Here is a 922,746-nt window from a genome sequence, read left to right as displayed (position 1 = left end):
CAGCGATTCGACCATGTTCGCCACGACCATCACGGCCTGGCGGACGTCCCACCCGCTCACCACTCCACGTTCCCGGCCCGCTCGGGCCATCCCCACACACCTGCCTGTCAGGAGCATGTCCATGGCCATCCGTTACCGCCGCCGCTGGATCGGTCTTGTCGATCAGCGCGCGCCGCCGACAGGCCCTCCACCGCCAGCCGATCCGACGACGCCGCGACACCACGGTCGGTCCAGTCCTGAGCCACCGTGATGCGCCGCCTCCCCTCGACCTCACACACGAAGAACAGACCATGCCGCTTGCGCTGCGTGAACCGCACAACCCGCCTCTGCCCCTTCAACGGATGAAACGGATGAAACGGATGAGTGATCACCAATGAGTCCGAAACTCGACGAGACTGACGGGCTGTGCACGGCACGGATTCCCGCTGACATTGGCGCCCCAGACAAAATCGCGTGGGGGCTGACGTTCCGGCAGCTCGCCATCATCGGCACCGTCGCCGGTGCCGGCTGGCTGCTGTACTCGAACGTCGGTCCGCTGCTGCCCCCGATGGCATGGGTCATCGCCGCGATCCCGATCGCCGCGGTGACCATCGTCGTCGCGCTCGGCAAGCGCGACGGCCTGCCGCTGGACGTCTGGCTACGCCACGGCTTCGCGCTGCGCCGGGTGCCGAAGCTGCAAACCCCGGGCCGCACCCGCGTCGGACAGGCGCTGGTCGAGGCGACCGCGCCGCCGAGGGTGCCGGCGCCGCTGCGCTCGGCCGCCATGACGATCGGAGCCGACGGCACCCTCACCGTGGACGGCGCGGCCCGCTGTCTGATCGCCTGCGGCACCACCAACGTGGCGTTGCGCACCGGGCAGGAACAGGCCGCGCTGCTGTCAGGGTTCGGGCAGTGGCTCAACGCGTTGACCGGCCCGGCGCAGATCGTGGTCGCCGCGCAACGGCATGACCTGACCCCGTACGCCCAAGCGGTTCTGGACCACACGGCCCGGCTGCCGCACGAGGCGCTGCGGCGGGCAGCCGATGACTACGCCGCCTTTCTGCTCGACCTCGACGCAACCCGGGATCCGCTGCGCCGCCAGGTGCTCGCCGTCATCCCGCAAGGCCCTACCCGGGAGGCCACGGTCCGCGCGTTCGGCGCTCTCGGGGTGTCCGCGGACCCGCTCGACGGCGGCGCGGTCGCCGCCGCGCTCGCCAGCGCGGTCGACCCCTACCAGCCGCCGGTACCCGGCCCGAGGGCCGTGCCCGGCATCCCGATCACCATCCGGAGGTCATCATGACCCTGCTCACTCGCAAGCGATTGCGCACCGCCGCCGCCGCGAAGACCCCGGTCGACCCGCCGCCGGCGCCGGCGGCAATGGAGATCACCCCGACCCATGTGCGGATCGGCGACGACTACGCCGCCACCTACGCCGTGTGCGGCTACCCGGCCGAGGTCGGCCCGGCGTGGCTGGTCCCTTTGCTGTCCTACCCGGGCCGGGTCACCGTCGCCGTGCACGTCGAACCGGTGCCGGCGCCGATCGCCGCGCCGATGCTCACCAAACAACGCGCCCGCCTGGAGTCGACCCGGCGCATCGACGCCGAACGCGGCAAGCTGTCCGATCCGACGGTCGACGCCGCCGCCACCGACGCCGCCGACCTGGCCGAGCGGGTCGCCCGTGGGGCATCCAAGTTGCACCACGGCGCGGTCTACGTCACGGTGCACGGCCGCAGCCTCGACGAGCTGCACGACACGGCGGCCGGGGTGCGCTCGGCTGCCGCGTCGATGCTGCTGGATTTGCAGCCGGCGACGTTCCGCCACCATCTCGGCTACACCACCACCCTCCCTTTGGGTGTGGACAAGCTGGGGATGCGGCGCGTCTTCGACACCGAGTCCCTCGCGGCGGCGTTCCCGTTCGCCTCTGGCGACCTCGCCGCCCCGGCCCCTGGCCAGCACGCGAGCGGCGACGCGGTGATGTACGGGGCGAACACCACCTCCCATGGGGTGGTGATGTGGAACAGGTGGGCACAGGACAACCACAACTCTGTGGTGCTCGCCAGAAGCGGCGCCGGGAAGAGCTACTTCGTCAAGTTGGAAGTGCTGCGCAGCCTGTACCAGGGTGTCGAAGTCGCGGTGATCGACCCGGAGGATGAGTACACGGCCCTGGCCGAGCACGTGGGCGGCACCGTCATCCAGCTCGGTGCGCCCGGGGTCCGGCTCAACCCGCTCGACCTGCCCGCCGACACGGACGTCACCGCGTTCCGCGACCACCAACTGACCCTGCACACGATCATCACGGTGATGCTCGGGGCGGTCCCGCCGCCGAGCGAGCGCCAAGCCCTGGACCGGGCGATCACCGCCACCTACGCCGCAGCCGGGATCAGCCACGACCCGGCGAGCTGGGGCAGGCCGGCGCCGCTCCTGGTTGATCTGGCCGCCACGCTGAACGCCGACACGGATCCGGCCGCTCAGCAGATGGCGGCCCGGCTCGCCCCGTGGACCTCGGGCACCTTCAAGGATCTGTTCGACGGACCGACCAGCACCCGACCGACCGGCCACCTGGTGGTGTGGTCGCTACGGCACCTACCCGACGAGCTACGCACCATCGGCACCCTGCTGACCCTCAACCACATCTGGGGACGCATCGACCAGACCGCGAGTAGCAACCACCGGGCGAAACGCCTCGTGGTCGTCGACGAAGCCTGGTTGTTGATGCGCGACGGCGAGGGCGCGCGGTTCCTGTCCCGGATGGCGAAGGCGGCCCGCAAACGCAACGCCGGCCTGACCGTCGTCACGCAGGACGCCGCCGACGTACTCGGGTCGGACCTCGGCCTCGCCGTCGTATCCAACGCGGCGACGCAGGTGTTGATGCGTCAGTCCACGCAGGCCATCGACGCGGTCACCGAAGCGTTCGACCTGACCGGTGGCGAGGCCCGGCTGCTGCTGTCAGCCGGACGGGGCGAGGGACTCCTGGTCGCTGGGCGGTCGAGGGTGCCGTTTCGTTCCCAAGCCTCCGGCAGTGAGCATCGCTTGGCGGTCACGGGGATCGGCGGTGAGCAGTGATGACCGACCTGCCGTGGGAGTCCTGGATCGTGTGGGTGACCGACCGGCCGTGGCTCGCCCTGGTCGCGGCGCTTGGTCTCGTCGGGTATGTGTTCGGCCGGGACCAGCTCCTGTCCTGGCGGCACCGCCGGTTCGTCGAGGGTGCCCGCTGGGTGAGCATCGCCGCACCGCCGGAGGTCACGCCGGAGTCGGCCGCCGCGTTGTGGTCCACCGTGACCGGGGTGCTCACCCCGTCGGTGTGGCGACGCCGCCTGTACGGGACGCCGCATGTCGGGTGGGAGTACACCTGGTCCGGCCGCACCCTGACGATCCGACTGTGGGTGCCCGGCACGGTGCCGCCCGGCTCCGTGGAGAGCGCGGTGCGGGCGGCCTGGCCCGCCTGCACCGTCGCGGTCGACGAGACGGCTGGCCCACCGATTCCGTGGACGGTGGCGGAACAGGCCGGCGGGGCGTTGTGGCCGCAGGAGACCGAAGGGCTGCCGCTGCGCACCGAACACGAGGCGGACCCGCTGCGGGCGCTGCTGTCGGCCGGTGCCGGTGTCCGCGACCGGGAACACGCGTGTGTGCAGATTCTGGCCCGGCCCGCCTCGGCCCGCCGGGTGCGCCGCGCCCGTCGGGCCGCGTCGAAGCCAGCCGGCACCCCCGGCGGCGACGTCGCCAACAAGGCGGTCAACAGCATGGCGCGGCTGGCGATCGAGCCGATCCTGTGGCTGCTGGAGGTGTTCCTGCCCGGTCCCACTCGCCGACCCACGACGGCGCGCACATCACGCTCGCGACTGGAGGTTCGTGACCCGGTGGCTGACGCCCACCAGCACGCCGTGGTGGACAAGGCCGTGCGCGTGCCGCACTTCGAGATCGCCATCCGCTACGCCGTCGCCGTCGACGACCAGAGCGACAACGGCGCCAGGCGCGGCAAGGCCGACAAGCGCACCAAGGACCAGCGGCGGCGCGACGACGAGCGCCACCAGCAGATGCGGGCACGGCTGCATGGGCTGGCGCACACCTTCGCGTCGGCGGCGGCCACCTACACCCGCCCCAACCGGCTGCGGCGGATGAAGATGGCCCAACCGGTCGCGGTGCTCGCCTCGCGGCGGCTGCTGCGCGGGTTCCTCGCCACCGTCGAAGAACTGGCCGTCCTCGCCGCCCTGCCGCAGGACCTCGCCGTGCCCGGCCTGGACCGGGCCAGAGCGAGAGCGATGCCGGCGCCCGCGGCGATTCCGTTCGGCGGGCGTGGGGTGAAGGTGCTCGGCCGCTCCCAGATCGGTGGGCACTCCGTCGGCCTGAACGTGGTCGACGCCCGCCAGCACGTGCACCTGATCGGCAAGACCGGCGTTGGCAAGTCCACCCTGCTGCTCAACATGATCCTGTCCGACGTGCACGCCCGGCGGGGCACGGTGGTCATCGACCCGCGCGGCGACCTCGTGTTGGACATCCTGGATCGGCTGCCGGGCGCATACGCCGACCGGATCGCGATCATCGACCCCGAGCAGGACAACCCGGCGTGTTTCAACCCGCTCGACGATGGCGGAGACGCGCACCTGGCGGTGGACAACCTCGTCGGTGTCTTCTCCAAGATCTTCCAAAGGCACTGGGGTCCACGCATCGATGACACCCTGCGGGTGAGCTGTTTGACGTTGATGCGTCACGCGCATCCCACCCTGTCGCTGGTGCCGCCGCTGCTCAACGACCGAGGCTTCCGGGGCCGGTTCGTCTACGACCTGTCCGACCCGGAAGGGCTGGGTGGGTTCTGGGCCTGGTACGACTCGATGAACGAAGGCCAACGCGCCCAGGTCATCGGCCCCGTCCTCGCGCGCTTGAGGGCGTTCCTGTTGCGCGACTTCGTCAAGAACGTCATCGGCACCGCGCACACCTCGTTCCAGATGTCGAAGATCCTGGACGGCGGGCTGCTGCTGTGCCGGCTCCCCAAGGGTGTCCTCGGTGAGGAAACCGCCAGAATCCTCGGCTCGCTGATCGTCGCCCGCGTCTGGCAGGCCGCCATTGCCCGCGCCGGACAACCGGAGGACCAGCGAAAAGACGCCACACTTTACATCGATGAATGCCAGAATTTTCTGAATTTGCCGGGTTCGGTCGACGACATGCTCGCCGAGGCCCGAGGGTTCCGCCTCGGCCTGGTCTTGGCGCACCAGAATCTGGCGCAGTTGCCGAAGGAGACCGCCGATGCGGTCTCGGCGAACGCCCGGTCGAAGATCTTCTTCAACGTCGACCCGAACGACGCCCGGGAACTGGCCAAGCACACCCGGCCCGAGTTGGAAGACCACGACTTGTCCCACTTGGACGTGTTCACCGCCTCCGCGCGGTTGCTGGTCGCCAACCGGGAGATGCCGGCGTTCACCTTCACCACCAACCCGCCGGTCGAGCCGGCGGGTGAGGCCACCGCGATCCGGCAGAGGGTCGCCGCGGCGCACGCCCGGCCCACCGAGGAATCCGCCATGCAGCAGGTAGCCCGCAAGGCGCTTCACCGGCGCACCAACCGACAGACCTGACCCGCAGCAACACACGTCCTGCCTTTTGTCCCCGAACATCCCGGCTGAAGGCCCTCGTTTGGGTGCTCGGCGGGGTTCTCGGTTGGTCTCTCGTTCGGGGGCGTTTCGGATACGAGGCCCCGAACGAGCCCGATCGGGGCGGCTGTCAGGCCGTCCACCAGCGGACCTGTCAACCGGCTCGCAAGATCCATCTGCCCAGACTCCCGTACCGGGAGTATCTCTCTACCTCTGAGGGGTGACTGCGTATGTCCACATCCGCATCGGCCAACAATCCGCTGGCCCTCTATAACCATCTGACCCCCCGTGACCGGAGCCTGCTCGCCCTGCTCGATGAGCAGCTGGTCCTGACCACCGATCAGGTTCACCGTCTGCACTACCGGGCGATGCGTACCTGTCAGATCCGGCTCCGCGAGCTGTACGCGCTGGGGCTGCTGGACCGGTTCCGGTTCGCGAGGCTGTACGGCGGGTCGGAGCCCTGGCACTGGGTCCTCGGGCTGCACGGTGCCCGGTTCATGGCCGGAGCCGCCGGCCGTCCGGCACCGACTGTGCGAGCCCACCGCGATCAGGTCAACCGGCTGGCCGCCCGCCCGAGCCTGCCGCACCTGCTGGCGACCAATGAGTTCTTCGTCCGGCTGGCGTTCACCGCCCGTATCGACCAGCGGGTGCGGCTGGACCGGTGGTGGTCCGAGCACACCGCTACCACGAGGTTCATGCGCGTGCGCCCCGACGGGCACGGGCTGTGGAGCGCACGCGGGCGCACGGTCGGCTGGTTCCTCGAAGTCGACATGGGCACCGAGCCATTGACTCGCGTCTCCGCGAAGTTGGAGGGGTACGAACGGCTTGCCGCCTCCGGCGGACCGGCCTACCCGGTGCTGTTCTGGCTGCCCAACGCCGACCGGGAGTCGCACCTGCAACAGATGCTGCGGGGGACGCTGCCGCAGGTGCCGGTGGCCACGGCCACGCACGAGAAGGATCCGGCCGACGCGGTGTGGCTGCCGGTCGACGGGTGGCAGCGGATCTCGCTGTCCGAGCTGCCCACCGACCACGGCATGAACACCGCGAGCAACCCGAACTGGGTCGCAGGTCAGCTCGACCTGTCCGGTCAGGCCGACCTCGCGGCCTGACCGGACAGCACCCTCCGACGGGTCGGACCGGACCTGACAGGACCTGTCAGTCGATGGCCCGGCTCCTAACACCGCAGGTCACGGCCCCGCCGAAGGTTTCCGGCGGGGCCCCGCCTGTCAGGTGGCGAAGCTACGGTGCGAACACATCCATTTGTTCCTGCACCGTTCGTCGCCACCCACGCCCGCTCGCGCCCCGCGCGAACACCTTCAGCCCACCCTTGTCGGGTCGGCTGGTGTTCGCCTCGGCGTTGTCAACAGCGGTCGCATTCTCGGCGACGGCACTGGTGCGCCTCCACCTGCCCGCAAGACCCTTGCGAAGGGAGCACCCTGCCGTGTCCACCAACACCAGCACCGCTCGTACCGTCATCGTCTGCATGCCCGCCGACAAGCCCATCGACTGGTTCTCCGCCTCGGAGATCCTGGACTGGCACAAGCTGCCGGCTGGCACGCCACGCACCATGTTCCCGGTCCGCCGGCCCCGCTTCATCGGCTGGTTCAGCCAGTGGTCGGCTCGCCACCTGGTGCAGGTGACCCGCCGCTTCGGCGCGGTCGTCTGGGCCGCCGGTGGCCGCAAGAGCCGCCTCGACCTGACCGCCGCGGTCACCCGAGCCAACACGGCTGCCGTCTACCGGTGGCGCACCTGGGCTCAGGTGGTCCGCAACCTTCCGGTCGCCAAGCCCTGGGGCGATTACCTCGCCCAGCACAAGGCCAACCCCACCAAGGTCACCGTGGAGGAGGCCCGCCGGCGGTTCGAGGAACAGCCCCGCGTGCTGGCGATGCTGTCCTACAACTCCCACCCGATGTCCACGGTCGAACTCGACCCGTACGAACTGGACGCCTACCAGGCGGGAGAAGCGACCTACACGGTCGTGCACTGGCAGCAGGCCATCACCGGAGACGCGGTCGTCACCGACGACGGACGGCTCCTGGAGCCCGCCTCATCGTCGCTGGCCGACAAGCTGCGCTTCCTGGCCGAAGCCGGCTCGTATCTGCACAAGCTGCGCCGCAGCCACCAGATCCTCGCCGTCACGGTCGGAGCACAGCCCTAACCATCCCCTCCACCAACTCCTTGTCAGGACAGCCGGTCGCCTTCGCGACCGGCTGTTCGCCGTTCGAGCCCTCCACCGCGCCTTGACCAGGCGTGCGGATGGAGCGGCGATACGCCCCGGCCCATGCCGGGCGGCCCCCATGTCGGCCCGCCCGGCGGGGCGGCCCGAACACCCCTGTGAGGAGACCCCAACCGTGCCGTATGACCCCGCGCTGACCGCTATCGCGGTCGCCACCAACGACGCGCTGACCGAACACCTGTGGCGCTACGACACCGGCGCCACCGACAGCGGCGACCCGATCGCGCACGTCGCCGTCGAACTAGCCCGCAAGGCACACGACTTCAACACCACCACCGCACTTCTCGTCCGCGTCCTCGGCCACGTCGGCGACACCTGCCGCCGGCACGCCAACACGATCACCGAGCTGGCCGACGTCTACCCGCACTCGCTGGACGTCGACACCTTCCGGGTCATGCAGCAGCTCGAACGCTTCGACGCACAACGGCAGGCGCTGTTGACCCTGTACGGGATCTGGCGACGGCACCGGTCCATCACCCGCGAGACGCGGGCACGGCACCTGTGGGCACAGCCGTACGACCCGCGCAAGGGCATGGTCGCGCTCAGCACCAACGACACCGGGGCGTGGTTCGTGGTGCCCGACCACATCGCCGCCGAGGTACACGGGCTGACCAGCTACGGCGCGATCGTCGGCGAGATCTGGCTCGGCAGCGAAGGCTGGCAAGCCACCGCGTACACGCATCCGGAGCACCGCAGCACCTGCCCGCACCTGGTCTACCCGCTGCCACCGGCCGACGACGAGGCCGCCGCCTGCCGAGCGCTCCTGCGCTGGTGGGCGCTGCGCGACTCCGACCGGTGGCAGGGCCGCACCCCGGCCGACCTGTCCACCGCCGAACGGCAGGCGCTGACCGCCTGACCCGCACCGGCGCAATCCCCTTCGGACGCGCCCCGATGTCGACACATCGGTGACCACGGCCATCGCCCGGCCGACTCCGCGCCGCACGAGCGCACCCCGGGCATGGCCGCACGGCCATGCCCGGGACTTCCCCGCACCACGCAAGGGAGGAAAACCCTGCCATGGCCCAGCCACTGCACCGGCCCACGGTGACCAACCGCCACCGACGCGCCACCTTCGACGCCGCTCTCGTCGACCGCGCCCGCGCAGGCGACCGAGCCGCGTTCGCGCAGCTGTACCAGCTCACCCTGGACGCCGTCACCCGCTACGTCGCGGTACGGATGCGCGACCGCGACCGCGACGCCGTCGGCGACCTCGTCCATGACGCCTACTGCTTCGCCCTGGCCGAGCCGACCCTCATCGGCGACGACCCGACCGGCTCCATGCTGCGGCTCGCCGCACGGGCGGTGACCCGCCACCGGTGGTCCCACCGGCGCTACCTGCGCGCGGTGCTCACCGTCGGCGAAGACCAGCAGAGCGGCCCTGCGTCGGACCCGCTCGGATCGGCTGCGCCGACGCTGTCCGAGGCGGTGACGCGGATGACGTTCGTGCACGCCCTCGCTCAGCTCACCCCGGACCAGCGCCGAGCGATCCAACTGCGGCACATCGACGGCTACCCCCGCGACGCCGCTGCCCACGCGATGGGCCGAAGCGTCGACGCGGTCCGGCAGCTCGAACGCGCCGCCCTACGCCGCCTGCAACAGCAGTTCACCCCGGGCGCCGAACGGCTGACCGCACAGGCCGGCGCCTCCGCCCCATAGCGGACGCCCCCATAGAGGAGCCCGACCCCCTTCCCGGGGGTCGGGCTGTGCCCTATCCGCACCAACCACAGAAGGGAATTGTCCCCATGGACAACCAGAAACTCTCACCCAGCGCGAGGCTCACGCTCGACGCGCTCAAAGCCGGACCCGGCAACGTGCACGAGCTGAGCGACCGGACCGGCCGCAGCCGCTCGACCACCGACAAGGCCCTCAACGACCTGGCCAAGATCGGGCTGATCGTCAAGGTCGACGACGGCGGTGACCCCGCCGACGGCGCCCCGACCCGCTGGCAGCTCGCCGAGACCCCGGCCGCCACCGAGACTGGCCAGCCGGAACCGGACGGCGGCGACAACACCACCACCGAGCCGGACGCCAACCCGCCCGCCACCAACACCACGGACGCGGACGCCGCAACGCAGGCCGAGGCACCCGACCCGGCGGCGGACCCCCAGCCCAACACCGACCCACCGACCACCGGCGACGCCGAGGGTCACGGCATCGCCCCCGACGGCGAGGCGGCGGCCGACGGCGAGGCCACGCCCGACGGCAGTGGGCAGCCCGACGCCGAGGCCGAGCCGGACGGCGAGGCCACCCAGGACGGCGACGAGAAGAAGACCGAGGCGGAACCGCCGAAGCTGTGCCGCGGCTGCCAGACGCAGATGCCGAAAATCTGCGAATGCTGCTGGCAGAAGACCCCGGCCTTCTGCGGTAAGTGCCGCAAGGACATGCCGCAGGTTCGACGCGGCGAGCCCGGCGAGCCGGTCATCCTGTCCAACGGCCTGCCGAAGCTGCGCCCCGGCGAGCTGGAGGCCATGGTCGCCAAGGTGCTGCGGAAGGAGCCGCTGCCCGGCTTCGGCGGAGTGATCGGTTGGACCGGCGGTCGCGTCGCCGTCCACCTGCCCGGCCGCAGCACCGGTGCGATCAACAACGCCCTGGAGAAGCTGGAGCGCAACGGGATCGCTGAGCTGATCGGCGACAAGCCCATGCGCTACAAGCTCACGGCTACCGAGCCGCCCGACGGTGACTCCGAGGGCGGCCAGGACACCAACCCCGGCGCCGACGGCGTACCGGCGCAGGACAGCCAGGCAGACGGCGCACTGCCGCCGGCCGACGCCGAGGCGCCGCAGCCCGACGCCGCCGAATAGCACGTCGCCACACCACGAGTTCACCTGAGGTCGGTGTGCCGCCCCGTGAGGGCGGCCCACCGGCCCTTTCTCCGTTTCACGCCCGGAAGGAGTGAGCTGCCATGCGGAAACTCATCAGCCTCATCGTCGCGGTCCTCGCCGTGATCATCGCCATCCCGCTGCTCGGCGGGGCCGCGATCGTCGGCGGCGGCGCGACCTGCGTTCCCGCCACGGAGGCACCGCCCACAACCGCAGCAGTCGTACCCGGCCCGGTCACCTCGGGAGGGCCGATCCCGGCCCTCGACGGCTGGGACGGCGAACAACTCTCCCACGTGGCGACGATCCTCGCGGTCGGCAACACCAAAGCCGTGCCGCCGTGGGGATGGGTGGTGGCCACCGCCACCACCATGCAGGAGTCCCGCCTGCGGAACCTGGCCGGCGGTGCGGACGACTCGATCGGGCTGTTCCAGCAACGCCCCTCGCAGGGGTGGGGCACCCCGCAACAGCTGAGGGATCCGGCATATCAGGCGGGCAAGTTCTTCGACAAGCTGCTCACCGTCGAGGGCTGGCAACAGATGCCGCTCACCGAAGCAGCCCAGAAGGTGCAGCTCTCGGCCTACCCAGACGCGTACGCGAAGCATACCGCCGACGCGATACGCCTGGTCAGCCACGTCGGTGCGGCGTCGGGCCTATCCACGGTGGGGATCAACCCGTGCAGCGGTGTCTCCGCGCAGGGGTGGACCCAGCCGGTACGCGCACTGGTCGTCTCCGGATTCCGCACCAGCTCCCGGCCGGGCCATGACGGGGTCGACCTCGGTGCGGCCCGGCACGCCATCATCGTCGCCGCCGCCTCTGGCACCGTCGAACGGTTGCGCTGCAACGCGATCGACAACCGCACCGGCGGTGAGTGGGGCTGTGACCGCGACGGGAGCCCCGAATTTACGAGTGGGTGTGGTTGGTACCTGGATATCGCCCATCCTGGCCGGATCATCACCCGGTACTGCCACCTGCAGACCCGGCCGAACGTGAACGTCGGCGATCCGGTGATCGCCGGGCAACCGATCGGCCGCGTCGGGTCCACCGGCCACTCGAACGGTCCCCACCTGCACTACGAGGTGCACGTCAACGCCGATTCCAGCAGCAACGGGGCCGTCGACCCGCAGAGCTGGATGAGCGCACACGGGGCGCCACTCGGATAGCACTGAACTGCTTAGGTTCAATGACCTGGAGTCCCCACCGAGAGTCCTTCCACACGCCCGCATACCGGCCCTGCGCCAACTCGGCTTGGCCTGGACCAAGACCGAAGCGCTCCAACTCCTGTACTGGGCAGCGATAGGTGGATGGCTGTCGACCGGCATCCACGCCATGGTCGTCTGACGCCGACAGCAGCCCCATCTCCTGCCGGCTCGAGAACCAGGCCGGCCGTCGGGCGAGCGCTGCAGCAACCCTGGGCATCACGCTCCGTGCTGCGCAGTACGCGGCAGATCAATGCACCTGATCATCGTGACGGTATCCCGGGTCGCGTCACCTCATTCCGCTGGTTCAACGGCCAGATCTGGGGTGCTCGGCGGTTCCTGGAGGCGACTGATGCCGTCGAGCAGTTCGTCCCAGAGGCTCTCTGCAGCCTCGCGAACCGCAGGTTCGAGGTTGCGGTGTACGACCCACTTCGCGTCGCCCAAGCTCATGCCAGTCGCGTCGGCAACAGCCTTGGTTGCCGAGATAGGGGAGTCGGTGCGCCGGAGCAGTTCCTTGGCTACCTGATCCGCGTCGGCGCCGGATGCCAGCATCGTCCGTGCCATCTCCGTCAAGACTCGGATCCCCGCCGCTCTGTCCGCCTTCCCGGTTTCAGCCACCGAGGGAGCGTATCGTCAGACCGTACCGGGCCTATATCGGTAAGCCAGGTGCACACACTGTTCCCGACCACGTCGGGTCTCCTCGCACCGGGTCGGCGGCTACCCAAGGTGACGGAGGTGCCAGCACCGACGCGCACACGACCGGCGGCAGATCCGTGCGCGTCCGGCGCCAGCAACGGCGGCTTTGTCGGCTCCGTCATGTGGAACCGACTGTGCCTATCGGATACACGTCTGCCTGGACCCCTCGGGCAAGCCATCTAAGATGTCACCTATCGGTGCAGCAGACCCTTACTGCGCGGCGTGACCGCCAGCATCGAGAAGCTGCGCATCGACCGACAACTCGATGAGGCACTGGCTTGCGGCGCCGATCCGCTACACCTCGTGGAGATGTTCGGCGTCGCCGAGAGCACAGGTATCAAGTACGCCAACGCGGCCCGTCAACTGCTCAGCACCCCGATCGAGGACCACCTCGCTGGCCGAGTTCACGAGTCTCGGTCACCTCGCTCTCGATGATCGGTCTGGTGATCGAGATAGCCAGCATGTACCGGACACTCTTGGCAACACGAGCGGTCGCATAGTCGGCACAGCTGGGCCAGGGCCTCACCATCGCGAGCCTGGGGACGTAGGAGGGTCCTGGCAATGTCCACGAGGTGTTCGCGCTGCCGTGTCGAGAGCGACTCCACCACGTCTGCCAATACTTGATGGCGCGCCTGCAGAATCTCCTCAGCGACGGTCGTGCCCAATGAGGTGAGGTGCAGTGATCGGCTCCGTGCGTCAGTGCCGGCGCGTCTCTCTACCCAGCCCAGCTGAAGAAGTCGACGAACCAGGTGGGCGGCGCCTGGCTGGGAGAGTTCCAGCACCCGGCCCAGCCAGTCTGCGGTCACACCTGGCTGATCCTTGATCACGATAACCGCGTCGGCCAACGCACCACCGGCACCAGCCCGGTCCGTGACCGCAGCCCGCATCCTGCCGTTGACGAACAGGGTCAGCGCCCCCAGCAGGTTTGGGCCTACCTTGACAGGTAAATTCATAACTTGTGAATCTACCTCGTCGGGCGACGGCCGTCATCATCACCATGAACCTCGCGCAGCTTCCCGTGGCGATGCGACAACTACTCGTCGTTCTGCTCGGGCATCACAACACCGGTAGCTTCACCACTTCGGGCATCGCCAGCGCCGCCTGCAGTATCGGCCTCGCGCTGACCGCGCCACTGTCGGGTCGCCTCCTGGGACGCATCGGCGACCGGCCCGTACTGCTTGCCTTCGGGCTGGCGCACCTCGTCACGTTGGTCGGACTCACCTTCGCGGCCAGCCCCTTCGCCTTCGTGGCGCTGGCAGCAGCTGCCGGACTTGCCACTCCTCCAGTGCTCAGCAGCGGACGCGCACTGCTGCCAACCCTGGTGGAATCCTCGGCGCTGACCCGTGCGTACGCGGTCAACGCCGTTGGACAGGAACTCCTCTACGTCGGCGGCCCGCTCCTGGTCGCCGCGAGCCTCGCCACCGCAGGACCGGGCGGCGCACTTCTGACGTTCGCCGCGATCGGCACGATCGCTCTCATCGTCAACGTCATCGTCATCCCCCGTCGTAGCCACGCCGAACACCCGTTGAGAATGCGACAGCCAGCGTCCGGGCGACGCGCGATCCGCACGCTGCTCGGCATCCATCTCGGATACATGACCTGCATGGGTGCAATGTGGGTTCTGATCCCAGCGTTCGCCGCCAACGTCGGGCATCCCAACCAGGCGGCACTGCTGGTCACGGTTTGGTCGGCGGGCAGCCTGGTCGGTGGGCTGCTGTTGGCCATCCGGGGCCGCCGCGCAAGCATCAGTCGCGCCTACCTTGTCCTTCTCGCGGTACTCAGCGTCAGCTCCATGACTCTGCTCTTGCCCCGCACCGTGCCTCAGATGGCCGTCGCCGTCGTAATCTTCGGGCTTGCACTGGCACCATGGCTCGCGGTGGCAGACGAACTTGTGGCCCGCGCCGCACCCGCGCCACACACCGCGCAGGCCTACGGCTGGCTCCAGACCGCCGGCCAACTCGGCATCGCGGCGGGCTCCTTCACCAGCGGCGTGATCAATGACCACTTGGGCACCACGACTGCGTTCCTCCTCGTCTCCGTGGCACTGACAGCCGCCCTCGGCCTAGCGCTCCTACGTCGCCACATCCTCCGAGCCATTACCACCACGGAGGCGACGCCACCCACTCGAATTAGCGACAACCGGCGAGTGACTACGTAGCAGCAGCGGGACAGCATTAGATCAGCGCAGGGAAGCCAGCGGTTCACCGCGACGTCCTGCACTGCGTCGCAACCGACTGTCACACAGAATGAAAAGCGCTCATTGTTTGCGAGCAAGCATTTATCTGCCTATGCACTCACATCGGCACGACCGCACGGCTCACCCAGCGGCAGCATGGCTACGCTACGTAGCGATCGGTTCGCGGCAGATCCGCGCGCCGGACCGCCGCCTGGGGCATCACGTTCTGTAGCGCGGGGATCGTGACAATTGACCGTAGCTCGGTGTTAACGCTCGTCACGCCATGTGATCATGAACGTGTGGGGTAGAAGGGAGGGAGTTCTGGCTCGCGAGGCACGGCTGAGGCCCCGTACCCGAAGCGGTACGGGAGAGGGCTCGACGCGGCTCGTGGTTCTACGGACGCGACCAGCGAGCGTTCAGGACGGCGCTGACGGAGTCAATTGGCGTCCTGGTCGGTTCCGTTGAATAGGTTGACGAGTCCGTTGGGTGCGCCGTCGCCGAGGATGAGGTCGATGGTCTCGTGCGCGGCGACCGCTTCGGCCTCGCTGCGGGCGAACATCACTTCCTCGTAGACGGCGAAGGCGGTCTCGACGTCGCCGGGGTGTGCGGCGATCGCCTCGCCGAGTTCGGCTCCGTCGAGCATGGCGATGTTCGCGCCTTCGCCGCCGGGGACGGTCACGTGTGCGGCGTCGCCGAGCAGTGTCACGCCGGGCGTGCGGGGCCATCGGTGGTGGTCGGGGAGCTGGTGGATGCTGCGCAGGATCGGCGTCGTGTCGGCGTCGGTGATCAGGGCGGTCAGTTCGGGTGCCCATCCTTCGAACTCGGCCGCGATCCGCGTCTTCGTGGCGTCGGCGTCGGCGAAGTCGATGTCAGCGAACCACTCGATCGGCCGGTTGAGCACGACGTAGGTGTGGATGATGTTGTTTGTTTCGCGGTGGGCGAGGAATCCCTTGCCGGGGATGAGTGCGTACATGGCGCCGTCGCCGACGGCCTTGGCCGCGTCGGGGTGGCGGTTGTCGACATCGTGCAGGTAGGTGTCGATGTAGCTCATGCCCGCGTACGTCGGTTTCTCGTCCGACAGGAGTGCTCTTACTCGCGACCAGGTCCCCTCGGCGCCCACGAGAATCTCGGTGGTGACTGTCGAGCCGTCCGCGAAGGTGAGCTCGTGCCGGCCCCCGCCGAGGGGTGTGGCCTCGACGAGCTTCTTGCCCCACTGAACGGTGCCGGCTGGCAGTGACTCGAGCAGGATGCGGCGGATGTCGCCGCGTAGCGCTTCCGGTCGGGCCAGGGAACCGTCGTCGGGGATCTCAGCGAGCACGGTGCCCTGCTGGTCGAGGACCCGCTGCGCTCCACCGCCTGGGTGGATGATCGCGCGATATTCCTGGGTGAGGCCGGCGATCGCGAGGGCGCGCTGGCCGTTGTGCTCGTGCAGGTCGAGCTGGCCGCCCTGGGTGCGAGCCTGGGCCGAGTCCTCAGCGTCGTAGACGGTGACCGGGACGTCGTGCAGGTGCAGGACGCGGGCGAGGGTGAGGCCGCCAAGGCCGGCGCCGACGATCGTGACGGGAGTGGTCATGTCAGTCCTCTCGATGAAGTTTGGACCGTCGGTCCAACTCCAAGATTGGACCGCTGGTCCAACCGTGTCAAGATGGTGTACGTGACCATCCCCACGCCGCGAAACACCAGACGCAGCGATGCGCTGTCCCGGGACCGCATCATCGAGGCGACCATCGAGGTGCTCGACGCGACGGGACAGGCGGGTCTGACGGTCCGCGCGCTGACGGCTCACCTGTCAACCGGCCGCGGCGCGATCTATCACCACATCGCCAACAAGGAGGACCTGCTCGCCGCGGCTGCGGACGACGTCGTGGGACGGGTAACGGCGGGAGCCGACGACGACCAAGACCCCGAGCAGGCCATCCGTGCTCTCGCGCTCGGGATCTTCGACGCGATCGACGCGCACCCGTGGGTCGGGACCCAGCTCTCCCGCGAACCATGGCAACCCGCCGTCTTCCGGATCTGGAAGTGTGTCGGGTCACAGCTGCAGCGCCTCGGCGTGCCCGGGCCGGCCAGGGCGGACGCCGGATCAGCGTTGGTCAACTACGTCCTCGGCGCGGCAGCACAATACGCCACCGGTGCCCGGCGAGTGACCAGCGACGCGGATCGCAAGGCATACCTGGAGACTCTGGCGGCACAATGGGCGCAACACGACCCGGACCCGATCGTGCAGGACGCGGCCTCGCAACTGCACGAACATGACGACCGTGAGCAGTTCCTCGCCGGAGTGGACATCTTCCTGACCGGCATCACCGCCCGCAGATAAGCGTCGCCTTTCGGAGCGCCCGTTCCTTTCCTGATCGGCCAGGCGGTAACCGGCCCACCACGATGAACGCCTGTAGGCGACGCCCTAACATCGGCACGACCGCACGGCTCACCCAGCGGCAGCGTGGCTACGCTACGTAGCGATCGGTTCGCGGCAGATCCGTGCGTCGCTGTCGCCGAGGGTTATGCATAATTATGGGTCTTGTGTCGGTTTAGTGGGTGTTTGGTGGGGTGGTGACGGCGCATGCCGTTGTCCCGTTGGAGTTCTCGACCGGTGAAGTGCGAGAACTCGGAGACGGAGCAACGGCATGCGTTCTGCCATGATATGGGCTGGTGTGGTGGGGGTCGAGCAGGCGGTGGTGGAGGGCGTCGAGTTCGACGCTGGCGAGGCGTTGGTGGTGGTGCGGGTACGGGTGCGTAAGGGCGCCCGGCAGCGGTGTCCGCATTGTGGCCGGCGGTGTCCGCGTTATGACGCGGGGACGCGGCGGCGGTGGCGGGCGTTGGATCTGGGTGTGTTGCGGGCTGAGGTCGAGGCGCAGGCGCCGCGGGTGTCGTGTGCGGTCCATGGGGTGGTGGTCGCGGCGGTGCCGTGGGCGCGTCACGGTGCCGGGCATACCCGGGCGTTCGACGCGACGGTGGCGTGGTTGGCGGTGCACACGGCGAAGTCGGCGGTGTCGCGGTTGATGCGGATCGGGTGGCGCACCGTCGGTGCGATCGTGGCCCGGGTATGGGCCGACACCGGCGGGCTCGTCGACCGGTTCGCGGGGTTGCGTCGGATCGGTATCGATGAGGTCAGCTATAAGAAGGGCCACCGTTATCTGACGGTCGTGGTCGATCACGACACCGGCCGGCTGGTGTGGGCGGCGCAGGGCAAGAGCGCCGCCACGTTGGACACCTTCTTCGACCTACTCGGCCCCGACCGGGCCGCCAAGATCACACACGTGTCCGCCGACGGCGCCGACTGGATCACCACGGTCGTGCGTCGCCGCTGCCCGAACGCGGTCCGCTGCGCCGACCCGTTCCATGTCGTGGCCTGGGCGGCTGACGCTGTCGATCAGGTCCGCCGACAGGTGTGGAACCAGGCCACCGGCCGAGGGGCCGGCCGCCGCGGTGTCGCGGTCGGCGAAGCCCGGAAGCTGAAGAACACCCGCTGGGCACTGTGGAAGAACCCGGAGAACCTCACCGAGAACCAGCGAGCCAAGCTCGACTGGATCGCCAAGACCCACCCCCGCCTCTACCGGGCCTGGGCGTTGAAAGAAGGCCTACGCCTGGTGTTCACCCTGGCCAGAACCAGCCACACCGACGCCGTCGAAGCCCTCGACAAATGGATCGGATGGGCCCGCCGCAGCCGCATCGACACCTTCATCGACCTACAACGCCGCGTCATACGACACCGCGACGCCATCATCGCCTCCATCGAACACGGCCTGTCCAACGGCCGCATCGAATCCGTCAACGCCAAAATCCGCCTCATCACCCGGATCGCCTTCGGCTACCACAGCGCCGACGCCCTCATCGCCCTAGCAATGCTCAGCCTCGGCGGCCACCAACCCAAACTCCCCAGATGATGATCTAGCAAACCACCCACACAAACGACACAAGACCCATAATTATGTACGCTGCGACCCGCCGGGTCCTCCCTGAACCCCAACCGTCATTGCGTTTCTGGCCCACCACCGGCTGTCTTGTTGAGTTGTTGGCGCAACTCGGTGGCCTCCTCTGTACGACCAAGACCGTCGAGCACGTCCGCCAGGGTTCGATAGGCCGAGAACATCTGTCCGGCGAACATCTGCGGCAGCTGGCGTACGAGCGGCTCATAGAGGCTGATCGCCTCGGTGATCGATTCCAGAGCCTCGGCGTAGTTGGTTTTCGCGTTCACGCAGACCCACCCGTACGCCCACAACGACATGGCGAGGTCGGGCAGGTAGGCGTCGGGGCTCACCTTCGCCAGCCGGCGGTAGATGCCGGTGGATTCCTCGGCCGGCGCCAGGGCCTGCTCCCGCCGCCCCAGCACGGACAGGATCATGCCGAGGTTGTTCAACGACGCGGCGAGGTCGGGCAGGTAGGCGTCGGGGTTCACCTTCGCCAGCCGGCGGTAGATGCCGGTGGATTCCTCGGCCGGTGCCAGGGCCTGCTCCCGCCGGCCCAGCACGGACAGGATCATGCCGAGGTTGTTCAACGACATGGCGAGGTCGGGCAGGTGGGCGTCGGGGTTCACCTTCGCCAGCCGGCGGTAGATGCCGGTGGCTTCCTCGGCCGGTGCCAGGGCCTGCTCCCGCCGGCCCAGCCCGGACAGACAGTTGCCGAGGTTGTGCAACGACATGGCCAGGTCGGGCAGGTGGGCGTCGGGGTTCACCTTCGCCAGCCGGCGGTAGATGCCGGTGGCTTCCTCGGCCGGTGCCAGGGCCTGCTCCCGCCGCCCCAGCTCGGACAGGCGGTTGCCGAGGTTGTTCAACGACATGGCGAGGTCGGGCAGGTAGGCGTCGGGGTTGGCCTCGGCCAGCCGGCGGCGGATGGTAACGGCTTCCTCGGCCGGGGCCAGGGCCTGCTCCCGCCGCCCCAGCCCGGACAGACAGTTGCCGAGGTTGTTCAACGACATGGCGAGGCCGGGCAGGTAGGCGTCGGGGCTCACCTTCGCCAGCCGGCGGTAGATGCCGGTGGATTCCTCGGCCGGGGCCAGGGCCTGCTCCCGCCGGCCCAGCTCGGACAGGATCATGCCGAGGTTGTTCAACGACGTGGCGAGGTTGGGCAGGTGGGCGTCGGGGTTCACCTTCGTCAGCCGGCGGTAGATGCCGGTGGCTTCCTCGGCCGGTGCCAGGGCCTGCTCGCGGCGCCCCAGCTCGGACAGGCGGTTGCCGAGGTTGTTCAACGACGTGGCGAGGTTGGGCAGGTGGGCGTCGGGGTTGGCCTCGGCCAGCCGGCGGCGGATGGTAACGGCTTCCTCGGCCGGTGCCAGGGCCTGCTCCCGCCGCCCCAGCACGGACAGGATCATGCCGAGGTTGTGCAACGACGCGGCGAGGTTGGGCAGGTGGGCGTCGGGGTTCACCTTCGCCAGCCGGCGGTAGATGCCGGTGGATTCCTCGGCCGGTGCCAGGGCCTGCTCCCGCCGGCCCAGCACGGACAGGATCATGCCGAGGTTGTTCAACGACGCGGCGAGGTCGGGCAGGTAGGCGTCGGGGTTCACCTTCGCCAGCCGGCGGTAGATGCCGGTAGCTTCCTCGGCCGGTGCCAGGGCCTGCTCGCGTCGGCCGGTGTTCGCGAGTCGGATGGCGAGGGTGCACGAGTGTCGGGCGAGTTGTTCGTCGCTGCCGTCGGTGTGGTCGTACAGGTGCTGGGCCAGGACGGCGGCGGCGGGGGCGAGGTCCAGGGAGCGTTCTGGCAGCAGTGCGTGGATGGTTTCGGCGAGGGCGGGGCTGGTATAGGCGGCGACGGCGGTCAGGGCGGTCCCGCCGGCGTGGACCGCCAGGGCCGGGTCGGTGGTCAGCAGGGTGTGCAACCAGCCGTGCACGTGCGGGTGCCGGCCGGCCGCGGCGGCCAGGAAGATCAGGATCCGGGCGGCGTGGGCCGGGGGTTTCTGCCCGTCGGGACGGGAGGTCAGCGGGCCGGGCGTGTAGGCGAAAGTGTCGTCCGCAGTACGGTGGGCGGTCAGCAGTGTGGCCGCCGTCCAGGAGTCGGCGTGCTCGCTGGCAGTGACCGGTCCCCCGGCAGGGCTGGCGGGCAGGCTCAACGCGATGAAGTCCTCGGCGAGCCGGTCCGGATACATCGGTTCCAGCACCGTGCCGGTACCCGGTGGCGGGTAGCAGCGGTCGTGGGCGTCGAGCAGCCTCTGCCCCGCCACCTCGTCGGCCAGCCTGGTGCGGGTCAGCAACCGGATCCCGTCATCGCGGGACTGGGGCCCGGCCAGGCAGGCCAGCAACACCGTGCGCGCCGCCGCGGTCACGGTGTCCGGGACGCTGCCGTGCAGCCGCGCCCAGTAGGCGCGTTCACGGTCCAGCAGGTAGCGGGTCACGTCACCGGCTGAACCCGGCGGGACGGTCTGCCGGGTGCAGGCGTCGACGGTGGCCAGCGCCATCATGTGGATACCCAGGGTGGTCCCGTACACCCGGTCGTCACCCAGGTCACCGGGCGGCTCCCACCGGCCCGGCCAGCCACGCGCGGGCCTGTCGGGCTGATAGATCTCGGCGAACCGCTGACAGGCCGCTTCGAACAGCACACGCCGGCCCGGCCCGTCGCCGGCCAACGCCGCCAGCAGCCGCGGCTCACCGTCAGAGGTGCCAGCGGTGTAGCCGAGCCGGGGCAGTTCGGCGGTGATCGTGGGCCACCAGTCAACCGAGCGGGCCAGCAGCAGGACCCGCACCTTCGGCGCCCGGGTCCGGCAGTCGGCCAGCAGCCGCAGCAGGTCGTGCACAGGCCACCGTTCCGCATAGTCGACCAGCAGCAGCAGCCCCCGACGTCCGGCCGGCAACCACCGCCACGGCGTGCCCAACGGTTTCGCGTCCTCCTCCGGCGGAGCCGCGTCGTGATGCCCGGCCACCGCGACCCGCCACCCCGCCGCAGCGCTCAGCCGGCCCCACTCCTGCGCGAGACGGGTCTTACCCTGCCCACCCGGGCCATGCCACGCCCACACCCGGCGCACGGCCGGATCGTCCCGCCAACGCCGCAGTGCGTCCAGCTCACCGGTACGGCCAGTGAACACGATCGCCTGACGTCGCGCGGTCAGCAACCTGCTCGGCTGCCCCCGCGATTCGGTCAGCTCTCCCAGTCCGGCCGCCGGCAGGTCCACGAACCTGTCCACCGTGAACGGCGGCACACCCGTCTGGTTGATGATCAGGTCCCGGCGGATCACGTACGCGTCCCGCCCGGCAACGACATCTTGACGACGTCCGCCGACCACCACATCGCCCGGCAACCCGGGCAAAGCGGTCACCGTCGGTCCCGCCCCTCCTCGACATGCAGATCCCGGCCGACCACGGTCGCGTCCCGGTCGGCCCGCACATCCTGCCTCTCGACCCGATCGTCACCCGCTTGCCCGCAACCCCGCCGGCCCCGGCTCTTGCCCTGGCCGATCGTCATGTCCCGGCCGACCACGGTCGCGTCACGGCCAGCGCGGACCTTCTGAACCAGGCCACCGTCGGCGGCCTGCGGCGGACCCGCCGACGCCAGCGCACGCCGGGCCAGGACCCCCCCGTACACCGCCAGCGGCACACCCCCCACCGCCACCACGGCGGCCACCACACTGGCCACCTGATCAGCCGTACCCAACTGATCCGCCGTCAACCGGCCCGCCAACACCCACACCCCGGCAACCACCGCCAGCAGCCCAGCTACCAGCCAGCCCAGCCACCTGATCCCGGCGCCACGCGTCATACCGCCATCATGGACCACACCATCCACCCCCGACACCGACGCAACCGGCGCCGCAACACGTCTCGGAACAGCCGCAACCCGACCCAGTCCGAGCGAACCTCCACAATCCGGTCCCCGAAAACCACACAACGAGGCTTCCCGGCCCGCGAGGTGATAGTGAACTCTCATCCGGAACGTAGCGATCAACGCCTTGCCCTGGACCTCGACTGACCGCTACGCGACAGCAGCACGTTATCCGGTACATCGAGGAAAGAGTGGCGGCGGCGTGCAGGATCGCAGCGCCGCTTGAGTCTGACGCAACGCTGTCCGGGAAGCCGTCGCCCGCACTTGTGGAGCTGCTCGCCTTAATAAACTTGCACCTGGGAGTATCTCGACGCGCGTAGGGGGATGTCCTGTCATCGGCTCCGCACACACGCACCCGGCTCGGTTCATGATTGACTGCACGGAGAGTGAACGCGCTCCGAAGCTACCGCCGGCGCCACCGGCGGGCAAGATCCACAAGAGGCGCCGGTTCTCATGAACGTCTCGGCACGCGGCGCCGGCAACGTAGCGCCGAACGTCGCGAACAGCTGGCGCCCAATCTCGCGAACGAAGCCAGCCAAGGGCAGGTCGCGAACCGGCCCGTCTACGTCGTGGTCGAAATCAGCCTCGACGGAAGGCATCTGCGCTCTGGGAGAACTGTTCGATATGATCCATCAGCCCGCATACATCATTTTGACCGCAAATAGACGTACTGTCTGTCTGTCGCTCACTCGTATCGGGTAGTACCTACGCCGGTTTGGTCTGGTCCACTCAGGTGATCGAATGGCTGATGGTGCGGTTCGCGTGGGCGGTGTGGTTTGTTGGCCTCGTTGCCGTTACGTTGATGCTGGCGTGACGGCGGGACCGGGCCGGTCGGCCTGGCCCCGCACGTCAGCCCCCATCCGGTTACCGCCGCGTCGGTCCTTCCAAGAGCAGCGCGGCGGACCGGAGTGCGGTCGAGAGGGCGCCGGCGCACGCGGCGGCGTCCTCTCGACCCACGATCACGGCCATGACGGTACCTCCGTCGGTCAGCAGCGACACCGCGCATAGCAGCCGCGCTGTTCGCACACGGCCTGGTGCGGGCCGCGTTTGATCACATGCCATATCCGTCTCCATAAAGGGCACCCTCGCGGTCAAGGCGAGGAACAACGGTTGCCGGTGGAATTTCCACCGGGTGTGTAGAACGAGGGATGAATGAATCCGTGATTCGGTCCCTTGGGGGACGCGTCACACTTCAACATGGATGCGGGTTGGCGCCAAGGGGCCTGGTCAGTTTCATGGCCGGGTAGCCACCCGATTGATCCCGGCCAGGCTGACCAGAGTGTGGTACCGCCCTGGTCAGGGTTGGTCGAGGTGCGACGTGAGGTCGGGACGGCGGTCAGGGCACGGGTACAACCCGGCCAGGACAACCCAGCCAACATGTGTCGGAAGATCCGTCGGTTTGGCCACGACGGCGGCTGTGTCGGTCGAGAATGACAGATCCGGTGGGGCAGCTGGCATCTGCTCGCCGGTCTCTATCCCTCTGCCGACTGTCATGTAGCTCTTGGAAGGACCGACATGACCGCCGACGATGAGTCGTCGTTAACTCCTGGATCGGGTGGTGCGGAAAGGCATCGCCTTGTACCTGCGGAAACGATCCGGGCGCAGTGCTTGGCGCGGTACGGCTCCGGCGCCGTCGCGGCCTACCTCCTCGCCGTCCGTGAGGAGGTAGAGCGCCACCCGGACATTGGGGCTGTCGACACCTGGAGCCGGTTCGCGCGCCTGTTGCACCGCTGTTCCGCCTCCAGCAACCGGGGACGCGACAGGATCCGCAAGGAGCTGTCGCGGCACTTCACGGTGGAGTCCAAGGGGCCGCCATGGAAGACGGCGATGCTCGTGGTCCGCTACGTCGTACCCGAGGACCGGCGTCAGCGGACCCAGGCCGCGTTTGCCGTTCTCTACCAATCCGCCCGGGGAGAACCGGCCCCTACCGGCGTGCCCGCGCCGCGCGACCCGGCAGACGCCGGTCCTGCCCCGAACCGTGGAGGGGATCCCCTGTCGGCCATGCAGGCGATCATTGACCGGCTCCGGGCCCGCGTCGCGGTGCTGGAGAAGGAGCTGGCTTTGGCGCGGGCGCAGCTTCAGGCCGCCCGGCCGGAGCCGTCCGCTGGGTCGACGCGGTCCAACGACGGCCGTTACCCGGTCCGGCCTCGTACCGGAAACGTGCCGCGGCGGCAGCAATTGCTCGCCAGTTCGAATCGGCGGCGCAAGCAGGTGGAGCAGCTGTCGTCGGGTCCGCTGGTCGACGCGGAGAAGCTGTTGCGGCGTCTGCCGCAGCAGCCATCGCCGGCTGCCATTCGCGTCGCGACCTGGATTCCGTCCGGAGAGCGCCGGGCCGGCTGGTAGAGCCGGCCTCCCATCTGGTGGTCACGCTGCTCGGTGACGGACCAGGGATGCTCCGTCGCCGGGCGGGGTCCTGCGCGCGTCACTGACGTAGCTGGGTGGCGAGTTGGTCGGCGAGGGCGATGGTGGCCGGCTCGGGTTCGGCGTCGAGGTCGGCGAGGGCCCGGGTGAGGGCGCGCAGCAGGGTACGGATGCCGTCGGGGTCGTTGAGGGCGTGGCGGGCGCGCATCGCGGTGCGGTAGAGCTGTTCGTGGTACGGGTCCTGACCGATGGCCTTGTCGAGCAGGTCCGAGGCGGTCTGCGGCTCGTGGGGGAGGAGGTCTTCGGCGAGGAGGAGGTGGGCTTCGGTGGCCCATTGGCGGGCTTGCTCCCGGTGGGGTTCGATCCAGTCGTAGTCGTACCCATCGGCCAGGGGTGCGGTGTAGAGGTCGCACGCCTCGCGGAGCAGTCGGGCGCGGGTGGCGGTGGGGGCGATCCGCGCCTGGGTGAGCAGGTCGCGCAGGTGCCACAGGTCGACCGATACCGTCGCCGGGTCGAGCCGGTACCGGGCGGTGGTGCCGTGTTTGAGGAGGTGGCCGCCGGGGCGGGGGCCGGCGGCGCGTCCGAGGACGTGGCGCAGGTTGGAGGCGTTGGTGTGGACCTGCTGGTCTGCCTGGCGGAGCCGGACATCCGGTGAGAGGTGCTCGCCGATCGTGCGGGTGTCGGCCCCGTCGGGGTGGCAGGCCAGGTAGACCGCCATCTCGGCGGCCTTGCGGCGCAGCGGCCGTCCCGGCAGGGTGATGTTCTCCACCCGTGGCGGGCCGAGGACCCGCAGCTGCGCCTTCGGCGGCTGCCGGGTCACCGGGTCAGGGCCGGCCGGTGTGGCCGCCTCCTCCGCAACTGGCGTCTCGACGGGGTCGTTGGGCGGTGCTGCGGCAGGGACGATGGCGGGTTGGTGCGGCTCGTCCTGGCCGCTGGTGGGTGGTTGCCCGGTGTGGGCCTCACGCAGTGTCGTCAGGATCGCGACCGCCGCCGTTTCCGTGATCACCGACACCGGTCCGGAGAACACGGCGGTGGGTTGGGTGGTTCCGTCGGCGGCGACCGTGACGGTCGCGCCGGGTTGCCCATCGCCGAGGAACAGCCCGGTGATGTCCATGGTGGCGCCGAGGTCGAGGACGGCCCGCAGGCGGGCGTCGTTGCCAGGTGGAGGCGGCATGCTGATCAGCAGCACTGGCGGGAAGGGTTCCTCGGCGGGGACGCGTTCGCGCAGGGTGTCCAGGTCGGCGAGGCCGTGCTCATGCAGGACGCGGCTGCGGTGCAGCAGCCGGACGTCGATCTCGGTGAGGGAGTCGTCGAGGCTGGCGGTGATCCGCAGCCGCGGTGAGGCCTCGACGTCGGCGGCGGGTAGGAGGGCGGTGAGGGTGGCCCGGTCGATGATGACCTCGCCGCGTACGTCGGGGCGGCGGGGGCCGCCGGAGGCGAGGGTGGCCACCATCAGCGCCCGGACCGCACCCGGTGCTCCGGGGCCGGTCATGGCGAGGCCGCCTGGCGGCGGTGTCTGCTGGGCGGGGACGGCGGCGGCGCGGTCACCGGCATCGGCCGGCACCGGCAGATCCGGATGGGCGGTGACCATCCGTTGCAGGTCCGGGACCGGCCCCGGCAACGCCCGCACCCCGGCCGTGCCGGTCGCGTGGGGTTGGTGCCGGCGGCGGCGTTGCAGCCACACCAGCGCGGCGGCGGCGGTGATCGCGGCGGCCAGCGCCCACGTGACGAAGCTGCCGTCGGCCAGCCGCACCCCATCGTCGTCGGCCACCGGCCCTGGTGGGTCAGCCTCGGGGGAACTCGGATCCGCGGCTTCTGACGGCGCGTCCGGCGATGGCGATGCTGGTGCGTTGGCGGGTGGAGCGGCGGCCGGCGGCTCGACCACGCCGTCGGGATCTTGGTCAGAGTCTTCACCCGGGTCGGGTCCGGCGGCCGGGGGCGGCGGGTTGTCGGGCGGTGCGGCCGGTCGTTGCCGGGCCTGCGGTGGTGGGGTGGCATCCGCCGGTAGGTGCAAGTCCCAGCCGGGGTAGATGAGGTCGCAGTCGCGCAGGACACCACCGACGGAGGGGAAGTGGCGGTGCCGGTTCAACGCGCAGATCTCCGGCCACCGGTTCGCATCCCCCAGCCAGACGTCGGCGATCTTCGACAGCGTGTCATCTCGGCGAACCGTGTACGAGTAGCTGGTCGCTCCGACGTGCACCGTCGCCGGTCCCGGCACCACAATCGACTCCTGCACCGGCGCCGCGGCCTGCGCCGGGACCCGCACCTGCCCCGGCGGCGTCGGGTCGGGCCGGCCGGCGGCAGTCACGGCGATGGCAGCCGACCCGGCCAGCCCGACCACCAAACGATGCAGCGGCGCCGGCAATCCCGGCAACGGCAACCGGCGCCGGGCGACCACCGCGACGACCTGCGCCACCAACAGCAGCACCAACAACGTCCACAGCACCCAGCCGGCCCAGACCGCGACCGCAGTCAGCGTCTGTGCGTTCAGCCGGCCGTCGACCTGGTCGAACAGCCGCAGGACCTGACCCCACGACGGCAACAAGTCCACCGGATTACCCGCCACCCACCACAACCCCACCGGCGGACCCACCAGGAAAACCACCAGACCTGCCAACGAGCCGACCACACCAGACAGACGGCGAGGCGATACCGCAACCGAGCTGGCCGGCGCGGCGTACACGGTGGGCCGCTGCCCGTACTCGGCGACCTTCCGCGACGACGGCGAGTCCTTCGGCATCGCTTCCTCCCCCACGGAGCCCAGCGCGAACTCTCCTCAATACCCGAACGCCGCCAACCCGGTACACCCCCGACCAGAACGTTTCTCACCATCCGCGCAGAAAGGACCACCCCGCCGATACGGAGTTGACCATCCGGATCCCGACTGCCGCAGACTGCCCCTCATGCCAGGAGGCCCCGGACACCTCTGCATCGACCTCGCCGCGTCAGCGATCACCGCGACCCTAGGCCACGGGCAACACCGGACCCCCCTGCTCATCGACTGCCACCCCCTCATGCCCGCCGGCGTCTACGCCGACCCCGACACCGGGCACCTCCACACCGGACCCGCCGCCCACGCCGCCGCCGTCAACCGGCCCGACCGCTACCTCACCCACCCCTTCACCCACCCCACCGACAGCGTCGATCCGGCCGGCGCCGCCGCAGCGGTCCTCACCCACATCGCCGCCCAGGCCCACGCCGCCGGGGCGCCGATCACCGCGCTGACGCTCAGCATCCCGCCGTCCTGGGGACCCCGCCGCCGCGACCACCTCCACACCGCCGCCACCCAAGCCGGACTACCCCCACCCGCCCTCGTCACCGCCCCCGCCGCCATCGCCGCCCACGTCACCACCCACCGCACCCAGCCGCCACCCCACGGCGCCTACATGCTGATCTGCCACGCCACCACCCACCCCATCACCCTCACGGTCCTGCAAACCACCCCCAACGGCTACCACGAACTCGCCACCACCAGCGTCAACCCCGACATCGACCCCGACACCCTGCTCCTGCATCACCTCACCAACACCCACCTCGACGACGACCCCGACCTTCGACACCGCCTCACCCACCCGAACACCCTGGAAGACCAACGACTGCGGTGGACCCTGACCCAATCCCTCCACCAGGCCCGCCACACCCTGACCACCCACGACCGGACCGCCGTCCTCCTGCCCGAACCACACCCACCCGCTGTACTCACCCAACACGACCTCGCCACCGCCACCAAGCCCGTCCTCGACCAGATCCCCGCCGCCGTCAGTCACCTCCTCGACGCCACCGACATCGACCCCACCCACCTGTACGACGTCATCGTCCACCACGACCCCACCCTGCCGGCCGTCACCGATCACCTCCAACAGGCCACCGCCCGACCCGCCACCGTCGTCCACGACCCCCACGCCACCACCGACGGCGCCCTCCACCTCACCAACAACCCCACCGCCGGGGGCACCCCGCTGCCCCGGGTCCGGTTACGCCCCAGCCACCTCACCGCCGCCGCCGTCACCGGCGCCTGCTCCCTCGCCCTACTCATCCAGACCATCACCACCGCCGACACCTACCAGCCTTACGGCACCATCCTCGCCGCCTACACCTCCGTACACCAGCTCGCCGCCGCAGGCATCCTCGCCATGCTCACCGCCCTCACCATCGCCCACCTCGCCCCCACCACCTGGCTCACCCACCCACCACCAACCGGATACGAGAACACCACCGGCACCCTCATCCGCCGCGCCTACCTCACCGCCGCCCTCACCGGCACCACCACCGCCGCCCTCTACGGACTCGCCACCGGCACCGCGTTCGGCCTCGACCTCAACCGTTACCTCAACTGGTCCCTTCTGCCCGCACTACCCCTCACCCTTTGCGCCCTCACCATCGCCATCACCGCCCCCCGCATCCCCACCACCGACCTACCCCAATGGCTACGCCGCATCCGACCCCACGCCCTACCCGTAGCCATCGCCACCACCGGCATCCTCCTCATGCGATCCGCAGTCACCCTCACCCCACCCGCCGACCTCACCCCCTTCCCCATCACCATCGGCAGCATCGGAGCCGCAGCCGTCGCCGTTGCCACCGTCCTCACCGTCACCACTCACACGCTCACCCGAACCATCACCGCGCCTCTACTCGCCATCGGCTACGCCCTCCTGTTCACCTATCCCACCAGCTCCATCTTCATCACCGGCTACCTCCTCACCCTCACCTGGTGGACGGTCACAGCCACCACTCGAACCCTCCGCACAGCCTTCCCCAAAGCCACCCAGGAAATCCGGCGCCTACTCGACCGCACATCGCCCACCTGACCATCCACCTCCCTGCCTTCAGAGGTGTGGCTACGTTGGCGAGATCCGGGGGGCCCAGATGTACACGGCTGCGGGATCCGGCGTGGCCCCTCGGGCGCGTGTGTGTACGTCGATGAGAGCCAGTTGACCCCGCCGGTCCTAAGGAATGGAACAGCCGTTACCTCCGACAGCCAAGACCCACGAGCTCGCAACCCGGGCGACCGGACCTGGCGCTGCCCACTAGCTGGGTCTTGCGTGAGGTTCGTTGGCAAGCCGCTCGAAGACCGGCGCGGCAGTAGGTCCGCGCCGAGGGGTGCGAACCGGGTCAGGCCACGCTGACGCTGCCGACCAACAACCACAACCAGATGGCACCCGATGTTCCTGAATTCCAGGCCGGGCCGGGAATGGACCTGTAGTGCACAGAGGAGTGGCTACAGCGGGCCACCATCCGGCGTGGAGTGGTGGATCCCTTGGTGTCAGATCATGGTCGGTCCGAACTATCAGATCGGTTGTCAGCCGTATCGTGCTGGCCGGTGTCGAGGGTGTCCGGTATTGACCGGGCGATGGCCGGTGGTCTGGGCTCTCGAAGCCGAGGCAGGGAAGGTGTCGGATTGGCGGATGGTCCAAGCTCGGCGGCCGGCAGCGGGCAGGCCGGGAAGCCGAAGTCTCTGGTTCGCAAAAGGTCGGCTGCGACAGTCGCTCAGTGGGTGGAGGTGCATCGGCTGGCGGTGGCGGGTCGGGAGGCGGTGATCGCCCGGGATGTCGGGAGACGGGTGGCGAGGGTGTGGCTGAGTAGGTCACGGTTTGCCGATGTCGCGGCTCTCGCGAACGCGACGTTGACTCTCGGCCCGGACGCCGACGCCTTCTATCGGCTGGGGTGGGCCCAAACCGCCACCGGCCAACCCCAGCCGGCCTTAGCGAGCTTCGAGCAGGCCCTGCACCTGTACCGCGAGGCCGGACATCGCGGCTACGAAGCAGCCACCCTCTCCAACATCGGCCTCGTGTACAACGGGCTCGGGGACCGGCAGCAGGCCCTGACCTACTACCAGCAGGCCCTGCCCATCCAGCGGGAGGTCGGCGACCGCGCCGGCGAAGCCACCACCCTCAACAACATCGGCGCCGTGTACGACGGGCTCGGGGATCGGCAGCAGGCCCTGACCTACTACCAGCAGGCCCTGCCCATCCGACGGGAGGTCGGCGACCGCGCCGGCGAAGCCACCACCCTCAACAACATCGGCCACGTGTACGACGGGCTCGGGGATCGGCAGCAGGCCCTGACCTACTACCACCAGGCCCTGCCCACCCTGCGGGAGCTCGGCGACCGCGCCCGCGAAGCCGCCACCCTCACCAACATTGGCAACGTGTACGACGGGCTCGGGGACCGGCAGCAGGCCCTGACCTACTACCACCAGGCCCTGCCCATCCAGCGGGAGGTCGGCGACCGCGCCGGCGAAGCCGCCACCCTCAACAACATCGGCCACGTGTACGACGGGCTCGGGGACCGGCAGCAGGCCCTGACCTACTACCAGCAGGCCCTGCCCATCACCCGGGAGGTCGGCGACCGCGCCGGCGAAGCCACCACCCTCAACAACATTGGCAACGTGTACGACGGGCTCGGGGATCGGCGGCAGGCCCTGACCTACTACCACCAGGCCCTGCCCATCCGACGGGAGGTCGGCGACCGCGCCGGCGAAGCCGCCACCCTCAACAACATCGGCCACGTGTACAACGGGCTCGGGGACCGGCGGCAGGCCCTGACCTACTACCAGCAGGCCCTGCCCATCCGACGGGAGGTCGGCGACCGCGGCGGCGAAGCCACCACCCTCAACAACATCGGCGCCGTCCGGTTCCAGCAGGGTGATTTCGCTGGTGCGAAGGACACCCTCGATGAGGTTCTTGATGTCTTTCGCGTCGTCGGTGATCGCGGATCGGAGGCCTTGGCCAGGTTCAATATGGCTGTTCTGCTGACGCGGATGGAGCGGGTGGACGATGCGGTGGAGTTCCAGCGGCGTGCGGTCGCTTTGGCTGAGCAGACGAGCCATCCGGCGCTGGAGCAGATGCGAGCGTTCCTCATCGAGCTCGAGCGAACGAGGGGAGGATAGATGTGGACAGTGCCGTCCTTGAGGTTTCATGACGGGACGACGCGCCGAGCGGCGGAACCGTGCGCCACGTAGCCGCGAACGCCGAGCCCGGCGATAACGTATCACCTATCGAGGCACAGCATTCCCGGAGAAATTGCGATCGCTGTCATCGGGCAAGTTCCCGCCGGGGTCGGCTCGGCCAGGACGGTCTAGGGTGGGCGACGTTCCCATCGCCCGCGAGACGTCAGCATCACAATCCTGCCCGGCGACCGAACTCGACCCGATGTGTTCGACGTCGGCCCGGGGACGACCGGAGATCGTTTCCAGCAGGTCGGACTGTGGCAACGATGAGGGTGGAGACCATTGTGGGTGAGTTGAAGACGGTTGAGTTGGAGATCTTCGAGCAGACTCCCGACTACGCCGAACTGCGCCTGTCGACCGGTGAGGGTCGGCCGAAGACCCGGGGTGTGGTCAAGGCGGCTGTCGGGGACCTGATCGGGATGGTGGAACGCGACTATGGCCAGCATGCGGTCGCTCCGGAGGTGTTCGGTTCACCGCAGCTACGCGATCTCGGTACAAGTCTGGCTACCTTCCTCGACGGTGATGACCGGTGGCTGACCCCGGTCTTGGACCGCCCTCATGGCACGACGCTGCGGATCACGACCGCGGGACGGCTACGGCACCTGCCCTGGGAGCTGCTCGCCGCAGACGGCTCGTATCTGACCGTGGCCGGCCACGCGCCGCTGCTACCGGTGCGGACTGTTGGCACCAACACGGCCCTCAAGGCTCCGGTCACGGTCGGGAACCGGCCGCTGCGGGTGTTGTTCATGGCCACGTCCCCGGAGGGCGTCGAGCCCGTGCTCAACTACGAGGCGGAGGAGGCGGCCATCCTGGCTGCTACCTCCCGAACCGGCACCGACCTGGTGGTCGAGGAAAGCGGCACCCTGGACGGGCTTCGCTTCCTCAGCCGCGACCACGGCGCGGGATACTTCGACGTGCTGCATCTGAGCGGACACGCCACCATCAGCCGGAACGGCCAACCTGTCTTCCTGGTGGAGGACGAGTTCGGTGGGCGTGCCTACGCCACCGCTGACCAGATCGCCCAAGCGATGGCCGGGTACTGGCCCCGCCTGGTCTTCGTCTCCGGGTGCCTCACCGGCAACGCCCCCGACGCCGGGTCGTTCCCCTCGATGAGCGAAAGCCTGGTCCGCGCCGGGGCCCCCGCCGTGTTGGGGTGGGCGCTGCCGGTCGGCGATGTCTCCGCGACCGAGTTCGCCGCCGAGCTGTACCGGTCGCTGGCTGATGGGGTGTCCCTCGACCGGGCCATTGTCGAAGCCCGCCGACACCTGTACCAGCGCAAGCACGGCAACTGGCACCTGCTACGCGTCTACGCCGACCGATCCCCACTCGCCGCCATGGTCACGCCCCTGCACACCAAGGGACGCGCACGTATCCACATCCGGCCAGCCGACCAGGAATTCCTGGACCCGCAGACCCAACTGTCCCGGGTCGCCGCCCGCGCCACCTTCGTCGGACGACGGCGCGTCATCCAACGCTGCCTACACACCCTCAAACAACCCCCCGGCAGCCATGGCACGGTGCAGGCCCTTGTCCTGCACGGCATGGGTGGCCTCGGCAAGAGCAGCCTCGGCTCCCGGCTACTGGAACGCATGCCCACCCACCAGCGTGCCGTCTGGTACGGCCGCGTCGACCTGACCCGGTTCCGGGAACTCACCACCAAGATCACCTTCCCCGCCATGGAGCAGCACATCGAGGCAACCAAACTGCTCGACAACGACCAAGCCCCCCTCCTGGTCCGCCTGCGTCATCTGCTCCACGTCGACGGACCCCTCGGGCAGACCCCGTGCCTGTTCGTGTTCGACGACTTCGAGGAAGGCAACCTCGACGAACGCGACGGCACCCATGTGCTCTCCGCAGAGATGGCCGACATCCTCCCGGCGCTACTCACCGCCATCCGCGACACCGGCAGCTCCAGCCGGGTCATCATCACCAGCCGCTACCGATTCCCCCCACCCGCCGCGACCACCGTCGCCGTCGAGTCACTGGAAACCCTCACCGACGTCGAACAGACCAAGAAAATCTGGAACCTGCCGAACCTGCGCCCCAGTTCCCCCATCGACCCCGACATACGAAATCGCGCCATCGCGGCCTCGGCCGGCAACCCCCGCCTCCTCGACTGGCTCGACCTAATCGTCGCAGACACCAGCCTCGACATCGATGGCCTCATCACCGCCATCGAAAACGAAGCCGACCGATTCCGCCGCGAAACCATCCTCGCGAAGAACCTCCTCAGCTCCCAAACCCCCGACCTGCAAAAGATGCTCGCCAAGATCAACCTCGTCGAACTACCCATCCCCGCGCAGACCGTCAAAGCCGTCCACAACCACCCCAACGCCGCCGGCCACCTCGAACGCGCCGTCCAACTCGGCCTGATCGAACAAGGCACCGACCCCGAAACCCACAAACCCCGCTACTACGTCTCCAACGTCCTACGCCCCCTCATCCGCCCCCTACTCACCGACGACGAATACACCCACGCCTGCGCCGCCGCCGCGCGATCCCTCCACAAACTCTGGCTCACCGACCCCACCAGCCCGAAGCCCGCGTCATGATGACTATCGCTCAATGGGTGGAGGTGCACCGGCTGGCGGTGGCGGGCCGGGAGGCGGTGATCGCCCGGGATGTCGGGAGACAGGTGGCGAGGGTGTGGCTGAGCCGGTCCCGGTTCGCCGATATCGCGGTCCTCGCGAACGCGACGTTGACTCTCGGCCCGGACGCCGGCGCTTTCTATGATCTGGGGTGGGCCCAATCCTCCACAGGCCAACCCCGGCAGGCCCTGGCCAGCTACGAGCAGGCCCTGCACCTGTACCGCGAGGCCAGAGATCGCGGCGGCGAAGCAGCCACCCTCTCCAACATCGGCGCCGTGTATGACCGGCTCGGGGATCGGCAGCAGGCCCTGACCTACTACCACCAGGCCCTGCCCATCCGGCGGGAGGTCGGCGACCGCGCCGGCGAAGCCGCCACCCTCAACAACATCGGCGCCGTGTACGACCGGCTCGGGGATCGGCAGCAGGCCCTGACCTACTACCAGCAGGCAATCTCTATCCAGCGGGAGGTCGGCGACCGCGCCGGCGAAGCCACCACCCTCAACAACATCGGCCTCGTGTACAACGGGCTCGGGGACCGGCAGCAGGCCCTGACCTACTACCAGCAGGCCCTGCCCATCCAGCGGGAGGTCGGCGACCGCGCCGGCGAAGCCACCACCCTCAACAACATCGGCGCCGTGTACGACGGGCTCGGGGATCGGCAGCAGGCCCTGACCTACTACCAGCAGGCCCTGCCCATCCGACGGGAGGTCGGCGACCGCGCCGGCGAAGCCACCACCCTCAACAACATCGGCCACGTGTACGACGGGCTCGGGGATCGGCAGCAGGCCCTGACCTACTACCACCAGGCCCTGCCCACCCTGCGGGAGCTCGGCGACCGCGCCCGCGAAGCCGCCACCCTCACCAACATTGGCAACGTGTACGACGGGCTCGGGGACCGGCAGCAGGCCCTGACCTACTACCACCAGGCCCTGCCCATCCAGCGGGAGGTCGGCGACCGCGCCGGCGAAGCCGCCACCCTCAACAACATCGGCCACGTGTACGACGGGCTCGGGGACCGGCAGCAGGCCCTGACCTACTACCACCAGGCCCTGCCCATCCAGCGGGAGGTCGGCGACCGCGCCGGCGAAGCCACCACCCGGTACAACATCGCGACGATCCACCGGGCGGAGGGAAATCTCGACAGGGCAATCAGCCAGCTCGAACTCGTCATCGATCTCGACCGCCAAATCGGCCACTCGGACCTCGCATCCGACACCGCCACGCTCGAACAGATACGCCAAGAACGAGAAAAAACCCGGAAAACGAAATTGTCACCTCACCCACTCGACTGAACGGGACATCAGGGTGCGCACGTCGGTTCTCAACGTCGACGAATCGATTCTTTAGAACCGTAGTTCTCGGAAGGCTGAACTCGCCCGACGAACCAGGCTGCCGCTGTACTCAACGCGGAGGAAAGCACTCCACCGTCCGCCGAGACGAGGAGATCGACCGCACTGTTCTAGTGCGATCCGCGAGCGCGCCTCGGCCGATCGGTAATCGAAAACGACGGCGTTACGCGATCCACCCCACTTCGGCGAGGCTTGAACGATCGACGAACGCCTCTAACATGGGCCGTGGATCTTGACGCATCACGGCGCGTCTGTCGGTGCACGCGGACCTAAACGCCGCGGCATGAGCGCTCCCGGCTAGCACTGGAAGCAAAGGCTGGCGCTTCTGTGGGGCCGCTCTCCGCACGCCCGTCAACAACGACCAAGGACGGCCCAACGGACATCCTCTCAATCCCCGACAATCAAAGTAGAAACGTGGATGCCCGTCGAGCGCTCGACGGGCATTCCACGTTTCCGGATAACCCAGGAGGTATCACTATGCGCCGCTCGCCAATCCTGACGTCGTCAACCCTCCCGCGAACAACCGATGGTCCCTGCGGAAACCAGGGAGCCCATGACTGACGAACCTCAGCCGACCGACCCCCGCGACCAGAACATCAGGCAAGCCACGAAAATGAAAACGGACCGCCACCCGCAACCCCTTGCAGCCTCCGCGAGCAGCAAGGACAGGGAATGGCGTCCTGGGGAGAAACAACACGAGCTTGCCGACGAATCTGGGCATCCATCTGTTCGGAAATCGAATAGCGGGATTGATAATCCGTGTGAAATGGCCGACGAAACAGGCGATGACAACGCGAACGACGGGTATGATGGAAATGAGCCGTCAGCCCTGGACCGTGGTCATTGGGCGGGTCTTGGCTCTACCAGAGCGCCTCACAAGTCTCGCAGCCTCCGGGAATCCCGAGTGTCTTTAGAGGTCACTGTAGACATCGAGTATATGAGCGGGCCGCAGGCTGACGATCTGGCGCGAAGACAATGGGCCGTCATCAAGGAGGTGCTGCAATGGATAACCGACCACCCCTAACAGGGTCAGAGCCAGCCATCCGAAGAGTGAGCCGTGTGACACGGGCGACCGTCGGGCCAGGTGGCCCCGGCCCCACCTCACCCTGGACTGCGGTCTCCCGCATATCCACGATGGGCGAGCGGGTACCTGTCGCCGGTCTGATCCGGGTATCCACCGACGACCTGCAAGATCCGGTCGGCTCGGCCATCCGGCAGATGAACAACAACCTCGCCGCACTTCCCGCCGGCTGGGAGATCGACCTGTGGTTTATCGACATCGAGTCTGGGCGGATGGAGTTCGATGAGCGCGGCACCGGGACCGCGCACCTACGCTTCGACCTGCCCGTCGAACGCGCGGGCGGGCTGGCGGATCTGCTGGAGGAGGCGAAGCGGCCCAACTGCCGCTTCGCCGCCGTCATCTGCGAGAACGCCGAACGGATGGCACGCTACGTCTACTTCAACACCCGCATCGAGTACGAACTGGCCCGCCACGGCATCGAACTGTTCGCCTCCGATGAACCAATCGACCTGCACGGCAAGAAGGCCGCCAAGGTCCTCCTGCGCCGCATCAAGCAGGCCGTCGGCGAGTGGACCGCGATCAACACCTTCGAACAAGCCTGGGACGGCCTGAAGACCCACACCACCTCCGGGTACAACATCGGCCGCGCCCCCTACGGCTACCGCACCCAACCTCACAAGGAAGGCGAACGGGTCAAGTCCAAACTCGTCGTGGACAAGGCCCGCGGGCCGGTCGTCACCCAGATCTTCCGATGGCGGGTCGACGACGAGTACACCTACGGACAGATCGCCGCCCGGCTCAACGCCAACCTGGACCGGTACCCGCCACCGGAGCCACTCCGTAAGGACACCGCAGTGGGCTGCTGGACCTGGGAGTCGGTCCGCAACCTGCTCCACAACCCGAAGTACACCGGCCACATGGTGTGGAACCGCACCACCACCCGCACCGGTGTCACTCTCCGGCGAAAAAGAACCCACCGCCCCAACCCGATCGACCAATGGGTTTGGTCACCCACCGAAACCCACACGGCCCTGGTATCTCTGTCGGACTTCCGCGCCGCCGCCACGGTCGCCGACCGGCAACGCGGGCACCGACCCGGCCACGAGGCCAACACCCACCCCGCCACCAAGAATACCTACCTGCTGCGTGGCTACCTCCGCCACGAACAATGCCAGCGGCGCATGCCAGGCACCCTGCGAGGCGACCGCACCTACTACTACTGCCGGGGACCCCGCAACACCCGAGGTGAAAAACTCATGGCTGACCACCCCGGGACCATCTACATCCGGGAAGACATCCTCCTGCCCGCCATCACCGGTGTCATCGCCGAGCGGGTCTTCGGACCCCACCGGCGTCAACACCTCGCAGCCCAACACGCCGCCGCCCCCCGCCACCTCGCCGAAGCACACGCCGAAGCCATCGCCGCCACCACCCGCACCCTCGACGACATCACCACACGGCAAGACAGCATCGGCGCCGAACTAGAGGAGACACCCGTCGACAACAAGGCATGGCGCACGAACCTGCGGGACCGATTCAACAACCTCGAAACCCGCCGGATCGAAACCGAAGCCCGACTCGCCGAACTAACCGCCACCCAACCGGTCATCAACACCGACGATGTCGCCCTACTCGACGCCATGCCCCAGGTTGAGGCATCCCTCGCCAGCCTGCCTGAGCAGCTACAACGCCAACTATTTGACATCCTCAACCTTGAGGTACGCCTACCCAACGCCCAACAAGCCCACATCAAGATCACGCTCACGGCAGACACGCCAAGGTCCATCTTTGACGGGAGCATCTCCGCAGTTGAACCCCTCCGCCGTCAGACAACAGAACCATCTGGAAAAGCCGCTAAATCTGACATAACAGATATCGTCAAACGTGACGATGCAGGGCTAGCCGCCCCAGCGACAATGCAGCGTCTCAACGTCGGCGTTCCGAGATGTGACCGCAGTGTTCGAGCTGGCGGGGCCATGCTCGTGGCGCAGTCAGCCGTCACGAACCCACGGTCTTCTACGGCTCAAAGCGCCACGATCACGAAGCTTCGCCCGGGCACCCGTGATCAATTGATGCAAAGTCGCGCCTTCGGCTTCGGAACCGGGACTTTTCAACTGTTGATCACGAGGAACCGAGCGCGGCTAGGAGCGGTAGCGCAGGCCGTGTAGGTCGATGCCCTCTTGGCGGGCGTCGAAGGCGTTGCGCAGGTCGAGGGTCAACTCGATCGCGGAGAGCACGTCGTAGCCGGCGGAGTGCAGGCAGCGCAGCGCCTCGACGTTGCGGGACTCAGGGGTCACCGTCAGCCGAGCCAGGCCGCGGTTGCGGGCCACCTCGGCTACCTGGGCGAGCAGCGCCCGGCCGATGCCCCGACCGCGCGCGCGGGCAGCCACCACCACCGGCTCGACCCGGCCGCCGGCCTCGGAGACGATCAGACCCACCAGGCCGACCACCCCGGCGCCCGGCGCCTCGGCCACCCAGACCCCGGCCAGATCCAGCCTGGTCAGGTACTCCTCGAAGGCCGAGCCCGGGTCGGCGCCGCCGTAGCCCGGGTCGTCGTACAGGGTCCGATGCTGCTCGATCAACTCGACCCAGAGCTGGCGGCCCGCGCCATGGTCGGCCGGCCGGTAGGGACGGATCACGGCATCGGTCATGGTTCATATCTACTCCCGATCCCGATCCGGCGACAGTCAACTCGGCCGGACTCGCCCTATCGGGTCGGCGGCGAACCGCTACCTTGCGGAGATGGACCTGGCGTACCTGCGCGCGCATCCGGGACAGCTGCCCACCTTCCTCACCCACCAGCGAATCCGGGAGACGCCGGTCAGCGGCGGTGACATCTGCACCGCCAGCCGCCTCACCCTCGACGACGGCAGCTCACTGTTCACCAAGAGCTGGCCGGACAGCGCGGCGGACGTCGTACCGGAGGGGTTCTTCAGCGCCGAGGCCGCCGGGCTGCGTTGGCTGGCCGAGGCCGGGGCGGTGCCGGTGCCGGACGTCATCGTGGCGCTGCCGGACCTGCTCGCCCTGGAGTGGGTCGAGCCCGGGAGCCCCAGCCCGACCGCGGCGGCCCGGTTCGGCCGCGAACTGGCCGCCATGCACCAGGCCGGGGCGCCGAGCTTCGGCGCCGACTGGCCCGGTTTCATCGGCGCGCTGCCGCAGGAGAACAGCCCGTCGGCCGGACCGTGGCCGCGCTGGTTCGCCGAGCGCCGGCTGGCGCCGTACCTGAAAATCTCGGCCGACCGCGGCGCGCTCGCCGCGGCGGACGTCGCGCTGGTCGAACGCGTGATCTCCAACATCGACGGGTACGGGGGCAGCGAGCCGCCCGCCCGGATCCATGGCGACCTGTGGCCGGGGAACCTGCTCTGGGGTGCCGAGGGGCGGGTCTGGTTGGTCGACCCGGCCGCACACGGCGGGCACCGGGAGACCGATCTGGCCCAGCTCGCGCTCTTCGGCGGCGCCCCGCACCTGCCGGTGATCCTCGACGCCTACCAGCAGATCTGGCCGCTGGCCGACGGCTGGCAGGACCGCGTCGCCGTGCACCAACTGCACCTGCTGCTGGTGCACACCGCACTGTTCGGCGGCGGCTACCGGGACGCGGTCCGGACCGCCGCCGGCACCGCCCTACGACGCTGACCCGCCACCACCCGTGTGAGGACTGACCCGCCACCACCCCGTGAGGACTCTGGCCCGCGACGACCCCGGTGAGGGCTGACCCCGCACCACCGGGCGAGGGCGACCCGGCACATCCGCCGGGGGCGACCCGGCACCACCGGGCGAGGGCGACCCGGCACATCCGCCGGGGGCGACCCGGCACCACCGGGCGAGGGCGACCCGGCACGGCCGGCGGGGGCGACCTGGCACGACCCGGCGACGGTTACGCGCTACAGCCCAGCGGCGCTGACGCGCTACGGTCGACGAATGACCATCCCGGTTCACCCGGCGGGCGGCGGCCCGGGGCCGGCCGACCGGCTCGGGGCCGACCTGAGCGGGACCGGCCAGCCCGGGGCTGACCCGAGCGGGACTGACCCGACCGCCGCTGGGCCGCTTGCGGACCGGTATGGGCGGGTCGCCACCGATCTGCGGGTCTCCCTCACCGACCGGTGCAACCTGCGCTGCACGTACTGCATGCCGGCCGAGGGTCTGGCCTGGCTGCCGAGTTCGAACGTGCTCACCGACGAGGAGATCATCCGGCTGGTCGGGATCGCCGTCGGTCGGCTCGGCGTGACCGAGGTCCGGTTCACCGGTGGCGAGCCGCTGATCCGGCCCGGCCTGCCCGGCATCGTCGCGGCCGTCGCCGCGCTGCGGCCCCGCCCGGTGCTGTCGCTCACCACCAACGGCATCGGCCTGGCCCGGCTCGCGGCCCCGCTGCGCGCGGCCGGGCTGGACCGGGTCAACATCTCCCTCGACACACTCGACCCGGGCCGGTTCACCGAGCTGACCCGCCGCCCCCGGCTGGCCGACGTGCTCGCCGGGATGGCCGCGGCGGCCGACGCCGGGCTCAACCCAGTAAAGATCAACTCGGTGCTGATGCGCGGGGTCAACGACGGCGATGCGCCGGCGCTGCTCCGGTTCGCCCTCACCCACGGCTACGAGCTGCGTTTCATCGAGCAGATGCCGCTCGACGCCCAGCACGGCTGGGACCGGTCGTCGATGGTCACCGCCGAGGAGATCCTCGCCGCCCTGCGGGCCGAGTTCACCCTGCTGCCCGATCCCGCCGAGCGGGGCGGGGCACCCGCCGAGACCTGGCTGGTCGACGGCGCCACCGGACCGGGCGGCACCCCCGCCCGGGTGGGGATCATCGGCAGCGTCACCCGGCCGTTCTGCGGCGACTGCGACCGGACCCGGCTCACCGCCGACGGGCAGGTCCGCAACTGCCTCTTCGCCACCGAGGAATCGGACCTGCGGGGTGCGCTGCGGGCCGGCGCCGACGACGCCGAGCTGGCCCGCCGGTGGCGGGTGGCGATGCGGGGCAAGCGGGCCGGCCACGGCATCGACGACCCGAGCTTCCTGCAGCCGGCCCGCCCGATGTCCGCGATCGGCGGTTGAGGCCGATGACGCGGCCCGACAGCGGCGGCGACGCGCCCGTGGTACTGGTCCGGTACTTCGCGGCGGCCCGCGCGGCGGCCGGCACCGAGGCCGAGCCCGCCCCCGCCGGCGGTGGCCTCGACGACCTGGTCGAACGGCTCGCCGAGCGACACGGCGAGCGGCTGTCGACGGTGTTGAAGGTGGCCAGTTTCCTGGTCGACGGCGTGCGGTGGCATGATCGCCGGGCACCGCTGCCGGCCGGGGCCACGGTCGACGTGCTACCGCCCTTCGCCGGCGGCTGAGGAGGCTGGGTGTTCGCGCTGCTGGGTTTCGTCGCGACGTTGGCGATCGTCACCGGCCTGATCCATCTCTACCTGTGGAAGCGGCTGGTCCGGGACACCGGCCGGTCGGCCCGCTGGCGCCGCGTCGGCGGCCTGACCATGCTGGTCCTCGCCATCCTGGTGCCGGCCACCATGGTCGGCACCAGGGCCGGTCTCTACTGGCTGGCCTGGCCCGGGTACCTCTGGCTCGCCGTGATGTTCTACCTGCTCATCGTGCTCCTCGTGCTGGAGCTGCCGATGCTGGTGACCCGGCTCGCGCTGCGCCGCCGGGCGGCACCGGCACTGGCTACCGCGCCGACGACGACCACCTCCGGACCAACCGGCGCCTCCGGACCAACCGGCGGCTCGGAACCAGCCAACGCCACCGGAGCTGCCAGCAGCGGCGGACCGGCCAGCGGAGTAGGACCTGGCGGCGGCGGTGTCGCCACCGACGAGGAGCCCCCGGCCTCCACCGACGCGTCACCCGGACCGGGCACCGAGCCAGCTTCGGGCGCCGGACCCGACCCCGGATACGACCCCGGCCGGCGGTTGCTGCTCGCCCGGGGTGCGGCCATCTTCGCCGGCCTCACCGCCGTCGGCATCACCGGCTACGGGGTGCGCACGGCCATTGGCCCGCCGCAGCTCGACCGGGTCCAGATTCCGCTGGCCAAACTCCCCCGCAGCCTGGACGGGCTGCGGATCGCCACCGTCTCGGACATCCACATCGGGCCGCTGGCCGGGCGGGCGCACACCGAACGGATCGTCGCCACCATCAACCGGGTCGACGCCGACCTGGTGGCCATCGTCGGCGACCTGGTCGACGGCACCGTCGGCGAGCTCGGTGAGGCCGCCGCCCCGCTGCGCGACCTGCGCTCCCGCTACGGCAGCTTCTTCGTCACCGGCAACCACGAGTACTACTCCGGCGTCGAGGAGTGGGTGGTCGAGCTGGACCGGCTCGGGCTGCGGGTACTCCAGAACACCCGGCAGCAGATCGTCACCGCCGGCGGCGTGCTCGACGTGGCCGGGGTGAACGACCCGGCCGGCGACGGCGGCGTCGGGGTGGCCGCCGGGCCGGACTTCGAGGCGGCCCTCGGCGACCGCGACCCGAACCTGCCCGTGGTGCTCCTGGCCCACCAGCCGGTCCAGGCCCGCGAGGCCGCCCGGTACGGCGTCGACCTGCAACTGTCCGGGCACACCCACGGCGGCCAGATCGTCCCGTTCAACTACCTCGTCGCGCTGGAACAACCGGTCGTCTCCGGGCTCGGCACCGTCGACGGCACCCAGGTGTACGTCACCAACGGCGCCGGATTCTGGGGGCCACCGGTCCGAGTCGGCGCCCCACCCCAGGTGAGCGTCGTCGAGCTACGCAGCACCAGCTGACCGCCGCCGGCTTCGTGCTGACCCCGCCGGCCTGCTGCCGGCCCAACGACCGGCCTGCTGCCGACCCACGTGTGCCCACCACCGGTCTGCGGTGCCGGTCGACGCAGGTGCCGGTCGACGCAGGTGCCGGTCGACGCAGGTGCCGGTCGACGCAGGTGCCGGTCGACGCAGGTGCCGGTCGACGCAGGTGGGGCAGGCCATACATCACACCCGCGCGTGGCGTGGACCGGCCGGCGGGCAACCCGTGACAGGATGCGGCGTGGTTCCGTTCAGCGCCGCAGCCCCCGGCGGCTCCCCCGTGGACACCCACCCGTTCGTCGCCGACCTGCACATCCACTCGAAGTACTCCCGCGCCTGCAGCCGCGACCTGAACCTGCCCAACCTGGCCTGGTGGGCCCGGCGCAAGGGCATCGGCCTGCTCGGCACCGGCGACTTCACCCACCCGGCCTGGTACGCCCACCTGCGCGAGACGCTGCACCCGGCCGAGCCCGGCCTCTACCGGCTCAGCCCCGAAGCCGAACGGCAGATCGCCCGCGACCTGCCACCCCGGCTGGCCGACGCGGCCGAGGCCAACCCGGTGCGCTACCAGCTCAGCGTCGAGATCTCCACCATCTACAAGCGGGACGACCGGACCCGCAAGGTGCACCACCTGATCTACCTGCCCGACCTGGACGCGGTGGCCCGGTTCAACACCGCCCTCGGCCGGATCGGCAACCTCGGCTCCGACGGCCGGCCCATCCTCGGCCTGGACTCCCGCGACCTGCTGGAGATCACGCTGACGGCCAGCCCGGACGGCTACCTGGTGCCGGCGCACATCTGGACCCCGTGGTTCTCCGCGCTCGGCTCGAAATCCGGCTTCGACGCCATCGCCGACTGCTACGCCGACCTGGCCGAACACATCTTCGCGGTGGAGACCGGGCTCTCCTCCGACCCCGAGATGAACTGGCGGGTGTCCAGCCTCGACCGGTACCGGCTGGTCTCCAACTCGGACGCCCACTCGCCGCCGGCGCTGGCCCGGGAGGCGACCGTCTTCGCGACCGCGCTCGACTACTACGCCGTACGGGAGGCGCTGCGCACCGGCGACGGGTTGGCCGGCACGATCGAGTTCTTCCCGGAGGAGGGGAAGTACCACGCCGACGGCCACCGACTCTGCGGCGTCAACTGGGAGCCGGAACGCACCCGCCAGGCCGGCGGGCGCTGCCCGGAGTGCGGCAAACCGCTCACCGTAGGGGTGCTCAGCCGGGTCGAGGACCTCGCCGACCGGCCCACCGGCCACCAACCCGCCAACGCGCCCCGGGTCACCCACCTGGTGCCGCTCGCCGAGATCCTCGGCGAGATCAACGGGGTCGGCGCCCGCTCCAAGACCGTCGAGGGCCAGTTCAACAAGCTGGTCGCCGCGCTCGGCCCCGAGCTGGAGATCCTCACCACCAGCCCGCTCGACGAGCTCGGCCGAGTGGGCGGCGAGCTGCTCGCCGAGGGAATCGGCCGGCTGCGCCGGGGGCAGGTCCACCGGGTGCCCGGCTACGACGGCGAGTACGGCGTGATCAAGGTGTTCGAGCCCGGTGAGCTGCGCAAGGGCGCCACCAACGGGCAACCCGACGCGCTCTTCGACGTACCCGTGCCCCGGCAGCGGCCACCCGTGGAGCCGGCCGGTCGGTCGCGTGCCGCGACCGGGACGGCGGCCGGGAGGTCCGCCGGGAAGTCGGCCGCCGGCCCGGCGGCCGAGCCCCGGCGGCGGCCGGCCCGCCCGGCCCCGCCGGTCGCCGCGCCGCCGATCCCGCCGCCGCCGTCCCCGCACGAGCCGTTCGAGCCGATGCTCGCCGGCATGGAGGAGGTCGGCACCGGCCTGCTCGACCGGCTCGACGCGATGCAGCGGGTCGCCGCCTCCGCGCCGGGCGGGCCGCTGCTCATCGTCGCCGGCCCGGGCACCGGCAAGACCCGCACCCTCACCCACCGGATCGCCTACCTCTGCGCCGAGCTGAACGTCTTCCCGGAGAACTGCCTGGCGATCACCTTCACCCGGCGGGCCGCCGAGGAGCTGCGGGTCCGGCTGGACGGTCTGCTCGGCCCGGTCGCCGAGGACGTCACGGTGGCCACCTTCCACTCGCTGGGGCTGACCATCCTGCGCGAGAACGCCCGGGCCGCCGGGCTGCCGGACGACTTCCGGATCGCCGACGACGCCGAACGGGCTGCCGCCCGGGCCGACGCCGGCGACGACGACTCGGCGTACGCGAAGCTGCTGCGCGCCCAGGACCTGGTCGACCTCGACGAACTGGTCACGTTGCCGGTGGCGCTGCTGCGCGACGACCCGGCGCTTGTCGACCGGTACCGGCGGCGCTGGGGGTGGATCTTCGTCGACGAGTACCAGGACGTGGACGCCAGCCAGTACGAGCTGCTGCGGCTGCTCAGCCCGCCGGACGGCAACCTCTGCGCGATCGGCGACCCGGACCAGGCGATCTACTCGTTCCGGGGCGCCGACGTCGGGTACTTCCTGCGGTTCTCGCAGGACTTCACCGACGCCCGGCTGGTCCGGCTGACCCGCAACTACCGGTCGTCCGCGCCCATCCTCGCGGCGGCGGTGCAGGCCATCGCACCCACCTCGCTGGTCGGTGGGCGGCGGCTGGACCCGGCCCGGCTGGACCCGGAGGCACCGCTGGTCGGCCAGTACCCGGCCGCCTCCGTCGCCGACGAGGCGGACTTCGTCGTCCGTACCATCGACGACCTGGTCGGCGGCCTGTCCCACCGGTCGCTGGACTCCGGCCGCATCGACGGGCGGACCTCGACGGTCTCCTTCTCCGACATCGCCGTGCTCTACCGCACCGACGCCCAGGCCGCGCCGCTCGTCGACGCGCTGTCGCGGGCCGGCGTGCCGGTGCAGAAGCGGTCCCACGACCGGCTCCGGGACCGGGCCGGGGTCGGCCTGATCGCCCGGGAACTGCGGCACGCCGACGGGCTCGGCGGGTCCCTCGCGGCCCGGGTCCGGCTGGCCGGCCAGGTGCTCGCCGAACGCTTCGCCGCCCCCACCCTGGACGCCCCGGCCGGGATCGGACCGGAGGAGATCTGGAGTGCCGTCGAGGTGCTCACCCCGCTGGCCCAGCGCTGCGGCGACGACCTGCCGCAGTTCCTCTCGCAGCTCGCCACCGGCGCCGAGGTGGACGCGCTCGATCCGCGCGCCGAGGCGGTCACCCTGCTCACCCTGCACGCCGCCAAGGGCCTGGAGTTCCCGGTGGTGTTCCTGGTCGGCTGCGAGGACGGCCTGCTGCCGCTGCGGTTCGGCGGGGCCGGGCCGACCGACGAGGCGGTGGCCGAGGAGCGGCGGCTCTTCTTCGTCGGGATGACCCGGGCCCAGGACCGGCTCTACGTCAGCCACACCCGGCGCCGGCTGCGGCACGGCACCGAACGCGACTGCCGGCCGACGCCGTTCCTCGACGTCATCGACGGCCGGCTCTTCGACCGGCTCGGTGACACCGAGCCGCGCCGGCCCAAGGACCGCCAACTCCGGTTGATCTAGCCGCCACCGGCCGGCTCGGCTGCGGCGCGGACGCCGACCCGGAGGTTTGGCGCAGTTCCGGGAGGGGTCGATTCGAGCGGTCAGGCTACCGTGACGGAAGTCGTACCCGGGCCACGCCCATCGGGCCCGTAGCTTCCGCCAGGAGGACCGCAGATGTCGAACTATGGCCCGCCCGGGGGCTCGCCGCACGGTGACCGCCAGGAACCATGGTCCGCAGGGCCCGACCAGGACCCGTTCGAGGTGCCGTCCGACCCGTGGGCGGAGGCCGAGCCGGGACGTGACCGGCACCCCGATCCGGACCGCTGGCACTCCGGCCAGGGCTCCGGCCACCAGGACTGGAACACCGACCGGGAGGCGTGGCATGGCGGCCCGGACCAGCCGCCGGCCAGCCAGGAGTCGTGGCCCACCGGGCAGGACCAGTGGCCCGGCGGGCAGCAGGGCCACTGGTCGGCCGGGGAGGAGCAGTGGCCGGCCGGGCAGGACCAGTGGAGCGGGCAGGACCGGTGGGGTGGGCAGCCCGCCTCGACCCCGCCGGACGGCACCGGTTCGCCGGTCGGACGCCCGGACGGCGACGCCACCGAGCGGCACGGTCTGCTCGCCATCGGTGAGCCGGGCCGGCCCGGCCTCGATCCGGACCGTGCCTTCACCGACAGCCAGCCGCTGAAGCCGAGCCGGACCGGGCCGATCGTCATCCTGACCATCCTGGCTCTGCTGGTGCTCGGCAGCGGCGGGCTCGCCATCTACCTGGTCGGCCGCGAGGACCCCGGCTCCGGGCCGACCGCCGGCTCCGCGCCCACCGACCAACCCGGCGGTACGCCGGCAGTCCCGCTCGGCAGCACCGCCGGCCCCACCCAGGACACCGCGCCGGGCCAGCCGACGACCGCGCCCCAGCCGTCGTCGGACGCCCGGTTCGTCGCGGTGGGGCAGTGCGTGGTGAATGAGGGTACGGTCGAGAAGCCGCAACTGGCGATCACCGCCTGTGAGCCCGGTGCCCTGGAAGTGCTGCAACGCTTCGACGGGGCCACCACGGGCGAGGAGGACGCCAAGTCGAAGTGCGCCTCGGTGGCCGGTTACACCACCTGGTACTTCTTCGACAGCCCGTTCGACGCGTTGGACTACGTGCTCTGCCTCAAGCTGCGCTGATCGGCGCATCCACCCCTGGAGAATGATGTCGACCTACGGACCGCCCGGCCAGGGCCAACCCGAGGACCCTACGAGCGAGCCGCGGTCGACCCCGCCCGGCTACCCACCGCCGGGCGGTTACCCACCGCCGCCGCCCGCCGGCGGTTACCCACCGCCACCCCCGTCCGAGGGCTACCCGCCGCCCGGCGGCTACCCGCCGCCGCCGTCCGAGGGCTACCCGCCGCCGGGCGAGTACCCGGCCACCCGGGAGTTCGGGGCGGCGGACGGCGGTTATCCGCCCCCGCCCGGGGCACCCCAACCGCCGGCGTACGGGCCGCAACCGGGGGGCTACGGCGCCCCGCCGCCCGGCCCGTACGGGCAGCAGCCGCCCGGTGGGTACGGGCCGGGCGCTCCCGGACCGGGCGGGTACGGGCCGGGGATGCCGCCGGCGCCGCCGAAGCGGCGGAGCGGGTTGAAGATCGCGCTGATCATCGGGGCGGTGGTCCTCCTGCTGCTCTGCTCGTGCGTCGGGCTGGCGATCTGGGGGCTGGCGAACTACGACTCCGGCGACCCCGAACCGGGGCCGATCGGGGCACCCACCCCGCGACCGAGCGCCACGGCGAACCCGCTGCCCAGCCGGACCTCCGGCGGCCCGGACCTGGACGGGCAGGTCTTCGTCACCGGTGACTGCCTGGTCAACGACGGCACCGACAGCGATCCCGAGCTGCGCAAGGTGCCGTGCGGGCCGGACACCTACGAGGTGCTGGCGCGGATTCCGTTCACCACCGACGAGAAGCAGTGCGAGAGCCGGGCGCCCGAGCACGACGCCAACTACGTGCACGACAACAACCTGGACTTCGCCGACTACGTGCTCTGCCTGAAGCGGCGGTAGGGCGGGTCGAGCGGTAGTAGGGCGAGTCGATCGGAAACTAGGACTGTCTAGCGACCAAGCTAGACAGTCCTAGTTTTGTCTCGACGCCCGACACGCCTACCCCGATCTATCGGCATCTAGCCCGACGGCTAGACGACCGGATAATCTCCGATGCGTGGATCCGGTCCGCAACCCGTACGCGCCTGGCGCCGGCCAGCGCCCACCCGAGCTCGCCGGTCGCGGCCGCGAGCTCGAGGTCTTCGACATCGTGCTGGAACGGGTAGCCCGCGGCCGGCCGGAACGCAGCCTGATGCTGACCGGCCTGCGCGGCGTCGGCAAGACCGTGCTGCTCAACACGCTCCGCTCCCAGGCCATCGGCCGGCTCTGGGGCACCGGGAAGATCGAGGCACGACCCGACCAGTCGCTGCGCCGACCGATCGCCGCGGCGCTGCACATGGCGGTCCGGGAACTGGCGCCGCACCACCGCGCCCCGGATCGGATCGACGCCTTCCTCGGCGTACTCAAGGCGTTCGCGCTGCGGGCCAACCCGCCGGCCACCGGCCGGAGCGGAGCCGGCCGGGCCGGGTCGGCGCCCCGGCTGCGCGACCGGTGGCAGCCCGGCATCGACGTACCCGCCGCGACCGGCCGGGCCGACTCCGGCGACATCGAGATCGACCTGGTCGAGCTGCTCACCGACGCGGCAAGCGTCGCCACCGACGTCGGCACCGGAATCGCGATCTTCATCGACGAACTGCAGGACGTCGAGGCGGCCGACGTCTCCGCGCTCTGCGCCGCCTGCCACGAGCTGTCCCAGCTCGGCGCACCGCTGATCGTCGTCGGGGCCGGGCTGCCGCACCTGCCGGCGGTGCTGTCGGCGGCGAAGTCCTACTCGGAGCGACTCTTCCGCTACCAGCGCATCGATCGGCTCGACCGGATCGCCGCCGACCAGGCCCTCTGCGCGCCCGCCGAGCGGGAGCAGGTCGAGTACGAACAGAAGGCGCTCGACCTGCTCTACGAGAAGTCCGGCGGATACCCGTACTTCGTGCAGGCGTACGGGAAGGCGACCTGGGACCACGCGCCGCGATCCCCGGTGACCGCGGCCGACGTACGGGTGGCCGCCCCGGAGGCCGAGGCGGAACTGGCGGTCGGCTTCTTCGGGTCCCGGTTCGAGCGGGCCACCCCGGCGGAACGGGAGTACATGCGGGCGATGGCCGCGCTGTCCCGGGTCGGCGGCCCGGCCGGCGCCGACGGGCCGGACGCGTCCGGACCGGACAGCGATGCGACGGCCGGGGCGGTTCCGGACGACCTGGACGCCGCCGTGCCGACCGCCGAGATCGCCCGGTCGCTGGGGCGTAAGCCGGCCAGCCTCTCGCCGGCCCGGGATGCGCTGATCAAGAAGGGGCTGATCTACTCCGGCGAACGCGGCACGGTCGCCTTCACCGTCCCGCACTTCGGCCGCTATCTGCGTACCCAGCCGGCGTGACCTTCGCCGGCCACCTGCATACCCAGCCGGCGTGACCTTCGCCGGCCACCTGCGTACCCAGCCGGCGTGACCTTCGCCGGCCACCTGCGTACCCAGCCGGGGCTGACCGTCGGCCGCTGTCCGCGTACCCGGGCGGCCTGAGGTGGCGTGGCGGCGGCCTGGCCTGGGACGCGCGCAGCCGGACCGCCGGCCCTACACAGCAGCCGCCGGCCCGCGTGCCGTCGGTCAGACCTGGGACCAGGGTGGTGGGTAGCGGACTTCGCCGGGCGGGACCGGCTCGGCGCCGCTGACGTCCGGTGGCAGCACCAGCGCCTGCCAAGGGGCGCCCAGCCCGGACCAGGGACTGGTCAGCCCGAGCTTGCTGGCCGGGGCGAAGCCGAAGCGCTCGTACCAGGCCGGGTCGCCGAGCACCACGACCAGCCGCTCGCCGAGCTCCGCGGCGGCGTCCAGGGCGGCCCAGACCACCGCCGTGCCGTACCCGCGACGCTGCCGGGCCGGGCGCACCGCGACCGGGCCGAGTGCCAGCGCCGGGAAGCCGGCGGGATCCACCCGGACCCGGGTCAACAGGGCGTAGCCGACCACCTGGCCGAAGGTCTCGGCGTCCTCGGGGATCGAATCGTCGTCGCCGCCGTCGAACTCGGCGACCATGGCCAGTTCCGGCAGCCAGGCGTCGGTGTCGCGGAGGGCGTCCACCAGGGTCACCTCGTCCGGAACGGCCACGCCGGGACGGGCGAACGCCTCGCCCAGCACCCGCCGGACCCCCGGCACATCCGCCGGACCCTCCGGCCGCAGCCGAGCAGTCGTCACGCCTGGCGACGCTACCGGTACCGGATGGATGACCGCATCCAATTGCGCGGGCGATCCGGGATCGGGTCGGCCCCGGTCCCGGCGGTTGCCGCGTAAAGCTGGCGCGGACCGGGTATGACTTGAACCATGAGACCGGTACGCTCCGCCGCCCGCGCCCTGCTCAGTGGAATCTTCGTGGTCAGCGGCGCGCGGTCACTGGCCAATCCCGAGCCGTTCGTGGACCGGGCCCGGCGGGTCACCGACCGGGTCGGGCCGGTGCTGGCCAACGCCCACCCGAAGCTGCCCACCGAGCCGGAGCCGCTGGTCCGGTTGAACGGGGCGCTCCAGGTCGCCGGCGGACTGCTGCTGGCCACCGGGCACCTGACCCGGCCGGCGGCCGCCGTGCTGGCCGGTACGCTGGTGCCGACGACGCTGGCCGGTCATCCCTTCTGGACCATCGACGACCCGGCCGAACGCCGGATCCACCAGGTGCACTTCCTGAAGAACCTCGGCCTGCTCGGCGGGTTGCTGCTGGCGGCCGTGGACACCGAGGGGCGGCCCGGCCTGCGGTACCGGACCAGTCACGCGGTCGGCCGCACCGAGCGGGCCCTGGGTCGCAGCGGCCGATCGGTGCGCCGGTCGGTCCGTACTGCCCGTCGGGAGGCCCGGATCGCGGTCCGCTCGGCCGCGGCGGCGCGTCGACTTCCGGGATGACCTGCGGTAACAGCGGATACATGCTACTTTTTCATGACTCGGTGACTCGATTCGCCTGAACCGTACACGCCGCGTTAACGCGGCTGAAATGTCGCGAACTAGTGTGGGATCGGACACGGTCGCATAACGCAGGAGGCCGCCGGGGGGTGGGTCACTCTAGGCTCGACGAGGACCTAGGGCGGAATAACCAACAACGGTACGGGGGTGGCCACGTCATGCCGGCGACCGTCGGACGACGGCTGGACCGCCTTGCCCCAGTCCGCCGCGCCGCTCGTGAGATCGACCAGCGGGCTCGTGGGATCGACAGTCGAACACTGGTACGGATCGGCATCCTGGCCGCCGTCTGGTACGCCGCGTGGCTCGCCATCGTCGCGTTCGGACGCCCGTACAACTTCTTCGACATGAAGATCTACCACGGTGCGGTGGCCTGGTGGGCAAGCGGTAACGACCTGTACGCGTTCATCGCGCCCCGGACCACATTGGGCTTCACCTACCCGCCCTTCGCGGGCCTGGTGATGGCGCCGATGGCGTACCTGCCGATGGCCGTCGCCGGCTGGCTCAACGTCCTGGCCAGCCTCGCCGCGCTCGCCCTCGTCCTGGTCGTGCTGCTCCGGCCGATCGTGGACCGCCTCGGCTGGCCACTCTGGTTCGCCGTCGGAATCGCCGTCCCGGTCGCCGCCGCGATCGAACCGGTCCGGGAAACCCTCGGCTACGGCCAGGTCAACGTGCTCCTCTTCGGCCTGGTCATGGCCGACCTGATGGCGCTGCGGTGGCGCGCCCGCCGCGACCCGCTCCACTCCGCCGACGACGGACCGCTGCGCCGGTTCTGGTACAGCGGCGCCTGGGCCGGAGCCGGCATCGGCCTGGCCACCTCGGTCAAGCTCACCCCGGCGCTGTTCATCTGCTACCTGCTGATCACCCGGCAGTGGCGGGCCGCGATGACCGCGGTCGGCACCGCCGTCGGCGTCACCCTCGCCACCTTCGCGATCGCCGGCCGCGAGTCGATGACCTACTTCACCGGCGTGCTCTGGGCCACCGAACGGGTCGGCGCCGCCGACATGACCCCGAACCAGTCGCTGGCCGGCCTGCTCGCCCGCCTCTACGACTCGATCGAGACCCCCGGACTGCTCTGGCTCGCGTTCGCGATGCTGCTGCTCGCGGTCGGTCTCTCCCGCGCCTCCCACGCGCACGCCGACGGCGACGAGCTGACCGCCTTCACCCTGGTCGGCCTGACCACCAGCGTGATCAGCCCGATCTCCTGGACCCACCACCTGGTCTGGGTGATCCCGGCCATCGTGGTGCTCGCCGACGCCGCGCTGCGGCGCCGCAGCGCCAGCCGCGGCATGCTGCTGGCCGGCGGCCACCCGCCGGTCAGCCCCGGGTTGAGCGGGATGACCACCCTCCGCTCGCCGATCTGGTTCCCGAGGCTCACCGGGTTCCGGCACGCGGCCGCCGCGCTCGGGCTCTACCTGCTCTTCCTCGTCTCGCCGATCTGGCCGTACGAGCACCAGCTTCCCGAGGTGTCGCACTATCACCACGGGCTGTTCGGCGCGCTCATGGAGAACTCGCTGGCCATCGCGTTGATCGTGCTGGTCGCGGCGCTACCGTGGCGGCCCGGCGCCGAGCCCGCGTTCTACGCCGAACGCGGCCGGTTCGGCCGCCGCGTCACCTCCGACCAGGGCTTCTGAGCCGGGCTGCCGCTGAGCCGCCCTGCTGGGCTGGGCCGGCTCAGGGGCAGTTCACCCACTCCTCGGTGCCGTCGGTGAAGACCTGGCGCTTCCAGATCGGCAACCGGGCCTTGGCCTCGTCGACCAGCCGGGCGCAGGCGGCGAACGCCTCGGCCCGGTGCGCGGTGCTGACGGCGGCGGCCAGCGCCACGTCGCCGATCCGCAGCGGCCCGACCCGGTGCGACACCGCAACCGCCCGGACGGCGGGGTCGGCGGCGATCTCGGCCGCGACCTCCCGCAGCACCGCCTCGGCGCTGGGGTGCGCCTCGTACTCCAGGCTGCTGACCGAGCGGCCGTGGTCGTGATCGCGGACCACGCCCTGGAACGAGACCACTGCGCCGGCCGCCGCGTCCGCCACCGCCGCTTCGTGCGCGGCCAGGTCGAGCGGCTCGGTGCCGACCGCCACCAACGTCAGGCGACCGTTCGCCGGGGCGGCCGCTGGCGTGTCCGTGCTCATCTCGCGCTCCGATCTCTGCCGTGGGTTTCGGGTGGGGCCACCAGCACGGTCACGGCCGTTCACCCGGAAGCAGCGGGAGCGGTACGACCGGTACCCGGTCGCCCGGTTCGCCGCGCCCGCCGGGGCCGATGACCGCGAAGCCGTCGGCCTGGGCAAGTCCGCGCAGCATCGCCGAACCGACGTGCCGCACCGGGTGCGCGGTTCCCCGGACCTGGTCCAGCCGGACCAGAGCCAGGTGGGTGTAGTCACCGCGACCCGGAACCGGCTCGCCGAGGGTCGCGTGCGGCAACACCGGCAGCGGCCTTCCCTGCAGACCGGCCAGCAGGGGGGCGACAAGCGAGACGATCGCCACGATCGCCGACTGCGGGTTGCCGGGCAACCCCGCGACGAACCGGGGCCGGCCGTCCGGTCCGGGCACCCGGGCCACCAGCATCGGGAAGCCCGGCCGGACGGCGACGGTGTTCACCACGTACTCGGCGCCGAGCTCGCGCAGCGCCGGATGTAGGTGGTCCACCGGGCCGTGCATGGTGCCGCCGGTGGTGCAGACCAGGTCGGCATCGACAAGCGCCGCCCGGATGGCCTCGACGTGCGCCGGAAGGGTGTCGGCCACCGGCGAGACGTGGTCCGCGTCGGCCACCCGGCACCCGTAGCGGCGCAGCCAGGACGGCACAGCCGGGCCGAGCGCGTCGCGTACCCGCCCGGCGCCGGGCGGGCCGGCGGTCAGCAGCTCGTCGCCGAAGACCCGCAGCGCCGCCCGGGGCGGCTGGTGCACCCGCAAGGTGTCGTAGCCGCACGAGGCGGCCAGGCCGATGACGCCGGGGTCGACGGGCGTGCCGACGGGCAGCAGCTCGGTGCCGGCCGGCGCCTCCTCACCGGCCGCCCGCCACTCGGGCGCGGGTCGGGGATGGCCGGCGATCCGGCCGTCGGCGGTGGTGGTCGACTCCTCGACCCGCAGCACCGCCTGGGCGCCGTCCGGGAGCATGGCGCCGGTGGCGATCTCCACCGCCGTCCCGTCCCCGGTCAGCGGCGGCGGGGTGGCACCGGCGAGCACCCGGCCCACCGGCCGCCACGGCCCGGTTCCGCGGACCGCCCAGCCGTCGACGCTGGAGGTGGGGAACGCCGGCAGCCCGGTCGGGGTGCGGAGTGGCTCGGCGAGGGTGCGACCGTCGGCCTGCGGCAGCGGTACGTCGACCGGGGGCGGCGCGGCCGCCAGCCCTTCCGCGTACACGATTGCTCTGGCCTGCGCCCAGCCCACCGGAACCGGAGCGGTGCTGGCGCGGGCCGCGGTCGAGCCGGCGGGAACGGTGCTGTCGGCACTCACGCGGCGAGCCTAACGCCGCAGTGGGACACCGGTCCGGCCAGTACCTCACGCTCGCCGGCCGGCCGGGGCCATGGCCGGTCAGCCAGAGCCAGCCTGACTCGGCCAGCCGCGCCGGGCCGGACGCGCCGGCCGGGTCGGGCGGGCCGGGTTGGGCGGGGAAGCTCGGGCTGGGAACTGCCGCAAATGCCGTCGTCCCGGCGACGAGGTGAACACCAGTTACCCTACGACTCGGTTTTAGGGTAACTGGCGTTCACCTCGTGCCCGTCCGCAGTGCTTGCGTCAGTGGTCGCCGCCGCGGATCTGATCTACGGCGTGGGACAGGATGGGGGCGAGCACGGCGAGACCGTCCCGGGCGCCGCCGGTCGAGCCGGGCAGGTTGACCACCAGGGTGCGGCCGGCCACCCCGGCTACCCCCCGGGACAGCGCGGCGGTCGGCACCGCCGACCGGCTGTGTGCGCGGATCGCCTCGGCGATGCCGGGTACCTGGTAGTCCAGCAGGGCGGCGGTCACGTCCGGGGTGCGGTCGGTCGGGCTGATGCCGGTCCCGCCGCTGGTCAGGACGACGTCGACCCCGTCGGCGACGGCCTGCCGGAGCACCTGACCGACCGGCTCGCCGTCCGGCACCACGACCGGGTCGGGCAGCTCACAGCCCAGCTCCCGCAGACCGGCGACGAGCAGCGGCCCGCTGGTGTCGGCATAGACCCCGGCGGCGGCCCGGTTGGAGGCGACCACCACCAGCGCCCGGACAATCTTGCCGGTGCCGTCTGCGCCGCCGGCGGGGCGGGAGCCGGAGCCGGTAGCACCCTCCGAGTTGGTGGCGTCGTCCGCGCCGCGCGAGCCGTCAGCGCCGCCCGAGCCGGTGGCGCCTGCCGGGGTGGTCATGCGCGGTCCGCCGGGCGGGTCCAGTCGCCGGTCTTGCCGCCTTCCTTGCGCAGCACGCGTACCCCTTCGAGGGAGGCTGCCGGGTCCACGGCCTTGACCATGTCAATCAGGGCGAGTCCGGCGGTGGCCACCGCCGTCAACGCCTCCATCTCCACCCCGGTCCGGTCGGCGGTCTTCGCGGTCACGGTGATGTCGACGGTCGTCTCCCGCAACTCCAGGTCGACGGTGACTCCGTGCAGCGCGATCGGGTGGCAGAGCGGAATCAGGTCGGGGGTGCGTTTGGCGCCCATGATGCCGGCGATCCGGCCGATCGCCAGCGCGTCGCCCTTGGGCAGGCCGTCGCGGCGCAGCAGGTCGATCACCTCGGCGGTGGTCCAGAGCGTGCCGCCGGCGATCGCCCGCCGCCCGGTGGGTTCCTTGGCCGAGACGTCCACCATCCGTGCCGCACCGGCGGAGTCCACGTGGGTCAACTGCGTCGACCGATCACTCTCCGCGGGCGGATCGTTAACTGCGGACTGGTCGATATCTGCGGGCTGGGTCACCCGGCGAGCGTACCGAGCCGGTTACCCACCCGAGGCATCCGCTCAAATACCCACGAAACAGACACCGGCCGGCTAACGTACGGCAGCTTTCTGGCAACCTTGGCGATACATTGACTTGCGTCATTCTGGTTCCGCCGGTCGGTCGTCTTCACATTCTTCACGTTGACGCCGCTATCCGAAATCCCATAATTTTCCGTACAGTGTTGACGTACCGTCCCCGCCCAGACACGGGGCGAGTTTTACCAGGTCACCCGATGGAAACACCCGGCGACCGCGTCGACACTCAGGCAACACCACGGTACGAGGCCACGAGGATTTCGTCACATCGCACATCCTGGACACGGGGACCGGCGGTACAACTAGGCCGCGTAACACCGCAATGCCAACCAGCGCAATCAAGGCAACGGTCGACCGGGTACTCCGCAAGCAGCAGCCTTCCGCCACGACGGTCGTTGGGATTAACAAGCCCAGCGCGCTCAGTTCCCATACCCGGACAGACCGTAACGAATACTCCCGGGCTTGACGAATAATGAGCATAGCGACATTTATTGGTTCTAATCACGCTCTAGCGCTACTAAGCTGCCCTCATTGATCACGGGGAAACAGTCAGTGACCGAACGGCGGCGGCAACCGCCGAACGGCCACCCCGGACGAAGGAGAGCGCCATGCGCGGCAGCGACTGGATGTGAACGATCCAACCAGGGCACCAGGGCCTTCCTATTGCTACCGTTACTGAGCACGAGGACCCGGTAGCGCTGAGGAACCGGTGTGAACCAGACACAGCGAGACGACAACGGGACCGATCAGCGGCTACTGCCGCTCCTCGGTCTCGTCGCTGTTTCCGCCGCCGTAGCGGCGGTCGTCTCCCTGCTGGACGCCTTCCGCAACCCTCCCGACTCGTTGGCCGAGGTGGCCACCGTCATCGCGCTGACCTTCACGATCACCATCAGCCTCATCGTGACGGCGCCGATCCGGATCCGGTCCACCACCCACGCCACCACCTGGGCCGAGACCGCCATCGTTCTCGGTGTCGCCATCGCACCGACGTCCTGGGTGGTGCTCTGTACCGGAATTGGCCTGGCGGTCGCCGTCCGAATCCTTCGACTACCACGGGTGAAGGGGGTCTTCGCGGTCAGCAAGAACATGCTGGTCGCGGTGGCCGCCGGTATGACCCTGAACGCCACCGACTGGGTCTGGCCGCCGGTGGAGCCGCACCACATGATCCTGCCGCTGGCCGCGGCCTATGCGGTGGCGGCCCTGTTCGACCAGGCCCTCGCCATTCCGGTGATCGCGCTGGCCACCCGGACCAAGGTGCTCCGCCAGTTCCGGGACGACTGGGACCTGCGGTTGGCCGGATTCGCAGTACGGTTCGTGGTGACGGTGGTCACCCTTCTGATCCTGTTGGCCGACAGCCGCCTTCTCATCGCCGTCCCCCCGCTGGTGCTCAGTCTGCATCTCGCGTACGCGACCCGGATCCAGGCCCGCGCTGAGCAACAGGCCTGGCAGCGCCTCGCCCACACCACCGATGCCCTGAACGTCATCGATCTCACCGAGGTGCTACGCACCGCTGTGACCCGGGCGGCCGACCTGCTCTCCGCCGACGAGGTCGAGGTGGAGTTGCACGCGGGCCACCGGGTGGTACGCGGCAGCAGCGAGACGATCAGCTACGACGGCGATGCCGACGGTCCGCTCTCCACCCTCAACGGATCGGTCATCTCAAGCGAGATGGTGGGACACGACGGCAGTCGGGTCGGCACGCTGCGGTTGCGCTTCCACGGGCCGGTCGGGCTCTCCGAACGGGAGCAGTACACACTGCGTACCTTCGCTTCCGCGCTCTGTACGGCGATCCGCAACGCGTCCGCGTACGCGGAGCTGAACCGGGCCGCCGAGGAGCACGCGCACGCCGCCGCGCACGACGCGCTGACCGGCCTGATCAACCGGCGCCGGCTGATGGAACGCGGCGCAGAGCTGCTCGCCGGCCGGCACGCCGACGGCGTCACCGCCCTGCTGCTCATCGACCTCAACCACTTCAAAGAGGTGAACGACACCCTCGGCCACCCCTCCGGCGACCGGGTCCTGGTCGAGGTGGCCGACCGGCTGCGCGCCAGCGCCGGCGGCAACGACCTGGTCGCCCGGCTCGGCGGCGACGAGTTCGCGATCCTCTTCACCGGCCTGCCGGCCCCGGCGATCGCCACCCACCGCGCCGACGCCCTGCTCGCCGTCCTACACGAGCCGATCAACCTGGACGGCATGCGGATCAGCGTCGAGGCCAGCGGCGGCATCGCGGTCGCCCCCGGCACCGGCGGGATGGCCGAACTACTCCGCCGCGCCGACGTCGCGATGTACCAGGCCAAACGCAGCGGCCGGCGGATCGCCACCTACACCGCCTCCCGGGACACCGCCGACATCGGCCGGCTCACCCTCGGCGGCGACCTGCCCCGGGCGGTCGCCGAACACGAGTTCACCGTCAACTTCCAACCCATCGTCGACCTGGCCAGCGGGGAGGTGCTGGCCGCCGAGGCGCTGGCCCGCTGGCACCACCCGGCGCAGGGCACCATCGACCCGCTGCGGTTCCTGGAGGCGATCGAACGCTCCGGGCTGCTGCCGGCGTTCGCCGAAGCGGTCCTCGACCAGTCCCTGATCGCGGCCGGCACCTGGCGCGACGCCGGCTTCGACCTGCCTGTCGCGGTCAACGTCTCGCCGCGCAGCCTGCTCGACGCCCGCTTCCCCGGGTCGGTGCTGGCCCGGCTGCGGGCCCACGACCTGCCGTCCGACCGGCTCATCCTCGAACTGACCGAAACGCTCACCCTCAGCCAGCTCGAAGTGGTCGACCAGGTCCTCGGCCAGCTCCGGGACGCCGGCGTCCGGCTCGCCCTCGACGACTTCGGCACCGGCTACTCCTCGCTGTCGGTGCTCTCCCGGATCCCGGTCCACGAGCTGAAGATCGACCGCGCCTTCGTGATGACGATGGAGTCGTCGAACGAGGCGGCCGCCGTCATCCGCTCCACGGTCGACCTCGGTCGCAGCCTGGACCTGGTGGTGGTCGCCGAGGGCGTGGAGAGCGAACCGCAGCGCCGGGCTCTCTGGGAGTTGGGCTGCGTCGCCGGCCAGGGCCACCTCTTCGCCCGGCCGATGCCGTCGGCCCGGATGCTGGCCGCCCTGCACCGGGGCGCCGGCGGGCGACCCGGCACGCTGGCCCCACCGCTGCACGACGCCGGCTCGGTGGTCCGGATGCCGCCCAGCCGGCGATCCGGCGCCCGCCGCTCGGACCGTCTGCCACACTTGCCCGCGTGATCTCTGCCGCCCGGTCCCGGAACCGGGCCGCCGCACGAACGTGGAACCGGGTTGCCGTGCGGACCTGGAACCGGGCCGACCGGGCGGCCGGCGGCCTCGCCGCGGACCTGCTGCTCTATCTGCTCGCCGCGGCGTTCGCCGCCGCCACCGCCGCCACCTCAACCCTGCTGCCGCACCGGGCCTGGGGGGCCGTGGCCGCGTTCGGCTACCTGGCCGCCGCGCTCGCCGCCACCGGGCAACTGCTGGCCCGGCGCCACCGGCCCGACAGCCCTCTCGCCGGCACCCCGGCCCGCACCGCCCTGGTCGCGCTGACCTGGGCCGGCACCGCCCTGCTGCCGCTGGTGTGGCAGAGCACCCAACGAGCCGCCGGCCACCCGGCCCGCGCCCAGGAGGAGGTGGTGGTGATCGAGGACTCCGGGCGGCGGCTCCTCGACGACGGCACCCCCTACCTCGGACTCGACGCGATCACCGCGCTCCCGCCCGACGAACGGCTGCTGGGCTACAACCCGTACCAGCCCGGGATGGCCCTCTTCGGACTGCCGCGGGCGGCCGCCGGCGACGTCTGGTGGACGGACGCCCGGCTCTGGTTCGCCCTCGCCACCGCCGCCGCGCTGCTGCTCGCGGTCGCCACCCTGCGCCGCGCCCGGACCGCCCCGGCCGCCGGGACGGCCCAAGCCGCGCAGCGGGACGCCGCGCTGGTCCGGGCCGGGCAGTTCGCCACCGTACTCCCGGTCTGTGCCCTGACCCTGGCCACCGGCGGCGACGACCTGCCGGTGCTGGCCTGCTGCCTGTTGGCGTTGGCGCTCGCCGCCAGCCGCCGGTTCGGCGCCGCCGGCCTCGCCATCGGCGTCGCCGCCGCCCTCAAACTTCTCGCCTGGCCGGTCGCCCTGGTGCTGCTGGTGCACGCCGCGACCGCCGGGCGGCGGGCGCTGGGCCTGCTGGCCGCCGGAGCGCTCGGCCTGCCGGCCGCCGCGCTGCTGCCGGCGCTGCTTGTCGACCCGGCCGCCCTGGTGGAGAACGTCGTGAAGTTCCCGCTCGGCCAGGGCATCGTCACCAGCCCGGCCCAGTCGCCGTTCCCCGGCTACCTGATCGCCTCGAACCTGCCGGGCGGCCGGGCGATCGCCGCCGCGTTGCTGGTCGGCACGGCAATCGCGATCGCCGTCGGACTCGCCCGCCGCCCGCCGCGCACGGCCGCGTCGGTCGCCCTCTTCTGCGGGTACGGCCTACTCGCGGCGATCCTGCTGATGCCCGCCACCCGGTTCGGCTACCTGCTGTACCCGGCCGCCCTGCTGGCCTGGGTGCCGGCGTTGCGACTCGCCACCGAACCCGCCACCGGTACCGCCGCCGAACCAGCCGCCCGACCGGACGGCCGGACCCCTGGCGAGGGGCATGCCGTAGCCCCGGGCCAGCCGGCGCGATGACCACAGCGCCCCCGCCACGACCACGGCTGCCACCCGATGGCCACTGCCGCCGCGCCACGACCACGGCTTTCGTGGGATGACCATGGCCGGGCAGGCGGACCCGACCCCGGTCGCGGTGGCCGGCTGGCGGGTCCTCGCGGTGATCGCGGCTGGCGGCGCGCTCGGCTCGGCCGCCCGCTACGGCCTAACGGTGGCCTGGCCGACCCCGACCGGCGGCCTGCCCTGGGCGACGCTTGTCACAAACCTGATCGGTTGTCTCCTGCTCGGTGCGCTGCTGCGGATCATCACCCGCCACTCGGCGCCGCACCACCTGATCCGCCCGTTCGCCGGGACCGGGCTGCTCGGCGGGTTCACCACCTTCTCCACGTACGCGGTGGAGACCCGCGCCCTGCTCGGCGCCGGTCAGCCGGGGCTCGCCGCCGGCTACGTGGTCGGCACGCTCGTCGGAGCGCTCGGCGCGGTGCTGCTCGGCCACTGGCTGGTGAATCGGGTGACCGGGTCATGACGCTCCTGCTGGTGCTGGCCGGCGGCGCCCTGGGGGCGGTCTGCCGGTTCCTGGTCGACCGGTTCATCACCATCCGCCGGCGCGGGATCATGCCGTGGGGCACCCTCGCCGTCAACGTGGCCGGTTCTCTCCTGCTCGGCCTGCTCGCCGGGATCGGCACCGGGGCGGCGGCCGGCGGATCGCTGCCCGACTGGCTCGGCGCCCTCGCGGGCACCGGCTTCTGCGGCGCGCTTACCACCTACTCCACCTTCAGCTACGAAACCGTCCAGCTCGCCACCGGGGGCGGCTCCGCACCCGGCCGCCCCGCCCTCGGCCCGGCGCTGCTCAACGTCCTGCTCACCCTGGGGCTCGGCATCGGCGCCGCAGCCCTCGGCTGGTCCGTCGCCGCCGCGCTCTGACCGCTGCCGTTCTACGACGACGGCACGCCGCCGCTCCGCCGGCGCGGCGGGGGGTTCCGCTGACACGTGGTGACTCCTCGCGGGCTCAGCTGGCGGGCGGAGCAGGCTCGGCGGGCGGCCCAACCGTCTCCGTTCTCCAGCGGCCGCCTCCCTGCACCACCGGGCTTCCTGCCTTATTACTTTCTGCACCGTCTGCCGAGCGGGCGGGCGGTTGAGGGCGTAGACCTGAGGGATGGAGACCATCTACCGGGACCGGGCGGAGGCCGGCGCGGTGCTCGCCGACGAGCTCGCCGACCTGGCCGAGCGACCCGACGTCATCGTGCTGGGCCTGGTCCGGGGCGGGGTCCCGGTGGCCGCCGCCGTCGCGGACCGGCTCGGCGCGCCGCTCGACGCTCTGGTCGTACGCAAGCTCGGGGTTCCGCAGGCGCCCGAGGTCGCGTTCGGGGCTGTCGGCCCGGGCGGGGTACGCGTCCTCAACGAAGAGATCGCCGACCGGATCGACCCGGCGCAGGTGGAGGTCGTCGTCCAGGCCGAGATCGCCGAGCTGGACCGGCGGGAACGCCGGTACCGGACCGGGCGCCCACCGCTGCGACTCGAAGGACGGACCGCCGTCACCGTCGATGACGGGCTGGCCACCGGCGCGACCGCGCGGGCGGCCGTCACGGTGGCCCGCCGGCTCGGCGCGACCCGGGTGGTGCTCGCGGTTCCGGTCGGCGCGCCCGAGGCGTACCGGGCGCTCGCGCAGGAGGCCGACCAGGTGGTCTGTCCACTGGTGCCGGCGGAGTTCGGCGCGGTGAGCCGGTTCTACGTCGACTTCCACGAGGTGTCCGACGAGGAGGTGACGGCCACGCTGGGGGGCACGGGGTGAAATGGGAAGGTACCGTCGAGTGATGCAGATGACCTGTCCGAAGTGCCGCGGCGAGATGCGTCAGTACGAGCGCAGCGGCGTCACCGTCGATCAGTGCACGGAATGTCGCGGAATCTTCCTCGACCGCGGCGAGTTGGAGAAGCTCTTCGACGCGGAGGCCAACTGGAACCAGCAGCAGGGCCAGCGCCAGGCCACGCCGCCACCGCCTCCGCCGGCCGCGGCCCCCGGCTACGCCCCGCCGCCCCCGCCGCCGCCCGGACAGCACCACCCCGGCTACGCCGCACCGCCGCCGCCGCAGCCGGTCGCCCACGGCTATCCGCCGGCCCCCGCCTACGGGCGCCAGGGTTACCACGGCCACTACCGGAACAAGGGCGGCTACCACGGCCACTACCGGAACAAGCGGCACAAGGGCGGCTTCCTCGGCGAGTTGTTCGGCTGAGCTGACCGTCGTGGTCCGGGACCGGCCGGGGTACGCCCCGGGTACCGGTCCCGGGCCGTTCGTGTGTCAGACGATGGCCATGTCGACGAAGCGGGACAGGTGCAGTTGGGCGGCGACGGTCACCGTGTCGGTCGGCCCGTTCCGGTGCTTGGCCACGATGAAGTCGGCCTCGCCCGCCCGCGGCGACTCCTTGTCATAGTAGTCATCCCGGTGCAGAAGGATCACAACGTCGGCGTCCTGCTCAATGCTGTTGTGGACAGCGATGCCGTTGGCGATGAAGTTGTGCAGTCCAAGAACGGTCGCGTCGTAGACCTCCTGCTCCCCCAACGACTCGATGGTGACGACTTCGTCCCAGAAGATGTCGTTGGTCGCCTGCAACTCCAGGTCCGCCGCGTCCAACACCGCTGCGACCCGCGCGAGTCGGTGTCGACTCGGTGCATGCCGCCACAAGGTGCTGCCACAGAACTTGGTGCCCATCGCCTTCGCGAAGTCGCGGTGAGTAACACCCTGATCTGTGAGAGCGGCTCGAACCCGGGTCCACACCTCCCGAGGCACCGTGTCGACGTTGGCGTTACTCGGGACGTGGGCGAGCGCAGCTTGAAGTCGATCACAAGCAACGGCTCGTGCGCCGTGCACACCTATCTCCCGTAAGAACCTGAGTTGATCGTCGCGTCCGGAGACATCGAGCGTGTACTGCGGGCGATAGTTGGCTGGTTGGTGGGTCTTGATGCGGCCGTTGATGCCGAACCGGAGCAGCAACCGCGACAGATCATCAACCAGCCGGCGGCTCGTCGACGAGTAGTAGATCCGGCCGCCGCGCGCGGTCTTGTTCACATGGATCGAGCCGTCTGTGGCCCAAAGGTGTCTCAGGAAGGTTGTGACCTGGTACTTCGGAAGAGCGAAGACTTCTCGCGGGACGAACTTCTCGTGTGAACGGAGCCCAAACAGGTTCAATCCATCCAGCCACTCGGCGATCGGATTACGTCGACCTCGGGCTAGCCGGTACGGGGCTGGAAGCCGCAGGGTGGTGACACGGGCAGCGGGACAGTCGTCCCGCACAGCGGTGATCCCAAAACAGCGGGCCGCGTCGGTAACGACACGAAGATTCTCCTCGTCAACGCTCGCGTAACGGATCGGCTGCCTTCGCACGAAGGATCCATCGCCCAGCAGGTGCGCCAGCATGACAACGTGGGGTTCCGGCCACGGTTCCGCAGGCCCGGTGGGCGCCGGGATGTGACGAGGCGTACCTATCCGGGCACCTGGAGCAAGTTCTGAAAGGGGGTGCCAGCCGTCGAACATCAGGAACGGGTGGTTTCCGGTCGCCCGGATCTCCTTGCCAGACGCTAGGCGAAGGAGGAAGACTTCCTTGCGCCCGCTTGGGAACGCGTGAGTCATCGTTCGCGGGGTGTACTTCAGTCGCTCATCGAGTGACCATACGGGGATCCCCGTCTCGCCGGATGCGAGCAGTTCGCCGAGGGTGACCTCCGCATTGGTGTCTGCGCGGATCAGCCTGGTTTCAGCCGTCAGACAACCCGATTCGCGCAAATCGGACAGTTGAGGACGCTTGTCAGTGCGTTGCTCCGGGCCACGGTTCAGTTGGCTGACCGCGATCACCGGGCACTCGACCTCCTTGGCCAGCAGCTTGAGACCCCGGGAGAGCTCGGCGACCTCCTGCTGCCGGCTCTCGGTGCGCTTCGGTGAGCTCATCAGCTGGAGGTAGTCGACGACGATCATCTTGAGGTCGTGTCGCTGTTTGAGCCGGCGGGCCTTGGCCCGGATCTCCATCAGGTTCATGTTCGGCGTGTCGTCGACGAAGAGTGGCGCCTCGCTGATCTCGCCCATGCAGCGGGCCAGCTTGGTCCAGTCGTCGTCGGAGAGCTGCCCGCTGCGCAGCACATGCAGGGGCACCCGCGCCTCGGCCGAGAGCAGTCGCATGACGATCTCCACCTTGCTCATTTCAAGCGAGAAGATCGCCGACGCGTGATTGTGTCGAATTGCGGCATTTCTAGCAAAATCCATAGAAGCGGTTGATTTGCCCAAACCCGGCCTACCTGCCACGATGATGAGCTGCCCGCCGTGCAGGCCATTGAGCAGGCGGTCCAGGTCGGTGAAGCCGGTCGGCACGCCGGTCATCACGCCGCCCTGTGCCCCGACCGCCTCGATCTCGTCGAGGGTCGGTTGCAGCATGTCGGCCAGCACCGCGAAGTCTTCGCTCACCCGCCGCTCGGTGACGTCGTAGACCGCCTGCTGGGCCAGGTCGACGACATCGTCCACGTCGCGACCGCCACCGGCGGCCGAGCCGTAACCGAGCTGCACGATCCGGGTGCCCGCCTCGACCAGCCGGCGCAGCACCGCCCGCTCGCCGACGATCCGGGCGTAGTACGCCGCGTTCGCCGCCGTCGGCACGCTCGCGATGAGCGTGTGCAGGTAGGGGGCGCCGCCGATCCGACCCAGGTCACCCGAGTCGGCCAGCGCGGCGGCCACCGTGATCGGGTCGGCCGGCTCACCGCGTCCGTAGAGGTCGAGCACCGCGTCGAAGATGGTGGCGTGCACCGGTCGGTAGAAGTCACCCGGCTTGAGGATCTCCACCACGTCGGCGATGGCGTCCTTGGAGAGCAGCATGCCACCGAGTACGCACTGCTCCGCCGCGATGTCCTGTGGCGGAGTCTTGTCGAACTGACCGTCCCGCCGGCCCGGCCCGTCGCCGCCGTCCGCCGACGCGGGCGCCCGCACATCGTCGGTGATCGACACCGGATCCCCCTCCGCCGCGTCCGTCCCCCGTACAGCCGACCGCAGGGGTACGACAATCTCGCCGCCATCGCACCGGGCCGACCTCGACCGGGGGCGTCGTGGCTGGCCAGGCGGGCCGAGCCGTAACCATACGGACCGGCGCGCCGATCGCTCAACCGCGGAGGTGGACGAGCCTCGGGACAACCTGTGGACAGTGCCGGCCTGGATGTGCGCCGGCCTGTGCACAGGCTGTGGACAACGATTGGGGAAGGTAGGCTGGACCGGGCCTGACTAGGGCGGACTTGCTCCCCATCCTGTGGAGGGCGAAAACCTCAGGAGAATTGTTCCTGCTCACGTCGTATCATGGGCACCTACGGATCTGCCTGAACGGCTTGTCGCACTCGGATCGCAGAAGGGTCACGCTCCGGCCGTGGACTACCGGGACTGGGGGCCGAAGGATCGCGCCCCGCGCGAGCGGTACCCCACTGACGCCTGGAACGAAGACCCCGAGCCGCCGACCGACAGCATCACCGAGCTTCTGCACGATGACGGACTGCAACCGGGTGGGCCGTACGCGCCCAGTCCGGAAAGCTATTCGACCCCGAGCCGGCGGCGCGGCGCGAGCTACGACGACGCCGACCGCTACACCCCGGCCTGGGCACTGGAGCCGGAGGCGGCACCCGCACCACGCGGCGGCCGGCACCGGGGCGACCCGTCCGGCGCGGAGAGCGGGCGGTCGTACCAGTCGGGCGGCACCGGCTATCCGAGCCGGTGGGACAGCACCGGGTCGACCACCCCTTGGGAGCAGCGCACCGAACCGTCCAACAGCCCTTCGACGGCGCCGCGAGCCCTCCGGTCGGTCCGGGACACCAGCGGTGACCTGTTAGGGCTGCGGGATTCCCTGTCGGACGAGCCGCCCCGGGTGGGTCGCCGCCGCGCCGACGACGACGCCGACCCGGCACCGCGTCGCCGCCGCGCCATCGAGTCCGGCCCCCGCGCCATCGAGTCCGGCCCCCGCGCCATCGAGTCCGGCCCGCGCGCCATCGAGTCCGGCCGCCGCGCCATCGAGTCCGGTTCCCGCGCCGACGCCCCAGCGGCGCGGACGACCCCCTGGTCCGCAGGCGACGCAGCCGGGAGTGTCGAACCCGAAGATCGGGGTGTCGAGCTCGAACGCTGGGTCGAGCCACGCCGCCGCACCGGGCCGCGACCCACCGCCGAGTCGCGACCCACCGATCCATGGCGTACTGCCGAGCCGGGGCGCCGACGCGCTGCTGACGACGCTCAGGTGGAGCGCACCGGAGTCGGCCGCTGGGACCGACGTACCAAGGTTGCGGCAGACCAGGCCGAGGAGCCGGCCGCCCCCGTCCGCCGCTGGGACCGGCCGGGCACCGACGACCAGCGGTGGCGCAGGAGCGCCGACACCGACCAGCGACGCGACATCGTCGCCGAGCCCGGCCACCGGCGGCGCGGCGGCGCCGACACCGACCAGCCGAACGAGTCGGTCGAAATGGCGCCGGCCCGGGGCGCGGCGAGCGTGCCCGTTGCGCCGCGGGCAACCGTCTACGGTCGGCGGCGCGACCCGGCGGCGGAGGAGGTCGAGACCGGAGCCGGTCGATCGGCACGCCGGGCGGAGCCGGAGGACGAAGCCGGGCCGACCGAAGGGGGTACCGGCGACCGACGGGGCAGATTCATCGAGGCCGCGGGATGGGGTCGGTCCGCCGACACCACCGAATGGGAGCGGGCGACCGCCGACGATCGACTGTACCGATCGCCCGATCCGGCCCGGCGGGACAAGGGCGACGGCGGCCGGCGTGGTCGGGCGGCTGCCGATGGCATTCGACGGACCCGGGGCGACGGCGACCGTGGCGGCCGGCGGTCCCGGGCCGACGGCGAACGCCGGACCAGGCCGACCGGCGACGCGGACCGGCGCCGGTCAGCCACTGACTCGGACCGGCGCCGGTCTGCCGGCGACTCGGACCCCCGGAGCCGGGCGGCCGGCGACGTCGACCGGCGCGGCCGAGCTGGAGGTGACCTCGATCGCGGCAGCCGCGCAGCGGGCGAGCCTGATCGCAGCGGCTGGTCCAGCGGGGACGGAGTCCGGCGGACCGGCTTCACGGCGGATCCGGACGTGCGGCGGGCCGAGTCCGGGGTTGGCACGGCCGGTTGGTCCCCGCCCACCAGCGGCGCTGCGGGGTGGCAGCGGCCGAGCAGCGACGACGAGGGTTGGGGCAGGTCCACCGAGACCGGCCAGTGGGACGGCCTCGCCGACACCGGCCAGTGGGACCGGTTCACCGACACCGGGCAGTGGGACCGCTTCACCGACACCACCGAGTGGAGTCGCGGGCTGCTGGAGCGCGACGGCGACGGCGGCGACGGCGACGGTCGGCCCTGGCACGACAGTGGCGAGACCTTCTGGTCCGGCACCCGGCTGGCCGGCGACGACCCCCGCTGGGTGAACACCCCGGAGACCGCGCCCCGCTCGCCCGCGGTCGCGTACTCGAGTCCGCCGCGGGATCGGCCCACCGCGCCGGCGCAGACCGAGGGCCGGGTGGCCACTCCGACCCGGACCGGCCGGACCGGCTACGAAACCCGACCGACGTACGGGTCGAGCACCAGCTACCGGTCCAGCACCGGCTACCAGGCCCGGACCGGCTACCAGACGCAGACCGGCTACCAGAGCCAGACCGGGTACGCGTCGCGAAGCGGTCTGGACTCGGTCTCCCTGCGTCGCCGGAGTACGGCCCGGATCGAGGACGACCTGCTCGATGCCGATCCGGGCAGCCCGCTCACCGCCGTGCTCTACGCCGCGGCCTGGTACGCCGTACCAGTGTTGGTTTTCTTCGTCTGGCTGCTCACCCTGGACGGGAGCGCCCCGGCCGGCTGCGTCACCGATGTGACCGGCGGCGGTTGCGACTCGGCGCGGGCGAAGGCGATGGCGTCGATGCTCGGCGCCGCTCCCCGGTTCGGGTTGGCGATGATGGTCAGCCTGGTCACCGCCGTGCTGCTGCGGTGGGCCAGCCCGACCTGGAAGACCGGCAGCGTCGGGCTGGCCGCCGCGGTTGTCGGTGGCGGCCTGTCGACCGTCCTGGTGAGCGTGGTCAGCGGACAGGCGCTCGGCTGAGCGATCCGTCGCCGGCAGCAAGCCTGCGGCACGCGCAAAAGCGGTGCGGCGACACCCGTGGGTGTCGCCGCACCGTGTGGTTGTGCTGTGTTACTTCGACTTGTTCACGTTCAGGTCGAACCGGGCGGTGACCTCCGGGTGCAGCTTGACCCGCACCGGGTAGGAGCCGACCGACTTGATGTGCCCGGGCAGCTCCAGCCGGCGCCGGTCGAGGACCGGCCCACCGGCCGCCTTGACCGCGTTGACGACCTCGGACGGGGTGACCGATCCGAAGAGCCGCCCGCCGTCGCCGGCGCGTGCGGTCAGGGTGACCTTGAGGCCCTCGAGCTGGTTCTTGACCTCGGTCGCGTGTCCGAGATCCCGGATCTCCCGCGCGGAACGAGCCCGCTTGATGACCGTGACCTGCTTCTCCGCGCCCTTGGTCCAGCCGATGGCGAAGCCCTGCGGGAGCAGGTAGTTACGGCCGTAGCCGTCCTTCACCTCGACGATGTCGCCGGGCGAGCCGAGGCCCGACACCTCCTGGGTAAGGATGATCTTCATGTCGGCGCCCCCTCTCAGCGGGCCGTCGCCGTGTAGGGCAGGAGCGCCATTTCACGGGCGTTCTTGACCGCACGGGCGATCTGGCGCTGCTGCTGGGAGGTGACCCCGGTCACCCGCCGAGCGCGGATCTTGCCGCGGTCGGAGATGAACTTGCGCAGCAGCGCGGTGTCCTTGTAGTCGATATAGGTGATCCCGTCCTTGTCGAGCGGGTTCACCTTCTTCTTCGGCTTGCGCAGTGCCGCAGCCTTTGCCATTGCTCTTGCTCCTGGTTTGCGATCGCGGGTGCTCGCCCGCATCAGAACGGGGGCTCGTCGTCGAAGTTTCCGCCGCCGCCCGATCGGGCGCCCGAGGAAGCCGGGGCCGCCGTGGCCCAGGGGTCGTCGAAGTTTCCTCCGCCACCCTGGCCACCGCCGCCACCACCGGAGGCGCCGAAGCCGCCACCGCCGCCGCCGGACCGCGACATCTTCTGCACCTTCGCCGTGGCATACCGCAGCGACGGGCCGATCTCGTCGACCTCCAGCTCGATGACGGTGCGCTTCTCACCCTCGCGGGTCTCGTACGACCGCTGCTTGAGCCGGCCCGAGACGATCACGCGGGCGCCCCGCTGCAGCGACTCGGCGACGTGTTCGGCCGCCTGCCGCCAGACGGTGCAGGAAAGGAACAGCGGCTCGCCGTCCTTCCACTCTCCGGACGCCCGGTCCATGAACCGGGGCGTCGAGGCGACCCGGAACTTGGCAACGGCGGCACCGGACGGGGTGAACCGCAACTCGGGGTCATCGGTCAGGTTGCCGATGACCGTGATGGTGGTGTCTCCTGCCATGACCATCTCCTCGCGCGCTCATCAGTGCCTGCGGTAAGGCTGCCAGAGCCGTACGACAGGGACGATGAGGCTGATCCGGGCGTGCCGGGGAACGCGTCAGCGCGTCTCCGGCCGGATGACCTTGGTACGCAGCACGGACTCGTTGAGTCGGAGCTGCCGATCCAGCTCGGCCACCGCCGCAGGGGATGCCTGCAGGTCGATGACGGCGTAGATGCCCTCGGCCTTCTTGTTGATCTCGAACGAGAGGCGCCGGCGGCCCCACACGTCGAGCTTCTCCACCGAGCCGCCCGCGGTCCGAATCACGTTCAGGTACGTGTCGAGCGACGGGGCGACGGTGCGCTCCTCGAGACTTGGATCGAGGATGACCATGATTTCGTAATGACGCAAGACGTGCTCACCTCCTATGGGCTAGGCGGTCACGGTCCTTCCGTGACAGGAGGTCGTGCGTCGTCGTGCCGGTCCGGCCGTGGCGGTCCCACGAGCGGACGCGGACAACCTGACCAGGTTACCCGGACCCCCGGGGCGGCGCGCCACCGGGACCGGCGCGGGGTCCCCCGGGACTGGCCGGCCGCCCCGCTGGTCGAGGGCTCCCGCTGTCCGGTGCCGCGACAGCGGGAGCCCTCAACAGTTGGGCCGCGAGGCGCCCTATCCGCATTCTTTGGGTGGGACCTGGGGAGGAACGACCACACCGATGAGGTTGGATAAGATGCGCCTCGCGGAGCTTAATGGTGTTTTGTATCTTACGCTACAACAGTTCGGGTTGAACGTTGGGCGATAATTGCCCTAATTGCCCCTGCTGACACGCCGACCACGCAGACGGCGGCCACCAGCGCCAACAGCCCGGTCGGCCCCCGGTCCCGGAGCGGCTCGACACCGCTCAGCTCGACCGCCGGCCGTTCTCGCCAGCCGGGACCCGGGAGGTACCCCTCCGCCGCGCCGGGCCGCACGGCGGAGGGTGCCAGCGCATCGGCATCGCCGACGGGCACCTCGGGGGCCGCCACCTCCACCCGGGCCGTCGCCTCGGTGGCGAAGGCGCAGATCGGCCGGAGGGTGACGACGACCGGACCCTGGTGTACGACGAGCTGCGCCCCCGAGCCGGCCGCCAGCTCGCCCCGGGCCACCCCGTCGAGCAGCAGCACCGACCGGCGTCCCGTCCGGTTGACCACCCGCAGGCTGGTCCCCACCGCCACCGGATAGGTGGCCTGCTCGGCGCTCGCCCGACAGCGCACCCCGAGCAGCGCGTCGCCCCGGAACACCAGGTCGATCTTCCCCGCGCTCGCCGACGCCGGCGATGTCGCCGGCTCGGCGACGGCGACCCCGGGACCGATCAGCGCGACACCCGACACCAGCGGCGGAGCGCTGACGAAGAGGGCGGCGACGGCCACCGTCGCGCGGCGATGTCGGAGCAGCTGCGGCAACGTCGTCATCCCCCAGGTCGTGAAGCGGACCGCCCGACAGAAGTGCCAGGCCAGACCGGGTGTCACCTCAGGTAACGACACAGTCGCTTCAGAGTGACGGGCGATGTGTCGCCGGAACAGACACACCCGCGACGTAGGCTCGCCCTCATGCGTATCGGAGCCCACGTCGATTCCGCGGACCCGCTGGGCGAGGCAGCCGCGCGGAAGGCGGAAACCGTCCAATTCTTCCTGGCCGATCCGCAGGGCTGGAAGGCGCCCGCACCCCGCGGCGACGCCGACCGGCTGCGGGCCACCGACGTCGATGTCTACATCCACGCCCCGTACGTGATCAACGTGGCGACCACGAACAACCGGATCCGGATTCCGAGCCGCAAGCTCCTGCTCGCCCACGCGAAGGCCGCCGCCACCGTGGGCGCCAAGGGGCTGATCGTCCACGGCGGCCACGTCAACAAGGGTGACGACCTGGCGGTCGGCTTCGACAACTGGCGCAAGACCTTCGCGTACGCGGCCGAGGCCGGCGGGTTGGCCACGCCCGTGCTGATCGAGAACACCGCCGGCGGCGACAATGCGTGTGCCCGACGGTTCGACGCCCTGGCCCGGCTCTGGGACGCGGTCGGCGAGTACGACGTCGGGTTCTGCCTGGACACCTGCCACGCGCACGCCGGCGGCGAGGACCTGCTCGACATCGTCGACCGGGTCAAGGCGATCACCGGCCGGATCGACCTGATCCACGCGAACGGGTCGAAGGACGAGTTCGGCTCGGGCCGGGACCGGCACGAGAACCTCGGCAGCGGCCAACTCGATCCCGACCTGGTGGTGGCGGCGATCCGGGCGGCCGGAGCACCGGTGGTGGTGGAGACGCCGGGCGGCGCCGACGGCCAGGGCGCCGACATCGCCTACCTCCGCGACCGCCTCGCCGGGTGAGGACCCGCCGATGACGACCAGACGCTCGACCCCTGACGACGCACCCACCACGCAGCCCAACGACGCGCCCACCACGCACCCCGACGCGCCCACCACGCAGCCCGATGCGCCCACCACCAGCACCGGGCCTGCTGGCGACCGGCCCAACGCCGACGCGAGCACCAGCGCAGAGCCCGACGCCACCGCCGTCGACATGCCGGCGGTCGACTCCCCGTCCGCCAGCGCCGCCACCGCGACCGCCGTCGACAACCCACCGGCGACCGCGGCCGACAAGCCGGCACCGGCTACCGCCGGCGAATCCGCGCAGCCCGTGACGGTGGTGGACGATCCGGCGCTGCCGGTGGCCGCGTCGCCGGTCGACCCGTGGACCTCGTTCGGGCCGGCACCGGAGCACATCCCGACCCGGTTCGAGGTGGTGCGCAGCTGGATCGGCCGCCGGCTGACCCACGAATGGAGCCTGGCCACCATCGCCAGCCTGCTGCTGGCCGTGGTGATGACCTGGCCGACGCTGCGCTACCCGCTGCACACCATCCCGCAGGACATCTGGGACCCCACCCTGCAGTCCTGGCAGATGGCCTGGTCCGGGCACATCCTGCTGACCAACCCGGCGCAGCTCTGGCACTCCAACACCTTCTACCCGGAGTCGTGGAGCTTCGCGTTCTCCGACACCCTGCTCGGCTACGCGCCGTTCGGGATGATCGGCTCCGGGCCGACCGCCGCCGTACTCCGCTACAACATCGTCTTCGTCCTGGCGCACGCGCTCGCCAGCCTCGGCGCGTACGCGCTGGTGCGCCAGCTGGGCGCGGGCCGGATCGGTGCGGCGGTGGCCGCGGTGAGCTACGCCTACGCCCCCTGGCTGCTCGCCCAGGCCGGCCACCTGCACATCATCTCCAACGGTGGGATTCCGCTGGCGCTGGCGATGCTCGCCCGGGGCCACGGCTGGTCGATGCGACCCGGTGCCCACCCGCGCCCGGCCCGCCCGGCCTGGGTCTTCGGCGGCTGGCTGGTGGCGGCCTGGCAGGTCAGCCTCGGCTTCGGCATCGGGCTGGTCTTCGGGTACGTGTTGGCGCTGATCGTGGTCGTCTCGGTGCTGACCTGGCTGGTGCGCCGGGCGCTGCGGCGGCCGCGCCGGCCGTTCGGTTGGCCGCTGCTGACCGCTGACATCTGGGGTGGCCTGGTCTTCGCCGCCACCGGCATCCTGCTCGCCCTGCCGTATTTCAAGGTCGCCGACCTGCACCCGAACGCCACCCGGGACCTAAACATCATCCAGGCGTACTCGCCGCCGCCGACCGGCTTCGTCACCGCGCCGGCCGAGTCACTGCTCTGGGGAGGGCTGCACGCGGGGGTCCGGGACGGGCTGCCGTGGCACCCGGAGATGACCCTGTTGCCGGGCTTCGTGCTCTACGGTCTCGCCCTGGCCGGCCTCTTCTTCTCCATCTGGTCGGTGCGGCAGCGGCTGCTGCTGCTCGCCGGGGTGCTGGTCAGCGGCATCCTGGCGATGGGGACCCGGTTCTTCGGCGGCACCTACACCTATGCGCCGCTCTTCGAGCACCTGCCCGGCTGGGACGGCCTGCGGACGCCGGGCCGGCTGATGATCTGGACCACGCTGCTGCTGGGCATTCTCGCCGCCGGCTCGGTGAGCGCGTTCGCCCGGCGGGCCCGGGAGATCTCCGCCGCCGAACGGGTGCCCCCGCGGCCCGGCCCCTGGCTGCGGCTGGCCACCCTGCTACCACTGGCGCTGGTCCTGGCCGAGGGGCTGAACACCACGCCGCATCCGATCGTGCCCAGCCAGCCGGCCGCGATGCGCACCGAACCGGGGCCGATCCTGGTGCTGCCGTCGGACCAGAACACCGACCAGAACGCCATGCTCTGGTCCACCACCCGGTTCCAGGACCTGGTCAACGGCGGCAGCGGCTTCACCCCGGCGAGCCTCGCCGAGATCCGCGAGGTCGCCGCCACCTTCCCCGACCCGGCCAGCGTCCAGTTCCTCCGGGAACGCGGGGTGCGGACCGTGGTGCTGCTGCGGGACCGGGTCGACGGCACGCCGTGGCAGACCGTCGTCGATCTCCCGGTCGACGAACTCGGCATCGAACGGGAGGACGTCGGCGAGACGGTCGTCTTCCGGCTCTGATCAGCCGGCCGCCGGGGCACCGGCCGGCGGGGACGACGGATCCGACGGCGACGGCGAGACACCGACGGCCACCGGCTCCCCGTCGGTCGACCGGTCCTCGCCGCCGCCGCGTCGCCAGCGGACGAACCACGGCGCGTCCGGCGCACCGTCGAAGACGCCGCCGTCCGGGTCGTCGCGGTAGGTGGCGCGCACCGGGTCCAGCTCCGGGTGCAGGATGTCGCGGACGACCAGGCCGCAGAGCACCGCCACCGTGGTCAGCCGGAGGGTCGCGGCGAGCACGAAGACCCCTTCCGGGATGACCTGGTTGCCGCCCGCCCCGAGCAGCTCGCCGTAGAACGCGAGGAAGTAGCCTATCTCGGCGAACTGCCAGGCCAGGAAGGCGCCCCAGCGCGGCCGGGCCAGCACCAGCAGCGGCAGCAGCCAGAGCACGAACTGCTGCGACCAGACCTTGCTGAAGATCAGGAAGGCGGCCACCACCAGGAACGCGAGCTGCGCCAGCCGGGGACGGCGTTCGGCCCGCAGGGCGAGTCCGGCGATCGCCAGGCAGGCGACGAAGAACAGCGCGTACGACAGGTAGTTGAGGGTGTGGATGTTGTTGCTGAGCCACTGGAAGGGACCCTGGTCCCCCGGGGCGCCGGTGTTCCACTTCGAGTCCAGGTAGCGCCCGATGTACCAGAGGGTGCCCCAGTCCACGCCCCGCTCGGTGTTCAGCTCGAAGAACCGGTCCCAGTTCTCCCGGTACGGGATCGCCACCGGCAGGTTCACCGCCACCACGGAGACGATCGCGGTGCCGATCGCGATGAACGCCTGTTTCAGCCGGTTGGACCGCAACGCCAGGACCAGGATCGGCCCGAGGATGAACAGCGGCCACATCTTGGCCGCGCCGCCCAGGCCGAGCAGGATACCGGCGGCGGCCGGCCGGCGTTTGGCCCAGGCGTAGAACCCGAACGCGGCCAGCCCGATGGCGAGCAGGTCCCAGTTGACGGTCGCGGTGACCAGCAGGGCGGGGGAGAGCGCGAAGAGGGCGGCGTCCCAGGGCCGGCGGCGGCGCAGCGAGAGGATGGTCGCCACGGTGGCCACCGCGAGCGCCCCGAGCACCAGGGCGTTGAGGTTGTAGAACCACATCGCCTGGTTGACCTCGGGCCGGGTCTCGCCGAAGCTGTGCACCGGCAGGCCGAGCGCGCCCATGAAGTAGCCGGTCAGCACCGGGTACTCCACCGGGTGATCCTTGTAGGGCACCTTGCCCTCGTTGAGCCCTTCGGCGAAGTAGAGCGCGAGCACGTCGGTGTAGCAGAACCGGGTGTACTGCACGTTGTTCTGCCAGGCACCGTCCTGGCAGGGCGACTTCTGCAGCCAGTGCAGCGCCAGGGTGAGGCAGGTGAGCGCGAGCACGATCCGGGTGGCGGTCCAGAACCGGCCGACCCAACGGTTCGCCGGCCGGTCGAAGCCGACGGCGTGTTCACCGAGCGGCCCGCCGATCACCTCGCTCAGCCCGCGGACGAACCCGTCGGACCGGGAAGGGTGATCGATGCCGGTGCCCTCGTGCGCATCGTCATCGGGTCGCGATCCATCGATGCCTGCCGTCGTGTTCGTGCTCATGACAGGCATCCTGCCGCATCGGAGGCGTCCCCGGGAGGACGGGCTCGGCGTGGTGGGATTTACCGACCGCCGACGCCCGTCACTCCCGGGTTCGCACCGTCACTCCCGGGTTCGCACCGTCGGGCTGGGTAGCAGCCCGCCACCGGCGCCGCCGTTCTCCTGCCCGTCACCGTCGTCCCCGCCCGGACCGTCCGGACCACCCGGCCCGCCCGGGCCGCCGGGGTTGTTCGGGTTGTTCGGGTCCTGGCCGCCCGGGTTGTCGGGCCGCTGCGGGCAGAACAGGCCGAGCGGATTGTCACAGTCGTCGTTGTTCGATGGTGGGGCGACCGGTGGAGCCGGTGACACGCCGTTGGCGGCCGGGTGGTTCGGGTCGCCGGTGCCCTTGGCGTCCTCGAAGCGCTCCTGCGGCAGCTTCATCGCCTCGTGCGCCTTCTCCATGAACTGTTCCCAGATGTCGGCGGGGGTGTCGCCGCCGTTCATCGAGGTGCCGTCCGCGTCCTTGATCGGTCCGCGGTTGCCGGCTCTGCCCACCCAGACCGCCGCCGCGATCTGTTTGGACGCCCCGATCATCCAGGCGTCGCCGTTGTTGTTGGTCCCGTCACCGAGTTCCCAGGTACCGGTCTTGCCGACCGACGGCCGGCCACCGGCCAGACTGTTCCCGCTGTTACTTGGGATCTCCTTGAGCGTGTCGAGGATGTCGTCGGTGCGCTGCGGCTCGAAGACCTCCTTGACCTTGAGCTGCTCGCCGTCGATCTCCTCGTACTTGCCGGTGGTCGGGTTGCGCTTCTCGACCGAGGCGATGAAGTGCGGGTCGTACCGCTTGCCCCGGTTGGCGAGGGTGGCCATGCCGGCCGCGTGGTCCAGCACGGTGACCTTGTACTGCCCGAAGCCGACCTCGAGGTCGAACTTCAGGGGCGCCACCTCGGACGGCTCGACCTGGGTCAGGTCGACCGCCTCGTCCTTGTCGGTCCACATGGTCCGGATGCCGGCGTCCCGGGCGGCCTCGACCACCTTGTCCGGGCCGATCTCCTTGGTGATCCAGTAGAACGGCACGTTGTACGACTGGATCGTCGAGGTCGACAGCGTGCAGTACTTGCCGTTGTTGGGGCACTGGATGGAGTTGCCCTCCCGGCCGGCGTTGGAGATGTCCCGGTCGCGTTCCTTGTCCTCGTCGAGGGTGGCGTCCCAGCGGCTGTCCATCGAGATGCCGGCCCGCATGGCGGCGGCGAGGGTGTAGACCTTGAACGTCGAACCGGGTGGGTGACCGCCGGTGATCCGGCCGTCGGTCTCGATGTTGTAGCCGGCGTAGTCGGTGCCGGTGCCGTTCTCGCCGCCGTAGTAGGCGAGCACGTGACCGTTCGTCGGGTTCACCGCCACCAGCGCGGCCATGTACTCCCGCGGCAGCTTGTTCATCGGCGAGGACTTGGCGGCCCGCCGGGCCGCGCCCTCGGCCGCCGCCTGGGCCCGCTTGTCGATGGTGGTCTTGATCCGGTAGCCGCCCTTCTTCCACTCGTCCGCGAGCCCCATCTGTTCCAGCTCTTTACGGACGTAGTTGATGACGTTCCCGGTCGGCTTGTTGACGCCGCAGTCCACCGCGCAGTTCTTCTTCGGGTCCCAGGTCTTGATCTTCTCCGGGTAGACGGCGGCGGCCCGCTCCTCGGCGGTGATCCACCCCATCTCGGCCATGTTGTTCATGGTGTACGTCCACCGGATCTCCGCCTCGGGCCGGTTGATCTGGGGGTCGTAGCCCTTGTGCCCGGTGATCGGGTCCGGCTCCGGCTGCTTGATCACCGAGGCGAGCACGGCGGCCTCGGCGGGCGTGATCGCGTTCTTCTCGCCCGGCGGCACCAGGACCGACTTGCCGAGATAGGTCTGCGCCGCCGCCTCGATGCCGTACGCGCCGCGGCCGAAGTAGATCGCGTTGAGGTAGTAGCCGAGGATCTCGTCCTTCTCCAGATCCTGCTCCAACTTGGAGGCGAGCACCGCCTCCCGGATCTTGCGGGCGTAGTTGATGCCGGTCAGGTCGGCGACGTGCCGGGCGTACTGCTGGGTGATGGTGGAGGCGCCCTGGGTCGTACCGCCGGAGAAGTTGTTCCAGGCGGCGCGGGCGATGCCCTTGGCGTCGATGCCGCTGTGCTTCTCGAAGTTCTTGTCCTCGGCGGCCATCACGGCGCGCTTGACCACCGGCGAGATCTGGTCGTTCGGCACGATGGTGCGGTTCTGGTCGCCGAGCTTGGCGAGCTGGCTGCCGTCGGAGAAGGTGATGCTCGTCGTCTCCGGTTCGCCGAACTCGGTGGGTGCCTTGACCTCGTCGTAGAACCAGGTGAAGCCGACCACACCGATGCCGGCCAGCATGATCATGACGGCGAACGAGGCGATCAGGATGTTGGCCCGCTTGCGCTTCTTCGCCCGGCGCAGCGCCTCCGGGTCGCCGCCCTTGGCGGCCCGCCGACTGCGCCCGCCCGGACCGCCCGGCCCACCGGGGCCGTCCGGCCCGTCCGGTCCGCCCGGCCCGGCGCCGGGTGGACCCCAGGGGTCGTCCGGTCCGGCCGGCGAGACCGGTCGGACCATGGCCCGGCCGGCGGGACGCGCGCCGGGCGGCGCGACGCTGGCGGCACCGACCGCGGCGGCACCCACGACCGCCCGCCCGGCCGGCCGGTCGCCGTCGCCGGGGCGGGCCGGCCGGTCGCCGTACCCGCCGGCTCGGCGCCGGCCGCCCTGGTAGCCGCTGTCGAGTTCGTCGTCGACGCCGGGCGCGCCCGGCACCGTGGCCCGGCCCACCCGGGCCCGGCCGGCGGACGCCGCTCCGGCCGGCGCGGGGCTGCCGGGTGGCGGGCTCCAGGTGGCGCGGCTGGCCGGCGGCGGACCACCGGGCGGGCCGCCGACCGAAGCACTACCGACGGACGCACTACCTACTGACGCGCTGCCGACGGAGGCCCGACCACTGGATGCCCGGCCGCTGGCGGCCGACCTGGGCGGTGGCGCCGTCCGGCCGTTGGCCGGCCAGTCCTCGTCGGGGCCGGCGTCGCCGCCGGCACCGGGGATCTGCGCCCGCCCACGCGGAGCTGTGGGGTCGCCGTACGAGTTCATCTGTCACACCCTGCCGGTTGCGGTGGTGCGCGCCTGCGCGACCACCGGTTTGCCGTGAGCTGGAGCACGCCGACTGGAGGACCGGGGATACCGGCCCTCCAATGACGTATCGGAAATAACCGGACTTATCCGGTTAGCAGTGTGCCACTCGCCCCGCCCGCCACGGGTGATGCTGCTACCTAGGGAGCGAGTAGGGGTCACCGTTGAGCCTCACGCCTTCGCCTGGGGGACGACGCACCGGGCGCCATCGCCGCGGCGGCGACGATCTCGTCGCCATGGGACTCGCCTGCGCCACCGGACAGACCGTCCCGACCGAGCAGAAACTGCTCAACGAGATGGTTCCAGTCACACCCGCGACACACCTCCACCACGTAGACCTGGAACTCACGCAGCGTCATGGCCAGCACCGGCAATTCCGCCAGCGTGCGGGCCTGACCGGCAGACTGCTTGAGCTCGTCGCCATAGATGTAGTGAACCAGGGTCAGGTTCTCCTGGCGACAGATCGGACACCGCTCGTCCGTCGGTTCCCCGTGGAACCGGGCGGCGTTCTTCAGGTACGGCGAGGCATCGCAGACCTCGTAGGCGCCGACCCGGCCCGAAAAAACCTCACGCAGCACCGCTCGCTTCTGTAGCGAGTAGTCGACGACCTGGCGCTGCGTACGCATGGGCAGAAGGGTACTCGGCTCTGCCCGGTACGGCGACCACCGTAACGGTAAGTAATCTTCTGACTGCGAAACATGGGTTTGCCCTATCTCGTTCCGGGCACTACGGTTCGATGTATCGGCCCGATACATCGCCACCGCGACGCCACGAGGAGGGGAGCACACGTTGCTTGAGCTCGCCATTCTCGGACTCCTGCAGGAGTCGGCGATGCACGGCTACGAGCTGCGCAAGGAGCTCGCCGCCAAGCTCGGCGCCATCCGCGCGGCGATCAGCTACGGCTCGCTCTACCCGACGCTGCGCCGGCTGCAGGCCGCCGGCTGGATCACCGAGGCGGCGGAGACCCCCGCCACCGCCGAGGAGATCCCGGCTCTCACCAGCCGCCGGGGCCGGGTGGTCTACAAGATCACCGCTGAGGGCAAGGAACGATTCGCCGAGTTGATCGCCCAGACCGGGCCGGAGACGTACGAGGACACCGGGTTCGGCGTCCACTTCGCGTTCTTCGCCCGCACCGACCAGGCCACCCGGCTACGGATTCTGGAAGGTCGACGCCGCAAGATCGAGGAACGTCGGGAGGGCCTGCGGGACGTCCTGGGCCGGGCCGCCGAGCGGCTCGACGCCTACACGCTGGAGTTGCAGCGGCACGGGCTGGACGCCTGCGAGCGGGAGGTCCGCTGGCTGGAGGAGCTGATCGCCAACGAGCGCTCCGGCCTACCACCGCAGAGCCGACCACCGCAGACCGGTGAGGAAATCGGTCCGCCGGACACCACCGGCTGACCACCAACCAGTGAACAGCCCGCCTCCGCCTGGGCAGTCCAGGAACGAGACCGGAGCGGCCGTGATGAATGAGAAGGAGGCAAACGCGATGGGCTCCGTCCGCGTCGCCATCGTCGGTGTGGGTAACTGCGCCTCGTCCCTCGTACAGGGCGTGGAGTACTACCGCAATGCCGACCCCAACGACCGCGTCCCGGGTCTCATGCACGTTACCTTCGGCGACTACCACGTCTCCGACGTGGAGTTCGTAGCCGCGTTCGACGTGGACGCCAAGAAGGTGGGCATGGACCTCGCGGAGGCGATCGTCGCCAGCGAGAACAACACCATCAAGCTCTGTGACGTGCCGCCGACCGGCGTCCTGGTGCAGCGCGGCCCGACAATGGACGGTCTGGGTCAGTACTACCGCGAGATCGTCGAGGAGTCCGACCGCGAGCCGGCCGACGTCGTGCAGGCGCTGCGCGACGCCCGGGTCGACGTCGTCGTCTCCTACCTGCCGGTCGGTTCCGAGCAGGCCGACAAGTTCTACGCCCAGGCCGCGATCGACGCCGGCTGCGCGTTCGTGAACGCCCTGCCGGTCTTCATCGCCTCCGACCCGGAGTGGGCGCAGAAGTTCACCGACGCCGGCCTGCCGATCGTCGGCGACGACATCAAGAGCCAGGTCGGCGCGACGATCGTGCACCGGGCGCTGGCGAAGCTCTTCGAGGACCGCGGTGTCGAGCTGCTCCGCACGTACCAGCTCAACTTCGGCGGCAACATGGACTTCATGAACATGCTGGAGCGCAAGCGGCTGGTCTCGAAGAAGATCTCGAAGACCCAGTCGGTCACCTCGCAGATCCCGCATGAGATGACCAAGGGCGACGTGCACATCGGCCCGTCCGACCACGTGCCGTGGCTGGACGACCGCAAGTGGGCGTACATCCGGCTGGAGGGCCGCTCGTTCGGCGACGCCCCGCTCAACGCGGAGCTGAAGCTGGAAGTCTGGGACTCGCCGAACTCGGCCGGCGTCATCATCGACGCCGTCCGGGCCGCGAAGATCGCCCTGGACCGCGGCATCGGCGGACCGATCCTCTCCGCCTCGTCCTACTTCATGAAGAGCCCGCCCGAGCAGTACGCCGACCACGACGCCCACCAGGCCGTCGAGGACTTCATCGCCGGCAAGACCGAGCGCTGAGCTGAACCACCGAGGGGGCCGGGCCGGCAACGGCCCGGCCCCCTCACCGTCCGCCCCCGGCCGCCCGCGCCGCCGCCGGTCCATCCCAACCATCGGGTACGCGGACAGCCGCACCCACTGCTCAGGTGTCACCGAGCACGAGCAGGGCGATGGAGCGCAACGTGTCGAGCAGGTCCGTCCGAGTTGTCCGCCGTCCCAGCGCGCACGATTCGAGGAATCCCCTGGTGGCGTCTATCCGGCCCGAGCAGTGCGTTCCGGCTCCACAGGAGCACCGACCAGCGGCGTCCGTCCGATGCCGCTCATGCACGGCGTAGGCCAGGCGCCAGAGAGTCGGGATGACGCACTCCGGCGGTGGCTGCGCTGGCGGATCCGCCGGATCAAAGCTGAGGCCCACCGGCGAACCTCCGCCGCACCCGATGCCACCAGTTCCGCCAGCTCATCCGGCGGGTGACCGGCGGGCAGACCGGCAGACCCAGCCCGACCAGTAGGTTGACGGCGTCGTTAGCCGGCTCGCACGGCCCGGCGGCCAGGCAGGCAACACACAGCCCGGTCTCCCGGTCGGGCACGTGCAGCGCCAACGTCGCCCTCGCCACTGCCACGTCGGTTGCAACCGCCGAAATGGCTTCGGTTGGGTAGTAGCGAACCTGCTGATTCCGTCGTCGGTACTGATAGGTCCCGACCTGTACTCGGACTGGCTGGACGGCCACGGTTACCCCTTCTGACCGGGGCGGGCGCGCGACTACCCGCTGTCGGGTCAGCGCACCGCCGGATGCCTGGAGCCGCCGCGCCGGGGCAGGCGGGCACCGCCATCGCGGTCGCTCCAATCGTCTCGTTACCCGGACCGGGGTGGGCTGGCCGCCAAACCGAACCCACCCCGGTCTCAACTCTCCTTCTCTTCGTAGCCCGGTGGGAGTGCCCGTCCGTTGCTGACGAGAGGGCACGAGCTCAACTTAGAAGGCTATGCAGTCACAGTCAACACTGTCTGCACGGATCCGGTCTCGTAGTGGCACGATTCAAGGGCTGACGAGAGGGTTCCGCCATGCCCCGCACCCCTGTTTATGAGCAGGTCATTGCCGACGTTGTCGCCGCGATAGAGGCGGGAACGCTCAAACCAGGAGACAAGCTCCCGTCCATCGCCGAACTGCGTGAGCGGTACGAGTCGAGCGCTTGGCCGATCCGGTACGCGCTGCGGATTCTCGACGAACGGGGCTGGATCGAGACCCACCAGGGCAAGGGCAGCTTCGTCAAAGGCAAAGACGGCACCTGACGGACGGTTGGAGTCAGCGACATGACGGCGGAAGCCCAGCCCGCGACCGCAGCCACCGAGGTGGCCTGGCACGTCAGCACCCGCAGCGGAAGCGGCAGCGGCAACTGTCTCGAGGCGGGGCCGGTGCTGGGACGGGAGTTGCCGGGTCGCCGTCCGGGACAGCAAGGACCGCGGCGGACCCGTCCTCGTCTACGGCACCACCGGCTGGACCAACTTCCTCACCGCCATCAACGAAGGCGCGATGCGCCCGACCTGAACGCACCCATGATCACGAGGATCTGGTGTCCTCCAACTCACCGAATCCTTCGCGATCACGGGGGACCTCGGGTCCCCGGCGGCAAGGACAGCGGTTGAGCTGCGCTGCGACCCCTGGCTGAACCCGCCCCTGATCACCGAGAGCTATGGGGTGGGTCAAAGGGTCACGTTGAGCGATATGACTCTCAGGCATAATTATGCCTCGGTGGTATATTGCTCTTCCGGCATATTAGGTCTGAAAGGCAGACGCTGGCAGGTCAGCCGCCCCAAGCTTGTTGGAAGGTGACGCGGGCCTCCAGCTCCAGGAGTTGGCGCTTGCGCGGGAGGCCGCCGCCGAAGCCGACCAGCTTGCCGCCCGCGCCGACGATCCGGTGGCAGGGCACGATCACCGGGATCGGGTTGCGGTTGCAGGCCACCCCGACCGCCCGCGCCGCCGACACGTCCCCCACGATCGCGGCCACCTGGCCATAGGTGCGCGTCTCGCCGTACGGAATTCTGGTCATCTCGCCCCAGACGGCCCGCTCGAATTCCGAGCCCTGGCGCACCGACAGCGGCAGGGTGAAGTCGACAAGCTCACCGGCGAAGTACGACCGCAGCTCGGCGACCGCACGGCTGAGCCCCATCCCGGCGGTGCCCGCCAGCGACGAGGCCGGCGGTGCCCCGTCGACCGCGCCGAACCGCACGCCGCAGACACCTACCTCGTCCACGGCGACGGACAGCTCACCGATCGGGGACTCGACCACGGCCCAGCGCATCCGCCCATTATCGACCGGCAACCGGGATGACCATGTCGGGGCCGGGAGCTAGTACTCCAACGTCACTTGGCTTCGGCGTTGGGCGTGGCGTGGGGATGAGGGCGGCCACCGCGTTGATCATCGATGGTTTGTGAGGACAACCGAAGATCGCGCGATGGCCGTGGGCCACAGCGTAGACCCCGCCCGGTGGCGGGTCATCCTGGATGAGGCGGTGACGCGTGTTGCTGATCGGTTCGTGCGGGCCGAGCCGCGGGCGACGGCCGGGCAGTTCGTGGAAGGGCTGCTGTCAGACACCGAACGGAAGACGTGCTGGTCGCTTGCGGAACGGGCGGGTAACGCTGATCCGCAGGCGATGCAGCGGCTACTGCGCACAGCGGTGTGGGACGCCGACGCCGTCCGCGACGATGTGCGTTCCTGGTTGATCGAACAGCTCGGCCACCCCGACGCGGTGCTGGTCGCCGATGAGACCGGGTTCCTGAAGAAAGGGGTGTGCTCGGTCGGGGTGCAGCGGCAGTACACCGGCACCGCCGGCCGTGTCGAGAACAGTCAGGTCGGGGTGTTCCTGGCCTACGTCACCCCGCGCGGGCGGGCGATGATCGACCGTCGGCTCTACCTGCCGGAGACGACCTGGTGCGACCGTCCCGACCGCCTGGCCCTCGCCGGCGTCCCCGACCAGGTCGGGTTCGCCACGAAGCCTGCCCTGGCCCGGCAGATGATCGTCGCCGCGATCGCCGCTGGTGTCCCATGCGGGTGGGTGACCGGCGACGAGGTCTACGGCGCCGACCCGGGCCTGCGCGCTGAGCTGGAACAACGCGAGATCGGCTACGTCCTGGCGGTCGGCTGCGACCGACGCGTGGCCGTCAACGACGGCCGCACCCTGATCCGCGTCGACGACCTCGCCGACCGGGTCCCCACCCGCGAGTGGCAGCCGCACAGCTGCGGCCCCGGGGCCAAAGGACCACGCGAGTACCTGTGGGCCTGGATCACCACCGCCACCAGGCCAGACGAGTACCGGTGGCTGCTGATCCGCCGCAACCGCACCACCGGTGAGCTGGCCTTCTACCTGTGCTGGTCACCCCGCCCCGTCCCGCTGCACACACTTGTGCGAGTGGCCGGCTCCCGATGGAGCATCGAAGAGCTGTTCCAGACCGGCAAAGGCCAGGTCGGCCTCGACCACTACCAGGTCCGCGGTTGGACGGGCTGGCACCGCCACGTCACCCTGGCCATGCTCGCCTTGGCCATCCTGACCATCCTCGCCGCACAACAGCCCGACCCCGACCCTGACCCCGATCCGAAGATCATCGCGTTGACCGTCGCCGAGATCCGCCGACTCCTCAACGCCTTCCTCCTCGCCACATCGCCACCATCAGCGCACACCCTGCACTGGTCAATCTGGCGACGAACATCCCAAGCCCGCGCCCGACGAGCCCACTACCAGCGCAGACAAGCCAAATGACGTTGGAGTACTAGCCTGCCCAAGGTGACGACGATCGGGCAGATCTCCCTCGGCGTAACCGACGACAAGCGGGCCGGAGAATTCTGGCGGCAGGCACTGGGGTATGTGCGACGGCCGCCACGGTATGACGGTGACGAGTGGATCGTCCTGGAGCCGCCACCGGGGATGTCCGGCAGCGCGATCGCCATGGACGTCAGCGAGAGCCCGCTCCAGGAATTTCCCCGCGTCCACCTCGACCTCGACGCCGGCGACCGCGACCTGGACGAGGAGGTCGACCGGCTGATCCGGCTCGGCGCCCGACGCGTCGACTGGCGGCACTACCCGGCCGAATTGGAACCGGGCGCACCGCCGTACGTGGTGCTGGCCGACCCGGAGGGCAATCGCTTCTGCGTCTCCGGCCAACGGGGCCACTGAGCTGCCACCACTAGCTACGCACAGCCGCCACCAGGAGCTAAGCGCAGCCGCCAGCACGAGCTACGCGCGCCAGAACCCGGCGGCGGCGTGCAAACTAATCCGGCCGTCCGGCGTCTGTGCTACGGGGAGGTGGTCCGTGGGTCAGGCGACCGAGCAGGAGTTCACCGCGTTCGTCAACGCCCGGGGAGCGGCGCTGCTCCGGGTGGCCAGCGCGCTCGCCGGTGACCGGCATGCCGGCGAGGACCTGCTGCAGAGCGCCCTGGCCAAGGCGTACGCCCGCTGGCCCCGGATCCGCGGCGACGCCGAGCCGTACGTCCGCCGGATTCTCTACAACGACCAGGTCTCCGGCTGGCGGCGGCGCGGCCGGCGCCCCGCCGAGGTGTCCCTCGACGCGTTGCCGGACCGGGCCGCCGGCGGCCACCTCGACCACGACACCGCGGTCCGGCTGCTGCTCCAGGACGCCCTGCGGACCCTGCCGCCCCGACAACGCGCCGTACTCGTGCTGCGCTACCTGGAGGACCTCAGCGTGGAGCAGACCGCCGAGGCGCTCGGCTGCCAGGTCGGCACCGTCGCCAGCCAGGCGTCCCGGGCGCTGGCCAAACTGCGCGCCCAGGTGCCCGCCTTCGACGACGCCGTCACCCGATCGGAGGCACTGCGATGACCCGCGACGCCGAGCGGCTGCTCCGGACCGCCGTACACGATCTGGCCGGCGACGGCCGCCCCACCGCCGACCTGCTGCCGGGCGCCATCGCGCGCGGCCGCCGGGTCCGGCGCCGCCGCCGGATCACCGCCACCGCCGCCACCGCGGTAGCCGCCGTGATCGCGATCACCGGGCCGTTCATCTGGCTTCGACCCGATCCGGTCGGCCAGCTCACCGGCGCCCCGACGGTGTCCCAGACGCCACCGGCCACCCCGGTGAGCACGCCCCCGCCACCGACCGCCGGGCCGCCACCCACCGTCGGGCCGCCGCCCCTCACCGACTGGAAGGGGCAACCGTTCGAGTTGCCGGGTGGCTGGCTCGTCGTCGGGGGAACCTCCACCGGCGGCCCGGCCAGCCCCGGGCTGGTGTTGGACCGCGACCAGGGCCGCTACCGATCGATCAGCGGGTACGACGAGACCTGGGCCGCGCCCAAGGGCGGCTTCGCCGCCGTCTTCGACTACGACCGGCGCACCGAGACCGGACTGCTCGACCTCGACACCGACGAGGTGCGCTGGGTCCGGACGGGCGGGCGGATCCTCGACCCGCAGTGGTCGCCGGACGGCAGCAAACTGCTACTCACCCTCTCCGCCAAGACTCCGGCCGGGCACTCGTTCGGGGTGCTGTCCGTCAAGGGTCGACTGCAGATCTTCACCGTCGACGCCGAACGCTACTTCTGCACCGACTACTGCCAGTTCACCTGGCTGCCGGACGGCAAGCGGGTGGCGCTGGCCCAGACCGATCCGGCCGGCGCCCGGTCGGAGAGCGTCCGGCATCCGCGCCGCGGGCTGCAGATCTTCTCCGCCGTCACCGGCAAACCGACAAACTTCATTCCGGTACGCGGCGACGCCGCCGGCCCGACCGCCTGGTCACCGGACGGCCGGCTGGTCGTGGTCCAGGGCCAGCACAGCACGCAACTGGTGGTGATAGCCAGCGGAGAGCCGCTGAGGGAGCTGCCGGTGAGCGACGCCCACTGGGTCGCGCCGGACCGGATCCTCTACCTGGACCGGCCGGCCCGGTGGGCCGTCCTCGTCGACACCGCCGGTACCGTACTGGAGCGCCGGCCGATCCCGCCCGACCTTGCCGAGCTGCGGATTCTGGTGGCCCCGGCCTGACCGGTCAGCTCACCCGCCGGAAGTTGGTGGTGTAGAGCAGCGCCTTCTGGGTCATCGCGGTGCCGGTGCAGGTGTAGCTGGCGGTGGTGGCCGTCGGCCTAAACTCGACCCACTGACCGAGTTGGTCGTCATCGAGAAGCACCCGGGCCTCCGCGTCCGAGTCCACGTTGGAGACGATGACCTGACCGTCGTCGGTCCGGTACCGGTAGGTGTAGCTGCCCCGGATCTCCAGCACGATCGGCCGGCCCTGCCAGCGGCTCTCGAACTCGGTGCCGCTGCCGTAGTCGGACCGGCCGGTTCCGTCGGCGTTGAGGGTCAGCCCGGCGCCTTCGCCGCCGGTGAACCGCAGCTTGCCCATCTCCTCGTTCTGGACCTCCTCGCTGTGCGAGGTGACCTGCCACTCGCCGACCAGGCAGTCGTCGACCCCGTCGGCGGTGGTCGACGTCGGCTCGGCGCTCGGGCCGGACGTCGGACCGGTGGTCGGGCCGGTGATCGGGGTCGTGTCGTCGCCGCCGCTGCGGACCACGACCACCACCACGATCGCGGTCACCAGCACGGCCAGGGTCGAACCGAGCGCGACCAACGGCATCAGCAGGGACCGGCGCCTCTCCGGGGCCTGGAAGGCGGTGGGGTAACCGGGCGTGCCCGGGTAACCGGCACCGGGCGCGTACCCCGGGGCGCCGGCGCCCGGGTAGCCGCCGCTGCCGGGGTAGCCGGCCGCGCCGCTGGTCGGGTAGCCCGGTCCGCCACTGGTCGGATAGCCCGGTCCGGCGCTGGACGGGTAACCCGGCCCGCCGCTGGACGGGTAGCCGGTGGGTGGCTGCTGGGCGTAACCGGGCGGTTGGCCGTACCCGGGTTGGCCGCCGGCCTGCTGCTGGTAGCCCGGGACGCCGCGGAACGTCCCGCACTGCGCACAGTAACCAGCGGTGTTGATCGCCACGCTGCCGCAGACCGCGCACGGCTGCATGCTCGCCTCCCCAGTTGTTCCACGCCCGACCCCGCACTTCGCCGTCCGCCACGCTCGCAGAGTCGGCGCCCCCACCGCCCTGCGACGGTATCCGAGGCGCGCCACGGGCGGTAACCACCGGTTCGGGCAGGTTCACCGGACACCTGGCGGTCAGTCGACGATGCCCCGCTCCCGCGCCCAGCGCAGCAACTCGGCCTCCGCCTCGTCCCGATCGAGCGGCCCGCGTTCCAGCCGCAGCTCCTTGAGGTGCCGCCACGCCTGGCCGATCACCGGGCCGGCCGGTACGCCCAACAACTCCATGATCGCGTTGCCGTCCAGGTCGGGCCGGACCCGGGCCAGGTCCTCCGCCTCCTGGATCCGGGCGATCCGCTCCTCCAGGGCGTCGTAGTCGGCGGAGAGCTGAGCCGCCTTGCGCCGGTTACGGGTGGTGCAGTCCGACCGGGTCAGCTTGTGCAGCCGGGGCAGCAGGTCACCGGCGTCGGTCACGTACCGGCGTACCGCCGAGTCGGTCCACTCGCCCCGGCCATAGCCGTAGAACCGCAGGTGCAGCCCGACCAGCGTGACGACCTGGGCGGTGATGTCCTTCGGGTAGCGCAGCGCCTTCATCCGCTGCTTGGTCAGCCGGGCGCCCACCACCTCGTGGTGGTGGAAGCTGACCCGGCCGTCCGGGCCGACCGCCTTCGTCGCCGGCTTGCCGACGTCGTGCATCAGGGCCGCCATCCGCAGGACGAAGTCGCAGCCGTGCTGCTCCGGGTCGGCCCGCTCGTGCCCCACCGCGTTCTCGACCACGGTCAGCGTGTGCTCGTAGACGTCCTTGTGCTGGGCGTGCTCGTCGATCTCCAGCTTCAGCCCGGACAGCTCGGGCAGGAACCGGTCGGCGAGCCCGGTGTCGACGAGCAGCCGCAGCCCGGCCACCGGGTCGGCACCGCAGAGCAGCTTGGTGAACTCGTCCCGGATCCGCTCGGCGGTGATCCGGTCCAGGTCCGCCGCGAGTTCGGTCATCGCCGCCAGCACCGCCGGCTCGACGGTGAACCGGAGCTGGGCGGCGAACCGGGCCGCCCGCAGCATCCGCAGCGGGTCGTCGCCGAACGACTCGCCCGGGGTGGCCGGGGTCCGGATCAACCGGGCGGCCAGGTCGGCCAGGCCGCCGTACGGGTCGGTGAAGCGGTGCTCGGGCAGGCTCACCGCCATCGCGTTGACGGTGAAGTCCCGGCGGCCCAGGTCCTCCACCAGGCTGGTCCCGTAGCGGACCACCGGGTTGCGGCTGACCTGGTCGTACGACTCGGCGCGGAAGGTGGTGATTTCCAGCCGCAGGCCGCCGCGCTGGGCGCCGATGGTGCCGAACTCCCGGCCGGTCTCCCAGATCGCCTCGGCCCAGCCGGCCAGCACCCGCAGCGTCTGGTCCGGGTGCGCGTCGGTGCAGAAGTCGAGGTCGTCGCCGAGCCGGCCGAGCAGGGCGTCCCGGACCGAGCCACCGACCAGGTGCAGCTCGTGACCGGCGCGGGTGAACCGGCGGCCGAGCTCGTCGGCGACCGGGGAGACCCGGAGCAGCTCGGCGACGGCGTTACGCTGCGCCGCCGTCAACTGGGCAGCGCTCGGCGCGGATGTTTCGGACATGGGATCGCCAGCCTATCGGGCCGGCCCCGATGCGGCCGCGCCGGGCGTACCGGTTTACTTAAGCTCGGGTGGCGGTGCCGACGGACGGTCCTGTCGCCGTACCCCTTGGGAGGCTGTGATGGGTGGCGGGCTGTACCGCAGCGCGAACGCCGCCGACGGCGCTCCGCCCCCGCCCGACGGCGTCCCGGTGATCTCCACCGACCCGCGGGCCCCGGTCGGGTTCGCGAACGACCCGCACAACCCGGCGGCGATGCGCGCCACCGAGCCGCCGATCGATCAGGCGGCCGAGGCCGGTCCGGTGACCGGCAGCACCGCGACGAACAGCGCGGTGATGGCGGTCGGCAGCCTGATCAGCCGCGGCACCGGCTTCCTGCGGACGCTGGTGCTCACCGCCGCGTTGGGCACCACCATCGGCAACGCGTACACCACCGCGCAGATCTTCCCGGGGATGGTCTACGAGTTCCTGCTCGGCGGCATCCTGACCAGCGTCCTGGTGCCGGTCCTGGTCCGTCGCCGCAAGGCCGACCCGGACCAGGGGCAGGCGTACACCCAGCGGCTGCTCACCCTCGCGGTGCTCACCCTCGGCGCCGCGACGGTGCTCGCGGTCGCCGCCGCCCCGCTGCTGACGATGATCTACGCCGGCGGCGAGGCGCCGGAGTTCCGGGAGGTGGTCGAGGATCTCTCCCGGCTGATGCTCCCGATGATCTTCTTCACCGGGTTCTCGGCGCTGGTGAGCGCGGTGTTGAACACCCGCGGTCACTTCGCCGCGCCGATGTGGGCACCGATCCTGAACAACCTTGTGCAGATCGCCACCTTCGGCCTGTACGCGCTGGTCTACGGCGCCCGGCTGATCCAGCCCGGCGAGATGACCACCGACCGAATCGCGCTGCTTGGCGGCGGCACCCTGCTGGGGATGATGGTGCAGGCCGCCGGCCTGCTCCCGGCGCTGCGCAAGGTCGGGTTCCGGTGGCGGTTCCGGTTCGACTTCCGGGCGCTGGGGCTGGCCGAGTTGGGCCGGCTCGGCGCCTGGATGTTCTGCTACGTGGCCGTCAGCCAACTCGGCCTGGTGGTGGTCTTCAACCTGCTCAACCGGGCCGGCCGGGAGGACGCGGCGGGTCCGCTGATCTACAACAACGTGTTCCTGCTGCTGATGATGGCGCACGGGATCATCGCGGTTTCGATCATCACCGCGCTGATGCCCCAGATGAGCGCCGCGGCGGCCGACGGCCGGTTCGGGGACATGGCGGCCGACCTGTCCCGGGGGACCCGGACGGTCACCGCGGTGCTGGCCCCGATCGCGGTCTGTTACGCGGTGCTCGCCACGCCGCTCTCGGTGATCCTGTTCCGGTACGGGGCGTTCCGGGCGGAGGACGCGACCGCCACCGCCCCGGTGCTGCTGGTCTCGGCGTTGGCGCTGATCCCGTTCGCGATCAGCCAGCTCTTCACGTTCGCGTTCTACGCGCTGCCGGACACCCGTACCCCGGCTTTGATCAACATTCCGGTGGTGGCGCTGCGGGTGGCCGTCCAGGTGGGGCTCTTCGCCGCGTTCAGTGTCTCCTTCACGGCCTCCGGCCTGATGATCGGTAACGCGGTCTCCTACGTCGCCGCGGCCGTGGTCTCGGCCTGGCTGCTGCGCGGGCGGATCGGCCGGCTCGGGCTGGGCCGGATCTTCCGGTCGTTCGGCAAGGTGCTGGCAGCCGCGCTCGGCTCGGCGCTGGTCGGGCTGCTGGTGGTGACGGTGGTGCCCGATGACGTGCTGCCCGGCAACCTCGGGTCGCTGCTCCAGTTGCTGGTCGGTGGCGTCGCGATCGGCGGTAGCTACCTCGGCCTGGCGATGCTGCTGAGGATCGACGAGATCACCGAGGTGGTGGCCATGATCCGCCGCCGGCTGGGTCGCTGACGCCCTGGGGATACACTGTGGATAACTCGGTTACCGCGCGCTCAGACGAAGCTCACGGGCTGTGGATAACGGGTGGCCACCGGCGGGCATGAACCCGGTCCGGCGGGGAAGTACGACGGGGCGCGGCCAGCCCGCGACACTTAGCCCAACCAATGGATCGCCCGCTGGATACGGTACTAATGCCAATGAAATTTGCTCTATGCGGACATATGGCATTAGTTCCGACAGGGTGTTCCCGGACGGCGGTGATACGACGTTCGGGGTACGAGCCGAACCCAGGTAAGGTCGCTCTCGGACGATTCCATCGGTCGACAGATCATCGAGGGAGGACGGGTGACCCAGGTCGGCGAAGGTCAGGGCGCGGACGCCGCAGCGCCGCCCGTGATGACCTTCGGTGCCCCCGCCGTCGGTGAGATCCTGGCCGAGCGGTACGAGCTGGCCGAACACATCAACGACGACAGCGCCGGCCGGCAGGTCTGGCGGGGTGTCGACGTCGTGCTGCGCCGCCCCGTCGCCGTGGTGCTGCGCTACCCCGGTGGCGACTCGGCGGTGGAGATGCTGCAGGCCGCCGTCGCGGCGAGCCGGGTCATCCACCCCAACCTGGTCGGCGTCTACGACGCCATCGACGAGGAGGACCGGGCGTACGTCGTCCGCGAGTGGGTCGACGGGCGCTCCCTGCGCGAACTGGTCGCCGAGGCGGGGCCGCTGGACCCGGCCCGGGCCACCACCGTCGCGCACGCCATCGCCGGCGCGGTCGCCGCCATCCACGCGACCGGGATGGTGCACGGCAACGTGCACCCGGGCACCGCGATGGTTGGCGACGACGGCCGCGTGGTGCTCGCCGACGCCCGCACCGATGGCGCCGACACCCCGGAGACCGACGTCCGCGCCATCGGCGGCCTGCTCTACTTCGCGATGACCGGGCACTGGCCGCACAGCGAGGTCGCCCTCCCCGGCGGCAGCGGCCGGCGGGGCCGCTCGACCCTGCCGGACGCCGTCCGGGACGCCGCCGGAGCCATCGCCGCCCCCCGCCAGGTCCGCGCCGGAGTGCCGGCCTACCTCGACGACCTGACCATGGACCTGCTGGACAAGCAGCTCGCCGTCCCCACCTCCGACGTGCTCGCCGCCGAACTCGGCCGGCTCGACGTCTCCGAGGACGAGCAGTACCTCGACACCGGCGGCCCGCTCCGCTTCACCATGACCGACGAGCCCGGCCGCGACCTCCCGCCGACCGGCGGCCGCAAGGTCATCGTCGGCGTGGTCGGCATGCTCACGGTGGCCCTGGTCGGCCTCGTCTTCGGCATCAGCGCGCTGGCCAACAACGAACCCACCGACCAGGCCGCGCCGGTGCCGTCGCCACCGGCCGCCAGCAGCACGCCCGACGCCGGTGACGACGACGCGGTCACCACCACCCCGCCGCAGAAGGTCACCCTCGGCCCCGACCAGGTACGCGTCATCGACCCGGACGGTGACCGCACCGAGCTGGACGACGTCGCCAAGGCGGTGGACAACGACCCGAACGAGGGCTGGGTGACCGACAGCTACCGGGGGCGCTCCAACTTCGGCAACACCAAGGAAGGCATGGGCATCCTGATCGACCTCAAGGAGCCCCGCGAGGTGACCTCGGTGCAGGTCGAACTCTCCACCCCGGGCGCCACCGCCCAGCTGCTCTCCGGCACCGCCGACCACCCGTCGACCAGCTCCGGCGACCGCGCACTGGTCAACGCGTACAAGAAGTCCCCGATCGGCGAGCCGTTCGAGAAGCACCCCGGTTCGACGATGACGTTCGCCGCCTTCGAGCCCGACCAGACCTACCGGTACCTGTTGATCTGGATCACCGACCTGCCACCGGGCGACCCCGGCAGGTTCAAGATCGGCGTACAGGAGATCACGGTTCAGGCCCGGTGACGCTACGCTCCACCCACCGCAACGACCGCTCGGCTATCGTGCGGCCATGACCGGTTCGGCGGATCGACTGGCCGGGCTCGACGACCGGGAGCTGCTCCGGGCGCACGTGGACGGGGACACCGACGCCTTCGCCGAGATCCTGCGTCGGCACCGCGACCGCCTCTGGGCGGTGGCCCTGCGTACCCTCGGCGACCGCGAGGAGGCGGCCGACGCGCTGCAGGACGCCCTGCTCTCCGCGCACCGGGCCGCACCCCGATTCCGGGGCGACTCCGCCGTCACCACCTGGCTGCACCGGATCGTGGTCAACGCCTGCCTCGACCGGATCCGCCGCCGACAGGCGCACCCGACCGTACCGCTGCCGGACGGCAACCGGTCCGAGGACGCCGGCACCGGCGGCGTCGAGCCCGCTGCGCCCGCCCCCGACCTCGACACGGCCCTGGTGGTCCGGCAGGCGCTCGCCGCCCTCCCCGTCGAACAACGGGTCGCGATCATCCTGGTCGACGTGCAGGGCTACCCGGTCGCCGAGGTGGCCAGGATGCTCGACGTCGCCGAAGGCACCGTGAAGAGCCGGTGCGCCCGGGGCCGGGCCCGACTCGCCGGCGTCCTCGGCCACCTCCGACCCGCCCGCGCGGTGCCGGCGCCGGCCGGCAAGCCGTCCGCCGGCGGCGCGCCGGCCAGCAGGGCGGCCGGCAAGCCCCCGGCCGGCGCGGTGCCCGACGTGCGAACCGTCACGGCCGGGAACCCCGCGGCCGGCGACGGCGTCCGATCAGGGACAAATCATTCCGGGCTCGATCGCAACCAGGAGGACCGGTGACCGGGGGTCAGTTCCGGGAGGTCGATCCCGACCTGCTGGCCGACTACGTCGGCGGCGCCCTGACGGGCACCCCGGCGGAGGCCACCGTCGACCGGCTGATCGCCGAGGACCCGAGCTGGGAACGGGCGTACGCCGAGCTGGTCCACGCCACCGACGCGGTCCGGGTCGACCTCGCCGGCTGGGCAGCCGTCCCGGAGCCGATGCCGGCCGACATCGCCGACCGGTTGACCGCCGCCCTGCGAGCCGAGATCGGACCCACCGCCGGCCTCGCCACCTCGGCCCCGACCAGGCTGGGCACCCAGCCCGCCGCCAGCACAGACACCGAAGACACGGCCGGCCTGGGCACCGCCCGCACGGGCGCCGCAGACAGGGGCAACATGGGCGCTGCGGACACGGCCGTCCGCACGGGCGTCGGCGGCGCTGATGACGTGGCCGAGGGCGGTGTGGCGGCTCCGGATCGGGGTGTCCGGCCGGGGCGGCGGCCGGCTTCCGGCGTACCCGAGCAGAGCCGGCCCGGGGGGGCGCGCAACCGCGGCGCGGCGCGGAACCGGCGACGGTGGTCGCGCCTGGCCGGGCCGGTGGCGGTGGCCGCCGCGGTGGCCGCCTTCGCCGGGTTCGGGGTGAGCCGGCTGATGATCCCGGACGCCCGCGACGGCGGCTCGGTCACCTCGCAGAGCGACTCGGGACCGGAGTCCGCCTCCGACGCGGGCGCCGCCGAGGTGCCCCGCACGCTCGTCGAGCCGTCCCCGCAACTGCTGCTCAGCTCGGGGACCGACTACACCGCGCCCGGCCTGGCGGCGGCGGCCAAGGGCATGGAGCAGCGCACCGGCGGCAACCCGCCGAGCCGGGCCGCCGCCCCCGACGCGGGGACCGACAACGAGCAGTACAGCGCCACCGACCGGTCACCGGCCGAACTGGCCCGGCTGACCGACCGCGCGGCGCTCTCCGGCTGCCTCGACGCGGTCGCCGAGGCGCACGCCCGCGGCCCGCTCACCGTCGAGGTGGTGGACTACGCCACCTTCGAGGGAACGCCGGCCCTGATCCTCCGGTTCGTCGACGCCACCGGAGTGCGGTGGGCGATGGCCGCCGGCCCGGCCTGTGGACTGCCCGGGTCCGGCGCCGACACCCGCTACCGCACCCAGGTAGGGTGAATCGACGGTCGCCCGCGGTTGACCGACCGCGTGACGTGACCCACCGGGACGACCGGCTCGGGAATTGCCCTTAATACGATGGCGTTCAGCCCAGCAGGTGCCGGCGACGGCACCCGACCGCTACCGGGCACCGCCCCGGTCGCGCCAGACAGACTTCGGGAGACGGCAGTGGACGAGGTCCGCAACCTGATCATCATCGGCTCGGGGCCGGCCGGTTACACGGCGGCCGTGTACGCCGCCCGCGCCAGCCTGAACCCCCTCATCATCGAGGGTGTGCAGTCGGGCGGCGCCCTGATGACCACGACCGAGGTGGAGAACTTCCCGGGCTTCCCGGACGGCATCCTCGGCCCGGAGCTGATGGACTCGATGCGCAAGCAGGCCGAACGGTTCGGCGCCGAGTTCATCACCGACGACGTGACCCGCGTCGAGCTGGCCGACACCGGCACGCCGAGCACCGGCACCCCGGGCAGCGGTCCGGTCAGCACGGTGTACGTCGGCGAGACCGCGTACCGCGCCCGGGCCGTCATCCTGGCCACCGGCTCCGCCTGGCGCCCGTTGGGCGTCCCCGGCGAACAGGAGTACCTCGGCCACGGGGTCTCCTCCTGCGCCACCTGTGACGGCTTCTTCTTCCGCAACCAGCACCTGGTGGTGGTCGGCGGCGGCGACTCGGCGATGGAGGAGGCGACCTTCCTGACCAAGTTCGCGGAGTCCGTCACCATCGTGCACCGGCGGGAGGAGTTCCGGGCCAGCAAGATCATGGCGGAGCGCGCCCTGGCCAACGACAAGATCCGGGTCGAGTGGAACAGCGTCGTCGAGGAGATCCTCGGCGCCGACGGCAAGGTCTCCGGCGTCCGGCTGCGCAACGTCCGCAGTGGCGAGTCGAAGGTGCTCGACGTCAGCGGCGTCTTCGTGGCGATCGGCCACGACCCGCGCAGCGAGCTCTTCGCCGGCCAGGTCGAGCTGGACGAGAACGGCTACGTGAAGGTGACCGCGCCCACCACCCACACCAGCGTGCCGGGCGTCTTCGCAGCCGGTGACCTGGTCGATCACACGTATCGTCAGGCGATCACCGCGGCCGGCACCGGTTGCGCCGCGGCGCTGGACGCGGAACGGTTCATCGCAACCACCCTGGAAGTCTGAACGCGTGCCCGGAGGAGGGTCTTTCGTGGGAACAACCGAGGCGGTCACCGACGCGAGCTTCGTCAGTGACGTCCTGCAGTCCGACAAGCCGGTACTTGTGGATTTCTGGGCCGAGTGGTGCACGCCGTGCCGCAAGGTCGAGCCGCTGCTGGAGGAGATCTCCCGTGAGATGGGGGACAAGGTCCGGATCGTCAAGCTGAACATCGACGAGAACCCGGAGACCGCCCGGACCTACCGGGTCATGTCGGTGCCCACGCTCACGGTCTTCAAGGGTGGCGAGCCGGTGCAGTCGGTGGCCGGCGCCCGGCCAAAGAGCGACCTGGTGAAACTCATCGAATCGGCGCTCTGAGCCGATCCTCCGTCCGCCCGTCCGCCCGCCCGCCGACCCGTCGGCCGGCGGGCGTCGCGGTCTTTTCGGGGTGTTTTGACGGTCCGGGGACGGGGAACTGCCGGTTGTCGGCGCGCCGTCGGCATACCGTCAACCCGGGGCGGCGCGCGGCGCACCACGGTAGGCTGCGGAAGCGTTTCACCCGAGGGTTGGAGTCCGGCATCCCGTTGTTCGCGGCTCGCTCGCGGCGGGCGGCTCGCCCGCGGTGGTGGGTGAGCCCCGGCGAAGGCGCCACAGAGGGAGGTCGTCCGTGCGTCCGATCCGACAAGGTGACCGTGGGCCGGCGGTGACCGAGATCCGGGGACTGCTTGTCGAACTGCTGCTGCTCGATCCGCCCGGATCCGCCGGCGGCGACGAGTTCGACGCCGACGTGGACCGGGCGGTCCGGGCCTTCCAGCAGGATCGCGGTCTGAGCGTCGACGGCCTGGTCGGTCCGGAGACCTGGCGAGCCCTGGACGCCGCCCGCTGGCGGCTCGGCGCCCGCAACCTCTATCACGCCGTCCCCGACCCGCTGATCGGCGAGGACGTCCGGCTGCTGCAGGAACGCCTGCTGGAGATGGGGTACGACGTGGGCCGCGCGGACGGCATCTACGGCCCCCGGACCGCCCGCGCGGTCGCCCAGTTCCAGCGCGAGGTGGGGCTGGCGCCCGACGGCACCTGCGGCCCGCAGACGATGAACGCGCTGCGCCGGCTGGGCCGCAAGGTGGTCGGCGGCCGGCCGCAGTGGCTCCGCGAGGCGGACGCGTTCCGGCACTCCGGGCCGAACCTGATGGGCAAGATCATCGTGATCGACCCCGGCCACGACGCCACCGATCCCGGCTTCGTGGTGCCCGACGGCCCGCTGCGGTGGACCGAGGCCGAGTTGGCGTACGACCTGGCCACCCGGCTCGAAGGCCGGCTCGCGGCGGCCGGGATGCGGGTCCACCTGACCCGCGGCCCGGCACCGGCCGACCCGCTGCCGGACAACCGGCGCGCCGAGCTGGCCAACGAACTCGGCGCCGACCTGCTCATCTCGTTGCACGTCGACGGGCACGCCAACCCGGCGGCGAACGGGGTGGCCAGCTACCACTACGGCACCAACAACGGCGTCACCTCGACGGTGGGGGAGCGGCTCGCCGGCCTGGTCCAGCGGGAGATCGTCGCCCGGACCGGGCTGCTCGACTGCCAGACCCACGCCAAGACCTGGGAGTTGCTGCGACTGACCAGGATGCCGGCGGTCCGGGTCGACGTCGGCTACCTCACCTCGCCGACGGACCGGGCCCGGCTGGTCGACCCGCGGTTCCGCGACCAGGTGGTGGAGGCGATCGTGGCGGCCGTACAGCGGATGTACTTCCCGATCGAGCAGGACGTGCCGACCGGATCGATCGACGTCCGCGAGCTGCGGGCGGTGGTGGCCGCCGCCGCGGGCCGGCGCTGATCGCGGCGTTGCCGAGCTGGCGGTCAGCCGGTGGTGGTTCGGGTGGCCGGGCGGACCGGGCGGAGCAGGGACTCCGGGCTCATCGAGCCGAGCAGCTTCTCCAGGGCGTACTCGACGTCGGACTTCCAGGACAGTGCGGTCCGCAGCTCCAGCCGCAACCGGGGATAACGGGGATGCTGCCGAACGGTCTTGAAGCCGACCGAGAGGAAGAAGTCGGCGGGCGCCACACAGCCGCCCGCCCGGTCGTCGGTCTCGCCGAACCGGGCGTCGCCGAACGCCTCGATGGCCTTGATGCCGCGCTTGGTGAGATCCCGGGCCACGCCCTGCACCAACATCCGGCCCAGACCGCCGCCGGCGAAGGCGGCCACGATGTGCGCGGTGGTCAGCAGCGCCGCGTCGGCGGAGACCGGAGAGGTGGGGAACGCCATCGCCCGGGGCAGGTAGGCCGGCGGGGCGTACATCACGAAACCGGCGGGCATGCCGTCGACGTAGGCGAGCTTGCCGCAGGAGCCCCACTCCAGCAGGGTCTGCGAGACCCACGCCTCCTTCTCCAGGCCGGGATCGCCGGCCGCGCACGCGCGGTCGGCGGCGACCGGGTCGAGTTCCCAGTAGACGCAGGCGCGGCAGGGTCGCGGAAGGTCTTCGAGGGTGTCCAGCGTCAAGCTGACCAGACGTCGCGACATTGGCGCTTCCCCACCAATCAGGTTGAAAGGCTCTAAAACGCGCGTGCGGGAATGTTCCCGAGCATTCGGTGCACGCCGTCCGCTACCCAACCAGCGATCGTACGCCGCAACCGCGCGGCCGGGGAGTAGTCGCGCCAAGTCAACCGTCCGGCGGACAGACCACCAGCAGCGGAAGCCCTGGTGATCCGCGTCGGCGGTCCGCCATGTGGACCCCGGCAACCGCAGGTCACGCTCACCGGCGGGGACCGGATTACGATCGACCAGACGGCCGTCGCGTGGCAGAGTCAGCCGTCAGCGCGGCGTTGGCCACTCGAGCGGTCGGGCGCCCCCAGCGATGCGATCGAGGTGATGTCATGACCGGCACGACGCTCGACGACTATACCGATCGCTACGCCGCCCGGGTGCGTGGCATGACCGCCTCGGAGATCCGCGCACTCTTCGCCGTCGCCAGCCGGCCCGAGGTCGTCTCGCTGGCCGGCGGCGCCCCGTACATCGCCGCCCTGCCGCTGGACGCGGTGGGCGAGATGCTCGGCCGACTCGGCGCCGAACACGGCACCACCACCCTGCAGTACGGCATCGGTCAGGGCACCCTCGAACTCCGCGAGCGGATCTGCGAGGTGATGGCGCTCTCCGGCATCGACGTCGGATCCGGCGCCTCCCCGGAGGACGTGGTGGTCACGGTCGGCGGGCAGCAGGCTCTGGACCTGGTGGCGCGGCTCTTCCTCGACCCGGGTGACGTGGTCCTCGCCGAGGGCCCCACCTACGTCGGCGCGCTCGGCACCTTCCAGGCCGCCCAGGCGGACGTCGTCCACGTCCCGATGGACGCCGACGGGCTGATCCCGGCGGCGCTGGAAGCCGCCATCGCCGACGTGACCGCCTCCGGCCGCCGCCCGAAGTTCCTCTACACCATCCCGACCTTCCAGAACCCCGCCGGCGTGACCCTCACCGACGAGCGCCGCGACCAGGTCCTCGACATCTGCGAACGCGCCGGCCTGCTGGTGGTCGAGGACGACCCGTACGGGCAGCTCTCCTTCGACGGCGAGGCGCCGAAGCCGCTGCGCGCCCGCCGCCGGGAAGGCGTCTTCTACCTCAGCACCTTCTCCAAGACCTTCGCGCCCGGCCTGCGGGTCGGCTGGATCCTGGCGCCGCACGCGGTGCGGGACAAGCTGGTGATCGCCAGCGAGGCCCAGATCCTCTGCCCCAGCGCGTACGCGCAGGCCGCGGTCGCCACCTACCTGTCGACGATGCCGTGGCGGCAGCAGCTCAAGATCTATCGCGAGGTCTACCGGGAGCGGCGGGACGCGATGCTGACCGGGCTGGCCGACCTGATGCCGGCCGGCACCCACTGGACCAAACCCGGCGGCGGACTCTTCGTCTGGATGACCCTCCCCGAAGGGCTGGACTCCAAGGCGATGGTCCCCCGGGCCATCGCGGCCCGGGTCGCCTACGTCCCCGGCACCGGCTTCTACGCCGACGGCTCCGGCACCGAGTTCGTCCGGCTGAACTTCTCCTTCCCGGCGCCGGAACGGATCCGCGAGGGCATCCGGCGGCTGGCCGGGGTGATGGAGCAGGAGACCGCGATGCGGAAGGTGTTCGGCCCGATGGCCGGCCGGCCCCGGACCGGCCGCGGGCAGGCCGGGGCGGACGTGCCCGGACCCGACTTGGCATGATCTCCGGCATGGGTACGCTCGCCAACGCCGGACCGACACCCGCCGCCGGATCACCCGCGCCGGCCACCGAACCGACGGAGCTGCGGGTGCTGGTGCTCGCCGGCGGCCTGTCGTATGAACGGGACGTGTCGCTGAAGTCCGGCCGCCGGGTCCTCGACGCGCTGCGCTCGGTGGGCATCGAGGCGGACCTGCGGGACGCCGACGTGGCCCTGCTGCCGGCCCTGCAGTCCGACCCGCCGGACGCCGTCGTGATAGCCCTGCACGGCGGGACCGGCGAGGACGGGTCGCTGCGCGGCGTACTCGACCTCTGCGACGTGCAGTACGTCGGCTGCGACGCCCGCTCGTCCCGGCTCGCCTGGGACAAGCCCTCCGCCAAGGCGGTGCTGCGGGAGGCCGGCATCCCCACCCCGGACTGGGTGGCGTTGCCACACGACCGGTTCTCCGAGTTGGGCGCGGTCGCCGTGCTGGACCGGATCGCCGACCGACTCGGGCTGCCGCTGATGGTCAAGCCGGCGCAGGGCGGCTCCGGGCTCGGCGCGGCCGTGGTCCGGGACGCCGGCGCGCTGCCCGCGGCCATGGTGGGCTGCTTCGCGTACGACACCACGGCGCTTGTCGAGCGCTACGTCACCGGCATGGACGTCGCGGTCTCGGTCATCGACCTCGGCGACGGCCCCCGGGCACTGCCGGCGGTCGAGATCGTGCCCCGCGACGGGGTGTACGACTACGCGGCCCGCTACACCGCGGGTCTCACCACCTGGCACACCCCGGCCCGGCTCGACCCGGCGGCGGCGGGCCGGGTGGCCGAGACGGCACTCGCCGCGCACAACGCGCTCGGTCTTCGGGACCTCTCCCGGGTGGATCTCATCGTCGACGAGTCCGGGCAACCGCACGTGCTCGAGGTGAACGTCTCGCCGGGGATGACGGAGACGTCGCTGTTCCCGCTCGCCGTGCAGGCCGCCGGCCTGGAGTTCGGCGACGTGCTCCGGTCGCTGGTGTCCCGCGCCGCTGGTCGGCGGGAGATCGCCCCGGCCTGACCGGGCCGCGCGGCTACCGTGCCGTTCCTTGGCTGGTCGGCCGCCGGTCAGTCGCAGTGGGACCGCCGGACTCCGCTGGCGCCGCGAGGTCGTCGGTCCCACCGGTCACTCCGGCCGGCCCGCCGGCGATCGTCGGCTCCCCGGTCCCGGTGGCCGTCGCCCCCGCCGGGCCGGAATCGGTGATCCCGGCCGCGGGCGCCGGGCGGACCGCGCTGGTTGGGCTGTCCGCACTGACCGGCCCGGCCGGGTGCCGGGCGTTCTCGGCGCCGCCCTGGCCGTCGGTACCCTGCGCTCCGGTCGGGCGGGCGGTTTCCTTGCCGCCGTTCGAGTTGCCGGTCGACGCGGTCGCTTCCGCCCCGGCCCGCTCGGGGTGATCGGGCTCAGCACCCGCCGCTGCTTCGGGCGCGGCGGCCGCTACCCCTACCGACGTCACACCCGCGGCCGACGCCGCCGTGGATCCCGGCGCCTGGTTTGCGGCCGGAGTCTGGGCGAAGGTGGCCGCGGTTCCTGGATCGTCGGTGACCGCCGGCTGCTGCGCCTCGGCGCTCGCGGTGGATGCCGCCTCCGCTGCGGTCGCCTCCTCGGTCGCCGCGGCTGTTTCCTCGGCCACCGTCGCCGCCAGGGCGGCATCGTCGGCCTCGGCCGCCGCGAGGGCGGCGTCGGCCTCCGCAGCCGCCTTGGCCGCCGCCGCCTCTGCCGCCGCCGCTTCCGCCGCGGCGGTCGCCTGCTGAACCAGGCTCGACGGGGCCTGCCACTGGATCCGGGGTGGCTCGGCCAGCGGCCGGCCGCCGAACTCGGCCAGCCAGGCCGCGACGAGCGCCAGATTCTCCCGCCACTGCGATTCGGGGATCGGCGGCAGGATGTCGTCCCAGAGCGAGAGGAACGTGCCGCGAAGCTGCAGTCGACCGTACGGGCGGGCGAGGAACCACATGTGCAGGTGAGCCGAGCCGTCGCCCCACCGGTTCACATGCACCCGGGCGACACCGTCGAGGCTCCGGATGGCGCGTTCCAGCCGGACGGTCATGACGCCCAACTCGGCCGCGAGCAGGTTCGGCAGATCACCCAGATCCAGGTGCGACCGGGACTCCAGAATGAGCACCATCGGCAGTCCGGTCGGGCGGTCCATCGCCCGTACCCGCCAGCGCTCGCTGATCCAGATGTAGGCATCGTCCGGGGCGTTGCAGGAGACGCATTCGGCGGTGCCCTCCCCTTTCCGGGCGGGCTCGACCGCTACCGGCGGGTCGAGCGCCTTGACGCGAAACTCGCCTTCGAAGGGGAAGGAGGGCCACTTGGTGAAGTCTGGAACCGAGGGGGTGTGGGGCACGCCGCTGACCCTAACCCGAGTCGGGCTCGGCTGTCCCTCCCTGTTTCGGGCTGCCCCGAATACCTCGGCGCGGGTCCGTCGGAACCCATCGTCCGGTCGGGCCCGTCTCTCCGGTTCGGATGATGGAAACCGGCCCCCGACACTCCGGTCAGCCCCGATCACCGATAGTTGTCCACAGGCCGGCACCCGCATCTACGCGGTGTTTCACGTGAAACGGGGAGACCTGTGGACAACTCCTGTGGAAAACGCGGGACGGCCGACGTGACGCTGTCGCGCCACTGCGATGGGCCCATTCCCCGACCCGGTCTTCGGCACTTGCGCCTCCGGCGGCTGTAGGGCACGCAGCCGGACCGATCGACCTCGCGGCGTCTCCGAGTAGCCCGACGGCCCGACGGCCCCGCACACGTGCCCTCGGGCCGCTGGATGCTCCATCCGTCGACACCTCGGCCCCGTCGGCTCGGCCCCGTCGGCTCGGCCCCGTCGGCTCGGCCCCGTCGGCTCGGCCCCGTCGAGAGGCACGACGACGAATGCGCGTCTCGTGGTTCGGTCGCGTCCGCGGTACCCGGTTCGGGGCGATCGACCACGTCTTGGCCGACCGCCGTGGAGCCGGCCCCGCCCGAACCCCCGTCGAACCTCGGGCGGTCCGTTTCACGTGAAACACGGCGACGCCGGGTCGGGGTGAGCGGCTGGCGGACGGCGACGGAAAGGCCGCCGGCCGCGACCCCATCGGTGGTGGGATCGCGGCCGGGTGCCGGGCTGTCGTCGACGGTGGTAGCTCAGTCTGGGGCGTCCTGCCCCTCCATGCCGATGATCCCGACGATCCGCTCCAGGTCGTCGACGGTCGCGAATTCGATGGTGATCTTGCCCTTGCTGCGGCCAATGTCGACCTTGACCCGGGTATCGAACCGGTCGGAGAGCCGGCCGGCCAAATCGGCGAGCGCCGGCGAGTGCGGCTTGGCGCGTCGCTTCGCCGGCGCCGCCTTCGCCGGGCCATCCGCGATCGCGAGTGTCACCAGCTCCTCGGTCGCCCGTACCGAAAGTCCCTCGGCGACGATGCGGTGCGCCAGGTGCTCCTGGCCCGCCGGGTCGTCGAGGCCGAGCAGCGCCCGAGCGTGCCCGGCGCTCAGCACGCCGGCCGCGACCCGCCGCTGAACCTGCGCCGGCAGATTCAGCAGTCGGATGGTGTTGGAGATCTGCGGCCGGCTCCGGCCGATCCGCCGAGCCAGCTCCTCGTGGGTTGCGCCGAACTCCTCCAGCAACTGCTGGTAGGCGGCGGCCTCTTCCAGCGGGTTCAGGTTCGCCCGGTGGATGTTCTCCAGCAGCGCGTCCCGGAGCATCGCGTCGTCCCGGGTGTCCCGGACGATGGCCGGGATCGAGTCGCGACCGACGGCCTGCGCCGCCCGCCACCGGCGTTCACCCATCACGAGCTCGTACCGGTCGTCCGGCAACTGCCGCACCACGATCGGCTGCAGGAAGCCGACCTCCTGGATCGAGGTCTTCAGCTCCTCCAGCGCTTCCTCGTCGAAGACGGTCCGAGGCTGCTTCGCGTTCGGCACGATGGAGTCGACCGGAATCTCGGCGAACTGCGCCCCCGGTACCGGCGACAGCTCGACCGAGTCGGCGGCGGACGGCTGCGGTCGCTCCGGCGCCGCCGCCGGCGGCCTGGCCTCCGGCGTCCCCGGATCCGCCGGAACCACGTCCGGTGCGATTGGATCGGGCGCCGTCGCGACCCCGGAGGATGCCGGCACCGGCGCGGTCGGGATCAGCGCCCCGAGCCCACGACCCAGCCCGCCCCGTGGACGGTTCTTCATGCCACGCCTCCCAGCAGTGTTCCCGGCCTACGCATTCCGGCCGACAGGTTCCTTGACGCCGCGCTCCGCGATCTCCTGGGCCGCCTCGAAGTAGCTGGTGGCCCCGCGCGAACCGGGATCGTAGGTCATCACCGACTGCCCGTAGCTCGGGGCCTCCGAGACCCGCACGTTCCGGGGGATCACGGCCTGCAGAACCTTGTCGCCGAAGTGGTTCCGGACGTCCTGCTCGACGGCGTCCGCGAGGCGGGTCCGTCGGTCGTACATGGTCAGCAGAATCGTGGAGACGTCGAGCGTCGGGTTCAGGTGCTGGCGTACCAGGTTGATGTTGTTGATCAACTGGTTGAGCCCTTCCAGGGCGTAGTACTCGCACTGGATCGGGATCAGCACCTCCTGCGCGGCCACCAGAGCGTTCACGGTGAGCAGGCCGAGGGACGGCGGGCAGTCGATGAAAACGTAGTCGAACTGGCCCGGGTGTGCGGCGATGGCCCGCGCCAGGCGGGACTCCCGGGCCACCACCGAGACCAGCTCGATCTCGGCACCGGCGAGATCGATCGTCGCGGGCACGCACCAGAGGTTGGGGATGCCCTCGACGGCCTGGGCCACCTCGGCCAGTGGCACGTTGTCGATCAGGCAGTCGTAGACGTCGGGGATACCGGCGTGATGCGGCACGTTCAGGCCCGTCGAGGCGTTCCCCTGCGGATCGAGATCAACCACGAGTACGCGGTTGCCGTGCAGGGCGAGGGCGACGGCCAGGTTGACCGTCGTGGTGGTCTTGCCGACCCCACCCTTCTGATTCGCCACGCACATGATTCTCGGCCGGTCCGGCCGAGGCATGGTGACCTCACCACTCGGGTTCAGAATCTGCACGGCGCGCATTGCCTCCATAGCGAGTGGGGGATCGTCATCTTCGCGCGACGAGGTTTCACGTGAAACGTACGCGCCGGGATCGGCAGCCTCCGGCCCGGAAGTCGGCGGCTGCGGGTGCGGTTGCGGGGCCGGTTGGACCACCGGCCCGGCATGCGGCGTCGGGTCCGAATGCGCGGGCGGTACGGAGTGGATCGGTGCGACCGGGCGGGCCGGGGCCGAACCGGTCGCCGGGACACCGGGGCGCTCCTGGGGGTGGCCGGGTAGCGCCGGGTGGCGCTGCGGAGCCGGGACCGGTGGCCGGTAGTCCGGCGGTGGCGCATGCCGCGCCGGGTCGCCCGGTGCAGCACCGACCGCTTCGCTGGCGATCGGCCGCACCGACGGTTGCCGCTCCGGCGCGCCGATCGGAGGTACCCCGGCGGCCGGGTCCTCGGGGGCGTCCGGGACGGCGCGTGGGTACCGCCCGGGTGTGTCCGCTCGGCTTCCGCCGGAGGGCGGTGTCGCCCGCCGGGACGCCCGGGTGCGGCCACCGGCGGACCAGTCGTCGTACCCGGTTTCACGTGAAACGGCGGTCTCCCCGAACTGGTAGCCCCCGCCGGTCACGCCTGGATCGTCGTACCTGTCGTTGTCATGCACCGTGTCATCCCTGCCAGCTTCGGATGGGGTCGGCACCGCCAGCGCTCCTACCGGCGCTGTCCGGACGAAGCATGCGGTCCGCGTCGGCAACGGGGTGATGAGGGACCCACCGTCGCCCGGACCACACTATCGACGCGCGGCCAGCCTACGGCCGCTGGGCTTCTCAGGCCACGGCTGCCCGCAGGATGAGCCGCGCGTCGCGCAAGACGCGCCGGAATCGGCCCCCGATACTCGACCCGCCGGCCACGCCGGGTCAGCCCGCCGGCCTGCGGCGATCACTCCGACCGCTCCGACCGCCGCCGTTGCGGCCACCGTCGCCGCGGGCGGAACCGGCACGTCCCCCGGATCGGCGGGGCTTTCCGGTACGCCGACCCGTCCCGCCATCGCCGACCCGCTCCCGGGGAATCTCGACGACCGTCGTGGGTGGATCGAGGGTGCCGACCCCGCACCGCCGGACCGTCGGTGTTCCGCCGCCCAGCCGGTGGATCCGGTCCGCGTGCTCGGCCACCTCGTCGGCCGCGGTGGCCCCCTTGAGGGCGAGCAACCGGCCACCCAGGTCGACGAGCGGCAGGCACCAGCCCGCCAACCGGTCCAGCGGGGCGACCGCCCGGGCGGTGACGACATCGGCCGGACCGGGAGCCCCCGGCGTACCGGATCGGAGTTCCTCCGCCCGCGCCCGGATCACCTGGACCCGGTCGTCAAGCCCCAGCGCCGACACCACCTCGGCGAGGAAGACCGTTCGCCGGGCCAGCGGTTCGACAAGCCCGATAGAGAGGTCGGGGCGGGCGATCGCCAGCACGATCCCGGGCAGCCCGGCGCCGGAGCCGACATCCAGCACCCGCTCGTCGGGGCCGATCAGCTCGGCCATCGCGGCGCAGTTGAGCAGGTGCCGCTCCCAGAGCCGGGGAGCCTCCCGCGGCCCGATCAGCCCTCGTTCCACGCCGTCGGTGGCGAGCAGTTCGGCGTAGCGGGTGGCGATCGGCAACCGATCGCCGAAGAACAGCGCCGCCGCCGAAGTCAACGGCCCGGGAGGGCATTCGCCTCCCGGGCCGGACGCGGCGACGGCCGCGTCGTCGTACGTCATGAAGGATCGTCGTACGTCATCAAGCGGTCAGCCGACCGGTCGGACGATGATGCGGCGGTTGGGCTCGACGCCTTCCGACTCGCTCTCGACCCCGGCCATGGCGTTCACCACGTCGTGCACGCACTTGCGCTCGAACGCCGACATCGGGTCGAGCCGGACCGCCTCGCCGTGCTCCTTCACCTTCTCCACGGCGTTGCGGGCGACCGCGGCAAGCTCCTTGCGCCGGTTCGCCCGGTAGCCGCCCACGTCCAGCAGCAGCCGGCTGGGCGAACCGGTCTGCCGGAACACCGCTAGCCGGGTCAGCTCCTGCAGCGCCTCAAGGGTGGCGCCGCGCTGTCCCACGAGGGGCTGTAGCCGGCCACCGACCACCTCGACGACCGGCCGGCCGGCGGACACCAACTCGTCGATGTCGCCGTCGTAGTCGAGGATGTCGAGCAGCCCTTCGACATAGTCCGCGGCTATCTCGCTCTGCCGGAAGAGGTCCGTGTCGGAGGTCGGCGCCTTCTGGCCGTCCGAGCCAGCGGCACCCGCCGCCGGCTCCTCATCCTCGTCCTCGTCGTCGTCTTCCTCGTCGTCTTCCTCGTCCTCCTCGTCGTCTTCGTCTTCGTCCTCGTCGTCTTCGTCCTCGTCGCTGACGGCAGCCGAGGGGGCGGCGGCGGTGGGGACGGCGGTGTCCCGGGCTTCGACGTCGGCACCGGCTTCGACGTCGGCCGCGGTGCCGGCGTCGCTATCCGTACTGACCCGCGCCGCGACGGCGACCGGTTCGGTCTCGTCGTCGGTGGCCTGTTCGGCGCGCGGAATGCTGGTGTCGGTCACGGTCTCATCTCCGTACTCGCTCGGCCGGACCGTAACGGTCCGCTGGTTCCCCGTGGCCGGCGGGAGGTTGCCGGCGTACCACGGGCACGTCTCTTCGGGCAGTCTGGCCCGGCGGCGCGGCTGGGCGCGGCGAAATCCGGATCCGGTGCTGCGGAGCACCGGCGGCGCGGCGCCCGGCTCGGCCGGCTCGCGCTAGCCTCTCCGCTTCGCCGGACGTCCCTTCTTGGGGTTGACCGGCTTGGCGCCCGGCTTGGGGGCGAGGGCCTTGGTCTCGACGGCCGGCTTCGTCGGCTCCGGCTGCGCGCCGTTGGCCCGGGCCCGGTTGAACAGCCGTCCGGTCTTGGCCGGCTGCACCGGGCTGTTGGCGCCGCCCGACCTGCCGCCGGTGGCCGGCTTCGCCCCGGACTTGGCGCCCGAGCGCCCGCCGTCGGACTTACCGGTGTTCTTGCCGGTGTTCATGGTGGGGGGCGGGGGGTACTTGCGGAGTACCCACTGCTGCTGGCCGAGGGTGAAGAGGTTGTTGGTGACCCAGTAGATGATCACACCGATCGGGAAGATCGCACCGGAGATCAGCAGGGAGGCCGGGATGCCGTAGAGCATCAGGCGCTGGATCATCAGCTGCTGCGGGTCCTTGGCCCAGCCGGTCTTGAGGATCATCTGACGGCTGGTCAGGTAGGTGGTGGCGATCATGATGAGCACCAGGATGCCGGCCATGATCTTGACCGTGGTGCCGTTCGCGCCCAGGGCGGCGAGTTCCTCAGCGGTCGAGCCGAACTTGCTGGCGATCGGGGCGGTGAAGAGCTGGGCCGCGGAGGCGTCGTGGAACTGCTCGGCCGTCCAGCCGTACATGGTGATCTTGTCGTCGGTGCGCTCCGGGTTGAGCCGCCGGAGGATGTGGAACAGGCCGAGGAAGACCGGGATCTGCAGGAACATCGGAAGGCACCCCATCAGGGGGTTGACCTTCTCCTTCCGATAGAGCTCCATCATCTCCTTCTGGAGCGACTCCTTGTCCCCCTTGTGCTTCTCCTGGAGCTCCTTGATGTGCGGCTGCAGTGCCTGCATCGCGCGCTGCGACTTGATCTGCTTGACGAAGATCGGGAAGAGGATCACGCGTACGGTGACCACCAGGAAGATGATCGCCAGGATCCAGGCCCAGTTCGTGCCCAGCACCTCCGTCGACGGCACGCCGATGGCGTCCCACGCCGAGTGCCAGACCAGGAGGATCCACGAGATCGCCAAGTAGATCCAGTCGAGACTCAATTCGGGGCTCCAGTCACATCGGCATGACGGCGGCCGCCCGGCTCCGGCACCGGGTCATATCCACCGGGGTGGAAGGGGTGGCAGCGCAGCAGCCGCCGTACCGCAAGGTAGGTCCCGAGGAGCACGCCGCGCCGCGTGACGGCCTCCAGGGCGTACGCGCTGCACGACGGATAGAACCGACAGCGGGCCGGCAGTGCCGGGCTTATCCAACGACGGTACGCGACGATGGGTGCCACCAGCATGCGGGCACCTCGGTTGGCCGGCCGCCAGCCGCCGGGCGGGGCGTTCATCGGGACCGCCGGCCGGGCCGTCGGGGGGCACGGGCCGCGGCGATCGCCGCGTCGAGGTCGGCGCCGAGCCGGTCGTACGACGTGGTGGCCGAGTCGGGCAGGGCGCGTACCACGAGCGTGGCACCGGGCGGGAGCGCCGCCAGCCGGTCGCCGACCAGGTGCCGGAGTCGGCGGCGGACCCGGTTGCGGACCACCGCGCCGCCGACCGCCCGGGACACGACGAAGCCGGCGCGGGCGGGCGCGGAGGACTGCTCCACGCCGGCCTGCGCCGGCCCGTTCGCTGTTCTGGCCAGGGTCAGCTCGTCGGCACCGACCACGGTCGGCGGTGCCGACCGTGCGGTGTCCAGGTGGACCACGACGGATCCGCGTCCGGCTCGGCGACCACCTCGGACCGCCGCGGCGAACTCGGAGCCGCGCCGCAGTCGCTGCGCGGCCGCCAGCACGACTGCCTACATCCCCGGCCCGCCGGCCTCAGGCCGACAGGCGGGTGCGACCCTTGGCGCGCCGGGTGGCGATGATCGCGCGGCCGGCCCGGGTGCGCATGCGCAGCCGGAAGCCGTGGGTCTTCGCGCGCCGGCGGTTGTTCGGCTGGTAGGTGCGCTTGCTCACGTCAGGCTCTCCGTCTTCGTACGCCCCGGTCGAGTCCCGACGGGGTCGTGTGGTGGTCTGGCGTTGGTCACCTCGACGGGTGTCCCACTGCTGTGCCGCCGCCCGGGCACGCGCGAGCGAACCTGTGAGCAGCAAGCACCGACAACCCTAGCAGAGCAGGTCGCGACCCAGCCTGGCGGGAGTGGGAGCGGAGGTCGGTGAACATTACGCGCCACAACTCATGATCGTCAACAGTCCCTCCGTCCCCGGCGCGCCCACCCGGGCGGACCGGTTCAACGCGGGGGCGGGGCGGTTTTCACTGATGCCGACAGAGGCGCGGCGGGTCCGACGGTTGAAGGGGTGTGGACAACGCTGTTAGCGTGCCCGATTGCGGTCCGCGTCAGGGGGCGTTGTCGCGACCGCCGGAACCAGACCAGCTAGGCAACCGTTCGACCAGGTGGACCGGCCTGCCATGCGCGACCGGGCCGGGGCGGGTGCTCGCCGGATCCGACGGGGGGCGACAATCGGTCGATACACAGGTTGTGGATAACTTGTGGACGACAGTGCGGCCGGCCGCCGGGGCGCGTCTCATCGTGTCCGCTGGAGCGGGAGCAGGCCCGGCACGACGGTTGGTCCGACAGCCGCGACCGGGGAGCAGAGGCGAGGGGGTGGCGCGACGGTGGCCGACACGATCGACCTTGCCGCGGTGTGGACGGCGACGACCGATGAACTGGCGGACGAGATCATCTCGGCCCAGCAGCGCGCCTACCTGCGCCTGACCCAGTTGCGCGCCATCGTCGAGGACACCGCTCTGCTCGCCGTCCCGGACGCCTTCACCCGCGACGTCATCGAGTCCCGGCTGCGGCCGGCGATCACGGACGCGCTCTCCCGGCGACTGGGCCGGCCGATCCAGGTGGCCGTCACCGTACGCGCGTCGGCGGACGGCACCGGCCGGCCGATCGGCACCGTCTACGGCGGCCCGGTGAGCCCGGTTCCCCGGGATCACCTCGACGGCAACCAGCCCGGCGGCCACCCCGGCGGAGATCAGCACGATGGCCACCGGGGTGCCGACCAGCACGGCGGTTACCCCGGCGGGCCGGGCACCGCGACCCCGCCGACCTACGCCGGGCCGGCTTTCGGATCCGGCCTGGACGGGCCGCCGTCCCGCGGCCCCGAGCCCACCGCACCCGAACCCCGCTCACCCGAGCAGCGCAGTCACGAACCGCGCAGTCACGAGCAGCGCTCACCTGAACCGCGTCAGGAGACGTTGTTCCCGGCCGGCTACCCGCCGCCGCCCGCACCGGACGGCGGACGGGAGCAACCCGGTCAGCCGCCGCACCAGCAGGGTCCACCGCAGCACGCCCCGCCTCAGCAGGCGCTACCTCAGCAGGCCCGGCCCCCGCAGCAGCAGGAGCGGGACGAAACCCACCACCCCGGACCGGCGCGGTCCGCGCAGCAGCCGTCGACCGGCACCGGGTACGGCGTACCACACCGGCAGCCGGAGCCCCGGTACCGCGACACCGGGTTGGCCGGCCGCGACGAGCCGACCGGCGGTCGAGGCATCGGCCGCGACGGCGGCACCGACAGCGGGCCGGGGCGGGGCGGCATCCCCGCCGACCACCGCCGGGTGATCCACGACGACCGGCGGGCCGGCGGATCAGCCGAGAGCGGCGGCAACCGGCTCAACCCCAAGTACATGTTCGAGACCTTCGTCATCGGCTCGTCCAACCGGTTCGCCCACGCCGCGTCGGTGGCGGTCGCGGAGTCGCCGGCGAAGGCGTACAACCCGCTGTTCATCTATGGCAGTTCGGGGCTGGGCAAGACGCACCTGCTGCATGCCATCGGTCACTACGCCACGACGTTGGGCAACGCCCGGTCGGTGCGGTACGTCTCGACCGAGGAGTTCACGAACGACTTCATCAACTCCCTGCGCGACGACAAGACCAGCGCCTTCCAGCGCCGGTACCGGGACGTCGACATCCTCCTGATCGACGACATCCAGTTCCTGGAGAACCGGGAACGCACCCAGGAGGAGTTCTTCCACACCTTCAACACCCTGCACAACGCCAACAAGCAGATCGTGATCACCTCCGACCGGTCGCCGCGGCAGTTGGCCACTCTGGAGGACCGGATGCGAACCCGGTTCGAGTGGGGCCTGCTCGCCGACATCCAGCCGCCGGACCTGGAGACCCGGATCGCGATCCTGCAGAAGAAGGCCGCCCAGGAGCGGATGTACGCCCCGCCGGACGTGCTGGAGTTCATCGCGTCCCGGGTCTCCAACTCGATCCGGGAGCTGGAGGGTGCCCTGATCCGGGTCACCGCCTTCGCCAGCCTGACCCGCGCCACCGTCGAGCTGTCGCTCGCCGAGGAGGTGCTGCGGGACTTCATCCCGGACGGCTCCGGCCCCGAGATCAACGCCGACCAGATCATGGTGTCGACCGCCGACTACTTCGGCGTCAGCCTGGAGGACCTGCGCGGGCAGTCGCGGTCCCGGGTGCTCGTCAACGCCCGCCAGGTGGCGATGTACCTGTGCCGGGAGCTGACCGAACTCTCCCTGCCCCGGATCGGTCAGGCCTTCGGGGGCCGCGACCACACCACGGTCATGCACGCCGACCGCAAGATCCGGCAGCAGATGGCCGAGCGCCGGTCGCTCTACAACCAGATCGCCGAGCTGACGAACCGGATCAAGCAGAGCACCTGACCGGTTCGGCTCTTCCTGTTTTCCACCGCGTCCACAGGGCGTTGTCCACCGTCGTGGACAACCCCTGGTGTGCCCGTGCCCGGCTACCCACAACCTGTGGAAAACCGTTGGGGAAACCGCTGTGGACGAACACGTAGGGTGACCAGGTTGTCCACCGCTGTGGATGCCGTGTGCATGCCGTGTTGAAGGTTCTGGGGACAACTGCCGCCGCGGTCGGTCCGGTTGTCCCCACCGCTGGGGAGAAACCCGGGGGACAACCGGTGGATAACCGGTGGACGGCCGTGGACAACCCGTCCGACGGCCGGCACTGTGGACGGGCAGCGGGGTTTTTCCCGGGGCTTTCCACACCTACTGCACCTGTGCAAAGCTCGATGACCAGCGACAACGCCGGATCTCCACAGTTCGCACAGCACCGATGAAGACGATGAGTTATCTCTTCTAAGAGAACAAAAACCAATCATCACCGTTGGGCTTTCTGTGGATCTGCCAGCAGCCGGCCCGGACCCCGGTCCCGCGCACCCCGGGCACCGGGGTCGGGCGCACAGCCGATGGCCCAGCGCCCTAAGGTGCGATGCAGACCCGCACAGTCGGTGGGGTCGGCTGGTGACCCCGGGCATGAGACAGTTGTCGTCGACGTCGACGCGGAGGCATGCATGAAGTTCCGAGTGGAGCGCGACGCGCTGGCTGACGCCGTGGCGTGGACCGCGAAGAGCCTGCCCAGCCGGCCGTCGGTGCCGGTGCTCGCGGGAGTGATGCTGCGGGTCGGCGACGGCGGCCTGCACGTCTCCGGGTTCGACTACGAGGTGTCCAGCCAGGTCACCGTCGACGTACAGAGCGACGCCGACGGCGCGGCCCTGGTCTCCGGCCGACTGCTGGCCGAGATCACCAAGGCGCTGCCGGCCAAGCCGGTGGACATCGCCGCCGTCGGTGCCCACCTGGAGCTGGTCTGCGGCAGCGCGCGCTTCACCCTGCCGACGATGCCGGTCGAGGACTACCCGACGCTGCCCGAGATGCCGTCCAGCGCCGGCACCGTCGACGCGGGTGCCTTCGCCGCCGCCGTCGGGCAGGTGGCGATCGCCGCCGGCCGGGACGAGACGCTGCCGATGATGACCGGGGTCCGGATCGAGCTGAACGGCTCGACGATGGCGATGCTCGCCACCGACCGGTACCGGCTCGCCCTGCGCGAGCTGACCTGGCGCCCGGACGACCCGCAGGTGAGCGTGAACGCGCTGGTGCCGGCCCGGACCCTGCACGACACCGCCAAGACACTCGGCCCGCTCGGCGGGGACGTCCTGGTGGCGCTCGCCCAGGGCGCCGCCGGCGAGGGCATGATCGGCTTCGCGGCCGGCTCCCGCCGCACCACCAGCCGGCTGCTCGACGGCGCCAACTACCCGCCGGTCCGGTCACTCTTCCCGAGCAGCCACAACGCCGAGGCCCGGGTGGCGGTCTCCGCCCTGGCCGAGGTCGTCAAGCGGGTCTCGCTGGTGGCCGAGCGGACCACGCCGGTGCTGCTCAGCTTCAGCGCCGACGGGCTGGTGGTGGAGGCCGGCGGCACCGAGGAGGCGCGGGCCAGCGAGGCGATGGACGCCACCTTCACCGGTGAACCGCTGACCATCGGCTTCAACCCGCAGTACCTGCTCGACGGGCTGGCGGCACTGGGTTCGCAGACCGCGGTGCTCTCCTTCGTCGACGCCTTCAAGCCGGCGGTCATCTCCGCCGCCGGCGACGACGGCGAGATCATCGCCGGATACCGCTACCTGATCATGCCGATCCGGGTTACCCGCTGAGCCGTCCGGGCACTCGTCGGTAACGGGGACCCGATCAGTCAGGGTCCCGCCCCGCCGGCCGCGGCCGTCGCGACGGCGGCGGTTCAGCTGACGGGGACCGGAACGCACCGGAGGGAAGCACATGCAGATCGGCCTGGTAGGTCTCGGCCGGATGGGCGCGAACATGCGGGAACGGCTGCGCGCCGGCGGGCACGAGGTGGTCGGCTTCGACCACCACCCGGAGGTCAGCGACGTCGCCGACGTCACCGAACTGGCGGCCCGGCTCGCCACCCCCCGGGCCATCTGGGTGATGGTGCCGGCCGGCGTGACCGACGCCGCGATCGACGAACTCGTCCCGGTGCTCGCCCCCGGCGACCTGATCGTTGACGGCGGGAACTCCCGGTTCACCGACGACACCGCCCGCGCTGAGCGGCTCGACCAGCACGGCATCGGCTACCTCGACGTCGGGGTCTCCGGCGGGGTGTGGGGGCGCGAGAACGGCTATGCGTTGATGGTGGGCGGCGCGCGGGAGCACGTCGAGCGGCTGATGCCGATCTTCGAGGCGCTCAAGCCGCCGGGCGACTTCGGCTTCGCCCACGCCGGCCCGGTCGGTGCCGGCCACTACGCCAAGATGGTGCACAACGGCATCGAGTACGGCCTCATGCAGGCCTACGCGGAGGGCTACGAGCTGCTCACGAAGTCCGAGATGGTGACGAACGTGCCGGGGGTGCTCGCCTCCTGGCGGGACGGCACCGTCGTGCAGTCCTGGCTGCTGGACCTGCTGGTCCGCGCCCTCGACGAAGACCCTGAACTGGCAAATCTGCGCGGCTACGTGGAGGACACCGGCGAGGGACGCTGGACCGTCGACGAGGCGATCCGGCTCGCCGTCCCGATGAACGTCATCGCCGCGGCGCTCTTCGCCCGGTTCGCCTCCCGCCAGGAGGACTCACCGGCGCTGCGGGCGGTCGCCGCGCTCCGCGAGCAATTCGGCGGTCACCCGACCCGCAAGAAGTGACCCGTGCACGTCCGCCGGCTGGAACTGGTCGACTTCCGCTCCTACGAGCGGCTGAGCATCGATCTTGAGCCGGGCGGCAACGTCCTGGTCGGCCCGAACGGGGTCGGCAAGACCAACCTGGTGGAGGCCCTCGGGTACGTGGCGACCCTGGGCAGCCACCGGGTCGCCACCGACGCCCCACTGGTCCGGGCCGGCGCGACCAGCGCGGTGATCCGGTGCGTGATCGAACACGACGGCCGGGAGCTGCTCGTCGAACTGGAGATCGTTCCCGGCCGGGCCAACCGGGCCCGGCTCGGCCGCTCCGCGGTGCGCCGGGCCCGGGACGTGCTCGGCGCGCTGCGGCTGGTGCTGTTCGCCCCCGAGGACCTGGAACTGATCCGCGGCGACCCGGCCGAGCGGCGCCGCTACCTCGATGACCTGCTGGTCACCCGGCTGCCCCGGTACGCCGGGGTGCGGGCCGACTACGAACGGGTGGTCAAACAGCGCAACGCGCTGTTGCGGACCGCGTACCTGGCCCGCAAGACCGGCGGCACGCGCGGCGGCGACCTCTCCACCCTCGCCGTCTGGGACAGCCACCTCGCCCAGCACGGCGCGGAGCTGCTGGCCGGCCGGCTGGAGCTGGTCGCCGCGCTCGGTCCGCACGTGACGAAGGCGTACGATGCGGTCGCCGCCGGCACCGGCGCCGCCGCCATCAGCTACCGCCCGTCGCTGGAGCTGGCCGGCCCCGCGCCGGACCGGCCGGCGCTCGCGGCGGCGCTGGCGGACGCCCTGGCGCAGGCCCGCCCGGCGGAGGTGGAACGGGGCACCACGCTTGTCGGCCCGCACCGCGACGACCTGACCCTGACACTGGGAGCACTACCCGCCAAGGGGTACGCCAGCCACGGCGAATCCTGGTCGTACGCGCTGGCCCTGCGGCTCGCCGGCTACGAGCTGCTGCGCGCCGACGGGCACGAGCCGGTGCTGGTGCTCGACGACGTCTTCGCCGAGCTGGACGCCGGCCGGCGGGACCGGCTGGCCGGGCTGGTCGGCGGCGCGGCGCAGTTGCTGGTCACCTGCGCGGTGGCCGACGATGTCCCGACGGCCCTGCGCGGCACGCGCTACGAGGTGGCCGAGGGAGGGGTACGCCGTGCCGGCTGACCGCGAGGGCGACCCGGCCGCTGCCGACTCGACCAGGGCCAGACCGGCGGGGGCCAGACCGGCGGGGGCCAAGCCCTCTGCGGCCAAGCCGGCGGGGGCCAAGCCCTCTGTGGCCGAGTCGGCCGGGGCCGAGGCGACGGGGCGGCCGCCGGTACCCGGCCGGGAAGTGGCGGACCCGAGCGGCGGGCGGCCGGCAGGCCAGGGCGTCGGTTCGGCACCCGGGGCCGGTGAACCGGCCGGTCCGGAGTTGGCGCGGGCGGTGCTGGACGCGGCGCTCGCCCGGCGGCAGGCGGGCCGCGCGAATCGGCGTACCCGGGGAGAGGCGGACCTCGACGGAGCGGGAGCGGCCGGCGAGCCCGGCGGGGCGCGGTCCGGTCAGCCCCGCCGGCGGCCGCGGGGCTACTCGGGACCGGGGCCGGACCCGCGTGACCCGCAGCTGCTCGGTGCGGTGCTGGCCCGACTGGTCAAGGCGCGGGGGTGGCAGACCCCGGCGGCCGAGGCGACCGTCTTCGGCGCCTGGGAGCGGGTGGTCGGGCCGGAGGTGGCCAAGCACAGCCGCCCGGTGAAGCTGGACGCCGGCGAGTTGACCGTGGAGGCGGAGTCGACCGCGTGGGCCACCCAGCTCCGGCTGCTGGCCGGGTCGCTGCTGCAGCGGATCGCGGCCGAGGTGGGGCACAACGTGGTCCGCAAGCTGCACATCCACGGGCCGAGCGCGCCGTCCTGGTCCCGCGGCCCGCGCCGGGTCCGCGGCCGCGGACCCCGCGACACCTACGGCTGAGCCGGGGCCGGACCCGGCGTGACCGGCTCAGGAGTCGGCGTAGACGGCGAAGCCCCGGTCGGCGCAGCGCCGGTAGAAGCCGGCCAGCACGCCGAGCTCGGAGCGGGAGAAGCTCCACTGCGGCGCCGCCCCGGACTCGTCCCGCAGGCTGTCGAGCCGGCTGTCGAGCCAACGCAGCTGCTGTTCGGCGAGCCGGCCGTCGGTCAGGGCGGCCCGCAGCACGGCGCCGACCGTGTCGAAGGTCACCGATTCACCGTACGGCCGGTGGCCGTCGACGAACCGCTCCAGCCCGCCGGCGATCCACGCGCAGCCGTCGGGGTCGATGACCGGGTCCTCGTCCTCGGCCGCCGCCTCGGTGGCGTAGAGCACCCCGTCCAGGCCGAGCAGCAGGTCGACCAGCTCCGTGTACGCGGTGGCCCGGACGCTGCCGGTCTTGGCGATGTAGCCGGCGAGTGCCGCCGTCGGAGCCGCCACTGTCGGGGCGTCGGCCAGCTCGCCGAAGTCGACGAACTCGGCGGGAGCCACCGGGTCGTAGAAGCGGCCGGTCCGCGGCCAGTGCACCGCGACGTTGTCCAGCCCCATCGGACGTCACCTTCCTGAGCAGGTTGCGAGGCGATCGGTGTGACCGCCCGCCGCGCTTGCCACGGTGAGACAGCCACGCAAAGTTACGGCACGGCGAGCCGTTCGCGCGACCCCCGACCGGGCAGAGTCGGACGGGGACGCCGGAACCACCCTTGATCGCGGTTCCTCCGTGGGGGGATTCGTGGAGGAGGGTACAACCCGGCTACGGGGGTCTGAGGCGCCTCGCAGGGGTGCCGCGTACTGGTTCTATCGCCCGGGCACAGTAGGATCGACGCAGAGACGAGGACAGCGTGCGGAGCGATGCCCGGACCATACCGGTCCGGATAACCGTTTCGCACCATGTTCGAGCCCGATCGCGATTACGCGGGCAACCGTGGCGACCGGCACGCTCGGTCCGTACCCCGGGTAATTGACGTGGTATCGACCCGCGTGCCCCGCCTCCGGCGGCCCGCCGACCCCGCGCCCGCCCGCGCCTGGTGCCGGGTGGCGCGCGAGAAAGTGGCCGAGGGTGGCAACGCAGAAGAAGCAGGACTACACCGCCGACTCACTCACCGTTCTGGAAGGGCTGGAGGCGGTCCGGAAGCGGCCCGGTATGTACATCGGGTCCACCGGAGAGCGTGGCCTGCATCACCTCGTGCAGGAGGTGGTCGACAACGCCGTGGACGAGGCGATGGCCGGCTACTGCGACACCATCGAGGTGGTTCTGCTCGCCGACGGCGGGGTCCGGGTCGAGGACAACGGCCGGGGCATCCCGGTCGACCTGCACCCGAAGTTGAAGAAGCCGGGCGTCGAGGTCGCGCTGACCGTGCTACACGCCGGCGGCAAGTTCGACGGCAAGGCGTACGCGGTCTCCGGTGGTCTGCACGGCGTGGGTGTCTCGGTGGTGAACGCCCTCTCGGTGAAGATGCAGGTGGAGATCCACAAGTCCGGGTACGTGTGGCGGCAGCGGTACGCCAACTCCAAGCCGAGCCCGCTGGAGAAGGGCGAGGAGACCAACCGCACCGGGTCGATCGTCGCCTTCTGGCCGGACCCGGACGTCTTCGAGACCATCGACTTCAACTTCGAGACGATCTACCGCCGGCTGCAGGAGATGGCGTTCCTGAACCGGGGCCTGACCATCCAGCTGCGCGACGAGCGGGTCCAGGAGGAGGACGGCAAGCAGCGTGAGGTGACGTTCTGCTACAAGAACGGCATCGCCGACTTCGTCCGGCACCTGAACAACTCGAAGAACCCGATGCACCGCAGCGTGATCGAGTTCGGCGCCGAGGACGACGGCATGGCGGTCGAGGTCGCCATGCAGTGGAACGAGTCGTACGGCGAGTCGGTCTACACCTTCGCCAACACGATCAACACGCACGAGGGCGGCACCCACGAGGAGGGTTTCCGGGCGGCGCTGACCGGCGTGGTGAACAAGTACGGCGCGGACAAGAAGTTCCTCAAGGGGGACGAGAAGCTCTCCGGCGAGGACATCCGGGAAGGGCTGGCGGCGATCATCTCGGTGAAGCTGACCAACCCGCAGTTCGAGGGCCAGACCAAGACCAAGCTGGGCAACACCCCGGTCCGCAGCTTCGTGCTCAAGGTCTGCAACGAGTGGCTGGCCGACTGGCTGGAGCGCAACCCGGCCGAAGCGAAGATCATCATCACCAAGGCGTCCCAGGCGGCCCGCGCCCGCATCGCCGCCCAGCAGGCCCGCAAGCTGGCCCGCCGCAAGTCGCTGCTGGAGTCCGGCTCGATGCCGGGCAAGCTGGCCGACTGCCAGTCGACCGATCCGCGCGAGTCCGAGGTCTTCATCGTCGAGGGCGACTCGGCCGGCGGCTCGGCGAAGCAGGGCCGGGACCCGCGGACCCAGGCGATCCTGCCGATCCGGGGCAAGATCCTGAACGTGGAGAAGGCCCGGATCGACCGGGTGTTGAAGAACAACGAGGTGCAGGCCCTGATCACGGCGCTGGGCACCGGCATCCACGACGACTTCGACATCGAGAAGCTGCGCTACCACAAGATCGTGCTGATGGCCGACGCCGATGTCGACGGGCAGCACATCCAGACCCTGCTGCTGACCCTGATCTTCCGCTTCATGCGGCCGCTGGTCGAACTGGGGCACGTGTACCTCGCCGCCCCGCCGCTCTACAAGATCAAGTGGAACCGGAAGGGCGACGACGCCCAGTACGCCTACTCCGACCGGGAGCGGGACGGGCTGATCGCGCTGCGTCAACAGAAGAAGCCGAACGCGAAGCCGGACGACATCCAGCGGTTCAAGGGTCTGGGTGAGATGAACTACCCAGAACTGTGGGAGACCACGATGAACCCCGCTACGCGTACGCTGCGTCAGGTCACGCTCGACGACGCTGCAACCGCGGATGAGCTCTTCAGCGTCCTGATGGGGGAGAACGTGGAGGCTCGCCGGTCGTTCATCCAGCGCAACGCCAAGGACGTCCGCTTCCTTGACATCTAGTTCCCGGCCGCTTCCACACAGTTATCCACAGCTTCGCCGGTATCCACAGCCGTTATCCACAGCGGAAAAGCCACATGAGTCTGATAAGGGTAGACAGTGACGGATAATCCCGATTCGTTGAGCAACGAGCCGGACGCGCCGGTTCCCGGCGTGGGTGGGGTCGTCGAGCGGGACCGCATCGAACCGGTCGGGCTCGAAGTCGAGATGCAGCGGTCGTACCTCGACTACGCCATGAGCGTCATCGTCGGGCGGGCCCTGCCCGACGTCCGGGACGGCCTCAAGCCCGTACACCGCAAGATCCTCTACGCGATGTTCGACTCGGGCTACCGCCCGGACCGCGGCTACGTGAAGTGCTCGCGGGTGGTCGGCGACGTGATGGGCCAGTTCCACCCGCACGGCGACTCGGCCATCTACGACGCCCTGGTCCGGATGGCCCAGTCCTGGTCGCTGCGCTACCCGCTGGTCGACGGCAACGGCAACTTCGGCTCCCCCGGCAACGACCCAGCCGCCGCCATGCGCTACTGCGTCACCGGGGACGCTCGGGTCCGGATCGCCACGGGAACCGTACGGATCGACGAGATCGTTCCCGACGCGCCACCGGACTCAGAGACCGGCATCGACCTCAAGGTCCGGGACCGGAACGGCGACCTGGTGCAGGCGAGCAAGTTCTTCCACTCCGGCGAGCACCCGACGCTACGGGTGCGGACCAGGGAGGGGTACGAACTGACCGGCACCCACAACCACCCGGTGCTCTGCCTGGTGGAGGTGGCGGGGGTCCCGACCCTGCTCTGGAAGCTACTGGCTGAGGTCCGCCCCGGCGACCGGGTCGCCATGCAGCGGGTTGTGCCGGACGAGATCGGCTACCCCGTGCTGGAGCACGTCGAGGCGGCCGTCCTCGCTGGCGCCTTCGTCAGTGAAGGCTGGGCTTCTGAGAATCGGGCCGGCTTCAACAACGTTGACCGAGAGTTCTTCGGTCGCGTGGTCGCGGCGTACGACCTCGCCGTTGGTGGTCCCCGCTACCTCAGCCAACGGACGATCGCCTCCGGTAGCACGCTGCACGAGATGGACATCCAAGACCTCACCGCGCTGCGCAGGAGCATTCTGGGCGACCTGGTCGGGCATCGGAGCGCGGGGAAGTTCGTACCTGCGTTCGTTTGGCAAGGCCCGGCCGCCGTGAAGCGGGCCTTCCTTCAGGCGCTCTTCGAGGGAGACGGTTCCTCGTCGCTGCTGCCGCGAAACACGATCCAGGTTTCCTACTCGACCCGCAGCGAGCTGCTGGCCCGGGAAGTCCAGCAGTTGCTGCTGGAGTTCGGCGTGGTCAGCCGGCAGTGCAGGTACGACCAGGGCGAGATCAAGGTTGTCGTGACGAATCGTCGCGACGCGCGGATCTTTGCCCACCAGGTCGGATTCCTCGGCCGCAAGCAGCTCAAGCTGATGGCGGAACTGGCCGGGATACCGCGGCAGAGTACCGCGCTGTCCAGCGATCACGTGCCGTTCGTTGGAGCCTTCCTCCGGGAACATGGTGCCGATCGTTGGACGGAGCGGGACTGGCTGCGCCGGCACAACATCGACCGGATTGAGCGGTGGGAGCGGGACCGCGACGAGATTGCCGCCCGGGTCACCAGTCAGGACGCTCTCGCGGTCGTCGAACCGCTGGTCGACGGGCGGTTCTACTACGCCGAGGTAGCCACGGTGACCGACGTGGGGGTGCGACCGGTCTACAGCCTCCGGGTCGAGACCGATGATCATTCGTTCGTCAGCAACGGCTTCGTGAGCCACAACACCGAGTGCAAGCTCGACCCGCTGGCGATGGAGATGCTGCGGGACATCGACGAGGACACCGTCGATTTCCAGAACAACTACGACGGGCGGGCCAAGGAGCCCACCATCCTCCCGTCCCGCATCCCGAACCTGCTGGTGAACGGCTCCGAAGGCATCGCGGTCGGGATGGCGACCAAGATCCCGCCGCACAACCTGCGGGAGATCGCGGCCGCCGTGCAGTGGTGCCTGGAGCACCCGGACGAGGATGAGCCGACCACCCTCGAAGCGCTGATCGGGATCGTGAAGGGTCCGGACTTCCCGACCCACGGCCTGATCGTCGGCACCACCCCGATCCAGGAGGCGTACCGGACCGGGCGGGGTTCGATCCGGATGCGCGCGGTGGTCGACGTCGAGGAGGACAAGAAGGGTCGGCCGTGCCTGGTCGTCTCGGAGCTGCCCTACCAGGTCAACCCGGACAACCTCGCCGAGCGGATCGCGGAGCTGATCAAGGAGGGCAAGCTCGCCGGCATCGCCGACATCCGGGACGAGTCCTCCGGGCGGACCGGCATGCGGATCGTGCTGGTGCTCAAGCGCGACGCGGTCGCCAAGGTGGTGCTCAACAACCTCTACAAGCACACCCAGCTGCAGGAGACCTTCGGCGCCAACATGCTGGCCCTGGTCGACGGGGTGCCGCGCACGCTCAACCTGGCCCAGTTCATCCGCTACTACGTCGATCACCAGATCGACGTGATCCGGCGCCGGACGGCGTACCGGTTGCGCAAGGCCGAGGAGCGGGCGCACATCCTGCGCGGTCTGGTGAAGGCGCTGGACGCGCTGGACGAGGTGATCGCCCTGATCCGGCGGTCGCCGACCGTGGAGGAGGCCCGGCAGGGCCTGATCGAGCTGCTCACCATCGACGAGATCCAGGCCACCGCCATCCTGGACATGCAGCTGCGGCGGCTCGCCGCGCTGGAGCGCCAGAAGATCATCGACGAGCTGGCCAAGATCGAGCTTGAGATTGCCGACCTCAAGGACATCCTGGCCAAGCCGGAGCGGCAGCGGAAGATCATCTCCGAGGAGCTGGGCGAGATCGTCGCCAAGTGGGGCGACGAACGGCGTACCAAGATCCTGCCGTTCGACGGCGAGGTCTCCATGGAGGACCTGATCGCCCGCGAGGACGTGGTGGTCACCATCACCCGGACCGGGTACGCCAAGCGCACCAAGGTTGACCTCTACCGCTCGCAGCGCCGGGGCGGCAAGGGTGTCAGCGGGGCCAGCCTGCGCCAGGACGACATCGTCAGCCACTTCTTCGTCGGCTCGACCCACAACTGGATGCTGTTCTTCACGAACAAGGGCCGGGTCTACCGGGCCAAGGCGTACGAGTTGCCCGAGGCGAACCGGGTGGCCCGCGGGCAGCACGTTGCGAACCTGCTGGCGTTCCTGCCGGACGAGCAGATCGCCCAGGTGATCCAGATCCCGGACTACCAGGTGGCGCCGTACCTGGTGCTGGCCACCCGCAACGGACTGGTGAAGAAGACCCGGCTGGAGGAGTTCGACTCCAACCGCAGCGGCGGCATCATCGCGATCAACCTGCGCGACAACGACGAGCTGGTCGGCGCCGCGCTGGTGGCGTCCGAGGACGACCTGCTGCTGGTCTCCAAGAAGGCGCAGGCGATCCGGTTCAACGCCACCGACGAGGCACTGCGACCGATGGGCCGGGCCACCACCGGCGTGATCGGGATGCGGTTCACCGACGACGACGTGCTGCTGGCCATGGAGGTGGTACGCCCCGGGCTGGACGTCCTGGTGGCCACCAACGGCGGCTACGCGAAACGTACGCCGATCGAGGAATACCCCGTGCAGGGACGGGGAGGTAAAGGGGTACTGACGGCCAAAATCACCGAGCGGCGGGGTGGGCTGGTCGGTGCGGTCGTGATCGACCCGGATGACGAGTTGTTCGCGATCACCAGCAACGGGGGCGTCATCCGGACTCCGGTGAAGCCTGTACGCCGCACGCGCGATCGGAACACAATGGGGGTCAAGCTGATGGACCTTCCGGACGGTGTGACTATCGTGGCCATTGCTCGCAATGCCGACGAGCCTGACGAACAGGACAGTTGATGACGGAGACACAGGCGAAGTCGGGGGGGTCGGGGGCCTCGACTAACCCGGTCGACGAGGAAGCCGCGGGCGGCGCCCCAGCGACCGGCCGCGCCGCCGTCGGCCGGGCCACGGTCCCCGGCGACGCACCGTCCCCGAAGTTCACCCGCGCACCGGGCATGCCGCCGCCACCGGACCAGCCCAGCGGGAAGCAGCCGGACGGCGACGGGTCAGACCCGGAGAGCAGCGGGGCGACCTCGACCGCCGCCTCTTCGAGTGCGGTGACCGCGGCGGCCAAGGCCGCAGCAGCCTCCCCCGCCCCGCTGGTCACACCGCCCGGCGGGCCGGGCAAGACCCCGGGCACGTCCGGTTCGACGGGTCTCGGCCCGGCCGACCGTGGTGCCAGCGATCGCGGCTCGACCGGCTTCGGCTTCGGAACGGCCACCGCCGGATCCGCCAGGTTCGGCTCGTCGTCGTTCGGCTCGTCGTCGGCCGGCTCGTCGTCGGCCGGAAGCGCTGGCTCGACCACCGGCGCCGATTCCGACGCGGATCGTCCCGACGGGCACCGCGCGACCGGCTCGGCGAGCGCCACGTCGCCGGGCGGCACGGAGTCCCGGACCGGCTCGTTCCGGTTCTCGCCGGGCGCCAGCTCCACCCGGACCACCGGGTCGCCACGGAGCACGGTCAGCAGCGCCACCGCCGCCGTCACCGGCGCGGCCGCCGTCGGCGCCGCCAGGGTGACCGAGGCGGTACGCGCGGCGCGCAGCAACGTCGGCTCGGCCGCCTCCCGTGGCCCCCGGCGAGCCCGGCTGAACGTGAAGCGGATCGACCCCTGGTCGGTCATGAAGTTCTCGTTCGCCGTCTCGCTGGTGCTCTTCATCGTCGTCATCGTGGCGACCTCGGTGCTCTACCTCGCACTGGACGCGATGGGGGTCTTCGAGAGCGTCAACACCAGCCTCACCGACCTGATCAACGCCGGCGGGGCGCAGGGCGGGGACAGCTTCCGGATCACCGCCAAGGGTGTGATCCTCACCTCGGCGCTGATCGGGCTGGTGAACGTCGTGCTGTTCACGGCGCTCGCCACGCTTGGCGCGTTCGTCTACAACGTCTGCGCCGACCTGGTCGGCGGCGTCGAGCTGACCCTGGCCGAGCGGGACTGACCTGGAGCGGGGCCGGAGCCGTCGACCTGTCGGCGGCCCGGCTCCGGATTCCCCACCCCCCGCCTCAACTTGGGGGGCGGGACGGCGGTACGGTACCCTTGCTCGTCGCAGCACGGGGCTATAGCTCAGTCGGTTAGAGCGCAGAGCTGATAACTCTGAGGTCGATGGTTCGATTCCATCTAGCCCCACTTCACACCCGTCCGACACCTAGTCGAGCGTGAGGACCGCCCATGTTGAAGAAGATTCTGATCCTCGTCGGCGTGGTCGGCGTGGCGGCGCTCGTGGCCAAGAAGGTCAAGGAGTCCAACGACGAGCGTGCCCTCTGGCACGAGGCCACCACCGCTCCGGACCTCCGGTAGCGACCGGCCGGCCACCCCGGGGGCCGTAGCTCAACTGGCAGAGCACTGCCTTTGCAAGGCAGGGGTTAGGGGTTCGAGTCCCCTCGGCTCCACTCGAAACACGTATGCAAGAGCGGCCTGTGACAGCTGAGGTTCGAGCGACTGGTCGAGGACCCATTGCATTCAACGTCCGCCGTGATCCTCAGGTGGCGCTCCTGTTCGCCGATCCGACGGGCAGTCGATGGTTCTGGACCGGCAACCCGTGCCGCGCTTCGACGGTCGGCATGACCCACCCACCTGGCTGAAGTCCGCAGGATCCGTCCCAGGCCGGTGGGCGTCCGCTCACTCCAGGCGCACCCGAACCAGGGAGCGCGGTTCCCGGCCGGCGAACAGCCAGCCGAGCGCCGTGGCGAGCAACGGTACGCCGACCGCGATTACCAGTAGCTCCACGACCGGCACCCGCGTCAGCTCGTGGAGCTGATCGCGGGACGAACCGGCCAGGATGACGGTGTACGCCCCGGCGATGCCGAGGATTCCGCCCAGCAGCGCGAGGCCGCCGGCCGTGGCCGAGGTGAGCCGGCGGCGGATGCGACCCGTCGCGCCCGTTGCGGTCAGCGTACGCAGGTCGCCCGCCGCCTCGGCGCGGATCAGCCCGACCGTCATGGCGAGGATCGCCAGCGCGAGCACGGTTCCACCGGCCGTCGCGATCGCCCGCAGTGTGGACAGCCCGCCGCGCCGGTTGCGGTCCTCGACCACCAGGCCGGCGTCGAGCCCCAGGTCCCGAGCCCCGGCGAGCTGCTCCGCCGTCAGCGGCTGCGGAGCCTCGACCAGCCAGCCGCTGCGCACCGGTTTCCAGTTGTTGCGGTGCAGCGCCGCTGGCGTGAGAAACGTCTTCGGAAGCGACTCGAACCGGGGGCTCGGCAGCCGCTGGACAGCCGCCTCCGGTGTGGACCGTCGGGTGTCGCCGGTGGCGGAGAGCACCGACAGGTCCGAGGAGGGCTCCGCGATCAGCAGGTCGGTTGCCGGCTCGATGCCGGCCGGGTCGACGCCGTAGTACCGGAGCAGCTCGGGGGTGGCGACCATCGGTACGGTCGGCGAATCGTCGGCCGATTCTGGACCGGTCCGCGGACCGACACCGACCGGCAGCCGCCCGACCCGCTCGCCGTCGGCGTCCGGCAGCGGCGCCGTGGCCGGATCGACGGCGACATCGAGCGGAATGACGGCCGCGCCGGCGAGGGTGGCCGTGTACCGCCCGACCTGGTCCTCGAGTGCCGCGAGCTGACTCGGTGTGCGGTCGGGAACGCGTACCCCGGGAGGGTCGACCCAGATGATGAGCTGGCGGTCGGAGAGGTTGCCCTCGGCGGCGGTCTGTTCCAGGGTTGTCGCTGCGACCACGATCGCGGTCGGGATCGCGAGCGCCACGCTGATCGCGGCCAGCGCCGCGCCCGACCGGGCCTGATGACGGGCCAGGTCCCGCAGGGCCAACCGGGGCGCGACCGGAAGTCGGGCGCCGACGGCGGCGAGCACTCTTATCGCCAGCGGGGCGACGAAGAGCATGGCGAAGCCGACCGCCAGGGTGCCGGCTACGACCAGCGCCGCGTCGGCGATCGCCAGCTCCTCGTCGCCTGCCGCGCTGCCGCGTTGTCCGAGCCGCAGCGACCCGATGCCCAGCCCGAGGAGTACGGACGCGGCAACCGCCGATCGGCGTACCCGCCTGGGCCGGGGTGGGCGGGCGGAGAGGGCGAGCGTTATCGGCACCCGGGCGGCGGTGCGGGCCGGCCGCCACGCTGCGGCGATGGCCATCGCGACCGTCAGCAGCATCGCGACGGCGATCTGCCACCACGGCAGGTCGAGCCGGTCGATGCGGTGCCCGGCCGCCGTTTCGAACCGGGGCGTCACGGCGACCCAGACCCCGACACCCGCGACCGTACCGACCACCGACGCGGCGGCACCGACCACGGCGCCGTTGGCCAGCACCACCAGGCGGAGCTGCCGTGGCGTCGCCCCGACCGAGGCGAGCAGCCCGAGTTGGCGGAGCCGGCGGTGCGCGAGGGCGGCGAAGCCGGCAGCGGCGAGGAGACAGATGAGCAGCAGGCTCACCGCGAAGACGCTGAAAACTCCGAGGGCGGATTCGACCCACGCGTACGACGGTCGCAACTCGTACCCCGGCTGGCCGTGCCGGGCGCGGTATTCCGCGAACCGGACCGGGTCGGCGGCGGTGAGCACGCTCACCGACTCGGCCGGCTCGGGTTGTGCCGGCGTGACGAGGGCGAACTCCGCGCGGAGGTCGCCGGGGTTCTCGACGAGGCCGACCACGGTCCAGGAGCGGCCGGCGAGCGACAGCACGCCGCCGACGCGTACCCGTAGTTCCGCCGCGACCTCGTCGGTGAGCGCCGCCTCGTCGGGGGTGGTGGGGTAGCGACCCGCCAGCAGCCGCAGCATCGGTCGGCTGTACGGCCCGTGGGGGTCCTGCGCCCGCAGTTCGAGGGTCTGAACAGAGGCCGGGACCGGCAGGTACCAGTGTCGGACCACGTCGATGGTGCCGAACCACTCCCGAGCCCGCGCGACCCGGGAGTCCAGCGGCTGCCCCTCAGCGGCGTACAACGTGAGCCGTTGGCTGGCGTCGCCGAACCGGGCGGTGCCCGGCGGGGTCGAGTGGTAGCCGGCCGAGACCCCGACCACGGCGGCGGTGACGGCGATGGTCAGGAGCGTCAGCACCCCGATCTGCTGCCGCCACTCGCGGCGGAACAGGCGCCACGCCCAGCGGATCACCGCCCGCCGGGCCGGCAGGCCGCCGTTACGGCTCACCTGTTCGCCCCTGGCGTCAGGAGAGATTCGGGACCGGGACCGGGTGCGGTCTGGTCGACCACCCGGCCGTCCCGCAGGAACACCACCCGGTCCGCCCAGGAGGCCAACTGGGCGTCGTGGGTCACCACCACGCCGGCCACGCCGTTCTGGCTGGCCAGCCGGAGCATGCGCATCACGGCCTCACCGGTCAACGAGTCGAGCGCGCCGGTGGGCTCATCGGCGAGCAGCAGCTGGCGGTCACCCACCACGGCCCGCGCGATCGCCACCCGTTGACGCTCGCCGCCGGAGAGCTCGTCCGGGTAGTGGGTGGCCCGCCCGGCCAGGCCGAGCTCGGCCAGCACCGCCATCGCGGCGGTGCGGGCGACCTTGGCCTTCACCCCGTCCAGTTCCAGCGGGAGCGCCACGTTCTCGACGGCGGTCAGGCCGGCGAGCAGGTTGAAGTCCTGGAACACGAACCCGATCGACCGGCGCCGTAGCCGGGCCCGGTCGTTGCGGGACAGGCCCGCCAGGTCCTGGCCGGCGATCCGCACGTCGCCGCTTGTCGGTTCCTCAAGCGTTCCGGCGATGGTGAGCAGGGTGCTCTTGCCTGATCCGCTCGGGCCCATCACCGCCACCAGTTCGCCGGTCCGGACGGCGAGGTCGACCTCGCGCAGCGCGTGCACCTCGGCGGGACCCGATCCGTAGACCTTGCAGACCTGGCGCAGTTCAATGGCGGTGCTCATCGCCGTACCCCCGCGATCCTTCGGCCGATCCGCGGCGCGGACGTCGGTTTTTCGCTCGCGGTGGGGGCCGGCAGGCGCTTGAGTCGGGCATCCGCGGTGTCGAGCCAGCGGACGATCGCCTCGATCCGGAACAGCTCCGCGTCCACGACGAGCGCCAGCTCCACCTCCCCCTCGGCGATGTCGCTCTTGAGGTGGGTGTACTCCTGCATCGCCTGCACCAGGTGCCGGCGGTGCACCTGGAGCAGCTCGGGCAGGTCCACCCCCGGTACGCGCATCGCCACGAGCAGCTTGATGACGAGCTCGTCCCGTGGTGGCGGAACGACGTCAGGTGGGGTGCGCAGCCACTGGGTCAGCTCGTCCGAACCGGTCCCGGTGATGGTGAAGACGTTCTGCGGCCCGGAGCCCTCCGACTCGACGAGGCCGTCGCGTTCCAGGCGTTGCAGGGTGGTGTAGACCTGCCCGACATTCAGCGGCCACACCTCCCCGGTACGGGACTCGAAGTCGTGTCTCAGCTGGAGGCCGTACTTCGGGCCCTCGCTGAGCAGCGCCAACAGGGCATGGCGGATGCTCATACCGGGTATGATACTCGGTATACTCGCTCGATCGTCAAGACCGGGACCACCGGTCCGGACTGACCCTCCGAGACGGTGCCGGTACGGCCGGGTCACCGGCTGGGAGTACGCTGGGCCGCAAAGCCGGTCGATATGGACGGCCCGTGCGGAACCGGGGGAAGAGACTCGGTGAGTGAGGACCGCTTGAGGGTCGAAGGTTTCGGCCCGCTCCGCGTCTACGTAGACGACGACGAGATCGACCTCGGCCCGCCGAAGCAGCGCGCCGCCTTCGCCGTGCTGGCCCTCTGCGCCGGCACCACCGTCTCCCGCGGTGAGCTGGTCGACGGGATCTGGGGCGAGGCGCCGCCGACCACCGCGGCGGGGAGCCTGCACACCTATCTCTCCGGGCTGCGCCGTGCCCTCGGTCCACTGCAGAACCTGCTGGTCAGCGAGCGAGCCGGCTACTCGCTGCGGCTGCCGCGGGAGAGCTTCGACATCCTGGCCGGGGAGGACCTGGTCGAACGGGCGCGGATGGCCCGGGGCACCGGGCAGGCACTCGAGGCGTACCAGCAGGCGTTGGCGCGATGGTCGCCGGGGTCATATCTGGTCGGCGTACCGGGGCCGTTCGTCGCGCAGGCCCGCGACCGGCTGGCCGGGGTGCGGCTGCGACTCCTGGTCGACTACGCCGAGCTGGCACAGCCCACCAGGCTCCCGGAGGTGATCGACCGGCTGCTCGCGGAGATCCCCGCCCACCCGTTCGACGAACGGCTGCGCAGCGTCCTGATGACCGCGCTGCACCGCGTCGGCCGCACCGCCGACGCCCTGGCCCAGTACGAGAACCTGCGCCGAGGGCTCGCGGCCGAGCTGGGGATCAGCCCGGCGCCGGCGACGCAGGCCGTCTACGCGGAGATCCTCGCCGACGATCGGCGCGCCGGGGCGGACCCCCCGCCGAAGCCGGCGTCCGAAGGGGCGCTCCGGCCGGCGCAACTGCCCCACGACAACGACGTCTTCGTAGGTCGCTCCGCCGAACTGCTCGCGGTGCTGGGCAGCTCCGCCGGGCGGGCCGAGCCGCGACGGCGGATCGTCATGATCGTCGGAGTCGGGGGCATCGGCAAGACCGCGCTCGCCGTCCGGAGCGGGCACATGCTGCGCGACGGCTACCCGGACGGGCAGGTCTACATCAACCTGCGTGGCTTCGACCCGTCGCACGCGGCCCTCACCCCGGACGCGGCACTGCACCAGCTGCTGACCTCCGTCGGGGCGCGGCAGGTGCCGAGTGGGCACGAGGAGCGGATCGCGCTCTGGCGCAGCATGCTGGCCGACAAGCGGGTTCTGCTGGTGCTCGACAACGCCAGCACCGCCGAGCAGGTCGAGGACCTGCTGCCCGGCGGCGACACCTGCTTCGTCATCGTGACCAGCCGCAACCGGTTGTCCGGCCTGGCGGTCCGGCACGGCGCCCGCCGGATCCCGCTCGGGCCGCTCAGCCCGGACGAGTCGATGGGCCTGCTCGCCGCGATGGTGGGAGAGGACCGGGTGAAGGCCGAGCCGGAGCCCGCCCGCCGGCTCACGACGCTCTGCGACCGGTCCCCGTTCGCCCTCCAGATCGCGGCCGAGCAGGTCGGCTCGACCTCGGACGCGCGCATCGGTGACCTGGTCGGACAGTTGGAGAACGTCCAGCACCGGCTGGACGCGCTGCAGCTGGCCGACGACCCGCTCTGTTCCGTACGCGGTGTGCTCTCCTGGTCGTTCGCGGCGCTGACCGACGACGAGGCCAGGGCGTTCCGGCTGCTCGGCGTCTTCCCCGGACCGACCGTGACCCGGCACACCGCGGCGGCGCTGCTCGGCGTCGACCTCGACGGGGCCGAGAACCTGCTCGGCAAGCTCAGCGCCTGCTACCTCCTGGAACAGGAGGACGACCGGTTCACCATGCACGACCTGACCAAGGTGTACGCCACGGAGCTGTCCGGCGGGCTCGGGGCCGACGACCGCCGGGACGCGCTGTCGCGGGTGCTCTCCTGGTACCGGGTCACGCTCACCAACCGCCGCGGTGACGGGCTGGCCGCCCGGGGAGCGCCGATCGAGCCGCCGCACAGCGACGTACCGCCGGTCCTCTTCGACCAGCAGCGCGACTGCCTGCGCTGGTGCGAGGTGGAGTGGCAGAACATCGTCGCGCTGGTGCGGGCGGCCAACCGGGATCGCCAACACGGCCCCGCCTGGCACCTGACCTGCCTGCTCTTCGACTACTTCTACACGGCCGGTCAACCGCTGGAGTGGCTGGCCCTGCTGCGGGTGGCGATGCGTTCGGCCGAGGCGACCGGCAACCACCGGGCGCAGGCGATGCTGCTCAACCACTCCAGCGTCGCCTACTCCCGGCTGGGGCAGAACGACACCGCGGTACAGCAGCTCAACCGCGGGCTGGAGCTGCTGCTCAACCCCGACGACTGGCGGGACCGGATCAGCCTGCTCGGCAATCTGGCGTCGACGCTGCGCGAGGCGAAGCGGTACGACGCCGCCCGCGAGCCGGCCCGCGAAGCGCTGGAGCTGGCCCGCAAAGAGGGCATCGACTACTACCTGGCGGCGATGCACGACATCCTGTGCGAGCTGAACGCCGAGACCGGGCGGTGGGACGAGGCGATGCGCGACGGACTGCCGGGCCTGGCGTACGCCCGCCGGGCGCGCAGCCAGATCCTGGAGGCCAACCTGCTGATCAACCTCGGGTTGGCCCGGCACGGCCTCGGCCAGCAGGAGGCGGCGGAGGAGACCTTCGCCGACGCGCTGCGGATCAGCGAGGACGCCGGGGACCGCTACCACGAGGCGCTCGCGCTCTTCGGCCTGGCACGGGCGAGCGCATCCGACGGCGGAGGTGGAAAAGGCAGTGTCGACCTCGCTCGGCGGGCGCTGGTGCGGTTCGACGAGCTGCACGCCGAGGAGGCCGCCGAGGTGCGCGCCTTCCTGGCCGGTCTGGAGATCTAGGCGGACCCCGCGCGGGCGTGCTGCCAGATCAGGACCGCCTCGACCCGGTTGCGCGCGCCGAGCTTCGCGAAGATGCGGTTCACGTGGTTCTTCACGGTCTTCTGCCGGACCTTCAGCAGGACGGCGATGTCGGCGTTGCCCATGCCGCGGCAGATCGAGTCCATCACCTCGGCCTCCCGCGGTGACAGCGACCGGCAGTCGTCCGGTCCGGGGCGCGGCTGTTCGGCCGGTTGCCGGCGGTCGCGCGGGATCAACGCCAGCCGGTAGCGGGCGGTGGCCGGGTCGCGCTGCCGGGTGTGCGGCCCGGCCAGTCCGTTCAAAGCCTCGGCGAGCGCGCTCGTGCCGGGAGCCGCGCCGGTCCCCGGGACGACGACCACCTCGACCGAGGGCAGGCCGTCGATCTCGACGGCCAGGCCCTTGCTCGCGAACTCGTGACGGATGCGGGCCAGGATCTCCGGACTGGAGATCGCGATCCGCAGCCGACCGGCGGTCGCGGCGGGCGCCACGGAAGCCATCGTCGGCACCACGGAAGCCGTAGTCATGAGGACAAGTGTGGTCCCGACCGCTTCACGGGCCCTTCACGTTCGCTCCACACGGGTCGCTACGAGCGGAGACGCACCGGTTCCGTGAAGAGTCCGGTGTCGACGGCACCGTCCACGCCGACGGTGAACCGCCAGGTCGCGGCGTCTACGTCGACCGCCACCACCGTCCAGCGGCGGACCGGCTCGGCGAGCAGGCGGTCGACCTGGTACTGGTCCCGGCCGGCGGGTCGGTCGGCGAAGAGGAGGATGCCGCCCGCCGGGTCGTCCAGGACCGGCGCCACCTCGACCAGCCGGGACACGTCCACGCCGGCGAAGTCGGGGTCGGGTGCGAAGCCCACCCGGATCACCCGGGTGCCGGCCGACCACGGGCTGGTGGTGAGCCGCCGGGACCAGGAGCGGACCAGGCCGCGGGCCAGCTCGGTGTCGCCCTGCACGCCGATGATCCCGGCCGCCTGGCCGAGGTTGAGCAGCAGCCGCCCTTCGTCGATCACGCCGAGCGAGACCAGCAGCGGAAACGGGTCCGGCAGTCGTTCGTCGACCGCCGCGCCGGCCACCCACCGCAGCGTCGTCCGCCAGCCGCGGCCGTGCCGTTCCGCGGTCCACCCCGGCGGCGGCGTCTCGTCCGGGGTGGTCAGCCGCAGCGACAGCGACTCGGGGCCCAGGACCAGGGCGCCGACCGCGGGCACCGGGCGCTGCGCCTCGGCGCAGCCGGTGGCCAGCACACGGACCGCCCGGTCGACCGTCCACGCTCCGGAGCGCTCGTGGCCGCCCTGGTCGGCCGGCCGGCGGTCCACGGTGGCACGTCCCAGCCAGCTCACGGTCAACTCCCTCCACCGACGCCATCCGCCGTCGTGAATCGTCAGCGGTGCGGGGATGGCTGTCAACGCGTGGCCTGGGCCCAGGGGCCCATCTCCACCGGTCTCGTTCTGGACGTGGCCCGGGCGCCGTTTCTACGTTTGGGCTCGGTTGCCGAACCCCGGGCCGGGCGCCGCCGCACGGCTCGCACCACTCGAAGGGACGACCCGATGGCGAACCTCAACATCACCTACACGGAGATGTCGGACAGCGCGACCCGGATGCGCAACAACAAGAACGAGATCGACGCCCGGCTCACCGAGTGCAAGCAGATCGTGGACACCCTGACCACGTCCGGCTTCGTCACCGACCAGGCGTCCGGCCGGTTCGACGAGGTGCACACCGAGTTCATCACCGCGGCGAACCAGGTGATGGAGAACCTCGACCTGCTCTCCGAGTGGCTCGACAAGGCGGTCGAGGCGCTGCGCGACATGGACACCCAGCTCGCCGGCTCGCTGAACAAGTAACCGGGGTACGCCGTGCGCATGCTGATCACCCTGGCGGCCAAGCCGGCGTGGTCGGCCGACGTGGTGATTGACGCCGACCCCGCCACACCGGTCCGGGACATCGTCAAGAATCTGCTGGACAGCTTCGACCCGTCGTACCTCGCGCACGGCGCCACCCTGGACACCGGCCTCATCCATCTCGACGACCGCCCGCTCGATCTCGACCGGTCGCTTCAGGCGAGTGGGATGTACGACGGGTCGGTGCTCTGGATCGGCGGGCCGGGACCGGCGCCGTACACGGTCGGTGGCCTGGTGACGATCCGGGCGGTGGCCGGCGCCGACGCCGGCCGGCTCTGGTCGCTGGGTCCGGGCGAACACCGGATCGGCCAGGCCGACGGCTGCGCCGTCCGGCTGGCCGGTCTGGCGCCGGTCGCCGCGGTCGTCCGGGTGACCTTCGACGCGGAGGTGTACGTCCGCGCCGTCGACGACAGCGGTCTGCAGCTCGACCGCGAGGAGCTTTCCGGTACGGAGGTCGACTGGCCGGAGACCGCGCTGATCGCGGCCGGCGCCACCGTGCTGGAGGCGCACCCGGTGCGCTGCCCGGACGCGATGGTCGAGCCGTCGCCGGAGCGCGAGTACCTCGACTACAACCGGCCGCCGCGGCTGCTTCCGCCGGTCCGGCCGGACAAGTTCCGCATCCCGGCGGAGCCGAAGGCCCCGAGTTCGTTCGGGCTGCCGTGGCTGACGGCCACCCTGCCGGCGGCGTTCGGCATCGTGATGTCCCTGGTGCTGCGCAACCCGCTGTACCTGATGTTCGCGGCGATGTCGCCGCTGATGGTGCTGGGCAACTGGTGGACCAGCCGGAGGCAGGGCAACCGCAGCTACCGCAGCCAGCTGGCCGAGCACCGCAGGCGGGTGGCCGCGATCGAGGAGGACATCGCCGAGGCGCTGGTCCTGGAACGCCACGACGCCCGGGTCGGCGCCCCCGACCCGGCCGAGCTGCTGGTCGTCGCGACCGGCCCGCGCGCCCGGCTCTGGGAACGCCGCCGCACAGACCCGGACCACCTGGTGGTCCGGGTCGGCCTCGCCGATCTGCCGAGCGCGATCGTCGTCGACGAGGCCGGCGCCGACCGGCGTACGCCCCGGCAGCAGCCCGATGTCCCGGTGGCGTTCTCGATCGTGCAGGCGGGCGTCGTCGGTGTCGCCGGCCGCGACGACTGGCCCCGTCGCCTGGCGCGCTGGATGACCGGGCAGCTCGCCGTCATGCAGAGCCCCCGCGACCTGCAGCTGTATGTGCTCACCGACCCGGCGGGCGAGGCGTTGTGGGAGTGGACGGCCTGGCTGCCGCACACCCGGCCGTCGCTCGGTCAGCAGACCCTCACCCTGCTCGGCACGGACGCCGAGACCATCGCCCGCCGGATCGCGGAGCTGATCGAGCTGATCGACACCCGCCGGCAGGCCCGCCTCAACGTCGGCTCCGGGGTGGCGTTCGCCGACCCCGACGTGGTGGTCGTGCTGGACGGCGCCCGGCGGCTGCGGGCGCTGCCCGGCGTCGTCTCGATCCTGCTCGGCGGTCCGGCGGTCGGCGTCTACTTCATCTGTGTCGACTCCGACGAGCGGACCCTGCCGGAGGAGTGCACGACCGTGGTGGTCGGCGGTGCCGGCCTGCCCACCACGATGCGTCAGCAGCGGGCCGCGCAGATCGACGACGTCCGGGTCGACGAGGTGAGCGACGAGTGGTTCACCACCGTCGGGCGGCGGCTGGCCCCGGTCCGGGACGTGAGCGACACCCACGGCGAGGCTGCCCTGCCGCCGGCCGCCCGGCTGCTCGAGGTGCTGGGTCTGGAGGAGCCGTCGGCCGCCGGCATCAACGCCCGCTGGGCCGCGTCGCCGCGCAGCACCCGGGCGGTGATCGGCTACACCCTGGACGGGCCGTTTGCCCTCGATCTCGTCCACCATGGACCGCACGGCCTGGTCGCGGGCACCACCGGCTCCGGCAAGTCGGAGTTCCTGCAGACGCTGGTGGCCTCGCTCGCGGTCGCGAACCGGCCCGACGCGATGAACTTCGTCCTCGTCGACTACAAGGGCGGCGCCGCCTTCAAGGACTGCGTCGACCTGCCGCACACCGTCGGGATGGTCACCGACCTCGACACCCACCTGGTGGAGCGGGCGCTCACCTCGCTGGGGGCGGAGCTGACCCACCGCGAACACCTGCTCGCCTCGGTCGGCGCGAAGGACCTGGAGGACTACCTCGACTTCGCCAGCCGGCGGCCGGTGCCGGCGCCGATTCCCCGACTGCTGATCGTCATCGACGAGTTCGCGTCGATGGCGCGGGAACTGCCGGACTTCGTCACCGGTCTGGTGAACGTGGCGCAGCGCGGCCGGTCGCTCGGCATCCACCTGATTCTGGCCACCCAGCGCCCGTCCGGCGTGGTCTCCGCGGAGATCCGCGCGAACACCAACCTGCGGATCGCGTTGCGGGTGACCGACCAGGGCGAGAGCGCCGACGTGATCGACGCCCGGGAGGCGGCCAGCATCTCCGCCGCCCATCCGGGACGCGGGTACGCCCGGCTCGGGCACAGCTCGCTCATCCCGTTCCAGACCGGCCGGGTCGGCGGCCGCCGACCGCAGCGGGACCCGGCGCTGGCCGTGGCGGCGCCGTTCCTGCACCAGGTCGGCTGGCTGGACCTGGGCCGCCCATTGCCGCAGCGGCCCCGGGCCGCCGCCGAGACCGACGAGGCCACCGACCTGTCGGTGCTCGTCGAGGCGATCCGGCAGACGAACGACATGCTCGGCATTCCGGCGCAGCGCCGGCCCTGGCTGCCGCCGTTGCCGACCGCGTCGGTGCTGGAGTTGACCGCCGAGCCGCGCCGCGACGCCCGGGGTGAGCCCTCCTTCGTCTGGGCCGTGCAGGACCTGCCGCGCAGCCAGCGGCAGGTGCCGATGACGATCGACCTCTCCACCTTCGGCCACCTGCACATCGTCGGTGCGCCCCGGTCGGGCCGGTCGCAGGCGCTGCGGACGATCGCCGCGGCGGCGGCCGCCGCCGCGAGCGTGGCCGACCTGCACCTGTACGGGCTGGACTGCGGCAACGGCGCGTTGCTGCCGATGACGAAGTTCCCGCACTGCGGCGCGGTCGCGCAGCGCACCGACGTGGAGCGGGCCAGCCGCCTGCTGCACCGGCTGCACGCCGAGGTGCAGCGCCGCCAGCGGCTGCTCGGGGAGGGCGGGTTCGCGGACCTGACCGAGCAGCGGGCGGCCACCCCCGCCGCCGACCGGCTGCCGCACATCCTGCTGCTGCTCGACCGCTGGGAGGGGTTCATGGGGACCCTCAGCGAGCACGACAGCGGGGCGCTCACCGACCTGGTGCACATCCTGATGCGGGAGGGCGCCAGCGCGGGGGTGCACCTGATCGTGGCTGGCGACCACAGCCTGCTCAGCGGCCGGATGAGTTCGCTCTGCGAGGAGAAGCTCGTGCTGCGGCTCTCCGACCGCAGCGACGCGACGCTGGCCGGGCTCAACCCGCGCAAGATCCCGGAGAGCCTGCCGCCGGGGCGCGGCTACCGCGCCATCAGCGGAATCGAGGTGCAGGTCGCGCTGGTGGCCGAGGACCCGGCCGGCCCGGCCCAGGTGGCCGCCATGCACGCGCTCGCCGGCACGCTCACCGACCGGGAGGCGGCGGTGCCGAAGGCGCGGCGCCCCGCCCGGATCGCGGTCCTGCCCAGCCAGCTGACGCTCGACCAGGCGTGGGAGATCGTCGGCGTACCCGATCCGATGTGGGCGTTGCTCGGGGTCGGCGGGGACGAACTGGAGCCGGTCGGCGCGGACCTGCTCAACGACCAGCCGACCTTCCTGATCGCCGGCCCGTCCCGGTCCGGGCGCAGCACCGCGCTCGGCGTGATGGCGGAGTCGCTGCTGCGGTCCGGGACCGAGCTGGTGATCGGTGCGCCGATGCGGTCACCGCTGCGCGACCTGGCCGGCCGGCCGGGTGTGCGCGGGGTCATCACCGGCGACAACCCGACCGAGGAGGAGTTCGCCGCCCTGGTCGACCCGGGCGAGGGTCCGGTCGCGCTGCTTGTCGACGACGCCGAGGCGTGGCGGGACGTGTCGTGCCGGGACTGGCTGCGCCAACTGGTCCGCGGCGCGGCCGGGAACCGGCGGGCGGTGGTCATCGCCGGCGAGATCGCCTCGGTGGCGATGGGCTTCTCCGGCTGGCAGGTCGAGATCAAGAAGAACCGGCGCGGCGCGCTGCTCTCCCCGCCGACGCTCGGCGCCGGTGACCTGGTCGGGGTGCGGCTGACCCGGGCCGGGCTGGTCGACCGGGTGGTGCCCGGTGTCGCCCGGGTGCACCTGGGCGACGGGGAGTTGCAGACCGTCCAGATTCCGCTGCTGGCGGCGGAGCCGAACATCCGACGAGCGGGAACGGTGGTGTGATGGCCGACATCGTGGTCAGGGACCTGGGCGGTCTGGTCGACGATCTCAACGCGCTGATCGAGCAGTTCAACTCGGCGACCAAGTTCCAGAACGAGTTCAAGGGCCACTGGGGCCAGCACAACGCCAACCTGTCGATGGGCGACTTCGCCCACAACTGGCGGATCAACCGGAAAAAGATGGTCGAGTCAATGGAGAAGTTCCGCGACGAGGTCAAGTCGGCCGAGGAGAACTGGGCCGAGGGGGAGCGCCAGCTGGCGGCGAGCCTGGAGGAGAAGCCGTGACCGCCTTCCGGCTCAAGCTCCTCGACGACGCCGACCCGGCGAAGATCCACGACGCCCAGCGCCGGTACGCGGACATCTCCACCACCATCGACGACGCGATCGCCAAGCTCGCCAAGATCGTGGACGCCGGCAGCGATGGCCTGCGGGGCAAGTGGGTCGAGCCGCTCAAGAAGGACGCCGAGGAGATCAAGGACGGCCTGAGCAAGGCGTCGGTGCGGTACGAGGACGCGGCCGTCGAGATCCGCCGGTACGAGCCCGACCTGCAGCACGCCAAGTCCGAGGTCGCCGGGGCCCGCAGCGACCGGGAGGACGCGTCGCAGGCGCAGACCCGGGCGAACGCCCTGCCCGACCCGGTGCCGGGGCCGGACGGCACGATCCCGCCCGAGGAGCAGCAGAAGGGCGCCGACAAGTCCAAGGCACAGAGCGAGGCGGAGTCGGCGATGACGGCGGCGAAGAACCGCCTGACCGCCGCCCTGGACGCGCTGGACGTGGCCGGCAAGCGGCTCGGCGACGCGGTCAACTGCGACCGGTACGACGACGGGCTGACCGACACCCTCAAAGACAAGATCAACGAAGCCTTCAAGTGGATCAGCAAGATCTTCGGCATCATCGCGATGGTCCTGACCGCGCTCGCCTTCCTCATCCCTGGCGTGAACGCCCTGCTCTTCTTAGGCATCGCCGCCGGCGCGGTGGCCCTGATAGCCGACAGCGTGCTGCTGGCCCACGGCGAGGGCGACGTGGTCGACGTCATCCTCGGCGCGGTCGGGCTCGGCCTCGCCGGGATCGGGGTGGCCATCCTGAAGTTCGGCAGCAAGCTCGCCAGCACCATGAAGATCCTCGGCTCGCTCCGGTTCAACTTCGGCACCCTCGGCCCGGGCGGTGGGGTGGTCATCCCGCTCTCCAACATGGCCGACGTCCCCGCCCTGATCGCCAAGCCCGGCTTCTTCCGTACCGAGTGGACGACCTTCATGACCGGCCTGGAGAAGTGGTGGGGCGCCTTCCGGCACGGCAACTTCGGTGCCCTGGGCAAGTGGTGGTGGGACGGGGCGCGGGGGATCAGCACCCTTGGCGACCTGACCGGAATCCTCGGCGGCGCCACCCGCGGGATGAACTTCACCTGGCTGGCCTGGACCGTGCCGAACATCTTCTTCGCCCTCGCCGCCGGCCTGGTCTGGCCCGGCGGCCAGAACACCGATGCGTGGAACCGAGGATGACGTCACGATCCGGCCCGTCGGTGGTCCCCGAGGTCTCCTGGTTCTGGAACTGGGTGCCCGCCCCGGACAGCGACGCGCAGACGGTGACGGACTGGACCGCGCGGGTGTCGGCCCTGCTCGACGAGTGGGCGGGCGAGAAGGTGGCCGCCGCCCGGGCGGAATGGCCGGCCGAGGAGCCGGAGGAGTTCCCGTTCGCGATCGGCGAGATGGGGCAGGCGGTGGCGCGCAGCCTGCTGGAACGCGCCGCCGGGCTGCCCGCGTACGTCCGGCTCTTCTGGGGTGCGGCGTTCGTCGGCGGCGACCTGCGCTGGATGCCGTTGCTCGTCACGGCCGAGTTCCGCGAGCCGCGCGCGGACGACCCGGCCTACCTGATGGCCGAGGTCGGCGCCGACGGGCTCGGCGGGGACGTCCGGGAGCCGGTCATCGACTACGTGGCCACCGACCGCGGCGACGGACTGCGGGTGTTCGCGCTGGCCTCCTCCGAGGAGGAGGGCGTCTACGGCCGGGTCGACGCGGCGTTGCGGCTGGAGGTGCCGGCGACCGCGGCGGCGCCCGGCACCGACGTCGACGTGCTGCTGCGTACCCGGGTCTTCGGGATGGACCAGATGGCGCTGATCGGCTTCGGTGTGGAGGCGCTGATGCACCTGATCGCCGCCGACAGCATGGCCGCGCCGACCGGGGACGCCGCGCCGCTGCGATTCGCGGCCCCGACCGGCGGGAGGGACCAGTCATGATCGACTTTCAGCTCGTGGTGCCCGGTGGCTGGGTGCAGATCCCGACCACCCCCGAGATGTCCCGGGTCCGGGCGCGGATCATCGAGGAGATCATCCGGCAGCACCTGCCGGACACCCTGCCGCGCGACAAGGCCGGGCCGTGGCGGCGGGTGCTGCGCAAGGAACTCACCGAAGCGACCGACGAGGCCGGGAGCAACGGCGCCCGGGCGGTGCTGCTGCCGCTGCGGGAGTTCAACGGCAAGCGACTGCCCGGCTCGATGATCATGTCGGTGCTCGAGGACAGCGACGAGACCACCGACCCGGAGAAGCTGCTGGCGTCGATCCTCGCCGACGCCGGCCCGAACGGGGAGTACCTGGAGATCGGTGGCGCGTCCGCGGTGCGGATCTACGCGGTCATCGACAGCGACCGGATCAGGCGCAAGGCCCCGACGGTACGGGTCAGCTACTACGTGGCCAACCCCGACGTGCCCGGCGTCTGGGGACTGCTGACCTTCACCGTGCTCACCGACGGCGATGTCGACGCCGAACCGGTGCAGGCGATCGTCCTGCTCTTCGACATGATCGTCGGCACCCTGCGCTGGGGTGAACAGGTGGACGTGCCGACCGAGGACGAGTTGCTCGCGCAGGGAGCCAGTTGATGTTCCGGATGCCCAACGTCCGCCGGCCGGTGATCCTGGGCGCCGGCCTGTCGCTGATCATCCTGATCGGAGCCGCCGCCTTCGCGGCCCGGCAGGCGGCCAACGCCGCCGAACCGCTGGAAGGCAACCGGCTCAGCGCCACCGACGTACGCATTCTCGTCCGCGCCGCGGCGTCCTGCCCGACGCTCACCCCCGCCCGGCTGGCCGGCCAGGTCATGGTCGCCTCGAACTTCGACGACCAGCCGGTGCCGGAGATGCGCGACGGCGGCGCGGTCGGGGTCGCCGCGCTCACCCCCGAGCAGTGGCAGAAGTACGCGCCCTCGCCGGACGCCGTCCCGACCGACCGCGAGGACGCCATCACGGCGCTCGCGCACGCCATGTGCCAGCTCGTCGGCCAGTCCCGGGCGCTGAACATCGAGGAGGATCCGTGGCGGGTCGCGCTGGCGGCGCACCGGCTCGGCATCGACCAGGTGATCGCGGCCGGCGCGGTGCCGGAGAGCGCCGCCGACTACGTGGAGACCGTCGACCGCTACGCCGCCTGGTACGCCCTCCAGCCGGCCTTCGGCGGGCTGCCGGCCTCGCCGCCCGCCAGCGCCGGGTACCCCACCGGCGACCCGGTGGTCCTGGTGCCCGAGGTGTACCTGCCGCAGATCGTCACCGCCGGGAAGCGCTGCCCCGAACTGCCGCCGGCCCGGATCGCCGCGCAGATCATGGTGACCTCCGGCTTCGACCCGAACCGGCTCGGACCCGCCGGCGAGCAGGGCATCGCCCAGTTCCTGCCCGGCGTCTGGCGCACCCACGCCGACGTCGCTCCCCGCCGTACCCCGTGGGAGCCGGCGGTGGCGATCGCGGCCCTCGGCCGCGCGATGTGCAAGCTGATCGACCAGGCCGGCGGCGAGTACGGCCCGGCCCTCGCCGCGTTCACCCGGGGCGACCGGGCAGCGCAGACCCCGCTCGTCGAGGCCGTGAAGAAGGCCCAGACCGAGTACGCCAAGGACCCCCGCCTGCAACTGCCCAAGCCCCCGGCATCGAAGCCCGCCCCGTCGTCGCCCGCGGCGAAGCCGACCGGCGGGAACACCACCAAGGTGCGCGACAATCAGCCCCCGGTGAAGGCGGCCCAGGCGGACGGCTCGGGTCGCAGCTACGGTCCGTACTTCATCCTCAACCTGCGTACCAAGCTCTGTGTCGACATCCCCGGCACCGGCGCCGGTAAGCGTGACGGGCCGGTGAACCAGTTCACCTGCGCGAAGAACACCGAGGACAACCAGGAGTGGTCGTTCGTGCCGCGGGCCAAGGACAGCCAGGGCTACCAGCTCTACTGGATCCGCAACGTCGACGACGGCTTCTGCATCGACCCGCCCGGGGTCGGGACGGTGGCGAACGAGACCCAGCTCAACACCACCGGCTGCTTCGACCAGGACAACCAGTACTTCCGGCTGGAGCCGAAGCGCAGCTCCGGCGGGTTCCAGTACTACTGGCTGCGCAACACGGTCACCGACATGTGCCTTGAGGTCCCCGGCTCGGGTACCGGCGGCCCCGAGGCCCGGCTCCAGTTCGTTCCCTGCCTGGCCAACGACGACCACGACTGGGCGTTGGTCGAGAGGTCGGAGTGGTGAGGATGAGGCTTCGCGACCTGGCACTTGCGGCGACGTTCGCGGTGGCCGTCACCGGGACGGTCCCGGCTCCGGCGGTCGCCGCGGTGGCCCCGGCGGTCGGCTACTACTACACGGTGACGAACCCCCGGGAGAACCTCTGGTCGATCGCGGACCGCTTCCTGGGCGACGCGGACCGGGCCGGGGAGATCCTCGACCTCAACACCGGCCGGGTGCAGCCCGACGGCCGCCGGCTGTCGGACCCGGCCAACCTCCGCGCCGGCTGGCACCTCGTGCTGCCCTGGGACGCGGTCGGCGCCGAGCTGAACCACGGCCCGCTGCCGACGGTCGGCGCCAGCTCGTCGGACTGCGGTGCGAACGGCGCAGTACCGGCCGAGGCCGCCTGGGGGCAGACCCTGCTCACCCCCGACCGGGCCTGGACGGCCGCGGACGGCTCGGGCGTGAAGGTGGCGGTGATCGCGGCCGGCGTGAACGGCTCCGCCCCCGAGTTGGCCAACCGGGTCGCCACCGGGGCCGACGTGCTGGCCGGCACCGGCCGCGGTGACATCGGATGCGAGGGCGCCGGCACCGCCCTGGCCGGCATCGTCGCCGGCGACGACGACAACTTCGGCATTGCGCCCGGTGCCCGGATCGTGCCGATCCGGGCCGGCGCCAGCCGGCTGCCCAACCCGATCGCCGCGAGGTCCATCACCGTGGCGACCGGGACCGGTGCCGACGTGCTGCTGCTGGGGGTCGCGGTCGACGCCACCGACCGCGACGTCCGGGCCGCGATCGACGATGCGATCGCCCGGGACGTGGTGGTGGTGCTGCCCGCCACGGTCGCGGCGGCCCCCGCCGACGGTCTGCTCCGGGTCGGCGCGGCGGACGCCGACCAGCAGGCCGCCGAGAGCTACCCCGACGGTGCCGTGGACCTGCTGGCCCCCGGTGTGGATGTGGCGACGATCGGCCGGTCCGGCACCGGTGCGGAATATGCTGCCGCCTTCGTGGCCGGCACCGCGGCGCTGGTCCGCTCGGCCCACCCCGGGCTGCCCGCTGCCGACGTGACCCGGCAGGTCCGGGCCACCGTCGACGCCGGACTGGTGAGCCCGGTGGCCGCGGTGACGACACCGCTACCCGGCGGAGTGGGGGTGAACGCCGCAGCCCCCGAGCAGCCGGCCAACCGGCTGGCGACGCTGAGCCGGGTGCTCACCTGGGTCGGGGCCGGGCTGGTGCTCTTCCTGATCATGGGATTCCTCCTGCAACCGCCGGTGCGGGCGCTGACCGGAGTGCTGGCCCGCCGCCGGGCGCGGTTGGCGGGACGGGCGGCCCGGGCCCGGATGGCAGACGACACCGACGACCCGTTCTGGCATCCGCCGACCAGCGGCGCCCAGCCCGCACCGTGAAGCCTGCGGTCGAGTGCGTGCGGGCGGTGCCCGCTGGGTATGAGCTGATGGACCGTGAATCGTCCAACGGAGGTCAGCGAACATGCTCAGTGACAGCTTGTCCCGCGTCAGCGGATCCGTGCGCGCCGAGGGGAGGGCCAGCCGATGAGCGCCCGGTCGAACCCGGCCACCGTCGAGGACTGCCTCCGGATGGGTGCCGGATTCTCGCAGGGCGACCGGAACTGGATCGTCGAGCAGTTCACCACCCTGGACGCGCGGCTGGCCAGCTTCCCGGTCGACGGGACCGAGCTGGAGCTGTCGGTCAAGGACCGCGAGGCGAAGGGCCAGAAGGTCACCCTGGAGTGCTGGGTCGCCGGCCGACCGAAGATCGTCACCACCTCCACCGAGGAGGACCTGAAGGCGGCGCTCAACGACGTCCGGGACGATCTGCGCCGGCGCCTCAACGACTCGAAGACCAAGCGGGAACCGCGCAACAACCGCCACCTGCGGGATCTCCCGCCGGTCGAGCCGGCCGTCGAGGACGAGCAGCCCGAACCCCGGTCGTAGCAACGGTCCCACCGTGTCCCGGTCCGCGTTCGCGCGGGCCGGGACACTCGTGTCCGGGGCCGATATGACGGTTTCGGTATCACCACCGTCCCTTGACTGGCCTTTTCGGACACCGCACGCTCACTTAAACGGATCAATGTCATTCGGGGCCGGTGGCCACCGCCGCCCGCCGCCGTACGACGACAGGAGGCCCGCATGCGTGGGAGACGAACAACGATCGGCGTCGCGCTGGTGGTGTTGGCCGGGACACTGGCCGCACCGACGGCGCCCTCCGTCGCGCACGACCCGGACACCCCCGCCGGGCGGGAATCGGCGGTGGCCTTCATGGCGCAACGCGAGCCCACCCAGAGCCTGGCCCCGCTGGCGGCGGTCTCCTGCAGCGGCGGGCAGGCCAGCGGTTACCCGTGCCGCAACGTCGACCTGCTGGCGTTCATGCCGCTGAGCCAGATCGGCGGCAGCCAGGGCAACGACATCTGGGGCTGGACCGATCCGACCAACCGCAAGGAGTACGCCCTGGTCGGCCGCCGCAACGGCACGTCCTTCGTGGACGTCACCAACCCGACCGCGCCGGTCTACCTGGGGAACCTACCGGCGTACCAGAACCGGACGGCGATCTGGCGGGACATCAAGGTCTACCGGGACCACGCCTTCATCGTCGCCGACGTCAGCGGGCACGGCATGCAGGTCTTCGACCTGACCCGGCTGCGCGGGGTGACCACGCCCCGGACCTGGACCGCCGACACCCACTACAACCGGTTCGGCAACTCGCACAACATCGCCATCAACGAACAGACCGGCTTCGCGTACGCGGTCGGCTCCAACACCTGCAGCGGCGGCCTGCACATGGTGAACATCGCCACCCCGAAGGCACCCGCGTACGCCGGCTGCGTCAGCGGAGACGGCTACACCCACGACACCCAGTGCGTCGTCTACCGGGGACCGGACAGCGCCTACACCGGCCGGGAGATCTGCGTCAGCTCCAACGAGGACACCGTCACCATCGTGGACGTGACGAGCAAGTCCAGCCCGCGGCAGCTGGTCAAGGCGTCGTACTCCGGCCGCCAGTACACCCACCAGGGCTGGCTCACCGAGAACCAGCGCTACTTCCTGCTCGACGACGAGCTGGACGAGTCGCGGGCCGGCGGCGGCACGAAGACCTTCGTCTTCGACCTGTACGACCTGGACGCGCCCCGGCACATCGGCACCTACACCTCGTCGGCGGCCGCCACCGACCACAACCAGTACGTCAAGGGCAGCTACAGCTACCAGGCCAACTACCGGGCCGGCCTGCGCATCCTGGACCTGCGCAACGTCGGGTCCGGCACGCTCACCGAGGCCGGCTACTTCGACATCTACCCGTCGAGCAACACCGCGTCGATGAACGGCGCGTGGAGTGTCTACCCGTACTTCCCCAGCGGCAACGTGGTGGTCAGCGGGATCGAGCAGGGGCTCTTCGTCCTGCGACCCAACCTGCCCACGGTGGCGGCGGAGGCGGAACCGGTCGTCATTCCCGCCCGACTGCCGGCCGCCTGACGGGAGCCGGTCATCTCGCGCATCGATCGACGGGGCCTGCCGAGGGCGGTGGCCATCACGGTGATCCTCGGGCTGACGGCGGCGGCCGGCTTCGTGGCCGGCCGGTCCGCCGCACCCCCGGCCACCGCCCGGCCGGCGGCGGTCCAACCCGGCCACGCCGGTCACCAGGTGGGCGGCCTGCAGATCAGCCAGGGTGGCTACACCCTGGAGCTGCTGGCCGCCCCGTCGGTGGCCGGCGAGGCCGGCGAGCTGGCGTTCCGGATCGCCGGCCCGACCGGCGCCAGCGTCACCGAGTTCCGCCAGAACCACGAACGCGACCTGCACCTGGTGCTGGTCGGCCGGGACCTCGGCGGCTACCGGCACCTGCATCCGGCGATGACCCCGGACGGGACGTGGCGGGTGCCGGTGACGGTCGCGGCGGCGGGGGCGTACCGGGTCTTCGCGGACTTCGTCCCGGCCGGCGCCGAGCTGCCGGTCACGCTCGGGACGGACCTGCTGGTGCCCGGCGAGTACGCGCCGCGGGCCGCCCCACCAGCAGACGAGGCGACCGTCCTCGTCGACGGCTACACGGTGACCCTGGACGGCGGGCTGCGACCCGGTCAGGCCAGTCAGATCCTGGTGTGGCTGGGCCGCGACGGCGTACCGGTGCCGGATCTGGAGCGCTACCTCGGCTCCTACGGGCATCTGGTCGCGCTGCGGCACGGCGACCTCGGCTACCTGCACGTGCACCCGGCGCCGGCCAGCGCCGCCAGCTCGGTGGTCGCGTTCGTGGTCCAGGTGCCGTCGGCCGGCAGCTACCAGCTCTTCTTCGAGTTCCAACACGGCGGCGTGGTCCGCACCGCCGAGTTCACGCTGGCAGCCTACTGACCCGGCGGGACCGGCCGCCGCTACCGCTGGCCGGTCCGGTCCCGCCGGCCAGCAGCCGCCGGACCTCGGCGGTCTCGGCCGCCTCGAACTCGGCGAAGATGGCCAGCGCCCGCCGCCAGTGCTCGACCGCCGCCCCGCCGGCCGCACCGCCGCCGCGCTTGCCGGCTGGCTCCCCCGTCGGGTCGGGTCCGGCGGCCAGCAGGGCCACCGCCCGACCGAGCACCAGGTGTCCGCGCGCCCGTCCGAGGCGGTGACCGGTCCGACCGTGCACCGCCAGCGCCCGGCGGGCCGATTCGACGGCCCGGTCCGGCCGGTCGGCGGCGATCTCCGCCGCCGCCAGGGCGAGGTACGCGTGCCCGGCGAGCACCTGGTAGCCGGTCAGTTCGGCGAGCCCGACGGCCTCGGTCGCGAACCTGACCGCCCGGTCCGGCCGGCCGCTTTCCCGCCAGCCGTCGGCCAGCCCGATCAGGGCGGCCAGCTCCGGGTGCCGGCTGTCGCTGCCCCGGGAGAGGGCGAGCGCCGTGGCGTGGCATTCGATCGCGGTGGCCGGCGCACCGAGCCGCAGGTGGATCCGGCCCAGCGTGTTGCGGGTGTCCGCCCGGTAGCGCGGATTGCCGGTCTCCTCGGCCAGCGCGTCGGCCCGTCGGGCGTACGAGAGGGCCTGCTCGTGGTCACCGGTGTCCCGGTGCACCTCGGCGATGGTGCGCAGTGCCTCCGCCATCCCGCTGCGGTCGCCGATCTGCTGATGCAGTGCCAGCCCCGCCGCCAGGTGCCGCAGCGCCTCCTGCGGGTGGCCGAGCTCCAGGTGCAGTGCGCCCAGGTTGCACAGGTCGACCGCCTGCCCGAACGGTGAACCCAGTTGCCGGGCGATCGCCAGCGACCGGGTGTGGTGGTCGGCCGCCCGGGCGAGCTGGCCGAGCTGCCAGTAGACCGCCCCGAGGTTGGACAGGTTCGCCGACTGGCCAGCGAGCCGGCCGGTGCGTTGAGCCAGCAGCAGCGCCTCCTGGTAGCGCTCGGCCGCCTCGGCAAGCTGCCCGGACCACCAGTGCACGTTGCCGAGGTTGCCGAGCGAGGCTGACTCGCCGTCGGTCCAGCCGGCCAGCCGGTCGAACCGCAACGCCTCCCGGTAGTGCTCGATGGCGAGCTGGTAGCGGCTCTGCCGGCCGTGCGCGTCGCCGAGGCTGAGCTGGGCCGCCGCCTGACCGCGCAGATCTTTGTCGGCCTCGGCGGCGACCCGGCCGGCCTCGGCGACGGTCAGCCAGTCCAGGGCGTGCATCCGCAGCCAGAAGTAGCCGCGCAGCGCGTCGGCCAACTGCCAGGCCACCCGGTACGGCCCGTGTGCGGCGGCGTGGACGATCGCCGCGACCAGGTTGGGTCGGGCGGCGTCGAGCCAGTCCAGCGCCGCGGCACTGTCCGGGAAGGACAGCCCGTCAGCGGCGGCGGTCCCGGGATCGGTGGCGCGCAGGAGTTCCGGGTAGAGGTGGGCGGCGGCCGCGTCCACGGTGGCGGCGTACCACCGGTAGAGCCGGTCGGTCGCCGCCGTCCGGTCGGCTCCGCTCTCCTCGCCGTCGGCGAGTTCGCCGGCGTACCGGCAGATCAGGTCGTGGGCGGCGATCCGGTCCGGGGTCGGCTGGTGGACCAGGTGCGCGGCGGCGAGCCGGTCGACCGTGTCGGCCGCCTCGGCGCGCGACACGCCGGCGAGCGCGGCCGCCGCGTCCAGCAGGATGTCCGGCCCGGCGGCGAGCCCGAGCAGCCGGAACATCCGCCGGGCCCGGTCGGGCAGGGTCCGGTACGTCAGTTCGAAGGCGGGCCGGACGGCCACCCGGTCGTCTCCGCTGATCGCCAACCCGGTGAGCCCCGCGCCGCCGGTCAGGTCGGCGACGTGGTCGGCGATCCGCCGGTGTGGTCGGTCGGTGATGTTGGCCGCGGCGATCCGCAGCGCGAGCGGCAGGTGCGCGCAGGCGCCCGCCAGGTCGCCGGCCGCCGCCGGTTCGGCCGCGATCCGGGCGGGTCCGATCATCGAGGCCAGCAGGGCGGCCGCCTCGCCCGGCGTGAGCTCCGGCAGGGTGAGCCGGCGGGCGCCCTCCCGCGCGACCAGCCCGCTGAGCCGGTCCCGGCTGGTGATCAGCACCCGGCAGTGCGGATCGCCGGGCAGCAGCGGGCGGACCTGCTCGGCGTCGCGGACGTTGTCCAGCAGGATCAGCATCCGCCGGCCGGCCAACCGGCTGCGGTAGAGCGCGGTGGCCGCTTCGGTCTCCACCGGAACCCGGTCCGTGGGCACCCCGAGGGCCGGCAGGAAACCGGTCAGCGCGGCCAACGGCTGCACCGGCGAGCCGGGCGCCCAGCCGCGCAGGTCCAGGTAGAGCTGCCCGTCGGGGAACTTGTCCCGGACCCGGTGCGCCCAGTGCACGGCGAGCGCCGTCTTGCCCACCCCGGCGCCACCGACGATCATCGAGATGCCCTCGCCGGTCAGCAGGTCGTCCAGCGCGTTGAGCTGCTCGACCCGCCCGACGAACGCCGGCACCGGCGCCGGAAGCTGCGCCGGCGTGGGCAACCCGGCCGACTCGACCGGCGCCTCGCGACTGCCCACCCCGATCGCATCGGGCGTCGGACCGCCGAATCCGCGCAGCCGGGCGTACTCGGCCAGCACGTCGGTGCCGGTCAGCACCGCGTGCTCCAGCCGGCGCAGCAGACCGCCCGGGTCGACGCCGAGCTGGTCCACCAGGAGGCGGCGCACCTCCTGGTATGCGGCGAGCGCGTCGGCCTGCCGGTCGGCCAGCTGCAGGGCCACCATGAGCTGCGCCCAGAGCCGCTCCCGGAACGGGTACGCGCGGACGTGCCCCTGCAACTCGGCGACCAGGCCGAGCAGCCGACCCAACCGCAGGTCGACGTCGATGCGTTCCTCGAGCACCGCGAGTCGGCGCTCGGTCAGGCGGTCGGCCTCCACCCGGCAGATCTCCAGGTTGATCCCGTCCAGCGGGTCGCCCCGCCACAGCGACAGCGCCTGGTAGCGGGCGGCGGCCGCCGCCACCAGCCGGCCGGCCTCGGTGTCCCGGCTGGCCGTCGCCGCCAGCTCCTCGAACCGGTCGAGATCAAGCTCGCCGGCGCCGACCCGCAGCAGGTAGCCGGGTGCGGCGGTGACCAGCGGCCGCCAGTCGCCGTGGTGCAGCGTACGGCGTAGTTGCGCGACGCAACCCTGGAGCAGGCTCCGGGCGGTCGGCGGGGGTTGCTCACCCCAGAGCAGGTCGATCAACCGGTCGGTGGCGACCACCCGGTTCGCGTTGAGCAGGAGCACGGCGAGCAGGTCGCGGCGCTGCGGTCCGCCGAGCGGCAACATCCGCCCGTCGTGCCAGACCTCAAGGGGCCCGAGCAGGAAAAACCGCATGCTGACTGCCTATCAGAGGCGGCTGGTGCGCTCCATCGAATTGCGGTCCGAACTGGCCGGTCGGGCGGTCGCGGGCTGTCGGGTTTCCGCCAACCGGATGCCGGCCGAAAGTCGCCGGGGGCGCCGGGCGGGGAGCGACTTTAGTAGCCGGGATTGTCTACTTTAACCACTGATGCCATCGGCGTACCATCCGCTGCAATTGTGGGGAGAGAAGGGGGTCGTCGATGGCCGCGCGAGCATCCCGCCCGGTGCCGCCCCGGCGCCGCGGCACTTCCGCCCTGCTGGCCTGCGGGGCCGTCGCCGCGCCCCTGTTCCTGGCGGTCGTGCTCGTCGAGGGGGCGCTCCGGCCGGACTACCAAACCAGCCGGCACCTGGCGAGCGCGCTGAGCATCGGCGACCGGGGCTGGGTCCAGATCGGCAACTTCGTCCTGACCGGACTGATGATGTGCGCCTTCGCCGTCGGGGTGCGGCGGGCGATCGGCGGCGGTCGGGGCGGCCGCTGGGCGCCGATCCTGATCGGCGCGTACGGGTTGGGGTTGGTCGCCTCCGGCCTCTTCGTCTCCGATCCGGTGAACGGCTACCCGCCGGGTGCGACGGCCGACACCTGGCACGGGACCGCGCACGACCTGGCCGCGGTCGTGGTCTTCGGCGCGCTGCCGCTGGGCTGTCTCGTGCTGGCCCGCCGGTTCGCGTCCCGGCGCGGCGAACGACGGTGGGCGGTCTACTCGGTGGTGACCGCGCTGGCCGTGCCGGCGCTCCTGTTCGGAGTGACCGTCGAGGACCGGGCCGGCCTCTTCCAGCGGGCCACCATCGCCGTCGGGTGGGCCTGGATCGCCCTGGTCGCCCTCCACCTGCGGGCCGAACTGCGCCGCACCCGCCAGCGGGGTTGACCGACGGCGGGTCAGGACGGCTCGGTGGGGAGCAGCCCGTCGATCGGCAGCCGGTCGAGTACCCGGTTGGTGAGGGTGGCCCCGAGCGCGGAACCGGTCGCGATCGCCCAACCGACCGGGCCGAGCGGCGTACAACCGAAGAAGTGACTCACCCCGGGTGTCTGAATGACGACGGTGAGAACCAGCAGTGAGCCGGCCGTCGAGGCCAACACCGTCGGGCTGGCCCCGCCGTCGATGAGGGTCTGCCCGAGCTGGGTGCCGACCAGGGCGGCGAGGGCGACCGTACTGGCCCGCTGGCGGCGGCCGGTGAACCGGGCCAGCGTCCAGCCGGTCGTCGCGCCGAGGGTGGTGCTCGCCGCCCGCAGCGCGACCTCCCGGGCCAGGGTTCCGCCGAGCGAGGCGTCCGGCCCCTCGTGCAGCAGGTGATCGGTGCTCTCCGGGCGGGGCGGCCGGACCGCGATGGCCATCGCGGGAGCCAGGTCGGTGAGCAGGTTGACCAGCAGCAGTTGCCGACCGGTCAACGCGGACCGGCCGGTCGCGGCGGCGGTCAGCACGCTGAACGCGATCTCGCCCAGATTGCCGCCGACCAGGATGCTCAACGCGTGCCGGACCGAGGACCACATCGCCCGACCCTCGATCAGGGTGGCGATGATGGTCTCCAGCCGATCGTCGGTGACCACCAGATCCGCCGCCGCGCGGGCGGCCGGCGTACCCCGTTTGCCGAGTGCGATGCCGACGTCGGCGAGCCGGATCGCCGGGGCGTCGTTCGCCCCGTCCCCGGTCATCGCGACGGTACGACCGCACTTCTGCAGGGTCTGGATGATCAGTACCTTGTGCGCCGGCGTGCACCGGGCCACCACGTCGGTGCGCGACAGCCGGTCGGCGAGCGCGTCGTCGTCGAGGCGGTCCAGTTCGGTCGCGGTAATCACCCGCGGCTCCGGTCCGTCCGGGCTGATGATCGAGGCGATGGCCCGCGCGGTGCCGGGGTGGTCGCCCGTGATCATGATGGTGTGCACGCCGGCCTCCCGGATCCGCCGCACCGCGGGCGCGGCGCTGGCCCGGACGCCGTCGGCGAGGGTCAGGAACCCCACGAAGGTCAACTCGGCCACGTCGGTGTCGACCGGTTCGGCGTCGGCGGTGCCGCCATCGGCGGTCGCCGCTGGCAGCGCCCGTTCGGCCACCGCCAGCAGCCGGTGGCCGGACCCGGCGTGCCGGGCCAGCAGGTCCTGCAGGTCCCGCCGACCGGCGTCGTCGAGCGGCAGGTCCCCGTCCGGGGTCCGCCGCCGGGTGCAGCGGGGCAGAATCGTCTCCGGGGCGCCCTTGACGTTCAACAGTCGGGTGCCGTCGGAGCTGCCGGTGGTGGCGTGGTAGCCCCGGGACGGCTCGAACGGCAGCGTCGCCGTCTCCCGCCAGCCCGGCGCCCCGGTCTCCGGCACCACCCCGGCGGCCCGGGCGCCAGCCGACACCGACAGGTCGGTCTGCTGGGCGGCCCGGGGCGGGTCAGCGCCGGCCGGGGTGGCCCGCAGCGCCGCCGCGAGCACCAGCCGCAGCCGGTCGTCCAGCTCCTCGACCGGGGCGTACCGGCCGCCGTCGCCGACCCCGGCGAGCAGCAGCTGACCCTCGGTCAGGGTGCCGGTCTTGTCGAAGCAGAGCACATCCACCCGCCCGAGCGCCTCGATCGTGCGGGGGTTGCGGACCAACGCGCCGTGCTCGGCGAGCCGCCGGGCCGCGGCCAGCTGCGCGGCCCCGACCAGGAACGGCAACCCCTCGGGCACGGACGCCACCGCCAGGTTCGCGGCGGTGGCCGCCGACTCCGCCAGCGGTACGCCGCGCAGCAGTCCGGCCCCGGCCACGGCGACCGCCGACCCGGCGGCCAGCGGAATCGAGGCCCGGGTCAGCTTGAGCAGCCGGGCCTCGACGCCGCTGCTCGGCGGGGCCTGCCGGGCCAGCGCCATGCCCCGGCCGACCTCGGTGTCCGGGCCGGTGGCGACCACCACCGCGCAGCCCCGGCCGGCGGCCACGGTGGTGCCCTCGTACAGCATGGAATGCCGCTCGGCGACCTCGGCGGCGACCACCGGCTGGGCGGTCTTGGCAACCGGCAGCGACTCCCCGGTCAGCGAGGACTCGTCGGTCTCCAGGCCGACCGCCTCGATCAGCCGGCAGTCGGCCGGGACCGCGTCGCCCGGTTCGACCTCGATCACGTCACCGGCGACGAGCTCGTCCGCCGGCAGCACCTCGGTCGAGCCGGCCCGGCGGACCCGGGCGGTCACCGCGGACCGGGCCAGCAACGCGGCCAGCGACCGTTCGGTGGCGACCCGGTGCGCCGCGCCGACCGCCGAGGAGACGCCGACCACCCCGCCGACCAGGGCGGCGTCCACCACCGAGCCGACCGCGGCGGAGAGACCGGCACCGGCGACCAGGACCGGGGTGAGCGGATTGGACAGCTCGTCGACGAGGGCGCGGACCAGACTCACGCCGTCGACCTGGCCGGCGCCGGTCGGGCGGCGCCGGCGCCGGGCTTCGCCGGCCGGCAGCCCGGCGGGGCCGGTGTCGAGCCGGGCCAGCACGGTGTCGACCGGCATCAGGTGCCACGGAACCGGTACCGACGAGCTGGGCGCCGCCCGGTCGGGCACCTGCCTGGCCCGCCAGACGCCGTGGGCCAGCGCCACCCCGGCGGCGGCGTTCACCGCGAGCATCGTCCGGCCCGGCAGCTGGGAGCGGGCCGAGGTGAAGGCGGCGAGCGCGCCCAGGCCGGTGCCGGCGCCCGCCAGCAGGATGTGCCGGCGGACCAGCTCCCGGGCGATCCCGGCGGCCTCGACAACAAGCGCGGGTACGGCCAGATCGGTGCCGACCAGCAGATGCGCTCCCCACGGGGTGACCGCGCCCGGCCGGCAGACGCCCAACCCGCAGTCGGCGGCACCGAGCGCCCGCCGGTTGGCCGACACCAGCATCACCATCGACCCGTCGGCCTGCAGTTCGCGCACCGAGGCGACCAGCCGGGAACCGCCCGGCACCAGCTGGTCGGCGTAGCCGTGCCGGCGCTCGTCGCCGCCGGCCACCACCAGGCGCAGACCGGCCCGGCGGGCGGCGGCGGGCAGCGCCTCCACGCCCGGCATCGGTTCCGGTTCGGTACGGACCAGGGCGACCAGTCGGCCGCCGTCGGTCAGGCCGAGCAGGGTGCCGCCGTCGGCACCCAACCGGTCCACCGTCGCGGCAATGGGCTCGTCGCTCGCGGCAGTGGCCTTGTCGTCCGGTCCGCCCGCGTCCGGTCCGCCCGCGTCCGGTCCGCCCGCGTCCGGTCCGCCCGCGTCCGGTCCGCCCGCGTCCGGCGCGACCTCGGCCGGCCCGGATGCTCCCGACCGGTTGCCGGCCGGGTCGGGTGCGTCGGGTCGGCTGTCGGTCGGCTCGGGCACCGTCGGGCCGGCCGGGTGGACGGCGGTGAGTGGGCCGAGTGACCAGCCGTCGGCGCGCCGGACGGCGGTCGGCTCGGTCGGGTCGAAGAGCCCGAAGGCGCGGATCGCCGCCTGCTCGGCGTCGGTGCCGGGCAGCGGGACAAGGTCGACGAGCACGCCGCGCGGTGACTGCAGCGCCGCCACGTCCAGCACGAGGGTGTCGATCCGGTCCAGCTCACGCAGCACGGTGCGGTCCATCGCGATGACCCCTCGGCGGGCCAGCGTCAGGCCGAGCTGGGCCGCGTACGCCTCCCGGCCCGCGATCGGTGCCTTGGGCAGCGTCGAGAGGGCGAGGGCCGCGGCCCGTTTGCGGCCGGCGGCGGGCAGCACCACGCCGCCGAGCAGCGTCCCGGTGGAGAGAATCCTGGTCAGGTAGCGCTCGGCCGGGCCGTCCGGCTTGGGCCGGGGCCGTTCGTCCACCACCGGCGGCGCGGCGGCCTGTTCCGGGGTTCCGGCCAGCGCGGGTTCCGCCTGCTCCCAGGCCGCGCACTGGGCCCGCGCCTCGCCCCACTGCAGCAGCCGCTGCGCGCCGTCGAGCAGGATGCCGGCCCAGCCGCCGGTCAATCCGACCGCCACCGCCTCCACCAGCGGTAGCACCGACTCGGCCCGGTGGTGGCTGCGCAGCCCCTGACCGGCCAGCGCGCGCAGCTTCGGGTGCATCTCGATCACGTTGAGCAGGCCGGCCACCTCGCCGGGCACCGGGGTGAACGGCAGCACCCGGGTCGCCGCGGCGAGGGTCAGGCCGAGCGCGTCGGCGGCCAGGGTGGAGAGCGCCCGGCCGGTCCGGGGGCCTTCCTCCGGTGGGTGCGGGGGCGGCCGGTCGTTGTCGGGTTCGAAGTCGTCCGAGCGCTCCACCCGGGCGACGATCGAGATCAGCTCCCGCAGCGGCGGCTTCGGTTCGCCGACCGACACGACCACCCGGCCGGACGGGGCGTTCACCCGGGCCCAGTTCACTCCGGGGTGCCGGGCCAGCGCCGACTCCACCCGTCGGGCCAGCCGTTCGCCGCCGACCTGGGCGACGCCGCGTACCTCGATGTGGTGTCGGCCCGCGGTCGACCAGACGCCGCGGCGGCTCAGCCCGGCCGACCGGGCGGCCCGACCCAGCGTCGCCTGCGCCCCCCGGGACAGCCCGCCGATCAGGTCCGGCACCGCCCCGTCGGGCAGCAGCCCGGTCGGCACCAGTCGGTCGGGCAGCAGCGCGCCCAGCGACAGCCTGGGAATCGGATTTCCCATACCCGCCTCCCCTGCGTCGGCTGCCGCAGGCTTCCCGCCCAGCCGCGCGTTATGCACGGTCCCCGGCGGGCGCTGCCGGACCTCGGGTGGCCCGGCCGCGTTGGCGGCTCCAGGTGGGCCGGCGGTTCGAGGAAACCGGCTCGCGGTCCGACCGCGGGCCGGAGAATGGGGCGGACACGAGGAGACCGGGTGAACTTCCTAACCGTGCTGCCGTTGGCGTTCGTGATGGTCGTCGGCTCGCAGTTCATCGGAGCGGTCTTCCTGGCCACCGGCCGGGACGCGAAGCGGACCTCGGCGGCTTATCTGGCCGGGGCCGGGACCGCGGTCCTGGTCGGCGTGACCGCCTCGTACTGGCTGGTCCGCTGGTTGAAGTTGAGCTTCGATTCGGGTGCGGAGCAGGGTCCGGTGGGCCGCTGGATCGACGTTGTGGTCCTGGTGCTGCTGGTCGTGTTGATGATCAATGCCTTCCTGCACCGGCACCGGTCGGACCCGCCGACGTGGATGGGGCGGCTGGAAACGGCGGGTCCGGGACTCGCCGCCCGGCTCGGCCTGCTGCTGATCATCGCGATGCCCAGCGACGACCTGACGATGATCACGGTGGGCGCGAGCCTGGCCCGGCATGACCGGCCGTGGTGGCATGTGCTGCCGTTCGTCCTGTTCACGGTCCTGTTGCTGGCGTTGCCGCTGCTCTGTCTGCTGTTGCTCGGGCGGCGGGCGGAGGCGGTGCTGCCGAAGATCCGGGACTGGGCGAACTCGCATTCCTGGATCATCAGCGAGGTGGTCCTCGTCTTCTTCGTCGGCCTCACCGTCGTCAGCCTGCTCCGCTAGGTCGCACCGGCGCCGGGGACGCGGCTGGCCATAGGCTGGCCGGGTGGCGCAGCTACCCGATCTGTACGTCGCTGTGGATGTCGAGGCGGACGGGCCGATTCCCGGCCCGTACAGCATGATCTCGTTGGGGATGGCGGTGGCCGGCCGGCCCGACCTGACCTTCTACACCGAGCTGCGGCCGATCTCCGACCAGTTCGATCCGGCGGCGCTGGCGGTGTCCGGGCTGGACCGGGACCGGTTGTGCCGGGAGGCGCCGGCCGCCGAGGTGGCGATGGCGGCCGCCGCCGCCTGGGTCGACGGGCTGTGCCGGGTGGGGCGGCCGGTCTTTCTCGCCGCGCCGGCCGTCTGGGACGGCATGTTCGTACACTGGTACTTCGTCCGGTTCGTCGGCCGGAATCCGTTCGGCAGCACCGGTTCCGGGGTGGACCTGCGCAGTTACTGGATGGGGTTGACCGGTACGGACTGGTCCCGTACCCACAACCGCCGGATCAAGCAGCAGCTCGGCCTGGCCGGGCTGCGACACACCCACCACGCCGGCGAGGACGCGGCCGAACTGGCCGAGGTGTTCGCCGCCGTACTGGGAGCCGGGCCGGGGCTGCCGGGCCACGGTGGCCACGAATCCTGAAGATGAGACGTTTTCGGAGTCGGCGGTCACCTACATTGAGGCCATGCTCGAAGTCGCTTCTGCCATGATTTTGTACGTTCTGGGATTCCCGTTCCTCTATGGAGTGCTGCGGCTCGCCGTCCGGCACGGCATGGTGGACGCCGCCCGGTTGGCCCGCGAGGAGGAGCTCGACGCCCCGCGCCATCCGATGCTGATGGAGGGGACGATCACCGGCTGACCTGGACCGGCTCGGCGGAACGGCCCTCGGGGTGCGAGGATCGCACCCGTGATGGGGACCCTGAAGACGGAGCCGGCCCGCAGCCGACCCGACCTGCTCGCGTCGCCGGTGGCGGCGGCACTGGAGAGCTGGTCGCCGGAGGCTCCGGTCGACGCCGACGCCGTGCTCGTCGCGCCGATCGACGAGACCCTCGCCGACACCGCCGCCTTCTGCGCGGCGTACCAGGTGGGCCTGGAGGTTTCGGCGAACTGTGTGGTGGTGGCCGGCAAGCGCGACGGCGTGCTCCGCTACGCCGCCTGCGTGATCCTCGCCACCACCCGGGCGGACGTGAACGGGGTGGTCCGCCGCCACCTGGACGTCCGGAAGGCCAGCTTCGCCCCGATGGCCGACGCCGTCGAGCTGACCGGGATGGAGTACGGCGGCATCACCCCGATCGGCCTACCCGAGCAGTGGCCGATCCTGGTCGACGCCCGGGTGGTGGCCGCGGCGCACGTGATCATCGGGTCCGGGCTGCGGCGCAGCAAGATCGCTCTGCCCGGTCCGGCGCTCGGTGCGTTGCCGAACGCCCAGGTGATCGAGGATCTGGCCCGGCCGGCAGGCTGACAGAAATCGATGTTGTTGCACGTGAAACATCGCCGGAGGTCAGGCCGCCTCGCGTCGGCGGACCTCAGCCAGCACGCCGCGCAGCGTCTCGGCCTCCTGCGCGCCGGTGACCGCGTACTTGCCGGCCAGCACGAAGGTGGGCACGCTCGTCACCCCGAGGTCGCGGGCGGCGGCCAACTCGGCGCGGAGCTCGGAGACCCCGGCGTCGGAGTCCAGGAACGCGGCGACCTCGGTGTCGTCCAGCCCGGCTTCGCCGGCGATCCTGGCCAGCTCCGGGCGCGACCCGACGTTCACGCCGTCGGTGAAGTGCGCCCGGTAGAGCGCCTCGACCACCGGCTCGTCCATCTCGCGTTGGGCAGCGTGCCAGACCAGTCGATGGGCGTCGAAGGTGTTCGCCGCCACCGCCCGGTCGAACCGCAGGTCGAGGCCGTCCCGGGCGGCCGTGGCGGCGGTCTGCGCGAACATCTGACGGACCCGCTCGGCGCCGCCGAACCGCTCGGCCAGGCTGTCGATGAGCGGCCGCGGCTCGGGGACCGGCCGCGGGTCGAGCTGGAACGGGCGAAAGCGGACGGCGACCTCGCCGTCGAACCCCGTCAGCGCCTCGGTGAGCCGGTGTTTGCCGAGGTAGCACCACGGGCAGACCACGTCGGCGTAGATCTCGATCTCCATGACCGGGGACAACGCCGCCGGTCAGTCGCTCTGTTCCCCGGCCCGCACCTGCTCGCGTACCTGCCGCTTGAGCCGGGCCAGGATCGCGTTGCCGCCCCGGACCCGCAGCGGGCTGATCGCCCCGGCCAGCCCCATCCGCTGATAAAGATCATCTGGTACGGCGAGCACCTCCTCGGCGCTCGCCCCGGCCAGCCCTTCGGCGAGGATGCCGGCGAAGGCCCTGGTGGTGGGCGACTCGGGCGGGCAGTCGAACCAGGTCGTCACGGTCCGGTCCGGGGCCACCTCGACGCGCAGGAAGAATGCCGTCTGGCACTCCGGCACCTGCTCCATCCCGGCGTGCCCGGCCAGTTCGGCCGGGAGCGCCGGGACCGCGTCGGAGAACTCCAGCAGCATTTCCAGTACGACGTCGCGGGGCGCGGAGGCGAACTCCTCGACGATCTCGGCGAGCTTGGGTGGCATGCCGTCCAGGCTAGTCACCGGCTCGGGGCGGCCTCGCTGATGTCGCTGAGCGCGGACGACGGGTCGAACCGCATGGCCAGGTCGCCGAGCGAGACGATGCCGACCAGCTGCCGCTCGGAGTCGCAGACCAGAATCCGACGGATGGCCCGTTCCCGCATCAGGGCCGCCGCCTCGTCAGCGGTCGAATGCTGTTCGAGCATCACGATGTCCCGGGTGGCGATGGAGCCGATCGTGGTGGTCGACGGGTCCAGGCACTCGGCCACCGCCCGGACCACGATGTCCCGGTCGGTCACCATGCCCAGCAGGCCGGGACCGTCGGTCACCACGATGTCGCCGATGTCGGCCTCCCGCATGACCCGGGCCGCCTCGTCCAGAGTGGTCTCCGCGGGCAGGTAGATGACCTGCTTCGTCATCACGTCAGAGACCTTGAAAGTGGTCATTGGGTCCTCCGGGGGGTAAAGAGTCATTCGTTGAACAGGCGGTACCCAGTCGCCAACCCGCTACACCCGGTCGTACCTTCCGTGGACGAGCCTACCGGCGATCGGCCGGTAGGCTCTGTAACTGCCCGATGCGAGAGGTGAACAGTGAAAGCCACCGAGCTGTCGATCCCCGGAGTGTGGGAGTTCGTACCCCAGCAGTTTCCCGACGATCGGGGAAACTTCCTGGTCTGGTACGACGCCGAGGCGTTCGTCGACGCGCTCGGCTTTGAAATGACCGTCGCGCAGACCAACCACAGCGTCTCCCACCAGGGTGTCATCCGCGGGGTGCACTGGGCCGACGTGCCGGTCGGCCAGGCGAAGTACGTCTACTGCCCGCGCGGCGCGCTGCTCGACGTGGTGGTCGACCTGCGCGTCGGCTCGCCGACCTTCGGCCAGCACGAGATCGTGCGGCTGGACACCACCGAGCACCGGGCCATCTACCTCTCCGAGGGGCTGGGTCACGCGTTCGTCTCGCTCGAGGACGACACGGTGATGACCTACATCTGCTCGGCCCGGTACGCCCCCACCCGCGAGCACATCGTGAACGTCTTCGACGAGGAGTTGGCGCTGCCCTGGCCGACCGACCTCACCCCGATCCTGTCGGACCGGGACGCGAAGGCCCCGTCGCTGGCCGAGGTGAAGGCCGCCGGCCGGCTGCCCTCCTACGACGAGTGCCAGCGCTTCTACGAGACGCTGCGCGCCGGCGAGAAGCCGGTCCTCAAGAGCTGACCCCGCCCGACCCGGCCCACGAACGGCACGCCGCCCCTGGGCCGGGTCGCGCTGGTCGGTCGTCGAGGCCAGGCTTACTAGGCCGGTGTCGTCGGGCCGGGCTCGTCGGGTCGATCGAGTTGTCCGACCCAGGCGCATCGATCAGGCCGGGTCGGCGAGTCGGTCGACCAGGTCGGCCAAGGGCACGTCGGCCCGTTCCCCGGTGACCCGGTCGCGTAGTTCGGCGTACCCCTCGGCGAGACGGCGGCCGACCACGACGGCGCGGGGGATGCCGATCAGCTCGGCGTCGGTGAACTTCACCCCGACCGAGACCTGCGGCCGGTCGTCGACAAGCACCCGCAGGCCGCGCTCGGCCAGCCGCCCGCCGAGGTCAAGCGCCGCGTCGCGCTGCGCGTCCTTGCCGGCCACGATCACGTGTACGTCGCACGGCGCGACCGCCGCCGGCCAGGCCAGCCCGCGGTCGTCGTGGTGCTGCTCAGCGACCGCCGCCACCAGCCGGGACACCCCGATCCCGTAACAGCCCATGGTCGGCCGGACGAGCCTGCCGTCCTGGCCGGTGACGTCGATGCGGAAGGCGTCGGTGAACCGGCGGCCGAGCTGGAACACGTGCCCGACCTCGATGCCCCGGCGCATCGCCAGGGCGCCGCTGCGGCAGGCCGGGCAGCCGTCGCCGGCCCGCACGTCGGCCGCCTCGATGGTGCCGTCCGGCACGAAGTCGCGACCGCAGACCACGTCGACCGCGTGCCGGCCCGGCTCGTTCGCCCCGGTCAGCCAGGCGGTGCACGGCACCACCCGGGGATCGACCAGGTACCGGATGCCGAGCTTGGCCAGGATCTGCGGACCGATATAGCCCCGCACCAGCTCCGTCGCCGCGTCGGCGGGCCAGTCGTGGACGGTCACCGTGGCCGGGTGCAGGGCCGCCTCCACCCGCCGCAGGTCCACCTCCCGGTCGCCGGGCACCCCGATCACCAGCAGCTCGGGTTTCGGCGTGGAGTCGCTGTCGGTGGCCGGCCGGTGCACGGTCACCACCACGTTCTTGAGGGTGTCGGCCGCGGTCCAGTCGGCCCGGCCGCCAAGGCGCCGGGTGTTGGCGAGCGCGACAAGCGAGGCGATGGTGGGCGTGTCCGGAGTGTCGTGCACCTGCGCGGGCGGGTGCGCCGCCGGGTCGCCGACGGCCGGGGCGGGGGTGGTTACCGCCTCGACGTTCGCCGCATAACCGCAGGTGGCGCAGTGTGCATAGGTGTCCTCGCCGACCGGGGTGTCGGCCAGGAACTCCTCGGAGACCGAACCACCCATCGCACCCGAGGTCGCGGTCACGATCGCGTACGTCAGCCCGAGCCGGTCGAAGATCCGCCGGTATGCCTCCCGGTGCCGCTCGTACGCCTTCCGCAGTCCCGCCTCGTCCAGGTCGAACGAGTAGGCGTCCTTCATCAGGAACTCCCGACCGCGCAGCAGCCCGGCCCGGGGCCGCGCCTCGTCGCGGAACTTCGTCTGCACCTGGAAGATCGTCACCGGGAAGTCCCGGTACGACGAGAAGGTGTCCCGCACCAGCAGGGCGGCCATCTCCTCGTGGGTCGGGGCGAGCAGGTGTTCGGCGCCGCGCCGGTCGGCGAGGGTGAAAATGTCGTCGCCGTAGGCGGCCCACCGTCCGCTGGTCTGGTACGGCTCGGCCGGCAGCAGCGCCGGGAAGTGCACCTCCTGCCCGCCGATGGCCGTCATCTCGGCCCGCACCACCTCGGTGATCCGGTCGAGCACCAGCCGGCCGAGCGGCAGCCAGGTGTAGCCGCCCGGTGCGGCCCGCCGGATGTAGCCGGCCCGGACCAGCAGCCGGTGGCTCGGCACCTCCGCGTCGGCCGGATCCTCCCGCAGGGTCCGCAGGAACAACGTCGACATCCGCAACAACATCTGGGCAGCCTACGAGCACCAGCCCCACCCGCTCACCCCGATTTGCCCGCCCCGCGCCGCATCGCCCCGCACCCGCCCGCACTCGCCCGCACCCGCCCACACCCGAACCTGCCCCGCACCCGCACCGCCCCCGCACTCGCCCCGCGCCGCACCCGCGCGAGCACCCGCGCCAGTGAGAGCACCGCAGCAACGGCGGCACGCCGACATCGCCCATGATCATGGCGCACTGAGCCGTGGAATACGGCGCTTTCCACGGCTGATTGCGCCATGATCATGAATACGGGGATACTCAGAGCTACTGGACGCCTCGGAGGAACGCGGACCACGCTGCCGGCTTGAAGGTCAACGACGGTCCAGCCTGATCCTTGCTGTCGCGCACCAGCACCCGGCCGGGCAGGTTGCCGGCGACCTCTACGCACGCAGAGCCGTTGGCGTTGCTGCGGCTGGACTTGCGCCAGCGGGGATCGGCGGTGCTCATAGCTCGCTCGCAATCTTCTTGATCAGGTCTCTGGAGAGGTCGCGCGGCAGGATGACCGCGCTCAAAGCCTGCCAGGCTCGATCGAGCGCGACAACCTTTGCCGTGCTCGTGATCAGCCTTCCCTCCAACTGGTCATCAACGAATCCGACCGACCGGCCGTCCGGGAGTGTCGCGAGCATGAACGGTCCGGAGAGCCCGACGTGAAGCCCGGCGGAAGCCGGGATCACGTGAATGAAGACGCGGGGACGGGTTCCGATCTCGATCAGCCACTGCAGTTGCTCGATCAGGATGTCGCGGTCACCCCTGCGAAGCGCGCACTCGTCAATGACGAACTGGCACAGGGGCGGGTCGTCGCGGTCGAAGACCGTGGACTGCCGGCCGAGTCGGTGCGCGGTGAACTCCTCTGACTGGGCTGCCGTAAGAAGACCGCTGGTCAGGACCGACCGCGCGTACCTCTCCGTCTGAAGTAGCCCGGGAATGATGCTCGGATCGTGCCACCGAATCGCGGTGGCGTCCCGCTCGACCTCCGGCCACGGCTGGAACCACTCCGGCGGCACCCCCTTCCTTGCCTCGGCCGAGGTCTCCTGGACCAGGTTGCCGCTGTTGACGACCCCGTCGATCATCCGCGCAGTGTCCGCCATAGGAATGAGCCGACCGGTCTCAAACTTTGCGATCAGCGACGTGGAGACGCTGAGCCGTTCGGCCAACTGTTCCTGGGTCATGCCGGCTTGAGCGCGAAGGAACTTCAGGATCCTCGGTACTCCATTGTTACTCACGTATTCTCAACCTTTCTCTGCGCCCATGACACGCGCCCTGTCCAGTTACTTTCACCCTTCCATCTTCCGCTTTGCGCGATCCTCAGTCCAGGGTGGACATCAAGTGAATTCGTAAGCGCTTGAGACATCTGAAACGGCTGACTGGAGATGGCGCAGATGGGGACCAGGGACGACGAGCCTAGGGCCGGCTGGAATAGCAGGTGGCGACCGATTAACGACCGGCGCATCGGCGGGCACCACAACTTCCCGGGGCGACCTCGTCGCTACTGGGTCGACACCACAAGCGGCTCGGGGATCGAGGTTCCCGAGGATCAAGCCGGTCGGGCGCCGGACGGCGTTCCGCCGGCCGTGCAGGCGGACACGCTGCGGATGATGCTCGCGCGACACGAGCCGGCCGACGATAAGCGTTGCGGGTGCGGCCTTCCGCTGGGCGAGTTGACCGGGCTGTGCTGGTACGGCCGGCAGGCGCAGAAGCGGTTGTCCGAGCTGAACCTCGACCCGCGGGCCGACCACCCGGGTGAGCCCGACCTTTGACCGCTCGATCGTCAGGACATCTGGCACGCCAACGAGCGCAAATCCGTGCCCAATGTCCTGAGGATCATGGATCAGTGTGGGGCACGTCCCAGGTGGCGGGTGCCCGTGGGGGCGGCCGGCGGTGCCAGACTGGCCGGTAACGTCGAGCGATCCGGGGGAGGACTGCGTGCGGTGGGGCAGCTTCGTCGCGGTGGGGGACAGCTTCACCGAGGGACTTGATGACGCGTACCCGGACGGGACCTTCCGGGGCTGGGCGGACCTGGTGGCCGTCCGGCTCGCGGCGGAGGCCGGCCCCGATTTCGGGTACGCCAACCTGGCGGTCCGCGGCCGGACCTTCCCGGCGGTCGTCGCCGACCAGGTGCCGGCCGCCATCGGCATGCGCCCCGACCTGATCAGCTTCGCGGCCGGCGGCAACGACATCCTGCGCCGCAGCTTCGAGCCCGGCCCGATGATCGAGCGGTTCGACGCGGTGGTGGCCGAACTGCGGGCCACCGGGGCCGACGTGCTGCTGTTCCGGTTCGCCGACCTGATGGCCAGGTTGCCTGGTCAGCGGCTGGTGGCTCCCCGGGTGGCGGTGCTCAACCGGGCCGTCGGCGAGACCGCGCAGCGGCACGGCGCCAAGCTCGTCGACCTCTTCGCCGACGAGGGGTTCGACCATCCGCTGCTGTGGAGCCCGGACCGGCTGCACCTGTCGGCCGCCGGCCATCGGCGGGTGGCGGCGCACGTGCTGGCCACGCTCGGGGTCGGCTGTGACGAGGAGTGGCTGCTGGTGCCGCCACGCCCGGCGCCGACCCCGTGGCTGGCGGCGCGCGGCGCCGACCTGCGCTGGGTCGGGCAGCACCTCGCGCCGTGGATCAGACGGCGGCTGACCGGCCGGTCGTCCGGCGACACGGTCGCCGCCAAGCGCCCGACCCTCGGCCCCCTCACCAACCACCACCCCTGACCCTCCCCGGGGCGGCCGAGCTCCTGATCAGATGATGGAAAGTCCCGCGTTCGCGGCTGAATCCGGGACTTCTCATCCTTTGATCAAGGCGGGTCAGGTTGGGGGGCCGGGCGTGAGGTTGGTGCGGAGGCGGCCGAGCCAGTCGCCGTCCGGGTCGTCCGGGCCGACGACCAGCCAGGTGACGCCGGCTTCGGCGTACTCGGCGGTGGGGACCTCGGGGTCGTGCGGGACGACGATGTCGCGGTCCGGGCCGATGGCGGCGCGGACCTCGCGGACCTGGTCCGGGGTGAGTCCGCCGACGGCGTCGCGGCCGAGCGCGAAGACGCCCTCGAAGCGCGCCGCCCGGGCGAGCGGACGCCGGTGCGGCCAGGTGGCGGCCACCCAGATCGGCGGCCTCGGTGTCTGCGCGCAGCCGGGGGTGAGCCGGGCCCGGACCTGGAAGTGCGGGCCCTCGTGGTCCACCACCTCGCCGCGGAGGAAGCCGTCCAGCAGGGCGAGCGCCTCATCCAATACGGCGGCCCGGTGCCGGCGATCGGCGGACTCGCCGAACGCGGTGAACTCGGTGTCGGGGGTGCCCAGGCCGACCCCGACCACCACCCGGCCGGCGCTGAGCTGATCCAGCGTGGCGATCTCCTTGGCGACCTTCCAAGGGCGGCGGCGGGCCAGCGGGGTGACCATCGCCCCGAGCCGGATCCGGCTGGTGGCGGTCGCGGCGGCGCCGAGCAGCACCCACGGGTCGTGCAGTGAGAACCCGTCGCCGGGATAGATGTGGTCCCAGAAGAAGAAGCCGTCCCAGCCGGCCTCTTCGGCGGCCCGGACACAGGCGATCAGATCTGCCGGATCGCCGGCCGGCGGGATGGAGATGGCGAACTTCATGCGACGTGTATACCGGAGCGAAGTGACAACCACCGATAGATCGACGCGGAAGTGAGACGCGGGTCAAGCCGCTCGCTCCGCATTCCCAGGGCCGCCGGCGGCGGTACGGCGTAACTTGGCAACATGCCAGTTCCCAGCGATCCCACCCCGGACCTCCAGTCCTACGCCGACCCGCAGCGTCTGGTTACCACCGAGTGGCTGGCCGAGAACCTCGGCTCCGACAAGTTGGTGGTCATCGAGTCCGATGAGGACGTGCTGCTCTACGAGACCGGGCACATCCCCGGTGCTGTCAAAGTCGACTGGCACCTGGAGCTGAACGACCAGGTCACCCGGGACTACCTGGACGCCGAGGGGTTCGCCGCGCTCTGCGCCGCCAAGGGCATCGGTCGCGACGACACGATCGTCTTCTACGGCGACAACTTCAACTGGTGGGCCGCGTACGCGCTCTGGGTCTTCTCGCTCTTCGGGCATCCGGACCTGCGGCTGCTCGACGGTGGGCGGCAGAAGTGGGTCGCGGAGGGACGCGAGCTGACCCGGGAGAAGCCGGTCCGCGAGCCGGTCGAGTACCCGGTGCCGGTCCGTGACGACAGCCAGCTCCGGGCGTTCCGCGACCAGGTGATGGCGCACATCTCCGCCGCCCGCCCGCTGGTCGACGTCCGGTCGCCCGCCGAGTACACCGGCGACCTGCTGCACATGCCCGACTATCCACAGGAGGGGGCGATGCGCGGCGGGCACATCCCGGGCGCGGTCAGCAAGCCGTGGAAGTCGGCGGTCAACGACGACGGCACGTTCAAGTCGGCGGACGAGCTGCGCAGCATCTACGCCGACCAGCTCGGGCTCGCGCCGTCCGACGACGTGATCGCGTACTGCCGGATCGGGGAACGGTCCAGCCACACCTGGTTCGTGCTGCGGCACCTGCTCGGCTATCCGCAGGTGCGCAACTACGACGGATCATGGACCGAATGGGGCAACCTGGTCCGGGCACCGGTGGTGCGCGGCGAGCAACCCGGTGGTCTGGCCGGCTGACCGCAACATCAACTGATGAAAACGGTCGCTTATCAGGCTTCTGGCGACCGTTTTCATCATCTGATCATCATGGCGACGGCGACGGCCGCAGCGAGGGCGAGGGCGCGGTCAGGTAGCGGTGGATCGTTGGGCCGATCCAGGCGACCAGGTCGTCGCGGGTCAGGTCGGCCACCGGAGGGAGGATGAGCACGTAGCGGGTCAGGGCCAGGCCGAGGATCTGGCTGGCGACCAGGCCGGCCCGCTGCTCAGGGGAGAGCCGAGACAGCCAGGCACCCTCGGCCTCGGGTCGATCGGCCTCGGCCTCGGCCTCGGCCTCGGCTTCGGCGCCGCTGCCAAGGGCCCGGCGGACGACCGGGGCGAGTTGGCTGGCGAAGATCTGCCGCATCCGTTCGGCGGCGGCGGGGTTCGTGGTGCCGGCCCGCAGCAGCGCCGTCATCGTCTCGTCGCCGTCCCACCGGTCGACGAAGTGGCCCACCAGCGCGGCCCCGATCCGGTCCGGTGGCAGCTCGGCCAACTCCGGTAGGCGCAGGTCGAACTCGGCCGCCGCGGCGAACAACTTCTCCTTGCTGCCGTAGTAGCGCATCACCATCGACGGGTCGATGTCGGCGTCCGCCGCGATCGCGCGGATGGTGGCCCGCTCGTAGCCGTCGGCGGCGAACCGCTCTCGGGCCGCGCGCAGGATCGCGGCCCGGGTGGCGTCCGACCGGCGCCCCGGGGTGCCCTCCGACCTGCGGCCCGGGGTGCTCTCGACTCGCTCCCTCGACGTCATGCCAACAAGTGTAGGCCAACAGGTGTTGACATCGCATCGTCGGCGGCTCTACCGTTGTGTCAACAAGTGTTGGCAAACGGTCGTTGGCATCGAGGATCAGACGTCGATGGCCAGTCGAGGAGGAGCAATGCTTCCCAACAGCACCGACGTCCTGGTGGTCGGGGCCGGCCCGATCGGGCTCGCCACCGCCGCCACGCTGGCCACCCGCGGCATCAACGTGACCGTGGTCGACCAGGCCGAACAGGGCGCCAACACCTCCCGGGCCGCCGTGGTGCACGCCCACACGCTGGAGGTGCTGGACCGGATCGGCGCCGCCGAACCGCTCGCCGCCCAGGGCATCCACGCGCCGCGCTTCACGGTCCGCGACCGCGACCGGATCCTGGTCCCGGTCCGCTTCGACAACCTCCCCACCCGCTACCCGTACGCGCTGATGGTCCCCCAACCGGTCACCGAGGGCGTGCTGCACGACCGGCTGGTCGCGCTCGGCGGTCGCGTGCTGCGGCCGTACCAACTTGTCGGGCTGGACCGCGACGGAGCCGGCGCCACCGCGACCTTCGCCGACGGTGCCGCCGTCCGGGTCCGCTACCTGGTCGGCGCCGACGGGATGCACAGCGCCGTCCGGCGGCTGGCCGGGATCGGCTTCGGCGAGGCCGGCGACGAGGGGGAGTCGTTCACGCTGGCCGACGTCCGGGTCGACAGCGACCTGCCCCGGGACGAGGTGATCCTCTTCTTCTCCGGCGCCGGGATGCTGGTCTGGGCGCCGATCCCCGGCGACGACCTGGTCCGGATCGTCGCGGCCGTACCGACCGCGCCGGAGCGGCCCGACCGGTCGTTCGTGCAGCTGCTGCTCGACCACCGTGGCCCGGCCCGGCGGCGCAGCCGGATCGCAGAAGTGGTCTGGGGGTCCCGGTTCCGGGTGCACCACCGGGTGGCCGACCGGTTCCGGGTCGGGCCGGTGCTGTTGGCCGGTGACGCCGGACACGTGCACAGCCCGGCCGGCGGACAGGGCATGAACCTCGGCCTGCAGGACGCCGTCGCGCTGGGCGAGGCGCTGGCCGGGGTGCTGACCGGCGGGCCGGAAGCCGCCCTGGACGAGTACGCCGCCGCGCGCCGGCCGGTCGCCCACGAGGTGGTCCGGTTCGCCGACCGCCTCACCCGACTGGCCACCGCCCCCGCCGGGCTGCGCGCGGCCCGCAACCTCACACTGCGCGGACTGGCAACCGTGCCCGCCTTCCGCACCAACCTGGCCCATCGCCTCTCCGGCCTGGTCTACCGCTGACCCGCCCCGGGCCGCGAGGCTGATCCGGCCGCCGACCTCAGACTCCGGCCCTGGACGGCAGACTGATCCAGCCCTTGGCCGGGCTGGACCGGCCGGAAATCCGCCCGGTGAGAGGGGGAAGCGGTCGGCAACCGATCCCCGGTACCGTGAGCGCCGGCATTTGCGGACCCGGGAAGAGTGGACAACGCGTGGAACGTACCTTCCAGGTCGACCTGCGCGGCGTGGTCGACCTGCTCAGTCACCATCTCTACGGCAGCCCACGCGTCTACGTCCGCGAGCTGCTGCAGAACGCCGTCGACGCGATCACCGCCCGCCGGGCAGCCGAACCGGACGCCCCCGCCGTGGTCCGGATTCTGCCGCCCGAGGTGACCGGCGACGGCACGCTGCGGGTCCACGACAGTGGCATCGGGCTGACCGAGGCGCAAGTGCATGAGCTGCTGGCCACCATCGGCCGAAGCTCCAAACGGGACGAACTGGGCTTTGCCCGGCACGAGTTCCTCGGCCAGTTCGGCATCGGCCTGCTCTCCTGCTTCCTCGTCGCCGACGAGATCCAGGTCAAGACCCGGCACCGCGACTCCCCGACGGTGCTCTGGACCGGCTACGCCGACGGCCGCTACGCGGTCGAGGTCGCCGGCCCCGCGCACGAGCGGATCGAACCGGGCACCACCGTCACCCTGATCCCCCGCCGCGACGCCGATCACTGGTTCGCCCAGTCCACCGTCACCGAACTGGCCCGCCTCTTCGGCTCCCTGCTGCCGGTCACCGTCCTCGTCGGCGACGTGCAGACCAGCACCGGGCCGCCGCCGTGGGCGGCCACCGCCGACACCTCGCCCTACCAGCACCGCGAGGACCTGCTCCGGTACGCCCACGAGGTGCTCGGCTTCACCCCGTTCGACGTGATCCCGCTGGCGGTGCCGGAGGCAGGCCTGACCGGCGCGGCGTTCGTGCTGCCCACCCCGGTCAACCCGGCGGCCCGGGGCGGGCACCGGGTCTACCTCAAGCGGATGCTGCTCACCGAGGGCGCCGAAGGGCTGCTGCCGGACTGGGCGTTCTTCGCCCGCTGCGTGGTCGACGCCAGCGAGCTGCGGCCGACCGCCAGCCGGGAGGCGCTCTACGAGGACAACCTGCTGGAGGCCACCCGGGAGTCGCTCGGCGAACAGCTCCGGGACTGGCTGGTCCGACTCGCCACCGGCGACCCGCAACGGCTCGGCGACTTCCTGCAGGTGCACCACCTCGGGGTCAAGGCGCTCGCCCTGCACGACGACGACATGCTCCGGCTGGTCGAACAGTGGTGGCCGATGGAGACCAACACCGGCCGGACCACCCTGGCCGAGTTCCGCGAACAACACGGTCTGATCCGCTACGCCGCCACCATCGACGAGTTCCGGCAGCTCGCGGCCGTCGCCGCCGCCCAGGACCTGGCGGTGGTCAACGGCGGCTACACCTACGACACCGAAATCATCGAGCGGCTGCCGGCGGTGGATCGCACCGTGCTCATCGAACGCCTCGAACCGACCGACCTGACCACCCGCTTCGACGCCCTCGACCCGGGGGTGGAGCTGGCCCTGCGGCCGTTCCTCAACACCGCCCAGCGGGTGCTGGAACGACTCGGCTGCGAGGTGGTGGTGCGCTCTTACGACCCCGCCTCGCTGCCGGCGCTCTACCTGGTCAGCCGCTCGGCGGCGTTCCACGACCAGCTGCAGGCCAGCCGGGACCGGGCCGACGAGCTGTGGGCCGGGGTGCTCGACGCGCTCGCCTCCTCCGGTCCGCCGGACCGGCCCCAACTGGTGCTCAACCACCGCAACCCGCTGGTCCGCCGGGTCACCACGCTCACCGACCCGGAGCTGGTCGGGCTGGCCGTCGAGGCGCTCTACGGCCAGGCGCTGCTGCTCGGCTACCACCCCATCCGGCCGGCCGACGCCGCCCTGCTCAACAGTTCCTTCCTCGGCCTGCTCGGCCGCGCCGTACCCGGACAGGAGTGACAACCCGGTGACCACCCCCACCACCGACGACCTGTGGCGGCTACTCCGGCAGGCGTCGGACATGCCGTACGGGTCGGGCCAGATAGCGGCCATGGAGCAGCTGCTGCGGCAGGCCGACGCGCTGGGCGACGGCGAGCTGGCGTTCACCGCCCGGATGCAGGCCACCACCTCGTACGTCTACGGCGGCGAGCCGGCGAAGTCGTTCGTCACCTTCTCCTGGTGCCTGGCCGACTACGACCGCGACCCCCGGCCGTACCACCAGCGGCAGGCCCGCTACCTGCTCTGGCACTTCAAATACATGATCAACGCAATGCTCAACTTCCCGGAGATCCCGCTGGACCGCACCTACGCGGTCCTCGACGACATGGAACGCCGCTACCGGGAGGGCGGGCACAGCCTGCAGGCCGTCCACAAGTGCCGGCACCGGGTGGCCCGGCACCTGGGCCACGACGACGACGCCGAGCAGTGGTACCGGCGGTGGACCACCACCCCCCGCGACGAGCTCTCCGACTGCGCCGGCTGCGACCCGTCGTCACAGGCGTTGTACCTGGCCGCCCGGGGACGGGACGAGGAGGCGATCGGGGTGGCCGAGCCGGTGCTCTCCGGCCGGCTCTCCTGCACCGAGCAGCCGCACGGCATCCTCAGCTCGCTGCTGCTGCCGTACCTGCGCACCGGTCGCCGGGACGCGGCGCGGGACGCGCACCGGCGGGCGTACCGGGCGGTCCGGGGGAACCTGGCCGACCTGTGGGACATCGGCGACCACGTCGAGTTCTGCGCGCTCACCGACAACGACGCCCGCGGGCTGGAGATCATCGAACGGCACCTGGACTGGCTGGACCGGGCGCCGAGCCCGGCCGCGGCGATGTCGTTCGCCGCCGCCGCCGCGCTGGTGCTGCGCCGGCTGGAGGCGGCCGGACACGGCGACCTGACCGTGCACCGCCGGGCGGCCGGTGACCGCGCCGCCGCCGACGTGCCGGTCGCCGAGCTGCGGGCCGAACTCGCCGCCCACGCCACCGACCTGGCCAGCCGGTTCGACGCCCGCAACGGCACGACGAGCCAGTCCGAGTGGGTAGCCGCCCGGATGGCCCGGGACCCGATCGGGCCGCACCTGCCGCTCTCGGCGAGCGCCCGGCGCACCGGCCCCGCCGGGACGGCGACCGGCCAGCCGGCGACCGCGCCGACCGCGGCTTCGGCCGGGGTGGGACAGGCTTCCGACCCAGCGGGTCAGCCCGCCGCCCTGGCCCTCGCCGCCGGTACGGCCGGTGTCGACACGGACTCCGGCGCGACCGGGTCGGCGGCGGGCGGCGGGCAACCCGGTGCAACCGGGCCGGCCGATCCCGGGCCGGCCCTCGCGCCCCCGCCGCCGCCGATCGAGGTGCCGCCCGGCGCCACCGCGGCCCGGCTGCTGGACCTGGCCGAGGAGTGCTGGCGGACCGAACGCTACGACGACCTGCTGGTGGTGCTGCGAACGTTCGACGAGCGCGTCGGCGCCGCTTCGGCCGAGGCCCGCGCGGGGTCGGCCGAGGACGGGGCGCCGGCGGGCCAGGACGGGGCGCCGGCGGGCGAGGACGGGGTGCTGCCGCCGGCGCTGGCCGCCCGGCGGGCCGAGTTCCGGGCCACCGAACGGCACATGGCCGGCGACCTGCCCGGCGCCCAGGCGGCCAACCGGGAGGCCGCCGAGCTGTACCGGCAGGTGCCGGACCCGGTCCGGGAGCGGGTCGTCATCGGCCGGCTCGGAGTGCTGCTCTGCCTGGCCGGCGAGCCGGGCGAAGGGCTGCCGATGGTCGAGGAGGCGGCCGACTACCTGGCCGACCGGGGTGAGCCGGTCGACCAGGCCGGCGGGCACGACCGGCTCGCCGTCGCCCTGGTCGAACTGGAACGCTGGGCCGACGCGCTGGCGGCGGTCGACCGGGCCGCCGAGGTGGCGGCGACCCTCGACGATCCGTACCTGATCGCCCGGATCGCGCTGCGCCGGGCGCACTGCCTGGACGGCCTGGACCGGCGGCCGGAGGCGGCTGCCGCGGCCGAACAGGCCCGGGACATCTACGGCGGCCTGGGGCTGGCCGGCCACTACGCGGCGGCCTGCCTGGCGTACGCCCGGTCGCAGGAGGAGCCGGCGGCGGCCGTGGCGGCCTACGACGACGCGGTCCGGGTGGCGACCGGCGAGGCCGCACTGCCGGCCCGCGCCGGCCGGGCCCGGGCGTTGCTGGCCACCGACCGGGCGCCGGAGGCGATCGACGACTTCGTCGAGGCGGTGGCGCTCTGCGCCGAGCGCGGCATCGCCCACGGCGCCGCCTTCCTGCGCTGGGAACTGGCCAACGCGTACCGGCGGGCGGACCGGCTGCTGGACGCGGCCGAGGTGGCCGAGGAGGCGGTGACCGAGCTGGACAAGCTCGGTCACCAGGGCGACGCCGACCGGTGCCGACACCTGCTCGCCACCATCTACGTGGGGCTCGGCGAGGACGATCAGGCGCTGCTGGTGCTGGACCGGCTCGCCGACAACCTGGACGGCCCGGACAACCTCGCCGGCCGGGGGCAGGTGCTGGAGGAGGCCGGTGACCTGCTCTACAGCCAGGACCGGGACGCCCTCGCCGCGCTGCGGTTCGCCGCCGCCGCGTCCGCGTACCAGCTCGCCGGCAGCCCGCTGGACGAACTGCGGGTCCGGCGCCGGGAGGTGGCCGCCCGGCACTGGGCCGGGGAGACCGAGGAGGCGCTGGCGGCGTTGACCCGGGCCGACGAGCGGGCCGCCGGCCTGCCGCCCGAGCTGGCCGACGACCCCGCCGCCGCCTGGGAACGGGCCATGCTGGCCGACACCGGCGCCCGGGCGCTGGTCGGGCTGGACCGGCACGACCAGGCCCTGGAGCGCCTGCGCGGGGTGCCCGACCGGCTGCGGGAGATCCAGGCGTTCGGCGAGGCGATCCAGGTCGACCTGCTGCTCGGCGAGGTGCTGCTGCGGCTGGACCGGCCCGGCGAGGCGGAGCCGCTGCTGCGTACCGCGTTGGGGGGTCTGCCCGCCGGGTCGAGCGTGGTGCAGCGGGCGGCCTGGCTGCTCTCCCAGGCGTTGGCCGCGCTGGGCCGGACCGAGGAGGCCGAGGCGCTGCGGGCGGAGTACCGCCTGGACGCCGAGGAGTGACGGGGCGGAGCGACTGACGGCCCTGCCGGAGTGGGGCGGAGTTGACGGCTGGCTAGGCTGGATTGGTGACGGTGGGACAGCAGGTGACAGGGGCGGGGGCCGAACCGGCGGACGGTGCCGTCCCGCGACGACGATCACGGCGGGACGAGATTCTGCAGATCGCGGTCGGTCTGTTCGCGGCGCGCGGCTACCACGGCGTCTCGATGGACGACATCGGTTCGGCGGCGGGGGTCACCGGGCCGGCCCTCTATCACCACTTCGCCGGCAAGGAGGCGATGCTCGTCGCCGCCCTGATCCCGGTGAGTGAGGGTCTGCTCGCCGGCGGCCGGCAGCGGGTCACCGAACACCGGCACGACCCGCAGGCCACCCTGGAGTCGCTCATCGACTTCCACGTCGAGTTCGCGCTCGCCAACCCGGCCGTGATCGCGCTGCACCTGCACGAGCTGGACCGGCTGCCGGAGGAACCGCGCCGGCAGATCCGCCGGTTGCAGCGGCTCTACGTCGAGGAGTGGGTGACCACCCTGACCGCCCTGCACCCCGGGCTGTCGGCGGGCGAGGCGCGGGTGCTGGCGCACGCGGCGTTCGGCCTGATGAACTCCACCCCCTTCCTCGGTGGCGAGGTGGAGCGGCAGCGCCGAGCCGTGCTGCTGCGGGCGGCGACGCTGGCCGCGCTCCTGCACCACCCGGACTCCGGGGACCCGGCCCCGTGACGGCCGCGGCCGGCAAGATACCCGGCATGATCGAGTCGTTGCTCGTCGCCAACCGGGGCGAGATCGCCCGCCGGATCATCCGGACCGCCCGCCAGCTCGGGGTGCGCACGATCGCGGTCCACTCCGAGGCCGACGTCGACCTGCCGTTCGTGACGGAGGCGGACGAGGCGGTCTGCGTCGGCCCGGCCAACCCGGCGCAGAGCTACCGGAACCCGGCGGCGATCCTCGACGCGGCCCGGTCCACCGGGGCGGCCGCCATCCACCCCGGCTACGGCTTCCTGTCGGAGAACGCCGACTTCGCCCGTACCGTGGCAGCCAGCGGCCTGGTCTGGGTCGGACCCGGCGCGGACGCGATCGCCGCGATGGGCGACAAGATCAATGCTCGGAACCTGATGGCCGCCGCCGGGGTGCCGGTCGCGGCCGGCACCGCCGACCCGGCGGCGACCGTCGACGCGGCCCTGGAAGCCGCCGCGGCGATCGGCTATCCGCTGATGGTCAAGGCCGCCGCCGGTGGCGGCGGGATGGGGATGGCGGTGGCCGCCGACGAGGCGGCCCTGCGCACCGAGTACGACAAGGTCCGCGCCTTCGCCGAGCGGATGTTCGGCGACGGTTCGGTGCTGATCGAGCGCTACTTCCCCCGGGTACGCCACATCGAGGTGCAGATCCTCGGACTCGCCGACGGCCGGGTCGTCGCGCTCGGTGAGCGGGAATGCTCGGTGCAGCGGCGCAACCAGAAGCTGGCCGAGGAGTCGCCGTCCCCGGCGCTCACCCCCGACCTGCGGGCGGCACTGCTGGCGGCGGCGGTGCGGGCCGGCGCGGCGGTCGGCTACCGCAACGCCGGCACCGTGGAATGCCTCTTCGTCCCGGACGCGGCCGGTGCCGCCGGCGGCGAGTTCTTCTTCCTGGAGATGAACACCCGGCTGCAGGTCGAGCATCCGGTGACCGAGCTGGTCTACGGGGTCGATCTGGTCGCGGAGCAGTTGCGGGTGGCGTCCGGGCTGGCCCCGGGCTTCGACCCGGACGCGCTGGCGCCGCGCGGGCACGCCATCGAGCTGCGCGTCAACGCCGAGGACCCGAAGCGGTTCCTGCCCGGCCCCGGGGTGATCAGCGCCTGGACCGAGCCGGCCGGCGAGGGGGTCCGGGTCGATTCCGGGTACGCGCTGGGCACCACCGTCACCCCGTTCTACGACTCGCTGCTGGCGAAGCTGATCGTGCACGGCGCCGACCGGGCCGAGGCGCTGGCCCGGGCCCGGGCGGCGGTGGCCGGCTTCGAGGTGGCCGGCCCCAAGTGCAACCTGCCGTTCTTCGCCGAGCTGCTGAACAACCCCGAGTTCGTCGGCGGCGACTACGACACCGGCATCGTCGCCCGGATGCGCGCCCCGCAGCCGAAGTAACGTCGAGCTGCGCCGTCCACCAAACCCGGCGGCGGCGCGCGGCACCCGGCGTGATCCCGGTTGCCCCGACGGAAGGTGTGCGCAGATGGCGGAGTTGCCGGCGGAGGTGTCGATCCGGGAGGTCGGCCCGCGCGACGGGCTGCAGAACGAGGACCCGGTGCCGACCGACGGGAAGGTGCGGCTGCTCGACGCCCTCTCCGGCACCGGCGTCGGCCGGATCGAGGCGGTCTCCTTCGTGCACCCGAAGGCGATCCCGCAGATGGCCGACGCCGACGAGGTGTGGGCGCGGGCGCGGCGGGCGGCCGGGGTGCGGTACTCCGCGCTGGTGCCGAACTCGCGGGGCGCCCGGCGGGCGTTGGCGGCCGGCTTCACCGAGATCGAGGTGGTGGTCTCGGCGAGCGACACCCACAACCGGCGCAACGTGAACCGCTCCACCGCCGAGTCGCTCGACGACATCGCGGAGCTGATCGACCTGCTGCACGGCGCGGGCGCGAGCGCCGAGGTGATCGTGGCGACCAGCTTCGGCTGCCCGTACGAGGGGGATGTCGAGCCGGCGCGGGTGGCCGGCATCGTGGACCGGGTGGTCGCCGACGGGGCGGACCGGGTCGCGTTCGGCGACACCACCGGGATGGCGACCCCGCGCCGGGTCCGCGAGCTGGTCGGGGCGGTCCGGGACCGTCAGCCGGCGATTCCGGTCCTGCTCCACTTCCACAACACCCGGGGTACGGCGTTGGCGAACCTGCTCACCGCGCTGGAGCTGGGGGTGACCGAGTTCGACGCCAGCGTGGGTGGGTTGGGCGGCTGTCCGTACGCCCCGGGCGCCAGCGGCAACGTGGCCACCGAGGAGGTGGTGCACATGCTGCACGACATGGGGGTGGCGACCGGCATCGACCTGGACGCGCTGCTGGCCGCGGCGGCGCTGGCCGAGGAGCTGGTCGGCCGCCGGCTGCCGTCCGGCGTGCTGCGGGCCGGTCCGCGTACCCGGTTGGCCTGAGCCGTACGGGACCGGTTCGATTCCCGTGAAGTATCGATGAAGGCGCAACTCCGGCACCGGATTTTCCGTCTCTGAGTTCGACATCGGGTTCGCCCGACGGCGCGCACCGCCGGGCGAACCGCAACGTCGAGCAGAGACGGGAAGCAGATGGTTGTCCGACGGATCGCCTCGCTCTTGCGGCACCGCAGCCGCCATCGCCATCGCCACCGCCACCGCGGCCACCGCGGCCGCGCCGGGGCCGGTGCTGACCGGCGGGTCGCGCGCTGGCGGCGGTGGTTGGTGATCGGGGTCGTCGAGTTGGTGGTGCTCGCGTTGGGGGCCGGTGTCGCGGTGGCCGGGTACGCCGGCTCGGTGCCGCTGCCGTCCGAGCCGGTCGTGCCGCAGGCGTCGGTGCTGTACTACCGGGACGGTCAGACCGAGCTGGCGCGGCTGGGGGTGACCAGCCGGCAGGATGTCTCGCTCGACCAGGTGCCGGTGCCGGTACGGCAGGCGGTGCTGGCGGCCGAGGACCGGTCCTTCCACGACCATCCCGGGGTTTCCTGGCGGGGGCTGACCCGGGCGGTGGTACGCAACGTCGCCGACGGCGCGGCCCAGGGTGCGTCGACGATCACCCAGCAGTACGTCCGGAACGCGTACCTGACCCAGGAGCGGACCGCCGAGCGGAAGGCGAAGGAGATCGTCCTCGCCCTGAAGATCGAGCGGCGGTACCGCAAGGACGAGATCCTGGAGCGCTACCTCAACACCATCTACTTCGGACGGGGGGCGTACGGGATCGGCGCGGCGGCGCACGCCTACTTCGGGGTCGGGGTCGACCGGCTCAGCGTCGAGCAGGGCGCGGTGCTGGCCTCGGTGATCAAGGATCCGTACCACTTCGACCCGGCCGTCGACCCGGCGGGCGCGGCGGACCGCTGGCGCTGGGTCCTCACCGCGATGTCGGAGCTGGGTTGGATCGAGGCGGGCGCCGTGGCGGCCGCCCGGTATCCCGAGATCACGCCGGAGGCGCCGGGCCCGGCCGCGTTGGCCGGCCCGCTGGGCCAGATCGTGGACCAGGTGGAGCGGGAACTGGCCGCGCTGGGCGTCTCGGCGCAGTCGCTGCGGACCGCCGGCCTGACGGTCGTCACCCACATCGACGAGCAGGTCCAGACGGCGGCCCTGGACCGGGTCGCGGCGACGCTGAAGGACCAGCCGAAGGGGCTGCGGGCGGCGTTGGTGGCGGTGGAGCCGGCCACCGGGGCGGTGCGCGGCTACTACGGCGGCAGCCGTGGGGTGGGTTACTTCGACGACGCGTTGGCGCCCCGCGCGCCGGGTGCCGCGTTCCGGCCCGTGGTGCTGGCCACCGGGCTGATCAAGGGGATTTCGGCCGGCTCGATCTGGGACGGCAGGTCGCCGCGCAGTTTCCGGGATCGGGGCGGGGTCCCGCTCTACAACCGGGACAACGAGCAGTGTCCGGTCTGCTCGCTCGACTTCGCGATGTTGCGGTCGCTGAACACCCCGTACTACGCGCTCGCCGAGGCGGTCGGACCGGAATCGGTGCGGGAGCTGGCGGTCCGGATCGGCGTGCCGCAGAAGTACCAGGGTCGGCGGTCGCTCGTGGACGAGCCGGGCGCCCCGGCCCCGGGAAGCACCCGGGCCGACATCGCGCTGGGCCGCTATCCGGTCGCGCCCGCCGACCTCGCCAGCGTGTACGCGACCTTCGCCGCCGAGGGGGTGCACGCGCAGCGGCGGTTCGTCGATCGGGTGATCAGCGCGGACGGCCGGCACTGGGCGGTGCCGCCGGCCCGCCGGGCGCAGGTGCTTCCCCCGGCGGTGGCGGCGGAGCTGACGGCGGTGCTGGCGAAGGTGGTGGCCGTGCACACCCCGGTCCGGGAGCGGCCGGCGGCTGGGATGTTCGGCACGGTCGGCTTCGGTGACACCGTCGAGAGTCAGGAGGCCTGGATGGCGGGGTACACCGGTGACCTGGCCGCGGTGGTGTGGCTCGGCCAGGCCGAGCCGGGGCCGCTGCGGGACCGGGCGAAGCGCCCGATCCGGGGCGAGGGGATGGCGGCGGAGCTGTGGCGGGACTTCCTCGCCGCGGCGTTGCAGGGGCGACCGGTGGCGGCCCTGCCCGGTGCGGTGGGAGACGATCAGCGGATCTCGTACCGGGCCGGCGGGCCGGATCAGGCGGCCGGCGATCGCGCCGACCGGCAGGCCAGGGAGCGGCGAACGGGCGGCCAGCAGGACCCGGGCAGGCTGGTGGAACGCCAGGATGAGCAGAAACCGAATCCGGAGCCGACGGGTCCGCCGTCGGATGCGCCGTCTGGTGCGACACCGCCGAAGGACCCGTCCCGGCCGACGAGCCCGGCCACGGCCGGCCCGGCGGCCGTGGATCCGGCCGCCCCGGTACGATAGCCTAACGATCGTTCAGTGTTTGCGGGGTGAGACGGCACCCCCGACAGCGGGACGGTCGTCAGGACGGGGCTCGGGGAGGTCGGCGTGACGCTCGACGGCGAGGCACTTGAGCAACTGCGCAAGCGGGTCCGGGCCGGTGGCGCGGAGCGCTACCACGCGGCAAACGCGGCCAAGGGCAAGCTCTTCGCCCGCGAACGGGTCGCCCTGCTGGTCGACGAGGGCTCGTTCGTCGAGGACGGGCTGCTCGCCAACGCCACCGCCGACGGGCTACCCGCCGACGGGGTGGTCACCGGCCAGGCCAGCATCGACGGCCGGCCGGTCTGCCTGATGGCGAACGACTCCACGGTCAAGGCCGGCAGTTGGGGCGCCCGCACCGTCGAGAAGATCATCCGGATCATCGAGCGGGCCTACGCCGCCGGACTGCCGATGGTCTACCTGGTCGACTCGGCCGGTGCCCGGATCACCGACCAGGTCGAGCTCTTCCCCGGCCGGCGCGGCGCCGGGAAGATCTTCTGGAACCAGGTCCGCGCCTCCGGGGCGATCCCGCAGGTCTGCGCCCTGTTCGGGCCGAGCGCGGCCGGCGGGGCGTACATCCCGGCGTTCTGCGACGTGGTCGCCATGGTCGACGGCAACGCCAGCATGTACCTCGGCTCCGACCGGATGGTCGAGATGGTGACCGGCGAGAAGACCACCCTGGAGGCGATGGGCGGCGCCCGGGTGCACTGCGCCGAGTCCGGCGTCGGGCACTTTCTCTGCAAGACCGAGGCGGACGCGCTGGACGTGGTCCGGCGCTACCTGTCCTACCTGCCGGCGAACTGGACCCAGCAGCCGCCGGCCGCGCCGGCGGTCGCGGCGCCCGCCGGGGTCGATCTCGCCGCACTGGTGCCGACCAGCGAGCGGCAGGCCTTCGACATGCGCCGGTACGCCAAGGGCCTGCTCGACGACGGCAGCTTTCTGGAGATCCAGGCGCTCTGGGCCAGGGAGCTGACCATCGGCTTCGGCCGCCTCGACGGCGAGGTGGTCGGCGTGGTCGGCAACAACTCGATGTTCAAGGGCGGGGTGCTCTTCGTCGACTCGGCCGACAAGGCGACCCGGTTCGTGCAGCTCTGCGACGCCTTCAACGTGCCGCTGATCTTCCTCTCCGATGTGCCCGGCTTCATGGTCGGCTCCGCGGTGGAGAAGCAGGGCATCATCCGGCACGGCGCGAAGATGATCACGGCGATCGCCGAGGCGACCGTACCCAAGATCTGTGTCGTGGTCCGGAAGGCGTACGGCGCCGGCCTGTACGCGATGGCCGGACCCGGCTTCGAGCCGGACGCCACCATCGCCCTGCCCACCGCGAAGATCGCCGTGATGGGCGCGGAGGCCGCGGTGAACGCCGTCTACGCCAACAAGATCGCGGCGATCGCCGACGAGGCCGAGCGGGCCGCCTTCGTCGCGGCCCGCCGCGAGGAGTACGAGCGGGACATCGACGTCGTCCGGCTCGCCAGCGAACTGGTCGTCGACACCATCGTCGAGCCGGCCGAACTGCGTACCGAACTGATCCGCCGGATCGCCGCCGCCCGGGGCCGGGACCGGCACTTCTCCCGCCGCCGGCACGGCGTCACCCCGGTCTGAGCACCGCGCCGGCAACCCGATGGAGGATCCGATGGACTTCAGGCTCACCGAGGAGCAGGAGGCGCTCCGGTCGAGCGTGCGCGAGTTCGCCCGCGAGGTGGTCGCGCCGGTCATCGCCGAACACTACGAACGGCACACCTTCCCGTACGACGTCATCCGGCAGATGGGCAAGATGGGGCTGTTCGGGCTGCCGTTCCCGGAGGAGCACGGCGGGATGGGCGGCGACTACTTCGCCCTCTGCCTGGCCATCGAGGAGTTGGCCCGGGTCGACTCCAGCGTCGCGATCACGCTGGAGGCGGCGGTCTCGCTCGGCGCCATGCCGATCCACCGGTACGGCACCGCCGAGCAGCGGGACCGCTGGCTGCCGAAGCTCTGCGCGGGCGAGGCGCTGGCCGCGTTCGGGCTGACCGAGCCGGGCTTCGGCTCGGACGCCGGCGGCACCGCCACCCGCGCGGTGCTCGACGGCGACCACTGGGTGATCAACGGGTCGAAGGCGTTCATCACCAACTCGGGTACCGACCTCACCACCCTGGTCACCGTCACCGCCGTCACCGGCAGCAACCCGGACGGCTCGAAGGAGCTGTCCAGCATCATCGTGCCGAGCGGCACCCCGGGCTTCACCGTGGCGCCGGGCTACTCGAAGGTCGGCTGGTGCGCCTCGGACACCCACGAGCTGACCTTCGACGACTGCCGGGTGCCGGCGGCCAACCTGCTCGGTGAGCGCGGCCGCGGGTACGCCCAGTTCCTGCGGATCCTGGACGAGGGCCGGATCGCCATCGCCGCGCTCGCCGTCGGCCTGGCCCAGGGCTGCGTCGACGAGTCGATCACGTACGCCAGGCAGCGGCAGGCGTTCGGTCAGCCGATCGGCAACTTCCAGGCCATCCAGTTCAAGATCGCCGACATGGAGCTGCGGGCGCACACCGCCCGGCTCGCCTACTACGACGCGGCGGCCCGGATGCTGGCCGGCGCCGACTTCAAACGGCAGGCCGCGATCGCCAAGCTGTACGCCAGCGAGGGCGCGGTGACGAACGCCCGGGAGGCGACCCAGATTCACGGCGGCTACGGCTTCATGAACGAGTTCCCGGTGGCCCGGTTCTGGCGGGACGCGAAGATCCTGGAGATCGGCGAGGGCACCTCCGAGGTGCAACGCATGATCATCGCCCGCGACCTGGGGCTGTAGCGGCTCAGCCGCCCGGGCAGCGGGTGTCGCCGCCGCTGTGCTCCTGGCACCCGCCGGGAGCGGACGGCGGCGGCGGCTCCGGGGCCAGGTTCCGGGCCGAGTTCATCGCCAGTGGCGCGGTCAGCGCGCCGACCAGGATCGCCAGGAACAGGTAGGCCACACCGGTCTTGACCAGCCGGCCGGCGAACGCCACCGCGGCGATCAGCAGCGGACCACCGAGGGCGACCGCGATCAGCCGTAGCCCGGCCCACGAACCGCGCCGGCCCAGCTCCTCGGCCCGGTCGCCGTTGTTGGAGTGCTGGTCCGACCAGGCCTCCATCCCGATCGCGAACGCCGCCCAGAGCAGTGCCAGCGTCGCGGCGAGCCAAGCCAGGGTCAGCAGCGCGACGGTCGGGGCGGCCCAGCGGGGAGCGACATCCGTCGACGTCCTCATCCCGCCAGGGTAGGTCCGACCCGCACCCGGAAACATGAGCCCCGATACTCGGGCACGGGATGCAACCGATCGGGCCGGTCGGCCGTAACTCCGGTATGACCGGCCGAGCGGAAGAGAGCCGGCCGACGGGCAGGGACGGGTGGTGGGAGTTGCGGGACCCGGACAGCTTCGACGAGTTCTACCGGGTGACCTCACCGCGCCTGCTCGGCTACACGATCGCCGTCACCGGCGACCGCGCCGAGGCTGAGGACATCGTCCAGGAGGCGTACGCGAGGGCCTGGCGGCAGTGGCGCACGCTGGTCGACCACCCGGCGCCGGAGGCGTGGACCCGGCTGGTGATCAGCCGGCTGACCACCGACCGCTGGCGGCGGCTGCGCGGCCTGCGCGCCACCCTCACCCGCCGCGGCCCGGTCTCCGACGTCACCGACCCGCCGGGCGAGGACACCGTCCTGCTGGTAGGGGCGCTGCGGCAACTGCCCGCCAACCACCGCCAGGCACTCGCCCTGCACTACCTCTACGACATGTCCGTGGACGAGATCGCCAAGGAGGCGTCCGTCCCGGCCGGCACCGTCAAGTCCTGGCTCTCCCGGGGCCGGACCGGGCTGGCCGCCATTCTCGTCGACCTCGACCCGAGCCGCGAACTGGAGGTGCGCGATGTCTGACCTCGACCGCAGGTATGCGGAGCTGGTGACCGCCGGCCGCGTCGGCGCGCTGCCCCCGCCGGCCGAGCTGCGTCGACGCGCCGACCGGCGGGCCCGGGTCCGGGCCACCGTCGCCGTCGCCGGGGCGGTCCTCGCGGTGGCCGGCACGGTGGCCACCGCCAACGCCGTGCTGGTCGGGACGGACCGGGCCGGACCGTACGTCGGCACCACCCCGAGCCCCGACGGCACCCCGACCGGCACGCCCACGCCGTCGCCGACCCCGTCGGTCGACCCGCCGCCGCCGACCCCGTCGGTCGACCCGCCGGCCCAGATTTCGGACCGGGCCTTCTTCGTCCAGCCCGAGAACACCATGAAGGAGGGGCCGCGATCCCTCCGTGAGGGCGCGGAGGTGCTGCCGGAACTCTGCGGGGCCGACTTCGCCAGCGACCGGTCGATCCTGGACCGGGTGACCATGGGACACGTCTACAAGCGACCGCAGGACACCGCCGACTACGTCCCGCAGGGGATCCTCTACCAGACGATCACCAGCTACCGGGGCACCGGAGCGGCGGCCTTCATGACCCAGCTCGCCGAAGTCGTCCGGGACTGTCCGACCGGCAACGAGGGTGATCTGACGGCCCGCTACCGGCTGCTCGACACCGGCCAACGCGCCGACGGGACGTTGCTGATCGAGGTGCGGACGGGCCAGCTCGACATCGAGGGGAACCCGAGCGGCACCGCGACGAACCTGGTCTCGGTGGTCCGGGTCGGCCCGGTGGTGACGGTGCTGCGGGATGCCGGCTGGGAGGGTGCGGAGACCGTCCCGGACCTGCACGACGAGTTCACCCGGCTGGCGGTACTGGCCATCGAGGACTGGCTCTCCTGACCGAGGGTGAACTGGCCGTAGCGGTATGACCGCATTGGCCGGTCGCGGGTTGGCCGGGCCGCCGGAGCGTGCTTGCATCTGCGGGTGGGGCGGCGGGCGGGCGCCGCCCCGCCCGGTGCCCGGTCGGCCGGGGCACCGCCAGGAGGGATCGTCGATGTTGCACGCGCTCGGTCGGTCGGTCCACCGTTGGCGCTGGCCGGTCCTGGCCGGCTGGCTGCTGCTCACCGTCGCCGGCGCCGCCCTGGGCGGTCCGGTCTTCGACCGGCTGACCAGCACCGACGGGCTACGGCCCGACGCCGAGTCGCAGCGGGCCGAGCGGCGGGTCGACGAGCTGCTACCGGAAGGGCCGACCGTCGTCGCGGTGGTGCGCGACCGCGACCCGTACGACCCGGGCCTGGTCGCCAGCGTCACCGCCGTCGGCGCGGAGCTGCGCGCCCTGCCCGGGGTGGTCGAGGTGGACGACCTCTACAGCTCGCCGGGCGGCCGGATCGGGGCGGACAACCGCAGCACCCTGGTCCAGGTCGAACTGGTCGACGGGCTGCCGGAGGCCGAGCGGGAGCGGCTGGAGGACCGGGTGGTCCGCGCGCTGCGCGGGATCGACGCGCCGCAGGTGCTGGTCGGTGGGGAGAAGCTGGCCGAGCGGGCCTTCGCCGACCAGGCCGTCCGGGACGCCGCGATCGGCGAGTCGATCGCGCTCGGCGTCCTGCTGGTCGCGCTGGTGGTGATCCTCGGCGGCCTGCTGGCCGGGGCGATCCCGCTGCTGGTGGCGCTCGCCGCGGTGGCCACCACCCTGCTCGGGCTGTACGCGCTGACCGCCGTCACCCCGATCAGCGAGTTCACGGTCAACGTGGTCACCCTGCTCGGGATCGGGCTGGCGGTGGACTACGCCCTGCTGCTGATCGTCCGGTTCCGCGACGAGCGGGCCGGGGCGCCGGACGCCGGGCCGGCGGAGCTGCTGGCCCGGACGGTGGCCACCGCCGGCCGCGCGGTGCTGGTCTCCGGCCTGGCGGTGGCCGCCGCGATGGCCGGCCTCGCCGTCTTCGCCGAGCCCCTGCTGGCCGCGATGGCCCTGGGCGGCCTGTTGGTGGTGGTGCTGGCCACGGCCGCCGGGCTGACGGCGGTGCCGGCGCTGATCGCGGTGTCGCACCGGCGGATCCCGGCCGCCGGCGGCCTGACCCTGCTCGCGGGACGCCAGCGGTCGACCGCCGGGTTGGCCCGGCTCACCGGGCGCTGGCGACCGTCCGCCGGGTCGGCCCAGCTCACCGGGCGTCCGCTGCCGGCCGCCGGGTCGGACCGGGGGGCCGACCGCCGCGCCGGTCGGCCCGATCCGGCCGGTCCGGCTCCGGGCCTGCTGGGCCGGCTCGCCGGGTACGCCCAGCGTCGGCCGGGTCCGGTCGCGACCTGGTCCGCGGCCGGTCTGCTGCTGCTCGGACTGCCCTTCCTCACCGCGGCAAACCTGGCCAACTCGGACGCCCGGTCGCTGCCCGCCGCGATGGAGACCCGCCAGGCGTACGACGTGCTGCTGCGTGACTTCGAGGGCGGGCGGGCGGCGCCGGTCGTGGTGGTGGCCGACGTCGACCCGGCCACCGCCGAGGTCCGGGACCTGCTCAACCAGCTCAACGCGCTGCCGCACGTCGAGCAGATGCGACCGCGCCCGGACGTGCCCGGCGCGGCGCTGGTGATCGACCTGATCCCGGCCGGCGAGACCGGTGGCCCGCAGTCGCGGGACCTGGTGCGGGCGGTGCGGACCCTGGACACCCCGGTGGACCTGCTGGTCGGCGGGGCCGCCGCCGAACTCGTCGACTACCGCTCCTCGGTGGCCGACCGGCTGCCGCTGGCCGTGCTGGTGCTGCTGCTCGTCACCGGCGTGCTGCTCTTCGCGTTGACCGGGTCGGTGCTCATTCCGGTGAAGGCGCTGCTGCTCAACGCGCTGACCGTGCTCGCCACGCTCGGCGTACTCGTGGTGGTCTTCCAGTGGGGGGTCGGTGCCGGCCTGCTCGGCGTCGAGCCCTGGGGGGCGATCGACCTGACCACCCCGATCCTGCTCTTCGTCTTCGTCTTCGGGCTCACCATGGACTACGAGGTGTTCCTGCTGGCCCGGATCCGGGAGGAGTGGGATCGCCGGCCGCCGGGTTCGGCCGCGGCGCGGGCGAGTGACCGGGCGGTGCTCGCCGGGATCACCCGGACCGGGCCGGTGGTGACCGCCGCCGCGGTCTGCATGGTCATCGTGTTTCTCGGCTTCCTGCTCGGCGAGCTGACCGCGGTGAAGGAGATCGGGTTCGGGATGGCGGTCGCGGTGATCATCGACGTGACGGTGGTCCGCGGCCTGCTGCTGCCGGCGACGATGAGCCTGCTCGGCCGCTGGAACTGGTGGGCGCCGGCACCGCTACGCCGGCTGCACGATCAGATCTGTCGGCTATCCGCCCGATCCCGGGTCGGCCAATCGACGAATGGCTGCCCCCCGACGGAGGGCCTGCGTACGCTTCCAGCCCATGAACCGGGATCATGGCGGTGACCAGGTTCCGGCCGGCTTCAGCGACCTGCTGCGGACCCGTCGGCGGCAGGCTGGCCTGACCCAGGCGGAGCTGGCCGAGCGGGCCGGCGTCGGGGTCCGCACCGTGCGTGACCTGGAGCGGGGCAGATCCCAGCGGCCGCAGCGGACCACCGTCGAACTGCTCGCCGCGGCGCTGGGGATGGCGGGGAGCGACCGGTCCGAGTTCGCCGCCGCCGCCCGCCGGTCCGGTCCGGGGTCGATCGACGGGTATCCCCGCGACGGCGGCGCGACCGGCCTCCGGTCCACCGCGCCAGCGGGCAATCCGGCACCGCCACCCGGCGGATCCGACGGGCCGGGTGAGGGCGGGCCGGGTGAGGGCGGGCCGGACGGTGGCGGATCGGGTGGTGGCGGGTCGGGTGGTGGCGGGTCGGGTGGTGGCGGCGAGGTCGCTGGCGGGCCGGCCGGGGGCCGGCCGGGTGGGGGTCGGCGGGTCGGGGGCGGGTCGGCCGGGATCGGTCCGGGCGCCCGGGCCGGGCTGGGGTTGCCGGTACCGGGCGAGCTGATCGGACGCGACGGCGACGTGGCCGAGGTGGCCGCCGCGCTGACCGGGACCGGCGTACCCGGTCCGGGTTTCACCGAGGACCCGGCGCCCGCGGTCGTCAGCCTGGTCGGGCTGGCCGGGGTCGGCAAGACCTGCCTGGCCCTGGCGGTCGCCCACCGCCTCGCCGAGTGGCATCCGGGTGGCATCGCCGGGATCGTGATCACCGAGGAGTCGACGGAGAGCGACGTGCTCTCGGCCACCGCGACGGTCTTCGGGGTCGGCCGGGCCGCCGATCTGCCCGAGCGGCTCGCCGACGCGCCGTGCCTGCTGCTGGTGGATGCCGTCGAGCGGTCGCCCGGGGCGGTGGCCGAGGCCCTGCAGTGGTTGGTCCGGACCGCCCCGGGGCTGCGGGTGCTGACCACCGGGCGGCACCCGGTCGGATTGCCGGGCGAGTTGGTCTGGCCGGTCGCGCCGCTTGAGGTGCCGCCCGCCGACATCGCCACCGAGCTCTCCGAGGTCGCCCGATATCCGGCCGCTGAGCTGCTGCTCGCCCGGCTTCGCCAGGTTCGCCGCGAGCCGCCCCAGCCCGACGAGGTGCCCGCCCTGATCGGCCTGGTCCGCCGGCTCGGTGGACTGCCGCTCGCCATCGAACTGGCCGCGGCCCGTGGCAACATCCTGGACCTGAACGAGATCCTGGGCCGGTACGGCAACCGGGTCCTGGACCTGGCCCGGCCGCCGGTGGCCCGGGCGGCGGTCGCGCTGACCCTGCGGGACGCGGTGGCGGCCAGCTATCGGCTCCTGGCGCCGGACGAGCGGGCCGCGGTCCGCCGGCTCGCGGTGTTCCGCAACCGCTGGTCGCTGGAGCTGGCCGAGGAGATGCTGGCCGAGGAGGACGGCGCGCCGCCAGCCGTCGGCCGGGCCGCGACGTCCGACCCGCTCACCGCCGACCCGCCGGCCCCCGGCCGGGGCGGGCTGCCCGGCCCGCCGGCCCTCGGCCGGGACGTCGACCCGGTGCCGCTGCTCGACCGGCTGCTGGCGCTCGGGTTGCTCAGCGCCCGGGGGGCCACCCAGTTCCGGTTCCGGCTGGTGGACGTGGTGCGCGACTTCGCGGCCGAGCGGGCGGCGGCGAACGGGGAGCTGGCCGCGATCCGGCGCCGGCACGCGGTGGTGATGGCCCGGCTGGCCGCCCGATCCGCCACCGAGCTGGCGGGCGCGAACCTGGTCGGGGCGGTCGGCCGGCTCGACGAGGTGACAAGCGATCTGTGGGCGGCTCTGTCGCACTCGGCCAGTGACGATCCGCACACCGCGTTGGCGCTGGCCGCGAGCCTCACCAGGTGGTGGCGGTTCCGGGGTCGGGACGTGGCGGGCCGGCGGTGGTTGCGCCGGCTGCTGGCCGATCCGCGTACCGATGACGCGGATCCGGCCGTGCGGGCCTGGGCCCAGGTGGGGGTGGCCCAGCTCGCCCAGGAGCATGGCGCCGGCCCGGAGGAGTTGCCGGCGGTGCGGTCCGCGTTGGCCGAGTTCCAGCGGTTGGCCGACGTGCCGGGCGAGTTGGCGGCCCGGTCGGTGCTCTGCGGGCTGTGGGTGGCGCTCGGCGGGTACGAGCAGGCCCGGCAGCACGGCCTGGCCGTGCTCGAACTGGCCAGCCGGCACGGGCGGGTCCGGGACATGGCGGTCGCCCAGAACAACCTCACCTGGCATGAGATCCGGGTCGGTGATCTGGCCGCGGCCCGGCGCCGGCTGGCGGCGGTCGACCGGCTCGCCGCGCAGTGCGGCGACGAGCGGCTGCGGGTGCTGGCCCGGGCGAACCTGGCCGAGGTGGCCCGGCTCGACGGGCGCTACCCGGACGCCGTCAACCAGGGGAGGCGGGTCCTCGCCGCGCTGGCCGAGCTGGGTGATCCCGGCCACCGGCGCCGGATGCTCGGGACCATCGGGCTGGCCCTGGCGCAGGACGGCCAGTTGGACGCCGCGGTCGCCGTCCTGGTCGATCTGCGGGCCGGCGGCAAGGACGGTGCGGAGCCGCGTGACGATGGCATGGCGTACCGGGATGACGGCATCTGCGCCCTGATCGAGGCGACGCTCGCCCTGCGCCGGGGCGATCGGGAGTGGGCGGCGGAGTGGTTCGGCGCCGCCGCGCAGGCGTACCAGGGGTGTCGTGATCTGCGGGACGTGGTCGAGTCGCTGGTCGGCCTGGTGGCCAGCAGCGACGACCCGGAGGCGCGGGACGACGCGCTGGCCCGACTGGAGCAGGTCTGCGCGGAGGGTGCCATCACCCTGCTGCCGCTGGAGCGGGCGTTGATCGGGTCGGTGGGGGTGCGGATACCGGGGCCGCGTCGCGCCGAGCTGGCCGACCGCCAAGATTGATCATCTGAGCTGCTCCGGGGTGGCGCGGGCGAGACAAGCCCCCCGACAGAGCCCCTCGTATTTCCTCGCCCGCGCCACCTCGCGGAGCCCCCCTGCTCCCAGACGTACAGTAGCCAGTAGTTCTGCCCCCTTGGCGGCATAAGGGGGTAATTGCGGAGGTGGCCACGTGGGTTCTGCCGGTCTTTCTGCCGGTACGGGAGAATCCCGCGCACCGGGTGTCACCGGATCAGGCGTGGTCCGTCACCGGGCCGGCTCGGTCGCCTCCTCGGTGGCGTGCTCCAGGCCACCCGCGCTGCCGGCGACGGCGCCCGGATGGACTGCGTCCCGGACCTTGCGCAGGGCGTCCAGCAGACCACAGAGCGCCATCGGGTCGAGCTGTCCGGTGAACCACTGCTCGATCAGCTCCAGATGGCCGGGCAGCGTCTCATCCAGCCGTTTCCGGCCGGCCGCGGTCACCACGGCGTACGAGCTGCGGCGGTCGGACGGGCAGGCCCGGCGGGTGAGCAGGCCGTCCCGTTCCATCCGGTCCACCACCCGGGTGACGCCGCTGGTGGAGAGGGAGGTCTGGGCGGCCAGGTCGGTCATCCGGAGTTGGTGGCCGGGGGATCGGGCCAGCCGCATCAGCACCTCGAACTCCACCGCCGAGAGCCCGTGCGCCTCGAACTGCGCGGCGAACCGCGCCGACAGGCCCGTGTAGGTCTCGACGAGCAGGCCGATGGCGGTGATCCGGCTGTCGTCGAAGACGTTCATCTCCTCGGTCACCTGCCCATCGTACCAGTGCTTGACACGGGGAATATTGCTTTGGCTATAGTTGCTACGTCAGTCGTTGGCGCAGTAAACGAATTCTCACGGAAGGCATCACGATGACCAGCAGCACCGGTTCCGCTACCCGCTCCTGGGACGGTCTCACCATCCCGGCCGCCGGCACCTACGAGCTCGACCAGGCGCACAAGCGCGTCGGCTTCGTGGCCCGGCACATGATGGTGAGCAAGGTCCGGGGCGAGTTCGCCGAGGCCACCGCGACCATCACCGTCGCCGAGGACCCGCTGGCCTCCTCGGTCACCGCGACCCTGCAGGCCGCGAGCATCACCACCGGTCAGGCCGACCGCGACAACCACCTGCGCAGCGGCGACTTCCTGGAGGCCGAGAAGTACCCGACCCTGGAGTACCGCAGCACCGGCGTGAAGTCGCACAGCGGCAACGAGTTCGTCCTCGCCGGCGAGCTGACCATCAAGGACGTCACCCGCCCCGTCGACCTCCAGGTCGAGTTCGAGGGCGCCGGCACCAGCCCTTACGGCCAGGAGGTGTTCGGCTTCTCCGCCACCGCCGAGATCGACCGTGAGGACTTCGGTCTGACCTGGAACGTCGCCATTGAGAGCGGCGGCGTGCTGGTCGGCAAGAAGGTCAAGATCGAGATCGAGGGGGAGGCGATCCGCCAGGGCTGAGCCCCGGTCGGACGGCGCCCGCCGCCCTGACGAGAAACGCCCCGGTGACCAGGCCCACGGTGACCGGGGCGTCCCTCTGGGTATGACGCCCGGTGACAGAGCGGTGGAGATCGTATGCCAGGGTGGTCGCGGGCCGATGCTCTCCACGGGCTCCCGACGGGCCGTCCGGCCGTTTCATGGCTGGACGACCAGCTGACGTTGGAGACATAGCGGCTGGTCAGACGCGCTCGGCAGCCATACCGTGAAAGTTCCACCGCGCTTCCCGGCGGCCGTGCCGCCAGGCCACCGGGTCGCGCCGACATACCGCCTCGCGCCGGGGAGGACACATGGGCCAGGACTTCTCTCCCGACGCGTTCTCCCGTAAGGACCGGGTCCGGTACCGGCAGAAGGTCCGACGCTGCCTGGACGTCTTCGCCCTGATGCTCGACGACTTCGGGTTCGACGCGGACCGGCCGATGACCGGGCTGGAGATCGAACTCAACCTGGTCGACGCCCACGCCGAGCCGGCGATGCGCAACGACGAGGTGCTCGCCAACATCGCCGACCCCACCTTCCAGACCGAACTCGGCCAGTTCAATCTCGAACTCAACACCCCGCCCCGGCTGATCGAGGAGACCGGCTTCGCCGAGTACGAGGGTGACCTGCTGGCCAGCATCGGCCGGGCCGACGACCGGGCGATGAAGTCGGACGCCCGGATCATCCTGATCGGCACCCTGCCGACCCTCACCTCCCGGCACCTGACCCTGGACAACATCTCCACCAACGGGCGGTACCGGACCCTCAACGACCAGATCGTGGCGGCCCGCGGCGAGGCCATCGAGCTGGACATCCGGGGCGTCGAGCGGCTGCAGATCCACACCGATTCGATCGCCCCCGAGGCGGCCTGCACCAGCGTCCAGTTCCACCTCCAGGTGGCGCCGGACAGCTTCGCCGACTACTGGAACGCCTCCCAGGCGATCGCCGGGGTGCAGGTGGCGCTGGGAGCCAATTCGCCCTACCTGTACCGGCGACAACTCTGGGCCGAGACCCGGGTAGCGGTCTTCGAGCAGGCCACCGACACCCGACCGGACGAGCTGAAGGCCCAGGGCGTACGCCCTCGGGTCTGGTTCGGGGAGCGGTGGATCACCTCCATTTTCGACCTCTTCGAGGAGAACGTCCGGTACTTCCCGCCGCTGCTGCCGATCTGCGACGACGAGGACCCGGTCGAGGTGCTACACAGCGGCGGAGTACCCCAGCTGGGCGAACTGCGGCTGCACAACGGCACCGTCTACCGCTGGAACCGCCCGGTGTACGACATCATGGCCGGCCGGCCGCACCTGCGGGTGGAGAACCGGGTGCTCCCCGCCGGCCCCACGGTGATCGACATGCTCGCCAACGCCGCCTTCTACTTCGGGCTGGCCCGGGAGATGGCGGAGGCCGAGCGGCCGATCTGGAGCCAGTTGACGTTCAGCGTCGCGGAGGAGAACTTCCACGCTGCCGCCCGGCGCGGCATCGACGCCACCGTCTACTGGCCACGCCTGGGCGAGGTGCGCGTCACCGACCTGGTCCTCGACGTCCTGCTGCCCCGGGCCGCCACCGGACTGGACCGGTTCGGAGTCAGCCCGAAGCAGCGCGACCGGTTACTCGGCGTGATCGAGGAGCGCTGTCGCACCGGCCGCAACGGCGCGGTCTGGCAGACCGAAACGGTCTGGGCCGCCGAACACCACCGCGGCCTGGACCGCCCGGCCGCGCTGCGTCACATGCTGAAACGGTACGGCGACCTGCAGCGCACCAACGAGCCGGTACACAGCTGGCCGGTGGAGTGACCCGCCGTCACCCGTGATCGTGGCGCACTGGGCCGTCGGGATTCGGCGTCTCGTCACGGCCTGGCTGCGCCACGAGCACGGGAGTTCCGCTGCTCGTGCGGGAGCGGGCGGGGTCCGTCTCGGGCGATCAGTCCGCGGGGCGGTCGTCACTGGTGGCGGCGCCCGCAGGCGGCGGCGGATCGTCGGTGGTGGCCCGCTGCCGGCCGATCCGGCCGCGCAGCCCCTTTGCCGAACCGCGCCGGGTCGGCCCCGGCTCCCGGCCGGACTCGGCGGCCGGACGATCGGACTCGGTACGCTCCCCGCCGACCGCCGGCCCGGCCTGCCGATCCTCGTCCGTCCGGTCGGCCTCCGGATCGGTGCCGGTTGCGCGGGCTGGCGCCGTCGCGTCCGCGGCAGCGGCCCGGGCGTCCTCGGGGTGGTCGAGGTCCGAGCGGTACCGATCCGGCTCGACCGTTGCCGAGGCGAACTCGCGGCGCTGGGCCAGGGCCGCGACAAGCGCCGAGCCGGCCAGCCCGGCGATCACCGCGTACGGCGCCATCAGGTGCGCGGAGAGCTGCTCGGGTTCGCTGCCGATCAGTCGGGGCGCGGTCAGGAAGTAGGCGACCGCCACCAGCAGCGGGCCGACCGCGCCCGAGACGGTGGCGCCGACCCGGGTCCGTGCCGTCCGGGCGGCGGCCCGGGCGGTGAGTGCGCCGATCACCAGCGCCGAGCCGAGAGCGAGCGCCGCCGCCGGCCAGTAGAGGTGGTCGCGGTACCAGAACCGCTCGCCGTCGGAGGTGATCTGCCAGACCCCCAGTTGGGCCGTGGCCAGTCCGCGGCCGGCCGCCACACCGCTGGCCACCGCCACCACCGCGAGCGACCAGAGCCAGCCCGCGGTGCCGATGATGTTGCTGGCGACCGCCGGCGAGTGCAGGGCCCAGCAGGCCGCCAACAGGCCGAGCAGGATGCCGAGCACCGCGTACCCGGCGGCGATGGTCTGCGGCGAGAAGGTGTCGGCCCGGGTGGCCGCCCGGGCCGGCACGGCCACCAGCGCGACGGTGAGCAGCGCGCCGACGGCGGCGGCGACCGCGAGCGAGATTCGCCACAGCGGGCCGTCCACCGACCGGAGGGACTCGCCGTGCCGGGGACCGGTCGGCGCCCACCGGTCGTCGGCCTCCGCTGGTGCGCCCGCCCGGTCGACGTCCGGTCGGCCGAGCCGGTGGGCCAGCGTGGCGCCGAAGATGGTGGAGGTGGCGGCGATCCAGACGGCCCAGGTCAGGCTGGCTACCCAGGCGGCCTCGGCCGCGCCGTCGGCGGACGGCAACCACGCGATGATGCCGAGCCCGTACCCGAGTCCCAGCTGCGCGGCCCCCGCGCCGGCGGCGACGCCGATCGCCGTGGCGATCGACCCTCCCCAGCCTCGTGCGGCCATGCCGGGCAGCGTAGCGTTCAGCCGCCAGCGGGGCGAGCCGGGCGGAGCAGCGTACCGGCCTGCTCACCGTGGGTGCCGGTTGCCGTGCTGGACAGGGCACAGGATGCTGTCGGTCAGCGGGGCACGTCGGTGACGGGATCTCGGCGGGTGCTACCGCCCGGATGGTGAGGCGGTGTTCGAAGATGGCGGACGGGTTCCCGGGTGGGGCGGAACCGCAGCGGCCGGCGGGACGCGGGCGGCTTCCGCTGGTCGCGGGCGTCATCGCGGGTTTCGTCCTGCTCGCCGCGATCGGCACGCTCAGTGGGTGGCTGCTCGCCGGCGGAGTCGGCGGCGACGCGGACCCGGAGGACCGGTTGGCCGGCGCCAGCCCGACCGCGACCACCCCGGCGCCCGTCCCGACCACCCCGGAACCGGAACCCCCGGCCGTGACGCCGGATCGGCCGACCGCCCTGCCCGAGGTGCCGGACAACCGGCTTCGGCTGCCGGACCTGGTGGGCACGGACTTCAAGGAGGCGCGGACCGAGCTGCGTAAGCGCGGCCTGGGTTGGCAGGTGATCTTCGGCGCGGCCGGCGACGATCCGGCCGTGTCCCGGACCGAGCCCCGGGCCGGCACGACCGTCGGCCGGGGAACCACCGTCAAGCTGTACGTCGTCGGCGCGGCCCCGGCGGTGGCGGTTCCGGAGGCCACCGGCCTGCCCTGCGCCCGGGCCGCCGCCAAACTGATCGACAATGGTCTCTACCCGAGGTATCCCACCGGTAAGGTCGGGCCGGTGGTCCGGCAGGACCCGGCCGCCGGGACGGAGGTCCGCTGGAACGACCAGGTGAACCTCTACTGCGGTGGCGACCCGGACCGGCCGAGCGCCTCGCCGGAGGGCTGACCGTCGCGCCGGGCCGGGTCTGTCAGTTGGACAACTGAGCCCGGTGCCGCCGGGTTCCGCGAGAGATAGTTGACACAGTCGTGGGGCGGGCGCCCACCGGGTGGGGAGGGGACCGGCCATGGCCGACGAGCGTCAGGAACCCGGCGGCGAACCGGTTGATCGCGCTGACGACCGGACCGCCGCGCTGCCCCCGCAGCCCGGTGACACCGCCGCGCTGCCCCCGCAGCCCGGTGACACCGCCGCGTTGCCGCCGACGGGCGGTGACGAGACCGCCGCGTTGCCGCCGACGGGCGGTGACGAGACCGCCGCGTTGCCGCCGACGGCCGGCGGAGTGCCGGTCTCGCCGGCCGGGTCCGGGTCGGACCGGGGGCCGGCCTGGTCGGGCCGGGCCGGTGTGCCGCCGCCACGGTCGGCGGCGGCCGGCTCCCCACCGGACTGGGGCGGCGGCGAGTACTACGAGCAGTCCGACCGGCGGTGGTGGATGCCGATCCTGGTCGGGGTGGTGGCGCTGATCCTGATCGGAGTCCTGATCTTCGGTGGCTGGTTGATCCTGCAGTCCACCGGGGACAGTGACGGCCCGCCCGTGCCGTCGCCGGCACCGACCGCCTCACCCACGCCGCGCCCGACCTCGGCGGCGCCCACCACCGCCTCGCCGACGCCGGCGGAGACGACGCCGGCGAGCGTGCCGATGCCGCCCCTGGTCGGGCTGCCCCGGCAGGCGGCAACCGACCTGCTCGACGGGTTGGGCATCGACTACCAGATCCGGCTGCGGCCGTCGAACCGTCCGGCCGGGACGGTGATCGAGACGGACCCGGCCGCCGGTGAGCCGGTGGCGGAGGGGGAGCCGGTGATCCTGGTGGTCGCGGAGCCGGCCAGTCCGGAACCCGGTCCGACCGGCCCGTCGACCTCGGCCGGGCCGGATCCGAACGACTGACCCTCAGGCCCGGTCAGCTGACCCGCAACCGCCTGGCGACCACCGACGACGAGGTACGCCGGATCGGGGAGATCGGCCGCTGGTTGCGCCGGATCGGCGTCGGCCGTAGCTGATTGAGCCCCGCGACCTGCACGAAGATGGACCGGCGTTCGACCGCGTCGCCGGCCGAGTTGAGCTGGTAGCCGTCCAGCCAGACCCAGCCGGTGTAGGTGGGCCAGTCGTGCACCCGGATCACCCGGAAGAGGATCGGCTCGGCGAACTGCACGCTCGCCGCGCGGGTCACATGTAGAACGTCGCCGGAGCGGGGTAGCACATCAGCTCCTGTTCAAAGTGGCCGGATGGGACCGGCTCGGGTGTGTCTGGTGGGGGGGTTGGCCAGACCGGACGGACCGATCCGCAGATCGTCAGCAGGTCCGGCCCGGCCAACACCCGTCGACTCCGGGACCGCGCCAGCCGCCGTAGCGTCCGCTGGCTTACAGCGGCTGGGCCTGATTACCCCGGAGTTGGGGATCCGGCCCAGGTTACGGCGCGACCGGGTGGTCGGTGGGGGGCGGCCCTCGACCACCCGTTACCGTGAGGACGCTGCGTAACCTGAGGCATACGGACAGACTGCATCAAGAACATGATCAATGCAAGTTGCAGTTTGGTTCTTGCTCCAAAGGGTGATTCGATGACATCCGGCCGCTTGATGGGCCGAGTGCCGGGCGGCAGACTGGATCCGTTTCGGTTGCGCGGCCGACTGAATCATGACAACTTTCGCCGCCGTCCTGATCGCCCGCTGTTCGAGGTCGCGCCCGCGGCGGGGTCTTCCACTCGCGCGATTGACCGGAGGTGACCCGGTGACCGAGCGCCGGAGCCCGACCATCCGTCGCCGTCGACTCGGAGCCGAACTTCGCCGGCTCCGGGACGCGGCGAACGTCACCATCGACGGGGTCGCCGAGCGGTTGGAGTGTTCCGCGTCGAAGGTGTCCCGGATCGAGACCGGACACACCATGGCGACAGTTCGCGATGTCCGCGACATGCTCGACATATACGGCGTCGGCGGCGTGGAGCGTGACGAGTTGATCCAGATCGCCCGAGAGGCCCGGCAGAAGGGCTGGTGGCATCCGTACAGCACCGTGCTGACCGGCGCCTACGTCGGCATGGAGGCGGCGGCCGGGTCAATCCGGGCGTACGAGCAGCAGGTTGTTCCCGGGCTGTTGCAGACCGAGGAGTATGCCCGCGCCATGATCAGATCCGCCCGTCCCGACATAACCGCCGACGAGGTCGAACAACGCGTCCGTGTCCGACTGGGCCGCCAGTCGTTATTGACCCAAGACGATCCGATCGATCTATGGGTGGTGCTCGATGAGGCGGTGTTGAGTCGGCCGGTGGGCGGCGATGCGGTGATGCGGACCCAGTTGGAGCGGCTGGTGGAAGCCGCCGACCTGCCGAATGTCACGCTCCAGGTCCTGCCGTTCGAGGTCGGCGCGCACGCCGGCATGGACGGCACGTTCACGATTCTCGACTTCCCGGAACCGGGAGACCCCGACGTGGTCTACGCGGAGAACGCCACGGGTGGTCTCTTCCTGGAGAAGAGTGAAGAGCTACAGAAGTACGCGTTCATCTTCGACCACATCCGAGCAGCGGCCATCCGCCCGGAGGAGACCGTAGCTCTCATCGCGAAGCTGGCAAAGGAGCCGTTGTGGAAGTCAAGGCAAAAGGGTTCCGCGTGGACTTGAGCAGTGTGGCCTGGCGTAAGAGCTCGCGCAGTGGGCCGAACTGCGACAACTGCGTCGAGGTGGCGTTCGCCGTTGGCGCCGTCGCCGTACGCGACTCGAAGAACCCGACCGGCCCAGCGTTGATCTTCAGCCCTGGCGAATGGGGTGCCTTCGTCGGAAGTACAAAGGTCGGCGAGTTCGACCTGGCCTGACCGGCCGGGGTAAGCGGAATCGACACCAGATCAGCAGGTCGGATGGATGTTGCGCCATCCGGGGGCGCGATCGTCCGAGCCGGTGCGGAGCCGGCGGACGGTCGCGCCCCGGCCGTTTCCCGGCCGACCCGTCGCCAAAGTCCGGCCCGGGTCGTTGTACCGGACACCCGACACCGCGGAAACCACTCCCCATCCGCGCTGGCGGGCCGATCAGGCGGGCGACTAGCGAGGCGGGCGAGACGATGACTATCGAATTGGACGACCTGAGCAACGGTTCTGCCAAGCCGGCGCGGTTCGCCGGGAAGTACCGCGGAGCGCGCCGCGAGAATCCGCCCCGGGAGGACCTCGGCCCGTCGGTGGAGATCGGCGGCGACCCGGCCGGTCTGGAGCTGGTGGGACCCGCCGACCTGCCGCCGACCCCGCTCGACCTGAACGGACTCGGTGACCTGCCCGGCCCCGATCCGGTCGGTTACCCACCCCAGGACTGGCACGCCGGTTCCGGCGAGTCGCTTGTGGAACATCCGCTGCTGCGGGGCCTGCTGCTCGAACTCCCGCCCCGCGGAACCGCCCCGGGAACCGAGTGGCTGGATCGCTGGTTCGAGGCCGCCCGGTCCATCCTGGAACTGCTATACGTGCAAGAGACCACTCGGCCGCGGTGAGGCCGGCGGCCGCACCACTACGGCCCGCTCCGCGAGCCGGCTGTGGCGCAGGGCATGCCGGACGCCGATCGTCACCGCGACGAAGACCGCGCCGGTGAGCACCATCCCGATCATCGCCGGTCCGGTCAGTGCCACCAGGCCGGTGGCGGTCACCATCGCCGGCAGGGTCACCAGGCCGGCGACCTGCAACGGGAAGCCGATCATCGGATGGGCGGCACCGGCGCGCAGGGCCGGCGGCACCGGGGTGTCCGGCGCCGCCCGGAAGGCGCCGGCGGCCAGCCAGAGCCGACGCAACCGAGGTACGGCCGAGAGCGCCACCACCATCGCCGGCATCGCCGGCAGGGCGAGGTGCAGGCTGAGCCGGTCGGCCACGGTCGGCCCCGCCGAGATCAGAGCGGCAAACCCGACCGCCGCCATCGCCAGGAGCCCGGCCAGGGTGAGCGCGAGGAGCGAGCCGGTGCGTCGGCGCAACGCTCCGGCGGTTCGGGCGCCGGGCAGGCCGTCGGCCACCAGGCCGGCCGCGAGCCACCCGGCGGCGAGCCCGATCAGCATTGCCAGCTCGATGTTCATGAAACCGATTCTTTCCCGGTTCGCGGCCGCCCGAATCCGGGTCGTACCCCCCGTGCTCCCCCAGATCAGACCCGTAAGGGCCGCAACCCCGCGGACGGCCCCACCCCGCTGAGAGAAGGAGAAGAGATGCGCCGCTCCCACCGCGCCGCTGTCGCCGTATCGGCCATCTGCGGCCTGTTGGCGGTAGCCGCCACGCCCGCCGCGGCGGCCGAGCCCGCCGGGGTGATCCGTTCCGCCGGCGGCCCGACCGCCATCGCCGGCAGCTACCTCGTCGTCTTCGAGACCTCCGCGGTCGCCGCCAGCGAGGTGGGCGCCGCGGTCGGGGACCTGGTTCACCGGTACGGCGGCACGGTGGCCCGCACCTACCGGGCGGCGCTGCGCGGTGCCGAACTGCGGGCGCCGGCGCGGGTGGCGGCCAGGATCGCCGCCGACCCGTCGGTCGCGTTCGTCGAGCAGAACCACGCCGTCACCCTCGCCGGGATCCAGCCGAACCCGCCGTCCTGGGGGCTCGACCGGATCGACCAGGGCAACCTGCCGCTGGACAGCTCCTACACGTACCCGGACCCCGCCACCGACGTGCACGCCTACGTCATCGACACCGGAGTCCGGGTCAGCCACTCCGACTTCGGTGGCCGGGCGGTTAGCGGTTTCGACGCGGTCGACGGCGGACCGGCCGACGACTGCAACGGGCACGGCACCCACGTCGCCGGCACCATCGGCGGCTCGGCCCACGGGGTGGCCAAGGCGGTCCGGATCGTCGGGGTACGGGTGCTCAACTGCGGCGGCAGCGGCACCACGGCGGGGGTCGTCGCCGGCGTCGACTGGGTGACCGCCAACGCCGTCCGACCGGCGGTCGCCAACATGAGTCTCGGCGGCGCGGCCACCCTCTCCCTGGACACCGCGGTTCGCAACTCGATCAACTCGGGCATCAGTTACGGCCTGGCCGCCGGGAACGACTTCGGCGCCAACGCCTGCGGCAACTCGCCGGGCCGGGTCGCCGAGGGAATCACCGTCGGTGCCACCACCTTGAACGACTCCCGGTCGTCCTTCTCGAACATCGGCTCCTGCCTGGACCTGTTCGCGCCCGGCTCGGGGATCACCTCGGCCTGGCATACCGGTGACGGCGCCAGCAACACGATAAGCGGCACCTCGATGGCGGCCCCACACGTGGCCGGCGCCGCCGCCCTGCTGCTGGCCGCCAATCCGTCCTGGAGCCCGCAGCAGGTCCGCGACCGTCTGGTGGAGACCGCCACCACCGGGGTGGTGACCAGCCCGGGCGCCGGCTCGCCGAACCGGCTGCTGCGGGTCACCCTCCCGGACGGACCGCCCCCGGCGGACGACTTCTCCGTCGCCCTCACCCCGGCGGCTGGCTCGACGGCCCCCGGCGGCTCGGTCACCACGACCGTCCGTACCGCCACCACCAGCGGTTCCGCGCAGCCGGTACGGCTCACCCTGAGCGGTCTGCCCGCCGGTGCCACCGGGGTGTTCGAGCCGCCCACCGTCACCTCCGGCGAGTCCGCCACCCTGACGATCAGCACGGCGGTGGGCACCCCGGCCGGCCGGTACCCGGTGACGGTGACCGGTACCGGTCGGCTGGTCACCCGGACCGCGAGCTACGTCCTGACGGTCACCGGAACGGGCGGCACCTGCACCGCGAGCAACGGGACCGATCACCGCATCCCGGACGCCGGCCCGCCGGTGCACAGCCCGGTCACCATCACCGGCTGCGGGCGGGTCGCCGCGGCACGGGCGACGGTCGCTGTGCGGATCCTGCACAGCTACCGGGGTGACCTGGTGGTCGATCTGATCGCGCCGGACGGCTCGGCGTACCGACTGAAGTCCGCGAGCTATCTGGACAGCGCCGACAACGTCGACGCCACCTTTGCGGTGGACCTCTCGGCCGAGCCCGCCGACGGGACCTGGCGGTTGCGGGTCCGCGACGTCTTCGCCTACGACACCGGCCACCTCGACGGCTGGACCCTCACCGTGTAGGCGAGCGGGAACCGGCCATCAGGGGGTCGGCGACGGCAGGTCGCCGGTGCACGGCCGACCGTCGATCGTGCAGGCCGTCGGCGTGGTGGCACCGAGCGCGGCACCGGAGACCCGGAAGGTGAATCGGAAGGTGCCGCCGGCCGGCACGCCGGCGGCGTCCGGCAGCGGCGTGAACGTCCAGATGGCACCGTCCTGCGCCGCCTGCGCCCCGGTGACCTGGCCGACCGCGAGGGTACGCCGCGGCAGGGTGATCACCACCGTCCAGCCGGACACCGCGACCGGCCCGGGATTGGCGATCTCCACCGCCCCCAGGTAACCGAGGAGGGACGGATCCTCGGTCGCGTACCCGGCGGTCAGCGGCACCGGCGCGGGCGGTTCGGCGGCCGGCGGCGGTGCGGTCGTCGGACCGTCGGTCGGACCCGGCGGGTCGACGGACCCGGCGGGGGCGCCGTCGGTGCCACCCGGGCCGATGCCGGCCGTGCCGGGGTCCGAGGTGGGTGCCGCCTCGGTGGCGGCCGGCGGCGCCACGCCCAGCGGAGCGAGCCCGTCCGGCGTCCGCACCAGCGCGGTGACCACCAGGCCGGTTCCCACCACCACGGCGATGGCCGCGACGACCAGTCCGCGCATCATCAGCCGGTTGCCGCGGGCTCCGGTCACCAGCCGGTGGGGCGCCCGCCCGAGGCCACTCACCGCGGCCTGCGCGAGGTCCAGCGCGGCCACCGCCCTGGTCCGCGGGGGACCCTGCCTGACTCTGCTCACCACTGTCTCCTTGCTCACCCGGCCCCCACCCGGCCGGCTCTCCGCCCGACCGTTTCCGGCCCGACCGTTTCCGGCCCGTCCGCCGTCACAGCGCACGCAGTCCGGCGAGGAGCGCCTCCAGCAGATTCTCGGAGGGCAGCTCGGTCAACAGCGGCGGCTCCCGGGTCTCGACCAGCCCGGCGTCGAGCAGGTCGCCGACCAGGACCCGTACGGTGCCGACCGGGAGGTTCAGCGCCGCGCCGATCTCGGCCACCGACAGCGGTCGCCGGCAGCGCTCGATGATCTCAGTCTGCTCCGGCGACAGCGGCTCCGCACCCCGGACGTCCGGGCAGGTCGTCACCTGGGAGATCAGGTCCAGCTCCGGCCGGACCGGCCGGGTCCGACCGCTGGTCATCGCGTACGGCCGGACCACCGGCCCGGCGTCGTCGTCGTACCAGGCGTCCTCCTCGTCGAGGTTGGCCAGCACGGCGGGGTATCCACGCGTGGTCATTGGGGACGCCGCCGGTTCGGCAGGGTGACCCGGTCGGCCGGCCCGGTCCTGCGGGTGCGGTCGGCCGCCCGGGTGGGGTCGGCGGAGCTGGTGAGGTTGGCGCCGCTGGCGGGGTTGGCGCCGCTGGCGGGGTTGGCGCCGCTGGCGGGGTTGGCGCCGCTGGCGCCGCTGGCGGGGTTGGCGGCGCGAGTGGGTCCGGCCGGCGCGGGGTGCGGGGCGGGTACCGGTGCCGGTCCGTTGGTCGGATCGTCCGGCTGGCCGTCGGGTTGGCCCTGGGGGTCGACCGCGGGCAGCTCCATCGTCGTCTGCTCACCGCCGGGACCGCCGGGTCCGGCGAGCAGCGCGGCGGGAATGAGCACCCGGGCGGCGGTGCCGCCGCGGTGTCCCGGGGCCAGCTCGACCCGGACCCTCCACCGGCTGGCCGCCAGGGCGGCCCCGTACAGGCCGTGTCCCGCCCCCGGCGGCCGGACCGGCGGCGGGTCGCGCAGCAGGGCGTTCGCGGCGGCGAGCGTCTCCGGGGCCAGGCCCGGCCCGTCGTCCAATACGACGATCAGGCAACCGTGGTCGCGGAACTGCACGCTCACCCGGACCGTGCTCTCCGGCGGGGAGCAGTGCAGACCATTCTCGATGAGTTCGGCCAGCAGGTGGGTGAGATCCAGGACGGCCGGTCCGGCGAGCGATCCGGCCCAGGCGGAGGAGACCAGCACCCGCTCGTACTCGGCCACCTCACCGGCCGCCCCGCGGACCACGTCGATCAACGGCACCGGCCGCCGCCAGCGCCGGGCCGGCCGGGCCCCGGCGGCGGTGATCATTCTTTCCACGTTGCGCCGGATCCGGGTCGTCAGATGGTCCACCCGGAACAGGTCGGCCAGCTCCTCGGCGTCGGTCTCGCGACGCTCCATCGCGTCCAGCAGGTTCAGCTGCTGGCGAAGCAGCACCTGGTTGCGGCGGCTGAGCTGCAGGAAGAGGTCATCGCCCGGCAACCTGGACGGATCGGCCAACGAACCGTTGTGGACGTGCCGGTCGCTCGGTCGGGCCAGTTCGCTCGTTCGGGTCCGGTCGCTCGTTCGGGTCCGGTCGCTCGTTCGGGTCCGGTCGCTCGGGTGGGTCCGGTCGCCCGGTTGCGGCTGGTCGGGTGGGTGGATGGGTTCGGTCGGGTCGGCCTGTTCCACCGGCCGGCGGGCCGGGCACCGGGTCGTGGCGAGGGCGCCGACGATCGCCGCCACCACCACGAGGAAGCCGAGGCCGCCCACCAGGCCGGTGCGGACCACCACCCCGATCGTGGCCGGGGTGGCCCGCTCCACGCTGTCGCGGACCCCGTCTGCCACCAGGTCCCGCAGGTCGGCGAGGACCGGCTCCACGGCCGACCGCCACACCTGTGGCGGGATCGCCGGGATCTCGTCGTCGCCGCTGCCGGGCGCGGTCAGCTGGTCCTCCAGGGTGCGCAGCGCGGTCAGCCCGTCCCCGCCGACAAGCGTGCGGTAGCGGTCGCGTTCCGGCGGCGGCAGGGCGGCGGCGGCCTCGGCGCGGACGAACCGCTGCGCCGCCACCAGGTCGGCCAGCCGGGCCCGGTCGGCGGGCGTCAACCGCCGCGCGGTGAGCGCTCCGGTGAGCAGGGTGTCCTCCCGGGCCAGCACCTCGCGGGCGCGGGCCAGCGCCACGAACGACCTGGTCTGCTCGATCAGGCCGGTCTCCCGACTCGTCCACTGGCCGGCGTAGACGGCGAATCCGGCATCGATCATCTCGGTGTAGGCCGTGGTGGCCTGGTCGCGGTCCAGCCCGCCCGCGTCGACCGACCGGCGCAGCGGATCGAGGGTGTCCAGCCGCCGGATCAGCTCAGCCGCCCGGTCGCGTACCTCCTCGGCACCGACCAGCCGGAGGTCGGTGCCGGTGTTGAAGGCGCGGAGCTTGGCGATCGCCGCGTCGGTGTCGGCCCGCTGGGCGGCCAGCGACGCCGGACCGCCGCCGGGCTCCGCCAGCGCGGCCGCGGTGAGCCGCCGCTCGGTCTGCAGGCTGAGGATCAGCGCGTCGGTGGGCTGCCCGAGCGTGGTGCTGAGGGTGCGTACCCGGAGCAGGTCGGCGGCGTCCCGTCCGGTCAGGAACGCCGCGTACCCCCAGCACAGGGTCAGCGCCGCCACCAGCAACGCGACCCGGCGCCGACCCGCCGAGCCGGTCCGGCCCGGCGGTGCGGTCACCCCGGCCCCGGCCGGCTTCGTGTTCAGGCCGGCCATGGCTGGCCGGTCAGGTCGCTGCCACCGGATCGGTCATCCGCCATCACCCGCAGCCGGGCCAGGAGCTCACTGCGGTTGGCGCAGTTCAGCCGCTGCCGGATCCGGGCCACATGGTGTTCGACGGTCTTCGCCGAGATGAACAACCGGTCGCCGATCTGCCGGTAGGTGAGCCCGGCGAGCACCAGGTCGGCCACCTCCTGTTCGCGATCGCTGAGTCGGCCCTGGTCCCGGCCGGTCACCGGGTCGGCGGCGGAGCCGGGTGCCCGACCGGGACCACCGGTGCGGCCCTGCAACATCCGGGCGCAGTCGAGCAGCGTGGTCATCGCCTTGCGGTCCGAGGTCCGGATCGCCGCCTGGCCCGCCAGCCGGGCCCCGTCCCAGTGCAGACCGATGCCGTGCAGGCCCCGGGCGGCGCCCTCGACCCGGACCGGATCGACGGTCCCGCGCAGCACCTCCACCCAGCTCTGCGCCGCGGTGGCCAGCACGGCGGCGTATCGGCTGTGGCCGGCGGCGGCGGTGAGCGCGGCGACGTGCCGGTCGGCCTCGGCAGGCTGTTCGGCGATGATCGCGGCGTGCAGATTGCTCCAGTGCAGCGGGGCCGCCCACAACGGCGGGTCGCCGAGCCGGGCCAGCACCGTGCTGGCTTCCGCCAGGTACGGGGCGAGTTGGGCCAGCTCACCCAGCCGGGCGGCCGCCACCGCCAACTCCCCGAGGGGCAGCAGGGTGAACAGGTCGACGGGGTGCCGGATGACCGCCTCGCGGGCCTGCTCCCAGGCCCGGCGCAGCGCCGGCAGGTCACTGTTGCGCCGGGCGATGCCGAGTTCCAGGCCGGCGGCGAAGAGCAGATCCCGCGACTCCAGCCCGCCGACGTCCGGTCCGACCGATCCCGCTGCCCCGGATCGGCCGGCGGACGGCCCGCCGTCGTCGGTCGACGCGGCGCCGTCGGCCGGCTCGGCGTCGTCCCGCCCGAGCACGGTGGCGAGCCGGTCGGTGGCCGCACCGCAGTGGCCCCGCACCATCGCGATCCAGGCCTGCAGCAGGCCGTGCCGGCGGGCCATCAGCGCGGCGCCGGTGCGGCTGGCGGTGGCCCGCTCCAGCACCCGGTCGGCGATGTCCAGCTCCCCACAGTGCATGGCCACCAGGGCGGCCAGGGCGGCCGGGCTGTCCGGCAGCAGTACGGCCCGACCGGCCGGTTCCAGCAGCCCGGCCGCCCGGACCAGGGTGGCCAGCGCGGTGGTCGGCGGCTCGGACAGCGTCTCGCGTACCCCGCGGGCGGTCTGGGTGGCGGCCCCGGTGAGCAGGGTCGGCGGCCCGCCGGTCGGTGGTTCGCGGACCAGCCGGTCGAGATCGTCGCGGTCGCCGGTGGCGAGGGCGCTGATCGCGGCGAACGCCAGTGACGAGGTGGTGCCCGACCAGCGGTAGAGGTCGGCGGCCCGGCCGTGTTGACCCCGGTGGGTCAGCGCGGTGGCGGCGACCGTGGCCGCCTCCGCCCGGTCCGTCGGCCCGGCCGCCTCGACCAGCCGGTCGGCCAACCGGAGCGCGGAGTCGAGGTGCCCGGCGAGGGCGGCGGCGGTGGCCTGTCGGGCGGTCGCCGGTCCGCCGGCGGCGACCGCGGCGGCGAACAGGTCGGTGGCGAGCCCCGGGTCGTCGGCGAGTGCCTCCTCGGCGGCCGCGGTCAACAGCGGGACCGGGCAGCCGGTTCCGCCGGCGGTGCCGAGCAGCGGGCGGACCAGCGGCAACACGGGTCCACCGCGACGCAGCTGCAGCTCGGCGAGTCGGCGCCACACGTCGGCCCGCTCGGCCGGTGGGGCCAGCGAGACGAGTGCCCGGCGGACGATCGGTGGCAGTCGGTCGTCCCGCCCGAGCAGCCCGGCGGCCCGGGCCGCCGCCACCGTCCCGCCACCGTCCGCGGTGTGGACGCCCCGGTCGGGGCCGTCCGGGGAGGTCGACGCCGGACCGGTCAGCAGCCGGTCGAGCATCTCGACCGGGAACTCGACGCCGGCCGCGACCGCCAGCAGAATCCGGCGGACGTCCCCGGTCAGCTCCTCCAGGTCCGGCGCGAACGCGGCCAGCGCGGATTCGGGCACCTCCGGCGGGGGCGGCCCGGCGATGGCGGCGGAGCCGAGCGTGCGGGCCAGCCGATCGACCGACCGGGGAATGCCCCCGGTCTGCCGGTGCACGAAGCTGACCATCGCCGGATGCGGGGCCGCGCCGCCGACCCGGGCGAGCTGGGTGGCGGTCTCCGCCGGGGTGAACGGAGCCGGCAGCAGCGCCGGCCGGTCCCGCCGCAGCAGCTCGGCCAGTTCGGCCAGCGCCGGCGGTCGCGGCCAGGGCCGGTACGCCAGCAGCAACCTGATCCGACCGGTGCGGACGAGCGTGCAGAGCTCCCGCAGGGCGGCGTCGTGCAGCAGGTGTGCGTCGTCGACCAGGAGCGCGTGGCCGGCCAGTGCGGTGTGGTCGCCGGCCGCGCCGAGGAGGCTCGCGGCCCGGTCCGCCCAGGCCAGCGTGCCGGGGTCGACCGGTCCGGCCGGGCCGGTCCAACCGTCCCAGACCGGCACTCCCGCCTGCCGGTACCGCCGTCGCGCCTCCGCCAGCAGGCTGGACTTGCCGTACCCGCCGGGAGCCTGGATGGCCGCGGTGAGCGGCGCGTGCGGGTCCGTCTCGATGGCGTCGAGGAGCGCCCGGGACGGCTCGTCCAGGACGAGCTGCGGTTCGGTGGTGGTCGGCAAGCTCAAGGATGTCCTCACGAACGGGCTCGGGAGTAGGCGGTCCGGTCCCGGTTGGCCGGGCCGGCGGCCGGCTGCGCCAGGCGGTTCCGGGGCAGCTTCAGTGGGGTGATCCTGACTGGTGGGCGGGGTGGTGGCTCGCGCCGGCCGTCGTCGGCCAGGTCCGGCCGGCGAGCCGGAACGGTCGCCGGGCCGGCCCGCTCCGGGGCGCGGCCACCCGGCGTGGGCCGGCCCGGATCGGTGCGGTCCCAGCGCGACGGTCGAGGTGGGGCGACGATCTGCCGGGCCGCCCAGGCCGCCCCGGCGGCGGCGGTGAGCTGGGGATCGGACTCCACCGTCACGCCGACCGGCAGCCGCTGCGCGACCAGGTCGGCCACCAGCGGGATCCGGGCCGAACCGCCGATCAGCAGCACCCCGTCGAGCTGGTCGGCGGTCAGGCCGGCCGCCCGGACCGCCCCGGCCAGGGTCTCCACGGTGAGCCGCAGCCCGGGGCGGATCAGCTCCTCGAACTCGGCCCGGCTCACCGGCACCCGGGTCGGGCCGTCGGGCAGCTGCAGCCGGACGTCGGCCTCGGCCGCGACGGTAAGTCGTTCCTTCGCGCTCACGCAGGCCGCGGCCAGCCCGGCCAGGGCCGGCGGGTGTGGGTCGGCCTGGTGGCGAGGGGTGCTGGCCGGCCGGCCGAGCTGGTCGCGGACGTGTCGCAGCAGCGCGGCGTCGAAGTCCGCGCCGCCCAGTGGCTGCCCCGGATCTCCACCGGTGACCAGCTCGAACCCGCCCGCCCGGGACCGGCGCACCACCGAGGCGGCGAAGGTCTCGCCGCCCAGCGCGTACACCGCCAGACTGCGTCCGGTGAAGCCCTGGCAGGCGTGGCTCTCGGCGGCCACCACCGGCTCGGGCAGCAGCGTCGCGTGTGGAATGCCGGCCGCCCAGAGGGCGTGCCGGAGCAGCTCGGTCCGGTACGGTCCCCAGCCCGCCGGATGGCTGAGCACGACATGTTCGGCGGGGCGGTCGGCCTGCTGGGCCATCACCCGCTCGATGACCCAGGTGGCCAGCACGGCGGTGAGCGCCTCCGGGGTCCACGCCTCGCCGTCGACGAGCATCGGCACCGGATCACCGATCCGCCGGGCGAATCCGCGGGCGGTCCGCCCCCGGTCGGGTGGCTGGCCGTACTCGGTGGGGTCGCCGACGGCCAGCGAGCCGTCGGCGCCCAGCTGCAGCACCGACGGGATGGCGAAGGAGTGGGCACCCAGCCGGACCGGTTCGGGGCGGGTCCAGCCGTCCTGTGTCAGCCGGGCGACGGCGGCGGTGGTGCTGGTGCCACCGATGTCGATCCCGAGGACGTACGGCATCCCACCCGTTCCTTCACCGACAGTGATCATGGGGCGATCGCGAACGCCGGCCGCCCCCTGGCTCGCCCACTTTGGGCTCCCCTGTTCGTACCAGAGATCCATCCACCGACGGGACCCTAAATCTGGCGGTACGGATCCCCTATGCCCCTAACCCACGCGGCGCCGGGTGCCCTAGTTCAGCCGGCGCAGGTTCCGGCACCGACCCCGATGCCCGGGGGACCCCCGACGCCTACCGTCGGTGACAGCCCACGGAGCTCCAATCTGCCAACCGCTCCATCCCCCGCCGTTCGAGGAGAACGTCACCCATGGATTCGACCCAGACCCTGCACGACTTTGTGCTGAACCTGCTCACCAACCCGGACGCCCGGTCGGCGTTCGAGCTCGACCCGGAGGGCACCCTGCGCAGCGCCGGGCTGGGTGACCTGACCCCGGCCGACGTCCAGGATGTCGTACCGCTGGTCGTCGACTACGTCCCGGTGCAGGGCCTCACCAACCTCGACGCGGTGGGCGGCCTCGGCCTGGGTGAGCTCTCGCCCGACGTCAGCGGTCTGGTCGGGCACGTCCAGTCCACCGTCGAGCAGGTCACCGTCGCCGCGAGCCCGACCAGCGCCGACGTCAACGTCGCCACCCTCGGCGCGATCACGGTCGACCCGGTCGGGCTGGGCGTCGGGGCCTCCCTGCTCTCCGACATCGGGGTCGGGGTGAGCCCGTCCGGGGTCGGCGTCGACGTCTCCGGCGCGTACGACGTGGCCGGCACGCTCGACGCCGAGGTGCTGGAGCCGGTGACCACCGACGCGGTCGGCACCGTGGGCGGCACCGTCGACTCGACGGTCGGCATCGGTGACGACCTGGTGGGTGGCGTGGCCCCCGACGGGCTGCTCGGCACCGCCGACCTCACCCTGAACACCGTGACCGGCACCCTGGACACCGCCACCAACCTGGTGAACTCGCTCGACGTGGGCGGGCTCGGCCAGGGCCTCGGCGGCACGCAGGCGCCGGTGGTCGGCGACCTCGACGCCGCTCGGGTCGTCGGCGGCGTCACCGGGACCGTCGACAACACCCTGGACGGGGTCGGTGTCGGCAACGTCACCGGCAGTCTCGGGCTGAGCGCCGGGGCGGACGCCTCGGCCGGCACCGGCGGCCTGCTCGACCTGGGCGACGGTCTGCTCTGATCTGGCGGAACCCGCCACAGTGACCCAAGGGCTGCCGGGAGTTCGATTCGCCTCCAGTTCCCGGCAGCCCTTGCTCCACGTGCGGCAACCCATCGTGATTGCGGTGGAACCCTTGCCAATCACGATGAAATCGGCACACTCGTATCGTGATTGCGCCGACCTGGCTCGACGTTCTGGATGAAACCGTTCGGGTGTGCGCCGCGCACGGCCGCACCGATCTGGTCCAGTCGCTGCGGCAACGTCGAGCCCAGCTGCTCGACCCGCAGCTGCGGGTGCTGGTGATCGGTGAACCGAAGCAGGGCAAGAGTCAGCTGGTCAACGCCCTCATCAACGCTCCGATCTGCCCGGTGGGTGGGGAATCGGGGGTGCCCACCGTCATCCAGCACGCCGCCGAGCCGTATGCGACGCTGGTCCGCACCGCGGCGCCGGCCCCCGGCCGGGACGGTGCCGGGCCGGTCGACCGGACCCCGGTGCCGCTGACCGACCTGGCCGCCGGCTTCGGCGGTCGGCTCGCCGGACTCTCCCCGGCCGCCACCCACGTCGAGGTCGGCGTCCCCCGTGGACTGCTCGCCAGCGGGCTGGTCCTGATCGACACCCCGGCCGCCGTCGGGCCGGATCCGGCCGCCAGCATCACATCGCTCGCGGCCGCCGGCCGCGCCGACGTGGTCCTGATGGTCTCGGACGCCACCCGGGAACTCTCGGTCACCGAGCTGAACCTGCTGCTCTTCGCGATGCAGTCCTATCCCCGGCTGATCGTGGCGCTGACCAAGACCGACCTGGCACCGGACTGGCGTACGGTGGCCGAGCGAAACCGGCAGCACCTGGCCGGCGCCGGCGTGCCGGCCGTGCAGGTCCCGGTCTCGGCGGCGCTGCGGTTGCGGGCGGCGGCCGGGAACGACCCGTCGATGAACGCCGAGTCCGGCTTCCCCGCCCTGATCAGCCGCCTGACCCAGGATCTGGCCGCCAAGGGCGACACGCTGGCGCGGGCCAGCGTGGGGCTGCTCACCCGGACGGTGATCGAGCAGCTCGCCGCGCCGATGCGGGCCGAGCTGTCCCGCAACAGCGGCGGTACGCCGGCCCCGCTGTCCCGGCTGCACCAGGCCCAGCGGGCCGTCGACGAGCTGCGGCGCTGCTCGCAGCGGTGGCAGAACGCCCTCTCCGACGAGATGACCGACCTGATCGCCGACCTCGAGTTCGACCTGCGCGACCGCAGCCGGGCCATCCTGAAACGGGTCGACGAGGCGCTGGACACCGCCGATCCGCAACCGGCCTGGCCGGCGCTGCGGGACTGGTTCGCGGAGAACCTGGCCGAGGCGGCGACGGCGAACCACGAGTGGCTGGTCCAGCGCTGCGACTTCATCGCCCGGCAGGTCGCCGACCACTTCCTGCCCTACCGGTACGACGTGCTGCCGACCTGGTCGGTGCGGGCCCCGGACCTGCGGGCCGCGATACCCGACATCGAGCAACCGCAGATCGAGCGATTCACCCCCACCCAGAAGGTCTTCAGTGGACTGAAGGGATCGTACGGCGGGGTTCTGATGTTCGGTCTGGCGACGACGCTGGCCGGCCTGCCCCTGATCAACCCGGTGTCGCTCGGAGCCGGGGCGCTGTTCGGCGGCAAGAGCATCTGGGACGAGAGCCGCTCGCTGCGCAAGCGCCGGCAGGCGGTGGTGAAGGCGGCCGCCCAGCGGCACGTCGACGAGTTCTTCATGCGGATCAGCAAGGAGAGCAAGGAGTCGGTCCGGCAGGTGCAGCGGACCCTGCGGGACCATTTCACCGCGCTGACCGAGGAGTTGCAGGAGGAGATCGTCCACTCGTTCCGGACCGCCAAGCAGGCCGCCGACGCCGACGCCGCCGAGCGGGAGCAGCGCCACCGCGACATCGAGCGGAAGATGAAGCGGCTGGCCGGCCTCTTCGAGGAGGCCCAGGCCCTGGTGGTGGGGCGGACCCGGACCGGACTGGAGGCGACCGGGTGACCGGCCGGCCGGATCTGCCCGGTGCGGTGTGGCGGCTGCTGCACGAGGCGTTGGAGGTCTACCGGGACAGCCGGACCGCCACCGACGCGCTGCACGACCAGCTCGCCAGGTTCGACGGTCCGCTGCGGATCGCCGTGGTGGGCGGCTGGCGGTCGGGCCGCTCGACCCTCATCAACGCGGTGCTGGGCGAGGAGGTCGCACCGGTCGAGGTCCCCGCCGGGGGCGCGGTCCTCACCTGGTACGAGGACGGGCCCGAGCCGCGGGCCACCGCGTACGCGGCCGGTGGGGTGACCGGCGAGCTGGTGGTGACCCGGTCGGCCGGCGGGATCCAGGTCGATCTCGGCGGCTGGCGGCCGGGCCGGATCGACGACATCGTCGTACGCTGGCCGACCCGGGCGCTGCGGCAGGCCACCTTCCTGGACACCCCGGCCCTGCCGCCGGGTGAGGTGGAGTCCGATCGGGGCGGGGTGGTGGACCGGATCCTGCGGGAGGCCGACGCCCTGCTCTACCTGACCCGCGACGGCGGCGAGGCGGACCTGCGGTTCCTGGAGTCGGTGCGGCGCGGGTTGGTCGGCCGGTCCGGTCCGGTGAACGTGATCATGGTGTTGTCCCGCGCGGACGAGGCCGGCGGCGGGCGGATCGACGCGCTGCTGACCGCGAAGCGGCAGGCCCGCCGGCTGCGCCGCGATCCCCGGGTCAGCGCATCCTGCCGGACCGTGGTGCCGTTCGGCGGTCTGGTCGCGTTGGCCGGCCGGCTGCTCAGCGAGCCGGAGTTCGCGGCGCTCGGCACGCTGGCGGCGCTGCCCCGCGCCGAGCTGGACGACCTGCTGCTCTCCACGGACCGGTTTCTCGGTGCGACCGGAGCCCCGTTGCCGGTCGAGGCCCGTCGGGCCCTGCTGGACCGGCTGGGCATCTTCGGCGTCCGGCTGGCGACCACCCTGATCCGCTCCGGCAGCGACACCCGGGCCAGCCTGGCGGCCGAGCTGGTCCGGCGCAGCGGACTCCTCGAGCTGCGGGAGGCGATGGCCCGCTACCTGATCGACCGGCGGGAGGCGCTGCGGGCGCGGGGTGCCCTGGCGGCCCTGGAGGACCTGCTGCGGGCGCGGCCGCGGCCCGGGGCGCGGGAGCTGCTGGCCGGGGTGGAACGGATCCTCGCCGGTGCGCACGAGTTCGCCGAACTGGGGCTGCTCGCCGCGCTGCAGGACGGGGTGCTGGAACTCGACGGCGAACTGGCCGAGCAGGCCCGCCCGCTGGTCGGCGGGAACGGCACCGCGATCGCGGCCCGGCTCGGCGTCGACCACGAGGCCGACCCGGCGGAGCTGTGGGCGAGGGGGAACGAGGCGCTGCGCCGCTGGCAGGACCGGGCCGAGGATCCCGAGCTCGGTCCGGATCAGCGGCGGGCCGCGCGGACCGTGGTCCGCAGCTGCGAGGGCATCCTGGCCGAGCTGTACCACCGCGGCTGACCCGTCCCGGCTGGGTCAGAGGGTACGCAGGTGGAAGCCGCCGTCCACGTCGATCACCTGGCCGGTGCTGAACGGCAGCAGGTCGCCGGCGATCGCCACCACCGCCCGGCCGACGTCCGCCGGTTGCCCCCACCGCCGGATCGGGGTCAGTCCCTGCTCGAAGATCAGGTCGTCGTACTTGGCCTTGACCGGGCCGGTCATGTCGGTCTCGACGATGCCCGGCCGGATCTCGTACACGTTGATCCCGTGCTCGGCCAGCCGGGTGGCGTAGAGCTGGGCCACCATCGCCAGCCCGGCCTTGGTGACGCAGTAGTCGCCCCGGTTGACACTCGCCGTGTACGCGCTTATCGACGAGACGATGACGATCTTCGGCCGGCTGATCACCCCGGCGGCGAGCTGTTCGATCATCGTCTTCGCGGCGAGCTGGGTGAGGAAGTACGGCCCCTTGAGGTTGATCTCGACGAGCCGGTCGAACGACTCCTCCTGGGATTCGAGCAGATCGGCCCGGACCAGCGGCGCCACCCCGGCGTTGCTGACGAACAGGTCGAGCCGGCCGAGGGCGGTGACCGTCTCGTCGATCAGCCGGCGCCGGTCCGCCGACTTCGAGACGTCGGCCTGTACGGCGACCGCCCGACCGCCGAGGGCGGCCACCTCCTTGCCGACCTCGCGGGCGGCGTCGGCGTCCCGGGCGTAGTTGACCACGATGTCGTAGCCGGCGCCGGCCAGCGCCAGCACGATCCCCCGGCCGATGCCCCGGGAGCCGCCGGTCACCAGGGCGGCCGGCCGACCGCTGCCCCGGCCCGTCACCGGGTCGCCCCCACCGGTCCGAAGAAGGCGTAGTACGGCTGGTCGCAGGCCGCCCGCTGCAGGTAGAGCGCCAACTCCCGGGCGTGGTAGTCGCCCCACATGCTGGATTCGCCGTTCGGCACCGACTGGCCGGGCGGGACGTGGTCCCAGCCGTTGGGACGGTGGTAGACCGAGTGCAGGATCAGGCCCTGGTGCCGGTCGTCGACGCTCAGGTACGGCTCGTCGAAGAGGGTGTCGGCGACGGTCAGGCCGGCCTGCCAGTAGCGCCGGCCCGCCTCGGGCTGCCCGTTGCCGGTCAGGTAGCGGCCCAGCCGGAGCAGCCCCTGCGCGCCGATGGCCGCGGCCGACGAGTCGACCGGCTCGTACCCGTTGTACGGGTCGGCCGGCCGGTCCAGGTAGTCGCCGAGGTGGACCAGGCCGGGGGCGCCGGTGTCCCAGTAGGGGATCCCGTCGACCGGGCTGTGGTCGAGGTAGAAGTCGCAGGTGGCGGTGGCCGCGGCCAGCATCATCGCGGTCACCTCGGCCCGCCCGCCGTACGGTTCGAGGTCCTCGTCGGGGAGGATCTGGAGAAATTCGAGCTGCTCCGGGAAGCCGAGCATCGCCCAGGCCAGACCGCGGGTCCAGGTGCTGAACGGGGAGTAGCCCTGCTGGGTGCTCGGGCACCGGTAGCTGCCGTCGTTCATGTTGAATATCGATTCGTGGGCGGTCCGGCCCCGCACGTCGTAGCTGTCCCGGCCCTCGCCGTAGAAGATGTTCCACCGGGCGGTGTTGCGGGCGTGCTCGATCAGCCGGCCGAGCAGCGAGATCCGCTGGTCCCGTTCGCCCATCAGCACGTGGCCGAGCAGGTGTGAGACGGCCAGCGCCCGGCAGGAGCGGATGGTGTCGACGAAGAGGGACTGCGGCCCGTTGAACGAGTAGATGAAGCCGGTGCCGTCGGCGGTCTCGCTCCACCGGGCCGCCTGCACCGCGCCGGTCAGCTTGAGCGCGAGTTCGTAGAAGTCCCGCTCGGCGCGGTCCCGGGGCAGTCGCCCCTCGGCCATCAGCCGCCACAGGTTCCCGTAGGTGCTCACATTGTTGAAACCATGATCGTGTACGCCGATGTGGCTGACGTGGCTGGCCATCACGGAGACGGTCAGCTCGCGGGCGGTGTCCAGGAAGCGGCGGTCGCCGGTGGCGTCGAACTGCAGCAGCCCGGAGCCGTACTGGAAGCCCTGGGTCCACTCGGTCCAGCCCCGGGCCGTGTACTGCCCATCGACGGTGAAGACCGGCGACGCCGAGCCCGGCGGGCAACTCTTCTCGATCGACTCGATCTTCTGCCCCGACACCCCCCACAGCCGCTCAATCTTCGGCCCCAGCCCCGCCGCCGTCACCTCATCGTCGATCCGCATCATCCCCTCAGCATAGGAAAGCGCTTCCCCCGCCGAAACCCCCACCACGATGGGAGCGGCCTCGGGATCATCAAGATCGTCAGGACATGCAGCACGCAATTGGTAATACGGACACTCCAAAATGCAACAGGCTCGTCGCGCGGGCGTGCCGGATGTCCTGACGATCTTGAGGTCATCCGGGCGGCGGGGGCGATTCCGTTGGGTTTGGCGGCTGCGCGCAGGTGGGTCCTGTCATCGCCGGCTGGCGAGGATGGCCAGGACTTCGCGGCGTACCTCGGCCGGTTCGTGGATGAGTCTGCGGTGGGCGTAGCGGACCACCAGGATGCCCAGGGTCGCCAGCAGGGCGTCGCGGCGTAGGTCGATCTCGCGCTGACGGGGGTCGCCGTGGCTGGTGGCACCGTCCAACTCGAAGTCGACCCGCTCCCGTTCGGCGTACACGTCGAGGTAGAAGCGTCGGGTGCCGACCTGGATGCGGACCTGTCGGCGCATGGGTGGCATCTCCGCGCCGGTGAAGACGTGGTCGTGTCCCCAGATCTCCAGCATGCTGCGGCAGCCGGCGGCCAGCCGGTCAAGTAGCGTGCGCAACTCGGCGCGGCCGGCCAGCCTGGGCAGCTCGGCGAGGGCGGCGCTGAGACGCGCGGGCGTGGTCAGCCGGTCGTTGACGGCCCGGATCACGGGTTCGGGCCGATCGGCGGGTGCCAGCACAGGCCAGGACTCGACCAGGCTCCGTTCCAGCCGGATCACCGGCAGCCCGCTCCGGTGCAGTGCCTGCGGCGGCTCGGGCACGAAGCCGAGCCGCTGATGAACGGCGAACCCGGCGGGAACACGTGGCTTCGCGCCAGCGGGCACGGTCAGGTGCACCGGCTCGCCAGCGACCTGGCCGCGCACGCCCCAGACGTCCATGGCCGTGAGGTGGCTGAGGGCCGCCCGCCCACCCGCCCAGGCCAGGGCCGCACGGTGCAGCAGCTCGGGTGCCGGGTTCGCAGGCCGCGCGTCGGCATACACCCCGGGCAGCAGTCGGCGAACCTCTCCGGCACGCACCGCCCGTCCGAGCATCCCGCGCGGCACCTCACCCGGCCGGACGAGTCCACCACCGGCCGCGATCGCCTCGGCAAGTACCGGATTCACGGCACCGAGGCTGCCCGATCCCCACGAACCGGATCACCCTTCCCGTCGACCTGTGGATAACTCGCCGCCCTGTGGACAACCCTCGCCCTGGCCCATCACCTGCTACGCCCGCCGCCAGTGACTTCCGTGATCGACAGGACATCGAGCACGTTCATCAGTCGGCTGGCGTGCCGAATGTCCTGTGGATCATGAGCTGGCTAGACGGGGAAGGTGGGGAGGGGGTCGGTGGTGGGGGGTGGGGGGGTGGCTTTCCAGAGGCGTAGGTGTTGGGCGGTCAGGCGGGTCAGGTAGGCGGGGTTCAGGAGGACGTAGCGGCGCCAGAGGCGCTTGGGCTCCAGGCCGAGACGCCAGAGCCACTCCAGGCCGACCCGCTGCATCCACGGCGGGGGGGTGCGCAGCAACCCGGCGTGGTAGTCGAACGCGGCCCCCACCGCCATCAGCGGCATGTCCAGCAGCGGGCGCATCGCGTACGCGAAGATCTCCTGGCGGGGGCAGCCGAGCCCGACCAGGACCAGCCGGGCACCCGACGCCCGGATCCGGTCGGCGATCTCGGCCGCCTCGCCCGGCTGCGCCGACCGGAACTTCGACGGCTCGACGCCGGCCAGCTTCAGCGCCGGGAACATCCGCTCCAACGCCGGGACCAGCCGGGCCAGGGTCGGCTCGGTCGAGCCGTACAGGTAGACCGGCAGGCCGAGCTCCGCGCAGCGTTCCAGGACGCGCAGCGTGAGGGTCGGCCCGTAGACCCGCTCGGCGAGCCCGGCCGAGTGCAGCAGGTTCAGCGCCCAGCGGACCGGCTGCCCGTCCGGGGTGACCAGGTCGAAGGAGTTCAACCGGGCGTTGTGCGGCGGGTCGGTCACCCCGGTCATCACCCCGTGCACGGCCAGTGCGGTGAGCGCGAACGGGCGGCGGTCCACCGCGGCCGTCACCACCTGGTCGACCGCTGCCTCGTAGTCGACCGCGTCCACCAGGACGCCGAGCACGTTGCGCTTGCCCCGGGCGATCATGCTTTCGGTACCCACCTGTCCGCGTTCGCCTCGTAGATCTCCTGCAGGATCAGCGGCACGTCGTACGCCTGCCGCCAGTTCGGGTAGTCCCGCTGGAAGGCGGCGTTCGACCCGATCCACCACTGGTGGTCGCCGACCCGGTTCGCCTCGTGGTATTCGGTCTGCATCTCCTGGCCGGAGATCTTCTCCGCCAGGGCGAACGCCTCCAGGTGGGAGCAGTTGGAGTGCCGCCCGCCGCCCAGGTTGTAGACCGCCGCCGACCGGGGCGCCCGGAAGAACGCCTCGAACGCCGAGACCACATCGTGACTGTGAATCGCGTCGCGGACCATCTTCCCTTTGTAGCCGAAGATCTTGTAGGTGCGCCGCTCCATGTTGCAGCGCATCAGGTACGCCAGGAAGCCGTGCAGTTCGGTGGCCGAGTGCGCCGGCCCGGTCAGGGTGCCGCCCCGGAAGCAGGCGGTCCGCATCCCGAAGTAGCGGCCGTACTCCTGCACCATCACGTCGGCGGCCACCTTCGAGGCGCCGAAGACCGAGTGCAGGCAGGCGTCGATCGACATGTCCTCGGTGATGCCGTCGGCGTACGGGTGGTCCGGCTCGATCTCCCAGCGGGTGTCCCGCTCGACCAGCGGCAGGCTGTTCGGCCGGTCGCCGTACACCTTGTTCGTCGAGCAGTGGATGAAGGGCGCCTCGGGGCAGTGGTCGCGCACGTTCTGGAGGACGTTCAGGGTGCCGACGGCGTTGACGTCGAAGTCGGTGAACGGGTCGCGCACGGCCCAGTCGTGGGACGGCTGGGCGGCGGTGTGGATCACCACGGCGATCTCGCGGCCGTACCGCCGGAAGATCTCCGCCAGCGCGTCGCGGTCCCGGATGTCGACGCTGTGATGCGTGTACGCCGGCCCGAGATCGCTGGTCAGCCGCAGGACGTTCCAGGCGGTCGACGCCTCCTCGCCGAAGAACCGGCTGCGCATGTCGTTGTCGATCCCGACCACGTCCAGGCCGAGGCCGGCGAAGTGCCGGACCGCCTCCGAGCCGATCAGGCCGCCGGATCCGGTCACCAACGCGACACTCACACGCCACTCCACTGGTCGGGGTACGAAGAAACCATCGGAGCATAACGTGGCGCCGGACACGTCCTGATATGCGGCGATGGCTGGGCGGCCACACCGGGAAAAATGTCGAGGGGCCCCGCGTCGCCGCGAGGCCCCTCGTGTGGTGGGGAAGGGGGGAGTTGAACCCCCACGCCCTTTCGGGCACACGGACCTGAACCGTGCGCGTCTGCCATTCCGCCACTTCCCCGTGCCGGACCGCCCGTGGCCCCGCCCTTCGGCAGGTGCCGGGACATACTACTGTAGTCCGTACGACCGCGGGCGTTCCCGCTCGCGGCGGATGGAACATTAGCACGAGAACTCCGGCCGCCAAGGACAGGCCGGCAACCCACGGCCGAGCGGCATGCGAGCCGCAGGTGCGACGGCCGGATACCATCATGTCCTCGGGACCCGAGGAGGAGCCGGTGAGCGTGCTGCAACGCTTCGAGAAGCGTCTGGAAGGCCTGGTCGAGGGGGCCTTCGCGAAGGTGTTCAAGGGGGTCGTCCACCCCGTGGAGATCCTCAACGCGATGCAGCGGGAGGCAGAGGCGCACAAGGCTATCCTGGCCGGTGGCCGCACTCTCGTGCCCAACCGCTACGTGATCGATCTCTCGCCGTACGACCACAGCCGGCTGGCGCCGTACGCCGCCGCGCTGGCCCAGGAGTTGGCGCAGTCCCAGGCCGAGTTCATCGGCGAGCAGGCCTGGACGGTCTACGGCGACGTGATCGTGGAGATCGAGCGGGGTGACGGCCTGGACACCGGGATGTTCCGGGTCACCGCGGAGGTCTACACGGGTGGCGATGTCGCGCCCGCCCAGCAGTCGCACTACGACGCGCCGGGTCAGGGCGGCGGCTACCCGCCGTACGAGCAGGGTGGGGGTGGCTACGGTCCGCCGCCGGGGCACGGTGCCGGCCGCAACGTCCGGCTGGTCTCCGGTGACGGCCGGACCTACCCGCTGCAGATGGGCTCCACGGTGATCGGCCGGGGTGACCAGGCGAACCTGCGGCTGCCGGACGTCGGCATCTCGCGGCGACACGCCCGGCTCGACTTCGACGGCGCGCAGGTCGTGCTCACCGATCTCGGCTCGACGAACGGGACGATGGTCAACGGCCAGCGGGTCTCGGCGGTGGCGCTCAACCCCGGTGACATGATCCAGCTCGGTACGACCACCCTCACGTTCCGCGTGGACGGTTAGCAACCTTGCCCCCATTTGTCATTACCGTCGCCCAGTTCGGGTTCATCATCCTGCTGTGGATCTTCGTGTTCACGGTGGTGGGGGTGATCCGTCGGGACCTCTTCGCCGGCTCCAGGTCGAGCCGGCTGGTCGCGGCTCCGCGTGGCGTCGGCACCAACATCGGTCAGGGCAAGCCGGCGAAGGTCAAGCGGGGGCGGGCGGCCCACCAGTTGGTGGTGACCGCCGGGCAGCTCGCCGGCACCAGGATCACCCTGGGTGAAGCTCAGATCACGATCGGTCGAGCCGAGGATTCCACGTTGGTGATCACCGACGACTACGCCTCGGCCCGGCACGCGCGGCTGGTGCCTCGTGCCGGCCAGTGGTTCGTCGAAGATCTCGGCTCGACTAACGGCACCTATCTGGATCGCGCTAAGGTCTCCGGACCAACCCCCGTCCCCCTCGGCGTGCCGATCCGGATCGGCCGCACATCTCTCGAGTTACGGCCATGACTCTGACCCTGCGCTACGCGGCTCACAGCGACCGCGGTCTGATCCGAGACGGAAACCAGGACTCCGTCTACGCCGGGCCGCGGCTTCTCGCCGTCGCCGACGGCATGGGCGGAATGGCGGCCGGCGACGTCGCCAGCAACATCGTCATCGGCGCGATGGCGCCGCTGGACGAGGACGTGCCCGGCGACGCCCTGGTCGACGCGCTCCGCTCCGCGGTCGACACCGCCAACCAGCAACTGCGCGACACGGTGGACGCCAACCCGCAGATGGAGGGGATGGGCACCACGCTGACGGCGACCCTCTTCTCCGGCAGCAAGATCGGGATGGTGCACATCGGCGACTCCCGCGCCTACCTGCTGCGCGACGGCGAGTTCGCCCAGATCACCAAGGACGACACCTACGTCCAGATGCTCGTCGACGAGGGCCGGATCAGCCTGGAGGAGGCGAGCAGCCACCCGCAGCGGTCGCTGCTCACCCGGGCCCTGGACGGCCGGGACATCGACCCGGAATACTCCGTGCGTCAGGTGCTGCCGGGCGACCGGTACCTCATCTGCAGCGACGGTCTCTCCGGGGTGGTCAGCGCCGAGACCATCGCCGACACCCTCCGGGACTACCCCGACCCGCAGCAGTGCGTCGAGCGGCTGGTGCAGCTCGCGCTCCGGGGCGGCGGCCCGGACAACATCACCGTGATCATCGCCGACGCGACCGACCAGGACATCGTCGAGGCCGCCCCGATCGTCGGCGGCGCCGCCTCCCGGGACCGCGGGATGGCCACCTCGGCCGACGACTCGACCCCGGCCGCACGCGCCTCGGCGCTCTCGGCCCCCCGCCCGGCGGCTCCGGAGCAGCCACCGGCCCCGGGCCGCGACGACGACCCGGAGCGGCCACGCCGGCACCCGGTCCGCACCGCGGTCCTGCTGGTCGCGCTGCTCGGACTGCTCGGTGCCGGGGTCTGGGGCGGCTGGACCTGGACCCAGCGGCAGTACTACGTCGGCGCCACCGAGGACGGCCAGATCGCGGTCTTCCAGGGTGTGCCGGGGCAGATCGCCGGGCTGGACCTCTCCAGCGTGCACTCCACCAGCGACACCGAGCTGACCGACCTGACCGCCGCCGCGCAGGAGCAGGTCAAGCAGGGCATCCAGGCCAAGGACCAGCCGGACGCCGCGCGCCGGCTGGCCGAACTGACGAGCGACGACCCGGCCAACCCGAACCTGAAGCCGATCTGCCCACCGCCGCTGCCGACCATCGACCCGACCGGTACGCCGACCGTGCCGCCGCCGGGATCGGCGACCGCCACCGGTACGCCCTCACCGGGGCCGACCCTGCCGGGTGGCGTTGTCACTCCGGCCAACACGCCGGACGCGCCGCCCTCCGACCCGGTTCCGCCGGCGCCCGACCCGGTCGGATGCCGGTCGGCCGAGTGAGCGGCAGCACCACCGACCCGAGGGATGCATCGTGACCGCCCCGGCCACTCCGGCAGCCACGCCCGCAGCGACGGGCGAGTTGCCCCGCGTCCGGATCTCCCGGGCCCGGCGCAACGCCGAGCTGGCGCTGCTGCTGCTCGCGTTGGGTCTGGTGGCGGCGTACGGCGCGGCGGTCGAGGCGAACCTGCTGGAGACCGTGACGGCGGACTTCTGGATGCCGGCGGCGGTGCTGGGCGCGCTCTTCCTCGGGCTGCACCTGGTGGTGCGCTTCTTCGCCCCGTACGCCGATCCGGCCCTGGTGCCGGCGGTGGCGCTGCTCAACGGGCTGGGCGTCGGGTTCCTGCGCCGGCTCGACCTGGGTGAGGCCGACCCGGCCGACCGGGTCGACTTCCCGATCTTCGCCGGCACCGGTGGGCGGCAGCTCGCCTGGACCCTGGCCGCCGTGATCCTCGCCGCCGCCCTGCTGGTGCTGCTCCGCGACCACCGCACCATCTCCCGCTACTCGTACACCCTCGGCCTGGCCGGCATCGTGCTGGTGATGATCCCGGCGGTGTTGCCGAGCGCGTACTCGGAGATCAACGGCGCGAAGCTCTGGATCCTGATCGGCGGCTTCTCCATCCAGCCGGGTGAGTTCGCCAAGCTGGCCCTGCTGGTCTTCTTCGCCTACTACCTGGTTCGCAAGCGGGAGGTGCTCTCGCTGGCCAGCCGCCGGTTCCTGGGCATCGACTTCCCGCGCGGCCGGGACCTCGGGCCGGTGGTCGTGGTCTGGCTGCTCAGCGTCCTGGTGCTGGTCTTCGAGAAGGACCTGGGCACCTCGCTGCTCTACTTCGGCATGTTCGTGGTCACCCTCTACATCGCCACCGAGCGGGTGAGCTGGTTGATCATCGGTCTGCTGCTCTTCTTCGGCGGCGCCTTCCTGGCGTACTTCCTCGGCGCCAGCGTGGGTGGCCCGTTCGCCAACTTCTACCTGCGCGCCGAGATCTGGCTCGACCCGTTCGCCGACCCGTACGCGGACGGCTATCAACTGGTGCAGGGCCTGCTCGGGCTGGGCACCGGCGGGTTGTTCGGTGCCGGGCCGGGCGGCGGGCAGCCGGGCGAGGTGCCCGAGGTGCACAACGACTTCATCTTCGCCGGCATGGGCGAGGAGATCGGCCTCTTCGGCCTCTCCGCGCTGCTGATCGTCTATCTGCTGATCGTCGAGCGCGGCCTGCGGGCCGGGCTGGCGGTCCGCGACTCGTTCGGCAAGCTGCTCGCCGGTGGCCTGGCCTTCACCCTCGGCCTGCAGGTCTTTGTGATCGTGGGCGGGATCAGCAAGTTGATCCCGCTGACCGGTCAGACCACCCCGTTCCTCTCCGCCGGCGGCTCGTCGCTGATGGCGAACTGGCTGCTGGTGGCGATGCTGCTGCGGATCTCGGATGCCGCCCGCCGGCCGGTGCCCAGCGGTGGCGGGCCGGGCCAGCCGGGCGGCGGGTCGGCCGGTCCGCCGGCCCAGTTGCACGGGATGACAACGGAGGTGATCCGGCCGTGAACGCCCCGTTGCGTCGGGTAGGCGTCGTGGTGATGGTCCTGTTCGGGCTGCTTTTCGTGAACCTGAACTACGTTCAGGCCTACAAGGCGGACGAATACCGCAACAGCGACTACAACGGCCGGGTGCAGGTCGCCGAGTACGAGCGGCGGCGCGGCAACATCGAGGCCGGCGGCACCCCGGTCGCGGTGAGCCGGGAGACCGACGGCACGCTCAAGTTCCTCCGCACCTACCCCAAGGAGCAGGTGTACGCCCACCTGCTCGGCTACAAGCCGGTGAACCTCGCGGCCACCGGCATCGAGCGGAGCGAGAACGAGTTCCTCTCCGGCACCAGCGACCAGCTCTTCGGCGACCGGGTCCGGGACCTCTTCACCGGCGAGCAGACCGCCGGCGGGAACGTGCTGCTCAGCATCTCCCAGCGGGCCCAGGAGACGGCGTTCCGGGAGCTGGCCGAGAACCGGGTCGGGGTGGACAAGGGGGCGGCGGTCGCCATCGACCCCCGCACCGGGGCCATCCAGGCCCTCGTCTCGATGCCCAGCTTCGACCCGAACCCGCTGGCCAGCCACGACACCGAGGCCGCCCAGGCCGCGTACGACAAGCTGGAGGGCGCCCCGAACGGGCCGCTGCGCAACCGCGCGCTCGGCGAGGTGCTGCCCCCGGGGTCGACGTTCAAGGTGGTCGTCGCGGCCGCGGCGCTGGCCAACGGACGAACCATCGACACCGAGATCCCGGCCGGCCCGGTCTACCGGGCGCCGACCTCCGGCACCGATATCCGCAACGCCGCGGCCTCGATCTGCCCGGAGTCCGAGGTCACCCTGATCGAGGCCCTCACCGAGTCCTGCAACACCGGCTTCGCCCAGCTCGGGGTCGCGATGGGCGCCGACGTGGTCAAGGAGCAGGCCCGCCAGTTCGGCTTCGAGAACGAGGAGCTGACGGTCGGCCGGCTCGACAACGGTGGCCTGCCGGTCGCGGCCAGCCGCACCGGCGACATCCAGAACGCCGACGGCAGCGACGACCCGGCCGCGCTGGCCCAGTCGTCGATCGGGCAGAACAACGTCCGGATGTCGCCGCTGCAGGGCGCGATGATCGCCGCCGCGGTCGCCAACGAGGGCCGGCAAATGCGCCCGTACGTGGTGCGCCAGCTCCTCGGTCCGGACCGCACCAGCAGCTACTACACCGCCTCCAGCGACGAGCTGGGCCGCCCGATCAGCGGCGAGGTGGCCGCCTCGCTGCGCGAGATGATGGTCAGCGTGGTGCAGAACGGCACCGGCCGGCCGGCCCGGATCTCCGGCTACGAGGTCGGCGGCAAGACCGGGACCGCCCAGGCCGGCGTCGGCGAGGAGGACCACGGCTGGTTCATCGGCTTCGTCAGCCGGGACGGCCAGCCGATCTCGGCGGTCTGCGTGCTGCTCGAATCGGCCGGCAGCGGCGGCAGCTCGGAGGCGGCCCGGATCAGCCGCGAGATCATGCGCGCGGTGATCGCGGATCGGGGAGGCAGCTGACATGCTCAGCCGCGGGGTCCTCCTCGGCAACCGCTACCGGCTCGATGACCGTATCGCCGGTGGTGGGATGGGCGATGTCTGGAAGGGCACCGACGAGGTCCTCGGTCGTACGGTCGCGGTGAAGGTGCTGCTCCCGGCGCTGCTGGACGAGCCCGGCTTCGCCGAGCGGTTCCGGGGCGAGGCCCGGACGATGGCGACGATCAACCACCCGGGCGTGGTGGACGTCTACGACTACGGCAGCGACAACCAGGTCGCCTTCCTGGTGATGGAGTACGTCGAGGGCGACGCGCTGTCGCGCACCCTGGGCCGGGTCGGCCGGCTCACCCCGGCCCGGACCATGGCCCTGGTCGCCCAGGCCGCCGACGCCCTGCAGGCGGCCCACGACAAGGGCATCGTGCACCGCGACGTGAAGCCCGGCAACCTGCTGGTCCGGCCGAACGGCACGCTGGTGCTCACCGACTTCGGCATCGCCCGGTCGGCCCTGGTCGGCCAGCTCACCGCCGCCGGCTCGGTGCTCGGCACCGCGTCCTACATCTCGCCGGAGCAGGCGACCGGCTCCGTCGCCACGCCGGCCTCCGACGTGTACGCGCTGGGCGTGGTGGCGTACCAGTGTCTGTCCGGGCGTCGGCCGTTCGACGGCAACAATCCGCTCGAGATCGCCATGAAGCACGTCCGCGAGACGCCCCGCCCGCTGCCGCCGGACATCCCGCCGCAGATCCGGTCGATCGTCGAGCGGGCGATGGCGAAGGACCCGGCGGCCCGCTGGCCGAGCGCGACCGTACTCGGGGCGGTGGCCCGGCAGGCCGCGACCGCCCCCGCCGCTCCGCCCCGCCCGCCGGCCCAGCCGCCGCGCCCACCGGCCCAGCCGGCGTACCAGGGGCAGCCGCCGCGCCCGCCGGCCGGGCCGGGCGGCACCCGGATGATGCCGCCCTATCCGCCGGCCGGCAGCCCGGCCGTGCCGGCGCAGCGGCAGCCGTCGGGCCCGCCGACGGCGCCGGGCAACCGGGGCGCGGCGCCCGTGCCGCCGGCCCGGCCGCGACCGGATCAGGGGTACGGTGGCTATCCGCGCCCGTCGGTCGGCCCGTCCCGACCCGCCCGGCCCGGAACCAACCGACTACTGATCGTGCTGCTCGTCGTGCTCGGCGTAGTGGTGCTGCTCTGCTCCGCCCGCCTCTCCTACCAGGCGTTTCAACAGGGGAACGGGTCGGCCTGCACGATGGTGAGCGAACAGATGGTGACGGGCCGGTCTCAGTCGGACGGCGGATGCGACGATTCGCAAAAATCGCCGTACCGTCTTGAGGTGGGGCGGCTCGTGCAGGCCGGCGGGGTGTGACCAGATGAGCGAAGGACGGCGGACGAGATGACGCAGGCCCGCCTGCTGGGTGGCAGGTACCAGGTCGGCGAGCTGCTCGGATACGGCGGCATGGCCGAGGTGCACCGGGGGCGTGACCTCCGGCTGGGCCGGGACGTCGCCATCAAGATGCTCCGCACCGACCTGGCGCGCGACGACACCTTCCAGATGCGCTTCCGGCGGGAGGCGCAGAACGCCGCCTCCCTGAACCACCCCGCCATCGTCGCGGTCTACGACACCGGCGAGGAGATCGCGCCGACCGGCGAGACGCTGCCGTTCATCGTGATGGAGTTCGTGAACGGCCGCACCCTCAAGGAGGTGCTGGCCGCCGAGGGCCGGCTGATGCCGCGCCGGGCGTTGGAGATCACCGCCGACGTCTGCGCCGCGCTGGAGTTCAGCCACCGGCACGGGATCATCCACCGGGACATCAAGCCCGGTAACGTCATGATGACCCTCAACGGCCAGGTCAAGGTCATGGACTTCGGCATCGCCCGGGCCCTGGCCAGCGGCGCCACCACGATGACCCAGACCAGCGCCGTGATCGGCACCGCCCAGTACCTCTCCCCGGAGCAGGCCCGCGGCGAGGCCGTCGATGCCCGATCCGACGTGTACGCGGCCGGCTGCGTGCTGTTCGAGCTGCTCTGCGGCCACCCGCCGTTCGTCGGCGACAGCCCGGTCAGCGTGGCCTACCAGCACGTCCGGGAGGACCCGCCGTCGCCCAGCGATATCAACCGGGACGTCACCCCGCCGATCGACGCGATCGTGCTCAAGGCGCTGTCGAAGAACCCGCTGAACCGCTACCAGAGCGCCGGCGAGATGCGGGCCGATCTGCTCCGCGCGGCGGCCGGCCGGCCGGTGATGGCCACCCCGGTGCTGCGCGAGGACGAGACCATGGCGATGGCGTCGACCGCCGTCCGCCCCGGTCCGGCCGGCGCCACCCGGGCGATGCAACCGGCCCGGGTCGGTGACCCGAACCGGCGCAAGTCCTCCGCGTGGGTGCTGGCCACCCTCAGCGCGCTCGGCGTACTGGCGGTGGTGGCCCTGGTCGCCGGCCTGCTGCTGTCCGACCGGGGCAGCGACAACGTGACAGTTCCCGACGTGGTGAACCAGCCCCGCGACGTCGCGGCGCAGTTGCTTCAGGACGAGGGCCTGCAGGTGGTCGACGGCGGCGAGGAGGCGACCGAGACCTGCCAGGAGGGCACCGTCTCGTCGCAGGCGCCGGCCGCCCAGGAGTCGGTCGAGCCGAACACCGAGGTCACGATCAAGATCTGTTCCGGTAAGCCGGAGGTGACCATCCCGGACAACCTGGTCGGCAACCAGTTCCCGCTCGTCGAAGCCACACTGCGGGAACGGAATCTGCAGGTCGACCGGGTCGACGTCGACAACGAGGCGCCCGAGGGCACCGTCGTCAAGATCGACCCCGAAGAGGGTACGGCGGTCAGCATCGACTCCACGGTCAAGGTCAGCGTCTCCCGGGGCAACGTCCGGGCCGTCCCGAACGTGATCGATCAGAGTGAGTCCCGGGCCCGGGACATCCTGGAGGACGCCGGCTTCAGGGTCGAGGTGCTCAAGGGCGACAGTGTCGGGCCCGGCCAGGGCGCCGGCACGGTGCAGGCACAGAACCCGCGCGCCAACAGCAAGGAGAAGCTGAACACCGTCATCAGGATCACCGTCCGGCAGGAGCGGGAGGAGGAGCCGGAGCCCGATCCGACCACCCAGCCGCCGTCCACGCCGACCGAGCCCCCCGGTGACGGCGGTGGTGACGGCGCCGGCAACGGTGGCGGCACCGGTAACGGAGGCGGCACTGGCGGCGGCCTGCCGGTGCCGAGGCTGACCCCCACCCTCCCCCTGACCCGAGACTCCTGACGCACCGGCCCGCCCGCCGCCTGGACGTGTTCGGGACGGCGAGGACTGATAGACCCCGCGGCGGGTCAGGCGGTGGCGAAGGCGGCGCGGCGGCGGGCGTCGACCTCGGCGGCCAGCGCCGGGGCGCGGTCCAGTGCGGAGGGCAGGCCACAGGCGGCGAGCCAGTTGGCCAGCATCAGGTGACCACCCTCGGTCAGCACCGACTCGGGGTGGAACTGGACGCCCTCGATCGACAGGCTCCGATGCCGCATCGCCATCACCACCCCGGAGGCGGTCCGGCCGGTCACCTCGATCTCGGCCGGCAGGGTCTCCGGCAGCACCGCCAACGAGTGGTAGCGGGTCGCGGTGAACGGGTCGGGCAGGCCGGCCAGCACGCCGTCACCGTGGTGCCGGACCTCGGAGGTCTTGCCGTGCAGCAGCTCGGGGGCGCGGGTGACGGTGGCGCCGAAGGCGACGCCGATCGCCTGGTGGCCGAGGCAGACCCCGAAGATCGGGAGCTGGCCGGCGTACTCCCGGATCACGTCGAGGCAGATCCCGGCCCGTTCCGGGGTGCCCGGTCCGGGGGAGAGCAGCACCCCGGCGGCGCCGAGCCGGCCGACGTCGGCCAGCGCGATCTCGTCGTTGCGCCGCACCTCGCACTCGACGCCGAGCTGGCCGAGGTACTGGACGAGGTTGAACACGAACGAGTCGTAGTTGTCGATCACCAGGACGCGCATCGGGTCACCTGCTCGGGCTCGGGGGCGGGGTCGCGTTGCGCTCGGTGTCGTACGGCAGGTCGTGGTCGTCGGGCGCGGGCTCGGAACCCTCCTGGCCCGGGTCGACACCGGGGTCGCCGGCCGGGGCACCGGGCACCTCGGAGTCCTGGGTGACCTGCACGTCGTCGAACGGCAGCAGCGGCTCGGCCCAAGGGAAGACGACGTACCAGAGCAGGGCCAGGGCGGCGGTGGTCAGCAGGAGCGACCCGGCCAGCTTCCCCGGCAGGCCGAACGGGAGCTTGCTCCAGATCCAGGCGTACATCGTCGGTCAGCCGCCCAACTCGGCCGGCCGGCCGCCGGACTTGGGCTCACTGCGGACCAGTTCGGCGTGCACGATCAGTCGCTCGTAGTTGTTGAACTTCGGATGGCAGGTGGTCAGGGTGAGCATCGCCTTGGTCGGCTTCGCCCCCCGCCGGCCGGGCACCGGCGCCACCACCTCGGTCTGGTGCGGGCGGACGATCCGCGACTGGGAAACCTGGTAGACGAACCACTCGTCGCGGGACTCCAGCACGATCGCATCGCCGTTGTCCAGCTCGTCGAGGCGCCAGAAGGTGGCCCGGTTGCGGTGCCCGGCGACCGAGAAGTTGCCGACCTGGCCCGGCATCGCGCTCTCCGGGTAGTGGCCGGGGGCGTACCGGATGTCCTTCTGTTCCACCCCCTCCACCACGATCCAGTTCTTGTCCAGCTTGGGGATGTAGAGGCCGGCGATCGGCTTGCCCTGGACGACGGGGGCGGGGCTCGGCGACTCGCTGGGGGCGGGCGCGCTGGGCGCCACCGCGGGCTGGTCCTCCCAGGACTGCTCCAGCTGCGCGGAGAGATCCTCCTGGTGGGCGTTGACGATCGTCGACTTGCCCCAGATCTCGTACCCGGCGAAGAGGAGCACCACGAGTCCGAATGTGATCAACAGTTCGCCGCTGACCCGCATGCCGGTACGCAGCCGGGACGCGAAGGTGGGCCGGGTCAGCTCGGAGAAGACGCTCTTGTAACCCTCACCGGTGCGTTCCGGTCGCAACTTGACCACCCGTTCGCCGCGCCGTCCGGTCGACCCGGGCGGGTCGCCGTCGTCGGCACCGTCGGGCACCGGCCTGTCTGACGCGCTTCCATCGGCTCGCGAGCCGCCGGCCCCGCCGTCGACCGTCGGTCCGGCGGGTCCGCGGAGCGCCGGAATCAGCGCGGTGGCACCATCGTCCGTCCGTGGCCAGGTCGGTGATCCGGCGTCGGACCGCCACGACGAGCCGGTCACCGGCGGCCGGGTGCCGTCTACCGCCGGTACGGCGGGCATCAGCGCGGTCGCGCCGTCGTCCAGCCACCGCGCGCCGCCGTGCCGGGCGGCGGGGTCGGCCACGGCGGGGAGCAGCGTGGTGGGCGGTTCAACGGCGCGTCCCGGCAGCGGCGCCCGGGGTGGGACGGGAGCCGGTCGCATCGGTTCGGTCACCGGCCGCACCGGCCGCCCCACGGTGGGCGGCGTCGGCTCGGCGTGGGGCGCCGGAGGAGCGAGCGTAGGCGGATGCGGCCCCGGCCGGCCCGGCGCCGGCGGGTACGGCCCCGGCCGGGCAGCCGTGGGCGACTGTGCCCCTGGCCGGGCAGGCGTGGGCTGTGCCACCGGCTGGGCAGCCGTGGGCGAAGGCGCCTGGGCGGCGGGCGGGGGACTGGCCGGTGGCCCGGATGAGGTTGGTCTGCCCGGCTGCGGTGCCGGCCACGGCGCTGAGGCGGGGGGCGTCGCCGGCGGCGACAGCCAGGCCGCCGCGGCCGGCTCTCTGGCCAGGTCGGATGGCGGCGTGGGCCGCGGGCCGGGCGCCGGTCGGGGAGCCGGTTTGGCCGGGTCGGGTGGCGGGGTGGGCCGCGGGGCGGGGGACGGTCGGGGAGCCGGGGAGGGCCGGGGGGTCGCCGCTGGCCAGGCCGGCGGGGCCGGCCGGGGCGTCGGTGACGGACGCCGGGCGGGCGACGGGCGCGGTGTGGCGGACGGGTGGTTGGCGGCGGCCGGCGGTGGCCACTGGCCCGCCGGTGGCCCCGGCGGCTCGGGCTGTCCCGGCGGCTCGGGAACCGGTGTGATCACGTCGGTCGGCTGGTCGGGGTCCGGGGCGCGGTGCCGGCCGTTGCGGCGCTCGGCCGGGCCGCTGGAGCCGGTGGTCATCGGGGCACCTCAGCCGAGCGCAGACCGGTGGAGCCGTCGAACGCGGGCATCCGCACCTCGGTCAGCACCGCCTCGCGGTAGCCGAGCTGGTAGTCCTCCACGGCGTCCTTGAACCACCTGACCCCCTCGGAGTCATTGAGCGCCTGTTGCAGCGCGGCGGGGTCGCCGATGGCCGTGATCTTGAATGGCGGCGAGTAGACCCGTCCGTGTAGCAGCAGCGTGTTCCCCACGCAGCGTACCGCGCTGGTGGCCAGGACGCGGACGTCCATGATCGTCATGGCCTCGGCGCCGCCGGCCCAGAGGGCGTTCACGACGGCCTGCACGTCGCCCTGGTGGACGACCAGGTCGTCGTTGGTGGCCCCGTCGGGTGCCTGGCCGTCGCCGTACCGGGGAGCGTCGTCGAGTTCGACGCTCAGACCGGGACCGATCAGCTCGGTGAAGCCGGCTGCCTGCCGGCTGCCGGCGGCGCGGTCGCGCTGCTCGCCGATCGGCTCGTCGGTGCCGGCCAGGGCCTCGGTCTGTGCCTCGACCTCGGCCCGCAGGGCTGCCGCGCGCTCCTCGCTGGCGGTGAGTTGCCGGCGCCGGTCCTCGATCAGTTGGGCCAGCTCGGGTCGACGGTCCTCGCGCAGGGAGGTGCCGCCGGCGGTGGTCGCGGAGGTGGTGAAGAGCAGGCCGGCGGCGAGGGCGATCAGCGGTACGACGACCGACCAGCCCGGCCGGCGTGACCCGGACCGGCGGGGCAGCAGGCCGCGCAGCGCACGCAGGACGACCTGCCGCCAGGAGGTGCCGCCGGACGTGTACTCCACCGAAGCCTCCCCCTCCCAGGTTCCGCCGCTCTGTCCCAGCATGCCATTGACAGCGGGCAATTGCCGTCAGCGTCCCGATCTGCCCGTACCGGGGACTTCCGGGTTCCCCCCGTTCGTGGCCTGATCGGGTTCGCCCGACTACGCTAGCTCTCGAACATTATTGGCCATGGACCGTCGCCCACCGCGTCTGGTTGTCAGGCCGGACGAGGATCGCCCACCTCAGGAGAGCGTCGTGCCGAAGTCGCAGGTTCGCAAGAAGAAGGTCTACACCCCGCCAACGGACGTCCGACCGACGGCGACCGCCGCCACCAGCAAGCCTAGTCCCATCTGGCTGCCGATCGCCGCGGTGTCCTTGATCGTTTTCGGCATCGGCTGGCTGGTCGTCTACTACCTCTCCGAGACCGCCTACCCGGTGGCGAGTTGGGGGTACTGGAACCTGCTCGTCGGGTTCGGGGCGATGGTCAGCTCGCTGATCCTGCTCTCCCGCTGGCGCTGAGCCGCCGCCCCGTCGCGACCAGGTCACATCGCGTCCAGCCGCTGGTGAGGGCCGGTTCGTCGGACACTAGGGTGTCCCGAAGAGCTGCGACGTTACTCACGTTACCGGTGGGTAGCTAGCGCGTAGGCTGTACCGATCAGCCGAACGTCCGCGGCAGACCGGGAGGCCATGGCATGGGCAGCGTCCAGATCGTCACCACCGTCCTCGCCGCCGCCGTCACCGCGGTGGCGGTCTGGCTGGCGACCCGGGCGGTGTTGCGGATGGTGGCCGTGATCCGGCTCGGCCAGCCCGACCCGACGCGCTTCACCGACCGGGGCAACCGGCTGCGCACCATGCTCACCGAGACACTCGGCCACACCCGGATGCTGCGGTGGAGCGTGGTGGGCGCCGCGCACTGGTTCGTGATGGTGGCGTTCGTCGTGCTGTCGCTGCTGGTGCTGGAGGCGTACTTCGAGGTCGTCAGCCCGACCGGCGGGCTGCCGATTATCGGCGGCTGGGCGGTCTACGGCATCGCCACCGAGCTGATCGGCGTACTCGGTCTGGTGGGGATTCTGGTCCTGATCGGGATCCGGTTGCGCAACCGGCCCGCGGACGCCGGGCGGAAGTCCCGGTTCACCGGCTCGACGATGTGGCAGGGCTACTTCGTCGAGGCGGTGATCGTCGCGGTGCTGATCTGCGGCTTCCTGATCCGGGGCTTCAAGGTCGCCACCGACCACTTCGAGTACCCGGCCTGGGGCACCCCGGTCAGCCACGCGGTCGGCGCGCTGCTGCCGGACTGGGAGGCCGGCGTCAGCATCACCGCCCTCGTCAAGATCGCCATCTCGATGACCTGGCTGATCGTCATCGCCCTGAACGTCACGATGGGGGTGGCCTGGCACCGGTTCGCGGCGTTCTTCAACATCTTCTTCAAGCGCGACCCCGGCCGGCCGGAGTCCGGGCTCGGCGCGCTGCGGCCGATGACGATCGGCGGCAAGCCGCTCGACTTCGAGGAAGCCGACCCGGAGAAAGACCAGTTCGGGGTCGCCCAGGTGGAGCAGTTCACCTGGAAGGGCCTGCTCGACTTCACCACCTGCACCGAGTGCGGCCGCTGCCAGTCGCAGTGCCCGGCCTGGAACACCGGCAAGCCGCTGTCGCCGAAGCTGCTGGTGCTGTCGCTGCGGGACCACGCGTACGCGAAGGCGCCCTACCTGCTGGCCGGCGGCGGCAAGGACCTCACCGGCGAGGAGAAGGGCACCGCGGAGCAGTTGGCAGGCGTCGACGCGCTGGCGTTGGCCGAGGCCGACCGGCCGCTGATCGGCGGCGCCGAGGAGCTCGGCATCATCGACCCGGACGTGCTCTGGTCCTGCACCACCTGCGGGGCCTGCGTGGAGCAGTGCCCGGTCGACATCGAGCACGTCGACCACATCGTCGACATGCGGCGGTACCAGGTCCTGATCGAGTCGAGCTTCCCGTCCGAGGCCGGCGTGATGCTGCGCAACCTGGAGAACAAGGGCAACCCATGGGGCGCCCCGCCGAACACCCGCGAGGACTGGACCAAAGGGCTGGACTTCGAGGTGCCGCGGGTCGGTGAGCGTGACGACTTCGAGTACCTGTTCTGGGTGGGCTGCGCGGGCGCCTTCGAGGACCGGGCGAAGAAGACCACCCGGGCGGTGGCCACCCTGCTGCACGAGGCGGGGGTCGACTTCGCCATCCTCGGTGAGGGCGAGACCTGCACCGGTGACCCGGCCCGTCGGATCGGCAACGAGTTCGTCTTCCAGATGCTCGCCCAGCAGAACGTCGAGACCCTCAACGAGGCGTTCGGCGACCGGGAACCGACCAAGCGCAAGATCGTCGCGACCTGCCCGCACTGCTTCAACACCCTGGGCAACGAGTACGGCGAGCTTGGCGGTCACTTCGAGGTGGTGCACCACACCCAGCTGCTGGCCCACCTGGTCGCCACCGGCAAGCTCACCCCGGTGCAGCCGGTGGACGGCGGCGTCACCTACCACGACCCGTGCTACCTGGGCCGGCACAACCGGGTCTTCACGCCGCCACGCGAGGTGCTCGGGGCCGCGGCGGCCGACGGCCTCACCGAGATGCCCCGCAACAGCGAGCGGTCGTTCTGCTGCGGCGCGGGCGGTGCCCGGATGTGGATGGAGGAGCGCATCGGCAAGCGGATCAACGTCGAACGGGTCGAGGAGGCCATCTCCACCGGCGCGAAGACGGTGGCCGTCGGCTGCCCGTTCTGCTACACGATGCTCGGCGACGGGGTGACCGGCAAGGGCGCCGACGGCGAGGTCGAGGTGGTCGACGTGGCGACGGTGCTGCTCCGGTCGGTCCAGCCGCAGGCGTAGCCGCTCAGCTGCTGCTGGTCGCGGCGACGGTGGTCGCGGTGCTGATCGCCACCATCATCGCGGCCTGCGCCTCCTCGATGGCGCGTTTGGTCGCGGCGCTGGCCCAGTCGCCCTCGGCGATCCGCGTCAGCCGCTCCTTGACCCGGTCCCGGGGCAGGTCCCTGAACACCTTCTTGTCCAGCCCGACCGCCCGGAGCAGCCCGCAGAGCGCGGCGAGTCGCGGCTCGACCGGTCCGTCGCCGGTCACGGCCGCGGCGAGCCGCTGCCGCAGGTCCGTCTCCACCGGCGGCTGCACCCCGTGCGGGGCCGGATAGCGGGTACGCGGAAAGACCCAGAGCACCTTGTCCCGCTCGCGGCGCAGGATGCCGGAATCAACCAACCGGTCCAGCACCCGTTCGTCCAGGCCGTTGCCCAGCCGGTTGACCCAGTGCTTCGGCGAGCGCGGCTTCTTCGCCTCGCCGATCCGGCGCAGCGCGTCGTCAAGCAGCGGCTCGCCGGTCGGGGCCGGGTCCGTCACGGTCACCTTCTTGTCGGCCACGTCGACCCGCCCGGCGAGCGTCAGGTCGAGCAGCACCGAGCCGCCGAGCCCGTGCGAGAGGGCCGGATTGCTCAGCTCGGCGGTTCCCTCGTCGTTGTAGACGAGCAGCAGCAGTTCCTCCGCGAGCGTCAGCGTCGACATGATCCGACCGTATCCGGGCCGCCACGAGACCGCATCAGGACCGGAATCCGATGTCTTGATTCGGCATCAAAGCTTCCCTATTGTGGGGCACCGACCGCTGTGGCACGTCGCCCTTCGTCCCCCTCCGAAAGGCGCCCGCGGTCGGTAACAGAGGAGTCGCTGCCAGTGGCACTTGTGCCCTTTCAACGTCGTACCCCTGATCCTGTGCCCGCCGGTCGCCCCCGCCGGTCCCGCGCCGTTTTCGGCGCGCTGGCACTCGCCGCGCTGGTCTGTGTCGGTCTGCTGCCCGCGACACCGGCCACGGCCGCACCTTCGATCGAGGAGATCGAGGCGCAGCTCGACAAGCAGTGGGAGCAGCTCGAACCGACCATCGAGCAGTTCAACAAGGTACGCAGTCAGTTGCGCTCGAACCAGAAGAAGTCCGCCGACCTGGCGGAGAAGATCGAGCCGCTGGCGCTGCAGGCTGAGCTGTCGATGAACAAGATGAGCCGGCTCGCGTCCCGCTACTACAAGACCGGCCCCGGTTCCGACCTGAACGCGTTGCTGGTCACCGGCTCGGCCAGCACCCTGACCGACCAGCTCGCGCTGCTGGACCGGCTGGCTCGCGACGAGCAGGAGCAGATCGCCGCGGTGGTCGCGGCCCGCGACAAGTACGACGCGGAGAAGCGCAAGCTGGACGACCTGATCGAGCAGCAGCGCAAGCAGGACGCCGAGCTGGCCGCGAAGAAGAAGCAGATCGACGCGGAGATGAAGCGGCTGGAGCAGTTGCGGCTCACCGCGGCCGGCTACACCGGCTCCGGCGCGGCACAGCGGATCGGGCCCTGCCCCGCCACGTACATCGGCGGACCGGCCGGTGTCGCGGTGCGGACCGCGTGCGCCCAGATCGGCAAGCCGTACGTGTGGGGTGCCACCGGTCCAAGTTCGTTCGACTGTTCCGGCCTGACCCAGTACGCGTGGGGCAAGGCCGGCGTATCGCTGACACATTTCACCGGTGCGCAGTGGAATCAGGGCAGTACGGTGAGTCGCGCGAATGCTCGACCGGGAGATCTGGTCTTCTTCTACAGTGACCTGCACCACGTCGGGCTGTATGTCGGAAACGGCATCATGGTGCACGCGCCGCGCTCCGGGACACCGGTGCAGATGCAGCAGATCGACGCAATGCCGATCGCGGGCTTCAAACGCGTCGGCTGAAAGTTCCATAGCCGAAAAGCCCGCCCGACCGTGGCGGGCTTTTCGGACTTTCCGGCCGGATAATGCAACTGTCCGCAGTCGACCATCTACGCAACGAATCGATTGACATCAAGGGTTGCGCTGCGATAACGGCTTTCCCTACTCTGGGGTGCCGTCGAGTCGGCAGCAGGTCGCCCAGCCGGGCGGCATCGGCTCGACACCGCCGAATCGTCGCCAGGCGAACCGGGGACCCACGAAGTCCGGGGTGAATCCGCGAACCTGCGGTAGGGCGCTTTCCTTCCCGCCCGAACCCGTCAGCTAACCCGGTAGGCGGTCACGGAAGAAGGAGTACCGACTCCGGTGGCAACCCCTGCCCCGCGGTCGCGACCCGCTCCGGTGGCCCAGGCCGCCGCCCGGTCCCGCCCGCGCCGCTGGTCCCTGATCACACCCGTGCTCGCCACGGTCGCCGGCCTCACCGTCGCCCTCTTCGGCGCCGCCCCGGCCGCCGCCCAGCCATCGGTTCCCGAGATCGAGAAGCAGATCGACGAGGCGTGGAACTCGCTTGAGCCGATCATCGAACGGCACAACGCCACCCGCCAGGACCTGGCCGTCAAGAAGAAGCAGGTCGCCGCGCTCAACAAGAAGATCGAGCCGCTGCAGTTGCAGATCGACCTGGCGATGAACCGGGTCGGCGACTTCGCCGTCGAGGCGTACAAGGACAACCGGGCGTCGGCGTTGAACGCGGTGCTGGCCACCGGCTCGCCAAGCAACCTGATGGACCAGCTCACGGTGCTGGACCAGTTCGCCCGGCGGCAGCAGCAGGACGTGCAGACCGTCGTCGAGCTCAAGAACAAGTACGCCGCCGAGAAGGCCCCGCTGGACGCGCTCGTCGCGGAGCTGACCAAGACCGAGGCGGAACTGGCCAAGAAGAAGAAGCAGATCGACGCCGAGGTGGACAAGTTGCAGGAGATGCGGCTGACCGCGTACGGCAACGGGTCGGCCGGTCCGTTGCGGCCGGCGCCCTGCCCGGCCACCTACCCGGGCGGGAAGGCCGGCGTCGCCGTCAAGTTCGCCTGTGCCCAGATCGGCAAGCCCTACTACTGGGGTTCGTCCGGGCCGAACTCGTACGACTGCTCCGGTCTGATGCTGGCCGCCTGGGCGGAGGCCGGCGTGGGTCTGCCGCACAACGCCGCGAAGCAGCGCCAGGCCGTGCCGAGTGTCAGCCGGGCCAACCTGCGCCCCGGTGACCTGGTCTTCTACTACGCCGACCTGCATCACGTCGGGATGTATGTCGGCAACGGCTGGGTGGTGCACGCCCCTCAGGCGGGCGAACCGGTGAAGATGAAGAAGGTCGACACCTCCCCGATCCACAGCTACGGCCGACCGGGCTGACGTCTCGCGGATGCTGGCCGGCCACCACGCGTCAGCGGGTGGTCGGCCAGACCCGCCAGTTGCGCCAGGCGCGGCTCGGCGTCGGCCCCCGCTGGCCCTGGTAGCGCGACCCGTAGATGGCCGAGCCGTACGGGTGCTCGGCCGGTGAGGCGAGCCGGAAGATGCAGAGCTGGCCGATCTTCATGCCCGGCCAGAGCGTGATCGGCAGATTCGCCACGTTTGACAGCTCCAGCGTGACGTGGCCGGAGAAGCCCGGGTCGATGAAGCCGGCGGTCGAGTGGGTGAGCAGGCCGAGCCGGCCGAGGCTCGACTTCCCCTCCAGCCGGCCGGCGAGCTGATCGCCCAGCGAGATCACTTCAAGCGTGGAGGCGAGCACGAACTCGCCCGGGTGCAGCACGAAGGGTTCGCCGTCGGGTACCTCGACCACCGAGGTCAGGTCGTCCTGCTGCACGGCCGGGTCGATGTGCGTGTAGAGGTGGTTGTTGAAGACCCGGAACAGCCGGTCCAGCCGGACGTCGATGCTCGACGGCTGCACCAGTTCGGGTTCGAACGGGTCGAGTGCCAGCGTGCCGGCCTTGATCTCGTCTGCGAGGTCGCGGTCGGAGAGCAGCATCGTGCCACCATACCGAGCGGTCACGGTCCGGCCTGGTCAGGGCCGGGGTCGCGAATCGAACGTATGTTCGATAGAATCACCGCATGGCATCCTGGTCCGAATTCGCCTCCGACGAGCCGCGGCTCGCCGACTCGATCCGTCTCCTCATGCAGCAGTACGGCCCGGGTCTCGGCTACCTGGCGACCGTCCGCGCCGACGGCGGTCCCCGGGTGCACCCGGTTTCCCCGGTCATCACCGACGAGGGGCTGTTCTGCTTCGTGGTGGACTCGCCGAAGCGCCGCGACCTCGAACGCGACGGCCGGTACGCGCTGCACTCGTTCCCACCGGAGGAGAGCGACGACGAGGCGTACGTGGCGGGCCGGGCCCGGCCGGTCACCGACCCGGCCCGGGTGGACCGGCTCGCCGGCGACCTGCGCGCCGCACCCGAGGTTGACTGGCGCCTGTTCGAGTTCACGGTCGACGTGGCGATGGTGGCCCGGCACGGCCGCACCGGAGCGACACCGTTTGCCGACGCGCGGGGCGACCGTCCCGCCGTCCAGGTCTGGCTGGACCCGGCCGCCGGAGCCACCCCTGCGGCCGGGTCCAGCCCCGCCCAGTCCGGCCCCACCCGCACCCAGGCGGCGGTGCTGACCGAACAGGTCGTGGCCGGCTCGGCCGCGGCCCGGCGCAGTCGCCGTTCGCGGGGGCGGCATGCGGCGCCGCCGGAGTCGCCGGTGCCGGCCCCATGAATCGGGACCGGGCCGGCACCGGCGACACGGCGGCGGGCCTACCGGGGATCGTTACGGCGCCCGGTAGGCGTTCCAGGCGTTGATCATGCGGGTCGCCTGTCCGGCCGTGAACTGGTACATGCAGGAGTCGTACGTGTAGTCCATGAAGTTGCGGATCGGGTCGACCCCCGCCGAGCTGCAGGTGTTCCGCCCGACCGGGCACTGGTACGCCGGCGACGCCTCGGCCGGGGTGTCCGAGACCTGGTCACCCGAGCCGGAGCAGCCACCCTGGAAGGTGTGGTAGAGGTTCAGCCAGTGCCCCACCTCGTGGGTGCCGGTGTCGCCCTGGTTGTAGTTGGTGGCGGTGCCGCCGGGCAGCGACTCGCTCAAGACCACCACGCCGTCGTAGCTGCTCAGCGTGCTCTGCGGGAAGGTCGCCCAGCCGAGCAGCCCGCCGCTGAGCTGTCCGAGGTAGATGTTCAGGGTGTTCTTGCCGCCGACCCGCAGCGAGCTCTTCATGGACCGCTCGGCGGCCGACCCGCTCACGATCGGGTACCACGACGTGTTGGTGACCCGGTTGATGCTCTGCAGCTGGAAGGCGAACGCTGTGACCGCCCCGCCGGTCGAGCCGGCGAACGACTGGTTCAGCACGTTGATCTGCGACTGGATCATCGAGTCGGGGATGTTCCCGCCGGCCCGGGTGGTGTCCCGCCGGATCACGTGCACGACGGTCGGGATGGTGACCGTGGCCAGCACGCTGGGGCCGGCGGCGGCCCCCGCGTTCCGCTGCGCCCGGCGCGCCAACGCGGCGGTGAGGTCGGCCTCGCGGGCGGCGATCTGGGCGGCGGTCAGCTCGTTCGGGTCGTGCCCGGCGGCGGCGCCGGGGCGGGCCTTGGCGTGGGCGTGCGCCTCGGCCGGCTCGGCGCACTCCTGCGCCAGGTCGTGTTCATGGGCGTGCGCCGACGCGGGCGCGGCGCCGGTGCTGAGCAAGAGGACGAGAGTTGTGGACGTGACACCGGCGATCCGCCAGGCCAGCGTGGTGCGACGCAGCCCCATGGGTACCTCTTCCCTCCAGCGGCACGACCGGGGTGTGTCGCACCGCGTCCATTGACGTGGAGGGAACGTTACATCTGATCGATACATTTGAGAATGGACATGTGTTACACCCCGGTAAACCTGGATGACGTCGCGTGACATGCGTCGGGGCCGCCCGCAACCTGTGGAAAGGTCACGACCGGCCCCGGCGCCGCTGGTCGGTCAGGGTGCCCGGAATGCTTGCCAGGCCTTGACCATCCGGCTCATCTGGCCGGGGGTGAAGTGGTCCATGCAGGCGTCCTCGGTGTAGTCCATGAAGTTGTGAATCGGGTCCACCCCGGCCGAGGCGCAGGTGTCCCGGCCGGTCGGGCAGCCGAACGCCGGCTCCCGCTCCGCCGGGGTGTCCGCCACCAGGTCGCCCTGGCCGGAGCAGCCACCCTCGAACGTGTGGTAGAGGCTCAGCCAGTGGCCCACCTCATGGGTGCCGGTGTCGCCCAGGTTGTACGGCGCCGCCGTGCCGCCGGGCAGCGACTCACTGAGCACCACCACCCCGTCGTACGAGGTGAGCGTGGTCTGCGGGAAGGTCGCCCAGCCGAGCAGGTCGTCGGTCAGGTCACCCAGGTAGATGTTGAGGGTCTCCTTGCCGCCGACCCGCAACTGCGCCTTCATCTGCGCCTCGACGGTGCTCTCCGCCACGATCGGGTACCAGGACGGGTTGACCACCCGGTTGATCTGCTTGAGCACGAACTTGAACGCGGCCGGCCCGCGACTTCCGGCGAACGCCTCGTTGAGCACGGTGATCTGCGACTGGATCATCGAATCGGGGATGTTCCCCCCGGCCCGGGTGGTGTTCGCCTGGATCACGTGGACCACGACCGGGATGGTGACCCGCGGCTTGCGGGGCACCTCGTACGGCGCCACTCCGACCCGGGCCGCGTACGCCCGGTCAAGCTCGCGGGTGCGGGCGGCGGCCTCGGCCTCGGTCACGTCGTTCGGGTCGTGCTCGTGCTCGTGCTCCGCGTCGGGCGACGACGGCCGGATCTTCGCGTTCGCGTGCGTGTCCGCCGGCTCGGCGCAGACGTCTGCGGACGCGCCGGCGCCGCTGGCAGCCGCCGGCACCGTCGCCACGGCGGTCGACCCGAGCAGGAGTACGAGAGAAGTGGACGCCACGCCGGCAGCGCGCAGCATCCATCGAGTGCGGTGCAACCCCATGCCTCACCTCTTGGCCCCGATGGAGGGCGGCGCAGTCGGGGGTGACCGCGCCGCGTTACAGGTGTGGCGCACGCTACCGTTCGGGACGGCCCTTGCCATAGTGGCCCCTGGGGCAGTATTTGGTCGATGTGCTGACAGTGGCCCTGAACTGGGCCGACCTGGGCGGGGTGGGTACCTTGGTGCGCGCGGCGGGCCGACCAGGTACAGTGGGGTCCGCTCGCGGGTGTAGTTCAATGGCAGAACATCAGCTTCCCAAGCTGACAGTGCGGGTTCGATTCCCGTCACCCGCTCCAACCCGAACTCGCCTTGGTCTGGTGACGACGCAGGCTCTGGACTTCCGTGCAGTACGCGTCGACGGCGGGCTCGTCAGGGAACCGGTCCTGAAGGACGTCTACGAGCTCCCTGGTGTGCAGCAGCAGTGACGGGATCGACCGTCGCGAGGACCCAAGTGCGCTCCTGCCTTCCGAAAGTGCCTGTTCAAGATCATTGAGTCGGGCAGCCACCACGCCCTTGGTGATGTGTGCTTCGGCGACGCGCATCGGTTTCATCACCGTTCCGTCCGGGGTGGTCGAGGAGCGGATGACTTCATCGGCGTACATGTCGGCGAGCCGGTCTTCGCCAACATGTCGGTAGCAATCCATGGTGTAGAAGTCCCACTTCGAGGGATCAATCACGAAATGGTTGTCGAGGCTGTCGGGATATGGGAGAGCTTCGAGCGTGGCTCGTCCCCGGTCCAGCATGACCTCGACCTGCCGCCGATCACCGATTCGGGCCCATGCTTTGGCCTGGTGGGCGGCGAGCTGGACGGCGACACTGTGGCTGGCTCCGACCGCCGCCAGGCCGGCGTCGGCGGCGCTGAGCGCCGCCCGGAACTGGCCCTGGGTCAGGGCGTACCAGGTTCGCATCTCGTGGGCCCAGCCGACTGTGTCGGAGTCACCGGACTCCTTCCCGAGCGACAGTGCGGCGAGACGGGTGGCCTCTGCCGCCCGGCGGTCCTCGATGTCGTACTCCACGCAACCCACGAGTAGGGCGACTCGGCCTGCCAACCGCAGGATCTCCCGATGCTGGGTCAGCGTTAGGCGACCATCGCGTAGGGCGCTGATGCGGCGCAGCCATTCGCGTCCCTCGGCCAGCAGCAGCTCAGGTGGCTCATGGGAGTACGCGCAGGCCAATCTGTCGGCGGTGATCTCCAGTGCCTCGATGGTGCCGGTTGACGCGTCGGATGCGCGGAGCCGAGCCAGGATCTCCAGGGTGTCCATTCCGACTCGGGAGATGAGTTCGGCGTCCTGTCCGGGTGTCGAGCGTCGGGGGAAGAGAGTGCCGGTGGCGATGCCGAAGACGGCTGCGATCAGCGGCTTGTAGAAGTCGTCCGGCTCGACCTCACCGGACTCCCAGCGCTTCCAGTTGCGCAGCACGCTCTCCGGTCCAGGCAGGCTTCGGTCCCTGGCCCGCGCTCGCAGGGCTGCCACCGCGTCCGCCTGGGACCAACCTCGACTCGCGCGCTCGGCGCGCATCCGCCGGGCCCAGGATGGTCGCTCATCGGCGAGCTGGCTCGATGGGATCATGGCCCCATTGTCCCGCTCCGATCACGACGGGGACAGACCCCGGTGACGCATGGTGTCCCTGTCGTGACACCTGTCCCGCCCAGCCCCAGCGGGGTTCGATGAACTCGTGACCGAGTGACCCGACACTGACCGGCCGGGATGCGGGGGCCTTACCAACCGCCCATCACACCCCGCATCCCGGCCCCGGTCGACCGCCTCGGAACGCAGACAGGATGAGGGGATCGTGTAGATGCCGGATGCCGAGCGTTGCGAACGGAATCCATACGTAGTCCACATCCCTATCAGAGCCACCACCCTAGGAGCCGCCTTCGAAATCGCGGCGAGGCTCGTCGATGTCCTCGCTTTCGTCCCCGACATCGATCAGGGCGAGACCACTGTCACGTGCGGAGGCGACCAGCAGGAACATCACCGAGTCCTCTGCAACAGGAAGATCGGGCGTCCCGACGTCCGGTGTCCCCTTGTCTACGGACATGCCGATCCGTGCGATCAGAGTCAGACTGGTTCTCCCGCTGGACCCGGCACAGAGCAATGACGATCGAACCTCGCCGCCCCAATCAGGCGCCGCAATCGGTCTACCGCCTTCTTCGATCCGGACCGGGATCGACCGGGCCGAAATCGGACCCAGCCGCCGAGCAGACGCCGCGCCCGCCTCTGGTCCGGATAACCGTCAACCTCACCGGCCCGGCCGATCGGGCGCTGGCAGCGCTCGCGAGCGGTCAAGGACTCAGCAAGACCGACAGCGTGAACCGCGCACTACAGGTCGCCGCCATCCTCCACGCCATCGCGCCTGACGGCCACCTGACCGTGGTCCTGCCCGACGGCACCAAACGCGAGATCCACATCGTCTGAGCCGGCTCAAAGGCCGAACGCCGTCGTCACGCGCTCGGCCACGTCGTTCTCGGTCATGGTGCCGTCGACCTCGATGACCGGTAGCCCGAGGCTTGCCGCCTCCAAGGCGAGGCGGTCGGTGAACATCCGGTCGCGGTCGAGCAGGTTGCGCAGGGCCCGCTCCGGGTCGCTGGTCCGCCCGGCGATCTGCCAGGTCGAACCCCGGCTCTCCAGCGCGAACCGCCGGAACTCGGGCGTCGGCAGCAGCCAGGCCGCTCGACGCCGCTCGACCAGCAGCGGCTCAACCAGGTGCGGCAACAGCCGGAAGCCCTCGACGACCACCCCCGGCCCAGGTGGCAGCCCGAGCAGGTCCTCCACGATCAGGTCGAAACCCTCACCCCGGTACCAGTGGAACGTCTCCAGCATCGTTTCCGGAGACCGGTTCAACCACCGCTCGTCCATGTCCATCGCGATGAACTCGGCCAGGTACGGGCAGGTCTCGGGCGTGCTCCGGCGGCCGTGGTCGGACATCACGCCGTCGGTGTCGTAGAGCCGCAGACCGTGCCGGGCCGCCAGCCGGCGGGCGATCGTCGACTTGCCGGCGCCGCTGCCGCCGCCGATCCAGTAGACGCTCCGCAGCTCCGTCACGTCAGCTCACGGACGTGGCGCATGCCGGGGTGCCCGGCCAACAGCACCTCGCCGACCGGCGTGAACCCGGTCCGCCGCAGCACCGCGAGGGAGCCGGCGTTGTCGAGCGTGGCCGACGCTTCCAGCCGGCGGAGCCCGTACCCATGCCGGGCCAGCTCGCAGACGCGGCGGACGCCGTCGGTCGCGACGCCGCGCCCGGCCACCCGCTCGGCCACCCGGAACCCCAACTCGGCACCACCGTCGGCGACGTCAATCAGGTTGAACCGGCCGAGCACCGCACCTTCGTCATCGACAAGCACATGAAAATGGTGCAGCCCGGCCTCCTGCTCCGCGAGCAGTTCCGCGTGCCGGGCGGCGAACCCGGCGGGGGTGAAGTAGTCGTCGCCCCGATCCGGCACCGACCGGGCGAAGTACGCCCGGTTCTCCAGCTCGAAGCGGAGCAGCGCCTCGGCGTGCCCGGACCCGAGCCGGTCAAGTTCGGCCATCGAGAGTCAGGCGTGGAAGTCGTCGGAGAGGCCGGCCTTCGCGGCCAGGGCCTGCCGCAGGTGGCTCTTCGGCCGGGCGCCGACGATCGAGCCGACCACCTCGCCGCCGCGGAACACCAGCAACGTCGGCAGGGACAACACCCCGTAGGTCCGGGTGGCGACCGGGTTCTGGTCGGTGTCGAGGGCGGCCACCGTCATCTGGTCGCCGAACTCCTCGGCCAGCTCGGCGACGCTCTTCGAGATCGCCTTGCAGGGCGGGCACCAGTCGGCCCAGAAATCGACCACCACCGGCCGGTCGCTGGCCAGCACCTGCTCGGCGAAGGTGTCATCGGTGACGGTGATCAGCGAGGTGGTTGCCGACATGTTTCCTCCCGTTGCGCGATCGCGTTTGCCAGTTGCCCGTGTAGCTGGTGCCGAACCGCCTGGAGCTGACCGATGCAGGCGTCAACCTCGGCGAGCTTGCGGCGCAGCACGGCCACCGAGTCCGGGCAGACGTCGCCGGACGTGTTGCCGGCCCGCAGGCAGGCCACGAACGGGCGGATGTCGTCCAGCGCGAACCCGACGGCGAGCAGCGCCCGGATCTCGCGTACCACCCGCAGCTCCGCCTCGTCGTAGACCCGGTAGCCGTTGGCGGACCGACCGGCCCGCAGCAGCCCGTTCGCCTCGTAGTAGCGCAGCGTCCGGCTACTCGTGCCGGCGCGCTCAGCCAGTTCGCCGATCAGCATCCGACCTCCCTCACCAGCCCGACACCTCAAACGCTAAAGCTTGTCGCCGGTGTCAAGGCAAGGTGTGCCCGCTCACCAATGGGCTGGATTCCGGGCCTGCCGTTGCGGGTATCCGGGACGGCATGGCGGAAGAGCAACGGCCGGTCGACGAGGCGCATTCACGGCCGGCGGGACTGGACGACACGACGGTCGAGGCGTTGGGCGAGTTGAGCAAGGCGCTGGAGACGATCCACCGGGTACGCGGCCACCTCTACTCGGCGCACCAGCTCGTCGGCGGTGCCGACCTGACCCTGGACCGGGTGGTGAAGCTGCTGCGCGAGGCCGGCCACGACGAGATCGCGGACCGGGTCGAGTACGACCTGCTCGGCCGCAACGTGCTGCCGGGCCGGTGGACGTTCCAGGTGGTCGAGGAGTTCGACGACGGCTACTACGCGACCTTCCAGGAGGTCGAGCGGGAAGCCCGGGAGCGGCTGGCCGGCGGCCGGCGGCACCTGCACGAGGCGGAGATGAAGCAGCGCCGCCGCACCCACGGCCGGCCGGGCCACGAGGCAACCCCTTAGCCGAGCCCGCGCCGCTCCCGCCAGGCCCGGACCGCGCGGTCCACGTCGACGGTGCCGAGCACCACCGGTGGGCCGTCCACCAGCCCTCGCCGAGCGCGCACGATCCGCTGGTTCAACTCGCCGACAAGGGTTCGCACAGACTGCTCCGACGGCATCTTGACCACCGTGGCCAGCAGATCGTCGATCTCCTTGCGCAACGCCAGCGTGGCCGGCAGCACGCCGGTGATGTTCTCCCGGCGGACCAGGTCCTTGAGCCACCAGTTCTCGTCGTACTGCTCGCCGCTGCCGCGCAGCGGCTTCCCCGCGCCGGGCAGGTTGTCGAAGTCGCCCCGCTCCTGCGCCTCGCGGATCTGCCGTTCGATCCGTGATTCGTACCAGTCGGTCATCGGCCGCACCACCCGAGAACGTGGGCGGTCGAGTCTACCCGCGCAGCTCAGCCCAGCAGCCGGCGCCGGACGGCGACCAGCGCCGGGAACCGGCGGGCGAGCCGGCCGCGCAGCCGCCGGGCCCGGATCCCCCAGGCCAGCACCCAGCGTCGCGGCGGCCGCGCCAGCAACCGAAAATCCGGAAAACCCACGTTGTACGGCTGCGCGCGCCAGTCGTCCCCGGCCGGCTCGTCGGCGAGCTTCTGGTACGCGACGGCGCGGTCGTCGGCGACCGCGATCCGCCGCCACCGCGGGGAGCGGTGCAGGTGCCGGTGCACCACGGCGACCGCCGGGATCGGGGCGTCGTCCAGGACCAGCACCCCGCCGACCCGCAGCATCATCGACAGGTACGCGTAGTCGACCGCCGGCCCGGGGAACGAGTGCTTCCCGTCGATGAAGGCGATGTCGACCCGGTTGCCCGCGGCCCAGAGCCGGGGTAGCGCCTGCTCCGACGGTTCGGCGAGCAGGGTGACCCGGTCGGTGGCGACGTCGCGGGCGGCGCAGTAGGACCGGATCCGGTCGTGTTCGTCGGCGCTCGGGCTGATCGCGGTGTGCTCGGCGCCGGCCGCCGCGAAGGTGACGGTGGACGAGCCGGCCCCGGTTTCGATGGTGGCCATGCCCGGTCGCACCAGCGACGCGAGCAGGCCGAGTGTGGCGGGCAGGGCGGACCAGGCCCGCTCCCCACCGGAGTGGAAAGCGGGCTGGTCCGCGACGACCCGGGAAACGATAGTAGTCATCTCGTTGCGGAGAGTACGGGAAGGGTGGTCGGTCGGCTAGCTCCCGGCCGGGTGACACGGATGCCGCCGTACTGCTGTCGTCGTACCCGGAAGGGGTTTCAGATTTCGACCTCGTGGTCGTGCAGGCCGCCGCCCTCGCCGGCCGGCGCGGTGGTGCCGCCGGTCGGGCCGGCCGGCGGGGTGCTGAGGCTGCGGGTGTCCCAGGCGTACGTGATGATCGCGTGCGCGATGGCGTCGGACATCTCGCCGACCGCCTTCTTGCTCACGTTGTCGATGGTGTCGCACGCCTGGTGGTAGCAGGGGTCGTAGGAGACGCCGGCGGTGCCGCCGTAGACCGCCGCCTGCTCGGGCGTCTTGATCCCCTCGGCGCCGGTGAAGAGGCCGCCGGCCGGGATGTCGACGCCGGGCGCGATGAACGGGCCGTAGTCGCTGCGCCCGGAGAACGGCGTCTCCGCCGAGTCGAGCCGTTGCGAGGCGAAGTAGTCGTGGAAGAGCTTCTCGATGGCGCCCGATCCGGGCGGGCCGGCGGCCGAGCCGGTGCCGGGCGGGAAGGCGGAGTTGTCGCCGTCGTAGACGAACCGGACGTAGTTCGGCGAGCCGACCATGTCGAAGTTCAGGTAGAGCGCGATCCGGTCCCGCTCGGCCTGCGGCAGGTCGGCGATGTAGCGGGTCGAGCCGACCAGGTTCGCCTCCTCGGCCCCCCAGAGCGCGAACCGGACCTTGTTGCGGGTCGGGAACCAGCGCATCTTGTCGGCGATCTCCAGGATGGCGGCGCTGCCGGTGCCGTTGTCGTTGATCCCCGGACCCTCGGCGACCGAGTCGAGGTGCGCGCCGGCCATCACGACGTTGTCCGGGTCGCCCCATCGGGACTCGGCGAAGAGGTTCTCGGTCCGCGCCTGGCCCCGGTAGGTGTCGGTGTGCAGCCGGAGCGTCAGACCGTCGTCGACCTGGGCGGCGAGTTCCTGGCCGAGGGCCTGGGTGATGCCCACCACCCCGAAGTCGAGGGTGTAGTCGTTGCCGAGCGTGCCGGCGAGATCCCCGGTGGTGTTGTTGTAGACGACCGCGGCGGCGGCGCCGGCCGCGGCCGCGTTACGGCCCTTCTGGCCGAACGGGCAGGCACCCCGGCTGATCAGCACGATCGTGCCGACGTTGGCCGGCCCGAAGTCGCCGGCCGCGCAGCCCTGCGGGTCGCCGGTGGGCAGCGTCACCGGCGCGGTGGCGTCCACGCTGCCGGAGTAGCTCATGATCCGGTGCGGGAGCGGGCCGGCCGGCGCCGGGGCGGTGCGCTCAAGTTCGGACGGTGAGTTGATCAGGAAGGTCTGGAAGTCGAACGCCTGCCGGCTGGTCCGGTAGCCGGCCCGCCGGAACACCCGCTCGGCGTAGTCGACCGACGCGTCGTAGCCGGGGCTGCCGGAGGCGCGGCTGCCGCCGTGCCGGTCGGCGATCCGCTGCAGCTCCTTGAGGTGCTTCATGACCCCGTTCGCGGTGACCAACTGGCGCAGCGCCCACGAGCTGATGCTGCCGGGGCTGGCCTGCGCCGCCGGTGGCGCGGCCACCACCGCGAGCGTGACGGCGATCGTGGCCGCCAGTGTTCGGCGGCCCCAGGTACGTCTGGTCTGACCCACGCTGCCCTCCTGATCTTCCAGTCGCCGGGATTTCCGGACGCTATCGAAGGAGGTCAGCTTATCTATGTGTCAGTGGTCGGCCGGATCAGCCGGACGGCTGTCACGGCACCACCAGCCGGAGGCGGCGCGGCGCGACCCGGACGGTGACCCGCTGCCCCCAGCTCATCGCGAGCCGGTCGGTCTCCAGCCCGTCCGCGAACACCACCATCCCCGGCCCTTCCGCGACCACCTGCAGCGACTCGTCGGCACCGAGCCGGCCGGTGGTGAGCGCGACCCCGGTGACCGGCGACGGCCACGCCTCCCGGACGAACCAGCACAGCGCCGGCTCCTCGGGGGCGGGTGGCACCGGCGCGCCCGGTCGGTCCCGCGCGATCGACGCGCACCAGCCGGTCGCCCCCGTGCCGGTGCCGACCACCACCCCCGACGAGGAGTGCCGCTCCACCTTCGGCACCGGTCGCCGCCGCCGGTCGCTCCCGGCCGGCACGCCCGGTGGGGGCGTGGTCACCACCGACAGCAGGTAACGGGCCGACTGGTGGGACCGGTGCCCGACGAAGATTTCGTTCAGGCCGAGCAGCTCCTGGCCGTCGTCGAGTTCGGCGCGCACCATCGTGCGGTCCCGCACGGTGGCCCGGCCGGCGGCGACGGCCGGTAGCAGCCGGCCGGCCGCCGCCGGGGTGAACCGCACGAGTACGCCGGCGTTGCGGCCGGGCTCCGGGTCCACTCCGACCACCGGCTGCCCGTCGAGGTACTTCGCGACGTTGGCCACCAGCCCGTCCTGTCCGACCACCACCACGATGTCCTCCGGGCCGAACAGGAACCGGGGCAGGTCGTCCCGGTTCACCTGCCCGCGCCGCCAGTCGACCGGGACGGCGGCGCTGACCGTGGTCAGCGCCGCCGCAAGGCCGTCGTGCCGGTCGACGACCTCGTCTATGTTGCGGCCGCGTTGCCGCAGGTAGTGGGCGGCCGCGGCCCGAGTGCCGTGCCGGCCCAGCAGCTCGTCCAGCTCGCTGTGCCGGTTCACCACGACCACCCGTGGCGCGAGCCCGCCCGTCATCGCGCCGGACCCAGCCGCGCGATCAGATCGGTCACCACATCGGGCGTCACCGTGAGCTGCCCGATCTCCGGGAGATTGCCGGCCAGCTCCTTGGCCGCCAGGGCCGGGAGCACGCCGGGCGGCAGATCCCGGTACGCGGCCAGCTTCGCGGTCTCGGCCTCCGCCTCGGCCAGCCCCACCGCCCGTACGCCGTCGGCGCGGGCGGCGGTGACGGTCCGCTCCTCGTCGGCGCGGGCGGCGGCGAGCACCCGCAGTTTCTCGGCGGCCGCCGCCTGGGCGACCCGGTCCCGTTCGGCCTGGCCGCGCGCGTCGACCAGCTCGGCCTCGGCGGCGAGCTCGTTCTTGCGGCGCGCGTTGGTGCCGTGCTGCTCGACCAGCTGCTGCTCCCGACGGGCCAGCTCGATCTTGTTCTGCAGCTCGTTCTCGGCGATGCCGCGTTCCTGCTCGACGGCCTGGGCGCGGCGGGCGTAGGTGGCCCGGTCGGCCTCGACCTGGATGGCCTCCCGGGTCGGCGTCTGCAGGGCCCGCTCCAACTCCGGCTCGGGCCGGATGGCGACCACCCGGGAACTGACCACCGCCACCCCGACGTCGGTGAGCCGTGGCTCGTCGCGCAGCGCGGCGCTGACCGCCTCCCGGACCGGGGCGATCCCGGTGAGCGCCTCGGCCAGCGGGACCCGGGCCAGCAGGTCCAGCGCCGGTTGCTGGGCCAGCTCGGCGAGGAGGGTGGCGACCTGGTCCAGCGGACGGGCCCGGGCGGTGCCCTTGCGCGGGTCGACCGAGAAGTCGAGGCGGCTGGCGGCCAGCGCCGGGTCGGCGACCCGGTAGGTCACCGTCGCCTGCACGGTCACGTCGACGAAGTCGCTGGTCCGGGCGTGGAAGAGCAGGGGCAGCTCGCGGTCGTCGATCGGGACCTCGCTGATGACGGCGACCAGCGGCCGGTACCAGAAGGACTGCCCGACGCCCTCGGTGCGCACCTTTCCCTTCACCTGGTGGCGCACCCAGGTGGTGGGGGTGCCGCGCAGGTGGCGCAGAAAGAGCCTGCTGGTGACGTCGGCCATCGGGTCGTACCTCCATTTTCTCGTCTTGTTGACGATAACGTTCGTGGTAGGTTCTCGTCAAGGTGGTGAGAAAGCGAACATGGAAGAATATCCACCCTTCGCGGTCACTGTGGACCTGGTGGTCCTCACCGTCCGCGAGGAAGAACTCAAGATCCTGCTCGTCCGCCGGGGAGTGCCGCCGTACGAGGGGCGGTGGGCGTTGCCCGGCGGCTTCGTCCGGATCGACGAGGACCTGCCCGCCGCGGCGGCCCGGGAACTCGCCGAGGAGACCGGAATCCGTGAACCGGCGCCACATCTCGAACAGCTCGGCACCTACGGCGAACCACGGCGGGACCCGCGCCAGCGGGTGGTGACCGTCGCCTACCTGGCGCTGCTGCCGAACCTGTCCATCCCGGAAGCCGGCTCCGACGCCGCCGAGGCGCAGTGGCGGTCGGTGACCAGGGTCGCGGCCGACCGGCTCGCCTTCGACCACCACAAGATTGTGACCGACGGCGTGGACCGGGCCCGCTCCAAACTGGAGTACACCTCGCTGGCGACCGCGTTCTGCCCGCCGGAGTTCACCATCGCCCAGCTCCGCGAGGTGTACGAAATCGTCTGGGGTCGCGAGCTCGACGCCCGGAACTTCCACCGCAAGGTCACCGGAACCGTCGACTTCGTGGAGTGGACCGGACGGTCCACCGAGGGCGGGCCGGGCCGGCCGGCCCGCCTCTTCCGGGCCGGCGGAGCCGCCGTGCTGCATCCGCCGATGCTGCGCCAACGCGCGGACAACTGAGCGGCCCGGCCATCAACGACCGGGATCGCGGCATGCCAGCGTTGCGGGCGCGGATCTGACCGGCTCGGGAGGCCGCACCGCGTTTCGGTCAGCTGCTGCGTGCGAGCCTCGGGGTCGGCGCGGGGGTGGGGTGCGGCTCTGCCGGCGTGGTGGGCGCGGGCGGCGGTGCCGGATGTGTGGGCGGGGTGGGTGGCGTCGCGGGAGCGGTCGGTGTGGGCGCCGTCGGGGTGGGTGGTCCGGATGGTGCCGGCGGCTCGGACGGCGTGGGCATGTCAGATGGCGCCGGCGTCTCGGGTGGTGCGGGCGTCTCGGATGGTGCCGGCGGGCCTGAGGGGGTGGGAGACGGTGCCGGTGATCCGGGGGGCGTCGACGGGTCGGGAGGCGCGGGTGGATCGGAGGGCGCGGGGGGCGTGGGTTCGGTCGGTGTCGGCTCGGGGGACTGGGGTGGCGGCGGGGCGGAGGGGGTCGATGCGGGTGGCGCGGGAGTCGGGGCCGGGGCGGTGGGCAACGGCGGTGGCGCCGGGGGGACAGGTTCCGGGGCAGGTTCCGGCGCCGGTCGCGGGGGCCGCGGCGTGACCGGTGCCGCCGGGCCGATGCCCGAGCGGGTGCCGGCGGTCGGCGCCCCCACCTGCCACGTCGAGGTCATGCCGGGATCGCCCGGCCCGAACGGTCCGTCGGCCGGCATGGTCGGCGGCAGCGGTACGACCACGAACGGCCGGCTGGGCGGCGGAGCGACGAACGGGGTGGTGCCCGTCGGCGGCGTGAACCCGCTGACGGTGGCCGATCCGGCGCTGATCGCGGCCAGGATGGGCAGCGAGGAGGTCCCGGCCAGCAGCCCGACGATGAACAGGTAGCGCCGGGTCGGACCGGCCAGCCCTTCCGCGCGGTGCGCGCCGGTGAGCCGGCGCCGGCCGGTGCGGGGGCCGTCCGTCCGGTGGGCGGTCGGCGGCGTCGGACCAGGGTCTTGGCCGGGCACGGTCACCGGAGTGCTCCTCGTCGTCGAACCTGCTGGTCAACCACCGATCCGGCAACCCAGGCCGGGAGCCCGCCCGATCGTGCCGAATTCGGAGGGTGCCGAATCCGTGTCATACAGTGACTCAGCCGTCGGTGGATGGCCAGTCACCCGCCGCGTGTCCGGCCGCCAAGTTCTGGCCGCGCCCGCGATCGGATGGGCGAAACCCGGACAACAAGCGCGAATGTGTTGCAGCTCGATCATGATCATGGGGTCGAATTGTGGGCGCGCTCACCTGCTCTGCGAATATGGAGCGAGACGGCAACGCAGCCGTGTCCTCCGCGCACCCCTGCGGTAGGCGCGACTCCGGCGCCGGCAACCTCCCGGACCGGGTCCCGGCCGACACGTCTCGGTCAGGGCCGGGTTCACAGCCGCGCGGCAACCCCCACCAGGGCTAGGCGCGGCGGCCAGGAAACCGGCCCGGCGGCAGTCGGGCGGGTACGCGAGCTGCGTGGTCGGGATACCCCCGCCGCGACGCACGAACGACAGGGAGAGACGGATGGCGAAGGGTGACCGCGTGGCCACGGCCCGCGGCAGGCGGGCCACACCTCGGCCCGGGCGAGCCGGTGCGGGCGGTCCGGGCGACCCGGACCTCGTACAACTGCTCACCCCGGAAGGCGAGCGGATCGACCAGGTCACCGGCCCGGACGGCACGGAGTACCGGGTCGACTTCACCGACGAGGAGTACCGCGGCCTCTACCGGGACCTCGTCCTGGTGCGCAAGCTGGACGCCGAGGCCACCGCCCTGCAGCGGCAGGGCGAGCTGGGCATCTGGGCCAGCCTGCTCGGCCAGGAGGCCGCCCAGGTCGGCTCCGGCCGCGCGCTGCGACCGCAGGACATGGCGTTCCCGACCTACCGCGAACACGGCGTGCTCTACTGCCGGGGGATCGACCCGATCATGCCGTTCGGCCTGTTCCGCGGCGTCGACCAGGGCGGCTGGGACCCGAACGAGTTCAAGTTCAACCTCTACACCATCGTCATCGGAGCGCAGACCCTGCACGCCACCGGCTACGCCATGGGCATCAACATGGACGGCAAGACCGGCACCGACGACGGCGAGGCGGTGATCGCCTACTTCGGCGACGGGGCCACCTCCCAGGGGGACGTGAACGAGGCGTTCGTCTGGTCCGGCGTCTTCAACTCGCCGATCGTCTTCTTCTGCCAGAACAACCAGTGGGCCATCTCCGAGCCGCTGGAGCGGCAGACCCGCATCCCGATCTACCAGCGGGCCGCCGGCTTCGGCTTCCCCGGGGTCCGGGTCGACGGCAACGACGTGCTGGCCACCTACGCGGTGACCCGCGCCGCGCTGGACAACGCCCGGCACGGCCAGGGGCCGACCCTGATCGAGGCGTACACCTATCGGATGGGCGCCCACACCACCACCGACGACCCGACCCGCTACCGGATCGCCAGCGAGGTCGAGGCGTGGCGGGCCAAGGACCCCCTCGCCCGGGTCCGGGCCTTCCTGACCAAGCAGCAGATCGCCGACGAGGACTTCTTCGCCGAGATCGACGAGCAGGCCAAGCGGGAGTCGCTGGACCTGCGCGAGCGGGTGCTGGCGATGCCCGACCCACAGCCGGTCACCCTCTTCGACCACGTCTACCCGAACGGCTCACCGGATCTGGACGCCGAGCGCGAGCGGATGGCCCGGTACCTGGACTCGTTCGAGGGGAGTGCGCACTGATGGCCACCGAGAACTGGGCCGGCCGCGGCGCCCCCACCGAGCCGCAGACCATGACCCTGGGCAAGGCCCTCAACCTCGGGCTGCGCCGCGCGCTGGAAAACGACCCCAAGGTCGTCGTCATGGGCGAGGACGTCGGCAAGCTCGGCGGCGTCTTCCGGATCACCGACGGCCTGCAGAAGGACTTCGGCGAGAACCGGATCATCGACACCCCGCTGGCCGAGTCCGGCATCATCGGCACCGCCGTCGGCCTGGCAATCCGCGGCTACCGGCCGATCTGCGAGATCCAGTTCGACGGGTTCGTCTACCCGGCGTACGACCAGATCGTCTCCCAGGTCGCCAAGATGTACTACCGGTCGCGCGGCAAGCTGCGCATCCCGATGGTCATCCGGATTCCGTACGGCGGCGGCATCGGAGCGGTGGAACACCACTCCGAGTCGCCGGAGGCGTACTTCGCGCACACCGCCGGGTTGAAGGTGGTGAGCTGCGCCTCCCCGCAGGACGCGTACGCGATGATCCAGCAGGCGATCTCCTCCGACGACCCGATCGTCTTCCTGGAGCCGAAGCGCCGCTACTACGAGAAGGGGCCGGTGGCGGTCGACGCGCCGCTCGCCGAGGCGTACCCGTTGCACGCGGCCCGGGTCGTGCGGCCCGGCGCCGACGCGACCCTGCTGGCCTACGGCCCGATGGTGCGGACCGCGCTGGACGCGGCGACCGCCGCCGAGGAGGACGGCCGGGACCTTGAGGTGATCGACCTGCGCAGCCTCTCGCCGATGGACCTCGATCCCGTCTTCGAGTCGGTGCGCCGCACCGGCCGGTGCGTGGTGGTGCACGAGGCCCCGGGCAACGTGGGGCTCGGCGCGGAGATCGCGGCCCGGGTCACCGAGGAGTGCTTCTACTCCCTGGAGGCGCCGGTGCTGCGGGTGACCGGGTACGACACCCCGTACCCGGCCGCCCGGCTGGAGGAGGACTACCTGCCCAACCTGGACCGGGTGCTCGACGCCGTCGACCGCTCGTTCGGGTGGTGACCGGGATGACGCGGATCAAGGAATTCAACCTGCCCGACCTCGGTGAAGGGCTGACCGAGGGCGAGATCCTCGGCTGGCTGGTCTCGGTCGGCGACACGATCGAGCTGAACCAGCCGATCGTCGAGGTGGAGACGGCGAAGGCGGCGGTGGAGATCCCCGCCAAGTGGGGCGGCCGGGTACGGGAGATCTTCCACCCGGCCGGCAGCACCGTCGAGGTCGGTACGCCGATCATCGCCATCGACACCGATCCGGACGCCGGGGAGTTGCCGGGCGCCACCGCCCGGCCGGCCGGCGAACTACCGGAACCGTCGGCGGAGGCGCTGGCCGCCGTACCGCCGGCGCCGGCCGGCCCGGTCGAACCGGGACTGATCGGCGGTCCCGCCCCGGGCGGGCGGACCCCCGTCCTGGTCGGCTACGGCCCGCGCACCACGGCCGCGAAGCGGCGGCCGCGCAAGCCGACCTCGCCGGGTACCCCGCCGACCCAGCCCCGACCGGCCGCCGCCCCGGCCCAGCCGACCGGCAACCGGCCGCCGCCGCCCACCGCCGAGCCGGTGCTGCCGGCCGCGCAGCAGGTGGCGCCCGTCGCCGAGCCGGTGTCGACCGGGCAGCGCAACGGCGCCGTGCTGGCCAAGCCGCCGGTCCGCAAGCTCGCCCGGGATCTCGGGGTGGATCTGCGGACCCTCACCGGGAGCGGGCCGCTCGGCTCGATCACCCGGGACGACGTACACCAGGCCGTGGCAGCCACCGAAGCGGTGGCCGAGCCGGCGGGCCGGACGGCGACCACGACGGCGCCGTCGTTCGACGCCGACCGGGAGCGCCGGATCCCGATCAAGGGGGTACGCAAGCTCACCGCGGAGAACATGGTGGCCTCGGCGTTCACCGCGCCGCACGTCACCGAGTTCCTGACCGTGGACGTCACCCGGTCGATGAAGGCGCTGGACCGGCTGCGGTCGCGGCCGGACTGGCGCGAGGTCCGCTGCTCGCCGCTGCTGCTGGTGGCGAAGGCGGTGCTGCTCGCGGTCGGCCGGCACCCGCAGGTCAACTCGACCTGGGCCGGCGACGAGATCGTGGTGAAGGAGTACGTGAACCTCGGGATCGCCGCCGCCACCGAGCGGGGACTGATCGTGCCGAACATCAAGGACGCCGGCCGGCTGTCGCTGCGCGAGCTGGCCGACGCGATGACCGACCTGGTGAAGACCGCCAAGGCGGGCCGGACCGCTCCGGCGGACATGGCCGGCGGCACCTTCACGATCACGAACGTCGGCGTCTTCGGGGTGGACACCGGTACCCCGATCCTGCCGCCCGGGGAGTCGGCGATCCTGGCCTTCGGCGCCGTCCGGGAGATGCCGTGGGTACACAAGGGCAAGGTCCGGGTACGCCAGGTGACGACCCTGGCCCTGTCGTTCGACCACCGCATCATCGACGGCGAACTCGGGTCGAGGTTCCTCGCCGACGTCGGTTCGTTCCTCGCCGATCCCGAAGCGGCGCTGCTGGCCTGGACCTGACGGTCCGACAGGTCGTACCGGCAACGGCCGGTGTACCCCGGGTGATTCCGAGGTACACCGGCCGTTGCCATTGGGCCAACGATGCCTCACCAAACCCCCTTCCCGGTCGACGATTATTAGGTAGGTGTGGCAGCTCACCTAATAATCGTTGGCATCCCTGCTCGATCCGCGCTTCAATTGAGACATCCGAAGACGCGCCGAGAGACCGAAGAGCCAGAGGGGCGAAGGCCATGACCATGATCAACCGATTCCGCACCCGCCGGGACGCCGCCCGCCGGACCCGCGCCATCGAGCGCGCGCTGCGCTCCGCCAACTCGCCAGCGGTCCGGGACGAGATCCTCGCGGCCGCCCAGCGCTTCTACGGCTGACGAACGCCGCCGACAAGCACTCCAACCCTCCCCCAGATCGATGACCCGCCCGGGCCTCCCGGGCGGGTCATCGGCGTTTCTGACCGGTTGACACCAGGATTCCCCCTTCCCGCCGGCGCCCGGTACGGTGGGGCTCGGTCACCGTGTGGGTGACCTGCACCGCCCGGTTCCGCCCTGTCGCGGCGGCCGGGTGCGGGACACCCGCGCGGCATCGGCACGGCCGACATGTGATGGAGGAGGCGCGCGCATGACGTCCGAGGATCCGCAGCAGCCCGGCGAGGCGCCGGAAGAGGCTGCGCCGGACGCGGCTGCACCTGCGCCGTACGGCAGTCATGAAAGCCGGGGTGCCGACCGGTACCCGCCCCACGGCAACGCCCCGGGCTCGGCCGGCACCGGCTGGGCGCCACCCCCGCCGCCCGCCGCCGGGCAGATCTCGCCGCCCGCCTGGTCCGGCTCGAACGGACCCGGCCCGAACAACAACCCGCCGAGCCCCACCTCCGGTGGTGGCGCGCACCCCGGGCGGGCGGACTGGTCACAGCGCCCGCCGAGCTGGGCCGACCAGGACCAGCCACCGCCGGCGCGGTCCGAGTCCGCCGCAGCCTGGGGGCCGGCTGCCGGCTCCGCCCAGGTGGTTTCCGGATCGGCCCAGGTCGTACCCGGCCCCGCGCCGGCCCGGCCCGAGGTGCCGCTGTCGGGTAACGCTCCGCAGTACCCGCCGGACCGGAACGTGTTCGGTCACCCGCCGGTTCCGTCCCCGCCGCGCTGGGACGTGCCGCAGGGGCCGCCGGGCGCCGGAGCGAACATCTCGTTCCAGCAGTCCGATGCCCCGCTGCCCTTCCGTGGCGCCACCAACCCGGCGGACATCTCGGCCCGGGTCGCGGCCGTGGCACCTGAGCCCTGGTCACCCGAGGAGGCGTGGCGTCCCGCCCAGTCCCGGCTGCAGCAGGCCCAGCCGGAGGCGGCCGCCGAGCCGCCGCCAGCGGCACCGCCGGCCTGGTCGCCGAACCGGCAGCCGCCAGCGGCCGAGCTGAACCAGGGCGACGCCGGTCACCGGGGGGACGCCGACCCGGGTACGCCCGACCGCACCCGCTCCAACCTGCATGGCGCCTTCCGCGCCGCCGACGGCTCATCGTTCGCCGATCGTGGCTCGGCAGGGCCGGCCGAGTCGCCCCGCGCGACGCCGTTCTACCAGCCCGGCCCGGCGCCGGGGATCTCCCCCGAGGGTGCCGTACCGCTGCCGCCCCAGGAGGCCCGGCGGATCCCGGGCGCGAGTCTGGCCGCCTCGCCGCCGGCCGACTACCCGGGCGGCGCGTTCGGTGCGCCGCCGCCGTACGGCGCGCCAGCGTCGAACGACTCCGGCCCGGACGACGACGACCACCGGAGCCGGGGTGGTTACCCGGCCCCGGATGGTTACCAGGGTCAGGGCGGCTATTCGTCGCAGAGTGGTCCCCAGGGCCAGGATGGTCACCCATCCCAGGATGGTTACCCGGCCCAGGGCGGTTACCCAGGCCAGGGTGGTTTCCAGGGCCGGGAGGGATACCCGGCGCAGGGCGGCTACCAGGGCGAGGGTGGCCAGGAGGGCCAGGGCGGCTACCAGGGCCAGGATGACCACCCGGACCAGGGCGGTTATCCCGCCGGGGGCGACTACCAGGGCCAGGGCGGTTACCAGGGTCAGGGCGGTTATCAGGGTCAGGGCGGTTATTCGGCCCAGGACGCCCACGGGGATCAGGACGATCATCACGACCAGAACTCGTATCGGGACCAGGACGACCGGGGGGAGCAGGACAGCCACCGGCGCGGTGCGGCCCAGCCGCCCGCCTGGGGCGCTGCGGCGGCCCATCCGGCACCGGCCGCCCGGGCTGCGGTACCAGCCGGCCCCGACTCCGACGAAGAGTCCGCCGACGCGTCGGCGATGACGCCGCCGGGCTCGCCGGCCGGTCCGCCCGCGATGGCCGCCCCCGGTTCGCCGGCCGCCCCGGCGGCGACCGGTTCGCCGGCCGTTCCGTTCGTGCCCCGGCAGCGGTCGGGGAGTGATCCCGCCATGGCCGGACGGGTCGTGATGCCCCGCTCCGCCGAGTCGATGGCCGCCGATCCGGGCGTCCCTTCGTCGGAGTCCGGGGCGGACCAGCCCGCCGACGCCGACCGGCCGGCCGGGGTGGCGAAGCCGGTGACGGCGAGCGCCTCGGTGCCCATGGCCAGCCGGGTGATGCCACCGAGCGACCACGCCATGCGGCCGATGCCGGCGTCCACGCCACAGCCGCGCGTCTACGGCCGGCCGGCGAGCCCGGAGGCCGAGCCGGAGCAGCCGGTCGAGCAGGTCGACCCGGTGCGCTGGGAAGCGGCGGAGCGGCAGGCCGAACTGGACCAGCGCCAGCCGGCCAGGAGCGAGGTGCCCCGCCGGGTGCCGGGCATCTACGGAGCGGCCCCGGCGCAGCAGGCCCCGGAGGACCATCCGGAGCTGCCCCGGATGGCGCCGCCGGGACCGTCCAGCGCCCCGCCCGACCAGGGCCGGACTGCCCCGCCCGACCAGGGCCGGACTGCCCCGCCCGACCAGGGCTGGAACGCGTCGCCTGAGCCGGGTCGGGGTGCGCCGCCGCCTGAGCCGGGCTGGAACGCCCCGCCGGACCAGGGGCGGAATGCCCCGCCCGACCGGGGGCGGTCGTTCCACGACGGGCCGCCGCCGTTCGGTGATCTGGTCGACGCGCCGGGGGGACGCCCACCCGGCGGGCCGGCGCCGCAGCCGTTCGGGCCGCCGCCGGATCGCTATCCGGGCGGTGGCCAGGTGGCAGGCGACCAGGGTCAGACCGGCGCCTTCGGCGGGTCCGTCGCGCCTGGACAGGCCGGCCTCGACCGTACCGGGATCATGGACGGTCCGCCCGGCGGCTTCGCCGGCGGCCCACCCGCCCAGCGCTCGCCGTACGGTCCCGGTCAGCAGTTCGGCGCGGCCGCGCCACCCGCCGGTCCCGAGACCTCGGTCGGTGGCGGCGGATGGGCGCCGGCTGAGCCGGAGCAGGGCCGGTTCGACGCCTTCAAGCCCGAGGCCGACGCGGCCGAGCAGCCGAAGGCCGACCCGCCGACCCCGCAGGTTCGCAACGGTCGGGTGCTGCTCGCGGTACTGACCGCGGCGGTGCTGATCCTCGGCATCCCGCTGGGCAGCCTCTGGCTGCTCGGCAAGACCGGTGGCGACGATCCCGTCTTCAGCCCGGCGGTCGGCGAGTGCGTCAAAAACGAGGGCGACCGGCCGGTCGAGGTGGACTGCAGCGACCCCGACGCCTACACGGTGATCTCCAAGGTGGAGGACCCGGCCCACTGCGCCGACCAGACCCAGCCGCGCATCGACGTGCAGGCCTCCGGCGGCAACCCGCGCCAGGTGCTCTGCCTGAACCGGGCGACTCCCGGCTGACCGGGCGTGCCGGGTCCGTGCTCGGACCCGGCACCCGGTCCGGCACGATGGGGTGATGGATGCACGGGTACGGGCGCCGGAGCTGCGCGGTCGACGCTGGCTGAACACCGGCGACAGGCAACTTACGCTGGCCGACCTGCGCGGCCGGGTCCTGATCCTCGACTTCTGGACCTTCTGCTGCGTGAACTGCCTGCACGTGCTCGACGAGCTGCGTCCGCTGGAGGAGAAGTACGGCGACGTCCTCGTGGTGATCGGGGTGCACTCGCCGAAGTTCGAGCACGAGAAGGACCCGGCCGCCGTGGCCGCCGCCGTGGAGCGGTACGGCGTGACCCACCCGGTGCTCGACGACCCCGAGCTGGAGATGTGGCAGCAGTACGCCGCCAAGGCGTGGCCGACGCTCTGCGTGGTCGACCCGGAGGGGTACGTGGTCGCCACGATGGCCGGTGAGGGCCACGCCGAGGGCCTGACCCGGCTGCTCGACGAGCTGATCGCCGCCCACGAGGCGAAGGGCACCCTGCACCGCGGCGACGGACCGTACGTCCCGCCCGCCGAACCGGCCACCACGCTGCGCTTCCCGGGCAAGGCGCTGGCCCTGCCGGACGGGAAGCTGCTGGTCTCCGACTCGGCCCGGCACTCGCTCGTCGAACTGGCCCCCGACGGGGAGACGGTGCTGCGCCGGATCGGCTCCGGCAGCCGGGGCCGGGCCGACGGCGGGCCGGCCGACGCCCGGTTCTCCGAGCCGCAGGGGCTCTGCCTGCTGCCGCCGCACGCGGCCGAGGTCGCCGGCTACGACCTGGTGGTCGCCGACACGGTCAACCACCTGCTGCGCGGCGTACGGTTGGCGACCGGCGAGGTGACCACGGTCGCCGGCACCGGCCGGCAGTGGCGGTCCACCGTGGACGACCACGCCCACGACGCCCGCTCGGTCGACCTCTCCTCCCCCTGGGACCTGGCCTGGTACGACGACCGGCTGATCGTGGCGATGGCCGGCATCCACCAGCTCTGGTGGTTCGACCCGGTGAAGCGGACGGCCGGCACGTACGCCGGCACCACCGTGGAGGCGCTGCGCGACGGCCCGCTGCCGGATGTCTGGCTGGCCCAGCCGTCCGGGCTGGCCACCTCGGTCGACGGCCGCCGGCTCTGGCTCGCCGACAGCGAAACCAGCGCCCTGCGGTACGTCGAGGACGGCGAGCTGCACACCGCGGTCGGGCAGGGACTCTTCGACTTCGGGCACGTCGACGGTCCGGCCGACCGGGCGCTGCTGCAGCACCCGCTCGGGGTCTGCGCGTTGCCGGACGGCTCGGTGCTGGTCGCCGACACCTACAACGGCGCGGTCCGCCGCCTCGACCCGGAAACCGACCAGGTCACCACCGTCGCCACCGACCTGGCCGAGCCGAGCGACCTGGTGCTGACCACCGACGGCGGGGTCGTGGTGGTGGAGTCGGCGGCGCACCGGCTGACCCGGTTGGCGCCGGGTGCGCTCTCGGCGGCCGGCGCCAGCACCGTGGACGGTCAGCGGCGGCGGGCCGAGCGCCCGCCGACCGACCTGGCCGCCGGGCCGGTCACCCTGGAGGTGATCTTCACTCCGGCACCCGGGCAGAAGCTGGACGACTCGTTCGGGCCGCCGACCCGGGTGACGGTCTCGGCGTCTCCGCCGGAGCTGCTGCTGGAGGGCGCCGGCACCGGCCCGGAGTTGAGCCGCCGGCTCGTGGTCAACCCGGAGGTGCCGGCCGGGGTGTTGCAGGTCGTCGCCCAGGCGGCCACCTGCGACGCGGACGCCGAGCACGCCGCCTGCCACCTGACCCGGCAGGACTGGGGGGTGCCGGTCCGGATCAGCGGCGTCGGCGCCGACCGCCTACCACTGATCCTGCGCGGCCTGGACACCTGACCCGCGCCGGCCGGGATCTGCGCCGGCTGTATCCGCACCTCGCCCCGGCGGGGCCGTCAGGCGAACGGCGCGAGCGGCACCCCGGTCGAGGTGAGTGCGGCGCGTACCTGCGCGGCGAGGGCGACCGCGCCCGGGGTGTCGCCGTGCAGGCAGATCGACTCCACCGGCACCGGCACCACGCTGCCGTCCACCGCCAGCACGGTCTGCTCGGTGGCCATCCGGACCGCCCGCCGGGCCACCTCGTCCGCCGCGGTGACAAGCGCGTCCGGCGCCGAGCGCGGCACCAGGTTCCCGGTCGGCTGGTAGCCCCGGTCGGCGAAGCCCTCGGGCACCACCCGCAGCCCGCCGCCGGCGGCGAGCTCGGCCAGCACCGAGCCGGGCAGGCAGAGCAACGGCAGCGTCCGGTCGAAGTCGAGCAGGGCGGCCACCACCGCCGCCGCCTGCGTCTCGTCCACGGCGGCCGTGTTGTAGAGGGCGCCGTGCGGCTTGACGTAACGCAGGGTGGTGCCGGCCACCCGGCAGAACCCGGCCAGCGCGCCGATCTGATAGGTCACGTCGTCGCGCAGCTCGGCGACGTCGTACTCGATCCGGCGCCGGCCGAAGCCGGCCAGGTCGCGGTAGCCGACCTGCGCGCCCACCGCGACCCCGCGCTGGGCGGCGGCCAAGCAGAGCCGGCGCATGGTGGCCGGATCGCCGGCGTGGAAGCCGCAGGCGACGTTGGCGGAGGTGATCACGTCGAGCAGCGCGTCGTCGTCGCCGAGCTGCCAGACGCCGAAGCCCTCCCCGAGGTCAGCGTTGAGGTCCACGGAACCGCAGCGTAGTCCCCGGCCGGGCCTGGGCGAGCGGGGTGACGTCCTCGACGACGGCGATCACCGGGTACCCGCCGGTGGTCGGGTGGTCGGCGAGGAAGATCAACGGTTGGCCGTCGGCGGGCACCTGTACCGCCCCGAGCACCACGCCCTCGCTGGGCAGTTCGCCAGCCTCCGCGCGGGGCAGCGCCGCGCCGGCCAGTCGCGCCCCGACCCGGTTGCTCATCGGCGTGACCGTGTACGCCGTGCCCAGCAGCGCCTCGATCGCGGCCGGCGTGAACCAGTCGTCCCGCGGCCCGAGCCGCACGGTCAACGTCAACTCCCGCCCCGACGCAGACTGGGGTCCACTGCCCTCCGTGCTGCCGTCACCGTCCTGGTCCATCACCCAGGGCTCGCTGGCCGCGACGCGCTGGCCCGCAACGCCAGGCTGGTCGGTGGCGCCCTGCCTGCCCGTCGCGCCAGCGTGGTTGGCTGCGCCGGGCTGGTCGGTCGCGCTGGGCTGGTTTTCTGCGCCGGGTCGGTTGGGCTCGCCGGGTTGGTTGGGCTCGCCGGGTTGGCCGGGTTGGTTGGGTTGGCCGAGCGGGAGGATCTGGTCGTTGCGGAGTGGGGGCGGGCCGAGGCCGGAGAGGGTGTCGGTGGAGCGGCTGCCGAGCACCGGGGGCACGGCGATGCCGCCGGCCACGGCCAGATAGCCGCGTACGCCGGTCTTGGCTGGTCCGATCTCGATGAGGGCGCCGGGCGGCACCGCGACCGGCGTGTCCAGGTCGGCGGGCTGGCCGTCCACGCGTAGTCGGGACCGTGCCCCGGTGACCGCGATCGTGCCGCCGTCGGGCAGCCGGAGCGTGCAGCCGGTCAGGGTGATCTCCAGGGCGGCGGCGGTGGCCGGGTTGCCGACCAGCCGATTCGCCAGCCGCAGGGCGGGACCGTCCAGCGCCCCGGACCGGGGTACGCCGAGGTGTGCCCAGCCGGGGCGGCCGAGATCCTGGACGGTGGTGAGCGGCCCGGCCCGCACCACCTGGATCACCCGACCTTCGACCGGCCCGGTCATGCCGGCACCAGCCGGACGCGGGTGCCGGGCACGAGCAGTGCGGGCGGGTCCCGGTGCACGTCGAAGAGGGGCACGTCGGTGCGGCCGATCAGCCGCCAGCCGCCCGGCGAGGCGGTCGGATAGATCCCGGCGTACGGGCCGGCGAGCGCCACCGAGCCGGCGGGCACCTTCGGTCGGGGGGTGGCTAGGCGGGGCACCGCCCAGTCGGCCGGCAGGCCGGTCAGGTAGCCGAAGCCGGGGGAGAAGCCGCAGAACGCGACCCGCAGTTCGGTGTCGCTGATCCGGCGTACCGCCTCGGTGACGTCGACGCCCCAGAGCGCCGCGACGTCGGGCAGATCCTCGCCGTCGTACTCGATGGGGATCTCCAGGAGGCTGCCGGTCGCGGAGCCGGCGGCCGGCGGTGGTGGCCAGCCGGCGATCAGGGCGGCCGTCGCCTCGGGGTCGGGGGTGCCGTCGATCAGGATCGTGCGGGCGGCCGGGACGATGTCGGCGGCGGTCAGGTCGCCGGTCTCGCGGCGGCGCCACAACTCGGCCCGCCAGGACTCGACCTGGTCGGCGGGGCCGCCTTCCCGATCGGCAGGGTCGTCATCGACCTGTTCGACGGGTTCGCCGGGTTCGAATTCGAGCAGGAGGGCGTTGGTGCCGACCGGGCGGATCCGCATTCAGCTATCTTGCCGGAGCACTTCAAGCGCGGCCGTCGGCTGAGTGCCGGAGGTGGCGCGGGCGTCGTGGCCGGGGCGTCTATGCGCTGTTCAGTGGGGGTGACGCGTTCCACTACCTATAAGTAACCTACGGTGCCGTAACCTGATCCGGTGACCACCTCGGCCCCGATTCGGATGACGCCGGTCGACCTGGGGAAACCCCGGATGCGCGGCTGGCTCCACGCGTACGCGTTCTTCGTCGCGGTCGTCTGCGGCATCGTGCTCTGCATGCTCGCCGCGACCCGACCCGGCTGGCAGCCGCTGGTGAGCTGCCTCGTCTACAGCCTCACCGTGTGCGGACTCTTCGGCACCAGCGCGCTCTACCACCGCCGGGTCTGGACGCCGCGCGGCTACCGGTTGATGCGCCGGATGGACCACTCGATGATCTTCGTGTTCATCGCCGGCACCTACACGCCGTTCTGCCTGCTGCTGCTCTCGCCGCCGGCCTCCGGGGTGCTGCTCGCGGTGGTCTGGACCGGGGCGGTGGCCGGCGTCACCATCAAGGTGATCTGGCCGCACGCGCCGCGCTGGGTTTCCGCGCCGCTGTACCTGGCGCTCGGCTGGGTGGCGGTCGCGGTGCTGCCGGACATCCTGCGCAACGGCGGCGTCACCGCGCTGGTGCTGCTGGCGGCCGGCGGGGTCGCGTACAGCGTCGGGGCGATCTTCTACGCGCTGCGCCGGCCGAACCCGTGGCCCACCGTCTTCGGCCACCACGAGTTCTTCCACGCCTGCACCCTGGTCGCCGCCATCTGCCACCACATCGCCATCTACTTCGCCCTCTTCGCCTGACCTGGTCTGTCGGACTCGGGTTACTCGACGCGTGACAGGTGCGGCAGGTTGAGTCTCCACATGACCGAAGCGGTGGCAAGGCAGCTTGAGCTGGATCTCCTCGGGGAACTCGCCGCCCTGCTGGAACAGGAGCACGGGCCGGTCGCAGACGAGGCGCTGTCCGAGGCACGGCGTTCGTGGCCCGACCCGCAGCGGACCTGACAGCGGTCGGTCCACAGCGGCATCGCCAATCTGCGACGTCCTAGCCGGCGCACGGTGTGCGGCACGCCTCGCGGTGTTGTGAAGGTTTATGGTCGCCCCAGCGCAATGCCAGGAAGTTAAGTGCTTTCCGGGCCGGGTTTGGTGAGGTTGGTGGTGTAGGTGGCTGTGGTTGATGCTGGTTCGGTTCGTTTCTTGCCGCGGTAGGGCGAGGTAGGGCGTTTGACCGCTCGGGGGCTGGAGCGTGACCGGCGTGGGCCGGTCTGATCGTCTAGGAGTTCGTCAGCGACCGTGATCAGTGCGCTGGTGAGGTCCCGGCTGGTGGTGATCGCGGTGTTGATGACGTGTCGACGTGCCAGGCGTAGGCAGGTCAGGAACGGTAGTCGGTCGGGGTCGAGGTGATGCTCGGCGGCGGTCGTGGTGATCAGGTCCCGTAACGCTTGGTAGACGATGAGATGAGCCCACATCTCCTGCCGGACACCGGTGGGATCGTGGGAACGTAGTACGACCTTCGACCCTCGCTGGTGGGTCTTGAGGTTCTGGTAGCTGTTCTCTGTTTCCCAGCGTTGGTGGTAGCAGTCGATCAGCTGTCCCGCGGTGATGTCCTGCGGGCAGAGTAGGTTGGTGACCAGCCGGTACCGCTCGGTCCGGCATGCCGTCACGCCGTGTCGGTTGGTGGTGGCGACCGTGACGGTGTACTCGATCACCCGGACGGTGATGACCGGTTCGGTGCCCCGCCGCCGCCCTGGTGGGGGTTTGATGACTGATATCCAAGATCCATCTGGCAGTGCCCTTACCACGGGCAGGTGGCGGTTGGACTTCATCCGCCAGAGCAGTCCTGCGCCGGTGGCCTCCGCTGCCCGCCACAGGTCATAGCCGTGAAAGTTCCGGTCAGCGACGAGCAGCATGTCTTCCCGTAGCAGGGGAAGCAGGGCGCGGGCCTGGACCATTTCCGCTTCGCGGCCGAACGACGCACCGATGACCGCATGCGTGCCACACTCGATCAACGTCAACAGCCACAGCCGTGGGTAGCCCGCCGTGTTGCCACCGCCACCCGCATCACGACCAAAAGCGGCCTCATTGGCGGGACTGTCGGCCGTCTGCAGCTTGGTGCCGTCCCAGGCCACGACCCGCCGTCCGGCCACGAACACGCCGGGCATGCCCGGCTCGCCCCGCGCCCCGGCCACCCGCTCGAACAGATATCTCAGAGGCGCCTCCCCCAACCGCTGACGGGCCTGAGAAAACGCCGAGGTGGTAGGGGTGATCCTGGCCAACGCGGGCCAGCCCGAAACCAGCAACCGCCACACCTGCCGGTAGCCGTCCGTACTGAACAGGCACATCGCCAACACAAACAACACCACCACCCGAGCCGGCAGCAGACGTACCCGCCGCTGAGTGACTCCGGTCGCCGCTACCGCCTCATCGATGAGCTCTCGCGGCACCGACTGTGACAGCACGCCCAGCCCGATGTGTTGCCACGCGGCGCCCGCACCAAGCCGCGGCAACGCATCCATGGAAGAATCCCCGGACAACGAAGCTCCTGTATGAATTTAGATCTTGGTCGATCCACGTTCTACAGGAGCTTCGTCTTATTCAGGCACGTGACACACCCTTAACTTCCTGGCATTGCGCCCCAGCGACAACGGAACGTCTCAACGACGGACAAGATCTGGGGTCGTGGATGCTGCCGTTACGCCTTCAGTAGATCCACGTCGTACTGCGCAATCGACTCGTCGCGGGAGACAAGGGTCAGGCCCTCGACGGCCGCCTGCGCCACCAGCATGCGATCGAACGGGTCACGGTGGTGCGGTGGGAGCCGCCCGGCGGCGATTGCATGGGCGTAGGTCACCGGCAGTTCGCGGAACCCCATGTCGCGGACCCGTTGGGCGAGGTCGGTCGGGCCGGCGAGCTTTCCGGCGGCCTGTTTGATCGTGATCTCCCACAGGCTGACCGGGGACAGGAAGATGTCGGGGTCGTGGCGTAGTCGGTCGAGGAACTCGTCGTCGAGAGCGGCGTCGCCGGTGATGGACCACAGCGCGATGTGGGTGTCCAGCAGCAGGCTCATCCGCCCATCCCGAAGTCGGCGGCGATCTCGGCGTTGGTCTGCGGTGAGTCCCAATCACCCGACAGATCGACCTGACCGGCGAGGCTGCCGATGGCGGTCCGGTTCACGCGGCGAACAAGCGGAACGACCTTCGCCACGGGGGTGCCGGCCCGGTCGATGATGATCTCCTCGCCGCGTTCGACCCGTTCGATGATGCGCGACAGGTGCGTCTTGGCGTCGTGCATGTTGTAGTGCACTGCCTCTGACATCGCCCACCTCCGTGGTTAGCTAACAGCTTAGTCTACTCCCCGCGGCGCCGGGCGCAGGATCCGTCACGCACCCGTTCTGTGATCGCGAAGGGTTCGGGCTATGCGAGCGACCCGGACCCTTCGCGATCACGGTGGCTCAGGGGGTGAGGTGGGCGACGAAGGTGCGCCAGTGGTGGGGGGTGAAGTGGAGGGTGGGGCCGGCGGGGTCCTTGCTGTCGCGGACGGCTACCAGGTTGGGCAGGTTGTCGGCGACCTCCACGCAGTTGCCGCCCGTGGAGCCGCTGCGGCTGCTCTTGCGCCACTTCGCGCCGGTCAGGTCAGGCATCGAAACCCTCCTTGATGTCGTCGATCAGCGCTGCCGATTCTTCCTCAGTGAGGGCAAGATCGGTCAGGCTGCGCCACGCCTCGTCGTAGGTCGCCACCTCGCCCGGCTTGTCGAGATAGAGCGCGCCGGTCAGGCTCTCGCTGTAGATGGTGGTCGGCTCGGGGATGTTGCCGCGCTGGGCGGCGAACTCCAGGATCGAGAAGGCACCGGCCAGGCAGGCGTGATGCGGGCCGGTGGCGAGCGGCAGCACGCGCAGGCTGACCCGGGGCAGGGCTGCGCAGGTCAGTAGGTGGGCCAGTTGTTCGGGCATCATGTCGGCTCGGCGGCGTAGCACCGCCTCGTCCAGGATCAGCTCCAGCACCGGTGGGAGCGGGCGGCGCCGGGCCAGGATCTTCTGGCGCTCGATCCGCAGGTTCACCGCCTGCTGGACCTGCTCGGCGGTGGCGCCGGGGCGGCTGCTCAGCACGGCGGTGGCGTAGGCGGGGGTCTGTAGCAGGCCGGGGACCAGGGCCGGCTCGTACTCGCGGATGCGGGTCGCGGCGTCCTCCATGCCGACGTAGAGGCTGAACCAGTCGGGCAGCACGTCGCCGTAGGCGTGCCACCAGCCCTTGGACTTGCTCTCCCGGGCCAGGCCGACCATCGCCTTGGTCAGTTCGTCGGTGGTGCCGTAGAGCTGGCACATAAGGGCGACGTCGTGGGTGCGGGTGGCGACCGCGCCGCCTTCCAGCCGGTACATTTTCGCCCGGCTCCATTCAAGATCCTCGGCGGCCGCCTCCAGTGCGATGCCCGCCTCCTCGCGAGATTTCCTCAGCATTCTGCCGAGCTGCCTGCGGGGTACGGAAGATCCATTGTCGGCCATGGTGCTCCCATCTCGGTTGGGTGGGGGGAGTGGCTTGAACGAGACAGAGGTATCGGATGGGGGAGACAACGTCAATAGGGGAGTGGAAATCTCTGTCGGAGACGTTGATTTCCGGTTGTTCGCGGCGTGATGCTGGCTGGGCGCGGGGCCAGGGGGTCGCGTATCTCCCCCGTATTGCGCGCCATCACAACCCCTGGTCCCGCGCCCGATCCCCGGGTCAGGGCTGCCGCGCGTGCCCGCGCAGTCCTGGCCCGGCCGGCAACGGATGGGAGCGCAATGATTGCATCTCCGGCTGCACAGTCTGAGCTGACTCGACCCGACGACGATCCTGATGTATCGGTGCTGTTCGACGTGGCCCTGGGCGAAATCGACCGGCACCAGAACGTGCCGTGGCGGCCGGTGTGCCTGCACTGCAAATGCAATGGTTGCGCATATCTGGAAAGGGCACGCGAGTTCGTGGAGACCGTACGAGCGATGGCCACCGAACGTGATTCCCGGGCGGCGATGCCGTGAAGGCGGGGCTGTCGGCTGCGCAGATCCGGAACCGGCTGCGGCTGTCGGCCCGCCGGATCACGGCCGACCACTGGCCGGCCGTCGACGGCCTCTGCCCGGTCTGCCGGGCACCGGCCTGCCAAGCTTTCTGGGCCGCCGTTACCTACCTGGACCTGGTTGGCGACGACTACCTTCCGGTGAAACTGCCGCTAAACCGAGCGGTGTTACCTCCGCCGCAGGATGCCGCCCGCCTGGGCGAACGGCTCGGCGCCCACCACGGCAGCGTCGGAAGAGTCGGGAGAGAGGCAGACGCTCAGCTCGCGGCCGACAAGAGGGGTCAAATCCACGCTTCGGGCATCGAACAGGTCCAACCTTACGAGGGCTGATAGCCGGTGGAGGCGGGAGAGGTCGGGACTGTGGTGCGAAAGAGTCAGCGATGACAACGAGGGCAGCTCCGGAAGTCGCGCCAGGTCGAGGTCCGCGTCGCCGAGGAGGTGGAGTTCCATAAGCCCGCGCAGCGGGGCAAGAGCGGACAGGTCCAGTGCTCCGCAGTCGCTGAAAGTTAGGTGCCGGAGCGAGTCCGCCCACCCTGCGAGCCCTTCCAGGTCGGCGAGGGCTGGGCAACCGATCAGGATGAGATGTTCGGGCGCGTCGAGCCAGTCGAGTGGACGCAGGTCGAGCAGGTCTGGCAAGCCGACGAGATGGACCCATTCGAGTCCGCCGAGATGGCGTAGCTCATCAAGGCGCGCGGCCGTCCCCAACCCTGCCAATGCCAGGGAGGTCAGGGCGGGCAAGGTGTGGAGGTCGGTCACCGGATAGTGGATGTCGAGATGTCGGAGACTCCCCAGGTTCGTCAGCGGCGCGACCGACAACGGTGGCGCCTCCGGCGGCGCCTCCCGGATGAAGAGAGCTTCGAGGCTTGTGCTGGCCACCGGCCCCAGGTCGGTGACGCAGTGCGTGTACAGCCCGGTGAGTCCCGGAAGGTCCGCGACGAACCCCAGATCGGTGATCGCCGTGCCGGTCGGCAGGAAATCGAGATCACGGAGAGCGGTCAGATGCCGGAGGCCGGGCGCGAGGCGAGCGTCCTCGACCCGAAACCACGTATTGGGGACCAGCGGGTACGACGGTAGGACCGTGCGGGCGTACTCCTCGGGGTCGAAGCTTGGCCAGGCGCGGAGTAGTTCGCGGACGATGGACTTGCGTCGGTCGGTGCCGAACCGGGCCAGCAGGGGGAGGGCGGCGGGGTCGCCGATCTCGGCGGCGGCCCGGATGGTCGCTGCTACCTCGGCGGCGCCGGTCGGCCGGGAGCGGACCAGCAGGTCGACGGCGAACTCTGACTTCGCGATCGCGCGGGCGGTTGCCATGTTGGCGGGTGGGATGACCCGGGCGGCCTCCCGCTCGATCCGCGTCCGCAACTCGGGTGGCAGCTCCGGCGAGGTGTCGAGGCAGGCCAGCGCCACAAGCCGCAGGGTGTCGGCGACCTGGCCCGACTCGGTGTCGATCCGGTCCAGGACGGCGGTGAGCAGTTCCACCCGGTGTGGCGTGGTGGCGTGGCCGGCGGCCAGCACCACCACCTCGCTCCAGTCGTCGTTGTGCGCGAACCGGGCCAGCGCGCCGATGTCGTCGGCACCGGCGGTGTCGGCCTCGCCGGGAGCGGCGGCGGCCTCGGCGGCGGCCAGGTACTCCTGGAACGACCGGTGCACGAAGTCGATCTGCCCCTCGACCGGCTCCCGCAGCAGACCACTGCGCTCCAGCAGCAACCGGAAGACCGCCGGGGCGGGCGCCTTTACGGCCATGCCGCGCAGCTTGCCGGCCACCCGCCGCTGCGCCCGGTCGACGGAGACCGAGGTCCAGCCGTTGCGCACCAGCCAGTACGCGATGTCGCGCAGCAGCAGCGTCTTCTGCGGCAGGTCCAGGTCCAGCTCCGGGGTCGTCGGCAGCTTGCGGCCCCGGTCCCGGCGGTCCAGCAGCATCTCCAGCGCGATCCGGTACAGCTCCATCCGGTTGGCGGGCAGTGCGCCGTGCCGGTCCCGGTGCAGCGCGCACAACAGAGCGCAGAGCAGCGGATAGCCGGCGAGCCGGCGAAGGTGCCGCTGGGTGGCAATCGAGTCCAGCAGTTGGTTCTCGTACCCGGTGAGTTGGTCGCGTTCGTCGGAGTCGCCGCACTGGTCGCGCATCGCCTCGTGCCAGCGGTGCACGAAGACCGACACGTCGGCCGGGGTCATCGGCTCCAGTTCGGCGACGGTGAAGTCGTCGGCGCCGAGCCAGTCGGCGGGGGTGGCAGCCGGTCTGGTGGTGACCACGTAACGAGCCTTGGGAAAGTCCGCGATCAGGTGGTGCAGCCAGCGGCGTACCTCATCGCGGCGCGACTCGGGCAGCTCGTCGACGCCGTCGACCAGGACGATCGCCCGGCCGTCGGTCAGCAGCCGCTGCACCCACCAGGACTGCATACCGTCGGCGATGTTCTTGCCCACCTCACCGAGGAACTGCTCGGGCGCCGGCAGGTCGGTCTGCGCGTAGCGGCGCAGCGGGATGAAGAACGGGACGGTGTTGTTCCAGTCGGACACCCTATCGCCGAACGAGTTGTCGGCGCTGCGTACCGCGATCCACTGCAACAGCGTGGTCTTGCCGATACCGGCCTGCCCGCGCACGAAGACGCGACGGGACGAGGCCAACACCTCCTCCACGCGGGTGGTGCCGACACCCTCGGAGCGAGGGCGGTCCCGCATGGTGTCGATGAGACGGCCGATCGACTCCAGCATCGGGTCGGCCGGCGGGCGGGGGAAGTCGCCGGAGACGGTCAGGCTGAGGTACGCCACCGAGAGCGGGTAGTGCCGGCTGGGCCCGGTCAGCGACGCCCCGAAGAACTCGACCCGGTCGAGCCGGTTGCGGACCGCCTGCCGGTAGGCGCCCTCGAACTCGGCGACACCGGGTTGACTCGCCAGCTTCGTCAGCAACTCCGCCAACGTGTCGAGGATCTGCCGCTCCCGGCGCAGTAGCTCCTCGAAGCCGGCCGCAGTCGCGGCCGGCAGCCCGTGCACCAGCTCGATGGCGTACAGGCAGCATTCCTGCAGCAGGCGGTCGTAGAGCGCGGTGGCGTCCGCCGACAGGCCGGCCCGTTCGACCCGGCCGGGGTCGCCGGAGCGCAGGTGCCGGTTCAGGTAGTTGGCGTCCAGGTCCAGCCGGAACAGGTCCCGCTCGGTGAGGGCCGCCGCCGCGAAGGTGTCCCGAACGGCGTCGATCGCGGCGATCCGCTCGTGTTCGGGCAGCGTCCGGTACTCGGTCTCGACAAGCGGCTCGACCCGGTCGGCGACCAGATCGGCGATGTGCGACCAGATCCGTTCCACCTGACGCTGCTGCCGGAGACCGGTCACCCGGGCGACGGCGTGGTCGATGAAGCTGTTGCCGATCTCGTTTGCCAGCTTGTGGTCGCCGAGCCAGAGGCCGCAGGCGGTCTTGGCGACCGCCGTGCCGAGCACGAAGGCCGCTGTCTCCAGTCCGCTCAAATCGCTCGCCCTCCACAGTGGTGCCGGCCTGCGGACCACCAGGATGCCAGAGCGGTGCAACCCGCTGTGGTTGCAGGAAAACGGGTTGTTTGGATCATCGTGACCCGACCACGATCGAGGATCGCCAAGGCGTGACCAGACACTCGGGGGATGCGATGAAGATCCGACAGGCCGTGCCCGACGACGCTCCGGCGGTGGTGGCGTTGCGGGCGACCGTCTATCCGTACCTGGTCAGGGGGGTTGAATCGACCCGGCGGATGATCGCGCAGCCGCCGCCTGACGAGCACTGGGCGGCCTTCGTCGCGCAGCGGCAGGGGGAGCTCGTCGGCTGGGTGTCGGCGTACCTGAACACGAACTCCTCGGCCCGGGTAGGGGAGATCTCGCTGCCGCACGTCCACCCCGACCATCGCGGCCGGGGCGCCGGCAGCGCACTGGTGGCGGTGGCGACCGAGCACGTCGAGGCGTTCGGCGTCCGGCGACTGCGCACCTGGGCCACCCCGGAGGGACTGGACTTCGCCCGGCGGCGCGGGTTCGAGCCCAGCCGCGAGGCCCGCTACTCGGCCCTGGAGCTCCGGCAGCCACCGACCGTGCCGGCGCCGCCGGCCGGCATCCGACTGGCGAGCCTGGCCGAGCTTGACGACAAGCAGGTGTACGCCGCCCATGCCGCAGCCGTCGTCGACGAGCCGAACGATGTCCCGAACGACGCCCTCGCCTACGACGCCTGGCGGACCGAGATCTGGGAGAACGTCGGCCTGGATCACCAGGCCAGCACGGCCGCGCTGGTCGGGGAGACGGTGGCCGGGTTCACGCTCGTGATCCGGGACGGGGAGCGGATGTGGTCGGCGATGACGGGCACCCGGCCGGAGCACCGGGGGCGCGGGTTGGCGCTGCTGGTCAAGTCGGCGGCGCTGCGCCGGGCCGCCGAGGACGGCGTGACGGCGGCGTACACCGGCAACGACGCGGCGAACGGGCCGATGCTGGCGGTCAACGCCCGGTTGGGCTACCGGCCGGTGGGCAGCCAGTGGTCCTGCGTGAAGCCGCTCTGAATGTCGGTGGTCGGGCCTAGGCTCGCGGTCATGGCGAGCTGGGACGACGTACGCCGGATCGCGCTGGCGCTGCCCGAGGCGGCCGAGCGGGACGGTCGTGAGCACCTGCAGTGGGTGGTGCGGGAGAAGCTGTTCGCGTGGGAGCGGCCGTTGCGCAAGGGCGACCTGGCGGAGCTCGGGGACGATGCGCCGGAGGGGCCGATCCTGGCGACGCGGGTGGCGGACGAGGGCGCCAAGGAGGCGCTGATCGCCGACGAGCCCGAGCGCTACTTCACCACCGGGCACTTCGACGGCTACCCGATCATCCTGGCCCGGCTGGACCGGCTCACCGACGACGACCTGGACGAGCTGCTGACCGAGTCGTGGCTCTCCCGGGCGCCGAAGCGGCTGGCCGCCGCCTATCTCGCCGCCCGGGAGAGCTGAGTCGCCCGCGAGCGCTGACCCGGTCGGTCGAGCTGACCGGAATCAGGGCAGGTGCTGCGGGTCGTGGGTGAGCACGACCGTGGTGCCTGGTGCCTCGGCGGCGCGCAGGGTGCGCAGCTTCAGCAGCGCCGGGTGCTCCTCCAGCACCCGGGCGGCGTTGGCGAGGGTACGCAGCGCCGCCGCCTCGGAGCGGGCCCGCTCCAGCTCGGCCCGGCCGGCCTCCTTCGCCAACAGCGTCTCGGTCACCGCCCGGCGCAGCTCACCGGGGAGCATCAGGTCCCGCACCGCCGCCGACAGCACCTCGATGCCGAGGCCGTCGACCCCGGCGGTGGTCGCCTCGGCCAGGCCGGTCGCCAGGCCGCGTCGGTCGGCGAGCAGCCCATCCAGAGTGGACCCGCCGACCGCGTCTCGGATCGCGAGCTGTGCCGCCAGGTGCAGGGCCTGGCCCGGGTCGTCCGAGCCGGTGTGGAAGGCGAGCGGGTCGACCACCCGCCAGGTGACCAGCACGGTGACCCGCAGCGTCACGTTGTCGGAGGTGAGCAGCTCCTGGCCGAAGACGACGGTGCTGCGGCGCCGCATGTCCACCTTCGCCACGGTGTCGCGGAAGGTCCAGTAGCGGTGCCGACCGGGCTCCAACGTCCGGACGTACCGGCCGTCGGTGAACAGCAGCGCGCGCTCCCAGTCCATCACAGTGGTCTTCGCCATCCCGGTACCTCCCCTTGCCTGGTCGTTGTCCGGGTCGGCCGGACCCGATAGTGCGCCCCTGCTGGCGGCAAGGCTGGCGGGGTGGCTCCGGCGGCCGGTGGCGGTGTCGGCGGGGGCGTCCGCGCCCACGGCGTACGCCATGGTCTGCGAGGCCCGCAGGGCCGTCCTGCCACTGCCCCAAAGGGCGTCGGTCGCGCGGAGCCACCCCTGAGTGAGGATTCGAACCCCAGCCTTGTCGGCCCTACCAGAGGTGTGGAGACCCCAACACGCGGAACGCGGGCCGGCGATCGCCGGTGCGCCGCTGGGCATCTCCGAACCTGACGGTACGGAGCGCTTTCCCCGCGCGCACCCCCATTACGAGCCGCCGTCCTTAAGCTGCCAGTCGGCTGGTCGACGAATCGAACCAGGAGGAAGCCGATGACCGACGCTGTCGTGGAGCATGTGGGGCCGTGGAGCGAGCAGGAGTACCTGTCGCTCGGCGAGACCCCCAACCGGACCGAGCTGATCGATGGCGGCCTGTGGGTGAGCCCGGCGCCGAGCAAGTACCATCAGCAGCTTTCGTTCCTCCTGATGTCGACGCTTCATCCGGCGGCGCAGGCCGTGGGGCTGCGGGCTTACGAGGCGGTGAACGTCCGCCTCGGCAACGGGCGGATCGTCATTCCTGACCTCATCGTGGCGGACACCGACCCCGAGGGCTCGGTGACCGAGGCGTCCGAGGTGGTGCTGGTCTGCGAGATCGTCTCACCCAGCAACGCGGCGACAGATCGGCTGCTCAAGACGCAGTTCTACGCCTCGGCCAGAATCGGCTGGTATCTGCTCGTCGAGCCGGACCAGGCAGATTTCGAGTCGGTCGGATTGCGGCTGTTCCGACTGGACGGCGAGCACTACATCGAACACGCCACGGCGGCGAAGGGCGAGACGCTCAGCTTCGACGGGCCGCTCACCTTCGAGGTGAACACCGGGGTCCTGCGGGCCAGGTAGACGTAGGTGGCGACGACCCGATCGGGTCGTCGCCACCTGGTTGAGCCTTGATTGGGGGTGTTGGCCGGCTTCGTCGCCGGTGGCTGGTCGGGGGTCAGTACGGGCGGGTCGGGGGGCGGCGCACCTCGCGGTACTCCTCGACCCGGTCGTCCTGGGCCGGCACGACCGGCTGCTGATGGACCCGGTCGTCCCCCATGGTCCGGCGACGGCTCTGCCAGAACCAGGTCGTCATGATCAGGCCGACGACGCCGGCGATCATCAGCACCCAGCCGACCACGCTCAGGTCGAGCCAACCCAGCTCGTACTCCACCGCGAACGCGAAGATCGCGCCCAAGGCGATGAGGAAGATACTTCCACCGATGCCCACTTTGTCGCCCTCCTTGGCTGTCGCTGGCAATCGCTGCCTGCCGCGGCCACTTGTGAGGTTGCGGCAACCCACGACTTACCCAGGCGGTTGAAGCCCCAATCAGGCAAACTTTCCCGATGACGGATCGGAGGATCGTGCTGCTGCGGCACGCGAAGGCGGAGCGCCCCCACGGTGGACCGGACATCGATCGGGAGCTGGTCGCGCGGGGTGTGGCGGACGCGATGGCGGCCGGGGCGTGGCTGGCCGAGGCCGGGTACCGGCCGGATCTGGTGCTCTGTTCGCCGGCCAGCCGGACCCGGCAGACCTGGGCGGCGATCGCCGACCTGCTGCTCGGCGAGCCGGAGGTGCGGTACGACTCGGCCATCTACGGCGGCAGCGCGGCCCGGCTGCTCAAGCTGGCCCGAGCGGTGGACCCGGCGGTGACCACACTGCTATTGATCGGCCACAATCCCACTATGTCCGAACTATCGGATCTGCTGTCCACCGACGACACCAGACCGTCCGGCGCGGACCTTTACGGCCTGCGGACGGCCGGACTTGTCGTGCACCGGGTCGACGGCGCCTGGTCGGAGCTGACCTTCGGCGCCGCGCCGGTCGAGGCCCGGCACACCGCCCGAGGCTGACGGCGAGGGGCTCAACGCCGGCCGGTCTATGGGCCGCGACGTGCGAGGACCGGCGCGGGCTCAGCGCGGGTTGGTCGGTGGCGGTGGGTCCGGCGGAGGTGGCATGACCGCGGTCGGATGCGACAGCCGGTTCTCCTCCACGATCAGCGTGCGGGCCCGCCGCTTGCGGTCCTGCCAGTAGTAGACCGTGGTCAACAGGATGCCCAGGCCGGCGAGCATCAGCACCCAGCCGACCGCGCGCAGATCCAGCCACCAGATGTTCGCCCGGACGGCGAACGTCAGGATGGCTCCCAGTGCGATGAGGAAAACGCCGGTACCGATGCCCATGTCCGCTGCACTCCCTGTGCGATGGCTTCTGGGCTACCCCACGCGATGACGCGTGCCCATGACGGTGTCGCCTGCTCATGACGGTGTCGCGTGCCTGCTGGACCGGGGTTACCCGTTGACCGGGCGGAAAACCCGGTGGCCGGCGAGCAACAGGCTCGCCGGCCACCGGTGGGGCAGGTGGTTCGGGTGGGTCAGAAGGCGTCCTCGGCCAGGTCCATCAGGTCCAGACCGGTGGAGTCGACGATCCGCCGGTCGGCGCCGAGCCGGGGCAGCACCTCGTGGGCGAAGAACCGGGCCGCCGAAACCTTGCCCTCGTAGAAGTGCTTGTCGGCGGCGGAGACCTCGCCGGCCAGCGCGCGCAGGGCGACGTCCGCCTGCCGCTGTAGCAGCCAACCGACGATCAGGTCGCCGACCGCGAGCAGCAGCCGGCGGCTGTTCAGCCCGACCTTGTAGAGCGCCCGGGGCTCGCCGCCCTGCGCCTCGCCCAGCCAGCCGGTCATGGTGGCGATCATCGTCTGCACCTCGGCCAGTGCCCGGCCCAGGGCGACCCGCTCCTCCTTGAGGCGGCCGTTGCCGCCTTCGGACTCGATGAAGGTCTGGATCTCCCCGGCGACCGACATCAGGGCCTTGCCGCCGTCCCGGACGATCTTCCGGAAGAACAGGTCGAGGCTCTGGATCGCGGTGGTTCCCTCGTAGAGGGTGTCGATCTTCGCGTCCCGGACGTACTGCTCAAGCGGGTAGTCCTGCAGGAAGCCGGAGCCGCCGAAGGTCTGCAGCGACTCGTGCCCGAGCAGCTCGTACGCGCGCTCCGAGCCGACGCCCTTGACCAGCGGCAGCAGCAGGTCGTTCACCCGCTTGGCGAGCTTGACCGTGGACTCGTCACCGGCCGCCGCCGCCAGGTTGATCCGGTCCTGCCAGGTGGCGGTGTAGCAGACCAGGGCGCGCAGGCCCTCGGCGTACGCCTTCTGGAGCATGAGCGAACGGCGGACGTCCGGGTGGTGGGTGATGGTGACCCGGGGGGCGGTCTTGTCGGCCATCTGGAGCAGGTCGGCGCCCTGGACCCGGTTCTTCGCGTACTCCAGGGCGTTGAGGTAGCCGGTGGAGAGGGTGGCGATGGCCTTGGTGCCGACCATCATCCGGGCGTACTCGATGACCAGGAACATCTGCCGGATGCCGTCGTGCACGTCGCCGAGGAGCCAACCCTGCGCGGGTACGCCGTGCTCGCCGAAGGTGATCTCGCAGGTGTTGGAGACCTTCAGCCCCATCTTGTGCTCGACGTTCGTGGCGTAGACGCCGTTGCGCTCGCCCAGCTCACCGGTCTCGTCGTCGAAGTGGAACTTCGGTACCACGAAGAGCGACAGGCCCTTGGTGCCGGGGCCGCCGACGCCGTCCACGCCGACCGGCCGGGCCAGCACGTAGTGGATGATGTTGTCGGTCAGGTCGTGCTCGCCGCTGGTGATGAAGCGCTTGACGCCCTCGATGTGCCAGGAACCGTCCGGTTGCGGGATCGCCCGGGTGCGGCCGGCGCCGACGTCGGAGCCGGCGTCCGGCTCGGTGAGCACCATGGTCGAACCCCACTGCTTCTCGACGAAGAGCTTGGCCCACTTCTTCTGCCGCTCGTTCCCCTCGACGTGCAGGGTGTGCGCGAAGGACGGGCCGGAGGCGTACATCCAGACTGGAGCGTTGGCGCCGAGCACCAGCTCGGCCAGCGACCACCAGAGCGCGCGCGGGGCGTTCGTGCCGTCCAGCTCGGCCGGCAGGTCCAGCCGCCAGAACTCCGAGTCCATGAACGCCCGGTACGACTTCTTGAACGCCGCCGGCAGCGGTGCGGCGTGGGTGGCCGGGTCGAAGACCGGCGGGGTGCGGTCGCTTTCGGTGTAGCTGGCCGCGAGGTCCTCGCGGGCCAGCCGGTCCACCTCGGCGAGGATGCTGCGGGCGGTGTCGACGTCGAGGTCGGCGTACGGCTGCTGCCCGAACGCCTGGTCCGCGCCGAAGACCTCGAAGAGGTTGAACTCCAGGTCGCGGACGTTGCTCTTGTAGTGGGTCATGGCGCTGGCCCCCGATCACGGACAGGTGTTACCGACAAGTAACAGACCCCTATATTACTTGCCGGTAGATACGGTTCGGTTAACGGACCGAGGTGACGACCGCCACATCGGCGGTCGGATTGACGTCACGACTCGGCGCCGCCGACCTCCCAGCTCGGCACGGCGGCGGTGGTGACCGGCCGTGGGCCGGCGTACTCCATCAGCACCAGCGCGATGTCGTCGTCGAGCCGGCCGTGCACCCACTCGACGAGCGCGGTCTCCAGCGAGGCGAGGCCGTCGGCCACGGTGCCGTGCCCGAGCAGCCGCCAGGCCCGGTCGGCGGTCGGGAAGAACTCGCCGTCCCGCCGCGCCTCGCCGAGCCCGTCGGTGAAGAGCAGCAGCCGGTCGCCGGGCTCCAGCCGTTCCAGCCGGGGCCGGACCGCCGGCATGAAGCCCAGCGGCGGGGCTGGCGCCGGCGGATCCAGCGGGATCACCTGCCCCCGCCGCAGCAGCAGCGGCGCCGGGTGGCCGCAGTTGACGATGGTGAGCGTGCCGCCCCGCTCCTCGACCAGCGCCGCGGTGACGAAGTCCTCGTCCCCCACACTGCGGGCCACCGCCCGGTCCAGGTCCGTCACCACCGCCCGCAGGTCCGCCCGCTCGTACGCGACATGCCGGTAGGACCCGAGCACGATGCTGGCCAACCGGACCGCGTCCAGCCCCTTCCCGCGCACGTCTCCGATGATCATGCGGACGCCGTACGGAGTGTCCAGCGCCTCGTACAGGTCGCCGCCGATCTCGGCGGACGCGGTGGAGGAGATGTAGTGCCCGGCCACCGCGAGGCTGCCCACCTGAGGGCCGAGCGGCCGCAGCACCGCCTGCTGGGCGACCGCCGCCAGCTTCGACAGCTCCACGATCTGCTCGGCCTGCCGCTGCCGGATCACCGCCACCCCGGCCGCGATCGCGGTGGCCAGCACGATGCCGGTGAGGTTGATCGCCGCCGCCACCGAGAGCATCTTGCCCATCCCGGCGAAGACCACGCCGAGCACGATCGCCGACACCCCGACGGTCAGCACCACCCGCCAGGACGCGAACGCGGCGGTGAGGAACGGCGCCGCCGCGAGCAACCCGACGTAGTTCGCCGACGGCCCGTCGGCGATCTCCACCGCCGAGACGATCGCGAGCAGCATGATGGCCGCGCCGAGGCCGGCGCGGGAAGCAGGGCTCAGCGGGCGGCGGCCCGTCGGGAGGAGATACATGGGTACGCGCAATAGCATGCCTGATCGATGCCCGCGATTGTACGTAGTTGACCCCTAGGCTGAGCTGGATTTGGCCGGCGGGGCACCGCCGGCGCCGGTCCCGACCTCGTCACCCGGCGTTCAGCCGGCCGCCGACACCGGCAGGATGGTGACGTGCGCCACGACCCGACCGAACCGCTCACCGGTCTGACCGAGCGGCTGATCGCCACCTTCCGCTGGATCGACCCGGGGCCGCAGGCCGGCCATCTGGTCAGCGACGTGTCGGGCTGGTGGCGCGACGCCACGATCCTGGCCGGCGTCGGGGCAGCGCTTGCCGATCCGTTCCGGGCCGAGCGGCCCACCGTGGTGGTCGCCCCGGAGGTGACCGGGCTGCTGCTCGGGCCGCTGGTCGCGGTCGCGCTCGGGGTCGGCTTCCTGCCCGCGTACAAGGGGGGCAGCGACCGGGCGATCCCGGAGCCGACCACCTGGGCGCGGACCGGGCCGGACCACCGGGGGCGCGCGCTGACCCTCGGCGTACGCGACCGGCACCTCGGCAAGGGTGACCGGGTCCTGGTGGTCGACGACTGGGTCAGCACCGGCGCCCAGGCGCGGGCGCTGCGCGAGGTGATCCGGGCCCGCGGCGCCCGACCGGTCGGCACCGCCGCCGTGGTCGCCGACTGCCCACCCGAGGTCGCCCGCGAGCTGGGGCTGCGCGCCCTGCTGCCGGTGTCGCGGCTCGACGGCTGACGGCCAGGTCCGGGGCCGACAGGCGGGTTGGCTGACAGGCGGTCGGCGGACGCTGATGAGCGGTGGCCCGGTCAGCCCACCACGCGCGGGCCGACCGGGCCAGCCGCACCGTCAGGTCGGGTCGTCGCCGCCGAGTCGTTGCCGGTTCGCCTCGATCCAGGCGCCGAGGGCGTCCGGGTCGTTCGGGTCCACGCCCTCGGCCATCAGCTGGGCGACCGCGGCCGTGGCCGGGCTGCGCCGCTCCCCGGTGGTGTAGAGCCGGACGAACTCCGGCACCATCTCCTCGATCGAGGTGTCGGTCTGGGCGGCGGCGGTCGCCGGCAGGCCGCGTCGGCGGGCGGCGTAGCCGCTCCAGCCGCGCACCACCCGGGGCAGCATGGCGGCGTCGTCCATGTCCAGCACCGCCCGCCGGTGCACCCAGTCGAGCAGGAACAGGCCGGCCACGGCCGGGCTCCAGCGCATCGGATCCGGGTCGGAGAACGACGCCGAGTGGTCGAGTACCAGGCTCAGGCAGAAGTGCAGCGAGGCCAGGTCGGCCTCCGGTACCTCGTCCAGGCCGAACCGGGCGGCCTCCGGCGAGGCCAGGAACGCGCGTACCAGATCGGTCCGCTCCTGCGGCGACATCGGCTCCGGTTCCGGCTCGACCACGGCCGGGGCGGGCGCCGGCAGCAGCGCCAGCCGGGCGCCCACCAGGGTGCGGTCGGTGGCCAGCGAACCCTCGTCGGGCAGATCACCGAGCCCGTCGGTGATCTGCAGGTGGCGGGCCACCTCGCCGCGCAACCGGCGCGGATCCTCCTCCCGGAACCAGGTCAGGTCGTCGCCCGCGCACATCTGCCGGACCTGGCCGAGGATCCGTTCGGCCGGGCCGCCGACGAAGACGTCCTTGGTGATGCCGATGTTGTGGTCGACCAGGGCCACCACGGCGTGGTCGGGTCCACCGTCGGCACTGTCCTCGTACGCGAAGGTGGCCAGGTAGGAGGTCTGGTCGCCGTACACGTCGCCGTAGGCGTAGCTGCCGGTGAGCCGGACCCGGCCGAGCTGACCGGCCCAGGCGGGGGTCTGCGCCCCGGGCTTGACCGTGGTCGCGCCCGGCGCGTCCGGGACCAGGGCGGCGAAGACCCGGCGGATGGTGGTCGCGGAGGCCGTCCGCCGGCGCGAGGTGGCGGCGAGGAAACCGCCGACGAACTCCCGTACGGCCGTCGCGCGGTCTTCCTCCGCGATCGCGTAGACACTGCCCAGCAGGGCGGTTCCGAGCATCTCCGCGTCCAGCGCACAATCGAGCTTGGATACGTCGCGGGCCGCGTGCAGGACCGCGTCGTAGGGGGTTTGAGGCGTGGCCATGTTTCCGACCCTACGCCGGGTGCGGGCGACGCAGAACCGCCTGCGGACGGCGAACCGGGTCGGTCAGTCGCGCGACCCGGCCCTGATCAACGCGTTCCGCGCCTGCTCGTAGGCCGCCAGCACCGCGTGCACCGGCGCCACCACGTACTCGTGGCCGGTCTCGGTGACGGCGGCCCGGAGGCGCTTCGCCACCCGGTCCCGGGCGCGTCGGGCCGCCACATTGATCACCGGCTTGATCAGCAGACCGATCAGGAAGCCGAGCAGCAGACCGGCCAGGAGCAGCAGGGTGGGCACCGGCACCACCCCGACGGTCGGGTACTCCGGCTGGAAGCCGAGCAGCCCGGCCGCGATTCCGGCCAGCAACCAGGCCAGCCCGGCGGCGGCGGTCAGGGTGACCAGCCACTGCGCCGCACCGACCAGCCGCCACCAGAGCGGCCGGTCCATCGCCGGCAGGTCGATGCGGGCCACCGCCCGGTCCAGCGCGTCGGGCAGGTCGGCCAGTCGGGACCGGGCCGCCGTGGTGACCGCGGTCGGCCAGGGGGCCGGCAGGCCCGCGCTGGCCTGGTCGGCGACCGCCCGCACGGCCAGCGACACCGCCGACCGCTCGGCGGCGGTGGGGGCGGGCAGCGAGGTGACACCCACCGGTCCGCGCCCGGTGCGGGCGACCGGCGGGAGCAGACTGGGGCCGGAAGCCCGGCCGGTCAGGAGGGCGCCCCGGCCGGTGCCGGTCGCCTCCGGCAGCCGGGAGTTCGGGTCGGCGCCCAGTTCGGCTGCCGCCCGATCGTCGCCGTCGGCGGCGGCCAGGTGCAGCCGGCGCAGCGGATCCGGTCGGAACCGCCGCCAGCCGCGCAACAGCGGCCAGCCGGTGGCGGCGGCGGCCCGGTGCCGGTACGCCTGTTCGGTGGCGCTGGCCACCGTCGGCACGCCGGCCAGCGCGGCCAGGGCGTCGGTGAGCCGGCGCAGCCGGGCCCGGTCCACCCCGGCGCCGTCGGACTCCGGGCGGACCAGCTCGGTCAGCCCTTCGACCACCTTGTCGACGTCGCCGGAGAGCCGGCGCAGCATCGCCTGCCGTTGCGCGACCGTCTCTTCGAGGGTGCCGCGCAGGGTCGCGATCCCGGCCTCGTGCAGGGCGGAGGTGGCCAGCACCGGGACACCTTCGAGCTGGTCGGCGTCGAGCAGCCGGCGGAGGTCGGCGCCGACCCGGGGCACCTCGGCCGGCGGCAGCCGGTCGGCGTGGTTGAGCACCACCACCGTGACGTCCTTGTGCTGGCGGAACTCCCGCAGGTAGGACTGGTGCACCACCCGGTCGGCGTACTTCTGCGGGTCGACCACCCAGACCACCAGGTCGACCAGGCCGAGCAGCCGGTCCACCTCCAGCCGGTGGGTCAGCTCGACCGAGTCGAAGTCGGGCAGGTCGAGCAGGACCAGGCCGTGCAGCGCCGCCTCGTCCTCGCCGTCGAGCGGGCTCTCCCGGACGAACCGGTTGCGGGGCAGCACCCCGACCCAGTCGAGCAGCTCACTGGCGCCGGCCAGTGGCCCCCAGACGCAGGCATAGGTGGTGCCGGTGGTGGGTCGGCGCACCCCGACCGGGGACATGTCGAACCGGGCGAGCATGTTGAACAGGCTCGACTTGCCGCTGCCGGTCGCGCCGGCCAGGGCGACCACGGTGTGGTTGCCGGAGAGGGCGAGCCGGGTGCCGGCCCGTTCGATCAGGGTGTTCGCGGCGACCAACCGCTCGTCGGGCAGGTGGCCGTCCACCGCCTCGATGAAGTCGATCATCGATTGCAGCCGGTTGATCAGGCTGTCGATGTCGATCCGCTGGCCGCCGCCGCGGATCGACTCCCGGACCCGGCTCACGATGTCGGTCACGCGGTCCCCTCCGGCTTCCGGGTGGCCAGGTTCGGTGCGGCCGGCGGGCGCCGGGTCACCATGCCGCACCGGGCAGTGCCAGGCCGGCGCCGTCGGTGAGCGCGGCGTCGGACCGGGCCTGCTCCACCCGGTCGGCGGCCGACCGCAGCCGGGCGCCCGGATCGGAGCCGACCCCGGCCGCGTCGAGCCGGGCGAGGTAGCGGCCGGCCTCCTCGCCGAGCAGCCCGTCCAGCAGATCCAGCAGATCCTCGCGGGCCCGGGCGGCGAGGGTACGGATCGCCTGGTCACCGAAGATCGCTTCGAGGACCTTCTGCGCGGCCACCGTGGTACCGCCGGCGGCGGCCACCTCCAGCCCGGTCGGGATGAAGGCGGTCGAGGCGAAGACGGCGATCATGACGGCCAGCCCGGTGGCGTTCACCGCGTAGGCCGCCCCGCGGGCCACGAACCGTTTGTCGCCGCCCTCCCGGCGAACCAGCTCCAACACCCCGCGCTGCCAGTCCCGGACCAGCCGCTCGGCCCGGTCGGGCAGGTCGGGGGAGGCGCGGCCGAGTTCCGGGTCGAGCAGCGCGGCCCCGGCCGGGTGCGACTGCCACCCGGCGTACGCGGATTCGGCGGCCTCGGCGGCGGCGCCGCGCAGCAGGGTCACCAGTTGCGACTCGATCGCGTGCTGGAGCTGCTCGCTCGGGGCCGGTCGGCCGGTCACCGCCGCGACCGCCCGGTCCCGCAGCCGCCCGATCCGCGCCTCCAGGCTGCGGAAGAACTCCCCGGTGCCGACGAACTCCTGCCAGCGGGCGAGCACCTCGCCGCGGAGCAGCCGGCCGTCCTGGATGCCCTGCTCCACCGCACGGCGCCCGCCCCGGTAGGCGGCGTGGATCCGTTCCTCCAGCACGCCGGTGGCGTTGAACTGGTCGTCTGCGGCGCTGGCCAGCCCTTCGGTGGCCGGGGCCAGGGCGGCCAGCGCGCCGTCCAGCGTCTGCCGGACGACCGCGGCCCGCGCCCCGGCGTCGGCGGCCAGCCGACCGAACCAGGTACGCAGCTCGCCGGTGACCGGCTCGGGCAGCAGCCCCTGCCCGTCGGTGCTGGTCTCGGGCACCACGAAGAGCGGCGCGCTGGCCAGCTCGTGGGCGGCCAGCATCTCGCTCAGGTGGGCGGTGATCTCGTCGCCGGCCTCCGGGGGGACCCGGTCCAGCACCAGGGCGATCACCGTGCCGCGCAGCTTCGCGGTGCGGAGCAGCTCCCAGGGGACGGCGTCGGCGTACCGGGCGGCGGTGGTGACGAAGAGCCAGAGGTCGGCGGCGGCCAGCAGCTGCCCGGCCAGGGCGCGGTTCGCGTCCACCACCGAGTCGATGTCCGGGGCGTCCAGGAAGGCCAGCCCGGCCGGGAGGGCCGGCGCGGCGATCAGTTGCAGGGTGTCGGCCTGGTCGCTCGGGCGGGCGGTGCGGGTCAGGCCGGGCAGCAGTTCGCCCTGCCGGTACCAGGCCAGGTCGGCGGGGTTGCAGACCAGCACCGGTGACCGGGTGGTCGGCCGGAGTACGCCGGCCGCGCTCACCCGGGCCCGCACCAGGCTGTTCACCAGGGTGGACTTGCCGGCTCCGGTGGAGCCGCCGACCACGACCAGCAGCGGGGCGTCGAGGCGGGCCAGCCGGGGCAGCAGGTAGTCGTCGAGCTGCGCGGCGAGCGCCGTGGCGACCCGCCGGGCCTCGTCGGCGGAGGGCAGCACCAGCGGGTACGAGGCGGCGGTGATCGCGTCGCGCAGCCGGCGCAGGGCATCCTGGAGCTCGGCGCCGGCGGCCGGGTCGGTCCCCTGCTCCGGCCCGGCACCCTGGTCCGGTCGGCCTACCGGTCCGACCGGGTCGGTAGGGTCCGACACGACGGTGGGCGCGCCGGAGTCGGTGGCCGGACCGCCATGCGTCGTCACGGGTAAAGACTGCCTGATCTATGCAACCGAAACAACAGGAACGCATGCGGCCGGAACCGTACTGTTGCCTCCCGATCCGACCGATGACCGCCAGCCCCTGGTTACCTGGCTGCGGGATGAATTGCGTCGATGTGGCTCAACCCTGACTTGACGCCCTCGGTGATCGTGGCACTATTGAGTCTGGTCCGCTCAAGTTCAGCTGGTTCCCACTGATGGTCTGAGTAACGAAGCGAGGAAGCGAAGATGGCACGTGCGGTCGGCATCGACCTCGGCACGACGAACTCCTGCGTCAGCGTTCTTGAGGGTGGCGAGCCCACCGTCATCGCGAACGCCGAGGGGTCGCGGACGACTCCCTCGATCGTGGCGTTCGCCCGCAACGGCGAGGTGCTCGTCGGTGAGGTCGCCAAGCGCCAGGCGGTGACCAACCCGGACCGGACGATCCGTTCGGTGAAGCGCGAGATGGGTACCAACTGGTCCGTCGACATCGACGGCAAGAAGTACACCTCTCAGGAGATCTCGGCCCGGACGCTGATGAAGCTCAAGCGGGACGCCGAGGCGTACCTGGGCGAGCGGATCACCGACGCGGTGATCACCGTCCCGGCGTACTTCAACGACGCCCAGCGGCAGGCGACCAAGGAGGCCGGTGAGATCGCCGGCTTCAACGTGCTGCGGATCGTCAACGAGCCGACCGCGGCGGCGCTCGCCTACGGCCTGGACAAGGGCTCCAAGGAGCAGACCGTCCTCGTCTTCGACCTCGGCGGCGGCACCTTCGACGTCTCCCTGCTGGAGCTCGCCGAGGGTGTGATCGAGGTCAAGTCGACGAGCGGTGACAACCACCTCGGCGGCGACGACTGGGACGAGCGGATCATCGACCACCTGGTCAAGACGTTCCGGGGTCAGCACGGGGTGGACCTGGCGCAGGACAAGATGGCCATGCAGCGGCTCCGCGAGGCCGCCGAGAAGGCCAAGATCGAGCTCTCCGCCGCCACCACCACCAGCATCAACCTGCCCTACATCACCGCCGGGCCGGCGTCCGCCGACGGCGCCCCGTCGGCGCCGCTGCACCTGGACGTGACCCTGACCCGGGCCGAGTTCCAGCGGATGACCCAGGACCTGCTGGACCGCTGCAAGGGCCCGTTCGAGCAGGCGATCAAGGACGCCGGGACGAAGGTCGCGGACGTCGACCACGTGATCCTGGTCGGCGGGTCGACCCGGATGCCGGCCGTCTCCGAGCTGGTCAAGCAGCTCACCGGCCGCGAGCCCAACAAGGGCGTCAACCCCGACGAGGTCGTCGCGGTCGGCGCCGCGCTGCAGGCTGGCGTGCTCAAGGGCGAGGTCAAGGACGTCCTGCTGCTCGACGTGACCCCACTCAGCCTGGGCATCGAGACCAAGGGCGGCATCTTCACCAAGCTGATCGAGCGCAACACCACCATCCCCACCAAGCGTTCCGAGGTCTTCACCACCGCCGACGACAACCAGCCGTCGGTGCTGATCCAGGTCTTCCAGGGTGAGCGGGACATCGCGGCGTACAACAAGAAGCTCGGCACCTTCGAGCTGACCGGGCTGCCCCCGGCGCCGCGCGGGGTGCCGCAGATCGAGGTCACCTTCGACATCGACGCGAACGGCATCGTGCACGTCAACGCGAAGGACCTCGGCACCGGCAAGGAGCAGTCGATGACGATCACCGGCGGCTCGGCGCTGCCGAAGGACGACATCGAGCGGATGATGCGCGACGCCCAGGACCACGCCGACGAGGACAAGCGGCGGCGGGAGGAGGCGGAGACCCGCAACCTGGCCGAGCAGCTGCAGTGGCAGACCGAGAAGTTCCTGGCCGAAAGCGGCGACAAGCTGCCGGCCGAGTCGCGGGACCAGATCAACGAGGCGCTCGGCGACCTGCGTGGCGCGCTCGGCGGCACCGACCTGGAGAACATCAAGTCGGCCCACGAGAAGCTCGCCACCGTCTCCCAGCAGGCCGGCTCGCTGCTCTACGCCCAGCAGGCGGAGCAGGCCGCGCCGGGTGCCGGTGGCCCCGGCGGCGAGGACGCCCCGGGTGCGGCGGGTGCCGGCACCGCCGGACCGGGTGCCGGTCCGACCGGCGCCAAGGGTCCGGACGATGTGGTGGACGCCGAGATCGTCGAGGACGACAAGAAGTGACAGGTCGTCCCACCGCCTCCGCAGCCACCATCGCGAACGGATCGAGGTAACCGCATGACGGACAGGCCACGAGCCGCCGACCCGGACGAGACCGGGTCGGCGCCGGGTGGCTCCGCGCGCGGCGGGTCGGAGCAGGACCGGCCCGCCGAGCGCGTCGTCATCCGTGACAAGCGCAGGATCGACCCGGGCGGCGGCCGGCGCCGCGCGCCCGAGCCCGACGAGGACGCGTCCACCGCCGACCCGGATGCGGCGACCCCCGCCCGCACCGGCGGCGGAAACCACCGGTCGCCCGAGCCCGACGAGCCGGCCGACGACCCCGCCGGGGACGCCGGGGACGACCCGACCGGCGACGACGAGCCGGCGGGTGCCGACCAGCCGGCGGCTGTCGACGACGAGGGCGAGCGATCGCCGGTGGTCGACGACGCCGAACTGGTCGAGGTGCTGGAGGCCGAGCTACCCGAGGGCACCGACCCGCCGGTGGTTGACGACCCGATCCGGCCGGTCAGCGGGCCGCCCGGCCCGCTCGGCGCCGAACTGGAGGCGCTGCGGGCCGAGCTCGACGAGCGGACCCGCGACCTGCAGCGGATCTCGGCCGAGTACGCGAACTACCGCAAGCGGGTCGACCGGGACCGGGGGGTGGCGGCCGAGCAGACCACCGGCGTGGTGCTGACCGCCCTGCTGCCGATCCTGGACGACCTGGACCGGGCCCGGGAACACGGTGACCTGGTCGGGCCGTTCGGCACGGTGGCGGAGCAGTTGACCGCCGCGCTCGGCAAGTTCGGGCTGACCAGCTTCGGCGAGAAGGGAGACCCGTTCGACCCGACCCGGCACGAGGCGGTCGCCCACCAGACCTCGGCGGACGTCACCGAACCGACCTGCGTCGACGTGATGCGCCGGGGCTATCTGCTCGGCGACCGGCTGCTGCGGCCGGCGCTGGTCGCGGTGGCCGATCCGGAATAGGGCACGGCGTGTTCGGGGCGCACCACGATCGGGCGGGAGCCGCCCGGCCGGGGCGCCCCGAACACGCGATACGGGAGGGGGTGGACCGTTGAGTTCCAAGGACTGGTTGGAGAAGGACTTCTACGCCGTACTGGGCGTGGGCAAGGCCGCCTCCCCGGATGAGATCAAGAAGTCGTACCGGAAGATCGCCCGGGAGTCGCACCCGGACCACAACCCGGGCAACGGGCAGGCCGAGGAGCGCTTCAAGGCCGCCTCCGAGGCGTACGACGTGCTCTCCGACGAGCGCAAGCGCCGGGAGTACGACGAGATGCGCTCGCTGTTCGGCTCGGGCGCGTTCCGGCGCAACGCCCGCGCCGGCGGCCAGCCGGGCGGCTATCCGTTCGACGTCAGCGACCTGTTCGGCGGCGCCCAGCCCGGCGCCGGTGACCGGCGGTTCGGCGGGGCCGGCTTCTCGGATCTGTTCAGCTCGATCTTCTCCGGCGGCGCGGGCGGCGCCCGGCCCCGGGGTCCGGCCCGGGGTCGGGACGTGGAGACCGAGGTGGTGCTCGACTTCGGGGACGCGGTACGCGGAGTCACCGTCCCGCTCACCCTGCGGGCACCGGGTGTCTGCGACACCTGCCACGGCAACGGAGCCCGGCCGGGGACCCAGCCGCGCGCCTGCCCCGAATGCCTGGGCGCCGGGGTGGTCACCCGCAACCAGGGCTCGTTCAGCTTCTCCGAGCCGTGCCGGGAATGTCAGGGCGTGGGCACCGTCGTGGACGAGAAGTGCCCGGAGTGCCGGGGCACCGGCGGGGTGACCAAGACCAGGACCCTCAACGTCCGGTTCCCGGCCGGGGTGGCCGACGGACAACGGATCCGGCTGGCCGGGCGGGGTGAGCCGGGCGAACGTGGTGGACCGGCCGGTGATTTGCTCGTCCTGGTCAAGGTGCGGGCCGACGACCTGTTCGGGCGCAGCGGCGACGACCTGACCCTGACCGTGCCGATCACCATTGCCGAGGCGGTGCTCGGCACCGATCTGCGGGTGCCGACGATGGACGGGGCGGTCACCCTGCGGGTGCCGCCCGGCACGCCGAGCGGGCGGACCCTGCGGGCCCGGGGCAAGGGCGTGGTGCGGCGGGACGGGGCTGCCGGCGACCTGCTGGTGACGGTGGAGATCACCGTCCCGGCGCAGGTCTCCGCGGAGGCCCGGGAGGCGCTGGAGACCTTCGCCGCCCGTACCCCGCCGCCGCAGCGGGAACATCTGGAAGCGCGGGTACGTCGTTTCAACTAGCCGATCCGTCGAAGCGGAGGTGACCCAGGATGGCTGAGGAGATCGTCGTCTCGGTCGAGCAGACGTCCGACGCGAAGGTGCTGATGATCTCGGTCGCGGCCCGGATGGCCGGGATGCATCCCCAGACCCTGCGCCAGTACGACCGGATGGGCCTGGTCCAGCCGGGCCGGGCCGCCGGTGGTGGGCGCCGGTACAGCGCACGGGACGTCGCGTTGCTGCGCGAGGTGCAGCGGCTCAGCCAGGACGACGGGGTGAACCTGGCCGGCATCAAGCGGATCATCGACCTGGAGCAGCTCGTCGACCAGTTGCGGGAGCAGGCGGCGGAGTTGCAGGCCGAGCTGGCGGCGGCGTACCAGCGGATCGCCGAGCTGGAGGCGGTCGGACCGTACCCCCGGCGGGATCTGGTGCCGACCAGCCGGCAGTCGACCGCGTTGGTGGTGTGGCGACCGCGTCGCTGACGGTGGCGCCCGTCGGTCAGAGCCGGCGGGCGTTGCGGACCAGCCCGCCCTCGCACCAGTCGTGGTAGTCGAACAGGTCCGGGCGGGCGAGCAGCACCCGGGTGTTGTGCGCCCAGGTCGCCATCTGCTCGTCACCGAACTGCTCGGCCTGCTGCACCAGCTTGCGCAGCCGGCGTTTCGGGTGCGCCCGGAACTTGGTCCGGATGCCGTCGGCCGCGTAGATGTGCAGGCAGTGCAGCGCGAACCGGCGGGCCGGACAGGACCGGTCCATGGCGAGCTCGAAGAGCGTGGTGATCAGGCGGTCGCCGGAGACCAGCAGGTCCCAGTCCTGCGGCATCGACTCCAGCGGCACCGAGTCGGGGGCGTAGGCCCAGGCGCGCAGCTCGGTGGGGGACGGGTCCACCGGGTTGGCGAAGCCCTGGAACGCAGACTGCTGCACGCTCAACGGGCCGACCTTCCGCTCGCGAGACGGGGACTCATCGGCGCCCCGCACAAACTACTTGCCGTTGGGGCGACACGGTAGCGCGCCGGCCACGGAGTGCGGAAGGGCAACCGTGTGCGATTTCACCAACCCGTTACGCCATGGTGTGTTTCAGGCGGTTTTCCGGTTGCTCACTCGGCGGCGGGCAGTGGCGCACCGGGGCGTGGCGCGGCCTGCCGGCGCAGCCAGCGCTTGAACCAGCCGGAGTCCGGCACCCGGGCCAGCAAGGGCCCGCTCACGATGGTGATCAGCACATACGCCGTGGCCAATGGGGCCAGGTCCGGCTCGATGCTCGCCGAGGTGACCGCCAGCCCGGCGATGACGATGGAGAACTCGCCCCGGGGGATCAGAGCGAGTCCGGTCCGCCAGCGGCCGGGCGGCGCGATGCCGACCCGCTTCGCCGCGAGGTAGCCGGTGAGGACCTTCGTGGCCATCGTCACCACTGCCAGCGCGAGCGCGGGCAGCAGCACCGGTGGGATGGCGCGGGGGTCGGCGGCCAGCCCGAAGAAGACGAAGAAGACCCCCGCGAACAGGTCACGCAACGGCATGAGCAGTTCGGTGGCGTTGTGTGCCACCGGCCCGGAGAGGGCGATGCCGACGAGGAAGGCGCCCACCGCGGCGGAGACCTGCAGTCCGTCGGCGATCCCGGCGACCAGCAGGGTGAGCCCGAGCACACCGAGCAGCAACGCCTCGGGGTCCGCGGCCGGGAACATCGCGGAGAGGTGGTGTCCCCACCGGATCGCGGCCACCAGCACCAGCAGTACGGTGCAGACCGCGACGGCCAGCGTGATGCCGCCGCCGAGCAGGCCGCTGCTGGCGAGTACCGCCGTGACCAGCGGGAGGTAGAAGGCCATCGCCAGGTCCTCGATGACCAGTACCGACAGGATGACCGGGGTTTCCCGGTTGCCGACCCGGCCGAGGTCGGTGAGCACCTTCGCGATAACGCCGGACGAGGAGACCCAGGTGATGCCGGCCAGCACCAGGGCGGTCACCCAGCCCCAGCCGAGCAGCAGCGCGAAGATCGCCCCCGGCAGGGCGTTGAGCAGTACGTCCAGCAGCCCGGCCGGGGCGGCCGAGCGGAGGTTGCTGACCAGTTCGCTGGCGGAGTACTCCAGGCCCAGCATCACCAGCAGGAGGATGACGCCGATCTCGGCGCCGATCGCGAAGAACTCCTCGCTGGCCGAGAGCTGCACGACGCCGCCGTGGCCGAAGGCGAGCCCGGCCAGCAGGTAGAGCGGGATCGGCGAGATCTTGAGTTGCCGGCTGAGCCGGGCGAGCAGGCTGAGCAGCAGGAGCAGCGCGCCGACCTGACCGAGGAGGAGCGCGTAGTCGTGCATGGGCGGTCAGACGTCCGGGGAGCCGTTGGCGAGGATCGCGGTGACCCCGTCGAGTCCGGCCCGGGTGCCGACCACGACCACCACGTCGCCGGCCTCGAAGAGGAACGACGGGCCCGGGGACGCGATCACCTCGCGGTCGCGCAGCACCGCGACGATCGAGGCGCTGGTCCGGGTCCTCGCCCGGGTGTCGCCGAGCCGCCGGCCGACGAACGCCGAGCCGGCCGGGATGGAGATCTGCTCGGTGAGCAGTCCGGCGGCCTGCTGCCGCAGTCCGGAGAGCTGACCCAGCATCAGCGAGGCGCCGAGGATGTCGGCGAGTGCCGCGGCCTCGTCGTCGGTGAGCGGGATGTCGGCGATCGAGGCGTCCGGGTCGTCCTGGTCGTAGAGGACCAGGTCCCGGCGGCCGGTCCGGTGGGAGACCACCCCGAGCCGGTGGCCGGAGGTGGCCACGAAGTCGTGCCGGACCCCGATCCCGGGCAGGGCGGTCTGTTCCACGCGTACTCGCACGGCGGACACGGTACCCGGGATGGTGATGTGATCGGAGTCACTCTCCAAGAGTTGAGTGGAATAGGCTCAAGTCTGGTTGTGTCGTGAGTAGTGGACGCGGCGGATTCCGTCGCCGGCAACCGCAAGCGCCAGATCGTATGGGGAGTCATGAGAACCGAACGCCTCACCACCAAGAGTCGGGAAGTCATCACCGGCGCGGTAGCCATCGCCAACCAGCGCGGGCACGCCACCGTGGAGCCGTGGCACCTGCTGCTGTCGTTGCTGGACACCGCCGGATCCACCGCGGGTGGACTGCTGCGCGCCACCGGCGCCAATCCGGTCGAGGTCCGCCGCGCGGCGGCCCGCTCCGTCGAGAGCCTGCCGGCGGCCCGGGGGTCGAGCGTCGCCGAGCCGAGCCTGTCCCGGGAGTTCGTCAACGCCATCGGCGCGGCCGAGGAGATCGCCCGCCCGCTCGGCGACGAGTACACCTCCACCGAGCACCTGCTCGCCGGACTCGCCCGGGTCGGCGGCGCGGTCGCCAGCGCCCTCAAGGCCGCCGGGGCCACCGAGGAGAACCTGGTGGCCGCCTTCCCGGCCGTGCGCGGCGGCGACCGTCGGGTGACCACCGCCGACCCGGAACAGACCTACCAGGCGCTGGCGAAGTACGGCGTCGACCTGACCGCCAGCGCCCGGGACGGCAAGATCGATCCGGTGATCGGGCGGGACTCCGAGATCCGCCGGGTGATCCAGGTGCTCTCCCGGCGTACCAAGAACAACCCGGTGCTGATCGGCGAGCCCGGCGTGGGCAAGACCGCCATCGTCGAGGGCCTGGCCCAGCGGATCGTCGCCGGGGACGTGCCCGAGTCGTTGCGGGACAAGCGGCTGGTCTCGCTCGACCTCGGCGCCATGGTGGCCGGCGCGCAGTACCGGGGCCAGTTCGAGGAGCGGCTCAAGTCGGTGCTTGAGGAGATCAAGAACTCCGACGGTCAGGTGATCACCTTCCTCGACGAGCTGCACACCGTGGTCGGCGCCGGCAAGGGCGAGGGCTCGATGGACGCCGGCAACATGCTCAAGCCGATGCTGGCCCGCGGGGAACTGCGGATGGTGGGCGCCACCACCCTCGACGAGTACCGCGAGCACATCGAGAAGGACCCGGCGTTGGAGCGCCGGTTCCAGCCGGTGCTGGTCGGCGAGCCCACCATCACCGACACCATCGGCATCCTGCGCGGACTCAAGGAACGCTACGAGGTGCACCACGGCGTACGGATCACCGACGCCGCCCTGGTCGCCGCCGCGACGCTGTCGGACCGGTACATCACCGAACGGTTCCTGCCCGACAAGGCGATCGACCTGGTGGACGAGTCCGCCTCCCGACTGCGGATGGAGATTGACTCCCGGCCGGTCGAGGTGGACGAGATCGAACGGGCGGTCCGCCGGCTGGAGATCGAGGAGATGGCGCTGGCCAAGGAGCCCGACGCCGCCTCGGCGGACCGGCTGCAGCGGCTGCGCCGGGAACTTGCCGACAAGCGCGAGCAGCTCACCGCGCTGAGCGACCGGTGGAAGCTGGAGAAGGACCACATCACCCGGATCTCCACCACCAAGGAGGAGCTGGAACGGCTCGGCGGCGAGGCCGAGCGGGCCGAACGCGACGGCGAGCTGGAACGGGCCGCCGAGCTGCGGTACGGCCGCATCCCGTCGCTGCAGGCCGAGCTGGGCCGCGCCGAGGAGGAGCTGGCCCGGCTGCAGGCCGACGGCGCGATGCTCAAGGAGGAGGTCGGCGCCGACGACATCGCCGCCGTGGTGGCCTCCTGGACCGGCATCCCGGCCGGCCGGCTGATGGAGGGCGAGACCGCCAAGCTGCTGCGGATGGAGTCCTCGCTGGGCGACCGGGTGGTCGGCCAGACCGAGGCGGTCGCCGCCGTCTCCGACGCGGTCCGCCGCGCCCGGGCCGGCGTCGCCGACCCGGACCGGCCGACCGGCAGCTTCCTCTTCCTCGGTCCCACTGGCGTCGGCAAGACCGAACTGGCCAAGGCGCTGGCCGAGTTCCTCTTCGACGACGAGCGGGCGATGGTCCGCATCGACATGAGCGAGTACGCCGAGAAGCACTCGGTGGCCCGGCTGGTCGGCGCCCCACCCGGCTACGTCGGATACGAGGAGGGCGGTCAGCTCACCGAGGCGGTCCGCCGCCGGCCGTACTCGGTGATCCTGCTCGACGAGGTGGAGAAGGCCCACCCGGACGTCTTCGACGTGCTGCTGCAGGTCCTCGACGACGGGCGGCTCACCGACGGCCAGGGCCGGACGGTGGACTTCCGCAACGCCATCCTGATCCTCACCTCCAACCTCGGCTCCAGCCTGCTCACCGATCCGCTGCTCGGCGCCGAACAGCGCCGGGAGGGGGTGCTGGCCGTGGTCCGCACCGAGTTCAAGCCCGAGTTCCTGAACCGGCTGGACGACATCGTTGTCTTCGACTCGCTCGGCACCGACCAGCTCCGGTCCATCGTGGACATCCAGCTGGACCGGCTGGGTAAGCGGCTCGCCGACCGGCGGCTCACCCTGACGGTCAGCGACCCGGCCCGGACCTGGCTGGCCGAGCACGGGTACGACCCGATCTACGGCGCCCGGCCGCTGCGTCGACTGGTCCAGTCGGCGATCGGCGACCGGTTGGCCCGCGCGCTGCTGGCCGGCGACGTCCGCGACGGCGACACCGTCCGGGTCGACCTGGCCGACGACAAGGACAGCCTGACGGTGACCGGCGACTGACCGGGGTTGACGGTGGCTCCGCCGGGGAACAATGCGATCCATGGCGGAGCCACCGGAACTACCCGGCGACCTGACGGCGGCGGTGCGTGCGCTCTCCGTCGCGGACGTGCTCGCGTTCGGCGGGGTGGGGCTGGCCGGGCAGGTCCTGCCGCCCACCGCGGCGTACCAGGCCGTCGAGGCCGCCCTGCCGCAGCGGGCCGCCGACGTCCGGCCCGGACTCGACTGGCTGCTCGACCACGGTTCACCCGCCGGCCGGGCGTACGCGGCAACGCTGCTCGGCCGGATCGACCCGGCGGCCGGCGCGGCGGCCTGGCGGTCGCTGCGGCGCGAACCGGCCACCTTCACCAGCTTCTTCGGCTGCCTGATGGGGCAGGAAACCCTCGGCGAGTACGCCGCCCGCCAACTCGACGAGGGCTGAGAGCGCCGACCGTTCGACTGTGGACGGGAGCCCGTTCCACCGGTGTGGAGCACGGTCACCGGCCGGTACGGTGCGCCGGTGACCGAATTGGCGAGTTCACCGACGGATGACGCACCTGCGAAGAGACGCCGGCCGGACACCGTCACGGTCGCGGGGTGGCTGCAGGCCGCCGCCGCCGTTCTGCTGGTGCTGGCGGCCGCGTCCGTGGTCGTGGAGGCGGTGCGGTTCGACGCTGTCATCGACCGGGCGGTCGCGGCCGTGCCGGATGCCGACCCGGCCGAGGTGGCCGCCGAGCGGTCGACCAACATCGCGATCCCCTCGGTGCTCGTCGCGATCTGCCTGATCTTCGCGGCCTGGCTGGCCGGTTGTGTCCGCCCGTTGCTGCGCGGCAGTGGTGTCGCCCGGCTGCTCACCCTCGTCGGCGGTGGCGTGGGTCTGTTCCTCTGCGTCGTGCCGGCGCCGTGCCTGGCCTTCGGGGCGTTCGGGTTCGGCGTGGCGGGATTCGCCAGCGGCTGGGAGGGGGAGCCGATCCCCGAGCCGTCGGCCGGTGCGGGCGAGGAGGCGCCGCCGTGGGACTTCTACTACGAGGAATCCGAGTTCTACGAGGCGCTCTACGCCGAGCCGGACCCGGTCTCGGAGGTGCTGGCGGCGTCCGCCGTGCTGGCCGCCGTGCTGGCGATCCTGCTCACCGTCGCTGTGCTGGTGCTGCTCGTCCTGCCGGCGTCCCGCCGCTACTTCGGCGGCGGCCACGAACCGCCGGCGCCAGTTCCGCTGATACCGGTTCCGCCGGGCCTAGTTCGGCCAGGTCCAATTCCACCGCCCGCCGCCGGGCCGGCTCCGGGCTGGCCGGTCTACCCCGGTGGCTACTGGCCCGCCCCGGGTACGCCACCCCCGGGCGCGGCAGCCCTTGGTACGCCAGCTCCGGGTCGTCCGGCCCCGGGTGGTCCGGCGTCGGGTGGTCCCGCCGCTACCGGTCCGGCGCCCGGACGACCGGACCCGTCACCCGAGCGGTCCGACCCCCCGCCGACCTGACCGCCGTCACCCCGACCGACACCGGCGGATCTGACGCCAGGTAGCCGTCCGGTGACCCGGTCGTACGCGTTCCGGCCCTGGTGCGGGCACTTGTTACCGTCTTCGGCCAGTACCGGTGGGGGGACACCAGAGACGCCGGTCGGGGAGGACGTACGTGATGAATGGGACCGTGGCCTACCTGGTCACCGGGGTCGGCTGTCTCGTCGCCGTGGCCGGCGTGGTGATAGCGGTGATCGCGTTGCGGACCGCGCGCCGGCGGACGGCGCCGACCGGCGGCGGGCCGGGCGTCGTCCGGGACCCGTTCCGGCAGCCGGACGACGACGCGGACGCGCTGCGGGGTGACCCGCGCCGGGTGCAGCCCGGCGACATCGTCGAGATCCGGCACACCTCGTACGGCGTCCGGGGCACGCTCCGCTTCGCCGAGGGCTCCTGGGGTTGGACCGAGCACCTGCTCGACGACGCGCACGGGGCCAAGGTCTGGCTCTCCGTGGAGGAGGACCCGGATCTGGAGCTGGTGCTCTGGACCGAGGTGCCGAGCGCAACAGTGCTCCCGGGTCCGCCGAGCATCGACTTCGACGGCCGGCGCTACGCCAGCAAGGAATCGGGCCGCGCCCGGTACACCTCCGTCGGCAGCACCGGACTCGACCCGGCCGGCGACATGCGTTACCACGACTACGCCGCGCCCGACGGCGCCCGGCTCTCCTTCGAGTCGTACGGCACCAGCGAACGCTGGGAGGTCGGCCGGGGGGAGAAGCTGCACCGCACCGAGGTCCAGATCTATCCGGCCGCCACGCCGGGCCAGGCGGGCTGACCGGTGCTGGTGACGCTGGTGACCCCGTACGCGGACACCTCGGCGGCCGATCTCGGCCTGACGCTCACCGCGCCGGAGCTGCCCGCCCTGCACGTGGTCGACCTGCCGCTGCCGGGACCGGGGGACGAGGAGGGTGCGCGGCTGCGGCTGCGGCTGCTCGGTGCCTCGCACCAGGTGGTGCTCGACGGGCCAGCCGGTGAGCTGATCGAGACGGTGGCCTGCCTGCCCGGCCGGCCGGCCGACCTGCCGCCGGTGGTGTACGACGCGGCGACCGGCTACCGGTTCGCCGCCCGGGTGCTGCGACTGGCGCCGGCGGCCTTCTCGGACCGGATCGCCGCCCTGCGGCGGGACCTGGACGGCGACCCGAACGCGTTGGTCGGGGTCTTCCCGGGCGGCCCCGACGCGGTGACCGCCCTGCGCGCCCGGACGTCGGGCGCCGGACCGGACGGGACGCAGCGGGTCGGCTGGCACACCTGGCACGCCTACCCACAGACCGGAGAACTGGTGGAGACCGAAACGGTGGTGACGGTGCGATGACCTACCGCAGGTGGTTCGTGGTCGGCGGGATCTTCGCGCTGGTCGGCGTCCTGCTGGCCGGCTTCGGCGTGTTCTACGGCAACTTCTCCCCGCGCGGTTACGTGACCGACCGCTACACCCGGGCCAGCAGCCACGACATCGGGCGGGACGCCAAGGCGTACACCTCGGGGCGGGCACCCAGCGAGGTGGCCAAGGAGATCACCGACACCTGGCAGCCGGCCGACCAGTACGTCGACGGCAGCGGCGTCTATCTGCGCTACGACGACGACTCGGTGGTGATCCTGCCGCTGGCGGCCGGCTCGGTGATCCTGCTGGAGCGGCTCTCCACCGCCTACCCCCGTTACCACAGCACGGTCGGCAACGCCTGGGCCTGGGGCCGGGGCAGCACCATCCGGGGCGGCGGACCCGGCAGCGGCAAGTAACCCCTTCTCCCCTCTCGCAACCTCTCACCTGCTCAGGAGTTCCCACCATGACAAACCTCGCCACCGACCTGCTCGTCACGCTCGCCTACGGCGTGGTCGGCGTACTGCTGATGGGGGTCGGCTACGTCCTGGTCGACCTGGCCACCCCCGGCCGGCTGCGCGAGTTGATCTGGACGGATCGCAACCAGAACGCCGCCCTGCTGCTCGCCTCGAACCTGGCCAGCGTCGGCATCATCGTGGTCGCCGCGATCGTCGCCAGCGCCGACGACTTCGTCCTGGGCATCGTCGGCGCCGCCGCGTACGGCGTGCTCGGGCTGGTCATCATGGCCGCCTCGTTCCTGCTGCTGGACATCATCACGCCGGGCAAGCTGGGGCAGATCCTGGTCGACCCGCAGCCGCACCCGGCGGTCTGGGTCTCCGCGGTGATACACCTGGCCACCGGGGCGGTCATCGCCGCCGCGATCAGCTGATGACCCGGCCGAACCCGACACCTGCCGGATCCCGGCCGGCGAAGCGGGCGGCGGCCAACCGGAGCACGCCGGACAAGCGGACCGCCAACGGGCTCAAGGTCGCCGCGGTGGTGCTGGTCTGCCTGGCGGCCCTGGTCGCCTGCGTGGTGACCACGGTCGGCCGGGACGACAGCACCGCCGTTCCGGCGCCGACCGGGACCGAGCGGGCCGACACCGTCGCGGTGCTCACCCGGGCGGCCGAGAGCCAGGGAATCTGCTACGGCTGGCGGCTGCGCGACGATTACCTCGACGCGATAAGTGTCGGCTCGAACCTGGGCGACGGGATCCCGGTGGACGCCAACCCGACCCGCTGCCCCCGCTGGCTGCTTGTGGAGGCTCAGGTCATCTACACCCCGGCGAGCAGCGAGCGCAACGACTGGGCGAGCGTGCGGGTGACCGCCAGCGAGGGGGTCTCCAGCGCCGGCTACGTCGCCGGCCTGGACCGGCTCGGGGTGGACGCCGACGCGTTCCTCGACGAGCCCGGCTGGGCGATCTGCCGGGCGGCGGTGTTCCTGCCGCTGCTGGCCGCCGAGGCGGGACTGGTTCCGCCGGCACCGGCGGCGACCTCGACCACCGGACCGGCCGGCACCCCCGGACCGGGCCTGGCCGAACCGAGCCCGCTGCCCGCCGCCGGCAGCGACTTCTGGCGGGACCGCTGGTCGTACCTGGCCGGCGGTGCCGCTCTGCTGGTGGTCACCCTGCTGCTGCTGGCGATCGGCTGGTTCGAACGGCGCCATCAGCGCCGCGCCCCGGGCACCGGGCGCCGATGAGCACCGACCAGGCCGAACCGCCGGTCCGGGTGCGGTGGCGGGTGGCCCGCTCGGCGGTGCTCGCCGCGGTCTTCGTCTGTGCGGCCTGCGGCCTGGTCTACGAGTTGGCGCTCGTCGCGCTCGGCAGCTACCTGATCGGGGACACCGTCGGGCAGGCGTCGATCGTGCTCGGCGTGATGGTCTTCGCGATGGGGCTCGGCGCGCTCGCCGCCAAGCCGCTGCAGTCCCGGGCAACGGTCGGATTCGCGGTGGTGGAGCTGACCCTGGCGCTGCTCGGCGGCTTGTCGGTGCTCGGCCTCTACGCCGCGTTCGCCTGGCTGGACCTCTACGGGCCGGCCCTGGTGGTGACCGCGTTGGTGCTGGGTCTGCTCATCGGGGCGGAGATCCCACTGCTGATGGTGTTGCTGCAGCGGATCCGCGCCCAGTCGGCCGGCAGCGCGGTGGCCGACCTGTTCGCCGCCGACTACGTCGGCGCCCTGCTGGGCGGCCTCGCCTTCCCGTTCGTGCTGATCCCGGTCTTCGGGCAGTTGCGGGGTGCGCTGGTGGTCGGCGCGGTGAACGCGCTCGCCGGCGTACTGCTGGTCTTCACCGTCTTCCGACGGGAGCTGACCGGCCGGTCGCGCGCCGCGCTCGGCGCCGGCTCCGTCGCGGTCCTGCTCTGTCTCGGGTACGCCTACGCGGTGGCCGCCGACTTCGAGGTGACCGCCCGGCAGCGGCTGTACCGCGATCCGGTGGTGCACGCCGAACGCAGCCGCTACCAGGACATCGTGCTCACCCGCAGCGGCACCGGCACCGCCCGCGGCGAGGCCGACCTGCGGCTCTACCTCAACGGTGACCTGCAGTTCAGCTCGGTGGACGAGTACCGCTACCACGAGGCCCTGGTGCATCCCGCGCTCGCCGGCAGCCGCGGCTCGGTGCTGGTGCTGGGCGCCGGGGACGGGCTGGCCGTCCGTGAGGTGCTGCGTTACCCGGACGTGGCGAGCGTGACGGTGGTGGAGCTGGACCCGGCGGTGGTGGCGCTGGCCCGCGCCGAGCCGCAGTTGCGGGCGTTGAACGGCGGGGCCTTCGACGACCCGCGGGTCCGGTTGGTGCACACCGACGCGTTCGGCTGGCTCCGGACGGCGGCGGACCGGTTCGACTCGGTGATCATCGACCTGCCCGACCCGGACGAGACGGCGACCGCGAAGCTCTACTCGGTCGAGTTCTACTCCCTGGTCCGGGCGGTGTTGGCCGACGACGCGCGGGTCGTGGTGCAGAGCGGATCGCCGTACTTCGCGCCGCGTTCCTTCTGGTGCATCGAGCGGTCGCTGCAGGTGGCGGGTTTCGCCACCGTGCCCTACCACGTCGACGTGCCGTCCTTCGGCGACTGGGGATTCGTGCTGGCCGCCCCCGGTGCCCGGCCACCGGCGCTCACCGTGCCGGCGGACGCGCCGCCGCTGCGGTTCCTGGACTCCGCGACCCTGCGGGCGGCGGCGAACTTCCCGGCGGACCGGCGGCGGGTGGCCGTCGAGGAGTCGACCCTGCTGCACCCCCGGGTCCTCGAGTACGCCCGGGTCGAGTGGCGCAACTACTGATGGCGCGGCTGCCGGCCGGCGGTTTGCCCAGCACCGGTGGTGGGGTACCGATACGGTGGTTTCCGATCTAGAGATCCCGATTGAAAGAGATCAGGGAAGGATGGCCGTGTCGGACCCGAACAATCCGGCTGCTCCGGCGGCGAAAGCCCGCCCGAGCAGCGTCACAATCTCCAGCTACCTGCTCTATCTGGTGGCTGCCGTCTTCGCCTTGGGTGCCGTCGTCTCGCTGAGCACCCTCGGCACCGTCAGCGACGTCTACCGGGACGCCTACGCCGGCACCGACCTGGAGGGCACTGAAGGAGTCGTCACGGCGTTCGGCGTCGGCGGGGCGGTCCTGCAGTTGCTCTTCGCGGCCGCCTTCGTGGCCCTCGGCCTCTTCAACAACCGGGGTCGCAACGCGTCCCGGATCGTCACCTGGGTGTTCGGCGCGCTGGGCCTCTGCTGCGCCGGGCTCGGCGTCGGCGGAAGTGCGGTGGGCAACGTCGGCACCACCGGCAGCACGGGCGACGCGCCCAGCGGCGCCGAGGTCACCGAGATGATGAACGAGGCCCTGCCGGGCTGGGTCGAGCCGGTCGGCATGATCACCAACGTGATCGCACTGATCGTCCTGCTGGTGGCCGTGGTGCTGCTGGCCCTGCCGCCGTCCAACGAGTTCTTCCGCAAGCCGCAGGCGGCCTGGGAACCGCCGGTGCCGGGTGGGACCTACCCGGGTTACCCGCCGGCCCCGCAGGGCGGCGCGCCGGGCTACCCGTCGCAGGGCGGCGCGCCGGGCTACCCGTCGCAGGGCGGCGCGCCGGGCTACCCGTCGCAGGGCGGCGCGCCGGGCTACCCGCCGTCGGGCGGCGACCCCGGCTATCCGCCGTCGGGTGGCACGCCCGGCCAGCCGCCGCCGGGTGGCGATCCCGGTTACCCGCCGCCGCCCGGCGACCCGTCCGGGCCCAACCCGCCGAACCGCTGACCTCGGTCGGCTCCCGGCATCCCGGTCCCCCCGGTAGGTTCCTCCCAGGAACCTGCGGGGGGACCGCGCCGTATCACCGACTGACGGCCGGTCCGGACGGCGGCGATCGTAATCGATGGACAGGTAGCGCGTGATGAATCCGTACCCGATGGGGTCGTTAGCTACGGGAGCGGCCGGGCCGGTCCCGTACCCGGGCGGGTCGACGTGGCCGCCGGCCGGGCCGGCAGCGCCCGCCCGGCGACCCACGCCCGTCGTGGTGGCCGTCGGCGCCCTGATCCTGATGGCCGTCGGCGGGCTGCTGTACGCGGTCGCGGCGCTGGCCGTGCTGCCCGGTAGTGCCGACCGGTTCCGGGTGGCGGCGGCCGGCGCCGGCTTCCGGCCGGTCGATGTCGACGCGATGACCACCCTGCTGCGGATGAACCTGATCCTGGCGGCCGTGCTCGGCACCGGAGCGGCCCTGCTGCTCGCCGCCCTGGCACTGGCGAATCTGCGGGGCGGCGGCGTGGCGCGGATCGCCACCTGGGTGGTGAGCGGCCTCGGCGTGCTCTTCGGCTGCGGCTCCGCGTTGATGGTGCTGGCGCAGCAGACCACCCCGGCGACCTTCGCGACCGAGGACCAGGACTTTCAGGAGCTGGTCGGGTTCCTGGCCGACGCGTACCCGGACTGGTGGATGCCGCTCGCCGGCGGTCTCGCCGGGGCGCAGACCGTCGGCTACCTGCTGGTGGCGGTCCTGCTGGCGGTGCCGTCGGCCGGTCGGCACTACCGCCGGGTCCCGGTCGTCCCGCCGCCGGCCGGCTATCCGCCGCAGTGGCCGACCGCGGCGGGGCCGTCGCCCGTGCCATCCGGGCCGTCGCCGACCGTGCCGGCGGGTTCGGCCGGGTCCTGGCCGGTGGCGCAGCTGTCGGACCCGCAGTGGTCGGATCCGGCGCTCTGGTCGGCCCCGCCCGGCCCGTCCACTCCGCCCGACCCGTCCACTCCGCCCGACCGACCGCGGCAGCCCGCGGATGGCTCGTCGCGGCCGGCAGCCGAGGTCGGGCCGGCTGGGCCGGCAGCCGAGTCTGAGCCGTCGCGGCCGCCGGTCGAGGCCCAGTCACCTGGGCCGCCCGCCGAGCCTGCCCCGCCCGCCAGCTGAGCCCGCGAGGAGTCACCACGTGTCAGCAGAATCCCCCGCCGCGCCGGCGGAGCGGCGGCGTGCCGTCGTCACCGGTGCCACGGCGGGCATCGGCGCGGCCTTCACCCGCCGGCTGGCGGCCGACGGGTACGACCTGGTGCTGGTCGCCCGCGACGAACGCCGGCTGGCGGAGCTCGGTGCCGAGCTGACCGACCGGCACGGCACCGGGGTCACCGTCCTGCCGGCCGATCTGTCCACCCCCGACGGATGCGGGCTGGTGGCCGACCGGCTCGCCGACGCCGCCGAACCGGTCGATCTGCTGGTCAACAACGCCGGAATCAGCTTGAACAGGTCCTTCCTGCGGTCGACGCCGGAGGCGGAGGAGAAGCTGCTCCGGCTGAACGTCCACGCGGTCATGCGGCTGACCCTCGCGGTGCTGCCGGTGATGACGGCCCGGCGCCGTGGGGCAGTGATAAATGTCTCTTCCGTGAGCGGCTTCGGCGCGGTGATGCCGGGCTCCACGTACCCGGCCAGCAAGGCCTGGGTCACCAACTTCAGCGAGTCGGTGGCGCTGTCGGCGCGGCCGTACGGGGTTCGGGTGCTGGCGTTGTGCCCCGGCTACACCAGGACCGAGTTCCACGAGCGGGCCGGCATCGACATGTCGAAGTCGCCGCGCTGGCTCTGGCTGCGGGCCGAGGACGTGGTCGACACAGCCCTGCGCGATCTCGGTAAGGGCAGGTCGGTGAGCGTGCCGGACTGGAAATACAAGGCCGCGGTCTTCGCCCTGCGGCATGCGCCGGGTGGGCTGATCCGGGTGATGGCCAGGGACAATCGGGGTCGGATCGGCCGCCCGGAGCGGTAGCGGGCGTCAACCGATCGGTGTTCATCGACGTCCGGGTGGGTTCGCCGGCACCAGCCGGAAGGTCATTTTTGGGCACGGAGAGTAGCTGATTCGCGGGGATATCGACCACTGCGGGGGCGAGTGGTGCGCCACACATGTCGGGTCGGGCACCCTATCCTCAGCCTCGCGCAGTACTCTTGTGCGCCATGGGGGACCACGACGACCTGCGTAAATTCATCACCGACTTAGCCGTCGTACACGGGCGAGTGGTGTTGTCCTCGGGTCGCGAGGCGGAGTGGTACGTCGATCTGCGACGGGTGACCCTGCATCACGCTGCGGCTCCGTTGGTCGGTCGGGTACTGCTCGATCTCACGGCGGATTGGGAGTACGAGGCGGTCGGCGGCCTGACGTTGGGCGCCGATCCGCTGGCACTGTCGATGCTGCACGCGGCGTCGGCGTCCGCGCGTCGGCTGGACGCCTTCGTCGTACGCAAGGCCGGGAAGGCGCACGGCCTGCAGCGGCGTATTGAAGGTCCGGAGGTGGTCGGCCGCCGAGTCCTGGCGGTGGAGGACACGTCGACGACAGGCGGCAGCGTGCTGACCGCCGTCGAGGCGTTGCGGGAGGCCGGAGCCGAGGTAGTGGGAGTGGCGGTCGTCGTCGATCGTGGTGCTGGCGACGCCGTTCGGGCGGCCGGATTGCCATACCGGGCGGCCTATACGTTGGCTGACCTCGGCCTTGTGGCCTAAAAGTTTGCCGATTCGGATCTGCTCATATGCAGGCGGGTCGATGCTGTTGGTGGAAGGATGGAATACGTGGGAACTGCGTTGGCCGAAATGACTATGCCTCAGATCTCGCCGCTTGCCGGCGAGCCGATCGAACGCGCCGACGCCGAGCGGCTGGCGGGGGTCCTCAAGGCCCTTGCCGACCCTGCTCGGCTGCGGCTGCTCAGCCTGATCCAGTCGGCCCCGGAGGGGGAAGCGTGCGTCTGCGACCTGACCGCACCGCTCGGCCTCTCCCAGCCGACTGTGAGTCACCACCTGCGAATCCTCACCGAGGCCGGCTTGCTGGAGCGGGAGAAGCGCGGCGTGTGGGCTTACTACCGGCTGGTGCCAACGGCGATCGCAACGATCGCTGACCTGTTGACTCCGCCGCGTAAGCGAGCCACCAAGAAGGCTCGCTGAGTCACCCTCCGGTCCGTCTGGTGTCCTCGCCGTACCGGCGAGGCGCCAGTCGGACCTGGGGCCGTCGACACCGCCGGGTGCTGCCCGGCGATGTCGAGCCGGCCGCTGCGGTGGCGTGCGGTGGGGAGACAACCGGTTGAACTACGTCTCCGGTGATCTCCGGGACCAGCTTGCGCACCTCGGCCGCGAGGTCGTCCGGTCCGGGCTGGTGGTGGGCTCCGGCGGAAACCTCTCCGCCCGCCTGCCAGCCGGCGATTCGTGCTGGGTGACCGCCGCCGGCAGTTGGCTCGACCGGCTCGACCGGGACTGCTTCGCCGAGGTCGCCATCGTCGAGCCGGACGCGCCCGCGCCGGTCGACGGCCCGAGCATCGACGGCGCGGATGTCGACGGCGCGGATGTCAACGGCGCGGATGTCAACGGCGCGGACAACGTGTTCGGCGGCGGACTGGTGCCGAGCAGCGAGGTGGCGTTGCACCTGGCCGCCTACCGGGCGCGCCCCGACGTGCGGGTCGTCGTGCACCTGCACCCGCAGTCGGTGCTGCTGCTGGACGCACTCGGTGAGTCGATCCGGCTGGTCACCACCGACCACGCCTTCTACCTGCGCCGGGTGGCCCGGGTGCCGTTCCGGCTGCCCGGGTCGGAGGAGTTGGCCGAGTTGGCGGCGACCGCCGCCTCCGACGGCACGAACTGCCTGGTGCTCGCCCAGCACGGCTGCTCGGTGCTGGCCGACAGCGTGGAGTTGGCCCACAAGCGGGCCACCAACCTGGAAGAGGCGGCCCGGCTCACCTACCGGGCGTTGCTCGCCGGCCGGTTGGCCGAGTTGCCCGACGCGCCGGCGGCCTTCCTCGACCGCCTCGAAGCCGGCCCCACCTCGGTCTGATCCCCGGCTCAGCGGTAGTCGTCGTCCTCCGGACCGATCACCCGGGCCTGCTCGATGGCGTCCCAGTCGTCGACCTCCAGGCCGCGGTGCGCCTCGGGCTCCTCATCGACCGGCTCGGTCGGCGTGGCCTGCTCGACGACGTCGTACGGCGTGGCCTCCGGGTCGCGCTCCTCCGGGTCGAGGTGGCTCTCCGGAGTGAAATCCTCCCCCACGGGCTGGCTCATGTCGCCTCCTTCCGATCCGTGGTCCGTCCGCACCGCGCGGACCTCCCCACCGTACGGCCTGGTCCGCTGGTCCGCCGCCAAGCCGGTCGCCGGCCCGTCCGCCCGGCCGGCAACCCGCCGAATCGGCCACCGGTCACCGCCCGTGATGACAGGATTACCGGGTGGGATTCCTGATCCGGGTGGTGATCACGGCCGTCGCGCTGTGGATCGCCACCCTGCTGGTGCCCGGGATCGACGTCAGCGGCGGTTCGGGCTTCGGCAACGGACTGACCCTGCTCGCCGTGGCGCTGATCTTCGGCCTGGTCAACGCGGTCCTGAAGCCGATCATCCAGGTGCTGGGGTTCGCCTTCTACGTCCTCACGCTGGGGGTGTTCGCGCTCGTCGTCAACGCGCTGCTGTTCCTGCTGACGGGTTGGCTCGCCGAGCTGTTCGACCTGCCGTTCCGGGTGGACGGCTTCTGGGCGGCGTTCTGGGGTGCGATCGTGGTGGCGGTGGCCGGTTGGCTGATCAGCATCCTGGTGCCCGATCGGCTGGAGAACCGCTGAGCCGGTTGTGTCCGCCCCGACGTCCTGCGGGATACTGCCCCCGGAGGACAGCGCGGTCCGGCGCACCCACTTGAGACAGCGGCCGACGAGGCCGAGAGCGGTTAGTAAGGAGCGTTCGAGATGCCCATCGCTTCCCCCGAGGTCTACGCCGAGATGCTCGACCGGGCCAAGGCCGGCAGGTATGCCTACCCCGCGATCAACGTGACCTCTTCGCAGACCCTCAACGCGGCACTGCGGGGCTTCGCCGAGGCCGAGAGCGACGGGATCATCCAGGTCTCGACCGGTGGCGCCGAGTACCTCTCCGGACCCACGGTCAAGGACATGGTCACCGGTTCGGTGGCGTTCGCCGCGTTCGCCCGCGAGGTCGCCAAGAAGTACAGCGTCAACATCGCCCTGCACACCGACCACTGCCCGAAGGACAAGCTGGACGGCTTCGTCCGGCCGCTGATGACGATGTCCAAGGAGCGGGTGGCGCGGGGCGAGGAGCCGCTGTTCCAGTCGCACATGTGGGACGGCTCGGCCGTGCCGGTCGCGGAGAACCTGGAGATCGCCGCCCAGCTGCTCGACGAGGCGGCGGCGGCGCACGTGGTGCTGGAGATCGAGGTCGGGGTCGTCGGCGGCGAGGAGGACGGCGTCGAGAACGCGATCAACGACAAGCTCTACACCACCGTCTCCGACGGCCTGCAGATGGTCGAGGCGCTCGGGCTCGGGGAGAAGGGCCGCTACATGGCGGCGCTCACCTTCGGCAACGTGCACGGCGTCTACAAGCCGGGCAACGTCAAGCTCCGGCCGGAGATCCTCAACGAGATCCAGGAGGCGATCGGGGCGAAGTACGGCAAGGACAAGCCGCTGAGCCTCGTCTTCCACGGCGGCTCCGGGTCCCTGCTCGAGGAGATCCGGGCGGCCCTCGACTACGGCGTGGTCAAGATGAACATCGACACCGACACCCAGTACGCCTTCACCCGGCCCGTCGCCGACCACATGTTCCGCAACTACGACGGCGTGCTCAAGGTGGACGGCGACGTCGGCAACAAGAAGACCTACGACCCGCGGGCCTGGGGCAAGCTCGCCGAGGCCGGGCTGGCGCAGCGGGTCGTCGAGGCGTGCGAGCACCTGCGGTCGACCGGCACCACCCTCGCCAAGTAGGACCCACCCCGACGATGATGCCGGCGGCCCGGAGCACCGGCCGCCGGCATCACCCGGTCGCGGTGAGGATGCGGACCGCCTCGTGTACGTCGTCGGTGACGTGCACCGAACCGGACAGATCGCCGTACGGCGAGAGTGCCAGCAGCGGTCGGAGCAGCTCCTGGACCGGCAGCGTCCGGGTCCAGAACTCCCGGTCCAGGAAGACGTACGCTCCGCTCGCGCCGTCGGTGCCGTAGAAGGTCTTCGTGGCGGCCTGGAACACCTCCTGCACGGTGCCCGCCCGGCCGGCGGCGAAGACGATGCCGCCCCGGGCCAGCCGCAGGATGGTGTCCTCGCGGACGGCGTTGCAGAAGTACTTGGCGATCCGGCCGGCGAACAGGTTCGCCGGTTCGTGGCCGTACAGCCAGGTGGGGATGGCCAGACCACCGCGGCGCGCCCAGTCCACCGGCCCGGCGGTCCCGCCGTCGGCGCCGCGGGGGCCCGGCGGCCGGCGACGGTCAGGTCCCAGCTCGCTCCTGACCCGCAGCGCGGCGGCCGTGTAGCGGTCGTGGTCGGTGTAGTCGGGCGCCTCGGCCAGCACGTCGATCGCCGCGTCGACGGCGCCGACCGGTTGGCCGGACAGGTACGCGCCGAGGTTGGCCGCCTCCATCACCCCAGGTCCACCGCCAGTCACCACGAGCCGTCCGGCCCGGGTCAGCTCCCAGCCGAGAATGGCGGCGAGGCGGTACTCCGGGCTGCCGCGACCGACGGCGTGGCCGCCCATCACCCCGACCACCGTGCCGGCGCCGTGCGTGGACAACCAGGTCCGGGTGGCGTCGGCCAGGGCGTTGTCGATGGCGTGGTCGTGCAGGCGTTGGGCGAGCGCCTCCCGGATCTCCGGCGTCGCTCCGCCGTGGGCCCGGAAATGCCGGTAGACCGCGGTGTCGTACATCCCGGCGAACCCGCCGGCGGCGAAGCCGGCGCAGAGGTCGTCCGGGGTGTAGAGACGGGGTGGGTGCGTCGGGTACGGCAGCGCCGGGAAGGGGGGCACCACGTGCGCCCCCCGACCGATGATCTCCGCCTCGATCCGCCGCGTTGCGAAGTGGCAGCCGATGAAGAGGGTCCCGGTCAGGTCGACGGTCGACAGGTCGGGGACGGGCTCGACATCCAGCCGCAACCCCTGCACGGTCAGCCCGGCCAGGCTGCCGGTCCGCAGGCGCAGGTCGAGTTCGGCGCGGGTCTCGACCTCGGTCGCGGTGGTGTCGTGCGGGTCGAGGACGTCCTGGGGTGGCGGTGAGGGCACGCCGCCATCCTCTCCCGGCGGGTCGAGTCGGCCGCACCGAGGGCGAGCGTCGTACACCTCCCATGACACATTGCGAGAGCCCGATGACACAAGGTCACCGGGCTCTCTTAACCGGGTCCTGGGGAGGCTCCGGACCTCTATTTGTAGTCGAGTGCGGCGCGCACCGCACCGGCCGCACGCGTGACGAAGACCTCGGCCGTTCAGCCATCCCCCTCGGCGCTCCCGCTCGCCAGGCAGGGGCTGGTACGGGTTGAATGGGCCGATGCAGAACCTCTTGCCCGAGCCGCCGGCCACCCTGCTTCCCGGCAACGACGAAGCCGATGCTGCCCTCGCCGAAGCGACCCGGGCGGACACCGACGAGGCGTACGCCTCGGTCGCCGCACGGTTCCCCACCTTCAGCGCGGCCTGGGCCGCGCTCGCCGGCCGGGCCGTCGCCGACGGCCAGGTGGTGGCCGGGTACGCGTACGCGCGGACCGGCTATCACCGCGGACTCGACCAGCTCCGCCGCAGCGGCTGGAAGGGCCACGGCCCGGTGCCCTGGTCGCACGCGCCCAACCAGGGCTTCCTGCGCTGCCTGCACCTGCTGTCCCGGGCGGCCGGCGAGATCGGCGAGTCGGACGAGGCGGCCCGCTGCGCCCAGTTCCTGCGCGACTGCGACCCGGCCGCCGGCGACGCGCTCTCCAGCAGCTAGCCGACCCCCACGGTCGGCGGCGCCGCGGCCCCACGGCTGGCGGCGCCGCGGTCTAGTGGCCCCGCCGGCTAAAGGCCCTCGGCCACGGCGGCGGCGATCTTGAGCCAGGCGTCCCGGGTCGCCCCCGAGAGGTGGCCGTACCGGATCGGTTCGCCGGTGTCGATCAACCGCTCGTAGGGGGCGAACAGCACGGCCCTGGTCCGGGCGGCGAAGTGGCGCTGGATGGCCGGCAGGTCGAGTTCCTTGCGGGACGGCGGCATCGAGACCACCGTCACGGCCTGCCGGACCAGCCGTTGCCGGCCGCTCTGTTCGAGGTGGTCCAACATCCGGGCGGCGGTCTCCGCCGAGTCGTTACGCGCGGACATGGTGACCAGCAATTGGTCGGTGGCGTCGATCGCCGCCTGCCAGTTCTGGGCCCGCACGTTGTTGCCGGTGTCCACGAAGATCAACTTGTAGAACCGGCTCACCACCTCCCGGATCTCCGCGAACGCGGCGGCGGTGAGCATCTCGCCGCCGGTGGCCGACTCGTCGGAGGCGAGGACGTCGAACATCCCCTCGCCCTGCGACCGGACGTACTGGGAGAGGTCGCCGACCCGGCCGTGCGCACCCTGGAACTGGCCGAGGTCGCGCAGCATGTCCCGGACCGTCCGGGAGTGGAAGTCCTGCTGGGCCCGCATCCCGAGGGTGCCCTGGGTCTCGTTGTTGTCCCAGGCGAGCACGTAGCCGCCGCGGCGCTGGCCGAACGTCATCGCGAGCAGCAGGATCGCCACGGTCTTGCCGGCGCCGCCCTTGGGGTTGACCACGGTCACCTGCCGCAGCCCGCCGAAGTTGCGGCGGACCATCTCGATGTCCTGCCGGAGCTCCTGTTCGTGCCGGCCCGGGGGTAGCCGGACCAGGCCCAGGGTGGTCTTGTTGACGGCGGCCCGAACGCCCAGCTTCGCGACCGGATCGGCCGGCCGCGTGGCCCGCCGCCGGGCGAACTCCTCGGCGGTCGGCGCGACGGCCTCCGGACCCCAGGGCAGCTCCGGATGCTGGGCTGGCACCTGGTATGCCGGTCCGGGACCGGTCGGGTGCGGCGCTTGCGGCTGCGGAGGCGCCCCACCTGGTGACGCCTCCTGGTACGACGCCGCCGGGTACCGGGCATCCGGATGACCAGGCTGCGGGTATCCGGCCGCTGGTTGGCCGGGCTGCGGATACCCCGGTTCCGGCTGGCCGGGCTGGGGGTACCCGGCTTCCGGCTGGCCGGGTTGGGGATATCCCGCTTCCGGGCCGGACTGCGGATAGCTGGTTCCGGGCGCACCGACCGGCGGGTAGCCGAGCTCCGGATAGCCGGGCTGGGGATGGCCGGACTCCGGGTGCTGCCCGGGCTGCGGGTAGCCAGGCGCGGGGTGATGGCCGGGGTCCGGGTAGCCGGGCTGCGGATATCCCGGCGCTGGGTGGTGGCCGGGCTGCGGGTAGCCGGCATCGGGGTAACCGGTCGGCGGGTGGTGGTCCTGCCCTGGGTAGCCGGGCGGCTGGCTCAGGCTCGGGTAGGCCGAATCCGGCTCGTCCGACCCGGGCTGCTCCGCGGGGTGGGTGGATTCCGGGTACTCCAGGTAGTCGTCCGGGTCCAGTGGCCCATCCGGGTAGCCGGGCGCGGATTGCCCGGGGCTGGGTTGTGCGGGCATCCGGACCACCCCGGCGGCCTCCTCCTGTGGCTGCTGCGGTACCTCGGTGACGCCCGGATGAGGACCGGCCGGCGGCCGGCCGCCGGTGGGGTCGGTCCCTGGCCAGGGTGCCCGCGGCACTCCGCCGCCGGACCGGGGATGGGTACGGGTGACCGGTGGACCGCCGTGCAGCGGTGCCGGGTCGCCGCCCTCCGCCGTCGAACCGGTCTCGGGGCGGTGCGGCGGCTGGGACCACGGCGAACCGGTGGTCGGGGGCGTCGACCTGCCGTCCGGATGGCCGTCGGCGTCGGCCTGGTCCGCGGCGGACCGCGCGGTCGGCGGCCGGCTGGCGCCGGCCGGCCGGGTCGGCGCCGGCTCGGGCGCCGGCCAGCCGGTCGGGGCCGCCGTCAGCGCCTCGACTGCCGGACCACCTGGCCCGGCTGCTGGATCGGCCGGCGCGACAGCTGGGGTGCCCGGCGGGACCGCCGGGTGGGTGGGTGCGGCTGTGGGGTCGCCGGTGCGGGTGGCCCCGGTGGTGAATGGTTCGTCCATGATGAAGGGGATGTCCAGCCGTACCGTGCGGTTGGCCGGCGCCGCGCCCGGCGTCCCGGGCTGGCCGGTGTACGGGATCCCGGCGGAATCCTGACCGCCCGCCGGTCCGACCGGGGTCGCTGTTTCGTCGCCGGCGGAGAGCGGCGCCGTGGAGAGCGGTCCGGCGACCAGCGGCCAGGCGCGGGTGGGCAGGTCCGTGACCGGATGCGACGCACCGGTGCCGTCCGCGCCGGCGCTCCCCGGGAGGTTGCCGGCGCCGGCCGCCACGCCGGGGTCAGCCGCGTTGCCCTGACCACTGCCGTTCGTCGAACCGGCGGGCGGACCGTCGACAGTGTCGGCGGCCGGCTCGGCGGCGACGGTCGGGGCGGGCCCGCCGACCTGGCTCGGTCCGGCGACGATCTCGTCCGGCGGCCAGAACGGCTCGACCTCACGCGACGGCACCGCCGCGCCCTGACCCGGCACGGGTACCCGGTCGGTATGGTCGTCCATCACGCTGACTCTCCCCTCCTCCTGCCCGAGGATATGCCGGCCGGTGGCAGCCGGTTGGGCGGAAGGGCGAATAAGCCGGCCGGCGGGGTCAGTCGCGGTAGACCGCCCAGGCGCCGCGTTCGATCCACCACGACCGTTTGCGCCGCAGCGAGCCGTCCACACCGTCGTCCAGATAGGGCACCTCGCCGTCGCGGGGATGCACCGAAACCGCGCGGCCCCGGGCGCGTCGCACTTCGAGCCGTACCCGGCTGCCACCCGATCCGGTGGGGACGGTCACCGGTACCGCCACGGCGACGTCGACCTGCCCATCGGCCGGGTCGGGGGCGGCTAGCAACGGCACCCCCTCGTGGACGGCGTACCCGGTGCCGTTGCCGATCACGCAGGCCAGCAGCGGGTCGTCGCCGGTGGAGAGCACCGCGTCGTCCACCTCGACCCGACCTCGCCACGGCACCGGCCGGCCGGCCTCGTCGGCGCCCCCGATCAGCGCACCGTCCAGGGTGACCGAACCGCCGTCGTTGCGCAGCAGGTCGAGCCGGTGGACCCGGCCGCCGAGCACGGCGGCGGCCACCCGGGCCGGGTCCCGGGGAAGCCCGAGCCGGCCCGGCAGGTCGACCGGTCCGGCTGGCCCGGTCGACCCGGCTGGCCCGGTCGACCCGGCTGGTTCGGTGTCGGATGATCGCGACATCGGATCGAGCGGGAGCAACCCGACCGGCGGCAGGTCCGGCACGGTCCGGTCGGCCGCCAGGTCGGCGGGTCGGCGGCTCGGCGCGGGGGCGTACCGGCGGACGAGTCGGCGCACGACGGCGCGTAACTGAGCGTCACTTGCGGTAGCGACCACGAGCCTGGTCTTGGTCTCCTGATCGGGCCAGGTGAGCCCGTCCGGACGAGCCGGGGCGTCCAGGCGGGCCAACGTCTCGTCGATCTCGGCGTCCGACCGGGCTGTGATCATCTCCACTCGCGCGCCCGCCGCGGTGAGCGCGTCGGCGCAGCTCAGTACCGGCACCCGCGGCGTGTCCCGGCAGTCCTCGACCGGCCCGGGACCACCGGTTCCGCAGCATCCGCCGGCTGCCGCGCCCCCTCCGCCACACCCGCCGGGCTCGGCACGGCCCGGTCCGAGGGTGAGCAGCAGCACGTCGTACACCCCGGTCGCCTCCCGTCTCCGCGCCGGCTGATGCCGGCCGGACCGTCACTACTTGTTAATCTGCTTCCTCGGGCTCGCCACGCGGTCGCCACCTGGCACCCGAGCCCCCTGGAGGCGGGTAAAAAGATGCCGGCGATCGTGCTCATCGGCGCCCAGTGGGGCGACGAGGGCAAAGGCAAGGTTACCGACCTGCTGGGTGAGCGGGTCGACTACGTGGTGCGCTACTCCGGCGGCAACAACGCCGGCCACACGGTGATCACCCCGGACGGGCAGAAGTACGCGCTGCACCTGATGCCCTCGGGTGCGCTCTCGCCGAGCGCGATGATCGTGATCGGCAACGGGGTGGTGGTCGACCCCAAGGTGCTGCTCAGCGAGATCGACGGGCTGGCCGAGCGCGGGGTGGACGTGTCCCGGCTGCGGATCTCCGGCGACGCGCACCTGATCATGCCGCACCACTCGGCCCTGGACCGGGTGGTCGAGCGCTACCTCGGCCAGGCCCGGATCGGCACCACCGGCCGGGGCATCGGCCCCGCGTACGGCGACAAGGTGGCCCGGATGGGCATCCGGCTGCAGGACCTGCTCGACCCGGGCATCCTGCGCAAGAAGCTGGACCTGGTGCTGCGCGAGAAGAACCAGATGCTGTTCAAGGTCTACAACCGCAAGGCGCTCGACGTCGAGGCGGTGGCCCAGGAATACCTGGAGTACGCGGAGCGGCTGCGCCCGTACATCGCGGAGACCCGGGTGATGCTCTGGGACGCCCTGGACCGGGGCGAGATCGTGCTGCTGGAGGGCGCCCAGGCGACCATGCTCGACCTGGACCACGGCACCTACCCCTTCGTCACCTCGTCGAACCCGACCGCCGGCGGGGCCTGCGTCGGGGCCGGCATCCCGCCGACCGCGATCAGCAAGGTGATCGGCGTGACAAAGGCGTACACCACCCGGGTCGGGTCCGGGCCGTTCCCCACCGAGCTCTTCGACGACAACGGCGCCCACCTGCGCAAGGTCGGCGCCGAGTACGGCACCACCACCGGCCGGGAGCGCCGCTGCGGCTGGTTCGACGCGGTGGTGGCCCGGTACGCGACCCGGCTCAACGGCATCACCGACCTGGTGGTCACCAAGCTCGACGTGCTCACCGGCCTGGCCAAGGTGCCGATCTGCGTCGGGTACGAAATCGAGGGCGAGCGGTTCGACGACATGCCGATGACGCAGACCGCCTTCCACCACGCCACGCCGATCTACGAGGAGCACGACGGCTGGTGGGAGGACATCTCCAAGGTCCGGTCGGAGGCCGACCTGCCGGCCAACGCCCGCCGCTACATCGAGCGGATCGAGGAGCTCTGCGGGACCCGGGTCAGCGTGGTCGGGGTGGGGCCGGGCCGGGAGGAGAACGTCATCCGGCATCCGCTGATCTGAGCGCGGCGCGGGCCGAGAAGGCGATGCTGGCGAGCAGGAACCCGCCGTTGACGACGACGAACACCACCAGCAGCCAGACGGTCAGCGCCGGCGCCACCGTCAGCACCAGCCCGGCCACGCCGATCACCGCGCCGTAGTCGCGGATCAGCTTGACCAGCCGGACCGGCAGCGAGGTCGAGGTGACCATGCTGGCGTGGTTCGGGCCGGCCTGCATCACCGAGGTGACCAGGTTGACCATCCAGGTGCCGGCGAACGCGGCGATCAGCCAGACCGGCAGCCCCGGCCGGTGCGCCACCGCGGTCGCGGCGAGCGCGCTCACCAGCGCGATCTGGGCGGCCACGTCGCAGAGGATGTCCACCCGGGCGCCGGCCGGGCTGCGCTGGCCGGTGACCCGGGCCAGTTGGCCGTCCGCGCAGTCCAGGGCGTACGCGAGCTGCCAGCCGAGCAGGGCGGCCAGGCCGACCGGCCAGGCCGGTAGGTCGCCGTCGGAGACCGGGCCGGCGAAGGCCACCGCGACCGCGGAGGCGACCAGGCCGACCAGCAGGTTCGCCACCGTCAGCACGGTCGGGGCCAGCCCGAGCCGGTGCCCGGCCAGCGCCAGCCCGGCGCCGATCCGCTGGCTCACCGCCTCGCTGAACAGCCCCCCGCCCCGGTTCGCCCGGTAGAAGTCGGCCAGCTCGGGCGGGGCGGTGTCAGGAGACGTGGTGCTTGAGCGCATCGACGTAGTCTGCCAGCCGGTCGCGGACCTGTGCCCGGGACAGGTCCAGGTGTTCGAGGATGGTGAACCGGTCCGGTCGGGTCTGCGGGCCGTGTACGACCGCCGCGACGAAGGCCTCGTCGGTCAGCCCCAGCTCGGTCGGGGTGGTGGGCAACCCGTGCCGGTGCAGGCAGCGGGACAGCTGGGCGAACCGGACCTTGTCCTCCCGCAGGAAGGTGCAGAACAGGGCGCCGAGGCCGACCTGGGCACCGTGCGAGCCGGTGCCGGGGTAGAGCAGGTCGATCGCGTGCGAGATCTCGTGGCAGCCGCCGCTGGCCGGCCGGCTCGACCCGCAGACCGACATGGCGATGCCGCCCAGGATCAGCGCCTCGGCGAGCGTGGTCAGGAACTCGTCGTCGGTGATCGTGCCCGGGTGGTTGATCAGCGCCTCGGCGCCGGTGCGGGCCAGCGTGACGGCCAGCCCGTCGATCGGCTCGGCGCGGACCTGGTGGGCCAGTTCCCAGTCGGCGATCGCGTTGAGGTTGCTCACCGCGTCGCCGATGCCGGCCTTGGTCTGCCCGTCCGGGCCGTTGTCGACGAAGTCCAGATCGACCACGATCGCGATCGGAATGTGTACGCCGTACGAACCGCGGCCGCCGTCGTGGTCCAGCGAGGCGACCGGGGAGGCGATCCCGTCGTTGGCCAGGCTGGTGGCGACGGTCACCATCGGGATCGCGTACCGGGACGCGGCGTACTTGGCGGTGTCGATGGTCTTGCCGCCGCCGATGCCGACCACCGCGTCGTAGGAGCGTTGCCGCAGCTTCTCGCCGAGCTGGTGGGCGGCGTCCAGGCTGCCGCCGACGACGGTGAACAGGTCCGCCCGGCCCAGGCCGGGCAGGCAGAGTTCGGCGATCCGCTCACCCTGACCCGGGCCGACGACCACGGCGACGTCGCCGCCGGCCGAGATTCGCCGGTCCGCGAGGAGCTCGCCGAGGTCGGCCACCGCGCCGCGGCGGACCTCGATGGCGAGCGGGGTGTTGACGGTACGGGCTAGTAGTGGCACGCGATCTCCCGTGCCCGGGCCAGGTCGTCGTGGTTGTCGACCTCGACCCAGGAGAGGTCGCCGATCGGGGCGGCCCGGACCTCGCCGCCGCGGTCCGCGTACTCCTGGTAGCCGTCCTCGTAGTAGAGGTTCGGGTCTCGGCGCCAGGTGGCCTCCAGTGCGTCGGCCAGGCCGGCGGCGGCGTGCGGTTCGATCAGGGTGGCGCCGATGTACTCGCCGTACGCCTCGGCGGGGTCCATCAGCTTGGTGATCCGGGTGAGCTGGCCGGCGTCGTCGAAGGTGGTCTTCATCTCCTCGTCGGCGAGCTTCTTGAGGTTGTCGACGGCGAGCAGCACGCCGGGGCCGCGCTGCGCCAGCAGCGTCCGTTCGACGTCGACCGGGTGCACGGTGTCGCCGTTGACCAGCAGCGCGCCGTCGGCGAAGTGGTCCCGGGCCAGCCAGAGCGAGTAGGCGTTGTTCCACTCCTCGGCGCGGTCGTTGGGCACCAGCGTGAGCCGGACGCCGTGCGTCTTCTCCAGGTCGGCCCGGCGGGACTCGACGGCGTCGGCCGCGTAGCCGACCACCACGGTGACGTCGGTGAGCCCCACCTCGGCGAGGTTACGCAGCGCTATGTCGAGGATCGTGGTCTGGCCGGCGACCGGGATCAGCGCCTTGGGCAGCGTGTCGGTGTACGGGCGCAGCCGGCGCCCGGCACCGGCGGCGAGCACCATACCGATCATTACGAGATCCTCTCACTTGCCAACGGCTATCGGGGCAGGATAGCCCTGCGTCACCGGGGGTCCCGCCGGTGCCGGTCCCGGGGCCGGCTCAACCGGGCAGCGCGGCGAGGTCGGCCAGCAGCGCCAGCCGCTCCCCGGGGGCCAGCGCGCCGTACGGGGCGGCGGCCCGCCGGTCGGTCTCCAGGTCGATCGCCAGCAGCTCCGGTCCGGGTGCCAGCCCGGTGATGCTCTGCGGGGTGTGACCGGCGGCGGTCCAGGCCGCGGCGTGCGCGTCGGCCCGGTGGTGGCGCAGGGCGCCGAGCCGGTTGAGCAGCAGCAGTCCCGGCGGGGTGCCGTCCGGCTCGTACGGTGGCGCGACCGCCCCGAAGGACCCGTCGAGGGGTGTGGCGCCGGCGGTCGAGCCGCTGCCGGTCGCGGCGGTGAGTAGGCGGCCGGCCAGGTCGGCGAGGCGGTCGACCCGGCTCCGGTGGGCGCTCCACAGCTCGGCGGTGACCCGGCCGTGCAGCTCGTACAGGTCGGCGAGGAAGGACCGGCCGCGGTCGGTGGCGGTGAAGCCGTCGCCGACCCGCTGGATCATCCCGTGTGCCACCTGCTTGTCCATCTCCCGCTGGCGGGCGGCCGGATCCTGGTGGCGGGTGGTGGCGACCAGTCCGGCGCCGCTGACGGTGCCGCCCGGGACGGCCAGCCGGGTCCGGAACTCGATCAGATAGCCGGTGGCCGCGGGGCCGCCGTAGCGGCGGCTCAGGTCGGCGCCGCCCCGGGCCCGGGCGGTTGCCATCGCGGCCCGGTAGAGCCGGTCGACGGCGGGCGCGACGAGACCGGCGGCTTGGTGTGGTGGGAACCGGATCTCGTCGCCCGACGGCGCCGGGTCGAGCACCGGTCGCCGGCTCGGGTCGATCACCGTTCGATGATCCGTCACAGGCCGATCAGGTGCAGGGCGGCGAAGCCGTCCTCGGCGATCCGGCGGATCAGGCCGTCGTTGACGTCGCGGCACTCGTCCAGGACCGCCACCTCGTGTTCGGCGAGCCAGCGGAACTCGGTGTGCTTGCCGACCTCCAGCCGGGGGCGGCTGAGGTCACCGTCGACCCGGACCAGGAAGTCGGTCTCCAGGCGTTCGAGCCCGTCGTCCCCGGTGTACCGGTAGGTGCCGACCGGCCCGAGGACGACCGAGACGGTCCAGCCGGTCTCCTCGGTCACCTCCCGGCGCAGCGCGTCCTCCACGCTCTCGCCGGGTTCCAGATGGCCACCGACGACGTCCCACGCGTTGGGGAAGAGCCGCCGCTCGGCGGAGCGGCGCTGGAAGAAGATCCGGCCGTCGTCGTCGACGATCAGGGCTCCGGTGCAGCGTAGGGGCTCGGTGGACACCAGCCGAGGGTATCCAGCGGCCGACCCGCCTGGACAGGTCGACTCTTGTACTTCGATGGCGGGCCGTCCAGTATGTCCGTACCGGTCCGCCACTACGGGAGTGATGCGCGATGCAGGTACGGGATGCCATGTCCAGCCAGGTTCTCGTGGTCGGTCCGGAGCACACGCTTCGACAGGCTGCCCAGATGATGTCGAGCCGGGGGGTCGGCTCGGCGATCGTGCTCGATCCCGACTCCGAAGGCGTCGGGATCATGACCGAACGTGACGTACTCAATGCGGTTGGCGCCGGGCTCGACGTGGACACCGAGCGGACCGGCGCGCACCTGACCCGGGACGCGGTGTACGCCGGCCCGGACTGGACGGTGGAGGAGGCGGCCGCGGCGATGGCCCGGGGCGGCTTCCGGCACCTGGTGGTGATGGAGGGGAGCGAGGTCCTGGGCGTGATCTCGGTTCGGGACATCGTGCGGGTCTGGACGGAGCGCCGGCCGGTGTCGCCGATCTGAGGCAACCGGGGCGACCGTGCCGACCGGCCGGCGCGGCTCGTCCAGAATGCGGACATCGGCGCCACCTGCACCGAAGCGCCATCTCGCGCCCGTACGCTCGGTAGTCATGACTGCCGAGCAGCTGATCTCCTTCGCCCGCGGGGCGCCCTCGTTGGACATCGTCGATATCGCCGGCCTCAAGGCGGCGGCCGGCCGCGCCTTCGACGAGGACCCCGCGGGGGTCTCGGCCTACGGCACCTCCGTGGGCTACCCCCCGTTGCGCAGGTGGATCGCCGAGAAGCACGGCGTCGCCGTGGATCAGGTGCTGGTCACCAACGGCTCGCTGCAGGCCGACGCGTTCCTCTTCGACTACCTGGTGAGCCCCGGCGACGCCGTGGTGGTGGAGCGTCCGACCTACGACCGGACGCTGCTGAACCTGCGGCAGCAGGGCGGCGACGTGCAGGCGGTGACCATCCAGTCGGACGGCATCGACACCGACGAGCTCGGCAAGCTGCTGGAGTCGGGGCTGCGCCCGAAGCTGGCGCACATCATTCCGAACTACCAGAACCCGGCGGGAGTGACGCTCTCCCTGGAGAAGCGGCACCGGCTCCTCGGTCTGGCCGCCGAGTACGGCTTCACGATCTTCGAGGACGACCCGTACGCCGACATCCGGTTCCGGGGGGAGCCGCTGCCGTCGATGCTCTCGATGGACGAGCGGGGTTCGGTCGTACACGCCTCCAGCTTCACCAAGACGGTCTGTCCGGGGGTGCGGGTCGGCTACCTGATCGGGCCGGCTCCGCTGATCGCCGACATCGCCAAGCGGGCCACCAACCTCTACATCTCGCCCGGCATGGTGGCGCAGGCGATCGTGCACCAGTTCTGCGTCTCCGGCGACATCGACCGCTCGATCCAGACCGTCCGGTCGGCGCTCGGCGAGCGCGCCCGGGTGCTCGCCGAGGCGCTGCGGACCCACCTGCCCGAGGCCCGCTTCACCGAGCCGGATGGCGGCTACTTCCTCTGGGTGGAGCTGCCGGAGAACGTCCACATCGACGAGCTGGTGCCGGCGGCCGCCGAACGCGGGGTGACCGTCGTCAAGGGCAGTGACTTCCTACTGGAGGGTGGGCACCACTCGCTTCGGCTGGCCTTCTCGGCCGTCACCGCCGACCGGATCGAGGACGGGGTACGCCGGCTCGCCGACGCGGCAGCGGCCGTCCGGCGGTAGGTCGTCGCCAGCGGCGGACGCTGCGGGTAGCCAGTAAACGCGTGCATCATGTCGGATATCCGACACTAGCCCTTCCGTGGGCGCCCGGGGTTCCCCCCAGCGCGGCGCTCGGCCCACAATGCTGCGAGCACCACTCGCGTTGGAGTCGGTCGGGCGCCCGTTCGGCGTGAGCGGCCAGCCGGGTCCCCGCGGTGGCGCACTGAGCACTACCCCCCGCCCCCAAATGGCGCCGGGTGGACCGGCCGCACATCTACCCCCCCGACGCGGTCGGTCCACCCGGCGCCGCCCCGGCCCGGCGTACTGTTCACAGCCGGTGGGGAGGTGGACCGATGAGTCAGCGGAACAACGGGCTACGACCCGACGGCAGCCCGAGAGTGCGCCCCCGCGCCTGGACGGCGCCGGTACGGGCGGTGACCCGGATCCTGACCGCCGACGCCGGCCACCGGTCGGCGACCGGCCCCGGGCCGAGCCACCAGGCGGTGGTGGACTGCGGGCTCTACCTCGACGGGGTGCGGCAGCCCGGTGACTGGGACTACGTGGCCGCGCTGGAGGCCGCCCGGCGGGAGCCGAACGGCTTCGTCTGGCTCGGCCTGCACGAGCCCGGCCCGGCTGAGATGGCCGGCATCGCCGACGCGTACGGGCTGCACGAGCTCGCCGTCGAGGACGCCGTCAAGGCCGAGCAGCGGCCGAAGCTGGAACGCTTCGGCGAGGTGAACTTCCTGGTCCTGCGGACCGCCCGGTACGTCGGTCACGGCGAGCTGACGGAGACCTCGGACGTGGTCGAGACCGGCCAGGTGATGCTCTTCATCGGGCCGAAGTTCGTGATCAGCGTCCGGCACGGCGACGCCTGCCGGCTCGCCCCGATCCGGGCCGACCTGGAGGCCCGGCGGGAGCTGCTTGCGCACGGCCCGTGGGCGGTGGCGTACGCGGTCACCGACCGGGTGGTCGATCTCTACCTGGAGGTCGCCGACCGGATCGAGGACGACCTGGACCGGCTGGAGGAGCAGGTCTTCTCCCGGCAGACCTCGGGCCGGATCCAGCGCATCTACCAGATGAAGCGCGAGCTGGTCGAGTTCAAGCGGGCGGTGGTCCCGCTGCAGCGTCCGTTCATGACGCTCACCGCGCAGATCAACCGCGAGGTGCCGAAGGAGATCCGGCGCTACCTTCGGGACGTGCAGGACCACCTGACCCGCACCGTGGAGCAGGTCAACTCGTACGACGATCTGTTGAACTCGATCCTGCAGGCCCGGCTGGCCCAGGTGTCGGTCGAACAGAACAACGACATGCGCAAGATCGCGGCTTGGGCGGGTATCGCGGCGGTCTGGACCGCCATCGCCGGCATCTACGGGATGAACTTCGACTTCATGCCGGAGACCCAATGGAAGTACGGCTACCCGGTCGTTCTCGCGTTGATGCTGGCGATCTCCCTGGCGCTGTACCGGTCGTTCCGGCGCAACGGCTGGCTCTGATCCCCGGGCGCGCCCCGGGCCGGCGCCACCGTAGGTGGTGACGCCGGCCCGACTGGGCTGCCCGGCTGGTCAGGCCCGCCCGTTGGGCGTGCTCGACGACTTGCCCGCCGAGGTCGCCGCCGGCGTGGCCGACGCCGACTTCGTACCGGCCGGCGACTTCACCTCGGCCGGCGACTTCGCGGCGGCGGTCGGCTTGGTCCCGGCGGCCGTGGAGGTCGCGGCGGTCCCGGTGGTCGCGGAGGCCGCCGGGGTGGCGGCTGAGCTGGCCTTCGGCGCGGTCGTGGTGGCCGTTGCCGGGATCACCTCGGTCCGCTCCCCGCTCGCCGGCTTGCGGCCGGGGTCCGCCGAGGTGTGGGCCAGCACCGGTACCGCCTCGCTCGGCAGGGTGTCGAGGGCGGGTGCGGGATCGTAGGAGTCCCACTCGGCCTGCCGACGGCGGCGCATGACCACCGCCCCGGCGACACCGATCGCGGCGCCGGCCGCCACCAGTCCGGCGATCGCCGGCCAGCGCCGGGCGGGCCGGCCACGCCGAGTTGCCTTGTTCTTCGCGGCCCGGGTCGCCTTGGCGGCGGCCTTGGTCCGCGCCTTGGTGGCCTTGCCGGCCCGGCTCTTACCGGCGGCGGAACCGGCCTGCCGGGCACCGTCCGCCGCGGCCACCGCCAGCGGCGCGACCGCGCTCATGGTCGCTCCCCAGCCGTCGACCGCCGAGCTGCGGACCCTGGTCGCCGTCGGCGCCACGTACCGCCGCGCGGCATCCACCCGCGGCCCGACCGTCGCGCCGACCCCGCCCGCCGCGTGGGTGGCGGCCAGCCGCAGATGGCCGATCCCCTCGCCCAGCTCGGCCTTTGCGAGCTGCCTGTGAGATCTGCGTCGCCCGATTCCAAACACCTTCCCACCTCCTTGGAGTTGGTCCCTGTCATCCTCCACCTTCGGATGCCTCCGCGCCGCGTGAACGGGCACATGGGAGGATCCGTATGGAACCTGACCATGGAAATGCCGGCCAGTGCTTCCGGCCGGCGGATCACTACCACCGAGGGAGTACCCGTGGCTGAGGCTGTCTACGCCACCCTGCATACCAACAACGGCCCGATCCGGTTGGAGCTCTTTCCGAACCACGCTCCGAAGACCGTCCGCAACTTCGTCGAGTTGGCGGAGGGCACCAAGGAGTACATCGACCCGCGGACCGGCCAGCCGGGCAGCGGCCCGTACTACGACGGGACCATCTCGCACCGGGTGATCAGCGGGTTCATGATCCAGATGGGCGACCCGACCGGCACCGGGCGCGGCGGGCCGGGCTTCCAGTTCGCCGACGAGTTCCACCCGGAGCTGCGCTTCGACCGTCCGTACCTGCTCGCGATGGCGAACGCCGGACCGGGTACGAACGGCTCGCAGTTCTTCATCACGGTCGGCCCCACGCCGCACCTGAACAACCGGCACACCATCTTCGGCCAGGTCGCCGACGAGCAGTCGGCGAAGGTCGTGGACACGATCGCGACCAGCCCCACCAACCCGGCCGACCGTCCGCTGCAGGACGTGATCATCGAGCGGGTGGAGATCGAGCGTCGCAACGACTGATCGCCGGGTCGGGGTAGCCTTGGCGCCCATGGGTGAGCAGTGTGGGCGAACCGGGGGGATGACGTGAGCGAGTCGCCGCCGACCGCTGGTCCGGTCTGCTATCGGCACCCCTCCCGCGAAACCTGGGTCCGGTGCTCGCGCTGTGAGCGTTCCATCTGCCCGGACTGCATGCGCGACGCGGCCGTGGGTCACCAGTGCCCCGACTGCGTCGCCGAGGGCCGACGTACCCAGCGGCCGGCGCGCACCGCCTTCGGGGGCGGTGTCGCCGGCCGTGAGGGGTACGTCACAAAGGCGCTCATCGGCCTGAACGTGCTGGCGGCGCTGATCGGCGTGCTGCTCTCCGGCGGTGGGGCGTCGCTGGCGGCCGGGCTCTTCTCCGACGCCGGCCAGCTACACGCGCTCGGCGGGGTGGTCGGCCCGTCGGTGACCGTGCTGCGCGACGGCGCGGTGGCGCTGGGGGCCTACCCGGGCCAGGGCGACGTCTACCCGGGCGTCGACGACGGGGGCGTCTACCGGTTGATCACCGCCATGTTCATCCACTACGGCATCCTGCACCTGCTGTTGAACATGTGGGCACTCTGGGTGCTCGGCCGCAATCTCGAAGCGGTGCTCGGCCCGGCCCGGTTCCTCGCGCTCTACCTGCTGGCCGGCATCGGCGGCAACGTCGCGGCGTACCTGATCAGCCCGGACGCGCTCGCGGCCGGCGCGTCGACCGCGGTCTTCGGGCTCTTCGCCGCGTTCTTCATCGTGTTGCGCAAGTTGAAGCGGGACACCTCGGCGGTGATCGGGGTGCTGGCGATCAACCTGGTGCTCACCTTCACCATCGCCGGGATCTCGATCGCCGGTCACCTCGGCGGGCTGGTCGCCGGGGCCGCCGCGGCGGCGATCCTGGCGTACGCGCCGCGGGAGAACCGGACCCTGGTGCAGGCGGTGGGGTGCGCCGCGATCCTGCTGGTGCTTGTCGCGTTGACCGCACTGGGGATCGCCTCAGCCGGCGGTTGACCCGTCGGCCCGCAGCGCCCGCAACTCGGCCGCCACCTCGTCCGGGGACGCCCCGAGATCGGACCCGGTCAGCACGTGCACCGTGTCGCCGGTGTCGATCTCCAGTTGGTGACCCCGGACACTGCCCCGGCCGTGGGCGACGATCCGGTCGACCGCCGACCACGGCAGCCGGTGCCGGCCGGCGAGCCCGCTGACCACCGTGAGTCCGACCGGGTCGGCGGTAAGCCGGACCGGCAGCAGCAGGTCGCGCAGCCCCCAGCCGACCAGGGCGGCCGAGGTGACCCCGGCCAGCACCAGCCGGACCGGATCGCCGTCCGCGAGCAGAAGCCCGACGAGGGCGAACAGCACCGCGGCGGTGAACTTGACCACGGGTACCTTGGCGGGCACCCGCCACTGCCGATGGCTGAGCGGATCGTTCTGCACCGCTCCAGACTGCCAGGCCGACCCGGCAGGACGTACGATCGGAGGATCAAGTTACCGATGGGTACCAAGACTCGGGCGAGATCAGCGGGGGTGCGGTCATGAGGGACGCGGTAATCGTCGGCGCGGTGCGCACCCCGGTGGGGCGACGCCGGGGCGGACTCGCCGGCGTGCATCCGGTCGATCTCTCCGCGCACGTGCTGCGGGCGCTGGCGGAGCGGACCGGGTTCGAGCCCGCCGATGTGGACGATGTGATCTGGGGCTGCGTGTCGCAGGTCGGCGAGCAGGCGTGGAACGTCGCCCGCAACGCCGTGCTGGCGGCCGGTTGGCCGGAGACGGTGCCCGGTACGACGCTCGACCGCCAGTGCGGTTCCAGCCAGCAGGCGGTGCACTTCGCCGCGGCGGCGGTGCTCGCCGGCCAGGCCGAGCTGGTGGTCGCCGGTGGGGTGGAGTCGATGACCCGGGTGCCGATGGGCGCCAGCTCGCCGTCCGCCGACGGCGCGGCCGGACTGCCGTACGGCGGGCTGGTGCGGGACCGCTACCGGGGGGTCGACGGCTTCGCGGCCGATGAGCCGGTCCCGTTCAACCAGGGCGTGGGTGCCGAGCTGATCGCCGCCCGCTGGGGGTTCACCCGGACCGCACTCGACGAGTACGCGCTGGCCAGCCACCGCCGGGCCGCCGCCGCCCAGGACGCCGGAGCCTTCGACGCCGAGATCGCGCCGGTCGCGCTCGCCGACGGCAAGCTCGACGCGGACCAGGGCATCCGACGGGACACCAGCCTGGCCAAGCTGGCCGAGCTGGCCACGCCGTTCCGGCCCGACGGTGTGGTCACCGCCGGGTCGGCCTCGCAGATCTCAGATGGGGCGGCCGCCCTGGCCGTGACCACCTCGGAGTGGGCGCGGCGGCACGGTCTGCGGCCGTTGGCCCGGATCCACACCGCCGTGGTCGCGGCGGATGATCCGGTCCTGATGCTCACCGCGCCGATCCCGGCCACCGCGAAGGCGCTGCGTCGGGCCGGGCTGGGCATCGAGGAGATCGGGGTGTACGAGGTGAACGAGGCGTTCGCGCCGGTTCCGCTCGCCTGGCTGGCCGAGACCGAGGCCGACCCGGAGCGGCTCAACCCGCGTGGCGGCGCGATCGCGCTGGGCCACCCGCTGGGCGGCTCGGGCGCCCGGATCATGACCACGATGCTGCACCACATGCGGGACAACGACATCCGGTACGGCCTGCAGACGATGTGCGAGGGCGGCGGGATGGCGAACGCGACGGTAGTAGAACTTCTATAGGTGGAACTTCTGTAATTTCACTTTCATCCATGCCTACCCCGCGTCATGGTTCGATGACACATCGTTGAATCGGCATGGACGTCTTCTCCGATTCGCTCCTGACCAACGCCACCGGACCCGAGGCTGCTGGACTCGCCGGACGCGGCGTCACCGCGCTCAGCGCGCACCGGCACCTCTCCATCCTCCGGCGGTGCATGCAGGCCGGCGACACCCCGGTACTGGTCCGGCGGTGTACCCGGCCGGACCGTCCCGGTCGGGGCGAATACCTGCTGCTGCTCACCTACCGGCGACTGGTGGTCACCCAGCGCAGCCGGGTGCTGCACCGGCTGCGGCTACACCTCAACACCGACCTGCGGCACCTCAGCAACGTCACCTGGAGCCCCGACCTCCGACTGCCGGCGGTCGAGCTGGCGGTCACCGCGATGGACGGGGTCCGGGAACGGTTCCTGATCCGGGCCGCCACCCCCAAGCAGGCATGGCAGGTCGACGCGCTGCTCAGCCACGTCTTCCGGCCGGCCGCCACCCGCCGAGCCGGGCGACCCGAGCGCCGGGTACCGGTGCCCGGCTGACCAAAGCGCCCTTACCGACTCCGAACAATTCCGCCGGGGCGCGGACGCCGCCGGTCGGCCATCATGGTCGAGTGAGCGACGACGGCGCCCCGGCACAGCGCGGGCTCGTCCTGGTGGTGGAGGACGAACGACCGATCGCCGAGCTGGTCCGGCTCTACCTGACCCGGGACGGCTTCGGCGTACACGTGGAGCACGACGGAGCGGCCGGGCTGGCCGCCGCCCGGCGGCTGCGGCCGGTGGCCTGCGTCCTCGACATCGCGCTGCCCGGCCTCACCGGCACCGAGCTGTGCCGGCGGCTCCGCTCGACCGGCGACTGGACACCGGTGATCTTCCTGACCGCCCGGGACGACGAGGTGGACCGGATCGTCGGCCTCGAACTGGGCGCCGACGACTACCTGACCAAGCCGTTCAGCCCCCGGGAGCTGGTGGCCCGGCTACGGGCCGTGCTGCGCCGCTGCGCCGGCGGGCCGGAGCTCACCGAGCAGCCGCGGGCGGTCGGCCCGGTCGCGCTCGACCCGGCCCGCCGCACCGTCGCGGTGGGCGGCGAGCCGGTCCAGCTCACCTCGACGGAGTTCGACCTGCTGGCCCACCTGATGGCCCGGCCGGGCCGGGTCTTCACCCGGGAGGAGCTGCTGGCCAGTGTCTGGGGGTACGCCGCGCACAGCGGCACCCGCACCGTCGACGTGCACGTCGCGCAGGTCCGGGCCAAGCTCGGCGTCGGGGCTGAGGTGATCCGCACCCACCGCGGGGTCGGGTACGCCTGTGCGGCCTGACCGGATCGGCCGCACCCTCACCGCCCGGGCGGTGCTCGTCGGTTGCGCGGTCGCGCTGGTCTCGGTGCTGGTCACCGCGTCGGTGGCGGTGCCGCTGGCGGCCCGCGCCGCGGAGCGGCAGGCCCGGGAGGCGCTGGCCGCGCAGGCCCGGCTGGCGGCGGAGGCGCTCCGGCCGAGGTTCGCCCGGGACCGTGGCCCCGATCCGACCGTCGGTCAGGACCGCATCATCCGGCAGCTCGCCGACCAGTCCATCGACGCGTACCTGATCCGGGATGGCGTCGCCGACCGGTCCGGGCTGCCGCCCGGGGTGGTCGACCGGATCGCCGGCGGCCGGAACTTCTCCGGCCGGCGGCTGGTCCGCGGCGAGGTGTCGCTGGTCGAGGGGCGCTGGCTGCCCGGCGGCAACGGCGTAGTGCTGACCCGACCGCTGGCCACCGGGCTCTGGCGGCTGGTCGGACCGAGCCTCTGGGTGCCGCTGCTGGCCGGTCTGGTCGCCGGCGTGGTGGCCGGCACCCTGCTGGCCCGCCGGCTCGCCCGGCCGATCCGCACCGCCGCCACCGTGGCAGCCCGGCTCTCCGCCGGCGAGCGGGACGTCCGGGTGCCGGTGGAACCGCCGGACGAGATCGCCGACCTGGCGCACGCCATCAACGATCTGGCCAGCGCGCTGGCCACCAGTGAGCGACGGCAGCGGGAGTTCCTGCTCTCCGTCTCGCACGAACTGCGCACCCCGCTGACCACGATCCGGGGGTACGCCGAGGCGCTCGCCGACGGGGTGGTCGCCGACGCCGGCGGCCAGCGGGCCGGGCAGACCGTGCTCGCCGCCGCTGTGCACCTCGACCGGCTGGTCAGCGACCTGCTCGCACTGGCCCGGCTGGATGCGGTCGACTTCGCGCTGGAGCCCACCCGGCTCGACCTGGCCCGGTTGGTGACCGACGCCGTCGAGGCGTGGAGCGGGCGGTACGCCGCGCACGGGGTGGGGTTGCGCGCCGAACTACCGCCGGCCGGAACGGCCGGGACCCCGACGGACCGGGTGTCCGCGTACGCGGATGCCGGCCGGATCCGGCAGGTGGTCGACGGGCTGCTGGAGAACGCGCTGCGGGTGGTGCCGCCGGGGGCGCCGGTCGTCGTCGCTGCCCGGCCGGCGACCCCGGCCGGGGGAATCGTCGAGGTCCGCGACGGCGGGCCGGGTCTGACCGACGACGACCTCGCGGTCGCGTTCGAGCGCGGTGCGCTCCGCGACCGCTACGCGGGGGTACGCCGGGTCGGCAGCGGCCTCGGGCTCGCGCTGGCGGCCGGGCTGGTCCGCCGGCTGGGCGGCCGGATCGAGGCCGGCCATGCCACCGAGGGCGGCGCCCGCTTCACGGTCTGGCTCCCGCCGGCCCCCGGCACCACCGGCAACGACACCGCGGGATCAGCGGGACACTGAGCCGGCGCGGGACTCGCGCGTGACGCCACGACGAGCAGCATCAGCTCCCGACCCGGCAGCGCCGCGATCGGTGGTGGCAGCCGGGATTTCTTACCAGCCTCGTACCCGGGTCTGACGGGTGCCTCGTATCGGCGGCGCAGGCTGGTCTCCCGAGACAGGGGAGGGAGACCGATGAGACACTGGCGAGTCACCGGGGCGGCCGCGCTGCTGCTCACCGTGGGAATGCTGGCCACCGCCGGCTGCGGGGTCACGTCCGACGGCCGGCCCGGCGCGGCCCACGAGGCCGCCGAGGAGATCGCCGCCGAGGAGATCGCCGTCGAGGCGGCCGCGGCCCTCGGGACCGAGGGACAGGCGTTGGCCGCGCTGGGATTCGAGCTGGTCGGCGTCGGCGTACCCGATTCGGCGCTGGCGGTGGCGACGGCCGCGCCGGGGCCGACGGCGGGTGCCGCCCCCGGAGAGCGGGCCGAGGACCGGCGGGAGCGGCGCCGGGCCCGGGTGCTGCTGCGGAGGAACATGCTGCACGGCGAGGTGGTGGTGCGGGCCGGCGGCGGCACCCGGACGGTGACCGTGCAGCGTGGCGAGGTGACCGCGGTGGACGCCGAGTCGCTCACCGTCCGCTCCACCGACGGCTTCACCATGCGCTGGACGTTCGGCCCCGACCTGCGGGTCGTGCACCGGGGCACGGCGATCCAGGCCGAACAGGTGGCGGTGGGCACCCGGGTCGGGCTGGCCGGCGCCGGTGCGGGCGACGGCGCGGTGGCCCGGCTGGTGGTGGTGGACGACCGGGACTGACCGGCCGATCAGGTGGCCGCCTTACTGGCCGCGGAGGGTTCCTGCCGGCGGTGCGTCGGCAGGACCCCTCCGCGGCGGCTCGGGGGTCAGTAGACCCGGGACCCGATGAAGTCGTCGGATCCGTACCCGACCGGGTTGGCGTACGACCGCGACTCGAACGACCACCGCTGCCGGGCACTGCTGCCGCAGTTGGCCAGCCGCAGCCGCGCCGAACCCAGGATCGGGTTGTCGAACGCCAGGCAGAGGTTGGCGTTGCCGGCCGGCTTGATCTGGTCGCCCGCGAAGACGAACCGCTGGTTGGCGCCGCCGTGGCAGTCGTAGATGTTGACGGCGGCGTTGGCCCGCAGGGTGCCCCCGGAGACGTCCAGGCACCTGTCGTGCGACAGCTCGGAGTGCACCGACTGTCGGTCGGCGTCGTACCAGAAGCCCTGGTTACGGCCGCCGTGACAGGTGTACGGCTGCTGCGGGGTGCCGTTGCGGGAGTCGTATCCCTTGCCGTCCAGGCAGTTGCCGGTGCCGGCGTTGCGCAGCTGCCGGAACTCCAGCAGACCCGGGTGGAGCACCCCGTTGCCGGTGCCCGCCTCGTCGACGCAGGTGGCCCGCTCCTGACCGGACGCGTAGAACTGGGTGATGCACTGGGCGAACAGCCCGTGACCCCGGCTGTTGGGGTGGAACGACTGCCGGGCGGCGTTCTCGTTCCAGATCCCGACCTCGATGTAGAGGCCCCGGACGGCCGGGCTCTCGGTGCAGACCTCCCGGCCGTGGAAGAGCCGGCTGGCGTCCAGGTAGCGGGTGCCGGTGTTGGCCGCCGCCGCGCGCAACGCCGACTCGAACAACGGGACGGCCTTGTTCCGGGCGAACGCGACGTCGTGCAGGTAGAGCAGGCAGCCGCCCGAGTACCAGCCGGGGAAGTTCGGATTGTCCTCGACGTCCGGGCTGCCCGGACTCGGGTACGACATCAGCACCAGTTCGTAGTCCGACCGGAGGTAGCCGGCCCCGGTCATGGTCTGCCGGATCGAGTTGAGGGCCTCCTCGGCGCCGCGCCGGCTGCCGTCCGTGCGGATCGTCCACTGGTCGGTGTAGGTCGGGTAGCAGGGGCCCTGGAAGAAGACCCGGCGGATCGCGCAGTCGGTGGCGACCGGTCCGAACTGGATGGTGCCGTCGCCGTTCGCGCCGACCACCACCCAGATCAGCTTGATCCGGGTGTTGCGGGCCTTGATGGCGAGGTGGTCGCCCTGGTTCAGCTCGTTCCACTGGGTCGGTCCGCCGGCGACCAGGTTCCACGGGGTCGCCCCGGAGCAGGCGATGTTGTACTGCACGTCGGAGGCGATGCCGGTGCGGAAGACGGCCTGGTCGTAGGAGCGGTCGCACCAGTTGCCGTTCTGGTGGGTGCCGGGGACGTAGTTGCCGACGCCCTCGCCGGAGATCTCGCTGTCGCCCATCGTGATCAGGGCGGTCCGGCGCTGGTCGAGCGGTCGGATGGTGGGGCTGCCGTACAGGGCGGTGGCCTCGGCGGCCCGGATCGCCTCCAGGTTGGCGGGCAGCGGTTGGACGGGTGGTCGGTCGGCGGCGGCGGCGGGGGTGGCCGGCGCGGCGAGGATCGGTAGGACGAGACCCGCGACGAGCGCGGTGACGACGCTGGTACGCCGTCGCCGTACCCGGAGCGTGTCGGGTCCTCCCGGGGGACGGGAGTCCTTCATCGACACGGTCCTTTCACTTCGATCGTGGGAGTTCGATCGAGTGTTCAGACGGTAGCCCAGCGCATCAGCAATGTGAATACCTTTCAGTAACTTGTTTCGGGCTGATGTCCTGGCAGGCCAGTCGCGGTCTGCTCGGGACGGTCAGCCGGGTGGCAGGGCATAGCCGACGTAGCCCCGGAACCGCACCTGCCAGCCGTCGGGCACCAGCCGGGTGCAGGCGGCCCGGGTGCCGGTGCAGACGATCGCGTCCACGGTGTCCGGCCGGGCCGGCGGGCGGTCGGGCAGCACCGACTGCAGCGCCACCAGCTCCAGCTCGTTGCCGTCGCGCAGCAGCAGCCACCACGGGTACTCCCAGTTGTCGTTCTGCTGCACCAGCCCCACCCGGCGGGCATCGCTGGCCCGCACCGCGTCGGCGGCCCACCGGAACTCCTCCGCCCACTGTGGACGACGCAGGAACCGGGTCTCCCAGTCCGAGCTGGTCAGCAGCGACCCGGAGCCGACCAGGCGGCGCGGGAATCCGTACGAGATGGCGAGTACGCCGGCCAGCGCGCAGGTGGCCAGCACCGCGACCGCGACGAGCGCCGCGACCGACTGCTGCTGGGGCTGCCGGCCGGCCCGGTTGCCGGTCTGGCCGTCGATCTGGCGCTCAGTCTGGCCGTCGGCTGAGCGGTCGGGTTGGCGGTCGGGTTGGCTGTCGGGCCGGCGGAACAGGGCGGCCAGCCAGAGGGCGGCCAGCGGTGCGGCCAGGACCAGGGCGTAGACCAGCAGTCGGTTCCCCCAGGGCTGCCATTTGATCATGGTGACGTGCAGCAGGACGGCCGCCGTGACCGTGGCGGCGTACCCGCGCAGGACGGTCGGGTGGCGGGGGGCGAGCCGGGCCGGTCGGGCCAGCGCGAAACCGGCACCGAGCAGCATCAACGCGCCGACGAGCGGGAACGCCACCCGATCCTCGTCCGGGTACCAGGAGCGGACCGGCCAGGTCGTCTGCCCGAAGGTGGTGGCGCGATCCTGCGGGTCCACCCCGAGCACCCCGGCCGTGCCGCGGATCGCCGACGCGGTCGCGTCGCGCAGCACGCCGACCGGCGTGTCCAGCGCGGTGTGCCCGATCCGCAGCCCGTTGATCAGCACCGAGCCGGGGTCGTGCCGCTGCATCGGGATGGACTCGCGCAGCCGGGGCGGTCCGAGCGGGTGGCCGAACTCGGCCGCCACCCGGACCAGGAACGGGCCGGTGAACGCGGCGGCCACCACCAGGACGGCCACCCCCGACCCGACGACCCGAGCCAACCCGCGCACCCGCCCGGCGGTGCCGGTCCGGGCCGGCTGCCCGGCGGTGCCGGTCCAGGCCGGCTGGCCGGCGGTGCCGGTCCAGGCCAGGCGGAGCTGGGCGACTCCCCAGAACACCAGCAGTGGACCGACCCCCAGCAGTCCGCTCGTCTTGGTGATCGCGGTCAGCCCGGTGGCCGCACCGAGGGCGAGCACCGACCCGGCGGTGGCCGGTCGGGTCAGGCCGTCCAGTACCAGGGTGGCGGCGGCGGCCACCCAGGCGGCGACCACCAGGTCGGTCTGGGTACTGGTGGCCTGGAGGGCGATCATCGGGGTGGTGGCGAGCAGGAAGGCGGCGAGCAGTTGGGCCCGCCGGGAGCCACCGAGCTGGGCGACGATCCGGGTCGCCGCCACCAGGCAGCCGACCCCGGCGGCCCACTGGACCAGGTTGTGCAGGGCGTCACCCGAGGTGAACAGGCGCAGGTGCAGCAGCAGGTACTCCGCGCCGGGCGGGATGGTCACCTGCCGGTGGATGGCGGTCGGCCAGAAATCCAGGCTGCCCTGGGCCACCCAGTGCTCCACCTTCGGCAGGTGGTAGGTCTGTGAGTCGAAGTTGTTCGGCTCGGCCAGCAGCGCGATGCCGAACTCGACGAGCACCAGGCCGCCGACCGTACCGGCGAGCAGCCGGTCGGCCACGGCCGCCTGCCGCCAGAACTCCCGTGCGGCCCGCGGTAACCGCCGAGCGCTGCCGACCCAGCTCCGGACCGGCCCCACCGCCGGTCCAGGCGCCGGCCCCGACCCCAGGTCCGTCCGCCGTCGCCGCCAGGCGAGTACGCCGCAGGCGGTCAGAAAGGCCAGCCAGCCCAGCGCGAACGCGGCCACGTTGAGACCACCGACGGCGCCCAGACCCTCGACCATGAGCACGGCGAAGCCGCCGGTGGCGAGCGCGGCCCGCACGGCGGCCAGCCGGCGCGGTGCGGCCACCGGGGTGCCCGGCCGAAGGGCGTGACTGAGCAGTAGGAACGCCAGGACAGGCGCGACTGCCAATGGATAACCCGCTGCCGGCATGGCCGGAAGTAAACACCACCCGAGCAGGGCGGACCAGCTAGCCGCCCCCGCTGGGCGACGGCGGGCGTTCGGATGGCGCCAACCAGGCTAGGCTAGGGCGGATTCGTCCTCAGCACTGTGGAGATCCCGTGAAGCTTTCGATTCTCATGCCGGTCTACAACGAGGAAGAGCGCATCGCGGACGCCCTCAAGCAGGCGCTCGCGGTCGACTACCCGTGCGAGATCGAGCTGGTCGTCGTGGATGACGGCAGCCGGGACGGAACGGGCGAGATCCTCGGTCGTGCCGACGACGCCCGACTGCGGGTGATCACCCATCCCCGCAACTCGGGTAAGGGCGCGGCGATCAGGACGGCGGTCGAGAACGCCGAGGGCGAGTACATGGTGATTCTCGACGCGGATCTGGAGTACGACCCGCAGGACATCACAAAGCTTCTCGAACCGGTCCTCGACGGACGTGCCACCGTTGTCTACGGTAATCGGACATTCGGCAGCCACAGCGCCTACAGCTTCTGGTACGTGATGGGCAACAAGGCGGTCACCACGGCGGCCAACGTGCTCTTCAACTCGTACATCGGCGACCTGGAGACCTGCTTCAAGCTGATGCCGGTCTCGCTCTACCGGTCGTTGGAGGTCAAGTCCAAGGGCTTCGGGATGGAGGCCGAGGTCACCGGCAAGCTGCTGCGCCGCCGGATCCGCCCGTACGAGGTGCCGATCAGCTACCGCGCCCGGGGCCGGGAAGAGGGCAAGAAGATCACCTGGAAGGACGGCGTCGAGGCGCTCTGGATCCTCGGCCGGGAGCGTGGCCGCCGCCGCGGCAAAGCCCCCCGCAAGCCCTGACCTCACCGCCCACGGCGTTGCCCAAGATCGAAAGGACATCGGGTACGCGATCAGGGGTGAGGGCGTGCCGGATGTCCTTCCGATCCTGTGACGGCCGCGCACTGGATGATGAAGGCGCGGATCGATTCGGCCAGTCCTTCGGCGTGGAGGCCGTGCCATCGGGTGTGGTCGGCCGGACTGCCGTACCGGCGCAGGTCGGTGCGCCCCACGCCCAGCGTCAGTAGCCGGTGCGGGAGATCGGCCAGCGCCGCCGAGACCTGCCCCGCCGAGGTGCCGGCCAGGTACGGCTCCACCAGAACCACGTCCCGACCGGCGTGCGCCCGCAGGCCGGCGCCGTCGAACGGGCGCGGCGTGTGGGTGTACGCCACCGTGACGTCCAGCTCCGCCACCGCCGACAGGGTGGCGTCGAGCGTCGGCCCGACCGCCACCACCAGCGGCGCCTGCGGACCACCCCGGCGGACGATCCGGAGCCGGTCGGTGCCCGGCCGGGCCTCGCTGTTCGCCAACTCGGACAGCCGCAGGTAGACCCCCCGGTCGTGTCGGGCGGCGGCGCGCAGCAGCGCCGGCACCTCGGCCGGGTGCCCGGGTACGTGCACGGTCCAGTCGCCGAGCGTGTCGAAGAGCGCCACGTCCCCCGGGGACTGGTGGGTCCGGCCTTCGCTCGACCCGTCGTAGGAGGCGCCGACGCTGACCAGGATCGCCCCGACGCCCTGGTGGTTGAGGTCCAGCTTGATCTGCTCGTACGCCCGGTCGACCAGGAACGGCGCGTAGGAGTGGGCGATCGGCCGCAGCCCGGTCAGGGCCAGCCCGCCGGCCACGCCGATCATGAGCTGTTCGCGGATGCCCACGTTGAGTACCCGATCGGGGTGCCGGCGGGCGGCCGGCGCGAAGCTGGCGGCCGAGATGTCGGCCAACACCAACGCCGTACGCGGATCGTCGGCCAGGATCTCGGTGGCGGTGTCGATGAAGGCGGCACGCATGGCGGTCACTCCCCGGGACGGACGACCGCGACGACGACGTGCGGCCGGTCGGATTGGCGGGCGGGGTCGGGTCGGTGGGTCAGGGCGGTCTCGATCGCGTCGTGGTCGCGGCCGTCGACGGTCGTGGCGGTCCAGCCGTTCACGGTGAACCGGCTGGCGATGCCGCCCGGCCAGCCGTGCGTGGCCGAGCCGTTGTCCAGCACGATCGCGGTGAGGTTGGCCAGGCCGGTCGCACCCGCGTACGCGATCGCCTCGTGGTTGGAGCCCTCGTCCAACTCGGCGTCGCCGAGTAGCACGTACACCCGAGGGTTCGGCTTTTCGCCCGGTCCGCCGGGCATCAGGCCCTGGGCGCGCAGGCCGAGCGCCGTGCCGACGGCCAGGCCGAGACCGTGTCCGAGCGAGCCGGAGCCGATCTCCACCCCGGGGACGAGCAGACGGTCGGGGTGGTGACCCAGTCGGCTGCGCGGGCCGGCCAGGTCGTCGAGCCAGTCGGGCGGGATGAAGCCCTTGGCGGCCAGGACCGCGTAGTAGGCGGCCGGCCCGTGGCCTTTGGAGAGCAGGAACCGGTCGCGGGTCTGGTCGTCCCCGGTGTCCGGAGTGACCCGGAGCACCCGGTCATAGAGCACCCAGATGACGTCCAGTGTGGAGTACGCGCTCCAGGCGTGCTTCTCGTCCCCGGTGATCCGGTCGAGCAGCGGCCAGAGCACCTCGGCGGCTTCGGCCCGGGAGGTGGCCCGGACGTTGGTGGTGACTGCGGTCATGGCGATAGCCTGCAACCTGAAGCTAACTTCAACTCAAGGTGCCGTGATGCAGGAGTCATTGACCATTGGCGATCTGGCCGCCCGCTCCGGGGTGGCGCAGTCGGCGCTGCGCTACTACGAGCGGCTCGGGCTGATCCGGGCCGCCCGCACCGGCGGGAACCAGCGCCGGTACGAGCGGGCCGAGCTGCGCCGGGTGGCGTTCATCCGGATCGCCCAGCAGGTCGGGATCTCGCTCGCCGACATCCGCACCGCACTCGAATCGCTGCCGGAGTCGCGTACCCCGACGAAGGCGGACTGGGCGCGGCTCTCGGCGACCTGGCGGTCGAAGCTCGACGAGCGGATCGACCTGCTCACCCAACTGCGGGACGAGCTGACCGGCTGCATCGGCTGCGGCTGCCTCTCGTTGCAGCGCTGCCGGCTCTACAACCCGGGCGACGAACTGGCCGCGCAGGGCACGGGTGCCCAGCGGATCACGCCGGCCGCTCCTCGTTGACCAGCAGCACCTTGCCCAGGTGGTCGCTGTTCTCGACGATCCGGTGCGCCTCGGCGGCCATTGCCATCGGCACCCGCCGGTCCACCACCGGCACGATGCTCCCCGACTCGACGAGCGGCCAGATCTCCTCGCGTACGCCCCGGACGATGGCGGCCTTCTCGGCGACCGGCCGGGCCCGCAGCGTCGTCGCGATCAGGCTGGCCCGCTTGCTCATCAGCGCGGAGAGGTCCAGCTCCGCCTTCCGGCCGCCCTGCAGGCCGATCACCACCAGCCGCCCGTTGGTGGCCAGCGCGCCGACGTTTCGGCCCAGGTAGGCGGCGCCGATGATGTCCAGGATCACGTCGACGCCCCGGCCGTCGGTCAGCTCCCGGACCGCCGCGACGAAATCCGCTTCGGTGTAGTCGATCAGGTGCGCCGCGCCCAGCTCGCGCAGCGGCTCGTGCTTGGCGGCCCGCGCGGTCGCGATCACCGTGGCGCCCAGCGCCGCGCCGAGCTGCACGGCGAAGGTGCCGATCCCGCTGCCGCCGCCGTGCACCAGTAGCGTCTCGCCCATCCCCAGGTGGGCGAGCTGGACCACGTTCGACCAGACCGTGCAGGCCACCTCCGGCAGTGCGGCGGCGGACTCCGGATCCAGTGCCGCCGGCACCGGCAGCAGCTGCCCGGCGGGCACCGCGACCCGCTGGGCGTACCCGCCGCCGGCCAGCAGGGCGCAGACCTGGTCGCCGACCCGCCACCCGGTCACCTCGGCGCCGACCTCGGCGACAACCCCGGAACATTCCAGACCGGGGTACGGCGGGATGCCGGGCGGGGACGGGTAGTTGCCCTGCCGTTGGAGCAGGTCGGCCCGGTTGACCGCGCTGGCGCGTACCTCGATCACCACCTCGTCGGGGTCGGGCTCCGGGTCGGGCACCTGGGCCCAGACCAGGGCGTCGGGTCCGCCGGGCTCGGGGATCGTGATCGCGTACATGGCTCAAGTCTGACCCAGACCCGGGCGCCACGTCGGGGTGTCGGCCGCATGGCACACTAGGTCCGGCGGCGGCCGTGTGTCACCGCCGTGGAGGGTTCGCCTAGTGGCCGATGGCGCTGGTCTTGAAAACCGGTAAGGGGGCAACCTCTTCGTGGGTTCGAATCCCACACCCTCCGCTCCGCCCAGACCTCGGAGTTCGGGTTGTTTGTCTGGTTGCGTCATGAAACCAAAGATGCATGCTGGACTCGCTCTGCAGTGATCTCAGGCCCACGCGAAGTGGAGTGGGTGGGTCAGGTAGTGGGCGTAGGGGGTGAAGGTCTGCTCCACCCGGGCGCGGGTTTCTTTGGTGGTGGGGGTCAACGGCTGGATCCGGATGGTGGTGCGGGTTTTGGTGGTGGTGCGTTTCCAGGTGGCGATGACCCGGCCGGCCCGAACCACTGTCGACTGGAAGACGCCGTTGTTGCCGGGGATGATCGCCTGCTTGTGCTCCGGAGCCACCATCAGCGACCGGTCCTTGAAGCCGAGCAGATACTCGTCGAAGCCGGGCAGCGCATGCAGGTCGTCGACCTGCCAACCAGCCCCGCCGTCGTACGCGTCGAGCAGCGCCGCGTCCGCGTACAGCTCGGCGCCGTCGGAGCGCACGGCGGTCAACGCGTCGCCGGCCACCGCGATGCCGCGTTTGGCGTCGGCCGCGGTGAGCCCGGTCCAGCCGGCGAAGTCCTGCCGGCTGGTGGGACCGTGGCTGCGGAAGTAGCGCCGGGCGATGATGCCGAGTGCCTCGTCCCGCTCCGGCCGGTGCGGGTCGGGCACCCACTCGTCGAGCAGCACGAACGTCTGCTCCTTGCCGATGTGCGGCGCGATGCAGAGCACGCCGCGCTGGGAGGCGTACCAGAGCAGGTGGTAGAGGCGCTGCCCCTCGGCGGCGATGCCGGCGGCCGTCAGCGTGGCCAGGCACTGTGCCCGGGTGAACCGGCCGCCACCGGCGAGCGCCTCGCCCAGCACCTCCACCGCCCGGTCGGCGGTCTCGACGTCAAGACCGAGGTTTTCCCGGCGCTGCCGTACCCCGGCCAACGCCCGCACCCCCATCAGGTCGAGCATCCAGTGCGCGTCCCGCGGCGGCACCAGGTGCACGGTGCCGCGCATCGGCCAGGTCCGGATCGCCTCCCGCCGCTCCAGCGCCGCCTGCACGTCGTCCTGGGTGGCGCCCGGCAGCCGCAGACCCAGCGACCACATCCCGCTGGCCACGTCCTGCGCCTGCATGGCGCCGAACCACTCCACGATCCCGGCCACGTCACCGGGCCGCTTTGCCGCGCCGGCCGGCTCGCGAAGCAGCAGGCTCACCATCCGCAGCGCCAGCACCTGGTCCGAGGTCAGCTCCATACCGCCGGACGATATCCCTACCGGGGGACATCGCGACCGTCGTCGTCGCTGCGGTGGGTAAGCCGTCAACCTCGCTGGTCGAGTGTGGGACCCGGACCCGCTTGCAGCGCGGCGTGGGGACCATCGCCGTCGTTGCGGGTGAACCCCAGAGCGAGGGAGCCGATGCCCAACCTCTGACTCAAACCTCTGAGTCCTTCGCGGATGTGCGGCATCGCGGCATCGAGCGCCGACTTCCGCATGAAGACCGAGAGCGCCTCCGGCGAAGGCCGAGGCCCCGGCGGCACGTGGAACCACTCATCCAGCGCAACCTCCAGATAGGCGAGGTTGCGCCCGGTTGTCTCGCGAATGGGAAGCTCCGCGTTCCATCGGAACTGGATGACGGCGTCGTGGACGAACCGGTACTGACCCCGAATCTCTACGGAGATATCGTCGAGCACGCGTTCCTCGCCGGAGTCGCTGGCCAACTCGCCGACCAGCTTGGTCAGTTGAACCTTGATGAGTTTCAGTTGGGCGTGCGCTTCGAGTTCGGCGGGCGTGGTCTCGCCGTCATCTCCCCGCTCAGTCAACTTTGACTCCCAGGTTGAGACTGACAACCGGAATGAAGGGGTCGGAACTGGGGGCGGCGACAAGAGGATCGGCGTCTTCCGCTGTATCGTCGCTGATCACCCCCAGCGAGGCCGGGATGTCCAGTTGTACGAGTTCTCGCCAATCGTGGTCGAGATAGTCCTCGATCTGGAGTAGCGCAGCCTGGGCCTTCGCGACCTGCTCCGGTGAAAGGTACTCGTCGCCGTCACCGAGCCCGAAGTGCCTCTCCAGCCACGCGTTGACGTCAGGCCACGACCACACCTGAGTTGACCCCCGGTCTCCGCCGCCGATCGAGCCTAGCGCTGCCGGGAAGCCCCCCGGACCACGTTGTCCCTTGGTCCAGAGCCGCACAGCCTCCCTTGTCAGCCCCACTCGGGTGGCGATGTCGCTGATGCTCACGAGGTCTTGGTCGAGGCCATTTATCTTCGCTTCGGGAATGGTGTGTGTTATCCGTCTGGCGATTTGGATGATCTGCCCTATGGGATCGTGCTCATCGCAGTAAATAACAGCGCGTACGCGCCCGTCGATGCTCTCCCATGAGATTTCGCAAAGTGAGTCGATGTTCGCGATGCGTTCAACAACAACTGGATCCCGCAGGTCGATGTTCCCCACATGTAGTGCGATGCGAAACATGGCCTCGTCTCCTAAATTGACCTTTGCTCCCCGGTTGCAGCGGTGCTGGTAGCTTCGATCAAACTCCAAACGACCGGCGGAGAGCCCCCCGTGGGGTGAAGTATAGGTGTAGCGTTGGCGAATGCCAACAGGTAACGTAGCGTGCACACGGCTAGTCGATGACAGGGGCGCTGATATTCATCCGAACGACTGATACCCGATCCCGCAACCGGACCGCTCGACGGCGCAACCGCGCGACCCGTCCGAGTCGCCGCGGCACCTCGTCGAGTACGGCCTCCGCCTCACGGATGACCTCCTCGGCGCCGTCTACCTGGGAGTTCGGGTCCTCCGAATGAACGCCTTCGGCGGAGAGGACGGCTTTCGCGTCTTGCTCGACCATCCGGGCTTCGTGTTCCCAATCCGCCGCTTGATCGAATAGTTCTTCGATCCGTGCCAGGTTACTTTCCGCGACATCGAGTAGCTCGTTCGCCCCGGCAGTGGGGGCGAGGCCGTCCATCTCGGCCAGGTTTGCGTCAATGCGCTCAAGCAGGTCGGTGCGATGCTGCAATGATTCGATCGCGTCGATGATCCGCTCGGCGCCGTCCAGTAGCCGCTCCGCTTGATCCAATTCGGGCAGGTTCTCGGCGTCCTGGTGTGGGCAACGTTCAATCAGCCGCTTAAATGACCTTGCCGGTCCCCCTGGGGACCGGCCGGTGCCGAAAAGTATGAACAGGCAACAGTCAACAGTATTTTTCTGACAGTACAGCGTCGCAGACCCCGTATGATCGGAGTTTTTCCGGTACCACCAGCCCCTGGCTCGTGCCAGCGCCAGCGCGTCACGCATGTCCGGGTCCTTGTGTTTCGGCCACTGCTCGGCCGGCGAGATCCACCTTTCGGTACCACCGCTTGACACGAGCCGTCACCTCGCACACGTCTGTAGTGAGGACACGCGGGCACACCGGAATTGTCGAGGTTAGTCCAATGAATGTGCCCAACGATATTGTGCCACGCCCCCGTGTGATTGCACAAAGTGACCGAAGCTGATACGAGACATGGACTTTTAAGCCCGATTTGTGACTCTCTGCTGGAAATCTGCGCATGCGCTGTTGGCGCACGAGGCCGGGCCGGGAATATGTGACGGTGCGGCCAGCGGGAAGCGCGGTAGGCGTTTCATTCAGAATCGGTGACGGATGACGGGCGCCAATTTGAACACTTCTCACGAGTACCTGATGGCAGGGCTTCGGGTCGGCCCCCTCCGGCCCCCACGCGCCGACCGCCCGGGCTCAAGCCCGCCGCCCCGCGCACCCGAACGAGGGGGCCGATCCGGGACATGGTCGGTGCCGGGGGTCGGGATCGGTTCCGGGGGTGGCGCGTAGGATCGGCGCTCGTGCGCGTACTTCTGATTGGTGGTGGCGGGCGGGAGCACGCGCTCGCTCTCGGGCTGGCCGCCGACCCGGCGGTCGAGTCGCTTGTCGCCGCCCCGGGCAACCCGGGCATCGCGGCCGTCGCCGAACTGCGCGACGTCGCCGCCACCGATCCGGCCGCCGTCGCGGCGCTGGCCGTCGAGGTGGCCGCCGACCTGGTGGTGATCGGGCCGGAGGCGCCGCTGGTGGCCGGGGTCGCCGACGCGGTCCGCGCCAAGGGCATCGCCTGCTTCGGCCCGTCCGCCGCGGCGGCCCGGCTGGAGGGCTCGAAGGCGTTCGCCAAGGACGTGATGACCGCCGCCGGGGTGCCGACCGCACGGGCGTACCCGATCGCCGACGCGGCCGCCGCCGAGGGTGCTGCCGAGGTCACCCGCGCGCTTGACGAGTTCGGCGCGCCGTACGTGGTGAAGGACGACGGGCTGGCCGCCGGCAAGGGCGTGGTGGTGACCGACGACCGGGCCGCCGCCGTCGCGCACGCCGCCGGCTGCGGCCGGGTGGTGATCGAGGAATACCTCGCCGGCCCGGAGGTCTCGCTCTTCGTGGTGACCGACGGCGAGGCCGCGGTGCCGCTGCTGCCGGCCCAGGACTTCAAGCGGATCGGGGACGGCGACACCGGCCCGAACACCGGCGGGATGGGCGCGTACGCGCCGCTGCCGTGGGCGCCGCCGGGTCTGGTCGACGAGGTGCTGGCCACCGTGGTGCACCCGACCCTGGCCGAGTTGCGCCGCCGGGGAAACCCGTTCGCCGGGCTGCTCTACGTCGGCCTGGCGTTGACCGCGGCCGGTCCGCGGGTGATCGAGTTCAACGCCCGGTTCGGCGACCCGGAGACCCAGTCCGTGCTGGCGCTGCTGGAGACCCCGCTGGGCGGCCTGCTGCACGCGGCGGCCACCGGGACCCTGGCCGCCCACCCGCCGCTGCGCTGGCGGGCCGGGTCGGCCGTCACCGTGGTACTCGCGACGGCCGGCTACCCCGCGTCGGCCCGTACCGGTGACGTGATCACCGGCGCCGACCGGCCCGGCATCATCCACGCCGGCACCGCCCGCCGGGCCACCGACGGCGCGCTGATCTCCGTCGGCGGCCGGGTGCTCAGCGGTACGGCCACCGGGCCGGATCTGCCGGCGGCCCGCGCGGCCGCGTACGCGTTGCTGGACGGGGTCGACCTGGCCGGCTCCCAGGCTCGCCGGGACATCGCGCTGGCGGCGGTCGAGGGTCGGGTCGGCCTGCCGTCCTGACCGGCACCGGTGTCGGGTTGCCTCCCAGCGGTTGCCGGGCAGCCTCCCAGCTGTATCCCAGCCGCTTCCCAGTCGGTCCGGGTCGTTACCGGCCTTTCGGCTGGTAACCGGTTTTGACACGGCATGCCATGATCGGCGGTGCGGTCGACCGGAGGAAGTTTCACCTGTGGTCGCCACGAAATGACGGCACAGCGATCGGGTCCGCGGGGGAGGCTGACGCGTGGGTGAGTTCCTCGATGTGGCGCTCCGCTTCCCGACCGTGCTGTTCACCTTCCTGCTGGTCGTGGTGATCGGCTACTGGCTGCTTGTTCTCTTCGGGGCCGTGGACCTCGACGCCGACCCGGGCGCGGCGGCCGAGTCGCTGGGCGCGGACGGTGGCGAGGCCACCGCCGCCACCGGTCTCGCCGGGGTGCTCAATGGTCTGGGGCTCGGCGGCGTGCCGGTGAGCGTGGCGGCCTCGCTGCTGATCGCGGCCGCCTGGTTCGTCAGCCTGGCCGGGGGTGCGCTGCTGGCCGGGTTGACGGCCGAGCCCTGGGTCTGGGTGCTGCTCTCGGTGGGGGTGCTGGCCGCCGCCCTGATCGTCGCCTGGCTGATCGCCTGGCTGCTGATGCTGCCGCTGCGCCACTTCTTCCCGCTCGGCCCGCAGTCCTCCCGGCACGACTTCGTCGGCGCCGTCTGCGTCATCCGGACCGGGACCGTGACCACCACCTTCGGCCAGGCCGAGGTGACCTCGACCGACGGCTCGTCCGCCGTCATCCAGGTACGCAAGGCCGGTGACGACCCGCTGCGGGCCGGCAGCCGCGCCGTGATCTACGACTACGACGTCAAGGGCGAGTTCTTCTGGGTCGCGCCGGTCGACGCCGCGCTCGATTCCGAACCCTGAACCAAAGGACACTGATGGATGTCATCACCGCCGGATTCGGCGTCTTCCTGGCCGTACTACTTCTGATCGCCGTCGGCGTCACCCTGATCATCGCTCGGATGTTCCGCAAGGTGGAGCAGGGCAAGGCGCTGATCGTCTCCAAGGTGCGCCGGGTCGACGTGACCTTCACCGGCGCGGTGGTGATGCCGGTGCTACACAAAGCCGAGATCATGGATATCTCGGTCAAGACGATCGACATCGAGCGGACCGGGCACGAGGGCCTGATCTGCCGGGACAACATCCGCGCCGACATCCGGATCACCTTCTTCGTCCGCGTCAACAAGACGGTCGAGGACGTCATCAAGGTGGCGCAGGCGATCGGCACCGCCCGGGCCAGCGACCGGGAGACGCTGCAGGAGCTGTTCAACGCCAAGTTCTCCGAGGCGCTCAAGACCGTCGGTAAGCAGCTCGACTTCGTCGACCTCTACACCAAGCGGGACGAGTTCCGGGACCGGATCATCGAGGTGATCGGCACCGACCTCAACGGTTACAGCCTTGAGGACGCCGCGATCGACTTCCTCGAGCAGACCCCGATGTCGCAGCTGGACGCGGCGAACATCCTCGACGCCCAGGGCATTCGCAAGATCACCGAGCTGACCGCGCTGGAGCACATCCGCACCAACGAGTACCGGCGCAACGAGGAGAAGGAGATCACCCGGCAGAACGTCGACGCCCGGGAGGCCATCCTCGAACTGGAGCGCCGGCAGGCCGACGCCGAGACCAAGCAGAAGCGCGAGGTCGAGACGATGCGGGCCCGCGAGGAGGCGGAGACCCAGAAGGTCCAGGCCGAGGAGCGGCTCAAGGCGCAGACCGCGCACCTGCGTACCGACGAGCAGCTCGGCGTCCAGCGGGAGAACCAGGCCCGGGAGATCGCGGTGGCCGAGAAGAACCGGGAACGGGTCATCGCCATCGAGACCGAGCGGATCGAGAAGGACCGGCTGCTGGAGGTCATCGCCCGGCAGCGGGAGACCGAACTCTCCACCATCGCCAAGGACAAGGAGGTCGAGGTCGAGCGGCGCTCCATCGCCGAGGTGATCCGGGAGCGGATCGCGGTCGACAAGACCGTCGCCGAGCAGGAGGAGAACATCAAGCGGCTCCGGGTGGTCGAGGAGGCCGAGCGGACCCGCCAGTCCGTGGTCATCCAGGCCGAGGCCGAGGCGCAGGAGCGGCTGGTCAAGGACATCAAGGCCGCCGAGGCGGCCGAGCAGGCCGCCAAGCACAAGGCCCGCGAGGAGCTGGTGCTGGCCGAGGCCCGGCAGCAGGCCGCCGAGCTGGACGCCCGCGCCAAGATCCGGCTGGCCGAGGGAGCACAGGCCGAGGCGGCCGCCACCGGCCTGGCCGACGTGCAGGTCCGGGAGCGTGGCGCCGAGGCGATCGAGAAGGTCGGCCGGGCCGAGGCGGCCGTGGAGCGGGAGAAGGCCCTGGCCGTCGCCGACGCGCTGCGGGAGAAGCTCAAGGGCGAGGCGGAGGGCCTCACCGAGAAGGCGGCGGCGATGGCCGCGCTGGACGACGCGACCCGTGAGCACGAGGAGTACCGACTGCGGCTGGAGGCGGAGAAGGAGATCCGGCTGGCCGGCATCGACGTCCAGCGGCAGGTGGCCGAGTCGCAGGCGATGGTGGTCGCGACCGGGCTGGAGAAGGCCAACATCGACATCGTCGGCGGCGACAGCGTCTTCTTCGACCGGCTGCTCAGCTCCATCTCGCTCGGCAAGAGCGTGGACGGCTTCGTCGCGCACTCCGACGTCGCCCAGGGCCTGGCCCGGCCCTGGCTGGACGGCTCGGCCAACTTCACTGACGACATCTCCCGGCTGCTCGGTTCGCTGAACACGGCCGACGTCCGGGATCTCACCCTCTCCGCGTTCCTGCTGCGGCAGATCAAGGCCGGCGGGGCCGACTCCGACAAGCTCCGGGAGCTGCTGAACACCGCGAAGCGGCTCGGGGTGGCCGACCAGCCGGTGGCCGCCCTGGCCGGCGCGGACCACCGGACGGCCGAGTGACCGGGCCGGTGACCCGGCCGGCCGACCAGCGGCCGGCCGACGAGCCGGCGGACCGGTCCGACGCGGGTGCCGGCGTCGACGCCGGCACCTACGAGGTGCTGCGGTCCCGGCTCGCCGACCGGGCCGCCGAGCTGGCCCGCCGGGCCGAGCGGCTCAACGCCCGCCGGCTGGAGGTCTTCGGCGGTACGGAGCTGCGCCTGATCGGCACCGAACGGATCCGCACCGAGCACAACTGCGTGCCGCGCGACATCGTGTCGGTGGGCGGGCTGATGCTCTTCGGCTACAACGTCTTCATCGGTCTCAAACCCGAGACCACCATCGACGACGTCTTCTCGCTGCACCACTTCGCCCGCGACACCGCCGACGGCGAGTCGGGCGACGGGTTCCGGTTCGACGACGTCGCCGCCGACGAGCTGCCGGAGCTGCTGCGCGACCCCCGCTTCCAGCGCGACTTCGCCGAGCTGTACCGCTACTACCGGCAGGCCCGGCTGTTGCAGCTGCGCCGGCTGGACGGCCGGCTGCTGGCCGTGTTCCAGGCCGGCGCGCGGACCGAGGACATCCGGGTGCTGCGCTGGCGGCTCGGCACCGACGCATCGGTGGAGTATCTCGACAACCGGGGCGAACGGGATCACGTCTTCCCGCCGTCGCACGACTTCGAGTGGGTGCCGACGACCCGGGACGACCACGTCACCGGCCGGCACCCGCACATCTCCATCGGCGGCGAGGTCTTCGTCGAGACGGTCGGCGGAAACCTCACCGTCAAGATCGAGAACAACACCGAGACCGGCGAGGGGATCTACGCCGAGCCGGTCGCCGAGCCGCTGCAGAGCCTGGCGGACGCCGACATCTCGTACGCCCGGGTCGGGCCGTTGATCCTGCTGCGGATCCTGCCCTACAAGGAGACCGACTGGCGGTATCTGGTCTTCAACACCCTCACCCGGGCGGTGGTCCGGCTGGACGGGATCGGGCCGGCCTGCCAGCGGCTGCCCGAGGACCACGGCATCATCTTCCCCGGCGGCTACCACCTCGCCACCGGCGTGACCAGGACCTTCGACACCGACGTGGACGGGCTGGAGTTCGAGCGGGTGATCCGCTCGGCGAACGGCGAGGACACCCTCTACGTCTTCCACTCCCGCGTCGACGGCCGCTCGCTGCTGCTGCCGTACAACGTGATCCGCAAGGAGGTCGCGAACCCGATCCTCTGCCACGGCTTCTCGCTCTTCGACGACGGCACGCTGGTGGTGTTCCGGGCCACCTCGGAGGAGCCGACCCGGGTGCACCCGATGCAGGTCTGGCAGACGCCGTACCAGTCGGACAGCTACGCCGCGGCACAGCCGGTCGGCACCGGCCCGCTGGAACGGGTCGGCAACCCCGATCTGGTACGCGGCATCTCCGACAGCCTCTCGGTGACCCGGATGGTCAACGAGATGAGCCCGGCGGTGGGCGTCTTCGAGGCGCTCATCGCGGCCTGCTCCCGGGTCTTCGACCACTACCACTGGCTCGGCGAGCGGGAGCTCGGCGACCTGCGGGAGCCGCTGACCGAGGTTCGGGCCACCGCCCAGCAGGTGCTCGACGAGTTCGAGAAGGTGCAGGCGCTCACCGCGCACGCCACCGAAACCGTGGACGAGGCGGCCGCCGACATCGCCTCCCTGGTCCGCCGGGTACGCGGCGAAACCCCGCTGAGCGCGGACGAGTGGGTCCGCCAGCTCGCCGCGCTCCGGCAGGCGCAGGGGCACCTGGTGACCCTCACCGAGCTGCGCTACGTGGACCGGACCCGGGTCGACGGACTCGCCGCCACCCTCGCCGACGAACTGGCCGAGGCGGCCCGCCGGGCGGTCGGCTTCCTGGCCCGCGACGACGCCTTCACCGGCTACCACGCCGAGGTGGAGAAGCTGGTCGCCGACGCCGGCGCGATCGGCGCGGTGGCCGACGCCGACGCCGTCGGGCAACGCCTGACCGAGCGGGCCGAGGCGTTGCAGGTGGTGACCGAGGTGGTCGGCTCGCTGGAGATCGCCGACGCCACCGTCCGGACCGGCATTCTGGCCCGGGTCGGCGAGGTGCTGGGCGGGGTGAACCGGGCGCGGGCCACCCTGGACGGCCGCCGCCGCGAGCTGCGGGCGGTCGAGGGCCGGGCCGGCTTCGCGGCCGAGTTCGCGCTGCTCGGCCAGGCGGTGACCGGCGCGCTCGCGGTGGCCGACACGGCGGAGCGCTGCGACGAGCAGCTCGGCCGGTTGCTGCTGCAGGTGGAGAACCTGGAGTCCCGGTTCGGCGAGTTCGACGACTTCCTGGCCGAGCTGGCCACCCGGCGGACCGACATCTACGAGGCGTTCTCCTCACGCAAGCAGGCGCTGCTCGACGAGCGGGCCCGCCGGGCCGACCGGCTGGTCGCCTCCGCCGACCGGATTCTGGTCAGCGTGCACCGGCGGCTGGCCGGGCTGGCCTCGCTCGACGAGGTGAACACCTACTTCGCCTCCGACCCGATGGTGGCGAAGCTGCACGGCGTCGTCGACGAGCTGCGTACCCTCGGCGACCAGGTCCGGGCCGAGGAGCTGGCGGGGCGGGTCAAGGCCGCGCGGCAGGAGGCCGGCCGCGCGCTGCGCGACCGGATCGACCTGTACGCCGACGGCGGCGAGACGATCCGGCTGGGCCGGCACCGGTTCGCGGTGAACACCCAGGCCGTCGACGTCACGCTGGTCCCGCACGACGGCGAGATGTCGGTGGCGATCACCGGCACCGACTACCGGGCGCCGGTCCGCGACGAGTCGTTCGGAGCGACCCGGCCCTTCTGGGACCAGCTGCTGGTCTCGGAGTCGCCGGAGGTGAGCCGGGCCGAGTATCTCGCCACCTCGATCCTCGCCGCCGCCGAGGCGGGGACCGGCGGGCCGACCCTCGACGCGCTGCGGGCGGCGGCGGTGACCGACGGCGGCCTGCGGGAGCTGGTCACCCGTACCGCCGAGGGCCGCTACGACGAGGGGTACGAGCGCGGCGTCCACGACCACGACGCGGCGCTGATCCTGGACGCGCTGCTGCGGCTGCGGGCCGGCGCCGGCCTGCTGCGCTACCCGCCGGCCGCCCGGGCCGCCGCCCAGCTGTTCTGGAGGTTCGGCGCGGACGAGCAGCGGCGGTCCGGGTTCGCCCGGCGCGCGGTGTCGCTGGCCCGGTCCCGGTCGGCGTTCGGTCCCGGCCCGGCCCTGGACGCGCTGCGCGCCGAGTTCAGCACCGCCATCGGCGACTTCCTCGACGGTCCCGCCGGGCTGGCCGAGCTGGCCGCCGAGCGGGAGTCTGCCGGCGAGTACCTGTTCGAGGAGCTCTCCGAGGGACCGGACGGCTTCGTCACCGGGGCCGGCGCCCGGGGGTTGCTGGACCGGTTCCGCCGGGCACTCGGCGGGCCCGGATCACAATCCACCCAGGCGTACGAGGAGGACCTGCGCGCCCTCGGCGACGACCTGGCCGCCCGGCACCAGCTGGTCCGGGCCTGGCTGGAGGCGTTCGTGCGGTCCGAGTCCGGCCCCGCCGAGCCGGGCTCGGCCGGCGGTGCCGGGGCGGCGCCGGCGGATCTGCCGGAGGCGGTGGCCATCGAGCTGTGCGGGGCCGACCTGCCGCGGCACGACTCGGCCGCCACCCTGTCGGCCGAGGTCGGTGGGCTGCTCGCCAGCCACCCGCGGATCGACGGCTCCCGGCTCACCCTCCGCATCGACGAGGTGCTGGCCCGGACCCGCCGGTTCCGGGTCGAGCGGGTGCCGGCGTACCGGGCGTACCAGCGGCGGCGCAACGAGCTGGTGGCGGCCGAGCGGGACCGGCTGCGGCTGGACGAGTACCGGCCGAAGGTGCTCGGCACGTTCGTCCGCAACCGGCTGATCGACGAGGTCTACCTGCCGCTGATCGGCGACAACCTGGCCCGGCAGCTCGGTGCCACCGGCGACGGCAAGCGGGTCGACCAGATGGGTCTGCTGCTGCTGATCTCCCCGCCCGGCTACGGCAAGACCACCCTGATGGAGTACGTGGCCAGCCGGCTCGGGCTGGTCTTCGTGAAGGTGAACGGACCGGCGCTCGGCTCGGCGGTCACCTCGGTCGACCCGGCCGAGGCGCCGAACGCGACCGCCCGGCAGGAGGTCGAGAAGATCTCCTTCGCCCTGGAGCTGGGCAGCAACGTGCTGCTCTACCTGGACGACATCCAGCACACCTCGCCCGAGCTGCTGCAGAAGTTCATCTCGCTCTGCGACGGCCAGCGCCGGATGGAGGGGGTGTGGGAGGGCCGCACCCGCAGCTACGACCTGCGCGGCCGTCGGTTCGCGGTCTGCATGGCGGGCAACCCGTACACCGAGTCGGGGCGCCGGTTCCGGGTGCCGGACATGCTCGCCAACCGGGCCGACGTCTGGAACCTCGGCGACGTGCTCTCCGGGCGAGAGGAGGTTTTCGCGCTCAGCTACCTGGAGAACGCGCTGACCTCGAACCCGGTGCTGGCGCCGCTGTCCACCCGGGAGCGCGGCGACATCGAGCTGCTGGTCCGGCTGGCCCGGGGCGACGACACCGTCCGGCCCGACCAGCTCGCCCACCCGTACCCGGCGGCCGAGCTGGAGCAGGTCCTCTCGGTGTTGCGCAAGATGCTCCAGGTGCAGCGGGTGGTGCTGGCCAACAACCAGGCGTACATCGCGTCGGCGGCCCAGGCGGACGCCTCCCGGACCGAACCGCCGTTCCAACTGCAGGGTTCCTACCGGAACATGAACAAGCTGGCCGAGCGGATCGTCCCGGTGATGAACGACGACGAGTTGGCCGCGGCGATCGACGACCACTACCTGGGCGAGGCGCAGACGCTGGCGGCCGGTGCGGAGGCGAACCTGCTCAAGCTGGCCGAGCTGCGCGGCCGGTTGACCGCCGAGCAGGCCCGCCGCTGGGCCGAGGTGAAGGCCGGTTACCTGCGGGAGAAGGCGCTCGGCGGTTCCGGCTCGGATCCGGTGGACCGGGCGGTCGGCGCGCTGGGGCTGCTCGCCGACCGGCTTGGTGGGGTGGAGTCGGCGATCAGCCGGGCCGCGGACCAGCGGTAGACCCGTCCCGCGCGGCGACGTCCGCCGAGCCCTCGGGCTCGGCCTGCTCGGCCGGTGGGGTCTGCTGGGCCGGTGGCGCCTGCTGCGCCGTGCCCTGCTCGGCGGGTGTCGGCTTGGCCGGTTGCTGCGTCGCCTGGCGCGGGCTGCCGAACGAGCGGCGCGACTGGTAGGTGAGCCAGAGCGCGACGAAGGAGGCGATCGCGGCGGCCACGCTGGCCAACTGGTCGGCGAGGTCCGGACCGAGGGCGGCCACCACCAGGGCGGCCACCAGGAGCGCGGCGATCAGACCGAGCGTTGCGGTCCGCAGGAAGCCTTTGATCCGGCCCAGCCAGCTTCCGGGCGTCTTGAAGATCAGGTAGCTGAGCACGATGATGCCGGCCGTGACCAGCAGCGGAACGTGCCATGGTTCCAGCCGCATCCGGCTCACCTCCCTCCTCGGCGGTCAGCTGAGCGTCTCCACCAGCTCGGTGATGAAGCTCGACGACAAATCGTCTTCGGCGTGCAGGAACCGGTCGACGTTGCTGCGTAGGATGGCGGAGAACTCGCGGTAGCGCGGATGGACCGGCCGGGGCAGGGCCTTCTCCACGGCCTCCCGGACGGCGTCGAGGTGCGGGATCGGTGCCCGCAGATTCTCGCCGCTGTACGCCCCGATCACGGTGGGGGCGAGGCCGTGCGCGGCGAGGATCCGCTGCGCCCCGAGGCTGGTGGCGAACTGGACGAACTCCCGGGCCTGCGCGACGTGTGGCGACGAGGAGACGACCGCCAGGCTCTGGCCGCCGAGAATCCCCACGTCCAGTGGCTGGACCCGGATTCGGCCGGCGCGGACATCGGGGTTGCCCAGCTGCTGCAGCTCGCGGTATTTCACCGGCCAGTTGCGCATGTACCGGGCGGTGGCGTCGGGCCGGCCGAACTCGTCCCGGGTCTCGGCCTCGCTGCCGACCGCCAGGACCCGGTTCCGGGCGATGGCCTCCCTGAGCGGCGTCAGCGCGTCCTTCCACAGCTGCTCGTCCCGGTAGACCCGGTCCGCCTGGCTGGCCGCGTTCTCCTCGGCGAAGTCGTTGAGGGCGGCGGGGCGGACCGAGCAGGCGTGCTCCAGCACGTTCACCACGAAGCCCTCGTGGTGGGCCGACACCGTCGAGCGCAACTGTCCCACGAACTCGCGTGAGCCGTCGGGAATCTCGGCGTAGAGGTCCGCGAGGCTCCGGAACGAAACCTCGGCCCGCTCGTCGTCGACGCGGGTGAAGAGCATGCCGACGTCAGCGTTGAAGGGCGCGGCCCAGTAGGCTTCGTCGCTGCCGGGCACCCGACTGATCGTCCGCAGTGGCTCGACGAGCTGCCCACCGTCCATCGGGATCGGATCGATCAATCCGTCCCGGGCGAACTGGGGTACGTCGATGATGTCGAGGTTGACCAGGTCCGTCTCGCCGTTCTGGGCCTTGGCCAGCATCACCCGCCACTCGTCCCCCGAGCCGCTGGCCACCACTTCGGTGCGGATGATGCTTCTCGGGTGCGCCTGATTCCACAGCGAGATCAGCAGGTCCCGGGCGCCGGTCGAGTCCTCGCCGGTGGTGAGTCGCAACTCGACCGACGGAAGCGAGCGGCCGCCCGGCACCAGATAGATGCCGACCGCGCTGAACGCGCCGGTTGCCAGCACACCACTGAGGAATGCCCGTCGCGAGACCTGATCCGGCATGGCGGCGGATCCCCTCAGATGCGATGGCCGGGACAGTCGGTCGACTCTGAACTGAATCAGAGATTACACCGACTGTTTACGGCCCGCCGCGGGCCGAGGTCAGGGCTGAGCGGTGGTCGCCGGGTACGGGGTGACCGGACCGCCGCGGGTGATCAGGAACTCGACGTCGTAGCGGCCCGGCAGCAACCGGCGGGCCAACTCGACGTCGGGAGTGGTCAGATCGATCCCGCTGCCGTCGTGTCGGGGCCCGAACGTCGAGATCCGCAACCCCTGCTCGCGCCAGTACGCGTCGTCGGACCGGAGCTGATCCACAACGGAGAGCAGCTCACGTTCCGAGTATCGGGCATCGTGGACGGTTACCGGCAGCCCGGCCATCAGGTGGTGCAGCGCCGTGTCGAGGGCCGGCGACGGTCGCCGGTAGACGACCAGACCCTGCCCGTCCGATTCGAGCGCCACGCCCGTGTACGACTCGGGAAAACTGGACCTTCCGAACGCCTCGATCGCGCTCGCCGCCTCGCTCAGCCGCTGCGATTCTGCAAATTCCACGCGTGCCTCCTCAATGGTCTGGCTCCGCGTCATCCAGCGTATCTGCGCAGCTCCCGAGCGAGAACCTTGCCGGTGGCATTACGCGGCAGGGAGGTCAAAAATGCGACATCCCGGGGTACGCAGAATCGGGCCCGATAGTGCCGTACGTAGGCCCGTACGTCGTCCGGATCCAACCGTTCGCCCGGGTGCAGCACGAGGTAGGCGGCGAGTCGTTGGCCGTACTCGTCGTCGGGGACCCCGATCACGGCCACCTCGCGTACCTGGGGCAGGCCGGCGAGCAGGTCCTCGACGTCGGCGGGGAAGACGTTCTCGCCGCCGGAGACGATCATGTCGTCGGCCCGTCCGCCGACGAAGAGCAGCCCGTCGGTGTCGAGGTGGCCGAGGTCGCCGGTGCCGAGCAGCCCGTCCCGGGTCGGCCGGGCGGCCCCGGAGGTGTAGCCGTCGAAGAGCATCTCGTTGCCGACGAAGATCTGCCCGACCTGGCCGGCGGGCACCGGCCGGCCGGCCGGGTCGAGGATGCGCAGCCGGGTGCCGTGTGGCGCCCGGCCGGCGGTGTTCGGGGCCCGGCGCAGGTCGGCCGGGGTGGCGATGGAGGCCCAGGAGACCTCGGTCGACCCGTACAGGTTGTAGAGCACGTCGCCGTAGGCGTCCATGAACCGGGTGGCCAGGCCGCCGGCCAGCGCCGAGCCGCTGACCGCGACCACCCGCAGCGGGGTCCGGCCCGGCGGCGGGACCTCCAACAGGCGTTGCAGCATCACCGGCACGGCGAACAGCGCCGTGCAGCGGTGCCGCTCGATCGCCGCCAGGGTGGCCGCCGGCTCGAACCGGCGCCGCAGCACCACGGTGGCCCGCAGCGCGAAGGCGACCTGCAGCGCGGCGTACCCCCAGGTGTGGAAGACCGGGGCGACGATCATCATCCGCTCGCGGGCGTGCAGCGGGATCCGGTCAATGATCGCCGCCAGCGGCCCGAAACCGCTCGGGGTACGCCGCCGGGCACCCTTCGGGGCACCGGTGGTGCCGGAGGTGAGCACGATCGTCCGGCCGTCCCGGTCCGGTGGTGCCAGGTCGCCGGGGGGCGTGCCGGCGACCAACTCGGCGTGCCGGCGCTCGTCGACCCGGTGCACCCCGGCCGGCAGGTTCACCGCCAGCGCGGCGAACTCGTCGTCGTGCAGCAGCACCCGCAGCCCCTGCTCCTGGGCGACCGTGTCGAGCTGCGGACCGGACAGCCCGGTGTTGACGAGCACCGGGTCGGCGCCGAGCAGGGCCCCGGCCACCATCGCCTCGACCGTCCCGGCGTGGTTGCGTCCGAGGACGCCGATCCGGTCGCCGGCCTCGACGCCGAGCGCGCCGTGCAGCGCCCGGGCCAGTCGTTGCGAGCGGTCCAGCAGCTCCCGGTAGCTGATCTCCCCGCGCCGCTCGTCGATGAGCGCGACCCGGTCCGGGTCCCGCACGGCGGCCTGCCGCAGCTCGCCGGCGAGGCTGTAACCCCAGTTTCGCAGCGCGGCGAGCTGGGCCAGTACCCGCCCCGGCGGCCCCGGCCTGAGCAGGCCGCGACGGGTCAGGGTGGCGACCAGGAACGGCAGGTCCATGGCGAACCTCTACCTCTCAGCGCGCTTCGGTGAGCGGACGTCTGGTAGTCCCGCCTTACGGCCGGACGGTCCCGGGCTGACCGGCGGGTGCCGTGCCGGGTTGACGCTCCACGGCCACCTGCCCGCGTACGCGGCCTCTGGTTGGCTCCACGTTCTCGGCCGCCCCCTGGTTCACCAGGGCCGTTGTCCGCGCTCGCCCCGCCGCGGGCCCGGCGGTCGGACCCGCGGCGGGGCGGGTCAGCGGAGCTGCTGGCCGGAGATGGCCCGGGAGATCACCAGTCGCTGGATCTCCGAGGTGCCCTCGAAGATCGTGTAGATCTTGGCGTCCCGGTACCAGCGTTCGACCGGGTGGTCGCGGACGAATCCGGCGCCGCCGAGGATCTGCACCGCCTGACCGGTGACCGCGACCGCCACCTCGCCGGCCTTGAGCTTCGACATCGACCCCTCGCCGGCCAGGAACGGCCGATTGTTGCGGCCCATCCAGGCGGCCCGCCAGACCAGCAGCCGGGCGGCGTCGATCTCCATCCGCATGTCGGCCAGGGCGAAGGCGATGGCCTGGTTGGTGATGATCGGCCGGCCGAACTGGATCCGCTCGCTGGCGTAGTCGAGGGCGTACTCGTAGGCGGCCCGGGCGACGCCGATCGCCTGCGCCCCGACGGTCGGCCGGGACAGCTCGAAGGTCCGCATCGCGGCCTGCCCCGAGCCGGCCTGCCCGGACCCGGTCGCGGCCCGGTCACCGCCGGCCTGCCGGGCGCGGGCGCGGGCCAGCCGTTCGAGCAGCGCCTCCCGGCCGCCGAGCAGGCAGCGCCCCGGCACCCGGACGTCGTCGAGGAAGACGTCGGCGGTGTGCGAGGCCCGCAGCCCGAGCTTGTGCAGCTTGCGGCTGCCGGCCAGGCCCGGGGTGCCGGGCGGCACCACGAAGGCGGCCTGGCCGCGCGAGCCGAGTTCGGGTTCGACCGAGGCGGTGACCACGTGTACGCCGGCGATCCCACCGTTCGTGGCGTACGCCTTCTGCCCGGTGAGCACCCACTCGTCGGTGGCCTCGTCGTAGCGGGCCCGGGTGCGCATCGCGGCCACGTCGGAGCCGGCCTCCGGCTCGGTGGTGCAGAACGCCGCGACGGCCGGCTGATCGACGGTGCCGTAACACTGCGGTACCCACTCCAGCATCTGGTCGGGGGTGCCGGTGCCGTAGATGGCGGCCACCGCGAGGGTGGTGCCGAAGATGCTCATGCCGATCCCGGCGTCGCCCCAGAAGAGCTCCTCGCTGGCGATCGGCAGGGACAGCCCGCTCGGGTCGGCCCAGCAGTTGGCGACGAACTCGAAGCCGTACAGTCCGATTTTGGCGGCCTCCGCGATGATCGGCCAGGGGGTCTCCTCGCGGGCGTCCCAGTCGGCCGCGGCCGGGCGCACGACGTCGGCGGCGAAGCCGTGCACCCAGTCCCGCAGGTCCCGCTGGTCCTCGGTCAGGTCGAGCGAGAACTCGGCCACGTCAGGCCTTGGGGATGTCGAACAGGTTCGCGATGTTGGCGGCCAGGCCGAGGTCGCCCTTTGCCTTCAGCTTGCCCGTCATGAACATCATCACCGGGTTCGCGCCACCGGAGACGATCTTCAGGAACTCGACCGGGCCCATGGTGAGGGAGAGCTTCGGGTCGCGCTCGGGGGTCGGCGGCACCGTGCAGGTGCCGTTCTCGATGACGATCTCGTAGGTGTCGGAGCCGCCGTCCGGCCGCCCGGTGATGGTCCAGTGGATCACCGCGTTGGTCGAGCCGGCCCGGTCGGCCCGGAACAGCGTGGGCATCCGGGAGAACACCGCGTCGAGGATCTTGCCACGCTTGTCGCTCGCCATCACCTCGGCGATCTGCGCGTCCGGGGTGGACTTGACGAGCTTGGCGAACTGCGCGGGGTCGACCGAGTCGAACGTGGCCGGGTCGAAGTCAGTCATGGCGGTCAACCTTCCGGACGGGAGATTTCTGGTTACTGGTGCGTAACCTTACGCAGGAGTAGGTATGCTCGCAAGATGTCCGGTCCGCCCGCCGCCCACCAGTCTGCCGCTCCGGCGCGACCGGCCTTCAAGCGGCTGCCACGCGCCGTCCGGGAGCAGCAGATGCTGGACGCCGCCGTCACGATCTTCTCCCGGCACGGCTTCCACCCGGCCAGCGTCGACGACATCGCCGCCCTCGCCGGAATCTCCAAGCCGATGGTCTACGCCTACCTGGGCACCAAGGAGGAGCTCTTCGTCGCCTGCCTGCACCGGGAAGGCACCCGGATGATGTCGGCGATCGGCGCCTCGATCGACCCGGACCTGGCGCCCGACGACCAACTGTGGCGCGGGTTGCGGGCGTTCTTCGGCTTCGTCGGCGCGCACCGGGACGGCTGGGCGGTGCTCTACCGCCAGGCCCGCGGCGAGCGCCCGTTCGCCGACGAGCTGGCCACCCTGCGGGACCGGATCGTCCAGGTGGTGACCGGCATGCTGGGCGGGCTGCTCCGGCGCGCGGCGCCCGACCGGGCCGCCGACGTCACCGAGACGGACCTGGAGGTCATGGCGTACGCCCTTGTCGGCGCGGCCGAGTCGCTGGCGGACTGGCTCTGCGACCACCCCGACGCCGAACCGGACCGGATGGCCACCCGGATGATGAACATCGCCTGGCTGGGCGCCGACCGCCTGCTGCGGGGCGAGCTGTGGCGACCGGCCCCCCGGTAACGTCCAACCGCATGGAACAGCCCCTCGGATCAACACCCGACCGGCCCACCGCCACCCGGGCGACCCCGGCCGACCGGGCCGCCGTCGTCGACACGGTGGTCGCGGCCTTCGCGACCGACCCGGCCTTCCGGTACTTCTTCCCCACCGACGCGGACTACCGCCGGCAGGCCCCGATCTTCGCCGGCTACCTCTTCGACCGGCGGGTCGGCGGCGGCAGCGTCTGGATCGTCGAGGGCGGCGCCTCGGTGGCGATGTGGGAGCCACCGGCCACGCCCGCTGCCGACGTGGCACTCGACCTGCCCGCCGAGGTGACGGACCGGCTCACCGCGTTCGACCGCCCGGTCCGGGCGGCGCTGCCGGCCACCCCGTTCTGGTACCTGGGCATCCTGGCCACCCACCCGGCTCACGCCGGCCGGCGGTGGGGCCGGGAGGTGATGACCGCCGGCCTGCGCGAAGCCGCCGCCGCCGGCCTGCCCGCCTACCTGGAGACCGCCACCGAACGCAACGTGGGCATCTACCGCCGGGCCGGCTGGCGGGTGACCGCCGAACTGACCTCCGGCGGCCTGCCGGTCTGGGTGCTGGCCCACGGCTAGTCACCCCACCCGGGTCAGGGCGCGCTGCCGTAGGTAACGGACCAGCTCCACCACCAGCGTCACGCCCATCGCGATGCCGATCCCGAGCAGCAGCCCGCGCAGCGGATCATTCTCGAACGCCACCCCGCCGAAGTAGCCGACAAGCGCCGAGTAGCACCCCCAGGAGACCGCGGCCAGCACGTCGAAGAGGAGGAATGTCCGCCACGGGAACCCGACCGCGCCCATGGTGAGGGTGACCGTGGTCCGCCCCCCGGGGATGTAGCGCGCCACGACGAGCATCAGACCGCCACGCCGCGCCACCTCCCGCCCGGCCCACCGGAACGCCGCCGCCCGCCGGCTGCCCTCCGGCGCCCGGCTCAGCAGCCGGGTGCCGGAGAACCGACCGATGAGGTACGAGACGTGGTCGCCGACCAGCGCGCCGGCCGCCGCCACCGCGATCACCCAGCCCAGGTCCGGCTGACCCGTGGCGGCGAAGACGCCGGCCGTGATCACCGCCGTCTCGCTGGGCACCGCCGGGAAGAACCCGTCGATCACCGCGATCGCGAAGATCGCCGGGTAGATCCAGGCGGAGGCCATGGCCGAGTGGAGCAGATCGAGGACGACTTCCATCGTTCCGATGCTTGTCGACGCCGGTGAACCGCACATCGGTGGTGAACCAACGCCGATCCCTGATTTCGGTTAAGGATGTCCCCCGATCCGGGTATCGGGGTGGTCGGAACCGGTCAGCCGGCCGGCGTGAGGAATTCGGCCGGCCGCAGCGCCCGGGCCGCGATCCGGACGTCGCCGATCCAGCCGTAGAAGCCCTGCCCGAAACGCTCGGCGAACTGGGTGCCACCGAGCACGAACGGCTTGCCGAGGGTGGTGATGCCCTTCGACGGCTGGGTCGGGTTCCGGGCGATCTTCGAACCGTCGACGTACACGATGGTGTGCCGGCCGTCGTTCACCACCGCCAGGTGCATCCACCGCCCGACCGGCAGGGCATGGCTCCACGAGGTCGGGTCCGCGTCCCGGTCCACCGGGTAGACCACGTACTGCAGGAACCGCTCACCCGACAGGTTCAGGCTGCAGGTGGGTTCGTCCGGCGACCAGCCGCTGGTCTTGCCCGCGTCGCCGGCGCGCCCCTCCCAGCTCAGGATGCCCATCCAGGCGTGGTCGCCGACGAACGGGTCGGGCAGCTTGACGAACGCCTCGATGGTGTAGCCGGAGTCGAACGACATGCTGTTGATCGGCGCGCCCGGAGCGGCCCGCAGCACCGCGCCCCGGTCGGGTCCTTTGCCCCCGTCGAAGCGCAGGCTGGCGTGGGCGGGCTGGCCCGGGTGGTGCTCCGGCGACCAGGTCAGGGTCTCGGGCGGGCTGGCGTGCAGCAGTTGCACGGTCAGGTCGTTGCCCCGGCCGGTCAGGTCCCGGGCCACGGCCCCGGCCGGCACCGGCGTCCCGGCCGTCCCGGCCGCGGCCAACCCGGACAGGTCGAACCGCCAGTACGCCACCGTCCCCCGGGGCAGTACCGTCGCCGGTGGACGCGGAGCCGGCGGCACCACCGGTGCGAAACCCGCGAACCGGGCCGGGAAGTCCAGTTCCAGGCTGAACCGGTCCACCGGCCCGGTCAGCTCGACGTTCTCGGCCGCGAGCGGTGCGCGGCGGGCGGGATCCTTGGCCAGGAACCACGGCGCGAACGTCTCGACGTCGATGACCTTCCGCACCAGGTCGAACGAGTAGAGCCGGATCATTCCCGCGCCGCCGTAGTACCGGTCCTGGTAGTTGACCACGTGGACGTGCACGTCGTGGCCGGCGTCGTTGGTCAGCACCGTCCGGCCCGGCGGCCAGTAGTGCCCGTTGAGGGTCAGGAAGATCTGGTCGTTGCCCCGGATCAGCCGGTCCCAGAGCCGCCGCCCGTGGTCGGAGAGCTGCCCCTGACCGGCGCCGTCGGCCCAGGCCAGGTCGTGGGTGGTGAGGATGGCCGGCAGGGTGGGATGCGCGTCGAGCACGCCCTGCGCCCACTGCAGCCCCCGGTCCGAGGCGCGCCAGTCCAGCGCCAGCACCAGCCAGCTCCGGCCGCCGGCGGAGAGCACGTGGAAGCTGTGGTAGCCGTCCGGCGAGGCGCCGCCGAAGGTGGGCATGCCGGCGTACCGGTTCGGCCCGAACGCCCGCAGGTAGGCGCTGTCGCCGCGCTGGTCGTCGGTGTTGGACCGGATGTCGTGGTTGCCGGCGAGCACGCTGTAGGGCACCTTGCCGTCCAGCGTCCGGAAGGTCTGGTCGGCGAGCGAGATCTCCTCCTCGGTGCCGTGCTCGGTCACGTCGCCGAGGTGGGTCATGAACGCGATGTTCGCCTCGGCCCGGGACTGCGCGAGGTAGCGGAACGTCGCCTTCAGCGGCTCCGGGTCGGAGCTGTCCGCGTCGAAGAGGTACTGGGTGTCGGGCAGCACCGCGATCGCGAAGCGCGGGCTGCCCGGATCGAACGGCCCGCGGGCCGCCAGCGCGGGTGCCGGTTCGCCGGCCAGTAGGGATGCCGAGGCGGCCACCGCGGGTGCTGCGAGGGTTGCTCCCAGCAGCGTGCGGCGCCCGAGTCCCGGCTGGTGAACGTGGTCCATGTTGCCTCCTCGATCGCTGTGCGAGGGCGACCCTCGCGGGCAGCGATGACGAGGCGGTAGCGGGCGACCCAACACCCGCTGCCCAGCACCGGAATCCTCGCCGGACCGGCCCGGCGTCGGGCACTGCCGGCGCCAGGGGCGCGGTCGGCCGGAGGGGGCCGGCCGGCGTCCGGGCGGTCTGGGCGTCCGGGCGGTCTGGGTGTCAGGGGCCGGGGTGGGCGGCAGGGGCCGGGGTGGCGGCGATCGTGCCGGCCAGGTGCGGTCGTCCCGAGCGGGCGGCGTGCAGGCCGAAGGCCCAGCCGGCACCGACCGGGGTCCGCGCGGCGCCGAACTCCACCGTCGACGGCAGCGGCAACGGCACCTTGAACGCGACCTCCACCGTGTACGCGTCCGGGAGCCGGCCCTCCAGCGCGGCCAGGCAGCGGGCCTTGCTCCACATGCCGTGCGCGATCGGCGCGCCGAAGCCGAGCAGTCGGGCGCCGAGCCGGGAGGTGTGGATCGGGTTGTGGTCGCCGGAGACCCGCGCGTAGTCCGTACCGGTGCGTCGCTCGACCCGCCACCGGGCGGACGGGGCCGGCGGCGCCGGGCGGTCACCCTGGTCGCGCCGCTCACCGCCGCCGGCGGCGCGCTCCCTGCTCAGGTACGTCGAGACGCCGCGCCAGACCACCGCACCGCCGACCGAGGCGGTGGCGATCACGTCGAGTTGCCGCCCCCTGGGGTGCGGGCGCAGGTCCGCCGCGCGCACCGACAGGTCCAGCCGCTCGGCGGCGTCGATCGGCCGGTGCACGGTGATCCGGTTCGCCAGGTGCACCAGCCCGACCAGCGGAAACGGGAAGTCGGCGGCGGTCATCAACCGCAGCGCCACCGGGAACGCCATGATGTGCGGGAACGTCGCCGGCAGCGCGTCGGTCAGCCGGAACCCACAGACCCGGTCGTAGTCGGCCAGCCGGTCCCGGTCGACGGCGCAGCCCCGGACGGTCAGCTCGACGTCCGGCAGCGTCATCGGCCGACGCGGCCGACCCGGCCGCGGCACCAGCCCGATCGCGGCCCGCCGGTACAGCGGCCCGGCGGCCGGCAGCGCGGGCAGCTCCGTTACGTCCATCGGCGTCACGCTCCCAGCAGGCTCTGGCCGCAGACCCGGACCACATTGCCGGTCACCCCGGCCGAGGCCGGCGCGGCGAACCAGGCGATCGTCTCGGCCACGTCGACCGGCAGGCCGCCCTGCGCCAGGCTGTTCATCCGCCGGCCGGCCTGCCGCAGCAGCACCGGGATCCGGGCGGTCAGCCGGGTCTCGATGAAACCGGGCGCCACCGCGTTGACGGTGATGCCCCGGTCGGCGAGCAGCGGCGCCATCGACTGGACCAGCCCGATCACGCCCGCCTTCGAGGTGGCGTAGTTGGTCTGGCCCCGGTTGCCGGCGATCCCGGCGATCGAGGAGACCCCGATCAGCCGGCCGGTGCGGGAGATCAGGTCGCGCGCCAGCAGGACGTCGTTGATCCGCTCCTGGCTGGCGAGGTTGACGTCGAGGACGGCGTCCCAGCCGGCGGCGTCCATCCGGGCGATGGTGCGGTCCCGGGTGATGCCGGCGTTGTGCACCACCACGTCGACCCGGCCGTGCCAGCTCGCCAGGTGGTCGGCGAGCCGGGTGGGCGCGTCCGGCGCGGTCAGGTCGAGCTGCACCGCCGTACCCTCGACGGAGTTGGCCACGGCGGCGAGCGCGTCGCCCGCGGCGGGCATGTCGAGCGCCACCACATGGGCGCCGTCGCGGGCCAGCACCTCGGCGACGGCCGCGCCGATCCCGCGGGCCGCGCCGGTGACCAGCGCGATCCGCCCGGCCAGCGGGCGGTCCCAGTCGGTGGCCGGGACGGCGCCGGGGCCGATCCGGATGACCTGACCGGAGACGTAGGCGGACCGGCCGGAGAGCAGGAACCGCAGGGTGGACTCGACGGCGTCCTCGGCGCCGGGGGCGACGTACACCAGCTGGGCGGTGGTACCCCGGCCGAACTCCTTGCCGATGCTGCGGGTCAGTCCTTCCAGGGCGCGCTGGGCGGTGGCGGCCCGCGGCCCGTCGGCCTGCTCCGGCGGGGTGCCGAAGACGATCACCCGGCCGGATGGCAGCAGCGCGCGGGCGTAGGCGTGGAAGAAGTCGTAGAGCGGCCGCAGCGCCGTCGAGTCGGTGACTCCGGACGCGTCGAAGAGCAGCGCACCGTGCCGGATGTCGTCGCCCGGTGCGTGCCCGCCGCCGGCCGCCGGTGCGCTGTCGCGAACGTCGCCGCTGGCGGTGCCGGCGCGGCCCGCGCCCCCGGTGTCGCTGGCGCCCTCGCCCCCGGTGTTGCCGGTGCGGACCTCGATACCGGTGGCGGTGAGCAGTTTGGCGACCGGGTCGCGTAGCCGGCCGCCGGGGGCGGCGCCGAGCAGGACCGGGCCGGTGGTGAGCGGGTCGCCCGGGTGGTGCCGCCGCAGCCGGGGCGGATCGGGCAGGCCGAGCCGCCTGACCAGAGCCCGGCCGGGGCCGGAGTGGGCGAAGCTCGCGTACCTGTCGCTCATAGGCGTAGCCTACTCGTGGGTAGGTTAGAGGCAAGCCGTGTTCTGGAGGCAACTGTGGAAACCGTGCGTCGGGTAGCGATCATCGGCGGCAACCGGATCCCGTTCGCGCGGTCCAACGGCCGCTACGCCAACGCGTCCAACCAGGACATGCTCACCGCCGCGCTGGACGGTCTGGTGGCCCGCTTCGGGCTGGCCGGGCAGCGGCTCGGCGAGGTGGTCGCCGGGGCGGTGCTCAAGCACTCCCGGGACTTCAACCTGACCCGCGAGGTGGTGCTCGGCTCCCGGCTCGACCCGCACACCCCCGCGTACGACATCCAGCAGGCCTGTGGCACCGGCCTGGAGGCGGTGATCCTGGTCGCCAACAAGATCGCGCTGGGGCAGATCGACGCCGGGGTGGCGGCCGGGGTGGACACCACGAGCGACGCCCCGCTGGCGGTCAACGAGGAGCTGCGCCGCACGCTGCTGCGGATCAACTCGGCCCGGACCGTGGGGGCGCGGCTGCGGGCCGCCGCCGGGCTGCGCCCGTCGCAGCCGTTCCGGCCGGAGGTGCCGCGCAACGCCGAGCCGCGTACCGGGCTGTCGATGGGGGAGCACGCCGCCATCACCGCGCGGCGCTGGAACGTCGGCCGGACCGCCCAGGACGAGTTGGCGCTCCGCTCGCACCAGCGGCTGGCCGCCGCGTACGACCGGGGGTTCTTCGACGACCTGGTCACGCCGTACCTGGGGCTGACCCGGGACCAGAACCTGCGGCCGGACACCACGCTGGAGAAGCTGGGCCGGCTCAAGCCGGTCTTCGGCACCCGGGGGCCGGACGCCGATCAGGCCACCATGACCGCCGGCAACTCGTCGCCGCTCACCGATGGCGCCTCGGCGGTGCTGCTCGCCGCGCCGGAGTGGGCCGCCGAGCGGAACCTGCCGGTGCTGGCGTACTTCTCCTACTCCGAGGTGGCCGCCGTGGACTACGTGCACGGCGACGAGGGGCTGCTGATGGCCCCGGCGTACGCGGTGCCCCGGTTGCTGGCGCGGGCCGGCGGGTTGGCGCTGCAGGACTTCGACTTCTACGAGATCCACGAGGCGTTCGCCTCCCAGGTGCTGGCCACCCTGGCGGCCTGGGAGTCGCCGGAGTTCTGCAAGGACCGGCTCGGTCTGGACTCACCGCTGGGCGCGATCGACCCGGATCGGCTCAACGTCAACGGCTCGTCGCTGGCCGCCGGCCACCCGTTCGCCGCCACCGGCGGCCGGATCGTCGCCACCCTGGCCAAGCTGCTCGCCGAGCGCGGCGAGGGCCGCGGCCTGATCTCCATCTGCGCCGCCGGCGGCCAAGGCGTAACCGCCATCCTCGAACGCTGATCTGCCCCGGATGCGGTCGCTTCCCCCATCCGGGGCGGTGACCTCGTCGGGCGCCACCGCGCTCGGCTATTCCATGATCGTTAGTCGCCCACCCGTAATTTGGGGCCGAAAACTACGGGTGAGCGACTAACGATCATGAGGCGGGGTCGGTTGTGGACTCGGCCAGGGACTTGATGTGGGACAGGCGGCGGTCCCAGGCGGTGGCGAGGTGGGTGAGGTCGCGGGCCAGGGCGGTGAGGCGGGCGCCGATGGGGTGGTAGCGGAGTTCGCGGCCGTGCCGTTCGACGTCGACCAGGCCGGCGGCGCGGAGCACCTCCAGGTGTTTGACGATCGCCTGCCGGGAGATCGGGAACTCCTCGGCGAGCGCCGACGCGGACGCCGGCGCGTGGCCGATCCGGACCAGGATTGCCCACCGGGTGTCGTCGGCGAGCGCGGCGAAGACCGGGGTGGGTGTGGGGGTGGTCATCGCGCGCTCAGCCGGCGGTGAGCGTGGACCGCAGGTGCTGGCCGAGCGCGGCCAGGCCGCCCTCCCAGCCGGTGACCTCGGTTGCCGCGTTCTCGGGTGCGGCGCCGAAGCGTGGGTCGAGGGCGTCGAAGCCGGTCTGGGTGACGGTGAGCAGGCAGCCGTTCCCCGACTTCTTCAGCCGGAACGTGACGAGCGTGCTGGCGTGTTCGGCCGGCTCGATGTCCGGCGCGGCGGCGATCCGGTACGCGAACAGCCACGGCTCGTCCACCTCGACGACCTCGCCGCGGAAGGTGCCGTGCTCGGCCCAGCGCAGCTCCATCGCCGACCCGGGCACCGGGTCGAAGCTGGCGCCGTCGAAGGCGTACCAGGTGGCGAAGTGTTCGGGGCGGGTGAGGATCGGCCAGACCTGCTCCGGCGGGGCGGCGAGATAGCTGGCCCGCTGCACCGAGCGGGAGTCGAGGTGGGACCGGGCCGCCGCCAGCTCGGCCTGCCAGCCGTCGAGGTTGTCGGCGAGGCGGCGGCGCCGCTCCTCGGCGGTGCCGGGCAGCGTGGCGAACCCGCTCTCGGCCACCCGCAGGGTGACGCCGCCGGCCGGGTTCTCGTCGATCCAGAACTCGATGAGCGTGGAACCCTCCGGTCGCGGTTCGCCGCCGGGCTCGTCGATCAGGCAGCGGTACGCCGCGTAGCGGGGCGGGTCGAGCCGTTCCGTGCGGATCGGAAAGTCGCCGTACACCGGGTCGCGCACGATGTGCAGGTCGTCGGCGCGGCGCTCGACCTCCTGCTCGAAGATCGCCCCGTCGTTGATGAACCACCCCGGCCTGGTGATCAGCTCCCAGACCCGCGAGGCGGGTGCGTCGATGTCGATGTCGCGTTCGATCCGATCCAACTCGTCGCTCACGGCCGGCCCCTCTCCCGGAGTTATCTGCAACCAGAGAATTGCAGATAGCCGGATGATGTGCAACCCCAGAGTTGCGGTCGGGGGAGGGTTGGCGGTCCGGGGCGGCCCTGACCGGGCCGTGACCTGACCCTGACAGGTCGACCTCACGCTTGGCGCGGACCGGTGACCGGCACCGGCCGGATGTGGAGGACGACAGATGACACCGAAGACAACCGCCGGCTGGCGGCACCGGGCAGCCCGAGCCGCCGTGCTGGTGCTCGCGGCCGGAAGCCTCGCCGCCGGGATCACCGAACCGGCCTCGGCGAGCGTGGTCCGGCAGCCGCTGACCGGCCTGGAACTGGTCAGCTACACGACCGTCTCGAACAGCGACCCGTGGTTCAAGTTCGCCTCCAAGACCTGCCCGAACAACAAAACCGTCGTCGGGACCGGATGGTCGACGAACCCGTCGACGTCGCAACTGCGGCTGCAGTTCCTCAAACCGTACGAGCACAGCGTGACCGCCCAGGTGTTCGAGGCATACAGCGGCTACGACTCGCCGTGGAGCCTCACCGTGTACGCGATGTGCGCCGACCGGCCGCCGGGCTGGTCGCTGACCAGCACCACGGACACGACGGACTCGGACGACTACCACAGCGCCTACGTCGACTGCCCCGGCACGACCGTGCCGCTTGCCGGGGGCGTCGAGCACATGGTCCCCCACGGGCAGGCGGTCGTCACCGACATCGACATCGATTTGACCGGTGTTCGCGCCTCGGCCTACGAGCACGAGGACGGCTACGACGACGACTGGTGGGTCCGCGCCTACGCGATCTGCGCCGACCCACCCACCGGCTGGGAGCTGCGCAGCAGCAGCAACCAGACCGCGTACCCGACGACGAGCGAAACCGTCGGCTGCTCGGCGAACCGGACCGCGATCGGCGCCGGCGCCGACCTGAACGGCGCGTACGGCGAAGTGGTGCTGAAGAGCCTCAAGACCTTTGCGTACGGCGGCGGCGAGTACGCGATGGCGACGGCGAGCGAGGACGCGACCGGCGCACCCGACACCTGGACGTTCACCACGGACGTGATCTGCGTCGATCAGTGACCCTCGGTTCTCAGGTGCCGGTCGGCGGCGGGTGTTGGCGGGCCCAGCCGACGAACCGGTGGTACGCCAGTTCGGGTGGTAGGTCCTGGAGGTCGAAGGATGCCTCGGTCAGGCAGAGACCGAGGTAGAGCAGCAGGGAGAACCGGTCGTTCCGGTACCGGGCGAGCAGGTTCGCGCGGCGGTCCGGACAGGGCCACTCCCGGCGGCAGTTCAGGCAGAGCCAGCTCGGCCGGGCCGCGATGTGCGGCCCGGCCGGGCCGCTGGGGTAAGCGGCCGACAGCTCGTTCGGCCGGCCCGGCGACCCGTCGGGTCGGCCCGGTCGGTCCAGGGCCAGCCAGCGGATGCTCGACCGAGGGGACGGCAGGACGCGTACCGCGTCGAGCCGGACCAGGACGCGGCGCTGACGCAGGCGTACCCGGAGGTCTGGTTGTCGAAGTTGGACGCCGCGCAGGTGCAGCCAGACGCCGTCGGTGTGCCGCTCCCGCGCACCCACCTCGACGACCGACAGGGTGAGCCGGCCGATCCCGGCGTGGTAGTGCCCCTCAGCCACGGTCACCACGTCGCCGACGCGGATGGCCGGCAGCCGGCGGTTCCGCATGCGAGTTCCTCCCTTGGTGGGGCGGGCGCGCGGGGTCCGGCCGGCGCCGTATTGCCGTACGGCGATGGGGACGTGCGCCCGCCCCGGTTGGCGAGGGCGCCGGCTGCGGAAACGGCACGGCCCGGTCGGGTACGGCGGGCCTGCGCGGGACGACGTCCGGGTGGTACACAGGTACGGAGTCGTCGCCGGTGCGCGATCCCAGTGATCGGCGCCCCTTCGACTCGGCGACGGACCGGGGCGGGAAACATTGCTGCCACGCGAGGAACCCACCCCGGTCCGTCCTCTGTAGATCACCTCCGGTAGTCGACTAGACACCCAGGATGCCTGCCGTAATCCTCTTTGGCAATATTGCCTAGCGAGTTTTCTTCCTCCATGATGGGCATGGAGAGGAGTGGCGATGGCGGATCATCGGGTCGCGACCCTGCGCGCCCAGTGGCTCGGAAGCGAGCTCAGGGAGATGCGCGAGCAGGCCGGTCTGACCCTCAAGGAGGTCGGGGAGTTCCTGCGGCGCAATCCCTCGACGGTGAGCCGGTTCGAGTCCGGGCTCATGCCGACAAGGGTCGCCGAGGTGCTGGCCTACCTGGACATCTGCGGCGTCGACGACCCGAAGCGACGCGACGCGCTCAAGAAGATGAGCCAGGAGCTCTTCCAGAAGGGATGGTGGGACGGATACACCGGCGACGTGGCGGGCGAGCTGATCGACCGCATCTGGCTGGAGAGCCGAGCCACCGCCATCTGCTACTTCTCCACGGTGGTCGTCCCTGGTTTGCTGCAGACCCGCGAATACGCCGAGGCGATCATCAGGACGGCCAACGGCGCTGGCAATGACGAGCAGATCGAACGGTGGATCGAGTTGCGGATGGCTCGGCAACGGCTGCTCGACCGGGACGAGCCCTTGGAACTCAAGGCACTCCTGGACGAGTCCGTGGCGAGACGTCTCGTGGGCGGAACGGCGACGATGCGCGCGCAACTGGCACACCTTGTGAGCATCGCCAGCCGGTCCGGCTTCGAGATCCGGGTGCTGCCGTTCAGTGCCGGCGCCCACGCCAGTCCGGATGGACCGTTCGACATCCTGCGCATGGCCGAGCCTTACCCGGATGCCGCTGCCATGCACACTCCGGCCGGCGCCGTCTACGTCGAGGCGGAGAAGGCCGCCGATCTCGTCTCCCGCTACCATCAGCTCTGCGACACTGCGCTCTCACCTGGCGACACAGTCGCGTTCCTCTCAGAGTTGGTTGCCGAGATGGAGTGAGTGGAATGTCCATGCGAACTGCGACACCCGCCCCCCGGGTGGCCTGGCATGTCAGCTCCCGGAGCGAGGGCGGCAGCGGCAACTGTGTCGAGGCGGGGCCGGTGTTGGATGGCAGTGGTCGGGTGGCGGTGCGCGACACGTATGACCGCGGTGGGCCGGTGCTGGTCTATCGGTCCGCCGGCTGGACCGCCTTCCTCACCGCTGTCCGCTCCGGCGTCCTCGCCCGTCCCTGACTCCACGAGTTTCCGGTCCCCGGCGCCACGATCCGGCCACCAGGTGAACGCCAGTTACCCTACGACGCAGTTTTAGGGTAACTGGCGTTCACCTCGTGCGGCCGATGAGCGGGCGGCGGCGGGCCGAGGTGCGGCGAGCGGGGGGAGCTTACGGGGCAGAAGTGTGCAAATGGCGGCAGCGGGTGGTCAGCTCCTCGACGTGCGTGGATAGGCGGTCGAGGTCGGCGTCGGACGGGTCGCCGTCACGGGTGGTGAGGTCGTCGAGCAGGCCGGCGTAATCGGCGGCGAGTTGGCGGAACTCGACGGCCCGGGAGACGGTGGCCGGCAGCGTCCCGAACCGGCGGTCCAGGTCCATGATCTGCTGGGCGAGCACGGCGGTCGCGGCGGCCAGCTCGCTGCGCCTGTCGGCGGCCGCCTCCCGGCGGGCCTGCCGGTTCGCGGCCAGCCGGCCGGCCCGCCGGGCACCCACCCACGCCACCGTCGCACCCACCACCACGGCGCACACGGCGGCCACCGCGACCAGGAAGCGGGGCAGCGACGGGCTGATGCTGCGGGCGCCGTCGGGGACCGTGCCGGCGCGTACCAGCAGGTCGTAGTTGACGGCGATCACCTTCATCGCCGCCAGCGGATCGTCCACGAACCCGTCGACACCCCGGCCGATGATCGACTCGGCGACGAACGCGCGGCCGAAGTTCTCGTCGTCGCGCTCGGGCAGCAGCGCGCAGCCGTACCTGTCGAACTCGTCGCCGTCACGGGCGAGCAGCAGCACGACCGTGCCGTCGGCGGCGCTCTTCACGTCGTCGCAGCCGTCCCGCAGCGAGGCGCCCGGCTCCAGGATGACCACCACCAGCCGCCGGTTGCCGATGATCCGTTCGGCGGCGGCCTCGTCCAGGTCGACACCGGGCGCCGCGTACACGGCGGAGGAGCGCACGTCGCGGGCGATCGCGTTGTCCAGGATGCCGCCGGACCAGAGCGCCCACCCGGCCAGCACCAGGCAGCCGAGGACGGCGAACCCGAACGGGGTGCCGACGAATCGACCCAGCCGGCCGACCAGCTTCGACCGGCGGCCGGCCGACCCGGTCGCCCGCCCGGCCGACCCGGTCGCCCGCCCGGCCGACCCGGTCGCCCGCCCGGCCGACCCGGTCGTCTGGCCGGTCGCGGCCAATGCCCGTCGCCGTTGCCGCGCGGTCCTCTTCCCGCCGGACCGGGTCACGACAGCCGCCCCCGCAGGTAGGCGCTCGGGCGGTACGCGGGGATCGCCATCGTGCGGGCGGCGGCGTCCAATTCCGCCTCCGCGTCGGCCAGCAGGCGGCGTACCTGGCTGGCCGGCAGCCGCTCGTCCAGCGCCTCCCGGGCCGCGCCCAGCGCCGCGATGCCCCGGACCAGCGCCGGGTCGCTGCGCCGGTCGGTGAGCAGCGACATCTCCACCGCCAGCGCGGTCAGCCCGGCCAACCGCGACGACACCCCGGGGCCGCGGACCACCGGCGCGGCGAGGCCCGCGACGCGCGGCAACGACCGCACCGACAAGATCAGGAACACGAGTACGCAGCCAGCGAAGATCCACGGCAGCGCGGGCAACGCCACCCGCAGCGGGTCGAACGGCCGGTACGGCAGCGGCCGCTCGAAGACGCCGGCGTACCGGATCTCGGTGACCCGGTCGAGCCAGGCGCCGAGCACGTTGTCCTGCGGGTAGGCGTACCGGCTGAGCCGATCGCCGAACTGGGCGTAGAAGGTGGCCGCGGCGATGTCGGCGAACTGTTCCGCCTCCGGGCCGTGGTATTCGACCCAGGAGCCGTAGAGCACCACGATCGGGGTGTCCGGGAAGAGCCCCGCGAGCGCCGGCCCGTACCGGGGCAGCGGCTCGCCCGGCGCCTGGTAGGGCAGCGCGACATACCGGGCGCCGGCGGGAAACGCCGCCGCGGCCGCCTTTTCGGGTACGCCGGTCAGGGTGGCGCCGGGCGCGACGTGCCGCCCGTGGGCGCGCAGGTCGGCGGCGACGGCCGCGAGTTCGGCGGGTGCCGGGTCCCGCCAGGTCAGCGGGTCGACGTCGGGTGGGGTGGGCCGGTCCCGCAGGTTGGCGATCAGCGCGACCAGGGAACCGGTCACGTCGTGGGTGGCGAACCGGGCCCGCCAGCTCGGGATCGTGTCGGGGACGGCCTGGTAGATGCCGCCGCTGACCTCGGTGCCGACGACCCGCACGGTGGCGTTCTCGACGTCGCGGATCAGGTCCCGTTCCGCCTTGTCCAGGCCGGGCGGCGCCACCAGGATCCGGGTGTCGGAGTCGCCGATCACCTCGCGTACCTGTTGCTCGTCCCAGGTGGCGACGGCGCCCGGCAGCCGGACGACCGGTTCGGCCGCGACGAGTGCCGTCATCTCGGCGACCGACGGCACGCTCGCGTCGGTCAGCTCGCCGGCCGACCCCTCCGGGATGGCGGCGGTGGCCGGCGACTCGCCGTAGCTGACGTCGGTGCTCTGCCGCTGCGCGACCAGGAACACCACCAGCACGAGCACGGCGACGCCGAGCAGCGTCCAGCGCAGCGGCTCCGCCCAGCGGGCGGCCCGCCGCCGCCAGCCACGGGATGCACCGCTCCGGCCCGTCACCGCTTCAGCCACCGCTGGCCTCCCGGTCACCGCTGGCCTCCCGGTCACCGGCGGGCTCCCGGTCACCGGCGGGCTCGCGGCCGCCGGGGGTTGGCTGGTTACCGGTGGCGTCGCGCCAGGGCTGGTCGGGCTGCTGACGGCGGACGGGGGTCGGCTGCTCGTCGGTGGCGAGGCGCCAGAGCTGGTCGGCCTGGCGGGCGTGTTCGATGGCGCTGTGGGCGGCGGCGTCACCGCCGCGGTCGGCGGCGATCAGTTCGGCGCGCGCGAGGAGCCGGTCGGCCTCCGGGACCGGGACCGCGGCGGCGTCCCGGCTGATCGTCGCGCTGGAGATCGCGGCCCGCGCGGTGGACCAGGCGATCCGCCGCGCCCGCCGGCGGTCCCGCAACCGGGGGGCCAGCGCCGAGCCGAAACCGGCGGCCAGCAGCACCACGCCACCACCCGCCCAGATCAGCCAGGACCACCCCATCCGGTACGCCTCTTCCGACTCGCTCGGTCCGTCCAACCGCGTGCGGTGGGCGCCGCGCTCGGCCGCGCCAACCCATCCCACCTGGGAGAGTACGGCCAGCCGGCGACCTTCGCGATCTTGCCCGACCGGCCTTGCACGGCGGCCCTAACCTCGACGGCGTCCGCCGCCGACCGTCGAACCAGGGAGTTTGTCGATGACCGACCCCGCAACCGGGCAACCGACCGCGGGCCGCCCGGCCGTGCACCCGACGACCGCCGGAATGGAGCCGGCGGCCAGGATGATCGTGGGGCTGGCGCTGCTGCTGCCCGCCCTGATCGCGCTGGTCTGGTCCTACCTGCTGCCCTCGCTCGCCACCCTGCGGCGCAGCTTCCAGGATGGCAACCCGACGCGTGAGCCGGAGTCGGTGGGCACGGACAACTACCGGCAGCTGTTCGAGGAGGGGCTGGCCGGGCCGGTCGGGTTCGCCCTGCTGCTGGCTCTGCTGCCGCTGCTCTTCGCGCTGGTGGCCGCGCCACTGCTCGCGGTCGTCGCCGACCGGGCGGGTCCGCTCGCCCGCCGGGTCACCCGGGCGTTGCTCGCCCTGCCGCTGGCCGGGTACGCGCCGGTCGCCCTGTTGGTCTGCTGGCGGGCGGAGCGTCTCGAACCGGGCAGCCTCGCCGACCAACCCCGGGGCACGCTGATCTGGCTGGTGGCGGCCATCTCGTTCGGGCTGGTGGTGGCGGTGGCGACCACCTTGTTCCTGAGCGCGCTGCGGGGTCGGGCATCCGCCCCCGCCACAGTGGCGGCGCTGGCCACCGTCGGTGCCGTGGTGGGCCTCGGGGTGATCGCGGTGGTGCTGCAGAGCTTCACCGCACCCTGGCTGCTGACCAACGGCGGTCCGGCACGGTCCACGACGACACCGATGCTGGACGTGGTGAACCAGGGCTTCCGTACCTTCCGGTTCGGGCTGGGCTCCGCCTGGTCGGTGCTGCTGCTGGTCGTGCTCGGGCTGATGGGGCTGCTGGCGGTCGGGTTGCTGGTGGTCAGCCGGGCCCGGTTCGAGGTGCTGGCGAAGGAGAAGAGGTCGCCCACCGACGGCGCCAGCCGACTGATCAGCCGGGTGCTGCTCGTACCCGGGTTGGTGTTGTTCGTGGCCTTTGTTGGTTGGGTGCTCTGGCCCTGGCTCTACCGGGGTTCGGACGGCTCGTCGATCGACACGGGCGTCAGCCTGGGGACGGTGCTCGCGTACACCTGGTTGCCGACGTTCGTCGCGGCGACGCTGCCGGTCGCCCTGGCGGCGGCGGCCGGGTTCGGCATCGGCGGGTTGCGACCACTGGGCCGCTGGAGCGAGTTGCTGCTGCTGCCGTTCGCGCCGTGGCTCTTCGTCGGCACGGGCCCGCTGGTCCTGGACGGATTCCTCCGCGCGCAGGAGGCCGACCGGCTGAGCACGTTCCTCGGGATGGTGCCGCCGGGCTGGGTGTCGATTCCGGCGTTGGTCGGATTCACGCTCTTCTTCCGGGGCCAGCGGGGCAGCTGGCGGGCCGGCGCGGGCTTCGGCCGGTCGATGGTGCTGCCGGCGTTGCCGCTGCTGCTGCTGGTCGTCCTCGCGACTTGGCTGTGCCACGCGCAGTCGCTGCTCTGGCCGCTCGTCGTCGCGGTCGATCCGGACACGACGCCGGCGACGGTGACGGTGGCCCGGTACGCGGTCCAACAGCCCGAGGGGGTGGCCGCACTGGCCCGGGAGCTGATCCTGCCGCTGCCGATCTTCTTCGCCTTCCTGGTGGCCTTCGTCCTGCTGCAGATCAGCTACCTCGACCGGTTGGCCTTCCGGGTGGGGGCGAAGGACCACGAGTGAGGAAGGCGGCCCAGCGGACGTCGGCGGCCGACGTGTACGCGGTGTCAGCGGGCCAGTGATTCGCGGGCGGCGGCCAGCACCTCCGGGTCGGCGCAGCCGGCGGCGTACCCGGCGATCCGGCGCCGGATGTCGCGGCCGAGCAGCCAGACCCCGATCCGGTCGGCGACCGGGCGCAGGAACGCGGGCCGGGTGTGGAAGCTGTACCGCCAGGTGGCGACGGCGTGGCCCGGTTCGGCGGCCGGCGAGAACCGCCAACCGGCGGCGAACATCTCGAAGAACCACGGCCCGCGCACCATCTTCATGCCCACGTTGCGCGGCGGCGCGAACGACACGTACTCGCTGATCATGGTCAGGCCGTGCCGGGACCGGGTGAAGGTGCGGACGCCCTTGCCGGGCCGGGTGGCGCCGTCGGTGAAGTGCTGCTCACGGACGAACGGATCCCACCGGTAGCGGACAGGCGCGGTCGTCTGCGACACCGCGAACGCCAGCTCCGGCGCAACTCCGACGGTCACCTCCGCCTCCACGACCGGCACGCGATCATTGTCGCCCGGCGGTCAACCTCAGCTCCAGAACCGCCGGTGAGCCAGCACGAGGTGAACATCGGTTACCCTACGACTCGGTTTTGGGGTAACTGGTGTTCACCTCGTGCCCGGCCGGGCGGCGGGCGATGAGGTACATCGCCGGCGGGAGGTCCGGGTCGGGGGTTTCGCGGCGCATCCGGGCGACGAGGTCGAGGCCGGCCTCGCGGAGCAGGCGGGCGACCAGGTCGGGTGAGCGGCGGTAGAGGTAGATCGACAGGTCGTGGCCGTAGGCGTGGTCGCGGTGCACGAGGTCCTCGTCGCCGATCTGGAAGGCGAGCGCGAGCGGAGCGCCGGGAGCCAGGACGCGGTGCAGCTCCGCGCAGATGACGGGGAGCTGCTCGGTCGGGGCGTGGATGATCGAGAACCAGGCGGTCGCGCCGGCGAGGCTGGCGCCGGGCAGGTCGAGGGCGAGCAGGGAGCCCTCCTCGAATCGCAGGTCGGGGTAGGTCCGGCGGGCCACCGCGACCATCTGGGGAGACAGGTCGATGCCGAAGACCGGCAGGCCGAGGGCGTGCAGGTGGCCGGTGATCCGGCCGGGTCCGCAGCCCAGATCGGCGACCGGTAGTCCGGTGCCGGCCGGGACCAGTTCGGCGAACGCGCCGAGCATGGCCCGCTCCAACGGGTCGCCGGCCAGCCGGTCCCGCAGCGTCTCCGCGTAGTCGGCGGCGACCAGGTCGTACGCGGTGCGGGTGGTCTCGATCCAGGTTTGCCCGTCCATCGTCGGGCAGGCTAGTGGGCCGTCACTTCACCGAGCCGGCCGGGGCGACCCACTTCATCGGCTGGCCGGTCACCCGGCTGATCTGCTCGAAGTCGTGGTCGTAGTGCAACAGGGTGAGGTCGTGCAACTCGGCCGTGGCGGCGATCAACAGGTCGACGGCCCCGGCCGAGCGATGGCTACCGAGGTCGTTCAGCTCCGCCTGCACCTCGGCCGCCCGCCGATAGCTGTGATCGGGCATGGGCACGGGAGGGTAGGCGAGTTCGAGCTGATCCAGGAGCCAACGGCGATCGGCCGCCGATCGTGCGGAATAGAGAAACTCGAGCTCAGTGAGGGGGCAGATGGCGACGATGCCGGCCGATATCGCGGGTTCCCACCGGACGCGCAGCACCGGGTCTCGTAGTAACCGGACGAGTGCGCTCGTGTCGATCAGGAAATCGCCGTGCGTCACGACCGATAGGTTCCCTTGTCCAGAAGCTCGTCGAAGTCGCCGGCCTCGGCTCGGGCACCCAGCTCGACGAGAGCTCGGGCCCGCCGCAGCCGGGCGGCGGCCTCCCGCAGCGCGACGTTCACCGTGTCCTTCTTTGTCCCGGTACCAAGAGCTGCCGCGGCATCGGCCAGCGCCGCGTCGTCGACGTCCACGAGGATCTTGGTCATCCCGCCCCCAATATATCTAGTCAGCCGGTCCAGTATATACGAGCGCTCGGGGGACCGCGCCGTGCCTGCGCCCCGGACTCGCGGGTGCGGAAGAATGGGGCAGGTGACGCAGCCTGCTCAGATTCCCAACGTTCTCGCCGCCCGCTATGCCTCTGCCGAGCTTGTCGCGCTCTGGGCGCCGGAGGAGAAGATCCGGCTGGAGCGGCGGCTCTGGCTGGCCGTACTCCGGGCCCAGGCCGACCTCGGCGTGGCCGTGCCGGACGGGGTGGTGCAGGCGTACGAGCGGGTTGTTGATCGGGTTGACCTGGCCTCGATCGCGGACCGTGAGCGGGTCACCCGGCACGACGTGAAGGCGCGGATCGAGGAGTTCAGCGCGCTGGCCGGGCACGAGCACATCCACAAGGGGATGACCTCGCGGGACCTGACCGAGAACGTCGAGCAGCTGCAGATCAGGGCCTCGCTGGAGCTGATCCGCGACCGGGTTGTCGCCACCCTGGCCAAGCTGGCCGCGCTCGCCGTGGAGCACTCCGACCTGGTGCTCACCGGGCGCTCGCACAATGTCGCGGCGCAGGCCACCACGCTGGGCAAGCGGTTCGCGTCGGCGGCCGAAGAGCTACTGATCTCCTACGAGCGCCTCGCCGACCTGATCGACAGGTACCCGCTGCGCGGCATCAAGGGGCCGGTCGGCACCGCCGCGGACCAGCTCGATCTCTTCGACGGGGACGCCGCGAAGGTGGCCGAGTTGGAGCGGCGGGTGGCCGGGCACCTCGGCTTCCGGCGGGTGTTGGACAGCGTCGGTCAGGTGTACCCCCGGTCGCTGGACTTCGACGTGGTCGCCGCGCTGGCGCAGACCGCCGCCGCGCCGTCGTCGCTGGCCACCACGATCCGGCTGATGGTCGGCCAGGAGTTGGCCACCGAGGGCTTCAAGCCCGGTCAGGTGGGCTCCAGCGCGATGCCGCACAAGATGAACACCCGGTCCAGCGAGCGGGTCAACGGGCTGGCGGTGATCATCCGGGGTTACCTGTCGATGGTCGGCGAGCTGGCCGGGGACCAGTGGAACGAGGGGGACGTCTCCTGCTCGGTGGTGCGCCGGGTGGCGCTGCCGGACGCGTTCTTCGCCGCCGACGGGCTGTTCCAGACGTTCCTCACCGTGCTCGACGAGTTCGGTGCGTACCCGGCGGTGATCGGCCGGGAGCTCGACCGCTACCTGCCCTTCCTGGCGACCACGAAGATCCTGGTGGCGGCCGTGCGGCGCGGCGTCGGCCGGGAGGTCGCGCACGAGGTGATCAAGGAGCACGCGGTGGGGGTGGCGTTGGCGATGCGGGAGAAGGGCGTGGCGGAGAACGACCTGTTCGACCGGCTGGCGGCCGACGGCCGGCTGGGGCTCGGGCGGGCCGAGATCGATGCCCTGGTCGCCGACCGGTCGGCCTTCGCCGGGGCGGCTCCGGCCCAGGTGGCGGCGGTGGCCGAGCGGGTGGCCGTGGTCGTCGCGGCTCACCCGGCGGCGGCGGCCTACCGGCCGGCACCGATCCTGTAGCGATCGGATCCGGCCCGGTCGAGCCGGCCCGGATCGCGCCGGCCCGGTGTCAGGAGTCGCGGGTCGGGGTGGCCGCCGCGCTGCCCAGGTTCGGGGCGCTCGGCGATTCGGCGATCTTGCCGGGGTCGAGAGGTTCGGCGAGGTGCGCGGTCTCGGCCGCGATCGCCGGTTGCTCGGCGGGTCGTTCATCGGCGGCCCGCTGGAGGGCCACCACGGCGGTGCCGTACGCGCACAGCTCCATCCACATCTCACCGACCTCGCGGTGGTCGAAACGCATCCCGATCACCGCGTTGGCGCCTAGCCGGCGGGCCTCCTCGCCCAGTTGGGCCACGGCGTCGGTTCGCCAGCGGGTGAGGTTCTCCGGGGCTTTCGGGTCATACGCTCCTCCTCGTAGATTCTTGACCCCCTCGCGGTACGGGTTGCGGGTCCGTGCCTGCGAGGAGACCACTTGGCCGAGAATCGCCATGATTTCGTATCCGGGCAGATGATCCGTGGTCACGACCAGCACACTGTTGATGCTGGCAGAGGCGTGCCGGGTAATTGTGAGTTCTGTTCATATCGGCTCGGGCGGCCGATCTTCGGATGCTGAGAAACGGGGCGGGGCGGACGACCGGGATCTCCGGGGACGTCCGCCCCGCACCTGAGGAGAGGAACTGGTGTTGCTGGTCAGACGCCGGCCGTGGAGCTGATCCACGCCCGGTTGTAGGCGACGCTGCCGTAGTTCTGGATGGTCTGGCCGTCGGCGGTGGAGGCCACCCCGACCTGGGCGCCGTTGTAGAACTGCGGTCCGCCGGAGTCACCCCGCCACGCGTTGCCGTTGATCCGGCTGCTCCGGATCGCCCGGCCGCCGTACGCGTCGGTGACGCTGGTGCTGGTGACCTGCACGTTCGCGGTCTTGAGCTGGGAGGAGGCGGAGCAGCCGCTGTAGCAGGTCATGCCCCAGCCGTAGATCGAGTTGGTGGAGCCCACCGGCGGATAGCTGCTGGACAGGGTGACGTACGTGGTGCTCACCGCGCTGGCCAGGTAGAGCAGGGCCAGGTCGTACCGGCCGTAGCTGGCGCTGACGGTGCGGGTGACGCCGCCGGAGGACCGGTTCACGCTGCCGACCCGGACCGACATGGTGCCGGAGACGCAGTGCCGGGCGGTGAGTACCCACCGGGCGGCGATGATCGTGCCGGAGCAGGTGAACGAGCCGTTGCTGAAGACGGCGGCCGCCCAGGGAGCGGACGAGACCGTACTGCCGCCGATGATCATTGGGGTGACCGGCGCGGCCGTTCCGGCCGCCGCGGCCGATGGCGCGACCAGCGCGCCGACGAGGGTGGTGGCGAGCATCGCCAGGGTGAGGCGTACGCGCATAGAGGGCTCCTTCCGGGGGTTTACCCGGGGTCACCGAATCGGCTCGGGGGGTCGAGCCGTTCGACGACCGACGCTAGGAGTCCCGCTGGGCGGCCACAAGAATCAGATTGACCATCCTTCACACGTTATGACCCCCCGGGCGGCAACCCGGGTGGCGCACCGCGACGGGTGATCCGGGAGTGGCAGGAGCGTTTTCCACAGCGTTGTCCACAGGGCGGGCCGTGCGTACGACGGCGGATCTGGCAGGTAGGCTGGCCCCGCTCGCCCCTTGTGGGCCGGCACCCAACTGCGAACACAGTCAGGAGTGCCCAGTGCCTCGCGTCGTGGTCGACGTCATGCTCAAGCCGGAGATTCTCGACCCCCAGGGTCAGGCCGTCGCCAACGCGCTGCCGCGGCTGGGTGTCGACGATGTCACCTCCGTGCGGATCGGGCGCCGGATAGAGCTCGAGTTCGCCGGTGAACCCGATCTCGACCGGGCTCGGGTGATCGCGGACAAGTTGCTGGCCAACCCCGTCATCGAGGACTTCGAGGTCTGGCTGGCCGCCGACCCGGACACCGCCGAGGACGCCGGCCCGGCCAACGCCAGCCCGGCCAACGCCGACAGCCCCGCCGGCACCGACAGCGCTGCCGTGGCCACCGACGTGGTGGCCGTGCCCGCCGGGCAGGCGGCCGCCCCGGTCACGGCCACCACGAGCGCCGCCCCTGCGGCCGACGCCCCTGTGGCCGACGCCCCCGCTGAGGTCACCGGCGCCGACGCCACCGCTGGGCCGGCGGGCGACAGCGCCGGCCGGGACGGATCGGAGGCGGTCAAGTGACCGCGCGGGTCGGAGTGGTGACCTTCCCGGGGTCGCTCGACGACGGCGATGCCGCCCGCGCCGTCCGGCTCGCCGGCGCCGAGCCGGTGCGGCTCTGGCACGACGACCCCGACCTGTACGCCGTCGACGCCGTCGTGCTTCCGGGCGGCTTCTCCTACGGCGACTACCTGCGGTGCGGCGCGATCGCCCGGTTCGCCCCTGTGATGGAAACGATCGTCGAGGGCGCTCGCAACGGCCTGCCGGTCCTCGGCATCTGCAACGGCTTCCAGGTCCTCTGCGAGGCGCACCTGCTGCCCGGCGCGCTGACCCGCAACGAGCACCTGCACTTCCGCAACCGCGACCAGTGGCTGCGGATCGACTCGACGCGGACCGCCTGGACCAACACCTTCCAGCCCGGGCAGGAGATCCTGATTCCGGTCAAGAACGGCGAGGGACGGTACGTCGCCGACCAGCGCACCCTGGACGAGCTGGAGGCGAGCGGCCGGGTGGTGGCCCGCTACCTCAACGGGAACCCGAACGGCTCGCAGCGCGACATCGCCGCGATCAGTAACGAAGCCGGCAACGTGGTCGGCATCATGCCGCACCCGGAGCACGCGGTGGAGGCGCTGACCGGCCCGTCGCTCGACGGGCTCGGCTTCTTCACCTCGATCCTCAAGCAGCTGGCGGGGGCACCGGTATGACCACTCAGCCGGACACGACGTCGGGCGGCGGCACGCCGCCGAACGCGCCCAGCGGCGAGCCGCCGCTGGTGCCGGCCGCCTTCGCCCCGCCGGAGGTCCCGCCCGCCGCGTCGGTGAACCCGCCCCCGGCGGTCCCCGTGCCCGCGCCGATGCCGCCCGCCGCGCCAGCACCGTCCGGCCCGGCGGCCACCGGCGCCGCCGGGCCGTCCAACGGCCGGGTTCCGGAGCTGGACCCGGACGGCGAGTACCAGGGCGCGCTCGACACCGTCGAGGTGGCCGCCGCCACCGGGGACGAACTGCAGCCGTACGTCGAACTCGGGCTGCGCGACGACGAGTACGACCGGATCCGGCAGATCCTCGGCCGCCGTCCCACCCAGGCCGAGCTGGCGATGTACTCGATCATGTGGAGCGAGCACTGCTCCTACAAGTCGAGCAAGGTGCACCTGCGGCAGTTCAGCGAGAAGGCGCCGCCGAGCGACCGGATGCTCGCCGGCATCGGGGAGAACGCCGGGGTGATCCAGATCTCGGACACCCTCGCCGTGACCTTCAAGGTCGAGTCGCACAACCACCCGAGCTTCGTCGAGCCGTACCAGGGCGCGGCGACCGGGGTCGGCGGCATCGTCCGCGACATCCTCGCGATGGGCGCCCGCCCGATCGCCGTGATGGACCCGCTGCGGTTCGGCGCGGCCGACCACCCGGACACCGCGCGGGTGCTGCCCGGCGTCGTCGCCGGGATCGGCGGGTACGGCAACTGCCTCGGGCTGCCCAACATCGGTGGTGAGGTCGTCTTCGACCCCTGCTACCAGGGCAACCCGCTGGTCAACGCCCTCTGCCTGGGGGTGCTGCCGGTCGACCGGCTGCAGCGCAAGGAGGCCACCGGCGCCGGCAACGTGGTGGTGCTGATGGGCGCCAAGACCGGCCGGGACGGCATCGGTGGGGTGTCGGTGCTGGCCAGCGCCACCTTCGACGAGGGCAGCGAACAGCGCCGCCCGTCCGTGCAGGTCGGCGACCCGTTCATGGAGAAGCTGCTGATCGAGGCCTGCCTGGAGCTGTACGACGCCCAGCTGGTGGTCGGCATCCAGGACCTCGGCGGGGCCGGGCTGACCTGCGCGCTCACCGAGACGGCCGCCGCGGCCGGCACCGGCATGCGGGTCTGGCTGGAGCGGGTCCCGCTGCGCGAGCCGTCGATGCGGCCGCACGAGATTCTGGCGAGCGAGTCGCAGGAGCGGATGCTGCTGATCGTCGCCCCGGAGAAGCTCGACGCGGTGCTCGCCACCGCCCGCAAGTGGGGCGTGCTGGCCACCGCGATCGGCGAGGTGACCGGAGCGGCCCCGGCCGTCAACGGGCACCGGGCCGAGGCGGAGCCGGGCCGGCTGCTGATCACCTGGCACGACCACCTCGTGGTCGACGTGCCGCCGGGGTCGCTCGTCGACGACGGCCCGGTCTACGCCCGGCCGATGCGCGAGCCGGCCGACCTGATCCTGCTGCAGGCCGACCGGGCCGAGACGCTGCCCCGGCCGGCGTCGGCGGACGACCTCAAGGCGACCCTGCTGCGGATGATCGCCTCGCCCAACCTCTGCGACAAGACCTGGGTGACCGAGCAGTACGACCGGTACGTGCTCGGCAACACCGTGCTGGCCCAGCCGGAGGACGCCGGGGTGATCCGGCTCGACGAGCGCACCGGCCTCGGGGTCGCCCTCTCGGTCGACGGCAACGGCCGGTACGCGCGCCTCGACCCGTACCAGGGGGCGAAGCTGGCGCTCGCCGAGGCGTACCGCAACGTCGCGGTGACCGGTGCCCGCCCGGTCGCCGTCACCGACTGCCTCAACTTCGGCTCCCCCGAGGACCACGCCGTGATGTGGCAGTTCGCCGAGGCGGTACGCGGACTCGCGGACGGCTGCGCGGAGCTGGGCATCCCGGTCACCGGCGGCAACGTGAGCTTCTACAACCAGACCGGGGCGGCCGCCATCCACCCCACTCCGGTGGTCGGCGTGCTGGGTGTGCTCGACGACGTGGCCCAGCGGGTACCGATGGGCTTCGCGCCCACCACCGGCCACGACCACGACCTGATCTTCCTGCTCGGCGAGACCCGGGTGGAGCTCTCCGGCTCCGAGTGGGCCTGGGTGACGCACAACCACCTGGGCGGCATCCCGCCGCAGGTCGATCTCGGCGCGGAGCGGGTGCTCGGTGACCTGATCGCCGAGGCGGCCCGGGTCGGCCACATCCGGTCCGCCCACGACCTGTCCGACGGTGGGCTGGCCCAGGCGCTCGTCGAATCCTGCCTCCGGTACGGCGTGGGCGCCCGGGTCGCGATTCCGGAGGAGTTCGGCGTCGGCTCGATGCCGTTCGTGTTCCTCTTCAGCGAGTCCGCCGGCCGGGCCATGGTGGCGGTGCCGCGCGGTCACGAGAAGGCGTTCACGGCGCTCTGCACCGAGCGCGGCCTCCTCTGGACGCTGATCGGGGTCACCGACTCGACCGCCGGGGAGCTGGAGATCCGGGACCAGTTCACGGTGAGTCTGGACGACCTGCGCGCCGCCCACTCGGCCACGCTGCCCCGGCTGTTCGGCGGCGCGGTGCCGAACGCCGCGCTTACCGAGCCCGGCGGACCCGTCGACAGCATCCCGGCCGATCCCGCCGCCGACACCGCGCCGACCGAGGCCGCCGAAGCCGACAGCGGACCGGCTGAGCAGGCCGAGCCTGAGCAGGCGGAGCCTGAGCAGGCCGAGGCGCAGACGGTGGTGGCCGGATCTGGCCAGCGGTCTGCCCCGGACGCGGCCGGGCCGGCAGGGACGGAACAGGTGGACGCGGCCGAGCCGCCAACGGCCGAGTCAGCGGAAGCGGCCGAGCCGCCGCCGGCCGCTGAGTCGGACCAGCGGCCGGGCGGGAGCGGCTGAGCCTCGTGACCGACACCGTGCACGCCCAACCGGGCGCGGGAGCACGGTTCGACTGGGGCCTCGCCGGGGCCGCCGAACTCGGCCGGGTATGCGCCGCCCTGGTGGTGGTGGACGTGCTCTCCTTCACCACCTCGGTCGAGATCGCCGTCGGCCGGGGGATGCGGGTGCACCCGTTCCCCTGGGGTGAGCAGGCCGCCGACTACGCGGTCCGGGTGGGGGCCACCGCCGTCGCGGTCGGCCGCACCGCCGTGGACGCCGACCACCCGTGGTCTCTCTCGCCGGTGGCGCTGCAGACCGCCCCGGTCGCCGCCGACCTGGTGCTGCCGTCACCGAACGGGTCCGCGATCTGCGCCGCCGCCGGCGCCACCGGCCGGCCGGTGCTCGCCGGCAACCTCCGCAACGCGGCCGCCGTCGGCCGCTGGCTGCTCAACCGGGGGTACGCCACGACGGGCGCGCCGGTCGGCGTGATCGCGGCCGGCGAACGGTGGCCCGACGGGACGTTGCGGCCCTGCGTCGAGGACCTGCTCGGCGCCGCGGCGGTCCTCGACGGCCTCGCCGGGGCGGCCGGCGGGCTCTCGGTGGAGGCCGCGGTGGCGCTCGCCGCGCTGGCCAGCGTCCCCGACGTGCCGGCCGCCGTCCGCGGCTGCGTCTCCGGGCGCGAACTGGCCGGCCGCGGCTTCGCCGGGGACGTCGAGGCGGCGGTTGCGGTCGGCGGCTGCGAGGTCGTACCGCTGCTGCGGGGCGGGGTCTTCGTAGCCGGCTGACGCGGTCCGCGTACCCGATCGGGGTGGCGGCGATGGGCGCGGCGGGTGAGTGGATTGTTCACACCGTGGTCTCCTGCCGCACGTCCCCCGGCCGCCCGGAGCATCCATGCTGTCCGATACGCGACTGACGACGTGATTGGACCGCCAGCGATGACCCATCACCACCGGCGTACCGCCATCCTTTCTGCGCTGCTGGTCGGCGCCGGCCTGCTGGCCGCGCCGGGACCGGCGTCGGCCGCCCCGGCACCCGGCATGGGCCACGCGGCCCGATCCGGCTGGCACCGCCCCGGCGGGTTCGATCTGCAGGCGCACCGGGGTGGACTCGGGCTCCGGGTGGAGAGCACGCTTGCCGCGTTCGGCAATGCGCTGCGGCTCGGGGTCAGCACGCTGGAGCTGGACGTGCAGATCACCGCCGACGCCCGGGCGGTGGTCACCCACGACCGGCGGATCAGCCCGGCGAAGTGCGCCGACACCGCGCCGGTCACGCCCGGCGACCCGGCCTGGCCGTACGTCGGGAGGTACGTCAACACGCTGACCCTGGCCCAGATACGCACCCTCGACTGTGGCAGCGCGACGCTGCCGGACCGCCCCGGTCAGGTCGCCGTGCCGGGCGCCCGGATGCCGCTGCTCAGCGAGGTGTTCGCGCTGGTCAAGCGGTATCGCGCCAGCGGCGTGCGGCTGAACGTCGAGACCAAGGTGGAGGCGGGCGCCCCGACCGAGACCGCGCCGCGCGAACAGTTCGTCCAGGTGACCGCGGCCGAGGTACGGCGGGCCGGGCTGGTCGACCAGGTCACCATCCAGAGCTTCGACTGGGGTGCGCTGATGCGGATGGCCGAGGTGGAGCCCCGGCTGCCGCTTGTCGCCCTCACCAACTACGACTTCCTCCAGGTCGGCGCGCCCGGCGCCTCACCCTGGCTGGGGGGCATCGACATCGACGACTTCGGTGGTGACCCGATCCGGGCGATCCGCAGCTTCGGCGCGGCGGCCTTCTCGCCGGTGCACGGCTTCCCGCAGAACGGCACGGTCGACGACCCGAACTACCGGCCCTACGTGACCCGGGACCTGGTCCGGCACGCGCACCGGCACGGGATCAAGGTGGTGCCGTGGACGGTGAACGACCCGCCGACGATGGCGAAGCTGCTCGACGACGGCGTGGACGGGCTGATCACCGACTACCCTGACCGGCTCCGCAGCGTGCTCGCGCAGCGTCGTCTGCCGCTGCCCCGGTCGTACGCCTCGCCGTTCGACGTGCAGGCGCACCGCGGCGGCCGGGCGGACCGGCCGGAGAACACCCTGCCGGCATTCGCGCACGCGCTCACCAACCCGGCCGTCTCCACTCTCGAACTGGACACCGGGGTGACCCGCGACGGGCACCTGGTGGTGCTGCACGACCGGACCGTGAACGGCTCGCACTGCGCCGACACCGCGCCGGTCCGGCCGGGCGATCCGCAGTTCCCGTACGTCGGCAAGCTCGTCCACGAGCTGACCCTGCGCCAGCTCCGGACGCTGGACTGCGGCTCGATCACGCCGCCCGACGCGCCGGACCAGGTGCCGGTGCCGGGCGCCCGGGTCCCCACCCTCGACGAGGTGTTCGGCCTGGTCCGGGCCAGCGGCCGCGACGACGTCCGGTTGAACATCGAAACGAAGATCAGCCCGGTGGTGGCCGACACCGCCCCGTACCGGGAATTCACCGCCCGGTTGGTCCGGGCGGTCGAGCGGAACCGGATGGTCGACCGGGTGACCATCCAGTCGTTCGACTGGCGCACCATCACCTACGCACGGTTGCTGAACCGCCGGCTGGAGACGGTGGCGCTGGTCTGGCAGTACGGACCGGCCGAGTGCGCCACCCTTGCCGACGAGTGCTCGCTGCGGGCCGTCTACGACGACCCGTCGGTGCGCAGCCCGTGGACCGGTGGCCTCGACTGGTGGCGGTACCGCGACCTCGGCCGGCTGGTGCGGGCCGCCGGCGCGGGGACCGTCTCGGTCAACTGGCAGGTGCACGACCCGGGCCAGCCGACGGTGACCTCACCGGACTGGTACCTGCGGGAGAGCCCGGCCTACTTCCACGGTCCCACCGTGGACGTGCTGCGGCGACGCGACGGGTTGAAGGTGGTCCCGTACACGGTGAACGATCCGGTGATCATGCAGCGGGTGATCGACCTGGGGGTCGACGGGATCATCACCGACGACCCGGACGCCCTGATCGCCGTCGCCATCCGCAACGGCCTGCGCTGAACCCGCGCCCCCGGGTCAGCTTTCGGATCGAGCCGGCGTGACCAGGGTGAGCTTGGGGAAGTACGAGCGGTAGCGCGTGGCATCCCTGGTAAGAAGCTCATAACCACAGATAGCCGCGTGTGCGCCGATGTAGAAGTCCGCGATGGGGGACCGCTTGGTGCCACCCCTGGCTCGGTATGTGCTGTAGGCCTTGCCGGCGAGGAAACCTGCCGCATACGGCAGCTCTTCGCGTAGGAAGTCCGCAGCGGGGATTGCCTCATCGAGTTCTTCGATTCCATCGAAACGGACAGATATCTCGGCGTACACGATCGGATTGATGACGAGCTCGCCCGCGTCCCTGGCCGCGCCGAGGGCGTCAGCCGACCAGGTTGACCAGTTGGGGTCCTCGGTGAAGATGTCCAGGAGGACGTTCGAGTCGACGAGGGTCGTGATGGCGTCAGGCCTACGAGTCGAGATTGCTCGAACCCGATCACTCGCCACGCAGCAACTCCATCAGCTCGTCGGTGGACATGCCAGCCGTCTCGCGAGCGGTGCCTCTGCCGCGCATGTGCCGGACCAGTCGCTGGCCGCGGGTTTCCGCGCCCTGGGTGCGCACAATCCGCAGCGCGCCGCCTTCTTCGATCACTTCGACATCGTCGCCCTCGTGGAGTCCGTGTTTGGCTCGCAGCGCCGCTGGGATGGTGACCTGACCCTTGCTGTTGAGCTTCACAGCGACACCTCCGTGGTAGGTGTCACCAATGATACGTAATACGCGAGAGGTCCGGGATTACTGGGCAAGGCCCGCCGAGGTGGGACTGGGTAACTGTCGCGGTAGTGGTGACCTGGCCGGCAGTGTCAGTCGCGGCCGGGTCAGTCGTCCAGCCAGTCGAGGGAGCGGCGTTCGGAGCGGCCGGCGGCCGGGGGCGGTGGTGCCGACCGGCCATGCCCGCCCTGGGCCGACTCGTCGTAGTAGCCCTGCTGGCCGTCGCCGTAGCCGCGGCTGTCGTAGCCGTCGCCGCCGCGCGGCGCCGGCCGGTCGTACCCGCCGGCCTGGTCGTCGTAGCCGCGGCGGGGTTCGTACCCGCCGCCCGCGCTCGGCTCGTCGTAGCCGCCGCCGGCGGCACCCGACTGGTAGCCGCCACGGCTCTGGTCGTACCCGCCGCCGTAGCCGGGCTGGTCGTAGCCGCCACCGGAGTCGTAGCCGGGGCGCTGGCCGGCCTCGTACCCGCCGCCGGCGCTCGGTCCGTCATAGCCCCGGCCACCGCCGTAGCCGCCGCCCTGGTCGTAGCCGCCGCCCTGGGCGCCGCCGTAACCCGGCTCCTGGCCGTACCGCTGCTCGGGCGGGTACGGCTGGTCGGAACCGCGACCCCGGGCCGGACCGGGCTGGCCGTAGGAGGTCGGCTCGTAGGGGTCGGCTGCCGGGCCGGCCGCTGGCGGCGGGTAGTCGCCGCCGGCGGCACCCCTCCCGTTGTACCGGCCGGTCGGCTCGTCGTACCGCTCGGCGCCGTAGCCACCGCCGCCGGCTGCCGGGTAGTCCGGACCGCCGGCCGGGGCGGACGGTCCGCCGTAGCCACGCTCGCCGCCGTACGGCTCGTCGCCTCGACCACCCGCGCCGTAGGTTCCACCGCCGGCCGGCCCGCCGTAGCCGCCGCCGGAAGCCGGCGCGTTGCCGTAGCCGCTGCCCGAGGAGGGTGCGTTGCCGTAGCCGCTGCCCGAGGAGGGTGCGTTGCCGTAGCCGCTGCCCGAGGAGGGTGCGTTGCCGTAGCCGCTGCCTGACGAGGGTGCGTTGCCGTAGCCGCCGGCCCGGCCGGCCGGTGGTTCGCCGTAGCCGCTGCCGGAGGAGGGTGCGTTGCCGTAGCCGCCGCCGGAGGAGGGGGCGTTGCCATACCCGCTGCCAGAGGAGGGTGCATTGCCGTAGCCGCCGGCCCGGCCGGCTGGTGGTTCGCCGTAGCCACTGCCGGAGGAGGGGGCGTTGCCGTAGCCGCCGCTCGGGGCGGCGCCGTAGCCGAGCTGGGTGGGTGGGCCGCCGCGCCCGTAGCCGTCGTCGCCGTCCCAGCCGCCCTGCGGTCCACCGCCGTAGCCGGGCGCCCGGGGACCGGCCGGCGACGGAGCGGGCAGCGGAGCGCCGTACGGGTCGGGGAACTCGTCGTCGACGAGCGGCCGGCTGTGCATCATCGTCGGGGCGTCGGCCAGGCCGGGGTTGTGCACCATCGTGGCGTCGGCGCCGGCCCCGGCGCGGTTGGTGATCCGGGTCGGATCGTCGGCGCCGTGGAAGACACCCTGGCTGCCCGGGGCGGCCGAGCGCGGCCGTCCGGCGGCCGCGGCGCCGTCCGGATCCTCGTCGTTCTCGTTCTCCTTGCGCCGCATCCAGAGCAGCACGATGGCGCCGACGCCGAGGGCGACCAGCAGGCCACCGACCAGGATCAGCAACCACGATCCGAGCCCGGAGCCGGAATCCTCGCTCGCGGCCTGCTGGACCTCCTGCGGTGCCCCGGTCGCGCCCTCCGCCGTCTCCTCGGGAAGCGCCTCCTCGGTGGCGTCCGGGGTGGCGGACGGGGTGGCGGTCGGCTCGGCCTGCAGCGCGAGCACGATCCGCTGGTTGGTGATCCGCTGACCGGCGCTGGCGTTGATCGTCAGAGTCTTGGTGCTGTCGCCCTTCTTGGCGCCGAGCTCGATCTGGCCGGGTGTGATCACCCGGTCGGCGGAACCGGTGAACCGGTAGTTGCCGCTGCTGTTGGTCTCGGTGCTGAGCGAGCGGCGCTGGGAGTCGAGCAGGGCGACGGTCGCGCCGGCGATGGGTTCGCCGGTGGCCTCGTCGGTGACCTTGCCGGACACCTCGGCGACGGTCTGCACCTGCTGCTGCTGTTCCGGGCCGCGGACGGTCATGTTGCGGGCGTCGCTGTCCTGGTCGCCACCGGCCTGGGCGCTGACCCGGACCTGCCCGTTGCGGCTCTGGCCGGGGTTGAGGTTGCCGGCGGTCAGGGTGGCGGTGAAGGTGACGGTCTCACCCGGGTTGATCGGGTTGGCGGGGATGTTGCAGTTGCCCGAACAGGAGAGCCCGTCGAAGACCTCGACGCTGATGCTGAACGGCGTGAGGATCGGGTTGTTGTTCAGGACGGTGAACCGGAGCGTGGCCTTCTCGCCGCTGCGTAGCGAGCCGTTCGACAGTTCGGTGATCTGTACCGTCGGGTCCTCGGCGGCGGCTGGTTGGGCGAGGGGGGCGAGCAGGGCGCTGGCTGCCAGCGCCACGACCACACCGGCCCGCTGTATCCAGGCTCGTCGGTGTGTTGTCACGTCCACCGCCTTCCGGTTCCAACTCCTCCGGCCTACGCCTTCCGGCCGGGATCGACCCCGCATGAGTACACCGACGGCCACTATGCCTTGTCTGGGCGGATGAGCGCGACCCAGGGGCAGCGCGAGATGCCCGAACCGCAGGTCGTATCGTCCCGTCGTGTCCTCTCCGCACAATAAGTCCCCGGCGGTCGCCAGCGCGTTAGCGGCGATCGACGCCGGGCTCACTCCGCAGCGGGAGTTTCTGCGGGACGCGGTCCGGGCTCTGCTGATGGAGTTGGCCGGGCGGGCGCCCGGCCGATCGGTGGAAGTTCGGGTTCCACCTTACGGTGCGATTCAGTGCTGCGCCGGGCCCCGGCACACCCGGGGTACCCCGCCGAACGTGGTGGAGACCGACCCGATCACCTGGTTGCGGCTGGCCACCGGCCGGGTGGACTGGGCCGAAGCGGTATCGGACGGCCGAATCCGCACCAGTGGCACCCGGGCTGATTTATCCCCTTATCTTCCCTTCTAAACACGAAATACCGTATACGTAATCACTCTAAGCACTCGAAAGGCGACTCTCTGTATCGCCTTGGACTCGCGTACACTGTTCGGCGACGGAAGTTCCGCAATGCCACGGCAGGCGGGTCCGAGCGGATCAGCAAGAGGGAGCGGCAGGTGCCCCGAGGCGACGGCCGGTTGAGCAACGATCTGGACCCCCAACGGCCCGGCCCGCAGGACGCGTGCGGAGTCTTCGGGGTCTGGGCACCGGGCGAAGAGGTGGCCAAACTTACCTACTTCGGGCTCTACGCCCTGCAGCACCGGGGCCAGGAGGCGGCCGGGATCGCGGTCAGCGACGGTTCGGGCGTGGTGGTCTACAAGGACCTCGGCCTGGTCGCCCAGGTCTTCGACGAGCCGACCCTGGCGAGCCTGCGCGGCCACCTGGCGATCGGGCACACCCGTTACTCGACCACCGGCGGCTCGACCTGGGAGAACGCCCAGCCGACGATCCGGGCCACCAGCGCCGGTACGACGATCGCGCTGGCCCACAACGGCAACCTGGTCAACACCCCCGAACTGGTCGGGGAGATCGCCCGGCGCGGCATGGACCCGGACGGCTCGACGTCCGACACCGCCCTGGTGACGACGTTGCTCGCCAGCCGCCCCGACCTCTCGGTCGAGGCGGCGGCGCTGGAGGTGCTGCCGCAGCTGCGCGGCGCCTTCAGTTTCGTCTTCATGGACGAGACGACCCTGTACGCCGCCCGCGACCCACACGGTGTCCGCCCGCTGGTCCTCGGCCGGCTGCTGGAGCGGGGCTGGGTGGTGGCGAGCGAGACGGCCGCCCTCGACATCGTCGGGGCGAGCGTGGTGCGCGAGGTGGAGCCCGGTGAGCTGATCGCCGTGGACGAACACGGGCTACGGTCGGCGCGCTTCGCCGCCCCGGAGCCGAAGGGCTGCCTCTTCGAGTACGTCTACATCGCCCGCCCCGACGCGACAATCGCGGGGCGGAACATCCACGCGGCCCGGGTCCAGATCGGACGGCAGCTCGCCAAGGAACACCCTGTCGAGGCCGATCTGGTGATCCCGGTGCCGGAGTCGGGCACCCCCGCCGCCATCGGGTACGCGGAGGCGTCCGGCATCACCTACGGTGCTGGCCTGATGAAGAACCCGTACGTCGGGCGGACCTTCATCCAACCGTCCCAGACCCTGCGCCAACTGGGCATCCGGCTCAAGCTCAACCCGCTGCGGCAGAACGTGCGCGGCAAGCGGCTGGTCGTGGTGGACGACTCGATCGTGCGCGGCAACACGCAGCGGGCGATCGTCCGGATGCTCCGGGAGGCCGGCGCGTTGGAGGTGCACGTCCGCATCTCGTCGCCGCCGGTCAACTGGCCGTGCTTCTACGGCATCGACTTCGCCACCCGGGCGGAACTGCTCGCCAACGGACTCGACAACGAGGGGATCCGGAGATCGATCGGAGCCGATACGCTTGGCTACGTCTCGCTCGCCGGGCTCATCGCGGCGAGCGAGCAGCCGAAGACGCGGCTCTGCCGGGCCTGCTTCGACGGGGAGTACCCGATCGAGTTGCCGGCCGGGAACCTGATCGGTAAGCACGTGCTCGAAGGGGTGGGGCGCCGGGTCGCGAACCCGGCGCCGGACCCCGCGGAGCGCGACCACCACGAGGTCGCGGTCGGTCGATTCGGACCGGACGGCGACGAACTACCACTTGTCGCGAGCAACGGCGGCGGTGAGGCGCTACGCCATCCGTAGCGCCGCACCGGAGGTCGGACGCCTTCGGCTGGTGAGTATCAGGTCGAGCACCCTCGACGGCCAACGACGCGGCCCGGCCGCGAGACGCAAAAGGGGAGAACCGTGACGCATGTGACTGAGCGCAATGGCACGGGAAGCGGGTCGACTGGCGGCGATCGCCAGCCCTGGACGGCCGGGACCGGCCGCTCGGGCCGCAAGCGGACGGTGACGTACGCGGACGCCGGGGTCTCCATCCACGCCGGCGAGCGGGCCGTGGAGCTGCTCAAGTCGAAGGTGCGGAAGACCACCCGGCCCGAGGTCATGGGCGACATCGGGGGGTTCGCCGGTTTGTTCCGGTTGGACGTCAAGAGGTACAAGAACCCGATCCTCGCCTCCTCGACCGACGGGGTCGGCACCAAGCTGGTCATCGCCCAGCAGCTCGACATCCACGACACGGTCGGCATCGACCTGGTCGCCATGGTCGCCGACGACCTGGTCGCCTGCGGCGCCGAGCCGCTCTTCCTGCTCGACTACATCGCCTGCGGCGAGGTGATGCCGGACAAGGTCGCGGAGATCGGCGCCGGCATCGCCGACGGCTGCCGATACGCCGGCTGCGCGCTGCTCGGCGGCGAGACCGCCGAGCACCCCGGGGTGCTCCGCCCCGACGAGTACGACGTCTCGGCCACCGGCGTGGGAGTGGTGGAGGAGAGCGAGATCCTCGGCCCGGACCGGGTCGAGGTCGGCGACGTGGTGATCGCCATGGGCTCGTCCGGGCTGCACTCCAACGGGTTCTCGCTGGTCCGGCACGTGCTGCTGGGCGCGGGCCGGATGCGGCTGGACACGGTCATCGACGACCTGGGCCGGCAACGCACCCTCGGCGAGGAGCTGCTGACCCCGACCAAGATCTACGCCCAGGACTGCCTGAAGCTGATGGCCGAGGCCGACGTCCGGGCGTTCTCGCACGTCACCGGCGGCGGGATTCCGGGCAACCTGGTCCGGGTGCTGCCCGAGCACGTCGACGCCATCGTCGACCGGGCGAGCTGGAAGCCGCAGCCGATCTTCGACCTGGTCCAGGCGAAGGGACGGATCGACGACCCCGAGATGGAGTCCACCTTCAACATGGGGGTCGGGATGTTCGCGATCGTCTCCGCCGAGGACGCGGACCGGTCACTGGCCTTCCTCGCTGGCCGGGGGGTGCACGCCTGGCCGGTGGGCGAGATCATCGAGGGCACCGGCGCCGTCCAGATGATCGGTCAGCACACCCGCGGCTGATTCCGGGAACCGCACGGAGCCGACTCCCATCTGATCCTCGACTCGACTGTCGGCCCGGGCGCGCTGGTCAGGGCTTTCACCGGGTGGCCGGCGCGACCTAGCCTGAGGGCAGGTGGCGGGTGGGAGGAGGAGCCGATGGCCAGCCGGCAAACGTTTTCCGGAATGCGGGGCATCGCCACGGTTCCGAGCTATGTGGTCATGCAACCGACCACGCTCTGCAACCTCGACTGCGCCTACTGCTACCTTCCGCTGCGGGCCGCCGACCACCGGATGCCGGTGCCGGTGGCCGAGGCGGTCGCCGGCCCGGTGAACGCCTGGGCCGCCGACCGGCGGTTCTCGGTGGTCTGGCACGGCGGCGAGCCGCTCGCGGCCGGCCGGCAGCACCTGGCCGCCCTGCTGGCGCCGTTCGGCCCCGAGGTCGAGCACCACATCCAGACCAACGCCACCCTGATCGACGACGCGTGGTGTGAGTTCTTCGCCGCGTACCGGATCCGGGTCAGCGTCAGCGTGGACGGCCCGGCCGCGCGCAACGGCGACCGGCTGACCCGGGGCGGGCGGCCGTCGTACGACCGGATAGTCAACGGGGTGGCCGCCCTGCGCCGGCACCGGCTGGCGTTCTCGGCGCTCTGCGTGGTCTCCCGGCCGGCGCCGGGCCTCGCCGCGGAGCTGTACGAGTACTTCCTCGGGCTCGGCTGCGACGTGCTGGGCATCAACATCGAGGAGACCGAAGGGGTCAACACCCGGGTCAACGCGCATCCGGCCGAGGCCGTCCGGTCGTTCTGGGCGGAGCTGACCGCGGCCTGGCGCGCCGACCCGAGCATTCACGTCCGCGAGGTCGAATGGTCGCTGCGGTACGCCTCGGCGGTGCTGGCCGGCACCGCGGACCAGGTGCTGCCGCGGCAACTCGACCCGATTCCGACGATCGCCCACGACGGGTCGGTCGTCCTGCTCTCACCCGAACTGGCCGGTTTCACCGATCCGGTCTACGGCGACTTCAGCAGCGGGAACGTGCTGGAGACGCCGCTGCCGCAGATCCTGGCGGCCGCCCCGGCCAGCGGCTGGGTGGCGGAGTTCCTGGCCGGCGTCGAGGCGTGCCGGGCGCGCTGCCCGTACTTCGGCTTCTGCGGGGGCGGGCACGCGGCCAACCGATACTTCGAGCACGGGCGTCTGGATGGTACGGAGACCAATCACTGCCGGAACAGCAAGATCCGCCTACTGGAGGGAGTGTTGGACCATGCCCGAGACCACGAGCCATCGGCCGCATGATCACCTGGTGGAGGGGGCTCCCGATCCGGTCGGCGACCGGGTGCACCAGGTCCGGGCCGGGCTGACCGCGCTGCTCGAGGAGGCGGAACAGGCCCGCCAGCGCCGGGCGGAGGCGGCGCCGGACAGCACCGCGGCGGTCTGTGCCTGGAACCACTTCGAGAACATTCCGACGTTCTACAACTGGAACAATCGGCCACGCTGACGGGCGAGCCGGCCCGGCCGGGCCGGAGCAGCCGACGAGGGGCCTGCCGGCGTCATCGCACGGCAGGCCCCTTCCTTGTCGTCACGTCGCCGGTCCGGGGCAGCGCCTGATAGACACCCGGACACGCGTGAGCACGCGGTGCGACCGCGTGCTCCGAGGACCCGGCGGCGGTCAGCGGGACGACGGAGCCCAGGTCCCTGGGTCGTCGTCCGCGTCGTGATCTTCGTCGTCGTCGTCGACGTACTCTTTGTAGTCGTCGTCGAAGTCGCGATCCGACTTGCCGCTACCGCCGAGTTCTCGCTGCAAGGCGGCGAGGTCGGTGTTCGGGGAGTGGTACTTCAACTCCCGGGCCACCTTTGTCTGCTTGGCCTTAGCACGGCCGCGCCCCATGGCTCGACCCCCTCGCACAGAATTCGGGGCAGCCCGAAGGCGGGCCCCGATGACGTCAGGCATCTCTCGTGGCTCTTACGGTACATGGGGATGCCCTGGTTCGGCACCTCAGGGTTACCGCCGCCACCGAGGTCCACCGGGCGGGACACCGGGGGCCCGCCGCCGATCATGGCAGCAGGATGCCCCGGAGCCGGCCCACCTCGGCCATCCGGCGCTCGGCGAGCCGGTCGGCGGCCACCGCGGGTGGCACCCCTTCGTCGTCGGCGAGCCGCAGGATCTGCCGGGTGGTGTCGTAGATTCTGGTCGCCCGCGCCTTGGCCCGCTCGAAGTCGAAGCCGAACCGGCCGCTGGCCGAGGGCTGGCTGGCGCCGACGATCTCGTCGGCCACCTGGATGACACCACCGGCGTTCACGACGTAGTCCGGGGCGTAGAGCACCCCCCGCTCGGCGAGCAGCTTCTCGATGCCGGGGTGGGCGAGTTGGTTGTTCGCCGCGCCCGCCACGATCTTGGCGCGCAGCGCCGGCACCGTCTCGTCGTTCAGGGCGCCACCGAGAGCGCACGGCGCGTACACGTCGATGTCGGCCGCGACCAGCGCGGTCGCGTCGGCGACCAGGTCCACCTCGGGGTGGGTCTGCCGGGCCCAGTCGAGGGCGGCCTCGCTGACGTCGGCCGCCGCCACCGAGGCGCCGTCGGCGAGCAGGTGGCCGGTCAGGTACTTGCCGACCTTGCCCAGGCCGGCGATGCCGACCCGCCGGCCGGCCAGGCACGGGCTGCCCCAGACATGCTCGGCCGCCGCCCGCATGCCCTGGAAGACCCCCCAGGCGGTCAGGATCGACGAGTCCCCGGCGCCGCCCAGTTCGACGCTGCGTCCGGTGACGAACCGGCTCTCCCGGGCGATCACGTCCATGTCCTGGACGTAGGTGCCGACGTCGCAGGCGGTGTAGTAGCGGCCGCCCAGCGACTCGACGAACCGCCCGTACGCCCGCAGCAGGGGCTCGGACTTGAGCTGCTGCGGGTCGCCCCAGATGACCGCCTTGCCGCCACCGAGGTCCAGCCCGGCGAGGGCGTTCTTGTACGCCATCCCCCGGGACAGGTCGAGCACGTCGTGCAGCGCCTCGGCCTCCGAGGCGTACGGATAGAAGCGGGTCCCGCCGAGCGCGGGACCGAGCGCGGTCGAGTAGATGCCGATGATCGCGCGCAGGCCGGTCTGCTTGTCGTGACAGAACACGACCTGCTCGTGCCCGGCCTGATCCTGGCCGTCGGTGCTGCCGAAAACGCCCATCACTACTCCTGTGGGGGGTACGTCCTTGTGGGACGCGGACCATAGCGGGTCGACGGGGTGCCGCCGATGGTGCGAGCCTAATGCCGGTCCCATGAATCGACCGATCCCAGACGCGCAACGCGGGCCGGTTCCGTTTCGTGGGAGGATCGCGCCGTGCCGTCGCTATTCGCTTCCTACCTGCGGGTGTATGAGCCGTTGACCGCATTCGACCGGGAGCGGCAGATTTTCTGGCGCCGGTACGTCCGCGAGGGCCGGGCGGTCGCCCCGCTGGAGGGCCCGGTGCGGCAGCGGACGGCGGTGATCGAGGCGCTCGGCGCGGGTTGGACCCGGCTGCCGGACCTGCCCGAGGAGGCGTACGTCCTGGAGGCCGACGACACCCTGCTGGTCTGCCCCTGGAACCTGCGGATCCGGGTGGCCGAGGCGGCGCTGAGCGCCCGGGACGGGGTGCCGCCGGTGCTGGCCGACGCGTTCGTGCCGCCGGTGCTCGCCGGCCAGGCGAAGGAGGTCGTGGAGCACTGGCGCAGCGGGGCGCGGGTGCTGGAGCACGGCATGCCCCGGTTGCACGAGCAGATCGCCACCTGGGGGGTGCCGCTGCGCTGGTTCGTCTTCGTCGACCTCGGCGAGCGCGAGCTGACCACCCGGCCGGAGCGGCGGGTGCTGCGGTACCGCACGGAGATCTCCAAGGCCCGCCGGCGGGCCTCCCGGGGGTTGAGTGTGTTGCGCAAGTCGGTGGGGGACGCGCCGATCACCGAGGCCGTCGAGGAGGGCGCCCGCTGGTTGGAGGAGTTCCATCCCCGGTCGGTGGTGGAGCTGGACTACGGCGGGCTGGTCAACCTGCTGCCGGACGAGGCGTTGACGGCCGACGATTCGCCCGGTCTGGTGGCGTCGGGGCTGGCCGGGCTCTCCCGGGGCGACGCGGAGGCCGCCACCGAGGCGTACGAGAAGCTCGTCGCCCGCTGGCGCGCGGTTCAGCTACTGGAGCGGTGCAACTGACCGCTCGGCGGATTGGTAGCGCTCCCATTTGAAGTATCTTCGTGACCTGGGGGTCACAACCCGTTGCATAGCGTCCTGCTATGCACCTTTGTAGTAATAAAAAAACCCATAAATCGGTCATTGTTCATCCGTCCATCCAAGGACCTTCGGCCGTTCGGCCCATGTCGGACATCGGGGACTAGCCGGACCATGGGAGACGCGTCGGCCGGCGGGACCCCGGCCGATGTCTATAGGTACCTGTGGAGGAGTGACCGATGGCATCGCGTACGCACGAACCCGAGCCGCTACTTACCCCGGCCGAGGTCGCGTCGATGTTCCGTGTCGACCCGAAGACCGTCACCCGGTGGGCGAAGGCGGGCAAGCTCAGTGCAATCCGGACCCTCGGTGGCCATCGGCGCTACCGCGAGTCCGAGGTTCGCGCTCTGTTGCAGGGGCAGATTCCCCAGCAGCGGCAAGGGGACTAGGGAGCGACCCTCGTCGATCCAGCATCGTAGCTCGGGGGCGGAAGACGTACGGCACGCGCGTACGCCTTCCGCCCCCGAGCTGTGCCGGCCGTCAGGCCGGCGCGGCTGCCGCCGCCTCGACCAACCGCCCGTCGCGCAGGCGCAGGGTCCGGTCGGCCAGCTCGATCAGGTTCGGGTCGTGGGTGGCGACCAGCGCGGTCATCCCCCGGGACCGGACCAACGCCCGGATCAGATCCATGATCGACCGCCCCGTCTCGGAGTCGAGCTGGCCGGTCGGCTCGTCGGCGATCAACAGCGGCGGATCGTTGGCCAGCGCCCGGGCCACCGCCACCCGCTGCTGCTGGCCACCGGAGAGCTCGTACGGGCGCTGGTTCGCCTGACCGCCCAGCCCGACCAGCTCCAGCAGCACCGCCACCCGGCGGTCCCGCTCGGCGGCCGGCACCTTCGCCAGCCGCAGCGGCACTCCGACATTCTCGGCGGCCGACAGGATCGGGATCAGACCGAACGACTGGAACACGAAACCGATGGTGTCCCGGCGCAGGTCCAGCAGCTCCGCCTCGGAGGCGCCAGTCAACTCCCGACCGGCCAGCCGGACCCGGCCGGCGGTCGGCTGGTCCAGCCCGCCGATCAGATTGAGCAGGGTGGTCTTGCCGGCCCCGGAGCGGCCCTGGACCGCTACCAGTTCGCCCCGGCCGGCGGTGAACGACACGTCCCGCAGGGCGTGCACCACCTGGCCGCCGCCGTGGAAGTCCCGCCCCACCCCCTCGACCTCGATGAGCCGCTCGTTCATCGGACCTCCCCATCCGGATCGACGGCACCGGTCCGACCAGCGGCGCCATCCTGGGCGGCGCCATCCTCGGCGGCGGTGCCGGTCGGTGGCTCACCGGGTCGGACCTCGACGTGGTCGGGTTCCAGGTTGAGCCGGACCCGGTCGCGCAGGGCGAGCGCCTCGACGAACGCGGCCGGCAACTGCATCCGGCCGGACCGGTCCAGCACCGCGTACTCCTCGGTCACCGTCTCGGCGACGCCGTCGGCGCCGATCCGCGCCGACCGGCGTACCTCGGAGGCGGTCCGGCCGTCGCGGATCGCGACGGTCCGGCGGACCTGGGACGCCACGGCGTGGTCGTGGGTGACCACCACGATCGTCACCCCCAACTCGGCGTTGATCGTGCGCAGCGCGTCGAAGACCTCGCCGGCGGTGCCCTCGTCGAGTTCCCCGGTCGGCTCGTCGGCGAAGAGCACCTCGGGATCGTTGGCGACGGCCACCGCCACCGCACAGCGCTGCTGCTCGCCACCGCTCATCTCGCCCGGCCGCCGATCGGCGCAGTGGCCCACCCCGACCAGGTCCAGCAGCTCCAGCGCCCGGGTCCGGGCGGCCCGACCCGCGCCGCGCCGGCGGCCGCGCCCGGCGGCCAGCCGGATCGGCAGCTCGACGTTCTCCCGGCCGGTCAGGTACGGCAGCAGGTTGCGGCCGGTCTGCTGCCAGACGAACCCGACGGTGTGCCGGCGGTAGCGCAGCCGCTGCTTCGCCGACATCCCCAGCAGGTCCACCCCGGCCACCCGGGCGATCCCGGCGGTCGGCACGTCGAGCCCGGAGAGGATGTTCAACACGGTGGACTTGCCCGAGCCCGAGGCGCCGACGATCGCCAGCAGCTCACCCCGGTCGACCGTGAGGTCGAGCCCCTGCAGGGCGACCACCTCCACCCCCTCGGTCTTGAAGATCCGCACCAGCCCCTCGCAGACGATGTGCCCGCGCAACCGGTCGACGCCGCCGGCCCGGGCCGCGGCCCGCTCGGCGGCCCGCCGTTGCAGGGCGGCGAGATCCGGTTCCTGAACCGTCGTGGTCATCAGTTCTCCTCTCCGAGCCGGAGCACCGCGCCGAGGCGGGCCCGCCGGTTGACCAGGTTCTCGACCGCCAACGACCCGGCCAGCCCGACCGCGACCAGGGCCAGCGCCCCGGCCACCACCACCGGATCGAGCCGGATGCCGGTCGGCAGGCCGGCGGTGAAACTCGACAGCCCCAGCGACGGGGCCAGCAGCCAGGGCAGCGCCGCCCCGACCAGGCCGCCGGCGAGCAGGGCGGTGCCGACCACCGGGGCCAGCTCGTACCCGAGCAGCCGCCGGCCCTGCCGGCGGGACAGTCCCATGGTGCGCAGCCGGGACAGCGCCCGACCCCGCGAGCCGGCCCCGGCGACCACCGCGAAGGCCAGCGCGAGCAGCGCCAGCGCCGCCGACCCCACCGCCCCCACCGTGTACGTGAGCGTCAGCACCTCGTTGGCGCCGGTCCGGTCCAGCGCCCGGCGGTGGTCCTGCCAGCCGGTCAACTCGGCCGCCAGCGGCACCTCGGCGTCCGGGGTGCCGAGCACACCGGCGGCGTGCTCGCGCTGCCCGGCGTCGGCCGTCTCGCGGACCGTCGCGGCGTCGAACCCCGAGCCGGCGATCAGATAGCGGTTCGGGATGATCGGTTTCCACTCCGGCACCGGCAGCGCCTGCCAGGGCAGCACGATGAACCGGTCGGCGTCGATCCGCAGCCCGGGCACCTCGGCGGCGACCGCCCCGACGGTGAACCCGTAGAGCCGGCCCTGCACGTCGACCACCGGCCCACCCTCGCTCGGGTCGGCCACCAGCCGGGCCACCTCGGGCGAGACGACCGCCGGTGCGGGTCCGTCGCCGCGGGTCGCCCGGCTCAGCGTGGCCGGCACCGGGACCCGGCGCCCGCTGGCCGTCACCACCCGGTCGAACGCGGCGGCGTCGACCACCAGCACCTGCACCGAGCCGAGCGTCTCGGCGGCCGGCCCGGTTCCGGAGAGCACCCGGCGGTTGTAGTCCAACAAGGCTGCCGCGACGGCGTCCACCCCCGGCAGGTCGGCCAGCCGGTCGCCGGTGGCCGGGGCGAAGGCGTACCCGGTGAGCAGGGCGTCGGCCGCGACCTCCCGGTCGCTGATCCGGTCCCGGGTGTCGGCGATCGAGGTGCCGAGCACGGCGCTGAAGATGCCGGTGCTGATCGCGATCACCAGCACCGCGAGCGGGCCGGCGGTGATCGGGGCGCCCCGACCGGCCCGGGCCAGACCCAGGAACGCGACCGCACCGCGCAGCCGGGCGGCCAGCCGGTCGAGCTGGCGCAGCGGCCAGCGGACCGCCCGCTGGGCCAGCAGCGCGGTGCCGGCCGCGAGCAGCACCGGCACCGAGACCAGGTACGGGTCCACCGTCCCGGTCGCCGGCAGGCCGCGCTGGTGCAGCAGGTACAGGCCGAGCCCGGCCACCGCCAGCACCGCCACCTCGGCGGTGAGTCGGCGGGCCGAGAGTCGCTGCCGGGCCAGGTCCCGCCGGCCGGCGGCCCCCGCCACCCGGCGCTGCCCGGCCATCACCACCACCGGCACCACCACCGTGGCGAGTACGCCGACGGCGACGACAAGCGGCAGCTCCGCGCCGCCGGGCCGGCCGGGCACCAGCGTGCCGAGCAGCCAGCCGACGACCGTGGCGGCGGGCACCACCACCGCCGACTCGGCGAGGGTACGGGCGCCGATCGCACCGATCGCCGCGCCTCTGGCCCGCAGCAGCGCGAACTCCTCGCGGCGCCGTTCGGCCGCCAGCCGGGCGGCCAGCAGGATCAGTCCGATCAGGGTGGCCAGCAGGCCGGACTGGACGACGGCCAGCAGCGCCCGGACCGAGCGCAGTTGCGCGTCGAACCGGGCCAGCGTCCCGTCCAGGGAGGTGGTCAACGCCGCCCCGGCCGGGCCCCGGCGGACCGTGACCACGGCCGTCGTCACCGACTCGATCCGCGACGTGTCCAGCCGGGCCGGGTCGATCCGGAACCGCCAACCGTAGCTGACCAGGCCCAGGGTCCGGGCGGCGGTGTCGATGCCGGTCCAGTCGGTGACCGCCATCACCTGGTACGGGTCGCCGTCGGCGAGCGGCTTGATCGGCTCCAGCGACAGCCGCAGGTCGTCCCAGACCGGATCCGATGCGTCCAGCGGCTCGTAGAGACCGACCAGGGTGGCGCGCACGGTGTTGTTGGCCAGCCCGCCGGAGATGTCGAGTACGTCACCCACGGCGAGCAGGAGCGTCTCGGCGGCCGGTCGGGAGATGGCTATCTCGATGCCGCCACCCGGCGGGGCGGGAGATTCGGGCCAGGCACCGGCCACCAGCCGGGCCGCCTCCCGCACCCCGCTCTGGGCGCGCAGCCCGAACACCGGCGGCGGCCCGCCGGTGAAGGGTGGTTCCGCACCGGCGGCCCGGATGCCGTCCGGCCCGATCGTGGCCGAGTACCACCGGTCGCTGGTCAGCCCGGCCAGCGGGGCCGGCAGCTCGGCGTGCAGCTCCGCCAGCCTGGACTGTAGCCCGGCGGGGTCCACCGCCGCGTCGTTCACCCTGGACCGGGCGGTGAAGTTGAGGTCCCGGGCCAGGTGCGGCAGGTCGGCGACCGCCGGACGCAGCGCCCGCTCGCCGGCTTCGTTCGTCAGCCGGGGGGTGGCGGTGACCAGCCCGGCCGCCACCAGCGCGAGGGCCGCCAGCAGCCCGAGCAGACCGGGGTACGCGGCCAGCCGGCGTACCACCGTCCGGAGGCGTCGCCCGGTCACTGGTCCGCCCCGATCCGCAGGTGGGCGGCGGCCAGTCGCTGCCGCAGTCCGGCGGCGACCAGCGCGCTCATCGCCAGGGCGAGCAGCAGCAGCCCGCCGGCGGTGGCCAGCACCGGTGGCCAGTCGATGGCGAGCAGCGGAACCGGGGACGGCCGGTCGGCCGCCGGGGTGAGGATCACCAGCGGGGCCATCGTGGCGGCCACCGCGATCCCGACCGCCAACCCGACCAGCACCCCCATCCCGGCGAGGAACCCCTGTTCGGCGAGGAGGGCGCGGGCCAGCAGCCGGGGACCGGCGCCGAGGGTCCGCAGCACCGCCAGCTCGGTCACACGGCGGCGGGCGGTGGCCCGGACGTCGACCGCGATGCCGACCCCGGCGAGCAGCAGCGCGCCGAGCGCGGCGGCGAAGAGCGCCGACCGGGCGCCGACGCCGTACGGGTCGCGTGCCAGGTCGCTGGCGACCGCCTGCCGGTCCAGCACCCGGATCCCGGCCAGGTCGGCAGCCGCGGCCGCCACCGGACCGCCCGGGTCCCCTGGGCCGCCGTCGTCCGGTCCGGGCGGCGCGGCCAGCCACCACTCCTGGGCCGGGCGGACGATGCCGTGCCCGTGGAACAGCCGGTCGCGCAGCGCCGGCAGGTCGACCAGGAGGGCAGCCGGTTCGGTGCCGCCCGGTACGGATTCGAGCTGGCCGGCGATCCGGGCCTCGACCTCGACGCCGCCGAGGGTCACCCGGCCGTCGTCGCCGACCGCGAGGCGGAGCGCGGCGAGGGCCGGCGGGGTGGCGAGCACCGGCACCGGGTCGGCCGGCGGCGCCGCCGCGACGGCGAATCGGATCGGTGCGGCGCGGAACCGGGTGCCCTCCGGCACGGGCACCTGGTAGCCGGCGGTCAGGCCGTCCGGGGCGGCGCTGGCCGGTTGCGCGGCGCCGGTGCGGTCCACGGCCTGCCAGGTGCCGGCACCGGTCAGGTCCAGCTGGCCGGTCGAGCCGCCGACCGCCCGCAGTTCGGTGAGCTGCCAGCTCAGCCGCAGCCCGGGTAGGCCGTCGCTCTCCACCAGGAAGCCGGCCAGCCGGGCGGGATCGGCCCCGGCAGCCGGCAGGTCGACGGCGAACCGCAGCGGTTCGCCGGACCGGCTGCTGCCCAGCGGGACCAGCCGGTGACCGGCCGGCCCGACCAGCACGGCGGCGGTCTGCACCGCCGCGCCGGTGGTCGGTCCGGCGGTGCTGGTCCGGAGCTGGCCGGTCAGCCGCCGGGTCCCCACCGGCAGCTCGGTGACCGGGGTGGCCGGTCGGTCGCCGGCCAGCCGCCGCAGCAACTGGTCCGGCGATCCGCCGGCCAGGTCGTCGCGCAGCAGCAGTACGTCGGCGCCGGCCCGGCCGTCCAGCGCGACCATCGAGGCCGGTTCGGCGAGCGCCCCCAGCCGTAGGTTGTCCCGCCACGCCGGCAGCGCGGTCGGCGCCCCCGGCAGCTCGGCGAGCTGGCCGGCCCGCTCGTCCGGCGCGGCGCCGGTGGCCTCGACCAGGCGCAGGTCGGCGCCGACCTGATGGTTGGCCTGATCGACCAGGGACCGCTCCGAGGTGCTGGCCAGGCACCAGGCGAGGGTGCCGACTGCGACGGCCAGTGCCAGCAGCAGCACCGGTCCGGCGTGCGGTCGCCGGCCGGCCTGCCACATGCCGAGCATGGTCGCGGTCCAGGGCTTACGGTCGACATACCGCTCGGCGAGGCGGGTGGCCGGCGGAAGCAGCCGCAGCGAGAGCACGGTGCCGGCCAGCACCCCCAGGGTGGGGGTGGCCGCCAGCAGCGGGTCGATGCCCAGCCCGCCGTCGCCGCCGCCGGCCAGCGGCGACGAGTACTCCCGCAGCTGGGTCCAGCCGAGCACGGCGAGTCCGATCAGGGCGAGGTCGGCGCCGGCCCGTTGGGCGGCGGCTCGGCGATTGGGCCGGGACCGGCTCGCCAGGTCGCTGGTGTAGGTGCCGCCGCGGCGCAGCGCCGGGCCGAGCATCGCCAGCGCGCAGCCCGCCGCGGCCAGGGCGGCCACCAGCCAGCCGGTGGCGTCCAGCCGGGGCTCGACGCGCAGCGCGGCGGCGGTGAGCATCGGCAACCGGTCGGCCTGCCGCAGGACCGCGGTGGCGACCAGCGGCGCGAGCAGCGCCGCCGGCAGGACCACCAGGGCGGCCTCCCGGGCGGCCAGCCCGGCGAGCTGGGCCCGGCCGGCGCCGCGGGCCCGCAGCAGCGCGGTCTCGCCGCGCCGATGTTCGGTCAGCAGTGCGGCCACCAGCAGCAGCGCGTACCCGCCGAGGACGACGACCAGCAGGACCGGGGTGACGAGCGCCGACCGGCCGACCAGGTTGGCCCGCTGTAGCCGTTCGACGAGCTGGTCGAGGCCGGTGCTGACCAGGCCGGAGCTGCCCAGGCCGGTGGTCTCGGGCAGGGTGTCGGCCAGTTGCCGGGTGTCGGCGCGTAGCCGGCCCAGGCCGGCCCGGGTGACCTCGGTCAGCTCCGGTTGGACCAGCCAGGCGGCCGAGGCGTTGGCGAGGAAGTGGTTCACGAAGTCGGCCCGGTCCACGGTGAGTGGACCGTAGGTGGCCGACTGCGGGGCGACCGCCTCGGTCACGTACGGGACCAGCCGCCAGTAGCTGTCTGCTGGGTCGACCGGCCGCCAGACGCCGACCACCGCCAGCTCGGTCACCCGGCCGGTGATCCGGTCGCCGACCGGAACCCGGTCGCCGACCGTGACGCCGAGGAGGGTGGCGACGGGTTCGGCGAGCGCGGTCTGCAGTGGCGTGCCGCCGGGACGGGGCCAGGCGCCGGCGGTCAGCTCGGCGTGCTCGGGTAGCCGGTCGAGGAAGGTGACGGCTGCGTAGACGACGCCGTCGGCGTCCGGGGTGGCCGCGCCGGTGTCGCCGGTGAGCTGTCGGCCGGCCGCGAACCCGGCCGCCGAGACGGTGGCGGCATGGTCGTCGAAGCCGGTCGCGACGGCGTCCCGTAGGGCGGTGTCCCGGTCGGTCAGGGTGGTCGCCGAACCGCCGGCGGTGCCGCGTACCAGGATCGAGCGGTCCTGCGCGGGCGCGGCGGCGACCGCGCTGCGGGTGCCGGAGTCGATCACCTCGGAGCTGTAGGTGGCGAGGCCGGTGAGCAGGGCGGTGGCGATGAGGGTCGCTCCGGTCGCCGCGAGGAGCAGGCCCAACGCCGCGCGGGCACGCCGGAACACCAGCATCATCGGTTAGCCACTCCTCGCCGCCGCGTCTGGCGCCCCGGCGGCGCCTCCTCCCGTTGCTGATGCGCGAGGCCGCCGGAAAGGTTGCCGTGGATCTTCTCGGTGGCCCGCCGCTACTCGGTGACGGTGATCCGGATGCCGACCGTGCCGTCCTTGCCGCGCCGCAGCCGGCTGCCGAGCATGACCAGCCGGCCCGTGATTCCGTACTTGCGGCGCAGCAGGTCGCGCAGGCGATCTCTGGCCGCGGCGTCGACGATCCCGGCGGTGCCCGGGACGGCCTCGCCGCGGGGGCGGCCGCGCACGTCGCAGGGCGCGACGGTGACCGCTCCGCTGCGCCGGATCCGCTTGACCTTGCCGGAATCGGCGACCGTCCAGACGCCGAGGGCGTCACCGTCGCGGACCACCCAGACCGGGGTGGCGACCTCCCGCCCGTCCTTGCGGAAGGTGGTGAGAAGCACGTACTGCTCGGCACCGAGCCGCTCCAGGGTGGTCATGCCCTGGAGAATACGGCTCGGTGCGGTGGTGGAGCAGTCCGGTTGAGTCGGTAGCGTTGCCGGCGTGCACGATGAGCCCCGGATCGGTGACGTTTTCGGTGAGATGCTCCGCGACGCGTACGCGGTGGAGACCGGGGTGGGGCCTCGGCCACTGGCCGGCGGCCGGCTGCCCCGGCCGGTCATCGAGATCATCGAACGGGACGACGGGATGATCAACGGCGTTCCGGCGCAGCAGTACTTCATCGGCCCCGAGCACTGGCAGCCGTACGACCACCGGGCCGTCGACCGGGCCCGGGGCGAGGTGCTGGACATCGGGGTCGGCGCCGGCCGGATCGCGCTGGAGCTTCAGGACCGCGGTACGCCGGTCACCGGCCTGGACGTCTCGCTCGGCGCGCTGCGGGTCAGCCGGGCCCGGGGGGTCCGGCGGCTGGTGCACGGCACGGTCGACGAGCATGCCGCGGGCGAGCACCGGTACGACACGTTCCTGCTGCTCGGCAACAACCTGGGGTTGATCGAGGGACGGCACCGGGCGGCCGATTTCCTGGCCGCGCTGGCGGCGCTGGCCCGGCCCGGGGCACAGATCATCGCGCAGGGCACCGACCCGTACCGGACGACCGACCCGGTGCACACCGGCTACCACGAGCGGAACCGGCGGCGGGGTCGGCTGGGCGGCCAGTTACGGCTGCGGCTGCGCTACCGGGAGCTGGCCACCGACTGGTTCGACTATCTGTTCTGCCCGGCGGAGGAGTTGGTCGGGCTGATCGAGGGTTCGGCCTGGGAGATGGTCGATGTGGACACGGCGGACGCGCCCTACTACCTGGCCACCCTGCGGCTGGTCGGCTGAGCCGTCCCGGGTCGGGCGGGGATGCCGGCGGTGAGCGCGGCGAAGGCCCGGCGGCGCAGGTCGGCGAGTGAGTCGTCGGCGGTCCCGGCCGACCAGGCCCGCAGCGCCACGTCCCAGGAGGTGACGGCGGCGGAGGCGACCAGCAGGGGATAGCTGTCGGTCGGGGCCAGGCCGGTGCGGCCGGCGACGAAATCTCCCAGCACCTCCCGTAGTTCGTGGTTGAGCAGCAGGTACTCGCTGACCAGGGACGGTTGGCGTTCCATCAGGCGCAGCCGCAGGATGATCTGCTCCTGCTCGTCGGGGTCCAGATCGAGGGCGTCCAGCACCCCGCCGACGGTCTCCAGCGGCGGCTCGTCCGGCGGGCTCGCCGCGAGCGCCGCCCGCAGGTGGGCGATCCGCTGGTGGGCCACGTCCCCGAAGAGGATGTGCTGCTTGGAGGAGAAGTAGCGGAAGAAGGTGCGGACGGCGACGTCGGCGGCCTCGGCGATCTCGTCGACCGTGGTCTGCTGGTAGCCCTTCTCCGCGAAGAGCCGCAGGGCGGCCTGCTCCAGCGCCGCCCGGGTCTCCTGCTTCTTGCGTTCCCGGCGGTTCGTCGGCGGTTCACCGGGAATTCCGAGTTCAGTCATCGTCGGCACGCTCACATGGTGGCATGCCGGACAGCATGGCATCATCTGCCAGGTGGCATGGCCTGTCAGATGACATGTCGTGTCGCGTGACGCCGGATGGTCGGCGTCCGAAGGTGCCACTGGTCGGCCCGGTCTCCGTGGGGAGGACGACGTGTTCGGAGCAGTCGCGCGGCTGGTGGTCCGCCGGCCCTGGCTGGTGATCCTCGGCTGGCTGGTGGCGGCGGCGGCGATCATCGTGACCGCGCCGGGCCTGGCCTCGGTCACCAACTCCGACCAGTCGGCGTTCCTGCCGGCCGACAAGGAGTCGGCCCGCGCCGCTGAGCTGGCCGAGTCGGCGTTCCCGGCCGCCGACGGCGCGACCGCCGTGATCGTGGTGGACCGCGCCGACGGGGCGGCGCTGACCGACGCCGACCTCGGCCAGATCGGCCAACTCGCCCAGCGGTTGACCGCCGACCGGCCGCCGGCCGTGGCGGGGGTGCTCTTCGACCCCACCGGGCAGGTCGCCGGCAACCGTCAGGTGGCGCTGCTGGCCGCCCAGTTCACCGGCGCACCCGAACAGCCGGAGGTGCAGGACGCGGTGGCCGACCTGCGGACCCGCGCCGACGACGCGCTGGCCGGCACCGGCCTGCGGGCCGGCGTCACCGGCGAGGCGGCGATCGTGCTCGACAACCAGCAGTCGTTCGCCGACGCGGAGCGCACCGTCACCCTGGCCACCGTCACGCTCATCGTCGTACTCCTGTTGTTGATCTTCCGGAGTCCGTTGGCGGCGCTGATGCCGCTGCTCGCGGTCGGCCTGGTACTCACCGTCTCCACCGCGCTCATCGCGACCATCGCCACGCTGCTCGACTTCGAGATCGGTCAGGAACTACCGATCCTGCTGACCGTGGTGCTGTTCGGGATCGGCACCGACTACATCCTGTTCCTGCTGTTCCGGTACCGGGAGCGGCTGCGCGCCGGGGACCCGTCGGACCGGGCCATCACGGCCGCCGTGGGCCGGGTGGGCGAGGCCATCTTCTCGGCCGCCTTCGCGGTGATCGCCGCCTTCGGTGCCCTGGTGCTGGCCAGTCTCGGCTTCTTCGCCACCCTCGGACCCGGCCTGGCGATCGGGGTGGCGGTGATGCTGCTCGCGGCGTTGACCCTGGTCCCGGCGATCGTCGCGCTGCTCGGCCGACGGGTGTTCTGGCCGTCCCGCCGGGCGGACCGGTCGCCGGGCCGCAGCCGGTTCGGCGCGGTCGGCCGGTTCGTCGCCCGGCGCCCGGTCATCGTGATCGCCGGCACGGTCGCGCTGCTCGGCGCGCTCTCGGCCGGAGCGTTGACGTTCGAGTCCGACTACGACCCGATCGGCCAGCTGCCGCCGGACACCGAGGCGACCCGCGCCTTCGAGGACCTGCAGCGCGGTTTCCCGGCCGGCGCGCTGCAACCGACGAACGTCTACCTGCGGGCCGACCGCCCGCTCACCGAGACCGAGATCGGCGGCTTCACCCAGGCGCTGGCGGCCGTCGACGGGGTGGCCACACCGACGCAGCCGCAGGTCTCCGCCGACGGCCGGGTCGCGAACGTGCCACTGATCCTGACCGGTGCGCCGTTCGCGCCGGAAGCGCTGGACCTGGTCTCCGGGCCGCTGCGGGACACCGCGCGGCTCGCCGCGCCGGCCGGCACCAGCGTCCTGGTCGGCGGGCAGAGCATGGCGTACGCCGACGTGCGGGACGCCACCGGCCGGGACTTCTCGGTCATCTTCCCGGTCGCCGGATTGCTCTTCGTGCTGATCCTCGCCGGCCTGCTGCGGGCGGTGCTGGCGCCGCTCTACCTGGTGGCGATGGTGGTGCTCGGGTTCACCGCGACGCTCGGCGCGACCGCCCTGCTCTTCCAGGAAGGGCTCGGCCGGCCGGGGCTGTCGTTCATCATCCCGATCATCCTGTACCTGTTCGTCACGGCGATCGGGACCGACTACAACATCCTGATCACCGCCCGGCTGCGGGAGGAGATCCAGGACGGCCGCCCGCCCCGGGAGGCGGCCGCCCTCGCGGTCGAGCACGCCGGCCCGTCGGTGGCCGCCGCGGCGGTCATCCTGGCCGGCACGTTCGCGTCGTTGCTGATCTCCGGGGTGCCGTTCTTCGTCGAGATCGGATTCGCGGTGACGCTCGGTATCGTGCTCGTCGCGTTCGTCGTGTCGATCCTGCTGGTGCCGGCGGTCACCGCGCTGGTCGGCGGCGCGGCGTGGTGGCCCGGCCGGCGGGTCAGGACGGGGGGATGACCGCGGTCGGCGTGGTGGTGGTCGGGGGGTGCCCGCCATCGCCGTCCACGACCTCGTCGGGGGTGCCGTCCTCGTCCATGTCGACCATCGTGATGTCCACCTGGCCGTCGCCGTCGGTGTCGAACTGGAACAGGTCGGCCTTGCCGTCGCCGTCGGTGTCGACCACCCAGACATCGGTCTTGCCGTCGTTGTTGGTGTCGGCCCGCAGCAGGTCGACCCGGTCGTCGCCGCGGGTCTCCACGATCTCCTGCGACTCGGCTGTCTCGTTCGACTCGGTCATCTGACGCCCTTCCCTGTGGCTGTCACGCGGTCCCGCGTGATCGACGCTTGCCCGCACGCAATACCCGCATACGCTAGGGCCCTACACCCCCGCCAGGCGAGACCGGTTTCAGATCGAGGCGTACGGGTTGGCGTCCGGGTCCGGGTAGTTCACCTGGTCGGGCCGGCCGTCGTGGTCGGTGTCCTGAACGACCTGATCGGCGACCCCGTCGCCGTCGAGGTCCCGGGCCAGGTAGTCGGGGCGGCCGTCGAAGTTGGTGTCCCGCACCACGGTGTCGGCCTGGCCGTCGTGGTCGGTGTCGGAGACCACCTCGTCCACCACGCCGTCGCCGTCCCGGTCGGCCGAGGCGGTGTCCAGCCGGCCGTCCGCGTTGGTGTCGGCGAGCGCCCGGTCGACGGTGCCGTCGTCGTCGTAGTCCCGCAGCACCGTGTCCAGCCGGCCGTCGCCGTCACCGTCGAGGTAGGTGGTCTCGGCGGTGCCGTCGCTGTCGGCGTCGTGCTGCAGCACGTCGGCGAAGCCGTCGCCGTCGAGGTCGGTCACCACCTCGGTCGAGCCGTCCAGGTGGTAGGTGGCGATGGAGTGCGGCTCGGGTGCCTGCTCCTCGTGACCCGGGTCGTCGCTCGGGCCGAAGCCCTGCTCCGGACCGGTCGCGTCCACCTCGCCGGTCAGCTCCGGGTCGCCGTACTCGCTCATCTTTCCTGACCTTCCGTCGTCGGCTGCTGTTGGATGAACCGTACGACGGCTGGCCGGGCGGTCGGATCCCGGAAACGTGCCAGTCGCGGTGCCCGGTGGGTCAGTGCCGCAGCTCCACCCCGGCCGCCACGATGGCCTCGATGACCTGCGCGGACTCGGCGAAGCCGATGATGAGTACGCCGTCGGCGTCGTACTCCTTGATCTCGGCGGCCCCGGCCGAGAAGTCCACCGGTGGCGCGTCGGCGTCGGCCGGCGGCTCGTAGGTGAGCAGCTTGACCCGGTCGGCGCCGTGCCCGGCACGTTCCAGCTCGGCCCGGACGTGTTCCTGCAGGCCCTCGCCGTAGGAGTCCTTCCGGGCCACCAGCACGATCTTGTCGGCGCCGTCGCGGAGCATCACGTCGGCCAGCGCCCGACCCTGCAACAGGTCCGACGGCGCGGTACGGAAGTAGAGCCCGCCGTCGTCGATGGTGCTCAGTCCGGCGTCGGTGTTCGACGGGGAGAAGAGGATCAGGCCGGCGGCGACCACGTCCGGCAGCACGGCCCGGGAGACCCCGGAGGCGCCGGCGCCTATGATCACGTGGACCTCGTCCTGGATGTGCTTGGCCACCGTCGCCTTGGCGACCGTCGGGCTGGTGCCGTCGTCGCCCTTCACCCACTCGACCGGCTCGCCGAGCACCCCACCCGCCTCGTTGATCTCGCGGAGGGCCAGTTCGGCGCCGGCCGCCATCGGCGGGTACGCCAGGGCCAGGTCGCCGGTGCGGGGCAGCAGCTCGCCGAGCTTCAGCGGGGCGCCGCTCTCCCGGTTGACGGCGTTGCTCTCCCGCTTGGCCCGGGGTGGCGCCGCGGTGCTGGCGGCGGACTCGTCCCCGGCGCCGAGGAACTCGGTCTTACCGTTGTCGAGCTGCTCGTCCTGGCCGAAGTGCAGGGTCGCGTAGCTGGCGGTGGAGGGTTCGCCGGCCTCGGTGAAGCCGCCCCGGGTGATCGAGATGCCGCGGTACTCGATGTCGCCGCCGTCGCGGGCGATCTCCAGGCACTGTTCGATGGTGTCGCAGCGCTGGCCGGTGTTGGTGACGCCGTTGATCTGCTTGGCGATGTCGGCGGGGGCGGTCGAGCCGGCGAGCTGGGCGGCGAGGGCGCTGATCGCGACCGCGTCGTAGGTCTCGGCGGCGTACAGGTAGTCGGAGAGCCGCGGGTTGACCGACCGCAACCGCTCCTTGAACTCCTCGGACAGCGGGGTGAGCGGCGTGGTCCCCTTCATGCCGTCGAGCAGGCCGGATCGCTCCGAGAACTCGTTGACGAACGAGTTCTGCATGTTGCCGTCGGTGCCGTAGAGCCGGACCTGGGTGGTCACGGGGTCCTCGCCGGCGTCTTCGCCACAGGCGGCGGTGGCGAGCAGGAGCGCGGCACAGGCGGCCAGAGCAGCGCTGCGCGAGCCGCTTGATACGAGCATGAGGTCGTCCTTCCTCCCCGAAGGTCCGCTGCGCACATTAGCGCGCTCAGGGCCGTTAGCGGGACCGAGGGCAGAGGAGGTTGCGCTACCGATAGGTAATATACTGCGCCGCTACCTGGCCTGACGGCGGTTCGGAAGGACGCTCCTTGACCGGGCGGCATACCCTTCGGCACGTGACCGACGTTCCCCCGGAGACGTACGACGACGCGGCCGCGGTACTCCGATCCGCGCTCGCCGGCGACAGCGACGCCGTGGTCGGCGCGTTCGACGCCGTCGTCGACCGGTCCGGGGTGGCCGGCGCGTACGAGGTCGCCTGGTGCCTGGCGGCGGCGATGGTCGGTGCCGGGGTGCCGCGCGGGACCTGGACCCTGGACTTCCCGGGGATCGACGAGGCGGGGTACGACGCGCGGTGGGTGGCCCGCTTCGTCAGCGCGTACGCGAACTCGGACGTCGACACCGGGGAGGCGCTCTTCGGCGCGGCGCTGGCGGATGGCCAGCTTCCCGACTGCCTGCTCACCCTGGCCGGTTCCGCGGTCGCGACGCTACGCCGCCGGGCCGCCTGACCATCGCGTCGTCGCGGGCGGTGGTCACACCCACGTGCTAGATCTGTTCGGGTGTCTGACGCGATCCTGAGCAAGGTGCGCAAGCTGCTCGCGAAGGCCGAGGATCCGGCCTGTACGCCGGCCGAGGCGGCGGCCTTCACCGCCAAGGCGACCGAGCTGATCGCCCGGTACGGCGTCGACCGCGCGCTGCTGGCCGCCGCCGATCCGACCAGCGACCCGGTCGGTGACCTGGTGATCGAGGTGATCCCGCCGTACGCGCTGGACAAGGCGGGGCTGCTCGCCGGGGTGGCCGGCGCGCTGCGGTGCCGGTCGGTGCGGCGGCGCGAGCGCGCCGGCTACGCGATGCACCTGTTCGGCTTCGCCAGCGACCTGGAGCGGGCCGAGCTGCTCTACACCTCACTGCTCGTGCAGGCCGCGCACGGCCTCGCGGCGGCCGAGGTGCCGCCGGGGCAGCATGCGGCGGCGTTCCGCCGGTCCTGGCTGGTCGGGTTCACCGGGGTGGTCGCGCAGCGGCTCCGAGCCGCGGAGCGGGCCGCCGCCGGGGCCGCCCCGACCGGGGAAAGTTCGATGGCCCTGGTCCTGGCCGACCGGTCGGACCGGGTGAAGCGCCGGCTCGCCGAGGTCTATCCCATGTCGCGCAGCGCGCCGAGCCGCCGGCTGGCCGGTGGCGGACGCCGGTCGGGCGCCGATGCCGGTCGGCGCGCCGACCTCGGCGGCACGGGCCTGGCCGGCGAGTCGCGGGGGGCGCTGCCGAGGTGACCGCTGCCCGTCGGCGCGGTTCGCCGCGTCAGCCTGCGCGGTTCGCCGGGTCAGCCGGCGCGGTGCTCGTCGACCGCGTGGGCGTACCGGGAGAGCAGCTCGTGCCAGCCGGCGGTGAGTGCGTGCCGGTAGCCCTCGGCCGCCTCGCCGTGCCGGTCGAAGCCCCGGTGCTCCACCTCGACCAGGGTTTGCTGGTCGGCCGCCGGCGAGAAGCGCACCTCGACCTCGCTGGCCCGGGCCGGGTCCGGAACCGGGGCGCGGTCCGGGCCGATCTGCCAGGTGAAGAGCAGCCGGCGACCGGGTTGCCAGACCAGCACCCGTCCCCAGTCGGCCCGGAAACCGTGCGGGCCGAGCTCGTAGGCCATTCCGCCCTGCCGCGGCTCGATGCCGATGTCCGCGAGCGCCTCCGGGCCGGCCCAGGTGTATTCCTTGACCCACCAGTCGGCGAGCCGTTCGGTGAAGACGGTGAACGCCCGATCCGCGCCCGCTGGGACCCGCAACGTGCTGCGAATGGAGTATTTTTCCTCGTCCTGGCGGATGCCGGAGTGATTAGTGGTCTCCTGTCCCATGGGCCCGGACCATACCGTCCGGCGCCGTCTCGTGCAGGGGGTCTTGCGCCGAGTGGTCGAATCTGCGCGAGGAGCGACGGGCCTCAGTGGATGATGGCACCCGCCGTGTTGTGGCGCTCCGCACCGCGGACCGCGAGCAGCGCACCGACGACGAGGTACGCGAACCAGGTCAGCGGCATCGTGAGCAGGCCGATGAGTAGGAAGATCAACGCGAAGTTCACCCAGAACAGCATCCAGAAGGAGATCATCAGGGTGAGGCCGAGGCCGACCCGCCCGGCGTAGATGCTCCCGACGCCGAAGATGCCGAACAGGCCGAGGATCAGCTCCAGGCCGACCGCGAGCCCGACGGACTTCCGCGGCACGACCTCGACCGGGTAACCGGGCGACATGTCCTGATACGGCACGAGCACGGCGTGGTGCGGATCCGGCACGGTCATGGGTCCAGTCTGCGCGTTGCCGGCAAGCACCGGCCACCCTCGCTGCTGGCGATGCAGCGGCGGCGGTCGGGTCAGCACCAGTAGCGGGTGGAGTTGACCCGGTTCACGTTGCTGATCGTGTTTCGGACCCCCGGAGCGCGTCGAGGACGTCCTGTCTGGTGCTGCTGACGTGGCTACGGGCGATGCGTTCCGCCTCGCTGCCGTCCCGACGTCGCACGGCTTCCACCAGTGCGGTGTGTTCCCGCAGTGACTCACCCCTGCGGCGGGGCGCCACGGTGGAGAAGTAGAACCGGACCCGCATGCTCAGCGTCCGAATGAAGTCGGTGAGCAGCTGGTTCTGCGCGCATTCGGCGATCGCGACGTGGAAAGTCGCGTTGAGCTGGGCGAGTGCGAACGGGTCGTCGGTAGCCCGTTGCTGGTTCAGCAGTCCGGACAACTGGTCGAGCTGCTCGGCGGTGCGCCGCTCGGCCGCCAGCACGGCGGCCTGGGTCTCCAGGTGCAGGCGCATCTCGAACAGGTCGGCCAGTTCCTGCTCGGTCCGCATCCTGACGAACCCACCGAGGTGCGGCCGGGTCTCTATCCAGCCGGCGGCCAGGAGGGACCGCAGGGCCTCCCGGACCGGGATGTGGCTGACCCCGAGTTGCTTGGCGAGCGCCTGGGCGTTGAGGTGCGTGCCGGGCACCAGAACGCCGGCGAGGATTGCCTCCTCCAGCACATCGCGGACCCGGTCACCGGTGTGGCCGGCGTTGGCTCGACGCGGCAGTGGGGTCAGGGCCGCGATCCCGGACGGTTCCAGTGACGTGGTCATGTCTTCCTCAGAGTCGTGTGACTGTCCTATAGCTTAGCCGCCACGTTCCCGACCGTCGGCGCCGGTCTGCAGCGAAGATGATCTAGGAAGACCGGTTCAAGACGTCTTTTACGGTCCAGACACGTCGTAGAAACAAAGCGCCCGTCCTATAGGACGCATGGATTTAACGCCTCTGAGAGGGGCCGACATGGAGTTTGCACAACCACCGGTGGCCGCTCGGGGCGGAGCCGTTCCGTGGCGCCGGTTGCTGATAGCCGTGTTCTGCGTCGGGTCCATGGCGGGCTGCGCGGCGACCGCGGGTGGCGCCGGCGCCGAGGTCGACCCGGCGCAGCGGGTGAGCCTCGACGGCGAGCAGCGGAGCGTGAAGGTGGGGGTGTTGCGGCAGCCCCACCTCTCCCACCCGCTGTTCTACGAGGGCTTCCGCCCATCGAACGTGCGCTTGGAGATCGTCCCGTTCGCGAACTCGACGGAGATCAAGAACGCGGTGGTCAGCGGTGACCTGGCGTTCGGCGTAACCGGGATCACCGCCGCACTGCAGGGGGCATCGAACGACGAGCCGATCGTGGTGGTGGCCGCCGCCGCCGATGGCGGATCGGCAATCGTCGCCGGCCGGGACCGGGGCATCGCCTCGGTGTCCGACCTGCGGGGCAAGAAGATCGGGTACGTGCCCGGCTCCGCCCAGGACATCCTGCTGCGACTCACCCTGCAGGGCAACGGGCTCGATCCGACGACGGACGTCCAACTGGTGAACGTCCAGTTCGCCGACATGGCGCCGGCTCTGGCGCGCGGCGACATAGATGCCTTCTCCGGCGCCGAAACCGGCCCGTCGGACGCCCTGGTGGGTGGAGAGGCGGTGCTGGTAACCCGGCCGTACGACACCAGAATGGGCAAGATCAATATTGTTCTGGTCACCAACCGGGACACCATCGACGCCGATCCGGCGCTGGTGCAGGCGATGGTCGACGTGCACGCCAAGGCCACCGACAGCATGCGGGACGACACCGCGGCCTGGATCGACGCCGTCACCGACAAGTACGGCTTCAGCGAGAAGTCGCTGGCGATGGCGGTGGACAACATCGAACTGCGGTGGCGGCTCGACGACGCCTACCTGGAGCAGGCCAGGGTGCTGGGCGCCGAACAGTTGCGGCTGGAGCAGATCAGGAAGGAACCGGACTATGCCCGGTTCATCGACCAGACGTTCAGCGCGAAAGCGGCCTGAGGACGGATCGGAGGCATCCGGATGAAGAACTGGCGGACCGTCGTCCTCGCGATACCCGTACCCGTGCTGCTGCTCGCCCTCTGGCAACTGGCGGTGGCACGGTCGTGGGTGGCGAACCTGCCGGGACCGGGCGAGGTCGGCACCCAACTCATCGAGCTGCTCGGTGGCCGGCTCGCCTTCGACGCGCCACTGTGGGTGCACCTGTGGGAGAGCGGTCGGCGGGTCTTCACCGGCTTCGGCATCGCCTGCCTGATCGCCGTGCCGCTGGGCGTGGTGATGGGGCGCTCGCCGCGGCTCTCCTCGATGCTCGACCCGACGATCAACCTGTTCCGACCGATCCCGGTGACCGCGTGGGCGCCCCTGATGGTGGTGATCGTCGGCATCGGCTCCAAGTCGGCGATCGTACTGATCGTGATCGCCTCCTTCTTCCCCGTCCTGCTGAACACCATCGCCGGGGTACGGGGAGTGCCGACCCGGCTGCTGGAGGCGGCGGCGATGCTCGGCACCCGCCGGCACCGGTTGCTGTGGCGGGTGGTGCTGCCCGCCGCCCTGCCGAGCGTGTTCGCCGGCATGCGGATCGGTCTCGGGTTCGCCTGGGTGATCGTCGTGGTGGGCGAGACGGTCGGCGTGCAGACCGGGCTCGGCTCGCTGATCACCCAGGCCTGGCAGGTCAGCCGGACCGATCTGATCATCGCCGGGATGCTCGTCATCGGGCTGGCCGGATTCCTGTCCGACAAGGGAATGTCCGCACTGTGGCGGCTGGCCCTTCGCAACCGCCCACTGATCGGGTCGTGACCACGTGGACCGCCCGTCGCAGCGAGGAGGAACGCCATGAGTCACACCGTCGCGACACCCACGACGGTCGCCACCGCCGTCTCCTGCCGAGGCCTCGGCAAGACGTATCCCTGCTCCCGCGGCGCGCGGGTGGAGGCGCTGCGCGATGTCGACCTGGAGATCGGTGAGGGGGAGTTCGTCTGCATCGTCGGTGCCAGCGGGTGTGGGAAGAGCACCCTGCTGAGGCTGGTCGCCGGCTTCGAGCCGACCACCGCCGGATCGCTGACGGTGCGGGGCAAGCCGGTCCGCGCGCCCGGCCCCGACCGGGGGGTGGTGTTCCAGGACTACGGTCTCTTCCCGTGGCTCACCGTCGCCAGCAACGTCGCGTACGGTCCACGGCAACGTGGCGCGTCCCGCGCGGAGCTCGCCCGGCTGACTGAGCGGTATCTCGCCCTGGTGCAGCTGGAGAAGTTCGCGGACCGCTATCCGCACCAGCTCTCCGGCGGCATGCAGCAGCGGGTGGCGATCGCCCGGGTGCTGGCAAACGATCCGGCGGTCCTGCTGATGGACGAGCCGTTCGGCGCACTCGACTCGCTGACCAGGGAGAAGCTCCAACACCGGTTGCGGGAGATCTGGCAGCAGGTGCGATCGACGGTGCTGTTCGTCACGCACAGCGTGGAAGAGGCGGTACTGCTGGCCGACCGGGTGGTGGTGATGAGCGGCGGGCCGAACCACGGCGTACCGGGCCACATCGCCGAAGTGACCCGGGTGGGCCTCGATCATCCACGCGATGTGACGTCACCGGAGTTCAACGCGCTCAAGCGGCACCTGCTGGACGTGGTGCACCGGGAGATCTCGTCGGTGGAGGCGGACGCCTAGCCGAATCCCGGGGCCGTCGTCGGCTCTGACGCCGGCGACGGCCCCGGGGCGGTCAGCTCGACCTGTTCAAGGTCAGCACCAGTAGAGGGTGGAGTTGACCCGGTTGACGTTGCTGATCGTGTTGTTCGCGCCGCCGCAGGGGTTCTGGCGGATGTTGGTGTTGGTCACGGTCAGGTTCTGGAAACGGATGCCCGAGGAGATCGGGAACTCGGTACGGGAGGCGATGCGGACCTCACCACCACCGGTGACCGTGCCGGAGATCCCGGCGATGGTCACGTTGTAGCAGTTCTCGATCAGGATCGCGTTGTTGCCCGTGTTCGTAATCGTCACCCGGTCGATGACCGCGCCGCCGGACTCCGACACGCAGAAGATCCCCCGACCACCACCGGAGGCGATCACGTTACCCACCCGGATGTTCGTCGGGTAGCCGCTGCCGACCCGGCCGTTACGGTTGGCCATCCGAAACGCCGCGTACCCCGTCCCCGCGCCGGCGTTCTGCGCGTCCACCGTGCCGACCGTCGCGTTGATCGTGTCGTTGAGCAGCAACCCCGAATAGCCGGTGTTCCGGGCCGTCACCGTCCCGATCGTCAGGCCGTCGACACCGTAGGTCTCCACCCCGTGCGCACCCGTACCCGAGACGTACACGTTGTCGATGCGCACGTTGCGGACCTTCACCGCCCGGTCCCCACCGTGGTTGTCGATCCGCACCCCCAACCCGCTCGACAGCCGCATGTCGATCTGCCCCAACGTCAAATTGTTCACGTTGCGGGCGAAGATCCCGTACAACGGCGACCCCGTCAGGGTCAGGTTCTGCACCTCCACATCCGTGGCCCCCCGCGAGTACACCGGGGCGTAGTCACCCGACCCCGAACCGGTCACGTTGATCGTCCCGCACACCGCAAGAGTCGTGTACGACGGCAACGACAACCGCGAACCCGCCGACATCGACCCCGACCCCCGCACCACCACCCGCTGCTTCGACGACCGACCAGCCGACAAACTGTTCACCGCCGCCTGCATCGCGTTCAACATGCTGGACCCGGTATGCACCGTCGAGCCACCATTACGCGCCGTCCAGGTACCCCCCGACACCGTCACCTCGGCATTGAACGCACCACTACCACAACCGGTCGTCGGCGGCGGGTTGCCCGAGCTGATGGGCACCATCTGCCACTGCTGGTTCCAGCCGCCGAGGTCCTGGTACTGGGCGACGATGCCGCCGTCCGCGGTGGACCACTCCCAGATGTCGAGCGCCTTGCCGCTGTGCCGGTTGATGAAGCGGACGTGGCCGCCGTCGGAGTCGGCGACCCCGAAGTGCTGCCGGGTGGAGCCGTTGTCGGGGTTCTGGATCAACTGGGTGCCGTCGTTGGCGTTCGGCATCTCCAGGAACTTGCCGCTGTGCCGGGAGCGGATCTTGTAGTAGCCGCTGCCCGCGCTGACGAACTGCCACTGCTGCTGGTTGCCGTCGTTGCGGGACCACTGCACGATCGGCGCACCGTCGCTTGTGGAGAAGTTGTAGAGGTCGAGCGCCTTGCCGCTGTGCCGGCTGACGAACACGTAGTAGGCGTTGGTGTCGATGACGGCGGCCTGCGCCGGGGTCGTCGCGACGACGGCACCGACGCTGGCGACGAGGGCGGCGCCGGTCGCGACGACGAGGCCGGCCCGCCAGCCGCGCCAACGGGCTCGGCGTGCGGTGCGTGGTTGGGTGGTGGTGGCGAGCGACATCGGTCCTCCCTGACCTGGGCTCGGAGGCTGGGACGGCCGGGCGCGGGACGGCGCGCCGGAGCCCGGAAAAGCCTTTCCAGCGTTGTCGCCGCAACGTATCGAATCGTTTCAATGAAGTCAACCAGACCGCCGGCCCAGCGCATCCCTCGCCTGCCACCGCACCCGCCGCGCCGGCGACGGTCGATGATCTGAGCGCCACTGCTGTCAAACGTCCCCGATAACAGCACTGGCGCTCAGATCGTCAGAACCCGGAGTCGGCCGCGATCGGCGGACCTGCGCGGTGGGCACCCACCCGCGCCCACCTCGGACCCGGTTGGCCATGACCGAGGCGCACTTGGCCGTCGATTACGGCCGCTGTTTGACGGCTGAGTGCGCCATGATCATGGCTGGTCCGCGCTGGTGTGGGCTACGACCCGTGGTTGGTGAGGGTGTTGATGAAGGCTTGCCAGTTCGTGGGGGTGAAGGCGAGTTGGCCGCCGTTGCGGTCCTTGCTGTCGCGGACGTACACCCGGCCGGGGAGGTTGTCGGCGACCTCGACACAGGCCCCGCCGTTCGTGCCGGAGCGGGTCGAGGTCCGCCAGTTAGCGCCGGTCACTTCCATGTCTCCGCCGCCTCCTTGAGCAGGTCAAGAGACTGACGCTTGGAGAGCGCCTCCGCCGCGATCAGGTCCCATGTTGTCTGCAGCGTAGCAAGCTCGGCGTCGCGATTGACCACCTGCGCGCTGACCTGGTGGTCGACATATGCGGCGGTCGAGTGCTCGGGCAGTCGCGCGATGATGAAGCCGCCCTGCAACCCGCAGTAGATGCCGGTGTCTGCCGGTACGACCAGGATGGACACATTCGGAAGCTGGGCGCAGGCGACCAGGTGGGCGACCTGTTCGGCCATCAGCCCTCGATCCCTGGCCACCGTCCGGCGAAGGACCATCTCGTCCAGGATGGCCATCAGGTGCTGCTCGCCACTGGCGCCATTCGTACCGAGGATGGCGGCTTGTCGCGCCATGCGGTTGGCTACCCGCTGCTCCACTTCCTCGTTCGTGAACAGGCCGCTCACCCGAAGCGTCGCTCGGGCGTACGCCTCGGTCTGCAGTGGGCCTGGTACGAACGCCGGGTCGTACCAGCGCAGGGCGAGGGCTTCGTCCTGGAGGAGGTTCCATTCGCGGAGCCAGACGGGGGAGATCTCGTTCTCCACCACCTCGCGGAGGTAGGTGGCCAGCGAGGTGCCGAACTCCTTGTCGACGGCCTCCAGATAGTCCGGCAGCGCGGGCCGGGTGCCCCGCTCGACGGCGCTGACGTGCGCTCCCGAGTAGTGGACGCGCTCGCCCCACTCCTCCTGGGTCAGCCCTTCCAACTCGCGGCGGCGACGCAGCTCCCAGACCAGGAACTCCGACGGTGACATGGCCATTCGCGTTCTCCTGATGCTCTGCGGATCACCCATCTGGTTGGCGAGAACCCGCCGGGGATCGACTCCATGAAGCGTCGGGAATACGCCCGACCGATTCATCTTTCATCGAATGCCGGTGATAGTCCAGGGTGGACGGGGAGTTGGATTCGGAAATCACGAGAGTGCATTCATCATGCATATCTCGTACGGCGTTCGTATGTATCGGCGCGGAATGGTGGGTGTGCAGTGTTCCGGAAAAAAGTGAGCCCGGTCCCGATGAAGCCGACCCACCGGCGGCACTGGCGCCGGCTGTGGCGATATTGCTCCTGCGGGCTCCGGTGGCGATGCCCGGACAGCGGCACCGGGGCACCACGGTCGTTCTCGCCGCCCGGGCTGCGCAACCAGCGCCGGCGCGTCTGGACCACCCGCCCGGACAACCGCGGGCGGGCGTACCCGCACCAGCCGCAACGGCCATTGTGGATCTGCCGGCGCTGCGCCCAGCCCTGGCCCTGCGGCCAGGCAAAGCTCGACCTGCGCCGGGAGTTCGGCGCTGACCGGGCCGCCCTCCGGATCCACCTCACCAACCAGATGTACGAGGCACTGCGCGACCGGTATGCCCTAACCCCGTACGAGATGCTCACCCCGGCCGAGGTCTGGCACCGGTTCCTCGCCTGGACCGAGCCACCGCCCACCGCCGATTGACCTGAACCTCGCTTGAGGTTCTACGTTCAGCCGATGAAGTGGGCGTACATCTACGAACACCCAGGCTCCGATCCCGACGCGGACCGGGTTGTCCTGGAACGCGGTGGCCAGCACACCATTCTGGTCCCGGTGCCGGAACCAGCGGCGGCCCCGGCGGTGGCATCGGCCCTCGCCGACGACGGCGTGCGGCTGATCGAGCTGTGTGGTGGCTTCACGCTGCGGGAAGCAGCTCAGGTGGCCGAGGCGGTCGGCGGCCGGGTACCGGTCGGGCACGTTTCGTTCGCCGGGGAGGCGGCGGCGGGGGTGGCCAGCTACGCCCGAGAGTACGCGGCCGAGCGGGCCGGCCCACGGGCCTGAACCCAGCGGTGCGGCAACCGGAGCGGGTACGGCGCCGACCGGTGGCCGAATCCGAACCGGACGACCGGGTCAGCCGCCACTGCTGAGCCACTAATCTGCGAGCCATGAGCCGGTCGGTGGGCGAGTCGCCGTTGGTCGGCCGCGACCGGGAACTCGTCACCGCCGTCGGGGCGCTGCGCGGACCGGCCGCCCCGGGTCTGGTGATCGTCGGTCCGGCCGGCGCCGGCAAGACCCGACTCGCCCACGAGGCGCTGACCCGGGTACGCGACCGTCGGGTGCTGCCGCTGCGCTGCTCGGCCGGGACGTCCGGGATGACGCTCGGCGCACTGGCCGACCTGCTGCCACCCGCCGCCGGCCCGGCCGCCGACCTTCCACCGCTGCAACTGGGCCTACTCGGTCTGCACCGGCTCGCCGACCAGGGGCCGGTCGTCCTCCTCGTCGACGACGCCCATCACCTCGACCCCGTCTCGGTGGCCGTGGTGCACCAGGCGGTGGTCGAGAACGCCGTCACCCTGCTGGCCACGGTGCGGTCCGACCGGCCGAGCCAGGCCGTCCCGCCCGCCGGATGGACGGACGCCGGAGTCGTCCGGATCGACCTGCCGGCGCTCACCGACCAGGCTGCCGAAACACTCCTCACCGCCCTGCTCGCCGGACCGGTGCAGGGGCAGACGCTGCGTCGGCTGCGGGAGCTGGCCGCCGGCAACCCGCTCTTCCTGCGGGAACTTGTCACCTCGGCGCGCGAGACCGGGGTGCTCGACCGGGCCGGCGGGCACTGGCGGCTCGCCGGCCCGACGCCGGCCCTCGCCGGGCTGAACGCGCTGCTGCGCGCCCGGCTCGCGGCCGGAGACCCCGCCGACCGGGAGGCGCTGGCGCTGCTCGCCGCCGGTGAGCCGGTGCCGCTTCCGGTGGCCACCGCCCTCACCGGTGACCGGCTGTTGGACCGGCTGCTACCTCGGGGCCTGATCACCGTCGACGCGGCGCCGCGGCAGACCGTCACGCTCAGCCACCCGCGCTACGGTGATCTCCTGCGCGCCGACACCCCGGCGCTTGACCGGCTCCGGCACCTCCGCCGCCTGGCCGACGCGATGGAAGCCGACGCCGTGCGGGCGGGTGTGCTGCCGGGCGGGGTGGACCTGCTGCGGATCGCCCGCTGGCGGCTGGCCGCCGGTGGAACCACGAACCACCGGCTGATGCTCGCCGCCGCCCACCAGGCCGCACTGACCCGCGAGTACGCGCTGGCGCACCGGCTCGCCGAGCACGCCTACCGGGCCGGCGGTGGAGTCCACGCAGGACTGACCGCGGTCCGGGCGCTCGTGCAACTCGGCCGGGTCGACCAGGCCATCGCGCTCTGCGTCGAGCTGGCCGGGGCCGCGCGGGACGCCGGACCGGACGGCCGGATCGAGGTGGCGACCCAGCACGCCGAAATTCTCGGGTACGGGTGTGACGACGTGCGCGCCGCCCGCGCCGTTCTCGACGCGGCGACTCCGCCGGCAGGTGCCCGGACCGCCAGGATCAGACCATTCGCCGGCATCGACCTGCTGCTGCGGTCGTACCAGGTCGATTGCACAATTATCGAAGCGGCGCTGGCGGTGTTCCGCGGCGCCGACCGGGTTGCCACCCGGCTCGCCGCCAGCGGCGCCGCCGGCTACGCGATGCTGCTCGCCGGGCGGCTGGCCGAAGCCGAGGAGCTGATCGCGAAGACCGTGCCGCTGGCCCGCCGGCACCCCACCGCCAGCCCGTTGCAGGCCGGCTCGCTCGCCCCGACCGTGGCCATGCTGCGCTGCTACCGGCCGGACCCGGCCGGCGCCCGGTCGATCGCCGAACACGGGTACGAGGCCAACCAGCACCCGCCCAACCCGGTCAACCAGGCCCTGCACGCCCTCGCGCTGGCGCAGATCGAACTCTTCGCCGGCCGGCCGGGCGCCGCCCTGCGGTGGGCGCGTCAGGCCCGGCTGGTGGCCGGCGAACTCGGCCTGCGACCGGTCTGCCGGTGGGCGACCGCGGTCCAGATCCAGGCCGCCGCGCAGGTCGGCGCCGAGGCCGAGCCACCCGAGCTGGCCGCGCTCGCCGCCGACCTGCGACAGTTCTCGGCCGGCGCCGACCCGGTCCGGCTCTTCGACATCGAGGTCGCCCGCGCGCACGCCTGGCGGGGGACCGCCGACAACGACGGCGGCGCCGGCCTCATCGCCCTGGTCGAGGCCGTCGCCGGGCACGGCCGACGGGGCGCCGTCGCCGCCGGCGCGGTGGGCGCGCTGGACCTGATCCGGCTCGGCGCTCCCGGCCGGGCGGCGGAACTGCTCGCCGGCCACCCGCCCGATCCGCGCTGGTCACTGGGGCGCACCATCGAGGCGTACGCGGTGGCGGCCCGGACCGCCGACGCCGCCGCGCTGGCCGACGTGGCCGGCCGGTTCGCCCGGTACGGCATGCCGCTGCACGCCGCCGAGGCGGCGACGGTCGCCGCGGCGGTGCGGCTGGCCGACGGACAACCGACGGCGGCCGCCCGGGTGCACGTCTTCGCCGACGCCCAACTCGCGCTGGTCGGCGAGCCGGTCAGCACCCCGGCGCTGCGCCGGCGCGGCCCGGTCACCCGGCTCACCGGACCGGAGCACGAGATCATCCTCGCCGCCGTCCGGGGCGAGCTGAGCCGCAACATCGCCGCCCGGCTGCACCTGTCCGAGCGGACGGTCGAGAACCACCTGAACCAGGCGTACGGCAAGCTCGGTGTCCGCGGCCGGACCGAGCTGCGAGGCGCGCTCGGGCTGGAGTGAGCGCGGGCAGCGGTGCTGGACGACCGCGGTCACAGCCAGAAGGTGTCGTGGTAGAGCATGAACTCCGCCCGCTCGGTTTCGGACCGCTGGGCCAGGTCGGCGAGCCCCTCGAAGTAGCCCTCCCGGGGGGCACCCGGGGCGAACAGCAGCAGCATCGACGCCGGCTCGCCGGACTCGTTACGGAAGCCGTGCACCCCACCCTCGGGTACGAAGAGGAAGTCCCCCGGTTTCGCGGCCAACCACCGATTGCCGTCGTAGAGGCTCACCGTTCCGGAGAGGACGAAGAACGACTCGGAGATGCTGCGGTGGAAGTGCGGGTCGGGGCCGCTGCGGGGGCCGGCCATGTCCCAGCGGTAGAGACCGAACTGGCCGTTCGTCGACGCGCCGGTGGCGAGGTAGCTGGCGGAGCCGGTCCGCATCAGCAACTCCGGCTCCTGGCCGGCCGGCCGGAAGGCGGCGCTCACCTCGCCGTTGTCGCCGTGGTAGCTGGGTGGTGGATAGGACATGCGTGTCTCCCCGGTTTCTCGATCGCGGTGGTCAGCCGGCGCCGGTCCGGCCGGCGTCGCGCGCCAGCAGCGCCGCCTGCACCCGGTTGGCGCAGTCCAGCTTGGTCAGGATCCGGCTGACGTACGTCTTGATCGTGGGTTCGGTCATCCGCAGCCGGCGGCCGATCTCGGCGTTGGACAGCCCCTCGGCGACCAGGGCCAGCACCGCCGACTCGCGGGGAGCCAGGGCGGCCAGCCGGGCGGCGGCGACCCGGCGTCGCCCGGTGGTGTCCGGGTCCACCATGGTGAGCAGGAGTCGGGTCACCGCTGGCGAGAGGTAGGCGTCGCCGCAGTGCGCCGCCCGGACCGCCCGGATCAACTCGTCCGGGGTGCAGTTCTTGAGTACGAAGCCGGCCGCGCCGTCCTGCAGCGCGCGGAGCACGTTCGGCTCGGCCCCGAACGAGGTCAGCACCACAACCGGCAGCCCCGGCACCTGTCGGCGCAGCTCGGTCAGCGCGGTCAGCCCGTCCATCACCGGCATCTTGATGTCGATGAGCGCCACCTCGGCGCGGCACCGGACCGCCCGGTCCACGGCCGCCCGCCCGTCCTCGGCCTCGCCGACGACCGCGATCCCCGGCGCCGATTCGAGGATGGTGCGGATACCGGCCCGGATCAGCGGTTCGTCGTCGGCGATCAGGACCCGCAGCGGACCCGCCGCCCCGGCCGGGCCGGTCACCGCACGCCCAGCAGGATGCCGAGCGGAAGCACCACGAACATCAGCGCGGCGGCGGCGAAGCCGACCGCGAAAGTGCGGGCCCGACCGGTTACGGCGACCTCCGGCGCGTCCTCGCCCGCCGCGGCGTCCGAACCGGGACCGTCGACCTTCCCGGCGGCGGTGGGCAGCATTGCGATCAGTCGGAACTGCGCGTCGGTGTGGCGGTGGTCCAGAAAACCGCCGGCCTGCTCGACCCGCTCCGCCAGCCCGGCCAGCCCATGCCCGCTGCCGGGGCGGGAGTCCGAGTCGCGCGGGACCGGGTTGGTGACGGTGAGCAGCAGCGTGTCCGGCTCCCAGACCAGGCTGACCGTGACCGGCTGCCCGGGAGCGTGCTTGACCGCGTTCGTCAGGCCCTCCTCGACCAACCGGTACGCGGCCGGTCCGGCCGCCGCCGGCAGCGCCTGTGGCGCGCCCCGCCGGCTCAGCGTCACCGGCACGCCGGCCGCCCGGAAGTCCGCCACGACCGTCTCGATCTCCGTCCAGCCCCGGGCCGCTGCATCCGGCGGTGCCTCCTCACGGAGCGCCCGCACCAGCACGTGCAACTCGTCCATCGCGTCCCGTGCCGTCCGCGCGAGCTGCCCGACCGCCTGCCGGTGCGGCTCGGGCAGGGCCGATACCTCCAGCGCGGCGGCCTGCACCGACACCAGGCTGAGCCGGTGGCCGAGGGAATCGTGCATGTCCCGGGCGATCCGTAACCGCTCCCGCAGCCGTTCCTGCTCACCGAGCAGTTCGCGCTCGAACCGGAGCTGCCGGTTGCGTTGGTCGAGCGCCGAGACCAACCGGTCGTGCTGGGCCAGGTAGCGGCCGACCAGCAGCGGCAGGGCCACGAACACCAGATAGGTCAGGGCGATGTTGAAGACCGCCGGCGGGTCGGTAGGCCGGGCGAGGTACTGCCCGGCCACCCCACCGAGCGTTGCTCCGGTGAGCAGAATGGCGTCGGTGCGGGACGCGACCGCCCGCCCGGCCTGGTAGGCCGCCCAGATCAGCAGGAGGTGCCCGCCGCCGGTCACCGCGGCGAACAGCAGGGTGGCGGCGAACGCGGCCAGCGGGCTCCGGAACCGCAGCCCGACGATCAGCGCCGCGACCACGGCGTAGACCGGCGCCCCCCAGCCGGGCAGATCGTCCGGATGCGCCGCCCGCAGCACGGTGTCCGCGACGATCACCGCGGCGGCGAGCAGGTACCGGCCCATGGATCAGAGGCTACTTGCCCCCGCCGACGTCATCGTTCGTCGGCGTGGTCCGACCACTTTCGTCGGCCCGGTCCGGCGACTTCCGGCGGCTGTGCCGCCGGCCGCCGGCCCCTAGCGTCCAGCGGGTGATCGAAGTGCGGAACCTCAGCAAACGGTACGGTCGGCACCTGGCCGTGGACGGGCTCGACTTCACGGTCGACGCCGGCCAGGTGACCGGCTTCGTCGGCCCCAACGGCGCGGGCAAGTCCAGCACGTTGCGGATGATCCTGGGCCTGGCCGAGCCCACCTCGGGTCAGGCCCTCATCGGCGGCCGGCACTACCGGCAGCTCGACCAGCCGCTGCGCCAGGTCGGCGCGCTGCTGGAGACCGGCGCCGTGCACGCCGGCCGGCGCGCCTACCACCATCTGCTCTGGCTGGCGCGCAGCAACCGGATCCCGGCCAGCCGGGCGTCGCGGGTGCTGGAGCTCGTCGGGCTCTCCGAGGTGGCCGGCAGGCGGGCCGGGAAGTACTCGCTCGGGATGATTCAGCGACTCGGCATCGCGGCCGCGTTGCTCGGTGATCCGCCCGTCCTGCTCTTCGACGAGCCCATCAACGGGCTCGATCCGGAGGGGATCCGGTGGTTCCGCAACCTGGTCCGGGGGTTGGCCGGCGAGGGACGGACCGTCCTGGTCTCCAGCCACCTGATGACCGAGATGGCGCTCACCGCCGACCATCTGGTGGTCGTCGGCCGGGGCCGGCTGCTGGCCGACACCGGCATGCCGGAGTTCATCGAGGCCAACGCCCGCTCGCACGTGCGGGTGCGGACGCCGGAACCGGAGCGGATGCGGCAACTGCTGACCGCCGAGGGCATCGAGGTGGGAACCGACGCGGACGGGGCGCTTGTCGCGTACGGCGTCCCGGTCGACCGGATCGGCGAGCTGGCCGGGGCCAACCGGCTGACGGTGTACGAGGTCAGCCCGGAGTCGGGCTCGTTGGAGGAGGCGTTCATGCGGTTGACGGCGGACTCGGTCGAGCACCGGGCGGGTGGGCAGCGGTGACCGGGCGGCCGTCCACTCCGGTGCCGCTGCTGGCGGCCATCCACGCCGACCTCACCAAGACCTGGTCGGTCCGCTCCTCGTCCTGGGCGTTGTCGGCGTTCGCCGCGGTGAGCGTGGGACTCGGCGGGTTGCTGGGCTGGACCTACCGCACCTCGCTGCCGCGCTGGGACGCCGAACGCGCCGCGGACTTCGATCCGCTCTTCCTCGCCTTCTACGGCCTCACCCTGGGCCAACTCGCGCTGGTGGTCTTCGCCGTCCTGCCGATCGGCAGCGAGTACGGTTCGGGCACCATCCGGGCGTCGCTGTTGGCGATGCCGAACCGCGGGCGCTTCTACGCCGCCAAGCTGGTCGCCGGGACACTGCCGGTGGCCGCCGCCGCCGTCGCAACCGTGCTGGCCACCTTCCTGGTCTCCCAGGCGGCACTCGGCCCGTACGGCGTGGGCCTGGACGCCGACGGCGCGCCCACCGCGGTCGTCGGTGCCTGCCTGCACCTGACCCTGCTCGGTCTCTTCGTGGCCGGGGTGGCGACGATGCTGCGTAGCTCGCTGCGGACGTTGGCGATCCTGATGCCGGTCTTCTTCCTCGGCTCGCAGGGCATCGCCAACATTCCCCGGGCCGGCACCGTGCTGCAGTACCTGCCGGACCAGACCGGCTGGGTCATCATGCGGCTCACCGGACCGTCGGACGACCCGCAGTTCGCCCGGGACTACGGGGCCTGGACCGGGTTGGGGATCCTGGCGCTCTGGGCGGCCGCCGCGCTGCTCGGCGGCTACCTGGTGCTGCGCCGCCGCGACGCCTGATCGACGCGCCTCGGCCGCCCGCCGGCCGGCGGGCGATCAGCCGGCGAACGGGGCGACCGGCAGGCCGGCGATGCCCACCGGGGCGTGGAACAGGGCGCCGGCCAGCGGCTCGGGATCGGTGAGCCCCTGCCGGGACGTCGTGATGAACAGTTCGTCGAGCCGGTCACCACCGAACGTGCAGGCCGTCACCTGCCGTACCGGCAGCTCGATCCGGTCGTCGAGCCGGCCGTCCGGGGTGTAGCGGTGCACCGCCGAGCCACCCCAGAGGGCGACCCAGACCCCGCCGTCGGCGTCCACCGTGAGCCCGTCCGGCGCCCCGGCCTCCGACGGCACCCGGACGAACGGCCGGCGGCCGGTGAGGCCCGCCTCGGGATCGTCGTCGAAAACGTCGATCCGGCCGGTCGTCGTGTCGGCGTAGTAGGCCGTCGAGCCGTCCGGGCTCCAGGCCAGCCCGTTGGAGATGCCGACCGCCGGCAGCACGGTCCGGACCGACCGGTCCGGGTCCAGCCGGTAGAGCGTGCCGCCGTCCGGGGCCGCGTCCCAGGCCATCGAGCCGGCGTAGAGCCGGCCCCGCGGGTCGCAGGAGCCCTCGTTCATGCGTACCCCGGGCGGGCAGTGCGGCGGCAGCCGGTCGATGGTCCCGTCCGGGTCGACCAGGGCGAAGCGGTCTTCCAGGGCGGCCACCATGCCGCCGCCCGCGCGGGGGCGGATCACGGCGGCCACCGAGTCGAGGTGGGTCCGACCCACCGCGCCGTCCGCGCCGAGACTGAGTACGTCGCCGGCGAGCATGTCCACCCAGCGCAGGCCGCCCCAGCCGGGGTGCCACACCGGACCCTCGCCGTGTTCGGCGACGGCGCTCGTCAACGGTTGCGCTGCCACCGGCACCTCAGGAGCCCTCCCAGACCGCCTTCGCCCCGGAGTCACCGGTGCGGAACACGTAGTAGAGGCTGACCCCGGCGGCGATCAGCGTCAGCGCGCCCAGCGCCAGCGACACCACCCGGGACCGGCCGGCCCCGGCGGCGGCCTGCGCCGCGGCGGCCCGCGGGGCCACCACGTAGACCAGCGCCAGGGCCAGCACGCCGAGTACCAGCGAGGCGTAGAGGGTCATGTCGCCGAAGCTCTGGTGCTCCTCCAGCACCGGGACGAACCCCTCGGTGACCCGGCCGTTGGCCCGCATCCGCTCGAAGAACGCGTCGCCGGAGAGCTTCGCGAACAGGGCGGAGATCGGCGCCCCGACCGCCAGCAGGCCCAGCACCCAGCGGGTGTGCGGGCGGATGACCGGCACGAACGCGTAGCCGACCGCGAGCAGGGCGAGCAGCGGTACGAACACCACCGCGGCGTGGACCAGCAGGGGGTGGGCGGGAATGCCCATGACTTCCTCGAACACCGGCGGCTCCTCGGTCGGCGGTACAGGTGGGCGATGGTAGTCGTCATCGTCGCACCCGTGCCATCCATGACCAGCACCTCGCGATCGAATCGTGCCCCACGTGGCGGCTCGTCGGGTCCCGTGGGTTTGACCACGCCGGGTCGGGGCAGTTCGTCCATGAGGCGAGTGGGAGCGGTTCGCCCCCCGTGGCGCCGACCGCCACCGCCGGGCCGTCGTCCGTCCCGATCGAAGGAGTAGACCGATGCCCGATCAGCAGCAGTCCGAGCCGGAGCAGCGGCCCCCCGGCGCGCTGGACGCGATGCAGCACCAGCCCGACCACGGGGAGGACTCCTACCGGGGCTCCGGACGGCTGGACGGCAAGAAGGCGATCATCACCGGTGGGGACAGCGGCATCGGCCGGGCGGTCGCCATCGCCTTCGCCCGCGAGGGCGCCGACGTCCTGATCTCGTACCTGAGCGAGCACGACGACGCGAACGAGACGGCGAAGTACGTCGAGCAGGCCGGCCGGCGGGCGGTGCTGGTCGCCGGTGACCTGGCGGACCGGGCCCAGTGCCAGGCCGTGGTGGACCGGGCGGTGGCGGAGTTCGGCGGCATCGACGTGCTGGTGAACAACGCCGCCTACCAGATGACCCACGAGACCGTCGAGGAGATCACCGACGAGGAGTGGCGGCACACCTTCGACGTCAACATCACCGCGATGTTCCGGGTCGTCCAGGCGGCGCTGCCGCACCTGAAGTCGGGTGCCTCGATCATCAACACGGCCTCGATCAATTCCGACATGCCCCGTCCCACCCTGCTCCCGTACGCGACCACAAAGGGTGCCATCTCGAACTTCACCGCGGGGCTCGCGCAGATGCTGGGCGAGCGGGGCATCCGGGCCAACAGCGTCGCGCCGGGTCCGATCTGGACCCCGTTGATTCCGGCCACCATGCCGCCGGAGCAGGTCGAGCAGTTCGGCAAGAACACCCCCCTGGGCCGGCCCGGTCAGCCGAAGGAGGTGGCCCCCGCGTTCGTGCTGCTCGCCTCCGACGAGGCCAGCTTCATCTCGGGCGCGATGATCCCGGTCACCGGGGGCAAGCCCATCCTCTAGCCGGATCAGAAACCCGATCCCCCAGCCGGAAAGGAGCCGGTCATGCCCGCAGGGTCCAGCCCCAAGCGAGAACGCCAGTACGAACACATCAAGGACAGTGCGAAGAAGCGCGGCGTCTCCACCGATCGCGCTGAGGAGATCGCGGCCCGCACGGTGAACAAGGAGCGCGCCCGGTCCGGTGAGGCGAAGACCGCGAGCCGGTCGTCGATCGACGATGTCTCCTCGGGCCACCGCGGCGGGAAGCGTTCCCACTCCGGCGCCCAGGGGCGCACCCGGGAGCAGCTCTACAACGAGGCCAGACAGCGCAACATCAAGGGCCGGTCCGGCATGAACAAGGCCGAGCTGGAGAAGGCGCTGGCGCGCTGAGCGCACCGGCACCGAGTACGCAACCGTCGCAGGGCGGCGCATCCTGATGCGCCGCCCTGCGACGGTGTGCGGTTGCGGCGGTCAGTCGTGGGTGGCCGTGGCGTCTTCCTCGGCGGCGTCCCCGTCGTCCGCGCCCTCCGACCCGCCAGCGTCGTCGTCCGCGTCCTCGTCAGCGTCGGCGCCCTGGTCGGCTCCGTCAGCCGAGGCCTTGGCGTCGGCCAGCTCCAGGCACGCCTGCAGCAGCACCTCCCGGGCCTGGGTGACCGCCGGGTCCTCGGCGGCCGCGTCGTCCTGCTCGGCTGCGTCGTCCTTGCCCGCGGCGTCGTCCTTGCCCGCTGCGTCGTCCTTGCCCGCCGGGTTGGTCGCCGATCGGGTTCCGGTGGTCTCGGCGTCGGCCTCCTCGCCCGCCTCCTCGGCGGCTTCCTCGGCTGCCTGGTCGAGGGCGAACTGGTCGCAGGCGGCCTCCAGTGCCAGCGCGGCGGCCTCGGCATCGGCGTCGTCCTCGGCCACCGGGGCCAACTCCTCGCCGTCGCAGAGCACGATCCCGCCGGCGATCTCCAACGTCGCGCAGGCCGACACGTCGAACCGCTGGCCGTCGACGACCACGATCCCGTCGGCCTGGGTGTTCTCCCCGGCGGACGCGAGTTGCACCCCGCCGATGGCGGCCAGGCCCAGTACGCCCGCGATCACCGCCGCGCCGATGACCCTCCGGTTGTCGCCCCGCGCGCCTCTTCGCTGTCGCATCCCGTGATCACTCCTCGCGCTCGTCCGTCGATGTCTGGCTAAGGGGCAATACGCGGCGTGCGATACATGGGTTCACTTACGAGCTTTTTGTCTTGGCCGACCGGCCCACCCCAATCACTCTCTGCGATAATATGAACTCCCAGAGTGACTGTAGGGTGGAGTGCGCGAAGTGACCGACGACGTCGACACCTTCCTCGGCACCCTCGGTGAACGGTCCCCGGGGCGGCTGCCCCCGACGGTCCGGGGGACGATCGATTTCGAGGTGGTCCGGCCGGCCGGCGAGAGCCACTGGCTGGTCACGCTCGCTGACGGCCGGGCGACCGCGGTCCCGCACCAACAGCCGGCGGACTGCTCGGTGCGGATCTCCGCCGAATCATTCAGCCGGCTGATCGCCGGGCAGGACCACATCGTCTCGATGCTCTTCCGGGACTGCGTCGCCGTCGAGGGTGACCTGGCGCTGTTCCTGATCTTCCGCCGGCTGCTGCCCGAGCCGGCGGACAGCCGGGGACCCGTCCCATCGATGAACAACCACGTTGCCCGCAGCTCGGCCGAGCGCAACGGATCCTGGCCATGAGGCCGGTGAGCATCCTGTTCGGCAACCTCTTCATGATCAGTGATCGACAGGGAGATGTGGTGGCCGGCCCGGTGGTCCCGCTCGGCCTCTTCTTCTACGACACCCGGTTCCTGTCGACCTGGCGGTTGACCGTCAACGGCGGACCGGTGCAGGCGCTCTCCGTGGAGGCCCTGCAGTACTACGAATCGCGGTTCTTCCTCACCCCGGGCGAACCGACGCACTACGTGGACTCGCAGGTGTCGGTCTTCCGGCACCGGTGGGTGGGCGACGCGTTCGAGGAACGGGTGAGCGTGCTCAACCACGCCCGGGAGCCGGTCGAGCTCACGGTGCGACTGGACATCGCGGCCGACTTCGCCGAGGTGCTGGAGATAAAGGAGGAGAGCCGGCGCGAGCGCCGGACGACAATTGTGGTCGAGGGGGACTCGCTGCGGATGCGGTACGAGCGGGAGACCTTCGTCCGGGAGACGATCGTGTCGTCCAGCGCGCCCGCCGCGGTCGACGAGGGCGGGATGACCTTCACGGTCCGGATCGCTCCGCACGGTACCTGGCACACGGACCTGCAGACGGCCACCTTCATCCGCGGCGCCCGGGATCGGGACCTCCGCGAGTCGATGCGCAACTACAGCGTCCGGTCCCGGTCGGACGTGCAGGCGGCCCTGCGCCGGTGGGTGGACGGCGCGCCCCGGCTGCGGACGGACTACGGACCGCTGAACGGGGCCTACCGGCAGAGCGTGGTCGACCTGGCCGCGTTGCGGTACCGGGGGCTCAACTTCGACGAGCCGCTGCCGCTGGCCGGGATGCCCTGGTTCATGACGCTGTTCGGCCGGGACGGCCTGATCAGTTGCCTGCAGACGGTGCCGTTCCTGCCGGCGACGTGCGTACCGCTGCTGCGGATCCTGGGCCTGTCGCAGGGGTCGCGGCGGGACCCGTTCCGCGGCGAGGAGCCGGGCAAGATCCTCCAGGAGTCGCGCTACGGGGAGTCCGCCGCCTTCAACGAGCTGCCCCACTCGGCCGACTTCTCGGCCGCCGACACCACCCCGCTCTTCGTCATCCTGCTCGACGAGTACGAGCGGTGGACCGGCGATGTCGATCTGGTCCGGGAGTTGGAGTTCCAAACGCGGGCGGCGCTGGAGTGGATCGACCGGGACACCGATCTCGCCGGTGGCGGCTATCTCTGGTACGAGCCCCGACCGGCCATGAGTGGTCCGGTCAACCAGAGCTGGAAGGGCTCGCCGGGGGCGATCTCGTTCCACGACGGCCGGCCGGCCGGTTACCCCCAGGCGACCTGCGAGATCCAGGGGTACGTCTACGACGCCAAGCTGCGCGCCGCCCGGCTGGCCCGGCTGGTCTGGCACGACCCCGCGTTCGCCGACCGGCTGGAGGCCGAGGCGGCGGCGCTGCGGGAGCGGTTCAACCGGGACTTCTGGATCGCCGAGCGGGGTTACTACGCGGCCGCGCTGGAGGCCGACGGCCGGCAGGTGGACTCGCTCACCTCCAACATCGGCCACCTGCTGTGGAGCGGCATCGTCGAACCCGACCGGGCGGCCAGCGTGGTCGAGCGGTTGATGGGCCCCGACCTCTTCTCCGGCTGGGGAATCCGGACGCTGGCCGCCACGGAGAGCCGGTACAACCCGCTCGGCTACCACACCGGCACCGTCTGGCCGGCGGACAACTCCCTCATCGCCTGGGGGATGCGACGCTACGGCTTCCGGCGTGAGCCGGCGGTGCTCGCGAAGGTCATCATCGACGCGACCCACTACTTCGGCGGCCAACTGCCGGAGGCGTTCGCCGGCTACCAGCGGAACCTGACGAAGTACCCGGTGCTGTACTCGTCGGCCAGCATGCCGCATGCCATCTCGGCCGGCGCCATCCTGCTGTTCCTGCGGACCCTGCTCGGCCTGGAGCCGTACGGCGACAACCTGACCACCGACCCGGCGGTGCCCGAGGAGATGGGCTACGTCGAGCTGCGCGACATCCCGGGCCGGTGGGGCACCTTCGACGCCCTCGGCCGGGGCCGCACGGACCGGGACCCGGCCCGGAGGAACTGACCGGGAGCTGGCCCGCGCCGGGGGTCAGGCGTCGGGCACCTCCCGGGCCTCCAGCGGTCGGGTGGCCGGACCGTGCAGCACCGCGCCGTCGACGCCGAACCGGGAACCGTGGCAGGGGCAGTCCCAGCTGCGTTCGGCGTCGTTGAACGCCACCAGACAGCCGAGGTGGGTGCAGGTCGCGGAGACCGCGTGCAGGTCGCCCGCCGGATCGCGGTAGACGGCGCAGCGGCGCCCCTTGGACCGGATCACCGCGCCGCTGCCCGGGGCGAGGTCGGCGACGGAGTCGGCGTGCGACGGCGGTCGGATCCGGTCGCCGACGAAGTGTTTCCCGACGGTCAGGTTGTTGCGCAGCAGCGCGCCGGCCTCGGCCTTCGGGTGCAGCCGCACCGGGTCGTACAGGTCGGTCCAGGGTGGCTCCTCGCCGTGGATCCGGGCGGCGAGCAGCCGCCCGGCGAGCACCCCGTTGGTCATGCCCCAGCCGCCGAAACCGGTGGCCACCCAGACCCGCCGGCTGCCCGGGTGGAACCGGCCGACGTACGGCACGCCGTCGGTGGTGTCGTTGTCCTGCGCCGCCCAGCGGTAACTCGGCTCGCCGACCGGGAACCGCTGCCGGGTCCAGTCCGCCAACCGGTCGAACCGGTCGGCGACCGAGCCGGTGCCCGGGGTGAAGCTCTCGCCGGTGACGATCAGCAGCCGGTCGTCCCCGTCCAGCGGCGCGGTGCGCACGGACCGGGTGTTGCCCTCGGTGGTCAGATACATCCCGCCGGGGTCCGCGCCGGCCGGGATGGCCGCGGCCACCACCAGCTCGCGGTGCGGCTTCAACCGGGCGAACAGCCCGGCCCGGTCGAACACCGGATAGTGGGTGGCCACCACCACGTGACCGGCGGTCACCGTCGAGCCGGTCTCCGTGGTCAACCGGCAGGGGTCACCCTCGTCGAGCCCGACCACCCGGGTCCGCTCGAAGATCTGTGCCCCCCGGGCGGCGAGATCGTCGACCAGGGCGAGCAGGAACCGGCGGGGGTGGAACTGCGCCTGGTCGTCGACCCGGATCGCGGCCGCCACCTCGTACGGCAGACCGGTCCCGGTGACCAGGGTGGCCGGCAGGCCCGCCTCGACGGCGGCTGCCACCTCGGCCCGGATCTGCGGCACCCCCTCCTCGTCGGTGACATAGGTGTACGCCGGCAGCCGCTCCAGGTCGCAGTCGATGCCCAGCTCGTCGACGAGGGCGGCGACGTGGGCGAGGGCGTCGAGCTGCGAGCGGGCGTACAGTTCGGATGTCGCGGCGCCCAGCGACGAGCGGAGCCGGTCGTAGATCAGTGAATGTTGAACCGTGATCTTGGCGGTCGTGTAGCCGGTCGTGCCGGCCACCACCCGGTCCGCCTCGATCAGCGCCACCGACCGGCCGCTCCGGGCGAGCTGGAACGCGGTGCAGACGCCGGCGATGCCGGCGCCCACCACCGCCACGTCCACCTCCACATCAGTAGTCAACCGCGGGTACGTCGTGGTCCCGGTGGTCGACATCCAGTAGGACTCGTCGTCGTGCGCGAACAAGGTCATGCCCGGGGCCATACCCAGCCGGGGTCGGCTCACTCGCGAACGCCGGATCAGCCGATCGATGCGGGGAACCGTTCCCAGACCCGGTGTGCGGCCAGCAGTTGTTGCACGGCGGTGAGGACCTCCGTCCCGGTGTCGCCGGTCACCACGCCGGGCGAGCCGGTCACGCCGGCCTGTCGCAACACCTCGGTACCGCCGTTCCAGGCGCCGATCGCCTTGGCGTGCCGCCAGCACTCCTCGACCATCAGCAGCACCCGGGGATCGACCGTCGCGGGGTCGGCGGCGCCCGCCTTGGCGTCCCGGGCGGGCAGCGCGTCCGGCGCCGGGGCCGGGGCGCCGGCCAGCAGGAGCGCGTCGAACTCGACCGACCGGCCGGTGGCGAAGGTCCGCTGCACGGTCAGGTCGCCGACCATACCGCCGTGCGGGGCGATCACCAGCGGCACCATGTCGGCGGCGAACACCGCCCGGCGTACCTGGTCGACACCGTCGAGGTCGGTCTCCGGGTCGACCACGATCCCGATGATCCGGCCGTCGGCCGGCCACTGCGCCCCGAGCTGGGACAGGGTGGGACTGGGCTCGACGTCGGCCAGCGGCTCGGTCGGCTCCGGGGCGGGCAGTCCCAGTCCGGTGGCGACCTGGGCGCAGAGCACCGGGTCGATGTTGGCCAGGCACTGCAGCTGGCGTTCCTTGATCGCCTGGTGGTAGCACTTGCCGAGCTCGAAGGTGTAGGCGCGGACGATGTGTTCCCGCTCGACCGGCGACATGCTCAACCAGAACAGCCGGGTCTGGCTGAAGTGGTCGTCGAAGGAGGCCGGGTTGGCGCGTACCTTCGGTGCCTGCGTCACCGTCACCGGCACGTCGACGAACGCGTGCTCGGCGTCGCCGGCCGGGAAGGGGTTGCCGCCGTCGAGTGAGTTGGGCCGGTAGGGCGCCACCCCGGCGTGCACGGCCTGCTGGTGGAAGCCGTCGCGGAGCATGTCGTTGACCGGGGCGTGCGGGCGGTTGATCGGCAGCTGGGAGAAGTTCGGTCCGCCCAGCCGGGTGAGCTGCGTGTCGACGTACGAGAAGAGCCGGCCCTGCAGCAGCGGGTCGTTGGTGACGTCGATGCCGGGCGGCAGGTGGCCGAGGTGGAAGGCGACCTGCTCGGTCTCGGCGAAGAAGTTCGTCGGGGTCCGGTTGAGGACCAGCTTCCCGACCGGCTGGACCGGGGCGAGCTCCTCCGGCACGATCTTCGTCGGGTCGAGCAGGTCGATCCCGGCGAAGACCTCCTCGGGCGTGTCGGGCAGCACCTGGATGCCGAGTTCCCACTCGGGGAACGCGCCGGCCTCGATCGCGTCGTACAGGTCCCGGCGGTGGAAGTCGGGGTCCAGGCCGCCGAGCAGCTGCGCCTCCTCCCAGGTGAGGGAGTGCACGCCGAGCTTCGGCTTCCAGTGGAACTTGGCCAGCGCCGTCTCGCCGGCGGCGTTGACCAGCCGGAAGGTGTGTACGCCGAAGCCCTCCATGGTGCGGTACGACCTGGGGATGCCCCGGTCGGACATGTTCCAGATGGTGTGGTGCTGCGCCTCGGTGTGCAGGGAGACGAAGTCCCAGAAGGTGTCGTGCGCGCTCTGCGCCTGCGGGATCTCCCGGTCGGGATGTGGCTTGCCGGCGTGGATGATGTCGGGGAACTTGATGGCGTCCTGGATGAAGAAGACCGGGATGTTGTTGCCGACCAGGTCGAAGGTGCCCTCGTCGGTGTAGAACTTGGTCGCGAAGCCGCGGGTGTCGCGGACCGTGTCGGCCGAGCCGCGCGACCCGAGGACGGTGGAGAACCGGACGAAGACGTCGGTCTCGACGCCCTTGCCGAGGAAGCCGGCCCGGGTGACCCCCTCGGCGGTGCCGTAGCCGGTGAAGACGCCGTGTGCGCCGGCCCCGCGCGCGTGCACCACCCGCTCGGGGATGCGCTCGTGGTCGAAGTGGGTGATCTTCTCGCGCAGGTGGTGGTCCTGGAGCAGCGTCGGGCCGCGCGGTCCGGCCTTCAGCGAGTGGTCGGTGTCGCGGAGCCGGGCGCCGTGCGCGGTGGTGAGGTAGGCGCCCTGCTGGCCGTTGGCGGTGGCCGGCGCGCCGCTCTTCGCGCCGGTCGGGGTGCGGGTCTGCGGTGCCCCCTGCTCCGGGCTCGGCGGCAGCGGGTCCTGCGGGGTGGTCGGCTCGGCGAGCGGCGGCGGAGCGCTGCCCGGGGCGCCGGGAACGTCGGGGGTGAGCACGTCGGCCACCTTCTCCGCGGCGGCTTCCACGACATCCTTGACGACCTCGGCTGGTTTGCGGGATTCCATTACGGCGATTTCCTCCACGGAGCGGCTCTGAGCGGGTCTGACGGCGCCCTACCCCCGGTCCGGGCCGACAAACACGGTGGCTCCGGGCATCCACGGTCGAGGCCGGCAACGGAAGTTGCCAGCCATCCCTCGATCAATTAGGTTAGGCTTGCCTGACTTAAGGGGTGTCATGAGCGACCGACCACGAATCCGCGTCGAGTTGACCGAGCGGGTCGACGTCGCCGTCCTCGCCGAGGTCTACCGCGTGGTGCACGCCGCCGACCTGGGTCTGGTCGACCACAGCGACCCCACCGTCGAGCAGCGGCTCGACTGGACCGCCCAGGCACCGGGCTTCGCCGCCACCATCGGGTACGCCGACGACCGGGTCGTCGGCGCGGTGCTCGGCGCCCCGCTGCCACCGGAGACCCTCTGGTGGCGGGACCTGAGCTCCGACGCCGACCCCGATCTGGTACGCGAGTGGCCCGGTCGCACCTTCGCGGTCTGCGAGGCCTTCGTCCTGCCGGAGTTCCAGCGCCAGCAGGTCGGCCTCCGACTCTTCCCGGAGTTGCTGGCCAGCCGCCCGGAGCAGCGGGCCAGCCTGGCCGTGGCGGACAGCAACACCGGCGTCTGGCGGGCGATGGAGTTGCGCGGCTGGCAGCGCGTCGGCGACCTGGTGCCGTTCCCGGGCTGGCGCCGGCACGCGATGTTCGTCCGGCCGCTGCCGCTGGACGCCGATCCGGCCGGCACCGATCCGCCGGTGCCGGCCGGTCGGCCGTCAGGCGGGCTGCTTGACGACGGTGGGCGCTGACACCGGCGGACGGTTCGGGCCGCCGCTGTCCGGCCGGTGCCGGCGCTGGTGCCGGACGCCGAGGGCTACGCCGCCGAGGATCAGGGCCGTCGCCGCGACCGCCACGGCCGGGTAGCCGACCCGGGCCGCCGCCGCCAGCCCGACCGCCGAGGCGGCGTACGAGCAGATCAGCCCGATCGAGGCGAGCACGGTGAAGTCGGTGCCGCCGGTGCCCGGCCGGGAGTAGTCCATGTTCACCGTGTAGAGCGCGACGTTCGCCACCGCGTACGCGGCCATGAAGCAGCAGAGCACCGGCCCGGCCAGCCCGAGGCCGCCCCGGCCGGCCAACACCGGCACCAGCAGCAGCGTCGCGGCGGCCAGCGCCACCCCGCCGGTGGCCAGCACGCCGGCCCGGCCGATCCGGTTGACCAGGCCACCGGCCGCCAGCCCGGCCAGCACGGCGGGCCCGCTCGTCACCAGGCCGGTGACGGCGCCGATCCGGGTCAGCGACCAGCCGGCGTCGACAAGCGCCGGGGAGACCAGCGCGTAGGTGGCGCCGGCGCCGGCGTAGAGGAGCGGCACCACGCCGAGCGCCCACCGCCGGCAGCCGGGCTGGGTGAGCACGGTCAGCAGCGCCGCGTACGCGTGCCGGGTGGCCGCCGGGCGGTCGATCCGCTCGGGTTCGCGGAACCGCCAGACCACCAGCAGCCCGATCGCGGTGAGCCCGGCCAGCAGGCCGACCGCCACCGGCCAGCCGAACTGGTCGTACGCCACCACGCAGGCACCGCCGCCGAGGATGTTGCCGAGGTAGCTGGCGGCCACCTGGATGCCGTTGCCGGTGCCCCGCTCGGCGTCGCCGAGCAGCCGGACGGCGACCGCGTCGGCGGCGATGTCCTGGGTGGCGGAGAAGAAGATGAACGCGGCGCAGATCGCCGCGATGGGGCCGATCCGCCCGCTGGCCGGATCGGTGGCGAGCAGCGCCAGCAGCGCGAGGACCATGCCGCTCTGCAACACCAGCAGCCAGCCCCGGTAGTGGCCGCCCCGGCGTGGCCCGTACCGGTCCAGGATGGGCGCCCAGAGGAACTTGACCGGCCAGATCAGCCCGATCAGGCTGAGCAGCGCGAGGGTGTCCAGCGAGGTTCCGCCGGCCCGCAGGATGCTGACCAGGCCGATGGTGATGAACCCGTAGCCCAGGAACTGGGTCACGTAGAGCGCGGTGATGACCCGCAGCCGGCTGTTCATCCGGCGGTCCAGTAGCCCAGCGCGTGTACCCGGCGCTTGTCGACGCCGAGGTCCCGGCGCAGGTGGCGGGCGATCGCCCGGGTGCTGCCGGCCTCGCAGGCGACCCAGTAGAGCGCCTCGTCGTCGGCGCCGGTGAGCGCCGCCCGGACGGTGTCGACGAGGTGTCGGCCCTGGTCTCGGCGGGGTACCCAGGTGACGGCGTGCTGCTCGCGGGTGCGCAGCGGCAGGTCGCGTTCGCCGTCGTGGGCGTACTCCAGCCAGATCGTTGCGGCGGTGCCGTCGGCGGCGTCGAGCAGGCTGTTGATGGCCGGGATGGACGCGGCGTCGCCGACCAGGTAGAGGTGCCGGGGGGCCGGGTCCGGCAGGCTGAAGGCACTGCCCTGCACGGTGGCGTCGATGGTGTCGCCGACCTGGACGGACTGCACCCAGCGGGCGGCACAGCCGTCGTGCAGCGCGAATTCGAGGGTGAACCGGCCGGTCGCCGGATCGGGATCGACGATCGTGTACGCCCGCTGGTGCGGTCGGCCGCCGTTGTCGAACCAGAGCCGGATCCAGGCGGTGGGATGTGGATCACAGGACGCCAGCAGATCGCCGCCGTCCACCCGGATCCGCTGGTAGTGCCCGTTGACCGGCTCGTGTTCGAGCACCGTCAGCCGGAAGTCCCGGCCGCCGAGGACCTTGAGAACCAGCCCTTCCCAGTTCCGTTTCATCCGACCTCCCAGTAGGGTGCACTAATGTTAGGTTAGGGTAGCCTTATTGGGAGGTCGCGTGTCGAACGGGTCAGTATCCCCACACCTGTTCGGTAGGTACACCATGGACGCGTACCGCGCGACCATCGACGAGACCGCCGACATGCTCGCCGACCGGGTCCGCGACCTGCGCCAGCCCTACTCCGGGGCGAGCCTGGCGGAGCTGCGGGACCTGGTCGACGGGGTCGACCTGGACACTCCGCTGGGCAGCACCGGTGCCGCCCTGCACGAGGTCGGCAAGCTCTATCTCGACCACGCCATCTGGTTCCACGAGCCGACCTACCTGGCGCACCTGAACTGCCCGGTGGCGCTCCCGGCGATCAGCGCCGAACTGCTGCTCGCCGCCGTGAACACCTCGGTGGACACCTGGGACCAGAGTGCCACCGGCACCCTGATCGAGCGGCGGATGATCGACTGGACGACCGCCCGGATCGGCTTCGGGCCGACCGCGGACGGGGTCTTCACCAGCGGCGGCACCCAGTCCAATCTGCACGGTCTGCTGCTCGCCCGGGAGGCGGCCCTGGCCGGCTCCACCGACCGCGCCGCCGACCTGCCCCGGCTGCGGATCCTGGCCACCACCGAGAGCCACTTCAGCGTCGGCAAGTCGGCCGGCGTGCTCGGGCTGGCCCGCGACGCGGTGGTGCCGGTGGCCACCGACGGCACCGGCCGGATGGACCCGGAGGCGCTCGTCGACACCGTCGAGGAGCTGCGCGACAGCGGCCTGCTCCCGATGGCGGTGGTGGCCACCGCCGGCACCACCGACCTGGGCTGCGTCGACCCGCTGCGCGCGATCGGCGTCGCCTGCCGGCACCAGCGCGTCTGGCTGCACGTGGACGCCGCGTACGGCTGCGGGTTGCTGGTCTCCCGGCGCCGGCGGCACCTGATCGACGGCATCGAACTGGCCGACTCGGTCACCGTCGACTTCCACAAGAGCTTCTTCCAGCCGGTCAGCTCCAGCGCCATCCTGGTCGCCGACGGCTCGACGATGCGCCGGATCGCGGTCCACGCCGACTACCTCAACCCGCGGACCGCCACCGTCCCCAACCAGGTCGACAAGAGCCTGCAGACCACCCGCCGGTTCGACGCCCTGAAGCTCTGGATGACGCTGCGCACGATGGGCGCCGACCAGCTCGGGGAGATGTTCGACACCGTCGTCGACCGGGCGCAGGAGACCTTCCGCCGGCTGACCGCCGACCCCGACTTCGAGGTGGCCGCCGTCCCCACCCTCAGCACGGTGCTGTTCCGCTACCGGCCGCCGTGGCTGACCGCCGACGACTGCGACCGGCTGATGCCCCGGCTACGCGCGCGGCTCTTCGACAGCGGGGTCGCGATCATCGCCGGCACCACCCTGGGCCGCCACTACTGGCTCAAGTTCACCCTGCTCAACCCCGACACCAACGGCGAGCACATCCGGTCCGTGCTGGAGCTGATCCGGCGTACCGCCCGGGACCTGCTCGACGAGGAGTGGGACTGCGACCCGGCGATCGAGCCGGCGACGGTCGCCGCCGGAGGTGCGTGATGACCAAGGTCCACGACTTCGTCGCGGTCGGGGCGGGACCGTTCAACCTCGGCCTGGCCTGCCTCACCGCGCCGATCCCCGAGCTGGACGGCGTCTTCCTGGAGCAGCGTGCGGAGTTCGCCTGGCATCCCGGCCTGATGATCGACGGGGTCACCATCCAGGTGCCGTTCCTCGCCGACCTGGTCACCATGGCCGACCCGACCTCGCCGTACTCCTTCCTCAACTATCTGAAGCAGACCGGGCGGCTCTACCGCTTCTACATCCGGGAGGACTTCTACCCGCTGCGCGCCGAGTACGACGCCTACTGCCGGTGGGCGGCCGGCCAGCTGCCGAACGTGCGGTTCGGCGTGCGGGTGGAGCGGATCGAATACGACGCGGCCGAGGGTGCGTACCTGGTGCACACCAGCCGGACCTCGGCGGACGGTGACCGGCCCGGCGACCCGCAGCCACTGCGGGCCCGGCGGCTGGTGCTCGGCGTCGGCACCGAGCCCTACCTGCCGGCGGTCGCCCGCGACCTGTCGGGTCCGGCCATCCACAGCGCGGACTACCTGCCGAACAAGGCGCGCCTGCAGGCGCTGGACTCGATCACCGTGGTCGGCAGCGGGCAGAGCGCTGCGGAGATCTACCACGATCTGCTTGCCGACATCGAGCGGTTCGGGTACCACCTGACCTGGGCCACCCGCTCGCCGCGCTTCTTCCCGATGGAGTACACCAAGCTCACCCTGGAGCTGACCTCGCCGGACTACATCCGGCACTTCCACAGCCTGCCCGGGCCGGTGCGCGACCGGCTCAACCGGGAGCAGCGCAACCTCTACAAGGGCATCAGCGGCGACCTGATCAACGCCATCTACGACCTGCTCTACCGGCTGGACGTCGCCGGGTCCGTCCCCACCGACCTGCTCACCAACGTCGATCTGACGGCGGTCGACTGGCAGCCGGACGCCGGGCGCTACGAGTTGACCATGCGCCACACCGAGCAGCAGCGGGACTTCACCACCGGCACCGCCGGTCTGGTGCTGGCCACCGGCTACCGGCCCCGGGTGCCGGCCTTCCTCGAACCGGTCACCGACCGGATCCGGTGGGACGAGCGCGGCCGGTACGACGTCTCGGTCGGCTACGCCATCGACCGCACCGGCGACGAGATCTTCGTGCAGAACGCCGAGGAGCACACCCACAGCCTCACCGCACCGGATCTCGGCATGGGCGCGTACCGCAACTCGACGATCATCGCCGCCATGCTCGGCCGCGAGGTCTACCCGATCGAACGCGGCATCGCGTTCCAGCGGTTCGGCGTCGGCAGTGGCGCCGAGCCAGCCGGGCCGGGTGCGCAATCCGGGCCGGGTGGGCTGGCCGGGTCGGCGATGCCGGACGCGCCGGTCGCCCTCGCCGGGACGCGGGCCCGGTCCCGGTGACCTTCACGCTGCGCTCCCGGCTGGGCGAGTTCACCGTCGAGCCGCTGGACGTGCCGGCCCACGCCGCCGACCTGCACGCCTGGATCACCCATCCCAGGTCGGTCTTCTGGGGGATGCCGACCGCCGACCTGGCCGCCGTCCGCCGGGAGTACGAGCGCCTCGACGCCGACCCGCACCACCACTGCTGGCTCGGCCGGCTCGACGGCGTACCGCTGTTCCTCACCGAGACCTACCAGCCCGCGCAGAGCGAGCTGGCCGCGCACTACCCGGTCCGCGACGGCGACGTCGGCATGCACGTGCTGGTCGCCCCGCCGGCCGCGACCGAGCCGCCCCGACACGGGCTCACCTCGGCGGTGCTGCGCACCGTCATGGAGTTCATCTTCGCCGACGACCGGCACCTGCGGGTGGTGGTCGAACCCGACGTGCGCAACACGGCGATCGCCGCCAGGAACGCCGAGGCCGGCTTCGTCGTCGAGCGCGAGATCCAGCTCTCCGACAAGGTGGCCCGGCTCAGCTTCTGCACCCGCGCCGACTACGCCGCGAGTCTGATCGGCAGGGAGAACCGATGAACCCGCAACCCCCGGCCCACCTCAACCCGGTCGCGATCGAGGTGGCGCACCGCCACCTGGTGGCCAAGGCGATCGCCGAGTTCAGCCACGAACGGTTGATCAGCCCGGTGCCGGACGGCGACGACCTGGTGCTGACCGCCGGCCGGTCCCGCTACCGGTTCCGGGCCCGCCGGTACGCCCTGGACCACCTGGCCGTCGAGCCGGACTCGCTGCGCCGCGAGGTGGCCGGCGCCCCGGCCCCGCTCGACGCGCTGGACCTGGTCACCGAGCTGGCCGACACCCTCGGCATCCCGGACCGGCTGCTCGGCACCTACCTGGAGGAGATCAGCGCCACCCTCGCCGGCACCGCCTGGAAGCACCAGCACCGCCGGCACCGGGTGGCCGACCTGGTCGACGCCGACTTCCAGACCATCGAATCGGCGATGACCGAGGGGCACCCGATCTTCGTCGCGAACAACGGCCGGATCGGCTTCGGCCTGGCCGACCACGTCGCCTACGCGCCGGAGGCCGGTCAGCCGGTGCGGCTGGTCTGGCTCGCCGTCCGGCGCGACCTGAGTGCCTTCACCGCCGGCCGGGGCGTCGACGAAGAACGCCTGTACGCCGAGGAGCTGGGCACCGACGCGCTGCGCGGCTTCGAACAGCGGCTGCGCGACCTGGACCTCGACCCGGCCGACTACCGCTGGCTGCCCGTGCACCCCTGGCAGTGGGAGCACAAGGTCACCATCACCTTCGCCCCCGAGGTGGCCCGGCGGGCGATCGTGCCGGTCGGCACCGGCCCGCACCGCTACCAGGCGCAGCAGTCGATCCGGACCTTCTTCAACCTGGACCGGCCGGACCGGCACTACGTCAAGACCGCGCTCGCCATCCAGAACATGGGCTTTCTGCGCGGCCTCTCCCCGGCGTACATGCGGGCCACCCCGCCGATCAACGACTGGGTGGCCGACCTGGTGGCCGGCGACGACACCCTGCGGGACTGCGGCTTCACGGTGCTGCGGGAGCTGGCCTCGATCGGCTACACCGGCGACGCGTACCACCGCGGCGGCGGGCCGGTCTCGGCGTACCAGCGGATGCTCGCGGCGCTGTGGCGGGAGAGCCCGGTGCCGCGGATCGGCGGAGGCCAGCGGCTGGCCACCATGGCCAGCCTGCTGCACCGCGACTGGTCGGGCGACCACCTGGTGACCGCGATGATCGCCGCCTCCGGGGTGCCGGCCGACCGGTGGCTCAGCAGCTACCTGCGGGCCTACCTCCGGCCGCTGCTGCACCTGCTGCTCCGCCACGACGTGGCGTTCATGCCGCACGGCGAGAACCTGATCATGGTCCTGGACGGCAACGTTCCGGTCCGGGTGTTCATGAAGGACATCGGCGAGGAGGTCGCCGCCATGCACGACCGGGAACTGCCGGCCGAGGTGGCGCGGATCAGGTTCCCCGCCGACGACGACCTGCGGTCGCTGGCCATCTTCACCGACGTCTTCGACGGGTTCCTGCGGTTCCTGGCGGCGATCCTGGCCGCCGACGGGGTGCTGCCCGAGCGGACCTTCTGGGCGCTGGTGGCCGACTGCGTACGCCAGCACGGCGACGACCACCCCGACCTGCGCGGCCGGCTCGACCTGTTCCGGCCGACGTTCCGGCACTCCTGTCTGAACCGGCTGCAGCTGCGCAACACCCTGCAGATGGTCGACCTCACCGACCAGGCCGGCTCACTGATCTTCGTGGGTGAACAGCGGAACCCGATCGCCGCCGGGGTCGCGTCGTGACGGCCCGCGTCGACCGTGACGACCACGGCATCCCGCTGCTGTGGGCCGACAGCGCGGACGAGCTGGCCCACCTGCAGGGGCGCAACGCCGCCACCGACCGGGCGTGGCAGATCGAGACCGACCGGTGGCGCGGCGAGGGCCGGCTGGCCGAACGGCTGGGCCCGGACGCGGTCGGCTGGGACCGGTTCGCCCGTCGGGCCCGGCTCGACGACACCGCCCGTCGCTGCCACGAGAAGCTGGACCCCGAGGTACGCCGCTGGGTCGACGCCTACGTCGCGGGCGTCAACGACGCGCTGCCGGCCGGCGCCGAGGCGGCGCCCGAGTTCGGCGCGACCGGCACCACGCCGGGGCGCTGGCAGCCGTGGTCACCGCTGACGGTCTTCCTCGTCAACCACATCCTCTTCGGCACCTTCCCGAACAAGCTGTGGCGGGCGCACGTCGCGGCCACCCTCGGACCGGACGCCGTGGACCTGTTCGCGGTGGAGGGTCCGGCCGGCGCGGGCAGCAACGCCTGGGTGCTGCCGGGCGACCGGACCGGCAGCGGCGCGCCGGTGATCGCGGGCGACCCGCACCGGCTGCTCGAGCTGCCGGGGGTCTACCAGCAGGTCCGGTTGGCCTGCCCGGAGTTCGACGTGATCGGGCTGGCCTTCCCGGGGGTGCCGGGGCTGCCGCACTTCGGCCACGCCGGCCCGGTGGCCTGGGCGATCACCAACGCGATGGCCGACTATCAGGACCTCTACCGGGAGGAGTTGCGCCGCGAGGGCGGTCGGCTGCTGGTCCGGGAGGTCGACGGCTGGCTGCCGGCGACGGTGCACACCGAGTCGATCGAGGTGCGCGACGGTGCCCCGGAGGAGATCGAGCTGGTCGAGACGGCGCGCGGCCCGGTGATCGACCACGACCGGGGCACCGGCGAGGCGCTCAGTCTGCGTACCCCCGCCCGGGTGCTCGGTGAGTTGGGCTTCGCCGCCCTGTTGCCGCTGCTGAGGGCCACCCGGGTCGCCGACGTGGTGGCGGCGCTGCGGCACTGGGTGGAGCCGGTGAACAGCGTCCTGGTCGCGGACCGGACGGGCGCCGTGCACCGGCTGGTCGCCGGCCGGGTCCCCGACCGTGACGACGCCGGCCGCCGGCTCCCGGTGCCCGGCCGGGATCCCCGGTACGCCTGGCGCGGCTGGTCGCCGCTGCCGGCGGCGCCGGTGACCGTGCCGCTGGTGAACGCGAACGACCGGCGGGTGGCCGACGTGGCCGAGCTGGGGGTCGACTTCGCGCCGCCGCACCGGGCCCGCCGGATCCGCGCCCTGGTGGCCGGCGGCGCCGAGGCAGCGCAGATCCACACCGACACCAGGTTGGCCGCCGCCGTGCTGCGCGGCCTGCTCACCCGCCTCGACTTCACCGACGCCGGCCCGGCGCGCCAGCTGCGGGACCGGCTGCTGGCCTGGGACGGGCGGATGGCGCCGGAGAGCGTCGAGGCGGGCGCGTTCGCCGCCTGGCGTGCCGCGCTGGCCCGCCGGCTGGCCGACCACCCGAGCCTGCGGCCGTTGCAGGCCCCGAGCGCCTTCGACGAGTTGTTCGCGCCCTGGACCGACCCGCGGGTCCGGATCGGGCTGGCGCTGGACGGCCTGGTGGCCGGGCTGCACCGGCTCGGCGGTGACGTCGGCACGGTGGCGTTGGCGGCGCTGGCGGAGGTGGCCGAGGGCGCCCCGCCACCGTCGTGGGGACGGCGGCATCTGCTGCACCCGGTCCGGGTGCCGGTCGGCGCCGCGGTCGACCCGGGACCGGCGGCACTCGGCGAGCCGGTGGGGCTTCCCGGCGACACCGACTGCGTGCTCGCCACGGCGAGCGTGCCCGGGGTGTCGGACGCCTGCTGGCGCGGGCCGGTGGCCCGTTACGTCTGGGATCTCGCCGACCGTTCCGCGAGTCGGTGGATCGTGCCGTTCGGCGCCTCCGGGCGCCCCGGCGATCCGCACTTCGCCGATCAGCTGCGCCGGTGGGTGGCCGGCGAGTTGATCCCGGTGCCGGAGCCGACGACCCCGGTCTTTCAGGAGCGGCTGGCCGACCGGGGCCGGTTCGACCTGATCCCGCTGGACCCGGACCGGCACCTGGATGTGGTGTACCGGTGGGTGACCGAGCCCCGCGCGCGGTTCTGGGGGATGACCGGGCACAGCCGGGAGCAGGTCGCCGAGATCTACCACTTCCTCGCCGGCCTGGACAGCCATCACGCGTACCTGATGCGGCTGGACGGCACCCCGGTGGGGATCTTCCAGACCTACCAGCCGGCGAAGGATCCGGTGGGCGAGTGCTATCCGGTGCAGCCGGGCGACTTCGGCATCCACCTGTTCGTCGCCGCGCCGGCCGGCCGGCCGGCGCCGGGCTTCACCGGCGCGGTGGCGGGTGCGCTGCACCGGTACGTCTTCGCCGATCCGGCGGTGCGGCGGATCGTGATCGAGCCGGACGTCCGCAACGAGGTGGCGTTGCGTCGCTGGCGGCGGCTCGGCTACCGGTTCGGTGCGCAGGTCGAGCTGGCCGGCAAGCGGGCGCAGTTGGCCTTCCTGCCCCGGGACTCCGTCGGCGGGTGAACGGTCACATCCGGAGCCGGCCCTGACGGGCGTTCGGCCGGTCGGCGAGCCGTCGCCAGCACCGCAGAGTCCGGATGATGGACATCGATGCCTTGACGGCGGCCGGGCATCCATCCTATGTTTCGGCGTAACGTCTTCGTAACCCGGAGCGCCCAGCGTGGTCGGCCGGGAGCGCGGTCGGCGCATCGAGGTCGCTAAAACCCGCAGCAATCGATCCGTGGCACACCCGGCGAGTTGGAGTTAGCGCTAACATCCAGCACTGCCGATCAAGAGGAGGCGCCCCTCGGGCGATCAGATCAACGGAGCCGGCCGCACTGGCTTGTGAACGTTCACAGCGAGTGCCGTCCCACTGGCCCGTGGCTCCCCGTCGCGCGCTCCGGGGCGAGCTCCGCCCCGCCGGAAGAAACCCACCGATTGGAGTCATCACCATGGAAAACAGTGGAACGGCACCGCCACGAGGTCGGCGGTTCAGCCGGCGGCGGTGGCTGGCCGGGCTCGTCGCGGCGGCGACCATGCTGGGCGGCGGCGTGCTGGCGGTGGCCGCCGCGCCGTCGGCCTCGGCCGCGACCGTCGATCCCAACGCCTGGTACATGCTGATCAACCGCAACAGTGGCAAGGCGCTCGACGTCTACAACTTCTCCACCGCCGACGGCGGTCGGATCACCCAGTGGACCAGGGGCACCGGGGCCAATCAGCAGTGGCAGTTCGTCGACTCCGGCGGCGGCTACTACCGGGTCAAGTCGCGGCACTCCGGCAAGGTGCTCGACGTCTACAACTTCTCCACCGCCGACGGCGCGTCGATCGTGCAGTGGGCCGACGGCAACGGGCAGAACCAGCAGTTCCGGCTCGCCGACTCCGACGGCGGCTACGTCCGGTTGATCGGCCGGCAGAGCGGCAAAGCCGTCGAGGTGCAGAACGCCGCCACCAACGACGGCGCGAACATCGTGCAGTACCGCGATTGGGGCGGCAACAACCAGCAGTGGCAACTCGTCCAGGTCGGCGGCTCCAACCCCACCACCCCGCCGCCCACCACCCCGCCGGGCAACACGGGTCAGTTCACCAACCCGGCGGTCTGGCAGGACTTCGCCGACGGCGAGATCCTCCGCGTCGGGGACGCCTACTACTACTCGGCGTCGACCATGCACTACTCGCCGGGGGCGCCGATCCTGCGCTCCTACAACCTGGTGGACTGGGAGTACGCCGGGCACTCCGTACCCCGGTTGGACTTCGAGTCGGGGGCGTACGACATGAGCGGCGGCCGGGCCTACGTCAAGGGGATCTGGGCCTCGACGCTGAACTACCGGCCGAGCAACAGCACCTACTACTGGCTGGGCTGCATCGAGTTCAACCGGTCGTACGTCTACACCGCGACCGCGGTGGACGGCACCTGGACCAAGCGGTCCCGGCTGCCCTGCTACTACGACGCCGGCCTGATGTTCGACAACGACACCCCGTACGTCGCGTACGGCAACGGCACGATCAGCGTCGCGCAGCTCAACTCCGACCTGTCCGCCCAGGTGCGCGCCCAGCAGGTCTACCAGACCCCGTCCAGTATCGGCACCCTTGAGGGCGCCCGGATGTACAAGCGGGGAAACTACTACTACATCTGGCTGACCCGGCCGGCGAACGGGCAGTACGTGCTCCGGTCGACCAGCCCGTGGGGGCCGTACGAGCAGCGCCAGGTGCTGCTCGACCTGCCCGGCCCGATCCCCGGTGGCGGCGTCCCGCACCAGGGCGGGATCGTGCAGACCCAGAACGGCGACTGGTACTACATGGCCTTCACCGACGCCTACCCGGGCGGCCGGATGCCGACCCTGGCGCCGCTGAACTGGTCGGCCGACGGCTGGCCGACCGTGCAGACGGTGAACGGCCGGTGGGGCGTCAACTACCCGCGGCCGAACATCAGCACCACCCGGACCGTGGCGTCCATGATCGGACCGGACACCTTCGCCGGGCCGGCGCTGGGGCACCGCTGGGAGTGGAACCACAACCCGGACACCAGCCGGTACTCGGTCAACAACGGGCTGCGGCTGCAGACCGCGACGGTGACGAACGATCTCTACAACGCGCGGAACACGGTGACCCACCGGACCCAGGGACCGATCTCCACGGCGACCATCGAGCTGGACTACTCGACGATGGCCAACGGCGACCGGTCCGGGTTGGCGATGCTGCGGCAGTCCTCGGCCTGGATCGGGGTGGTGAAGCAGAACAACGCCACCCGGGTCGTGATGACCGACGGGCTGACGATGGACAGCAACTGGAACACCACCGGTACCGGGGTGGAGCGGGCCGGCGCGAACATCTCCGGCGGTCGGATCTGGTTGCGGGCGCGGGCCGACATCCAGCCGGGGGCCAACCGGCAGGCGACGTTCTCGTACAGCACCGACGGGGTGAACTTCACCCCGCTGGGTCCGGCCTTCACGTTGAACAACCAGTGGCAGTTCTTCATGGGCTACCGGTTCGGCATCTTCAACTACGCCACCCAGGCGCTGGGTGGGTCGGTGACCGTACGCCGATTTGATCTGACCGCTCCGTAGCCAGCAACCGGTTCGCGTGGCCCCGGCGGGTACCTCCCGCCGGGGCCACGCCCCGTTACGGGTCGTTCTTATGTTATAAAGATTGAGAAGTTCAACCCCGAGGAGGCCAGGTGGACGTTGGGATCCTCCTCGACCTGCGCAACCCGGCCGACTGGCGTCGGCCCTGGTCAGAGCATTACGACCGGACGATCGAACTGGTACGGGAGGCCGAACGGCGCGGGGCCGGCTCGGTCTGGCTCACCGAACACCACCTCTTCGAGGACGGCTACCTGCCGCAGCCGCTGACCCTCGCGGCGGCGCTCGCCACCCGGACCAGCCGGATCCGGATCGGCACCGGCATCCTCCTCGGCGCCCTGCGCCACCCGCTGCACATCGCCGAACAGGCCGCGCTGGTCGACGTGCTCTCCGCCGGACGGCTGGAACTCGGCTTCGGCGCCGGCTGGTCCCGTGCCGAGTACGCCGCCTTCGACATCGACTTCGACCGCCGGTTCCGCCGCACCGACCACACCCTCGTCGAGGTCGAGCGGCTGCTGCGGGAGACCGTCCGCCCGCCCGCCGTCCAGCAGCCGGTACCGCTCTGGCTCGGCTACCAGGGGCCGCGCGGCGCCCGCCGGGCCGGCCGCCTCGGGGTCGGGCTGTTGGCACTCGACGGCGCCCTGCTGGAGCCGTACCAGACGGGTCTGGCCGACGGTGGGCACGACCCGGCGCGGGCGCGGATGGGCGGTCTGCTCGACGTCATCGTCGCGGCCGACCCGGAGCGGACCACCGACCGGCTGCTGCCCTACGTCGCCCACCAGGCCAACAGCTACCGGCAGGGCAAGGCGCGCGCCGAGGGCCGTCAGATTCCGGCCCTCACCGTCGACGACCTGCGGGCCACCGTCCGGTCCGGGGGTCAGCTGCCGGGGATCACCGTACGCACGCCCGACGACGCGATCCGGGCGATCCGGGCCCAGCTGGCCGGCCTACCCGCCCGGCACGTCTACTGCTGGGGCAGCGTGGCGGGCATGCCCGACGACCTTGTCGAGGAGCACCTCGACCTGCTGCTCGGGGTGGTCCGCCCGGCGCTGGGCGGCGCGGACCGGGCCGGAGTGAGCTGACCGATGCTCGCGAACAAGGTCTTCTTCTCCTTCACCGAGGTGCCCGACCCGGCCGACCACCACGAGTACAACGCCTGGCACCAGCTCGACCACCGGCCGGAGAACCTGGCGCTGCCGGCGGTGCGCTGGGGCGAGCGGTGGGTCCGCTCACCCGACTGCGCCGCGGCCGGTCCGGCACCGGCCCCCGCGCTGCGCGACCTGCACTACCTGAACATGTACTGGTTCGCCGACCCGGTCGAGGAGTCCCTGCGGGACTGGCAGGCGCTGGCCGAACGGTCGTACCAGTGGGGCCGCCGGATCGACACCCGGATCGCCCGCCGGCTGCTGATGGGCACCTTCACCCCGGTCAAGGGGTACGTCAGCCCACGGGTCCGGGTGTCGGCCGACGCGCTGCCGTTCCGGCCGAACCGGGGGATCGCGGTCACCGTCACCCGGCTGGCCGAACCGCACGGCCCGGAAGCGCACGACCTCTTCGACTGGCAGGACCGGGTCCAGATCCCGCACCTGCTGACCCGGCCGACGGTCGCGGGCGTCTGGACGTTCGCCAGCCAGAGCACCACCCTCGACCGGGCCGGCGCCGGGCCACCGGGCAGCACCACCTTCGACGAGGGTGCCGCCGAGCCGGGCGGCTACCGCGTGCTGCTGGCCTACCTGGACGGCGACCCGCTGGAGCACACGGCCGCCGTGGACGCCGAGTCGGGCCCGGAACACCCGCACCCCGAAGAGTCCTTGATGGACGGTGTGCTGCGGGCGATCCAGCCGTGGCAGTGGGACTGGTTCGAGTGAGGAGAGGGCGATGAGACAACTCGCGTACCCGGTCGACAGCGCCGAGGTGGCCGCGCAGGTGGCGGCCGACGGCTGCGCGATCGTCACCGGCGTGCTGACCCCGGACGAGGTGGCGACCGTCCGGTCCGCGCTGGATCCGCTGCTGGCCGAGACCGGGACCGGGACCAACTCGTTCCTCGGCCGCCGGACCCGGCGGGTCTTCGCCGTGCTGGCCAAGACCCGGGCGCTGGACGACCTGGCCATCCATCCACTCGTCCTGCCGGTGCTGGACGCCATCCTGACCCACCACCTGCTCAGCGCGCCGGTGGTCATCTCGATCGGCCCCGGCGAGGCCGCCCAGGCGTTGCACCGCGACGAGGCCAGCTATCCGGTGCCGCGCGGGGCGGCCGGGGAACTGGTCGTCAACGTGATGTGGGCGCTCGACGACTTCACCGAGGTCAACGGCGCCACCCGCATCATCCCGGGCAGCCACCGGTGGCCCGACCTGTCGGGGGCGCGGCCCGAGGAGACCGTGGCGGCGGTGATGCCGAAGGGCTCCATCTGCGTCTTCCTGGGCAGCGCGGTGCACGGCGGCGGCGCCAACCGCAGCGCCGCGCCGCGGCTCGGCGTCGTGATGGAGTACGGCGCCGCCTGGCTCCGACCGCAGGAGAACCTCACCCTCGCGGTACCCCCGCCGGTCGCCCGCCAGCTGCCCGAGCAACTCCAGCGCGAGATCGGGTACGGCGTCTACCCGCCGTTCCTCGGCTACGTCGACGGACGCGACCCGATCGAGCTGCTGGCCGACACCGACGCGGCAGCGTCCGGCCCGGCACCGGAGCAGGGGGACACCGGTGACCGCTGAGACGAACCCGGCCGCGACCCGCCGGATCCGGCTCACCTACGCCGACACCGACGCCGCCGGCATCCTCTACTTCGCCGCCTGGTTCCCGTGGATGGAGCGGCTGAGCGTGGAATGGGTGTACGACAAGGGATTCCGCTTCGACCGGATGCGCGAACGGTACGGTGCCGCGCCGGTGGCCCGCGCCACCACCTGTGACTACACCGGCCCCACCCACGTCTACGACGAGATCGAGATGGCGATGCGGGTCGACCACGTCGGCACCTCGTCGTACCGGCTGGCGTTCACCATGACCCGGCTGCCCGAGACGGCCGTGGTCGCCCGCGCCACCCTCACCCTCGTCTGCGTCGGCCCGGACGGGCGACCACGAGCGATCCCGGACGCCTACCGGTCGATGTTGCAGGAGGCCCGATGACGACATCCCCCGCCCACCCGGTGCCCCGGTTCCACACCCTGGACGACGCGATCGGCCACTTCGCGTCGACCAGGCCCCGGGACTGGGCCATGATCGAGCCGGCCGGGCGGCTGAGCTGGACCGCGTACGACGACTACATCACGCTGCTGGCGGCGTACCTGCTCGATCTCGGGCTGGCACCCGGCGACCGGGTCGGGATCTGGCTGCCGGACGGTGTGGCGGTGCACGTCGCCCTCTGCGCCTGCGTCCGGGCCGGACTGGTGGCGACCGGGATCGGCGCCCGGTCCGGCCACCGCGAGCTGCGCCACCTGCTCGGCAAGAGCGGCGCCAAGGTGCTGGTCACCGCGCCGACGATGCGGGACACCGACACCCGGCGGCTCTTCGACGAACTACGGGCCGACCTGCCCGCGCTGACCCGGCACGTGAACGTGCACGACGTGGTGCCGATCCCCGACGGCCCGGTCTTCGAGGCCGCGCCGCCCGAGGTGCTCGCCGCCGCCCGGGCCCGGGTCGCCGGGCACCGGAGGCCGACCGACCAGCTCGCGCTGATCAACTCCACCTCCGGCACCACCGGCCTGCCCAAGTGCGTGGCCCACGACGAGCGCAGGTGGATCGCCTACCACGACTACGCCGTCGACGCCGGGGAACTCGGCGGCGACGAGGTGTGCATGAGCGTCGTACCGGCGCCGTTCGGATTCGGGCTCTGGACCTCGCACTTCACCCCGACGCTGCTGGGCGCGCCGACCGTGGTGCTGCCCCGCTTCGACGTCCGCGAGACGCTGCGCATGTTGGAGCAGGAGCGGGTCACCGTGCTGATGGCCGTCTCCACCCAGTTCGTCATGCTGCTGGGCTGCCCCGAGTTCGACGACTACGACCTGACCGCACTGCGGATCATGTACACCGGCGGGGAGGCGGTACCGCTGCCGAAGGCGCAGGAGTTCGAGCGGCGCACCGGCGCCATCATCCTGAACATGTACGGCTCGAACGAGACCGGCGTACAGAGCTACACGACGGTCCGCGACCCGGAGCACAAGCGGCTGACCACCGGCGGGCGGCTGATCCCGGAGGCGGAGGTCCGCCTCTTCGACCTCGACGGGCGGGAGATCGGGCGGCACGACGGCCCCGGCCGGCCGGCCTCCATCGGGGTGGTGTCGTCGCTGGGCTACTACGACGACCCCGCCGCCAACGAACAGCTCTACACCGAGGACGGCTGGATGCTCATGGGTGACCTGGTCACCATCGACGACGAGGACTACCTGAAGGTGGTGGGGCGGACCTCCGACTTCATCATCCGCGGCGGCAAGAACATCAGCGCCGCGGCGGTGGAGGAGGAGGTGAGCAGCCACCCCGACATCGTGCGCTGCGCGGCGGTGGCGATGCCGGACGAGGTCTTCGGCGAACGGGTCTGCGTCTACGTGGTGCCCAGATCCGGCGCCGGGCCGTCGCTGGCGGAGATCGTCGCCCACCTCGACTCGCGGGGCGTCAGCCGGGAGTGGTTCCCGGAGCACCTGATCGTCGTCGACGAGCTGCCCACCTCGGACGGCGGCAAGCTGGCCAAGGCCGTACTACGGGAGGACCTGCGTCGGCGGACGCGACAGCCGTGACGGCGGCGGTCTCGCTCTGGCAGCCGCTGCGGGTCCCGGCGTTCCGGGTGCTGTGGGCCGCCCAGATGGCCTCCAACATGGCGATCTGGATCCACACCGTCAGCGGCCAGTGGGTGCTGACCGCGGCGGGCAACCCGGGCACCGTCGTGGCCGCCGTGCAGACCGCGGTGACGCTGCCGTTCTTCCTGCTGGCGCTGCCGGCGGGGGTGCTCGCCGACGCCATCGAACGGCGCTGGGTGCTGGTGTCGATGCAGCTGACCATCGGCGCGTTCGCGCTCGCCCTGGGGGTGGCCACCGCGCTGGGTGGGACCGGGCTGGTCGGCCTGCTCGGCGCCACGCTGGGCATGGGCGCGGCGAGCGCCATCTCCATCGTGGCGTGGCAGTCGATGATCCCCGAACTCGTCGACCGGACGCTGCTGCCGGCCGCGGCGACCCTGGACGGCATGTCCTTCAACGCCGGGCGGATCGCCGGCCCGGCGCTCGGCGGCCTGCTGCTGTCGATCGTCGCGCCACAGTGGATATTCTGGCTGAACGCGGTCATCTTCGTCGTCGCCGGGGCGGCGTTCTGGCGGGCCGCGCCCCGCCGGCCGGAGCAGGTGGTGCGGGAGGCGATCGGCGCGGCGTTCAAGGCCGGCGCCGGCTACGTGTGGCGCTCCCCGGTGCTGCGCCGGCTGCTGCTGCGGGTCTTCCTCTGGACGTTCCCCGCCTCGCTGATCTGGGCGCTGCTGCCGGTGATCGCGCACGAGGAGCTGAAGCTGGGCTCGGGGGCGTTCGGTGCGCTCTTCTCGTCGCTGGGCATCGGTGCGATCGTCGGCGGTGTGATCCTGCAGCCGGTCCGGGCGCGGTTGAGCCCGAACGCCGTACTGGCGGCATCGAGCCTGGCGTACGGGGGCAGCCTGCTGGTGGTCGCCACCGTGGCCTTCGTACCGGTGGTCGCGCTCGTGCTCACGCTGGCCGGCGCCGCCTGGATCACCGTGCTGTCGATGTCGATGGCGATCGCCCAGGTCTCGCTGCCGCCCTGGGTACGCGCCCGCGGGCTGGCCATCGTGCTCCTGGTGCACCAGGGCTGTCAGGCGTTCGGGTCGCTGCTCTGGGGCGCCCTCGGCGACCTCGCCGGGGTCACCACTGCGCTGGTGGTGGCCGGGGCCATCCTGCTGGCCGGCGGGGTCTCGGTCCGCTGGCTCGGCCTGCGGCCGGTGGACGGCGAGGCGGCGCCGGGCCGCTGAAACGGACGCGCGCCTTACCACCGCGCCCGTGGCGCGCCTTGGCCGCCGGGCGCGGCACGCCACACCGCGGAGCGGCCCACCACAGTGCCGAGTGCGGCGCGTCAGGTCAGTTCGCGGTCGCGGACGTTGTCCGGGTCCACGACGGTGCGCAGCAGGTGCAGTTCGTCGGCGCTCGGCTGCCGGGTCTCGGTCACCCCGGCGGTCTCCAGCGGGAAGCCGGTCGCCGCCTGGACCTGCTCGACCGAGACCCCGGGGTGCACCGAACGCAGCCGCATCCGGTGGTCGGGAGTCTGGAAGTCGAGGACGGCGAGGTTGGTGACCACGGTTCGGACGTCGTGGAAGCGGGAGGTCGCCGGGCCGCCGGCCTGCGCGCGGTCGTGACCCACCCCGCTGACGAGGTCGACCTGCGCCACGAATACCCGGGTGCTGTGCCGGGGCACCCAGTAGTCGGTGCGGTGGTTGACGGTGTTGCCGGGCGCGCCGCGTACCCCGATGAGCTGGACCTTCGGGCGGTCCCAGTCGGCGCCGATCTGGGAGATGTTCTGGTTGCCGTAGCGGTCGAGCTGGCTGGCCCCCATCATCACCTGCCGGCGCCCGGACGCCACCACGTCGAAGACCCGGCGGTACGGCATCCAGCCCTCCACCACGCCGCCGTCCAGGCCGGTCCGGCCCAGCGGCGGCGGCTCGGCCATCAGCAGCACCTCGCCGTCGGTGAGGACCAGTTCGGGCGCGCTGGTGAGCTTGGCGAGCCGGGCGCCGATGGTCGGCAGCAGCCCGATCGGCGCGGCGAGCAGTTCGCCGGAGCCGGCCCAGGTGTCGGCGCAGGCGGTGGCGCAGATCTCCGCGAGCGTGGCCGGTTCGGTCATGTCGTCACCCTTCACTGCGCGGCGGGGGTCGCGGCGGCGGCGAACGCGTCCACCGCGGACTGGTAGTCGGCCTCGTCACCGGCGAGGTAGGTGTCGTGGAACGCCTGCCAGCGGTCGGGATCCTGGGCGCTGGCGACGTAGTGCCGCTGGAACTCCTCGTCCCGGCCGTAGTCGGGGGCGCAGCTGGTGAAGTGCGCGCCCCGGGGCGACTCGACGACGCCGGCCACGTACATCCGGCTGACCAGCAGCGACTGGATCGGCGCCTGCCGGGTCAGCTCGGCGGTGTCGACGATCCGTTCGCAGCTGACGAAGCTGCGGGCGGCGGCCATGCAGTAGAGGTCGTCGAAGAACGGGTCCGGGCCGAGGTACTGGCCGTTGCCGTGCTCGTCGGCGGCGTTGAGGTGCACCAGCGCGACGTCCAGCCGCAGCGGCGGTACGGCCACCACCCGGTCGTCGTCGTAGGGGGAGTCGACGGTGCGCAGGTGCGGGTTGGCCGCCAGCACGTCCGAGCCGAGGCCGGCCCGGATCGGCTGGAACGGCAGCCGGTGCGCGGCGGCGGTCAGCCCGGCGAGCAGCATGCCCTCGTCGTACTCGTTGACCTGCACCTGGCCCGACTCCCGCGCGGCTCGGAAGTTCGGGTCCAGCGGGACCGAGTCGAGCGAGACGAAGCCGTAGATCAGCTTGCGGACCTTGCCGGCCCGGCAGAGCAGGCCGATGTCCGGCCCGCCGTAGCTGACCACGGTCAGGTCCCGGACGTCGCTGCGCAGGATCGCCCGGACCAGCGACATCGGCTTACGTCGGGAGCCCCAGCCCCCGATGCCGACGGTCATGCCGTCGCGCAGCTGCGCGGCCACCTCGTCGGCCGACATGCGTTTGGTCATCGCGGCGACTCCCCGTTCCGGTTGCTGATCATGCGAACGCCCCGCCGTCGACGGGGAGAACCGCTCCTGAGATGAACGACGCCTCGGCCGAGGCGAGGAAACAGATGGCGTCGGCCACCTCGTCGGGCCGTGCCCGGCGGCCGGTCAGACCGAGGCCGCGCTTGAGGATCGAGGGGTCGGCGCCCGGCAGCGGCGGCCCGCTGGTGGCCATCCGGGTGGCCACCGAACCGGGGCAGACGACGTTGCACCGCAACCCCTGCGGCCCGTACTCGACGGCGAGCGAACGCATCAGCACGGTCAGCCCGCCCTTCGCCGCCGAGTACGCCGACAGGTAGGGCCAGCCCTGGGTGCCGGCGACCGAGGAGACCGCGACGACCGCCGCGCGGGCGGGCAGCAGGGCGGGCAGCAGCGCCTGGGTGAGCAGGAACGGCGCCCGCAGGTTGGTGTTCAACACCCGGTCCCAGTCGGCGACGGTGACGTCGGCGGCGTGGGCGTAGAGGTTCACCCCGGCGACGTGGGCGAGCGCGTCGACGCGCCCGCGCCAGTCGGCGGCCCGGTCGGCGGCATCCGTGATCGCCGCCGGGTCGGCCAGGTCCACCTCGATGGTGAGCGCCTCGGCGCCGGCCTGGCGGAGCTGGGCGGCGACGTCGGCCAGCCCGGCGGGGTCGCGGTCGAGGCAGACCACGGCGGCGCCCCGGGCGGCGAACGCGTGCGCGGTGGCGAGGCCGATGCCGGCCGCCGCGCCGGTCACCACGGCGACCTGGCCGGTGAAGGCGCGTCGCCCGGTGAACTCGCGGTGCCCGGGGAGGTCCGACGGTTGACCCACCGCTGCCTCCCTGACCTGCCGTGGTGCCGGCATCGGACCGGCACGGACGTCTAACAGTACAAAGTTTGAACCCGCAGCGGAAGCTCCTGGCCACGGCATTGCCCGTGATGCCTCTCAAAGTTTATATTCATTGCACGGAAGGCGTCCCTCAGGCGCTTCCGCGCTGCCCCGAGGAGGTCGGATGGCCGAGCTACTGGCGGTGAAGGACACCGAGTTACAGGACGTCTTCTACGACGCCGGTTGGACCGACGGGCTGCCGGTGGTGGCGCCGACCCAGGAGCTCGTCGATCGGATGCTCGCCGGTGGCGGCGCAGCCGGCGACGACCTGCTCGGCACGATCGCGTCGCACGGCGCGTCGATGAGCGCCGAGCACGCCGCCATCGCGGCCGTCATGGCCGGCTGCCGGCCGGAGTACTTCCCGGTGGTGCTGGCCGCCCTCGGTGCCGTCCTCGACGAGGCGTTCAACCTGCCCGTGGCGTGCACCAGCACCGGCGGCGCCGCGATCTGCGTGATCGTCAGCGGACCGCACGCCGACCAGATCGGGATGAACCAGCTGCACAACGCCCTCGCCTCGGGCAACCGGGCCAATGCGACGATCGGGCGTGCGGTGCGGCTGGCCGCCACGAACCTGCTGCGGACCCGGATCGACGGCATCGACGGCACCTCCCTCGGGCACCCCGGGAAGTTCACCTTCTGCTTCGCCGAGCGACCGCCCGCGGCCTGGCCGACGCTGGCCCGGCACCTCGGCTACGACGAGACCGACACCATCGTGACCGTGCTGCCGGCGGGCGGCCCGCTGCAGATCGCCAACCACCTCAACGGCAGCGCCGAGGGGGTGGCGGCCAGCCTCGCCGCCGCGATGCGGGTGCCGTCGCACTTCACGGCCGGCAAGGGCGGCGCCCAGTTCGCCGTCGTGCTCGGCCCCGAGCACGAGGCGGCGTTCGTGGAGGCGGGCTGGAGCCGCGCCGACGTCCAGGCGGCGCTCATGCGACGCAGCGCGGTCGCGGCCCAGGAGCTGACCGACGCCGGCATCGTGCTGGAGGTCGGCAGCCACCACGACATGGTTCCGGACCCGGACGGCATGCTCCAGACGGTCGCCGACGTCGAGGACGTCTACGTGGTGACGGCCGGCGGCGCGGGCGCCGGCTGGTCGGCGGTGATCCCGTCCTGGGCGCCGCGCAAGCACGCGCAGGTGGTGACCCGTCGGGTCCGCCTGGCGGACGAAGGGCTGCCACCCTGCGGCCCGGACGGCTGTGTCATCGACTGGGACGCGATGGAGGCACGACAATGACCGAACTCAAGGTGCTAAGGCCCGACGCGGTGCTGGTCGCGGAGAAGTCCACCCTGGTGGCCGCCCCCCGGCACGAACTGGCCGGGGCGCGGCTGACCATCATCGACAACGGCAAGCCACGGGCCCGGGAACTACTGGGCGGGATCGCGGCCCAACTGGTCGAGCGGTACGGGCTGCGGTCGTACACCGTCTTCTCGAAGCCCTCGGCCTCGAAAGTGATCACGGACGACGAGGCGGCGGCGATCGCGGCGTCCTGCGAGGTGGTGCTCACCGGGCTGGGCGACTGCGCCGGCTGCTCGGCCTGCAGCCTGCAGGACGCCCTGCTGATGGAGCGCACCGGGCGTCCGGCGACGGTGGTGATCTCCGAGCCGTTCACCGGCCTGATCGCGTCGTTCGCCGGCAAGCTCGGCGCCACGGGCTATCCGGTCACCGTGGTGCCCCACCCGGTCTCCAGCCGGTCGGAGGCCGAACTCGCCGGGGTCGCCGCCCGGGTGGCCGAGCGCGTGGCGGGGCAGCTCTCCCAGCTGTCCCCGGCCTGAGTCGCGGGCCCCGGTGAATGGGTCGCAGGTCCGGGCGGTCGTCCTGGTCGCCCCGCACGAGATGCGGGAGCGGGAGTTCCCGCGGCCCCGGATCACCGCGTTCGACGGGCTGCTCGAGGTCGAGGCGAACGGGGTGTGCGGCACCGATGTCCACTTCCGGGCCTCGGCGCAGGACACGCCGCGCATTCTCGGGCACGAGGTGGTGGGCCGGGTCGTCGAGCTCGGCGAGGTGGCCCGGCAACGCTGGTCGGTCGAGGTGGGCGACCGGGTCGCCGTCGAGTCGGGTGTCACCTGCGGGACCTGCCGCGACTGCCTGCGGGGTTTCAGCCAGACCTGTTCCGCCCGGCTGGGCTACGGCTCCAACGTCACCACCGACGTGGCGCCCGCCCTGTGGGGCGGCCTCGCCGAGCTGATGTATCTCGCGCCCGGCACCGTACTGACCAGGATCGACGACGGCGTGCCGGCGGAGGTGGCGGCGGGCTGGCTCAGTCCGCTCGCCAACGGCGTCGACTGGACCGGCCCGATCGGCGGTGACGTGCAGCCCGACGACGCGGTGGTCGTGATCGGACCGGGGGCCCAGGGACTCTCCTGCTGCCTGGCGGCGAAGGCCCGGGGGGCCGGGCTGGTCGTGCTGGCCGGGCTGGCCCGCGACCACCACCGGCTCGCCGCCGGCCGCACCCTCGGCGCGGACCGGCTGGTCATGGTGGACGAGGAGTCCCTGGAATCGGCGGTACGCGAGGCGTCCGGCGGGGCGATGGCCGACGTGGTGGTGGACGTCTCCGGCAGTGACGCCGCGGCGAACCTCGCGCCGCGACTGCTGCGCCGGCGCGGCACGGTGGTGGCGCCCAGCCCGCTGAACGCGAAGGCGGACGTCGCGCTGCCGCTGCGGGAGATGGTCTGGAACCAGATCCGCTGGCAGGGCGTCCTGTCCAACCGGCCGCAGGCGGCCCCCGCGGCGGCGGCGCTGCTGGCGGCCCGGGCGGCGGACTTCGCGCCCCTGGTCACCCACCGGTACGAGCTGGCGGACGCGGACGCGGCGATCGACGCGGTCGCCGGCACCGACCCGGACGTCGCGCCGATCAAGGTCGTGGTGTGTCCGAACGGCGCCGGACCCGGATGACCCGGGGGTCCCTGGTCGGAGCGCACACGTGAGACATTGCTCTCGACGACCGGGCGAGGCGGTTTGGCCATGGGTGAACGTCAAACGGTAACATCATTTAGAGGAAGGCATCTCGACGCCGAGGAGAGGTAGTGCAGATTCACCAGCCCCGACTTGCGGAGATGGTCGCTGACGCGTTGCGCGACCGGATCATCGGCGGTCAGTTGAAGGACGGCGACGGACTGCCCCGCCAGGAGGATCTTCTCGCCGAGTTCAACGTCAGCCGTCCCTCGCTGCGCGAGGCGCTGCGCATCCTGGAGGCGGAGGGCCTGATCACCGTACGGCGGGGCAACCTCGGCGGTGCCGTGGTGCACGCCCCCCGGGTCGGCAACGCCGCGTACTCGGTCGGTCTCGTGCTTCAATCGCGGGGCGTGCCGATGACCGACCTGCGCGACGCGATCAAGGGCATCGAGCCGGTCTGCGCCGGTCTCTGCGCCGCCCGGGACGACCGGCACGAGACGGTGCTGCCCGCGCTGCGCGCCGTGCACGACCAGGTGGTCGCGGCCCTCGACGACGAGGTCGAGTTCACCCTGGCCTCGCGGCGGTTCCACGAGCAGCTGGTGGCGGTCTGCGGAAACGAGACGCTCATCCTCGTGGTGGGTGCGTTGGAGTCGCTGTGGTCCTCGCGCGAGGAGGCGTGGGCCCGCGACGCGAGCGCAACCGGCGAGTTCCCCGACCCGAAGAAACGGCGCAGCGGGGTACGCGCACACGAGGCGATCCTTAAGTCGATCGAGGACGGTGACGTCGACCGGGTGCAGCGGCAGGCCCGGGTGCACCTGGAGTCCAGCCTGCTCTACGCCGTGGCGGCCGACATCGGCAAGTCGGTGGAGGCATCCGCGCCGCGGCTGACCTGGAATGTCGGCGCCTGATCCGCCCCCCGGCCCGCCCGGGGCCGAGGTGGACCGGCAGCCGCCGCCCGACCCCCGGGCGGGCTGGGAGCTGCCGGCCCTGGGCGCGCTGCCCCGGGTGGCGGCGCTCGACGAGCTGGTCACCCGGGTGCTGGCGCCGAACCCGTCGCGGATGGCGCTGGACGGCACCAACACCTACCTGCTGGGCCTGCCGGGCAGCGGCGCGGTCGCCGTGGTGGATCCGGGGCCGCCGGATCCGGCGCACCTGGGCCGGGTCCGGGCGGCGCTCACCGCCCTGGACGCGAATTGCGAACTCATTCTCGTCACCCACCACCACCTCGACCACGCCGAGGCGGCGCTGCCCTGGGCGGCCGAGTTCGGCGCGACCGTGGCGGCGGGCGCCGCCGAGGTGGCCGGCCAGGACGGCCGGGTGCTGCGCGACGGCGAGCTGCTGACCGTGGGCGGGATGGCGATCCGGGTGGTGGCCACCCCCGGGCACTGCGGCGACCATCTGGCCTTCCGGCTCGACACCGGAGCGGTGCTGGTCGGTGACCACATTCTCGGGCGGGGCACGTCCGTGGTCACCTATCCGCAGGGGGATCTGGTCGCCTACCTGGACTCGTTGCGCCGGGTGCACGACCTCGGGCCGGCGGTGCTCTACCCCGGGCACGGCCCGGAGCTGCGCGAGGACCCGTCGGCGGTGATCGACTACTACCTGGCGCACCGGATGTTCCGGGAACGGCAGATTGTCACGCTGCTCGGTCGGGGACCGGCGTCCGCCGCCGCGCTCGTCGAGGTCATCTACACCGGCGTGGACCGGTGGCTGTGGCGGTACGCCGAACAGTCCACCCGCGCGGCGCTGCGCAAGCTGGCCGCCGACGGAACGGTTGCCCTCGACCGGGACGGGATCGCCCGGCTGACGGTCTAGCTCTTTCCTCTCTAAGAGTTATAAGATTAACCTCTACTGGGCCGGTTGGTGCCGGCCGTGGAGGGGTGACTCGTGGTGGTGAAGGTCGTCTTCGGGTGGCGCGATCACCCGGCCAAGTCAGCGCAGGAGTGCGAGGACCACTACCGGTCCGTGCACATGAAGCTCGCCGAGACCGCGTACGACGGGGTCGACGGGTTCGTGGCCCTCGCCTACGACCGGGTCCGCCGCTACCTGGTCAACGACCACAACCAGCCCACCCCCCTCGAACGCGAGCCGGACATGGACGCCTTCTGCGAGCTCTACTTCCAGGACGAGGCCACCATGGCCGAGGCGTTCAAGCGGCCGCAGATGCAGGCCCTCTTCGACGACCACGTCAACTTCATGGACGTCGACAGCGCGGCGAACATCCGCATCTACCACGTCGACGAGACCGTCTTCCTCGGTCGTCGGCCGTCCTGAACCGACAAACCCTGGAGGGGACGTCGTGCTCGTCGTGGTAGGTCTGGGAAACATCGGGATCGCCATCGCCACCCGGCTGGCGGCGGTGGGCCACGACGTCGTCGGCGTGGACCTCGCGGCGGACCGCCGCGCGCTCTGGACGCAGCAGAGCGGCCAGCCCGCCGTGGCCGAGCTCTCCGCCGTTGAATGGTCCGAAGTGGACCGGGTGTTCGTCGTGGTCCGGATGACCGACCAGGCCGAGCAGGTGCTCACCTGGCTGGCCGGCCCGGCCGCCGAACGCGGCCTCGCCTGTCACCTCGTCACCACCCTGGAGACCGGGTTCGCGGCGGGCCTGGCCAGGTATCTGCGCCCCGGCCTGCGCATCGTCGAGCAGCCGGTCTCCGGCGGCGCGGCCGGCGCGCTGGCGGGTGCGCTGACGGTGCTGACCGCCGGGACCGACGCCGACTCCGACGCCGACTTCCTCCGCGCCACCCTGGCGGCCCGCATCGTCAGCTTCGACGCGTATGGCGAACCCACCAAGGCCAAGCTGCTCAACAACGTGACCGGGGCGTACAACGCCCGCGCGCTGGCGCAGATGCTCACCATCGCCAAGGCGCAGGGCGTCGATGTCGGGAAGTTCTACGAGGTGCTCCTGACGGCCAGCGGCGGGAGCTGGATGGCCACCGGCTTCCTGGATCTGCTCGACGAGACCCTGGCCAAGGACGTCCACCTGTTGCGCGACGAACTCGGCGGACTGCCGGCGGTCACCCTCGACGACGACGCCGAGCTGATCGCCAGCCTGGGACGGGCGCGAGCGCTGCTCGCGGACCGGTGACCGGCCCCGGCCGCACGGCCCCACCGACGCCAGGTGTCGCCGCGGCGGCTCCGGCGACGCGTGAGGTTTCAGCGGCGGCTCCGCCGATGCCGGGTGTCACGGCGGCGGCTGCGGGCGCCGTGGCGAGGTGGCTGGCCGGGCAGGGTGCGACGGTGCGCGAGCCGGTGGAGTTCGAGGTGCTGCCGGGCGGCCGCTCCAACCTCACGTACCTGGTCCGGGACGCCGATGATCAGCGGTGGGTGCTGCGCCGACCGCCGCTGGCGAGCCTGCACTCCTCGGCCCACGACGTGCTGCGGGAACACCGCGTCATCGCCGCGCTGCGACCCACCGCCGTGCCGGTGCCGGACCCGGTCGGGCGGTGCGCCGACCCGGACCTGATCGGCGCGCCCTTCTTCGTCATGGCGTACGTCCCGGGCACCGTGCTGGTCGACCAGGCGACGGCCGAGCGGACGCTCGATCCGGCGGCGCGGGCCCGGGCCGGAGCCGGCGTGGTCGATGTCCTCGCCGACCTGCACGGCGTCGACCCGGCCGCCGTCGGCCTCGCGGACCTCGGGCGGCGGGACGACTACGTCCGCCGGCAGCTGCGGGGCTGGGGCCGCCAACTCGACCGCCTCGACGAGCCCGACGACGCCACCCGGAACGGCGCTACGCACGACGGCGCGCTGCACGACGGCGCGGCGGGCGACGGTGCGGCGCACGACGGTGCGGCGCACGACGGTGCGGGCCTGGGCCGGTCGGTGCGGGAGCTGTTGCGGGAGGTGCGTGGCCGGTTGTCGGCGGCGGTGCCGGACTGCGCCGAGAGCGTCATCGTGCACGGCGACTTCCGCCCCGGCAACGTCATCGTCGGTGCCGACGGTACGGTCCGCGCGCTGCTGGACTGGGAGCTGTGCACCCTCGGCGACCCGCTCGCCGACCTGGGTTGGCTGCTGGCGTACTGGGGATCCGGCACCGCGGTGCCGTTGCCGCTGCCGGTGCCGACCCGGGCGGCCGGCTTCCCCACCCGGGACGCGGTGCTGGCCCGCTACGCGAACCTGACCGGCCGGTCGGTGGACGACATCGACTACTACGTGGCGCTGGCCCTGTGGCGGCTGGCGATCATCCTCTCCGGTGTGCGGGCCCGCCTGCGGGCGACCGGCTCCGGCGCCGCCGCGGCGGAGCAGGCCGACCTCGCCGAGCGGATCGCGATCCTCGGCGAGGCGGCCGGCGCCGCGATCCGGGCGGCCGGCCGGTGAGCCGGGCCGAGGTCGACGCCGAGCCGGCGTACGACGATCTGCCGCTCCTCGGCGACCTCGGGCTGCGCCACTCATGGCAGGTGTGGGGCGCGGGGGACCGGCTGGGCACCGTGAACCGGGTCACCGACGAGACGGCGCTGCGGGCGCTGGCGACGGCGACCACCGGTCGCCGGATCAACCTGTCCCTACCACTCGGGCTGCCCGATCCGCCGCTGTACGACCGCCCGCCGCTTCAGCACCGGGTCTTCGACCGCAACCGCAACATGGTCGAGGACGAGATCCGCCGGCTCGATCCGCAGGCGTCGAGCCAGTGGGACAGCCTGCGGCACATCCGGGCCCGGCAGTTCGGTCACTACGGCGGCGTGGCCGGCGACGATCCGTCGGTGGCCGCCCTCGGCATCGACGCGTTGGCGCGGCACGGGCTGGTGCTCCGGGGGGTGCTGGTGGACCTGCCGGCCTACTGGTCGGCGCACGGCCGGGCGGTGGACGCGTTCGGCGGGCACGCCATCGAGGCCCGGGAGCTGCGGCTGGCCCTGGACTGGCAGGGCACCCGGACCTCGGCCGGGGATCTGCTGCTGGTGCGTACCGGATGGTTGGCGCGCTACCGACGCGGCGGGCTCGCCGCCGACGAGCTGTCGATGCCGCCGTCGGTGGGGCTGAGCGCGGCCGAGGAGACCGCGCGGCTGCTCTGGGACGGCGGCTTCTGCGCGGTGGCCGCCGACAACCCGGCGGTCGAGGTGCTGCCGGGCGACCCGGCGGTCGGCTCGCTGCACCGGCGGCTGATCGCCGGTCTCGGCATGCCGCTGGGTGAGCTGTGGGATCTGGACGAGCTCGCCGAGGGCTGCCGGGCGCTCGGCCGCCACACGGTGTGCCTGGTCAGCGTGCCGCTCAACCTGCCCGGGGCGGTGGCCTCGCCGGCCAACGCGGTGGCCGTGCTGTGAAGAGGGCCGTGCGGTGACGAGGAAAGGGGACCCGGTGTCGGAACAGTCAGGTTTCGCGCCCGAGCTGATGCGCGGGCGGGTCGCGGTGATCACCGCGGCGGGGGGTGCCATCTGCGGCGAGGCGGCGCGGCTGCTGGCCCACTCGGGTTGCGAGCTGGTCTGCGCCGACATCGACGGCGACCGGCTGGCCGCGGTCGCCGGGCGGATCGAGCGGGAGACCGGGCGGCGAATCGTCACGGTCCAGGCCGATCTGCGTACGGCCGACGGGATGAGCGCCCTCGAACGGGCGGCTTTCGACCGGTTCGACCGGGTCGACGTGCTGGTGAACGGCCTGGGGGAGCACCTGGCGTCCGCCGGTGCCCACGAGGAGAGCACCGAGGAGCAGTGGCAGGCGCTCTACGAGGTCAACCTGCTGCACGTCTTCCGGGCCTGCAAGGCGTTCGTGCCGGGGATGAAGCGGGCGGGCTGGGGCCGGATCGTCAACTTCTCCTCCGTCGAGGGGGTGCGGTCGGCGCCGGCGTTGGCGGTCTACTCGGCGTTCAAGCGGGCCGTCGACGGGTTCACCAAGAGCCTCGCGGTCGATCTGGCCCGGCACGGCATCGTGGTCAGCGCGGTCGCCGTCGACAAGACCCGTGCCTACCAGGTCAACCACTACGAGCTGCCGGCGGAGTACGAGCGGCTGGCACACACCTGGATCCCGGCCGGGCGGTACGGCGAGCCGGCGGACGTGGCGAACGTGGTGGTCTTCCTCGCCTCGCCGCTGAACACCTGGGTGGTGGGGGGAACCGTGATAGCCGACGGCGGCACGTTGTCGGCCGGCGGCTGGTTCCGTACCCCGAAGCGCTGGACCAACCAGCCGCTGCTGGTCCAGTACCTGGAGGACCCGGAGCGGAACGAGACCCGGCCGCCGGCCGTGCAGTGAGTTGGTGGGAGGAGCTGCCGTGAAGATCTCCATGCAGTTGTTCGGGTTGGCCGCGGCGGACTTCCTGCCGCTCGTCGAACGGGCCGAACAGCTCGGCTTCGAGTGTGTCTGGCTCGCCGACCACGTGGTCACCCCGCTCACCTTCGAGAAGAGGTACCCGTACGCGCCGTCCGGCGATCCCGGGTTCCGCCCCGAGACGCCGCTGACCGACGTGGCGGTGACCCTGGGCTATCTGGCCGCGCGGACCACGACGATCCGGCTCGGCACCGGGGTGTTCGTGCTGCCGATGCGGAATCCGTTCCACGTCGCCCGGTCCTGGGCGGCGTTGCAGAACCTCTCCGGCGGGCGCGCGGTGTTCGGGGTGGCGACCGGTTGGATGCGGGAGGAGTTCGAGGCGCTCGGCGTCGACTTCGCCGACCGGGGGCGGCGGGCGGACGAGATGCTCGACGTGTTGGCGCTGCTCTGGTCCGGTGAGCCGGTGGAGTACCACGGCACCCACTTCGACTTCGGTCCCGTGCACTTCGCGGGGGCGCCGACCGAGCCGATCCCGCTCGTCTTCGGCGGGCACGCGGCACCGGCGCTGCGTCGGGCGGCGAGCCGGGGGACCGGGTGGTTCGGCCCCAATCTCGACCTGGCGGGCTCGCTGGAGCTGACCCGGCGGATCGACCGGCTTCGGGCCGAGCTGGGTCGGGCCGACGAGCCGTTCGCGCACTATGTCCGGCTGCACGGGGACCTCGGGCCGGACACGTTGCGCGCCTACGAGGACGCCGGCTACGAGCATCTGGTCTTCTCACCGTTCAACCGGCTGCCGGCGAGCGCGACGACGGCCGACCGGCTGGCGGCGCTGGACCGCGCGGTGGAGGTGTTCGGCGCGGCCTGGCCGAGCACCGGGGCGGCGTCGGGGTGAGCGCGATGGCGGAGCGGCTCGGCCGGCTGGTTGACACCGCCGACGTGACGGCGGTGCTGCACGAGTACTGCGTACGGGTCGACGAGAACCGGCAACGTGCGGTGCTGGACCTGTTCACCGACGACGCGGTCTACGACCACGGGCACGGGCGGGTGTATCAGGGCCGGGTCCGGCTGGCCGAACTGTTCCGGGCGCTCGACGACAACGTGGCGACAAGTCACCACCTGTCGAACGTGACCATCCGGTTCCCGGCCGACGGTCTGGCGCACGCCGACTCGTACGTCTACGCCTTTCACCGCAGACGCGGCTCTGGCGACGAGGTGCACCTGTGGGGCCGGTACGCGGACATTCTGGTACGCACTGGGGCGTCCTGGCGGATCAGTCGTCGCACCCTGTTCGCCGCAGCCGAACGCGGGGTGGCGCCGGACGACGGGTGGCCGTCCCGCTATCAGTTGATCGCCCGACACGATTCTGCAACAGGTGGTTGCGGAATGTGATGGCCGGCGGTGGGCTGGGGCTCGTGGCCGGTCGGGCTGTGGGCGGTGTCAGCCTGCGCGGACTGGCCGTCGAGGGCGGTAACGAGCCCAAATTGTTTCGAGATGATTGCTTGACACAGCGCTATGAGTTCAATCATCGTAAGGATTGAAGTTATTGGCGCGCTACGCGCGGTCTGGCAACTCCTGGAGGCACACAGTGTTCATGGGCAGGAAGCGCGCCACGGCTGCCGCCGTCGGCGTTTGCGCCCTCTTGTTGGCGGCATGCGGGTCGAACTCGGACGAGGGCGCGTCCGGGGACGGCGAGATCGTGTTCGGGATGATCACCGATACCTCCGGTGGCGCCTCGGCGTACACCCCCTACTCCGAGGTCGGCATCCAGATGGCGATCGACGAGATCAACGAGGCCGGCGGCATCAACGGCAGCCAGATCAAGCTCCTCAAGGAGAGCGACGGCAGCCAGTCGACCCAGACCCCCACCCTGGCCCGGCGGCTGATCGACGAAGGCGCTCAGGTCCTGTTGATGAACTCCGGGTCGGCGTCCGCCATCGCGGTCAAGCCGGTCTGCTACCAGCAGAAGATCCTCTGCGTCGCACCGACCAACCTGAGCGCCGCCATCGTCGAGGCTCCGCAGCAGGACAACATCTGGATCCTCGGCCCGACCAGCGCCGGCATCGGCGAGCTGTACGCGGCGGGCATGGCCAAGGCCGGCATCAAGCGGCTGGCGGTCATCGCCGACGACGTGCCGACCATCCAGTCCTACGTCCCGGCCCTGGTCGGGGCGATCCAGCAGGGTGGCATCGAACAGGTCGCCAACGAGAAGGTGGCCACCGACTCCTCCGACGTGAGCGCCCAGATCGCCCGGGTCAAGGCGGCGAACCCCGACGCGGTCCTGGTCATGTCGCTCGGCGGTCAGGCCGAGGTCCTGGTCCAGAAGGGACTGCACCAGCAGATGCCCGGGATCAAGCGGTTCAGCCTCGCCTCGATCGGCAACCAGCCGACCACCTGGGAGCTCGCGGACGCCGGCTCGTTGGAGGGCCTCGTGGTGGTCGGCAGCATCGACCAGGAGAACACCCGCACCTCCGAGTTCGCCGAGAAGCTCGCCGCCGTGGGCGGCCAGTACTCGGTCCTGACCGCGTACCAGCCGCAGGGCTACGACGGGGTCTACCTGATCAAGGAGGCGATCGAGAAGGCCGGCGGGGCCGACGACCTGGAGAAGATCAACGACGCCTTCTCCCAGATCACCGGCTACCAACCGCACTACGGCGGCAGCGACTTCACCATCAGCTTCAGCGCCGACAAGCACGTCGGCTCGGACGGAAACTGCGGCATCGTGCTCAACCAGTTCGACGCCGAGAACAAGCCCAGCAAGATCTGGGACGTCTACCAGGGGACCTGCTGATCGACGGCACGGCCGGCCCTGGCCGGGTGGGCGACGAGCATCGTCGGCCACCGGGCCGGGCGCCGGCCCGGCCGGCGATCAGGCAGCCCCGCTCCCGGTAATCCCGGACAGAAACGGATACTGATGCCCGCACAGCTCTGGGTGTCCATCGTCGAACTCGGCTGCTTCGCCGGGCTCATGGCGCTCGGATACCTTCTGGTCCTCCGCGGCGCTGGAATCTTCATGTTCGCGCTCGGGCCGTTCGCCATGTTCAGCGCGATGCTCGCCTCGTTCCTGGTCATCCGCAACGGGTGGCCGGCGCCGGTGGCGATCGTCCTCGGGATCGTCGTCGCCGTGGTCCTGTCCGGGCTGACCGAGCTGCTCGTGGTCCGGCCCATCCACGTCCGGACCGGCGGTGACGAGGAGCCCTCGATCGTCGCCATCGTCGCAATACTCTTCGCGGTCGAGCAGTTGGCCGGCACCCTCTTCGGCCGGACCGCCCTCGCCGGCCAGCAGTGGGTCGAGCCCGACCTGATCCGCACCGACAACATCGTGGTCACCGGCCAGACCGGGCTGCTCGTCGTGATGACCGTCGCCGCCTTCGTCGGCATCTCGATCTGGCTGCGGCGCACCGGGTACGGGCGGATGCTGCGCGCGGTCGGCGACAACGAACGCGCCGCGCAGATGCTCGGCGTACCCGTCAACCGGATCCGGTTGGTGGCCTTCGCGCTGGCCGGGCTGCTCGGCGGGCTCGCCGGCGCGCTCTTCGCGGCCAAGGCGGGGGTGTCGTTCACCAGCGGCCTGCACTGGTCACTGGCCGGCTTCCTCGCGGTCATCGTCGGTGGGCTCGGCAGCGTCTGGGCGCCACTCGTCGGCGGCCTGGTCGTCGCCGCCATCCAGACCGCGGCGGTCTACTACTTCGGCCACGCGATGCTCGACTACGCGACGTTCGTCCTCGCGTTCATCTTCTTCGCTCTCCGTCCCAAAGGCATCTTCCAAGCGAAGGTCCGGATATGACCATTCAGCAGGACTCGACGGCCCCGACCGAGCCGGCCACCGCGAACCGCGGCGTACGGACGGCGAAGGCGTTGTTCGAACCCGCGATAACGCTGGCCATCGGAATCGGTGCGATCCTCTACGCCGGCCAGGCCAACTACACGGCGGACTACGTCGTGCTCATCTGCACCTACGCGCTGCTCGCCCTCGGCATGTACGTCCCGTACATCATGAGCGGCGGCCTGTCGCTCGCGTACAACGCCTATCTGGGGCTCGGTGCGTACAGCTGCGGGCTGCTGGCGATGCACACCGACCTGTCGTCGCTGTGGGGGGTGCCGATCGGCATCGTGCTCTCCGCGCTGGTGGCGACCCTGCTCGGGATGGTGACCAGCAAGCTCTCCGGGTTCTACCTGGCCGGCGTGACCCTGCTCTTCGGGGTCAGTTTCGAGACCTTCCTCATCGACAACACCGAACTGACCGGTGGTCCGAACGGCATCGCCGTGCTGACCCCCACCTTCTTCGGGTACGAACTCGACCGGTCCGCGTTCGTGATCATCGCGGTGCTGACCGTCTGGGTGGCCGGGATGTTCCTGTCCCGCCTGCGCCGCTCCCCGTTCGGCGTCACCGTGCGGATCAAGCGCAAGGTGCCGGCCGTGGTGGAGGCGTCCGGGATCAGCACCTCGGTGGTCGGCCTGGTCTCGCTCGCCTTCGGCGCCGGCATCGCCTCGATCGGCGGGTCGATCTTCGGCATGATGAACGGGTTCGCCCAGCCGGAGTCCTTCGGCCTCCCGGTGATCTTCCTGGCGATCTTCATGCCGCTGATCGGTGGCCAGCGCACCCCGTGGGGCGCGGTGCTCGGTGCCGCGCTGGTCGTCATCTTCACGTTCCAGCTCACCCTCTTCGAGGACTCCGGAACGCTGCTGTTCGCGATCGCGATCCTGCTGGTGCTGCGGCTGGCGCCGGAGGGCATCCTCGGCGTCCTCGCCGACGTCTACCAGCGCGGTCGCCACCGACTGGGAGGTCGTCGTGTCTGAAGTGCTGCTCACCTGCCAGGGGGTGAACAAGTCCTACGGCGGCGTCCAGGCGGTCAGCGACGCCGCCCTGCAGGTCAGCGCGGGCGAGATCCTCGGACTGGTCGGGCCCAACGGGGCCGGCAAGACCACCCTCGTCGACGTCATCACCGGCCAGCAGCGCGCCGACTCCGGCACCCTGCGGATCCGCGACATCGAGCTGGCCGGACCGCCGTCGAAACGGTCCCGGCGGGCCGGCCTGGCCCGTACCTTCCAGCATCCGCAGCTCGCCCCGGACCTGACCGTGCGGGAGAACATCCTGCTCGGCGGCATCGCCACCGGAATGGCCCGGCCGCTGCAGGTGATCGGCCGGGTGGTCACCGGCGCGGTCCGGCCGGCCACGCCGAGACTGGACGCCGAGATCACCCGGCTCGCGGACGAGCTGCACATCAGCGGTCTGAACCGGCTCTGCGCGGACCTGACGCTCGGCGAACAGCGGCTGGTCGAGGTGGCGCGGGCGCTGATCCGCAAGCCGGTGGTGCTGCTGCTCGACGAGCCGTTCGCCGGTGGTGACGTGCGCGGGGTCGACGGCATGACCCACGCGTTGGAGCGGATCGTCGCCCGCGGCTGCGGCATCCTCGTGGTCGACCACAACGTCGACATCGTCGCCTCGCTCGTACACCGCATCGTGCTGATGGACCAGGGCCGGATCGTCTTCGACGGTGACCCGCAGGACTGCCTGCGCAGCTCCGAGATGCGTCAGGTCTATTTCGGTGGGGAGGAGAGCGCGGATGGCGCATGAGCTGCGGGCCGAGAACCTGGTGGTGCGGTACGGCACCGCGACCGCCGTCGTCGGCCTGGACATGCGATTCGAACCGGGACGCATCAACGCCGTGGTCGGGCCGAACGGGGCCGGCAAGAGCAGCCTCCTGCTAGCGCTCTGCGGGGCGGTGCCGGCCAGTGGCGTGGTCCGGCTCGGCGACCGGGACATCTCCGGGCTGACCCCCGCCCAGCGCGGCCGGGCCGGGGTGGCGCTGGTCCCGCAGGGCCGGCAGATCTTCCCGACCCTCACGGTCCGGGAGAACCTCGAGGTGATGGCCGAGGTGCTGCGGGTGGACCACGCCGCGGTCGACCGGGCGCTCGCCCGGTTCCCCGTCCTGGTGGAGCGGGCCCGCGCCCTCGCCGGCGTGCTCAGCGGCGGGGAACAGCAGATGCTCGCGGTGACCCGGGCCCTGATGGCCGACCCGTGTCACGTGCTGCTGCTGGACGAGATGGCGACCGGGCTGGCCCCGCTGATCGTGCAGGGGCTGATGCGTACGGTTCGCGAGCTGGCCGAGAACGGCACCACGGTGGTGATGGCCGAGGCGTCCATCGGGGCCATCCGGGGCGACATCGACAGCGGGGTGATCCTGCTGCGCGGCGAGGTGGTCGCGAGCGCCGACGACGGGGATCAGCTCGACAGCATCTACCGCAGCCGGATGGGCATGGTCGCCTGACCACGGGCGCCACATCTTCAAGGAGGCAGACATGCCGGAAGCAGTGATCGTCGCCGCGGCGCGCTCACCGATCGGTCGGGCCCGGAAGGGCTCGCTGGTGGACATCCGCGCCGACGACCTGGTGACGACGATCGCCCGGGCGGCGTTGGACTCGGTGCCGGAGCTCGACCCCGCGGACATCGACGACGTCATGCTGGGCTGCGCCCAGCCGGCCGGCGAGCAGGGCTACGGCCTCGGCCGGATCCTGGCGTTGCAGCTCGGACTCGACCAGGTCGGCGGCACCACCGTCCAGCGGTACTGCGCGTCCAGCCTGCAGACCACCCGGATGGCGCTGCACGCGATCCGGGCCGGCGAGGGCCGGGTGTTCCTGTCGGCCGGCGTGGAGTCGGTCTCCCGGTACCCCGCCGGCAAGGCCGACGGGATGCCGGAGACCCACAATCCGCGGTACGCCGACGCGCGGGCCCGGACCGCCCGCCGGGCCGAAACCGGTACGCCGCCGTGGAGCGACCCGCGCGCCGACGGCGAGCTGCCCGACGTCTACATTGCGATGGGCGAGACGGCCGAGAACGTCGCGCAGCTGCGCGGCATCACCCGGGCCGCCCAGGACGAGTACGCGGCGCTGAGCCAGAACCGGGCGGAGAAGGCGCTCGCGGACGGGTTCTGGGAGACCGACATCACCCCGGTGCGGCTCCCCGACGGCCGGTGGCTGCGTACCGACGACGGACCCCGGCCGAACGTGACGGTGGAGGGGCTGGCCCGGCTCGATCCGGCCTTCCGGCCGTCCGGCACGGTGACCGCGGGCAACTGCTGCCCGCTCAACGACGGCGCCGCCGCGCTGGTGGTGATGTCGGACGACCGGGCGGCCGAGTTGGGGGTGCGGCCGCTGGCGCGGGTGGTCGCCAGCGGGGTGGGGGCACTCTCGCCCGAGATCATGGGGCTGGGTCCGGTGCCCGCCGTCGAGCGGGCGTTGCGGCACGCCGGGATGTCGATCGGCGACGTCGATCTGATGGAGCTGAACGAGGCGTTCGCCGCCCAGGTCATCCCGTCGGTGCGGGAGATCGGCATCGATATGGAAAAGGTGAACGTGCATGGCGGGGCGATCGCGGTGGGGCATCCGTTCGGGATGACCGGGGCCCGGATGACCACCACCCTGATCAACGCGCTGCGCTGGCACGACAAGCAGATTGGGGTGGTGACCATGTGCGCGGCCGGTGGCCAGGGCATGGCGCTCGTCCTCGAACGGCTGAGCTGATGGCGCTGCCGGGGCGGCCGGTCTGAGATGCCGGTCTACGCGTTTGGCGACCTCGTGCCGGTGGTCAGCCCGCAGGCGTACGTGCACCCGCTCGCCTGCCTGATCGGCGACGTGGTGATCGGTGCCGGTTGCTACGTCGGGCCGTTCGCGTCGCTGCGCGGTGACTTCGGCCGGATCGAACTCGAGGAGGGTTCGAACGTGCAGGACAACTGCGTGATGCACGCGTTCCCGGATCAGGCGGCGGTGATCGAGCGGGACGGTCACATCGGCCACGGCGTGGTGCTGCACGGCTGCCGGATCGGCCGGGGCGCGCTGGTGGGCATGGGCGCGGTGGTGCTGGACGGGGCGCGGGTCGGGGTGGAGTCCTTCGTCGGGGCGCAGAGTCTCGTGCCGGCCGACTTCGTCGTCGCGGACCGCTGGCTGGTGGCCGGGGTGCCGGCCCGCCCGCGCCGCCCGCTGACCCCGGGCGAGATCGCCTGGAAGGCGAACGGAACCCGGGTCTACCAGGACCTCGCCCACCGGTGCCGGACCTCGCTGCGGGAGGTCGAACCGCTCACGTCGGTGCCGCCGGACCGGCCCGCGACGCCGCCGGCTGGCCCGTCCGCGGTGCCGCTGCGGGCTCATCGCGACCGGTCGACCGGCGGGTAGGCACCGGGTGGGCCGCTGTTGCCGGTCGGTGACGCCGCCGCTCAGGTGGCGCCGGCTGTCAGCCGTCGGTCGGCCGCGCCGACTGCCTCCGCCGCGCCGGCTGCCTCGGCCGCCCCGGTTGTCCGGTGTGGACGGCGAAGCCGTCGAGGAACAGGGCGGTGCACTCGTCGGCCAGCTTCGCCATCGGCTGGTCGTCGGTCGGCTCGAACCAGCGCACCGAGAGCCAGACCGCGTCCCGGATGAAGCGGTAGAACACCTGGGGCCGGATGTCGGGGCGGAACGCGCCGGACCGCACCCCGGTCTCGATGACGGTGAGCCAGGTCTGTTGCACGTCTGCCGCGGTGGCCCGCAGGTACTCGCCGCGCGGCAGCGTACGCAGGAAGGCCTGGTCGTTCTGGTAGATCTGGGTGGCGTACGGGTGCGCCTCGATGGTGGCGAACGACTCCCGCACCAGGGCCGCCAGGCAGTCCCGGGGATCCGTTTCGGCCGCGATCACCATCGCGTACCGGGCGCGCAGGTCCGCCAGGTAGTCGACGATTATCGCCTCGACCATCGCGCCCTTGGATTCGAAGTGGTGGTACAGGCTGCCGGAGAGGATGCCGACCGAGTCGGCGATCTCCCGCACCGTGCTGGCGGCCACCCCCTTCTCGGCGAAGAGGCGGGCGGCGGCCTGCAGGATGATCTCGCGCCGACTGTTTCCCGGGGCCATGGGGCTGCCTGTCTCCCGTGCTTCGCGATGGAGCGGTCCGGTCATATGGTAAGCCAACCAAGCGCTTGCTAGGCTGGCGGGGGAGCGGCGGCCCGGCCCGCCGCCCGGGGAAGCGGAGGTGACGCGATGACCGAGGCCGCCGACGCGGACCCGGGCGCCTTCCATCCGGCGCTGCACACCACGGCCTGCGACCTGTTCGGGGTCCGTTACCCGGTGGTGCAGACCGGGATGGGCTACGTCTCCGGGCCGGAGCTCACCGCCGCCACCGCCAACGCCGGCGGGCTGGGCATTCTCGGCGGCGGTTCGATGACCTACGAAGAGCTGGCGGCGGCGGTGCGTCGGGTGAAGGAGCTCACCGCCGCGCCCTTCGGGGTCAACATGCGGGCCAACCAGCCGGACATCGACCGCCGGATCGAACTCGTCGTCTCCGCGGGGGTCCGGGTCGCGTCCTTCGCGCTCGCCCCGTCCCGCGACCTGATCAGGCGGCTCAAGGACGCCGGGGTGGTGGTGGTCCCGTCGATCGGCGCCAAGCGGCACGCCGAGAAGGTGGCCGAGTGGGGGGTGGACGCCGTCATCGTCCAGGGCAGCGAGGGCGGCGGCCACACCGGCCAGGTGCCGACCAGCCTGCTGCTCCCACAGGTCGTCGACGCGGTCGACATCCCGGTGGTGGCGGCGGGCGGCTACCACGACGGCCGCGGCCTGGTCTCGGCGCTCGCCCACGGCGCGGTCGGGATCGCGATGGGCACCCGGTTCCTGCTCACCAGCGACAGCACCGTCGCCGACAACGTCAAGCAGGTCTATCTCACCAAGACGGTCACCGACAGCGTGCTCACCACCGAGGTCGACGGCATCCCGCAGCGGCTGCTCAAGGCTGGCGCGGTGGAACGACTGCTGGACACCTCGGCGGTCCGCCGCTACGCGCGGGCGGCGCGCAACGCCGTGGCGTTCCAGCGGCTCTCCGGCACGCCGTGGCCGGACATGATCCGCGAGGGCGTCGCCATGCGCCGGTCGAACGACCTGCGCTGGCGTCAGGTCGTGATGGCCGCCAACGCGCCGATGCTCTACCGCGCCGCGCTGGTGCATGGCCGTTCGGACATCGGCATCATGGCCACCGGCCAGGTGGTCGGTCTGATCGACGACCTGCCGAGCTGCGCCGAGCTGATCGAACGGATCATGCGGCAGGCCGACTCGGTGCTGCGCCGGCTCACCGGAACCTAGCCAGCTCCCGCGCGGCGACGGTGTTGAGGTGCACCTCGTCCGGTCCGTCGACGATCCGCAGAATGCGCGCGGTCGCCCACATCCGGGCCAGCGGGAAGTCGCCGCTGACCCCGGCCCCGCCGTGCACCTGGATGGCCCGGTCGAGCACGGCCTGCGCCACCCGGGCGGCGACCGTCTTGATCGCCGCGATCTCGGCCCGCGCCCGGCGGGGGCCGACGGTGTCGACCAGCCAGGCGGTCCGCAGCACCAGCAGCCGGGCCTGCTCGATCTCCATCCGGCTCTCGGCGATCTGGGCCCGGACCATCCCCTGGTCGGCGAGCGGTCCGCCGAACGCGTCGCGGTCCAGGGCGCGGCGGCACAGCAGGTCCAGGCCGCGTTCGGCCATCCCGATGGCACGCATCGCGTGGTGGATGCGACCCGGCCCGAGCCGGGCCTGGGCCATCGCGAAGCCGCCGCCCTCCGCCCCGAGCAGGTGGTCGGCGGGGACCCGGACGTCCCGGAAGGCGATCTCGCAGTGTCCCTGCTGATCCTCGTACCCGAAGATCGAGAGGGTGCGGACGAGCTCGACGCCCGGGGTGTCCCGGGGAACCAGCAGCATCGACTGCTGACGGTGCGGCTCGCCGTCGGGGTCGGTCTTGCCCATCACGATCAGCAGCTCGCAGCGTGGGTCGGCCGCCCCGGTCGTCCACCACTTGCGCCCGTCGACGACGTACTCGTCGCCGTCCCGCCGGATCGTGGTGGTGATGTTGCGGGCGTCGGAGGACGCGACGGCGGGTTCGGTCATCGCGAACGCCGACCGGATCCGGCCGTCGAGCAGCGGATCCAGCCACCGCTCGCGCTGCGCCGGGGTGCCGAACATGTGCAGCAGCTCCATGTTGCCGGTGTCCGGCGCGGAGCAGTTCAGCGCCTGCGGTGCGAGGTGCGCCGACCGGCCGGTCAGCTCGGCGAGGTGCGCGTACTCGACGTTCGTCAGGCCGGAGAGGGCGGGCAGGAAGAGATTCCACAGGCCGCGTTCGCGGGCGGCCCGCCTGAGGTCGGCCAGCACCGGCGGCGGCTCGTGCGGGTCCGCCGCCGCGGCCCGCTGCGCGGCGTAGACCGGCTCGGCCGGATAGACGTGGCTGTCCAGGAACTCGTGGAGCGTCTGTCGCAGAGCCTCGGCCCGCCCGGAGATACCCAGCTGCATGCGGTCAGCCTAGCGTCCCAACCAAGCGCTTGCTACATTGCGAAGATGCGCCCGACCCGGCCGTCCTCGGGCCCGGCGCCGGCCCGTTGGAGGAGCCCGTGAGCCAACCGTCGTCGTCCTGCGTCACCGCCGAGGTCCACGCCGACGGGGTGGCCGAGGTGGTGGTCGACAACCCGCCCGTCAACGCCCTTCCGGTGGCCGGCTGGTTCGCGCTGGCCGACACCGTCCGCGCGCTGGGCGCCGACCCCCGGGTGCGGGCGGTGGTGCTGCGGGCCGAGGGCCGGGGCTTCAACGCCGGCGTCGACATCAAGGAGATGCAGCGCACCGACGGCTTCACCGCGCTGCTCGGCGCCAACCGGGGCTGCTACGCCGCCTTCGCCGCCGTCTACGAATGCGCGGTCCCGGTGATCGCCGCGGTGCACGGGTTCTGCCTCGGCGGCGGCATCGGGCTGGTCGGCAACGCCGACATCATCGTCGCCAGCGACGACGCGACCTTCGGGCTGCCCGAGGTGGACCGGGGAGCCCTGGGCGCCGCCACCCACCTGTCCCGACTCGTGCCACAGCACCGGATGCGCGCCATGATGTACACCTCCGCGACCGCCACGGCGGCCGAACTGCACGGCTACGGCTCGGTCCACCAGGTGGTGCCGGCCGAGGCGCTGCGGGACACCGCGCTCGACCTGGCGCGCGAGATCGCGGCGAAGGACCCGACGGTCATCCGCGCCGCCAAGGAGGCCCTCAACGGGATCGACCTCTGGGACGTCAAGAAGAGCTACCGCTACGAGCAGGGCTTCACCTTCGAGCTCAACCTGACCGGCGTCTCCGACCGGATCCGCGACGAGTTCGTCAGGGGCGACCAGGCATGAGCGCCGCCGGGGTGGAGGCGTTCCGGGCCGAGGCCCGGGCCTGGCTGACCGCGAACGTGCCGACCGACCTGCCCTCCGGCGACACGGCGGAGGGCTTCGCCCGGCACGTCGAGTGGGAACGCACGATGTTCGCCGCCGGCTGGTCGGTGGTGGCCTGGCCGACCGCGTACGGCGGTCGCGACGCGTCGCTGCGGGAATGGCTGATCTTCGAGGAGGAGTACTACCGGGCCGGCGGCCCACCCCGGGTCACCCAGAACGGGATCTTCCTGCTCGCGCCGACGCTGTTCGAGTTCGGCACCGCCGAGCAGCGCGACCACCTGCTGCCCCGGATGGCCGCCGCCGAGGACCTCTGGTGCCAGGGCTGGTCCGAGCCCGGCGCCGGCAGCGACCTGGCGGCGATCAGCAGCCGGGCGGTCCGCGACGAGGCGGCCGGCGGTTGGCGGCTGACCGGGCAGAAGACCTGGACCACCCGGGGCGCCTTCTGCACCCACCTGTTCGGGCTGTTCCGCACCGGCGGCGGCGAGGGCCGGCGGCACGACGGACTCACCTACTTCCTGGTGCCGCTGGACGCGCCGGGCGTGCGGGTACGCGGGTTCGAGCGGCTCGACGGCGACGAGGGCTTCGCCGAGGTGTTCCTCGACGACGTCTTCGTACCCGACTCGGGGGTGCTGGGGGAGGTGGGCCGGGGCTGGCAGGTCGCGATGGCGACGACGGGCTCCGAGCGGGGCCTCACCTTGCGCTCGCCGGGGCGGTTCCTGGCCTCCGCCGACCGGCTGGTCGAGCTGGCCCGCGGCCGGGACGCGGTCACCGCCGTCGAGCGGGACGCGGTGGTCGACGCCTGGATCGGCGCCCAGGCGTACCACGAGTTCACCCAGGCGCAGGTGGAGCGGCTGACCGGCGGCGGCCGGATGGGACCGGAGTCCAGCCTCAACAAGCTCTTCTGGTCGCAGCTGGACATCCGGCTGCACGAGGCCGCGCTCGACCTGCTCGGCCCGGACGCCGAGCTGGACGGCCCGTGGTCGCGCGGATTTCTCTTCTCGCTGGCCGGGCCGATCTACGCGGGCACCAACGAGATCCAGCGGACGATCGTGGCCGAGCGCGTGCTCGGGCTGCCCCGGAGGTGAGCGCGGTGACAGCCGTCGAGGAGCGGACCGCGCTGCGCGAGGCGGTCCGGGACCTGCTCGACCGGGAGTGCTCACCGGCGGTGGTCCGGGCCGCCTGGTCGGACGATCCGGCCGGCGCGACCGGACGGCTCTGGCGGCACCTGGCCGAGGCCGGCGTACCGGCGCTGCTGGTGCCCGAGTCGGCCGGCGGACTCGGCCTGGACGAGACGTACCTGGTGGCCGTCCTGGCGGAGACCGGGTACGCCGGGGTGCCCGCGCCGACGGTGGAGATCGCCGCGGTGGCCGCGCCGCTGCTGGCCGCCTCCTCGTCACACCGGGACCTCGCCGAGGCGGTACTTGGCGGCGGGGCGACCGTCTCGGTCCACACCCGCCCCGACGCGCCGGTCCCGTACGGCGAGGTGGTCGACGCGGTGCTGCTCCTCACCCGGTCCGGGGTGACCCTGCACCGGACCGGGCCCGGACAGCGGCACCGGGTGCCGGGTGTGGACGGTGCCCGCCGGCTGGCCCGCATCGACGGGGTCGCCGGGGAGACGGTGCGCGTGCCACCCGAAGACGTCGTGACGGCCGAGCTCCGGGCCACCCTGGGCACCGCCGCCGAACTCGTCGGGCTGGCCCGGCGGATGATCGCGATGACTGTCCGGTACGTCGTCGACCGGCGCCAGTTCGGGGTGCCGATCGGCAGCTTCCAGGCGGTGAAGCACCAGTTGGCGGACGCGCTGACCGCCGTCGAGTTCGCGGCCCCGCTGGTGGCGCGCGCGGCCGAGACGATGGCCGGCGCCGCCGGGACGTCCCGGGACGTCTCGGTTGGCCGGGACGTCTCGATGGCCAAGGTGGCCGCCTCCGACGCGGCCCGCCTGGTGGCGAAGCTGACGCTGCACTGCCACGGCGCGATGGCCTACACCACCGAGTACGACCACCACCTGTTCGCCAAGCGGGCCTGGGCCCAGGCGGCGGCCTGGGGCGGGGCCAACACCCACCGGCAGATCGTGGCGGCCGCGCTGGGCCTCGGCCCCGGCGACGCCCGGCACCAACCACCCACGCAGACGGGAGAGCAGCCGTGACCGACAACCCGGCGGAGGTGGTCCGGTACCGGACCGAGGGTCCGGTGGCCGTGGTCACCATGAACCGGCCCCGGTACCGCAACGCGCAGAACTCCGCGATGACGTACGCGTTGGACGACGCCTTCTACCGGGCGGCCGAGGACCCCGCGGTCAAGGTGGTGGTGCTGGCCGGCGCCGGCGACCACTTCTCCGCCGGCCACGACATCGGCACCCCGGACCGCGACATCGACCAGACCTTTCCCCGGCGGGCCGGACTGTGGTGGGACCACGTCGGCCGGCCCGGCGCGGAGAGCCGCTTCGCCCGCGAGGAGGAGGTCTACCTCGGGATGTGCCGGCGCTGGCGGGACCTGCCGAAGCCGACGATCGCGATGGTCCAGGGCGCCTGCGTCGCGGGTGGCCTGATGCTGGCCTGGGTCTGCGACCTGATCGTCGCCGCGCAGGACGCGTTCTTCGCCGATCCGGTGGTCCGGATGGGCATCCCCGGGGTCGAGTACTTCGCCCACCCGATGGTGATGGGTCCCCGGTTCGCCAAGGAGTTCCTCTTCCTCGGCGAGCGGATCGACGCCCAGCGGGCGCGGGAACTCGGCATGGTCAACCGGGTGGTGCCGCGCGCCGACCTCGAACCGGAGGTGATGGCGCTGGCCGGGCGGATCGCCGCCATGCCCGCCCTGGGGCTGGCGCTGGCGAAGAAGGCCGTCAACCAGGTCGAGGACGTGATGGGCTTGCAGACCGGGATCGACTCCGCGTTCGGCCTGCACCAGCTCGCGCACGCCCACAACGCGGAGGTCGGGGCCGATTCCCTGGCCGGCCACGACGCGCGCACCATGCGGGACGCGCAGCGCGACGGCACACCGGGCTCATAGCGGCGGGCGGAACCAGGGGTGGGCGAGCACCTCCCGGCCAGCCATGCCGGCGGACAACCGACACTGTCCGGTGTGGAGCGTCGAGGCGCTCGTCGTCAGGGGGCCTGCCCGCCGGTCGAGACCACGATCAGGGTCGACCGGGCGGTGCAGAGGTGCTCGCCGGCGGCGGTGCGTACCTCGTCGCGCAGTTCGATCAGCTCGTGTGCCCCGGCGTCGCGGATGTCGTCGATGTGGACCGTCACCGTCAGCCGGTCACCGGGCCGGGCGCACCGGCTGATGGTGAAGCTCTGGCTGCCGTGCAGTACGCGGTCGTAGTCGAGGCGCAGCGCGGGGTCGGCGGTGACGCGGCGGTTGGCCGCCCGGGTCACGATGACGGGGAAGGTGGGCGGGGCGATGACGTCGGGATGTCCGGCGGCCCGGGCGGCGGCGACATCGCGGTGCACCGCGCTTTCGTGACCGGTCGCGTCGGCGAACGCGCGGATCGCCTCCCGGCTCACCTCGTACTCCTCGGGGTCGGTGAACTGGCGCCCGACGTACCCGCGGTTCATGGTCACGGCTGTTCCTCCTGCCGGCTGTCAGTCGGCCCGGACCAGGCGGTCGAGCAGGGCACGGTCGTCGGTCTTCACGGTCACCACGTCCACCCCGCTGGCTCTCCACGCCCCGAGCCGGTCGGCGATCCGGTCCGCCGGGCCGATCAGGGCCAGCTCGTCGATGAGGCGGTCCGGCACCGCGGCGGCGGCCGCCTGCCGGCGACCGGCGAGGTAGTGGTCCTGGATGGTCGGGACGGCGTCGGCGTAACCGAGGCGGGAGACCAGCCGGGCGTAGAAGTTCTGGTCGCGCGGGCCCATCCCGCCGAGGTAGAGGGCGAAGACCGGCCGCAGCCGGTCCCGGCACCGGGCCAGGTCGGCGCCGGCCGCAAGGTGGGCGGTGGCGACGATCCGCAGCGGCGGCAGCTCCGGCGACCGGTCGGCCAGGCCGGGGGCGAGCAGGTCCCGGTAGAGGTCGGGTTGCTCGGGCGACCAGAACGCCGGCAGCCACCCCTCGGCGACGCGCGCGGTCAGGGCCACGTTCCGGGGGCCGTTGCTGGCCAGGTAGATCGGCACCCGGGGACGTCGGGGGTGCAGCGATGAGCGCATCGGCGGCACGTCGTCGGAGTCGGCGGGATACGGCACCTGGTAGTGCTTCCCCGCGTACCGGAGCGGCCCCTCGCGGGCCACCACCGACCGGACGATGTCGACGTACTCGCCGGTGCGGGCGACCGGGGCGTCGAACCGGGTGCCGTGCCAGCCGCGGACCACCTGTGGCCCGGAGGTGCCGAGGCCGAGCAGCAGGCGGCCGGCGCTGAGGTGGTCCAGGGTCATCGCCGTCATGGCGGTGGCGGCGGGGCTGCGAGCCGCCAACTGGAGCACCGCCGAACCGAGGCCGACCCGGCTGGTGTGCGCGGCGAGGTAGCCCAGGACGCTCACCGCGTCGGTGCCGTACGCCTCGGAGACCCAGATCGAGTCGACGCCGATCTCCTCGGCGTGCCGGACGAGGTCCAGCAGGTCGTGGAACGGTCGGGAATGGCCCAGGCTGAGACCAATTTTCATGGCGATCCGTTCAATATGTAGAACGCCCTGGAGACGGTGGTCCCGAGACCGTAGGCCGCCTCGTTTGTCGACGTCAAGGCCAGGATCCGTCGATCCATCAGGGCATTGACGAAACATGCTGTTGACATCTCTGCAATGCACGTCACAGGATGAGGACCTGCTGATGAAACACCGTTCTACATAGTGAACGGTCACTCCGAGGTGGAGGACGGCATGACCGACGACAGATCACGGGTCGCGTTCATCACCGGTGGCGCACGCGGCATCGGGCGTACCTTCGCCGATGCCCTCGTCGCCGACGGACATCGGGTGGTGCTCGCCGACGCGTCGGTTCCGGACGCCGAGATCGCCGCCGCCGAACTGGGTGCCGACCGCGCCCTCGCCGCGTACTGCGACGTGGCCGACGAGGACTCGGTGCGGGCGGCCGTGGACGCCACCGTCGACCGCTTCGGCGGCATCGACATCCTGATCAACAACGCCGGCCGGCATCTGATGAGCTGGAGCCGTCCGGTCACCGACGTGACCACCGAGGCGTGGCGGGACATCCTCGACGTGAACGTGCTGGGGATCGTGAACTGCGCCCGGGCCTGCCGCCCCCACCTGCGGGCCGCCGGCGACGGCGCCATCCTCAGCGTCTCGTCGGTCTCCGGCTTCACCTCGACCGACGTCTACGGGGTGACGAAGCTGGCCGTCCGGGGTCTGACGGTGGCGCTGGCCAAGGCGTTCGCCGACGACGGCATCCGGGTGAACTGCCTCGCGCCCGGGCCGATGGACACCGCGGCCGCGCTGGCCGACCTGCCGGACGAGCTGCTCACCGAGTTCATCGAGAACAAGCAGCTGATCAGGCGACAGGGCCGGACGGCCGATCTGGTCGGCGCGATGCGGTTCTTCTGCTCACCGGAGTCCTCCTTCGTCACCGGCGAGACCCTCATCGTCGGCGGCGGCTTCCCGCTGCGGGTCTGAGCCCGGTCCACCCCGAAGATCCCCTATCCCGGAGGAGCAAGACCATGAAGTGGAGCCTGCACCACGTCAACCTGCCGGCCTCGGACGTCCGCGCGATGGCCGCCTTCTACAGCACCGTCTTCGGCATGCGGGAGAAGCCGTTCCCGTTCGTCTCCACCGGACGTGGCGCACTGGAGACCGGCGGCGACTTCGTCGCCCTCTTCGAGGACGACGACAGCCGTCAGATCCACATCTGCAAGCCGACCCCGACCCTGCCCTGGGACAACGACCTGCGGCTGCACCCGGTCATCAACGGGCACATGGCGATCCAGGTCGACGACATCGAGGAGGTCATGCGGCGGCTCGACCGGCTCGGCATGCCCTACAACGACGCGGGCCGGTGGGCGTTCCAGGGCCACCGGCAGGTCTACACCTACGACCCCTCGATGAACGTCGTCGAGATCAACCAGCGCACCTCCTGACCACCGCGCGGAAGCGAGCCGACGTGACCGAGACAGCCGTTGTCGCCGCCGCCGTCCGGACCCCGTTGGGCCGGCGGCGGGGAGTGCTGGCCGGGGTCCGGCCCGACGAGCTGCTCGCGCTGACGCTGCGGGAGCTGGTCGCCCGCGCCGGGATCGAACCGGCGCTGATCGAGGACGTGGTGGCCGGCTGCGTCAACGCGGTCGGCGAGCAGGGCCGCAACATCGCCCGGGTCGCCGCGCTGGCCGCCGGGCTGCCCGAGTCGGTGGCCGGGATGACCCTCAACCGGATGTGCGGCTCCGGCCAGCAGGCGGTGCACGCCGCCGCGCACGCCGTGTTGTCGGGCCAGCAGGACGCCGTCATCGCCGGTGGCGTGGAGTCGATGAGCCGGGTGCCGATGGGCGCGGACGCGATGGGGGTGGAGCCGCCGGAGTCGGTCACCGCCCGCTACGAGCTGATCGGGCAGGGCGTGGCCGCCGACCGGATCGCCCGGCGGTGGGGCATCGGCCGGTCCGAGCTCGACGCGTTCGCGGTCCGCAGCCACGCCCGCGCCGACGCGGCCTGGCGCAGCGGCCGGTACGACGACGAGACGATGGCCATCCCCACCGACCCGACCGCCGCGCTGCTCGGGCGCGCGGACCCCGGCCCCGGGGCGCGGATCGTGGACGAGGGAATCCGCCCCGACTCGACACCCGCGGCGCTGGCGGCCCTGGCGCCGGCCTTCGGCCCCGACGGCCTGCATCACGCCGGCAACTCCAGCCAGCTCACCGACGGTGCGGCGGCGGTGCTCGTCTGCGCCGAGTCGGTCGCCGCGGCCACCGGACTACGACCCCTCGGCCGCATCCGGGCCACCGCCGTGGTCGGGGTCGATCCGACCCTGATGCTGCACGGCGTCATCCCCGTCACCCACCGGATCCTCGCCCGCGCCGGCCTGACCCTCGACGACATCGACCTGTTCGAGGTGAACGAGGCGTTCGCCAGCGTTCCGCTGGCCTGGCAGCGGGACACCGGCGTCGCCGACGACCGGCTCAATGTCAACGGTGGAGCGATCGCGCTCGGCCACCCGACCGGCTGCTCCGGCGCCCGGATCCTGACCACGCTCCTGCACGAGCTGCGCCGTCGCGGTGGCCGCTACGGGCTGCAGGTGATGTGCACCGGCGGCGGCATGGCCACCGCCACCCTGGTCGAGGCCGCGCCAGCGGAGACTTCAGGAGGCGCGACAGATGGCTGAGCCGCGCGGCCGGTTCGGGTGGGACACCCGGTTCGGGCCGGACATCACCGACCTGCTGGACGGGCTGCGCGCCTTCCTACGGGCCGAGGTCATCGAACGGCACCGGCGCGCCGGCGACCTGCTCAACGACCCGCGACGCCGGTACGGCCCGGACGGCCGCAACGTCGACGAGGTCGAGGAGCATCGGCGGGCGGTCCGCACCGCCGCCGCCGCGGCCGGCTACTACCAGATGTTCGTCCCGGAGGCGCTCGGCGGCGGCGGTCAGGGCACCGAGGCGATGTACGCCGCCTGGGAGCTGATCAGCCGGGTCTGCGGCAGCGCGAACTGGCTCGGGCTGGACGTGGTGGCGCACTGGGCGACCGGACCGAGCCTGGTCTTCACCCGGGCCGGCGAACCGATCCGCCAGCAGGTGCTGCCGGCACTGCTCTCCGGCGAGCGGACCATGTGCTTCATGATGTCCGAGCCCGGCGCCGGCTCGGACGTCTGGCAGATGTCGACCCGGGCGGTGCCCGACGGCGACGGCTGGCGGATCACCGGGGTCAAGCAGTGGATCTCCAACGGGCCGTCGGCCGACTACGGCCTGGTCTTCGCCGTCACCGACCCGGACCGGGTCCGCCGCAAGGCCGGCGGGATCACCGCGTTCCTCGTGCCGCGTACCGCTCCCGGGTTCAAGCTGGACAGCGTCATCCCGCTCTACGGCAACATCGGGGGCGAGCACGGCATCCTCTCCCTCGACGAGGTGCGGGTCGGCCCGGAGCAGGTGTTCGGCGAGCCGGGCGAGGGGCTGTCGCTGGGGCTGGACGGGATCGCGCTCGGCCGGCTCTACAACTGCGCCCGGGCGGTCGGGCTGGCCCGGTGGGCGCTGGACCTGGCCCTCGGCTTCGCGACCGAGCGCCGCACCTTCGGCCAGCCGTTGATGAGCAACCAGGGGATCTCGTTTCCGCTGGCCGACGCCGCGGTCCGCATCCACGCGGCCGAGCTGCTGGCGCTCGACGCGGCCCGCAAACTCGACGCCGGCGACCGGGCACTCGTCGAGGTGGCGATGGCCAAGCTGTACGCCACCGAGATGTCCACCGCCGTCATCGACCGGGCCATGCAGACCCTCGGCGGCATGGGCATCACCTCCGAGGTCGGCCTCGCAAAAGCCTGGCAGAGCATGCGTACGGTGCACATCGCCGACGGATCGTCGGAGATCCTGCGACGCCTCATCGCCGGGCGTCTCGTCGACGGGAAGCGGAGTTGACCACAGTGGACTCACCGAAGGTGTCGCGGGGCGCGGACTACCGGGTGCCGGCCATCGAACGGGCCTTCCGGGTGCTGCGCCTGCTCGCCGCCCACTCGGAGCTGTCGCTGGCCGGCGTGATCGAGCTGACCGGCCTGAACAAGAGCACCGCCCACTACCTGATGCGGACCCTTGTCGGTGTCAACGCGGTCGGCTACGACCCGGAGCGCCGGGTCTACCAGCTCGGCCCCGGTCTGGTCGAACTCGGCGCCGCCGCCGCCGAGCAGATGAACGACGTGAGCATCGCCAAGCGCTACCTGGCCGAGCTGCTGGAGCGGATGGACGTCACGATCGTGCTCTACCGCCGGATCAACCCGACCGAGGTGATCCTGGTCGACAAGCTCGAACGGCCGCACCGGGTCCGAATCACCCTGCAGGTGGGCACCCCGGTGCCGATCCAGGGCGGCTCGTTCGGCCGGGTCTTCCTCGCCCACGACTCCCCGAAGGATGTGGCGGCGGCGCTGGCGGCCGGCCCACATCCGTACACCAGCAAGAGCGTGGCCAGTCGCGAGCAGTTCCTCCGCGAGCTCGAACCGGTCCGCGACCACGGCTTCGCCGTCGACCACGAGGGGTTCGCCCTGGGCGTCAGCACGGTGGCCGCACCGATCTTCGACGACCGGGGCGCGGTTCGGCTGGTGGCCGCCGGGGTGGGCTTCACCAGCGCGATGGACGAGGAGCGCGCGCAGAGCTACGGGCGGCTGCTGCGGGACACCTGCGACCGGATCACCAAGACCCTCAGCGGCCGGTCCGGCCTGGTGTACGGGCCCGGCGGCGCGGTCCGGCAACGGGCGGGAGGTGGCACCCGATGACCACGAGAGAGCGCGCCACGGCACCCGGGGCCACGACGTCCGGGGCCACGGCGCCGGGGGCGGACACGGCGGCGGGTGCCGCGACGGCGGGTGCCGCAACGGCCGGTACGCCAAGCGGTCCGACGTTGGCCGGGCAGGTGGCGGTCGTGACCGGTGGCGGGGGCGGCCTCGGGATCGCGATCGGCCGGGCGCTGGGCCGGGCCGGCGCCAGCGTGGTGCTTGCCGACATCGCCGAGCCGCTGGCCGTCGCCGCGGCGGCGGCCCTGGTCGAGGAGGGCATCGCGGCCCGCCCCGCGGTGGCCGACGTGACCGACCGGTCCAGCGTCGACACGGTGGTGGCGCGGCTGCTGGACCAGCACGGCCGGATCGACATCCTGGTCAACAACGCCGGCTTCACCATCGACCGACCGCTGGTCGAGATGGACGACGACGCCTGGCGACGGGTCCTCGACGTCTGCCTCTACGGCACCTTCGCGTGCTGCCGGGCGGTCGCCCCGGCGATGATCGACCGCCGGTACGGCCGGATCGTGAACATCGCCTCCCGGGCCTACCTCGGCAATCCCGGCCAGGCGAACTACTCGGCGGCGAAGGCGGGCATCGTCGGGCTGACCAAGGCCCTGGCGAAGGAGCTCGGCCGGCACGAGATCACCGTCAACGCGGTCGCCCCCGGCCTGGTCGAGACCGAAGCCGTCCGGCGACACCCGAAGTTCGCCGCGATCGCCGAGCGGGCCCGCCGGGAGAACTCGATCCGCCGGCTCGGCACGCCCGCCGACGTCGCCGCGGCCGTCGCCAACCTGGCCTCGCCCGAGGCGTCCTTCGTCACCGGGGACGTGGTCCACGTCTCCGGCGGCCGGTTCAGCTAGGGAGGGTTCGCCATGGACGTCTGGCTCACCGACGAGGAGCGGCTGCTCCGCGAGACCGTACGGTCCTATCTGGATGGCAAGATCGCGCCGCTGGTGGCGGCGCACGAGCGGGACCGCACGTTCCCGTGGGACCGGCTCGCCGGCCTCTACGACCTCGGCTACGTCCGGGGCGTGGTGCCCGCCGCAGACGGCGGGGACGAGGCGGGGCACCTGGCGCTGGCCATCCTGATGGAGGAGGCCGGCCGCTGCTGGGGATCGCTGCGCACCACCCTCAACGTGCAGACCATGGTCGCCGCCGTGCTGAGCCGGTTCGGCACCGCCGAACAGAAGGACCGTTTCCTGCGCCCGATGCTGGCCGGCCGACGGTTCGGCTGGTTCGGGGTGACCGAGTCCGACGCCGGGTCCGACGCCGGTGCGCTGCGTACCCTCGGCCGGCCCGACGGCACCGACCTGGTGGTCAACGGGCGCAAGCTCTACATCACGAACGCGCTGCACGCCGACTTCGGGCTGCTGCTGATCCGGGTCGCCGGCACCGACGGGCTGACCATGCTGATCGTCGACCGGGCCGAGTCGCCGTACCAGGCGTTCGACATCGCGCACATGCCGGTGCGGGCCACCACCAGCTGTGAACTCGCCTTCGACGACGTACGCGTACCGGCGGCGAACGTGGTCGGCGAGGTCGGGCGCGGGCTCGGGGTGGCGATGTCGGCGGTGAACCTGGGCCGGCTGAACATGGCGATGGGGGCGGTCGGGCTCGCCCAGGCCTGCCTGGAGGCGTCCATCGGGTTCGCCAGGGCGCGGGAGCAGTTCGGCCGCCCGATCGCCGGGTTCCAACTCGTCCAGCAGATGGTGGTGGAGATCGCCACCCTGACCGAGACGAGCCGGCTGCTCGGCTACCGGGCCGCGCGGGCGCTCGACGCCGGGCTGCCGGGCCGCTACGAGTGTTCGATGGCGAAGTACTACTGCGGCGAGTCGGCCGGCAAGGCGGCAACCCTGGCCCTGCAGGTGCACGGCGGCGCCGGGCTGATGGAGGAGTCCCCGGTCGAACGCTACTTCCGCGACGCGCGCGAGGCGACCATCCCGGAGGGCACCACCCAACTGCAGATCCTGCACCTCGGCAAGGAACTGCTCGGCGTATCGGCGATGCGATGACCGGCGACGGAATGACCAGCGACGGAATTTCCGGCGACCCGACGACCGGCGACGCGATGACCACCGGGGGACCGCTGGCCGGGGTGCGGGTGCTGGAGCTGGCGGCCCTGGGTCCGGTGCCGTTCACCGGGATGCTCCTGGCCGACCTGGGCGCCGAGGTGATCCGGGTCGACCGGGCCGGGGCGGACGCGCCGGGCGTCGGCGCCGACCCCGGCAGCGACCCGCGCCACCGGGGCCGGCGCTCGATCGGTCTGGACCTGAAACGACCGACCGGGGTCGCGGTGCTGCTGCGTCTCGTCGGGCACGCCGACGTGCTGATGGAGGGGATGCGCCCGGGCGTCGCCGAGCGGCTCGGCATCGGCCCGGAGGAGTGCCTGCACCGCAACCCCCGCCTGGTGTACGGCCGGATGACCGGCTGGGGTCAGGACGGGCCGCTCGCCCACCGCGCCGGCCACGACCTGAACTACCTGTCGCTGACCGGGGCGCTGCACGCGATGGGTCCGGCGGAGGCGCCGCCACCCGTACCGCTGAACCTGATCGGCGATTTCGGCGGCGGGGCGACCTACCTGGCGCTCGGGATCGTCTGCGCCCTGCTGGAGCGGGTCGGGTCCGGCCGCGGCCAGGTGGTCGACGCGGCGATGCTGGACGGCGCGGCCAGCCTGACGGCGCTGTTCCACGGCCTGATCGCCAACGGCACCTGGTCGGCGGCGCGGGCCGACAACGTGCTCGACGGCGGGGCGCCGTACTACCGCACCTACGCCACCGGCGACGGGGGTTTCCTGGCGGTCGGCGCGATCGAACCGAAGTTCTACGCCACCCTGCTGAGACGCCTCGGCCTGGCCCCGGCGGACTGGCCGCAGCACGACCGCTCCCGCTGGGCCGAGCAGAGCGCCCGGTTGGCGGCCATCTTCGCGACCCGGACCCGGGCCGAGTGGGAACGGGTCTTCGACGGCTCCGACGCCTGCGTCACGCCCGTGCTGACCTTCGCAGAGGCGCCCGCCCACCCGCACCTCGCGGCCCGCCGGACCCTGGTCGACGTCGACGGCCTGGTGCAGCCCGCGCCGGCGCCCCGGTTCTCCCGCTCGACGCCGACCCCGCCGGGTCCACCGGTGCCCAGGCGCGCCCACACCGACCAGGTCCTCGCCGAGCTCGGCGTCACCGCCGAGGAGATCGCCCGCTGGAGGCACGACCGTGTCATCGCCTGAGCTGTCGACCGGGGACCTCGAATACACCGTGGACGGTGGGGTCGCCACCGTCCGGTTGAACCGGCCCGAGGTCGGCAACGCGCTCTCCCGCACCATGCGGCCCGCCCTCGCGGCGATCTGGGCCGCCGTGATGGCCGACGACGCCGTCCGCGCGGTGATCGTCACCGGCACCGGCGACCGGCACTTCTGCACCGGCGCCGACGTACGGGAGGTGGCCGACTCCGGGTCGACCAGCTCGGGACGTGGTCGGGTCAGCGAGGACATCGTCTGGTCACCGCTGCAACAGGGCGTCTGGAAACCGGTGATCTGCGCGGTGAACGGGCTGGTCGCGGGCGGCGGGCTGCACTTCGTCGCGGACGCCGACATCGTGGTCGCCGCGGCCCACGCGACCTTCCTGGACACCCACGTCAGCGTCGGCCAGGTCGGGGCGGTGGAGAACATCGGCCTGACCCGGCGGATGCCGCTCGGGGCGGTACTGCGGATGACGCTGATGGGCCGGCATTTCCGGCTCGACGCCGACCGCGCCCACCAACTCGGCCTGGTCGACGAGGTGGTCGCTGCCGCCGACCTGATGAGCACCGCGCGGGCCATCGCCGACGCGATCGCCAGCAACTCGCCGGCGGCGGTCTCGCTCTCCAAACAGGCGATCTGGGCGGCCACCGAGATGCCGCACCAGGCCGCGCTGGAGTACGGCTGGGCGTTGGCCCGCACCCAGTGGGCGCATCCGGATTTCCACGAGGGCGCCCGCGCCTTCGTCGAGCGGCGCCCGCCCCGGTGGACCGGCGGACCGCGGCCATGAGGTGGCAGTTCACCGCCGAGCAGGAGGCGCTGCGCGGGCAGATCCGCGACTTCCTGGCCAGCGGCGTGCCCGCGCGTGACGACCGCCAGTACTTCCTCGGCCGGGGTGGCGCCAGCCGGGAGATCTACCGGGCGATGGGTGAGCGTGGTTGGCTCTGCCTCGGCTGGCCGGTGGCGTTCGGCGGGGCCGGCGCCGGGCCGTCCACCGAGTTCGTCGTCTGGGACGAGCTGGCCTACGCCCGCGCGGTCCGCCCCGACCTGGCGGCCGGCATCGTGGCCCGCACCCTGATCACGCACGGCACCCCCGACCAGCAGGACCGGTTCCTCGCCCGGATCGCCCGGGGCGAGGTGGGCTTCGCGCTCGGCTACTCCGAGCCCGAGGCCGGCTCCGACCTGGCCGGCGTCCGGACCACCGCCACGGTGACCGCCGACGGCTACCGGGTGACCGGCGAGAAGCGGTGGACGTCGGACGCGCACAACTCGTCGTACCTGTGGCTGCTGTGCCGCACCGGGCGCAGCGGGCGGCCCGGCCGGGATCTGACCCTGCTGATCGTCGACCTCACCGCCCCGGGGGTGACGATCCGGCCGATCCGGACCATCGACGGGCACCGGCTCAACGAGGTGTTCCTCGACGACGTCGTCGTGCCGGTCCGGGACCGGGTCGGCCCTGAGGGGGGCGCCTGGCGGCTCATCCGGGAGGCGCTCGCCGTCGAGCGGCACCTGATGGTGCTGCCGGGCCGGGTCCGCCGCGACTACGAGGACCTGCTCCGGTGGGCCCGCCGGCCGGACGGCCCGGCCGACGCGGTGGCCCGGGCCGCGGTGCTCGACGCCGCGGTGGATCTCGCCGAGGTGGAGGCCGCGGCGCTGACCACCGTCGCCGCGATGGAACGCGGTGGCGACGGCATCGTCGAGGCGGCGCGGGCGAAGCTGCTCGCCAGCCGGGCGGTGCAGCGGATGGCGCGGATCCCCTTCGACGCCGGGGACGTGACGGCGACGGACCTCGCCGGCGACCAGGCGTTCCTGTGGCACGAGACGGTGATGGAGACGATCGCCGGCGGCACCTCCGAGGTGATGCTCGGCATGGTGGCGCGGCACGGGCTCGGACTCGGGGCCCGGTCGTGAATCCGGTGTTCGACCCGGCCAGGCTGGTCTTCGTCGACGTGATCGCGGCGCACGCCCGCCAGGTGCCGCACGCCGCGGCGGTCGTCGACGAGCACGGCGAGATCGGGTACGCGGAGCTGTGGACCGCCGCCCGCGCCGTCGCCCGGGGCCTGCGCCGGCGCGGCGTCGGACGGGGCGAACGGGTGGTGACGGCGCTGACCCCCGGGGCCGGGCACGTCGCGGTGCTGCTGGGGATCATGGCGGCCGGCGCGGTCGCGGTGCCGCTCAACACCCGCCTCACCCCGGTCGAGGCGGGCGCCTTCCTGGCCCCCCTGGCACCCGGTCTGGTCGTCCACGACGCCGCGCACACCGGCCTGGCCGAAACCCTCGGGGTGCCCACCGTGACTCTTGCCGCAACGGCCGGAACGGCCGGGCTGGTCGAGCGGCTGGCGCCACTAGCCGCCGACGACGCGGTGCCGGATCAGGTGGACGGCGAGCTCGACCCCGCGGCGCCCGCCGCCATCTTCGGCACCGGCGGCACGACCGGTCAGCCCAAGGGCGCCGTCTGGTCGCATCGCGCGCTGTGGCTGTACGCCGCCTCCTGCCAGGCGAACATGGAGATCCGCCGCACCGACGTGGAGCTGTACTTCTCGCCGTTCTTCCACGTCGCCCTCGTGACGGTGCTCTTCGCCACCCTGTACGCCGGCGGGTGCGGTTGGGTGCTGCCCCGGTTCGACGAGCGGGAGGTCGTCGCCGCGCTGCGGACCGGCCGCCCGACCCGGCTCTTCGGTGCCCCGACCGCGCTGGTCAGGCTGATCCGCCACCCGGAGTTCGACCCGGCGACCACCGGTGCCGTCCGGCGGGTGCTGTTCGGTTCGACCCGCAGCGAGCCCGGGTTCGCCGCCGAGCTGGGCCGGGCGTTTCCGCACGCCGAGCTGGTGACCGGCTACGGCGCGACGGAGTTCGGCGCGGCCACCCGGCTGCGGTCGTGGGAGCTGCGCGATGGCGTCGACCGCGGGGTCGGTCGGCCGGTGCCGGGGGTGACCGTGCGGGTCGTCGACGAGCGCGGCGCCGACCAGCCCCGCGGCGAGGTCGGGCAGCTCGTCGTGCACGCCCCGTGGCAGACCCTCGGCTACTGGGCCGGGCCGCCGTACGACCCGGACGGCCGGCTGCGCGGCGGCGTCGGCTCCGGCGACCTGGGCCGGTTCGACCGGGACGGCTACCTGCACCTCGCCGGCCGGACCAAGGACATGATCATCACCGGCGGTGAGAACGTCTTTCCGGTCGAGGTGGAGGACGTTGTCGCGGCCTTCCCGGGCGTCCGGGCCGTCGCGGTGTTCGGCCAGGCCAACGAGCTCTGGGGCGAGCAGGTGGAGGCGGCGGTCGTCGGCGTCGACGCGCTCGACCTCGACGCGCTGCGGGCGTTCTGCCGCACCCGGCTGGCCGGGTACAAGGTGCCCCGTCGCATCCACCTGGTCGCGGAGCTGCCGGTCACCGCGACGTTGAAGGTCGACAAACGACGACTCCGGGAGGCGTTGGGTGGCGCTTGACGTCGAGTACGACGAAGAGCAGCGCGCGTTCGTGGCCGCGATCCGGACCCTGGGCGAACGCTGCCGTACCGAATGGGTGTCGCCGTCGGCGGCGGACGGCTTCCCGACCCGGACCTGGAGCGAGCTGGCCGACATCGGTTGCTTCGCCCTCGCCGAGACCAGCGGCGCGGCGGTGGAGCTCGTCGCCGTGCTGGAGGAACTCGGCCGCCTCGGCTGCCCCGGACCACTCTGGGAGACCGTCCTCGCCGTCCGCGCGCTCGACGCTGAGCTGGTGGCGGGCGTCGCGGAGCTGGCCGGTGACGGCGCGGTCGACGGTGAGCTGGTGGACGGCGTGGTGGCCGGCACGCGGGTGGCCACCGTCGCCTCGGGCGGGCTGGTGCCCTGGGCCGGGCGGGCGGCGGTAATCCTGGAACGGGCGCCCGACGGCGTCTGGCTGTGCGAGGCGCGGCCGACCGGCGTACCGGTGACGGTTCTGACCTCGCAGACCTGGACGGCGGCGCGGCCCCGCCGGCTCGCCCGGGTCGCGGCCGACCGGGCCCGGGCCGCGACCGACCTGGCCGAGCTGGCGCTGGCCGCCTATCTCGTCGGTGCCTGCGGTCGGATCGTGGCCGAGGCCGCCGGCTACGCGGCCGCCCGGCGCCAGTTCGGCCGACCGCTCGGCGACCTGCAGGGGGTGGCGTTCCCGCTCGCCGAGTGCGACGTCGGGGTCGCGGCGGCCCGGGCGGTCACCCGCCGCGCCGCCGCCGACCTGGCCACCGGTACGCCCGTCCCGGCCGGGATGCCGCTGCTCTCCGCCGCCCGCGCCGCCCGCGGGGTGGTGTCGACCGGCTTCCAGACCTACGGGGCGCTGGCGTTCACCGAGGAGTCCTCGGTCGCCCCGGCCGCCCGAATGATCACCCAGCTCGTCGTCGCCGGCCTGCCGCCGTGGCGCCGAGACGCCTGCCAGGCCGAGGTCCTGCGACCCGACCGGCCGGACCGATTGGAGTCCTGATGCCCCGCCAGATCCCGGCCGACGCGGTCGCCGTGCTCGGCGCCGCCCGTACGCCGTTCGGGAAGTTCGGCGGCGCCCTCACCCCGCTGCCGCTGCCGGACCTCGGCGCCGTCGCGGTCGTCGGCGCGATCGAGCGGGCCGGGGTGTCGCGGGACGACATCGAGGAGCTGGTGATGGGCGTCAACTTTCCGGGCGCCGAACGGTCGGTGGCCCGCCAGGTCCTGCTCCGCTCCGGCCTGCCGCAGGAGCGGGTCGCGTACACGGTGGACCGGGCCTGCTGTTCCTCCCTGGCGGCGGTGACGGCGGTCAGCCGCAGCCTCCGGCTGGCCGAGAGCTCGGTGGCGCTCGCCGGTGGGGTGGACAACCTGAGCCGGGTGCCCTACTTCCTGCCCGCGCTGCGCTTCGGCAACCGCCTCGGTGATGTCGTGCTCACCGATCAGCTGGTGGTGGCGTGTCCGCACACCGGTGTGCCACGCGCCGTCCAGGCCGGGCTTGAGGCGACCGAGTACGGCGTGAGCCGCCGCGAGCAGGACGAGTGGGCGGTGCGCAGTCAGCAGCGGTACGCGGCGGCCGCGGCCGAGGGGTTCTTCGAGCGGGAGACCGTGCCGGTCGCGACGACCGACCGGCACGGCGCGCCGGTCGCGCTGGCGCGGGACGAGGTTCCCCGACCGTCGGTCACGGTCGAGCAGTTGGCCGGGCTGCCGACCGTGTACGACAGCCCCACCGTCACCGCCGGCAACGCGCCGAACATGTCCGCCGGGGCGTCCGCGCTGGTGCTGGCGTCCATGGCGTACGCCGGCCGGTCGGCGGCCGGCGGGCCGCTGGTGACGGTGTCGGCGTGTACCCAGGTTTCCGGGGATCCGCAGCGGCTGGCCTCGATGCCGGCCCGGGCTGCCCGGCGGGCGTTGAGCCGGGCCGGGATCGGTCTCGATCAGGTCGACCTCATCGAGGTCAACGAGGCGTTCGCGGCGGTGCCGCTGGTCACCACCCTGGAACTGGCCGGCGGCGACCGGGGTCGGGCCGAGCAGCTGCGGTCGATCACCAATGTCAACGGCGGCGCCATCGCGATCGGCCATCCGACGGGCGCGTCCGGCGGGCGGCTGTTGATGACGATGATCAACGCCCTGACCGCGCGGGGCGGCGGAACCGGGGTGGTCACCATCTGCGGCGGGGTCGGCGAGGCCGAGGCGATGCTGGTCGAGGTGCGCTGACCGCTGTCGATGCGCCGGTGCTGAGTGCCGACCCGGCGGCGGGCTATCCTTCGGCTTGCCGGTCGACGGCCGGACGCGAACGGCGGGTCCGAGGTCCGGAAAGTCTCCGGAAGTTGAGCCGGAACTCTGTTGGATCATGATTTTTTTGCCGCGACAACTAGGTGATATGTCCCAGTTGCGTTTGGCGGTCTGGCGCTCTGGCCAGGTCAGACGCGCTCCCCGAGTCATCCTCGCGATGGCGATCGGTTCCGAAACCTTTCTGAAAGTCATTGACAGGCGGCCGATTGGGGCAATACCGTCGCCATCGACGGAGCTCAATCACCGTCAGAGCCACCCACCGCGACCCACACCTCCGGTCGTGTCGTGCACAACGACCGACCAACCACCACCGCGTGGTACGACGCCGACGCCCGGCGGCCGTCACCGGCCGCCGGGCAGCCCACCGGCCGTGCCGCGCAGCTGGCGTCCCGCCAGCCGTCCGAAGGAGGAAGCGAGCACATGAACGACACCCCCACCAAACCGAGGAGACGCGGCCGCCTCCGGCTGCTCCTCGGCGCCGCCTGCGCCACGGCCCTGGCCGTGACCGGTGGCACGCTGATGGCCACCAACGCGTACGCCGAGGCCGACCGGACGCTCACGTCGAACGCCACCGGCACGCACAACGGCTTCTACTTCTCGTTCTGGAAGGACAGCGGTAACGCCAGCATGGTGCTGCGCGAGAACGGCCGCTACACCAGCTCGTGGAGCAACAACACCAACAACTGGGTCGGCGGCAAGGGCTGGGCCACCGGCACCCGGCGGACGATCAGCTACTCGGGCAGCTACAACCCGGGTAACAACAACACCTACCTCGCCCTGTACGGATGGACACGGAACCCGCTCATCGAGTACTACGTGGTGGAGAACTTCGGTAGCTACAACCCGAGCAGCGGCGCCACCCGGTACGGCACAGTCACCACTGACGGCGGTACATACGACATCCTTCGCAGCCAGCGGGTCAACCAGCCCTGCATCGACGGCGATCGCTGCACCTTCTACCAGTTCTGGAGCGTTCGCCAGCAGAAGCGCAGCAGCGGCACCATCACCACCGCCAACCACTTCGACGCCTGGGCCCGCGCCGGTCTGAACCTCGGCAGCAACCACAGCTACCAGGTGATGGCGACCGAGGGTTACCAGAGCAACGGTAGCTCCGACATCACGGTCCGGGAGGGCGGCAGCGGCAACCCGCAGCCGACCGCGAGCAACCCCGGCAACCCCACCAACCCGCCGCCCGGCAACAGCAACTGCACCGCGGTGCTCTCCGCCGGTCAGCAGTGGGGCGACCGCTTCAACCTGAACGTGTCGGTCCAGCAGGTCAGCAACTGGACGGTCACCCTCAACCTGAACGGCGGCCAGTCCATCCAGAACAGCTGGAACGCCTCCGTCAGCGGTACGAGCGGGACGGTAACCGCCAGACCGAACGGCAGCGGAAACAACTTCGGCATCACAATCATGGCCAACGGGAACTGGACCTGGCCGACGGTCGGCTGCAGGACCTAGTCCCTCCGACAACCAACAGGTGTGGCGCGGCGGCCTCGGCCCCGCGCCACACCCTTGTCCGGTGCAGAGTGGCTAGTCGCCCTGCACCGCCGCCGCGATCCGGGGCGGCGAACCCGGCGACCTACCGGGGCGAGCCGGTCGGCAACCAGCCCGCGTGGCATCGCAAACGGCACAGCTCCGTTCACCACGGCGGCGTGACCGGCACCTCCCGGGCCGGGGCCGGACGCGGGACGATCGCCAGTGCCTGGGTCACCAGCCGGCGGAAGCCGTACCGCCGGCCGATGGTGGCGGCCCCGTGCGCGGCCTCGGCCGCCGCCTCCGGAGCGCCGAGCGCGGCCAGGGTACGCGCGCAACCCATCAGCGCCTCGGCCTCGACGTACCGGTTGCCGACCGCCCGGGCCAGGGCCAGCGCCCGCCGATGGTGGGCCAACGCCTCGTGCGGGTGGTCCTGGCCGCGCCGGAGGGCACCGAGCGTGTTCAGCGCGTCGGCCTCCACCCGGCGATCAGCGAGGTCGCGAGCCAGCTCGAGGGCCGCGTGGGCGAGCTGCGCCGCCTCGCCGTACCGGCCGGCGTCACCGTGCACCATGGCCAGACCGCGCAGGACGCACGCCTCGTTGGTCCGGTCGCCGACGTCCCGGAACAACGCGAGAGCGGTGGTGAACCGGTCCAGGGCCGCCTCGGCCAACCCTCGGCTGTGCAGGATCACCCCGAGGTCGGCCAGCGCCGCCGCCTCGCCCAGCCGGGAGCCGATCTGCCGGTTGATGTCGGCCGCCGCACCGCAGCAGTCCGCCGCGTCGGCGAGTCGCCCGGCCTGCCAGTAGGTGAGGCCGAGCGCGTCCAGTGCGATCGCCTGGGCGTACCGGGCCCCGGTGGCCCGGCAGAGCCGGTGGGCCCGCCGCAGGTAACGGGCCGCGTCCCGGAGCCGGCCGGCCTCCCGATGCGCGACGCCGAGGTTGCCCAGGATCGCCGCGGCGCACTGTGTCCAGCCGGTTCGCTCCGCCAGCGGCAGGGCGGTCAGGTAGTTGTCGATCGCCGGTTCGTGGGCGTTGCGCCGGAAGTTCAGGTCCCCGATGCTCAGCAGCGCGGCGGCCTGCGCCCGCTGGTCGCCGGCCCGGTCGGCGGCGGTGAGCGCGGCCCGGGCGGCCTGCTCCCAGTCGGCAGCGGGCACGCGCAGCCAGAAGTAGCCGCGCAGGGTGTCGGCGAGCATCCAGGCGGTGGCTTCGGGGCCGTGTTCGGCGGCGTGCCGGATGGCGGCGACGAGGTTGGCGCGCTCGGCGTCCAGCCAGGCCAGCGCCGCCGCGCTGGTGGCGAAACCGCCGACCGCGCCGGCCGTGGAGCTGCCGGCCGCGCTGGTCGTGGGGCCGCTGGCTGTGGGGCCGCTGGCTGTGGGGCCGCTGGTCGTGGGGCCGCTGGCTGTGGGGCCGCTGGTCGTGGGGCCGCTGGTCGCGCCGGCCCCGGAGCCGTCGGCCGCGCCGGTCGCGGGCGGCGTGGGCAGTCGCAGCACATGGGGGTAGAGCATCCGGGCGGCGGCGTCGGCGCGTGCGGCGTACCAGTCGTGGAGGCGTTCCAGCGCGGCCCGGCGCCGCGGCGCGGGGTCCTCGGCCGCCGCCCGTTCGGCCGCGTACCCGCGCAGCAGGTCGTGGCAGGCGTACCGGTCGGCCCCGGTCCACTCGACCAGGTGCGCGGCGGTCAGCCGGCCGAGCTGGTTACGGGCCGGACCGTCGGCGAGTCCGGCGAGCGCGGCCACCGCCTCGGTGGTCAGGTCGGGTCCGGGGATCAGCCCGACCAGCCGGAAGGTCCGGCGGGTGGCGGCGTCCAGGCTGCGGTACGACAGGTCGAACGCCGCCCGTACCCCGGCCTGCTCGTCGCCCTGGATCTCCAGCGCGGCCATCCGATCCCCGCCGCGCAGCGCGGCGAGATAGTCGACGACACCGGGCCAGCCACCGTGCAGGATGTTGGCGGCCGCGACCCGCAGCGCCAGCGGCAACCGGGAACAGGCGGCCGCGACATCGACCACCGCGGCCGGATCGGCCGCCGCGCGGTCCGCGCCGAGGATCCTGACCAGGAGGGCGTACGCCTCCTCGGCGGTCAGCACGTCCAGCGCCACACCCTGCGCGCCGTCCCGGGCCAGCAGGCCGGTGAGCCGCGCCCGGCTGGTGACGAGTGCCAGGCAGCCGGGGCTGGCCGGCAGGAGCGGTCGGACCTGCTCGGCGCTTGACGCGTTGTCCAGCACCACCAGCAGCTGCCGGCCGGCCAGCAGCGACCGGTACCGCCCGGCCGCGGTCTGGACGTCGGCGGGGATCTGCTCGTCCCGTTCGCCGAGCGAGCGCAGCAGGTGGGCCAGTGCCGCCGGCGGGCCCACCGGCTCGTCGTCGGCGTAGCCGCGCAGGTCCAGATAGAGCTGGCCGTCCGGGAAGCGGTCCCGGGCGAGGTGTCCCCAGTGCACGGCGAGGGCGGTCTTGCCGACTCCGGCCATGCCGCTGATCACCAGGATCGGCACGGTGGTGGAGCGGCTTCCGGTGGTCCCCTCGCTGAGGTCGTCCAGCAGCCGTAACTGCTCGGCCCGGCCGGTGAACCCGGCGATGTCGCCGGGCAGCTGGGCCGGCGTCGGTGGGGCAGGCCGGGGGGACGGCGGTGGGGTCGGCGCCGGTGGGACCGGTCCCGCCGGCGGCACCTGCGGGCCGATCGCCCGGCCCCACCAGGCGCCGGCGGCCGGGCCGTCGTCGGCCTCGTTCTTCAGCAGGGTCGCGTGCAGCTGTCGCAGCTGCGGACCCGGGTCCAGTCCCAACTCGTCGGCCAGTCGACTGCGCAGGCCGTGGTACGCCTGAACCGCCTCGCCCTGCCGGCCGGACCGGTGCAGCGCGAGCATCAGCAGACCGACCAGGCGTTCCCGCAGTGGATGCGCCGCCACCAGCTCGGCCAGCTCACCAACCAGTTCGGCCGGCCGGCCGAGCGAGAGTTCCAGGTCGAACCAGTATTCGAGGGCCAGCAGGCGCCGCTCGTCGAGTCGGGCCGCGACCCCCTGGACGGCCCGGCCGCAGAGGCCGGCCAGGGCGGGGCCGCGCCACAGTTCGAGGGCGGACCGCAGCAGCGCCGCCGCCTCGGCCGGTTGGCCCGCCTCGGCCAGCCGAGTGGACTCGGCCACCCGGTCCTCGAAGACCTGCGCGTCCAGGTCGCCCGGTCGGACCACCGCCCGGTAGCCGGGGCCGTCGGCGACGATGGCCGGGCCGATCAGCCGGCGCAGGGCGGAGACGTCGTTCTGGATCTGCCGCTTGGCGGTGGTCGGCGGGTGGTCGTCCCAGACCGCGTCGATCAGGTGATCAAGCGCCACCACCTGTCCCGGGTGGGCCAGCAGCACCGCGAGCGCGGTCCGCCGCCGCCGGCCGCCGAGCGCCAGCGGGCCGGTGTCGTCGAATACCTGCAGCGGTCCCAGGATGCGGAATCTCACTTCCACGCCCCTCCCGGGGTGCCGGATTGTCCGCCCGTGCCGGCGCAGCCGCCCTGATCCCGGCCGGCGCGTGGGTCCCACGGCCATCCGGTCGATGATCAAGCAATCGACATAACTCTATGTTGTTATACCACGTCGGATGGTTCGGATGGCCCCGCTGTGGTCGTTGGTCGGTCGCTGCTGTGGCTCGTCGGCTCGACACCGGGCGGCGCGGGAGCGATGGCCACTGACCGGGTGAAATGTTAGCGCAAACATCCGCTGGCCACGGGGTACCGGTTCCCAGAGGGTCGGGCCCGGCGGAGTCGGGTCGCTCCCGGGTCGGGCAAAGCGCGGTTGCGCCTCGACTGCGTTGCGTCACCGCCGGCAAATCCAGGAACGTTACGACTTGACGAACGACATGTTATCGCTCACAGTCGATGGTCAAGGACGACGATGCCTGCGGCTTACCGGGCGAGCCCGCTTCGTCGAGCCGACACCAGGCGTGCGCCGAGGGCATGCGGACGTCGTGTTAACGCTAACATCCTGACGCATGCGAGCGCCCGACCATGCGTCGCGGTGCGCCCACCCTCGGGCAGGCCGTTCGGGCTCTTGGGCATTTTGAGGAGGATCATGTCTGCCTTTGGTGGATCCGCGGCGATCGCGCCACCGGCACGGCCGCGTAGGTGGTTGCCGCGAGCCGTCGCCGCCGGCGTCACGGCGTTGGTGGTAGGTGCCGCCGCCGCCGCAGTGGTCTCGACACCCGCCGCCGCGGCGACGGTCGACACCAACGCGTGGTACGTGTTGGTCAACCGCAACAGCGGCAAGGCGCTCGACGTCTACAACCTGGCCACGAACGACGGGGCCCGGATCACGCAGTGGGCCCGGAACAACGGCAACCAGCAGCAGTGGCAGTTCGTCGACTCCGGTGGTGGCTACTACCGGTTGAAGTCCCGGCTGTCGGGCAAGGTGCTGGACGTCTACGAATGGTCGACGGCCAACGGCGCCAGCATCGTGCAGTGGGCCGACCACAACGGCAACAACCAGCAGTTCCGGTTGGCCGACTCGGACGGCGGCTACGTCCGGTTGATCAGCCGGCACAGCAACAAGGTGGTGGAGGTGCAGGGCGCTTCGACCGCCGACGGCGGAAACATCGTGCAGTACGACGACTGGGGCGGCAACAACCAGCAGTGGCAACTGGTCCGCGTCGACGGCGGGAGCAACCCCACCACGCCGCCGCCGGGCACGCCGCCGCCGGGCGGCACCTGTGCGCTGCCGTCGTCGTACCGGTGGTCGTCGACGGGTGCGTTGGCGCAGCCCAGGTCCGGATGGGTGTCGCTGAAGGACTTCACCCACGCCCCGTACAACGGCCAGCACCTGGTCTACGCCACCAACCACGACTTCGGCACGTCCTGGGGTTCGATGAACTTCGGACTCTTCTCCAACTGGAACCAGATGGGCTCGGCCAGCCAGAACGCCATGCCGTTCTCGGCCGTCGCGCCGTCGTTGTTCTACTTCGCCCCGCGCAACGTGTGGGTACTGGCCTACCAGTGGGGCGGACCGGCGTTCTCCTACCGCACCTCCACCAACCCGACGAACGTCAACTCCTGGTCGTCGGCGCAGACCCTGTTCACCGGCAGCATCTCCAACTCCGGCACCGGACCGATCGACCAGGCGTTGATCGGTGACAGCCAGAACATGTACCTCTTCTTCGCCGGCGACAACGGCCGGATCTACCGGGCCAGCATGCCGATCGGCAACTTCCCCGGCAGCTTCGGCTCCAACTACACCACCATCATGACCGACACCACGAACAACCTCTTCGAGGGCGTTCAGGTCTACAAGCTCGAAGGCGAGAACCGGTACCTCATGCTCGTCGAGGCGATCGGTTCGCAGGGCCGCTACTTCCGCTCCTTCACGGCCACCAGCCTGGGCGGAAACTGGACCCCGAACGCCACCAGCGAGAGCAACCCGTTCGCGGGCAAGGCCAACAGCGGCGCCACCTGGACCAACGACATCAGCCACGGCGAGTTGATCCGGACCAACGCCGACCAGACCATGACCGTCAACGCCTGCAACCTGCAACTGCTCTACCAGGGCCGCTCGCCCAACTCGGGCGGCGACTACGGCCTGCTGCCCTACCGGCCCGGCCTGCTCACCCTGCAGCGCTGACCGCCTGACCGAAGCTCCGCAACCGCTGCTCCGGCTCCACCCGATGAGGGTGGGGCCGGAGCAGCGGTCAGATCGGGAAGTGGCCGCGGCGCCAGTGCCAGTGCCGGCCGGCCAACAGATGGTCGACGGCCGCGCGCTGAAGTGCGGTGCGACGCGGCAGCTCGTCGAGCGGTGTGGCGATGGTGCGGAACACGAACCGCAACACCTCGACGTCGGCGTCCGGCCCCTCCGACTCCTGGTAGGGCTCCAGTTCGAACCTCCGCTGGAAGTGCAGGATGTTGGAGTCCGCGGGGAGGTACTCCCGCAGTTGCGGGTCGAGCAACCAGGAACCACACGCGAACGCCGGATAGTGCTCGTCGGGAAAGTGCCGTGGAAAGAACCGCCGGGCCCGGTCGAGTGACGCCTCGACCGCCTCCGGCCGCAACGGCCCGGCCTCGGGGATGTGCAGGTCGATGGCGGGGCCGCCGCCGCGATGGTGCTGCAACCGGCCCAGCTCGTAGACGGCGCCGCGCGCGTGCAGAGTCAGCCAACTCTGCATGACCGGCCAGCCCTCGCCGCGCATCCGACGGTCGATCGCGAGGTTGCGTCCCAGGTCCGCGAGGGACACCCACGACACTGCCTCGTCGACACCGTGCTCGCGGTGGTAATCGGTGACGACGTTCACCAGGGCCAGGTACGCGTACCCGTAGAGGTGTCGCCAGGCCGGGCCGCGCTCACGCGGCAGCGCCGGGCCGGGCGACAGCCAGCCGCCGCCCCCGAGATCGGCGCGGACCAGGGCGATCGAGCGGTCGAGCAGCCAGCGCAACTCGGGAGTCCAGAACGGCGATCCGGGGTCGGGCCAGCCCGCCATGATCTCGGCGGCGTCGTCCGGAGGCACCGCGAGCCGGTCGAGGATCGCCGGGGCGTCGGCCTTGGCGGGCAGCGGCGCCGACGGCTGGTCACCGGCGAGTCGGTGTACGCGGTCGACCTCCTCGACGGGCACCCCGAGCCGGGCGGCGGTCTCGTCCAGGTCCACCGGGACGACCCTACCGACCCGTGGGTCGCGGCAACAGGCCGTCAGTCGCCCGGTACGAGCTCGGTGAGCAGCTTCTCGACCCGGGTCCTGATCTCGTCGCGGATCGGGCGGACCGCGTCGGCGTCCTTGCCGGCGGGGTCGTCGAGATTCCAGTCCTCGTACCGCTTGCCGGGGAAGACCGGGCAGGCGTCGCCGCAGCCCATGGTGATGATGACGTCGCTGCGCTCGGCGGTATCCCAGTCGAGTTTCTTCGGCGTCCGGTGGCCGATGTCGATGCCCGCCTCGCGCATGGCCTCGACCGCGGCCGGGTTGACCCGGTCGGCGGGGTTCGAGCCGGCACTGCGGACCTCGACCCGGTCCCCGGCGAGGTGGCGCAGCCAGCCGGCGGCCATCTGGGACCGGCCGGCGTTGTGCACGCAGACGAACAGCACGGACGGCTTACCACTCATGTCGTGACTCCAGAGGAGGTGGCTGATGGTTCGGCGGTTTCGCTGGCGGCGTGCGGGACGACGACGTCGTCGGCAGCGGCGCCGGCGTGCGGGTAGAGGGCGGTGATCAGCCCGACGCCGACGAGCAGGCCGACGAGCTGGGCGCCGATGAAGGCGGGCGCCGAGCCGGGGGCGATGCCGGCGAAGGTGTCGGTGAAGACCCGGCCGATGGTCACCGCGGGGTTGGCGAAGCTGGTGGAGGAGGTGAACCAGTAGGCGGCCCCGATGTAGGCCCCGACGGCCGCCGGTGCGGCGGCGGCCCGGCCGGACCGGACCAGGGCGAAGATGAGCAGGAGCAGACCGGCGGTCGCGACGACCTCGCCCAGCCACAGGTGCGTCCCGGTGCGGACGGTGCTGGCCAGCGTCACGGCGGAGCGGTCGAACATGAGGTTGGCCAGCATCGACCCGGCGCTGGCGCCGAGGATCTGGGCGGCGCAGTAGGCGGCGAGTTCAGGCAGCCGCAGGCCGGCGCCGTGGCGGCGGCCGAGCCACCAGTCCGCGGCCGACACCACCGGGTTGAAGTGCGCGCCGGAGACCGGGCCGAGGGCGAGGATGAGGACGCCCAGGGCGAACGCGGTCGCCACCGAGTTCTGCAGCAGTTGCAGGCCGACGTCGTTCGGCGACAGGCTGGCGGCCATGATGCCGGAGCCGACGACGGCGGTGACCAGCAGCGCGGTGCCGATGAACTCGGCAAGCAACCGCCGCCAGGACACGACTGAATTCATTGCTACGGCTTCTCCAGGGGTCAGGGGCGGACGGGTACGCCGAGCTGGTCGAGCAGTGCGCGGACCCGGCGTTCCAGGTCGTCGCGGATCGGACGCACCGCGGCGGCATCCAGGCCGGCGGGGTCGGCCAGCTCCCAGTTCTCGTATCGGGTGCCGGGGAAGACCGGACAGGCGTCTCCACAGCCCATCGTGACCACCACGTCGGCGGCGCGTACCACCTCGTCGGTCCACGGCTTGGGGTATTCGCCGGAGATGTCGATGCCGCGTTCGGCCATCACCGCGATCGCGGCCGGGTTGACCTCGGCGCCGGGCTCGGAGCCGCCGGACCAGCCGATGGCGGCCCCACCGGCGAGGTGGGTGAAGAAGCCGAGCGCCATCTGTGAGCGGCCGGCGTTGTGGGTGCACAGGAACAGCACCACCGGTTTGCCGTCGCGGTGGTGGCCCTCGACCCGGGCGAGAGCCTGCAGGCGCTGCCGCGCGAAGCGTTCGGCCAGCAGCGGCAGGAAGTGGGGGACGCTGCCCGCGGTGGCGAACTGTTCGTAGCTGGAGTGCAGGAACCGTTCGATCGTCTCGACGCCGTAACTGCCGTCGAACTCGGCGGCGAGTCGGGTGGCGGCGGTTTTCAGCGCCAGTTGCTGATCGATCGCCAGGTCGCGTTGCCAGGGTGGGGGGCTCAGCTGGGTCATGCTCGATCTCCGGTGAGAGTGGGTGCCAGCCGCGCGACGCGGCCGGCCAGTTCCGTGTAGGCCGCCTCGAAAGCCGCCTCGGTGCCGACCCGGACCGGGTCCGGCACCGACCAGTGCAGCCGCGGTCGGGTCGCGGCGGTGCTCAGGTCCTCGTGGGCGCTGTCGCAGACCGCGATGATCAGGTCGCCCTCGTCGATGACGTCGGCGACATGGGCGGTGCCGGCCGGATCGAGATCCAGCCCGTGTCGCCGGGCCACCGCGACCGCCTCCGGGTGTACGCGGGCAGCGGGCCGGGTGCCGGCGGAAGCCGCCGGCCGGTCGGTGCGGTCGGTCCACAGCGCGGCGGCCAGCTGCGAGCGGGCCGAGTTGTGGGTGCAGACGAAGACCACCCGCTCCGCCGGTGGCAACCCGGGCGGTCGCAGCACCGCCAGGCTGCCGGGCCGCAGCCGGAGGTAGGTGCGGCGCCGGTCGGCCTCGGAGCGGGTCCGCTCCAGCAGGCCCGCCGCGGCCAGGATTTTGACGTGGTGGGCGACCAGGTTGCTCGGCAGGCCCAGGTCGCGGGCGATCTCGCCGGGGGAGGCGTCGCCGACGGTGAGCGCGTCGACGATCGCCAGGCGGGCCGGGTCGCCGAGCGCGGCGTGGATCCGCGCCCGCGCCCGCAGCGAATGCTCAGTAGTCATTGACTCAATGATTACTGAGTTTTCCTGGCCCAGGCAAGTGAACACCCGGTGAATCAGTCGGGCAGGAGCTTCTCCAGCACCGGCAGCGCCGCCCGGATGGCCCGCTGCTGATCGGGGGGAAGGGCGTCGATCCGGGCGCCGAGGTGCTCGGCCTTCTCCCGGACGACCCGGTGCACGACCTGTCGGCCGGTGGAGCTGGCGGAGACGATCACCGATCGCCGGTCGCCGGGGCAGGCCTCCCGCACGATCAGATCCCGGGCGGCGAGCCAGTCCACGATGCGGGTCAGATTGCTGGGCGGTAGCCCCTGCTGGTGCGCCAGGTCCACCAGCCGCAGTGGTCCGGAGCGCTCGATGGCCATCAGGAGCAGTTGTTGTGAGGTGGTCAGGGTGACGTCGCCACCGCGGCGGAAGGTGCGGTAGAGACGTCCGACCGCGAGGCGGAGTTGGACCGCCAGCGGGTCGTGCTCGGCGGTCTCCGTCACGGCTGACCAGTGTATTCGAGGCCGCGTACGTCGTCCTCGTAGGTGATGTGCCGGGCCAGCGCCTCGGCGGCGGCCCGGACCCGGGCGGTCAGCGCGACCGGGACGCCGTGGCGCGCCGGCAGCGAGAGCGACAACGCGGCCAGCACCCGACCGTTCCGGACCACCGGTGCGGCGATGCAGGCCAGCCCGACCTTCGCCTCCTGGTTGTCGACCGCGAACCCGGCGCGCCGGACCCGGGCCAGATCGTGTGCGAGCCGCGCGGGATGGGTGATGGTCTCGGTGGTACGCGGTCGGAGGCCGGCGGTGACGACCTCCTCGAAGAGCGGGTCCGGCGAGTACGCGAGCATCGCCTTGCCCAGCGCCGTGCAGTACATCGGCTGGCAGCCGCCGACCGCGGCGGGGCTGTCCAGCGGCTCCCGGGCGGCCAGCTTCTCGACGTAGAGCACCTGACCGTCGTGCGGGACGCCGAGGTTCACCATGCCCTCGGACGCCAGGTGCAGGTCCTGCATGATCGGCAGGGCCTGGTCGCGCAGGTGGTCGGGTCGGCAGAGCGGCACGGTGTTGCCGAGCCGGAACAGGTGGGTGCCGAGCAGCCAGCCGGCGCCGGCCCGTTCGACCATGCCGTGCCCTTCGAGCAGGGTCAGCAGCCGGTGCGCGGTGGATTTGGCGACGTCGGCCCGCCGGGCGATCTCGCTCACCCCCAGCACGGTGTGGGTGGAGCCGACGAAGACGTTGAGGATGGCCAGTGCCTTGCCCACGCTCGTTGCCGTGGCGGTGTCGGTGTCGGTGCGGCGGTCGGGTTCCAGGGCGGTGGTAGGGCTCAACGTCGCCTCCGGCGGCTCGGTCGAAACTGATACGCAATGCGAGAGGTACGCACTGCGAAACATAAGACCGGGGGCAGGCCGTTGGCAAGGGGCCGACCGGTTACCCCGCCCGGCCGTCGAAGAACGGCTCAAGGGCGGCGAGCCCCTCGGCCAGCACCTTCCGCTCCGCCGCGGAGAGCCGCCGCAGCCGCTGCGCGAACTCGGCCGTCCCCTTGGCCCGCAGCGAGGCGAGCAGCACCGAACCGGCCGGGGTGATCTCGATGAGCGACGCCCGCCGGTCCCGGCCATCGACGGACTGCCGCACCAATCCGCGCTCGACGGCCCAGGTCACGCTGCGCGTCACCGTCGACGACGTCACCTGCTCGCGGGCGGCCAGCTCGCCGGGACGGAGCGGGCCGTGCGCCTCGACGGTGGCCAGCAACGAGAGCTGCGCGGGAGTCAGCGCTCCTCGCTCACTGCGCACCAGCAGCCGGTGCAGCGCGCCGACCGACCGGCGCAGCGCCGCCGCGACGTCGACGTTGTCTTCCACCCTGCCTCCGCTCACGTCTCCGGGAGCGTACCGGCGGCCGGCCGACCGGCCCGACGCGGAATACGGTGCGTCGCGGCGAGCAGTGCGGCGGCGCTGAACACCAGCATGGTGAGCGACATGCCGACACCCGCGTCCGCGGTGATGCCGGCGACCACCGCGGCCAGCGCGCCGATCGCCCACTGCACCGAGCCCAGCAGGGCGGAGGCCGTGCCGTGGCCCGAGGAGACCGCACTCATCGCCCGGCTGGTGAGGTTCGGCAGGACGGTACCCCGGCTCGCGATCACCACCCAGGTGGCCGCGGCGACGACCAGCAGCGGCAACCGCCAGACGATCGCGGCGACCAGGGCCGCGGACGCGGCGGTCGACGCGACCAGGCCGGTCACCAGGACGGCCACCGAGCCGTACCGGTCGACCAGCCCGGGGTTGACCTGCGCGAAGGCGATCATGCCGACCCCGTTCAGCCCGAAGAGCACCGCGTAGAGCAGGGGGGAACCGCCCAACTGCAGCTCGACGACGAACGAGTAGCTCGACGCGTAGCCGAACACCACCCCGGCCGCGAGTCCGTAGGCCAGGGCGTACCGCCGGAACTGCGGCACCCGCAGCACCCGGACCTGGGCAGCCAGGACGGCCCGGCCCCGCCACGGCTGGCGGTCGGCGGGCGCCAGCGTCTCCGGCAGGCTGACGACCGCCGCCACCGCCAGCAGCGCACCGAGCCCGGCCTGCACCACGAAGATCCATCGCCACGAGCCGAGGTGCAGCAGACCGGCGCCGACGACCGGGGCGAGGACCGGCGCCAGTCCGGTCATCACCACCAGTTGGGAGAAGGGGCGGGTCGCGGTGGCGTCCCGGGCTCGGTCCTGCACCGAGGCCCGGGCGACCACGATCCCGGCGGCAGCCCCGGCGCCCTGCACCGCCCGGGCCAGCAGCAGCAGCTCGACAGTTGTCGCGGCCGCGCAGGCGAGACTGGCGGCCAGGTAGCAGAGCACGCCGAACAGCAGCACCGGGCGGCGCCCGATGACGTCGCTGACCAGGCCCACCACCACCTGGCCGACGGCGATCGCCACCAGGAACACCGCGACGCTGGACTGGATCGCCATCCGGGAGGTGGCGAGATCGGCCTGCACGGTCGGGAACGCGGGGGCGTACATGTCGGTCGAGGCGGCGCCCAGCGCGGTGAGGCCGGCCAGCAACGCGAGCTGCCACCGACTCACCAGGCGTACCCGATCGCCACTCCGGCGGACAGTCACCGGAACTGCCTAACAAACCGCGCGGACCACGGCGGGCCGTGCGGTCCGCCAGCTTGAACGGCTGCTGGTCCCGTGCCGTCCTCCGGCACGCCGCCGTGTACCGGCCGGGCCGCCCGGGGCAGCATCTCCGGCGACGCTGTCGAGATTCGGAGGTGGCAATGACCCAGCACCCATTGGCCGGACGGGTCGCCCTGGTTACCGGGGCCGGGCGGGGCATCGGCGCCGCCGTCAGCCGGCACCTCGCGGCGGCCGGTGCCTCGGTGGTCGTCAACGATCTCGGTGCGGCGCTGGACGGCAGCGGCGTCGATCTCGGCCCGGCCGACGACGTCGTACGCGACATCGTCGCGGCCGGTGGCACCGCGGTCGCCGACGGTGCCGATGTCGCCGACTTCGACGCCGTCGCCGCCATGGTGGGTCGGGTCGTCGACCGGTACGGCCGGCTCGACATCGTGGTGAACGTCGCCGGCATCCTCCGCGACCGGATGATCTGGAACATGACCGCCGACGAGTGGCAGGCGGTCATCGCGGTCCACCTCACCGGAACCTTCAACACCACCCGGCACGTGGCCGCCCACTGGCGGGCCGTGGGCGACCACGACGCGGCCCGGCGGATCATCAACGTCACCTCCGGGTCCGGGCTGTACGGCTCCACCTCCCAGCCCAACTACGCGGCGGCGAAGATGGGCATCGTCGGGCTGACCTACTCCTGCGCCAACTCGCTCGCCCGTACCGGCGCCACCTGCAACTCGGTCTCGCCGGCGGCCGACACCCGGATGACCCCGCGGCCGGTGGACGCCGCCGACGAGGCGGCCCAGCAACGCCGCTCCCCGGACAACGTCGCCACGGTCGTCGCCTGGCTCGCCAGTGACGAGGCCCGGTGGTGCACCGGCCAGGTGATCGGGGCGAGGGAGTTCGACGTATCGCTCTACGCCCTGCCCCGGCCCGTCGTGCAGCTGACGGCCGACGGGCCGTGGGATGCCGGCGTGCTGGCCACCGCGGCCGGCGAGCACCTCGCCCCCCGGGTCGAGAAGCTGCCGTTCCCGTCCTGGCCGCCGCAGCCGCCGGCCGAGGAGGCCATCGTGCGCTACCGCTCGGCGAACGACTGATAGCCGGACCGGCTGTAGAGCGACGCCCGGCCGACCAGCGAGTAGCGCAGCGCGGTCTCCAGATCCAGGTCCGCGGCGGCCAGCATCACCGACTTCGCCATCGCCAGCGCCTCCGGCCGGCGGGCGGCCACCTTGGCCGCCAGGCCGAACGCCGCATCGAGCAGGCCGTCGCGGGGGAACACCTCGTTGACCAGGCCGATCCGCAGCGCCGTCGCCGGCTCGATCGGCTCGCCGGTGAACATGATCTGCTTCGCCCAGGCCGAACCGACGGTCCGCGCCAGGCGTACCGAGACACCACCGCCGCCGATGTGGCCAAGGTTCTTCATGTGCAGGTCACTGATCTGCGCGGTGTCGGCCGCCAGCCGGATGTCGCAGGCCAGGGCGAGTTCGAGTCCGCCCGCGGTGCAGACCCCGTCGATCGCCGCGATCGACGGGGTGCGCATGGTCTCCAGCCGACTGCAGAGGGCGACCAGCGGCGGGGTGAAGACCGGCTCCCGGCTCATCACCAGGCGCACCAGCTCGGCCACCCCCTCCGGAGACGCCCCCGGGTCGGCGGCGGTCGCCATCTCCTTCATGTCGGCGCCGGCGCTGAAGGCACCCCGGCCGTCCGGCCTGGGCGCGCCACTGAAGACAAGTACGCCCACCTCCGGGTCGTCCTCCGCCTCGTTGACGACCTCCCAGAGCTCCTGCTGCAGCCGCTGGTTGAGCGCGTTGAGTTGCCGGGGCCGGTTCAGCAGGACGTGGCCGACCCGGTCCCGCCGGGTGTAGACGAGGTGTTCGTAGCTCATGGGGACACTCCGTTCCGTTGCGGACTGGTCAGGATCGCGAGCAGCTCGCCGACCTGGTCGGCGGTCAGCCGCTCCGCCCGGGCGAGCAGGTCGAGGGAGCGACGGGCCGGCTCGGCCCCCAGCACCGGCCCGGTGTTGTCGAGGTACTTGTCGGCCAGCTCGCCCGCCGACATCCGCCGGCACCACGCGTCGGTGCCGATGGCGACCGGGTCGGCCAGCTCCGTCCCGGACCGGAGCCGGATCCGCACCGGGCGGGGCACCAGCGCGTAGTCGGAGGTGAGTGCCGGGTCGGCCACCACGTCGACCCGGTTCATCAGGTCGACGAGCGCCGGGTCACGCAGGGCCGCGTCGTCGAACTGGCGGAACCCGACCCGGCGGTGCAGCACCGCCTGGGCGACCGTGAACTGGAGGCTGAACTTGCCCTCCAGCCCGGAGCGGGGAGCCGGCCGGTCGACGATGCTGCCGGGCGAGGTGGTCACGGCGATCCGGTCCACGTCGGCCGCCGCCACCTGGTGGCGCTCCACCATCTCCAGCGTCGCGTCGAGCGCCCGGTGGGTGAAGAGGCAGGACGCGTACCGCTTCATGTCGATGCCCGGGTCGAGCACCGACAGCGGGCCGTCCAGGCTGGCCACGAAGCGGTCGGGGTGCCAGTGGGCGTCGTCGAGGAAGGCGTGGGCGAAGCCGTGCCGCCCCTCCAGGACGTCGCCGGCCGCGGTGAAACCGCGGGCGGCCAGCGCGGCGGCCCGCACCGCGCCGGCGGCGACGTTGCCGATCTGGTACGGCTTGGCCATCGTGCCGCGGTTGACGTTGAGCCCACCGGCGTGCGTCACGGCGAGGGCGATGGTGGTCCGGATGCCGGCCGGGTCCAACCCGGTCAGTCGGGCCGCCGTGACGGCGGCGCCGACCGCGCCGAAGACCGCCGAACCATGCCAGCCGGCCCGGATCGTGGTACGCCCCGGGAAGCCCACCTTGCCGTGCGCCTCCAACCCGGCCAGCAGCGACTCGACGAGCGCGGCCCCGGTCGTGGTGCCGTCCTGCCCCAGCGCGACAAGCACCGGCACCAGGGAACAGGTCGGGTGCGACGCGGTTGCCTGGTCGGTGCCGCCGCCCGGCATCCAGGTGTCGTCGAAGTCCAGCGCGTGGCCGGCCACCCCGCCCACCAGGGCCGAGTTCTCGGCCGAGGTGGGTCGCCCGCCGGCCAGCGTGCCGGCGACCGGCGCGCAACCCAGCTCGTCGACGTACCCGGACACCAGCCGACCCAGCTGGTGGGTGGAGCCGGCGATCGCGACGCCGACGCCGTCGATGAGCGCGGCCCGGGCGGCGTCGACCGCGGCCGCCGGCACGGCGGCGAGGTTGAGTCGGGCCACCCGTTCGGCCAGCGCGGAAGTCGGTCCCATCGTCTGGATTGAAGTGCACCTCAGGCCGCTCGACGGCCGTCCGTTCCAGTGCGCGAAACGCCTCCGACCAGTGGCCGAAACACCGGTTCCGCCTGGCGGCACAGGCACCGGAGCCCCCGTCGGCCCGGTGCGATTCTCTACCACCAACAAGAGCGGCACGCTCGAATCTGCCGAGGAGCGCCGATGTCATCCAGAACCCTCCGGACCGCCCGCGTCCTACCCCTAGTCCTGGCCGTCGTCGTCGCGTCGGCCTGCGGATCCTCCGACGACAACTCGGACGACGAGCCGACCGTCGCCGGCACCGCTGCCCCCTTCTTCGACCAGTTGCCCGAGGAGATCAAGCAGCGCGGCTCGCTGACCTGGGTCGGCGACATCCAGGCCCCGCTGCGCATGCAGGAGTCCGCCAACGCGCCGCTGACCGGCGTCCAGCCCGACTTCGCCGCGGCGATGGAGAAACTGCTCGGCGTGAAGATCGAACAGCCGGTCGTTTCCAGCTTCGCCGACGTCATCCCGAGCATCCAGTCCGGACGCTACGACATGGCCTGGGGCGGACTGGCCGTCACGCCCGAGCGGGAGCAGACCTTCGACGTCATCACCTGGACCTTCTCGGTGCCGACGTTCGTGTACGACCCGGCGGAGAACTACACCAGCGCGCAGGATCTGTGCGGCCGCCAGCTGGCCCACGTCGCCGGCAGCGCGCCGTTCGAGGCGGCCTTCGAGACCCTGAAGACGGTCTGCTCCGGGGCCGGCCGCGAGGAGCCGAAGGCCTTCGAGCTCGGCAGCCGGGCCGACCTGCAGGTGGCGCTGACCGCGGGTCGGGTCGACGCGTACTTCACCACACCGATCGACGCCGCCTACGCCGTCAAGCAGGCGCCGGACCGGTTCAAGTACATCATCCTGCGGGACGAGCCGTTCCGGGCGACGCCGTTGGCCGCCGAGATGAACAAGGGCAACGACCAGCTGCGGGACGCGATCTTCGGCGCCATGAAGCAGCTCTGGACCGACGGCACCTACGAATCGATCATGACCGAGTGGGGCCTGCAGGACGCGCAGATCGACGCTCCGCTGCTGAACCCGCTGACCGGCGGCGGCGCGGCGCCGTCGCCCTCCGCGTCGAGCTGACGGCCGGGAGGCTGGCTCGTGACATCGCAAACCACACAGGTGGACAGCGGCCTGGCCCCCGGGACGTCCGACGACGTCACGGGGGCGGTCCGCCGTATCCGCCCGGGGCGCATCGTCGCCGCCCTCCTCATGGTGGTGCTGCTCGCGCAGTTCGGCACCTTCCTGGTGCGCAACGAACGCTTCCAGTGGGGGGTGGTCTGGGAGTACCTCTTCGACCCGCTGGTGCTGCAGGGGGTACGCACCACCGTCCTGCTGACCGCCATCTGCATGGTGCTCGGCATCGCCATCGGCATCGCCATCGCCGCCATGCGGATGTCGTCGTTCGGGTTGCTCTCCTCGGCGGCCTGGGGCTTCACCCGCTTCTTCTACGGCGTACCGCTGCTGGTCCAGCTGATCTTCTGGTTCAACCTGGCCTACCTGGTGCCCGAGCTGTCGATCGGCATCCCGTTCGGGCCGTCCTTCGGGCACACCAGCTCCAACGACGTGATCTCCCCGTTCACGGCGGCCATTCTCGGGCTCGCCCTGCACGAGGGGGCCTACATGTCGGAGGTGGTCCGGGCCGGCCTGATCTCCGTCGACCCGGGCCAGCGGGACGCCTCCCGGGCGCTCGGCCTCAACGGCCGCAAGGCGTTCCGGCTGATCATCCTGCCGCAGGCGATGCGGTTCATCGTGCCGCCCACCACCAACCAGGTGATCGGCATGCTCAAGGGCACCGCCCTGGTGAGCACCGTCGCCGTGTCGGACCTGCTCTACCAGGTGTCGCGCATCTACGACCGCACCTTCCAGGTGGTGCCGCTGCTGCTGGTGGCCTGCATCTGGTACTTCGTGCTCATCTCGGTACTCGACGTCGGACAGCGCTACATCGAGCGCCGGTTCGAACGTTCGACGGCCGGCTGGACGGCCAAGCAACAGGGCGAGGCGCTGGAGGGCGCACCGGCGAGGAAGGCCGCGGAGCTATGACGGATGAGGCGATCCTGCGGGTGCACGGCGTACACAAGCGGTTCGGCCGGTACGTCGCCCTCGACGGCGTCGACGTACAGGTCCGGCGCGGCGAGGTGGTGGTGGTGCTCGGGCCGTCGGGCTCCGGGAAGTCCACTCTGGTGCGGTGCATCCAGCAGCTGGAAAAGATCGACGCCGGGGCGATGTTCTTCCAGGGCGAGCAGCTCGGCTACCGGCGGGACCGCAAGGGGCGGCTGCGGGAGCGCACCGCCGCCGAGATAGCCAGGCAGCAGGCCCAGATGGGCATGGTGTTCCAGCAGTTCCACCTCTTCAACCACCTGACCGTGGAGAAGAACATCACGCTCGCCCCGCGCCAGGTCAAGGGCGAGTCGGCCGCGGTCGCCAGCGAGCGGGCACAGAACCTGCTGGCCCGGGTCGGGCTGGCCGACCTGGGGGGCCGGTATCCGCGCCAGCTCTCCGGCGGTCAGCAGCAACGGGTGGCCATCGCCCGCGCGCTGGCCATGGAGCCGAAGCTGATGCTCTTCGACGAGCCGACCAGCGCGCTCGACCCGGAACTGGTCGGCGAGGTGCTGAGCGTCATGCGCGACCTGGCCACCAGCGGGATGACGATGATGGTGGTCAGCCACGAGATCGACTTCGCCCGGGAGGTCGCCGACCGCTGCCTGTTCATGGACAACGGCGTGGTCGTCGAATCCGGTACCACGGAACAGATGTTGGACGACCCCCGCACGGACCGGCTGAAGTCGTTCCTCCGCCGGGTCCATGCCTGAACCGAGGAGGTGAGCATGCCCGCCGCAGCCGCCGTCGTCGGCATCCACGAGTATCCCGACCGGGTCGCTCCCGGCACCACCGAGATGCGCATGAAGGCGAGCTGCGCCCTCGGGGCACTCGCCGACGCGGGTCTCACCCTCGCGGATGTCGACGCCATCTACGACGTGCCCGAGACCGGGCGACTCAGCCTGCTGAGCACCCCGGAGTACCTCGGCGTCACCGCGCGGGCGTTCGACGGCACCAACTTCGCCGGCGCCTCGTACGAGTCGCACGCCCTGCACGCCACCCGCGACATCGCGGCCGGCCGGGCCCGGGTCGCCCTGCTGACCTACGGCTCCCGCTCGCGCAGCGCCGGGCGGGCCATCGGCACCTCGGCCCCGCAGGTCGGCTACCCCGACGTGATAAGCGAGCTGGAGACCCCGTGGGGGCTGCCGGTCGCCGGGAACTACGCGATGCTGGCGACCCGCCACCTGCACGAGTACGGCACGACGCCGGCCCAGTTGGCCGAGATCGCGGTCACCAGCCGGTACCACGCGACCCGCAATCCCGACGCCGTACGCGGCCTCGGCGATCTCGGTATCCGCAACACCGGTGAGTTGACCATCGAGAAGGTGTTGGCGTCCCGGGCGGTCGCCGACCCGTTGCGGGTGCTCGACTGCTGCCTGGTGACCGACGGTGCCGGCGCGGTGGTGATCGCGGCGCCGGAGGTCGCGGTCGACTGCCGGCAGCCACCGGTCTGGATCCTGGGCGGCGGCGAGGCGACCGGATTCGTCGCCACCGGCTCGGACATCACCACCACCGCGGCCCGGCGCAGCGGTGCCGACGCGTTCGGCTCGGCCGGGGTCTCCCCGGCCGACATCGACGTCGCCATGATCTACGACTCGTTCACCATCACCGTGCTGGCGGCACTTGAGGACCTGGGATTCTGCGCCAAGGGAGAGGGCGGTGCCTACGTGGCAGGCGGACGGTTGCGGTTCGACCAGCCCGGCGGGCCGGCGCTGAACACCGACGGCGGCGGGCTCTCCTCCTCGCACCCGGGAATGCGGGGCATCTTCCTGCTGATCGAGGCGGTCCGGCAGCTGCGGGGCGGCTCGACGGCGCAGGTGCCGGGCGCGCAGTTGGCGGTCGCGCACGGCAACGGCGGCACCCTCGGCACCCGGCACGCCAGCGCGACGGTCATCCTCGGAGCGCACCGATGAGCGCCGAGCCGAACGCGGCAGCGAGCGCCGAGGCGAACGCGGCGACGGGCGCGCAGGGAAGCGCGGCGCCCAGCCGGCCGATGCCGGAGTGGCTCGGCCCCGACGCCGGCGAGTTCTACGAGGGGACCCGCCACCGGGAGTTCCGGGTGCCCCGGTGCCCGGACTGCCGGCGGGTCGTCTGGTACCCGCGGGCGCACTGCCCGTACTGCGGGGCCCTCGAACTCACCTGGGAGACCCTGCCCGACCCGGTCGGCGGGACCGTCTACACGTTCACCGTGGTACGCCGGCACGCGCACCCGTTCTTCGCCGCCCGGGTGCCCTACGTGGTGGCCTGGGTGGACATCGACGACGGCCCCCGGGTGCTCACCGAGGTGGCCTGCGCCGACGTCGACGCGCTGCGGGTCGGCGACCGGGTGGTGCTGGACTGGGAGCCGCAGGAGGCTTTCAACCTGCACACCTTCGTCCGCGTACCGTCCTGATGGCCGGTCTCGACAGGCTGTTGGCGCCGCGCGGCATCGCGCTGGTCGGCGCCCGCGACGAGTCGCTGTGGGCCCGCAACATCACCGCGAACCTGGCGGCGAGCGGCTTCGCCGGGCCGGTGTACGCGGTGCACCCGCGCCGACCGGCGGTGCTCGGCCTGCCGACCGTCGCCACCCTCGGCGCCGTGGCCGGCGAGGTCGATCTGGCCTTCGTGCTGACCGGGGCCGGCGCGGTCGGTCAGGTGCTGACCGAGATGGCGGCGGCCGGCATCGGCGGTGGCATCGTGCTGGCCTCGGGATTCGCCGAGTCAGGGGCCGAGGGCCGGGCCGCGCAGCGGCGGCTGGCCGACCAGGCCCGCGCGCTCGGCATCGCCCTGCTGGGGCCCAACTCGATGGGCTACGTCAACCCGCACGCCGGCGTGGCCCCGTTCGGCAGCGGCCAGGCGTCGGCGCCGGCGGCGGGGCGGGTCGCGGTCATCACCCAGAGCGGTGCGCTCAGCGGCGGGATGCTCGGCTACCTGCGCCACCGCGGAGTCGGGCTGAGCCTGCTGGTCTCGACCGGGAACGAGGCGGTGGTCGACACCATCGACCTGATCGACCAGGTGGCCGCCGACGGGGTCACCCGGGCGGTGGCGCTCTTCCTCGAACAGCTGCCCGACCCGCGGCGGCTGCACGCCGCGGTGGGCCGCGCCGCCCGCGCCGGGGTGGCCGTCGTCGCGTTGAAGGTCGGGCGGTCCGAGGCCGGCCAGCGGGCGGCGTTGGCACACACCGGCTCGCTGGCCGGTGACGGCGCGGTGGCCAGCGCGGCGCTGCGGCGCTGCGGCGTCGTCGAGACCCGTGGGCTGGAGGAGCTGATCACCACGGCCGGGCTGCTCGCCCACCTGCCGGAGCGCCCGCGCGGCCGCCGGATCGCCGCCGTCACCGCCTCCGGCGGCGCCGCCGAGATCGTCGCCGACCGGGCCGCCGACGTCGGGCTGAGCCTGCCGGCGCTCTCGCCCCGCGCCACCGGGGCGCTGCGCGACCGGCTGCCACCCTTCGCGACGCTGGCCAACCCGCTCGACGTGACCGGTTACGAGTCGCCGCAGCGGCTGGCCCGGCACACCCGGGCCATCGACGAGGCGATGGCGACCCTGGTCGAGGAGGACGTCGACGCGGTGCTCGCCGTGCTGTCGGTGCCGACCGGCACCGCAGCCAACCTCGACTCGGTCCGGCACCGGTTCGCGGCGCTGGGCCGCCTGGTCGCCGGCGCCCCGGTGCCGGTGGTGCTGGCGACCTATACCGACACCGCCCTTGACGACTTCCAACGCGACGAACTGGCCACCAACGGGCTGCACATCGCCGGTGGGATGGACCTGGCGGTCACCGCCCTCGGGCACGCCGCACGCTGGCCGGCGCTGATCCGCGACGCCACCCGGCAGCGGTCCGCCGGCAGGGAGCGGTCCGCGGGCGGGGAGCGGTCCGCTGGCGGGGAGCGGTCCGCCGTCTGGCGCGGTGGTGACCGCGCGGCCGGCGCCGCCGCCGGTCCGGCCGCTACCCCGGACGGGGTACGGGACGGCCACCTCCGGGTTGATCGCCAGGGCACCTGGAACGAGGACGACGGTCGGGCCCTGGTCGCCGCGGCCGGGGTGCCGGTCCCGCCGGGACGCCTCGCCCGCGACGCCGCCGAGGCCGTGACGGCCGCCGAACACATCGGCCTGCCGGTCGCGCTGAAGGTCTGCTCGGCCGACCTCACCCACAAGTCCGACGTGGGCGGCGTCCGGCTGGGATTGCGGACCACGGCCGAGGTGACGACCGCCTACCACCGGATCCGGTCCGCGGTGGCCGAGGCCGCGCCGGACGCCACCGTCGACGGGGTGCTGGTCACCGCCATGCGCCCACCCGGCGTGGAGATGTTGGCAGGTGTCCGGGTCGATCCGCAGGTCGGACCGGTGCTCACCGTCGGTCTGGGCGGCACCTGGGTCGAGGTGCTGGCCGACGTCGTGCACCGTCCGCTGCCGGTCGACGCCGACGACGTACGGGCGATGGTCGCCGAGCTGCGCGGCGCGGCGCTGCTGGCCGGCGGCCGGGGCCACCCGCCGGTCGACGTGGCCGCCCTGGTCGACGCGGTACTGGCACTGTGCCGGTGCGCCGACGGACTCGGAGCCGCACTACGTGAGATCGAACTGAACCCCATCGTGGTCACCCCCGACGGCGCCGAGGCGCTCGACGTCCTCGTGGTGACCGGTCAGCGCGGCGAGTAGGGCGCCTCGGCACTCGCGTTCTCCCCGGCGATCCGCCCGAACGCGATGCACTCGGCCAGGTTCGCGCCGCCGATCGGATAGAACGTCCCGTAGACCGAGCCCAGCTCGCCGGCCGCGTACAGCCGGGGCACCGGCTCTCCGGTCACCCGCATCACCCGGGCCCGCGCGTCGCGTTCCGGCCCACCCTGCGTGTTGGGGCCGCCCGGCCAGAGCCGCACCGCGAAGAACGGCGGCTCCAGGCCGACCAGGGTGTCCGCCGGCCGGCCGAACGGGTCGCGACCCGTCTCGCAGGCCGCGTTGTATTCGGCCAGGGTGCCGCGGAGGACGGCCGGCTCCATCGCCAGCCGGTCGGCCAGCCCTTCGATCGTCTCCGCCCGGGTGATCCAGCCCCGCGCCAGCTCCGCCTGGTTGTCCTCGCTCCACGGATAGAGCCGCAGCGGCCCGGCCGCGCCGGTCTCCCGGCTCACCAGCTGCCCGCGCCGCATCCGGGCCGAGTCGAAGATCCAGTACGTCGGGACCCGTGGATATACGCCCCGGTGACTGTCGTACCCGGTCAGCTCGTAGTAGTGGGTGTGCTGCTTCCAGACCTCGTTGGTGAACCGGCGGCCGAACCGGTCGACCTGCATGGTGCCGCAGGACGCGCCGCGCTTGCCGGACCCGTACAGGATCTGCTCCTGGGTCATGCCGTCGCCGTAACCCCACGGGTTGATCGGGAACCCGGTGGGGAAGTCGTCGAACTTCGCGATCGCCTTCGCCGAGCAGGCGCTCATGTGCCACAGCGCCGCCCCCACCTCCTGGGCCATCACCACCCCGTCGCCGGTGTTGTCCGGGCTGGCGTAGAAATGGGTGGGCGTCACCGGCAGATGGTTGCGCTTGAGCCCTTCGTGGAACTCGAAGCCGCCGGTGGTCAGGATGACGGCCCGCCGGGCCCGGACGTTCACCGTCGCGCCGTCCCGCCGGCACTGCACCCCGATCACCGCGCCGGCCGTGTCGGTGAGCAACCACCGGGCCGCCGTGCCGTACGAGACCGGCACCCCGCGCCGCCGGACGTGGTCCTGCAACCACCGGAACAGTCCGTAACCGCGCGGTGAGCTGGCCGGGTCGGTGCCGAACCGGTAGCTCTGGATCGCCTCGTAGCCCGGCACCGAGTGGTGCTCGCCGACCGGGCTGAACAGGTGGGTGGTGCCGCCGTGCGCGGCCACCCAGTCGACGTTCTCGGCGCACCGGTCCGCCCAGGCCCGCAGCACCGCCGCGCCGGTCTGGTCGCCGGCCAGGTGCGTCAGGTGCGCGTACGCCGCGTCCGGGTCGGACGGGCAGACGATGCTGCCACCGGACATCAGGGTGCTCGGGAACCGGTGGTCCGCCTGCTGCTTCTCCAGGATCAGCACCTCGCGGCCGGCGTCGTGCGCGGTCATCGCGGCCACCGCGCCGGCCCCGCCGAACCCGACGACGACGATGTCAGCCTCGTCGTCCCAGCGCGGCTGCTTGAGCCACACCTCAGCGCTCGTAGACGCCGACGAGCCGGTTCTGTTCGAGGATCGCGTCCGCGTACCCGGCGAGGAACTCGTCCCGGGTCGGCGTGCCGTCGACCGGCCGGCTCAGCGCGTACACCCAGAAGTAGTAGTGGTGCGCGCCGTGACCGGCGGGCGGTCGGGGACCGCCGTAGCGGTGGTCGCCCCAACTGTTCGGGCCGGGCCGGAAGCGGCTGTCCGGGTCCTCGCCGAGGTCGCCGCCGTCGCTCGGGATGCCGTAGAGGGTCCAGTGCGTCCAGCCGCCGGGCAGCGGCGCGTCGGGGTCGTGGCAGATGAGGGCCAGCTCCACCGTGCCGGCCGGCGCGCCGCTGACGGCGAGCCGCGGCGCGATGTTGTCCCGGTCGGACGCATTGCGGTCGGCGAGCCGCCCGCCGTGGTCGAAATCGGTACTCGTCAGGCTGAGGTCTGCGATGTTCGGCATGTCGGAGAGCCTCGCGTGGCCCGGGCGCCGACCGGCGGACGGTGTTCCACCGTGCTGACCGCGATGTGGAGACGCCCGGCTGGCCGCACCCATGATGAGGCCATGGCCAACCTCGACAACCGGCTGCGTCCGGCCCGGCTGGAGCGGCTCACCGTGGTGGTCGACGACATCGAGGAGTCGATGACCAACTACGGGCTGATCCTCGGCGTGGACCAGTGGGACCTGTTCGAGGACGACTCGCGCATCGGGGAACTCACCGTGCAGGGCATGCCCAGTACGGCGTCGTGGCGGTCGGCCGTCGGCAGCTGCCCGTCCGGTCAGGTCACCTTCGAGCTCGTGCAGCCGACCTCCGGGCTCAGCCTGCCGCAACTGTTCCGGGCCCGGCACCGGACCGGCATCATGCAGCTCAACTTCGCCGTCGACACCCCGGCCGAGCTGGCGCGGGTGGCCGCCTTCTTCGCGGAGCGGTCGGCGCCGGTCGCCCAGCGTTACGTCCGCGACGGGGCCTGGGAGTGCGTCACCTTCGACACCACCGCGCTGCTCGGATACCTGGTCCACTACCAGGCGCCGCTGCGCGCCGACGCCCCGGCGCCCGGGCCGGACCGGCACTGCGACGTCAGCCAGACCTACAGCCGACCCGGCGCGATGACCGCGCTCGACATACCGCGCCTGCACCACATCGGGGTGGTGGTACGCGACGTGCTGGGCACGGTGGCGCGGCACGCCTCGGTCTTCGACGTGGACCGGTGGAACTTCATCAACTGGCGGCGGGAGCACGGCCGGCTGGAGACGCCGTTCTACCGGGGCCGGCCCGTCGACCACGAGTACCTGACCGGTCGCGCGTTCGACTTCCAGGGCTTCGGCTTCGAGGTGATTCAGCCGACCTACGGACCCAGCCACTACCGGGACGACTACCTCGACGTGGTCGGCGAGGGGATCCACCACCTCCTGATCGCGTTCCCGAGCGGCGAGGACCGCTGGGCCGAGACCATCGAGTGGCTGGAGTCGGTGAACGTGCCGCTGGTGATGGGCTCCGAGATGCGCGGCGGGTCGGGCCGCTTCTACTACCTCGACAGCCGGGAGATGCTCGGCGGCTGGGTCATCGAGGCGAGCTTCCCCCGGGCCGGCCGGCCGGTGGTCGGCCCGATCAACGACTTTTCCATCGACTACCGCGCGCACCGGGCGGAGTAGGGGACGACATGGCGGTCCGAGTGGTCAGCAACGTCACGATCGAGCCCGAGGCGGTCGACGAGTACCTCGCCTACTGGCGGCAGCGGTCCGGGGAATGCCGAGCCGAGCCGGGTGCGCTGCAGTACCAGGTCTTCCGCAGCATCGAGGAGCCGAACGAGTTCGCCCTGCTGGAGCTCTGGTCGGACCAGGAGACCTACGACGCGCACTGGGCGGCGCAGCGGGCGATCCCGGACCGGCCGACCTTCCCACGGGCGCCGCGATCGCAGGGCCGCGACGGCATCGAGTTCTACGAACAGCGCTACTACCGGCTGGTCGACGGCCGGTGGGTGCCAGCCGACGAGCAAGGAGATGGTGAGCGGTGAGCAAGGTGGACGCCACGTCCCTTGTGGACGTGGAACGCGGAGTCATCAGCCCGGTCATCTACCAGGACCAGGACATCTACGAGGCCGAACTGCAGTACGTCTTCGGGCGGTGCTGGTTGTTCCTGGCTCATGAGGCGATGCTGCCCAAGGCCGGCGACTTCATCCAGACCTACATGGGCGAGGACCCGGTGCTCGTGGTCCGGCAGCGGGACGGCTCGGTGCGCGCCTTCCTGAACCAGTGCCGGCACCGCAGCATGCGGATCTGCCGGGCCGACCTCGGCAACACCAAGGTCTTCACCTGCACCTACCACGGCTGGTCGTACAACACCGCCGGTGACCTGGTCTCGGTGCCGCACGAGGAGGACGCCTACTTCAACGAGATCGACAAGTCCCAGTGGGGACCGGCGAAGGTGCGGCTCGCCAACTACAAGGGCTTCATCTTCGGCACCTGGGACGAGAACGCGCCCGACTTCGAGACCTACCTGGGTGACATGGCCTGGTACTTCGACGCGTTCTGCGACCGGTGGGAGGACGGCGCGGAGGTCATCGGCGGCACCCACAAGTGGCTCATCGACTGCAACTGGAAGTTCGCGGCCGAGCAGTTCGCCTCCGACTCCTACCACGCGGAGATCAGCCACGCGTCGGCCTACATGGCCTACGTCGCCCCCGGGGAAGGACTGAGCCTCACCGAACTGGTGGAGAACCGGAAGAAGGCCGGCTACCAGTTCACCGCCCCGCAGGGGCACGGCACCGGCTTCCGCACCTCGGTGCAGCCCAAGCGGGTCGGCCCGGTGGTGCAGGAGTGGGAGGAGCAGGTGCTGCCGGGCATCGTCGACCGGCTCGGCGAGGCCCGCGCGCTCTACATGCCCGGCCACGCCACGATCTTCCCGAGCCTGGCCTACCTCTCCAACGGAACCTTCCGGGTCTGGCATCCGCGCGGACCGAACCAGATCGAGGTCTGGGCCTGGGGCCTGGTGCAGAAGTCGGCGCCGGAGAAGGTGAAGGACGAACGCCGGGTCGAGATCCTGCGTACCTTCTCCCCGGGCGGCCTGTTCGAGCAGGACGACGGCGAGAACTGGAACGAGATCCAGAAGGTGCTGCGCGGCTGGCGGGCCCGGCAACACCCGCTGAACGTGCAGATGGGTCTCGGACACAGCAGCTTCGACACCAACGGCTTCCCGGGCCGCAGCGCCTACGTGTTCGCCGAGGAGGCGGCCCGGACCTTCTACAAGCGATGGTCCGAGCTGGTCTCCGGCTACAGCTGGGAGAAGCTCGCCGAACTCGACGAGGCACACCGCGCGGCCGGGAGGGCGGAGGCATGACCGCCGCCCCCCGGGTCTCCAGCCGCAGCAACGTCGACCCGCACACCCACTACGAGATCGAGCAGTTCCTCTTCGACGAGGCCGACCTGCTCGACACCTGGCAGTTCGACGAGTGGCTCACCCTGATCGCGCCGGACATCCACTACTGGATGCCGACCCGCACCAACCGACTGCACCGGCAGCGGCACCTGGAGACCGGCGGGCTGCAGGACGCGGCCTACCTCGACGAGACCTACGAACATCTGGAACAACGGGTACGCCGGCTGCGTACCGGGATGGCCTGGGCCGAGGACCCGCCGTCGCGGACCCGGCACCTGGTCTCCAACGTGCGGGTCCGGTCCACCGAGGTGGACGGCACGTACGAGCTGGACTGCGGCTTCTTCATCTACCGGACCCGCCTGGAGCGGGAGATGGACATGTTCGTCGGCCGCCGCACCGACCTGGTCCGGCGGGCGGCGAACGCGTACGGCTTCGAAATCGCCCGCCGCACGATCCTGCTCGACCAGGCCACCCTGCTGGCCAAGAACCTGTCGATCTTCTTCTGATGGGTGCCGACGCGGGAATCGCGCTGGTCGGCGCCTCGGAAACCATGCCGTGGACCTACTGGTTGATCCGCAACCTGGCCGACCACGGCCACCCCGGGCCGGTCTGGCCGGTCAACCCGCGCCAGCCGGCGGTGCACGGGCTGCCCGCCCTCGGCGGGATCGACGAGCTGCCGGGGGTGCCGGCGGCGGCAGTCTGCCTGCTGCGGCCCGACCGGGCGGAGGCCGCCGTCGACCAGCTCTGCGCGCTGGGCACCCCGACGATCGTGCTGGTGTCGAACGGGTTCCGGGAAACCGGCGACCCGGACGCGACGGCCCGGGAGGCGCGCATCGCGGCCCGCTGCCGGGCGGCCGGCGTACGGCTGATCGGCCCCAACTGCGTGGGCTACGGGCACTTCGGCGACCGGTTGGTGCTCGTCGCCGAGCCGTTGCCGGCCGGGCTGGGGATCGGGCCGGTCTCGGTCGCCAGCCAGTCGGGGGCGTTGCTGTCGGGCGTGCTCGGTGCCGTGGCGGCCGGCGGGGTCGGCCTCTCCCGGGCGTACTCGATCGGCAACGGGGCCGCCTTCGGGCTCACCGAGGCCGTCGAGGAGTTCGCCGCCGACGACGGGGCCAGCGTGCTGGTGCTGGTGCTGGAGGCGATTGCCGACCCGGACCGGTTCGCCGCGGCGGTGGCCCACTGCCGGGCCGGCGGGAAGTCCGTCGTCGCGCTGCGGCTGGCCCGGTCGGCCCGGTCGGCCGCCGTCGCCCGGTCGCACACCGGCGCGGTGGTCGGCACCGACCGGCTGGCCGCCGCCTGGCTGGACCGGCTCGGGGTGGTACCGGCCGACTCGATCGAAGAGCTGACCGTGCTGGTTCGGCTGCTGACCACCCGTACCGGCGCGGGAGACGGGGTGTTCGTGCTGACCGGCAGCGGCGGCGCGGCCGGCTACGCGGCGGACCTCGCCGCCCGGCACGGGGTGGCGCTGGCCGACCTGGCGCCCGCCACCGCGGCGGCGCTGCGGGAGGTGCTGCCGCCGGGCGTCTTCATCGGCAACCCGCTGGACCTGACCGGCGCCGACGCCCGCCGCAAGGAGCGGGTCCGCGAGCTGATCTACACCGACCCGGCGGTGGGCGCGGTGCTCGAACCGTACGCGCTGCCGTGGCCGGACGATTCCGCCGACCGGCACTGGTTCCGCGACGGACTGACCGGGTTGGCGGCGGCGTCCACCCGGCACGGCCGGCCGACGCTCACCGCAAGCGTCTACGGCGAGCAGCCGACCCGATGGGTGGCGGAGTTGGCCGGCGGCGCACCGCTGGTGGTCGGGCCGAGCCTGGTGGCCGCGATGGCCGCGGCCGGCAAGATCTTCCCGGCGACCCGCGCAGCCGGCTCGACCGACTTGACCGGGCCGGCCGAGCCCGACCCGGCTGGGCCGGCGGCGGCCGATGAGCCGGCGGCGGCCGATGAGCCGGTGGCGGCCGGTGGGCCGGTGGCGGCCGGTGGGCCGGTGGCGGCCGGTGGGCCGGTGGCGGCCGGTGGGCCGGTGGCGGCCGATGGGGTGGTGGCCGAGGCGGAGGCGCGTGAGGTGCTGGCCGGGCTGGGGCTGCCGCTGGTGTCCGGTGTGGTCGTCGACGACCCGGGCGACGCCGGCGGGTACGCGGCCGGCCTGCGCGGACCGGTCGCGGTGAAGGCCGCGGTGGCCGGGCTGGCGCACAAGGGCCGGGTGGGCGGGGTACGGCTGGACCTGACCACGCCGGCGGAGGTGACGGCGGCCTGTGAGCGGATGCGGGCGGATCTGACCGCCGCCGGGGTCGCCGGCCCGGTCCGGTTCCTGGTACAGCGGATGGTGCGCGGGCCCGAGGTGCTGGTCGGGCTGGTCCGGGACCCGACGGCCGGCCCGGCGGTGACGATCGGGGTCGGGGGCTGGGCGGTGGAGCTGGTGCCCCCGCTGGCGACGCTGGCCCTGCCGAGTCCCTTCCCGGACGCCGAGGCGGCAATCGCCGATCTGATCGGAAGCTGCGGCCTGGGCCGGGCGATCGGCGCGGACCGGACCGCCGAACTGGTGCCGCTCGTGGCCGAGCTGGCCCGGCACTTCGTCGACGGGGAACTGCGGGACTACGCCACCGTCGAGATCAATCCGGTGGTGCTCACGCCGGACGGCCCCCAGGCGGTGGACGCCCTCCTGATCCGGTGACCGCCCCCGCTCGTTCGTTGCCGCCGGCTGCGCCGACGCCGGTTCCCGGCTCGTGCGCGTCGGTTTCCGGCTCGTGCGCGTCGGTTTCCGGCTCGTGCGGGCCGGTTTCGGCTCAGTCGCGCCGGTTTCGGCTCAGTCGTCGACCAGCAGGGAGCCGGCGATCGCCTCGGCGACCCGGCGCAGCCGGGGCACGTGCTGCTGCGGTAGCCCTCGGCGCACGTCGAGCGAGAGCGAGATCGCCCCGACCACGCGTCGCTCACGCAGGATCGGCACCGCCGCGCAGACCAGTCCGACCTTCGTCTCCTGCTGGTCCAGCGCGAAGCCGACCCGCCTGATCTGAGCCAACTCGCCGGCGAGCACGGCGCCGGAGGTGATCGTCCGGGTGGTGCGGGCCCGTAGGCCGCCGGCCACCACGGAGTCGAACAGGTCGGGGCCGGAGTGCGCGAGCATCGCCTTGCCGAGCGCGGTGCTGTGGATCGGTAGGCAGCCGCCGACCGTGGCCGGGCTGTCGATGGTCTCGCGGGAGGCGAGCTTCTCCACGTAGAGCACCTGCGCCTGGTGCAGCACGGCGAGATTCACCATCGCGTGGGTCTCCACGTACAGGTGCTGCATGTGGGGCAGCGCCTGGTCGCGGAGCCGGTGCGGCCGGCAGATCGAGACCGCGTTGCCGATCCGGAACAGCTGGGTACCGGGCAGCCAGCGGTCACCGATCCGCCGCACCAGGCCGTGCGACTCCAGCACGATCAGCAGCCGGTGGGCGGTCGATTTCGCCACGCAGGCCCGCCGGGCGATCTCGCTGACCCCGAGCGAGGTGGTGGAGGAGCCGAGAAAGGCATCGAGCATGGAGAGTGCCTTGCCGACGCTCGTCGAGGTGTCGGCCGAACGGCGGGGTGGTTCGAGGGCGGTCAGCACGGCAAGGTCTCCCAACCGGTTCAGGTCGACCGGCTGGCGACATCGACCTGCACGGTGTCGTCGACAGTCCGGGTTCGGTAGGTGCCCAGCGGTACCGTCGCCGGGAAGGAGAGCACCGAGCCGGTGCGGATGCAGAACTTCGCGAAGTGATAGGCGCACTCGATGACGTCGCCGTCGACATATCCGTCGGCGAGCGACGACACCTCGTGGGTGCAGGTGTCGTCGGTCGCGTAGAAGCTGCCGTCGACGTTGTAGACCGCGATCGGCGGCGTGGTCGGTACCTGTATCACCTCGCCGGGGGGCAGCTCGTCCACGCTGCAGGCGGTCACCCACGATTCCTCATCCACTGGCCGGTCCATCTCCCCACTCTGCGACGAGCCGGCTGGCCAGGGCAGAGCCGTGGTCCGTCCATCGGCACGGTCGGCCGGGGCGCGGGTAGGCGGGCGTCCCGGGTCGGTTCAGCCCGCGCAGCCGAGACCGGCCACCCGTCCCGTGGTCAACGCGGTCGCCAGCCCGCCGAGATAGCCGCCGCGGCTGATGTCACCGACATCGGCGCCGGCCGCGAGGAGCCCGCCGATCGGCACCTGCCGGATGTCGGCGAGCTCGGTCACCGACTGGGCGATCGGCGAGCTGGACGCCGCCCGGCGCAGCACCCGGAGCTCGTCGTCGACGAGCAGGCCGCCCAGCGTCATCGTGATCGAGGCCTTGACCGCCACCGCGTAGAACGGTGGTTGCCGCAGCGGGAAGCGGAACCGGGACCGCCCCGGGCTGCCGGGCGCGGCGGGCTGGCCCGCGCAGAGCCGGTCGTACTCGGCGAGGGTCTGCCGGGTCGCCGCCGCCGGCACGCCGACCGCCGCGAGCGCGTCGGTGAGCGCGGCGATCGAGTCGGCGACCAGGACGGATCCGCCGTACGACCGGGCCCGGTCCAGCACCACCCCGGTGACCGCCTTGCCCGGGGTGCGGGCCAGCCCCGCGATGCCCTGGTCGAGCAGGTAGAAGCCGCGACCCTCCGGGCGGCGCGCCAGCCGCTGGCAGAGCTGCTCCTCGCCGGTGCCCGCCGACTCGTCGGTGAACCGGCGACCGGTCAGATCGAGCGCCACCGCGCCCTGCCCGTACCCCTGGGTGACCTCGCCGAAGTCCCGGGGGCGGAACCGGCCGGGCGGAGCGATCATGGCATGGCCGTAGAAGGTGTCCATGCCGCCGGAGACGGCCGCCCCGGCCGCCGTCGCCGCCAGCAGGCCGTCCCCGGTGCTCCAGCCGTGGGTACGCAGGTAGAGGTGGGCGGCCGGCGCCACGTAGCGGTCGAGCAGTTCGGGGTTGCCCTGGAAACCGCCGGTGGCCAGGACCACCACGTCGGCGTCCAGGTCGAACAGCTCACCGGCGGCGGTGGCGACCCGGGCGCCGACCACTCGACCCTTCGCGGTACGCAGCGAGTCGAGCCCGCACTCCAGGCGGAGGGTGCCGCCCAGCTCGTCCAGCCGGCGCCGGAGGGCGTCGACCGCCTGGGAAGGTTCGACCTGCTGCCCGAGGCCCTCGATGCCCGGCTCGCCGGTGACCGCGCTCCAGCCGCCGTGGGCCAGCTCCGGGCTCGCCGCCGGGGTGGTGAATCGAACCCCCAACCCGGCGAGCCAGGACCGGTCGGCGGCCAGCCGCTCGACGACGAGCTGCTGCAGCAGCGGGTTGCCCTCCGGCGCGGCGGCCTGCGCCGCGTCGAGGTCGGCGACGCTCCAGATCAGCCCGCCGGAGAGCAGCAACGCGCCACCGACCACCGCCGACTTCTCGAAGACGGTGACCTCCGCGCCCGCCTCGGCGGCGGTGACCGCCGCGGTCAGGCCGGCGAGGCCGGCACCGAACACCGCCACTCTTCGCATGGTTTCCAGTCCTACCGCCACCGGATCGGGCCCGGACCCCGTGGTTCCGGTGCGCAGAACGGACGCGTGCCCGGGCCCGGGCCGGGTGTTACTCAGTAGGCAGTCGATCCGACGCAGTGACAGTCGATCCGACGCAGTGGCAGTCGATCAAACGGAGTGAGGTGGGGTCATGGAGCGGGTAGCGGTGGTGACCGGCGGCGGTTCGGGCATCGGTCTGGCGACCTGCCGGCGGCTGGCGGCGAGCGGGTGCCGGGTGGCGGTGCTGGACATCGACGCCGACCTGGCCGGGAAGGCGGCCGCGGAGCTGCCCGGCGCGCTCGGCCTCGCCTGCGATGTCACCGACCGCGCGGCCATCGCCGAGGTGGCGGCCCGGATCGGCACCGACCTCGGGGCGCCGGCGGTGGTGGTGGCGAACCAGGGCGGCACCCCCGACAAGAGGTTCCTCGACATGACGCCCGAGGAGCAGCACCGGGTGATCGACCTGAACTTCGTCGCCAGCCTCGACATCACCCGGGCGCTGCTGCCCGAGATGGTGGCGGCCGGGACCGGCCGGGTGGTCTACGTCAGCTCGGACGCGGCCCGGGCGGGCGTACCGGGGCAGGCCGTCTACGCGGGCGCCAAGGCCGCGCTGATCGGCTTCGCGAAGTCGCTCTCGGTCGAGATGGCCCGCTACGGGATCACCGTCAACGTGGTCTGCCCGGGCAGCACCGAGACCAACCAGATGCGGTCGATGATCTCCGAGGACGGCATCCAGAAGCGACTGAAGATGCACCCGATGCGCCGGTTCGCCGACCCCGACGAGGTGGCGAGCGCGATCGGATACTTCGCCAGCCCGGACGCGAGGTTCGTGACCGGCCAGGTGATAAGCGTCAACGGTGGCATGCTGCGGGCCGGGTGAGCCGGTGGTAGCGGTCATCGAGGTCGCCGCCGCGCCGGAGCTGGTCTGCGCCGAGTGGGAGGCCGCGTGCGGGTCGGCGCCGGGTGGTTGGGCGGCCGTCGACCAGACCCACACCACCCTGCGGCTCGACCCGTCCGACGCGGTGGCACCGATCGGTACGCCGGTCGAGCGTTATCTGGTGGCGGAGATCGACGTCGGCGCCGCCCCGGTGACCGACGCCCCGTTTCTCTACCTCGTCCGGATGGACGTCGAGCCGGCCGCCGAGGACGAGTTCAACGACTGGTACACCAACGATCACGTGGCCAACCTGTCCCGCGTGCCGGGGGTGCGCAGTGCCCGCCGCTACCGGGCGACCAACGCCTCGGCGGACGTGCGCGCCTACCTGGCGGTGTACTACCTGGACTGTCCGAGTGTGCGGCAGACCGCCGTCTGGCAGCGCGCCTCACACACCGACTGGTCGATAAGCATCCGGGCCCATCACCGACGCAAGCTGGCCACCATGTTCGTCCCGACCGGACCCGGGTTCGCCCACGGCGGCCGCCGGGCGACCTGACCCGGAGACCACCTGATGCACGAGACGAAGACCCTCGCCGAGTTCGCCCACGCGGTACGCGACACCGACATCCCCGAGGCGACCCGGGCGCACGCCCGCGGCCTGATCCTCGACCAGCTCGGCTGCCAGCTCGGCTCCGCCCACCTGCCCTGGTCGCGGCAGGTCCGGGCGACGACCCTGGCGTTGGGCAGTGTCGGGCCGTCGACCGTGCTGGCCGACGGTGACCGGCTGCGGCCCGACGACGCGGCGTTCGTCAACAGCGCGTTCGGCGCGGCGAACGAGATCGACGACGCCCACCCCGGCGTCCGGGTCCATCCCGGCGCCGTGGTGGTGCCGGCCGTGCTCGCCACCGCCCAGGCGGCCGGGGTGACCCGGGGCGCCGACGTGGTGACCGCGACCGTCGTCGGCTACGAGGTCCTGCTCCGGGTGGCCTGGGCCGGCTTTCCGCTGCTGATGCAGCGGCACCACCACACCCCGGTATCGGCCGGGCCGTTCGGGTCGGCCGCCGGTGTCGCCCGGATGCTCGGGCTGACGGCCGAGCAGACCCGACACGCGTTGGCGATCGCGGGCAGTCACAGCGGCGGGCAGATGGAGTACACCGAGTCGGGTGGCTCGGTGAAGCGGATCCACACGGCGATCGGCGCGGTGGCCGGGGTGCGGTCCGCGTACTTCGCCCAGCACGGACTCACCGGGCCGCTGGCCGTACTCGAAGGGCGTCGGGGTTTCCTGGAAGCCTTCGCGGACCGTGCCCACGTCGACCGGCTCGTCTCCGACCTCGGCGCCAGCTTCATGATCGACGGGGCCGGCCCGAAGGGCTACTTCGCCGAGTACCGCATCCACGCCCCGCTGCAGGCGCTGGAGGAGCTGATGGCCGAGCAGGGCTTCGGCTTCGCCGACATCGCCGGCATGCGGGTCGGGGTCAGCTCGGTGACCGTGGAGGCGGTCGGCACCATCGTGGTGCCCGACGACGCCCTCGGCGCGCAGTTCAGCATGCGGTTCGCGCTCGCCGTCGCGGCCCGGCACGGGGCCGACCGGCTAAGGGCGGTCGGCCCGGCGGAGCTGCACGACCCCGAACTCGCCGCGCTCGCCGGGCGGATCGAGCTGTACGTGCACCCCGAGGTCGAGCAGCGCCGGTGGACCAGCTTCGGCGGGGTGCTGACCGTGCGGACCGCCGACGGCCGGGAACACACCCGCGAGGTCCGGGAAGCCCTGGGTACGCCGGGCAACCGGATGAGCGACGAGCGGCTGGCGGCCAAGTTCCGATCCCTGGTCGAGCCGGTGCTCGGGGTCGACCGCTGCGCCGACCTGCTCGACGCGTTGTGGCATCTGGAGGAGGCCGACCTGGACCGGGACGTGTTCAGCCGGGTGACAGCACCACGGACGTGACGTCCTGGTAGAAGTCGAGCGCCTCCGGGCCGTGGTCCTTGCCGTAGCCGCTCTGCTTGACCCCGCCGAACGGCAGCTCGTCGTAGACCCGGGTCCGGCTGTTCACCCAGACGTAGCCGCTGTGCAGACTGCGGGCCGCGTGCAGGGCGGCGTTGAGGTCCCGGGTCCAGACCGAGCTGGCGATGCCGTACCGGGAGGCGTTCGCCAGTGCGATCGCCTCGTCGAGATCGGCGACCGGCCAGACCGGCAGCACCGGCCCGAAGGTGTCCTCGGTGGCGACCGGCGCGTCGTGGCCGGCGTCGACCACGATGGTGGGCTGCATGAACCAGCCGGCGTCGAACGGCTCGCCGGTGGGCACCTCGCCGCCGGCCACCACCCGCGCGCCACCGGCGAGGGTGCCGGCGAGCTGGTCGAGGAGGCGGGCACGGACCCGCTCGCCGTGCATCGGCCCGACCGTGACCCCGGGCCGGTCGCCGGGTCCGACGACCAGCTTGCGGGTCTTCTCGACCAGCCGGGCCACCACCTCGTCGTAGACGGACTCGTGGGCGTAGACCCGCTTGACCGCCAGGCACGCCTGGCCGCAGTTGAAGAACCGGCCCCAGCTCGCCGCGCTGACCGCCGCCGCGATGTCGGCGTCGGCGTCGACGATGAGCGGATCGGAGCCGCCCAGCTCGGCGGTGACCCGGGCCAGCCGGCCGGCCGCGGCGGCCATCACCCGCTCGCCGTTGGGATTGGAACCGGTGAACGCGATCTTCGCGACGTCGGGGTGGTCGACCAGGGCGGCGCCGGTGCTCTCGCCGAAGCCGGTGACGACGTTGAACACCCCGTCCGGCAGGCCGGCCGCGTGCATCAGCTGGGCGATCCGCAGGGTCGTCAGCGGGGTCGACTCGTCGGGCTTGGCGACCACCGTGTTGCCGGTGACCAGCGCCGGCCCGAGCTTCTTGCCGAGCAGCGTGACCGGGTAGTTCCACCGGACGAGGATGCCGACGACGCCGAGCGGGCGGGTGAGCACGATACCGGTGCTCTCCTCGTCCAGGTCCGCCACCGACCTGCCCGGCAGGTTGCGCCCGAGCCCGGCGTAGTGCTTCAAACTCTTCACGAACCGCGCCAGCTCCATCGTGGACTCGTGCAGCGGTTTGCCGTGTTCGGCGGTGAGCAGCGGAGCCAGCTCGGGGATCTGCGCCTCGACCGCGTTCGCGGCCTCGTACAGGAGGTCGCCGCGGCGGGCGCCCGGCACCCGCCGCCAGGCCGCGAACGCCGCGCCGGCGGCGGCGACCGCCCGGTCGACGAGGTCGGCTCCGCCGTCCGGCACCGCGTCCACGATCCGGCCGTTCGCCGGATTCCGTACCTCGATCGGCTCTCCGCCACCGGTGGGGACCGCCCGGCCCCCGACGAAAACGTCGGCCACCTCAGGCCCGCCGGAACTTCCGGTAGTCCGGCGGACGCTTCTCCAGGAACGCGTTGACGCCCTCCAGGTTCTCCTCGTCGCCGTACGTCATGGCCAGCATCTCGCTGCCGGCGATGTAGGTGTTGTACTCCGCGTCCGAGCCGTGGTTCATGAAGATCTTCGCGATCCGGAGGCTGCGCGGACTCTTGTCGAGCAGGACCTGGCACCAGCGGTCCACCTCCGCGTAGAGCTCGTCGTGCGGGACGGCCTTGTTGGCCAGCCCCATGGTGACCGCCTCCTCGGCCGTGTACTGCTGGCACATGAAGACGATCTCGCGGGCCTTCTTCTCGCCGACGATGCGCGGCAGCACCTGCAGCGCGCCGAAGATCGGTACGCTGCCGACCTTCGGGCCGACCTGGCCGAACTTCGCCCGGTCGGAGGCGACGGTCAGGTCGCACATGATGTTCAGCTCGTTCCCGGCGCCGATGCACCACCCGTTCACGGCGGCGATCGTCGGCTTGCCGCTGTTGCGCATCACCGCGCCCATCTCCATCACGATCCGCAGTTGCTCGCGCCCCTCGTGCACCGTCCGGGACGCCTGCGTCTTGACGTCACCGCCGGAGCAGAACGCCTTGTCGCCCGCGCCGGTCAGCACCATCACCCCGATCGACGGATCACCCGTGGCGATCCGGAACGCGTCCCGCAGGTCCGCGTAGGTCTGGCGCCGGAGCGCGTTCAGCACCTGTGGACGGTTGATCGTGATCCAGCCGACGCCGTCGCGGCCCTCGTAGGTCACGTCCTCGAACTCAGCCATCCCAGCCCCTTGAAAGTCCCTGCCGGCACCGCGTTGCACCGGTCGTACCGTCAGGCAAACACGCCCTGCCCGGTGCCGTCAGGAAAGCTGTCCGTAGGCCGGAACGATCGCTGTCCCGGCCGGTTCGCGGCGGCGAAGAATCCCGGCATGGACTACCCCGACATCACGTTCGACATCCACGGGCCGGTCGCCACGATCGCGTTCAACCGGCCGGACCGGATGAATTCCTTCAGCCCCGACCTGCTCGACAGCGCGATGCGCGCGGTCGACGTGGTGCGCCGGGACCCGGATCTGCGGGTGCTCGTGCTCACCGGCACCGGGCGGGCGTTCTGCGCGGGTGCCGACACCAAGCGGATCCACGAGGAGCGCGCGAGCGGCCAGCGGGACTCGCTCGGCTTCGCCCAGGTGCAGATGGCACAGAACCTCCTGCTGGCCCTGCACCGGCTGCCGAAGCCGGTGCTGGGCGCGATCAACGGGGTGGCCGCCGGCGCCGGCTTCGAGTTGAGTCTCGCCTGCGACCTGCGCATCGCGGCGGAATCGGCGTTCTTCAAGGAGGCGGCGATGGGGGTGGGCCTGGTGCCGGGTGACGGGTCGGCCTGGTTCCTGCCCCGCCTGGTGGGGCTGGCCCGCGCGTTCGAGCTGTTCTTCCTGGAGGAGCGGATCCCGGCCGACCGGGCACTGTCGATGGGGCTGGTGAACCGGGTGGTGCCGGACGAGGAGTTCCCCGCCGCCGTGGAGGAGCTCGCCCGTACCCTCGCCTCGAAGCCGCCGATCGCGCTCGCCCTGACCAAACAGGCGGTCGTCAACGGGTTGTCCTGTTCGCTGCCGGAGACCCTCGTCGAGCTACGCGACTCGGTGGTGACCACGTTGGCCACGGCCGACTACGTCACCGGGTCCAACGCGGTACGGGACCGCAAGGCCCCGGCGTTCGAAGGGCGGTGAGCCGTGACGGCGGCGAGCCTTCTCTCCGGACTGCGGGTGGTCGAGCTGGCGGTCGCGCCGAGCCGGTCGATGTCGTTGGCGGGCAAGCTCTTCGCCGACCTCGGCGCCGCCGTGACCCGGATCGGAGCGGTCGAACCGCCGCCGGGCGAGGACGCGGGCACCGCGCCGCAGCGTGAGGAGCGGTATCTCGACGCGATGCTGACGCGCGGGAAAGAGCTGCTGTCCGCCGGACTCGACGACCCGCGGGCGCGGGACGCCGTCGCCGCGGCCGACATCGTGCTGGCCCCGCCGCGCGGCGTCGACCACGACGCCGTCGCCGAGCTCAACCCGCTTGCCGTGTACGGCGTGGTGGACCCGTTCGGCGACGGCTCCACCACCCGGGCCAGCGACTTCGTGTTGCAGGCGGTGGGCGGGATGGTGAGCACGACCGGTCAGCCGGGGGAGCCGCCGACCCGGGTGGGTGTCCGGGTCGGTGACCATCTGGGTGCCCTCTACCTCGGCCTGGGCTGCCTCGCCGGGCTGGCGCACCGGGGCCGGACCGGCCGTGGCCGCCGGATCACGGTGTCGCTCACCGACGCCCTGGTCTCCTCGCTCAACAACTTCGTCGCCGAGTACGCCGGCCGGCACCGGCTGCCGCCGACCCTGGGTAACCGGCACCTCGCGTCCAGCCCGTGGAACCTGTACCCGGCGTCGGACGGGTTCGTCGTCATCTGCCTGATCACCGACCGGCAGTGGGACCAGCTGGCCACCGTGATGGGGCACCCCGACCTGGCCGGCAACCCCGACTATCACGGCCAGCAGAACCGCCGGCCCCGGGCCGACGAACTCGACGCGCTGGTGACGGCCTGGACGCGGACCCGGACCGTCGCCGAGATCCTGGCCGAGCTGAGCGCACGGGGGGTGCCCTGCGGCGACATTCCCACCGTCGACGAGGTGCTCGCCGACCCGGCGCACGTCATGCGCGGCTTCCTGCGGCGGGACGCCGACGGCACGCTCGACACCGGCCCACTGGTCCGGATCGCCGCGACGATCGCCGGCGAGGCCGGGTCGGCGCCGCCGCCCCCGGTCGCGACCGGGGACGGTGGACGTCCGCTGGAAGGGCTGCGCATCGTGGAGATCGGGGTGGCCGCGGCCGGCCCGGTCGGGGGACGCATCCTCGCCAACCTCGGCGCGGACGTGGTGAAGATCGAGCCGGCGAAGGGCGAGATCGGGCGGCGGGTGCCGCCCGTGGTGGGCACCACCTCGGCGGTGTTCCACCTCAACAACGCCGACAAGCGCAGCGTCTGCGTCGACCTCGCGCGGGGGCCGGGCGTCCAGATCACCCGCCGCATCATCAGTCGATCGGACGTGGTGGTGGAGAACCTCGCCCCCGGCACCCTGGCGTCCTGGGGGGTGACGTTCGCCGACCTCGGTGCGGCCAATCCCGGACTGATCTGGACCTCGGTGAGCGGATTCGGCCAGACCGCCGACGGGCGGCGGCTGCGCGCGTACGACACGGTCGTACAGGCCGCCTCGGGGTTGATGTCGATGACCGGCTTCCCGGCGGGGATTCCCACCAAGGCCGGGATCTCGCTGTCGGACTTCTTCGGCGGGGTCTCCGGTGCGTTCGCGACGCTGGTGGCGCTCACCGCCCGCGACCTCGACCGGCGGGCCGGCCGGCCGCCGGTCTCCCGCCACCTGGACGTGTCCATGTACGACACCACCGTCTGGACCACCATGACCGCGTGGCCGCAGGTCCTGCTGCACGGTGAGCGCCCGGCCCGGACCGGCAACGACGACCGCCACGAGCTGTGGCAGGGCCTGCTCACCTGCACCGACGGCACGGTCGCGGTGACCCTGCACGACGCCGCCGACGAGCGGGCCGCGCGGGCCGTGACCGGCGGCGAGTCGCTGCCGGAGTGGGCCGCCGGCCGCGGCGTCGCGGCGACGGTCGAGGCGCTGCGCTGCGCGGGGCTGGCCGCCGGAGAGGTACGCAGTGTGGCCGACCTGATGGCCGACGACGGGTTGCGGGCGCGGGCGATGCTGTCCCGCTCGGCGCACCCGTTCGACGGCGAGGTGGCGGTGATGGGTACGCCGATCACCTTCTCGGACCTGCCGCCGAGGGTGCCCGCTCCGGCCCCGGTGCTCGGCGCGCACACCGCCGCGGTGCTGCGCGAGGTCGGCTACGACGAGCAGGAGTTGGCCGCCCTGCTGGCCGACCCGACGGTGATCCAGGCCGACCTCGGAACAGCTCGGGAGTGATCGCGGCCGCGATGTGCCGCGCGGTCGGTTCGCGGTGGGGCCGCCGGGTCGGGTCGCGGTGGGGCCGCCGGGTCGGGTCGCGGGGTCAGAGTCGCTCGATGATCGTGGCGTTCGCCAGGCCGCCGCCCTCGCACATCGTCAGCAGGCCGTACCGGCCGGCGATCTGCTCCAGCCGGCCCAGCAGCGCGGCGGTCAGCCGTAGCCCGGAGGCGCCGAGCGGGTGTCCCAGCGCGATCGCGCCGCCGCGCGGGTTGAGCCGGTCCGGGTCGGCGCCCAGCTCCTGGGACCAGGCCAGCGGCACCGACGCGAACGCCTCGTTCACCTCGTAGCCATCGAGGTCGTCGATGCCCAACCCGGCCCGGTCGAGCACCTTGCGGGTGGCGGGGATCGGCGCGGTCAACATCAGCAGCGGGTCGGCGCCGGCCACCGCGAACGCGTGGAACCGGGCCCGGGGGCGCAGGCCGAGCCGGTCGGCCAACTGTTCCGACATCACCAGCGCGGCCGAGGCGCCGTCGGTCAGCGGCGACGAGTTGCCGGCGGTGATCCGCCAGTCCAGGTCGGGGAAGCGGGCAACCGACTCCGGGGTGCGGAAGGCCGGCCGGAGCCCGGCGAGCGCCGCCGCGGTCGTGTCGGGCCGGATCGTCTCGTCGGCCGCGCATCCGTCGATCGGCACCAGCTCGTCGGTGAAGAGCCCGGCCGCCGCGGCGGCGGCGGCCCGCTGGTGGGACCGGGCGGCGAAGTCGTCGAGCGCCGCGCGGGACAGCTGCCACCGGTCGGCGATCAGCTCGGCCGAGATGCCCTGGTTGACCAGCCCGTCGGGATAGCGGGCATGGAACCGCGGTCCGAACGGGTCCTGGCCGCCGGCGGCGGCGCCCAACGGAATCCGACTCATCGACTCGACCCCGGCCGCGACCACCACGTCGTACGCGCCGGCCAGCACGCCCTGGGCGGCGAAGTGCAGCGCCTGTTGGCTGGAGCCGCACTGGCGGTCCACTGTGGTCGCCGGCACCGACTCGGGGAACCCGGCGGCCAGCACGGCCTGCCGGGCGACATTGCCGGACTGCTCGCCGAACTGCCCGACACATCCGGTGATCACGTCGTCGATCCGGTCCGGGTCGAGACGGGTGCGGTCCACCAGCGCGGCCAGCACGGTCGCCAGCAGGTCGACCGGGTGCACCGGGTGCAGCGCACCGCCCGGCTTGCCCCGGCCCGACGGGGTGCGGACGACGTCGACGAGCACCGCGGTGGTCATGCCAGCCTCGCCCGGGCTCGTCCGGTCAGCACCACGCGCCCGTCGGCGGCCGAGGTCGACAGGCTGACCGTGCACCACCGGCCGGGCTCCACCTCGTCCACCTCGGCGCGCACGGTGAGCGTGTCGCCCGGCCAGACCGGGCCGACGAACCGGGCGCCGAACTCCAGCAGCCGGTCGTCGCCGAACCAGTCGGTGAGCGCCCGGCCGGTCAGCCCCATGGTGAGCATGCCGTGTGCCATCACCGTCGGCTGCCCGGCGACCTGGGTCGCGAACACCTCGTCGGTGTGCAGCGGGTTGAAGTCGCCCGACGCGCCCGCGTACTGGACGATCTGGGTGCGGGTGAGGTCGTCGACGACCACGGCCTCGTACGTGCTGCCGACGGTGATCACTTCTCGATCACCACCGAGACGGTGCGGGCGGTGACGACGGGTTCGCCGTCGGCGTCGAGGAACCGGGTGATCGTCTCGGTGAACGTCATCAGGGCGCCGGCCCGGTTGCGGCGCTGCCAGTCCCGGCCGGGTGCCACCTCCGCGGAGAGCACGTCGCCGGCCCGGACCGGCCGGTGGTACTCGTAGTGCTGTTCGGCGTGCAGCCGGGGCGGCCCGTCCGCCGCCGGTGCCCCGGCGGGTTCCCGTCCGGACCCCCGCCACGGCTGTCCCGGCCGCGGTCGCGGCGCCTCGGGGTCGAAGTGACTCAGCGCGCGGGTGAAGGTCGGCGGTGCGATCCGCGGCCCGGCCGCGGAGTCGCCGGCGGCCGGGTCGGGGTGGCCCAGCGACCGCGCGAACATCATGATGTGGCCCGCCTCGACGGGGAACCGGATGGCGCCCACGTACCCTCCCGTCCGTCGTGAATCTGCTGGTCGAAGACCATTCGACCCTGGCCGGTCGGTCCGATTGCGGCGCTCGTCCCGCAGACCGGAACGAGCGTCCCCGGCCACTGGAAGCCGGTCCAATACTCGACGGCACCCCCGTACTCGACGGCACCCCCGTACTCGACGGCACCCCGGACCCAGGGAGAGGCATGGCGGACTTCGCAGGACCGGTCGGCGTGGTCGGCGCCGGCACCATGGGCACCGGCATCGCCATCACGGCCGTCCGGGCCGGCATTCCGACGGTGCTCACCGACGTCTCCGAGACGCAGTTGCGGGCCGGTGCCGACTCGGTCGCGGCGTTCCTGAACAAGAGCGTGGCCCGGGGCAAACTCACGGCCCAGGATCGCGCCGCGGCGCTCGACCGGCTGACCACCGCGCCGACCTTCGACGGGCTCGCCGACTGCGCGGTGGTGATCGAGGCGATCGCCGAGGACGTGGCGGCGAAGCAGGAGCTGTTCGCGACGCTCGGCAAGACCGTCGGTGACGAGGTCCTGCTCGTCACGAACACCTCGACGCTGTCGGTGACCGCGATCGCGGCCGGGGCGGCCCGGCCGGAGAACGTGGTCGGCATGCACTTCTGCAACCCGGCGCCGTTGATGCCGCTGGTCGAGGTGGTGGACGGCATGCGTACCTCGGCCGAGACGCACGCCGCCGCGCTGCGGCTGACCGCCGCCCTCGGCAAGACTGCGGTGGTCATCAAGGACACCCCGGGTTTCATCGTCAACCGCCTGCTGATTCCGTTCGAGAACGACTGCATCCGGGCGCTCGAACGGGGTGTGGCGACGGTGGCGGACATCGACCGGGCGGTGCGCTTCGGCCTCGGCTACCCGATGGGTCCGTTCACCCTGCTCGACACCGTCGGGCTGGATCTGCACCGGGCGGTCTCGCTGAGCCTCTACCACCAGCTGCGCGACCCGCGGTTCGCGCCGCCGCCGCTGGTGGACCGGATGATCGCCGCCGGTCGGCTGGGCCGCAAGACCGGCCACGGGTTCTACGAGTACGAGTCCGCTGGCCTGTTCGGCACGTGAGACACCGACATTCGGGGCTTCGGAACGCGGAAGGAGTGGGCATGGCACGGAATTTCACCCGGGTGGGCGTGATCGGGTTCGGCACCATGGGTTCGGGCATCGCCCAGGTGGCCGCCGCCGCCGGACACCAGGTGGTGGTCCTGGAGATCTCCGCTGACGCGATCGAGACCGGGCGGCGCCGGTTGGCGGCGTTCGTGGCCGGCGGCGTCGCGCGCGGCAAGACCGACCAGGCGACCGCCGACGCGCTGCTGGCCCGGGTGACCGGCGCCACCGACGCCGCCGCGCTCGCCGACTGCGACCTGGTCATCGAGTCGTCCACCGAGGACCTGGCCGGCAAGCGGGCGGTCCTGTCCACGGTGGCCGCGGCGGTCCGCCCCGAGACGGTGATCACCACCAACACCTCGTCGTTGTCGGTCACCGGCCTCGCCGCGGCGGTCGGCGATCCGGGGCGCTTCGCCGGCCTGCACTTCTTCAACCCGGCGCCGCTGATGCCGTTGGTGGAGGTGGTCCCCGGGGCCTCCACCAGCCCCGACGTCGTGACCGACCTGGTGGCCTGGGTCCGGGCCGCGGGCAAGGAGCCGGTAGTCGCCAAGGACCAGCCCGGATTCCTGGTCAACTCGGTGTTCATGCCCTACCTCAACCAGGCCATCCAGGCGTACGACGACGGGTTGGCCAGCGCGGCGGACCTGGACACCGCGGTGCGGTTGGGCCTCGGTTACCCCAAAGGGCCGCTGGAGCTGCTCGATGTGATCGGGCTCGACGTCCACCTGCACGCGACAAGCGGCGCCTACGCCGACACGGCCGACCCGGCGTACGCGCCGCCGCCGTTGCTGCGTCGCCTGGTGGCGGCCGGCCGGCTCGGCAGGAAGTCGGGCGCCGGGATCGTCCCGGAGGAGGACCGGTGACCGAGCGACGCTACGAGGACATCCTGGTCGAACGCGACGACGGGATCGTCTGGCTGACCATCAACCGTCCCGAGCAGGCCAATCAGTTCCGGTTCGAGACCGCGCGGGAGCTGGCTGACGCCCTGCGGTGGTTCCGCGACACCGCCGACGACCGGGTCGCGGTCATCACCGGCGCCGGGGACCGGTTCTTCTGCATCGGCGGCGAGAAGCCGAAGGTCACCGGCTTCGACCAGTCGACGGTGATGCCGATCGTCGACGTGTACGAGCTGATCGACGCGGTACCCAAGCCGGTCATCGCGATGGTCAACGGGTACGCGGTCGGCGGCGGCCACGTGCTGCACGTGGTGAGCGATTTGACGATCGCCTCCGACCGGGCGGTGTTCCGCCAGGTCGGCCCGAGCATGGGCAGCTTCGACGCCGGCTACGGCACCTGGCTGCTGGAGGACGCGATCGGTCGCAAGCGGGCCAAGGAGATGTGGTACCTCAACGAGAAGTACGACGCCGCCGAGGCGCTGGCGATGGGGCTGGTCAACGAGGTGGTGCCGCACGAGCGGCTGCGGGAGCGCACCCGCGAGGTCGCGGTCGCGTTGACCCGCCGCGGCCCGCAGGCGCTCGCCGGTCTCAAGGCGGCGTTCTCGGCCCGCAACACCGGCGTCGTCGGCCAGGCCCGGATCGCCCACGACCAGCTGCTGCGCCACTACCTGGTCACCGAGGAGTCGGCCGAGATGGCCCGCTCGTTCCGGGCGAAGGAGACCCCCGACCCGAACCGGCTGAACCGGTAGCCGGGCGATGGGGAGCCGACGGTGACCGCGACCACGATGCCGGACGCCCCGCTGACCGTGCCGATGGTGCTGCGGCACGCCTTCGCGGTGCACGCCGCCGCCGAGGTGGTCACGGCCGGGGAGACCGACCGGCGGGTGAGCTTCGCGGCGCTGCAGCCGCGGATCGCCCGGCTGGCGAACGGGCTGCGTGCCCTCGGCGTCGGCGCCGGGGACCGGGTGGCGACCTACCTGTGGAACAACCAGGAACACCTGGAGGCGTACGCGGCGGTGCCGGCGATGGGGGCCGTCCTGCACACCCTGAACGTCCGGCTGTCGGTGCCGCAGAACGCCTATGTCGCCGGGCACGCCGGTGACGGGGTGGTGGTCGTCGGGGAGAACCTGGTGGAGTCGTTCGCCCGGTTGCTGCCCCGACTGGACACCGTGCACACGGTGCTGGTCACCGGGGCCGGCGACGGTGGTGCGCTCGACGGCCACGGCAGGCGGGTGCTGCGGTACGAGGAGGTGTTGGCCGGCGCCGACGACCAGCCGCGCTGGCCGGCTCTCGACGAGCGGTCCGCCGCCGCGATGTGCTACACGAGCGGCACCACCGGAGCGCCGAAGGGCGTGGTCTACAGCCACCGGTCGACGGTGCTGCACTCGATGTCGGTCTGCTCCGGCAACGCGGTCGGGATGAGTGCCCGGGACCGGGCGCTGGTGCTGGTGCCGATGTTCCACGCCAACGCGTGGGGTTGGCCGTACGCCGCCCTGATGGCCGGCACCAGCCTGGTGCTGCCCGACCGTGACCTGAGCCCGGAGCGGGTGGTCGGGCTGATCGAGCGGGAGCGGGTCACCGTCACCGGTGGGGTGCCGACTCTCTGGACCGACGTCCTGCACCAGGTGCGGGCCCGGCCGGCCGACCTGTCGTCGCTGCGGCTGGTGCTCTGCGGCGGTTCGGCGGTGCCGGCGTGGCTGCTCGACGCGTACCGCGACGAGGTCGGGGTGCCGCTCGTGCAGGCGTGGGGGATGACCGAGGTCTCGCCCCTGGGTGCGGTGGCCCACACCGAACCGCTCAGTCAGGGTCGGCTGCTCTTCGGGGTGGAAGGGCGGCTCGTCGACGACGGTGGCGCGTGCGTGCCCCGGGACGGCGCGGCGGTCGGTGAGCTGCAGGTGCGCGGCCCGTGGGTCACCGCGAGCTACCACGGCGACGCCGACCCGGCGGCCTTCGACGGCGGCTGGCTGCGCACCGGCGACGTCGGCACCCTCGACCCCGGCGGCCACCTGCGCCTCACCGACCGGGCCAAGGACGTCATCAAGTCCGGCGGCGAGTGGATCTCGTCGGTCGAGCTGGAGAACCAGCTGGCCGCGCACCCCGGTCTCGCCGAGGCTGTGGTGATCGGGGTGCCCGACCCGCGCTGGCAGGAACGCCCGCTCGCCGTCGTGGTGCCGGCCGGCGGCGCCGAGGTCGAGCCGGCGGTGCTGCGGGCCTGGCTGGCCGACCGGGTGCCGCGCTGGTGGGTGCCCGAACGGTGGTCGGCCGTGGCGGCGGTGCCGCGGACCAGCGTCGGCAAGTTCGACAAGGTGGAGCTGCGTCGCCGGTACGCCGAGGGTCTGCTCCCGATCACCACTGTGGACGGAGGGACGGCACGATGAGGATCGACCTGGCGCTCACCGAGGGTGGACTGGCCGAGGCGGCGGCGGCCGGTCAGGCGGCCGCCCGGCACGGGTTCGGCCGGGTCTGGACCACCGAGACGACGAGTGATCCGTTCCTCCTGGCCCACCAGGCCCTGCACCACGGCGCGCCGGGGATCGGCACCGCGATCGCGGTCGCCTTCGCCCGGACCCCGATGGCGACCGCGTACCCGGCCTGGGACCTGGCGGCGGCCTCCGACGGACGCTTCACCCTCGGACTCGGCAGCCAGGTGAAGGCGCACATCGAGCGCCGGTTCGCGATGCCGTGGAGCGCGCCGGTGCCGCGGATGCGGGACTACGTCGGTGCGTTGCGGGCGATCTGGGCCGCGTGGCGGACCGGGGAGAAGCTGGCGTACGAGGGCGAGTTCTACCGGCACACCCTGATGTCGCCGGTCTTCGCGCCGAAACCACACGACCATCGCATCCCGGTCGGCATCGCCGGGGTCGGGCCGCTGATGACCCGGCTGGCCGGGGAGATCGGCGACCAGCTCGTGGTCCACCCCTTCACCACTGTGGAGTACTTCGACCAGCTGACCGCGCCCGCGCTCACCGAAGGGCTGCGGCGCGGCGGCCGTACCCGGGCCGACATCCAGGTCTACGCCACCCTCTTCATCGCGGTCGGTGAGACCGACGAGCAGTTGGCCGCCGCCCGCGAGACGGCCCGGTCCCGGCTGGCGTTCTACGCCTCCACCCCGAGCTACCAGCCGGTGCTGGCCTCGATCGGGTACGGCGACCTGCAGCCCGCCCTGCACGGCCTGGCCGCCCGCGGGGAGTGGGACCAGATGGGCGCCCTGCTCGACGACGACGTGCTCGACCGGTTGGCGGTCAGCGGCAAACCGGCCGCCATCGCGGCCGAGGTGCGGCAGCGGTGGGGGGACCGGCTCGACCGGGTCTCGATCTACGGTGGACTGCCCGCGCTCTCCCCGGCCGGGCTGGCGGACGTGGTTGCCGGCTTCGAGCGGGCGGCGGCGTGATGGACGCCCTGATCGTGGTGATGGACTTCGACGGGGCGCCGGCGGACGAGTTCGCCGACTGGTACGACAGCGAGCACCTGCCGGAGCGGCGGGCCCTGCCCGGCTGGCTCAGCGGCGCCCGCTACCTGGCCGTCGGCGGCGCGGCCCGGTCGGTCGCCCTCTACGACCTGGACTCCGTCGACGCGCTCGACACCGAGGACTACCGGCGGCTGGTCTCCACCGGGTCCAGCCCGTGGCGCGACCGCATCCACCGGCTGCGGGACGCGCAGCGGCGCCCGTCGCTGCGCTACCAGTGCCGGCAGCTGAGCCCGGGCGAGTCCCTGGCTCCCGCCGGCCCCGAATACCTCTACCTCGCCCGGATGAACGTCGCCCCCGAGGTCGAGGACGAGTTCAACAACTGGTACGACGAGGAGCACCTACCGGCATTGGCCGCGGTGCCCGGGGTCCGGGCGGCACGCCGCTTCCGGGCGCTCAACAGCGACGACCGGCTGCACCGGTATCTCGCTACCTATCACCTGGATTCGCCCGACACGGTGACCTCGCCGCAGTGGCGGGACGCGCTTCGCACCAGGCGTACCCGGCAGATCTGGCCGCAGGTCCTCGATGTCGACCTCGCACTGTTCCGACTCGCCGGCACGGCGGCCTGGACGGTGCGTTCCTGACAGAAGGGATTCCGTCCCATGAGAAGCAGACCGCACACCTTCCGGATCGCCGTCGCGGTCCTCTGCGCGTCCGCCGTCGCCCTCGCCGGCTGCGGCGACGACGATTCCGCCGGCACCGGGTCCGACGGCGAGCGGCGTACGTTGAACGTCCTCAGCCTCACCGGCACCACCGGTGACCTGATCCAGGAGGTCTTCGAGCCGTTCGAGCAGCAGTACAACGTTGAGATCAACTGGGTCACCGGCGCCTCGGCGGAGAACCTGGCCCGGATGGCGGCCACCAAGGCCAATCCCGAGTACGACAACGCCATCCTCGACGACCTGAGCGCCTACACCGCGAGCAGCCAGGGAATGCTGGCCAAGGTCGACGAGTCGATCGTCACCGAACTGCCGAACATGTTCGACGCGGCCCGCACCCCCAACGGCGACGGCGTCGCGTGGGGCGCGGCAATCACCGGCATCTTCTACAACACTGAGGCCCTGTCGGAGCGGGGCGTCACGCCGCCAGCGGCCTGGGACGACCTGCTCAAGCCGGAGCTGTGCGAGGGCATCGGGATGGCCAGCCTCTCGGGCAGCTCCACCCTGAAGGCGGTGATGATGCTCGGTGGTATGTCGCGCGACGGTGCCAACACCGACGCGGCGGTCAAGGCCGGGTTGGAGAAGCTCAAGTCGATCAGCTCGTGCGTGCAGACCTTCGAGGCGTCGGTCGGCGCGGTGGATGCCAAGATCCAGAGCGGCGCCTACTCGCACGGCATCCAGCCGAGCACAGCCATCCTGCGGGCGAAGAACGACGGGCTGCCGCTGGAGTTCGTCGTGCCGGAGCCCGGCTCGGTCGGCGTCCTGACGACCGTCGTGCCGATCAAGGACGCACCCAACGCCGAGCTGTCGCAACAGTTCGTGAACTGGCTGCTCACCCCCGACGTGCAGCGGCAGCTCTCGGAGCGGGCCTTCTACTCCCCGCTCAACCGCAACGTGCAGCTCGACCAGCGGCTGCTGGACCTCGGGGTGCCGGGGCCGGAAGTGGTGAACGAGCTCTACACCCCCGACTACGCGGTCGTGACGAGCGAGCGGCCCGCCTGGTCATCCATTTTCGACCGTGAGGTGGCGGGCAAGTAACCATGGATGGACGCTGGTGTCTGGTGACCGGAGCCGCGAACGGACTCGGTCGGGAGATCGCCCTGGGCCTGGTGGCCGACGGGTGGACGGTGGCCGCTCTCGACATCGACAAGCCCGCGCTGGACGCGCTCTGCGCCGAGGCGGACGGGCTGCGGCCGTTCGTCGTCGACGTGCGGGACCGGGCGGCCGTGCGGGACGCGGTCGCCCGGATGGGTCCGGCCGGTGCCCTGCACGGACTGGTCAACAACGCCGGCGTCATCCGGGTCGCACCCATCCTGGAGATGTCGGCGGCCGACTGGACCGACGTGCTCGACGTCAACCTCACCGGCGCCTTCCACGTCGCCCAGGCGGTGGGCGCGCGGATGGTCGCCGAGGAGGTGCCCGGCCGGCTGATCAACATGGGCACGATCAGCGGCAAGGTGCCGCGGCCCGGCCGCTCCTCGTACTGCGTCTCCAAGACCGCGGTCACCATGCTCACCCGGATGCTCGCGGTGGAACTCGCGCCGGCCCGGGTCACCGTCAACACGGTGTCCCCGGGCTCGGCCGAGGGCGGCGTGGTCTGGGAGAACATCGCCAAGGGGCACACCACCATGGCGGCGCTGGTCGGCGGCGACCTGGCCCGGCACCGGCTCGGCGTGCCGCTGGGCCGGCTGGCCAACGCGCAGGACGTGCTCGGCGCGGTCCGCTACCTGCTCTCCCCGGCGGCCGGCCACGTCACCGGGGTGGAGCTGCCGGTCGACGGCGGACAGGGGATGTTCTGAGATGGCCGGTGACTTCCTGGTGCTCGACCGACTGGTCAAGCGGTTCAAGGAGCACACGGCGGTGGACGGCCTCTCGCTCGCCGTGAACAAAGGCGAGTTCGTCGCCTTCCTCGGGCCGTCGGGCTGCGGGAAGACCACGACGCTGCGGATGCTGGCCGGGTTCGCCCAGGCGGACTCGGGCACCATCCACGTCGCGGGCAAGCGGATCGACCAGCTGCCCAGCCGGGTCCGGCCGACGGCCATGGTATTCCAGGACTACGCGCTCTTCCCGCACCTGACGGTCGGGCAGAACGTCGCCTTCGGCCTGCGGATGCGCAAGGTGGGCCGGCGCGAGATCGCGGAGCGGGTCGAGCGGGTGCTCGATCTGGTGAAGCTGCCGGGCACCCACGACAAGTACCCGAACCAGCTCTCCGGCGGGATGAAGCAGCGGGTGGCGGTCGCCCGGGCGCTTGTCGTGAACCCCGACATCCTGCTGCTGGACGAGCCGCTGAGCAACCTCGACGCCAAGCTGCGCAAGCAGATGCGGGTCGAGCTGCGCCGGATGCACGACGACTCCGGCACCACATCGGTCTTCGTTACCCACGACCTGCACGAGGCGTTCTTTCTCGGTGACCGGGTGGCCCTGATGAACGGCGGCCGGATCGAGCAGTTCGGCACCCCCCGTGAGGTGTTCCGACGACCGGCCACCCCGTTCGTCGCCGACTTCGTCGGCCACCTCAACCTGCTCGACGGCCGGGTCGACGAGGTCGACGACGGTACGGTCCGGGTGGCCACGACCGGTGGCCTGCCGGTCCGGGCCGAGCTGCCCCCCGGCGCGGACCGGCCGGCGGTCGGCGACGGCGCGATCGTCGCGCTCCCGCCGCACGTCATCGGCGTCTCCACCACGAAGCCCGCGCCCGGACGTAAGCCCGCGACCGGACGCGAGCCCACCGCCGGAGCTGAGCCCGGCGCCGGCGTCGCGGTCGAGGCGCGGGTCCTGTTCACCGGTTATCTCGGCGCGTCGATACAGATCATCGCGGACGCGGCAGGGGTCGAGTTGCAGATCGACGCGACGGTGGCCGACACGCCGGAGGTGGCGGTCGGCGAGTCGGTCTGGCTGTCCTGGCGGCCGGCGGACGTGATCTGTCTGCCGGCCGGGGACCTGCCTTGAGCGCCCCGTCCCAGGCGCCGGGGCTGCCGGCGGTCACCCCGGACGGAGTGCCGCCGCCGCGACCGGGCAGATCGTTGAGCCGGCTGGAGCCGTACCTCCTGGGGTTGCCCGGCCTGATCTTCATGATCGTCTTCTTTCTCGTGCCGGTGGCCCGGATGATGTATCTCGGGCTCACGGTGGAGAACGACGCCGGCGGTGTCGACTGGTCGTGGAGCCACTGGGCGAGCGTGTTCGAGGACGACTACGGGCGGGCGGTGCTCTTCCGTACCCTGCGGATCGGGTTCTGGACGACCGTCGGCTGCCTCGTACTGGCCTACCCGCTGGCCCTGTGGGTGCGACAGATCTCGCCGGCCTTCCGGTCGATGGTCATCCTCGTCGTGCTGTCGCCGCTGTTGACCAGCTCGGTGGTCCGGATGCTCGGTTGGGTGCTGCTCCTCTACGACGACGGGATCGTGAACGAGACCCTCGGCGCGGTCGGGATCGGTCCACTGACGCTGCTCTACCGGGAGAGCGCCATCGTCATCGGAGCCATCCACGTCTTCTTCGGGTTCATGTTCCTCGCCCTGCTGTCGGCGATGTCGCGGATCCGGGAGAGTGAGATCGAGGCCGCCATGAACCTCGGCGCCGGCCGGCTCCGGGTGATCCGGGAGATCGTCTTCCCGGTGACGATTCCCGGCGTCATCGGCGGCTGCGTCATCGTCTTCTCGCTCGCCTGCAGCGAGTACGCGATCGCCAACATGCTCGGCGGTAGCAGCCAGCCGGTGATGGGCAGCGAGATCTACAAGCAGGCGCTGGTGTATCTGCAGTGGGACCGGGCGGCCGGCATCGCCACCATCCTGTTCCTGATCGTGACGGTGGCAATCGTGATCTTCTCCGGCCTGCTGCGGCGGCGGGCACTGCGGGGGTTGTCGGATGAGTGAGCAGGACCGGTCCACCAACCTGGTGCCCCGCGGATTCGGCATCGCCTGGACCGCGGCGGTGGTGGTGTTCATCCTCGCCCCGTTCGTCGTGATGCTGCTGATGTCCTTCACCGGCAGCCCGTTCCTCTCCTACCCCTGGGAGGAGGGCGGCTTCTCGCTGCGCTGGTACACGGCCTTCTTCGACAGCCCGGCCTTCCTCGACGCGTTCGTCGACAGCCTGCTGCTCGCGGTCATCACCAGCGTGGTCACCCTCGCGGTGGCCTCGCTGGCGTCGCTGGCGATCGTGCGCTACGCCTTCCGGCTGCGCAACGCGCTCAACCTGCTCCTGGTGGCACCGCTCTTCGTGCCGCACGTGATGATCGCGCTGGCGTTGCTGATCTACACGTCGAGCGTGCTCGACTGGGGCAGCGGGCTGCGGCGGATGCTCGTCGCCCACGTGGTGATCACATTGCCGTTCGCCATCGCGACCATCTCGGCCGCGCTCACCGGCTTCGACCGCAACCAGGAGTACGCCGCCTACGACCTCGGCGCCGGCCGGTGGCGGACCCTGCTGACCATCACCCTGCCGCAGGTCAAGGCCGGGTTCTTCGCGGCGGCGGTGATGGCGTTCGTGGTCTCCTTCGACAACGTCGCGGTCTCCCTGTTCATGGTCGGTCCCCGCTACTCCTCGCTACCGGTGGAGATCTACTCGTTCGCGATCGAGGAGATCTCACCGCTGGCCCCGGCGGCCGCCATGGTGATGACGTTCTTCTCCCTGGTGGCGATCATCGCGATCGAGCGGTCGTTCGGGGTGCAGCGCCTACTGGGCACCGGCGCCAACCGCTGACCCGCGCCCCCCCGCAGCCACGGACGCTGCGGGAGTCGCGGGGGCGCGGCAGTGGTTGGAGCCGCGGATCAGCCGGTCAAGCCCGCGGCGCGCAGCGAGATCGCGTCGCGGGCCAACCCTTCGACGCCGTACTCGCGCAGGTAGCCGTAGCCGCCGTAGAGCTGCACGGCGGCCAGGGTGACGGCGACGGCGTCGTCCAGGACCCGTCGCCGGGCCAGCTCCGGCGCGTCCGGGTCGGCGACCACCCGGGCCATCGTCGCCAGTGACGCGGCCAGCGCGTCCAGGCGGGCGGCGTACGCCGGCAGCGCCGTCAGCGGTCCACCGAACTGGTGCCGCTGTGCGCCGTACGAGCGGGCGTGTGCCGCCGCTCCGGCCGCCGCGCCCAGCGCCGCCGCGGCGATCCCCCAGCGCCACCAGCGTCCGACCTCCCCGGCCGCCGGCCGCCAGTCGACCGGGCCGGCGACCGACGCCGTCGCGGCGCCGAGCCCGGGCAGCCCGGTGCGGCCCGGTGCTTCGGTGACGACGATGGCGTCCCGGGCCACCAGGGCCGCCCGGTTTCCGCCGTCCCAGATGTGAACCGCCTCGACCGGCAGACCGAGGTCGACCCGGGTCACCGCCGCGCCGCCATCCGGCGCCGCCGAGCCGAACGCGAGCGACCGCGGCGGCTCGGCGGTCTGGCCGATCCGCGCCGCCGCGTGGGTGTGGACGACCACCATCGCCGCGGTGGGGCAGACCCGGGCGAGCCGCTCGACCACCACCAGGGCGGCGGGTAGCCCGCCGCCCTGCCCGCCGTGCTCCTCGGCGATGCCGACATCGAGCAGACCGGCCCGCCCGAGCGCGTCGACCATCTCCGGGCCGACCACGCCCGCCTGCTCCAGGCTGCCGCGCGCGGCGCCGAGCCGGTCCTGCGCGAAGGCGGTCGCGACCGCCCCGAGGTCGGCGAGTTCCGGTGCGGTGGCGAGTGGATCGGTCATGTCAGCCGCCCGGCGGTGTCGCGGGCGATGATCAGCCGCTGGATCTCGTTCGTCCCGTCGTAGATCTGGGTCACCTTGGCGTCCCGCAGCAACCGCTCCACCCCGAGGTCGGCGCGGTCACCGTCGGCGCCGAGCAGCGCGCACGCCTCGTCCGCGACCTGGACCCCGAGGTCCGTGCAGAACAGCTTGGCGGCCGACACAGCGGCCACCGAATCGCGTTCGTCCCGGTCGACGGCCGCCGCCGTGGCGTAGAGCAGCGCCCGCCCGGCGAGCACCCGGCTGCGGAGCCCGGCCAGCCGGAACCCGAGCTCCGGCGGGATCGGGCCGGCCGCGCGGAACCGGCCGGCCACCGCGGCGTACGCGGCGGTGGCGATGCCGACCCCCTGCGCCGCCGCGCTGATCCGTGACTTCGTCACCGAGCGCATCGTCACCGGCCAGCCGCCCCCCTCCGGGCCGAGCCGCGCGGTGGCCGGCACCCGGACCCGGTCGAGGAAAAGCTCCACGGTGGACGATCCGTGCATCCCCATCTTCTCGAACGGCCGACCCCGGGACAGGCCCTCGGCGTCGCCGGGGACGAGAAACGCGGTGACACCGGCCCGGCCGGCGGCCGGGTCGACGGTGGCGAAGAGCACGATGACGTCGGCGACGTCGCCGTTGGTGATGAAGGTCTTGGCGCCGTCGATCAGATAGCCGTCACCGTCGGGCTTCGCGGTGGTCCGCAGCGCGGACACGTCGCTGCCGGCGTCGGGTTCGGTGACCGCCAGCGAACCGTAGGCCGTGCCGGCGCAGAGGTCCGGGATGTACGCGGCCTGTTGGGCGGGTGTGCCGGCGACCAGGATCGGGTAGGCCGCGTGGGTCTGCGTCATGTAGATCAGCGAGGTGGCGGGGCAGACCGCGGTGATCTCCTCGACCGCCATCGCGTACCCGACCGTGCCGTGTCCGGTGCCGCCCAGCTCGGCCGGGAAGAGCACCCCGGCGAGCCCCTCCCGGGCCAGCGCCTGGTACGCCGGCCCGGCGAACTCGCCGGTGCGGTCGCGGTGCTCCACCCCGGGCGCCACGCTCGCGGCCAGGGTGGCCCGCAGCCGGTTGCGCAGCTGCCGGGCCCGGCCGTCCAGGAAGGCATCGGTGGTGACCTCGTCGGTGTGGCTCACTCGAACACCGCCGGTCGCCGCTGCCGGAACGCGGCGATCCCCTCCCGGGCCTCCGACCCGGCGGTGGTGAGCGCCGCGGTGGCGGTCTCCCGGGCCAGGCCGCTCTCGATGCCGTCGGCGTGGGCCAGCAGCCCCAGGGCGAGCCGGGTGGCCCGTGGGCCGCGGGCGGCGATCGCCCCGGCCAGCTCCAGCGCCCGGTCGAGCAGCCGGTCCGGCGGCAGCGGCGGTTCGGCGAGCAGTCCCCGGGCGTGCGCGGTCGGGGCGTCCCACCGGGTGCCGGTGGTGACGAGATAGCTGGCCAGTTGCCGGCCGACGAGCCGGGGCAGGCGTTGGGTTCCGCCGTAGCCGGGGAGCAGCCCGAGTCCGGTCTCGGGCAGCGCGAAGGACGCCCGCTCGGACCCGATGATGAAGGTGGTGGCGAGCGCCAGCTCGAATCCGCCACCCAGTGCCAGGCCGTTGACGGCGGCGATGACCGGCACCGGCGCCGTGCAGAGGCGGGAGAAGACGCGCTGCCCGACGGCGAGGACGTCGACCACGGTGGCCGCGTCGCCGGCCTCGGTCAGCTCGTCGAGGTCGGCGCCGGCACAGAAGCTGCGGCCGCCCGCACCGGTGATGACGACCGCCCGGACGCCGCGATCCGCGACGGCGGTGTCGACGGCGGCGTCGAGCGCGGTGAGCAGCGCCGCGTTGAGGGCGTTGTGCCGGTCCGGCCGGTTCAGGGTGAGCAGCAGGGTCGCCTCGCGGCGCTCCAGCAGCAGCGGACCGCCGGTCACGACGACTCCGCCCGGACGGTGGTCAATTCGCCGCCGGTCGCGCCACCGGCGGTGAGCCCGGTTGCGCCAACGGCCGTGGCGCCGGTCGCTCCGCCGGGCGACGGACTGGCGGTCGCGGCGCCGGGCGCCTGGCTCGGCGCTGCGCCGGGACGGGCCAGGCGGGCGACCGCAGCTTCGTCGAGGCCGAGCTCGCGGAGTATCTCCGCGGTGTGCGCACCGAGCCCCGGTGCCGGACCGCGCGGTGGGGTGGTATCGGCGTAGCGCCAGGGCGCCGCGACGGCGTGGGCCGGCGGGCCGTCGCCCGGCAGCGTCACGATGGCCTCCCGGGCCAGGACCTGCGGATCGGCGACGACATCGGAGAGGTACGCGATCGTGGCGCCCGGAATCCCGGCCGCCGCGAACTCGGCCAGCCACTCGGCGGCCGGCCGGGTCCGCAGGGTACGACCGAGCCGGTCGATGATCCGGTCGCGGTGCGCCCGGCGTCCGGCGTTGTCGGCCAGCGCCGGGTCGGCGGCCAGCTCGGCCAGGCCGGTCACCGCGCAGAGCCGGTGCCAGATCGCGTCGCTGCCGACGGCGACCACCAAGGGCCGGTCGGCCGTGTCGAACGGCTGGTAGATGGCGATCACCGAGTCGGTCCCGCCGGACGGGGCGGGCTCGGGCTCACCGGCCAGGTAGCTGGCGATTCGGGGGGCCATCAGAGCCAGGTCGGTGTCGAGCAGCGACACGTCGATCAGCTCGCCGGGGCCGCCCCGCTCCACCCGGCGCAGCGCCGCCACCGTGGCGAGGGCGCAGACCAGGCCGGCGACGATGTCGGACAGGGCGGTGCTGACCCGCTGCGGCCGTCCGCCGGCCGGGCCGGTGACGCTCATCAGTCCGGAGCGGGCCTGCGCGATGAGGTCGTACCCGGGCAGGTGGGTGTCCGGCCCGGTCAGGCCGAAACCGGAGAGTGCACAGTAGACGAGCTGGGGATGCCGCGCCCGCAGCGTCGGTGGGTCGATGCCGAGCTGGGCGAGCTTGCCCGGGTTGAGGTTCTCCACGAACACCTGGGCGGTGCCGACGAGTCGGTCGAGGGCGGCCCGCCCGTCGTCGGTGCGCAGGTCGAGCACGATCGACCGCTTGTTGCGGTTGGCCGAGGCGAACCAGGCCGAATCGGACCCGACGAACGGCGGCCCCCAGCCCCGCGCGTCGTCGCCGTGCGGTCGCTCGACCTTGATCACGTCCGCGCCGAGTTCGGCCAGGTACATGGTGGCGGTCGGACCGGCGTAGGACGTGGACATGTCGACCACGCGGATGCCCCGCAGCGGCAGCGTTCCCGCGGCCGGGCTGGCGACGTCGTGCATGCTCACTCCCGTCATCTCAGGCCCGGCCCGATGATCGTTCGGGCCCGGTTGGGGGAGCAACGCCCTGGTCCGCCCTGTGGCACGCTCTCTGCCGTCGCACTGCCCGGCCGCCATAGGCTCGGCCGGTGGCAGAGCTCGGCGATCCGATCCGGGTGGGGCGGCGGATGATGCGGAACCGCATCATGCATGTGGCCGTGAACACCGGGTACGCGGTCGACCACCGGGTCGGGGACCGGATGTTCGCCTACTGGCGGCGCCGGGCGGCGGGCGGGGTGGGTGCCATCGTCAGCGGCCTGACCCCGGTACGGGCCGACTCGGTCTACAAGTCCTCGGTGCTCAGGAACGCCGGCGACGACGACCTGCCGGAGCTGGCCCGGTTCGCGGCGGCGGTGAACGGCGCCGGGGCCCTGGCCCTGGCCCAGCTGGTGCACAACGGCGCGCAGTTGGTGCCCGGTCCGGGCGGACCGGTTCCGGTGTCGCCGTCGGGGCTGCCGGTGCCGGGAATGACGCAGCCCAGCCGGGCCCTGTCCGGGCCGGAGGTGGCCGCCGTGGTCACCGCGTTCGCGGACGCGGCCGACCGCTGTCGGCGGGCCGGGGTGGACGGCGTCGAGGTGCACGGCGCGCACGGGTTCCTCATCCACCAGTTCCTGTCGCCGTTGACCAACCGGCGCACCGACCGGTACGGCGGATCGGCTGTCGCCCGGCGCCGGCTGGCGTACGAGGTGCTCCGCGCCGTACGCGACCGGGTCGGGCGCGACCTGGTGGTCGGCTTCCGGCTGGTGGTCGATGAGTTCACTGTGGACGGCATCGGCGTGGGGGAGGCGCTGGAGACCGCCCACGGCCTGGCCACCGAGGGCCTGGTCGACTACCTGAGCGTCAGCGCGGGCAACTACGGCACGCTGGAACGTGCGATCTCCGCCTATCCGGTAGGGGACGGGCCGCTGGTGCCGCTGGCGGCGAAGGTGCGGGCCGCCGTCGGCGCAACGGTACCGGTGGTGGCCGCCAACCGGCTGGGCGACCACGAGGCGGCCCGAGCGGTGGTCCGCGACGGCGCGGCCGACATCATCGGGCTCGGCCGTCCTCTCCTGGCGGACCCGGACTGGCCACGCCATCTGCCGCCCCCGACCGGCACCGGCCGCCCACCCCCGATCGGCACGGGACCTTCGGCTGTGGCCGGCGCCGGGTCCTCTCCTGTGGCCGGCGCCGGCTCCTCTCCTGTGGCCGGCTCCGGCCTCTTGGCCGTGGTCGGCACCGGCCGGCCGCGACCGTGCATCGCGTGCAACTCCTGCTTCGCGGGCGGCGGCGTGACGACGAACGTCGGCATCGAGTGCGCGGTCAACCCCGCCCTCGCCCTCGGCACCGAGGACGAGCCGCCCGGTCCGCCCGGCGGACCCGCGTTCCTGGTGATCGGTGCCGGCGTCGCCGGGCTGGCGTTCGCCCTGGAGGCGTCCCGGCTCGGCCATCCGGTCACCATCAAGGAGCGGGAGCCGGTGCCGGGCGGCCAGGTCGCGCTCTACAGCGATCTCCTCACCGCCGGAATGTTCGGGCGGTACGTCGACTACGCGGTAGCCACCCTCGCCGATCGCGGGGTGACGGTCGAATGCGGCATGAACGTCGACGCGGCAACCCTGCGTGACCTCGCCGGTGACCACGCGGCCGTGGTGGTCGCCACCGGCGCCCGGCCGGCCACCGCGGACCTGCTGCGTCGGCCCCCGCCCGGTACGGCGGTGGCGGTGATCGCCGACGACCCTGGTCCCGAGCCGCTGCAGATCGCGGCGCTACTGGCCGGCACCGGCTACCGGGTGCGCCTGGTGGCCGACGGCCCGGTGGCCGGCGCGGCCTGCGAGACCCTCACCCGCCGCGCGCTGCTCGACCGCCTGCGCGCCGCCGGCGGCACCGTGCAGACCGCTGGTAACGCAGGCCCGGTCACCGGCCCCGATGAACTTGTGGTGCGGGCCGGTCGGCGCGAGCCGGAGCGTTCCCTGATCGAGGTGGTGGCCGGCTCGCACCAGGTCGGCGACTGCGTGACGCCGGGGACGATCGCGGATGCGACCCGGTCCGCGCACCGGTTGGCGCGCACCCTGCACGAGGCGCACCCCGCGACCACCATCGGGTAGTCGCGGGGTGCGGAAAAGAGCCGCTCACGCCTCGTCGGCGAGGCGCTCCCGGCGTAGCCGCCCACTGATGTGCGCCCGGTACGCCCCGAAGTTCGGCGGCCGCTTCTCCTTGAACGCCCGCTTGCCCTCCGCCGCCTCGCCGTCCGCCCCGAAGTAGGCGGGGTTGACCTCGCGCACGTACCGCGCCGGGTCGGAGACGTCCCGCAACGGCTTGTAGACGTCCCGGAAGACGTACTTGATCAGCGCCAGGCTGGTGGGTGCCCGCTCCAGCAACTCGCGGCACCAGCCGTCCACCTCGTCGTCGAGGCTTTCGTGTGCGACCGCCACGTTCGCCAGCCCCATCTCCACCGCCTCGCGGGCGGTGTAGCGGCGGCACAGCATCCACAGCTCCTTGGCCTTCTTCATACCGACGATGTAGGCCAGGTCCTGGACGAAGTTGCCGGCGGTCATCGCCGCCACCCGGGCGCCGTTCTGTCCGAAGACCGCGTGGTCGTCGCAGGCGATGGTGAGGTCGCAGTGGTAGGCGAGGTGGTTGCCGCCGCCGATGGCGTAGCCGCAGACCCGGGCGATCACCGGTTTGAGGGTGTCCTCGATGCCGCCGTGCAGCAGCCCGAGGTGGCGGAAGCCGGTCGCGGCCGGGTCGTCGGAGGCGTGCTCGCCGACGTCACCGCCGGCGCAGAAGGCCCGATCGCCGGCGCCGGTGAGTACGATGACGCCGATCTCGGCGTCGGCGTCGGCGTCCTCCACCGCGGCGTTGATCTCCCGCCAGGTCTGCTGGGTGGTGGAGTTCATCCGGTGTGGACGGTTGATGGTGATCCAGGCGGCACCCGGCACCCGCAGGTGCTTCTCGTAGCGGATGTCGGAGAACACGGCGCTCACCGCTGGGCCGGGACGGTGTCGTCGGCGAACGCCCACTCGTACAGCTCGGGATCGGGCTCGAAGATCTTCAGCACGTGGCCGTGTCCCCTGCGGGGCAGCACGGTGACCACCCGGCCGTGGCAGGTCCGCTCCCCCTTGTCGTTCGTCAGGTCGATCTCGCACTCGACGTGGCCGAGCCCTTCGGCTTCCCAGACCCGGGTCACCACGCCCGTGGCGGTGAAGGTGCTGCCGGGGTAGTCGATGCCGCGGTGCGAGCAGTCGGCTTCCCGGACGAACGCCTCGGGTCCGGACCACTCGGTCACCAGCGACACCAGCAGGGCGTGCTTGAACGGGCCGGCGATCAGGATGCCGGGCATCCCCCGCTCGCGGACCCAGTCGGCGTCGTGGTGCAGCGGGTAGAAGGTCTCGACCGAGGTGGAGAACCGCACGATGTGCGACGTCGTGACCGGCCCGGTTGTCCTCGGGCCGAGCTGGTCGCCCACGGCGACATCGTCGAAGTAGCGCACGCTGGGTCTCCTAGGGTAGCTCGAACTCGATCTGCTGGGTGTGGGCCAGCACCTCGCGGAACTGGTTCACGTAGACCGTCTCCCGGACGATCATTCCCATCCGGCCCTTGCGGCCCTGTTTCATCGCGACCTCGCGGAGCCGGGTCCGTTGTGACACCACGTCCCCGACCTGCAGCGGCCGGAAGATCCGCAGCCGGGTCCCGCCGTGTACGTGGGTCCGGCCGCCGTAGACGAGGACCTGGACCATGTCCTTGAAGACCTGGTTCGGTGGCCGGATCTCCAGGCCGCCGTGCGGGTAGCGGACGATCGCGGTGGGTGGGCCGACCACGTCGGGATAGCCCGCGGCGCGCGCCGCGCGCTCGTCGCGGTGGACGGGTTCGTCGTTGAAGGTGGCGTCGGCGAACCGGCGGAGGTAGGAGCGGTCGATCGGCTCCGGCGCCGTCCACCACGCGCTCATCGTGCCGATCAGCGCACGTACCTCGTCGGAGATGTCCTCCGGTGGTACGGGGGCCTCTATCTGGGCGACCTCGGTCAATGTCTCGCCTCCTGGCTGGGTGCGGTCACTCCGGCCTCCCGCAGCGCCGCGCGTTCCTGGTCGTCGATCCCGAGTTCGCGCAGGATCTCGTCGGTGTGTTCGCCGAGTCCGGGCACCCGCCGGCGCTCCGCCAGCAGCGTCGACTCGGCGCCGAACTTGAACGGGCTGCCGATCACGTGGCAGCTGTCGGTGGGGGTGATCTCGATGTCGAGGACCATCCGCCGCTCCGCGGTGATCGGGTGCTCGATCACCTCGGGCAGGTCGTTGACGAGACCGGCCGCGATCCCGACCTGCTGACACTCCTGCACGACGGTCGCCGCCGGCCGGCCGGCCACGTACCCGGCGACCGCGGCGTCCCAGCCGGTCTCGTCGGCGTCCAGGCCGAACAGCTCCCGAGCCGCCGCCCGCTCGTCCTCGGTCTCGGCGGTGACCGCGACCCACCGGTCGTCCTTGCTCGGGTAGGCGTTGTGCAGGGCGTGGTACGGGTGCCGGTTGCCGACCGGCGCCGGCGCGCCGCCGGTCCACGCGGACGGCCACCATTCGGTGGTGAGCCAGGCGGCGGTGTCGAAGAGTGCCAGGTCGACGAAGGCGCCGGCGCCGGTGCGGCGGCGCCGGTGCAGGGCGGCGACGACGGCGGCCACCGAGCCGAGGGCCACGGTGTTGTCGACCACCGAGGGACCGGTCTTCACCGGCCGCCCGCCGGGCTCGCCGGTCACCGACATGATGCCCGCCTCGGCCTGCAGCACGGCGTCGAAGGCCCGCCGGTACTTGCGTCCTCCGCGCCAGCCGAATCCGCTTATCGCGCAGTAGACCAGCCGCGGATTGGCGTCCCGCAGGTCGGCGTCGGTCAGGCGCAGCTTCTCGACGGTGTCGGGCGCCATGTTCTCGCAGAACACGTCGCTGCTGGCGATCAGCCGGCGCAGCAGCGCGTGCCCGCGCGGGTCGGCGACGTCGATCACGACGGACCGCTTGCCCACGTTCCAGAAGTGCCACAGGTACGCGTTGCCGTCGGCCAGCACCGGGGCGGTCTCCCGCGCGTTGTCGCCCTGCCGCAGCTCCACCTTTATGACATCGGCGCCGAGGTCGGCCAGCATCCGGGTGGCGAGCCCACCGGCGGTGTGCCCACCCATCTCCAGCACCCGGATGCCGGCGAGGGGCGGTTGCCCGGCGGCGGTGGGAGGCTGAGGTCCCGGCGCCGGCTCGCCGGCATCCTCGATGCGGAAGAACGACCCCCAGACCGGCACGGTACGCCCGTCGACGGTCGCGGTGCGGACGAGCCCGCGCTCGGTGAGATGGTCGTCGGCGAGCAGGTGTCCGATGGTGCGTACCTCGCCGACCGCCACCCGCGCCGCGTCCATGGCGGCGGCCACCTCGGCCGAGGTCCGGGTCGAGGTCCAGGCCGCGATGATGCCGTCGACCTCGGCTCGCCGCCGGACCCGGTTGAGCTTGCCCCGGTACCGGGGGTTGCCGACGAGGTCGGTCCGTCCGATCACCCCCAGCAGCCGGTGCCAGAGATTCTCCGAGATCGCGACGATCACGATCTCCCCGTCCGCGGTGGGGTAGGTGTTCCACGGCGCGGAGAGCAGTTGGACGTTGCCGACCCGGCTCGGCAGCTTGCCGGAGTCGAAGTAGGCGGGCAGGAAGTTGCCCTGCATCATCAGCATCGCGTCGAACCCGGCGATGTCGATCCAGGCCCCGTCGCCCCCGGCGTCCCGGCGCAGCAGGGCGGCCAGCGCCGCTCCGCAGGTCAGCAGCGCGCAGACGCTGGCGCCGAGCGGGATGCCGGCCCGGCTGGGCGGGCTGTCGGCGTGGCCGTTGAGGGCGGTGATCCCGCCGACCGACTGCAGGACGAGCTCGCTCGCGTGCCGGCGGCGGCCTTCTGCTCCCTGCCCGAAGGCCGAGCTGACGGCGGTCACCAGGCGCGGATCGAGTTCCCGCCAGCCGTTCTCGTCACCCAGCCCGTAGGGCGCGAGGCGGCGCAGCCAGACGTCGTCGACGAGCACGATGTCCGCCCCGGCCGCGTGGTTGCGGACCCGGACCCCGAGTTCGTCGGGCCGGTCCGGCCAGGGCACCCGCCGGCATTCCTTGCCCAGGTGCAGCGAGGTGGCCAGCAGCGAGTCGCCGCCGTCCGGCCCGGGGCCGAGGCGGCGGACCGGATCGCCGCCGGCCGGCTCCAGCTTCTCCACCCGGGCGCCGAGGTCGGCCAGGAGTCGTCCGCAGATGGCGGTCGCCGACCAACCCTCCGACAGCTCCAGCACCCGTACGCCGGCAAGGCTCAGATCCGACACCGTTGGCCCCCGTTCATCGCAGCGAGAACCCGCCGTCGACGGTGACGACCGAGCCCGTCACGTAGGCGGAGTTCGGGGAGCAGAGGTAGCGCACGATCGGCACCAGCTCGTCCGCCGTCGCGATCCGGCCGAGCGGGATGCGCCGCTCGACGGCCTCGCGGACGGCCGGGTCGGCGAAGGACTCGGCGTTGAAGTCGGATTCGACGTAGCCGGGGGCGACCGCGTTGACCCGGATGCCGCGGCGGGCGTTCTCCGCCGCCGCCACCCGGGTCAGCTGCAGGATCGCCGCCTTTGAGGCGCAGTACGCGCCGTAGCCACGGACCGGGGTGGTGCCGAAGACCGAGGCGATGTTGACGATCGAGCCGCCGCGTTCCAGCTTGCCCAGCGCGGCCCGGGTGCAGAGGAAGGTGCCGCGCACGTTGACGGCGAAGATCCGGTCCCAGGTGGCCGGGTCGGTCTCGGTGAGCGGTTCGTAGCTGATGATGCCGGCGTTGTTGACGAGCGCGTCGACCCGCCCGAACCGGTCGGCCACGGCGTCGAAGAGCCCGTCCACCGAGGCGGCGTCGGAGATGTCGGTGGGCACCGCGACCGCCTCACCGCCGGCCGCGGTGATCTCCTCGACGAGGGTGTCCAGGCCGACCCGGTCGCGGGCCGCGGCGGCGACGCGGGCACCCGCGGCGGCCAGCTCCCGGGCCAGTGTTCGGCCGATGCCGCGGCTGGCCCCGGTGATCACCGTGACGGCGCCGCCCAGATCGTCGGTGCCAGGCCGGGTCATCTTGCGCTCCTCGGGGTCGGTGACCGCTCCTCGGGTCGGTGACCGGCTCAGTCTGGGCCGGGGTGTGCGGCGCACACAGCCGGCCGGACCGCACGGTGGAACGGGATCGCAGGGGTTCCGCGTTCTGCGGTCCTGAACGATCGGTGGTGCCCCGGCCCCACAGCGACCTAGCGTCCGGATCCGACGACGGGAGACGGGCATGGTGGTCGGACGGTCGGTGGTGGTCTGCGGCGCGGGTCTGGCCGGCCTGACCGCCGCGGTTTCCGCGCTCGAAGGTGGCGCCGAGGTCATCGTGCTGGAGAAGGCGCCCGAGATCGGGGGCTCGACGGCGCTCTCCGGCGGGCTGGTCTGGACCTTCGACGACCTGGCCGAGTTCGAGGCGGCCATCCCGGCCGGGAACCCGGTGCTGCAGGGTCTGGTGCACGAGCGACTGGACGCCGGCCGGCAGTGGCTGGCGGGCCACGGCGCGGTGTTCCGCCCGATGGAGAACGTCTTCGGGTACGGGCGGGGGCAGCGCTCGGACCCGCCGCAGGTGCTCGGTGCGCTGCGCGCCGCGTTCGACCGGCTGGGTGGCTCGCTGGTGCTGGAGACGGCGGTGGAGCGGATCGAGGTCGACGCGGCCGGTGCGGTGGCCGGCGTCCGGACGGTCGACGCGGCCGGCGCGACGGGCACCCGCCGGGCCGACGCGGTGATCCTGGCGACCGGTGGCTTCCAGGGCAATCCGGAGCTGCTCCGCCGGTACGTGACACATGCCCCGGGCAACCTGCTGCTGCGGGCCAACAGCTGGAGCACCGGGGACGGCTTCCTCGCCGCGACCGAGGTCGGCGCGGCGGCGAGTGCCGGCCTGGAGACGTTCTACGGCCATGCGCTGCCCGCCCCGCCGACCCGGTTCCGGCCGCTGGAGTTCCGGGACGCCAGCCAGATCTACGGCGAGAAGGCGGTGGCGCTCAACCTGTTCGGCCGGCGGTTCGCCGACGAGTCGGCCGGCACGGGTGAGGAGGCGCTGAACCAGGCGCTGGCCGCGCAGCCGGAGGGGCGCGGGTTCTACGTCGTCGACGCCCGGGTGGCGGGCGAGGAGGCGCGGCCCGGGCGCCGGTTGACCCGGGTGGCCGTCGAGTGGGCCCGGGACCGGGGCGCCCCGGTGGTGACCGGTGAGAGCGTGACCGAGTTGGCCGAGCGGTTGGCCGGCCACGGCCTCCCGGCGGGCAACGTACGCCGGACGCTTGCGGAGTTCAACGCGGCCTGCGCCGAGGGACGTGCCGCGGCCCTGACGCCGCCCCGCACCGGTCATGCCGAAGGGCTGGCCCGGCCGCCGTACCTCGCGGTGGGGGTGCAGGCCGCGATCACCTTCACGATGGGCGGGCTGGCGGTGGACGAGCACGCCCGGGTGCTGCGCCGGGCCGGCAGCAGCTCACTGATCGCCGGGTTCATCACCGAGCTGAGCGAGTTCCGCGAGGTGTGCCTGCCCGGCCTGTACGCGGCGGGCTGCGACGTCGGCAACGTGAGCAACGGCGGCTACGCCGGCGGCCTGGCGACCGCGCTGGTGACCGGCCGGCTGGCGGGCCGGCACGCGGCCGGGGCGGGCCGGCACCCGGCCGAGGCGGCGGCCCGGTGACCCGGGTCTTGGCGGCCGGCTACCGGCCGCCGCTGGCGGACATCGCGTTCACCCTGGCGCACATCGTCCCGGTCGCCGAGCTCCGCGCGCTGGAGCCGTTCGAGCACGCCGATCCGGCGACGGTCGCGAGCGTGCTCGACGAGGCGGGGCGGTTCGCCGCGGAGGTGGTGGCGCCGACGAACCGGACCGGCGACGTCGAGGGCGCGACGTTGACGGCCGACGGCGTCCGGTGTCCGGTGGCGGTGCGCGAGGCGTACCGCAGGTACGTCGAGGCCGGATGGGGGGCGCTCACCCAGCCGGTCGACCACGGTGGCGGCGGTTTCCCGCTCACCGTCGGGGTGGCGGCCCGGGAACTGCTGACGGCGGCCAACCTGGCGCTCTCGATGGCGCCGACGTTGGCCGGCGGAGTGGCCCAGGTGCTGGCCAGTCACGGCTCCGCCGGGCAGCGCGAGCGTTACCTGCCGCGGTTGGTGACCGGCGAGTGGCTGGGGACGATGGCGATCACCGAGCCGCAGGCCGGCTCCGATCTGGGTCCGATCGCGACCCGGGCGGTGCCGGACGGCGCCGGTTACCGGCTCACCGGGCAGAAGATCTTCATCAGCTACGGCGATCACGATCTCACCGAGCAGATCGTGCACCTGGTGCTGGCCCGCACCCCGGACGCGCCGCCGGGCACCCGGGGCCTGTCGCTCTTTCTCGTTCCCAAATGGACGGCCGACGGTCGCCGTAACGACGTGCGGGCGGTGGGGCTGGAGCGCAAGCTCGGCATCCGGGCCGCCCCCACCTGCACGATGGTCTTCGGCGCGGCGGGGGCGGGCGCCGAGGCGGAGATCGTCGGCGCGCCGCACACCGGGCTGCGGCAGATGTTCACCATGATGAACGACGCCCGGCTGGGCGTGGCGGTGCAGGGGCTGGGCGTCGCGGAACGGGCCTTCCAGCAGGCGGTCACCTTCGCTCGGCAGCGCCAGCAGGGCCGGTTCGCCGGGGCGCCGGCCGTGCTCACCGCCCACCCGGACGTACGGCGGATGCTGCTGACCATGAAGGCGTCGATCGAGGCGATGCGCGCGATGTGTTATCTGACCGGGTACGCGATCGACCTCGCGGCGCATCATCCGGTCGCGGCGGCCCGGGCCGCCGCGGCGGCCCGGGCCGACCTGCTGACGCCGATCGTGAAGGCCTGGTGCACCGACACCGCGGTCGAGCTCACCTCGTTGGCGATCCAGGTGCACGGCGGGATGGGCTTCGTCGAGGAGACCGGGGTCGCCCAGTACTACCGCGACGTCCGGGTCACCCCGATCTATGAGGGGACCAACGGCATCCAGGCGCTGGACCTGGTCGGGCGCAAGCTGGGCGCGGACGGCGGCTTGGCCGTCCAGGCGCTCTTCGCAGAGATCGACCAGACCGTACGCCAGCTGCCGGCCCGGTTGGCGCGGCTCGGTGCGGCCCTGTCCGCGGCGGCCGCGACGCTGACCCGGTCGACCGCGCGGGTCTCGCCCGCGGGCGCCACCCCCTATCTGCGCGGTTTCGGTCTGGTGCTCGGGGGATGGCTGCTCGCGCGGGGTGCGGCCGGGGCGGCGGCGACGGCCGACGGTGATCCGGTGGCGCGGGGTCGGCTGCTGACCGCCGACTTCTACGCCGGTCAGCTGTTGCCGCAGGCGCACGCGCACTTCGCGGCGGCGGTCGATCCGGGCGCGGTGCCGACCGAGGTCTGGGACCGCTGGCAATGAGTCGGTCGGTTCGGCCCGCCAGCTCGGTTGACCGTGAGTAATCCCTGCTCAGGCTATTGTCTAGATGTTGCCGGCAGGTTAATATTTCGCTTAGCCAAATAACTCGACGCGACGGCGTCGTACCCCTTTCGATTTCATGTCTCCACCCGGCAGCCGAGCGACCAGGCGGCGGCGGATGCCGCGCGCCCGTCAGCGGACAGGGGGAAGCGCAATGACCACCTCCACCCTCGTACGACCCGACGCCAGGCGGCCTTCCGGGCCGGCCGATGGCACCGACGTCAGCACCAGCGTGGGTAAGGCACTCGCGCTGCTCAACACCTTCAGCAACGGCACCAGCGGCGTCCTCGGCGTCAGCGAGATAGCCCGCCGCGCCGGAGTAGCCAAGTCCACCGCCTACCGACTCCTCTGCATCCTGGAAAGCCACGGCCTGGTCGAGCGCGAGGGCGACCGCTGGCTGCTCGGCGCGCAGCTGTTCCGGCTCGGCAACCTGGTGCCGGTCTGCCGGCCCCGCAAGCTGCGCGACCGCGCGCTGCCCCACATGCAGGACCTCTACGAGGCCACCCACGCCACGATCCAGCTCGCCGTGCCGCACGGCCACCAGGTGCTGTACCTGGAGAAGATCTACGGCCACAACCACCTCGACTCCCCGTCCACAGTGGGTGGCCTGATGCCCATGTACTGCACGGCGGTCGGCAAGGCGATGCTGTCCCGAGCCGACGCCCAGACGGTCGCCGAGGTGGTGGCCGGCGGACTGACCCCGCTGACTCCGCGTACGATCACCGACCCGACGCGGCTCGCCAACGAACTGGCGACCGCCCGGCGGACCGGGTACGCGGTCGACCGGCAGGAGGCCCGGCTAGGGCTCACCTGCGTCGGCGCACCGATCCTGGAACACGGCGTGGTGACCGGCGCGCTCTCGCTGTCGGTACCCGCCGGCCGGCTGGTGCCCGACCGCTCGGTCGAGGCCGTCCGGCACGCCGCCCAACTGATCTCCCGGCCATGACCGTCGTCATCGTCGGAGCCGGCATCGGTGGCACCAGCGCCGCCCTGGCGTTGCGCGACCGCGGTTACGACGGTCGGATCGTGGTGCTCGGCGACGAGCCACACCAGCCGTACGACCGGCCCCCGCTGTCCAAGTCCTTCCTGCGCGGCGGTGACCCGCCGTGGCTGCATCCGGCCGGTCACCTGGCCGACCGGGGCATCGAGTTGTGGCCCGGCCGGACGGTGACCCGGGTCGAGACCGGGGCCCGGGTCGGGGTGACCGTCGACGACGGCGAGCGGTTCGCCGCCGACCACCTGCTGCTCGCCACCGGCGGCGCCGCCCGGCGGCTGCCGGGCGACCCGGACGGGGTGTACTACCTGCGGACCCTCGCCGACGCCCGCCGGATTCGGGACCGGCTGCGGCCGGGCGCCCGGTTGGTGGTGATCGGTGCCGGCTTCATCGGCGGCGAGCTCGCCTCCACCGCCACCGCGGCGGGCTGCTCGGTCACCGTGCTCGACGTGGCGCCGCGGCCGTTCGCGGCCCTCGGCGGCCTGCTCGGGAACTGGCTGGCCGGCCGGCACCGGGACGCCGGAGTCGACCTGCGGTGCGGGGTCCCGATCGCCGGCATCGACCCGCCGAGTGACACCGCACCGGGCCGGGTGCGGCTCGGCGACGGCGGGTCCGTGCCGGCCGACCTGATCGTGGCCGGGGTGGGAATGGTGCCCCGCACCGGGATCGCCGTCGCGGCCGGCCTCGACGTCGACCCCGAGGGGATCCGGGTCGACGCGACGGGCCGCACCTCGGCGCCGAACATCTGGGCGGCCGGCGACGTCGCGTACCGGCCGTGTGCGTGGCGCGGCGGCCCGGTCCGCCGCGAGCACTGGCGGTCGGCGATCGACCAGGGCGCGACGGTGGCCGCGGCGATCGTCGGCGCCGCCGGGCCGCCGGCCGCGCCGCCGTGGTTCTGGACCGATCAGGTGGGGCACAACCTGCAGGTCGTCGGGGAGCCCGAAGCGGGTCTGCCGACGGTGGTCCGGGGCGACCTGGCGGCCGGCTCGGCCACCGTCTTCTGGATGCGGGACGGCGTCGTGACGGCCGCGGCGGCCATCGGACGGCCGCGCGAACTGCGGATGGCGACCAAACTGGTCGCCGCCCGGGCGGCCGTGGCACCCGACCGGCTCACCGACGAATCGGTGCCGGTCAACCGGCTCTCCTAGCCCTTCGGCTGTCAGCGGCCGCCGACTACTCCTTCGGTTGCCAGCGGCCGTCGACGTAGACGTAGTAGCGCTGGTCGAAGTAGAACTCCACGCCGTCGCGGCCCACCCGGCGCGGCGCCCGCCGCGGCAGCGGCTTCTTGCGCGCCAGCTCGGCGGCCCAGTGCTCGTCGTAGGACTCCTGGTCGGCCCAGAGCTCCAGCAGCGCGAAGTTCTCCGGATGGGTGATGCTGCGGAACACCTCGTACTGCAGGTTGCCGCGTTCGCCCTCGCAGGTCCGGCACTTGTCACGCCAGTACGCGGTCAGCTCGTCCACGGTGTGTTCGTCGGCATGGGTGTTGACCACGACCCGGATCGGCATCGGTTGACTCCTCAGTGGAAGGTGGAGACAAATCAGTCGAAGGTGGAGACGAAGTCGTAGACGCGCTTCGCCGGATCGGCGCCGGCGTGCCGCAGCGTCGCCTCGATCGTCCAGCCGCCGAGGGCCTCGCGGGTGTCCAGGTAGTAGAACGTCGTCGCGCCGCCGCGCAGGGTCGAGCCCATCACCACCGGTACGCCGAGCGGCGCCAGCCAGTCGGCGACCTGCTGCCAGTGGTCGGCGTCGCGCGGGTAGAACAGCTGCATGTGGTGCACGCCCTCGCCCACCTCGCGGAGGAAGTCCTCCCGGTAGTGGCTGGGCCCGAAGGTGGGCTGGATGATCTCGAAACCGAACTCGCGGAAGTCGAAACCCATGCCGCAGAAGTACTCGTGGTTGACCGGCGCTCCCTTGTAGAACGGGTTGTCCAGCCGACCCGGCTCGGTCCGCCAGTTCATGAAGTTCCAGCTCTTGATGCCGAACACGTCGGCGTAGCGGGCCACCGACCCGACCACGTCGTTCACCACCACGCCGAAGTGGTGCAGCTGGCTGACCTCCATCGGCTCCACCCCGGCGGGGCGGGCGTACTCGCCGGAGAGGTCCCACCGCTCGTCGGCGGGCGGCCCACCGTCCGGGTGGGTGCCGTCCAGGTCGACGGCGAGCCGCAGGTAGTAGCCGCCGAGCAGGGCACGGGTGTCGAAGTCGAGGTGCCGCAGGGTGCCGTCCACCAGCCCGGTCTGGGCGACCGGCACGCCGCGGCTGGCGAGGAACTCCTCGACCGCCGCCGCGCGTTCCTCGTCGACCACGGCCAGCGTGAGGTGGTGCACCCCCGGCCCCCGCGAGCAGCGCTGGATGGTGAAGGTGCTCTCGCCGGGACCGGCCTCGACCAGCTCGAAGGTGACCACGCCGGACGGGGTGGTGCCGACCGCCGTCCGGTAGCTGTGCCGCACCACCCGGCCCCGGATCGTGGTCGAGGAGAGCCGGTCGGACCCGAGCTCGGACACCGCCCAGTTGTCGATCCCGAAGATCTCGGCGTAGTTGCGGGCCGCGGTCCGCAGGTCCTTGACCACCACGCCGACCCGGTGCAGCCGTTGGGCGGGGAAGGTCGTCATCGGCTCAGCGTTCATGCGCGCCACCGTAGGTCGCCCGGTGGGCGGGCCTCAACGGCGGCGTTCACCCTGGCGGGACACGGTGCCGCGAGGTCGCCGCGGCGCATCGGGTGACTCCCACTCAGCCGGTGGTGGACAGTTCCGCGGCGATCTCGATGAGCAGGTCCTCCTGCCCGCCGACGGCCTCCCGTCGACCGGCCTCCAGCAGGATCTCCGCGACCGGTACGGCGAACCGTTCGGCGGCCCGTTCCGCGTGCCGCAGGAACGAGGAGTAGACCCCGGCGACCCCGAGGATCGTGACCTCCCGGTCGATGGTCAGCGGTCGGGGCAGCAGCGGGCGCACGATGTCGTCGGCGGCGTCCAGCAACGGCATCAACGCGATGTCGACCGGACGGTCGCCGCGTCCCAGGGCCGCGACCAACGACTCGGTGGGGGTGTTGCCGCCGCCGGCCCCCATCCCGGCGAGGCAGCCGTCGATCCAGGTCGCGCCGGCCTCCACCGCGGCCAGCGAGTTGCCGACCGACAGGTTGAGGTTGTGATGGGCGTGGATCCCGATCGCCACCTCGGCCGGCAGGGTGGCCCGGAGCGCGCCGACCCGGTCGCGGACCTCGGCCGGGGTCAGCGCGCCGGCCGAGTCGGTCACGTAGACCACCTGCGCCCCGGCGTCGGCCATTATCCGGGCCTGCCCGGCCAGCTCCTCAGGACTGCTGCGGTGGGCCATCATCAGGAACCCGACGGCCGTCAGGCCCAGGTCGCGGGCGAGCCCGAGGTGTTGGATGCCGACATCGGCCTCCGTGCAGTGGGTCGCCACCCGGGCCATCCGGGCCCCGGCGTCGCGGGCCCGCCGCAGGTCCTCGCCGACCCCGATGCCGGGCAGCAGCAGCACCGCGATCGCCGCGTCCGGTGCGGCCTCGGCGGCCGCCGCCACCAGGGCGAGCTCGTCGACGGCGGACCGGCCGTAGGACAGCGACGAGCCGCCCAGGCCGTCGCCGTGACTCACCTCGATGACCGGGACGCCCGCGGTCTGCAACGCGCCCGCGACGGCGGCGGCGTGACCGGTGGTGAACTGGTGGCTTATCGCGTGGCTGCCGTCGCGCAGCGTCGAGTCGACCACCACCAGGCCGGCCTGTTGGGCCGCGGTCAGCCGGGCCGTCATGCCGAGACCTCCGAGCGCAGTGCCACCCGCTCGCCCACCGCCACCGCCGCCGCGGTCATGATGTCGAGATTGCCGGCGTACGTGGGCAGGTAGTCGCCGGCCCCCTCCACCTCGACGAAGACGGTCACCCGGCCCGGGTCGAAGACCGGCTCCCCGCGGACCCGGTAGCCCGGCACGTAGGCCGCCACCCGGGCGGCGGTCGCCACGATCGAGGCCCGCACGGCCGCCTGGTCGGCGTCGTCGGCGATCTCGCAGAAGACGGCGCAGCGCATCAGCATCGGCGGCTTCACCGGGTTGAGGATGATGATGGCCTTGCCGTGCCGGGCGCCGCCGATCGTCACCAGGCCGGCGCCGGTGGTCCGGGTGAACTCGTCGATGCTCTGCCGGGTGCCGGGTCCGGCCGAGCGGCTGGAGATGGTGGAGACGATCTCGGCGTACGGCACCGGGGTGACGGCGGAGACCGCGGCCACGATCGGGATCGTCGCCTGGCCGCCGCAGGTGACCAGGTTGACGTCGGGGGCGTCGAGGTGCGCGTCCAGGTTCACCACCGGCACGACGCCCGGGCCGACCTTGGCCGGGGTCAGGTCGAGGCTGCGCAGCCCGGCGTCGGCCAGCCGGGGCGCGGCCGCGCGGTGGGCCGCGGCGGAGGTCGCGTCGAAGACGATGCGGCACTGGTCGGGGTGGGCCAGGATCCAGTCGACCCCCTCGGCCGGCGCGTCGAGGCCGCGGTGCCGGGCCCGGGCCAGCCCCTCGGAGGCCGGGTCGATGCCGACCACGGCGGTGAGTTCGAGCTCGGGTGAGCGGATCAGCTTGTACATCAGGTCGGTGCCGATATTGCCCGACCCGAGCACCGCACACGGGACACGACCCACGCCGCACCACCTCCCATCGACGGATCGGAGGCTTCCACGGCGGCAGACCGGGCAGAACCGCGTCGTTCCAGAGGTCGGAACGTGGGTGTCCGACCAGGTCGGCGCGCAGGCGTAGCATGTCCGGTATGGAACCGGCGCCGCGGACCACCGACCTCGCCTCCGGGCTCCGGGTCGTCGTCGGTCGCCTCTACCGGCAGTTCCGGCAGAACCAGGACGGCGAGCTGACGCCCTCGCAGCTCTCCAACCTGGTCACGATCGAGGCGTACGGGCCGCTGCGGCTGGGCGAGCTGGCCGAGCGGGAGGGCGTCGCGCCGGGCACCCTGAGCAAGGGAATCGACTGGCTGCAGACGCGCGGGCTGGTGAGCCGGATCGTCGACCCGCAGGACCGGCGCTCCTCGTTCGTCTGCGTCACCGACGCCGGCCAGCAGCTACTCGATCAGCTGCGGGAGACGCGTACCGCGCGGTTCGCCCAGCGGATCGAACTGCTCGACGACCGCCAGCGGGCCGTGCTGGTCGAGGCGATCGAGGTGTTGGAGGCGTTGCTGACGCCGGCCCCGGAACCCGCGCCGGCCCAGGCAGCCGCGCCCGCGCCCGAGAAAGCCGGCCCGCCGGCCGCCGCCGGTCACACCCCGGTGACCGGCAGCAGCCGGTGATGACCCCACATGCTTGTTGACTCGTAGGTCCGGGTCGTCCAGCCGTCGTCGACCAGTCGTGCGCAGGCGCCGTACTCGACCTCGAAGCCCGACGGGGTCTTCACGTAGAACGAGACGGCCTGGTCGTTGCTGTGCCGGCCGAGCCCGTTGGCCAGCGGCGCCGCCCCGGAGTTCACGATGTCGAGGGTCCGGCCGACCATGTCCAGGTCGGCGACCTCGACCATGCAGTGCTTGAAGGTGCTCGGCTCGCCCGGCTCGGCGCGGAAGGCGAGGCTGTGGTGCCGGCCGTTGACGTGGCAGAAGTGGGTGGTGCCGTGGGTGTCGCTGACCCGGAAGCCCAGCGTGGACAGGTAGTACCGCTTAGCCTCGGCGAGGTCGGGCATGCCGAGCACGACGTGCCCGATGCCCAGGTCGCCGGTGACGAACCGCACCCCGGTCGGTGAACTGAACGGCGCGCGGGTCTCGCGTGCGCCGCAGAACAGCTCGACCGGGTTGCCGGCCGGGTCGGCGCTGCGGACCACCCGGGCCACCCGGCGGGTGACCGCGAGGTCCGGCGCCTCCTCGGCGGAGTAGCCCGCGGCGATCAGGGCGGTGGCCAGCCGGTCGAGTTCGTCCGGGCCACGCGCCTCCCAGCCGACGTAGTCCAGATCCTCCGGCCCGGGCGCCACCGCGTACCGCCAGGCCCGCTCGTCCATCCGCAGGTAGAGCGAATCCTCTTCCCCGGCGGGCGGTTCGGCGACCTGCATGCCCAGCACGGTGGTGGCGAAGTCCCGCCACTGCTCGATCTTCTCGGACCGCAGGCCGACGTAACCCAGCCCGTAGATGTCACCCATCACCCTGACTCCTCAGAAGAAGATCGACAGACCTTTGGCCATCAGCGTCGCCATGTCCAACAGCACCTTGCGCCGGACCAGCTGCCAGCCGTACGGGTTGTCGGCCCGCCGTAGCAGGTCGAACCGCTTGCCGACGAAGACGTCGAGGTCGCGCTCCATCCGGGTCTGGTAGACGTAGAAGCTCGACTCGACGGCGTACTCGTCGGAGATTCGGCCCGGCCGGACCCGGACGTTCGTGATCAGGTGGCGGGTCCGCGACGGCGGCTCCTCCGACCAGGCGAAGCCGGTGTTGAGCCGGAACACCCGCTGCCGCAGGTGGTCGAAGTTCTCGTCGAAGTAGGCCGCCTCGTCGGGAGCCGCGATCTGCCGGTCCCGCTCCCGGGCCAGCCGGTTGGAGCGGGTCGGCATCCAGTAGTGGACGTCGGGCGCCATCAGGGTGAGCCAGTCGTCGAAGCGCCAACTGTCGAGCAGGTCGGCCTCGTCGAAGAGGAACTGCTCGATCGAGTGCTGCAGGGCCGGATCCTCGATGCACGGCGCGAGCCGTTCCGTCGTCGGGTTCACGGGTGCTCCTTTGCGGCGGCGACGAGATCGGGGTTCACCGGACGGCGGTCGGAGACGCCGGCCGACTCGGCGGTCGGACCGGACACCACGCCGTCGCGGAACAGTTCGAGCAGCAGCGGACCGACCACGTCCGGCCGGTCCGTCTGGGCCTGGTGGCCGCACCGGTCGGGGTAGAAGAACTGCACCCCGGGGAGGGCGTCCTCCTGGGCGTACCCGCGGTCCTCGGCCGAGATGAGCCGATCCTGGCGGCCGTACACGTAGATTCCCGGGATGCCGAGGCGGTCCAGCCGCCCCTTCGTGGCCAGCGCCACCGCGGTGGTCGCGTCGCGGGGGGCCTGCTGGTGCCGCCGGTAGGCGGCCTCGTTGCGGAGCGCGTGCCGGGTCCGCATCTCCACCAGGTCGTCGGAGATGGTCGCCGGGTCCAGCACGATCGAGGTGAGCATCTCCCGCATCGAGGCGGCGGTGCCGTCGAACCGCCGGGTGCGGGCGCGCCCGTTGGCGGTCGGCACCGGCGGGTCGGCGACCAGGTCGCCGACGCTGCCGGCGACCAGCGCGAAGGAGGTCACCCGGTGCGGATGGGTGACCAGAAAGTACGCGGCCACCGCGCAGCCCATCGAGTTGCCGCCCAGGTGGAACCGGTCGAGCACCAGGGCGTCGGCGAAATCGTGGACGAAGTCGCGGTGCCCGACCGGCCCGGCCCGGTAGAAGTCGGCGGCGTCGACGGTCAGCCCGAACCCCGGCAGGTCGGGACAGTAGACGCGAAAACCGTTGGCGCCGAGGAAGCCCGCGACGCTGCGCCAGCCGGCCAGGCCGGAGGAGCCGGCGATTCCGCCGTGCAGCAGCACGACCGCCGGTCCGGTCTCGCCCGCCGTGACGTAGTGCGCGCGTACCCCGCCGGGCAGCAGCGCCCACCGGCTCAACAGGCCGGGTACGTGCATCAGGTCTTCCTCGGTCAGCGGCATGCCGGCAGTCTGCGCAACCCGGCCGCGCTCGCCAACGGTCCCGTTCAGCCTGGCGGCATGTCCGCCGGCGGGTCCAGCAGGTGGCAGGCGGCGAGGCCGCCGCCGGGCACGGCGACCGGTGCTGGCCGGTCGGTGGCGCAGACCGGCAGCGCGAACGGGCAGCGCGGGTGGAACGCGCAGCCGGTCGGCGGATTCGTCGCGTCGGGCACCTCACCCAGCAGCGGCACCCGTTCCCGTTGGCGTTGCCGCGCCGGGTTCGCCACCGGGACGGCGGTCAGCAGAGCCTTCGTGTAGGGGTGGGCGGGGTCGCTGAAGACCCGCGCGACCGGACCCTCCTCGACGATCCGCCCCAGGTACATCACGGCCACCCGGTCCGCGAGGTTGCGCACCACGGCCAGGTCGTGCGAGATGAACAGGTAGCCGATGCCGAGCCGGGTACGCAGGTCACCGAGGAGGTTGATGATCTGGTTCTGGGTGGAGACGTCGAGCGCGCTCACCGCCTCGTCGCAGATGACCAGGCGGGGATCGACGGCGATGGCGCGGGCGATCGCGATCCGCTGCCGCTGCCCGCCGGAGAACTCGTACGGGTAGCGGTGCAGGTGGTGGTCGGCGAGGCCGACCAGGTCGAACAGCTCCGCGACCCGGCGCTGCCGGGCGGCCCGGGTCAGGCTGGTGTGCACCTCCAGCGGCTCGGCCACGCTGTCGGCCACCGTCATCGACGGATCCAGCGACGAGTAGGGGTCCTGGAAAACCATCTGCACGCTGGCGCGGACCTTGCGGAACTCCCGCGCCGAGTAGCGGCTGACGTCGGCGCCGTCCAGCCAGACGGTGCCGGCGTCGGGGCGGACCAGCCGCAGGATCGCGCGGGCCACTGTGGACTTGCCCGACCCGGACTCGCCGACGACGGCGAGCGTCTCGCCCGGCGCGACCGTGAGGCTCACCCCGTCGACGGCCCGCACCCGCAGCCGTTGCCGGCGCAGTCGCCGGGACCGGACGGCGAACGTGACGGCCAGGTCCGCCACCCGCAGCAGGTCGCTCATGGCCGCACCCCGGTCAGGTCCAGCTCGGCGGCACGGACGCAGCGGACCGCCCGCGCCCCGGCGGCGACCAGCGGCACCGGTGCCTCGCAACACCTGTCGTGCCGGTAGGCGCAGCGCGGGTGGAAGCGGCAGCCGACCGGGATCCGGTGCGGCTCCGGCGGGCCGCCGGGAATGAAGGAGAGCCTGCCGTCGATCTCCTCCAGCCGGGGCACGGCCCGCAGCAGGCCTTCCGTGTACGGGTGTCGCGGGCTCTCGAACAGCTCCTCGACCGGCGAGACCTCGACCAGTTGCCCGGCGTACATGACCGCCACCCGGTCGCAGAGGTCGGCGACCACCCCCATGTTGTGGGTGACGAGCACCAGCGCCAGGCCGAGGTCGTCGCGCATCTGGCGCAGCAGGTCGAGGATCTGGGCCTGGATGGTCACGTCGAGCGCGGTGGTCGGCTCGTCGGCGATGAGCACCTGCGGTTCGCAGACGATGGCCATGGCGATCATGACCCGCTGCCGCATGCCGCCGGAGAACTCGTGCGGGTAGCTGCGGGCCCGGTCGGCGGCCCGGGCGATGCCGACCCGCTCCAGCGCCGCGACGGCGGCCCCGTACGCCGCCCGCCGGCCGAGCCCGCGGTGCCGGCGGACCCCCTCGGCGATCTGCTCACCCACCGGGTAGGCCGGGTTGAGGCTTGTCATCGGCTCCTGGAAGATCATGCTGATCCGGTTTCCCCGGATGTCCTCCAGCGCCCGCTCCGGGCGTCCGACCAGCTCCTCACCGCCGAGTCGGACGCTGCCGCGCCGGATCCGCGCCGACCGTTCCAGCAGGCCGGTGACCGCCAACCCGGTCACCGTCTTGCCGGAGCCGGATTCGCCCACGATGCCGAGCGTCTCGCCGGCGGCCACCTCGAAGTCGACGCCGTCGACGACCGTCAGCCAGCCGCGGTCGGTGGCCACCTCGACGGCCAGGTCGCGTACCTCGAGTACCGGTGCCGTCATCGCCGCTCCTCTCGTCCGATGGAGTCGCGGATGCCGTCGCCGAGCAGGGTGAAGGCGAAGACGGCGAGCGCGATCGCGAGACCGGGGAAGATGATCAGAGTCGGTGCCCGGGTGATGAAGCGGAACCCACCGCCGAGCATGGCACCCCAGCTCGCGTCCGGCGGCTGCACCCCGACCCCGATGAAGCTCATGCCGGCCTCCACCAGCATCACGTGCCCGGCGGTGATCGCGGTGAAGACGACGAGCGGCGGGGCGATGTTGGGCAGCACGTGCCGGCGCAGGATGCGGGTCACCGAGGAGCCGATGCTGCGCGACGCCTCGGTGTAGGTCTCCTCGCGTACCTCCAGGACGGCGGCCCGGACCAGGCGCAGCGCCCGGGGCGCCATCACGACGCCGACCGCGAGCATCGCGTTGGTGAGGCTGGGGCCGAGCACCCCGGCCAGCGCGACCGCGAGCACCAGGGCGGGGAAGGCCATCACCGCGTCGGTCACGGTCATGATCACGCGGTCCAGCCAGCCGCCGAAGTAGCCCGCCAGCAGCCCGGCCGGCACCCCGAGCAGAATCGCGATTCCGGTGCCCTGCAACGCCGCGAGCAGCGAGATGCGGGTGCCGTAGAGCAGCCGGCTCAGCACGTCCCGGCCGAGGTCGTCGGTGCCGAGCAGGTGGTCGGCGTCCGGCGGGAGCAGCACCCCGTCGAGGTTCTGGGCCAGCGGGTCGTCCGGGGCCAGCAGTGGCGCGGCGATCGCGACGAGCACGATGACCAGCAGCAGCGCCGCGGCGACGACGCCCGGTCGGTGGCGCAGGAAGCGGCGTAGGAACCGGCGCCGGGGGGTGGGGGCGGCCGGTGCCGGTCCGGTGGTGGTCGGGGCGCTCACGCGAGCCTGACCTTCGGGTTGAGCAGGCCGTAGGCCACGTCGGTGAGCAGGTTCACGATCACCACCACGAGGGCGGAGACCAGCACCACCCCCTGCAGCACCGGCAGGTCGTTGTACTGCACGGCGTCGATGGCGAGGCTGCCCAGGCCGGGGATGCCGAACATCCGCTCGATGATCACCGAACCGCCGAGCAGCAGGGAGACCTGGAAGCCGAGCACGGTCACGATGGGCACGGCCGCGTTGCGCAGGGCGTGTTTGAGCATTCTCGTCCGGCGCCGCACCCCCTTGGCCCGCGCGGTCCGCAGGTAGTCCTGCAGCAGCACCTCCGCCATCGCGCTGCGGGTGTGGCGGGCCAGTTCGGCCGCGGCCGCCACCCCGAGGGTGACCGCGGGCAGGGTGATGTGGCGCAGCCAGCCGACCGGGTCGTCGGTCAACGGCACGTAGCCCACCGCCGGGAAGAGGGTCCAGGTGAGCGCGAAGGCGAGGATCAGGACCATGCCGAGCCAGAAGTGCGGTACGGCGATGCCGGCCGTGCTGGTGACGGTGAGCGCCCGGTCGAGCCAGCCGCCGCGGTGGGCGGCGGCGACCAGGCCGAAGCTGAGGCCGATCGCGAGGGCCACCACGAGCGCGGCGACCGTGAGCGAGAAGGTGGCCGGGAACCGGGCCAGGATCGACTCGGTGACCGGGACCCGGGTGTGGAAGGAGGTGCCCAGGTCGCCGGTGACGGCGCCGGAGAGCCACTGGCCGTACTGCACGGGCAGGGGTTCGTCCAGGCCGAGTTCGGCGCGGATCGAGTCGAGCTGCTGCGGCGAGGCGTCCTCGCCGGCGATCGTGACGGCCGGGTCGCCCGGGATGAGCAGGACGAGCCCGAACACGGCGACCGAGACCAGGAACAGCAGGATCACCGCCCGGCCCAGTCGGGTGACCAGCAGGGCCGCCATGGGTCGTCACCTCCGATTCGGATGGGGGCCGGCGGGCGCGGTGTGCGACACCGCGCCCGCCGGTGCCGGGTCAGCCGCTGACGCCGACGTTCTCCAGGTGCGGGAAGCCGTCCGACCAGTTCTCCAGGCCGGTGACCTTTTCGTCGTAGACCAGTCCCTCCTGCGGGAAGAAGACCGGCCAGGTGCCCTGCGGGTTGGTGGCGAGGTGTTTCGCGACCGCCTGTAGCTTCGCGACCCGGGCGGCCGGGTCGAACTCGGAGCGAGCGTCCTCGATCAGCGCGATGGTCTGCGGGTCGGCGAAGTTGCCGGGGTTCTGCGGGGCGCCCGGAAGATGGTTCAGGGCGTACGAGAAGCCCGGGTCGAGCCGGCCGGCCCAGGTGGCGAGGCCAGCGGGAATCGTCTTCTTCGCCCACAGCGCCTCGCCGAGCGCGAAGCTGGCGATCTGGGTGATCTCCACCTGTACGCCGACCGCGGCCCACTGCTGCTGGATCGCCTCCGCCTCGCGGGCGAACGGCGGCTGCACGCCGAACTGGAAGGAGAGCCCGTCGGCGTAGCCGGCCTCGGCCAGCAGCGCCTTGGCCCGCTCCGGGTCGAACGGGAACGGCTCGCCGACCGAGGGGTCGTGTGCGGAGCTGATCGGCGGGACGAGCTGGAAGGCCGGTTCGCCGTAGCCGAAGGCCAGCCCGGAGACGATCGACTCGCGGTCGATGGCATAGTTCAGCGCCTGCCGTACCCGCAGGTCCTTGAAGGCCGGGACCATCTCCTGGTTGACCCAGATCGCCCGCACCGCGATGCCCTTGTACGGGGTGACGGTCTTGCCCGGCAGGCCCTTGACCTCCTCGATCTGGTTGGCGTCCACCAGACCGGCGTCGGCCTGGCCGCTGCGCAGGGCGTTGAGCCGGGCGGTCGCGTCCTCCAGCACGGTGATCTCCACCTGGCCGACCTTGAACAGGTCCCGGTTCCAGTGGTCGTCGTTGCGCTCCAGGACGTAGGAGGCCTGCGGGGTCTGGCTCCGCAGGATGAACGGCCCGGTGCCGACCGGCTCGGTCACCTCGCCGGAGCCACTTATCGTCTGCGGGCTCATCATCATGCCGAACCGGTCGGCGAGCAGCATGACAAGCGAGGCGTCGGCGTTGGTCTGTCGGATCGTCACGGTCGACGGGTCGGGCGCCTCGATGGCGGTGATGTTGGCCAGCGACGCCGAGACGGTCGAGCCCTCGATCGTCTTCTGCCGTTCCAGATTGGCCTTGACCACCGAGGAGTCGAATGCCGAGCCGTCGGTGAAGGTGACCGAGTCGCGCAGCTTGAGGGTGAGGACCTGGCCGCCCTCGCCGAACTCCCAGCTCTCGGCGAGGCCGGGCGCCGGGTCGCCGTTGGGCTCCAGGCCGATCAGCCGGTCGTAGACGAGGCCCAGGATCGGGGTCTCGGGTCCGCTCCGGCTCTTCGCGATGTCCCAGGAGGCCACTCCGGTGCGGTGGGTGATCCGGATGGTGCCGGCGGAGTCGGTGGACTGGTTCGTATCGTCGTCGCCGCTTCCGCACGCGGCGGTGACGGCGGTCAACGCGATCGACAACGCGATCGCGACGGGTCTGCGCTTCATGGCTACCCTTCGGTGGACGGGGCAAGGTGGGGAATCAGCAGGACGTCGACGACGCGGGGACCGTCCGTGGTGAGGATCACGGGGTTGCACTCGACCACTTCGTAGTCCCGGAGCGCGCCGTCGACGAAGGCGGCGCACAGTCGTTGCACGATGTCGACCAGGCCGGCGGCGGCGTCGCCGACGGCCCGGCCCAGTCCGCTGCCGGTGACGGCGGCGGCAAGCTCGGTGGGAGTGGTTGGCAGGGCGAGGGTCACCGCGGGCGCCGACAGTTCGGCGGCCCACCCACCCACGCCGAGGTTGACGGTGGGTCCGGCGACCTCGTCCCGGACCAGGCCGACGAGGATCTCGGGGCCGGCGACCATCTGCTGGACCAGGAACCGGGCCGGCTGGCCGTCGACCGCCAGCCCCGCCGCCCGGACCGCGGCGTCGATGTCGGCGCAGGCGGTCCGGATCTCCGCCGGCGTACGCAATCCGACCCGTACCCCGCCGACCCGGCCCTTGTGGGGGATGTCGGCGGCGGTCTTGACGACGACCGGCGGGGTGAGGGCGCCGGCCTGGGCCAGCGCCTCCTCGACGCCGCTCGCGATCCCACCCGGCACCACGTCGATGCCGGCGGCGGTCAGTGCGGCCCGGCCGGCCGCCTCGCCGATGACCGCGCCGGCCGGGTCCGCGGCCGGCGCCGCGGCCCGGCTGGCCGGATAGAGCCGGGCCAGGGCGGCGACCGTGGTCTCCAGGTCGGCGGCGGTCCGTACGCCGGTGCGGCGCCGGAAGTCGTCGAGCCAGTCGGTCGGCGCCTGCTGGAACACCGAGGCCAGCACGACCGGGGTGCCGGTGGCGGCGGTGGCCGCCGCGAGCCCCTCCATCCCGGCCCGGTGCCAGCGGCGTCCGTCGGAGGCGTCCGGCCAGGCGATCGTGTACGCCTCCAGCACGGCACCCACCCCCGGGTCGGCGCAGACCGCCTGGTAGATCGCGCCGCGGGTGGCGGGCGCCCCACCGACCAGGTCCAGCGGGTTGCCGAGGTGAGCGGTCGGCGGGAGCAGTTCGCGCAGCCGGGCCAGGGTGTCGGCGGCCGGCCGGGCCAGTGCCAGCCCGTGCTGTTCGGCCAGGTCGCCGGCGAGCGCGGCGGCGCCGCCGGAGCCGGCCAGCAGGAACACCGCCTGATCGGGGGCGGCCGGCGTCCGGGGGGTCAACGCCGCGAGGCGGGCCATCAGGTCGATCGAGTTGACGACGGTGGCGCCGGCCCGTTCGAGCCAGGCCCGGACGAGCCGTCCCGCGCCGACGACGGCGCCGGTGTGGGATCGGGCCACCTCGCGGGCCGCGGTGGAGGCGCCGAGCTTGAGCACGATGACGTGCCGGCCACCGGCCCGGGCCTCGCCGATCGCCGCGGCCAGCCGGTCCGGCTCGGCGACGCCCTCGACGAGCAGGCAGAGCACCCGGGTGGTGGGGCGGGCCGCCACCGACGCGACCGCGCGGGCCAGGTCGAACGCGGCGCCGTTGCCGATGGAGTAGCAGCGGTCGACGCCCAGTCCGTCCCGGTGCAGGGCCTCCAGCACCCCGGAAAGAAGCGCGCCGCTCTGGCTGATGACCGAGACGTCACCGGCGGTCAGGCCGGCCGGGACCGGCTGGGCGATGGCGCAGAGCCGCTCGTCGTAGTGGGCGAAGCCGGAGCAGTTGGGGCCGAGCAGGAGCGCTCCGGCCTCGGCGCAGATGGCGCGCAGCCGCTCCTCGCGCCGCGCCCCCTCCGCGTGGCCGGTCTCCCGGAAGCCGTTCGAGATGACCAGGACGGTCCGGGCGCCGGCGGTCAGCAGGTCCCGGGTCGCCTGTTCCACCAGCTCGGCCCGCAGCGCCACCGCGCCGATCGCGACCCGGCCCGGCAGGTCGGCCACCGAGGGATAGCAGGGCACCCCGGACGCCTCGGCCAGCCGGGGATGGACCGCCCACACCGGCCCCGGCCAACCCTGCGCCCGGACGTTGTTCAGCAGCCAGTGCGACCACGGGGTGCGGTCCGAGGCCCCCAGCAGGGCGAAGCCGTCGCCGGTCATGGCTGGTCCGGTCCGCCGCGTGGCCCGCCCGCCCCACCCTGCTCGGCGAGCCCGGCCCCGCGCTCGCGGGCCACCCGTTCCGCCGCCCGGTCGTAGGCGGCCAGCTCCGACCACGGCTTGCCGGCGAGCAGGTCGGCCCAGCGGCGGTAGAACGAGCGGGCGGCCTCCTCGGCGAAGACGTGGTTGGTCCGGCCCGGGTAGCGCTCCTGGTAGGCGGCGTGCCCGAGCCCCATCTGCATGTTGAAGGTGTTCCGGCGGGCCATCCAGCCCCGGAGGATCTTCTGGATCTCGACCAGGTTGTCGCCGTCGTCCTGCTCGACCAGCCCGCCCGGGCTGAAGGTGCGCAGCGCGTTGACCCGGAAGGCGTCGCGCGCCTTCGGGTCGAGTCCCTTGGGAATGCAGACCCAGGCCCAGACCTCGATCTGGCCGGGTCCGCGCGGGTGCCAGACCCGCATGGTGCGCGAGGAGTGCAGGAACGAGAAGTTGGGGAAGACGGTGTTGTGCCCCTGCACGTGGGTGGCCCGGGTCTCGCCCAGCCGCCGCCGGGCCTCGTCCACCCAGCCGGAGCGCAGTTCGTCGACCAGGCCGCCGCTGGGCACCCGTCCCGACTCGAAGAAGCCGGTGCCGTGTCCCTGCGGGGCGCTGAACTGGCGGCCCGACCCGCGCTGGGCCCGGTACTCCTCAAGCGTCTGGCCGCGCTCGGCGGCCAGCGCCATCGTCGCCGACGCGTGGGTGTAGTCGGCGTGGTAGATGTCGGAGGCGAACTGTTCGGAGGGGAACTTCCAGTTGCAGTCGATGACCCAGCGGTGCGAGCCGCCGATGACCTCGGTGCCGGCGTCCCAGCGGTCGATCCAGGAGTCGAGATACCAGCTCATGTCGCCCAGGTAGTCGACGAGGTCCGGGGCGCTCTCGTCCCAGGTGCCGAAGATGAGGCCCTTGTAGGTGGCCAGCCGCGGCACCGCCGCCGGCCCCCAGGCCGGCCGGTCCAGCTCGTTGCGGTAGCCGTCCTCCTCCCGCGGCACGTTCACCAGGTTGCCGGCGAGGTCGTAGGACCAGCCGTGGTACGAGCAGGTGAACGCCCGGGTGTTGCCCTCGTCGGCCCGGCAGATGCGCATGCCGCGGTGCCGGCACTGGTTCATGAACGCGCGTACCGAGCGGTCGCGCTGGCGGACCACCAGGACCGGGTCCTCACCCATGTAGGTCTGGATGAAGTCGCCCGGCTTCTCGATCATCGAATCGTGCGCCAGGAAGAGCCAGCAGCGTCCGAAGATCCGTTCCAGTTCGAGCTGGTAGACGTCCTCGTCGGCGTAGATCCGAGGACTGAGGATTCCGCGTTCGTCGTCGACCAGGTCGGCGATGTTCAGCTCGCGCATGACGGCTCCTCGTGCTCCTCGTTGCTCCTCGTGCGGTGGGCGGTGAGCCGCGCCGGGAGCCGGGATGTCCCGTCGTGGCGCCGTGAGCCAGAAGGCAACCGCACGAGGTGGCCGCAGGGGAGGGCCCCGTGCTGCCCAACGGCACGTTGACGTGATCGCGGCGATCGGCCGGCCGTAGCGTGACCGCACCTGGCCGCCGACCGGCCGGAACAGCAGGAAGGTGTCCGATGACCTCCGTCGCCGACGATGTCGCGGCCGCGCTGACCGAGGCGGCCCGGAGCCGCCGCCCGGTTCCGCCGCCCGCCCGGACCTGGCCGGCCCTCACCCTCGCCGACGCGTACGCCGCTCAGCTGGCCACCGTCGGGCACCGGCTCGCCGCCGGTGCGACCGTCCGGGGCCGGAAGATCGGCCTCACCTCCGACGCGATGCAGCGCCTGCTCGGTATCGACACCCCGGATTTCGGACACCTGCTGTCCGACATGCAGATAACGGATGGCGCGTCGGTGCCGATCGACCGGTTCATCGCGCCCCGGGCGGAGATCGAGGTCGCCTTCCTGATGGGCGGGCCGCTGCGCGGACCGGGGGTCACCGCGGCGGAGGTCCGGGCGGCGACGACGGAGGTCCGGGCGGCGATCGAGATCATCGACAGTCGGGTCGAGGACTGGCGGATCGGGCTGCTCGACACCGTCGCCGACAACGCGTCCAGCGGCGCCTACGTCGTCGCCGGCAGCGGCCGTACCCTCGACGCCGTCGACCTGCCGGCGATCGCCGGCGAGATGCGGATCAACGGTTCGGTCGTCGCCACCGGCCGGGGCGCCGCCGTGCTCGGTGACCCGGTGCAGGCGGTGGTCTGGCTGGTCGAGGCGCTGGCGCAGTTCGGGGAGGGACTGCGGCCGGGCGAGGTGGTGCTCTCGGGGGCCTGCACCACGGCGCTTCCGGTCAGCGCCGGTGATGTGGTCGAGGCGTCCTTCGACGGGCTGGGGACGGCGACGGTCCGATTCGCCTGAGCCCGCTCCGCGCAATTCACCTGAGCCTGCTCCGCGGAATTCACCTGAGCCTGCCGGTGGAAAAAGGAGCTGCGCGACACCGGATCAGGTGTCGCGCAGCTCCATGGTGCGGCGGTTGGATCAGGTGGCCGTACAGCTGAGCGACGAGACGCTGTTCGCTCCGGTGCCCGAGCCGATGAAGCCGAACGCCGTACTGGCGCTGGCCCCCAGTGATCCGTTGTAGGAGACGTTGCGGGCGGTCACGTTGCTGCCGCTCGAGGTGACCGTCGCGTTCCAGGACTGGTTGATGGTCTGCCCGCTACTCATCGTCCAGGTGACCGTCCAGCCGCTGATCGCGGTGGAGCCGGCGGTCACCCGTACCTCGCCCTGGAATCCGCCCGACCACTGGCTGGTCACCGAGTAGGCGGCGGTGCAGGACCGGCCGGCCGGAGTGGTGGGCGGCGGAGTCGTGGGCGGCGGCGTGGTGGGCGGAGGGGTAGTGGGCGGTGGGGTCGTGGGTGGGGGAGTCGTGGGTGGCGGCGTGGTGGGCGGGGGCGTCGTCGGCGGCGGAGTGCCGCCGACGAAGGTGAAGGCGTCAACGTCGAACAGGTAGCCCGAACCTCCCGTGAAGACCAGGAAAAGGTTCTGCGTGCCGGTCGGCGCGGTGAGCGTTCCGGTGACGTTGGTCCAGGTCTCCCAGTTGCCCGTCGGGGAGACGGAGACCGAGCCGACGACGGGACCCGTTGCCGAGCCGGTGCGCAGGGTGAGGGTGCCACCGGAACCGGCCGAGGCGACCCGGGCGGAGAACGAGGTGGCTCCGCTGAGGTTGTACGGGGTGAAGGAGATCCAGTCCCCGTTCTCGATGAACCCGACCGCGGTACCGCCGTTGGCGGACGGCTTCTCCACGATCTCGGTGCCCTGCTGGCCGCTGTAGTGCTCGGCCTGCCGGGTCCTGGGCTGCATCACCGCCTGCGACGAGGTCACCGGGATGGTCGCGCCGGCCGGCAGGTACTCGGCGACCATGACGCCGAAGATGTTCGCGTTGGCGTCGTGCTCACCGTCCACCGTGGTCTGCAGGGTGCCCGAGCAGCCGGTGGCGCTGGAGATGCCGTGGCCGTGGCTGTCGTGGCCGAGGATGTAGTTGATCTTCACCCGGCTGCAGTCGATCGTCGACGCGTTCGGGTCGGTGACCGTCACCTGGAACGGGATGGCGTCCCCGAAGTTGAACAACCTGCCGTTGAGCGGCTGGTTGAGGGTGACCGTCGGTCGGCCCACCCCGATCACCACGCTCGCGGTGGAGCTCCGGCCGGTGCTGTCCCGCACCGTCAGCGTCGCGGTGAAGTCGCCGTTGCTGGTGTACGTGAACGACGGATTGGCCGCGGTCGAGTCGGTGCTGCCGTTTGTGGTGAAGTCCCACGCGTACGTGATGGGGTCACCGTCGGGGTCGCTGGTGCCGGCCGAGCTGAACTGCACGGTCAGCGGCGCGTTCCCGCTGGTGGGGTTGGCGGCCGCGATCGCGATCGGTGCCCGGCCACCACCGGAGCTGTACTCGATCCGGTGCACCGCCGAGCTCGCGTCGCCGCTCCCCCAGCCGGTGCCGTAGTCGAGAATGTAGAGCGCGCCGTCCGGCCCGAACTCCATGTCCATCACCTGGGTGCCGGTGTAGGCCGGGAACGACTCGATCGTCCCCACCCCGCCGGAGCCGGTCACCGTGGCCGTCTTGACCCACCGCCGACCGAACTCGCCCAGGAACACCCGGCCGTTCATCGACGCCGGGAACTTCACGTCCGAGGCGAGCGAGGCGTCGTAGTTGTAGACCACGGCGTCCATCGGCGACAGGCTGCCGCAGCAGAGCGCCGGCGGGTTCTGCTCGCCGCCGTACGGCAACCAGGCCCGTTGCGAAGGGGGCAACTGGGTGATGCCGGAGTTGTTCGGCGAGTTGTTCACCGGCCCACCGGAGCAGTTGAACGGGGCACCGGAGGGGCCGGACGGGAAGGTGAAGTCGATGTACGGCGTGTTGTAGTTCGAGCAGTACGGCCAGCCGTAGAAGCCGGGCTGGGCCACCCGTTCGAACGCCACGTTCGCCGCCGGGCCACGGTTGGGGTTGCTGGTGCCCGCGTCCGGTCCGTAGTCGCCGAGGTAGACGACCCCGGTCGCCTTGTCGACGGACATCTTGAACGGGTTGCGGAAGCCCATCGCGTAGATCTCCGGCTTGGTCCTGGCGGTGCCGGGCGGGAACATGTTGCCGGCCGGGATGGTGTAGCCACCGCTGGCGCTGGGCCGGATCCGCAGCACCTTGCCCCGCAGGTCGTTGCTGTTGCCGGCGGTGCGCTGGGCGTCGTACGCCGGGTTGCGGTTGGACCGCTCGTCGATCGGCGTGTAGCCGCTGGAGTCGAACGGGTTGGTGTCGTCGCCGGTCGACAGGTAGAGGTTGCCGGCGGCGTCGAAGTCGATGTCGCCACCGACGTGACAGCACATGCCCCGGCTGGTCGGCACCTCCAGCACCGTCACCTCCGAGGACCGGTTCAGGGTGAAGTCGGCGTTCACCGTGAAGCGGGAGAGTCGGTTGTGACCGTTGAACGGCGCGAACTGCGCGGCCGATCCGGTGGCCGGCGCGTCGCCGCCCGGTGTCGACAGGGGCGGCGAGTAGTACACGTAGACCCATCGGTTGGTGGCGAAGTTCGGGTCCGCCTCGATGCTCTGCAGCCCTTCCTCGTCGTGGGTGTAGACCGGGATGGTCAGCGCCACCTTCGTGTTGCCGGCCGCGTCCGTGTACCGGATCGTGCCCTCGCGGGAGGTGTGCAGTACGCCGCGGTTCGGCAGCACGGTCATCCCCATCGGCTCACCGACCTCGGCCACCCCCTTGGCCAGGGTGCTCATGTGGTAGCCGGCGGGCTGCTGCGGACCGGTGGAGCAGTTCCCGGTCCCCTGCGCGGCGTACCGGATGCCGCCGAGCAGGTGGCTGCGGAAGTTGGCGTCGCTGAAGCTCTCGTTCGTGTGGCCCATGCCCGTGTACCAGGAGCGGCCACCGTCGTAGCCCTTGCACCAGACGATCGGGTGGTCGCCGCCCATCGAACCGCCGGTGTAGGTGCTCTCGTCCACGGTGGCCAGCACCTTCGCCTGCGACCGCGGGTTGGTCCGGAAGTTGTACCACTCGTCGTACCGGGTCCACGCCGTCGGCAGGCCGGCCGTCGACGGGTGCGCGCTGTCCTCGATCCGCACCGTCGCGTTCTGGTTCGCCGGGTGGCTGGCGAAGTACGCCCCGACCAGGTTGCCGTACCACGCCCAGTCGTACTCCGTGTCGGACGCCGCGTGGATGCCGGCGTACCCGCCGCCACCCCGGACGAACGACTCGAACGCCGACTGCTGGCTGGCGTTGAGCACATCCCCGGTGGTCGACAGCCAGATGACCGCCTGGAAGCGGGACAGGTTGGACGTGGTGAACTGGCCGGCGTCCTCGGTCGCCACCACCGTGAAGTTGTTCTGCGAGCCGAGCTGCTGGATCGCGGCGATGCCCGCCGGGATCGAGTCGTGCCGGAACCCGGCGGTCTTGCTGAAAACCAGGACACTGAAGCTCGCCTGGGCCTGGGCCGGCGCCACGGTGAAACCGACCGCGGCCAACGTCATGACGAGGCAGAAGGCCAATCTTCGGAACATGATCGGAGGGTCTCGCTTTCTGTCGTACGGCTTTGCGGACAGGCGTGCGCCGAAGTCGCCTCGGGAGAGTCCACTGGAGTAGCTGCCCTGGCTACCCACACGCGAGCCCGCGCGCGCAGGGCAGACCCGCCGGTCGCGCGTGCTCAACCTTCGCCGGCACGGACACGGTGCCAGCCCGGATACCGCGTCGCCATCGAAGGCCGTCGCTGCGAGGGTACGGTAATGGTCAAATGAATGTCAATGGATGCGTTGCGGCCCTGGGCTGCAAACATTTCCATGGCCGACGGGCTGGCGCGATTGAGCGTGGGTGTCGCGGGGCGCGTCCACCCGGGCCGTGCCGGCGTCATTGATCTGATGAATCATGCCCTGCGGCCATGATCCAGCTTCGCGATGATTGTCCGGAGTGGGGCTCTACTCGTCGGCGCCGATCGGCGCGCACCCCGACGCCTGCGCCTCCGCGGGCCGGCGGCGGACCATCAGCAGCGCGATGTCGTCGGACGGCACGCCGTCGGCGAGGCCGGTCATCACCGTGGCGCAGAGCGCGTCGGCCGGAGCGACCGCGACGGTCGTCCGGAGCCGTTCCAGCCCGGTGTCGATGGACTCGGTCCGGCGCTCGACCAGCCCGTCGGTGTAGCAGATCAGCACGGCGCCGGGCGGGAAGTCGATGACGGTGCCACGGCGCGGTCGACTGCTGCGCAGCCCCAACGGTTCGTCCACCGGCAGCCCGAGCAGTTCGGTGGGGTGCGCCGGCCGGGTGAGCACGGGGGGCGGGTGGCCCGCCAGCGAAAGGTGGATGCGGCTCCGGTCCGGCGGCAGCATCGCGTAGAGCGCGGTGGCGAGGTGCCCGCCCTCGAAATGGCGGATCTTCCGGTCGAGCCTGGTGAGGACGTTGGCCGGATCGTCATCCTCCAACGCGTACGCCCGCAGAGCGCTACGCAGCCGACCCATCACCACCGCCGCGCGGAGGCCGTGGCCGGTCACGTCGCCGATCACCACGCCGAGCCAGCCGGACGGGAGGCCGAACACGTCGTACCAGTCGCCGCCGACCCCGGTGTTGTGCCCCGGCAGGTACCGGGCGGCCAGGTCGATGCCGGCGACCTCGGGAAGCTGCGCGGGCAGCAGGCTGCGTTGCAGCGCCAGCGCGGCGGCCCGGTCCACCCGGTTCGCCATCGCCAGGGTCGCCTGGGCGGCGCGGTCCGCGGCAAGCTGCAGGAGATGGACGTCGTCGGCGGTGAACCGGCGGGACCGGCGACTGCCCACCTGCAGCACCCCCACCACATCCGCACCCGCGAGCATCGGGACGCCGAGCAGGGACCGTGGGTGCGGGGCACGGCTCAGTTCAGGTAGCTCCCCGCGCTCGACATGTTCGACCAGGACCGGCCGCCGGTCGCTGACGACCCGGCCGAGGTAGCCGCGTCCGGCCGGGATCGGGATTCCGCCCGGTCCGCACTCCCGACCCGACACGGCCGTCTCCACGAGCTGGTGAGCATGCCGGTCCAGGTGCAACACGGTCGCGCCGTCGACATCCAGAATCCGCCGCAGCCGGCCCAACAACTCCGTGAGCAGCTGGTCAGCGTCCATCTGAGACAGGCTGGCATCGACCACAGCCTCGACCCGCCGCAGCCGCTCACCGACGTTCAGCCCGCTCGCGGTCATCAATCGAGGTTAACCCCCTTTGCCCGCCGAAGCAGCGATCACGCCTACCCCGGACGGATACCGGCATTAGTCGTACGGGCCATGCCAGTGACACCACGTCACACCCGGTTGTGACACCGCGCCACTGACCGGGCGGGGGGATCCGCGCTGTGCTGGGTACATGCCCACCACACCTGTCATCGAAGTTGATCGGTTGAACCTCACCTACGGCGACTTCCACGCCGTGCGGGACCTCTCCTTCCAGGTCCGGTCCGGGGAGCTGTACGCGCTGCTGGGCACCAACGGGGCCGGGAAGACCTCGACGCTGGAGGTCGTCGAGGGACACCGCGCGCCGACCTCCGGCAGCGTCCGGGTCCTCGGGCACCGCCCGGACGAGCGGCGCGAGGTCCGTCCCCGGATGGGCGTGATGCTGCAGGAGAGCGGTTTCTCCCCGGACCTCACCGTACGGGAGTCCGTCGGCCTGGTCGGCCGGCTGACCCGGCGGACCGATGACGTGGACCGGGTGCTCGACCTGGTCGACCTCACCGACCGGGCCGGCCGGAAGGTGTCGCAGCTGTCCGGCGGCGAGAAGCGGCGGCTGGACTTCGCCACCGCCGTCTACGGCAGCCCGGAGCTGATCTTCCTGGATGAGCCGACCACCGGTCTGGACATCCAGTCCCGTGATGCCCTGTGGGCGACGGTGGATCGGCTCCGCGAGAACGGCAGCACCATCGTGCTCACCACGCACTACCTGGAGGAGGCGCAGCAGCGCGCCGACCGGATCGGACTGATGCACCAGGGCACGCTGCACCGGGAGGGCACCGTCTCGGAACTGACCCGCATCCTGCCGGCCGTCATCCGCTTCTTTCTCCCGGCCGCGTCCGCGCCGGTGCTGCCGCTGCCGGCCGTCATCGACGGTGACGGTAAGGCCGTGGTCGAGACCTTCGAGCTGCAGAAGGACCTGCACCTGCTGCTGGGGTGGGCGCAGGACCACGCGGTGGAGCTGCGGGACCTGCAGGCCGGACCGACCCGGCTCGACGACGTCTTCCGCGCCATCGGCAGGTGATCCACCCCCTCTGACAGGAGTGTCGTCATGTTTCCCATCGCGTTCAGCGAGCTGATCCAGATCTTCCGTAACCGGCTGGTGCTGATCACCAGCCTCATCATCCCGGTGGTGGTCTGCGCGTACTTCGTCCGCCAGCACGAGACCTTCGCCGCGATCGGCAGCCTCGGCTACATCGCCGCGGTCGTGCTGTTCACCGTGACCGCCTTCGGGCTGTACGCCACCGCCGTGACCACCCTGGCCTCCCGGCGGCAGAACCTCTTCCTCAAGCGGCTGCGGTCCACCGCCGCCGGGGACGCCAGCATCCTCGCCGGGTTGCTGCTGCCCGTCACCGGACTCGCCCTGATCCAGGTCACCGCGATCCTGACCGTCCTGGCGCTGGTCGCCGCCGAGCCGGCCAACCTCGTGCTGCTGGTGGTGGCGGTGCTCGCGACCCTGGCCATGATGATCGCCCTGGCCCTGGCCACCGCGGGGCTGACGAACTCCCCCGAACACGCCCAGGTCACCACCCTGCCGGTCACCCTCGGCGTGATCGCCGTGGCCAGCTGGGTAGGCATCACCGGCGCCGGTGACCTCACCTGGCTCAAGCGGCTGCTACCCGGCGGCGCGGCCACCGAACTGACCATGAACGCCTGGAACGGCGGCGTCGCCGTGACCGATTCGATCCTCCTGCTCGCGCCCACCCTGGGCTGGGTGGTCGTCTCGGTAGCCCTCGCCACCCGACTCTTCCGCTGGGAGCCCCGCCGATGACCGCCTCGCCACCGGTGCAGCCACCCGCCCCGACCCTGCCGGAAGACCTCCTGCTGCTGCTGTTCCAGCCCCGGTCCGGCACCATCGCGGGGGAGAACACGCTCTACTACGTGCTCGCGGGAGCCGTGCTCGCCGACCTCGCTCTCGATGGCCGGCTGACCACGACGGACCGGGGCCGGCTCAGCAGCGTCGCGGGCCGGGCACCGGTGGACGACATCCTGCGCCCGGCGTGGGACTACCTCTCCGACAAGCCCCGGGGGGCGCAGACGACGCTCGCGGCGATCGGACCCGCCCTGCGCGAGCCGGTACTGGAGCGGCTCGTCGGGCGCGGCGACCTCCACCGGGAGCCCCGCAGGTTGTTCGGGCTGATCCGGACGACAGCCCTGCGGGAGGGTGCCAACGGACGCCGGGTGCGGCTCCTGGCGGACGTTCGGCGGGTCCTCGTCGACGGCGTCGAACCGCAGGCCCGGATCGCCGCCCTCGCCGCACTGCTCTCGGCCAGCGGAACCCTTCCGCAGTTTCACCGGGAAATTCCGTGGAAGTCGGCCGTGATCACCCGGGCCAAGCGCCTCGAACAGGGCGATTGGGGCGCCAGCGCGGCGGCGGAAGCCATCACCCGCACCGTGACGGCCACCGTCGTCAACAGCACCGTCGTGGCCATCACCGTGCTCCCGCGCAGCTAGCGCGCGAGGACCCGGGCGTACTCCGTGACCTGGGGAATCCGGCAACTCGGCGGTCCGGGCACCCTTGACACCGAATGAGGCAGCCAGCCACACTAGCTCTGCTAATTCGATTTAGCCGCTCGGTAACGCGAAGGGCGCCGATACCGGCCACAACCGGGCAAGTCAACCCGGGTGGCCAGGTCGGCGGCGCTTCCTGTCCTGTCACCACACCGCGACCCGTCCCGCTGGCCTTCCCCGGCCTTCTCCCGCCCCGCTCCGAGCGGCACCGTCCGGCCATCTCCGATGGTCAACGCTGGCCCGACCGACGGAGAAGACCCAGTCCAAACGTCCTCATAGGACTGTGAAACCACCGGGACGACAAGACCACAGAGGAGAAAGGTCAGATGAGTAAGGCGACCGGAAGACGCCGACTCAGGTCGACGATCTCGTTGCTCGCGTCCATGTCACTCGGATTAGGCGTCGTCGTCTCCGCGCCAGCCGCCGTAGCAGGCGGACCCCGGGTGGCGGAAGGCGCGAACGTCAAGGCGGATCGCAGGTCACCCACCGGATACACCGTCACATTCGTCTACCGCAACCCCAACGCCACCCAGGTCCGCCTCGCCGGGGATCTGACCCTGCTCGACCTCGCCACCGGCAACGGCACCCGGTACCAGCCGGAGGAGTGGCAGCCGGGCCGGTACCACTCCGGCGGTACCGAATTCCTCCGGGACATGACAAGGGATTCGAAGGGCTACTGGTCGGTCTCACTGCCGCTGCACGCCGGCGGCATCAGCTACTGGTACCGGGTCTGGGACCCGACCCAGGGCTGGGAGAACAAGCGCATCTGGGACCCCGCCTCGACCAAGCCCCGACCACCTGGCGAGTCCTCGTTCCGGGTCCGGAACAACGACGTGCTCGACGCCGTCTACGTGCCGTACGCCAGGCAGCAGAACGATCCGGTGCTGAAGGCCCGCGCGGAGTACGAGTTGCCGGTGGCCGACCGCTCGAAGCGGGGCACCGTCAGCTACCTCCCCTACACCACGATCCTCGGCGACAGCGGCCACTACCTCGGCGTCTACCTGCCGGCCAACTACGATGCCGAGCGTGCGGAACCGTACAAGGTCGCGTATCTCGCCCACGGCATCTTCGGCGACGAGACCGACTTCATGGTGCCGGCGAACGTCCCGAACATTCTCGACAACATGACGGCGAAGGGCGAGATCGAGCCCACCGTCGTGGTCACCATGGGGAACCACTTCACGGGGACCAGCCTCGGCTTCGGCTCCTACAACCAGACCAACGCCGCCAACAACCTGGTCCAGACGATCCTTCCCCTGATCGAGGGGAACTACAACGTCTCGACCGAGCGGACCGGCCGGGCCTACGCCGGGTTCTCCTACGGCGGGATGACGGGCGCGCACGTCATCCGGGGCTACCCGACCACGTTCGGGTTCTACGGACACTTCTCCGGTAACCCGTCCCTCACCGCCCAGGACTACGACAACGTCGCGGCCGCGGTCGGCGACGACGACCTCTTCGTCTTCCTCGGCAACGGCGTCTTTGAGGGCAGCCTCGCCGCCCAGAACGCCATCGCGGACAATTTCCGGTCCCGCGGCTACGCCGCCGCGACGACCCAGGTCCCCGGCGCGCACGACGGGATGACGGCGAGCCAGCTGTTCACGATCTTTGCCCGGGACCACCTGTGGTCGGGCGTCGACACCGTGACGGTGACGCCGGCGACCGTGAAACTCACCACGGGCTGGAACTGGTCCAGGCAGTTCACCGCCCGGGTGACGACGAACGAGGGGGTCGACCCGGCGGTCACCTGGTCGGTCGAGGGAGCGGCCTCGGCCCAGACCTCGATCTCCGCGGACGGTCTGCTCTCGGTGGGCGCCGACGAGACCGCCTCGTCGCTCACCGTCGTGGCGGCCTCGGTGGCCGACCCGGCCAAGGCGAGTTCGGCCCGGGTGACCCTGCGGCCACCGGGCCGGGCCGGCGTCATGATCAAGGCGAAGGCCGCGCCGGCGTCGGTCGTCAGCGGCGGCACGTTCCGGCTGCACGTCGACGTGCGGGCCCGGCACCGGCACCAGCCGCACCACGGGTCCCCGCGGGTGACCGGCGAGATCGCCGTGACCTTCGGCGGCAGCACGCAGGTGGTTGCGTTGACCGGCGGCCCGGTCGTCGTGAAACTCCCGACCACCGGCCTGTCGGCGGGGGTGTACCCGGTCCACGTCGCCTACTCCGGTGACCCGACCTACGCTCCCACCGAGGGGGTCCACCAGCGGCTCCGGGTCCGTGGCCGCTAGCCCATCCGGATACGACGGGCCGGGTCTGGGACCTCCCAGACCCGGCCCGACGCGGTGGGTCAGCTGCCGCAGGCGGCGCCGTTCAGGGCGAACCCGGTCGGCGCGGCGGTGTTGCCGGAATGGCTGCCCTGGTAGCCGATGGTCGTCGAACCACCAGGTGCGATGGATCCGTTGTAGCTGACGTTGGTAGCGGTCACCTGCCCGCTGGTCGGTGAATAGTTGGCGCTCCAGCCACCGGTGATGGTCTGCCCGGATCCGAGGGTGAACCGCAACGACCATCCGTTGATGGCGGTCGTACCCGTGTTGGTGATGGTCAGGTTGTTGACCATGCCGTTGTTCCAGGCGTTGAGTGAGCTGGTCACCCGGCAGCCGCCGGTGCCGCCCGGTGGTGGCGTGGTGGACGGTGGTGGCGTGGTGGGCGGCGGCGGGGTGGTGCCCGGCGGCGTGGTCGTCGGCGGGGCGGTGGGTCCGACCGGTCCCTCGCTCACCGTGATGTCGGAGCTGCCGTTGCTCTGGTAACCCTCGGTCGCCATGATCTGGTAGTAGTGGGTGCCGAGGTTGAGGCCGAACCGGGCCCACGCGTCGAAGTGGTTGGCGGTGGTGATGGTGCCGCCGCTGCGCTTCTGCTGCCGGACGCTCCAGTACTGGTAGAACGTGGCCGTGCCGTCGATGGAGGGTTGGTTGACCCGCTGGGTGCGGTAGATGTCGTAGGTGCTGCCGTCGGTGGTGACCGAGCCCAGCCGGCTGGCGCCCGTGCTCGGGTTGTAGGTGCCGAAGTTCTCCACGACGTAGTACTCGATGAGCGGGTTCCGGGTCCAGCCGTACAGCGCCAGGTAGGTGTTGCCCTGCGGGACGTACGTGCCGGAGTAGTTGATGGTGCGGCGGGAGCCGGGGTTCCAGCCCTTGCCGACGACGGTGTTGTTGATGCCGCTCCACTGGAAGGAGTACCGGCCGCCCTCCCGCAAGGTCATGGTGGCGGAGCCACCGTTGTCCTTCCAGAAGGAGAAGAAGAAGCCGTTGTGGGTGCCTTCGAGATTCGAGGTGATGGTCCGGTCTGGCTCGGCGTGCGCGGCGGTGGCCAGGGTCAGCGACGTCGCGACCAGCACGACGGCGCTCACCCCGCCGACGAGCATTCTCAGCCGGCTACGCCTGCGGCGCGTCCTGGGGACGGGAGAAGCGTTCACGGGAGTGGTCCTTACTTCGATGTATATCGATACCTGGAGTATCGATCGACCCTCGTCGGGTTGTCAACGACTCCAATCCGCCGGTCGACGTCGCGATCCGGTTGAAAAGATTCAATGTTACGTACACCGTCTCTTTGGTTTCCGATCGAAGTCCGCGCGGTTGGGTACCGGTCATCCGGTCGTCCGATCGCCGTTCCCGCCACGACCTGTCAAGATCGCCGCTGACCTGAGTTTTCCCAGCCCGCAGCAGGTGTCTTTGGCCCCGAACCGCCGCCACCACTTCTCCCGAAAGCTGATCGGACATGCTGGCCTGACCGACATGGGTCACAGGTTCGCTTTCGCACCATCACGGTTGGACTAAGCCTCCCCTGAACCCAACGTGACGAAGGGACTGCTCCCGTTCTCATGGACCTTCCCAGCACCGACCGGCGAGCCTTTCTCGCTGCCCTGCTCAGCGCCGCCCTTGTCGTCACCGCCGGCTGCGGCACCGCCGGCCCCGGCGCCGGCCGAGACGGCATCATCCGGGTCTGGGCCCTCCAGGATCCGCAGAACGAACCCGTGATCCGCAGCGGCATCGACGACTTCAACGCCGGCTCGTCGATCGAGGCCGAGCTGCTGACCTACGTGAACGACAACTACAAGCAGAAGCTGCAGATCTCGATGGGCTCGCCGAACGCCCCGGACGTCTTCTTCAACTGGGGCGGCGGCAACCTCGCCCAGTTCGTGGACGCCGGGGAGGTCGTCGACCTCTCCGAGGCGATGCGCGGCAACCCGGAGGTCGCGAACGCCTTCCTGCCCAGCGTCATCGACGTGGGCAAGGTGAACGGCCGGCAGTACGGACTGCCGATGAACGGCATCCAGCCGGTCGTGCTGTTCCACAACAAGAAGGTCTTCGCCGACGCCGGACTGCAGCCGCCGGAGACCTACGACGACCTGCTCCGCCTGATCGACGAGTTCAAAGCCCGGGACATCACCCCCATCGCCCTGCCCGGACTGCAGGGCTGGACCGAGCTGATGTATCTGGAGTACCTGCTCGACCGGATCGGCGGCCCGGACAAGTTCGCCGTGATCGCCGAGGGGATACCCGGCGGCTGGCGCGACCCGGCCATGCTGGAGGCCCTGCGGATGTGCCAGGAGCTGGCTGAACGCGGCGCCTTCGGCAACAACTTCGCGACCATCAACTACGACAACACCGGCGCGTCGAAGATCTTCGCCACCGGCAAGGCCGCGATGTTCCTGATGGGCAGCTGGGAGTACGGCAACCAGCTCAGCAACAATCCGGACTTCGTCGCCGCCGGGCACCTCGGCTGGTCGCCCTTCCCCTCCATCGCCAACGGCGCGGGCGACCCACGCAACGTGGTCGGGAACCCGAGCAACTACTTCTCGGTCTCCGCCAAGTCGGTCTACCGGGCCGAAGCGGTCGACTTCCTGGTCCGCACGCTCGCCTCGAAGCCGTACGTGACCGACCTGGTCGAAGCCGGCCAGGTGCCGGCGGTTCGCGACGTCGAGGACCAGCTCTCCAGCAGCCAGAACGCCGAGTTCGCGATCTTCACGTACGAACTGGTCGGCGCGGCACCCGCCTTCACCCAGTCCTGGGACCAGGCGCTGACCCCCTCGGTCAGTGCCGAACTCCTCACCAACCTGCAGAAGCTGTTCCTCTCCGACATCACTCCCGAGGAGTTCGTCTCGGCGATGGAGAAGGCGAAGTGAAGCGCTCGCAGCGGCCCGGCTTCATCTGGGCCGCTCCGGCGACCATCTTCTTCGTCGGCTTCGGCATCCTGCCCATCCTGATCGTGCTCTACCTGAGCATGACCGAGTGGAACGGGCTCGGCGAACCGACCTGGGCCGGGCTGGAGAACTGGCGGGCACTCCCGCAGGACGTCGACGCCCTCAACGGGGTGAAGGTCACCTTCCTGCTCACCCTGCTGTGCTGGCTCTTCCAGGCCCCGGTGGCGCTGCTGCTCGGCGTCTGGACCGCCGGTCGGCAGCGGGGCCGGGCGCTGCTCGCGACGATCTTCTTCCTGCCGCTGCTGCTCTCCACCACCGCCATCGCGCTGATCTGGTCCTCGCTGCTCGACCCGAACTTCGGGCCGATCGCCAGCCTGGGCGACTGGTGGGGAGCGTTGGACACCAACATCCTCGGCTCGCCCGACCTGGCGCTGTACGCGGTCGCGTTCGTGATCGCCTGGCAGTTCATCCCGTTCCACGCCCTGCTGTACCAGGCGGCGGCCCGGCAGATCCCGCGCAGCATGTACGAATCCGCCGAGCTGGCCGGCGCCAGCACCATCCGGCAGTTCCTCGCCATCACGCTGCCGCAACTGCGCAACACGGCCATCGCCTCCTCGGTCCTCATCGTGGTGGGCTCGCTCACCTACTTCGAGTCGATCCTGCTGCTCACCAACGGCGGACCGGGTACGGCCACCCGGGTGCTGCCGCTGCACATGTACGTCAAGGGCTTCGTCGGCTTCGACATGGGCTTCGCCAGCACGCTGGCCGTCCTGCTGGTCGCGGTCGGCACGGTGCTCTCCGTGGTGATCGTCTGGTCGACCGGCTACCACCGGATGACGAGTGACCGGGAGGGATTCCTGTGACCGACCGCCAACTGTCGGCCCGACACCAGTACCCCGTCACCGCCAGCCGATCCGCCACCAGCCGTTCCGACGTCAGCCGATCCACCGCCGGGCGGGCCTCCGTCATCGGTGACTTCCGCACCGGGCCGTACCTGCGCGGCCAGGTGGCCCGGCACGGCCGGCACCATCACCCCAGTGGCCGGTCGGGTGACCAGTTCGAGGACGGTCTGCACCGCGGCCGGACCTGGCTGGCGAACATCGGGGCCACCCTCTGGCTGATCGTGGTCGCGGTGCCGATCTACTTCATCGCCATCACCAGCCTGCGCACCTCGGAGGCGTACGTGACCGAGGGGGCGCTGCGTCTGCCCTCGGCGCTCACCTTCGAGAACTACCGGCAGTTGATCGATCTCGGCTTCGGGCGGTTCCTGCTGAACAGCGCCATCGTCACGGTGGCCACCGTCGCCGGGGTGCTGCTGCTCGCCGTGCCCGCGGCGTACAGCATCGTCCGCAGCCGCAGCCGGTCGGTGCGGCTGGCCTTCGCGGTCTTCCTGTTCGGGCTCGCCATCCCGGCCCAGGCGGTGATCATCCCGATCTACCTGATCATCACGCGGCTGCACCTGTACGACGCGCTGACCGCGATCATCCTGCCGACGGTGGCGTTCTCGCTGCCGATGGCGATCATCGTGCTCACCAGCCACCTGCGGGACATCTCGAAGGACCACTACGAAGCGATGATCATGGACGGTGCGGACACCGTCTCCGTCTTCTTCAAGCTGGTGCTCCCGTCGGCCCGGCCGGCGCTTGTCACCGTGGGCATCTTCAGCGGACTGAACGCCTGGAACGGCTTCATTTTCCCGCTGGTGCTGACCCAGAGCGAGGACCAGCGGGTGGTGCCGCTCGGCCTGTGGGCGTTCCAGAGCCAGTACGGCACCGACGTACCCGGCCTCTTCGCGGCCGTGCTGATCTCCACGGTGCCGGTGCTCGCCCTCTACCTGTTCGGGCGGCGGCAACTGTTGCGGGGCCTCTCGGCGGCGTACAGCCGCTGACCCGGCCCCTACTCCCGGTCGCTGTGGCAGGAAGAGGCCGGGGTGGCCGTGCGGGGCCAGTTCCGCGACCTCGATCGCCCCGACCAGTTCGGGTGGCTGCGCGGATTTCCCAGCACGCCGTGCTCCCGGATACTGGTCCGGCACCGCCGCGGTCACCGGCTCGGGAGCAGCATCAGGAGGGTGACCGCTGCTCCGGCGGCCAGTGCGAGGAGGCCCGCGGCGGCGGGTCCACGAAGGTCCGCCGGGAGCCGGCCGAACAGCCGGGACAGCCGCCCGAGCGCCGCGAGGGGTGGCGCGGCGAGCCACACGTCGCGCTCGACCCGTCGGCCGGCAAACCGCACGACGCCCGGCAGGTGGCCGACGGCGCGCATGAGCGGCCCGAGCATGGCGCGACTGCGGCCGCGAGCCGGGACCCGCCCGGCGGCGACCTCGGTCAGCGCGGTGTGCAGGGCGGTCTTGTCGTTGGCCCAGTGAGCGCGGAAGCGGATGGTCCCGGCCGGGTCGATCAGGTACGCCGAGTTCGGTTTCGGGCTCATCGCCCGGTGCAGCCGCCCGTCGATGTCATCGACGGCTACCTCGAAGCGAAAAGCGTGATGCTCACGAAGGTGTACGGCGTGCCGGTGCTTCTCGGCGAACGTGGCCGGCTGACCGAACACGTCACCGGGATGCGCCTCACGCGTGTTGACAAGCACGAACCGGACCCGGTCGCCGAACTCGGTGTGCAGACGTCGCAGCACCGGCCCGGAGCTCTCGGTGACCGGGCACGTCCGCGAGCCGAACACCAGCAGCACGGGCAGTGGCCCGAGGTCGGTGTCGCGGAACCGGCCGCCGTCGACGGTGGCGAGGTCGAAGGCCGGCACCCGGTCACCCGGCCCGGGCGCGTCCCGGCCGAACGTCATGTCGTCGATGAGCAGCGCCGTGCCGAACCGGTCGAACCGGTACCGCGCGCCCGCGTCCAGTGTTGATGCCATCAGTTTCCTTCCTGAGTTGACTGTTCGGTCAAGTTCGGGGATACGAAAGAGTGCCGGCCGCGCTGCCGGTGGATCAGTCCGCGGCGCCGAGCAGTAGTCGGAAGTCCCGCTTGGCGTCCAGGATGAGTCTGGGGTCGTCGTACGCCTTGGCCAGCAACGCGAGCCCTTGCAGGTGGGCGAGGAGCCGCCGCGCGGCCGAGGTCGAATCGACCGCCGCGCCGAGTTCCCCCTGCCCCTTGGCTTCGCTGATCGCGTCGGCGAAATACCGCTCCCACGCGTGCAGGACCCGCTCCGTCCGGGTGGGTGACTCGTCACCGTGACCGGCCAGTTCGACGACGAGCCCGCCCAGCGGGCAGCCCGGGGTGGCGCCAGTCAGTTCCCGCATCGCGGCCAGCCGGTGCACGAACATGTCGACGAATCTGTCCATCCGGGCCAGCGGTGCCACGTCGTCGCCGAACGCCTCGTCGAGCATCTCCCGCATGAGCGCCCAGTTGCAGTCCAGCACCGCCGCCCCGAGCGCCTCCTTCGACGGGAAGAAGTGGTACAGGCTGCCCTTGTGCACCCCGGCCGCCTGGCACACGGCCTCGGTGCTGACCTCGGCCAGCGACGCCGCGTGGACGAGGTCCCGCGCCGCCGCGACGATCCGCTGCCGGGTGTCACGCGCCATCTCCGCCGCCTCCGTTGTTGACCGTACGGTCAACAAGCTTGCCCCGGTTTGACTGAGCGGTCAAGTGCGCGCCGTGAAAGGGGCGTTAAAAAGCGCCTGATCGCCGTGATGGTCGCGTTATGACCCCTGTCATCGCGGGACCGGTGGCGTTGTGATTGGCCCGGCGCGGCCGGTAGGCGTCCGCGACGAACGAGTCCGGTACATGAGGAGTCAGCGTGTCTGACGTGGTGTTCGTGGTGTTGACGGTGGCGCTGTTCGCGGCGCTCGCCCTCGTGGTGAGGGGTGTGGAGAAGCTGTGAGCGCGGTCAACGCGATCGGTGTGGTGCTGGCGGCCGGCCTGGCCGTGTTCCTGGTGGTCGCCCTGCTGTTCCCGGAGCGGTTCTGATGACGGTCACGACAGCCGGTGTGCTGTTCATCCTCTCACTCGCGGTGGCCCTGGTCGCCGTCCACAAACCGTTCGGCGACCTCATGTACCGCGTGGTCTCCGGCGGGCGGCAGTCCCGCGTCGAGCGGGGCATCTACCGCCTGGTCGGGGTCGACCCGGCCGCCGGGCAGTCCTGGGGCGTGTACGCCCGCAGCGTGCTCGCCTTCTCCGCCGTCTCCATCCTGTTCCTGTACGGGTTCATGCGACTGCAGAACCACCTGTGGCTGTCGCTCGGGTTCGACCCGGTGATCACCCACGGTGCGTGGAACACGGCGGTGTCGTTCGTGACCAACACGAACTGGCAGTGGTACTCGGGTGAGTCGACGATGGGGCACCTGGTGCAGATGGCCGGGCTGGCGGTGCAGAACTTCGTCTCCGCCGCCGTCGGTGTCGCCGTCGCGGTGGCACTGGTGCGCGGTTTCACCCGCAGCCGCACCGGTGACCTGGGCAACTTCTGGGTCGACCTGACCCGGATCACGCTGCGGATCCTGCTGCCGATCTCGGTGCTCGGCGCGATCGTGCTGATGATCGGCGGCGCGGTGCAGAACCTGTCGACGGGCACCGAGATCACCACGCTGACCGGGGGGTCCCAGACGATCACCGGAGGTCCGGTGGCCAGCCAGGAGGCGATCAAGGACCTTGGTACGAACGGCGGCGGCTTCTACAACGTCAACAGCGCCCACCCGTTCGAGAACCCGACGGCGTGGACGAACTGGGTGGAGATCTTCCTGCTCCTGGTGATCCCGTTCAGCCTGCCCCGGGTCTTCGGCCGGATGGTCGGACAGGTCCGGCAGGGCTACGCGATCGCCGCGGTCATGGCGGTCCTGGCGATCGCCAGCATCGCCGTGACGAACGTGTTCGAGCTGGCCGGGGACGGCACCGTGCCGCAGGCGGTCGGTGCCGCGCTGGAGGGCAAGGAGGTCCGGTTCGACGTGTCGAACTCGGCCATGTTCGCGTCGTCGACCACGCTGACCTCCACCGGTTCGGTGGACTCGTTCCACGACTCGTACACCGCGCTCGGCGGTGGAATGTTGCTGGTGAACATGATGCTCGGCGAGGTGGCGCCCGGTGGTGTCGGTGCCGGCCTCTACGGCATGCTGGTGCTGGCCGTCATCACCGTGTTCGTCGCCGGCCTGATGGTCGGCCGGACCCCGGAGTACGTCGGCAAGAAGATCGGCTCGCGCGAGATCAAGTTCGCGTCGCTGTACTTCCTGATCACGCCGGCCCTGGTGCTGGTCGGCTCGGCGGCGGCGTTCGCCACCGGCAACGACGCCACCGCGCTCAACGTCGGGCCGCACGCGATGTCCGAGGTGCTCTACGCCTTCACGTCGGCGAGCAACAACAACGGCTCCGCGTTCGCCGGCATCACGGTGAGCACGCCGTGGTGGAACACCGCGCTGGGCCTGTGCATGCTGCTCGGCCGGTTCCTGCCGATCATCTTCGTGCTGGCCCTGGCCGGCTCGCTGGCCCGCCAGCAACCCATCCCCGCCTCCGAGGGCACCCTGCCGACCCACCGCCCGCTCTTCGTCGGGATGGTCGTCGGCGTCACGGTGATCCTGGTCGCGCTGACCTTCCTGCCCGCGCTCGCGCTCGGCCCGCTGGCTGAGGGGCTGTGACCATCATGAGAGAGAAGGACATGACCACCTCCACGCCGGCCACCAAGGGCGACCGGGTCGGCGGCGGCCTGCTCGACCCGAAGCAAACGATCAGGTCGCTCCCCGACGCCCTGCGCAAGCTCGACCCGCGCACCCTGTGGCGCAACCCGGTGATGCTGATCGTCGAGATCGGCGCGGTCTTCACCACCGTGCTCGCGCTGATCAACCCGTCCGTCTTCGCGATCGCCATCGTCGTCTGGCTCTGGCTGACCGTGCTCTTCGCCAACCTGGCCGAGGCGGTCGCCGAGGGCCGGGGCAAGGCGCAGGCCGCCGCGCTGCGCAAGGCGAAGACGGACACCGTCGCCACCCGCCTGCGCGGCTGGACGCCCGGTGCGCGGGCCAACGGCTACCGGGAGGAGGCCGTCCCGGCTCCCGAACTCAGGCAGGGCGACATCGTCCTGGTGGAGGCCGGCGGCACCATCCCCGGCGACGGTGACGTGGTCGAGGGCATCGCCAGCGTCGACGAGTCGGCCATCACCGGCGAGTCCGCTCCGGTGATCCGGGAGTCCGGCGGCGACCGGAGCGCGGTGACCGGCGGCACGAAGGTCCTCTCCGACCGGATCATCGTCAAGATCACGCAGAAACCGGGCGAGAGCTTCATCGACCGGATGATCAACCTGGTCGAAGGTGCCAACCGGCAGAAGACCCCGAACGAAATCGCGCTGAACATCCTGCTCGCCGCGCTCACGATCATCTTCCTGCTGGCCGTCGTCACCCTCCAGCCCCTCGCGATCTTCTCGAAGGGCTTCCAGGGGGCCGCGCCCGACACGCAGGCCATCACCGATGCGGGCGTCAGCGGGATCGTCCTGGTATCCCTGCTGGTCTGCCTGATCCCCACCACGATCGGGGCGCTGCTGTCCGCGATCGGCATCGCCGGCATGGACCGTCTCGTGCAGCGCAACGTCCTCGCGATGAGCGGCCGGGCGGTGGAGGCCGCCGGCGACGTCAACACGCTGCTGCTTGACAAGACCGGCACCATCACCCTGGGCAACCGGCAGGCCGCCGAGTTCGTCCCGGTCGAGGGAGCGGACGCGGCCACCGTCGCCGACGCCGCGCAGCTGTCCAGCCTCGCTGACGAGACCCCCGAGGGCCGCTCGGTCGTCGTGCTCGCCAAGAACGAGTACGGCCTGCGCGAGCGCGAGCCGGGCCTGATCCCGCACGCCACGTTCGTGCCGTTCACCGCGCAGACCAGAATGAGCGGCGTCGACCTGACGCCGGCGGCCACCGGCGCCGCCGGACCGACTCGGCGGATCCGCAAGGGCGCCGCCGCCGCGGTGATGAAGTGGGTACGCGACAACGGCGGCCACCCCACCGCGCAGGTCGGCCAGATCGTCGACGAGATCAGCGGCATCGGCGGAACCCCCCTCGTCGTCGCCGAGCACGTCGACGGTGAGCCGGCCCGGGCGCTGGGCGTCATCCACCTCAAGGACATCGTCAAGGCGGGCATGAAGGAACGGTTCGACGAGATGCGCGCGATGGGCATCCGGACCGTGATGATCACCGGCGACAACCCGCGCACGGCGAAGGCCATCGCCGACGAGGCCGGGGTGGACGACTTCCTCGCCGAGGCGACCCCGGAGGACAAGCTCGCCCTGATCCGCAAGGAGCAGGACGGCGGCCGGCTGGTCGCCATGACCGGCGACGGCACCAACGACGCTCCGGCGCTGGCCCAGGCCGACGTCGGCGTGGCGATGAACACCGGCACGTCGGCCGCGAAGGAGGCCGGCAACATGGTCGACCTCGACTCCGACCCGACCAAGCTGATCGAGATCGTGGAGATCGGCAAGCAACTGCTGATCACGCGCGGCGCGCTGACCACCTTCTCGATCTCGAACGACATCGCGAAGTACTTCGCGATCATTCCGGCCATGTTCGCCGGTATCTATCCGAGTCTGGACGCGCTCAACGTCATGCGGTTGGCCAGTCCGGAGTCGGCGATCCTGTCGGCGGTCATCTTCAACGCGCTCGTCATCGTCGCGCTGATCCCGCTCGCCCTGCGTGGTGTCCGCTACCGGCCCGCCGCCGCGTCGCAGCTGCTCGGCCGCAACCTGCTGGTCTACGGCCTCGGCGGCATCGTCGTGCCGTTCCTCGGCATCAAGCTCATCGACCTGCTCATCCAATTCGTCCCAGGGATCTCGTGATGCGCCTACCCACCTGGCTCGCCCAACACCTGGCGGCCCTGCGCGCGCTGCTCGTCTTCACCGTGCTGCTCGGGCTCGCCTACCCACTGGCCCTGGTCGCCGTCGGCCGGCTTCCCGGCCTCGACGGCAGGGCCGACGGGTCGCTCGTGACCGCTGGCGGAGAGACCGTCGGCAGCAGCCTGATCGGCCAGTCGTTCACCGACACCGACGGCAACCCCGTCCCGCGCTACTTCCAGTCCCGCCCGTCCGCCGCCGGCGACGGCTACGATCCCACCTCCACCAGCGCCAGCAACCTCGGCCCGGAGGACATCGTCGACACCATCGCCACCAACCTCGACGACACCACCCTGAGCCTGCTCACCCAGGTCTGCGCCCGCAGCAGGGCCGTCGGCGAACTCAACGGCGTCGACGGAAGCCGCCCCTACTGCACCACCGACGGCGTCGGCGCGGTGCTGGCCGTGTTCCGCCGCGACGGGCTCACCGGCCAGGCCACCCGGGTCGTCAGCGTCAACCAGACGGCACCCGACACCCCCTTCCTCACCGAGTACGAGGGCATGCCGGTCGAGCTCGCCACACCCGGCGAGGACTACCGCGCCGCCGGAGCGACGATCGTCCCCATCCGGGGCGACGCACCCGCCGAACCCGCGGTACCCGCCGACGCGGTCACCGCCAGCGGCAGCGGACTCGACCCACACATCTCCCCGGCGTACGCGGAACTCCAGGTGCGGCGAGTGGCGCGCGAGCGAGGCGCGGACCCGGCGGCGGTCCGGCGCCTCGTCGAGGAGCACACCACCGGCCGGACGCTCGGCTTCATGGGCTCGCCGGGCGTGAACGTGCTGGCGCTCAACCTGACACTCGACCGGGAATTCCCCGCCCGTTGAACCACCGAACCGGGCCGAGCGCCGCAGCGGTGGTCCGTGCCCGGACCCAATCGCCCGTCGCACGACGGCGACCGCGCCAGCGGGGAGAGGATGTCCGAGTGCCACGAGGGGAACTGCGCATCTACCTCGGCGCCGCACCCGGCGTCGGGAAGACGTACGCGATGCTGGAGGAGGCGCACCGGCGGGTCGAACGCGGCACCGACGTGGTGATCGGATTCGTCGAGACCCACGGCCGCCAGCACACCGCCGCGATGATCGGCGAGCTGGCGCAGGTGCCCCGGCGGACGATCACCTACCGGGGCACCGAGTTCACCGAGATGGACCTGGACGCGGTGCTGGCCCGGCGGCCCGAGGTGGCGATCGTCGATGAACTGGCGCACACGAACGTGCCCGGTTCCCGCAACGACAAGCGCTGGCAGGACGTCCAGGAGCTGCTGGACGCCGGGATCACCGTGCTGTCCACGGTCAACATCCAGCACCTGGAGTCGCTCAACGACGTCGTCACCCAGATCACCGGAACCACTCAGCGCGAGACCGTCCCGGACGCCGTCGTACGCGCCGCCGAACAGGTCGAACTCGTCGACATGACACCCGAGGCGCTGCGCCGGCGGATGGCCCACGGCAACATCTACCGCCCCGACAGGATCGACGCTGCGCTCGGCAACTACTTCCGGGTCGGCAACCTCACCGCCCTGCGCGAACTGGCCCTGATCTGGCTCGCCGACAAGGTCGACGAGCAACTCGACGCCTACCGGACCCAGCAGGGCATCTCCGCCACCTGGGAGGCCCGCGAACGGGTCGTCGTCGCGCTCACCGGCGGACCGGAAGGGGAGACCCTGATCCGGCGGGCCGCCCGGATCGCCGCCCGCAGCAAGGGCGCCGACCTGCTCGCCGTACACGTGGCACGCAGCGACGGCCTGGCCGGCGCCGACCCCGCCCAGCTCGCCCGGCAACGGGTCCTCGTGGAGAGCCTCGGCGGCACGTACCACCACGTCCTCGGCGCCGACGTCCCGGCCGCGCTGCTGGACTTCGCCCGCGGCGTCAACGCCACCCAGCTCGTCCTGGGCGCCAGCCGCCGTGGCCGGTTCGCGCAACTGTTCTCCCGCGGCGTCGGCGTCACCACCACCGCGCTGTCCGGCCCCATCGACGTACACCTGGTCACCCACGCCGAGGCCGGACGCGGCCGGCAGGCGCCCGCGGTGCCCGCCGCGCTGTCGTGGCGCCGCCGGCTGCTCGGCTTCGCCCTCGCCGGGCTGGGGTTGCCCGCCCTGACCGCGGCGCTCAAGGCCCTGCCCGATCTCACCCTCACCAACGACATTCTGATCTTCCTCGCCGCAGTCGTCGGCGTCGCCCTGGTCGGCGGCCTCTGGCCGGCCCTGCTCGCCGCGCTCGGCGGCTCTTTGCTGCTCAACTGGTTCTTCACCCCGCCCTACTACACCCTGACCATCGCCGAGACAGACAACCTGCTCGCCCTCGGCGTGTTCGTCGGCGTCGCCGTCGCGGTCAGCGGGGTGGTCGACGTCGCGGCGCGGCGTACCCGGGAAGCGGCCCGGGCGTCCGCCGACGCGCAGACCCTGGCCACCGTCGCCGGCAGCGTGCTACGCGGACAGCGCCCCCTGCCGGCGCTGCTCGACCGGCTCCGGGAGACCTTCGCGCTGCGTGCGGTCAGCCTCCTGGAGTCGGTGGAGGCCGCCGAGGGCCGGCCCGACCGGGCCCGCGACGAGGGCGCCTGGCGGGTCGTAGCCAGCGTCGGGGAAGCCCCGGCGACCAGCCCCAGCGCGGGCGAAACGGCCGTGCCGGTGGACGAGCGGCTCACCGTCGTGCTCTCCGGCCGGCGGCTGGAGGCCGCCGACCGGCGCATCGTCGAGGCGTTCGCGGCGCAGGCCGCGGTCGCGCTCCGCCAGGAACGCCTCGCCGAGCAGGCCGCCGCCGCCCGGCCCCTGGCCGAGGCCGACCGGATGCGCACCGCGCTGCTCGCCGCCGTCAGCCACGACCTACGAACCCCCCTCGCCTCGGCCAAAGCCGCCGTGTCCAGCCTGCGCAGCCACGACGTCGACTTCGACCCCGACGACCAGGCCGAACTGCTCGCCACCGCAGACGAGTCCCTCGACCGGCTCGGCCGGCTGGTCGCGAACCTGCTCGACATGAGCCGGCTGCAGGCCGGCGCGCTCGGCGTCCACCCCGTACCCATCGGTCTGGAGGACGCCGTCCCCCGAGCCCTCGACGAACTCGGCCCGTCCGCGGCCGACGTGCGCACCGACATCCCCGCCGACCTGCCCGCCGTCACCGCCGACCCGGGCCTGCTGGAACGGGTCCTGGTCAATCTCGTCGCGAACGCCCTGCGGCACAGCCCGCCCGACCAACCACCCACCATCACCGCCAGCGCCCACTCCGGCCAGGTCGAGCTCCGCGTCATCGACACCGGCCCCGGCATCCCCGAAGACCAGTGGGACCATGTCTTCCTGCCGTTCCAGCGCCTCGGTGACCGCGACAACACCGTCGGCGTCGGCCTCGGCCTCGCCCTGTCCCGCGGCCTCGCCGAAGCCATGGGCGGCACCATCATTCCGGAGACCACCCCCGGCGGAGGGCTCACCATGGTGTTGCGGCTGCCCGCCGTGACACCAGCCGAACTCCCGGAGGGCCGGCAGGAATGAACCGCATCCTGGTCGTCGACGACGAACCCCAGATCCTGCGCGCCCTGCGCATCAACCTGCGCGCCCGCGGCTACCACGTCGACGTCGCCGCCACCGGCGCCGCCGCACTCAAGACCGCCGCCAGCCACCCACCCGACCTGATCGTGCTCGACCTGGGCCTGCCCGATCTCGACGGCGTCGACGTCATCCGCGGCCTGCGCGGCTGGACCACCGTCCCCATCATCGTCCTGTCCGGCCGCGCCGGCAGCGACGACAAGGTCACCGCCCTCGACGCCGGCGCCGACGACTACGTCACCAAACCGTTCGGCGTCGACGAACTCCTCGCCCGCATCCGCGCCGCCACCCGCCGACACGCGACAGGTGCCGACGCGGCCACTCCCACCGCGCGACTCGGCCGGCACACCGTCGACCTCGCCGCCCACACCGTCACCCACGACGACGGCACCGACACCAAACTGACCCCCACCCAGTGGGCGGTACTGGAAACACTGCTCCGCAACCCCGGCAAGCTGATCAGCCAGCGCCAGCTCCTGCGCGACGTCTGGGGTCCGGAGTACCAGACCGAGACCGGCTACCTGCGCCAGTACATGGCCCAGCTGCGCCGCAAGCTGGAACCCGACCCCGCCCGACCCCGCCACCTGCTCACCGAGCCCGGCATGGGCTACCGGTACCAGCCGTAAAACGGCGGAAACCGCATCCCGTGCGTACCGGGCACGAGGTCATCGGCGCGGGAGCCGACAGCGCCGCTTCATGCGGGTCGCCCGGAATCGCCGAGCCACCGTCGGCGCAGCACGTACGGGATGATCCCGCCGTGTCGGTACTGGGCGGCCTCCTGGGCCGTCTCCAGGCGGACCAGCACGTCGAAGACCTGGGTGTCCGCCTCGACCCGTACGGTCTGTGGCCACCACTCGTCGGTGATGGCGTCGACCCCACGGATGGTGATGGTCTCCGTGCCGGTCAGGCCGAGCGCGTCGACGGAGTCACCCGGCCGGAACTGCAGGGGCAGCACGCCCGTGCCGATCAGGTTCGCCCGGTGGATGCGCTCGAAGCTGCCGGCCAGGACGGCGCGTACGCCGAGCAACCGGGTGCCTTTGGCGGCCCAGTCCCGCGACGACCCGGTCCCGTAGTGCGTGCCGGCGAGGACGATCAGTGGCACACCGGCTACGGCGTAGCGTTCCGCGGCGTCGTGGATCGGCAGTATCTCCCCGCTGGTCAGGTCCCGGGTCCAGCCACCGTCGCGGTCGGCCAGCCGGTTGCGCAGCCGTGGGTTCGCGAACGTCGCCCGTACGGCGACCTCGTGGTTGCCCCGCCGGGAGCCGTACGAGTTGAAGTCCCGCACCGCGACGCCGTGGGAGCGCAGGTACCGGCCGGCGGGACTGTCGGGCGGAATCTGCCCGGACGGGGTGATGTGGTCGGTGGTCACCGTGTCGCCCAGGACGGCCAGCACCCGGGCGCCCACGATGTCCTGCGGACCGGTCGACGGCCGACGCGCCTCGTCGGCAAACGGGGAACGGCGCACGTAGCGCGAGTCCGGGTCCCAGGCGAAGCGGTCGCCGTCGCTGCGCGGCAACCGCCGCCAGTGCGCGTCGCCGTGGCGGGCCGCGCTGGCGGCGGCGACGTAGTCCTGTGGACGGACGGACTCCGCGACGACCCCGGCCACCTCGTCGGCGCTCGGCCAGAGATCACGCAGGTGAACCGGCCTGCCGTCCGGGTCGACCCCGAGCGGCTCGTCGGTCAGGTCGATGTCCATCGTCCCGGCCAGCGCGTACGCCACCACCAGTGGCGGTGACGCGAGGAAGCTCTGGCTCACGTGCGGGTTGACCCGCCCTTCGAAGTTGCGGTTGCCGGACAGCACCGCGGTGAGCGGCTGCCCGCCCGGCTCGACACTGTCGGCCAGCGGCCCCGAGTTGCCGATGCAGGTGGTGCATCCGAAGCCGACGAGGTGGAAGCCGAGCCGGTCGAGATGCTTGGTCAGCCCCGCCCGGTCGAGGTAGTCGACGACGACCGGGGAGCCGGGCGCCAGCGTCGTCTTCACCCAGGGGCGGGGTCGCAGGCCGTGGCGGTCGGCGTTGCGGGCGAGCAGGCCCGCGGCGACCATCAGGCCGGGGTTGGCGGTGTTGGTGCAGGACGTGATGGCGGCGATCGCGATCGCACCGTGCGGCAGCCGGTCACCCTCGCGGGCCGTGCCCAGCGTCTCCCGGACCCGGGACAGGTCGACGCGGTCCTGCGGGCGGCTTGGTCCGGCGACCGACGGCCGTACGTCACCGAGGTCGACGACGAGGTCCTCGGCGTACGCCAGTCGCCGGTCCGGTGCCGACCAGAGGCCGGCGTGCCGCGCGTACGACTCGACCGTCCGCACGTGCCGCTCGGTGCGTCCGGTCAGCCGCAGGTAGTTCAGGGTCTGGTCATCGATGGGGAAGTAGGCGCAGGTGGAGCCGAACTCGGGGCTCATGTTCGCGATGGTGGCGCGGTCCGGGACCGGCAGTCGGGCCAGTCCGGGACCGTGGAACTCCACGAACGTGCCCACCGTGTCCCGGGTCCGCAGTAGTTGGGTGAGGGTGAGCACCAGGTCAGTGGCTGTGCAACCCTCCCGCAGCACACCGGTGAGCCGGACGCCGATCACCGGGGGCAGGCGCAGGAACACCGGCTCGCCGAGCAGCGCCGACTCGGCCTCGATGCCGCCGACCCCCCAGCCCAGTACGCCCAGCGCGTTCACCATCGTGGTGTGCGAGTCGGCCCCGAGCACGGTGTCCGGGAAGATGACGCCGTCGCGGGTGGTGACCACCTCAGCCAGTTGCTCGATGTTGACCTGGTGCACGATCCCGCCGCCGGGTGGCACCACGACGGTGTTCCGGAAGGCCTGCTGCACCCAGCGGAGGAAGCGGTACCGCTCGTTGTTGCGCCGGTACTCCAGTTCCACGTTGCGCTGCCGGGCGCCGGGGTGGCCGAACTCCTCGACCACCAGCGAGTGGTCGACCACGACCTGCACCGGCACCAGGGGGTTGACCTGCTGCGGATCGCCGCCGGTCGCCGCCACCACGTCGCGCATCGCGGCCAGGTCCACGAACGCCGGAACCCCGGTGTAGTCCTGCAGCAGCACCCGGGCCGGGAAGAAGGGGATCTCCCGGCCGGCCGTACCGGCGCGAGCGGCCTCGAGGTGCCGCGGTCGGACCGCTGGGTGATGCGCGTGCCGGAACACGTTCTCGCGCAGGATACGCAGCGAGACCGGCAGCAGGTCGTCGTCGCTCACCCGACCCCCTCCAGGTCCTCCAGCAGGGCGTCGAGTTCGTCCGCCGACATCGTCGCGACGCGGTCCAGGCGCTGCTCGTCGAGCGAACGGGCCGCCGGGAACGCGAACGTCTCCGCCCCGGCGACGGGTGTGCTGTCCATCGCCGCGGCCAGTTCCGCCAACGAGCCGGCCCCGATGATCCGGGCGACGGTGACCGGTCGTCCGAGTTCGTGGGAGAGGCGAGCGGCGAGCACGGTGGCCAGCAGCGAGTTGCCGCCGCTGTCGAGGAACCGGTCCCGCCGGTCCGGGGCGCCGCACCCCAGTACCTGCGTCCACCGCTCGGCCACCTCGGCCTCGATGCCGGGGCGCGGGGGCTGGCGGTGCTCGCGCCCGGCCGGCGCCGGGTCGGGCAGGGCCCGGCGGTCCACCTTTCCGGACGGGCTCAACGGGATCCGATCCACCACCACGAAGGCCGCCGGGACCATGTAGTCGGGCAGTCGTTCCCGGGCGTGCGCGCGTACCGCCGCTGTCACGCGGTCGCTGTCCTGGCCCGGGGTGGGCAGCAGATAGCCGACCAGGCGCTGGTCTGCCTCGCCGCGCGACTTGAGCGCGACGACGGCGCGGCCGACGGCGGGATGGCTCTGCAGGCACGCCTCCACCTCACCCAGCTCGATCCGCTGACCGCGCAGCTTCACCTGGTCGTCGAGTCGGCCCAGGTATTCGAAGGCGCCGTCCGGGCGGCGCAGCGCCCGGTCGCCGGTGCGGTACATCCGCTCTCCGGGAGGGCCGTACGGATCGTCGAGGAACACCTGGGCGGTGAGCTCGGGGCGACCGAGGTATCCGCGTGCCACCGGAAGCCCGGCGATGACCAGCTCACCTGGCTGTCCGTCGGGCACCGGCCGCTGCCGGTCGTCGAGGACGTACAGCCGGGTGTTGTCGATCGGGTAGCCGATCGGCACCGTCGGCGTGCCGGGCACACAGGTCCAGTGGCTGACCTCGATGGCCGCCTCGGTCGGGCCGTACAGGTTGGTCAGGGTGGCGTCGAGTCGCCCGAAGAACTTCTCCTGCAGTGCGGGGCTGAGCGCCTCGCCACTGCAGTAGACGCGTTTCAGCGTGCGGCAGGAGGAGACCATCGGATGTTCGAGAAAGGCATAGAGCATCGACGGTACGAAGTGCGCGGCGGTGATTCGACTGGTTCGTACCGTACGAACCAGATAGTCGGCGTCGCGGTGCCCGCCGGGCCGGGCGATCACCAGGGTCGCGCCGAAACACAGCGGCCAGAACATTTCCCACACCGAGACGTCGAAATAGATCGGCGTCTTATGGATCACCTTGTCGTCGACGCTCAGCGGATGGTTGTCGATCATCCATCGCAGTCGGTTGACCACCGGGGCGTGTTCGGTCATCACCCCCTTGGGGCGACCGGATGATCCGGAGGTGAAGATGACGTAGATCAGGTCGTCCGGGCGTACCGGCACCGGACTGTCCAGCGGCCGCGAGTCGTCGGCCAACCGGTCCACGCGCAGCAGACCGCCGGTGTGCTCAACCGGCAGCACATCGGCCCCGGCCGCCGTGGTGACGACCAGCGGCCTGCCGCACTGCCGCAGTACGTCGCCGAGCCGGGCCGGCGGCGACTCGAGGTCCAGCGGGACGTAGGCGCCGCCGGACTTGAGGATCCCGAGCAGGGCGATCATCATCGCCGGGGACCGTTCGCAGGCGACGCCGACCAGGGCTCCCGGGCCGATCCCCCGCTCGCGCAGCGACCGGGCCAGCCGGGACGCCTGCCGGTCGAGTTCGGAGTAGGTCGTCGTCGCGGACTCGAACTCCAGCGCCACCGCGTCGGGAGTACGGGCCACCTGGGCCTCGACGAGTTCGTGCAGTGCGCCGGTCACGTGAGTTCTCGGGTGAACTCGTCGCACAGGCGGACGACCGTCGCGTGGTCGAACAGGTCGGTCGCGTACACGCAGTCCACCCGCAGGCCGTCGGGCGTCTCGACGGCGTTGAACGTGAGGTCGAACTTGGCCTCGGAGACGGGTTGCTGCAGCTGCTCGGTCTGCCACGCGTCCGGCGTGTTCTGCAGGGCCAGCATGACCTGGAAGATCGGATGCACGCTGAGGCTGCGCGGCGGGGCGAGCTCCTCCACCAGCATGGAGAAGGGCAGTTCCTGGTGGGCCAGCACGTCGACCAGCTGCCGGTGCACCTGGTTCAGCAGCGCCGCCCGTGGTGCGGTGACCGTGACCGGCAGCACCCCGACGGTGACGAAGTAGCCGATGACGTCCTGCAGGGCGGGGTGGGTCCGGTTCGCCATCGGCGTGCCGATCACCACGCGGTCCTGGCCACTGTGTCGGGACAGCACCACCGCGAGGGCGGCGAGCAGTACGCAGTACAGCGTGGTGCCGCTGGCGCGGGCCCGCTCGTGCAGCGCGGAGAGCGTCCCGGGCGGCAGGGTCCAGACGTGCCGGTCACCTGCCTGGGTCGGGGTGGCGGGGCGGGGCCGGTCGGTGGGCAGGGTGAGCACCGGCGGCGCGCCGCGCAGCAGGTCCCGGTAGAACCTCAGATGGGGCTGCCAGTCGTCGGCGGACCGGGCCCGTTGCCACGCCGCCCAGTCGTGGTAGCTACAGGGTGCCCGGCGCAACATCGGTGATCGGCCGTGCCGAACCGCCGCCAGGGCGGCAAGCAGGTCCTGGATCAGCAGGTGCAGGGACCAGCCGTCGGCGATCAGGTGGTGGAGAGTGAGCAGCAGCCGTTGCCGGTCGGCGGGCAGGTCGAGCAGGCGGGTCCGGATCAGCGGCCCGCGCTCCAGGTCGACCGGCGTGGTCGCCTCCCGCCGGCTGAGTTCGGCGGCGGCCGCCTCCGCCTCGTCCGGCGGCAGGGCGCTCAGGTCGGTGTGCGGCACCGGCACGGCGATCGTGGCGTGGACCCGCTGCACCGGTTCGAAGGTCAATCCGTCAATGTCGATCGTGGTGCGCAGGCTCGAATGGTGCGCCACCACGAGGGCGACCGCCCGGCGGACGTGTTCCGGGTCGTGTCGCTGGGGAAGCGGCACCGCCAGCGGTACGAGATAGGCCGTCGTGTGGGTCAGCAACTGCTGGATGAACCAGATCCCCCGTTGCTGCAGTGACATCGGAAAGGTCCGGAAACGACTGTTGCGTTCCCGCAACAGTCGGCTGACCCGTTCTCGTCGAACATCCCGCAGCTCGAAAGCGTCGACCATGTTCCGCCTCTCCCGGTACGTCACCCAGAGTCGGTCGCACGATAGATCTTGTCAAGCATCAACCTGTTCACATCCCTAGATGTCTATTGCGACCAGGGCATGTGTCGAAAAGGTTAAATGATCATGTACGGCAACTTGCCATGTCGACCATTCACCGGGTTGACGCACCGGCGGAACATCGAGGATTCTCCATTCAGTGCAACTACCACGTTGCTGGGGAGGGTAGATGTCGGTCGATCTCGTCGTGGGTCCGGGTAGCATCCACGCCCTTCCCGCCGTCGCCGCCCGATGCTCACTCCAGCCCCGGGCGGGGGCACGGACCGCGGTGGTGATCGGCGGAGGATTCGACGATCGCCCGTGGGCGGCGGACGTCCGTCGCGCGGTCGGTGAACTCCGGCCGGCATGGATCACCCACCAGGGCGAGGTGCGCCCCGCCGGCGTCGCGGCGCTGGCCCGGCAACTACGTGACTGCCACGCCGAGGTGGTCGTCGCGGTCGGCGGTGGATCCGTGCTGGACGCCGCGAAGGCTGCTGTGACACTGACCGGCGGGGTGGAGTTGGACGCCGCCGCCGTCACCGCGGCATGCACCGGGCGGGCCACGCCGCCACCCACGCCGGTCCGTCTGGTGGCCGTGCCCACCACCGCCGGCACCGGCGCGGAGGTCACCCCGTTCGCCACCGTCTGGCAGCGCGATCCGCACCGCAAGCTGTCGTTGGGCACGGCACCGCCGGCGGCCGCCCTGCTCGACCCCGACCTGCTGGGCGGTCTGACCGCCGCCCAGTGCGCCGCCGGACTGCTGGACACGCTGTGTCAGGGCGCCGAGGCGGCGTGGTCGCTGCGGGCCACGGCGGAGTCCACGGCGTACGGGCTCGCCGCGGTGACCCTGGCCGGCTCGCTGCTGGAACGGCTCGGAGCCGGCCCACCGGACGCGGCGGTCCGGATGGTCCTGCAGTCCGCCGGGCACCTGTCCGGCCGGGCCATCGCACTGGCCCCGACGACCGTGGTGCACGCCCTGTCGTACCCGTTGACCCTGCACGCCGGACTGGCACACGGGCACGCCTGTGGTGTGACGTTCGGCCGGATCCTGCGCTTCAACGCCGCCGTCACCGACGACGACTGCGCGGACCCGCGCGGACCGGACCGGGTACGGGACGTCGTGGCCCGGATCGTGGCCGCACTCGGCGCGTCCGACGCCCCGGACGCGGACAAGCGGATCGAGGCGTTCCTCGACCGGCACGGCCTGGCCACCCTGGACCGGATTCCCTACTCCCCTGAACACCTGGCCCGCGAGGCGCTCGCCTACCCGCGCAGCGCCGACAACCCACGCAGGCTTGACCTTCCCGGACTCACGCGGTGGCTCGCCAGCCGCCGCGACGCGGAGGAACCATGCCGGTAGACCCGTTCAAACTCAACCACTGGGTGAATGCGCGCAAGCTGACACCAGCGCTGCTCGCGCAGCACGCCGGTGTGTCCCCGACCGACCTTCAGGCGCTGCTCGACGGGGCTCCGGTCGCCGACGACGTGATCGCCTCGGTGGCCACGGCGTTACGCGTCTCGACGGCGCAGCTGGAAACCACCGGCGCCTCCGGGTTGACCGTGCAGTGGCAGTCGGCCGAGGACCTGTACGCCAGCCGCCGCCCGATCCAGCGCGACGGCATCCACTTCTACAACTACTACACGATGGCCGTGCCGCACGGGCGCGTCGCCCCGGTCATCCTGGACATTCTCTGTCCCGCGGACCGTCTCCCGGCCCTGAACAAGGGGCACCTGGAGCCGGCCATCACCGTCAATCTCGGCCCGGGCGACATCCACGGCCGGTGGGGCACCGAGCTGAACCGGGACACCTGGCAGACGATCGCGGCGAACACCGGACCGGACAGCTGGATCATCGGTGAGTCCTATGTCGAGCCCTCGTACTGCCCGCACACGTACTCGCTGGTCGGGACCGAGCCGGCCCGGATCGTCTCCTACACCGGCCAGGCGAACCTGGGCGGGCTGATCGACGACCTGAACCTGTGGGCTGATCCGGCATTCGACCGGTTCACCAAGCTCATCGAGTCAGGGTTGCCCCCGGCCGAGATGGCCGGACTGCTGTTCGGCGCCCGGGGGTACGACGAGGCCAGTGCCGCCGCGGCGATCGGGGTGAGCGAGGCCGACCTGGCCGCCGCGCTCGCCGACCCGGCCGGACATCCGGGCCTGCTGCGGGAACTGGGCGCCACGCTCGGGTTCGACTACCGGCTGCTGCTGCCGCCGGTCCGGCGGCACGACCCGGTGGGCAAGACCTACCAGAGCCTGGACGCGACCCGCGCCTCCGTCCGCGACTTCCTCGGCTACCGGGTCGCCTCGACCGCCAGCGCACCGCACCTGCCCGATCTGATCGGCCTGTTCGTCCAGGTGAGCGGCGAGGCGGGCGGTGTGATGGCGGAGCCGGCCGAGACCCACTACCTGATCCTCGACGGCGAGCTCACGCTGGAGTGGACCGACCAGGACGGCCGCTTGCGTACCGCCACGTCCGGGCCGGACGGATCGGCCTGGGTGGGCCCGTTCGTCGCCCATCGCTGGACCGGGGACGGCGCGGTACTCAAACTCAGCTCCGGGATGCACGTCGGCGTGCTAGATCTGATCGAGCTGAGCAACACGTACGCCCCGGCGACCACGATCCGGCGCGCCCGGCGCGACACGCACGGCTGGGGTTACGACTCGTGAGTGCGCCGCGCGTGGTCTACACCGATCCGGCCTGGGCCGTCGACGGAGCGGGCGTGTTCGACGCTGCCCGCGCCCACGTGGAACATGAGGTGTTCGGCACCGATGTCGGGCTCGACTTCGCGCCCCACGACCGCGGGTACGCCACCGACGAGCGCCTGCTCGACGCGGTGCGCGGTGCCGACGGCCTGGTGATCTACCGCTGTCCGGTGACACCGGAACTGCTCGACGCGGCCGGACCGCGGTGTCGCGTCGTCGCGCGTAGCGGCGTGGGCATCGACAACCTCAACGCCGACCTGCTGCGGACCCGGGGCGTCTGCGGGTTCAACGTGCCCGACTACTGCGGTGACGAGGTGAGCACCCACACCGTCGCCCTGCTGCTCGCGCTGGAACGGCACGTTCCGCTGCAGGACCGGTTGATCCGGGCCGGTCGATGGGGGATCCACCGTGGCGGCGTCCCGCGCCGCACCGCCGTACGGGACGTCGGCATCGTCGGTTTCGGCCGGATCGGCCGGGCCACCTCCCGCAAGCTGCAGGCCTTCTACCGGCGGGTCTACGCCTACGACCCGTACGTGCCCGCGGACGTGCCGGCCGGTCACGGCGTCACGGCGGTGGACAGTGTCGCCGAGCTGTTCGGCGTCGCGGACGCCGTCGTCCTGCACGCCGCACTCACCCCGGAGACCGAGCACCTGATCGACAGCGGCGCGCTGGCCCACGCCCGTCCGGGAGCGTTCCTGGTCAACACCGCGCGTGGCCGCCTGGTCGACCCCGAGGCGGTACTCGCCGCGCTCGAGTCGGGCCGTCTCGGCGGCTTCGGATCGGACGTCTTCTCGCCGGAGGATCCCAACGTCGGCCCGGTCACCCGCAAGCTGCTCGATCGCGACGACGTGGTGGTCAGCTCGCACCGGGCCTTCCTCTCGGTGGAGTCCGAGCTCAGTCTCCGGCGCCGGGTGGCGACCGGCGTTCGCGCCCTGCTGGTCGACGGCATACCGCCGGATCAGGGCCGGGTCGCGTAGCGAGGGCAGCGACGCCCGCAAAGTCGATACCACACCGCCGCAGGGTCGGTGCGGTGACAGCCCGAAGTGGAGGGTCTGGTGTCCTACTCCGAGATTGGTGGCGGGGCGAGCCCATCGGCCGGTGTCCGCCTGCGTCGACTACTGACCTATGGCGCCAGCACCCAGCTGATGGGCGTGCACGATGGGATGAGCACTCGGATCGCCAGCGCGGAAGGCTTCGCGGCGCTCTGGGCGTCCGGCCTGTGCATGTCGACCGCGCTCGGCGTACGGGACAGCGACGAGGCGTCGTGGAACCAGTTGGTCGCGCTCGTCGGCACCATGACCCAGGCCAGCGACCGACCGATCCTGGTCGACGGTGACACGGGTTACGGCAACTTCAACACCGCCCGACGCTTCGTGAGGGCAGCCGACGGGGTCGGTGCGGCCGGTGTGTGTCTGGAGGACAAGGTGTTCCCGAAGATGAACTCGTTCTTCGGCGACGGACACCGCCTCGCGCCGGTGAGCGAGTTCTGCGGCAAGCTGATGGCCTGCCGCGATGGGCTCGATGATCCAGGGTTCATGCTGGTGGCACGGACGGAGACGCTGATCGCCGGGGGCACCGTCGCCGAGGCGCTGGACCGGGCGGCGGCCTACGTCGAGGCCGGCGCCGACGCGATCTTCATCCACTCACGCAAGCCCGACGTGGGGGAGATCGCGGACTTCTGCCGGCAGTGGGGCGACGTACGCCCGGTGATCATCGCCCCGACCACGTACCACCGCACCGACATGTCGGCCTTCCAGGAACTCGGCATCGCCGGGGTGATCTGGGCCAACCACGGCATGCGGGCCGCCTACGCGGCCATCCGGGACACCTGCCGGACCGTACTGGCTGCGGAGAGCGTCAGCGGCGTCGAGGATCGCATCGCGCCACTCAAGGAGATCTTCTCGCTGTACCGGTACGAGGATCTGGAACAGGAGGAACAGCGGTACACACACTGGGAGCCTCGCGGGTCGCGCGACGCCGGGGCCCCGGTCCGGTGATCCCGTCGACGAACGTGCTGGAAGGGCTGGTCGACCACGGCGTCACGCTGGTCAGCGGTGTGCCGTGCTCCTACCTGACGCCGGTGATCAACCAGGCGATCAGCGATCCCCGGGTGTGCTATCTGGCGGCCACCCAGGAGGGCGAGGCCGTCGCCGTCGCCGCCGGCGCCTGGCTCGGCGGCGGACTCGGCTGCGCGATCGGCCAGAACTCGGGCCTCGGGAACATGGTCAACCCCCTGACGTCACTGCTCCATCCGGCGTCGATCCCCGCGCTGCTGCTCGTCACCTGGCGCGGCGAGCCCGGGTACCGCGACGAGCCGCAGCACGCGTTGATGGGTCGGACCACCACCGACCTGCTCGACCTGATGGAGGTCCCGTGGGATCTGCTGCCCACCGAGCCGGTGCGGCTGTCCCGGGTCCTCAGCTCGGCGTCGCGGCACATGAGCACGGGACGGCGGCCGTACGCCATCGTCATGCAGAAGGACACGGTGGCCCCGGCGACGCTGTACGAGGACCCTGTCCCGAGGTCCGCGTGCACCGTACGCCGGTCGCCGGACCCGCCGCAGCTACCGGCCCGGGCCGAGGTGCTGAGCGCACTGCTCGCCACCGCGCCGGTCGACGCGGCACTGATCTCGGCCACCGGGTACACCAGCCGGGAGCTGTACACACTCGACGACCGCCCGGCCAACTTCTACCTGGTCGGTGCGATGGGGTCGGCGGCGTCGGTCGGGTTGGGCGTGGCCACCCAGACGACCCGGCCGGTCATCGTGATCGACGGCGACGGCGGGGTGCTGATGCGGCTGGGGGCACTGGCGACGGTGGGCCGGTACGGTCGGGCCGGGCTGGTGCATCTGGTGCTCGACAACGGGCAGCACGAATCCACCGGCGGGCAGTCCACCGGGTCCGTCGGCATCGACCTCGCCGGCGTCGCCGCGGCCTGCGGCTACCGCGACGTATACACCTGTTCCTCGATACCGGAACTGGCCGACATCCTGCCGGCGGCGCTCGCCGGGGCCGGGCCCGCCCTCATCCACCTGCCCATCCGCGCCGGGGCGCTGGGCGGGCTGGGGCGCCCCACCGTGACTCCGGCCGAAGTGGCCCGGCGCTTCCGGTCCTTCGTCACCGCCCCAACCGAAACCACCCCGGTCGCCGCAGCGCCGCTGACGGCTGGGGAGAAGCGATGAGTCGGCACCCGGTCGCGGTGATCCACGGCCGCTTCCAGCCGTTGCACTGGGGCCACCTGGAGTATCTGCTCGCCGGTGCCGAACGCGCCGACCTGCTGGTCGTCGGCATCACCAACCCGGACCCCACGCTGATCGCCGTCGAGCAGACCGACCCGCTGCGCGGGCTGCCGGAGTCCAATCCGTTCACCTACTACGAGCGCTACCTGATGGTGGAGGGCGCGCTGCGTGAGGCGGGAGTCACCGCCGACCGGTTTCGGATCGTGCCGTTCCCGCACAGCTTCCCTGAGCGGCTGGCCTACTACGCACCCCACCGGGCCGTCTACCTGCTGACCGTCTACGACGAGTGGGGCGACACCAAGGTGGAGCGCTTCCGCCGGCTGGGGCTGACCACCGAGGTGATGTGGCGGCGGACCGACAAGCCGATCAGCGGTTCCCGGGTACGGGCCGCGATCGCCGCCGGGCACGACTGGACCGACCTGGTGCCGCCCGCGGTGGCCCGGGTGATCGAGGAGAGAGACCATGGCTGACGGACGCATCATCATCATCGCGCTGTGCGGCGGCGCCGACCGGCCGATCGGCGCGCTGGGTGGCCGGACGCCGTTCGAGGCCGCCACCACCCCACACCTGGACGCGCTCGCGCGGCGTGGGGCCAGCGGCCTGCTCGAGGTGATCGCGCCCGACGTGCCCCCGGAGTCGGACTCCGGCACGATGGCGCTGCTCGGCTACGACCCGGTACGCCACTACACCGGCCGGGGCCCGTTGGAGGGGCTCGGCATGGGGTTCTGGTCCGCCGGAGGCACCCCGGTGGCATTCCGGATCAACTTCGCCAGCTGGGACCCGCGGACCGGGCAGCTCGACCGGCGTACCTCCCGGGACCTGGCCGACGAGGACCTCGCGGTGTTGGTGGCGGAGATCGTCGCCGGCGTACGGCTGGGTGACGGGCTGCACTTCGAGCTGACCGGCTTCGCCCGGCACCGTGGCATCCTGGCCTTTTCCAGCACCGGCCTGCCGTTGTCGGGGCGGGTGAGCAACACCGACCCGGGATTCGCCAACGTGGGGGCGTTCGGCATCCCGGTCAAGACCCCGGAGAACCGCCCGCTGCCCTGCCGGGCACTGGTGGACGACCCGGCGGCGCACCGTACCGCGGCGGTGGTCAACGAGTTCGTCACGGCCAGCGCGGAGGTGCTGCAGCGCAGCGAGGTGAACCGGCGGCGCGTGGCGCAGGGTCGGCGGCCGGCCAACCTGCTGTTGATCCGCGACGGCGGGGACACCCTGCCCACGCTGCCCCCGTTCGCTGGCGGGTCGCTGCGGATGTACGGGCAGGTCCCGGCCGAACGCGGGCTGGCCTCGCTGATCGGCGCCGACTTCGTGGTGGCCCGGAAGGGACCGGGGCAGACCGACGCCGAGTTCTACGCCGAGCTGGTGCCGCGCCTGCTGGCCGACCCGAGCGACGTGGTGTTCGCCCACCTCAAGGGACCGGACGAGCCGGGGCACGACGGGCAGCCGGCCGCGAAGACGGCCGCGATCGCCGACATCGACTGCGCATTCGTCGGTCCGTTGGTCGCCGGGCTCCGCCCGGCCGACACGCTGGTGGTCACCTGCGATCACGCCACCCCATGCGAGCTGGGCATTCACTCGCCGGACCCGGTGCCGACCGTGGTCGCCGGCCCCGGGGTGACGCCGGACGACATCGTCTCGTTCGGCGAACGCGACGCGGGTGGGGGAGGTCTGCCGGTCCACCGGGCCAGCGAACTGATGCCGTGGTTGACCGCCCTCCGCACCGCCGACCTCCGGGTGGGCTGATGCGGGTCACCGGAATTCGGATGCGCGGCATTCTCGACTCGCGGGCGGCGGCGACCGTCGAGGCGGAGGTGACGCTCGCGGACGGTACCCGGGGGCGGGGCTCCTGCCCACGGGCGATCGCACCGGGACTTCGGGAGCGTCCGATCGGCGGTTCCCCCGCGCTGGGGCCGCTGCCCGCACCGGCAGCACGCCTGTCCGCAGTGGTCGGTCCGGCGGACACGCAGGCCGAGGTGGACGCGCGGCTCGCCGACGACCTGCCGGCGGTCGGGGTCTCCGCGGTGCTCGCGGTGTCGGTCGCGTACGCCCGGGCCGGGGCCCGGGCGACGGGGGTGCCGCTCTGGCGCTACCTGGCCGACCTGGCCGGCACCGAGCCGGGAATGCCCCGACTGCTGGTCAACATCTTCTCCGGTGGCATCCACGACGCCGGTCCGGCGCGCGGATACCAGCAGGTGATGGCGGTGCCCCGAACCGGCTCGATCGTCTCCGACATCGAGGTCGCCTGCCGGGTGTGGGCGGCTGCGGCCGCCGCGGCCCGGCAGTGCTTCGGTGAGCCGGGGCTCTCCGCGTCCAGCGGACTCATGGTGCCGCTGGACAGCGCCGAGCAGCTGCAGCTGCTCACCAAGGTCATCGCCGACACCGGGCTGACCGGTACGGTCCGGGTCGGTGTGGATGTCGCCGCCGAGCATCTGTACTACCGCGGCGCGTACCGCCTCGGCGACCGTACGCTGACCGCCGCCGCCCTCGCCGAGGTGTTGTGCGAGCAGGCCAGCCGGCACGACATCGAGTATCTGGAGGACCCTTTCGACTCCGGCGACGAGTCGTCCTGGCGCGCGCTGCCGCAGGGCCTGCCGGCGTCGACCCGGGTGGTCGGCGACGACCTGTTCGCCACCGACGCGATCCGGATCGAACCGGGCCTGGCCGGCGCGATCCTGCTCAAGCCGAGTCAGATCGGCACGGTCAGCGGGGTGCTCGCCGCCGCGGCGCGGGCGCACGACGCCGGCTTGGCGATCTGCGTCTCGCACCGTTCCGGAGAGACCGACGACACGGTGATCTGCGACCTCGCCACCGCACTCGGCGCCGACCTGATCAAGGTCGGCGGGCCGCGGCGGGGCGACCGGCTCGCCAAGTACAACCAACTCCTGCGGCTGGCCGAGGAAGTCCCGACCGCAACACCCGCACCCACCCGAGGAGAGGCAGCATGACGACTCACGCGCACCGCTTCCGCGAGCTGATGAACGCACCGGAGATCCTGGTCGTACCCAGCGCGTACGACGCCCTGTCCGCCAAGGTGATCGAGCAGACCGGCTTCCAGGCCGTGCACATGACCGGTTCCGGCACCTCGGCGAGCATGCTGGGTCTGCCCGACCTGGGGTTCACCACGACCACCGAGATGGCGTGGAACGCCAAGAACATCACGATGGCCGTGGACCTACCGGTCATCATGGACATCGACGCCGGTTACGGCAACGCGATGAACACCTGGCGGTGTGTACGGGAGTTCGAGCGGGCCGGCATCGTCGGTGGTCACCTGGAGGACCAGGTCGTGCCGAAGCGCTGCGGTCACCTGGAGGGCAAGCGGCTGATCAGCACCGAAGAGATGATCGGCAAGATCGAGGCGGCCGTGGAGGCCAAGACCGATCCGGACTGGGTGCTGATCGCGCGCACCGACGCCCGCGAGAAGCTGGGGCTGGACGAGGCGATCCGGCGTTCCCGGGAGTACGTGGCGGCCGGCGCGGACTGCATCTTCCTCGAGGCGATGCTCAGCGTCGACGAGATGAAGATCGTCCGGGACGCCATCGACGCGCCGCTGCTGGCCAACATGGTGGAAGGCGGCAAGACGCCCTGGCTGACCGCCAAGGAGCTGGAGTCGATCGGATACAACCTGGCGATCTATCCCCTCTCCGGTTGGCTGGCGGCCACCTCGATCCTGCGCAAGATGTTCGCCGAACTGCGCGACACCGGCACCACGCAGGACTTCTGGGACAAGTACGGCCTGCGGATGGGTTTCGACGAGCTGTTCGAGGTCTTCGACTACTCCCGAATCTCGGAGCTCGAGTCCCGGTTCGTCGTACGCACGGACGACGAGTGACATGTTCATCGACGGAGTCCGGAAGGCGACCGGCGACACCCGCCCGGTCCACGACCGATGGACTGGCGCCGTCCTGGGTTCGGTAGCGCTCGACTCTGCCGTGGACGTGGACCATGCGGTCAGGTCCGTCGCCGCTCGGCGGCCGGCGCTCCCCGCCGAGCAGCGCGCCCGGATCCTCGGCCGGTGCGCGGAGCTGCTCCGCCAGCGCGCGGACGAGTTCGCCACCCGGAGCACCGCGGAATCCGGGGTGTGCCGGCGGGAAACCAGCCGTGAAGTGGCCCGCGCCTGCGCCAACCTGGAGGTGGCCGCGGCGGAGGCCGTGCGGCTGCGGGGCGAGGCGATCCCGGTGCCCGGGGCGGCCCGGCTCGCGGTCACGGTGCCCGAGCCGGTTGGTGTGGTCGCCGCCATCACGCCGTTCAACCGGCCGTTGAACCAGGTGGTGGTCAAGCTGGCACCGGCGATCGCCGCCGGGTGCACGGTGGTGCTCAAACCTTCCGAGCGGACCCCACTGACCGCCCTGGCCTTCGCCGAACTGCTCCTGGAGGCAGGTCTGCCGGCGGGGATGCTGGCGGTGGTCACCGGAGACCCCCGGACGGTCGGACCGGCGCTCACCGGCCACCCGCTGATCGACATGGTCACGTTCACCGGCTCGGTGCCGGCCGGTCGGGCGGTCGCCGCCGCTGCGGCGGGCCGCAAGTTGCTCCTGGAACTGGGCGGCAACGATCCGCTCATCGTGCTGGACGACGCCGACCTGGACCGCGCCGCCAGCCTGGCCGCTGACGGCGCGTTCGCCACCGCGGGGCAGTCCTGTCGCGGGATCAAGCGGGTGATCGTCACGGCCGCGGTGGCTGATGCCTTCGTGTCACGGCTGGTCGTCGCGGCGGCGGCGAAACGCTGCGGTGACCCGCGCGACCCGGCAACCGACGTGGGTCCGCTCGTCGACGAGCCGGCGGCGACCGAGGTGCTGGATCGCGTACACGCCGCGGTGGCGGCCGGGGCCCGGCTGCTGCTCGGTGGCACGCGGGAGGGCGCGCTGGTCCCGCCGACGGTGCTGGACCGGGTCCCGGCCGACGCCGTACTGGTGACCGAGGAGACGTTCGGCCCGGTCGCCCCGGTGATCCGGGTCCGGGACGCGGACGAGGCGGTGGCCGTGGCGAACTCCACCGCGTACGGGTTGCAGGCCGGCGTGCTGACCCGCGACAGCGACGCCTTCTGGCGGATCGCCGAGCGCCTGCGGGTGGGCGCCGTGAACCTGGGCGAGGGACCCCATTACGACTCACCGCACATCCCGTTCGGCGGGGTGAAAGCCAGCGGCTACGGCCGCGAGGGAATGCGGTACGCGATCCGCGAGATGAGTGTCGCCAAGACCATCACGGTGCCGTACGGGGTGAACGATGGTTGACTGCCTGGTGATCGGCTATCACGAGAGCGAGGTTTCCGGGGACGAGCTGGCGATGGCTCTCGCCGAGACCGAGTACATCCCGGCGCCGGTGCGCAGCCTGCGCCGCACCAACGTGGGCATGCACGGTACCTACCGTCCGTACCTGGACGCGCTGAGCGCGCTGCGCGACCCGGGTCCCCGGGGTGGTATCTGGACCGTGGCGGAACTGCCCAGTCTGGGCACCCTCTATCTGGTGAACTACCTGCGTCGGCGGGGGCACCCGGCGGAGTTCGTCAACTGCTTCACGTACGAGAAGGACCGGCTGGTCGAACTGCTGGCCCAGCAGCCGGCGTCGGTGGCCATCACGACCACGTTCTACATGATGCCGGGGCCGGTCATCGAGATCATCGAGTTCGTCCGGCAGCACGCCCCGACGGTGCCGATCATCGTGGGCGGCCCGCTGGTGGACAACCAGTGCCGGGCCGGTGACGCGGCAAAGCTGCAGCGGTTCCTCGACCGTACCGGCGCGGACGTGTACGTGTGGGAGTCGCAGGGGGAGGCCACCCTGCTCGCGGTGGTGGCCGCCCTGACCGCCGGCACACCGCTGTCCGAGGTGCCGAACCTGTTCCTGCGTGACGATGCCGGCGACTGGAAGCTGACCCGGCGTCGGCCGGAGACGAACGTGCTCGACGAGTGCGCGGTGCAGTGGTCGTCGTTCGACCCGGAGCGGCTGGGCCCCACGTTGTCGACCCGGACCGCGCGCAGTTGCGCGTTCGAGTGTGCGTTCTGCGACTACCCGGAGCGCGCCGGCAAGCTCACCCTGGCCAGCGTCGAAACGGTGGAGCGGGAGTTGACGGCGCTGGCGGAGCTGGGCGTCACCCGGGTGGCGTTCATCGACGACACCTTCAACGTGCCGATGCGTCGGTTCAAGGAGCTGTGCCGGATGATGGCCCGGCGGAACTTCGGCATCGAGTGGTTCTCCTATTTCCGGTGCGGGCACGCGAAGGAGCCGGGAGTCTACGACCTGATGTACGAGGCCGGCTGCCGTGGGGTGCTGCTGGGCATCGAGTCGGGCGACGACCGGGTGCTGCGCAACATGGACAAGCGGGCCACCGTGGACGACTACCGGTTCGGCATCGAGCAGCTACGCAAGCGCAACATCTTCACCCATGCCTCGTTCGTGGTCGGCTTTCCCGGCGAGAGCGAGGAGACGGTGCAGAACACCATCGACTTCCTCAACGACACCGCGCCGGACACCTTCGCCGTCAACCACTGGTACTACCTGCACGCCACGCCGATCCACGTGCGCGCCCCGCAGTTCGACCTGACCGGCAACGGCTACACCTGGTCGCACCGCACGATGAACTCCAACCAGGCCCTCGACGCGGCCGACCACATCTTCGCGTCGGTGCGGGAGGCCGCCTGGATGCCGGTCAACGGGCTGGACTTCTGGGGGGTGCCCTACCTGCTCGGCAAGGGGATGACCCCGGGCCAGATCACCGAGTTCCTGCGCCTGGCCAAGGCGCTCACGCCGGCCGCCCGGGTGGCGTCCGGGGTGACCGCCGCGTCGGTCGCCGAAGCGGAGCAGCGCTTCGCGCGGTTCTGTGCGGAGCTGCCGCTGGCGGCGGCGCGCTACCACCGCACCGAGTTCTGAGGGAGCAACCATGGCGAAGTTGATCAACCCCGACCAGCCGGAGTACTTCCCGGCGGTGTTTCCGCGCGAGGAGTTTCCCCGGTACGACTGGACCGAGCGCCCGGCCACCCTGCCGGACGACGTGTGGATCTCCGAGACCACCCACCGCGACGGCCAGCAGGGCGGTCTGCCGCTCGACACCGCCACCAGCATCGAGATCTACGACCTGCTGTGCCAGGTGACCGGCACCTCCGGGGCGATCCGGCAGGCGGAGTTCTTCCCGTACCGGCACTCCGACCGGGACGCGCTCGAGTACGCGATCGACCGGCACAAGGGCGGCGCTCCGCTGGAGCCCACCACGTGGATCCGCGGCCGGCGGGCCGACGTGCTGCTCATCAAGGACCTGAACATCACCGAGACGGGGCTGCTCAGCTCGACGTCGGACTTCCACACCTACCACAAGTTCACCTCGGGTGACCGGGCCAAGGCCGCCGCCATGTACCTCGAGGCGGTGGAGATCGCCCTGGACCACGGCATCCGACCCAGGGTGCACTACGAGGACACCACCAGGTCCGATCCGGGCTACGTCGAGTGGCTGACCGAGCAGGTCCTGCGGCTGGCGCAGCGGTACCCGGCAGCGCTGGCGCCGCGGTTCCGGATCTGCGACACGCTCGGCATCGGCCTGCCGTTCGAGGATGTCGCGTTGCCGCGCAGCGTGCCGCGCTGGATCCGTCTGATGCGCGGTCTGGGCCTGTCCGCCAACCAGATCGAGATTCACCCGCACAACGACACCGGTCTGGCACTGGCCAACTGCCTGGCGGCCATCCGGGCCGGCTGCGGCGTGGTCAGCGGATGCTGCCTGGGCGTGGGCGAGCGCACCGGCAACGCCCCGGTCGAGGCGGTCATGGTGCACATGCTCGGGATGGGTTTCTGGAACACGCGGGAGGTGGACCTGCGCCAGATCAACCGGCTCGCCGAGCTGTACACCGGGCTCGGCGTCGGCCCCTCGGCGAAGTATCCGCTCTTCGGCCGCGACGCGTACGTCACCCGGGCCGGCATCCACGCCGACGGGCTGAACAAGTTCTGGTGGATGTACACCCCGTTCAACGCTCCGGATCTGGTCGGCCGTCCCCTGGAGGTGGCCCTGACCAAGGACTCCGGCCAGGCGGGCGTGCTGTTCCTGCTCAAGCAGCACCTGGGGGTGGAGTGCGGGAAGGACGACCCGCGGGTGCTGCGGATCAACGAGTGGCTGGACCGACAGTTCGACGCGGGCCGGGTCGCACCGGTGGAGTGGCCCGAACTGCTGCCCGTGGTGGCCGAGGTGTTCCCGGAGGCGAAATCGTGATGCGTTGTCCCGTGACCGATGCCTTCGAGGCCGTCGTCGACGCCGGCCCGGACCGTGCCGCGATCATGGCACGGGACCGGGTGGTGAGTTTCGCCGAACTGGACGGCCGGGCGAACGTGGTGGCCGACCTGGTGGCGGCGCTGCCCGGCGAGCCAGCCGACCCGGTGGTGCTCACCCTCACCGACCCGGTGGAGATGATCGCCGCCCAGCTCGGCGTGCTCAAGGCCGGGCGGCCGTTCGTCGTGGTCAATCCGCACTTTCCGGTCGATCGGCGGCGCGAGATGCGGCAGCTGCTCGGCGCGACGACGGTGCTGTGCGACGCGTCGGGGGAGCGCGACGCGTCGGGGGAGCCGGAAGGGCTGGTGGTTCCGCCGGGTCACTCCACCGTCCGGCCCGCCCACGCCGCCGGTCCGGACGACCTGGCGTACGTGCTGTTCACCTCCGGTTCGACCGGAATCCCGAAGGCTGTCGCGCAGACCCGCGGCGACATGCTGCAGAACGTACGCCGGCACGTGCCGCTGGGTGTGGGCCCCACCGACCGGGTCTCCCTGATCAGCGCGGACGGCGTGGTGACCGCCGTGTCGAACCTGGTGATCGGCCTGCTCAACGGGGCGGCCGTGGCGCCGTACTCGTTCCGGCAGGACGGCGTACACGGCATGCCGGAGTGGCTGGCCGAGAAGAAGGTCACCATGTTCTACGGTTTTCCGTCCTTCCTGCGCCAGCTGGCGAAGGTGGTCCCCACCGGGTCGGTGCCCGCGGTCCGGCTGGCCTACATCGGTGGTGAACCGGTGCTGGGCAGGGACTTCGCGGTGCTGGGGCGGCTGTTCCCGAACGCCGTCCGCGCCACCGGGCTCAACTCCACCGAGACCGGCCTGACCCGGCTGTTCCAGCTGCCACCGGGTGCGCCGGTGCCGGACCGGATTCCACTGGGCGGCCCGGTCGACGGGGTCGACGTGCGGACCGACGGGGACGGCCGGATCGTGATCCGCAGCCGATTCGTCAAGCCCAGGTTGTGGCGTCAGGACGGACTGGTGGACCTTGCCGTGCCCGGCCCGGACGGCGTGCCCGAGTTCGTCACGGGCGACCGCGGGGAGCTGACCGCCGAGGGCGTCCTCTTCCACCGGGGGCGTAGCGACGCGATGGTGAAGATCCGAGGCTTCCGGGTCGAGCCCGCCGAGGTCGAGGACGCCCTCGCCAAGCTGGACGGGGTCACCGAGGTCGGGGTCTGTGCCTACCCCGACGAGGATGGCGAGCTTGAGCTGGCCGCAGTCCTGACCACCGATCAGGCGTCGGTGACCCCGCTGACCATCCGGGCAGACGCGGCGAACCTGCTACCTCAGCCGATGGTGCCGACCACGGTGCTGATCCGGGACACACTGCCGCACACGACCAACGGCAAACTGGACCGCGGGTCCCTCGCGGCGTTGGTCGTCACGGCTCGGACCGCCGCGCCGCCGGCGCCGGCCGTGCCCGCCGGCGACGACACGTACGCACGGCTGCGCGCGATCTGGTGCCGGGTGCTGCGGACCGACAACATCGGCCCGGACGACGACTTCTTCGATCTCGGTGGCACGTCCATCTCGGCCCTCAGTGTGATTTCCCGGGTCCGCAAGGAGTTCGGTGCGCCGGTGCGCCTGGCGGTGATGTTCGAACAGCCGACCCTGCGCGCCCTGACCGAGGCGGTGGACGAACTCGGTACGGGCCGGTGAGCCCGGGGACGTCCTCCGCGGCCTGCTGCTACCCAAGCGACCGGACCGCGGGACGCACCAGTAGACCGGCCACGGCGAACACCGCGGCCAGGGCAAGCCAGCCAGGCGAGCGGTAGGCCACCACCGCGGTCAGCAGCACGGGGCCGACGATGTCGATGGCGGCCGGTCCGAGGTTGAATGCCGCCAGGTACTCCGCCCGCCGGTCGGCAGGAGAGTGCCGGAAGGACAGTTCCCAGCCGCCGGCGGACTGCAGGAGTTCGCCGGCGGTCAGGGCGACCGCTCCGGCGGTCAGCGCGGCCACGGCCACCCACTGGTCACCCAGCGACGCCGCCGCGAAGATCACGCAGCAGGCCACCAGTGCCACCGCGGAACGCCGCAGCGCCCGATCGCCGAAACCGGGATGCCCACTGCCCCGGGCCGAGGCCACCTGCAGCAGCACGGTCAACACGGTGTTGAGGATGAAGAGCAGCGACACCGTCCAGGTGGGAGCACCGCTGGCCAGCGCCCACAGCGGGATGCCGACCGACAGCATCGTCATGTGCAGCGACAGGACGCCGTTGACCATGGCAAGGCGCACGAACGGCCAGTCCCGGACTCCCTGCGGAAAGCGCCGGCGACCAGCGGGCAGCGGGACCGCGCTCGGCACCTTGAGACGTAGCAGCAGCAGGACGGAGAGCACAAACGTCGCAGCGTTGCCCAACATGATCAGTTTATAGGCCGACGGGTTGTCCGCCGCGAAGATCGGTATGGTCAGAGCCGCGCCGACGGAGTATCCGACGTTGCGCACCGAGCGCATCAGCGCCATCGTCGTCACCCGGTCTTTCTCGCTCATCACCACAGCAACCACAGCCTGGGTGGCCGGCGAAACCGATCGCGCGGCGATGGTGAGACCGATGGCGGCGAGCAGAAAACCGGGTAGACCGGTGACGAAGGACAATGCGACCAGCATCAGGGCACGCCAGGCCTGTAGCCCGATGAGCAAACGTTTCGTGCCAATTCGGTCGCCTAGCATGCCCAGTGGTACCGAGGCCAGGAACCCGGCCAGCCCGGCGACGGTCAGCGCGGCGCCCACGCTGCCTGCGGGCAGACCGATCCCGTCAACGAAGTAGATCACCGAGCCGGACAAGTAGAGGCCACCTCCCACGGCATCGGTGATGGTGACAACCATCAATGTGCGGGCGGAAGGTGTGGCTGGCACGTATGCGCGCAGCCACTCTTTCATGACCATCGTCAAGCCGACCCTGGAGAGGTAACGACGAAACATCAAGGTAACGTCTATTTGAGAGATTCTCGACGATGCTAGAGCATCGCAGAACCTTGGTGGCACCTGCGGGGGGGCGAAATGGTCGATACAGCGTTGGTGATGGTTGGCTTCGGCGCCGGCATCCTGCCGGCTCTGAACGCGGTCCTGCCACCCGGCAGTCTGACCATCGTGGAGGATCCACACGTCGCGAGGGTCAGACAGGTCCGCGAGCGGATGGCCGCGTTCCCCTGTGTGGCGGAGCTCGTCGAGCTCCCCGTGCAGGACGAGGACCGCGTGACCGAGCAGGTGTCCCGCTGGCCGCTGCCCGCAGGCGTCACCGCGGTTCTGCCCGGTCTGGAGTACGGCGTGGTGGGAGCAGCGGCACTGGCAGCCCACCTCGGACTGCCCGGCGCCGGGGTCCCCGCCGCCCGGTTGCTCCGTGACAAGATCGAGCTACGGACCGCTGCGGGCGCCGAACTCGCCCAGCCGCGGTGGCGAGAGGTGAGCTCGGCGAGCGACGTGCTCGCCTTCCCGGCGCCGTCCTGTGTGCTCAAGCCGGCCAATCGCCAGGCGAGTCTCGGTGTGCAGCTGCTTGGACCCGGCGACGACCGGGCTGAGGCGTGGCGACACACGGTCGGCGTGGAGGAGCCGCTCATGCGTGCCCCCGGCGGACCGCCGCCGCGCTATCTGGTGGAGGAACGACTACACGGTCCCGAAGTGAGCGCCGAAGCGCTGGTGCAGGAGACGGCGCTCGTCTTCCTGAACATCACCGCCAAGACGGTGCTGCCCGGCCGCTATCCGGTGGAGCTCGGTCACCTGGTGCCGGCGCCGGTCGACGAGCGGATCGAGAAGTGGATCTGCGCGGCGATGCGCGACCTGATCGCCGCCACCGGCTTCGTCAGCGGAGCTCTGCACGCGGAATGGATTCTGGTCGACGACCAGCCGCACCTGGTGGAGTGTGCCGGCCGACTGCCCGGCGACGAGATCGTGCCGCTGATCGACCTGGCCTACGGTGGCAACCTGGTGGCCGACCTGGTCGCTGTCCTGTCCGGCCGAACGCCGGTCCGCCCGGATCGGGCCGAACGCGGGGCAGCGGTGCGGTTCCTGACCGCCGAGCCCGGCCTGGTCACCACCGTGCAGGGCGCGGAGGCGGCACGGGCTGTGCCGGGGGTGGTGGACCTTCGGCTGACCACCGCGCCCGGTGACCAGGTCGGTGCGCTGGAATCCTCCTGGGACCGGCTGGGCCGGGTGCTGGCGACCGGGTCGGATGCGGACGGTGCCGCCCACGCCGCCGCGGCCGCCACCGAGAAGCTGACGATCCGTACGACCACGACCCGGGTCCGCGTACTGACCGATCCACGGTCCACGGTTCGGTCGTGGGCGCGTCGACCCGCCGACCCGCGCGACGACTGGCGCTGGGCCGCCGGGGTCAGCGACGACGTCGCCTTCCTCGTCCCGGACGGCGGTCCCGCACTCTGGCTGCGCGGCCCGGACGGAGTCAGCGCCCGGATGGATCCGGTGGCGGTCGCCGGCGGTGCGCCCGCCGGTCGGCAACCGCCAGCGCAGCTCGTGGGCGCGGCCCGCGACGCGCATCCGCGGTTCCTCGTCAGCTCCGCCACGGGCTACGGCTCCCCGCTGACCAGCGCGTCGGCCACCGCTACCGACCTGGACACGCTGGTCGCCGCGCTGCTGCGGGAAGCGAAGCAGAACGACGCCACCCCGGCCGTGCTGCACTGCCCGGCCGGGGACCCGCTGCTCCCGGCGCTGGTCGCGGCCGGCTTCACCCTCGGTGTGACCGACCTCTATCCCACCATCGAGCTGCCGGGCAACGGGCCGGCGGACTACCTGGAAGCGCTGCCGAAGGGACACCGGGACAACGCGCGACGGGAGATCCGGCTGCGCGGCGGCGGCCCGGCTCACGTGTACCTCGGCGAGCAGGCCCGACCACACCTGGCCACGGCGGCCGCGCTCAGCGCCAGCGCCTACCGGCAGCGGGGTGAGCACAGCGACGACACCCGGGCGATCCCGATCTACGGCCGGCTGCTGGACCGCTGGGGCGACGACTTCGTGCTGACTCTGGTGGAGGACGAGGCCGGGCCGGTCGCCTCCGCGGTGCTCGTCGTCGGCGCCACCGAACTGCTGCTGTACAGCGCCGGCCTGCACCTGCCCCGGGCCAGGGCAGTGGCCGGCTACTTCAACGCCGCGTACTACCTGCCGGTCGAACTCGCTTACCAGCGCCGCCTGCGCCGTATCCGGTTGGGTCCGACCGGCTGGGACACCAAGCGCCTGCGCGGGGCCCGCTTCACCCCGATGTACTCGGCGGTGCCGACGAAGGCGGGCGCGTTGGTCGATCTGCTCGCCGCCACGGACCAGTGGACCCGCGCCGAGCTGCAGCGTCTTGATGGGTGAGGACCTGCGCTGGTACCGCCCCGTGCCCGGGGCACGGTTCACGCTCGTCTGCCTACCGCACGCCGGGGGCAACGCCACGGCGTTCCGGGGCTGGCCCGCATTCCTACCGGCGGACGTGGCGCTCGCCGCGGCCTGCTACCCGGGTCGGCTGAACCGCTACCTCGAGCCGGCCGCCCGGACGATCGCCGAGCTGGCCGGACTCGTCGCCGAGGCGGTCATCGACCTGCCGGGCCCGGTGGTGATCTTCGGGCACAGCATGGGTGCCGTGGTGGCGTACGAGGTCACGGCCCGGTTGGAGGCCGCTGGCCGGCCGCCACGGCTGCTCGTGATCTCCGGCCGGGAGGCACCGCACCTGGCCGACCGGGCGCCCGGGCCGACCCACGACGCCGACATGCTCGCCCGGTTCCACGCCCTCGGTGGCATACCCGACGAGGCACTCGACGACGCCGAGCTTCGAGAACTGGTGCTGGCCCCGTTGCGGGCCGACGTCGCGTTGCTCGACGCCCACGCGGCCGCGCCGGCACCTCCGGTGCGGACCCCGATCGTGGCCTACCTCGGCGTCGACGATCCCGGGTGCACACCGGCACAGATCGACGGCTGGTCGGCGCTCACCACCGGCCGGTTCCGTCGCCGCCTGCTGACCGGCGACCACTTCTCGGTGCTGGCGCGGCCCGGCGTACTGCTGAGCGACCTGTGCGAGCAGGTCTGAGGTGTGCCTGCCGGTCAGGCCGGGCTCCTGCCCAGGTCCTCGGTGATGGCGGCGAGCAGGCGGGACCGGGAGGACCGCAGGTGGAAGTGTCCACCCTCGAAGATCCGCAGTCGGGTCGGGCCGGTGGTGTAGTCGGCCCAGCCCTGCAACTCCTGCGGACTCGGAGTGGGGTCGTCGGCGCCACCGAACACCGACAGCGGCACGTCGAGCGGCCGGGAGCCGGGCGGACCATCCCATCGGGGCCGGTAACGGTCCAGCATCGTCAGGTCGGCACGGTACGCGGGCAGCACGGTCTCCGCGAGCAGATCCGCCTGAGCCGTGCGGTCGGCCGTCCCCTCCGCCGCCGCATTCCGGAGGAGTTCCGCGATCAGCTCGTCGTCGGGCCGGTCGGTGGACGCCCGACGCCCTCGATAGACGTGCGGCGGGCGGGCGCTGCTGACGAGGAGGTGCCGGACCAGCCGGCGTTCGCGTAGCCGGCGGGCCAGCTCGAAAGCCACAATGCCGCCGAAGCTGTGCCCGAACAGCGCCCACGGCAGGTCGGCGAGGGGGCGCAGTGCCACGTCGACGGCCTCGACCAGGGCGTCCAGCTCCCGCAACGGTGGCTCCGCGAGCCGGTTCTGCCGGCCGGGCAGCTGTACCGCGCACAACTCCACGTCGGGCGGCAGCCCTTCCGCCCAGTCCGCGAACACGCTGCCACCGCCGCCGGCGTACGGCAGGCAGAGCAGCCGGATCCGGGCGTCGGCCACCGGACGGTATCCGAGCAGCCACCGCTGCGGTCGCGACGACACCCGCGTCGGGGGACCCGGTGGTACCAACGCGTCCACGGCGTCCGCGAGTCCGGCCAGGTCGGGCAGCTCGAACGCCCACCGGACCGGCAGGTCGACCGCGAGTTCCGCGCGGATCTCGGTGACCATGCGGGTGACCAGCAGGGAGTGTCCGCCGAGCGCGAAGAAGTTGTCCTCCACGGCGACCCGGTCGACGCCGAGCAACTGCGACCAGACGGAGGCGATGGCGCGCTCGGTGGCGGTGCGCGGCGGGGTTCCCGCCCGTTCCGCCGCCTGCCCACCCGTGGGCGTGGGCAGGGCGGCCCGGTCCAGCTTGCCGTTGGCGGTCATCGGCAACCGGTCCAGGACCAGCACGGCCGAGGGCACCATGTGCGCCGGCAGCCACCGGGCCACCCCGGCACGTACCTGCGCCGGGTCCAGCTCGACGTCGGGCGCCGCCGTGACGTAACCGACGAGGCGGGGCTCGCCGGAGACGTCGGGACGCACCGCCGCCGCCGCGCCCCGCACACCCGGGTAGGTCATGAGGGCGTGGGCCACCTCGCCGAGCTCGATCCGGAATCCCCGCAGCTGCACCTGGTCGTCGACGCGTCCCCGGAAACAGAGCGAGCCGTCCTCCCGACGGAACGCGAGGTCCCCGGTGCGGTAGAGCCGCTGCCCCGGCTCGCCGTACGGATCAGGTACGAACCTGGCCGCCGTCAGCGCCGGGCGGCCGAGGTAGCCGAGGGAAACCCCGGCGCCGCCGACGTACAGCTCACCGAGCACCCCGGGCGGAACCGGTCGAAGTTCCGGATCCAGCACCTGGACGCGCAGGTCGGCGAGGGGGTGACCGATGGGGCTCTGCGGTCGGTCGAGGTCCGCCGCGGTCAGCACCCGTTCGGTGACGTGGACGGTGGTCTCCGTGATGCCGTACATGTTCACCAGCAGCGGGGTGCGATCGCCGTACCGGTCGATCCAGGTCCGCAGGACCGCCGGGTCGAGGGCCTCACCGCCGAAGACCACCAGCCGCAGCGACGTACGGGGAAACCCCCGCCGTTCGGCGGCCACGGTCAACTGACGAAACGCCGACGGGGTCTGGCTGAGTACGGTCACCCGCTCCCGCAGCAGCAGGTCGAACAGGGCGTCCGGGTCACGGCTGGTCAGGTAGGGCACCACCACCACCTGCCCGCCGTGCAGCAGCGCCCCCCACAACTCCCACACCGAGAAGTCGAAGGCGAAGGAGTGGAACAGCGAGAAAACGTCGTCCGGTCGGTAGCCCCCGGCCAGCCGGACCGCCGGGAACAGCCGCAACACGTTCCGGTGGGTGACCATGACGCCCTTCGGTCGCCCGGTGGACCCGGACGTGTAGATCACGTACGCCACGGAATCGGGGTCCGGGTCGACCGGCGGCTGGTGCGCGGGCCAGTTCCCGCCGGCACCGTCGTCCCAGGCCACAAAGGGGAGACCGAAGCGGTCGGCGTACCGTTGCTGACCCACCACGAGGGTGCAGTCGGCGTCGGCGACGGTGAAGGCGATGCGGTCGGCCGGATACGTCGGGTCGAGCGGAAGATAGCCGGCACCGGTCTTCAACACGGCGAGCACCGCGACGACGTAGTCGAGGTCACGGTCGGCGCAGATGGCGACGAGCCGCTCCGGTCCGGCGCCTTCGGCGAGCAGCCGGTGCGCCAGCCGGTTCGCGGCCCGGTCCAGCTCCCGGTACGTCATCGAACGGGTGGTGTCGGTGACCGCGACCCGGTCCGGGAACCGCCCCGCGGTTTCGGCGAACCGCCTCGGCAGGTCGCCCGCGACCGGAACCGGCGTCACGGGCCCGGCGAACCGCCGGAGCAACGAGACACGCTGCCGGTCGGAAAGCACCGGTATCCGGTCCACCGGAACGTCGGCGGCCTGGATCGCCTCCCGCAGCAGGGTCCGCAGGTTGCCGGCCAGCCGGCGCACCGTCTGGGCGTCGAACAGGTCGGTGTTGTACTCCCAGCTCACCTCGGCCCCGTTGGTCACCTGCTCCAGGTAGAGGGTGAGGTCGAACTTGGCCGTGCCACCGTGTCCCGTCGCGCTGCGATCGAGCCGGAACAGCTGATCGCCGTCGACCGCCGGTGGCGCGGCGTGCGCACGGGCGGCCAACACCACCTGAACCACCGGGTTGTGGGCGAGGCTGCGCGGCGGGTTCAGTGCCTCGACGAGGCGTCCGAAGGGCATCTCCTGGCGGGCGAACGATTCCAGCGTCAGCTCCCGTACCCGGCGTACCAGCTGGCGGAATGTCGGCTGGTCATCGAGTCGGCAGCGCAGCACCGCGGTGTTGACGAAGAAGCCGACCACCCCCTCGACCTCAGGTCGCGTCCGGTTGGCGACCGGGGTGCCGACCACCAGGTCCGTCGCGCCGGTACAGCGGTGCAGCAGCGCGTACAGGGCCGCCAGTACCACCATGAACGGCGTCGCGCCCTCCCGCTGCGCGAACGCCTGGAGGCGGTCGGTCAGCGCCGGGGGCAGCTCGGACGGGTGGACCGCACCGCGCTCTCCCTGCACCCGGGGACGCGCCCGATCGATCGGCAGTTCCAGCACCGGCGGCGCCCCCGCCAGTTGCCGGGTCCACCACTCGGTCAACGCGGTCAGCCGCGATCCGGCCAGCTGCCGTCGCTGCCAGCTCACCCAGTCCGCGTAGCGCACCGGCAGCTCCGGCAGCGCGGGTGCGCGGCCAGCGCTCAACGCGCGGTACACCGACCCGAGCTCCCGCAGGAGCAGGTCCACCGACCATCCGTCGGAGACGATGTGGTGCAGCGTCAGCAGTAGCCGGCTCTCCTGCGGCCCGAGCCGCAGCAGGCACACCCGCAGCAGGGGGCCGGTGCTCAGGTCGAACGCCGTCGCGGCGGCCCGGTGTGCCTCCTCCTCGGCGGACCGGCTCGGGTCGGCCGCGTCGGAGAGATCGATCTCGGCCACCGGCACGGAGATGGTGCTGGCCGTCCTGCGTACCGGGCGTCCGCCGTCGGCCACGAACGTCGAGCGGAGCGCGTCGTGCCGGGCCACGAGTACGTTGACAGACCGCTGGAGCAGGTCCACGTCCAGCGTCCCGGGGCAGCGCGCCACCGCCGGCACGACGTAGGCGGCACCCTGCGGCGCGAGCTGGTCCAGAAACCACAGCCGCTCCTGTTCCCAGGAAAGCGCGCCGTGGTCGGACTCCGGGCCGATCGGGCGGTCCGCCGCGGTGGAGGGAGCGGCCGACGTGGACGGGACGTCCGCGGGCCGGTCCATCCGGTCGCCTGGCCGCAGGTACGGCACGAGTTCGGCGAGGGTCGGGTGTTCGAACAGGGTACGCAGCGTCAACTCCACCTCGAACTCGGCGCGGAGCCGGGCGGCGATCCGGGCCGCCGCCAGCGAGGTGGCGCCGAGTTCGAACAGGTTGTCGTCCGGTCCGGGTTGCTCGACGTCCAGCACGTCGGACCAGATCCGGGCGGCACGGCTGATCAGTCCGGCGGTGTTGGTCTCCGACACTGGCCCTCCCTTTCGAGGTGACTGCCCAGCCGGGAAGCTCGGGGCGTCAGACCACCGGCCGGGCCTCGGCCGGATCGGGGGCGTCCTGCCCGGCCGTCGCGTGGCCCGGTATCGCCGCGAGCAGTTCGACGGTGTACGGATGCTGCGGAGCGGTGAAGAGCTGTTCGTTGTCGCCGGTCTCGACGATGTCGCCTCGGTACATCACGCTGACCCGGTCGGCGACCTGACGCATGACGGCCAGGTCGTGCGAGATGAACAGCATGCTGAGTCCCAGCTCCCGGCGTAGCTCTTCGAGCAGGGACAGGATCTGCGTCTGGACTGTGACGTCGAGGGCCGAGACCGGTTCGTCACAGACCAGCAGCTGTGGATCCGGGGCGAGCGCACGGGCGATCGCGACCCGCTGCCGCTGACCACCGGAGAGTTCGGTCGGTCGGCGGTCCAGCACCGAGCCGGGCAGCGCGGTACGGTCGGCGAGTTCAGCGACCCGCCGCCGTCGGGTGGTCCGGTCGCCTATCCGGAACGCCCGCAGCGGCTCCTCAATGATGCGCCGTACGGTCCAACGCGGGTCGAGTGAGGCGGCGGCGCTCTGGTACACCATCTGCGCCCGCCGCCGCAGGCTTCGCAGCGCCGTACCGTCGGTACGCGTGATGTCGACCCCGTCGAAGAGCACGTGACCGGCCGTGGGCGGGGTGAGGCGCAGCAGCATCCGGGCCAGTGTCGACTTGCCCGAGCCGGACTCACCGACCAGGCCGAGGGTCTCGCCCGGCCCGATGGTGAGGCTGACGCCGTTCACCGTCCGGAGCCGTCCGCCGTCCGGCGCGGGAAACTCCTTGACCAGGTCGCGGGCCTCCACCAGCGGAGCCGTGCCGGGCGGCACCACCGGTGGACGTCGCCTCGCCACGGTGCGGGCGAGACCCGGTCGGTCCGACACCAGCCGGGCGGTGTACGGATGAACCGGCGCGGTCAGCAACTGCCGGCTGGGCCCGTGCTCGACCACCCGACCGTCGGCCATCACCGCCACCTCGTCGGCTCGGTCGGCCGCGATCGCCAGGTCGTGGGTGATCAGCAGCAGCCCCATGCGCAGCTCGGCGGTGAGCGTCTGGAGGTGGTCCAGAATCCGCCGTTGCACGGTGACGTCCAGTGCGCTGGTCGGTTCGTCCGCGATCAGCAGGCGAGGCTCGCCGGCCAGCGCGATCGCGATGAGGACCCGCTGCCGCATGCCTCCGGACAGCTCGTGCGGGTACCGCTTGGCGACGGTTGCCGGGTCGGGCAGCCCGGCCAGGGCGAGGACCTCCTCGACCCGGCGGGCGGCGGCCGCCCGGTCCGACGCCAGTCGGTGGATCCGCAGCACCTCGGCGACCTGTGTCCCGATCCGCTGCAACGGGTTGAGCGACAGGTACGGGTCCTGCGGGACGAGCCCGATCTGCCGGCCACGAAGTGCCCGGAAGCGCCGCTCCGGCAGGTTGACCAGATCCTGTCCGTCGTACCGGACTCGCCCGCGACTGACCACCCCGCCCGCCGGCAACAACCCGATGACCGCGTGTGCCGTGGTGCTCTTGCCGGAGCCGGAACCACCGACGAGCGCGAGGGTCTGCCCGGAGCGCATCATCAGGTTGGCCCCGTCCACCGCGGTGACCGGGCCCTGACGCGTGCGGTAGACCACCTGCAGATCCGACACCTGCAACAGCGGGGCAGCCGTCACGACGCCGCCCGTCCGCGGGTGTCCAACTCACGGGCCACCCGGTTGACGGCGAGCACGAGTGCTGCGACCACCAGGCCGGGCAGCGTGGTCAGCCAGGGTGCGCTGGCGAGATAGCTACGTCCCTGGGCGATCAGCGACCCCCATTCGGGGCTCGGCGGCGCGGCCCCGTAGCCGAGAAAACTCAGCGCGGACACCGACAGGATCGCGTTGCCCAACTCGAGCGTCGCCATCACGAACACCGGACCGAACGCGTTCGGCAGGACGTGTCGACCGAGTACGCCGTACCAGCGCACGCCACTGGTCCGGGCAGCCTCCACGAACACCGCCAGGTTGACCCGGAGCACCTCGGCCCGCATCACCCGGGCGAAGTTCGCCGCGGTCGCCACACCCACCGCGATGGCCACGTTCATGGTGCCGAAACCGAGCACCGTCACCACGGCCAGGGACAGCAGCAGGCCGGGAATGGCCAGCAGGACGTCGACGAGGCGCATGGCCGCGTCGTCGACCCACCGGCCGACGAAGCCGGCGAACAGCCCGACGGATCCCCCCAGCACCAATGCGACGCCGACGGCGACGAGCGTCGCCCGCAGCGACAACGACGCGCCGTGCACCATCCGGGTGTACAGGTCCCGACCCAACTGGTCGGTGCCGAACCAGTGCGTGGCGTTCGGCGGCTGAAGGCGGTCGCCCGGCACGCCATCGAGCGGGTCCCCCGGCGCGAAGGTCTCCGGGAAGAGCGCCCAAGCCGAGACCACCGCCACCACGACGACGGCCGTCCCGAGCCCGGCCCGGGACAGCACCGACCGGGCGGCGCGTCGGGCCCACGGCATCTGGTCCGCCCCTGGCGGGGCCACCGTATCGCCCTTCCAGGCGTCCACCGGGTCGCCGGCCAGAGCAGCCGTCGGCCGTGGTCCCGACCCGGTCATCGCCGTCCCGTCCCCGCGTGCGCCGTCACCCTCGGGTCGAGGAGCGGGTAGAGCAGGTCGACGATCAGGTTGACCACCACGAACACCACTGCCCCCAGCACCACCACGGCCTGCACCACGGGGACGTCCTGGGCGGACACCGCGGTCGCGGTGAGCCGGCCTACCCCGGACCGGGAGAAGACCGTCTCGACCACGACGGATCCGGCGATCAGATTCCCGACCACGATGCCGGCGAGGGTCAGGGCGGGCAGGGCGGCGTTACGGGCCGCGTGCCGGAGGTGTACCCGCGCGCGACTCGCGCCCTTGGCCCTGGCGGTGTCCACGAACGGCTCGGCGAGCGCGGTCCGCATGCTCTTGGCGAAAACCTGCCCCAGCAGGGCGGCGGAGGGGAGGCAGAGGGTGATCGCGGGCAGGATCAGCGCCGCCCAGCCTTCCTCACCGGTCGCCGGCACCAGGCCCCACTGGAACGACACCACCTGGAGCAGCAGCAGCCCCACCCAGAACGACGGCAGGGAGATCGCGGCCGCCGGCAGGGAGAGCAGGGCGTTGCGCAGCGGCCGCCAGCGTACGAAGGTCCCCCCGAGCCCGATCGCCGCGCCGGCCGCCACCGCGAGAACGAGCGCGATGCCGCCGAGCCGCAACGTGGACGGCAGCGCGTCGAGCAGCATGTCCCGCACCTCGCCACCGGTCTGCACGGACTGGCCGAAGTCGCCGAGCAGGGCCCGACGCAACGCGTTGAGGTACTGCAGCGGCAACGGCTGGTCCAGGCCGTACTCGGCACGTAGCGAGTCGAGCTGTTCGGGCGAGTAGGTGTTGGCGTCGTTGCCGCTGACCATGATCTCGACCGGGTCGCTCGGTAGCAGATACAGCACGACGAACGTGACGGTGAACGCCGCCCACAGCACGAACACCGCCTGGATCGTACGACTCAACAGGTAGCGGGTCATGGACGCGCTGCGGTCTCAGCCGGTGACCTGGGCGCCGTGGAATGTCAACCGTGAGGAGGCGTCGAACCGAAGACCGTCCACCTGCTGGCCGAGCCCGTGCACCTGGGAGAGTTCGAACACCGGGATCGAGTAGCCGCGCTCGACGATGAGCTGCTGGGCCTCGGCGACGTACTGGTTGCGCAGCTGGGACTCGGTCGTCGTGGCCTGCGCGTCGAGCACCTCGTCCAGCGGGCCGGGCGCGATCCTGGTGCGGTTCGTCGCCTTCGTGGAGAAGAGCGACCGCAACACGTCCGGGTCCGCGCGGGTCTGGTTGTACCACAGGAAGTCGTAGTCACCGGAGGACTGCCGCGTCGCCTGCTCGGCGACGGTGAGCTGGCGCAGGCGCAGCTCCACACCGATCTTCCGCAGCTGCTGCTGCACCAGCTCCAGCACGCTCTGGCTGCCGTTGTACGCGGTGTTGAACAGAACCTCGACGCTCAGCCGGCGACCGTCCTTCACGCGTACGCCGTCCTGGCCGGGCTGCCAACCCGCGGCGTCCAGCCGGCGCTCGGCGGCCTCCGGGTCGTACGCCAGCTGCCCGCTCAGATCGGTGTAGCCGGGGGTGGTGTGGGAGAGGATGCTGGTGGCGGCCCGGTAGTTGGCACTGAGGACCGTCTCCACCACCTCGGCGCGGTTGATGCCCTGTTGGATGGCCAGCCGCACCGCCTCGTCGCCGAGTACCGGCCGGGACGCGTTGGGGTGGAGGTTGAACGGCACACCCGGGTTGCCGCGCACCATCAGCCGGAAGCCCTTCCCGTCGAACTGCGGCTCATCCTGGGGTGGCACGTCACTGATGGCGCTCACCTGCCCGGACGCCAGGCTGCCGGAGCGGACCCCGGACTCGGGAACGACCTTGTAGACGATCTTGTCCAGAAGCGCGTCACCCTGCCGTTCGAACAGCGCCGATCCCCAGCTGTAGTCCGGGCGCTTGCTGATCGACACTTCCTGGTTGGGCCGGTAGTGGTCGAGCGTGAAGGGGCCGGAGCCGACGAGGGCGCCCTGGCAGCGTTCGTCGGCGCTCTTGGCGAGGCTCGCGTCCGAGAGCAACCCCAGCACCATGGTCGACGCGGCCTGCAGGAACTGGGCGCTGGGCCGGTCGAACTCGACCCGCGCGGTCCGCTCGTCGACCACCGTGGTACCCACGTAACCGGCGAGGTAGCCGGCGCCGAGTTGGGCCCGTGCCCCGAGTTCGGCCACCGCGTCGAGGTTGGCCTTGATTGACGCGGAGGTGACCGGCGTGCCGTCGGAGAACGTGGCACCCTCGCGCAGCCGGAAGGTGAACGTGGTGGCCTTGGCATCGACCTGCCAGGACTCCGCCAGCCACGGCGTGAACTCGCCGGTGGTCGGATCCTGGTCGACGAGGGAGTCGACCAGTTGTCGGCCGATGTTGAGGCTGGCGGTGAGGGTGGTCTGCTGCGGGTCCAGGCAGGTCGGGTCGATCGCCAGGGCGAAGGTGAGCGTCCCCCCGGCCCCCCCGGTGCCGTCTCGGTCGGCGCCGCCGGCTGAGCAGCCGGTGCCCAGCAGAGCGACCGTCAGGCCGATCCCGAGGGGGGCACGGATGGCAACGGCCCAGGGCCGCCGGAACCTGTCAGACAAGAAAGACTCCCCCCGCCACAGCCAGCTACAGTCACTGATCCGTGCGCCTGAATGTACAGCCAGCAATGATCACCCTCAACCCCGTCTCAATCCGAAGTCGATCGTCACCGGTCCCTTCGGGACAACGGGTTGCCAGGCCTCCGCTAGTTGCCGGCGAGACGCAGTGACCTCTCCCTGACCATCGGCACCGCTTCGATGCTGTCCCGGAGGAAGAAGTGTCCACCCTCGAATGTCCGCACCTCGAACGCCCCGGTGGTGTGCCGGCGCCACCCCTGTAACGACGCCTCGTCCACGTACGGGTCGGCCGCCCCTGCCAGGGCCACGATGTCACTCGGCAAGGGACCCTCGGCCCGGAACTCGTACGTCTCGAACAGCGAGAAATCCGCCCGCAACGTGGGCAGCATGAGTTCGAACAGTTCGTCGTCCTGCAGCATCTCGGGGGCGACTCCGCCCACCTCGGCCAGCCGGCCCCGCAACGCCGTGGCGTCGCGGTCGTGGTACGCCTCGGTGGTCCGCACCCGGTCCGGCGGCGGGTACGAGGCGACCATCAACGCCAACGGCTGGGCAGCCCCACGGCGACGCAGTTCCCGGGCCACCTCGAACACCACAAGCGATCCCATGCAGTCACCGAACAGCACCGTCGGCAGCTCGGCACGGTCGATCAACGCGGTGGCCACCTCGGCGGCCACCGTGGTCAGCGACGTCACGGGTGGTTCCCGGAACCGGCTGAGCCGGCCGGGCAACTGCACGGCACAGAGTTCGACCCGGGGGCCGAGGACCGCCGCCCAGTGGTCGAAGTCACGCGCGCTGCCGCCCGCCCTCGGCGCGCAGCAGACCCGCACGGCCGGGTCGTCCACCGGCTGCACCTGCAACCACCGCGTCACGCCGTCACCCCCCGGTCAAGGAGCCACGTCGACGGGCTCGTCGGCCAGGACCGCCGTGACGAACGCGCCGATCGCCGCGATCGCGGCCCGTGCCTCGGTCAGGACCGGGAAGTAGTAGTGCCAGACGTGGAACATGTCCGGCCACTCCTCCAGCCGCACCGATCCGCCCGCCGCCTCCACCCCGGCCGCCAACGCCCGCGCGTCGTCGAAGAGAACCTCCTCGGTGCCGACCTGGATCAGCAGTGGCGGCAGCCCGGACAGGTCGGCGAACGCGGGCGACACCTGCGGGTGCCTGGGGTCGGTTCCGGCGTGGTAGAGCGCCGCCATCCGGCGCAGGTCGGCGCTGTCGAGCACCGGGTCACGCGCCGCCCGGGTGCGGTGGCTGTCCAAACCGCAGGTCAAGTCCGCCCAGGGGGAGAGGCAGACGCCGGCCGCCGGCTGCGCCACACCGGCCTCGCGTAGCGCCAACATGGTGGCGACGGTGATGCCGGCACCGGCCGAGTCCCCGGCGAGAATGATCCGGTGACTCGGCACGTCCCGGTCGAGGAGGTACCGGTAGCAGGCGACAGCGTCGGTGACGGCAGCCGGGAACGGTGCCTCGGGCGCCCGCCGGTAGTCCACCGAGAGGGCGGAGCCACCACAGACCTCGCCCAGCTCGCGCACGAGGTGCCGGTGCGAGGCGGCCGATCCCATCGTGTAGGACCCGCCGTGGAAGTAGAGCAGCACCGGCCCCCCGGGCCGGAACGGAAGCACCCACTCGGCGGAGCACTCCCGCACCACAACCGTTTCCCCCGGTGCGGCACCCGGCCCGCCGAAGGCAGCATCCGCCCGCTCGTAGTACTCGCGCCGCTGTGACAGCGGCTGCTCGCGCCAGGTGGAGTGCATCTCGAAGAGCTCGCGCAGCAGTTCCAGCTCCTCGCCGCTCACGTCGGCCACACCTCGGAAATCGGCAGCAGGTCACCCGGCGGCGTGTCGGCGTGGGCCACCCGTCGCTGCCAGAACCCGATGTCGCACCAGCGTCCGTGCTTGTAGCCGACCGACCGGAGGGTGCCGACGTGCTGGAAGCCGTACGCCTCGTGGAGCGTCACGCTGGCCTCGTTCGGCAGCGCGATCACACCCATCGTGCTGCGGTACCCCTGCCGGTCCAGGCCGTCCAGCAGTCGCCCGTACAGCAGCCGACCGATGCCACGCCGGTGGTGGCCGTCCGCGACGTACACCGTGGCCTCGGCGCACCAGTCGTATGCGTTGCGCGCCTTCCACGGCACGGCGTACGCCAGGCCGACCGGTTCGTCCCCGTCGACGGCGAGCAGCCACGGATAGCGGTCGTGCGACGCCTGCCAATCGCGGTGCCATTCCTCCGGGCTCTGGGTGACTGTCCGGAAGTTGACCGTCGTCGTCTTGATGTAGTGGTTGACGATGTGGCTGAAGGCTGGCATGTCATCCGCCCGAGCCTGACGAACCACGACAGAACCGGTCATCGCCATGTGGTTTCCATCTTTCCGAGTTCCCTCTCCTGCAACAGGTCCACTGCTGGGGTGGGCGCGGCCACGTCGGATCGGACAGCACTGCCGGCGTACCAAGTCGATGCACACCTGCGTCCATCCACTGCCGGCGATACGACACTTTACCGTTCCGCCTGGCCTCACCACAGCAACCGCGCCGCCACGAGGGCCGTCATCACCAGCCCTTCGCCGATGACCAGTCCTGACGCGACGGTGCTGACCGTGACGGCCCGGTCCGGCCTACGCCGCACCAGAAGCCAGCTGGCCACCCCGCCGACCGCCATGGTCACCGTGTACGCCGGTGGCAGCAGCACGCCCAGGCCGATCGAGGTCACCGGGGCGCTGGCGAAGGCGAGGCCGAAACCCAGGGCGGCGGCCACACCCAGCGCTGGTGAGGCACGGCCATCCAGCGTGGACGTGGCGATGAAGTCCACGGTCTGCACCACCGGCACCGGGAGGCTGGCGCTGCCCACCGCCCCGGAGCGGATCAGCAGGACGACCGCGAGCACGCCCACCGTGGCCCCCATGATGCCACCGACCGCCTGTGTCCAGGTGACGTTGCGCCGGGGCGGCTGCCGCACGTCCGGCGGTGCCTGCAACCAGATCCGCGCCGCGTAGACGTAGTACACCGAGGAGATTCCCGTACACGTCACGAAGGCCGCGAGGAGGACCGCGTCGGTGGGCGGCAGACCCACCAGCCGCAGTACGACCACGCCGAGGAACAGCACCGGGGCCATCGGCGCGATGCCGATCTCGGCACCCGCGCGGACCAGGAAGAGCGCGAAGAGCAGCACCATCGCGGTCAGCAGCCCGGCCAGCGCCACGCCACGCAAGGGGCCGTATCGCAGGGCCAGCGGCACCGTACCGAGCACGGCGACGCCGGCGAACAGCAACCGTGCCGTGCCGGTCCCGGCCTGGCGGGGGCCGCGGGACCAGCCACCGGCCGTCCGGCTGCCGCGCAGCAGGGTGGCCACCGAGTAGCCGAGGACGATACCCACCCCGACCGGCAGGATCCACGCGTCGGCGAGATGTTGCGAGTAGCTGACCGGCCCCGCCGGCAGCACCAGCCACATCGCGACCGTGTAGCCGCAGCCGACGAGGAGCCAGCTGGCCGAACGGACGCCGATCAGCGCGCCCACCCCGGCCAGCAGCGGCGACAGCGCAAAGCTCAGGTACGGCGGCAGGGCCGGCAGATCGGGCGTGGCGTCCGGACCGGCGAAGGCGGCGGCCAGGCTGGTGGCGGCACCGGCCGCCACGGCCAGCAGCAGGACCCGGCCGGAGCGGGTCACCTCGCCGGTCAGCGTACGCATCAGCGTGATCGCCGGCACCAGGGCCGGGAACGGCAGCCCGTGGCGGAACGTCGAACCGCTGAGCAGGATGCCGAGCAGTACCCCGAGCATGTTCGCGGCGACTGCCAGGCCGATGAGTACCGCCACCGGTGGAACCGCACCGCCGCGCAGGGCGATCGCCGCCACGCCGGTGTCCACGGCGGCGGTTGCCAGGTATCCGCTGGAGGCGATGGAGAAGGTGGTGAACAGCAGCGGCCAGGTGAGCTGGTCGCGGACGCGCAGCAGCGCCGCGCCGAGTAGCACCACGAACGCGGAACCGCCGAATCCGACGCCGGTCTTGAAGCTGACCAACAGGTTCAGCACGCACATGACGCCACCGATGCCGATCCCGGCCAGCAAGGTCCAACTCGTCGTCGTACGGTCGTGCAGGTCCCGGCGCGGAATCGGATCCGCGCCGGCCCTCTCCACGCTCACGACTGTTCCCTCAGCAGCCGCAGGCCGTCGCACACCGCTCTCGCGAATATCCCGGCCGGGCGTTTGCGTGACCGAGCCGACTCGGATCCGCCGATGACCTTCCTCATGCTTCTGCCCCCGTTCGATCGTCACCACCCCGACCTGATCATCGAGCCGGGTGGCATGGCCCGGTTCCAACGGCGGCACGTCCGAGCGACGCCAACGTTTGAGCTTCTCGCCGAGCGCGCATTCTTGGCGCCCTGGACATGCTGCGGACCGCCGGGAACGACCCTTCCTTCGACGCCCAGCCGGCGCAGCGGCGGTGAAGGTCCGACGCTTTAGGATGGCCGATCCGTAAGGTTTGAGCCATACCGGGCTGACCGGCAGCGGTGTTCACGTCGTGCTTTCCGGAGGTGACACGGGCTGGCATCGGGCGAGCCAGGACCGCGGAACCCGTCAGGCCTCACTAGTGTGTACGGTTCATCCACCGACGTGCGGAGCCAGCGGCGGGCCAGACGGGGAACTTCGTGGACGAAAACCATGCGGCACACGTCGGAGCGGCGATCCGCCGGCATCGGGCGGCGGCCGGGCTGACCCAGCAGGAGCTCGCCGCGCGGGCGGGCCTGAGCGTGCGTTCGGTGCGCGACCTCGAGCGGGGCCGGATCGGCCGGCCGCGGTCGCGATCGGTACGCGGGCTGGTCGAGGCGCTGGCCATGCCCGCCCACGAGCGGGAGGCGTTGCTGGCCGCCATGACCGCCGGTGGAGGCGGCGGAGGCGGCGGCCACCTGCTTGTGGCCGTGCTGGGCCCGTTGGAGATCGTCGTCCACGGCTCTTATGTGGACATCTCGTCGGCGCGGCAGCGCACCGTGCTCGCGTTGCTCGCCCTGCACCACGGCCGGACAGTGCCGGTCGACGACCTCGTCGACGCGCTGTGGGGCGACCATCCGCCCCGGACCGCGCGCAACATGGTGCAGCTCTACGTCGGCGAGGTGCGCGCGCTGCTCGGTCCGGCCGGGCACACCGTGCGGTTCGGCGGCGGTGGCTACGTGGCCCAGTGGAGCGCCCTGGAGGTCGACCTGGCCCGCTTCGACGACCTCGTGACGCGGGCGCAGGCCGCCTGGTCGGGCGACCATCTCGAGCAGGCGGCCGAGCTGTACGCGGACGCGCTGCGTCTCTGGCGCGGCCCGGCACTGGTCGACGCGGGGGATCGCCTGCGCCATCACCCGGCTGCCATCGCCGCCGGGCAGCGCCGGATCGCCGCCGCAGTCGCGTTCGCCGACGCAGCCATCGCGCTCGGCGCGAGCGAGCGCGTGATTCCCGTCCTGCGGGCTCTTTGTCGCGAAGAGCCCCTCCAGGAGGCGCTGCACGGCCGGCTGATGCTCGCCCTCGCGGCCGCCGACGAGCGGGCCGCCGCCCTGCGGGTGTTCGCCGACCTGCGCGCCATGCTCGCGGACGAGTTGGGGGTGGAGCCGGGCGCCGCGCTGTCCGACATTCACCTGCGCATCCTGCGCGCCGGGCGGCCCGCGGCGCCGGCCGACCGGCCCGGGCGGCGGACCCCCGCCCAACTTCCGGCCGCACCGTCCCCGTTCGTCGGCCGGGCCGCGCAGTTGGCGGCCCTGGACCAGCTCCGCGCGACCGACTCCGTCGCTGTCATCGCCGGCACCGCCGGCGCGGGCAAGACCGCGCTGGTCCTCCATTGGGCGCATCTGGTCGCCGAGACGTTTCCGGACGGCCAGCTCTACCTGAACCTGCGGGGGTACGACCCCGAGACGCCGCTGGACCCCGGCGACGCGCTGGCGCGACTCCTCGCCGCCCTCGGAACACCGGGCGAGGACGTCCCGCCCGCGGTCGACGAGCGGGCCGCCCGCCTTCGCACGGAGCTGGCCGGACGACGGATTCTGCTGGTGCTCGACAACGCCGGCACGGCCGAGCAGGTCCGGCCACTGCTGCCCGGCACCGCCAGCTGCACCGTCGTGGTGACCAGCCGCGACGACCTGGCCGGCCTGGTCGCCGCGCAGGGCGCCCGGCGGGTAGACCTCGACCTCCTGCGGGAAGACGAGTCGGTCCTCCTCCTGCGCCAGCTGATCGGGGCCCGCGCCGAGGCGTCGCCGGACGCCGTCGCGCGGATCGCCCGGCAGTGCGCGCACCTGCCGCTGGCACTGCGGGTCGCGGCCGAGCTCACCGCCGCGCGTCCCGACACGTCACTCGCCGACCTCGCCGCCGAGCTGGCCGATCATCAGGACCGGCTGCGGTCGCTGGACGCCGGCGGTGATCCCAGGGCCGCCGTCGCCACGGTCTTCTCCTGGTCGATGCGGCACCTGACCGCCGACAGCGCCCGGACTTTCCGGCTGATCGGGCTCCATCCAGGAGCGCACGTCGACGCCTATGCCGCGGCGGCGTTAACCGACAGCACGCCGCGCCAGGCGGGTCAGGCCCTGAGCACGCTCGGGCGTGCGCACCTGATCCAGGCGAACGAGGGCGGCCGGCACGGCATGCACGACCTCCTTCGGGCGTACGCCATGCAGCTCAGCGACGAGTTGGACAGCGCCGAGGAGCGTGCGGCAGCCCGCGGCCGACTGTTCGACTTCTACCTGGCCACCGCGGCGGCGGCGATGGACGCCCTGCATCCCGCCGAGGCGCACCGCCGGCCGGGCGTGCCGGCTCCGCCGACGCCGATGCCCGACCTGCCCGACGCCGCGGACGCCCTGGCCTGGCTCGACGCCGAGCTGCCCACGCTGGTCGCGGTGACCGCGTACGCGGCCGCCCACGGCTGGGGCAGCCACGCCACCCGGCTCGCCGTCGTGCTGTTCCGCTACCTCGAAGGCGGCCACTACGCCGACGCGTCGATCATCTACCGCCACGCACTGGCCGCCGCACGACACGACGGCGACCGCGGCGCACAGGCGCACGCGCTGCACGGCCTCGGCTGTTTCCATTACAAGTGCGGGCAGTACGACCTGGCGGCCCGCTATCTACGTACCGCCCGGGAGCTTTTCCGACGCGTCGGCGACCGCGGCGGCGAAGCGCGCGCGCTGAACAACCTCGGCAACGTCGAGCAGTGGCGCGGGCGGTACGGCGTCGCGGCCGACCTCCACCGGCGCGCCCTGAACCGTTACCTGGAGGTCGGGGACCAGGTCGGTCAGGCGCGGGCACTGTCCAATCTCGGCCGGAGCGAGTACCGGCTGGGTCACCTCGCCGCCGCCGCCGGCCACCTCCAGCGAGTGCTCGTGTTGTGCCGCACCATCGGCGACGCACCCGGCGAGGCCGAAGCGCTCGACCGGCTCGGCAGCGTCGAGCACCAGCGCGGCCACCACAGCGGCGCCGCCGAACTCCACCTCCGGTCCCTGCGGCTGCACCAGCGCAACGGCGACCGCAGCGGGGAGGCATCGACCATGGCCAATCTCGGAATCGTCTACCGCGAGCTCGGCCGGCACGCGGAGGCGGCCGACCTGCTGCACCAGGCGCAGGCGCTGTACCGGGAACTCGGCGACCAGGACGGGGAAGGCGACGCCCGCAATGGTCTCGGCGAGGCGTCGCGGGCCACCGGACGGCATGCGGAAGCTCTCCGGCACCACACCGCGGCCCTCGCGCTCGTCTCGATGAGCGGCGCGCGCGACCAGCAGGCGCGCGCCCACGCCGGCCTCGGCCACGCCCACGACGCCCTTGGATCGCCCGAGGACGCAGCCCTCCACTTCCGACGCGCGCTCGCCCTCTACGCCGACCTGGGCATGCCGGAGGCCGGCATTCTGCGGGCGCACGTCGCCACCCGCCGGCCGGGCCGGCGGGTGGGATGACGGGAGGTGATCCTCGGCCTCGGTCGGCGACCAGGTCGGTTCTCGGGCCTCAACCGAACCAGATTCTCTGTCCGGCCGGTCATCCGCCGCTGAGAACGCCTACCCAGAGCCACAGGCCGTTGTGGCGCCGGTTGCAGTCAAAAGTGATCAAGGGAACGTTGGTGGTGGCCGCGTTCTGGACGGTGATGCACTTTCCGGTCATCTGATTCCAGATGAGGTCGCCACCGCTGGCGTAGTCGGTCTGGATGATCCAGACGTCGTTGTTGACACTGTCGTAGGTGCAGGTGGCGTTGACGATCGGGATGTTGTTGCCGTAGTCGGCGTTCTTCACCGCGAGGCACTTGTCGTTGTGCACGTTGCCGTCATTGGTGTACGTGTGCTGCGGCTTGAGTCGATACACGTTGGGGCCGGGCTCCCATTCCAGGAAGATCCGGTCGTTATTCGGGGCCGCCGAGGTGTACGGGGCCTGGACCAACGGTGCGGTGTTCCCGGTCGAGGCGTTCAGCACGGCCATCGCCCTGGGCATGCCCGCGTTCTTGGTGTGCAGGCTGTAGATCGGCCCTGAATAGACCACTACCGGTGCGGCCGAGGCGGGCGGGGCCAGCCCGACCACGCCCGCGGTGGCCGCCAGCACGGCGGTCGTCGCCCAGCGCAGTGCCCTGGTGGTACGCACGATGGAATCTCCTTGATAGAAGGTGGACAGCGGGCTACCAGACCCACAGGCCGTTGTGGCCCCCGTTGCAGTCGAAAGTGATCAGTGGAGCGTTGTCGGTGGCCGCGTTCTTGGTGGTAATGCACTTTCCGGTCATCTGGTTCTCGATGAAGTCGGCTCCGGTCCTGGGGTCGAGCCGAATGATCCAGACGTCGTTGTTGGTGCCGTCGTAGGTGCAGGTGGCGTTGACGATCGGAATGTTGTTGCCGCGGTCGGCGTTCTTCACGGCCAGGCACTTGTCGTTGTGCACGTTGCCGTCATTGGTGTACGTGTGCTGCGGCTTCAGCCTGATCACATTGGACTGCGTCTCCCGCTCAACGACGATCCGGTCGTTATTCGGCGCCGCCGAGGTGTACGGGGCCTGGATCAACGGCGCGGTGTTCCCGGTCGAGGCGTTCAACACCGCCATCGCCTTGGTCTTGTTCATCTCCTGGGTGTGCAGGTTGTAGAAAGGACCGACGTAGTCCACGACCGGTGCGGCCGAGGCGGGCTGGGCCAGCCCGACCACGCCCGCGGTGGCCGCCAGGACGGCGATCGCCGCCCAGCGGAATGCCCTGCCGATACGCACGTGGGGATCTCCTTACGGTCGTCGTGTGCAGGCAACGTACAGCGCGGCGACCCCAGCACCGCTTGATCGACAGCGGCGGGTCCGCCCGACGGGCTGGGCTGCGCCGTTGCCGGCAGGCGGGCACGCGACCGGCAGAATCCCGGCAGGTCGGGCGGCGTCGCGTCGCCGGGAGCCCACGGGCGGGCGATCCTCGAGAGGTGATCTCCGGTGTTGCCCACAACGGACCGGTCGACATCGCGTACGAGCAGTTCGGTGCCGACGACGGCGAACCGATGCTGCTCGTCATGGGCCTCGGCATGCAGATGATCTTCTGGCCGGACGACTTCTGCCCGGCCCTGGCGGCTCACGGGTGCGAACGCCGCGGCGACCGCGGCAGCGGGTACCGGCGGCCGCGACTGCGCGGTCACGCCGGCCGGACGGCCACCGGGCCGGCCACCCGACCCGGCCGCGTCGCGGTGAGGTCGAGGTCGGGTATCGGCAGCTCGTCATGTCGCTGCCCCGGCACAATGCCGCGGCCGCCGGCGACGGCCGGCCGGGCCGCGGCCGCGGGCGGGTCACCGAACCACAGGCGTACGTCGAACCAGGGCGAGCCGCCGTCGCGGTTGTCCCGCGGCAGGCCGACGTACGCGGTCGCCTCCCCCGTTCGGATGTCGCCCAGGTGCGCGATCCGCACGTGCCGCTTCGGCGGCACCACACCGGCGAACACCTCCGGGAACTGCCCCTTGTCGTCGAAGGCCAACTGCCGGTCACGGCTGTTCTCCACCGCCCCGCCGAGCCGCGCCTCGCTACCCTCCCAGCCGATCGACTCGATCCCGCCCTGCAGCGAGTACAACCGCACGACGTACCCGGCGCACAGGATCTCCAACGAGTTGTCATCCACCCGGGCGCGCACCCCGTCGACCCCGGCCAACTCCGCCTGGCCCAGGTGCACCATGTTGCGCCACACCGTCGTCCCAGGTCTGCGTCAGTAATGTAGCGAGTCACAGCAGTAGTCGGGTCGACGCTCATGCCGATGGCCACGGCCAGCGCTTTGCCCACGCCGGTTGTGGTGACGCCAATGGGCCCAGATGTAGAGATCGTCCTTCGCCGCTGAGTTGAGGTACGAGACGCCGTCCGCCTGCCTCGATGACGGTCCGGTACCTTCATGCGTCTGCGATCTGTAGTGGACATCAGTGCGTTGGTAGGTTGCTCCGTGGTAGCGAGATCGCGACGAAACTCCGATGATCACGTGCGACGAGAAGAGGACCGCGTGGATGAACAGGTGATCACTCCTGCTCGCACTGACGACTTGGTGAGGTCGGTCGGCCGTGAGCTGATCGAGGTAGGGCTGGGCCAGGCGGGATCGCTGTTCCTCCCGGGCTGGTCGGTGTGGTCGCCGGCCACGGCCATGGACTTGTTTCGCGTGTACAACGAGCGGCCGGATCAGGGGTCGGACGCGTTCCTGGTCAAGCTGAGCCGACAACTCGACGATGCGTCCGATGAGGTGAAGCTGCTGGCCGCGGAGTTGCTGACGCTGCAGGCGCTCCCGCTGACCAACCTCACCGCCGCGACTAAGCAGAGACGGGTCGAGTCTGTGCTGGCCTGGATGACTACCCCTGCGACGGTGCCGGAGAGGGTGCTGGAGGCGTTCCAGCAGAGCACCTGGAACGGTGGCATCGGGGCCAACACCATGCTGTGGAAGTGGCTCGCCGACGCGGTCGAATTCCTACTGGCTTGGTGGGATGTGCCGGATGAGCAGCGCGCCTCCGCGCTGACTGATCCCTGGGTCTGGCAGGACGTTGTGTACCGGACGAAGCTCATGGCGTCGCTGCGGGAGTCACTTCTGTATCTGGGGTTTCCCACCCACTTTCTGCCGATCCTCAACCTCGAACACAAGCGTGCGATCCGCGATGCGTTCGCCCCGAGTACCTTGGTAGCGCGCAGCACGGACCTCAACCGGGACCTGTTCCAGATCGCCGTCCGTGTGCAGGAGCAGGTTGGTGGACGGCCGGTCGACTTCTACCGGCCGCCGTTCGTCGGGCAGTGGAAGCCGCCCCCGCAGGGTAGGCGTGCCTGGCTGGTCCGACCGCGGGGCGGGGAGGATCTGTTCCAGTCCTGGAAACGAGACGGCGTTGTGTCGCTTGTCGCCACACATCTTGGCGAGGTACCGGCGGGCGCCGAACGGCACGAGGTCCGGGCGGCAGTGGAGACAGGTTTCGGGCACCTCGACTACGCCGGCCGGCTGGTGCTCGCCACCGAGTACCACGCCTTCCTGTCGCTGATGAACGCGGACGATGTCGTGGCGACGGTTGTCGACGACCGGCTCCACCTCGGGATGATCGAGGGGGCGCCGGAGTATCTCCCCGACGACGAGCAGGTGTGGCTGCGCAGGCCGGTGCAGTGGCTGATGCTCGACGCCCTTCCTGTCGACGCCCTTCCCGCGCCGCTACCTGCTGAGCTGGATCAGCAAGGAACGGTGGTGGACCTGACCGGCGCGCTGGAGGTTCTCGCCACCCTGATCGACAAGGTGGTCGAGCCTGCCGATCGGCCGGCCGACAGTGACAGGCCAACCCCGGTGCCGGGGCAGGTGCGACTTGTGCTGCCTGCCGCCACGGACGACCTCGCCCACCGCCTACACCTGTCTCGGGACTGGTTGCAGGACCTGCTGGATCTGTGGCACGAGCGTTCGCAGGTGGTGCTCTGCGGGCCGCCCGGTACCGGCAAGACGTTCATTGCCCAAGCCGTCGCAAGACACGTCACCGACCGGGACGCCATACGGCTGGTCCAGTTCCATCCCTCCTACGCCTACGAGGACTTCTTCGAGGGGTTCCGGCCTGTCGTGGGTACCGACGGCGGCGCCCTGGGGTTCGCCAAGACTCCGGGTCCGCTAAGGTAGATCGCCGCGAAGGCAAAGGAAGACCCGACCAGGACGTACGTCTTGGTCATCGATGAAGTCAATCGGGCCAACCTGGCGAAGGTCTTCGGCGAGTTGTACTTCCTCCTGGAGTACCGGCAGGCCACGGTCCGCCTGCAGTACTCGCCAGCGGAGGCGTTCAACCTGCCGCCCAACCTACTGCTGATCGGCACCATGAACACCGCCGACCGGTCGATCGCACTGGTCGACGCCGCTATGCGGCGACGGTTCGCGTTCGTCGAGTTGCACCCCGACGAGGAGCCGGTCAGATCCGTGCTCGACGAATGGCTGGGGCGACAAGGCAGACCAGATGACCAGCGACCAAAGTTGCTCCGGGCGCTCAACGAGGCGATAGGGGAGGCGGATCACGACTTCAAGATCGGCCCCTCCTACTTCATGCGCCCCGGTGCTGACGACAATGGCGGACTCAAACGGGTATGGGACCACGATCTGCTGCCGCTGCTGGAGGAGCACTACGCGGGACGCCTGACCCGCGCGGCGGTGCGGAGCAGATTCGGCCTGTCGGTCATTCGCCAGCGGGCCGAAGCCGATACGCCCAACGCCGACGGCACGAGCTCTGGAGGTGGATCGACCTCGAACGGTGCGGACCCAGCCGTGGGAACGACGTGAACCCGGCGGCCGGGCCGGCACCAGTCGTGTTGACGGAGGTGGGCACCAAGGAGGTCGTGCTGTCGCTGGACGACGCCCAGGTGGCGGCGCTGCGCGCGGCCGACCTGGTCACCGTCCGCCGCGCGGACGGCGGCCGCTGGAGGATCAAAGCCGGCCGCAAAGTCGGTGCCATCCGGGTCGGCGACCTCGAGATCGAGGTGACACCCAAAGTCGGCCTCGCTAACATGATCTTCTTCCTCGGCTACGCCACCAGCCCTGGATTCCGTCCCGAAGACGTGGCCGGTATGCCGGTCACCGGCCTGTGGCCCGCGTTGGCGACATCACTGATCCGCCAGATCCGCCGGGCACTGACCTCGGGGCCACTACGCGGATACGTCACCGTTGACGACGCCCTCCCGCTCATCCGCGGACGGATCCGGTTCACCGACCAACTGGCTGGCCGCCCCGGCATGCCACTACCTGTCGAGGTGCAGTACGACGATCACACCCCAGACATCCCCGAGAACCAGATCCTGCGCGCCGCCATCCGGCGGATGCTCGCGGTACCACGACTGAGACCCGTCGACCGAGAAGACCTGACCGAACTGGACGCGCGGCTCACCGGCGTGACCGCGCTGCCCACCGGCACCCCACCGCCGGTCTGGCGCGCTGGTCGGCTGAACGCCCACTACGCTCCCGCTCTCCGCCTCAGCGAGCTGATTCTGCTCAATAGCTCCGCGGACCCGGGCGCCGGCGTCCACATGATCGCAGCCTTCGTGGTCAACATGGAGAAGGTCTTCGAGGCGTTTATTGGTGCCGCACTACGCGACGCCCTGTCGGCCCATCCGGGCCACACAGAAACCCCGGGTAAGGACACCCTCGATCTCGGGCAAGCGATCCGGATCGAACCCGACGTCCTCCACATCATCGACGGGCGGCCAGCAGCGGTGTTCGACGCCAAGTACAAGATCGAGCCCGGCACGGGAAGACCCACGAACCCCGACCTGTACCAGATGCTCGCCTACTGCACCGCGCTGAACCTCCGTACCGGATGGATCATCTACGCCGAAGGCGCGGATCCGCCAACGACGTGGCACGTCCGCAACACCGACATCCAGATCGGCTACCAGACCCTCAACCTGCGCCAACCCCCCGACCAACTATTGAAGGACGTGCAAGCCTTCGCACGCTCGGCCATCCACCAAGCCGTACCGCCTTATTCCCAGCATGTTTGATCCGTACTAGACGAGTAAGTCCGAAGTCGGGTCAGTGGTCGTAGGCGGTCAGGGATCTGGTCACGGGTTGCCCGGTGGTCCGGTTGTGCCAGATCGCGGCGGTCATCGCGAGGAGCCGTTGCGCGACTCGGGCGCCTACCCCTTGGATACTTCGACCGCCGTGTAATTCAAGGTCGAGTTGGCCTTTCAAGGTGTCGTTGACCGACTCGATGAGCTGCCGGATGGGCTTGAGTAGGCGCTCGTCGGGACGGGGGGTGCGGTTGCGGTACGACGGTCGCAGCAGCCGCACTCCACGTTCGGCCAGCCACCGGTCCAGCTCGGCGGAGACGTAGCCCTCGTCCGCCACGATCAGCAGACCCGGACGGTCAGTGACGAGGTTCGGGTCATGATCGAGGATCGCGGTTAGTACCTGCCGCTCGTCGATCTTCGGGGTGGCCAGGGCCCAGGTGATCGGCAGACCGGACGGGGTGCAGACCAGATGCAGACGCAGGCCCCAGAAGAACCGCGAATGCGAGGCGCAGTAGCCGTACCCGGCCCACCCAGCCAGATCGCACCGCTTCACCGTCGGTCTCGACCGGCCGCACTCCACCGGCGTGGAGTCGATGACCCAGGTCGTGTCCGACCACAGGTCGGTGTCCGCAGCGACCGCCCGGATGGCGCGTTTGAGCAGCGGCAACGCCGCCCGTAGGCGCTTGTTGTAGCCGGACTGGCCGGGCAGGTACGGGAACGCTCCGGGCAGATGCCCGGGCACGAACCGCAGCCAACGGGCCTCGGACCGTACTCCGAGCAGCGCCTGCGCGACAGCCAGGGTGAGTAGTTCCGCGTCGGACAGCTCCGGCGGCCTACCGGTCCTGCGAGGCCGTCCGAGCCAGTCATCGATCTTCACGTACAGTGCGGTCAGAAGGGTGTTGAGGTCTGTCGTCACAAACGGATCTTCAACACCCTTCGTCTACGTCCACACCTCGGGGTCGTTAGGACTTACTCGTCTAGGTGGGTTGTCCGGCGCTCGGCGCCAAGACCATCATGCAACGGTCGTCGCCGCCGGTCACGACGCGATACAGGCCGTCCGGGCCGGGCAACACCGCCACCGCCTGCACCGAGCCGGTGTGGCCGGTCAGTTGGGTCAGTTGGTCGCCGGTGTTGGGGTCCCAGACGCGCACCGTCCCGTCGGCGCTGGCGGAGATGATGTGGTGCCGGCCGTCCGGGCGGGGTAACACTGTCACCGCCTGCACCCAGCCGGTGTGGCCGGTCAGTTGGGTCAGTTGGTCGCCGGTGTTGGGGTCCCAGACGCGCACCGTCTCATCGGCGCTGGCGGAGATGATGTGGTGCCGGCCGTCCGGGCGGGGTAACACTGTCACCGCCTGCACCCAGCCGGTGTGGCCGGTCAGTTGGGTCAGTTGGTCGCCGGTGTTGGGGTCCCAGACGCGCACCGTCCCGTCGGCGCTGGCGGAGATGATGTGGTGCCGGCCGTGCGGGCCGGGTAACACTGTCACCGCCCACACGCGGTCGGTGTGGCCGGTCAGTTGGGTCAGTTGGTCGCCGGTGTTGGGGTCCCAGACGCGCACCGTCCCGTCGGCGCCGGCGGAGATGATGTGGTGCCGGCCGTGCGGGCCGGGCAACACTGCCACCGCCCACACGCGGCCGGTGTGGCCGGTCAGCTGGGTCAGTTGGTCGCCGGTGTTGGGGTCCCAGACGCGCACCGTCCCGTCGGCGCCGGCGGAGATGATGTGGTGCCGGCCGTGCGGGCCGGGCAACACTGCCACCGCCCACACGCGGCCGGTGTGGCCGGTCAGTTTGGCCAGTTGGTCGCCGGTGTTGGGGTCCCAGACGCGCACCGTCCCGTCGGCGCCGGCGGAGATGATGTGGTGCCGGCCGTGCGGGCCGGGCAACGTCGCCACCGCCCACACCGAGCCGGTCAGTTCGGTCAGTTGGTCGCCGGTGTTGGGGTCCCAGACGCGCACCGTCCCGTCGTCGCCACCGGAGATGATGTGGTGCCGGCCGTCCGGGCCGGGCAACACTGCCACAGCCCAAACCAGGCCGGTGTGCCCGGTCAGTTTGGCCAGTTGGTCGCCGGTGTCGGGGTCCCAGACCCGCAACGATCCATCGGCGCTGCCGGAGATGATGTGGTGCCGGCCGTCCGGGCCGGGCAGTACCGCCACCGTCAACACCCAGCCGGTGTGGCCGGTCAGTTGGGTCAGTTGGTCGCCGGTGTTGGGGTTCCAGACGCGCACCGTCCCGTCGTCGCTGGCGGAGATGATGTGGTGCCGGCCGTGCGGGCCGGGCAACACTGTCACCGCCCGCACTCGGCCGGTGTGGCCGGTCAGTTGGGTCAGTTGGTCGCCGGTGTTGGGGTCCCAGACGCGCACCGTCCCGTCGGCGCCGGCGGAGATGATGTGGTGCCGGCCGTGCGGGCCGGGCAACACTGTCACCGCCCGCACTCGGCCGGTGTGGCCGGTCAGTTGGGTCAGTTGGTCGCCGGTGTTGGGGTTCCAGACGCGCACCGTCCCGTCGTCGCTGGCGGAGATGATGTGGTGCCGGCCGTCCGGGCCGGGCAACACTGTCACCGCCGACACCGGGCCGGTGTGCCTGGTCAGTTTGGCCAGTTGGTCGCCGGTGTTGGGGTTCCAAACCCGCACCGTCCCGTCGTCGCTGGCGGAGATGATGTGGTGCCGGCCGTCCGGGCCGGGCAACACTGCCACCGCCCGCACTCGGCCGGTGTGGCCGGTCAGTTGGGTCAGTTGGTCGCCGGTGTCGGGGTCCCAGACGCGCACCGTCCCGTCGTCGCTGGCGGAGATGATGTGGTGCCGGCCGTCCGGGCGTGGCAGCACCGCCACCGCCCGCACCTCGCCGGTGTGGCTGGTGAGGGTGCGGTGGGTGGTGCCCGACCAGATAGCGGTTTGCACCTGCCAGGGCCACTCGGGATGGTCGGCGGTGAGGGCGTCCGCCAGGCGGGTTGATCGGGTCTTGCGGGCCCACACGTGTAGCCACCAGGCCCGTTGCGAGTCAGACCAACCGGCCCAGTCGCTGGTCGCGACGCTCTCTACAGCAGCGGCTGCGGTAATAGCGTCCCGGGTGGTGAGGGTGTGTCGATGCGGCAGGATCTGGCCGGGCGGGCAGGACAGCAGAAATCCGGGATCGGACATGAGATCGTCGAGCATCCCGGCGGCGGCCGCATGTGCGGGCAGCCGCAGCCGGGTGTAGTCGTCGATACCGGACCAGTCGCGCCGGCCGGTGGCCGGGCCGGCCGGCGGGGTCAGCCAGGTCGTGACCGCCCGGTGCGCGGCGCGCCCGGCGGTGTGCAGCTGGTCGGTCTGCCCGGCGTCGACAGGTTCTTCACCGCTGGCGGGTGTCGTGGTGAACAGGTCGCGCAGGCTCTGGTGGCGGACCTGGTACCGGCGGTGGCGGTCCGGGCCGGTGGTCACGTCGAGGAACGCCCGGGCGGGCCCGTCCAGCCACGCTGTCAGGTCGCCGACGTCATCCGGTCTGTTCAGGACCGGCGCGAGGTCGGTGCTGCTGATCGGGCGGCCGAGGGCGGCGAGCACGGCCAGGGCGGGCAGATGCAGCCGCCGCCAGTCGGGAAGTACCGCCCACCGGTGCTGGATCTGTAGTTCGTAGTAGCCGCGCAGCCCGTCCGGTAGGCACGCGACATCGTTGGGCGGGCGCAGGCCGGCGCGGATCTCGTCCAGAACGTACCGCAGGTAGATCCACACTCCGCGGCAGCGATCCAGCAGCGTCGCGACGAACACCGCCGCGGGCACCCGGTGCTCGGCCAGCGCGCGGGTCAGGGCCGGGTCCGGGGTGGGGCCGGTGGTCGCGGCGTGCAGGTAGGCGGCCATGTCGGCCAGGTTGTCGGCGCCCTCCACCTCGATCTGCGACCAGCCGACCCGCACCGGATCCCGCAACGCGACCAGCGGAAGACCGTAACGGCTGGTCGCCACGATGTACGCCCCCGCCGGCAGCGAGTCCGGCGCCGGTAGGCCGAGCGGGATCCCGGTCCCCATGCCCGCGGGATCCGGCCCGGCTTCGTCCAACCCGTCGACGACCAGCACCAACGGCCGACGGTGGTCCGGGGGGAACCGCTCGTCGCGGGTCGCTACCGCCGCCCGGATCACCTTGGCCAGCCAGTCCGGCCGCTGCGCCGCCACCGGGAACACATCCCCCGGGGTAAACCGCCCCGCCAGATCCCACGCCCCGATCAACTGCGCGGCCAGACTCTTACGCGCCTCCACCGGGTCACGCGCCCCGCCATCCAACCGGGTGAAGTGATACGCACACGGACGGGTCCACACCAGATGCGCCGCCAACGCGCTCTTGCCCACCCCGGCCTCGCCCCGCACCACCACATACCCGCGGTCAGTGGACGCGATCCGCTCATCAATCCCGGCGATCAACCCGGTACGGCCCTGAAACCGGGCAAGATCCAACTGCTCGGACAACGGCGCCGGATCGAAGATCGCATCATGCAGCCGATCGAACCGACCAACCGTGACCTGCACATACATCGGCCCGGTATGCACCGACCCGGTGATATCCCGACCCGCCACCACCGCACCCGGCGCCAGCTGCCAACCCGAGCCCACCCGCTACCGACCCGATCCCCGCCGACGCGACCACCACGACCCGCTACCAGTCGTGTCGACGTCCGCTCCCTCGGTGATGTCCCGACCCGCCACCACCGCACCCGAACCGACTCCAGCCGTCGGCATCGACGAACCACCACCAGCTGCGGACCCATCCGTCCGGACCCGGCCACCGATATCCCGGCCCGCCACCACCGCACCAGCACCGACAGGCCGATAAGCCCTAGCCGCGTCCCCCGCCAACCAGCCCGCCAGAACCGCGCCCACCAGCGTCAACACCCCGGCCGCAACCCACCACTGCCAACCACCCCGCAACCCATTGATCACGGCACTGTTCACAGCGGCCAGCACCACCCCGACACCCGCGGCCCAGGCAACCCGCCGACCAGACACCCACCCACCCCATGATCACCAGAAGCTTCGAAGCTGCCACCGACAGTCAAAGGATATTCGGCACCGGCAACCGACACCTGACCCCCAACACAACACCAACTGACGCTCGCCAAGGGCGACCAGGACCAGCGATCCCCCACCGCCGATACAGCGCGAACCGCACCGAGCACCCGCCGCCGCGATGACCGGTGTTGCTGACGTCGTGGCGGTGCTGGCCGCCGGACTGGAGCGCGTACGCCGATGCCACGCCGCGGTGGCTGACGCGGGCAAGTCACTCGCTCAAGCCCACCGTCGCCTGGCCGAGGTCGGTGCCGGCTCGACCGACGCCCGCCTCGACGCCGCGAAGAACCTTCTCGTCCAAGCCGACGGCCGTCTACCCGACGCGGCCACGGACCTGACCATGGGCACCCGCGCGGTCAGTCGACTACGTCGCCATGATCGGGTGCCCACCTACCCGGCGCAGAAATCGCCGGGGCCACCGGCGAGCGCAGCTGGCGCCGATTGGCCATCTTCACGACGGACCACCGACCACGGCGACGTCCTTGCCGATGAGACCGAGCAGTCTTGCCTGAGTGTGCCGTCCGCTAGTGCGACACCCACACGACGTCATGAACCGAAAGGTTGATCATGGAGAGCGGCGACTCACTCACAGAGCGCCATCCCACTATTTGGGCTTGCGTGCAGGCAGGGCACTCCATGATCAAGACCCACCTGGACGGGACAGGTCACCGCCGGACTGGCCGGGACGCGAGGGACGCTCGTCGCACGAGCACCCACCGAGCACCCAACCATCCACAAGGGACGAAACAAGCGAGGGGCCTGCCTGCCAGTCCGGCAGGTCAGACCCCTGATGATCTTGCGCGCCCGAAGGGACTCGAACCCCTAACCTTCTGATCCGTAGTCCGAAGTGGAACAATCCACTCCTCCAAAATCGACTCTGGCCAAAGTGGCGTCCAAACGCAACCTGTTCTGTCCGGCCCTGTCCTGGTGTATCCGCCCAGGTCCTAGCCCTGCATGCCGTCCCTATCCATGTATATCGATTGTCTTGATGTGCCTGATGGAAGCCCCGAATCCGGCTACGTCCAGGTGCGTCCGTGTGGGTTCCCCGACGTCCGAGCACCCACGGAGCACCCGCATCATCGCCAGCGCCCGATCGCCGGATGATCGGGATGGTCGGGGAGCGTGCGGAGGGGGTGCCGCTACGGGGTCGCCGCCCACGGCGGCGCGGGCGGGTTCGCGCTGACCTCGGTACGGGGTGGCACCGGCCAGCCCGGGATCAAGGACCTGTCTCCGGTGAGTTCGAGGGCGGTGATCGTGGCCAGGTCCTGTACCGCCTGGACGAAGCCCTCGACCCACATCGGCGTGATCGACGTCCTGCCGTCCTTGCGGTCGTACAGCGTCCTGGAATCGTTCGTCGCGGTCTGCGGGTCGTCGCCGTGTGCGAGCCGGTTCCGGACCGCCTTGGCGTCGCGTAGATAGTGGTCGAGGCGCTGCGTCTCGATGGTGGTCCAGAGCCAGCGCCCACCGCGACCCGGCTCGGGCTGCGCGCGGACCCGCGCCCGCCACCGGCCAGTGACATCCGCTACGCCGAGGTGCTGGCCGAACCGCTGCCGTATCCGTTCCATGGTCACCGGCGTGTTCTGCCGAGGTCCGCCGCGCGCGCCGATCATCCGGTTGAAGAACATCTCGAACGGCCCGTACGTCAACAGGAACGCCCCATACCTCATACTCCGGTACCCGGAGTTCCGCCAAGACTGGAGGTCAGTGTAAGCGCCGCTGGTCAAGAGGATGATCACTGCAGTGCCTGACGACAAGCAGGTAGCCGAACGACGGCACCATGACCGGCAGCATGATGCCAGTCGGCGATCCTGCGGCGGACAAATTCGCACGTCAGTGCCTGCGGCCGAGTTTCCGAACGGTACACGATTGCATCGGTAATCAACGATCTACGGCCGAGGTCAGAAGACCCTCGTCAGCCATGAACAATCGAGACTAGTGATTGTCCAACGAACGAACCACCTCGCTCGCCACCTGGCCGATTCCCTTGTCGGCCGCCACGATCGCGATGATGTCGGCGATCGACGGGGAGAAGGCGGCGACGGCCGATCTTGGGATGTCATACCAAAGCGGGATGAGCTTCGCATCACCAGCCATGAGGCGGTTGATGATGCCGTTCAGTTCCCATTGGGTCCAGTTCTTGCGGATGAACGCGGGCGACAGGACGACGAGACCATGCCTGCTGGTCGCGATGCCGCGGTCTAGGCTCTGCCGCAGGCTGTCGCCAGGCCGAAGCTCGAACTCGTCGTACCAGACACTGAGACCGAGGTCTCGTAAGGACTCGGCCAACGGTCGTACGAGCGAATCCTTATCCTCGCTCGCATGTGATATGAAAAGATCGTATGCCTCCCCGGTAGTGCTCAGGCGGCGCCGGACCTCGGCCAGCAGGGCGGAGGCGTCGCTGGCGTCGTACTCCATGATATAGCGGCGGGCCGAACTGTTGTACCGGTGAATCCCGGTGCCCTGCATGGTGAAATGCGAGGGGTGCTTATTGCACAGCTTCTCGCCCGCTTGAATCTCTGCCAAGGCTTCAGGGATGGTGTCATGGAAGGTGACCAGGTGTTCGACCTTATCGATGGGCCAGAAGAGCCTTCCGTAAGTAGCGCGATATCTGCGCGGGGATATTCCGTGCGTCGATTTTTCGTCAACCGCATTGAGTCGGAAGATGTAATCCACGAGCGCATCGTCGAGCGTCTCGTAGCTCAGCCGAACAGGTCCGGGAAACACCGTCAGTTGCCATAATCGGTTCCCGGTGGTGCTGGGGCTGGAAAGCGCTATTCCTCCCGGGAGGGCGGTGGGTCCAAACGGCCCGAACTCGGGACTCAACGGCGTAGCCCTCCCTGGATCCATGCGAGCCGGCACGGACGCTGGAATGATTACTGCCCGCTCGTGAACCGTCGCTGCTGTAGGGCGCGAGGAACCCACAAAGGGTAACTGTGCCGACACTGCAAGTCACATGCTAGCGCAACTGTCAACACCGCGCCGAACGTGGTTCTGGCCCACTTTTGGAAGAAGAGGCCAGAACCACGGCTTCAGGATGGCAGCGGATGACGACGCAGCGAGAGGGTCGAAGCGACTGTCGTGTTTCGGATAACGGCCTGCGAATCTGGGACATTTCGATCGGATGATCAACGAGAACCAGCCGAGCAGGCTGGCGCGATCTTCGAACTCCAGTCGCGACCGCGCAACGAGCTTGCTCGGCAGTGCTCAGGCCCGTCGTCAACGGTTGAACGGCCACACTGAGATCGTGCGGCGACGTTTGGCGAGGACGTAGCGCACCATGGCCTTCGTGATGTCGTGCCGGCGCCGGCCGTCGTGGATCTCGTGGTAAACCTCGTCGGCGGTGAATCTTGGGTTTTCCGCAGCGACCTTGAGAATGTATCGGGTCTTTGCATCGTCGAGGTTGGGGTCTGGCTGTGGAGTGCGGCGCCGAAGGGGTCGGTGGATGCGTCGACCCGATTTGTCGAAGTAGACCACGCGGGGACCCTCCAAGCGCCGTCGGATGACTCGACGCTATGAACACGTAGCGTTGCAGGTCCATGACTGATCATGCGGAACCATGACGGTGAAATGGCAGGACCCTGTCCAGACCTAAGCTGTCGGCGCTGATCCGGCTTGTAGCTGGGCAGCACAAGGGAGGTGCGGGGCACTGTGACCGTTCATCTTGCGGTCCTGGACCCCCTGCCAGTGTTCCGGGCTGGCGTTGCAGCGGCGTTGTCGAGCGTGGGGCGCCTCGTTGAGGAGCCCACCGATGTCTTGGCCTGGTTGCGTGAACGGCCTGGCGGGGTGGTGCTGTTGACCGTGCACTCCGTCGAAGACCTGGATCGTCTGACCGAGTTGTGCCTGGTGCGGCCCCGCCCGATCGTCCTCGCGCTGCCGTCCGGTGATGTCTCCTCGCTGGGCGTTCGGGCGGTGCGGGCCGGCGCGCGGTCGGTGGTGGCGCGTGCGGCGTCGGTGCCGGCGTTGCAGCGGGCGGTGGCTGCGACGCTCGACGGTGAGGCGGTCATGCCGGCCGACGTGGCAGACCTCCTAGTGGCCGGCGGAGGCGGCAGGGCATCCCGTCGCTCGGCTCCCTCGGCGGCGCAGGTCGCCTGGTTACGGCGCCTGTCCAAGGGTTGGACTGTGCCCCGGCTGGCTTCGGAGATGGGTTACTCCGAGCGGGCCATGTACCGGCTGCTCCAGTCGCTCTACCAGCAGATCGGCGTCAAGACCCGACTTGAGGCGATCATGCTGGCGCACGAGCAGGGATGGTTCGAGGACTAACTGGTTCGGCCTGGCCGGAAGCGCGCCAACTCCGTGAGTACAGGATCGAGGCGGGAGTCGCCGTTGGCCAGCGTCTGCACCATGAACCTCAACCGGTCGTCTAACCCAGGAGTCCGTTCGGCCGGCTGAGGTCGGGCCCGGCGGAACGCCTCCAGGGCCGTGGCGGGTTCTGCATTGTCGCGGAGGACCGCGTAGCACCGGGCGATTCCGGTGAAGTCCCAGGCGACGAGATCATTGGTATCAGCCGCAGTGCGTTTGCGGGTCTCGTCATCGAGCTGCTGGAAGAGATCTCTTGCGGTGCCAGGGAGGCCGCAGGTTCGCGCGATGATCCCCCGCAGCGCGAGCTCTGCGGTGTCCTGGCCGGCCAGCCGGTAGCGGGCCGACTCTTCGATCGCCTTGCGGGCCGCAGGGAGATCGTCAAGGTGTACGTGGGCGAGGGCGAGGGTGGTGAGTGACTGCCGCAGGTTGTTCGGTTCCCGGTGGTCGCGAGCGATTCTGACGGCCCGCTCAGCTGCCGACCGCGCGTCGCTGTGTCGGTTCCGGTAGAGGTACAGGTTGGCCGTTGAGTTGAGCAGTTCTGCCTGTGCCGAGGGGTCGGGGCGGGCCGGGATGAGTTCAGCACACTTCGCCAGCATTGTCAGGGCATCCGGGATTTGGTTGAGTTCGGCGTACCAGCGTGTCAGCCGCAGCGCGATGTCCAACGCCAGTCCGGGGTCGGCCTCGTGGGCGTCGTCGAAGGCCGCGAGAGCGTCCGTCACTGCTTGCCGGTAGTTGCCGTGCCGCTGCCGACAGTCGGCGAGGCCGATCAGCGCGGCGGCGCGGTCGCCGTCGTCGTCCTCGCCAGCCAGCCCTAGGGCCACGGCGTAGTACTTCTCGGCCTCCGCGAGGTGGTCGTGTTCCCAGAACATGAAGCCCATGTTTATGTGGATCCGGCGTATCGCCTCGTGCTCCTGATTTTCCTTAGCGATGGTGAGCGCGGCTGTGTAGGCCGCCCGCGCCGCGGGGAGATCGCCGCTGTAGGAGTAGATGTCGCCCAGGGCGGCGAGATTCATCATCTCGCCCTCCGGGTCGTCGTCGAGGTGGCCACGCACGGCTTCCCGCTGGGTGCGCAGCTCGGCACCGCTGCCCCAGTGGCGTACCAGGTGGGCCATCGACTCGATGAGGCTGTGCGCCGGCTCGTACATTCCAGCCCGGAGCCAGACGTCAACACGCGCGAAGTGCATGTTCAGGTCGACCATGCCCTGCACATCGCCGTCGTCCTTCTGCAGAGCTTCCAGCACCTTGGCTGATCGGAGCAGGAGGCCGCGACGGGTCGGCCGCTCGCCCTCGCCATCGTCCGCGTTCCGGTCACCCTCAGCCAGCCGCGCGAGGACCGGCCGGATTTCGCTCCTGCGCAGATACCGACGGCCGTCCCGGCCCTCAAGGACGAGACGGGCAGTGACGAGTGCCCGAACGGCCGGCTCGATCCGCGCTGCGGGAACGTACGGCTCCAGGACGCCGATGACAGCATCGGCGAGAACCGGGATGCCGAGTGCTGCCAGGCCCTCAGCCGCCCGCTGTTGTTCGATGGGAAGGTTGTCGACGAACAGTTGCACCAGCCGCTCGTGTACCTTGCTCGCCGGTACGGAGGACAACCATTGCCCGACCTCACGGGAGTGCAACACTGGCGGATCGCTGCTGAGGACCGCATGGAGGAGTTCGGCGAGTCGCGGGCTGCCAGCTAAAGCGCCGTGGATGCGCCGCAGATCATTGTCCGGTAGCGCGGCGAGGCCGTACCTGTTGCTCGGATCGAGCTCGGCGAAATGCTCGCGTAGTGACGGCGGTTCCAGCCCGTCGACGATGATCCGACACGCCGTACCTGTCCACGCCACGCCTGTCGTCGCCGCAGGCATGTGCTGCGTCACGAACACGACCTTGACGACAGGGAGCAGCCGGCCCTGCACGGCCTCCAATGCCAGGTCGAGCTCCGAGTCGCGGAGAACGCCATCCTCCTCAAGGAGGTTCTCCGCCGCGTCCAGCACGATCACCGGCCGGGCATCTCCGGCCTTGTCGAGGCCGTCCAGGGCGATCTCCAGGCGTGCCCGCGCGGAAGGGCCGGCCACCAGGTTCGAGCCAGGCGGCTCGATGTCCTCTATCAGAGTCGGTACACCGATCTCACCGTACGGTGTGACGTCGTGCCAGCGCACTGGTGACGTCTCGTCATCCGGATCACCCCAGCCCATATCGGCGAGAACCTCACGCACCAGCGCGGTCTTGCCTATCCCCGACGGACCACTAACCACGATGACCGAGGTGACCTGATCGTCCAACGCCGCACGAAGGCGACTCCGCTGACCCGTCCGGTTGACAAAGAGGGAACCGCTGCGCGCAGGCCGATCGGGGGCCCGCGTCGCCGCCGTGCCGGTCGCTGCGAGGAGGGTTCCCGCATCGAATGGCATCGGCGGCTCCGCCTGCAGGTCCACTGGGCCGAGTAGCGCCCGGGTGAGCCGGCCCGCCAGCCGCGCACACCACCGGCGAGCATCCGGCGTGCCGGAGGTATACGCAGTGTGCAACATCGCCTGCGCGAGGAGGGACACCTTCAGCTGCCGGTGCCACTGCACCGAGCCCCAACCCTTCTTGACAGCGAACTCGAGCGCCGGTTCGCGCAGCGCGTCGATTACCTTCCGTACGTCGCCCGGCATGCCATCAGCGACGCGCTGGTCGCGGTGGTCGCGTTCCAGGTGGGTGAGGAACGCCAGGCGGCTCCGCGGGGAGGAGGCCCCGATCTCGCGCCAACAGAGCGAGACCAGCAGGGCGGCGAGATCCCGACTGAGCGGCGCCCGGGCCTCGTAGGTGGCCAGGTCGATCAACCGGAAGTCAGCAGGGTGGGCGGTCTCGTCATGCATCGGTACGAGGACGTTGTCCCCGTGCAGGTCGCCGTGCGCCCGGCCCACCAGATAGTGGATCTGCTCCCGGGTCGCGGGGGAGTCCTCGGCGAAAAGCCGCCATGGGTTGGGCAGCGGACCGTCCTCGCCCGGCAGTTCCAGAAACGCGGGGACGAGCAGGTCGTGCCGTTGCGCCCAGTCGCGTAACCACCCATCTGCCTTGAAGCTCTCACCCAGTTCACAACTGAGCAACTCGGCCACAGTCGAGTACTCGGCGTCGTACTCGGAACCGGCCCAGCCCTCGAGAATCTCCTTCCACACCACAGCGCAGACCTGCGCGAGTTGGTCGAGCTCCACAGTCCCCAGCGGAATTCCCTCGGCCATCGACTGGCCGATCACGATGGCGCCCTGGCTACACCGAACCGGCGGGAAGACGATGTCCGTGAGGTGTTCGCGGAACCTGATAGGCGCCTCAGCAAGGGCTGCCGCGTGCCGCCGAATCTCCCGCCGATGGTTCACCGGCACCGGTGGACAGTATTTGATCACGCACCAGCGCGGGTTGGGCGATCCGTTGGTGCTGGCGAGGAGTGCCTTCGTCAACCGGGCTCCGGTGTAACCGCGGCGGAGCGCCGTGATGCTTCCGGAACGGATTTCAAGGCAGTTGTCGAGCAGCGACTCGATGATCTCGGAAGCGACGGCCGCGTCCTCGAACTCGCGGGTTAGGTCCTCCAGGGTGGTCATGACCGGGGGAACCGCGCTTCCAGCTCCTGCATCCTGATCTGGAAGTCAAACTTGTCCTGGTCGTGGTATCGCTGGAAATACCAGACCGGCAGGCGCGGCTGGAGCTGCCGCATGTGGTAGAGCGTGTCCTGCACCTGGCGGGCGAAGAACGTCAGTGCCGCGGGGGTGGCGATGGCCGGCGACGACGGATCGTCGATGACCGCACGTACCAACCCCAGTACGCGCAGCCGTTCCCGGGTGCTCGCCATCTGCGTGCGGTACATGTCTAGACACAGCAGCAGCAGGCCGAGCGAAGGCACGAACCATCCGACGACCAGCCTGCTCACCGTCGCGCCAGCGGCGAGAGTGAGCAGGACACCCGTCGCGGACCACAGCACCAACACGCCGAGCATCATCTGGGCGAAGCGGAGCCTGACCCGCGATCCCCAGGCCAGGTTCTGTTCCAAGCAGAAGAGCACGTCGTAAGGCGCTGCGGCGCTTGCCACGAGGTAGTACCCCCGGAGTCGATCTTCGTCACCGCGGAAACGCCGGCTGAGCCGGCTCACCTCGTCGTGGCCGATGCGATCCCCGATCGCGACGCGGTTCCACGGCAGGCTGAGCAGATCGGCGTCAAACATCTCCTGGAGCGTCGCAGCGATCCGCAGATGCCGTTCAGACCAGGGTGCCATCGCCCCCTTGTAGACCCCGGCCCAGATCGCGCCGCCGAGGGCGACCGCGGCGCCGTAGCGTGAAGCCGGGCCGGTCAGCAGGCCGCCGATGGCCAAGGCGATCGAGACGCCGATGCTCAGCGCCTGCGCGCGCTGGTTGTAGAGGTGAGCCACGGCGATGGCCCTGAGAAGCCGCAGAGCCGCGACGCTGTCCTGCCTCGCGACAATTGGGTGCATGCCCGCCAATGGCCCCTCCCGTTCGTGAAGGTCGACGCAGCGATTTTCACACGCTCGGTACCCCCGGCGATACAGTCAGTTCGTTGCGGTAGCCTCGCAGCCAGACTTCATGCCCGACCCGGAAGGTACGGACAGACCGCGCGGGGCCTTGTGCGGTGCGCAGCGGTGCCGTACCGCGCAGGGCCAGTAATGCGGGCGCTGCGACTGCAAGTCCATCCCCGGAACCCGACAGGATCTCTGACATGCGCGACGACCTCCTCGCAATCAGCGAGGCTGCCTTCTCAGCTCAACAGCAGGCCCGGGACACCTATCCAGAGCTGGTTACCCCCGGCTCCCGGCCAATCGCATGGTTCGGCGATATCAGCGCCTACTCCGCCTCCCCATTGCGGATCATGACAACCGGTCTCAACCCTTCCAACATCGAATTTCCTGACGGGGATCCCGACCGACGGTTCCCCCGTGCCAGCGGTGTCGAGGATGCTGGACCGAAGTACGTCGACTCCCTCAACGCGTACTTCACCACAGACCCGTACATGAAGTGGTTCAACACTTACCGGACCTTACTGGAAGGACTCGACGCATCCTTCGACGGTAGCCACGGCGCCAATGTCGCTGTGCACACCGACCTCTTCAGCCCTGTCCCTACCTCGCCTACATGGAGCCGACTGCCATCGACGGCCCGAAAGGAACTGGCCGAATCCGGGATCGCATTGTGGCATCAGCTGGTCCAGGCCCTTCGCCCAGACGTGATTCTGCTATCAGTGGCGGAGAAGCATCTCAGCGTCATCGACCTCCCCTCTCGCGAGACCGGGTGGAAGGTCCTGCACACCATCGAGCAACGAAGGGCACCGTACCCGGTGCGCACTCGCGCTTACCATCTCAACGGACACCCCATCCTTGTGGCCTGGGGCAGAGCGGCGAACACCCCGTTCGGCAGCATCAGCTACTCCGCACGACGCGAGATTGGCACCGCTATCCGCGCGGCCACGTCCAATCTGCGAGAAACGGGAACCAAGTTAATTCGTGCAGACACCAACGGCGGTGACCTGCTGTCTTGGCGTTCCCGTCAAGCACCCGGACACCTGACGGCCTCCTTTCCTTCCAGCGTGAAGGCCGATGGTCGGAAAGAGCCTTGACACTACGCCCATACCCTTCCGATCGGGCTTAACTGGAGATGCTGTCTTCACTAACGGAGATTCGTGGGTAACGAACCACCCGCCGATCTGCTGCCACATGCTCGCCGGCCAGTACCGGCGGCGGACCGCGCCGCCGTCGCTGAACTGGCCGAGTTGTTCCACCGCATAGGTGTTGCCGATCTCGTTGAGCAGCATCGACGACGCTTGCACGGTGCCCGCCCGAGCCGATCAAGCTCGCCAAAGGTCCAAGACTGTCTCAGCCGGCGCGGAGGATGCGACCGCAGGCATCCGGCTCAAGGATTCGGTGCCCCAGTCTGTCCGCCGGCAGCTCGCGATGGGTCGCTCCGACGACGCAGCGACGAACATGGAAGGTGGCGTTGTCGCCGGCGTCACCGTCGACATTCTCGGCACGTTGGAATCACACGGCTCGTGGTCAACGTCGTGGCGGGGGAATCGATCTCCTGATCCTCGCCTGGTGGCCGTGGTCGTTGACCAGCAATAACCTCTACCAGGCGTATGTCGCAAATCTTTGCTGAACGTGGTCTTGCACTGCTCCGGCTTCGCGACGATGAGCGCACATCAGAGCGAGGGGGAGATCATGAGTAGTCAGGGTGTGGTGGTGAAGCGGTGCCGGTGTGTGGATCCGGTGACGGGTCGGGGGCGGGGTAGGTCCTGTCCGCGGTTGCTGGAGCGTGGTCATGGCAGTTGGTATTTCCACTGCTCGGTTCGGGATCTGCTGGGGCAGGTGGGGAGGGTGCGTCGGGGTGGTTACCCGTCGGAGGTGGCGGCCCGGCGGGCGCGTGACGAGTTGCTGGCGCTGTCGCGTGAGGAGCAGGCGGGCCGGTCGTGGACGGTCGCCCGCTGGTTGCGGTACTGGTTGTCGACCAGGACCCGGATCAGGCCGACGGCCCGCATGCACTACACCCGCGATGTCGAGCACTTCCTGATCCCGCATATCGGCGGGCTGATCCTCGGCGATCTGACGTCGCGGCAGCTGAACATGGCGTTCGCCCAAATCGGGTCGACCCGGAACCGGTCCGGGCAGCCGCAGACGCCCTGCACCCTGCAACACGTGCACACCACTCTGCGGGCGGCGTTGTCCGCCGCGGTCCGCGAGGGCCTGATCGTCGACAACCCGGCTCGGCGGGTCGAGCTACCCGCCCGTGCACGTCCGCAGGCCCAGGTGTGGACCGAGGCCCGGGTCGCCGAATGGGCGGCCACCGGGCAGCGACCCACTATCGCGGTCTGGACGCCCGGTCAGCTGGCGAGTTTCCTTGACTATGTGCGTGACGACAGGCTGTTCGCCCTGTGGTGGTTGATCGCTCTGCGGGGGCTGCGTCGTGGTGAGGCCGCCGGCCTGCGGTGGACGGAGGTGGACCTGCACGCCGGCCAGTTGTCGGTGGTGCGGCAGCGGACCACCGCCGGCTATGACGTGCACGAGGGGCCGCCGAAGTCGGCGGCGAGCCGGCGGACCGTGGCTCTGGACCAGCACACCGTGCGGGTGCTGCGTCAACACCGGGACCGGCAACAACAGCGGCGGCGTGCCGCACGGGCCGAGGTGGGCAAGGTGTGTCACGACAGCGGATACGTGTTCACCGGCCCGGACGGGCTGCCGTTACACCCCGGCTACCTCACCCAACGGCTACGGCTGCTGGTGGCACGGGCGGGGTCGCCGCCGATCCGGTTGCATGACCTGCGGCACGGCGCCGCCACCCTGCGCGCGCCGCCGGCGCGGACCTGAAAGCGGTCCAGGACCAGCTCGGCCACGCCACCATCGTGGTGACCGCCGACACCTACACCAGCGTCCTACCCGGCGCGCAGCGGGACGTGGCCGAAGCCACCGCGCGTCTCGTCCTCGACGCCGGCAGACCCGGCGAGGAGACCCGGGGGCAACTGCGCCGCGGACCGGACACACCGCAGGAGCCAGCCGACGCGACGCGAACACCGGCCGCGGGTCGATGCCGACCACGATGGACGCCGTCCCGGACACGAAGCGGGTCGAGAATGCGGGCGTCGACTTCACACCGCAGACGCCGGTTACGCGCGGCCGGCTGACAGACTCCCTTCCCGCTCACGCGCATCGAGATCAGTAGCCGAGGGCGGACGTCGGTGATCGCGTTCTCCACAGGTACCCGGGCGCGGAGCCGGGTGAGTTGTGTACGCGTAGCCAGCGCGGCGGGGCAGGTGGACGCGTCAGTCCCGGGTGGGTGGACCAGCGCGTGGCCGCGTTGGTCCACCCACCCTCGAGCCGGCTACACCCCATTTCCGTGCCGCTGGCCGCAGACGTCTGGGCGCCGATCGGGTTCGTGCTGCCGATGAGCATCGGCGTGATCCTGATGTCCGCCTGCGCCGTTGTCGTCGCTCTCAACGCGCAGCGGCAGGGGTAGCGACGGCGCTGGGCCGGCTTCGGGCCCGGCGTTTGGCGTTTGGGTGTCCATGCGTTGCCCCGGGTGTGAGGTTCGAGTCCTGACCTGCTGTTACGCAGAGCGCTGCATGCTGCTGATCTGCCGGACATGTGACGAGATCTTCCGCTGGCCCCGCTGGCTGATGGTCGGATGACGACAGTGGGCGGTGGTAATAGGCGCATTGGCTTGATACGGTACTCGCTGAGTTCAGCGAAAACTGTATTATCTGCCTGTTGGGCGTGTGGATGTTGGCATTCGCAGCTCGGCTTAGTCGGTGTGAGTCAGTGTTCCTGTTGGACGCGGGGGTGCGCCGACGGCGATGAATGGGAGTGCCGTGGACGCCGATGTGGTGGTGCTGGGTGGCGGGCAGGCGGGTTTGGCGATGGGGCATGCGCTACGTGGTTCCGGCCTGCGGGTGGTGATTCTCGAAGCCGGCATGGCGGTGGGTGACGTTTGGCGCTCTCGGTGGGATTCGTTGCGGTTGTTCACGCCCGCGGGTTACAGCGGTTTGCCGGGATTGCCGTTTCCTGGTGCTCGTGGTCGGCATCCCGGCAAGGACGAGGTGGCGGCCTATCTGGCTGACTACGCCGCCTGCTTCGCTCTCCCGGTGCGGCTGGATGTCGAGGTGCGTCAGGTGTCGGCGTCGAACACTGCCGCTGGGTTCGACGTTGTGGCGTCGGATGGTGTCTATCGGGCCGGTCAGGTGGTCGTGGCGACGGGTCCGTTCCAGTTCCCGACGGTGCCGGAGTTCGCCGGCGACCTCGACGACGGTGTGGTGCAGTTGCACAGCCACGACTACCGCAACCCGGAGCAGTTGCCCGACGAGGGGCCCACGGCGGTGGTGGGTCGTGGCAACTCCGGTGCGCAGATCGCGGCCGAGTTGGCTGCGGCGGGCCGGCGAGTCATCGTGTCGGGGCGGGACCAGCAGTATCTGCCGCAGCGGGTAGCGGGACGTGACATCTTCTGGTGGTTGCACCGGCTTAACCTGTTGCATGCGCCGACCGGTTCGTGGCGCGCTCGCCTGCTTCGCCGCCGAGGGGAACCGGTGATCGGTACAAATCTGCGTGAGCTGGCAGGTCAGGGGCTGTTGGGCCTGCGTGCCCGGGCGAGCGGGGCGCACGGCAAGGTGCTGGAGTTCGAGGATGGCCGGCGAGAGCAGGTGGCTGGAGTGGTGTGGGCGACCGGGTACCGCAGTGGGTACCCGTGGTTGCGGCTGCCCGTCCTCGACGAGGATGGACAGCCGGTCCACGACCGCGGTGTGACGCAGGTACCGGGGCTGTATTTCTTGGGCCTACCGTGGCTGTCCCAGCGTGGGTCGGCGTTACTCGACGGCGTGGGCACCGACGCGGCTCGCCTGGCGAGCGGCATCATCGCCCGCGCCCGGCGTATCAGCCGGCCGAGCGGTCAGGACAGATGACCGGCGAGGTAGGCGTTACGCAACGCGCTGCGTTGCCGTTTGCCGCTGCTGGTGCGCGGAATGCCACCGCGGGGCACGATGACGACGGCGGTCAGGGACAGACCGAACACTTCCCGTACCGCGGTGGTCACCTCGGTGCGGATGGTCGGCCAGTCAGGGCTTGTGGCACGGGTTTCGATAACGGCGACGATGGGGGCGGTGCCTTTGTCTTCTGCTGGATAGGAGAAGACGGCGCTGGCGCCGGCGTCGACCTGGGGGTGTTCCTCGATGACGGATTCGACGTCGTAGGGCGGTAGGTTACGGCCCCGGATGATGAGCATTTCCTTGCTGCGGCCGACGACGTAGAGGTCGCCGTCGTGGCGCAGGCCGAGGTCTCCCGTGTCGTGCCAGCCGCCGGGTGGTGCGTCGATGTCGCCGTCGGTGAGGTAGCCGGCCATGACGGAGTTGCCCTGCACGTGGATGGCGCCGATCTGGTCTTCGCCGATTTCCCTGCCGGTCTCGTCGGTGATGCGCAGGGTCAGGCCGGGCACGGTAGGCCCGCAGGAGACGATGGTGCGCGTTGGCCTGCCGGGGATGGCTGGTGCGGCGATGTGTCGTTCGTCGAGCGAGGCGCGGTCGAAGTGGCGCCAACGGACTCTGCCGAACGAGGTGTCCGAGGTGGGTCCTACGTCGAGTGCCAGGCTGGTGGCCAGCACGGTTTCGGCCATGCCGTAACACGGAACGATCACGTCGGCGGCGAGACCGCACTCGGTGAAGGTGTTCTGGAACTTCTGCAGGACGGCGACCGGGATGGGCTCGGCGCCGACGTAGGCCTGCCGCAGCCGGGACAGGTCGATGGTGGTGTCCGGGCGGCTGGCGTATCGGTCTGCGGCGGTCCGGTAGGCGAACGGTGGTGCGGCGGTCATGGTGGTGCCCCGTTCGCCCATGTGGCGTAGCCAGGACAGCGGGTCGCGGACGAACCCGACGGGTGCCATGAGGTCCAGACCGGCGCCGCGGGTGAGTGTCAGCAGTACCTGCACCAGGCCCATGTCGTGATACAGCGGCAACCACACGAACAATCTGTCGCGGTGGGGCCGCATCTCGGTGGCCCATTCGAGCACGGCGAGGTTCGCGGCGACGTTGGCGTGGGTGAGGACCACGGCCTTGGGCGCCGAGGTGGATCCGGAGGTGAGCTGGATGTGGTGCGGGTCGTCCGGTTCGGGTTTCGGCACGGCGCTGACCGGCAGGCTGCCGTAGCCGCGCAGGTCGTCGACGGTCAGGGCCGGCAGTCCCGGCGGGATCGCGGTGGCGGTGCGCGCGTCGGCGACGATGACGGCGCTCGGGCGTACGGCGTTGATGGCGGCGGCGAGGTGGCGCGTTCCGGCGGATGCGCTGTCCTGGGGTTTCGGTGGTGGCGCCACCGTGCAGGGTGCCACGCCGGACAGCAGGCAGGCCAACAGGACGGTCAGGTAGTCGGGGCTCGTGGGCAGCAGCAGGATGATCCGGTCGCCGCGGCTGACCCTGTGGTGGGCGAGGCCGGCCGCCGCGGCGAGGGCGTCCTCGAACAGTTCGGCCCGGGACAGTTCCATGGTCATGTGGCGGGAGTCGAAGAAGCCGACGGGGGCCTGGCCGGTGTCGACGGTCCGGTAGTCGACGATGGCGGCGTTGCTGGTCAGGGTCTTCACGGGCTCAGCCCTGCCTGCGGGCGGCCTTGGCGGCCGCCCTGTCGCGGACGTAGTCGATGACCTCTCCGATGGTGGTGAACCGGTAGGCATGCTCCTCGGGGATGTAGACGCGGAAGGTGTCCTCGACGCGGGTCATCAGCTCCATCAGCGCCATCGAGTCGATGGGCAGGCTGAGCAATGGTGTGTTGGCGTCGATTGCCTCGATGTCGAACCTGGCGAGGTCGTCGGCTTCGAGGACGACGGTCAGCGCCTCGCGAAGTCCGCTGAGGACTTCACCCGGATCGGGTACGCCGGTGGTGGCAGGGGGTGACTGTTCGGCCATGAAGGGCTCCTTGTGTCGGTCAGTTCTCGCGCGGGTCCAGGCCCAGGGCCGCTCTGCCGATCATGTCGCGTAGGGCGCCGAGGTTGGCGCCCATGACGGCGCCGGCGCGGGCGTCGCGGTAGTGCCGTTCGAGGGGGTTGGAGCGTAGGAAGCCGTGGCCGCCGGTGACCTGCATGGCGGTGTCGGCGACGGTGATCGCAGCGGTGTTGCACACGAGCTTGGCCATGTTCATCGCCGGCAGCGCTTCCATCGGGTCGTTGTCGGCGGTGACCGCGGCGTGCAGCAGTGCGAGGTAGGCGGTGTGCAGGGTGGTGGCCATGTCGGCGATCTGGAAGCGCACACCTTGGTACGCGGCCAGATTCGCGCCGGTGTTGGTGTGCACGCGGCGGGTGACGTGTGCGGTGGCGAAGGTGTGCGCGGCGCGGGCCACGCCGAGTGACGCGGCGGCGAGGCCGATGACCAGGGCGGGTAGGGCGTGGGCGAGTAGCGGCATGCCGCCACCGTGGCCACCGACGCACGCCTCGGCCGGCACGTGGCAGTCCAGTAGGACAGTGTTGGCGCAGTTGGCCCGCATGCCGAGGGCGTCCCAGGTTTCCTTGACGCTCAACCCTTCGGTGTCGGCGGGCAGCAGGAACATGGACTGGCCGCGCCGGAACTCGCTCTCACCGGAGTGGGTGTTGATCAGGTAGTAGTCGACGTGGCCCGCGCCGGTGCAGAACGCCTTCGTGCCGGCCAGGGCGAATCCGTCGTCCTCGGGGGTCGCCCGTAATTGCGGATTGAGGATGTTGCCGCCGGTGCCGGGTTCGGAGAATCCCCAGGCGATGAGCTTGCCGGAGTCCAGGACGGCGCGTAGCACCTGGCGGGCAGCCGGATCGTGGTTGGCCGACAGCAGGCGGGTGGCGCCGCAGTGCATGGCGAAGATCAGGGCGGTGGAGCCGCAAGCTTCGGCGAGTTCCGCGACGGCCAGGGCGTAGGTGGTCATGTCGGCGCCCAGGCCGCCGTGTTCGGTGGGGATGAGCAGGCCGAGCAGGCCGGTGTCGTGGAGGTCGGCGAAGTTCTCGGCGGGGAACTCCCCGGCGCGGTCGTACTGGGTGGCCCGGGGGGCCAGGCAGCGGCGGGCGACGGCGCGGGCCTGGTCGATGAGGTCCTGCTGGTGGGAGGTGAAGGTGAAGTCGACCACGGGTTCAGCTCCTAGCGTCCTGCGGGTACGGGTGTTTCCCCGCGTAGCGCGGTCACCTTGCCGGCGAGCGCGTCGGGGGTGTGCCAGCGGGCGTCGATGATCCGATACGCGGCGGTGGGGCCGGTGGTGGCCGGTTGGTAGACGGCGTTGCCCCAGATGGTGAGGACGGGCCGTTCGGTGCCGGCTGGTACCGGTTCGCGGTGTCCGTGGACGAGCTGCCAGCGTTGGTTCGCGCTAATCGTGTACGGGGTGTCGCAGAGCGGTTGGCATCCCGGAGGGCCGGTCTTGTGGTGGCGGGCGGTGGGGCAGGAGCGGCCGTATCCGACGGGAACGGCGTCGGTGTACTGCCGAATCCGCCACCGGTCGTCCGATTCGATGGTGCTGTCGGTGTCGAGCTCGGCGCCGGTGATGCCGTGCTTGGCCAGTAGGTTCAGCAGTGCCGTGTCGACCGGTGTGGGCGGCGGCGTGGAGTCGTCGGGGTTGCCGCTGTGCGGCCGGGCCCGGGTCAGGCCCAGTCCGGCGACCACGGTGCAGTCGGCGGGGCGGGCCGCGGCGAGGGCCAGTGCGGTGCCGATGTCGTTGACGGCGATGGTGGTGGGCCCGTCGCGGGCGACCGTCGTGAGGCGTTCCAGCAGCTGGTCTGCGGTGCGGGGCCAGCCGATCGGTGCGACGAGGACGAACGCCCGTGCGGCGGCGCGGATCCGGTCGCCGGCCGCCCGTAACGTGTCGGTGTCGGGCAGCTTCGCCAGGCAGCCTTCCTGGCCCATGCCGATGGCGTCGGCGGGCAGCGCGAGCGCCTCGTCGAGGCGGGAGGGGGTGGTCAGGCGGATCTCGGTGGTGTTCATCGGGCGGCCTTTCACACGTAGGCCCGCTGCTGCGGGGTGTCGCGGAATCTGCAACGTTGCTGGTCGCAGAGCCGGGGCAGCCAACCCATCTGCCAGGTCAGTTCGACCCGGTCGATGGCTTCGATGACGTCGGTGATCGCCTGCCCGGCGGCGTGGCCGTTGATCGCCCTCCGGTACATCTGGGTGATTTTCGCGTTCTGGCGCAGGTTCGGGCTTTCGCGTCCGGGGATCTGTAGGGCGTCCACGCCCAGGTCGATCAGGGTCGGTACGTCGCACAGGGCGCAGTCGGATGCGCCGTCGAGGAAGGCGCCGAGTTCCACGGTGGTGTCCTCGCCGCGGGTTCCGGTGTAGCCGGCCCGGCAGCCCAGGCCGATGCCCGGGGTGTCCGGCAGCCGGCAGCGGGTGCAGTCGAGTCCCGCGCCGGTCTGCACCGGGGTCTCGATCTGCAGGTTCTGTAGAGCGCAGAACGTGGCCACCTCGTCGAGGGTCAGCGTGTGTGGGAGCACGACCCGTCGCACCCCGTGAACGTCGCGCAGGTACGTCGCGAATCCCACGGTCGAGACTCCCATCGGCGTCCCGGCCACCAATGGCACATCGGTTCGGCCGCTGAGCCAGGCGCAGGCGGCGAGACAGCCGATCACGACGGTGTCCGCCCCGGCGGCTAGACCGTGTTCGACGTGTGCGCGCCAGGCGTCCTCGTGCTCGGCGGCGACGACCGGGGCATCGGCGCAGAAGTGCACCGTGAGGCCGGCGCCGTGGGCCAGGCTGACGAGCTCACCGAGCATGGCGGTGCTGATCACATGGGTCGGTTCGCCGTCTCGGCGTGCCGGCAGCGCGTCGAAGCTGACCGGCACGTGCGCTGGCGGCCGCAGCGCCAGATACACCTCGGTGGCGCCGGCGGCGATCTGCAGCTCCAACATCTTCAGCGACCGCACCGGGGCGTTGAGGTGTGCCGTCGGACCGGCCGCACGGCCGTTGACCGGCCGCCGGGCGACGTCGTCGCGCGGGGCGCAGGGCTGGCCAGGGCGGGGATCAGCCGGCACGGACGGCCCCGTGTGACGGCACCATGGAGGTGCCACCGGAGACGCGACGCAGTTGCTCGACGGCTGCCACCGTCGCTTCGGCGGCGGTGTCGATGTCGTCGGCGGTGGTCGCCGGGCCGAACGAGAACCGCAGCGCGGCGCGGGCCCGTTCGTCGCTGACGCCCATCGCGGTCAGCACGTGCGACGGCGAGTCCTGCCCGGCGTGGCACGCCGACCCGGTCGACACGCAGATGCCGTGCATGTCCAGGACGTCAGCGACGGTGTCGCCGCGTACGCCGGCGAACGAGACGCTGATCGTCTCGGCCATCACCGGGTCGGCGGCGTTGACCTCGACACCGCCCAGGACACTGAGCTGCTCCAGCAGCCGCGCCCGTAGCTGCCAGCGCCGCCATCGGTAGGCCGGGTCTGCCACTCTCGGCAGCGCGGCGATCGCCGCGGCAGCCATGCCCAGGACACCAGCGAGGTTCTCCGTTCCGGCGCGACGTCCGGCCTCCTGACCGCCACCGCAGACCAGCGGCTCCAGGCTGTGGTGCGCTGCCAGGCGCAACGCCCCGACACCCTTGGGTCCGCCGAACTTGTGCGCCGAGATCGACACCATGTCGGCGGCCAGACCGTCGATGGGCAGCTTTCCCGCGGTCTGCACCGCGTCGATGTGCATCAGTTTGCCGGCGGCGTGAACCAGCTCGGTGATCTCCTGCACCGGCTGGATGGCTCCGGTCTCGTTGTTGGCGTGCATCACCGACACCAGCACCGTGTCAGGGCGCATCGCCGCGGCAATGTTGACCGGGTTGACGTGTCCGGAGGGCTCCGGGGCCACGACGGTGACCTCGACGCCGCGGCGGCGAAGCGCCGCGGCGGATTCCAGGACCGCCGAGTGTTCGATCGCCGTGGTGATCAGGTGCCCGCGCCACCGCAGCGGCGCGAACGTGCCCCGCAGCGCCATACTGATCGCCTCGGAGCCCCCGCCGGTGAACACCACCTCGGCCGGGGTGCAGCCCGACAGGGTGGCGACGTCACCGCGGGCGGCGTCCAGGGCGTCGCGCGACGCCTGCCCGACGGTGTGCCGGCTGGACGGGTTGCCGTACAGCCGCAGCCCGCGGCGCATCTGCTCGAGTGCCTCGGGACACAGCGGCGTGGTGGCGGCATGGTCGAGGTAGACGACCTCCGCCAGCTCGTCGGCGGGGCGGCGCTGTCTAGGAACTACAGGTGATCGGGTTGTCATCGTTGGTCCCCCGTCGGAAGTTGTCGGCCAGCCGCTGCGCGACGTCGGCGCCGAGCGCCGCGACGTGACGCTGGTCCGGCGCCAGACCACCGGCCAGCTGCTCGACGGCAGCGGCGTCGAGGCCTTTCACGTCGTCGATCGGTGTGCCCTGGATCGCCGTGGTCAGCAGGCTCGCCACCGCCAGCGACGCCGAGCAGCCGAATGCCTGGAACCTGATGTCGGTGACGACCTCATCGGTGACGCGGGCGGTGAGCAGGATCTGATCGCCGCACACCGGGTTGCCAATGAACGCGCGGACGTCGGCGTCGGGCAGCTCACCGGCGTTGCGCGGATGGGTGAAGTGGTCGATGACTGTCGGGCTGAAACGGGCCACGGTGACCGCCTCAATGTCCGGCGGCCGCAGCGGGCACCGCGCACTCGGCGACGATCTCCTGCGAGTCGATGAACTTCTCGATGCTCACCGCGCAGCAGCCGAGTTCGGCGCCCTGCCGCCGGCGGCGGAACGACACCGTCTGGCCGTTGCGTCCACAGGCGCATGGCGACTCGTCGACCTCGCCGACGTCCTCCGACATCAGGAAGCCCGGGTAGGAGGTGTTGAGCGCGTCGAGGATGGCGATGCCGCCGGTCTGCCCCGCCGGCAGTTCCTTGCCCGGGTCGCTGACGTCGCGGATGGACACGTAGCACCACGGCGGCACGTGCTTGCGGTGGTGCTCGCACTCGATCGCGAGCATGTTGGACTCGATCATCCCGTACATGTCGCGGATGCGGTCGGGCGAGACGCCGAGGTAGCGGTTCAGCTTGCCGTCGAACTCGTCACGGCTGATCGACTCCCCGGTGTACCGCTTCCACCCGCCGAGCGTGATCACCATCGACTCGGGGTCCAGCTTGAGTTCGATCTCCTCCAGTTCGAGGAAGCGCAGCAGCCGGTTGACCAGGAACGGCGGCCCGATGATGTGGCGGGTCATTTCCCCGTCCCACCGCTTGAGGTACGCCATGGCCTCGTCCGGGTCGAACGCGTAGTCCTTGACCAGGTAGACGTGGTCGTCGAAGACCCCGTTGAGGATGTTGAACACCTTGACCATCCCCATCTCGGGGGTCTCCGCCGTCGACGGCGACAGGAAAAGTCCTGCGCCCTTGGACAGGGCGAAGAACTCCCGGTAGGACGCGAAGATGCCGTTGAGCGCCCGCGTCGCCGTGGTGGTGTCGCGGCGGGCCACGCTCGGTACGCCGCCGGTGCCGGTCGAGCGGATCTCCGCCTCCACGTCGGCCAGCGAGGCGGTCATCAGGACGTGGGCGTCCGGACGTTTGAACATGCTCACCGGCAGCAGCGGGATCCGCTGAAGATCGGCGCGGGACCTGACGTCATCCGGGACGACACCGTCGGCGTCGCACTGGGCGCGGAAGAAGTCGTTGCGGTCGAAGTGGTAGCGGAATGACTGACGGAGCACCTCGGTGGCTCCGGTCTCCCATTGCTGTTGCGGTAGCCGCAGTGCGTCTCCCGGTGCGCCCAACATCGTCGCCACATCCATGGCCGGACCTCCCCCAAATCGGCACTTTGTGGTGCCTACCGTTGTGACATCGCGTTACGAGGTTTCTCCACCTTGTTAGCCAACGCGGTCAACTATTACGGTAGTACTACCCCGGCAGTCAAGCGGTTCAGCCTGACGTACGGGTCGCGATCAGCCGACCGGACGAGAGGGTGCATCGAGATAGCCGCCAATGTCTGGCCTGCTTAAAGCCTTGCGGGAGGCGCCTCCGACGCCCCCCATCGACACCCGTGGAAGTCCGGAGGGGCGCTTGCTGCGCCTACGCGCATCGGCTGGCTGAGCACGGGCACTGCGGGCCATCCCCGATATGGATGTCGACACTCAGCGTGAGAACTGGGGCCTTCCCGTAACCTTCTCGTATCATAGTAGTACTACCGTGGTAGTCATGCTGATCGAGTTGCCCTATGCTGGAGCCCGTGGTCCGACTGGGAGTGCTTGAGCGGGCGGTGATGAACTGCCTCTGGACCGCGGACCGCGCCATGACGGTCCGTGAGGTGTACGAAGCGCTGCGCTCCGGCCGTCAGATCGCCTACACCACCGTGTTGACGACACTGCAGCGGATGGCGCGCAAGGGACTGCTGCACCAGAGTCGTGACGAACGCGCTCACCGCTACAGTGCCGCAGCCACCCGGCAAGAGATGTTCGCCGAGCTGCTGGCGGACGCGCTGGGCGTCGCCGACGGCGATCCGGGCGCGTTCGTGCGATTCGTCGACGAGCTGGGTTCGGAGGAGCGCATGGCGTTACGTGAGGCGCTCGACGGCGAGGCGAAGGATGAACGCGAACCGTAGCGTCTGACCGAGCACAAGGTCTGAGGGGGAAACCGCGGTGGGGCCGTTGGTGCTACCAGCTATCGTCACTCTATGTGCGTGGTCGATCACTGGCCTGGTGGTCGAGAGGACGTGGATATACCGGGTGCCCTGCGCGGCGGTTGGACTGTGGCTGGGCGCGGTCCTGGGGGTCCCGTTCGGTGCCGTCGCGGCACTGCTCATCCTGATCTCCGATCAACACACCTGGCAGATGGACAACACGGCACCGTCACTGCTCGCAGCACTGGTCAGTGCCGTCCTGTTGCTGGGCGCCGGGCGCGTCGGCAGGCGCTTCGCCGCGCTGAACCGGGCCGCTCGCCAGCGTCGGCGCCGCCACGAGATGCTCATCGACCTGTTCGCCACTGAACGCCCCGACCTGGGCAAGGTCAACGTGATCGACGACAGGCGGCCGTTCGCCTACAGCGTGCCGTGCATCGTCTCTGGGCGCACCGTGCTGTCGCAGGGGGCGCTGGATCTGCTTGAGCCGAAACCTTTGCAGGCCGTCCTGCGGCACGAGAGGGCGCATCTGCTGGCCCGCCATCACCTCGTCCTGCAGTTGGCGACCGCCGTGGCGCAGTCGTTCCCGGGGACGAGGGCCATCACCGCGCTGTCGATGTCCATCACCGAACTGATCGAGATGTCGGCCGACTGCTACGCCCGCCGCCATGTGGGTCAGAAGCCCACCATCGCGGCCCTGACCTTGCTGGCCGACATGGCGGTTCCCGCCGGGGCGCTGCCCGCGGGCGGTCGCGCGGTCGCGCTGCGGCTGGCGCAGCTGCACATCCCGCGGCACTGCTGCCAGACCGCCCGATCCAAAGGCACCTACGCCCTGGGCGCGGCGTTGCTCGTCCTGTCGCCGACTGTTCTCCTCCTCAACGCAATAGTCATCGACCTGTGTCCATGGGGAGCAGCGTGAATACGTTGATCGAAGACGCCCTGGGTCGGCACTACGCGAGTCTGCTCACCGATCGGACCCACGCCGACCCCCCACCTTCGGCAGTGTCCGAGCAGGAGTTCCGGACCGCGATGGGCGCCCTGCCCACCGGCGTCAGCCTGCTCACCACCCAGTACGGCGACGGCGATGTCTGGGGTATGACCGTCGGATCGCTGACCTCGCTGTCACTGCGGCCGGCCCTGCTGCTGGTCTGCCTGCACCGCTCATCCACCACATTGGAACTGCTCGCCCAGCACGGGCGCTTCGCTGTCAGCATCCTCGCCGCTGATCAGCGGGACATCGCCGACACCTTCGCCCGCCCACGGGACAGGAACACCGTGCCGGGTGATTACACCACCGTCGACGGCCTCCCGGTCATTCCGGGCGCGCTGGCTTGGCTGACCTGCGAACACCAGCACACCTACGCCAGCGGTGACCACGCCATCGTCATCGGCGCGGTGCGGAAAGCCGGGCATCGCCGCGGCGAACCCCTCCTGCGCCACGCCTCCCGCTATCGACAGTTGCAGTAGTCCCCCCACCTGCAGTGGTCCCCACCGAGGAAGGTAGTCATGGCCTACTCCGTGCACGTCGAAGAGAGCATCGACATCGCCGCGCCACCCGAAGACGTCTACGACGTCATCGTCGACGTCGCCCGCTGGGGACGCTTCAGCCCTGAATGCACCGGCGCCAGCCTGCCGCACCACGACGGCCCGCTCGGCGTCGGCAGCACGTTCAGCGGCCACAACCGTCGTGGCGCGATCCGGCGCTGGCGGACCCACTGCACCGTCACCGCTGCCGAACCGGGCCGCCAGTTCAGCTTCGACACCGCCGCCGTCGGCCTGGCCATCGCGACGTGGAGCTACCACCTCGCACCGCTGGACGGTGGCCGGGGCACCCGCCTGACGCAGGTCTGGCACGACAACCGCGGCCAGCTCATGAAGACCATCGCTGTCATCGTGTCCGGCATCCGCGACCGCGGAACCCACAACCGGGCATCCATCCAGATCACCCAGCAACGGCTCAAGGCCCACTTCGAAGGCCAGCCCGCCGACAACCATTCCCGATAATAGTAAATCATGTACTGAATTCAGGATCTGCTGTATCATTTCGTCGAGGGCCGCCGGCACCGCTCAGCCGCCCAACCGCCTGATGCGCCAACCGATGGCCGTCCTCGACGCGCAGACCAGTGGAGGCAGCGCATGCCCAGAACAGAGAAACGACAGCAGGGATTGGCGCTAACGGCTCTTACGCTGTCGGTGCTGGTCATCGGGCTCGACATCACGATCATGAACGTCGCCCTACCGACCATGGCCACCGAGTTGTCCGCCGGCACCGACGCGCTGCAGTGGATCGTCAACGCCTACATCCTGCTGTTCGCCGGACTGATGCTCCCGGTCGGCGCGATCGCCGACCGCTACGGGCGCCGCCGGCTCCTTGTCATCGGGCTCGCCATCTTCGCGCTGGCCTCGCTCGGCGCTGCCTTGGCCGACAGCGCCGCACTCGTCATCGCCGCGCGCGCGGTACTCGGCGTTGGCGCCGCGGTCATCATGCCGACCGCACTGGCCACGATCGCGGTACTGTTCGCCCCCGCCGACCGCGGCAAGGCCCTGTCGGTCGTCGTGATGGGTATGGGGGCGGGCATACCCCTCGGCCCGATCATCGGCGGCTGGCTGCTCAACCACTTCTGGTGGGGTTCGATCTTCCTCATCAACGTGCCGATCATCGCCCTGGCCGTCACCGCCATCGTTCTGGTCCTACCGGAGTCCCGCGACCCATCCCCGAAGCGCCCCGACCTGCTCGGCGGCCTGCTGTCCACCACCGGTCTGCTCACCCTGGTCTACGCCGCGATCGAGGCACCCAACCGCGGCTGGACCGACCCGCTGATCCTCACCGGCTTCGCCGTGTCCCTGCTGCTGCTGAGCCTTTTCGTCGGGTGGGAACTGCGCACCCCGCAGCCGATGATCGATCTGCACCTGTTCCAGGGCCGGCAGTTCACCTGGGGCAACATCAACGCCACCGTCGTCAGCTTCGCCCTGTTCGGCCTGCTGTTCGTCGTGCCGTTGTACCTGCAGTTCGTACTCGGCCACGACGCCTTCAACACCGGCCTGCGGCTCCTGCCCCTGATCGGCGGCTTCGTCATCGGCGTCGGCGCCGGCACCCGCATCGCCAACCGCATCGGACACAAGACCCCGATCGCCGTCGGCCTCCTGCTCACCGGTATCGGCCTGTCCATCGGCGCCACCACCGACACGGAAAGCGGCTTCGCCTTCGCCGCCCTCTGGTACGCCATCACCGGCCTGGGCATCGGATCGGCCCTGACCCCGTCCATGGACGCCGTCCTCGCCGTCCTGCCACCCGAACGCGCAGGCTCCGGCATCGCCATCACCATGACCCTGCGCCAAGCCGGCGGCGCACTCGGCGTCGCGCTGCTGGGCAGCCTGCTGTCGCAGATCTACACCGACCGCCTTGTCGTCGACGGCCTACCACCCGCCGCGGCGGACACCGCCCGAGACTCCATCGCCGGAGCGGTCGGCGTCGCCGCCCGCATCGGCAACCCGGCCCTGGTCACCGACGCCCAATCCGCCTATATCGACGGTATGCAGATGGTGTTGATCGTCTGTGCGGTCATCGCCGCGATCGGCGCCGTCCTGACCGTGCTGTTCATGCCCGGGCGCACCCGTACCCTCGCCGAGGCCCCTGCCGCCGAGCCGGTGTCGGCATGATCCCCACGCACCCGCTGTCGATACAGCCACCGATGTACTCTCTGAGGGTGGCGACGCTCACCAACGGCCAGGTCCTCGCCCGCTTCGGCCATGCCCTGTCCGACGCGACCCGCACCAAACTGCTGCTCGCGCTGCGGGACGGACCCGGCTACCCGGCTGAACTCGCCGACATGCTCGGTGTCAGCCGGCAGAACCTGTCCAATCACCTCGCCTGTCTACGCGGCTGCGGCCTGGTCGTAGCCGTTCCCGAAGGCCGGCGCACCCGCTACGAGCTTGCCGACGCCCGCATCGCCCACGCCCTCGGCGACCTACTCGGCCTGGTCCTGGCCGTCGACCCGGCAGCGTGCCCGGACTCCGACGACCAGAGCTGCTGCCGATGAACCCGCGGCTCCTCCAACTGAGCCCTGCTAGACCACCACCGCAACGCCTGGCCGTACTGACCCGCCGGGTGCGCTGGCTCGTCGCCGCCACCATCATCTACAACATCATCGAAGCGGCCGTAGCGATCACTGCCGGCACCATCGCGTCGTCCACCGCTCTGATCGGCTTCGGCCTCGATTCGATCATCGAGGTCGCTTCCGCCACCGCCGTAGCGTGGCAGTTCGCCGGCCGAGACCCCGAGACCCGCGAAAAGGTGGCACTACGCATCATCGCCGTCTCATTCTTCGCCCTCGCGGCCTACGTCAGCGTCGAGGCGGTACGGGCCCTTCTCGGCGGCGCCGACGCCGAGCACTCCAGCGTCGGCCTGGTACTGGCGGCAGTCTCACTGGCGGTCATGCCCGGACTGTCGTACGCGCAACGCCGCGCCGGTCGCGAACTCGGCTCCCGCTCCGCCGTCGCCGACTCCAAACAGACACTGCTGTGCACTTACCTCTCAGGCGTCCTACTAGCCGGCCTGGCGGTCAACAGCCTGTTCGGGTGGTCCTGGGCCGACCCCATCGCCGCCCTGGTCATCGCAGGTGTCGCGGTCAAGGAAGGCCGCGAGGCTTGGCGCGGCGACAGCTGCTGCGCCGTCCCGTTGACCGCACCGCTGACCATCCCGGAAGCCCCAGCCGGTTCAACTGCCACAGGCGATGCCTGCGGATGCGAACCCGGCTGCTCCTGCCGCCACGCAGCCGAGAAGTGACCTTCTGGTGAAGACCGCCCCGACGGTTCAGACGGAGTGCGGAGCCCGTCGATGGCGTCCTTCTGCCAGCCGTGCCAGCGCCTCAGGTCGGTAGCGTAGGCGAGCACCTTCGGCCGGCGGTTGACGTCGGTGCTGACGGTGATTGGCATTCGGGTGGCCTGGGTGAGCAGGGCTGAGAAACGCTCCAGGTAGCGCCGGAGTTCGCGCAGGTCGCGGATCTCGCTCCGAGGACTCACATTCGGCCACTGGTGTACCGATGATCGCCCATGCTTCCTCGGACGGTCTTGCGGCTATCGCGGTGTCCGGCGGCGTCGGACGGCCACGGCGGCGACTGCCGCGAGGATCACCGCGAGGATGCCGAAGCCGGCGAGTAGTGGCCCGCCCGCCCCGGTGGCGGAGTCGTCGCCGGCGGGTGCGGCGGCCGGCGGCGGTGTCGTCGCGATGGTGGGTGTCGTGGCGGTGGGTGCGGCGGTGGTGGGTTCGGGTTGTGGTGTGGCGGCCGGGCGGATGGACAGGACGGGGGCGGGATTGTCCGGTTCCTGGTCGCCCGCGGTGGGGATCTCGATCCATCGGGACACTTTGCCGTTTTCGTAGGTCTCGACGGTTTTGAAGGCGAGGGTTACGGCGTCGGGGGGTAGTTGAGCAACGGTGACAGCGAACGTGACGTCGTCGCCGACGGGCAGGGCGGGCCCGGCCACGGTGAATCCGTCCTGGTTGGGGCTGAGTTCCCATCCTTTGGGTGCGCGGGCGAGGGTCACGTCCTGGGGTTTCAGGCCGGCGGGCAGGACGACACGTTCGGACGTGATTCCCGCGGTGGTGGACTCGGCTTCGCCGACAAAGGTGAGGGTGACGTCGCGGGCGCCCGCCTGTGGTTTGTCGGCGCTTACTTCGACATGCGCCCAGCCCGGCGTGGCCACGGTCGCTGCCAGTGTGAACGTCGTCAGCACGGTGGCGAGTCGAGCACTTCTGCGTACCGTCATTTTCCGATGGTCCCTTCCGGCGGGTCATTTCTCGTGGTCGTGGTCGACCGTCGTGATGGTGGGATTTACCTGGGGGTCGTGACCGGAGGTCGCCTGGTCTGGTGCCACGGCCGCCCCGGTGCGCGGGTGCACACCGGGGCGGCCGGGTCAGAGCATGGACATGTGGACGTGGTCGGTGTGGTCGCTGGCCCCGCTGTATGACCTCCAGCCGGTGGCGGGTAGCCAGATCTGGCGGTTCCAGATGACGTAGAGGATGCCGAGGCGGTCGGCGTTGCGGACCAGGAACGCGGTGAGATTGTTGCCGTAGGTGCGTTCGTTCTGGGTGCGGGCGGGGGTGAAACCGCTGTTGCGGAGGGACCAGTCGCAGGCGCGGCCCTTGGGGTGCTCGAACGGACCGCCGGACCGGTGGCAGCCGACGAACCGGTCGAAGCCGGCTCGTTTGGTCTCCTTGTAGGCGTGCAGCGTGCGGGGGGTGACGCAACCCGCGGTGGTGGGGTCGTCCTGGCTGCACGATTCGTTCGGCCATCCGCCACTGCTGGTGCGCGGCGCCGCCCGGGCGACCGGTGAGGTGGCCGCGACGAACCCGGCGGTGAGGGACCGCCCGCCGACCAGGGCGAGGGCATTCTCCGCCTCCCGTTTCTGGGCGTTCATCACGGCGACCTGCTTGCGTTGGTCGCGGACTTCGGCGTCGATGGCGTCCTTGGCCCGGGCGGCGTCGTCGACGGCCTGGGCGAGCTCGGCGACCCGTTTGCCGTTGACCATGTTGAGTTCGTCGAGAGTTGCGGCCCGGTCGAGGAACGAGTCAGGTGAGGCGCTGTTGAGTAGCATCGCGGCCGCGCCGATCCGGCCGGTCCGGTAGGACCGGGCGGCGATCTGCTCGACCTGCGGGGCGAGTTTCGCCAGCCGGTTCTCGGCCCGTCGCAGCTCGAGGTTGAGGATCAGTTGGCGCTTGGTGGACTGGTCGAGTTTGGCCTTGGCGTCCAGGTAGGTCCGTCCGGCCTGGTCGAGTACGTCGCGCAGCAGTGGGGGCGGCCCGTCCTCGTCGGCGGTGGCGTTGCCGTTGGGCTGCGCCGCGGCAGCCTGGGAGCCGAGCGGGGCCGCCAGCAGCGCGGCGGTGGCCAGGACGGCCAGGGTGGCTGTGAGCCACCTGTTCGGGGGCGTGGTCACCATTCTCCCTTCCGATGGCCGCCGACCGGGTTAGCTGACGGGTTCGGGATGGAAGTGATCCCTACCGCGAACGCGGATTCACCCCACGGGCGTGGTTCCCCGGCTCGCCGAAGACGGCGATTGGGCGGCGGTTCGACAGGCGCCGTCCGGCGCGCGTCGGAGGTAACCGTCGGTGATGTGAGTCGATGATCAATAGTGATAGATGTTTCTAATTCATGATTAAGAGGGTGAGGTTGTGTTGACTGTGGGTGTGGGTTCCGGGCCTGCGGGGGGACCGGGTGGGCGTCCGCCGGGATCATGATCGCTCCGGACGGCCGGTCGGCGCCGTTGGCGATGACCGCCGGACGGCGGCCGGGCCGCGTATGTCGGCTCCAATGCGCGTCGACAATGCCGCGGCGTACCCGGGTTGGCCTCGGTGGGTGTGTCGGTGACGAGGCCCTCGCATGGGCTCGTCCTCCTCTGACTCGAAGGGGTGGACGTGCAGGCTGTTTTCTCGGCCACGGGTGGCCTCCGGGGGCCACCGGCTGTATCCACGGACGGCTCGCGTGCGGGGTCCGGACTCGACGCGGCAACCATGTCGTCGTCGCGTGGTTCCGCGCGCCACCGGGCGCGGCGGCCGCGGACAGGACACGCGGGATCGGCCAGCGCCCGCTGGTCTCGTGGCCCTGGCCACGCTCCCGAGAAACTGCCCCAGCAGGGCCGGGCGGGCTCAGGCGTACGACCTCGAACGCGGGCTACGCGCCGGTGGAGTCGATGCCGGTGGAGTCGATCACGTACGCAGCACGCACAGCTGCGCCAGGTCCGGCGACGCCCGCCACCGGGTGAACCCAGCAAGGGTCCGAAACTCGTCGACGACGGGCGACGACCAGCCCGGCCGCCCGCGTGCCAGCAGGCCGACCGCGGCGCTCACCAGCAACATCAGGCATGTCCCGGCGGCCAGCCCTGGTCCGCACGGCATCTCGCTGTGCCCGGCACCCTGACCGGTGTCGACCTGCACTCCGGAGCCCGTCGACGCACTGACCGACACGGCCGTGGCCGCCCCGACCGGCATGGCCGAGGTCGCGGCCCCATGCCCGTCGATGCTGACCGCCACCTGATGCAGGGTCGACGTCGCCAGCAACGGCGCCGCGGCACCGGACGCGCACTGCACAGCGTGTAGCAGCGCCACTGCGGTCAACGCGAGCACGGCGGTCAACCACGGCGGCAGCGCGGCACGAGCACGCGGTCCGCCGGTTCGGTTCATGCCGACAGGTTACGACACGATCGCGCCGCCGCCGACCCGACCGCCGTGTCGTCACCCCGGCCAGCGTGAACGGCGCTGGCGGCGACCCGCGGATCCGGGCTACGCCTGTCTGAGCGACAGCTCCGCCCGTTGCACTTATTGCAATGTACGCATACGTTGACGGGGTCGTCGGAAGCAAGGTCGGGAGGAATCGATGGGCGCCGGGCACGATCACGCAGCGCGCAGCGCGGGTGAGAAACACCTGGGCCGGCTGTGGACGGCATTCGCCCTACTGGCTGTGTTCATGGTGATCGAGGTTGTCGGCGGCCTGCTGACCGGGTCGCTGGCGTTGCTGTCCGATGCCGGGCACATGTTCACCGATGTCCTCGGCATCGGGATGGCGCTGGCCGCGATCCACGCCGTGCGTCGGGCGGCCCGGGGCGGCGGCGACCCGCAACGGACCTTCGGCTCGTACCGGCTGGAGGTCCTGGCGGCCCTGGCCAACGCCGTACTGCTCTGCGTGGTGGCGGGGTGGGTGCTGATCGAGGCGGTCAGCCGCTTCGGCGAGCCGCCCGAGGTCAAGGCCGGACCGATGCTCGCGGTGGCGGTGGCCGGCCTGGCCGCGAACCTGATCGCGTTCGCCCTGCTGCGGGCGGGCAGCACGGAGAGCCTGAACGTGCGCGGCGCTTACCTGGAGGTGCTCGGTGACACGCTCGGCTCGGCCGGGGTGATCGCCGCTGCCGGGGTGATCTGGGCGACCGACTGGTGGTACGCCGACCCGATCATCGCCGTCGCGGTAGCGCTGTTCATTGTGCCCCGGTCCCTGTCCCTGGCCCGGGCCGCTTTGCGGATCCTGGTCCAGGCCGCCCCGGAGCACCTCGACGTCGCCGCGGTCGAACGCGCCCTGCGCAACGTGGACGGGGTGGCCGAGGTCCACGACCTGCACGTGTGGACCCTCACCTCCGGCATGGACGTCGCTCAGGCCCACCTGACCCTCGACCACGGCGCGGATCTCGCCCCGGTCCTCGCGGACGCCCGAGTCGCCCTGCATGACGGGTTCGGCATCGACCACGCCACCCTGCAGGTAGAACCCGCCGAGGCCGGTGTCTGTCACCCCGCCGGCTGGTAGCCGGGAGTATGCGGCCTTCACGTAACCGCCTGAAGCGCTCAAGCGCCGTCGGATCGGGATTGGCCGGTGCGACGGACCCGCAGTCCGGCGTCTCCTCCGCGCTGCCGCACAGAATGTGACCAGTCTTCACAATCTTCCGCTTCGCGACTTTATGGAGAGGTCATGGCCGGTTCGGGAACGATCTACAAGCGGTGCGGTTGCCGGCACGCTGGCACGAGGAAGCGGTTGGAGCGGGACTGTCCCCGCTTGCCGGATCGTGGACATGGCACCTGGTACTTCGACTGCTCCGCGACCGACGCGTTCGGCAGGCCGGCGCGGGCCCGCCGGGGCGGTTTCCGCTCGAAGGCCGCCGCCGGCCAAGCGCGAGACGAGTGGCTGACCCAGACCGGGGAGGAACGCACCGCCCAGGGGTGGACCCTGGAGCGGTGGCTGCGGTACTGGCTGTCGACCCGCACGAAGATCAAGGAGACCACCCGGGCCCAGTATGCCCGGGACGTGGAACAGTTCCTCATCCCGTACATGGGCAGGATCACCTTGGCCGACTTCACCATCCGTCGCATCCGCAGCGGCTTCGACGAGATCGCGCGGACCACCAACGGACGCGGCCGGCCGCAGTCGCCGTCATGTCTGCAGCATCTGCGGACGACTCTGCGCGCGGCGCTGAACCTCGCTGTCCGGGAGGGCCTGCTCGACGCCAACCCGATCCGGCACCTCGAAGTCCCGTCCTACCGGAAACCGCACGCCCAGGTGTGGACACCGGCGCGGGTGGCGGAATGGCGGGCGACCGGCCGGCGGCCGGCGGTGGCTGTTTGGACCGCTCCTCTTCTGGCCGGGTTCCTCGACGCGGTCACAGGTGACCGGTTCTTCGCCCTGTGGTGGCTGATCGCGCTGCGCGGCCTACGCCGCGGCGAGGCATGCGGGCTGCGTTGGTCCGACATCGACCTCGACCACGGGGTGTTGTTCATCTTCCGCAGCCGCAGCACCGTCGGCTACCACGTCATTGAGGCAGAACCGAAGACGGCCGCCAGCACCCGCGCTGTTGCCCTCGACAGACACACCGTGGCCGTGCTCCGGGAGCACCTGCGCCGCCAGCGGCAGCAACAGGCCGCCCGGCGGGTGGCCGGCAAGGCCTGCTTCGACAGCGGCTACGTGTTCGTCCGCCCCGACGGCAGACCGCTGCACCCCGGCTACGCCACCCGGCACTTCACCCGACTGGTCACGCGGGCCGACCTCCCACCGATCCGGCTGCACGATCTTCGCCACGGCGCGGCGTCCCTCGCCCACGAAGCCGGCGCCGACCTCAAAACCGTGCAAGACCTCCTCGGCCACGCCAGCATCGTCACCACCGCCGACACCTACACCAGCGTCCTGCCATATGCCCAGCGTAAGTGCGCCGAGGCCACCGCCCGACTGGTCCTCGCCGCAGCCCGCCGCACCCGGGAAAAGATCAGGAAAAGAGGCCGGAGCAACCGCCCCCACCCCCGCCCAAACAACAAGCGCACCGGCCGCCAAGCACCGGCGACCCCACCACAAAAGACCAGGTCAAAGCCCACACGACCCACCCGCGATTACAGAAAGTGACGGCGCCCACATGGCACCCATCCGACACCCACCGTCCACCGGGGACGATCAACAAAAAACGCCCGACCGCGTTTCCGCAGGCCAGACGTTGATTGATCTTGCGCGCCCGAAGGGACTCGAACCCCTAACCTTCTGATCCGTAGGACGGCCTCGCTCCTAAGTGGCTTTCCGCCTCTGAGGTGAGGAATTAGGACAGCGGCACACCACCGTCGGCGAGGCTTTGATCCAACGCCGGTTCCAATTGCTGGGGATGGACCCCGGGGCGCCCACATCGCCGGGCCTCGGCCGGCATAGGGGTAGATGTGGCGGCGGCCTAGCGGTGTCGCAAGCGGCCCGGGGTGCTCTGGAAGGAATCCGCTCGAAGTTTGTCGTATGGCGCCGCGATACCCGCAAGATGACTGACGGGATCGACGTATCTTTACGGGTTCAACTCGTCGAGGTTGCCCTGCTCTCGCAATAACCCGGCCAACTGCTCGGCGGCGGACCGGTCACCGGTGTCGGCGCGGCGGCGCAGGACCGCGATCGCCTCGTCGAGGTTGCCCTGCTCCCGCAACAACCCGGCCAACTGCCCGGCGGCAAACACGTCGCCGGCGTCGGCGCGGCGGCGCAACTCGTCGAGGTTGCCCTGCTCCCGCAACAACCCGGCCAACTGCACGGGGGCCGACCAGTCACCGGCGTCGGCGCGGCGGCGCAACTCGTCGAGGTTGCCCTGCTCCCGCAACATCTCGGCCAACCACCGGGCGGCCAACACGTTGCCGGTGTCGGCGTGGCGGCGTAGGACCGCGATCGCCTCGTCGAGGTTGCCCTGCTCCCGCAACAACTCGGCCAACTGCCCGGCGGCCGACAAGTTGCCGGTGTCGGTGCGGCGGCGCAACTCGTCGAGGTTGCCCTGCTCCCGCAACAACTCGGCCAACTGCCCGGCAGCGAACCGGTTGCCGGTGTCGGCGCGGCGGCGCAACTCGTCGAGGTTGCCCTGCTCCCGCAACAACCCGGCCAACTGCCCGGCGGCCCGCCAGTCGCCGGTGTCGGTGCGACGGCGCAACTCGTCGAGGTTGCCCTGCTCCCGCAACAACCCGGCCAACTGCCCGGCGGCCTGCCAGTCGCCGGTGTCGGCGCGGCGGCGTAGAACCGCGATCGCCTCGTCGAGGTTGCCCTGCTCCCGCAACAACTCGGCCAACTGCCCGGTGGCCGGCCAATCGTCGGTGTCGGCGTGGCGGCGTAGGACCGCGATCGCCTCGTCGAGGTTGCCCTGCTTCCGCAACAACCCGGCCAACTGCCTGGCGGCCTGCCAGTCGCCGGTGTCGGTGCGACGGCGCAACTCGTCGAGCTTGCCCTGCTCCCGCAACAACTCGGCCAACTGCCTGGCGGCCGACAAGTTGCCGGTGTCGGCGCGGCGGCGCAACTCGTCGAGGTTGCCCTGCTCCCGCAACAACTCGGCCAACTGCCGGGCGGCCGGCCCGTCGCCGGTGTCGGCGTGGCGGCGCAGGACCGCGATCGCCTCGTCGAGGTTGCCCTGCTCCCGCAACAACCCGGCCAACTGCCGGGCGGCCGGCCCGTCGCCGGTGTCGGCGTGGCGGCGCAGGACCGCGATCGCCTCGTCGAGGTTGCCCTGCTCCCGCAACAACTCGGCCAACTGCTCGGCAGCGAACCGGTTGCCGGTGTCGGCGCGGCGGCGCAACTCGTCGAGGTTGCCCTGCTCCCGCAACAACCCGGCCAACTGCTCGGCGGCCGACCAGTCGCCGGTGTCGGCGCGGCGGCGGAGAAGTCTGGTATGTGTGGTGGGGGCGAGGTGGTCTTGGATAATGGCGTGGCGGAACTGCCAAGCTGTGCCGTTGACGCGGATGGTGTTGCGTTCCGGGCGTGTACCGTCGGTCAGTAACGCGTCGATACTGCGGGGCAGCATCGAACCGGCGGTCTGGGTCGACAGAACAATGTGGGTGACTCGAAACTGTAGCCAGGCACGTTCCGCACCGCTGAATGCGCCCACGCCGAAGCATCCCACCGCGGCCACCACCCACCCAGTAACCGAGGTACCGGTCAGAGCCGCAGCTCCTCCACACGCGAAGGCGCCCGCGAGCACGTGCCTGCCGATGAGGACGACAGCGAGAAGATGGTTGGCGCGAAAGGTGGCCGCCGGCCCGGCGGGCGTGGCTCGGCCTCCGGCTGGTGGAAGGGCCGCGACGGCGCCACCAGCTACCACACCCGCGATAAGTCCGGTCAGCGGCTGGGACAGCAGCACCCCGGTCGCCGCGCCGCACAGCCCGCCGAAGCAAACCTGTGCCAACCACCCGACGATGCCGGTCGTTTTGGCTCTTCTGACCAGCGACCGCAGCCGTGCTGGCACCGGTGGTCGCGGCTGAAACTCATGCGTGAAGATCCACCCGAAAGTCCCGAGGTAGCACAACACTGCGATGACCGCGGTCAGCGCCGCAGCCGCCACCGCACGGACGGGACCAGCCCACACCCATCCCACCGCAGTGACGACAGCCAGCACCATGCCGGCCAGCCCTGCGGTCTGCCACCATCCGGTACGATACGGCCGCAGAGCCAATTGTTCCCACGGCAGCAGCCACCACCGCAAATCTCGGCTGCCGCCCAGGTATCCCAGATAGGCGAGGTTCCCCAGCCACCGTGCGGCATCCTCCACCGGATAGAACGAACCGGCCGACTCTGCCGTGCCGCCGCCACGAGCGGCGTTCCTCCCCCGATGGGCGGCGGGGGAATGGTCGTAGACCGTAGCGATGAACCCGTCGATCAACCGCGCTGTGATCTGCTGCCGTGTGGTGAAGTGCAGCAGCTCGCCGGGGTCCGGCACCACCGCAGCCGCCATACCGGGCCGTGGGCTGTAGACGTCCTTGGCCAGCCCAGCCATCAACGGCGTGGACAACGCGGAACCCAGGATCCCACCTGGGTCCGCTCGCAACGCGGCGAATACCGGCTGCCACAGCAACCGCCGCCGCGGATCCGGATCCTCAAGGAAAGCGATCACATCCGCAGAAGCGAGCGGCTGTAACTGCACCACCGCCGCCCGAGCCAGCACCCCACCCGCCGTCGCCCGCCGGAACTCCCGCACCCGGCAGGTCACCACCACCCCACGGTCAGTCGCCGCGAAGTCCTCAATCGCTGCCACCGCCACCGGCTGAAGTGCCGGATCGATCTCGTCCAGACCATCCAACACCGGCAGCACCCACCACCCCGCCGCCGACCCATCCGCCAGCCGCGGCCGCTCAACCAACTCCCGGGCCACCTTCGGAGTGATCCCGTAGTCCTCGACCAGCCGCCGCGCCACGAATACCGCCACCGACTCCGTCCGGGGATTCCACGACGACACGCCCACCAGCACCGGCACCGCCTCACCCGCAACCGGCTGCGACAGCAACTGATCCACCAGCATCGCCGCCAGCACACTCTTACCCGCACCCGGCTCACCGATCACCACCAACTGCCGCCACGGCAGCTCCCGCAGACGACCCGCCACCTGCGCGACCTCACCCTCCAACGGCACCTCCGCCCAATCCCCGACACCCTCGGCGCCGAGATTCAGAACCGCGGATCGAGCCGCACCAACATCCACAGCCGACCGAAACCACACCCGCAACGGTGCTGGCCGAGTCAACCGCACCCGAACCGAACTCCCCCGCACCCGCCGCAACGCCTCAGCAGCCACCTCCTCGGCTCCAACCCCCACCAGCTGCCCAGCACTGCCGGACCTCAACGCTCGAACTGTCAGAAGCAACCCCACGAATCCCGACAGGCCCCCAACAACACTGAACACCTGATCAAGGCCACCCAGCACCTCACTAGCATGAAAAAACCAGGCCAGAAAGAACAGAACCAAGGCCAGGACAAAGAAGCCGGCGCCCCACACGAGGCGCCACCAGAGAACGTCGAGCCGGATGCCAGGCACCACCACACCGTACTCACGGCAACAAAACGACCACAGCAACGATCATCCGATACCACATCCGCTCATCGGCAGATCCGGAAGCCGTGCGCGCAAAGTCCGTCGAATGGCCGACGCCACCGTCGTACGTCCCGCAGCCGCCCGTGGGCCGAGGATCCGGCGAGGCTACCCGAGCCGCGCCGCCGGTGGAACCGATCAGCGCCGGCCGGTCCGTTGCCGCGACCGAACGAAGCAGCCGCTTCGCCCCCACCCGCCATCTTGTCCACCCGCTCGATCGGTTGCTGCCGGGGGTCTCTGCCCGTGCTGTTGCGGAATTGCTGGTCAGGCGGCTTTCCCCGTGGCCGCCCTGACGGCGCTTCGCGGTTGCGAGGCCTGGTTGGCCGTTCTTGGGTCCCAACGGGCTGCTCCGCGCCTTCAGCCTGTACCGCGATAACTGCCGCCTCGCGGTCAGGAAGACACGGAACGACCGTCCGGCGGCCGGCGCGCCGCAGGTTCGATGCCCGAGTGTCCAGATGCTGCCGGATCGACGCGTTAAGGTGCCCGTGGATTCCACCTACGGCAGAGCCGGCAGCCAGACGGCAAACAGGAGAAGTTGATGGCCTCCAGCGTCCGCAACACCAAGCTCTTCAAGGAGCGGCTCGCTCAGCTTGAGGAGGAGACCAGCCGGCTTGGGGTGTTCTTCGCTCCCGCCGAAGCCGCGGACCTCCTAGCGGAGCGCGTCACCGCCACCGCCAACCAGCTCGGCGTCACCGAACGCACCGCGCTGCAGACGTACACCACCCCGTACAACATCTCGCTGCTGGCGAAGGTCCTCGCCGAGCAGGCCGCCACCTACCGTGAGGTCATGGCCGAAGCCGAGCCAGTGACCATCACCGTGCAGGACGCGGGGCGCGTGGTCGCCGCGCTCGGCATGGTGTGCAAGCTAGCTACCGGACGAATCGGCAATGACCCCGCCGACGCCGCTGGCGTTCTGACCGACGCCGCCGACGCGATCGTAGGCATCGGCGCGGAGCTCAGGACCAACGAGGACAACGAGCCCGTGACCATCAGCGGAAGAACGCTCGTGTACTCGCGGACCGTGCTCACGCGCGCCATCGAAGGGCTCACGGCCGCGATCTGGGTCTGCCCGTGCGGGGAGCCACACCGGCCCGACGCGCCCCCTTGCGCCCTGGTGCAAGGGCTCACCGCCGACCTCAACGTCGTCGGCGGCTGGCTGGCCGCACCGAACGAGCGACCCGGCGAGCAGCGCTAGATCCGCGACGACGACGGCTCCGCGGCGCTGGCCTGTTCCGCTCACCACGACCTGCAGAGCCAGCGCCCGAACTCCAGCAGATCGAGCTGGCCCGCTGTTTGCCGCCCCGCTCAACGACCCGCTGCCACTCCGGCCAGGTCATCACCCGGGACCAGCGCAGGCCAGCCGTCCGCCGCAGTCACTGTCACCAAGCGGCGGCGCTCGTCCCACTCGTATACGCAGTACATGCGAACACCCTGCACCCCACGCCGTGAGTCCGCAGCCCATCGATCATGCCTTGTAGATGACTCGCCGCCCCTGTGGACAACGAGACGATCAAGGCGTTGGCCTGGTAGTGAAGGCGTTGATGGGCCCGCTACCGGCAGGCCTTGGCGGGCTCCGTCGGGGATGGCCGAGGTTGCAGCCGATGCGGAGGGTGACGCTCGACGGGTAGCCGCGCGTTGACTGGTGACTCCAATGGCGGTAAGCCCGGGCGAGGAATGAGTCAACGTCACGGTATGCTGACTCGGTCATAAATAGTCAACCGTTGGGGGGCGATTTATGACCGGGAGCCATGCGGTCGACCAGGGTCGATTCGCGGCGGGGCACGAGAAAGGAAACGGCTCCCGGCCCGAGTTCCGGGCCGAGAGCCGCCAGGTGCGGCCCTGTGGTGCGGTGTCCTGCCTAGGCGGAATCTAGGCAGGCCGCCCCCACAGGGCTATAACCCGAGGTAGCGCCATAGAGCCGTTAGCGATGCCGCTGCCTGCAGAAACATCACGGCCCGTCGGGCTGGTCGATCCTGCTCGCATGAACACTGGAGCAATGCGTATCACCTCCTTCACTCCATTGCGGAAGTGGCGAAAGGTCAAGCGCCGGAGACAGCCTAACGGCAATCTCTTCGAGCACCCGCATCGGGTCGATCCGCGACGAGAGTGACTTCCTGACGAGTTGCTGAGAATTACGGCCCCAGCTCTGCGGCGCCAACTTTGCGCCGCCCTGGCGCGGTGTGGGGACAGGCTCGGCCAACGCGAATGTTGCAGCGGGAGCTTGAGGGACGGGTACTACGGTGGGACAGATGAGCTCGCCGACCAGTGGTCTGGTGTCCGTACACATCGGCCAACCCGAACCCGGCTGCCAGCGGGAGCAGCAGATGCTGGTGCAGACGGAGTACGACCGGGAGCGGTACGGAGTACGCTCCTTCCGCGTGCCCGGGGACCTGGACTGGCGGGGGAAGGGCCTTCAACCGCGGTGGCTCGGGATGGAGACCGGCGACTGCGCTGCGGCCATCGAGCCGAGCATCTTCCATGGCAAGGGGGCGGATGAGTGTAATCGCTTCCTCGCTGGAGCGCGCCAGCGCGGGGAACTCGCCCTGGCCGTGACGACGATTGGCGACGTCAACGATGACACCGCGCACCACTCGCTGTTCCCCTCCGGGGGTAGCGTTCACCTTGGCGTGCAGCACACCAGCGTCTACGGTCGCCGTCTGCCGACCGGCACTCGACCCGAGATCGTCCCAGGTCTGAGCGCTGCCGACCGTGACCTTGCGATCCGGCTCCTCAGCCGCCCTCCGGATGCCTCGTGGTGGGCGCTGGAACTCACCGGCGCCCGCCTCAGCCGGGGCGGCGGCTACGGCGAGGAGATCCACGAGCCGGAAGGGGAACTGCATCCGATCCTGGTCGACACGCTGGGCAAGCCGGTAGTCGCGGCTTGGACCTCACCGGGGGGCGACCAGCCGGTGGTACATCCTCCCGGCCGCCCCTCCCTGGAACAACGTCCTGGGATGGCTCGTCGAGCGCGCGCTGCCCGAGTACGTGCCCAACGCTCTACGCCGAGCGCGTTCACCACACTTCGAAGACCCCGATCTGCGGACCGCCGACGAGCTGACCGCCCGCCAAGCCCTTTACGACCTTGAGGCGCGGTACGCCGAGGAGAAGCTCCGCATTGAGGAAGAGCTGCACGAGGCGAAGGACCGCGCCGAGCCCGTACGGTACGGACTTCTCTACGGCAGCGGCGCCGAACTCGTGCGCGCGGTCGCGGCGGTGCTCAACGCGGCCGGACTGCCAACCGTTGACCTCGACGACGAGGTCGGCACCAGGTCAGCCGATCTACTGGTGGGTGGCGAGGGTTCCCCGCACCGCCTCGTCGAGATCAAGGCGGCGGGCGGCGCCGCCCAGGAGAATCTCGTCAGCTACCTCCAACGGCACCTCCAGGCCTGGCCCCAACTCCGCCCTGACCAGCCCGTGACCGGTGGCGTCCTAGTTGTCAACCACCAGCACAAGCTGCACCCATCCGAACGCACCTCACAGGTCTACTCCCGGCCCGAATTCGTCGCCTCCCTGCCCTTCACCGTCCTGAGCACCGTCACCCTCTTCAACTGGTGGCGCACCGAGGAATGGGCCGGGATCCGCAAAGCAATCCTCGGCAACGAGCCGTTCCAGGGAGCGGCCGTCGCCGTCGAGCTAGCAACCCCGCAACCAAACACGAACGCTGCCGTACCGCCGCGGCGTCGGTGGTGGTTGTCAAAGGCCGCTCGACCGTCATAACAGCAGCAAAGTTCAAGTCGGGTCCTACCCGAATCGCCAGGGCAGGGTGCCGACGCGCGGACCATGTCATCGCGGCGCTGGCGGGGGCGGTCGCGGACCGACCCACGCCGCCGGCCGGCCGGAAGCCGGCCATGATCAGCAGGCCAAGCAGCGCCTTCCCCCGGATGAGGGCGCCAGCGTCGCACCGGTGGATGAAGTCCAGGATCGATACCTTGCCGGGCAAGGCTCATTCACCTGGAGGGCGCTGACCTTGACGGCGTCGTGTGCTGAACGTGCCCGCGCCAGGGCTGCTGGTACCTCCGGCGTCCTCGACACACAGACGGCAACCGTGCCGGCCCGACGCGTCGCGGCAGTGGTTGTGCCCACGGTGTTCTCCGAGGGCGCGCATTCCCACGCCCATGAAGCCCGGCCAGTCGCCCGGGCATCTGGGCGGTCGTCCGCCCTCTGCGCAGGCCGGCTGTCGGAAGCGGTCTCATTGGCCGGGGGGCAGGTCCGGGCCCGCGCCTACCTGGATCAACCGCCAGAGCGAGGAGGGTGAGCCACGTCTGCATCGACCTGTAAGCCTACTGTGTCATGCGGTGATGACTGTCGGTGGACAGTCGGGTTAGATGGGTGTCCTGCTGGTGGGGAGGTGCGGTGGTGCGGTGGTGGCGTTTCGCACTTCTCGTTGTCGCGGGTCTCGTCGGAGCGATTGCTGCAGCCGTGGCGGCGGTCGTGGTGAACGTCGTCAGCGCCGGGGGCAGTCGGTGGCTACCGACGGTTCAGTCACAGCCGATGTGGTGGATGGCTGGGTCCACTGTCACCGTGGCTGCCTCGGGGTTGTTGTGGTGGTGGGCGGAGCGCCGATACGAGCGTGGGCTGGTGCGGCTGGTTCCGGTGGCGCAGCGTCCGGAGTCGTGGGTGGTGGACCGCCCAGTCGAGGTGGATCAGATCGTCGCTGCCGTGCGGCGCAGCGGCGGTGGGACCGTGGGGATCACGACGGCGGTCCATGGCGCCGGTGGGTTCGGCAAGACCACGGTGGCCAAGTTGGTACGGGCGGATAGGCGGGTGTTGCGTCGTTTCCGGGGCCGGGTGTACTGGGTGACGCTGGGTCGGGACGTGCGCAAGGGCGCGCTCGTGACCAAGGTCAACGACCTTGTTCGGCAGGTGAGCCCCGGCAGCGCCGAGCCGTTCACCGATGTGCGTCAGGCAGCCGAGCATCTTGCGGCCGTACTGGCCTTGGGTCCGCGCCGGTTAGTCGTGCTTGATGATGTGTGGTTTGAGGATCAGCTCGCCGCGTTTCCGGTGGCTGGGCGCTGCGCCCGGCTGGTGACCACCAGGGTCCCTTCGCTTGTCAGAGGGCAGGGGGTACCGGTGAAGGTGGATCAGATGTCGGAAGCGCAGGCTAGGGCGGTCCTAACGGCGGGAGTGCCGCCACTACCGCCGCAGGTGTTGGCCGGGCTGCTAGTGGAGACCGGGCGGTGGCCGCTGCTGCTCCGGCTGGTGAACAAGATCCTGCTCGACCAACTGCGGCTTCGTACCACGACCACCGCTGCGGCCGAGGCGTTACTGACGAGGCTTCGTCTCGGCGGGGCCTTTCAGGTCGACGAGTTGACCGGGGCGGCCGGCCGTGAGTTGGACGTCGCCGATCCGGAGCAGCGCAAGGAAGCAGTCGCCGCGACAATCGAGGCAAGTACGGGGATTCTCACATCAGCAGAACGGGACCGGTTCGCCGAACTGGCGATCTTCGCCGAGGACGAGACGGTCCCGGTGTGGCTCGTACACAAGTTGTGGCGGAGCACCGGAGCCCTGGATCCGTTGGCTACCGATGTGCTGTGTGTTCGCCTTGCCGATCTCGCGCTGCTGATGCTTGTCCCAACCAGCGACGGCGGCACCGTCAGCCTGCACGACGTCGTTCGTGACCACCTACAGGCCGAACTCGGCGACTCCCGCCTCGCCGGCCTGCACCGCACGTTTCTGGAAGCGGCCGCCGCAGGCTTGCCAGTCGTTACACCGGCGGTATCGGTCGAGGGTGGCGCGCGGAGGGTCCACGGCTGGTGGGATTTGCCTGACTCCGCCCGGTATCTATCGGATCACTTGATTGAGCATCTCCTCGCCGCGGGGCGCACAGCCGACGCTGAAGCCATCGCTACAGATCTGCGTTGGGTCGGTAAGCGGCTCGAGCAAGCCGGGCCAACCGCGCCATACGCCGACTTGACATTGATCGACACTACGCGGGCCGCGCGATTGAGGCGGCTGGTAGGCCAGACCGCGCACCTGCTTGAATCCACCGAACCGGCGCACTCGCGCATCGACATTCTGTATAGCCGGGTCGAACACGATCCCGGGTGGGGCGCCCAGACACGCGAGTTGCTTCGCGATCGACCGCGAGGGATCTTGGTGAACCGAGCACCACTTCCTGACCTTGCTGACCCCGCTTTACGACGTACCCTCACCAGCCACGGTGGCCCGATAAAGGCGATCACGATTGCCCCAGATGGTGCCTGGCTCGCCGTCGCCGCCGCCAACACGGTGCGGATTTTCGACGCCGCCACAGGCGAGCACCGCTCCACGCTGGCCGGCCGCATCGGCCGAGTGAACGCGCTGGCGATCTCTCCCGATGGCAGCTGGCTCGCGACCGCCACGACCGACCGGACAGTACGGACATGGGACACCAGCACCGGCCAGCAGCGAGCGCTGCTAGCAAACCGCACCGCACGATCGAACGTGCTCGCGATCTCTCCCGATGGCACCTGGCTGGCCACCGCAACCCGCGACCTGCTGCTGATCGTGGATGCTCGTACCGGGCGGCGTCGCCTCAGCATTCACGGCCATGCGGGGTGGGTCTGTGCTGTGGCGATCTCCCCGGACGGGACCTGGTTCGTCACTGCCAGCGACAACGGCACAGTCCGGACATGGGATGCCGCGACCGGCCGACGGCGCGTTACCCTTGCCGGCCACACTGGGCGGGTACACGCTGTGGCCATCGCACCCGACGGCACCTGGCTTGTCACCGCTAGCGACGACCGGACCGTGAGGGTCTGGGACGCGGGCACGGGCAGACGAAGGATCACCCTGACTGGCTACACCGACAGGGTGCATGCGGTAGCCATCGCCCCGGACGCGACGTGGTTGGCCACCGCCAGCGAGGACGGCGCTGTGCGAATGTGGGACGCGGCGACAGCTAACCAGCGGGCCACCCTGCTTGGCCACACCGCACGGGTGAACGCGGTCGCTATCTCCTCCGACGGCACCTGGCTCGCCACGGCTAGTGACGACGGATCGGTGCGGCTGTGGGACGTCTCCAACCCCACACCGCAACCCGAGAAGCTGACCGGCCGGATGCGGCGTGTGAACGCGGCGGTCGTCGCCCCGGACGGCACCTGGCTCGTCACGGCGTCAACCGACGGCGAGGTCCGAATCCTGGACCGCCGCGGCACACGCCCACGGACCATCGCCACCGGCCATCTCGACTCCGCCCGCACGGTGGCAACTGCCAAAGACGGCAACTGGGTAGTCACCATCAGCGGCGACGGATCGGCGCGCCTGTGGATCGCCGGCGTGCCGCAACCGGTAATGCCGCACGGCCGCATCAACTGGCATCGCGCCCTAGCAATCGCACCTGATGGGACATGGGTCGCGATCGCGAACTACGACGGAACGATGCGCATCCTGGATACGGTGACCGCCCAACGGGTCACCGTGCTCGGCGATCGCGCCAGCTTGCCCACCGCGGCCGCGTCAGATCCCAACGGCACCTGGATCGCCGTCGCAGGCACCGACGGCGCAGTCCGGATCTGGTACATCGCCACCGGCGAGCGGCGCACCTCACTGGACCGGGCCACCGGCCGAGTACGCCGGCTGGTAATCGCACCAGACGGAACCTGGCTCGCCACAGCGAGCAAAGACGGTTCAGTACGCACCTGGTCAACCCGGACCGGCCGGCAACGCGCGCAGCTGGCAAACCGCCAACACCACCTGAAAAAGTTGATCATCGCACCAGACGGAACCTGGCTCGCGACCACCAACGGTGACAACACGGTACAGGTTTGGAACGCCGACAACGGCCGACAACGTGCCGTCCTGACCGGCCACACCGCTTCGATCAATGCTCTCGCTGCCTCGCCGAACAGCGCCCACCTCGCCACAACCGGCAACGACCGCACCGTACGGGTCTGGGACACCGCAACCGGCAAAGCCCAAGCCATGATGCGCGTCGAACAACCCGTGACAGCCTGCGCTTGGAGCAAGAACGGACAGGACCTCGCCGTCGGAGGAGACGGAGGCCTATACAAGCTGGCCTTCCGCTACTAAAGATCCTTCGGTCCATGGTGATGGTTGTCAGAGGCGAAGGCCGATGTGGTCGAAGAAGTTGAAGCCGAACGCAGCAGACCGCTGATCGGGCGCCCGGCTGCCGATGGTCGGTACCCTCGGCGATTGTCTTGCTGTGCACGCCAGCCGCCGCCGGCACCACGAGGCCTGAGGTAAGCCGACGGCCGGCGACCTGGGTGATTCCCCGACGTCCGAGCACCCCTGATCATCCCGACCCGGCCGGATCAGGGCAGGCGCGACGGCCAGACGACCACCGCGCCGGGAAGCCGGATCCGCCGAGGGACTACGGGACGCTCCGGCGAGGACCAGACTTGCCTGATAGGTCTGACTCTGATATTCAGGTATCTGGTTACGCGGCCAGGGTCGAACCCTGGCAGGCAGCCGCGAATCTTCCTGGGCACCGGCGTTGTGGATGTACCGCGACGTGCAGCCCCGCGATGCTCTCTTCCTGGCGGAGCGCCCGCGAGTTGAGTGCGCCCGCTCATCGAAAGGTCTCCCAGATGAAGACGATCTATCACGGCTTCCTGCCGCAGCACACCGCCAGCACCCACCGGGTGTTCGTCATCGTCGACCACGGCGGCGGGGAAACGGTGGAGGCCCTAGCCACCTTCCCCACCGCGGAGCGAGCCGACACCGTCGCGGACCTGTTGAACCTGCTGACCGTCGGAAACCCGCCCGAGCTGACCCGGGACCGCCTGTTGGCCGCGGTCGACGCCGAGCCGGGCCCGGTCCGCGCCTCGGTTACCTCGATCCTCGACGACCTCGACACCAACACTCATGCGCTGGCCGTGCATCTGCGACGCCGAGCGACCGCCGGATTCGCCAGTTTCCCGGTTACCGGTTGCCCGACGGGTGGATGCGACACCTGCACGACGTGCGGCCAGGCATGCCTCGACTGCGCCGCCTGCGACAGCGGCGAGTGCGGCGCCTGCATGCCGCCGGTGATCACCCCGCGGACCGCGCTGCTGCTGCACGCCGCAGCGGAGATCCTCAGCGACGAGGTCACGGAGGCCCTGGAGGACCCGGGCGGCTGGCAGGAGTTTCCACCGTTCATCCGGCATCTCTCTCCGGTCGCGGTGGACCGGTTCCGAACCGCGCTCCTCGACCTGGCAGCCGACCTCGCCCACGGCGCCGAACCCCACCCGCGTACCAACGCCGAAGAGATTGCCCTGCACCTCATGACCGACCGCGCCACCGTCGAACTCGAACTCGGCGCCTTCGACGACGACCTGAAGCAGCTACCCGAATCGACCGCCGACTACGACTGGGAGGGCATCCTCGACGCGCTCTTCCAGGACAGCGACTACGCCATGCTGATGGCCAATCCGGGCAAGCTGAACGCCAAGACGGTTGTCAGCCTTTTCGAACCGTTCGACAATATGCCCGAGCGTCCGTACGCGGCATCCTTCTGACGAGCGGGTGACCTTTCTCGCCTGGCGCGGCGCACGGCAGACGCGGTGCGCCGCATCGTCGGACCGGTTCGCCCTGCCCGGATCGGATCGGCGGATGGGCTGCCATCGCGCCAGCTAGCACGCCGGTTCCGGCCTCGCATGCTGGCCAGGATCGCGGTTGCCGCGTCTGGCTACGTTGATCGCAAGTCGGACGGGCTGGGACGGGCAATGGGGAGAACCCCGACCACGATGAGACGGGGGGTCTCCGTGGGGCTTCTGCTCCGTTGTGCGGTCCAGACACTGTCTGCGAGGTCGGGGTAGCCGGACTTGTGGTCGCTGTGGTCTCCAACTAGGAGGATGCCGAACGGCGGTCCGGTGGCCGTGTAGTTCGCCGCCTGGGCGATGTACTTCTTTTCGATGCTGTTTCGGGTCCAGTTGTTGAGGTGTCGCTTGACCTCTATGACGAAGCGCATGCCGGGTTCGGGGGTGTAGGTGATGTCCGTACGGCCGGACGCGGTGTCGATTTCCTCGCGCCGCACGGTCCCCGGAGGTAGCACCTGCTTTAGGTGTTGCAGGCAGTCGTCCTGGACCGCCTTCTCCAGCCAGCGCTCCCCTTCGGGGTGTGGTCCGAGGTAGGCAGTGAGCTCGCCTAGCTGGTCGGGTTGCGCGTCGAAGCGGTTGTGCATGAACCGCAGGAAGTGGGATAAGAGACTGCTGAAGTAGGCACTTGCTGGGCGAGTCCATCCGGAGCTGCGGGCGAGCCGGTTGTACAGGTCTTCCAGTTGTCGGTCGAGGAGGACGTTGCCGGTAAGGGCGTAGCCGCGTTCGTAATCGTCGATGACCTGTGTAAGAGCGGCCAGGAGGTCCGGGGACGGATCAGCGAGGGTGAGCAGCGACGCGAGCCGCGGCTGCCCAGCCCCGAATTTTCCCGGCGGCTCCGCAGCGGCCCCGGATTCGAGGGCTTGACGGCGCGTCTCCACGGCTGCCGCGAGGCGGCCCACGTCGGGGTGGTTTGTGATGTGTGGGTCGGTCCGCAACGCATCGTGGAGATGTTTGAGCAGGCCGGACTCGCGGATGAAGGCTGCCTCAATCGGGGGTGACACAATCGTGCCCAGTCCGTTGTCGCCCTGCGGGTGGGTGTAGACGGCTCGGCTGGCTTGATAGATGTCGAGGATGTTGGTTAGGACGTGGCTGGCGTTATACCAGCTCACCTCCAGCAGGTGCGGTGCCGTGGTGTTCAGGATGGCGACGAGGTGTGCCCACGCCGCTTCTGCGAGGCCGCGTGCCTCCAACCAGCGTGGTTGGTGCATGCGTGAGGCCCAGGCGGTGCGTTGCGCGAGGGCCGAGCCAAGGTCCTGGGCGATTTCCGTAAGCCTGCTTCGGGCAGAGTCGCCGTGATATGGGTTGGGTGTGGTGAGGTCCAGGCCGGTGAATGCGAAGACGGCGTCGAGTGCACACCCGAGAGCGCGCGCGTCGAGGCGTCCTTCTTCGGCATCGGCGACGAACTGCAGCCGTAGGGCGGCGTCGCGCAGGAGTCGCAGCACCTCGTCCTGGTCGTGCGCGTGCAGCCCTGCTCGGAGGGTGGCCACCGCCAGTTCGTAGCGAGCGTCATTTCGGGCGGCCTGGGGCAGGTCATCGAGGTCTTCGAGCCGTTGTAGTACGTCGAGCAGTCCAGAGTCGTTGTAGTGGTCGTGCGCAACGCCGATGAGCAGGGGTAGCCGTTCTAGGGCGTTTAGCGGCTCGTCGCCGGTGATCTCGGTCAGCATAAGTAGGAGCCGGCGGTGGTTCGTGTGCCCAGCGATGGACAGCTGTAGCAGGCCGGCAACGGCGGGGTGAGCATAGGCCGGGTCCTGCCCGCCGCTGAGTGCGTCTTCGGCATGGCGTGCGATTACGGGCGCGACGCGGCCGCCGCATAGTTCCAGCAGGTCCGGCTGTTCGTACAGGGTGTCAATCGCCTCGGCGAGTACCCAGGCGGCGTGAGGACGCCGGAACCCGCGCTCCACGGCGGCTACCACGTGGCCCAACTGCTCTCGTGTCGCGCGGGAGTCGGGATGGGCCGCCGCCTGCAACAAGGCCGGCAGGTGAGGGCTGCAGGCGAGCGTCTCGGCCTCGGCGAGGACCAGTTCGATGCCGCCCAGGTCGGCGAAGGTGGGACCGCTGTCGAGTTGTTCGCCGGTAGCGGTGGTAGCCCAGGTCGTCAGCGACTCCTCGACAGCACTCATCGTGTCCTCCCCGTTGACGCCGCAGCTTCCGACGGCCGGTCTTAGTGAGCTGTCAGAACATGTGGTCTTTCTCCGTCGTGATGATCCTCTCGGCCGGAAGGATGCCCTCGACAAGGGCCGGCGTTGCCGTAGTGAGGATGATCTGTAGTCCAGGCAGTTCGCCGGCGAGCCTGTGCAGCTCCGTGATGAGCAGGCGTCCCGGTTCCGTGTTGACCTCCTCGCTGCCAACTGCGTCGATGAGCAGCAGGCCTGGGTGGGCAGCGGCGCCGCGCTGAGTGCTGACCCGCAGCATGGCGATCACCATCGCGATCCGCATCCGGAGGCGCTCGCCACGACTGAACTCGCCGAACGGGGTGTGTTCGCCGTCCTTAACCGCGTTGAGGTGGCCGTTGCGTTTGACGTCGACCGAGTCGAGGTTGGCGACGCCGAACGATCGCGCGAGATCGACGACCTCACGGTTGAGGTCGGGAAACAGACGCTCGGCCGCCTCCTTGACCGCAGCCTCTACCACGGCGTGCACCGCCGTCAGGATCCGCTCCCTGCGTTGCTCCGTCGGAGCCCGGCCGCCGCCGTCGGCACTGCCCGTCACGCGTAGCTGCCCCTCCAAACGGGCGGCCTCGATCTCCAACTCTCGCAGCGTCCGGTATGCGGGGGCGACAGCGATCTCATTGAGCCGGGAGACGGCGTTCTCGTAGCGCTGCTGGGCGGCATGTAGCTGTGCTGCCCGCTCCTTGAGCTTGTCAGCGGTCTGCTGTCGGGTCGCTCGCTGCGCGGCGAGCTGTTGTTCCAGCTCCTCGATCTGCGCCTCGGCCAGCTCCGCGTCGACCGCCGGCATCGGTCTGGTACAGACGGCGCAGGAGGCGTCCTCTCGTTCGCTGGCGTGCCGGTCTGGCTCTATGGGAGCCTCACACCGCGGGCAGCAGGTCGGCGACAACCGTCCCAGCACCTGCCGTGCCTGCCACGTTTCTTTGGCGTCCATCACCCGCTGTTCGGCAATCAGCAGTCCCGTGTCAGCGCCACGATGGTCGTCTTCGGCGATCGTGTGCGCTTGACGGGCGGTTCGGAGATCAGCGAGGGCCACGTCAACCGCAGCCAACGCTGCTTCCGTGCGCGGGTTGGTTGATTGCTGGGCGGCGGTCATTCGACGAGTCACGTCGTCAAGCTCGCGCTGCCACTGTTCACGCTCTGCCTGGCGGGCGGTGCGATCCTGGCTTGCGCGCTGGATGGCCTGGTTGGTCTCCTTCGTGTACCGCTTCCGCAAGGCTGAGAGGTGGGTAAGTACCGATGCGTACGGGATCCCGATGAATAGTTCCATCAGCCTGGCTGACAGCGAAGCGGAGGCGCTAACGTCGCCCAGCAGTAGCTTGTCTCCGCCCGGGTTGAGGTAGCAGGCGCCGAAGTAGGCCGGCCAGCCGTGTGCCTGAGCGGACCCCTGGCCGTCGAGACCTCCGCTGGGGTTCCAGACCGAGGTGTAGTCAAGTCCGAGTGATTCCATCATGAACGTGCCGATGAGCCGGTCGACCTGCTCTTCGTCAGCGCTCGCGAGCACAGGCATCTCCCCATCCATCGCAGCCACGAGACTGTCCGGGCTGTTCGCCGAGAGCAGTCGTCCCGCGAGGTGCGGTCTCGCTCGGGTGGTGTCCTGATCCAGCGCGACTCGAACGTGCTGACCTCCGACAGTTGCGTCGACGCGGATGCGGCGCATCCAGGCGGAAACGTCGGGCGTCAGATCCCGCGGTCGTCCTCGCAGCGCCCACACCAGATACTCGAGCATGCTGGTCTTCCCGGCGGAGTTCCTGGGGTGCAGGATCGCCCAAACTCCGGGGGTGAAGTGCTGATCGATGCTGAAGGTCTCGCCGGTCTTCTTGGTGCCCTCGACGCGCAGTCGTCGTGCCTGGATATGCCGCTGGCCCGGGACCGGGCTAGGAATACGGACGCCGGTGTCGTTCAGCACCCCCTCGACATCGGCAAGGTTCGCGTCACTCTTCACCGCCGCCCTTGTCAACAGCTCGCCCGGGCTCGGCGGGGTCCACGGCGGGGTGTGCGTCCCGGGACCTTCGCTCATTGAGTCACCTCCGCGCCTGCCATGGTCGCTGACCGGATAAAGGCGAGCCGCTGCCGGGCCTGGGCCGTGATCGGCGGGATGTACGAGCCGATCGGGGTGTCCGCGTAGTCGCGCTGCAGGTACTGCCGCTCCTTGATGTCGGTGCCTCCGAGGCCGTCGACCAGGTTGGCCACGGTCCGTGTCCGCTCGACGTACCATGCCAACGCCGGCGCCTGTATGAGCAGTTCGTCCACCGTTGCGCACCCCTTGTCTAGCAGGTAATAGTTGTGCTGAATCACCCGCTTCTCACCCACCCGTTGGCGCTTGCGCGCCAACCCCTTCTCAACGAGCACCGACATCGCGTTGTCCAACTGCTCGAACGCACCGAAGCGCCCCCGTAGCATCGGAAACCGCCGCAGGTCCGGTTCTCGCGAGGCCAGGATCCGCTCTGCCTCGTCGACGAGCCCGGGGGAGTCGGGGTGCTGGTCATACTCGTTGAGCAACTCGTTCGCGAGGTAGTCGGGGTAGCGGACCCAAAAGTCCAGCTTCTGAAGCCGAACCTGGGTGCGGACGACGCCCACGGCATCAGGCGGCGCAGCGCGATCCTCCTCGATCTCCTTCGCCGCTGTGTAGATCAACAGCAGCAAGCGGACAGCGTCCTGCCACCGACTCGCTCGCCGGACCATGACCTCAGTCATGGGATAAAGCCAACCCGATCGCTACAGCTTGTGTCTAGTCCGCATCTTCATGTAGCGCTGCGCCGAACGCTCTTTCCATATCGTTGCCGAACCAACCCAACTCAGCTGCTTCATCACGTCAAGTCAGAACGACAACACGTCACGTCACCGACGTCTCGGGTGTAGTGACAGGCCATGGTCCGAGTCTCCAGGTTCTACCGTCCTGACGTTAACAGCGCCAGCCGACCAGCCGGACGGGGGTCGCCCGTTCCGCGACCGAAAGCGCCTGACGGTCGCGCAAGGCCGCTACGAACGAGCATCACTCATCGTCACATCAAGCAAGCCCTCCAGCCGGTGGGGTGAAGTCTTCCGCGACGACGTGGTCACCGCCACCATGATCGACCGCCTCGTCCACCACGTCGAGGTCATCTCGATCAAAGGCGACAGCTAACGACTCAAGGACCGTGACCCTCGGCCGCGTTCCCGCAGCCAGCCAGACCGACAACTGAAGATCAACAAGACCATCGAGGTGATCCGGATTCAGCCGGAGCCAGGTTGGTCTGGATTGGACTGAGGCGGCGTTGACACCCTGCGCGTCTACCTCGCCGGAAGCGCACCTGGCGGTAGGTCTGCGGGTGGCGATGTCCTGGCCTCGCGTCTGCCAGAATCGCTCGATGGTGGGCGATATGGATCTCGTGGTGTTGCGCGAGCTTCTGCAGCCGGTTATCGGGAGCCTCGGGAGCGGGAACACGCACGCGACTCTCGGTGAGGCGTGTGAGCGTCTCGGCCTGCCGACGCCGCCGGAGGAGGGGACGAAGCACGAGCGGGTTTCCGCGAGCTTCGCGGCTCTGCCTGACTCTGACCTACCGCTGGTCGCGAGACGTGTTCTGGCCGACGTGGCGATGGAGGCACGAGCTCGTAACGCCATCCAGGACGTTCTGTGGGCCGCCGAGAGCCCGCTTGTGCTACCGACGCGGACTCGGCGCGAGATCGCGCGTGTCCTCGACCTCGCTGATGTCGTCCGCAGCCCCGATCGCTTCATGGCCCTCCTGAGCCGCTTGTGGGTCTTGGACGACGACTCGTTCGTCACGTTATTCAATCCGGACGCCGGTCTGCGTGGTCGGATCAGCCGACATGTGATCCGCAACCCAGGCGATTGGTCTACAGAGGAGCTGTTCGACAACCTCGGTGTTTTCGAGGCGTCCGACCGGCGGTTTGCGCTCTTCCTCGAAGGCTTGGCCTGCGCCGAGGTCGTTCTCGATGAACCGACGCAACGAGCCATCGCCGGTGCTGTGAACCCGCACCTTCGCGATGTCGGGGCCGAGTTGCGGGAAACGGGCATTGCCGGTGGCTACCCGGTGTTCAGCGTCGTCTCCACCAGGTCGCAGGGCAACCGCCGGCCCAAGAACCTGATCTTTGCCTCACCGACCAAGCCCGATATTCGTTTTCGTGACGCCATCGACAATGAGATCGAGATTGTCGGAGATGCTGACGCGGTACTCGTCTACGACCGCCCTATCGGCGCCGATGGAATCCGGTGGTGTGACCTCCAGGCATGGTGGAAAGAAAAGCACGGGTTTCAGGGTGACGACGAGGCTAAGCGGACACTTTACGGGCGCCTCCGTAGGAGCTTGCCCGAGAACTCACCTCCGCAGATCCTCCTTTTCGATCTCTACCACGACATATTTCGCGCTTCGGTGCACGAACTCCCGGCGTTGCTTCCGGAGGTTTGGTTGCACTGGGATCCGAAGACCGCCAAGGCGCGGGGGAAGGAGGCGCTGCTGAGGTTCCGGATGGATTTTCTACTCCTCCTGCCTCGCGGGCAGCGCGTGGTGCTGGAGGTGGACGGTTCGCAGCACTACTCCAGCGATGGGCGGCCGGACCCGACCGCATACGCGGCCAACATGCGTGCCGATCGTGATCTGAAGCTGAGCGGGTACGAGGTGTTCCGCTTCGGGGCAGCGGACCTACAGGACCACCCGCAGACCCGCACCATGGTCCAACGGTTCTTTGAAGACCTTTTCCGGGCATTCGGCGTCACCGACCTCCGCACTGCCTGACCTGTTGCAGCGCGGCGTTCAGGGTCCGTCACCGACACGCCGGGGAGTCCGGGTCGAGGTCGTTCAGCTGCTCGGGATCTCGACTGCGCGGCGCCAGGGCACCGGCGTCGGCACTCGGACATCGGCGGGCAGGTGCGGCACGAGAGCCGGCCGCAGAAGGCGTAGCTTCTTGCGCACGTGGCTCCAGGAGCCGCTCGCCAGCCGCTGCACCGGACACCCACAGTTGCTGTGGTTCTCGCCCGGTTGGAGCAGGCCACGTACGCAGACGAAGGCATCGTTGGGGTTGTCGGCGCGCAGCAGACGCCAACGGCCGCGTCGCTGCTGCGGCGGCGTCGCGGCGAAGACCTCCGGCGTCTGCGGCAGATACAGCAGATTGCTGTCCTGACGCAGCAGGTAGAGACGGTCGACCATGTCCACCTCATCCGCCACCGGTCCATCGCTGTTGAGCCAGGCGACCGCGTCGGCGACCGGGCCGGGTCCCCACAGGTAATCGGCTGGCCATCGGGTCGTGGCATACCGGGAGTCGAACCGCTCGACGTCGCGGTCGTCCGGCACCGCGCGCAGCAGAACCCAATGCCATGACGGGTCTTCTTCCGGGTTGAGACTCTCGGCCCATCCGATGGACCGTGCGCCGGTTGTCGGACTCCAGCCGATCGCCATGATCTCGCGGCTGGCCGGCGCGGGGTACCGGTTGCCGCCAGGGGTGGCGACGCCCCAGAGCTGATTGATGAACTCCGCGAGGTCGCGGAACTCCACGGTCGCCTCGACCGGGGTGCGGATGTGGTACGGCCGGGTGTGACTGAGCACGTTACGGATATCAATGATCAGGTCTTCGTGCCGGCGGGCCCGCTGACCACGCAGAAGGCGCTGGTCGCGCGCCCATCGCATAAGGTCGGTGAGCATGCCGTTGAAGCGCACCCGTCGGCCGTCACGTTGCGGTAGGAGCAGGGTGCGCTTCCGAACCCAGTCGAAAATGTCGTCATACGTGTCGCTGATCAACGGCTGCGCGGTGCCCTCTTCGTCAGTGAATGGAATCGGCTGGCCGTGGTAGAACTCGGCGAACCGTGCGCGCAGGGCGGGTTCGTAGAGGCCGATGGCTGCATCGGCGACCTCGGTGAACTGTTCGTAGTCGATCACGCCGAGGGCGTGCTTCTGGCGAAGTCGCTCGAAGCTGTTCCGCAGACCGGGTGGGACCGTGTCGGTCAGCACCGCGTCGGCGATCAAGGCACGCTGAAACGCGAGGGCGTCGTCACGGTCCAGCATCCCACCGAGCCCGTAAGGGCTGAAAAGCAGCGCACGCTCGTCTGCCTGCGCCAACTCAGCGAACACGCTCATCTCCCGCCCCCCATCGACACATTGTGCTCCGTAGCTGAACGAGACGGTAACGCTTATCTGCGACGCGCGTTGACCTGTGCCGCTCGAGCGTCGAACGACCGGTTCCGGGCATGGTCGGGCGGGTCGGCACACCTATCTCGGCGGACCTGTTGAAGGGGCACGCGGGGGCATGCCCGTTCCGAATCATCCGAGGATGACCTCGTGGCGGTACGCCTGCACCCGAGCGCCGTCCGTCAGCACAACCTCGACGCGACCGCCCTTCGACGGTCCGCCTTCCTACGGCGTGAACCGGCTTACCTGGATGTTCAACCACCCGATCGTGGTCGGGCTCCGCGCGGTCGGGCCGAAAGAGCCAGACGAGGCTCACAGGTTGACCGGGCCCCAGCACCCCCGGAGGTGGAACACACGTTCGAACGTTGAGCCTAGTCACACTAGGTCGACGGTTCGCGCGATTCGCCGTTTCGGTGCCGAGGGGCCGTCGGCGTACAGCCCTGAGAAGAGACACGCAGGGAGTTCGGACAAGAGCAAGCTGGCCCGCAGCCGCACGCGTGTCGTCGCCGAGGCAAGGCAGTCTTGTGACCTAGCCTCGACCCGGTGACCGTCACTGACGAGAACGACTCCGTTACCGCCGAGCGTCTCTGCGGCGAACTGGTAGATCACCTCTTGGCAGCGGGGGTGATCCAGCCGGGGCGCATCGAAGCGGCGATGCGCGCGGTCCCCCGGCACCCCTTCGTGCCTGGGGCGGCCTTGACCGATGCCTACGCCGACGACATCGTCCGGACCAAGCAGGATGCGGACGGCGTGGTGATCAGCGCGGCGTCCCAGCCCCGGATCGTCGCGACCATGCTCGACATGCTCGGGGTCGAGCCGGGCCACCGGGTGCTGGAGGCCGGCGCGGGCACCGGATACAACGCCGGCCTGCTGGGCTGGCTTGTTGGAGAGCGCGGCCAGGTCGTCTCGGTCGACGTGGACGACGACATCGTCACGGGCGCCCGGGCGGCGCTGGACGTGGCGGGAATCCGCAACGTGCGGGTCGTCCGCGGCGATGGCGCGGATGGGTACCCCGCCGAGGCGCCCTACGACCGGATGATCGCCACCGTCGGGGTCTGGGACCTGCCTCCCGGGTGGCTGACGCAGCTCGCTCCGCACGGGCGCCTCGTCGCACCGATCCGGATCCGGGGCAGCGCCACCCGGGCCATCGCCTTCGAGCACGACGGCCACCGCTGGCGCAGCACGCGCAGCGAGCTGTGTGGGTTCATGCCCCTGCGCGGGAGCATGGCGGACCCCCGCACGATGATCCAGCTCGCCCCGGACGGGTCGGTCCACCTGGAGGCCCACCAGGACCAAGCCATCGACCCCGTACCGCTTGCAGACGTGCTGGGCCAGCCCGCCGTCGAGGCGTGGACCGGAGTGACCCTCGGCGGCATGGAGTCGATCGAGATGCTGTGGCTGTGGCTGGCCTGCACCCAGCCGAACGCGATCAGCGCCATGCCGATCCGCGCCGAGGCACTCACCACCGGCCTCGTCCGACTCCCCTCGTCGACATGGCGGTCGATGGCGATCACCGAGGATGGCAACCTGGCCTACCTCACCCTCCGCCCAGCCGAACCCGAACCCGCCGACACCCCCGACAGTGGACGCCGGCACGAGATCGGCGTCATCGGCCACGGCCTCAGCGGCGGCGAGCTGGCTCACCGCGTCGCGGCGGAGATTGTCACCTGGAGCCGGGGGCCCCGCGGCCAGACAGTCGAGTTCACGCTTCAACCCGCCAACGACGGGCCACGCCTGGACGGCCAGTTCCTGATCGCTACACCTCACAACCATCTCGCGGTCTCGTGGCTCTAGGGCGCAAACCGACCCCGGGCTGCCACCGGAGGCGCCTCACCGAACGTGGGCAAGCAGGGGTCGACGCACGGAGACGGGGCGTCGGCGGGGTCGCTCCGACCCCGCCCGCAAACAACATCGACGGCCCGCTTGGCTTCCTCGAACCCGAGGACGACGCTTGAGCCCGTGAAGATCGCAGAAGCCTGGCGAGTAAGGGGTTCAGCAGCCCCGATCGGGTTGCGGTGCTCACTGTCAGCGCGCGAGGTAGACGACCTCCGGGATGAATCAGGATCGGCGGCCCCATCCGCCAAACCAGACACCTAGGCGGTAGGAGCGGCAAACCGGGTGTTCTGGGGCGTCCTACCTGGTCACGGCCTTGCGGCCAGTGCCATACCCTCGCTAACCTTGGCGTTCGAACGTGAGTGCGAATCGACTTCCCCCTGTTCGCTCACGACGCGATGTGAGGTGGGGGAAGTCGTGGGGGAAGCGGCGCGAGCGGGGCGATGGCTCAGCGGGTCGCCGGACCAGGATGAGGTCGCGCGGGCACTCACGGAGGTGTCGGCTGGCCGGGGGCGACGCGCGGCTCCCGCTGCGCCGGTACGGCTTGCGGGGGACGCGGCCGTGGGAGACCGGTCCGTCGCTGGTGCGCTGGCGGTGCCGGGGGAACTGGCCGGGGTGCTGCCGTCGGGGCTGCGGAGGGGCGCCACGGTACGAGTGACCGGGCCGACCTCGCTGGTGCTGCTCCTGCTCGCGGGTGCCATGGCGGATTCGGACCGGTGGAGCGCGGTGGTCGGCCTGGCGGACCTCGGCATGGTCGCCGCGGCCGAGCTGGGTGTGCCGCTCCAGCGGCTGGCGCTGGTGCCTCATCCGGGGCCGGAGTTGGCGGCTGTGGTGGGTGCGCTGATCGACGGGATGAGCCTGGTGGCTGCCACCTCCCGGTCGGCTGGTGTCAGCGAGGCGACGGCCCGGGCGTTGAGCGGACGGGCTCGCAGCCGAGGATGTGTCCTCCTGGTGGGTCAAGGATGGCCTGCTGCCGACCTGGAGATCGGCACCGCCGCTCGCCGATGGACGGGGCTGAGCGAGGGCCGCGGCCGGCTGCGGTACTGCGAGTTCGACGTTGAAGTGCGGGGGCGAGGTTCGGCCTCGCGACCGCGGCGGGCGACGATTCGGCTTCCCCGCGCCGGCGTCGAGTCCGCGGAGGGCCGGGCCCACGGGGACGGGACGAATGCGCAGCGGCCGGCGACGGTCGACGGGAGCCCGTCGGCGTCCTCGCCCTGGCAGGTCGGGCCTGGTGGGCTGCGCGGCCTGCCAGACGGGGCGCAGCGAGCGGGGTAGCGATGGCGAGCCATCGCGTCGAGCACACGCCGTTACGTGGCGCCGCCGGCACATTCAGGCGACGGGGCGAATGATCGGCTACCAGCCGGTCCACAGGCGGCCGACTGACCCAAGCAGCCCGCGGTCGCGCCGGCGATCACCGGAGCCAGGACTGCGTAGGCCTGCGGGGCGAACGAATCGCTGCGGCGCACAACCCACTGCCTCGGGTCTGACACTCCAAGCTGCTGATCCGTACAGCCTTCCTGTTCACCTCGATTGTCTTATATCTGCTCTTCTGGCCACCGGCGGAGCCGACGATTGGGGGATGTGGGAGAGAATCGACGTGCCGTGCGTCGGTGGCCCGGTGGACGGCCGGTCCCTTCTCGTGCCGTTCGACGACGAAGGTATTCCTCCTTGGCGCATTGACCAAAGCTGGCTGTGGGTTGAGTACGGCAGCGAGTTGCTTGACCTCGACACGAACGGGACGTACGAGTTGGAGCCGGTCGCCGGGGACGGACCGCCGTGGGTCTACTCCTGGGTGCCCGTGCCGCTTGGAGGAACGCCTGCGGCTGCGCCGTAGCGGCCTCCTGATGTCGACGAGGTAGTCGGCGTGAGCCTGGCCAGCGAGGGTGGGGATCTGCACCTGTGGTTCAGCGGCTGGCTGCCTCCGGTGAATCCACCACACCGCCAGCGCCGACAGTGGGGCCACCTGGCCGCGCCGTGGCATTGAGCCTCTCCAGTTTGCTGAGAGTGTGCGGCTGGTTCGCGAAGCGGTTGGCCAAGGCCGTTGCGGCAGCCTGGGCTTGCGGCGTGTTGTTGAAGCGCAGGTGTAGGTCGACCCAGGCGGGAATGATGGCTGGATGGGTGATGTCTGGTCGTAGTTGGCGGTAGGACGCCCAGGCCGCCTCCCATCGATTCTGGTTGAGCTGGGAGATGATCAGCGCCCACGCGTAGTCGTGATTGGTCGGTTCGTCTTTGAGGGCTGCCCGGCAGCATGCCTCGACGCTGGTCCAGTCCTTGCGTGTGGCGCTGTGCTTGATGAGCCGTCGATGCAGCGCTCCGCGTTGCTCGGCTGCGAGTTCACCGGTGGCCAGTAGCTCCCTGGCGCACCTGTCGGCGGCGTCGAGGTCGCCCCGGATCGCCAGAATGTTGACCTTCTCCTGAAGCCCTTTCAGCGCCCCATAGGTCCCCCAGACGTCGTCGCATACGGCGACGGCCTCGTCGTAACGGCCCGCCTCACGAAGGATATCGATCAGTATCTCTCCTGCGGAGGGTGACCGGACGGACCGCAGCAGCGTGACGGCCGTGTCCAGGTCACCGCCTGCGGCAGCGTTGCGTGCGGTCAGGACAACACGGTCGCCGTCGTTGAGGTTCGCCAACGCTGCCATCCGATGGAGGTCGGTCGCGTCGAGCGCGCCTCTGGAGGCGAGCTGATTCAGGCAGATCCTGGCCGCGAGCGCGGTATCCGCAGTGTCGAGCGCGGTACGCCACATACCGATAACACTGGCTGCGGGCCGGTTCGTGTCCGCCACGAGCGCGCGGATCAGCAACTCCGCGGGAGTGCCGCGGACGGCATCGCCGAATCGGCCGGCACGAACGCCGTCATCCAAGGCGATGCTGGCCTGAGCGCCCACGATCGCGACCACGGGGTCACTCGCCTCCCGGTCGGTGGCCTGGCCCCCGAACGCGGCAGGCGTGGCCAGCTCGATGACCTCCATGAACGCGCCGACAAGCATGCGCTCCTGTACGAGAAGACGATGCACGGCCTCACTCGGGCCAGCCCATCGCCGTATGTCGTCCCGGACGGACGCGGCGAGGGCCGTCACCTCCTGCCTGTCACGGAACGGCAGCGCCGAGTCGCCGCGCAGGATGCGCTCCATGAGGATTCTTGCCTGGCCGAGCCTGCCGCCGACGCTGCGGGGATGCCGCTCGCGGACACGTTGATACAGGACGAGCGCCTGGTCGAGGTCGCCGCGCCCGCTGGCGCGTTCGGCGAGGAACAGCAGGCAGGTGGGTTCCGCGTCTAGTTCGCTGTCGGGCCGCTCCCGCAGGAGTCGCTCCAGCATGTCCTCCCTGCCCGACTCATCGGCGTCGAGGGCGCAGACGGCGACATCCCAGAGCAGCCCATTGTCCGACGGCTGCGGATCTTGCGACGGATGGAGAAGGTCGGCGGCTCGGTCCCGGTCTCCGGCCGCGAGGGCCATGACCGCCGTGATAGCGCGCAGCCGTAGCTGGTTGCCCGGGTCCCGGTCGGCCGCCAGCGTGAACGCCTCCACCGCGAGGTCTCGGTGGCCATGGTCGTTGGCGTACGCGCCGATGGTCTCCAGCCGACCCGCTGTAGCGCGAACCCAGCTCTGGCTCGCCTCGAGGAGTGGCTTGACGACCGCCCTCGGGTCGTGGCGACCCGCACTGAGCAACCGCGCGAGACGCCTCGCGCCACTGGGGTCAACGAGGCTCAGACCTGACAGCATCTCCACCGCGGCGGGCGGCAGCAGCGGGAGAACCTCCTCGATAGGGTCCGGGTTGGCCGCGGGGACGGCGAACGCGATGGCACGCAGGGGCTCGCGCGACGAATCGTCGAGAACGTTCGCGGACGGCACCTCGATCGACCATCCTCGGTTGGTCTCGTTCACGGCGTCTGCGGTGATTTGAACCCAGTAGCCGAGCCGGGTCGCGGGGTCGATGATGACGAGCACCACGGGCATCAGGTGGGCCAGCCAGTAGGTGAGGAGTCGGGGCTTTTCGGTGAAGCGCCAGCCGTTTCGCGTCTTCCGTTTGAAGAACGTCGACCCACTTTTGATTTGGAGAGCAATGTATCGGCCGGTAGGGTCTCTCAAGCCGTCAACCTCCACCAGCGCGTCGATGCCGTGATCCGCCTCGGGCTGTTCCCGGAACGCCCAACCCATATCGGTGAACGCGACCTGCGCGGCGGCGACGCCCTTGCGCTCCATCTCCGAGGACGAATTTGTCACCTTCCGCTAACCTCCAGCGGCTCGCCATGGGGGCCGTGTGTGGCCGGACACCTTGTCGGAACTTCATGATCGGATTGCCCTCTGCGTGGCCCACGGATATCCACATTGGATGACGAGACGACCGAATCATCATCTCTTCTCGGGCGTACGACACGCTGCGGGAGTGCTCGGCCCGGCAGATGGTCAGGGAGCATTCACGGCGGCCAGCCGCGTCCCCCAGACGTCAACGTGTGTCAGTGGCTGACGCCGTCCCAGCACCCGCACGCTCTCAGCGGTAGTGCACCACGGCGATCTCGCCTCCCATCGCAAGGCTCGCCCTCCTCCGTGCTGAAGTGCCGGAGGCCCATTTTCGTCACCCTCATTGCCGTTGCCTCCGCACCGGAGGAGATGCGCCCAGAGGATAAGCTCCCTCGCATAGGCGTCGGGTGCTAGCTGCGCAACAGTCATGTGTCTCATATGCGATGAGCACGGGCAAATCACCGTATAGCGTTTGGGGTGACTTTCTACCGCAAATCCTTGCGTCGAAAGAAACAACAACGCCTCACCTACAACAGGTGAGGTGTGGGCGAGGAGGTTCACGACGCCCTGCGCCAGTTCAGGGGTCGCCGATGGCGAGACCCAGGTGACGTCGCATCCGCCCACCAGAGCGAGTCGCGAGGTACCGCTGCCAGCCTCCGCGATCCGACCCGCGAACGCACGGAAGATCGAACTCCTTCCGGTTCCGGGCCCACCGCTGATCACCAGCCTGTCCGCGCCCATGCCGCCGCGCACTGACCACTCCGTGGCCGGCGAGGGCCCCATCGTCGACGCAAAGGCCTTGGCGGCAGCCACGATCTCGTCGGCCTGCTCCCGGGCCTCATTGATGAGTCGAGCAGCCTCCTGCCGGGCATCGGCTCTGGCGATCTCGGCCTCGTCCAGGGCCCTGTCGACGAACGCGTTGACCCCGGCGGTTACCTCTGCGAGCTGCTCGCGGGCCTTGGCCGCCGCGGCGATGTGCATCTGCGCCTCGGCACGGGCCTCGGCAGCCGCTGTCCGCGCGACCGACACCTCCTCCCACGCCGCCCGCAACGCGCAGCTCACCTCAGACCACTCAGCTGTGGCGGCCGGGTCCACCGCGACCAACCTGGTGCGCGGTACCTTCCATCTGGTGGGGACGTCCGTCTCGGTTGCGTCCGCGGGTTCGACCGGTGCGCCGATCTCCTCGGCTGCGTGGACCTGCCGCAATGCGCGGTCGATCTCCGCGTCGGTGATGCTGTCGACCAGGTCGTCAACCAGGTCGAAAATCTCGCCGAACAATTGGCCGATGGCCTCGGGCTCGTCCGGAAGCGGGTACGGGGTGGCGTCGCTGGTGGTCATCGGGCCTCCTTCCGTGCCGGGTTGGTGCTGGGTCGGGGCGCCTGCTCTTCAGCCATCTCACGCCGAAGCGCCGCCTTGAGTCGTTGCCGGGCGCCGCGTAGGGACTGCCGGATAGCGTCCGGGGAGCGCCCCAGCAACGCGGAGATCTGAATGGGGGTGAAGCCATCGACGACGAAGGCCATGACGGCACGTTGACCGGGTGGCAGGGAATCCAGCATCCGCAGGACCCACTGCTCGTCCTCCCATGCGGTCATGTTGGGATCGGCGCAGCCTTCGGCGGTGCCCGCGAACCGCTCGACCTGTCGACGGCGGACGCGGTCGAGGTTGCGGGTGCGCTCCTTGATGAAGTTACTGATCACCGCCCTGCGGGCGTAGACAAGTCGGTCATCGAGATCACCCCAGCGGCGCAGCACCTCCCGCATCGTCGCCGCTGTTGCCTCGTCGGCCTCATCCTTGCTGGCCCCGGCGTACATCGCCGTGGTGATCAACTGTCTGTAGGCCAGCTTGAAGAATTCGTCGAAGTTCTCCGGCACGGCGACACGGCGGGCAGCCCGCGGTGTGGGTGGCATCGACACCAAGCCCTCGTCCACATTCACCTCGGGACTACCTCCGTCTGTCGAGAACGAGCCGTAACCGTACGAGCCCCTTGCGCTGTTGGTCCCGAGACACGGCCCAGCGTGAGGTCCGCTGGCCAAGATTTTTCCCGCAGCCGTCGGTACGGGCCGGAGCACCCCACGGCCCGCCCGGCGAGAGGGCCGTGTCCACCCCGCCACCAGGTGTCTCTCCAATCCGCGCGGCTCATCGACGGGCTTGTTGCAGGACGGTGAGCCGACGGTATGGTCGTTGCCGCCGGGGGCAGTAGCACCCAGGAAGTTGACCCGACAGCCCTCCAGACGGTGGGTGGGTCGGGTTTCGCGCTTTCTGGTTCGGGGTCAGCTGGCGTGCAGGCGATCCGGCGTATGTGACAGCAGGAAGGCCGACCTCACGTCTCCCGGCAAACGGACGGGCTAGGCTCGTCGCATATTCGGCAGCCACGCCGAGTGTTCGGGCAAGCGGGAGTGCCTTCGACGCATTTTCGCACGCATCCGCGTCACGTGGCAGCGGGTCGGATTGGACAGCCAGCTCACCAGTTCGCGGCGCTGGAGACGCCGAGGCGTAACGCCTGGTCGCGGATGACGCGAAAGTTTGCTGGCTCCGCGTCGTCCTTGACCGCCAGCGCCACGCGATCGACGTCGTCCCAGATCGGCGAAGTCGTGCCCGTCAGCAGGTGGGCGAGGAGCCGGGCAAGAAGGGCGGGCGCCTGCGCGAGGCGCTCGTCGCTCCAATCGTCGAGGGTGTGGCCTTCGGGGAGTCCGGCCGGGTGCCTCGTGGCTAGGTCGACGCCGGCCGCCAGTGAGTCCGTCAGCCACGGGACCCAGGTCGCTAGCGCCGATGCCTCCCCCAACGTCAGGGCCGTGGGGACGCTGTTGAGGCGACGCTGCCAGTACCGCTGCATCCAGCGCTGCCACTGCTGCTCGACGACGTTCGGTGCAAGGGTGCCAAGCGTGTCCGCCACCGCGCTGATCCATGCGATCCGCTGGTCTTCTTCGGCCCGGGCGGTGAATTCTTCCACCCAGGTGAGCGGATCGGTCGAGCCGTAGACCGCGATCGCGGCGAGGTGTGCCGGCAGGATGCGGCGCAGATCGTCCGGCAACCGATCGGCCTGATCGACGGCGTCGAGGTAGGCGTCGCGAAGTCCGGCTTCGAACAGGTCGTTGGTGATGCGACCGGTTGCGAGGTAACCGGTCCAGGCCCGCACGGGACGGTCCTCATCCTTGTCACTGGCCCAGGCCATCAGCGGGAGCAGGAACTGCGTGCACCAGGAGCGGTCGGCACCTAAGAAGAATGCCAGTTGGCCGGTCAGGATGGGCTGGGCCAGCCAGGCGGGCCCGTCGTGCCGGCCGAGCATGGTTTCGAGTGGGCGACGGAGTTCTGACGGCAGACCTTGCCAGGCGTCACCGGCGGCGGTCCAGTCGGCGGAGACTGCGCGGACCCAGAACTGCGCGAGCCGCCCGGCTGGCCGATTGATCGCCAGCGTGTACCAGTCGCGTCCGCCGTCCGGCGGGTCAACCGGCCCGAGCGCGTCCCACAGGACCTCGGCTAGTTCGCGCGCCTCCGCAAGCAGATGCCACTTCGCCGCGTTCGCCGCGTCAGCGACGCCGCCGACCAGCAGCCGGGCGACGCTGTCGGCCACCGCTGCGAGATCCAGACCAAGAATGCCCTGCACGACGGCGACGGCGGTCTCCGAGTTCAGCGGCGCCGCCGACCAGCCGTTGATCACCGCGGAAACGATGTCGATGGGTAGCTCGTCGACTGCTAGAACGGCGAACCCGTCGTCGGGGTGATCGTGAATAGTGGCCGTGAGCACGCGTAGGGCATCGTTCCAGTCAGGGCCGTCGAACTGCAGCTGCACGTGCTCGTATCGCCGCAGTTCCGCGACTGCGGCTGCTGGGTTGGTCGTGATCCGCTCGTGCAGTTCGCCGACGGTCATCGGTGGCTGTTCGGTGCGGGTTCTGACCTCGAACCGCGGGCGCGGGAGATCGGGAGGTTCGTGCGTCTGGAAGTGTGGGTACGCGACTTGGAGCTCGACGAGCGCGGCCCGCGCCGATGGGAGGGTGGGTGCCGACCGCACCAGCCAGGTCAGGGCGTTGAAGCGCGCGTAGGCGACGTGCTCGTCGTTCCGGCCGGCCACCGGCAGGGTCCGGGTGTCGGTCACCAGCGCATCCGCCTCGGCGTCCAGGGCGTCGGGCAGCGCGTTCGCGATCAGGCCGTACACCTCGGGTCGCAGTTGGTGGTCGAAGAGCCAGCCCGTCGTGCGGAGCCAGGCGATCTTGGCCGTTGCGTCGATGTCGGTGCGGTGGGTCCAGCCGTGCAGGGCGAGCCGGTGCAGGATCGGGACGCCGGAGGCGGCCCAGGTGTCGAGGTAGCCCGGCCCGGCGGGCCCGCCGGCTGCCAGCACTGCCTCGACGCAGTCTCGGGCGGCGTCGATGAGCGCGTCCACGGGCTGGCGGACTTCGTCGCCGGCGTCGCGTGCGATCCTGTAGCGGCTGAACGACACGGGATCCCAGCCGGTTCGTGCTTCCCCGGAGACGGTTAGCAGGTCGTAGATTCGTCGCAGATGGCGGTCCGCGATCGCCAGGAGCGCGGCGGCTGCGGCCACGTAGGTGAGGATCGGCCGGAAGACCTCCGCGAATGCCTTGTCCAGGTGGTACACGGATCCACGCAGGGTGATATCGAACGACGGCTTCCCGCCGGGGATCCCGGCCCGCTGTCGGAGGCGGGGCTGGGTCAGGCGGTCGAACAGCAGCAGGGCCGCTGCCCGATCCGCAGGTGAGCGAGAGTTCAGCAGCGCGTACTCAAGCCAGCGCGTGTCCTCGTCGCCGGCGTGCTGGATCAGCACCGCGAGCCACGGGCCAAGCCAGGACGGCCGCGGTCCGGACCGGCGGTGCAGGTGCCATCCCAGAGAGGCGCACAGCACAGGCGCAGGCAGGCTGCCGCCGTCGTGCAGGACCGCCAGAGCTTCCTCCGTCCGCGTTTCCTCCATCACGAACCGGCCGACGAACCAGTCGGCGAGCACGACGGTGCGCTGGTCGTGCGGGGCGCCCGCACGGAACATGGCCTGGAACGGCGAGCGCCGGGCGGCCCACGCCAACCATCCCGGACCTTCGGCGAGCTCGGCGAAGAACCGCACACGGTCCACGTCGCCCAGAACGTCTTCGAGGTACGAGTCCTCCTCTGGCACGAGCGACGGCGGCGCTCCCACCAGCTGGGCGATCCGTTGCCGATGATCGTGCAGCCCCATGGACGTCAGTTCCGCCCAGCCATTGAGCGAGTCGGCGAGCGCGGCGTGCGAGGTCCCGACAACGTTGTACCTGATCGGCACGACGCCGTACGTCTTCCAGACGTCGCGGTCCGCCTTATCCGTGAGTGCGTACCGCGGAGCTCTCGCACCGCCGATGCCTCGGGCGATCAGCCGCATGACCGTGTCGTTGTGGCTGTAGCCGATGAAAAGCACCGTGTACCTGGCGAACATGCGCTCGACGAACCGTGCCGCCCAAGCGTCGGTCAGGTAGGCGCGCCCGAGGTCCCCTTCGGTCGCGATGAGATGCCGGGGCTCCTGCGTCAGGTCGCCGTGCAGGTACACGATCCCGTCGAAGTCGTCGCCCATCGGCACGGCCGGGCCACGGTACTCGGTGAAGGTCGCTCCCAAGTCCCGCAGCGCTGCGGACAGGTGCAGGTCGTAGTTCGTGGTCACGATCCGCACCGGTGAGCCCGACGCGGCAAGCCGCGCGATCGCCCGGTGCAGGTCGTTCGGCGCTGACGCGGGATCGCCGATGATCGTCTTGACAATGTGGTGGACGTCAACGGCCCGATCCTCGATCCGGCCCAGCAGAACGTCAGGGTGGCGCCGCAACTCCGCCTCATCGAAGTCCTGGCGGGTATCGACCGCAATCTGCCTGGCGAGGTCCACAAACAACGGCAATTTCGCTGGGGGGTCGAACGAGGCGCCGGCGCCGACGAACAACACCAGGTTGCCAGCGGTGAACTCATCGACCAGGACAGCCGGGAAATCGACCTCACGAATCCACATCGTTGCCAAGGATACGGTGGCGAGCTGATCGTGGTGCGGGCGCCGCGGATCAACGCGCTGGGCGACGCGAACCGAAGACGTCGGTTTTGCGTTTGCGGGCTTGCCAGCCGCGACCCGCTTGGGGGTGGCTGATCGACGGGCTGTTTGATGGGGTCCCGCTGAGGTGATCGAGGTGGTTCACTGGCGTGATGCGGCCTGGGGAGGCTTGTCTGTCGATTGACTGCGGTGCGGTGACCGCGGTGGGTGTGGTGGTGTGGCCGGACGGCCGGTGGGTGTCGTTGCCGGGGGATGGTGGTCCGGTGTGTCCGGGTGCGGTGTTCGTGGAGCCGGGTGGTGGGTTGGTGGCGGGGTCGGGGGTGTGGCAGCGGGCGGAGGTGGATCCGGACCGGCTGGTGCCGGCGGTGGTTCGGCTGCCGGACGGGCCGGTGACGGTGGCCGACCGTGAGGTGGCGGCGGTGGATGTGGTGGCGGCGGTGTTGGGGCAGGTGGCGGGGGACGCGGCGCGGGTGGCCGGTGGTGTGGTGGGGGATGTGCGGTTGGTGGTGCCTGCGGGGTGGGGTCCTCGGCGGCGGACGTGGTTGCGGCAGGCGGCGCATCGGGCGGGGTTGGGGCAGCCTCGGCTGGTGGAGGCGCCGGTGGCTGTCGCGGAGCAGGTGGTCGCTGGTGGTGCGCGGCTGTTGGTCGGGGATCTGGTGTTGGTGGTGGATGTGGGTGGTGGGTGTGAGGTGACGGTGCTGCGTCGAGGCCCGGCCGGGTTCGAGGTGTTGGCGACGTTGTCTGATCCCGACGGCGGCGGGGACGCGGTGGACGAGGCGCTCATCCGGGACCTGACCCGGGGCCGGCAGGTGGATGGGCGGGGTCGGTGGTCGCTGTTGGCGGGGGTGCGGGCGGCGAAGGAGGCGTTGACGCGGCAGCCGGCGGTGGTGGTGCCGGTGGGGGATGGGCCGCCGGTCGCGGTGACCGGTGAGGTGGTGCGGCGGGTTTCGGGGGCGGTGCTGGCGCGGGTGGAGGAGTTGACCGGCCGGGTTCTGGGTGCGGCGGAGGTGCCGGGGGACGGGCTGGCCGGGGTGTATTGCGTGGGTGGGGCGGCGGTGATGCCGGGGGTTGTTCAGGCGGTGGCTGCCGCGACGGGGGTGTCCCCGGTGGTGTTGCCGCAGTCGGGGATCGTGGCGGCCACGGGAGCGGCCGGCGCCTACGGCCCCGCCGGGGGACAGGCGTCACCGGAGCCGGCGCCGGCGCCGGCTGCGGTGCGGCGGGCCGCGTTGTGGGTGGTGCCGGGTCTGATGTCGATCGTCCTGGTGACGCAGTTCCTGCTCCACGGGCAGGGGCTGGCCAGCTCAGCTGGTTACCGGGGTTCGGGGGCGTATCTGCTGGTGAACTGGGGCGAGTTGGCGATGGCGGCGGTGTTCGCGCTGGTGGCGTGCCTGTCGGCGGGCGCGTTCCTGGGTGCGGCCCTGACTGCTGCCGACACGCCTGGCCGGGCGGTTGCGCCGGGTGCTCGGGTGGGGTCGGGGATCGTCGCTGCTTGCGCGATCGGGCTCGGGGTGGCGGGCTTGTACGCGGTGACGGCGAGTCTGTTCTTCGGGTGGCCGATCGGGCGGTTCCTGGGGTGGGCGTTACTGCCCTCGGCGGCCGTGGCGGTGGTGGCGGTGGCGACGGCGGTGGTGGCGGTGTGGTGGCGTCGGGTGCCGGCGGCGGGCTGGGATGCGTTCCTGGCGTTCCCGATGTCGTCGGTGCTGGCGGCGGGTGCGGGGATGATGCTGTTGCAGTATGCGATGACGGCGTCGCGGTGGCCGGGTCTGCTGGTGTGGATCGATGCGTCCGGGCGGGTCGGCGGGCTGCTGATCGGGGTCGGGGTGGCGGCGGCGGTGGTGCGGCGGCCGTTGCACCGGCTGGTGGCGGGGGTGCCGTTGGCGGTGTTCGGCGCGGCGGTGGTCAGCTGGCAGGCCACCGGGCCGCTCGGGCTGGTCTACGCGGTGGCGGTGGCGGCGTGGTGGGGGCAGCGGTTGTGGCAGCTGGCGGTCAGCCCGCTTCGGGAGCCCACCGGTGCCCGATAACCATCCCCCCGCCCGCGTCACGTGGACAGGTCGTGCTGCCTGGTGGCTTGTCCGCCGGTCGGGCTGGGGTTGGGGTGGGCGGTGATGCGGTGGCCGCGGCGGTTGGCGTCGGCTGCGCTGACGGTCGGCCTGCTGGTCGGCCCGCCGTGGGTGCTGGTACGGGTGGTGGGGTGGCCGCTGCTGCGGCAGGCGCCGACCGGCGATGAGGTGCGGCGGTGGGTGGCGCAGCCGCTGACCGAGCAGAGCGTGACCGGAGGGCTGACTGTCCTGGCCTGGGTGATCTGGCTGCTGTTCGCCCTGGCCGTGGTCCGGGCCGTGCTGTGGCGGCTGCGCGGCGTGGTCCGCCGGATACGGCGGCTTCCGGTGCCCGCTCCGGCGCAGGCCACCGCGGGTGGCCTGGTCGGGGTGGCGGTGTTCGGCGTCGGCGCGGGCGCTACGGCCGCCGTGTCGCCACCGGATCCGCAGCCGGCCGAGGCCACCACGGGCCAGCCCTTTACCGACGGACACACCACGGCCGCGGCAGCGCCGGCGGCGCGGGCCGGGGTGGGGGTGGGGCTGCCCGATGGTGGGTGGCTGCCCGACGAGGTTGCCGAGGTGGCAGCCGGGGCGGCGGTGTTCGGGTGGCTGCGCCGCCGCCGCGACTACCAGCCCGGCGCTCCCGGTCGCGACGCCGGCCGGAACGCCGACCTCACTCCGGATTCCCGCACCGTGCGGGCGGTCCTGGCCGCCGTCACCGACCCGGACGCACCCCCCGGGCCGCCCGGCCCGCGCGGACAGGTCACCGACCGGAACGGTCCGGTGCTCGGGCAGTGGCCTACCGGCCCGGTTCTGCGTCCCGGGGACCTGCCGGCCTCTGTCGGGCTGACCGGCCCGGCAGCGGCCGACGCCGCCCGGGGCATCCTGGTCGCGGCACTGCTCACCGCCGACGCCGGCGGGCCGCGGCTGGTCACCACCGTCGACACCCTGACCGGCCTCGACCTGGACGCACCGCGCCTGACGGCCGTCGCCGGCCTGACCGTCGCCGCCACCCTGGACGACGCGCTCGTCCACATCGAACGCCACCGGACGTCCGCCGACCCTGCGTCGTCGGGCGGCGGTCCGGGTGGCCGTGATCAGCCGCTGCTGGTCCTGATCGACCCGCGCGGCGGCGACCCGGCCGCCGTCATGCGGTTGCGGGCCGGCGCGGTCGGGGCGGTCACCGTGGTGGTGCTCGGCGGGGGGCCCGAGGAGACCTGGCAGGTTCTGCCCGATGGCACGACCACGGTGGACGGTGGCCGGCGGGCAGGGCCGCGGTTGTGTGTGCTGGGCGCGGGGGCCACCGCTGACCTGCTGGCGGTGACCGGGCACCTGCCACCACCGACGGCCACCCCGACACCGCCGGCGCCGGCGCGCGTGCGACGGCCGGCGGGTGCCGGCGTGCCGGTGTTGCGGCTGCGGGTCCTTGGCCAGGTGTCCGCTACGGTCGCCGGCCGGCCGGTGCTGCTGCGCCGCAGCGCCGCCTGGCAGGTCCTGGTCTACCTGGCGGCGCATCCGGCCGGTGCCACCGCGGCGGAGTTGACCGAGGCGATCTGGCCACACCTGAGGCCCGCGTCGATCACCGGGCGGCTCTACACCACCATCAGCGAGTTGCGCCGCACCCTGCACACCGACGGGGTGACGGTCATCGACCGGGCCGGGAACCGCTACCGGCTGCCCGCCGACACGGTCGAGGTGGACCTGTGGCGGCTCACCGCCGCCGTCGACGAGGCGGCCACCGCCGTCGGGGCCGCCGACCGCGACCGCACCCTCCGGCAGGCCATCGGCGCCTACCCGGGTGAGCTGGCCGCCGGCCACGACTGGCCGTGGCTGCCGCCGGTACGGGAGGCGCTGCGCCGGCAGGTCATCGACGCCTACGCCGCCCTGGCCGCCGAGGCGGACCCGCCGACGGCGCTGCGGCTGCTGCGTGACGCGGTCGGGGTTGATCCCCTCAACGAGGACCTGCACCGGCGGACGGTGCGGGCCCTGGCCGCGGTCGGTGACCGCGACGGGATCGACACCCTGCTCGACCGTTACGCCCGCACGCTCGCCGCCGCCGGCCTGCCACCGGGCGGCGACCCGCGGCACGACACCACCGCACAGCCGGCCCCGCACCGGCCACTGCGTCCCCGCCCGTCGCCCCGGCTCTGACCAGCCTCGACACCGTGGTGGTGAGGTCGTGTCAGACGGCGTGTGAGGTTCTGTCAGACCGTGTGAGGTCCGCGCCCCTACCTCGCCACGGCATCCACTCCTAGCGTCGAAACAGTCCTCCACCCCCCATCCCGCCACACCCCGGCCTGCCCCGGCCGGGGTCGCGGGACGCGGGTGCACCCCCTTTTGGCGCGAGGAGCCCGGCATGTTCACGGCGATACGCACCGTCCACCACGTCATCGCCTACGGGGCAGTCCTGGTCGGACCACCCACCGTCCTGACAGTCCTGACCGGCCGGGCGCTACCCCGGCGGTGGCCCACCGGTACGCAGGTCGCGGCCTGGCTGGCCGACCCGCTCACCCCCGGCAGCGTCACCGCCGCGCTGCTGACCACCGCCTGGCTGGTCTGGGCCGGCTTCGCCGCCACCGCGTTCACCAGCGCCTGGACCCACCTCACCCGACGGGCCCGCCGGTGGCCGGCCATACGGGTGCCCGGCCCGCTGGGGGCACTGCACGCCGCCGTCCTCGGCGCCACGGCCCTGACCAACGTCGCCACCGCCACCCCTGCGGCCGCGTCATCCCCACCGGTCCACAGCAGCCTGGAACCGGCCGCACCGGCCCCAGCGGCGGGGGTGCCGGCAGCGTCCGCCGGCCCGGCCCAGGTGGCCGGACCGGGCTCCCCGGCGACGGTGACGGTTCGCCGCCACGACACCCTGTCGCGGCTGGCCGACCGGCACCTCGGCGACGCCGACCGCTGGCCCGACATCTACGACCGCAACAAGGGACGACGCTTCCCGGTCGGCGGAACCCTGACCGACCCGAACCTGATCCAACCCGGCTGGACCCTGCACCTACCGACCCGCCACACCCACGACAGCGGCACCCCACCGGCGCCTCCCGCCGCCCCGCGTCCGCCGGCCACCGCGCCTGCAGACCCGCCACCCGCACCCGACTGCGCCACGCCCACCCCCGCCGACCCTGGAGCCGCCCCACCCGGCACGGACCACCCGGCCGAACCCCGGCCCGGTGATCCGGCACCACCGCCAGCGTCGCAGCCGAGCCCCACCGTCAGCCGGCCCGCCGACGATGGCGTCACCGAACCCACACCGGCAGCCCCGGCCGCGCCCGCCCCGGCCCCACCGGTCGACACCCCGAACAGTCCCGCCGCCAGCACGACCGCCCCCACCGGCCCGACCAGGCGACCGGAGCACCCCGACGGCATCGCACTGCCGACCGGAAGTTGGGTCGACCTCGGTCTCGCGTTCGCGATCGCCGGCGCCGCCGCCGTGGTGTGGCGGCTGCGCCGACGCCGATACACGCCACGCCCGCCCAGCGCACAGTCACGTCTGGACGACCCGGACCTGGCGCCGCTGCCGCAGGTGGTGACCCGGGTGCGCGCTGGCCTACGCGGCCCCGCGGCAGACGAGGACACCAGCCTGACCGACCTGCTTGACACCAGCGAGGTCACCGACACCCCCGACGACGCGGCCACCGAGATCCCGGACGGCGTCTATGAGCAGGAGCGGACCGACCCGGCGCCGCCGCTGAACCTGCCAGCCTTGGGCAACCCGATGCTTGCGGCGTGGCCACCGGCCGGGCTGGGGCTGACCGGTCCGGGCGCGCAGGCGGCGGCGCGGGGCTTCCTCGCTTCCGCACTCGCCTCCGGCGCCCTCGACGACCCGCACGGACGCTGCGGTGTGGTGCTGCCCGCCGCGACCCTGGCCACCCTGCTCGGCGCCGCCGCCGTGAACGTGCCCGACACACCCAGGCTCACCGTGACCGGCGACCTGACCGAGGCCCTGGAACTCCTCGAAGAGCAGACGCTGCACCGTACCCGCCTGGTGTACGGGCACCAGGTCGACACCGTGGCGCACCTGCGCGACGCCGACCCGCACGAGGAACCGCTACCGCCGATCCTGCTGCTCGCCGACGCCACCGTCCCACACGAGCGGACCCGCATCGCCGCCCTGCTCGCCCAGGGGCAGCGTCTGGACATCCACGGAGTCCTGCTCGGGGCATGGCCCGACGGCAACACCGTCGTCGTGGCCGGCGACGGCACCACCACCCCCGCCGAGGGCGAGGGCTCGCGGCACGGCAGCCACCCCGCCGACGCCGGCCGCCTCGCTGTCATCACCGCCGCCGAGGCAGCCGCGCTGCTGCCCACCCTCGCCGAGTCCCACACCGGCCTGCCCCAGCCGCCGGCACCCACCGAGCCGCAGCCCCGCACCCCTGTCGCCACCACCCAGCCCGCGACGCCCACAGGCGACCATGACCCGCCCACCGCCGGCCCCGCCCCGGAGCCCGACGCCGCTACCCCCGACCAGATCACCGGCGCCACACAGGTCCCGGACACCACGCCGGCTTTGACGGTCCTCGCGGAAACCACCCGTCCGAACACGGCGGGATCGGCAGTCCCCCGGCCGAACGGCGAGGACGGTCAGGCCCTGGACGACGGCGACGCCGACGACCCCGCTGGCGATGGACCGGGCGTCGTCGCGGTGCAGGTCCTCGGCCCGCCGACCATCGTCGCTGCCGACCCGCAACAGCCGCTACGCGCCAAGGCCATGGAACTGCTGGTGTACCTGATTGCCCGCGACGGCGGCGCCACCGTCGACGCCATGAAAGAGGACCTGGTGCCGGACGCCACCGTCTCCAAGGCCCCCAACCGCATCCATACCTACGTCTACGCCCTGCGCCTGGCCCTACGGCGCACCGGTGGGCGGGCCACCTACATCACCCACCCACGGCACCGGTACCTACTCAACCGCGACACCCTGGACGTGGACCTGTGGCGGATGCGCGCGGCACTCGCCGCCGCCGAGACCACCACCGGCCACGCGAGGCTGGCCGCGCTGCGAGACGCGGTCACCGCCTACCGAGGCCCCTTCGCCGCCGGCGCCCACTACGAATGGGCCGAACCGTACCGGGAAGCGGTCCGCCGGCAGGCCCTCGACGCCCACCTCGCCCTGGCCGACGCGCTACGCGACCAACCGGAAGAGGCCCTCGCCGTGCTGGACGCCGCCATCGCACACGACCCCTACGCCGAAGAGCTGTACCAGGCGGCGATGCGCCACCACGCCGACCTCGACGACATCGACGCGATCGCCGCCCGGCTGGCCGAGCTGACCCGCCGCCTGGAAGAGCTCGACACCGAACCGACCGATGACACCCGCGAACTCGCGGGCGCCCTCACCGACGACGTGCGTCGCCGCGCCCGCCGCAACCGAGGCGGCGCCGCATGAGCGCGGCAACCCTGCCGGCCGCCACCCGGGCGCAGCGCGCCGAGCGCCCGGCCGACACACCGGCCACCGTACGCAGCCTCAAGCGCATCCGATGGGCGGTCCGGGCCACCCTGATCATCGGCGTTGCCGCCTCCGTAGCCGCAAACGTCCTGCACGCCCAACCGCACCTCATCAGCCAGACCATCGCCGCCTGGCCACCGGTGGCGCTGCTACTCACCGTCGAACTGATCTCCCGCGTCCCCGTCCACCACAAACTCCTGGCCGCCGCGCGGCTGATCGCCACCACCGCCATAGCCACCATCGCCGCCTGGGTCTCCTACTGGCACATGGTCGGCGTCGCCTCCCGCTACGGCGAGACCGGCCTATCGGCCTACCTGCTACCTATCTCGGTGGACGGCCTCATCGTCGTCGCCAGCATCAGCCTGGTCGAACTGTCCGCCAGACTGCAGCTCGCCCAACCCACGTCGTCGGCGACGCGGCCCACACCACACGCGGAACGCGCGGCGCCGCCACCCGCCGAGCACGAGGCGCCGACATCGTCCGTCAACCCGCCCGGAACCCCGGCGAGCGGTGCACTGACTGATGCCATCATGATCGACAAGCCACCATCGGCCCATCCCACCGACCACACGCCGAGCGACCAACCCCCGCCCGCAGACAACCTCGACTCAGCTGCGAAAAGCCACCCCGACAGCAAAAGGCGTTCCGCCGAGGCAGACAGCGACGACGAAAGCCCTGGTGAAGTGGATCGGCAGCCGCGACGCCGCGGCACCACGAGGAACGCCGTCATCGACGCCTACCGGCAAGACCCGACCCAGCACCCGACCGCCATCGCGGAGAGGGTCGGCACGTCGGAACGCACGGTGCGCCGCTACTTGAACGAGTTTCACGCCAGCCCTCGCAACGACTCGCCGAGCGGTGTGGTTGGAGTCGATGGTAGTCCGGCCGCGACCCGCCCCGGTGCTCTTGTCGCGCAGTGACTGGAACGTGGTGGGATCCGGGAGCGGTGATCTTCACTGGTGCCCCCTGGCTCGGTCAGGCCGTGGTCCAGCACCCCAGCGCTGGACCGCGACCCGACTGGCCGCGCCGGCTTTCGCGGAAATCCCCGTGCCGCCGGACTTGCCCAGCCGGACCCACAACTGCCGGCGCTGTGCAGGACCGGCATGGCCGCGCAGCAGCACGGAGTGCGCCAGCCACCGCTCCAACAGCCGGACCCGCCGGGGCAGGGTGAGGCTCTCCGCTTTCCTTAGCTTGCCCGCCCTGTCGAGGCCGGCGGTGATCCAGCGTCCGAGCCGGGCGGGACCCCGCCTCGTGGTGAGGCCCGCCCGGCACGAAGTTAACCGCCGAGGTGTTTGAGCAGCCAGTCCGCGACCGCGCGGGTGATTCCGGCGAGCACGCCGGTCAGCGCGGCCAGGACGACGCGGGTCCGGCTGGGCCGCGGGCAGTCGGGCTGTTCTTCGGATCGGGCCATCGGATGCTCCATCGTGTGTCTGATTCGGAACGCGAAAGCCGGCGCCGGCCGTACGTCCAGGTTCAAGCCACGGGGAGCGCTGGATTCCTGATGCCGATGAGCGTCGATCGGTGTACTAGTTGGTGCTGATCGGGCACGCTGGTGGGCGATGAACGCCGACGAGTCCCGATCGGAGATTCGCCGCAGCCGAGCGGTGGAGAAGAAGGTGCTGCCCGCCGGGGCGGCCCGCGAGCTGCGGGACGCGGTTTACCGACTGTACGCGGAGGCAGACCGCCCGCAGTTGATAGAGCTCGCCCGGCAGATCGCTGAGGATGATGACCTGCCGGGAGCGCCGGGCAAGGACCTGATCGGCAAGGTCATCAGCGGTGACGGGCTGGCGTCCCAGCAGGACACGGTGTCTGTCGCCGTCGTCCTGGCCCGAGCGGCCGGACGCCAGCAGGTCGCACCGGTCGCGGAGCAGGTCCGCCAATTGTGGGTTGCCGCCGCGACGGTCCAACCGGCCCCGCTGCAGGATCGGCTGGGCGAGCCGGTCGACGCGTGTGATCCTCTCGTGCTGGGAGTACACCCGGCGATCCAGGTGACGGGCATTGGTGCAGGCGACCTGCTGCCCGGCTACGTGCCGCGGGCGCATGACGCCCGTTTGCGGACGATTCTCGACGATTTGCTCGCCGACGGGCGGTCGAGGCTGGTGACGCTGGTGGGCGGGTCCTCGACCGGGAAGACCCGCGCCGGCTGGGAACTCGCCCGGTACCTGGAGGAGTTACAGCCGGGCCGATGGCGGTTGTGGTATCCGTTCGATCCGACCCACCCGCAGGCGGCCCTGGCCGGTCTGGACAAGGCCGAGCCGGAAACGATCGTTTGGCTGAACGAGGCACAGCAGTACCTGATGCCAACCGCTCCCGGCATGGGTGAGCAACTCGCCGCCGGACTGCGCAGGCTGCTGGCCGATCCGGGCCGGAGACCAGTGCTGGTGCTGGCGACCCTGTGGCCGGACTACTGGAACATCCTGACCACCCGGCCCACTGGCGGGAATCCGGATTTGTACGGGCAGGCCCGGGAACTGCTGACCGCAGGCACGAAGGTCACCCTCACCGACACGTTCAGCTCCTCCGAACTCGCCGCCCTGGCCGGGCCGGGTGTCGATGCGCGGCTGAGGCGTGCCGCCGAACATGCCGAGGGCGGCCGGATAACCCAGTACCTGGCCGGCGGCCCCGTCCTCGAAGACCGCTACCGCACCGCGGTGGACACGATGCCTGCTCCGCGGGCGATCCTGCAGGTCGCCATAGACGCCCGCCGGTTCGGCCATCCCCTCGCTCTGCCTCACGCCCTGCTGGAACAGGCGGCGTCCGACTATCTCGACGATCACGACTGGGACGCCCTCGGCGAGGACTGGCTCGAATCCGCGCTCGCCTACACCGCCCAGTCGTGCATTGGCGTCCGCGGCCTGCTGACCCGCATCCGCGCCCGCCCGTTCGAGCCCGCCCGGCCAGACGGGCGTCCCTGCTACCGGCTGGCCGACTACCTCGAACAACTCGGCCGTACCGAACGCGCCGCGCAGTTCCCGCCGGCCAGCTTCTGGAAGTCTGTCGCCGTCACCGTCACCGATCGCGACGTCTTGTACATCATCGGCGCCCAGGCTCACCGGAGAGCCCGCTACCGACATGCCGTCCCGTTGTACGCGCGGGCGGCCAACCTAGGCCACGAGGCCGCGAGAGCCCGTCTGGCCGGGCTGAGGGACCAGGCTGCGGGCGTTGAGCGTCCAGATCACCCGCCAGGGTCGACACCCGTCGTCTCCGATGCCGGGTACGGCGATCCCACCCTCTTTGCCATCGCGGCGCTCACAGGAACGTTTCTCAGCGGAGTCGACCGCAAGGGCGAACTGCCCGCGGCACTCCACGCCGCTGACCAAGGTGATCCCACCAAGCTCATCGACCTGGCCGGCAGGTGCGCGGGCGTCGGAGACCGTGACGGCGCACTTGAGGTCGCGCTGTTGGCGGCTGGTCGTGGTGCGCCCAACCTGTTGGTGAACATGGCCGACGACCGAGCGAGATCCGGTGATCCTGGCGGCGCGCGGGACTTGTACCAGCAGGCCATCGACCACGGTGTCCACTCTGCGCTAGACCGCCTGGCTGCGTTGTACGAAGGTACGGGGGAAAACGATCACGCTCAGAAGCTCCGTCGATTCGGCCTGAACGCCGATGGCTCGCTCGCGACCAGGTTGGACCTCGACGCTTAGCCTCGATCCACCGACGCGGTTCGTCGTGGGTTTGGTTGAGTAGCTGCGGTATGGGGGTGTTTGGGTCGCGGTGAAGTTGCCGATCACGTGATCGGCTTGCTGCGGGTGTTGTCGTTCCGGGGGCGGGGGTTGTGGCCTACGGTCGGGCCGCCTGGTTGTGGTTGGTCAACCGGGTGCGGGGCGGACGGCGGTGAAAGGTGTCGAACGCTGACTGCCAGGGCGAGTGCTCGTGTGGGTGTCGGTGATGACGCGGGCCCGGAGGGCGAGGCGGGCGGCGACGTTGATGATCCGAGTCCGGATGGTCGCGCGGTCCGGGCGGTGGTCCAGGTGCCGGTGGCGAGGTGTCCGGCGGCGCGGGTGAGGTTGTGGCCGATGCCGGGGCAGGTCAGCCCGGGCGTCGTTGACTGCGAACCGGCCGGACGGCAGGTGCGCCAGAGGGCCGGCGATCAGATCCGCGTTGATCTGCTCGATGACTGCGTGCTGGCGGTGCTGGGATTCGGCCTGCACGAGGATGAACGGGCTGTCGGTGAGTACCGCGTGGTATCGGTAGCCGGGCAGGAGTTCCTGCTGGCCGCGGGGTTGGCTGGGTGGTCGCGGCGCACGATCAGCCGGGCGGTGACGGCGTATCGGGTGCCGGCGAATGCGGTGTAGGTGGTTTCGGCGATCTGCGCGTCGGAGATCCACCGCTGGGCGTTGCCGTCCCCAACGGCCTGCGGTACCGGATGTCGATCCACTGGTCGTCGCCGATCCTGCCGCAGGCGGACCCGTCTTCGCGCTCTGGATCCAGTGGCCCGGCCACCGGAGCCCCGGTGCCGTCGCTGTTGGCACTGCGCTCCGAGAGGCGCCACAGGTAGCTGCCGTTGGAGTCGGGCGGGGGCGGGCGCGTGGAGCCGGACGGATTCGGCATCCGGCTCCACGCGCGGCGGAGTTGCGGTGGCTACGGCCGCGCGATCAGCGGCTGAGTGTCGGGGTCGACGTCGTAGCCGGCATCCCAGGGAAACCGGCCCTGCGGGTCGGGCCACACCACCTGCAGCAGCCGTACCCGGTTGCGTCCGTAGCGGGCGATGGCGACCCCGGGCAGCAGCGCATCGATCGGTGCGCCCTCGACGAGGACGGCGTCGTAACCGGCGATGAGATCGCTGATGCGCTGGCCGCAGGCGAACCGTTCGGCCTTGTCGTACAGCCGGCCGGCCAGGTCGTTGAGCAGGCCGTGGGCAACCTCGGGCGGCAGCCCGGCAATGATCAGTTCTGGATAGTCGTGCGCGGTCAGCCCAACGGTGTAGGCGAACGGGGTCGTAATGTCGGGGTCGTCATAGGTGGGCAGCACATGCATGACCGCCCAACCAATCCGGTCGATGATCTCTTCTTGTCGGCGCAGGAAATCGTCGATGTTCGTCATTCGGGGAACTCCTTGGTCACCGTCAGGGTAGGACCCTTGACGGCAAGAAGCTGATTTGCATCGATCACCGCAAAGTCCCACCTGGACGATTTGTCCAGTGCGGTCTCGTGCTCGAGCGGAACGTATCCCTCCTCGCGTAGCTGCTGCAGGGTCGCGCCGATTGCGGTTCGTCGGTCGCGCCAACGCTTGCTCGGGTAGCCGGCGAGGGCGGTTGGCGCATGCCTGGGGTGCTGAACACCGACCCCATCGGCGGTGACGAGCCGGCCGGCGCCGTCGACGGTGACGATGTGTGTTTCACCACGCTGGGGACGGGTGCCAGTAGAAGGGTCCGCCTGACGGCAAGTTTCCCGATGCGATCAGCGACGGTGGGGGCGTGCCACAGGTGTAGCCCGCCGTCGGCGGGCCGGTTGCTGTGTGGCCGCCAACGGCGCAGGGCGGGTGCTGGGGTGGATCGGGCAGCTCGATGTCGCTAGGGGCGGCTGGCTGCCTGTGTTCTTGGCGCCCGTTGTGTTGCGACTGGTGGTGGTCAGGCGTTTTCGAGCGGGGTGATCGCGGCGGCGATGATCTGTCCGATCGCGTCGATCGGGTTGGCCACGGTGAGGGTGGTGGTGTGGTGGAAGGTGTGGCCGGACAGGCCGGCGGGGCGCAGCCACAGTACGGTGCAGCCGGTGCGGTGCAGGGTGGTGATGAGCTTCTGCCCGGCTTCGATGTCGTCGAGCTCGCCGTCGGAGACGACGGCGAGCATCCGCAGGGGGCCGCGTTGGCGTAGGTCGAGGACCTGGTCGGCGAGTTTGACCGCGTCGTTGAATGCGGTGGTGCCGCCGCCGGGGCTGATGTCCAGGACGTGGGTGGGGCGTTGCCTCGGCGGCACGAGCAGGGTGGCGGTGCTGCCGAAGGCGATGGTGGCGGTCGCGGCGTGGTTGCGGTGCGCGGCCGTGCTGAGAATCCAGCCGGCCGAGGAGAGCGGCTTGGCGTAGGGGCTCATTGATCCGGAGGTGTCGACGAGCACCGCGATTCGCAGGGTGGGTTTGGGCGGCGGCAGGGTGGCGCGTTGCTGCCAGGGTGCGGCGGTCGGGTGGAGGGCGCCGGCGTCGCGTTGGGCGTCGGCGGTGATGGCCTGGCGGACCCGCAGCCGGCCGGGCGGAATCGGCGAGGGTCTCGTGTCCGGTTCCGGTTGGTGGCTCCGGGCGGCGTGCAGCCGTGCGGCGAGTTGCCGTGCGGCCTGCTGTTCTTCGACGGTGGGGGTTCGGCGCCGCCAGGTGGCGGGGGCGCCGTGCCGGCCGGCGATCAGCTGGGCGGTGAACTCGGCCGGGCTGATGCCTGCGGCGGCGGCGAGGTAGTCGGCCAGGGCCTTGGCGAGCTGTCCAGGGAACACACCGGGGTCCGGCACCGGAACCGTGAGCTGGCGCCGTGGGTCGATGCCGAGTGCCTGACACCATTGCCAACCGAGGTCGATCATCGTGGCGGCGTCGTCGTCGGCGACGGTGTGGGCGGTTTTCCAGATCTCGCGTAGCCGCTTGAGCCGTTTGGTCCCGAGTACGGTGAGGACCGCCCCACGCACGGTACGGACGTCCTTGCTGGTGACGATGCGGGCGTCGACGCGGGCCAGGAGCAGCCCGGCGAGGTGTCCTGCGCGCCAGGGGTCGTCGACGGGTGCCTCGTCGGCGGTGATCAGGGTGTTGACGGTGTGGCGTAGCCAGCGCCGGTCGGTGCGGCGCCGGCCGCGTTGGCGGCCTTCGGCCCGGGATTCCTCGAGCAGGTCGGCGGCGGCGGCCACGATGGGTGGGGTGCCGCGCGGGATCGTCCAGCGGCTGTGAGTGGCGTGGGCGGCCTCGTGGACGAGCAGCCCGTACGCGGTGGGCACCCGCTTCTTGTGGGCGGCGCGGGCGGGGTCGGCGATGTCGGGGGTGTCACCGATGTGGGTGGCGTCGACCTCGATGCGCCGCAGGGCGGGGTAGAAGCAGGCCGGGGCGCCGCCGCCGGCGCCGGGGGCGACGACCACGGTCAGGTCGGTGCGTCCGGTCAGGACCTTGACGTGTCTGGTCCAGGCTTGGGACCAGCCGTCCCAGTCCGGGTCGCCCGGGTTGGGGTTGCCGGCGGGTCGGAGGTGACCGCTGGGGTGTGGCATGGTGCGAGTTCCCTTCGTCGATGGTTAGTGCTGTGGGCCGAGGCTGAGTGCGGTGACGGTGGTGCCGAAGTGGGTGGTCAGCGCTTTGATGACGGCGTCGCGGTCGTGGTCGGGGGCGCGGCCGGCGAGGTTGGACACCGCCGTGGCGAGGCTGAGGGTCTTGTGGAGGCGGGCGAAGCCGAGCAGTTCGCGTAGCTGCGGCGCCCAGGTGACGGTGCCGGCGGCGAGTTCGTTGTTGAGGTCGATCGCGGCGGCCACAGCGCGGTTGTCGACTTTGAGCCGGCGGGCCAGGTCCCAGTCGGTGGTGACCTCGATGTGCACGCCGAAGCGGGAGGCGAGGGCTTCGGTGAGCACGGCGCCGTGTACGCCGGGGTTGTGTCCGGCGATGACGTAGAAACCGTCGGTGGCCTCGACGCGTTCGTTGCGGTAGGCCGTCAGGTGGATGACGCGGCGGCCGTCCATGGCCGGGTAGAGCACGGACAGCACCCGGGGTGGGATGAGGGTGGCGTCGTCGACCAGCAGCGGCCGGCCGTCCCGCATCGCCTGGACGAGGGGGCCGTAGACGAACTCGTAGCCGCCGTCGGGCAGCGGCACGTAGTTGCCGAGGAAGTCCTCCACGACGGTGTCGCCGGTGCCGGCGACGGTGAGCAGGTCGTCGAAGGCGGCCTCGACCATGGCGGTCTTGCCGGTGCCGGGCGGCCCGTACAGCAGCACCGGCATCTGCGCGGCGCGGAGCCGGCGCAGCACCTCGATGTCGGTGCCGCCGGCGAGCTTGCGCGGCCAGTACAGCTCCCCGTTCGGGCGGGTCACCGGCTTGCGCCGGCCCGACCGGCCGGCGCGGCCACCGCCGGAGGCGCCCCGCGGAGCCGGCGGCGGCAGGGTGCCGGCGGCGGCGATCCCGGCCGGGGTGATCTGGAACCGGTGGTACGGATCGCGGACGTGGGTGGCGTAACCGACGCTGGCCATCCGCTTGAGCACACCGAACACCGCGCCCGAAGAGGGTGCGCCGATCGCTCGGGTGATCTGCCCGACCTTCAGCGGGTTGTCGGGGTTGTCAGCCAGAAACTGCGCGACGCGCGGGTACAGGTGACCTATCCGGCGGGCGGTGGCGGGAGCGGCGGGCGTGGGGGTCGGGTTGGCGCCGGGGTTGGCCGGCTGCGGTGACGTCGGGTTCATACAGGGACTCCTGTCGTGACAGGGCCCGCGCACCCGTCTCCGGGTGCGCGGGCGGTGGAAACGAATGACCGCGCGGGCGGAGACGGGGTGGCGGCGCCGAGCCCGACGTTGAGGGCTGGGCGGTGCACCCGCTGCCCAGATGAGGGAGGGTGCGTTGCCGCGCCGTTGGGGTTGCCGGGGGCAGCGTGTGGTGCTGTCTTGCGGGCCGCCGCCGGCTACGGTGAGTTAGCGGCTGCGGGCGAGGCGGGCGAGCCGGTACAGCCCGGTGACGATGCCGCGGTGCCGGCCGCGGGTGGGCACGAGCAGCCGGTGGTCCACGCGCGTGCTGTCCGTCCCGCGGGCCCGGATGACCCGGTGTAGGTGAAAGTCGGTGTCCACGGCGGCCACGACGCGGACCTCGCGCCGTTGTCCGGGTGGGGCTGTGGCCAGGTCGCCGTAGCGGTAGCCGGGTCGGTCCGGTCCTGCCCACGCCTCGAAGGCGAGGCCGACGCCGACGCAGGTGCGCCCGTTGGTGTGCAGCCAGCCGTCCCACCAGCGGCGTGCGGCCGGCCCGGTCAGGTCGGTGGCGAGTCGGTGCAGGATGACCGGCACGGGCAGCGTCATGCCGGGGCGGCGCGGGTCGGGTGTGGTCCACAGGTCGGGCCCGGTGATGCGGGGGTCGACCTCGACCGCGGCGGTGCCGTCGGCCCAGAGGTGGTCGAACAGGCCGAACAGCACCGGCTGCTGGTCCCAGCCGTACTGGTGCGTGGTGGTCTCGATGTTGACCAGGATCGTGGTGATCGCCGCGGACGTGTCGGGCCGCAGTCGCCCGTGGGCGGCCGTACCGGTGCGGTCGTGTTGGACTCTCAAGTGGTCACTCTTTGGGTGAGGAACGGCACGTCGGCCATCTGATATGGACGGCGCGGATCGCGGGTCAGGCGGCGGTGGGGCGTCGCTGTCCCGTTGATGGGGCTGGGTGGGGCGCCCGATCCCCCTCGGCTCGGGCGCCCCGGTTGGGCGGGACTCGCGGTCCGGCTTGGTTAGCTGGCCGGTGGTCCTGCCGGGTCGGTCGGCTCGGCGTGCAGGTCCACGCCGAGCGTGTCGGCCACCGACCGCAGCACGTCCTGTTCGTCGCCCGCGTCGGCGAGCAGGACGGCGTACAGCAGGAGGACCTGCACCTGCGGTGGGGTGGTCGCCGTGCAGGTCACGTCCCACCGGTGGGTGCCGTCGGCGGCAAGCGCGGTGAGCCGTGCGCTTCCGGTCGCGCCGGTGCGCTCGATGGTCGCGAGCAGGTCCGACGCCGTCGCCATGCGGTAGCTGACGGCGTCGGCGCCGACGGAGGCGACCCGGGTGTAGTCCAGGTCCAGCAGCTCCTGGACGAGGCGGGCGAACGGGTCGTCGGGCTCGCCCGCGGTGGCCGGGTCGGCGCGGGGTTGGCCGGTCATCGCGGATCCTTCCAAGGGTTTCGCCAGGGACGGCTGCCATTGGCCGCGACGAATGCAATAGTGCCTTCGGTCGCGCTGGCAAGTCGTGTTCGCCGTGGGCGTTGCAGCAACGTTCACCAAGGCTGTTGCGAGCGGGGATGTGTGAGCGAGAGGGAGAAGGACCAGTCGCGGGTGTGTGGCTGATTGGCCGGGTGGAATTCAGGGAACGTCGCCGGTGATGAGGAACGTGAAATGGACGCCCTCCTTGGGGGCGTCCGCGGGCGGGTTCTCCTGGCCGTAGGCGCAGTGGCAGTCTTTCCGCTCGCACTCGTCGGTGACGTCGTACAGGTCGACGCCGTCGATGGGCACGCGCACGCCACTGATGTCGATCAGGACACGGTCGTGCAGGGCGGGGTTGCCGCGGTGGCGGCTGATGGCGTCGCGGAGCAGCTCGATGAGCTGATCGGCGGTGGGTGCCGTGTAGGACATCAGCGGGGGTCCTTTCAGACAGCTACCCGGGCACGGCCAGCTGGCCGTGCCCGGGTGCGGGGTGGTGGCGCGTGTTCAGGCAGCGGGTGTTGGTGTGGTGTCGGGGTCAGTCCCGTGTCGGGAGTAGGTCGGCGGCGGCGACCAGCCGTGGGCGGTGGTGCAGCGGGGTGTCGGCGGCCTCGGCGTCGCTGACCTGACCCGTGAACGGCTTGTCGGCCTTCAGCAGGCGTGCGGCTGCTGTGCGCAGTACGTCCGCTGACGGTGTGGTGGAGTGTTCGATTTCCCAGAGGCCTTCAACGAGGGCTTGGCGGGTGCCTTCGAGGTGGTCGCGTTCCTTCTGCAGCCGCGTCCAGATGCGCCCCTGGTCGAGGGCGACCTCGTCGAGGTCCTGGCTGCGGCAGTCGGCGGGGATCAGCGCGATCGCGGCCTGCAGCAGCCGGTGGGCGTCGATGCGTTCGTGGTCGGCGCGGATGCGCTCACGGATGGCGGCGTTGTGGTAGTGCTCGACGATGTCGGCTGTGGTGGGTCCCTCTTCGCGGGGGACACCGTCCCAGCCGTGTTCGTACCAGGCGCTCAGCCAGTCGAGCAGTTCGCGTACCTGTGCCCGGGTCAGCAGGACCGACCGGGACGAGGACTGGAAGTAGGTGCGGTGCCCGATGGCCAGGACGAGGTCGTCGGACAGGGGCCGGTGGTGGCGTGGGCCGACGGTCAGCATGGTGTTGCCGACGTTGTGCAGCTCGAACCGGCTGGTGCTGGCGCGGCTGGGCAGTGGTTCGGTGGCGATGATGTCCTCCCTGGGCTGGGCGCGCCCGGTGCTGGCCGGCGCCGGCCAGCACGGGACACGCGAACGGGTGTTGGTGACGCGGCTTGGCCGGGACCCCGACGGCTACGGGGCGGCCGGGCCGGTTTCAGCGGTGGGTGGGGGGCTGGTCCGGGTCAGACGGTGTGGGCTGGTCGGTGGTGGCCGGGTGGTTGGTGGGGGCGCCGCCGGTGGCGATGCGGCCCAGTTCGAGGCCGTCGGCGGCGGTCAGCGTCGGCAGGTCGTCGACCGGCAGCCCGGCCTCCCGGCCGCGTTCGCGGTGCGCGTCGCGTACGAGGGCGCGGATCTGGTCGTCACTCATCTGCCGGTCCAGGGGGATCCCGTCGTCGGCGGCCTGCCGGACCAGCTGGTCGCGGTCGAGGCTCTCGTACAGGGACCCGGCGATGAGGAAGGCGAGAAGCTGTCCCAGGTTGGGCCGCCGCCCGGTCGGATCGGCGACGGTGCGCGAGCCGGTGACGCTGGCGAGGTGGTGCCAGGCGGTGCCGGTCCACCACTGCCACAGGTGGCCGCGCGGGTGCGGGTCCCGCAGTCGCAGTCGCTGGCCGAGCCGCCTGCGCGCCAAGTGGTCGCGCGGGGCGGGCCACACCGGTCGCAGCAGCAGGATGGTGCCGTCGGCGTCCAGTAGCCGGGTCAGCACGGCGCCGTCGGCGGCGGCCTGGCGTGCCGCCTGCCCGACCTGGTACTCGGTGACCAGGGCGTCAAGGACCTGCGTCTGGGATGCCGGCCGACCGTGCTGCCGGCAGCCGGTGAGGTAGGCGGCCCAGTCGCCGCGGCTGAACGTGGCGCTCGGCAGGGACAGGTGGGCGCCGTCCGCGCTGGTGCGGGCCTCAGCGACGGGGGTGTCGTCCAGCGCCAGGGTGACCAGGGATGTCGGTGGGGTGCCGGCGACGGTCTGCAGGTCAGTCACGTGTAGCCGGTCGTGCGGCGCCCGCAGGCCTGTGTGGGGCAGTTCGACGAACCGCTGCTGGGCGCCGGGGGCGGGCAGATCCCCGATGATGGTGTCGCAGTCGTGCGGGTCGACCGCCTGCCAGGTCCAGGAGCCGCCCATGACCACGTACCGGCCGTCGGGGTCCGGGCCGATGCGGGTGACCGCGTCGGGGTCACCGGTGGCCGCGGTCTCGTCGACCACGATGGTGTCGCGGTCGAACCGCATCGTCGCCATCGCCTCGTCCAGGTCACGGTCGGCGTCGTCGGGGCCGCGGCCCAGGTCGATCAGCCGGGCGCGGTGACGCTCGCGCTGCACCTGCTGGTCGGCGACGATCGCCTCGGCCACCGCCCGGGAGCAGGTGAACACGGCGAACCCGTTCCAGGTGCCGGTCAGGACGCCGACGAACCCGACCGGCAGGCGCATCTGCCCGGACGGGCCGGGGGTCGCGGCCCAGTCCCCGGCGAACACCCCGACGCCGCCGATGCGCAGCCGGTCCGGACGCAGGTGCGACAGATCCCGGCCGGCGCCGCCGGCGGCGCCCAGCAGGTTGCGGCAGTGCTCGACGACCCGGTCGGCAAACGCGTCGTGCGCGGCGGCCCGCCAGGCGTCGAGGATCTCGGACCGGCGTGTGGGGGTCAGCCGTGACCAGACCGGCGACCCGAGCACGCCCGCGAGTTCCGCCGGCGCCGAGATCCCGAGTTCGGGGGCGGGGCCGGCGCCGGGTGGGGCCTGAGGGACTGAGGGGTCAGCGGTCAGGACCCGCAACGCCGTGACCTGAGCCTGCGCGCGGGCGCCGTCGAGGGCGTCGTGCGCCCAGGTGTCGGCGAGGGACCGGCCGTGCGTGCCGCCTGCACCGCGCGCGGCCGCGACCAGATCGACCGGTCGGGTCTCCTCGATGGAGGACGCCTGCTGTCCCGGGGCGGTGAGATGGTGCCGGGTCGGCGGCCTGTCGAGGTTGCCTGACTCGTGGACGGTGACCGTCGCGTGTTCGGGATCGATGAGGTAGACCCATCTGACGCGGTCGACCGCTGCCGGCATGGGCAGCACCTCCACCTGGCTGTCGGCGTCGAACTCGCTGGCCATGCCGATGCCAGGTACCGGCTGCTCACCGGTGAACGTGATCGCGGTGTCCGCGGCGACGTCGCCGCCCAGGTACGACCACTGGTGCGCGAGCAGCCCGTCGACCAGGGCCGTGGTGTCGTGGGAGCAGGTGGACGACCAGATCCGGTCGAGCGCCGGCAGGATGTAGCCGGGCGCTCCGTCGAAGTGGACGTACCGGACACGCACCGTGTCAGGCTGGTCGGGGTCGAGGACACCGACGAGGCAATCGGTACTCATGGTTGAAACCTCTTTCTGCGGATTGGTGCGGGATTGACGGGTTGGGCGCGTCGGCGGTGGGCATGCCGGCGCGGGCGGATACGCCGGTGATAAGGGGCCGGCGGGGAACCCCGGGTGCCCGGCGCCCGGGCTCGCCGGCTGCCGCACGTGCGGACGGCCAGCCTTGCGGCTGGCCGTCACCGTCGGCGCGGGTTGATGCCGGCCTGGTCTTTCAGGCGTCGGGGGACGGTTCGCACGGCGGCGGCGTGCCGGCGAACCGGCCCAGCGGGGCGCAGACCAGCCGGTGGAACGCCACCGGGTCGACGGCTGTGGCCGGGCTGTGGTCACCGAGGTGAACCTCGTAGTGCAGGTGCGGGCCGGAGGAGTGCCCGGAGCTACCGGCGACGCCGATGACCTGCCCGGCCACCACACGCTCGCCCTCGGCGACGGCGGGGCGGGTGAGCAGGTGGCAGTAGCGGGTCACGATGACCCCGCCCGGGCCACCGGGATTCGGGTGCTCGATGTCGACGTACCAGCCACAGCCACTCGTCAGCTCCGGGTTGCCGTCGCGGTCGCAACCCCAATCACCGCCGGTGCGCACGTCGATGGCGTTGCACCGCACCCGGGTGACCACACCGCTGGCGGCGGCGTGGATCGCAGTGCCCTTGCCGACACTGAAGTCGACCCCGTCGTGCGAGGGACGATCCGCCGTGCGGAAGCCACTGCCGACCTCGGCGATGATCGGCTGCGTCCAGCCCATTGGGCCGACGTTGGCGCCACAGTCGCCGAGCTGCCCGGCCAGGCCGGTAAGCGCGCCGACCAGGGTGGTCGCATCGTCCTCCCACGTGGCGTAGGCGCCGGGGTAGGCGCTCGTCTGCACCGCTTGCGCCGCGTCCGTGAGCGCCATCGACTGCCAGCCGTCGACGCGTCGCAACGCCCGGAAGAAATTCATGCTGGCGTAGCCCGGGTCCATCAGCTGCGCGACGGTGCCCCAGCCTTGGCTCGGGCGCTGCTGGAACAGCCCGACCGAGTCGTGGTCGTTGCCGGCGCCCAGGTGCGGCAGGTTGGTCAGCGTCGACTCCTGCATCGCGGTGGCGACCGCGATGACCCATCCACGCGGCGGGATGCCCAGCTGGACGCCGACGGTCACGATCGTCGCCGCGTTGCCGACCTGCTCGCTGCTCCAGTCCCCGATCGGGTCGAACCCTCCAGCGGGCGGGGTCAGATCCACCAGCGGACTCGACGCCGACGCGCTGGCATCGGCCGGCATATAGCAGCCGGCCGGCACGCCCGCACCACCACCGACGAACACGGCGCTGAACAGCCCGGAGCACAGCAGCAGCACAGAGCAGACCGCGATCACGAGCCACGACACGACGCGGCCAGTCATCGCCGTCTCCCGAGGTTGGCCGGCCGTCGCGGCTGGTCGGCAAGGGGTAAGTCAACAAGCGGTGCCATAGCGAGTCCTTCACGAAACATGGGCAGGGCAGGAGTTCGGCGGCCAGGAATCGCGTTGGCCGGATCCGTCGGTCGCCGATCGCCTGCCGCGAGCTATTCGGACTTGTCCGGGAGCGCCGGTTCACCGCTGAGCTGGCGGGCCAGCTGGTAGGCCTCTTGCGCGGTGAGCGTGGGCAGCCGGTCGAGGGGCACGCCGGCGGCGCGGGCCCGGGCGGCGTTGCTGGCCCGGATCGCCTCACGCAGCTCGTGTTCGCCCATGCCGGCCTGCACGGGGACGCCGCCGGCTGCGGCCACCTCCTGCAGTTCGGTCGCGTCCATCCCGGCGAGCAGGCCGTCCGTGATCATGTAGCGCACCTGCAGTTGGGTGATGCGGTCCTTGTCGTCCATGCCGCTCATGACCGCCACCCGCCCGTGGTGGCGGGCCGCGTGCCGTCGAGGGCGCCCAATGGCGCGACGGTGTCACCTGAGACGCCGTTGTCCTCCAGCCAGTGGCTCTATTTGTGCTGATGGCATGGGGTGGTACCTCCGTCCGGGTTTGTAGGGGTGCGGGCCGGAGCCGCCGACTCCGTTGCACAGACGTCGGCGGCGTGTCCTGTGCTTACGAGTTCGCTGGTTCGGCGTGCGGGCGGCGAGCCGCGCAGACGCCGCTTCGATGCCAGCGGGCGAGGACTGCGCCTTTCTCGCCTGTGCAGCGGTGCTGTCGGGGCCTTCATGGAGGCGTTGATCCAGATCCGGTACGGGGCGGCCGTCCTTGTCGGGCAGGCGCCGCCAGTGGCCATGGACATATCTGTGGTCATTGACAAGCATCGAGTCATTTGTGCAGCTCGCGCTCGTCCCGTAGGTGTCCGCGACGGCCGTGTCATCCGGACAGGTGCGGTCGACTAGGTGCCGCCGGCAACACCGCGAGGATGCGGCCGATGCGGCGCGTATCGACGCGGGCGCTGCCGCGCGGTCTGGCGGACCGCCACCACCTTCCTCGGCAGCGGGTGGCAGAAGCTGTCGGGGTACGGGTTCGAGCGCGGCGGTAAGTACTGCGTGCACAGGTGCGCACACTCTGTCCGGCGCGAGTGGCTGGGGTGGTGGGATGTTGCCCGGGTCGTGATCTGATTTGTGTTGGGCGGCTGGGCGATTTGGGCCGCTTCGTCTGGCGTATTGATCGGGTGAACATGGAGATCGAGTTGGCAGACGCGGTCGCTGCGGTGCGTGAGGAATTGCTGCATGCGGCGGCGCTCGGGATCGGTCAGCCGGTGAAGTTCTTGGTAGGTCAGATCGAGCTGGAGTTCGCCGTGGAGCTGCGTCAGGACGCCAAGGCCAAGGCGGGGTTCAGAACGTGGGTGGTCTCTGGCGATGTCGAGGGCGGTCTCTCGCGGGGCCGCACGCACCGGGTGTCGGTGACCTTGACACCTATCCGTCCTGACGGCAGGGACTGGCTCGTGGCCGGTGATTCAGCCCGACCGGACGGCCCCGGCGACGTTTCAGACACGACTGGACGCTGAGCACCAGCTCGGGGTAGTGGACCGCCTCGAACATGTGGTGGGAGGGCTCGGGGTGGAGTGGGACGAGCGTCTGACGGGGGTTACCGGTGTGGGTGGCCCGGGCTCCGGATATGTAGTGGCACCGCGGCTCGTACTGACCTCGGCCCACGTGGTCGGCCAGTGGGGGGCGGTGGCCATGGTGTTTCGGCCCGGTCGCGTGGGTTGCTACGTGGGTTACGTGGTGTGGTGCGGAACCCCCGGCGGCCGGGACGATGCAGCCCTGGTCGCGATCGACGACCCGCACTGGACGCCAGTGGACGGCGCGGTGCGGTGGGGCAAGACGGTCACGCGCCGGCCTGAGCTGCGCTGCGAGAGCTGGGGTGTGCCCGAGGTGATGCAGCGTGCCGGTCATCCGGTGGATACAGCGCAGCTGACCGGCACGTTCAACCCTGGTGACAGGATGGTCAGCGACCGGTACGCAATCCGTCTGAACGGTCACCCGCCAGCTACCGGTGAGGATGGCCGCTCCCCGTGGGGTGGCCTGTCCGGAGCCGCAGTGTTCTGCAATGGCCTGCGGGGCAATGACCTGCTGGTCGGGGTGATCGCAGCCGATCCTGTTCCGTTCGGGCACTCGGTGTTGGAGGCCGTGCCCGCCTATGTGCTGCACCGTGATCCGGAGTTTCGTGCAGTCCTGGCCGACCACTCCCCCGCGACGGTGATCGAGGCCGCGGAGTTGACTGCGCTGGCCAGCTCTGAACCGGCCGCTCACCCGCAGGGCGCGGTGGTCTCACCGGCGGAGTTGCTGAGTGCGCGGCGAGCCGTGGTCGGCTTCCGTGGCCGAGACGATCTGCTGGAGCAGTTGCGGACGTGGGTCCAGCAGCCGGGTGTCGGGGTTTGCTTGGTGCACGGCGCTGGCGGTCAGGGCAAGACCCGTTTGGCCCGCCACTTCGGCGAACAGTTCATCCGAGACGCCACGGGTGGGATCGTGCTGTGGCTCGACCGAACCGCCCCAGCCGAGGAACTGGCGGTGATCGCGGACACCGTCGTGCCGGTACTGGTCGTGGTGGATTACGCCGAGTCCCGGCCTAGCCAGGTGGCGGCGCTGCTGGCGGCGCTGGCCACCCGCCGTCGGCCACCCGCGGTAAAGGTGCTGGCGTTGGCCCGCACCGCCGGGAACTGGTGGAATCAGCTCGACGACACCAGCGACCTGGTGGCCATGTTGCTGGATGCCGCGACCGTAACCGCGCTGCCGGTACTGGACGCCACCGACGCTGCCCGCCAGGACGGGTACCGGGCGGCGGTGGTCGCGTTCGCCAAAGAACTGGCCCATGTGTCTGGATACGTCGACACGAACTGGCTGGCGCGAGCCACAGCGCTGGCCGATCGACCACTGCCGTCTGCCGCGGCGGGATGGACGGTGCTGGCGATCCAGATGACTGCCTTGGCCGACCTGCTGGACACCACGACCTCGGGGCATACCTTGCGGTTGAGGTCAGCCGGTTACCGGCCCGATCACGCGCTGGCCGTAGCTAGTGACGGGTCCGAAGGCGATTGGGTGGAGACAACCGCGAGCGGATGCGGCGCGGAACGTGGTAGGAGCCCGGAGGAGCGGGTGCGACGCCATGAAAGCCGTTACTGGAAGAGCACCGCCGAGGCCGCCGGGGTCTTCCCGGACCTGAGCATGAGCACGTTGACAGACGCCGTTGCCGCCACTGTCTTGCTGCTGCCCCCCACGCCGGCGCAGGTTAACGACTGGTTTGCGCGGATCCCGGGGCTGTCCGATCAGCCGCTGGATCGACGCGACCGGGTCCGGGCGTGGTTGGCCGGTCTGTACCCGGCCGCTGGCCCGTACGCGTTCGGCCAGTTGGAACCCGACCGGCTGGCGGAGCACCTGATCGGCACCCTGATCGCCGACCGGACCCGCACCTCGATCGCCGAAACCTTAGCCGCCCACGTCGACGGTGAGGACGCGACCCGATGGGTGAGCATCTGCGCCCGAGCCGCCGCGCACCCCGGTCTCGGTGACCGCGTGGGCGAGCTACTGACGCGGATGCTGGGGAAGCGCCCCACGACCCTGGCGGTGGCCGCGCTGACTGTAGCGCCCGGATTGGAAGCACCCAAGCCGCTGGTGCATGCGCTGGAATGCCTGATGCGCGATCCGGCCACGGCGACCGCCAGTCTGACGAGCGTGGCCGATGCTCTGCCGAAGTCGAGTCTGCTGTGGGCGGACATCGCAGCCGAACTCTTCGATGCGCTGAATGCCCGGAGTCACCCCGAGACACCCGACGAGAGCGTTATGCAAGGCCGGCGGCTGGAAGACCCACTCGGTGTCGACCGCATCCAATTCGCCAACGAGGTCACAGGGCTCGCGAACGAGGCCGCCAAGGCGCAAGGCTTGCGTATCGAGTGGTCTCGATCAGATGTTGCATCGAACCTGGCTGAACGCGCAAGCTGGCTGGCGGAATTGGGTAGGCTCGAGGAGGCGCTCGCCGCGAGCACTGAGGCCGTGCAGATGTATCGACGGTTGGCTGAAGGGCCTGGATGTCGTCCGTCGCGGGGCGAGGGCCGGGACGTAGAGCGCCTGCCTGGCCTCGCCAGGAGCCTGGGCAACCACTCCAACCTGTTGATGGCCGTGGGTCGATGGCGTGAGGCATTCGATGCGATCAAAGAGGTCGTGCAGATCTTTACACGACTGGTTCAGGAGCGCCCGGACGCCTTCCTGTCCAGCTACGCCGGCAGCCTGAACAACTATTCAGGCATGTTGATGGACTCGGGTCGGCAAGAGGAGGCACTGGCTGCGAGCGTGGAGGCCGTCCAGATCTATCGAAGACTAGTCGAGGCAGGCCAGGAAGATTTGCTCCCCGACTTCGCCGTGAGCTTGGGCAACCACGCCAGGCAGTTGAAGGATCCGGTTGGTCGGAAGGGGGTGCTGGCCGAGACCACTGAAGTCGTCCGGAAGTTGAGACAACTCGCTGACGCGTGTCCGGACGCCTCCCTCCCCGACCTCGCCCACAGTCTGAACATGCTTTCTAATCAGTTGTCGGCCGTGGGTCGACAAGAGGAGGCCCTAGCCGCGACCACTGAAGTCGTCCAAGTCTACCGGAAACTCGCCAACGCGCGTCCCGATGTCTTCCTCCCCAAGCTCGCCGGGAATCTGCACAACGTCGCTATGACGTTGGCAGACTCGGGCCGGTGGAGGGACAGGAACGGGCTGGACGCGATCACCGAAGCTGTCACCATCCGACGACAGCTCGCTAATGCGCGTCCGGATGCCTTCCGCCCCGACTTCGCCAGGAGCCTGAATGACCGCGCTATCTGGTTGGCGATCTTGCGCCGACGGGAGGAAGCGCTGGACGTGATCAACGAAGCCGTCACCATCCGACGGCAGCTGGCGGAGGTCCTACCCGCCGTCTACCAACGTGAACTCGAGCAATCACTGCACGTACTTTCCATGCTTCAGGACGAATCCGAATAGGCCCGTGACGCTGACAGAGGCAGCACGCAGGCCATGGCCGGGCCGTCGTGGTCGGGTGTGGCCGTGAGTGGGCCGGCGAGGAACTCGCGCACGTACGCCTTGCCGGTCACGCTGTTGGCGACCTCGGCCATCTGGATACGCAGATCGACGGCTGCGCGGGCGTAGCCGGCGTGGGTGGTTTCGGTGTGGAAACTCAATGGACACCTCCGGGCAGATTGAGGTCCGGCGACGTGGAACACGCCGCCGGCGGACCGATGTGCGGCCGCGCTGGAGTTCGGGCTCGGTGTGCTGCTAGAGGGGTGACGACGGTGGACTGACCCCAACGTGATCGCGGAGCGGTGGCAGCGGTTCGTCGCGGCTGTAGTCGCTGTTGCCCAAGGCCCCTGCGGGACGGGCTATCGGGGTGTTGATGCGCGGGGTCAGGCGGCCAGCCCAGCGGTGGAACGGCGCAGCGGTGGCGGCCATACGTCGCGCTGGTAGGGCGCGGCGCCCATTGGCTGCCCGACGGCCGCTACCGCGCCGGTCAGCGCCGCTCGGCCGGTGACCGGGGACGGAGGTACAGCGGCGCGGCCTCGCGCGGTCGGTGTACGGCGGTGGGCGATGTGTGCCGCCCGCTGTGCGGCGATGGCCGGCGGGCATGGGTAGGTCGGCGCGTCGGCGCAGAGCAGGCTGGTACAGCCGCCATGAGGGCCGGGCCGGTGCGTGGCGGCGACATCGAGGGACAACCGCCACAGCAGGATGTCATCGACGTCGGCGGGGACGGGCAGGTGGGCCGAGGGACGCGAGCGGACATCGCGCATGACAGGTGGACCTTTCGCGGCGGTCGTCACGATCTGCGGTGGTCACCACCCGGGTGGGTGCGCCGGGGGTTCCGGGAACGACCCAGGAGAGGTTCCCCGTGACCCGCCCGGGCGGTGACCAGGACAGATCGACGCTCGACTTTCCGCGATACGCAAGTCGTTGATGGGCACGCGACCTCAGCCCGCGAGAGAGTCCGGTAGGTGATGCCAGCGGAAGCTGGTCGTTCCAGAGCGGTCTGGCCGGGTGTTTGCTTGCGTGTCGCTGACCTGCGAACGTCGTTGCCGGACGTCTCGCGGGCCGGCAACGGGCGAAGGTGGGCTGGCAGAGTGGCCACCTACCGCTGCCAACGGCGTCAAACCAGGTCTTCGCGTGCCCGTCTACGTCTCGGCGTGTGACGAGGCTGGTCGGGCAGGGCGGAAGTGATGCCCGGTCAGCCGGGTGCGGGCCGCGGGCTGGGCGGCACGTCGCCCGAGGGGTGGGCGACGGCGATGAAGGCGTCCGTCCGGACCGGAACCGATCGGGTCAGTGTCGTGACTTGGGGGTGGGTGGCCGGCGGTGGAGGGTGACCTCGGTGTTGGGGCGTCGGGACTTCTTCACGGTCAGGCCGAACACGCTGCCGTCGGACAGCTCCAGCCACACACCGCGGTCGAGGGTGAGTACCTCGGCGTCGCGGTAGGAGCGGGCCGAGTGGATGTGGACCGGATGTCCGTCGCCGTCGACAAGTTCCGGCAGGCCGGCGTCGTCGCAGAGCCGGTCCAGTTCGTCGCTGGTGAGCAGGTGAATGACCACGGCCTGAAGGATCTCCTCGTGGGCGTATTCGTCGTCGATGTCGTCGCGCATGTCAGGCTCCGATCGAGGTGTGGCTGGTGAGAGACGTGGGTCAGGGTCGGTCCGCCGGCGGTGCGCGACGGGAGCGGGAAGGTCGCCGACGCAACGGTCGCAGTCGTAGGGGTGCACGGCGGCGGTGCAGGTCCGGAAGCGGCCATGGCGGCCGTCCCGGGGGCGGGCAACCCGGGGCGGGTTCGAGGTTCGCGCGGGGCCACAGGACCGAGCAGGTCGTGGCCCCGCGCCGTGGTGGGTAGGTGGTGGGTGATGGGGCGGCGGGCCACGGGGCCGTGTCGGGGGTCCGCGCGGATCCCGGGTCGGGGTCCGTTCAGCTGGGTGGTTCGGGCCACCTGGTGACACGCTCGACGCCGGTGGCTTGAGCGAGGGCGGTGAGGTATTCGGACCATCCGGTGAGCCAGCGCGCCGGCAGGGCGGGGTCGAACTGCCGTGCGGTCACATCCACGACGTGGCCGTCGGCGGGGTCCCCGCCGGGTTGGGTGACCACGACGGTGCGGTGTATGAAGGCGATTGTCCCGCGGCTGTGGTCCACCCAGCTGGCCACATCGACCACCTGGGCGGGGTAGCCGCTGCCCCGTAGCCGCGTCGCTGTCGCTGGCGCCCAGGTGAGGCAGTCCCCGTCAACGGCCACGCCCGGCGCGGGCAGGGCCCGCACTACGGCGTCGAGTCCACGTGCGGCGGCCTTCGCGGTCAGGCGGTCGATCATCCGGCGCGCGATCGGGTCCGGGTCGTCAACGCGGGCCATGCCATGCGCGGCGGCTTCCTGTCCGGAACCGAACAGCGGCACGGTGGTGGTGTAGTCGCGGGTGGCGGCGACCTCCCGCGGGTCCATGCCGCGCAGGGCCGCCAGCCGCAGGGCGAGCAGGGACTCGCCGTCGTGGCAGCCGGCCCAGCCGCCGCAGACCCGCCCGTCGGCCTGGTGGCACAGGAACAACCCGGGTGGCTGCAGGGCGGTCGGCGCGTCGTAGCCGGGCAGCTTGGCGTACTCGGCGGCGTCCCACAGTCCGGAGGGGACGTCGCGGCGGTAGGGGCAGGTCCCGCAGGGTGCACTCGCCGGGCGGCGGGTGTCGGCGTGCGCGCCGGGCCCGCTGTCGGGGTCCGGCGTGCCCTGGTGGGGTGGGGCGGGCGGCCACGCCTTGCGCGTGGCTCGGTGGCCGAAGATCGGGTCGCTGTCCTCCGTCGATCCGCAGCGGGTGCACCGGGTCCAGGTGTCCGTCCCGTAGCCGGCCATGGACGGTATCTCGCCGTGGACGATCCCGTCGACCGCGGCACACACGCGGCATCGCAGCGACTCCCCATCGGCCCCCCAGGGCTCGAAGACGCCCTCGTCGCCGACGTCGTGCCGGTCCCGGGCGCCGGTCACGGCGTCACCTCACGCACGAGGCCGCCGCCGGTGAACCGGGCCGTGGCGGTGAGCAGGGCGGTCAGTCCCGGCCCGGTGGCCGGGGTGTCGGCGGGCTCCGGGGTGTCGTCGACGACCAGCATCGGTTGGTCCTCGCCCGGTAGCTGGGTGAGTTGGTAGAGACGGCCGTCGACGTCGACGGCGTCGATGCGGCGGGTCCTGCGTGGCGGGCCGTCGACGGTGTGGACGTCGTCGTAGAGGACGGCCCAGGCCAGCAGCCGCGCGGCGGGTTCCCGGAGGCGGATCAGCTCGATGATGGTGTCGAGGGTGGATCGGTAGGACACCGACGTGGCGTCGGTGTCGTGCAGGGCTAGGGCGAGGCGATGTAGCAGCGCCGGAAGTTCGGACGGATCGGCGGGCAGATCGTCAGGGTGGACGGGAAACTCGACGCTGCGGATCACGGGCACGGTCGCACCGGCGCGATCCGCTCGCCGGTCGTGGATGAGCAGCAGCGTCGGCTGGTCGCCCCAGCCGACGGTGGTGGCCTCATCGCAGGTGGTGAACAGACACCTGGACAAGGCGTGGACAGCGGTAAAGGACAGCATCGTCATCTCCTCTTGATGGGTGAAAACGGGAGGGCCCCGTAACCGGTGGCCACGGGGCCCGCAGGACCGGTGAGGTCGGATCGGATCATCGGTGGGTGTCGGCGCCGATCACGACAGCGCCCGGCCGTCAGAGCGGATATGGGTGCCCCTGCCGGGCCAGGCGGCGCGGGGGTGCCCCGCGTCTCCGACGGTGGCGACCGGGGCCGGGCGGCATCGGACGGTCTCCTTCCGCGGTCGGGTCCGGCGGGCACCACCCGCGCGGCCATGCCGAGCCGCGGCGGGAGGAACTTGGTCCCACCGGCCGTTCGCTTGCCGTGTGGTGACCGCACCGATCGACGCTCGACTTTGCGGATGGATCAAGTCGGCCGCGTGGTCCCTGTCTTGGCGCGGCACCGCGCTGAGTTCCTGCTCGACGTCGGCGCGGACCTCCTCGGCGGTGCGGTCGTAGTCGCCGAGTTTGTGATCGTGACCAGCAGGCGAACTGTTCGGGACATGCGACGTCAGGCGTTCTTGGACGGAGGCGGCGTTGACCGGCGCTTCGGGTGGGCTGGCGTGCGTGGGGTTGGTGCTGCGCCGCGCTGGCCCGAGGCGGGGTGTCGGTCGGCGCAGCCGCGTCGGCATCCGTCCGGGTGGCACCGCTGGCCCGCCGCCATGCGGATGAGCATGTGGCGGGATTCGAGGTCCTCGACTGTGTCGGCGAACCGCCAGCCGAACCCGTCGGTGAAGGCTTTCACCCGCGGTGCCCCGCAGCTGAGCCAGCCGGCGGTGTCCATGGCCGCGGTGACGTCGTCACGGCCGAGCAGCCAGGCCAGCTCGGCGAGCGCGGCGACGGCGTGTCTCGCCTGCGCAGCGCGGTGGTTGAGGATCTCCGAGATGGCGAGCACCTGATAGGTGCGGGCGCGGGATTCGTGGTCGCGCTGCTGGCGCCACCGGTTGCGTCGGACTGTCGAGGGCAGGAACGGGCGGGCATGGTCGAAGTCGAGTGCCGGGAGCAGCGCCTCCTCCTGCCCTGCGAGGAGGTCCTTGCCGTCGGCGTGGACTTCTCGGAGCCGGGCGACGATCTGCTCCTGACTGCGTGCCGCCGGCATGGTCACTGCTCTCCTCCGTCGCGGCTGGTGTCAGACAGCGCGACGGCGTCGAGTTCAGCGATGACGTCCGCGGCGCCGGTGACGAGCCGGGCTTGCGGACGGCGGCGCAGGTACAACCAGGCGAACGGGACCTGTTCCCGCCGATCCCGCTCGGATGTCGGGCTGAGCTGACCGGTGTGCCCGGTGAGGGCGATGGTGGCGGTCAGGGCGCCGGCCCGCCGCCGCAGGGCCTGCCGGAAGGTCCGGTCGGCGGCGGGGTTCGGGCTGCCCTGGGCCGGGCTGCTCCGGGGTGGACGTGACATTGTGCGGGGCTCCTTACAGATGAAGGGCCACCCGGGCCGGCGCGTGGGCGTCGGTCCGGGTGGCCGTGGGTGTGGGGTGGGTGTCCACGCCGTTCTGGCACAGGCGGCAGCGGAGGGCCGGGGGCCGCGGGTGGATCGAGCCCTGTCTTCTTCGCGCCCCGGGGAGGTCCCCGCTGGTGCGGACGGGGGGTGCGGTGGGACACGACGGCGGGTGGCTGCGCTCAGCCCGCTGTGGTCGCGGGCGGCCCGGATGCCGGGTCGGACTGCTGGGTGACCCACAGCCGGGCGATGGACCGCAGGTGTTCGATCTGTGCGTCGCGGCGGGCCAGCAGGGCGTCAAGGTGGGGTCCCCGCGCGCGCAGAATCCCGGCCTGGTCGATCGGGGGGACTTGGTCGGCGGGACCCGCGGCCAGGACTGTCCCGACGTCCCGGAGCCCTCGGTCGATGGCGGTCAGGAGCTGGGCGATGCGGCTCTCAGTGCTGTCGAGTGCGATGAGCACGTCCCGCAGTTCCGAGGCCAGGTTCGGCCCGGGGGCGTCGGTCCAGGCCAGTGCCTGTGGGTCGACCTGGACGCCGCAGTACTTGACGATGAGGTGGGTGTGGGTCAACGGTCTGCTCCTCGAGTCGGGGAAGGTTCTGACAGGCTTGCGGCCGGGACGGGCGGGGATCGCCGGTCTGCGCCGGCCGGACCGTCACCGTCCGGCGCTGTCGGGCGGGTGCTTGCGGGTATCGGCGACGCGTCGGGCGCGGTCGAGGTCGGCGTTCGTCTGCGCCGTTCCGGAGCCGTTGACGAGCAGGTAGATGGCGGCCTCGTCGGCGACGGTGTCGACCCGCGCCCGCACGCAGGGCAGGTCCATCAGCCGCGCGACGCGGTGGGGCGCGAACGCGTGGCTGGAGGAGATGACCACGTCGAACCGGTCCCGGCTCAACGTGCGCCAGACCAGCGGCATAGGGGCCGTCGTCGGTGTCCTCGCCGGTATTGATCCAGTCGGCCGGCAGCCAGGAGGCGGGGATGGCCAGGTCGCCGTCCTGCCAGGCGAGCGCGGTTTCGAGGCGCTGCCGACCGTCCACCACGGCGTAGGTGACATGCGCGTCGCCGGGGTTGTCGCGCCAGGCGGATCCGGTCCGCTCGTTGAGCACGACGGCGGGGATCGGCACGCCCTGCAGCCAGGACCGCATCAGGTCGATCCGCTGGTCGTCGGTCCAGCGGCGGCCGCGCTGGTACGGCGCGTCGAGGATCATCTCGCCACGGCGGACCCGGCTCGTGTACTCGTCGATGGACCAGAATGCGAAACCGGTGGACAGCGGCGTCAACGGGCGGGTGGTTTAACGAGTCATGCTGCTCCTTGATCGATGAGATGAAGGACTGAAGAGGGCGAACCTTTCGCCGACTTGGCGGCTGAAGCCGCTCGCCAGGTAGGCGACCGACACGGATACCCGGTCATGGGGTGGGAGAGTGAGAAGATCGACGAGGACCTACAGCGCGTAGGTTCATGTCAATTTGTCGGCGGATGGGCGGCTGACCTAGGCGTCGCCGTTGTCGCGGGCTTGTCGGTGGTTCTCCTCCTAAACTGTCGTTTTTGGATGATCGTTTTCAGTGCCGTTTCCGCCTGGGGTTCGGTGACGGGCCGCAACTGTTGCCTGAGGCGTTAGCGCAGCGCGAGGGTGGGCCACCTTTGCCGGGCTGGTGCGGTTAGCGGACTCGCAACCGGCAGCGCTGACGTGCACGCGGCAGCGGTGTTGTGATCGATGTGAATCTCGGCGACGACACGAGGGCTGGGTCGGTCGGCGATCTCGTCGATCTTTCCCGCGATCTGACATTGAGTGAACACGACACCTGCAGGACAGCGCATCCAGCGGATGCAGCCGGCAGGTCTGCGGTCTTGCGCCACCGCTGGTCGTTCTGTCCACCGCGACCTGCGGCAGCCGCGGCCTTGAGCACCGCAGCCTGTTCGAACACTCCATCGGCCGTGCAGACCGGGTTTCGTCAACCGCGGGCCGTCGGCTCGCATCGACTGCACACGGTCACGCCGGGCCGCGCTGATCGGTGCAGGTCCCTGAACCTGCCCCAGCAATGGGAATCCGGGCGCTTCGTCCAGCGGAGACGTTGTTTGGTCGTACTTCTGACACTTGTCTATATCAATTGTGAACTCGGGCTACAATATTCGCATGCTGTTCCGAACTGGTACATCGGCCCTGTTCCGGGCTGGATACCGGTGCGTATACCCCTAGGAGTTGCTCGCGCATGGCGCAGCGTCGAAGCCGGGAAGGACTGCGTCACGGATCACGCAGTACACACCAGGCAGGCAGTCAAGAATCCGCACCCTGGTGGAAGCGATCTGTGACGTGGGTCATCGTGCTGGCAGTAGGCGTCATCGGGGTCTACTTGACAGATATCGCGAAGGGTTTGCTAGAGAGCGGCGCTGGATCACCCGGAGAACTTAGTGAGCGGATCATCGGAAATGATCCCATTGCGGTCGTGGACGTACGTCGGATTACGCCTGATGGAGTATTCGCGCCGAGCGGTTTCGCGTTCTCAAGTTCCGATCCGCGTGCGGCGGAATCAATCGCCTCCTACGATCCTGATCGCGGAGCGCAGTTAACTGCCGCTGGTGCGGTCGATGTCCAGTCGAGCACGTGGGAAGTCACCCTCAAAGGCGCCCGTACGGCGGGTGTCGAGATCGTGGACATGCGACCAGTTCTCGATGAGGAATGCAAACCCCCCGTGAGCGGAGTGTTCGAGGAAATTATCCAAGCTGGATCAGACGACAAGATTGTTCTGGTCGCCAATCTTGAAGATGCGAACCCGATATTTCACTCCTACACTTGGCAGGATGGCGTCGGCGGGCCGTTCTTTGCCGAGAAGAAGATCTCCCTGGCGCGCGACGAGACGGCCGTACTCCGGGTGGTCGCCGAGGCTCATAAACTGCATTGCCGATGGCGCATTGCGGTCGACTATATATCAGATGGCGCGCGGCAACAAATGACGATTAGTGATCCTGACGGAAACCCGTTCGAGGTTACCGGAAAAGCCGTCGAATACGAGTGGGTATACCTAAGTCCCTTGCGCGGCTGCGCGGGTGCACCAAAACCGCTGTTGGTTCGCGGCGCAATCTACACCAAGATGCTCTCACAGGACACCGTTTGCCCCAGCTAGCCTCGATGCTCGTGCAAGATCTCTCGTGCAAGTAGGACAGGACGAGAACCTATTACAGGGCTCTCATAAGACAGGGTCCGCCCTGCCCATCCGGCAGCGTCCCCGTGCGGCGGACTGGTACCACCCACACCTACCCGTGCCCACTCGTCGGGGCACCGCCGCGCCGACGAGGGCGCTGGAGGCATCCATGAAGATCCGCTTCCTGGTGTCGCTCGTCATCGCCGTTAGGGCCGCGTTCATGCTGCGGTCAGGGCTGGCCAGGCCGCTTCCTGGCGACGCTGAGGTCGTAGTGCTGCTCGGTCACCGCTAGGCGGAGCCAGCGGTAGCCCTGGGTGTGGGCTTGGCGCAGGGTGTCGATCAGGGCCGGGTCGCCGTCGGTGAGGTGGATGTGCTCGGCGAAGTCGTCGCCGAGGTGGGTGTGGTCGCGGTGGTCGCCGTCGAGGTCCGGGTTCCAGCCGTCGGCGTAGACGATGAGGTTGCGGTTCGGGTCGTCGGGATCGCGCAGCTGTGGGAGACCGCTGGACATGAGGTACACGCCGTGGTCGTGCACCCAGACGAGCGCGCCGGGACAGGCGATGCCGTCGGTGTGCTCGGTGTATGAGGGTTCCTGGTCGGCGGCGGTGGTCGCGTGCGCGGCGAGTCGGAGGGTTTCGGGCAGCGGGAAGTACAGGTGCAGGGCCATGTGGGCGTGCCTTTCCGGGTTGTGTTCGGGATCAGTGGTGGGCGTCTACGACGGCGACGAGCCAGTCGGCCGGGTCGACGGGGATGCGCCGGCCCGATCCGTGAAGGTCGCGGCGTCCGGTGTGCAGGTCGGCGAAGACCCGGCGGAGCCGGGGCGGGATGTCGGTGTCGGTGTTGAACGGGTAGAGCCGCAGTTCGGTGCCGAGCCAGCGCACGCCGGCCGGGTCCACCCACGCCTGGGGGGTGCGGTGCGGCGGGAACCGCCAGCCGGGATCCAGAAGCCGGGCCAGCGGGACCAAAGTCGCCGGGGTGCGGGGCCCAGACGTAGGTCAACTTGAGGGCCGTCGCGGCGCTGCGGCCCTGGCTGACCGCGTCGGCGCAGCCGTGGCAGGTGCCGCCGTCCGGGCCGTACGCCGTGCCGTCACAGGCGGGGCAGGGTTCATGGTTGGCCGGATCGCGGGTCGGGTCGTAGCCCGGGTCCCAGGCACCGGTGAAGCCGCCACCGAGGCGGTAGTCATCGATGCCGAGCGTGCCCAGCTGGGGCTCGATGATCCGGTCCAGCTCGGTGTCGACGGTGTCGACGGTCGCGGTTGCCGGCACGAGGACGGCGAGCAGCAGGTGTCCCATCAGCGGACACCGCCTGGGTTCGCCGGCGTCGGGACCGCGTCGAAGAGCGCGCCGTCGTGCCGCAGGACGGCGCACGCCTCGTGGAACCGCAGGAGCGCCTTCTCTCGTTCCTGGGTTGCCCGGGTGAGCGCGAGCCCGACAGCCCGCACACGCTCCCCGGCGGTGACGAGTTCGGGGCCGCCGGCCTGGTCGTAGACGTTCCAGAGCACCTGCGCGGCCTCGCCGAGCAGTTCCTGCTGAACGTTGGCGGCGACGAGAGCGCAACCCGCGGTGATGAAGTCGCAGACCTCGGTCGGGTGCTGTGCGGTGGTGACGCCGATGTGTTCCATGTCGGGTGCGGCGCCGTCGAGACGGGCGAGATGCCGCAGGACGACGTTGACGTCTGTCACGGGTCACTCCAAAGGGGGGTGTAGGGGTGGGATCCGCCTACGCGGGGGCGCGGCGGAGGTGACGGCGCCGCCGAGCGGGCGGCGGGCGCGTGGTCAGTGCCGGGTCTGGTTCAGGTGGCTGTCGCGTGCGGGCCGGGACCGGCCGTGGTGGTGTCAGCCCTCGTGGGGCGGTGGTGGCCAGTCGCGGGGGCGGCCGTGGCTGGGGGTGTCGCCCATGTGTGCTTCGTAGCGGTGCACGCCGCCGTTGGCTTTTGCCTGGTACATGGCGATGTCGGCCAGGTGCAGCAGGGATTCGGGATCGCGGCCGGCCTGCTCGGTGGTGGTGTGGCCGACGCTGGCGACGATGTCGATCTGCCGGCCGGCGAGCAGGAACGGCACCTGGCTGATGTGCCGCCACGTCCGCTCGGCCACCGCGGCCGTGGTGTCGGCACCGCCGTGGATGATGAGGGTGAACTCGTCGCCGGAGAGCCGGGCCGCGAAGACGTCGGACCGGGTGAGGCGGTGGAGGCGTTCGGCGACCTGGGACAGCAGGGTGTTGCCGGCCCGGTGCCCGAGCCGGTCGTTGATCAGCTTGAAGTGGACGAGGTCGAGGACGATGACGCCGACCTCGTCGTGGGTTTTCACCGCCTGGGTGAGCCGTTCGATGGCGGCGCGGCGGTTGGGCAGGCCGGTGGTGTCGTCGTGGGTGGCCTGCCGGTGGTATCTGTCGCGCTCGACGCGCAGGGTCTCCACCAGCCTGTACGCGTGGAACACGGCGTCGTCGCGCGTGCGCTGCCGGGTCCGGGCGCGGGTCAGCAGGGTCCACAGGCGCAGTGCCCACAGGCCGGCTACGGTCAGCCCGGCGAGGAGCCCGCCAGCGGCGGTGATAAGGGAGTTCGCTGTCTGAGACACTGGTTGTCGCTCCTTGTCTAGGAAGGAGCACCGGGGGTGGGCGTGAGCGCGCCAACGTCACACGCCCGCTCCCGGGCTGCCGAAGGGGTGAGGGCGCCGCTAGCGGGCCTGGTAGGTCGCGACCGTGGCGTCGAGTTGCGTGACGGCGTCGTCGGCGACGAGCTTGTCCAGGGCGTTGGCCACTGCCCCCGCGCTGGCCTTGTTGACCGGGGCGCCGCCGTTGGCCTGGTTGATCAGCTTGCAGATCTCCCCGATCTTGTAGGCGGTGTCGGGGTTGCGTTGCAGCAGTGCCAGCACCTCGTCACGTAGTTGCCCCTTGCGGCGTCGGGCCGGTTTCGGCCGGCTGCCGCGCTCCTGCGCGGCGTCACCGTCCTCGGCCGGCGCCGGTGCGCGGTCCGCGTCGTCGCCGGTGGGGTCGGTCGCCACCTCGCCGCTACGGCCGTCGGCGCGGGGTTCACCCTTCGGCTGGTCCTGGGTGGCCCCGCTGCCTGGCACCGCCAGGTCGGTGTCCGTTTCGGGCACCGGTTGCGGGTCGGGCTCGGTCTGTGGCGCGGCGACCTGCGCGGCCGTCCCGAGGGGATCTGACGCTTGTCCTGGCGGTGGGCTGGCCTGGCTGGTTTCCGCCGCCGGGTCGGGGGCCTGCTGGTCGGCTGGCTGGTTGCCCGTTGCCTGGTCCTCGCCGGGTGCTGCGGTGTCGGGCTGCGGTGCCGTCCGCGGGCCGACGGTTGCTTGCTGCTGCTGCTGAGATTCGCCGCCAGCCTGGTCGTCGTCGCTGGCTGAGGTCGGGGGCGGCGTCTGTGTGCTGGTGCTGCCGGCGGTGATCGACGCGGCTGCCGCCGCGCCGGCGGGGGTCAGCTGCCACAGCGTGGTGCGCTGGGCGGTGCGGATCCGTTCGGCGTGGCCCGCGTTCTCCAGCTCCCGCAGTTTGGGGGTGGTCGTGGAGTAGGCGACGCCGATGGACTCGCCGATGCTCGCGGCGGTGGCCGGACCGTGCTCGGCGAGCGCGGTCAGCACCCGCTCCAGGGTGGATGGGTTACTGGTGCTGTCGGTCATGCGTCGGGGTCCCTTTCTCTATCTGCTGCCAATGGGCGGATCGGTGAGGAGGAGGTGTGCACTGATGAACGCTTCGCAGCGGCGCGTGATCAAGTCGTCGGGGTGGACTCCCGCGGACGGGCCGCGACAGCCAGTGCGGTCGCCACGCGAACCGGCCTGGTGTCGCGGCCCGCCGAGCTGCGGTCTAGTGGGCGCGCTGGTAGGCGTCGCGGACTCCCGCGGGGATCGACCCTCGGGTTTTGGGCTCGGGCAGCTGGTGTTCCTGCCAGTGGCTGGCCCACCACGTGCGGATGCGGGCGTTGGCGGCGCGGCGACCCGCGTTGGTGTCGTGCCCGGTCTGTTTCCTCGCCGTCGAATTCGGCAGGCGGCGGGCGGCGGCGATGAAGGGCTGGAAGGCGGCGGCCATCCGGTCGAAGTTGGGGCGTGACAGGTCGATCTCGTACCGCACGCCGTTGAAGGCGAACCGGTAGGTCCCGACGTCGTCGGTGGACCCGTCGATGTCGTCGGAGACGACGGCGGTCATTTTGGTGGCCATCAGGCCGTGTCCTTTCGATCCGGGATACAGAAAGTGCCCCCGGCCGGTCCGGCGTCGGGGGCGGTGCGAGCTGGGGTTTTGCGCCCAGGGCGGCGGGCGGGGGTCGGTGGGGCTCTGGCCACAGGAGACGGCGGGCTATCGGGTGCCGAGGCCGAGCTTGTCGCCGATGACGGGGCCCTGGCGGACGGCGGCGACCGCGGTGGGCAGGTGCCGGCGTTGCCACCCGTGCAGGGCGGCGGGCAGGTCGGCGCCGTATCGGTGGTGCTGGGTGAGCGCGACGGTCAGGCCGGCGGCCTGTTCGATGCCGTTGTTGGCGCCCCGGGCGGTGTGGGGGCGGACCGGGGCGAGGGCGTCGCCGAGCAGGACGGCGTGCCCGTCGCCGACCGGCCACACCATGCGGGTGGGCGGGTCGATGTCCAGCATCGGCGCGGCCACGCGAACGGTGGTGGCCCGCACGACGGCCGCGTGGTCGGGCGGAAGTAGGTGGTCGGCGTGCTCGTCGACGTGGGTACGGGCGGCCGGGGTGACGTGCCGCGGCAGGGCGAGGACCCGGCGGAGGGGTGTCCCGCCGAAACGCTGCTCGTAGTCGGCGGCGCTGCAGCCGAGGTAGAACGTCCAGTCGCAGCCGTCGGGCACCGGGGCGATGTTGAACTGCGCGCCGGGGCAGGGCTCCAGCCGGACGAAGTCCCGCAGGCCGGCCCGCGGGGTGCAGGTGGCGATGCCACGGTGGGCGACGTAACCGGCGTAGGTCAGCGTGCGGTCCGGGTCAAGCAGCCGGCGGCCGGTCGAGGACCGGCCGTCGGCGAACACGACCAGGTCGACCGGTTCGGCAGCGTGCCCGCCGGCGAACCGTAGGACGGGCCGGCCGGCGTGGGTGCTCAGGCCGGTGACCCGCATGCCCGTGCGCAGCACGCCCGCCGGGATCCGGGCGGCCAACGCGCGGTGCAGCAGGGTCCAGGTGGTGAGGCGGCCGGGGTAGGTGCGCAGCACGGTCTGTTCGGGCTGGCGGTCGCGGACCGCGACCTGCCGGATCGTCTCGGAGTCGTAGGCGACGAACTCGCGCTGGGGGATGTCGAGGCGGTCGAGCACGTCGAGCGCGGTGTGTTCCAGGCTAATGAGCCCGCCGCCCAGCGCGGCGGAGGGCGGCGTGGCCTCGTAGACGGTGACGTCGAAGCCGGCCCGCAGCAACAGCAGGGCGGTGACGGGGCCGGTCAGGCTGCCACCGACCACGGCCACGGTCAGCCGGCGCGGTCCGGTACCCGCGGCGCGGACGGCCGGAGCCGGGTTCGGGTTGGGGTTCATGGGGGTTCCCTTCTGAAGGGGTGGGAACCCGGGCACGGCCCTGCGGCCGTGCCCGGGGATGCGCGGTATGCGCGGGGTCGGCCGGGCAACGGCCAGGTCGTGCGTGCGGTGGTGCGAGTGTCCGGCGGGCCGGCTTCGGCCGGCGGCCGCAGCGGGTCAGGAGCCGGGGCTGGGAAGCCCGGCGAGAATGGTGCGGGCGCGGGCGAGGAGCCGGTCGGCCACGCCTGTTGAGGGGCCCTCCTCGTCGGCGTACGCCGGTGTGGTCGGGTACCAGGTGGCGCGGGCTTCGGAGGCCAGGGTGGTCCACGTCAGGTTCGGGTTCGGAACCTCGACGACGGCGACACCCTGGTAGAGAACGCGGTCGCGGCGGATCCGCACCCGTAGGACATGGCCGCCGACGTGGTGGACGCGCGTGAGGACGAGCGATCCAACTCGTCCGCCTCGACGCCGTTGCCGACGATCACCGCTGATCCACTGCCTCGGAAGAGGTATAGAGCGGCCCTTCCGCGGGCCGGTCGTGGCGAGATGCCCCGGCCTGGGGCGACCGGCGGGACCGCCTTGCGCGGCGTCGGGCGACGGCCGGCCGCAGTCCGGAGTCGATGTCGACGGTGAAGACGTCGAAGCCGGCGGCGTGGCCCGCGCGGAGCAGGTCGAGCAGCCGGTTGTCATCGGCGAGTGGAATGCGCGCCTGGATCGGACTGCGGTGACGTGGTGGGCCGCCGAGCCACTCGGTCCAGGTGATGCCGTGGCCGTAGCGGCGACCGCGATACGTGCTGCGGAACGGTTCCGCGTTGATGTTGTACCCGGACAGGCTCGGCTGACCGTTTCCGTCGATGTAGAGGCGGTCGTCGAGGTCTGCGCCGCAGTCGCGCATCAGATGCAGCGCGGGCGGGACGTGGGCCCCGACATCGCCGTCGATGTCGACCCTGTGCCGTGTGCTGATGGCGGTCTCGGCCAGGCGCAGCACGGTCGCCAGGTCGAACCAGAGCCGTAGAGGCATGCGGATCAATCCCTTCAGGTGGTGTGGGCGGTGGGGGTGGAGCCGGCCGGGCAGCAACACGGGTCCCTTGGGGTACGAGGGAGGTGTGGCTGGCCCGACCGGTCTCCGGTTACGGGTGGTGCAGGGTGACGGCGAACAGCCGCTGGGACTCGTCGAGTGAGTCCAGGTAGCGGGCGGCCCGCTCCAGGTAGGTGATCCGGTCGGCGAAGAACGCGCTGGCCGGTTGCAGCCGGTCGCCGGCCTCGGTGAGGAAGGCGTCGGTGCACAGTGCCCAGAGGGCGTGGTAGTTGGCGTAGGCGCTGCCGCCGGCCTGGAACATCTCCAGTTCGGTGACCTCGAGCGCGCCCGGGCCGTAGATGGCGGCGTTGTACATGCGCATGGCCTGCACCCGCGGCTGCCGGTTGAACTCGGCGGTCGCGGTGTCCATCGGGTATCCCGACGGGTCGGACAGGTGCCGTTGCAGGAAGGTCGGCCATGGTGTGGCCGTCTTCGTGCCCGCGACGACGCGGGTCCAGTGCGCGTGGCGCACGCTGGCCCCGACGTAGGCTCCGTGGCGCATGCCGGCCAGGTCGAGCAGGCGGATGGGTCCGCCGGCGCAGTACCGGGGTCCGGTCCTGGCCTTGCGCAGGTCGATGAGCTGGCCGCGCTGCCACGGGTAGATGGCCGGGGAGGCCCAGTACCGGGGGCAGCTGGTGCCCGTGACGCCGAGGTGGCGTTCGAGGTTGCGGGTGCTGTCGAGCACCTGGGCCAGCTCGTCGGAGACGCAGATGATCATGGTGCGAACGACCGGTTCCGGAATGACGACTGCCGGGGTGGTCGTGGTGGCCGCGGGGGCCGTCTTCTTGGGCATGTGGGGTTCTCCTTCGGGTTAGGGCGTGCCGTGGGCACGCGGAGATGGCCGGTCCACTGGGTGCGTGGGTGCCGGCCGGGCGTGGGGTTGGTGCGGGGTTGGTGGGTGCGACCGTCGGGTTCGTCGCGGGCTGCTGGGCCGACCGGCCGCGGGGGCGGGTGGGCGTCAGGTGCCGGGATGCGGCGAAGGGTCCGAGGGTGGGACCTACCGGAGTGGGATATATGGGTGTGATGTGGTGCCGAAACGGTAGCGGCCTGATCTGTCAGGGCCGCGTCCGCGCGGTCAGCCGCGCGGCGTGATGACCTGCACTGTCAGGCCTCAATCGGTGGCGGTCGCTGTGTTGTCAGATTCGGAGAATCTGTCAACGGTGCGTGTGGTGGTGCGGACAGACACCGACGGTGTGGCATCAGGTGTCGGCGGGCTCGCCTGCGTCGCCGAATCCGTCGTCGATGTCGTCGTCGGGCCATTGCTCGCTGGGCGGGTCGGGGTGGTCGTCGGGTCCGGGGTCGCTGGGCAGTTCGTGCAGGTGCCGTCGGCGCAACGGGTCGCTGGTCAGTGCCCAGATCGGGCCGGCGGGGTTGTCGCTGTGCACGGCGAGGGCGACCGGCATCCGGGTGGGCACGTCGTGCAGGATCCGCAGGAGGCTGGTTTCCCGGCGCTGGTGGGGTACCCAGAGCAGGACCGGGAAGCGGGGTCCTCCGTAGCGGGCGAGGTTCTCGTAGCCGCGCAGTTTGCCGACCACGCGGGCGAGGTCCTCGGTGTCGCGGTCGTGTTCGAGGAAGAACCCGACGGTGGATCCGTTGGCGTGCCAGATGCCGTGCCCGTCGGGGAAGACGTCGATTCTGCGTTGCCCGTCGGGGGTGCGTTTGGTGCCGCTGTAGGCGGCGGTCGCGTGTTGCTCGGACCACCAGCGCAGCAGCCGGCTGCCGGGCTGGGTGCGGGTGTGGGCGTGCAGGTCGACGAAGAACTGGTTGACGCCGAGGAGGTGGTGCAGGCGCCGGCTGTGCACGATCCGTTCGGCGCGGTCGATGCTGGACCGGGGTGCCTTGAGTCCGAGGTTGTCGGGGTCGGCGTATGCGGTGGGGTGGCGGCGTAGCCCGATGGGGCCGAGGGTGTACAGGTAGGAGGTTTCCGGGGTGCCGTCGGCGGCGGCCCAGGCGAACCGGTGCAGTACCTGCAGGCGGTGCAGGATCGTCAGCCGCTGCTGCGCGGTGCGCCGCGCGGTGAACAGGGCCCGACCGACCTGGTCGGTGGACAGCAGGTAGTGCTCGGCCAGCCAGGACATCAGCAGGCGGTCACGGGGGGTGAGACGTCGGTAGACCGACAGCGGGTCCGGTTTGGTTGACGGGAGGGGAACACGGCGGTACATCACAGATGCTCCTATGCGGATGACGATGCCCTCCTATCGGAGGGTGTCTGAGACGACGAGAGGTGCCCGGCAGGGCGGAATGGGGCCACGTGCGGCACTGACAGGGCAGGTCAGGACTGTCTGTCAGGCCCGGAGGCGGACCTGCGACGAGACGGGTCACGCGACGGGTCCGGAGTCGCGGGCCGCGACCGGCCGGAACCCGCCGAGTCGCCGGAGGTGTTCGACCCGGCGGGCTTGCGGCGGGTGCGTTCCTTCTTCTCCCGCTTGGTCAGCCGCGCGACGAGGTCGTCGACGGCGCTGGTTTCCTGCTGGGGGACCGCTTGCGCGGCGGTGTGCCGGATGGCGGTGGCCTCACCGACGGCGGGGCGGGGCGGGCGGGTGCGCATGGTGAACGCGGGGGTCTGCCGGCCGCCGACGACGAGGCGGGCGACCGCGGTGTAGACGTTCAGGTGGGCGAGGTCGTGCTCGTCGAGTTCCGGCGTGGTGTGCCGGGCCAGCACGCGTGCGTCTTCGGGGCTGACGCTGAAGTACACCTTGTTGCGGGCGTTCGCGCTGACCGCGGCGAGCAGGTCGCGGGGGAACTGGGCCAGGTCCTGGTGGGCCAGGACCATGGACAGCCGGTACTTGCGGGCCTCGGCCAGCATGGTGTCCAGGCTGGAGGCGAGGGTGAGGAAGTTCTGGCACTCGTCGAGCACGATCTGGGCGTCGCGGCGCTGCTCGACCGGGATGCTGGCGCGGGCGGTGGCGGCCTGCCACACCTTGGCCAGGATCAGTGAGCCGAGCAGCCGGCTGGTGTCCTCACCCAGCATGCCCTTGGGGATGCGGACCAGCAGGACACCGCCGTCGAGGATGTCGCCCATGTCGAAGCTCGACCTCGGGTAGCGCATCGCCCGCTTCACGAAGTCGCGCAGCAGGAAGGCGCGCAGGCGGGCGAGGACGGGGCCGATGACCTGGGACCGCAGGGCTGGGGTCATCTCGTCGTACCAGCTCCAGAACCCGTCCAGCCCCTCGGGGTCGTTGAGGTCGACGGTCATCTCCGACCGGAACTGCGCCGAGGTCAGCAGCGGTGGGATGTGCTGCAGGGTCACGTTGGCGTGTTTGAGCAGCGTCAGGCAGGACACCCGCATGACGTCGTCCATGCGCGGCCCCCACGCCCTTTCGAAGATGCTGCCGAAGATGCTCACGAGGTTGTCGGTGATCAGGTCGTGGTCGCGGCCCTCCAGGGGATTGAGCGTGGGCGGGTTGGGCTGGTCGGGGTCGAACAGCACCACCCGGTCAGCCACGCTCGCGGGTAGCCGGTCGAGGATGTCGGTGACGAGGTCACCGTGTGGGTCGATCACCACGGTGCCCCGGCCGGCGAGGATCCCGTCGATGATCATGTTGGCGAGCAGGGTGGTCTTCCCGGAGCCGGTGGAGCCGACCATGTGCATGTGGTAGCGGGCGTCGGGGACGGCCAGGGCGACCGGGTGGCCGCCGATCTCGGCGTCGCCGAGCACGGTGACCCCACGGCCGCCGGTCGGCACCGCGACCGGGGCTGGCATCGACTTCGCTCTGGCGCGGTCCAGGCCGGGCACGGCCAGGTCCTGCGGGAGGGCGGCGAGCGCGGCCAGTTCGGGGGCGGCGGTCAGGAAGCCGGGGCCGAGCCGGCGGGCGGCCAGTACCGCGACCGGGTGGGGCATGCGGGTGCGGTGGGCCAGCCGGTTGCGGCCGGAGTGCACGGCGAAGCTGGACGCGATCGCGTCGGCGATCGCGCGGAGCCGGTTGTCCGGGCGGGAACCGGATCGGTGGTTGGTGGAGGCGACCGCGTAGCGGATGCCGGTCTCCCACAGCACGTGGCTGGTCTTGTCGAGGACGGCCCGCACGTCCCGCTCCACCGACGGGTCGCGCCGCGCCACGGCGCTGTTCGACGTGCCCCGCCCGCGTGCGGAGGATCCCGTCTGGAAGACGTCGATGAGCCAGAGCAGCGGCGCGGCGGGGTTGATCGTCGGGACGGCGGTCGTGCCGTCGCGGAGCCGGCCGGCGGCCCGGCGGGCCCGGGCGGCGCGGCGCGGGGAGGCCGGTCGGGCGAGGACCTGCACGCAGGCGTACTCGCCGTCGCGGAGCTGGGCGCCGGCGGCCATCAGCGCGCGCAGCGGGTCGGTGTCGTGGTCGGTGCGCAACGGCAGCCATTCGGCCGCTGTCGGGGACAGGCGCCCGCCGGTGGCCGTCACCGCGCCCGCGGGGATCGGGTCGGCGGTGTCGGTGGTGGTGCAGGCGGCGCCGGGCCAGGCGCCGCGCACGGCGGCTTCGACGGCGCCGTTGGGGACGCTGCCGGGTACCCAGACCGACACCAGCAGTTGCCGCCCGGACCAGGTGTACTGCCAGGCCACATGCGGTATGCCGTGCAGGATCCTTCGCCAGCGTGACGGGGTGAGAATGCCGGCCAGGTTGGCCAGGAACGAGGCCGAGCTGTGCGGGTCCACCTGCGGCGGCGGCGCGATGGTGACCAGCCGGGCTCCGGTGGCGTGGCGGCGGTGCCGCCACGAGGCGAGCAGGTTACGGCCGGCGATCCACGCCACCAGGGCGGCGGCGGCGACGGCGGCCAGCCACGGCCGGTGGGCGACCCAGAGGCCGGCCTGCCACACCCACAGCGCGGGCGGGGACAGCTCGGGGGCGGAGAACAGTTCGGCGCCCGCCCCGACGGGGACGGGCGCCGCGTCGGTCGCCAGGCGCGCGGGTATCAGGGTTGGGGGTTTCACAGGTCGTCCTCGTCCTCGTGGTCGTCGATGAGGTCGGCGGGGTTGGTGGTGCACACGGCGTGCTCCTGCTCGGAGCTGACCGATTCGAAGCCGGTGCGGGCGATGCCGGAGATGAGAAGCCCCTGACCAGGGCGGGCAGCGAGCAGGAGTCGTCGCTCGCCGGTGGTGAGGCCGAACGCGCCGCCGACCGCGTCGATCGCCTGCGGGGCCTGCTTGAGCAGCACCTGCGTGGCGGCGTTGGACACCACCGCCTGGCCCAGTTCGGTGCCCAGCACGTCCGCCACGTCCTGGGTGACCACGGTGAGGCCGGCGAACCGTTTGCGGCCGGCCTTGCTCATGCGGAACAGGAATTTCGCGCCTTCACCGTCGCGCATCAGTAGCCACGCCTCGTCGACGACGACGATCCGCCGGCCCTGCGCGCGGGAGTCTGCGCGGAACTGGCGTGGCAGGTCGACCTGCCGCCAGATGTGGTCGAGGGCGAGCAGGGTGCCGATGGTGCGTAGCTCGTCGGGCAGGTGCCGCAGGCTCCACACGATGAGGTGTCCGATCGGGGCGTGGGTGGTGGGGCCGGTGAACAGGTCGGCGAAGCTGCCGTGCACCCACGGGGCCAGCCGGGCGGCGAGCTGCGCGGCGGCCGGTTCCGGGTCGGCTTCCAGGCAGCCGACCAGGTCTTTGAGCAGGGGTGCGGGCCGGGTGTGGGTGGCCGGGTCGGCGGTGATGCCGGCCTGCCGGTACACGGCCAGGATGGCCCGGTCCAGCGCGGCCCGCTCCGCCGGCGGTGGCAGGTGCCCGACCAGCACGGAGATGACGGTGTGCAGGAACAACCCGCGGCGGGTGAGCACGTCCGGGCGGTGGTCACCGACCGGCAGGTCGAGGGGGTTGATCTTCACTCCGGGCAGGCCGAGCCGGACCACGGTGCCGCCGACCGTCTCGGCGAGGCGCAGGTACTCGTCCTCGGGGTCCACGATGGCTACCTGGACTCCCTGGTACAGGTTGCGCAGGATCTCCAGCTTCACGAAGTAGCTCTTACCGGCACCGGACCGCGCCAGCACAACCGAGTTGTAGTTCTCGCAGGCCCACCGGTCCCACCACACGATCCCGTTGGAGGCCGGGTTGACGCCGTAGAGCACCCCACCGGAGACCGGCGGATCACCCGGCAGCGGCGCCGGCAAATCAGGACTGGCCAGGGGGAACGCCGCAGCGAGGGCCTGGGTGTCCATGGTGCGCAGCATCTGCAGCGAATCGGTGGCCAGGGGCAGGGTGGTGGTCCACCCGGCCAGGTGCCGCCACGTCGCCGGCTGCACCTCCAGCAGCGTGGACGCGGCGGCGGCCTTCACCTGCGCGCACGCTTCCCGCAGCTCCGCCTCCGACGTGGCGTGCACGGTCAGGTACAACCCGACGCGGAACAACTTCGCCGCGCCCCGGGCCAGGCGCTGGGCCAGATCGGCGGCGTCCTCGGCCGCCGCCTCGACGTACGGGTCGGACAGCTTGCCCTTCTCGCTGCCCGCCCGCCGCGACGATTCGAGACGGGCCCGCTGGGTGCGCAGCCGCGACGCGGCGACCGGGGCCGGCAGCGGCTCGATGTGCAGGGCCAGGTCGAGCCGGCCCGGCCAGGCCAGCAACGGCTCCAGCCAGCCCGGCCCGACCTCGGCCGGATACCCGGTCACCACCAGGGTGGCCGCGTACCCGTCACCGACCCGCAGGAAGCGGGGCGTCACCTCCACCGACGCCGGCGCCACCACCCCAACCAGCCCTCCGGGCGGGACCTTGTCGCCGGCCTTGTCGGCGGTCGCGGCCCGTCGGCGCCTGACGGTGATCATGTCTTCCTCCTCGTGCGTTGGCTCCCGGCCGAAGGGCCGGTGATGACGGTGTGGGGGGCGGCCAGGCCGCCGGTGCGGGGCGGCCGGTACGGGTCGGCGCAGGCCGCGATCGCGGCGGTCGCCGCGTCCCCGTCCAGGGCACGGGTGGTCACCCCGAGCCCGGACAGCGACCGGACCGTGTCGTCGGCGCGGCGGCGGGCGGCGTGCCCGCCCCCGCCGCCACCCGGCGCGCGGGTGACGATGAGGACCTGCCGGCGCAGCGGATCGCGCCTGTGCGCGAGGTCGTCGAGGAACCGGGCGTGATCGGCGCAGGCGGCCTCCAACGCCGGGTGCGGCAACCGGTCGCCGGCCGCCTGCAGGGCGGTGGCGTGGCTGGCCAGGTCGACCGGCTGCGCGGAGACCACCACCTGCGTCGGCGTGGCCAGGCTGTTGAGCCAGCGGCCGAACGTGTCGACCAGAGCCTGCTGCTCGCCGGGGGTGCGCAGGGCGAGGTTGACGGTCGTGGCCGCGACGATCGCCGCCGGCGCTCCCGGCAGCGCGATCTCACCGTCGTCGGCGATCGCGGTCGCGGGCAGTCTCAGCGGGGCGGGCAACGGCATCCGACCGGCGCTACCGTCCACCCAGTCGGGGGCGCGGCTGGTCGTGTCGGTGGTCGATAGTGCCTTCGGCGCCCCCTGGTGGCGGATCGAGGCGAGCAGCCACTGGTCCATCGGCAGTCCGTCGCGGCGCCCGACAACCACGCCGAAGACCAGCCCGCCGAGAACAACGCCGGCGCCGAGCAGCACCGGGACGGGCAGCAGGGTGTGCAGCGACCGCCAGCCGCCGTAGAAGACCACGGCGGCGACCGCCAGAATCGCCAGCTGCCGGAACGTCAGCCCGTACAGCACCTTGTCCGGGGCGTCCACGTCGGCGGGCATGCGGGCGCGGACCGCCTCGTCGTCGCGGCTGCCGGTCATCGGGTCATCACCCGCGCACGGCCCAGGCCAGGAACGGCCCTGGCCAGGTGCTGCGCGACCGCGACCCGCACGACCGCACCGACGACGCTGGTGTTGCGGCCGGACCGTGACACGTACCGGCCGACCAGGCCGGGGATCTTGACCGTGTACCAGAGCAGCACCATGACGATGAACAGGTTGAGGACCGGTCCCGGGTCGCCGGGTAGCCCCAGCGCGGGCAGCACCTGCCGCGGATCGAGCAGCATCCACTGACCGGCCTGCAGCACGATCGCCTGCAGCACCGGTGTGGCCAGGCAGCCGGCGTAACCGCGCCACCACAGCCGCGCGAGCCCGTCGGTCTGCGGCAGGGCGTGGCAGGCCAGAGCCAGCGGCGCGACGGCGGTGAGCACCAGCAGCGTGGAGAACCGCACGATCAGGCTGAACGCGGTCATGGCGAGCAGCACCGTGACGAGCAGCGCGATGACGGCGAACAGCAGCGCCGGCAGCCCCGCGTTGTCGGAGGCGGCGTGCACGTGGGTGTTGATCGCCGTGAGCGCGCCGTCTGTGCTGTGGCCGGGTTCGGACAGCGCCTCGGTCAGAGCGTTGGCCACGTCGATCGCCTGGCCGCACACCAGCGGTGAGAAGTGGGCACTGATGAACCCCACGACCAGACGAGGCGTGAGGTCCTTGACCGTATAGCGGGACGTTTCGTCACCGCCGGTGACCATGACCAGGATCCCGGCCGTGACGAACGCGAGGACAAAGACCGTGTCCACGATCCAGGTGGCACGGCCCGTCAGGGCCTGCACCTGCGGCAGGCCCGTCACGTCCGGTGTGATCAACAGAAATCTCGCGATCGAGCCGAGGACCGCGTCGAAGCAGGCGAGGATCGCCACAGCGACCCACCGCATGAACTGGTCGAGGATCTCGGCGACCGGGAACAGCCATCCCATGGTCAGTCAGCCCCCGACGATGCCCTGGACGATCTCCAGCAGCACCGGGGCCAGCACCGCCAGGCTGTAACCCCGCAGGGCGTTCTTGAAGGCTTCCTTCGCCTTGTCGACCTGGGCGGGATCACCGCCCGCGGTGGCCCAATAGACGCTCGCGATGACCAGGAACAGGGTGGCCACCGCACCCAGAATCCCCATGATCCACATCTGGAGGTTGGCGATGACGGTTGGCAGCGAGTAGGCCGCGAGATAGCCGGGCGTGCCCGGGTCCGCGAACGCGGCGGTGGGCACGCAGACCAGCAGTGCGATGGTGGCCAGTTGCGCGGCGATGGTGCCGGCCCGGCGCAGGGTGGGACGCCGCGCAACGCCGCGGCGGAACGGGATGGACAGGCTGCGCGCAAGTCGCGTGCGGGACATTGGGGTTCACCTCCCGCCCCGAGCCGCACCGTGAGGGGTGGGGCTGGGGCGAATGTCGGAAGACGGGGTGGGAACCGCCGCCGGGCGTGGCCGGAGGTGAACGGGCAAACCGCGTGGGAAATCCCCGGGAGGAGCTCGTCCTCCCTCTACGGGTTGGCGGTTTCGATGTGGTGTCAGCGCATCAAAGGGGCGCGGCACCCGGGGCACACGAGACGCGCGTGCCTCCAACTAGCCCGACGGCGGGCAGCGTCCCCGGGACCGGGCCGTCGATGGGTCGCCGGCCGGGAACCGCTGCACCCACCAACCGGGCGTTGTCAGACCTGGCGAACACCCTGCGATCTGGCAGGGCACCCCGTGGATCTGACAGGACAGGTGAACCGACACATCGAGACGATGGGCGCCCGCCCGGGGCGGGTGACCACCGGCGCGGGCTCGTGCCTGTCAGACCCGTTGCCGAATCTCCTGGCAGATCCCGGGTCCAGCAGCGGCTTCGCGCGCGGCCCGCCCGCCTATGCGGCGGTCGCCTGCCAGCGTGGTGAAGCCGCGCCTGGCGGCATGGCTTGGGCCCGGCGCGATGGTTCGCGCCGGGCCCGAGGGAGAGGAGTGGATGCGGGTCGGTCAGGCCGCCGCGGCGGCGGTGCTCGCACGATGGCGGGGGCCGGTGGCGCGGCGGGCCGCGGCGGCCTTGCCGGCCCGGGTCCTGGTGCGCATGTCGTGGCGCTTGGCCAGTTCGTCGCGCACCTGCGGGGAGAACGGGCCGGTGAGCACGCCGGTGTCCAGCGCCCACGCGAGGCGGGTGTCGGCCCGGTTGAGGCGCATCCGCAGCACGTCCAGGTCGATACCCTGGGCCTCGGCGACCAACTCGGGGGTGCGTCGGCCGAGGCGGATCGCAATGTACGGCTCCACGTCCTCGGCGTCGATGAGCCCGAGGGCCTGCGCGCGGTAGACCAGCAGGTCGACGTGTCCGTACGGGTGGCGCGGCAGGCGGGACGCGGCGGCGGCCTGCTCGATGTCGTCCACGAGCAGGTACTCCTGCTGGGCCAGGCGCAGGTCCCGGCCGGCGCGCCAGGCGGCGAAACACAGGCTGGCGTGCGGGGCGTCGCGGATCGGGTCCACGCCACCGCGCAGCCCTTCCAGGAACCCGGTGAGGATCTCCGCGTCGATGTCGGCTGGGTCGCCGTCGTACCCGGCGGCGAGGGCGCCGGCCATGGCAACCAGTGCCGGCATCGCCATCCCGACGGCGGCGATCACCCACTCGGGCCTGCCCTGCCGGGCACGGCGGATCAGCTCCCGCCACACAGCGTCACGGGCGGCGTAGGCGCTCGGATGCGCCATCAGCCATTCCCGCAGTACCGGCAACGGCACCTCGCCGGCCGGCAAACCAGAAGCAACGCCGGCAGTCGCCGACGCGCCGGACCCGTCGGCGGTTGTGCCGCCGACACCGGACGCGGCAGTGCCAGGCCCACCACTGTCGAAGGTGCCGGACGCGGTAGTGCCGGCGCCTGCCGATCCGGCAGTGCCGGACGCGGCGACGTCGGCGGCGGCAAGCGCGGCACAGTCGAGGGTCAACGGCTCCGGGTCGATGGTCAGCGCCGCGAACGCCTTGTCGGCGGCCTGCAGCGCGGACGCCGGCCAGTCGTCACGAGGGTCGGACTCACTCATGGGGACGGGCTCCAAACCAAAAGCAGGGGATGTGCCGCGGACGCGGCGGGCACCCAGTGCGCCACAGCCCTCTGACAGCGGCCTGACAGAGCAGATCAACGACCGTTTGGCCGGCTGCGCGGGACGCCCGACGAACCCAACAAGACATCAACCTGCAGAGATGGATGTCAGACGAAGCACTGACTGCCAGAACTGTCCCCGGCTCAGGAAACGACCCGTGAGCTGCACCGTCAGGCTTTCACATCCTGCTTCGGAGTCCGGCGCCGAGCCCGGACAGCAGCCCTCGCCGAACGGGCGCGACGGAGCTGACAAGTGCCGGGATACCCACCACGACCCGAAAGCGCGATCTGACAAGGCCCTGACAACACGCCTTATGAGAAGAAGCGGTCCCCGGGTACCCGGCATCCACGTCACCCGGCACTTCGCGTGGCCAGCGCAACGTGCTGGCCGGACGACCGGAGTAGTGGGCCTGGCCCGGCCTTCAGCGCCGCCACCGGTGTCGGCCCCGCGTCGCCGGTGCCCGCGCCAGCAGTGTGCGCCGGACTGTTGACCTGTCGGGGGGCACTGCCGGGCGGCGTCCGGAACTGCCAGTACGGCGCTGCCATCGGTGCCGAGTCGGCGCGGGTACTGCGGAGTCGCGGAATGTGCCGACTGCCCGCCAAGTGCCGAACTGCCAGGCCCCGCCCGCCACCGCCGGGCACCCGACCCGTCGGCATGTGCCAACCCGCCGCAGCCGGGCCGACACCCCTACGGACACAAAGTGCCGAATCTGCCGGAACATTTGGCCGCTCGCGTCGCCGGATACAGAATGTGACGGTCGGTGCGGTGCCGCGAGAGAGCCGGGCGGGTGAGGTGCCCGCAGCCGCCAGTCGTGATCCCGCGGCATGCTCAGTACGCCAAACCAGGTATCGCGACATACCCGCTTCCGGCCGGCATTGCAGCCCCAAGCGCCCGAACGGGCCTTGAGAGATCATGGAAGGTCATGCGACTTCGACACGGCGTGACAGGCGCCCGCGCCATCAAGACGCTACGCGAGCTCACCATCAGCTTGGAGACCGCTCGCTCAGCTGTCATAGCCTCTGATGGGACGCGATACAGCCGCGACCAGTACCTCAACTGGGCCGACAGTGCCGAAAATCAGCTCCGTAACCTCTTCGCAGAGACGGACCTGCTCAACTCCCTCCATTCTGAACGATACTGGCGAATCCATAACCTAGACGACTACTCGGCACGGCCGGCAGCCCTACTGATCGCCGAGATCGACCTCCAACTCGGGCTGTTGCTGGGCACTGTCGGTCGTCTCGAGGGCAATCGGAAGCTCGCCCAACTGCCCGGCGACGTGCTAGTGCTGGACACCAACACCTTCATGCACTGCACCCTGTTCACCACCATCGACTGGCTCAAGGAGTTCGACGCCGAGGCGGTACGACTCGTACTTCCCCTGCTCGTCCTCGACGAGTTAGACGACAAGACATTCTCCGCGCACGCGCGTTTGAGCAAGCGTGCATCGAAGGTGCTGCGAACGCTCGACCCATTCATGGACCGCGTGGTCGAATCTGGAGCCGTCGAGATCGCGCCCGGCGTCACTCTTGAAGTGCTGCGTGACGATGAAGACCACCGCCGTCGCGGCAACAACGACACCGAACTGCTCGACCGAGCCGAGTTCCTCCTGCAGGTCATTGAACGCCCAGTCACACTCGTTACCACCGACTACGGCATGCGCGTGCGAAGCAAGGCTCGCAACCTCCGCGTGCGTGTGATGCCCGAGCGACTACGGCTACCACTCAGCGAGGACTGATCGCGTACCCCACAGCAAGTCGCCAACCGAGCGCGACACGCCCGGCCAACACGGTTCTCAAGATCTTTCGAGAATCACTCACTGTGTGCGAACCGCGACGGTCGACGAACTCGATCATGAAACCCGTCCGCGCCGACGACGCCAACAGCATCGACGGAATCCGAAGCAAGCCCCTCCACGAGCCTCACAAACGAGCCTCGGTGCCCTGACGGAAACCGCCTGACGGCCACCCGCTCACAGACGTCCGGAGCACCTTGACTGAGAAACCATGGAGTTTCGGATGACTTGTCAGGCGCCGGGGGCGTCTGTCAGATCCGGGGGGTGTTCGCCATGGCTGACAACCCCCGGTTGGTGGGTGTCAGCGCATCACGGCGCGGCGCGGAGCCGACATCGCATGAGTCGATCCACACCGCACACCCCGCAGCCCCACGGCGACCCGGCCCGGACCGGCGGCGCCGACCCGATCCTCCTGGTTGATCTGGTTGCCGGCGACCCGCCGGTGCCGATCACCGTGTGGCGTACCGCCCGCGGCGGCGGCGACCACTCCACGACCGTGGCCGTCCGCCTGGCCTACCGACTGGTCTCCGCGTACAGCCGGCCCGGCGAGGCGGTCGTCGACCTCACCGACGGCCACGCCCTGACCGCCGCCTGCCAGCGCGGCGGACGTCGCCACCACAAGGCGTGGTTCACCGACGCGGCCTCGCTGATCATCGGCCCGGCCGCCGCGGCGGGCACCGCGCCCGACGACGAGACCGGCCCCGACCTCGACGACGAGACCGGCGCCGACCCGGACGGGCCGGAGCCTGCCGACCTGGCCGCCTGGTTCGGTGACGACCTCACCGACCCGGCCATCCCGGCGGACGGCCCGCCGGTCACCGCCCTGCCCGCGGATGCCAGCGTCGCCGGCGTCACCAGCCTGGTGGTCGCCTGCTGGCCCCTGGACGGCTCCGGTGACGCGGCCAACCGGGTCCGCCTGGCCTGGCTGCTGGCCGCGTGCGCGCACCTGCTACGTCCGGGCGGCTGCCTCGTGCTGGTGGTCGGCACCCCGGTCGGCCGGCCCGCCACCCCGGAGGACTTCAGGCCCCTGGTCGCGGCGGCCTCCGCCGCCGGGCTCGGCTACCTGCAGCACATCGTCGCCGTCGACGCCGACACCGACGGCGACCGGTTCACCTACTTCGCCAGCGACGAGGAACTGCTCGCCCTCGCCGCAGGCCAGGACGGCCAGCGGTGGGCGGTCGCGCATGTGAGGGTGCACGCCGACTGCTTCGTGTTCAGCCAGGCGCGACCCCCCACACCCCGGCGCCGCAGGGGTGGTGACACCCGTGCCTAGGCCCACCATCCTCGCCGGCGCTCCCGACCCGGAAGACAACGACCGCCCACCCACCAGGCCGGCACCCGCCGCCGTGCCGGGCGGACGCCGCCGGGCTGCTCCCGGCCCGGAAGGCCTGTCGGTGTGGGCGACCGCCCAGACCACCGGGCCGGTGCAGCGCCGCGGCCGGTACGTGCCGGACTCGGTCCGGCACCCGGCGCGGATGCTGCCCGCGATCGCCGCACACGCCATCAACGCCTACACCTCGCCCGGCGACCTCGTGCTCGACCCGATGTGCGGGATCGGCACCACCCTGGTCGAGGCCGCGCATCTCGGCCGCGACGCGATCGGCGTCGAGTACGAGAGCAGGTGGAGCGACATCGCGGACGCCAACGTCGCCCACGCCCACACCCAGGGGGCGACCGGACGGGCGTCGGTGGTCCGCGGTGACGCCACCCGCATCACCAGCCTGCTGCCGGCCGCGTTGGCCGGACGGGTGTCACTGGTGGTGACCTCCCCACCGTACGGGCCGACCGTGCACGGCCTGGTCCGGCCCGAAGCCGGCGCCGGGGTGCACAAGTCCGACAACGCCTACAACGACGGCACCGACAAGGGCAACCTCGCCTACCGGGACCTACCCGGCCTGGCCGACGGCTTCGCCGACATCCTCACCGGCTGCGCCACCCTGCTCAAGCCCGGCGGGATCCTCGTGGTCACCGCCCGGCCGTGGCGCAAGCGCGGCGAACTGGTCGACCTGCCGTCGGCGGTCATCGGCGCCGGCATCGCCGCCGGACTCGTCCCGATCGAGCGGTGCGTGGCGCTGCTCGCCGCCGTGCGCGGCGGCCGGCTGATCGCACGGCCGAGCTTCTTCCAGCTCTCCGCCGTCCGCAAGGCCAGGACCGCCGGGGTGCCCATGCACCTGATCGCCCACGAGGACGTCATCGTCCTGGCCCTCCCCCCGTCCCCGGGGGAGGGGGAGGCCAGGTGACCGAACCGACGACTCGACTGCTGTCCCTCGGCGCCGGAGTGCAGAGCTCGGCCTGCCTGCTGCTCGCCGCCCAGGGCAGGATCCCACGGTTCGACGCCGCTGTCTTCTCCGACACCGGCTGGGAGCCGCGGGCGGTCTACCGGCACCTGCACCGGCTGACCGGCATCGCGCGGGCCGCCGGGATCCCCGTGGTGCGGGTCGCGGGCGGCGACATCCGCTCCGATGCGCTCGACCCCGAGCACAGGTTCGCGTCGATGCCGCTGTTCACGCTCGGCCCGAACGGCGAGCGGGGCATGGCCCGGCGACAGTGCACCTCCGAGTACAAGATCAAACCGATCAAGGCGGAGGTGCGGCGCCGACTCGGCTATCCGCACCCGATCCGGGTACCGGCTGGTGTCCGGGCGGACGTCGCGATCGGGATCAGCCTGGACGAGATCGGCCGGGCACGCGACTCCGACGTGCGCTACATGCGGCACGTCTTCCCGCTGCTGGACCTGCGGTGGCGGCGTGAGGACTGCGTCGCCTTCCTGGCCGAACATGGCCTGGGTGACACACCCAGGTCGAGCTGTATCGGGTGTCCGTTCCACGACGACGGATTCTGGGCCGACCTGAAGGCCCGTAGTCCCGGCGAGTGGGCCGACGCCGTCGCCTTCGACGGGGCGATCCGGCACGGCTCTGCGCGCGCCAACGCCGAGGGGCAACCGCTGCGCGGCAGGTACTACCTACACGCGCAGCGGGTGCCTCTCGACCAGGTGGTCCTGCGTCCCCGCGCCCGACGCTCGCCCGAGGACACGCCGGGGTGCGGGCCGTTCACCTGCCCGCACCCCGGCGAGGCCGACCAGGTCCCGCCGGAGCCAACGGACGCCCGCCCCACGACGGCCGGGCGGAGGGTGGCGTGAGCGTTGACCACACCACCGCACCACGCATCGGTTCCCTCTGCAGCGGATACGGCGGGCTCGACCTGGCCGTCGAGCTGGTGCTCGGCGGCCAGGTCGCCTGGTACGCCGAGACCGACCGACACGCCGCCGCCGTCCTGGCCCACCACTGGCCCACCGTCGCGAACCTCGGCGACATCGGCACCGTCGACTGGACGACGGTCGAGCCCGTCGACATCCTCACCGCCGGATTCCCCTGCCAGGACATCAGCAACGCCGGAAAACGCGTCGGCATCACCGGCGAGCACTCCAGCGTCTGGAACCACGTCACCGCAGCCGTTCGCGTACTTCGACCGCGGCTGCTGTTCGTGGAAAACGTCGCCGCCCTCCTGCGGCGGGGGCTCGACGTCGTCCACGCCGACCTGGCCGCGCTCGGGTACGACACGAGCTGGCTATGCCTAAGCGCGTCCGACATCGGCGCTCCCCACCAGCGGGACAGGCTGTTCCTGCTGGCCACTCCCGCAGATCGAGGGGGTGCCGACGTTGCCGACACCGTGCGCCCGTGACGGCAAGGGCCCCGGCCACCAGTACGGACTGCCCGACCTGGTCGAGCCAACCGGCACCCGCCACAACCTGCTGCCCACACCGACCGCGGTGGCCTACGGATCGAACAAGTCCCCGTCGGCCGGTGCGACCCGCCGGCCCGGCCCGGCAGGTATCGCCGCACAGTCGCTGCCCGCACCCGCCGCGGCAGGCGGCACCGGCTACCTGAGCGGCACCAGGCGTGACACCTGGCGACAGACCATGGAATCGGCGGTCCGCGGCTACCGACCGCGGCGCGGCGGCAAGCCGACGACCCCGCCGCTGCTGCCCACCCCACGGGCCACCGACGGCACCAAGGGCTGCCCAGGGCAGCGGGGGTCGCACGGGGACCTCACCCTGCCGTCGGCAGCGGTGCGGGTGCCGGCCCGGACCCTGCCCACCCCACGCGCCAGCGACGCACGCGGACCGGGCCGGCACGGCCACGGCGGGACGGACCTGCGCACCACCGTGGCCGGACTTAGACAGCCCGACACCGACCGGTGGGGTGCCTACGCCGCCGCGGTGGCGCGATGGGAACTGCTGCTCGGGCGGCCCGTGCCGGAGCCGACCCAACCCGGGCAGCACGGCAAACCGGTCCTGGCCCCGCCGTTCGTGGAATGGCTCATGGGCCTCGACCAGCACCGGGTCACCGACCCGGCGCTCGCGTTGCCGCGCACCGGCGCGCTTCGGGTCCTCGGCAACGGCGTCGTCCCGCAGCAGGCCGCCGCCGCGTTGCGGCTGCTGTTGTGCCCGTACCGGTGGGAGGTGCCGGCATGACCCAGCCCCAACCCAACGCTGTGGACGCCTACCAGTACCGGAAGGTCGGCCCGGTCAAGCTGTACCTCGGCGACGCCCGCCAGGTGCTCGCCGCGATGCCCGACGCCAGCGTCGACTGTCTGGTCACGTCGCCACCCTATTGGGGCTTGCGTGACTACGGCACCGGAGCCTGGCACGGCGGCGATCCCGACTGCCCGCACCCGCTGCCGGCGCGGCGGCGGGTCGACGGCGTGCCGTGCGGCCGGTGCGAGGCGACGTGGGTCGACCCGCAGTACGGGCTGGAACCGACCGTCGAGGAGTACATTCACCGGCTCGCGGCGGTGTTCGACGAAGCCCGCCGCGTTCTCGATCCGGCCGGGACGCTGTGGCTGAACCTCGGCGACAGCTACACCGGCGGCAACCGCCGCGCCCACCCCAGGCAGCCGCCCAACGCCGGCGACGGCGCGCCGCTGCCGGCGAAGAACCTGATCGGCGTGCCCTGGCGGGTGGCGTTCACACTCCAGGCACGCGGATGGTGGCTGCGCAACGCGGTCATCTGGTCGAAGACGAACCCGATGCCCGAGTCCGTCCGCGACCGGATGTCCACCAGCTACGAACTGCTGTTCCTGCTCACCAAATCCCATTCCTACTACTTCAACCTCGACCCGATCCGGATCCCACTGGCCCGGCCGGAGGCCGCCGACGGGACCCGGATCATCGGCGGATCCCGCAAAGGCCGCACCGGCGGGATCGACGCGACCGCCCGCCGCCGCGGCACCACCGCCTACGGCGCCGGCAAGTACGGGGCCGCGGACGTCGGCGTCGAACCGGGGTCCGGGCGGGGCAACCTCGTCCCGCTCGGCCAAGCCCACACCACCACCCACCCCGCAGGACGCAACCCGGGGGACGTGTGGCGGATCGCGACCCGCCCCTACCGGGGCGCGCACGTGGCGCCGTTCCCGATCGACCTGCCGCTGCGGGCGATCGCGGCCGGCTGCCCCGAAGGTGGCCTTGTCCTAGATCCGTTTTCCGGCGCGGCGACGACCGGGCTCGCCGCGTTGCGACTCGGCCGGCGCTACCAGGGCATCGATGTCAGTGCCGGCGTCCACGACGAGGCACTGACCCGGCTCACCCCACACCTGCCCGACAGCCCGCCAACGGGCGGCGCCACGTGAGCATACGGACCGTACCCGTCACCTTCCGCCAGGCGTGCGAGTTCATCGCCGACTGGCACCGCCACCACCGGCCGCCACGCGGCCATAAGTACAGCATCGGGGCCGCCGACCAGGACGACGTGCTGGTCGGCGTCGCCGTCGTCGGGCGTCCGGTCGCCCGGATGCTCGACGACGGACTGACGCTCGAAGTCACCAGGGTCGCCACCGACGGCACCCGCAACGCGAACTCCCTGTTGTACGCGGCGGCGTGGCAGGCCGCCCGGGCGCTGGGTTACCGGCGCCTGGTCACCTACACCCAGAAAGTTCTCGGGTTCGCGATTTCTGAAGTGCTGGAAGCCAGGAACCGGAGCAGTCTCGGCAGCTGCTGAGCCTACCTCGGGGCTCCGGTTCACGAACTCGCGAAGGGCTCAGCGTTCTGATGCTGGTGACGCTCACCGCTGCACAACGCTCCGCGCGGCGCTCACCGCCTGGAACACGCTCCGGCTAATCGTCGTTCGGAAGGTACCAGCCGTGTTCGCGGTGCCTGGTGGTTGCGTCCGGGTTGTCGCGCTTGTGGGCCTCGTTGGCGCGGCGCGTCATCTCTCCGTCGTAGCGGTGCAGCTGGTCGTAGAGTCTCGACGACTCGCGGACAGTGTCGCTGGACACGTAGCGCTGTCGCATTGCCTCGCGCTCGTCTTCGAGTTCCGCGTCGGACAGCGGGCGGAGGCTACCCAAGCCGCCTGCGATGGAGTCGAAGATGCCCATGCGCAGATGCTGTCACCCTGGGGGATGGCGGGCAAGGAAGCTGGACAGGCCCCACTTGTCGGCGTACGGGCTCCGGCGCAGAGCCAGGTACGCCAGACGTACACACGCCGGGAGGTCTGCCGCTTCGGCTCCGTTGGCGGGCTGCCGATCCAGTGCCCTCCACCCCGCGTCTCACGCTGGGTTACCAGGAGTCCACGACGCCAGAACCAGCAGAACTGGGGAAACGGGCCCGGGAGGACACTCGGGAGCGGCTCTGCAATCCAGCGCGGACGGCCTCATCCCGATAGCCGCCTCTTCGGACAAGTCACAACCCGGACCCGCCACCAACAGCCTAGAACAAACCTGCCATGAGCCCTTGACCTAGAGGGGAGCCAGAAGAGCGCAGTCGATCTTGGTAGTCACGTTCAGTCCAGCTCAGCGGTTTGGGCGCCCCCGACGGTGTGGCGTCCCCCAGTCATCCTGTTCTGGTGACCACACCCCCAGCGCCCAAGCGATCCTTCGTGCGAGACGTACTGGTCAACGTCCTAGCGAACCTCATCGCTGCCGCGATCATCTACCTGGTAGCGGTTGCGGCTGGCTACGTGACCCCAAGCGCTTTTGCCTATGTCGTCATATTCGCCCTGTTCCTCACGTCGCTTGTCAACCTAGTTATTGAACTGCTGCGCAGTCGGGTTACAGAGAGAACCCAGGCAATCAACGACCTGGTAGGGCGGGTCCTGGCCGGCATCTCGATCATCGCCATGGCTGTCGGCATCGTCCTCTCGCTGCTGGACATCGAAGTCTCCCTCTGACCGGTGGCCGCTCCATGTCACGTGGGTAGGCCAGCCACGGACGACGCGCCGGCAGCCACGTTACAAAGGCCTCAAACACCGGCCAGGTCCCTCTCAGCGGTCACGAACGGCCTTGCGGTCCCGGTGACACCACCTCTGAGGTCATGACGACAGGAGCCATGAGTCATGCCGAAACCGCTGGCCAACACCGCCACAACAGGGGCTCCAAGAACGTAACGGAAGCCTACGTCCGAGTAGACGACCAAACCGCCGTTACCCACGGTGACGCCCTGTTGGCGGCAGATCCGTGCGTCTCTGGCACCAAGGGTCATGCATAGTCATGCACGCCGCGCTGGCCGATTGCGACTGCGGTGAGTCCGGGGATCGATCGACGTGCGGTGGCCGCTGTGTCGGATAACGGGCCGTTATTACCCGTGAGCCCGGGGAGCCCTCGCGCACACCTTCCGGGGTCGTCCCTGAGCCTCAACCATCATTACGTGCCTGGCCCACCACTGGCCGCCTCGTCGAGTTGCTGGCGCAACTTGGTGGCCTCCTCATTGCGGCCAAGACCGTCGAGTACGTCCGCCAGGGTTCGATAGGCCGAAAACATCTGTCCGGCGAACATCTGCGGCAGTTGGCGTACGAGCGGCTGGTAGAGGCTGATCGCCTCGGTGACCGATTCCAGAGCCTCGGCGTAGTTGGCCTTCACCTTCACACACACCCACCCGTACGCCCACAATGACATGGCGAGGTTGGGTAGGTAGGCGTCCGGGTTCGCTACGGCCAGCCGGCGGTAGATGCCGGTGGCTTCCTCGGCCTGGGCCAGGGCCTGCTCGCGGCGCCCCAGCCCGGACATGATGTTGCCGAGGTTGTTCAACGACCCGGCGAGGTCGGGCAGGTAGGCGTCCGGGTTCGCTACGGCCAGCCGGCGGTAGATGCCGGTGGCTTCCTCGGCCTGGGCCAGGGCCTGCTCGCGGCGCCCCAGCCCGGACATGATGTTGCCGAGGTTGTTCAACGACCCGGCGAGGTCGGGCAGGTAGGCGTCCGGGTTCGCTACGGCCAGCCGGCGCCGGATGGTGACGGCTTCCTCGGCCGGGGCCAGGGCCTGCTCGCGGCGCCCCAGCCCGGCCAGGCGGTTGCCGAGGTTGTTCAACGACATGGCGAGGTCGGGCAGGTAGGCGTCCGGGTTCGCTACGGCCAGCCGGCGGTAGATGCCGGTGGCTTCCTCGGCCGGGGCCAGGGCCTGCTCGCGGCGCCCCAGCCCGGCCAGGCGGATGCCGAGGTTGTTCAACGACATGGCGAGGTCGGGTAGGTAGGCGTCCGGGTTCGCTACGGCCAGCCGGCGCCGGATGGTGACGGCTTCCTCGGCCGGGGCCAGGGCCTGCTCGCGGCGCCCCAGCCCGGCCAGGCGGATGCCGAGGTTGTTCAACGACATGGCGAGGTCGGGCAGGTAGGCGTCCGGGTTCGCTACGGCCAGCCGGCGGTAGATGCCGGTGGCTTCCTCGGCCGGGGCCAGGGCCTGCTCGCGGCGCCCCAGCTCGGACAGGCGGTTGCCGAGGTTGTTCAACGACCCGGCGAGGTCGGTCAGGTAGGCGTCCGGGTTCGCTACGGCCAGCCGGCGGTAGATGCCGGTGGCTTCCTCGGCCGGGGCCAGGGCCTGCTCGCGGCGCCCCAGCTCGGACAGGCGGTTGCCGAGGTTGTTCAACGACATGGCGAGGTCGGGCAGGTAGGCGTCCGGGTTCGCCGCAGCCAGCCGGCGCCGGATGGTGACGGCTTCCTCGGCCGGGGCCAGGGCCTGCTCGCGGCGCCCCAGCTCGGACAGGAAGGTGCCGAGGTTGTTCAACGACCCGGCGAGGTCGGGTAGGTAGGCGTCCGGGTTCGCCGCAGCCAGCCGGCGCCGGATGGTGACGGCTTCCTCGGCCGGGGCCAGGGCCTGCTCGCGGCGCCCCAGCTCGGACAGGAAGGTGCCGAGGTTGTTCAACGACGCGGCGAGGTCGGGTAGGTAGGCGTCCGGGTTCGCTACGGCCAGCCGGCGGTAGATGCCGGTGGCTTCCTCGGCCGGGGCCAGGGCCTGCTCGCGGCGCCCCAGCTCGGACAGGAAGGTGCCGAGGTTGTTCAACGACCCGGCGAGGTCGGTCAGGTAGGCGTCCGGGTTCGCTACGGCCAGCCGGCGGTAGATGCCGGTGGCTTCCTCGGCCGGGGCCAGGGCCTGCTGGCGCCGGCCGGTGTTCGCGAGTCGGATTGCGAGGTTGCTGGAGTGCCGGGCGCGTTGTTCGTCGCTGCCGTCGGTGTGGTCGAGCAGGTGCTGGGCCAGCACAGCGGCGGCAGGGTCAAGGTCCAGGGAGCGTTCAGGCAGCAGGGCGTGGATGGTTTCGGCGAGGGCGGGGCTGGTATACCCGGCGACGGCGGTCAGTGCGGTCCCGCCGGCGTGTACCGCCAGCGTCGGGTCGGTGCTCAGCAGGGTGTGCAGCCAGCCGTGGACGTGCGGGTGCCGGCCGGCCGCGGCAGCCAGGAAGATCAGGATCCGGGCGGTGTGGGCCGGCGGTTCCTGCCCGTCAGTACGGGTAGTCAGCGGGCCGGGTGTGTAGGTGAGGGTGTCATCCGCAGTGCGGTGGGCGGTGAGCAGTGTCGTCGCCGCCCAGGAGTCGGTGTGCCCGCTGGCGGTGACCGATTCCCCGGCAGGACTGGCGGGCAGGCTCAACGCGATGAAGTCCTCAGCGAGCCGGTCGGGGTACATCGGTTCCAGCACCGTGCTCGTACCGGGTGACGGGTAACAGCGGTCGTGGGCGTCGAGCAGCTTCTGCCCCGCGGTCTCGTCGGCCAGCCCGGTGCGTGCAAGCAGCCGGATCCCGTCATCGCGGGACTGCGGCCCGGCCAGGCAGGCCAGCAACACCGTGCGCGCCGCCGCGATCACGATATCCGGGGCGCCGCCGTGCAGCCGCGACCAGTAGGCACGCTCCCGGTCCAGCAGATAGCGGGTCACGTCACCGGCCGAGCGCGGCGGAGCGGCCTGCCGGGTGTAGGCGTCGACGGTGGCCAGCGCCGTCATATGGATACCCAGGATGGTTCCGTACACCCGGTCGTCGCCCAGATCCCCGGGCGGCTGCCACCGGCCGGGCCAGCCAGACTCGGGCCTGTCCGGCTGGTATATATCTGTGAACCGCTGGCAGGCCGCCTCGAACAGCACGCGCCGGCCCGGCCCGTCTCCGGCCAGCGCCGCCAGCAGACGCGGCTCGCCGTCGTCAAACGTGTCAGCGGTGTATCCGAGCCGGGGCAGTTCGGCGGCGATCGTGGGCCACCAGTCGACCGACCGGGCCAGGAGCAGGACCCGCACCTTCGGCGCCCGGGCCCGGCAGTCGGTCAGTAGCCGCAATAGGTCGTGAACAGGCCACCGTTCCGCGTAGTCGAGCAGCAGCAGCAGCGGCCGGCGTCCGGCCGGCAACCACCGCCACGGCGTTCCCAACGGTTTCGCGTCCGCCTCCGGCGGAGCCGCGTCGTGGTGCCCGGCCACCGCGACCCGCCACCCCGCAGCCACGCTCTGCTGGCCCAACTGCTGGGCGAGGCGGGTCTTACCCTGCCCACCCGGGCCATGCCACGCCCACACCCGGCGCACGGCCGGATCGTCCTGCCACTGCCGCAGCGCCGCCAGCTCAGCGACACGACCGGTGAACACGATCGCCTGGCGTCGCGCGGTCAGCAACCTGCTCGGCTGCCGCCGCGATTCGGTCAGCTCGACCAGTCCCGCCGCAGGCAGGTCCACGAACCTGTCCATCGTGTATAACGGCACACCCGACTCGTTGATGATCAGGTCCCCGCCGGCAACGTACGCGTCCCGGCCGGCAACGACATTCTGACGACGCCCGCCGACCACATCGTCGCCCGGCAGCCCGTCCAACGCGGTCACCCCAGGTCCCGCCCGTCCTCGACATTCAGATCCCGGCCGGCCACCATCGCGTCCCGGTCAGCCCGCACATCCTGCTTCTCGACCCGATCGCCACCCGGTCGCCCGGAACCCCACCGGCCCCGGCCCTCGCCCCGGCCGACCGTCAGGTCCCGGCCGGCCACAGTCGCGTCACCGCCTGCGCGGACCCGCTGCACCAGGCCACCACCGGCGGCCTGCGACGGACCCGCCGACACAAGCGCACGCCGGGCCAGGACCGCCCCGTACACCGCGAGCGGCACACCACCCACCGCCACCACCGCAGCCACCACACTGGCCACCTGATCAGCCCGACTCAACTGATCCGCCGTCAACCGAGTCACCAACACCCACACCCCGGCAATTACCGCCAGCAAACCCGCAACAAGCCAGCCCAGCCACGTCATCCCGCCACCACGCGCCATACCTGCCATCATCGACCACGGCATCCACCAGCGACACTGACAGAATCCTGACCCAAACGACCGGCCAGGCAGCGTGTCCCTGAACACCCCGTCACAGGCGGCGCACGGCACTCACCGGGACAAGACTGTCCGCACTACGGACATACTCGCCTCAGTAGATATACGGTAATCAGCTAACTCGTACACGCCGGGCTCGCACTGTCAAGCACGAGCGTGCGTCCGGGGCGCCGGTCGAGGCTCACGGAGGGTAGGCGGCGGTGCCAGCGGACGACGAACAAATTAGCCCGAGAGTGCCCGTCTGACTTCGAGGTGGTCGCTCTGACGGCCGGGTGACCGGGTCATGGCGCAAGGAACGGTCCCGGGGGGCACCAGACGGCTGAGCGGAAGCGACCGTTTCGCCGGAGGCTCCGCGATGGACTCGTCGGCAGGATGGACCGTATGCCGTTTCAGCTTCCAGACGCCCTCGCTACTTCGGATGACAAGCCTGCTTTAAGCCTGCTCCGCCGCTACTACGGTGACGCGGTGACGAGCGCAGGTGCCGCAGCGGGTGCTGCCTTCGATGGATGGGATAGCACGGGTACGCGGACTGCGGACGTCGATCGGTTTACCGCTGATGACCTGCTGGCGATCACGTTCCTCTCGGTACGGGTGCCGCCAAGGGCGGCGGCTGTGCTCTTGCGTGACCGTGCCGCCGAGCTCGGTGACCTGCTGGCGGAACTCGGCCCTGACCGCGACCTGGTTGGCGAGGACGAGCCGCTCACGGATGACTGCTGGCCGGGTTGGCGGCTGCAAACCGCGCTGCGAGACATTCCGGGTATCGACACGACGACTGCGACGAAGCTGATCGCCCGCAAGCGTCCGCGGCTACGCCCCATCTGGGACAAGGTCGTCGCGAAGGTAACTGGCACCCACAAGCACCAGTGGGAACCGGTTCGGGTGGCCCTGCGCGAGCAGCATCATGCGTTGCATGAACGGCTGGTGCATCTCCATGGAGCGGCTGGCTTGTCGGCGGCCGTGACTCCGTTGCGTGTGTTCGACGTGATCGCTTGGCGAGAGGGAAAGGACCGCGGTTGGTGACAGGCCGAACCCGAGGAGCTTGATCCAGTTGCACGCCGCGTGACGAACGCCCGTAGCGGCCGGCGGCGCACCCTGCAGCACCTCCGGACGTGCACGATTTCCATGCATTCGGCTCAAGCAAGGCGGCGACGCATCCGCGTGTGTCAGGGTGGTTGTAGAGAAGGCGGTCGCGGGATGAGCGAAAGTCCACAACGACATCCAGGCACCCGTCAATACACGATCCACCAGCACAAACATGCCGTTGGCCAACAAGGATTACATGCATATCAAGCATGACGGTGTACCTACCGGGGCCGACCGTGCACGGGCGCGGGTGTCGCGAAGGCAGGCCGTCAATCGATCTTCGTTGGCGCGCCTTGCCTGTCGCGGCTATCCTCAACGGCGACGTTGTCGTCAACGATGGCCCGGGTGCGCCGCGAAGTGCCCTTACCTGATGATTCTCGATCCTTGGGGCATGATCGCTCCCCTCCGGTGAGCCCTGCGATCCGGGTGCGTTCCCGTAAGGACCTTCGAGCCGCTCGGCGACCCCGCGGACATCGCTGTTGGGGACATCTCGTCGCGGCCGCGTTGTGGCCACTGCACGGGACGAACCTCGGCACACTTCTCCGTACCTGCGACGCGGTGGGTGCCTGCTTGGCCGTACCACCGTTCCGGTGGGTCGACGAAGCCCTCGCACGGGGCAATACGCTGCGCCGGCCCAGCTGCGTGCACCGAGTCGGGGATCCCGCCGGCTGGCTTGCGATGGAGCGTGCCAACGGCTCGCGCATGGTTGGGGTGGAACTGGCCGACGAAGCGATCCGCTTGGCCGATCTCCCCGTCGCAGACCGCCGGACCATCATGATCCTCGGCCACGAGGCCACCGGCATCCCACCCCAGGCCCTCGACCTGATCCACTACGCAGTGGAGATACCCATGGTGGGAACTGGCCACAGCCTCAACGTCGCCGTCGCCGGCTCCCTGGTGCTTTACAAACTCGCGGGCCTCACCTGACCCGGCCCCCCGACCTTGAGATCCCACACGGGCGCGTACCGCAAGTGGATGCCACGCTGAGCCGCCTGGGAGTTCCTCGAGGCCGTTGTTGGGCCGAGTCATCTGTATCTGGGGTTTTCGGTGCTCGCCGATCGCGTGCTGACGGCCTTTCGGTCAGCCTGAATATGGCGGTTCCCCGTTCACTGGCCGGTGATCGGCTGCGGGCGTGGTCGACGTGTAGGGGGAGCTCCGCTGCTGTTCACTCTGAGTCACAGGAGTCTGACGGCACGCCGCCCGTGACAGGTTAGGTGAGCGCGGTGAGGTCAGGGTGTTCGACGGTGGCGGCGTAGCGGTTGCCGGCCGCAATGCTCAGGCCGAACAGGTCGGCCAGCCGGCGGACGTCTCCGTTGGTCGCCTGGGCTTCGTCGAGGATGCGGTCTTGACGGATGTCGGTGGCGGACAACCGGGGTCCGGTGGCCTTCCAGATCCAGGTTCGGCTGACGGGAGCGTCGGTGTTGGCGGTCCGGGTGCTCACGAACAGGTAGACGTTGTTGGTGCGTGGCCACCGGCTGCGGCGGTGGTCGAGCCAGGCGGTCAGTGCTTGCTGGACGGGCTCGGCCAGCGGTATCGCCCGGTCGTCGACGTGCAGCACTCGGTCGCGGACGTCGGTGAGCCGCAGCATCTGCACCTGGCTGGTGCGCAGTCCGTGGAAGGCGATGAGCGCGGCGACCGCGGCGTGCGCAGGGTTGTCCGAGGCCAGGGCCTGCCGTAGCGCGGAAAGGTCGACCGGGAGCGGCTGCCGGGTTTCGTGGCGGCCGGTGGTGATCCGGGCGGTCGGGTCGGTGAAGACCATCTTCCGGGCCTTGAGCAGCCGAAAGATCGACTTGAGCCCTTGGCCGACCTGCGACCGCGGGTTTCCTGACGGCGGCAGCGCACGGACCACGTCGTCGCGGGTGATTTCGCGCAGACTGTGGTGCCCCGCTGTCGCCCACCGCAGCAGCGTGGGTAGTGCCCAGCACAGGTGCAGCTGGATGGTGGTCTCGCTGCGTGGCCGTCGCCGCGGCGGGGTGGTGCTTCCGTGCTTCATGACCTCGAACCACAGGTTCAGCTCTGCCGCCATCGTGTCCGGGAGACGGCTGATCTGGGCGGTCGCCCATGCGTCGAGGGCGCGCACGCGGTCATCGACCAGCATGCCGGCGTCGTCGAGGACCCGGGTCACGGCGTCGACGGGAAGTCTGATCGTGCTGAGCAGTGTCACGTCGCTGGCCCGGACCGGATCGTCGCGGTGGTCCCTCAGCCCGATCACGATGCGCAGGCCGATGCATACCTCGCGCCGCAGCCGGTCGGTCCAGCCGAGTCGCGCCGCGATCGCCGCGGCGTGCTCGTCGAGTTCAGCAGCCTGCCGTGGGTCGGCGCGGCGTTGCAGGTCGGCGCGGTCGCGACCGGTCAGGGTTCTCAGCGTGGCGGGCAGCAGGGTGAGCTGCTGCCAGGCGGGCCATACGAGGCTGCCATCGTCGGGCGGCCCGAGCCGATGCTGTAGCGCGTCGCTCGGCGTGCCGGTCGTGTTGCGGTGGAACATGTTCGCCAGGAACAACTGCTGTCCGTACCGGTTAGCCTCCGCGAAGTCCAGGTCTCCGTTGGGCTTGCGGTGCAGCACCGCTTGCCGGTAGCAGAGCCGGCATACCCCGGTCCCCGTAGGCGCGAGGTGCACCACCCGTCCGCAGCAGATGCAGACACCGGTACCCGGGCTGGCATGGCGCCACTGCGTGCAGCCGAAGCACAGCCAGCTCTGGTTGCGCACGGCACCCCACGCGTAGCAGTCCCGGCAGGCATCGACCTCGGGCGGCGCGTAGCGGTGGCAGCGCCGGCACAGACCGGCGGTGAAGTAGCCGGTCTTGGCGCCGCACCGCACACACGGGGGCGGTGTCACCGGGCCGCCGGGCCAGCAGGTGAAGCAGAATTTCACTCCGCGCATGGCCACCGGCTGCTGTCGGCAGACGGTGCAGCGGGTCAGGCGCGCAGCGTGGACGCTGGGCGGCGCCGTCGTCATGCCGGCGGCAGGGATCGGTTACGGCCCAGCCGCGGGACGACCGGGCTGCCGGTCGGCGCGATGTCGGCGTTGGCGGCCCGTTTGAGTTCGTCGCGGCGGGCCTTCACCTGCTGTGGTTGGTGGAGCAGCAGCTCCGCCGGGGTGCAGTCCAGTACGGCGCAGAACACGTCGAGGTCGTCCAGGCGGATCGACGTCGGCGTGGTCGTCCACAGCGCCGACATCTTGCCAGCACTGATCTCCAGCCCGTGCTCGGCCAGCAACCGGCGCATCTCCGTGGACTTCCAGATCCCGCGTTCAGCGGCCTTCAGCCGCAGGTTCCACCGCATCCGCTCACCTCCTCTCGCCGGCGAGCCGAGCGGCGACCCGCTCGTTCGCCTGCGCCCAAGCACCCTCGATGTGTGACTCGTGCACATGGATATACCGGGTCGTAGTTGACAGCCACGAATGGCCCAGGAGTTCCTGGATCGCCTTGAGATCTACGCCGCGGGCGTACAACGACGATGCGCAGAAGTGCCGCAGGCCGTGCGGGGTCAACTGGCTGTCCCACGCCGGCAGCCAGCGCCGCACCGCGTCGGCTAGCCCGGTCCGCAGAGCGTTCGCGCCTGCCCGCAGGCACCTGCCGGTCAACCGGTCGCGGCGCTCGCTGGGCAGCAGCGGCGCGTCTGGGTCGTCCCAGTCGTCGCCGAACTGGTGTCGCACATCGCGCAGCCACCAAGTCAGTAACTCGTCGACCGCGTTGATCCCGGGCACCAGTCGCGTCTTGGGTCCCCGGCCACGGCTGCCCTTGCCGTACCGCACGTGCAGCTTGCCGAGCTCGCCGAGATCCGGCCGCCAGTCTCTGATGTCGAGCATGACCGACTCGCTGATGCGCAGCCCGGCACGGCGCCACAGCGACGCCGCCAGGTAGTCGCGAGCAGCGGGCAGGAACTTGCGCGCCTTGGGCAGCCACTCCCGCCACCGGGCGAACAACTCCTCCACCTCCGGCTGCGACGGCGGCACCCGCGGCACGTCGTGGTATGGCTTCGTCGGCCGGTTGAACTCGTCGATTGGCTGGTCAACGACATGCCCGGTCAGCGCGTGAATGTCGCCCTGGTACCGCATCACCAGGAAGCCGTAGAACTGCCGCAGCGCGATCGACTTGCCGTATCGGGTGCTGGTCGCCTGGTCCTTCTCCGAGCGAAGCCACGCCAGATACCGGTCGGCGTCCGACGCTTCCGCCGTCCATACCGGCCGCTGCAGGAACCGGATGAACTCGAACAGCGTGGCCCGCTGGCTCGCCACCTGCTCATCCCCGACACCGCTGGCCGACATCGCCAACGCGTACTGATCGAGCAGTTCCTGCTCGAAGTCTTCCGCCTCCTGGGCGGTCGCCAGCCCTCGGGGTGAACGGATCGAGCGCACCACCGCCAGCGCCACGCCCGTACCTCGCGTTCATCCCAGGAGCGATCGTCCAAGTATTTCGGTAGATCCTTCGGGATTCCCGACCAAACGTCAACCCCGTGTCGGGCTGCTTGGCACGGGGTCCTACCAGCACCGCAGGTCAAGAACGAACAGAAGGTCCCTCGTGAACTGACGACAAGCCCGGTTGACGGGGAGTCCGGGGCAAGTCTACGAGCGGCCGGGTGGCGCGTCGTCGCCGCCCGGCCACCCGCGCCCGGCTGGAACCGGCCCAGCCGTCCTCGCGCCGACCACGGCACCGCGCACATCGCCCGACTGCGCTGGCAGGCACCGCGATAGCACGGCTCCCGTCCCGGTCCAGGTCCAGGTCACGGCGGGCCGCCGCGGCCTCCCGTGGAGGGCAGGCATCCCCGTCCCACCCGGGCGCCTGCCCTCCTCAGCGGGCCGCTTCCACGGCGGCGTTCGGCGACAGACGACCTTCCAACGCACCTCCGGCGACGCGAAATCGGGCGACCGACCGGCCGACGCGCACGCCACACGGACCCACCGCACCTGCGGCGGGTCTATCCCTTTCCAGGAGACGAGACACCCCTCATGACCTGCCCCACCCCGCCATTGACGCAACCCACCATGCCGACCAACCACCACCCGGCCGGAACCGGCAACGGCACCTCATCCGCCCAACTCCGGTGCGGGCCGGCTCGCCGCGCCCGCCACCGCCGGCCGACCTGGACGGGCCGGCACCGGCACCGCGGCGCGGCGGTGTTGGCGGTCCTCGCGTTCGTCGGCGGCGTCGGCGCCGCGAACTGGCTCACCTCCACCTACGGACTTGTCCCGGTCGGCTTCGGCATGACCGCCACCGCAGGCACCGTCGCCGCCGGGTACACCCTGCTGGTCCGCGACTGGGTCCACGAGGTGGCCGGCCGCCTCGTCGTGCTTGCCTGTATCACCGTTGGCGCGGCGCTGAGCGCCGTCCTGGTCGCACCCGCGCTCGCCCTCGCCTCCGCGGCCGCGTTCGCGGTGTCGGAACTGGCTGACCTGCTGGTGTACCAGCCGCTTCGCCTCCGCGGCCTCCTGCGCGCGGTGCTGGCGTCCAACGCCGTTGGAGCCCTGCTGGACACGATCGTTTTCCTTACCCTGGCCGGCTTCCCGGTCTGGTCGGCGCTGCCCGGTCAGCTGTGGGTCAAAGCCTGGGTCACGCTCATACCTGTCGCCGCCGTGTTGGTCGCCCGTGCGTTACTACGCCACCGCCTCCGGCAAGATCGTCGTTGACGCGATGCGTGCCGGCCGGCTCGGCATGATCGCCACCCCGGCGGCGGGCAACACGGTGCCGGAGGACGTGGACTGGTGCGCCGACAACGGCTGCTTCACTGCGGGCCGCTATCCCGGCGACGACAGGTATCTGGCGTGGCTGGCCCGCCACGCCGCGCACGCGGTGCGGTGCGCGTTCGCCACCGCGCCCGACGTTGTCGGCGACGCCGCCGCCACGCTGGCACGCTCGGTGCCGATGCTGCCCCGTATCCGCGCTGCCGGTTACCCGGCCGCGCTCGTCGCGCAGGACGGTCTCGAACGCCTTCGGGTGCCCTGGGAGCTGACCGACGGGCTGTTCTTGGGCTTTACCTTCCGTGCTCCTGGGTGTGTGCGACGTCGGTGGGTGGCGTTTCTGGGCTCGTGGCGGACTCGTTTACTGCCCATGTTCATCACATGTGACACGTTGAGTTCTTCGACCGGCGGTGTGGCGTGACGCGGCGGCCGGTGATCGGCGACCTGCGGGTGCAGGAGATCGTCCGTGGGAACGGCCGTCGCGCGTACACGATCCTGTCGCCGGATGGTTCGGTTTGCCGGGTGGCCGACGGGTTCCTGCGTACGTGCGAGCCGGGCACGTGCCGTACCTACAGCTACCTTCTCGTCGATCACCTGCGCTGGCTGGCGTTCGAATGCCTCGCTCCGGAGAGCGTGACGGTGCGCGATCTGCAGCGGTACATGGCGGCGCTCGGGGCTGAGTATGCCGGCCCGCACGGGCAGCCGTGGCGGGTGGGCAAGGCCCCGTACGGGCAGAGCGGGTTGGAGGTGATGGCGGCCTGCCTGAAGCGGTTCTACGGCCACCAGGGCGGGCGGGGGATCAATCAGGCGCTCGCGAAGGAGCTGGACAGTTCGCGGCTGCCGACCAAGGCCGACCGGCGCCGCGCGTTCCTCGGTCACGCGCTGCGCTCGATGCCGGCCAACCCGTTGGCACCGACGAAGGCGGTGCGGCGTCGTCACCCGAAGATGCTGCCGGACGGAGCCCTTCAGCGTCTGGCGGAGTCCGGGATCTCCGCCCGCGACCGCATGATCGTCGCGTGGCTGGCTGATGGCGGATTCCGTGTCGGCGAGTTGTGCGGGCTGCACCTGGTCGACCTTCATCTGCGGGACGGCGCTGCCTGTGGTCAGTGTCAGTCGCCGCATGTGCATATCTGCCACCGGGAGGGCAACGCCAACCGCAGCCGGGCCAAGACCAAGCATCCGTGGCGGATTGAGGACGGTGTGGTCTGCGGCGGTGCGGTCCGCCGGGCCAGCCCGGCGATGGTCAGTAGCTACTTCAGCTACATCACCGGCGAGTACCCGCCGGACGCAGGTCACGGCATGCTCCTGGTGCAGCTTCGCGGCCCGAGGCGCGGCCGGCCGTTGGCCATGCAGGCGGTACGCGGGATGCTGCGGCGCGTCGGCGCCAGGCTTGATCTCGGCAGGGTCAGGCCGCACCAGTTCCGCCATTCTTTCGCCACGGGTGTTCTGGACGCGTCGGGCGGCAACGCCGTCTACGCCCGTGACGCCGGCGGCTGGGCCTCCGCCGCGACCGTTGACGGGGTCTACGGCCACGCCGACGTGCACGACCCGGCCTTCGCCGCGGCCCTCGAGCGCTTCTGGGGCGAACGGTGAGCCGCCGCCTCGAGCTGCTTCCGGCCGCGCAGACCGGACGGGTCTTCCGAGACCGGCTGGAGGTACTGACCGCGCTGCTGCAGGCGCCCACGTCCGATCCGCTCTACCACCGCGACGTCATCGACTTCCCACGCGATCACCCCGTCTACGCCTGGGGTTGCGGCGTCACCGGCTGCGAACGGCCACGGCAGTGGATTGCCGGCGCCGGCCTGTGCCAGACCCACTACACCGACTGGCTCGCCGCACGCCGCAACGGGATGAGCCGGGCCGCATTCCTCGACACCGCAACTCCGCTGACCGGCAAGGGCGGCTTCCTCACGCCGTGCCGCATCTGTCCCGGCCGGCCGGCGGCCACCAGGGCGAGCGACCTCTGTCGCCGTCACCGCGACGCCTGGCAACGCTCGCGTGACGACACGACCTTCGAGGAATGGCTGCCCGCGCAGGTTACCTTCGACGGCTACGGAACCTGCGCCGTCGTGGTCTGCCCCGGCCTGGCCGAAGGACCGCTCGGGCTGTGTGCCGGGCACCGCGAGAACTACCACGACCAGGGCCGGCCAGGCGGTGCGTCGCTGCCGGTGAACTGGCTGCACCGCTTCGAGAGCCGCGGACTGCCCGTGGTCGTCGGCTACCAGGATGAGGCGGCCTTTCGGGAGTGGTGCCGGACCACCCGGGCACTGCGGCACCTGGGCGAGATCAGCCTGCTGGGCCTACGACCGCTGACCAAGGCGGAACTCCAATGGGGACTGCACGCCCACGCGCGACGGCGCGAGCACACCCATTGGGCGGTCGGCTGGATCCGTGCACTGGTGCATCTGTGTCGTAGCAACGATGTCAGGTCCCTGGCCGAGGTCGACCTCGCGTCGTGCAGCCACACCGACCGCATGATCGTCCAGGAGATCCTCGACCACCTCCGGCTGGTCTACCACGGGCCTCAGGACACCAAAGCCGCCGGTTTCATCGAAGCCGAGCACTTCGGACGCCGGTTCGACCAGACCAAGAGCCATTTCGACCTCACCGACGTCTCGCTGCGTTGGTTGCGTGATCTGCTCTGGGACCGCATGGCCAGCCTGCTGTTGTCTCCGCAGTGTCCGCGTACCCGCAAGGTGTTCGACGGACTGCACCGCTCCTGCGTCGAGCTGGCCGCCTTCCTCGCCGTTGACGCGCCGGCCGGGGGTCACGATCCCACGCTGCTCGGGGCGGAGCACGCCCACCGGTTCGCCGCCGACTACCGCCACCGCGAACGCGAAGTGCTCCCGGCGCTCGCGGTACGACGCAAGGACGGCCAGCTGTCCACGGTCACCGAGCACACCCGCCGCGACGTGTTCAACTACGCCCGCCGAACGCTCTACGAGGCGCTGGAATCCGGGGAGGCGGCGCGCATCGGCCTCAGCGCTGCGTTCATCACGGCGATCCCGCACGGTGGCGGGTCGCCGCGGATCTCCCGCAACCCGTTCACCGACGAGGTCGCCCAGGCACTCGCCGACGAGACCAACCTCGCACGCCTCGCCGCCGACCACGATCCGCTCGACCGTGGCGTGCGCGACGTGTGGGAGACGATCGTGTTCACCGGCCGGCGGTGCAGCGAGGTACTCAAGCTACGCCTGGACTGCATCGGCCACTACGGCGGCCTGGCCATGCTCTGGCACGACCAGACCAAGGTCGGTAACTACAACGCCGGCATCCGCATCCCCGAGCGGCTCTACCAACGCCTCGACGGACGCCGGCGCACGAGCCTCATCCGCTTCGAGCACCGTCATGCCCGGCAGCCCACCCGCGACGAGCGGGCAAGCATGGCGTTGTTCCCCTCCGGCAAACGCAACCCGGGCGAAGCCCGGTCCATCGCCTACACGACCTTCCACAACCGGTTCAAGGCGTGGGTCGACGGACTCGACCTCGGATCCTGCGTCCCGCACCAGGCACGCCACACCCTCGCGACGAAGCTGCTCAAGCACGGCGCGACGCTGAGCCACATCCGTCAGTACCTCGGCCAGGTGTCCGAACGCATGGCCGAGCACTACACCAAGATCGCGGCCACCGACCTCGACGACATCCTCCACGCCGTCTGGGTAGCCGGCCCCGGAGCCGCCAACCCGGGCGAACTGCTCTCCAGCGCAACCGCCCCACTCGACCGGAACGAGGCCCTCGCGCTCGCGCTGGACCTCAGCCGGCGCAGCACCCCGGCCGACGGTGGCTTCTGCACCTTCCAACCCGTCGTCGACGGCGGCGCCTGCCCATGGAAGCTGGACTGCGAGAACTGCGACAGGTTCGTACTCTCCGGCGCCGACCTGCTCTACTGGCGGCGCAAGCAGGAACAGTGGCGTTCGATCGCCGAACGAGCTCCCGACGACGCCACCGCCGACTACCTCCACCAGGTCTTCGCACCGACCGCCCAGGCCATCCACGGGCTCGAGAAGGCCCTCGCCGGCCTCGGCCTGCTCGACCAGGCACTCGCCCTGGACCTGCGCCGCCCGCAGGACTACTACCACCGCATCTGGAACGTCGGCTTCCGCGCCGCCGACCTCGCCGACATCACCGCCCAACCCCCACCGGACACCTACTGAACCCGAGGACTCACCATGACCAGAACCGTTTCGTCGCAACGGATCGACGCAGCCATCGCCGCCCGCAGACGCACGACTTCGTCGATGCTCGACCGGGTCCGTGCGGTACTGCACGACATGCGCCGCGAGCGCAGCCCTGTCACCGTCAGCGCCGTCCAGCGTCGCGCCAACGTGTCCCGCACCTTCCTCTACCAGAACACCGACGCTCGCAGACTCATCCGCGAGACAGCCACCGAGGCCAACGCCCAACGAAGCCAAACCCAGGCAGCCGCAGCCGCGGCCACCGAGGCCGCATGGCGCGAACGCGCGCTCAACGCCGAGGACGGGCTCAAGACCGCCTACCAAGAGATTCACGACCAACGCGCCCGCATCGGCGAACTCCTCGGACGCATCCGCGACCTCGAACTCGACCTGCCCGAAGACGCCGTCCAACGGCTCGTCACCGAGAACACCACGCTCAAACAACAGATCCGCACGCTCACCGCGGACGCCAAGAACCTCAACGAGCGGCTCGCCGCGGCCCGCGAAAACAACCGCTCACAGGACAAGCAGATCGCCGAGCTTCAAGCGGAACTGCTCGACCAGCCACAGGTGACTCGCCACCTGCGACCGCTTTGAAGGAGACCAACGTGATCAACGGCCTCGACCCAAGCATGTGCGCAGCCACCCCGATACGGACGAACCCGCACTGTCGGCGGCACGACGCCGGTGTCGGCCGGGACACCGCCCACAACGCAGACCGCTCACCCGTCCACGCCGGTCGCGCCGTCGATCTGCTCCCGCAGGATGTCGGCGTGACCGACGTGTCGAGCCGTCTCCTCGATCATGTGGACATAGATCCAACGCAGCGACACCCGCCCCAGACGAGGACTCGGAACCGTGTCCTCGAGAGCGAACCGGGCCGCCGTCCGCCGCGACTGCTCACACGCCCGCTCGTACTCGGCGACCAGCGCCTCGACAGTCTCGTCGTCGGCCAGAACCCAGCTATCCTCGCCGCCGCCGACGTTGCTGCCGATCTCCTCGGTCGAACGCTGCGCCAGGCGTCGCTCGAACCAGCCCCGCTCCACCCCGATCATGTGTTTGACGAGACCGGCCAGGGTGGTCATCGACGGTACGAGCCGGCGCCGAGCGTCCTCGGCGGAGACCCCGGACACCTTGCGGACGAGCACACCGCGATGGAAATCCAGGAATGCCTCCAGCACCTCCCGTTCCGAGCCGGTGCTCACCAATTCGTCCGGAGCCAGCGGCGGATCCGGTTGCGGTGTCGTCATGACCGACACGCTATCCGTCGCGCGTTCGCGGCGTCACGACGCACTGCCGTACTCCGCCGGCTCGACCGCAAGTCGACCGACGAACGACCTCCCGAGCACCCAATCGAGGGAATCCTCGACGGCGCAGACGCCTGCGACACGATCACGTGCCGCACAGGTTCGCGACACAAAACCGCAGGTCAACGCCATATCATTCAAGATCAGGACGGTAAACTGGGCGGCACCACCGAATGGAAGTTGGGTCCGGGCGCCGCCGACCTGGCCGCCGAAGCGCGCGCACGTGGCCTGAGCGTTCACATGGGCCGGGTCAACTCGCTGCGGCGGCTGCGACACGCCGCCGCCATCGGATGCCACTCGGCCGACGGCACCTGCCTCATCTACGCACCTCGTCAGAACCTGCCGCGACTGCTGTCCTGGCTCGACGAAGTTAACCGGCCCGGCGGCACCGGGCCGCCCACGGGCGGGCACTGACCCTCGCGGGCCAACGCTGCGGCAGCGCGCCGGGCCGAATCCCTTGCTGGTGCGTGGACCGCAGGGTTGCTCCGACCTCAGGTTCCCGGGGAAGGTCCGCCCGGTGCCGTGACCATGTCCCCGACCGGCGCTTCACCGAACGTCAGGCCCTGAATGCGAACAGAGGCCGTCGCCTTGGACCGTCGAGCGGATCCGGGCACGCAACCGGATAACCGATATCCACCGCGGCGGCAACTACGGCTGTCTCGCCGGTGTGTACGACCTCGTCACCGCGACCAGTTCCCGGCCGCCGTGCCCGCGCTTCGGCAGCGGCTACCGCGAACCGGTCGCGGTGATCCGCCACGCCCTGAATCTGACCACCGCCGACGGACAACCGTCCGACCCGCTCATGCGGCCGGGTTACGCGTCGTCGACTCCGGCCGCCGGCCTGGCCGGTCGCGTCCGAGCCGCCAGCCACGTCGACCACGGCACCGCTGGAATCGCGCGGAGGCGGTGGGAGCTATCTGGCTGATCGTCACACCAGCAGTTTCCACTCATTTCGAGGGCCCGCCACCACGGTGGTCGGGCCCTTCCTCACCTCAAGGACGAATCCCATGGACAGCACAGCCGGCGCTCCCGCAGGAGGGACACCGACGCGTTCCCAGGTGTGGACCGTCGAGCGCATCCGCGCGCTTGGGGCGGTCACCGATGTCGCCACCGTCGGCGAGATCTTCGGCATGTCCCGCAGCAGTGCCTACGAGCTGGCCCGCACGAACCGGCTTCCGGTGCCGGTGCTGCGGGTCGGATCCCGCTACCGGGTCTCCGTCGCCGCGGTCCTGGCCGCCCTCGGCGTCCCGACTGACTACCCGCCGCCGCCGGCGACTTGACCACGTCGCCGGACCGAGCGGTGATCACACCAATGGACACCCGACAATCCGATGCTCTCCCACACAGCGGGCATCGGCGAGGAGAAGACTCGTCATGGCAGACGGATCCATCACCAAACGCTGTGGCTGCCGGAACAACGGCAAGCGCCTCGGCGCCACGTGCCCCAAGCTCCGTCGTGGCAACGGGTGGAACCCGCACCACGGCAGCTGGCGCTACCAACTCGAACTCCCACTGGATGCAGCCCACGGTCGGCGGCAGCTGCGCCGCACCGGCTTCGACACCCGGGAGGATGCGGTAGACGAGCGCGACCGCGCCCGTGCGCTACTCGACCTCGCCGGACGCGACGAGCTCCGGCGGCGGCAGATCGCCGACCTGCTGCAGGCGGTCAAGCCCAACCAGCCGCTGCCCGACCGCGACCATGTGGCCCGCCGTATCCGCGCCGACGTGCCCGCCGACAACGGGCTCACCCTCGGCGACTACCTCGCCGAATGGATCAAGGGCCGGACCAGGCTGGCGCCCGCGACCCGGCGCAGCTACCAGGACCACATCACCAAGTACTGGACCCCGCAGTTGGGCCAGGTGGCGCTGCAGGAACTCACCGCCGCCCACATCGAGTCGGTCTTCGCGGCGATCGACTCCCGCAACGACGAGGTCCGCGCCGCCAAGGCCAGCCCCGTGAAGGAGATCCGTGACTCCGTCAAAGGGATCCGGATGGTCGGCGAGGCGAGTCAGCAGCGGATCCTCGCGACGCTGCGGAAGGCGCTCAACGACGCCCGCCGCCTCTATCACCACAAGCTGGTGGACCACAATCCGGCCGAGTCGGTCGAGTTGGCGTCCGGCAAGCCTCCGAAGCCCCGACTGTGGACAGACGCGGCGGTCAACCGGTGGCGCCGCACCGGACAGCGGCCCAGCCCCGTCATGGTCTGGACACCGGCACAGGTGGGTGAGTTCCTTGACTTCGCCGAAGCCGAGGATCCCGGACTGTATCCCCTGTTCGACCTGGCCATCCACCGCGGTCCCCGCAGGGGGGAGTTGTGTGGCCTGCACGACTACGACGTCGACCTGGAAGCAGCCGCGATCACCATCACCGGCCAGCGCACCAGCGTCGGCTACCAGGTGATCGAAAAGGACGTGAAGTCGGCGGCCGGGGACCGGGTCGTCGACCTCAGCGACGAAACCGTGACGAGCCTGCGCAGGTACCTGTCCCGCCGGGCCGGGTGGAAGGTCATCGCGGGGGACGCCTGGGTCGACAGCGACATCTTCTTCGTCCGCCAGCGCGACGGCCAACCGTGGCATCCCGAGACGGTCACCGGCCGGTTCGACCGGCTCGTCGCGCGCAGCGGCTTGCCACCGGTACGGTTCCACGACCTCAGGCACGTTGCGGCGACCCTGATGCTCGCGGCCGGCGCCAGCATCAAGGAGATCCAGGACACCCTCGGCCACTCCTCCTACAAGATGACCGCCGACATCTACACCTCGGTCCTAGCGGAGTTGAAGAAGACCACCGCCGAGGCGACGATCAAGCTCATCCCGCGCCGGAACCGTCCGACGCCGGCGTAGCGCCCCGTCGACCCACCTCGCCGGCCGAGGACACCGTAGGCCGGGCGGTGGCGTCGGTCCGACCGGTGATGTACGGTCTACCGTCGATCAGCGCTTTCTCCACCTTTGTGGGGGTGTGACCATCCCGGAAGCGCGTCGGGCTCAATGGCGCCTGCTGGTCGGTTCTCTGGTTCCCGCCGCAGCGGGGTTTCACGCGCATCACGTTGGTGTGCGCCGCCGCCGGACCCCGGTGGAGGCGCCGACGGTTGCTGTCGATAGAAGCTGTCGTGCCGTTCCGACCAGGGTTGACGTGTCAGACGGTGCGTCGCCGGCTTGCCACACCCCGACCGGCCGACGACGGCGACGAACTCGCCGTCCCGGCGGCCGGGGCGGGGCGTCAGACGTCGCGGCGCGGATCTGACCGGGGAAGAGGGCGATGATGGGGGACAAGCCGCCACGGTTCATCTGCGGCATCGACTGGTCGGAGGGCCTCAACGACGTCGCGGTTGTCGACCGGTCGGCGGTGGTGGTCGCCCGCGCGCGGGTGCCGACCTCACCGCAGGGGATGAGGGACCTGTTCGCGCTGCTCAACGGGCTGCGTGCCAGCCACACCCACGGCCGGCGGCAGGTGCCGGTCGGGATCGAAACCACCCAGGGTCTACTCGTCCACGCGCTGCGAGCCAAAGGACAGCCGGTATTTCACGTTCCGCCGAGCGCGGTCGCCGGATACCGGCGCCGGATCTCACCCGCACGCAAACATCCGACAGGTCCGACGCGGAGCTGATCGCCCTGTACCTGCGCGACGGGTGGGGCACCCGCGGCCGTCGAGCAGGCGATGGCCGTCGACATCCGCGCGACCCTCGCCCTGTTCGACCACGCCTGCCGGACCAGCGACGAACTCATCGCCCACCTGACCGAGGCGTTCCTCCCCCCCCCCCCCACGGCCGGCACCTACCTATCGTTCCCCGGCTGCGGCGCGTTGACCGGTGCCCGGCTGCTCGCCGAGATCGGCGACGACCCCAACCGGTTCGCCACAGCCCGAGGCCTCCGCGCCTACGCCGGCCTGGCGCCGTTGACCTGGCAGAGCGGCACCAGCCGGCAGGTCACCCACCGGCGGGTCTGCAACCGCCGCCTCAAGACCGCCTGCCACCGGTGGGCATTCTCCGCGCTGACCCGATCACCCGGCTCCCGGCGCCTGTACGACCGGCGCCGCGCCGCCGGCGACAGCTACGCCAGCGCGCTGCGCCACGTCGCGGCCCGCCTACTCAGCGGCCTGCACCACTGCCTGACCACCGGCGACGTGTACGACGAACGTGCCGCCTTCCCGAACAACGACCCGGCGCCGAGATGAGGCGGCTGGAGGCCGGCCGGAAACACCTGAGTCAATCCCGAGCCACCGGCGGTGAGCTCCGACGTGGGAACGGTGCCCGGCCGGCCCCCAGCCACCCTCACCATCGCGACGATCCGCACTGTTGCGCGGCGAACCAGGACGCGGAGCTGACCTGGTCATCGAGCCTGTCGCACCCGTTCACGGACGGCACATCGGCCCGCCCCGCCGCTTCGCCCGCGTACCAGACCCGCCCACCGGCCCCGCTGAACCAGTCGGGTGACCCGCTGCCTCCCACCCCGGGAACGGGGTAGAAACCGCGCAGGTACCTGCGGCCGGCCAGCGCCGGTGATCGCGCGACGGCCGCGCGTTGGGCCATCATGGACCGATGGCGGTGATACGCGCGTGGCTGCGAGGCGGCCCAGCCGACGGACGAGTTGACACCATCGAGTGCGCCGCCGACGGCAGCGTGCCCCCCACTGTCGTGCTCCCACAGACAGGCCTCTACCTCGCATCCAGCGACGAGCCGGCACCTGCCGTCAACCACATCTACGCGCTGTCCGACGACGACGGCGACGACGGCGACGACTTCTGGGACGTGGTGTACCGGTACCAGCCACACCCCGGAACCCGGTAACGCCGACCAGGGAATACGCGATCCTTCCACTCGAGCCGACGACGACCCACCACCTGCCGGCGGCCACGGGAAGTGCCAGCCCGATCGGTAGCCGACAGGCCCGCCGTCGGCGTCACCACGGTCAGCAGCCACCTCACCGTCTGCCGGTAGGGGGTAACCGGTGACGACCGTCGTCACGCGAACCTGACCGGCGCGACGCACACGGCGCGACGATCTTCGAAGCTGGCCTGACCGGCGCCATCCTCGACGAGGCGAGCCTGGACAACGCTGTCATCGACGAACGGGTCCCTGCGCCTTCGTGAACCGGACCGGTGCCGGGCGGGCCCCGGGTCGGGAAGCTGCCAGACATGACGTGCCAGGTCCGAACCGGTGTCGGTCAGGAGCGCGGTCGGCCGGCCACGTCCTGACCTGCCTCGACTGGGCTCCTGCCTGTGGATAACGTGGCCGTTGTCCACAGGAGGCTGATTCCGTTAGCGGGCTCCGCGGGTCTGGCCGCACCCTGACTGGGTGGCCGACAATGAGACGACAGCAGGGGCGGATCCGACAACGACGCGTGCGGCAGGGGCTGAACTGCCCGTGGAACCGATGGTGCGCATTGGTGTGCGGCTACGCGCCGCCGTGGCCGACGTCCGAGCCGCCGCCGCCACAGCGAACCAGGTAGCGCGTCGACTGACCGAGACCGCCGCCCGATTGCAGGAACATCTACGCGGCGCGGCGGGCCCGTCTGTCGATCACCTCAGCACCGCGCTCCGGGTCGCGACGGCCAGAGCGCGGCAGGGGGCGGCGTCCGCCCGGGCCGGCGCGGACGCGGTCGAGGCCTACATGACCAGCATCGGTGTGCCCCTGAAAGCCCAGAGCCCGCCACCGAAACCTGGTGGCGTGGCCGGAACCCCCACCTTCCCGGCTGGCGTGGCCGCGGCCGCGGCGATCCTGCGGTCGTTGCTGCCGCGCGGCAGCAAGGTCGCGGGCATGCTGTTGAGCCCGGACGGCCGCACCCGAAGTAAGCCGATCTGGAGCGGTGGGGACGGACCCGGCGCCGGCGCGCCCGGCCTACGCCGCGACTCCGCGCTGCGCTGGCACCAGATGGCCGCCGCCACGCAGCACGTCGAGGGCCACGCCGCGGCGATTCTGCGCCGACCCGCCGCTCCCGCCGAGGCGATCCTCGTCGTGTCCGCACCCCCTTGCGGCGGCCCGAAAGGCTGCCACCGGCGCCTGGCCGAGATGCTGCCCGTCGGCACCACGCTGCGGGTGTACGTTGCCGGTGACGGCGACACCCCCACCTGGTGGGCCGACTACCACGGCAATGGGAGAGGAACGACATGAGCGGCGCCTGGCGGCTGTACTGGGGAGCCGACAACACCGCCCAGGCGACCAGTACCGACGACATCGACGCGGTCCTTGACCGGATCGCGGCCGCCGGGGCGTACATCGTCGACGTCACCGCGGCCGGGGACGACGACGCCGGTGTCCAGATCGGCGTCGGGCACCCCGACCGGGCGACCGTGCTCATCTTCGACGACGACGGCGGCTACGCCTACCAACCCGAACTGCCCGCCTGGCCGGAACCGATCGACTTCGACTACGGTGGCCAATCCACCAGCTACCCGCCGTCGCGCACCAGGATCACACCCGCGAACGCCCGTCACACCATCCGCACCTACCTGACCACGGGAAACGCACCGACCCCGATCCACCTCGACCAGGAGACCTGAGTGTCTCAGGTGCGGTCCCGGTCAACGCCGCGATGCCGGTGCCATCCGGACTGACCAGGATATGGACTGGGACCTGTGAGTGCTCCGAGCGGGCGGAGCTGTTCCCAGTGGCGTCGATGGTGACCCCACCGCCAGGAGGCGCGCGACCGGACAGGTCGTGCTCGGGTCACCAGCCAGGCGGCAAGGATGGGCGACCTGCTCGCGACAGCTGGACGGCCTGAGCGGCGGAGGACTGCGACTGGGTGTTCTGTCGCAAGGTGAACAGCCCTTCTCGCGTATTACCGCGCCGTGGATGCGGCGGGTTGGATCTTGGCGCCGGGTGCCTCGTGGATCCGGTGGGATCGCGCCGATGGGAATCGGACCACCGGTACGTGTCGAGCCGACTACAAGCCGTAGATGTTGCGTGGGGTGTGTTGGCGGTGATTTCGGTCCGGGACCCAGGCATTCTGTAAGGACGTCCTGTAGGTGCAGGAGGGAGTGAGTGAACGTGTGCGGGAAGTTGGGCGACGTCGGTGCCGGCTTGACGCCGATCTCACCCGCCCTGCTGCCGGATCGATCATGGGCCGTGCACCTGTCGCGGCGGCGCGACGCGGTCGTGACGACAACGCTGGCACGGCATCGGGCCGAGCCTTCGTCGTCGGCGTGGTGGGTGAAGGTCTAGCGGCGGTGGCCGCCGGCCACATCCGTCGGACCCCCGGGTCCACTCGCGTGCCGATGCGCTGGGCAGCACCGGCGATGCCGGACCGCGTCGAAGGCAACGGTCAACGGTCCCGAGGGGCCGTCGGCTCGCCTGGCCTCCGGGCCAGGCCGATGGTGATGACAGTCCCTACATGACCTGAAGGCCGCCGGCCTGTACTCCCCGCAGGAAGGCTTGCCATGACCGGGCAGCGAACACGAGAGATGGGCCTCTGCCGGATGAGTCGGTTCCCTCGGTATCCGATACCTCGACGTAGCCGTCGTGGTTCGCGACCCATATGCAGGTCTCCTGTGTGCATCGGGAGCTACGACGACGCCAGCGTGCTGGGGCATTGGCTGTGGCTCTCAACCCGTACTCCTTCGATTACCGACCGCATCGAGGTGGCGCCAGCGGATCGACCGAACAAATCGTGTGATTCACCTCGGGGCAGCGAGGTTGATAAATGGAATCTCGGCCGGCCCGAGGTCACGTCAGACGTGAGGCGCAACTTTCACGATGTGTCTTCAGTATCGTCGCTCTATGTGTCGAGCGTAGCAAGAGTCGTGCATTGCGGCAGGTCTCCGTTGGGCAGCCTGCCTAAACGGGCGGCGCCGCGGGTCTGCTAACTTGCTAACAGCATGTGTCTATCGGCGTGTGGACTTATGCGGGGGGCGGTTGGCTCTTTTCGTTTTGCTATGTGCCGGTTATGAGAGGGTTGAGAGGGTGTGGGCGTCATGACGGATGAGCTGGGAGTGACGGCCGCGCGCAGACGTCTCCGCATGACCCTGAAGGCGATCAGGGAACAGAAGCGCTACCCGCTTGAACAGGTTCGTTCGGGCATGGAGTGGTCCATCTCCAAGATTATCCGAATAGAGAGCGGTGCGGTCAGTATCAGCGTGAACGACCTGAAAGTGCTGCTCGACTTCTATGACGTCCGTGATTCGGAGCGGATACATGAGCTGTTGGAGTTGGCGCGGCTGTCGCGCCGACGGCACTGGGCAAGCGAGTACCGAGAGATCTGCTCCCACTCCTACATGGACTTCCTCGGTTACGAGGACGACGCCTGGCGGATCAGCCACTTTCATCCGTTGTTCGTACCCGGCCTCCTGCAGACCGAGGAGTATGCCCGCGCTATCATCCGCGCAACAGCCACGCGAGATATGACTGAGGCGGAGATCGAATCCCGTGTGCGATTGCGCATGGCGCGTCAACAACGGGCATTCGCCGCCGATCGAGATGCCACCATCCGCGTCGCCATCGACGAATCCGCGTTGAGCAGGCCAATCGGGGGCCAGGAAATATTGCGACATCAGATCAGCCTTATCCGTAACAGAGTACTGGACGAGCAGGTTGAACTCGTTATCGTTCCCGGAAGTCTGGGGGGGCACCTCGGGCTGGGCGGGCCTTTCTCCCTGCTCGAGTTCAACTCGGAGCCCGACCCTGACATCGTCTTTCTCGACAATGCCCCGGCCGATCTCGCGTTGGTGGAAGAAACACAGGAGGTCGTCTCCTACAAAGCTGCGTTTGACTTCCTCGCTCGGGAAGGCGACACCCAGGGCCGCGTACTGGCCCGACTCGACGACCTGCGCCTGCCCTAGTCCTCCCGTGCCCGTCGCCTCCCGGTCACGTGAGGTCGGCGGCCCCTGCGCCCGGACCCGTCGCCTGGTGTAGCGCATTGCACGAACACGACGATCGTCCGCCGGGAATCCATGAGCATGGGCGTCACCGATCCCGCGAGGGTGACAGTGAGCAGCGCCATCATGATGATGGGCGCGACACCGATCTCGGCCACGCCGCGCAGCGTGACGGCCACCGCGACTGCCGCCGCGACCTGTGCCGCTACGGCGAAGAATAGGGCGCCCATCCGCGAGTCCGGCCCTTGAACCTCCCGCCAGGCCTGACCACGATCCCCAACCGACGGTGGGGATGTGTCACCTCCAAGCCATGGTGATCGCCGGTATGCCTGCCCAGGCGCTCCATCTCGGCGCATCTGTCTGTGGGTCCTTCCTGGTACGGACTCGTCATCGAGTCAGTCGCCCCCAGTCTGAACCAGACACAGGCAATTGGCAAGAGGCTGACTGCAACAATCAATCAGCCATGCGCAGGTTTTGATCAATGCCCAATCGCGAACCGACCATGTAGACCCCAAGCCCACTCCCGGGACGGCCGCTGGCGCTATGCGGAAACCGGAGAGCCGCTCACGATTGGACCGGTCGAACGACCGCCCGGGTGTCTCGGTCACGCCCGTACGCCCACGATCGATCGCCCACGAAGGGTCATCAGCTACCAGCCTCCGAACCGAATTCGACGCCACCGACCCGCTGCCGGTTCCCGTATCGCCGTACCTAGCTCCCGTAGACGATCGGGGTGGCACGCGGTGAACGACCGTCATTAACCGACTGACGTCTAGGCGATGACCGCAGGCGTTCTCCCGCCCGCCGCCGCCGCGATCCGTGGGCCGGCCAGATCCACCGGGATGACCCTGGTCAACCATGCCATCGGGTGGTTGTTCGACCAATTCCGCGTTCGCGGACCCCATATGCAGCCCCGGCCACCCCGGCGGCAGGGGCAAATGCCGCAGTCGGCGTCGTGACCGTTCATTCTCGTTTATCGATAGTTCGGTGAGTTGTGGCGTGGAGTCCAGACACGCTCGGCGTGTCCTGCCAGGCCAGGGCGAGCTGGATACCGGGGCGCCCGTGGCGGGGAGCCGCTGCCTGCGCGCTGGCGGCAGAGGTGTGCGTTCCGCGTGCTGGCACCGTAGCCACTCAATCCCATATCTGACCGGTCCGACGGGACCGTAACCCCTCTAGTGTCCGCGCGCTCCGACCGGTCTTATCAATGAGGCTGCTCCTTCACCGTTCCAGCGCGCGGTGACGGCGTTGGCCGTTCGCGAACAACATCTTGCGCCTGGGGTGGCCGGAAGACGAAGAGGTCACCCACAACGAGCTCTATGCCGGGGTCCGGTCGCCCGTCCCAGGGCGGCAGGAACGCGCCGTGCAGCACGACCTCGCGCTGGCCGTCGGAGAGCCGCGCTGCGGTCATCCCGTAGGAAGCAGGTTCTTCGAGATCCTTGCCCGGCACTGGTATGGACCGGGCCGCGGTGGTGAGGCGTACGCTGACCGGCTCAAGCGGCCCGTGCTCGACGCTGATGGCAGCGCGCGCAGCGTAGTGAAGCTTTGGCAGCCGCATCCGGCGGGGCCATCGAGTCTGCAACGCCCGTCCGAGGGACGTGTACGCGGTGCTCGGATCCAGCCGCATTCGACTCCCCGGAGCGTTGTGCCACAGCTCGAACTGATCCCAGCACACGGTGATCCCGGCGATGCGCGCCGGCTCCCGGTCGGTCGGCACCACCAGCCAACGGCGGTGGATGGACACTCCGAGGCCGATCTCACCGGCGTCCCTTGCAGCCGTCGACGTGGGTCCGTGATATCCACGTGCCGCTCGGCGGGCAGGTGCGGGATCGAGTGCCTGCAGCGCTGATGCATCGGGCCGGCCGAACCAGCCCGCCACGCTGTCCGCCTCCGTCAACATGGCGACCGCGAGATCGAGGGCCTCCCCGTTTGCCCGCACAGTCTGCTCATACGCCCTCGCGAACTCAGCTCGCCGTTCCCTAGCCTTCGCCGCGTCCGCGTTCGACTTGAACTGCTGCTGCTCAGTCGGCGGTGCCCATCCCAACCGTCGCTCGGTCTGCTCGTGGCTGTTGCGCACGGCGCGGGTCGCCTGCAACGCCCCCTCGAACGCGTTCCACCGCAGCTGGTCGTAAGCGGTCGTGGCGCGTGGTGCATCGGCGAGTACTAACGCGCAGACCAGGATGTACCGCTCGGCGAGGGCGACCTGCAGCGGGGATCGAGCGGAAGTGGCGGCGTTGACGAACAGATCACGGGCCCGCCGGAGGTCTGCCTCAGCGTCGGATGCACCGTTGGCGACGTCAATGAGGATCCTGACACCCTTGCGAAGCGAGTGCTGATGCTCCTGCTCCAGCAGCGCCTCAAGGAGCTGCTCGATGGCGGCAAGGCGCAGATGGAGCCGCTGCTCGTCCTCGGCCAGTTGACTGCGCAGCTCGGTGAAGAGCTCGCTCAAGGGTGGCTCACCGCGCAACCAGGCGAACACACTGTCGACCTTGATCAGGCCAACGAGCGATATGATCAACGTCAGCGGATCCATGCCGCCCACTGTAAGAGCCAAGCGCAAAGTGCGGGAACGACCACGCTGAGTTACGGGAGTTCGCCCAGGCTTTAGTGACTTGACCCTCGTCCGGCCGGTATTCCCGGCCCAAACGATGGCCAGCCGCAGGCCCCCGCATGTCGAAGGCGGCGTGTCAACGGCTCATCAGTTCCGGGGCCTGACCGGGTTTGATGAGCCTCCTCCAAGGGAGCACACAGCCCCCACTGAGCTGGGCCCAGGTGATCGCAGCCGAACCGCCTGCCCGGGAGAACGGGCCAACCACCGCGTTGCCCGGTCGGCACCTCCGGTACTCGTGCATAACCGGGGCGGACCATCCGATCCAGCCAAAGGGTTCGCCGGCACTCGAATGCTCATGAGAGACCTGCGGTTCCACGGCTACCAATCACGGTTCCGGCCAAGTCGAGCGCCGACGAGAGTATGTGGTGGGCCGGGTCCGGCAATTCATGGAGGTCGAGGCCACTCGCTTCGATGAGTTGCCTTAGCGTCTCGCGGTGTTTCGGACCGACGGCTGGGTGGTTGCAGAGTTCGCGGGCTGGGTTGGCGTCCTGGCCATGGAGCACGTCCGTGACCAGCCGATCGATCAGGCTAGCTGCGATGTTTGCAGGAAGGTCGGTGGTGAGGTCGAGGGCGGTGAGGACGAGGCGGGTGCGGAACACCGTGAGTCCGGGTGCCGGTGGTACGCCCGGTACCTGATTGATCAGAGCGGAGTGATCACCTTGGCGTGGATCGCCGGCCACGGCGGCGGACCAGAGGTGGAGAAGGTCGCGTACCGGTTTCTCCCACTGATCTTTGATCCTGCTTCGGTGGAGAATGGCTGCGGCCGCAGGGCCGTCGCCCTGCATGAGGTGGGCTACGACCGCGACTTGTCGTCCGTCGAGCAGGTTGGGGCCGATCCCGTCGTAGCGGTGGACGTGCGCTACGGCGTCGGCCCAGTGGCCGGTGAGGGTGAGTGCGCGGGTTCCGTCGGTGAGCAGGACGCTGCGTAGCCAGCTGACGAGCTGGTCCCGTTCGCTCGGATCAGCGGGTAGGTGTCGGGCGTGGAGTTCAAGACCGTCGAGGTTGACATCGGTGGCGTTGATGGTCGCCTCGTAGAGGTCGGTGAGCAGTGCATGTGCGCTGTCTCCGTCGCCGGCCCGGATGCGCAGGCGAGCCAGGTTGACGACTGGTTCGAGGGCGAACCGGGCGGTATGGGCGTTGAGCGGGGCCTGGTCGAGGTAGAGGTTCGCGTGGCGGTGGCACCAGGCGCGGGCGAGGTACGCGTCTGCGCAGTCGGACGCGACGAGAGCGGCTCCGTTGAACACCATGGATGCCTTCGCCGGGTCGTGTTCGCGGTGGGCGGTCTCTGCGAGCACGGCGAGCCGGTTTACGCGTGTGTCGAGTGGTTTGGCTGGTGGTCGTTTTCGGGCGACGAGGGGGAACCGGGCCGCGATGGTGGAGGTGATAGGCAGGGTCATGGTGTCCTCCTCTGCTGCGGGAGGCCGCGCGTCGGGCGACGAGGAAGGATTGGTGGTCACGTGGCTCGTCGCGTCCGCCCCGCCCGTACCGGGGGCGGGGCGTCGTCCCGGCGTCGTGCGGTTAGAAGGAGATGGTGAGGATCGTGTCGGGTCGGCTAATGTCGCCGGGCTCGGCGGGTCGGGTTCCTGCGCGGTGGGCGGTGACGGTGGGTTGGTTGGGGCGGCCGGCGTCGTTCCATTGGCCGAGCAGGTGGGTCAGTTCGGTGGCGAGCTTGTCGGCGTCTGGTCCGTGGGCGATGGCGCCGAGTTCGTGGTTGCCGTCGCCGGTGGGTTGGAAGGCGGGGTAGGCGATGGTGCCGCCGTGGTAGATGGCGGCTCCGGCCCATCGGTAGGCGGGGGTGACCAGGCCGCTGGTGCGGGCAATCTCGCCGACGCCGAGGCGGCCGAACGGCTTGTCGGTATGGGTGAGCAGCCACAGGTCGAGGTGGCCGATGGAGTCGTCGTCGCCGACCTGGATACCCGTCCACCGTTCGTGCCGAGGGTGGCTGAGGGCGCGGGCGAGGGCGGGGCGGTCGGGTTGGTCGGCGGTGTCGAGTTTGAGGACCACGTCGGTGTCGAGGCGGACGTGCTGGTCGGCGTGCTCGGCGGTGCCGCGCATGGGAACGAACCCGCAGACCAGCGGTGTGGTGGTGCTGACCAGCTCAGTGGGGGTGGCGCGGTGAAAGGCGAAGCATCGGGTCAGGCCGCTCTCGTGCACGCGCAGGGGTATGACGATGCGGCCGTGGTCGGCCAGCTGGTCCCACCAGGCTGCGAGAATGTCCCAGGCTCCGGCAGTGACGATGACCCGGTCATAGGGAGCGTCATCCGGGTGGCCGAGGGCACCGTCGCCACAGATCACCGTGACGCTGTGGTAGCCGGCGCGGGCGAGGCCGGCGCGGGCGCCGTCGGCGAGGTCCTGGTCGAGTTCGATGGTGACGACCTGGCCGCCGGGTTTGGTCAGCTCGGCGAGCAGCGCGGCGTTGATGCCGGTGGCCGCGCCGATCTCCAGGACGCGGTGTCCGGGGCGGGGGTCGAGCTGTTCGAGCATGTCGGCCACGAGGCTGGGGCTTGACGCCGACGACAACGCGGCACCGTTGGGGTCGCGTTTGGTGACGATCTGGCGGCGGGTGTAGACGGTTTCCAGGTCGACGTCGGGGAGGAACTGCTCGCGGGGCACCGTCCGGAACGCCTGCTCGACGGCGGTGGAGCGGATGTGGCCGCGTTGTTTGAGGGTGGTGACGAGTCGCTCGCGGAGCTCGGCGGCGCTGGAGGTTTCAGGTGTGGTCGGGGAGGTTTTCACCGCATTTACCTTACTGTCGGTCGTTCCAATGAGTTGATTTCTGATGTGGATGTCGAGCGGGTGGTGGAAGGTGACGTGGACGGCTGCTGCCGCGAGTAGCCAGGCGTCGGCGGCGCGGATGCCGAGCCGGTTGAACAGGAACAGGATGTGGTGGGTGAGCACGCCGCGCAGGTCACGGGTCAGAGCCCCGTGGCGGTCGAGGAAGCCGAGTTCGGCGCCGGCCCGCTGGTGAGCTTTCGACCACCGCGGGTTGGTGCTCAAGGGGCTGTCCGGCGTGTCGTCGGTGGCGGTGAGCAGGCGCTGTACGGCGGCGATCAGCGGAGGGCCTGGTGTGGGCGCGTTCGGCTGGTGTCGGCGGGCGGCGAGGTGTCGCCAGACGTCGCCCTGTTCGGAGAACTCCAGCCCGGCGGCGCGCATGAGCCGGGTGGCCAGCAGGACGCCGAGTTCGCGTCGGTGGCCGCCGCCGGCGGCGAGATGGTCGAGGATATGGCGGCTGTCGGTGTGAAAGAGGGTGTGGGCGATTGTCATGGCCTGGTCGCCGCCGAAGGCGTACGCCTCTGGCCGGTAGAGGGGCTCGGCGACAGTATGGATGCGGTCGTCATCGGTGAGGTCGGCGAGTAGGGCGTACACGGTGGCGAGGTGGTCACCGGGCAGCAGCCGCAGCCGCCACGTCTCACTCTTGCGGATGAACCAGAACGCGCTGATGATGCCGGTGTCCTCGGCGGCGGCGAGCGCGGGGGCGAGCCGGGTCGCGGCGTACCTCTCGGCGGCCTGCCAGTCGGCGAAGGTCAGGTTGATTTGGCGCCACCGGCTGCCCGGCATCGCATCGGGTGCCGGCTCGGTGTCATGTTCGGGATCGAGGTCCATGACGCTCTCCTCCTCTAGTTGATCAGGAGACTGGTGGCCCAGGGGATGCTGGTGCCGGTGGCGAAGGTGTGCAGCGTGAGGGCGATTCCAGCGGGGCCTGAGATCAGGCCGGATCGCGCCGGGGTGGGGTCGGTGGCGTACCTGATCAGCAGGCGCATCACCTGCGGCACGGCGGTTGGCAGACCGGTGGAGCGGGAGTCAGCCGCGGCGTACCAGACGGTGGCGGCGAGGCCGGACCAGCCGTGGCACAACGACGGATCGATGATCTTGCCGAGCTGGACGGGGTCGGCCAGGCAGCGGGCCAGGGCATCTTCGGCTGCCTGCTGCCGGGCGGTGTCGCCGAGGGCGATTCCGGCGAGCTGTTGGGCGCGGGCCACGCCCGGGGTGCCGTAGCACCAGGACGGCCGGGCAGGTTCGGCTGCGGCAGGCTGCCCGGCGTGCAGCTCCGTGACGGTGACCTTCTCCGGCCACCACGGCCCGGTCGGGCTGGCCTGCCGCCACCTGTCCAGCCAGGTGCAGATCCGGCCGATCGCCTCGGCCTGTCCCGGCACGCTGATGCGGCGGCGCGTAGCCAGGGCGAGGAGAGCCAAGGGGCCGGTGATGCCGTGCGCCATGCCGTGGTTGGCATGCCCGCCCGGCACCCGACTTGCGGGATCGGGTGGGTCGGCGCTCCACCAACCGGGTGCGAGTCGGCCTGCCTCGTCGTCGGCGTGGACCGGTTCGGTGAGCTCTACCAGGTACGCCAGCACCCGGGGGAGCAGATGTCCGTGCGGGTCGCGGCGGAGCAGGTGGGCTCCCAGGCCGGTCAGTCCGCGGACGAGATCGAACTCCGACACCGAGGGTCGGGCACCCGCGGCGAGGCGGGCTTCGGCGGTGGCCAGCCGGCGCCGGGTCAGGTCCGCGACGGCGTGGTCGAGCGCGTCCAGGGCTGCCGGGCGGGCGTGTGGCATGGCCGTGGTCAACGCGTGGGTGACAGCGGGTACACCGAACCACAGTCCGGCTCCGCTGCCGTTGTTCAACTCGTGGGCGGTCGCGCGGCGCAGCCACGCGTGGACCGGTTCCCATCCGCCGTGCCCCGTCTGCGCGCGCACCCCGTGCAGGATCGCCACTCCGGCGGCACCCTTGGACAGCGATTGGGCGTACCAGCGGGCGCTGCGTGGCCCGTGGTCGTCCGCCGCGGAATCCGGGGATGGCGGCTCGGCCAGGGTGGCGGTGATACACGAGGCCATCGTCTCGGCCGCGCGTAGTAGCGGAGTGGTCAGCAGGGTGGTGGTCATCGGGAGGCTCCTGTGGTGCGAACACGGCGGCGTACCGATGCCAGCGCGACGTGGCGGGCCAGCCGATACGTGACCTGCTCGGCGGCCTCGTCGGGACCGTGAACGCGAACGAAGTGCAGGTGCACCAGCGACGCGAGCACCACGGCGGGAGTGAGGCAGCCACCGGAGGTGGACAACGCGTCGGCGTACCGGGCAGCAGCCCGAGACCGGTCCCGCCAGGCATGCCGGATCGGCTCAGGCAGGGACGTCGGGTCGAGGATGGCCGCTTGCCGCAGGACGGCTCGGTCGATCGGTGACCGTCCGGACGGCTCCGGCCGGGCGACAAGCCATTCGCAGCCGTCGCTGCGGCTGCCCAACATCGCGCAGGCCAGGTCGACCATGCTCGCGGCGGTGAGCGCCTGCTGGTCGATCCTCGTTGTGTCTTTCGCCGCTATCTGGGCCAGGGCAACGCGGGAGTCAGCAGCGAACAACGCCTCGGCGGCGGACATCGCTGGGCCGTCGCCGTACCGGCCGGACTCGGGGTGATAGGTGTCCAGGCTCAGATCGCCGGCAACACCGCGCTGCCGAAGCCCTGCGGCCCACCGGCCGACTCGTTCCGCCGCCCCGCCGTAGCTATCGGTGTGCAACCGCAGCCGCAGGTGCGAGAACGGACGACGCATGCGGACGAACCACCACAACGGCGGCTCGGGCCAACCGGCGAGCAGCGCCGGAAGTCCTCGCAGCACGACCAACTCCATCAGCGACGGGTCGACGACCAGCGACGCGGACACCACGCCGCTCGCCCCGGGCATGACCGGCGCGGCCGGAGCAGGCGGCGGCCACCTGGCTGGTACGGCGATCGCGGACGGCACCGCAGCTGGAGCTGCCGTGGAGGCGACCGGCACGACGACTTCGTGAGCACGCCCGGACAGCCAGCCGAAGTCCTCCGGACCGGCCGCCGAAGCGATGGTCACTGGTCCGCGGCTGGCGTCCAGATGGGCACGTAGCAGAGACCGGTCCATCGCCTGATCGAGGTCGAGCCGAAGCCGCTGGTCGCCACTGCCAACCTGCACCCATCGCGGCAGCCCCAGCCTCGCCCGCAACTGCTCCCAGGCCGCCGACCATTCGCCGTCGCCCGCATCCGCACCGGGCAGCCGTGCCGGTTCGACACGCCACCGCGCCGCGGACAGGAGAACCCGGCCGTACCGCAACGCTGGCCGAAACGGCAGACAGGCCGCAGCGCCCCAGTCGAACGGCTTGAGCCGGGCGTCCAACGCTCGTGGCAACTCCACGAGAAAACGGCCCAGCAACGGAATGGCGTGCAGGGCGGCGGCATGCGCCACGGTCGGCTCGACCACCCGCCGCCGCGACATCGACACCACAACCAGCCGATCCCTCCCGGCGGCCACACCGAGGTCATCCAGGCTGATCACGTCCTCGGCAACCGGGCGGTGCTCGGCCAGACTGACCAGCCACGGGAGTACCTGCCGGGAGCGGAGCACATTCTGGGCATGCAGATTCCGCGGCGGGAAGCTCAACTGCGCCGGCATGGCCCTCTCCACCGCGACCGGCAGGCGCGCGAACTCCCCGCACATCCTCTCCCGCTCAGCGTCGGTGAGCACGTCTAGGAAGCGTCCGCCGGTCGCCATCGCCGAGCGGCCTATACCCGTCAACGCGACGGTGAACCGGCCTTCGTCCAGCGCTTTCAGCGAGATCGCGCGTACCTCCGCGCAGACGTCGACGTGAGGGCTGACGAGGTACTCGTCGCGCTCGGTGCCGGCGAGCGCCCGCACGGCCGCATCATCGAGAACCACCTCATCGACACCGTCGATCACCGCCTGCTGCGCCAGCGCCAGCAGGCGCTCATCCCGACCGGACAGCGTGGCCGCAAGGGCGCGGTTCGCGGTGCTGACGTGGTCCGGGAATCCCAATCCGGTCATCGGATCAACCAGCTGGGCAAGCGGCACCACAGCCGCCATCCCGTAACGGTCAACAAACCGGGCATGGTAGGCGCGCCATTCCGGCTGCCCCGCGGGATCCGGCGTCAACCGTCGCAACACGTCCGCTGACGTCACGATCTCGGCAGCGACCTGCCTCGGCAGGACAACCTGATCCCCTAGCCGAAGATCCACCGCCAATGGCTGCGGAACGGCCGCCACGCATCTCATCTCGTTGGCCAGCCCACGAAGGTCCGTCACACCGCCGGCGCTGGCACCGAGGCGACCCTGAAGCGCACGAAGTCGCGCCCGAACCGTTCGCTGCTTGTCAGGACCGTCATCGTGGCATACGTCTAGATGATCAAGGACATGGGTGATCGGGTCCATGGTGGTTGACGGTGGCCGGAGAGCACAGATCAACACCCCGTGGTTGACCAGATCGGCAACCAGCGCCTCAGCGGCCGCACGTGGGAATTCCGGGAACCCGGCGGTGACCTTGTCGACCAGCTCAGCCCAGAGCATCGGCGCGGAGGTAAGCGACACCGCCAGCCGCACCGCTTCGGTGTACCTGATCGAGGCGGTGCCGTCGGCAGGTGCGAAGGCGTGTGGCCGGCACGTCACGACGATCCGGGAGCCACGAACCAATGCCAGGTTGTTCGCTTGCACAGACAGACCGCAGCGTATGTCCGGATCAGCTTCAAGCCGTGCGACCAGCGACGCGAGCCAGCTCGCGTCCGGCCGCACCTGGACCACCGGCCGCCCCGACACGGCCGCCGTGGCGAAGCGCAGGCTCGCAACCCCGGAGAACAACCCGAACGGGGTCGCCCGCCGCTGCGCGCGTACCAGGTACCGAGCCACCGTCAACACCATCCGCCAGCCCGGGTCCACGCCGAGGTTCCCTGCGGCTAGCACCGCTTCCACACGGTCTGCGAACTCGGGGCTGGCCGCCCAGATCGCCTCCGCCAGGCCGATCTTCCGCCAGGTCGTTCGGAGCCAGGCCTCAATACCGGCAGCGTCGTTCTGGTGTGGCCAAGGCACCGCGCCTTCGAGCCACGAATGGGCGGCGACGCGGATCATGGCGGCATCGAGCGCCCGGAACATGACACCTCCTACCGTCTGAATCCGTCCCCGCGAGAAGCCGCCCGATCGTGGACGCCGGCTCCGGCAGGTGTCGGGAGTCCGCCCGCCGGAACCGGCTGGAAATGCTCGACTAGCAGTCGCTGCCCTTCACGGTGTCGCAGCCGTCGTCCGTGTCCGCCAACAACGCGGCGGTGACCGGACCCTCCGTGACGATCTCCACGTCGAGCTCGAACGGGCCACCGCTAACGGCAAGCAGGTTGTCCATAATTCCCCTCCAACGAGGCGCGTGATGGTGTGTGGGCAGGTAGCCCCCGCAGCTACCGGCACCTTGGCTACTTCTCGTGCGTCTATGACCAGCGTCGAGTAACGAAGCAGCCGACGGAAGACACGCCCGTACTGGTCTTGTACTGGTTCAGTCAGTCAGGCGGGCGACATTCGGCACCACCGATGTGGTTGCTCAGCGACGGCGCAAGGTCTCGTTGGGCCGGCTGGCGGGTCGCCGCAATCATGTTTCGGGCCAACGAGAGCGATCAGCGTGGCAGGTCTCCGAATGCGGTCCATCGCGCGTTGGTGTCGCCGGTGCGAACTGACCTCAGCCGTAGCTGAAACTCCTCGCCCACACCAGGCGCACTGGCCAACAGCGGTACGGCTGCGGCGATCATCTTCAGTTCGCGTGCCTCTTGCAGCAAGTGCCAGGATGAATCCTGGGTGATGTCGTAACCATAGGCGGCGGCCAGCTTGCTGTGTCCGCCGGTAGAGCCGAACCGAGCTTCATTAGCTGGCGGCGGAACGAGGTCGACCTGCCACGGTCCGATGCAGGTCGCGTCGAAGTCACACATCAGCACCCTGCCGGACCCGACACGGAGCAGGTTTCCCTCGTGCGCGTCACCGTGTACAAGGCCGGGTTCGACGCTCGCCGCAAACGCCTGCAGGCGAGGTTCGAGACGGTCACACCAGGCGAGCAGATAGTCCCGGTCACCGTCGGCGAGTCCCTCGGCGTCGTCGAGGCGGCTCCGCGCGTCGCCGATCGGATCCCACGCCGGCAGGTTCAGCGGAGGGGTGCCGAGGCTATGGAACGCGCGCAGCGCGACGCCGAGATCGCCAGCGTCGGGAGGAGGCTCGTGCGGTGCGACGAAGCGCCACACGGTGGCGAGCAGGCCCCCATCGGCAACGGGTTGGTCGACACCGGGGGCAAGCCGGATCGTCGGCGCGTCGACGTCCTCGAACCAGACACCGAGCGCGGCGACCTTGTACACGCGCGAGTGCAACCGATGCGTGCGCGTTATCCGCACGACCAGCCCGGCGGTCGGCAGCGCAAAGACGGCGTTGTTCGTCAGCCGGAGCAGACGTGCATCCGCGTCAACGACGCCGAGCTGGTCGGAGATGTTCGCTAGGGCTTGCCACATCGCCGCCTCAGTGAACCGGCCGTCTGCGCCTGTCATGCGACGGGGACGGGGCGTGGCAATGCCCGTACGAAATCGGCGACCTCCGGTAGATGCATGTGCTGCGCCGCGTCGCGGCGCAGGTTAACGATCCGTTCGATCACCCGCGGCGACGTCAACGTATCGGCCTGCTGCCGGGCGGTGTCACCAGCCGCCAACGCTAGGTCGGGAGCGTCTGCGAGGAAGTACGCACTCGCCAGACCAACCTGGTTGAGAACGGTGCTACGCGTGTTCTGCGGGCCGAAAGCGTCGATCGCTTCGGTGACCCACCGCACCGCGTCGCCGCCGCGCCGCCGATCGGCGCGCGCCCAGTCGCGGTATACCCGACCGTACTGGGCAAGCAACTCGCCCTTGTCGAGGAATCCGAGCCATTCAGGTTCGTTGCTCGGATCAACGTCCGTAAACGCTTCGCTGGAACGGTCCAGTGCCTGCTGCGCGCCCTGCCAGTCGCCGATCGCCGCTCGGGATGCCGCTTCAGCTCCCCGCAGGATCGTGGTGATCGCGGGCGTGGCCTCACCCTGGGGGTCCGCTGCCCGCAGGATCTCCAGAGCGTCTCGGTTGTGCCGCAGGTGCTGCATCTGCTTGGCCTGCCCGTACCGAACGTGGGCGGCGAGCTGCCTGTCGCCGGCCTCGATGGCGAGGCGTTCCGCAGCGGCGAAGTGCCGCTGAGCATCGCTGTGCCGTGTTGCGTCAAACGCGGTCCAGCCGGCCAGATCCCTGGCACCGGCGATCGCGACCAACAGTTGGGGACGTAGCGTATCGCTGACCGCCTGACCTAGCAGCGCGGACGCGGACTGCGCGAACCGGCCGACATCATCGACCAGGCTGCCGCCTCCGAATTCCTGATCGGCCAAACGGTACAAGCTGGTGAGGGCTGTGAGGCGCGAAACGTCGGCAACACCGATCTGGCGGCGCGGCCCATGACGGGCACCGACAATCCCGGCAGCGGCAGCCACCGTGGCCAGGCCCAACAACAGTGACCGGCGGCGCACCTGAGCCGCTACCACGCCCACATCGTCACCCCCACCCAGATCGTCCAGCGGCGAAGCCACGCCGACCATGACGCCGTCCGGCGACGCCGGAGACAGGTGCCGGGAGGCATCGGCCTTTCCGACCGCCGCTGTCAATGTGCCTAGATTTCCTCCGCAAGCAGGCCCGTCCGAAACGCCCGGAGTTCTGCCGGAGAGCACGGCGGCAAACCGTTGCTGGACGTCGTCAGACGCACGCGCAAGATCGATATCAAGTAGCTGCTGGGTTTCGGTATTGAGGCGGGCAAGCCTGCCTCGGCTGTCCCAGTTCGCGACTGTAGCGGGTGAGACGCCGAGATGGGCGGCATAGGCACGGATACTCATCCTTCGGGCCCGTCGCAGCGCCGCTGCTTCCAGCCCGGTCCATCGTGGTGCTACGACCATCGCTGCTCAGCCTCCCTACTCTGTCTTGTGCTCGTTCCGGTGGAGCGCACGACTTGCCAGTACGGGGATGGTGGCGATCTTCTCAGGGGTGAGATGGTCCCAGAGCACTCCATCGGGTCGGCGAACAGGCGGGCAGGTGATGATCGTCTCGGGAGTGATGATCGCGTCTACGCGGAAGTCGTGTGGTGTCTCGGGTAATGATCCGTTGACGATCTGGATGGGGTGGACGGTCGTCACGATGATGGTGTGCGAGCCGATGAGGCCTGCCTCGGCAAGTAGGGCGAGTTCGAGGTCTGAGTAGCCGGCTCCCTTGCCGACCCGGGCGCCGTCGGCGTTGACGGCGACGCTGCCGCAGACCACCAAGTCGAGGGTGGGCATGGCGTCAATGGTGACGGTGTGGGCGAGGGTGGCCGCGACCTGGTGCGCGGCCGCCTGAGCGACTGGCGGCGGCAGGGTGGCGGGATCCAGCAGATAGAACGGCTGGACGGTGGCGAGGTTGGGTATCGCCATGTAGACGGTCTTGCCGTTCTCCAGCGCGTGAACGCGAGCGGGGAGCTGTGCCCTGTCAGGGTTTGCCTTGATCACCCGGGCTGACTTCCACGGCGGCAGTGTGGTCAGGAGTTCGGCTGCGGTGTCCGCGCCGAAGAAGGCCGGGATGTGGCCGGAGACGCCGGGCTCGACGGCGAGGTGGCGTTCCAGCAGTGACCAAATGTGCTCTCGGATGGCCTGTTTGGCCCGCTGGGCCGATGGGTCGGCGTTGGACACGGTGCGGCTCCTTAGGTGGCCATTAGCGCGAGCAGCCGGTCTTGGGCGAGTTGGACGGCCGGGTCGTGCCGCCATGGGTTGAGCGCCCGGCCGGCGGTGAACGCGACGGTCAGTCCGCCGCCGCCACGGGTCGCGTCGACAATGTCGATCGCGCGGTGCAGGCTGCCGACCGCTTCATCGATCTTGTGCTGGCGGGTGAAGGATAAGGCGAGGTTGGCGGCGGCGACCGCGGCCGCCTTGGTCTGGCCGGCGTATTGCAGCGTTTCGGCGAGCAGGAGCGCCGCTTTGGGCGCGTCGTTCAGGTGGAGGTAGCAGGAGCCGGCCATCCGGCTTACGTCGAACGGGGCGAGTAGTAGCGCTGCTCCGTCGCTGCCATTCACTTTCCCGATATGGGTGTCGGCCGCGTGCAGGGCGTCCTCGCACGAGCGCGCGTGTTGACGCATGGCGTGGGCTTCGGCCACATGCAGCAGAGCCAAGCCGGTGAGCGCGTTACTGGCGGTGTGACTTGTCGCCGCCGCTTGGGCCGCCATCTCGAGCCCGGTCACGGGATCTTGCTGTCCGTACAGGGCGACGAGGCTGCTGCGCAGCTGCGCGCGAGCGTTCAAGATGCGGTCGCCACATTCGGTAGCGGCGTCGGCGGCGGCGGCGAAGTACGACAGCGACGAGGCGTGATCTCGACGTAGCGACGCGTCCCAAACCAGCTGGCCCATCAGGATGCCGGACTCGGCGAAGGCACCCAGTAGCTCATGCTGCACGCGGCCGTTGCTGGCGTGGAGACGGAGGAAGGCAATCTGTCCATGTCGCTCGGCGGTGGGACCGAGCAGAGCCGCTGACGGCTCACGATCGTATGCAGCATCGAGGTCGGCCAACTGCTCACGCAGGTAGGAGACCGTGATCAAGTCGGCTCGGCTCGGGTGAGCCATGGCGTACTCCAAACGCCGAGCACCGTCCGACGCTCCAGCCGCGATCACGCCAGCTACAGGACCAGCGAGCATGGCCTCGAAACGTTCACGGACGTCATCGCTGGCCCGGCTGAGGTCCCGGTCGAGAATCTCCTGGGTTTCGTCCCGCAGCCGGATGCCCTCGCCGCTGTGTTCCCAGTTCGTCACGGAGGAGACCGCCACGCCGAGATGGGCAGCGAAGGCGCGCACGCTCATCCGCCGCGCCTCCCGCAAGGCCCGTGTCTCGCGGCCGGACCACTTGACGACCGTCGTCACTGAACATCTCCCAGGCTTGTTGACCATGCATTACACAAAGGCCACCTCAGCGTAGTCCGGGCCTGCGGCGGTGAGGAGTACAAGACCCGGACAAGACTGGTACATGGTGGTGTTCCCGGCGTTCCCACTACGCCCGAGGATCATCACCAATGGTTGTAGACAGCCTGCGGCGACTTGGTCCGGACCAATTTACGGGCGCGGCCGAGCACAGAGAAACACCAAGTGGCGTGTTCGGTCTGGCCCGCTTTCGCCGAGTCGATAAGTGCGCGAGGACTTCACAGGAGCGCCGTCCATCGTCGCTGGCAAGCCAACTATTTGGTAATGCCCGAGCAGTTCTGGGAGGACGTCGTGAGCGGTCTGTCGAGAGGTGTGACCTGGTACGGCCTGCGGGTTCGGGCCCGGCCGCCGATCGGTGGTACGGGGCCAGGCCGGTCGATGGTTCCTTCCGGGTGCGGTGGGCGGTGCGCCGTGATTGGCCGGACGGCACACACGAGTTCGTTCGAGCTCGTGACACTGAAGCGGGCGCACACCGCCAGAAGGAAGGCGATCGGGATTTCTGGCGGCCCGGCCCGATGCGACCCGAGTTGTCGGTGGTGTGCATCAGCGCGAATGACTTCAGGGTGCACGGCCGGCAACGCCGAGATTGCAAGTCTCCTGACTGCCCTCGCGCGCAGGTCGCGGCGGAGTGGGTGAAGGCGGCGTGAGTCAGGTGACGTTAGCGCGGCGCACGCTCGGTGGCGGCGCTTTGTGGGTGTTCGGTGTGGGGGCGAGCTCTCCGTTGACCGTGTTGGTCGGGGGGATCGTGTCGACGTACGCCTTGACGGGTGTGGTCGGTGTGCCGCTGTCCTTTCTGGTGATCATGGTGGCGTTGGGGCTGCTGGCGGTGGGTTATGTGGCGATGGCACGGCACGTGCCGCACTCCGCTCCGTTCTACGCCCAGTTCGCGCGGGGGTTGAGCCCGATGCTCGGGGTGGCTGGCGCAGCGGTGGCGTTGCTGGGTTACAACACGATCCAGATCTCGCTGTTTGGCCTGATCGGCGCCACGTTGGCGGGGCTGGCCGGTGGCGTGTGGTGGGTGTGGGCGGCGGTGGTGTGGCTGGTCGTGGCGGTGTTGGGTCGGGTCCGGGGAGCGGCGAACGCGCGGGTACTCGGCGCCCTGTTGGCGGTGGAGTTGGCCACGATCGTGTTGTTCGATGTCGCCGCGTTGTCGAATCCGGCCACCGGTGGGGTGAGTCTGGAGGCGTTCGCCCCGTCGGGTCTGGCGACGGCCGGTGTCTCCGGTGCCTTGGCGTTCGGGATGGCCGCGTTCGCCGGCGCGGAGACACCACTGGCGTTCTCGGAGGAGTCCCGCACGCCGCGGGCGGTGGCTAGGGCGACGTTCGGCGCGATTCTGTTCCTGGGTCTGTTCTATTGCCTGTCGGCGTGGGCGTACGCGACGGCCGTGGGACCGGGGTCGGTGGCGGAAGCGGCGGCGGACCCGACGCGGGGGCCGTTCGCGGTGTTGGAGCGGGTGTTCGGCGCGGGTGTGGGCACGTTGGCGACCCTGTTGCTGGTGACCAGTGTCGTAGCGGCGATGGTGGCGTTCCACTTGGCGGTGGCCCGGTATGTGTTCGCGTTGGCGCGGGAGCGCGTCCTGCCGGTGGCGATGGCCGCGGTCAGCGGCGGCGCGCGGGGCGGTGCGCCGTTGGGCGGCTCGATGGTCCAGTCCGTGACCGCCGCCGCGGTGGTGACGGGCTTCGTAGTGGCCGGCGCTGATCCGATGACCTTGTTCGTGTGGTGCTCGACGATCGGCGCGGTGTCGATTCTGCTGCTGTTGACGGTGGCGTCGGTGGCCGCGCTGGGGTTCTTCGCCGCCGGCCGGGGAGCCAACGAGTCGGTATGGGTCCGGCAGGCGTTTCCCGGCGTCGGGGCGGTGGTGGGGTTCCTGGTGTTGGTGTTCATGGCCGGCAACCTGGCATCACTGCTGGGCGCCGCGCCGGGTTCGCCGCTGCCGTGGCTGGTACCGGCTCTGGTGGCGGGCGCCGGGCTGGTCGGCCTGGCCCGGGGGCAGTGGCTACGCCGCGCCGATCCTGAGGTCTACCAGCGGCTCGGCCACGGCACTCCGGACGCGTTGACCGTGCGGGACCAGCGCCTGGCCGAGTTGGAGGTGTGACGAGGTGATGGCGGAAACGGCCGGGTACGCCCGGCACGAGGCCGCGACGCCGGGCGCGGCGGATGATTTCGCGGCCCGGCAACAGGCCCTCAAACGGGACACGAACCTGCGGGTGCAGGCCATCGACCGGCTGCGGAGAATGAACGTGCAGCACGCGATGCACGCCTGGCAACGTCGCTACAGCGACCCGATCGCCCCCTACGCGCTGGCGTTCCTCTACGCGCAGCCCGCCCGGCCGGGATGGCTGGCCGTGCGCGCGGCGACCCGGTTGTGGCTGGCAGGCCCGGAGGCGGCGGACCTGCCCCGGTTGTTGTTCCGGCTCAACGAGGTGGTCACGCACCAGCGCGGCGGCACACCGTATGACCCGCGTCGAGACCTGGCCGACCGGGTAGACCCGCAGATGGCCGCCGACGCCTGGTACGTCGGGCTGGCCGTGTCGAGCCTGGACACCCACACCGGCTCCTGGGAGCAGGCCCGCGAACGGGTCAACGGGTACGCCGATCTACCCGGCCTGGTCCGCATCGTGATGACCGACACGACCACGATCACCGTCGACCGGCGCGGTCTGCCCGAGTTCAACACCATGACCGTGCACACCACCCACGCGCTGAGCTGGTCAATGATCGACGCCCCCTACACATACAACGTCGTCCCCGTCGATGACCTCATCGCCGACCCGGACCACCGCACTGTGCTGCGGTGGATGACGGAACTCAACGACAACCTGTCGCGGGCCGACCACGCCCGCAGCAGCCAGGGCACCCCGTCGGCGGGGCGGGGACATGATCCACGATCACGGCGGAGGCAGCCGTGACCGCACCCGCCGTCCACGGCCTGACCGGACCCGAGGCGGTCGTCGCGGACCTGCTCGCCGCAGCGCGGGAGAACCGCCGCTACGACATCGGCTTTCCCGGCGCCACCGACCTCACCTTCATGGGCCTGGCGGAGGTGCTGACCGGGCAGTTGTTGAACAACATCGGCGACCCGTTCGATGTCGGCCGTGGCCGTAACCACACCAAGCAGCTGGAGCAGCAGGTCGTGACGACGGTCGCCGACATCCTGGGTGCCCCGGCCGGCGCCTGGGGGTATGTCACGACCGGCTCGACGGAGGGCACCCTGCACGCCTTGGATGAGGCGTGGCAGCGCTACCCGGACCTGGTCGTCTACACCTCCGCTGCGGCCCATTATTCGGTCGCCAAGGGCGCCCGGCTGTTGAAGCTGCCGTTGGTGATGGTCCGTACCGATCCCACCGGCCGGATCGACGTGGCCGACCTGGCGGGGGAGATTGCCCGCCGCCGGGACCGCCCGGCGATGGTGGTCGCCACGGCGGGCACCACGATGACCGAAGCCGTCGATGACGTCGGGGCCATCGCCGCCGCCTGCGACGACCTGGCCGTGGCCCGCCGCCGGATCCACGTCGACGCCGCCCTGTCCGGCATTCCGCTGGCCCTGCTGCCCCCCGAGACCCGCCCGGCGTTCGGGTTCGGCTCGGGCGCCACCAGCATGGTCGTCTCCGGGCATAAGTTCCTGTCCACGCTCGTGCCGTGTGGGGTGCTTGTGTACGCCACCGCGCCCCACCTTCCCGCCGGTGGACGGATCGCCTACACGGGCTCCGCTGACACGACCATCACCGGTTCCCGTTCCGGGCACACGCCGCTGCTGCTGTGGTGGGCGCTGACCACCCTCGGCGTTGACGGACTCCGCCGGCGCGCGCAGGCCTCGCGCGACCTCGCCGCCTATACCCACGGCCGGTTGCGGGGGATCGGCTGGCCCACCCAGCTCCTCCCGCACGCGTTCACCGTCACCTTGGCCGAACCCCCACCTTCGGTGCTCGCGAAGTGGGTCCTGGCCAGCGACGGCCAGACCGCTCACATCGTGTGCATGCCCGGCACCACCGGAGACCAGATCGACGAGTTCGTCACCGACCTGGCCGCCGCCCGACCGCCTACCTCGCCGCCGTCGGTGCCATCTCCTACAGCTCGCGTTCCGCGCACCCGTTCGCACAGGACCCGGACAAGGACCACGCCATGACCAGCCCGTACGCGCTGCCGCGACCCGATCCCAGCCTCGCGTATGCCCTGCACTATCTGCGGTCGCAGCCCCGGCTGCGATCGGCGGAGGATGCTGGTGGGACGTGGCTCTACCTGCACCGTGGCTGGATCGTCACCCCGGTGCGTCCCTTTCACGGTGGCTGGATCTGCGATGTGATTTCCGGGCCGGCGGCCGGTACCCGCCGGCCCGTCAACGACGTCGAGATCGCCACGGCCCTGGCGGTAGACGGCCTCACGCACCCGCTCGACACCGCCGACCATGCCACCTACCTGGCCGTGTGGCGCACCCAGACCCTGATCTGCCTGCCACACGGTCGCCGCGCAGCCCTCGGTCGTTGGCTCGCCGAGCACGCATCCCCACGGGTGTACCCGCGCGACCAGTCGGACCCGCCGGCGGGACCGGCGGTCGACCTGGACCGCGCCGCCCTGCACCAGCTACTCCTGCAGGTCCACACCACCCGAGCCGGCCTACGCCAGCTCCTGGCCTCCTACACCCAGGCCGGGCTGCTGCACCACAGCCAGCCGGCGTTGTCGCAGCCGCACTGGGGCCGGGCCGTCCTCACCATCCCCGGTTACCGGTGCCGACCATGAACGCCCCGGGCGCCGCCCTCGGCGTCATCGTGCTCGTCGCCGCGCTCATTTACGCGGCGAGTCCCCGTACCACCTGGCTGGTGCTGCGTTACCGGTTCAGCCGGGCCGTCACCACCGCCGTGGTCGCGCTGATCCTCCTCGGGGCTGTCTCCGACCTCGCCGGGACTCCCGAGTAGACCCCTCGACTGTTACGAGAGGAACGAAAGCCGTGTCCACCCCCGCCGTTCACCCCGATACGCCGCCCGTACCGGCGGCCGAATCGGTCTCGTCTCTCGCGTCGTCGGCTGCCGAGATCCTGGTGCTGCACACCGCCGACGAGCAGGGCATGTGCACCCACTGCCGTGCCGCCTACGCGCTGCTCGTACCCCACCCGTGCAGCCAGCGCGGCTGGGCGAGTCGTGTCGACCGAAGGGTGGTCACGCGCCAGACCCTCGACGTGCTCGGTATCGCCGCGTGATCATGATCCGTTCCCGTCTTCCCCACCCCTGGTGCGTGTCGTCTGCTGGCGCGGCGTGCGGGTGGGGGCGGCGCCGACCCCGCATCCCTTCACCGCGTGCGCGGTCGCGCGTCCGGTGGTGTGCCGCCCCGCATCCCCTCTCTCCGGCGGCACACCACCCCTACCCACTAGCCCAATTGACTGAAAGATTCATGTGTCCGGCGGCGGTGGCCCTTGAGGGTTCAGCGCCCGCCGCCGGCGGGCTCCGGGGTTGCAGCCCTGGTGCCCCTGCCCGCCCGTCGGCCGGCCCGGCCGGCACGCCCCGCTGGCCGGGCCGGCCGACGGGCGGGTCCCTCCACCACGTCTATCTGCCCGGCCCGGGCAGCACCGGCTGGTCCAACCCGGTCACCGCCCGCCAATCCGCCAGCGCCAGGTGGACCGGCGGGGGAGGCGGCGAGGTCGCCATGCTTCAGGTGCGGTCGGCCCCGTGAACGACACCTCGCCGGGTTCCCGGCGGCCCGTTGCGTCCGGCCGGGCGCTGACCGGCGATCCGTCCGGCCGGCTGAGTCTGGCCCGCCGCTACAACGCCCTGCTGGGTGGCAAGGACAACCAGGCCGTTGACCGGCGCTCGGCGCACGCGCTCGCCGAGGTCTTTCCCGGCGCTGTCGCGGCCGCGATCGAGAACAGGCGCTTCCTGCGCCGGGCCGTGGCCGCCCTCGCTAAGGCGGGGGTCAGCCAGTTCCTGGATGTCGGATGCGGCCTGCCGCACGAGCCGACCGTGCATGAGGTCGCCCGCCAGGTCGTGCCGGGGGCGCGGGTGGTCTACGTCGACAACGACCCGTTGGTGCTGGCATACGCCCGCGCGCTGATGCACAGTCCCGGCGCGACCGGCCACATCCTGGCCGACCTTGACGACCCGGAGACGATCCTCGACCACCCGCAACTCGGGGTGTTGGATCTGGCCCAGCCGGTCGCCCTGCTCGCGGTCGGCGTCCTGCATTTCCTACCCGTCCCGTATCCGGCACTGGCGCGGCTGCGTGACGCGTTGGCGCCGGGCAGCTATATGGCGGTGACGCACCACAGCCACGACCATCTCCCCGCGGATGTAGCCGAACGGCTCACCGCGTTGACCGGGCCGGGCGGTGGGCACGGGCCGCTGTACCCGCGCACCCGCGCCGACGTGGTCCGGCTGCTCGACGGCGACGGGTGGGAGGTCCTCGCGCCGGGGGTCGTTCCGGTGCGGCGGTGGCAGCCGCGCCGGTATCCGGAACCGGACCCGGACGGGCCGCAGACCGCCCTGTACGCGGGGGTGGCCCACCGGCCATGACCGCCACACCTTCCACATCGGTGCGGCGGGTGCTCGCCGCCGCGGCCACGGTCGTCCTCGCCGCCGCGGTGACGGCCGCCGACACCGCCGACCCTGACCTGTTCTACCGCGGCAGTCATCCGCTGCTGCGGCTGGCTGACCGGATCCCACCCGACCCGGGTCCGTACGGGTCGGTGGTCTTCCACCATGTGCGGCGGTGGTCGGTGACGACCACCGGCCGGCCCGCCGAGCGGCCAGATCTGACGGTGGCCGTCGCGGTGGACCAGCGGCGGTGGGCCGCCCCGGACGGGTCGGGACGCATCATCAGCCGGCACACCACCCCCGACGAACGGCTGGCCGCGGCCCACCTGAGCTACCGCAGCAGCGACGCCGAGTTCACCACCACCACCACCACGACGACGGTGGAGGACCTGCCGGCCGGTGCCTTGGGTGGTGGCTGCACCGTGCCGTGGCCGTGTCCCGGCGTGTCGGAGCCGGCCCGGCCGTCCCTGGATGAGGCGTACCCGGCCCGGACGGTGGACGAGTTCACCTTCCTGCATCTGCACTTCGACCTGCCATCCGCCGACCGGGCGGCGGCGCTGCGGGTCCTCGCCGCCACTGGAGGGCTCACTTACCAGGTCGGGGTGGTGGACCGGTTGGGTCGGCCCGGGCTGGGGGTGGTGCTGGAGGTGCCGCCGATCCGGCACCGGCTGATCCTGCACCCCGGCAGCGGACACCTGCTGGCCGCCGAGCAGCAGCTGACCGGCCCGCACCCGCACCTGACAGGTGTCGGCCCGCCGGCGGTGGTCGAGTACGTCCTGCTCGTCGGGCAGGGCCGACGCGGTCTGGTCGGGCAGCCCGACGAGCCGCGCCCCAGCGGTCCGGGCGTCCGCGCCATCTGCGCGCCGGCCCCCACCACCGCCGATACCGGAGCCGCCGACCTGCCACCTGCGCGCCCACCCCGCCGGGCCTCGGCCCGCGGGCCGGGGCCCTGATGACAGACCCGACAGCCCGCCACCCCTTCCGCCCATCCCATACCGAAAGTGATCCACTGTGCGAACACGATCGGAGTCCCACCGGTGCACTTCATATCAGGCCACCAGGGGCAGCCTGAGTGTCGAGTTCTCCCTGCAGGCCGATGACACGGGGCCGATCATCGCCGGGGATCCGGCGGAGGTCGACCGGGCGTTCGACCGAATCCTGGCCGCCGCACCGCGGCTGCTGCACAATCCCACCGCCTTCATCCGGGAACGGCCACGCACCGGCCCGGCCGGCGTCCCCGACCACGGACTCAAACTCGACGTCTGCCCCGCCCACGGCGTCGGCGCCATGTCCTACTACGGCGACCCCGACACCAGCGGCCAGCCCGGTCCGTGGATCACCCGCGGCCCCGGCCCGTCGCCGGTGGTACTGCGACGCGACATCGACAGCGCCACCCCGTACCCGGCCGACGCCGCCGTGACCCTCGACGACATCCGCCGCGCCCTGCACGAGTTCCTCACCACCGGCGGCCGACGACCCACAGCCGTCGACTGGCAACAGGCAACAACCTGGTGACCCACCCAGCCCTCAAACGCCGGGCAACAGGCAACAGCCCGGCATCCACAACGAGCAGAAAGACCCATCTGTGACCGAGATCCTGCGCCCACGATGACCCGGACTCGTTGGTGTCCCCAGCGCGATGGGTGCGCGGCTCTGTCACCACCGGCCTCCCCGTCCGCGCCTGCGGCGATGACCGCCCCGCCACATCCCGGGCCAGGCCGTCGGCGTGCGGCGGTGGTGCCGCCCGGTCGCCGTCGCAGCAGGAAAGAAGGGAGTCGCGGCAGGAGAGAAGGGATCGTTGTGCTCACGTCATCATCGGAACCCGACGGGTGGGTCGTCGCTGCCCGCGCGGCCGCCGCACCGGCGGCACATCGGCAACGCATCAGCACACCCGCGACGTGTCGGACAGGACGGACGCCGTGATCGGGCGGGCGACCGCTCGCCGTCGCCTGCGTACAGCGCTGCGGTACGCACGGACCCGCAAGCTTCTGTCAACCGCGACGGTGGGTCATGACCTCGGCTGGCCGGCCACCCGGCTGCCCGCCATCGAGCAGGGTGGACACGGTGTCAGCCCACAGATCCTGCAGCGGCTACTCGCCTACTACGGCGTCGATGCCGGCGAGGTCGACCAGCTCACCGGGTGGGCCCGGCTGGCCCGGCAACCGCACTGGTCCGACCCCTACCGCCCGCTCTACCCGCCGGCGTTTCGGGAGTGCCTGAGCTACGAAGACGACGCGCGGCACATCCTGTGCTACCACCCCCGCCACATACCGGGCCTGCTGCAGACCGACGCCTACGCCAGAGCCCTGATCCGCGCCACCGCCCGGCATCCGGTCACCGACGCGGACCTCGACGCCCGGGTACGGGCCCGTATGCGACGCCAACAGCAGGTCCTGGCGGCCAGCCGACGCGTCCGGATCGCCGTCACCGAGCGGGCACTGACCCGCCCGGTCGTCGGCCACCCTCGGGTGATGCGCCAGCAACTGGCCCACATCGACGCCCTGACCCGCACCACCCGCATCGGCGTGACCGTCATCGACGACGACTACGACAGATGGCGCCGGCTGGGCGCGTTCGTCCTGCTGGAGTTCGACAGCACGCACGACGCGGACCTGCTCTACCGCGAGGGCACCTCCACCAGCACGGCACGGCTGGACGACACCGCCCGGCTGGTCGACCGCCACCGCGCCGCCTTCGGCGACCTCACCAACCACCACCTGCACACCCGGCTCGACCCTCGGCGGGAGCGCACCCCGTGAACGCCCCGCGCGACAGCCCGGCGAAGGATGGTCGGCCCCCGCTCGTGGCGGCGATCGGCACCCTGCACACCGACGTCGTGGTCGGCGACCCGTCAGGTCGGGTGCTGGCCCGGCTGGCCGACCTGACCCGGCCGCCCCTGACCGCCGGGGCGCGCCGGCGGGTGGACGCGCCGACGATGCGGATGGCGTTGCGGATCGCCGACCCGCACCCGTCGCGGTGCCGACCCGGCGGGTCGGCCGCGACCACCGTGACAGCGGTCGCGGCCACCGGCCGGCCGTTACGCCTCGCCCTCATCGGCGCCGCCGGCCAGGATCCCGGGAACCCCGCCCCGGCGCCCCGCAGTCGGGGTGGGCCGGCGTGAGCCGGCCGTCGCGTCGCGCTTCCCGGACCGCGGCCCGCGCGGCCTCCCGGGCCGCCGCTCGGGTGCATGCCGCCTACCGGCGGGCGGCCCGCGCGATCGACCACCAGACGGTGCCGGGCGGAAGCCTCGGCAACGCCCTCTACCGGGCGGCTGGAAATCTCGACGAGGCGTGCCGGCTGCTGCGCCGGGCCGGCCCCCGGCTACCGGAAATCACGCCCGGGCCGCTCTGGGCCGGGGCGTGCACCCTCGCGGTCGTGGCCGCCAGCCTCGTCCCGCACCCGATCCTCGCCACCGCCGCAGCCGTCGGCGCCGCCGCCGCGGTCTGGATCGTCGACCGGATCGTCATCGCCGCCGACCGGAGGGCCGAACGGCGGGCAGCCGACCGGCTCGGGCCCGACGACCGGCCGTTGTCCGCCGTCATCGCCGCCATCCACGCCGACCTGCGTGCTGCCCGCGGCGAGATCACCACCATCCGGCACGCGCTGGCCCGCACACACCGGTCCCACCCCGATCACCAGCGGGCCGGTGACCTCGTCGAGGTCGCCGACATCCTCTGCGGTGAGGTCGCCCGGCACCTGACCCAACAGGACCTGACATGAGCGACCATCCACGACAGGCCGTTCACCCACCCCGGTCGGTGTTGGTGCCTCAGGTCGACGTGGGAGGTCTGCGAGCTCCACACCTTCGCGGACGCCCCGGATCATGCTGACCTTCCGTCGCGACCCCGACGGCGACAACCAGGTCCTAGCCGGGGCCAAGACGCTGGTCCGGCGCTACCGGCGACGACGCCACACCAACCCTGCCGGCCGAATCCCGCCCAGTGACCTCCCCATCGCCATCGAACGGGCGGCCCGGCAGCGCCGTCGCCGCCAACCCCGGCCACCGCCACCAGCACGGCACGCGACCCACCGCCGCCCGCTGGCAAGCGGCAACACCACGGCCGACCGCCCACCCCCCAGGCCGCGTCCAACACCGACCACCACCGCCGGCTCGGGGAAGGACCGGCCAGGAGACGAGAAGGGGTGCCGATGACGCGGATGGATGACGGCGCGAGTCGCGTCGAGCTGGTGCTGACCGCCCGCCACATCATCGCCCAGCACGACAACGGCTCCCGATGCGCCACCTGTCCCGACGACCCGACCGGCTGCCCGCAACTGCGGTGGGCACTCCACCAAACCCCGCAGACCGATGACGGCCACCCCCGTCCACGCCCCACACCTGAGAGACCGAGATGACCTCCGTAGCCGCACGCCCCGACAGGGCGACTCGGGTCGCCGCACTCGTGGGCGCCTTTCCCGCCGGTCAGCCCGTCCCCGGCCACGGCCCGTACGCCCCCTTACCGGCCGGTGCCGACCCTCGGGACGCCCACACCATCGACCACCTGCCGCCGGCCGGCTCGCCGACGCGATAGCCGCGGCCGCGGCCGGGGATGCGGACCTGCCCGCCGACCTGCTGCGCGGCCTGCTCGACCACACCCGCGACCTGCACCACACGGTGCTGCGACCCGCGGGGCGAACATCGACCGGCTGCACCATCAGACAGGTGCAGGTTCTGGGCCTGATCGCGGCGGGACACACCACCGTTCAGATCGCGACCCGGCTGTACCAGTCGGAACGCACCGTCAAGGGCGACCTCGCCGCGTACGCCATCCGCCACCAGTTGCGTAACCGCGCTCACGCCGTCGCCCACGCGATCCGCGCCGGCATCATCTGACCCGACAGGACCAGCCGACCTATGCTCCGCTGCGCCTCCCCGCCCGCCACGCGCATCAACCTGCTCATCGAGGTCGTGCCCCCGCTGTAGCTCCGGAGCCCGTTCACCCTCCGTGCAGTCAATCATGAACCGAGCCGGATGCGTGTGTGCGGATCTGCCGATGAGAGTGCACTCGATCACGCCGATAGCAGTGCGCTTGACAATGCTGATGATAAGCCTCATCCGACGTCATTTTCTAGGGGGAAGAAATCCACCTAGCCGTTCGGATCTGTCTTTTTATCGAAACGTGTCAGGAGCGGACTTTCAGTTTGCCTCCGGACGATTTTCTTGTCAAATGCTAAATCTACCAATGCGGCAAGGTCTACATCGTCAAATGACGTAGCTGCACGAAACGTTGCACCAGAGAAGCGACTGGGCTGAGAAAATCTTGCCCCATCGAAGCTGACGTCGCCCTCGAATTTTGATTCTGCAAAATCAGCTTTTCCATCGAATTTTGCTTCCACCAGGTAAGAGTTTTTCAAGAACTTTGCGCCATGCACCCAGGCGCCGCGACGAACCACTGATCGATTGAAGCAAAAGTCGTCTTCGAAGCATGCGCCATTCAGGAAAATATCAGAAGTAGCGGCATCTTCTATGAAGGTAGGGCAATGAAACGTCGCATCCTGGAACCATGCCTGTTCAAATTCTGTCCCCGTAAAAAGTGTCCGATTTCCAAAGAAATGCGAACGGTCAAACATGGCCCGGCCAACGCGACAATGGACGAAATAAAAGTCCACGAGGCTAGCGCCCGAGAGATCTATATCGATCTCTTTCCGCTGGCTGTCGTAGGTGGGTCCCGTGGACTGCGATACGGCGCCGCCCGAGTAGAGGTTCTTCTCCAGGATGCGCTGAGCTGCAAGCCGAACGGCCAGTTCATCCTGGCTAACGCTTGGATCCAGAATATAGTCAAATGGCATTCTAAGATACGCACAGATTACATTTACGATCATTTGACGGTGAGGCGGGTTTTCGGCGGCTAGGCGCTCCAGCGCGTATAATCCACCCAAACGGACCACGGCCTTTTCGGATCCCAGTTGGTCCAGGGACTTTGAATACAGTTCGGTAATCCGTCGAGACCGCGTATCGTGTTCTGTTGCTGACGCCACCCGTTCGAGATGCTGATGATCTAGCAGCTTGGCTCGCTCCTGGTGATCCTGGCTCCTTTCCTGAAGCCATTGGCGGCGGGCCGCCAATATCAAGGCGAGGGCTCCGCCGGCACCAAATCCTACAGTGAAACCGGTTCGTACCGCATCAATTCGCAGTTGCGGAGAGTTGCCAGCCTCGCGCCAGAGCCAAATGATTACGGCGGCGGTGACTATCGCGATTGTCGCCGCTCCGTAATAGACCGTGCGCAGCTTGATAATCCTCAGAGGTGCTAGTTCGCTGGCCGGGCGGGAGTGGTCTTCTGTGCTGGATTCCGCATTTCTCCTCACGCAAGTGACAGTGACACACTTCGGCGAGCTCATCTATCGTCTGCTTGGTTGATGCTGCGCAAACTGTCTGGAATATCGTGCGGACACGCGAGGTGGCGGATGTCCGGATTTGCCGCATAGTGCGCGGTTTTCTGTTCGGTTTGTCAGTATCCGTGGCCGTCGATCGCGGCACTGCCGAGTCTTGCGGGGCGCAGCAGGCGACCGCGCAGCCGCGGCCACGATCTGTCCGGGACGCCTACGATGGTCTCGATGACCATCCCCGAACCGCGACCCGAGGACGTCCCAACCGGTGGCACCCGGGTCGAGGAGGTCCTGCGGCTGCTCTTCGACGTGCCGGTGGGACTCGATGTCGCCGGCAAGCGGCTCAGCCGAAGCGGCGGTGTCTACGCCTGGTGGGCTGCTCCGTCGATCTTTCCCGACCTCCCCGGGCCACCCAATGGGAGCGTCCCGTCGCTGCGGCTGCTGTATCTCGGACGGGCGACCAACCTGCGGGGCCGGATCCTGCGCAACCATCTGAGGCGTTCGGGCAGCTCGACTCTGCGCCGGACATTGGTCGGGCTTCTTGTGTCCGAGGGCTACCGGACAACCAGGACCGATCGTGTTGTCCTGGTCCCTGAGGATGAGGCCCGGCTGACCGCGTGGATGTCCGCACACCTGCGGTTGACCTGGGCGGAGGACGCGGAGCCGGCGACCATCGAGGCCGAACTTGTCCGGCGTGTGCATCCGCCGCTCAACGTACACGGCGTCGACCCCGAGCACATCCAGGCTGCCGTGGTCGCCGCCAAGAACTCCTACAACGCCAGCAGCCGCCCTGTCGAGCCGCCGCGAACGCCGTAACCGTCTGCCGGGTTGGTGCACGGCATGCTCACCCGTGCCGCCGCGCTGCTGGACGAGGCGGACAAGCGGATCCGGGCCTTGACCGGTCATGGAATGCATGGGGAAGAAGCCATGCCGGCCGCCTCGGGCGTTCACGCCGGAGTTCAAGGGTTTAGCCGCTGTATCCAGTCAAGAGTGTTTGCAACTGGGTATTGCGAGTGCCTGGACCGCGCGTCTGTCGTAACCCACTTGACACGGCCTTGTATCCAGGAGGGTACGCGTTGTCTTCAATCCCTGGAGTCACTGTGTCCCTTGCTAATGCTTCTGCGATCGTAGGCGTATTCGGTGTCATCTTTTCGGTGCTGATCCTCGCTTGGCAAACTATGCAACTGACGCAGCAGGTGAAGGTGGCCAACGCCGCTGCAACCTACAACTCTCACGTCGGTGTGATGCAGTTCTACCACGAGGTCCTCAAGGTGCTGATCGATCAACCTCACCTCCGGCCGTACTTTCTGGCCGGCAAACCGTGCCCACTCAGCGACCCGAACCGCACAGAGGCTGTGCTGATCGCTGAAATGATCGCCGACGTGCACGAACTTGGACTCCAGCACACCCGCAAGATCCCCGAACGTGTTCACCGTGACTGCTGGCCAGCTAGCGTGATCGCGTCGTTGGAGCAACCCATCCTCAATGAGGTGCTCCGGACACCTCGGCCTTGGTACCCTGAGCTGCGGATGTTCTTCGAGAGCACTGACCGAACGAAACTGCCAGCACCAGTACGGCAGCCGCCGCAAGCACCCCCCATCACCACTTGACACGGTCAATCAGACTTCGTCAAACCACGCCCGATGCCTCAGCTATTCCACCGCTGTAGCAGTCGGATCACTCATTTGCCGCCACCCGTGCGCCACCACCGAGCCGGCACCGTCACGCTTCGTGATCAGCCTCGGGGTCGGGCGGCGTCCGGTCGTGCCTAATACAGCGCACCCGATCATGGCCGTCGTGGCCGTCGTGGCCGTCGTGGCCGTCCTGGAGCCTGGCTCAGGAGATCTTGAAGAGAATTCCCTCCGTCGCCGTGTCAACGGTGCCGAGGGCGTCCGTGTATGCCCACGGCGGTCCCGGTGGCCGCAATCCGTGACCGCCGCCCTCGATCATGATGATCGTCTTGCTCGTCGCCGCAGCCAGCCGAGAAACCCAGCTTCGGTCACGTGTTCCGCCGACGAGCAGCGCTGGCACCGGATTACGGGTGGTTGCTTCGGCGATGGACTCGATGTGCAGAAGCGGCGTCAACCAGATCGCTGGGAGTTCCCGCTCCGCGGCGAGCGCAGCAGCGAACGTTCCGGGTGACTTGGCGACGGTGACGGGTCCCGCAGTCTGCGCACCCTCGGGTAACCGGTGGATCGCCGCAGCCACGTACGCGCGGACGAAGGGCTCCGGCCCCGATACCCAACAAGCCGTCCGGGACCTTTCACGTCGCCGGCCGGCACCACGCAGGGCGGAACCAGTTCGAGGCCGTCGAAGTTGGCGGCGAACTCGGACCTCAGGTGGCGCCGGCCAGGCCGACGAACAGGCTGGCGCCTACGGCGCCTCGCCGACGATTACGGCGTCACCACGATCTTGCCCGCCGGCGTTCCCTTCGCCAGGTACCGGTGCGCCTCAATGATGTCGTCCAACGCGAACACCCGGTCCACCGCCGGCTGCAGCACGCCGGCGCGGACACCGGCGGCCAGGAACGCGGCGACGCGCCGGGCGGTCACCGGGTCGACCATGTCCGCGAAACTCATGTAGCGATAGATGGTCAGCGACGGATTCGTCGGGAACGACGCCGGCTGCGGGTCCAGCCAGCCCACCGTGGCCAAGGTGCCGCCGAGCTTCGCGGCCAGCGACAGTTCGGCCAGGCCCGGCCCCATGACGGCGTCCAGGATGATGTCGGCGCCCACCCCACCGGTGTGCCGCCGGGTGGCCTCCCCGATGTCCTCCCGGTCGGTGGCGATCACCGCGGCGGCTCCGGCGACCAACAGGCTCTCCACCTTGGCACTGTGCCGGGTGACCGCGATCGGAAAGGCGCCGATCTGGTTGGCGATCTGGATCGCGGCCCGCCCGACACCGCCCGACGCTGCGGTGATCAGGACTTGGTCCCCGGGCCGCATCCCGGCTTTCTCCACCAGCGCGCCGTAGGCGGTGGAGTACGACACCCAGAGCGCCGCCGCACGGACGGGCTCCAGCCCCGGGGGCCGTGGCACCACCCGGTCGGCCAGTAGCGTGGTGTACTCAGCGTACGCGCCTCTCGTCTCGAAGTCGGGTATCGCACCGAGGATGACCGGGTCGCCCACGGCCAGCCCGGTCACCCCGGACCCGAGCGCGTCGATCACACCGGTCCCCTCGACGCCCAGCCGCGCGTGCGGCAACTGCACGGGCCGCGGGGACTGCCCGGCCCGGACCATCTGGTCGAGGGGGTTGACGGCGAAGGCCTCGATCCGTACGCGTACCTCGCCGGCTGCGGGCTCGACGACCGGCTCGTCGACGACGCGCAGAACGTCCGGACCGCCGGTCTCGTCGAACACGACTACTCGTGGCATGGATGGCTCCTTGTGCTCCTGACGGGCTTTACCGGGAAACGCTACGGAGCCGATAGGAACCCGCTGGTACCTTTTGACCTTGTGCACAACGCCCCCGGCCAGGTCTTCCTCGCCGACTGCCCCACCCGCCTGGCCGTCGAGATCATCGCCGAGAAGTGGACGGTGATCGTGCTGTTCGCACTCAGCCTGCAACCCCGGCGCCCCGGCGACCTGGCCCAACTTATCGGTGGCATCTCCCACAAGGTCCTCACCCAGACCCTGCGCCGCCTGCAGGCATACGGCCTGGTCGAACGCCACGCCTACGCCGAGGCGCCCCCACGCGTCGAGTACAGCCTCACCCAACTCGGGCAGACTTTGGTCGAGCCGATCAAGGTCCTGACCGACTGGGCCCGAGACAACGGCGAAGCCATCGTCGACTTCCAGGAACAGAACGGCCGCTGAGAGCGGCAGGCGCTGGCCGGGCACGGCATCCGGTCAGGGAAGCACCGCTGGTCCCCGGGGTAGAGAGGGCACCCAACCCGGTCGTATCTCGTGAGTGTGGAACGTGGTAACCCTGACGGGGTCCGTCGCCGGTGACGGCGGCGGTAAGCTGACCGTGAGGAAGGCCCAACTCCCGGGCGGGAACAGGATGACACGAGAAGCGAATGCCGGTGGCCGAATGGCGGCAGGAAACCGGAGACCGTGTGCTGGCTCTCCTACCAGCGGTTCCTGGATAACTGGCCGGACACCGGGCCTGGGTGCCCGGCTGCGGGGGCAGGCTGACGCGGGTCAGGTGAGCCCGTCAGAGAGACGATGACGACGAGGCGGGACCGAAGGACAAGTTGGACGCCGCTCCGGCCGGGCGGGCGAGTTCGGGCAGGTGCTTGAAGTACACGGTGCTGAACGCCTTGACGACGGACGAGTCCTTCAGGTGTGTCTGAAGCAGCAGATGGGGCGGAGTGTCACCGTTTCGATCTCCGGGACGCTGCCCTGGCGGACCGGGTCGTAGTTGAGCGTGTCGATGACGACCTTGCCGCGCAACGGCTCGGCCGGCACCTGGCGGTAGGCCCGCACGGGGATGGTCACCACGACGATGGCACCCGCGGCCGCGGCCTCGGCCGGAGTCGCCACGCGAGCCCTCGATCCCAGCTGTGCGACGAGGTCCCCACGGCAGTACGAGCACCGGTGACCTGTCCGCGTACCTCACCCGGAACGCCGCGCTGGAACTGCGAGCGCTCGAGCGCGTAGAACGGCCCCCAGAGGAACGAGGCCAGCGCCACGAGACCCGCAGCCGGCACGAGGTCGTCGGTGAGGAGCAACGCGGCCAGCGGCGGTGCACCAGCCGCGATCACGAGTGGCAGCCGGGCGCGCAGCGAAACTCGCAGGAACAGCGGGAGTCCGAAGAGGACTCCGCACAAGCGGGCCACCCACCGAGCTGTCGGCGACCGTCGGCGTACCCGAACGTCATTGTCCTGCTCGACGACTCCGAAGGAACACTGCCAGCCCACTCCTACGACAAGCTTCTCGGACTCGCTGAGCTTTCCGACACCGATCGTCGTAACAAGGCCAGCGGCAAGGACACCACCGTCGATCGGAGCCGGCGACTCCTGTATGTCTGCGTCTCACGAGCACGAAACGAACTCGCCGTCGTTCTCTACGCCATGGACGTGGACGCCGCGATCTTGTCTCTCAAGGCCGCAGGTCTAGCAGACCAGCCACTGACGATGGACGACCTATCGGCGACCTGACGGCAGCCGCGTCATCACGCCTCGCTGCTGAAGGATGCCTACCAAGATCGGCTCAATGCACTCTCATGCCGTTGCGACACGAGGCCGCACTTTGCGAGTGGACTCGCAGTTAGGAGGGCCGACGTGATGTCGGTGGTGTAGTCCCGGGCCTGTGCTCGATGCCTGGCCCCGCCCTTGGCGTGCGTTGCTGGTAACGGCAGGGTGCGAAGCCCGAGGGGAAAGCCGAAGGACCTCTGTCCCATCCGGGGGTCACGGGTGAGGGGCAGACCGGACGGGTGAATCGCGTGAACCTTCGTTGATGCCTCGTGAATAGTGGCTCCGTGGTGGGTTGTGGTAGCGGAGTGTAGGGACAGGCCGTTGTGATGCGGCAGGCGCTGGCCGGGCACGGCATCCGGTCCAGGGTGAGCACCGCCGTCCCCGGGGTAGAGAAGGCACCCAACCCGGTCGTGACTCGTGAGTGTGGAACGTGGAAACCCCGACGGGGTCCGCCATCGGTGATGGTGGCGGTAAGCCGACCGTGAGGAAGGCCCAACTCCCTGGCGGGATCGGGATGACCCGAGAAGCGAACGCCGGTGGCCGAGAGGCGACAGGAAACCACGACGACGGAACTCCGTCTCCTCCTGGCGGATGTGGTGGATAACTGGCCGGATACCGGGCTTGGTGCCCGGCCGTGAAAGCGGGCTGACGCGGGTCAGGTGAGCCTGTGCGGAGACGATGACGACGACGCGGGAACCTGCGGACAAGTTAGGCGCCGCCGTGACCTTGGTCGCGGTGGTGAACGGACCGCAGGACGAACTGTTCGACTGGGACGCCGTGGATTGGCGTGCCCAGGAGCAGAACGTACGGCGCTTGCGGCAGAGGATCTTCACGGCGTCGCAGGTGGGTGACCTGAAACGGGTCCGGAACCTGCAGAAGTTGATACTGCGGTCCCGGTCGAACACGCTGCTGGCGGTTCGGCGGGTCACCGAGGTCAACGCTGGACGTTTGACGGCTGGGGTGGACGGCAGGATCGTCCTGGGCGCTGAGGCCAAGGCCGAGTTGGCGGGGCAGATCCACCGTCGGCAGCGGCCGTGGCTGGCCCGGCCCGTCAAACGGGTGTATATCCCGAAGGCGGACGGCAAGCGCCGTCCGCTGGGCATCCCTGTGGTCGTCGACCGGGTCTTGCAGGCTCGGGTAGCGGCCGCGTTGGAGCCGGAATGGGAAGCCCGGTTCGAGCCGAGATCGTACGGTTTTCGGCCCGGACGCAGCTGTCAGGACGCGGTCCAGGCGATCTTCGCCACCGTCAAGGGGCCGAACCCGGCCCGGCGGTGGGTGCTGGACGCGGACCTGAAAGCGGCGTTCGACCGCATCGATCACCACCACCTACTCGGCCAGCTCGGCGGGTTCCCGGCCAGGGAACAGATCCAGGGCTGGCTGACGGCCGGGGTGATCGACCAAGGCTTGTTCACCCCGACCGAGGAGGGAACCCCTCAGGGCGGAGTGGTCAGCCCGTTGTTGTTGAACGTCGCGCTGCATGGGATGGAGCACGCCGCCGGGGTCCGTTACCGCATCGTCGGATCAGACGGTGTGGCCACGGCCCGCGACAGCCCGATGCTGATCAGATACGCCGACGACTTCGTTGCTTTATGCCACACCAGGGATGAAGCGATCCAGATCAAGGCCCGGCTGGCCGCGTGGCTGACGCCGAGAGGTTTGGCCTTCAACGAGGACAAGACCCGCGTGGTCGACCTCGACGACGGCTACGACTTCCTCGGGTTCAACGTCCGCCGCTACCACGGCCTGCTACTGATCAAACCGAGCAAGACGGCGGTCAGACGGATCCGGAAACGGCTACGCACCGAAGTGCGCGCACTGCGCGGCAGCAACGCCGCCGCGGTGATCGCCCGCCTCAACCCGATCATCCGAGGCTGGGCGGCCTACTACCGGACGGTGGTATCCAAAGAGATCTTCAACTCGCTGGATCACTACCTGTGGAAACTGGTCTACAAATGGGCCAGGCACACACACCCGAACAAGCCGACGAGCTGGGTCGTGACCCGCTACTTCGGCATGTTCAACAAGTCCCGGCAAGACCGGTGGGTCTTCGGCGACCGCGACAGCGGCGCCTACCTGCAACGGTTCGCCTGGACCAGGATCGTGCGACACCAGCTGGTCACCGGCACCGCGTCGCCCGACGACCCGGCACTGGCCGACTACTGGCACACCCGACGGCGACGCCCGAGGATGCAACCCCCAGTCGACCGCACCACCCAACGGCTGCTCGACAGCCAACAGGGCCGATGCACCATCTGCGGGCAATTCCTCCTGCACGCCGACCGCCCGCCACAAACCCCACGCGAGTGGGAACAGTGGTATCGCGGCCTGCGTAAAGCGATGGACCACAACGCCATCAGCCTACGACAGGACGGCAGCACACACGATCCGCAACTCCGTCTGCTCCATACACACTGCCACCGCCGGACCACCGGCAAGCGGCAGACCAGCACTCTGCACACCAGCAACCCATAGGGCTTGCTTGAGCCGGATGCATGGAAACGTGCACGTCCGGTGTGCGCCGTGAGGCGCTTCGTTGTATCCCCCGCGCAGCGGGGAGGAACTGGAGGGATGTTCCTGGGTCTGCCGGCTTACCTGCACCGCGAAAGCGCGAGGGGACAAGAGCATGCCGGAAGCGTGACGGTCGTCTGGAGGCGTCCAGGGTGACGCGTCACGGGACCCGCCTGATATGGCCAAGGCTGGATTGCTTGAAGCCCAATCCCCAGTGATGAATGTGCGCATCCATCGGAATGACGCTTGAAACCGATGCCGCGTCGTGCGTCGGCATGAACCCGGAGGTCGATGCAACCTCCACGGCGCGGGACACCGCCCAACGAGGGCGGGTGAGGGGATGAGTGGGCGGCCTACGTCGGGCTCGACACGTATGACGAAGACGTACCACGGGATCGCCTACGGGACGCGAGTCCTACGGCGACGGAGTGCCCGTAGTAGTCGCGGGAGTCACGACCCGCCAGGGAGGCCGGGAAAGCCGGACCGCAGGGCGAAGGGGCACAGGTGATCACGACGTCCAGCGATGGGAGGTACGCGTGATGCGGAACGCCGCAACGGTGCTGGGCGTCATCCGGGAACGCGGCAGGCGTGGCCTGCCGATCGAGAGGCTGTATCGGCAACTGTTCAATCCGCAGTTGTTCCTGCTGGCCTACGGGCGCATCTACGCCAACAAGGGGTCGATGACGCCCGGGGTCACGCCGGAGACCGTGGACGGCATGTCCCTGGCCAAGATCGAGGCGATCATCGACGTGCTACGTCGTGAGCGCTACCGATGGCGGCCGGTCAAGCGTGTGCATATCCCGAGGAGCAACGGGAGATCGCGCCCGCTGGGCCTGCCGACGTGGTCGGACAAACTGGTCGCTGAGGTGGTGCGCCTGCTGTTGGAGGCGTACTACGACGTCCAGTTCTCCGACCGGTCCCACGGCTTCCGTCCGGTCCGGGGCTGCCACACGGCGTTGAGTGAGGTAGTCGAGGTCTGGAAGGGAACGCACTGGTTCATCGAGGGCGACATCTCCGACTGCTTCGGGTCTCTTGATCACCAGGTCATGGGCTCGATCCTGGCGGAGAAGATCCATGACGGCCGGTTCCTGCGGTTGGTGTCCAACATGCTCACGGCCGGGTACCTGCAAGACTGGCGGTGGCACGCCACGCTCAGCGGTGCGCCGCAGGGCGGAGTGGCGTCACCGGTCTTGTCGAACATCTACCTGGACCGGTTGGACCGGTTCGTCGAGCAGACTCTGCTGCCTGAATACCATCAAGGCGTCCGGCGTCGGCGTCACCGCGCCTACCAAGTCGTCGTCGACCAGATCGCGAAGGCCAAACGCCACGGTGACCGTGCTGCGGTCCGGCTGCTCAGGCAGCGCCGCCGCCGGATACCGAGCCAGGACCCCAACGATCCGGGCTATCGACGACTTCGGTATGTGCGTTACGCCGACGACTGGCTGCTGGGGTTCGCCGGACCGCGGCACGAAGCCGAACAGATCAAGACGCGGATCGCGACGTTCCTGCGCGAGGAACTCAAGCTGGAACTCTCGCCATCCAAGACGTTGATCACCCACGCCACCAGCCAGGCGGCGCGGTTCCTCGGCTACGAGATCAAGACGCAACACTCGGACACGAAGATCACTCGCGGCCGCCGAGCGGCCAACGGGGCGATCGGGCTGTTCGTGCCCCGCGACGTCATCAGGCAGCGATGCGCGAACTACCTGCGCGAAGGCAAACCCGCCCAACGCGGTGCGCTGCTTCACGACGACGACTTCACCATCGTCGCGAAGTACCAGGCCGAGTACCGGGGCCTGGTCCAGTACTACCTCCTCGCCCAGGATGTGTTCCGCCTGGATAACCTGCGCTGGGTCATGGAGACCTCCATGCTCAAGACCCTCGCGGGCAAACACCGGTCCACCGTCACGAAGATGGCCCGCAAGTACAAGACGGTCATCGGCACCCCTGACGGGCTACGGACCTGTTTCCAGGTCACCGTCCCCCGGGACCGGGGCAGGAAGCCACTGGTCGCCCGTTTCGGTGGGATACCGCTCCGCCGCCAACGCGCAGCGCTCCTGACCGATATGTCACCGATCATGGCCAGCGCCAACCGCAACGAACTGATCCACCGGCTGCTGGCCGGACGGTGCGAGCTCTGCGAGTCCACCGACAGGTTGGAAGTCCATCACCTGCGCAAACTCGCCGACCTCAACCGCCGAGATCGGCCCGACAAGCCCGCATGGGTGCACCTCATGGCCAAACGGCGCCGCAAGACCCTCGTGATCTGCCGGAACTGCCACGAGGACATCCACGCCGGTCGGACACGCACATCCACCCGGAACTGACCACTGGAGAGCCGTGTGTCAGGGAAACCGACCAGCACGGTTCGGGAAGAGGCCGACGGAAAAGGACCCACACCATGGGCACCTCGCCGGCGGCCCACTTCACTCTGAGGGGGCGGCGGCGCAGCAATGCGCCGTCGCTACCCGGCCAGTGCACGCGCGGCGGCCGGCTACGCGCGGGGGTCACGGAGCATGGCGGCGTACTGCTGCCACGCGGCGTCCGATCATGCCGATGAAAGCGCTAACGGCCACGACGCGGGGACCATAGACCTCAAATCGCCTTCCTGAGAGCATCCGATCGAACCATAGGTCGCGGCGAGTGCCGATCAAGCACGGAACGCTCGAATCGCGAGCGCGGCGAAGCGGCCGGAGGCAGCAACCCGGGCGTTTGTCGATGTGCTATGCAGGCCGCCGTTGGCCATCAACATGAGGATAAGGTCGTCCAGGACGAAATCGGACCGCAGGTGGCCGGTGTCCTTGGCGCGGCGCGTGAGCTCGGCGAGCGAGGTGAGCGCCTGCGCGCGTATCGCGGCGAGATCCAGTGCGTGCGGGAAGGCCGAGGTGAATGCGGTGGTGAACCCCCGGCTTCTGGCGTGCAGCTCGAAGAGTTTTTCGATCACGATGCACAAGCCGTGCCACGGATCAGGGTCGGCGAGCCCTTCCTCGACGACGGCGTGGCACGCGTACATCTGCTCTGCGAGGGCCTCAGTGGCCAGCGCCTGCCTAGTGGGGAAGTGACGGTAGAGGGTCGCGGGGCCGACCCCGGCGCGCCGGGCTATCTCGCGCATCGGCACGTCTAGGCCTTCAGCGGCGAACACCACCCGAGCCGCGGCGAGGATCCGCTCACGATTGTCTAGCGCGTCCGAGCGCAGGTTCTGAGGCAAACGATCGAGCACTCTCTCATTTTAGCTAACCGGACGCCGGCGTCCGCTACCGTCCGGAGCAGCCAGGGGTCGCTTACGGCGGCTTTGACTTAGCTCACGAAGAGGAATGAAGTGAAGGCAGTCGCGATCAACGAGTTCGGGGGTCCCGAAGGGCTGGCAGTCATCGACATCCCCGGCCCGGTTCCCGCTCAGGGACAGGTACTGGTCGCCAGTGAGGCGATTGGCGTCGGAGGCGTCGATGTCATGATCCGAAGCGGTGCTCTCGCTGCCTACGGCTATCGAAAGGGTTATATTCCGGGCGGCGAGGTGGCCGGGACGGTGACCGCGGTGGGCGAGGGCGTCGACCCCGCATGGGTCGGGCAGCGCGTGTGGGCGTTCACCGGCACGGGCGGCGGCTATGTCGAGCAGGCGATCGCGCCGATCGGAGAAGTCGTGCCCCTCCCAGCGGGCCTCTCTGCCGTCGACGCCGTGACGCTCGGAAGCGCCGGAGTCGTGGCCCACTTCGGTCTCTCCCACGCTCACTTCTCGTCGGGCGAGGCCGTGCTGGTACGCGGCGCGGCCGGCAGCATCGGGGTCATGACGGTCCAACTCGCGGCGCTCGGTGGTGCCAGCGCTGTGGCAGTCACCACCTCCTCCACTGAGCGTGGTCGTCGATTGCGCGACCTCGGCGCGACCCACGTGCTGGACCGCTTCGGCGAAGGAGGGCCAGACGGGCCCACGGGCTACGACCTCATCATCGACGTGGTAGCAGGTAAAGGCATGCCTTCGTTCTTCGACAGGCTTAAACCTGAGGGTCGACTTGTGGTTGTCGGCGCCGTCGGGGGCCAGCCGCCGGCAGACTTCGGCACGAGGTTGATGGCCGCCTTCCAGAAGTCGATGTCCTTCGCCACCTTCAGCGCCGCGACGGTAGCCGAGCCCGCTCGACGTGCGGTGAGGGAGGAGCAGTTCGCTGCCGCAGGTCGCAACCAGCTCCAAACGGTGGTACACGACGTGCTGCCGCTGGAGCACGCCGCGCTGGCGCACCAGAAGATGGAGGCTGGTGAGGTCTTCGGAAGAATTGTACTGACCCCATAATTACATGATCATGACAGATGACGACTGGCTCGCGCGGCACGACGTCCCCGGGTTTGTCGTCCGAGCGCACACATCTGCCGCGGACAAGGTGCGTCCCGCCTCCGACACCCGTCACCGTGCGGGAGCGGTGAGCTGGCCGACGACAGAGCTATCCGGCCCCCACCGAGGGGAGAGCCCAAACCCACGAACATCGTCGCGAGTCGATGATCAGAGGGCTGGGGAGAAGGACTTCGAGGGGGCCGGTGGTCGTCGTGGGTGAGGTCAGGTGGGAGGCGACGTTGAGGAGCGGTGCTGGCTCCGCCTCCGCCTAAAGTGCGTCGACCTCGGTACGCCCGGTTACCGCGCACGGCAGTCCCTGGCGTCTGCTCCACATGCCCGACCCCGTCGACAGGACGCCGTCCTTCGGCATCAGCGGCCCAGACAAGCGCCCTCCGAACCGGGACGGCAGGAAGGCTTGCCGCAGGACGCCGACACAACCAGAGATCCCACATGGCTCGGCTGTTGAGATCTGGCGCCCGTCTGGGAGGGGCGGGAGTTCTAGGTGGGTTGTCCGGCGCTCGGCGCCAAGACCATCATGCAACGGTCGTTGCCGCCGGTCACGACCCGGTACATGCCGTTCGGCCCGGGCAACGCCGTTACCGCCCACACCCAGCTGGTGTGGCCGGTGAGTTCGGTTAATTGGTTGCCGGTGTCGGGGTTCCAGACCCGCACGGTCTCATCGTCGCTGGCGGAGATGATGTGGTGCCGGCCGTCCGCGCGTGGCAGCACCGCTACCGCCAACACCGAGCTGGTGTGGCCGGTGAGTTCGGTGAGTTGGTTGCCGGTGTCGGGGTTCCAGACCCGCACGGTCCCATCGTCGCTGGCGGAGATGATGTGGTGCCGGCCGTCCGCGCGTGGCAGCACCGCTACCGCCCGCACCCAGCTGGTGTGGCCGGTGAGTTCGGTGAGTTGGTTGCCGGTGTCGGGGTTCCAGACCCGCACGGTCCCATCGTCGCTGGCGGAGATGATGTGGTGCCGGCCGTCCGCGCGTGGCAACGCCGCTACCGCCCGCACCCAGCCGGTGTGGCCGGTGAGTTCGGTGAGCTGGTTGCCGGTGTCGGGGTCCCAGACCCGTACCGTCTCATCGTCGCTGGCGGAGATGATGTGGTGCCGGCCGTCCGGGCCGGGCAGCACCGCCACCGCCAACACCGAGTTCGTGTGGCCGGTGAGTTCGGTTAGTTGGTTGCCGGTGTCGGGGTTCCAGACCCGTACCGTCTTGTCGTCGCTGGCGGAGATGATGTGGTGCCGGCCGTCCGCGCGTGGCAGCACCGCCACCGCCCACACCCAACTGGTGTGGCCGGTGAGTTCGGTGAGTTGGTTGCCGGTGTCGGGGTCCCAGACCCGTACCGTCTTGTCGTCGCTGGCGGAGATGATGTGGTGCCGGCCGTCCGGGCCGGGCAGCACCGCCACCGCCCACACCGAGTTGGTGAGTTCGGTTAGTTGGTTGCCGGTGTCGGGGTCCCAGACCCGTACCGTCTTGTCGTCGCTGGCGGAGATGATGTGGTGCCGGCCGTCCGGGCCGGGCAGCACCGCCACCGCCCGCACCCAGCCGGTGTGGCCGGTGAGTTCGGTGAGCTGGTTGCCGGTGTCGGGGTCCCAGACCCGCACGGTCCCATCGTCGCTGGCGGAGATGATGTGGTGTCGGCCGTCCGGGCCGGGCAACACTGCCACCGCCTGCACCCCGCTGGTGTGGCCGGTGAGGATGCGGTGAGTGGTGCCCGACCAGATAGCGGTTTGCACATGCCAGGGCCACTCGGGGTGGTCGGCGGCGAGCGCGTCAGCCAGGCGGGTTGATCGGGTCTTGCGGGCCCAAACGTGCAACCACCAGGCCCGTTGCGGGTCAGGCCAGCCGGTCCAGCCGCTGGTGATGGCGCTTTCTACAGCCGCGGCTGCGGTAGCAGCGTCGCGGGTGGTGAGGGTGTGTCGGTGCGCCAGGATCTGGCCGGGCGGGACGGCCAGGAGGAAGCCGGGATCGGACATGAGGTCGTCGAGCATCCCGGCGGCGGCAGCGTGTGCCGGCAGCCGCAGCCGGGTGTAGTCGTCGATACCGGACCAGTCGCGCCGGCCGGTGCCCGCGTCGACCGGCGGGGTCAGCCAGGTCGTGACCGCCCGGTGCGCGGCGCGCCCGGCGGTGTGCAACTGGTCGGTCAGCCCGGCGTCGACAGGTTCTTCACCGCTGGCGGGTGTCGTGGTGAACAGATCGCGCAGGCTCTGGTGGCGGACCTGGTACCGGCGGTGGCGGTCCGGGCCGGTGGTCACGTCGAGGAACGCCCGGGCGGGCCCGTCCAGCCACGCTATCAGGTCGCCGACGTCACCCGCTCTGTTCAGCACCGTCGCGAGGTCGGCGCCACTGATCGGGCGGCCGAGGGCGGCGAGCACGGCCAGGGCGGGCAGATGCAGCCGCCGCCAGTCGGGAAGTACCGCCCACCGGTGCTGGATCTGTAGTTCGTAGTAGCCGCGCAGCCCGTCCGGCAGGCACGCGACATCATTGGGCGGGCGCAGGCCAGCGCGGATCTCGTCCAGAACGTACCGCAGATAGATCCACACTCCGCGGCAGCGATCCAGCAGCGTCGCGACGAACACCGCCGCGGGCACCCGGTGCTCGGCCAGCACGCGGGTCAGGGCCGGGTCCGGGGTGGGGCCGGTGGTCGCGGCGTGCAGGTAGGCGGCCATGTCGGCCAGGTTGTCGGCGCCCTCCACCTCGATCTGCGACCAGCCGACCCGCAACGGATCCCGCAACGCGACCAGCGGAAGACCGTAACGGCTGGTCGCCACGATGTACGCCCCCGCCGGTAGCGAGTCCGGCGCCGGCAGGCCGAGCGGGATCCCGGTGCCCATGCCCGCGGGATCCGGGCCGGCCTCGTCCAACCCGTCGACGACCAGCACCAACGGCCGACGCTCAGCCGGGGCGAACCGCTCGTCGCGGGCCGCCACCGCCGCCCGGATCACCTTCGCCAGCCAGTCCGGCCGCTGCGCCGCCACCGGGAACACATCCCCCGGGGTAAACCGCCCCGCCAGATCCCACGCCCCGATCAACTGCGCGGCCAGACTCTTACGCGCCTCCACCGGATCACGCGCCCCGCCATCCAACCGCGTGAAGTGATACGCACACGGACGGGTCCACACCAGATGCGCCGCCAACGCGCTCTTGCCCACCCCGGCCTCGCCCCGCACCACCACATACCCGCGGTCAGTGGACGCGATCCGCTCATCAATCCCGGCGATCAACCCGGCACGGCCCTGAAACCGGGCAAGATCCAACTGCTCGGACAACGGCGCCGGATCGAAGATCGCATCATGCAGCCGATCGAACCGACCAACCGTGACCTGCACATACATCGGCCCGGTATGCACCGACCCGGTGATATCCCGACCCGCCACCACCGCACCCGGCGCCAGCTGCCAACCCGAGCCCACCCGCTACCGACCCGATCCCCGCCGACGCGACCACCACGACCCGCTACCAGTCGTGTCGACGTCCGCTCCCTCGGTGATGTCCCGACCCGCCACCACCGCACCCGAACCGACTCCAGCCCCCCACGTCAACGAACCACCACCAGTTGCGGACCCATCCGTCCGGACCCGGCCACCGATATCCCGGCCCGCCACCACCGCACCAGCACCGACAGGCCGATAAGCCCTAGCCGCGTCCCCCGCCAACCAGCCCGCCAGAACCGCGCCCACCAGCGTCAACACCCCGGCCGCAACCCACCACTGCCAACCACCCTGCAACCGGTTGATCACGGCACTGTTCACGGCGGCCAACACCACCCCGACACCCGCGGCCCAGGCAACCCGCCGACCAGACACCCACCCACCCCATGATCACCAGAAGCTTCGATGCTGACACCGACAGTCAAAGCGTAAACCGCGCCGGCAACGACACCTGAACCCCAACCCGACACCAACTAAATGCCCGCCAACGGCGCCGAGGACCAGCGATCCCCGCCGCCGAGACAGCGCGAACCGCACCGAGCACCCGTCGCCGCTGCCGCGATGACCGGTGTTGCCGGTGTCGTCGCGGCGCTGACCGCCGGACTGGAGCGCCCGCGCCGATGCCGCGCCGCGGTGGCTGATGCGGCCGAGTCACTCGCTCAAGCCCACCGTCGCCTGGCCGAGGTCGGTGCCGGCTCGACCGACGCCCGTCTCCACGCCGCGAAGAACCTTCTCGTCCAAGCCGACGGCCGTCTACCCGACGCGGCCACGGACCCCACCACGGACACCCGCGCGGTCGCCGACTACATCGCCCTGATCGGTGCCCACCTACCCGCTACAGAAATCGGTGCCCACCTACCCGCTACAGAAATCGTTGAGGCCACCGGCGAGCCGAGCTGGCGCCGATTGGCAATCTTTACGACGGACCACCGACCACGGCGACGTCCTTGCCGCTGAGACCGAGCAGCCTTGCCTGAATGTGCCGTCCGCTCGTTCGACACCGCACGACCTCATTAAACGAAAGGTTGACCATGGAGAGCAGCGACTCACTCACAGAGCGCCATCCCACTATTTGGGCTTGCGTGCAGGCAGGGCACTCCATGATCAAGACCCACCTGGACGGGACAGGTCACCGCCGGACTGGCCGGGACGCGAGGGACGCTCGTCGCACGAGCACCCACCGAGCACCCAACCATCCACAAGGGACGAGACAAGCGAGGAGCCTGCCTGCCAGTCCGGCAGGTCAGACCCCTGATGATCTTGCGCGCCCGAAGGGACTCGAACCCCTAACCTTCTGATCCGTAGTCAGATGCTCTATCCATTGAGCTACGGGCGCAGTGCTCGGCCAGTCTACACACCGACCTTCGCGCGGAGACTCCGGGATTCGAACCCGGGAGGGGCTTTAAGACCCCAACCGCATTAGCAGTGCGGCGCCATAGACCAGACTAGGCGAAGTCTCCCGGGTGGCCAGCAGACCACCGCCGACCGAGAATACAGGTGTCCGGCGGTCCGGGGCAAAGCGGCCACCCGTCGCCCGGAGCGCCGGTTCCCTCCTCCCGGACCTGATGATCCACTTCTACCAGGGTGAACAGCGGGCGCATCGGGACTAGGCTTCCGTCACATGGAGGAGCAGCCGTCGCGGGACCAAGCTGGGGACCCGCCACCGAACCGTCAGCGCGGGGCGAAGGCGGCTTTCACCCCGCCCGAGACGGACCGGTCGCCGCAGGCGCCGGCTCCCCGATCCCGGCCCCGGAAGGCGCCGGCGGTCCTCTTTCAACCTCCCGCCGAGCAGGCCGACACCCCCGCCGTAGGCCCACCAGCGCCGAACCCGCCGATCAAGGGCGCCGAATCCGCCGAGAGCGCGCCACGGCAACGCCGGTCCCGGCGCGCCGCCGACGGCGCGGCGGCGGCGGCGCGGAGCGAACCGGCCGCGGCCGAGCCAACGACCGAGACGAGCCCCGACCCGAGGAAGCCGGCGGTCGAGGGCCCTCCCGCCAAAGCGACTCCGCGCAAACGGACCGCCGCCAAGAAGGCCGCGACGGCCAAATCCAGCCCGGCCAAGGCCGCGACGGCCAAGGCCACCCCGGCCAAGGCCACCCCGGCCAAGGCCACCCCGGCCAAGGCCACCCCGGCCAAGGCCAGCCCGGCCAAGGCCGCGACGGCCAAGGCCAGCCCGGCCAAGGCCGCGACCCCGAAGACCGCCCCAGTCAAGGCTGCTGAATCCACGGCCCAGGCCACGGTCACGAAGCGAGCGAGCGCCGCATCCCGCCGGGCGTTGCCCGACCCGGTACCCGCCCCCGAGCCGGTGCGCCACCACCCGCTACCCGCGAAAGCCTTCACCGACGTACTGCCCCAGCTTCTCGATCATCCCGAGCAACTGCCCGAGCTGCTGGCGTTGTCCGCCGTCGACGTCCTGGGTCCCGGCGCCGCGGATTGGGCAGACCGGCTGCGGGAGAGCTATCCGGGTGCGTCCGCCGACGGGCTGGCCCGGCTGGCCACCCGGCGATATGTCCGACTCGCCGGGACGGGTGGGGCGGCGTCCGCGGCGGCCGGCCTGTTCGCGCCACTGGCCGGCCTCGCCACCCTGATCTGGACCCGGGCCGGTCTGGTGCTGCACCTGGCCGCCGCCTACGGGATCGACCCGGCCGACCCGGAGCGCGCCGTCGACCTGCTGGTGCTCACCGAGATCCACCCGGACGACGACAGCGCCCGCCGCGCGCTCTCGCTCGCCCGCCGGGAACCTACGGACGGCTCTCCTGCGCTGCGCGACTTCGCCGGCGCCGGTTCGCGGCTGGGCGTACCGCTGGCGGTGCAGGCGGGCGGCTGGCTCGCCCTGCGGTACATGTCCCGGTTGATCCCCGGCGTGGCCCTGCTGGCCGCCGGCGCGGCCGGGGCGGCCGGCGCGGAGCGACTCGCCGCCCGCGCCGAGGCCCGCTACAAAAGGCGCTGACCAGCCAGAACCAGCCAGGAAACCGGCAGCACCAGAGAAGGAAACTGGCAGGAGCGGCCGGACCGTCAGAGCCAGTCGAACCACTCGCGTGGCAGCAGGGCGTACCCGACGAAGGCGACCACGTCCAGCAGGGTGTGCGCGATGACCAGCGGCAGCACCCGCCTGGTCCGCAGGAAGAACAGGCCGAGTACCACTCCCATGATCACGTTTCCGACGAACGCGCCGAATCCCTGGTAGAGGTGGTAGGAACCGCGCAGCAGCGCGCTGGTGGCGAGCACCGCGCCGACCCGCCAGCCCAGCTCCCGCAGCCGGGTCATCAGGTACCCGACGACGATCACCTCTTCCAGGATGGCGTTCTGGGTGGCGGCCAGGATCAGCACCGGCACCGTCCACCACAGGTCGGGGAGCCCGGCCGGCACCACGCTGGCGTTGATGCCGAGCGCCGCCGCGGCCCAGAACAGCCCGATCCCGGGCAGGCCGATCGCGGCGGCGAGCGCCGCGCCCCAGGCCAGGTCCCGGCCGGGCCGTCGGGGGTCCAGGCCGAGCGTCGCTCGCGCGTCGCCGGGGTCCCGGTTGAGCAGGTGTACGGCGAGCAGCACCGGAACCAGCGCGAATGCGATGCCGAGCAGCTGGTACGTGAGGTCCAGCCAGGGCCGGGCCGACTGGGAGGCGTTGAGGGTGGCGGTCTGCTGCGAGAGCGGCCGGTCGGCGGTCAGCCGGGCGACGATGGTGACCGTGGCGTAGATGGCCGACTGCCCCAGGGACAGGCCGAGGACGAGTAGCACCTCGGTGCTCAGGACCCCTCGCGACAGCGGCTGCCGGGGTGGGGCGAGATCAACGGTCACCCGCATACTCTGCCCGATCTCGCCGCCGGGGCGCTCCACCGCCCGCCCGGCTCGTCCCGATTAGCCGGATAACGTCACTGATAGCGATCGTGGTCGCACACTCTGTGCGACCCGGTGTGTCTCCGTCTGGCGATCCTGGTTGCGGCGCGCGCCCCCCAGCGACCACCCCGAACGCCGCGGACCCTGGAGCTGATCGAGAAGGGTGTCATGGATAACCTCGCGCAGCTGTTGAAGGAGAGCTGGATCCTCGTCGAGGATCAGCGGGACAAGGTCGCTGGATACTTCTACGCCCGGATGTTCCTCTCCGACCCGCGCCTGCGGGATCTCTTCCCCGTCCAGATGGACGGGCAGCGGGACCGTCTCCTGGAGGCGATCGTCACCGCCGTCCAGAACATGGACGACCCGGAGCGCCTGGACGACTACCTGCGCTCGCTGGGCCGGGACCACCGCAAGTACCACGTCCGGCCCGAGCACTACGACGTGGTCGGCGCGGCCCTGCTCGACGCGCTGCGGGCCTTCGCCGGCGACCAGTGGAGCGTCGAGTACGACCAGGCATGGCGGGACGCGTACCAGGTCATCTCCGACAAGATGCTGGCCGGCGCCGAGGATGATCCGAACCCGCCGTTCTGGCACGCCGAGGTGCTCAGCCACGAGCGGCGGGGTGCCGACGTGGCGGTCATCACCTGTCAACCGCTGCTGCACCGGCTGCCCTACCGCGCCGGCCAGTACGTCAGCATCGAGGCGCCCCGCTACCAGCCCCGGCTCTGGCGGACCTACTCGATCGCGAACGCCCCGAACGACGACAACACGATGGAGTTCCACGTCCGGGCGGTAGGCGCCGGCTGGGTCTCCAGCGCCCTGGTCCGCCGGGTCCGCCCCGGCGACCTGCTCCGGTTGGCAGCGCCGATGGGCTCGATGACCCTGACCGAGGATTCCGACCGGGACGTGCTCTGCGTCGCCGGTGGGGTCGGGCTCGCCCCGATCAAGGCGCTGGTCGAGGAGCTGACCCGGGAGAACCGGTCCCGCTGGGTGCACGTCTTCTTCGCCGCCAACACCCGGGACGACCTGTACGGGTTGACCGAGCTGTACCACCTGGCCGCCCAGCATCCGTGGCTGTCGGTGGTGCCGGCCTGCAGCGCCGACCCCGGGTTCGCGGGGGAGCGCGGCGAGATCTCCGAGGTGCTCGACCGGTACGGCCCGTGGACCACGCACGACTGCTATGTCTCCGGCTCGGCGGCACTGGTCCGGACCGCGCTGCGGACGCTGGCCGAGCACCGGGTGCCGACCGGCAACATCAGGTACGACGCGTTCGGCGACGTCTGACCCAGAAGCTACCCTTCCCCCCGAAAAAGCCTGGTCTCGGGCCCTGCCGGCAGGGCCCGAGACCAGGTTCGTGGGTGGGGTGGGAGCGTTCACTCCAGTGGTCCGCGACCCCCCTGCGCCGGCAGCGCCGAGTCACCGGAGGTGATCCGCTCCTCGGGGTCGGGTGCCTCGCCGGGGATCGGCTGGCTCGGGATGATCGCCCGGCCGGCCGGCGCGGATCCGCCAGCAGCGGCGGGCTGGGCCCGGTAGCGCCACTCCAGTCGGTACCGGGCGTTCAGCGGCGGGTCCTCGGTGGACCACTCGAACAGCGCCCGGCCGTCCTCGTCGTGCCGCTGCGGCGGGGTACGCAGCGGCCCCTCCTCGGCGGACAGTGAGGTCTCCACCCCCCAGACCTGCGGGTCGAGCTGCAGCGGCAGGCTCAGCCGGATGGCGAGCCGCCGGGTCGGCAGTCGCACCGCCCGCTGGAACCACTGCCCCCACTTCTCCTCCGACACCGAGTAGGTGTACTCGATGGTGACCCGCGAGCCGGGATAGAGGGGGAACCGGCCGTCAGCGTTCTCGAAGAGCAGCCACGCCTCCTTGAAGGCGTCCCGGTCGTGCTTCTTTCGCCATTCCATCGGCTCCCGGCTGCCGTGGTCGTCGCAGTGTGCCCGCAGGTCGAGTTCGGCGAAGGTCAGCGGGTGGTCCCGGTGGTGCCGGTTGGACCGGCCCGGGTCGGCCGGGAACCGGTCGACCGCCAGCCGGACCAGATAGCGGGTGACCGGCTCGGTGCCGGCGTTGTAGAGGGCCCGCCGTACCACGCAGCGGTACCGGCCCTCGTGGTACGAGAGACTGGCCAGCTCGTGTTCGATGATCAGCCCGGTGCCGGGTGGCATCCACTGCTCGGGGACGTGCGGGTCGCGCTGGGCGGCGCTGCCGGAGCGGGCCTGCCGGAGCACGTCGTACTCCTGGAAGCGCTGCCAGATGGCGCCGGACGCGCCGAGCACGGCCTCCGCCCGGCGGGCGAAGTCCTCGGTGGGCCGGTGGCGCCGGCCCTCGACGTGGCTGACGTAGGAGGGGTCGAAACCCATCCGGGCAGCGAGCTGTTTCTTCGTCATGCCCCGCTCGAGCCGCTGACGGGACAGCTCGGCCGCGAACGAGTCGGCAGCCCGCTCGATAGGCGAGGTTGTCATCATGGTCCTCATGGCCGGGAATTTCAGTTTGAGTGCCGAGTCGCTCAGCGGGACACGACTGGCGCGTTAACGACATTTGGCTTGACAATTACTCCATCCTTGTCGATCCTCCCGCCACCCTGGGTGGCCCACCAAATTCAGCTACCAATCGTGACGAACGTCCCCCGTGGCTCCGTACTCTGGTTAGCCTTGCCTTAGTGGGTTATGGTTGCCCGTCGGCATCGGCCAGGGAGGGTGGAGTCCAGGTGACAGCGGTAACGCGAGGCCACGAGAGGCGATGTGCCGGCAGGTCCGGAACCGCCCTTCCCGGTCTCAGCGTACTGTCCGAGACTGGCCACACAGCGTGACGACACTCCTCGATGGCCGCGCCGCGCCACTCGCTCCCGTCACCTCGACCCTGCGGGCGATGTTCGGCACCGACGATCTGCCCGGCCTCGCGCCCGGCCTGACCGTGGCGGACGAGGCGGGCTGGACGCCGGCCACCGAGCTGGTCGACGGCACCCGGCTGCCGCAGCTGCTCGATGCCGCCCGGCACCGCTGGAACGCCGCGCCGCACGCGGCCGCCGCGCTGGCCTGGAAGGCGTACACCTATTGGCTGGCGCTGCCGGCGGTGCTGGGCTGGGCGTCCGCCCGGCGGGTCCCGCTGCTGCGCCCCGCCGACGTGCTGATCCACTTCGAGGACGACCAGCCGCTGCTCACCCTGGGCCTGCGCCGCTGCACCGAGGTGGCGGTGTTGCCCACCGACCCGCTGGCGCTGGCCGGGCGGCCGGAGGTGCGGGTGGTCGCCGACGAGGCGGCCCTGCTGGCCGCGCTCCGGGAATCCCTGCTGGACCAGCATCTGACGCCGATGCTGGACTCGATCCACGACCGGGTACGACTCGGCAGCCGCACGCTGCTCGGCTCGGTCGCCTCCGGGGTGGCGCACGGCGTCCTGCGGGCGGCCGACACGCTGCCGGGTTCGTCGGCGCAGCACATCGGCGCCCTGCTCGACGCGCTGGACATCGGCGACCTGATCGAGCTGGTGCCCGGTCCGACCGGCGAGCTGACCGTACAGCGCCGGACCTGCTGCCTCGCCTTCACGCTGCCGCAACCCAAGATCTGCGCCGGCTGCTGCATCCGCCCCTCCTGACGCCCGCCAGACCGGCAGGGCACCGTGCCGCTGGGTCAGCCGGCCCAGCGGGCCGCCGGAGAGTCGACCCGGGCCGAGAGGCGGGGCCGATCAGCCGGTGATGGCGCGGACGTCCCAGATCCACACCCCGCCGGTCAACGTCGGCTCGAACCCGCTCAGCGCCGTCATGCCCTGCCGCAGCGCCAGCTCGTGCGGTTGCGGCGCCAGCACCACCACGCCCGCCCGCCAGTGCCGCAGATCGGCGCTGAACGCGGCGCGCAGCCGCTCGTCGACCGGCGGCACCTGACCGGTCCGGCGGATCCGGTCGAAGAACCGGTCGGTGGGGCGGGGCGGTGCCGAGAACCGGCCGGTGCGGTCCGGGTCGGCGGCCGGCCCGAGGAAGTAACCCCGCGGTAGCCGTAGGTCCAGTCCGGTGACCGCGGACCAGGTGAGCGGCTGGGCGTAGTTGGCGTCCGGCAACGGCAACGGCACCACCGTCCGGCCGCCGTCGGCGTACTGCCGCCAGGCGCCGCTGGTGACGAAGTCCGGCACCGGCGGGCGGTCCCGGGTGGGCAGCGGGGTCGGCGCGAGCGGCAGCAGCGCCATCACCAGCACGGCCGTCAGCCCGTTGCGCAGGGCCGGCCGGGGGACCGCCCGCGGCAACCGCTGGCAGCCCAGCGCCAGCAACAGGCCGGCGACCGGGGTGATGGCCAGCGCCCACCGGGTCGGCACCACCGAGTCGAGCACCGGAACGGCGTCCAACGCCGCCCACGGGCCGGGCACCCCGGTCTGCCGGCCGGTCACCCTGATCCTCGACCCGAGCGACAACGCGGCGAAGACCAGCCCGGCGCCGGCCAGCCCGATCACCACGGCGCTGCGGCGCAGCCAGGCGACCAGGACCACCAGTAGGACGACAAGCGGCCAGCCGAAGAAGGCGTTCTCCTCGCTCGGGTTCTGCCGCAGCGGCTTGACGGCGGCCGGGTCGCCGGCCAGCGACTCGGTGGAGAACGCCACGAAAGAGGCGAGGTCGGCGCCGTAGTCCCGGACCGACGGCGGCAGACCCCGGTACGACTGGGCCCCGGCGAACAGCTCGTGCAGCGGATAGCCGAGCAGCGTCCCCGCCACCACGGCGGCCACCCCGAGGGCGGCCAGGAACGGCCGCCAGCGCCGCCGCAGATCCGCCCGCCGGGCGGCCACGATCACCACGAACACCCCGAGTCCGACCGCGGTGAGCAGCAGGATCTCCAGGTTGATGAAGGCCTGCGCGGTGACCAGCAGGCCGAGCAGCACGCCGTTTCGCAGCCACCGGTCCGCCGTCAGCCGCAGGGTCCGCCAGATGATCAGCGGTACGAGAAACTGCGCCACGATGTTCGGGTGGCCGTTGGCGTGCGACACCATGGCGGGGGAGAAGGCGCAGAAGCCGGCGCCCACCCAGGCCGCCGGCCGGGGCAGGGCCAACGGCCGGGTCAGCACCAGGTACCAGGCCAGCGCCGTGCCGACCAGGACCGCGGTGAGCAGCACGGTGAACGCGGCCCGGGGGCCGGCGAGCAGGGTGACCGGCGCCATCGGCAGGGTGAGCGCGAGCACCGAGGTGTTCGCCATCAGGTTCACCCCGTCCGGCACGTTCATCTGCGCCGAGTGCAGCGGGTCGGTCGGGGCGCCCACCAGCCGGCCGCCGTGCGCCAGCATCCAGGTGAAGAAGGCCTGATCGGTGGAGTTCGACCGGAGTTCCTGCCCGGGGTCGGCCCAGAGCCGGGCGGTGAGCCAGCCGGCCAGCGCGACGAAGCTCACGCCGGCGGCGGCGTCCCCGAGCCGGCCGCGCCGGACATCGGGCGGGGTGGTGGTGACCCCGGCCACGGTCCGCGCCGGTTCGTCGGCGGGCGGTTCGACGGTGGTCGACTGAATCGTAGCCATCTGGCTACCAAGAGTAGGTAACTCGGGCGTAACGTGATATTCCTTCACCGGAACTGGCGTCATATGTACCGATACGTCCAGTGCGAGGGTCACGACCGTGCTTCAACTCGGTGGATCAGGCCGCATCCGCGCCCCAATTTCCCTACGGTCGTCGTAGATGGTTCACTCTGTCGGACCGCTGCAGGTCGGGTTCAGATCGTGAGGAATCGACGCATGGTAGAAATAACAGGAGATCAGCGGGTTCAGGAAGAGGTGCTCGAAGGTCTCGCGACCGCGGTCAACCACCGTCGGTGGTTCGTCGAGCTGGCCCTGCCCTATCTCGGCGACAACCCGATCGAGATCGGCAGTGGCCTCGGCTACTACGCCATGGAGTGGGCGCCCTACCTCAGCCGGTTCACGGCCACCGAGGCGGACCCGGACCGGCTGATCGCCCTCAAGGAGCGGCTCGCCGGCGAACCGAAGATCGAGGTACGGCAGATGCTGCTGCCGCACTCGGAGCGCGGTGACTACTCCGCCGCCGTCTCCTACAACGTGCTGGAGCACATCGAGGACCACGTCGGCGCCCTGCGCAGCATGCGGGAGCTGGTCCGGCCGGGCGGCGCGATCGTGCTGATCGTGCCGGCGTTCGAGTTCGCCATGGGCCCGGCCGACATCGCCACCGGCCACGTCCGCCGCTACACCAAGAAGACGATGCGGGCCGCGCTCACCGAGGCCGGGCTGACCGTCGAGAAGCTGCACTACGCCAACGCGCTCGGCCTGATCGGCTACTACATGGCCACCAACGTCTTCCGGCTGATGCCGAAGGAGGGGCCGATGGTGAAGGTCTACGACACCCTCGTGCTCCCGGTCACCAAGTGGGCCGAGCAGCTGGTCCGCCCGCCCTTCGGGCAGTCGGTGTTCGCCGTCGCCCGGGTGCCCGGCTGACCGCTGCGCGCGGGCGACCCCGCCGACCGATCCGACCGCCGGTGCCGTGCCGCACGGCACCGGCGGTCGTCCGGTCACTCCTTGATCTGGTACGTGGGGCGGATGACCGCCCGGGCCAGGGTGTGGAAGGCCAGGTTGAAGCCGACGACCGCCGGGGTCGCGGCCGGCGTCAGGTCGAGGGCGGGCACGTCCACCGCGTGTACGGCGAAGACGTACCGGTGCGGGCGGTCACCCGCCGGTGGCGCGGCACCGCCGTACCCCTGCTCGCCGTAGTCGTTGCGGACGCTGAACCCACCCGCGGCCGTCTCGGAGCCGGCACCCCGGGGTAGTTGGGTGACCGACGCCGGCAGGTTGACCAGCACCCAGTGCCAGAAGCCGCTGCCGGTGGGCGCGTCCGGGTCGTAACAGGTCACCACGAAGCTGCCCGTTTCGGCGGGGTGGTCCGACCAGGCCAGCTGCGGCGAGAGGTTCCCGCCACCCACGCTGTGGTGGGCGAAATCGGCCGGCATCGGCTCTCCGTTGGCGACGTCCTCGCTGGTCAGCGTGAACGACGGGACCGGCGGCAGCAGCTCGTACGGATCGGGCGCGACGGGTCGTTCCAGGCTCATCTGGGGTCCTCTCCTCGGCGACGGTGACGTTCTGCCCCTTTCTACCCCGTCGGACCCGGCCGTCCCGCCGGTGCCACTCGCCGATCGACCGCAGGTGTCGGGGCGGGCCCTCCGCAGCCCGCAGGGCGGTCACCAGATCCTGCCGGGCCCGGGCCACCCGGGACCGGACGGTGCCGACCGGGCAGCCGCAGACCTCGGCCGCCTCGGCGTAGCTGAGCCCCACGATCTGGGTGGCCACGAACGCCTCCCGCCGGTCGGCGGGCAGGTCGCGGACGAGCTGCCGCAGGACGACCATCTCCTCGACCCGCGGCCCGGCCTCGACCTGCGTCGCCTCGGCGGCCGACTGCCAGTCCGGGCCGGCGGCGGATCTCGGCCGGCGGACCAGCGTCCGCACGTGATCCGCGGCGACCCGGCGGGCGATCGCCAACAACCAGGTACGCGCCGAGGACCGGCCGGCGAAGCTCGGCAGCGCCCGCATCGCCCGCAGGAAGGTCTCCTGGGCCAGGTCCTCCGCCTCGCCGGCGTCCACCAGGTGGGCCAGGAACCGGTGGACGGACTGCTGGGTGGCCCGGATCAGGGCGGCCGCCGCGACCCGGTCTCCGGCTGCGGCGGCCAGCGCCCACCCGGTGATCTCCGCGTCGTCCGGCTCGGTCGGAAACATGCTGCGAGGTTAACGGTTCGGCCACGGTTGCGACGACCGCCACCCCACGGGAACTGGGCGGCGCCGCTGTCCGACTATGGAGACATGGGCTGTGAGCAGTGGCGTGAGGCGTTGTCCGCCCAGTTGGACGGCGAGGAGAGTGCCGCCGAACGGGACGGGATCGACGCTCATCTGGATGGCTGCGCGGACTGCCGGGACTGGCTGGACGGCGCGGCGACGGTGACCCGGTTGGCGCGGACCAGCGTGGTGACCGAGCGGCCGGACCTGGACCTGGCCGCGGCGGTGCTCGCGGCGTTGCCGCCGCGCGCCACCCAGTCGGCGGGGACCACCCCGCCGGCCGGTGCCGCCCGCGGCCGGTTGGTCGGACTGCTGCGGACCGGGCTCGGCGTACTGGGCGGGGTGCAGCTCGTGCTGGGTCTGGCTCAGGTGGGCGGGGGCGGCGCCGGGACGCACACCCACGCGAACGCGGGCCTGACGGCGACGGCGGGGCACCTCTGGCACGAGTCGGCCGCCTGGAACGTGGCCATCGGCGCCGGCTTCCTCTTCATCGCCGTCCGCCGGACCCGCCCCACCGGTCTGCTCCCCACCCTCAGCGCGTTCGTCGCGATGCTGGTGCTGCTCTCGGTGAGCGACCTGGCGGCGGCGATGGTCGAGCCGGCCCGCCTGATCAGCCACGGGTTCGTACTGGCCGGCTATCTGATCGTGGTGGCCCTCTCCCGGCCCGGGCTCGACCCCGGGCAGCCGCCGACCGGCCAGCGACCGGACCGGCCGGCCTGGCGGGTGCGGTTCGCCGATCCGCCCGCCGCCGCACCGCCGGTGCGGCTGGTCCGCCGCCAACCGACCACCGGACTCACCGGCCAGTCGGCCGGGCTGGTCGAGCCGGCCGGGCCGACCTGGCTGGTCGAGCCGGGCGGGCAGCAGAGGCCGGGTGCCGGGCGCTCCGGTGCGGCGATGCCGGCCGTGGCCGGGCGGCCGCCGCTGCCCGGTCAACGGACCGGACAGCGGCGCGCCGCCTAGCGGAGGTCGGGTCATCAGGCGCGGCTGAGCGCCTCGGCCCGCTCGGCCGGCTGCCGGCGCTGCAGTGCCGCGTCCAGCGACCAGGGGCCCGCGCCGAGCGCGGCCACCACCAGGAAGGACCAGCAGAAGAGCGCGGCCAGCTCGCCGCCGTTGTTCAGCGGCAGCAGCCCGTCCGGCTGGTGCACGACGAAGTAGGCGTACGCCATCGAGCCTGAGCAGACGATGGCCGCGACTCGGGTGCCGAGCCCGAGCAGCACGAGCAGTCCGCCGACGAACTGGATCAGGGCGGCCCACCAGCCGGGCCAGGTGCCGATCGCGATGGCCTCGCCAGAACCCCGGTTTCCGCCGAAGATGCCGAAGAGGGAGGCCGCGCCGTGCAGGGCGAACAGGAGACCGACGACCACCCGGAACAGGGTGGTGACGAACTCGGTCAGACGGGCAGGGATCATGGGACGCTCCTCGTGGTGAAGCGGTAACGAATACGGGTCCCACGGCGAGATCAGGTTAGCGTCAAGTATCGAAATCTGTCAATATTATTACGATCTTGCATGCGCTGTTCGTGCCAGCGCTGCCGCAGAACCCGTCCGGGACGGTATCCGGCAAATCTCAACGAAATCTTTGATCGTCCCGCCCTGCCGGGGACAGTCCTCGGCCCGTCGCGGCTAGGGCTTCTTCGCGCAGATGAACTTCGGCTCGGCCTCGTAGGTCCAGGAGAACTTCTCCCGCTTGACCTCCTTGCCGTCCTTGCGGAAGACCCGGAACGCGTCCTGGGAGAAGCCCTGGCTGCCGCTGGCCGCGATGCAGTTCGGCCCCGGTTCCAGGTAGACCGTCTTCGGGCTGGTGATGTTGCGCCGAGGGCCGTAAACCGTGGAGACCTTGTCCCAGATTTTGGTGCTCCAGACCGACACGGTGATCGAACTGCCCGTCCAGGAGGTGTCGAGCAGCACCCCGTACTCGGTGTTGTTGCGGAACTTGAAGTCCAGGTTCGGGTAGAAGATCGTCGACTCGATGACCGCCGGGTAGCGGCTGAAGTAGTACGAGTGCGGCTTGTGCTCGACGTCCTCGAGGCCGGCGTAGTACGTGGCGTTGAAGAGCGTGGTGGTGAACTGGGAGACCCCGCCGCCGACCCCGGGCACGAGCTTGCCGTCGAGGATGACCGGCGCGTCCTTGTAGCCCTGGGCGTACCCGCGCTCGCCGGTGTGCTTGTTGAGCGAGAAGGTCTCACCCGGCTTGACCAGGGCGCCGTCCACCTGCTTGGCCGCCTGCACGATGTTGTGGCTGCGCGGCGAGGAGAGCCCGCCGGTGAAGTTGGTGGTGAAGGTCGAGACCCGCTCCTTCACGCCGAGCTTGGAGAGGTCCTCCGTGGTGGTCTTCGGGGCGATCGTCTTCATCGTGCCCCGGACCTCACGCCCGTCCGCCTTCGGCAGCACGCCGAGCAGTTCGCGGCTCAACGCCGCCGTGTCCACCTGCTGACCACCGCTGCTGGCGAGCACCTTCGGCTTGCCGCCCGCGATCGACATGGTGGCTTCCTTGGGCTTGACCTCGACGTCGGCGAGCTGGTCGGTGAGCGCGGCGCGCAGCTTCTTCTCGTCCACCCGCGGCTCGATCCTGCCGGTCTTGTCGGCGGTCAGGATCAGGCTCTTCGCGATCGCGGCCGGCGGCACCGAGAACTGGCCGCGGTCGGTGGTCACCCGCACCGGGGCGGCCACCGCCGGCTTCGCCAGCTCGTTGACCAGCCGGTCCACCTCCTCGGTGCTGGTGGCCGGGAACTTCTCGACCAGCGGCACCTCGACCGGTCCGACCTCCAGCCAGCCGTCCCGTACCGCCTGCGCCGACTGCTCCTCGGCCAGGTCGATGCCCGGCTCGGGGTAGGTCGGCTTGGGCGTCGTGCCGGAGAAGGTGATCGCCGGCATCTTCATCCGCTGGCCGTCCTTGCCGACGATCGCCCGCAGCTTCTCGTCCAGCCGGACCGGATCGACGGTGACCACCGGGTCGACCTCGTGCGAGCCGAACAGCCGCCCGACCGGGGAGGGGTTGCTCTCCGCGCTCCTGGCCACCGTCGCGTCGACGTCCACCGCGAGCCCGACCTCGGCCGGGATGATCTCGCCGGTCTTCTCGCCGATCCGAACCGGCACCGGGGAGCCGAAGGTCTCGGCGCGCCGGGCCAACTCGGCCTGGAGCGCGCTGGCCGCCTCCGCGCGGCTCTTGCCGCCCAGCTCCAGGCCGAGCACCGTGGTCCCCCGCGGCACCTCGCCCGCGTACGCGTAGCTGGCGGTGCCGCTGCCGGCCGCGATGACGGCGACGGCGGCGGCGCCGGCCAGGATCAGCCGGCGGGCGCCGCGCTTGCGGCCCGGCCCGGTCGCCGGGCCGAGTGGCTCGGCGGGCTGGGCCGGCGACTCCCCGGCCGGGTCGGTCGCCGGCAGGCTGAACACCTGGGTGATCGCATTGCCGTCGCGCATCCCGGCTCGATCCACCGTGCCCGCCGGACCGGTCGTCGGACCAGGCGGCGTGGCGGAACCGGGGGGCGTGGCGGGGCCGAACGGTGTGGCGGACCCGGAGGGTGCGGCAAGAGGTGCGCCGGGGCCGGGGGGCGTGGCCGGGCCGCGCTGGGCCTGCCGGGGGATGGCGCGGGTCAGATCCGGCCGTCCGGCGTCCGCCGGTACGCGCGGGATCTGGACGGTCGGGGCCTCGTCGGCGGGCGTCTTCTTCTCGCCGTACAGACTCACAGGGCAACCTCGTTCAGGGGCGGATCAGCGGAGCGGCACAGGGATGTGGTCGGCTCCCGCTGAAGCTCGACTGGACGGTTACGTCGGCGACCGGACGCCTTCGTTGGCCAGGCGGGGACAGGTTAGTTGACCACCATACCGGCAGGATCGGCCCGCCGCCGCCCCCGGTTGGGCCGGAACCAAACACCCGCAGGTCACCGCCGTGGGGCCAATCGGTCCGAACCTCGCACCCGAGCCGGAATAGATACCGTTCCGTACACCTCTCATCCCTTGTTTCGACATCGTTGCCGCTTATGCTCCTCCGGATCTACCCCCTTACCGGAGGTTCAGTTTCTATGCGCCGGAACAGACGCATGCGCTCACTCCCCGTGCTGGGCGTGCTCATCACCAGCGGTGCGCTCAGCCTGACAAGTGCCGTGCCGGCCATCGCCGCGCAGCCGACGGCGACGCCGTTCATCAGTGAGATTCATTACGACAACGCCGGCACCGACACCGGCGAGGCCATAGAGGTCCAGGCGCCCGAGGGCTTCGACCTGACGGGTTGGCAGATCGTTCTCTACAACGGTGCGAACGGCGCCGCCTACGGCACGCGTACCCTCTCCGGCGCGGTGCCGGCGGCCGGTGTGGTGGTGGAGAACTACCCGACCGACGGAATCCAGAACGGCGCCCCGGACGGGATCGCGCTCGTCGCTCCGGATCAGACGGTGGCCGAGTTCCTCAGCTACGAGGGGACGCTGACCGCGGCGGGCGGCCCGGCGAACGGCACCACCAGCACCGACATCGGGGTCGCCGAGTCCGCCAGCACCCCGGTCGGCCACTCGCTGCAGAAGATCGACGGTGCCTGGACGGCGCCGGCGGCGCACACCTTCGGCACCCGTAACGGCGGCGGCGACCCCGACCCGGACCCGGATCCCGACCCGGTCGGCTGTGACGGCACCGCCAGCCACACCATCGCGCAGGTGCAGGGCACCGGCGACGCGACCCCGCTGGCCGGCACCCGGGTCACCGTGGACGGCGTGGTCACCGGCGACCACCGCAGCGGCGGCTACAACGGCCTCTACCTGCAGACCGCCGGCAGCGGCGGCGGCCGTACGGTGGCCGCCGGCACCGCCTCGGACGGCATCTTCGTCTACCTGACCAGCAACTCCGCCAACCACCCGGCGGTCGCGATCGGCGACCTGGTCCGGGTCAGCGGCACCGCCAGCGAGTTCAACGGCCTCACCCAGGTCAGCATCGCCGGCCAGGCCGACGTGCGGGTCTGCGAGCAGGGCGTCGAGCTGCCCAGCCCGGTCGCACTCAGCCTGCCGCTGGACGCCCCGGCCCGCGAGTCGGTCGAGTCCATGCTCGTCGCGCCGGTCGGCCCGTACGCCGTCTCCGAGGTCTACAACCTCAACCGGTTCGGTGAGATCGCGCTGACCGCCGGTGACGAGCCGGCCACCATCCCGACCGACGTGGCCCGCCCCGGCACCCCCGAGGCGCAGGCGGTCGCGTCGGCCAACCGGCTCGGCCGGCTGCTGATCGACGACGGTCGAACCACGAACCTGGCCTCCGCCGGGCTGCTGCCGCCGTACCTGTCGAAGGAGAACCCGGTCCGGGTCGGCGACGCCGTCGAGGCGTTCGGCCGCACCGTGCTGTCGTACGGCTTCAACGAGTGGCGGCTGCAGCCGACCACCCCGGTCGACGCGGAGACCCCGGCCGCCGACCGGACCACCTTCAAGGTCGTCAACCCGCGTACGCCGGCACCCGTCGACGTCGGCGGCGACCTGCGGGTGGCCAGCTTCAACGTGCTCAACTACTTCGTCCACTTCGGCGGCGACGCCCGCGGCGCCCCCGACGAGGCCGGCCTGGCCAAGCAGGAGGCGAAGATCGTCGCGGCGATCAGCGCGCTCGACGCCGACGTGGTCGCCCTGCAGGAGATCGAGAACTCGATCCGGTTCGACGCCGCCGACCCGCACAAGGCGCTGGCCCGCCTGGTCGGCGCCCTGAACGCGGCCGACGGCGCCGGCACCTGGGACTACGTCCGCAACCCGGCCGACCTGCCGGCGGCGGCCCAGCAGGACGTCATCACCAACGCGATCATCTTCAAGCCGGGCGCGGTGCAGCTCGACGGCCCGTCCCGGTCGGTGAACGACGAGACGGTCTGGTTCAACGCGCGCGAGCCGATCGCGCAGACCTTCATCGCCGGCGGGGTCACCTTCTCCGTCATCGCCAACCACTTCAAGTCCAAGAGCTCGTCGGACTCGGCGACCGGCGACAACGCCGACAGCGGCGACGGCCAGGGTGCCTTCAACGGCGACCGGACCCGGCAGGCGCAGGCGTTGGCGGCCTTCGCCGCGCAGGTCGCCGCCGACAGCGGCAGCGACGAGGTGCTGCTGCTGGGCGACTTCAACGCGTACACCCAGGAGGACCCGGCGCACGTGCTCTACCAGGCCGGGTACGCCGACCTGAACGACACCGGCCGGACCAGCTACGTCTTCAGCGGCGAGTCCGGATCACTGGACCACGCGCTCGCCTCGGCGTCGCTCGCCGAGCGGGTCACCGGGGTGGACGTCTGGCAGATCAACGCCCACGAGTCGTACGCCTACCAGTACGACGGGGTGCCGTCGTACTACACGGCCGACCCGTACCGGGCCAGCGACCACAACCCGATCGTGGTGGGGCTCAGCACCGGGGCGACCGGCCCGGTGGACCTGCAACTGCTCAGCATCAACGACTTCCACGGCCGGCTGGAGTCGCCGGGCAACGCGCCCGACGGGCGCCCGATCGGCGGCGCCGCCCAGATCGCCGGGCTGGTCAACCAGCTCCGGGCGGAGAACCCGAACACCGCGTTCGTGTCGGCCGGCGACAACATCGGCGCCTCCACCTTCATCTCGGCGATCGACGACGACAACCCGACCCTGGACTTCCTCAACCAGGCCGGGCTGGCCGTCTCGGCGGTCGGCAACCACGAGTTCGACAAGGGGATGGCCGACCTCACCGGCCGGGTGACCGACCGGGCGGACTTCCCGTACCTGGGGGCGAACGTCTACCGCGACGGTGCGCGGGCGCTGCCGGCGTACGCGATCGAGACCCTGGGTGGGGTCCGGGTCGGCTACATCGGCGTGGTGACCGAGCAGACCGCGTCGCTGGTCAGCCCGGACGGCATTGCCGGCCTGGAGTTCCGGGACGCGGTCGCCGAGGCGAACGCGGTGGCCGACCAGCTCTCCGACGGCGACGACACCAACGGCGAGGCCGACGTGGTGGTGCTGCTCACCCACGAGGGGGCGGCCACCGAGAACATCGACTCCGCCGAGGCGCTCGCCAGCGACCCGGTCTTCGGCCGCTACACCCGGGCCGACGCCGACATCGACGTCATCTTCAGCGGCCACACCCACCAGCCGTACGCGTTCCTGGTCCCGGTGCCGGGCACCGACACCTCGCGCCCGGTGGTGCAGGCCGAGGACTACGGCAAGCGGCTCGGCAAGGTCACGCTCACCTACGACCCGGCGTCGGACGCGGTGACCGCGGCCGTACCGGAGCTGGTGACCGTGGTCGGGGCGCCGCAGGACCCGGCGGTGGCCACGATCGTCGCGGCGGCCAAGGAACGCGCCCAGGAGCTGGGTCAGCGTCAGCTCGGCTCGATCACCGCCGACATCCGGCGGGCGTACACGGACGGCAACGAGGACCGGGGCAAGGAGTCGGTGCTCGGCAACTTCATCGCCGACGTGCAGCTCGCCGGCACCAGCGACCCGGGCCGGGGTGGGGCGCAGATCGCGTTCATGAACCCGGGTGGTCTCCGCGCCGACCTGGTCTACAGCCCGGACGGGGTGGTCACCTACTCGGAGGCGTTCTCGGTGCAGCCGTTCGCCAACGACGTGGTGACCAAGACCTTCACCGGCGCCGAGATCAAGCAGGTGTTGGAGCAGCAGTGGCAGCCGGCGGGGGCGTCCCGGCCGGTGCTCTGGCTGGGGGTCTCGGACGGCTTCTACTACACCTACGACCCGACCGCGGCGCAGGGTTCGCGGATCACCTCGATGTCGTTGAACGGCACGCCGATCAGCCCGACCGGCAGTTACCGGGTGACGGTGAACTCGTTCCTGGCGGCCGGCGGTGACAACTTCACCGCGCTGGCCGGCGGGACCGACCGGACCACCACCGGCGACAACGACCTGACCATGCTGGTGAACTACTTCGCGGCGAACTCGCCGGTCACGGCCGACACCGAGCCCCGTTCGGCGGTCGGCCAGGGCGAGCCGGAGACCCCGGAGTGCACCACCACGATCACCGGCCGGCGGACCACGCCGCTGGTGGTCTCCAGCGGAGTGACCTGTTTGGACGGTGCGACGGTGTCGGCGAAGGTGACGGTGGCCGAGGGCGCCTCGCTGATCGTCGACGGTGGTCGGATCAACTCGCCGATCGTCGCGACCGCCCCGGCCTGGCTGTCGGTGACCGACGCGGTCGTGTCCGGCCGGATCGCGGTGACCGGTGGTGAGCGGGTCGCGCTGGCCGGCGGCACCATCTCCGGTCCGGTGAACGTGAGCGACGTCGGGTCGTTCGCGCTGACCGGCACGAAGGTCTCCGGGCTGGTGATGGTGACCGGATCGGATTCGGTGACGCTGACCGGCGGCACCGTCTCCGGGCGGGTCATCGTCTCCGAGTCCACCGGCCCGGTCCTGGTCGAGCAGGGCAAGCTGACCGGCGGCCTCTCGGTCACCCGGAACACCGGCGGCGTCCGGGTCGACGCGGTGACGGTGGCCGGTTCGGTCAACGTGCACGACAACACCGGTGGCGAGGCGGTGGTGGTCGCCGCGAGCAGTGTGAGCGGTTCGCTCTACTGCGGCGGCAACGACCCGGCGCCGGTCGACGAGGACCGGCCGAACACCGTGAAGGGCATCGCCACGGGCCAGTGCCGCAGCCTCTGATGCGGTAAAAGCTGACCCGACCAACAATCCCCCGGTCCGGAACCACAAGGTCCCGGACCGGGGGATTCCCCGTTCAGCCAGGCGGGGTGGCAGACCAGTACTCGGTCAGGATCTCGATGGCCTGCTCCCTGGTCACTCCGGCGACCTGCCGTTCGGGCATCCCGACCCGGTGGATCAGCAGGTATGCCAAGTCTGCGGGGAGTGCTTCCGCCGGTGCCTCGGGTTGACCCCGATCGGGTTTGACCCCCTCGTGAACGCACCGCCAGAACTCGTCCCGGGACACCTCCAGTTGGTCACGAAGGATGTGCTGGGCCATCGACGAGCCGTAGGTGTCGCGATTGACCGGGCGGCTTATCCGGGTCCGCAGCACCCGACCGTCGAGGAGCCCCAACTCGTAGGTCTCGTGGTGGCTGGTGGCCGTACCGCGAGCGCGGCGGACCTGGCTCCAGCCTTCGACGTGGCAGAACCGGGCGTGATCCGCCCGGCTCATTGCTGGGTGACTCATGCCGCGGTAACGCCCGTTTCGGCTCCGACCAGCCAGTCGCGAAGTTGCTCGTCGGTGCTGAGCCCGATGAGCTGCACCAGCGCCCAGTTGGCGGCGTGGTTCGGTGCTTCGGAGAGCCGATCGTGCCAATCCTCCGCGTACTCGCGTAGAGCGTTAACCATGTCGTCGACCGCCTCGTCGAGGCTGTTGCCGTCGGCGGCGAGCGGGAGGCCGGGAAGGAGCACCGACCAACCACCGGCCTCTGCGACAACCTGTGCCCGGAATGGGGCCGAGGTGGCGAGCAATCGCTGGAGGCGCCGAGCGTCGACGACCGCCAGCCGGTCGGTGTCCCGTCGTACCGATGCGACATGCCCTCGGCGCGCGGCGTCGAGCAACTCTCGGAAGTGTGCCCGGGCCTGGGAGTAGCTGTCGTAATCTGCCGATGCCATGAAGGCGGCCTCCGATTCGGGAACGGTCTCCGTCAGCATCTACCCGTACGCGACGTACGTCAAGTACGTCTGACACCGGGGTTGATATGCAAGTGGTTGCTTGCCTATGCTGCTTGGCGTGGGAGATGTCTTCAAAGCTTTGGCGGACTCCACCCGGCGCAAGATCCTCGACGAGCTGGCCGATCGCGACGGCCAGACCCTGTTCGAGATCTGCAGCCGACTGGCCATGAAACACCAGCTCACGTCCTCGCGGCAGGCCATCTCCCAGCACCTCGACGTGCTGGAGGAGGCCGGCCTGATCGAGACCCGACGCGAGGGCCGGTTCAAGTTTCACCATCTCAACAGCCAGCCGCTGGAACGCATCGCCGATCGATGGCTCCGGCGCGACCAACGGGAGAACTGATGCGAATCAACCTGACCAGCGTGTTCGTCGACGACCAGGAGAAGGCGCTGCGCTTCTACACCGAGAAGCTCGGCTTCCTACCCAAGAACGACATTCCGATGGGGGAGTTCCGCTGGCTGACCGTGGTGTCGCCGGACGACCCGGACGGCGTCGAGCTGGTCCTGGAGCCCGACGCGCACCCGGCCGTCAAGCCGTTCAAGGAGGCGCTGGTGGGCGACGGCATCCCGTACAACTCGTTCGCCGTGGCGGACGTGCACGCCGAGTACGAGCGGCTGCGGGAGCTCGGCGTGCGCTTCACCCAGGAGCCGACCGACATGGGGCCGGTCACCACCGCCGTCCTCGACGACACCTGCGGCAACCTCCTCCAGATCGCCCACCAGAAGTAGGCCGGCGCCCCGGGGGGACGGGCGGGAACATCCGCCCGCGCCCCGGGCACGGTCAGCCCTCCCGCCGACCGTCAGCCCCGCTGGCCCCGTTAGCCCCGCCGGCCCTCCGGCTCGGCCCATGGTGTCCCGGACCCGCTCACGGGTCCATCCTCCGGCACCGGCTACCAGGTGTCGACCGGATTCATATCCCATATGGCGGGATTATTGTTCCGAATATTAGGATGACGGATAGCCTTGGGGCAACGGTGAGGAGGCTGCAGATGGTGACCCGCAACGCGTACACGCATGGGCATCACGAGTCGGTGCTCCGGTCGCACCGGTGGCGGACCGCCGAGAACTCGGCGGCGCACCTGCTGCCGTACCTCGAATCGGGGATGTCGCTGCTCGATGTCGGCTGCGGCCCGGGGACCATCACCACCGACCTGGCCGCGCTGCTCGCGCCGGGCCGGGTCACCGCCGTGGAGACCACCGAGGACGCGTTGCGGCTCGCCCGCACCGAGGCCGCCAACCGGGGTACGCGCAACATCGACTTCGCGGTGGCCGACGTGCACGCGCTGGACCTGCCCGACGCCAGCTTCGATGTCGTGCACGCCCACCAGGTGCTGCAGCACGTCGCCGACCCGGTGCTGGCGCTGCGTGAGATGCGCCGGGTCTGCAAGCCCGGCGGGCTGGTCGCCGCCCGGGACAGCGACTACGCCGCGTTCGCCTGGTTCCCCGCCCAGCCCGAGCTGGACGAGTGGTTGGCGCTGTACCGGTCGGCCGCGCGCGCCAACGGCGGCGAACCCGACGCCGGCCGCCGGCTGCTCTCCTGGGCCCGCGCCGCCGGCTTCACCGACGTCACGGCCACCGCCAGCACCTGGTGTTTCGCCACCGACGCCGACCGAGGGTGGTGGGGCGGCATGTGGGCCGATCGGATTCTCCACTCCGACCTGGCCAACCAGCTACTGGCCAGCGGCGCCGCCAGCCGGTCCGACCTGGACCGCATCTCCACCGCCTGGCGGGACTGGGCCGCTGCGCCGGACGGCTGGCTCAGCATTCTGCACGGCGAGATCCTCTGCCGCGCCTGACCTCTCACGATCAACAGATGGAAAGTCCCGCTACCGGGGGCGGAACCGTGCCTTTTCGTCAGTTGATCGTTTGCCCCGGCGGTGCGGTCTCCTCGATGGCCTGGCGGAACACGCGGGAGCGGTGCGCGTAGTTGTCGAACCGGCCGTAGCTGGGCGCCGCCGGGGAGAGCAGCACCACCCCGCCGGCCGGGGTCAGCTCCCGGCCCAGCCGGACCGCCGCGACCAGGTCGTCGGCGTCGACAGTGGTGACGGTGGGGACGCCGCCGACGGCCGCCAGGATCCGCGACCCGCTGTCCGGCACCCCGATCAGGGTGGCGACGATCTTCTGCTCGGCCAGGAAGTCCCGCAGCGGCCGGTAGTCCACCCCCCGGTCCTCGCCCCCGACGATCACCGTCAACGGCCGGTCCGCGTACGCCTCGATGGCGTGGATCGCCGACTGCGGGATCGTCGAGAGCGAGTCGTCCACGAAGGTGATCCCGGACGGGTCGGCGATCGGGGTGAGCCGGTGCTCCAGGGCCGGCGCGGTGCGGGCCGCGGCGGCCAGCCGCTCCCGCTCGGCGACGCAGTCGACCCCGACCGCCGCCAGCGCGCCGAGCGCCACGCAGAGGTTCCACTCGTTGTGCCGGCCGACCAGCGGCAACGCGGCTCTTGGGAAGAGTGGTTGGTCGGCGTGGTGCACCCAGCGTTCGCCGTCCGGGCCGGGCGCGACGTGGAACGACTCGGGCACCCCGGCCGGCCGCAGCGGCAGCCCTGGTCGGGCCGCCAGCTCGGCCGCGAGCCGCTCGTCGTGCGCGTTGAACACCACCTGGCCCGGCCCGTGCCCGACCAGGTTCAGCTTGTGCCGGTAGTACGCCGCCTCGTCACCGGCCCAGTCCAGGTGCTCGGGCACCAGCGAGGTCAGCGCCGCCACCCGGGGCGAGTCGGCCAGGTCGGCGCACTGGTACATCGACAGTTCCAGGACGTAGAGCGGCGCCGGTGGCAGGTCCAGCACCGGGATGCCGATGTTGCCGCCGATCACGTTCGGCCGGTCCACGGCGGTCAGCAGGTGGGAGATCAGCGTGGTCGTCGTGCTCTTGCCCTTGCTGCCGGTCACCCCGATGGTGGCCGGGGCGTGCTCGGCCATCCAGAGCGCGGTGCCGCCGGTGATCGTCACCCCGGCCGCGCGCAGCTCCACCACCCACGGGTGGGTCTCGCCGATCACCGGGGAGCGGACCACCACGTCGCAGCCGAGCAGGATCTCCCGCGCGGCCGGCCCGGTGTGCAGCGGCGCAATCTCGGCCAGCCGGCCCGTCCACGGGGTCGCGGCGAACGTCTCCCGGTCCATCACGGTGACCAGTTCGGCCGGCCCGACCGGAGCGATCGCGTTCACCGCGGCCACCCCCTCGCGCCCGGTGCCCCACACCGCGACCCGCCGTCCGCGCAGCTCAGACAGGTGCAACCCACCGCTCCTTCACTCCCGGTACGCCCGCACTCTAGACGACCGTTCTCCGCAACCGCCGCCGATCACCCGCTCGCCGCCCCACCCGGCCGACGCCGTCCACGCCGTCGTCGGAGGACTCCGGCGACGAGGTGAACACCAGTTACGCTAAAACCGCGCCGTAGGGTAACTGGTGTTCACCTCGTCGAGGGCTGAGGCGCCGGGAGCGGGGCAGGCGCCCGCCGCGCGCCCGGTCGGACGGTCAGCCAGAACAGCAGCGCGACCGTCGCGGCGGCGGTGAGCAGTGCGCAACCGAGCACGCCCGCGATGGTGTGCGGGGCGACCAGCACCGCCCCCGCCGTCAACCCCACCACGCCCACCCACAGCGGGCCGGCCGGCCGCCGGGCGCCGGCCGCGATCTGGGCGTTCACCAGCACGAAGGCGAGCGCGTACAGTGCCCCGGTGGCGGCGAAGAACGGCGCGTACCGGGCCAGGTCGGCGTAGTCCGGGCCGCCGGCCAGCCGGAACGCCAGCCCACCGGCGACCGCCGCCGCCGTCACCAGCACCATCCCGCACGCCGCCACCAGGGCCAGCGCCACGGTCCGGGTCCGCCGGTCGCCACGCGCCAGCCGGGGCAGCGCGAGCACCGTGACCACCTGCGGCGCCCAGAGCGCCCCCTTGGTGAGAACCCCACCGACCGCGTACGCCCCGGACTCCGCCGCCGGCAACAACTGCCGGGCCAGCAGTAGATCCGCGTACGAGATGACCAGCATCGCCAACGTCGCGCTGCTCGCCGCCCCCACCTGTCGCGCCGTCATCCGACTACCAGCGGCCGCACCCGACGGTTCCGGAACCCTGTCCTGTCCGGCCGCGAGCCGGGCGAGCACCGGCAGGGCGAGACAGCCGACCAGCACCCCGACAACTACCGAACCGACCAGTCCGGCGCCGAGCAACAGACCGGCGATCACACCGCCGTAGCGGACGACGGCGAGCAGCGCCATGCCGGCGGCCAGTCGTACGAAGCGCTGGTCCCCCTGCAGCTCACCGAGCCAGCGGCCGGCCAGCACCACCGCGACGGTCAGCGCGGCCAACGCCAGCACCAGCGCCACCGGCAGTCGCAACGCCTTGACCAGTACCGGAGCGGCGAGAACCAGAACCCCACCGGCCGCCCCGGCCGTCCGGAGCGCGACACGAGTGGTCGACGTGACGCCGTGCTTGGCGCGGTGTACCGCGACGGCCAGTTGCAGCCCGAGCCCCGGCACCCCCGCGATCGCGCCAACGGCCAGCGCCGTGGCCAGTGCGCCCAGTTCGGCCGCCGGCAGCGTCCGCGCGCCGACCATCGGAACCAGATAGGCGAGCAGGTTGACAAGCACGCTGGAGACGGTGACCGCAGCCCCGACCGCCCCGAGGCGGCGCACCCCCGCGACCCCGCCGCGCCGGCCCCCGTGCGGTTGCGCCTCGGCCACGCCTACGTTTTCCGGGCGCTCATCAGCCACGGCCCACCAACCGTGACGATGCGCGAAATGGGCCGTACTGGCGGGGCGGGCGGCGCCGCGCCGCGCGGCTGCGGAACACGCCGCCATTGTGCCGGACGGCCAGCCCCGGTACTGCCCCGGTGGCGTCGTACCGGCTAGCCTCTCGCGGCATGACCAGTGCCGCCGGCCTGCTGACCCGGGCCAGTTCCCGGCTCGCGGCCGTCCTGCCCGAGCGGCTCACCGCCGGTGCGATCCGCGCCGTCTATCCCCGCGTCGAGCCGGAGCTCGCCCGGCTCGCCAGCTTCGCGCCGGCCGGCGGCACCGCCGTCGACGTCGGCGCCTGGTACGGACCATGGACCGCCCGGCTGCGCCGCATCGCCGACCGGGTGGTGGCGGTCGAGCCCAACGCCCAGCTCGCCGACTGTGTCCAGGCCGCCTTCCCCGACGTCCGGGTGGTCCGGGCCGTGGTCTCCGACCACACCGGCCAGGCCGAGCTCCATCTGCCCGCCGGCGGGCCCGCGGTGGGGACCTCCTCCATCGAGTACGGCGACGGGCCGTCGATAACCGTGCCGCGTACCACCATCGACGCGCTCGGGCTGACCGACGTGCGGTTCGTCAAGCTCGACGTCGAAGGCCACGAACTGCCGGCGCTGCGCGGCGCCGCCGAGACGATCCAGCGGGACTCGCCGACCCTGCTGGTCGAGGTCGAGGAGCGGATCCAGCCGGTCGAGCCGATCGTCGACCTGCTGCGCGGCTGGGGCTACCGCGGCTTCGTGCTGCCCGACCGGGACTGGCTCCCGCTGGACGGGTTCGACCTGATCGGCCACCAGCGGGACAACCTCGCCCGGGTCCGGCAGAGCTTCGCCCGCCGGGTGCTGCTGCCCCGCCCCCGCTACGTCAACTCGGTGCTGTTTCGGAAGGACTGAGATGAGTACGACGGTGACCCCGCCCGTCCCGCACCGGGCCGACCTGGCCCGCTCGGTGCGGCTGTTCCGGGCGTTCCGCAAGGAGCAGACCGACCCGGACCACTTCTACGGAATGCTCGCCGAGGACACCGTCGGCCAGCTGCGGTCGTACACGGATCTGGACGGGGCCGTGGTGGTCGATGTCGGCGGCGGCGCCGGGTACTTCGCCGACGCGCTGCGCGCCGCGGGTGCCCGGATCGTCTGTGTGGACTGCGACGCCGGTGAGATGTCCGCGCGGGGCGGCGCGATGCCGGCCGGTGGGGTGCTCGGCAGCGCGCTCGAACTGCCGTTGCGGTCCGGATCGGTCGACGTCTGCTTCTCCTCGAACGTGTTGGAGCACGTGCCCGAGCCGGTCCGGATGGCCGACGAGATGGTCCGGGTGACCCGGCCGGGCGGCACCATCTATCTCTCCTACACCAACTGGCTCTCCCCGTGGGGTGGCCACGAGACCTCCCCCTGGCACTACCTGGGCGGGCACCGGGCGGCGCAGCGTTACCGGCGGCGGCACGGTCGCCCCCCGAAGAACGTGTACGGCGAGAGCATGTTCGGCGTCTCCGTCGCCGAGATGCTGCGCTGGGTACGCGGCCAGGACGCCGCCGAGGTGGTGGCGGTCCTGCCCCGCTATCTGCCCCGCTGGGCCTGGCCGATCGTCCGGGTCCCGGCGGCCCGCGAGGTGCTCACCTGGAACCTCGTCATCGTCCTGCGCAAACCTTGACGTGCGGGGCCGACCGAGCATGCATCCGGTGCGGGGCTGGCTGAGCGCCCCCGGCGTGCGGGAGCGGCTGCCGCTGCACCTCGCCGCCGCCGCGGTGACCGTGCTGGTGCTCGGGCCGGCGGTCGGGCCCGGCTATCTGCTCCGCTACGACATGGTGTTCGTGCCCCGCCAACCGCTGCGCGACGACCTGATCGCCTCCGCCGACGCGCTGCCCCGGGCGGTGCCGCAGGACACGGTGGTGTCGCTGGCCAACCTGGTCGTACCGGGCTGGCTGCTGCAGTGGATCGTGCTGGTGGCGGTGCTCTGGTTCGCGGCGGTCGGCGCCGGTCGGCTGGTGCCGGCCGCACGCACCCTGACCCGGCTGGTGGCTACCGTCGGTTACGCCTGGACCCCGTTCCTGGCCGAGCGGCTGCTGCTCGGCCAGTGGGGCCTGCTGCTGGCGTACGCGGCGTTGCCCTGGCTGGTGGCGGCCCTGCTCGGGCTGCGTACCGGGCAACCGGGCGCGCTGCCCCGGTTGGTCGTCGCCGCCGCCGCGTCCGCGATTACCCCGACCGGCGGAGTGCTGGCGCTGCTCACCACCGCCGCCCTGCTACCCGGCTCCGGTCGCCCAGCCCCGGTGCCGCCGAGCCCGGAGACGGCCGGTCCGGAGGCGGCCGGTCCGGAGGCGGCTGATCGGGTGCCGGCCGGGCCGACGCCGGCCGGTCCAGGGCTGGCCGGCCGAGGGCTGGTCGGTCGGGTGCTGGCCGGGCCGGGGCAGGCCGTGGTGGCGCTCGGGGCGGTGCTGGCGCTCAATGCGCCCTGGCTGGCCGCGGCGGCGGTCACCACGGCCGGCGGGCGCTCCGACCCGGACGGGGTGGCCGCGTTCGCCGCCCGCGCCGAGAACTGGGCCGGCCCCTACCTGGCGCTGGCCGGTACCGGCGGCATCTGGAACGCGCAGACCACCCCGCTCAGCCGGGGCTCGGTCTTCGTCCCGCTGGTCACCATCGGGTTGCTCGGGCTGGCGGCGGCCGGGTTCCCGCTGCTGCGCCGCCGGTGGCAGGCCGGGTCGGCGACCCGCTTCGCCGGGCTGGCGGTTGGCGTGTTCCTGCTCGCCGCCGCCGGCACGCTGCCCGGCGGCGGGGCGGTGCTGCGCTGGCTGGTCGCCGAGGTGCCGGGCGCCGGGCTGCTCCGCGACGGGCAGAAGCTGCTCATCCCGTACGCGGGATTCCTGGTGGTCTGTGCCGCGCTCGGCGCGGAGCGGGCCGTCGCCCGACTGCGCCGGCCCGGTGACCGGATCGCGCTGGTCGGGCTGGTCCTGCTGCCGGTGGTGGTGCTGCCGGATCTGGCGTTCGGGGCGGCCGGGCGGCTGCGGCCGGCGGGGTACCCGGACGACTGGCGAACGGTGGCGGCGGTGGTGCGGGCTGAGCCGGGTCCGGTGCTTTCGCTGCCATTGAGCATGTACCGGTCCTACCCCTGGAATTCCGGCCCGGTGGTGATCGACCCGCTGCCCCGGTACCTGCCGGTCGAGGTGCTCACCGACGACACGCTGCTCGTCGGTGACCTGGTGGTGGCCGGCGAGAACCGGCGGGTGGACCGGATCCGTGACCTGGTGGCCGGCGGCGGGTCGATCCGCGAGACCTGGGTGCGCTGGGTGGTCGTGCAGCACGGCGTCGGCGGGACGGTGCCGCCGGCGGCCCTGGCCGGGCTCCGGCCGGTCCACCTCGGACCGGATCTCTCCCTCTACGAGAACCCGGCTGCCGGCGGACCGGCGGGCTCGGTTGGCGAGTCGGCGCCGGCCCGGCGCCCGGCGCTCTGGCCGATCGCGATGCTGGGCACCGGCCTCGCGGCGGTGGTCCTGGCAGGTGCGCTCGGGCGGCTGATATACCGCGCCCGACGACGCCTGTTCCGCACGCCTACTCCGTGGTAACGTGCCGCGACGAGCATCGACCTAGGAGGGTTTCAGATGCCCAAACCAGTCACCTTGCTGCTGGCCGGCGTGGTCGGGGCGGTACTCGCTCTGCTGGGTGTGGCGGCGCTGGCTCCGAACCTGACGATAAGTGTCGACTCCGCCGCCAACGCCGAGGACGGCCCCCGCCAGCCGGAACTCTACGGCGACCGGTAACGGCGCCGGATGCCCACCGGCCGGCCCGTCACGGTGCCAACCGAGCGGTGGCCGGAGCCGGCACCGGTTCGCCGGCCAGCACCGTCACCAGCCCGGCGAACCGGGCACCCGCCACCGGCCAGGTGAAGGTCGCGGCGTGGGCGCGGGCCGCCTCGCCCATCGCCAGCCGCCGGACGTCATCGGCAAGCAGTTCCCCAACCCGGGCCACGAAGTCGTCCTCGTCCGCGGCGAGCAGCCCGGTGACCCCGTCCCGGATCGCCTCGGCGACCCCGCCCGCCGAGCGGAACGCCACCGCTGGCGTGCCCGCCGCGCCGGCCTCCACGATGGTCAGCCCCCAGCCCTCCTTGAGCGAGGGAGTCAACGCCAGCCAGGCCGAGGAGAGCAGCGCGTGTTTGTCCGTGTCCGTCACGTACCCGGTGAACCGGACCCGGCCGGCGATGCCCAGCTCGCCGGCGACCTGCCGCAGCCGCTCCTCCCACCAGCCCTGACCGGCCACCACCAGGCGGATCGTCGGGAATCGCGGCGCCAGTTCGGCGACCGCCCGCAGCGCCAGCTCCACCCGCTTGTGCGGCACCAGCCGACCCAGCACTATCAGGGTCGGCTCGGTCGCCCGGGGGGCGGGGCGGCCGACCAGCTCCGGGGTGCCGTTGTGGATGACGGTCACCCGGGCCGGGTCGACACCCAGCCCGGCCAACTCGTCCCGGGTGGCGGACGAGACCGTCACGTACCGGCACCGCCGGTAGACCCGGACCGCCAACCGGGATTCGATCCACCAGCCGATCCGGGCCGCCCGCGCGCCGAGCACCACCGGCCACTGTTCCCGGTGTACGTGATGGACCAGGGCGATCACCGGACGTCGGGTGTAGAGCGGACAGAGGAACGGCAGTCCGTTGCCGACATCCACCACCAGGTCAGGCATCCCGTACGGACGCCGGGCCACCGCCCCCAGCCCCAGCCAACCGGCCAGCCAGGCGACCGCGGCGCGCAGGTAGACGGTGTGTCGGCCGCCCCGGCGCAGCAACCGCACGCCCGAGCCGGTCAGCTCCTCGCCGGCCGCGCCCGGGTACGCGGCGCAGAGGACCGTGACGCGATGACCCCGGCTGACGAGTTCGGCGGCGACCCGCTCGACGTAGACCTCGGAACCGCCGCCCTCCGGGTTGCCGGTGTCCCGCCAGTTCAGGAAGAGCACGTGCCGTCCGGGGGTGTCAGAGCTGCGCACGGCCACTCCTACTGCCGAGTAATGTTCACGACCGCGCCACACTATGACCCGCCGGACCGGAAGGCAACGGGTCACCGGCGGACCATTTCGGACGGCCCGATCAAGGGGTGGCGCAGCGTGATCGGGCGGCGGCGGAACCGGGAGATGCGATGACGACGGCGGTGACCGCCCCGGACGGCGGCCGGGTGAAGACCCGCCGCCCACCGTTCCAGGCCGTCCCCGTCGAGGCGGCCGACACGGTCTGGCGGCTGCGTACGGCGGCGGTCTGTGTCGCGCTCACCGCCCTGGCGTTCCTGCAGGAACCCGGCCTGGTCGCGATGGACACCAAGGTCGACCTGGCGGTCAACCCGGTCGGCTGGATCGAACGTTCGCTGCACGTCTGGAACCCGGACGGCACCTTCGGCCAACTGCAGAACCAGACCTACGGCTATCTCTGGCCGATGGGCCCGTTCTTCCTGGCCGGCGACGCGCTCGGCGTTCCCGCCTGGGTGGTGCAGCGGCTCTGGTGGGCGCTGCTGCTCTGCGTCGCCTGCACCGGCGCGATCACCCTCGCCGGCCGACTCGGCATCGGCACCCCGGCCACCCGCATCGTCGGCGGCGTCGCCTTCGCCCTCTCCCCGCGGATTCTCACCGAACTCGGACCGATCTCGGTCGAGGCCTGGCCGAGCGCGGTCGCCCCCTGGGTACTGGTGCCGCTGATCGGCCTCGCCCGCGGCGGCTCGATCCGCCGCCCGGTGGCCTGGTCCGCGCTCGCCGTCGCCTGCGCCGGCGGAGTCAACGCCACCGCCGTCCTCGCCGTCGTCCCGCTGGCGGTGCTCTGGCTGCTCACCCTGCACCCGCTCCGCCGCCGGCTGACGGCGATCGCCGCCTGGGGCCTGGCCGTCGCCGCCGCCACCGCCTGGTGGCTGGTGCCGCTGCTGGTGCTCGGCCGCTACAGCCCGCCGTTCCTGGACTTCATCGAGACCGCCCAGGTGACCACCCGGGTAACCGACCTGGTCACCGTCGCGCGGGGCGCCAGCCACTGGCTCGCGTACGGCCGGTCCTGGGACGTCGGCTCCCGGCTCGCCACCGAGCGGACCCTGATCGTGGCGACCCTGCTGGTCACGGCGGTCGGCCTGGCCGGCCTGGCCCGGCGCGGCATGCCGCACCGCCGGTTCCTGGTCACCGGCCTGCTGGCCGGCCTGGCGATGGTCGCCTTCGGGCACGTCGGCGCCGTCGACGGCCTGCTGGCCGAGACCCAGCGCTCCTTCCTGGACGGCGCCGGCGCGCCGCTGCGCAACGTGCACAAGTTCGACGTGGTGCTCCGGCTGCCGCTGGTGCTCGGCCTGGTGCATCTGCTCGGCGTGCTGACCCGCAGCGCCCGGGTGGCCGGCCCCGGCTGGCACCGGGCCCGGCAGCGGGCCGTCTTCGTGGTCAGCGCCGCGCTGGCCGGCATCGCAGTGGTGGCCAGCCCCGCGCTGGCCGGCGGGCTGCCCCCGACCGGCAGCTTCGCCGCGGTACCCGACTACTGGCGGGAGGCTGGCGGCTGGCTGGACGACCGGCTCGGCCGGGACCGGGTCCTGGTGGCGCCGGCCGCCCGGTTCCCGGGCTACCGGTGGGGCGCGCCGGCCGACGAGATCACCCAGCCGCTGCTGGAGAGCTCCTGGGCGGTCCGCAACTCGATCCCACTCACCCCGCCGACCACCATCCGGCTGCTCGACGCGGTCGAGACAACGCTCGCCACCGGCGCCGGCTCGGCCGGCCTGGCCGACCTGCTGGCCCGCTCCGGTGTCCGGTACCTGCTGTTCCGCTCCGACCTCGACTACGGCGCGTCCCGGGCGGCCCGGCCGCTGGTCGTCCGGCAGGCGCTGGCCCGCTCACCCGGGCTGCGGCCGGTCGCCGCGTTCGGGCCGACCGTCGGCGGCGGCGCCCGGCCGGGAAACTACCCCGACCAGGGCCTCGACGTCCCGGTCCGGGCCCTTGAGGTGTACGAGGTGACGCGCCCCGTCGCCCCCGTGGTGGCGTACGAGGCGAGCGCCGTCGGCACCGTGGTCGGCGGCCCGGAGTCGCTGCTCGACCTCGCCGCCGCCGGCCAGCTCGGCGCCGCACCCACCATCCTCGCCGGCGACCTGGCGGCGGCCGAAGGTCTGACCACCGGACCGGTGGCGACCACCGACGGGCTGCGCCGCCGGGAGGTCTCGTTCGGACTGCTGCACGACAACACCTCGGCCACCGTCGAACCGGACCAACGCTGGCTGCTCGACGCCCCCCGGCACGACTACCTGCCCGACTGGGGTGACCGGCACACCACCGCGGTCCGCTACCACGGCATCGCCGGGGTGACCGCCTCCAGCGCCTGGTCCCAGCCCCACCCGCTCACCGGCGCCCGGCCGGCCCACCATCCGTACGCGGCAATCGACGGTGATCCGACCACCTCCTGGCGGACCAGCCCGGGGGCGCCGATCCGGCAGTGGCTGGAGGTCGAGCTGGCCCAGCCGACCCGGATCGGTCAGGTGCGGATCCGGTTCGACACCGACGCCGACATGCTGCCGACCGAGGTCACCGTCCGCAGCGGACCGGAACAGTTGACCGTCGACACGTTCGACGGCGAGTTGACCGTGCCGCTGCCGGGCGTGCACGCCACCAGCCGCCTCCGGGTGATCATCGAGAACGCGGTACCGATGCGGACCGGGCAGGGCCGGGTCGGCATCGCCGAACTGGAGATCCCCGGGGTGACGGCGGAACGGACCCTGGTGGTGCCACCCGCCCCCGCCACCGGGAAGCCGGGACCGGTGGTGCTCTCCGCGGCCCCCACGACCCCGTCCTGCTTCTTCCTTGACGACGGCCAGCCGCGCTGCGCCAGCGGGGTGGCCCGGGCCGCCGAGGACGGCCGGCTGATCGACCGTACGGTGACCCTGCCGGCCGGCGCCGACTACCAGCCCGCGCTCTGGGTGCGCCCGCATCCCGGTCCGGCGCTGAGCGCCCTGCTCGACGCCGAGGCGGCGAAGTCCCGCCCGCTGGGTCTGGCGCCCCGGGTGACCGCCTCCTCGACCCGGCTGCCCGACCCGGTGGCCCGGCCGGGCGCCATCCTGGACGGCGACCCGGCCACCGCCTGGTGGGCGGCGACCGACGATCCGAGCCCCTGGCTGAAGCTGAACTGGCTGACCCCCCGCACCATCACCGGCCTGCGGCTGACCACCGCCGACCCGGTGGCGGGCGGCCGGGCCTGGCGGGTCACCGTGATCGGCGACAACGGGGTACGCGGCGGGGCGGTGGCCCCGGACGGGACGGTCACCTTCGACCAGCCGTTGCGGACCGACGAGATCAGCATCCTGTTCCGCAACTCGACCCCGGCCCGCTCGGTGGACCCGTACCGGCGGTGGACCGAACCGTTGCCGCTGGCCGTCGGCGAGGTCGCCACGCTGCCCGCCGCCGGGGTCGCCGAGCCGGACCTGGACCGGCCGGTGCCGCTGCCCTGCGGAACCGGACCGACGATCGAGGCCGGCGGCCGGTCGATACCGACAAGCGTCACCGCGACCCGGCGCGACCTGCTGGAACTGCGCGAGGTCCGGGCCGAACCCTGCTCGACCGAGCAGACCGGCGACCCTGAGCGGGCAGGTCGGACCGGCGGGACCGAGCCCGCGAAGCCGGACCCTGACGCCACGCCGGTGGTCACCCTGCCGGCGGGCGAGAACCGGTTGGTGGTCACCGGCGCGGATCTGGTGAGTCCGACCCGGCTCGCGCTCGACCCTGGGCCGGTACCGGCGGCGCTCCCGACCGCACTGCGGATCGACCGGTGGTCGGCCACCGACCGGAAACTGCGGGTCGACGCCCACCCGGCCGATCGCGTGATCGCGGTACGGGAGAACCACAACCCCGGCTGGCAGGCCACTGTGGCCGGCGAAACCCTCACCCCACTGGTGCTGGACGGCTGGCAGCAGGGTTGGGTGCTACCCGCCGGCATGGTCGGCGAGGTGCGGCTCCGGTTCACCCCGGACCGCCCGTACCAGATCGGGATGCTGGCGGGGGCCGGCGCGCTCGGCGCGGTTCTGCTGCTCGCCCTGCTGCCGGACCGGCGCTCCGGGTCGCCGGCAGGTGCCCCCGCGTCCGGGTCCGGCCCGGCGGATGCAACCGCGCCGGCCGCCTCGACCGGCCGAGCCGGGCGCCGACGGCGATGGCCGGTGCCGGCCCTGTTGGGGGCGGTGGCGCTGCTGGTGGTCGGCGGGCTGACCGCCGTCGCGGTGGCGGTCGCCGGGGTGCTGGCGGTGGCGGCGGTCGGCATGTTCGCCCGCTACCTGGACGAGACCGACCGGCGCCGGCTGGCCGAACTCACCCGGTTCGTCGCCTGGATGGCGCCGGTGGCCTGCTTCGTGCTGGCCGGCTGGCTCTCCCTCGACCACGCCGACCGGCACACCGCGGCGGCGCCTCAGCTCGCCGCGCTGGCGGCGGCCACCACGCTCTGGTTCTCGGTCGCCCGGCCGGCCCGGTCGGTCGTGCTGCCGGCCCGCGGCCGGCGGGGCGACGTCCCCCACCGCATCAGCGGCCGTTCCAGCAGGTAGTAGCTGACGGCCGCGAACACCACCGCGCCGGTCCAGGTCATCAGGTATATCCGGACCGGATTGCCGGTGAAGTACGCCCGCCCCTCGACCCGGTAGATCATGTCCAGCACGAACGGGTGCCAGAGAAACATCCCGTACGAGAGCGTGCCGAACCAGCGCACCGGCGCGGACCCGACGAGGGTCGAGGTCCGGGTGGTGGGTCCGAAGATGAGCGGGATCATCACCAGCACCGCCACGGCCAGATACAGCCCCAGCTGCGCGGCGAACTCGCCCGCGGTCGGCGCCACCAGGCCGCGCGGCCCGGTGACCGGGGTGGTCGCCACCGCGAGCAGTCCGACGGCGATGCTCCAGCAGGCCAGCGGGGCGCAGCCGAGCCGGTCGAGAATCCCCCAGGCGCGCGGCGCGGTGCCGGTGCGCAACGCCACGTGCGCGGTAGCCAGCGCCATCCCGGCGGCGAACCAGGCCGCGTACGACGGCAGCCACATGATGTGCAGGCCGGTGTCGAGCGCCCCGGCGCCCATCGCCACCAGCCAGCCGATGGTGATCAACAGCCCGATGCCGGTGGCCGCGAGGGTCCGTGCCGGCCGCCAGCCCCGGCCGGTCAGCGCGACCGCGACCAGCGGCAGCAGCAGGTAGAACGCCACTTCGGTGGCGAGGCTCCAGGTCTGCCCCAGGCCCCGCCGGATCTGCCCGATTTCGTAGATCTGGGTCAGCGTCAGGTGCCGCACCCAGTCGCCGAGCGGGGCCGGCCCGTCCTCCCGCAGCACGGTCAGGCAGACCGCCACCACCAGCCAGTACGCGGGCAGGATCCGCAGCGCCCGCCGCCAGTAGTAGCGGCGTACCCCGGGCCGCGGTGCCGCGCTGGCGGCGGCCTTCGCGTACGGCCGGAACAGCAGGAACCCGGAGAGGACGAAGAACAGGGCGACGGCGAAGTCCATCATGGCGATCCAGCCGCCCCAGGACTCCCGGGTGATCACGCCGGTGATGAACCCGACGTGCTGCCCGATCACCGCGGAGGCGCCCAGCACCCGCACCCCGTCCAGCGCGGCCAGCCGCGGCAGCGGGGGTATTTGAACTGCGAGAGACATCAGGCGTCCAGGGGGTCGCGTACGAGGTGACTGGAGAGTAACCTGCCGCCATGTTAATGGCGTGTTCGAGGCGTGTCAGGGACATGTTCGATCGCGGGGGCGGGCGCTAAGCCAACGTCGTTGTGTGGGGAGGACCAGTGAAGCGGTTCGTCGGTGCCGTGCTGTTCGGCCTTGGCGTCCTGTTGCTCATTTTCGCGATCGCACTGCCGGTGTACGTCACCCCGGCGGTCAGTCAACTGCCGTACGACCTGGACCGGTCGACCTCGGTGGCGGTGTCGGAGGACTCGACCTACCTCCGGATCGCCTCGGGTCAGGCCAACATCGAAACCGGCAGGCTCACCTCCACCGTGGAGGTGCTACCACAGGCGAAGCTCACCCGGGAGAAGATGACCGGCGACCTCGCGGGAGAGGCGATGGTCTGGAGCGTCTACTCCCAGGTCCGCACCCTTTCCGACGCGGTGGTGAGCGGCTACAGCACCGAGTTCGCGCTGGATCGACGGTCGGCGGCGACCGTCGACTGGGACGGCGAGTGGCTCGACGACGGGACCGAGCAGCCGGCCAACTACGACGGTCAGGTGTACAAGTTCCCGTTCGACACCCAGCGGACCGACTACCAGGTCTTCGACCGTGATCTCCGCAAGTCCTTCCCGGCCACCTTCCAGGAGGTCACGACCGTCGAGGGTGTCGAGGTCTACCGGTTCGAGCAGGTGGTGCCCGAGCAGCCGCTGGTCGTCTCCGACAGCAGCCTGCAGGTGCTGCTGGCCCGGTTCGCGCCGGGCGCCACCGGCGGCCAGGTCGTCTACCGCAACACCCGCAACTACTGGGTCGAGCCGGTGACCGGCGTCTACGTCGACGTGCAGGACCAGCCGTACAAGGAGTTCCGGCCGGACGGCGGAGGCGCGCCGACCGTGCTGCTGGACGCGGACTTCCGGTACGACGCGGCCACCGTGCAGGCCAGCGCCGACCGGGCGAAGGAGAACTCGGCGTCGATCACGCTGGTGTCGCGTACCGCGCCGATCGGACTCGGGGTGCTGGGCGCCGTGCTGCTGCTGCTTGGTGGCTGGCTGGTGCTGTCCGGCCCTCGTCCGCCGGCCCCACCGGCCGAGCCGGGCGTGGCCGGTGACGACCCGCAGCCGGACCAGCCGGCCTCGACGGCTGGGACCCCCGCCGCCCCGGCCGACATCGCCGAAACCCGGGAGGACCTCGCCGCCGACCGCAAGCCAGACCCGGTGCCGGCCGGCGCGGACGCCGGGCGACGCGGTTCCGCCGACGCCGCGGCGGATGCCCGGACCCCGACGGACAGCGAGGTGGACGACGAGGCGGACGAGGCACGTACGCCGGCCGGGGTCGGGGCCGGAGTCGGCCGTTCGGGCGGTGACGGTCCACTCAACGACGTGGTGCCACCGGCCTCCACCAACTGGGTGAACGGCTCCGTGCCCACGCGCGACCAGTCGCGGGACTGATTCGGCAACGCACCGCGCCACGGCTCCCGGCCAGCTTCGCCGGCCGGGAGCCGCCGCGTCGAACGCGGATAGCCGGCGCCGCGTCGAACGCAGGTCGCTGGCCCGGCGAGGACAGCTCAGTGCCGGACGGCCTGGATGACCAGGATGGACGCCAGTGACGACCGGTGGCAGATCAGCGCCTCCAGCCAGGTCAGCGCCGCCGGGATCTCGTGGAAGCGGGCACCGCGCACGATGGTCGGCTCGAAGCCCTCGCGGCGCATCAGGTCGACGAGCGCGGTCCGGTTGAACAGCCGCAGGTGTCCGACCGGGAGGGTGCCCTTCTTCAACCGGCGCAGCGGCCCGGCGCCCACCTCGGTGGAGCGGCTGGACGTCTCGTAGAAGATCGGTTGCACGCCGGCGAGGAAGAGCAGCCGGTTGTACCAGGCCTGCAGGTTCGGCGTGGTGACCAGCAGGTGGCCGCCGGGGCGCAGCACCCGGGCGCACTCCTCCAGCAACCGGTCGGGGTCGTAGAGGTGTTCGATGACCTCGGCCGCGTGCACCACGTCCAGCGAGGCGTCCGGCAGCGGGATGCCCTGGTCGAGGTCGCACCGGTGGAACTCGTACGGGAGCCGGGAGGCGGCGGCCAACTGGTCGGGCGAGTAGTCGATGCCGACCCAGCGCACCGGCACGTCGCCGACCAGCCCGGCGAGGTGCGCCAGGAAGCTCCCGTCGCCGCACCCGACGTCCAACACCTCGACCGGGTCACCGCCGCGGCCACCGGCAAGCTCGGTCACGGTCGTGGCGAGCAGCCGACCGGCGACGATCTGCCGGTGGCGCAGTGGCATCGTCTCGGCGCCCCAGCCCTGGGTGCTGTAGTAGTCGATCGGCGGCACGGCGCAGAGCATAGACCTGCGACGACCGGCCCGCCGGCCGGCCGGGCCAGGGTCAGAGGCGGCCCAGGGCGGCGCGGAGCGGGTCGAGACCGAGGGAGCCGAGGTTCAGTGCGTCCCGGTGGAACGCCTTCAGGTCGAAGTCGGCGCCCTTGCGGGCCTTCGCGTCGTCGCGGGCCTGCAGCCAGATCCGCTCGCCCACCTTGTACGACGGCGCCTGTCCCGGCCAGCCCAGGTAGCGGTTCAGCTCGAAGCGCAGGATCTCGTCCGGCACCCGGCAGTGCGCCCGCAGGAACTCCCAGCCCAGCTCCGGGGTCCACCGCTGCCCGGGGTGGAACCCGAACGGGTTGTCCTGGGGGATCTCCAGCTCCAGGTGCATGCCGATGTCGACGATCACCCGGGCGGCCCGGAACGCCTGCCCGTCGAGCATCCCGAACCGGTCGCCCGGGTCGTCCAGGTAGCCGAGGTCGTCCATCAGCCGCTCCGCGTAGAGCGCCCAGCCCTCGCCGTGGCCGGAGCACCAGCAGAGCAGCCGCTGCCACCGGTTGAGCAGGTCCGCGCGGACCTGGGTCTGGCCGACCTGCAGGTGGTGGCCGGGGGCGCCCTCGTGGTAGACGGTGGTCACCTCCTGCCAGGTGGAGAACTCGGTGATGCCCGGCGGCACCGCCCACCACATCCGGCCGGGCCGGGCGAAGTCCTCGCTCGGTGCGGTGTAGTAGATCCCGCCGTCGCTGGTCGGGGCGAGGCAGCATTCGATCCGGCGGACCTGTTCGGGGATGTCGAAGTGGGTGCCGTGCAGTTCGGTGATCGCCTTGTCGGCGAGCGCCTGCATCCAGTCCCGGAACGCCTCCTTGCCCTGGATCTTGCGGGCCGGGTCGCCGTCCAGCGCCGCCACCGCCTCGTCGATGGTCGCGCCGGCACCGACGATCCGGCCGGCCACCGCCCGCATCTCACCCTCCAGCCGGGCCAGCTCCTCGAACCCCCAGGCGTACGTCTCGTCGAGGTCGACCCGGGCACCGAGGAAGTACTGCGAGGCCAGCTCGTAGCGCTCCCGGCCGGCGGCCTGCTTCTCCCGGCCGAGGGGGGCCAGTTCGGTGCGGAGGAACTGGGCGAAGCCGGCGGTGGCGGCGGTGGCGGCGGCGGCGCCCCGGCGCAGCTCGGCGGCGAGCGTGCCGCCCTCGGCGGCCTCGCCGGTGGCGATCAGCCGGTCGACCAGGTCGTGGAAGACGTTGTCGCCGAGCGGGTCGGTCCAGGCGTCGCACTGCTTGGCGACCTCGACCATCTGGGCCCGCGGGCTGACGTGGCCCTGGCCGGCGGCCTGCCGCAGGGTCGTCTTGTACGCCTCGACGGCGCCGGCGAACTGGCCGAGCCGGGCGGCGATGTTGCGCACCGCCGGTTCGCCCTCGCTGGGCATCAGGTCGAAGACCTGGCGGATGCTGTGCAGCTCGCTGGAGATCACGTTGAGCTCGCTGGTCACCTCGCCGGCGGCGTACCGGACCTGTTCCAGCCCGATCCGTTCCTGCATCGCCTCCTTGGCGGTGCGTTCGGCCTCGGTGTCGGGTTCGACGTGGTCGAGATCGGCGAGCAGCCGCCGGTCCAGTTCGGCGCGGGCGGCGAAGCCGTCCGGCGACAGATCGCCGAGCTGGTCGTCGTAGCCGCTGATGCCGACGTAGGTGGCGCCGGTCGGGCTGAGTGCCGCCCAGTCGGCGACGTACTGGTTGGCGAGGTCGTCGATTCGTCCCACGGGCTGACGATACGGGAGTGGCGGGCCGGCACGCTGGCCCGAAATCCGCTTCGGGCCGGTGGTATCACCTGTCTGGGATGTCCCCGGCCGAGGCCGGTGTGGCCCCGAACACGCCGGCCGAAATCCGCGCGACAAACGTCGTACCCCAGGAGAAGAGTGTCAGGGGTGACAGCCGCTACCGCACCTGACAGTCCCGGGGTCGCCGTGCGCGACTGGTTCCCCGGCTTCCTCGCCCTCGCGGCGATCTGGGGTTCCAGTTTCCTCTTCATCAAGGTGGCCGTCGACGAGCTGCACCCGATCTACGTCACCCTCGGCCGGGTCGCCTCCGGGGCACTGACCGTGCTGGTGGTGCTCGCGGTGTTACGCGACCGGCTGCCCCGCGACCCGAAGCTGTGGGCGCACACCGCGGTGATCGCCGCCGTGGGGGTGGTCGTCCCGTTCACCCTCTTCGGCTACGGCGAGCAGCGGATTCCGTCGCTGCTCGCCGGCATCTGGAACGCCACCACGCCGCTCGTCGTGCTGCCGCTGGCGGTGCTGGTCTTCCGCACCGAGCGGATGACCGCCCGTCGGGCGGTCGGCATGGGGCTGGGCTTCGTCGGCGTGCTGGTGGTGCTCGGGGCGTGGCACGGGCTCGGCGGGGCCGAGTTCACCGGCCAGTTGATGTGCTTCGGCGCGGCGGCCTGCTACGGGGTGGTGATCCCGTACCAGAAGCGGTTCGTCGCCGGTCGGCGCGAGTCCGGGGTGTCGCTGGTGGCGGCCCAGTTGGTGGTCGCCACCCTCCAACTCCTGGTGCTGGCCCCGCTGCTGGCCGGTGCCCCGCCGGCCCCGACCGACCTGTCGCTGGCGGCGGTCGGCAGCCTCCTCGCGTTGGGGGTGCTCGGCAGCGGCCTCGCGTTCGTCATCCACATGCGCAACATCCGGTTGGCCGGGGCGAGCACCGCCTCCATGGTCACCTACCTGGTGCCGATCTTCGCGGTGGTGATCGGTGTGCTGGCGCTCGACGAGCACCTGACCTGGTACCAGCCGGTCGGCGCGCTTATCGTCCTGCTCGGGGTGGCGATCTCGCAGGGGACGCTGTCCCGCCGCCGGCCGGTCCCCGCCGCACCGGCCCGGCTAGCCGGCGTGGGCGCCGGTCCAGGCCAGTAGCTGGTCGGCTGGCCAGGTGTTCACCACCCGGTCGGCCGGTACCCCGCACAGCGCCGCCCGCTCACAGCCGAACCGCTGCCAGTCGAGCTGACCCGGGGCGTGCGCGTCGGTGTTGATGGCGAACCGGCAGCCCGCCTCCACCGCCAGCCGCAGCAGCCGCTTCGGCGGGTCCTGCCGCTCCGGCCGGGAGTTGATCTCCACCGCCTTGTCGTGCTCGGCGCAGGCGGCGAAGACCGCGTCCGCGTCGAAGTCGCTCGGCGGCCGGGTCCGCCGCCGGTGGCCCTTGTCGCCCGGCCCGGTCACCCCGGCCGGTCGGCTGGTGACCATCCGCCCGGTGCAGTGCCCGAGGATGTCCAGGTGCGGGTTGGCGATCGCGGCCAGCATCCGCCGGGTCATCCGGGCCTTGTCGTCCTTCAGCCCGCTGTGCACCGAGCCGACCACCACGTCGAGCCGGGCCAGCAGCTCCTCGTCCTGGTCCAGCGACCCGTCGGCGAGGATGTCCACCTCGATCCCGGTGAGCACCCGGAAGCCGGGCGGCAGGGCGGCGTTGAGCGCCTCGACGTGGTCGAGCTGCCGGCGCAGCCGGGCCGCCGTCAGGCCCCGGGCCACCGTCAGTCGGGGGGAGTGGTCGGTGAGCGCCAGGTACTCGTGGCCCAGCTCGACCGCGGCCAGCGCCATCTCCTCGATCGGCGAGCCGCCGTCGGACCAGTCGGAGTGGGTGTGGCAGTCACCCCGCAGGGCGGCCCGCAGCGCCGCCGCCTCGGTGTCCAGGTCGGTGCCCTCGGTGGCGGCCAGCCGCCGCAGGTAGACCGGTTCCTCACCGGCCAGCGACTCGGTCACGCAGCGGGCGGTGACGTCACCCACCCCGGCCAGCTCGGTCAGGGTGCCGGCCGCGGCCCGCTCGGTCAGCTCGGCGGCCGGCAGCGCGCCGAGCGCGGTCGCGGCCGACCGGAACGCCTTCACCCGGAAGGTCGCCTCGTTCGCCCGCTCCAACAGGAAGGCGATCCGGCGCAGGTCGGCGATCGCGTCCCGGGCGGTCATGGGGACACCCTATGACCGCCGTAACCTGTTGTCGCATGCGGACCATCGACTGGGTGGACGGCGCCGTCGAGCTCATCGACCAGACGGCGCTGCCGGACCGACTCAGCACGCTCCGGTTGGAGACCGTCGAGGAGCTGGCCGACGCGATCGGGCGGCTCGCCGTACGCGGTGCTCCCGCGCTCGGCGTGGCCGGCGCGCTCGGGGTGGCGCTGGCGGCCCGCCGGCACGGCTCCGACCCGGAGGCGCTGGCGGCGGCCGTCCGGCGGCTGGCGACCGCCCGCCCGACGGCGGTGAACCTGGCCCTCGGGGTGCACCGGGCCGCGGGCCGACTGCCCGACGGCCCGGACGCGGTGCTCGCCGAGGCGCTCGCGGTCCGCGACGAGGAGATCGCCGCGTCGGAGGCGATGGCCCGCCTCGGGGCCGACCTGCTGCTGGAGCTCTGCGGCGACCGGCCCCGGCTGCTCACCCACTGCAACACCGGCGGGCTGGCCACGGTGGTCGGCGGCACGGCCCTCGGCGCGGTGCTCGAACTGCACCGGCGCGGGGTGCTCGACTCGGTGGTGGCCAGCGAGACCCGCCCGCTGCTGCAGGGCGCCCGGTTGACGGCCTGGGAGCTGGACCGGGCCGGGGTGGACTTCCGGGTGGCGGTGGACGGCGCCGGGCCGTTTCTGATGGCCCGGGGCGAGGTGGACGCGGTGGTGCTGGGCGCCGACCGGATCTGCGCGAACGGGGACACCGTCAACAAGATCGGCAGTTACGCGCACGCGCTCGGTGCCCGGCGGGCCGGCATCCCGTTCGTGGTGGTGGCGCCGGAGTCGACGGTCGACCTGGCCACCGCCACCGGTGCCGAGGTCCAGATCGAGGATCGGGGTACGGCCGAGGTGCTGACCCGCCCGGACGGCGCCAGCGTCGGCCCCGCCGGCACCCGGGCGGCCAACCCCGCCTTCGACGTGACCCCGCACGACCTGATCACCGCGATCGTCACCGACCGCCGCGTGATCCGGCTGGACCGGGGCGAGCGGCTCTGACCGTCGTTATCCCGGCGCCGGTCGGACGGCGGTGACCGTGCGGCGGTCGGCGGCGACGCCGGTCAGCCAGCCGCCGGCCCGGCCGAGCGTCAGCAGCGCGTCCGGGCCGGCCGGCAATTCGATCGCCGGGCCGGGCCGGGGCGGCCAGGCCGCCCGGGCGGCGGTGCCCGGAGTCAGCCAGTCGCGCAGCGCGGCGATCGGCTCTGCGGCGTCCAACGCCTCCCGCGCCCCGGTCAGCGCCGCCAGCACCGCGTCCAACGCCGGCCGGACGGCCGCCGCGTTGCCGCCGCACATCGCGGCGATCAGGTCCGGTCGGGTGGCCGCCACCCGGGTGCCGTCCCGGAACGACCCGGCGGCCAGCGTCCCGGCCAGCGGGTCGTCGGCGGTGCTGGCGGCCAGCGCGGCGGCCAGCAGGTGCGGCAGGTGGCTGATCCGGGCCACCGCCCGGTCGTGCTCGTCGGCGGTGGTCGGCACCACCCGGGCGCCGAGGCCGGTGACCAGCGCCGCCAGCTCCAGCCAGTCGGCCAACGGGGTGCCCGGCTCCAGGCAGAGCACCCAGGCGCAACCGGTGAAGAGCGTCGGATCGGACGCCGCGAAGCCGGAGGTCTCCCGGCCGGCCATCGGGTGCCCGCCGACGAAGCCGGCCAGCGCGCCGTGCCGGTGCCGCAGCCGGGTCTCCACCAGGTCCCGTACCGGCCCCTTGACCGAGGTCACGTCGGTGACCAGGCCCTGGTAGCCGGTCGCCGCCAGCTCGTCGAGCACGGTTCCGACGGCCGGCAGCGGGACCGCGATCACCACCAGGTCGGCGTTGGCGACGGCGTCCCGGATCGTGCCCGCGACCTGCCAGCGGGCCGGCGCGGGCGCCTGGGCGGCGGCGGTGCGAGCGGTGGCCCGGGTGGCCGGATCGGCGTCGTGACCGAGCACCCGGTGCCCGGCGGCGGCGAGCGCGCGCAGCGCCGAACCGCCGATCAGCCCGAGCCCGATCACCGCGATGTCCACGCCGGTGACTCTCGCACACCGGACGGCCGGAATCGCGCAGCTCCCCACCGCGCCCGGCGTCCGGAACCGTCGACCCGGTGTCAGCCCGGCGGGCGGCACCGATCGCCCCGGCGGGCGGGCGCTGGTCAGGGTGCCGGTGGGCAGCCCCGCTTGCGGTGCCAGTCGCGTACCTCGCCGGCGGGTGACCGGTTGACGTTGCGCCGCCACGCGTCCAGGAACTCGGCCGGCCAGACGACGCCCCGCCGGATCCACCAGTCCCCGGTCTGCTCGCACGGCGGCGAGATGCCGAAGTGCAGGTGGCAGACGTTGTTGGCGTTTCCGGTCCTGCCCACCGTGCCGACCTGCTGGCCGGCCCGGACCCGGACCCCGGCGGCCAGCCCGGCGGCGACCTCGGTCAGGTGCGAGCCGTAGTACCGGACCCCGTCGGCGCCCAGGATGGCGACCGACCGGCCGCCGTTGTCCGGCCCCTGTGGACCGGACTTCCGGTACCGGTCGACCCGGCTGACCTCCAGGACCTTGCCGTCGGTGACGGCCACCACCGGGGCGCCGCAGTTGGCGAAGATGTCGGTGCCCGGGTACGCCGAGTGGGTGGGGTGATACGAGACGTTGCCGGCGCGCACCGGGAAGACGTACCGCGGCTTGGGTTTCGCCGACGACGGCGGGGCGGTGGGACGCCCGCTCGGTGTCGGGGCCGCGGTCGGCGTACCCGTGGGGGTGCCGGTCGGGGCGGCCGCGGCCGGCGGCGTCGGCGGTTGCTCGACGGTCGGGCCGTTCGGGGTGCGGCTGGTCGCGCAGCCGCCGGCGCCGAGCGCCACGGTCAACAGCACAACCATCGGGTACGCCAACCGCGTTCCCGTTCCTCCCCTGGACACCCGGCCATCCTGACAGAACGGGGCGCTCGGCGCCGGCCGGGTCCGGCCGGGCTGGGCGGGTACGCTGCGGCCAGGACGAGGTACGAAGGGGTTGAGGGTGATGGCGCAGCCGAGCTGGCCGGCTGGTCCGCCGGGCTCCCCGACCGGTCCGTGGCGCTCCCCGGCCCCGCCACCGGGCTGGCCCGCGGCGCGTACCCCGTCCGGGTTGTTCCCGTCGGGACCGCCGCCGCGGCCGTCCCGGCCGACCTACCGGGAACCACACCCGGTCCGGTCGGGGGCGTTGGCGACCGGGGTCGCCGCCGGTGGGGTCTGGCTGCTGGCCTTCGGCCTGCTCGGCGCCGACCTGCGCGGCTACCTGTGGTGGACGTTGCTGGCCGGGTCGGTCGCGTGGCTGGTGGCGGTGGCGCTGGTCAGGTGGGGCGACCGGGGGGTGGCCGCGGGGGTGGCGATGGTCACCGCGGTGGGCTGGAGCATCGCGGCGGCGGCTCTCGCGGTGCAGTGGGCGGAGGCCGGCGACTGGCCGATGTGGTGATCACTTTCAGTGATCGCCACTGCGCTGCGTGCCTGTCGATCAGCTCTGCGTGACCGGTCTTGACGAACGCCGTGCGACTCGGCACTCTCGCGTTATGGCCTGGACAGAGCAGCGGCTCGACCCCGAGCGTAGCCGCCGCCGGTTGCAGCTTCTGGCGGAGCTGGCCGGAGCGAAATCGGTGCGCGAGCGGGAACATCCACGACGCGTACGGGTCGATCGCCTCCGCGAACTGATCGACAACCGTCGCCGTCTGGCGAACTGAACCGGGCGCGACACCGCGCACCGGACGGACCGGCCGGGGCTCTCCGGTGCCCCAGCCAGCCGCTCTGTCAGGCGGCATCGGACCTCACCCTCTGCTCAAACTCAGGCGGCCGCATCGGGGAGTTGTGCGGTCCCCGCCGATCTGAACCGTTACCGTCATGTCGACAGGCATGCGTGCCGACGGGCCGGCTGGCGTCCAGCTCGGCCCGGTGGTCGCTGGTTAGTTGGGGGAGACCGTGTCGTACTTTGCTGCGGCCGTGGTACGCGACGCGAAGGGCTGGACCGCGTCCGAGCTGGATCTGGGCGGCGTGGCCGACCTCGACGAGGTCGCCGACCGGCTTCGGGACGTCGACTCCGAGGCCGAGGTGTCACTGCTGTTCGTCGAGTCCGATGACGCCTACCTGGTGATCATCCGGCTGGACGAGGGGGAGGATCTGCGCGTCTTCGGCTCCGATTCGGCCTTCGCCGAGGAGTCCCGGCTGGGTGCGCTGCTGGTCGGCGACATCAAGGCGCCGGCCGTCGAGATCGACGAGATCGCCGCCGCCGCGCCGGCCGACGAGGAGGAGGAGCCGGCGGCCGACCCGGACGCCGACCCGGTCGGCGACGCCGACCTCCTCACCGACCTGGGCGTGCCGGCCCGCCGGCTGCTCGCGCTCACCTCCCACGAGGGCATGCTGCCCGCCGACATGACGGCCGAGGTGTGCCGGTTGATCGGCTGCGGCGACGAGGTCGACGAACTCCGCGAAGCGTGACCGCACGGGAAGGCGGCGCGTGACCGGCCCGGAGAACGAGGCGTTCGCGCCGGGCGACGGCCTGAACCGCCGGGAGCGGCATCTGGTGTGGATGCGCCGGGCGCTGGCGATCTCCGCCGCTGCGGCCCCGCCGCCAGGCCACCAGCCGGCCGGCGCTGGTCCGGCTGGCGCTGGTCCGACTGGTGCTGATCCAGCCGACGGCCGACGTAGCCCGGACGACGTGCCGGTGGGGGCCGTGCTCTACGGGCCGGACGGGACGGAGTTGGCGACCGGGCGCAACGAACGGGAACTCACCGGCGACCCGACCGCGCACGCCGAGATCCTGGCCCTGCGCCGGGCCGCGGCGGTGCTCGGTTCCTGGCGGCTGGACGGCTGCACACTTGTCGTCACCCTGGAGCCGTGCACGATGTGCGCGGGTGCGCTGGTGCTGGCCCGGGTGTCCACCCTCGTCTTCGGCGCGTGGGAACCGAAGACCGGCGCGGTCGGCTCCCTCTGGGACGTGGTACGCGACCGCCGGCTCAACCACCGACCACAGGTGTACGGCGGAGTGCTGGCCGACGAGTGCGCCGCCGCCCTGCGCGCCTTCTTCCGCTGACCGGGCCGCTTCCGGGCGGGCGTCAGACGGCCGGCGACGAGGCCGGCGGCAGCGAGACGGTGACGGTGAGGCCGCCGCCGTCGCGCGGGACGGCCACCGCCCGCCCGCCGTGGGCGTGCGCCACCGCCCGCACGATCGACAGTCCGAGACCGAAACCGCGACCCTCCACCTGCTCCTGCCGCAGCCGCCGGAACGGCTGGAAGATCGCCTCCACCTCGTACGGCGGCACCACCGGCCCGGAGTTGCTCACCGACAGCAGCGCCCAGCCGTCGACCGTGCCGGTGCTGACCGACACCCAGCCGTCGGCCGCGACGTTGTGGCGTACCGCGTTCTCCACCAGGTTCTGGGTCAGCCGCTCCAGCAGCACCGGATCGCCGACCGTCCGCGCCGGCGCCAACTCCCGCCGGATCGCCAGCCCGGCGACCGTCTGGTCGCCCGCCTGCGCGGCCGCCTGATCTGCCACGGGCGGGGCCGCCTGATCTGCCACCGGCGGGGCCGACTGATCTGCCAGCCGCGCGGCCGCCTGGTCGGCGACGTGCGCGGCGACCTCGGCCAGGTTCACCGGGGTCCGGTCCACCAGGCCGCTCTCCGAGTCGGCGAGCGTGAGCAGCCCTTCGATCAGTCGCTCGTGTCGTGCGTTCACCGCCAGCAGCGTCTCGCCGAGCTGCCGGGTGCCCGGCGCCGCGTCCGGGCGGCTGACCGCCAGCTCGACGAGCGTGCGGTTCAGCGCGAGCGGGGTGCGCAGCTCGTGCGAGGCGTTCGCCACGAACCGCCGCTGCCCGTCGAAGGACCGGTCCAGCCGTTCCAGCATCAGGTCGAACGTGTCGGCCAGCTCGCGTACCTCGTCGCGGGGGCCGCGCAGCGCGATCCGCTCGTGCAGCCCCCGCCCGGCGGTCTCGGCACCGGCGATGCGGCGGGCGGTGGCGGTGATCTGGTGCAGCGGCTGCAACGACCGGCCGGCGATCAGCCAGCCGAACGCGACGGCGATCAACGAAACCACCACCAACGCGACCCCGCCCTGGGTGAGCAGTGAGTTCAGCGCGTTCTCCCGGGCCTCGTCCTGGACCCGCTGGACGAACTGCCGGAGCTGCTCGATGTCCTGCCCGGCGATCCGCCGTTCGGCCAGCAGCTCGGCGGTCACCTCCCGGTCGGGTAGCGCCGGTCCGAACAGGTGCGACATCCGCTGGTCGACCAGGACGTAGGTGACGCCGAGCAGGAGCACCCCGGCGAGCAGGACCAGGCCGCCGTGGATCAGGGTGAGCCGCAGCCGCAGGCTGAGTCGTTTCACGGGATCTGGTACCCCACTCCCGGGACGGTCTGGACCACCTGTGGCTCACCCAGCTTGCGGCGCAACTTCATGATCGTCACCCGCACCACGTTCGTGAACGGGTCGATGTGCTCGTCCCAGGCCCGTTCCAGCAGCTCCTCGGCGGAGACCACCGCGCCCTCGGCCCGCATCAGCTCGGCCAGCACGGCGAACTCCTTGCGGGACAACGCGACGTACCGGCCGTCCCGGTGCACCTCGCGACGGGCCGGGTCGATCACGATGCCGGCCCGGGTCAGTTGCGGCGGGGCGGCCGGCCGGGCGCGCCGGGTCAGCGCGTGCACCCGGGCGGATAGTTCGGCCAGCGCGAACGGCTTGATCAGGTAGTCGTCGGCGCCGAGCGCCAGGCCGGCCACCCGGTCCCGGACCGCCGCCGCGGCGGTCAGCATCAGCACCCGGGTCGCCCCGCCGCTGTCCACGATCGCCCGGCAGACGTCGTCGCCGTGCACCACCGGCAGGTCCCGGTCCAGCACCACCACGTCGTACTCGTTGACGCCGAGCCGTTCCAGGGCGGCGTCCCCGTCGTAGACGGTGTCCACCGCGAACGCCTCCCGGCGCAGCCACTCGGTGACCGCGTCCGCCATCAGCCGCTCGTCCTCCACCACCAGCACTCGCACCGCTACATCGTCGCGCGCCGCCGGATAACGCGGCCGTTAACTCCGACGGTTACGCCCCGGATACCGCCCGGGGAGTCGACTTGTCCACAACGGCCGGCGTAGGGAGCCGGCCCCGAAAGGGAGCGACGGACGATGTTCCAACAGACTGCCGCCGCGCCGCGGCTGAAAGCCGGTCGCCCCGCGCCCGGTGAGCTGCGACGACCAGGTGAACGGGTACGGCGTCGCCGGTCGACCGGCCGGGCCAGGGCGCTGGGGGCGGTCCTTGCCCTGGTGATCGGCCTCGCGCTGGCCGGTTGCGGAGGCGGATCCGACGACGCCTCCGGCGTCGCGTCGGTGGGCGACGGCGGCGCCGGTGTGGCGTCCGCCTCACCGGCCGCGGAGCTGAGCGAGGACGAGCGCCGGCTCAAGTTCGCCGAGTGCCTGCGCGGGCAGGGCCTGGACGTGCCGGACCCGGAGCCCGGCCAGCGGGGACCGCGGTTCAACTTCGGCGAGGACGTCGACCCGCAGCAGGTCCGGGCCGCCGCCGAAGCGTGCCGGGAGTTCGCCCCGAACGGCGGCGAGGGGGTGCAGCTCGACCCGGAGCAGGTCGAGGCGGTCCGCGAACTCGCCAAGTGCATGCGCGAGAACGGGGTGCCGGACTTCCCGGACCCGGCGGCCGACGGCCGGATCCAGCTGGGTCAGGGCGACATCGACCCGCAGGACCCGGCGGTGCGGGCCGCGTTCGAGAAGTGCCAGGAGTTCATGCCCAACCTGGGCCGCCGGGGCGGTGGCTCGTGACCGGGACAGCGCAGACCGACGGGGGCGCCCGGCGCCGCCGCCCGCGCGCCCGGAC

777 protein-coding genes, 7 tRNA genes, 13 pseudogenes and 2 riboswitches (2 of these 799 cut by a window edge) are annotated in these 922,746 nt (G+C 71.5%); of the genes and pseudogenes, 437 read left to right on the top strand and 360 right to left on the bottom strand.

The features are described 5' to 3' along the window. A protein-coding gene (locus tag O7627_RS36720) for a hypothetical protein (RefSeq protein WP_278098030.1) crosses the window boundary here: on the bottom strand, positions 1 to 60 show its 5' portion. Its footprint begins 252 nt before the window's first position; 60 of the gene's 312 nt are visible here — the first part of the coding sequence; its start codon is at positions 58 to 60; its stop codon lies off the left edge, out of view. Positions 61 to 373: 313 nt separating this feature from the next. On the opposite strand from O7627_RS36720, the gene O7627_RS36715 reads away from it, so the two are divergent. The 9 genes from O7627_RS36715 to O7627_RS36675 all read left to right on the top strand — a co-directional run bounded on the left by O7627_RS36715 (position 374) and on the right by O7627_RS36675 (position 11,776). Then, on the top strand, positions 374 to 1,279 hold the full coding sequence (locus tag O7627_RS36715; protein WP_278098029.1) for a PrgI family protein: 906 nt from the start codon (positions 374 to 376) through the stop codon (positions 1,277 to 1,279). Between the two features lie 77 nt (positions 1,280 to 1,356). Then, on the top strand, positions 1,357 to 3,042 hold the full coding sequence (locus O7627_RS36710; protein ID WP_278098559.1) for an ATP-binding protein: 1,686 nt from the start codon (positions 1,357 to 1,359) through the stop codon (positions 3,040 to 3,042). After that, positions 3,042 to 5,546, top strand: coding sequence for a TraM recognition domain-containing protein (locus O7627_RS36705; RefSeq protein WP_278098028.1), 2,505 nt, complete (start codon positions 3,042 to 3,044; stop codon positions 5,544 to 5,546). The genes O7627_RS36710 and O7627_RS36705 overlap by 1 nt, the downstream gene beginning before the upstream one ends. A gap of 245 nt (positions 5,547 to 5,791) precedes the next feature. Next, positions 5,792 to 6,670 (top strand): replication-relaxation family protein, encoded by an 879-nt coding sequence (locus O7627_RS36700; RefSeq protein WP_278098027.1) that lies wholly within the window; start codon positions 5,792 to 5,794, stop codon positions 6,668 to 6,670. 332 nt (positions 6,671 to 7,002) lie between these two features. After that, a complete protein-coding gene (locus O7627_RS36695; protein ID WP_278098026.1) occupies positions 7,003 to 7,719 on the top strand; it encodes a hypothetical protein in 717 nt (238 codons plus the stop codon). A gap of 193 nt (positions 7,720 to 7,912) precedes the next feature. Continuing rightward, a complete protein-coding gene (locus O7627_RS36690) occupies positions 7,913 to 8,653 on the top strand; it encodes a hypothetical protein (protein ID WP_278098025.1) in 741 nt (246 codons plus the stop codon). A 161-nt stretch (positions 8,654 to 8,814) separates the two neighbouring features. Beyond that, on the top strand, positions 8,815 to 9,453 hold the full coding sequence (locus O7627_RS36685; RefSeq protein ID WP_278098024.1) for an RNA polymerase sigma factor: 639 nt from the start codon (positions 8,815 to 8,817) through the stop codon (positions 9,451 to 9,453). 86 nt (positions 9,454 to 9,539) lie between these two features. After that, positions 9,540 to 10,598 carry a MarR family transcriptional regulator gene (locus tag O7627_RS36680; RefSeq protein WP_278098023.1) on the top strand — a complete coding sequence of 353 codons (1,059 nt, stop codon included), beginning with the start codon at positions 9,540 to 9,542 and terminating at the stop codon, positions 10,596 to 10,598. Between the two features lie 101 nt (positions 10,599 to 10,699). After that, positions 10,700 to 11,776 (top strand): M23 family metallopeptidase, encoded by a 1,077-nt coding sequence (locus tag O7627_RS36675; protein WP_278098022.1) that lies wholly within the window; start codon positions 10,700 to 10,702, stop codon positions 11,774 to 11,776. Positions 11,777 to 12,106: 330 nt separating this feature from the next. Here O7627_RS36675 and O7627_RS36670 read toward each other — a convergent pair whose 3' ends face one another. Beyond that, a complete protein-coding gene (locus O7627_RS36670) occupies positions 12,107 to 12,430 on the bottom strand; it encodes a hypothetical protein (RefSeq protein WP_278098021.1) in 324 nt (107 codons plus the stop codon). A 300-nt stretch (positions 12,431 to 12,730) separates the two neighbouring features. On the opposite strand from O7627_RS36670, the gene O7627_RS36665 reads away from it, so the two are divergent. Both O7627_RS36665 and O7627_RS36660 read left to right on the top strand, forming a co-directional pair. Next, a complete protein-coding gene (locus O7627_RS36665) occupies positions 12,731 to 12,943 on the top strand; it encodes a hypothetical protein (protein WP_278098020.1) in 213 nt (70 codons plus the stop codon). Between the two features lie 562 nt (positions 12,944 to 13,505). Beyond that, positions 13,506 to 14,666 (top strand): MFS transporter, encoded by a 1,161-nt coding sequence (locus O7627_RS36660; RefSeq protein ID WP_278098019.1) that lies wholly within the window; start codon positions 13,506 to 13,508, stop codon positions 14,664 to 14,666. Positions 14,667 to 15,120: 454 nt separating this feature from the next. On the opposite strand, the gene O7627_RS36655 is transcribed toward O7627_RS36660, so the two are convergent. Beyond that, entirely contained in the window at positions 15,121 to 16,257 is a 1,137-nt protein-coding gene (locus O7627_RS36655) for an NAD(P)/FAD-dependent oxidoreductase (RefSeq protein ID WP_278098018.1), read from the bottom strand. A gap of 45 nt (positions 16,258 to 16,302) precedes the next feature. Here O7627_RS36655 and O7627_RS36650 point away from each other — a divergent pair, with 45 nt between their 5' ends. Together O7627_RS36650 and O7627_RS36645 are read left to right on the top strand one after the other, a co-directional pair. After that, positions 16,303 to 17,004, top strand: coding sequence for a TetR/AcrR family transcriptional regulator (locus O7627_RS36650; RefSeq protein ID WP_278098017.1), 702 nt, complete (start codon positions 16,303 to 16,305; stop codon positions 17,002 to 17,004). A gap of 307 nt (positions 17,005 to 17,311) precedes the next feature. Next, complete coding sequence (locus tag O7627_RS36645; RefSeq protein ID WP_278098016.1) at positions 17,312 to 18,571, top strand: ISL3 family transposase; 1,260 nt, start codon at positions 17,312 to 17,314, stop codon at positions 18,569 to 18,571. Positions 18,572 to 18,657: 86 nt separating this feature from the next. On the opposite strand, the gene O7627_RS36640 is transcribed toward O7627_RS36645, so the two are convergent. Together O7627_RS36640 and O7627_RS36635 are read right to left on the bottom strand one after the other, a co-directional pair. Continuing rightward, entirely contained in the window at positions 18,658 to 21,930 is a 3,273-nt protein-coding gene (locus O7627_RS36640) for a tetratricopeptide repeat protein (RefSeq protein WP_278098015.1), read from the bottom strand. Next, entirely contained in the window at positions 21,927 to 22,370 is a 444-nt protein-coding gene (locus O7627_RS36635; protein ID WP_278098014.1) for a hypothetical protein, read from the bottom strand. The genes O7627_RS36640 and O7627_RS36635 overlap by 4 nt, the downstream gene beginning before the upstream one ends. A gap of 1,578 nt (positions 22,371 to 23,948) precedes the next feature. Here O7627_RS36635 and O7627_RS36630 point away from each other — a divergent pair. After that, the gene (locus O7627_RS36630) at positions 23,949 to 24,776 is read left to right on the top strand and encodes a hypothetical protein (RefSeq protein ID WP_278098013.1); all 828 of its coding nucleotides are present in this window, start codon (positions 23,949 to 23,951) and stop codon (positions 24,774 to 24,776) included. 79 nt (positions 24,777 to 24,855) lie between these two features. Here O7627_RS36630 and O7627_RS36625 read toward each other — a convergent pair whose 3' ends face one another. Beyond that, complete coding sequence (locus O7627_RS36625; RefSeq protein WP_278098012.1) at positions 24,856 to 27,534, bottom strand: BTAD domain-containing putative transcriptional regulator; 2,679 nt, start codon at positions 27,532 to 27,534, stop codon at positions 24,856 to 24,858. A gap of 163 nt (positions 27,535 to 27,697) precedes the next feature. On the opposite strand from O7627_RS36625, the gene O7627_RS36620 reads away from it, so the two are divergent. The 6 genes from O7627_RS36620 to O7627_RS36595 all read left to right on the top strand — a co-directional run bounded on the left by O7627_RS36620 (position 27,698) and on the right by O7627_RS36595 (position 38,872). Beyond that, positions 27,698 to 29,605, top strand: coding sequence for a hypothetical protein (locus O7627_RS36620; RefSeq protein ID WP_278098011.1), 1,908 nt, complete (start codon positions 27,698 to 27,700; stop codon positions 29,603 to 29,605). A gap of 542 nt (positions 29,606 to 30,147) precedes the next feature. Then, complete coding sequence (locus O7627_RS36615) at positions 30,148 to 31,686, top strand: tetratricopeptide repeat protein (protein WP_278098010.1); 1,539 nt, start codon at positions 30,148 to 30,150, stop codon at positions 31,684 to 31,686. Positions 31,687 to 32,012: 326 nt separating this feature from the next. Beyond that, the gene (locus tag O7627_RS36610; protein ID WP_278098009.1) at positions 32,013 to 34,298 is read left to right on the top strand and encodes a CHAT domain-containing protein; all 2,286 of its coding nucleotides are present in this window, start codon (positions 32,013 to 32,015) and stop codon (positions 34,296 to 34,298) included. Then, the gene (locus O7627_RS36605; RefSeq protein WP_278098008.1) at positions 34,295 to 35,626 is read left to right on the top strand and encodes a tetratricopeptide repeat protein; all 1,332 of its coding nucleotides are present in this window, start codon (positions 34,295 to 34,297) and stop codon (positions 35,624 to 35,626) included. The genes O7627_RS36610 and O7627_RS36605 overlap by 4 nt, the downstream gene beginning before the upstream one ends. Positions 35,627 to 36,236: 610 nt before the next feature. Beyond that, positions 36,237 to 36,707: a hypothetical protein gene (locus tag O7627_RS36600; protein WP_278098007.1), complete on the top strand. Its 471-nt coding sequence runs from the start codon at positions 36,237 to 36,239 to the stop codon at positions 36,705 to 36,707. Positions 36,708 to 36,817: 110 nt separating this feature from the next. Further along, positions 36,818 to 38,872, top strand: a complete 2,055-nt coding sequence (locus tag O7627_RS36595) for a recombinase family protein (RefSeq protein WP_278098006.1) — start codon at positions 36,818 to 36,820, stop codon at positions 38,870 to 38,872. Here the strand turns inward: O7627_RS36595 and O7627_RS36590 are convergent. Further along, the gene (locus O7627_RS36590; RefSeq protein ID WP_278098005.1) at positions 38,846 to 39,355 is read right to left on the bottom strand and encodes a GNAT family N-acetyltransferase; all 510 of its coding nucleotides are present in this window, start codon (positions 39,353 to 39,355) and stop codon (positions 38,846 to 38,848) included. The two genes, O7627_RS36595 and O7627_RS36590, sit on opposite strands and share 27 nt — an antisense overlap. A gap of 91 nt (positions 39,356 to 39,446) precedes the next feature. Here O7627_RS36590 and O7627_RS36585 point away from each other — a divergent pair, with 91 nt between their 5' ends. From O7627_RS36585 to O7627_RS36550, 8 genes are all read left to right on the top strand, one after another. Then, the gene (locus O7627_RS36585) at positions 39,447 to 40,337 is read left to right on the top strand and encodes a fructosamine kinase family protein (protein WP_278098004.1); all 891 of its coding nucleotides are present in this window, start codon (positions 39,447 to 39,449) and stop codon (positions 40,335 to 40,337) included. A 285-nt stretch (positions 40,338 to 40,622) separates the two neighbouring features. Next, positions 40,623 to 41,750 (top strand): GTP 3',8-cyclase MoaA, encoded by a 1,128-nt coding sequence (gene moaA / locus O7627_RS36580; RefSeq protein WP_278098003.1) that lies wholly within the window; start codon positions 40,623 to 40,625, stop codon positions 41,748 to 41,750. A 5-nt stretch (positions 41,751 to 41,755) separates the two neighbouring features. Further along, positions 41,756 to 42,031, top strand: coding sequence for a MoaD/ThiS family protein (locus O7627_RS36575; protein ID WP_278098002.1), 276 nt, complete (start codon positions 41,756 to 41,758; stop codon positions 42,029 to 42,031). A 9-nt stretch (positions 42,032 to 42,040) separates the two neighbouring features. Continuing rightward, positions 42,041 to 43,429, top strand: a complete 1,389-nt coding sequence (locus O7627_RS36570) for a metallophosphoesterase (RefSeq protein WP_278098001.1) — start codon at positions 42,041 to 42,043, stop codon at positions 43,427 to 43,429. Between the two features lie 259 nt (positions 43,430 to 43,688). Beyond that, positions 43,689 to 46,940 (top strand): UvrD-helicase domain-containing protein, encoded by a 3,252-nt coding sequence (locus O7627_RS36565; RefSeq protein WP_278098000.1) that lies wholly within the window; start codon positions 43,689 to 43,691, stop codon positions 46,938 to 46,940. A 153-nt stretch (positions 46,941 to 47,093) separates the two neighbouring features. Next, entirely contained in the window at positions 47,094 to 48,083 is a 990-nt protein-coding gene (locus O7627_RS36560) for a hypothetical protein (RefSeq protein ID WP_278097999.1), read from the top strand. 25 nt (positions 48,084 to 48,108) lie between these two features. Then, the gene (locus O7627_RS36555; protein ID WP_278097998.1) at positions 48,109 to 48,954 is read left to right on the top strand and encodes a hypothetical protein; all 846 of its coding nucleotides are present in this window, start codon (positions 48,109 to 48,111) and stop codon (positions 48,952 to 48,954) included. Between the two features lie 154 nt (positions 48,955 to 49,108). Then, entirely contained in the window at positions 49,109 to 50,416 is a 1,308-nt protein-coding gene (locus tag O7627_RS36550; RefSeq protein WP_278097997.1) for an ATP-binding protein, read from the top strand. Positions 50,417 to 50,641: 225 nt separating this feature from the next. On the opposite strand, the gene O7627_RS36545 is transcribed toward O7627_RS36550, so the two are convergent. Continuing rightward, on the bottom strand, positions 50,642 to 51,223 hold the full coding sequence (locus O7627_RS36545; RefSeq protein WP_278097996.1) for an N-acetyltransferase: 582 nt from the start codon (positions 51,221 to 51,223) through the stop codon (positions 50,642 to 50,644). Between the two features lie 126 nt (positions 51,224 to 51,349). On the opposite strand from O7627_RS36545, the gene O7627_RS36540 reads away from it, so the two are divergent. Further along, positions 51,350 to 51,916, top strand: a complete 567-nt coding sequence (locus O7627_RS36540; RefSeq protein WP_278097995.1) for a DoxX family protein — start codon at positions 51,350 to 51,352, stop codon at positions 51,914 to 51,916. Between the two features lie 215 nt (positions 51,917 to 52,131). Next, positions 52,132 to 53,604 carry a glycosyltransferase 87 family protein gene (locus O7627_RS36535; RefSeq protein WP_278097994.1) on the top strand — a complete coding sequence of 491 codons (1,473 nt, stop codon included), beginning with the start codon at positions 52,132 to 52,134 and terminating at the stop codon, positions 53,602 to 53,604. A 40-nt stretch (positions 53,605 to 53,644) separates the two neighbouring features. On the opposite strand, the gene O7627_RS36530 is transcribed toward O7627_RS36535, so the two are convergent. The 4 genes from O7627_RS36530 to moaC all read right to left on the bottom strand — a co-directional run bounded on the left by O7627_RS36530 (position 53,645) and on the right by moaC (position 56,773). Next, positions 53,645 to 54,100: a molybdenum cofactor biosynthesis protein MoaE gene (locus O7627_RS36530; protein WP_278097993.1), complete on the bottom strand. Its 456-nt coding sequence runs from the start codon at positions 54,098 to 54,100 to the stop codon at positions 53,645 to 53,647. A gap of 49 nt (positions 54,101 to 54,149) precedes the next feature. Further along, positions 54,150 to 55,355, bottom strand: coding sequence for a molybdopterin molybdotransferase MoeA (locus O7627_RS36525; RefSeq protein WP_278098558.1), 1,206 nt, complete (start codon positions 55,353 to 55,355; stop codon positions 54,150 to 54,152). A gap of 345 nt (positions 55,356 to 55,700) precedes the next feature. Further along, positions 55,701 to 56,171, bottom strand: a complete 471-nt coding sequence (locus O7627_RS36520; protein ID WP_278098557.1) for a MogA/MoaB family molybdenum cofactor biosynthesis protein — start codon at positions 56,169 to 56,171, stop codon at positions 55,701 to 55,703. 128 nt (positions 56,172 to 56,299) lie between these two features. After that, complete coding sequence (moaC, locus tag O7627_RS36515; protein WP_278098556.1) at positions 56,300 to 56,773, bottom strand: cyclic pyranopterin monophosphate synthase MoaC; 474 nt, start codon at positions 56,771 to 56,773, stop codon at positions 56,300 to 56,302. 840 nt (positions 56,774 to 57,613) lie between these two features. Between moaC and O7627_RS36510 the strand changes: the two genes are divergently transcribed. The 6 genes from O7627_RS36510 (at position 57,614) to O7627_RS36485 (ending at position 63,770) form a co-directional block, all read left to right on the top strand. Further along, positions 57,614 to 60,139 carry a bifunctional diguanylate cyclase/phosphodiesterase gene (locus O7627_RS36510; RefSeq protein ID WP_278097992.1) on the top strand — a complete coding sequence of 842 codons (2,526 nt, stop codon included), beginning with the start codon at positions 57,614 to 57,616 and terminating at the stop codon, positions 60,137 to 60,139. A 56-nt stretch (positions 60,140 to 60,195) separates the two neighbouring features. Then, a complete protein-coding gene (locus O7627_RS36505) occupies positions 60,196 to 61,560 on the top strand; it encodes a glycosyltransferase 87 family protein (protein ID WP_278098555.1) in 1,365 nt (454 codons plus the stop codon). 82 nt (positions 61,561 to 61,642) lie between these two features. Next, complete coding sequence (crcB, locus tag O7627_RS36500; RefSeq protein WP_278097991.1) at positions 61,643 to 62,065, top strand: fluoride efflux transporter CrcB; 423 nt, start codon at positions 61,643 to 61,645, stop codon at positions 62,063 to 62,065. Next, positions 62,062 to 62,463: a CrcB family protein gene (locus O7627_RS36495; RefSeq protein WP_278097990.1), complete on the top strand. Its 402-nt coding sequence runs from the start codon at positions 62,062 to 62,064 to the stop codon at positions 62,461 to 62,463. Before crcB ends, O7627_RS36495 begins: the two co-directional genes overlap by 4 nt. Before the next feature lie 232 nt (positions 62,464 to 62,695). Continuing rightward, positions 62,696 to 63,331 carry a phosphoribosyltransferase family protein gene (locus O7627_RS36490; RefSeq protein WP_278097989.1) on the top strand — a complete coding sequence of 212 codons (636 nt, stop codon included), beginning with the start codon at positions 62,696 to 62,698 and terminating at the stop codon, positions 63,329 to 63,331. 19 nt (positions 63,332 to 63,350) lie between these two features. Next, positions 63,351 to 63,770 carry a zf-TFIIB domain-containing protein gene (locus O7627_RS36485; RefSeq protein ID WP_278097988.1) on the top strand — a complete coding sequence of 140 codons (420 nt, stop codon included), beginning with the start codon at positions 63,351 to 63,353 and terminating at the stop codon, positions 63,768 to 63,770. A gap of 66 nt (positions 63,771 to 63,836) precedes the next feature. On the opposite strand, the gene O7627_RS36480 is transcribed toward O7627_RS36485, so the two are convergent. Beyond that, positions 63,837 to 66,521 carry a replicative DNA helicase gene (locus O7627_RS36480; RefSeq protein WP_278097987.1) on the bottom strand — a complete coding sequence of 895 codons (2,685 nt, stop codon included), beginning with the start codon at positions 66,519 to 66,521 and terminating at the stop codon, positions 63,837 to 63,839. Positions 66,522 to 66,930: 409 nt separating this feature from the next. Between O7627_RS36480 and O7627_RS36475 the strand changes: the two genes are divergently transcribed. After that, positions 66,931 to 69,621 carry a hypothetical protein gene (locus tag O7627_RS36475; RefSeq protein WP_278097986.1) on the top strand — a complete coding sequence of 897 codons (2,691 nt, stop codon included), beginning with the start codon at positions 66,931 to 66,933 and terminating at the stop codon, positions 69,619 to 69,621. Positions 69,622 to 69,711: 90 nt separating this feature from the next. On the opposite strand, the gene rplI is transcribed toward O7627_RS36475, so the two are convergent. The 5 genes from rplI to O7627_RS36450 all read right to left on the bottom strand — a co-directional run bounded on the left by rplI (position 69,712) and on the right by O7627_RS36450 (position 72,408). Then, positions 69,712 to 70,161, bottom strand: coding sequence for a 50S ribosomal protein L9 (rplI, locus tag O7627_RS36470; protein ID WP_278097985.1), 450 nt, complete (start codon positions 70,159 to 70,161; stop codon positions 69,712 to 69,714). 14 nt (positions 70,162 to 70,175) lie between these two features. Further along, the gene (gene rpsR / locus O7627_RS36465; protein ID WP_007073789.1) at positions 70,176 to 70,415 is read right to left on the bottom strand and encodes a 30S ribosomal protein S18; all 240 of its coding nucleotides are present in this window, start codon (positions 70,413 to 70,415) and stop codon (positions 70,176 to 70,178) included. Positions 70,416 to 70,456: 41 nt separating this feature from the next. Then, a complete protein-coding gene (locus O7627_RS36460) occupies positions 70,457 to 70,981 on the bottom strand; it encodes a single-stranded DNA-binding protein (RefSeq protein ID WP_278097984.1) in 525 nt (174 codons plus the stop codon). 96 nt (positions 70,982 to 71,077) lie between these two features. After that, positions 71,078 to 71,368: a 30S ribosomal protein S6 gene (rpsF, locus tag O7627_RS36455; RefSeq protein ID WP_121157770.1), complete on the bottom strand. Its 291-nt coding sequence runs from the start codon at positions 71,366 to 71,368 to the stop codon at positions 71,078 to 71,080. 353 nt (positions 71,369 to 71,721) lie between these two features. Then, positions 71,722 to 72,408 carry a hypothetical protein gene (locus tag O7627_RS36450; RefSeq protein ID WP_278097983.1) on the bottom strand — a complete coding sequence of 229 codons (687 nt, stop codon included), beginning with the start codon at positions 72,406 to 72,408 and terminating at the stop codon, positions 71,722 to 71,724. A 138-nt stretch (positions 72,409 to 72,546) separates the two neighbouring features. Between O7627_RS36450 and O7627_RS36445 the strand changes: the two genes are divergently transcribed. Beyond that, a complete protein-coding gene (locus O7627_RS36445) occupies positions 72,547 to 73,323 on the top strand; it encodes a deoxyribonuclease IV (protein WP_278097982.1) in 777 nt (258 codons plus the stop codon). 10 nt (positions 73,324 to 73,333) lie between these two features. Next, positions 73,334 to 75,454 carry a hypothetical protein gene (locus tag O7627_RS36440; protein WP_278097981.1) on the top strand — a complete coding sequence of 707 codons (2,121 nt, stop codon included), beginning with the start codon at positions 73,334 to 73,336 and terminating at the stop codon, positions 75,452 to 75,454. Here the strand turns inward: O7627_RS36440 and O7627_RS36435 are convergent, their stop codons facing one another. The 3 genes from O7627_RS36435 to O7627_RS36425 form a co-directional block, all read right to left on the bottom strand. After that, positions 75,455 to 77,062, bottom strand: a complete 1,608-nt coding sequence (locus O7627_RS36435) for a glycosyltransferase 87 family protein (protein WP_278097980.1) — start codon at positions 77,060 to 77,062, stop codon at positions 75,455 to 75,457. A 90-nt stretch (positions 77,063 to 77,152) separates the two neighbouring features. Beyond that, entirely contained in the window at positions 77,153 to 80,143 is a 2,991-nt protein-coding gene (locus tag O7627_RS36430; RefSeq protein ID WP_278097979.1) for a transglycosylase domain-containing protein, read from the bottom strand. A 197-nt stretch (positions 80,144 to 80,340) separates the two neighbouring features. Next, the gene (locus O7627_RS36425; RefSeq protein ID WP_278097978.1) at positions 80,341 to 80,808 is read right to left on the bottom strand and encodes a DUF5318 domain-containing protein; all 468 of its coding nucleotides are present in this window, start codon (positions 80,806 to 80,808) and stop codon (positions 80,341 to 80,343) included. A 163-nt stretch (positions 80,809 to 80,971) separates the two neighbouring features. Between O7627_RS36425 and O7627_RS36420 the strand changes: the two genes are divergently transcribed. Continuing rightward, positions 80,972 to 81,580 (top strand): PadR family transcriptional regulator, encoded by a 609-nt coding sequence (locus tag O7627_RS36420; RefSeq protein WP_278097977.1) that lies wholly within the window; start codon positions 80,972 to 80,974, stop codon positions 81,578 to 81,580. An 88-nt stretch (positions 81,581 to 81,668) separates the two neighbouring features. After that, positions 81,669 to 82,748, top strand: a complete 1,080-nt coding sequence (locus O7627_RS36415; protein WP_278098554.1) for an inositol-3-phosphate synthase — start codon at positions 81,669 to 81,671, stop codon at positions 82,746 to 82,748. 377 nt (positions 82,749 to 83,125) lie between these two features. Here the strand turns inward: O7627_RS36415 and O7627_RS36410 are convergent, their stop codons facing one another. Next, positions 83,126 to 83,347 (bottom strand): hypothetical protein, encoded by a 222-nt coding sequence (locus O7627_RS36410; RefSeq protein WP_278097976.1) that lies wholly within the window; start codon positions 83,345 to 83,347, stop codon positions 83,126 to 83,128. 440 nt (positions 83,348 to 83,787) lie between these two features. Between O7627_RS36410 and O7627_RS36405 the strand changes: the two genes are divergently transcribed. Together O7627_RS36405 and O7627_RS36400 are read left to right on the top strand one after the other, a co-directional pair. Next, the gene (locus tag O7627_RS36405) at positions 83,788 to 84,015 is read left to right on the top strand and encodes a winged helix-turn-helix domain-containing protein (RefSeq protein ID WP_278097975.1); all 228 of its coding nucleotides are present in this window, start codon (positions 83,788 to 83,790) and stop codon (positions 84,013 to 84,015) included. A 21-nt stretch (positions 84,016 to 84,036) separates the two neighbouring features. Beyond that, positions 84,037 to 84,271, top strand: a pseudogene (locus O7627_RS36400) (DUF397 domain-containing protein). Positions 84,272 to 84,527: 256 nt separating this feature from the next. Here the strand turns inward: O7627_RS36400 and O7627_RS36395 are convergent. Then, on the bottom strand, positions 84,528 to 85,025 hold the full coding sequence (locus tag O7627_RS36395) for a methylated-DNA--[protein]-cysteine S-methyltransferase (protein WP_278097974.1): 498 nt from the start codon (positions 85,023 to 85,025) through the stop codon (positions 84,528 to 84,530). Positions 85,026 to 85,179: 154 nt separating this feature from the next. On the opposite strand from O7627_RS36395, the gene O7627_RS36390 reads away from it, so the two are divergent. The 4 genes from O7627_RS36390 to O7627_RS36375 all read left to right on the top strand — a co-directional run bounded on the left by O7627_RS36390 (position 85,180) and on the right by O7627_RS36375 (position 88,707). Beyond that, positions 85,180 to 86,481 carry an IS701 family transposase gene (locus tag O7627_RS36390; protein WP_278091974.1) on the top strand — a complete coding sequence of 434 codons (1,302 nt, stop codon included), beginning with the start codon at positions 85,180 to 85,182 and terminating at the stop codon, positions 86,479 to 86,481. A gap of 24 nt (positions 86,482 to 86,505) precedes the next feature. After that, positions 86,506 to 86,895 (top strand): VOC family protein, encoded by a 390-nt coding sequence (locus O7627_RS36385; RefSeq protein WP_278097973.1) that lies wholly within the window; start codon positions 86,506 to 86,508, stop codon positions 86,893 to 86,895. A 136-nt stretch (positions 86,896 to 87,031) separates the two neighbouring features. Then, a complete protein-coding gene (locus O7627_RS36380) occupies positions 87,032 to 87,556 on the top strand; it encodes a SigE family RNA polymerase sigma factor (protein ID WP_278097972.1) in 525 nt (174 codons plus the stop codon). Further along, positions 87,553 to 88,707, top strand: a complete 1,155-nt coding sequence (locus O7627_RS36375; protein ID WP_278097971.1) for a hypothetical protein — start codon at positions 87,553 to 87,555, stop codon at positions 88,705 to 88,707. The genes O7627_RS36380 and O7627_RS36375 overlap by 4 nt, the downstream gene beginning before the upstream one ends. Before the next feature lie 4 nt (positions 88,708 to 88,711). Here O7627_RS36375 and O7627_RS36370 read toward each other — a convergent pair whose 3' ends face one another. Together O7627_RS36370 and O7627_RS36365 are read right to left on the bottom strand one after the other, a co-directional pair. Beyond that, a complete protein-coding gene (locus O7627_RS36370) occupies positions 88,712 to 89,674 on the bottom strand; it encodes a hypothetical protein (protein ID WP_278097970.1) in 963 nt (320 codons plus the stop codon). 150 nt (positions 89,675 to 89,824) lie between these two features. Next, entirely contained in the window at positions 89,825 to 91,291 is a 1,467-nt protein-coding gene (locus tag O7627_RS36365) for a CCA tRNA nucleotidyltransferase (RefSeq protein ID WP_278097969.1), read from the bottom strand. A 118-nt stretch (positions 91,292 to 91,409) separates the two neighbouring features. Here O7627_RS36365 and murJ point away from each other — a divergent pair, with 118 nt between their 5' ends. The 7 genes from murJ to O7627_RS36330 all read left to right on the top strand — a co-directional run bounded on the left by murJ (position 91,410) and on the right by O7627_RS36330 (position 100,009). Continuing rightward, positions 91,410 to 93,191 (top strand): murein biosynthesis integral membrane protein MurJ, encoded by a 1,782-nt coding sequence (gene murJ, locus O7627_RS36360; RefSeq protein ID WP_278097968.1) that lies wholly within the window; start codon positions 91,410 to 91,412, stop codon positions 93,189 to 93,191. Between the two features lie 333 nt (positions 93,192 to 93,524). Continuing rightward, positions 93,525 to 95,099, top strand: a complete 1,575-nt coding sequence (locus O7627_RS36355; protein ID WP_278097967.1) for a protein kinase family protein — start codon at positions 93,525 to 93,527, stop codon at positions 95,097 to 95,099. 46 nt (positions 95,100 to 95,145) lie between these two features. Then, a complete protein-coding gene (sigM, locus tag O7627_RS36350; RefSeq protein WP_278097966.1) occupies positions 95,146 to 95,913 on the top strand; it encodes an RNA polymerase sigma factor SigM in 768 nt (255 codons plus the stop codon). After that, the gene (locus O7627_RS36345) at positions 95,910 to 97,064 is read left to right on the top strand and encodes a hypothetical protein (RefSeq protein WP_278097965.1); all 1,155 of its coding nucleotides are present in this window, start codon (positions 95,910 to 95,912) and stop codon (positions 97,062 to 97,064) included. The genes sigM and O7627_RS36345 overlap by 4 nt, the downstream gene beginning before the upstream one ends. Positions 97,065 to 97,232: 168 nt before the next feature. After that, positions 97,233 to 98,204, top strand: a complete 972-nt coding sequence (gene trxB, locus O7627_RS36340; RefSeq protein WP_278097964.1) for a thioredoxin-disulfide reductase — start codon at positions 97,233 to 97,235, stop codon at positions 98,202 to 98,204. Between the two features lie 25 nt (positions 98,205 to 98,229). After that, complete coding sequence (gene trxA, locus O7627_RS36335; RefSeq protein ID WP_278097963.1) at positions 98,230 to 98,553, top strand: thioredoxin; 324 nt, start codon at positions 98,230 to 98,232, stop codon at positions 98,551 to 98,553. Between the two features lie 289 nt (positions 98,554 to 98,842). Beyond that, positions 98,843 to 100,009 carry an N-acetylmuramoyl-L-alanine amidase gene (locus O7627_RS36330; RefSeq protein ID WP_278097962.1) on the top strand — a complete coding sequence of 389 codons (1,167 nt, stop codon included), beginning with the start codon at positions 98,843 to 98,845 and terminating at the stop codon, positions 100,007 to 100,009. A gap of 23 nt (positions 100,010 to 100,032) precedes the next feature. Here O7627_RS36330 and O7627_RS36325 read toward each other — a convergent pair whose 3' ends face one another. Next, a complete protein-coding gene (locus tag O7627_RS36325; protein WP_278097961.1) occupies positions 100,033 to 100,692 on the bottom strand; it encodes a GNAT family N-acetyltransferase in 660 nt (219 codons plus the stop codon). A 353-nt stretch (positions 100,693 to 101,045) separates the two neighbouring features. On the opposite strand from O7627_RS36325, the gene O7627_RS36320 reads away from it, so the two are divergent. Further along, the gene (locus O7627_RS36320; RefSeq protein WP_278097960.1) at positions 101,046 to 102,362 is read left to right on the top strand and encodes a PLP-dependent aminotransferase family protein; all 1,317 of its coding nucleotides are present in this window, start codon (positions 101,046 to 101,048) and stop codon (positions 102,360 to 102,362) included. 8 nt (positions 102,363 to 102,370) lie between these two features. Next, positions 102,371 to 103,396, top strand: coding sequence for a D-alanine--D-alanine ligase (locus O7627_RS36315; RefSeq protein WP_278097959.1), 1,026 nt, complete (start codon positions 102,371 to 102,373; stop codon positions 103,394 to 103,396). Positions 103,397 to 103,409: 13 nt separating this feature from the next. On the opposite strand, the gene O7627_RS36310 is transcribed toward O7627_RS36315, so the two are convergent. The 9 genes and pseudogenes from O7627_RS36310 to rpmH form a co-directional block, all read right to left on the bottom strand. Continuing rightward, positions 103,410 to 104,498 carry a hypothetical protein gene (locus tag O7627_RS36310; RefSeq protein WP_278098553.1) on the bottom strand — a complete coding sequence of 363 codons (1,089 nt, stop codon included), beginning with the start codon at positions 104,496 to 104,498 and terminating at the stop codon, positions 103,410 to 103,412. A 998-nt stretch (positions 104,499 to 105,496) separates the two neighbouring features. Then, positions 105,497 to 106,531, bottom strand: a complete 1,035-nt coding sequence (locus O7627_RS36305) for a ParB/RepB/Spo0J family partition protein (protein ID WP_278097958.1) — start codon at positions 106,529 to 106,531, stop codon at positions 105,497 to 105,499. Between the two features lie 27 nt (positions 106,532 to 106,558). Continuing rightward, positions 106,559 to 107,539 (bottom strand): ParA family protein, encoded by a 981-nt coding sequence (locus O7627_RS36300; protein ID WP_278097957.1) that lies wholly within the window; start codon positions 107,537 to 107,539, stop codon positions 106,559 to 106,561. Between the two features lie 745 nt (positions 107,540 to 108,284). Then, on the bottom strand, positions 108,285 to 109,115 hold the full coding sequence (gene rsmG, locus O7627_RS36295; protein ID WP_278097956.1) for a 16S rRNA (guanine(527)-N(7))-methyltransferase RsmG: 831 nt from the start codon (positions 109,113 to 109,115) through the stop codon (positions 108,285 to 108,287). A gap of 27 nt (positions 109,116 to 109,142) precedes the next feature. Beyond that, positions 109,143 to 109,607, bottom strand: a pseudogene (locus O7627_RS36290) (R3H domain-containing nucleic acid-binding protein); the annotation flags it as partial. Between the two features lie 516 nt (positions 109,608 to 110,123). After that, positions 110,124 to 111,191, bottom strand: a complete 1,068-nt coding sequence (gene yidC, locus O7627_RS36285) for a membrane protein insertase YidC (RefSeq protein ID WP_278097955.1) — start codon at positions 111,189 to 111,191, stop codon at positions 110,124 to 110,126. Next, entirely contained in the window at positions 111,188 to 111,433 is a 246-nt protein-coding gene (gene yidD, locus O7627_RS36280; RefSeq protein ID WP_278097954.1) for a membrane protein insertion efficiency factor YidD, read from the bottom strand. The genes yidC and yidD overlap by 4 nt, the downstream gene beginning before the upstream one ends. Positions 111,434 to 111,477: 44 nt before the next feature. After that, positions 111,478 to 111,924, bottom strand: a complete 447-nt coding sequence (gene rnpA / locus O7627_RS36275) for a ribonuclease P protein component (RefSeq protein ID WP_278097953.1) — start codon at positions 111,922 to 111,924, stop codon at positions 111,478 to 111,480. A gap of 28 nt (positions 111,925 to 111,952) precedes the next feature. Beyond that, positions 111,953 to 112,090 carry a 50S ribosomal protein L34 gene (gene rpmH, locus O7627_RS36270; protein WP_046563087.1) on the bottom strand — a complete coding sequence of 46 codons (138 nt, stop codon included), beginning with the start codon at positions 112,088 to 112,090 and terminating at the stop codon, positions 111,953 to 111,955. A gap of 658 nt (positions 112,091 to 112,748) precedes the next feature. Here rpmH and dnaA point away from each other — a divergent pair. The 5 genes from dnaA (at position 112,749) to O7627_RS36245 (ending at position 119,466) form a co-directional block, all read left to right on the top strand. Further along, a complete protein-coding gene (gene dnaA / locus O7627_RS36265; protein WP_278097952.1) occupies positions 112,749 to 114,770 on the top strand; it encodes a chromosomal replication initiator protein DnaA in 2,022 nt (673 codons plus the stop codon). Positions 114,771 to 115,423: 653 nt separating this feature from the next. Beyond that, positions 115,424 to 116,557: a DNA polymerase III subunit beta gene (gene dnaN, locus O7627_RS36260; RefSeq protein WP_278097951.1), complete on the top strand. Its 1,134-nt coding sequence runs from the start codon at positions 115,424 to 115,426 to the stop codon at positions 116,555 to 116,557. A gap of 121 nt (positions 116,558 to 116,678) precedes the next feature. Next, positions 116,679 to 117,551, top strand: coding sequence for a phosphogluconate dehydrogenase (NAD(+)-dependent, decarboxylating) (gene gnd / locus O7627_RS36255; RefSeq protein ID WP_278097950.1), 873 nt, complete (start codon positions 116,679 to 116,681; stop codon positions 117,549 to 117,551). Positions 117,552 to 117,554: 3 nt separating this feature from the next. Next, on the top strand, positions 117,555 to 118,688 hold the full coding sequence (gene recF, locus O7627_RS36250; RefSeq protein ID WP_278097949.1) for a DNA replication/repair protein RecF: 1,134 nt from the start codon (positions 117,555 to 117,557) through the stop codon (positions 118,686 to 118,688). A gap of 166 nt (positions 118,689 to 118,854) precedes the next feature. Beyond that, positions 118,855 to 119,466 (top strand): DciA family protein, encoded by a 612-nt coding sequence (locus tag O7627_RS36245; protein ID WP_278097948.1) that lies wholly within the window; start codon positions 118,855 to 118,857, stop codon positions 119,464 to 119,466. Positions 119,467 to 119,493: 27 nt separating this feature from the next. On the opposite strand, the gene O7627_RS36240 is transcribed toward O7627_RS36245, so the two are convergent. Further along, positions 119,494 to 120,048, bottom strand: a complete 555-nt coding sequence (locus tag O7627_RS36240) for a hypothetical protein (RefSeq protein ID WP_278097947.1) — start codon at positions 120,046 to 120,048, stop codon at positions 119,494 to 119,496. A gap of 508 nt (positions 120,049 to 120,556) precedes the next feature. Between O7627_RS36240 and gyrB the strand changes: the two genes are divergently transcribed. The 6 genes from gyrB to O7627_RS36210 all read left to right on the top strand — a co-directional run bounded on the left by gyrB (position 120,557) and on the right by O7627_RS36210 (position 127,972). Beyond that, on the top strand, positions 120,557 to 122,500 hold the full coding sequence (gene gyrB / locus O7627_RS36235; protein WP_278097946.1) for a DNA topoisomerase (ATP-hydrolyzing) subunit B: 1,944 nt from the start codon (positions 120,557 to 120,559) through the stop codon (positions 122,498 to 122,500). A 96-nt stretch (positions 122,501 to 122,596) separates the two neighbouring features. After that, positions 122,597 to 126,382, top strand: a complete 3,786-nt coding sequence (gyrA, locus tag O7627_RS36230; RefSeq protein WP_278097945.1) for an intein-containing DNA gyrase subunit A — start codon at positions 122,597 to 122,599, stop codon at positions 126,380 to 126,382. After that, entirely contained in the window at positions 126,382 to 127,521 is a 1,140-nt protein-coding gene (locus O7627_RS36225; protein WP_278097944.1) for a DUF3566 domain-containing protein, read from the top strand. The genes gyrA and O7627_RS36225 overlap by 1 nt, the downstream gene beginning before the upstream one ends. Positions 127,522 to 127,635: 114 nt before the next feature. After that, positions 127,636 to 127,709 (top strand) — tRNA-Ile (locus O7627_RS36220). Between the two features lie 42 nt (positions 127,710 to 127,751). Next, positions 127,752 to 127,880, top strand: a complete 129-nt coding sequence (locus tag O7627_RS36215) for a DLW-39 family protein (RefSeq protein ID WP_278097943.1) — start codon at positions 127,752 to 127,754, stop codon at positions 127,878 to 127,880. Between the two features lie 19 nt (positions 127,881 to 127,899). After that, positions 127,900 to 127,972, top strand: a tRNA-Ala gene (locus O7627_RS36210). A 229-nt stretch (positions 127,973 to 128,201) separates the two neighbouring features. Here O7627_RS36210 and O7627_RS36205 read toward each other — a convergent pair. From O7627_RS36205 to O7627_RS36195, 3 genes are read right to left on the bottom strand one after another with little or no spacing between them, the layout of a single operon-like run. Beyond that, positions 128,202 to 130,667: an FtsX-like permease family protein gene (locus tag O7627_RS36205; protein WP_278097942.1), complete on the bottom strand. Its 2,466-nt coding sequence runs from the start codon at positions 130,665 to 130,667 to the stop codon at positions 128,202 to 128,204. Next, a complete protein-coding gene (locus tag O7627_RS36200; protein WP_278097941.1) occupies positions 130,664 to 131,389 on the bottom strand; it encodes an ABC transporter ATP-binding protein in 726 nt (241 codons plus the stop codon). Before O7627_RS36200 ends, O7627_RS36205 begins: the two co-directional genes overlap by 4 nt. Continuing rightward, positions 131,386 to 131,961: a PadR family transcriptional regulator gene (locus O7627_RS36195; protein ID WP_278097940.1), complete on the bottom strand. Its 576-nt coding sequence runs from the start codon at positions 131,959 to 131,961 to the stop codon at positions 131,386 to 131,388. Before O7627_RS36195 ends, O7627_RS36200 begins: the two co-directional genes overlap by 4 nt. Positions 131,962 to 132,129: 168 nt before the next feature. Between O7627_RS36195 and O7627_RS36190 the strand changes: the two genes are divergently transcribed. After that, the gene (locus tag O7627_RS36190) at positions 132,130 to 134,913 is read left to right on the top strand and encodes a BTAD domain-containing putative transcriptional regulator (RefSeq protein ID WP_278097939.1); all 2,784 of its coding nucleotides are present in this window, start codon (positions 132,130 to 132,132) and stop codon (positions 134,911 to 134,913) included. On the opposite strand, the gene O7627_RS36185 is transcribed toward O7627_RS36190, so the two are convergent. Continuing rightward, a complete protein-coding gene (locus tag O7627_RS36185; RefSeq protein WP_278097938.1) occupies positions 134,910 to 135,455 on the bottom strand; it encodes a helix-turn-helix transcriptional regulator in 546 nt (181 codons plus the stop codon). The two genes, O7627_RS36190 and O7627_RS36185, sit on opposite strands and share 4 nt — an antisense overlap. A gap of 59 nt (positions 135,456 to 135,514) precedes the next feature. Then, the gene (locus tag O7627_RS36180) at positions 135,515 to 136,273 is read right to left on the bottom strand and encodes a hypothetical protein (protein WP_278097937.1); all 759 of its coding nucleotides are present in this window, start codon (positions 136,271 to 136,273) and stop codon (positions 135,515 to 135,517) included. Positions 136,274 to 136,480: 207 nt separating this feature from the next. Here O7627_RS36180 and O7627_RS36175 point away from each other — a divergent pair, with 207 nt between their 5' ends. The 11 genes from O7627_RS36175 (at position 136,481) to O7627_RS36125 (ending at position 149,998) form a co-directional block, all read left to right on the top strand. Next, entirely contained in the window at positions 136,481 to 136,777 is a 297-nt protein-coding gene (locus O7627_RS36175; RefSeq protein WP_278097936.1) for a WXG100 family type VII secretion target, read from the top strand. 18 nt (positions 136,778 to 136,795) lie between these two features. Beyond that, entirely contained in the window at positions 136,796 to 141,190 is a 4,395-nt protein-coding gene (locus tag O7627_RS36170) for an FtsK/SpoIIIE domain-containing protein (RefSeq protein WP_278097935.1), read from the top strand. Beyond that, entirely contained in the window at positions 141,190 to 141,471 is a 282-nt protein-coding gene (locus tag O7627_RS36165; RefSeq protein WP_278097934.1) for a hypothetical protein, read from the top strand. The genes O7627_RS36170 and O7627_RS36165 overlap by 1 nt, the downstream gene beginning before the upstream one ends. Further along, positions 141,468 to 142,685 (top strand): hypothetical protein, encoded by a 1,218-nt coding sequence (locus O7627_RS36160; RefSeq protein ID WP_278097933.1) that lies wholly within the window; start codon positions 141,468 to 141,470, stop codon positions 142,683 to 142,685. Before O7627_RS36165 ends, O7627_RS36160 begins: the two co-directional genes overlap by 4 nt. Then, positions 142,682 to 143,419, top strand: coding sequence for a hypothetical protein (locus O7627_RS36155; protein WP_278097932.1), 738 nt, complete (start codon positions 142,682 to 142,684; stop codon positions 143,417 to 143,419). The genes O7627_RS36160 and O7627_RS36155 overlap by 4 nt, the downstream gene beginning before the upstream one ends. Next, positions 143,416 to 144,057: a hypothetical protein gene (locus O7627_RS36150; RefSeq protein WP_278097931.1), complete on the top strand. Its 642-nt coding sequence runs from the start codon at positions 143,416 to 143,418 to the stop codon at positions 144,055 to 144,057. Before O7627_RS36155 ends, O7627_RS36150 begins: the two co-directional genes overlap by 4 nt. Then, entirely contained in the window at positions 144,057 to 145,673 is a 1,617-nt protein-coding gene (locus O7627_RS36145) for an RICIN domain-containing protein (protein ID WP_278097930.1), read from the top strand. Before O7627_RS36150 ends, O7627_RS36145 begins: the two co-directional genes overlap by 1 nt. A gap of 2 nt (positions 145,674 to 145,675) precedes the next feature. Beyond that, entirely contained in the window at positions 145,676 to 147,052 is a 1,377-nt protein-coding gene (locus O7627_RS36140) for a S8 family serine peptidase (protein ID WP_278097929.1), read from the top strand. Positions 147,053 to 147,196: 144 nt separating this feature from the next. After that, positions 147,197 to 147,598, top strand: coding sequence for an HPF/RaiA family ribosome-associated protein (locus O7627_RS36135; protein WP_278097928.1), 402 nt, complete (start codon positions 147,197 to 147,199; stop codon positions 147,596 to 147,598). 195 nt (positions 147,599 to 147,793) lie between these two features. Beyond that, on the top strand, positions 147,794 to 149,131 hold the full coding sequence (locus O7627_RS36130; RefSeq protein WP_278097927.1) for a choice-of-anchor B family protein: 1,338 nt from the start codon (positions 147,794 to 147,796) through the stop codon (positions 149,129 to 149,131). Between the two features lie 48 nt (positions 149,132 to 149,179). Continuing rightward, positions 149,180 to 149,998, top strand: a complete 819-nt coding sequence (locus O7627_RS36125) for a hypothetical protein (protein WP_278097926.1) — start codon at positions 149,180 to 149,182, stop codon at positions 149,996 to 149,998. Here the strand turns inward: O7627_RS36125 and O7627_RS36120 are convergent. Further along, complete coding sequence (locus O7627_RS36120; protein ID WP_278097925.1) at positions 149,979 to 153,383, bottom strand: BTAD domain-containing putative transcriptional regulator; 3,405 nt, start codon at positions 153,381 to 153,383, stop codon at positions 149,979 to 149,981. The two genes, O7627_RS36125 and O7627_RS36120, sit on opposite strands and share 20 nt — an antisense overlap. Positions 153,384 to 153,607: 224 nt before the next feature. On the opposite strand from O7627_RS36120, the gene O7627_RS36115 reads away from it, so the two are divergent. After that, on the top strand, positions 153,608 to 154,273 hold the full coding sequence (locus O7627_RS36115) for a DUF998 domain-containing protein (protein ID WP_278097924.1): 666 nt from the start codon (positions 153,608 to 153,610) through the stop codon (positions 154,271 to 154,273). Positions 154,274 to 154,284: 11 nt separating this feature from the next. Here the strand turns inward: O7627_RS36115 and O7627_RS36110 are convergent, their stop codons facing one another. After that, a complete protein-coding gene (locus tag O7627_RS36110) occupies positions 154,285 to 158,958 on the bottom strand; it encodes an HAD-IC family P-type ATPase (protein WP_278097923.1) in 4,674 nt (1,557 codons plus the stop codon). A gap of 189 nt (positions 158,959 to 159,147) precedes the next feature. Between O7627_RS36110 and O7627_RS36105 the strand changes: the two genes are divergently transcribed. Genes O7627_RS36105 through O7627_RS36090 form a run of 4 tightly spaced genes read left to right on the top strand, consistent with a single transcriptional unit; the run spans position 159,148 to position 161,231 of the window. Next, positions 159,148 to 159,786 (top strand): GAP family protein, encoded by a 639-nt coding sequence (locus tag O7627_RS36105; protein WP_278097922.1) that lies wholly within the window; start codon positions 159,148 to 159,150, stop codon positions 159,784 to 159,786. A 43-nt stretch (positions 159,787 to 159,829) separates the two neighbouring features. Then, entirely contained in the window at positions 159,830 to 160,411 is a 582-nt protein-coding gene (locus tag O7627_RS36100) for an exonuclease (RefSeq protein WP_278097921.1), read from the top strand. Between the two features lie 43 nt (positions 160,412 to 160,454). Further along, positions 160,455 to 160,628, top strand: coding sequence for a hypothetical protein (locus tag O7627_RS36095; protein ID WP_278097920.1), 174 nt, complete (start codon positions 160,455 to 160,457; stop codon positions 160,626 to 160,628). Positions 160,629 to 160,679: 51 nt separating this feature from the next. Beyond that, entirely contained in the window at positions 160,680 to 161,231 is a 552-nt protein-coding gene (locus O7627_RS36090) for a YbaK/EbsC family protein (protein WP_278097919.1), read from the top strand. Between the two features lie 39 nt (positions 161,232 to 161,270). Here the strand turns inward: O7627_RS36090 and O7627_RS36085 are convergent, their stop codons facing one another. Genes O7627_RS36085 through O7627_RS36075 form a run of 3 tightly spaced genes read right to left on the bottom strand, consistent with a single transcriptional unit; the run spans position 161,271 to position 162,799 of the window. Next, positions 161,271 to 161,900: a DsbA family oxidoreductase gene (locus O7627_RS36085; protein ID WP_278097918.1), complete on the bottom strand. Its 630-nt coding sequence runs from the start codon at positions 161,898 to 161,900 to the stop codon at positions 161,271 to 161,273. 21 nt (positions 161,901 to 161,921) lie between these two features. Next, the gene (locus tag O7627_RS36080; RefSeq protein WP_278098552.1) at positions 161,922 to 162,368 is read right to left on the bottom strand and encodes a SufE family protein; all 447 of its coding nucleotides are present in this window, start codon (positions 162,366 to 162,368) and stop codon (positions 161,922 to 161,924) included. 5 nt (positions 162,369 to 162,373) lie between these two features. Next, entirely contained in the window at positions 162,374 to 162,799 is a 426-nt protein-coding gene (locus O7627_RS36075) for a CBS domain-containing protein (protein WP_278097917.1), read from the bottom strand. Between the two features lie 144 nt (positions 162,800 to 162,943). On the opposite strand from O7627_RS36075, the gene rfbC reads away from it, so the two are divergent. Next, the gene (gene rfbC, locus O7627_RS36070; RefSeq protein ID WP_278097916.1) at positions 162,944 to 163,567 is read left to right on the top strand and encodes a dTDP-4-dehydrorhamnose 3,5-epimerase; all 624 of its coding nucleotides are present in this window, start codon (positions 162,944 to 162,946) and stop codon (positions 163,565 to 163,567) included. Positions 163,568 to 163,708: 141 nt separating this feature from the next. Here the strand turns inward: rfbC and O7627_RS36065 are convergent, their stop codons facing one another. The 3 genes from O7627_RS36065 to O7627_RS36055 form a co-directional block, all read right to left on the bottom strand. Further along, complete coding sequence (locus O7627_RS36065) at positions 163,709 to 165,472, bottom strand: proline--tRNA ligase (protein ID WP_278097915.1); 1,764 nt, start codon at positions 165,470 to 165,472, stop codon at positions 163,709 to 163,711. A gap of 295 nt (positions 165,473 to 165,767) precedes the next feature. Continuing rightward, a complete protein-coding gene (locus O7627_RS36060) occupies positions 165,768 to 165,950 on the bottom strand; it encodes a DUF397 domain-containing protein (RefSeq protein ID WP_278097914.1) in 183 nt (60 codons plus the stop codon). Further along, entirely contained in the window at positions 165,947 to 166,726 is a 780-nt protein-coding gene (locus O7627_RS36055) for a helix-turn-helix transcriptional regulator (RefSeq protein WP_278097913.1), read from the bottom strand. The genes O7627_RS36060 and O7627_RS36055 overlap by 4 nt, the downstream gene beginning before the upstream one ends. A 156-nt stretch (positions 166,727 to 166,882) precedes the next feature. Here O7627_RS36055 and O7627_RS36050 point away from each other — a divergent pair, with 156 nt between their 5' ends. After that, positions 166,883 to 167,260, top strand: coding sequence for a hypothetical protein (locus O7627_RS36050; protein WP_278097912.1), 378 nt, complete (start codon positions 166,883 to 166,885; stop codon positions 167,258 to 167,260). A gap of 166 nt (positions 167,261 to 167,426) precedes the next feature. Continuing rightward, complete coding sequence (locus tag O7627_RS36045; RefSeq protein ID WP_278097911.1) at positions 167,427 to 168,203, top strand: SGNH/GDSL hydrolase family protein; 777 nt, start codon at positions 167,427 to 167,429, stop codon at positions 168,201 to 168,203. Between the two features lie 93 nt (positions 168,204 to 168,296). On the opposite strand, the gene O7627_RS36040 is transcribed toward O7627_RS36045, so the two are convergent. Further along, entirely contained in the window at positions 168,297 to 169,079 is a 783-nt protein-coding gene (locus O7627_RS36040; protein WP_278097910.1) for an LLM class flavin-dependent oxidoreductase, read from the bottom strand. Positions 169,080 to 169,202: 123 nt separating this feature from the next. On the opposite strand from O7627_RS36040, the gene O7627_RS36035 reads away from it, so the two are divergent. Further along, on the top strand, positions 169,203 to 170,105 hold the full coding sequence (locus O7627_RS36035; protein ID WP_278097909.1) for a sulfurtransferase: 903 nt from the start codon (positions 169,203 to 169,205) through the stop codon (positions 170,103 to 170,105). Positions 170,106 to 170,172: 67 nt separating this feature from the next. Here the strand turns inward: O7627_RS36035 and O7627_RS36030 are convergent, their stop codons facing one another. Then, positions 170,173 to 170,874 (bottom strand): TetR family transcriptional regulator, encoded by a 702-nt coding sequence (locus tag O7627_RS36030; protein ID WP_278097908.1) that lies wholly within the window; start codon positions 170,872 to 170,874, stop codon positions 170,173 to 170,175. A 127-nt stretch (positions 170,875 to 171,001) separates the two neighbouring features. On the opposite strand from O7627_RS36030, the gene O7627_RS36025 reads away from it, so the two are divergent. The 9 genes from O7627_RS36025 to O7627_RS35985 all read left to right on the top strand — a co-directional run bounded on the left by O7627_RS36025 (position 171,002) and on the right by O7627_RS35985 (position 185,551). Beyond that, positions 171,002 to 172,153: an FAD-dependent oxidoreductase gene (locus tag O7627_RS36025; protein ID WP_278097907.1), complete on the top strand. Its 1,152-nt coding sequence runs from the start codon at positions 171,002 to 171,004 to the stop codon at positions 172,151 to 172,153. A gap of 188 nt (positions 172,154 to 172,341) precedes the next feature. Then, positions 172,342 to 174,135 carry an HSP90 family protein gene (locus O7627_RS36020; RefSeq protein ID WP_278097906.1) on the top strand — a complete coding sequence of 598 codons (1,794 nt, stop codon included), beginning with the start codon at positions 172,342 to 172,344 and terminating at the stop codon, positions 174,133 to 174,135. Positions 174,136 to 174,142: 7 nt separating this feature from the next. Further along, positions 174,143 to 177,268, top strand: a complete 3,126-nt coding sequence (locus tag O7627_RS36015; RefSeq protein ID WP_278097905.1) for a hypothetical protein — start codon at positions 174,143 to 174,145, stop codon at positions 177,266 to 177,268. 83 nt (positions 177,269 to 177,351) lie between these two features. Continuing rightward, positions 177,352 to 177,978, top strand: coding sequence for a TetR/AcrR family transcriptional regulator (locus O7627_RS36010; protein WP_278098551.1), 627 nt, complete (start codon positions 177,352 to 177,354; stop codon positions 177,976 to 177,978). 26 nt (positions 177,979 to 178,004) lie between these two features. Then, positions 178,005 to 179,372, top strand: coding sequence for a biotin carboxylase N-terminal domain-containing protein (locus tag O7627_RS36005; RefSeq protein ID WP_278097904.1), 1,368 nt, complete (start codon positions 178,005 to 178,007; stop codon positions 179,370 to 179,372). A gap of 85 nt (positions 179,373 to 179,457) precedes the next feature. Beyond that, positions 179,458 to 180,366, top strand: coding sequence for a hydroxymethylglutaryl-CoA lyase (locus O7627_RS36000; protein ID WP_278097903.1), 909 nt, complete (start codon positions 179,458 to 179,460; stop codon positions 180,364 to 180,366). A gap of 279 nt (positions 180,367 to 180,645) precedes the next feature. Continuing rightward, on the top strand, positions 180,646 to 182,754 hold the full coding sequence (locus tag O7627_RS35995) for a transglycosylase domain-containing protein (RefSeq protein ID WP_278097902.1): 2,109 nt from the start codon (positions 180,646 to 180,648) through the stop codon (positions 182,752 to 182,754). An 84-nt stretch (positions 182,755 to 182,838) separates the two neighbouring features. Next, positions 182,839 to 184,371 (top strand): acyl-CoA carboxylase subunit beta, encoded by a 1,533-nt coding sequence (locus tag O7627_RS35990; RefSeq protein ID WP_278097901.1) that lies wholly within the window; start codon positions 182,839 to 182,841, stop codon positions 184,369 to 184,371. A gap of 31 nt (positions 184,372 to 184,402) precedes the next feature. Continuing rightward, positions 184,403 to 185,551 (top strand): acyl-CoA dehydrogenase family protein, encoded by a 1,149-nt coding sequence (locus O7627_RS35985; protein ID WP_278097900.1) that lies wholly within the window; start codon positions 184,403 to 184,405, stop codon positions 185,549 to 185,551. 4 nt (positions 185,552 to 185,555) lie between these two features. Here the strand turns inward: O7627_RS35985 and O7627_RS35980 are convergent, their stop codons facing one another. After that, positions 185,556 to 185,984, bottom strand: coding sequence for a DUF6234 family protein (locus O7627_RS35980; protein ID WP_278097899.1), 429 nt, complete (start codon positions 185,982 to 185,984; stop codon positions 185,556 to 185,558). A gap of 149 nt (positions 185,985 to 186,133) precedes the next feature. Between O7627_RS35980 and O7627_RS35975 the strand changes: the two genes are divergently transcribed. The 4 genes from O7627_RS35975 to O7627_RS35960 all read left to right on the top strand — a co-directional run bounded on the left by O7627_RS35975 (position 186,134) and on the right by O7627_RS35960 (position 192,910). Next, entirely contained in the window at positions 186,134 to 186,646 is a 513-nt protein-coding gene (locus O7627_RS35975) for a SigE family RNA polymerase sigma factor (protein ID WP_278097898.1), read from the top strand. Further along, positions 186,639 to 187,511, top strand: coding sequence for a hypothetical protein (locus O7627_RS35970; RefSeq protein WP_278097897.1), 873 nt, complete (start codon positions 186,639 to 186,641; stop codon positions 187,509 to 187,511). Before O7627_RS35975 ends, O7627_RS35970 begins: the two co-directional genes overlap by 8 nt. A gap of 154 nt (positions 187,512 to 187,665) precedes the next feature. Next, entirely contained in the window at positions 187,666 to 190,026 is a 2,361-nt protein-coding gene (locus O7627_RS35965; protein ID WP_278097896.1) for an MMPL family transporter, read from the top strand. Beyond that, a complete protein-coding gene (locus tag O7627_RS35960; protein WP_278097895.1) occupies positions 190,004 to 192,910 on the top strand; it encodes a helix-turn-helix domain-containing protein in 2,907 nt (968 codons plus the stop codon). Before O7627_RS35965 ends, O7627_RS35960 begins: the two co-directional genes overlap by 23 nt. A 240-nt stretch (positions 192,911 to 193,150) precedes the next feature. On the opposite strand, the gene O7627_RS35955 is transcribed toward O7627_RS35960, so the two are convergent. Continuing rightward, the gene (locus tag O7627_RS35955; RefSeq protein ID WP_278098550.1) at positions 193,151 to 193,660 is read right to left on the bottom strand and encodes a MarR family transcriptional regulator; all 510 of its coding nucleotides are present in this window, start codon (positions 193,658 to 193,660) and stop codon (positions 193,151 to 193,153) included. Between the two features lie 113 nt (positions 193,661 to 193,773). Between O7627_RS35955 and O7627_RS35950 the strand changes: the two genes are divergently transcribed. Together O7627_RS35950 and O7627_RS35945 are read left to right on the top strand one after the other, a co-directional pair. Then, positions 193,774 to 194,355: a YceI family protein gene (locus O7627_RS35950; protein WP_278097894.1), complete on the top strand. Its 582-nt coding sequence runs from the start codon at positions 193,774 to 193,776 to the stop codon at positions 194,353 to 194,355. A 326-nt stretch (positions 194,356 to 194,681) separates the two neighbouring features. Further along, positions 194,682 to 196,160 carry a glutamate--cysteine ligase gene (locus O7627_RS35945; protein ID WP_278097893.1) on the top strand — a complete coding sequence of 493 codons (1,479 nt, stop codon included), beginning with the start codon at positions 194,682 to 194,684 and terminating at the stop codon, positions 196,158 to 196,160. A 127-nt stretch (positions 196,161 to 196,287) separates the two neighbouring features. Here O7627_RS35945 and O7627_RS35940 read toward each other — a convergent pair whose 3' ends face one another. Further along, positions 196,288 to 197,571, bottom strand: a complete 1,284-nt coding sequence (locus O7627_RS35940; protein ID WP_278097892.1) for a hypothetical protein — start codon at positions 197,569 to 197,571, stop codon at positions 196,288 to 196,290. Positions 197,572 to 197,753: 182 nt separating this feature from the next. Between O7627_RS35940 and O7627_RS35935 the strand changes: the two genes are divergently transcribed. Next, positions 197,754 to 198,449: a PASTA domain-containing protein gene (locus O7627_RS35935; RefSeq protein WP_278097891.1), complete on the top strand. Its 696-nt coding sequence runs from the start codon at positions 197,754 to 197,756 to the stop codon at positions 198,447 to 198,449. Positions 198,450 to 198,567: 118 nt separating this feature from the next. Further along, complete coding sequence (locus O7627_RS35930; RefSeq protein WP_278097890.1) at positions 198,568 to 199,383, top strand: PASTA domain-containing protein; 816 nt, start codon at positions 198,568 to 198,570, stop codon at positions 199,381 to 199,383. Between the two features lie 13 nt (positions 199,384 to 199,396). On the opposite strand, the gene O7627_RS35925 is transcribed toward O7627_RS35930, so the two are convergent. Next, positions 199,397 to 199,696, bottom strand: a complete 300-nt coding sequence (locus tag O7627_RS35925; RefSeq protein ID WP_278097889.1) for a hypothetical protein — start codon at positions 199,694 to 199,696, stop codon at positions 199,397 to 199,399. Positions 199,697 to 200,222: 526 nt separating this feature from the next. On the opposite strand from O7627_RS35925, the gene O7627_RS35920 reads away from it, so the two are divergent. The 3 genes from O7627_RS35920 (at position 200,223) to O7627_RS35910 (ending at position 201,954) form a co-directional block, all read left to right on the top strand. Further along, complete coding sequence (locus O7627_RS35920; protein ID WP_278097888.1) at positions 200,223 to 201,104, top strand: helix-turn-helix transcriptional regulator; 882 nt, start codon at positions 200,223 to 200,225, stop codon at positions 201,102 to 201,104. Continuing rightward, complete coding sequence (locus tag O7627_RS35915) at positions 201,068 to 201,295, top strand: DUF397 domain-containing protein (RefSeq protein ID WP_278097887.1); 228 nt, start codon at positions 201,068 to 201,070, stop codon at positions 201,293 to 201,295. The genes O7627_RS35920 and O7627_RS35915 overlap by 37 nt, the downstream gene beginning before the upstream one ends. Positions 201,296 to 201,537: 242 nt before the next feature. Then, positions 201,538 to 201,954 carry a hypothetical protein gene (locus tag O7627_RS35910; protein ID WP_278097886.1) on the top strand — a complete coding sequence of 139 codons (417 nt, stop codon included), beginning with the start codon at positions 201,538 to 201,540 and terminating at the stop codon, positions 201,952 to 201,954. Here O7627_RS35910 and O7627_RS35905 read toward each other — a convergent pair. Next, positions 201,922 to 202,524 carry a hypothetical protein gene (locus O7627_RS35905; protein WP_278097885.1) on the bottom strand — a complete coding sequence of 201 codons (603 nt, stop codon included), beginning with the start codon at positions 202,522 to 202,524 and terminating at the stop codon, positions 201,922 to 201,924. The genes O7627_RS35910 and O7627_RS35905 overlap by 33 nt on opposite strands. A gap of 126 nt (positions 202,525 to 202,650) precedes the next feature. Here O7627_RS35905 and O7627_RS35900 point away from each other — a divergent pair, with 126 nt between their 5' ends. Beyond that, on the top strand, positions 202,651 to 204,516 hold the full coding sequence (locus tag O7627_RS35900; protein ID WP_278097884.1) for a S8 family serine peptidase: 1,866 nt from the start codon (positions 202,651 to 202,653) through the stop codon (positions 204,514 to 204,516). Between the two features lie 18 nt (positions 204,517 to 204,534). On the opposite strand, the gene O7627_RS35895 is transcribed toward O7627_RS35900, so the two are convergent. From O7627_RS35895 to O7627_RS35875, 5 genes are all read right to left on the bottom strand, one after another. Beyond that, entirely contained in the window at positions 204,535 to 205,275 is a 741-nt protein-coding gene (locus O7627_RS35895; protein WP_278097883.1) for a cellulose binding domain-containing protein, read from the bottom strand. Between the two features lie 85 nt (positions 205,276 to 205,360). Continuing rightward, entirely contained in the window at positions 205,361 to 205,765 is a 405-nt protein-coding gene (locus O7627_RS35890) for a DUF742 domain-containing protein (RefSeq protein ID WP_278097882.1), read from the bottom strand. Further along, positions 205,762 to 207,996: a nitrate- and nitrite sensing domain-containing protein gene (locus O7627_RS35885; protein ID WP_278097881.1), complete on the bottom strand. Its 2,235-nt coding sequence runs from the start codon at positions 207,994 to 207,996 to the stop codon at positions 205,762 to 205,764. Before O7627_RS35885 ends, O7627_RS35890 begins: the two co-directional genes overlap by 4 nt. Further along, the gene (locus tag O7627_RS35880; protein WP_278097880.1) at positions 207,984 to 210,731 is read right to left on the bottom strand and encodes a helix-turn-helix transcriptional regulator; all 2,748 of its coding nucleotides are present in this window, start codon (positions 210,729 to 210,731) and stop codon (positions 207,984 to 207,986) included. Before O7627_RS35880 ends, O7627_RS35885 begins: the two co-directional genes overlap by 13 nt. 8 nt (positions 210,732 to 210,739) lie before the next feature. Then, positions 210,740 to 212,071: an Hsp70 family protein gene (locus O7627_RS35875; protein ID WP_278097879.1), complete on the bottom strand. Its 1,332-nt coding sequence runs from the start codon at positions 212,069 to 212,071 to the stop codon at positions 210,740 to 210,742. Positions 212,072 to 212,376: 305 nt separating this feature from the next. On the opposite strand from O7627_RS35875, the gene O7627_RS35870 reads away from it, so the two are divergent. The 3 genes from O7627_RS35870 to O7627_RS35860 all read left to right on the top strand — a co-directional run bounded on the left by O7627_RS35870 (position 212,377) and on the right by O7627_RS35860 (position 216,682). After that, the gene (locus O7627_RS35870; RefSeq protein WP_278097878.1) at positions 212,377 to 213,243 is read left to right on the top strand and encodes an IniB N-terminal domain-containing protein; all 867 of its coding nucleotides are present in this window, start codon (positions 212,377 to 212,379) and stop codon (positions 213,241 to 213,243) included. Positions 213,244 to 213,389: 146 nt separating this feature from the next. Continuing rightward, positions 213,390 to 215,219: a dynamin family protein gene (locus O7627_RS35865; RefSeq protein WP_278097877.1), complete on the top strand. Its 1,830-nt coding sequence runs from the start codon at positions 213,390 to 213,392 to the stop codon at positions 215,217 to 215,219. Continuing rightward, complete coding sequence (locus tag O7627_RS35860) at positions 215,216 to 216,682, top strand: hypothetical protein (protein WP_278097876.1); 1,467 nt, start codon at positions 215,216 to 215,218, stop codon at positions 216,680 to 216,682. Before O7627_RS35865 ends, O7627_RS35860 begins: the two co-directional genes overlap by 4 nt. 15 nt (positions 216,683 to 216,697) lie before the next feature. Here O7627_RS35860 and O7627_RS35855 read toward each other — a convergent pair whose 3' ends face one another. From O7627_RS35855 to O7627_RS35830, 6 genes are all read right to left on the bottom strand, one after another. After that, positions 216,698 to 217,489: a 3-ketoacyl-ACP reductase gene (locus tag O7627_RS35855; RefSeq protein ID WP_278097874.1), complete on the bottom strand. Its 792-nt coding sequence runs from the start codon at positions 217,487 to 217,489 to the stop codon at positions 216,698 to 216,700. Then, on the bottom strand, positions 217,486 to 218,880 hold the full coding sequence (locus tag O7627_RS35850) for a hypothetical protein (RefSeq protein ID WP_278097873.1): 1,395 nt from the start codon (positions 218,878 to 218,880) through the stop codon (positions 217,486 to 217,488). The genes O7627_RS35855 and O7627_RS35850 overlap by 4 nt, the downstream gene beginning before the upstream one ends. 228 nt (positions 218,881 to 219,108) lie before the next feature. Continuing rightward, positions 219,109 to 220,005, bottom strand: coding sequence for a DUF559 domain-containing protein (locus tag O7627_RS35845; RefSeq protein ID WP_278097872.1), 897 nt, complete (start codon positions 220,003 to 220,005; stop codon positions 219,109 to 219,111). A 197-nt stretch (positions 220,006 to 220,202) separates the two neighbouring features. Then, complete coding sequence (locus O7627_RS35840; RefSeq protein ID WP_278098549.1) at positions 220,203 to 221,009, bottom strand: WecB/TagA/CpsF family glycosyltransferase; 807 nt, start codon at positions 221,007 to 221,009, stop codon at positions 220,203 to 220,205. Beyond that, the gene (locus tag O7627_RS35835) at positions 221,006 to 222,079 is read right to left on the bottom strand and encodes an NAD-dependent epimerase/dehydratase family protein (protein ID WP_278097871.1); all 1,074 of its coding nucleotides are present in this window, start codon (positions 222,077 to 222,079) and stop codon (positions 221,006 to 221,008) included. The genes O7627_RS35840 and O7627_RS35835 overlap by 4 nt, the downstream gene beginning before the upstream one ends. Positions 222,080 to 222,219: 140 nt before the next feature. Continuing rightward, positions 222,220 to 222,305 (bottom strand) — tRNA-Leu (locus O7627_RS35830). Between the two features lie 187 nt (positions 222,306 to 222,492). Here O7627_RS35830 and O7627_RS35825 point away from each other — a divergent pair. The 7 genes from O7627_RS35825 to pknB are packed head-to-tail and all read left to right on the top strand — an operon-like array spanning position 222,493 to position 231,446. Then, a complete protein-coding gene (locus O7627_RS35825; protein ID WP_278097870.1) occupies positions 222,493 to 223,290 on the top strand; it encodes a DUF3662 and FHA domain-containing protein in 798 nt (265 codons plus the stop codon). Between the two features lie 5 nt (positions 223,291 to 223,295). Then, a complete protein-coding gene (locus O7627_RS35820) occupies positions 223,296 to 223,778 on the top strand; it encodes an FHA domain-containing protein (protein WP_278097869.1) in 483 nt (160 codons plus the stop codon). Further along, complete coding sequence (locus O7627_RS35815; protein ID WP_278097868.1) at positions 223,775 to 225,202, top strand: BofC C-terminal domain-containing protein; 1,428 nt, start codon at positions 223,775 to 223,777, stop codon at positions 225,200 to 225,202. Before O7627_RS35820 ends, O7627_RS35815 begins: the two co-directional genes overlap by 4 nt. A 31-nt stretch (positions 225,203 to 225,233) precedes the next feature. Then, positions 225,234 to 226,730 (top strand): FtsW/RodA/SpoVE family cell cycle protein, encoded by a 1,497-nt coding sequence (locus tag O7627_RS35810; RefSeq protein WP_278097867.1) that lies wholly within the window; start codon positions 225,234 to 225,236, stop codon positions 226,728 to 226,730. After that, the gene (locus tag O7627_RS35805) at positions 226,727 to 228,229 is read left to right on the top strand and encodes a penicillin-binding transpeptidase domain-containing protein (RefSeq protein WP_278097866.1); all 1,503 of its coding nucleotides are present in this window, start codon (positions 226,727 to 226,729) and stop codon (positions 228,227 to 228,229) included. The genes O7627_RS35810 and O7627_RS35805 overlap by 4 nt, the downstream gene beginning before the upstream one ends. A gap of 1 nt (position 228,230) precedes the next feature. Next, on the top strand, positions 228,231 to 229,562 hold the full coding sequence (locus O7627_RS35800) for a serine/threonine-protein kinase (RefSeq protein ID WP_278097865.1): 1,332 nt from the start codon (positions 228,231 to 228,233) through the stop codon (positions 229,560 to 229,562). 27 nt (positions 229,563 to 229,589) lie between these two features. Continuing rightward, complete coding sequence (pknB, locus tag O7627_RS35795; RefSeq protein ID WP_278097864.1) at positions 229,590 to 231,446, top strand: Stk1 family PASTA domain-containing Ser/Thr kinase; 1,857 nt, start codon at positions 229,590 to 229,592, stop codon at positions 231,444 to 231,446. 65 nt (positions 231,447 to 231,511) lie between these two features. Here pknB and O7627_RS35790 read toward each other — a convergent pair whose 3' ends face one another. From O7627_RS35790 to O7627_RS35775, 4 genes are all read right to left on the bottom strand, one after another. Beyond that, positions 231,512 to 232,162 (bottom strand): aminodeoxychorismate/anthranilate synthase component II, encoded by a 651-nt coding sequence (locus O7627_RS35790; protein ID WP_278097863.1) that lies wholly within the window; start codon positions 232,160 to 232,162, stop codon positions 231,512 to 231,514. Between the two features lie 4 nt (positions 232,163 to 232,166). Beyond that, complete coding sequence (locus O7627_RS35785) at positions 232,167 to 232,463, bottom strand: hypothetical protein (RefSeq protein ID WP_278097862.1); 297 nt, start codon at positions 232,461 to 232,463, stop codon at positions 232,167 to 232,169. Between the two features lie 6 nt (positions 232,464 to 232,469). Then, positions 232,470 to 233,636: a class E sortase gene (locus O7627_RS35780; RefSeq protein ID WP_278097861.1), complete on the bottom strand. Its 1,167-nt coding sequence runs from the start codon at positions 233,634 to 233,636 to the stop codon at positions 232,470 to 232,472. Between the two features lie 695 nt (positions 233,637 to 234,331). Continuing rightward, positions 234,332 to 235,141, bottom strand: a complete 810-nt coding sequence (locus tag O7627_RS35775) for a DUF881 domain-containing protein (protein WP_278097860.1) — start codon at positions 235,139 to 235,141, stop codon at positions 234,332 to 234,334. A gap of 232 nt (positions 235,142 to 235,373) precedes the next feature. Between O7627_RS35775 and O7627_RS35770 the strand changes: the two genes are divergently transcribed. Continuing rightward, on the top strand, positions 235,374 to 235,637 hold the full coding sequence (locus O7627_RS35770) for a cell division protein CrgA (RefSeq protein ID WP_278097859.1): 264 nt from the start codon (positions 235,374 to 235,376) through the stop codon (positions 235,635 to 235,637). Between the two features lie 173 nt (positions 235,638 to 235,810). Continuing rightward, complete coding sequence (locus O7627_RS35765; RefSeq protein ID WP_278097858.1) at positions 235,811 to 237,970, top strand: (Fe-S)-binding protein; 2,160 nt, start codon at positions 235,811 to 235,813, stop codon at positions 237,968 to 237,970. Positions 237,971 to 237,974: 4 nt separating this feature from the next. Here the strand turns inward: O7627_RS35765 and O7627_RS35760 are convergent, their stop codons facing one another. Further along, complete coding sequence (locus tag O7627_RS35760; RefSeq protein ID WP_278097857.1) at positions 237,975 to 238,649, bottom strand: GPP34 family phosphoprotein; 675 nt, start codon at positions 238,647 to 238,649, stop codon at positions 237,975 to 237,977. Between the two features lie 204 nt (positions 238,650 to 238,853). Here O7627_RS35760 and O7627_RS35755 point away from each other — a divergent pair, with 204 nt between their 5' ends. Further along, positions 238,854 to 239,840, top strand: coding sequence for an NlpC/P60 family protein (locus O7627_RS35755; RefSeq protein ID WP_278097856.1), 987 nt, complete (start codon positions 238,854 to 238,856; stop codon positions 239,838 to 239,840). A 190-nt stretch (positions 239,841 to 240,030) separates the two neighbouring features. Next, a riboswitch (cyclic di-AMP (ydaO/yuaA leader) is annotated at positions 240,031 to 240,167 on the top strand. Positions 240,168 to 240,179: 12 nt separating this feature from the next. After that, positions 240,180 to 241,211: an NlpC/P60 family protein gene (locus O7627_RS35750; protein WP_278097855.1), complete on the top strand. Its 1,032-nt coding sequence runs from the start codon at positions 240,180 to 240,182 to the stop codon at positions 241,209 to 241,211. 31 nt (positions 241,212 to 241,242) lie between these two features. On the opposite strand, the gene dcd is transcribed toward O7627_RS35750, so the two are convergent. After that, positions 241,243 to 241,824, bottom strand: coding sequence for a dCTP deaminase (gene dcd, locus O7627_RS35745; protein WP_278097854.1), 582 nt, complete (start codon positions 241,822 to 241,824; stop codon positions 241,243 to 241,245). An 83-nt stretch (positions 241,825 to 241,907) separates the two neighbouring features. Between dcd and O7627_RS35740 the strand changes: the two are divergent. Beyond that, positions 241,908 to 242,306: pseudogene (locus tag O7627_RS35740) on the top strand (pyridoxamine 5'-phosphate oxidase family protein); the annotation flags it as partial. A 297-nt stretch (positions 242,307 to 242,603) separates the two neighbouring features. On the opposite strand, the gene O7627_RS35735 reads toward O7627_RS35740, so the two are convergent. Together O7627_RS35735 and O7627_RS35730 are read right to left on the bottom strand one after the other, a co-directional pair. After that, on the bottom strand, positions 242,604 to 243,587 hold the full coding sequence (locus O7627_RS35735) for a zinc metalloprotease (RefSeq protein ID WP_278097853.1): 984 nt from the start codon (positions 243,585 to 243,587) through the stop codon (positions 242,604 to 242,606). Between the two features lie 201 nt (positions 243,588 to 243,788). Further along, complete coding sequence (locus O7627_RS35730; protein ID WP_278097852.1) at positions 243,789 to 244,778, bottom strand: zinc metalloprotease; 990 nt, start codon at positions 244,776 to 244,778, stop codon at positions 243,789 to 243,791. A 219-nt stretch (positions 244,779 to 244,997) separates the two neighbouring features. Between O7627_RS35730 and O7627_RS35725 the strand changes: the two genes are divergently transcribed. Then, positions 244,998 to 245,071 (top strand) — tRNA-Gly (locus tag O7627_RS35725). Here O7627_RS35725 and O7627_RS35720 read toward each other — a convergent pair. Then, positions 245,060 to 246,193 (bottom strand): XRE family transcriptional regulator, encoded by a 1,134-nt coding sequence (locus tag O7627_RS35720; protein WP_278097851.1) that lies wholly within the window; start codon positions 246,191 to 246,193, stop codon positions 245,060 to 245,062. The two genes, O7627_RS35725 and O7627_RS35720, sit on opposite strands and share 12 nt — an antisense overlap. Before the next feature lie 445 nt (positions 246,194 to 246,638). Further along, positions 246,639 to 246,815, bottom strand: a complete 177-nt coding sequence (locus tag O7627_RS35715; RefSeq protein WP_278097850.1) for a hypothetical protein — start codon at positions 246,813 to 246,815, stop codon at positions 246,639 to 246,641. Positions 246,816 to 246,871: 56 nt separating this feature from the next. On the opposite strand from O7627_RS35715, the gene O7627_RS35710 reads away from it, so the two are divergent. Next, on the top strand, positions 246,872 to 247,192 hold the full coding sequence (locus O7627_RS35710) for a hypothetical protein (protein WP_278097849.1): 321 nt from the start codon (positions 246,872 to 246,874) through the stop codon (positions 247,190 to 247,192). 6 nt (positions 247,193 to 247,198) lie between these two features. Here O7627_RS35710 and O7627_RS35705 read toward each other — a convergent pair whose 3' ends face one another. Genes O7627_RS35705 through O7627_RS35690 form a run of 4 tightly spaced genes read right to left on the bottom strand, consistent with a single transcriptional unit; the run spans position 247,199 to position 249,029 of the window. Continuing rightward, positions 247,199 to 247,819 carry a shikimate kinase gene (locus tag O7627_RS35705; protein WP_278097848.1) on the bottom strand — a complete coding sequence of 207 codons (621 nt, stop codon included), beginning with the start codon at positions 247,817 to 247,819 and terminating at the stop codon, positions 247,199 to 247,201. Then, on the bottom strand, positions 247,816 to 248,304 hold the full coding sequence (locus tag O7627_RS35700) for a GNAT family N-acetyltransferase (protein ID WP_278097847.1): 489 nt from the start codon (positions 248,302 to 248,304) through the stop codon (positions 247,816 to 247,818). Before O7627_RS35700 ends, O7627_RS35705 begins: the two co-directional genes overlap by 4 nt. A 6-nt stretch (positions 248,305 to 248,310) precedes the next feature. Next, positions 248,311 to 248,667 carry a thioredoxin gene (trxA, locus tag O7627_RS35695; RefSeq protein ID WP_278097846.1) on the bottom strand — a complete coding sequence of 119 codons (357 nt, stop codon included), beginning with the start codon at positions 248,665 to 248,667 and terminating at the stop codon, positions 248,311 to 248,313. Continuing rightward, on the bottom strand, positions 248,646 to 249,029 hold the full coding sequence (locus O7627_RS35690) for a MerR family transcriptional regulator (RefSeq protein WP_278097845.1): 384 nt from the start codon (positions 249,027 to 249,029) through the stop codon (positions 248,646 to 248,648). Before O7627_RS35690 ends, trxA (O7627_RS35695) begins: the two co-directional genes overlap by 22 nt. 122 nt (positions 249,030 to 249,151) lie before the next feature. Here O7627_RS35690 and O7627_RS35685 point away from each other — a divergent pair, with 122 nt between their 5' ends. Next, positions 249,152 to 249,589 (top strand): hypothetical protein, encoded by a 438-nt coding sequence (locus O7627_RS35685; protein ID WP_278097844.1) that lies wholly within the window; start codon positions 249,152 to 249,154, stop codon positions 249,587 to 249,589. Here O7627_RS35685 and O7627_RS35680 read toward each other — a convergent pair. From O7627_RS35680 to O7627_RS35660, 5 genes are all read right to left on the bottom strand, one after another. Beyond that, positions 249,586 to 249,975, bottom strand: a complete 390-nt coding sequence (locus O7627_RS35680) for a DUF1992 domain-containing protein (protein WP_278097843.1) — start codon at positions 249,973 to 249,975, stop codon at positions 249,586 to 249,588. The genes O7627_RS35685 and O7627_RS35680 overlap by 4 nt on opposite strands. 47 nt (positions 249,976 to 250,022) lie before the next feature. Continuing rightward, the gene (locus O7627_RS35675) at positions 250,023 to 250,751 is read right to left on the bottom strand and encodes a class I SAM-dependent methyltransferase (protein ID WP_278097842.1); all 729 of its coding nucleotides are present in this window, start codon (positions 250,749 to 250,751) and stop codon (positions 250,023 to 250,025) included. Between the two features lie 98 nt (positions 250,752 to 250,849). Continuing rightward, positions 250,850 to 252,376 (bottom strand): M28 family metallopeptidase, encoded by a 1,527-nt coding sequence (locus O7627_RS35670; RefSeq protein WP_278097841.1) that lies wholly within the window; start codon positions 252,374 to 252,376, stop codon positions 250,850 to 250,852. Between the two features lie 100 nt (positions 252,377 to 252,476). Beyond that, entirely contained in the window at positions 252,477 to 253,430 is a 954-nt protein-coding gene (locus O7627_RS35665) for a hypothetical protein (RefSeq protein ID WP_278097840.1), read from the bottom strand. Continuing rightward, entirely contained in the window at positions 253,427 to 254,488 is a 1,062-nt protein-coding gene (locus O7627_RS35660; RefSeq protein WP_278097839.1) for an SPFH domain-containing protein, read from the bottom strand. The genes O7627_RS35665 and O7627_RS35660 overlap by 4 nt, the downstream gene beginning before the upstream one ends. A gap of 79 nt (positions 254,489 to 254,567) precedes the next feature. Here O7627_RS35660 and O7627_RS35655 point away from each other — a divergent pair, with 79 nt between their 5' ends. The 8 genes from O7627_RS35655 (at position 254,568) to O7627_RS35620 (ending at position 266,145) form a co-directional block, all read left to right on the top strand. Beyond that, complete coding sequence (locus O7627_RS35655) at positions 254,568 to 255,260, top strand: NUDIX domain-containing protein (protein WP_278097838.1); 693 nt, start codon at positions 254,568 to 254,570, stop codon at positions 255,258 to 255,260. Positions 255,261 to 255,832: 572 nt separating this feature from the next. Then, the gene (locus O7627_RS35650; protein ID WP_278097837.1) at positions 255,833 to 256,114 is read left to right on the top strand and encodes a hypothetical protein; all 282 of its coding nucleotides are present in this window, start codon (positions 255,833 to 255,835) and stop codon (positions 256,112 to 256,114) included. A 657-nt stretch (positions 256,115 to 256,771) separates the two neighbouring features. After that, a complete protein-coding gene (gene pdhA / locus O7627_RS35645; protein ID WP_278097836.1) occupies positions 256,772 to 257,956 on the top strand; it encodes a pyruvate dehydrogenase (acetyl-transferring) E1 component subunit alpha in 1,185 nt (394 codons plus the stop codon). Then, the gene (locus tag O7627_RS35640) at positions 257,956 to 258,981 is read left to right on the top strand and encodes an alpha-ketoacid dehydrogenase subunit beta (RefSeq protein ID WP_278097835.1); all 1,026 of its coding nucleotides are present in this window, start codon (positions 257,956 to 257,958) and stop codon (positions 258,979 to 258,981) included. The genes pdhA and O7627_RS35640 overlap by 1 nt, the downstream gene beginning before the upstream one ends. 5 nt (positions 258,982 to 258,986) lie before the next feature. Continuing rightward, on the top strand, positions 258,987 to 260,486 hold the full coding sequence (locus O7627_RS35635) for a dihydrolipoamide acetyltransferase family protein (protein WP_278097834.1): 1,500 nt from the start codon (positions 258,987 to 258,989) through the stop codon (positions 260,484 to 260,486). Between the two features lie 230 nt (positions 260,487 to 260,716). Next, entirely contained in the window at positions 260,717 to 260,854 is a 138-nt protein-coding gene (locus tag O7627_RS35630; protein WP_278097833.1) for a hypothetical protein, read from the top strand. A 247-nt stretch (positions 260,855 to 261,101) separates the two neighbouring features. Further along, complete coding sequence (locus O7627_RS35625) at positions 261,102 to 264,257, top strand: hypothetical protein (RefSeq protein ID WP_278097832.1); 3,156 nt, start codon at positions 261,102 to 261,104, stop codon at positions 264,255 to 264,257. Between the two features lie 55 nt (positions 264,258 to 264,312). After that, the gene (locus O7627_RS35620; protein ID WP_278097831.1) at positions 264,313 to 266,145 is read left to right on the top strand and encodes an NHL domain-containing thioredoxin family protein; all 1,833 of its coding nucleotides are present in this window, start codon (positions 264,313 to 264,315) and stop codon (positions 266,143 to 266,145) included. Positions 266,146 to 266,201: 56 nt separating this feature from the next. On the opposite strand, the gene O7627_RS35615 is transcribed toward O7627_RS35620, so the two are convergent. Genes O7627_RS35615 through O7627_RS35605 form a run of 3 tightly spaced genes read right to left on the bottom strand, consistent with a single transcriptional unit; the run spans position 266,202 to position 268,664 of the window. Beyond that, entirely contained in the window at positions 266,202 to 266,951 is a 750-nt protein-coding gene (locus tag O7627_RS35615; protein WP_278097830.1) for a 5-oxoprolinase subunit PxpA, read from the bottom strand. Beyond that, the gene (locus tag O7627_RS35610) at positions 266,935 to 268,002 is read right to left on the bottom strand and encodes a biotin-dependent carboxyltransferase family protein (RefSeq protein WP_278097829.1); all 1,068 of its coding nucleotides are present in this window, start codon (positions 268,000 to 268,002) and stop codon (positions 266,935 to 266,937) included. The genes O7627_RS35615 and O7627_RS35610 overlap by 17 nt, the downstream gene beginning before the upstream one ends. Beyond that, positions 267,999 to 268,664, bottom strand: coding sequence for an allophanate hydrolase subunit 1 (locus O7627_RS35605; protein WP_278097828.1), 666 nt, complete (start codon positions 268,662 to 268,664; stop codon positions 267,999 to 268,001). The genes O7627_RS35610 and O7627_RS35605 overlap by 4 nt, the downstream gene beginning before the upstream one ends. Positions 268,665 to 268,814: 150 nt before the next feature. Here O7627_RS35605 and O7627_RS35600 point away from each other — a divergent pair, with 150 nt between their 5' ends. Next, entirely contained in the window at positions 268,815 to 269,492 is a 678-nt protein-coding gene (locus tag O7627_RS35600; protein ID WP_278097827.1) for a hemolysin III family protein, read from the top strand. Positions 269,493 to 269,564: 72 nt separating this feature from the next. Next, positions 269,565 to 269,693 carry a hypothetical protein gene (locus O7627_RS35595; protein WP_278097826.1) on the top strand — a complete coding sequence of 43 codons (129 nt, stop codon included), beginning with the start codon at positions 269,565 to 269,567 and terminating at the stop codon, positions 269,691 to 269,693. 116 nt (positions 269,694 to 269,809) lie between these two features. Here the strand turns inward: O7627_RS35595 and O7627_RS35590 are convergent, their stop codons facing one another. The 5 genes from O7627_RS35590 to O7627_RS35570 all read right to left on the bottom strand — a co-directional run bounded on the left by O7627_RS35590 (position 269,810) and on the right by O7627_RS35570 (position 273,187). Next, positions 269,810 to 271,204: an IS4 family transposase gene (locus tag O7627_RS35590; RefSeq protein WP_278091547.1), complete on the bottom strand. Its 1,395-nt coding sequence runs from the start codon at positions 271,202 to 271,204 to the stop codon at positions 269,810 to 269,812. Between the two features lie 176 nt (positions 271,205 to 271,380). Continuing rightward, the gene (locus O7627_RS35585) at positions 271,381 to 271,755 is read right to left on the bottom strand and encodes a type II toxin-antitoxin system VapC family toxin (RefSeq protein ID WP_278097825.1); all 375 of its coding nucleotides are present in this window, start codon (positions 271,753 to 271,755) and stop codon (positions 271,381 to 271,383) included. Continuing rightward, complete coding sequence (locus tag O7627_RS35580) at positions 271,752 to 271,979, bottom strand: type II toxin-antitoxin system prevent-host-death family antitoxin (RefSeq protein ID WP_278097824.1); 228 nt, start codon at positions 271,977 to 271,979, stop codon at positions 271,752 to 271,754. Before O7627_RS35580 ends, O7627_RS35585 begins: the two co-directional genes overlap by 4 nt. Before the next feature lie 160 nt (positions 271,980 to 272,139). Then, complete coding sequence (locus O7627_RS35575; RefSeq protein ID WP_278097823.1) at positions 272,140 to 272,328, bottom strand: DUF397 domain-containing protein; 189 nt, start codon at positions 272,326 to 272,328, stop codon at positions 272,140 to 272,142. Continuing rightward, entirely contained in the window at positions 272,321 to 273,187 is an 867-nt protein-coding gene (locus O7627_RS35570) for a helix-turn-helix transcriptional regulator (RefSeq protein ID WP_278097822.1), read from the bottom strand. Before O7627_RS35570 ends, O7627_RS35575 begins: the two co-directional genes overlap by 8 nt. A 339-nt stretch (positions 273,188 to 273,526) precedes the next feature. Between O7627_RS35570 and O7627_RS35565 the strand changes: the two genes are divergently transcribed. Continuing rightward, positions 273,527 to 273,700, top strand: a complete 174-nt coding sequence (locus O7627_RS35565; RefSeq protein WP_278097821.1) for a hypothetical protein — start codon at positions 273,527 to 273,529, stop codon at positions 273,698 to 273,700. Positions 273,701 to 273,903: 203 nt separating this feature from the next. Here the strand turns inward: O7627_RS35565 and O7627_RS35560 are convergent, their stop codons facing one another. Further along, a complete protein-coding gene (locus tag O7627_RS35560; protein WP_278097820.1) occupies positions 273,904 to 277,185 on the bottom strand; it encodes an NACHT domain-containing protein in 3,282 nt (1,093 codons plus the stop codon). 155 nt (positions 277,186 to 277,340) lie between these two features. Between O7627_RS35560 and O7627_RS35555 the strand changes: the two genes are divergently transcribed. Both O7627_RS35555 and O7627_RS35550 read left to right on the top strand, forming a co-directional pair. Then, positions 277,341 to 278,231, top strand: a complete 891-nt coding sequence (locus O7627_RS35555; RefSeq protein WP_278097819.1) for a GNAT family N-acetyltransferase — start codon at positions 277,341 to 277,343, stop codon at positions 278,229 to 278,231. Between the two features lie 30 nt (positions 278,232 to 278,261). Continuing rightward, entirely contained in the window at positions 278,262 to 278,654 is a 393-nt protein-coding gene (locus O7627_RS35550; RefSeq protein ID WP_278097818.1) for an MmcQ/YjbR family DNA-binding protein, read from the top strand. 42 nt (positions 278,655 to 278,696) lie between these two features. Here O7627_RS35550 and O7627_RS35545 read toward each other — a convergent pair whose 3' ends face one another. Next, positions 278,697 to 279,359 carry a slipin family protein gene (locus O7627_RS35545; RefSeq protein ID WP_278097817.1) on the bottom strand — a complete coding sequence of 221 codons (663 nt, stop codon included), beginning with the start codon at positions 279,357 to 279,359 and terminating at the stop codon, positions 278,697 to 278,699. A gap of 417 nt (positions 279,360 to 279,776) precedes the next feature. Between O7627_RS35545 and O7627_RS35540 the strand changes: the two genes are divergently transcribed. Next, on the top strand, positions 279,777 to 280,340 hold the full coding sequence (locus tag O7627_RS35540; protein ID WP_278097816.1) for a Uma2 family endonuclease: 564 nt from the start codon (positions 279,777 to 279,779) through the stop codon (positions 280,338 to 280,340). 94 nt (positions 280,341 to 280,434) lie between these two features. Here the strand turns inward: O7627_RS35540 and O7627_RS35535 are convergent, their stop codons facing one another. After that, positions 280,435 to 280,707 (bottom strand): DUF6458 family protein, encoded by a 273-nt coding sequence (locus O7627_RS35535; RefSeq protein ID WP_278097815.1) that lies wholly within the window; start codon positions 280,705 to 280,707, stop codon positions 280,435 to 280,437. A 116-nt stretch (positions 280,708 to 280,823) separates the two neighbouring features. Between O7627_RS35535 and O7627_RS35530 the strand changes: the two genes are divergently transcribed. Beyond that, positions 280,824 to 281,330: a histidine phosphatase family protein gene (locus tag O7627_RS35530; RefSeq protein ID WP_278097814.1), complete on the top strand. Its 507-nt coding sequence runs from the start codon at positions 280,824 to 280,826 to the stop codon at positions 281,328 to 281,330. 60 nt (positions 281,331 to 281,390) lie between these two features. On the opposite strand, the gene O7627_RS35525 is transcribed toward O7627_RS35530, so the two are convergent. The 3 genes from O7627_RS35525 to O7627_RS35515 all read right to left on the bottom strand — a co-directional run bounded on the left by O7627_RS35525 (position 281,391) and on the right by O7627_RS35515 (position 284,958). Next, positions 281,391 to 281,657 carry a DUF6458 family protein gene (locus O7627_RS35525; protein WP_278097813.1) on the bottom strand — a complete coding sequence of 89 codons (267 nt, stop codon included), beginning with the start codon at positions 281,655 to 281,657 and terminating at the stop codon, positions 281,391 to 281,393. Positions 281,658 to 281,848: 191 nt separating this feature from the next. After that, on the bottom strand, positions 281,849 to 283,705 hold the full coding sequence (locus O7627_RS35520; RefSeq protein ID WP_278097812.1) for an acyl-CoA dehydrogenase: 1,857 nt from the start codon (positions 283,703 to 283,705) through the stop codon (positions 281,849 to 281,851). 125 nt (positions 283,706 to 283,830) lie between these two features. Continuing rightward, positions 283,831 to 284,958 (bottom strand): PP2C family protein-serine/threonine phosphatase, encoded by a 1,128-nt coding sequence (locus O7627_RS35515; protein WP_278097811.1) that lies wholly within the window; start codon positions 284,956 to 284,958, stop codon positions 283,831 to 283,833. Positions 284,959 to 285,093: 135 nt separating this feature from the next. On the opposite strand from O7627_RS35515, the gene O7627_RS35510 reads away from it, so the two are divergent. Then, positions 285,094 to 285,666, top strand: coding sequence for a phosphoribosyltransferase family protein (locus tag O7627_RS35510; RefSeq protein WP_278097810.1), 573 nt, complete (start codon positions 285,094 to 285,096; stop codon positions 285,664 to 285,666). 111 nt (positions 285,667 to 285,777) lie between these two features. Here O7627_RS35510 and O7627_RS35505 read toward each other — a convergent pair whose 3' ends face one another. From O7627_RS35505 to O7627_RS35495, 3 genes are all read right to left on the bottom strand, one after another. After that, on the bottom strand, positions 285,778 to 287,007 hold the full coding sequence (locus tag O7627_RS35505; protein ID WP_278097809.1) for a hypothetical protein: 1,230 nt from the start codon (positions 287,005 to 287,007) through the stop codon (positions 285,778 to 285,780). Positions 287,008 to 287,070: 63 nt separating this feature from the next. After that, positions 287,071 to 288,876 (bottom strand): GTPase, encoded by a 1,806-nt coding sequence (locus O7627_RS35500; protein WP_278097808.1) that lies wholly within the window; start codon positions 288,874 to 288,876, stop codon positions 287,071 to 287,073. Between the two features lie 55 nt (positions 288,877 to 288,931). Next, positions 288,932 to 290,794, bottom strand: coding sequence for an ABC transporter (locus O7627_RS35495; protein WP_278097807.1), 1,863 nt, complete (start codon positions 290,792 to 290,794; stop codon positions 288,932 to 288,934). Positions 290,795 to 291,037: 243 nt separating this feature from the next. Between O7627_RS35495 and dnaK the strand changes: the two genes are divergently transcribed. The 4 genes from dnaK (at position 291,038) to O7627_RS35475 (ending at position 295,636) form a co-directional block, all read left to right on the top strand. Then, positions 291,038 to 292,948, top strand: a complete 1,911-nt coding sequence (gene dnaK, locus O7627_RS35490) for a molecular chaperone DnaK (RefSeq protein WP_278097806.1) — start codon at positions 291,038 to 291,040, stop codon at positions 292,946 to 292,948. Positions 292,949 to 293,002: 54 nt separating this feature from the next. Next, a complete protein-coding gene (gene grpE / locus O7627_RS35485; protein ID WP_278097805.1) occupies positions 293,003 to 293,908 on the top strand; it encodes a nucleotide exchange factor GrpE in 906 nt (301 codons plus the stop codon). 88 nt (positions 293,909 to 293,996) lie between these two features. After that, positions 293,997 to 295,178: a molecular chaperone DnaJ gene (gene dnaJ / locus O7627_RS35480; protein WP_278097804.1), complete on the top strand. Its 1,182-nt coding sequence runs from the start codon at positions 293,997 to 293,999 to the stop codon at positions 295,176 to 295,178. Positions 295,179 to 295,207: 29 nt separating this feature from the next. Then, the gene (locus O7627_RS35475; protein ID WP_278097803.1) at positions 295,208 to 295,636 is read left to right on the top strand and encodes a helix-turn-helix transcriptional regulator; all 429 of its coding nucleotides are present in this window, start codon (positions 295,208 to 295,210) and stop codon (positions 295,634 to 295,636) included. Positions 295,637 to 295,652: 16 nt separating this feature from the next. On the opposite strand, the gene O7627_RS35470 is transcribed toward O7627_RS35475, so the two are convergent. The 3 genes from O7627_RS35470 to O7627_RS35460 all read right to left on the bottom strand — a co-directional run bounded on the left by O7627_RS35470 (position 295,653) and on the right by O7627_RS35460 (position 297,961). Beyond that, entirely contained in the window at positions 295,653 to 296,081 is a 429-nt protein-coding gene (locus O7627_RS35470; protein WP_278097802.1) for a hypothetical protein, read from the bottom strand. A 167-nt stretch (positions 296,082 to 296,248) separates the two neighbouring features. Beyond that, positions 296,249 to 297,454, bottom strand: a complete 1,206-nt coding sequence (locus tag O7627_RS35465) for a cation:proton antiporter (RefSeq protein WP_278097801.1) — start codon at positions 297,452 to 297,454, stop codon at positions 296,249 to 296,251. 6 nt (positions 297,455 to 297,460) lie between these two features. Further along, complete coding sequence (locus tag O7627_RS35460) at positions 297,461 to 297,961, bottom strand: cation:proton antiporter regulatory subunit (RefSeq protein WP_278097800.1); 501 nt, start codon at positions 297,959 to 297,961, stop codon at positions 297,461 to 297,463. 147 nt (positions 297,962 to 298,108) lie between these two features. On the opposite strand from O7627_RS35460, the gene clpB reads away from it, so the two are divergent. From clpB to O7627_RS35385, 15 genes are all read left to right on the top strand, one after another. After that, on the top strand, positions 298,109 to 300,700 hold the full coding sequence (clpB, locus tag O7627_RS35455) for an ATP-dependent chaperone ClpB (RefSeq protein WP_278097799.1): 2,592 nt from the start codon (positions 298,109 to 298,111) through the stop codon (positions 300,698 to 300,700). A 40-nt stretch (positions 300,701 to 300,740) separates the two neighbouring features. After that, complete coding sequence (locus O7627_RS35450) at positions 300,741 to 301,118, top strand: hypothetical protein (RefSeq protein ID WP_278097798.1); 378 nt, start codon at positions 300,741 to 300,743, stop codon at positions 301,116 to 301,118. Between the two features lie 78 nt (positions 301,119 to 301,196). Continuing rightward, positions 301,197 to 302,150, top strand: coding sequence for a hypothetical protein (locus O7627_RS35445; protein WP_278097797.1), 954 nt, complete (start codon positions 301,197 to 301,199; stop codon positions 302,148 to 302,150). Between the two features lie 157 nt (positions 302,151 to 302,307). Further along, positions 302,308 to 302,961, top strand: coding sequence for a DUF4178 domain-containing protein (locus O7627_RS35440; protein ID WP_278097796.1), 654 nt, complete (start codon positions 302,308 to 302,310; stop codon positions 302,959 to 302,961). Positions 302,962 to 302,964: 3 nt separating this feature from the next. Beyond that, positions 302,965 to 303,498, top strand: coding sequence for a DUF2617 family protein (locus O7627_RS35435; RefSeq protein ID WP_278097795.1), 534 nt, complete (start codon positions 302,965 to 302,967; stop codon positions 303,496 to 303,498). Beyond that, the gene (locus tag O7627_RS35430) at positions 303,495 to 303,920 is read left to right on the top strand and encodes a DUF4247 domain-containing protein (protein WP_278097794.1); all 426 of its coding nucleotides are present in this window, start codon (positions 303,495 to 303,497) and stop codon (positions 303,918 to 303,920) included. The genes O7627_RS35435 and O7627_RS35430 overlap by 4 nt, the downstream gene beginning before the upstream one ends. 47 nt (positions 303,921 to 303,967) lie before the next feature. Beyond that, positions 303,968 to 304,390 (top strand): DUF350 domain-containing protein, encoded by a 423-nt coding sequence (locus tag O7627_RS35425; protein ID WP_278097793.1) that lies wholly within the window; start codon positions 303,968 to 303,970, stop codon positions 304,388 to 304,390. Beyond that, positions 304,390 to 305,199: a hypothetical protein gene (locus O7627_RS35420; RefSeq protein ID WP_278097792.1), complete on the top strand. Its 810-nt coding sequence runs from the start codon at positions 304,390 to 304,392 to the stop codon at positions 305,197 to 305,199. The genes O7627_RS35425 and O7627_RS35420 overlap by 1 nt, the downstream gene beginning before the upstream one ends. Continuing rightward, on the top strand, positions 305,196 to 306,773 hold the full coding sequence (locus O7627_RS35415; RefSeq protein WP_278097791.1) for a polyamine aminopropyltransferase: 1,578 nt from the start codon (positions 305,196 to 305,198) through the stop codon (positions 306,771 to 306,773). The genes O7627_RS35420 and O7627_RS35415 overlap by 4 nt, the downstream gene beginning before the upstream one ends. Before the next feature lie 106 nt (positions 306,774 to 306,879). Next, positions 306,880 to 307,731 (top strand): hypothetical protein, encoded by an 852-nt coding sequence (locus O7627_RS35410; protein WP_278097790.1) that lies wholly within the window; start codon positions 306,880 to 306,882, stop codon positions 307,729 to 307,731. Positions 307,732 to 307,864: 133 nt separating this feature from the next. Continuing rightward, positions 307,865 to 308,863 (top strand): hypothetical protein, encoded by a 999-nt coding sequence (locus O7627_RS35405; protein WP_278097789.1) that lies wholly within the window; start codon positions 307,865 to 307,867, stop codon positions 308,861 to 308,863. Between the two features lie 19 nt (positions 308,864 to 308,882). After that, positions 308,883 to 309,704: an SDR family oxidoreductase gene (locus O7627_RS35400; RefSeq protein ID WP_278097788.1), complete on the top strand. Its 822-nt coding sequence runs from the start codon at positions 308,883 to 308,885 to the stop codon at positions 309,702 to 309,704. Between the two features lie 185 nt (positions 309,705 to 309,889). After that, a complete protein-coding gene (gene pyrE, locus O7627_RS35395; protein WP_278097787.1) occupies positions 309,890 to 310,429 on the top strand; it encodes an orotate phosphoribosyltransferase in 540 nt (179 codons plus the stop codon). Positions 310,430 to 310,486: 57 nt separating this feature from the next. Then, a complete protein-coding gene (locus O7627_RS35390) occupies positions 310,487 to 310,864 on the top strand; it encodes a metalloregulator ArsR/SmtB family transcription factor (protein ID WP_007073957.1) in 378 nt (125 codons plus the stop codon). 136 nt (positions 310,865 to 311,000) lie between these two features. Then, complete coding sequence (locus O7627_RS35385; protein ID WP_278097786.1) at positions 311,001 to 311,744, top strand: class II aldolase/adducin family protein; 744 nt, start codon at positions 311,001 to 311,003, stop codon at positions 311,742 to 311,744. Between the two features lie 8 nt (positions 311,745 to 311,752). On the opposite strand, the gene O7627_RS35380 is transcribed toward O7627_RS35385, so the two are convergent. Further along, positions 311,753 to 311,968 carry a hypothetical protein gene (locus O7627_RS35380; protein ID WP_278097785.1) on the bottom strand — a complete coding sequence of 72 codons (216 nt, stop codon included), beginning with the start codon at positions 311,966 to 311,968 and terminating at the stop codon, positions 311,753 to 311,755. A gap of 161 nt (positions 311,969 to 312,129) precedes the next feature. On the opposite strand from O7627_RS35380, the gene O7627_RS35375 reads away from it, so the two are divergent. Both O7627_RS35375 and fbaA read left to right on the top strand, forming a co-directional pair. Further along, on the top strand, positions 312,130 to 312,513 hold the full coding sequence (locus O7627_RS35375; protein ID WP_278097784.1) for a phage holin family protein: 384 nt from the start codon (positions 312,130 to 312,132) through the stop codon (positions 312,511 to 312,513). A 120-nt stretch (positions 312,514 to 312,633) separates the two neighbouring features. After that, the gene (gene fbaA, locus O7627_RS35370; protein ID WP_278097783.1) at positions 312,634 to 313,659 is read left to right on the top strand and encodes a class II fructose-bisphosphate aldolase; all 1,026 of its coding nucleotides are present in this window, start codon (positions 312,634 to 312,636) and stop codon (positions 313,657 to 313,659) included. A 49-nt stretch (positions 313,660 to 313,708) separates the two neighbouring features. Here the strand turns inward: fbaA and O7627_RS35365 are convergent, their stop codons facing one another. Next, a complete protein-coding gene (locus tag O7627_RS35365) occupies positions 313,709 to 314,941 on the bottom strand; it encodes a hypothetical protein (RefSeq protein WP_278097782.1) in 1,233 nt (410 codons plus the stop codon). 262 nt (positions 314,942 to 315,203) lie between these two features. Between O7627_RS35365 and O7627_RS35360 the strand changes: the two genes are divergently transcribed. Further along, positions 315,204 to 315,632, top strand: coding sequence for a DUF3151 domain-containing protein (locus O7627_RS35360; protein ID WP_278097781.1), 429 nt, complete (start codon positions 315,204 to 315,206; stop codon positions 315,630 to 315,632). A 68-nt stretch (positions 315,633 to 315,700) separates the two neighbouring features. Here the strand turns inward: O7627_RS35360 and O7627_RS35355 are convergent, their stop codons facing one another. Further along, on the bottom strand, positions 315,701 to 317,830 hold the full coding sequence (locus O7627_RS35355) for a chromosome partitioning protein (protein ID WP_278098548.1): 2,130 nt from the start codon (positions 317,828 to 317,830) through the stop codon (positions 315,701 to 315,703). Positions 317,831 to 318,407: 577 nt separating this feature from the next. After that, complete coding sequence (locus O7627_RS35350; RefSeq protein ID WP_278097780.1) at positions 318,408 to 319,460, bottom strand: hypothetical protein; 1,053 nt, start codon at positions 319,458 to 319,460, stop codon at positions 318,408 to 318,410. A gap of 126 nt (positions 319,461 to 319,586) precedes the next feature. Here O7627_RS35350 and O7627_RS35345 point away from each other — a divergent pair, with 126 nt between their 5' ends. Then, complete coding sequence (locus O7627_RS35345) at positions 319,587 to 320,873, top strand: adenylosuccinate synthase (RefSeq protein WP_278097779.1); 1,287 nt, start codon at positions 319,587 to 319,589, stop codon at positions 320,871 to 320,873. Here the strand turns inward: O7627_RS35345 and O7627_RS35340 are convergent. The 5 genes from O7627_RS35340 to O7627_RS35320 all read right to left on the bottom strand — a co-directional run bounded on the left by O7627_RS35340 (position 320,851) and on the right by O7627_RS35320 (position 324,717). Further along, positions 320,851 to 321,591, bottom strand: coding sequence for a CDP-alcohol phosphatidyltransferase family protein (locus O7627_RS35340; protein ID WP_278097778.1), 741 nt, complete (start codon positions 321,589 to 321,591; stop codon positions 320,851 to 320,853). The genes O7627_RS35345 and O7627_RS35340 overlap by 23 nt on opposite strands. After that, positions 321,566 to 322,633, bottom strand: a complete 1,068-nt coding sequence (locus O7627_RS35335; protein ID WP_278097777.1) for an iron-containing alcohol dehydrogenase family protein — start codon at positions 322,631 to 322,633, stop codon at positions 321,566 to 321,568. The genes O7627_RS35340 and O7627_RS35335 overlap by 26 nt, the downstream gene beginning before the upstream one ends. Continuing rightward, entirely contained in the window at positions 322,621 to 323,352 is a 732-nt protein-coding gene (locus O7627_RS35330) for a phosphocholine cytidylyltransferase family protein (protein WP_278097776.1), read from the bottom strand. Before O7627_RS35330 ends, O7627_RS35335 begins: the two co-directional genes overlap by 13 nt. Positions 323,353 to 323,440: 88 nt before the next feature. Then, a complete protein-coding gene (locus O7627_RS35325) occupies positions 323,441 to 324,253 on the bottom strand; it encodes a hypothetical protein (protein WP_278097775.1) in 813 nt (270 codons plus the stop codon). Positions 324,254 to 324,267: 14 nt separating this feature from the next. Continuing rightward, positions 324,268 to 324,717: an NUDIX domain-containing protein gene (locus tag O7627_RS35320; RefSeq protein ID WP_278097774.1), complete on the bottom strand. Its 450-nt coding sequence runs from the start codon at positions 324,715 to 324,717 to the stop codon at positions 324,268 to 324,270. A 110-nt stretch (positions 324,718 to 324,827) separates the two neighbouring features. Here O7627_RS35320 and O7627_RS35315 point away from each other — a divergent pair, with 110 nt between their 5' ends. From O7627_RS35315 to corA, 3 genes are all read left to right on the top strand, one after another. Beyond that, on the top strand, positions 324,828 to 325,220 hold the full coding sequence (locus O7627_RS35315; RefSeq protein WP_278097773.1) for a CBS domain-containing protein: 393 nt from the start codon (positions 324,828 to 324,830) through the stop codon (positions 325,218 to 325,220). Positions 325,221 to 325,326: 106 nt separating this feature from the next. Beyond that, a complete protein-coding gene (locus tag O7627_RS35310; RefSeq protein ID WP_278097772.1) occupies positions 325,327 to 326,421 on the top strand; it encodes a PLP-dependent aminotransferase family protein in 1,095 nt (364 codons plus the stop codon). A 329-nt stretch (positions 326,422 to 326,750) separates the two neighbouring features. Further along, positions 326,751 to 327,890 carry a magnesium/cobalt transporter CorA gene (gene corA, locus O7627_RS35305; RefSeq protein ID WP_278097771.1) on the top strand — a complete coding sequence of 380 codons (1,140 nt, stop codon included), beginning with the start codon at positions 326,751 to 326,753 and terminating at the stop codon, positions 327,888 to 327,890. A gap of 69 nt (positions 327,891 to 327,959) precedes the next feature. On the opposite strand, the gene O7627_RS35300 is transcribed toward corA, so the two are convergent. Then, positions 327,960 to 328,778 carry a hypothetical protein gene (locus O7627_RS35300; protein WP_278097770.1) on the bottom strand — a complete coding sequence of 273 codons (819 nt, stop codon included), beginning with the start codon at positions 328,776 to 328,778 and terminating at the stop codon, positions 327,960 to 327,962. A gap of 156 nt (positions 328,779 to 328,934) precedes the next feature. On the opposite strand from O7627_RS35300, the gene O7627_RS35295 reads away from it, so the two are divergent. After that, positions 328,935 to 329,465, top strand: coding sequence for a peptidylprolyl isomerase (locus tag O7627_RS35295; protein WP_278097769.1), 531 nt, complete (start codon positions 328,935 to 328,937; stop codon positions 329,463 to 329,465). A gap of 63 nt (positions 329,466 to 329,528) precedes the next feature. Further along, the gene (locus tag O7627_RS35290; protein WP_278097768.1) at positions 329,529 to 330,467 is read left to right on the top strand and encodes a rhomboid family intramembrane serine protease; all 939 of its coding nucleotides are present in this window, start codon (positions 329,529 to 329,531) and stop codon (positions 330,465 to 330,467) included. Here the strand turns inward: O7627_RS35290 and O7627_RS35285 are convergent. Next, on the bottom strand, positions 330,453 to 330,890 hold the full coding sequence (locus O7627_RS35285) for a PH domain-containing protein (RefSeq protein ID WP_278097767.1): 438 nt from the start codon (positions 330,888 to 330,890) through the stop codon (positions 330,453 to 330,455). The genes O7627_RS35290 and O7627_RS35285 overlap by 15 nt on opposite strands. Before the next feature lie 98 nt (positions 330,891 to 330,988). Between O7627_RS35285 and O7627_RS35280 the strand changes: the two genes are divergently transcribed. From O7627_RS35280 to O7627_RS35260, 5 genes are all read left to right on the top strand, one after another. Then, positions 330,989 to 332,173 carry an acetyl-CoA C-acyltransferase gene (locus O7627_RS35280; protein ID WP_278097766.1) on the top strand — a complete coding sequence of 395 codons (1,185 nt, stop codon included), beginning with the start codon at positions 330,989 to 330,991 and terminating at the stop codon, positions 332,171 to 332,173. Between the two features lie 74 nt (positions 332,174 to 332,247). Continuing rightward, positions 332,248 to 332,742, top strand: coding sequence for a hypothetical protein (locus tag O7627_RS35275; protein ID WP_278097765.1), 495 nt, complete (start codon positions 332,248 to 332,250; stop codon positions 332,740 to 332,742). Positions 332,743 to 332,813: 71 nt separating this feature from the next. Further along, positions 332,814 to 333,515: a response regulator transcription factor gene (locus tag O7627_RS35270; protein ID WP_278097764.1), complete on the top strand. Its 702-nt coding sequence runs from the start codon at positions 332,814 to 332,816 to the stop codon at positions 333,513 to 333,515. Beyond that, positions 333,505 to 334,941 (top strand): HAMP domain-containing sensor histidine kinase, encoded by a 1,437-nt coding sequence (locus O7627_RS35265; protein ID WP_278097763.1) that lies wholly within the window; start codon positions 333,505 to 333,507, stop codon positions 334,939 to 334,941. The genes O7627_RS35270 and O7627_RS35265 overlap by 11 nt, the downstream gene beginning before the upstream one ends. Before the next feature lie 171 nt (positions 334,942 to 335,112). Continuing rightward, the gene (locus O7627_RS35260; RefSeq protein ID WP_278097762.1) at positions 335,113 to 335,733 is read left to right on the top strand and encodes a hypothetical protein; all 621 of its coding nucleotides are present in this window, start codon (positions 335,113 to 335,115) and stop codon (positions 335,731 to 335,733) included. An 86-nt stretch (positions 335,734 to 335,819) separates the two neighbouring features. On the opposite strand, the gene O7627_RS35255 is transcribed toward O7627_RS35260, so the two are convergent. Continuing rightward, the gene (locus O7627_RS35255; protein WP_278097761.1) at positions 335,820 to 337,433 is read right to left on the bottom strand and encodes a ricin-type beta-trefoil lectin domain protein; all 1,614 of its coding nucleotides are present in this window, start codon (positions 337,431 to 337,433) and stop codon (positions 335,820 to 335,822) included. Positions 337,434 to 337,574: 141 nt separating this feature from the next. Beyond that, positions 337,575 to 339,743 (bottom strand): hypothetical protein, encoded by a 2,169-nt coding sequence (locus O7627_RS35250; RefSeq protein WP_278097760.1) that lies wholly within the window; start codon positions 339,741 to 339,743, stop codon positions 337,575 to 337,577. Between the two features lie 149 nt (positions 339,744 to 339,892). On the opposite strand from O7627_RS35250, the gene O7627_RS35245 reads away from it, so the two are divergent. Next, the gene (locus O7627_RS35245) at positions 339,893 to 340,600 is read left to right on the top strand and encodes a glycosyltransferase family 2 protein (RefSeq protein ID WP_278097759.1); all 708 of its coding nucleotides are present in this window, start codon (positions 339,893 to 339,895) and stop codon (positions 340,598 to 340,600) included. Between the two features lie 50 nt (positions 340,601 to 340,650). On the opposite strand, the gene O7627_RS35240 is transcribed toward O7627_RS35245, so the two are convergent. Next, positions 340,651 to 341,580 (bottom strand): transketolase, encoded by a 930-nt coding sequence (locus O7627_RS35240; protein ID WP_278097758.1) that lies wholly within the window; start codon positions 341,578 to 341,580, stop codon positions 340,651 to 340,653. Between the two features lie 5 nt (positions 341,581 to 341,585). Next, complete coding sequence (locus tag O7627_RS35235) at positions 341,586 to 342,341, bottom strand: transketolase (protein ID WP_278097757.1); 756 nt, start codon at positions 342,339 to 342,341, stop codon at positions 341,586 to 341,588. Positions 342,342 to 342,387: 46 nt separating this feature from the next. Here O7627_RS35235 and soxR point away from each other — a divergent pair, with 46 nt between their 5' ends. Further along, entirely contained in the window at positions 342,388 to 342,834 is a 447-nt protein-coding gene (gene soxR / locus O7627_RS35230) for a redox-sensitive transcriptional activator SoxR (protein WP_278097756.1), read from the top strand. Here the strand turns inward: soxR and O7627_RS35225 are convergent. Beyond that, a complete protein-coding gene (locus O7627_RS35225) occupies positions 342,812 to 343,801 on the bottom strand; it encodes an NAD(P)H-quinone oxidoreductase (protein ID WP_278097755.1) in 990 nt (329 codons plus the stop codon). The two genes, soxR and O7627_RS35225, sit on opposite strands and share 23 nt — an antisense overlap. Positions 343,802 to 343,890: 89 nt before the next feature. Here O7627_RS35225 and O7627_RS35220 point away from each other — a divergent pair. Further along, positions 343,891 to 343,977, top strand: a tRNA-Ser gene (locus tag O7627_RS35220). A gap of 85 nt (positions 343,978 to 344,062) precedes the next feature. Here O7627_RS35220 and O7627_RS35215 read toward each other — a convergent pair. The 4 genes from O7627_RS35215 to O7627_RS35200 all read right to left on the bottom strand — a co-directional run bounded on the left by O7627_RS35215 (position 344,063) and on the right by O7627_RS35200 (position 347,222). Beyond that, positions 344,063 to 345,181, bottom strand: coding sequence for a winged helix DNA-binding domain-containing protein (locus tag O7627_RS35215; protein WP_278097754.1), 1,119 nt, complete (start codon positions 345,179 to 345,181; stop codon positions 344,063 to 344,065). Between the two features lie 65 nt (positions 345,182 to 345,246). Further along, positions 345,247 to 345,747 (bottom strand): hypothetical protein, encoded by a 501-nt coding sequence (locus tag O7627_RS35210; protein ID WP_278097753.1) that lies wholly within the window; start codon positions 345,745 to 345,747, stop codon positions 345,247 to 345,249. After that, entirely contained in the window at positions 345,740 to 346,399 is a 660-nt protein-coding gene (locus O7627_RS35205) for a hypothetical protein (protein WP_278097752.1), read from the bottom strand. Before O7627_RS35205 ends, O7627_RS35210 begins: the two co-directional genes overlap by 8 nt. Before the next feature lie 151 nt (positions 346,400 to 346,550). After that, positions 346,551 to 347,222 carry a hypothetical protein gene (locus O7627_RS35200; RefSeq protein WP_278097751.1) on the bottom strand — a complete coding sequence of 224 codons (672 nt, stop codon included), beginning with the start codon at positions 347,220 to 347,222 and terminating at the stop codon, positions 346,551 to 346,553. A gap of 543 nt (positions 347,223 to 347,765) precedes the next feature. Here O7627_RS35200 and purD point away from each other — a divergent pair. The 4 genes from purD to O7627_RS35180 all read left to right on the top strand — a co-directional run bounded on the left by purD (position 347,766) and on the right by O7627_RS35180 (position 356,998). Further along, positions 347,766 to 349,034: a phosphoribosylamine--glycine ligase gene (gene purD, locus O7627_RS35195; protein ID WP_278097750.1), complete on the top strand. Its 1,269-nt coding sequence runs from the start codon at positions 347,766 to 347,768 to the stop codon at positions 349,032 to 349,034. A 220-nt stretch (positions 349,035 to 349,254) separates the two neighbouring features. Beyond that, complete coding sequence (locus O7627_RS35190) at positions 349,255 to 349,917, top strand: hypothetical protein (protein ID WP_278097749.1); 663 nt, start codon at positions 349,255 to 349,257, stop codon at positions 349,915 to 349,917. 14 nt (positions 349,918 to 349,931) lie between these two features. Continuing rightward, a complete protein-coding gene (locus tag O7627_RS35185) occupies positions 349,932 to 351,953 on the top strand; it encodes a flotillin family protein (protein ID WP_278097748.1) in 2,022 nt (673 codons plus the stop codon). After that, on the top strand, positions 351,950 to 356,998 hold the full coding sequence (locus tag O7627_RS35180) for a DNA repair ATPase (RefSeq protein ID WP_278097747.1): 5,049 nt from the start codon (positions 351,950 to 351,952) through the stop codon (positions 356,996 to 356,998). The genes O7627_RS35185 and O7627_RS35180 overlap by 4 nt, the downstream gene beginning before the upstream one ends. Here the strand turns inward: O7627_RS35180 and O7627_RS35175 are convergent. The 6 genes from O7627_RS35175 to O7627_RS35150 form a co-directional block, all read right to left on the bottom strand. Further along, the gene (locus O7627_RS35175) at positions 356,973 to 357,416 is read right to left on the bottom strand and encodes a hypothetical protein (RefSeq protein WP_278097746.1); all 444 of its coding nucleotides are present in this window, start codon (positions 357,414 to 357,416) and stop codon (positions 356,973 to 356,975) included. The genes O7627_RS35180 and O7627_RS35175 overlap by 26 nt on opposite strands. A 24-nt stretch (positions 357,417 to 357,440) precedes the next feature. Then, positions 357,441 to 358,691 carry an extracellular solute-binding protein gene (locus O7627_RS35170; RefSeq protein ID WP_278097745.1) on the bottom strand — a complete coding sequence of 417 codons (1,251 nt, stop codon included), beginning with the start codon at positions 358,689 to 358,691 and terminating at the stop codon, positions 357,441 to 357,443. Positions 358,692 to 358,790: 99 nt separating this feature from the next. Then, positions 358,791 to 359,237 carry a hypothetical protein gene (locus O7627_RS35165; protein ID WP_278097744.1) on the bottom strand — a complete coding sequence of 149 codons (447 nt, stop codon included), beginning with the start codon at positions 359,235 to 359,237 and terminating at the stop codon, positions 358,791 to 358,793. Between the two features lie 29 nt (positions 359,238 to 359,266). Beyond that, positions 359,267 to 360,826, bottom strand: a complete 1,560-nt coding sequence (locus tag O7627_RS35160; RefSeq protein ID WP_278097743.1) for an AMP-binding protein — start codon at positions 360,824 to 360,826, stop codon at positions 359,267 to 359,269. 237 nt (positions 360,827 to 361,063) lie between these two features. Further along, positions 361,064 to 362,314 carry an acyl-CoA dehydrogenase family protein gene (locus O7627_RS35155; RefSeq protein WP_278097742.1) on the bottom strand — a complete coding sequence of 417 codons (1,251 nt, stop codon included), beginning with the start codon at positions 362,312 to 362,314 and terminating at the stop codon, positions 361,064 to 361,066. Between the two features lies 1 nt (position 362,315). Next, entirely contained in the window at positions 362,316 to 362,768 is a 453-nt protein-coding gene (locus tag O7627_RS35150; RefSeq protein WP_278097741.1) for an SCP2 sterol-binding domain-containing protein, read from the bottom strand. A 75-nt stretch (positions 362,769 to 362,843) separates the two neighbouring features. Here O7627_RS35150 and O7627_RS35145 point away from each other — a divergent pair, with 75 nt between their 5' ends. Further along, positions 362,844 to 363,527 (top strand): TetR/AcrR family transcriptional regulator, encoded by a 684-nt coding sequence (locus O7627_RS35145; RefSeq protein WP_278097740.1) that lies wholly within the window; start codon positions 362,844 to 362,846, stop codon positions 363,525 to 363,527. A gap of 11 nt (positions 363,528 to 363,538) precedes the next feature. Continuing rightward, entirely contained in the window at positions 363,539 to 364,120 is a 582-nt protein-coding gene (locus tag O7627_RS35140; RefSeq protein WP_278097739.1) for a GNAT family N-acetyltransferase, read from the top strand. Here the strand turns inward: O7627_RS35140 and O7627_RS35135 are convergent, their stop codons facing one another. From O7627_RS35135 to O7627_RS35120, 4 genes are all read right to left on the bottom strand, one after another. After that, positions 364,121 to 364,729: a DedA family protein gene (locus O7627_RS35135; RefSeq protein WP_278097738.1), complete on the bottom strand. Its 609-nt coding sequence runs from the start codon at positions 364,727 to 364,729 to the stop codon at positions 364,121 to 364,123. It lies immediately after the preceding gene. Between the two features lie 113 nt (positions 364,730 to 364,842). Then, positions 364,843 to 366,708: a LamG-like jellyroll fold domain-containing protein gene (locus tag O7627_RS35130; RefSeq protein ID WP_278097737.1), complete on the bottom strand. Its 1,866-nt coding sequence runs from the start codon at positions 366,706 to 366,708 to the stop codon at positions 364,843 to 364,845. A gap of 202 nt (positions 366,709 to 366,910) precedes the next feature. After that, positions 366,911 to 367,810, bottom strand: a complete 900-nt coding sequence (locus tag O7627_RS35125; RefSeq protein ID WP_278097736.1) for a MaoC/PaaZ C-terminal domain-containing protein — start codon at positions 367,808 to 367,810, stop codon at positions 366,911 to 366,913. 5 nt (positions 367,811 to 367,815) lie between these two features. Continuing rightward, positions 367,816 to 369,255 carry a 3-oxoacyl-ACP reductase gene (locus O7627_RS35120; RefSeq protein WP_278097735.1) on the bottom strand — a complete coding sequence of 480 codons (1,440 nt, stop codon included), beginning with the start codon at positions 369,253 to 369,255 and terminating at the stop codon, positions 367,816 to 367,818. Positions 369,256 to 369,309: 54 nt separating this feature from the next. Here O7627_RS35120 and O7627_RS35115 point away from each other — a divergent pair, with 54 nt between their 5' ends. Next, positions 369,310 to 370,605, top strand: a complete 1,296-nt coding sequence (locus tag O7627_RS35115; protein WP_278097734.1) for an acetyl-CoA C-acetyltransferase — start codon at positions 369,310 to 369,312, stop codon at positions 370,603 to 370,605. Between the two features lie 133 nt (positions 370,606 to 370,738). On the opposite strand, the gene O7627_RS35110 is transcribed toward O7627_RS35115, so the two are convergent. Both O7627_RS35110 and O7627_RS35105 read right to left on the bottom strand, forming a co-directional pair. Next, the gene (locus tag O7627_RS35110; protein ID WP_278097733.1) at positions 370,739 to 371,071 is read right to left on the bottom strand and encodes a metalloregulator ArsR/SmtB family transcription factor; all 333 of its coding nucleotides are present in this window, start codon (positions 371,069 to 371,071) and stop codon (positions 370,739 to 370,741) included. A gap of 7 nt (positions 371,072 to 371,078) precedes the next feature. Continuing rightward, positions 371,079 to 371,969, bottom strand: a complete 891-nt coding sequence (locus tag O7627_RS35105; RefSeq protein ID WP_278097732.1) for an SRPBCC domain-containing protein — start codon at positions 371,967 to 371,969, stop codon at positions 371,079 to 371,081. A 196-nt stretch (positions 371,970 to 372,165) separates the two neighbouring features. On the opposite strand from O7627_RS35105, the gene O7627_RS35100 reads away from it, so the two are divergent. Next, positions 372,166 to 373,053 carry a hypothetical protein gene (locus tag O7627_RS35100; RefSeq protein WP_278097731.1) on the top strand — a complete coding sequence of 296 codons (888 nt, stop codon included), beginning with the start codon at positions 372,166 to 372,168 and terminating at the stop codon, positions 373,051 to 373,053. Between the two features lie 10 nt (positions 373,054 to 373,063). On the opposite strand, the gene O7627_RS35095 is transcribed toward O7627_RS35100, so the two are convergent. After that, entirely contained in the window at positions 373,064 to 373,651 is a 588-nt protein-coding gene (locus tag O7627_RS35095; RefSeq protein ID WP_278097730.1) for a hypothetical protein, read from the bottom strand. A 397-nt stretch (positions 373,652 to 374,048) separates the two neighbouring features. Between O7627_RS35095 and O7627_RS35090 the strand changes: the two genes are divergently transcribed. Together O7627_RS35090 and O7627_RS35085 are read left to right on the top strand one after the other, a co-directional pair. Then, positions 374,049 to 374,903, top strand: coding sequence for a helix-turn-helix transcriptional regulator (locus tag O7627_RS35090; RefSeq protein WP_278097729.1), 855 nt, complete (start codon positions 374,049 to 374,051; stop codon positions 374,901 to 374,903). Positions 374,904 to 374,914: 11 nt separating this feature from the next. After that, positions 374,915 to 375,136, top strand: coding sequence for a DUF397 domain-containing protein (locus tag O7627_RS35085; RefSeq protein WP_278097728.1), 222 nt, complete (start codon positions 374,915 to 374,917; stop codon positions 375,134 to 375,136). 148 nt (positions 375,137 to 375,284) lie between these two features. Here O7627_RS35085 and O7627_RS35080 read toward each other — a convergent pair whose 3' ends face one another. The 3 genes from O7627_RS35080 to O7627_RS35070 are packed head-to-tail and all read right to left on the bottom strand — an operon-like array spanning position 375,285 to position 378,239. Beyond that, the gene (locus tag O7627_RS35080; protein ID WP_278097727.1) at positions 375,285 to 376,301 is read right to left on the bottom strand and encodes a hypothetical protein; all 1,017 of its coding nucleotides are present in this window, start codon (positions 376,299 to 376,301) and stop codon (positions 375,285 to 375,287) included. A 44-nt stretch (positions 376,302 to 376,345) separates the two neighbouring features. Beyond that, positions 376,346 to 377,749 (bottom strand): hypothetical protein, encoded by a 1,404-nt coding sequence (locus O7627_RS35075; RefSeq protein WP_278097726.1) that lies wholly within the window; start codon positions 377,747 to 377,749, stop codon positions 376,346 to 376,348. Further along, on the bottom strand, positions 377,742 to 378,239 hold the full coding sequence (locus O7627_RS35070; RefSeq protein WP_278097725.1) for a DUF6403 family protein: 498 nt from the start codon (positions 378,237 to 378,239) through the stop codon (positions 377,742 to 377,744). The genes O7627_RS35075 and O7627_RS35070 overlap by 8 nt, the downstream gene beginning before the upstream one ends. A gap of 157 nt (positions 378,240 to 378,396) precedes the next feature. Between O7627_RS35070 and O7627_RS35065 the strand changes: the two genes are divergently transcribed. Beyond that, the gene (locus O7627_RS35065; RefSeq protein WP_278097724.1) at positions 378,397 to 380,037 is read left to right on the top strand and encodes a sugar ABC transporter permease; all 1,641 of its coding nucleotides are present in this window, start codon (positions 378,397 to 378,399) and stop codon (positions 380,035 to 380,037) included. 44 nt (positions 380,038 to 380,081) lie between these two features. Here the strand turns inward: O7627_RS35065 and O7627_RS35060 are convergent, their stop codons facing one another. The 4 genes from O7627_RS35060 to O7627_RS35045 form a co-directional block, all read right to left on the bottom strand. Further along, positions 380,082 to 380,570, bottom strand: a complete 489-nt coding sequence (locus O7627_RS35060; RefSeq protein WP_278097723.1) for an SRPBCC family protein — start codon at positions 380,568 to 380,570, stop codon at positions 380,082 to 380,084. Between the two features lie 76 nt (positions 380,571 to 380,646). After that, a complete protein-coding gene (locus O7627_RS35055) occupies positions 380,647 to 381,336 on the bottom strand; it encodes a class I SAM-dependent methyltransferase (RefSeq protein WP_278097722.1) in 690 nt (229 codons plus the stop codon). Positions 381,337 to 381,358: 22 nt separating this feature from the next. Beyond that, on the bottom strand, positions 381,359 to 381,784 hold the full coding sequence (locus O7627_RS35050) for a PIN domain nuclease (RefSeq protein ID WP_278097721.1): 426 nt from the start codon (positions 381,782 to 381,784) through the stop codon (positions 381,359 to 381,361). Beyond that, positions 381,781 to 381,990 carry a DUF2191 domain-containing protein gene (locus O7627_RS35045; protein ID WP_278097720.1) on the bottom strand — a complete coding sequence of 70 codons (210 nt, stop codon included), beginning with the start codon at positions 381,988 to 381,990 and terminating at the stop codon, positions 381,781 to 381,783. The genes O7627_RS35050 and O7627_RS35045 overlap by 4 nt, the downstream gene beginning before the upstream one ends. A gap of 103 nt (positions 381,991 to 382,093) precedes the next feature. Here O7627_RS35045 and purB point away from each other — a divergent pair, with 103 nt between their 5' ends. Continuing rightward, the gene (gene purB, locus O7627_RS35040; protein ID WP_278097719.1) at positions 382,094 to 383,527 is read left to right on the top strand and encodes an adenylosuccinate lyase; all 1,434 of its coding nucleotides are present in this window, start codon (positions 382,094 to 382,096) and stop codon (positions 383,525 to 383,527) included. Positions 383,528 to 383,576: 49 nt separating this feature from the next. Here the strand turns inward: purB and O7627_RS35035 are convergent, their stop codons facing one another. Both O7627_RS35035 and O7627_RS35030 read right to left on the bottom strand, forming a co-directional pair. After that, positions 383,577 to 384,026: a YbjQ family protein gene (locus O7627_RS35035; RefSeq protein WP_278097718.1), complete on the bottom strand. Its 450-nt coding sequence runs from the start codon at positions 384,024 to 384,026 to the stop codon at positions 383,577 to 383,579. A gap of 167 nt (positions 384,027 to 384,193) precedes the next feature. Continuing rightward, complete coding sequence (locus O7627_RS35030; protein ID WP_278097717.1) at positions 384,194 to 384,883, bottom strand: DUF1986 domain-containing protein; 690 nt, start codon at positions 384,881 to 384,883, stop codon at positions 384,194 to 384,196. A gap of 311 nt (positions 384,884 to 385,194) precedes the next feature. Here O7627_RS35030 and purS point away from each other — a divergent pair. The 5 genes and pseudogenes from purS to O7627_RS35005 form a co-directional block, all read left to right on the top strand. Beyond that, positions 385,195 to 385,410 (top strand): annotated as a pseudogene (purS, locus tag O7627_RS35025) (phosphoribosylformylglycinamidine synthase subunit PurS); the annotation flags it as partial. A 284-nt stretch (positions 385,411 to 385,694) separates the two neighbouring features. Continuing rightward, positions 385,695 to 386,378, top strand: coding sequence for a phosphoribosylformylglycinamidine synthase subunit PurQ (gene purQ / locus O7627_RS35020; protein WP_278097716.1), 684 nt, complete (start codon positions 385,695 to 385,697; stop codon positions 386,376 to 386,378). A 290-nt stretch (positions 386,379 to 386,668) separates the two neighbouring features. Next, a pseudogene (purL, locus tag O7627_RS35015) lies at positions 386,669 to 389,272 on the top strand (phosphoribosylformylglycinamidine synthase subunit PurL); the annotation flags it as partial. A gap of 5 nt (positions 389,273 to 389,277) precedes the next feature. Further along, positions 389,278 to 390,036 carry a 2-phosphosulfolactate phosphatase gene (locus O7627_RS35010; RefSeq protein WP_278097715.1) on the top strand — a complete coding sequence of 253 codons (759 nt, stop codon included), beginning with the start codon at positions 389,278 to 389,280 and terminating at the stop codon, positions 390,034 to 390,036. A gap of 150 nt (positions 390,037 to 390,186) precedes the next feature. Further along, the gene (locus tag O7627_RS35005; protein WP_278097714.1) at positions 390,187 to 392,271 is read left to right on the top strand and encodes a glycerophosphodiester phosphodiesterase family protein; all 2,085 of its coding nucleotides are present in this window, start codon (positions 390,187 to 390,189) and stop codon (positions 392,269 to 392,271) included. A 15-nt stretch (positions 392,272 to 392,286) separates the two neighbouring features. On the opposite strand, the gene O7627_RS35000 is transcribed toward O7627_RS35005, so the two are convergent. The 3 genes from O7627_RS35000 to O7627_RS34990 all read right to left on the bottom strand — a co-directional run bounded on the left by O7627_RS35000 (position 392,287) and on the right by O7627_RS34990 (position 395,544). Next, positions 392,287 to 392,751, bottom strand: a complete 465-nt coding sequence (locus tag O7627_RS35000) for a type II toxin-antitoxin system VapC family toxin (RefSeq protein ID WP_278097713.1) — start codon at positions 392,749 to 392,751, stop codon at positions 392,287 to 392,289. Beyond that, positions 392,741 to 392,980, bottom strand: coding sequence for an AbrB/MazE/SpoVT family DNA-binding domain-containing protein (locus O7627_RS34995; RefSeq protein WP_278097712.1), 240 nt, complete (start codon positions 392,978 to 392,980; stop codon positions 392,741 to 392,743). The genes O7627_RS35000 and O7627_RS34995 overlap by 11 nt, the downstream gene beginning before the upstream one ends. Positions 392,981 to 393,120: 140 nt before the next feature. After that, positions 393,121 to 395,544, bottom strand: coding sequence for a carboxypeptidase regulatory-like domain-containing protein (locus O7627_RS34990; protein ID WP_278097711.1), 2,424 nt, complete (start codon positions 395,542 to 395,544; stop codon positions 393,121 to 393,123). Between the two features lie 157 nt (positions 395,545 to 395,701). Here O7627_RS34990 and O7627_RS34985 point away from each other — a divergent pair, with 157 nt between their 5' ends. The 5 genes from O7627_RS34985 (at position 395,702) to amcA (ending at position 400,510) form a co-directional block, all read left to right on the top strand. Beyond that, positions 395,702 to 396,055: a sterol carrier family protein gene (locus O7627_RS34985; protein WP_278097710.1), complete on the top strand. Its 354-nt coding sequence runs from the start codon at positions 395,702 to 395,704 to the stop codon at positions 396,053 to 396,055. Between the two features lie 146 nt (positions 396,056 to 396,201). Beyond that, positions 396,202 to 397,791, top strand: a complete 1,590-nt coding sequence (gene purF / locus O7627_RS34980; RefSeq protein WP_278097709.1) for an amidophosphoribosyltransferase — start codon at positions 396,202 to 396,204, stop codon at positions 397,789 to 397,791. 102 nt (positions 397,792 to 397,893) lie between these two features. Further along, positions 397,894 to 399,042: a phosphoribosylformylglycinamidine cyclo-ligase gene (gene purM / locus O7627_RS34975; RefSeq protein ID WP_278097708.1), complete on the top strand. Its 1,149-nt coding sequence runs from the start codon at positions 397,894 to 397,896 to the stop codon at positions 399,040 to 399,042. Between the two features lie 162 nt (positions 399,043 to 399,204). Further along, a complete protein-coding gene (amcB, locus tag O7627_RS34970) occupies positions 399,205 to 400,308 on the top strand; it encodes a cyclophane-forming radical SAM peptide maturase AmcB (protein ID WP_347404730.1) in 1,104 nt (367 codons plus the stop codon). After that, a complete protein-coding gene (gene amcA, locus O7627_RS34965) occupies positions 400,277 to 400,510 on the top strand; it encodes a multiple cyclophane-containing RiPP AmcA (protein ID WP_278097706.1) in 234 nt (77 codons plus the stop codon). Before amcB ends, amcA begins: the two co-directional genes overlap by 32 nt. 171 nt (positions 400,511 to 400,681) lie before the next feature. On the opposite strand, the gene O7627_RS34960 is transcribed toward amcA, so the two are convergent. Together O7627_RS34960 and O7627_RS34955 are read right to left on the bottom strand one after the other, a co-directional pair. Beyond that, the gene (locus O7627_RS34960; RefSeq protein WP_278097705.1) at positions 400,682 to 400,900 is read right to left on the bottom strand and encodes a DUF3073 domain-containing protein; all 219 of its coding nucleotides are present in this window, start codon (positions 400,898 to 400,900) and stop codon (positions 400,682 to 400,684) included. A 166-nt stretch (positions 400,901 to 401,066) separates the two neighbouring features. After that, positions 401,067 to 402,182 (bottom strand): Glu/Leu/Phe/Val dehydrogenase dimerization domain-containing protein, encoded by a 1,116-nt coding sequence (locus tag O7627_RS34955; RefSeq protein WP_278097704.1) that lies wholly within the window; start codon positions 402,180 to 402,182, stop codon positions 401,067 to 401,069. Between the two features lie 153 nt (positions 402,183 to 402,335). Between O7627_RS34955 and O7627_RS34950 the strand changes: the two genes are divergently transcribed. After that, entirely contained in the window at positions 402,336 to 403,175 is an 840-nt protein-coding gene (locus O7627_RS34950; RefSeq protein WP_278097703.1) for a hypothetical protein, read from the top strand. A gap of 254 nt (positions 403,176 to 403,429) precedes the next feature. Continuing rightward, the gene (locus tag O7627_RS34945) at positions 403,430 to 403,639 is read left to right on the top strand and encodes a BldC family transcriptional regulator (protein WP_007073996.1); all 210 of its coding nucleotides are present in this window, start codon (positions 403,430 to 403,432) and stop codon (positions 403,637 to 403,639) included. 91 nt (positions 403,640 to 403,730) lie between these two features. Here the strand turns inward: O7627_RS34945 and O7627_RS34940 are convergent, their stop codons facing one another. The 5 genes from O7627_RS34940 to O7627_RS34920 form a co-directional block, all read right to left on the bottom strand. Then, positions 403,731 to 404,429, bottom strand: a complete 699-nt coding sequence (locus O7627_RS34940; RefSeq protein ID WP_278097702.1) for an ABC transporter ATP-binding protein — start codon at positions 404,427 to 404,429, stop codon at positions 403,731 to 403,733. Continuing rightward, positions 404,426 to 405,487 (bottom strand): ATP-binding cassette domain-containing protein, encoded by a 1,062-nt coding sequence (locus tag O7627_RS34935; RefSeq protein WP_278097701.1) that lies wholly within the window; start codon positions 405,485 to 405,487, stop codon positions 404,426 to 404,428. The genes O7627_RS34940 and O7627_RS34935 overlap by 4 nt, the downstream gene beginning before the upstream one ends. Beyond that, the gene (locus O7627_RS34930) at positions 405,487 to 408,219 is read right to left on the bottom strand and encodes an ABC transporter permease (RefSeq protein WP_278097700.1); all 2,733 of its coding nucleotides are present in this window, start codon (positions 408,217 to 408,219) and stop codon (positions 405,487 to 405,489) included. Before O7627_RS34930 ends, O7627_RS34935 begins: the two co-directional genes overlap by 1 nt. Then, entirely contained in the window at positions 408,216 to 411,437 is a 3,222-nt protein-coding gene (locus O7627_RS34925; RefSeq protein WP_278097699.1) for an FtsX-like permease family protein, read from the bottom strand. The genes O7627_RS34930 and O7627_RS34925 overlap by 4 nt, the downstream gene beginning before the upstream one ends. A 110-nt stretch (positions 411,438 to 411,547) precedes the next feature. Next, entirely contained in the window at positions 411,548 to 411,928 is a 381-nt protein-coding gene (locus O7627_RS34920) for a PPOX class F420-dependent oxidoreductase (RefSeq protein WP_278097698.1), read from the bottom strand. 64 nt (positions 411,929 to 411,992) lie between these two features. Between O7627_RS34920 and O7627_RS34915 the strand changes: the two genes are divergently transcribed. After that, positions 411,993 to 412,772, top strand: coding sequence for a class I SAM-dependent methyltransferase (locus O7627_RS34915; protein ID WP_278097697.1), 780 nt, complete (start codon positions 411,993 to 411,995; stop codon positions 412,770 to 412,772). On the opposite strand, the gene O7627_RS34910 is transcribed toward O7627_RS34915, so the two are convergent. Beyond that, positions 412,742 to 413,398, bottom strand: coding sequence for a TetR family transcriptional regulator (locus O7627_RS34910; protein WP_278097696.1), 657 nt, complete (start codon positions 413,396 to 413,398; stop codon positions 412,742 to 412,744). The genes O7627_RS34915 and O7627_RS34910 overlap by 31 nt on opposite strands. A gap of 151 nt (positions 413,399 to 413,549) precedes the next feature. On the opposite strand from O7627_RS34910, the gene O7627_RS34905 reads away from it, so the two are divergent. Beyond that, positions 413,550 to 415,652 (top strand): MMPL family transporter, encoded by a 2,103-nt coding sequence (locus tag O7627_RS34905; RefSeq protein WP_278097695.1) that lies wholly within the window; start codon positions 413,550 to 413,552, stop codon positions 415,650 to 415,652. On the opposite strand, the gene O7627_RS34900 is transcribed toward O7627_RS34905, so the two are convergent. The 3 genes from O7627_RS34900 to O7627_RS34890 form a co-directional block, all read right to left on the bottom strand. Beyond that, positions 415,636 to 415,932, bottom strand: coding sequence for a hypothetical protein (locus O7627_RS34900; protein WP_278097694.1), 297 nt, complete (start codon positions 415,930 to 415,932; stop codon positions 415,636 to 415,638). The two genes, O7627_RS34905 and O7627_RS34900, sit on opposite strands and share 17 nt — an antisense overlap. 108 nt (positions 415,933 to 416,040) lie before the next feature. Beyond that, the gene (locus O7627_RS34895; protein ID WP_278097693.1) at positions 416,041 to 416,625 is read right to left on the bottom strand and encodes a hypothetical protein; all 585 of its coding nucleotides are present in this window, start codon (positions 416,623 to 416,625) and stop codon (positions 416,041 to 416,043) included. 100 nt (positions 416,626 to 416,725) lie between these two features. Next, positions 416,726 to 418,075 (bottom strand): ABC transporter substrate-binding protein, encoded by a 1,350-nt coding sequence (locus tag O7627_RS34890; protein ID WP_278097692.1) that lies wholly within the window; start codon positions 418,073 to 418,075, stop codon positions 416,726 to 416,728. A gap of 173 nt (positions 418,076 to 418,248) precedes the next feature. Between O7627_RS34890 and O7627_RS34885 the strand changes: the two genes are divergently transcribed. After that, positions 418,249 to 418,638 carry a hypothetical protein gene (locus O7627_RS34885; RefSeq protein ID WP_278097691.1) on the top strand — a complete coding sequence of 130 codons (390 nt, stop codon included), beginning with the start codon at positions 418,249 to 418,251 and terminating at the stop codon, positions 418,636 to 418,638. Between the two features lie 51 nt (positions 418,639 to 418,689). Further along, on the top strand, positions 418,690 to 419,397 hold the full coding sequence (locus tag O7627_RS34880) for a DUF2786 domain-containing protein (protein WP_278097690.1): 708 nt from the start codon (positions 418,690 to 418,692) through the stop codon (positions 419,395 to 419,397). A 50-nt stretch (positions 419,398 to 419,447) separates the two neighbouring features. On the opposite strand, the gene O7627_RS34875 is transcribed toward O7627_RS34880, so the two are convergent. The 3 genes from O7627_RS34875 to O7627_RS34865 form a co-directional block, all read right to left on the bottom strand. Continuing rightward, on the bottom strand, positions 419,448 to 419,966 hold the full coding sequence (locus O7627_RS34875) for an SRPBCC family protein (protein WP_278097689.1): 519 nt from the start codon (positions 419,964 to 419,966) through the stop codon (positions 419,448 to 419,450). Between the two features lie 83 nt (positions 419,967 to 420,049). Continuing rightward, entirely contained in the window at positions 420,050 to 420,403 is a 354-nt protein-coding gene (locus tag O7627_RS34870) for a hypothetical protein (protein ID WP_278097688.1), read from the bottom strand. A gap of 103 nt (positions 420,404 to 420,506) precedes the next feature. Then, the gene (locus O7627_RS34865) at positions 420,507 to 421,211 is read right to left on the bottom strand and encodes a GntR family transcriptional regulator (protein ID WP_278097687.1); all 705 of its coding nucleotides are present in this window, start codon (positions 421,209 to 421,211) and stop codon (positions 420,507 to 420,509) included. A 187-nt stretch (positions 421,212 to 421,398) separates the two neighbouring features. Between O7627_RS34865 and O7627_RS34860 the strand changes: the two genes are divergently transcribed. From O7627_RS34860 to O7627_RS34850, 3 genes are read left to right on the top strand one after another with little or no spacing between them, the layout of a single operon-like run. Beyond that, entirely contained in the window at positions 421,399 to 422,430 is a 1,032-nt protein-coding gene (locus O7627_RS34860; RefSeq protein ID WP_278097686.1) for an NrtA/SsuA/CpmA family ABC transporter substrate-binding protein, read from the top strand. 21 nt (positions 422,431 to 422,451) lie between these two features. After that, positions 422,452 to 423,225, top strand: coding sequence for an ABC transporter permease (locus O7627_RS34855; RefSeq protein ID WP_278097685.1), 774 nt, complete (start codon positions 422,452 to 422,454; stop codon positions 423,223 to 423,225). A 36-nt stretch (positions 423,226 to 423,261) separates the two neighbouring features. Continuing rightward, a complete protein-coding gene (locus O7627_RS34850) occupies positions 423,262 to 424,083 on the top strand; it encodes an ABC transporter ATP-binding protein (RefSeq protein ID WP_278097684.1) in 822 nt (273 codons plus the stop codon). A 72-nt stretch (positions 424,084 to 424,155) separates the two neighbouring features. On the opposite strand, the gene O7627_RS34845 is transcribed toward O7627_RS34850, so the two are convergent. From O7627_RS34845 to O7627_RS34835, 3 genes are all read right to left on the bottom strand, one after another. Continuing rightward, on the bottom strand, positions 424,156 to 425,808 hold the full coding sequence (locus O7627_RS34845; RefSeq protein ID WP_278097683.1) for an RICIN domain-containing protein: 1,653 nt from the start codon (positions 425,806 to 425,808) through the stop codon (positions 424,156 to 424,158). A gap of 406 nt (positions 425,809 to 426,214) precedes the next feature. Beyond that, complete coding sequence (locus O7627_RS34840; protein ID WP_278098547.1) at positions 426,215 to 426,403, bottom strand: DUF397 domain-containing protein; 189 nt, start codon at positions 426,401 to 426,403, stop codon at positions 426,215 to 426,217. Then, positions 426,400 to 427,209 carry a helix-turn-helix transcriptional regulator gene (locus tag O7627_RS34835; protein ID WP_278097682.1) on the bottom strand — a complete coding sequence of 270 codons (810 nt, stop codon included), beginning with the start codon at positions 427,207 to 427,209 and terminating at the stop codon, positions 426,400 to 426,402. The genes O7627_RS34840 and O7627_RS34835 overlap by 4 nt, the downstream gene beginning before the upstream one ends. Before the next feature lie 255 nt (positions 427,210 to 427,464). Between O7627_RS34835 and O7627_RS34830 the strand changes: the two genes are divergently transcribed. The 3 genes from O7627_RS34830 to O7627_RS34820 all read left to right on the top strand — a co-directional run bounded on the left by O7627_RS34830 (position 427,465) and on the right by O7627_RS34820 (position 431,015). Next, positions 427,465 to 427,890 carry a hypothetical protein gene (locus O7627_RS34830; RefSeq protein ID WP_278097681.1) on the top strand — a complete coding sequence of 142 codons (426 nt, stop codon included), beginning with the start codon at positions 427,465 to 427,467 and terminating at the stop codon, positions 427,888 to 427,890. 33 nt (positions 427,891 to 427,923) lie between these two features. After that, the gene (locus O7627_RS34825) at positions 427,924 to 428,247 is read left to right on the top strand and encodes a DUF6506 family protein (protein ID WP_278097680.1); all 324 of its coding nucleotides are present in this window, start codon (positions 427,924 to 427,926) and stop codon (positions 428,245 to 428,247) included. Between the two features lie 104 nt (positions 428,248 to 428,351). Further along, positions 428,352 to 431,015, top strand: coding sequence for a LuxR family transcriptional regulator (locus O7627_RS34820; RefSeq protein WP_278097679.1), 2,664 nt, complete (start codon positions 428,352 to 428,354; stop codon positions 431,013 to 431,015). 29 nt (positions 431,016 to 431,044) lie between these two features. On the opposite strand, the gene O7627_RS34815 is transcribed toward O7627_RS34820, so the two are convergent. The 3 genes from O7627_RS34815 to O7627_RS34805 are packed head-to-tail and all read right to left on the bottom strand — an operon-like array spanning position 431,045 to position 433,465. Continuing rightward, entirely contained in the window at positions 431,045 to 431,521 is a 477-nt protein-coding gene (locus tag O7627_RS34815) for a cupin domain-containing protein (RefSeq protein WP_278097678.1), read from the bottom strand. A 31-nt stretch (positions 431,522 to 431,552) separates the two neighbouring features. Beyond that, a complete protein-coding gene (locus tag O7627_RS34810; RefSeq protein WP_278097677.1) occupies positions 431,553 to 432,236 on the bottom strand; it encodes a response regulator transcription factor in 684 nt (227 codons plus the stop codon). Further along, positions 432,233 to 433,465 (bottom strand): histidine kinase, encoded by a 1,233-nt coding sequence (locus O7627_RS34805; RefSeq protein WP_278097676.1) that lies wholly within the window; start codon positions 433,463 to 433,465, stop codon positions 432,233 to 432,235. Before O7627_RS34805 ends, O7627_RS34810 begins: the two co-directional genes overlap by 4 nt. A 125-nt stretch (positions 433,466 to 433,590) precedes the next feature. Here O7627_RS34805 and O7627_RS34800 point away from each other — a divergent pair, with 125 nt between their 5' ends. Beyond that, entirely contained in the window at positions 433,591 to 434,502 is a 912-nt protein-coding gene (locus tag O7627_RS34800) for an ATP-binding cassette domain-containing protein (protein WP_278097675.1), read from the top strand. Continuing rightward, a complete protein-coding gene (locus tag O7627_RS34795) occupies positions 434,499 to 435,302 on the top strand; it encodes an ABC transporter permease subunit (RefSeq protein WP_278097674.1) in 804 nt (267 codons plus the stop codon). The genes O7627_RS34800 and O7627_RS34795 overlap by 4 nt, the downstream gene beginning before the upstream one ends. A 36-nt stretch (positions 435,303 to 435,338) precedes the next feature. Here O7627_RS34795 and O7627_RS34790 read toward each other — a convergent pair whose 3' ends face one another. Continuing rightward, positions 435,339 to 436,181, bottom strand: coding sequence for an SMP-30/gluconolactonase/LRE family protein (locus tag O7627_RS34790; RefSeq protein WP_278097673.1), 843 nt, complete (start codon positions 436,179 to 436,181; stop codon positions 435,339 to 435,341). A 7-nt stretch (positions 436,182 to 436,188) separates the two neighbouring features. Next, the gene (locus O7627_RS34785) at positions 436,189 to 436,689 is read right to left on the bottom strand and encodes a DUF2231 domain-containing protein (protein WP_278097672.1); all 501 of its coding nucleotides are present in this window, start codon (positions 436,687 to 436,689) and stop codon (positions 436,189 to 436,191) included. 241 nt (positions 436,690 to 436,930) lie between these two features. On the opposite strand from O7627_RS34785, the gene O7627_RS34780 reads away from it, so the two are divergent. Both O7627_RS34780 and O7627_RS34775 read left to right on the top strand, forming a co-directional pair. Beyond that, positions 436,931 to 437,779, top strand: coding sequence for a glucose 1-dehydrogenase (locus O7627_RS34780; protein ID WP_278097671.1), 849 nt, complete (start codon positions 436,931 to 436,933; stop codon positions 437,777 to 437,779). A gap of 42 nt (positions 437,780 to 437,821) precedes the next feature. Beyond that, the gene (locus O7627_RS34775; RefSeq protein ID WP_278097670.1) at positions 437,822 to 438,145 is read left to right on the top strand and encodes a plasmid stabilization protein; all 324 of its coding nucleotides are present in this window, start codon (positions 437,822 to 437,824) and stop codon (positions 438,143 to 438,145) included. 81 nt (positions 438,146 to 438,226) lie between these two features. On the opposite strand, the gene O7627_RS34770 is transcribed toward O7627_RS34775, so the two are convergent. After that, entirely contained in the window at positions 438,227 to 438,889 is a 663-nt protein-coding gene (locus O7627_RS34770; protein ID WP_278097669.1) for a hypothetical protein, read from the bottom strand. Between the two features lie 169 nt (positions 438,890 to 439,058). Between O7627_RS34770 and O7627_RS34765 the strand changes: the two genes are divergently transcribed. Beyond that, complete coding sequence (locus O7627_RS34765; RefSeq protein ID WP_278097668.1) at positions 439,059 to 439,463, top strand: SCP2 sterol-binding domain-containing protein; 405 nt, start codon at positions 439,059 to 439,061, stop codon at positions 439,461 to 439,463. Further along, positions 439,460 to 441,511, top strand: coding sequence for a glycogen debranching N-terminal domain-containing protein (locus O7627_RS34760; RefSeq protein WP_278097667.1), 2,052 nt, complete (start codon positions 439,460 to 439,462; stop codon positions 441,509 to 441,511). Before O7627_RS34765 ends, O7627_RS34760 begins: the two co-directional genes overlap by 4 nt. A gap of 24 nt (positions 441,512 to 441,535) precedes the next feature. Here O7627_RS34760 and O7627_RS34755 read toward each other — a convergent pair whose 3' ends face one another. Together O7627_RS34755 and O7627_RS34750 are read right to left on the bottom strand one after the other, a co-directional pair. Further along, positions 441,536 to 443,068, bottom strand: a complete 1,533-nt coding sequence (locus O7627_RS34755; protein ID WP_278097666.1) for an FAD-dependent oxidoreductase — start codon at positions 443,066 to 443,068, stop codon at positions 441,536 to 441,538. A 47-nt stretch (positions 443,069 to 443,115) separates the two neighbouring features. Beyond that, a complete protein-coding gene (locus tag O7627_RS34750) occupies positions 443,116 to 445,377 on the bottom strand; it encodes a catalase (protein WP_278097665.1) in 2,262 nt (753 codons plus the stop codon). Between the two features lie 169 nt (positions 445,378 to 445,546). Here O7627_RS34750 and O7627_RS34745 point away from each other — a divergent pair, with 169 nt between their 5' ends. Next, entirely contained in the window at positions 445,547 to 446,164 is a 618-nt protein-coding gene (locus O7627_RS34745) for a GNAT family N-acetyltransferase (RefSeq protein ID WP_278097664.1), read from the top strand. Here the strand turns inward: O7627_RS34745 and O7627_RS34740 are convergent. Both O7627_RS34740 and O7627_RS34735 read right to left on the bottom strand, forming a co-directional pair. Continuing rightward, on the bottom strand, positions 446,132 to 447,385 hold the full coding sequence (locus O7627_RS34740) for an MFS transporter (RefSeq protein WP_278097663.1): 1,254 nt from the start codon (positions 447,383 to 447,385) through the stop codon (positions 446,132 to 446,134). The two genes, O7627_RS34745 and O7627_RS34740, sit on opposite strands and share 33 nt — an antisense overlap. Beyond that, on the bottom strand, positions 447,382 to 448,095 hold the full coding sequence (locus O7627_RS34735) for a siderophore-interacting protein (RefSeq protein WP_278097662.1): 714 nt from the start codon (positions 448,093 to 448,095) through the stop codon (positions 447,382 to 447,384). The genes O7627_RS34740 and O7627_RS34735 overlap by 4 nt, the downstream gene beginning before the upstream one ends. A 103-nt stretch (positions 448,096 to 448,198) precedes the next feature. On the opposite strand from O7627_RS34735, the gene O7627_RS34730 reads away from it, so the two are divergent. The 13 genes and pseudogenes from O7627_RS34730 to O7627_RS34670 all read left to right on the top strand — a co-directional run bounded on the left by O7627_RS34730 (position 448,199) and on the right by O7627_RS34670 (position 464,467). Continuing rightward, the gene (locus tag O7627_RS34730; protein ID WP_278097661.1) at positions 448,199 to 449,653 is read left to right on the top strand and encodes an aspartate aminotransferase family protein; all 1,455 of its coding nucleotides are present in this window, start codon (positions 448,199 to 448,201) and stop codon (positions 449,651 to 449,653) included. Then, positions 449,653 to 450,954: pseudogene (locus O7627_RS34725) on the top strand (SidA/IucD/PvdA family monooxygenase); the annotation flags it as partial. The gene O7627_RS34730 and the pseudogene O7627_RS34725, both read left to right, overlap by 1 nt. Before the next feature lie 107 nt (positions 450,955 to 451,061). Next, positions 451,062 to 451,634: a GNAT family N-acetyltransferase gene (locus O7627_RS34720; RefSeq protein ID WP_278097659.1), complete on the top strand. Its 573-nt coding sequence runs from the start codon at positions 451,062 to 451,064 to the stop codon at positions 451,632 to 451,634. Next, on the top strand, positions 451,631 to 453,388 hold the full coding sequence (locus tag O7627_RS34715) for an IucA/IucC family protein (protein ID WP_278097658.1): 1,758 nt from the start codon (positions 451,631 to 451,633) through the stop codon (positions 453,386 to 453,388). The genes O7627_RS34720 and O7627_RS34715 overlap by 4 nt, the downstream gene beginning before the upstream one ends. Continuing rightward, positions 453,385 to 455,400, top strand: a pseudogene (locus tag O7627_RS34710) (penicillin acylase family protein); the annotation flags it as partial. The gene O7627_RS34715 and the pseudogene O7627_RS34710, both read left to right, overlap by 4 nt. Continuing rightward, a complete protein-coding gene (locus O7627_RS34705) occupies positions 455,377 to 455,961 on the top strand; it encodes a GNAT family N-acetyltransferase (protein WP_347404729.1) in 585 nt (194 codons plus the stop codon). The pseudogene O7627_RS34710 and the gene O7627_RS34705, both read left to right, overlap by 24 nt. 428 nt (positions 455,962 to 456,389) lie before the next feature. Beyond that, the gene (locus tag O7627_RS34700) at positions 456,390 to 458,501 is read left to right on the top strand and encodes an RICIN domain-containing protein (RefSeq protein WP_278097657.1); all 2,112 of its coding nucleotides are present in this window, start codon (positions 456,390 to 456,392) and stop codon (positions 458,499 to 458,501) included. A gap of 110 nt (positions 458,502 to 458,611) precedes the next feature. After that, positions 458,612 to 459,598, top strand: a complete 987-nt coding sequence (locus O7627_RS34695; RefSeq protein WP_278097656.1) for an LLM class flavin-dependent oxidoreductase — start codon at positions 458,612 to 458,614, stop codon at positions 459,596 to 459,598. A 3-nt stretch (positions 459,599 to 459,601) separates the two neighbouring features. Next, entirely contained in the window at positions 459,602 to 460,384 is a 783-nt protein-coding gene (locus O7627_RS34690; RefSeq protein WP_278097655.1) for a hypothetical protein, read from the top strand. A gap of 10 nt (positions 460,385 to 460,394) precedes the next feature. Beyond that, the gene (locus O7627_RS34685; RefSeq protein WP_278097654.1) at positions 460,395 to 461,225 is read left to right on the top strand and encodes a phytanoyl-CoA dioxygenase family protein; all 831 of its coding nucleotides are present in this window, start codon (positions 460,395 to 460,397) and stop codon (positions 461,223 to 461,225) included. Then, complete coding sequence (locus O7627_RS34680) at positions 461,215 to 461,637, top strand: thioesterase family protein (RefSeq protein ID WP_278097653.1); 423 nt, start codon at positions 461,215 to 461,217, stop codon at positions 461,635 to 461,637. The genes O7627_RS34685 and O7627_RS34680 overlap by 11 nt, the downstream gene beginning before the upstream one ends. Beyond that, positions 461,634 to 463,241 (top strand): class I adenylate-forming enzyme family protein, encoded by a 1,608-nt coding sequence (locus O7627_RS34675; protein WP_278097652.1) that lies wholly within the window; start codon positions 461,634 to 461,636, stop codon positions 463,239 to 463,241. Before O7627_RS34680 ends, O7627_RS34675 begins: the two co-directional genes overlap by 4 nt. After that, positions 463,238 to 464,467, top strand: coding sequence for an MFS transporter (locus O7627_RS34670; protein WP_278097651.1), 1,230 nt, complete (start codon positions 463,238 to 463,240; stop codon positions 464,465 to 464,467). The genes O7627_RS34675 and O7627_RS34670 overlap by 4 nt, the downstream gene beginning before the upstream one ends. Positions 464,468 to 464,568: 101 nt before the next feature. Here O7627_RS34670 and O7627_RS34665 read toward each other — a convergent pair whose 3' ends face one another. Genes O7627_RS34665 through O7627_RS34655 form a run of 3 tightly spaced genes read right to left on the bottom strand, consistent with a single transcriptional unit; the run spans position 464,569 to position 467,040 of the window. Next, complete coding sequence (locus O7627_RS34665) at positions 464,569 to 465,333, bottom strand: CoA-transferase (protein ID WP_278097650.1); 765 nt, start codon at positions 465,331 to 465,333, stop codon at positions 464,569 to 464,571. Between the two features lie 11 nt (positions 465,334 to 465,344). Further along, complete coding sequence (locus tag O7627_RS34660; protein WP_347404699.1) at positions 465,345 to 466,214, bottom strand: CoA-transferase; 870 nt, start codon at positions 466,212 to 466,214, stop codon at positions 465,345 to 465,347. Between the two features lie 28 nt (positions 466,215 to 466,242). Then, positions 466,243 to 467,040: an SDR family oxidoreductase gene (locus O7627_RS34655; protein WP_278097649.1), complete on the bottom strand. Its 798-nt coding sequence runs from the start codon at positions 467,038 to 467,040 to the stop codon at positions 466,243 to 466,245. Between the two features lie 181 nt (positions 467,041 to 467,221). Between O7627_RS34655 and O7627_RS34650 the strand changes: the two genes are divergently transcribed. From O7627_RS34650 to O7627_RS34560, 19 genes are all read left to right on the top strand, one after another. Then, positions 467,222 to 468,331: a hypothetical protein gene (locus tag O7627_RS34650; RefSeq protein WP_278097648.1), complete on the top strand. Its 1,110-nt coding sequence runs from the start codon at positions 467,222 to 467,224 to the stop codon at positions 468,329 to 468,331. Beyond that, complete coding sequence (locus tag O7627_RS34645) at positions 468,328 to 468,870, top strand: UGSC family (seleno)protein (protein ID WP_278097647.1); 543 nt, start codon at positions 468,328 to 468,330, stop codon at positions 468,868 to 468,870. Before O7627_RS34650 ends, O7627_RS34645 begins: the two co-directional genes overlap by 4 nt. Positions 468,871 to 468,883: 13 nt before the next feature. Then, positions 468,884 to 469,990: an alcohol dehydrogenase catalytic domain-containing protein gene (locus O7627_RS34640; protein WP_278097646.1), complete on the top strand. Its 1,107-nt coding sequence runs from the start codon at positions 468,884 to 468,886 to the stop codon at positions 469,988 to 469,990. A gap of 131 nt (positions 469,991 to 470,121) precedes the next feature. After that, positions 470,122 to 470,898 (top strand): GntR family transcriptional regulator, encoded by a 777-nt coding sequence (locus O7627_RS34635; protein WP_278097645.1) that lies wholly within the window; start codon positions 470,122 to 470,124, stop codon positions 470,896 to 470,898. Next, positions 470,885 to 471,805: an MBL fold metallo-hydrolase gene (locus O7627_RS34630; protein WP_278097644.1), complete on the top strand. Its 921-nt coding sequence runs from the start codon at positions 470,885 to 470,887 to the stop codon at positions 471,803 to 471,805. The genes O7627_RS34635 and O7627_RS34630 overlap by 14 nt, the downstream gene beginning before the upstream one ends. A 75-nt stretch (positions 471,806 to 471,880) precedes the next feature. Further along, positions 471,881 to 472,264: an EthD domain-containing protein gene (locus O7627_RS34625; RefSeq protein ID WP_278097643.1), complete on the top strand. Its 384-nt coding sequence runs from the start codon at positions 471,881 to 471,883 to the stop codon at positions 472,262 to 472,264. 25 nt (positions 472,265 to 472,289) lie between these two features. Then, on the top strand, positions 472,290 to 473,078 hold the full coding sequence (locus O7627_RS34620) for an NAD(P)-binding domain-containing protein (RefSeq protein ID WP_278097642.1): 789 nt from the start codon (positions 472,290 to 472,292) through the stop codon (positions 473,076 to 473,078). Between the two features lie 152 nt (positions 473,079 to 473,230). Further along, entirely contained in the window at positions 473,231 to 474,310 is a 1,080-nt protein-coding gene (locus tag O7627_RS34615; RefSeq protein ID WP_278097641.1) for a phosphotransferase family protein, read from the top strand. After that, positions 474,307 to 475,251, top strand: a complete 945-nt coding sequence (locus O7627_RS34610; RefSeq protein WP_278097640.1) for a cyclase family protein — start codon at positions 474,307 to 474,309, stop codon at positions 475,249 to 475,251. Before O7627_RS34615 ends, O7627_RS34610 begins: the two co-directional genes overlap by 4 nt. Positions 475,252 to 475,285: 34 nt before the next feature. After that, positions 475,286 to 476,173, top strand: coding sequence for an SDR family oxidoreductase (locus O7627_RS34605; protein ID WP_278097639.1), 888 nt, complete (start codon positions 475,286 to 475,288; stop codon positions 476,171 to 476,173). Positions 476,174 to 476,192: 19 nt separating this feature from the next. After that, the gene (locus tag O7627_RS34600) at positions 476,193 to 477,080 is read left to right on the top strand and encodes a TIGR03619 family F420-dependent LLM class oxidoreductase (RefSeq protein ID WP_278097638.1); all 888 of its coding nucleotides are present in this window, start codon (positions 476,193 to 476,195) and stop codon (positions 477,078 to 477,080) included. Between the two features lie 5 nt (positions 477,081 to 477,085). Continuing rightward, the gene (locus O7627_RS34595; protein WP_278097637.1) at positions 477,086 to 477,577 is read left to right on the top strand and encodes a nuclear transport factor 2 family protein; all 492 of its coding nucleotides are present in this window, start codon (positions 477,086 to 477,088) and stop codon (positions 477,575 to 477,577) included. Between the two features lie 316 nt (positions 477,578 to 477,893). After that, a complete protein-coding gene (locus O7627_RS34590; protein ID WP_278097636.1) occupies positions 477,894 to 478,976 on the top strand; it encodes an ABC transporter substrate-binding protein in 1,083 nt (360 codons plus the stop codon). A 123-nt stretch (positions 478,977 to 479,099) separates the two neighbouring features. Beyond that, positions 479,100 to 479,972: a branched-chain amino acid ABC transporter permease gene (locus O7627_RS34585; protein ID WP_278097635.1), complete on the top strand. Its 873-nt coding sequence runs from the start codon at positions 479,100 to 479,102 to the stop codon at positions 479,970 to 479,972. Beyond that, a complete protein-coding gene (locus O7627_RS34580) occupies positions 479,969 to 480,985 on the top strand; it encodes a branched-chain amino acid ABC transporter permease (protein ID WP_278097634.1) in 1,017 nt (338 codons plus the stop codon). The genes O7627_RS34585 and O7627_RS34580 overlap by 4 nt, the downstream gene beginning before the upstream one ends. Then, entirely contained in the window at positions 480,978 to 481,763 is a 786-nt protein-coding gene (locus tag O7627_RS34575) for an ATP-binding cassette domain-containing protein (RefSeq protein WP_278097633.1), read from the top strand. The genes O7627_RS34580 and O7627_RS34575 overlap by 8 nt, the downstream gene beginning before the upstream one ends. Continuing rightward, complete coding sequence (locus O7627_RS34570; protein ID WP_278097632.1) at positions 481,753 to 482,457, top strand: ATP-binding cassette domain-containing protein; 705 nt, start codon at positions 481,753 to 481,755, stop codon at positions 482,455 to 482,457. Before O7627_RS34575 ends, O7627_RS34570 begins: the two co-directional genes overlap by 11 nt. A 31-nt stretch (positions 482,458 to 482,488) precedes the next feature. Beyond that, complete coding sequence (locus O7627_RS34565) at positions 482,489 to 483,709, top strand: acetyl-CoA C-acetyltransferase (RefSeq protein ID WP_278097631.1); 1,221 nt, start codon at positions 482,489 to 482,491, stop codon at positions 483,707 to 483,709. A 27-nt stretch (positions 483,710 to 483,736) separates the two neighbouring features. Then, positions 483,737 to 484,357, top strand: coding sequence for a hypothetical protein (locus O7627_RS34560; RefSeq protein ID WP_278097630.1), 621 nt, complete (start codon positions 483,737 to 483,739; stop codon positions 484,355 to 484,357). A 58-nt stretch (positions 484,358 to 484,415) separates the two neighbouring features. Here O7627_RS34560 and O7627_RS34555 read toward each other — a convergent pair whose 3' ends face one another. Next, positions 484,416 to 485,066 (bottom strand): TetR/AcrR family transcriptional regulator, encoded by a 651-nt coding sequence (locus tag O7627_RS34555; RefSeq protein ID WP_278097629.1) that lies wholly within the window; start codon positions 485,064 to 485,066, stop codon positions 484,416 to 484,418. A 126-nt stretch (positions 485,067 to 485,192) separates the two neighbouring features. Between O7627_RS34555 and O7627_RS34550 the strand changes: the two genes are divergently transcribed. Further along, positions 485,193 to 486,284 carry a nitronate monooxygenase gene (locus tag O7627_RS34550; protein WP_278097628.1) on the top strand — a complete coding sequence of 364 codons (1,092 nt, stop codon included), beginning with the start codon at positions 485,193 to 485,195 and terminating at the stop codon, positions 486,282 to 486,284. On the opposite strand, the gene O7627_RS34545 is transcribed toward O7627_RS34550, so the two are convergent. Further along, complete coding sequence (locus tag O7627_RS34545; RefSeq protein ID WP_278097627.1) at positions 486,271 to 487,467, bottom strand: acyl-CoA dehydrogenase family protein; 1,197 nt, start codon at positions 487,465 to 487,467, stop codon at positions 486,271 to 486,273. The two genes, O7627_RS34550 and O7627_RS34545, sit on opposite strands and share 14 nt — an antisense overlap. Before the next feature lie 98 nt (positions 487,468 to 487,565). Here O7627_RS34545 and O7627_RS34540 point away from each other — a divergent pair, with 98 nt between their 5' ends. Genes O7627_RS34540 through O7627_RS34525 form a run of 4 tightly spaced genes read left to right on the top strand, consistent with a single transcriptional unit; the run spans position 487,566 to position 491,381 of the window. Beyond that, the gene (locus O7627_RS34540; protein ID WP_278097626.1) at positions 487,566 to 488,333 is read left to right on the top strand and encodes an enoyl-CoA hydratase family protein; all 768 of its coding nucleotides are present in this window, start codon (positions 487,566 to 487,568) and stop codon (positions 488,331 to 488,333) included. Continuing rightward, entirely contained in the window at positions 488,330 to 489,457 is a 1,128-nt protein-coding gene (locus O7627_RS34535; protein WP_278097625.1) for an acyl-CoA dehydrogenase family protein, read from the top strand. The genes O7627_RS34540 and O7627_RS34535 overlap by 4 nt, the downstream gene beginning before the upstream one ends. A gap of 5 nt (positions 489,458 to 489,462) precedes the next feature. Further along, the gene (locus O7627_RS34530) at positions 489,463 to 490,518 is read left to right on the top strand and encodes an acyl-CoA dehydrogenase family protein (RefSeq protein WP_278097624.1); all 1,056 of its coding nucleotides are present in this window, start codon (positions 489,463 to 489,465) and stop codon (positions 490,516 to 490,518) included. Then, the gene (locus tag O7627_RS34525) at positions 490,515 to 491,381 is read left to right on the top strand and encodes an enoyl-CoA hydratase (RefSeq protein ID WP_278097623.1); all 867 of its coding nucleotides are present in this window, start codon (positions 490,515 to 490,517) and stop codon (positions 491,379 to 491,381) included. The genes O7627_RS34530 and O7627_RS34525 overlap by 4 nt, the downstream gene beginning before the upstream one ends. Before the next feature lie 95 nt (positions 491,382 to 491,476). Here O7627_RS34525 and O7627_RS34520 read toward each other — a convergent pair whose 3' ends face one another. Both O7627_RS34520 and O7627_RS34515 read right to left on the bottom strand, forming a co-directional pair. Beyond that, complete coding sequence (locus tag O7627_RS34520; protein WP_278098544.1) at positions 491,477 to 491,929, bottom strand: MaoC family dehydratase N-terminal domain-containing protein; 453 nt, start codon at positions 491,927 to 491,929, stop codon at positions 491,477 to 491,479. Positions 491,930 to 491,956: 27 nt separating this feature from the next. After that, positions 491,957 to 492,970, bottom strand: coding sequence for an LLM class F420-dependent oxidoreductase (locus O7627_RS34515; RefSeq protein WP_278097622.1), 1,014 nt, complete (start codon positions 492,968 to 492,970; stop codon positions 491,957 to 491,959). A gap of 213 nt (positions 492,971 to 493,183) precedes the next feature. Between O7627_RS34515 and O7627_RS34510 the strand changes: the two genes are divergently transcribed. The 14 genes from O7627_RS34510 to O7627_RS34445 all read left to right on the top strand — a co-directional run bounded on the left by O7627_RS34510 (position 493,184) and on the right by O7627_RS34445 (position 508,124). Further along, on the top strand, positions 493,184 to 493,933 hold the full coding sequence (locus O7627_RS34510) for an SDR family oxidoreductase (protein WP_278097621.1): 750 nt from the start codon (positions 493,184 to 493,186) through the stop codon (positions 493,931 to 493,933). Between the two features lie 44 nt (positions 493,934 to 493,977). Beyond that, positions 493,978 to 494,394: a VOC family protein gene (locus O7627_RS34505; RefSeq protein ID WP_278097620.1), complete on the top strand. Its 417-nt coding sequence runs from the start codon at positions 493,978 to 493,980 to the stop codon at positions 494,392 to 494,394. Between the two features lie 23 nt (positions 494,395 to 494,417). Further along, positions 494,418 to 495,623: a thiolase family protein gene (locus tag O7627_RS34500; RefSeq protein ID WP_278097619.1), complete on the top strand. Its 1,206-nt coding sequence runs from the start codon at positions 494,418 to 494,420 to the stop codon at positions 495,621 to 495,623. Continuing rightward, a complete protein-coding gene (locus O7627_RS34495; protein ID WP_278097618.1) occupies positions 495,616 to 496,866 on the top strand; it encodes an acyl-CoA dehydrogenase family protein in 1,251 nt (416 codons plus the stop codon). The genes O7627_RS34500 and O7627_RS34495 overlap by 8 nt, the downstream gene beginning before the upstream one ends. Positions 496,867 to 496,871: 5 nt before the next feature. Continuing rightward, positions 496,872 to 497,714, top strand: coding sequence for an IclR family transcriptional regulator (locus O7627_RS34490; protein ID WP_278098543.1), 843 nt, complete (start codon positions 496,872 to 496,874; stop codon positions 497,712 to 497,714). After that, complete coding sequence (locus O7627_RS34485; RefSeq protein WP_278097617.1) at positions 497,711 to 498,577, top strand: SDR family NAD(P)-dependent oxidoreductase; 867 nt, start codon at positions 497,711 to 497,713, stop codon at positions 498,575 to 498,577. The genes O7627_RS34490 and O7627_RS34485 overlap by 4 nt, the downstream gene beginning before the upstream one ends. A gap of 12 nt (positions 498,578 to 498,589) precedes the next feature. Next, the gene (locus tag O7627_RS34480; protein ID WP_278097616.1) at positions 498,590 to 499,729 is read left to right on the top strand and encodes an acyl-CoA dehydrogenase family protein; all 1,140 of its coding nucleotides are present in this window, start codon (positions 498,590 to 498,592) and stop codon (positions 499,727 to 499,729) included. Positions 499,730 to 499,785: 56 nt separating this feature from the next. Beyond that, positions 499,786 to 500,934, top strand: a complete 1,149-nt coding sequence (locus O7627_RS34475; RefSeq protein ID WP_278098542.1) for a CaiB/BaiF CoA-transferase family protein — start codon at positions 499,786 to 499,788, stop codon at positions 500,932 to 500,934. Continuing rightward, a complete protein-coding gene (locus O7627_RS34470; protein WP_278097615.1) occupies positions 500,921 to 501,733 on the top strand; it encodes an enoyl-CoA hydratase-related protein in 813 nt (270 codons plus the stop codon). Before O7627_RS34475 ends, O7627_RS34470 begins: the two co-directional genes overlap by 14 nt. Beyond that, a complete protein-coding gene (locus O7627_RS34465) occupies positions 501,730 to 502,854 on the top strand; it encodes an acyl-CoA dehydrogenase family protein (protein WP_278097614.1) in 1,125 nt (374 codons plus the stop codon). Before O7627_RS34470 ends, O7627_RS34465 begins: the two co-directional genes overlap by 4 nt. Further along, complete coding sequence (locus O7627_RS34460; RefSeq protein ID WP_278097613.1) at positions 502,851 to 504,383, top strand: class I adenylate-forming enzyme family protein; 1,533 nt, start codon at positions 502,851 to 502,853, stop codon at positions 504,381 to 504,383. The genes O7627_RS34465 and O7627_RS34460 overlap by 4 nt, the downstream gene beginning before the upstream one ends. Beyond that, positions 504,373 to 505,374 (top strand): acyl-CoA dehydrogenase family protein, encoded by a 1,002-nt coding sequence (locus tag O7627_RS34455; protein ID WP_278097612.1) that lies wholly within the window; start codon positions 504,373 to 504,375, stop codon positions 505,372 to 505,374. The genes O7627_RS34460 and O7627_RS34455 overlap by 11 nt, the downstream gene beginning before the upstream one ends. Then, on the top strand, positions 505,374 to 506,585 hold the full coding sequence (locus O7627_RS34450; protein ID WP_278097611.1) for a thiolase family protein: 1,212 nt from the start codon (positions 505,374 to 505,376) through the stop codon (positions 506,583 to 506,585). The genes O7627_RS34455 and O7627_RS34450 overlap by 1 nt, the downstream gene beginning before the upstream one ends. Before the next feature lie 498 nt (positions 506,586 to 507,083). Further along, entirely contained in the window at positions 507,084 to 508,124 is a 1,041-nt protein-coding gene (locus tag O7627_RS34445; RefSeq protein ID WP_278097610.1) for a glycoside hydrolase family 11 protein, read from the top strand. 181 nt (positions 508,125 to 508,305) lie between these two features. Here O7627_RS34445 and O7627_RS34440 read toward each other — a convergent pair whose 3' ends face one another. Further along, the gene (locus O7627_RS34440) at positions 508,306 to 511,578 is read right to left on the bottom strand and encodes a BTAD domain-containing putative transcriptional regulator (RefSeq protein ID WP_278097609.1); all 3,273 of its coding nucleotides are present in this window, start codon (positions 511,576 to 511,578) and stop codon (positions 508,306 to 508,308) included. A 603-nt stretch (positions 511,579 to 512,181) separates the two neighbouring features. Between O7627_RS34440 and O7627_RS34435 the strand changes: the two genes are divergently transcribed. Beyond that, positions 512,182 to 513,720 carry a non-reducing end alpha-L-arabinofuranosidase family hydrolase gene (locus O7627_RS34435; RefSeq protein ID WP_278097608.1) on the top strand — a complete coding sequence of 513 codons (1,539 nt, stop codon included), beginning with the start codon at positions 512,182 to 512,184 and terminating at the stop codon, positions 513,718 to 513,720. Between the two features lie 67 nt (positions 513,721 to 513,787). Here the strand turns inward: O7627_RS34435 and O7627_RS34430 are convergent, their stop codons facing one another. The 9 genes from O7627_RS34430 to O7627_RS34390 form a co-directional block, all read right to left on the bottom strand. Continuing rightward, on the bottom strand, positions 513,788 to 514,735 hold the full coding sequence (locus O7627_RS34430; RefSeq protein ID WP_278097607.1) for an acyltransferase domain-containing protein: 948 nt from the start codon (positions 514,733 to 514,735) through the stop codon (positions 513,788 to 513,790). Positions 514,736 to 514,776: 41 nt separating this feature from the next. Beyond that, positions 514,777 to 515,184: an arsenate reductase ArsC gene (locus tag O7627_RS34425; protein WP_278097606.1), complete on the bottom strand. Its 408-nt coding sequence runs from the start codon at positions 515,182 to 515,184 to the stop codon at positions 514,777 to 514,779. Continuing rightward, a complete protein-coding gene (locus tag O7627_RS34420) occupies positions 515,181 to 515,948 on the bottom strand; it encodes an aquaporin (protein WP_278097605.1) in 768 nt (255 codons plus the stop codon). Before O7627_RS34420 ends, O7627_RS34425 begins: the two co-directional genes overlap by 4 nt. Before the next feature lie 20 nt (positions 515,949 to 515,968). Then, positions 515,969 to 516,634, bottom strand: coding sequence for an arsenate reductase ArsC (locus O7627_RS34415; protein WP_347404698.1), 666 nt, complete (start codon positions 516,632 to 516,634; stop codon positions 515,969 to 515,971). Beyond that, complete coding sequence (locus O7627_RS34410; RefSeq protein WP_278097604.1) at positions 516,631 to 517,314, bottom strand: helix-turn-helix domain-containing protein; 684 nt, start codon at positions 517,312 to 517,314, stop codon at positions 516,631 to 516,633. The genes O7627_RS34415 and O7627_RS34410 overlap by 4 nt, the downstream gene beginning before the upstream one ends. A 53-nt stretch (positions 517,315 to 517,367) precedes the next feature. After that, positions 517,368 to 517,796, bottom strand: a complete 429-nt coding sequence (locus O7627_RS34405) for a MarR family transcriptional regulator (protein WP_278097603.1) — start codon at positions 517,794 to 517,796, stop codon at positions 517,368 to 517,370. After that, entirely contained in the window at positions 517,793 to 518,620 is an 828-nt protein-coding gene (locus O7627_RS34400; protein WP_278097602.1) for an IclR family transcriptional regulator, read from the bottom strand. The genes O7627_RS34405 and O7627_RS34400 overlap by 4 nt, the downstream gene beginning before the upstream one ends. A gap of 100 nt (positions 518,621 to 518,720) precedes the next feature. Then, positions 518,721 to 519,149: a MarR family transcriptional regulator gene (locus tag O7627_RS34395; RefSeq protein ID WP_278097601.1), complete on the bottom strand. Its 429-nt coding sequence runs from the start codon at positions 519,147 to 519,149 to the stop codon at positions 518,721 to 518,723. A gap of 11 nt (positions 519,150 to 519,160) precedes the next feature. Then, positions 519,161 to 520,360, bottom strand: a complete 1,200-nt coding sequence (locus O7627_RS34390; RefSeq protein ID WP_278097600.1) for a Bcr/CflA family efflux MFS transporter — start codon at positions 520,358 to 520,360, stop codon at positions 519,161 to 519,163. A 194-nt stretch (positions 520,361 to 520,554) separates the two neighbouring features. On the opposite strand from O7627_RS34390, the gene O7627_RS34385 reads away from it, so the two are divergent. Beyond that, entirely contained in the window at positions 520,555 to 521,502 is a 948-nt protein-coding gene (locus tag O7627_RS34385) for an SDR family NAD(P)-dependent oxidoreductase (RefSeq protein WP_278097599.1), read from the top strand. Here O7627_RS34385 and O7627_RS34380 read toward each other — a convergent pair. Beyond that, positions 521,481 to 522,290, bottom strand: coding sequence for an enoyl-CoA hydratase/isomerase family protein (locus O7627_RS34380; protein WP_278097598.1), 810 nt, complete (start codon positions 522,288 to 522,290; stop codon positions 521,481 to 521,483). The two genes, O7627_RS34385 and O7627_RS34380, sit on opposite strands and share 22 nt — an antisense overlap. Further along, positions 522,287 to 523,687: an MmgE/PrpD family protein gene (locus O7627_RS34375; protein ID WP_278097597.1), complete on the bottom strand. Its 1,401-nt coding sequence runs from the start codon at positions 523,685 to 523,687 to the stop codon at positions 522,287 to 522,289. Before O7627_RS34375 ends, O7627_RS34380 begins: the two co-directional genes overlap by 4 nt. 183 nt (positions 523,688 to 523,870) lie before the next feature. Between O7627_RS34375 and O7627_RS34370 the strand changes: the two genes are divergently transcribed. The 6 genes from O7627_RS34370 to O7627_RS34345 are packed head-to-tail and all read left to right on the top strand — an operon-like array spanning position 523,871 to position 530,458. Next, complete coding sequence (locus O7627_RS34370; RefSeq protein ID WP_278097596.1) at positions 523,871 to 524,809, top strand: transporter substrate-binding domain-containing protein; 939 nt, start codon at positions 523,871 to 523,873, stop codon at positions 524,807 to 524,809. Between the two features lie 18 nt (positions 524,810 to 524,827). Next, positions 524,828 to 525,769 (top strand): amino acid ABC transporter permease, encoded by a 942-nt coding sequence (locus O7627_RS34365; protein ID WP_278097595.1) that lies wholly within the window; start codon positions 524,828 to 524,830, stop codon positions 525,767 to 525,769. Then, positions 525,766 to 526,539, top strand: a complete 774-nt coding sequence (locus tag O7627_RS34360; protein ID WP_278097594.1) for an amino acid ABC transporter ATP-binding protein — start codon at positions 525,766 to 525,768, stop codon at positions 526,537 to 526,539. Before O7627_RS34365 ends, O7627_RS34360 begins: the two co-directional genes overlap by 4 nt. A gap of 15 nt (positions 526,540 to 526,554) precedes the next feature. Further along, complete coding sequence (locus O7627_RS34355; protein ID WP_278097593.1) at positions 526,555 to 527,739, top strand: thiolase; 1,185 nt, start codon at positions 526,555 to 526,557, stop codon at positions 527,737 to 527,739. Continuing rightward, the gene (locus O7627_RS34350; protein ID WP_278097592.1) at positions 527,736 to 528,218 is read left to right on the top strand and encodes an OB-fold domain-containing protein; all 483 of its coding nucleotides are present in this window, start codon (positions 527,736 to 527,738) and stop codon (positions 528,216 to 528,218) included. Before O7627_RS34355 ends, O7627_RS34350 begins: the two co-directional genes overlap by 4 nt. Next, positions 528,218 to 530,458, top strand: coding sequence for an acetate--CoA ligase family protein (locus O7627_RS34345; protein WP_278097591.1), 2,241 nt, complete (start codon positions 528,218 to 528,220; stop codon positions 530,456 to 530,458). The genes O7627_RS34350 and O7627_RS34345 overlap by 1 nt, the downstream gene beginning before the upstream one ends. On the opposite strand, the gene O7627_RS34340 is transcribed toward O7627_RS34345, so the two are convergent. Then, entirely contained in the window at positions 530,443 to 531,954 is a 1,512-nt protein-coding gene (locus tag O7627_RS34340) for an FAD-binding protein (protein ID WP_278097590.1), read from the bottom strand. The genes O7627_RS34345 and O7627_RS34340 overlap by 16 nt on opposite strands. 1 nt (position 531,955) lies before the next feature. Next, on the bottom strand, positions 531,956 to 532,411 hold the full coding sequence (locus tag O7627_RS34335; RefSeq protein ID WP_278097589.1) for a YbhB/YbcL family Raf kinase inhibitor-like protein: 456 nt from the start codon (positions 532,409 to 532,411) through the stop codon (positions 531,956 to 531,958). Positions 532,412 to 532,513: 102 nt separating this feature from the next. On the opposite strand from O7627_RS34335, the gene O7627_RS34330 reads away from it, so the two are divergent. Genes O7627_RS34330 through O7627_RS34310 form a run of 5 tightly spaced genes read left to right on the top strand, consistent with a single transcriptional unit; the run spans position 532,514 to position 537,999 of the window. Beyond that, positions 532,514 to 533,602 (top strand): VOC family protein, encoded by a 1,089-nt coding sequence (locus O7627_RS34330; protein WP_278097588.1) that lies wholly within the window; start codon positions 532,514 to 532,516, stop codon positions 533,600 to 533,602. Positions 533,603 to 533,610: 8 nt separating this feature from the next. Further along, the gene (locus O7627_RS34325; protein WP_278097587.1) at positions 533,611 to 533,964 is read left to right on the top strand and encodes an antibiotic biosynthesis monooxygenase family protein; all 354 of its coding nucleotides are present in this window, start codon (positions 533,611 to 533,613) and stop codon (positions 533,962 to 533,964) included. After that, entirely contained in the window at positions 533,961 to 535,286 is a 1,326-nt protein-coding gene (locus O7627_RS34320) for an aromatic ring-hydroxylating dioxygenase subunit alpha (RefSeq protein WP_278097586.1), read from the top strand. Before O7627_RS34325 ends, O7627_RS34320 begins: the two co-directional genes overlap by 4 nt. Beyond that, on the top strand, positions 535,283 to 535,831 hold the full coding sequence (locus O7627_RS34315) for a 3-phenylpropionate/cinnamic acid dioxygenase subunit beta (protein ID WP_278097585.1): 549 nt from the start codon (positions 535,283 to 535,285) through the stop codon (positions 535,829 to 535,831). Before O7627_RS34320 ends, O7627_RS34315 begins: the two co-directional genes overlap by 4 nt. Beyond that, complete coding sequence (locus O7627_RS34310) at positions 535,831 to 537,999, top strand: acetate--CoA ligase family protein (protein ID WP_278097584.1); 2,169 nt, start codon at positions 535,831 to 535,833, stop codon at positions 537,997 to 537,999. The genes O7627_RS34315 and O7627_RS34310 overlap by 1 nt, the downstream gene beginning before the upstream one ends. Before the next feature lie 132 nt (positions 538,000 to 538,131). Here O7627_RS34310 and O7627_RS34305 read toward each other — a convergent pair whose 3' ends face one another. The 3 genes from O7627_RS34305 to O7627_RS34295 form a co-directional block, all read right to left on the bottom strand. Beyond that, positions 538,132 to 538,911, bottom strand: coding sequence for an IclR family transcriptional regulator (locus tag O7627_RS34305; protein WP_278097583.1), 780 nt, complete (start codon positions 538,909 to 538,911; stop codon positions 538,132 to 538,134). A gap of 20 nt (positions 538,912 to 538,931) precedes the next feature. Then, on the bottom strand, positions 538,932 to 539,270 hold the full coding sequence (locus tag O7627_RS34300) for a bifunctional 3-phenylpropionate/cinnamic acid dioxygenase ferredoxin subunit (protein ID WP_278097582.1): 339 nt from the start codon (positions 539,268 to 539,270) through the stop codon (positions 538,932 to 538,934). A gap of 99 nt (positions 539,271 to 539,369) precedes the next feature. Continuing rightward, entirely contained in the window at positions 539,370 to 540,782 is a 1,413-nt protein-coding gene (locus O7627_RS34295) for an FAD-dependent oxidoreductase (protein ID WP_278097581.1), read from the bottom strand. Between the two features lie 169 nt (positions 540,783 to 540,951). On the opposite strand from O7627_RS34295, the gene O7627_RS34290 reads away from it, so the two are divergent. From O7627_RS34290 to O7627_RS34280, 3 genes are read left to right on the top strand one after another with little or no spacing between them, the layout of a single operon-like run. Next, positions 540,952 to 541,680, top strand: a complete 729-nt coding sequence (locus tag O7627_RS34290; protein ID WP_278097580.1) for an SDR family NAD(P)-dependent oxidoreductase — start codon at positions 540,952 to 540,954, stop codon at positions 541,678 to 541,680. 4 nt (positions 541,681 to 541,684) lie between these two features. Beyond that, the gene (locus tag O7627_RS34285; RefSeq protein ID WP_278097579.1) at positions 541,685 to 542,233 is read left to right on the top strand and encodes a DUF4286 family protein; all 549 of its coding nucleotides are present in this window, start codon (positions 541,685 to 541,687) and stop codon (positions 542,231 to 542,233) included. 15 nt (positions 542,234 to 542,248) lie between these two features. Then, the gene (locus O7627_RS34280; protein ID WP_278097578.1) at positions 542,249 to 543,619 is read left to right on the top strand and encodes an MmgE/PrpD family protein; all 1,371 of its coding nucleotides are present in this window, start codon (positions 542,249 to 542,251) and stop codon (positions 543,617 to 543,619) included. Here the strand turns inward: O7627_RS34280 and O7627_RS34275 are convergent. Beyond that, positions 543,591 to 545,027, bottom strand: coding sequence for an aldehyde dehydrogenase family protein (locus O7627_RS34275; RefSeq protein WP_278097577.1), 1,437 nt, complete (start codon positions 545,025 to 545,027; stop codon positions 543,591 to 543,593). The two genes, O7627_RS34280 and O7627_RS34275, sit on opposite strands and share 29 nt — an antisense overlap. Before the next feature lies 1 nt (position 545,028). Further along, entirely contained in the window at positions 545,029 to 545,820 is a 792-nt protein-coding gene (locus O7627_RS34270) for an enoyl-CoA hydratase-related protein (RefSeq protein ID WP_278097576.1), read from the bottom strand. 147 nt (positions 545,821 to 545,967) lie between these two features. Here O7627_RS34270 and O7627_RS34265 point away from each other — a divergent pair, with 147 nt between their 5' ends. Continuing rightward, the gene (locus tag O7627_RS34265; RefSeq protein ID WP_278097575.1) at positions 545,968 to 546,762 is read left to right on the top strand and encodes an enoyl-CoA hydratase-related protein; all 795 of its coding nucleotides are present in this window, start codon (positions 545,968 to 545,970) and stop codon (positions 546,760 to 546,762) included. Positions 546,763 to 546,765: 3 nt separating this feature from the next. After that, entirely contained in the window at positions 546,766 to 549,003 is a 2,238-nt protein-coding gene (locus O7627_RS34260; RefSeq protein WP_278097574.1) for a CoA transferase, read from the top strand. Between the two features lie 85 nt (positions 549,004 to 549,088). Here the strand turns inward: O7627_RS34260 and O7627_RS34255 are convergent, their stop codons facing one another. Genes O7627_RS34255 through O7627_RS34245 form a run of 3 tightly spaced genes read right to left on the bottom strand, consistent with a single transcriptional unit; the run spans position 549,089 to position 551,084 of the window. Continuing rightward, the gene (locus tag O7627_RS34255) at positions 549,089 to 550,255 is read right to left on the bottom strand and encodes a thiolase family protein (protein WP_278097573.1); all 1,167 of its coding nucleotides are present in this window, start codon (positions 550,253 to 550,255) and stop codon (positions 549,089 to 549,091) included. After that, a complete protein-coding gene (locus O7627_RS34250) occupies positions 550,252 to 550,644 on the bottom strand; it encodes a MaoC/PaaZ C-terminal domain-containing protein (RefSeq protein WP_278097572.1) in 393 nt (130 codons plus the stop codon). Before O7627_RS34250 ends, O7627_RS34255 begins: the two co-directional genes overlap by 4 nt. Next, complete coding sequence (locus tag O7627_RS34245; protein ID WP_278097571.1) at positions 550,641 to 551,084, bottom strand: MaoC family dehydratase N-terminal domain-containing protein; 444 nt, start codon at positions 551,082 to 551,084, stop codon at positions 550,641 to 550,643. The genes O7627_RS34250 and O7627_RS34245 overlap by 4 nt, the downstream gene beginning before the upstream one ends. Positions 551,085 to 551,275: 191 nt before the next feature. Here O7627_RS34245 and O7627_RS34240 point away from each other — a divergent pair, with 191 nt between their 5' ends. Genes O7627_RS34240 through O7627_RS34190 form a run of 11 tightly spaced genes read left to right on the top strand, consistent with a single transcriptional unit; the run spans position 551,276 to position 561,915 of the window. Continuing rightward, entirely contained in the window at positions 551,276 to 552,154 is an 879-nt protein-coding gene (locus O7627_RS34240; RefSeq protein ID WP_278097570.1) for a 3-hydroxyacyl-CoA dehydrogenase family protein, read from the top strand. Positions 552,155 to 552,195: 41 nt separating this feature from the next. Continuing rightward, positions 552,196 to 553,059 carry a 3-hydroxyacyl-CoA dehydrogenase family protein gene (locus O7627_RS34235; protein ID WP_278097569.1) on the top strand — a complete coding sequence of 288 codons (864 nt, stop codon included), beginning with the start codon at positions 552,196 to 552,198 and terminating at the stop codon, positions 553,057 to 553,059. Further along, positions 553,056 to 553,841 (top strand): enoyl-CoA hydratase-related protein, encoded by a 786-nt coding sequence (locus O7627_RS34230; RefSeq protein WP_278097568.1) that lies wholly within the window; start codon positions 553,056 to 553,058, stop codon positions 553,839 to 553,841. The genes O7627_RS34235 and O7627_RS34230 overlap by 4 nt, the downstream gene beginning before the upstream one ends. Before the next feature lie 36 nt (positions 553,842 to 553,877). Further along, positions 553,878 to 555,470, top strand: coding sequence for a fatty acid--CoA ligase (locus O7627_RS34225; RefSeq protein ID WP_278098540.1), 1,593 nt, complete (start codon positions 553,878 to 553,880; stop codon positions 555,468 to 555,470). After that, complete coding sequence (locus O7627_RS34220) at positions 555,467 to 556,483, top strand: TIGR03617 family F420-dependent LLM class oxidoreductase (protein WP_278097567.1); 1,017 nt, start codon at positions 555,467 to 555,469, stop codon at positions 556,481 to 556,483. Before O7627_RS34225 ends, O7627_RS34220 begins: the two co-directional genes overlap by 4 nt. Next, positions 556,483 to 557,145 carry a DUF4286 family protein gene (locus O7627_RS34215; protein WP_278097566.1) on the top strand — a complete coding sequence of 221 codons (663 nt, stop codon included), beginning with the start codon at positions 556,483 to 556,485 and terminating at the stop codon, positions 557,143 to 557,145. Before O7627_RS34220 ends, O7627_RS34215 begins: the two co-directional genes overlap by 1 nt. Before the next feature lie 18 nt (positions 557,146 to 557,163). Beyond that, the gene (locus O7627_RS34210) at positions 557,164 to 558,258 is read left to right on the top strand and encodes an extracellular solute-binding protein (RefSeq protein WP_278097565.1); all 1,095 of its coding nucleotides are present in this window, start codon (positions 557,164 to 557,166) and stop codon (positions 558,256 to 558,258) included. A 23-nt stretch (positions 558,259 to 558,281) separates the two neighbouring features. Then, positions 558,282 to 559,019 carry an SDR family NAD(P)-dependent oxidoreductase gene (locus tag O7627_RS34205; RefSeq protein WP_278097564.1) on the top strand — a complete coding sequence of 246 codons (738 nt, stop codon included), beginning with the start codon at positions 558,282 to 558,284 and terminating at the stop codon, positions 559,017 to 559,019. A 1-nt stretch (position 559,020) separates the two neighbouring features. Next, positions 559,021 to 560,169 (top strand): ABC transporter ATP-binding protein, encoded by a 1,149-nt coding sequence (locus tag O7627_RS34200; protein WP_278097563.1) that lies wholly within the window; start codon positions 559,021 to 559,023, stop codon positions 560,167 to 560,169. Then, positions 560,166 to 561,089: an ABC transporter permease gene (locus O7627_RS34195; RefSeq protein WP_278097562.1), complete on the top strand. Its 924-nt coding sequence runs from the start codon at positions 560,166 to 560,168 to the stop codon at positions 561,087 to 561,089. Before O7627_RS34200 ends, O7627_RS34195 begins: the two co-directional genes overlap by 4 nt. Continuing rightward, positions 561,082 to 561,915 (top strand): ABC transporter permease, encoded by an 834-nt coding sequence (locus O7627_RS34190; RefSeq protein WP_278097561.1) that lies wholly within the window; start codon positions 561,082 to 561,084, stop codon positions 561,913 to 561,915. Before O7627_RS34195 ends, O7627_RS34190 begins: the two co-directional genes overlap by 8 nt. A gap of 68 nt (positions 561,916 to 561,983) precedes the next feature. Here the strand turns inward: O7627_RS34190 and O7627_RS34185 are convergent, their stop codons facing one another. Genes O7627_RS34185 through O7627_RS34170 form a run of 4 tightly spaced genes read right to left on the bottom strand, consistent with a single transcriptional unit; the run spans position 561,984 to position 566,153 of the window. Beyond that, the gene (locus O7627_RS34185) at positions 561,984 to 562,889 is read right to left on the bottom strand and encodes an acyl-CoA dehydrogenase family protein (RefSeq protein ID WP_278097560.1); all 906 of its coding nucleotides are present in this window, start codon (positions 562,887 to 562,889) and stop codon (positions 561,984 to 561,986) included. Continuing rightward, positions 562,886 to 564,040 carry an acyl-CoA dehydrogenase family protein gene (locus O7627_RS34180; RefSeq protein ID WP_278097559.1) on the bottom strand — a complete coding sequence of 385 codons (1,155 nt, stop codon included), beginning with the start codon at positions 564,038 to 564,040 and terminating at the stop codon, positions 562,886 to 562,888. Before O7627_RS34180 ends, O7627_RS34185 begins: the two co-directional genes overlap by 4 nt. Then, the gene (locus tag O7627_RS34175) at positions 564,037 to 564,813 is read right to left on the bottom strand and encodes an enoyl-CoA hydratase/isomerase family protein (RefSeq protein ID WP_278097558.1); all 777 of its coding nucleotides are present in this window, start codon (positions 564,811 to 564,813) and stop codon (positions 564,037 to 564,039) included. The genes O7627_RS34180 and O7627_RS34175 overlap by 4 nt, the downstream gene beginning before the upstream one ends. Further along, positions 564,810 to 566,153 carry a CoA transferase gene (locus tag O7627_RS34170; protein WP_278097557.1) on the bottom strand — a complete coding sequence of 448 codons (1,344 nt, stop codon included), beginning with the start codon at positions 566,151 to 566,153 and terminating at the stop codon, positions 564,810 to 564,812. The genes O7627_RS34175 and O7627_RS34170 overlap by 4 nt, the downstream gene beginning before the upstream one ends. Before the next feature lie 125 nt (positions 566,154 to 566,278). Here O7627_RS34170 and O7627_RS34165 point away from each other — a divergent pair, with 125 nt between their 5' ends. Continuing rightward, positions 566,279 to 568,270: an NAD(P)-binding protein gene (locus O7627_RS34165; RefSeq protein WP_278097556.1), complete on the top strand. Its 1,992-nt coding sequence runs from the start codon at positions 566,279 to 566,281 to the stop codon at positions 568,268 to 568,270. 24 nt (positions 568,271 to 568,294) lie between these two features. Here O7627_RS34165 and O7627_RS34160 read toward each other — a convergent pair whose 3' ends face one another. From O7627_RS34160 to O7627_RS34140, 5 genes are read right to left on the bottom strand one after another with little or no spacing between them, the layout of a single operon-like run. Then, positions 568,295 to 569,140 (bottom strand): enoyl-CoA hydratase-related protein, encoded by an 846-nt coding sequence (locus O7627_RS34160; RefSeq protein ID WP_278097555.1) that lies wholly within the window; start codon positions 569,138 to 569,140, stop codon positions 568,295 to 568,297. A gap of 5 nt (positions 569,141 to 569,145) precedes the next feature. Then, positions 569,146 to 569,655: a MaoC/PaaZ C-terminal domain-containing protein gene (locus O7627_RS34155; protein ID WP_278097554.1), complete on the bottom strand. Its 510-nt coding sequence runs from the start codon at positions 569,653 to 569,655 to the stop codon at positions 569,146 to 569,148. Positions 569,656 to 569,665: 10 nt separating this feature from the next. Next, positions 569,666 to 570,190: a MaoC family dehydratase N-terminal domain-containing protein gene (locus tag O7627_RS34150; protein WP_278097553.1), complete on the bottom strand. Its 525-nt coding sequence runs from the start codon at positions 570,188 to 570,190 to the stop codon at positions 569,666 to 569,668. Continuing rightward, entirely contained in the window at positions 570,187 to 572,478 is a 2,292-nt protein-coding gene (locus O7627_RS34145; protein WP_278097552.1) for a CoA transferase, read from the bottom strand. The genes O7627_RS34150 and O7627_RS34145 overlap by 4 nt, the downstream gene beginning before the upstream one ends. A 13-nt stretch (positions 572,479 to 572,491) precedes the next feature. After that, the gene (locus O7627_RS34140; protein WP_278097551.1) at positions 572,492 to 573,253 is read right to left on the bottom strand and encodes an SDR family oxidoreductase; all 762 of its coding nucleotides are present in this window, start codon (positions 573,251 to 573,253) and stop codon (positions 572,492 to 572,494) included. Positions 573,254 to 573,452: 199 nt separating this feature from the next. Here O7627_RS34140 and O7627_RS34135 point away from each other — a divergent pair, with 199 nt between their 5' ends. The 4 genes from O7627_RS34135 to O7627_RS34120 all read left to right on the top strand — a co-directional run bounded on the left by O7627_RS34135 (position 573,453) and on the right by O7627_RS34120 (position 578,794). Further along, on the top strand, positions 573,453 to 574,868 hold the full coding sequence (locus O7627_RS34135) for an FAD-dependent oxidoreductase (protein ID WP_278097550.1): 1,416 nt from the start codon (positions 573,453 to 573,455) through the stop codon (positions 574,866 to 574,868). Next, entirely contained in the window at positions 574,865 to 576,595 is a 1,731-nt protein-coding gene (locus O7627_RS34130) for an acyl-CoA dehydrogenase (protein ID WP_278097549.1), read from the top strand. The genes O7627_RS34135 and O7627_RS34130 overlap by 4 nt, the downstream gene beginning before the upstream one ends. Before the next feature lie 211 nt (positions 576,596 to 576,806). Further along, entirely contained in the window at positions 576,807 to 577,598 is a 792-nt protein-coding gene (locus O7627_RS34125) for an IclR family transcriptional regulator (protein WP_278097548.1), read from the top strand. Continuing rightward, complete coding sequence (locus O7627_RS34120; protein ID WP_278097547.1) at positions 577,595 to 578,794, top strand: FAD-dependent oxidoreductase; 1,200 nt, start codon at positions 577,595 to 577,597, stop codon at positions 578,792 to 578,794. The genes O7627_RS34125 and O7627_RS34120 overlap by 4 nt, the downstream gene beginning before the upstream one ends. A gap of 25 nt (positions 578,795 to 578,819) precedes the next feature. Here O7627_RS34120 and O7627_RS34115 read toward each other — a convergent pair whose 3' ends face one another. The 4 genes from O7627_RS34115 to O7627_RS34100 form a co-directional block, all read right to left on the bottom strand. After that, the gene (locus tag O7627_RS34115) at positions 578,820 to 579,152 is read right to left on the bottom strand and encodes an antibiotic biosynthesis monooxygenase (protein WP_278097546.1); all 333 of its coding nucleotides are present in this window, start codon (positions 579,150 to 579,152) and stop codon (positions 578,820 to 578,822) included. A 32-nt stretch (positions 579,153 to 579,184) separates the two neighbouring features. Next, complete coding sequence (locus tag O7627_RS34110) at positions 579,185 to 580,273, bottom strand: VOC family protein (protein ID WP_278097545.1); 1,089 nt, start codon at positions 580,271 to 580,273, stop codon at positions 579,185 to 579,187. Between the two features lie 103 nt (positions 580,274 to 580,376). Further along, positions 580,377 to 581,411, bottom strand: coding sequence for a 4-hydroxy-2-oxovalerate aldolase (gene dmpG, locus O7627_RS34105; RefSeq protein WP_278097544.1), 1,035 nt, complete (start codon positions 581,409 to 581,411; stop codon positions 580,377 to 580,379). Continuing rightward, positions 581,408 to 582,283, bottom strand: coding sequence for an acetaldehyde dehydrogenase (acetylating) (locus tag O7627_RS34100; protein WP_278097543.1), 876 nt, complete (start codon positions 582,281 to 582,283; stop codon positions 581,408 to 581,410). The genes dmpG and O7627_RS34100 overlap by 4 nt, the downstream gene beginning before the upstream one ends. Positions 582,284 to 582,408: 125 nt before the next feature. Between O7627_RS34100 and O7627_RS34095 the strand changes: the two genes are divergently transcribed. Next, a complete protein-coding gene (locus O7627_RS34095; protein ID WP_278097542.1) occupies positions 582,409 to 582,936 on the top strand; it encodes a MarR family transcriptional regulator in 528 nt (175 codons plus the stop codon). Here O7627_RS34095 and O7627_RS34090 read toward each other — a convergent pair. From O7627_RS34090 to O7627_RS34045, 10 genes are all read right to left on the bottom strand, one after another. Next, positions 582,906 to 583,769 (bottom strand): VOC family protein, encoded by an 864-nt coding sequence (locus O7627_RS34090; protein WP_278097541.1) that lies wholly within the window; start codon positions 583,767 to 583,769, stop codon positions 582,906 to 582,908. The two genes, O7627_RS34095 and O7627_RS34090, sit on opposite strands and share 31 nt — an antisense overlap. Before the next feature lie 12 nt (positions 583,770 to 583,781). Next, positions 583,782 to 584,330 carry a 3-phenylpropionate/cinnamic acid dioxygenase subunit beta gene (locus O7627_RS34085; protein WP_278097540.1) on the bottom strand — a complete coding sequence of 183 codons (549 nt, stop codon included), beginning with the start codon at positions 584,328 to 584,330 and terminating at the stop codon, positions 583,782 to 583,784. Next, complete coding sequence (locus O7627_RS34080; protein WP_278097539.1) at positions 584,327 to 585,292, bottom strand: alpha/beta hydrolase; 966 nt, start codon at positions 585,290 to 585,292, stop codon at positions 584,327 to 584,329. The genes O7627_RS34085 and O7627_RS34080 overlap by 4 nt, the downstream gene beginning before the upstream one ends. Before the next feature lie 44 nt (positions 585,293 to 585,336). Then, positions 585,337 to 586,332, bottom strand: a complete 996-nt coding sequence (locus O7627_RS34075) for an ABC transporter ATP-binding protein (RefSeq protein ID WP_278097538.1) — start codon at positions 586,330 to 586,332, stop codon at positions 585,337 to 585,339. Continuing rightward, positions 586,329 to 587,318, bottom strand: coding sequence for an ABC transporter ATP-binding protein (locus O7627_RS34070; protein ID WP_278097537.1), 990 nt, complete (start codon positions 587,316 to 587,318; stop codon positions 586,329 to 586,331). Before O7627_RS34070 ends, O7627_RS34075 begins: the two co-directional genes overlap by 4 nt. After that, the gene (locus tag O7627_RS34065; RefSeq protein ID WP_278097536.1) at positions 587,315 to 588,193 is read right to left on the bottom strand and encodes an ABC transporter permease; all 879 of its coding nucleotides are present in this window, start codon (positions 588,191 to 588,193) and stop codon (positions 587,315 to 587,317) included. The genes O7627_RS34070 and O7627_RS34065 overlap by 4 nt, the downstream gene beginning before the upstream one ends. Beyond that, entirely contained in the window at positions 588,190 to 589,134 is a 945-nt protein-coding gene (locus O7627_RS34060) for an ABC transporter permease (protein WP_278097535.1), read from the bottom strand. Before O7627_RS34060 ends, O7627_RS34065 begins: the two co-directional genes overlap by 4 nt. A 70-nt stretch (positions 589,135 to 589,204) precedes the next feature. Next, on the bottom strand, positions 589,205 to 590,734 hold the full coding sequence (locus O7627_RS34055; protein ID WP_278097534.1) for an ABC transporter substrate-binding protein: 1,530 nt from the start codon (positions 590,732 to 590,734) through the stop codon (positions 589,205 to 589,207). A 2-nt stretch (positions 590,735 to 590,736) separates the two neighbouring features. After that, positions 590,737 to 592,776 carry an acetate--CoA ligase family protein gene (locus tag O7627_RS34050; protein ID WP_278097533.1) on the bottom strand — a complete coding sequence of 680 codons (2,040 nt, stop codon included), beginning with the start codon at positions 592,774 to 592,776 and terminating at the stop codon, positions 590,737 to 590,739. Next, positions 592,773 to 594,149: an aromatic ring-hydroxylating dioxygenase subunit alpha gene (locus O7627_RS34045; protein ID WP_278097532.1), complete on the bottom strand. Its 1,377-nt coding sequence runs from the start codon at positions 594,147 to 594,149 to the stop codon at positions 592,773 to 592,775. Before O7627_RS34045 ends, O7627_RS34050 begins: the two co-directional genes overlap by 4 nt. Before the next feature lie 227 nt (positions 594,150 to 594,376). On the opposite strand from O7627_RS34045, the gene O7627_RS34040 reads away from it, so the two are divergent. Beyond that, the gene (locus O7627_RS34040; RefSeq protein ID WP_278097531.1) at positions 594,377 to 595,156 is read left to right on the top strand and encodes a fumarylacetoacetate hydrolase family protein; all 780 of its coding nucleotides are present in this window, start codon (positions 594,377 to 594,379) and stop codon (positions 595,154 to 595,156) included. Positions 595,157 to 595,276: 120 nt separating this feature from the next. Here the strand turns inward: O7627_RS34040 and O7627_RS34035 are convergent, their stop codons facing one another. Together O7627_RS34035 and O7627_RS34030 are read right to left on the bottom strand one after the other, a co-directional pair. Continuing rightward, entirely contained in the window at positions 595,277 to 598,792 is a 3,516-nt protein-coding gene (locus O7627_RS34035; RefSeq protein WP_278097530.1) for a ThuA domain-containing protein, read from the bottom strand. 411 nt (positions 598,793 to 599,203) lie between these two features. Next, complete coding sequence (locus O7627_RS34030) at positions 599,204 to 600,448, bottom strand: GAF domain-containing SpoIIE family protein phosphatase (RefSeq protein WP_278097529.1); 1,245 nt, start codon at positions 600,446 to 600,448, stop codon at positions 599,204 to 599,206. A gap of 160 nt (positions 600,449 to 600,608) precedes the next feature. Between O7627_RS34030 and O7627_RS34025 the strand changes: the two genes are divergently transcribed. From O7627_RS34025 to O7627_RS34010, 4 genes are all read left to right on the top strand, one after another. After that, on the top strand, positions 600,609 to 601,493 hold the full coding sequence (locus tag O7627_RS34025; protein ID WP_278097528.1) for an ABC transporter ATP-binding protein: 885 nt from the start codon (positions 600,609 to 600,611) through the stop codon (positions 601,491 to 601,493). A gap of 27 nt (positions 601,494 to 601,520) precedes the next feature. Then, positions 601,521 to 602,240 carry an ABC transporter permease gene (locus tag O7627_RS34020; RefSeq protein ID WP_278097527.1) on the top strand — a complete coding sequence of 240 codons (720 nt, stop codon included), beginning with the start codon at positions 601,521 to 601,523 and terminating at the stop codon, positions 602,238 to 602,240. Beyond that, positions 602,237 to 602,923 carry a GPP34 family phosphoprotein gene (locus O7627_RS34015; protein WP_278097526.1) on the top strand — a complete coding sequence of 229 codons (687 nt, stop codon included), beginning with the start codon at positions 602,237 to 602,239 and terminating at the stop codon, positions 602,921 to 602,923. The genes O7627_RS34020 and O7627_RS34015 overlap by 4 nt, the downstream gene beginning before the upstream one ends. Positions 602,924 to 603,423: 500 nt before the next feature. Next, entirely contained in the window at positions 603,424 to 605,208 is a 1,785-nt protein-coding gene (locus O7627_RS34010; protein ID WP_278097525.1) for an alpha/beta hydrolase-fold protein, read from the top strand. A gap of 59 nt (positions 605,209 to 605,267) precedes the next feature. Here O7627_RS34010 and O7627_RS34005 read toward each other — a convergent pair whose 3' ends face one another. Beyond that, the gene (locus O7627_RS34005; RefSeq protein WP_278097524.1) at positions 605,268 to 606,341 is read right to left on the bottom strand and encodes a glycoside hydrolase family 11 protein; all 1,074 of its coding nucleotides are present in this window, start codon (positions 606,339 to 606,341) and stop codon (positions 605,268 to 605,270) included. A gap of 456 nt (positions 606,342 to 606,797) precedes the next feature. Here O7627_RS34005 and O7627_RS34000 point away from each other — a divergent pair, with 456 nt between their 5' ends. Genes O7627_RS34000 through O7627_RS33990 form a run of 3 tightly spaced genes read left to right on the top strand, consistent with a single transcriptional unit; the run spans position 606,798 to position 610,008 of the window. Further along, positions 606,798 to 608,102 carry an extracellular solute-binding protein gene (locus O7627_RS34000; RefSeq protein WP_278097523.1) on the top strand — a complete coding sequence of 435 codons (1,305 nt, stop codon included), beginning with the start codon at positions 606,798 to 606,800 and terminating at the stop codon, positions 608,100 to 608,102. Next, positions 608,099 to 608,983, top strand: a complete 885-nt coding sequence (locus tag O7627_RS33995; RefSeq protein WP_278097522.1) for a sugar ABC transporter permease — start codon at positions 608,099 to 608,101, stop codon at positions 608,981 to 608,983. Before O7627_RS34000 ends, O7627_RS33995 begins: the two co-directional genes overlap by 4 nt. Further along, a complete protein-coding gene (locus O7627_RS33990; RefSeq protein WP_278097521.1) occupies positions 608,980 to 610,008 on the top strand; it encodes a carbohydrate ABC transporter permease in 1,029 nt (342 codons plus the stop codon). The genes O7627_RS33995 and O7627_RS33990 overlap by 4 nt, the downstream gene beginning before the upstream one ends. A 152-nt stretch (positions 610,009 to 610,160) precedes the next feature. Here O7627_RS33990 and O7627_RS33985 read toward each other — a convergent pair whose 3' ends face one another. Further along, entirely contained in the window at positions 610,161 to 610,979 is an 819-nt protein-coding gene (locus O7627_RS33985) for a deiodinase-like protein (RefSeq protein WP_278097520.1), read from the bottom strand. Positions 610,980 to 611,052: 73 nt separating this feature from the next. Then, the gene (locus O7627_RS33980; protein WP_278097519.1) at positions 611,053 to 611,646 is read right to left on the bottom strand and encodes a TetR/AcrR family transcriptional regulator; all 594 of its coding nucleotides are present in this window, start codon (positions 611,644 to 611,646) and stop codon (positions 611,053 to 611,055) included. Between the two features lie 295 nt (positions 611,647 to 611,941). Between O7627_RS33980 and kdpF the strand changes: the two genes are divergently transcribed. The 6 genes from kdpF to O7627_RS33950 all read left to right on the top strand — a co-directional run bounded on the left by kdpF (position 611,942) and on the right by O7627_RS33950 (position 620,081). Then, a complete protein-coding gene (kdpF, locus tag O7627_RS33975) occupies positions 611,942 to 612,031 on the top strand; it encodes a K(+)-transporting ATPase subunit F (protein WP_278097518.1) in 90 nt (29 codons plus the stop codon). Beyond that, positions 612,031 to 613,686: a potassium-transporting ATPase subunit KdpA gene (gene kdpA, locus O7627_RS33970; RefSeq protein WP_278097517.1), complete on the top strand. Its 1,656-nt coding sequence runs from the start codon at positions 612,031 to 612,033 to the stop codon at positions 613,684 to 613,686. The genes kdpF and kdpA overlap by 1 nt, the downstream gene beginning before the upstream one ends. 5 nt (positions 613,687 to 613,691) lie before the next feature. Further along, positions 613,692 to 615,866, top strand: a complete 2,175-nt coding sequence (kdpB, locus tag O7627_RS33965; protein WP_278097516.1) for a potassium-transporting ATPase subunit KdpB — start codon at positions 613,692 to 613,694, stop codon at positions 615,864 to 615,866. After that, positions 615,866 to 616,747 (top strand): potassium-transporting ATPase subunit C, encoded by an 882-nt coding sequence (locus tag O7627_RS33960; protein ID WP_278097515.1) that lies wholly within the window; start codon positions 615,866 to 615,868, stop codon positions 616,745 to 616,747. Before kdpB ends, O7627_RS33960 begins: the two co-directional genes overlap by 1 nt. Positions 616,748 to 616,845: 98 nt before the next feature. Continuing rightward, complete coding sequence (locus O7627_RS33955) at positions 616,846 to 619,401, top strand: DUF4118 domain-containing protein (protein WP_278097514.1); 2,556 nt, start codon at positions 616,846 to 616,848, stop codon at positions 619,399 to 619,401. Then, positions 619,398 to 620,081 (top strand): response regulator, encoded by a 684-nt coding sequence (locus O7627_RS33950; protein ID WP_278097513.1) that lies wholly within the window; start codon positions 619,398 to 619,400, stop codon positions 620,079 to 620,081. Before O7627_RS33955 ends, O7627_RS33950 begins: the two co-directional genes overlap by 4 nt. A 68-nt stretch (positions 620,082 to 620,149) precedes the next feature. Here O7627_RS33950 and acnA read toward each other — a convergent pair whose 3' ends face one another. Genes acnA through O7627_RS33935 form a run of 3 tightly spaced genes read right to left on the bottom strand, consistent with a single transcriptional unit; the run spans position 620,150 to position 625,844 of the window. After that, complete coding sequence (gene acnA / locus O7627_RS33945) at positions 620,150 to 622,651, bottom strand: aconitate hydratase AcnA (protein ID WP_278097512.1); 2,502 nt, start codon at positions 622,649 to 622,651, stop codon at positions 620,150 to 620,152. Next, positions 622,648 to 624,522 carry an amino acid adenylation domain-containing protein gene (locus tag O7627_RS33940; RefSeq protein WP_278097511.1) on the bottom strand — a complete coding sequence of 625 codons (1,875 nt, stop codon included), beginning with the start codon at positions 624,520 to 624,522 and terminating at the stop codon, positions 622,648 to 622,650. Before O7627_RS33940 ends, acnA begins: the two co-directional genes overlap by 4 nt. Beyond that, the gene (locus O7627_RS33935; protein ID WP_278097510.1) at positions 624,519 to 625,844 is read right to left on the bottom strand and encodes a condensation domain-containing protein; all 1,326 of its coding nucleotides are present in this window, start codon (positions 625,842 to 625,844) and stop codon (positions 624,519 to 624,521) included. The genes O7627_RS33940 and O7627_RS33935 overlap by 4 nt, the downstream gene beginning before the upstream one ends. Before the next feature lie 226 nt (positions 625,845 to 626,070). Between O7627_RS33935 and O7627_RS33930 the strand changes: the two genes are divergently transcribed. From O7627_RS33930 to O7627_RS33870, 13 genes are all read left to right on the top strand, one after another. Further along, positions 626,071 to 627,240 (top strand): iron-containing alcohol dehydrogenase, encoded by a 1,170-nt coding sequence (locus O7627_RS33930; RefSeq protein ID WP_278097509.1) that lies wholly within the window; start codon positions 626,071 to 626,073, stop codon positions 627,238 to 627,240. Then, complete coding sequence (locus O7627_RS33925) at positions 627,231 to 628,550, top strand: histidine kinase (RefSeq protein WP_278097508.1); 1,320 nt, start codon at positions 627,231 to 627,233, stop codon at positions 628,548 to 628,550. The genes O7627_RS33930 and O7627_RS33925 overlap by 10 nt, the downstream gene beginning before the upstream one ends. Further along, on the top strand, positions 628,547 to 629,563 hold the full coding sequence (locus O7627_RS33920) for a C-terminal binding protein (RefSeq protein WP_278097507.1): 1,017 nt from the start codon (positions 628,547 to 628,549) through the stop codon (positions 629,561 to 629,563). The genes O7627_RS33925 and O7627_RS33920 overlap by 4 nt, the downstream gene beginning before the upstream one ends. A 78-nt stretch (positions 629,564 to 629,641) precedes the next feature. Then, entirely contained in the window at positions 629,642 to 630,583 is a 942-nt protein-coding gene (aepX, locus tag O7627_RS33915) for a phosphoenolpyruvate mutase (RefSeq protein ID WP_278097506.1), read from the top strand. Further along, positions 630,580 to 631,767: a phosphonopyruvate decarboxylase gene (aepY, locus tag O7627_RS33910; protein WP_278097505.1), complete on the top strand. Its 1,188-nt coding sequence runs from the start codon at positions 630,580 to 630,582 to the stop codon at positions 631,765 to 631,767. Before aepX ends, aepY begins: the two co-directional genes overlap by 4 nt. Beyond that, the gene (locus O7627_RS33905; RefSeq protein ID WP_278097504.1) at positions 631,764 to 632,294 is read left to right on the top strand and encodes an adenylyltransferase/cytidyltransferase family protein; all 531 of its coding nucleotides are present in this window, start codon (positions 631,764 to 631,766) and stop codon (positions 632,292 to 632,294) included. Before aepY ends, O7627_RS33905 begins: the two co-directional genes overlap by 4 nt. Further along, the gene (locus O7627_RS33900) at positions 632,287 to 633,570 is read left to right on the top strand and encodes a CMP-5'-phosphonoformate--3-phosphoglycerate phosphonoformyl transferase (protein ID WP_278097503.1); all 1,284 of its coding nucleotides are present in this window, start codon (positions 632,287 to 632,289) and stop codon (positions 633,568 to 633,570) included. The genes O7627_RS33905 and O7627_RS33900 overlap by 8 nt, the downstream gene beginning before the upstream one ends. Then, positions 633,570 to 634,772 (top strand): hypothetical protein, encoded by a 1,203-nt coding sequence (locus tag O7627_RS33895; protein ID WP_278097502.1) that lies wholly within the window; start codon positions 633,570 to 633,572, stop codon positions 634,770 to 634,772. The genes O7627_RS33900 and O7627_RS33895 overlap by 1 nt, the downstream gene beginning before the upstream one ends. Further along, positions 634,769 to 635,659: a carboxyvinyl-carboxyphosphonate phosphorylmutase gene (gene bcpA / locus O7627_RS33890; RefSeq protein ID WP_278097501.1), complete on the top strand. Its 891-nt coding sequence runs from the start codon at positions 634,769 to 634,771 to the stop codon at positions 635,657 to 635,659. The genes O7627_RS33895 and bcpA overlap by 4 nt, the downstream gene beginning before the upstream one ends. Position 635,660: 1 nt before the next feature. After that, the gene (locus O7627_RS33885; RefSeq protein WP_278097500.1) at positions 635,661 to 637,061 is read left to right on the top strand and encodes an aldehyde dehydrogenase family protein; all 1,401 of its coding nucleotides are present in this window, start codon (positions 635,661 to 635,663) and stop codon (positions 637,059 to 637,061) included. Further along, positions 637,054 to 638,694: a PhpK family radical SAM P-methyltransferase gene (locus O7627_RS33880; protein ID WP_278097499.1), complete on the top strand. Its 1,641-nt coding sequence runs from the start codon at positions 637,054 to 637,056 to the stop codon at positions 638,692 to 638,694. The genes O7627_RS33885 and O7627_RS33880 overlap by 8 nt, the downstream gene beginning before the upstream one ends. Before the next feature lie 10 nt (positions 638,695 to 638,704). Beyond that, a complete protein-coding gene (locus O7627_RS33875; RefSeq protein ID WP_278097498.1) occupies positions 638,705 to 640,018 on the top strand; it encodes a hypothetical protein in 1,314 nt (437 codons plus the stop codon). After that, positions 640,018 to 641,727: a non-ribosomal peptide synthetase gene (locus O7627_RS33870; RefSeq protein WP_278097497.1), complete on the top strand. Its 1,710-nt coding sequence runs from the start codon at positions 640,018 to 640,020 to the stop codon at positions 641,725 to 641,727. Before O7627_RS33875 ends, O7627_RS33870 begins: the two co-directional genes overlap by 1 nt. A 28-nt stretch (positions 641,728 to 641,755) precedes the next feature. Here O7627_RS33870 and O7627_RS33865 read toward each other — a convergent pair whose 3' ends face one another. Then, positions 641,756 to 642,991 carry an MFS transporter gene (locus tag O7627_RS33865; RefSeq protein WP_278097496.1) on the bottom strand — a complete coding sequence of 412 codons (1,236 nt, stop codon included), beginning with the start codon at positions 642,989 to 642,991 and terminating at the stop codon, positions 641,756 to 641,758. Positions 642,992 to 643,090: 99 nt separating this feature from the next. Between O7627_RS33865 and O7627_RS33860 the strand changes: the two genes are divergently transcribed. Together O7627_RS33860 and O7627_RS33855 are read left to right on the top strand one after the other, a co-directional pair. After that, on the top strand, positions 643,091 to 645,379 hold the full coding sequence (locus O7627_RS33860; RefSeq protein WP_278097495.1) for an ATP-grasp domain-containing protein: 2,289 nt from the start codon (positions 643,091 to 643,093) through the stop codon (positions 645,377 to 645,379). After that, positions 645,372 to 646,088: an alpha/beta fold hydrolase gene (locus O7627_RS33855; RefSeq protein ID WP_278097494.1), complete on the top strand. Its 717-nt coding sequence runs from the start codon at positions 645,372 to 645,374 to the stop codon at positions 646,086 to 646,088. Before O7627_RS33860 ends, O7627_RS33855 begins: the two co-directional genes overlap by 8 nt. Before the next feature lie 14 nt (positions 646,089 to 646,102). Here the strand turns inward: O7627_RS33855 and O7627_RS33850 are convergent, their stop codons facing one another. The 9 genes from O7627_RS33850 to O7627_RS33810 all read right to left on the bottom strand — a co-directional run bounded on the left by O7627_RS33850 (position 646,103) and on the right by O7627_RS33810 (position 659,712). Further along, positions 646,103 to 650,353 (bottom strand): amino acid adenylation domain-containing protein, encoded by a 4,251-nt coding sequence (locus O7627_RS33850; protein WP_278097493.1) that lies wholly within the window; start codon positions 650,351 to 650,353, stop codon positions 646,103 to 646,105. Positions 650,354 to 650,399: 46 nt separating this feature from the next. Then, the gene (locus tag O7627_RS33845) at positions 650,400 to 652,055 is read right to left on the bottom strand and encodes an ABC transporter ATP-binding protein (protein ID WP_278097492.1); all 1,656 of its coding nucleotides are present in this window, start codon (positions 652,053 to 652,055) and stop codon (positions 650,400 to 650,402) included. Beyond that, positions 652,052 to 652,981 carry an ABC transporter permease gene (locus O7627_RS33840; protein WP_278097491.1) on the bottom strand — a complete coding sequence of 310 codons (930 nt, stop codon included), beginning with the start codon at positions 652,979 to 652,981 and terminating at the stop codon, positions 652,052 to 652,054. The genes O7627_RS33845 and O7627_RS33840 overlap by 4 nt, the downstream gene beginning before the upstream one ends. Beyond that, a complete protein-coding gene (locus O7627_RS33835) occupies positions 652,978 to 653,928 on the bottom strand; it encodes an ABC transporter permease (protein WP_278097490.1) in 951 nt (316 codons plus the stop codon). The genes O7627_RS33840 and O7627_RS33835 overlap by 4 nt, the downstream gene beginning before the upstream one ends. A gap of 15 nt (positions 653,929 to 653,943) precedes the next feature. Beyond that, positions 653,944 to 655,563: an ABC transporter substrate-binding protein gene (locus O7627_RS33830; protein WP_278097489.1), complete on the bottom strand. Its 1,620-nt coding sequence runs from the start codon at positions 655,561 to 655,563 to the stop codon at positions 653,944 to 653,946. Between the two features lie 143 nt (positions 655,564 to 655,706). Next, a complete protein-coding gene (locus O7627_RS33825; RefSeq protein ID WP_278097488.1) occupies positions 655,707 to 656,447 on the bottom strand; it encodes a thioesterase domain-containing protein in 741 nt (246 codons plus the stop codon). Positions 656,448 to 656,462: 15 nt separating this feature from the next. Continuing rightward, entirely contained in the window at positions 656,463 to 657,374 is a 912-nt protein-coding gene (locus tag O7627_RS33820) for an alpha/beta hydrolase (RefSeq protein WP_278097487.1), read from the bottom strand. Further along, on the bottom strand, positions 657,371 to 657,925 hold the full coding sequence (locus tag O7627_RS33815; RefSeq protein ID WP_278097486.1) for a GNAT family N-acetyltransferase: 555 nt from the start codon (positions 657,923 to 657,925) through the stop codon (positions 657,371 to 657,373). Before O7627_RS33815 ends, O7627_RS33820 begins: the two co-directional genes overlap by 4 nt. Before the next feature lie 164 nt (positions 657,926 to 658,089). Further along, on the bottom strand, positions 658,090 to 659,712 hold the full coding sequence (locus O7627_RS33810) for a hypothetical protein (RefSeq protein ID WP_278097485.1): 1,623 nt from the start codon (positions 659,710 to 659,712) through the stop codon (positions 658,090 to 658,092). Between the two features lie 506 nt (positions 659,713 to 660,218). Between O7627_RS33810 and O7627_RS33805 the strand changes: the two genes are divergently transcribed. After that, positions 660,219 to 663,485 carry a tetratricopeptide repeat protein gene (locus O7627_RS33805; RefSeq protein WP_278097484.1) on the top strand — a complete coding sequence of 1,089 codons (3,267 nt, stop codon included), beginning with the start codon at positions 660,219 to 660,221 and terminating at the stop codon, positions 663,483 to 663,485. Between the two features lie 79 nt (positions 663,486 to 663,564). Here the strand turns inward: O7627_RS33805 and O7627_RS33800 are convergent, their stop codons facing one another. The 3 genes from O7627_RS33800 to O7627_RS33790 all read right to left on the bottom strand — a co-directional run bounded on the left by O7627_RS33800 (position 663,565) and on the right by O7627_RS33790 (position 665,699). Next, positions 663,565 to 664,158 carry a hypothetical protein gene (locus tag O7627_RS33800; RefSeq protein ID WP_278097483.1) on the bottom strand — a complete coding sequence of 198 codons (594 nt, stop codon included), beginning with the start codon at positions 664,156 to 664,158 and terminating at the stop codon, positions 663,565 to 663,567. A 34-nt stretch (positions 664,159 to 664,192) separates the two neighbouring features. Beyond that, positions 664,193 to 664,765: an RICIN domain-containing protein gene (locus O7627_RS33795; protein ID WP_278097482.1), complete on the bottom strand. Its 573-nt coding sequence runs from the start codon at positions 664,763 to 664,765 to the stop codon at positions 664,193 to 664,195. A 403-nt stretch (positions 664,766 to 665,168) separates the two neighbouring features. After that, positions 665,169 to 665,699 carry a hypothetical protein gene (locus O7627_RS33790; RefSeq protein WP_278097481.1) on the bottom strand — a complete coding sequence of 177 codons (531 nt, stop codon included), beginning with the start codon at positions 665,697 to 665,699 and terminating at the stop codon, positions 665,169 to 665,171. A gap of 210 nt (positions 665,700 to 665,909) precedes the next feature. Here O7627_RS33790 and O7627_RS37250 point away from each other — a divergent pair. Then, positions 665,910 to 668,288, top strand: a pseudogene (locus O7627_RS37250) (AAA family ATPase). 38 nt (positions 668,289 to 668,326) lie between these two features. Then, positions 668,327 to 669,502 carry a restriction endonuclease gene (locus O7627_RS33780; RefSeq protein WP_278097480.1) on the top strand — a complete coding sequence of 392 codons (1,176 nt, stop codon included), beginning with the start codon at positions 668,327 to 668,329 and terminating at the stop codon, positions 669,500 to 669,502. Positions 669,503 to 669,533: 31 nt separating this feature from the next. Here O7627_RS33780 and O7627_RS33775 read toward each other — a convergent pair whose 3' ends face one another. The 5 genes from O7627_RS33775 to O7627_RS33755 form a co-directional block, all read right to left on the bottom strand. Then, complete coding sequence (locus O7627_RS33775; protein WP_278097479.1) at positions 669,534 to 670,427, bottom strand: IS982 family transposase; 894 nt, start codon at positions 670,425 to 670,427, stop codon at positions 669,534 to 669,536. A 61-nt stretch (positions 670,428 to 670,488) separates the two neighbouring features. Then, positions 670,489 to 674,004, bottom strand: coding sequence for a WD40 repeat domain-containing protein (locus tag O7627_RS33770; RefSeq protein WP_278097478.1), 3,516 nt, complete (start codon positions 674,002 to 674,004; stop codon positions 670,489 to 670,491). A gap of 1,670 nt (positions 674,005 to 675,674) precedes the next feature. After that, positions 675,675 to 676,202: a hypothetical protein gene (locus O7627_RS33765; protein WP_278097477.1), complete on the bottom strand. Its 528-nt coding sequence runs from the start codon at positions 676,200 to 676,202 to the stop codon at positions 675,675 to 675,677. A gap of 265 nt (positions 676,203 to 676,467) precedes the next feature. Next, entirely contained in the window at positions 676,468 to 677,358 is an 891-nt protein-coding gene (locus O7627_RS33760) for a toll/interleukin-1 receptor domain-containing protein (protein ID WP_278097476.1), read from the bottom strand. 393 nt (positions 677,359 to 677,751) lie between these two features. Then, positions 677,752 to 678,009: a hypothetical protein gene (locus tag O7627_RS33755; protein ID WP_278097475.1), complete on the bottom strand. Its 258-nt coding sequence runs from the start codon at positions 678,007 to 678,009 to the stop codon at positions 677,752 to 677,754. Between the two features lie 174 nt (positions 678,010 to 678,183). Between O7627_RS33755 and O7627_RS33750 the strand changes: the two genes are divergently transcribed. Next, positions 678,184 to 678,795 carry a DNA-binding response regulator gene (locus O7627_RS33750; RefSeq protein ID WP_278097474.1) on the top strand — a complete coding sequence of 204 codons (612 nt, stop codon included), beginning with the start codon at positions 678,184 to 678,186 and terminating at the stop codon, positions 678,793 to 678,795. Here O7627_RS33750 and O7627_RS33745 read toward each other — a convergent pair. Both O7627_RS33745 and O7627_RS33740 read right to left on the bottom strand, forming a co-directional pair. After that, a complete protein-coding gene (locus O7627_RS33745; RefSeq protein WP_278097473.1) occupies positions 678,792 to 682,400 on the bottom strand; it encodes a hypothetical protein in 3,609 nt (1,202 codons plus the stop codon). The two genes, O7627_RS33750 and O7627_RS33745, sit on opposite strands and share 4 nt — an antisense overlap. Continuing rightward, on the bottom strand, positions 682,397 to 683,284 hold the full coding sequence (locus O7627_RS33740; RefSeq protein ID WP_278098539.1) for an S-4TM family putative pore-forming effector: 888 nt from the start codon (positions 683,282 to 683,284) through the stop codon (positions 682,397 to 682,399). Before O7627_RS33740 ends, O7627_RS33745 begins: the two co-directional genes overlap by 4 nt. 242 nt (positions 683,285 to 683,526) lie before the next feature. Between O7627_RS33740 and O7627_RS33735 the strand changes: the two genes are divergently transcribed. The 3 genes from O7627_RS33735 to O7627_RS33725 all read left to right on the top strand — a co-directional run bounded on the left by O7627_RS33735 (position 683,527) and on the right by O7627_RS33725 (position 688,242). Next, positions 683,527 to 684,420: a hypothetical protein gene (locus O7627_RS33735; RefSeq protein WP_278097472.1), complete on the top strand. Its 894-nt coding sequence runs from the start codon at positions 683,527 to 683,529 to the stop codon at positions 684,418 to 684,420. A gap of 754 nt (positions 684,421 to 685,174) precedes the next feature. Continuing rightward, a complete protein-coding gene (locus O7627_RS33730; protein ID WP_278097471.1) occupies positions 685,175 to 686,161 on the top strand; it encodes a site-specific integrase in 987 nt (328 codons plus the stop codon). A 998-nt stretch (positions 686,162 to 687,159) separates the two neighbouring features. Continuing rightward, a complete protein-coding gene (locus O7627_RS33725) occupies positions 687,160 to 688,242 on the top strand; it encodes an NAD(P)/FAD-dependent oxidoreductase (RefSeq protein WP_278097470.1) in 1,083 nt (360 codons plus the stop codon). Here the strand turns inward: O7627_RS33725 and O7627_RS33720 are convergent. The 8 genes from O7627_RS33720 to O7627_RS33685 are packed head-to-tail and all read right to left on the bottom strand — an operon-like array spanning position 688,230 to position 696,047. Further along, positions 688,230 to 689,906, bottom strand: a complete 1,677-nt coding sequence (locus tag O7627_RS33720) for an AMP-binding protein (RefSeq protein ID WP_278097469.1) — start codon at positions 689,904 to 689,906, stop codon at positions 688,230 to 688,232. The genes O7627_RS33725 and O7627_RS33720 overlap by 13 nt on opposite strands. A gap of 4 nt (positions 689,907 to 689,910) precedes the next feature. Beyond that, entirely contained in the window at positions 689,911 to 690,228 is a 318-nt protein-coding gene (locus tag O7627_RS33715) for an acyl carrier protein (RefSeq protein ID WP_278097468.1), read from the bottom strand. Between the two features lie 19 nt (positions 690,229 to 690,247). Continuing rightward, positions 690,248 to 691,408: an acyl-CoA dehydrogenase family protein gene (locus O7627_RS33710; protein WP_278097467.1), complete on the bottom strand. Its 1,161-nt coding sequence runs from the start codon at positions 691,406 to 691,408 to the stop codon at positions 690,248 to 690,250. A gap of 11 nt (positions 691,409 to 691,419) precedes the next feature. Beyond that, positions 691,420 to 692,253 carry a hypothetical protein gene (locus O7627_RS33705; protein ID WP_278097466.1) on the bottom strand — a complete coding sequence of 278 codons (834 nt, stop codon included), beginning with the start codon at positions 692,251 to 692,253 and terminating at the stop codon, positions 691,420 to 691,422. An 11-nt stretch (positions 692,254 to 692,264) separates the two neighbouring features. Continuing rightward, complete coding sequence (locus O7627_RS33700; RefSeq protein WP_278097465.1) at positions 692,265 to 693,296, bottom strand: U32 family peptidase; 1,032 nt, start codon at positions 693,294 to 693,296, stop codon at positions 692,265 to 692,267. Next, on the bottom strand, positions 693,286 to 694,518 hold the full coding sequence (locus O7627_RS33695; RefSeq protein WP_278097464.1) for a cysteine desulfurase family protein: 1,233 nt from the start codon (positions 694,516 to 694,518) through the stop codon (positions 693,286 to 693,288). The genes O7627_RS33700 and O7627_RS33695 overlap by 11 nt, the downstream gene beginning before the upstream one ends. Next, a complete protein-coding gene (locus O7627_RS33690; RefSeq protein WP_278097463.1) occupies positions 694,490 to 694,891 on the bottom strand; it encodes an iron-sulfur cluster assembly scaffold protein in 402 nt (133 codons plus the stop codon). The genes O7627_RS33695 and O7627_RS33690 overlap by 29 nt, the downstream gene beginning before the upstream one ends. A gap of 10 nt (positions 694,892 to 694,901) precedes the next feature. Further along, positions 694,902 to 696,047: a hypothetical protein gene (locus tag O7627_RS33685; RefSeq protein ID WP_278097462.1), complete on the bottom strand. Its 1,146-nt coding sequence runs from the start codon at positions 696,045 to 696,047 to the stop codon at positions 694,902 to 694,904. Positions 696,048 to 696,469: 422 nt separating this feature from the next. On the opposite strand from O7627_RS33685, the gene O7627_RS33680 reads away from it, so the two are divergent. From O7627_RS33680 to O7627_RS33650, 7 genes are all read left to right on the top strand, one after another. Further along, positions 696,470 to 696,853 (top strand): BlaI/MecI/CopY family transcriptional regulator, encoded by a 384-nt coding sequence (locus O7627_RS33680; RefSeq protein ID WP_278097461.1) that lies wholly within the window; start codon positions 696,470 to 696,472, stop codon positions 696,851 to 696,853. A gap of 97 nt (positions 696,854 to 696,950) precedes the next feature. Continuing rightward, positions 696,951 to 697,787 carry a M56 family metallopeptidase gene (locus tag O7627_RS33675; RefSeq protein ID WP_278097460.1) on the top strand — a complete coding sequence of 279 codons (837 nt, stop codon included), beginning with the start codon at positions 696,951 to 696,953 and terminating at the stop codon, positions 697,785 to 697,787. Further along, positions 697,784 to 698,335, top strand: coding sequence for a flavin reductase family protein (locus tag O7627_RS33670; protein WP_278097459.1), 552 nt, complete (start codon positions 697,784 to 697,786; stop codon positions 698,333 to 698,335). Before O7627_RS33675 ends, O7627_RS33670 begins: the two co-directional genes overlap by 4 nt. 39 nt (positions 698,336 to 698,374) lie before the next feature. After that, positions 698,375 to 698,872 carry an SRPBCC family protein gene (locus O7627_RS33665; protein ID WP_278097458.1) on the top strand — a complete coding sequence of 166 codons (498 nt, stop codon included), beginning with the start codon at positions 698,375 to 698,377 and terminating at the stop codon, positions 698,870 to 698,872. Between the two features lie 132 nt (positions 698,873 to 699,004). Beyond that, positions 699,005 to 700,528, top strand: coding sequence for an MFS transporter (locus tag O7627_RS33660; protein WP_278097457.1), 1,524 nt, complete (start codon positions 699,005 to 699,007; stop codon positions 700,526 to 700,528). Positions 700,529 to 700,569: 41 nt separating this feature from the next. Next, on the top strand, positions 700,570 to 700,908 hold the full coding sequence (locus O7627_RS33655) for a metalloregulator ArsR/SmtB family transcription factor (RefSeq protein WP_278098538.1): 339 nt from the start codon (positions 700,570 to 700,572) through the stop codon (positions 700,906 to 700,908). Then, a complete protein-coding gene (locus O7627_RS33650) occupies positions 700,905 to 701,654 on the top strand; it encodes a cation transporter (RefSeq protein ID WP_278097456.1) in 750 nt (249 codons plus the stop codon). Before O7627_RS33655 ends, O7627_RS33650 begins: the two co-directional genes overlap by 4 nt. A 290-nt stretch (positions 701,655 to 701,944) precedes the next feature. Here the strand turns inward: O7627_RS33650 and O7627_RS33645 are convergent, their stop codons facing one another. The 3 genes from O7627_RS33645 to O7627_RS33635 all read right to left on the bottom strand — a co-directional run bounded on the left by O7627_RS33645 (position 701,945) and on the right by O7627_RS33635 (position 705,044). Then, positions 701,945 to 702,601, bottom strand: coding sequence for a DUF1775 domain-containing protein (locus tag O7627_RS33645; RefSeq protein WP_278097455.1), 657 nt, complete (start codon positions 702,599 to 702,601; stop codon positions 701,945 to 701,947). 180 nt (positions 702,602 to 702,781) lie between these two features. Further along, complete coding sequence (locus tag O7627_RS33640; RefSeq protein ID WP_278097454.1) at positions 702,782 to 703,801, bottom strand: hypothetical protein; 1,020 nt, start codon at positions 703,799 to 703,801, stop codon at positions 702,782 to 702,784. Between the two features lie 3 nt (positions 703,802 to 703,804). Next, a riboswitch (cyclic di-AMP (ydaO/yuaA leader) is annotated at positions 703,805 to 703,938 on the bottom strand. Between the two features lie 632 nt (positions 703,939 to 704,570). Beyond that, positions 704,571 to 705,044 carry a hypothetical protein gene (locus O7627_RS33635; protein ID WP_278097453.1) on the bottom strand — a complete coding sequence of 158 codons (474 nt, stop codon included), beginning with the start codon at positions 705,042 to 705,044 and terminating at the stop codon, positions 704,571 to 704,573. 193 nt (positions 705,045 to 705,237) lie between these two features. Here O7627_RS33635 and O7627_RS33630 point away from each other — a divergent pair, with 193 nt between their 5' ends. Both O7627_RS33630 and O7627_RS33625 read left to right on the top strand, forming a co-directional pair. Then, complete coding sequence (locus O7627_RS33630; RefSeq protein ID WP_278097452.1) at positions 705,238 to 706,152, top strand: cation diffusion facilitator family transporter; 915 nt, start codon at positions 705,238 to 705,240, stop codon at positions 706,150 to 706,152. A gap of 246 nt (positions 706,153 to 706,398) precedes the next feature. Next, a complete protein-coding gene (locus O7627_RS33625; RefSeq protein ID WP_278097451.1) occupies positions 706,399 to 707,733 on the top strand; it encodes a tyrosine-type recombinase/integrase in 1,335 nt (444 codons plus the stop codon). 418 nt (positions 707,734 to 708,151) lie between these two features. On the opposite strand, the gene O7627_RS33620 is transcribed toward O7627_RS33625, so the two are convergent. After that, positions 708,152 to 711,232, bottom strand: coding sequence for a tetratricopeptide repeat protein (locus tag O7627_RS33620; protein ID WP_278097450.1), 3,081 nt, complete (start codon positions 711,230 to 711,232; stop codon positions 708,152 to 708,154). A gap of 1,000 nt (positions 711,233 to 712,232) precedes the next feature. Between O7627_RS33620 and O7627_RS33615 the strand changes: the two genes are divergently transcribed. From O7627_RS33615 to O7627_RS33600, 4 genes are all read left to right on the top strand, one after another. Continuing rightward, the gene (locus O7627_RS33615; RefSeq protein ID WP_278097449.1) at positions 712,233 to 712,889 is read left to right on the top strand and encodes a hypothetical protein; all 657 of its coding nucleotides are present in this window, start codon (positions 712,233 to 712,235) and stop codon (positions 712,887 to 712,889) included. Positions 712,890 to 714,679: 1,790 nt separating this feature from the next. Further along, the gene (locus O7627_RS33610) at positions 714,680 to 715,411 is read left to right on the top strand and encodes a hypothetical protein (RefSeq protein WP_278097448.1); all 732 of its coding nucleotides are present in this window, start codon (positions 714,680 to 714,682) and stop codon (positions 715,409 to 715,411) included. Positions 715,412 to 716,272: 861 nt separating this feature from the next. Beyond that, positions 716,273 to 719,704: an NB-ARC domain-containing protein gene (locus O7627_RS33605; RefSeq protein ID WP_278097447.1), complete on the top strand. Its 3,432-nt coding sequence runs from the start codon at positions 716,273 to 716,275 to the stop codon at positions 719,702 to 719,704. A 518-nt stretch (positions 719,705 to 720,222) separates the two neighbouring features. Then, a complete protein-coding gene (locus O7627_RS33600) occupies positions 720,223 to 721,134 on the top strand; it encodes a hypothetical protein (protein ID WP_278097446.1) in 912 nt (303 codons plus the stop codon). Between the two features lie 170 nt (positions 721,135 to 721,304). On the opposite strand, the gene O7627_RS33595 is transcribed toward O7627_RS33600, so the two are convergent. The 3 genes from O7627_RS33595 to O7627_RS33585 are packed head-to-tail and all read right to left on the bottom strand — an operon-like array spanning position 721,305 to position 726,026. Beyond that, a complete protein-coding gene (locus tag O7627_RS33595; RefSeq protein ID WP_278097445.1) occupies positions 721,305 to 723,335 on the bottom strand; it encodes a hypothetical protein in 2,031 nt (676 codons plus the stop codon). Positions 723,336 to 723,387: 52 nt separating this feature from the next. Next, entirely contained in the window at positions 723,388 to 725,400 is a 2,013-nt protein-coding gene (locus tag O7627_RS33590; protein ID WP_278097444.1) for a hypothetical protein, read from the bottom strand. Then, positions 725,397 to 726,026, bottom strand: coding sequence for a hypothetical protein (locus tag O7627_RS33585; RefSeq protein ID WP_278097443.1), 630 nt, complete (start codon positions 726,024 to 726,026; stop codon positions 725,397 to 725,399). The genes O7627_RS33590 and O7627_RS33585 overlap by 4 nt, the downstream gene beginning before the upstream one ends. A gap of 316 nt (positions 726,027 to 726,342) precedes the next feature. Between O7627_RS33585 and O7627_RS33580 the strand changes: the two genes are divergently transcribed. Further along, entirely contained in the window at positions 726,343 to 726,507 is a 165-nt protein-coding gene (locus O7627_RS33580) for an ATP-binding protein (RefSeq protein WP_278098537.1), read from the top strand. A 235-nt stretch (positions 726,508 to 726,742) separates the two neighbouring features. After that, positions 726,743 to 728,116, top strand: coding sequence for a hypothetical protein (locus tag O7627_RS33575; RefSeq protein WP_278097442.1), 1,374 nt, complete (start codon positions 726,743 to 726,745; stop codon positions 728,114 to 728,116). 63 nt (positions 728,117 to 728,179) lie between these two features. Here the strand turns inward: O7627_RS33575 and O7627_RS33570 are convergent, their stop codons facing one another. After that, positions 728,180 to 729,451: a hypothetical protein gene (locus tag O7627_RS33570; RefSeq protein ID WP_278097441.1), complete on the bottom strand. Its 1,272-nt coding sequence runs from the start codon at positions 729,449 to 729,451 to the stop codon at positions 728,180 to 728,182. Positions 729,452 to 729,634: 183 nt separating this feature from the next. Continuing rightward, positions 729,635 to 729,839, bottom strand: a pseudogene (locus O7627_RS33565) (hypothetical protein). A 206-nt stretch (positions 729,840 to 730,045) separates the two neighbouring features. Here O7627_RS33565 and fxlM (O7627_RS33560) point away from each other — a divergent pair. From fxlM (O7627_RS33560) to O7627_RS33550, 3 genes are all read left to right on the top strand, one after another. After that, on the top strand, positions 730,046 to 731,296 hold the full coding sequence (gene fxlM / locus O7627_RS33560) for a methyltransferase, FxLD system (protein WP_278097440.1): 1,251 nt from the start codon (positions 730,046 to 730,048) through the stop codon (positions 731,294 to 731,296). A 600-nt stretch (positions 731,297 to 731,896) separates the two neighbouring features. Beyond that, the gene (locus O7627_RS33555; protein WP_278097439.1) at positions 731,897 to 732,610 is read left to right on the top strand and encodes a hypothetical protein; all 714 of its coding nucleotides are present in this window, start codon (positions 731,897 to 731,899) and stop codon (positions 732,608 to 732,610) included. Positions 732,611 to 732,914: 304 nt separating this feature from the next. Continuing rightward, positions 732,915 to 733,169 carry a hypothetical protein gene (locus O7627_RS33550; RefSeq protein WP_278097438.1) on the top strand — a complete coding sequence of 85 codons (255 nt, stop codon included), beginning with the start codon at positions 732,915 to 732,917 and terminating at the stop codon, positions 733,167 to 733,169. A 70-nt stretch (positions 733,170 to 733,239) separates the two neighbouring features. On the opposite strand, the gene O7627_RS33545 is transcribed toward O7627_RS33550, so the two are convergent. From O7627_RS33545 to O7627_RS33530, 4 genes are all read right to left on the bottom strand, one after another. Next, a complete protein-coding gene (locus tag O7627_RS33545; RefSeq protein WP_278097437.1) occupies positions 733,240 to 735,561 on the bottom strand; it encodes a DUF4365 domain-containing protein in 2,322 nt (773 codons plus the stop codon). 183 nt (positions 735,562 to 735,744) lie between these two features. After that, positions 735,745 to 736,917 (bottom strand): hypothetical protein, encoded by a 1,173-nt coding sequence (locus O7627_RS33540; protein ID WP_278097436.1) that lies wholly within the window; start codon positions 736,915 to 736,917, stop codon positions 735,745 to 735,747. Next, a complete protein-coding gene (locus O7627_RS33535; RefSeq protein ID WP_278097435.1) occupies positions 736,914 to 737,513 on the bottom strand; it encodes a sigma-70 family RNA polymerase sigma factor in 600 nt (199 codons plus the stop codon). Before O7627_RS33535 ends, O7627_RS33540 begins: the two co-directional genes overlap by 4 nt. A 527-nt stretch (positions 737,514 to 738,040) precedes the next feature. Further along, positions 738,041 to 741,547, bottom strand: a complete 3,507-nt coding sequence (locus tag O7627_RS33530; RefSeq protein ID WP_278097434.1) for an SIR2 family protein — start codon at positions 741,545 to 741,547, stop codon at positions 738,041 to 738,043. A 230-nt stretch (positions 741,548 to 741,777) separates the two neighbouring features. Between O7627_RS33530 and O7627_RS33525 the strand changes: the two genes are divergently transcribed. The 4 genes from O7627_RS33525 to O7627_RS33510 all read left to right on the top strand — a co-directional run bounded on the left by O7627_RS33525 (position 741,778) and on the right by O7627_RS33510 (position 749,991). Next, positions 741,778 to 743,604: an Hsp70 family protein gene (locus O7627_RS33525; RefSeq protein WP_278097433.1), complete on the top strand. Its 1,827-nt coding sequence runs from the start codon at positions 741,778 to 741,780 to the stop codon at positions 743,602 to 743,604. 84 nt (positions 743,605 to 743,688) lie between these two features. After that, entirely contained in the window at positions 743,689 to 745,770 is a 2,082-nt protein-coding gene (locus O7627_RS33520) for a bacterial transcriptional activator domain-containing protein (protein ID WP_278097432.1), read from the top strand. Between the two features lie 205 nt (positions 745,771 to 745,975). After that, positions 745,976 to 749,011, top strand: coding sequence for a BTAD domain-containing putative transcriptional regulator (locus O7627_RS33515; RefSeq protein WP_278097431.1), 3,036 nt, complete (start codon positions 745,976 to 745,978; stop codon positions 749,009 to 749,011). Further along, positions 749,008 to 749,991: a DUF2637 domain-containing protein gene (locus O7627_RS33510; RefSeq protein WP_278097430.1), complete on the top strand. Its 984-nt coding sequence runs from the start codon at positions 749,008 to 749,010 to the stop codon at positions 749,989 to 749,991. Before O7627_RS33515 ends, O7627_RS33510 begins: the two co-directional genes overlap by 4 nt. Before the next feature lie 356 nt (positions 749,992 to 750,347). Here O7627_RS33510 and O7627_RS33505 read toward each other — a convergent pair whose 3' ends face one another. Then, positions 750,348 to 750,482, bottom strand: a complete 135-nt coding sequence (locus tag O7627_RS33505) for a hypothetical protein (protein WP_278097429.1) — start codon at positions 750,480 to 750,482, stop codon at positions 750,348 to 750,350. A 148-nt stretch (positions 750,483 to 750,630) separates the two neighbouring features. Between O7627_RS33505 and O7627_RS33500 the strand changes: the two genes are divergently transcribed. Both O7627_RS33500 and O7627_RS33495 read left to right on the top strand, forming a co-directional pair. Then, the gene (locus tag O7627_RS33500) at positions 750,631 to 752,718 is read left to right on the top strand and encodes a hypothetical protein (protein WP_278097428.1); all 2,088 of its coding nucleotides are present in this window, start codon (positions 750,631 to 750,633) and stop codon (positions 752,716 to 752,718) included. A 372-nt stretch (positions 752,719 to 753,090) separates the two neighbouring features. Next, positions 753,091 to 753,369, top strand: coding sequence for a hypothetical protein (locus tag O7627_RS33495; protein WP_278097427.1), 279 nt, complete (start codon positions 753,091 to 753,093; stop codon positions 753,367 to 753,369). A gap of 286 nt (positions 753,370 to 753,655) precedes the next feature. On the opposite strand, the gene O7627_RS33490 is transcribed toward O7627_RS33495, so the two are convergent. From O7627_RS33490 to O7627_RS33445, 10 genes are all read right to left on the bottom strand, one after another. Beyond that, on the bottom strand, positions 753,656 to 754,117 hold the full coding sequence (locus tag O7627_RS33490) for a DUF4262 domain-containing protein (RefSeq protein WP_278097426.1): 462 nt from the start codon (positions 754,115 to 754,117) through the stop codon (positions 753,656 to 753,658). Between the two features lie 526 nt (positions 754,118 to 754,643). Then, entirely contained in the window at positions 754,644 to 756,245 is a 1,602-nt protein-coding gene (locus O7627_RS33485) for a VWA domain-containing protein (protein WP_278097425.1), read from the bottom strand. A gap of 24 nt (positions 756,246 to 756,269) precedes the next feature. Next, positions 756,270 to 757,421: an AAA family ATPase gene (locus O7627_RS33480; protein ID WP_278097424.1), complete on the bottom strand. Its 1,152-nt coding sequence runs from the start codon at positions 757,419 to 757,421 to the stop codon at positions 756,270 to 756,272. A gap of 225 nt (positions 757,422 to 757,646) precedes the next feature. Then, the gene (locus O7627_RS33475; RefSeq protein WP_278097423.1) at positions 757,647 to 758,270 is read right to left on the bottom strand and encodes a hypothetical protein; all 624 of its coding nucleotides are present in this window, start codon (positions 758,268 to 758,270) and stop codon (positions 757,647 to 757,649) included. A gap of 170 nt (positions 758,271 to 758,440) precedes the next feature. Next, a complete protein-coding gene (locus O7627_RS33470) occupies positions 758,441 to 758,845 on the bottom strand; it encodes a hypothetical protein (RefSeq protein WP_278097422.1) in 405 nt (134 codons plus the stop codon). Between the two features lie 198 nt (positions 758,846 to 759,043). Further along, entirely contained in the window at positions 759,044 to 759,313 is a 270-nt protein-coding gene (locus O7627_RS33465) for a hypothetical protein (RefSeq protein ID WP_278097421.1), read from the bottom strand. 106 nt (positions 759,314 to 759,419) lie between these two features. After that, entirely contained in the window at positions 759,420 to 760,028 is a 609-nt protein-coding gene (locus O7627_RS33460; RefSeq protein ID WP_278097420.1) for a hypothetical protein, read from the bottom strand. Positions 760,029 to 760,221: 193 nt separating this feature from the next. Beyond that, a complete protein-coding gene (locus O7627_RS33455; RefSeq protein ID WP_278097419.1) occupies positions 760,222 to 762,399 on the bottom strand; it encodes a hypothetical protein in 2,178 nt (725 codons plus the stop codon). A 211-nt stretch (positions 762,400 to 762,610) separates the two neighbouring features. Continuing rightward, positions 762,611 to 763,768, bottom strand: a complete 1,158-nt coding sequence (locus tag O7627_RS33450; RefSeq protein WP_278097418.1) for a M23 family metallopeptidase — start codon at positions 763,766 to 763,768, stop codon at positions 762,611 to 762,613. A 161-nt stretch (positions 763,769 to 763,929) separates the two neighbouring features. Next, complete coding sequence (locus tag O7627_RS33445; protein ID WP_278097417.1) at positions 763,930 to 764,232, bottom strand: hypothetical protein; 303 nt, start codon at positions 764,230 to 764,232, stop codon at positions 763,930 to 763,932. Between the two features lie 770 nt (positions 764,233 to 765,002). On the opposite strand from O7627_RS33445, the gene O7627_RS33440 reads away from it, so the two are divergent. Continuing rightward, positions 765,003 to 765,332, top strand: a complete 330-nt coding sequence (locus O7627_RS33440; RefSeq protein ID WP_278097416.1) for a trypco2 family protein — start codon at positions 765,003 to 765,005, stop codon at positions 765,330 to 765,332. A 208-nt stretch (positions 765,333 to 765,540) separates the two neighbouring features. Then, a complete protein-coding gene (locus tag O7627_RS33435) occupies positions 765,541 to 768,786 on the top strand; it encodes a tetratricopeptide repeat protein (protein ID WP_278097415.1) in 3,246 nt (1,081 codons plus the stop codon). Here the strand turns inward: O7627_RS33435 and O7627_RS33430 are convergent. The 8 genes from O7627_RS33430 to O7627_RS33395 form a co-directional block, all read right to left on the bottom strand. Continuing rightward, positions 768,768 to 768,983 (bottom strand): hypothetical protein, encoded by a 216-nt coding sequence (locus O7627_RS33430; RefSeq protein ID WP_278097414.1) that lies wholly within the window; start codon positions 768,981 to 768,983, stop codon positions 768,768 to 768,770. The genes O7627_RS33435 and O7627_RS33430 overlap by 19 nt on opposite strands. A 1,126-nt stretch (positions 768,984 to 770,109) precedes the next feature. Further along, positions 770,110 to 770,427 (bottom strand): hypothetical protein, encoded by a 318-nt coding sequence (locus tag O7627_RS33425; protein ID WP_278097413.1) that lies wholly within the window; start codon positions 770,425 to 770,427, stop codon positions 770,110 to 770,112. A gap of 313 nt (positions 770,428 to 770,740) precedes the next feature. Next, on the bottom strand, positions 770,741 to 771,793 hold the full coding sequence (locus O7627_RS33420; RefSeq protein WP_278097412.1) for a DUF6283 family protein: 1,053 nt from the start codon (positions 771,791 to 771,793) through the stop codon (positions 770,741 to 770,743). Next, a complete protein-coding gene (locus tag O7627_RS33415) occupies positions 771,790 to 772,377 on the bottom strand; it encodes a hypothetical protein (protein WP_278097411.1) in 588 nt (195 codons plus the stop codon). The genes O7627_RS33420 and O7627_RS33415 overlap by 4 nt, the downstream gene beginning before the upstream one ends. Positions 772,378 to 772,877: 500 nt before the next feature. Continuing rightward, the gene (locus O7627_RS33410) at positions 772,878 to 773,465 is read right to left on the bottom strand and encodes a hypothetical protein (protein WP_278097410.1); all 588 of its coding nucleotides are present in this window, start codon (positions 773,463 to 773,465) and stop codon (positions 772,878 to 772,880) included. A 2-nt stretch (positions 773,466 to 773,467) separates the two neighbouring features. Then, on the bottom strand, positions 773,468 to 773,767 hold the full coding sequence (locus tag O7627_RS33405) for a hypothetical protein (RefSeq protein WP_278097409.1): 300 nt from the start codon (positions 773,765 to 773,767) through the stop codon (positions 773,468 to 773,470). 221 nt (positions 773,768 to 773,988) lie between these two features. Then, positions 773,989 to 774,375 (bottom strand): hypothetical protein, encoded by a 387-nt coding sequence (locus tag O7627_RS33400; protein ID WP_278097408.1) that lies wholly within the window; start codon positions 774,373 to 774,375, stop codon positions 773,989 to 773,991. A gap of 84 nt (positions 774,376 to 774,459) precedes the next feature. Beyond that, positions 774,460 to 774,717: a hypothetical protein gene (locus O7627_RS33395; protein WP_278097407.1), complete on the bottom strand. Its 258-nt coding sequence runs from the start codon at positions 774,715 to 774,717 to the stop codon at positions 774,460 to 774,462. A gap of 1,391 nt (positions 774,718 to 776,108) precedes the next feature. Here O7627_RS33395 and O7627_RS33390 point away from each other — a divergent pair. Next, entirely contained in the window at positions 776,109 to 776,924 is an 816-nt protein-coding gene (locus tag O7627_RS33390) for a hypothetical protein (protein WP_278097406.1), read from the top strand. Positions 776,925 to 777,171: 247 nt separating this feature from the next. Here O7627_RS33390 and O7627_RS33385 read toward each other — a convergent pair whose 3' ends face one another. From O7627_RS33385 to O7627_RS33305, 17 genes are all read right to left on the bottom strand, one after another. After that, a complete protein-coding gene (locus O7627_RS33385; RefSeq protein ID WP_278097405.1) occupies positions 777,172 to 777,606 on the bottom strand; it encodes a DUF3085 domain-containing protein in 435 nt (144 codons plus the stop codon). A gap of 31 nt (positions 777,607 to 777,637) precedes the next feature. Next, positions 777,638 to 777,904, bottom strand: a complete 267-nt coding sequence (locus O7627_RS33380) for a hypothetical protein (RefSeq protein ID WP_278097404.1) — start codon at positions 777,902 to 777,904, stop codon at positions 777,638 to 777,640. Between the two features lie 327 nt (positions 777,905 to 778,231). Next, positions 778,232 to 778,621 (bottom strand): hypothetical protein, encoded by a 390-nt coding sequence (locus O7627_RS33375; RefSeq protein ID WP_278097403.1) that lies wholly within the window; start codon positions 778,619 to 778,621, stop codon positions 778,232 to 778,234. A 153-nt stretch (positions 778,622 to 778,774) separates the two neighbouring features. Further along, positions 778,775 to 779,512 (bottom strand): GGDEF domain-containing protein, encoded by a 738-nt coding sequence (locus O7627_RS33370; protein WP_278097402.1) that lies wholly within the window; start codon positions 779,510 to 779,512, stop codon positions 778,775 to 778,777. Between the two features lie 99 nt (positions 779,513 to 779,611). Next, entirely contained in the window at positions 779,612 to 780,565 is a 954-nt protein-coding gene (locus O7627_RS33365) for a hypothetical protein (RefSeq protein WP_278097401.1), read from the bottom strand. Positions 780,566 to 780,749: 184 nt separating this feature from the next. Continuing rightward, positions 780,750 to 781,100, bottom strand: coding sequence for an Lsr2 family protein (locus tag O7627_RS33360; RefSeq protein WP_278097400.1), 351 nt, complete (start codon positions 781,098 to 781,100; stop codon positions 780,750 to 780,752). A 135-nt stretch (positions 781,101 to 781,235) separates the two neighbouring features. Next, the gene (locus O7627_RS33355) at positions 781,236 to 782,402 is read right to left on the bottom strand and encodes a monooxygenase (protein WP_278097399.1); all 1,167 of its coding nucleotides are present in this window, start codon (positions 782,400 to 782,402) and stop codon (positions 781,236 to 781,238) included. A gap of 156 nt (positions 782,403 to 782,558) precedes the next feature. Continuing rightward, positions 782,559 to 782,780 carry a hypothetical protein gene (locus O7627_RS33350; RefSeq protein WP_278097398.1) on the bottom strand — a complete coding sequence of 74 codons (222 nt, stop codon included), beginning with the start codon at positions 782,778 to 782,780 and terminating at the stop codon, positions 782,559 to 782,561. Positions 782,781 to 782,862: 82 nt separating this feature from the next. After that, on the bottom strand, positions 782,863 to 783,462 hold the full coding sequence (locus O7627_RS33345) for a hypothetical protein (RefSeq protein ID WP_278097397.1): 600 nt from the start codon (positions 783,460 to 783,462) through the stop codon (positions 782,863 to 782,865). 49 nt (positions 783,463 to 783,511) lie between these two features. Next, a complete protein-coding gene (locus O7627_RS33340; RefSeq protein WP_278097396.1) occupies positions 783,512 to 784,252 on the bottom strand; it encodes a hypothetical protein in 741 nt (246 codons plus the stop codon). Positions 784,253 to 784,658: 406 nt separating this feature from the next. Next, positions 784,659 to 785,621 (bottom strand): replication-relaxation family protein, encoded by a 963-nt coding sequence (locus O7627_RS33335; protein ID WP_278098536.1) that lies wholly within the window; start codon positions 785,619 to 785,621, stop codon positions 784,659 to 784,661. A 110-nt stretch (positions 785,622 to 785,731) separates the two neighbouring features. Next, positions 785,732 to 788,245 (bottom strand): type IV secretion system DNA-binding domain-containing protein, encoded by a 2,514-nt coding sequence (locus tag O7627_RS33330; protein WP_278098535.1) that lies wholly within the window; start codon positions 788,243 to 788,245, stop codon positions 785,732 to 785,734. A gap of 110 nt (positions 788,246 to 788,355) precedes the next feature. Then, the gene (locus O7627_RS33325; protein ID WP_278097395.1) at positions 788,356 to 790,179 is read right to left on the bottom strand and encodes a DUF87 domain-containing protein; all 1,824 of its coding nucleotides are present in this window, start codon (positions 790,177 to 790,179) and stop codon (positions 788,356 to 788,358) included. Continuing rightward, the gene (locus O7627_RS33320) at positions 790,176 to 791,096 is read right to left on the bottom strand and encodes a PrgI family protein (RefSeq protein ID WP_278098534.1); all 921 of its coding nucleotides are present in this window, start codon (positions 791,094 to 791,096) and stop codon (positions 790,176 to 790,178) included. Before O7627_RS33320 ends, O7627_RS33325 begins: the two co-directional genes overlap by 4 nt. A gap of 35 nt (positions 791,097 to 791,131) precedes the next feature. After that, a complete protein-coding gene (locus tag O7627_RS33315; protein WP_278097394.1) occupies positions 791,132 to 792,067 on the bottom strand; it encodes a conjugal transfer protein TrbL family protein in 936 nt (311 codons plus the stop codon). A 6-nt stretch (positions 792,068 to 792,073) separates the two neighbouring features. After that, a complete protein-coding gene (locus tag O7627_RS33310; RefSeq protein WP_278097393.1) occupies positions 792,074 to 792,481 on the bottom strand; it encodes a pilin in 408 nt (135 codons plus the stop codon). Positions 792,482 to 793,099: 618 nt separating this feature from the next. Continuing rightward, positions 793,100 to 794,143: a hypothetical protein gene (locus O7627_RS33305; RefSeq protein WP_278097392.1), complete on the bottom strand. Its 1,044-nt coding sequence runs from the start codon at positions 794,141 to 794,143 to the stop codon at positions 793,100 to 793,102. A 982-nt stretch (positions 794,144 to 795,125) separates the two neighbouring features. On the opposite strand from O7627_RS33305, the gene O7627_RS33300 reads away from it, so the two are divergent. The 8 genes from O7627_RS33300 (at position 795,126) to O7627_RS33265 (ending at position 801,994) form a co-directional block, all read left to right on the top strand. Next, entirely contained in the window at positions 795,126 to 795,941 is an 816-nt protein-coding gene (locus tag O7627_RS33300) for a PIN domain-containing protein (RefSeq protein ID WP_278097391.1), read from the top strand. Between the two features lie 394 nt (positions 795,942 to 796,335). Beyond that, positions 796,336 to 797,271 carry a hypothetical protein gene (locus tag O7627_RS33295; RefSeq protein WP_278097390.1) on the top strand — a complete coding sequence of 312 codons (936 nt, stop codon included), beginning with the start codon at positions 796,336 to 796,338 and terminating at the stop codon, positions 797,269 to 797,271. Between the two features lie 73 nt (positions 797,272 to 797,344). Further along, positions 797,345 to 798,238 carry a DNA methyltransferase gene (locus O7627_RS33290; RefSeq protein ID WP_278098533.1) on the top strand — a complete coding sequence of 298 codons (894 nt, stop codon included), beginning with the start codon at positions 797,345 to 797,347 and terminating at the stop codon, positions 798,236 to 798,238. Next, positions 798,235 to 799,137, top strand: a complete 903-nt coding sequence (locus tag O7627_RS33285; protein WP_278097389.1) for a hypothetical protein — start codon at positions 798,235 to 798,237, stop codon at positions 799,135 to 799,137. The genes O7627_RS33290 and O7627_RS33285 overlap by 4 nt, the downstream gene beginning before the upstream one ends. Beyond that, positions 799,134 to 799,679, top strand: a complete 546-nt coding sequence (gene dcm / locus O7627_RS33280; RefSeq protein WP_278097388.1) for a DNA (cytosine-5-)-methyltransferase — start codon at positions 799,134 to 799,136, stop codon at positions 799,677 to 799,679. Before O7627_RS33285 ends, dcm begins: the two co-directional genes overlap by 4 nt. Further along, the gene (locus O7627_RS33275; protein ID WP_278097387.1) at positions 799,648 to 800,472 is read left to right on the top strand and encodes a hypothetical protein; all 825 of its coding nucleotides are present in this window, start codon (positions 799,648 to 799,650) and stop codon (positions 800,470 to 800,472) included. The genes dcm and O7627_RS33275 overlap by 32 nt, the downstream gene beginning before the upstream one ends. Positions 800,473 to 800,567: 95 nt before the next feature. Then, the gene (locus O7627_RS33270) at positions 800,568 to 801,626 is read left to right on the top strand and encodes a site-specific DNA-methyltransferase (RefSeq protein ID WP_347404728.1); all 1,059 of its coding nucleotides are present in this window, start codon (positions 800,568 to 800,570) and stop codon (positions 801,624 to 801,626) included. Continuing rightward, entirely contained in the window at positions 801,623 to 801,994 is a 372-nt protein-coding gene (locus O7627_RS33265; protein WP_278097385.1) for an XF1762 family protein, read from the top strand. The genes O7627_RS33270 and O7627_RS33265 overlap by 4 nt, the downstream gene beginning before the upstream one ends. 115 nt (positions 801,995 to 802,109) lie before the next feature. Here O7627_RS33265 and O7627_RS33260 read toward each other — a convergent pair whose 3' ends face one another. Then, positions 802,110 to 802,370 (bottom strand): hypothetical protein, encoded by a 261-nt coding sequence (locus O7627_RS33260; RefSeq protein ID WP_278097384.1) that lies wholly within the window; start codon positions 802,368 to 802,370, stop codon positions 802,110 to 802,112. Positions 802,371 to 802,837: 467 nt separating this feature from the next. On the opposite strand from O7627_RS33260, the gene O7627_RS33255 reads away from it, so the two are divergent. Further along, positions 802,838 to 803,161, top strand: a complete 324-nt coding sequence (locus tag O7627_RS33255) for a hypothetical protein (protein ID WP_278097383.1) — start codon at positions 802,838 to 802,840, stop codon at positions 803,159 to 803,161. 472 nt (positions 803,162 to 803,633) lie between these two features. Here the strand turns inward: O7627_RS33255 and O7627_RS33250 are convergent, their stop codons facing one another. Continuing rightward, positions 803,634 to 807,044, bottom strand: a complete 3,411-nt coding sequence (locus O7627_RS33250) for a tetratricopeptide repeat protein (protein ID WP_278097382.1) — start codon at positions 807,042 to 807,044, stop codon at positions 803,634 to 803,636. Continuing rightward, positions 807,041 to 807,379, bottom strand: coding sequence for a hypothetical protein (locus tag O7627_RS33245; protein WP_278097381.1), 339 nt, complete (start codon positions 807,377 to 807,379; stop codon positions 807,041 to 807,043). The genes O7627_RS33250 and O7627_RS33245 overlap by 4 nt, the downstream gene beginning before the upstream one ends. Positions 807,380 to 807,922: 543 nt before the next feature. Here O7627_RS33245 and O7627_RS33240 point away from each other — a divergent pair. Both O7627_RS33240 and O7627_RS33235 read left to right on the top strand, forming a co-directional pair. Then, positions 807,923 to 808,561 (top strand): DUF6308 family protein, encoded by a 639-nt coding sequence (locus tag O7627_RS33240; protein WP_278097380.1) that lies wholly within the window; start codon positions 807,923 to 807,925, stop codon positions 808,559 to 808,561. 399 nt (positions 808,562 to 808,960) lie between these two features. Then, positions 808,961 to 809,551: a TrmH family RNA methyltransferase gene (locus O7627_RS33235; RefSeq protein WP_278098532.1), complete on the top strand. Its 591-nt coding sequence runs from the start codon at positions 808,961 to 808,963 to the stop codon at positions 809,549 to 809,551. A gap of 283 nt (positions 809,552 to 809,834) precedes the next feature. Here O7627_RS33235 and O7627_RS33230 read toward each other — a convergent pair whose 3' ends face one another. From O7627_RS33230 to O7627_RS33220, 3 genes are all read right to left on the bottom strand, one after another. Beyond that, entirely contained in the window at positions 809,835 to 811,505 is a 1,671-nt protein-coding gene (locus O7627_RS33230; protein ID WP_278097379.1) for a hypothetical protein, read from the bottom strand. A 71-nt stretch (positions 811,506 to 811,576) separates the two neighbouring features. Next, positions 811,577 to 811,906 carry a helix-turn-helix transcriptional regulator gene (locus O7627_RS33225; protein ID WP_278097378.1) on the bottom strand — a complete coding sequence of 110 codons (330 nt, stop codon included), beginning with the start codon at positions 811,904 to 811,906 and terminating at the stop codon, positions 811,577 to 811,579. Positions 811,907 to 811,910: 4 nt separating this feature from the next. After that, positions 811,911 to 812,996: a tyrosine-type recombinase/integrase gene (locus tag O7627_RS33220; RefSeq protein ID WP_278097377.1), complete on the bottom strand. Its 1,086-nt coding sequence runs from the start codon at positions 812,994 to 812,996 to the stop codon at positions 811,911 to 811,913. A gap of 747 nt (positions 812,997 to 813,743) precedes the next feature. On the opposite strand from O7627_RS33220, the gene O7627_RS33215 reads away from it, so the two are divergent. The 5 genes from O7627_RS33215 to O7627_RS33195 are packed head-to-tail and all read left to right on the top strand — an operon-like array spanning position 813,744 to position 819,073. Then, on the top strand, positions 813,744 to 814,250 hold the full coding sequence (locus tag O7627_RS33215) for a VUT family protein (protein WP_278097376.1): 507 nt from the start codon (positions 813,744 to 813,746) through the stop codon (positions 814,248 to 814,250). Next, on the top strand, positions 814,210 to 814,722 hold the full coding sequence (locus O7627_RS33210; RefSeq protein WP_278097375.1) for a hypothetical protein: 513 nt from the start codon (positions 814,210 to 814,212) through the stop codon (positions 814,720 to 814,722). Before O7627_RS33215 ends, O7627_RS33210 begins: the two co-directional genes overlap by 41 nt. Positions 814,723 to 814,733: 11 nt before the next feature. Next, positions 814,734 to 815,894 (top strand): tyrosine-type recombinase/integrase, encoded by a 1,161-nt coding sequence (locus O7627_RS33205; RefSeq protein ID WP_278097374.1) that lies wholly within the window; start codon positions 814,734 to 814,736, stop codon positions 815,892 to 815,894. Further along, positions 815,891 to 818,455, top strand: a complete 2,565-nt coding sequence (locus O7627_RS33200) for a site-specific integrase (protein WP_278097373.1) — start codon at positions 815,891 to 815,893, stop codon at positions 818,453 to 818,455. Before O7627_RS33205 ends, O7627_RS33200 begins: the two co-directional genes overlap by 4 nt. Positions 818,456 to 818,470: 15 nt before the next feature. Beyond that, complete coding sequence (locus tag O7627_RS33195) at positions 818,471 to 819,073, top strand: DUF6262 family protein (protein ID WP_278097372.1); 603 nt, start codon at positions 818,471 to 818,473, stop codon at positions 819,071 to 819,073. Between the two features lie 125 nt (positions 819,074 to 819,198). Here the strand turns inward: O7627_RS33195 and O7627_RS33190 are convergent, their stop codons facing one another. Further along, positions 819,199 to 819,726: a DinB family protein gene (locus tag O7627_RS33190; RefSeq protein ID WP_278097371.1), complete on the bottom strand. Its 528-nt coding sequence runs from the start codon at positions 819,724 to 819,726 to the stop codon at positions 819,199 to 819,201. A 297-nt stretch (positions 819,727 to 820,023) separates the two neighbouring features. On the opposite strand from O7627_RS33190, the gene O7627_RS33185 reads away from it, so the two are divergent. From O7627_RS33185 to O7627_RS33145, 9 genes are all read left to right on the top strand, one after another. After that, positions 820,024 to 820,197: a hypothetical protein gene (locus O7627_RS33185; protein WP_278097370.1), complete on the top strand. Its 174-nt coding sequence runs from the start codon at positions 820,024 to 820,026 to the stop codon at positions 820,195 to 820,197. Between the two features lie 593 nt (positions 820,198 to 820,790). Then, on the top strand, positions 820,791 to 821,063 hold the full coding sequence (locus O7627_RS33180) for a helix-turn-helix domain-containing protein (RefSeq protein WP_278097369.1): 273 nt from the start codon (positions 820,791 to 820,793) through the stop codon (positions 821,061 to 821,063). A gap of 94 nt (positions 821,064 to 821,157) precedes the next feature. After that, on the top strand, positions 821,158 to 822,624 hold the full coding sequence (locus tag O7627_RS33175) for a tyrosine-type recombinase/integrase (protein ID WP_278097368.1): 1,467 nt from the start codon (positions 821,158 to 821,160) through the stop codon (positions 822,622 to 822,624). A 415-nt stretch (positions 822,625 to 823,039) separates the two neighbouring features. Next, positions 823,040 to 823,387 (top strand): transposase, encoded by a 348-nt coding sequence (locus O7627_RS33170; RefSeq protein ID WP_278097367.1) that lies wholly within the window; start codon positions 823,040 to 823,042, stop codon positions 823,385 to 823,387. A 51-nt stretch (positions 823,388 to 823,438) separates the two neighbouring features. Then, positions 823,439 to 823,954 (top strand): transposase, encoded by a 516-nt coding sequence (locus O7627_RS33165; protein WP_278097366.1) that lies wholly within the window; start codon positions 823,439 to 823,441, stop codon positions 823,952 to 823,954. 364 nt (positions 823,955 to 824,318) lie between these two features. Then, entirely contained in the window at positions 824,319 to 824,567 is a 249-nt protein-coding gene (locus O7627_RS33160) for a hypothetical protein (protein WP_278097365.1), read from the top strand. A gap of 507 nt (positions 824,568 to 825,074) precedes the next feature. Further along, complete coding sequence (locus O7627_RS33155) at positions 825,075 to 825,890, top strand: DddA-like double-stranded DNA deaminase toxin (RefSeq protein WP_278097364.1); 816 nt, start codon at positions 825,075 to 825,077, stop codon at positions 825,888 to 825,890. Beyond that, positions 825,887 to 826,279: an Imm1 family immunity protein gene (locus O7627_RS33150; RefSeq protein WP_278097363.1), complete on the top strand. Its 393-nt coding sequence runs from the start codon at positions 825,887 to 825,889 to the stop codon at positions 826,277 to 826,279. The genes O7627_RS33155 and O7627_RS33150 overlap by 4 nt, the downstream gene beginning before the upstream one ends. A 1,410-nt stretch (positions 826,280 to 827,689) precedes the next feature. Further along, positions 827,690 to 828,553 carry a helix-turn-helix transcriptional regulator gene (locus tag O7627_RS33145; RefSeq protein WP_278097362.1) on the top strand — a complete coding sequence of 288 codons (864 nt, stop codon included), beginning with the start codon at positions 827,690 to 827,692 and terminating at the stop codon, positions 828,551 to 828,553. Between the two features lie 1,237 nt (positions 828,554 to 829,790). Here O7627_RS33145 and O7627_RS33140 read toward each other — a convergent pair. The 10 genes from O7627_RS33140 to O7627_RS33095 form a co-directional block, all read right to left on the bottom strand. Further along, the gene (locus O7627_RS33140) at positions 829,791 to 831,119 is read right to left on the bottom strand and encodes a hypothetical protein (RefSeq protein WP_278097361.1); all 1,329 of its coding nucleotides are present in this window, start codon (positions 831,117 to 831,119) and stop codon (positions 829,791 to 829,793) included. A 371-nt stretch (positions 831,120 to 831,490) separates the two neighbouring features. Next, positions 831,491 to 832,594: a hypothetical protein gene (locus tag O7627_RS33135; RefSeq protein WP_278097360.1), complete on the bottom strand. Its 1,104-nt coding sequence runs from the start codon at positions 832,592 to 832,594 to the stop codon at positions 831,491 to 831,493. A gap of 121 nt (positions 832,595 to 832,715) precedes the next feature. Then, on the bottom strand, positions 832,716 to 834,800 hold the full coding sequence (gene fxlM / locus O7627_RS33130) for a methyltransferase, FxLD system (protein WP_278097359.1): 2,085 nt from the start codon (positions 834,798 to 834,800) through the stop codon (positions 832,716 to 832,718). 14 nt (positions 834,801 to 834,814) lie between these two features. Beyond that, a complete protein-coding gene (locus O7627_RS33125) occupies positions 834,815 to 836,077 on the bottom strand; it encodes a lanthionine synthetase C family protein (protein ID WP_278097358.1) in 1,263 nt (420 codons plus the stop codon). Beyond that, on the bottom strand, positions 836,074 to 839,094 hold the full coding sequence (locus O7627_RS33120; protein ID WP_278097357.1) for a lantibiotic dehydratase: 3,021 nt from the start codon (positions 839,092 to 839,094) through the stop codon (positions 836,074 to 836,076). The genes O7627_RS33125 and O7627_RS33120 overlap by 4 nt, the downstream gene beginning before the upstream one ends. Before the next feature lie 109 nt (positions 839,095 to 839,203). Continuing rightward, positions 839,204 to 839,338, bottom strand: a complete 135-nt coding sequence (locus O7627_RS33115; protein WP_278097356.1) for an FxLD family lanthipeptide — start codon at positions 839,336 to 839,338, stop codon at positions 839,204 to 839,206. Between the two features lie 265 nt (positions 839,339 to 839,603). Next, entirely contained in the window at positions 839,604 to 840,515 is a 912-nt protein-coding gene (locus tag O7627_RS33110; protein ID WP_278097355.1) for an aminoglycoside phosphotransferase family protein, read from the bottom strand. Continuing rightward, positions 840,512 to 841,867 carry a hypothetical protein gene (locus O7627_RS33105; protein WP_278097354.1) on the bottom strand — a complete coding sequence of 452 codons (1,356 nt, stop codon included), beginning with the start codon at positions 841,865 to 841,867 and terminating at the stop codon, positions 840,512 to 840,514. The genes O7627_RS33110 and O7627_RS33105 overlap by 4 nt, the downstream gene beginning before the upstream one ends. Before the next feature lie 75 nt (positions 841,868 to 841,942). Next, a complete protein-coding gene (locus O7627_RS33100; RefSeq protein ID WP_278097353.1) occupies positions 841,943 to 842,692 on the bottom strand; it encodes a 5-formyltetrahydrofolate cyclo-ligase in 750 nt (249 codons plus the stop codon). A gap of 11 nt (positions 842,693 to 842,703) precedes the next feature. Beyond that, on the bottom strand, positions 842,704 to 843,909 hold the full coding sequence (locus tag O7627_RS33095) for a helix-turn-helix transcriptional regulator (RefSeq protein WP_278097352.1): 1,206 nt from the start codon (positions 843,907 to 843,909) through the stop codon (positions 842,704 to 842,706). Positions 843,910 to 844,594: 685 nt separating this feature from the next. Between O7627_RS33095 and O7627_RS33090 the strand changes: the two genes are divergently transcribed. The 13 genes from O7627_RS33090 to O7627_RS33030 all read left to right on the top strand — a co-directional run bounded on the left by O7627_RS33090 (position 844,595) and on the right by O7627_RS33030 (position 855,321). Further along, a complete protein-coding gene (locus O7627_RS33090) occupies positions 844,595 to 846,061 on the top strand; it encodes an amino acid permease (protein ID WP_347404697.1) in 1,467 nt (488 codons plus the stop codon). 4 nt (positions 846,062 to 846,065) lie between these two features. Further along, positions 846,066 to 846,875, top strand: a complete 810-nt coding sequence (locus O7627_RS33085; protein ID WP_278097350.1) for a hypothetical protein — start codon at positions 846,066 to 846,068, stop codon at positions 846,873 to 846,875. Beyond that, positions 846,872 to 848,092 carry a pyridoxal-dependent decarboxylase gene (locus tag O7627_RS33080; RefSeq protein WP_278097349.1) on the top strand — a complete coding sequence of 407 codons (1,221 nt, stop codon included), beginning with the start codon at positions 846,872 to 846,874 and terminating at the stop codon, positions 848,090 to 848,092. Before O7627_RS33085 ends, O7627_RS33080 begins: the two co-directional genes overlap by 4 nt. Beyond that, the gene (locus O7627_RS33075; RefSeq protein WP_278097348.1) at positions 848,089 to 848,703 is read left to right on the top strand and encodes a hypothetical protein; all 615 of its coding nucleotides are present in this window, start codon (positions 848,089 to 848,091) and stop codon (positions 848,701 to 848,703) included. Before O7627_RS33080 ends, O7627_RS33075 begins: the two co-directional genes overlap by 4 nt. After that, a complete protein-coding gene (locus O7627_RS33070) occupies positions 848,700 to 848,879 on the top strand; it encodes a hypothetical protein (protein ID WP_278097347.1) in 180 nt (59 codons plus the stop codon). The genes O7627_RS33075 and O7627_RS33070 overlap by 4 nt, the downstream gene beginning before the upstream one ends. A 32-nt stretch (positions 848,880 to 848,911) precedes the next feature. Then, entirely contained in the window at positions 848,912 to 849,160 is a 249-nt protein-coding gene (locus O7627_RS33065; RefSeq protein ID WP_278097346.1) for a hypothetical protein, read from the top strand. A 466-nt stretch (positions 849,161 to 849,626) separates the two neighbouring features. Continuing rightward, complete coding sequence (locus tag O7627_RS33060) at positions 849,627 to 850,466, top strand: SAM-dependent methyltransferase (RefSeq protein ID WP_278097345.1); 840 nt, start codon at positions 849,627 to 849,629, stop codon at positions 850,464 to 850,466. After that, positions 850,463 to 851,440, top strand: coding sequence for a hypothetical protein (locus O7627_RS33055; protein WP_278097344.1), 978 nt, complete (start codon positions 850,463 to 850,465; stop codon positions 851,438 to 851,440). Before O7627_RS33060 ends, O7627_RS33055 begins: the two co-directional genes overlap by 4 nt. Positions 851,441 to 851,498: 58 nt before the next feature. Then, positions 851,499 to 852,002, top strand: coding sequence for an Imm1 family immunity protein (locus O7627_RS33050; RefSeq protein ID WP_278097343.1), 504 nt, complete (start codon positions 851,499 to 851,501; stop codon positions 852,000 to 852,002). Positions 852,003 to 852,112: 110 nt separating this feature from the next. Further along, a complete protein-coding gene (locus O7627_RS33045) occupies positions 852,113 to 853,246 on the top strand; it encodes a DUF5753 domain-containing protein (protein WP_347404696.1) in 1,134 nt (377 codons plus the stop codon). Beyond that, positions 853,243 to 853,608 (top strand): hypothetical protein, encoded by a 366-nt coding sequence (locus tag O7627_RS33040; RefSeq protein ID WP_278097342.1) that lies wholly within the window; start codon positions 853,243 to 853,245, stop codon positions 853,606 to 853,608. Before O7627_RS33045 ends, O7627_RS33040 begins: the two co-directional genes overlap by 4 nt. Continuing rightward, the gene (locus O7627_RS33035) at positions 853,605 to 854,207 is read left to right on the top strand and encodes a hypothetical protein (RefSeq protein ID WP_278097341.1); all 603 of its coding nucleotides are present in this window, start codon (positions 853,605 to 853,607) and stop codon (positions 854,205 to 854,207) included. The genes O7627_RS33040 and O7627_RS33035 overlap by 4 nt, the downstream gene beginning before the upstream one ends. Positions 854,208 to 855,150: 943 nt before the next feature. Beyond that, the gene (locus O7627_RS33030) at positions 855,151 to 855,321 is read left to right on the top strand and encodes a LuxR C-terminal-related transcriptional regulator (protein WP_278097340.1); all 171 of its coding nucleotides are present in this window, start codon (positions 855,151 to 855,153) and stop codon (positions 855,319 to 855,321) included. A 254-nt stretch (positions 855,322 to 855,575) separates the two neighbouring features. Here the strand turns inward: O7627_RS33030 and O7627_RS33025 are convergent, their stop codons facing one another. Next, on the bottom strand, positions 855,576 to 856,793 hold the full coding sequence (locus O7627_RS33025; RefSeq protein ID WP_278097339.1) for a pentapeptide repeat-containing protein: 1,218 nt from the start codon (positions 856,791 to 856,793) through the stop codon (positions 855,576 to 855,578). A 249-nt stretch (positions 856,794 to 857,042) separates the two neighbouring features. Between O7627_RS33025 and O7627_RS33020 the strand changes: the two genes are divergently transcribed. Further along, complete coding sequence (locus O7627_RS33020) at positions 857,043 to 857,630, top strand: GIY-YIG nuclease family protein (RefSeq protein ID WP_278097338.1); 588 nt, start codon at positions 857,043 to 857,045, stop codon at positions 857,628 to 857,630. 338 nt (positions 857,631 to 857,968) lie between these two features. Continuing rightward, a complete protein-coding gene (locus O7627_RS33015; protein WP_278097337.1) occupies positions 857,969 to 858,424 on the top strand; it encodes a hypothetical protein in 456 nt (151 codons plus the stop codon). A gap of 226 nt (positions 858,425 to 858,650) precedes the next feature. Here O7627_RS33015 and O7627_RS33010 read toward each other — a convergent pair. Together O7627_RS33010 and O7627_RS33005 are read right to left on the bottom strand one after the other, a co-directional pair. Next, positions 858,651 to 859,074 (bottom strand): annotated as a pseudogene (locus tag O7627_RS33010) (alpha/beta hydrolase); the annotation flags it as partial. Between the two features lie 133 nt (positions 859,075 to 859,207). Continuing rightward, on the bottom strand, positions 859,208 to 860,188 hold the full coding sequence (locus O7627_RS33005) for a zinc-dependent alcohol dehydrogenase family protein (protein ID WP_278097336.1): 981 nt from the start codon (positions 860,186 to 860,188) through the stop codon (positions 859,208 to 859,210). A gap of 81 nt (positions 860,189 to 860,269) precedes the next feature. Here O7627_RS33005 and O7627_RS33000 point away from each other — a divergent pair, with 81 nt between their 5' ends. Further along, complete coding sequence (locus tag O7627_RS33000) at positions 860,270 to 860,629, top strand: helix-turn-helix domain-containing protein (RefSeq protein ID WP_278097335.1); 360 nt, start codon at positions 860,270 to 860,272, stop codon at positions 860,627 to 860,629. A gap of 465 nt (positions 860,630 to 861,094) precedes the next feature. On the opposite strand, the gene O7627_RS32995 is transcribed toward O7627_RS33000, so the two are convergent. Beyond that, positions 861,095 to 861,298: an NAD(P)-binding domain-containing protein gene (locus O7627_RS32995; protein WP_278097334.1), complete on the bottom strand. Its 204-nt coding sequence runs from the start codon at positions 861,296 to 861,298 to the stop codon at positions 861,095 to 861,097. A gap of 20 nt (positions 861,299 to 861,318) precedes the next feature. On the opposite strand from O7627_RS32995, the gene O7627_RS32990 reads away from it, so the two are divergent. The 3 genes from O7627_RS32990 to O7627_RS32980 all read left to right on the top strand — a co-directional run bounded on the left by O7627_RS32990 (position 861,319) and on the right by O7627_RS32980 (position 866,786). Further along, positions 861,319 to 861,915, top strand: coding sequence for a hypothetical protein (locus O7627_RS32990; protein ID WP_278097333.1), 597 nt, complete (start codon positions 861,319 to 861,321; stop codon positions 861,913 to 861,915). 714 nt (positions 861,916 to 862,629) lie between these two features. Next, positions 862,630 to 864,423, top strand: coding sequence for a group II intron reverse transcriptase/maturase (ltrA, locus tag O7627_RS32985; protein ID WP_278097332.1), 1,794 nt, complete (start codon positions 862,630 to 862,632; stop codon positions 864,421 to 864,423). A gap of 575 nt (positions 864,424 to 864,998) precedes the next feature. Next, a complete protein-coding gene (locus O7627_RS32980) occupies positions 864,999 to 866,786 on the top strand; it encodes a reverse transcriptase/maturase family protein (RefSeq protein WP_278097331.1) in 1,788 nt (595 codons plus the stop codon). 323 nt (positions 866,787 to 867,109) lie between these two features. On the opposite strand, the gene O7627_RS32975 is transcribed toward O7627_RS32980, so the two are convergent. Beyond that, positions 867,110 to 867,679 carry a TetR/AcrR family transcriptional regulator gene (locus O7627_RS32975; protein WP_278097330.1) on the bottom strand — a complete coding sequence of 190 codons (570 nt, stop codon included), beginning with the start codon at positions 867,677 to 867,679 and terminating at the stop codon, positions 867,110 to 867,112. 99 nt (positions 867,680 to 867,778) lie between these two features. On the opposite strand from O7627_RS32975, the gene O7627_RS32970 reads away from it, so the two are divergent. Continuing rightward, a complete protein-coding gene (locus O7627_RS32970; RefSeq protein ID WP_278097329.1) occupies positions 867,779 to 868,741 on the top strand; it encodes a zinc-dependent alcohol dehydrogenase family protein in 963 nt (320 codons plus the stop codon). Positions 868,742 to 869,278: 537 nt separating this feature from the next. Here the strand turns inward: O7627_RS32970 and O7627_RS32965 are convergent. The 3 genes from O7627_RS32965 to O7627_RS32955 all read right to left on the bottom strand — a co-directional run bounded on the left by O7627_RS32965 (position 869,279) and on the right by O7627_RS32955 (position 873,675). Further along, positions 869,279 to 872,119, bottom strand: a complete 2,841-nt coding sequence (locus O7627_RS32965) for a hypothetical protein (protein WP_278097328.1) — start codon at positions 872,117 to 872,119, stop codon at positions 869,279 to 869,281. 1,359 nt (positions 872,120 to 873,478) lie between these two features. Next, positions 873,479 to 873,551: transfer RNA gene (locus O7627_RS32960), tRNA-Arg, on the bottom strand. 33 nt (positions 873,552 to 873,584) lie between these two features. Then, positions 873,585 to 873,675: transfer RNA gene (locus O7627_RS32955), tRNA-Ser, on the bottom strand. Between the two features lie 161 nt (positions 873,676 to 873,836). Here O7627_RS32955 and O7627_RS32950 point away from each other — a divergent pair. Next, positions 873,837 to 875,165 (top strand): hypothetical protein, encoded by a 1,329-nt coding sequence (locus O7627_RS32950; RefSeq protein WP_278097327.1) that lies wholly within the window; start codon positions 873,837 to 873,839, stop codon positions 875,163 to 875,165. Positions 875,166 to 875,230: 65 nt separating this feature from the next. On the opposite strand, the gene O7627_RS32945 is transcribed toward O7627_RS32950, so the two are convergent. Then, entirely contained in the window at positions 875,231 to 876,010 is a 780-nt protein-coding gene (locus tag O7627_RS32945) for a CPBP family intramembrane glutamic endopeptidase (RefSeq protein ID WP_278097326.1), read from the bottom strand. A 207-nt stretch (positions 876,011 to 876,217) separates the two neighbouring features. Here O7627_RS32945 and O7627_RS32940 point away from each other — a divergent pair, with 207 nt between their 5' ends. After that, complete coding sequence (locus O7627_RS32940; protein ID WP_278097325.1) at positions 876,218 to 877,333, top strand: globin domain-containing protein; 1,116 nt, start codon at positions 876,218 to 876,220, stop codon at positions 877,331 to 877,333. A gap of 239 nt (positions 877,334 to 877,572) precedes the next feature. On the opposite strand, the pseudogene O7627_RS32935 reads toward O7627_RS32940, so the two are convergent. Continuing rightward, positions 877,573 to 878,505 (bottom strand): annotated as a pseudogene (locus tag O7627_RS32935) (helix-turn-helix transcriptional regulator); the annotation flags it as partial. Between the two features lie 406 nt (positions 878,506 to 878,911). Here O7627_RS32935 and O7627_RS32930 point away from each other — a divergent pair. Then, positions 878,912 to 879,634 carry an IucA/IucC family C-terminal-domain containing protein gene (locus O7627_RS32930; RefSeq protein WP_278098530.1) on the top strand — a complete coding sequence of 241 codons (723 nt, stop codon included), beginning with the start codon at positions 878,912 to 878,914 and terminating at the stop codon, positions 879,632 to 879,634. A 90-nt stretch (positions 879,635 to 879,724) separates the two neighbouring features. On the opposite strand, the gene O7627_RS32925 is transcribed toward O7627_RS32930, so the two are convergent. Beyond that, entirely contained in the window at positions 879,725 to 881,527 is a 1,803-nt protein-coding gene (locus tag O7627_RS32925; protein ID WP_278097324.1) for a hypothetical protein, read from the bottom strand. Between the two features lie 213 nt (positions 881,528 to 881,740). Here O7627_RS32925 and O7627_RS32920 point away from each other — a divergent pair, with 213 nt between their 5' ends. Continuing rightward, positions 881,741 to 882,451 carry a class I SAM-dependent methyltransferase gene (locus tag O7627_RS32920; protein WP_278097323.1) on the top strand — a complete coding sequence of 237 codons (711 nt, stop codon included), beginning with the start codon at positions 881,741 to 881,743 and terminating at the stop codon, positions 882,449 to 882,451. Positions 882,452 to 882,525: 74 nt separating this feature from the next. Here the strand turns inward: O7627_RS32920 and O7627_RS32915 are convergent, their stop codons facing one another. Then, positions 882,526 to 883,059, bottom strand: a complete 534-nt coding sequence (locus O7627_RS32915; protein ID WP_278097322.1) for a YbhB/YbcL family Raf kinase inhibitor-like protein — start codon at positions 883,057 to 883,059, stop codon at positions 882,526 to 882,528. Positions 883,060 to 883,180: 121 nt separating this feature from the next. Continuing rightward, positions 883,181 to 883,720: pseudogene (locus O7627_RS32910) on the bottom strand (sigma-70 family RNA polymerase sigma factor); the annotation flags it as partial. An 84-nt stretch (positions 883,721 to 883,804) separates the two neighbouring features. Here O7627_RS32910 and O7627_RS32905 point away from each other — a divergent pair. Continuing rightward, entirely contained in the window at positions 883,805 to 884,737 is a 933-nt protein-coding gene (locus tag O7627_RS32905; RefSeq protein ID WP_278097321.1) for a zf-HC2 domain-containing protein, read from the top strand. A 14-nt stretch (positions 884,738 to 884,751) separates the two neighbouring features. Here O7627_RS32905 and O7627_RS32900 read toward each other — a convergent pair whose 3' ends face one another. Together O7627_RS32900 and O7627_RS32895 are read right to left on the bottom strand one after the other, a co-directional pair. Further along, complete coding sequence (locus O7627_RS32900; RefSeq protein WP_278097320.1) at positions 884,752 to 885,186, bottom strand: DoxX family protein; 435 nt, start codon at positions 885,184 to 885,186, stop codon at positions 884,752 to 884,754. A 213-nt stretch (positions 885,187 to 885,399) separates the two neighbouring features. Further along, on the bottom strand, positions 885,400 to 887,463 hold the full coding sequence (locus tag O7627_RS32895; RefSeq protein WP_278097319.1) for a VanW family protein: 2,064 nt from the start codon (positions 887,461 to 887,463) through the stop codon (positions 885,400 to 885,402). 353 nt (positions 887,464 to 887,816) lie between these two features. On the opposite strand from O7627_RS32895, the gene O7627_RS32890 reads away from it, so the two are divergent. Further along, positions 887,817 to 892,364, top strand: coding sequence for an ExeM/NucH family extracellular endonuclease (locus O7627_RS32890; protein WP_278097318.1), 4,548 nt, complete (start codon positions 887,817 to 887,819; stop codon positions 892,362 to 892,364). 73 nt (positions 892,365 to 892,437) lie between these two features. Here the strand turns inward: O7627_RS32890 and O7627_RS32885 are convergent, their stop codons facing one another. Both O7627_RS32885 and O7627_RS32880 read right to left on the bottom strand, forming a co-directional pair. Next, a complete protein-coding gene (locus O7627_RS32885) occupies positions 892,438 to 892,854 on the bottom strand; it encodes a hypothetical protein (RefSeq protein WP_278097317.1) in 417 nt (138 codons plus the stop codon). A gap of 11 nt (positions 892,855 to 892,865) precedes the next feature. Next, positions 892,866 to 893,336, bottom strand: a complete 471-nt coding sequence (locus O7627_RS32880) for a hypothetical protein (protein ID WP_278097316.1) — start codon at positions 893,334 to 893,336, stop codon at positions 892,866 to 892,868. A 67-nt stretch (positions 893,337 to 893,403) separates the two neighbouring features. On the opposite strand from O7627_RS32880, the gene O7627_RS32875 reads away from it, so the two are divergent. The 3 genes from O7627_RS32875 to O7627_RS32865 all read left to right on the top strand — a co-directional run bounded on the left by O7627_RS32875 (position 893,404) and on the right by O7627_RS32865 (position 895,153). Beyond that, positions 893,404 to 893,700, top strand: a complete 297-nt coding sequence (locus O7627_RS32875; RefSeq protein ID WP_278097315.1) for a metalloregulator ArsR/SmtB family transcription factor — start codon at positions 893,404 to 893,406, stop codon at positions 893,698 to 893,700. Next, entirely contained in the window at positions 893,700 to 894,086 is a 387-nt protein-coding gene (locus O7627_RS32870; RefSeq protein WP_278097314.1) for a VOC family protein, read from the top strand. Before O7627_RS32875 ends, O7627_RS32870 begins: the two co-directional genes overlap by 1 nt. 260 nt (positions 894,087 to 894,346) lie before the next feature. Beyond that, entirely contained in the window at positions 894,347 to 895,153 is an 807-nt protein-coding gene (locus tag O7627_RS32865; protein ID WP_278098529.1) for a class I SAM-dependent methyltransferase, read from the top strand. Positions 895,154 to 895,211: 58 nt separating this feature from the next. Here O7627_RS32865 and murD read toward each other — a convergent pair whose 3' ends face one another. Next, positions 895,212 to 896,591, bottom strand: coding sequence for a UDP-N-acetylmuramoyl-L-alanine--D-glutamate ligase (gene murD / locus O7627_RS32860; RefSeq protein WP_278097313.1), 1,380 nt, complete (start codon positions 896,589 to 896,591; stop codon positions 895,212 to 895,214). 176 nt (positions 896,592 to 896,767) lie between these two features. Next, the gene (locus O7627_RS32855) at positions 896,768 to 898,036 is read right to left on the bottom strand and encodes a polysaccharide biosynthesis protein (protein WP_278097312.1); all 1,269 of its coding nucleotides are present in this window, start codon (positions 898,034 to 898,036) and stop codon (positions 896,768 to 896,770) included. A gap of 179 nt (positions 898,037 to 898,215) precedes the next feature. On the opposite strand from O7627_RS32855, the gene O7627_RS32850 reads away from it, so the two are divergent. Genes O7627_RS32850 through O7627_RS32835 form a run of 4 tightly spaced genes read left to right on the top strand, consistent with a single transcriptional unit; the run spans position 898,216 to position 901,826 of the window. Continuing rightward, positions 898,216 to 898,971, top strand: a complete 756-nt coding sequence (locus O7627_RS32850; RefSeq protein WP_278097311.1) for an FkbM family methyltransferase — start codon at positions 898,216 to 898,218, stop codon at positions 898,969 to 898,971. A gap of 1 nt (position 898,972) precedes the next feature. Next, complete coding sequence (locus O7627_RS32845) at positions 898,973 to 899,725, top strand: class I SAM-dependent methyltransferase (RefSeq protein ID WP_278097310.1); 753 nt, start codon at positions 898,973 to 898,975, stop codon at positions 899,723 to 899,725. A gap of 28 nt (positions 899,726 to 899,753) precedes the next feature. Beyond that, on the top strand, positions 899,754 to 901,631 hold the full coding sequence (locus tag O7627_RS32840; protein ID WP_278097309.1) for a hypothetical protein: 1,878 nt from the start codon (positions 899,754 to 899,756) through the stop codon (positions 901,629 to 901,631). A 36-nt stretch (positions 901,632 to 901,667) separates the two neighbouring features. Next, positions 901,668 to 901,826: a hypothetical protein gene (locus tag O7627_RS32835; protein ID WP_278097308.1), complete on the top strand. Its 159-nt coding sequence runs from the start codon at positions 901,668 to 901,670 to the stop codon at positions 901,824 to 901,826. Between the two features lie 28 nt (positions 901,827 to 901,854). On the opposite strand, the gene O7627_RS32830 is transcribed toward O7627_RS32835, so the two are convergent. Continuing rightward, positions 901,855 to 903,045 (bottom strand): glycosyltransferase family 4 protein, encoded by a 1,191-nt coding sequence (locus tag O7627_RS32830; protein ID WP_278097307.1) that lies wholly within the window; start codon positions 903,043 to 903,045, stop codon positions 901,855 to 901,857. Positions 903,046 to 903,194: 149 nt separating this feature from the next. Here O7627_RS32830 and O7627_RS32825 point away from each other — a divergent pair. Continuing rightward, positions 903,195 to 905,582: pseudogene (locus O7627_RS32825) on the top strand (alpha-(1->3)-arabinofuranosyltransferase); the annotation flags it as partial. Between the two features lie 1,868 nt (positions 905,583 to 907,450). Here the strand turns inward: O7627_RS32825 and O7627_RS32820 are convergent. Continuing rightward, positions 907,451 to 908,671: an acyltransferase gene (locus O7627_RS32820; RefSeq protein WP_278097306.1), complete on the bottom strand. Its 1,221-nt coding sequence runs from the start codon at positions 908,669 to 908,671 to the stop codon at positions 907,451 to 907,453. A 137-nt stretch (positions 908,672 to 908,808) separates the two neighbouring features. On the opposite strand from O7627_RS32820, the gene O7627_RS32815 reads away from it, so the two are divergent. Then, positions 908,809 to 910,134: a porin PorA family protein gene (locus tag O7627_RS32815; RefSeq protein WP_278097305.1), complete on the top strand. Its 1,326-nt coding sequence runs from the start codon at positions 908,809 to 908,811 to the stop codon at positions 910,132 to 910,134. Between the two features lie 116 nt (positions 910,135 to 910,250). Here the strand turns inward: O7627_RS32815 and O7627_RS32810 are convergent, their stop codons facing one another. Beyond that, positions 910,251 to 911,006 (bottom strand): class I SAM-dependent methyltransferase, encoded by a 756-nt coding sequence (locus O7627_RS32810; protein ID WP_278097304.1) that lies wholly within the window; start codon positions 911,004 to 911,006, stop codon positions 910,251 to 910,253. 52 nt (positions 911,007 to 911,058) lie between these two features. Next, complete coding sequence (locus O7627_RS32805) at positions 911,059 to 912,747, bottom strand: DUF885 domain-containing protein (protein ID WP_278097303.1); 1,689 nt, start codon at positions 912,745 to 912,747, stop codon at positions 911,059 to 911,061. A gap of 165 nt (positions 912,748 to 912,912) precedes the next feature. On the opposite strand from O7627_RS32805, the gene O7627_RS32800 reads away from it, so the two are divergent. Then, on the top strand, positions 912,913 to 913,893 hold the full coding sequence (locus tag O7627_RS32800) for a DMT family transporter (RefSeq protein WP_278097302.1): 981 nt from the start codon (positions 912,913 to 912,915) through the stop codon (positions 913,891 to 913,893). Here O7627_RS32800 and O7627_RS32795 read toward each other — a convergent pair. Next, the gene (locus tag O7627_RS32795) at positions 913,861 to 914,934 is read right to left on the bottom strand and encodes a PHP domain-containing protein (RefSeq protein WP_278097301.1); all 1,074 of its coding nucleotides are present in this window, start codon (positions 914,932 to 914,934) and stop codon (positions 913,861 to 913,863) included. The two genes, O7627_RS32800 and O7627_RS32795, sit on opposite strands and share 33 nt — an antisense overlap. Positions 914,935 to 914,969: 35 nt before the next feature. On the opposite strand from O7627_RS32795, the gene mtnA reads away from it, so the two are divergent. Beyond that, on the top strand, positions 914,970 to 915,962 hold the full coding sequence (gene mtnA / locus O7627_RS32790; RefSeq protein WP_278097300.1) for an S-methyl-5-thioribose-1-phosphate isomerase: 993 nt from the start codon (positions 914,970 to 914,972) through the stop codon (positions 915,960 to 915,962). Positions 915,963 to 915,968: 6 nt separating this feature from the next. Here mtnA and O7627_RS32785 read toward each other — a convergent pair whose 3' ends face one another. Both O7627_RS32785 and O7627_RS32780 read right to left on the bottom strand, forming a co-directional pair. After that, on the bottom strand, positions 915,969 to 916,961 hold the full coding sequence (locus O7627_RS32785) for a prephenate dehydrogenase/arogenate dehydrogenase family protein (RefSeq protein ID WP_278097299.1): 993 nt from the start codon (positions 916,959 to 916,961) through the stop codon (positions 915,969 to 915,971). 125 nt (positions 916,962 to 917,086) lie between these two features. Further along, complete coding sequence (locus tag O7627_RS32780; RefSeq protein ID WP_278097298.1) at positions 917,087 to 917,794, bottom strand: M23 family metallopeptidase; 708 nt, start codon at positions 917,792 to 917,794, stop codon at positions 917,087 to 917,089. Positions 917,795 to 917,933: 139 nt separating this feature from the next. Here O7627_RS32780 and O7627_RS32775 point away from each other — a divergent pair, with 139 nt between their 5' ends. The 4 genes from O7627_RS32775 to O7627_RS32760 all read left to right on the top strand — a co-directional run bounded on the left by O7627_RS32775 (position 917,934) and on the right by O7627_RS32760 (position 919,973). Next, the gene (locus O7627_RS32775; RefSeq protein ID WP_278097297.1) at positions 917,934 to 918,365 is read left to right on the top strand and encodes a hypothetical protein; all 432 of its coding nucleotides are present in this window, start codon (positions 917,934 to 917,936) and stop codon (positions 918,363 to 918,365) included. Positions 918,366 to 918,459: 94 nt separating this feature from the next. Then, complete coding sequence (locus O7627_RS32770; RefSeq protein ID WP_278097296.1) at positions 918,460 to 918,627, top strand: hypothetical protein; 168 nt, start codon at positions 918,460 to 918,462, stop codon at positions 918,625 to 918,627. Positions 918,628 to 918,862: 235 nt separating this feature from the next. Further along, the gene (locus tag O7627_RS32765; RefSeq protein WP_278097295.1) at positions 918,863 to 919,378 is read left to right on the top strand and encodes a tRNA adenosine deaminase-associated protein; all 516 of its coding nucleotides are present in this window, start codon (positions 918,863 to 918,865) and stop codon (positions 919,376 to 919,378) included. Between the two features lie 91 nt (positions 919,379 to 919,469). Then, positions 919,470 to 919,973, top strand: coding sequence for a nucleoside deaminase (locus O7627_RS32760; RefSeq protein WP_278098528.1), 504 nt, complete (start codon positions 919,470 to 919,472; stop codon positions 919,971 to 919,973). 22 nt (positions 919,974 to 919,995) lie between these two features. Here O7627_RS32760 and O7627_RS32755 read toward each other — a convergent pair whose 3' ends face one another. Both O7627_RS32755 and O7627_RS32750 read right to left on the bottom strand, forming a co-directional pair. Then, a complete protein-coding gene (locus O7627_RS32755; RefSeq protein WP_278097294.1) occupies positions 919,996 to 921,261 on the bottom strand; it encodes a HAMP domain-containing sensor histidine kinase in 1,266 nt (421 codons plus the stop codon). Beyond that, positions 921,258 to 921,914, bottom strand: coding sequence for a response regulator transcription factor (locus tag O7627_RS32750; protein ID WP_278097293.1), 657 nt, complete (start codon positions 921,912 to 921,914; stop codon positions 921,258 to 921,260). Before O7627_RS32750 ends, O7627_RS32755 begins: the two co-directional genes overlap by 4 nt. A 132-nt stretch (positions 921,915 to 922,046) precedes the next feature. Here O7627_RS32750 and O7627_RS32745 point away from each other — a divergent pair, with 132 nt between their 5' ends. Beyond that, positions 922,047 to 922,691: a hypothetical protein gene (locus tag O7627_RS32745; RefSeq protein ID WP_278097292.1), complete on the top strand. Its 645-nt coding sequence runs from the start codon at positions 922,047 to 922,049 to the stop codon at positions 922,689 to 922,691. Further along, on the top strand, positions 922,688 to 922,746 hold the start of the coding sequence (locus O7627_RS32740; RefSeq protein ID WP_278097291.1) for a peptidoglycan-binding protein. The gene runs 1,054 nt beyond the window's last position; only the first 59 of its 1,113 coding nucleotides appear in the window; its start codon is at positions 922,688 to 922,690; its stop codon lies beyond the right edge, outside the window. Before O7627_RS32745 ends, O7627_RS32740 begins: the two co-directional genes overlap by 4 nt.

It is taken from the genome of Solwaraspora sp. WMMD1047, assembly GCF_029626155.1.
Classification (GTDB): Bacteria; Actinomycetota; Actinomycetes; order Mycobacteriales; family Micromonosporaceae; genus WMMD1047.
The sequence above is the reverse complement of the archived record's forward strand: the minus strand, read 5'-3'. Positions and strand labels throughout refer to the sequence as shown.

What these genes read in the sequence shown, in the direction of transcription:
- O7627_RS36715 (WP_278098029.1), top strand. Translation starts at nt 374, where the DNA reads ATGAGTCCGAAACTCGACGAGACTGACGGGCTGTGCACGGCACGGATT.
- O7627_RS36710 (WP_278098559.1), top strand. Translation starts at nt 1,357, where the DNA reads ATGGAGATCACCCCGACCCATGTGCGGATCGGCGACGACTACGCCGCC.
- O7627_RS36705 (WP_278098028.1), top strand. Translation starts at nt 3,042, where the DNA reads ATGACCGACCTGCCGTGGGAGTCCTGGATCGTGTGGGTGACCGACCGG.
- O7627_RS36700 (WP_278098027.1), top strand. Translation starts at nt 5,792, where the DNA reads ATGTCCACATCCGCATCGGCCAACAATCCGCTGGCCCTCTATAACCAT.
- O7627_RS36685 (WP_278098024.1), top strand. Translation starts at nt 8,815, where the DNA reads ATGGCCCAGCCACTGCACCGGCCCACGGTGACCAACCGCCACCGACGC.
- O7627_RS36680 (WP_278098023.1), top strand. Translation starts at nt 9,540, where the DNA reads ATGGACAACCAGAAACTCTCACCCAGCGCGAGGCTCACGCTCGACGCG.
- O7627_RS36675 (WP_278098022.1), top strand. Translation starts at nt 10,700, where the DNA reads ATGCGGAAACTCATCAGCCTCATCGTCGCGGTCCTCGCCGTGATCATC.
- O7627_RS36660 (WP_278098019.1), top strand. Translation starts at nt 13,506, where the DNA reads ATGAACCTCGCGCAGCTTCCCGTGGCGATGCGACAACTACTCGTCGTT.
- O7627_RS36655 (WP_278098018.1), bottom strand. Translation starts at nt 16,257, where the DNA reads ATGACCACTCCCGTCACGATCGTCGGCGCCGGCCTTGGCGGCCTCACC.
- O7627_RS36645 (WP_278098016.1), top strand. Translation starts at nt 17,312, where the DNA reads ATGCGTTCTGCCATGATATGGGCTGGTGTGGTGGGGGTCGAGCAGGCG.
- O7627_RS36635 (WP_278098014.1), bottom strand. Translation starts at nt 22,370, where the DNA reads ATGACGCGTGGCGCCGGGATCAGGTGGCTGGGCTGGCTGGTAGCTGGG.
- O7627_RS36630 (WP_278098013.1), top strand. Translation starts at nt 23,949, where the DNA reads ATGACCGCCGACGATGAGTCGTCGTTAACTCCTGGATCGGGTGGTGCG.
- O7627_RS36625 (WP_278098012.1), bottom strand. Translation starts at nt 27,534, where the DNA reads ATGCCGAAGGACTCGCCGTCGTCGCGGAAGGTCGCCGAGTACGGGCAG.
- O7627_RS36620 (WP_278098011.1), top strand. Translation starts at nt 27,698, where the DNA reads ATGCCAGGAGGCCCCGGACACCTCTGCATCGACCTCGCCGCGTCAGCG.
- O7627_RS36615 (WP_278098010.1), top strand. Translation starts at nt 30,148, where the DNA reads ATGGCCGGTGGTCTGGGCTCTCGAAGCCGAGGCAGGGAAGGTGTCGGA.
- O7627_RS36610 (WP_278098009.1), top strand. Translation starts at nt 32,013, where the DNA reads ATGAGGGTGGAGACCATTGTGGGTGAGTTGAAGACGGTTGAGTTGGAG.
- O7627_RS36605 (WP_278098008.1), top strand. Translation starts at nt 34,295, where the DNA reads ATGATGACTATCGCTCAATGGGTGGAGGTGCACCGGCTGGCGGTGGCG.
- O7627_RS36600 (WP_278098007.1), top strand. Translation starts at nt 36,237, where the DNA reads ATGACTGACGAACCTCAGCCGACCGACCCCCGCGACCAGAACATCAGG.
- O7627_RS36595 (WP_278098006.1), top strand. Translation starts at nt 36,818, where the DNA reads ATGGGCGAGCGGGTACCTGTCGCCGGTCTGATCCGGGTATCCACCGAC.
- O7627_RS36590 (WP_278098005.1), bottom strand. Translation starts at nt 39,355, where the DNA reads ATGACCGATGCCGTGATCCGTCCCTACCGGCCGGCCGACCATGGCGCG.
- O7627_RS36585 (WP_278098004.1), top strand. Translation starts at nt 39,447, where the DNA reads ATGGACCTGGCGTACCTGCGCGCGCATCCGGGACAGCTGCCCACCTTC.
- moaA (WP_278098003.1), top strand. Translation starts at nt 40,623, where the DNA reads ATGACCATCCCGGTTCACCCGGCGGGCGGCGGCCCGGGGCCGGCCGAC.
- O7627_RS36575 (WP_278098002.1), top strand. Translation starts at nt 41,756, where the DNA reads ATGACGCGGCCCGACAGCGGCGGCGACGCGCCCGTGGTACTGGTCCGG.
- O7627_RS36560 (WP_278097999.1), top strand. Translation starts at nt 47,094, where the DNA reads ATGTCGAACTATGGCCCGCCCGGGGGCTCGCCGCACGGTGACCGCCAG.
- O7627_RS36555 (WP_278097998.1), top strand. Translation starts at nt 48,109, where the DNA reads ATGTCGACCTACGGACCGCCCGGCCAGGGCCAACCCGAGGACCCTACG.
- O7627_RS36540 (WP_278097995.1), top strand. Translation starts at nt 51,350, where the DNA reads ATGAGACCGGTACGCTCCGCCGCCCGCGCCCTGCTCAGTGGAATCTTC.
- O7627_RS36535 (WP_278097994.1), top strand. Translation starts at nt 52,132, where the DNA reads ATGCCGGCGACCGTCGGACGACGGCTGGACCGCCTTGCCCCAGTCCGC.
- O7627_RS36530 (WP_278097993.1), bottom strand. Translation starts at nt 54,100, where the DNA reads ATGAGCACGGACACGCCAGCGGCCGCCCCGGCGAACGGTCGCCTGACG.
- crcB (WP_278097991.1), top strand. Translation starts at nt 61,643, where the DNA reads ATGGCCGGGCAGGCGGACCCGACCCCGGTCGCGGTGGCCGGCTGGCGG.
- O7627_RS36495 (WP_278097990.1), top strand. Translation starts at nt 62,062, where the DNA reads ATGACGCTCCTGCTGGTGCTGGCCGGCGGCGCCCTGGGGGCGGTCTGC.
- O7627_RS36490 (WP_278097989.1), top strand. Translation starts at nt 62,696, where the DNA reads ATGGAGACCATCTACCGGGACCGGGCGGAGGCCGGCGCGGTGCTCGCC.
- rplI (WP_278097985.1), bottom strand. Translation starts at nt 70,161, where the DNA reads ATGAAGATCATCCTTACCCAGGAGGTGTCGGGCCTCGGCTCGCCCGGC.
- rpsR (WP_007073789.1), bottom strand. Translation starts at nt 70,415, where the DNA reads ATGGCAAAGGCTGCGGCACTGCGCAAGCCGAAGAAGAAGGTGAACCCG.
- O7627_RS36460 (WP_278097984.1), bottom strand. Translation starts at nt 70,981, where the DNA reads ATGGCAGGAGACACCACCATCACGGTCATCGGCAACCTGACCGATGAC.
- O7627_RS36450 (WP_278097983.1), bottom strand. Translation starts at nt 72,408, where the DNA reads ATGACGACGTTGCCGCAGCTGCTCCGACATCGCCGCGCGACGGTGGCC.
- O7627_RS36445 (WP_278097982.1), top strand. Translation starts at nt 72,547, where the DNA reads ATGCGTATCGGAGCCCACGTCGATTCCGCGGACCCGCTGGGCGAGGCA.
- O7627_RS36440 (WP_278097981.1), top strand. Translation starts at nt 73,334, where the DNA reads ATGACGACCAGACGCTCGACCCCTGACGACGCACCCACCACGCAGCCC.
- O7627_RS36435 (WP_278097980.1), bottom strand. Translation starts at nt 77,062, where the DNA reads ATGCCTGTCATGAGCACGAACACGACGGCAGGCATCGATGGATCGCGA.
- O7627_RS36430 (WP_278097979.1), bottom strand. Translation starts at nt 80,143, where the DNA reads ATGAACTCGTACGGCGACCCCACAGCTCCGCGTGGGCGGGCGCAGATC.
- O7627_RS36425 (WP_278097978.1), bottom strand. Translation starts at nt 80,808, where the DNA reads ATGCGTACGCAGCGCCAGGTCGTCGACTACTCGCTACAGAAGCGAGCG.
- O7627_RS36415 (WP_278098554.1), top strand. Translation starts at nt 81,669, where the DNA reads ATGGGCTCCGTCCGCGTCGCCATCGTCGGTGTGGGTAACTGCGCCTCG.
- O7627_RS36405 (WP_278097975.1), top strand. Translation starts at nt 83,788, where the DNA reads ATGCCCCGCACCCCTGTTTATGAGCAGGTCATTGCCGACGTTGTCGCC.
- O7627_RS36395 (WP_278097974.1), bottom strand. Translation starts at nt 85,025, where the DNA reads ATGCGCTGGGCCGTGGTCGAGTCCCCGATCGGTGAGCTGTCCGTCGCC.
- O7627_RS36390 (WP_278091974.1), top strand. Translation starts at nt 85,180, where the DNA reads ATGGCCGTGGGCCACAGCGTAGACCCCGCCCGGTGGCGGGTCATCCTG.
- O7627_RS36375 (WP_278097971.1), top strand. Translation starts at nt 87,553, where the DNA reads ATGACCCGCGACGCCGAGCGGCTGCTCCGGACCGCCGTACACGATCTG.
- O7627_RS36370 (WP_278097970.1), bottom strand. Translation starts at nt 89,674, where the DNA reads ATGCAGCCGTGCGCGGTCTGCGGCAGCGTGGCGATCAACACCGCTGGT.
- O7627_RS36365 (WP_278097969.1), bottom strand. Translation starts at nt 91,291, where the DNA reads ATGTCCGAAACATCCGCGCCGAGCGCTGCCCAGTTGACGGCGGCGCAG.
- murJ (WP_278097968.1), top strand. Translation starts at nt 91,410, where the DNA reads ATGGGTGGCGGGCTGTACCGCAGCGCGAACGCCGCCGACGGCGCTCCG.
- sigM (WP_278097966.1), top strand. Translation starts at nt 95,146, where the DNA reads ATGACCGGTTCGGCGGATCGACTGGCCGGGCTCGACGACCGGGAGCTG.
- O7627_RS36325 (WP_278097961.1), bottom strand. Translation starts at nt 100,692, where the DNA reads ATGTCGCGACGTCTGGTCAGCTTGACGCTGGACACCCTCGAAGACCTT.
- O7627_RS36320 (WP_278097960.1), top strand. Translation starts at nt 101,046, where the DNA reads ATGACCGGCACGACGCTCGACGACTATACCGATCGCTACGCCGCCCGG.
- O7627_RS36315 (WP_278097959.1), top strand. Translation starts at nt 102,371, where the DNA reads ATGGGTACGCTCGCCAACGCCGGACCGACACCCGCCGCCGGATCACCC.
- O7627_RS36310 (WP_278098553.1), bottom strand. Translation starts at nt 104,498, where the DNA reads ATGGTGCTCATTCTGGAGTCCCGGTCGCACCTGGATCTGGGTGATCTG.
- O7627_RS36305 (WP_278097958.1), bottom strand. Translation starts at nt 106,531, where the DNA reads ATGAAGAACCGTCCACGGGGCGGGCTGGGTCGTGGGCTCGGGGCGCTG.
- rsmG (WP_278097956.1), bottom strand. Translation starts at nt 109,115, where the DNA reads ATGACGTACGACGACGCGGCCGTCGCCGCGTCCGGCCCGGGAGGCGAA.
- yidD (WP_278097954.1), bottom strand. Translation starts at nt 111,433, where the DNA reads ATGCTGGTGGCACCCATCGTCGCGTACCGTCGTTGGATAAGCCCGGCA.
- dnaN (WP_278097951.1), top strand. Translation starts at nt 115,424, where the DNA reads ATGAAGTTCCGAGTGGAGCGCGACGCGCTGGCTGACGCCGTGGCGTGG.
- gnd (WP_278097950.1), top strand. Translation starts at nt 116,679, where the DNA reads ATGCAGATCGGCCTGGTAGGTCTCGGCCGGATGGGCGCGAACATGCGG.
- O7627_RS36240 (WP_278097947.1), bottom strand. Translation starts at nt 120,048, where the DNA reads ATGGGGCTGGACAACGTCGCGGTGCACTGGCCGCGGACCGGCCGCTTC.
- O7627_RS36225 (WP_278097944.1), top strand. Translation starts at nt 126,382, where the DNA reads ATGACGGAGACACAGGCGAAGTCGGGGGGGTCGGGGGCCTCGACTAAC.
- O7627_RS36215 (WP_278097943.1), top strand. Translation starts at nt 127,752, where the DNA reads ATGTTGAAGAAGATTCTGATCCTCGTCGGCGTGGTCGGCGTGGCGGCG.
- O7627_RS36200 (WP_278097941.1), bottom strand. Translation starts at nt 131,389, where the DNA reads ATGAGCACCGCCATTGAACTGCGCCAGGTCTGCAAGGTCTACGGATCG.
- O7627_RS36195 (WP_278097940.1), bottom strand. Translation starts at nt 131,961, where the DNA reads ATGAGCATCCGCCATGCCCTGTTGGCGCTGCTCAGCGAGGGCCCGAAG.
- O7627_RS36185 (WP_278097938.1), bottom strand. Translation starts at nt 135,455, where the DNA reads ATGACTACGGCTTCCGTGGTGCCGACGATGGCTTCCGTGGCGCCCGCC.
- O7627_RS36175 (WP_278097936.1), top strand. Translation starts at nt 136,481, where the DNA reads ATGGCGAACCTCAACATCACCTACACGGAGATGTCGGACAGCGCGACC.
- O7627_RS36170 (WP_278097935.1), top strand. Translation starts at nt 136,796, where the DNA reads ATGCTGATCACCCTGGCGGCCAAGCCGGCGTGGTCGGCCGACGTGGTG.
- O7627_RS36165 (WP_278097934.1), top strand. Translation starts at nt 141,190, where the DNA reads ATGGCCGACATCGTGGTCAGGGACCTGGGCGGTCTGGTCGACGATCTC.
- O7627_RS36155 (WP_278097932.1), top strand. Translation starts at nt 142,682, where the DNA reads ATGACGTCACGATCCGGCCCGTCGGTGGTCCCCGAGGTCTCCTGGTTC.
- O7627_RS36150 (WP_278097931.1), top strand. Translation starts at nt 143,416, where the DNA reads ATGATCGACTTTCAGCTCGTGGTGCCCGGTGGCTGGGTGCAGATCCCG.
- O7627_RS36145 (WP_278097930.1), top strand. Translation starts at nt 144,057, where the DNA reads ATGTTCCGGATGCCCAACGTCCGCCGGCCGGTGATCCTGGGCGCCGGC.
- O7627_RS36140 (WP_278097929.1), top strand. Translation starts at nt 145,676, where the DNA reads ATGAGGCTTCGCGACCTGGCACTTGCGGCGACGTTCGCGGTGGCCGTC.
- O7627_RS36135 (WP_278097928.1), top strand. Translation starts at nt 147,197, where the DNA reads ATGAGCGCCCGGTCGAACCCGGCCACCGTCGAGGACTGCCTCCGGATG.
- O7627_RS36130 (WP_278097927.1), top strand. Translation starts at nt 147,794, where the DNA reads ATGCGTGGGAGACGAACAACGATCGGCGTCGCGCTGGTGGTGTTGGCC.
- O7627_RS36120 (WP_278097925.1), bottom strand. Translation starts at nt 153,383, where the DNA reads ATGCGGTTTTTCCTGCTCGGGCCCCTTGAGGTCTGGCACGACGGGCGG.
- O7627_RS36115 (WP_278097924.1), top strand. Translation starts at nt 153,608, where the DNA reads ATGGCCGCGCGAGCATCCCGCCCGGTGCCGCCCCGGCGCCGCGGCACT.
- O7627_RS36110 (WP_278097923.1), bottom strand. Translation starts at nt 158,958, where the DNA reads ATGGGAAATCCGATTCCCAGGCTGTCGCTGGGCGCGCTGCTGCCCGAC.
- O7627_RS36095 (WP_278097920.1), top strand. Translation starts at nt 160,455, where the DNA reads ATGCTCGAAGTCGCTTCTGCCATGATTTTGTACGTTCTGGGATTCCCG.
- O7627_RS36090 (WP_278097919.1), top strand. Translation starts at nt 160,680, where the DNA reads ATGGGGACCCTGAAGACGGAGCCGGCCCGCAGCCGACCCGACCTGCTC.
- O7627_RS36085 (WP_278097918.1), bottom strand. Translation starts at nt 161,900, where the DNA reads ATGGAGATCGAGATCTACGCCGACGTGGTCTGCCCGTGGTGCTACCTC.
- O7627_RS36075 (WP_278097917.1), bottom strand. Translation starts at nt 162,799, where the DNA reads ATGACCACTTTCAAGGTCTCTGACGTGATGACGAAGCAGGTCATCTAC.
- O7627_RS36065 (WP_278097915.1), bottom strand. Translation starts at nt 165,472, where the DNA reads ATGTTGTTGCGGATGTCGACGTTGTTCCTGCGGACCCTGCGGGAGGAT.
- O7627_RS36060 (WP_278097914.1), bottom strand. Translation starts at nt 165,950, where the DNA reads ATGAGCACCGCCGATCCCCGCTGGCGCAAGTCCAGCCGCAGCAACGCC.
- O7627_RS36050 (WP_278097912.1), top strand. Translation starts at nt 166,883, where the DNA reads ATGGGGACCAGGGACGACGAGCCTAGGGCCGGCTGGAATAGCAGGTGG.
- O7627_RS36040 (WP_278097910.1), bottom strand. Translation starts at nt 169,079, where the DNA reads ATGAAGTTCGCCATCTCCATCCCGCCGGCCGGCGATCCGGCAGATCTG.
- O7627_RS36035 (WP_278097909.1), top strand. Translation starts at nt 169,203, where the DNA reads ATGCCAGTTCCCAGCGATCCCACCCCGGACCTCCAGTCCTACGCCGAC.
- O7627_RS36030 (WP_278097908.1), bottom strand. Translation starts at nt 170,874, where the DNA reads ATGACGTCGAGGGAGCGAGTCGAGAGCACCCCGGGCCGCAGGTCGGAG.
- O7627_RS36025 (WP_278097907.1), top strand. Translation starts at nt 171,002, where the DNA reads ATGCTTCCCAACAGCACCGACGTCCTGGTGGTCGGGGCCGGCCCGATC.
- O7627_RS36005 (WP_278097904.1), top strand. Translation starts at nt 178,005, where the DNA reads ATGATCGAGTCGTTGCTCGTCGCCAACCGGGGCGAGATCGCCCGCCGG.
- O7627_RS36000 (WP_278097903.1), top strand. Translation starts at nt 179,458, where the DNA reads ATGGCGGAGTTGCCGGCGGAGGTGTCGATCCGGGAGGTCGGCCCGCGC.
- O7627_RS35985 (WP_278097900.1), top strand. Translation starts at nt 184,403, where the DNA reads ATGGACTTCAGGCTCACCGAGGAGCAGGAGGCGCTCCGGTCGAGCGTG.
- O7627_RS35980 (WP_278097899.1), bottom strand. Translation starts at nt 185,984, where the DNA reads ATGAGGACGTCGACGGATGTCGCTCCCCGCTGGGCCGCCCCGACCGTC.
- O7627_RS35970 (WP_278097897.1), top strand. Translation starts at nt 186,639, where the DNA reads ATGTCTGACCTCGACCGCAGGTATGCGGAGCTGGTGACCGCCGGCCGC.
- O7627_RS35965 (WP_278097896.1), top strand. Translation starts at nt 187,666, where the DNA reads ATGTTGCACGCGCTCGGTCGGTCGGTCCACCGTTGGCGCTGGCCGGTC.
- O7627_RS35960 (WP_278097895.1), top strand. Translation starts at nt 190,004, where the DNA reads ATGAACCGGGATCATGGCGGTGACCAGGTTCCGGCCGGCTTCAGCGAC.
- O7627_RS35955 (WP_278098550.1), bottom strand. Translation starts at nt 193,660, where the DNA reads ATGAACGTCTTCGACGACAGCCGGATCACCGCCATCGGCCTGCTCGTC.
- O7627_RS35950 (WP_278097894.1), top strand. Translation starts at nt 193,774, where the DNA reads ATGACCAGCAGCACCGGTTCCGCTACCCGCTCCTGGGACGGTCTCACC.
- O7627_RS35945 (WP_278097893.1), top strand. Translation starts at nt 194,682, where the DNA reads ATGGGCCAGGACTTCTCTCCCGACGCGTTCTCCCGTAAGGACCGGGTC.
- O7627_RS35940 (WP_278097892.1), bottom strand. Translation starts at nt 197,571, where the DNA reads ATGGCCGCACGAGGCTGGGGAGGGTCGATCGCCACGGCGATCGGCGTC.
- O7627_RS35935 (WP_278097891.1), top strand. Translation starts at nt 197,754, where the DNA reads ATGGCGGACGGGTTCCCGGGTGGGGCGGAACCGCAGCGGCCGGCGGGA.
- O7627_RS35930 (WP_278097890.1), top strand. Translation starts at nt 198,568, where the DNA reads ATGGCCGACGAGCGTCAGGAACCCGGCGGCGAACCGGTTGATCGCGCT.
- O7627_RS35910 (WP_278097886.1), top strand. Translation starts at nt 201,538, where the DNA reads ATGACTATCGAATTGGACGACCTGAGCAACGGTTCTGCCAAGCCGGCG.
- O7627_RS35905 (WP_278097885.1), bottom strand. Translation starts at nt 202,524, where the DNA reads ATGAACATCGAGCTGGCAATGCTGATCGGGCTCGCCGCCGGGTGGCTC.
- O7627_RS35900 (WP_278097884.1), top strand. Translation starts at nt 202,651, where the DNA reads ATGCGCCGCTCCCACCGCGCCGCTGTCGCCGTATCGGCCATCTGCGGC.
- O7627_RS35890 (WP_278097882.1), bottom strand. Translation starts at nt 205,765, where the DNA reads ATGACCACGCGTGGATACCCCGCCGTGCTGGCCAACCTCGACGAGGAG.
- O7627_RS35885 (WP_278097881.1), bottom strand. Translation starts at nt 207,996, where the DNA reads ATGGCCGGCCTGAACACGAAGCCGGCCGGGGCCGGGGTGACCGCACCG.
- O7627_RS35875 (WP_278097879.1), bottom strand. Translation starts at nt 212,071, where the DNA reads ATGCCGTACGTCCTCGGGATCGACATCGGTGGCACCAGCACCACCGCC.
- O7627_RS35870 (WP_278097878.1), top strand. Translation starts at nt 212,377, where the DNA reads ATGGATTCGACCCAGACCCTGCACGACTTTGTGCTGAACCTGCTCACC.
- O7627_RS35850 (WP_278097873.1), bottom strand. Translation starts at nt 218,880, where the DNA reads ATGATGCGGATCGACGATGAGGTGACGGCGGCGGGGCTGGGGCCGAAG.
- O7627_RS35840 (WP_278098549.1), bottom strand. Translation starts at nt 221,009, where the DNA reads ATGATCGCCCGGGGCAAGCGCAACGTGCTCGGCGTCCTGGTGGACGCG.
- O7627_RS35825 (WP_278097870.1), top strand. Translation starts at nt 222,493, where the DNA reads ATGTCCTCGGGACCCGAGGAGGAGCCGGTGAGCGTGCTGCAACGCTTC.
- O7627_RS35815 (WP_278097868.1), top strand. Translation starts at nt 223,775, where the DNA reads ATGACTCTGACCCTGCGCTACGCGGCTCACAGCGACCGCGGTCTGATC.
- O7627_RS35800 (WP_278097865.1), top strand. Translation starts at nt 228,231, where the DNA reads ATGCTCAGCCGCGGGGTCCTCCTCGGCAACCGCTACCGGCTCGATGAC.
- pknB (WP_278097864.1), top strand. Translation starts at nt 229,590, where the DNA reads ATGACGCAGGCCCGCCTGCTGGGTGGCAGGTACCAGGTCGGCGAGCTG.
- O7627_RS35790 (WP_278097863.1), bottom strand. Translation starts at nt 232,162, where the DNA reads ATGCGCGTCCTGGTGATCGACAACTACGACTCGTTCGTGTTCAACCTC.
- O7627_RS35785 (WP_278097862.1), bottom strand. Translation starts at nt 232,463, where the DNA reads ATGTACGCCTGGATCTGGAGCAAGCTCCCGTTCGGCCTGCCGGGGAAG.
- O7627_RS35765 (WP_278097858.1), top strand. Translation starts at nt 235,811, where the DNA reads ATGGGCAGCGTCCAGATCGTCACCACCGTCCTCGCCGCCGCCGTCACC.
- O7627_RS35760 (WP_278097857.1), bottom strand. Translation starts at nt 238,649, where the DNA reads ATGTCGACGCTGACGCTCGCGGAGGAACTGCTGCTGCTCGTCTACAAC.
- dcd (WP_278097854.1), bottom strand. Translation starts at nt 241,824, where the DNA reads ATGCTGCTCTCCGACCGCGACCTCGCAGACGAGATCAAGGCCGGCACG.
- O7627_RS35735 (WP_278097853.1), bottom strand. Translation starts at nt 243,587, where the DNA reads ATGGGGCTGCGTCGCACCACGCTGGCCTGGCGGATCGCCGGTGTCACG.
- O7627_RS35730 (WP_278097852.1), bottom strand. Translation starts at nt 244,778, where the DNA reads ATGGGGTTGCACCGCACTCGATGGATGCTGCGCGCTGCCGGCGTGGCG.
- O7627_RS35715 (WP_278097850.1), bottom strand. Translation starts at nt 246,815, where the DNA reads ATGTCCGTAGACAAGGGGACACCGGACGTCGGGACGCCCGATCTTCCT.
- O7627_RS35710 (WP_278097849.1), top strand. Translation starts at nt 246,872, where the DNA reads ATGACGATCGAACCTCGCCGCCCCAATCAGGCGCCGCAATCGGTCTAC.
- O7627_RS35700 (WP_278097847.1), bottom strand. Translation starts at nt 248,304, where the DNA reads ATGGCCGAACTTGACCGGCTCGGGTCCGGGCACGCCGAGGCGCTGCTC.
- trxA (WP_278097846.1), bottom strand. Translation starts at nt 248,667, where the DNA reads ATGTCGGCAACCACCTCGCTGATCACCGTCACCGATGACACCTTCGCC.
- O7627_RS35690 (WP_278097845.1), bottom strand. Translation starts at nt 249,029, where the DNA reads ATGCTGATCGGCGAACTGGCTGAGCGCGCCGGCACGAGTAGCCGGACG.
- O7627_RS35685 (WP_278097844.1), top strand. Translation starts at nt 249,152, where the DNA reads ATGGCGGAAGAGCAACGGCCGGTCGACGAGGCGCATTCACGGCCGGCG.
- O7627_RS35680 (WP_278097843.1), bottom strand. Translation starts at nt 249,975, where the DNA reads ATGACCGACTGGTACGAATCACGGATCGAACGGCAGATCCGCGAGGCG.
- O7627_RS35675 (WP_278097842.1), bottom strand. Translation starts at nt 250,751, where the DNA reads ATGACTACTATCGTTTCCCGGGTCGTCGCGGACCAGCCCGCTTTCCAC.
- O7627_RS35665 (WP_278097840.1), bottom strand. Translation starts at nt 253,430, where the DNA reads ATGACGGGCGGGCTCGCGCCACGGGTGGTCGTGGTGAACCGGCACAGC.
- O7627_RS35660 (WP_278097839.1), bottom strand. Translation starts at nt 254,488, where the DNA reads ATGGCCGACGTCACCAGCAGGCTCTTTCTGCGCCACCTGCGCGGCACC.
- O7627_RS35655 (WP_278097838.1), top strand. Translation starts at nt 254,568, where the DNA reads ATGGAAGAATATCCACCCTTCGCGGTCACTGTGGACCTGGTGGTCCTC.
- pdhA (WP_278097836.1), top strand. Translation starts at nt 256,772, where the DNA reads ATGGCGAAGGGTGACCGCGTGGCCACGGCCCGCGGCAGGCGGGCCACA.
- O7627_RS35640 (WP_278097835.1), top strand. Translation starts at nt 257,956, where the DNA reads ATGGCCACCGAGAACTGGGCCGGCCGCGGCGCCCCCACCGAGCCGCAG.
- O7627_RS35635 (WP_278097834.1), top strand. Translation starts at nt 258,987, where the DNA reads ATGACGCGGATCAAGGAATTCAACCTGCCCGACCTCGGTGAAGGGCTG.
- O7627_RS35630 (WP_278097833.1), top strand. Translation starts at nt 260,717, where the DNA reads ATGACCATGATCAACCGATTCCGCACCCGCCGGGACGCCGCCCGCCGG.
- O7627_RS35625 (WP_278097832.1), top strand. Translation starts at nt 261,102, where the DNA reads ATGACGTCCGAGGATCCGCAGCAGCCCGGCGAGGCGCCGGAAGAGGCT.
- O7627_RS35620 (WP_278097831.1), top strand. Translation starts at nt 264,313, where the DNA reads ATGGATGCACGGGTACGGGCGCCGGAGCTGCGCGGTCGACGCTGGCTG.
- O7627_RS35610 (WP_278097829.1), bottom strand. Translation starts at nt 268,002, where the DNA reads ATGACCGGGCCGGTCGAAGGTCGGGTGATCCAGGTGGTGCGGGCCGGG.
- O7627_RS35605 (WP_278097828.1), bottom strand. Translation starts at nt 268,664, where the DNA reads ATGCGGATCCGCCCGGTCGGCACCAACGCCCTCCTGCTCGAATTCGAA.
- O7627_RS35590 (WP_278091547.1), bottom strand. Translation starts at nt 271,204, where the DNA reads ATGGATGCGTTGCCGCGGCTTGGTGCGGGCGCCGCGTGGCAACACATC.
- O7627_RS35585 (WP_278097825.1), bottom strand. Translation starts at nt 271,755, where the DNA reads ATGAGCCTGCTGCTGGACACCCACATCGCGCTGTGGTCCATCACCGGC.
- O7627_RS35580 (WP_278097824.1), bottom strand. Translation starts at nt 271,979, where the DNA reads ATGCACGACGCCAAGACGCACCTGTCGCGCATCATCGAACGGGTCGAA.
- O7627_RS35575 (WP_278097823.1), bottom strand. Translation starts at nt 272,328, where the DNA reads ATGCCTGACCTGACCGGCGCGAAGTGGCGCAAGAGCAGCCGCAGCGGC.
- O7627_RS35570 (WP_278097822.1), bottom strand. Translation starts at nt 273,187, where the DNA reads ATGGCCGACAATGGATCTTCCGTACCCCGCAGGCAGCTCGGCAGAATG.
- O7627_RS35555 (WP_278097819.1), top strand. Translation starts at nt 277,341, where the DNA reads ATGAAGATCCGACAGGCCGTGCCCGACGACGCTCCGGCGGTGGTGGCG.
- O7627_RS35550 (WP_278097818.1), top strand. Translation starts at nt 278,262, where the DNA reads ATGGCGAGCTGGGACGACGTACGCCGGATCGCGCTGGCGCTGCCCGAG.
- O7627_RS35545 (WP_278097817.1), bottom strand. Translation starts at nt 279,359, where the DNA reads ATGGCGAAGACCACTGTGATGGACTGGGAGCGCGCGCTGCTGTTCACC.
- O7627_RS35540 (WP_278097816.1), top strand. Translation starts at nt 279,777, where the DNA reads ATGACCGACGCTGTCGTGGAGCATGTGGGGCCGTGGAGCGAGCAGGAG.
- O7627_RS35530 (WP_278097814.1), top strand. Translation starts at nt 280,824, where the DNA reads ATGACGGATCGGAGGATCGTGCTGCTGCGGCACGCGAAGGCGGAGCGC.
- O7627_RS35525 (WP_278097813.1), bottom strand. Translation starts at nt 281,657, where the DNA reads ATGGGCATCGGTACCGGCGTTTTCCTCATCGCACTGGGAGCCATCCTG.
- O7627_RS35520 (WP_278097812.1), bottom strand. Translation starts at nt 283,705, where the DNA reads ATGACCCACTACAAGAGCAACGTCCGCGACCTGGAGTTCAACCTCTTC.
- O7627_RS35515 (WP_278097811.1), bottom strand. Translation starts at nt 284,958, where the DNA reads ATGCTATTGCGCGTACCCATGTATCTCCTCCCGACGGGCCGCCGCCCG.
- O7627_RS35505 (WP_278097809.1), bottom strand. Translation starts at nt 287,007, where the DNA reads ATGGCCACGCCTCAAACCCCCTACGACGCGGTCCTGCACGCGGCCCGC.
- dnaK (WP_278097806.1), top strand. Translation starts at nt 291,038, where the DNA reads ATGGCACGTGCGGTCGGCATCGACCTCGGCACGACGAACTCCTGCGTC.
- grpE (WP_278097805.1), top strand. Translation starts at nt 293,003, where the DNA reads ATGACGGACAGGCCACGAGCCGCCGACCCGGACGAGACCGGGTCGGCG.
- O7627_RS35475 (WP_278097803.1), top strand. Translation starts at nt 295,208, where the DNA reads ATGGCTGAGGAGATCGTCGTCTCGGTCGAGCAGACGTCCGACGCGAAG.
- O7627_RS35465 (WP_278097801.1), bottom strand. Translation starts at nt 297,454, where the DNA reads ATGCACGACTACGCGCTCCTCCTCGGTCAGGTCGGCGCGCTGCTCCTG.
- clpB (WP_278097799.1), top strand. Translation starts at nt 298,109, where the DNA reads ATGAGAACCGAACGCCTCACCACCAAGAGTCGGGAAGTCATCACCGGC.
- O7627_RS35450 (WP_278097798.1), top strand. Translation starts at nt 300,741, where the DNA reads ATGGCGGAGCCACCGGAACTACCCGGCGACCTGACGGCGGCGGTGCGT.
- O7627_RS35440 (WP_278097796.1), top strand. Translation starts at nt 302,308, where the DNA reads ATGAATGGGACCGTGGCCTACCTGGTCACCGGGGTCGGCTGTCTCGTC.
- O7627_RS35430 (WP_278097794.1), top strand. Translation starts at nt 303,495, where the DNA reads ATGACCTACCGCAGGTGGTTCGTGGTCGGCGGGATCTTCGCGCTGGTC.
- O7627_RS35425 (WP_278097793.1), top strand. Translation starts at nt 303,968, where the DNA reads ATGACAAACCTCGCCACCGACCTGCTCGTCACGCTCGCCTACGGCGTG.
- O7627_RS35420 (WP_278097792.1), top strand. Translation starts at nt 304,390, where the DNA reads ATGACCCGGCCGAACCCGACACCTGCCGGATCCCGGCCGGCGAAGCGG.
- O7627_RS35415 (WP_278097791.1), top strand. Translation starts at nt 305,196, where the DNA reads ATGAGCACCGACCAGGCCGAACCGCCGGTCCGGGTGCGGTGGCGGGTG.
- O7627_RS35405 (WP_278097789.1), top strand. Translation starts at nt 307,865, where the DNA reads ATGAATCCGTACCCGATGGGGTCGTTAGCTACGGGAGCGGCCGGGCCG.
- pyrE (WP_278097787.1), top strand. Translation starts at nt 309,890, where the DNA reads ATGGGGGACCACGACGACCTGCGTAAATTCATCACCGACTTAGCCGTC.
- O7627_RS35390 (WP_007073957.1), top strand. Translation starts at nt 310,487, where the DNA reads ATGGAATACGTGGGAACTGCGTTGGCCGAAATGACTATGCCTCAGATC.
- O7627_RS35380 (WP_278097785.1), bottom strand. Translation starts at nt 311,968, where the DNA reads ATGAGCCAGCCCGTGGGGGAGGATTTCACTCCGGAGAGCCACCTCGAC.
- fbaA (WP_278097783.1), top strand. Translation starts at nt 312,634, where the DNA reads ATGCCCATCGCTTCCCCCGAGGTCTACGCCGAGATGCTCGACCGGGCC.
- O7627_RS35360 (WP_278097781.1), top strand. Translation starts at nt 315,204, where the DNA reads ATGCAGAACCTCTTGCCCGAGCCGCCGGCCACCCTGCTTCCCGGCAAC.
- O7627_RS35355 (WP_278098548.1), bottom strand. Translation starts at nt 317,830, where the DNA reads ATGGACGAACCATTCACCACCGGGGCCACCCGCACCGGCGACCCCACA.
- O7627_RS35345 (WP_278097779.1), top strand. Translation starts at nt 319,587, where the DNA reads ATGCCGGCGATCGTGCTCATCGGCGCCCAGTGGGGCGACGAGGGCAAA.
- O7627_RS35340 (WP_278097778.1), bottom strand. Translation starts at nt 321,591, where the DNA reads ATGCGCTCAAGCACCACGTCTCCTGACACCGCCCCGCCCGAGCTGGCC.
- O7627_RS35330 (WP_278097776.1), bottom strand. Translation starts at nt 323,352, where the DNA reads ATGATCGGTATGGTGCTCGCCGCCGGTGCCGGGCGCCGGCTGCGCCCG.
- O7627_RS35315 (WP_278097773.1), top strand. Translation starts at nt 324,828, where the DNA reads ATGCAGGTACGGGATGCCATGTCCAGCCAGGTTCTCGTGGTCGGTCCG.
- O7627_RS35310 (WP_278097772.1), top strand. Translation starts at nt 325,327, where the DNA reads ATGACTGCCGAGCAGCTGATCTCCTTCGCCCGCGGGGCGCCCTCGTTG.
- corA (WP_278097771.1), top strand. Translation starts at nt 326,751, where the DNA reads ATGAGTCAGCGGAACAACGGGCTACGACCCGACGGCAGCCCGAGAGTG.
- O7627_RS35280 (WP_278097766.1), top strand. Translation starts at nt 330,989, where the DNA reads ATGAGGGACGCGGTAATCGTCGGCGCGGTGCGCACCCCGGTGGGGCGA.
- O7627_RS35275 (WP_278097765.1), top strand. Translation starts at nt 332,248, where the DNA reads ATGGACGTCTTCTCCGATTCGCTCCTGACCAACGCCACCGGACCCGAG.
- O7627_RS35260 (WP_278097762.1), top strand. Translation starts at nt 335,113, where the DNA reads ATGAGACACTGGCGAGTCACCGGGGCGGCCGCGCTGCTGCTCACCGTG.
- O7627_RS35255 (WP_278097761.1), bottom strand. Translation starts at nt 337,433, where the DNA reads ATGAAGGACTCCCGTCCCCCGGGAGGACCCGACACGCTCCGGGTACGG.
- O7627_RS35240 (WP_278097758.1), bottom strand. Translation starts at nt 341,580, where the DNA reads ATGCGTGCCGCCTTCATCGACACCGCCACCGAGATCCTGGCCGACGAT.
- O7627_RS35235 (WP_278097757.1), bottom strand. Translation starts at nt 342,341, where the DNA reads ATGACCGCAGTCACCACCAACGTCCGGGCCACCTCCCGGGCCGAAGCC.
- soxR (WP_278097756.1), top strand. Translation starts at nt 342,388, where the DNA reads ATGCAGGAGTCATTGACCATTGGCGATCTGGCCGCCCGCTCCGGGGTG.
- O7627_RS35225 (WP_278097755.1), bottom strand. Translation starts at nt 343,801, where the DNA reads ATGTACGCGATCACGATCCCCGAGCCCGGCGGACCCGACGCCCTGGTC.
- O7627_RS35215 (WP_278097754.1), bottom strand. Translation starts at nt 345,181, where the DNA reads ATGGAGCTGACCTCGGACCAGGTGCTGGCGCTGCGGATGGTGAGCCTG.
- O7627_RS35205 (WP_278097752.1), bottom strand. Translation starts at nt 346,399, where the DNA reads ATGTTTCGCATCGCACTACATGTGGGGAACATCGACCTGCGGGATCCA.
- O7627_RS35200 (WP_278097751.1), bottom strand. Translation starts at nt 347,222, where the DNA reads ATGCGTGACGCGCTGGCGCTGGCACGAGCCAGGGGCTGGTGGTACCGG.
- O7627_RS35185 (WP_278097748.1), top strand. Translation starts at nt 349,932, where the DNA reads ATGGATGTCATCACCGCCGGATTCGGCGTCTTCCTGGCCGTACTACTT.
- O7627_RS35175 (WP_278097746.1), bottom strand. Translation starts at nt 357,416, where the DNA reads ATGCGGCTGGAACCATGGCACGTTCCGCTGCTGGTCACGGCCGGCATC.
- O7627_RS35170 (WP_278097745.1), bottom strand. Translation starts at nt 358,691, where the DNA reads ATGCCGGATCAGGTCTCGCGACGGGCATTCCTCAGTGGTGTGCTGGCA.
- O7627_RS35160 (WP_278097743.1), bottom strand. Translation starts at nt 360,826, where the DNA reads ATGGACCTGCCGTTCCTGGTCGCCACCCTGACCCGTCGCGGCCTGCTC.
- O7627_RS35150 (WP_278097741.1), bottom strand. Translation starts at nt 362,768, where the DNA reads ATGACTGACTTCGACCCGGCCACGTTCGACTCGGTCGACCCCGCGCAG.
- O7627_RS35145 (WP_278097740.1), top strand. Translation starts at nt 362,844, where the DNA reads ATGTCCGGTCCGCCCGCCGCCCACCAGTCTGCCGCTCCGGCGCGACCG.
- O7627_RS35140 (WP_278097739.1), top strand. Translation starts at nt 363,539, where the DNA reads ATGGAACAGCCCCTCGGATCAACACCCGACCGGCCCACCGCCACCCGG.
- O7627_RS35135 (WP_278097738.1), bottom strand. Translation starts at nt 364,729, where the DNA reads ATGGAAGTCGTCCTCGATCTGCTCCACTCGGCCATGGCCTCCGCCTGG.
- O7627_RS35130 (WP_278097737.1), bottom strand. Translation starts at nt 366,708, where the DNA reads ATGGACCACGTTCACCAGCCGGGACTCGGGCGCCGCACGCTGCTGGGA.
- O7627_RS35125 (WP_278097736.1), bottom strand. Translation starts at nt 367,810, where the DNA reads ATGGACGTAACGGAGCTGCCCGCGCTGCCGGCCGCCGGGCCGCTGTAC.
- O7627_RS35120 (WP_278097735.1), bottom strand. Translation starts at nt 369,255, where the DNA reads ATGAGCGACAGGTACGCGAGCTTCGCCCACTCCGGCCCCGGCCGGGCT.
- O7627_RS35110 (WP_278097733.1), bottom strand. Translation starts at nt 371,071, where the DNA reads ATGACCACCCCCACACCCACCCCGGTCTTCGCCGCGCTCGCCGACGAC.
- O7627_RS35100 (WP_278097731.1), top strand. Translation starts at nt 372,166, where the DNA reads ATGACACCGAAGACAACCGCCGGCTGGCGGCACCGGGCAGCCCGAGCC.
- O7627_RS35095 (WP_278097730.1), bottom strand. Translation starts at nt 373,651, where the DNA reads ATGCGGAACCGCCGGCTGCCGGCCATCCGCGTCGGCGACGTGGTGACC.
- O7627_RS35090 (WP_278097729.1), top strand. Translation starts at nt 374,049, where the DNA reads ATGGCGGATCATCGGGTCGCGACCCTGCGCGCCCAGTGGCTCGGAAGC.
- O7627_RS35085 (WP_278097728.1), top strand. Translation starts at nt 374,915, where the DNA reads ATGCGAACTGCGACACCCGCCCCCCGGGTGGCCTGGCATGTCAGCTCC.
- O7627_RS35065 (WP_278097724.1), top strand. Translation starts at nt 378,397, where the DNA reads ATGACCGACCCCGCAACCGGGCAACCGACCGCGGGCCGCCCGGCCGTG.
- O7627_RS35055 (WP_278097722.1), bottom strand. Translation starts at nt 381,336, where the DNA reads ATGGACGGGCAAACCTGGATCGAGACCACCCGCACCGCGTACGACCTG.
- O7627_RS35045 (WP_278097720.1), bottom strand. Translation starts at nt 381,990, where the DNA reads ATGACCAAGATCCTCGTGGACGTCGACGACGCGGCGCTGGCCGATGCC.
- O7627_RS35030 (WP_278097717.1), bottom strand. Translation starts at nt 384,883, where the DNA reads ATGCGCGTACGCCTCACCCTGGCGATGCTCGCCACCACCCTCGTCGGC.
- O7627_RS35005 (WP_278097714.1), top strand. Translation starts at nt 390,187, where the DNA reads ATGACCCATCACCACCGGCGTACCGCCATCCTTTCTGCGCTGCTGGTC.
- amcB (WP_347404730.1), top strand. Translation starts at nt 399,205, where the DNA reads ATGCGGGGCATCGCCACGGTTCCGAGCTATGTGGTCATGCAACCGACC.
- amcA (WP_278097706.1), top strand. Translation starts at nt 400,277, where the DNA reads ATGCCCGAGACCACGAGCCATCGGCCGCATGATCACCTGGTGGAGGGG.
- O7627_RS34960 (WP_278097705.1), bottom strand. Translation starts at nt 400,900, where the DNA reads ATGGGGCGCGGCCGTGCTAAGGCCAAGCAGACAAAGGTGGCCCGGGAG.
- O7627_RS34955 (WP_278097704.1), bottom strand. Translation starts at nt 402,182, where the DNA reads ATGGGCGTTTTCGGCAGCACCGACGGCCAGGATCAGGCCGGGCACGAG.
- O7627_RS34945 (WP_007073996.1), top strand. Translation starts at nt 403,430, where the DNA reads ATGGCATCGCGTACGCACGAACCCGAGCCGCTACTTACCCCGGCCGAG.
- O7627_RS34940 (WP_278097702.1), bottom strand. Translation starts at nt 404,429, where the DNA reads ATGAACGAGCGGCTCATCGAGGTCGAGGGGGTGGGGCGGGACTTCCAC.
- O7627_RS34935 (WP_278097701.1), bottom strand. Translation starts at nt 405,487, where the DNA reads ATGACCACGACGGTTCAGGAACCGGATCTCGCCGCCCTGCAACGGCGG.
- O7627_RS34925 (WP_278097699.1), bottom strand. Translation starts at nt 411,437, where the DNA reads ATGATGCTGGTGTTCCGGCGTGCCCGCGCGGCGTTGGGCCTGCTCCTC.
- O7627_RS34920 (WP_278097698.1), bottom strand. Translation starts at nt 411,928, where the DNA reads ATGACCACCCTGGAGCGGCTCGGTGCCGAGCAGTACGTGCTTCTCACC.
- O7627_RS34910 (WP_278097696.1), bottom strand. Translation starts at nt 413,398, where the DNA reads ATGACTGAACTCGGAATTCCCGGTGAACCGCCGACGAACCGCCGGGAA.
- O7627_RS34900 (WP_278097694.1), bottom strand. Translation starts at nt 415,932, where the DNA reads ATGACCGAGTCGAACGAGACAGCCGAGTCGCAGGAGATCGTGGAGACC.
- O7627_RS34895 (WP_278097693.1), bottom strand. Translation starts at nt 416,625, where the DNA reads ATGAGCGAGTACGGCGACCCGGAGCTGACCGGCGAGGTGGACGCGACC.
- O7627_RS34890 (WP_278097692.1), bottom strand. Translation starts at nt 418,075, where the DNA reads ATGCTCGTATCAAGCGGCTCGCGCAGCGCTGCTCTGGCCGCCTGTGCC.
- O7627_RS34875 (WP_278097689.1), bottom strand. Translation starts at nt 419,966, where the DNA reads ATGGGACAGGAGACCACTAATCACTCCGGCATCCGCCAGGACGAGGAA.
- O7627_RS34870 (WP_278097688.1), bottom strand. Translation starts at nt 420,403, where the DNA reads ATGACCGTGCCGGATCCGCACCACGCCGTGCTCGTGCCGTATCAGGAC.
- O7627_RS34865 (WP_278097687.1), bottom strand. Translation starts at nt 421,211, where the DNA reads ATGACCACGTCACTGGAACCGTCCGGGATCGCGGCCCTGACCCCACTG.
- O7627_RS34860 (WP_278097686.1), top strand. Translation starts at nt 421,399, where the DNA reads ATGGAGTTTGCACAACCACCGGTGGCCGCTCGGGGCGGAGCCGTTCCG.
- O7627_RS34855 (WP_278097685.1), top strand. Translation starts at nt 422,452, where the DNA reads ATGAAGAACTGGCGGACCGTCGTCCTCGCGATACCCGTACCCGTGCTG.
- O7627_RS34850 (WP_278097684.1), top strand. Translation starts at nt 423,262, where the DNA reads ATGAGTCACACCGTCGCGACACCCACGACGGTCGCCACCGCCGTCTCC.
- O7627_RS34845 (WP_278097683.1), bottom strand. Translation starts at nt 425,808, where the DNA reads ATGTCGCTCGCCACCACCACCCAACCACGCACCGCACGCCGAGCCCGT.
- O7627_RS34835 (WP_278097682.1), bottom strand. Translation starts at nt 427,209, where the DNA reads ATGGCCATGTCACCGTCGGAGTTCCTGGTCTGGGAGCTGCGTCGCCGC.
- O7627_RS34830 (WP_278097681.1), top strand. Translation starts at nt 427,465, where the DNA reads ATGAAGCCGACCCACCGGCGGCACTGGCGCCGGCTGTGGCGATATTGC.
- O7627_RS34825 (WP_278097680.1), top strand. Translation starts at nt 427,924, where the DNA reads ATGAAGTGGGCGTACATCTACGAACACCCAGGCTCCGATCCCGACGCG.
- O7627_RS34820 (WP_278097679.1), top strand. Translation starts at nt 428,352, where the DNA reads ATGAGCCGGTCGGTGGGCGAGTCGCCGTTGGTCGGCCGCGACCGGGAA.
- O7627_RS34815 (WP_278097678.1), bottom strand. Translation starts at nt 431,521, where the DNA reads ATGTCCTATCCACCACCCAGCTACCACGGCGACAACGGCGAGGTGAGC.
- O7627_RS34805 (WP_278097676.1), bottom strand. Translation starts at nt 433,465, where the DNA reads ATGGGCCGGTACCTGCTCGCCGCCGCGGTGATCGTCGCGGACACCGTG.
- O7627_RS34780 (WP_278097671.1), top strand. Translation starts at nt 436,931, where the DNA reads ATGCCCGATCAGCAGCAGTCCGAGCCGGAGCAGCGGCCCCCCGGCGCG.
- O7627_RS34775 (WP_278097670.1), top strand. Translation starts at nt 437,822, where the DNA reads ATGCCCGCAGGGTCCAGCCCCAAGCGAGAACGCCAGTACGAACACATC.
- O7627_RS34770 (WP_278097669.1), bottom strand. Translation starts at nt 438,889, where the DNA reads ATGCGACAGCGAAGAGGCGCGCGGGGCGACAACCGGAGGGTCATCGGC.
- O7627_RS34760 (WP_278097667.1), top strand. Translation starts at nt 439,460, where the DNA reads ATGAGGCCGGTGAGCATCCTGTTCGGCAACCTCTTCATGATCAGTGAT.
- O7627_RS34755 (WP_278097666.1), bottom strand. Translation starts at nt 443,068, where the DNA reads ATGACCTTGTTCGCGCACGACGACGAGTCCTACTGGATGTCGACCACC.
- O7627_RS34750 (WP_278097665.1), bottom strand. Translation starts at nt 445,377, where the DNA reads ATGGAATCCCGCAAACCAGCCGAGGTCGTCAAGGATGTCGTGGAAGCC.
- O7627_RS34745 (WP_278097664.1), top strand. Translation starts at nt 445,547, where the DNA reads ATGAGCGACCGACCACGAATCCGCGTCGAGTTGACCGAGCGGGTCGAC.
- O7627_RS34740 (WP_278097663.1), bottom strand. Translation starts at nt 447,385, where the DNA reads ATGAACAGCCGGCTGCGGGTCATCACCGCGCTCTACGTGACCCAGTTC.
- O7627_RS34735 (WP_278097662.1), bottom strand. Translation starts at nt 448,095, where the DNA reads ATGAAACGGAACTGGGAAGGGCTGGTTCTCAAGGTCCTCGGCGGCCGG.
- O7627_RS34730 (WP_278097661.1), top strand. Translation starts at nt 448,199, where the DNA reads ATGGACGCGTACCGCGCGACCATCGACGAGACCGCCGACATGCTCGCC.
- O7627_RS34715 (WP_278097658.1), top strand. Translation starts at nt 451,631, where the DNA reads ATGAACCCGCAACCCCCGGCCCACCTCAACCCGGTCGCGATCGAGGTG.
- O7627_RS34700 (WP_278097657.1), top strand. Translation starts at nt 456,390, where the DNA reads ATGGAAAACAGTGGAACGGCACCGCCACGAGGTCGGCGGTTCAGCCGG.
- O7627_RS34690 (WP_278097655.1), top strand. Translation starts at nt 459,602, where the DNA reads ATGCTCGCGAACAAGGTCTTCTTCTCCTTCACCGAGGTGCCCGACCCG.
- O7627_RS34685 (WP_278097654.1), top strand. Translation starts at nt 460,395, where the DNA reads ATGAGACAACTCGCGTACCCGGTCGACAGCGCCGAGGTGGCCGCGCAG.
- O7627_RS34675 (WP_278097652.1), top strand. Translation starts at nt 461,634, where the DNA reads ATGACGACATCCCCCGCCCACCCGGTGCCCCGGTTCCACACCCTGGAC.
- O7627_RS34665 (WP_278097650.1), bottom strand. Translation starts at nt 465,333, where the DNA reads ATGACCGAACCGGCCACGCTCGCGGAGATCTGCGCCACCGCCTGCGCC.
- O7627_RS34660 (WP_347404699.1), bottom strand. Translation starts at nt 466,214, where the DNA reads ATGACCAAACGCATGTCGGCCGACGAGGTGGCCGCGCAGCTGCGCGAC.
- O7627_RS34650 (WP_278097648.1), top strand. Translation starts at nt 467,222, where the DNA reads ATGGCCGAGCTACTGGCGGTGAAGGACACCGAGTTACAGGACGTCTTC.
- O7627_RS34645 (WP_278097647.1), top strand. Translation starts at nt 468,328, where the DNA reads ATGACCGAACTCAAGGTGCTAAGGCCCGACGCGGTGCTGGTCGCGGAG.
- O7627_RS34630 (WP_278097644.1), top strand. Translation starts at nt 470,885, where the DNA reads ATGTCGGCGCCTGATCCGCCCCCCGGCCCGCCCGGGGCCGAGGTGGAC.
- O7627_RS34595 (WP_278097637.1), top strand. Translation starts at nt 477,086, where the DNA reads ATGGCGGAGCGGCTCGGCCGGCTGGTTGACACCGCCGACGTGACGGCG.
- O7627_RS34590 (WP_278097636.1), top strand. Translation starts at nt 477,894, where the DNA reads ATGATCACCGATACCTCCGGTGGCGCCTCGGCGTACACCCCCTACTCC.
- O7627_RS34585 (WP_278097635.1), top strand. Translation starts at nt 479,100, where the DNA reads ATGCCCGCACAGCTCTGGGTGTCCATCGTCGAACTCGGCTGCTTCGCC.
- O7627_RS34580 (WP_278097634.1), top strand. Translation starts at nt 479,969, where the DNA reads ATGACCATTCAGCAGGACTCGACGGCCCCGACCGAGCCGGCCACCGCG.
- O7627_RS34570 (WP_278097632.1), top strand. Translation starts at nt 481,753, where the DNA reads ATGGCGCATGAGCTGCGGGCCGAGAACCTGGTGGTGCGGTACGGCACC.
- O7627_RS34565 (WP_278097631.1), top strand. Translation starts at nt 482,489, where the DNA reads ATGCCGGAAGCAGTGATCGTCGCCGCGGCGCGCTCACCGATCGGTCGG.
- O7627_RS34560 (WP_278097630.1), top strand. Translation starts at nt 483,737, where the DNA reads ATGCCGGTCTACGCGTTTGGCGACCTCGTGCCGGTGGTCAGCCCGCAG.
- O7627_RS34555 (WP_278097629.1), bottom strand. Translation starts at nt 485,066, where the DNA reads ATGGCCCCGGGAAACAGTCGGCGCGAGATCATCCTGCAGGCCGCCGCC.
- O7627_RS34550 (WP_278097628.1), top strand. Translation starts at nt 485,193, where the DNA reads ATGACCGAGGCCGCCGACGCGGACCCGGGCGCCTTCCATCCGGCGCTG.
- O7627_RS34545 (WP_278097627.1), bottom strand. Translation starts at nt 487,467, where the DNA reads ATGCAGCTGGGTATCTCCGGGCGGGCCGAGGCTCTGCGACAGACGCTC.
- O7627_RS34535 (WP_278097625.1), top strand. Translation starts at nt 488,330, where the DNA reads ATGAGCGCCGCCGGGGTGGAGGCGTTCCGGGCCGAGGCCCGGGCCTGG.
- O7627_RS34520 (WP_278098544.1), bottom strand. Translation starts at nt 491,929, where the DNA reads ATGAACCGCGGGTACGTCGGGCGCCAGTTCACCGACCCCGAGGAGTAC.
- O7627_RS34515 (WP_278097622.1), bottom strand. Translation starts at nt 492,970, where the DNA reads ATGAAAATTGGTCTCAGCCTGGGCCATTCCCGACCGTTCCACGACCTG.
- O7627_RS34510 (WP_278097621.1), top strand. Translation starts at nt 493,184, where the DNA reads ATGACCGACGACAGATCACGGGTCGCGTTCATCACCGGTGGCGCACGC.
- O7627_RS34505 (WP_278097620.1), top strand. Translation starts at nt 493,978, where the DNA reads ATGAAGTGGAGCCTGCACCACGTCAACCTGCCGGCCTCGGACGTCCGC.
- O7627_RS34495 (WP_278097618.1), top strand. Translation starts at nt 495,616, where the DNA reads ATGGCTGAGCCGCGCGGCCGGTTCGGGTGGGACACCCGGTTCGGGCCG.
- O7627_RS34485 (WP_278097617.1), top strand. Translation starts at nt 497,711, where the DNA reads ATGACCACGAGAGAGCGCGCCACGGCACCCGGGGCCACGACGTCCGGG.
- O7627_RS34480 (WP_278097616.1), top strand. Translation starts at nt 498,590, where the DNA reads ATGGACGTCTGGCTCACCGACGAGGAGCGGCTGCTCCGCGAGACCGTA.
- O7627_RS34475 (WP_278098542.1), top strand. Translation starts at nt 499,786, where the DNA reads ATGACCACCGGGGGACCGCTGGCCGGGGTGCGGGTGCTGGAGCTGGCG.
- O7627_RS34465 (WP_278097614.1), top strand. Translation starts at nt 501,730, where the DNA reads ATGAGGTGGCAGTTCACCGCCGAGCAGGAGGCGCTGCGCGGGCAGATC.
- O7627_RS34450 (WP_278097611.1), top strand. Translation starts at nt 505,374, where the DNA reads ATGCCCCGCCAGATCCCGGCCGACGCGGTCGCCGTGCTCGGCGCCGCC.
- O7627_RS34445 (WP_278097610.1), top strand. Translation starts at nt 507,084, where the DNA reads ATGAACGACACCCCCACCAAACCGAGGAGACGCGGCCGCCTCCGGCTG.
- O7627_RS34435 (WP_278097608.1), top strand. Translation starts at nt 512,182, where the DNA reads ATGTCTGCCTTTGGTGGATCCGCGGCGATCGCGCCACCGGCACGGCCG.
- O7627_RS34425 (WP_278097606.1), bottom strand. Translation starts at nt 515,184, where the DNA reads ATGAGTGGTAAGCCGTCCGTGCTGTTCGTCTGCGTGCACAACGCCGGC.
- O7627_RS34420 (WP_278097605.1), bottom strand. Translation starts at nt 515,948, where the DNA reads ATGAATTCAGTCGTGTCCTGGCGGCGGTTGCTTGCCGAGTTCATCGGC.
- O7627_RS34415 (WP_347404698.1), bottom strand. Translation starts at nt 516,634, where the DNA reads ATGACCCAGCTGAGCCCCCCACCCTGGCAACGCGACCTGGCGATCGAT.
- O7627_RS34410 (WP_278097604.1), bottom strand. Translation starts at nt 517,314, where the DNA reads ATGACTACTGAGCATTCGCTGCGGGCGCGGGCGCGGATCCACGCCGCG.
- O7627_RS34385 (WP_278097599.1), top strand. Translation starts at nt 520,555, where the DNA reads ATGACCCAGCACCCATTGGCCGGACGGGTCGCCCTGGTTACCGGGGCC.
- O7627_RS34380 (WP_278097598.1), bottom strand. Translation starts at nt 522,290, where the DNA reads ATGAGCTACGAACACCTCGTCTACACCCGGCGGGACCGGGTCGGCCAC.
- O7627_RS34375 (WP_278097597.1), bottom strand. Translation starts at nt 523,687, where the DNA reads ATGGGACCGACTTCCGCGCTGGCCGAACGGGTGGCCCGACTCAACCTC.
- O7627_RS34370 (WP_278097596.1), top strand. Translation starts at nt 523,871, where the DNA reads ATGTCATCCAGAACCCTCCGGACCGCCCGCGTCCTACCCCTAGTCCTG.
- O7627_RS34360 (WP_278097594.1), top strand. Translation starts at nt 525,766, where the DNA reads ATGACGGATGAGGCGATCCTGCGGGTGCACGGCGTACACAAGCGGTTC.
- O7627_RS34355 (WP_278097593.1), top strand. Translation starts at nt 526,555, where the DNA reads ATGCCCGCCGCAGCCGCCGTCGTCGGCATCCACGAGTATCCCGACCGG.
- O7627_RS34350 (WP_278097592.1), top strand. Translation starts at nt 527,736, where the DNA reads ATGAGCGCCGAGCCGAACGCGGCAGCGAGCGCCGAGGCGAACGCGGCG.
- O7627_RS34345 (WP_278097591.1), top strand. Translation starts at nt 528,218, where the DNA reads ATGGCCGGTCTCGACAGGCTGTTGGCGCCGCGCGGCATCGCGCTGGTC.
- O7627_RS34335 (WP_278097589.1), bottom strand. Translation starts at nt 532,411, where the DNA reads ATGCCGAACATCGCAGACCTCAGCCTGACGAGTACCGATTTCGACCAC.
- O7627_RS34330 (WP_278097588.1), top strand. Translation starts at nt 532,514, where the DNA reads ATGGCCAACCTCGACAACCGGCTGCGTCCGGCCCGGCTGGAGCGGCTC.
- O7627_RS34325 (WP_278097587.1), top strand. Translation starts at nt 533,611, where the DNA reads ATGGCGGTCCGAGTGGTCAGCAACGTCACGATCGAGCCCGAGGCGGTC.
- O7627_RS34315 (WP_278097585.1), top strand. Translation starts at nt 535,283, where the DNA reads ATGACCGCCGCCCCCCGGGTCTCCAGCCGCAGCAACGTCGACCCGCAC.
- O7627_RS34310 (WP_278097584.1), top strand. Translation starts at nt 535,831, where the DNA reads ATGGGTGCCGACGCGGGAATCGCGCTGGTCGGCGCCTCGGAAACCATG.
- O7627_RS34300 (WP_278097582.1), bottom strand. Translation starts at nt 539,270, where the DNA reads ATGGACCGGCCAGTGGATGAGGAATCGTGGGTGACCGCCTGCAGCGTG.
- O7627_RS34295 (WP_278097581.1), bottom strand. Translation starts at nt 540,782, where the DNA reads ATGCGAAGAGTGGCGGTGTTCGGTGCCGGCCTCGCCGGCCTGACCGCG.
- O7627_RS34290 (WP_278097580.1), top strand. Translation starts at nt 540,952, where the DNA reads ATGGAGCGGGTAGCGGTGGTGACCGGCGGCGGTTCGGGCATCGGTCTG.
- O7627_RS34280 (WP_278097578.1), top strand. Translation starts at nt 542,249, where the DNA reads ATGCACGAGACGAAGACCCTCGCCGAGTTCGCCCACGCGGTACGCGAC.
- O7627_RS34270 (WP_278097576.1), bottom strand. Translation starts at nt 545,820, where the DNA reads ATGGCTGAGTTCGAGGACGTGACCTACGAGGGCCGCGACGGCGTCGGC.
- O7627_RS34265 (WP_278097575.1), top strand. Translation starts at nt 545,968, where the DNA reads ATGGACTACCCCGACATCACGTTCGACATCCACGGGCCGGTCGCCACG.
- O7627_RS34255 (WP_278097573.1), bottom strand. Translation starts at nt 550,255, where the DNA reads ATGACCACCGCGGTGCTCGTCGACGTCGTCCGCACCCCGTCGGGCCGG.
- O7627_RS34240 (WP_278097570.1), top strand. Translation starts at nt 551,276, where the DNA reads ATGGCGGACTTCGCAGGACCGGTCGGCGTGGTCGGCGCCGGCACCATG.
- O7627_RS34235 (WP_278097569.1), top strand. Translation starts at nt 552,196, where the DNA reads ATGGCACGGAATTTCACCCGGGTGGGCGTGATCGGGTTCGGCACCATG.
- O7627_RS34225 (WP_278098540.1), top strand. Translation starts at nt 553,878, where the DNA reads ATGCCGGACGCCCCGCTGACCGTGCCGATGGTGCTGCGGCACGCCTTC.
- O7627_RS34220 (WP_278097567.1), top strand. Translation starts at nt 555,467, where the DNA reads ATGAGGATCGACCTGGCGCTCACCGAGGGTGGACTGGCCGAGGCGGCG.
- O7627_RS34215 (WP_278097566.1), top strand. Translation starts at nt 556,483, where the DNA reads ATGGACGCCCTGATCGTGGTGATGGACTTCGACGGGGCGCCGGCGGAC.
- O7627_RS34210 (WP_278097565.1), top strand. Translation starts at nt 557,164, where the DNA reads ATGAGAAGCAGACCGCACACCTTCCGGATCGCCGTCGCGGTCCTCTGC.
- O7627_RS34200 (WP_278097563.1), top strand. Translation starts at nt 559,021, where the DNA reads ATGGCCGGTGACTTCCTGGTGCTCGACCGACTGGTCAAGCGGTTCAAG.
- O7627_RS34190 (WP_278097561.1), top strand. Translation starts at nt 561,082, where the DNA reads ATGAGTGAGCAGGACCGGTCCACCAACCTGGTGCCCCGCGGATTCGGC.
- O7627_RS34185 (WP_278097560.1), bottom strand. Translation starts at nt 562,889, where the DNA reads ATGACCGATCCACTCGCCACCGCACCGGAACTCGCCGACCTCGGGGCG.
- O7627_RS34170 (WP_278097557.1), bottom strand. Translation starts at nt 566,153, where the DNA reads ATGCACGACGTCGCCAGCCCGGCCGCGGGAACGCTGCCGCTGCGGGGC.
- O7627_RS34140 (WP_278097551.1), bottom strand. Translation starts at nt 573,253, where the DNA reads ATGACCCGGCCTGGCACCGACGATCTGGGCGGCGCCGTCACGGTGATC.
- O7627_RS34135 (WP_278097550.1), top strand. Translation starts at nt 573,453, where the DNA reads ATGGTGGTCGGACGGTCGGTGGTGGTCTGCGGCGCGGGTCTGGCCGGC.
- O7627_RS34125 (WP_278097548.1), top strand. Translation starts at nt 576,807, where the DNA reads ATGACCACCTCCACCCTCGTACGACCCGACGCCAGGCGGCCTTCCGGG.
- O7627_RS34120 (WP_278097547.1), top strand. Translation starts at nt 577,595, where the DNA reads ATGACCGTCGTCATCGTCGGAGCCGGCATCGGTGGCACCAGCGCCGCC.
- O7627_RS34115 (WP_278097546.1), bottom strand. Translation starts at nt 579,152, where the DNA reads ATGCCGATCCGGGTCGTGGTCAACACCCATGCCGACGAACACACCGTG.
- O7627_RS34110 (WP_278097545.1), bottom strand. Translation starts at nt 580,273, where the DNA reads ATGAACGCTGAGCCGATGACGACCTTCCCCGCCCAACGGCTGCACCGG.
- dmpG (WP_278097544.1), bottom strand. Translation starts at nt 581,411, where the DNA reads ATGACGGCCCGGCTGACCGCGGCCCAACAGGCCGGCCTGGTGGTGGTC.
- O7627_RS34095 (WP_278097542.1), top strand. Translation starts at nt 582,409, where the DNA reads ATGGAACCGGCGCCGCGGACCACCGACCTCGCCTCCGGGCTCCGGGTC.
- O7627_RS34090 (WP_278097541.1), bottom strand. Translation starts at nt 583,769, where the DNA reads ATGGGTGACATCTACGGGCTGGGTTACGTCGGCCTGCGGTCCGAGAAG.
- O7627_RS34080 (WP_278097539.1), bottom strand. Translation starts at nt 585,292, where the DNA reads ATGCCGCTGACCGAGGAAGACCTGATGCACGTACCCGGCCTGTTGAGC.
- O7627_RS34075 (WP_278097538.1), bottom strand. Translation starts at nt 586,332, where the DNA reads ATGAGCGACCTGCTGCGGGTGGCGGACCTGGCCGTCACGTTCGCCGTC.
- O7627_RS34070 (WP_278097537.1), bottom strand. Translation starts at nt 587,318, where the DNA reads ATGACGGCACCGGTACTCGAGGTACGCGACCTGGCCGTCGAGGTGGCC.
- O7627_RS34060 (WP_278097535.1), bottom strand. Translation starts at nt 589,134, where the DNA reads ATGGCGGCCCTGCTGGTCACCCGACTGGGCCGGGCGGTGATCCTGCTG.
- O7627_RS34055 (WP_278097534.1), bottom strand. Translation starts at nt 590,734, where the DNA reads ATGAAGCGCAGACCCGTCGCGATCGCGTTGTCGATCGCGTTGACCGCC.
- O7627_RS34050 (WP_278097533.1), bottom strand. Translation starts at nt 592,776, where the DNA reads ATGACCGGCGACGGCTTCGCCCTGCTGGGGGCCTCGGACCGCACCCCG.
- O7627_RS34045 (WP_278097532.1), bottom strand. Translation starts at nt 594,149, where the DNA reads ATGCGCGAGCTGAACATCGCCGACCTGGTCGACGACGAACGCGGAATC.
- O7627_RS34040 (WP_278097531.1), top strand. Translation starts at nt 594,377, where the DNA reads ATGACCTCCGTCGCCGACGATGTCGCGGCCGCGCTGACCGAGGCGGCC.
- O7627_RS34035 (WP_278097530.1), bottom strand. Translation starts at nt 598,792, where the DNA reads ATGTTCCGAAGATTGGCCTTCTGCCTCGTCATGACGTTGGCCGCGGTC.
- O7627_RS34030 (WP_278097529.1), bottom strand. Translation starts at nt 600,448, where the DNA reads ATGACCGCGAGCGGGCTGAACGTCGGTGAGCGGCTGCGGCGGGTCGAG.
- O7627_RS34025 (WP_278097528.1), top strand. Translation starts at nt 600,609, where the DNA reads ATGCCCACCACACCTGTCATCGAAGTTGATCGGTTGAACCTCACCTAC.
- O7627_RS34020 (WP_278097527.1), top strand. Translation starts at nt 601,521, where the DNA reads ATGTTTCCCATCGCGTTCAGCGAGCTGATCCAGATCTTCCGTAACCGG.
- O7627_RS34015 (WP_278097526.1), top strand. Translation starts at nt 602,237, where the DNA reads ATGACCGCCTCGCCACCGGTGCAGCCACCCGCCCCGACCCTGCCGGAA.
- O7627_RS34005 (WP_278097524.1), bottom strand. Translation starts at nt 606,341, where the DNA reads ATGCTCGTCGGCGGGGTGAGCGCCGTCGTGCTGGTCGCGACGTCGCTG.
- O7627_RS34000 (WP_278097523.1), top strand. Translation starts at nt 606,798, where the DNA reads ATGGACCTTCCCAGCACCGACCGGCGAGCCTTTCTCGCTGCCCTGCTC.
- O7627_RS33985 (WP_278097520.1), bottom strand. Translation starts at nt 610,979, where the DNA reads ATGGCATCAACACTGGACGCGGGCGCGCGGTACCGGTTCGACCGGTTC.
- O7627_RS33980 (WP_278097519.1), bottom strand. Translation starts at nt 611,646, where the DNA reads ATGGCGCGTGACACCCGGCAGCGGATCGTCGCGGCGGCGCGGGACCTC.
- kdpA (WP_278097517.1), top strand. Translation starts at nt 612,031, where the DNA reads ATGACGGTCACGACAGCCGGTGTGCTGTTCATCCTCTCACTCGCGGTG.
- kdpB (WP_278097516.1), top strand. Translation starts at nt 613,692, where the DNA reads ATGAGAGAGAAGGACATGACCACCTCCACGCCGGCCACCAAGGGCGAC.
- O7627_RS33960 (WP_278097515.1), top strand. Translation starts at nt 615,866, where the DNA reads ATGCGCCTACCCACCTGGCTCGCCCAACACCTGGCGGCCCTGCGCGCG.
- O7627_RS33950 (WP_278097513.1), top strand. Translation starts at nt 619,398, where the DNA reads ATGAACCGCATCCTGGTCGTCGACGACGAACCCCAGATCCTGCGCGCC.
- O7627_RS33935 (WP_278097510.1), bottom strand. Translation starts at nt 625,844, where the DNA reads ATGGTCGACGCTTTCGAGCTGCGGGATGTTCGACGAGAACGGGTCAGC.
- O7627_RS33930 (WP_278097509.1), top strand. Translation starts at nt 626,071, where the DNA reads ATGTCGGTCGATCTCGTCGTGGGTCCGGGTAGCATCCACGCCCTTCCC.
- O7627_RS33925 (WP_278097508.1), top strand. Translation starts at nt 627,231, where the DNA reads ATGCCGGTAGACCCGTTCAAACTCAACCACTGGGTGAATGCGCGCAAG.
- O7627_RS33905 (WP_278097504.1), top strand. Translation starts at nt 631,764, where the DNA reads ATGAGTCGGCACCCGGTCGCGGTGATCCACGGCCGCTTCCAGCCGTTG.
- O7627_RS33900 (WP_278097503.1), top strand. Translation starts at nt 632,287, where the DNA reads ATGGCTGACGGACGCATCATCATCATCGCGCTGTGCGGCGGCGCCGAC.
- O7627_RS33895 (WP_278097502.1), top strand. Translation starts at nt 633,570, where the DNA reads ATGCGGGTCACCGGAATTCGGATGCGCGGCATTCTCGACTCGCGGGCG.
- bcpA (WP_278097501.1), top strand. Translation starts at nt 634,769, where the DNA reads ATGACGACTCACGCGCACCGCTTCCGCGAGCTGATGAACGCACCGGAG.
- O7627_RS33885 (WP_278097500.1), top strand. Translation starts at nt 635,661, where the DNA reads ATGTTCATCGACGGAGTCCGGAAGGCGACCGGCGACACCCGCCCGGTC.
- O7627_RS33880 (WP_278097499.1), top strand. Translation starts at nt 637,054, where the DNA reads ATGGTTGACTGCCTGGTGATCGGCTATCACGAGAGCGAGGTTTCCGGG.
- O7627_RS33875 (WP_278097498.1), top strand. Translation starts at nt 638,705, where the DNA reads ATGGCGAAGTTGATCAACCCCGACCAGCCGGAGTACTTCCCGGCGGTG.
- O7627_RS33870 (WP_278097497.1), top strand. Translation starts at nt 640,018, where the DNA reads ATGCGTTGTCCCGTGACCGATGCCTTCGAGGCCGTCGTCGACGCCGGC.
- O7627_RS33865 (WP_278097496.1), bottom strand. Translation starts at nt 642,991, where the DNA reads ATGTTTCGTCGTTACCTCTCCAGGGTCGGCTTGACGATGGTCATGAAA.
- O7627_RS33860 (WP_278097495.1), top strand. Translation starts at nt 643,091, where the DNA reads ATGGTTGGCTTCGGCGCCGGCATCCTGCCGGCTCTGAACGCGGTCCTG.
- O7627_RS33855 (WP_278097494.1), top strand. Translation starts at nt 645,372, where the DNA reads ATGGGTGAGGACCTGCGCTGGTACCGCCCCGTGCCCGGGGCACGGTTC.
- O7627_RS33840 (WP_278097491.1), bottom strand. Translation starts at nt 652,981, where the DNA reads ATGACCGGGTCGGGACCACGGCCGACGGCTGCTCTGGCCGGCGACCCG.
- O7627_RS33835 (WP_278097490.1), bottom strand. Translation starts at nt 653,928, where the DNA reads ATGACCCGCTACCTGTTGAGTCGTACGATCCAGGCGGTGTTCGTGCTG.
- O7627_RS33815 (WP_278097486.1), bottom strand. Translation starts at nt 657,925, where the DNA reads ATGACCGGTTCTGTCGTGGTTCGTCAGGCTCGGGCGGATGACATGCCA.
- O7627_RS33790 (WP_278097481.1), bottom strand. Translation starts at nt 665,699, where the DNA reads ATGGTGCACCTGGGCCAGGCGGAGTTGGCCGGGGTCGACGGGGTGCGC.
- O7627_RS33770 (WP_278097478.1), bottom strand. Translation starts at nt 674,004, where the DNA reads ATGTATGTGCAGGTCACGGTTGGTCGGTTCGATCGGCTGCATGATGCG.
- O7627_RS33765 (WP_278097477.1), bottom strand. Translation starts at nt 676,202, where the DNA reads ATGAGGTATGGGGCGTTCCTGTTGACGTACGGGCCGTTCGAGATGTTC.
- O7627_RS33745 (WP_278097473.1), bottom strand. Translation starts at nt 682,400, where the DNA reads ATGACCACCCTGGAGGACCTAACCCGCGAGTTCGAGGACGCGGCCGTC.
- O7627_RS33740 (WP_278098539.1), bottom strand. Translation starts at nt 683,284, where the DNA reads ATGCACCCAATTGTCGCGAGGCAGGACAGCGTCGCGGCTCTGCGGCTT.
- O7627_RS33735 (WP_278097472.1), top strand. Translation starts at nt 683,527, where the DNA reads ATGCGCGACGACCTCCTCGCAATCAGCGAGGCTGCCTTCTCAGCTCAA.
- O7627_RS33715 (WP_278097468.1), bottom strand. Translation starts at nt 690,228, where the DNA reads ATGGCCGAACAGTCACCCCCTGCCACCACCGGCGTACCCGATCCGGGT.
- O7627_RS33705 (WP_278097466.1), bottom strand. Translation starts at nt 692,253, where the DNA reads ATGAACACCACCGAGATCCGCCTGACCACCCCCTCCCGCCTCGACGAG.
- O7627_RS33695 (WP_278097464.1), bottom strand. Translation starts at nt 694,518, where the DNA reads ATGACAACCCGATCACCTGTAGTTCCTAGACAGCGCCGCCCCGCCGAC.
- O7627_RS33685 (WP_278097462.1), bottom strand. Translation starts at nt 696,047, where the DNA reads ATGGATGTGGCGACGATGTTGGGCGCACCGGGAGACGCACTGCGGCTA.
- O7627_RS33680 (WP_278097461.1), top strand. Translation starts at nt 696,470, where the DNA reads ATGCTGGAGCCCGTGGTCCGACTGGGAGTGCTTGAGCGGGCGGTGATG.
- O7627_RS33665 (WP_278097458.1), top strand. Translation starts at nt 698,375, where the DNA reads ATGGCCTACTCCGTGCACGTCGAAGAGAGCATCGACATCGCCGCGCCA.
- O7627_RS33660 (WP_278097457.1), top strand. Translation starts at nt 699,005, where the DNA reads ATGCCCAGAACAGAGAAACGACAGCAGGGATTGGCGCTAACGGCTCTT.
- O7627_RS33650 (WP_278097456.1), top strand. Translation starts at nt 700,905, where the DNA reads ATGAACCCGCGGCTCCTCCAACTGAGCCCTGCTAGACCACCACCGCAA.
- O7627_RS33635 (WP_278097453.1), bottom strand. Translation starts at nt 705,044, where the DNA reads ATGAACCGAACCGGCGGACCGCGTGCTCGTGCCGCGCTGCCGCCGTGG.
- O7627_RS33630 (WP_278097452.1), top strand. Translation starts at nt 705,238, where the DNA reads ATGGGCGCCGGGCACGATCACGCAGCGCGCAGCGCGGGTGAGAAACAC.
- O7627_RS33615 (WP_278097449.1), top strand. Translation starts at nt 712,233, where the DNA reads ATGGCCTCCAGCGTCCGCAACACCAAGCTCTTCAAGGAGCGGCTCGCT.
- O7627_RS33600 (WP_278097446.1), top strand. Translation starts at nt 720,223, where the DNA reads ATGAAGACGATCTATCACGGCTTCCTGCCGCAGCACACCGCCAGCACC.
- O7627_RS33595 (WP_278097445.1), bottom strand. Translation starts at nt 723,335, where the DNA reads ATGAGTGCTGTCGAGGAGTCGCTGACGACCTGGGCTACCACCGCTACC.
- O7627_RS33590 (WP_278097444.1), bottom strand. Translation starts at nt 725,400, where the DNA reads ATGAGCGAAGGTCCCGGGACGCACACCCCGCCGTGGACCCCGCCGAGC.
- O7627_RS33575 (WP_278097442.1), top strand. Translation starts at nt 726,743, where the DNA reads ATGGATCTCGTGGTGTTGCGCGAGCTTCTGCAGCCGGTTATCGGGAGC.
- O7627_RS33570 (WP_278097441.1), bottom strand. Translation starts at nt 729,451, where the DNA reads ATGAGCGTGTTCGCTGAGTTGGCGCAGGCAGACGAGCGTGCGCTGCTT.
- O7627_RS33550 (WP_278097438.1), top strand. Translation starts at nt 732,915, where the DNA reads ATGTGGGAGAGAATCGACGTGCCGTGCGTCGGTGGCCCGGTGGACGGC.
- O7627_RS33540 (WP_278097436.1), bottom strand. Translation starts at nt 736,917, where the DNA reads ATGACCACCAGCGACGCCACCCCGTACCCGCTTCCGGACGAGCCCGAG.
- O7627_RS33530 (WP_278097434.1), bottom strand. Translation starts at nt 741,547, where the DNA reads ATGTGGATTCGTGAGGTCGATTTCCCGGCTGTCCTGGTCGATGAGTTC.
- O7627_RS33520 (WP_278097432.1), top strand. Translation starts at nt 743,689, where the DNA reads ATGCGGTGGCCGCGGCGGTTGGCGTCGGCTGCGCTGACGGTCGGCCTG.
- O7627_RS33515 (WP_278097431.1), top strand. Translation starts at nt 745,976, where the DNA reads ATGTTCACGGCGATACGCACCGTCCACCACGTCATCGCCTACGGGGCA.
- O7627_RS33510 (WP_278097430.1), top strand. Translation starts at nt 749,008, where the DNA reads ATGAGCGCGGCAACCCTGCCGGCCGCCACCCGGGCGCAGCGCGCCGAG.
- O7627_RS33505 (WP_278097429.1), bottom strand. Translation starts at nt 750,482, where the DNA reads ATGGCCCGATCCGAAGAACAGCCCGACTGCCCGCGGCCCAGCCGGACC.
- O7627_RS33500 (WP_278097428.1), top strand. Translation starts at nt 750,631, where the DNA reads ATGAACGCCGACGAGTCCCGATCGGAGATTCGCCGCAGCCGAGCGGTG.
- O7627_RS33495 (WP_278097427.1), top strand. Translation starts at nt 753,091, where the DNA reads ATGCCGGGGCAGGTCAGCCCGGGCGTCGTTGACTGCGAACCGGCCGGA.
- O7627_RS33490 (WP_278097426.1), bottom strand. Translation starts at nt 754,117, where the DNA reads ATGACGAACATCGACGATTTCCTGCGCCGACAAGAAGAGATCATCGAC.
- O7627_RS33485 (WP_278097425.1), bottom strand. Translation starts at nt 756,245, where the DNA reads ATGCCACACCCCAGCGGTCACCTCCGACCCGCCGGCAACCCCAACCCG.
- O7627_RS33480 (WP_278097424.1), bottom strand. Translation starts at nt 757,421, where the DNA reads ATGAACCCGACGTCACCGCAGCCGGCCAACCCCGGCGCCAACCCGACC.
- O7627_RS33470 (WP_278097422.1), bottom strand. Translation starts at nt 758,845, where the DNA reads ATGACCGGCCAACCCCGCGCCGACCCGGCCACCGCGGGCGAGCCCGAC.
- O7627_RS33465 (WP_278097421.1), bottom strand. Translation starts at nt 759,313, where the DNA reads ATGTCCTACACGGCACCCACCGCCGATCAGCTCATCGAGCTGCTCCGC.
- O7627_RS33460 (WP_278097420.1), bottom strand. Translation starts at nt 760,028, where the DNA reads ATGCTGACCGTCGGCCCACGCCACCACCGGCCCCTGTCCGACGACCTC.
- O7627_RS33455 (WP_278097419.1), bottom strand. Translation starts at nt 762,399, where the DNA reads ATGAGTACCGATTGCCTCGTCGGTGTCCTCGACCCCGACCAGCCTGAC.
- O7627_RS33450 (WP_278097418.1), bottom strand. Translation starts at nt 763,768, where the DNA reads ATGACTGGCCGCGTCGTGTCGTGGCTCGTGATCGCGGTCTGCTCTGTG.
- O7627_RS33445 (WP_278097417.1), bottom strand. Translation starts at nt 764,232, where the DNA reads ATGAGCGGCATGGACGACAAGGACCGCATCACCCAACTGCAGGTGCGC.
- O7627_RS33440 (WP_278097416.1), top strand. Translation starts at nt 765,003, where the DNA reads ATGGAGATCGAGTTGGCAGACGCGGTCGCTGCGGTGCGTGAGGAATTG.
- O7627_RS33425 (WP_278097413.1), bottom strand. Translation starts at nt 770,427, where the DNA reads ATGCGCGACGACATCGACGACGAATACGCCCACGAGGAGATCCTTCAG.
- O7627_RS33415 (WP_278097411.1), bottom strand. Translation starts at nt 772,377, where the DNA reads ATGCTGTCCTTTACCGCTGTCCACGCCTTGTCCAGGTGTCTGTTCACC.
- O7627_RS33410 (WP_278097410.1), bottom strand. Translation starts at nt 773,465, where the DNA reads ATGCCGGCGGCACGCAGTCAGGAGCAGATCGTCGCCCGGCTCCGAGAA.
- O7627_RS33405 (WP_278097409.1), bottom strand. Translation starts at nt 773,767, where the DNA reads ATGTCACGTCCACCCCGGAGCAGCCCGGCCCAGGGCAGCCCGAACCCC.
- O7627_RS33395 (WP_278097407.1), bottom strand. Translation starts at nt 774,717, where the DNA reads ATGCCGCTGGTCTGGCGCACGTTGAGCCGGGACCGGTTCGACGTGGTC.
- O7627_RS33385 (WP_278097405.1), bottom strand. Translation starts at nt 777,606, where the DNA reads ATGGCCCTGCACCTGTACTTCCCGCTGCCCGAAACCCTCCGACTCGCC.
- O7627_RS33365 (WP_278097401.1), bottom strand. Translation starts at nt 780,565, where the DNA reads ATGACCGACAGCACCAGTAACCCATCCACCCTGGAGCGGGTGCTGACC.
- O7627_RS33360 (WP_278097400.1), bottom strand. Translation starts at nt 781,100, where the DNA reads ATGGCCACCAAAATGACCGCCGTCGTCTCCGACGACATCGACGGGTCC.
- O7627_RS33355 (WP_278097399.1), bottom strand. Translation starts at nt 782,402, where the DNA reads ATGAACCCCAACCCGAACCCGGCTCCGGCCGTCCGCGCCGCGGGTACC.
- O7627_RS33340 (WP_278097396.1), bottom strand. Translation starts at nt 784,252, where the DNA reads ATGCCCAAGAAGACGGCCCCCGCGGCCACCACGACCACCCCGGCAGTC.
- O7627_RS33335 (WP_278098536.1), bottom strand. Translation starts at nt 785,621, where the DNA reads ATGTACCGCCGTGTTCCCCTCCCGTCAACCAAACCGGACCCGCTGTCG.
- O7627_RS33325 (WP_278097395.1), bottom strand. Translation starts at nt 790,179, where the DNA reads ATGATCACCGTCAGGCGCCGACGGGCCGCGACCGCCGACAAGGCCGGC.
- O7627_RS33320 (WP_278098534.1), bottom strand. Translation starts at nt 791,096, where the DNA reads ATGCCCGCCGACGTGGACGCCCCGGACAAGGTGCTGTACGGGCTGACG.
- O7627_RS33315 (WP_278097394.1), bottom strand. Translation starts at nt 792,067, where the DNA reads ATGGGATGGCTGTTCCCGGTCGCCGAGATCCTCGACCAGTTCATGCGG.
- O7627_RS33310 (WP_278097393.1), bottom strand. Translation starts at nt 792,481, where the DNA reads ATGTCCCGCACGCGACTTGCGCGCAGCCTGTCCATCCCGTTCCGCCGC.
- O7627_RS33305 (WP_278097392.1), bottom strand. Translation starts at nt 794,143, where the DNA reads ATGAGTGAGTCCGACCCTCGTGACGACTGGCCGGCGTCCGCGCTGCAG.
- O7627_RS33300 (WP_278097391.1), top strand. Translation starts at nt 795,126, where the DNA reads ATGCGACTTCGACACGGCGTGACAGGCGCCCGCGCCATCAAGACGCTA.
- O7627_RS33295 (WP_278097390.1), top strand. Translation starts at nt 796,336, where the DNA reads ATGAGTCGATCCACACCGCACACCCCGCAGCCCCACGGCGACCCGGCC.
- O7627_RS33270 (WP_347404728.1), top strand. Translation starts at nt 800,568, where the DNA reads ATGCCCGACGCCAGCGTCGACTGTCTGGTCACGTCGCCACCCTATTGG.
- O7627_RS33260 (WP_278097384.1), bottom strand. Translation starts at nt 802,370, where the DNA reads ATGGGCATCTTCGACTCCATCGCAGGCGGCTTGGGTAGCCTCCGCCCG.
- O7627_RS33240 (WP_278097380.1), top strand. Translation starts at nt 807,923, where the DNA reads ATGCCGTTTCAGCTTCCAGACGCCCTCGCTACTTCGGATGACAAGCCT.
- O7627_RS33235 (WP_278098532.1), top strand. Translation starts at nt 808,961, where the DNA reads ATGGCCCGGGTGCGCCGCGAAGTGCCCTTACCTGATGATTCTCGATCC.
- O7627_RS33230 (WP_278097379.1), bottom strand. Translation starts at nt 811,505, where the DNA reads ATGCGCGGAGTGAAATTCTGCTTCACCTGCTGGCCCGGCGGCCCGGTG.
- O7627_RS33225 (WP_278097378.1), bottom strand. Translation starts at nt 811,906, where the DNA reads ATGCGGTGGAACCTGCGGCTGAAGGCCGCTGAACGCGGGATCTGGAAG.
- O7627_RS33195 (WP_278097372.1), top strand. Translation starts at nt 818,471, where the DNA reads ATGACCAGAACCGTTTCGTCGCAACGGATCGACGCAGCCATCGCCGCC.
- O7627_RS33190 (WP_278097371.1), bottom strand. Translation starts at nt 819,726, where the DNA reads ATGACGACACCGCAACCGGATCCGCCGCTGGCTCCGGACGAATTGGTG.
- O7627_RS33185 (WP_278097370.1), top strand. Translation starts at nt 820,024, where the DNA reads ATGGGCCGGGTCAACTCGCTGCGGCGGCTGCGACACGCCGCCGCCATC.
- O7627_RS33180 (WP_278097369.1), top strand. Translation starts at nt 820,791, where the DNA reads ATGGACAGCACAGCCGGCGCTCCCGCAGGAGGGACACCGACGCGTTCC.
- O7627_RS33175 (WP_278097368.1), top strand. Translation starts at nt 821,158, where the DNA reads ATGGCAGACGGATCCATCACCAAACGCTGTGGCTGCCGGAACAACGGC.
- O7627_RS33170 (WP_278097367.1), top strand. Translation starts at nt 823,040, where the DNA reads ATGATGGGGGACAAGCCGCCACGGTTCATCTGCGGCATCGACTGGTCG.
- O7627_RS33165 (WP_278097366.1), top strand. Translation starts at nt 823,439, where the DNA reads ATGGCCGTCGACATCCGCGCGACCCTCGCCCTGTTCGACCACGCCTGC.
- O7627_RS33160 (WP_278097365.1), top strand. Translation starts at nt 824,319, where the DNA reads ATGGCGGTGATACGCGCGTGGCTGCGAGGCGGCCCAGCCGACGGACGA.
- O7627_RS33150 (WP_278097363.1), top strand. Translation starts at nt 825,887, where the DNA reads ATGAGCGGCGCCTGGCGGCTGTACTGGGGAGCCGACAACACCGCCCAG.
- O7627_RS33145 (WP_278097362.1), top strand. Translation starts at nt 827,690, where the DNA reads ATGACGGATGAGCTGGGAGTGACGGCCGCGCGCAGACGTCTCCGCATG.
- O7627_RS33140 (WP_278097361.1), bottom strand. Translation starts at nt 831,119, where the DNA reads ATGGATCCGCTGACGTTGATCATATCGCTCGTTGGCCTGATCAAGGTC.
- O7627_RS33135 (WP_278097360.1), bottom strand. Translation starts at nt 832,594, where the DNA reads ATGACCCTGCCTATCACCTCCACCATCGCGGCCCGGTTCCCCCTCGTC.
- fxlM (WP_278097359.1), bottom strand. Translation starts at nt 834,800, where the DNA reads ATGGACCTCGATCCCGAACATGACACCGAGCCGGCACCCGATGCGATG.
- O7627_RS33125 (WP_278097358.1), bottom strand. Translation starts at nt 836,077, where the DNA reads ATGACCACCACCCTGCTGACCACTCCGCTACTACGCGCGGCCGAGACG.
- O7627_RS33120 (WP_278097357.1), bottom strand. Translation starts at nt 839,094, where the DNA reads ATGTTCCGGGCGCTCGATGCCGCCATGATCCGCGTCGCCGCCCATTCG.
- O7627_RS33115 (WP_278097356.1), bottom strand. Translation starts at nt 839,338, where the DNA reads ATGGACAACCTGCTTGCCGTTAGCGGTGGCCCGTTCGAGCTCGACGTG.
- O7627_RS33110 (WP_278097355.1), bottom strand. Translation starts at nt 840,515, where the DNA reads ATGACAGGCGCAGACGGCCGGTTCACTGAGGCGGCGATGTGGCAAGCC.
- O7627_RS33105 (WP_278097354.1), bottom strand. Translation starts at nt 841,867, where the DNA reads ATGAGTATCCGTGCCTATGCCGCCCATCTCGGCGTCTCACCCGCTACA.
- O7627_RS33075 (WP_278097348.1), top strand. Translation starts at nt 848,089, where the DNA reads ATGACCAGCCCGTACGCGCTGCCGCGACCCGATCCCAGCCTCGCGTAT.
- O7627_RS33070 (WP_278097347.1), top strand. Translation starts at nt 848,700, where the DNA reads ATGAACGCCCCGGGCGCCGCCCTCGGCGTCATCGTGCTCGTCGCCGCG.
- O7627_RS33055 (WP_278097344.1), top strand. Translation starts at nt 850,463, where the DNA reads ATGACCGCCACACCTTCCACATCGGTGCGGCGGGTGCTCGCCGCCGCG.
- O7627_RS33020 (WP_278097338.1), top strand. Translation starts at nt 857,043, where the DNA reads ATGACCATCCCCGAACCGCGACCCGAGGACGTCCCAACCGGTGGCACC.
- O7627_RS33005 (WP_278097336.1), bottom strand. Translation starts at nt 860,188, where the DNA reads ATGCCACGAGTAGTCGTGTTCGACGAGACCGGCGGTCCGGACGTTCTG.
- ltrA (WP_278097332.1), top strand. Translation starts at nt 862,630, where the DNA reads ATGACGACGACGCGGGAACCTGCGGACAAGTTAGGCGCCGCCGTGACC.
- O7627_RS32980 (WP_278097331.1), top strand. Translation starts at nt 864,999, where the DNA reads ATGCGGAACGCCGCAACGGTGCTGGGCGTCATCCGGGAACGCGGCAGG.
- O7627_RS32965 (WP_278097328.1), bottom strand. Translation starts at nt 872,119, where the DNA reads ATGTATGTGCAGGTCACGGTTGGTCGGTTCGATCGGCTGCATGATGCG.
- O7627_RS32950 (WP_278097327.1), top strand. Translation starts at nt 873,837, where the DNA reads ATGGAGGAGCAGCCGTCGCGGGACCAAGCTGGGGACCCGCCACCGAAC.
- O7627_RS32940 (WP_278097325.1), top strand. Translation starts at nt 876,218, where the DNA reads ATGGATAACCTCGCGCAGCTGTTGAAGGAGAGCTGGATCCTCGTCGAG.
- O7627_RS32930 (WP_278098530.1), top strand. Translation starts at nt 878,912, where the DNA reads ATGTTCGGCACCGACGATCTGCCCGGCCTCGCGCCCGGCCTGACCGTG.
- O7627_RS32925 (WP_278097324.1), bottom strand. Translation starts at nt 881,527, where the DNA reads ATGGCTACGATTCAGTCGACCACCGTCGAACCGCCCGCCGACGAACCG.
- O7627_RS32920 (WP_278097323.1), top strand. Translation starts at nt 881,741, where the DNA reads ATGGTAGAAATAACAGGAGATCAGCGGGTTCAGGAAGAGGTGCTCGAA.
- O7627_RS32915 (WP_278097322.1), bottom strand. Translation starts at nt 883,059, where the DNA reads ATGAGCCTGGAACGACCCGTCGCGCCCGATCCGTACGAGCTGCTGCCG.
- O7627_RS32905 (WP_278097321.1), top strand. Translation starts at nt 883,805, where the DNA reads ATGGGCTGTGAGCAGTGGCGTGAGGCGTTGTCCGCCCAGTTGGACGGC.
- O7627_RS32900 (WP_278097320.1), bottom strand. Translation starts at nt 885,186, where the DNA reads ATGATCCCTGCCCGTCTGACCGAGTTCGTCACCACCCTGTTCCGGGTG.
- O7627_RS32890 (WP_278097318.1), top strand. Translation starts at nt 887,817, where the DNA reads ATGCGCTCACTCCCCGTGCTGGGCGTGCTCATCACCAGCGGTGCGCTC.
- O7627_RS32885 (WP_278097317.1), bottom strand. Translation starts at nt 892,854, where the DNA reads ATGAGCCGGGCGGATCACGCCCGGTTCTGCCACGTCGAAGGCTGGAGC.
- O7627_RS32880 (WP_278097316.1), bottom strand. Translation starts at nt 893,336, where the DNA reads ATGCTGACGGAGACCGTTCCCGAATCGGAGGCCGCCTTCATGGCATCG.
- O7627_RS32875 (WP_278097315.1), top strand. Translation starts at nt 893,404, where the DNA reads ATGCTGCTTGGCGTGGGAGATGTCTTCAAAGCTTTGGCGGACTCCACC.
- O7627_RS32870 (WP_278097314.1), top strand. Translation starts at nt 893,700, where the DNA reads ATGCGAATCAACCTGACCAGCGTGTTCGTCGACGACCAGGAGAAGGCG.
- O7627_RS32865 (WP_278098529.1), top strand. Translation starts at nt 894,347, where the DNA reads ATGGTGACCCGCAACGCGTACACGCATGGGCATCACGAGTCGGTGCTC.
- O7627_RS32850 (WP_278097311.1), top strand. Translation starts at nt 898,216, where the DNA reads ATGACCAGTGCCGCCGGCCTGCTGACCCGGGCCAGTTCCCGGCTCGCG.
- O7627_RS32845 (WP_278097310.1), top strand. Translation starts at nt 898,973, where the DNA reads ATGAGTACGACGGTGACCCCGCCCGTCCCGCACCGGGCCGACCTGGCC.
- O7627_RS32835 (WP_278097308.1), top strand. Translation starts at nt 901,668, where the DNA reads ATGCCCAAACCAGTCACCTTGCTGCTGGCCGGCGTGGTCGGGGCGGTA.
- O7627_RS32820 (WP_278097306.1), bottom strand. Translation starts at nt 908,671, where the DNA reads ATGTCTCTCGCAGTTCAAATACCCCCGCTGCCGCGGCTGGCCGCGCTG.
- O7627_RS32795 (WP_278097301.1), bottom strand. Translation starts at nt 914,934, where the DNA reads ATGACCGCCCGGGACGCGATCGCCGACCTGCGCCGGATCGCCTTCCTG.
- mtnA (WP_278097300.1), top strand. Translation starts at nt 914,970, where the DNA reads ATGCGGACCATCGACTGGGTGGACGGCGCCGTCGAGCTCATCGACCAG.
- O7627_RS32780 (WP_278097298.1), bottom strand. Translation starts at nt 917,794, where the DNA reads ATGGTTGTGCTGTTGACCGTGGCGCTCGGCGCCGGCGGCTGCGCGACC.
- O7627_RS32775 (WP_278097297.1), top strand. Translation starts at nt 917,934, where the DNA reads ATGGCGCAGCCGAGCTGGCCGGCTGGTCCGCCGGGCTCCCCGACCGGT.
- O7627_RS32770 (WP_278097296.1), top strand. Translation starts at nt 918,460, where the DNA reads ATGGCCTGGACAGAGCAGCGGCTCGACCCCGAGCGTAGCCGCCGCCGG.
- O7627_RS32760 (WP_278098528.1), top strand. Translation starts at nt 919,470, where the DNA reads ATGCGCCGGGCGCTGGCGATCTCCGCCGCTGCGGCCCCGCCGCCAGGC.
- O7627_RS32745 (WP_278097292.1), top strand. Translation starts at nt 922,047, where the DNA reads ATGTTCCAACAGACTGCCGCCGCGCCGCGGCTGAAAGCCGGTCGCCCC.